This window comes from Nocardioides sp. Z40_12 (assembly GCF_058215795.1).
The window spans coordinates 1-648,238 of sequence record NZ_JBZAJA010000001.1 but is presented as its reverse complement, the minus strand read 5'-3'; the positions used below and the strand labels follow the sequence as shown (position 1 = coordinate 648,238).

Annotated in this window: 617 protein-coding genes, 5 tRNA genes, 1 pseudogene and 2 riboswitches; of the genes and pseudogenes, 378 read left to right on the top strand and 245 right to left on the bottom strand. The window is 72.5% G+C overall.

Annotation, left to right across the window (positions count from 1 at the left end):
* A pseudogene (locus AC4BG9_RS03115) lies at positions 1 to 259 on the top strand (methyl-accepting chemotaxis protein); the annotation flags it as partial.
* A gap of 44 nt (positions 260 to 303) precedes the next feature.
* Here AC4BG9_RS03115 and AC4BG9_RS03110 read toward each other — a convergent pair.
* The gene (locus AC4BG9_RS03110; protein ID WP_490569614.1) at positions 304 to 945 is read right to left on the bottom strand and encodes a response regulator; all 642 of its coding nucleotides are present in this window, start codon (positions 943 to 945) and stop codon (positions 304 to 306) included.
* A gap of 175 nt (positions 946 to 1,120) precedes the next feature.
* Between AC4BG9_RS03110 and AC4BG9_RS03105 the strand changes: the two genes are divergently transcribed.
* Positions 1,121 to 2,692 (top strand): MDR family MFS transporter, encoded by a 1,572-nt coding sequence (locus AC4BG9_RS03105; protein ID WP_490569613.1) that lies wholly within the window; start codon positions 1,121 to 1,123, stop codon positions 2,690 to 2,692.
* Positions 2,689 to 3,177, top strand: coding sequence for a MarR family winged helix-turn-helix transcriptional regulator (locus AC4BG9_RS03100; RefSeq protein ID WP_490569612.1), 489 nt, complete (start codon positions 2,689 to 2,691; stop codon positions 3,175 to 3,177). Before AC4BG9_RS03105 ends, AC4BG9_RS03100 begins: the two co-directional genes overlap by 4 nt.
* A gap of 12 nt (positions 3,178 to 3,189) precedes the next feature.
* Here the strand turns inward: AC4BG9_RS03100 and AC4BG9_RS03095 are convergent, their stop codons facing one another.
* On the bottom strand, positions 3,190 to 4,800 hold the full coding sequence (locus AC4BG9_RS03095; protein WP_490569611.1) for a glycoside hydrolase family 13 protein: 1,611 nt from the start codon (positions 4,798 to 4,800) through the stop codon (positions 3,190 to 3,192).
* A complete protein-coding gene (locus AC4BG9_RS03090; RefSeq protein ID WP_490569610.1) occupies positions 4,797 to 5,597 on the bottom strand; it encodes a hypothetical protein in 801 nt (266 codons plus the stop codon). The genes AC4BG9_RS03095 and AC4BG9_RS03090 overlap by 4 nt, the downstream gene beginning before the upstream one ends.
* Positions 5,598 to 5,643: 46 nt before the next feature.
* On the opposite strand from AC4BG9_RS03090, the gene AC4BG9_RS03085 reads away from it, so the two are divergent.
* A complete protein-coding gene (locus AC4BG9_RS03085) occupies positions 5,644 to 6,360 on the top strand; it encodes an iron-dependent transcriptional repressor DtxR (protein ID WP_490569609.1) in 717 nt (238 codons plus the stop codon).
* Positions 6,361 to 6,410: 50 nt separating this feature from the next.
* Complete coding sequence (locus AC4BG9_RS03080; RefSeq protein WP_490569608.1) at positions 6,411 to 6,884, top strand: GyrI-like domain-containing protein; 474 nt, start codon at positions 6,411 to 6,413, stop codon at positions 6,882 to 6,884.
* Here the strand turns inward: AC4BG9_RS03080 and AC4BG9_RS03075 are convergent.
* Together AC4BG9_RS03075 and AC4BG9_RS03070 are read right to left on the bottom strand one after the other, a co-directional pair.
* Complete coding sequence (locus AC4BG9_RS03075) at positions 6,862 to 7,689, bottom strand: Sir2 family NAD-dependent protein deacetylase (protein WP_490569607.1); 828 nt, start codon at positions 7,687 to 7,689, stop codon at positions 6,862 to 6,864. The two genes, AC4BG9_RS03080 and AC4BG9_RS03075, sit on opposite strands and share 23 nt — an antisense overlap.
* On the bottom strand, positions 7,686 to 7,955 hold the full coding sequence (locus tag AC4BG9_RS03070; protein ID WP_490569606.1) for a DUF2277 domain-containing protein: 270 nt from the start codon (positions 7,953 to 7,955) through the stop codon (positions 7,686 to 7,688). The genes AC4BG9_RS03075 and AC4BG9_RS03070 overlap by 4 nt, the downstream gene beginning before the upstream one ends.
* Before the next feature lie 68 nt (positions 7,956 to 8,023).
* On the opposite strand from AC4BG9_RS03070, the gene AC4BG9_RS03065 reads away from it, so the two are divergent.
* Positions 8,024 to 8,096, top strand: a tRNA-Arg gene (locus tag AC4BG9_RS03065).
* 25 nt (positions 8,097 to 8,121) lie between these two features.
* On the opposite strand, the gene AC4BG9_RS03060 is transcribed toward AC4BG9_RS03065, so the two are convergent.
* Complete coding sequence (locus AC4BG9_RS03060) at positions 8,122 to 8,373, bottom strand: MerR family transcriptional regulator (RefSeq protein ID WP_490569605.1); 252 nt, start codon at positions 8,371 to 8,373, stop codon at positions 8,122 to 8,124.
* 120 nt (positions 8,374 to 8,493) lie between these two features.
* On the opposite strand from AC4BG9_RS03060, the gene AC4BG9_RS03055 reads away from it, so the two are divergent.
* Both AC4BG9_RS03055 and AC4BG9_RS03050 read left to right on the top strand, forming a co-directional pair.
* Positions 8,494 to 8,922 (top strand): Hsp20/alpha crystallin family protein, encoded by a 429-nt coding sequence (locus AC4BG9_RS03055; protein ID WP_490569604.1) that lies wholly within the window; start codon positions 8,494 to 8,496, stop codon positions 8,920 to 8,922.
* A 62-nt stretch (positions 8,923 to 8,984) separates the two neighbouring features.
* On the top strand, positions 8,985 to 9,377 hold the full coding sequence (locus AC4BG9_RS03050; protein WP_490569603.1) for a YbaB/EbfC family nucleoid-associated protein: 393 nt from the start codon (positions 8,985 to 8,987) through the stop codon (positions 9,375 to 9,377).
* Here the strand turns inward: AC4BG9_RS03050 and AC4BG9_RS03045 are convergent.
* The gene (locus AC4BG9_RS03045) at positions 9,367 to 10,563 is read right to left on the bottom strand and encodes a saccharopine dehydrogenase family protein (protein ID WP_490569602.1); all 1,197 of its coding nucleotides are present in this window, start codon (positions 10,561 to 10,563) and stop codon (positions 9,367 to 9,369) included. The genes AC4BG9_RS03050 and AC4BG9_RS03045 overlap by 11 nt on opposite strands.
* Positions 10,564 to 10,715: 152 nt before the next feature.
* Between AC4BG9_RS03045 and AC4BG9_RS03040 the strand changes: the two genes are divergently transcribed.
* Together AC4BG9_RS03040 and AC4BG9_RS03035 are read left to right on the top strand one after the other, a co-directional pair.
* Positions 10,716 to 12,044: an LCP family glycopolymer transferase gene (locus AC4BG9_RS03040; protein ID WP_490569601.1), complete on the top strand. Its 1,329-nt coding sequence runs from the start codon at positions 10,716 to 10,718 to the stop codon at positions 12,042 to 12,044.
* Positions 12,041 to 12,235, top strand: a complete 195-nt coding sequence (locus AC4BG9_RS03035; RefSeq protein ID WP_490569600.1) for a hypothetical protein — start codon at positions 12,041 to 12,043, stop codon at positions 12,233 to 12,235. Before AC4BG9_RS03040 ends, AC4BG9_RS03035 begins: the two co-directional genes overlap by 4 nt.
* Before the next feature lie 7 nt (positions 12,236 to 12,242).
* Here the strand turns inward: AC4BG9_RS03035 and AC4BG9_RS03030 are convergent, their stop codons facing one another.
* The 3 genes from AC4BG9_RS03030 to AC4BG9_RS03020 form a co-directional block, all read right to left on the bottom strand.
* A complete protein-coding gene (locus tag AC4BG9_RS03030; RefSeq protein WP_490569599.1) occupies positions 12,243 to 12,614 on the bottom strand; it encodes an MscL family protein in 372 nt (123 codons plus the stop codon).
* Positions 12,611 to 13,303, bottom strand: coding sequence for an SAF domain-containing protein (locus AC4BG9_RS03025; protein ID WP_490569598.1), 693 nt, complete (start codon positions 13,301 to 13,303; stop codon positions 12,611 to 12,613). The genes AC4BG9_RS03030 and AC4BG9_RS03025 overlap by 4 nt, the downstream gene beginning before the upstream one ends.
* 107 nt (positions 13,304 to 13,410) lie before the next feature.
* Positions 13,411 to 13,737: an FmdB family zinc ribbon protein gene (locus AC4BG9_RS03020; RefSeq protein WP_490569597.1), complete on the bottom strand. Its 327-nt coding sequence runs from the start codon at positions 13,735 to 13,737 to the stop codon at positions 13,411 to 13,413.
* A gap of 44 nt (positions 13,738 to 13,781) precedes the next feature.
* Between AC4BG9_RS03020 and AC4BG9_RS03015 the strand changes: the two genes are divergently transcribed.
* A complete protein-coding gene (locus AC4BG9_RS03015) occupies positions 13,782 to 16,415 on the top strand; it encodes a penicillin acylase family protein (RefSeq protein WP_490569596.1) in 2,634 nt (877 codons plus the stop codon).
* Here the strand turns inward: AC4BG9_RS03015 and AC4BG9_RS03010 are convergent.
* Entirely contained in the window at positions 16,387 to 17,022 is a 636-nt protein-coding gene (locus AC4BG9_RS03010) for a 5-formyltetrahydrofolate cyclo-ligase (RefSeq protein ID WP_490569595.1), read from the bottom strand. The genes AC4BG9_RS03015 and AC4BG9_RS03010 overlap by 29 nt on opposite strands.
* Positions 17,023 to 17,045: 23 nt before the next feature.
* Between AC4BG9_RS03010 and AC4BG9_RS03005 the strand changes: the two genes are divergently transcribed.
* The 7 genes from AC4BG9_RS03005 (at position 17,046) to AC4BG9_RS02975 (ending at position 22,329) form a co-directional block, all read left to right on the top strand.
* Positions 17,046 to 18,452: a UTP--glucose-1-phosphate uridylyltransferase gene (locus tag AC4BG9_RS03005; RefSeq protein WP_490569594.1), complete on the top strand. Its 1,407-nt coding sequence runs from the start codon at positions 17,046 to 17,048 to the stop codon at positions 18,450 to 18,452.
* The gene (gene glp, locus AC4BG9_RS03000; protein ID WP_490569593.1) at positions 18,445 to 19,683 is read left to right on the top strand and encodes a molybdotransferase-like divisome protein Glp; all 1,239 of its coding nucleotides are present in this window, start codon (positions 18,445 to 18,447) and stop codon (positions 19,681 to 19,683) included. Before AC4BG9_RS03005 ends, glp begins: the two co-directional genes overlap by 8 nt.
* A gap of 10 nt (positions 19,684 to 19,693) precedes the next feature.
* Positions 19,694 to 20,161 carry a cyclic pyranopterin monophosphate synthase MoaC gene (gene moaC / locus AC4BG9_RS02995; protein WP_490569592.1) on the top strand — a complete coding sequence of 156 codons (468 nt, stop codon included), beginning with the start codon at positions 19,694 to 19,696 and terminating at the stop codon, positions 20,159 to 20,161.
* A complete protein-coding gene (locus AC4BG9_RS02990) occupies positions 20,158 to 20,652 on the top strand; it encodes a MogA/MoaB family molybdenum cofactor biosynthesis protein (protein ID WP_490569591.1) in 495 nt (164 codons plus the stop codon). Before moaC ends, AC4BG9_RS02990 begins: the two co-directional genes overlap by 4 nt.
* Positions 20,653 to 20,667: 15 nt before the next feature.
* A complete protein-coding gene (locus AC4BG9_RS02985) occupies positions 20,668 to 21,291 on the top strand; it encodes a GNAT family N-acetyltransferase (RefSeq protein ID WP_490569590.1) in 624 nt (207 codons plus the stop codon).
* 91 nt (positions 21,292 to 21,382) lie between these two features.
* A complete protein-coding gene (gene sepX, locus AC4BG9_RS02980; protein WP_490569589.1) occupies positions 21,383 to 22,195 on the top strand; it encodes a divisome protein SepX/GlpR in 813 nt (270 codons plus the stop codon).
* A gap of 58 nt (positions 22,196 to 22,253) precedes the next feature.
* A tRNA-Ala gene (locus tag AC4BG9_RS02975) sits at positions 22,254 to 22,329 on the top strand.
* Positions 22,330 to 22,390: 61 nt separating this feature from the next.
* Here the strand turns inward: AC4BG9_RS02975 and AC4BG9_RS02970 are convergent.
* Positions 22,391 to 24,199 carry an ABC transporter ATP-binding protein gene (locus AC4BG9_RS02970; protein ID WP_490569588.1) on the bottom strand — a complete coding sequence of 603 codons (1,809 nt, stop codon included), beginning with the start codon at positions 24,197 to 24,199 and terminating at the stop codon, positions 22,391 to 22,393.
* Between the two features lie 90 nt (positions 24,200 to 24,289).
* On the opposite strand from AC4BG9_RS02970, the gene AC4BG9_RS02965 reads away from it, so the two are divergent.
* The 5 genes from AC4BG9_RS02965 (at position 24,290) to AC4BG9_RS02945 (ending at position 29,948) form a co-directional block, all read left to right on the top strand.
* Positions 24,290 to 25,909 (top strand): glycoside hydrolase family 16 protein, encoded by a 1,620-nt coding sequence (locus tag AC4BG9_RS02965; protein WP_490569587.1) that lies wholly within the window; start codon positions 24,290 to 24,292, stop codon positions 25,907 to 25,909.
* 91 nt (positions 25,910 to 26,000) lie between these two features.
* On the top strand, positions 26,001 to 27,074 hold the full coding sequence (locus tag AC4BG9_RS02960) for a glycosyltransferase (protein ID WP_490569586.1): 1,074 nt from the start codon (positions 26,001 to 26,003) through the stop codon (positions 27,072 to 27,074).
* Positions 27,071 to 28,147, top strand: coding sequence for a glycosyltransferase (locus tag AC4BG9_RS02955; protein WP_490569585.1), 1,077 nt, complete (start codon positions 27,071 to 27,073; stop codon positions 28,145 to 28,147). Before AC4BG9_RS02960 ends, AC4BG9_RS02955 begins: the two co-directional genes overlap by 4 nt.
* Positions 28,144 to 29,103 (top strand): glycosyltransferase, encoded by a 960-nt coding sequence (locus AC4BG9_RS02950; protein WP_490569584.1) that lies wholly within the window; start codon positions 28,144 to 28,146, stop codon positions 29,101 to 29,103. Before AC4BG9_RS02955 ends, AC4BG9_RS02950 begins: the two co-directional genes overlap by 4 nt.
* Complete coding sequence (locus AC4BG9_RS02945; RefSeq protein ID WP_490569583.1) at positions 29,100 to 29,948, top strand: glycosyltransferase family 2 protein; 849 nt, start codon at positions 29,100 to 29,102, stop codon at positions 29,946 to 29,948. Before AC4BG9_RS02950 ends, AC4BG9_RS02945 begins: the two co-directional genes overlap by 4 nt.
* A gap of 45 nt (positions 29,949 to 29,993) precedes the next feature.
* Here the strand turns inward: AC4BG9_RS02945 and AC4BG9_RS02940 are convergent, their stop codons facing one another.
* From AC4BG9_RS02940 to AC4BG9_RS02930, 3 genes are all read right to left on the bottom strand, one after another.
* Positions 29,994 to 30,167 (bottom strand): CsbD family protein, encoded by a 174-nt coding sequence (locus AC4BG9_RS02940; RefSeq protein ID WP_490569582.1) that lies wholly within the window; start codon positions 30,165 to 30,167, stop codon positions 29,994 to 29,996.
* Positions 30,168 to 30,249: 82 nt separating this feature from the next.
* Positions 30,250 to 31,056 (bottom strand): SigB/SigF/SigG family RNA polymerase sigma factor, encoded by an 807-nt coding sequence (locus AC4BG9_RS02935; protein ID WP_490569581.1) that lies wholly within the window; start codon positions 31,054 to 31,056, stop codon positions 30,250 to 30,252.
* Positions 31,057 to 31,203: 147 nt separating this feature from the next.
* Positions 31,204 to 31,938, bottom strand: coding sequence for an ANTAR domain-containing protein (locus tag AC4BG9_RS02930; RefSeq protein ID WP_490569580.1), 735 nt, complete (start codon positions 31,936 to 31,938; stop codon positions 31,204 to 31,206).
* A 132-nt stretch (positions 31,939 to 32,070) separates the two neighbouring features.
* Between AC4BG9_RS02930 and AC4BG9_RS02925 the strand changes: the two genes are divergently transcribed.
* Entirely contained in the window at positions 32,071 to 33,630 is a 1,560-nt protein-coding gene (locus AC4BG9_RS02925) for an FAD-dependent oxidoreductase (protein WP_490569579.1), read from the top strand.
* A gap of 6 nt (positions 33,631 to 33,636) precedes the next feature.
* Here AC4BG9_RS02925 and AC4BG9_RS02920 read toward each other — a convergent pair whose 3' ends face one another.
* From AC4BG9_RS02920 to AC4BG9_RS02910, 3 genes are read right to left on the bottom strand one after another with little or no spacing between them, the layout of a single operon-like run.
* Positions 33,637 to 33,873: a CDGSH iron-sulfur domain-containing protein gene (locus tag AC4BG9_RS02920; RefSeq protein ID WP_490569578.1), complete on the bottom strand. Its 237-nt coding sequence runs from the start codon at positions 33,871 to 33,873 to the stop codon at positions 33,637 to 33,639.
* Positions 33,870 to 34,856: an iron-containing redox enzyme family protein gene (locus tag AC4BG9_RS02915; protein ID WP_490569577.1), complete on the bottom strand. Its 987-nt coding sequence runs from the start codon at positions 34,854 to 34,856 to the stop codon at positions 33,870 to 33,872. The genes AC4BG9_RS02920 and AC4BG9_RS02915 overlap by 4 nt, the downstream gene beginning before the upstream one ends.
* 7 nt (positions 34,857 to 34,863) lie before the next feature.
* Positions 34,864 to 36,447: a dolichyl-phosphate-mannose--protein mannosyltransferase gene (locus tag AC4BG9_RS02910; protein WP_490569576.1), complete on the bottom strand. Its 1,584-nt coding sequence runs from the start codon at positions 36,445 to 36,447 to the stop codon at positions 34,864 to 34,866.
* A gap of 40 nt (positions 36,448 to 36,487) precedes the next feature.
* Here AC4BG9_RS02910 and rsmI point away from each other — a divergent pair, with 40 nt between their 5' ends.
* From rsmI to AC4BG9_RS02875, 7 genes are all read left to right on the top strand, one after another.
* On the top strand, positions 36,488 to 37,372 hold the full coding sequence (gene rsmI / locus AC4BG9_RS02905; RefSeq protein WP_490569575.1) for a 16S rRNA (cytidine(1402)-2'-O)-methyltransferase: 885 nt from the start codon (positions 36,488 to 36,490) through the stop codon (positions 37,370 to 37,372).
* Positions 37,369 to 38,205, top strand: coding sequence for an alpha/beta fold hydrolase (locus AC4BG9_RS02900; RefSeq protein WP_490569574.1), 837 nt, complete (start codon positions 37,369 to 37,371; stop codon positions 38,203 to 38,205). The genes rsmI and AC4BG9_RS02900 overlap by 4 nt, the downstream gene beginning before the upstream one ends.
* Complete coding sequence (locus AC4BG9_RS02895; protein ID WP_490569573.1) at positions 38,202 to 39,086, top strand: TatD family hydrolase; 885 nt, start codon at positions 38,202 to 38,204, stop codon at positions 39,084 to 39,086. The genes AC4BG9_RS02900 and AC4BG9_RS02895 overlap by 4 nt, the downstream gene beginning before the upstream one ends.
* Before the next feature lie 276 nt (positions 39,087 to 39,362).
* Positions 39,363 to 40,484, top strand: a complete 1,122-nt coding sequence (locus AC4BG9_RS02890; RefSeq protein ID WP_490569572.1) for a resuscitation-promoting factor — start codon at positions 39,363 to 39,365, stop codon at positions 40,482 to 40,484.
* Between the two features lie 38 nt (positions 40,485 to 40,522).
* Entirely contained in the window at positions 40,523 to 41,386 is an 864-nt protein-coding gene (gene rsmA / locus AC4BG9_RS02885; protein ID WP_490569571.1) for a 16S rRNA (adenine(1518)-N(6)/adenine(1519)-N(6))-dimethyltransferase RsmA, read from the top strand.
* The gene (locus tag AC4BG9_RS02880; RefSeq protein ID WP_490569570.1) at positions 41,383 to 42,309 is read left to right on the top strand and encodes a 4-(cytidine 5'-diphospho)-2-C-methyl-D-erythritol kinase; all 927 of its coding nucleotides are present in this window, start codon (positions 41,383 to 41,385) and stop codon (positions 42,307 to 42,309) included. The genes rsmA and AC4BG9_RS02880 overlap by 4 nt, the downstream gene beginning before the upstream one ends.
* Positions 42,309 to 44,111 (top strand): ABC-F family ATP-binding cassette domain-containing protein, encoded by a 1,803-nt coding sequence (locus tag AC4BG9_RS02875; RefSeq protein WP_490569569.1) that lies wholly within the window; start codon positions 42,309 to 42,311, stop codon positions 44,109 to 44,111. The genes AC4BG9_RS02880 and AC4BG9_RS02875 overlap by 1 nt, the downstream gene beginning before the upstream one ends.
* Before the next feature lie 9 nt (positions 44,112 to 44,120).
* Here AC4BG9_RS02875 and AC4BG9_RS02870 read toward each other — a convergent pair whose 3' ends face one another.
* Positions 44,121 to 44,606: a MarR family winged helix-turn-helix transcriptional regulator gene (locus AC4BG9_RS02870; RefSeq protein WP_489964537.1), complete on the bottom strand. Its 486-nt coding sequence runs from the start codon at positions 44,604 to 44,606 to the stop codon at positions 44,121 to 44,123.
* A gap of 66 nt (positions 44,607 to 44,672) precedes the next feature.
* Between AC4BG9_RS02870 and AC4BG9_RS02865 the strand changes: the two genes are divergently transcribed.
* Positions 44,673 to 45,446 (top strand): methyltransferase domain-containing protein, encoded by a 774-nt coding sequence (locus AC4BG9_RS02865; RefSeq protein ID WP_490569568.1) that lies wholly within the window; start codon positions 44,673 to 44,675, stop codon positions 45,444 to 45,446.
* Here the strand turns inward: AC4BG9_RS02865 and AC4BG9_RS02860 are convergent.
* Positions 45,436 to 46,056, bottom strand: a complete 621-nt coding sequence (locus tag AC4BG9_RS02860) for a TetR/AcrR family transcriptional regulator (protein WP_490569567.1) — start codon at positions 46,054 to 46,056, stop codon at positions 45,436 to 45,438. The two genes, AC4BG9_RS02865 and AC4BG9_RS02860, sit on opposite strands and share 11 nt — an antisense overlap.
* Positions 46,057 to 46,102: 46 nt before the next feature.
* On the opposite strand from AC4BG9_RS02860, the gene AC4BG9_RS02855 reads away from it, so the two are divergent.
* Positions 46,103 to 46,990, top strand: coding sequence for an aldo/keto reductase (locus tag AC4BG9_RS02855; protein WP_490569566.1), 888 nt, complete (start codon positions 46,103 to 46,105; stop codon positions 46,988 to 46,990).
* Positions 46,991 to 46,996: 6 nt separating this feature from the next.
* Here the strand turns inward: AC4BG9_RS02855 and AC4BG9_RS02850 are convergent, their stop codons facing one another.
* From AC4BG9_RS02850 to AC4BG9_RS02835, 4 genes are all read right to left on the bottom strand, one after another.
* Positions 46,997 to 47,851: an amino acid ABC transporter permease gene (locus AC4BG9_RS02850; RefSeq protein ID WP_490569565.1), complete on the bottom strand. Its 855-nt coding sequence runs from the start codon at positions 47,849 to 47,851 to the stop codon at positions 46,997 to 46,999.
* Positions 47,851 to 48,534, bottom strand: a complete 684-nt coding sequence (locus tag AC4BG9_RS02845) for an amino acid ABC transporter permease (RefSeq protein WP_489964543.1) — start codon at positions 48,532 to 48,534, stop codon at positions 47,851 to 47,853. Before AC4BG9_RS02845 ends, AC4BG9_RS02850 begins: the two co-directional genes overlap by 1 nt.
* A gap of 100 nt (positions 48,535 to 48,634) precedes the next feature.
* Complete coding sequence (locus AC4BG9_RS02840; protein WP_490569564.1) at positions 48,635 to 49,519, bottom strand: glutamate ABC transporter substrate-binding protein; 885 nt, start codon at positions 49,517 to 49,519, stop codon at positions 48,635 to 48,637.
* 52 nt (positions 49,520 to 49,571) lie between these two features.
* Positions 49,572 to 50,336 (bottom strand): amino acid ABC transporter ATP-binding protein, encoded by a 765-nt coding sequence (locus tag AC4BG9_RS02835; protein WP_490569563.1) that lies wholly within the window; start codon positions 50,334 to 50,336, stop codon positions 49,572 to 49,574.
* 100 nt (positions 50,337 to 50,436) lie between these two features.
* Here AC4BG9_RS02835 and miaB point away from each other — a divergent pair, with 100 nt between their 5' ends.
* Positions 50,437 to 51,939 carry a tRNA (N6-isopentenyl adenosine(37)-C2)-methylthiotransferase MiaB gene (gene miaB, locus AC4BG9_RS02830; protein WP_490569562.1) on the top strand — a complete coding sequence of 501 codons (1,503 nt, stop codon included), beginning with the start codon at positions 50,437 to 50,439 and terminating at the stop codon, positions 51,937 to 51,939.
* A 70-nt stretch (positions 51,940 to 52,009) separates the two neighbouring features.
* Here miaB and AC4BG9_RS02825 read toward each other — a convergent pair whose 3' ends face one another.
* The 4 genes from AC4BG9_RS02825 to AC4BG9_RS02810 form a co-directional block, all read right to left on the bottom strand.
* Positions 52,010 to 52,948 carry a hypothetical protein gene (locus AC4BG9_RS02825; RefSeq protein ID WP_490569561.1) on the bottom strand — a complete coding sequence of 313 codons (939 nt, stop codon included), beginning with the start codon at positions 52,946 to 52,948 and terminating at the stop codon, positions 52,010 to 52,012.
* A 135-nt stretch (positions 52,949 to 53,083) separates the two neighbouring features.
* Positions 53,084 to 53,389, bottom strand: a complete 306-nt coding sequence (locus AC4BG9_RS02820) for a hypothetical protein (protein ID WP_490569560.1) — start codon at positions 53,387 to 53,389, stop codon at positions 53,084 to 53,086.
* Entirely contained in the window at positions 53,386 to 53,640 is a 255-nt protein-coding gene (locus AC4BG9_RS02815) for a hypothetical protein (protein ID WP_490569559.1), read from the bottom strand. Before AC4BG9_RS02815 ends, AC4BG9_RS02820 begins: the two co-directional genes overlap by 4 nt.
* A 15-nt stretch (positions 53,641 to 53,655) precedes the next feature.
* On the bottom strand, positions 53,656 to 54,105 hold the full coding sequence (locus tag AC4BG9_RS02810; protein WP_490569558.1) for an NUDIX domain-containing protein: 450 nt from the start codon (positions 54,103 to 54,105) through the stop codon (positions 53,656 to 53,658).
* A 160-nt stretch (positions 54,106 to 54,265) separates the two neighbouring features.
* Here AC4BG9_RS02810 and miaA point away from each other — a divergent pair, with 160 nt between their 5' ends.
* Together miaA and dapF are read left to right on the top strand one after the other, a co-directional pair.
* The gene (gene miaA, locus AC4BG9_RS02805) at positions 54,266 to 55,177 is read left to right on the top strand and encodes a tRNA (adenosine(37)-N6)-dimethylallyltransferase MiaA (protein WP_490569557.1); all 912 of its coding nucleotides are present in this window, start codon (positions 54,266 to 54,268) and stop codon (positions 55,175 to 55,177) included.
* A gap of 37 nt (positions 55,178 to 55,214) precedes the next feature.
* Entirely contained in the window at positions 55,215 to 56,024 is an 810-nt protein-coding gene (dapF, locus tag AC4BG9_RS02800; RefSeq protein ID WP_490569556.1) for a diaminopimelate epimerase, read from the top strand.
* Here the strand turns inward: dapF and AC4BG9_RS02795 are convergent.
* Positions 55,967 to 56,587, bottom strand: a complete 621-nt coding sequence (locus tag AC4BG9_RS02795) for an NAD(P)H-dependent oxidoreductase (RefSeq protein WP_490569555.1) — start codon at positions 56,585 to 56,587, stop codon at positions 55,967 to 55,969. The two genes, dapF and AC4BG9_RS02795, sit on opposite strands and share 58 nt — an antisense overlap.
* Before the next feature lie 66 nt (positions 56,588 to 56,653).
* Here AC4BG9_RS02795 and AC4BG9_RS02790 point away from each other — a divergent pair, with 66 nt between their 5' ends.
* Positions 56,654 to 57,229 carry a TetR/AcrR family transcriptional regulator gene (locus AC4BG9_RS02790; protein ID WP_490569554.1) on the top strand — a complete coding sequence of 192 codons (576 nt, stop codon included), beginning with the start codon at positions 56,654 to 56,656 and terminating at the stop codon, positions 57,227 to 57,229.
* 80 nt (positions 57,230 to 57,309) lie between these two features.
* Complete coding sequence (gene hflX, locus AC4BG9_RS02785) at positions 57,310 to 58,791, top strand: GTPase HflX (RefSeq protein ID WP_490569553.1); 1,482 nt, start codon at positions 57,310 to 57,312, stop codon at positions 58,789 to 58,791.
* A gap of 7 nt (positions 58,792 to 58,798) precedes the next feature.
* Here hflX and AC4BG9_RS02780 read toward each other — a convergent pair whose 3' ends face one another.
* The gene (locus AC4BG9_RS02780; protein WP_490569552.1) at positions 58,799 to 58,930 is read right to left on the bottom strand and encodes a putative transporter small subunit; all 132 of its coding nucleotides are present in this window, start codon (positions 58,928 to 58,930) and stop codon (positions 58,799 to 58,801) included.
* Positions 58,931 to 58,953: 23 nt separating this feature from the next.
* Positions 58,954 to 60,624 carry a sodium:solute symporter family transporter gene (locus AC4BG9_RS02775; protein WP_490569551.1) on the bottom strand — a complete coding sequence of 557 codons (1,671 nt, stop codon included), beginning with the start codon at positions 60,622 to 60,624 and terminating at the stop codon, positions 58,954 to 58,956.
* A 323-nt stretch (positions 60,625 to 60,947) separates the two neighbouring features.
* On the opposite strand from AC4BG9_RS02775, the gene secD reads away from it, so the two are divergent.
* Both secD and AC4BG9_RS02765 read left to right on the top strand, forming a co-directional pair.
* Complete coding sequence (gene secD, locus AC4BG9_RS02770) at positions 60,948 to 63,218, top strand: protein translocase subunit SecD (protein ID WP_490569550.1); 2,271 nt, start codon at positions 60,948 to 60,950, stop codon at positions 63,216 to 63,218.
* A 38-nt stretch (positions 63,219 to 63,256) separates the two neighbouring features.
* On the top strand, positions 63,257 to 65,272 hold the full coding sequence (locus AC4BG9_RS02765; RefSeq protein ID WP_490569549.1) for an ATP-dependent DNA helicase: 2,016 nt from the start codon (positions 63,257 to 63,259) through the stop codon (positions 65,270 to 65,272).
* A gap of 3 nt (positions 65,273 to 65,275) precedes the next feature.
* Here AC4BG9_RS02765 and AC4BG9_RS02760 read toward each other — a convergent pair whose 3' ends face one another.
* From AC4BG9_RS02760 to AC4BG9_RS02745, 4 genes are all read right to left on the bottom strand, one after another.
* A complete protein-coding gene (locus tag AC4BG9_RS02760; RefSeq protein ID WP_490569548.1) occupies positions 65,276 to 66,028 on the bottom strand; it encodes a sulfotransferase family 2 domain-containing protein in 753 nt (250 codons plus the stop codon).
* 34 nt (positions 66,029 to 66,062) lie between these two features.
* Positions 66,063 to 66,791, bottom strand: a complete 729-nt coding sequence (gene lexA, locus AC4BG9_RS02755; protein WP_490569547.1) for a transcriptional repressor LexA — start codon at positions 66,789 to 66,791, stop codon at positions 66,063 to 66,065.
* Positions 66,792 to 66,889: 98 nt separating this feature from the next.
* Complete coding sequence (locus AC4BG9_RS02750) at positions 66,890 to 67,675, bottom strand: GNAT family N-acetyltransferase (protein WP_490569546.1); 786 nt, start codon at positions 67,673 to 67,675, stop codon at positions 66,890 to 66,892.
* A gap of 101 nt (positions 67,676 to 67,776) precedes the next feature.
* Positions 67,777 to 68,523 carry an AAA family ATPase gene (locus AC4BG9_RS02745; protein ID WP_490569545.1) on the bottom strand — a complete coding sequence of 249 codons (747 nt, stop codon included), beginning with the start codon at positions 68,521 to 68,523 and terminating at the stop codon, positions 67,777 to 67,779.
* 228 nt (positions 68,524 to 68,751) lie between these two features.
* Here AC4BG9_RS02745 and AC4BG9_RS02740 point away from each other — a divergent pair, with 228 nt between their 5' ends.
* Positions 68,752 to 69,141 (top strand): LysM peptidoglycan-binding domain-containing protein, encoded by a 390-nt coding sequence (locus tag AC4BG9_RS02740; RefSeq protein ID WP_490569544.1) that lies wholly within the window; start codon positions 68,752 to 68,754, stop codon positions 69,139 to 69,141.
* Positions 69,142 to 69,339: 198 nt separating this feature from the next.
* Here the strand turns inward: AC4BG9_RS02740 and AC4BG9_RS02735 are convergent, their stop codons facing one another.
* Positions 69,340 to 69,783, bottom strand: coding sequence for a hypothetical protein (locus AC4BG9_RS02735; protein WP_490569543.1), 444 nt, complete (start codon positions 69,781 to 69,783; stop codon positions 69,340 to 69,342).
* Between the two features lie 385 nt (positions 69,784 to 70,168).
* On the opposite strand from AC4BG9_RS02735, the gene nrdR reads away from it, so the two are divergent.
* The 4 genes from nrdR to AC4BG9_RS02715 all read left to right on the top strand — a co-directional run bounded on the left by nrdR (position 70,169) and on the right by AC4BG9_RS02715 (position 75,158).
* A complete protein-coding gene (gene nrdR / locus AC4BG9_RS02730; protein ID WP_490569542.1) occupies positions 70,169 to 70,639 on the top strand; it encodes a transcriptional regulator NrdR in 471 nt (156 codons plus the stop codon).
* Between the two features lie 108 nt (positions 70,640 to 70,747).
* Complete coding sequence (locus AC4BG9_RS02725) at positions 70,748 to 73,603, top strand: vitamin B12-dependent ribonucleotide reductase (protein ID WP_490569541.1); 2,856 nt, start codon at positions 70,748 to 70,750, stop codon at positions 73,601 to 73,603.
* A gap of 176 nt (positions 73,604 to 73,779) precedes the next feature.
* Entirely contained in the window at positions 73,780 to 74,523 is a 744-nt protein-coding gene (locus AC4BG9_RS02720; protein WP_490569540.1) for a restriction system modified-DNA reader domain-containing protein, read from the top strand.
* 149 nt (positions 74,524 to 74,672) lie between these two features.
* Positions 74,673 to 75,158, top strand: coding sequence for a hypothetical protein (locus tag AC4BG9_RS02715; protein ID WP_490569539.1), 486 nt, complete (start codon positions 74,673 to 74,675; stop codon positions 75,156 to 75,158).
* A gap of 44 nt (positions 75,159 to 75,202) precedes the next feature.
* On the opposite strand, the gene AC4BG9_RS02710 is transcribed toward AC4BG9_RS02715, so the two are convergent.
* The 4 genes from AC4BG9_RS02710 to AC4BG9_RS02695 all read right to left on the bottom strand — a co-directional run bounded on the left by AC4BG9_RS02710 (position 75,203) and on the right by AC4BG9_RS02695 (position 81,234).
* Complete coding sequence (locus tag AC4BG9_RS02710; protein ID WP_490569538.1) at positions 75,203 to 75,601, bottom strand: VOC family protein; 399 nt, start codon at positions 75,599 to 75,601, stop codon at positions 75,203 to 75,205.
* Between the two features lie 47 nt (positions 75,602 to 75,648).
* Positions 75,649 to 76,437: an NPCBM/NEW2 domain-containing protein gene (locus tag AC4BG9_RS02705; RefSeq protein ID WP_490569537.1), complete on the bottom strand. Its 789-nt coding sequence runs from the start codon at positions 76,435 to 76,437 to the stop codon at positions 75,649 to 75,651.
* Between the two features lie 30 nt (positions 76,438 to 76,467).
* On the bottom strand, positions 76,468 to 79,557 hold the full coding sequence (locus AC4BG9_RS02700; protein WP_490569536.1) for a DEAD/DEAH box helicase: 3,090 nt from the start codon (positions 79,555 to 79,557) through the stop codon (positions 76,468 to 76,470).
* A gap of 111 nt (positions 79,558 to 79,668) precedes the next feature.
* Positions 79,669 to 81,234 carry an APC family permease gene (locus AC4BG9_RS02695; protein WP_490569535.1) on the bottom strand — a complete coding sequence of 522 codons (1,566 nt, stop codon included), beginning with the start codon at positions 81,232 to 81,234 and terminating at the stop codon, positions 79,669 to 79,671.
* A 163-nt stretch (positions 81,235 to 81,397) separates the two neighbouring features.
* Between AC4BG9_RS02695 and AC4BG9_RS02690 the strand changes: the two genes are divergently transcribed.
* Both AC4BG9_RS02690 and AC4BG9_RS02685 read left to right on the top strand, forming a co-directional pair.
* Complete coding sequence (locus tag AC4BG9_RS02690; RefSeq protein ID WP_490569534.1) at positions 81,398 to 81,682, top strand: hypothetical protein; 285 nt, start codon at positions 81,398 to 81,400, stop codon at positions 81,680 to 81,682.
* Between the two features lie 28 nt (positions 81,683 to 81,710).
* Entirely contained in the window at positions 81,711 to 82,247 is a 537-nt protein-coding gene (locus tag AC4BG9_RS02685; RefSeq protein WP_490569533.1) for a hypothetical protein, read from the top strand.
* Here the strand turns inward: AC4BG9_RS02685 and AC4BG9_RS02680 are convergent.
* Positions 82,244 to 83,812, bottom strand: coding sequence for an FAD-dependent oxidoreductase (locus tag AC4BG9_RS02680; protein ID WP_490569532.1), 1,569 nt, complete (start codon positions 83,810 to 83,812; stop codon positions 82,244 to 82,246). The genes AC4BG9_RS02685 and AC4BG9_RS02680 overlap by 4 nt on opposite strands.
* 68 nt (positions 83,813 to 83,880) lie before the next feature.
* Between AC4BG9_RS02680 and AC4BG9_RS02675 the strand changes: the two genes are divergently transcribed.
* Positions 83,881 to 85,668: an acyl-CoA dehydrogenase gene (locus AC4BG9_RS02675; protein WP_490569531.1), complete on the top strand. Its 1,788-nt coding sequence runs from the start codon at positions 83,881 to 83,883 to the stop codon at positions 85,666 to 85,668.
* Positions 85,669 to 85,673: 5 nt separating this feature from the next.
* On the opposite strand, the gene AC4BG9_RS02670 is transcribed toward AC4BG9_RS02675, so the two are convergent.
* From AC4BG9_RS02670 to AC4BG9_RS02660, 3 genes are read right to left on the bottom strand one after another with little or no spacing between them, the layout of a single operon-like run.
* Positions 85,674 to 86,594, bottom strand: a complete 921-nt coding sequence (locus tag AC4BG9_RS02670) for a contact-dependent growth inhibition system immunity protein (RefSeq protein WP_490569530.1) — start codon at positions 86,592 to 86,594, stop codon at positions 85,674 to 85,676.
* A 19-nt stretch (positions 86,595 to 86,613) separates the two neighbouring features.
* A complete protein-coding gene (locus AC4BG9_RS02665; protein WP_490569529.1) occupies positions 86,614 to 88,017 on the bottom strand; it encodes an RNase A-like domain-containing protein in 1,404 nt (467 codons plus the stop codon).
* Positions 88,014 to 88,613 carry a contact-dependent growth inhibition system immunity protein gene (locus AC4BG9_RS02660; protein WP_490569528.1) on the bottom strand — a complete coding sequence of 200 codons (600 nt, stop codon included), beginning with the start codon at positions 88,611 to 88,613 and terminating at the stop codon, positions 88,014 to 88,016. The genes AC4BG9_RS02665 and AC4BG9_RS02660 overlap by 4 nt, the downstream gene beginning before the upstream one ends.
* A gap of 141 nt (positions 88,614 to 88,754) precedes the next feature.
* Between AC4BG9_RS02660 and AC4BG9_RS02655 the strand changes: the two genes are divergently transcribed.
* On the top strand, positions 88,755 to 90,197 hold the full coding sequence (locus tag AC4BG9_RS02655; protein WP_490569527.1) for a hypothetical protein: 1,443 nt from the start codon (positions 88,755 to 88,757) through the stop codon (positions 90,195 to 90,197).
* Here AC4BG9_RS02655 and AC4BG9_RS02650 read toward each other — a convergent pair.
* From AC4BG9_RS02650 to AC4BG9_RS02625, 6 genes are all read right to left on the bottom strand, one after another.
* On the bottom strand, positions 90,172 to 90,468 hold the full coding sequence (locus tag AC4BG9_RS02650; protein ID WP_490569526.1) for a WXG100 family type VII secretion target: 297 nt from the start codon (positions 90,466 to 90,468) through the stop codon (positions 90,172 to 90,174). The genes AC4BG9_RS02655 and AC4BG9_RS02650 overlap by 26 nt on opposite strands.
* The gene (locus AC4BG9_RS02645) at positions 90,465 to 90,764 is read right to left on the bottom strand and encodes a WXG100 family type VII secretion target (protein WP_490569525.1); all 300 of its coding nucleotides are present in this window, start codon (positions 90,762 to 90,764) and stop codon (positions 90,465 to 90,467) included. Before AC4BG9_RS02645 ends, AC4BG9_RS02650 begins: the two co-directional genes overlap by 4 nt.
* 127 nt (positions 90,765 to 90,891) lie before the next feature.
* On the bottom strand, positions 90,892 to 91,257 hold the full coding sequence (locus AC4BG9_RS02640) for a DUF3054 domain-containing protein (protein WP_490569524.1): 366 nt from the start codon (positions 91,255 to 91,257) through the stop codon (positions 90,892 to 90,894).
* A 3-nt stretch (positions 91,258 to 91,260) separates the two neighbouring features.
* Complete coding sequence (locus AC4BG9_RS02635) at positions 91,261 to 92,106, bottom strand: Gmad2 immunoglobulin-like domain-containing protein (protein ID WP_490569523.1); 846 nt, start codon at positions 92,104 to 92,106, stop codon at positions 91,261 to 91,263.
* A 59-nt stretch (positions 92,107 to 92,165) separates the two neighbouring features.
* Complete coding sequence (locus AC4BG9_RS02630; RefSeq protein ID WP_490569522.1) at positions 92,166 to 93,176, bottom strand: cytochrome d ubiquinol oxidase subunit II; 1,011 nt, start codon at positions 93,174 to 93,176, stop codon at positions 92,166 to 92,168.
* Positions 93,173 to 94,576, bottom strand: coding sequence for a cytochrome ubiquinol oxidase subunit I (locus AC4BG9_RS02625; protein WP_490569521.1), 1,404 nt, complete (start codon positions 94,574 to 94,576; stop codon positions 93,173 to 93,175). The genes AC4BG9_RS02630 and AC4BG9_RS02625 overlap by 4 nt, the downstream gene beginning before the upstream one ends.
* A gap of 62 nt (positions 94,577 to 94,638) precedes the next feature.
* Between AC4BG9_RS02625 and AC4BG9_RS02620 the strand changes: the two genes are divergently transcribed.
* The 6 genes from AC4BG9_RS02620 (at position 94,639) to AC4BG9_RS02595 (ending at position 102,468) form a co-directional block, all read left to right on the top strand.
* The gene (locus tag AC4BG9_RS02620) at positions 94,639 to 95,595 is read left to right on the top strand and encodes an ABC transporter ATP-binding protein (protein WP_490569520.1); all 957 of its coding nucleotides are present in this window, start codon (positions 94,639 to 94,641) and stop codon (positions 95,593 to 95,595) included.
* 2 nt (positions 95,596 to 95,597) lie between these two features.
* A complete protein-coding gene (locus AC4BG9_RS02615; RefSeq protein ID WP_490569519.1) occupies positions 95,598 to 96,773 on the top strand; it encodes an ABC transporter permease in 1,176 nt (391 codons plus the stop codon).
* Positions 96,774 to 96,783: 10 nt separating this feature from the next.
* The gene (locus tag AC4BG9_RS02610; protein WP_490569518.1) at positions 96,784 to 97,947 is read left to right on the top strand and encodes an ABC transporter permease; all 1,164 of its coding nucleotides are present in this window, start codon (positions 96,784 to 96,786) and stop codon (positions 97,945 to 97,947) included.
* A gap of 155 nt (positions 97,948 to 98,102) precedes the next feature.
* Positions 98,103 to 98,585, top strand: coding sequence for a PaaI family thioesterase (locus AC4BG9_RS02605; RefSeq protein WP_490569517.1), 483 nt, complete (start codon positions 98,103 to 98,105; stop codon positions 98,583 to 98,585).
* A complete protein-coding gene (locus AC4BG9_RS02600; RefSeq protein ID WP_490569516.1) occupies positions 98,582 to 99,601 on the top strand; it encodes a DUF2804 domain-containing protein in 1,020 nt (339 codons plus the stop codon). The genes AC4BG9_RS02605 and AC4BG9_RS02600 overlap by 4 nt, the downstream gene beginning before the upstream one ends.
* A gap of 77 nt (positions 99,602 to 99,678) precedes the next feature.
* Positions 99,679 to 102,468, top strand: coding sequence for an ExeM/NucH family extracellular endonuclease (locus AC4BG9_RS02595; RefSeq protein WP_490569515.1), 2,790 nt, complete (start codon positions 99,679 to 99,681; stop codon positions 102,466 to 102,468).
* Between the two features lie 136 nt (positions 102,469 to 102,604).
* On the opposite strand, the gene AC4BG9_RS02590 is transcribed toward AC4BG9_RS02595, so the two are convergent.
* Entirely contained in the window at positions 102,605 to 103,360 is a 756-nt protein-coding gene (locus AC4BG9_RS02590) for a zinc metalloprotease (RefSeq protein WP_490569514.1), read from the bottom strand.
* Positions 103,361 to 103,374: 14 nt separating this feature from the next.
* Positions 103,375 to 104,136, bottom strand: coding sequence for an endonuclease/exonuclease/phosphatase family protein (locus tag AC4BG9_RS02585; RefSeq protein WP_490569513.1), 762 nt, complete (start codon positions 104,134 to 104,136; stop codon positions 103,375 to 103,377).
* 58 nt (positions 104,137 to 104,194) lie between these two features.
* On the opposite strand from AC4BG9_RS02585, the gene AC4BG9_RS02580 reads away from it, so the two are divergent.
* Positions 104,195 to 104,749 (top strand): nucleotidyltransferase family protein, encoded by a 555-nt coding sequence (locus tag AC4BG9_RS02580; protein ID WP_490569512.1) that lies wholly within the window; start codon positions 104,195 to 104,197, stop codon positions 104,747 to 104,749.
* Between the two features lie 7 nt (positions 104,750 to 104,756).
* Here the strand turns inward: AC4BG9_RS02580 and AC4BG9_RS02575 are convergent, their stop codons facing one another.
* Entirely contained in the window at positions 104,757 to 107,015 is a 2,259-nt protein-coding gene (locus tag AC4BG9_RS02575) for an MMPL family transporter (protein ID WP_490569511.1), read from the bottom strand.
* Positions 107,016 to 107,101: 86 nt separating this feature from the next.
* Between AC4BG9_RS02575 and AC4BG9_RS02570 the strand changes: the two genes are divergently transcribed.
* Positions 107,102 to 108,502 (top strand): GntP family permease, encoded by a 1,401-nt coding sequence (locus AC4BG9_RS02570; RefSeq protein WP_490569510.1) that lies wholly within the window; start codon positions 107,102 to 107,104, stop codon positions 108,500 to 108,502.
* On the top strand, positions 108,499 to 109,020 hold the full coding sequence (locus AC4BG9_RS02565; protein WP_490569509.1) for a gluconokinase: 522 nt from the start codon (positions 108,499 to 108,501) through the stop codon (positions 109,018 to 109,020). The genes AC4BG9_RS02570 and AC4BG9_RS02565 overlap by 4 nt, the downstream gene beginning before the upstream one ends.
* Before the next feature lie 91 nt (positions 109,021 to 109,111).
* On the opposite strand, the gene AC4BG9_RS02560 is transcribed toward AC4BG9_RS02565, so the two are convergent.
* The gene (locus AC4BG9_RS02560) at positions 109,112 to 110,326 is read right to left on the bottom strand and encodes a DUF4032 domain-containing protein (RefSeq protein WP_490569508.1); all 1,215 of its coding nucleotides are present in this window, start codon (positions 110,324 to 110,326) and stop codon (positions 109,112 to 109,114) included.
* A gap of 26 nt (positions 110,327 to 110,352) precedes the next feature.
* On the bottom strand, positions 110,353 to 111,465 hold the full coding sequence (locus AC4BG9_RS02555; RefSeq protein ID WP_490569507.1) for a DUF2776 family protein: 1,113 nt from the start codon (positions 111,463 to 111,465) through the stop codon (positions 110,353 to 110,355).
* 71 nt (positions 111,466 to 111,536) lie between these two features.
* Here AC4BG9_RS02555 and gadC point away from each other — a divergent pair, with 71 nt between their 5' ends.
* The 4 genes from gadC to AC4BG9_RS02535 are packed head-to-tail and all read left to right on the top strand — an operon-like array spanning position 111,537 to position 115,563.
* On the top strand, positions 111,537 to 113,006 hold the full coding sequence (gene gadC, locus AC4BG9_RS02550; protein WP_490569506.1) for a glutamate/gamma-aminobutyrate antiporter GadC: 1,470 nt from the start codon (positions 111,537 to 111,539) through the stop codon (positions 113,004 to 113,006).
* 6 nt (positions 113,007 to 113,012) lie between these two features.
* Positions 113,013 to 113,447, top strand: coding sequence for a hypothetical protein (locus tag AC4BG9_RS02545; RefSeq protein WP_490569505.1), 435 nt, complete (start codon positions 113,013 to 113,015; stop codon positions 113,445 to 113,447).
* 56 nt (positions 113,448 to 113,503) lie between these two features.
* The gene (gene gad / locus AC4BG9_RS02540) at positions 113,504 to 114,892 is read left to right on the top strand and encodes a glutamate decarboxylase (protein ID WP_490569504.1); all 1,389 of its coding nucleotides are present in this window, start codon (positions 113,504 to 113,506) and stop codon (positions 114,890 to 114,892) included.
* 14 nt (positions 114,893 to 114,906) lie between these two features.
* Positions 114,907 to 115,563, top strand: a complete 657-nt coding sequence (locus AC4BG9_RS02535) for a hypothetical protein (RefSeq protein ID WP_490569503.1) — start codon at positions 114,907 to 114,909, stop codon at positions 115,561 to 115,563.
* Between the two features lie 5 nt (positions 115,564 to 115,568).
* Here AC4BG9_RS02535 and AC4BG9_RS02530 read toward each other — a convergent pair whose 3' ends face one another.
* The 4 genes from AC4BG9_RS02530 to pdxY all read right to left on the bottom strand — a co-directional run bounded on the left by AC4BG9_RS02530 (position 115,569) and on the right by pdxY (position 120,621).
* The gene (locus AC4BG9_RS02530) at positions 115,569 to 117,767 is read right to left on the bottom strand and encodes a helix-turn-helix transcriptional regulator (protein ID WP_490569502.1); all 2,199 of its coding nucleotides are present in this window, start codon (positions 117,765 to 117,767) and stop codon (positions 115,569 to 115,571) included.
* Positions 117,768 to 117,821: 54 nt separating this feature from the next.
* Entirely contained in the window at positions 117,822 to 119,642 is a 1,821-nt protein-coding gene (locus AC4BG9_RS02525; protein WP_490569501.1) for a glycoside hydrolase family 13 protein, read from the bottom strand.
* Positions 119,643 to 119,657: 15 nt separating this feature from the next.
* Positions 119,658 to 119,733: transfer RNA gene (locus tag AC4BG9_RS02520), tRNA-Thr, on the bottom strand.
* Between the two features lie 36 nt (positions 119,734 to 119,769).
* On the bottom strand, positions 119,770 to 120,621 hold the full coding sequence (pdxY, locus tag AC4BG9_RS02515; protein WP_490569500.1) for a pyridoxal kinase PdxY: 852 nt from the start codon (positions 120,619 to 120,621) through the stop codon (positions 119,770 to 119,772).
* A gap of 248 nt (positions 120,622 to 120,869) precedes the next feature.
* Between pdxY and AC4BG9_RS02510 the strand changes: the two genes are divergently transcribed.
* On the top strand, positions 120,870 to 121,808 hold the full coding sequence (locus tag AC4BG9_RS02510) for a hypothetical protein (protein ID WP_490569499.1): 939 nt from the start codon (positions 120,870 to 120,872) through the stop codon (positions 121,806 to 121,808).
* Between the two features lie 97 nt (positions 121,809 to 121,905).
* On the opposite strand, the gene AC4BG9_RS02505 is transcribed toward AC4BG9_RS02510, so the two are convergent.
* From AC4BG9_RS02505 to AC4BG9_RS02485, 5 genes are all read right to left on the bottom strand, one after another.
* Positions 121,906 to 122,676 carry a dioxygenase family protein gene (locus tag AC4BG9_RS02505; RefSeq protein ID WP_490569498.1) on the bottom strand — a complete coding sequence of 257 codons (771 nt, stop codon included), beginning with the start codon at positions 122,674 to 122,676 and terminating at the stop codon, positions 121,906 to 121,908.
* A gap of 28 nt (positions 122,677 to 122,704) precedes the next feature.
* Entirely contained in the window at positions 122,705 to 123,400 is a 696-nt protein-coding gene (locus AC4BG9_RS02500) for a uracil-DNA glycosylase (RefSeq protein WP_490569497.1), read from the bottom strand.
* An 11-nt stretch (positions 123,401 to 123,411) separates the two neighbouring features.
* Positions 123,412 to 124,845, bottom strand: a complete 1,434-nt coding sequence (locus AC4BG9_RS02495; RefSeq protein ID WP_490569496.1) for a pyridoxal phosphate-dependent decarboxylase family protein — start codon at positions 124,843 to 124,845, stop codon at positions 123,412 to 123,414.
* Entirely contained in the window at positions 124,838 to 126,190 is a 1,353-nt protein-coding gene (locus AC4BG9_RS02490) for an MFS transporter (protein ID WP_490569495.1), read from the bottom strand. Before AC4BG9_RS02490 ends, AC4BG9_RS02495 begins: the two co-directional genes overlap by 8 nt.
* A 100-nt stretch (positions 126,191 to 126,290) precedes the next feature.
* Positions 126,291 to 127,406 (bottom strand): alpha/beta fold hydrolase, encoded by a 1,116-nt coding sequence (locus tag AC4BG9_RS02485; protein ID WP_490569494.1) that lies wholly within the window; start codon positions 127,404 to 127,406, stop codon positions 126,291 to 126,293.
* Between the two features lie 58 nt (positions 127,407 to 127,464).
* Here AC4BG9_RS02485 and AC4BG9_RS02480 point away from each other — a divergent pair, with 58 nt between their 5' ends.
* On the top strand, positions 127,465 to 129,009 hold the full coding sequence (locus AC4BG9_RS02480) for a glutamate synthase-related protein (RefSeq protein ID WP_490569493.1): 1,545 nt from the start codon (positions 127,465 to 127,467) through the stop codon (positions 129,007 to 129,009).
* 7 nt (positions 129,010 to 129,016) lie between these two features.
* Here AC4BG9_RS02480 and AC4BG9_RS02475 read toward each other — a convergent pair whose 3' ends face one another.
* Positions 129,017 to 130,462: an alpha,alpha-trehalose-phosphate synthase (UDP-forming) gene (locus AC4BG9_RS02475; RefSeq protein ID WP_490569492.1), complete on the bottom strand. Its 1,446-nt coding sequence runs from the start codon at positions 130,460 to 130,462 to the stop codon at positions 129,017 to 129,019.
* Positions 130,463 to 130,580: 118 nt separating this feature from the next.
* Here AC4BG9_RS02475 and AC4BG9_RS02470 point away from each other — a divergent pair, with 118 nt between their 5' ends.
* From AC4BG9_RS02470 to AC4BG9_RS02450, 5 genes are all read left to right on the top strand, one after another.
* Positions 130,581 to 130,877 carry a DUF3263 domain-containing protein gene (locus AC4BG9_RS02470; protein WP_490569491.1) on the top strand — a complete coding sequence of 99 codons (297 nt, stop codon included), beginning with the start codon at positions 130,581 to 130,583 and terminating at the stop codon, positions 130,875 to 130,877.
* A gap of 1 nt (position 130,878) precedes the next feature.
* Positions 130,879 to 131,388, top strand: coding sequence for a LytR C-terminal domain-containing protein (locus tag AC4BG9_RS02465; protein ID WP_490569490.1), 510 nt, complete (start codon positions 130,879 to 130,881; stop codon positions 131,386 to 131,388).
* Positions 131,389 to 131,456: 68 nt separating this feature from the next.
* Complete coding sequence (gene otsB, locus AC4BG9_RS02460; RefSeq protein WP_490569489.1) at positions 131,457 to 132,314, top strand: trehalose-phosphatase; 858 nt, start codon at positions 131,457 to 131,459, stop codon at positions 132,312 to 132,314.
* Between the two features lie 59 nt (positions 132,315 to 132,373).
* Positions 132,374 to 132,511: riboswitch (SAM riboswitch) on the top strand.
* Between the two features lie 12 nt (positions 132,512 to 132,523).
* Positions 132,524 to 133,828, top strand: coding sequence for a threonine synthase (gene thrC / locus AC4BG9_RS02455; RefSeq protein WP_490569488.1), 1,305 nt, complete (start codon positions 132,524 to 132,526; stop codon positions 133,826 to 133,828).
* A 35-nt stretch (positions 133,829 to 133,863) separates the two neighbouring features.
* Positions 133,864 to 134,139, top strand: a complete 276-nt coding sequence (locus tag AC4BG9_RS02450) for a MoaD/ThiS family protein (protein ID WP_490569487.1) — start codon at positions 133,864 to 133,866, stop codon at positions 134,137 to 134,139.
* On the opposite strand, the gene AC4BG9_RS02445 is transcribed toward AC4BG9_RS02450, so the two are convergent.
* Together AC4BG9_RS02445 and AC4BG9_RS02440 are read right to left on the bottom strand one after the other, a co-directional pair.
* Positions 134,140 to 134,619, bottom strand: a complete 480-nt coding sequence (locus AC4BG9_RS02445; protein ID WP_490569486.1) for a GDYXXLXY domain-containing protein — start codon at positions 134,617 to 134,619, stop codon at positions 134,140 to 134,142. It abuts the gene before it with no gap.
* Positions 134,616 to 135,821 (bottom strand): DUF2157 domain-containing protein, encoded by a 1,206-nt coding sequence (locus AC4BG9_RS02440; RefSeq protein WP_490569485.1) that lies wholly within the window; start codon positions 135,819 to 135,821, stop codon positions 134,616 to 134,618. Before AC4BG9_RS02440 ends, AC4BG9_RS02445 begins: the two co-directional genes overlap by 4 nt.
* A 77-nt stretch (positions 135,822 to 135,898) precedes the next feature.
* Between AC4BG9_RS02440 and AC4BG9_RS02435 the strand changes: the two genes are divergently transcribed.
* From AC4BG9_RS02435 to AC4BG9_RS02405, 7 genes are all read left to right on the top strand, one after another.
* Positions 135,899 to 136,639: a hypothetical protein gene (locus AC4BG9_RS02435; protein ID WP_490569484.1), complete on the top strand. Its 741-nt coding sequence runs from the start codon at positions 135,899 to 135,901 to the stop codon at positions 136,637 to 136,639.
* 129 nt (positions 136,640 to 136,768) lie between these two features.
* The gene (locus AC4BG9_RS02430; protein ID WP_490569483.1) at positions 136,769 to 137,200 is read left to right on the top strand and encodes a TadE/TadG family type IV pilus assembly protein; all 432 of its coding nucleotides are present in this window, start codon (positions 136,769 to 136,771) and stop codon (positions 137,198 to 137,200) included.
* On the top strand, positions 137,197 to 138,747 hold the full coding sequence (locus AC4BG9_RS02425; RefSeq protein WP_490569482.1) for a pilus assembly protein TadG-related protein: 1,551 nt from the start codon (positions 137,197 to 137,199) through the stop codon (positions 138,745 to 138,747). The genes AC4BG9_RS02430 and AC4BG9_RS02425 overlap by 4 nt, the downstream gene beginning before the upstream one ends.
* 238 nt (positions 138,748 to 138,985) lie before the next feature.
* A complete protein-coding gene (gene groL, locus AC4BG9_RS02420) occupies positions 138,986 to 140,617 on the top strand; it encodes a chaperonin GroEL (RefSeq protein ID WP_490569481.1) in 1,632 nt (543 codons plus the stop codon).
* A gap of 183 nt (positions 140,618 to 140,800) precedes the next feature.
* On the top strand, positions 140,801 to 142,039 hold the full coding sequence (locus AC4BG9_RS02415) for an NAD(P)/FAD-dependent oxidoreductase (RefSeq protein WP_490569480.1): 1,239 nt from the start codon (positions 140,801 to 140,803) through the stop codon (positions 142,037 to 142,039).
* Between the two features lies 1 nt (position 142,040).
* A complete protein-coding gene (locus AC4BG9_RS02410) occupies positions 142,041 to 143,090 on the top strand; it encodes an alpha/beta hydrolase family protein (protein ID WP_490569479.1) in 1,050 nt (349 codons plus the stop codon).
* Positions 143,091 to 143,202: 112 nt separating this feature from the next.
* Positions 143,203 to 144,726: a hypothetical protein gene (locus tag AC4BG9_RS02405; protein ID WP_490569478.1), complete on the top strand. Its 1,524-nt coding sequence runs from the start codon at positions 143,203 to 143,205 to the stop codon at positions 144,724 to 144,726.
* Between the two features lie 53 nt (positions 144,727 to 144,779).
* On the opposite strand, the gene AC4BG9_RS02400 is transcribed toward AC4BG9_RS02405, so the two are convergent.
* Positions 144,780 to 145,391, bottom strand: a complete 612-nt coding sequence (locus AC4BG9_RS02400; RefSeq protein WP_490569477.1) for an alpha-ketoglutarate-dependent dioxygenase AlkB — start codon at positions 145,389 to 145,391, stop codon at positions 144,780 to 144,782.
* A 127-nt stretch (positions 145,392 to 145,518) separates the two neighbouring features.
* Between AC4BG9_RS02400 and AC4BG9_RS02395 the strand changes: the two genes are divergently transcribed.
* From AC4BG9_RS02395 to AC4BG9_RS02385, 3 genes are read left to right on the top strand one after another with little or no spacing between them, the layout of a single operon-like run.
* A complete protein-coding gene (locus AC4BG9_RS02395) occupies positions 145,519 to 146,307 on the top strand; it encodes an ABC transporter ATP-binding protein (RefSeq protein ID WP_490569476.1) in 789 nt (262 codons plus the stop codon).
* 18 nt (positions 146,308 to 146,325) lie between these two features.
* Entirely contained in the window at positions 146,326 to 148,863 is a 2,538-nt protein-coding gene (locus AC4BG9_RS02390; protein ID WP_490569475.1) for an ABC transporter permease, read from the top strand.
* 58 nt (positions 148,864 to 148,921) lie between these two features.
* On the top strand, positions 148,922 to 149,644 hold the full coding sequence (locus AC4BG9_RS02385) for a GntR family transcriptional regulator (protein ID WP_490569474.1): 723 nt from the start codon (positions 148,922 to 148,924) through the stop codon (positions 149,642 to 149,644).
* A gap of 18 nt (positions 149,645 to 149,662) precedes the next feature.
* On the opposite strand, the gene AC4BG9_RS02380 is transcribed toward AC4BG9_RS02385, so the two are convergent.
* The 3 genes from AC4BG9_RS02380 to AC4BG9_RS02370 are packed head-to-tail and all read right to left on the bottom strand — an operon-like array spanning position 149,663 to position 154,161.
* Positions 149,663 to 151,312, bottom strand: a complete 1,650-nt coding sequence (locus AC4BG9_RS02380; RefSeq protein WP_490569473.1) for a DNA repair helicase XPB — start codon at positions 151,310 to 151,312, stop codon at positions 149,663 to 149,665.
* Positions 151,309 to 151,842: a CGNR zinc finger domain-containing protein gene (locus AC4BG9_RS02375; protein ID WP_490569472.1), complete on the bottom strand. Its 534-nt coding sequence runs from the start codon at positions 151,840 to 151,842 to the stop codon at positions 151,309 to 151,311. The genes AC4BG9_RS02380 and AC4BG9_RS02375 overlap by 4 nt, the downstream gene beginning before the upstream one ends.
* A 9-nt stretch (positions 151,843 to 151,851) precedes the next feature.
* Positions 151,852 to 154,161, bottom strand: a complete 2,310-nt coding sequence (locus AC4BG9_RS02370) for a helicase-associated domain-containing protein (RefSeq protein ID WP_490569471.1) — start codon at positions 154,159 to 154,161, stop codon at positions 151,852 to 151,854.
* Positions 154,162 to 154,244: 83 nt separating this feature from the next.
* On the opposite strand from AC4BG9_RS02370, the gene AC4BG9_RS02365 reads away from it, so the two are divergent.
* Genes AC4BG9_RS02365 through AC4BG9_RS02345 form a run of 5 tightly spaced genes read left to right on the top strand, consistent with a single transcriptional unit; the run spans position 154,245 to position 159,484 of the window.
* The gene (locus AC4BG9_RS02365; RefSeq protein WP_490569470.1) at positions 154,245 to 155,063 is read left to right on the top strand and encodes a PP2C family protein-serine/threonine phosphatase; all 819 of its coding nucleotides are present in this window, start codon (positions 154,245 to 154,247) and stop codon (positions 155,061 to 155,063) included.
* Entirely contained in the window at positions 155,060 to 156,355 is a 1,296-nt protein-coding gene (locus AC4BG9_RS02360) for an FHA domain-containing protein (protein WP_490569469.1), read from the top strand. The genes AC4BG9_RS02365 and AC4BG9_RS02360 overlap by 4 nt, the downstream gene beginning before the upstream one ends.
* Entirely contained in the window at positions 156,352 to 157,500 is a 1,149-nt protein-coding gene (locus AC4BG9_RS02355) for an RDD family protein (RefSeq protein ID WP_490569468.1), read from the top strand. The genes AC4BG9_RS02360 and AC4BG9_RS02355 overlap by 4 nt, the downstream gene beginning before the upstream one ends.
* Before the next feature lie 44 nt (positions 157,501 to 157,544).
* A complete protein-coding gene (larE, locus tag AC4BG9_RS02350; protein WP_490569467.1) occupies positions 157,545 to 159,083 on the top strand; it encodes an ATP-dependent sacrificial sulfur transferase LarE in 1,539 nt (512 codons plus the stop codon).
* A 5-nt stretch (positions 159,084 to 159,088) separates the two neighbouring features.
* Positions 159,089 to 159,484: a cold-shock protein gene (locus tag AC4BG9_RS02345; protein WP_490569466.1), complete on the top strand. Its 396-nt coding sequence runs from the start codon at positions 159,089 to 159,091 to the stop codon at positions 159,482 to 159,484.
* Here AC4BG9_RS02345 and AC4BG9_RS02340 read toward each other — a convergent pair.
* On the bottom strand, positions 159,481 to 160,965 hold the full coding sequence (locus AC4BG9_RS02340; protein ID WP_490569465.1) for an MFS transporter: 1,485 nt from the start codon (positions 160,963 to 160,965) through the stop codon (positions 159,481 to 159,483). The two genes, AC4BG9_RS02345 and AC4BG9_RS02340, sit on opposite strands and share 4 nt — an antisense overlap.
* Positions 160,966 to 161,049: 84 nt before the next feature.
* Here AC4BG9_RS02340 and AC4BG9_RS02335 point away from each other — a divergent pair, with 84 nt between their 5' ends.
* Positions 161,050 to 161,823, top strand: a complete 774-nt coding sequence (locus AC4BG9_RS02335) for a DUF3027 domain-containing protein (protein WP_490569464.1) — start codon at positions 161,050 to 161,052, stop codon at positions 161,821 to 161,823.
* A 12-nt stretch (positions 161,824 to 161,835) separates the two neighbouring features.
* On the opposite strand, the gene AC4BG9_RS02330 is transcribed toward AC4BG9_RS02335, so the two are convergent.
* Positions 161,836 to 162,147: a DUF2530 domain-containing protein gene (locus tag AC4BG9_RS02330; RefSeq protein WP_490569463.1), complete on the bottom strand. Its 312-nt coding sequence runs from the start codon at positions 162,145 to 162,147 to the stop codon at positions 161,836 to 161,838.
* 78 nt (positions 162,148 to 162,225) lie between these two features.
* Here AC4BG9_RS02330 and AC4BG9_RS02325 point away from each other — a divergent pair, with 78 nt between their 5' ends.
* The 8 genes from AC4BG9_RS02325 (at position 162,226) to ilvA (ending at position 171,442) form a co-directional block, all read left to right on the top strand.
* On the top strand, positions 162,226 to 163,725 hold the full coding sequence (locus tag AC4BG9_RS02325) for an NCS2 family permease (RefSeq protein ID WP_490569462.1): 1,500 nt from the start codon (positions 162,226 to 162,228) through the stop codon (positions 163,723 to 163,725).
* A 159-nt stretch (positions 163,726 to 163,884) separates the two neighbouring features.
* Positions 163,885 to 164,334 (top strand): MarR family winged helix-turn-helix transcriptional regulator, encoded by a 450-nt coding sequence (locus tag AC4BG9_RS02320; RefSeq protein WP_490569461.1) that lies wholly within the window; start codon positions 163,885 to 163,887, stop codon positions 164,332 to 164,334.
* Positions 164,335 to 164,344: 10 nt separating this feature from the next.
* Positions 164,345 to 165,607, top strand: coding sequence for an MFS transporter (locus AC4BG9_RS02315; RefSeq protein WP_490569460.1), 1,263 nt, complete (start codon positions 164,345 to 164,347; stop codon positions 165,605 to 165,607).
* A 156-nt stretch (positions 165,608 to 165,763) separates the two neighbouring features.
* On the top strand, positions 165,764 to 166,138 hold the full coding sequence (rpsL, locus tag AC4BG9_RS02310) for a 30S ribosomal protein S12 (RefSeq protein WP_011757353.1): 375 nt from the start codon (positions 165,764 to 165,766) through the stop codon (positions 166,136 to 166,138).
* 1 nt (position 166,139) lies between these two features.
* Positions 166,140 to 166,610 carry a 30S ribosomal protein S7 gene (rpsG, locus tag AC4BG9_RS02305; protein WP_490569459.1) on the top strand — a complete coding sequence of 157 codons (471 nt, stop codon included), beginning with the start codon at positions 166,140 to 166,142 and terminating at the stop codon, positions 166,608 to 166,610.
* A gap of 79 nt (positions 166,611 to 166,689) precedes the next feature.
* Positions 166,690 to 168,807: an elongation factor G gene (fusA, locus tag AC4BG9_RS02300; protein ID WP_490569458.1), complete on the top strand. Its 2,118-nt coding sequence runs from the start codon at positions 166,690 to 166,692 to the stop codon at positions 168,805 to 168,807.
* A gap of 69 nt (positions 168,808 to 168,876) precedes the next feature.
* A complete protein-coding gene (gene tuf, locus AC4BG9_RS02295; RefSeq protein WP_490569457.1) occupies positions 168,877 to 170,070 on the top strand; it encodes an elongation factor Tu in 1,194 nt (397 codons plus the stop codon).
* Between the two features lie 115 nt (positions 170,071 to 170,185).
* Positions 170,186 to 171,442: a threonine ammonia-lyase IlvA gene (ilvA, locus tag AC4BG9_RS02290; RefSeq protein ID WP_490569456.1), complete on the top strand. Its 1,257-nt coding sequence runs from the start codon at positions 170,186 to 170,188 to the stop codon at positions 171,440 to 171,442.
* 22 nt (positions 171,443 to 171,464) lie between these two features.
* On the opposite strand, the gene AC4BG9_RS02285 is transcribed toward ilvA, so the two are convergent.
* Positions 171,465 to 171,908 (bottom strand): VOC family protein, encoded by a 444-nt coding sequence (locus tag AC4BG9_RS02285; RefSeq protein ID WP_490569455.1) that lies wholly within the window; start codon positions 171,906 to 171,908, stop codon positions 171,465 to 171,467.
* A gap of 9 nt (positions 171,909 to 171,917) precedes the next feature.
* The gene (locus AC4BG9_RS02280) at positions 171,918 to 172,373 is read right to left on the bottom strand and encodes a helix-turn-helix domain-containing protein (RefSeq protein WP_490569454.1); all 456 of its coding nucleotides are present in this window, start codon (positions 172,371 to 172,373) and stop codon (positions 171,918 to 171,920) included.
* 71 nt (positions 172,374 to 172,444) lie between these two features.
* Here AC4BG9_RS02280 and trmB point away from each other — a divergent pair, with 71 nt between their 5' ends.
* The 25 genes from trmB to map all read left to right on the top strand — a co-directional run bounded on the left by trmB (position 172,445) and on the right by map (position 186,195).
* Positions 172,445 to 173,227, top strand: a complete 783-nt coding sequence (gene trmB, locus AC4BG9_RS02275; RefSeq protein WP_490569453.1) for a tRNA (guanosine(46)-N7)-methyltransferase TrmB — start codon at positions 172,445 to 172,447, stop codon at positions 173,225 to 173,227.
* Positions 173,228 to 173,587: 360 nt separating this feature from the next.
* Positions 173,588 to 173,896 (top strand): 30S ribosomal protein S10, encoded by a 309-nt coding sequence (gene rpsJ / locus AC4BG9_RS02270; RefSeq protein WP_008360994.1) that lies wholly within the window; start codon positions 173,588 to 173,590, stop codon positions 173,894 to 173,896.
* Between the two features lie 11 nt (positions 173,897 to 173,907).
* Positions 173,908 to 174,579 (top strand): 50S ribosomal protein L3, encoded by a 672-nt coding sequence (gene rplC / locus AC4BG9_RS02265; RefSeq protein WP_490569452.1) that lies wholly within the window; start codon positions 173,908 to 173,910, stop codon positions 174,577 to 174,579.
* Positions 174,580 to 174,584: 5 nt separating this feature from the next.
* Positions 174,585 to 175,220, top strand: a complete 636-nt coding sequence (rplD, locus tag AC4BG9_RS02260; RefSeq protein ID WP_490569451.1) for a 50S ribosomal protein L4 — start codon at positions 174,585 to 174,587, stop codon at positions 175,218 to 175,220.
* A complete protein-coding gene (rplW, locus tag AC4BG9_RS02255; protein WP_490569450.1) occupies positions 175,217 to 175,522 on the top strand; it encodes a 50S ribosomal protein L23 in 306 nt (101 codons plus the stop codon). The genes rplD and rplW overlap by 4 nt, the downstream gene beginning before the upstream one ends.
* Before the next feature lie 33 nt (positions 175,523 to 175,555).
* On the top strand, positions 175,556 to 176,392 hold the full coding sequence (gene rplB / locus AC4BG9_RS02250) for a 50S ribosomal protein L2 (RefSeq protein WP_490569449.1): 837 nt from the start codon (positions 175,556 to 175,558) through the stop codon (positions 176,390 to 176,392).
* An 18-nt stretch (positions 176,393 to 176,410) separates the two neighbouring features.
* A complete protein-coding gene (gene rpsS, locus AC4BG9_RS02245; protein ID WP_110182960.1) occupies positions 176,411 to 176,692 on the top strand; it encodes a 30S ribosomal protein S19 in 282 nt (93 codons plus the stop codon).
* Positions 176,693 to 176,722: 30 nt separating this feature from the next.
* Positions 176,723 to 177,157 (top strand): 50S ribosomal protein L22, encoded by a 435-nt coding sequence (gene rplV, locus AC4BG9_RS02240; RefSeq protein WP_489964670.1) that lies wholly within the window; start codon positions 176,723 to 176,725, stop codon positions 177,155 to 177,157.
* The gene (gene rpsC / locus AC4BG9_RS02235) at positions 177,157 to 178,002 is read left to right on the top strand and encodes a 30S ribosomal protein S3 (protein WP_490569448.1); all 846 of its coding nucleotides are present in this window, start codon (positions 177,157 to 177,159) and stop codon (positions 178,000 to 178,002) included. The genes rplV and rpsC overlap by 1 nt, the downstream gene beginning before the upstream one ends.
* A gap of 5 nt (positions 178,003 to 178,007) precedes the next feature.
* Positions 178,008 to 178,427: a 50S ribosomal protein L16 gene (gene rplP, locus AC4BG9_RS02230; protein ID WP_490569447.1), complete on the top strand. Its 420-nt coding sequence runs from the start codon at positions 178,008 to 178,010 to the stop codon at positions 178,425 to 178,427.
* Positions 178,427 to 178,675, top strand: coding sequence for a 50S ribosomal protein L29 (rpmC, locus tag AC4BG9_RS02225; protein WP_490569446.1), 249 nt, complete (start codon positions 178,427 to 178,429; stop codon positions 178,673 to 178,675). The genes rplP and rpmC overlap by 1 nt, the downstream gene beginning before the upstream one ends.
* Entirely contained in the window at positions 178,672 to 178,953 is a 282-nt protein-coding gene (gene rpsQ / locus AC4BG9_RS02220) for a 30S ribosomal protein S17 (protein WP_489964674.1), read from the top strand. Before rpmC ends, rpsQ begins: the two co-directional genes overlap by 4 nt.
* 109 nt (positions 178,954 to 179,062) lie before the next feature.
* Positions 179,063 to 179,431 carry a 50S ribosomal protein L14 gene (gene rplN / locus AC4BG9_RS02215; protein ID WP_110182954.1) on the top strand — a complete coding sequence of 123 codons (369 nt, stop codon included), beginning with the start codon at positions 179,063 to 179,065 and terminating at the stop codon, positions 179,429 to 179,431.
* Complete coding sequence (gene rplX, locus AC4BG9_RS02210; protein WP_490569445.1) at positions 179,431 to 179,796, top strand: 50S ribosomal protein L24; 366 nt, start codon at positions 179,431 to 179,433, stop codon at positions 179,794 to 179,796. The genes rplN and rplX overlap by 1 nt, the downstream gene beginning before the upstream one ends.
* 1 nt (position 179,797) lies before the next feature.
* Complete coding sequence (gene rplE / locus AC4BG9_RS02205; protein ID WP_490569444.1) at positions 179,798 to 180,367, top strand: 50S ribosomal protein L5; 570 nt, start codon at positions 179,798 to 179,800, stop codon at positions 180,365 to 180,367.
* Between the two features lies 1 nt (position 180,368).
* Positions 180,369 to 180,554 (top strand): type Z 30S ribosomal protein S14, encoded by a 186-nt coding sequence (locus tag AC4BG9_RS02200; RefSeq protein ID WP_011757321.1) that lies wholly within the window; start codon positions 180,369 to 180,371, stop codon positions 180,552 to 180,554.
* A 92-nt stretch (positions 180,555 to 180,646) separates the two neighbouring features.
* Complete coding sequence (gene rpsH / locus AC4BG9_RS02195) at positions 180,647 to 181,054, top strand: 30S ribosomal protein S8 (RefSeq protein ID WP_490569443.1); 408 nt, start codon at positions 180,647 to 180,649, stop codon at positions 181,052 to 181,054.
* Positions 181,055 to 181,081: 27 nt separating this feature from the next.
* Complete coding sequence (rplF, locus tag AC4BG9_RS02190) at positions 181,082 to 181,624, top strand: 50S ribosomal protein L6 (RefSeq protein ID WP_490569442.1); 543 nt, start codon at positions 181,082 to 181,084, stop codon at positions 181,622 to 181,624.
* A gap of 3 nt (positions 181,625 to 181,627) precedes the next feature.
* Positions 181,628 to 182,011 (top strand): 50S ribosomal protein L18, encoded by a 384-nt coding sequence (gene rplR, locus AC4BG9_RS02185; protein WP_490569441.1) that lies wholly within the window; start codon positions 181,628 to 181,630, stop codon positions 182,009 to 182,011.
* A gap of 37 nt (positions 182,012 to 182,048) precedes the next feature.
* Positions 182,049 to 182,651: a 30S ribosomal protein S5 gene (gene rpsE / locus AC4BG9_RS02180; RefSeq protein WP_490569440.1), complete on the top strand. Its 603-nt coding sequence runs from the start codon at positions 182,049 to 182,051 to the stop codon at positions 182,649 to 182,651.
* On the top strand, positions 182,651 to 182,833 hold the full coding sequence (rpmD, locus tag AC4BG9_RS02175; protein WP_490569439.1) for a 50S ribosomal protein L30: 183 nt from the start codon (positions 182,651 to 182,653) through the stop codon (positions 182,831 to 182,833). Before rpsE ends, rpmD begins: the two co-directional genes overlap by 1 nt.
* Position 182,834: 1 nt before the next feature.
* Positions 182,835 to 183,275 (top strand): 50S ribosomal protein L15, encoded by a 441-nt coding sequence (rplO, locus tag AC4BG9_RS02170; protein ID WP_490569438.1) that lies wholly within the window; start codon positions 182,835 to 182,837, stop codon positions 183,273 to 183,275.
* Between the two features lie 210 nt (positions 183,276 to 183,485).
* Complete coding sequence (gene secY, locus AC4BG9_RS02165) at positions 183,486 to 184,781, top strand: preprotein translocase subunit SecY (RefSeq protein ID WP_490569437.1); 1,296 nt, start codon at positions 183,486 to 183,488, stop codon at positions 184,779 to 184,781.
* The gene (locus AC4BG9_RS02160) at positions 184,781 to 185,353 is read left to right on the top strand and encodes an adenylate kinase (RefSeq protein WP_490569436.1); all 573 of its coding nucleotides are present in this window, start codon (positions 184,781 to 184,783) and stop codon (positions 185,351 to 185,353) included. Before secY ends, AC4BG9_RS02160 begins: the two co-directional genes overlap by 1 nt.
* Before the next feature lie 11 nt (positions 185,354 to 185,364).
* Entirely contained in the window at positions 185,365 to 186,195 is an 831-nt protein-coding gene (gene map / locus AC4BG9_RS02155; protein ID WP_490569435.1) for a type I methionyl aminopeptidase, read from the top strand.
* A gap of 60 nt (positions 186,196 to 186,255) precedes the next feature.
* Here the strand turns inward: map and AC4BG9_RS02150 are convergent, their stop codons facing one another.
* Positions 186,256 to 187,704, bottom strand: coding sequence for a serine/threonine-protein kinase (locus tag AC4BG9_RS02150; protein ID WP_490569434.1), 1,449 nt, complete (start codon positions 187,702 to 187,704; stop codon positions 186,256 to 186,258).
* Positions 187,701 to 188,984: an FHA domain-containing protein gene (locus tag AC4BG9_RS02145; RefSeq protein ID WP_490569433.1), complete on the bottom strand. Its 1,284-nt coding sequence runs from the start codon at positions 188,982 to 188,984 to the stop codon at positions 187,701 to 187,703. The genes AC4BG9_RS02150 and AC4BG9_RS02145 overlap by 4 nt, the downstream gene beginning before the upstream one ends.
* Before the next feature lie 121 nt (positions 188,985 to 189,105).
* On the opposite strand from AC4BG9_RS02145, the gene AC4BG9_RS02140 reads away from it, so the two are divergent.
* From AC4BG9_RS02140 to rplQ, 11 genes are all read left to right on the top strand, one after another.
* Positions 189,106 to 195,393 (top strand): Ig-like domain-containing protein, encoded by a 6,288-nt coding sequence (locus AC4BG9_RS02140; RefSeq protein WP_490569432.1) that lies wholly within the window; start codon positions 189,106 to 189,108, stop codon positions 195,391 to 195,393.
* A 37-nt stretch (positions 195,394 to 195,430) separates the two neighbouring features.
* Positions 195,431 to 196,399 carry an AAA family ATPase gene (locus AC4BG9_RS02135; protein ID WP_490569431.1) on the top strand — a complete coding sequence of 323 codons (969 nt, stop codon included), beginning with the start codon at positions 195,431 to 195,433 and terminating at the stop codon, positions 196,397 to 196,399.
* A gap of 7 nt (positions 196,400 to 196,406) precedes the next feature.
* Positions 196,407 to 197,597, top strand: coding sequence for a DUF58 domain-containing protein (locus AC4BG9_RS02130; protein WP_490569430.1), 1,191 nt, complete (start codon positions 196,407 to 196,409; stop codon positions 197,595 to 197,597).
* Positions 197,594 to 200,008 (top strand): transglutaminase-like domain-containing protein, encoded by a 2,415-nt coding sequence (locus AC4BG9_RS02125; protein ID WP_490569429.1) that lies wholly within the window; start codon positions 197,594 to 197,596, stop codon positions 200,006 to 200,008. Before AC4BG9_RS02130 ends, AC4BG9_RS02125 begins: the two co-directional genes overlap by 4 nt.
* 220 nt (positions 200,009 to 200,228) lie before the next feature.
* Entirely contained in the window at positions 200,229 to 200,450 is a 222-nt protein-coding gene (infA, locus tag AC4BG9_RS02120; protein WP_026145687.1) for a translation initiation factor IF-1, read from the top strand.
* A 28-nt stretch (positions 200,451 to 200,478) separates the two neighbouring features.
* A complete protein-coding gene (gene rpmJ / locus AC4BG9_RS02115; protein ID WP_004008316.1) occupies positions 200,479 to 200,592 on the top strand; it encodes a 50S ribosomal protein L36 in 114 nt (37 codons plus the stop codon).
* A 206-nt stretch (positions 200,593 to 200,798) separates the two neighbouring features.
* Positions 200,799 to 201,173, top strand: a complete 375-nt coding sequence (gene rpsM / locus AC4BG9_RS02110) for a 30S ribosomal protein S13 (protein WP_056599771.1) — start codon at positions 200,799 to 200,801, stop codon at positions 201,171 to 201,173.
* A gap of 73 nt (positions 201,174 to 201,246) precedes the next feature.
* Positions 201,247 to 201,642 carry a 30S ribosomal protein S11 gene (gene rpsK / locus AC4BG9_RS02105; RefSeq protein WP_489964692.1) on the top strand — a complete coding sequence of 132 codons (396 nt, stop codon included), beginning with the start codon at positions 201,247 to 201,249 and terminating at the stop codon, positions 201,640 to 201,642.
* Between the two features lie 29 nt (positions 201,643 to 201,671).
* Positions 201,672 to 202,280: a 30S ribosomal protein S4 gene (rpsD, locus tag AC4BG9_RS02100; RefSeq protein ID WP_489964693.1), complete on the top strand. Its 609-nt coding sequence runs from the start codon at positions 201,672 to 201,674 to the stop codon at positions 202,278 to 202,280.
* 140 nt (positions 202,281 to 202,420) lie between these two features.
* The gene (locus tag AC4BG9_RS02095) at positions 202,421 to 203,437 is read left to right on the top strand and encodes a DNA-directed RNA polymerase subunit alpha (RefSeq protein WP_490569428.1); all 1,017 of its coding nucleotides are present in this window, start codon (positions 202,421 to 202,423) and stop codon (positions 203,435 to 203,437) included.
* 107 nt (positions 203,438 to 203,544) lie between these two features.
* Positions 203,545 to 204,135 carry a 50S ribosomal protein L17 gene (rplQ, locus tag AC4BG9_RS02090; protein WP_490569427.1) on the top strand — a complete coding sequence of 197 codons (591 nt, stop codon included), beginning with the start codon at positions 203,545 to 203,547 and terminating at the stop codon, positions 204,133 to 204,135.
* A gap of 63 nt (positions 204,136 to 204,198) precedes the next feature.
* Here rplQ and AC4BG9_RS02085 read toward each other — a convergent pair whose 3' ends face one another.
* Entirely contained in the window at positions 204,199 to 204,567 is a 369-nt protein-coding gene (locus tag AC4BG9_RS02085) for a GntR family transcriptional regulator (protein ID WP_490569426.1), read from the bottom strand.
* 54 nt (positions 204,568 to 204,621) lie between these two features.
* Between AC4BG9_RS02085 and AC4BG9_RS02080 the strand changes: the two genes are divergently transcribed.
* Complete coding sequence (locus AC4BG9_RS02080) at positions 204,622 to 205,563, top strand: PfkB family carbohydrate kinase (RefSeq protein WP_490569425.1); 942 nt, start codon at positions 204,622 to 204,624, stop codon at positions 205,561 to 205,563.
* A gap of 24 nt (positions 205,564 to 205,587) precedes the next feature.
* Here AC4BG9_RS02080 and AC4BG9_RS02075 read toward each other — a convergent pair whose 3' ends face one another.
* The 4 genes from AC4BG9_RS02075 to AC4BG9_RS02060 form a co-directional block, all read right to left on the bottom strand.
* Positions 205,588 to 206,352: a DUF2786 domain-containing protein gene (locus AC4BG9_RS02075; protein ID WP_490569424.1), complete on the bottom strand. Its 765-nt coding sequence runs from the start codon at positions 206,350 to 206,352 to the stop codon at positions 205,588 to 205,590.
* Between the two features lie 95 nt (positions 206,353 to 206,447).
* Positions 206,448 to 207,026 carry a TIGR03086 family metal-binding protein gene (locus AC4BG9_RS02070; RefSeq protein ID WP_490569423.1) on the bottom strand — a complete coding sequence of 193 codons (579 nt, stop codon included), beginning with the start codon at positions 207,024 to 207,026 and terminating at the stop codon, positions 206,448 to 206,450.
* 1 nt (position 207,027) lies between these two features.
* Positions 207,028 to 207,522 carry an SRPBCC domain-containing protein gene (locus AC4BG9_RS02065; RefSeq protein ID WP_490569422.1) on the bottom strand — a complete coding sequence of 165 codons (495 nt, stop codon included), beginning with the start codon at positions 207,520 to 207,522 and terminating at the stop codon, positions 207,028 to 207,030.
* Positions 207,523 to 207,524: 2 nt separating this feature from the next.
* Entirely contained in the window at positions 207,525 to 207,890 is a 366-nt protein-coding gene (locus tag AC4BG9_RS02060; protein WP_490569421.1) for an ArsR/SmtB family transcription factor, read from the bottom strand.
* A gap of 109 nt (positions 207,891 to 207,999) precedes the next feature.
* On the opposite strand from AC4BG9_RS02060, the gene truA reads away from it, so the two are divergent.
* From truA to AC4BG9_RS02045, 3 genes are read left to right on the top strand one after another with little or no spacing between them, the layout of a single operon-like run.
* Complete coding sequence (truA, locus tag AC4BG9_RS02055; protein ID WP_490569420.1) at positions 208,000 to 208,830, top strand: tRNA pseudouridine(38-40) synthase TruA; 831 nt, start codon at positions 208,000 to 208,002, stop codon at positions 208,828 to 208,830.
* Positions 208,827 to 209,441, top strand: a complete 615-nt coding sequence (locus AC4BG9_RS02050) for a class I SAM-dependent methyltransferase (RefSeq protein ID WP_490569419.1) — start codon at positions 208,827 to 208,829, stop codon at positions 209,439 to 209,441. The genes truA and AC4BG9_RS02050 overlap by 4 nt, the downstream gene beginning before the upstream one ends.
* 34 nt (positions 209,442 to 209,475) lie before the next feature.
* A complete protein-coding gene (locus tag AC4BG9_RS02045; RefSeq protein WP_490569418.1) occupies positions 209,476 to 210,843 on the top strand; it encodes an FAD-dependent oxidoreductase in 1,368 nt (455 codons plus the stop codon).
* Between the two features lie 30 nt (positions 210,844 to 210,873).
* Here the strand turns inward: AC4BG9_RS02045 and AC4BG9_RS02040 are convergent, their stop codons facing one another.
* From AC4BG9_RS02040 to AC4BG9_RS02020, 5 genes are read right to left on the bottom strand one after another with little or no spacing between them, the layout of a single operon-like run.
* Positions 210,874 to 212,223, bottom strand: a complete 1,350-nt coding sequence (locus AC4BG9_RS02040) for an ABC transporter substrate-binding protein (protein ID WP_490569417.1) — start codon at positions 212,221 to 212,223, stop codon at positions 210,874 to 210,876.
* Positions 212,220 to 213,341, bottom strand: coding sequence for a branched-chain amino acid ABC transporter permease (locus tag AC4BG9_RS02035; RefSeq protein WP_490569416.1), 1,122 nt, complete (start codon positions 213,339 to 213,341; stop codon positions 212,220 to 212,222). Before AC4BG9_RS02035 ends, AC4BG9_RS02040 begins: the two co-directional genes overlap by 4 nt.
* Positions 213,341 to 214,219 (bottom strand): branched-chain amino acid ABC transporter permease, encoded by an 879-nt coding sequence (locus AC4BG9_RS02030; RefSeq protein ID WP_490569415.1) that lies wholly within the window; start codon positions 214,217 to 214,219, stop codon positions 213,341 to 213,343. Before AC4BG9_RS02030 ends, AC4BG9_RS02035 begins: the two co-directional genes overlap by 1 nt.
* A gap of 28 nt (positions 214,220 to 214,247) precedes the next feature.
* Entirely contained in the window at positions 214,248 to 214,955 is a 708-nt protein-coding gene (locus AC4BG9_RS02025; RefSeq protein ID WP_490569414.1) for an ABC transporter ATP-binding protein, read from the bottom strand.
* Complete coding sequence (locus tag AC4BG9_RS02020) at positions 214,955 to 215,758, bottom strand: ABC transporter ATP-binding protein (protein ID WP_490569413.1); 804 nt, start codon at positions 215,756 to 215,758, stop codon at positions 214,955 to 214,957. Before AC4BG9_RS02020 ends, AC4BG9_RS02025 begins: the two co-directional genes overlap by 1 nt.
* Positions 215,759 to 215,928: 170 nt before the next feature.
* On the opposite strand from AC4BG9_RS02020, the gene AC4BG9_RS02015 reads away from it, so the two are divergent.
* Both AC4BG9_RS02015 and AC4BG9_RS02010 read left to right on the top strand, forming a co-directional pair.
* Positions 215,929 to 217,158 (top strand): PucR family transcriptional regulator, encoded by a 1,230-nt coding sequence (locus AC4BG9_RS02015; RefSeq protein WP_490569412.1) that lies wholly within the window; start codon positions 215,929 to 215,931, stop codon positions 217,156 to 217,158.
* A gap of 28 nt (positions 217,159 to 217,186) precedes the next feature.
* Entirely contained in the window at positions 217,187 to 218,830 is a 1,644-nt protein-coding gene (locus AC4BG9_RS02010) for an ABC-F family ATP-binding cassette domain-containing protein (RefSeq protein WP_490569411.1), read from the top strand.
* Between the two features lie 4 nt (positions 218,831 to 218,834).
* Here AC4BG9_RS02010 and AC4BG9_RS02005 read toward each other — a convergent pair whose 3' ends face one another.
* From AC4BG9_RS02005 to AC4BG9_RS01995, 3 genes are all read right to left on the bottom strand, one after another.
* On the bottom strand, positions 218,835 to 219,122 hold the full coding sequence (locus AC4BG9_RS02005; RefSeq protein WP_490569622.1) for a DUF1905 domain-containing protein: 288 nt from the start codon (positions 219,120 to 219,122) through the stop codon (positions 218,835 to 218,837).
* A gap of 50 nt (positions 219,123 to 219,172) precedes the next feature.
* The gene (locus tag AC4BG9_RS02000; RefSeq protein WP_490569410.1) at positions 219,173 to 219,592 is read right to left on the bottom strand and encodes a BLUF domain-containing protein; all 420 of its coding nucleotides are present in this window, start codon (positions 219,590 to 219,592) and stop codon (positions 219,173 to 219,175) included.
* 325 nt (positions 219,593 to 219,917) lie between these two features.
* Positions 219,918 to 220,778 carry a nucleoside hydrolase gene (locus tag AC4BG9_RS01995; RefSeq protein ID WP_490569409.1) on the bottom strand — a complete coding sequence of 287 codons (861 nt, stop codon included), beginning with the start codon at positions 220,776 to 220,778 and terminating at the stop codon, positions 219,918 to 219,920.
* A gap of 86 nt (positions 220,779 to 220,864) precedes the next feature.
* Here AC4BG9_RS01995 and AC4BG9_RS01990 point away from each other — a divergent pair, with 86 nt between their 5' ends.
* A complete protein-coding gene (locus tag AC4BG9_RS01990; RefSeq protein ID WP_490569408.1) occupies positions 220,865 to 222,217 on the top strand; it encodes a carotenoid oxygenase family protein in 1,353 nt (450 codons plus the stop codon).
* A 14-nt stretch (positions 222,218 to 222,231) separates the two neighbouring features.
* Here AC4BG9_RS01990 and AC4BG9_RS01985 read toward each other — a convergent pair whose 3' ends face one another.
* From AC4BG9_RS01985 to AC4BG9_RS01960, 6 genes are read right to left on the bottom strand one after another with little or no spacing between them, the layout of a single operon-like run.
* The gene (locus AC4BG9_RS01985) at positions 222,232 to 223,197 is read right to left on the bottom strand and encodes an alpha/beta hydrolase (protein WP_490569407.1); all 966 of its coding nucleotides are present in this window, start codon (positions 223,195 to 223,197) and stop codon (positions 222,232 to 222,234) included.
* A 17-nt stretch (positions 223,198 to 223,214) separates the two neighbouring features.
* Positions 223,215 to 224,366: an acyl-CoA dehydrogenase family protein gene (locus AC4BG9_RS01980; protein WP_490569406.1), complete on the bottom strand. Its 1,152-nt coding sequence runs from the start codon at positions 224,364 to 224,366 to the stop codon at positions 223,215 to 223,217.
* Positions 224,367 to 224,370: 4 nt separating this feature from the next.
* Positions 224,371 to 225,615 (bottom strand): acyl-CoA dehydrogenase family protein, encoded by a 1,245-nt coding sequence (locus tag AC4BG9_RS01975; protein ID WP_490569405.1) that lies wholly within the window; start codon positions 225,613 to 225,615, stop codon positions 224,371 to 224,373.
* Between the two features lie 13 nt (positions 225,616 to 225,628).
* Positions 225,629 to 226,708, bottom strand: a complete 1,080-nt coding sequence (locus AC4BG9_RS01970) for a phosphotransferase family protein (RefSeq protein WP_490569404.1) — start codon at positions 226,706 to 226,708, stop codon at positions 225,629 to 225,631.
* Positions 226,705 to 227,514 (bottom strand): SDR family oxidoreductase, encoded by an 810-nt coding sequence (locus AC4BG9_RS01965; protein ID WP_490569403.1) that lies wholly within the window; start codon positions 227,512 to 227,514, stop codon positions 226,705 to 226,707. Before AC4BG9_RS01965 ends, AC4BG9_RS01970 begins: the two co-directional genes overlap by 4 nt.
* A complete protein-coding gene (locus AC4BG9_RS01960) occupies positions 227,514 to 228,266 on the bottom strand; it encodes an SDR family oxidoreductase (RefSeq protein WP_490569402.1) in 753 nt (250 codons plus the stop codon). Before AC4BG9_RS01960 ends, AC4BG9_RS01965 begins: the two co-directional genes overlap by 1 nt.
* Positions 228,267 to 228,345: 79 nt before the next feature.
* Here AC4BG9_RS01960 and AC4BG9_RS01955 point away from each other — a divergent pair, with 79 nt between their 5' ends.
* Entirely contained in the window at positions 228,346 to 228,966 is a 621-nt protein-coding gene (locus AC4BG9_RS01955) for a TetR/AcrR family transcriptional regulator (RefSeq protein ID WP_490569401.1), read from the top strand.
* Here the strand turns inward: AC4BG9_RS01955 and AC4BG9_RS01950 are convergent.
* The 3 genes from AC4BG9_RS01950 to AC4BG9_RS01940 all read right to left on the bottom strand — a co-directional run bounded on the left by AC4BG9_RS01950 (position 228,912) and on the right by AC4BG9_RS01940 (position 232,582).
* On the bottom strand, positions 228,912 to 230,057 hold the full coding sequence (locus tag AC4BG9_RS01950) for an acyl-CoA dehydrogenase family protein (protein WP_490569400.1): 1,146 nt from the start codon (positions 230,055 to 230,057) through the stop codon (positions 228,912 to 228,914). The genes AC4BG9_RS01955 and AC4BG9_RS01950 overlap by 55 nt on opposite strands.
* A 10-nt stretch (positions 230,058 to 230,067) precedes the next feature.
* Entirely contained in the window at positions 230,068 to 231,219 is a 1,152-nt protein-coding gene (locus AC4BG9_RS01945) for an acyl-CoA dehydrogenase family protein (protein ID WP_490569399.1), read from the bottom strand.
* A 73-nt stretch (positions 231,220 to 231,292) separates the two neighbouring features.
* The gene (locus AC4BG9_RS01940) at positions 231,293 to 232,582 is read right to left on the bottom strand and encodes a cytochrome P450 (RefSeq protein WP_490569398.1); all 1,290 of its coding nucleotides are present in this window, start codon (positions 232,580 to 232,582) and stop codon (positions 231,293 to 231,295) included.
* Positions 232,583 to 232,707: 125 nt separating this feature from the next.
* Between AC4BG9_RS01940 and AC4BG9_RS01935 the strand changes: the two genes are divergently transcribed.
* Positions 232,708 to 234,405, top strand: a complete 1,698-nt coding sequence (locus AC4BG9_RS01935) for an ABC-F family ATP-binding cassette domain-containing protein (RefSeq protein ID WP_490569397.1) — start codon at positions 232,708 to 232,710, stop codon at positions 234,403 to 234,405.
* 33 nt (positions 234,406 to 234,438) lie between these two features.
* Here the strand turns inward: AC4BG9_RS01935 and AC4BG9_RS01930 are convergent, their stop codons facing one another.
* Positions 234,439 to 235,701: a S1C family serine protease gene (locus AC4BG9_RS01930; protein ID WP_490569396.1), complete on the bottom strand. Its 1,263-nt coding sequence runs from the start codon at positions 235,699 to 235,701 to the stop codon at positions 234,439 to 234,441.
* A gap of 124 nt (positions 235,702 to 235,825) precedes the next feature.
* Positions 235,826 to 237,160: a citrate synthase gene (locus tag AC4BG9_RS01925; RefSeq protein WP_490569395.1), complete on the bottom strand. Its 1,335-nt coding sequence runs from the start codon at positions 237,158 to 237,160 to the stop codon at positions 235,826 to 235,828.
* A 310-nt stretch (positions 237,161 to 237,470) separates the two neighbouring features.
* Here AC4BG9_RS01925 and rplM point away from each other — a divergent pair, with 310 nt between their 5' ends.
* The 4 genes from rplM (at position 237,471) to AC4BG9_RS01905 (ending at position 240,484) form a co-directional block, all read left to right on the top strand.
* Positions 237,471 to 237,914: a 50S ribosomal protein L13 gene (gene rplM / locus AC4BG9_RS01920; RefSeq protein ID WP_490569394.1), complete on the top strand. Its 444-nt coding sequence runs from the start codon at positions 237,471 to 237,473 to the stop codon at positions 237,912 to 237,914.
* Positions 237,915 to 237,941: 27 nt separating this feature from the next.
* Positions 237,942 to 238,454 (top strand): 30S ribosomal protein S9, encoded by a 513-nt coding sequence (gene rpsI, locus AC4BG9_RS01915; RefSeq protein WP_490569393.1) that lies wholly within the window; start codon positions 237,942 to 237,944, stop codon positions 238,452 to 238,454.
* Positions 238,455 to 238,462: 8 nt separating this feature from the next.
* Positions 238,463 to 239,830, top strand: coding sequence for a phosphoglucosamine mutase (gene glmM, locus AC4BG9_RS01910; protein WP_490569392.1), 1,368 nt, complete (start codon positions 238,463 to 238,465; stop codon positions 239,828 to 239,830).
* Between the two features lie 183 nt (positions 239,831 to 240,013).
* On the top strand, positions 240,014 to 240,484 hold the full coding sequence (locus tag AC4BG9_RS01905; protein WP_490569391.1) for a hypothetical protein: 471 nt from the start codon (positions 240,014 to 240,016) through the stop codon (positions 240,482 to 240,484).
* Here the strand turns inward: AC4BG9_RS01905 and coaA are convergent.
* Entirely contained in the window at positions 240,460 to 241,413 is a 954-nt protein-coding gene (gene coaA, locus AC4BG9_RS01900; RefSeq protein ID WP_490569390.1) for a type I pantothenate kinase, read from the bottom strand. The genes AC4BG9_RS01905 and coaA overlap by 25 nt on opposite strands.
* Before the next feature lie 44 nt (positions 241,414 to 241,457).
* On the opposite strand from coaA, the gene glmS reads away from it, so the two are divergent.
* Genes glmS through tsaD form a run of 9 tightly spaced genes read left to right on the top strand, consistent with a single transcriptional unit; the run spans position 241,458 to position 250,484 of the window.
* Positions 241,458 to 243,302, top strand: a complete 1,845-nt coding sequence (gene glmS / locus AC4BG9_RS01895; protein ID WP_490569389.1) for a glutamine--fructose-6-phosphate transaminase (isomerizing) — start codon at positions 241,458 to 241,460, stop codon at positions 243,300 to 243,302.
* A 10-nt stretch (positions 243,303 to 243,312) separates the two neighbouring features.
* Positions 243,313 to 243,666: a holo-ACP synthase gene (locus tag AC4BG9_RS01890; protein ID WP_490569388.1), complete on the top strand. Its 354-nt coding sequence runs from the start codon at positions 243,313 to 243,315 to the stop codon at positions 243,664 to 243,666.
* 1 nt (position 243,667) lies between these two features.
* A complete protein-coding gene (locus AC4BG9_RS01885; protein ID WP_490569387.1) occupies positions 243,668 to 245,104 on the top strand; it encodes an NAD(P)H-hydrate dehydratase in 1,437 nt (478 codons plus the stop codon).
* 5 nt (positions 245,105 to 245,109) lie between these two features.
* Positions 245,110 to 246,288, top strand: a complete 1,179-nt coding sequence (alr, locus tag AC4BG9_RS01880; protein ID WP_490569386.1) for an alanine racemase — start codon at positions 245,110 to 245,112, stop codon at positions 246,286 to 246,288.
* The gene (locus AC4BG9_RS01875; protein ID WP_490569385.1) at positions 246,285 to 247,343 is read left to right on the top strand and encodes an alpha/beta fold hydrolase; all 1,059 of its coding nucleotides are present in this window, start codon (positions 246,285 to 246,287) and stop codon (positions 247,341 to 247,343) included. Before alr ends, AC4BG9_RS01875 begins: the two co-directional genes overlap by 4 nt.
* A complete protein-coding gene (tsaE, locus tag AC4BG9_RS01870; protein ID WP_490569384.1) occupies positions 247,340 to 248,248 on the top strand; it encodes a tRNA (adenosine(37)-N6)-threonylcarbamoyltransferase complex ATPase subunit type 1 TsaE in 909 nt (302 codons plus the stop codon). Before AC4BG9_RS01875 ends, tsaE begins: the two co-directional genes overlap by 4 nt.
* 33 nt (positions 248,249 to 248,281) lie before the next feature.
* Complete coding sequence (tsaB, locus tag AC4BG9_RS01865; protein ID WP_490569383.1) at positions 248,282 to 248,917, top strand: tRNA (adenosine(37)-N6)-threonylcarbamoyltransferase complex dimerization subunit type 1 TsaB; 636 nt, start codon at positions 248,282 to 248,284, stop codon at positions 248,915 to 248,917.
* Entirely contained in the window at positions 248,914 to 249,441 is a 528-nt protein-coding gene (locus tag AC4BG9_RS01860; protein ID WP_490569382.1) for a GNAT family N-acetyltransferase, read from the top strand. Before tsaB ends, AC4BG9_RS01860 begins: the two co-directional genes overlap by 4 nt.
* Positions 249,438 to 250,484 carry a tRNA (adenosine(37)-N6)-threonylcarbamoyltransferase complex transferase subunit TsaD gene (gene tsaD, locus AC4BG9_RS01855; protein ID WP_490569381.1) on the top strand — a complete coding sequence of 349 codons (1,047 nt, stop codon included), beginning with the start codon at positions 249,438 to 249,440 and terminating at the stop codon, positions 250,482 to 250,484. The genes AC4BG9_RS01860 and tsaD overlap by 4 nt, the downstream gene beginning before the upstream one ends.
* Positions 250,485 to 250,557: 73 nt before the next feature.
* On the opposite strand, the gene AC4BG9_RS01850 is transcribed toward tsaD, so the two are convergent.
* Both AC4BG9_RS01850 and AC4BG9_RS01845 read right to left on the bottom strand, forming a co-directional pair.
* Complete coding sequence (locus tag AC4BG9_RS01850; protein ID WP_490569380.1) at positions 250,558 to 252,132, bottom strand: hypothetical protein; 1,575 nt, start codon at positions 252,130 to 252,132, stop codon at positions 250,558 to 250,560.
* Positions 252,132 to 252,581, bottom strand: a complete 450-nt coding sequence (locus AC4BG9_RS01845; protein ID WP_490569379.1) for a hypothetical protein — start codon at positions 252,579 to 252,581, stop codon at positions 252,132 to 252,134. Before AC4BG9_RS01845 ends, AC4BG9_RS01850 begins: the two co-directional genes overlap by 1 nt.
* Positions 252,582 to 252,816: 235 nt before the next feature.
* Here AC4BG9_RS01845 and AC4BG9_RS01840 point away from each other — a divergent pair, with 235 nt between their 5' ends.
* The 6 genes from AC4BG9_RS01840 to AC4BG9_RS01815 all read left to right on the top strand — a co-directional run bounded on the left by AC4BG9_RS01840 (position 252,817) and on the right by AC4BG9_RS01815 (position 258,556).
* Positions 252,817 to 253,413: a hypothetical protein gene (locus AC4BG9_RS01840; RefSeq protein WP_490569378.1), complete on the top strand. Its 597-nt coding sequence runs from the start codon at positions 252,817 to 252,819 to the stop codon at positions 253,411 to 253,413.
* Between the two features lie 153 nt (positions 253,414 to 253,566).
* Positions 253,567 to 254,190, top strand: a complete 624-nt coding sequence (locus AC4BG9_RS01835; RefSeq protein ID WP_490569376.1) for a hypothetical protein — start codon at positions 253,567 to 253,569, stop codon at positions 254,188 to 254,190.
* A 106-nt stretch (positions 254,191 to 254,296) separates the two neighbouring features.
* Positions 254,297 to 255,382 (top strand): S-(hydroxymethyl)mycothiol dehydrogenase, encoded by a 1,086-nt coding sequence (locus AC4BG9_RS01830; RefSeq protein ID WP_490569377.1) that lies wholly within the window; start codon positions 254,297 to 254,299, stop codon positions 255,380 to 255,382.
* A 5-nt stretch (positions 255,383 to 255,387) separates the two neighbouring features.
* Entirely contained in the window at positions 255,388 to 255,999 is a 612-nt protein-coding gene (locus AC4BG9_RS01825) for an MBL fold metallo-hydrolase (protein ID WP_490569621.1), read from the top strand.
* A 217-nt stretch (positions 256,000 to 256,216) separates the two neighbouring features.
* Positions 256,217 to 256,840 carry a hypothetical protein gene (locus tag AC4BG9_RS01820; protein ID WP_490569376.1) on the top strand — a complete coding sequence of 208 codons (624 nt, stop codon included), beginning with the start codon at positions 256,217 to 256,219 and terminating at the stop codon, positions 256,838 to 256,840.
* A 75-nt stretch (positions 256,841 to 256,915) separates the two neighbouring features.
* On the top strand, positions 256,916 to 258,556 hold the full coding sequence (locus tag AC4BG9_RS01815; RefSeq protein WP_490569375.1) for a glycoside hydrolase family 3 N-terminal domain-containing protein: 1,641 nt from the start codon (positions 256,916 to 256,918) through the stop codon (positions 258,554 to 258,556).
* A gap of 16 nt (positions 258,557 to 258,572) precedes the next feature.
* Here the strand turns inward: AC4BG9_RS01815 and AC4BG9_RS01810 are convergent, their stop codons facing one another.
* Positions 258,573 to 259,778: a class I SAM-dependent methyltransferase gene (locus tag AC4BG9_RS01810; protein WP_490569374.1), complete on the bottom strand. Its 1,206-nt coding sequence runs from the start codon at positions 259,776 to 259,778 to the stop codon at positions 258,573 to 258,575.
* A 191-nt stretch (positions 259,779 to 259,969) separates the two neighbouring features.
* Here AC4BG9_RS01810 and groES point away from each other — a divergent pair, with 191 nt between their 5' ends.
* From groES to AC4BG9_RS01795, 3 genes are all read left to right on the top strand, one after another.
* The gene (groES, locus tag AC4BG9_RS01805) at positions 259,970 to 260,266 is read left to right on the top strand and encodes a co-chaperone GroES (protein WP_489965135.1); all 297 of its coding nucleotides are present in this window, start codon (positions 259,970 to 259,972) and stop codon (positions 260,264 to 260,266) included.
* A gap of 89 nt (positions 260,267 to 260,355) precedes the next feature.
* Complete coding sequence (gene groL / locus AC4BG9_RS01800; RefSeq protein WP_490569373.1) at positions 260,356 to 261,972, top strand: chaperonin GroEL; 1,617 nt, start codon at positions 260,356 to 260,358, stop codon at positions 261,970 to 261,972.
* An 87-nt stretch (positions 261,973 to 262,059) separates the two neighbouring features.
* A complete protein-coding gene (locus AC4BG9_RS01795) occupies positions 262,060 to 262,554 on the top strand; it encodes a phosphatase domain-containing protein (protein WP_490569372.1) in 495 nt (164 codons plus the stop codon).
* Positions 262,555 to 262,562: 8 nt separating this feature from the next.
* Here the strand turns inward: AC4BG9_RS01795 and AC4BG9_RS01790 are convergent, their stop codons facing one another.
* On the bottom strand, positions 262,563 to 264,056 hold the full coding sequence (locus tag AC4BG9_RS01790; RefSeq protein WP_490569371.1) for a hypothetical protein: 1,494 nt from the start codon (positions 264,054 to 264,056) through the stop codon (positions 262,563 to 262,565).
* A gap of 74 nt (positions 264,057 to 264,130) precedes the next feature.
* On the opposite strand from AC4BG9_RS01790, the gene guaB reads away from it, so the two are divergent.
* The 8 genes from guaB (at position 264,131) to AC4BG9_RS01750 (ending at position 275,384) form a co-directional block, all read left to right on the top strand.
* Complete coding sequence (gene guaB / locus AC4BG9_RS01785; protein WP_490569370.1) at positions 264,131 to 265,633, top strand: IMP dehydrogenase; 1,503 nt, start codon at positions 264,131 to 264,133, stop codon at positions 265,631 to 265,633.
* Positions 265,634 to 265,681: 48 nt separating this feature from the next.
* A complete protein-coding gene (locus tag AC4BG9_RS01780) occupies positions 265,682 to 266,788 on the top strand; it encodes a GuaB3 family IMP dehydrogenase-related protein (protein WP_490569369.1) in 1,107 nt (368 codons plus the stop codon).
* A 68-nt stretch (positions 266,789 to 266,856) separates the two neighbouring features.
* Positions 266,857 to 268,584 (top strand): glycerol-3-phosphate dehydrogenase/oxidase, encoded by a 1,728-nt coding sequence (locus tag AC4BG9_RS01775; protein WP_490569368.1) that lies wholly within the window; start codon positions 266,857 to 266,859, stop codon positions 268,582 to 268,584.
* A 75-nt stretch (positions 268,585 to 268,659) separates the two neighbouring features.
* Positions 268,660 to 270,273, top strand: coding sequence for a succinic semialdehyde dehydrogenase (locus tag AC4BG9_RS01770; RefSeq protein WP_490569367.1), 1,614 nt, complete (start codon positions 268,660 to 268,662; stop codon positions 270,271 to 270,273).
* Entirely contained in the window at positions 270,273 to 272,036 is a 1,764-nt protein-coding gene (locus AC4BG9_RS01765) for a GMC oxidoreductase (RefSeq protein ID WP_490569366.1), read from the top strand. The genes AC4BG9_RS01770 and AC4BG9_RS01765 overlap by 1 nt, the downstream gene beginning before the upstream one ends.
* Before the next feature lie 188 nt (positions 272,037 to 272,224).
* A complete protein-coding gene (guaA, locus tag AC4BG9_RS01760) occupies positions 272,225 to 273,802 on the top strand; it encodes a glutamine-hydrolyzing GMP synthase (protein ID WP_490569365.1) in 1,578 nt (525 codons plus the stop codon).
* Between the two features lie 20 nt (positions 273,803 to 273,822).
* Positions 273,823 to 274,365, top strand: a complete 543-nt coding sequence (locus tag AC4BG9_RS01755; RefSeq protein ID WP_490569364.1) for a hypothetical protein — start codon at positions 273,823 to 273,825, stop codon at positions 274,363 to 274,365.
* Complete coding sequence (locus AC4BG9_RS01750) at positions 274,362 to 275,384, top strand: substrate-binding domain-containing protein (RefSeq protein ID WP_490569363.1); 1,023 nt, start codon at positions 274,362 to 274,364, stop codon at positions 275,382 to 275,384. Before AC4BG9_RS01755 ends, AC4BG9_RS01750 begins: the two co-directional genes overlap by 4 nt.
* Positions 275,385 to 275,395: 11 nt before the next feature.
* On the opposite strand, the gene AC4BG9_RS01745 is transcribed toward AC4BG9_RS01750, so the two are convergent.
* The 5 genes from AC4BG9_RS01745 to AC4BG9_RS01725 all read right to left on the bottom strand — a co-directional run bounded on the left by AC4BG9_RS01745 (position 275,396) and on the right by AC4BG9_RS01725 (position 282,819).
* Entirely contained in the window at positions 275,396 to 277,558 is a 2,163-nt protein-coding gene (locus AC4BG9_RS01745) for an MMPL family transporter (RefSeq protein WP_490569362.1), read from the bottom strand.
* A 62-nt stretch (positions 277,559 to 277,620) separates the two neighbouring features.
* Positions 277,621 to 278,598 carry an SDR family oxidoreductase gene (locus tag AC4BG9_RS01740; protein ID WP_490569361.1) on the bottom strand — a complete coding sequence of 326 codons (978 nt, stop codon included), beginning with the start codon at positions 278,596 to 278,598 and terminating at the stop codon, positions 277,621 to 277,623.
* The gene (locus AC4BG9_RS01735; protein WP_490569360.1) at positions 278,595 to 279,542 is read right to left on the bottom strand and encodes a bile acid:sodium symporter family protein; all 948 of its coding nucleotides are present in this window, start codon (positions 279,540 to 279,542) and stop codon (positions 278,595 to 278,597) included. Before AC4BG9_RS01735 ends, AC4BG9_RS01740 begins: the two co-directional genes overlap by 4 nt.
* Positions 279,539 to 280,876: a flavin-containing monooxygenase gene (locus tag AC4BG9_RS01730; RefSeq protein WP_490569359.1), complete on the bottom strand. Its 1,338-nt coding sequence runs from the start codon at positions 280,874 to 280,876 to the stop codon at positions 279,539 to 279,541. Before AC4BG9_RS01730 ends, AC4BG9_RS01735 begins: the two co-directional genes overlap by 4 nt.
* 98 nt (positions 280,877 to 280,974) lie before the next feature.
* Positions 280,975 to 282,819, bottom strand: coding sequence for an AMP-dependent synthetase/ligase (locus AC4BG9_RS01725; RefSeq protein ID WP_490569358.1), 1,845 nt, complete (start codon positions 282,817 to 282,819; stop codon positions 280,975 to 280,977).
* Between the two features lie 118 nt (positions 282,820 to 282,937).
* Between AC4BG9_RS01725 and AC4BG9_RS01720 the strand changes: the two genes are divergently transcribed.
* The gene (locus AC4BG9_RS01720; protein WP_490569357.1) at positions 282,938 to 283,165 is read left to right on the top strand and encodes a hypothetical protein; all 228 of its coding nucleotides are present in this window, start codon (positions 282,938 to 282,940) and stop codon (positions 283,163 to 283,165) included.
* Between the two features lie 24 nt (positions 283,166 to 283,189).
* Here AC4BG9_RS01720 and AC4BG9_RS01715 read toward each other — a convergent pair whose 3' ends face one another.
* From AC4BG9_RS01715 to AC4BG9_RS01700, 4 genes are all read right to left on the bottom strand, one after another.
* The gene (locus AC4BG9_RS01715) at positions 283,190 to 284,335 is read right to left on the bottom strand and encodes an acyl-CoA dehydrogenase family protein (protein WP_490569356.1); all 1,146 of its coding nucleotides are present in this window, start codon (positions 284,333 to 284,335) and stop codon (positions 283,190 to 283,192) included.
* The gene (locus AC4BG9_RS01710; protein ID WP_490569355.1) at positions 284,335 to 285,375 is read right to left on the bottom strand and encodes an LLM class F420-dependent oxidoreductase; all 1,041 of its coding nucleotides are present in this window, start codon (positions 285,373 to 285,375) and stop codon (positions 284,335 to 284,337) included. The genes AC4BG9_RS01715 and AC4BG9_RS01710 overlap by 1 nt, the downstream gene beginning before the upstream one ends.
* 102 nt (positions 285,376 to 285,477) lie before the next feature.
* Entirely contained in the window at positions 285,478 to 287,235 is a 1,758-nt protein-coding gene (locus AC4BG9_RS01705; RefSeq protein WP_490569354.1) for an ABC transporter ATP-binding protein, read from the bottom strand.
* Positions 287,232 to 288,959 carry an ABC transporter ATP-binding protein gene (locus AC4BG9_RS01700; RefSeq protein WP_490569353.1) on the bottom strand — a complete coding sequence of 576 codons (1,728 nt, stop codon included), beginning with the start codon at positions 288,957 to 288,959 and terminating at the stop codon, positions 287,232 to 287,234. The genes AC4BG9_RS01705 and AC4BG9_RS01700 overlap by 4 nt, the downstream gene beginning before the upstream one ends.
* Positions 288,960 to 289,191: 232 nt before the next feature.
* Here AC4BG9_RS01700 and AC4BG9_RS01695 point away from each other — a divergent pair, with 232 nt between their 5' ends.
* Positions 289,192 to 290,127: a hypothetical protein gene (locus tag AC4BG9_RS01695; RefSeq protein ID WP_490569352.1), complete on the top strand. Its 936-nt coding sequence runs from the start codon at positions 289,192 to 289,194 to the stop codon at positions 290,125 to 290,127.
* A gap of 24 nt (positions 290,128 to 290,151) precedes the next feature.
* Here AC4BG9_RS01695 and AC4BG9_RS01690 read toward each other — a convergent pair whose 3' ends face one another.
* Positions 290,152 to 290,424, bottom strand: a complete 273-nt coding sequence (locus AC4BG9_RS01690) for a hypothetical protein (RefSeq protein ID WP_490569351.1) — start codon at positions 290,422 to 290,424, stop codon at positions 290,152 to 290,154.
* Positions 290,421 to 291,716: a PspC domain-containing protein gene (locus AC4BG9_RS01685; protein ID WP_490569350.1), complete on the bottom strand. Its 1,296-nt coding sequence runs from the start codon at positions 291,714 to 291,716 to the stop codon at positions 290,421 to 290,423. Before AC4BG9_RS01685 ends, AC4BG9_RS01690 begins: the two co-directional genes overlap by 4 nt.
* Positions 291,717 to 291,860: 144 nt before the next feature.
* On the opposite strand from AC4BG9_RS01685, the gene AC4BG9_RS01680 reads away from it, so the two are divergent.
* From AC4BG9_RS01680 to pcrA, 6 genes are all read left to right on the top strand, one after another.
* Positions 291,861 to 293,147, top strand: a complete 1,287-nt coding sequence (locus AC4BG9_RS01680; RefSeq protein WP_490569349.1) for an ATP-binding protein — start codon at positions 291,861 to 291,863, stop codon at positions 293,145 to 293,147.
* Positions 293,148 to 293,816: a response regulator gene (locus tag AC4BG9_RS01675; RefSeq protein WP_490569348.1), complete on the top strand. Its 669-nt coding sequence runs from the start codon at positions 293,148 to 293,150 to the stop codon at positions 293,814 to 293,816.
* Between the two features lie 48 nt (positions 293,817 to 293,864).
* Entirely contained in the window at positions 293,865 to 295,268 is a 1,404-nt protein-coding gene (locus AC4BG9_RS01670) for an APC family permease (RefSeq protein ID WP_490569347.1), read from the top strand.
* Position 295,269: 1 nt separating this feature from the next.
* On the top strand, positions 295,270 to 295,740 hold the full coding sequence (locus AC4BG9_RS01665) for a universal stress protein (protein ID WP_490569346.1): 471 nt from the start codon (positions 295,270 to 295,272) through the stop codon (positions 295,738 to 295,740).
* A 106-nt stretch (positions 295,741 to 295,846) separates the two neighbouring features.
* Complete coding sequence (locus AC4BG9_RS01660) at positions 295,847 to 296,203, top strand: hypothetical protein (RefSeq protein ID WP_490569345.1); 357 nt, start codon at positions 295,847 to 295,849, stop codon at positions 296,201 to 296,203.
* Between the two features lie 33 nt (positions 296,204 to 296,236).
* Positions 296,237 to 298,675 carry a DNA helicase PcrA gene (pcrA, locus tag AC4BG9_RS01655; protein WP_490569344.1) on the top strand — a complete coding sequence of 813 codons (2,439 nt, stop codon included), beginning with the start codon at positions 296,237 to 296,239 and terminating at the stop codon, positions 298,673 to 298,675.
* 58 nt (positions 298,676 to 298,733) lie between these two features.
* Here pcrA and AC4BG9_RS01650 read toward each other — a convergent pair whose 3' ends face one another.
* Together AC4BG9_RS01650 and AC4BG9_RS01645 are read right to left on the bottom strand one after the other, a co-directional pair.
* Positions 298,734 to 299,882, bottom strand: a complete 1,149-nt coding sequence (locus tag AC4BG9_RS01650) for a M23 family metallopeptidase (RefSeq protein WP_490569343.1) — start codon at positions 299,880 to 299,882, stop codon at positions 298,734 to 298,736.
* 207 nt (positions 299,883 to 300,089) lie between these two features.
* The gene (locus AC4BG9_RS01645) at positions 300,090 to 301,442 is read right to left on the bottom strand and encodes a cryptochrome/photolyase family protein (protein ID WP_490569342.1); all 1,353 of its coding nucleotides are present in this window, start codon (positions 301,440 to 301,442) and stop codon (positions 300,090 to 300,092) included.
* Between the two features lie 146 nt (positions 301,443 to 301,588).
* On the opposite strand from AC4BG9_RS01645, the gene sucC reads away from it, so the two are divergent.
* Positions 301,589 to 302,770, top strand: coding sequence for an ADP-forming succinate--CoA ligase subunit beta (gene sucC / locus AC4BG9_RS01640; protein ID WP_490569341.1), 1,182 nt, complete (start codon positions 301,589 to 301,591; stop codon positions 302,768 to 302,770).
* A 16-nt stretch (positions 302,771 to 302,786) separates the two neighbouring features.
* Positions 302,787 to 303,668: a succinate--CoA ligase subunit alpha gene (sucD, locus tag AC4BG9_RS01635; RefSeq protein ID WP_490569340.1), complete on the top strand. Its 882-nt coding sequence runs from the start codon at positions 302,787 to 302,789 to the stop codon at positions 303,666 to 303,668.
* Between the two features lie 65 nt (positions 303,669 to 303,733).
* On the opposite strand, the gene AC4BG9_RS01630 is transcribed toward sucD, so the two are convergent.
* Positions 303,734 to 305,608, bottom strand: coding sequence for an RNA polymerase sigma factor (locus AC4BG9_RS01630; RefSeq protein WP_490569339.1), 1,875 nt, complete (start codon positions 305,606 to 305,608; stop codon positions 303,734 to 303,736).
* A 146-nt stretch (positions 305,609 to 305,754) separates the two neighbouring features.
* On the opposite strand from AC4BG9_RS01630, the gene AC4BG9_RS01625 reads away from it, so the two are divergent.
* From AC4BG9_RS01625 to AC4BG9_RS01605, 5 genes are all read left to right on the top strand, one after another.
* Entirely contained in the window at positions 305,755 to 307,035 is a 1,281-nt protein-coding gene (locus tag AC4BG9_RS01625; RefSeq protein WP_490569338.1) for a cell division protein PerM, read from the top strand.
* Positions 307,036 to 307,044: 9 nt separating this feature from the next.
* Complete coding sequence (gene purN / locus AC4BG9_RS01620) at positions 307,045 to 307,677, top strand: phosphoribosylglycinamide formyltransferase (RefSeq protein ID WP_490569337.1); 633 nt, start codon at positions 307,045 to 307,047, stop codon at positions 307,675 to 307,677.
* A 2-nt stretch (positions 307,678 to 307,679) separates the two neighbouring features.
* Positions 307,680 to 307,756, top strand: a riboswitch (ZMP/ZTP riboswitch).
* Positions 307,757 to 307,789: 33 nt separating this feature from the next.
* Complete coding sequence (purH, locus tag AC4BG9_RS01615) at positions 307,790 to 309,364, top strand: bifunctional phosphoribosylaminoimidazolecarboxamide formyltransferase/IMP cyclohydrolase (RefSeq protein ID WP_490569336.1); 1,575 nt, start codon at positions 307,790 to 307,792, stop codon at positions 309,362 to 309,364.
* A gap of 43 nt (positions 309,365 to 309,407) precedes the next feature.
* Positions 309,408 to 310,271 (top strand): bifunctional methylenetetrahydrofolate dehydrogenase/methenyltetrahydrofolate cyclohydrolase, encoded by an 864-nt coding sequence (locus AC4BG9_RS01610; protein ID WP_490569335.1) that lies wholly within the window; start codon positions 309,408 to 309,410, stop codon positions 310,269 to 310,271.
* Entirely contained in the window at positions 310,268 to 310,648 is a 381-nt protein-coding gene (locus tag AC4BG9_RS01605) for a DUF3017 domain-containing protein (RefSeq protein WP_490569334.1), read from the top strand. Before AC4BG9_RS01610 ends, AC4BG9_RS01605 begins: the two co-directional genes overlap by 4 nt.
* 56 nt (positions 310,649 to 310,704) lie before the next feature.
* Here AC4BG9_RS01605 and AC4BG9_RS01600 read toward each other — a convergent pair whose 3' ends face one another.
* Positions 310,705 to 311,697 (bottom strand): malate dehydrogenase, encoded by a 993-nt coding sequence (locus AC4BG9_RS01600; RefSeq protein ID WP_490569333.1) that lies wholly within the window; start codon positions 311,695 to 311,697, stop codon positions 310,705 to 310,707.
* A 106-nt stretch (positions 311,698 to 311,803) separates the two neighbouring features.
* On the opposite strand from AC4BG9_RS01600, the gene AC4BG9_RS01595 reads away from it, so the two are divergent.
* Positions 311,804 to 312,544, top strand: a complete 741-nt coding sequence (locus AC4BG9_RS01595; RefSeq protein WP_490569332.1) for a hypothetical protein — start codon at positions 311,804 to 311,806, stop codon at positions 312,542 to 312,544.
* A 4-nt stretch (positions 312,545 to 312,548) separates the two neighbouring features.
* On the opposite strand, the gene AC4BG9_RS01590 is transcribed toward AC4BG9_RS01595, so the two are convergent.
* Positions 312,549 to 313,646 (bottom strand): aquaporin, encoded by a 1,098-nt coding sequence (locus AC4BG9_RS01590; protein WP_490569331.1) that lies wholly within the window; start codon positions 313,644 to 313,646, stop codon positions 312,549 to 312,551.
* Positions 313,647 to 313,788: 142 nt separating this feature from the next.
* Here AC4BG9_RS01590 and AC4BG9_RS01585 point away from each other — a divergent pair, with 142 nt between their 5' ends.
* From AC4BG9_RS01585 to AC4BG9_RS01575, 3 genes are read left to right on the top strand one after another with little or no spacing between them, the layout of a single operon-like run.
* Positions 313,789 to 316,002, top strand: a complete 2,214-nt coding sequence (locus AC4BG9_RS01585; RefSeq protein ID WP_490569330.1) for an NADP-dependent isocitrate dehydrogenase — start codon at positions 313,789 to 313,791, stop codon at positions 316,000 to 316,002.
* Positions 316,002 to 316,760, top strand: a complete 759-nt coding sequence (locus AC4BG9_RS01580; protein WP_490569329.1) for a DUF6498-containing protein — start codon at positions 316,002 to 316,004, stop codon at positions 316,758 to 316,760. Before AC4BG9_RS01585 ends, AC4BG9_RS01580 begins: the two co-directional genes overlap by 1 nt.
* Entirely contained in the window at positions 316,741 to 317,949 is a 1,209-nt protein-coding gene (locus AC4BG9_RS01575; protein WP_490569328.1) for an MFS transporter, read from the top strand. Before AC4BG9_RS01580 ends, AC4BG9_RS01575 begins: the two co-directional genes overlap by 20 nt.
* Here the strand turns inward: AC4BG9_RS01575 and AC4BG9_RS01570 are convergent.
* Together AC4BG9_RS01570 and AC4BG9_RS01565 are read right to left on the bottom strand one after the other, a co-directional pair.
* Positions 317,850 to 318,599 (bottom strand): hypothetical protein, encoded by a 750-nt coding sequence (locus tag AC4BG9_RS01570; RefSeq protein WP_490569327.1) that lies wholly within the window; start codon positions 318,597 to 318,599, stop codon positions 317,850 to 317,852. The genes AC4BG9_RS01575 and AC4BG9_RS01570 overlap by 100 nt on opposite strands.
* On the bottom strand, positions 318,596 to 318,949 hold the full coding sequence (locus AC4BG9_RS01565; RefSeq protein WP_490569326.1) for a hypothetical protein: 354 nt from the start codon (positions 318,947 to 318,949) through the stop codon (positions 318,596 to 318,598). The genes AC4BG9_RS01570 and AC4BG9_RS01565 overlap by 4 nt, the downstream gene beginning before the upstream one ends.
* 87 nt (positions 318,950 to 319,036) lie before the next feature.
* On the opposite strand from AC4BG9_RS01565, the gene trpS reads away from it, so the two are divergent.
* Both trpS and AC4BG9_RS01555 read left to right on the top strand, forming a co-directional pair.
* Entirely contained in the window at positions 319,037 to 320,068 is a 1,032-nt protein-coding gene (gene trpS, locus AC4BG9_RS01560) for a tryptophan--tRNA ligase (RefSeq protein WP_490569325.1), read from the top strand.
* 10 nt (positions 320,069 to 320,078) lie between these two features.
* Positions 320,079 to 320,594, top strand: a complete 516-nt coding sequence (locus AC4BG9_RS01555; protein ID WP_490569324.1) for a 2'-5' RNA ligase family protein — start codon at positions 320,079 to 320,081, stop codon at positions 320,592 to 320,594.
* Positions 320,595 to 320,656: 62 nt separating this feature from the next.
* On the opposite strand, the gene AC4BG9_RS01550 is transcribed toward AC4BG9_RS01555, so the two are convergent.
* From AC4BG9_RS01550 to AC4BG9_RS01540, 3 genes are read right to left on the bottom strand one after another with little or no spacing between them, the layout of a single operon-like run.
* Positions 320,657 to 321,400, bottom strand: a complete 744-nt coding sequence (locus tag AC4BG9_RS01550) for a succinate dehydrogenase/fumarate reductase iron-sulfur subunit (RefSeq protein WP_490569323.1) — start codon at positions 321,398 to 321,400, stop codon at positions 320,657 to 320,659.
* A 2-nt stretch (positions 321,401 to 321,402) separates the two neighbouring features.
* Positions 321,403 to 323,445 (bottom strand): fumarate reductase/succinate dehydrogenase flavoprotein subunit, encoded by a 2,043-nt coding sequence (locus AC4BG9_RS01545; RefSeq protein ID WP_490569322.1) that lies wholly within the window; start codon positions 323,443 to 323,445, stop codon positions 321,403 to 321,405.
* A 15-nt stretch (positions 323,446 to 323,460) separates the two neighbouring features.
* Positions 323,461 to 324,180 carry a succinate dehydrogenase cytochrome b subunit gene (locus AC4BG9_RS01540; protein ID WP_490569321.1) on the bottom strand — a complete coding sequence of 240 codons (720 nt, stop codon included), beginning with the start codon at positions 324,178 to 324,180 and terminating at the stop codon, positions 323,461 to 323,463.
* A gap of 179 nt (positions 324,181 to 324,359) precedes the next feature.
* On the opposite strand from AC4BG9_RS01540, the gene AC4BG9_RS01535 reads away from it, so the two are divergent.
* The 10 genes from AC4BG9_RS01535 to AC4BG9_RS01490 all read left to right on the top strand — a co-directional run bounded on the left by AC4BG9_RS01535 (position 324,360) and on the right by AC4BG9_RS01490 (position 337,632).
* On the top strand, positions 324,360 to 326,135 hold the full coding sequence (locus AC4BG9_RS01535; RefSeq protein WP_490569320.1) for a methylmalonyl-CoA mutase family protein: 1,776 nt from the start codon (positions 324,360 to 324,362) through the stop codon (positions 326,133 to 326,135).
* Positions 326,132 to 328,306 (top strand): methylmalonyl-CoA mutase, encoded by a 2,175-nt coding sequence (scpA, locus tag AC4BG9_RS01530; protein ID WP_490569319.1) that lies wholly within the window; start codon positions 326,132 to 326,134, stop codon positions 328,304 to 328,306. Before AC4BG9_RS01535 ends, scpA begins: the two co-directional genes overlap by 4 nt.
* Entirely contained in the window at positions 328,303 to 329,298 is a 996-nt protein-coding gene (gene meaB, locus AC4BG9_RS01525; RefSeq protein WP_490569318.1) for a methylmalonyl Co-A mutase-associated GTPase MeaB, read from the top strand. Before scpA ends, meaB (AC4BG9_RS01525) begins: the two co-directional genes overlap by 4 nt.
* A gap of 28 nt (positions 329,299 to 329,326) precedes the next feature.
* The gene (locus tag AC4BG9_RS01520; protein WP_490569317.1) at positions 329,327 to 330,547 is read left to right on the top strand and encodes an amidohydrolase; all 1,221 of its coding nucleotides are present in this window, start codon (positions 329,327 to 329,329) and stop codon (positions 330,545 to 330,547) included.
* A gap of 118 nt (positions 330,548 to 330,665) precedes the next feature.
* The gene (locus tag AC4BG9_RS01515) at positions 330,666 to 331,730 is read left to right on the top strand and encodes a BMP family lipoprotein (protein WP_490569316.1); all 1,065 of its coding nucleotides are present in this window, start codon (positions 330,666 to 330,668) and stop codon (positions 331,728 to 331,730) included.
* Positions 331,731 to 331,852: 122 nt separating this feature from the next.
* Entirely contained in the window at positions 331,853 to 333,394 is a 1,542-nt protein-coding gene (locus AC4BG9_RS01510) for an ABC transporter ATP-binding protein (RefSeq protein ID WP_490569620.1), read from the top strand.
* A complete protein-coding gene (locus tag AC4BG9_RS01505; protein WP_490569315.1) occupies positions 333,391 to 334,593 on the top strand; it encodes an ABC transporter permease in 1,203 nt (400 codons plus the stop codon). Before AC4BG9_RS01510 ends, AC4BG9_RS01505 begins: the two co-directional genes overlap by 4 nt.
* Positions 334,590 to 335,891, top strand: a complete 1,302-nt coding sequence (locus AC4BG9_RS01500; RefSeq protein ID WP_490569314.1) for an ABC transporter permease — start codon at positions 334,590 to 334,592, stop codon at positions 335,889 to 335,891. The genes AC4BG9_RS01505 and AC4BG9_RS01500 overlap by 4 nt, the downstream gene beginning before the upstream one ends.
* Before the next feature lies 1 nt (position 335,892).
* A complete protein-coding gene (locus AC4BG9_RS01495) occupies positions 335,893 to 336,321 on the top strand; it encodes a cytidine deaminase (RefSeq protein WP_490569313.1) in 429 nt (142 codons plus the stop codon).
* A 3-nt stretch (positions 336,322 to 336,324) separates the two neighbouring features.
* Positions 336,325 to 337,632, top strand: a complete 1,308-nt coding sequence (locus tag AC4BG9_RS01490) for a thymidine phosphorylase (RefSeq protein ID WP_490569312.1) — start codon at positions 336,325 to 336,327, stop codon at positions 337,630 to 337,632.
* Between the two features lie 18 nt (positions 337,633 to 337,650).
* On the opposite strand, the gene AC4BG9_RS01485 is transcribed toward AC4BG9_RS01490, so the two are convergent.
* Positions 337,651 to 338,103: a MaoC family dehydratase gene (locus tag AC4BG9_RS01485; protein WP_490569311.1), complete on the bottom strand. Its 453-nt coding sequence runs from the start codon at positions 338,101 to 338,103 to the stop codon at positions 337,651 to 337,653.
* 18 nt (positions 338,104 to 338,121) lie between these two features.
* On the opposite strand from AC4BG9_RS01485, the gene AC4BG9_RS01480 reads away from it, so the two are divergent.
* Entirely contained in the window at positions 338,122 to 339,216 is a 1,095-nt protein-coding gene (locus AC4BG9_RS01480; protein ID WP_490569310.1) for an adenosine deaminase, read from the top strand.
* On the opposite strand, the gene AC4BG9_RS01475 is transcribed toward AC4BG9_RS01480, so the two are convergent.
* Positions 339,149 to 339,769, bottom strand: coding sequence for a hypothetical protein (locus AC4BG9_RS01475; protein ID WP_490569309.1), 621 nt, complete (start codon positions 339,767 to 339,769; stop codon positions 339,149 to 339,151). The two genes, AC4BG9_RS01480 and AC4BG9_RS01475, sit on opposite strands and share 68 nt — an antisense overlap.
* The gene (locus AC4BG9_RS01470) at positions 339,766 to 340,383 is read right to left on the bottom strand and encodes an ATP-binding protein (protein WP_490569308.1); all 618 of its coding nucleotides are present in this window, start codon (positions 340,381 to 340,383) and stop codon (positions 339,766 to 339,768) included. Before AC4BG9_RS01470 ends, AC4BG9_RS01475 begins: the two co-directional genes overlap by 4 nt.
* Before the next feature lie 134 nt (positions 340,384 to 340,517).
* Here AC4BG9_RS01470 and AC4BG9_RS01465 point away from each other — a divergent pair, with 134 nt between their 5' ends.
* A complete protein-coding gene (locus AC4BG9_RS01465; RefSeq protein ID WP_490569307.1) occupies positions 340,518 to 342,137 on the top strand; it encodes a substrate-binding domain-containing protein in 1,620 nt (539 codons plus the stop codon).
* Positions 342,138 to 342,151: 14 nt separating this feature from the next.
* Here the strand turns inward: AC4BG9_RS01465 and AC4BG9_RS01460 are convergent, their stop codons facing one another.
* From AC4BG9_RS01460 to AC4BG9_RS01435, 6 genes are all read right to left on the bottom strand, one after another.
* Positions 342,152 to 343,036, bottom strand: a complete 885-nt coding sequence (locus AC4BG9_RS01460; RefSeq protein ID WP_490569306.1) for an aldehyde dehydrogenase family protein — start codon at positions 343,034 to 343,036, stop codon at positions 342,152 to 342,154.
* The gene (locus AC4BG9_RS01455; RefSeq protein WP_490569305.1) at positions 343,033 to 344,511 is read right to left on the bottom strand and encodes an aldehyde dehydrogenase family protein; all 1,479 of its coding nucleotides are present in this window, start codon (positions 344,509 to 344,511) and stop codon (positions 343,033 to 343,035) included. The genes AC4BG9_RS01460 and AC4BG9_RS01455 overlap by 4 nt, the downstream gene beginning before the upstream one ends.
* 12 nt (positions 344,512 to 344,523) lie before the next feature.
* Entirely contained in the window at positions 344,524 to 345,528 is a 1,005-nt protein-coding gene (gene deoC / locus AC4BG9_RS01450) for a deoxyribose-phosphate aldolase (RefSeq protein ID WP_490569304.1), read from the bottom strand.
* A gap of 79 nt (positions 345,529 to 345,607) precedes the next feature.
* A complete protein-coding gene (locus AC4BG9_RS01445; protein ID WP_490569303.1) occupies positions 345,608 to 347,266 on the bottom strand; it encodes a phospho-sugar mutase in 1,659 nt (552 codons plus the stop codon).
* A gap of 72 nt (positions 347,267 to 347,338) precedes the next feature.
* Positions 347,339 to 347,836 (bottom strand): thiol peroxidase, encoded by a 498-nt coding sequence (tpx, locus tag AC4BG9_RS01440; RefSeq protein ID WP_490569302.1) that lies wholly within the window; start codon positions 347,834 to 347,836, stop codon positions 347,339 to 347,341.
* Between the two features lie 42 nt (positions 347,837 to 347,878).
* Positions 347,879 to 348,544 carry a biliverdin-producing heme oxygenase gene (locus tag AC4BG9_RS01435; protein WP_490569301.1) on the bottom strand — a complete coding sequence of 222 codons (666 nt, stop codon included), beginning with the start codon at positions 348,542 to 348,544 and terminating at the stop codon, positions 347,879 to 347,881.
* A 248-nt stretch (positions 348,545 to 348,792) separates the two neighbouring features.
* On the opposite strand from AC4BG9_RS01435, the gene AC4BG9_RS01430 reads away from it, so the two are divergent.
* The 6 genes from AC4BG9_RS01430 (at position 348,793) to AC4BG9_RS01405 (ending at position 355,658) form a co-directional block, all read left to right on the top strand.
* The gene (locus AC4BG9_RS01430; protein WP_490569300.1) at positions 348,793 to 349,863 is read left to right on the top strand and encodes a heme/hemin ABC transporter substrate-binding protein; all 1,071 of its coding nucleotides are present in this window, start codon (positions 348,793 to 348,795) and stop codon (positions 349,861 to 349,863) included.
* Positions 349,860 to 350,921: a FecCD family ABC transporter permease gene (locus tag AC4BG9_RS01425; protein WP_490569299.1), complete on the top strand. Its 1,062-nt coding sequence runs from the start codon at positions 349,860 to 349,862 to the stop codon at positions 350,919 to 350,921. Before AC4BG9_RS01430 ends, AC4BG9_RS01425 begins: the two co-directional genes overlap by 4 nt.
* A complete protein-coding gene (locus AC4BG9_RS01420; protein WP_490569298.1) occupies positions 350,918 to 351,805 on the top strand; it encodes a heme ABC transporter ATP-binding protein in 888 nt (295 codons plus the stop codon). Before AC4BG9_RS01425 ends, AC4BG9_RS01420 begins: the two co-directional genes overlap by 4 nt.
* Entirely contained in the window at positions 351,793 to 352,983 is a 1,191-nt protein-coding gene (locus AC4BG9_RS01415) for a hypothetical protein (RefSeq protein WP_490569297.1), read from the top strand. The genes AC4BG9_RS01420 and AC4BG9_RS01415 overlap by 13 nt, the downstream gene beginning before the upstream one ends.
* Positions 352,970 to 354,256 carry a hypothetical protein gene (locus AC4BG9_RS01410; RefSeq protein ID WP_490569296.1) on the top strand — a complete coding sequence of 429 codons (1,287 nt, stop codon included), beginning with the start codon at positions 352,970 to 352,972 and terminating at the stop codon, positions 354,254 to 354,256. Before AC4BG9_RS01415 ends, AC4BG9_RS01410 begins: the two co-directional genes overlap by 14 nt.
* 70 nt (positions 354,257 to 354,326) lie before the next feature.
* Positions 354,327 to 355,658: a hypothetical protein gene (locus AC4BG9_RS01405; RefSeq protein WP_490569295.1), complete on the top strand. Its 1,332-nt coding sequence runs from the start codon at positions 354,327 to 354,329 to the stop codon at positions 355,656 to 355,658.
* 40 nt (positions 355,659 to 355,698) lie between these two features.
* Here AC4BG9_RS01405 and AC4BG9_RS01400 read toward each other — a convergent pair whose 3' ends face one another.
* Entirely contained in the window at positions 355,699 to 356,496 is a 798-nt protein-coding gene (locus AC4BG9_RS01400; RefSeq protein WP_490569294.1) for an NAD-dependent epimerase/dehydratase family protein, read from the bottom strand.
* Positions 356,496 to 357,296 carry a purine-nucleoside phosphorylase gene (locus AC4BG9_RS01395; RefSeq protein WP_490569293.1) on the bottom strand — a complete coding sequence of 267 codons (801 nt, stop codon included), beginning with the start codon at positions 357,294 to 357,296 and terminating at the stop codon, positions 356,496 to 356,498. Before AC4BG9_RS01395 ends, AC4BG9_RS01400 begins: the two co-directional genes overlap by 1 nt.
* Before the next feature lie 96 nt (positions 357,297 to 357,392).
* Here AC4BG9_RS01395 and AC4BG9_RS01390 point away from each other — a divergent pair, with 96 nt between their 5' ends.
* Positions 357,393 to 358,463 (top strand): FUSC family protein, encoded by a 1,071-nt coding sequence (locus tag AC4BG9_RS01390; protein ID WP_490569292.1) that lies wholly within the window; start codon positions 357,393 to 357,395, stop codon positions 358,461 to 358,463.
* 11 nt (positions 358,464 to 358,474) lie between these two features.
* Here AC4BG9_RS01390 and AC4BG9_RS01385 read toward each other — a convergent pair whose 3' ends face one another.
* The gene (locus tag AC4BG9_RS01385; protein ID WP_490569291.1) at positions 358,475 to 358,927 is read right to left on the bottom strand and encodes a gamma-glutamylcyclotransferase family protein; all 453 of its coding nucleotides are present in this window, start codon (positions 358,925 to 358,927) and stop codon (positions 358,475 to 358,477) included.
* Between the two features lie 66 nt (positions 358,928 to 358,993).
* On the opposite strand from AC4BG9_RS01385, the gene lpdA reads away from it, so the two are divergent.
* Together lpdA and AC4BG9_RS01375 are read left to right on the top strand one after the other, a co-directional pair.
* A complete protein-coding gene (gene lpdA / locus AC4BG9_RS01380; protein WP_490569290.1) occupies positions 358,994 to 360,400 on the top strand; it encodes a dihydrolipoyl dehydrogenase in 1,407 nt (468 codons plus the stop codon).
* 4 nt (positions 360,401 to 360,404) lie between these two features.
* Positions 360,405 to 361,817, top strand: coding sequence for an NAD(P)H-quinone dehydrogenase (locus AC4BG9_RS01375; protein WP_490569289.1), 1,413 nt, complete (start codon positions 360,405 to 360,407; stop codon positions 361,815 to 361,817).
* A 108-nt stretch (positions 361,818 to 361,925) separates the two neighbouring features.
* Here the strand turns inward: AC4BG9_RS01375 and serA are convergent, their stop codons facing one another.
* Positions 361,926 to 363,116, bottom strand: coding sequence for a phosphoglycerate dehydrogenase (serA, locus tag AC4BG9_RS01370; protein ID WP_490569288.1), 1,191 nt, complete (start codon positions 363,114 to 363,116; stop codon positions 361,926 to 361,928).
* A gap of 69 nt (positions 363,117 to 363,185) precedes the next feature.
* Between serA and arfB the strand changes: the two genes are divergently transcribed.
* Entirely contained in the window at positions 363,186 to 363,596 is a 411-nt protein-coding gene (gene arfB, locus AC4BG9_RS01365) for an alternative ribosome rescue aminoacyl-tRNA hydrolase ArfB (RefSeq protein WP_490569287.1), read from the top strand.
* Between the two features lie 24 nt (positions 363,597 to 363,620).
* On the opposite strand, the gene AC4BG9_RS01360 is transcribed toward arfB, so the two are convergent.
* Entirely contained in the window at positions 363,621 to 366,998 is a 3,378-nt protein-coding gene (locus AC4BG9_RS01360; protein WP_490569286.1) for a pyruvate carboxylase, read from the bottom strand.
* 223 nt (positions 366,999 to 367,221) lie between these two features.
* Between AC4BG9_RS01360 and AC4BG9_RS01355 the strand changes: the two genes are divergently transcribed.
* Positions 367,222 to 368,490, top strand: a complete 1,269-nt coding sequence (locus AC4BG9_RS01355) for a SpoIID/LytB domain-containing protein (protein WP_490569285.1) — start codon at positions 367,222 to 367,224, stop codon at positions 368,488 to 368,490.
* Between the two features lie 45 nt (positions 368,491 to 368,535).
* Here the strand turns inward: AC4BG9_RS01355 and AC4BG9_RS01350 are convergent, their stop codons facing one another.
* The gene (locus AC4BG9_RS01350) at positions 368,536 to 370,314 is read right to left on the bottom strand and encodes an acetyl/propionyl/methylcrotonyl-CoA carboxylase subunit alpha (protein ID WP_490569284.1); all 1,779 of its coding nucleotides are present in this window, start codon (positions 370,312 to 370,314) and stop codon (positions 368,536 to 368,538) included.
* Between the two features lie 173 nt (positions 370,315 to 370,487).
* Between AC4BG9_RS01350 and AC4BG9_RS01345 the strand changes: the two genes are divergently transcribed.
* Together AC4BG9_RS01345 and AC4BG9_RS01340 are read left to right on the top strand one after the other, a co-directional pair.
* On the top strand, positions 370,488 to 371,684 hold the full coding sequence (locus tag AC4BG9_RS01345) for an acyl-CoA dehydrogenase family protein (RefSeq protein WP_490569283.1): 1,197 nt from the start codon (positions 370,488 to 370,490) through the stop codon (positions 371,682 to 371,684).
* Between the two features lie 31 nt (positions 371,685 to 371,715).
* Positions 371,716 to 372,210: a GtrA family protein gene (locus tag AC4BG9_RS01340; protein ID WP_490569282.1), complete on the top strand. Its 495-nt coding sequence runs from the start codon at positions 371,716 to 371,718 to the stop codon at positions 372,208 to 372,210.
* Here AC4BG9_RS01340 and AC4BG9_RS01335 read toward each other — a convergent pair.
* Genes AC4BG9_RS01335 through AC4BG9_RS01325 form a run of 3 tightly spaced genes read right to left on the bottom strand, consistent with a single transcriptional unit; the run spans position 372,199 to position 374,697 of the window.
* Positions 372,199 to 372,834 carry a Maf family protein gene (locus tag AC4BG9_RS01335; RefSeq protein WP_490569281.1) on the bottom strand — a complete coding sequence of 212 codons (636 nt, stop codon included), beginning with the start codon at positions 372,832 to 372,834 and terminating at the stop codon, positions 372,199 to 372,201. The genes AC4BG9_RS01340 and AC4BG9_RS01335 overlap by 12 nt on opposite strands.
* Before the next feature lie 4 nt (positions 372,835 to 372,838).
* A complete protein-coding gene (locus AC4BG9_RS01330) occupies positions 372,839 to 373,090 on the bottom strand; it encodes an acyl-CoA carboxylase subunit epsilon (RefSeq protein WP_490569280.1) in 252 nt (83 codons plus the stop codon).
* Positions 373,090 to 374,697: an acyl-CoA carboxylase subunit beta gene (locus tag AC4BG9_RS01325; protein WP_490569279.1), complete on the bottom strand. Its 1,608-nt coding sequence runs from the start codon at positions 374,695 to 374,697 to the stop codon at positions 373,090 to 373,092. Before AC4BG9_RS01325 ends, AC4BG9_RS01330 begins: the two co-directional genes overlap by 1 nt.
* A 69-nt stretch (positions 374,698 to 374,766) precedes the next feature.
* Between AC4BG9_RS01325 and AC4BG9_RS01320 the strand changes: the two genes are divergently transcribed.
* From AC4BG9_RS01320 to AC4BG9_RS01275, 10 genes are all read left to right on the top strand, one after another.
* Positions 374,767 to 375,555: a biotin--[acetyl-CoA-carboxylase] ligase gene (locus AC4BG9_RS01320; RefSeq protein ID WP_490569278.1), complete on the top strand. Its 789-nt coding sequence runs from the start codon at positions 374,767 to 374,769 to the stop codon at positions 375,553 to 375,555.
* A gap of 12 nt (positions 375,556 to 375,567) precedes the next feature.
* The gene (locus AC4BG9_RS01315; RefSeq protein ID WP_490569277.1) at positions 375,568 to 376,086 is read left to right on the top strand and encodes a PH domain-containing protein; all 519 of its coding nucleotides are present in this window, start codon (positions 375,568 to 375,570) and stop codon (positions 376,084 to 376,086) included.
* Between the two features lie 16 nt (positions 376,087 to 376,102).
* Complete coding sequence (locus AC4BG9_RS01310) at positions 376,103 to 377,086, top strand: adenylate/guanylate cyclase domain-containing protein (RefSeq protein ID WP_490569276.1); 984 nt, start codon at positions 376,103 to 376,105, stop codon at positions 377,084 to 377,086.
* Positions 377,087 to 377,245: 159 nt separating this feature from the next.
* A complete protein-coding gene (locus AC4BG9_RS01305) occupies positions 377,246 to 377,512 on the top strand; it encodes a winged helix-turn-helix domain-containing protein (RefSeq protein WP_490569275.1) in 267 nt (88 codons plus the stop codon).
* A 10-nt stretch (positions 377,513 to 377,522) separates the two neighbouring features.
* Positions 377,523 to 378,683 carry a 5-(carboxyamino)imidazole ribonucleotide synthase gene (locus tag AC4BG9_RS01300; protein ID WP_490569274.1) on the top strand — a complete coding sequence of 387 codons (1,161 nt, stop codon included), beginning with the start codon at positions 377,523 to 377,525 and terminating at the stop codon, positions 378,681 to 378,683.
* A gap of 55 nt (positions 378,684 to 378,738) precedes the next feature.
* On the top strand, positions 378,739 to 379,257 hold the full coding sequence (purE, locus tag AC4BG9_RS01295) for a 5-(carboxyamino)imidazole ribonucleotide mutase (RefSeq protein ID WP_490569619.1): 519 nt from the start codon (positions 378,739 to 378,741) through the stop codon (positions 379,255 to 379,257).
* Positions 379,258 to 379,262: 5 nt separating this feature from the next.
* Complete coding sequence (locus tag AC4BG9_RS01290) at positions 379,263 to 380,441, top strand: heparan-alpha-glucosaminide N-acetyltransferase domain-containing protein (RefSeq protein WP_490569273.1); 1,179 nt, start codon at positions 379,263 to 379,265, stop codon at positions 380,439 to 380,441.
* Between the two features lie 59 nt (positions 380,442 to 380,500).
* Complete coding sequence (locus AC4BG9_RS01285; RefSeq protein WP_490569272.1) at positions 380,501 to 380,779, top strand: hypothetical protein; 279 nt, start codon at positions 380,501 to 380,503, stop codon at positions 380,777 to 380,779.
* A 7-nt stretch (positions 380,780 to 380,786) separates the two neighbouring features.
* Positions 380,787 to 381,233: an SRPBCC family protein gene (locus tag AC4BG9_RS01280; RefSeq protein WP_490569271.1), complete on the top strand. Its 447-nt coding sequence runs from the start codon at positions 380,787 to 380,789 to the stop codon at positions 381,231 to 381,233.
* 9 nt (positions 381,234 to 381,242) lie between these two features.
* Positions 381,243 to 382,862 carry a phytoene desaturase family protein gene (locus AC4BG9_RS01275; RefSeq protein WP_490569270.1) on the top strand — a complete coding sequence of 540 codons (1,620 nt, stop codon included), beginning with the start codon at positions 381,243 to 381,245 and terminating at the stop codon, positions 382,860 to 382,862.
* A gap of 13 nt (positions 382,863 to 382,875) precedes the next feature.
* Here the strand turns inward: AC4BG9_RS01275 and AC4BG9_RS01270 are convergent, their stop codons facing one another.
* The gene (locus AC4BG9_RS01270; protein ID WP_490569269.1) at positions 382,876 to 383,289 is read right to left on the bottom strand and encodes a CoA-binding protein; all 414 of its coding nucleotides are present in this window, start codon (positions 383,287 to 383,289) and stop codon (positions 382,876 to 382,878) included.
* 72 nt (positions 383,290 to 383,361) lie between these two features.
* On the opposite strand from AC4BG9_RS01270, the gene AC4BG9_RS01265 reads away from it, so the two are divergent.
* Positions 383,362 to 383,844: a pyridoxamine 5'-phosphate oxidase family protein gene (locus AC4BG9_RS01265; RefSeq protein ID WP_490569268.1), complete on the top strand. Its 483-nt coding sequence runs from the start codon at positions 383,362 to 383,364 to the stop codon at positions 383,842 to 383,844.
* Positions 383,845 to 383,883: 39 nt separating this feature from the next.
* On the opposite strand, the gene AC4BG9_RS01260 is transcribed toward AC4BG9_RS01265, so the two are convergent.
* A complete protein-coding gene (locus AC4BG9_RS01260; protein ID WP_490569267.1) occupies positions 383,884 to 385,569 on the bottom strand; it encodes a ribonuclease J in 1,686 nt (561 codons plus the stop codon).
* Positions 385,570 to 385,735: 166 nt separating this feature from the next.
* Between AC4BG9_RS01260 and AC4BG9_RS01255 the strand changes: the two genes are divergently transcribed.
* Positions 385,736 to 386,146 carry a hypothetical protein gene (locus tag AC4BG9_RS01255; RefSeq protein WP_490569266.1) on the top strand — a complete coding sequence of 137 codons (411 nt, stop codon included), beginning with the start codon at positions 385,736 to 385,738 and terminating at the stop codon, positions 386,144 to 386,146.
* A gap of 64 nt (positions 386,147 to 386,210) precedes the next feature.
* Here the strand turns inward: AC4BG9_RS01255 and AC4BG9_RS01250 are convergent, their stop codons facing one another.
* The 4 genes from AC4BG9_RS01250 to AC4BG9_RS01235 form a co-directional block, all read right to left on the bottom strand.
* Positions 386,211 to 386,975, bottom strand: a complete 765-nt coding sequence (locus tag AC4BG9_RS01250; protein WP_490569265.1) for a helix-turn-helix domain-containing protein — start codon at positions 386,973 to 386,975, stop codon at positions 386,211 to 386,213.
* Positions 386,975 to 388,756: a histidine kinase N-terminal 7TM domain-containing protein gene (locus AC4BG9_RS01245; RefSeq protein ID WP_490569264.1), complete on the bottom strand. Its 1,782-nt coding sequence runs from the start codon at positions 388,754 to 388,756 to the stop codon at positions 386,975 to 386,977. The genes AC4BG9_RS01250 and AC4BG9_RS01245 overlap by 1 nt, the downstream gene beginning before the upstream one ends.
* A gap of 177 nt (positions 388,757 to 388,933) precedes the next feature.
* The gene (locus AC4BG9_RS01240; RefSeq protein ID WP_490569263.1) at positions 388,934 to 390,529 is read right to left on the bottom strand and encodes a S8 family peptidase; all 1,596 of its coding nucleotides are present in this window, start codon (positions 390,527 to 390,529) and stop codon (positions 388,934 to 388,936) included.
* Positions 390,530 to 390,626: 97 nt separating this feature from the next.
* Positions 390,627 to 391,535: an XRE family transcriptional regulator gene (locus AC4BG9_RS01235; protein WP_490569262.1), complete on the bottom strand. Its 909-nt coding sequence runs from the start codon at positions 391,533 to 391,535 to the stop codon at positions 390,627 to 390,629.
* Between the two features lie 209 nt (positions 391,536 to 391,744).
* Here AC4BG9_RS01235 and AC4BG9_RS01230 point away from each other — a divergent pair, with 209 nt between their 5' ends.
* Both AC4BG9_RS01230 and AC4BG9_RS01225 read left to right on the top strand, forming a co-directional pair.
* Entirely contained in the window at positions 391,745 to 393,118 is a 1,374-nt protein-coding gene (locus tag AC4BG9_RS01230; RefSeq protein ID WP_490569261.1) for a hemolysin family protein, read from the top strand.
* Positions 393,115 to 394,137, top strand: a complete 1,023-nt coding sequence (locus AC4BG9_RS01225) for a hemolysin family protein (RefSeq protein WP_490569260.1) — start codon at positions 393,115 to 393,117, stop codon at positions 394,135 to 394,137. The genes AC4BG9_RS01230 and AC4BG9_RS01225 overlap by 4 nt, the downstream gene beginning before the upstream one ends.
* A 16-nt stretch (positions 394,138 to 394,153) precedes the next feature.
* On the opposite strand, the gene AC4BG9_RS01220 is transcribed toward AC4BG9_RS01225, so the two are convergent.
* Complete coding sequence (locus AC4BG9_RS01220; RefSeq protein ID WP_490569259.1) at positions 394,154 to 394,831, bottom strand: TetR family transcriptional regulator; 678 nt, start codon at positions 394,829 to 394,831, stop codon at positions 394,154 to 394,156.
* 73 nt (positions 394,832 to 394,904) lie between these two features.
* On the opposite strand from AC4BG9_RS01220, the gene AC4BG9_RS01215 reads away from it, so the two are divergent.
* Positions 394,905 to 396,068, top strand: coding sequence for an acyl-CoA dehydrogenase family protein (locus tag AC4BG9_RS01215; RefSeq protein ID WP_490569258.1), 1,164 nt, complete (start codon positions 394,905 to 394,907; stop codon positions 396,066 to 396,068).
* Positions 396,069 to 396,124: 56 nt separating this feature from the next.
* Here the strand turns inward: AC4BG9_RS01215 and AC4BG9_RS01210 are convergent, their stop codons facing one another.
* Positions 396,125 to 396,478, bottom strand: coding sequence for a hypothetical protein (locus AC4BG9_RS01210; RefSeq protein WP_490569257.1), 354 nt, complete (start codon positions 396,476 to 396,478; stop codon positions 396,125 to 396,127).
* A 266-nt stretch (positions 396,479 to 396,744) separates the two neighbouring features.
* Here AC4BG9_RS01210 and AC4BG9_RS01205 point away from each other — a divergent pair, with 266 nt between their 5' ends.
* Positions 396,745 to 397,611, top strand: a complete 867-nt coding sequence (locus AC4BG9_RS01205) for an aldo/keto reductase (RefSeq protein ID WP_490569256.1) — start codon at positions 396,745 to 396,747, stop codon at positions 397,609 to 397,611.
* A gap of 217 nt (positions 397,612 to 397,828) precedes the next feature.
* Here AC4BG9_RS01205 and AC4BG9_RS01200 read toward each other — a convergent pair whose 3' ends face one another.
* Positions 397,829 to 399,454: an acyl-CoA dehydrogenase family protein gene (locus tag AC4BG9_RS01200; protein WP_490569255.1), complete on the bottom strand. Its 1,626-nt coding sequence runs from the start codon at positions 399,452 to 399,454 to the stop codon at positions 397,829 to 397,831.
* 183 nt (positions 399,455 to 399,637) lie between these two features.
* Here AC4BG9_RS01200 and AC4BG9_RS01195 point away from each other — a divergent pair, with 183 nt between their 5' ends.
* From AC4BG9_RS01195 to AC4BG9_RS01175, 5 genes are all read left to right on the top strand, one after another.
* A complete protein-coding gene (locus AC4BG9_RS01195) occupies positions 399,638 to 400,201 on the top strand; it encodes a hemerythrin domain-containing protein (protein ID WP_490569254.1) in 564 nt (187 codons plus the stop codon).
* 107 nt (positions 400,202 to 400,308) lie between these two features.
* Positions 400,309 to 401,046 (top strand): hypothetical protein, encoded by a 738-nt coding sequence (locus tag AC4BG9_RS01190; RefSeq protein WP_490569253.1) that lies wholly within the window; start codon positions 400,309 to 400,311, stop codon positions 401,044 to 401,046.
* Positions 401,047 to 401,140: 94 nt separating this feature from the next.
* Positions 401,141 to 401,827, top strand: coding sequence for a copper chaperone PCu(A)C (locus tag AC4BG9_RS01185; RefSeq protein ID WP_490569252.1), 687 nt, complete (start codon positions 401,141 to 401,143; stop codon positions 401,825 to 401,827).
* A complete protein-coding gene (locus tag AC4BG9_RS01180) occupies positions 401,824 to 403,050 on the top strand; it encodes a Dyp-type peroxidase (protein WP_490569251.1) in 1,227 nt (408 codons plus the stop codon). Before AC4BG9_RS01185 ends, AC4BG9_RS01180 begins: the two co-directional genes overlap by 4 nt.
* Positions 403,051 to 403,091: 41 nt before the next feature.
* A complete protein-coding gene (locus AC4BG9_RS01175) occupies positions 403,092 to 404,120 on the top strand; it encodes an alpha/beta hydrolase (RefSeq protein ID WP_490569250.1) in 1,029 nt (342 codons plus the stop codon).
* Positions 404,121 to 404,210: 90 nt separating this feature from the next.
* On the opposite strand, the gene AC4BG9_RS01170 is transcribed toward AC4BG9_RS01175, so the two are convergent.
* Complete coding sequence (locus AC4BG9_RS01170; RefSeq protein WP_490569249.1) at positions 404,211 to 404,849, bottom strand: hypothetical protein; 639 nt, start codon at positions 404,847 to 404,849, stop codon at positions 404,211 to 404,213.
* A 238-nt stretch (positions 404,850 to 405,087) separates the two neighbouring features.
* Positions 405,088 to 405,936 carry an RCC1 domain-containing protein gene (locus tag AC4BG9_RS01165; protein WP_490569248.1) on the bottom strand — a complete coding sequence of 283 codons (849 nt, stop codon included), beginning with the start codon at positions 405,934 to 405,936 and terminating at the stop codon, positions 405,088 to 405,090.
* A 193-nt stretch (positions 405,937 to 406,129) separates the two neighbouring features.
* Between AC4BG9_RS01165 and AC4BG9_RS01160 the strand changes: the two genes are divergently transcribed.
* Positions 406,130 to 406,489: a hypothetical protein gene (locus AC4BG9_RS01160; RefSeq protein WP_490569247.1), complete on the top strand. Its 360-nt coding sequence runs from the start codon at positions 406,130 to 406,132 to the stop codon at positions 406,487 to 406,489.
* 56 nt (positions 406,490 to 406,545) lie between these two features.
* On the opposite strand, the gene AC4BG9_RS01155 is transcribed toward AC4BG9_RS01160, so the two are convergent.
* Positions 406,546 to 406,692 (bottom strand): hypothetical protein, encoded by a 147-nt coding sequence (locus AC4BG9_RS01155; RefSeq protein WP_490569246.1) that lies wholly within the window; start codon positions 406,690 to 406,692, stop codon positions 406,546 to 406,548.
* A gap of 142 nt (positions 406,693 to 406,834) precedes the next feature.
* Between AC4BG9_RS01155 and AC4BG9_RS01150 the strand changes: the two genes are divergently transcribed.
* The 5 genes from AC4BG9_RS01150 to AC4BG9_RS01130 all read left to right on the top strand — a co-directional run bounded on the left by AC4BG9_RS01150 (position 406,835) and on the right by AC4BG9_RS01130 (position 411,795).
* Positions 406,835 to 407,341: an HNH endonuclease signature motif containing protein gene (locus tag AC4BG9_RS01150; RefSeq protein WP_490569245.1), complete on the top strand. Its 507-nt coding sequence runs from the start codon at positions 406,835 to 406,837 to the stop codon at positions 407,339 to 407,341.
* Between the two features lie 74 nt (positions 407,342 to 407,415).
* A complete protein-coding gene (gene hrpB, locus AC4BG9_RS01145) occupies positions 407,416 to 410,049 on the top strand; it encodes an ATP-dependent helicase HrpB (protein ID WP_490569244.1) in 2,634 nt (877 codons plus the stop codon).
* A gap of 53 nt (positions 410,050 to 410,102) precedes the next feature.
* Positions 410,103 to 410,888: a YqjF family protein gene (locus tag AC4BG9_RS01140; RefSeq protein WP_490569243.1), complete on the top strand. Its 786-nt coding sequence runs from the start codon at positions 410,103 to 410,105 to the stop codon at positions 410,886 to 410,888.
* 14 nt (positions 410,889 to 410,902) lie between these two features.
* Positions 410,903 to 411,154: a hypothetical protein gene (locus AC4BG9_RS01135; protein ID WP_490569242.1), complete on the top strand. Its 252-nt coding sequence runs from the start codon at positions 410,903 to 410,905 to the stop codon at positions 411,152 to 411,154.
* Between the two features lie 77 nt (positions 411,155 to 411,231).
* The gene (locus tag AC4BG9_RS01130; protein ID WP_490569241.1) at positions 411,232 to 411,795 is read left to right on the top strand and encodes a hypothetical protein; all 564 of its coding nucleotides are present in this window, start codon (positions 411,232 to 411,234) and stop codon (positions 411,793 to 411,795) included.
* A 233-nt stretch (positions 411,796 to 412,028) separates the two neighbouring features.
* Here the strand turns inward: AC4BG9_RS01130 and AC4BG9_RS01125 are convergent, their stop codons facing one another.
* Genes AC4BG9_RS01125 through AC4BG9_RS01115 form a run of 3 tightly spaced genes read right to left on the bottom strand, consistent with a single transcriptional unit; the run spans position 412,029 to position 414,748 of the window.
* Positions 412,029 to 413,495, bottom strand: coding sequence for an AAA family ATPase (locus AC4BG9_RS01125; protein WP_490569240.1), 1,467 nt, complete (start codon positions 413,493 to 413,495; stop codon positions 412,029 to 412,031).
* Positions 413,496 to 413,546: 51 nt separating this feature from the next.
* The gene (locus AC4BG9_RS01120) at positions 413,547 to 414,338 is read right to left on the bottom strand and encodes a phosphotransferase (protein WP_490569618.1); all 792 of its coding nucleotides are present in this window, start codon (positions 414,336 to 414,338) and stop codon (positions 413,547 to 413,549) included.
* A complete protein-coding gene (locus AC4BG9_RS01115; RefSeq protein ID WP_490569617.1) occupies positions 414,245 to 414,748 on the bottom strand; it encodes a hypothetical protein in 504 nt (167 codons plus the stop codon). Before AC4BG9_RS01115 ends, AC4BG9_RS01120 begins: the two co-directional genes overlap by 94 nt.
* Positions 414,749 to 414,960: 212 nt before the next feature.
* Between AC4BG9_RS01115 and AC4BG9_RS01110 the strand changes: the two genes are divergently transcribed.
* The 4 genes from AC4BG9_RS01110 to AC4BG9_RS01095 all read left to right on the top strand — a co-directional run bounded on the left by AC4BG9_RS01110 (position 414,961) and on the right by AC4BG9_RS01095 (position 418,214).
* Complete coding sequence (locus AC4BG9_RS01110) at positions 414,961 to 415,329, top strand: hypothetical protein (RefSeq protein ID WP_490569239.1); 369 nt, start codon at positions 414,961 to 414,963, stop codon at positions 415,327 to 415,329.
* 26 nt (positions 415,330 to 415,355) lie between these two features.
* Positions 415,356 to 417,116, top strand: coding sequence for a DEAD/DEAH box helicase (locus AC4BG9_RS01105; RefSeq protein ID WP_490569238.1), 1,761 nt, complete (start codon positions 415,356 to 415,358; stop codon positions 417,114 to 417,116).
* A 75-nt stretch (positions 417,117 to 417,191) separates the two neighbouring features.
* On the top strand, positions 417,192 to 417,605 hold the full coding sequence (locus AC4BG9_RS01100; RefSeq protein WP_490569237.1) for a YccF domain-containing protein: 414 nt from the start codon (positions 417,192 to 417,194) through the stop codon (positions 417,603 to 417,605).
* Between the two features lie 9 nt (positions 417,606 to 417,614).
* Positions 417,615 to 418,214 carry a GNAT family protein gene (locus tag AC4BG9_RS01095; protein WP_490569236.1) on the top strand — a complete coding sequence of 200 codons (600 nt, stop codon included), beginning with the start codon at positions 417,615 to 417,617 and terminating at the stop codon, positions 418,212 to 418,214.
* Between the two features lie 97 nt (positions 418,215 to 418,311).
* Here AC4BG9_RS01095 and AC4BG9_RS01090 read toward each other — a convergent pair whose 3' ends face one another.
* The 6 genes from AC4BG9_RS01090 to AC4BG9_RS01065 form a co-directional block, all read right to left on the bottom strand.
* The gene (locus AC4BG9_RS01090) at positions 418,312 to 419,001 is read right to left on the bottom strand and encodes an HAD family hydrolase (protein WP_490569235.1); all 690 of its coding nucleotides are present in this window, start codon (positions 418,999 to 419,001) and stop codon (positions 418,312 to 418,314) included.
* Positions 419,002 to 419,044: 43 nt separating this feature from the next.
* Complete coding sequence (locus tag AC4BG9_RS01085; RefSeq protein WP_490569234.1) at positions 419,045 to 420,052, bottom strand: NAD-dependent epimerase/dehydratase family protein; 1,008 nt, start codon at positions 420,050 to 420,052, stop codon at positions 419,045 to 419,047.
* A gap of 3 nt (positions 420,053 to 420,055) precedes the next feature.
* Complete coding sequence (locus AC4BG9_RS01080; protein ID WP_490569233.1) at positions 420,056 to 421,027, bottom strand: TIGR03557 family F420-dependent LLM class oxidoreductase; 972 nt, start codon at positions 421,025 to 421,027, stop codon at positions 420,056 to 420,058.
* Between the two features lie 55 nt (positions 421,028 to 421,082).
* On the bottom strand, positions 421,083 to 422,264 hold the full coding sequence (locus tag AC4BG9_RS01075; RefSeq protein ID WP_490569232.1) for an alcohol dehydrogenase catalytic domain-containing protein: 1,182 nt from the start codon (positions 422,262 to 422,264) through the stop codon (positions 421,083 to 421,085).
* A 113-nt stretch (positions 422,265 to 422,377) separates the two neighbouring features.
* A complete protein-coding gene (locus AC4BG9_RS01070) occupies positions 422,378 to 423,274 on the bottom strand; it encodes a crotonase/enoyl-CoA hydratase family protein (RefSeq protein WP_490569231.1) in 897 nt (298 codons plus the stop codon).
* Complete coding sequence (locus tag AC4BG9_RS01065) at positions 423,271 to 424,518, bottom strand: LCP family protein (protein ID WP_490569230.1); 1,248 nt, start codon at positions 424,516 to 424,518, stop codon at positions 423,271 to 423,273. Before AC4BG9_RS01065 ends, AC4BG9_RS01070 begins: the two co-directional genes overlap by 4 nt.
* Before the next feature lie 171 nt (positions 424,519 to 424,689).
* Here AC4BG9_RS01065 and AC4BG9_RS01060 point away from each other — a divergent pair, with 171 nt between their 5' ends.
* The 8 genes from AC4BG9_RS01060 to AC4BG9_RS01025 all read left to right on the top strand — a co-directional run bounded on the left by AC4BG9_RS01060 (position 424,690) and on the right by AC4BG9_RS01025 (position 436,251).
* Positions 424,690 to 426,204 (top strand): LCP family protein, encoded by a 1,515-nt coding sequence (locus AC4BG9_RS01060; protein WP_490569229.1) that lies wholly within the window; start codon positions 424,690 to 424,692, stop codon positions 426,202 to 426,204.
* A 48-nt stretch (positions 426,205 to 426,252) separates the two neighbouring features.
* Positions 426,253 to 427,245: a glycosyltransferase gene (locus tag AC4BG9_RS01055; protein WP_490569228.1), complete on the top strand. Its 993-nt coding sequence runs from the start codon at positions 426,253 to 426,255 to the stop codon at positions 427,243 to 427,245.
* Complete coding sequence (locus tag AC4BG9_RS01050) at positions 427,238 to 428,176, top strand: glycosyltransferase family 2 protein (protein WP_490569227.1); 939 nt, start codon at positions 427,238 to 427,240, stop codon at positions 428,174 to 428,176. Before AC4BG9_RS01055 ends, AC4BG9_RS01050 begins: the two co-directional genes overlap by 8 nt.
* Before the next feature lie 37 nt (positions 428,177 to 428,213).
* Positions 428,214 to 429,434, top strand: a complete 1,221-nt coding sequence (gene glf / locus AC4BG9_RS01045; RefSeq protein ID WP_490569226.1) for a UDP-galactopyranose mutase — start codon at positions 428,214 to 428,216, stop codon at positions 429,432 to 429,434.
* On the top strand, positions 429,431 to 431,449 hold the full coding sequence (locus AC4BG9_RS01040; protein WP_490569225.1) for a glycosyltransferase: 2,019 nt from the start codon (positions 429,431 to 429,433) through the stop codon (positions 431,447 to 431,449). Before glf ends, AC4BG9_RS01040 begins: the two co-directional genes overlap by 4 nt.
* The gene (locus AC4BG9_RS01035; RefSeq protein ID WP_490569224.1) at positions 431,446 to 432,342 is read left to right on the top strand and encodes an ABC transporter permease; all 897 of its coding nucleotides are present in this window, start codon (positions 431,446 to 431,448) and stop codon (positions 432,340 to 432,342) included. The genes AC4BG9_RS01040 and AC4BG9_RS01035 overlap by 4 nt, the downstream gene beginning before the upstream one ends.
* A complete protein-coding gene (locus AC4BG9_RS01030) occupies positions 432,342 to 433,115 on the top strand; it encodes an ABC transporter ATP-binding protein (protein ID WP_490569223.1) in 774 nt (257 codons plus the stop codon). Before AC4BG9_RS01035 ends, AC4BG9_RS01030 begins: the two co-directional genes overlap by 1 nt.
* Positions 433,116 to 433,383: 268 nt before the next feature.
* The gene (locus AC4BG9_RS01025; protein ID WP_490569222.1) at positions 433,384 to 436,251 is read left to right on the top strand and encodes an FG-GAP-like repeat-containing protein; all 2,868 of its coding nucleotides are present in this window, start codon (positions 433,384 to 433,386) and stop codon (positions 436,249 to 436,251) included.
* Between the two features lie 3 nt (positions 436,252 to 436,254).
* Here AC4BG9_RS01025 and AC4BG9_RS01020 read toward each other — a convergent pair whose 3' ends face one another.
* On the bottom strand, positions 436,255 to 436,968 hold the full coding sequence (locus AC4BG9_RS01020) for a TIGR03089 family protein (protein ID WP_490569221.1): 714 nt from the start codon (positions 436,966 to 436,968) through the stop codon (positions 436,255 to 436,257).
* Between the two features lie 38 nt (positions 436,969 to 437,006).
* Between AC4BG9_RS01020 and AC4BG9_RS01015 the strand changes: the two genes are divergently transcribed.
* Positions 437,007 to 438,131: a mannose-1-phosphate guanylyltransferase gene (locus AC4BG9_RS01015; RefSeq protein ID WP_490569220.1), complete on the top strand. Its 1,125-nt coding sequence runs from the start codon at positions 437,007 to 437,009 to the stop codon at positions 438,129 to 438,131.
* 28 nt (positions 438,132 to 438,159) lie between these two features.
* Here the strand turns inward: AC4BG9_RS01015 and AC4BG9_RS01010 are convergent, their stop codons facing one another.
* Genes AC4BG9_RS01010 through cofD form a run of 3 tightly spaced genes read right to left on the bottom strand, consistent with a single transcriptional unit; the run spans position 438,160 to position 440,956 of the window.
* The gene (locus AC4BG9_RS01010) at positions 438,160 to 438,894 is read right to left on the bottom strand and encodes a DUF3105 domain-containing protein (RefSeq protein ID WP_490569219.1); all 735 of its coding nucleotides are present in this window, start codon (positions 438,892 to 438,894) and stop codon (positions 438,160 to 438,162) included.
* Positions 438,895 to 438,953: 59 nt separating this feature from the next.
* Complete coding sequence (cofE, locus tag AC4BG9_RS01005; RefSeq protein WP_490569218.1) at positions 438,954 to 439,961, bottom strand: coenzyme F420-0:L-glutamate ligase; 1,008 nt, start codon at positions 439,959 to 439,961, stop codon at positions 438,954 to 438,956.
* The gene (gene cofD / locus AC4BG9_RS01000; protein ID WP_490569217.1) at positions 439,961 to 440,956 is read right to left on the bottom strand and encodes a 2-phospho-L-lactate transferase; all 996 of its coding nucleotides are present in this window, start codon (positions 440,954 to 440,956) and stop codon (positions 439,961 to 439,963) included. Before cofD ends, cofE begins: the two co-directional genes overlap by 1 nt.
* A 229-nt stretch (positions 440,957 to 441,185) precedes the next feature.
* Between cofD and AC4BG9_RS00995 the strand changes: the two genes are divergently transcribed.
* From AC4BG9_RS00995 to AC4BG9_RS00985, 3 genes are read left to right on the top strand one after another with little or no spacing between them, the layout of a single operon-like run.
* Positions 441,186 to 441,440 (top strand): WhiB family transcriptional regulator, encoded by a 255-nt coding sequence (locus AC4BG9_RS00995; protein ID WP_181312323.1) that lies wholly within the window; start codon positions 441,186 to 441,188, stop codon positions 441,438 to 441,440.
* Positions 441,441 to 441,481: 41 nt separating this feature from the next.
* Complete coding sequence (locus AC4BG9_RS00990; protein WP_490569216.1) at positions 441,482 to 444,397, top strand: glycosyltransferase family 2 protein; 2,916 nt, start codon at positions 441,482 to 441,484, stop codon at positions 444,395 to 444,397.
* Entirely contained in the window at positions 444,394 to 445,818 is a 1,425-nt protein-coding gene (locus tag AC4BG9_RS00985) for a DUF5719 family protein (RefSeq protein WP_490569215.1), read from the top strand. Before AC4BG9_RS00990 ends, AC4BG9_RS00985 begins: the two co-directional genes overlap by 4 nt.
* 42 nt (positions 445,819 to 445,860) lie before the next feature.
* On the opposite strand, the gene AC4BG9_RS00980 is transcribed toward AC4BG9_RS00985, so the two are convergent.
* Complete coding sequence (locus AC4BG9_RS00980) at positions 445,861 to 446,310, bottom strand: metallopeptidase family protein (protein ID WP_490569214.1); 450 nt, start codon at positions 446,308 to 446,310, stop codon at positions 445,861 to 445,863.
* A 49-nt stretch (positions 446,311 to 446,359) separates the two neighbouring features.
* Here AC4BG9_RS00980 and AC4BG9_RS00975 point away from each other — a divergent pair, with 49 nt between their 5' ends.
* From AC4BG9_RS00975 to secA, 14 genes are all read left to right on the top strand, one after another.
* The gene (locus AC4BG9_RS00975) at positions 446,360 to 446,719 is read left to right on the top strand and encodes a DUF3499 domain-containing protein (protein WP_490569213.1); all 360 of its coding nucleotides are present in this window, start codon (positions 446,360 to 446,362) and stop codon (positions 446,717 to 446,719) included.
* A gap of 31 nt (positions 446,720 to 446,750) precedes the next feature.
* Positions 446,751 to 448,145, top strand: a complete 1,395-nt coding sequence (locus tag AC4BG9_RS00970) for a phosphomannomutase/phosphoglucomutase (RefSeq protein ID WP_490569212.1) — start codon at positions 446,751 to 446,753, stop codon at positions 448,143 to 448,145.
* Complete coding sequence (locus tag AC4BG9_RS00965) at positions 448,145 to 448,309, top strand: Trm112 family protein (protein WP_490569211.1); 165 nt, start codon at positions 448,145 to 448,147, stop codon at positions 448,307 to 448,309. Before AC4BG9_RS00970 ends, AC4BG9_RS00965 begins: the two co-directional genes overlap by 1 nt.
* Before the next feature lie 12 nt (positions 448,310 to 448,321).
* Positions 448,322 to 449,359, top strand: a complete 1,038-nt coding sequence (locus AC4BG9_RS00960; RefSeq protein ID WP_490569210.1) for an SIS domain-containing protein — start codon at positions 448,322 to 448,324, stop codon at positions 449,357 to 449,359.
* Between the two features lie 120 nt (positions 449,360 to 449,479).
* A complete protein-coding gene (locus tag AC4BG9_RS00955) occupies positions 449,480 to 450,430 on the top strand; it encodes a DUF808 domain-containing protein (RefSeq protein ID WP_490569209.1) in 951 nt (316 codons plus the stop codon).
* A 93-nt stretch (positions 450,431 to 450,523) separates the two neighbouring features.
* The gene (gene ahcY, locus AC4BG9_RS00950; RefSeq protein WP_490569208.1) at positions 450,524 to 451,954 is read left to right on the top strand and encodes an adenosylhomocysteinase; all 1,431 of its coding nucleotides are present in this window, start codon (positions 450,524 to 450,526) and stop codon (positions 451,952 to 451,954) included.
* A gap of 98 nt (positions 451,955 to 452,052) precedes the next feature.
* Complete coding sequence (gene mtrA / locus AC4BG9_RS00945; RefSeq protein ID WP_490569207.1) at positions 452,053 to 452,757, top strand: MtrAB system response regulator MtrA; 705 nt, start codon at positions 452,053 to 452,055, stop codon at positions 452,755 to 452,757.
* Between the two features lie 10 nt (positions 452,758 to 452,767).
* A complete protein-coding gene (gene mtrB / locus AC4BG9_RS00940) occupies positions 452,768 to 454,378 on the top strand; it encodes an MtrAB system histidine kinase MtrB (RefSeq protein WP_490569206.1) in 1,611 nt (536 codons plus the stop codon).
* On the top strand, positions 454,375 to 456,135 hold the full coding sequence (locus AC4BG9_RS00935; RefSeq protein ID WP_490569205.1) for an LpqB family beta-propeller domain-containing protein: 1,761 nt from the start codon (positions 454,375 to 454,377) through the stop codon (positions 456,133 to 456,135). Before mtrB ends, AC4BG9_RS00935 begins: the two co-directional genes overlap by 4 nt.
* 97 nt (positions 456,136 to 456,232) lie before the next feature.
* The gene (locus tag AC4BG9_RS00930) at positions 456,233 to 456,976 is read left to right on the top strand and encodes a ComF family protein (RefSeq protein WP_490569204.1); all 744 of its coding nucleotides are present in this window, start codon (positions 456,233 to 456,235) and stop codon (positions 456,974 to 456,976) included.
* Between the two features lie 371 nt (positions 456,977 to 457,347).
* Positions 457,348 to 457,968, top strand: coding sequence for a ribosome hibernation-promoting factor, HPF/YfiA family (hpf, locus tag AC4BG9_RS00925; protein ID WP_490569203.1), 621 nt, complete (start codon positions 457,348 to 457,350; stop codon positions 457,966 to 457,968).
* A 78-nt stretch (positions 457,969 to 458,046) separates the two neighbouring features.
* Positions 458,047 to 458,724: a response regulator gene (locus tag AC4BG9_RS00920; RefSeq protein ID WP_490569202.1), complete on the top strand. Its 678-nt coding sequence runs from the start codon at positions 458,047 to 458,049 to the stop codon at positions 458,722 to 458,724.
* Positions 458,724 to 459,908, top strand: coding sequence for a winged helix-turn-helix domain-containing protein (locus AC4BG9_RS00915; protein ID WP_490569201.1), 1,185 nt, complete (start codon positions 458,724 to 458,726; stop codon positions 459,906 to 459,908). Before AC4BG9_RS00920 ends, AC4BG9_RS00915 begins: the two co-directional genes overlap by 1 nt.
* Before the next feature lie 141 nt (positions 459,909 to 460,049).
* The gene (gene secA / locus AC4BG9_RS00910) at positions 460,050 to 462,884 is read left to right on the top strand and encodes a preprotein translocase subunit SecA (RefSeq protein WP_490569200.1); all 2,835 of its coding nucleotides are present in this window, start codon (positions 460,050 to 460,052) and stop codon (positions 462,882 to 462,884) included.
* Between the two features lie 68 nt (positions 462,885 to 462,952).
* Here the strand turns inward: secA and AC4BG9_RS00905 are convergent, their stop codons facing one another.
* Together AC4BG9_RS00905 and AC4BG9_RS00900 are read right to left on the bottom strand one after the other, a co-directional pair.
* Entirely contained in the window at positions 462,953 to 463,498 is a 546-nt protein-coding gene (locus AC4BG9_RS00905; RefSeq protein WP_490569199.1) for an Rv3235 family protein, read from the bottom strand.
* Positions 463,495 to 464,247 carry a LysM peptidoglycan-binding domain-containing protein gene (locus AC4BG9_RS00900; protein ID WP_490569198.1) on the bottom strand — a complete coding sequence of 251 codons (753 nt, stop codon included), beginning with the start codon at positions 464,245 to 464,247 and terminating at the stop codon, positions 463,495 to 463,497. Before AC4BG9_RS00900 ends, AC4BG9_RS00905 begins: the two co-directional genes overlap by 4 nt.
* 121 nt (positions 464,248 to 464,368) lie before the next feature.
* On the opposite strand from AC4BG9_RS00900, the gene AC4BG9_RS00895 reads away from it, so the two are divergent.
* The gene (locus AC4BG9_RS00895) at positions 464,369 to 464,917 is read left to right on the top strand and encodes a hypothetical protein (RefSeq protein ID WP_490569197.1); all 549 of its coding nucleotides are present in this window, start codon (positions 464,369 to 464,371) and stop codon (positions 464,915 to 464,917) included.
* Between the two features lie 22 nt (positions 464,918 to 464,939).
* Here the strand turns inward: AC4BG9_RS00895 and AC4BG9_RS00890 are convergent, their stop codons facing one another.
* From AC4BG9_RS00890 to AC4BG9_RS00875, 4 genes are read right to left on the bottom strand one after another with little or no spacing between them, the layout of a single operon-like run.
* Positions 464,940 to 465,257 carry a sec-independent translocase gene (locus AC4BG9_RS00890; protein ID WP_490569196.1) on the bottom strand — a complete coding sequence of 106 codons (318 nt, stop codon included), beginning with the start codon at positions 465,255 to 465,257 and terminating at the stop codon, positions 464,940 to 464,942.
* Position 465,258: 1 nt separating this feature from the next.
* A complete protein-coding gene (locus AC4BG9_RS00885; protein ID WP_490569195.1) occupies positions 465,259 to 466,422 on the bottom strand; it encodes an Mrp/NBP35 family ATP-binding protein in 1,164 nt (387 codons plus the stop codon).
* Between the two features lie 5 nt (positions 466,423 to 466,427).
* Positions 466,428 to 466,970 (bottom strand): DUF1003 domain-containing protein, encoded by a 543-nt coding sequence (locus AC4BG9_RS00880; RefSeq protein ID WP_490569194.1) that lies wholly within the window; start codon positions 466,968 to 466,970, stop codon positions 466,428 to 466,430.
* Positions 466,967 to 468,211: a magnesium transporter MgtE N-terminal domain-containing protein gene (locus tag AC4BG9_RS00875; RefSeq protein WP_490569193.1), complete on the bottom strand. Its 1,245-nt coding sequence runs from the start codon at positions 468,209 to 468,211 to the stop codon at positions 466,967 to 466,969. The genes AC4BG9_RS00880 and AC4BG9_RS00875 overlap by 4 nt, the downstream gene beginning before the upstream one ends.
* Before the next feature lie 77 nt (positions 468,212 to 468,288).
* Between AC4BG9_RS00875 and AC4BG9_RS00870 the strand changes: the two genes are divergently transcribed.
* The 5 genes from AC4BG9_RS00870 to AC4BG9_RS00850 all read left to right on the top strand — a co-directional run bounded on the left by AC4BG9_RS00870 (position 468,289) and on the right by AC4BG9_RS00850 (position 473,214).
* Complete coding sequence (locus AC4BG9_RS00870) at positions 468,289 to 468,720, top strand: hypothetical protein (protein ID WP_490569192.1); 432 nt, start codon at positions 468,289 to 468,291, stop codon at positions 468,718 to 468,720.
* 67 nt (positions 468,721 to 468,787) lie between these two features.
* Complete coding sequence (locus tag AC4BG9_RS00865) at positions 468,788 to 470,248, top strand: phospholipase D-like domain-containing protein (protein ID WP_490569191.1); 1,461 nt, start codon at positions 468,788 to 468,790, stop codon at positions 470,246 to 470,248.
* 13 nt (positions 470,249 to 470,261) lie between these two features.
* Positions 470,262 to 471,815, top strand: coding sequence for a class I SAM-dependent methyltransferase (locus tag AC4BG9_RS00860; RefSeq protein WP_490569190.1), 1,554 nt, complete (start codon positions 470,262 to 470,264; stop codon positions 471,813 to 471,815).
* A 5-nt stretch (positions 471,816 to 471,820) separates the two neighbouring features.
* Entirely contained in the window at positions 471,821 to 472,021 is a 201-nt protein-coding gene (locus AC4BG9_RS00855) for a DUF6752 domain-containing protein (protein WP_490569616.1), read from the top strand.
* A complete protein-coding gene (locus tag AC4BG9_RS00850; RefSeq protein ID WP_490569189.1) occupies positions 472,021 to 473,214 on the top strand; it encodes a hypothetical protein in 1,194 nt (397 codons plus the stop codon). Before AC4BG9_RS00855 ends, AC4BG9_RS00850 begins: the two co-directional genes overlap by 1 nt.
* Here AC4BG9_RS00850 and AC4BG9_RS00845 read toward each other — a convergent pair.
* Positions 473,161 to 474,240, bottom strand: a complete 1,080-nt coding sequence (locus AC4BG9_RS00845; RefSeq protein ID WP_490569188.1) for a glycosyltransferase family protein — start codon at positions 474,238 to 474,240, stop codon at positions 473,161 to 473,163. The genes AC4BG9_RS00850 and AC4BG9_RS00845 overlap by 54 nt on opposite strands.
* Before the next feature lie 94 nt (positions 474,241 to 474,334).
* Here AC4BG9_RS00845 and AC4BG9_RS00840 point away from each other — a divergent pair, with 94 nt between their 5' ends.
* The 6 genes from AC4BG9_RS00840 to AC4BG9_RS00815 all read left to right on the top strand — a co-directional run bounded on the left by AC4BG9_RS00840 (position 474,335) and on the right by AC4BG9_RS00815 (position 480,992).
* Positions 474,335 to 475,480 (top strand): endonuclease/exonuclease/phosphatase family protein, encoded by a 1,146-nt coding sequence (locus tag AC4BG9_RS00840; RefSeq protein WP_490569187.1) that lies wholly within the window; start codon positions 474,335 to 474,337, stop codon positions 475,478 to 475,480.
* A gap of 184 nt (positions 475,481 to 475,664) precedes the next feature.
* Positions 475,665 to 477,221: an endonuclease/exonuclease/phosphatase family protein gene (locus AC4BG9_RS00835; RefSeq protein WP_490569186.1), complete on the top strand. Its 1,557-nt coding sequence runs from the start codon at positions 475,665 to 475,667 to the stop codon at positions 477,219 to 477,221.
* A gap of 138 nt (positions 477,222 to 477,359) precedes the next feature.
* The gene (locus AC4BG9_RS00830) at positions 477,360 to 478,553 is read left to right on the top strand and encodes an acyl-CoA dehydrogenase family protein (RefSeq protein WP_490569185.1); all 1,194 of its coding nucleotides are present in this window, start codon (positions 477,360 to 477,362) and stop codon (positions 478,551 to 478,553) included.
* A 15-nt stretch (positions 478,554 to 478,568) separates the two neighbouring features.
* Positions 478,569 to 479,627 carry a hypothetical protein gene (locus AC4BG9_RS00825; protein ID WP_490569184.1) on the top strand — a complete coding sequence of 353 codons (1,059 nt, stop codon included), beginning with the start codon at positions 478,569 to 478,571 and terminating at the stop codon, positions 479,625 to 479,627.
* A gap of 86 nt (positions 479,628 to 479,713) precedes the next feature.
* Positions 479,714 to 479,887 (top strand): DUF5302 domain-containing protein, encoded by a 174-nt coding sequence (locus AC4BG9_RS00820; RefSeq protein WP_490569183.1) that lies wholly within the window; start codon positions 479,714 to 479,716, stop codon positions 479,885 to 479,887.
* A gap of 64 nt (positions 479,888 to 479,951) precedes the next feature.
* Positions 479,952 to 480,992 (top strand): MaoC family dehydratase, encoded by a 1,041-nt coding sequence (locus AC4BG9_RS00815; RefSeq protein WP_490569182.1) that lies wholly within the window; start codon positions 479,952 to 479,954, stop codon positions 480,990 to 480,992.
* 22 nt (positions 480,993 to 481,014) lie between these two features.
* Here AC4BG9_RS00815 and AC4BG9_RS00810 read toward each other — a convergent pair whose 3' ends face one another.
* Positions 481,015 to 481,779: an SDR family NAD(P)-dependent oxidoreductase gene (locus tag AC4BG9_RS00810; RefSeq protein WP_490569181.1), complete on the bottom strand. Its 765-nt coding sequence runs from the start codon at positions 481,777 to 481,779 to the stop codon at positions 481,015 to 481,017.
* 62 nt (positions 481,780 to 481,841) lie between these two features.
* Here AC4BG9_RS00810 and AC4BG9_RS00805 point away from each other — a divergent pair, with 62 nt between their 5' ends.
* Entirely contained in the window at positions 481,842 to 482,630 is a 789-nt protein-coding gene (locus AC4BG9_RS00805; protein WP_490569180.1) for a ParA family protein, read from the top strand.
* A 25-nt stretch (positions 482,631 to 482,655) separates the two neighbouring features.
* Here the strand turns inward: AC4BG9_RS00805 and AC4BG9_RS00800 are convergent, their stop codons facing one another.
* Entirely contained in the window at positions 482,656 to 484,188 is a 1,533-nt protein-coding gene (locus AC4BG9_RS00800) for a DEAD/DEAH box helicase (protein ID WP_490569179.1), read from the bottom strand.
* Positions 484,189 to 484,341: 153 nt separating this feature from the next.
* Between AC4BG9_RS00800 and AC4BG9_RS00795 the strand changes: the two genes are divergently transcribed.
* Positions 484,342 to 485,046, top strand: a complete 705-nt coding sequence (locus AC4BG9_RS00795; protein WP_490569178.1) for a ferritin-like fold-containing protein — start codon at positions 484,342 to 484,344, stop codon at positions 485,044 to 485,046.
* A gap of 24 nt (positions 485,047 to 485,070) precedes the next feature.
* Here the strand turns inward: AC4BG9_RS00795 and AC4BG9_RS00790 are convergent, their stop codons facing one another.
* Positions 485,071 to 485,289 carry a DUF3107 domain-containing protein gene (locus tag AC4BG9_RS00790; RefSeq protein ID WP_490569177.1) on the bottom strand — a complete coding sequence of 73 codons (219 nt, stop codon included), beginning with the start codon at positions 485,287 to 485,289 and terminating at the stop codon, positions 485,071 to 485,073.
* Between the two features lie 45 nt (positions 485,290 to 485,334).
* Positions 485,335 to 485,934 (bottom strand): TetR/AcrR family transcriptional regulator, encoded by a 600-nt coding sequence (locus tag AC4BG9_RS00785; RefSeq protein ID WP_490569176.1) that lies wholly within the window; start codon positions 485,932 to 485,934, stop codon positions 485,335 to 485,337.
* Positions 485,935 to 486,210: 276 nt separating this feature from the next.
* Between AC4BG9_RS00785 and moeZ the strand changes: the two genes are divergently transcribed.
* From moeZ to nudC, 5 genes are all read left to right on the top strand, one after another.
* Positions 486,211 to 487,410, top strand: a complete 1,200-nt coding sequence (moeZ, locus tag AC4BG9_RS00780) for an adenylyltransferase/sulfurtransferase MoeZ (RefSeq protein WP_490569175.1) — start codon at positions 486,211 to 486,213, stop codon at positions 487,408 to 487,410.
* Between the two features lie 389 nt (positions 487,411 to 487,799).
* Entirely contained in the window at positions 487,800 to 488,468 is a 669-nt protein-coding gene (locus AC4BG9_RS00775) for a lysophospholipid acyltransferase family protein (RefSeq protein WP_490569174.1), read from the top strand.
* Positions 488,469 to 488,567: 99 nt separating this feature from the next.
* The gene (locus AC4BG9_RS00770; protein WP_490569173.1) at positions 488,568 to 491,810 is read left to right on the top strand and encodes an ATP-dependent helicase; all 3,243 of its coding nucleotides are present in this window, start codon (positions 488,568 to 488,570) and stop codon (positions 491,808 to 491,810) included.
* On the top strand, positions 491,807 to 495,031 hold the full coding sequence (locus tag AC4BG9_RS00765) for an ATP-dependent helicase (RefSeq protein ID WP_490569172.1): 3,225 nt from the start codon (positions 491,807 to 491,809) through the stop codon (positions 495,029 to 495,031). The genes AC4BG9_RS00770 and AC4BG9_RS00765 overlap by 4 nt, the downstream gene beginning before the upstream one ends.
* Positions 495,032 to 495,147: 116 nt before the next feature.
* Complete coding sequence (nudC, locus tag AC4BG9_RS00760; protein WP_490569171.1) at positions 495,148 to 496,065, top strand: NAD(+) diphosphatase; 918 nt, start codon at positions 495,148 to 495,150, stop codon at positions 496,063 to 496,065.
* 3 nt (positions 496,066 to 496,068) lie between these two features.
* Here the strand turns inward: nudC and AC4BG9_RS00755 are convergent, their stop codons facing one another.
* Positions 496,069 to 496,320: a mycoredoxin gene (locus tag AC4BG9_RS00755; protein WP_489964980.1), complete on the bottom strand. Its 252-nt coding sequence runs from the start codon at positions 496,318 to 496,320 to the stop codon at positions 496,069 to 496,071.
* A gap of 217 nt (positions 496,321 to 496,537) precedes the next feature.
* Here AC4BG9_RS00755 and AC4BG9_RS00750 point away from each other — a divergent pair, with 217 nt between their 5' ends.
* The 4 genes from AC4BG9_RS00750 (at position 496,538) to AC4BG9_RS00735 (ending at position 499,634) form a co-directional block, all read left to right on the top strand.
* Positions 496,538 to 498,592, top strand: a complete 2,055-nt coding sequence (locus tag AC4BG9_RS00750; RefSeq protein ID WP_490569170.1) for an ATP-dependent DNA helicase UvrD2 — start codon at positions 496,538 to 496,540, stop codon at positions 498,590 to 498,592.
* A 176-nt stretch (positions 498,593 to 498,768) separates the two neighbouring features.
* Positions 498,769 to 498,987, top strand: coding sequence for a hypothetical protein (locus tag AC4BG9_RS00745; protein ID WP_490569169.1), 219 nt, complete (start codon positions 498,769 to 498,771; stop codon positions 498,985 to 498,987).
* 126 nt (positions 498,988 to 499,113) lie between these two features.
* Positions 499,114 to 499,395, top strand: a complete 282-nt coding sequence (locus AC4BG9_RS00740) for a WhiB family transcriptional regulator (protein WP_490569168.1) — start codon at positions 499,114 to 499,116, stop codon at positions 499,393 to 499,395.
* Positions 499,290 to 499,634: a putative WhiB-interacting protein gene (locus tag AC4BG9_RS00735; RefSeq protein WP_490569167.1), complete on the top strand. Its 345-nt coding sequence runs from the start codon at positions 499,290 to 499,292 to the stop codon at positions 499,632 to 499,634. Before AC4BG9_RS00740 ends, AC4BG9_RS00735 begins: the two co-directional genes overlap by 106 nt.
* Before the next feature lie 101 nt (positions 499,635 to 499,735).
* On the opposite strand, the gene AC4BG9_RS00730 is transcribed toward AC4BG9_RS00735, so the two are convergent.
* Both AC4BG9_RS00730 and AC4BG9_RS00725 read right to left on the bottom strand, forming a co-directional pair.
* A complete protein-coding gene (locus tag AC4BG9_RS00730) occupies positions 499,736 to 500,560 on the bottom strand; it encodes a hypothetical protein (protein WP_490569166.1) in 825 nt (274 codons plus the stop codon).
* A 152-nt stretch (positions 500,561 to 500,712) separates the two neighbouring features.
* Complete coding sequence (locus AC4BG9_RS00725; protein ID WP_181312372.1) at positions 500,713 to 500,871, bottom strand: DUF5679 domain-containing protein; 159 nt, start codon at positions 500,869 to 500,871, stop codon at positions 500,713 to 500,715.
* 179 nt (positions 500,872 to 501,050) lie between these two features.
* Here AC4BG9_RS00725 and AC4BG9_RS00720 point away from each other — a divergent pair, with 179 nt between their 5' ends.
* The 4 genes from AC4BG9_RS00720 (at position 501,051) to AC4BG9_RS00705 (ending at position 505,329) form a co-directional block, all read left to right on the top strand.
* Complete coding sequence (locus tag AC4BG9_RS00720) at positions 501,051 to 501,881, top strand: enoyl-CoA hydratase/isomerase family protein (protein ID WP_490569165.1); 831 nt, start codon at positions 501,051 to 501,053, stop codon at positions 501,879 to 501,881.
* Between the two features lie 24 nt (positions 501,882 to 501,905).
* Complete coding sequence (locus AC4BG9_RS00715) at positions 501,906 to 503,426, top strand: Vgb family protein (protein WP_490569164.1); 1,521 nt, start codon at positions 501,906 to 501,908, stop codon at positions 503,424 to 503,426.
* Between the two features lie 322 nt (positions 503,427 to 503,748).
* Complete coding sequence (locus tag AC4BG9_RS00710; RefSeq protein WP_490569163.1) at positions 503,749 to 504,786, top strand: PHP domain-containing protein; 1,038 nt, start codon at positions 503,749 to 503,751, stop codon at positions 504,784 to 504,786.
* 9 nt (positions 504,787 to 504,795) lie between these two features.
* Complete coding sequence (locus AC4BG9_RS00705; RefSeq protein WP_490569162.1) at positions 504,796 to 505,329, top strand: M48 metallopeptidase family protein; 534 nt, start codon at positions 504,796 to 504,798, stop codon at positions 505,327 to 505,329.
* Here AC4BG9_RS00705 and AC4BG9_RS00700 read toward each other — a convergent pair.
* Positions 505,263 to 505,880, bottom strand: a complete 618-nt coding sequence (locus AC4BG9_RS00700) for an NUDIX hydrolase (RefSeq protein WP_490569161.1) — start codon at positions 505,878 to 505,880, stop codon at positions 505,263 to 505,265. The two genes, AC4BG9_RS00705 and AC4BG9_RS00700, sit on opposite strands and share 67 nt — an antisense overlap.
* Complete coding sequence (locus tag AC4BG9_RS00695; RefSeq protein WP_490569160.1) at positions 505,877 to 507,256, bottom strand: zinc-dependent metalloprotease; 1,380 nt, start codon at positions 507,254 to 507,256, stop codon at positions 505,877 to 505,879. The genes AC4BG9_RS00700 and AC4BG9_RS00695 overlap by 4 nt, the downstream gene beginning before the upstream one ends.
* 89 nt (positions 507,257 to 507,345) lie before the next feature.
* Between AC4BG9_RS00695 and AC4BG9_RS00690 the strand changes: the two genes are divergently transcribed.
* The 12 genes from AC4BG9_RS00690 (at position 507,346) to AC4BG9_RS00635 (ending at position 517,518) form a co-directional block, all read left to right on the top strand.
* On the top strand, positions 507,346 to 507,777 hold the full coding sequence (locus tag AC4BG9_RS00690) for a molybdenum cofactor biosynthesis protein MoaE (RefSeq protein WP_490569159.1): 432 nt from the start codon (positions 507,346 to 507,348) through the stop codon (positions 507,775 to 507,777).
* Between the two features lie 48 nt (positions 507,778 to 507,825).
* Entirely contained in the window at positions 507,826 to 508,083 is a 258-nt protein-coding gene (locus tag AC4BG9_RS00685; RefSeq protein ID WP_490569158.1) for a hypothetical protein, read from the top strand.
* Between the two features lie 26 nt (positions 508,084 to 508,109).
* Positions 508,110 to 509,162 carry a YlbL family protein gene (locus tag AC4BG9_RS00680; protein WP_490569157.1) on the top strand — a complete coding sequence of 351 codons (1,053 nt, stop codon included), beginning with the start codon at positions 508,110 to 508,112 and terminating at the stop codon, positions 509,160 to 509,162.
* Entirely contained in the window at positions 509,159 to 509,710 is a 552-nt protein-coding gene (locus AC4BG9_RS00675) for a PPA1309 family protein (protein ID WP_490569156.1), read from the top strand. Before AC4BG9_RS00680 ends, AC4BG9_RS00675 begins: the two co-directional genes overlap by 4 nt.
* A 71-nt stretch (positions 509,711 to 509,781) precedes the next feature.
* The gene (locus tag AC4BG9_RS00670; protein ID WP_490569155.1) at positions 509,782 to 512,658 is read left to right on the top strand and encodes a UPF0182 family membrane protein; all 2,877 of its coding nucleotides are present in this window, start codon (positions 509,782 to 509,784) and stop codon (positions 512,656 to 512,658) included.
* A 49-nt stretch (positions 512,659 to 512,707) separates the two neighbouring features.
* Positions 512,708 to 512,781 (top strand) — tRNA-Met (locus AC4BG9_RS00665).
* Positions 512,782 to 513,099: 318 nt separating this feature from the next.
* The gene (locus AC4BG9_RS00660) at positions 513,100 to 513,504 is read left to right on the top strand and encodes a hypothetical protein (RefSeq protein WP_490569154.1); all 405 of its coding nucleotides are present in this window, start codon (positions 513,100 to 513,102) and stop codon (positions 513,502 to 513,504) included.
* A complete protein-coding gene (locus tag AC4BG9_RS00655) occupies positions 513,501 to 513,890 on the top strand; it encodes a hypothetical protein (protein WP_490569153.1) in 390 nt (129 codons plus the stop codon). Before AC4BG9_RS00660 ends, AC4BG9_RS00655 begins: the two co-directional genes overlap by 4 nt.
* Positions 513,891 to 514,088: 198 nt before the next feature.
* The gene (locus AC4BG9_RS00650; protein WP_490569152.1) at positions 514,089 to 514,862 is read left to right on the top strand and encodes an HNH/ENDO VII family nuclease; all 774 of its coding nucleotides are present in this window, start codon (positions 514,089 to 514,091) and stop codon (positions 514,860 to 514,862) included.
* A 9-nt stretch (positions 514,863 to 514,871) separates the two neighbouring features.
* Positions 514,872 to 515,462 (top strand): hypothetical protein, encoded by a 591-nt coding sequence (locus AC4BG9_RS00645; RefSeq protein ID WP_490569151.1) that lies wholly within the window; start codon positions 514,872 to 514,874, stop codon positions 515,460 to 515,462.
* A 57-nt stretch (positions 515,463 to 515,519) separates the two neighbouring features.
* Complete coding sequence (locus tag AC4BG9_RS00640; RefSeq protein ID WP_490569150.1) at positions 515,520 to 515,876, top strand: DUF2185 domain-containing protein; 357 nt, start codon at positions 515,520 to 515,522, stop codon at positions 515,874 to 515,876.
* A gap of 784 nt (positions 515,877 to 516,660) precedes the next feature.
* Positions 516,661 to 517,518 carry a hypothetical protein gene (locus tag AC4BG9_RS00635; protein ID WP_490569149.1) on the top strand — a complete coding sequence of 286 codons (858 nt, stop codon included), beginning with the start codon at positions 516,661 to 516,663 and terminating at the stop codon, positions 517,516 to 517,518.
* A 553-nt stretch (positions 517,519 to 518,071) separates the two neighbouring features.
* Here AC4BG9_RS00635 and AC4BG9_RS00630 read toward each other — a convergent pair.
* Both AC4BG9_RS00630 and AC4BG9_RS00625 read right to left on the bottom strand, forming a co-directional pair.
* Positions 518,072 to 518,512 (bottom strand): hypothetical protein, encoded by a 441-nt coding sequence (locus AC4BG9_RS00630; protein ID WP_490569148.1) that lies wholly within the window; start codon positions 518,510 to 518,512, stop codon positions 518,072 to 518,074.
* Positions 518,513 to 518,528: 16 nt separating this feature from the next.
* Positions 518,529 to 519,899: a calcium-binding protein gene (locus tag AC4BG9_RS00625; RefSeq protein WP_490569147.1), complete on the bottom strand. Its 1,371-nt coding sequence runs from the start codon at positions 519,897 to 519,899 to the stop codon at positions 518,529 to 518,531.
* A 198-nt stretch (positions 519,900 to 520,097) separates the two neighbouring features.
* On the opposite strand from AC4BG9_RS00625, the gene AC4BG9_RS00620 reads away from it, so the two are divergent.
* Entirely contained in the window at positions 520,098 to 521,117 is a 1,020-nt protein-coding gene (locus AC4BG9_RS00620; protein ID WP_490569146.1) for a zinc-dependent alcohol dehydrogenase family protein, read from the top strand.
* A 27-nt stretch (positions 521,118 to 521,144) separates the two neighbouring features.
* Here the strand turns inward: AC4BG9_RS00620 and AC4BG9_RS00615 are convergent, their stop codons facing one another.
* The 4 genes from AC4BG9_RS00615 to AC4BG9_RS00600 form a co-directional block, all read right to left on the bottom strand.
* Complete coding sequence (locus AC4BG9_RS00615) at positions 521,145 to 521,309, bottom strand: DUF8730 family Cys-rich protein (RefSeq protein ID WP_489965000.1); 165 nt, start codon at positions 521,307 to 521,309, stop codon at positions 521,145 to 521,147.
* Between the two features lie 73 nt (positions 521,310 to 521,382).
* The gene (locus AC4BG9_RS00610; RefSeq protein WP_490569145.1) at positions 521,383 to 522,204 is read right to left on the bottom strand and encodes a sulfite exporter TauE/SafE family protein; all 822 of its coding nucleotides are present in this window, start codon (positions 522,202 to 522,204) and stop codon (positions 521,383 to 521,385) included.
* A 1-nt stretch (position 522,205) separates the two neighbouring features.
* Positions 522,206 to 523,618: an MBL fold metallo-hydrolase gene (locus AC4BG9_RS00605; RefSeq protein ID WP_490569144.1), complete on the bottom strand. Its 1,413-nt coding sequence runs from the start codon at positions 523,616 to 523,618 to the stop codon at positions 522,206 to 522,208.
* A 34-nt stretch (positions 523,619 to 523,652) separates the two neighbouring features.
* A complete protein-coding gene (locus AC4BG9_RS00600) occupies positions 523,653 to 523,820 on the bottom strand; it encodes a hypothetical protein (RefSeq protein WP_490569143.1) in 168 nt (55 codons plus the stop codon).
* A 210-nt stretch (positions 523,821 to 524,030) separates the two neighbouring features.
* On the opposite strand from AC4BG9_RS00600, the gene AC4BG9_RS00595 reads away from it, so the two are divergent.
* The 4 genes from AC4BG9_RS00595 to AC4BG9_RS00580 all read left to right on the top strand — a co-directional run bounded on the left by AC4BG9_RS00595 (position 524,031) and on the right by AC4BG9_RS00580 (position 527,505).
* Positions 524,031 to 524,294 carry a metal-sensitive transcriptional regulator gene (locus AC4BG9_RS00595; RefSeq protein ID WP_490569142.1) on the top strand — a complete coding sequence of 88 codons (264 nt, stop codon included), beginning with the start codon at positions 524,031 to 524,033 and terminating at the stop codon, positions 524,292 to 524,294.
* 45 nt (positions 524,295 to 524,339) lie between these two features.
* Positions 524,340 to 525,032 carry a GNAT family N-acetyltransferase gene (locus AC4BG9_RS00590; RefSeq protein WP_490569141.1) on the top strand — a complete coding sequence of 231 codons (693 nt, stop codon included), beginning with the start codon at positions 524,340 to 524,342 and terminating at the stop codon, positions 525,030 to 525,032.
* Between the two features lie 9 nt (positions 525,033 to 525,041).
* Positions 525,042 to 525,704: a TetR/AcrR family transcriptional regulator gene (locus AC4BG9_RS00585; RefSeq protein WP_490569140.1), complete on the top strand. Its 663-nt coding sequence runs from the start codon at positions 525,042 to 525,044 to the stop codon at positions 525,702 to 525,704.
* Positions 525,705 to 525,807: 103 nt separating this feature from the next.
* Positions 525,808 to 527,505: a phytoene desaturase family protein gene (locus AC4BG9_RS00580; RefSeq protein WP_490569139.1), complete on the top strand. Its 1,698-nt coding sequence runs from the start codon at positions 525,808 to 525,810 to the stop codon at positions 527,503 to 527,505.
* 144 nt (positions 527,506 to 527,649) lie between these two features.
* Here the strand turns inward: AC4BG9_RS00580 and AC4BG9_RS00575 are convergent, their stop codons facing one another.
* The 10 genes from AC4BG9_RS00575 to AC4BG9_RS00530 form a co-directional block, all read right to left on the bottom strand.
* Positions 527,650 to 528,114, bottom strand: a complete 465-nt coding sequence (locus AC4BG9_RS00575; protein WP_490569138.1) for an arsenate-mycothiol transferase ArsC — start codon at positions 528,112 to 528,114, stop codon at positions 527,650 to 527,652.
* Complete coding sequence (arsB, locus tag AC4BG9_RS00570) at positions 528,111 to 529,229, bottom strand: ACR3 family arsenite efflux transporter (protein ID WP_490569137.1); 1,119 nt, start codon at positions 529,227 to 529,229, stop codon at positions 528,111 to 528,113. Before arsB ends, AC4BG9_RS00575 begins: the two co-directional genes overlap by 4 nt.
* Positions 529,230 to 529,382: 153 nt before the next feature.
* Entirely contained in the window at positions 529,383 to 529,883 is a 501-nt protein-coding gene (locus AC4BG9_RS00565) for an O-acetyl-ADP-ribose deacetylase (RefSeq protein ID WP_490569136.1), read from the bottom strand.
* Entirely contained in the window at positions 529,880 to 531,772 is a 1,893-nt protein-coding gene (locus tag AC4BG9_RS00560) for a right-handed parallel beta-helix repeat-containing protein (RefSeq protein ID WP_490569135.1), read from the bottom strand. Before AC4BG9_RS00560 ends, AC4BG9_RS00565 begins: the two co-directional genes overlap by 4 nt.
* A gap of 85 nt (positions 531,773 to 531,857) precedes the next feature.
* Positions 531,858 to 532,940 (bottom strand): OmpA family protein, encoded by a 1,083-nt coding sequence (locus tag AC4BG9_RS00555; protein ID WP_490569134.1) that lies wholly within the window; start codon positions 532,938 to 532,940, stop codon positions 531,858 to 531,860.
* A 15-nt stretch (positions 532,941 to 532,955) separates the two neighbouring features.
* A complete protein-coding gene (locus tag AC4BG9_RS00550; protein WP_490569133.1) occupies positions 532,956 to 534,293 on the bottom strand; it encodes a UDP-glucose dehydrogenase family protein in 1,338 nt (445 codons plus the stop codon).
* 19 nt (positions 534,294 to 534,312) lie between these two features.
* A complete protein-coding gene (locus tag AC4BG9_RS00545; protein WP_490569132.1) occupies positions 534,313 to 535,554 on the bottom strand; it encodes a NosD domain-containing protein in 1,242 nt (413 codons plus the stop codon).
* Positions 535,551 to 537,431, bottom strand: a complete 1,881-nt coding sequence (locus tag AC4BG9_RS00540; protein ID WP_490569131.1) for a right-handed parallel beta-helix repeat-containing protein — start codon at positions 537,429 to 537,431, stop codon at positions 535,551 to 535,553. Before AC4BG9_RS00540 ends, AC4BG9_RS00545 begins: the two co-directional genes overlap by 4 nt.
* A complete protein-coding gene (locus AC4BG9_RS00535; RefSeq protein WP_490569130.1) occupies positions 537,428 to 538,765 on the bottom strand; it encodes a glycosyltransferase in 1,338 nt (445 codons plus the stop codon). Before AC4BG9_RS00535 ends, AC4BG9_RS00540 begins: the two co-directional genes overlap by 4 nt.
* Before the next feature lie 386 nt (positions 538,766 to 539,151).
* Positions 539,152 to 539,409 carry a hypothetical protein gene (locus AC4BG9_RS00530; protein WP_490569129.1) on the bottom strand — a complete coding sequence of 86 codons (258 nt, stop codon included), beginning with the start codon at positions 539,407 to 539,409 and terminating at the stop codon, positions 539,152 to 539,154.
* A gap of 487 nt (positions 539,410 to 539,896) precedes the next feature.
* Between AC4BG9_RS00530 and AC4BG9_RS00525 the strand changes: the two genes are divergently transcribed.
* Entirely contained in the window at positions 539,897 to 541,381 is a 1,485-nt protein-coding gene (locus AC4BG9_RS00525; RefSeq protein WP_490569128.1) for an MDR family MFS transporter, read from the top strand.
* 27 nt (positions 541,382 to 541,408) lie between these two features.
* Here the strand turns inward: AC4BG9_RS00525 and AC4BG9_RS00520 are convergent, their stop codons facing one another.
* Positions 541,409 to 543,280, bottom strand: a complete 1,872-nt coding sequence (locus tag AC4BG9_RS00520; protein ID WP_490569127.1) for a gamma-glutamyltransferase family protein — start codon at positions 543,278 to 543,280, stop codon at positions 541,409 to 541,411.
* 120 nt (positions 543,281 to 543,400) lie between these two features.
* Between AC4BG9_RS00520 and glsA the strand changes: the two genes are divergently transcribed.
* Positions 543,401 to 544,357 (top strand): glutaminase A, encoded by a 957-nt coding sequence (glsA, locus tag AC4BG9_RS00515; RefSeq protein ID WP_490569126.1) that lies wholly within the window; start codon positions 543,401 to 543,403, stop codon positions 544,355 to 544,357.
* On the opposite strand, the gene AC4BG9_RS00510 is transcribed toward glsA, so the two are convergent.
* From AC4BG9_RS00510 to AC4BG9_RS00490, 5 genes are all read right to left on the bottom strand, one after another.
* Complete coding sequence (locus AC4BG9_RS00510; protein ID WP_490569125.1) at positions 544,354 to 545,184, bottom strand: hypothetical protein; 831 nt, start codon at positions 545,182 to 545,184, stop codon at positions 544,354 to 544,356. The genes glsA and AC4BG9_RS00510 overlap by 4 nt on opposite strands.
* A gap of 77 nt (positions 545,185 to 545,261) precedes the next feature.
* Entirely contained in the window at positions 545,262 to 546,314 is a 1,053-nt protein-coding gene (locus tag AC4BG9_RS00505; RefSeq protein WP_490569124.1) for a sulfate/molybdate ABC transporter ATP-binding protein, read from the bottom strand.
* Positions 546,311 to 547,099 carry an ABC transporter permease gene (locus tag AC4BG9_RS00500; RefSeq protein ID WP_490569123.1) on the bottom strand — a complete coding sequence of 263 codons (789 nt, stop codon included), beginning with the start codon at positions 547,097 to 547,099 and terminating at the stop codon, positions 546,311 to 546,313. Before AC4BG9_RS00500 ends, AC4BG9_RS00505 begins: the two co-directional genes overlap by 4 nt.
* Positions 547,092 to 547,883, bottom strand: coding sequence for a molybdate ABC transporter substrate-binding protein (gene modA, locus AC4BG9_RS00495; protein WP_490569122.1), 792 nt, complete (start codon positions 547,881 to 547,883; stop codon positions 547,092 to 547,094). The genes AC4BG9_RS00500 and modA overlap by 8 nt, the downstream gene beginning before the upstream one ends.
* Positions 547,880 to 548,284, bottom strand: a complete 405-nt coding sequence (locus tag AC4BG9_RS00490) for a TOBE domain-containing protein (RefSeq protein ID WP_490569121.1) — start codon at positions 548,282 to 548,284, stop codon at positions 547,880 to 547,882. Before AC4BG9_RS00490 ends, modA begins: the two co-directional genes overlap by 4 nt.
* A gap of 151 nt (positions 548,285 to 548,435) precedes the next feature.
* Between AC4BG9_RS00490 and AC4BG9_RS00485 the strand changes: the two genes are divergently transcribed.
* The 4 genes from AC4BG9_RS00485 to AC4BG9_RS00470 all read left to right on the top strand — a co-directional run bounded on the left by AC4BG9_RS00485 (position 548,436) and on the right by AC4BG9_RS00470 (position 554,589).
* Positions 548,436 to 549,923 (top strand): DUF3375 domain-containing protein, encoded by a 1,488-nt coding sequence (locus AC4BG9_RS00485; RefSeq protein ID WP_490569120.1) that lies wholly within the window; start codon positions 548,436 to 548,438, stop codon positions 549,921 to 549,923.
* Positions 549,920 to 550,645 carry a DUF4194 domain-containing protein gene (locus AC4BG9_RS00480; RefSeq protein ID WP_490569119.1) on the top strand — a complete coding sequence of 242 codons (726 nt, stop codon included), beginning with the start codon at positions 549,920 to 549,922 and terminating at the stop codon, positions 550,643 to 550,645. Before AC4BG9_RS00485 ends, AC4BG9_RS00480 begins: the two co-directional genes overlap by 4 nt.
* Positions 550,642 to 554,157, top strand: coding sequence for an ATP-binding protein (locus AC4BG9_RS00475; RefSeq protein WP_490569118.1), 3,516 nt, complete (start codon positions 550,642 to 550,644; stop codon positions 554,155 to 554,157). The genes AC4BG9_RS00480 and AC4BG9_RS00475 overlap by 4 nt, the downstream gene beginning before the upstream one ends.
* A gap of 99 nt (positions 554,158 to 554,256) precedes the next feature.
* Entirely contained in the window at positions 554,257 to 554,589 is a 333-nt protein-coding gene (locus AC4BG9_RS00470; RefSeq protein ID WP_490569117.1) for a hypothetical protein, read from the top strand.
* A gap of 40 nt (positions 554,590 to 554,629) precedes the next feature.
* On the opposite strand, the gene AC4BG9_RS00465 is transcribed toward AC4BG9_RS00470, so the two are convergent.
* Positions 554,630 to 555,625 carry a patatin-like phospholipase family protein gene (locus tag AC4BG9_RS00465; RefSeq protein WP_490569116.1) on the bottom strand — a complete coding sequence of 332 codons (996 nt, stop codon included), beginning with the start codon at positions 555,623 to 555,625 and terminating at the stop codon, positions 554,630 to 554,632.
* A 126-nt stretch (positions 555,626 to 555,751) separates the two neighbouring features.
* Here AC4BG9_RS00465 and AC4BG9_RS00460 point away from each other — a divergent pair, with 126 nt between their 5' ends.
* Together AC4BG9_RS00460 and AC4BG9_RS00455 are read left to right on the top strand one after the other, a co-directional pair.
* Positions 555,752 to 557,449, top strand: coding sequence for a long-chain-fatty-acid--CoA ligase (locus AC4BG9_RS00460; RefSeq protein ID WP_490569115.1), 1,698 nt, complete (start codon positions 555,752 to 555,754; stop codon positions 557,447 to 557,449).
* A gap of 56 nt (positions 557,450 to 557,505) precedes the next feature.
* Positions 557,506 to 559,713, top strand: a complete 2,208-nt coding sequence (locus tag AC4BG9_RS00455; protein WP_490569114.1) for a catalase — start codon at positions 557,506 to 557,508, stop codon at positions 559,711 to 559,713.
* Between the two features lie 21 nt (positions 559,714 to 559,734).
* On the opposite strand, the gene AC4BG9_RS00450 is transcribed toward AC4BG9_RS00455, so the two are convergent.
* The 3 genes from AC4BG9_RS00450 to AC4BG9_RS00440 form a co-directional block, all read right to left on the bottom strand.
* Positions 559,735 to 560,775, bottom strand: a complete 1,041-nt coding sequence (locus AC4BG9_RS00450) for a response regulator transcription factor (protein ID WP_490569113.1) — start codon at positions 560,773 to 560,775, stop codon at positions 559,735 to 559,737.
* A gap of 69 nt (positions 560,776 to 560,844) precedes the next feature.
* Entirely contained in the window at positions 560,845 to 562,437 is a 1,593-nt protein-coding gene (locus AC4BG9_RS00445; protein WP_490569112.1) for an MXAN_6640 family putative metalloprotease, read from the bottom strand.
* Positions 562,438 to 562,505: 68 nt separating this feature from the next.
* Positions 562,506 to 562,901 carry an FAD synthase family protein gene (locus AC4BG9_RS00440; RefSeq protein ID WP_490569111.1) on the bottom strand — a complete coding sequence of 132 codons (396 nt, stop codon included), beginning with the start codon at positions 562,899 to 562,901 and terminating at the stop codon, positions 562,506 to 562,508.
* Positions 562,902 to 562,939: 38 nt separating this feature from the next.
* Between AC4BG9_RS00440 and AC4BG9_RS00435 the strand changes: the two genes are divergently transcribed.
* Both AC4BG9_RS00435 and AC4BG9_RS00430 read left to right on the top strand, forming a co-directional pair.
* Entirely contained in the window at positions 562,940 to 564,235 is a 1,296-nt protein-coding gene (locus AC4BG9_RS00435) for a DUF445 domain-containing protein (protein WP_490569110.1), read from the top strand.
* 26 nt (positions 564,236 to 564,261) lie between these two features.
* The gene (locus AC4BG9_RS00430) at positions 564,262 to 564,561 is read left to right on the top strand and encodes an RNA-binding S4 domain-containing protein (RefSeq protein WP_490569109.1); all 300 of its coding nucleotides are present in this window, start codon (positions 564,262 to 564,264) and stop codon (positions 564,559 to 564,561) included.
* 25 nt (positions 564,562 to 564,586) lie between these two features.
* Here the strand turns inward: AC4BG9_RS00430 and AC4BG9_RS00425 are convergent, their stop codons facing one another.
* The 5 genes from AC4BG9_RS00425 to aroA form a co-directional block, all read right to left on the bottom strand.
* Positions 564,587 to 564,955, bottom strand: coding sequence for an FKBP-type peptidyl-prolyl cis-trans isomerase (locus tag AC4BG9_RS00425; RefSeq protein WP_490569108.1), 369 nt, complete (start codon positions 564,953 to 564,955; stop codon positions 564,587 to 564,589).
* Between the two features lie 57 nt (positions 564,956 to 565,012).
* Positions 565,013 to 565,444: a CBS domain-containing protein gene (locus AC4BG9_RS00420; RefSeq protein WP_490569107.1), complete on the bottom strand. Its 432-nt coding sequence runs from the start codon at positions 565,442 to 565,444 to the stop codon at positions 565,013 to 565,015.
* 86 nt (positions 565,445 to 565,530) lie between these two features.
* Positions 565,531 to 566,415 carry a histidinol-phosphatase gene (gene hisN / locus AC4BG9_RS00415; protein ID WP_490569106.1) on the bottom strand — a complete coding sequence of 295 codons (885 nt, stop codon included), beginning with the start codon at positions 566,413 to 566,415 and terminating at the stop codon, positions 565,531 to 565,533.
* Positions 566,416 to 566,455: 40 nt separating this feature from the next.
* Positions 566,456 to 567,451 (bottom strand): ribosome small subunit-dependent GTPase A, encoded by a 996-nt coding sequence (gene rsgA / locus AC4BG9_RS00410; protein ID WP_490569105.1) that lies wholly within the window; start codon positions 567,449 to 567,451, stop codon positions 566,456 to 566,458.
* Between the two features lie 70 nt (positions 567,452 to 567,521).
* Complete coding sequence (gene aroA, locus AC4BG9_RS00405) at positions 567,522 to 568,805, bottom strand: 3-phosphoshikimate 1-carboxyvinyltransferase (protein ID WP_490569104.1); 1,284 nt, start codon at positions 568,803 to 568,805, stop codon at positions 567,522 to 567,524.
* Between the two features lie 53 nt (positions 568,806 to 568,858).
* Here aroA and AC4BG9_RS00400 point away from each other — a divergent pair, with 53 nt between their 5' ends.
* From AC4BG9_RS00400 to rsrA, 4 genes are all read left to right on the top strand, one after another.
* Positions 568,859 to 569,656 carry an SOS response-associated peptidase gene (locus AC4BG9_RS00400; RefSeq protein WP_490569103.1) on the top strand — a complete coding sequence of 266 codons (798 nt, stop codon included), beginning with the start codon at positions 568,859 to 568,861 and terminating at the stop codon, positions 569,654 to 569,656.
* Positions 569,653 to 570,300: an alpha/beta hydrolase family protein gene (locus AC4BG9_RS00395; protein ID WP_490569102.1), complete on the top strand. Its 648-nt coding sequence runs from the start codon at positions 569,653 to 569,655 to the stop codon at positions 570,298 to 570,300. The genes AC4BG9_RS00400 and AC4BG9_RS00395 overlap by 4 nt, the downstream gene beginning before the upstream one ends.
* Positions 570,301 to 570,366: 66 nt before the next feature.
* The gene (locus AC4BG9_RS00390; RefSeq protein WP_490569101.1) at positions 570,367 to 570,981 is read left to right on the top strand and encodes a sigma-70 family RNA polymerase sigma factor; all 615 of its coding nucleotides are present in this window, start codon (positions 570,367 to 570,369) and stop codon (positions 570,979 to 570,981) included.
* A complete protein-coding gene (rsrA, locus tag AC4BG9_RS00385; RefSeq protein WP_490569100.1) occupies positions 570,978 to 571,238 on the top strand; it encodes a mycothiol system anti-sigma-R factor in 261 nt (86 codons plus the stop codon). Before AC4BG9_RS00390 ends, rsrA begins: the two co-directional genes overlap by 4 nt.
* Before the next feature lie 117 nt (positions 571,239 to 571,355).
* Here rsrA and AC4BG9_RS00380 read toward each other — a convergent pair whose 3' ends face one another.
* From AC4BG9_RS00380 to AC4BG9_RS00360, 5 genes are all read right to left on the bottom strand, one after another.
* A complete protein-coding gene (locus AC4BG9_RS00380; protein ID WP_369759046.1) occupies positions 571,356 to 571,430 on the bottom strand; it encodes a 50S ribosomal protein bL37 in 75 nt (24 codons plus the stop codon).
* A 65-nt stretch (positions 571,431 to 571,495) separates the two neighbouring features.
* Positions 571,496 to 571,891: a thioesterase family protein gene (locus AC4BG9_RS00375; protein WP_490569099.1), complete on the bottom strand. Its 396-nt coding sequence runs from the start codon at positions 571,889 to 571,891 to the stop codon at positions 571,496 to 571,498.
* Positions 571,888 to 572,121 carry a GNAT family N-acetyltransferase gene (locus tag AC4BG9_RS00370; RefSeq protein ID WP_490569098.1) on the bottom strand — a complete coding sequence of 78 codons (234 nt, stop codon included), beginning with the start codon at positions 572,119 to 572,121 and terminating at the stop codon, positions 571,888 to 571,890. The genes AC4BG9_RS00375 and AC4BG9_RS00370 overlap by 4 nt, the downstream gene beginning before the upstream one ends.
* A gap of 80 nt (positions 572,122 to 572,201) precedes the next feature.
* Positions 572,202 to 573,860 (bottom strand): acetolactate synthase, encoded by a 1,659-nt coding sequence (locus tag AC4BG9_RS00365; protein WP_490569097.1) that lies wholly within the window; start codon positions 573,858 to 573,860, stop codon positions 572,202 to 572,204.
* 73 nt (positions 573,861 to 573,933) lie between these two features.
* Positions 573,934 to 574,782: a DUF2785 domain-containing protein gene (locus AC4BG9_RS00360; protein WP_490569096.1), complete on the bottom strand. Its 849-nt coding sequence runs from the start codon at positions 574,780 to 574,782 to the stop codon at positions 573,934 to 573,936.
* Positions 574,783 to 574,866: 84 nt separating this feature from the next.
* Here AC4BG9_RS00360 and AC4BG9_RS00355 point away from each other — a divergent pair, with 84 nt between their 5' ends.
* Positions 574,867 to 576,351: a sensor histidine kinase gene (locus AC4BG9_RS00355; protein ID WP_490569095.1), complete on the top strand. Its 1,485-nt coding sequence runs from the start codon at positions 574,867 to 574,869 to the stop codon at positions 576,349 to 576,351.
* 21 nt (positions 576,352 to 576,372) lie between these two features.
* On the opposite strand, the gene AC4BG9_RS00350 is transcribed toward AC4BG9_RS00355, so the two are convergent.
* Positions 576,373 to 576,624: a WhiB family transcriptional regulator gene (locus tag AC4BG9_RS00350; RefSeq protein ID WP_011755173.1), complete on the bottom strand. Its 252-nt coding sequence runs from the start codon at positions 576,622 to 576,624 to the stop codon at positions 576,373 to 576,375.
* 191 nt (positions 576,625 to 576,815) lie between these two features.
* Here AC4BG9_RS00350 and AC4BG9_RS00345 point away from each other — a divergent pair, with 191 nt between their 5' ends.
* Complete coding sequence (locus AC4BG9_RS00345; RefSeq protein WP_490569094.1) at positions 576,816 to 577,217, top strand: hypothetical protein; 402 nt, start codon at positions 576,816 to 576,818, stop codon at positions 577,215 to 577,217.
* 31 nt (positions 577,218 to 577,248) lie between these two features.
* Here the strand turns inward: AC4BG9_RS00345 and AC4BG9_RS00340 are convergent, their stop codons facing one another.
* The 3 genes from AC4BG9_RS00340 to sodN all read right to left on the bottom strand — a co-directional run bounded on the left by AC4BG9_RS00340 (position 577,249) and on the right by sodN (position 578,952).
* Entirely contained in the window at positions 577,249 to 578,049 is an 801-nt protein-coding gene (locus AC4BG9_RS00340; RefSeq protein ID WP_490569093.1) for an RNA polymerase sigma factor SigF, read from the bottom strand.
* A gap of 1 nt (position 578,050) precedes the next feature.
* Positions 578,051 to 578,455 (bottom strand): ATP-binding protein, encoded by a 405-nt coding sequence (locus AC4BG9_RS00335; RefSeq protein WP_490569092.1) that lies wholly within the window; start codon positions 578,453 to 578,455, stop codon positions 578,051 to 578,053.
* 95 nt (positions 578,456 to 578,550) lie between these two features.
* Positions 578,551 to 578,952 carry a superoxide dismutase, Ni gene (gene sodN / locus AC4BG9_RS00330; protein WP_490569091.1) on the bottom strand — a complete coding sequence of 134 codons (402 nt, stop codon included), beginning with the start codon at positions 578,950 to 578,952 and terminating at the stop codon, positions 578,551 to 578,553.
* A gap of 66 nt (positions 578,953 to 579,018) precedes the next feature.
* Between sodN and AC4BG9_RS00325 the strand changes: the two genes are divergently transcribed.
* The 5 genes from AC4BG9_RS00325 to gdhA all read left to right on the top strand — a co-directional run bounded on the left by AC4BG9_RS00325 (position 579,019) and on the right by gdhA (position 583,846).
* On the top strand, positions 579,019 to 579,399 hold the full coding sequence (locus AC4BG9_RS00325) for a S24 family peptidase (protein WP_490569090.1): 381 nt from the start codon (positions 579,019 to 579,021) through the stop codon (positions 579,397 to 579,399).
* Positions 579,400 to 579,478: 79 nt separating this feature from the next.
* The gene (locus AC4BG9_RS00320; protein ID WP_490569089.1) at positions 579,479 to 580,666 is read left to right on the top strand and encodes an NAD(P)-dependent malic enzyme; all 1,188 of its coding nucleotides are present in this window, start codon (positions 579,479 to 579,481) and stop codon (positions 580,664 to 580,666) included.
* A gap of 86 nt (positions 580,667 to 580,752) precedes the next feature.
* Positions 580,753 to 581,730, top strand: a complete 978-nt coding sequence (locus tag AC4BG9_RS00315) for a zinc-binding dehydrogenase (RefSeq protein ID WP_490569088.1) — start codon at positions 580,753 to 580,755, stop codon at positions 581,728 to 581,730.
* The gene (locus tag AC4BG9_RS00310; RefSeq protein WP_490569087.1) at positions 581,727 to 582,440 is read left to right on the top strand and encodes an SDR family oxidoreductase; all 714 of its coding nucleotides are present in this window, start codon (positions 581,727 to 581,729) and stop codon (positions 582,438 to 582,440) included. Before AC4BG9_RS00315 ends, AC4BG9_RS00310 begins: the two co-directional genes overlap by 4 nt.
* 56 nt (positions 582,441 to 582,496) lie before the next feature.
* On the top strand, positions 582,497 to 583,846 hold the full coding sequence (gene gdhA / locus AC4BG9_RS00305; protein WP_490569086.1) for an NADP-specific glutamate dehydrogenase: 1,350 nt from the start codon (positions 582,497 to 582,499) through the stop codon (positions 583,844 to 583,846).
* 42 nt (positions 583,847 to 583,888) lie between these two features.
* Here the strand turns inward: gdhA and AC4BG9_RS00300 are convergent, their stop codons facing one another.
* From AC4BG9_RS00300 to AC4BG9_RS00290, 3 genes are read right to left on the bottom strand one after another with little or no spacing between them, the layout of a single operon-like run.
* Complete coding sequence (locus AC4BG9_RS00300) at positions 583,889 to 584,470, bottom strand: acetoacetate decarboxylase family protein (RefSeq protein WP_490569085.1); 582 nt, start codon at positions 584,468 to 584,470, stop codon at positions 583,889 to 583,891.
* A 15-nt stretch (positions 584,471 to 584,485) separates the two neighbouring features.
* Complete coding sequence (locus tag AC4BG9_RS00295; RefSeq protein WP_490569084.1) at positions 584,486 to 584,662, bottom strand: DUF6104 family protein; 177 nt, start codon at positions 584,660 to 584,662, stop codon at positions 584,486 to 584,488.
* A gap of 4 nt (positions 584,663 to 584,666) precedes the next feature.
* Positions 584,667 to 588,452: a multifunctional oxoglutarate decarboxylase/oxoglutarate dehydrogenase thiamine pyrophosphate-binding subunit/dihydrolipoyllysine-residue succinyltransferase subunit gene (locus AC4BG9_RS00290; RefSeq protein ID WP_490569083.1), complete on the bottom strand. Its 3,786-nt coding sequence runs from the start codon at positions 588,450 to 588,452 to the stop codon at positions 584,667 to 584,669.
* A gap of 149 nt (positions 588,453 to 588,601) precedes the next feature.
* Here AC4BG9_RS00290 and AC4BG9_RS00285 point away from each other — a divergent pair, with 149 nt between their 5' ends.
* On the top strand, positions 588,602 to 589,204 hold the full coding sequence (locus AC4BG9_RS00285) for a hypothetical protein (protein ID WP_490569082.1): 603 nt from the start codon (positions 588,602 to 588,604) through the stop codon (positions 589,202 to 589,204).
* Positions 589,201 to 590,124 (top strand): LCP family protein, encoded by a 924-nt coding sequence (locus AC4BG9_RS00280; protein WP_490569081.1) that lies wholly within the window; start codon positions 589,201 to 589,203, stop codon positions 590,122 to 590,124. The genes AC4BG9_RS00285 and AC4BG9_RS00280 overlap by 4 nt, the downstream gene beginning before the upstream one ends.
* Positions 590,125 to 590,191: 67 nt before the next feature.
* On the opposite strand, the gene AC4BG9_RS00275 is transcribed toward AC4BG9_RS00280, so the two are convergent.
* Positions 590,192 to 590,264, bottom strand: a tRNA-Arg gene (locus AC4BG9_RS00275).
* Between the two features lie 84 nt (positions 590,265 to 590,348).
* On the opposite strand from AC4BG9_RS00275, the gene argS reads away from it, so the two are divergent.
* The 23 genes from argS to AC4BG9_RS00160 all read left to right on the top strand — a co-directional run bounded on the left by argS (position 590,349) and on the right by AC4BG9_RS00160 (position 612,191).
* Positions 590,349 to 592,028: an arginine--tRNA ligase gene (gene argS, locus AC4BG9_RS00270; protein WP_490569080.1), complete on the top strand. Its 1,680-nt coding sequence runs from the start codon at positions 590,349 to 590,351 to the stop codon at positions 592,026 to 592,028.
* Complete coding sequence (gene lysA / locus AC4BG9_RS00265; RefSeq protein ID WP_490569079.1) at positions 592,025 to 593,428, top strand: diaminopimelate decarboxylase; 1,404 nt, start codon at positions 592,025 to 592,027, stop codon at positions 593,426 to 593,428. The genes argS and lysA overlap by 4 nt, the downstream gene beginning before the upstream one ends.
* Positions 593,425 to 594,717: a homoserine dehydrogenase gene (locus tag AC4BG9_RS00260; protein ID WP_490569078.1), complete on the top strand. Its 1,293-nt coding sequence runs from the start codon at positions 593,425 to 593,427 to the stop codon at positions 594,715 to 594,717. Before lysA ends, AC4BG9_RS00260 begins: the two co-directional genes overlap by 4 nt.
* Complete coding sequence (gene thrC, locus AC4BG9_RS00255) at positions 594,714 to 595,781, top strand: threonine synthase (protein ID WP_490569077.1); 1,068 nt, start codon at positions 594,714 to 594,716, stop codon at positions 595,779 to 595,781. Before AC4BG9_RS00260 ends, thrC (AC4BG9_RS00255) begins: the two co-directional genes overlap by 4 nt.
* Positions 595,782 to 595,784: 3 nt before the next feature.
* Positions 595,785 to 596,690, top strand: a complete 906-nt coding sequence (thrB, locus tag AC4BG9_RS00250) for a homoserine kinase (protein WP_490569076.1) — start codon at positions 595,785 to 595,787, stop codon at positions 596,688 to 596,690.
* Between the two features lie 182 nt (positions 596,691 to 596,872).
* The gene (gene rho, locus AC4BG9_RS00245; protein WP_490569075.1) at positions 596,873 to 598,990 is read left to right on the top strand and encodes a transcription termination factor Rho; all 2,118 of its coding nucleotides are present in this window, start codon (positions 596,873 to 596,875) and stop codon (positions 598,988 to 598,990) included.
* A 127-nt stretch (positions 598,991 to 599,117) separates the two neighbouring features.
* A complete protein-coding gene (locus AC4BG9_RS00240) occupies positions 599,118 to 599,489 on the top strand; it encodes a response regulator transcription factor (RefSeq protein ID WP_490569074.1) in 372 nt (123 codons plus the stop codon).
* Between the two features lie 144 nt (positions 599,490 to 599,633).
* Positions 599,634 to 599,849: a 50S ribosomal protein L31 gene (gene rpmE, locus AC4BG9_RS00235; RefSeq protein WP_490569073.1), complete on the top strand. Its 216-nt coding sequence runs from the start codon at positions 599,634 to 599,636 to the stop codon at positions 599,847 to 599,849.
* Between the two features lie 83 nt (positions 599,850 to 599,932).
* Positions 599,933 to 601,006 (top strand): peptide chain release factor 1, encoded by a 1,074-nt coding sequence (gene prfA / locus AC4BG9_RS00230; RefSeq protein WP_490569072.1) that lies wholly within the window; start codon positions 599,933 to 599,935, stop codon positions 601,004 to 601,006.
* Complete coding sequence (gene prmC / locus AC4BG9_RS00225) at positions 601,003 to 601,869, top strand: peptide chain release factor N(5)-glutamine methyltransferase (RefSeq protein ID WP_490569071.1); 867 nt, start codon at positions 601,003 to 601,005, stop codon at positions 601,867 to 601,869. Before prfA ends, prmC begins: the two co-directional genes overlap by 4 nt.
* Before the next feature lie 5 nt (positions 601,870 to 601,874).
* Positions 601,875 to 602,579, top strand: coding sequence for an L-threonylcarbamoyladenylate synthase (locus tag AC4BG9_RS00220; RefSeq protein WP_490569070.1), 705 nt, complete (start codon positions 601,875 to 601,877; stop codon positions 602,577 to 602,579).
* Complete coding sequence (locus tag AC4BG9_RS00215; protein WP_490569069.1) at positions 602,579 to 603,724, top strand: MraY family glycosyltransferase; 1,146 nt, start codon at positions 602,579 to 602,581, stop codon at positions 603,722 to 603,724. Before AC4BG9_RS00220 ends, AC4BG9_RS00215 begins: the two co-directional genes overlap by 1 nt.
* Before the next feature lie 97 nt (positions 603,725 to 603,821).
* Complete coding sequence (locus AC4BG9_RS00210) at positions 603,822 to 604,292, top strand: hypothetical protein (RefSeq protein ID WP_490569068.1); 471 nt, start codon at positions 603,822 to 603,824, stop codon at positions 604,290 to 604,292.
* Between the two features lie 30 nt (positions 604,293 to 604,322).
* On the top strand, positions 604,323 to 604,574 hold the full coding sequence (locus AC4BG9_RS00205; RefSeq protein ID WP_490569067.1) for an AtpZ/AtpI family protein: 252 nt from the start codon (positions 604,323 to 604,325) through the stop codon (positions 604,572 to 604,574).
* A gap of 31 nt (positions 604,575 to 604,605) precedes the next feature.
* The gene (gene atpB / locus AC4BG9_RS00200) at positions 604,606 to 605,442 is read left to right on the top strand and encodes a F0F1 ATP synthase subunit A (RefSeq protein ID WP_490569066.1); all 837 of its coding nucleotides are present in this window, start codon (positions 604,606 to 604,608) and stop codon (positions 605,440 to 605,442) included.
* A 91-nt stretch (positions 605,443 to 605,533) separates the two neighbouring features.
* A complete protein-coding gene (locus AC4BG9_RS00195; RefSeq protein ID WP_309136429.1) occupies positions 605,534 to 605,740 on the top strand; it encodes an ATP synthase F0 subunit C in 207 nt (68 codons plus the stop codon).
* 48 nt (positions 605,741 to 605,788) lie between these two features.
* Positions 605,789 to 606,322 carry a F0F1 ATP synthase subunit B gene (locus tag AC4BG9_RS00190; RefSeq protein WP_490569065.1) on the top strand — a complete coding sequence of 178 codons (534 nt, stop codon included), beginning with the start codon at positions 605,789 to 605,791 and terminating at the stop codon, positions 606,320 to 606,322.
* Positions 606,322 to 607,131 (top strand): F0F1 ATP synthase subunit delta, encoded by an 810-nt coding sequence (locus tag AC4BG9_RS00185; RefSeq protein ID WP_490569064.1) that lies wholly within the window; start codon positions 606,322 to 606,324, stop codon positions 607,129 to 607,131. The genes AC4BG9_RS00190 and AC4BG9_RS00185 overlap by 1 nt, the downstream gene beginning before the upstream one ends.
* A gap of 61 nt (positions 607,132 to 607,192) precedes the next feature.
* Complete coding sequence (atpA, locus tag AC4BG9_RS00180; RefSeq protein ID WP_490569063.1) at positions 607,193 to 608,833, top strand: F0F1 ATP synthase subunit alpha; 1,641 nt, start codon at positions 607,193 to 607,195, stop codon at positions 608,831 to 608,833.
* 3 nt (positions 608,834 to 608,836) lie between these two features.
* Positions 608,837 to 609,772 carry a F0F1 ATP synthase subunit gamma gene (locus AC4BG9_RS00175; protein ID WP_490569062.1) on the top strand — a complete coding sequence of 312 codons (936 nt, stop codon included), beginning with the start codon at positions 608,837 to 608,839 and terminating at the stop codon, positions 609,770 to 609,772.
* A gap of 17 nt (positions 609,773 to 609,789) precedes the next feature.
* Positions 609,790 to 611,247, top strand: coding sequence for a F0F1 ATP synthase subunit beta (gene atpD / locus AC4BG9_RS00170; protein WP_490569061.1), 1,458 nt, complete (start codon positions 609,790 to 609,792; stop codon positions 611,245 to 611,247).
* Positions 611,247 to 611,645 carry a F0F1 ATP synthase subunit epsilon gene (locus tag AC4BG9_RS00165; RefSeq protein ID WP_490569060.1) on the top strand — a complete coding sequence of 133 codons (399 nt, stop codon included), beginning with the start codon at positions 611,247 to 611,249 and terminating at the stop codon, positions 611,643 to 611,645. The genes atpD and AC4BG9_RS00165 overlap by 1 nt, the downstream gene beginning before the upstream one ends.
* 93 nt (positions 611,646 to 611,738) lie before the next feature.
* Positions 611,739 to 612,191, top strand: coding sequence for a DUF2550 domain-containing protein (locus AC4BG9_RS00160; protein ID WP_490569059.1), 453 nt, complete (start codon positions 611,739 to 611,741; stop codon positions 612,189 to 612,191).
* 55 nt (positions 612,192 to 612,246) lie between these two features.
* Here AC4BG9_RS00160 and AC4BG9_RS00155 read toward each other — a convergent pair whose 3' ends face one another.
* Positions 612,247 to 612,822, bottom strand: coding sequence for a cob(I)yrinic acid a,c-diamide adenosyltransferase (locus AC4BG9_RS00155; protein ID WP_490569058.1), 576 nt, complete (start codon positions 612,820 to 612,822; stop codon positions 612,247 to 612,249).
* 221 nt (positions 612,823 to 613,043) lie between these two features.
* Between AC4BG9_RS00155 and AC4BG9_RS00150 the strand changes: the two genes are divergently transcribed.
* The 3 genes from AC4BG9_RS00150 (at position 613,044) to AC4BG9_RS00140 (ending at position 615,808) form a co-directional block, all read left to right on the top strand.
* Positions 613,044 to 613,430 carry an STAS domain-containing protein gene (locus AC4BG9_RS00150; protein ID WP_490569057.1) on the top strand — a complete coding sequence of 129 codons (387 nt, stop codon included), beginning with the start codon at positions 613,044 to 613,046 and terminating at the stop codon, positions 613,428 to 613,430.
* Between the two features lie 61 nt (positions 613,431 to 613,491).
* Positions 613,492 to 615,501, top strand: a complete 2,010-nt coding sequence (locus tag AC4BG9_RS00145) for a protein meaA (protein ID WP_490569056.1) — start codon at positions 613,492 to 613,494, stop codon at positions 615,499 to 615,501.
* 82 nt (positions 615,502 to 615,583) lie between these two features.
* Positions 615,584 to 615,808, top strand: a complete 225-nt coding sequence (locus AC4BG9_RS00140) for a hypothetical protein (protein ID WP_490569055.1) — start codon at positions 615,584 to 615,586, stop codon at positions 615,806 to 615,808.
* A 28-nt stretch (positions 615,809 to 615,836) separates the two neighbouring features.
* Here AC4BG9_RS00140 and nucS read toward each other — a convergent pair whose 3' ends face one another.
* Complete coding sequence (gene nucS, locus AC4BG9_RS00135) at positions 615,837 to 616,529, bottom strand: endonuclease NucS (RefSeq protein WP_490569054.1); 693 nt, start codon at positions 616,527 to 616,529, stop codon at positions 615,837 to 615,839.
* A 160-nt stretch (positions 616,530 to 616,689) separates the two neighbouring features.
* Between nucS and AC4BG9_RS00130 the strand changes: the two genes are divergently transcribed.
* Entirely contained in the window at positions 616,690 to 617,874 is a 1,185-nt protein-coding gene (locus tag AC4BG9_RS00130; RefSeq protein WP_490569053.1) for a 3-hydroxyacyl-CoA dehydrogenase NAD-binding domain-containing protein, read from the top strand.
* A 30-nt stretch (positions 617,875 to 617,904) separates the two neighbouring features.
* On the opposite strand, the gene AC4BG9_RS00125 is transcribed toward AC4BG9_RS00130, so the two are convergent.
* Complete coding sequence (locus tag AC4BG9_RS00125; protein WP_490569052.1) at positions 617,905 to 620,346, bottom strand: LuxR C-terminal-related transcriptional regulator; 2,442 nt, start codon at positions 620,344 to 620,346, stop codon at positions 617,905 to 617,907.
* Positions 620,347 to 620,540: 194 nt separating this feature from the next.
* Here AC4BG9_RS00125 and AC4BG9_RS00120 point away from each other — a divergent pair, with 194 nt between their 5' ends.
* Together AC4BG9_RS00120 and AC4BG9_RS00115 are read left to right on the top strand one after the other, a co-directional pair.
* On the top strand, positions 620,541 to 621,302 hold the full coding sequence (locus AC4BG9_RS00120; RefSeq protein ID WP_490569051.1) for a hypothetical protein: 762 nt from the start codon (positions 620,541 to 620,543) through the stop codon (positions 621,300 to 621,302).
* Between the two features lie 2 nt (positions 621,303 to 621,304).
* Entirely contained in the window at positions 621,305 to 622,129 is an 825-nt protein-coding gene (locus AC4BG9_RS00115) for an alpha/beta fold hydrolase (RefSeq protein ID WP_490569050.1), read from the top strand.
* Positions 622,130 to 622,178: 49 nt separating this feature from the next.
* On the opposite strand, the gene AC4BG9_RS00110 is transcribed toward AC4BG9_RS00115, so the two are convergent.
* From AC4BG9_RS00110 to mce, 3 genes are all read right to left on the bottom strand, one after another.
* A complete protein-coding gene (locus tag AC4BG9_RS00110) occupies positions 622,179 to 623,402 on the bottom strand; it encodes a hypothetical protein (RefSeq protein ID WP_490569049.1) in 1,224 nt (407 codons plus the stop codon).
* A 154-nt stretch (positions 623,403 to 623,556) separates the two neighbouring features.
* Positions 623,557 to 624,894 (bottom strand): crotonyl-CoA carboxylase/reductase, encoded by a 1,338-nt coding sequence (gene ccrA / locus AC4BG9_RS00105; protein ID WP_490569048.1) that lies wholly within the window; start codon positions 624,892 to 624,894, stop codon positions 623,557 to 623,559.
* Positions 624,895 to 625,079: 185 nt separating this feature from the next.
* The gene (gene mce, locus AC4BG9_RS00100; RefSeq protein WP_490569047.1) at positions 625,080 to 625,529 is read right to left on the bottom strand and encodes a methylmalonyl-CoA epimerase; all 450 of its coding nucleotides are present in this window, start codon (positions 625,527 to 625,529) and stop codon (positions 625,080 to 625,082) included.
* Between the two features lie 129 nt (positions 625,530 to 625,658).
* On the opposite strand from mce, the gene AC4BG9_RS00095 reads away from it, so the two are divergent.
* The 4 genes from AC4BG9_RS00095 to AC4BG9_RS00080 all read left to right on the top strand — a co-directional run bounded on the left by AC4BG9_RS00095 (position 625,659) and on the right by AC4BG9_RS00080 (position 628,677).
* A complete protein-coding gene (locus tag AC4BG9_RS00095; protein WP_490569046.1) occupies positions 625,659 to 626,852 on the top strand; it encodes an acetyl-CoA C-acetyltransferase in 1,194 nt (397 codons plus the stop codon).
* Positions 626,849 to 627,823, top strand: a complete 975-nt coding sequence (gene meaB, locus AC4BG9_RS00090; RefSeq protein ID WP_490569045.1) for a methylmalonyl Co-A mutase-associated GTPase MeaB — start codon at positions 626,849 to 626,851, stop codon at positions 627,821 to 627,823. The genes AC4BG9_RS00095 and meaB (AC4BG9_RS00090) overlap by 4 nt, the downstream gene beginning before the upstream one ends.
* A gap of 130 nt (positions 627,824 to 627,953) precedes the next feature.
* Complete coding sequence (locus AC4BG9_RS00085; RefSeq protein WP_490569044.1) at positions 627,954 to 628,121, top strand: hypothetical protein; 168 nt, start codon at positions 627,954 to 627,956, stop codon at positions 628,119 to 628,121.
* A 40-nt stretch (positions 628,122 to 628,161) separates the two neighbouring features.
* Positions 628,162 to 628,677 carry a PH domain-containing protein gene (locus AC4BG9_RS00080; RefSeq protein ID WP_490569043.1) on the top strand — a complete coding sequence of 172 codons (516 nt, stop codon included), beginning with the start codon at positions 628,162 to 628,164 and terminating at the stop codon, positions 628,675 to 628,677.
* Positions 628,678 to 628,704: 27 nt separating this feature from the next.
* Here the strand turns inward: AC4BG9_RS00080 and AC4BG9_RS00075 are convergent, their stop codons facing one another.
* Positions 628,705 to 629,442: an SDR family NAD(P)-dependent oxidoreductase gene (locus tag AC4BG9_RS00075; RefSeq protein WP_490569042.1), complete on the bottom strand. Its 738-nt coding sequence runs from the start codon at positions 629,440 to 629,442 to the stop codon at positions 628,705 to 628,707.
* A gap of 152 nt (positions 629,443 to 629,594) precedes the next feature.
* Between AC4BG9_RS00075 and AC4BG9_RS00070 the strand changes: the two genes are divergently transcribed.
* A complete protein-coding gene (locus AC4BG9_RS00070; RefSeq protein WP_490569041.1) occupies positions 629,595 to 630,803 on the top strand; it encodes an acetyl-CoA hydrolase/transferase family protein in 1,209 nt (402 codons plus the stop codon).
* An 87-nt stretch (positions 630,804 to 630,890) separates the two neighbouring features.
* Complete coding sequence (locus AC4BG9_RS00065; RefSeq protein WP_490569040.1) at positions 630,891 to 631,826, top strand: co-chaperone YbbN; 936 nt, start codon at positions 630,891 to 630,893, stop codon at positions 631,824 to 631,826.
* 7 nt (positions 631,827 to 631,833) lie between these two features.
* Here the strand turns inward: AC4BG9_RS00065 and AC4BG9_RS00060 are convergent, their stop codons facing one another.
* The 5 genes from AC4BG9_RS00060 to AC4BG9_RS00040 all read right to left on the bottom strand — a co-directional run bounded on the left by AC4BG9_RS00060 (position 631,834) and on the right by AC4BG9_RS00040 (position 639,716).
* Complete coding sequence (locus AC4BG9_RS00060; RefSeq protein WP_490569039.1) at positions 631,834 to 632,610, bottom strand: NUDIX hydrolase; 777 nt, start codon at positions 632,608 to 632,610, stop codon at positions 631,834 to 631,836.
* 92 nt (positions 632,611 to 632,702) lie between these two features.
* A complete protein-coding gene (gene glgB, locus AC4BG9_RS00055) occupies positions 632,703 to 634,574 on the bottom strand; it encodes a 1,4-alpha-glucan branching protein GlgB (protein WP_490569038.1) in 1,872 nt (623 codons plus the stop codon).
* Positions 634,571 to 636,013 (bottom strand): maltokinase N-terminal cap-like domain-containing protein, encoded by a 1,443-nt coding sequence (locus tag AC4BG9_RS00050; protein WP_490569037.1) that lies wholly within the window; start codon positions 636,011 to 636,013, stop codon positions 634,571 to 634,573. Before AC4BG9_RS00050 ends, glgB begins: the two co-directional genes overlap by 4 nt.
* On the bottom strand, positions 636,013 to 637,734 hold the full coding sequence (gene treS, locus AC4BG9_RS00045) for a maltose alpha-D-glucosyltransferase (RefSeq protein WP_490569615.1): 1,722 nt from the start codon (positions 637,732 to 637,734) through the stop codon (positions 636,013 to 636,015). Before treS ends, AC4BG9_RS00050 begins: the two co-directional genes overlap by 1 nt.
* 20 nt (positions 637,735 to 637,754) lie before the next feature.
* Complete coding sequence (locus AC4BG9_RS00040) at positions 637,755 to 639,716, bottom strand: alpha-1,4-glucan--maltose-1-phosphate maltosyltransferase (RefSeq protein ID WP_490569036.1); 1,962 nt, start codon at positions 639,714 to 639,716, stop codon at positions 637,755 to 637,757.
* 178 nt (positions 639,717 to 639,894) lie between these two features.
* On the opposite strand from AC4BG9_RS00040, the gene glgP reads away from it, so the two are divergent.
* Entirely contained in the window at positions 639,895 to 642,504 is a 2,610-nt protein-coding gene (gene glgP / locus AC4BG9_RS00035) for an alpha-glucan family phosphorylase (RefSeq protein ID WP_490569035.1), read from the top strand.
* A gap of 112 nt (positions 642,505 to 642,616) precedes the next feature.
* Here glgP and AC4BG9_RS00030 read toward each other — a convergent pair whose 3' ends face one another.
* On the bottom strand, positions 642,617 to 643,141 hold the full coding sequence (locus AC4BG9_RS00030; protein ID WP_490569034.1) for a DoxX family protein: 525 nt from the start codon (positions 643,139 to 643,141) through the stop codon (positions 642,617 to 642,619).
* Positions 643,142 to 643,233: 92 nt separating this feature from the next.
* Positions 643,234 to 645,387 (bottom strand): glycogen debranching protein GlgX, encoded by a 2,154-nt coding sequence (glgX, locus tag AC4BG9_RS00025; RefSeq protein WP_490569033.1) that lies wholly within the window; start codon positions 645,385 to 645,387, stop codon positions 643,234 to 643,236.
* A 96-nt stretch (positions 645,388 to 645,483) separates the two neighbouring features.
* On the opposite strand from glgX, the gene AC4BG9_RS00020 reads away from it, so the two are divergent.
* The 4 genes from AC4BG9_RS00020 to AC4BG9_RS00005 all read left to right on the top strand — a co-directional run.
* Positions 645,484 to 646,263 carry an enoyl-CoA hydratase/isomerase family protein gene (locus AC4BG9_RS00020; protein ID WP_490569032.1) on the top strand — a complete coding sequence of 260 codons (780 nt, stop codon included), beginning with the start codon at positions 645,484 to 645,486 and terminating at the stop codon, positions 646,261 to 646,263.
* 16 nt (positions 646,264 to 646,279) lie between these two features.
* Positions 646,280 to 646,615 carry a hypothetical protein gene (locus AC4BG9_RS00015; protein WP_490569031.1) on the top strand — a complete coding sequence of 112 codons (336 nt, stop codon included), beginning with the start codon at positions 646,280 to 646,282 and terminating at the stop codon, positions 646,613 to 646,615.
* A gap of 174 nt (positions 646,616 to 646,789) precedes the next feature.
* Positions 646,790 to 647,722 (top strand): hypothetical protein, encoded by a 933-nt coding sequence (locus AC4BG9_RS00010; protein ID WP_490569030.1) that lies wholly within the window; start codon positions 646,790 to 646,792, stop codon positions 647,720 to 647,722.
* Between the two features lie 148 nt (positions 647,723 to 647,870).
* Positions 647,871 to 648,238 (top strand): DUF6801 domain-containing protein (locus tag AC4BG9_RS00005; RefSeq protein ID WP_490569029.1); only part of this gene is annotated, 368 nt, incomplete at its 3' end.

Genomic DNA, 648,238 nt, shown 5'->3' with positions numbered 1-648,238 from the left:
CGACGTGATCAGCCGGATCAACGACATCCAGACCACGATCGCCTCGGCGGTGGAGGAGCAGACGGCCACCACCAACGAGATCGCCCGCAGCGTCACCGACGCCGCCGGCGGGGCGTCCGGGATCTCCGCCGACGTCTCCCAGGTGGCCGCCGCCGCCGAGGACACCCGCCAGGGGGTCAACGACACCATGCAGGCCGCGCGGAACCTCGCCTCGATGGCCGCTCAGCTGAAGGCGCGCGTCTCCACGTTCACGCTCTGAGCTGCCTCTGAGCCGCCTCTGAGCGCTCTGGGCAGCCCCTGGGCTCAGCCGCGGAGCCGGGAGGCGAGCACGGCCGCCTGGGTGCGGCGCTGCACGCCGAGCTTGGAGAGCACCGAGGTGACGTTGTTCTTGATCGTCTTCTCGGAGAGGAAGAGCCGCTCGCCGATCTCCCGGTTGGTCAGGCCTTCTCCGATGAGCTCGAGGATGCGCGACTCCTGGGCGGTGAGCCTGTCCAGCGCCTCATCGGGCTGGACCCGGCTCTGCTCGCGCATCCGCTCCATGATCCGGGCGGTGACCGCGGGGGCCACCAGCGACTCGCCCGCCGCGACCTTGCGGATCCCCTCGAGCAGCGAGTGGGCGCCGATCTCCTTGAGCACGTAGCCGGCGACCCCGGCCGAGAAGGCGGCCGAGAGCGTCTCGTCGTCGTCGTAGCTGCTGAGCATCAGGCTGCGGACCTGGGGGGCCTGGGTCCGCAGGTCACGCACCACGTCGACCCCGGAGCCGTCCGGGAGCCGGGCGTCGACCAGGGCCACGTCGGGGTGCTCGGCGAGCATGGCGCTCAGGCCCTCTCGGACGGTGCCCGCCTCGCCGACGACGGTGATGTCGCCCTCGGCCTCGAGCAGGCTGCGGAGACCTCGCCGCACGATCTCGTGGTCGTCGAGCACGAAGACCCGGATGTTCGCCATAGCCCTTTGGTACAGGAACCGGCGGGCCGCAGGCCGCCGATGTGCGGATCGCGCGAGACCTGCACCGTACAGGGCGTCGACCTTCCCGCACGGAATAAAGTTGCTGCGGACAACCTTCTGTCCCGAGTCGGTCGTCATCCTGGCCGGCTACCCGCTACCCGCTTCGGAGTGATCAGTGACCGAGTCCCCCCAGATGACGCATCGCCAGGTGCTGGAGGCCCTGACCGGCCTGCTGCTGGCCATGTTCGTGGCCATCTTGTCCAGCACCGTCGTCTCCAACGCCCTCCCGGCCATCGTCGCCGACCTCGAGGGCACCCAGACCGGCTACACCTGGGTGGTCGTGGCGACCCTGCTGACGATGACGGCCACTACTCCGATCTGGGGCAAGCTCGCCGACCTCTTCGACAAGAAGGTCCTGGTGCAGGCGGCCCTGGTGATCTTCTCCGCCGGCTCGCTGGTGGCGGGGTTCGCGCCCTCCATGGAGGTGCTCATCGGCGCCCGTGCCTTCCAGGGCCTCGGCGTCGGCGGCCTCACCGCGCTGGTCCAGGTGGTGATCGCGAGCATGGTGAGCCCCCGCGAGCGGGGCCGGTACGCCGGCTACATCGGCTCGGTCTTCGCCCTCTCCACGGTCAGCGGACCGCTGATCGGCGGGGTGCTGGTCGACACCCTCGGGTGGCGCTGGTGCTTCTTCGTGGGGCTGCCGGTGGCGGTCGTCGCCTTCGTGGTGCTGCAGAAGACCCTCCGGCTCCCGCGGGCCCCCCGGCGTGAGGTGCGCATCGACTATCTCGGCGCGACCCTGATCATGGCCGGGGTCTCGCTCCTCCTGGTCTGGGTCAGCCTGGCCGGTTCGCAGTTCGCCTGGCTCTCCGGCACCAGCGCCCTCCTGGTCGGCGGCGGCGTGCTGCTGGTCGTCGCCGCGGTCGTCGTCGAGGTCAAGGTGGCCTCGGAGCCGATCATCCCGATGCGCCTGTTCCGCGACCGCACCACCAGCCTGGCCACCGCCGCGTCGGTGCTGGTCGGCGTCGCCATGTTCGGCTCGACGGTCTACCTCAGCCAGTACTTCCAGCTCTCCCGCGGCATGTCGCCCACCCGGGCGGGCCTGATGTCGATCGCCATGGTCGGTGGACTGCTGGTCTCCAGCATCGTCTCGGGGCGGATCATCAGCGACACCGGCCGCTGGAAGCGGTTCCTGGTGGGCGGCATGGTGGGCGTCATCGCCGGGCTGGCGCTGCTCTCCACGATCGACGAGTCCACCTCGCTGGTGTGGGTCGGCCTGTTCATGGCCGTCCTCGGGGTCGGCATCGGTGCCACCATGCAGAACCTGGTGCTCGCGGTGCAGAACAACACCTCCAGCGCCGACATGGGCGCGGCCTCCTCGCTGGTGGCGTTCTTCCGCTCCATCGGCGGCTCCGCCGGCGTCTCCGTCCTCGGCGCGGTCCTGGCACACCAGGTCGCCGACGAGGTCCAGGCGGGGCTCAGCCGGCTCGGTGTCCGGGGCGGGGAGGAGTCGAGCCACTCGATCCCGGACCTCGACACCCTGCCCGGACCTGTCCGCGAGGTCTTCCAGGCGGCGTTCGGCGAGGCTTCCGCCCACCTCTTCCTGGTGGCCGTCCCGTTCGCGGTGGTCGCCCTGGTCTGTGTGCTGCTGATCAAGGAGGTCCCGCTGCGCGAGACGATCCTGCGCGAGGACGAGCTCTCCCCGGAGGTCCGCGCCGAGCTCGAGCTCACCGACGAGCGCCGGTCGTGACGGACGCGGGCCGGGCGGGGGTCTCCGGCCCGCAGATCCAGGCCGACACGTTCGACGCCCTGGAGCGGGAGGTCGGGATCCTGCTGCGGCGGACCCGCCGGGCGATCGCGCTGCGGGCCCGACTGGTCGCCCCCGGCCTGCAGCCGGCGGCGTACCTGATCCTGAGGCTGCTGGTCTCGGAGGGCCCGCTGCGCTCCTCGGTGGTCTCCGACGTCCTCGACCTCGACAAGGGCGCGGTGAGCCGGCAGGTCCAGCAGCTGGTCGACCTGGGCCTGGTCGTCCGCGACCCCGACCCCGAGGACCGCCGGGCGAGCATCCTGACGCCCACCGACACGGCGCGCGAGGAGATGGAGAAGGTCTCGCTGGCCAGGCGCGAGCTGCTGCGCGAGCGCCTGGGGGAGTGGGACGACGCGGCGCTCGCCGACGTCGTCGTCCAGCTCCGGCACTACAACGAGGCCCTGGAAGGCCCCCATCTGACCGGGTGACCCCGGGTCGGCTCAGCGCAGCCAGACCGCGGTGTCGGCGGGCAGGCCGTCGGGGGCCAGGTCGCCGGAGGCCACCAACGGCTCACCGGCGGGGAGCGGCACCGTGACCTCGCCGCAGTTGAGCACCACCGTGAGGGAGCCCCGGCGGAAGGCGAGGACGTCCTCGCCCCAGCCGGGCAGCGGGGCGAGCAGCTCGACCTCGTCGCCCGCGCCCAGGGCGTGCTCGCGACGGGCGGCCAGCAGGGTCCGGTAGAACTCCAGCGTCGAGCCCGGGACGCCGCTCTGCGCGGCCACGGTGAGCGGAGCCCAGTCCGCGGGCTGGGGGATCCACGGGCTGCTGCCCTCGGGGCCGAAACCGTAGGGGGGCGCCTGGCCGGACCAGGGGATCGGCACCCGGCAGCCGTCCCGGCCCGGCTCGCCGGTCCGGAACCACGAGGGATCGCGCCGGTGCTCCGGTGCGACCTCGACCTGCTCGAGACCGAGCTCCTCGCCCTGGTAGAGGTAGGAGGAGCCGGGCAGGGCCAGCATCGCGCAGGTCGCCGCCCGGGCGCGGGCCAGCCCGCGAGGCCCGCCGCCGTAGCGGGTGGGGTGCCGGACCACGTCGTGGTTGCTCAGCACCCACGTCGGCGCGGCACCGACGGGCGCCACCGCCGCGAGGGTGCCGGTGATGACGTCGGCGAAGGCGCGCGCCGACCACGGCGCCAGCAGCCAGGAGAAGTTGAAGGCCTGATCGAGCTCGTCGGGTCGCACGAAGCGGGCCAGCGACTCGGGAGTCTGGGTCCAGGCCTCCGCCACGGCCATCCGGTCGGGGCCGTACTCGTCGAGCACCCGGGCCCACCGCCGGAAGACCTCGTGCACCTCGGGCTGGTCCCACATCGGCTCGTCGGCCAGGGTCCGCTCGACCATCTCGTGGTGCTCGGCCAGGCGCTCCATCTCGTCGGCGGAGCGCTCCTGGTCGCGCAGCGACTCCACCTTGTAGAGGCCGTGGGCCACGTCGACGCGGAACCCGTCGGCGCCCCGGTCGAGCCAGAACCGCAGCACCTCCTCGAACATGTCGCCGACCTCCGGGTTGCGCCAGTCGAGGTCGGGCTGGGTGGAGTCGAACAGGTGCAGGTACCACTGGTCGGTGGGGCCCTCGGGGCCGCTCACCCGGGTCCAGGCGGGGCCACCGAAGACGGACTCCCAGTTGTTGGGCGGCTCACCGGCCCCGGCGCCGCGCCCGGTGCGGAAGAGGTAGCGGCCCCTGGCCGCGGAGCCCGGCTCGGAGTCGAGCGCCTCCACGAACCACGGATGGGCGTCGGAGGTGTGGTTGGGGACCAGGTCGATGACCACCCGCAGGCCGAGCGAGTGGGCGCGGTCCAGCAGCTCGTCGGCGTCGGCGAGCCGGCCGAAGAGCGGGTCGACGTCGCGGTAGTCGGAGACGTCGTAGCCGTGGTCGCGCTGCGGGGAGCGGTAGAAGGGGGTGAGCCACACCGCGTCGACCCCGAGGTCGCGCAGGTGCGGGAGCCGGGAGGTGATCCCCGGCAGGTCGCCCACGCCGTCGCCGTCGCTGTCGGCGAAGCTGCGCACGTAGGCCTGGTAGACGACCGCCTCGCGCCACCAGGCCGCGTCGGCCTCGCTCATCTCGAGGTCTTTGAGTCGACGGTGATCCACACGTGCTCGGCCACCGCGACCACCCGCCCGTCGGAGTCGTGGAGGGTGGAGGCGGTGAAGGTCTTGCGCCCCTGGCTGCCACGACCCTCCCCGACGACCACGTGCGGCTCGCCGATCACCGGGAGGGCGTCGATCCGCGCCGTCATGGTGCCCAGCACCATCGTCCGGCCGGCCATGCCGGCGCCCCAGGCCCCCGGGCAGTCGAGGGCCGCCCAGGTCGGCGCCAGGGCGGCCCGGTGCTCGCCGTCGGGAGCGGGAGGCGCCCCGTCGGCCAGGCTGGGGTCGGGGGTCCAGGTCGCGGCGACCACCGGCCCGTGGGGGCCGTCGTGGCCCGGCACCGGGCCGGGGAAGATCCGCAGGCCCTCGCCGGGCTCCCGGGCGGGGCCGCAGGCGAAGCAGCGAGGGAAGGGGTGGGCGTCCAGGCCCTCGAACGCCGCCTCCGCGGACCGGGCGGCCTCGGCCGGGACCGGCGGCACCGGCGCCAGGTCGCCGTCGCCGGCCTCCACCAGGGCGGCCTCGGCGACCACCTGCCCGGCCGGGTCGAGGAGCACGGCGCCCACCGCGTCGCCGGCCTCCTGCTCCGCCACGCGCAGGGGCACGTCGAGGGGCGGGGGCATCCGCAGCCTGACCCGGACCGGGTGCCAGGCGTCGCTGCGCGCCCGCGACCGGGCGGGGCCCAGGCGCGAGGCCAGCGCGCCGGCGGTCCAGCCGCCGTTGCCGGATCCGGAGGGGCCGCAGAAACGGTGCGGGACGATCAGCTCGCTCACAACGCCACCCTGCCACCTTCAGGGCCGATGGGACAGAATGGGCCCCGTGAGCGACCTCATCGACACCACCGAGATGTATCTGCGCACCATCTACGAGCTCGTGGAGGAGGGGATCGTCCCCCTGCGCGCGCGGATCGCCGAGCGGCTGCACCAGAGCGGGCCGACCGTCTCCCAGACGGTGGCGCGGATGGAGCGCGACGGGCTGCTCACCGTCGAGGGCGACCGCCACCTCGAGCTCACCGAGCAGGGCCTGCGGCTGGCCACCCGGGTGATGCGCAAGCACCGGCTGGCCGAGCGGCTGCTGACCGACGTCATCGGCCTCGACTGGGAGCTCGTGCACGCCGAGGCCTGCCGCTGGGAGCACGTGATGTCCGAGACGGTGGAGCGCCGGCTCATCGAGCTGCTGGACCACCCCACGGAGTCGCCGTACGGCAACCCGATCCCGGGCCTCGACGAGCTGGGGCAGGAGAGCGCGGGCGAGCACTTCATGGAGGGCGTGGTGCCGCTGTCCAAGATGGCCGGCTTCGAGGAGGGCCGGGTGCTGGTGCGCCGGATCTCCGAGGAGCTGCAGAAGGACGAAGGGCTGATGAGCGCCTTGCGCCGCGTGGGGGCGCTGCCCGACAAGACGGTGGTGGTCGTGGCGACCACCGAGGGCGTGCTGGTCGGCTCCGGTGGCGAGACCTGCGAGATCGACCTCGAGGCCGCCGACCACATCTTCGTCACCTCCACCGAGGTCCCCGCGGTCGTGCCCGGCGCGCCCTGATCCCCCCGCAACGATCCCGTCCCCCCGTTCCCTGCAGGAGGAGAGGAACCATGCCGGAGCCAGGAGCAGAGCCCGAGATCGTGCAGGTCGAGGCGGTGTCGGTCGCGCTGCTGCGCGAGACCGTCCCGACGAGCGAGCTCACCGGCCTGTTCGACCGGGGGTACGCCGCGGTCGCCGACGAGCTGGCGCGCCAGCAGGTGGGACGCACCGCGGCCGCGGTCGCGGTCTACTACGGCGCGCCGACCCACACCGCCGACGTGGCCGTCGGCTACCCGGTCCAGCGCCCGGTCCGCAGCGCCGGGCCGGTCGTCGGCGGCGAGCTGCCGGGCGGGCGGGTGGCGCGGGTCCTGCACCTGGGCGCCTACGACCGGCTGCCGGAGACCTACGAGCGGCTGGTCGCCTTCGCCCACCGGCACGGCGTGCAGCTCGACGAGGTGATGTGGGAGTCCTACCTGACCCAGCCCTCGCCGGACGCCGACCCCGCGCAGATGGTGACCGAGGTCAGCTGGCTGTTGCGGGACTGAGCCGGCTCCCGGCCAGCGCGGTGAGGAACTCGCTGCACCCGGCCGCCACGGTGCAGGAGGCCAGCTCGTCGCCCCGGGTGGCGCCGCGGTTGACGATCACCACCGGTACCCCCTCGCGGGCGGCCCGCCTGACGAAGCGCAGCCCGCTCATCACCGTGAGCGAGGAACCGGCCACGAGCAGCGCCCCACCGGTCCCGGCGAGCGCCTCCACCGCGGCGTAGCACCGGGCGACCCGGGGCGCGGGGACGTTCTCGCCGAAGAAGACGACGTCGGGCTTGACGTCCCCGCCGCAGTCGAGGCAGCCGGGGACCACGAAGTCGCCGGTCTCGTCGAGCTCGACGTCGCCGTCGGGGTTGGCCGCCAGCGAGGCGTGCCGTCGCCGCCACCCGGGGTTGGCCTCCTCGAGCCGCTCCTGGAGCGCGGCGCGGCTCGTCGTGCGCCGGCAGCCCAGGCAGACCACCTCGGAGATCCGCCCGTGCAGGGCGACGGTGCGCCGGGTGCCGGCCGCCTCGTGCAGCCCGTCGACGTTCTGGGTGATGAGCAGCTGGGGCTCCAGGGCGGCGACGGCGCGGTGGCCGGCGTTCGGCTGCGCATGCCGCATCAGGCCCCACCCCAGGTGGCTACGGGCCCAGTAGCGCTGCCTGGCCCGGGGGGTCGCGACGAACTCCTGGTAGGTCATCGGCGCGCGGGGCCGCGAGCCCGGCCCGCGGTAGTCGGGGATCCCGGAGTCGGTGGAGAGGCCGGCGCCGGTCAGCACCACCAGCGGCCGCCCGGCGAGCAGGTCGAGAGCGGCCTGCCAGGTCACGTGGCGTACCGCAGCTGCGCCCTGGCCCGCGCCTTGGCGGCCTCGACGTCGCGGTCCTTGGGCGGGGCGGTGGTGACCAAGGAGTCGACGAGCCGGCGGGTGACCTCGGCGACCTCGGCGACGGCGCGGTCGAAGGCCTCCTGGTTGGCTGCCGACGGGCGGGTGGCGCCGCTGACCTTGCGCACGTACTGCAGTGCGGCGGCCGCCACCTCGTCGTCCGTGGCGGGCGGCGCGAAGTTGTTGAGCGGGCGGATGTTGCGGCACATGCCTCGAGGGTACGCCGCGCGGTGTCCGGGCGGACATGCCAAGATGTTCTCCGGTCCATGAGGACCACGCCCCAGTAGCTCAGTGGATAGAGCAGCCGCCTCCTAAGCGAAAGGTCGCAAGTTCGACTCTTGCCTGGGGCACCCCGTCAGGCCAGCCCGCCCTCGCTCAGCCCCCGTCGAGACGGGCGCGCAGCCGGCGGACCTCCTCCTCGAGCTCGAGGACCTTGGCGATCCCCGCCAGGTTGAGCCCCTCGCCCAGCAGCTCGCGGATCCGGTGCAGCGTCTCGATGTCCTCGGTGCTGTAGAGCCGGGTGCCGCCCGAGGTGCGGGCGGGCTCGATCAGCCCGCGTCGCTCGTAGACGCGCAGGTTGGCGATCTCCATCGAGACCATCGAGGCGGCCACGGAGATGGCGTACACGCCGGTGGACGAGGCAGGCAGGACGGTTCTCCTTCCCGGTGAGGGGGTCTTGCTCAACTCTAACTGGTGTGTTAAGAAATATGCATTCGCCATTACAGATCCCGTGAGGAGGATCCCATCATGCTGCTCCGCAACACCGACCCGTTCCGCGACTTCGACCGCCTGACCCAGCAGCTGCTGGGCACCACCAACCGGCCCGCGGTGATGCCGATGGACGCCTGGCGCGAGGGGGATAGGTTCGTCATCGAGTTCGACCTGCCCGGGATCGCCAAGGAGTCGATCGATCTCGACATCGAGCGCAACGTGCTCACCGTGCGCGCCGAGCGGGTGGCCCGCAACGGCGACTGGGAGATGCTCGCCTCCGAGCGCCCCCGCGGGGTCTTCAGCCGCCAGCTGGTGCTCGGCGACAACCTCGACCTGGAGCGGATCGAGGCCTCCTACGCCGACGGCGTCCTCCGCCTCCTGGTGCCGGTCGCCGAGCGCGCCAAGCCCCGCAAGATCCAGGTCGTCGAGCGCGGCCAGGACGCGGCCGCCGAGCTCGCCGGCTGAGGCGTCCGCCCCTTTCTGCGCAAACCGCCCCACCCCGGGGCGGTTTGCGCAACTGTGGGGTCATGAGCAGTCAGGCAGGTCGTGCGGCAGACGTGATCGCCACCATCGAGGCGCAGACCGAGGCGGCCATCGCCCGGCTCCGTCAGGCCTCGGTGCTGCGCGAGGAGCTCGGCGCGGTGCGCGGCACCGGCACCTGCGAGGGCGTCACGGTGACGGTCACCGCCTCCGGGGTCCTGCTCGACGCCGACTTCGGCCCGGCGCAGCTCCCCGGTAGGGCGGAGCTGCGACGCCGCCTGCTCGCCGCCCATCGCGCGGCCCAACGCGACGTCGCCCGGCAGGTCGGCGACCACGCCCGGTCGACCTGGGGCCCCGGCGACCCGATGGTCACCCGGGCCGAGGCCGAGGTGGCTCGCCGCACCGGCCCGCGACTGGTCCGCGACGACGTCAGTCCTTGACCACCTCGAAGCGCATCCCCGCGGCCTGGAGTCGCTCGGTGAGGCGCGTGCCCATGGCCTGGGCGGTGGTCACCTGGCCGCTGGTCGGCGGGTTGTCGTCGAGCAGCAGGCACATCGCGGACTCCGCCAGCATCTTCGCCGTCTCGTCGTAACCCGGGTCCCCGCCGCTGACCCGGGTCCGCACCCGGTGCGGCGCGTCGCCGGGTGCGGCCGGCTCGGTCTCGGCGACGAAGTCCACGGTGAACCAGGCCCGGGCGCGCCGGGCCCGGTCGGGCCCCTCGCCCTGGGCCACCCGGGAGAGCAGCCGGCGTCGCAGCGGCGGCACCTGGGCGCCGAGGGCCAGGCCGCCGACGGCGACGGCGCCCACGGCGGCGAAGCGCAGCGTCCTGGTCCCGGCGTAGTGCGAGTAGACGAACCGGGGGCCGTAGGCGGGCAGCGCCGCCCCGCTGCGCGCGACCACCGCCGGGTCGAGCGTGGGCAGCGGCAGCAGCCAGTAGCCGAGCGCCGGGTCGCGGTGCGGCCGGCCGGCCACCGCCCGCGAGGACCGACCCGCCGGACGCCCCTCGGCCCGCCGCCGGCGGCTCGCCACCCGCGCCGACTCCTTCATCCGCGACATCGCCTCGAGGGCCGAGTGGAAGGTGCCGCCGGAGAAGGTGCCGCTGGAGCGCACCACGCCGCGCAGGGTGATCGGGACGTCGTCGGGCAGCTGCGAGACGGTGAAGAGGGCGCCGAGGTCGTGGGGGATCGAGTCGAAGCCGCAGGCGTGCACCAGGCGGGCCCCGGACTCCACCGCGGTCGCGTGGTGGGCCAGGTAGCTCCGGTCCACGAACTCCGGCTCGCCGGTGATGTCGACGTAGTCGGTGCCCGCGGCGGCGCAGGCGGCGACCAGCGGGTCGCCGTGCCGGAGGAAGGGCCCGACCGTGGTCGCGATCAGCCGGGTCGAGGCCGCGAGGCGGGCCAGGGCGGTCTCGTCGGTCGAGTCGGCGACCACCAGCTCGAGGTCGGCCAGGTGCGGGTGGTCGGCGGCCAACCGGGACCGCACCGCCTCCAGCCGTTCCCGGGAGCGGCCCGCCAGGGCCCATCGCAGGTCCCGCGGGGCGTGCGCCGCGAGGTAGTCGGCGGTCAGCCCGCCAGTGAAGCCGGTGGCGCCGAGCAGGACGAGGTCGAGGTCGCGGGTCGCAGTCACCGCCCCATCGTGACAGGCCGGCCCGGGGTGGCGCGGGCGTCATTTGCTCCAGAACCCGCCGCGCGCGGAGAATGGCCGGGGTCGAGTAGTTTGCTTCCAGTAGATTTTCCGCGTCGGTCCGCCCGGACCGTCCGTCGCTTAACCATCACGAGGTGCCAGTGTCCGACGAGACGTCAGCCGACGAGCCCGTCGGGGTCCCGCCGGCGGGTGCCGGCCCCGAGAGCGGCGACGACTCCTCCACCGAGGCCGGCAAGCGGAAGGGCAAGGGCAAGAAGAAGCACACCGTGGGCACCGTGCTGCTGGCCTCGCTGGTGGTCCTCGGCCTGGTCACCGGCCTCTCCGTCGCCTTCATCTACCGCCACCTCAACGGCAACATCACCGTCTCCGAGGGGTTCGACGAGGTCGACGACCGACCGGAGGACCTCGGCCCCAAGGGCGCGCTCAACATCCTGGTCCTCGGCTCGGACACCCGGGACGGCGAGGACAACAAGATCGACGGCGAGGCCGGCGGAGGCGTCTCCGACACCACCATCCTGCTGCACATCTCCGAGGACCGCCGACGTGCCTACGGGGTCTCCATCCCACGCGACTCCCTGGTGACCCGCCCCGACTGCGGCAAGGACGACGACATCGCCGGCGGCGACGACCAGATGTGGAACGCCGCCTACGCCCTGGGTGGCGAGGCGTGCACCGTCGAGCAGTTCGAGCAGACGACCGGCATCGTGCTCGACGACTTCGTGGTCGTCGACTTCGCGGGCTTCAAGGACATGGTGGACGCCGTCGACGGCGTCCCGGTCTGCATCCCCGAGGACATCAACGACCCCGCGCACAACATCTTCATCAAGGGTGGCGAGGACCGGGTCCTCAAGGGCGACGACGCGCTCAACTACGTCCGCGTCCGGGCCACCCTGGGCGACGGGTCCGACATCGGGCGGATCAAGCGCCAGCAGAACTTCATCGCCTCGATGGTCAACAAGGTCGTCTCCAAGGGCACCCTGACCCGGCCCGACCGGCTGATCAGCTTCCTCGACGCCGCCACCGCGTCGCTCACGGTCTCGCCCGGTCTCAGCAACCTCACCAAGATCGGCGGCCTGGGCATGAGCCTGCAGGACGTCGGGCTGGACAAGGTCCAGTTCCTCACCGTCCCGTGGGAGTACGACCAGCGTCCCGACTACCTGGGTCGCGTCGTCTGGAAGCCCGAGGCGAAGAAGCTCTGGCGCAAGATCGCCAAGGACAAGCCGTTGACCCGCAGCCAGAGCGAGGGTGCGATCAACGCGGCCGCCCCGCCCGGTCAGACGCCGACGGCCACGCCCTCCGAGGAGCCGACCGACGCGCCCAGCGACGAGCCGACCGACGAGCCCAGCGACGAGCCCACCCCGACGCCCACCGAGACTCAGATCCCGAGCCCGTCCCCCAGCGTGACGCAGGGGCCGAGCGAGGAGGAGATCGAGAGCGCTCGTGAGGAAGGCCTCTGCGCGTGAGCGCCGACGCCGCCCGCCACGGCGACCCGGAGCCCGAGTGGGTGCGCCGGCGCCGCCTGGCGCAGGTCTTCGGCGACGTGCTCCCCGAGACCACCTCCGACGAGCGCGACGAGGAGACGCCGGCCGCGGGCGCCGAGGCGTCGTCCGACGCCTGGCTCCGCGCTCAGGTGCCGCCGCACCACGGCGGCTGAGCTTGGCTCAGACGCCGCCGTTGCGGGCCCGCAGCAGGTCGCGGATCTCCTCCAGCAGCGCGACGTCGGCCGGGGTGCCCTCGTCGCTCTCCTTCTTGGGGAAGAAGCGCTCCTGCGCCTTCGTGTAGGGCAGCACGATCGCGTAGTAGACCACCGCGGCCAGGATCACGAACGAGATCAGCGCGGTGAGCCAGGCGCCCACCGAGACGCCGCCGGGTGAGTAGTCGGAGAAGTCCGGGGTCCCGCCGACCTTGCCGATCAGGTCCATCAGCAGGTCGACGGTGGCGGTGACCACCGCGGCGAACGCCGTCGCCATGATGAAGGCGACGGCCAGTTCGACCAGGTTGCCCTTCATGATGAAGTTCTTGAAGCCGGTCATGGTCGCTCCTCGGGTCCGGGGGCCGGGCCTGCCACGCTACGCGAGAAGACGGGGGTCAGGAACCGCTGCGCGGCCGCGACGCTGACGCTGCGCACCTGGGCCGGGGTCAGACCGAGCACCACCAGCCGCCCGACCGTCGCCTCCCCGGCGCCGGAGGGGTCGGGGAGGGGGAGCGCCAGCACCGGGGAGCCGACGGCGACCACCTCGGCGCTGGCCGACTCGGCGTCGGTGGCCACCAGGTCGACCTCGTCGCCGACCCGGAGCAGCGCCACCGCGGCGGCGTCGGGGAGGCGGACCGGGAGCGCGACCAGGCCCGGGTAGCCCTCCAGCAGGGTGGGGGCGGTGAGTCGCAGGTCGGTGAGCGGCTCGCCGCGCCGCACGGGCGCGGCCAGGGTCCGGCCGACCGGCCGGAGCGCGGGGGAAGCGGGCCGGGTGCCGGCGGGCCAGTGCGCCGTCACCAGGTCGTCGGCCTCCAGGACGGTGCCGGAGACCAGGTCGCGCGCCGCGACGACCACCGGCTCGGTGGCCGGCGGCGGTGGGGCGGCCGCCCGGAGCGCGGCGCCGACGGCCAGGGCCAGGCAGGCGGCGGCCAGGACCCGGCGGTGGGCCAGCACCCGGGTGCGCAGCCACCGGCGCAGGCGGCCGCGGAGCAGGTCGGCCCGTCGGCGCGAAGGCAGGGACGCAGGCATGCCGCCGACGCTAGGCGCCCCCGCGCCGGCCCGGACGCGGGAGCGCACAGGGGTCACCGGCCCCGGCTCCGTGCACAGGCGGGCCGGGTCTCAGCGGCCCGTCGGGTTCAGGAGGTCGTGCTGGTGGAGGTGGCGGACGAGGAGCCGGACGACGAGGACGAGGAGTCGGTCGACGAGCTCGAGGAGGTCGACGAGGAGGCCGCGGCGGGGGTGGACTTGGCGGAGTCCGGGGCCGTGGACGTCGTCGAGCCCGAGCCGCCGCGGCTGTCGGTCCGGTAGAAACCGGACCCCTTGAAGACCACGCCCACGGCGTTGAACACCTTGCGCAGGCGCCCCTCGCACTGGGGGCAGTCGGTCAGCGCGTCGTCGCTGAAGCTCTGGAACTGCTCGAAAGCGTGCCCGCACTCGGTGCAGGCGTACTGGTAGGTCGGCACGGCGCAGAGTTTACGTCACCTGGAGGCGGCACAATGGCTCCCCGATGAGCGACGAGAGCACGGCCCCCGACCAACCCGCCTCCCGCTGGCACGCGTTCCTGGCCTGGCCGCGCTGGGCCCGGCTGATGACCTACACCGCGGCCGCGCTGGTGCTGGTCCTGGTGGCCCTCGTCGCCGTGGCGGCGGTGATGGTCCGCCGCCCCCTGCCGCAGACCGAGGGCGAGCTCGAGCTGCCCGGGCTCGTGGCCGAGGTCGAGGTGCTGCGAGACGCGCACGGCATCCCCCAGCTCTACGCCGACTCCGACGACGACCTGCTCCGGGCCCAGGGCTACGTGCACGCCCAGGAGCGCTTCTTCGAGATGGACGTCCGCCGGCACGTCACCGCCGGCCGTCTCGCCGAGCTCTTCGGCGAGACGGCTCTGGAGACCGACAAGTACATCCGCACCATGGGCTGGCGCCGGGTGGCGGAGCGCGAGGTCAACCTGGTCTCCGGCGAGACCCGGGAGGCGCTGGAGTCCTACGCGGCCGGGGTCAACGCCTACCTCGACCAGCACTCGCCGACCCGCATCTCGGTCGAGTACACGGTGCTGGGCCTGACCGGGCTCAACTACCGGCCGCGGCCGTGGACGCCGGTCGACTCCCTGGCCTGGCTCAAGGCCATGGCCTGGGACCTGCGCGGCAACATGGGCGAGGAGATCGACCGGGTCGTCGCCTCCCTGGACAACCCGGCCGAGGTGGTCGACCGGCTGCACCCGCCGTACGACGCGCAGCGGCACGCGCCGATCGTGACCGGGGGCCGGGTGGTCGGCGGGGTCTTCCGGGGCGCCGGAGACGGCCCCGAGCAGGCCGGGATCTCGGGCCCGGCCGCCGACCCCGCGGCGGTGGCGACGCTGGAGCGCGTCGACGAGGCGCTCTCCGCGCTCCCGGTCCTGCTGGGCCGCGGCGACGGCCTGGGCTCCAACTCGTGGGTGGTCTCCGGTGAGCGCTCCGCGACCGGGAAGCCGCTGCTGGCCAACGACCCGCACCTGGGGGTGAGCCTGCCGGGCATCTGGATGCAGATGGGGCTGCACTGCCGGGAGGCGACCCCGGACTGCACCCTCGACGTCTCCGGCTTCACCTTCTCCGGGGTGCCCGGGGTGGTCATCGGCCACAACGCCGACATCGCCTGGGGCTTCACCAACCTCGGCCCCGACGTCACCGACCTCTACCTGGAGAAGGTGCAGGGCGACAACTGGACCTACGCGGGCCGGCAGCGTCCGCTGGAGGTGCACGAGGAGACGATCCGGGTGCGCGACGGCAAGGACTTCACCCTCCGGGTGCGGCGCACCAAGCACGGCCCGTTGATCTCCGACGTGTCGCAGGAGGCCAGCTCGGTCGGCGCCAACGCCGCGGCCGAGGACCGGGGCCGGGGCGAGGAGCCCCCCGTCGAGGGGTACGCCGTGGCCCTGTCCTGGACGGCGCTGGAGCCGAGCACCACCGCCGACGCCATCCTCGACCTCAACCGCGCCTCGGACTGGGCCTCCTTCCGGGAGGCGGCCGCCCGGTTCGCGGTCCCGGCCCAGAACCTCGTCTACGCCGACACCGAGGGCAACATCGGCTACCAGGCCCCCGGGCTGGTCCCGATCCGCCGGCCAGGCCACGACGGCCGGACCCCCGCAGCCGGCTGGCTGCCCGAGAACGACTGGACCGGCGACCACGTGCCGTTCGACGCCCTGCCCTCGGTGCTCAACCCCGAGGAGGGGTTCGTGGTCACCGCCAACCAGGCCGTCGTCGGACCCGGCTACCCCTACCACCTGACCGACGACTGGGACCACGGTTACCGGTCCGAGCGGATCCGGACGCTGCTGGAGTCGGAGGAGGAGGTGACGGTCGAGACGATGGTCGACCTGCAGACCGACGAGCACAACCCGATGGCCGAGGTCCTCGTCCCCTACCTGCTGGAGGTGACGGGGCTCGAGACCCAGTACCTGCGCGACGGGGTCGACCTGCTGCGTGACTGGGACCTCCAGGACTCCGCCGACAGCCCCGCGGCCGCCTACTTCAACGTGGTGTGGTCCAACGTGCTGCGCGAGGCCTTCCACGACGACCTGCGGGCCCGGATCCACCCCGCCGGCGGCGACCGCTGGTTCAGGGTGGTCGAGCGACTCCTCGCTGAGCCGGCCCACCCGCTGTGGGACGACCGGACCACCGAGGACGTCCGCGAGGTCCGCGAGGACGTGCTGCGCCAGGCGCTGGTCGACGCCCGCGACGAGATGACTCGCCGGCAGTCGGTGCGCCCCTGGGAGTGGAGCTGGGGTCACCTGCACCGGCTGGACCTGCGCAACCAGACCCTCGGCACCTCCGGCGTCGCGCCGGTGGAGCGGCTGTTCAACCGGACCGGCTACCAGGTCGGCGGCGGGTCGTCGGTGGTCAACGCCACCGGCTGGGACGCGTCCGAGGGCTACGCCGTCACCTCCGCGCCGTCGATGCGGATGGTGGTCTCCCTGGCCGACCTGGACGAGTCCCGGTGGATCAGCCTCACCGGGGTCTCCGGCCACCCGGCCAGCGGGCACTACGTCGACCAGACCGAGCTCTTCGTCGACGGGCGGACGCTGCCGTGGCCGTCGTCGCACGACGCGGTCCACGCGGCGAGCCGGGAGCGGCTCGTGCTCACCCCGGGCGACCGGCAGGAGGACTGAGCAGTCGCACGCCCTCGTGGGTGGCCACCGCCCGCACCGGCCGGTCGTGCGGCTCCGCCGGCACCGGCAGCCCGACCTCGTCGGGGTGCAGCAGCACGCAGGTGAGCACGTCGACCGGCACCCTGGCCAGCGCCCGGTCGTAGGAGCCGCCCCCGCGGCCCAGGCGCATCCCGTCCTCGGAGACCGCCAGTCCCGGCACCAGCACCGCGTCGGCACCCGCCACCGCCTCCACCCCCAGCCGCGGACCCCCGGGCTCCAGCAGCCCGCGGGTGGCCGGCGCCAGCGAGCCGGGGCCGGCGTAGGTCGCCCAGTCCAGGTCGCCGTCGGGCAGCAGCACCGGGAGCAGCACCCGGGTGCCGGCCGCGCGCAGGGTCTCGAGCAGGGCCCCGGTGCCGGGCTCGCGCCCGGTCGAGACGTAGGCCGCCACGCTCGCCGCCCGGCGTACCGCGGGGAGTGCGGCGAGGTGCGCGGCCAGCCGCACCGACTCCTGCGCCGACTCCAGCAGCGGGCGTCGCCGCCGGGCCGCCAGGACCTGGTCGCGCAGCGCGACCTTGGCGAGGCGGACCGACCCGGGGACCGGATCTCGGGGGAGCTGCCCGTGGTTCACGTCGATCAGCCTACGATCGGTGCATGGCGAGCCACTCACAGTCCGACGGCCTCTCCCGGGCCACCGCGAAGATGCGCGAGGCGGGAGTGGACGAGGTCGCGATCGAGACCTTCGCGCACTACCACCGGCTGCTCGAGCACGGGGAGACCGGGATGATCCCCGAGTCCTCGATCGAGCCGCTGGAGATGGAGTCGCTGGCCGACGTGGAGGTCTCCGAGGAGGTCGCCCGGGACGCGATCCGGGCCACCGTCTCGATCAAGCTCAACGGCGGGCTGGGCACCTCGATGGGGATGAACCGGGCCAAGTCGCTGCTCTGCGCGCGCCGCGGGCTGTCCTTCCTCGACGTCATCTGCCGCCAGGTGCTCCACCTGCGGGAGAAGTACGACGCCCCGCTCCCGCTGGTCTTCATGAACAGCTTCCGCACCTCCGCCGACACGATGGCCGCGATCGCTCGCTACACCGACCTGCCGGTCGCCGGTCTGCCGCTGGAGTTCCTGCAGAACAAGGAGCCCAAGCTCCTCCTCGACTCGCTGGTGCCGGTCTCCTGGCCCAAGGACCCCGACCTCGAGTGGTGTCCGCCGGGCCACGGCGACATCTACACCGCGCTGCGCGGGAGCGGCCTGCTCCGCCAGCTCATCGAGGCCGGCTACCGCTACGTCTTCGTCTCCAACTCCGACAACCTCGGGGCGGTGCCCGACCCCCGCGTGGCCGGCTGGTTCGCCGCGTCCGGCGCCCCCTTCGCGATCGAGGCCGTGCGACGCACCCCGTCGGACCGCAAGGGTGGTCACTTCGCCCGCCGGCGCTCCGACGGGCGCATCGTGCTGCGGGAGTCCGCCCAGACGCTGCCGGAGGACAAGGAGGCGCTCGCCGACCTGGAGCGGCACCGCTACACCTCCACCAACAACCTCTGGTTCGACCTGCAGGCGATGCAGGAGACCCTCGACGCGCGCGACGGCATCCTGGGCCTGCCGCTGATCCGCAACGTCAAGACCGTCGACCCGGCCGACCCCACCTCGCCCGAGGTGGTGCAGATCGAGACCGCCATGGGTGCGGCGATCGAGGTCTTCCCCGGCGCCCGCACCATCGAGGTGGGCCGCGACCGCTTCGTGCCGGTCAAGACCACCGACGACCTGCTGGTGCTGCGCTCGGACATCTACGACCTCGGTGACGACTTCGTGCTCGACCAGGCCGCCGAGGCCGTCCCCTTCATCGACCTCGACTCCAGCTACTACAAGCTCGTCGCCGACTTCGACCGGCGCTTCCCCGAGGGAGCACCCTCGCTGCGGGAGGCCACCAGTGTCCGGATCAACGGGGACTGGACCTTCGGCAGGGGAGTCACGCTGCGCGGCGACGTCGAGCTCGACGCCCCCTCCGCCCAGCGGGTCGAGGCCGGCGCGGTGATCGGCGAGGACCCCGGCTCCGATGGCTGACCAGCCGGAGCCGATCAGCGTCCACGACCTGGTCCAGCGGGTCCTGGCCGGTGTCTCGCCGCTGCCGGACTTCCCGCAGCCCCTGATGGACTCCCTCGGCATGGCGGTGGCCGAGGACGTGTTCGCCGAGGTGGCGCTGCCCAGCTTCGACAACTCCGCGATGGACGGCTACGCCGTCCGGTTCGAGGACGTCGCCGGGGCCTCGCCGGAGTCGCCGGTGCGGCTGCCGGTGGTGGGCGAGATCGGCGCGGGGCAGGCCCGGCTGCTCGCCCTCTCACCGGGCACCACCGCCAAGATCATGACCGGGGCCCCGATGCCCACCGGCGCCGACTCGGTGGTGCCCTACGAGTGGACGGACCGCGGGGTGGCGGAGGTGCTCGTCGAGCGGGCGCCCGAGGTCGGCCAGCACGTGCGGCGCACCGGCGAGGACGTCGCGGTCGGCGACCTGCTGCTCGACCACGGCACCGTGATCGGCCCCCGACACCTCGGCCTGCTGGCCTCGGTGGGCCGGGCCACCGTCCGCTCGCGGCCCCGCCCGCGGGTGGTGATCATCTCCACCGGGTCCGAGCTGCGCGACCCCGGCACCACCCTGGGTCACGACTCCATCTACGACGGCAACTCGTTCCTGCTCGCCGGTGCCGCCCGGGCCGCCGGGGCGCTGGCCTACCGGGTCGGCATCGTCCCCGACGACCCCCGGTCCTTCACCGACGCGCTGAGCGACCAGCTGGTCCGCGCCGACCTGGTCGTCACCAGCGGCGGGGTCAGCGAGGGCGACTACGACGTGGTCAAGGAGGCGCTCGCCGACCTGGGCACGGTGTGGTTCGGCAAGGTCGCGATGCAGCCCGGCAAGCCGCAGGGCTTCGGCGTGGTCGGCGAGGACCGGATCCCGATCTTCACGCTGCCGGGCAACCCGGTCTCGGCCTACGTCTCCTTCCAGGTCTTCGTGCTGCCGGCGCTGCGCCGGATGATGGGCCGGCTGCCCTACGAGCGGCCCACCCGGCGGGCGCGCCTGACCCACCCGATCTCCTCGGCGCCGGGACGGCGCCAGTTCGTCCGGGCCAGCTACGGCACCGACCGCGGCGGCGCGTTCGTGCAGCCGGTCGGGGGCCACGGCTCCCACCTGGTCGGCGACCTGGCCGCCTCCAACGCGCTGGTGGTCGTCCCCGAGGACGTCACCGGGGTGACGGCGGGCGAGATGGTCCAGGTGCTGTGCCTGGACGAGGCGTTCTGAGGAGGCGGCGATGGACCGGTTGACCCACGTGGACGAGTCGGGAGCGGCCCGGATGGTCGACGTCTCGGCCAAGGAGGTGACCTCCCGCACCGCGGTCGCCTCCGGGCGGGTGCTGGTCAGCGCCGACGTCGTGGCCCTGCTGCGCGGTGAGGGGGTGCCCAAGGGGGACGCCCTGGCGGTGGCCCGGATCGCCGGCATCATGGGCGCCAAGCAGACGCCGTCGCTGGTGCCGCTGTGCCACCCCCTCTCGGTCTCCTCGGTGACGGTCGACCTCACGGTCGCCGACGACGCCGTGGAGATCCTGGCCACCGTCTCCACCCGCGACCGGACCGGCGTCGAGATGGAGGCGCTCACCGCGGTCTCGGTGGCGGCGCTGACCGTGGTCGACATGGTCAAGGCGGTCGACAAGGCCGCCACCATCACCGACGTCCGGGTCGAGTCGAAGTCCGGCGGCAAGTCGGGGGAGTGGCGGCGATGAGCCTGCCCGGTGCGGTGGTGGTCGCCTCCAACCGCGCTGCCCGGGGGGTCTACGCCGACGAGACGGGGCCGGTCATCGCCGAGTTCCTGCGCGGACTCGGCTTCACCGTCGGCGACCCGGCGGTGGTGCCGGACGGCGAGCCGGTCGCCGAGGCGCTGCGGGAGGCCGTGGCCGCCGGCGCCCGGGTGGTGCTCACCACCGGCGGGACCGGGCTGACCCCCACCGACCGGACGCCGGAGGCGACGCGCTCGGTGCTCGACTTCGAGGTCCCCGGCCTCGCCGAGGCGGTCCGGGCCCACGGCGCCGCCCAGGGCCAGCCGCTGGCCGCGCTGTCGCGGGGCGTCGCCGGCGTGGCCGGCCGCTGCCTGGTGGTCAACCTGCCCGGTTCGCGCGGCGGGGTCAGGGACGGGCTCGCCGTCCTCGAGCCGGTGCTGGTGCACGCGGTGGAGCAGGTCGTGGGCTCCGACCACGACCGCGGGGGCGGGGGATGACCCCGTGACCGGCCGGTGAGGCTCCCCGGCTGGACCGGACTGCCCCCGGCGCCCGGATGGCCGGCCCGGCTGGTCGACGGCGACGTGGTGGTGCGGCCGCTGGCGCTGTCGGACGAGGAGAGCTGGACCCGCGCCCGCCAGCGCAACTTCGAGTGGCTCAGCCCGTGGGAGGCGACGGTGCCGCCCGGGGGCGACCGGCGCCCCACGTCGTACCGCCAGCTGGTGCAGCGGCTGCACCGCGCGGCCCGGCAGGGGACGACGATGCCGTTCGCGATCGAGGTCGAGGGCCGCTTCGCCGGACAGGTGACGGTCAACAACATCGTGCGCGGCTCGGCGCTCTTCGCCTCCGTCGGCTACTGGTTGGACCAGGCCTTCGCCGGCCGGGGGGTGGTGCCCCGCTCGGTGGCGCTGGTGGTGGACCACTGCTTCGGCCCGGCCGGGCTGCACCGCATCGAGATCTGCGTGCGGCCCGAGAACTCCAACTCGCTGCGGGTGGTGGAGAAGCTGGGCCTGCACGAGGTCGGCTACGCGCCCCGGTTCCTGCACATCGACGGCGCCTGGCGCGACCACCGCATCTTCGCGGTGACCGCCGAGGAGGTGCCCGGGGGGTTGCTCGCGCGGCTCCGCCACGACGGGTGAGCCCCGGGAATCCCACACGTCACAGGAGTTGCTCTGCGACACACCTAGGCACGTCCGCGCCAAGTTCGGCTATCGAACCTAATCTCGACTCGTGGACCTGAGCGCACTCATCTTCGTCGCCCTTGCCGTGGCGTGGGCTGCCTATCTCGTGCCCAAGGCGATCAAGCACCACGACGAGGTGCAGCGCACCCGCTCGGTCGAGCGGTTCTCGCGGACCATGCGGGTGCTGGCCCGCCGGGAGCCGGTCAGCTCCCGTGACTCGCGCCTGGTGGTGACGCCGGGCCGGGCCCCGTCCGTCCCCCGCATCGAGACCAAGGGCCCCGAGCCCGTGGTCGCCACCGTCGCCGCCCGCCGGGCGGCCGCCAACCGGGCCGCCCGCCGCCGGCGCAACGTGCTCAGCGTCCTGCTCCTGGCCCTGGTCGGGGTCGTCGCGGTGGCCGCCTCCGGCGTGATCTCCTGGTGGTACGTCGCGATCCCCGGCGCCCTGCTGGCCGCCTGGCTGGTCGCCTGCCGGCTGATGGTGCGCAAGGAGCGCGGCCTGCCCGTCGTCAAGCCCCAGCGCGCGGCCCCCGCCGCCCCCGAGGAGGCGCCCACCACCGACATCCCGGTCGTCCCCGCCGCCGTCGCCGAGGAGCGGCAGACCGCGGTGGTCACCGCTCCCGACGTCGTCGTCACCGACCCCTCGATGTGGGACATGGTCCCGGTGACGCTGCCGACCTACGTCTCCAAGCCGGCCGCGGTGCGCCGCACGGTGCAGACCATCGACCTCGACTCGACCGGCGTGTGGACCTCCGGTCGCACCGACGAGGACGCCGCGATCGCCCGCGCCGCGGAGGAGTCGGCCCGCACCGAGCAGGCCGCCCAGGGCGACGACGGCGAGACGCGGCGAGCGGTCGGCTCCTGACGGAGGCGAACCTGATTGGGACGAGCCCCGAACCGGGTGCTAACGTTCCTACTCGCTTGGGGCTGTGGCGCAGTTGGTAGCGCGTCTCGTTCGCAATGAGAAGGTCAGGGGTTCGAATCCCCTCAGCTCCACCAGCAGCCCGAGACGGCAGGTCACCGACCTGCCGTCTCGTGCGTTGTGGCCCTGTCCGCGGCGTCAGCCGGGCAGCCGGTCGCCGGTCTGCACCGCCCACAGCGCGGCGTAGGCGCCACCGGCGGCCACCAGCTCGTCGTGGGTGCCGGCCTCGACCACCCGGCCGGCGTCCAGCACCCAGATCCGGTCGGCGTGGCGGACGGTGGAGAGCCGGTGGGCCACCACCAGGGCGGTGCACTCCGCCGTCGCCACCCGCAGCGAGCGCTGGATCGCCGCCTCGGTCTCGTTGTCGACCGCGCTGGTGGCCTCGTCGAGCACCAGCACCGCGGGCCGGCGCAGCAGCGCCCGGGCCAGCGCCAGCCGCTGGCGCTGACCGCCCGACAGGGTGACGCCGCGCTCGCCGACAGGGGCGTCCAAGCCGCCGGGCAGTGCCTCGATGAACTCCCAGGCGGCCGCCGCCTCGGCCGCGGCCCGGATCTCCTCCCGCGAGGCGTCAGGGCGCCCGTAGGCGATGTTGTCGGCGATCGTGCCGGCGAAGAGGTAGACGTCCTGGGCGACGTAGCCGGTGGAGCCGCGCAGCGACTCCCAGTCGAGGTCGCGCACGTCCTGGCCGTCGAGGAGCACCTGGCCGGCCCGCGGGTCGTCGAAGCGCATCACCAGGCGCAGCAGCGAGGACTTGCCCGCCCCGGTGGGGCCCACCACGGCGTGCGTCTCGCCGGCGGGGACCACCAGGTCCACCCCGTGCAGCACGTCGGGCCCCTCGCCGTAGCCGGCCCGGACGCCGCGCAGCTCCAGGCGCCCGCCCACCGGCTGGGCGAGCTGCCGGTCGCCCGCCGGCACCGAGTTGGTCTCCTCCAGCAGGGTCAGGATCCGCACGGTCGAGGCCCGTCCCCGCTGGTAGAGGTCGAGCACCTCGGCCACCCGGGTCAGCGGCCAGAGCAGTCGCTGGGTCATGAAGACCAGCACCGAGTAGACGCCGAGCTCGAGCCGGCCGTCGAGCGTCGCCCACCCGCCCAGCAGCAGGGTCGCGGTGAAGCCGACGAGGATGGCCAGGCGCACCAGGGGGACGAAGGCGGCCGAGGAGCGGATCGCGGCGGTGTTGGCGTCGCGGTAGGCGGCCGAGACGGCCGCCACGCGCTCCCGCTCCCGGTCCTCGGCGGTGAAGGCCTTGATGGTGGTGATGCCGCCCAGGTTGGCGCTCAGGGTGCCGGAGAGGTCGGCGACCGCCTCGCGGACGCGGGCGTAGAGCGGCTCCAGGCGGCGCTGGAAGACCAGCGACCCGAGCACGATCGCGGGGATCGGCAGGAAGGCCAGCAGCAGCAGCTGCCAGGAGGCGGCGGCGAAGATGGCCCCCACCAGGACGACGTTGAGCGCCGTCTGGAGGATCTGCGGCGCCCCGACGTCGAGGAAGCGCTCGAGCTGGTTGACGTCGTCGTTCAGCGTGGCCAGCGTGGTGCCCTGGGGTCTCGCCTCGTGCCAGCCCACGTCGAGGTGCTGGGCGTGGTCGTAGGCCTCCACCCGCAGGTCGTGCTCGACCCCCTGCGCCAGCCCCCGCCACAGCACGTCGGCGACGTACTGGCTGGCCGACTCGATGAGCCACACCACCACGTTGATCGCGGCCAGCCAGCCCAGCTGGGCGTGGCGGGACTCGACCCCGAGCAGCGTCGCGACGAAGGAGGTGTCCCCCCGCACCACCACGTCGACCGCGGCGCCGATGAGCAGCTCGGGCATCACGTCGGCGACCTTGTTGACGGTCGAGGTGGCGACCGCGGCGACGAAGCGCCCCCGGAAGGCCCGGTGACGCTGCCACAGGGAGTGCAGCGGACGGTCCTGCGGTCGCGGGGCGGCGACGGCAGCGGCGGAGGAGGACATGGCCCCGATCCTAGGAAGCCCCGGTCGTTTGCCTCCGCCGCCCCCAGCCGGTTCAATCGTGAACCACGCCCCCTTCCCCCGACAGGACCCATGTTCGAGTTCCTCTGGCTGCGTGAGCTGCTGCTCGCGCTGTCCACCGTGATCGCCGCGGCCCTGCCCTCGGGTCCGGCCGCGCCCGAGCCGCCGGTGGTCGCGCCGGCCGCCCAGGTGGGGCCTGAGCAGATCTTCAGCGACGACTTCGAGCCGACGCCGACCGGGGCTCCCGGCGAGCAGTGGACGCACCTGGCCAGCTCGACCCCAGCCCGTACCGAGCTGACCACGCTCGACGGCCTCAGCGTGCTCCGGGTGCGCCCCGAGGGCAACCTGATCGCCCGGGACCCCGTCCCGCTCGAGGTGGGCACCACCTACCGGGTGAGCGCCTCGATCAAGATGCCCCGGCGCACCGGCACCCACCCGTCCTTCTGGCTGCGCACGCACCACGCGGAGCGGGTCGGGGAGATCGACGTGGTGGAGAGCTGGGGCGGCACGGGTGCGTGCCGCGTCCAGGTCGCGTTCTACTGGCGCTACTTCCCCCGCACCGGTCCGATGGACTGCGTGGGCGCCCGCTACCCCGCCGACATGTCGGGCTGGCACGAGTACGCCGCGGAGTTCACCTACGCCGGCCCCGGCCAGGAGCCCGACGCCGCGCTCGCCGCCCCCACCCGGCTCTTCGTCGACGGGGTCGAGACCTGGTCGACGCCGAGCTCGCCGGTGGCCCCGGAGTACCTGCGCCTCCAGCACAAGCGCAACTGCCCCGACGCGGAGCAGCCGAGCTGCGGCGTGCCGGCCGAGGACCTGTCGGGCCCCTCGATGTATGTCGACTGGGTGCGCGTCGAGGTGGTCGGCCGAGGCATGCCGACCGGTCAGCCCAGCGGGCTGCACGCGGTCACCGAGGGCGCCAGCGGGGCGATGGAGCTGCACGCCGTGGGTGCCGAGGGCGACTTCGCCTCGTTGGCCGCCCAGACCACCATCCCGCTCTTCGTGCGCGACTGGCGGCTGACCCGCGGCGACTACGACGGGGACCACGTCCAGGACCTCTACGCGGTCGACCCCTCGGGCCGGGTGCACGTCCTGGACGGCGCCACCGGCTTCCAGGGGTTCCTGGCCCACGACGTGGTCCCCGGCCTCGACCTCTCGGCCGCCGCCGGTGCCCGGATCGGCGCCGGGGACGCCGACGGCGACGGCCGCGCGGACCTGCACGCGATCGCCCGGGACGCCCAGGGCCTCACCACGGTCACGGTGCTGGACGCCGCCGCCGGCCTGCGCTCGACGCTCTCCACCGACGTGGTCCCGCTGCCGCCGCTCGAGCCGGGCCGGTGGCAGCTCGGCGTCGGCGACCACGACAACGACCAGGTCGCCGACCTCTACGCGGTCGACCTGGCCGGGCCCGGCGGCCAGGTCGAGGTGCACGTGCTCGACGGGGCCGCGCGCTTCCAGTCGTTCCTGACCCAGACGCCCACCGCCATGGCGGCGGTGGACCCCGCGACGTGGACCTCGACGCTGGCCGACCACGACGGCGACGGCCGCGCCGACGTCCAGCTGGTCGACCGCGACGACGACGGCCGGACCTCGGTGCACGTGCTCGGCGCGGCCTCCGGCTTCCAGACGCTCCTGGCCCAGCAGGCCACCGCCCTCGGGTCCACCGCCGACCCAGCCTGGCAGCTCTACTGACGTAGCACACGTTTGTCCCGCTCCGGCGCAGGGTACGCCGCGAGCGTCGCTCAGGAAGTCGGGCGTTCAGCATCCGCGCTCAGGAGTCCCGATGACGATGCGTGTCCTGTCGATCCCTTCGGGGCACGTCTACGTCCGGCACCTCGAGGCCCCCGACGAGTCCGGTCCGGCCGCCCGCCGGCGGGTGGTGCGTCTGCCGGACCCGCCCGCCCCGGGCGACGTGCCGGCCGCGCAGTGGTGGCCGCCGGCCGCGCTGGACGTGCGCTGGGTGCTGGACAACCAGCACTCCTTCGACCTCGCCCACCTGCACTTCGGCTTCGACGCGCGCTCCCCCGACGAGCTGCGCGGCTGGGTGGAGACGCTCGGCTGGTGCCGCAAGCCGCTGGTCTACACCGTCCACGACCTGAGCAACCCCCACCACCGGGACGAGGCCCTGCACGCCGCCCAGCTCGACGTGCTGGTGCCGGCAGCGGCCGCGCTCATCACCCTCACCCCGGGGGCGGCGGCCGAGATCGAGCGCCGGTGGGGGCGGACCGCGACGGTGCTGCCGCACCCCCACGTGGTGCCGGAGGCCCTGATCGCCCGGCCCCGGCCCACCCACGACGACTTCGTCGTCGGGGTCCACCTCAAGAGCCTGCGTGCGGGCATGGAGCCGATCGCGGTGGTGGACGCCCTGGTCAAGGTCCTCGCCCCGCTCGACGACGCCCGCCTGGTCGTCGACGTGCACACCGACGTGATGACGCCCGGCTCCGACAACTACGACGCCGAGGTGGCGCAGACGCTCACCGACCTGGCCGCCGACCGGATGCTGGAGCTCTCGGTCCACGACTACTACTGCGACGACCAGCTGTGGGACTACCTCTCCGGGCTCGACCTCTCGGTGCTGCCCTACCGGTCCGGGACGCACTCGGGCTGGCTCGAGGCCTGCCACGACCTCGGCACCGCGGTCGCCGCGCCCAGCTGCGGCTACTACGCCGAGCAGCGCCCGTGCCTCTCCTTCGGGCTCGACCGCGACGGGCTCGACGCGGTCGGCCTGGAGCGGGCCGTGCTCCGCGCCCGTGCGGAGCGCCCCCGGTGGCGGGCGGAGGTCGCCGAGCGCCGGGCCGAGCGGGCCCGGCTCGCCGAGGCGCACGAGCGCCTCTACGCCGCGGTGCTCGGGGCGTGAGGAGGCAGCCCCTCCGGGTCGCGATCGTGGCCGACTCGCGCTACCCGATCGCCGAGCCGTTCGCCGGCGGGCTGCAGTCGATGACCTGGCACCTGGCGCGGGGGCTGGCCGCCCGGGGCGTGCAGGTCCGGGTCTGTGCCGCCCCCGGCAGCGACCCGCTCCTCGGCGTCGAGGAGCTGACCGTGCGCCCGCCGCGGATCAGCGACCGGGCGCGCGCCGACGTCTCCATGCTGCCGGGGGAGTGGCTCGAGCAGCACCACGCCTACCTGCGGCTGATGCTCGCCCTGGCCGCCCGCACCGACGTCGACCTGGTGCACAACAACTCCCTGCACTACCTGCCGGTGGCGATGGCCGACGCGCTGCCGGCGCCGATGGTGACCACCCTGCACACACCGCCCACGCCCTGGCTGGAGCCGGCCGTCGACCTGTCCACCGGCACCGGGAGCCGCTTCGTGGCGGTCAGCGACTTCACGGCCGGGCAGTGGTCCCACGTCACCACGGCGACGGTGGTGCCCAACGGCATCGACACCCGGCTCTGGCCGCGGGGGCCGGGCGGCGACGACCTGGTCTGGTTCGGCCGGATCGTGCCGGAGAAGGGCCTCCACCTCGCCCTGGACATCGCCGAGCGAGCGGGTCGCCGGCTGGTGATCGCCGGGCCCGTGGTGGACCGCGACTACTGGCACGCGCTGGTCCTGCCGCGCCTGGGTCCCCGGGCCCGCTACGCCGGTCACCTGCGCCAGCACGACCTGGCCCGGCTGGTGGGCCACAGCTCGGCCGCGCTGGTGACCCCCGACTGGGACGAGCCCTACGGGCTGGTGGCAGCCGAGGCCCTCTCCTGCGGCACCCCGGTGGTGGGCTTCGCCCGCGGCGGCCTGCCCGAGGTGGTCGACGGGCTCAGCGCCCGGCTGGTGCCCGGCGGCGACGTCGAGGCGGCCGCCGCCGCGGTGCCTGAGGCCGAGCGGCTCGACCGGGCCGCGGCCCGCCACCGGGCCGTCACCTCCTGCTCGGTGGAGACCATGGTCGACCGCTACCTGGACCTCTTCGCCACCCTGGACGCGGAGCCGGCGGCGTGATCGGCTGGTACGTCCACCACCACGGCGCCGGGCACCTGCACCGGATGCTCTCGGTCACCGCCCACCTCACGGAGCCGGTGACGGTGCTCAGCTCGCTGCCGCCCCCTCCCGGGGCACATCGGGAGTGGATCACCCTGGCCCGCGACGACCGGGGTGGGACGGCCGGCGCCGAGGGACGCGACGTGACCGCGCACGGCGTCCTGCACTGGGTCCCGCGGCACGACGAGGGGCTGGCCGTGCGGTCGGCCCAGGTGGCCTCCTGGATCGCCCGGGCGCGGCCCCGGCTGGTCGTGGTGGACGTCTCGGTGGAGATCACCGTGCTGGCCCGGCTCTGCGGCGTCCCCGTGGCGGTGGTGGCCATGCCGGGCGAGCGCAGCGACCCGGCGCACCGGCTGGGCCGCGACCTGGCCGACCTCCTGGTCGGTGCCTGGCCGGCCGGGGCCGATGGTGACGACGGGGGGAGCCGGGTGCGTCCCGTCGGGGCGATCAGCCGCTTCGACGCTTCTGTGCCCACCGGGCCCCGGCGTCCCGGGACGGGCTACCTGCTCTGGGGCACCGGCGGCGCGTGCGCGCGCGAGGAGCTGCTGGCCCGGCTCCGGCGGGCCGCGCCGGGCCGCGAATGGCTCGGTGCGGCAACGACCACTGACCCCGACACGGTGTGGGAGCTGTTGTGCACGGCGGAGGTGGTGGTCACCCACGCCGGGCAGAACGCCGTCGCCGAGGTCGCCGCCGCCGGTGCGCCGGCCGTGGTGGTCGCCGACCCGCGCCCCTTCGGTGAGCAGGAGCACACGGTGGCCCGGCTGGCCGGCCTGGGCATCGGCGTGCCGCTGACCGCCTGGCCGGACGACGCCCGCTGGCCGGGGCTGCTGGCGCGGGCCACCTCCGTGGGAGGCGAGGCGTGGAAGCGCTGGCACGACGGCCAGGGCGCGCGGCGCTTCGCGGAGCTGCTCGCGTGAGGCTGGTGGTGGCCACCGTGGTGGCCGGGCGGCACGCGCACCTGACCCGCCAGCACGAGTCCCTGGCCGCCGGCTCCAGAGGGCCCGACGCGCTCGTCGTGGTGTCGATGGGCGATCCGGACATCCCTGACGTGGTGGCCGCCGGCCCCCTGGCCGAGCGGACCCGGGTGGTCGACCTGGCGGTCGACGCCGCGGCGGGGGGAGAGGGGCGGCTGCCGCTGGCGCGCGCCCGCAACCGCGCGGTCGCCGCGGCCTGGACCCACGGGGCCGACCTCGCCGTCCTCCTCGACGTCGACTGCCTCGCCGACGAGCACCTGCTGGCCCGCTACGAGGAGGCCGCGGGGCGGCTGGCCGGGGAGGCCCCGCTGCTGTGCGGGCCGGTGGCCTACCTCCCTCCGCCCCGGGACCCCGACCGGGGCTACGACGACGCGGAGCTGGCCGCGGCACGGCCGCACCCCGCCCGGCCGGCCCCGGCGGTGGGCGAGCTGGTCCCGCTCGAGGACTGGCGGCTCTTCTGGTCGCTCTCCTTCGCCGTCGGCCCGCGGGCCTGGGGGGCCGTGGGCGGCTTCGACGAGGCCTACACCGGCTACGGGGGAGAGGACACCGACCTGGGGCAACGGGCCCGGGCGGCCGGGGTGCCGGGGTGGTGGGTGGGGGGCGCCCTCGCCCGGCACCAGTGGCACCCGGTCGAGGACCCCCCGGTGCGCCACCTGGACGACATCGTCCGCAACGCCCGGCTCTTCCGGGACCGCTGGGGGTGGTGGCCGATGGAGGGCTGGTTGAGCGAGTTCGAGCGCCTCGGCCTGGTGCGCCGGACGCCGACAGGCTGGGAGCGCGTGTCCTGAGGCTGTCAGGTCACGCGCTCCCAGCCTGTCGATGTGCCGGGACGGCTACTTCTTGAAGGCGTCCTTGACCTTCTCGCCGGCCTGCTTGAGGTCGGCCACGCTCTGGTCGCCCTTGCCCTCGGCCTTGAGCTGGTCGTCGTTGGTCGCGTCTCCGACGGTTTCCTTGCCCTTGCCGGACAGCTTGTCGGTCGCGTTGGAGATCTTGTCGTCGAGACCCATGGGTCTTTCCTCCTTGATTGGGGACGCAGCGTCCGTACCCGCCGCAGGCCGCCCCCATGCGCGCCCGACGCCGTCGCCGGGCTCAGGCCGCCGGCGCGTCCATCGCGGTGCGCAGCTTGGCCAGGGTGGCGCTGAGCAGGCGGGAGACCTGCATCTGGGTGACGCCGATGTCCGCCCCGATCTCGGCCTGGGTCTTGCCGCCGGCGAAGCGCAGCTCGAGGATCAGCCGCTCCCGCTCGGTGAGGGTGGCCAGCACCGGCTCGAGCGCCGCGCGGGCCTCGGCGGCGTCGAAGCCGAACTCGTCCTCGCCGAGGGAGTTGCCGAGCTCGTTGGCCTCACCCGGGGTGAGCGGCGCGTCCAGGGAGCTGGGCACGAAGCACCCGCTGGCCCCCAGCGCCTCGAGCACCAGGTCGAGCTCGACGCCGAGGTGGGCGGCGATCTCCCGGGGTCGCGGAGACCGGCCCAGCTCCTGGACCAGCGCCTCCTCGGCGCCGTTGATGGCGGCCTGCATCTCCTGGATGGAGCGCGGGGGGCGGACCATCCAACCGCGGTCGCGGAAGTGGCGGCGCAGCTCACCGCGGATGGTGGGCACGGCGAAGCTCAGGAAGTCGCGACCCTTGTCGGCCTGGAAGCGGCGCACGGCCTTGACCAGACCCAGGCAGGCGACCTGCTCGAGGTCGTCGAGGTCGATGCCGCGGTTGCGGTAGCGACGGGCTACGTCACGGGCGACGTCCACGTTGAGCTCGACGACGAGCTCCTCGATCTCGCGGCGCTCGTCACCCTCCTTGGTCGCGGCCTTCTCAAGCAGTTGGGCGGTGGCCGCCCGGCGGTCTGCCGGGTCGGGCCAGATGTTCTCTACGCCAGCCTTGCTGGCGAGTTTCTGCAGCACGAGGAACCTCCCACAAACGGGGGTTGACGTGGCAACGACTTCTCGACCACTCGCCCTACATAAGCACGCCTGCCGACGACTCGCAAGCCAGCGGGCACGCGAGAAAATACTTCACGTACTAACGTTTCGACCGCTCGGAACGGGGAATCACTCTGCAGCCATCTGTGCCCGATAGACCAGTGCGGCGGCCACCTCGGCCACCCTGACGTTGGTGTCGTTGGAGAGCTTGACCAGCACCTTGAAGGCCTCGTCGGGCCCGCAGCCGCGGTCGGCCATCAGGAGTCCCTTGGCCTGCTCGATCGTGGCCCTCGAGGTGAGCGCCTCCCGGAGTTGGAGCACCTCGTGACCGAGGTTGCTGATCTGCTCGAGGGCCTGGGAGAGCGCCGCCACACGCTCCTCGGCGGCGGGCTCGTCGAGGAAGATCCCGCCCTCGGTGGCGTCGTGGACCGCAGCGATCGCAGCCCGGGCGGCGGAGGTCGGCGGGTCGAGGGGGCGGACCCGGTTGACCACGCCCCGGACGGCGCCGTCGACGAGGAGGGGCCGGTTGACCGGCAGCCAGTAGCGGGTGAGGAACCCTCCCGGGAGGGAGCGGTCGGGGATGTCGTAGCGCTGGAGCAGCAGGTGGTGGAGACGCCCCTCACGGAGCACCCGCTCGGCGGAGCGGCTCATCTGAAGGTGGCCGTCGCTCTCCGGGTCGTCGGGGTTCTCGGGGAAGACGTGGAGCAGGCCGAAGGAGAGCAGCTCGTCCTCGGCGAAGCCGGTCACCGTGGTGAAGGCGGGGTTCACCGCCCGGAACACGAGGTTCTCGTCGAGGACGCAGGCGGCTTCCTCGCAGTGGACGAACGAGTCCTCGCGGCCTACCGCCTCGAGCTGTCTGATCAATGCGTGCCTCCGAGGGAGCATGCGACGCGGGCGAAGAAGCTCGCGGCAGAACCTCCGAAGACATTCAACCATCCGCGGGGCGAAAGGCACACCCACGGTTTCCCGGCGGGGCCCCCGGGGTACGCCGCACGTGTGAGTGGCCCGATCTGGCTCGACGGCAGGAATGCCGTGCCGCACCCGCCGTTGGGTGCCGACGCGGAGTGCGACGTGGTGGTGATCGGGGCCGGCATCACCGGGCTGAGCACCGCCTGGGAGCTGGCCCGGGCCGGGCGGCGGGTCGTGCTGCTCGAGGCGCGCCGGCTGGGGACCAGCACCACCGGCGGGTCGACGGCCAAGGTGAGCGCGCTCCAGGGCACGACCTACTCGCGGATCGCCGACCGTGCCGACCTGGACTCAGCCCGGGCCTACGCGCGGTCCCAGCTGATGGCGGTGGAGCACCTGGCCGGCGTGGTCGCCCGGATCGGTGGCGGCTGCGGGTTGGAGCGGCGGGCCAGCTGGATCTTCGCCGAGGACGCGCAGGAGGCGGCGGCGCTGCGCCGCGAGGCCGAGGTGCTCGCCGAGTGCGGCCTGGAGGTGCGGACCGGGTCCGACCCGGGGCTGCCCTTCGAGGTGGAGGAGACGCTCCGGCTCGACCGCCAGCTGATGATCGACCCCGTCGCCTACCTCGACGCCCTGGCCGCCGACTTCGTGCGGGCCGGCGGCGTGCTCCACGAGGAGAGCCGCGTCGTCGAGCTCGCCACCGGGGACCCGCACTGCGCGGTCACCCAGCAGGGCCACACCGTGCGGGCGCCGCACGTCGTGGTCGCCACCCACTTCCCAGCCTTCTCCGAGGGCCTCCTGTTCGCCCGCCTCAAGACCCACCGCGAGCACGTCCTCAGCGGACCGTTGCCCGAGGCGCTCTCCCTGCCCGACATGTACGTGGGCCTCGGTCCCGTCTCGCCCGCGCTGCGACCGGCCGGGGGAGAGGGCGGGGCGCGACTGCTCGTCTCGGGGGCCACCTACATGCCCGGCAAGCAGAGCGCGGCGGTCCGCCTCAGCGACCTGATGGGCTGGGCCCGCGACCGGCTCCCCGGCTACGAGGCGGAGCGCCAGTGGTCGGCGCAGGACCACCACACCCCCGACGGCATCCCCTTCATCGGCGAGCTGCGCCCGCTGACCAGGCCCGGCTCCGGGGTCTGGGCGGCCACCGGGTTCGGCGGGTGGGGGATGGCGAGCGGCGCGCTGGCCGGGGTGCTGCTGCGCGACCTCGTCCTCGACTCCGACGTCGGTCGGGTCGTCCGGCCGCGTCCGGACGACGCGGAGCTCGGCTGGCGCGAGCTCTTCACGCTGCGCCGGGCCCGCTGGGGGGCCGAGAGCCGCCAGGCCGCCGAGCAGGGGGCGGCGTTCGTGGGCAACGCGGTCGCCGGCCGGCTGGTCGCGGCCGGCAGCACCGTCCTCCCGGGCTCCGCGGCCGACCTCGCCCCGGGGGCGGCCGGCCGCTTCCAGCGAGGAGGGGAGGTGGTCGCGGCCTACCGGGACCACGACGGCGTCCTCCACCAGGTCGCCGCGGCCTGCACGCACATGGGCTGCCTCGTCTCCCTCGACGAGACGGCGGAGAAGTGGCAATGCCCCTGCCACGGGTCGCGCTTCGAGCTCGACGGGCAGGTCGTCGAAGGGCCGGCCACCGCGCCGCTGCGGCGCGTCGAGGAGTGAGACCCCTCAGGGGCGGAGCTTGGGCGGCAGCACCTTGTGGGTGCCGTCGCACCACGGGGCGGTCTCGGTCTTGCCGCACCGGCAGACCGCGCTGACCGGGCGCTCGGTGCGGACCACGTTGCCCTGACCGTCGTCGACGAGGTGGTCGCCCCGCAGCAGCATCGGGCCGCCGGGGCAGATCACCACGTCGGCGTGCGGGATACGGCCGACCGGCCCCGGCCGGCCGCCGGGCTCGGCGCTCACGCCGCCGCCTCCCACCGCTCCAGGAAGTGCCGGGCGATCCGGTCCTCCTGGTCCAGGCAGGTGAAGGCGCCGAAGATGACGTCCTCCAGCAGCTCGGGCGACTCCTCCAGCAGGGCGCCGCAGATGGTGCGCACCGCCAGCTGCTCGTGCACCGCGTCGGCCTCGACGTGCTCGCGGTAGTAGTGCTGCATCTCCTCGGGGAGGCCGAGGCGGTCCAGGCCCTGGGCGATCCGCCGGCTCGGCAGCGAGCTGGTCACCTCGAAGGCGGCCAGGTGGCCCAGAGCGGCGCCGCGCAGCCGGCGGTGCAGGCCGAAGAGCGTCATCACGTTGTTCTGCTCCAGCACCTCGGTGGGCGTCTCGGCGACGTAGGCGCCGTAGGTCGCGTCAAGCCCGCAGGCGCGCATGCCCAGGGCGAAGAGGTGCGAGTGCAGCCGGTTGGGGTCGCCGCCGCCGTACTCGTCGTACTGCAGCTCCATCAGCGCCGCCTTGGCGGCGGTGCCGAGGCGGGGGACGACCCAGGAGACCGGGTCCGACTCCTTGAGGTGGTAGACCGACCGGGCCCGGAGCAGCTCGAGGAACTGCTCGCGGGTGGCGTGCCGGTGCAGGTACGGCGAGAGGGAGGCGCCCTCGTGCTCGTCGGCGAGCCGGAAGATCTCCTCCGCGCTCTGCGCGGTGGTGCCCGACTTCTCGAAGCGCGCGCGGAGGTCCTGCTCGAGGTCGTCCTCGAGGTGGCGGCGCAGGCCGAGCAGGATCGGGTCCCACTCCAGGGCATCGTCGACGCCGTCGAAGCCCCCGTAGTGCAGCTCGTGCAGCATCCACAGGCTCAGCTGGGCGTCGTGGTCGTCGTCGGCGACCGGGGCCGGCCGGGAGGCGAGGGGGCGGGGGCTCGACGCGGCCAGGGCGTCTCGCAGACGGTGACTGAGCGTCCCGCGGGGAGGAGGCAACTGCATGGTCCCGACGTACCCGGCGCCGGGCCGGGTCATGCCAGCCTCAGATCCAGCGGCGGAACCACATCCGCTCCAGCCACTCCTGGTGGGTGAGGAGCTCGTTGGTCCACACCGGCCAGAACCAGACGAAGCAGAGGGCCACCAGGGCCACGAAGGAGCCGCCCAGCACCGCGCCGAGCGTCCGCCGCCGGTTCGGCCGCGGATCCGGGCCGACCAGCCGGGCCAGGCAGAGCACCACCGCGAGGACCAGGAACGGCAGGGTCGCGACGGCGTAGAAGAGGAAGATGGTGCGGTCGTCGTACTGGAACCAGGGCAGCCAGGTGGCGGCGGTGCCCACCACGGGCACGCCGAGGCGCCAGTCGCGCGCACCGACCCACAGCACCAGCGAGGCGAGCAGCGCGAGCGTCCCGCCCCACCACAGCACCGGGTTGCCCAGCAGCAGCACCTGGCGCAGGCAGGTGGAGCCCTGGGGCGCGTCGCACCCCTGCTCGCCGGGTGCGATGTCGAGCTCGGTGGCGACGCCGACCGGCCGGTTCATCAGCAGCCAGCCGTGGGGCTTGGAGGCATAGGTGTGGGTGGCGTCGTTGAGGAACTCGGTGTGGAAGGTGTAGACGTCGCGGTGGTAGTGGGCCAGGGAGGTCAGCGACTGCTTCAGCTCGCCGAGGCCCTCGGCGTCGGGCTCGTCGCGGGTCGGCCAGGGCTCCCCGCCGTCGTGGGTGGTGTACTGCGTGCTGGACAGGGCGCGCTCGTACTCGTCGGCGTGGGCCAGCCACCCCGACCAGGACGCCACGTAGACCACGAAGGCCACCAGCACCAGGTGGACGAAGGCGGGGACGCCGTCCAGCAGGGCCGAGCGGAGCACCGGCCAGCGCACGCCGCGAGCCCGTCGGGCGCCGGCGCTCCAGGCCCACACCAGCAGGCCGAACGCCGCCAGCGGGTAGAGCGCGGTCCACTTCGTCCCCACCGCCAGGCCGAAGGCGACGCCGCCGGCCAGCAGCCACGGCCGGAACCAGACCCGCGGCCCCCACCCGCGGGTGACCCCGCCGGGGACGCGCTCCTCCAGCCGCTGCCGGAACCACTGCCGGTCGGCCACCAGGCAGTGCACGGCACACAGCAGGAAGAAGGCCATGAAGATGTCGAGCAGGGCGAGCCGGGAGAGCACCAGGTGGAGACCGTCGAGCGAGAGCAGCAGGCCGGCCAGCAGCCCCCAGAACACCGAGCCGGTCAGGCGCAGCGCGAGGCGGCACATCACCAGCACCATCAGCGAGCCGACCACCGCCGAGGCGACCCGCCATCCGTAGGGGTCCATCCCGAAGAGGTGCTCGCCCAGCCCGATCAGCCACTTGCCGACCTCGGGGTGGACGACCATCGAGGGGTCGCCGGTCCACAGGCCGTCGGTGGTCCCGTCCAGGATCTTCTCGTCGGCGCCCTCGGTGTAGCCGCGCGCGTAGCCGTGGTTGACCAGCGACCAGGCGTCCTTGGCGTAGTAGGTCTCGTCGAAGGAGAACTGGTGCGGGGAGCCGAGCCGCCAGAGCCGGAGGAAGAGCGTGACCCCGGTGAGGAGCAGCGCCGCGGACCACGCGACGACCGGGTCCTGGAGCCGTGGTCGGCGGCGCGGAGGGGTCACGAACCGACACTGTAGACGGATGCGGGTGCAGGATGGGCGCATGTACTCAGAGCGGGATCCAGGGCGTGGCGCCACCTCATCGACCCCCGGCGGGCCCGGTGTGCTGGTGCTCGCCGCGACGCCGATCGGGCAGGTGGGCGACGCCCCGCCGCGACTCGCCCACGAGCTCGCCCACGCCGACGTGGTGGCCGCCGAGGACACCCGCCGGCTGCGCCGGCTGACCAGCGACCTCGGGCTGGAGCTGGGCGGTCGGGTGGTCTCCTACTTCGAGGGCAACGAGCAGGCCCGCACCCCGGTGCTGCTCGAGGCGCTGCTCGCCGGGGAGCGGGTGGTGCTGGTGACCGACGCGGGGATGCCGAGCGTCTCCGACCCCGGCTACCGCCTGGTGGTCGCGGCGGTCGAGCACGACGTCCGGGTGACCGCGGTGCCGGGCCCGAGCGCGGTGCTGACCGCGCTCGCCGTCTCGGGGCTGCCGGTCGACCGGTTCTGCTTCGAGGGCTTCCTGCCCCGCAAGGCCGGCGACCGGGCCCGCCGCCTCGACTCGCTGCGTGCCGAGGAGCGGACGATGGTCTTCTTCGAGGCCCCGCACCGCACGGCGTCCGCGCTGGCCGCGCTGGCCGACGCCTTCGGCGACGACCGCCCGGGCGCGGTCTGCCGCGAGCTCACCAAGACCTATGAGGAGGTGCGCCGCGGCGGGCTGCGCGAGCTGGCTGAGTGGGCCGCCGACGGGGTACGCGGGGAGGTGACGGTGGTGGTCGCCGGGGCGGAGGGTGCCCCGGAGGTGGCCGACGACCCGGAGAGCCTCGCGGCTGCCGTCACGGCAGCGGAGGAGGACGGGATGAGTCGCAAGGAGGCGATCGCTGCGGTCGCGAAGAGGGCCGGGGTGCCCAAGCGCGTGGTCTACGACGTGGTGCACGTCCGATGAGCGGCCGGATCCCGTCGTACCGACGCGGTCGGCTGACCTTCGACGTCGTCGACAGCGGGCCCCAGGACGGCGATCCGGTGGTGCTGCTCCATGGCTTCCCCGAGCGGGCCGGCTCCTGGCAGGCCGTCAGCGCCCTGCTCCACGACGCGGGGCTGCGCACCCTCGCCCCGGACCAGCGGGGCTACTCCGCCGGGGCCCGGCCGGCCACCCGGTGGTCCTACCGGTTCCCCGAGCTGGTCCACGACGTGGTCGCCCTGGTCGAGGAGGTGGGGAGCCCGGTCCACCTGGTCGGCCACGACTGGGGCGCGGTGGTGGCCTGGGCGCTGGCCGACCGGCGTCCCGACCTGGTCCGCTGCCTGACCGCCGTCTCCGTGCCGCACCCCAAGGCCATGGTGCACGCCGCGCTGCACGGCCCCCAGTTGGCGCAGTCCTGGTACGTCGCGCCCTTCGCCGTCCCCGCCCTGGTCGAGACGGTGGTCCGGCTGCGTCCGGAGCTGATCGACGTACCGCTGCTCAAGGGCGGCATGCGCCCCGAGGACGTGGAGCGCTTCCACCGCGAGATCGTGGACGACGCAGCGCTGCCCGGCGCGCTCGGGTGGTACCGCGGGGCCTTCCTCTCCCCGCCCTCGGTGGGCCGGATCCAGGTGCCCACCACCTACGTGTGGAGCGACCGGGACGTGGCGCTCTCGCGGGAGGCGGCGGAGGCCTGCGGCGACTTCGTGGACGGCGACTACGAGCTGGTGGTGCTGGAGGGGATGAACCACTGGATCCCGAGGCAGGCGCCGGAGGAGCTGACGGCCGCGATCCTGGCCCGGATAGCCTCGGTGGGATGAGCCAGCCCACCCCCGTCGACCGGCCGAGCCGGGCCAGCGGCGCCACCCGCGACAGGGCCCGCCCGCCGGCCCCCGAGCCGTTGCCCCACCCGGTGGTCGACAACCACTGCCACCTCGACATCGCCGACGGCGATCCGCCTTCGACGCAGGAGGCCATCGCCGCAGCCGCCGCGGTCGGGGTGCCCCGGATCGTGCAGATCGGCTGCGACCTGCCCGGCGCCCGCTGGGCGGTGGCCGCGGCGCAGGAGCACGGGGCGCTGGTCGCGGGGGTGGCGCTCCACCCCAACGAGGCACCCCGGCTGGCGGCCGAGGGTCGGCTGGAGGAGGCGCTGGCCGAGATCGAGGCGCTGGCCCTCGCCCACGACCGGGTCCGCGCCGTCGGCGAGACGGGCCTGGACCACTTCCGCACCGGGGAGGACGGCCTGCCCGCGCAGGAGGAGAGCTTCCGGCGGCACATCGAGATGGCCAAGCGGCTGGATCGGACGCTGGTCATCCACGACCGCGACGCCCACGACGACGTGCTCCGGGTCCTCGACTCCGAGGGTGTCCCCGACCGCTGGGTGATGCACTGCTTCTCCGGCGACGCGGCGTTCGCCCGCGCCTGCCTGGACCGGGGTGCCCACCTGAGCTTCGCCGGCACGGTGACCTTCAAGAACGCCCAGCCCCTGCGGGAGGCGCTGGCGCTGGCCCCGCGCGACCGGATCCTGGTGGAGACCGACGCGCCCTACCTGACGCCGGTGCCGTTCCGGGGCCGGCCCAACGCCTCCTACCTGGTCCCGCACACGGTGCGGGCGATGGCGCAGGTCCGCGGGGACGACCTCGAGGTCCTCTGCGCGGCCATCGACGCCAACACCGACGCCGCGTTCGGCGGCTCCTGGTAGCCGCGGGCCTCTCCGAGCTCCGTGCCCGACCCTGTTCTGGTGTGACGCATGTCGGTCCTGGGGCAGATGTGGTCTGTGGGGCGAGAGGAGTGTCACTTTCACCCGGTTTTCACCGGTTCGAGTTTGGCGCCTACCCAATTCTCGTTATCGTCTCGTGACTGTTGGCCGGGATCGGATGACTTCGCCAGCCGGGACCGCCCCACACCGCACCTCACCAGGAGCACGTGGATGCCGGATCCGGCACCGAGGCCCGGGAAGAACGAAGCTTGGAGACTCGTGCGCGAAAAGATCGCACACCTCAGCAAGAAGACCCCGCTGCTCGTCACGCTGGCCGCCTTCGTGGCCGTGGCGCTGGTGGGCACCACCCTCGGCTACGCCGCCCTCACCAAGTCGGTGACCCTGACGCTGGACGGCGAGACGCGTGAGATCAGCGCGATGGGCGACACCGTCGCCGACGTCCTGGAGGCCGAGGGCATCGAGATCGGCGAGCGCGACGAGGTCGCGCCCGGTCTCTCCACCCCCGTCAGCGACGGGAGCGAGGTGACCGTCGCCTTCAGCCGTCCCCTGGAGCTCGTCGTCGACGGCGACGCCGAGACCCACTGGGTGACGGCCCCCGACGTCGCGGGCGCGCTGGCCCAGATCGGTGACCGCTTCCGCGGGGCCGACCTGTCGGCCAGCCGCAGCGCCTCCATCCGGCGCTCCGGCATGGAGCTCGAGGTCGTCACCCCAAAGCGGGTCTCGGTGGCCGTGGCGGGCCGCAAGGCCCGCAAGCACCACGTGCCTGCGCTGACCGTCCAGGACGTGCTGGACGAGCTCGACGTCAGCCTCGACGCCGACGACGAGGTCAAGCCGGCCCCCGGCCGCGAGGTGAAGCCCGGCGACCGGATCACCGTCACCCGGGTCAAGGTCGTGCGCAAGCAGGTCAAGGGCGAGCACGTCGGCTTCCGCACCGTGGAGAAGAAGGACGACGGCATGCTGGAGGGCGAGCGCAGCGTGGTCCGCGAGGGCCGGCCCGGCCTGCGCGACGTCACCTACCGGCTGCGCTACGAGAACGGCGACCTGGTCCGCCGTACGGTGCTGGACGCCAAGGTGCGGCGCAAGGCGGTCGACGCCACGGTCAAGGTCGGCACCCGCTCGTCGGGTCCGGACTACTCCTCCGGCAACACCGTCTGGGACCGGCTCGCGCAGTGCGAGTCGGGCGGCAACTGGGCCACCAACACCGGCAACGGGTACTACGGCGGCGTGCAGTTCAGTGCCGCCACCTGGCGCTCGGTGGGCGGCACCGGCCTCCCGCACCAGCACAGCCGCGAGGAGCAGATCAAGCGGGCCTCGATCCTGCAGGCGCGGGCGGGCTGGGGCCAGTGGCCCCACTGCAGCGCGCAGCTGGGCCTGCGCTGACTCTCTCGCCGGGGGTGCCAGGTCATAGGGTGACCCGCATGACGACGAGACCGCCGAGGCTCCTCGGTCCGGCGGAGGTGCGTCTGCTGGCCGCCGAGCTCGACCTGCGCCCCACCAAGCAGCGGGGGCAGAACTTCGTCATCGACGCCAACACGGTGCGCCGCATCGTGCGCGACGCCGCGGTGGGTCCCGACGACGTGGTCGTCGAGGTCGGGCCGGGCCTGGGCTCGCTGACCCTGGCCCTGCTCGAGGCTGCCGGCCGGGTGGTCGCGGTCGAGGTCGACCCGCTGCTGGCCGGGCGCCTGCCGGCGACGATCGCCGAGCGCGCGCCCGACCACGTCGACCGCTTCGAGGTGGTGCTGGGCGACGCGCTGCGCATCACCGAGGTGCCGGGGCCGGCGCCCACCGTGCTGGTGGCCAACCTGCCCTACAACGTCTCGGTCCCGGTGCTGCTCCACATGCTGGCCCTGCTGCCGTCGCTGGAGCGGGGGCTGGTCATGGTCCAGGCCGAGGTCGCCGACCGGCTGGCCGCCTCCCCGGGCTCGAAGGTCTACGGGGTCCCGTCGGTCAAGGCGGCCTGGTACGCCGACGTGCGCCGGGCCGGCGCGGTCGGCCGCAACGTCTTCTGGCCGGCGCCCAACGTCGACTCCGGGCTGGTGGCCTGGACCCGTCGCGAGCCGCCGGCGACCACGGCCACCCGCCAGCAGGTCTTCGCGGTCATCGACGCGGCGTTCGCCCAGCGGCGCAAGACCCTGCGCGCCACCCTGCGTGCGATGGCCGGCTCCGCCGAGGCCGCCGAGGCCGCGCTGGTCGCCGCCGGCGTCGACCCGCAGGCCCGGGGCGAGGTCCTCGACGTCGCCGACTTCGCCCGGATCGCCGAGAAGCTCCAGGAGGTCTCGTGATCAGGCGGCTGGAGAGTGCCGAGTCGGGCGTGCTGACCGTGCGGGCGGCCGCGAAGATCAACCTGCACCTCGGGGTGGGCGCGCCGCGCGAGGACGGGTTCCACCCGCTCGACACCGTCTACCAGGCGGTCAGCCTCTACGACGACGTCTCCGTGGCGGCGTCGTCGGAGTGGACCGTCGAGACCGTCCTGGCGCCGTACCTGCTCGGCGCCGAGGTGCCCGCACCCGGCGCCAACATCGTCGACCGGGTGGGGCGGCTGATGGGCGGCGAGCAGGGGCCCGGCGCGGCGGTGCGGATCGGCAAGTCGATCCCGGTGGCCGGCGGGATGGCCGGGGGCTCGGCCGACGCGGCCGCCGCGATGGTGGCGCTGGACCGTCTCTGGGACCTGCGGACCCCCGACTCGGAGCTGCTGGCGATGGCCGCCGAGCTGGGCAGCGACGTGCCCTTCGCCCTGCTGGGCGGCACCGCTCGCGGGCAGGGGCGCGGCGAGCAGGTCACCGAGGTCGCCGACCACGGCGACTACGCGTGGGTGGTGGTGCCCGACGAGCGCGGCCTCTCCACCCCCGAGGTCTACCGGCGCTTCGACGCCCTCTTCCCCGACGCCCCCGACGAGCCGGCGCCGGCCACCCGGGTGCTGGAGGCACTCTCCTACGGCGACCCCGGCCGGCTGGCCGTGGCGCTCCACAACGACCTGCAGCCCGCCGCCCTCGACCTGCGTCCCGACCTGTCCCGGGTGCTGGAGCGCGGCGAGGCGGAGGGTGCGCTGCGTGGGCTGGTCTCCGGCTCCGGGCCCACCTGCGTCTTCCTCTGCGACTCCACCGACGCGGCCCAGTCGGTGGCCGACGCGATGGCGGCGGTCCATCCGCTGGCGCTGCTGGCGGTCGGCCCGGTCGCCGGCGCCCACATGGTGGAGGTCCTCTGATGGCCGGCGGCTCGGTGCGTCCCAACCTGCTCAACCTCGAGCGCGTCTCGAAGTCCTACGGGATCCGCCCGCTGCTCGACGACGTCTCCCTCGGGATCGGCGCGGGGGAGCGGATCGGCATCGTCGGCCGCAACGGCGACGGCAAGACCACCCTGCTGGAGGTGATGACCGGGATCGAGGAACCGGACTCCGGTCGCGTCTCGCGCACCGGCGGCCTCGACGTCGGCTACCTGCACCAGGGTGACGAGCTGGAGGACACCCACACGGTCCGCGAGGCGGTGCTGCGGGGCAAGGACGACCACGAGTGGGCCGCCGACGCCACCGCGCGCGGGGTGGTGCGCGAGCTGCTGGTCGGCATCGACCTCGACCGGGCGGTCACGGGTCTCTCCGGGGGCGAACGGCGGCGCTGCGCGCTCGCCGCCCTGCTGCTGGAGCCGCACGACCTGGTGATCCTCGACGAGCCCACCAACCACCTCGACGTGGAGGCCGTGGCCTGGCTGGCCCGCCACGTCGCCTCCCTGCCCAGCGCCCTGGTCATGGTCACCCACGACCGGTGGTTCCTCGACGAGGTCTGTCAGACCACCTGGGAGGTGCACGACGGCCAGGTCGACTCCTACGAGGGCGGGTACGCCGCCTTCGTGCTGGCCAAGGCCGAACGGCAGCGCCAGTCGGCGGCCAGCGAGACCCGGCGGCAGAACCTCGTGCGCAAGGAGCTGGCCTGGCTGCGCCGCGGCGCCCCGGCCCGCACCTCGAAGCCGAAGTTCCGCATCGACGCCGCCAACCAGCTCATCGAGGACGTCCCGCCGCCGCGGGACCGCCTGGAGCTGCAGCGCTTCGCCGCCCAGCGCCTGGGCAAGGACGTGCTCGACGTCGAGGACGTCGACCTCTTCCGCGGGGAGCGCCAGCTGCTCTCCCACGCCACCTGGCGGCTCGGCCCCGGCGACCGGGTCGGCCTGGTCGGCGTCAACGGCGCCGGCAAGAGCTCGGTGCTGGCCATGCTGTCGGGCGACCTCGCGCCCCGCGCCGGCAAGGTCAAGCACGGCCGCACGATCGCCATGCAGCACCTCAGCCAGCAGCTCGACGACCTCGACCCCGACGAGCGGGTGCTGCCGATGGTGGAGTCGGTACGCCGGGTGACCAGGACCGCCGACGGGCAGGAGGTGACCGCCACCTCGATGCTCGAGCGCTTCGGCTTCACCGGCGACCGGCTGACCACCCGCATCGGTGAGCTCTCCGGCGGGGAGCGCCGGCGCCTCCAGTTGCTCCTGCTGCTGCTGAGCGAGCCCAACGTGCTGCTCCTCGACGAGCCGACCAACGACCTCGACATCGACACGCTCACCGTGCTGGAGGACTTCCTCGACGGGTGGCCCGGGACCCTGGTGGTCGTCTCCCACGACCGCTACTTCCTGGAGCGGGTCACCGACTCGGTGTGGGCGCTGCTCGACGACGGCAAGATCTCGATGCTGCCGCGCGGGGTCGACGAGTACCTGGAGCGGCGCCAGGCGATGCTGGCCGCCGCGGCCGCCGCGGCCGCAGCACCCTTGGCCTCCGCAGCCGCCGAGCCGACGCCGAAGGTGCGCAGCGGCAGCGCCGAGGAGCGCGCCGCCCGCAAGACGATGGCGCGGATCGACAAGCAGCTGGCGAGGATCACCGAGCAGGAGGCCGTGCTCAACGCGCAGATCCTCGAGGCCGGCGAGGACTACGAGCGGATGGGCGCGCTCAACGCCACCCTGCAGGAGCTGGCCGCGGAGCGCGACGAGCTCGAGCTGGAGTGGCTGGAGGCGGCCGAGCAGGTCGAGTGAGCCGACCGGTCAGCTGAAGGGGCGGAGCAGCTTGCGCAACAAAGCGGCCAGCTGCTCCCGGTCGGCGTCGGGGAGGTCGCTCATCAACCGGCCCTCCGCCTCGAGCAGCGCCTCGAAGGCGCCGTCGACGGTGACCTTGCCGTCGGGGGTGAGGCGCACCAGCACGCCGCGCCGGTCGTGCGGGTCGGGCAGTCGCTCGACCAGGCCCCGGCTGGTGAGCCGGTCGACGCGGTTGGTCATGGTGCCGCTGGTGACCAGGGTCTCGCGCAGCAGCCGCCCGGGGGAGAGCTCGTAGGGCTCGCCGGCGCGGCGCAGCGCGGCGAGCACGTCGAACTCCCACGACTCGATGCCGTGCGCGGTGAAGGCCGAGCGGCGAGCCAGGTCGAGGTGCCGGGCGAGGCGCCCGATCCGGCTGAAGACCTCGACGGGCGCGAGGTCGAGGTCGGAGCGCTCGCGCGCCCACGCCTCGACCAGCCCGTCCACCTCGTCCCGCATGGGTCCCACACTATCGGACGGTCGAGAATCTTGACATCAAGACAAATGTTGCCGAGGGTGGACGTCATGACCTTCTCCTGGGACCCGGCCCTCTACCTCGAGTACGGCGACGAGCGCGGTCGCCCCTTCGTCGACCTGCTCGCCCGGGTCCCCGCCGCGGCGCCGGCCCGGGTGGTCGACCTGGGCTGCGGCCCGGGCAACCTGACCCGGCTCCTCGCCGAGCGCTGGGCCGGGGCGGAGGTGACCGGGGTCGACTCCAGTCCCGAGATGATCGAGCGCGCCCGCGCCGTGCCGGGCATCGCCTGGCAGGTGGCGGACCTGCGCGACTGGCTCGCCGCCGGTCCGGACCCGGTCGACGTGCTGGTCTCCAACGCCACGCTGCAGTGGCTGCCCGACCACCTCGACCTGCTCCCCGCGCTCCTCGGGGCGGTCCGTCCCGGCGGGTGGCTCGCTTTCCAGGTGCCCGGCAACTTCGAGGAGCCCAGCCACACCATCCGGCGCGAGCTCGCCGCCTCGCCGCCGTACGCCGCGCACACCGGGGGAGCCGCGGTCCCGGACTCGCACGACGCGGCGACCTACCTGAGGGCGCTGCGCGGCCTGGGCTGCTCGGTCGACGCGTGGGAGACGACGTACCTGCACGTCCTCTCCGGCCCCGACCCCGTCTTCGAGTGGGTCTCGGCGACGGGGGCGCGCCCGACCCTCCAGGCGCTGCCGAGCGACCTGCGGCCCGCCTTCGAGGACGAGTTCCGTCGCCGGCTGCGCGAGGCCTACCCGGCCACGGACGGAGCCGTGGTGCTGCCCTTCCGCCGGATCTTCGTGGTGGCCGCAGTCACTGGGTGAGCAGGCTCGGGCTGGCCTCCATGCCGGAGAGCCCGTGCCAGGCCAGGTTGACCAGGTGTGCGGCGACGACCTCCTTGGCCGGCTGGCGGGCGTCGAGCCACCACTGACCGAGCATGGCGGTCATCCCGACCAGCATCTGCGCATACATCGGGGCGACCTCCGGGTCGAGGCCCTTCTCGCCGAACTTCTGCATCAGGATGCCCTCCACCCGGCTCGCGACGTCGCCGATCAGCGACTTGAAGGTCGACGTCGACGCCCCCACCGGGCTGTCGCGGACCAGGATCCGGAAGCCCTCGGGGCTCAGCTCGATGAAGTCGAGGAGCGCCCCCACCGAGTTCTGCAGGAGCTCGCGGGAGCTGTCGCCGGTCAGCGAGGCCCGCATCATCGTGAGCAGCCTGGTGACCTCCCGGTCGACGACCACGGCGTAGAGGCCCTCCTTGCCGCCGAAGTGCTCGTAGACGACCGGCTTGGAGACCCCGGCCTGGGCGGCCACCTCCTCCACCGCCGTGCCGTCGAAGCCTCGTTCGGCGAAGAGCCCGCGTGCGACGTCGATGAGCTGCTCGCGGCGCTCGGCTCCAGTCATCCGGCTGCGTGGCGGCTTGGTGCTCATGCGCACGAGCCTAAGCGGTCGGCTCGCTCTGACTAGGGTGGGGCGCATGAGCCTCCCGCAACGACCCCTCGGCGACAGTGCCGTCAGTGCGATCGGCCTCGGCGCCATGCCGCTCTCCATCGGGGGGGAGGAGGCGGCCGTCCGGGCGCGAGCGACCATCCACGCCGCGCTCGACGCGGGCGTCACCCTGATCGACACCGCCGACTGCTACGCCCCCGACGGCACCGGGCTCGGCCACAACGAGCGGCTCGTCGCCGACGCGCTCGCCTCCTACGCCGGCGACACCGAGCAGGTGGTCGTGGCCACCAAGGGCGGGCTGCGCCGCGACGGCGCCGCATGGCCGACCGACGGGCGCCCGGAGTGGATCCGCGAGGCGGTCGAGGGCTCCCTGGAGCGTCTCGGCGTCGAGCGGATCGACCTCTACCAGCACCACAGCCCCGACCCGGCCGTCCCCTACGAGGAGACGATCGGCGCGTTCGCCGAGCTGGTGGCCCAGGGCAAGGTGGCCGGGGTGGGTCTCTCCAACGCCGACCCGGCGCAGATCCGCCTGGCCCACGGCATCCTCGGCAGCTCCCTGGTCTCGGTGCAGAACCGGTTCTCGCCGAGCTTCCGCGGCTCGCGCCCCGAGCTGGACCTCTGCGCCGAGCTGGGCCTGGCCTTCCTGCCGTGGAGCCCGCTGGGCGGCATCTCGCACGCCGCCGGCCTGGGCTCGTCGTTCCCCGACTTCGGCGACGTCGCGCGCAAGCACGACGCCACCCCCCAGCAGGTCGCCCTGGCCTGGGAGCTGGCGCAGGACCCGTGCGTCATCCCGATCCCGGGCGCGAGCCGGCCGGAGTCGATCCGCGGGTCGGTCGAGGCGCTGCAGCTCCGGCTGGACGCCGAGGACGTCGCCCGGCTGGACGCCTCCTCCCTGCAGTGGGCCACCGGCTCCTGAGCGCGCTCAGACCCGCTTGTCGTCGTCCGGAGCGCCGCCGACCATCGAGACCTGGAGCACCTTCTTCTCGCCGACGAAGCGCTTCTGCACCAGGGTGGCCAGCCAGGTGAGGACCAGGTTGATCACGATGTAGAGCAGCGCCGTGACGAAGAGGGTCGGCACCCGGTTGTCGAACTCGAGGTAGATCTGGCGGGAGACCTGGGTGAGGCCCGGCGCCACCACGTAGAGCCCGAGCGCGGTGTCCTTGAGCGCGACCACGCACTGGCTGATGATCGCGGGCAGCATGATCTTCACCGCCTGCGGCAGCAGCACGATGTTCATCACCTGCGTCTTGCGCATCCCGATGGCGTACGCCGCCTCCGCCTGACCCGGGGGGACCGCGTTGACCCCGGCGCGCAGCACCTCGGCGAGCACCGACCCGTTGTAGAGGGTGAGTGCGATGACCACCGCCCAGTAGGAGGAGCTGCCGTCGGCGATGCCCAGGGCGTACCAGGTGAAGACCATCAGCAGCAGCACCGGGACGGCGCGGAAGAACTCCACCACCGCCCAGGCGGGCCACCTGACCCACCCGTGGTCCGACATCTTGCCCAGGCCGAAGATGGCGCCGAAGACCACGGCGCCTGCCACCGCGGTGCCGGCCATCTTGACGGTCTCCAGGACCCCGTCGACGAGCAGCGCCTCGACGAAGCGGGGGGTCACGAAGACCTCCCACTTCTCGCCGGCGAGCTGCCCGGCGTCGTAGAAGCGCCAGACCGCCCAGGCGACGAGGCCGACGAGGGCCACCAGCGAGACGACGCTGTAGAGGCGGTGCCGCGCGACGGTGCGGGGCCCGGGGGCGTCGAACAGGACGCTGGTGCTCATCAGGCGATCCTCCAGTGACGCTCGAGGCGGTTGGCGGCGAAGGAGAACAGCTCGACGAGCACGATGTAGCCGAGGGCGAAGGCGATGAAGATCGCGGTGCGCTCGGAGCTGTAGTTGTTGGTGAACGAGCGCATCTGGGAGACCGCCTCGGCGACCCCGAAGACCGCGGCGACCGAGGTGTTCTTGATCAGGGCGATCTGGACGCTGGCCAGCGGCGGCACGGAGGCGCGGAACGCCTGGGGCAGCACCACCTGGCGCATCACGCCGGCGAAGGGGAGGCCGATCGCCCGCGCCGCCTCGGCCTGGCCGAGGGGGACGGCGTTGACGCCGGAGCGCAGCGCCTCGCAGACGAAGGCGGAGGTGTAGAGCGAGAGGGAGACCACCGCGGCGCCGAAGAAGGCGGTGAGGTCGAAGTCGCCGAACGAGATCTGCAGCCAGTTGAACCGGATGTCCAGCACCGGTGCGGCGAAGGAGAAGAAGGCGAAGACGATCACCAGCGGGGTGTTGCGCACGGTGGTGACGTAGAAGGCGGCGGCCTTGCTCAGCACCGCGACGGGGCCGACGCGGAAGGCGACCAGCAGCGTGCCCAGGAGCATCGAGAGGACACCGGAGAAGAGGAAGAGGAAGACGGTGTAGCCGAAGCCCTTGAAGTAGAGGTCGAGGTTGTCCAGGACTGCGGTCAAGCCGGGCTTCCCTTCTCGGTGGTGGGGACCTGGCCCGGGGCGGCGCGTGGTGCGCCGCCCCGGGTCATGGCGTCATGCGTGGTGCGTGGTCACGCCTGGATCAGGCGCAGTCGTCCAGCGCCGGGGGCTCGGGGGTCTCGACGCCCGACGGGCCGAGGGTGTCCTCGAAGGCCTTCGCCCACGTGCCGTCCTCGAACGCCTCGGTGAGGGTGTCGTTGATCCACTGGCACATCTCCGGGCTGTCCTGGGAGTAGCCGACGCCGATGCGCTCCTCGGAGAACTCCTCGCCGACGACCTTGAGCTGGCCCTCGTTCTGGGCGGCGAAGCCGGCCAGGATCGCGCCGTCGGTGGACATGCCCTCGACGGTGCCGTCGAGCACCTTCTGCACGCACTCGGAGTAGCTGTCGAAGCCCACGCCCTTGGCGCCCTGCTCGTTGATCCGGTCGATCGAGGTCGAGCCCGTCACCGAGCAGACCTCCTTGCCCTTGAGGTCGTCGATGCTCTCGACGTCGCTGTCGGCGGGGACCAGGAGCTGCTGGCCGGTGACCATGTAGGGGCCGGCCTGGCCGACGACCTTGCGGCGGTCGTCGGTGATCGAGTAGGTCGCGAGCACCAGGTCGACGCGGCCCTCCTGCAGGAAGGGCTCGCGGTTGTCGGAGATGGTCTCGGTCCAGATGTCGGCGTTGTTCGGGTCGATGCCGAGGTCGGCGACCAGGATCTTGGCGACCTCGACGTCGAAGCCCTTCGGGATGTCGTCGGTGGCACCCTTGAAGCCGAGGCCGGGCTGGTCGAACTTGACGCCCACGGTGATCTTGCCGGACTCGGCGATCTCCTTCATGCGCGTGCCGTCCTCGAAGTCCTCGGCTGCGTTCTCCGAGACCTCGACGTCCTCACCGGCGTCGTCCTCGCCCGCGTCGCCGCAGGCGGCCATGGTCAGCGCCAGCGTGGCGCCGACGATGAGCGCCTTGCTCCTGATGAATCGCATGCGTTCTCCCTTGCTTTTCTCGGGTTGATGAGTCGTGCGTCTGGGGGGATGCTCAGTGCTTGAGGATCTTGCCGAGGAAGTCCTGGGCCCGCTCCGAGCGCGGGTTGGTGAAGAACTCCTCGGGGGTGTTCTCCTCGACGATGGCGCCGTCGGACATGAAGACCACCCGGTCGGCGGCGGTGCGGGCGAAGCCCATCTCGTGGGTGACCACGATCATCGTCATCCCGCCGCCGGCGAGGTCGACCATCACGTCGAGGACCTCCTTGATCATCTCCGGGTCGAGGGCCGAGGTCGGCTCGTCGAAGAGCATCACCTTCGGCTCCATCGCCAGCGCGCGGGCGATCGCCACCCGCTGCTGCTGGCCCCCGGAGAGTTGGGCGGGGTACTTCTCGGCCTGGTGCGCGACGCCGACCCGCTCGAGCAGCTCCATCGCGCGCTTCTCGGCGGTGGCCTTGTCCTGCTTGCGCACCTTGATCGGCCCCAGCGTGACGTTCTCCAGGATCGTCTTGTGGGCGAAGAGGTTGAAGGACTGGAAGACCATCCCCACCTCGGCGCGGAGGTTGGCCAGGGCCTTGCCCTCCTGGGGGAGCGGCTGCCCGTCGAGGCTGATGGAGCCCTTGTCGATCGTCTCGAGGCGGTTGATCGCCCGGCAGAGCGTCGACTTGCCGGACCCCGACGGACCGATCACCACGACGACCTCGCCGCGGGCGACCTCCAGGTCGATGTCCTTCAGCACGTGCAGCTGCCCGAACCACTTGTTGACGCCCTGGAGGCTGACCAGGGTCTGGCCGGTGGAGGTGCTCTGAGCCACGGTCATTGCGGCAACCTACCCAGAGTGCACGCGGCGAGGCACCCCTGACCCCGTTGGTTCACCGAATCGTGACCTCGCGGCAGGGTCGCCGTACCCTGGGGAGGCCATGACTGCCACGCCCCAGACCGCTCCCCGCACCTACGAGGTCCGCACCTACGGGTGCCAGATGAACGTCCACGACTCCGAGCGCCTCACCGGGCTGCTGGAGGAGGCGGGCTACGCCGCCGCCCCGGCCGGCGAGCAGGCCGACGTCGTGGTCTTCAACACCTGCGCGGTGCGGGAGAACGCCGACAACAAGCTCTACGGCAACCTGAGCCACCTCGCCCCGGTCAAGGCCAAGCGCCCCGGCATGCAGATCGCCGTCGGCGGCTGCATGGCGCAGAAGGACCGGGAGACCATCGTGGCGCGGGCGCCGTACGTCGACGTCGTCTTCGGCACCCACAACATCGGCTCGCTGCCGGCCCTGCTCGACCGGGCCCGCTCCCAGGAGGAGGCGCAGGTCGAGATCCTGGAGTCCCTCTCGGTCTTCCCCTCCACGCTGCCGACCAAGCGCGACTCGGCCTACGCCGCCTGGGTCTCCATCTCGGTGGGCTGCAACAACACGTGCACGTTCTGCATCGTGCCGGCTCTGCGCGGCAAGGAGACCGACCGGCGTCCCGGCGACATCCTCGCCGAGATCCGGGCGTTGGTCGCCGAGGGCGTCACCGAGGTGACCCTGCTGGGCCAGAACGTCAACGCCTACGGAGTCGAGTTCGGTGACCGCCAGGCCTTCTCCAAGCTGCTGCGCGCCTGCGGCGAGATCGAGGGGCTGGAGCGGGTCCGCTTCACCTCCCCGCACCCGGCCGAGTTCACCGACGACGTGATCGAGGCGATGGCGCAGACCCCCAACGTGATGCCGCAGCTGCACATGCCGCTGCAGTCCGGCTCGGACCGGGTGCTGCGCGCGATGCGCCGCTCCTACCGGCAGTCGAAGTTCCTCGGGATCATCGAGCGGGTGCGCGCCGCGATGCCGCACGCGGCGATCTCCACCGACATCATCGTCGGCTTCCCCGGCGAGACCGAGGAGGACTTCCTCCAGACCCTCGAGGTGGTCCGCCGGGCCCGGTTCGCCAACGCCTACACCTTCCAGTACTCCATCCGCCCCGGGACGCCGGCCGCGGCCATGCCCGACCAGATCCCGCCCGAGGTGGTCAAGGACCGCTACCAGCGCCTCGTCGCGGTGGTCGAGGAGGTCGCCTGGGAGGAGAGCCGCAAGCAGGTCGGTCAGGTCGTCGAGCTGATGGTCTCCGAGGGCGAGGGGCGCAAGGACAACGCCACCGCCCGCCTGTCGGGTCGTGGCCCCGACAACCGGCTGGTCCACTTCGAGGCCGACTTCAGCGGCGTCGAGGCCGACTCCGTGCGCCCCGGCGACATGGTGACCGTCCGGGTCACCTACGCCGCCCCGCACCACCTGGTCGCCGACGGCCCGGTGCTCTCGGTGCGCCGTACCCGCGCCGGCGACGCGTGGGAGCGCCGTACCGCGGCCCCCGCGCCGGCCTCCGGCGTCGGGCTCGGCATGCCGACCCTCGGCGTCCCCGCCCCGTTGCCGCCTGCGCCCGCCTGCCGCTGACCCGCCGCTGCGTCATACGGGTTTGTGCACCGGCAAGGTCACCCGCTGACCTTCTCGCTGCACAAACCACTCAGCAGGACGGGCAACTGCGGGGGCTGCCGGACCAGCCGCGGGTCCTGAGCAGCGCCCCGAGTCGCGCGGCTGTGAGGCAGGAGTGGTCGAAGACCTGGCCCCACCCCAGACGGATCGTGACCCACCCCGCGACAGCGGCATCCAGATCCCGTTCGAGGTCGCGGTGGCGTGCCGCGGCCGTGTCGTGGAAGAGGCGGCCGTCCAGCTCGACCAGGAGACCGTGGGCTCGATACTCCACATCCCGGTAGACCGAACCCCGGAGCGAGTCCCGCACCTGCCGGTCGGCCGCGGGCAGGCCGTGCGCCCGCTCGACCCGGTGCAGGTACCCGTGCTCGAGCACCGAGCAGGCTCCCGTCGCCACGTCATCGAGGACCCTGGCGAGGAACCGTCGTCGAGGCAAGCGCTCGAGCTCGGTCCAGGCCGCCTGGAGCCGGGGTGCGGTGGTCCGGCGGGACTGGACCGCGTCCGACAGGATCCGCACCGCTCCGAAGTCGCTCGAGGCTCGGGCGGCCTCGCGCAGCACGGCGTGCTCGGTGCGCATCCGGGGTGGCGAGGTGTTCCAGTGGACCTTCGGTGTGAGGTCGGCGACCCGGTGCAGGCGCAGGCCCGGCGGAAGGTCGAGATCGCGCTCGCGCTCCACCGCCACGTGGATGACGCCGGCGTCGTGCGCGGTCCTACCCGGACCGTCGGTCATCCGGAGGGAGGAGGAGTCGCACAGCGCCGCCGGCCACGCGAAGAGGACCCCGGCCCACGCGCGCTGGATCCATGTCGGCTCGCCGGTGTGGGCGAGGTAGACCCGGGGGTGGTGCCGCGTCAGCTCGCGGCGCCGCTCGAGCCGACGAAGGTCATGGGGCTGCAGACCTGCCTCCAAGGCCTGCCGCCGGGAGATGACCCCCGACTGGTGCGCGAGCAGCTCGGCGAAGTGGTCGGTCGTCACGCCCCCGAGACTGCCGCCGACGTCCGGGACCGTGCCCTCGCGGTGGCCGGATGCTGGGGAGGGCGCCGTGTTCCACAGGGTCTGTGCTCCCGAAGGGTCACCAGGTGTCCCTCCGGGAGCACAAAGCGTGCTGGCTCAGCGCCCGACGTCGTCCGACGGGGCCTGCTTGGGCGGGATGCCGACCGGCTTGGGCTCGTGGCCGTCGGCGGACTGCTCGGGCGGCGCGTCGTCCGGGTCGACCGGGTGGGGTGCGGAGTCCCGCAGTCCGTCGGTCGCCTCCTGGCCGGGGCCGGCGTGGCCGACCCGCTCGCTGCTGATCCCCATGCCGCCGCCGAGGCGGTCGTCGCCGCCCGCGGCCGGGTTGGAGCCCTGCAGGGACTCGGCCACGTCCGGGTCGACGGCGCCCGGGTCACGGTCCTGGTCTGGTGTCTTCTCACTCATGCCGGCGGCTCGTCCTCGGTGTCGTCCTCGCCCGAGACCTTGCCGTCGTCGGGCGCCTGGTCCTTCTCCTGGTCGGGCTCGGTGATCTCGTCCGGGATCGCGTCGTCGACGGCCGCGTTGTCCGCGGGGTCGAGGTCGTGCGGGACCGGATCGGCCGTGGGCTCGTCGGGCACGATGGCGTCCACGCCCCCCGGGTGGAGCTCGGGCTCCTCGGTGGTGGGCTTCGGCTGCTTGCCGATCTCGTCACTCATGCGCGCGCTCCTGGTTCAGAATCCGAAGGTCAGGTACTTCACCTCAGTGCCCAGATTGGCCAGCGCCAATCGTTCGTGACCGACCACGGGGTCGGGGAGGGCGTCGAGCGGGAACCAGTCCAGTGCCGCGCACTTCTCCGGCTCCACGATGCGGGGCTCCCCGTCCCAGCTGCGGGCGGTGAGGAAGAAGTCGATCCGCTCGTCGATCGCCGACGCGTGGGCGGTGCGCTGCATCGTGAACTCCAGGCGGAGGTCGGCGCCGGTGATGCCGAGCTCCTCGGCAGCCTCGCGGTGCGCCGCGTCGTACGCCGTCTCGCCCCGCTCCACGTGACCCGCGGCGGCGGCCGCCCAGTGGTCGTCCATGTAGCCGGTGCCGGTGCGCAGCTGGAGCAACACCTCGGTGCCCCCTGCCCCCTCGCGCAGCAGGTAGACGTAGCTGGCGGGGACGACGACGAAGCGCTCCACCTCAGCCGGTCGGGTTCGAGGGGTCGGTGGGCGGCCCGGGGGTGGTCAGCCCCGGCTCCTCCTCGGTCTGCGGGTCGGGCGTCGGGCGCTCCTCGTGCTCCGGGTCTCCCATGTTCCACCTCCAGCTCGTCGGTCAGGTCGCCTTGGCACACTAGCCCCCATGCCCAGCGAGCTCCCGCCCGTCGTCGCCGTGGTCGGGGCGACGGCCGCCGGCAAGACGGGGCTCTCCCTCGACCTGGCCGAGCGGCTGGACGGCGAGGTCGTCAACACCGACGCGATGCAGGTCTACCGCGGCATGGACATCGGCACCGCCAAGCTGCCCCCGGAGCAGCGGCGCGGCATCCCGCACCACCTGCTCGACCTGATGAGCGTGCGGGAGACCGCCAACGTGGCGCAGTTCCAGGAGCTGGCACGGCGCACGATCGCGGAGGTGCGCGGGCGGGGCCGGGTGCCGGTCCTGGTCGGCGGCTCGGCGCTCTACACCCGCGCGGTGCTCGACCGCTTCGAGTTCCCGGGCACCGAGGAGTCGGTACGCCGCCGGCTCGAGGCCGAGCTCGCCGAGGCCGGCCCCGCCCTCCTGCACGCCCGCCTGGCGAGCCTCGACCCACAGGCGGCCGCCGGCATCCTGGTCGCCAACGGGCGCCGCGTGGTCCGTGCCCTGGAGGTCATCGAGATCACCGGCAGGCCCTTCAGCGCCACCTTGCCGCGGCTGGAGTACGCCGACCCGACGACGGTGCAGATCGGCGTGGACATCGACCGCCCCACCCTCCACGCCCGGATCGCCCGGCGGGTGGCGCAGATGTTCGACGAGGGCTTCGTCGAGGAGGTCGAGCGGTTGCTGGCCGAAGGCCTGGAGGAGGGACTGACCGCCTCCCGGGCGATCGGCTACCGCGAGGTCGCGGCCCACCTGCACGGCGAGCTCACCCTGGCCGAGGCCCAGGAGCGGACCGTGATCGCGACCCGGCGCTTCGCCCGGCGGCAGGACTCCTGGTTCCGCAAGGACCCCCGGATCACCTGGATCCGGTTCGACGACCCAGACCGGGTGGAGCGTGCGCTCCGCGCGGTCGGCTGACCGGGGCGTCCCGGTGGCCGGGTGTCACACTGGGCCGGTGACTTATCCGTTCCTCAAGGGCCACGGCACCGAGAACGACTTCGTGCTGCTGCCCGACCACGACGGGTCCGTCCACGGGGACCTCTCCGCCGAGCGGGTCCGCGCCCTCTGCGACCGCCGGGCGGGCCTGGGTGCCGACGGGGTGCTGCGGGTGCTGCGCACCTCGGCCGTCGGGGCGGGGGACCCCGAGTGGTTCATGGACTACCGCAACTCCGACGGCTCGGTCAGCGAGATGTGCGGCAACGGCCTGCGCGTCTTCGTCCGTCACCTGGTCGAGGAGGGGCTGGTCCCGGCCGACGAGCCGGTGCCGGTGGCCACCAGGGACGGGATCAAGGTCTGCACCGTCGACGGCGACCTGGTCACCCTCGACATGGGGGTGCCGAAGGTGCTGGGGGAGACCTCGGTGGCGGTGGGCGAGCGTTCCTGGCCGGCGCTCAGCGTCGACATGGGCAACCCGCACGCCGTGGCCTTCGTCGACGACCTGGCCGACGCCGGGTCGCTGCTGGTGGCGCCGCGCCACGACCCCGCGGTCTTCCCCGACGGGGTCAACGTGGAGTTCGTCGTCCGCCGCGCCGCCGGTCACGTCGCGATGCGCGTCCACGAGCGCGGCTCGGGGGAGACCCGCAGTTGCGGCACCGGCGCCTGCGCGGTGATGGTGGCGACCGCTCGCGCCGACGGCGCCTCGCGCCCGGCGACGTACCGGGTGGACGTGCCGGGCGGGGAGCTCCAGGTGAGCTGGACCGAGCAGGGTCACGTCCTGCTGACGGGGCCCGCCGTGATCGTGGCCCGGGGAGAGACCGCGCTCTGAGTCGAGTCGCGGGCGCCGAGCGCCTCGCACTGGTCCAGCCACTGCGCGCGACGCTGCTCCGAGGCGTGGCGGACGTCGGTGAAGCGGGTGACCTTGACCGGCTTGATGCCGCAGAACTCCAGGGTCCGGGCCTTCACCTGCTTGACCGTGGTGTCTCCCACCAGCGGCAGGTACCAGCGGGGTGAGTCCGAGGTGACGACCACCCGACCGGTACGGCCGGCGAGCAGGCCCTCGGGGCGTCCGTTGTCGAGGTAGCGGAACGCCCAGCCGATCTCCAGGGTCCGGTCGAAGAAGCCCTTGAGGAGTGCCGGCACCGAGCCCCACCAGAGCGGGGTGAGCACGGTGACGTGCTCGCTGGACTCCAGCAGCTCGCGGGCGCGTGCCAGGTCGGGCTCCAGGTGCTGGCCGGGGCGGTAGCCGGCGTGCAGCACGGGGTCGAAGTCGAGCTCGCGCAGGGTCAGCGCGACCCCCTCGGCGGCGGCGCCGGCGGCGTAGCGGGCGGAGAGGGCGGCGGTGAGCGACGTCGGGTCGGGGTGGGCGTCGACGATCAGGGTGCGGGTCATGGCGGTGCTCCGATCTGGACAATGACAAGAATGTGGACACCGCCAACATCGCGTACCATCTTGTCCGTGTCAAGATCTCCGTCGGCCTATCACCACGGCAACCTCCGGCCCGCACTGGTGGCGGCCGCGGCCGACCTGCTCGAGGAGGTGCCTCCGGCCCGGATCAGCCTCCGCGAGGTCGCCCGTCGCGCCGGGGTCAGCCACAACGCGCCCTACCACCACTTCGGGGACCGGGCGGGGCTGCTCGTGGCGGTCGGCGTGCGGGCGATGGGCGACCTGGTCGCCGCCCAGGAGCGGGCGATGGCGGGGGAGGAGGGGCCGGTGGCGCGGCTGAGCGCGATGTTCACGGCGTACGTCGGGTTCGCGGCCGACAACCCGCAGGCGTTCTCCCTGATCTTCGACCCCGAGTACTGCTCGGCCGGCACGCCCTCGGACGCGATGGCGCCGCTGATCGCGCGCAACGAGGAGCTCCTGGCCCGCGAGGTGGACGGGCTGGTGGCGCTGCCTCGCTTCGCGGGCCGCGACCCCGCCGCCCTGGCGGCCGGCCTGTGGGCCACCGTGCACGGGATGTCGGAGCTGGTGGTGCTCGGCCACCTGCCTCGCGAGGTGGTCGCGCCCGCGGCCGCCGCCCTCCTCGCATGAGGAATGGCCGGGGCGGGCACAACGTTGACCACCGATAACGGGTCGCGTCAGGTGCGCCCCGGGCCTACCCTGAAGGGCATATGACGAACGCACGCGACTTCTCGCTGAACGACCAGCTCGACGCCACGCAGGCGTGGGACGACGACGACTTCGAGTCGGGCTACGCGGAGCCCGACCCCGATGAGCCCGACCCCGAGGAGACCACCGGGTCGATGGACCTCGCCGAGCGCCACGCGCTCAAGCGGGTCGCCGGCCTCTCCACCGAGCTCGAGGACATCTCCGAGGTCGAGTACCGCCAGCTCCGGCTCGAGCGGGTCGTCCTGGTCGGCGTCTGGACCGAGGGGTCGGTCGAGGACGCGGAGAACTCCATGGCCGAGCTGGCGCTGCTGGCCGAGACCGCGGGCGCCGAGGTGCTCGACGCCATCTACCAGCGCCGGCAGCGCCCGGACCCCGCGACCTACATCGGGCGCGGCAAGGTCGACGGGCTGCGCGAGATCGTCGCCGCCACCGGCGCCGACACCGTGATCTGCGACGGGGAGCTGGCGCCCAGCCAGCTGAGGAACCTCGAGGACCGGCTCAAGGTCAAGGTCGTCGACCGGACCGCGCTGATCCTCGACATCTTCGCCCAGCACGCCAAGTCGCGTGAGGGCAAGGCGCAGGTCGAGCTGGCCCAGCTGACCTACATGAAGCAGCGGCTGCGCGGCTGGGGTGGCAACCTCTCCCGCCAGGCCGGTGGCCGGGTCTCCGGCGGTGAGGGCATCGGCGGCCGCGGCCCCGGTGAGACCAAGATCGAGACCGACCGTCGCCGGATCAACGACAAGATCGCCAAGCTCCGCCGTGACCTCAAGGCGATGAAGGGCACCCGGGAGACCAAGCGCTCCCAGCGCCAGCGCAACCAGATCCCGTCGGTGGCGATCGCCGGCTACACCAACGCCGGCAAGTCCTCGCTGCTCAACCGGCTCACCGACGCCGGGGTCCTGGTCGAGGACGCGCTCTTCGCCACCCTCGACCCCACCACCCGGCGTACGACGACCGCCGACGGCCGCGTCTACACGATGAGCGACACCGTCGGCTTCGTCCGGCACCTGCCCCACCAGCTCGTCGAGGCGTTCCGCTCGACGCTGGAGGAGGTCGCCGACTCCGACCTGATCCTGCACGTCGTCGACGGCTCGCACCCCGACCCGGAGGGCCAGTTGGCCGCCGTCCGCGAGGTCTTCGCCGAGATCGGGGCCGACAAGGTGCCCGAGCTGGTGGTGATCAACAAGGCTGACGCGGCCGACCCGATGGTCATCGCCCGGCTGCGCCAGCGCGAGCCCCACAGCGTGGTGGTCAGCGCCCGCACGGGCGAGGGCATCGCCGAGGCGCTCGCGACCGTCGAGGCCGAGCTGCCCCACCCGTCGGTGGAGTTCGACGCGCTGCTGCCCTACGAGCGGGGCGACCTGCTCAACAAGCTGCACCAGCACGGCGAGATCGACCAGCTCGAGCACACCGGCGCCGGGACCAGGGTCCGCGGACGAGCACACGAGGAGCTCGCGGGCGAGCTCCTCGTGTACTCCGTCTGAGCCGTCCTCAGATGAGGTCGCGCCCCTCGCGGCGCGCCTCGCGCCACTCGCCGAGGAACGCGCGGCTGATCACGAAGAGGACGGCGGCGACGATCACCGGCCACATCAGGACGTAGAGGGTGAGTGCGACGGTGCTCATGGCGTTCTCCTTCTGGATCCGGGTCAGCGGACCGGGTCGAGGTTGTCGTCGAGGTCGTCGTCGGCGTCGAAGTCGCCGACCAGGTCCTTGACCGAGTCGAAGTCGAACGACGCGCCGCTGAGCGACGACATGCCCCAGCAGACCAGCGTGCTGACGGCGTAGGCGACCAACGAGCCGCTGAGGGTGGCGTAGTCGTGGATCGCCCCGAAGGCGAACGGGGCCGAGACCAGCGCCGCGACGACACCGGCGATCTTCGCGGGCGTGAGCCCGAGGAAGCCGAAGACCATCAGGGCGGCGACCACGCCGACGCCGATGATGGAGAGCACGTCAACGACGAGCCCGGTGACGCCGTTCATCGGGATGAGCGAGAAGCGCACCGGGAGGAAGACGGCCAGGGCGACCAGCACCGAGACGGTGAACGCCTTGTTGGTGACCTTCTCCCAGTAGAAGCTGGCGATCACCGGGAAGACCAGCGCACCCCACAGGGCACCGACGAAGACCAGCAGGTCGAGGATGTCGAGCTGGAGGCTGGCGAAGGCGATGGCGATCGCCGTCGAGACGACCATGGTGGCGCGGCCGATCAGCAGCATGGTGCGCGGGTTGGCGCCCTCGCGGCCGGCGACGTTCTGGCCGTAGACGTCGGCCATCACGATCGAGGACAGCGCCGAGAGGTCGGAGTCCGCGGTCGAGGAGAGCGCCCCGATGATCATGATGAAGAAGACGGCCACCAGGACACCGGGCAGGTAGGCGGCGGCCATCTGCGGGACGAGGTTGTTGACGTCCCCGCCCTGCGGCTCCAGCCCCAGGTAGAGCGCCATCACGCCCAGCATCCCGACCCCGATCACCATCGCGCCGTAGCCGACGGTGGCGGTGATGAAGGTGGGCTTGATCAGGTCCTCGCGCACGGCGAAGAGCCGCTGCGCGATGGTCTGGTTGCCGATGGCGTAGGCGAGGACCGCGGCGATGTAGGGCGCTCCCTGGTTGAGGAAGGCGTCGCTGGAGAAGAAGTTGCCCTGCTGCGCGGTCAGGTTGCCGGCGCCTGTCTCGAACGCCGCGGGGAAGCCGGCGGCGAAGAAGATCACCGGCACGATCACCATGACGGCACCGAGCATCGCCGCGACCTGCACGAAGTCGGTCAGCACCGAGGCGCGGAAGCCGGACCACAGCGTGTAGAGCAGCACGCCCCCGGCCACCATGAAGACGCCCTGGACGAAGGTGAAGGGGGAGAGCAGCGAGATGAGCACGCCGCCGGCGATGAAGTTGGACATCAGGCTGATCAGGCTGCCGACCACGTTGGAGCCGGCGAGCATCAGCTGGCTGGAGCGGCCGTGGCGCACGTGCAGCACCTCGGCGAGGGTGTGTGCGCGGGGCGCGACGGCGCGGATCCGCCGGCCGAACGGGTAGATGAACAAGATCATCAGCGCGCCCCACAACCCGTAGTGGATCGGGCCGGAGATGCCGTAGGTGTAGCCGGAGCTGGCGGAGGCGTACATCGACGACGCCCAGATCCAGGTCGCGGTCATGCTGGCCGCGGAGATCCCGAAGCCGATGTTGTGGCCGGCGGTCATGTAGCCGTCGGCGTTCTCGTTCTTCTTGCCGATCCGCGTGGAGATCCAGAAGGTCCCCCCGTAGAACGCCAGCAGCAGGAGCAGGATCGTCCCCACTCCGAAGGTCACCGAATCCAACCCGTCCACGTGCAGCTCCTCACGTCGCCGGAGGCGTCGCACCCCGCCGGCAGCGTTCCCGGAACCGGTGCGTGGTCGGGGGTTCTCGCTGGCGGCGGCCGCGTCCACACCCGGGGGCGGACGTCGGGGGTGGTCCCCGAAGGCGCGCGCTTAGGGCCCCAGCGAGTCAGTGATTCCTCGGGAGCTCCGACTTCTCAGCACGTTATCAACTTCCTCTCAGGTAACGTCACGGGGGACCTTCCGAGGGCACCGGAACCAACCGGGCGCGCGGCGCGTTCCAGAGGAGGTGCCCGGATTGGGCACCTCTGGTCGGCTAGGGAAAGATGCGTCGCATGTCACGTGGTGCCTGGATCCGCTTCATCCTCGTGCTCGGCCTGCTGGCCGGGTGCGCAGCGCTCGCCCTCAACAAGGAGCCGAGGCTGGGTCTCGACCTCAGCGGCGGCACGTCGATCACCCTGGAGACCAGCGACAGCCCCTCGGGGGTGAAGGCCAACGCGGAGAACACCGACCGGGCCGTCGAGGTCCTGCGGGGCCGCGTCGACGCGCTCGGCGTCTCCGAGCCGACCCTGGTCCGCTCCGGTGACAACCGCATCCTGGTCGAGCTGCCCGACGTGCAGGACTCCGAGCAGGCGGTCGAGACGATCGGCCGGACGGCGCAGCTGACCGTCCACCCGGTGGTCGCCGGCGGCCTGCCGAACGCCGACGGCAAGCCCTCGGAGAAGGGCAACCTGCTCGTCCCCAGCGAGCAGGGCGACGTGCTCGAGGTGGGCCCCGCGGTGATGGAGGGCAACGACATCACCGGCGCCGAGGCGGTGCAGCCCCAGAACAGCACGGGCTGGGCCGTCGCGGTCGACTTCTCCCGCGCCGGATCCGACGCCTTCGAGAAGCTCTCCGCCGACGCCGCCTGCGCCACCGGCGACCAGCGTCGCATCGCCATCGTGCTCGACGGCGAGGTGATCTCCTCGCCCGAGGTCCAGGTGCCCTGCGGCAGCGCGATCATCGGCAGCACCCAGATCACCGGCAACTTCACGATCCAGGAGGCCCAGGAGCTGGCCATCCTGATCGAGGGCGGCGCGCTGCCGCTGCCGGTGGAGATCATCTCGGTCAGCGAGATCGGCCCCACCCTGGGTGACGCCGCGATCGACGCCTCGTGGAAGGCCGGCGTCATCGGCCTGGTGCTCACCGGGCTCTTCATCATCTTCGTCTACCGCTTCGTCGGCTTCCTCGCCACGATCGCGCTGACCTCCTACGCGCTGCTGGCCTACGCGATGCTCGTCGGGCTCGGCTCCACGCTGACCCTGCCGGGCCTCGCGGGCTTCGTGCTGGCCATCGGCATGGCGATCGACGCCAACGTGCTGGTCTTCGAGCGCGCCCGGGAGGAGTACCAGGCCAACCCGTCCGCGGGGCTGCGCCGGGCCCTGATGATCGGGTTCAACAAGGCCTGGACCGCGATCATCGACTCCAACGTCACCACCCTGCTCGCCGCCGGCCTGCTCTTCTTCCTCGGCTCCGGGCCGATCAAGGGCTTCGGTGTCACGCTGAGCATCGGCGTGGTGGCCTCGATGGTCTCGGCGCTGATCATCGCCCGGGTGCTCACCGAGCTAGGGGTCGCCAACAAGTGGGTCTCGCGGCACCCGCAGGTCTCCGGCATCGCCGACATCGGCCGGGTCCGCACCTGGCTGGAGCGCAAGAACCCGCAGCTGATGGTCAAGCGCGCGCTGTGGCTGGCGATCTCCGGCGTGGTCACCCTGGTGGCCCTGGCCGGCATCGTGGTCAACGGGCTCAACCTGGGCGTCGAGTTCAGCGGGGGCCGGGTGATGGAGTTCTCCACCACCGAGAAGCTGGACGCCGACGAGGCCCGCGACGCGGTCGAGGAGGCGGGCTTCGCCGACGCGACCGTCCAGGAGTCCGACCAGGCCAACATCACCGTCCGCACCGGCGAGATCAGCAACGAGGAGGCCGAGGAGATCCGGGCGGCCCTGGCCGAGATCGGCGGTGAGGCCGAGGAGGTCCGAGACGAGAAGATCAGCGCCTCGTTCGGCAACGAGCTGCGCGACAAGGCGATCATCGCCTTCGCGATCGCCTTCGCCGCCCAGCTGATCTACCTCGCCGTCCGCTTCAAGTGGACCTTCGGCCTGAGCGCGGTGATCGCGATGGCGCACGACGTGCTGATCGTGGTGGGTCTGTTCGCCTGGCTGCAGAAGCCGATCGACGGCATCTTCCTGGCCGCCGCGATGACCATCATCGGTCTGTCGGTCAACGACACGGTGGTCGTCTTCGACCGGGTCCGTGAGCGCTGGCGGGAGTCCAAGCCCGGCGAGCTCTTCACCGACTTGGCCAACAAGGCGGCGGTCGAGACGCTGCCGCGGACGGTCAACACGGGTCTGGGCACCATGTTCATCCTGGCCGCCCTCGCGGTCCTGGGTGGAGACTCGCTGCGCGACTTCGCGATCGCCCTGCTCGTGGGTCTGGTGGTCGGCACCTACAGCTCGGTCTTCACCGCGACCCCGCTGGTCACCTACCTCCAGGAGCGGTGGCCGATGTCGAAGGAGAAGAAGATCAGGGTCGAGCGCGCCCCCGACGACTCCGGTGCCGTCGTCTGAGGTGCCTGACTGTCGGCGCCCGGCCCTAGGCTTCTCGGATGCCTGACGCGACCGAGACCGCCGCACCTCCCGCACCCTCGGTGCCGGAGGTGCTGGCGGCTGCCGTGGGGGCGCTGGGCGGTCAGGAGCGCCCGGGCCAGGTCGAGATGGCCGAGGCGGTGACCGCGGCGATGGAGTCTGGCCAGCACCTGCTGGTCCAGGCCGGGACGGGCACCGGCAAGTCGTTGGCCTACCTGGTGCCCAGCCTGCTGCACCGCGACCGGGTGGTCGTGGCCACCGCCACCCTGGCCCTCCAGCACCAGCTGGTGGAGCGCGACATCCCGCGGCTCATGGAGGCGGTCGGCGACCGGGTGGACTCCTCCTACGCGGTGCTCAAGGGGCGGTCCAACTACGCCTGCCTGCACCGCGTCCGCGAGGGCGTCCCCGACGAGCAGGGTGTGCTGGTCGACGTCCCGGCCGGCTCGATGGGCGCCGAGGTCCTCGAGCTGCGCAGCTGGGCCGAGGCCGAGGTGGAGTCGGGCGGCTCCGGCGAGCGGGACAACGCGCCCCGCCACACCGACCGCACCTGGCGTCAGGTCAGCGTCAACCACCGGGAGTGCCTGGGCGCGGCGCGCTGCGCCTTCGCCACGGAGTGCTTCGCCGAACGGGCCAAGGAGAAGGCCCAGCGCTCCCACCTGATCGTCACCAACCACTCCTTGCTCGCCATCGACGCGATCGAGGGGGTGCCGATGATCCCCGACTACGACGTGGTGGTGATCGACGAGGCCCACGAGCTCACCGCGCGGGTCACCCAGGCGGCGACCGACGAGCTGTCCGTGGGCGACGTGGAGCGGGCCTCGCGCCGGGCCCAGCGCCACGTGGCCGAGAACGCCGGCGCCTCCAACCCCGCCGACGACCTGGCCGACGCCGCCGAGGCCCTCGCCGACGCCCTGGCGATGACCCCGGGGGGCCGGATCGACCAGATGGGGCAGCAGCTGGGCGACGCGCTGGTGCTGGTCCGCGACGCCGCCCGGGCGGTGGTCTCGGCGTTCGGCAAGGAGGAGAAGGGCGCGGGGGAGGTTGACGCCGCCCGGACCCAGGCCAAGGGGCTGGCTCAGGAGGTCTTCACGACCGCGGAGCGGATGGCGGCCGGCAGCGACGCCGACGTGCTGTGGCTCAACGAGGCCCGCGAGCGGATGCCCGCCCGGCTGGCCGTGGCACCGCTCCAGGTGTGGGCGCAGATGCGCGAGCGGCTGCTCACCGACAAGACGGTCGTCTTCACCTCGGCGACCCTGATGCTGGGCGGCGACTTCGCCTCCGTGGCCGGCAGCCTGGGGCTCAAGCCCTCGGAGCGCGTCGACACCGGCGCCCCCGCCGTGGAGTCCGAGGGAGCGCGCCCGTGGCGCGGGCTCGACGTGGGCTCGCCGTTCGACTACGGGCGCCAGGGCATCCTCTACCTCGCCCGCCACCTGCCGCCGCCCGGCCGGGACGGGCTGGGCCAGGCGCAGCTCGACGAGATCGTCGATCTCGTCGACGCCGCCGACGGGCGCACGCTTGGCCTCTTCTCCTCCCGCCGCGCCGCCGAGGCGGCCGCCGAGGTGGTGCGGGAACGGCTGCCCCACCTGACCACCCTGGCCCAGGGTGAGGCCCAGCTCCCCGAGCTGGCGCGTCAGTTCGTGGCCGACCCGCACACCTGCCTGTTCGGCACCCTGAGCCTGTGGCAGGGGATCGACGTGCCAGGGCAGACCTGCCAGCTGGTGCTGATCGACCGGATCCCGTTCCCGCGTCCCGACGACCCGCTGATGTCGGCCCGCCAGCGCGCGGCCGACCGCGCCGGGGGCAACGGCTTCATGCAGGTGGCCGCGACCCACGCCGCCCTGCTGCTGGCTCAGGGCGCCGGCCGGCTGATCCGCACCACCTCGGACCGGGGTGTGGTCGCGGTGCTCGACCCGCGGCTGGCCACCGCGAGGTACGGCGGGTTCCTCAAGGCCAGCCTCCCGCCCATGTGGACGACCCACGACCCGCAGGTGGTGCGCAAGGCGCTCAGCCGCCTGGCCGCGGCCGCCGGGGAGTAGGGCTCAGTAGCCGAGGATCTGGTAGTCGCGCCGGTACATCGCGCTGACCAGCTCGCGGAGCTCGTCCGAGACGTCGAGCCGACGCCCGCCGGGGGCCGTCTGGTTGCGCGGGCGGGCGGGCACGGCGGGCGCGCCGACCCGCTCGCAGACCTCGGCGAAGTCGCGGTCGAAGGTCTCCAGCCGTCCCACGAAGTCGACCCGGTCGAGGTCGATCAGTCGGGTCTGCAGCGCCAGGTGCTGGTCGGTGCCCGGGACGGCGCGCAGGTCGTGGGTGGCGGTCCACCGGGCGAACTCCTCGACCCGCTGCATCCGGGCGTGGGTGTCGCCGTCGAACTTGAAGTAGTTCGTGTTGACGACCTTGTCCTGCCAGGCCGAGAGGAACCGCTCGAGCGGGTCGCGGACGAAGGCGAAGGCGAAGTAGTCGGCGAAGAGCGCCGTCGGGTAGCGCACCCGCATCGCGTGGTCGACGTCGAGGGAGACCTCGTGGGTGGCGAAGTGGTGCCGCACGGTGCGGGTGGCGACCTTGGCGACCCGGTACCAGACGAAGCGGTGGCTGTGGCTGATCGTGAGGTTGTAGCCCAGCGCCGAGACCCAGCCGGCCTCCGCGCTCGCCCGGGAGAGCGCGTCGAGCAGGTCCTTCGACTCCGCCGTCAGCTTGAAGCGGTCGTCGGGCCGGGTGCGGAACACCTCCGGCGAGACCCCCTCGGCGAGCGGCGGGGCCGGTGAGGACTGGGGCTCTGCTCGGGACCGTCGCATCGCCGCGAGTTTAGCCTGACCTCCCGGGCCAGGATCACATGCGGCGCAGGACCGCGGTGACCTTGCCGAGGATGGTGGCGTGGGTGCCGTCGATCGGCTCGTAGGCGTCGTTGTGGGGCAGCAGCCAGACCTGGCCGTCCTTGCGCTGGAAGGTCTTGACGGTCGCCTCGCCGTCGATCATCGCGGCCACGATCTCGCCGTTGGCGGCATCCGGCTGCTGCCGGATCACCACGTAGTCGCCGCTGCAGATGGCCGCGTCGATCATCGAGTCGCCCGAGACCTCGAGGAGGAAGAGGGTGCCGTCGCCGACGAGCTGCTTGGGGAGCGGGAAGACGTCCTCGACGCGCTCCTCGGCCAGGATCGGCCCGCCGGCGGCGATCCGGCCGAGGACCGGGACGTACTGGGCGGCGGGCGCCGCGTCGCCCACGCCCGTCGGGTCGAACGACGACTCCTCGGCGCTGCTCATCGCCCGGCGGGCGGCCAGCACCTCGGGCAGGAAGACCTCCAGGGCCCGAGGGCGGTTGGGGTCGCGCTTGAGGTAGCCCTTCTCCTCCAGCACCTTGAGCTGGTGGGCGACGCTGCTGGAGCTGGTGAGGCCGACCTCCCGGCCGATCTCGCGCATGCTCGGCGGGTAGCCACGCTGCTCGAGCGAGTCCTTGATGGAGAGCAGGATCCGCTGCTGACGCGGGGTGAGCCCGGTCGCGTCCGGCGGCCCGTCCGGCATCGGGACGACCTTGCCGCTCGTCTCGCGCGTCTTGGGCATGCGGTGCCTCCTGGGGGTGGTGCGGTCTCGGTGACCTCACCGTAGTGCGCCAGGAGGCGGAGTTCAAACAGGTGTTCGAACGGGCGTGTCGCTCAGGGTCAGGGGCTGCAGACCCAGCTGACCACGTTGAACCCGGTACGGAAGCCCAGGTCCACCAGGGCCTGGTAGGTCTCCTCGGCGGCGATCACCGTGGCGGTGCCGGCGCCGGTCTCCCGGGCCCGGTTCATCATGGTGCCGGCCAGGGCTCGCTCGAGGCCGCGCCCGTGGGCCTGGGGGAGCGTGACGATGTTGCCCAGCATCACGCTGTTCCCGCGGCGGTGGGAGGTCCCGGCGCCCTGGGGGTCGCCGGTGAAGGAGCTGCGCGCGATGAAGAACTGGTGGTCGGCCGGGTCCATCGTGTCCAGGAAGTCCATGTGGGTGCCCCCGGCGTGCGCCGGGAGGCCGAGCCCGGCGAAGATCGTGGCCGCGACGGGCTCGGTGTGGTCGGGCCACACGACGTCGATGTAGACGTCGTCGGGGGCCTCGGGGTCGATCGGCCGGTCCAGGTTGACGTGCATCGCCGCCGCCTCGGTCGCCACCAGGCCGGCCTGGGCCAGAGCGGCCTCCAGTGCCGGGGTGGTGGTCTCGGGGGTGGTCATCCACTGGAAGGGGAGCCCTCGGTCAAGGAAGGGCGCCAGGAGCTCGGGGATGCGCCCGGCGACGTCGGCCGAGGCGATCCGGGCGTTGGCGATCACGTTGCACACCTCGAGCGGGAGGTGGGACCAGTAGACCGTGGCGTCCGGCTCTTCGACGGTCTTGAAGGCCGGGGACTGCGCCATGGTGACGACCAGGGCCTCGAGATCGGCCTCGATGGTCTCCATGGGAGTGGTCAGGAGATCGCGCATGCAGCCACGCTATTCGCGCGGGAATCACACCCGCATGCCTGAAACTGATGACATCACTGTGCTTTGTGGCGGATGGCGACCGGGCGCGGCGTTGGTGGTCCTCAGTCGAGGACGTGCCTCAGGTACTGCATCGGCGCGTCCAGGTAGCGCCGCCAGTGGCTCACCAGCTCCAGCTCGTCCCACGTCGTCTCCCGGATCCCCCACGGCCCCACCTCGAGGAGCCGGGCGCCGGGCAGGGCCGCCACCAGGGGAGAGTGGGTGGCGCACAGCACCTGCGCTCCGCGGCCGGCCAGCTCGTGCAGCGTCGCCACCAGGGCGATCTGGGCGCTGAACGACAGCGCCGCCTCCGGCTCGTCGAGGCAGTAGAGCCCGGGGGAGTCGAACCGGGAGCGCAGCAGGGCCAGGAACGACTCGCCGTGGCTCATCTCGTGGTAGCGCGGGTCCTGACCGGTGGCGAACCCCTCCTGCCGGGTGAAGTAGCCGTGCATCGTCTCGGCGCGCAGGAAGAACCCCCAGCGCGGGGCTCCCGGGGACTTCTCCAGGTCGAGCCACTGATGCAGCGGTGACTCGGTGGCACGCGTCCCCTCCTGCACGTTGCGGGTGCCCCCCTCGGCCGCGAGGCCGAACGCCATCGCCACCGCCTCCACCAGGGTCGACTTGCCGGACCCGTTCTCCCCGACGAGCAGCGTGACGCCCTCGGCCATCTCGAGTCCCTCGCGCAGCACCTGGGCGACCGCCGGGACGGAGGCGGGCCAGACTGCCTCGGGCGAGCCGGCGTCCGGCGCGGCGGCGTTGGCGACCACCCGTCGTACGACGCGTCGCTCACGTGTCCAGTCCTGCCTGCGCACGTGGCGAGGGTATCCGCCCGGTCGGCGGGGCGACACGCCGTCGAACAATTGTTCGGCCAGGTCCTTGATTCGTTCGAACACCTGATCTAACGTCGCACATGTGTTCGATCGAACGTGTGATCGAGACGGATCGCCCCAGTGCTTCGTCAGGACTGTCGGTGGTCGCAGTTAGACATCAGTTCGACAGCAACACCCACAGGCTGACCGCCACTTCCCCAGGAGGTCCCGATGAGCACGATGACTCTCACCCCCACCCGCCAGCTCGCCCCCGTCCGTGAGCTGCGGCCTGCTGCGCCCCGTGCGGAGGTTCGACCGGAGCGGGGCGGCGTCCGCCTGACCCGGCGCGGCCGTGTCGTCGTCTTCGTCGCCGCTCTCCTCTTCGTGCTCGTCGCGGGAGTCTTCCTGGGCGGCGGCTCTGTCGCCACGCAGGAGTCGGGCACGCCGGCGCCCACCGAGATCGTGATGGTCGAGGACGGCGACACCCTGTGGGGCATCGCCGCCGCGATCGCCGAAGACGGTGACGTGCGCGCCGTGATGGGGGAGATCGAGCGGCTCAACGCCCTCGACTCCGGAATGGTCACGATCGGCCAGAAGCTCCGCGTCCCGCTCGCTGAGTGACGAAGCCGCTGGCCTCACCCCTCCAGCCTCCACCGGTCGCTTCGACCCCGGCCGGTGGATACAACTGAATAGTTTCCGCCGGTCGCCTCGACCCCGGCCGGCGGATGGGGAAGACAAGAGGCGGGGCCCTGCCGGGCCCCGCCTCTCCCTGTGTCCAAGGGCGGGCATCGTCGTGGGGCCCGCCGTCGGTCGGGCAGGTCAGCGGCGAGAGATCCGGCGACCGCCCGGAGGCCGAGCTGCCCGGGCCGGGGGAGCGGGCGCCGGGTCCGACGTGGGCTCGGCCGGCCCCGGGAGGTCCTCCGGCTCGGAGCGGTGGGCGGCAGCTTCTCTGGCCAGCCCGAGCGCCGCGCTCAGACGGGAGGCGAGCATCAGCCCCACGAAGAGGCAGGCCATGGCGCCCAGCGAGGCGAGCGCCAGCATCAGCCAGCCGCCGGAGCTGCCGGAGCGTCCGGCGATGCCGAAGTCGATGGCGGCGTAGACGAGGTAGCCCCAGGCGATCACGCAGAGGGTGATCCCGGCGGCGAGCCCCAGGATTGCTGGGTCGAAGGGCGGCGCGGAGCGCGCGGGCCGGGCGGCGCGGGCCGGGCGGCTCGCGCGGGCAGGAGCCGCCCGCCTCGCGCCTGCTCTCTTCCCCGTCGCCACGGCCTCATTGTGTCAGGCCGGTCCAGTCCCGCGGCCCGGGGATCGGGGCCGCGACACGCCGCGGTCCAGACCGATCCGGACCCCGGCAGGGGCCCTGACCTGCGACTTTGCCGGTGCCCGAGGGCGTCCTGCGAAACCGGGCGCCGACTTCGCCGGTTCAGGTTGCGCAGGTGGTGCCGGGGACGTACGGTTACCACTACATCTAGTAGTTACACCGTTGTGGTTTTCCACATGTAGTTAACAGTCGCCGGGCTCCCACCCACAGGCGAAGCCGATTCATCCACAGGAAATAGCCGCTCATCCACAGGTGTTAGACCTGTAAGGGCGGTGTCGTCGCGGTGCCCGGAAGGGCTCCTCTCGTCGACCCGAACGGAAGGAGACCCCCATGCACTGTCCGCACTGCCGGCACACCGACACGCGGGTCCTCGACTCCCGGGTCTCCGACGACGGCGGCCAGATCCGCCGCCGGCGTACCTGCCAGGCCTGCGGCAAGCGGTTCAGCACCGTCGAGCAGATGCAGCTGCTGGTGCTCAAGCGCTCCGGCGCCACCGAGCCGTTCGCCCGGGAGAAGGCCATCCACGGGGTCCGCAAGGCCTGCAAGGGCCGGCCGGTGACCGAGGACCAGCTGGCCTGCCTCGGCCAGGCGGTCGAGGACACCCTGCGCAGCGAGGGGGTCGCCGAGGTGCCGGCCCACGAGGTCGGCCTCGCCATCCTCAGCCCGCTGCGCGAGCTCGACGAGGTCGCCTACCTGCGCTTCGCCTCCGTCTACCGCGCGTTCGAGAGCGCGGCCGACTTCGAGGCGGAGATCGCCATGCTGCGCGCCGAGCGCGCGGCGCTGCCCGTCCCGACGGGCTAGCCCACGATCCGCCCGGCACGTAGTGGGGAAGCTGCGTGCCGGGCGCTCAACACAGAGCAAGAACCAGATGACAGACCGACGCAACGAAGCCAGGACTGAGGAGAACCCATGACGAAGACGGTGAACAAGGGGGGCCTGAAGATGCAGCGCATCTTCAGCACCGAAGGCACCCACCCCTACGACGCGATCAACTGGGAGCGCCGCGACGTCGTCCAGACCAACTGGAAGACCGGCGAGGCCGTCTTCGAGCAGCGCGGCGTCGAGTTCCCCGACTTCTGGAGCGTCAACGCCTCCACGATCGTCACCACCAAGTACTTCCGTGGCGCCGTGGGCACCGACGCGCGCGAGTGGAGCCTCAAGCAGCTCATCGACCGCGTGGTGAAGACCTACACCAAGGCCGGCATCGACCACGGCTACTTCGCGACCCCCGCGGACGCCGAGATCTTCGAGCACGAGCTCACCTGGCTGCTGGTCAACCAGTACTTCTCGTTCAACTCCCCGGTCTGGTTCAACGTCGGCACCTCTTCCCCGCAGCAGGTGTCGGCCTGCTTCATCCTCAGCGTCGACGACTCCATGGACTCGATCCTCAACTGGTACAAGGAAGAGGGGTTCATCTTCAAGGGCGGTTCTGGCGCCGGCCTCAACCTCTCCCGCATCCGCTCGTCGAAGGAGCTGCTGAGCAGCGGCGGCACGGCCTCGGGCCCGGTCTCCTTCATGCGCGGTGCCGACGCCTCCGCGGGCACCATCAAGTCGGGCGGCGCCACGCGCCGGGCCGCCAAGATGGTCGTCCTCGACGTCGACCACCCCGACATCGTCGAGTTCGTCGAGACCAAGGCGCGCGAGGAGGACAAGATCCGCGCGCTGCGCGACGCCGGGTTCGACATGGACCTGGGCGGCAAGGACATCACCTCCGTGCAGTACCAGAACGCCAACAACTCGGTGCGCGTCAGCGACGAGTTCATGCGGGCGGTCGAGGACGGCCGTGAGTTCGGCCTGCGGGCCCGCGACACCGGCGAGGTCATCGAGACCGTCGACGCGCGTGAGCTCTTCGCCAAGATCAGCAAGGCCGCCTGGGAGTGCGCCGACCCGGGCCTGCAGTACGACGACACCATCAACGACTGGCACACCAACCCCGAGACCGGCCGGATCACCGCGTCCAACCCGTGCTCGGAGTACATGTCGCTCGACAACTCCTCGTGCAACCTGGCGTCGCTCAACCTGCTGAAGTTCCTCAAGGACGACGACACCTTCGACGCCGACCTCTTCGCCAAGGCGGTCGAGTTCATCATCACCGCGATGGACATCTCGATCTGCTTCGCCGACTTCCCGACCGAGTCGATCGGCCAGACCACCGTCGACTACCGCCAGCTCGGCATCGGCTACGCCAACCTCGGCGCGCTGCTGATGGCGATGGGCCTGGGCTACGACTCCGAGGGTGGCCGCTCGATGGCCGCCGCGATCACCAGCCTGATGACCGGGACGTCGTACAAGCGCTCCGCCGAGCTCGCCTCCGTGGTGGGCCCGTACGCCGGCTACGCCCGCAACGCCGAGGCCCACAAGCGGGTCATGCGCAAGCACCAGTCGGCCAACGACCAGGTGCGGGTGCTGCACACCGAGGACAGCCGGGTGCTCAAGCTGGCCACGAGCGCGTGGGCCGAGGTGATCAAGCTGGGCGAGAAGAACGGCTTCCGCAACGCACAGGCCTCCGTGCTCGCACCCACCGGCACCATCGGCTTCATGATGGACTGCGACACCACGGGCATCGAGCCCGACTTCTCCCTGGTGAAGTTCAAGAAGCTCGTCGGCGGCGGCTCGATGCAGATCGTCAACCAGACGGTGCCGCGGTCGCTGAAGAAGCTGGGCTACCAGCCCGAGCAGATCGAGGCGATCGTCGCCTACATCGCCGAGCACGGTCACGTCATCGACGCGCCGGGTCTCAAGCAGGAGCACTACGAGGTCTACGACACCGCGATGGGTGCGCGCGCGCTGGCCCCGATGGGTCACGTGCGGATGATGGCGGCGTGCCAGCCGTTCCTTTCCGGTGCGATCTCCAAGACGGTCAACCTGCCGGAGAACGCCACGGTCGAGGAGATCTCCGACATCTACCTGCAGTCCTGGAAGCTGGGGCTCAAGGCGACGGCGGTCTACCGCGACAACTGCAAGGTCGGCCAGCCGCTGGCCAGCGGCAAGGGCGAGAACAAGGGCCAGGACTCCAACAAGGCCGCGGCCGCCGCCGTCGAGCCGACCGTGGTGGAGAAGGTCGTCTACGCCCCCACCCGCAAGCGCCTGCCGAAGTCGCGGGTCTCGCGGACCACGTCGTTCACCGTCGGTGGCGCCGAGGGCTACATGACTTCTGGTGCCCACGACGACGGCGAGCTCGGCGAGGTCTTCCTCAAGCTCGGCAAGCAGGGCTCGACCCTGGCCGGCGTGATGGACGCCTTCTCGATCGCGGTCTCGATCGGCCTGCAGTACGGCGTCCCGCTGGAGACCTACGTCTCGAAGTTCACCAACCTGCGCTTCGAGCCCGCCGGTCTCACCGACGACCCGGACGTCCGGATGGCGCAGTCGATCATGGACTACATCTTCCGCCGCCTGGCGCTGGACTACATGTCCTTCGACGAGCGGTCGATGCTCGGCATCTACTCCGCCGAGGAGCGGCAGCGCCACCTCGAGACCGGCTCCTACGAGCCGCTCGTCGAGATCAGCGAGGCCGAGTCCCTGAAGACCGACACCGCGTCCTTCGACCTCGAGGAGGTCGAGACCAAGGACACCCACGGTGCCGAGGCCCGCGAGGTGCCGGCCAAGCCCACCACGGGTGAGGCGCACACCTCCGCCGAGCTCTTCGAGAAGCTCACCGGAACCGCGGTCGACAGCCCGCTGTGCATGACCTGCGGGACGAAGATGCGTCCGGCCGGCTCGTGCTACGTGTGCGAGGGGTGTGGGAGCACCTCGGGTTGCAGCTGATCTGACCTGCATAGGACGACAGTCCGATGCTGAGCGAACGACAAGTGCTGCGACAAGTGCTGAGTTCGTGATCAGCCACTGAACGACAACGACTGAGCCCCCGAAGGAATCCTTCGGGGGCTCAGGCGTTCTTGCTTGGTGCTTTCGACCAACACGCGGCGCTACGCATCGCGGTCGTGGAGCGCAACCACGCCATGCGCGTCGACGCATACGAGTGGGACAAGCCGGGCGTCTACATCCTTCTCGACCCGCCGCAAGCCGACGGCTCGTGGGGCTGCTACGTCGGGAAGGCACCGGCTGGCCTGCGGAGCAGGCTCACCGCGCACGTGCGAGGCAAAGACCACTGGCGGCGTGCCCTGCTGGTGCAACGCGACACGACACATGGGTTCAACTCCGCACAGGTCGCCCTGCTCGATGCCGCCGAAGACGCCCGCCCCTCCAACGGGAACCGCCCCTCGGATGAGACCCTGCCCGCGTTCGAACGCGCCTCGCTCCAGAACGCGATCACCCCAATCGCCCGCGTCCTCAGACTGTTGGGCTACGACACCGCCACCGCTGACGACTCGGGCACCATCACCACGACCACCCGTGCCACCCGGACCAGCCGCTTCGTGGGCATCACCCTCAAGCAAATCATCACAGCAGGCTTCCTCCCCACCACCCCCACGACAGTGACGTCCACCAACTCGGCGTGGCCAGCCAGCGGCACCCTCAACACCGACGGCACTATCCCCTACCAAGGCGCCACCTACCCCACGCCCTCGGCAGCAGCCGCCGCCGTGAAGGGCGGCGCAGTGAACGGCTGGGACTTCTGGGCCACCGAAGACGCAAGCGGCAAAACCACCCTCGCCACATGGCGTGCTCGCTTCGTTGACGCCAAGACAGCGCCGAGTGCCTCACCGCCGCCAACGGTCGCTTGAGACTGTCAGCGAAGCAGGCACCTGTCGTCGACTGCTGTTGAATTGTTGACAGGCTCCCTCCGATGGTCGTCCTATAGAAAGTCAAATGACGGGGCGATAGAGGGCGTGCAGTCATTATCCCCCACGCGAATCATGAAGGGCAGTGCGACATGAATGTCGAAACCAAGAGGTCTCAGTGCGTTACGGGATTCGTCGTACTTTCTGCGCTCATCGCCGTTAGTGGTGGTTTGCTCGCGGACCTGCTGTTCCCGCAGAAGCACATGATGGCTCCCGGCGGCCGTACTAACCACGGGCTGGAGGTTGCGTTTAATAGCAGTGCCATCTTCTACGCGTCGGTGTTTGTGGTCAGCCTTCCCCTTGGCCTGCTCACCTTCGGATCTCGCACCACCGCCGTCATCCATGAGTCGGCGGTCGCCGTCGCAGGCATCCTTGCCGCGCTGGTCATCGGTTTACACCTGTACAGTGAGATGGAGTGGAGTCGCGAGTCCATGGTGGGGGGGATCCTCACCCGGCCGAGTCCGGAGCACTACGCCACCATCCTTGTCGCCGGACTAGTTGCTTGGGTTCTGCTGCTCGTCCCGCTGGCTCGGCGAGTGGGTCACCGGTGGCGGAGCGGCCAAGAGGACGCGGTCTGATCCGACCTGTCGTCTGATACGTCATCCTACTGTCGTCTACGGGATCAGTGAGGTTGCAGAAACTCCAGCCGGTTGCCGTTGTTGTCCTCGGTATAGAACCTCCGCATACCGGGGAAGGCGTCATCCCACGTCAAGGGCCACTGGTGCGCGCTGAGCCGCTGCGCCAGCGCGTCCAGATCGGAGACGAGCAGTCCCGGGTGCGCCTTCTTCTGCGGCCTGAAGTCCGCCTCCACACCGAGGTGGATCTCCAGTGAGTCGGCGCGGACCCATAGTCCGCCGCGTGCGGCGAGCGTCGCGGGCTTCTGAACCTCGGTCAGACCGAGTACTCCGACGTAGAACGCACGGCACGCGTCCTCACCGCTGGGCGGCAGAGCCAACTGAACGTGATGCAGCCCGAAGTTGAACTCCGTGGTCTTGGCCGGATCTTCATAGGGCTGAATCACGTGGGCGCTCCTGGTGTCTTGATGTCAAGAGTCTGACATGAAGGTCGCTACATGCCCGTGCACAGAAGCTCAGGGTCGCCAACGAGCGGATATGCATTCAGCTCGGGCGCAGAGGTGTTGGTCGCGGAGAGTGACATTCGGTAGGGAAGGTTCAGTGCGACCTCGAACGGATATGCGGCGCCGGGAGTGAGGATGGGCGAAGTCCAAAGCGTCTGCTCATCGGCCGAGAGTGACACGGTGCCGGTGGTCCCATCCGCAGAAGTGTCAGCGAGGCCAGCGAGACCCCGGAACGTCTTACAGTTGCGTCCAGGGGTGTAGCGCCCCTCCCAAGAGCGGGAAGTTGACCAGACGAAGCCTCCCCAAGCGGCGTAGCGACGCCCGGCGATAGAGCCTTCTCCCGTCCCGGTTCCGGTGGTCTGCTGGTACGGCGTGAACTCACGAAGCGGGATCCACCGCCACACCTTGATCGCCACCGGCTTGGATGCCTTGCTGCCGCCTGCCTTGGTCTCGATGCGCACGCGGAACCTCTTGGTGTTCTCGTGCTGGGCGGTGATCTTGAAGACAAGCTTCTTGCGCCCGCGGACTGCCATGGCCTTCACCGGCTCCCACGTGGACAGAGTCGAGTAGATCGACTTCTCGAAACTCTCAAGAGTCGCCTTGCGGACGTTCTTGGCAGCCGGAATGCGTGCACGGATCTCCAGCACGTCGCCCTCCACCACTTCGGCCGTTTGGCGAGGAGTCGTGATGACTGGTTTCGCGGACGCGGCTTGCGCCACGCCAGCGGGCATGACCAGCGCCAGCGTGCAAAGAATGACGGGCGAGAGACGTCGGAACACGGGACCTCCTAGAAATGGCAGAAGCAGTGACTACTGAGCGACCGCGGACGCGTGGTTGAAGAAGTCCGTCGGCATCTGGGTTCGGAGTCGCCAGGTGATGGCGATCGGCCGATCGCCGGTGTGGCTGACGTACGTAGCCGGCCCCAAGAACAGGTAGGGCGCGGTCCCGAACTCGTCCTTGGGCTCCTGGCGGGCGAACAGCAGCACCGTGCTGCACCCGCTGAGGTAGCGCTGACCAGTCTTCGAGTGCACCGACGTCGTGGACTGTGACTCCCAGTGGAACAGGTCTCGGGAGATCGGGTAGTCGGCGTACATGGTGGTGGGGGAGTAGTCGGCTTCAGACTTCTTCAGGGTGATGAAGAACGCGTCCACGTTGAGGTCGGGGAGGTAGAGCACGCCCTCGCGGAAGCTGTTGGGCAGACGAGGAAAGTCGAGCGCCGCGAGAATCTCTTCGCGCTGGTAGCGGGCATGAATCTGCAGCGGAACGCCGCTCAACGACTCGTCGAGCGGGACGGGTACGTGCCGAGCCGCTTGGAAACTCAGGTTCACGACGGTGGAGATCTCGGCGCGCGTCGCCACCTCCCGACGGACCGCGTCGAATCCGTCCGTGACGCTCTCGTAGCCACCCCCGTCCGACCACAGGGAGTAATAGAGCATGCGGGCGAGGCGCTGCTCCACGGGCGACAGATCGTCGTACTTGGCGGAGTCCCCCTCGAGGAAGCCGCTGTAGAACGACGCACGGACCGGGTCGTCGACGTGCGCGAACGCGCGCACGCGTTTGAGCAACCTTTGCTCAAGATCCGATCCGGGCAGGGTGGGGAGCCCGGCATCCTTCCGAAGCTTGGTCCAGGAGTGACTGCCACGGCGCAGGACGTCGCTGAGCTCAAGTCCCGATCCGGCCAGGAAGGAGTCAAGCGTCTTGTCCTGGCGATGACGAAGCTGAGCAACGATCTGGGTCCAGCGATTCCCCAACTGGGACTTGAGGTTTTCCAGCACCACCTGCTGGGTCTGCCGGTCCAGACGAACCTGGCATCCGGACGGGAGGAAGGGGAAGTCCTCTTGGACAGCCCTTTCCAGCTGTTTGCCGTGAAGTCCGGTCAGGGCGGCGAACCTGCTGCCGAAGTCGAACTCCTTGCGGTGATAGCCCACGAAATCCAGCACGGTGAGCACGGCTTTGGTGTGCGTGCGCCGTAGGCCGCGTCCGAGCTGCTGCATGAAGATCGTGGCGCTCTGCGTGGGGCGGAGGAACAGCACCGTGTCGACCTCAGGGATGTCGAGCCCCTCATTGAAGACGTCCACGGTGAAGAGGACGTTGACACGAGCATCCTGCAGATCGCGCAGTGACTGGGCCCGCTGGTCCTGCGGGGTCGCGCCCGTCACTGACTGGGCGGGAATGCCCGCATCATTGAAGACCCGGGTCATGTAGTCGGCGTGCGCCACGCTGACACAGAAGCCGAGTGCCCTCATGCGTGCGACGTCGGCGACCTTGTCCCGTACGGCCGCCAGGATGATGCGTGAACGCACGTCATTGCCCGTGAAGACGTTGTCCAGTTGCGTGTCGTCGTAGCGACCACGCGCCCAGGTCACGGCCCGAAGGTCGGTGCCATCGGCCACGGCGAAGTAGTGGAAGGGACACAGGAGATCGGCTCCTAGGGCGTCCCACAGCCTGAGTTCCGCGGCGGTGCGGCCCTCGAAGAAGCCACGCACGTCCAACCCATCCGCCCGTTCGGGGGTCGCGGTGAGGCCCAGGAGCTCTCGCGGCTGAAGGTGTTCCAAGAGCCGCCGATAGGTGCGAGCTTCTGCGTGATGGAACTCGTCGATGACCACGATGTCGTACGCGTCGGCAGGGATGTTCGCGATGCCGTACGACGTCAGCGACTGGACGCTGGCGAACACGTGCTTCCAGCGCTCCGGTCGCTGACCACCCACATAGAGCTCTCCGAAGTCGCCGTCGCCCAGCACCTCGCGGTAGGTGCGCATGGACTGCTTGAGAATCTCCTGGCGATGAGCCACGAACAGCAGGCTTGGTTGTGATCCTGCGGCTCGAGCCAGGTTGCGGTAGTCCAGGGCCGCGATCACCGTCTTGCCCGTTCCGGTGGCGGCGACTACGAGGTTGCGATGGCGGTCGTGCAGCACACGCTCGACCTCGATCGCGTCCAACATCTCTTGCTGGTAGGCGTAAGGACGGACGTCGAGCCCGGCCAGCGTGATCGTGACGCGGTCAGAGGCTTTGACTCCCTTGGCCTCAAGGAGGGCGTCGTCCAACCGGTCTGCGTCCCGCTCCGGGTCGTAGGGCTCGAACTCGGGACTGTTCCAATATGAGTCGAAGGTGGCTCGGAACTTGTCCAGGAGACTGGGCGTGGCAGCCGCGCTGAGCCGCACGTTCCACTCGACGCCCTCGAGCATCGCCGAGGTGGTCAGGTTGGACGACCCGACGTACGCCGTGTCGTAGCCCGTGGCTCGACCGAACATCCACGCCTTGGCGTGCAGGCGGGTGCGCTTGGCGTCGTACTGGATCTTCACCTGCGCCCCGAAGTCCCGGACCAAGCGGTCCAAGGCGCGTCGCTCGGTGCCACCGATGTACGTGGTCGTCACCACTCGAATGGGGACCCCGGCCTGACGAGCGTGCTCGAGCTCTTGCTCGATGAGTCGCAGCCCGTGCCACATGACGAAGGCGCAGAGGAGATCGATCGAGTCCGCTGAGGTGATCTCGGCGCGCAGTTCCGAGGCGAGGCTGGGCTCCCCTTGGGCATTGGTCAGGAGCGCGGCGTCGTTGAGCGGAGTCTTGGGGCGCAGCGAGGGCCGCACGGGTGACCCAGGGCCTGGCTGAGGAAGGACGGCGTGCAACTCCTGCACTGGCGACAGCACGGCGTCGGCGCTGGTGTCTTGGATAGACCTGAGGATGGAGTTCGCGGTCGCGAGGCGGGCTACCGGGTCTTTCACTGACGCCAAGCGCGCGTGCAGTGCTGAGGCCAGGTGCCGGGTCAGGACGTGCGGCTGGTCCGCGTCATCGACCCTGCCTAGATCGATCTGGCGAGGGTCGCCGACGAGCCGCCCATCGAGCTGCTCAGTCCACAAGGACTCGTAGAGTCCGGACGGGAAATCGCTCTCCTGGGCCACGGCTGGGAGCTTGCCAGGAGTTCCACGCGTGGGTGGGAAAAGCGCAGATTCGTCGGAGTCGTCAGGGGGATGAGGTCGGCCCCATCGCGACGACCCGAGCCTGACCCCGTCCTACGCCGGCTGCCGGACCTCCGGCACCGCGGCGACCGCGGCGGCGGCCTCGGAGGCCGTCAGCGCCGCCCGCACCCCCCACTCGAACATCAGCAGGGAGAACGCGGTGACCGCCACCATGTCGACGCCGTTGGGGAGCCACTCCCGGCCGCCGCCGAACCTGCCGGCGAAGGTCAGCAGGAGCAGCCCGGCGTAGTAGGGGCCGAGCCACACGAGCGAGCGCAGCGAGAGCGCCCGTGCCAGCTCCGGGTTGCGAAGCAGACGCCCGGCCAGCACCACCATGCCGACGCCGATCGGGAGGGTCAGCTTGATCATCGTCTCCCAGCCGGTCCAGTAGACGATCAGGCCGACCACCACGAAGGCGAACCGCGCCACCACCGCCAGGGCGGGGAGCCGGAACGGCCGCGTCCGATCGGGCACCTGCCGGCGCAGCGCGACCACCGTGATCGGTCCCAGGCACATCGACAGCACGATCGCGCCCGAGTTGAAGGAGAGCAGCTCCGACCAGCCGTCCCGGAAGGCCAGGAGCAGGGCCAGCCCGACCACCAGGTTGAGGACCATCGCCCGCAGCGGGACACCGTGCCGCGAGAAGACGGCCACAGCGCGTGGGAAGAGCCCGTTCTCCGCGACCGCCACGGTGAGACGCCCGCTGGAGGCGGTGGAGACCAGGCCCGCGCCGAACGGCCCCAGCACGGCGTCGGCCACGACCAGCTTGGCCAGCAGCGCCATGCCGAGCCCCGAGAGGATGGCGGCCAGCGGACCGTTGGCCCCGCCCTGGTCGAGCCCCGCCCACCCCCGGTCGAGGTCGGCGGGGTCGACCGCCCCGATGAAGCCGAGCTGCAGCACCGTGAAGAGCACGACGCAGATCATGATCCCGCCGACGAGCGCGACCGGGATGGCCCGCTGCGGTCGCCGTGCCTCCCCGGCGAGGTCGAGCGCGTGCCGGAAGCCGAGGAAGGCGAAGACCACCCCGCCGGTGGTGATCGCGCTGAGCACCCCGGTCATCCCCTCGGGAGCGAATCCCTTCTCCTGGATCGGGGCGGAGGAGAAGCGGGTCAGCAGTGCGACGGCGACGACGAGCGGGATGAGGAGCTTGACCCAGGTCACCAGGGTGTTGATCCGGGCGAAGAGGGCGACCCCGAAGGCGTTGAACGCCGTGAAGACCACGAGGACGACCGTCGCGGCCACGATCCCTCCCACGCTGAGAGCGCTCTGCCCGTTGGCGGAGGCCTCGGCGACGAAGAGCCAGTCGAACGCCGGCTCGTTGCTCGCGTACTCCAGCATCGCCTGGGTCTCGATCGGCGCCGCCGTCACGTAGCCCACCCACGCCACCCAGCCGATCGCGATCCCGACCCCCTGACCGTGGCTGAAGGTGGGCAGCAGCCCGAGGCCGCCGACGACCGGCAGCATGGCGGAGACCTCGGCATAGACCAGAGCCACCGCGATCAGCATGATCCCCGCGATGGGCCAGGCGAGGATCGCGGCGGGGCCGGCCTGCTGCGCGGCGAAGAGGGGGGCGAACAGCACTCCGGAGCCGACGACGCCGCCGATTGCGACGAAGGTCAACCCGAGAGTTCCAACCGAGCGATTGGGAGCTTGTGGCTCGTCCATCACGTTTCACGGTAGCCCGGCCCGGGCGACCAGGACAGGCTCTGGGAGGCCGGCGTAGCCAATCGGCCTCCCCGTCGTTGCACAGGGTGTGACGGTCTAGCCCAGTGGGAGATGGCGGATGAGCGAGCTGACGCAGTTGCTGCAGGAGATCAACGACGGACGGGTGGACGTCGAGGAGGCGGCCCCGAGGATCGCCTGCCTCGTGTCGAGCCTCCCCGACGACCAGCCCTCCGAGAGGGATCGGCTCAGCCGGTTCGAGATCATCCAGCTGAAGATGGAGGGGGCGCTCGACGGACCCTCCGAGAGCTTCATCGAGGTGGAGGTCGCCCACGTCGTCGGCGAGCTGACCGACGAGCAGTACGACGTGATCAAGACGGCCGTCGTCCACCTGGCGCTGCGATGAGCGCCAGCCATACGTCAGACTGACGCCCATGTCGTCGTCCCAGCCTGTTGCCGCCAGCAGCTTCGCCCAGACCGTCCGCATCCTGACCGGGGCCCTCGTCGGCGCCCCGGTCCTGATCGGGCTGGTGCTCGCCTTCGTCGGGAGCAGCGACGCGGAGTCGGGCGACAGCTGGCTCACCGGCACCCCGGACCCGGTCTTCGCCGGGATCCTCCTGGTCGCCGGGGTGGCGCTCTTCGCACTCATCCCGTCGATGGGCTACAACCTGCCGCCGCTCGCCCCCGGCACCGAGGCGGGTCAGGCCCGCAAGGCGGCGCAAGGGCGCTACCAGGCCGGCATGATCCTGCGGTTCGCGCTGGCCGAGGCACCGGTGCTGCTCGGGATCGTCTTCGCCTTCCTCGACTCCTCCTACCTGCTCTACCTGCTCGGCGCGGTCATCGGCCTGACCCTGATGTTCCTCCACGTGCTGCCGACACGGCGGGTGGTCGAGCGCTCCGCCGAGGTGCTGGAGGCCAACGGGGTCGACTCGGGCCTGCGCCAGGAGTTCGGCTACGACCACCGGCTCTAGAGCCGCCGCGCCCGCAGCACCGAGTCCCGCACCCTCACCTCCTCGCCCGTCTGCGGGTGGGCCTGGGTGCGGTCGCGCGCCTCGCACACCTCCACCTGCCAATCGCCCTCGTCGAGGGCGGGCAGCAGCGACTCGGGCGTGAAGAGGAACGAGCGGTGCCCGTGCCGGACGCCGGTCGCGTGGTCGTCGGGGTGGTGGCCGACGACGAGCAGGGTGCCTCCCGGCGCGACGGCCGAGCCGAGCCGCCGGGTCACCGCCACCATCCCGCCGTCCGGGAGGTGCATGAACTGCGAGCTGACCAGGTCCCACCGCTCCTCGCCGGGCTCCCAGGTCCGGACGTCGACCTGCCGGGTCTCGACCCGCTCGCCGACGCCGGCCCCGTCGGCGTGCTCGGCCGTCTTCGCCAGCGCCGCCTCGGCGAAGTCGACCGCGGTGACCGCCCAGCCGTGCTGGGCCAGCCAGATCGCGTCACCGCCCTCGCCGCAGCCCACGTCGAGCGCCCGGCCCGGTGTCAGCGACACGGCCTCCGCGGCGAGCTGGGGGTTGACCCGTCCGCTCCACACCCGCTCCCCGGAGTAGCGCTCCTCCCACGCCGGGCGCTCGAACCGCTGCGCCCGCGCCTCCGCGACCGCTCGGTCGGCGTCGGCGGCCGCCAGGTCGGCGTTGATGGAGGCGCCCACCCGGTTGCCGTGGGCGGCCGAGGCCATCAGGGTCATGCTGATGTCCGTGGCGTTCCCCGCGGCGTACACGCCCGGCACCGCGGTGGCGCCGAGGGCGTCGACCCGCAGCACCGAGCCCATCACCACCCCGCCCATCTCGAACGGCTCGGGCGCCAGAGGCAGGGGGCCCCGGAAGTCGACGCGGACGTGGGGCTCGGAGGCCACCACGACGGCGTCCCGCTCGAGCACCGACCCGTCGGCCAACCGGAGACCGAGCAGCCGGTCGCCTTCGACCACGACCTCGCGCGGGGTGCCGGAGAGCAGGCGTACGCCGACGGCCTCCAGCCGCTCCACGTCCGCGTCCGGCAGCTCCACGCCGTCCGCGACGACGACCACGACGTCGTCGGAGAGCTGGCGGAAGAGCAGTGCCTGGTGGGCAGCCACCGCGCTCGTCGCCAGCACGGCGATCGCCCGGTCGCGCACCTCCCAGCCGTGGCAGTAGGGGCAGTGCAGCACGTCGGTGCCCCACCGGTCGGCCAGCCCGGGCACCTCGGGCAGCTCGTCGAGGACGCCGCCGGTCACCAGGACCCGGCGGGCACTGACCTGCCGGCCGCTCGCCGTGGTGACGGTGAAGTCGTCGGCCGAGCCCACGACCTCGCTCACCCGGTCGGTGACGACCGCCACGCCGTACGCCGCCACCTCGGCCCGCCCGGACTCCAGCAGGTCGAGCGGCGCGACGCCCTCGCGGCCCAGGTAGTTGTGCGCGTGCGCCGACGGCGCGTTGCGCGGTTCGCCCGCGTCGACCACCAGCACCCGGCGCCGCGAGCGCCCCAGCGCCATGGCGCCACTCAGGCCGGCGGCCCCACCACCGACGACCACCACGTCATAGCTCGACTTCTCGCTCATGCCTCCAGCATCGCCCCCACCCGCAAGACTTTGCGCCCCCTGCTGACCACGGCGGGTAGCCTGCGGCGATGAGCCAGATCATGTCCCGCGCCGACCTCGAGTTCCTGCTGTTCGACTGGCTCGGCACGGAGCGGCTCTTCGAGCGGGCGCGGTACGCCGACCACTCGCGCGACACCGTCGAGGACCTGCTCCGGCTGGCTGAGCAGATCGCCACAGAGTCGTTCGCCCCGCACAACCGCAAGGCCGACCTGGAGGAGCCCCGCTTCGACGGGGAGAAGGTCGAGCTGGTGCCCGAGGTGGAGCCCGCGCTTCGCGCCTTTGCCGACGCCGGCTTTCTGGCCGCGCCGCTGGGGGAGTCCGTCGGCGGGCTCCAGCTGCCCACCTCGGTCTTCAACGCCGCGATGGCGTGGTTCCACGCCGCCAACGTCGGCACCACCGGCTACGCCCTGCTCACCATGGCCAACGCCAACCTGCTCACCGTGCACGGCACGCCCGAGCAGGTCGAGCGCTACGTGCAGCCGATGATCGAGGGCCGATTCTTCGGCACGATGGCGCTCTCCGAGCCGCACGCCGGGTCCAACCTCGCCGACATCACCACCCGGGCCGAGCCCCAGGACGACGGCAGCTACCGGCTCTTCGGCCGCAAGATGTGGATCTCCGGCGGCGACCACGAGATGGGCGACAACATCGTCCACCTGGTGCTGGCGCGCACCCCCGGCGCCCCGGCCGGCACCAAGGGCGTCTCGCTCTTCCTGGTGCCCAAGCACTTGGTCGCCGAGGACGGCTCGATCGGTGAGCGCAACGACGTCGTGCTCGCCGGGATCAACCACAAGATGGGCTTCCGCGGCACCGTCAACACTGCGCCCGTGCTCGGCGACGGCGCCTACACACCCGGGGGTCGTCCGGGAGCGGTCGGCTACCTGGTGGGCGAGCTCAACCGGGGCCTCCCCGCGATGTTCACCATGATGAACGAGGCCCGGATCGGCGTCGGGCTGGGCGCCACCGCACTCGGCTACACCGGCTACCTCAAGTCGCTGGCCTACGCGCGGGACCGGCTGCAGGGCCGACCCGCCGGCGCCTCGCCCGAGACCGCGCAGGTGCCGCTGGTCGACCACCCCGACGTGCGCCGGATGCTGCTGGCGCAGAAGTCGTACGTCGAGGGCGCGCTGGCGCTCAACCTCTACTGCGCGCGGCTGGCCGACGACATCGCCTCGCTCGAGGACGCCGGCGAGGTGAGCGCCGCGGAGAAGCTGCTCGGCGTCCTCACCCCGATCGCGAAGAGCTGGCCCTCCCAGTGGTGCCTGACCGCCAACGACCTGGCGATCCAGGTGCTCGGCGGGGCCGGCTACACCCGCGACTTCGACGTGGAGCAGCACTACCGCGACAACCGGCTCAACCCGATCCACGAGGGCACCCACGGCATCCAGGCCCAGGACCTGCTGGGCCGCAAGGTCCTGCTCGACGGCGGCGCCGGCCTCGGGCTGCTGGCGGACCGGATCCGGACGACGATCAGCCGGGCCGCCCAGGTCGAGACCGCGCAGTTCTACGCCGACCAGCTCGGCGGCGTGCTCGACCGCCTGCTCGAGGTGACCGCCCAGGTCGCCGGCCGCGGGACGCCCGCGGAGATCCTGGCGGACGCCACCGCCTACCTCGAGGCGACCGGGCACGTGGTCGTCGCCTGGCTCTGGCTGGAGCAGCTCCTGGTCGCCGAGGGCCGGGCGGGCGCCTTCCACGACGGCAAGCGGGCGGCCACGGCCTACTTCTTCGGCCGCGAGCTGCCCAAGGTGGGCCCGATGCTGGACCTGCTGGCGGCAGGCGACCGGACGACGCTGGACCTGGACCCGGCCTGCCTCTGATCGCTCTACGAGTCGCCGATGTTCCCCTGAGTGCGGGCCGAGCGTGCTTCGTGGATGCGGGAAGCGAGGTCGTCCAGCCAGGCGTGCCAGGTCTCGTCGCGGACGAGGCTGAACTGGAGGCCGAACTCGTCGAGCAGCGCCTCGAGCTCCTGCTCGGAGAGAGGCCGGAGTCGCTCGATCTCCTCGAGGAGGGCGTCGGCATAGGGGCCGGGGCCGGTGGCGAAGGCGGCGATGACCTCCGGGTACTCCTGACGGGCGTCCCAGCGGTCGAAGAAGTAGGCGTCGCACAGGTGTCGGAGGCCGGGCAGGTCCGTGCGTCCGCGCCGGGGGAACTCCGGAAACGAGGTCTCCACTCGGAACCCCTCGGGCTGTTCAGCATCCTGGCTGAGGATCACTCGTACGACGTGCTGGTCGCTCATTCCCAGCCGATAGTTGCCGACGCTCCCGACTGGCATCGGGAAAGTCCCCTCGATGACAAGTCGCTCCTCGTCGGTCTCGAGCCACCGTTCAATCTGGTCCTGGTGCGCGCGGACAACGGCCTCCGTGAGGCGCTGTCCCGTCTCCTCGTCCCGAAAGCGCGTCGTGTACCGCCCGGTGCGCCAGTCGGTGAAAGGCGGGGGGAGGAGTGAGTCGTCGGGTCCGAGGCGGGCGCGCCGGGCGGTCTCACTCAGCCATTCTCGGTATCCACCGGAGAACTCGGACCCTGTGTAGTTCAGGCCCTCCGCGTCGAGGAAAGCGTCCAGTTGGACATCGTCCATCTCGTTCAGCAGTAGATCGATCTCCTCGGGCAGTCTCCTCGCCAGACTCCCGGAACCGCGCAGGAAGTCGTCGAGGAGCAGCCACACGTCGTTCTTGTAGAGGAGGTCCCAGTCCTCATGGAAGTAAGCGCCCATCAAGTGATCCAAAGCAGGGAAGCGCTTGTTCATCGGGAGCAGTCGCTTTCGGTCATATGTGTGGGAAGGACGTGAGGAGTCGGAAGCCCTCGTCCATCTTTGCGTCTCTTATCAGGACGATGCGCACCTTCGTCGCCTCGTGGACCATGCCATCGCGGCCCAGGATGCGCCCGACCGAGGCATGAGCCGGATGCTCGAGCGTCAGCTTGGTGACGTCGTGAGGGCCCGCCAGCCATCGCTGGACCACATCGCTCTGTGACTCGATCCCATCGGCGATGACGCGTTCGGCGGTGTCTTGGTCGACATAGGTTGAAGAGTGCTTCAGCTTGCTGTTGGCGAAACGCCCACGTAGGAACCCGTCGGACTTTCCTACGTGCCGCTCGAGGGTGTGCCCCGGGCCCTCATGAGTTCTCAGCCAGCCCGGCTGCCGCAGGGAGGGGAACCGCCAGCTCCCGGGGACGCGACCCGCACCGCCACCCAGCGACCCCCGCTCGTCCCGCAGCCGCGCCCGCGCCCGCACGAACTTCGAGAGCTGCCCTTGTGAGTGGGCCAGCCCCTGACCGGCGGCGCGCACCCCGCTGGCGGAGGTGCCGGCGTACGCCGCGAGGGCGAGCGCGAGGGCATGCAGCTTCGGCGCCTTGGCGGCGATCTTGGCCGAGACCACTCCGGCCCCGCCGAGGGCGGCAACCCCGCCGCTGAGCAGGGCGAGCGCGCCGGAGACCACCGCGCCCTCCACCAGCATGGCGATGATCTCGTCGAGCACCGCGTGCATCGCCTGGTGCGCCGCCTCGACCCGGTCGGCGTACTCCTCGCACGACTGGGCCAGCGCGGTGAGATCGGCCTGCACGTCGGCGACCAGGCCACGGATCTCCGCGAGGGCGTCCAGAGCGAGCGGCACCTCGGGGGAGACCTCGTTCTGGAGTCGATCCGCGGCCACCGCGCAGGAGTCGGGCAGGTCGGCCACGATCCGCGCCGCGTAGCGCCAGGCGGCACCGGCCCGACGCAGTGCGGCGATGTCCGCCGAGGGCCAGGCGAAGCCCTCGACCCGGTCGACGATCCAGCCCTTCACGTCGCCGGGGGGAGCGGGGGTGCCGCCGGCTGCGCTCGGCAGCGGGCCGGGGGTGAAGCTGCTCAGCGTCGGCGCGGCTCTGCGCGGCACGTCGGACCGGCCGGCGCTGGCCTCCTCGGCGGCCGCGTGGTTGGTCTCGGAGGCGGCCAGCAGGAGGGCCAGGCTCCCGAAGGTGTCGGTCAGGTCGGCCAGGGTGGCGAGCGCCTGGGGCGCTGCCTGGTCGTAGGCCTGCGCGAAGTCGTGGCTGGTCGCGTCGTCGCCCGCCATGCCGCCGCAGCCATCCAGCCGCTGCGCCAGGATCCCGGCGGCGACGGCGAGGACCTCGTTGCCGGTGGCGAGCTCCTCGGCGGCGCTGGAGTAGCCCTCGCCGAGGAACGCGATCCTCATGGGGTGGACTGCGAGGTGGCGTGCTCCACCCGCCGCGCGAGGTCCTCGACCCAGCCGTGCCAGGTCTCCCCGGCAGCGAGGGTGAACTGGCAGCCGAGCTCCTCCAAGAGCCGGTCGAGCTCGCTCTCGGTGAGCGGCCGCACCCGGTCGAGCTCCTCGAGGAGGGGGCGGGCGAACTCGGGGGAGTCGCGCAGGAACGCCGCCAGGGCCACGGGATAGGTCCCGAAGTCGTGGTCCCAGTCCTGGTGGAAGTAGACGCCCGTGAGGTGCCGCAGGACGGGGAGGTCGGTGTGGGGCTCCAGGCCCGGCTCCGGATAGGCGGTGTGGACCCGGAAGCCGTCGGGCATCCGCGCGTCGCGAGCCAGGACGACGCGGACGCCCGTGACCTCGACGACGCCCCGGGGGCTGCCCAACCGGCCCGTCGGCACGCCGAAGCTGTCCTCGACCATCAGCCACGGGCGACCCGAGTCGAGCCAGTCGAAGACCTCGGGGGCGTGGCCGTTGATGACCTCGCCCACGAAGGTCTCGGCGGCGTGCTCGTCGGGGAAGGACGAGGCGGTGCGGGGCGGACGGCTGGCGCTGGTGAAGGGTTCCATGGTCAGGAGCATGGCGAAGACGGACGAACGCTGCCGGAGTTATCCCCAGCCCTCGCGACGAGCTCTCGGCCGCCGCGACGCCGCGTCTCACAGGAGAAGACGCTGCTTGTTATCGAACAGGTGTTCGATCAGGATGGGGTCATGACGACGGACGATCTCTCCTCAGCGGCGCTGCTCGCGGCCGCCTCCGAGGCTCTCGCGGCCCGCCGCTGCGCCGAGGTCGCCGAGATGGAGCTGGCTTCCCAGTGGGCGGTGCTGCACGGTCATCCGGCTGACGAGCGCGACCCGATGACCCGCTGCGGTGGGGAGGGGACGCCCCCGGTGCGCGAGTACGCCCTCCCGGAGCTGGCGATGGCCCGCGAGACCCACGTGGCCACGACCAGGGCCCTCGTCGCGGACACCCTCGACCTCCGCCACCGGCTTCCCAGGACCTGGTCCGTGGTGGTGGCGGGGGAGTGCGAGCCGTGGGTCGCCAGGAAGGTGGCGGTCCTCTCGCGTGAGGTCCCGCGGGAGGCAGTGGCCATCGTGGACGCCGCCGTCTCCCGTGCGATCGCCGGGCACGCCCCGTCCACCGTGCTGGAGATCGCCCGGGCCAAGGTGATCGAGGCCGATCCCGAGACCTACGCGATGCGGCGCGAGGCCGAGCGGCACCGGCGGTACGTCGCACTCGGCCGGACCGACGAGCTCGGCTTCCGGCACGTGATCGCCCGGGTCGGCTCCGGGGACGCCGCCTGGGTCGATGCGATGGTCGACCGGGTCGCCGACATCCTCAGTGCCGAGCTGGGGCGTGACCACAACCGCGACGAGCTGCGAGCGGAGGCGTTCGGCTGGCTGGCCCGCCCCGCCGACCTGTTGAAGCTCCTGCTCGACCACCACACGCCGGACGACGAGGAGCCCGACCGTCCCGCCTGGGCCCCCGACCACCTGCGGCGCACCGTGGAGCGACTGGCCGCCATGTCCACCCGACAGCTCGCCGCGCTGCGCGGCCGCGGCCGCGTCTTCGTGCACGTCACCGCCGCCTCGATGGCGCTCCAGGCCGGGACGGCCCGGGTCGAGGGGATGGGCCCGGCGCTGGTGCAGGCGCTCCGAGAGATCCTCGGGCACGCCGACGTCCGCCTCACCCCCGTGGTCGACACCCGGATCCGCCCGCGGGTCGACCAGTACGAGCACCCCGAGAGCACCAAGGACCTCGCCTGGCTGCTCAGCGGGGGAGACGCCTTCCCCTTCTCGCCCCGCAGCGCCACCCGCGACGGCGTCGACTTCGACCACGTCGCGGCCTACCAGCGCAACGGCCCGCCCGGCCAGACCGGCCCGCACAACTCCCGCCCCCTGCGCCGCACCCACCACCGCTGGAAGACCCACGGCGGCTTCCGGGCGCGCGCCTGCGGCCCCGGACGCGTGCTGTGGCAGACGCCTTACGGCGTCTGCGTGCTCGTCGACCAGGACGGGAGCCGGCGCCTGGCGGACCAGGAGGCAGCGACCATGCTCTCCGCCCCACCCGGGGTCGACCTCTACCTCTCCCGGTTCGCGCTTGACTACGACGGGTCGGAGCACTCGCTCACCGGACCTGCTGCCACATCGTGAGGTTGGCCTCCACCGCCCCTTCGTAGTTGGCGTGCGCGTCCGCCCCCAGGGCCCGGATGCCCGCCAGGGCCGCTCGCATGTCGTCGAGCTCGGCCTGCCACCGCTCGTGGGAAGCGGCGTGAGCGTCCCGGGCTACCCCGGCCCACCGCTCGTGCAACCCCTGCGTGGTCAGGGCCACGTCGGCGGCCAGGTCGGCCAGCTCCGCGTGGAAGCGGGCCATCTCCGTCACCACCAGGCGCAGCTCGTCCAGGTCGACGCGGTAGCCGGTCATCCCAGCCTGCTCAGCAGCCGGGCCTGCGACCGGCCGCTCTCCGAGTCGGCGGCCACGAGCACAGCGCCCGCGTGCCGGGCTGCCGCCAGGTCGGCGTCCATCTGGTCCAGCACCTCGCGGGCGCTGGACCGCCACTCCTCCCAGTGCGCCGCGAACCGGTCCGCGGCGTCACCGCGCCACTGCCCGAGCAGCGACGCCACCGCGGCCTCGATCCGCGCCGCGCGGGCGGCCGTCTCGTCAGCACGGGCCTCGAGGGCGTGGGTCGCCGACGTCAACGCCTCCTGCTGGAGCCTCATCTCCATGCTTCCTCCCCAGGGGCGGCCCGCGGACGGGTGCGCGCCCGGGCACGATCCTGCCGAGTCCGGGCACTCCGTGTGGACGCGGGACGCCCGGCCTGTGGAGAGAGCGGCTGTCCTCAGTCGCTCAGGCGCTCCGACGAGCGGCCCAGGCGGCGACCAGTCGCCAGCCGAGCATCGCCGCCCCCAGCACCCCGGTGGCCACGGCGACGAACGACCACGCGGTGCCGTCACCCGTGAGCTGGCGCAGGACCATGCCGGCCACCACCGTGGTCGGCCAGACCACGAGGCCCGCCACCAGGGTGGCGGCGGGGCGTCCGCGCAGGGCCGGCACTCCGAGGAGCAGCAGGTGCCCCAGGGCCGCGCCCACCAGGAACGGCCAGGCGATGTCCGCGACGGCCAGCAGGCCGTCCTCCCCGTCGTGGGACCGGCGGCCGAGCGCCGCGAAGACCACGACGGCGACGGCGTCGAGCAGGATCGCGAGGAAGGGCATCTCCTACTCCACCGTCACGGTGCGGGTGTCGGCGATCACCGGACCGCCCTCGCCGCCGGACATGTCGTCCTCGGCGACCTCGATCGTCCAGATGCCCGGCTCCAGGTCGACGGTGAAGCTGAACGGCGAGAGCGTCATGCCCTCGGCCGCCGTGGTGAAGCCGGTCTGCACCTCCTGGCCCTGCGCGTCGAGCACCCGCCACGGCACGTTGGCCTCGAAGGCCGCCGCCTCGCCGGTCACCGTCACCGGCGAGGTCACCCTCGCCCCCTCACCGGGGGTGTCGATGTTGAACAGGGTGCGGACGTCGTCGGCGCCGCCGCGCGTCGTCGCGCCGGGCCAGGTGACCCCGGCCCACAGCTCGCCGGCCGGCTCGCCCTCGATCAGCAGGTCGACCGGCAGGTCGGCGCCGAGCGCCTCGGTGGCCGTCCAGACGAGCTGCTGCACCATCATCTTGGCGGTACGCCGGTTGGCGTCGGCCTCGAGCGCCTCCGCCGAGAGATCGACCGTCACGACGCCGTCCGCCTCCTCGACGCCCAGCACCTGCGTGGCGGGGTTCCAGGTGGCCCGGTAGTCGGGGTCGAGGGGCCCCGCGAGCATCGCCTCGAGCGCCCCGGCTCCCGGGTCGCCGGCGACCGGACGCGACTCCCGCGCCAGCCGCGGTCCCAACCGGGTGTCGACCAGGTGGTAGACCAGCCCGGCGCTCGCGGGGGACCCGCTCGCCGTGGGGCTGGGGCCGGGATCCGTGGCCGTGCCGTCGTCGTCCTGGTCGCCGCAGGCCGCCAGGGCGCCGAGCGCCACCAGGGTCGCGGCGAGCGAGGCGGTACGGCGCAGGGTCGGTCGGACGAGCATGGGGACCTCCGGTTCCGAGGGGGAAGTGCAGGAGACCCCATCGTGGCAGGCGCAGCGCCTCATTCGGGATCCGGGCGGCTCCACTCCTCCGACTGGGTGAGACGGAAGAGGTAGTAGAGGGCCGGGCCCACGATCACCACGGCGAGGCCGACCACGATGATCAGCCCCCACAGCGTCGAGTCGGCCCCGGCGGCGTCCTCGATGGTGACCTCGTCGACCAGCAGCCACGGGTACTGGCCGAACCCCCAACCGAAGAGCACCGCGGCGACCGCGCAGACCGCGGTCACCCGCGCGACGACGTACTCGCGCCGGTAGAGCAGCACCAGCGTGGCCGCGCCGGCCAGGGCCGAGACCACCACCAGCGGGGCGGCCCGTCCGGTCAGCCCGTCGGCGAGGGTGGGGGCGTCCCGCGAGATCGGCACCAGCGCGGCGAAGACCACCGCGCCGGTGACCAGGCCCCCGACGATGGTGCGGCGGCGCAGCCTCAGGGCCAGGCTCGTCGACCCCGACCGCTGGGCGTCGGCGGTCAGGAAGACGCCGGCCAGGAACGAGCAGGTCAGCACCGCGATCACCCCGCCGAAGAACGACGTCGGGGTCAGCCACGACGACCACAGCTCCCCGCGGCCCTCCGCAGGCACCCGGCCCGAGGCGATGGCGCCCGCCACCGCGCCGAGGAAGAAGGGTGTGATCACCGACGACGCGGCGAAGACCACCCCGAAGATCCTGGCCTGGCCCAGCGTCGCGGAGTACTTGCGGAACGCGAAGCTCGACCCCCGCAGCACGATCCCCAGCAGGGCGAAGAGCATCGGGAAGATGAGCGTCGACATCGCCGACGCGAACGACTCCGGGAAGCCGGTCCACCACACGACCAGCACGTAGATCAGCCAGACGTGGTTGGCCTCCCAGACCGGGCCGATGCTGTGGTCGATCAGGGTCCGCAGCTCCGCCCCGTCGACGTCCCCGCCGGCGGTGAGGTCGTAGGAGCCGGAGCCGAAGTCGGCGCCGCCCAGCACGCCGTACGCCACCACGCCCACGAAGAGCGCGGCGGCCACGACCAGCGCCAGGCTCACGGCCGCTCCCTGTCGCTGTCGTGCATCCGCAGCTGCGGACCGTAGGGGCTGGGGAGGTCGAGGTTGCCGGAGCGCCACCGGGCGGTCATCGAGCGGATGACCACGGTCGCGGCCACCGTCATGGCGGCATAGAGCAGCAGCGTCGCGGTGACCAGCCACCACAGCCACCCGTTGCTCTCCGCGGCGTCGGCGGTGCGCAGCACGCCGTAGACCACCCACGGCTGCCGGCCCACCTCGGTCGCGGTCCAGCCCAGCTCGACGGCCACGACCGCCAGCGGCCCGGCGGCGACGCAGGCGCGGAGGAACCAGACGTTGCCGAGCAGGTCGTGCCCGCGCCACCGGGCGATCCAGTAGACGAGCACCAGCAGCATCAGCGCGAAGCCGATGCCCACCATCCCCTGGAACGTCAGGTGGGTGATGTTGACCGGAGGCTGGTCGGCCACCGGCACGGTGTCGAGCCCGGGGACGGGTGCGTCGAAGGAGTTCCGGGCGATCAGGGAGCCGATGTAGGGGATGTCGATCGCCCCCCGGACCTTCCCGTCGATCAGCAGCCCGCCCAGCCGCAGCGGCGCGCGCGTCTCGGTGGTGGTGGCCAGCTCGAACGCCGCGAGCTTGGCCGGCTGCCGGTCGGCCAGGCCGCCGCCCAGGAGGTGACCGACGACCGGCTGGAGCACGGCGGCCACCGAGCCGAAGGCGAAGGGGATCGTGAAGCCGGTGCGGTGGTGTGCGTCCCGCCGCCCCCGCAGCATCCCGACGGCGTAGACCCCGGAGGTCAGCAGGCCCACGACCATGAACGCCGCCACCCACATGTGCAGGAACTGCAGGAACGCCAGGTCGTTGAACATCGCGCGCCACGGGTTGACGTCGACCACCTCGCCGTCCCGGATCCGGAAGCCGGCCGGCTGGTTCATCCAGGCGTTGACCGCCACCACGCAGAAGGTGCCGATCACCCCGCTCACCGCCATCGGCAGCAGGGTCAGCAGGTGTCGCTTCGGCGCCATCCGCCCCCAGCCGTAGAGGTAGATGCCCAGGAAGATGGCCTCGGTGAAGAACGCCAGCCCCTCGAACGCGAAGGGCAGCCCGAGCACGTCGCCGAACGGACCCATCAGCCCGGGCCACAGCAGCCCCATCTCGAAGCTCAGCACCGTCCCGGAGACCGCGCCCACCGCGAAGAGCACGGCCGAGACCTTGGCCCAGCGTTGCGCCAGCCCCAGGGCGACGGGGTCGTCGCGGTAGATGCCACGCCAGTGCATCACGAAGATCATCGACGGCAGCGCGACCCCGAAGCAGGCCAGCACGATGTGCCAGCCGAGCGAGAACGACATCTGCAGCCGGGCGGGGAGGAGACCCGCGGGTTCCTCCGCGGTGACCACCTGGAGGAGCACCTCGGGCAGGAGCACCCTGACCACGGTACGACCGGGCTAGACAGGCGGCTAGTCCCTTCAGCCCCTAGGCTCACGGGGTGACCGACGCCGCGCCCCCCAGTGACGTGCTCGTCGTCGACTCGCTGGAGCGCCGCTTCGGCGACCTGCGCGCCGTCGACGGCGTCTCCTTCCACATCGCCCCCGGCGAGACCTACGGCCTGCTGGGGCCCAACGGGGCCGGGAAGACGACGACCATCTCGATGGTCGCCGGACTGATCCGTGCCGACGCCGGCACGGTCACCGTCGCCGGGCAGCCGATGACGCCCTCGACCCTCGAGCCCAAGCGACACCTCGGCCTGGTGCCCCAGGACCTCGCCGTCTATCCCGAGCTGACCGGCCGGGAGAACCTCACCCTCTTCGGCAGGCTCCAGGGCCTGCGGGGCAAGGCGCTGGGTGCGCGGGTCGAGGAGGTGCTCGACCTGATCGGCCTCGCCGACCGAGCCAAGAGCCTGACCAAGGAGTACTCCGGCGGCATGAAGCGCCGCCTCAACATCGGCATCGGTCTCCTCCACCAGCCCACCCTGCTGATCCTCGACGAGCCCACCGTCGGGGTCGACCCGCAGTCGCGCAACGCGATCCTGGAGTCGGTCGAGGCCCTCTCGGCCGAGGGGATGGCGGTCCTCTACACGACCCACTACATGGAGGAGGCGGAGCGGCTCTGCGACCGGATCGGGATCATCGACTCCGGCCGCCTCCAGGCCGAGGGCACCCGGGACGACCTGATCCGCCTGACCGGGGGCGTCGACACCATCCGGCTCAGCGGCAGCGGTGGCCTCGACGCGGCCGCCGACCGGCTCCGCGCCCTGCCCGGCGTGGAACGGGTCGACGCCGACCGGCGTACCGCCACCCTGACGGTGCGGGACGCGCCGGCCCTCGTGGCCCAGGTGGTCGGCACCGTCGCGGACGCGGGTGTGACGCTGGCGGACGTGGAGATCTCCCGCCCGGACCTCGAGTCGGTCTTCCTGCACCTGACCGGCAAGGCCCTGAGGGACTGACCGTGCGCCAGCTCCTCGCCCTGACCGCCAGCGACCTGCGGATGCGGATCCGGGACCGGTCGGTCCTGATCTTCGCCTTCGTGGTGCCGCTGGCGCTGATGTTCGTCTTCAACCTGGTCTTCGGCAGCACCGACGACCTCGAGCTGGAGCCGATCACCGTCGCGGTGAGCGTCCCGGAGGGCGACCCGATGGCCGCGGTCGTCGTCGACGTGCTCGCCGGCCTCGACGGCCAGGACGGCCTCGAGGTCACGGTCACCGAGACCGGCGAGAAGTCCGCCCGCCGGCAGGTCGAGGACGGCGAGGCCGCTCTCGCCCTGCTCGTCCCCGAGGGGTTCGGCGACGCCGCGCAGGCGGGCGAGCCGGTCACCGTCGACGCCGTCCGCGGCGACGAGGCGGGGCTCGAGGCCGACGTGGTGCTCTCGGTGGTCCTCGGCGTGCTCGACCGGTTCGGCGCGGGCGCCGAGACCGCGCGCGCCGGGCTGGCCTCCGGCGTCCCGCCGCAGCAGGTGGGCGCCCTGGTGGAGGAGGCCACCACCGCGGGCCCGGCCTACGAGCTGCGCCAGGGCGAGGCCTCGGACCAGCAGCTCGACGCCGGCGCCGCGCTCGTCGCCGGACAGGCCGGGCTCTTCCTGCTCTTCACCGTCAGCTTCGGCGTCACCTCGCTCCTGGTGGACCGCGAGACCGGCACCCTGGCCCGGCTCCGCTCGATGCCGATCTCGTCCTGGCTGATCGTCTCCGCCAAGGCCCTGGTCAGCTTCGTCCTGGGGGTGGTCTCCACCAGCGTCCTGCTCACTGTGGGGAGCTTCTTCTTCGACGCCGACTTCGGGTCTCCGCCGGCCGTCGCCTTGCTCGTCGTCTGCGTCGTGGCGGCCGCCACGTCGGTGATGTTCCTGATCGCCCGGGTGGCCCGCACCAGCGAGCAGGCGAGCATCGCCACCTCCATCGTGGCGGTGGTCCTGGGGATCGGCGGCGGCGCCTTCTTCCCGATCAGCGCCGCCGGGAGCCTCGCCGTCGTCCTCGACCTCAACCCGGTGGCGGCGCTGCTGCGCGGGCTCGGGATCACCTCGGCCGGTGGCGGCGTGGGCGACCTCGGCGCCCCGATCGCGATCATGCTCGGCTTCGCCGCCACCATGTGGCTGCTCTCCCGGCTCGTCCCCGACCGGGGAGCACTCTCGTGAGGGGGCAGGCATGAGGAACGCGCTCACCGTCGCCGGCCTTGAGCTGCGGCTCTTCCTCCGCGACCGCTCCAACATCTTCTTCGTCTTCGTCTTCCCGCTGCTGCTGGTGCTGATGATCGGTGCGCAGTTCGGGGACTCCGCCAACGCTGGCCGGGTGGCGCTCAGCGGCAGCGGCAGCGCGCTCGAGCAGCAGCTCGCCGACCAGCTGGAGGACTCGGACGTCGTCCTCAGCGACCAGGACTGGGACGGCGCCCTGGAGCAGCTGGCTCGCGGCCGGATCGACGTCGCCGTCCGGGTGGACGCCGAGGCGGAGGCCGCGCACGAGGCGGGAGAGCCCGTCGTGCTGGAGGTCGTCCGCGGCTCCTCGGCCAACGCCCAGGTGGTCGAGCAGCAGGTCCGCGACGCGGTGGGCGCCCTGCGTGCCGCCCAGGGGCAGATCGCCGCCCTCACCGGCCGCGGCGTCCCGGTGGACCGGGCGCAGGCGGCCCTGGCCGACGCCGCCGGGCAGGTCGAGGCCCCGGCCCTGGAGGTGACCAGCGTCGACGAGCTCAGCGAGCAGTTCGCCGGTCTCGGCCAGTTCGACCTCGGCGCCTCGGGCCAGCTGCTGCTGTTCGTCTTCCTCGCCTGCCTGGCCGGCTCGGCGACGCTCATCCAGGCGCGCCGGCTGGGGGTGATCGCGCGGATGCTCGCCGGCCCGGTCTCCACCGTCGAGCTGATCGCCGGCGAGACCCTCGGCCGCTGGGCCATCGGCCTCTTCCAGGGTGCCTACATCATGCTCGCCACCTCCCTGCTCTTCGGCGTCCGCTGGGGCAACCTGGCGCTCTCGCTGCTGGTGCTGGCGGTCTTCAGCCTGGTCGCCGCCGGCGCCGCGATCCTGCTCGGCACCCTGCTGGAGAACGAGGGGGCCGCGGGTGGCGCGGGCGTCGGGATCGGCCTGGTGCTGGCCGCGCTGGGTGGCTCGATGCTGCCGCTCGAGCTCTTCCCCGACACCATCCGCACGGTCGCCAACCTCACCCCGCACGCCTGGGCCTACGAGGCGTTCGCGGAGATCCAGCGGCGCGGCGGCGGCCTGACGGACGTGCTGCCCCAGCTGGGGGTGCTCGCCGCGATGGCGCTGGTGCTGCTGGCCCTGGGCGCCTGGTCGCTGCGCCGCAGCCTCGCCCGGGCGATGTAGCGGGACCGCGCAGAAAAACCTCGGGCGTCTTTCGCCGTTCTGCTGCGCGACCCGTGGTGCGCCCGGCATGCTCTTGCTCAGACCCCGCCGGTGACCCGAGACACCGGCGGGGTCTTCCTCGTCCGCGGCACGCGCCGGATGGCAGGATCGCCCGGGTGAGCGACCCCCGAGCCCTGACCCCCGACCAGCTCCGCGAGCACCTCAACTCCTGGCCGACGTTCGCCGCGCAACGGATCACCGTCGAGGAGATAGCTCCCGACTGGACCCACGCGCTGGTCCGGATGGACCTGACTCCGGAGAACGCGAACTTCTTCGGCACCGCCTTCGGCGGCAGCCTCTTCTCCATGGTCGACCCATTCGTGGTGATCCTCGCCGCCCAGCAGCTCGGTCCCGGGTACGCCGTGTGGGACAAGGTCGTCGAGATCGACTTCCTGCGCCCCGGCACCGGTCCGGTGACCGCCCGGGTCGAGATGCCGGTCAGCGCGGTCGAGCGCCTGCGTGAGGGGACCGCCGACGGGCAGCGCCTGCTGCGGGTCTTCCCGGTCGACCTGGTCGCCGAGGACGGCAGCGTCGTCGCCCGCCAGGAGCGCACCCTCTACGTCCGCCGGCTGCAGCCGGACGCGGTCGAGGCCCCGTGAGCGCCAGGCGGGTGGGGGAGCGCGAGCTCGTCGCCCCGGTCCCGCTGACGCTGCCCGACGGCCGGCTCAACCCCGACGCCGTCGGCTGGAGCCGCACCCCGCTGGTCACCACCGACGGGATCGGTCGCGGCCGGCTCGGCCTCGGGCGCAACAAGCGGTGGGAGTACTGGGCGGTGACCACCCCCACCCACGTGGTCGCCCTGGTGACCTCCGCCCTGGACTACGCGGCGGTGCACGGCATCTGGCTGCTCGACCGGGCCACGGGGGAGACCGTCGCGCACGACGCCATCGGGGTGCTCGGGGGCACCGTCTCGCTTCCCGGCACGCTCGGGGCCGGCCCCGTGCGGACGAGGACCAGGAAGCTGCGCATCGAGATCGACGAGGTCCCCGGTGGCACCCGGCTGCGCGCCGCCGGACCGCGGGTGCGGGTCGACGTGATCGCCGAGCGCCCGGCGGGCCACGAGAGCCTCGGGGTGGTGGTGCCGTGGAGCGAGCGCCTCTTCCAGTACACGGTCAAGGACGTCGCCCGGCCGGCGACCGGGAGCATCCGGGTCGACGGGGCCGAGGTCGAGGTCCCGGCGGGGGAGTCGTGGGCGACCCTGGACCACGGCCGTGGTCGTTGGCCCTACGCGGTGCGCTGGAACTGGGGCGCGGGGTCCGGGCGGACCGACGGCCGCGTCGTCGGCGTCCAGGTGGGTGGCCGTTGGACCGACGGCACCGGTTCGGTGGAGAACGCCCTCCATGTCGACGGCCGGCTCTCCAAGATCAGCGAGGAGCTGGTCTGGGAGTACGACCGCGACGACTGGATGGCACCCTGGCGCGTCCTGGGGGAGAGCGTGGAGCTGACCTTCACACCCTTCCACCTCAAGCGTTCGGTGATCGACATGGCGGTCTTCGCCTCCCGCACCCACCAGTGCTTCGGTCACTGGGAGGGCCGCATGCGTGACGACACCGGGGCGTGGGTCCGGGTCGCCGACCTGGTGGGGTGGGCCGAGGACGTGCGCAACCGCTGGTGAGGGTGTTTCCATCTGTCGCCGGCCACGCCTAGGGTCGGGCGCAGCACCATCGACTTCACCGGTCCTGGAGGGCTGTCATGCGTTCGTTCCACTCTCGTCCGGCCTACTGCGCGGCCGCGGCCGTCCTGGCCGCCTCGCTGCTGCCCCTGGCCGGCGCCGCGCAGGCGGCTCCCTCGAGCGAGCTCTTCCTCTCCGAGTACGTCGAGGGCTCCGCCAACAACAAGGCGCTCGAGATCTACAACGGGACCGGCGCCCCGGTCGACCTCGCCGCTGGCGGCTACAGCGTGCAGATCTTCTTCAACGGCGGCAGCACCGCCGGCCTCACGGTCCCGCTGAGCGGCACGGTCGCCCCCGGCGACGTCTTCGTGCTCGCCCACTCCGGCGCCGGACCCGAGGTGCTGGCGGTCGCCGACCAGACCAGCGGCTCCGGCTTCTTCAACGGCGACGACGCACTGACCCTGCGCCGGGGCGACACCGTGGTCGACTCGCTCGGCCAGGGCGGCGTCGACCCGGGCACCGAGTGGGGCAGCGGCCAGACCTCCACCGCCGACAACACCCTGCGCCGCAGGGAGGCGGTCACCGCGGGTGACACCGACCCGGCCGACCCGTTCGACCCGGCGGTGGAGTGGGAGGGGTTCCCCACCGACACCTTCGCCGGCCTCGGCTCCCACCTCGGTGGCGGCGAGGAGCCGCCGCCTGCCGAGGGGCCGTCCCCGGCGTGCGGTGACGAGTCGACCCCGATCGGCGCCATCCAGGGCAGCGGTCCGTCCGCGGCCCTCACCGGGGTGGTCGCCACCGAGGGCGTGGTGGTCGGCGACCACGAGGGAGCCTCGCCGCGGCTGCGCGGGTTCTACCTCCAGGACCCCGAGGGTGACGGGGACGAGGCCACCTCCGACGGCATCTTCGTCTTCAACGGCACCGACGACGACGTCGCGCTCGGAGACCGGGTGCGCGTGGTCGGCACCGCCGAGGAGTTCGCGGGCCAGACCCAGATCTCCCGGACCACCTCGGTGGAGGTCTGCGCCTCCGGGCAGACGGTGGAGCCCACCGAGATCAGCTTCCCGGCCGACGAGGCGGAGCTCGAGCGCGTGGAGGGGATGCTGGTCAGCGTGCCGCAGACCATGACGGTCACCGAGCACTTCCAGCTCGGCCGCTTCGGCCAGGTGGTCGTCTCCTCCGGCGGACGGCTGCTCCAGCCCACCGACGTGGCGGCGCCCGGAGCGGAGGCGCAGCGTGTCCAGGAGGCCAACGACCGGCGGCGGCTGATCATCGACGACTCCACCCAGGCGCAGAACCCCGACCCGATCGTCTGGGGGCGTGAGGGGCGGCCGCTCTCCGCCGACAACACGCTGCGCGGTGGCGACACCGTCACCGGCGCGGTGGGCGTGATGACCTACACCTGGGGCGGCAACGCCGCCAGCCCCGACGCCTACCGTCTGCGCCCCGTGGACGCGCTCGGCGGGCAGGCGCGCTTCGAGGCCGCCGGTGAGCGCCCGGGCGGTCCGCCGCAGGTCGGCGGCAGCCTGCAGGTGGCCGGTCTCAACGTCCTGAACTACTTCAACACCTTCACCGGCTGCACCCTCGGTGTCGCCGGCGGGCCGACCGACTGCCGCGGGGCCGACGACGCCGCCGAGCTGGAGCGGCAGGCGGCGAAGACCGTCGAGGCGATCACCCGGATGGGCGCCGAGGTCGTCGCCGTGGTCGAGATCGAGAACGACGGCTACGGTCCCGACAGTGCGCTGGCCGACCTCGTCGCCCGCCTCGACGCGGTCGAGGGTGACGGGACGTGGGCCTTCGTCGACGCGGACGCCGGCACCGGCGAGGTCGATGCGCTCGGCACCGACGCGATCAAGGTCGGCATGCTCTACCAGCCGGCGGCCGTCACCCCGGTCGGCACCACCGCGGCGCTCAACACCGACAGCTTCGTCTCGGGCGGGGAGGCGGGCCGCGCCAACAACCGCCCCGCGCTGGCCCAGGCGTTCCGGGAGCGCGCGACCGGCGGGGTCTTCACCGCCGTGGTCAACCACCTCAAGAGCAAGGGCAGCGCCTGCGCGGTGCCCGACGCGGGCGACGGGCAGGGCAACTGCAACGAGGTCAGGCGGGTGGCCGCCGCCGAGCTGGGGGAGTGGCTGGCCGCGGACCCCACGGGAACCGGCGACACCGACACGCTGATCCTCGGCGACCTCAACGCCTACGCCCAGGAGGACCCGGTGCGCGCCCTGGAGGAGGCCGGGTTCTCCGACCTGGTGGCCCGTGAGCGTGGCGAGGAGGAGTACAGCTACGTCTTCGACGGCCAGTGGGGCTCGCTCGACCACGCCCTCGGCTCGCGGAGCCTCGCCGCGCAGGTGACCGGGGCCGCCCCCTGGCACGTCAACGCCGACGAGCCGAGCGTCCTGGACTACAACACCGACTTCAAGAGCCCGGGGCAGGTGGCCTCCCTCTTCGCCCCCGACGAGTTCCGCAACTCCGACCACGACCCGGTGCTGGTCGGCCTCGACCTGCGCGGCGCCGTCGCGGACGGCTCGGTGCTCGGTGCGGGCTTCGTCCGCACCGAGCGCGGCCAGGGCGTGTTCGCCCTGGGCGTCCAGGGCCGGGGCGGGCGGGCCGCGGGGGTGGTCACCTTCGCGAGCGCGTCGGTGCGGCTCCTCGGCACCCGGGTCGACCGGCTCGAGATCACGGACCGCCAGGCGCGCCTGGCCGGCACCGGATGGGTCGACGGCCGGTCCGGCTCCTACGAGATCACCGTGGTCGACGGTGGCCGGTCGGGTCCTGACCGGTTCCGGTTGGTGGTGCGCGACTGTGCCGGGAGCCGGCTCCTCGACACGGGGTCGCGGCAGGTCACCGGCCAGGTGAAGATCCTCGGGTAGTACCCGGCCGTCACCGCCCGATTGCGTGAGATTCGCGTCACTTCCCTGCAGGAACGCGTGCGCGCAGGCCCGGTGCGACCTAATCTCTTCAACAGACCCCGCTGGTGACCCGAGACATCAGCGGGGTCCTCCAATTTCAGCAGGAGACGTTCCCGAGGCGGGCGAGCCCCTCGAGGTCACCCGGCCCGAAGCGTCCCTGCGAGGCCCCGCTCGGGTGCATCAGCTCACCCTCGTCGTCCACGTGGTCCAGACCGACCAGGTGGCCGAGCTCGTGGTCCAGGATCGCCGCGGCGTGGGCCCGGCCCGCCGGGCTGCCCATCAGGTCGGCGAAGGTGTCGCGGTCCAGGGCGACCATCCCGGTCACGAACTCCCGACGCCCCGAGCCCCGGGAGACCACGGTGCTGCCCGCCACCCCGGCGACGTCCCCGGCGAGGTCGGGGAGCTCCTCGGGGGTCGCCCACCCGATCAGCACCGGGTCGCTGCGGTCGAGCGCCCGGGCCAGGAAGTTGCGCGAGGCGGTCTCCCCGGCGTACTCGAAGACCAGGCCCGTGGCCTGTCCGATCCGCGCCACCGAGCCCTCGACCAGGGTCATGTGGTCGCTGGGGGCTCCCTCGGGGTTGACGGTGTAGCGCACCGGGCGGCACGGGCTGTAGGAGACCGGCTCGTCGGAGCCCCGCTGGGTGTACAGGAACTTGAAGGTCCCCGACCCCTCGTGCACCGGCAGCGGGGCGCTCAACCGGTCCGGGCCCATCCCGAAGATCCGCCGCAGGTCGTCGTACTCGGCCCCGGGGTGGAGCATGAAGACGCCTCCGAGGAGCACCGCGACCACGAGCAGCCCGCCGACCAGCGGGCTGCTCTGACGTCCCAGGCCCCTGCGGCCCTGCTGCTCCATGGATCAAGCCTGCCTCACCCGAGGTCGACGCAGAGCGCGCGGTGGTCGGAGAGGTCGAGCCGGGTGGAGCCCCCCGAGCGCACCCGCGCGGCCAGGCCCGGGCTGCCCAGGATGTGGTCGAGCTGCTCCGTGGGCCGGTCCGCGGGGAAGGTCGGCGCCTCCACCAGGGACCTCAGGGCGGTGAGACGCTGCGCCCGCTCGGTGCCCATGTTGAGGTCGCCGAGCACGAGCACCGGCCCCTGGCGACCCGCGAGCGCGGCGCGCAGGGTGCGCAGCTGACGCCGCTGCCACCACTCGATGAAGGTCAGGTGGGTGTTGGCCACGGTCAGCCGGCCGGTCGGCCCCTCCACCGTCGCCACCACCGCGACCCGGGCCTCGTCGCGCACCAGCTCGGGTCGTCGGCTCCCGTCGAAGCGCATCGGCACCCGCACCGGCACCGGAGCCAGGCGGACCGACTCCCACGCCGTGACGGGGTGGCGCGAGAGCAGCGCCACGCCGTAGGCCGCCGCGTCGGGGGCCAGGTCGCCGTCGGCCGCCATCCACACCCCCGGGCTGCCGTGCAGCGCCGCGACGAAGAGGTGCTCCGTGGCCCCCATCGCCTCGGCGGCCAGCGCGGTCAGGTCGGCGCCGGCGGAGCGGGCCTGGTTGCGGTCGACCTCCTGGAGGGCCAGCACGTCGGCGTCCAGGCTGGCGATCGCGGCCGCGAAGCGGTCCAGGTCGACCTGGTCGTCCTCCGGTGAGCGGCCGTGGAGGATGTTGAAGGTCGCGACGCGCATGGCGGGCCTGTGCCCGCTGGGCACGTTGATCAATCGCGCCGCTGGGTACCGTGGCGCCGTGGACGTCGATGAGGAGAAGGCCAACCTGCGCGAGGCGCTCAAGCGCGTCGCCGTGGCCCTGAAGGAGTCGGGACTGCCTTTCGCGCTGGCGGGGGGCTACGCGGTGTGGGCGCGGGGCGGCCCCGAGCCGAGCCACGACGTGGACTTCCTGGTCGCCGAGGCCGACGCACCGGCGGCCGCGACGGTGCTGGCCGAGCACGGCCTTCAGGTGGTCCAGCCCCCCGAGGACTGGCTCTTCAAGGTCTTCACCGACGACGTGATGGTCGACGTCATCTTCCGGGACGCCACCATCCCGGCCGAGCGCGCGATGTTGGCCGACGCGGACGAGATCGAGGTGATCTCGGTGGTGATGCCGGTGCTCTCCGCGACCCGGCTGATGATCCACAAGCTGCACGCCATGGACGAGCGGTACTGCGACTTCGGCCGGCTGCTGCCGGTGGCGCGGGCGCTGCGCGAGCAGGTCGAGTGGGACGTCGTGGCCAAGGAGACCGACGACAACGAGTTCGCCGTCGCCTTCCTCTACTTGCTCGAGCGGCTCCGCATCATCGACTGAGCCGGGCTCACCCGGCCCGCACGGGGGAGGAGTGCTCGCTCACGCCGTACTTGGCGTGCAAGCGCTTCATCCACCGCGGGGCCCACCAGTTCCAGCGACCGAGCATCGTCATCGTGGCGGGCACGATGATCATCCGGACGATCGTCGCGTCGATCAGCACCGCGACCGCGAGGGCGAAGCCCGTCTGCTTGATCACCAGCATCTCGCCGGCCGCGAAGCCGGAGAAGACGATGACCATGATCGCCGCCGCGGAGGTGATGATCCGTCCCGACCGCTGGAGGCCGACCCGTACGGCGGTGTCGTCGTCCTGGCCCTGCTCGTGCAGCTCGATGACGCGCGCCAGCAGGAAGACCTCGTAGTCCATCGAGAGCCCGAACCCGAAGGCGAGCACCAGCAGCGGGATCACCGACTCGATGCCGCCCGTCGAGTCGAAGCCCAGCACCGACTCCAGCGCCCCGTCCTGGAACGCCCAGACCAGGATCCCCAGGCTCGCGCCGAGTGAGACGATGTTGAGCAGCAGCGCCTTGACCGGGATCACCACGCTGCCGGTGAGCAGGAAGAGGAGCAGGAAGGTTGCTCCGGCGATCCAGAGCGCGGCCCACGGGGCCCGGTCGTGGACCGAGTCGGTGAAGTCCTGGAGCGACGCGGCCTGACCGGCCACCCAGGTCGGCACGCCGAGGTCCGCGTCGCGGAGCTCGGCGGCGACGTCGCGCGCCGCCTGGCCCATCGCGCCGCCGTCGGTGTGCACCCCGAGGGAGACCAGCTCGGGTCCGCCCGGGACGGCCCCGTCCGCCTCGACCCCCTCGGGCAGCGGGCCGAGCACGCGCGGCGGATCCACGGAGGTGACCTCGTCCAGGCCCTCCAGCTCCGCGACCAGGGCGGCCGCCTCCTCGGGGCTCGCCTGGGCGACCAGGGTCACGGTCGGGCTGGCCAGGACCGGGTAGTCCCGTTCCAGGTCCTCGATGAAGACCCGCTGCTCGGCGTCCTCGGGCAGCAGCTCGACTCCCGACGCGGTGAGGCGCAGGTCGAGCGCGGGGAGCGCGAGCAGCAGCAGCACCGCGACGCTGACGAGGGTGGTCAGCACCGGCCAGCGCTGCACCAGCCTGGCCAGGCGGCTGAAGACGCCGTCCTCGGGCGCCGCCTCCGCCCCCTGGCGCCGCACCAGCCGGGCGGCCCCCCAGGAGCAGAGGGCCGGGACCAGGGTGAGCGCCACGACCAGGGCGACCACGACGACCGCGACGCCGGCGGCGCCGATCGCCCGCATCACCGGGGCCTCGAAGAGCATCAGCCCCGACAGCGAGATGCCGACGATCAGGGCGGAGAAGAGCACCGTGCGGCCCGCGGTCGCCACGGCGGCCCCCACCGCGTCCTCGACCTGGGCGCGGGTGGGCGGGACCGTCCGGTCGGCTTCCGCGAGGTGCCCCAGCTCCTCGCGGAAGCGGCTCACCAGCAGCAGCCCGTAGTCGATGCAGAGGGCCAGGCCCATCACCGTGACGATGTTGACCACCGTGGCGTCGAGGTCGATCAGGTAGGAGAAGCCGAAGAGGATGGCCAGGGCCCCGGAGATCGACGCGATCGCCCCGGCGATCGGCAGGCCGGCCGCGATGAAGCCGCCGAAGACGAAGACCATCAGCAACAGGGAGAGCGGGAGGGCGATCCCCTCGCCGCGGGTCAGGTCCGCCTTGATCTGGTCGACGACGTCGTCGACGAGCAGGCCGGTGCCTCCCACCGAGACCTCGGCGCCATGCGAGCCGAGCAGCCGCTCCCCGTCGGTCCTGAGCACCTCGACGACCTCGTCCTGGACGGCGCCCCCGATCTCGCTGCCCACCTCGACCACCACCAGGAACGAGCCGCCGGCGGGGTCGTTGCCCTGCACCAGGCCGTAGGAGTCGGGGGAGCGCGGCCACCCGGGGGTGGTCATCGGGGAGGTGACCTCGCCGACGCCCTCGACCTCCTCGATGCGCTCCACCAGCTCGGTCACGTCACGGGCGAGGTCGGGGTCGGCCAGGTCGACGCCGTCGACCCGCGCGGTGACGTTGAGGGCGCCCTCGTCGGTGGCGGTGATCAGGTCACGCGCCGTCTGCGCCTGGCCGGGGGCCACGATGTCGCCGGTCTCGAGGCGGTCGAAGAGCGAGCTGCCCCCGAGGAGGCCGAGACTGGTGACGAAGCCCAGGACGACGAGCAGGCTCCAGGTGATGACCAGCGCAAGCCAGTGCCGGGCGGTGCCACGACCGAGGCGGAACAGGAGGGGGTCGGACGTCTTCACGACGAAGAGCCTGCCACCAAGCGGGTCGGCGCGGAGCGTCGGTCCCTGACGCTACGGTGTGACTCACGCCACTCCGAGGAGGCTCGATGGACCCCATGGACCCGGTCTACGGATCCGGCACGCTGCTCCTGATCGCGGCCGCGGGCATCGCCGTGCTGCTGGTGCTCATCATCGGGCTCCGCATGCACGCCTTCATCGCGCTCGTCCTGGTCAGCTTCGGCACCGCGATCGCGGCGGGGGTGCCGCTGGCCGACGTGGCCGGCGTCGCGGTCGGGGCGTTCGGCTCCACGCTGGGGACGGTCGCCCTCCTGGTGGGCCTGGGCGCCATGATCGGACGGCTCCTGGAGATCACCGGGGGCGCCCAGGTGCTGGCCGACACCCTGATCAACCGGTTCGGCGAGAAGCGGGCCCCGTTCGCGCTCGGCGTCTCGGCCCTCCTCTTCGGCCTGCCGATCTTCTTCGACGCCGGCCTGGTCGTCTTCCTCCCGATCATCTTCTCGGTCGCCACCAGGTTCGGCGGCTCGGTGCTGCTCTACGCCCTGCCGGCGGCCGGCGGGTTCGCCGCGATGCACGCGATCGTCCCGCCCCACCCCGGCCCGGTCACCGCCGCCGCCGAGATCGGGGCCAGCATCGGCCTGACCACCCTGATCGGTGTGCCGGTCGCGGTCATCGCCTGGTACGTCGGGGTCCACCTCTTCACGATCGCCTACGCCGGGAAGGTGATGGTGCCGATCGACGACAGCGTGCTGACGGGTGGTCGGAGCGGGTCAGGTGCGGACGAGGCGGAGACGACCCCGCGTCGGGCCCCCTCGTTCGGGCACGTGCTGGCCATCCTGCTGCTGCCGCTGGTGCTGATCGGCGCCAACACGGTGCTCACCACGCTGCGCACCGCGGGGGACCTCGACGAGGAGGGGGTGGTGGTCGACTCCCTGATCTTCATCGGCCAGACCCCGGTGGCGCTGCTCATCACCCTGCTGGTCGCCACCTACACCCTGGGCAGCCGGGGCCGTTCGCTGGCCGACGTCGAGTCGATCCTCAACGACGCGCTCGGGCCCATCTGCGCGATCATCCTGATCACCGGCGCCGGGGGGATGTTCGGCGGCGTGCTGCGCTACAGCGGCATCGGCTCCGCGCTCTCGGAGTCGCTGGAGGACCTCGGCCTCCCGCTGATCCTCTCGGCGTTCGTGGTCGCCACGATCCTGCGGGTGGCGCAGGGGTCGGCGACGGTGGCGCTGACCACCACGGCCGGGCTCATCTCGGCGGCCGTCGCCGCCGAGGGGCCCTCGTCGGTGCAGCTGGTCGCCCTGGTGATGGCGATCGCCGCCGGCGCGACCGTGCTCTCCCACGTCAACGACTCCGGCTTCTGGCTGGTCAGCCGGTTCTTCGGGATGGACGTCAAGACGACGCTGCGCACCTGGACGGTGATGGAGACGACCCTGGGGCTCTCCATCTTCGTGCTGGCCTGCGGGCTCTGGCTGGTCGGATGAGCACCTCGGACGCGCCGCCGTTCCACCTGGTCTTCATGGGGGTCTCCGGCTCCGGCAAGAGCACCGCGGCCCTGGCGGTGCAGGAGGAGCTGGGCTGGGAGATGGCCGAGGGGGACGACTTCCACCCGCCGGAGAACATCGAGAAGATGAGGTCGGGGCGCCCCCTGACCGACGACGACCGGTGGGGGTGGCTGCAGTCGCTGGCCGACTGGACCCGGGAGCGGGACGAGGCGGGGCAGCCGACGATCCTCAGCTGCTCGGCACTGCGCCGTGCCTACCGCGACGTGCTGCGCCGGGGTGGTGAGGGCACCTTCTTCGTCCACATGGTCGGCGACAAGGGGCTGCTGCTGGAGCGGATGTCGGAGCGGGCCCACTTCATGCCGCCCACCCTGCTGGAGTCCCAGCTCGACACCCTGGAGCCGCTCCAGCCCGACGAGGCGGGCATGGTGGTGGACGTGGCCCACCCGCCGCGGCGGATCGCGGCCATGGTGCTGGCCCGGCTCGACCTCGGGAGGTAGCAGGTGGGGGAGGAGATCGCGTGCGGTCTGGCGCGCAACGGGGTCGGTGGGGATCCGCACCCGCTCGGCCGCGACACGGCCGGCTGACCCCCTACGCGTCGGGGGTGGCGGCGATCGCCTCCTCGGGCTTCGTCGGGAGGAACCGGTCGATGTAGTCACCGGCGGTCTCGAAGATGTCGACCTCGTGGCCGGCCTGCTCCGAGAGGTACCACCGGTGCTCGAGGATCTCGTGGAAGACCTCCGCGGGCTCGAGCTTGCCCCGTGCCTGCGGGGGGATCATCGCGACGATCGGGTCGTAGACGGTCGTGAGCCACATGTTCGCCACCAGGTGGCGGTCCTCGCGGCCGAGGTCGTGGGTCGCGGTGAAGGCCGCCAGGTCGTTGAGGAGCCGTCGGGCCTGGTTCTCCTCCACGTGCAGGCCGGTCAGCGACGCGAGCTCGCGCGCGTGGTGCCCGAGCTCGACCACCTTGGGCTGGATGCGCACCTGCTCGCCGTCGTAGTCGGTGATGATGTCGAGCTCGTCGACGTCGAAGCCGAGGTCGTTGAGGTGCTCGATGCGCTGCTCGATCCGCCACATCTCGTCGGTGGAGAACTCCTCCTCCCGGGTCAGCTCCGCCCACAGCGCGGCATAGCGCTCACGGAGCAGGTCGATCACGTGGTGCGGTGTCATCTCGCCGGCGACCACGCCGCTGGCCTGCAGGTCGAGCAGCTCGGCGAAGACGTTCTCGCAGCCCACGGTGATGTCGTGCTCGCGCAACCGGTCGCTGAGCGTCGCGCGCAGCTCCCCGGTCTCGGCGTCGACGAGGTAGGCCGCATACTCGCCCGCGTTGCGCCGGAAGAGGGCGTTGGAGAGCGACACGTCGCCCCAGTAGAAGCCCGCCAGGTGGAGCCGGACCAGCAGCACCACCAGGGCGTCGACCAGGGACGGCACGTGGGCCGCGGTCGCCCCGTGCGCGAAGAGGCTCCGGTAGGGGAGGGAGAACCGCAGGTGCTCGGTGACCAGCGCGGCGGGGAGCTCCTCGCCGTCCGAGCCCGTCCGTCCCGCGACCACTCCCATGGGGGCCACGGTGGGCAGGTCGAGGCGGCGCAGGTCCCGCAGCGTGCGGTACTCGCGGAACGCGATCGGCTCCTGGGTCTCCTTGACGGCGTAGGTGCGCGAGCCGAGGCGCACGATCCGCACCACGTGGCGGGAGAGACCGCGCGGCAGCGGGACGACGTAGTCGTCGCCCCACTCGGCCAGGGGCAGGTGCCAGGGCAGCCGGACGATCGCCGGGTCCGGTCGGTGTGCCACGATCCGCAGCGCCATCGAGGCAGCCTAGCGCCCTCGCGTGATCACGGATCCTGGCTCGGGGAGGCGGTGCCGCTCTCCAGGATGGAGACGATCGAGTAGAGGGTGAAGCAGATCGCCCCCAGCCCCACCAGCACGTGCGCGGCGATGAAGACGCTTGAGTCGGTGAAGGCGGCCTGGAAGACGAACGCGGCGAGGAACAGACAGCTGAGCGCGGTCACCACGGGGATCAGCGGCACCCGGTTGGCCAGGCTGAAGGTACGGCGCCACACCAGCGCCAGCAGGCCGACCTTGCTCAGGATGCTGAAGCAGACCAGCCCCAGGCCGATCAGGACGAACCCCGGGGTGCGGTAGTAGGACTCGGCGTCGAGGACCAGCAGCACCACGCCCCAGCCCACGGAGAAGGCGCCCATCACGATCACGAGCCAGGGCCAGCCGACGCGGTCCCGCTCCCCGTAGCCGTCCTGGATCTGGCGCAGGATGCTCCAGACCAGCGCGATCAGGCTCGTGCAGATGGTCGCGAGGCCGCTGACCACGTGACCCACCGTGAACCGGCTGGGCGAGGTGGGCAGCGCCAGGTTGATGAGGCCGAAGCCCCAGGCGATCGCCGCCAGCAGCACCGGGATCGCGGCCAGCACCAGGACCGAACCCCTGGAGAACGCCTCGGCAGGCGGGCGTCCGGTGGACGGCCGGGCGGAGTTGCGAGGGATGAGGGAGAACTTGGTGGAGGCGGTGGCGACGGTGGCCACGCAGCCGCAGATCAGGCCGAGACCGAGGACGACGTGCCCGGCGACGTACTCCGGGCTCTGGCCGGTCCCGGAGGCGCCGGTGAAGATGTAGACGCCGTACGCGGCGGTGACGACCGCCGCCAGGTAGCCCAGCGCGGGGTAGAGGACGCGGTCGACGGCGTTGAAGCGGCCGATCAGCTGACGGATGATCGTCGCGGCCGTGCAGAACAGGCACAGGCAGATCGCGCCGAGGAAGGTCACGACGCGGCCGGCCACGTAGTTGCCCGGCGCGTCGCCGGCGTTCCAGACGTAGACGCCGAACCCGATGCAGACGCCCATCATCGCCAGGGGGATGGCCCGGAAGACGACGCTGACCCAGTAGTTCACCAGATCACCATCCACCGCCATCCGGCTGGGCGCGTCACTCATTGTGAGTGATGCCGCCTCGGCGGAATGCACCTAGCGTCGTGGGACGGAGCAATCCACCGGAAGGTGTTGAGATGGCTACTCGGGAAGACGGCTCGACCCCTGCGGCGCAGCGTTCGGCGCCGAAGAGCTCGTACATCAGCTGGACCTCGATGGCGATCCTGATCGCCACGGCGGTCGCCAGCGTCCGCGGTCTGCCGGCCATGGCCGCCTACGACTGGGCATCGATCTTTCTCTACATCCTGCCGGCCATCCTGTTCATGGTGCCGGTGGCACTCGTGGCCGCCGAGCTGGCCAGCGGGTGGAAGGGCGGAGTCTTCGTCTGGGTCAAGGAGGCCTACGGCGACCAGCTGGGCTTCTTCGCGATCTGGCAGCAGTGGATGCAGAACGTCGCCTGGTATCCCGCCCAGCTGGCCTTCTTCGCGTCCGCGCTCGCCTACGTCTTCGATCCGGGCCTGGCGAACTCCGGCCTCTTCACGGGGCTGGTCATCCTGGTGGTGTACTGGTTCTCCACCTTCATCGCGACCTTGGGCGTCGACGCGTTCGCCAAGGTGGGGACGTGGGGGTTCCTGGTCGGGACGATCGTGCCCGCAGCGGCGTTGATCGTCTTCGCAGTCATCTACTGGCAGGACGGCGGAACCTCGCACCTCCCGTCGGTCAGCGACGCGGAGTGGTTCCCGAAGTTCACCGGCCTGGCGAGCATCGTGCTCATCGTCAGCAACTTCCTCTCCTACGCCGGGATGGAGATGAACGCCGTCCACGTGACGGAGATGCGCAAGCCGAGCGTCGAGTTCCCCAAGGCGATCGTGCTCTCGGTCATCCTCATCCTCTTCGTCTTCATCCTCCCCACCCTGGCCATCTCGATCGGCGTGCCGGGATCCAGCGTCAACCTGACCCAAGGCGTGCTCCAGGCGTTCGACGTCTTCTTCAACCATCTCGGGATGTCCTGGGGAACGACGGTCATGTCCTTGCTGATCGTCATCGGGATCCTCGCCTCGGTGGTCACCTGGATCCCCGGGCCGAGCAAGGGTCTCCTGCTGGTGGGCAAGGAGGGCTACCTGCCTCCGCGACTGCAGGGCACCAACAGCCACGGGATGCAGGTCCCGATCATGATGGTCCAGGGGCTCATCGTCACCGCGATGGCTGTGCTGTTCGCGATCCTTCCCTCGGTGCAGTCGGTCTTCTGGATCCTCACCGCCATGGCCGTGCAGCTCTACCTGCTGATGTACATGGTCATGTTCCTGGCGGCCATGCGGCTGCGCAAGACCCACCCCGAAGTCAAGCGCGGCTTCCGGACCCCGGCCATGCCCGTGGTGGGCTCGGTCGGGTTCGTGGCCAGCGTCGCGGCGTTCCTCCTCGGCTTCGTCGAGCCGTCGGGCAACGCGGACTCGACGCCCCAGGGGGTCTACATCCTGATCCTGGTGGCCGGGATCGTCCTGCTCGGGGTCTGGCCGTTCGTGCTCTACAAGATGCGCCGGCCGGAGTGGAAGGTCGAGACCTCCACGGAGAACACCCATACCGACACCCCGGTTGAGGAGGCGTGAGCTTCGATGATCACGACGCGTGAAGGCCGTCGCGCACGGCGGCGGATGACGGGCCTGGCGGTCGCGCTGGCACTGGGCCTCTCCGCGTGCACGGCCGCGGGCACTGCCTCCGACTCGGACGGCGACAAGGCGCGGGAGCTCGCCGCCCAGCTCAACACGAAGCTCGCCGACGCCGGCCTGCCGGCACTCGACACCGAGACGGCGACCGCGCTCTACGGCACCGACGGGGGGGTGAGCTGTGAGAACGCCGGCGAGCTGCAGCACCAGCTCTCCCTCTCCCAGTTCGGCAACAACTCCAGCCACCTGCGCCGGGTGGTGCTGGACCCGAGCCTGGTCAGCTACGACCTCGCCGTGGTCCAGACCTACTGCCCGGACAAGCTCGACGACTTCGAAGACGTGATCGACAAGCTCGAGACCGAGGAGACGGTCCCCACGCCCTAGCCGACCCCAGCCCACCACGACAGGCGCGCCATGCGCCGACCTGAGGAGCCAATGACATGCTGCACAACCGACGCTCAGTGCGAGACGCCCTCGAGGACGACGTCTTCGCCTCGACGGACCTCTCGGTCACGATGCCGAAGTACAAGTTCCCGAACGACGAGCAGGTGCCCCGGCACGCCTTCCAGGTCGTCCACGACGAGCTGATGCTCGACGGGAACTCGCGCCAGAACCTCGCCACCTTCTGCCAGACGTGGGTCGAGCCCGAGATCAACGAGCTGATGGCGTTGTCGGTCGACAAGAACATGATCGACAAGGACGAGTACCCGCAGACGGCCGAGCTCGAGGCGCGCTGCGTGCACATGCTCGCCGACCTCTGGAACAGCCCCGAGGCGGCCGACACCATGGGCACCTCGACCACCGGCTCCAGCGAGGCGGCGATGCTCGGCGGGATGGCACTGCTGTGGAAGTGGCGGGAGCGTCGTCGGGCCGAGGGCAAGCCCACCGACCGGCCCAACCTGGTCACCGGCCCGGTGCAGATCTGCTGGCACAAGTTCACCCGCTACTGGGACGTCGAGCACCGGGAGATCCCGATGGAGGGCGACCGGCTGCTCATGAACCCCGAAGAGGTGCTCAAGCGCGTCGACGAGAACACCATCGGGGTCGTCCCGACGCTGGGGGTCACGTTCACCTGCCAGTACGAGCCCGTCGCGGACGTGGCCGCCGCGCTGGACAAGCTCGAGGCCGACACCGGGCTCGACGTGCCCATGCACGTCGACGGTGCCAGCGGAGGGTTCATCGCGCCGTTCGTGGAGCCGGACCTGATCTGGGACTTCCGGCTACCGCGCGTGAAGTCGATCAACGCCTCCGGGCACAAGTTCGGCCTGGCGCCTCTCGGGGTCGGGTGGGTGGTGTGGCGCGACGCCGCGGAGCTCCCCGACGACCTGGTCTTCCACGTCAACTACCTGGGCGGCGACATGGCGGTGTTCGCCCTGAACTTCTCCCGCCCCGGCGGCCAGATCGTCGCCCAGTACTACAACTTCCTGCGGCTCGGCAGGGAGGGGTACCGCAAGATCCACCAGGCAGGCTACGAGACCGCGCGCTACCTGGCCGACGAGATCGGCCAGATGGGTCCGTTCGAGATGATCTACGACGGTCGAGGCGGCATCCCCGGCCTCACCTGGAAGCTGAAGGAGGGCGTGGACCACGGGTTCAACCTCTTCGACCTCGCCGACAGGCTGCGCACTCGTGGCTGGCAGGTGCCCGCGTACACGTTGCCTCCCGACCGGGAGGACCTGGCCATCCAACGAATCCTGGTGCGGCACGACTTCAGCCGGGACATGGCGTCGCTGCTGCTCGACGACTACCGGCGGTCGATGAAGATGCTCGACAAGCATGGGCCCAAGGAGTCCCTGAGTGCGGAGGAAGGCACCGGCTTCCACCACTGATGAAGGGGAGGTCCGTGCGGGAGGGCCGCGAGGCCTACGGCGAGACGCGGTGGCCCATGGCGGCAGCGGTCCTGGTCTCCATGGGCCTCACGGCCCAGCTCCCCGAGAGCCTGCGGCTCGGTCAGCCGTGGGTGCTCCCGAGCATCTCCGGGCTGCTGCTCGCGGCGCTGCTCGCCGGCGACCCCGGGCGGATCTCGCGCCGGACCACCGCGCTGCGGCTCACCTCGGTCGCGCTGATCACCCTGCTGTCCCTGGGGGCCATCTGGTCGACGGTCCAGCTCGTCGTCGACATCCTCGACGGCGGTGCCCAGACGGACTCGGCGCGGGAGCTGCTGTGGTGGGGTGGCTGCGTCTGGCTGATCACCGTCATCGCCTGCGCCATGCTCTACTTCGAGCTCGACGGGGGCGGGGCCGCGGCGCGCGCCGAGCGGATGCCACGCACGCCCGACCTGGCCTTCCCGCAGCAGCTGAGCCCTGAGGTGAGCCCCGAGGGCTGGTGCCCGCGGTTCCACGACTACCTCTACCTCGGTCTGACCAACGCCACCGCGTTCAGCCCCACCGACGTGATGCCGCTCGCCCCCTGGGCCAAGGCAGTCATGTCGGTCCAGGCCGTGACGTCGTTCGTGATCGTCGGGCTGATCGTGGCGCGGGCCGTGAACGTGCTGGACTGACCGGCTCACCCGCCGAGCAGGCCCAGCAACGTCGCGCGCTCGACCGCCTCGCCGCGCGACGTCACGCCGAGCTTGCGGTAGATGGCCGAGACCTCCGAGGCGACGGTGTTGCGTGAGATCCGGAGGCGTGCGCCGATGTCGGCGATCTTCAGGTGCGTCGCCAGGTAGGGCAGGACCCGGAGCTCCGCCGGAGTGAGGGGGGCCTCGTGCGGAGCGGTGCGGGCGCCCTGGGCGATCAGCGCGCGGAACTCTGAGACCTCCTCGGCCAGTACGCCGAGTGCCGGCCGTCGTCTCAGGACGGTGTCGATCTCGCTCAGCAGCCGCCGGGCACTGGCGTGCTCGCCGCGCGCCCAGCACACCTTCGCCAGCTGCACGCGTCCTCTGGTCGCCAGGCACGGCATCACGACGGTGGATGCCGCTCGGGCACGCATCGCCTGCTCGACTCGCTCGTCAGCCCGGGCCAGGTCGCCGCGGTGCATCGCCAGCCGGGCCGCGGCGGCGAAGGCGAGCAGGCTGACCGCGTAGTCCTCCAGCCGGTGCTGCGCGACCGTGCGCAGCGCAAGGTCGACATGGTCCACCGCCTCGCGCCAGCGGCCCGCGTCCATGTCGAGGACGGCCAGGCTCGACTCGCCGTGCACCACCGCGTCGGCGCTGCCTGCGGAGAGCGCCTCCGCGCTCGCGTCCTCGAAGAGGTCCGCGGCCTGCACGAGGGCCCCGCAGAGGAGGTGCGCCTCGGCGAGCAGGCACAGGGACGCGGCCCGCCAGGGACTCCACTGCGCCCCCGCGGCGGCGGCTGCGAGCTCCCCGTCCGCCCTCATCTGCTCGGGTCCCGCGGGACACATCGCGGCCCGCAGCATCGACCGGGGGGCGAGTGAGTCGGGGACGTCCGGCGTGCGGGCTGCCCACCGCTGCGCCTGGGGTGTGTCGCCCACCGAGGCCGCCACCCAGCCGGCCATGACCGACAGGGGCGGGTGCGCCTCGATCACGGAGTCCCCCAGGGCCCCCAACCAGCGCTGCACCGTCGAGACGTCGCCGGCGCTGCTGGTGGGCAGGGCGAGCTCTGTGACCAGCTGGGCGCACCGGTGGAGGTCGCTGGTCGCCAGCAGGCACTCCACCGCCCGCTCCGGGGCACCGTGGGACTCGAACCAGTCCGCGGCGCGCAGGTGCAGCTTCTCGGTCACTTCCGGCTCGACGCTGCCGAGCTCTGCCAGCAGGAACTCCCGGAAGAGGGGGTGATAGCGGTACCACCCCCTCGTCCGGTCGAGGGGGACGAGGAAGGAGCTCGACGCCTCGAGGGTGCGCAGCCGGTCCTGGGCGCCCTGCTCCTCCAGGACGGCGTCGCACAGCGGGCCGTGGAGCCGGTCGAGGACGGCGGTGCGTCGCAGGAACCGCTGGGTCGCCGGGTCGAGGTCGCCGAAGACCTCGCGGTGGAAGTAGTCGGCGATGAAGGGGTCGGTCCCGGTGACGGCCTCGGCCGGGCCGGCGTCGACGTGGGCCTGGGCGACGAGGGCGGCCAGGTGGAGGCCGACCGGCCAGCCCTCGGTCCGCTCGGTCACCTCCCGGGCCCGCTCGGGGGTGAGGTGCGTGCCGGCGGCCGCGAAGATGTGCGCGGCACCGGCCGCGTCGAGACGCAGATCGGCTCCGGTCAGCTCGATCGCCGCGCCGGCGGCGCGGAGCCGGGGCAGGTGCGGCTGGGCGTGGCGGCTGGCGCACACGACCTGGGAGCCGGCCGGGACCGCGGCCCCGACGATGCCCAGGACGTCGTGGCACTCGGGGGAACGGAGCACGTGCAGGTCGTCGAGGAACAGCACGAACGGGGTCGCCGTCTGCCTGAACGCCGCGGCGAGGTGAGCCGCGTCCCGGCTGTGCGTGGCGACGGCCGGGCCTGCCTGCTCCGGTGACGTGCGCTGGAGGGCGGAGGCGAGCAGGAAGAGCAGGCGGTCCGCGTGGTCGTCGAGTGCGTCCAGCGAGACCCAGCCGACTCTGCGGTGCTCGCGCTGGGCCCACTCGTGGAGCAGGGCCGACTTCCCGTAGCCGGCGGGTGCGGTGACGCCCACCGCGACGGCTCCGGTCTGGCGGGCCGCGTCCGTGAGCCAGGCGCGGCTCAGGAGCCCGGGGGTGGGCGTCGGGACCGACAGCTTGACGTCGAGAAGGACGTCGTCAAGCCCGACTCGGCGAGCGAGCCTGTCGACGGTCGTGGTCACGTCCCTCAACGTAGGAAGCGTCCCCGGCCGCGGACAGAGGCGAAGTGCCCCGTCTCACCGGGCCAGATGGACGGTGAGCACCGGCCCGTCGTACGCCGCGCCGGGGGCCGCGTCGACACCGTCCTCGGTGGCCAGCAGGAGGCGTCCCGACGGGAGCCCCTCGATCGCGGCGCCGCCGGCCCGTCGGGCGGTGACCAGCACGGTGCCCTCGGGGTGCTCGCGCAGGTAGGCCACCGCGTCGGCGCCGACGTGCGCCCACCGCAGTCCGCCGCGGCGCAGGGCGGGATGCTCCCGGCGCACCCGGGCCAGCGCGGCGTACGTCGCCAGGGTGGCGGTGTCCCACTCCTCGCGGCGGTGCCAGGGCATCGGGCGGCGCGAGTCCTCACCGAGCACGCCCTCCAGGCCGATCTCGTCGCCGGCGAAGACCATCGGGATCCCGGGCATGGTGAACTGCAGGCCGGCGGCGACCCGGTGCACCTCGGCGGAACCGACGACGGTGCGGATCCGGGCGCTGTCGTGGGAGCCCAGGATGTTCCACCCGGCCGCGGTGGCCCGCCAGCCCAGCGAGCCCTGCCAGTCGCGCAGGGCGCGGACCAGTGCGTGGCCGTCGCGCCGAGGCACCGGGAGGGGGCGGCCGAAGGCGCGGGCCGGGCTCGCCGGGTCGCGCAGCCACGACCAGACCGGCCAGGAGAAGCCGGAGTAGTTCATGGCGCCGTGCCAGCCGTCGCCGTCGACGTCGCCGGTGGCGTCGTGGTTGTGCTCGCCGATCACCCAGGCGTCGGCGCGCTCGGCGGTCGCGGTGCGGCGTACCGCGCGGGCCACGTCGTGGGCGACGTCGACGGCGCCGAGGCGGCCGGTCATGTTGGCGACGTCGATGCGCCAGCCGTCCAGCGCGAAGGGCGGGCGCATCCAGCGGGCGACGACGGAGTCGGGCCCTTCCACCATCCGGGCGCGCAGAGCGGGGCTGGTGTGGTCGATCTTGGGCAGCGTGCGGTGGCCCATCCAGCACTCGTAGTCGCCGTCGTCGTCGAGGAAGTAGTAGCCGCGCTCGGGCGACTCGGGGTCGCTGAGCGCGGTGCGGAACCACTCGTGGGTGTCGCCGGTGTGGTTGGTGGTCAGGTCGCCCAGCAGTCGCCAGCCGCGCTCGTGGACCGCGCTGCTCAGCCGGGCGTACGCCTCGTCGCCGCCGAGCAGGGGGTCGACCCGGTCGAAGGTGGAGGCGTTGTAGCGGTGGTTGCTCTCGCCGGGGAAGACGGGGGTGGTGTAGACGATGTCGGCCCCCACCTCCTCGACGTGGTCGAGGTGCTCGGTGAGCCCGTCCAGGTCGCCCCCGAAGAGCTGGAGCGGGGTGCGTGGGTCGTGGCCCTCGAAGAGGACCTCGTCGTCCCAGCCGGCCGGGACGGCCCAGTCGGGCACCGTCCGCTCGTCGGCCGCGGCCGAGCGGGCGAAGCGGTCGGGGAAGACCTGGTAGATGACTCCGTCACGCGCCCAGCCGGGTGCCTCCGGATGGGCGGAGACCTTGAAGTCGAAGGCGTCCGGCACGTCGTGGTCCACCGGGCCCGCGCCCGTCAGCCACTGCTGCTCGCCGCCGCGCGTCAGCAGGAAGCGGTAGTGGGTCACCGGGTTGTGGACCGGCAGGGTGCCGTGCCACCAGCGCGCGGTCTCCCCCTCGCCGACGGGCCGGGCGACCATCAGGTGGTACACCGGCTCCGCGTCGTACGTCGTGCGCACCCACATCGCCTCGACCGGGTCGGCGGCGGCGGTGCGGACCCGGACCGTGACCAGGTCGCCCAGGTGCGGCGGGACGTCGACGCCGCGCCCGCTGTCGAGGTAGACGCTCGAGCCGTCGTGGTGGGGCAGGTCCAGGGGCGTCATGGGGGACATCTTGCGTGGAGCCGGTGACAGGAGTCGAACCCGCGACATCCATATTACAAGTATGGCGCTCTACCAACTGAGCTACACCGGCGTGCGCCATCTCGCGGAGAGCGCCCGCACATCGTAGTCAGCGGACCTGTCGGACCTCGAACTGCATCCGCGGGTTCGCGAAGACCTCCTGGGACTGGACCAGCCGCAGCTCGCGCTCGCCGGAGTCGAGGGTGGCCTGCAGCAGGTCGAAGACGCTGGAGGTGGTGGCGGCCAGCGCCTGGGCCGCGGAGCCGGTCTCGTGCAGGTGGGCGGTGAAGAGCGCCGCGGTGACGTCGCCGGACCCGTTGGCCTTGAACGGCAGGTGCGGGGTCTGCACGATCCACGCGCCCTCGGCGGTCACGGCCATCATCTCGATGGTCCCCTCGGGGCGGTCCGGGCGCTCCACGCTGGTGACGAGCACGGTGCTCGGGCCCATCGCCATCGCCTTGTCCGCGGAGTCCAGGGTGCTCTCCAGGGTGTCGGGCTCGGTGTGGGTGAGGAAGCCGAGCTCGAACTGGTTGGGGGTGATGATGTCGGCCACGGGCACGACGCGCTCGCGGATGATCGGCGGGATGCCGGGGTCGACGAAGCAGCCCGACTTGGCGTTGCCCATCACCGGGTCGCAGGTGTAGGTCGCCTCGGGGTTGGCCGCCTTCACCTTGGCGACCGCCGAGAGGATCACGTCGGCGATCCCGGCGCCGCCCTGGTAGCCGGAGAGCACGGCGCCCACCTCGCCGAGGACTCCGCGGTCCTCGATGCCGTCGACGACGGCCGCCACGTCGCTGGGGGCCAGCAGCGGCCCGCCCCACGACCCGTAGCCCGTGTGGTTGGAGAAGTTGACGGTGTGCACCGGCCACACCTCGTGGCCGCGACGCTGGAGCGGGAAGACGGCGGCCGAGTTCCCGACGTGGCCGTAGGCGACGTGGGACTGGATCGAGAGGATCTTCACGGGTGTCAGTCTCGCACTCCTGGCCGCGGGTCGCCCCCCGTGCTTGCGGTGCGTCCCTGTTGGTTTCGCCGGGGCCCCGGCGAACCCGCCAGTTCCTGACCGTTGCAACGGTCAGGAACTGGCGGGAGAAGTAGGGAAGTCCCCGGTTTCGGACCCTTGGGCGTGCACAGGCGCAAGGGGTCGGCTTTCCTCCCCAGAAGCACGGTGGTGGCGAGGCGTTCACGACCGGTTCGGTCAGAGAGTTCATCGTGCTCGATCTCTCCCAGCTCCGCCCCAGTGGTGTGTTCCTACGCCGTGACGCCCTTGCCCATGGGTACCGCGACCGGGACCTGTCGGCCGCGCTTCGCGGCAAGGTGCTCCACCGGGTACGTCACGGGGCGTACGTCGACGCCAGCCGATGGGCGGAAGCCGATCCGGAGGGCAGGCATGCACTGGCCGTGCACGCGGTCCTGCTGACCCACCGGCCAGGTTCCGTGGTGCCGAGCCACACCTCAGCCGCTGTCCTGCACGGTCTCTCCCTCCACCGCCCAGACCTGACCAGGGTCCACGTGACAGTGCTCGACGGCTCCGCAGGCAGGCGTGGGCACGATCTCGTCTACCACCAGGGTGAAGTTGAACCCTCGGACATCGTCACGGCCGAGGTGGATGCGATGAAGCCGGTCCGGGCGGCGTTGGAGGCCGCGTCGTTGGCGGACGTGGAGGCGGGGGTGGTCGTCCTCGACTCCGTGCTGCATCGCGGTCTTGCCGACCTGGCCGGCGTGTGGGCGGCGTACGAGCGGATGGCACGCTGGCCAGGAACCCTCCGTCTGCAGACCACGGTGCGGCTCGCCAGGCACGGTGCTGAATCGGTCGGCGAGTCTCGTTCGCGGTACCTGTGCTGGTGGGCGGGAGTGCCCGAACCTGTGCTGCAGCACCCGGTGACAGACCTCCACGGCCATCTGATCGGGCTCAGTGACTTCTGGTGGCCGGACGAGCGCCTGCTGGGCGAGTTCGACGGTGCCGTGAAGTACGGCCGTCTGTTGCGTCCTGGCGAGTCCGCGGGGGACGCGGTCTTCCGGGAGAAGCAGCGGGAGGACCGGATGCGGGAGGCCGAGCGAGCATCGATGATCCGGTTCGTCTGGTCGGACCTGTCCCAGCGCGCTGCGACCGCGCGACGTTTGCGGCACGCGCTGGGTCTGGATCGGTGAACTGCCCGGTCTCCCCGAGGATCCCTGTCACTTCTTGACCGTTGCAACGGTCAAGAAGTGACGGTTTCGCCGGGGACCCGGTGAAACCACCAGCTCTTCAGGCGACCTGGAGGGACCGCTTGGAGAGGCCCATCCAGAAGCCGTCGATCCGCTGGTCCCCGGGGTCGTCGGCGACGGTGGCCGCGCCGAGCGTCACGAAGAGGGGCGTGTAGTGCTCCACGGTCGGGTGGGCGTAGGGCATGCCGGGGGCCTTGGACCGGTAGGAGGCGAGCTCGTCGACGTCGCCGCGGGCCAGTGCCTCGGCGGCCCAGGCGTCGAACTCGTGCGACCAGCCGGGGGCGGGGGCGTCGATCCGGAACTCGCGCAGGAAGGGCAGCCCGTGGGTCAGGAAGCCCGACCCGATGATCAGCACGCCCTCGTCACGCAGCGGGCGGAGGCGCGCGCCGAGCTGCATGAGGGTGCCGGGGTCCTGGGTGGGCAGCGACATCTGCACCACCGGGACGTCCGCGGCGGGGTACATGATCCGCAGCGGAACCCAGGCCCCGTGGTCGAGGCCGCGGGAGACGTGCTGGTGCACCGGCTGGGTGTCCGGCATCATCGCGGCGATCCGCGCGGCGAGGGCGGTGGAGTCGGGGGTGTCGTAGCGCATCTCGTAGTACTTCGGGGCGAAGCCGCCGAAGTCGTAGACCAGCTCGGCGCCACTGGCCGTGAGGCTCACCGGCGCGGACTCCCAGTGCGCGCTGACGATCAGGATCGCCTTCGGCCGGGGCAGGTCGCGGGCCCAGGCGGCGAGCTCGCCCGACCAGACGGGGTCGTCCAGCAGGGGGGGAGCGCCGTGGCCGAGGAAGAGGGCGGGCATCCGGTTCATGCCCACCATAATAGTTAAACTCTCAACTTTATTCCGGCAGGCGCCAGTCCACGGGTGTCCCGCCCTGCTCCTCGAGCAGCCGGTCGACCCGGCTGAACGGGCGCGAGCCGAAGAAGCCGCGGGAGGCCGAGAGCGGCGAGGGGTGGAAGGACTCGACCCAGGGGATCGGTCCGAGCAGCGGCTTGAGGGTCTGGGCGTCCCGGCCCCAGAGGATGGCGACGCACGGGCCGCCCCGGGCGGCCAGCGCCTTGATCGCGTGCTCGGTCACCGCCTCCCAGCCGCGCCCGCGGTGCGACCCGGAGTCCCCGGGGCGCACGGTGAGCACCCGGTTGAGCAGCATCACCCCCTGATCGGCCCAGGCGCTCAGGTCTCCGTGCGGGACCGGGGGATGACCCAGGTCGTCGGCCAGCTCGCGGTAGATGTTGACCAGGCTGCGCGGGACCGGGCGGACGTCGGGCGCCACGGCGAAGCTCAGGCCGATCGGGTGACCGGGCGTGGGGTAGGGGTCCTGGCCCACGACCAGCACCCGGACGTCGGCGAGCGGGCGCTGGAAGGCCCGGAAGACCGCCTCGCCGGCGGGCAGGTAGGGACGGCCGGCTGCGACCTCGTCCCGCAGGAACCGCCCCAGGGCGGCGATCCGGTCGTCGACCGGCTCCAGGGCCCGGGCCCAGTCCTCGGCCATCAGGCCGCGTTCGACCAGCGAGGCGAGTCCGCGTGCTCCCATGGCCCGACAACCTAGCTGGCCGGTGGACGCACCGGTCGCGCGAGCCGGTCCAGGAAGGCCACCAGCAGCGCCTCCCGCATCGCCGGCGCCGCGACGTCGAGCAGCGCGTTGACCTCCGCCATCCGGTCTGGCAGCGCCAGGTCGGCACCGGAGCCGGCGAGCAGGCCGGACGCCGCGAGCAGGCCGTCGAAGTCGGCGTCGGTCAGTGCAGCGGGGTCGAGCGCCTCGACGAAGGCCACGACGCCCGCGTCGACCCGGACCGGACCCGCGGCCACCGCCGCGGCCACCGAGGCGGTGAGCGCGGCCAGCAGCTCGTCGACGTGGGCCAGCGTGGCCGCGCTCACCGAGAGGTGCACGGTGGCCGGCTGGTCGCCGTACGACATCTGGGGCTGGGCGTACCAACCGCGCGCCGCCAGCTCGTCGGTCAGGGTGAAGGGGTCGCAGCTGCCGTCGGTGGCCAGTGCGAGCAGCGTCGAGTCCGGGGCCACGACCAGGCGCAGCGCGGGGAGCGACCCGAGACCGTCGCGGATCCGGTCGACCGCCTCCAGGACCTGGGCGGTCAGCCGCAGGTAGCCCTCGTGGCCCAGCGTGGTGACCACCGCCCAGGTGCCGGCCAGGGGGCCGCCGGACTTGGTGGACTGCACCGTGGAGTTGAGCATCGTGTAGCCCGGCCAGGCGGCCGAGGCGAAGTACTGCGGACGGCGCAGGGCGCTGGTGCGGTGCAGGAGGAGCGAGGTGCCCTTGGGGGCGTAGGCGTACTTGTGGGTGTCGACCGAGATCGAGGTGACGCCCTCGACCGCGAAGGTCCACGGCGGCACCGCACGCCCGAGCCGCGCGGCGTACGGGAGCACCCAGCCGCCGATGCAGGCGTCGACGTGGCAGCGGATCCCTCGGGCGGCGGCGGCCGCCGCGATCTCGGGCACCGGGTCGACGACGCCGTGCGCGTAGGACGGGGCCGAGGCGACCACCAGCACGGTGCTCGGGTCGAGGGCGCCGGCCATCGCGACCGGATCGGCGCGGAAGTCGGGGCCGACCGGGACGAGCACGGGTCGCACACCGAAGTAGTGGGCGGCCTTGTGGAAGGCGGCGTGCGCGGTCTCGGGCAGCACCATCGAGGGCCGCTCGATCTCCGGGTGCGCGTCGCGGGCGGCCTGAACCGCGAGGAGCACCGACTCGGTGCCGCCCGACGTGAGCGTGCCCACCGCTCCCTCGGGCGCGTCGAGCAGGTCGGCGGCGAAGCCGACCAGCTCGTTCTCCATCTGCAGCAGGCTGGGGAACGCGGTGGGGTCCAGGCCGTTGGAGCCGGCGTACGCCGCGACCGCCTGTCGGCCGATCTCGTCGACCTCGGAGAGCCCGGAGTCGTAGACGTAGGCCAGGGTGCGGCCGCCGTGCACCGGCAGGTCGGCGGCCTGCCGGGCGTGCAGCAGGGTCAGGGCGTCAGGCACGGCTCTCCTCGAGGTCGACGTCGGCGGCCTCCAGCCGGTAGCCGCGCAGCCACCAGAGGCTGAGCAGCACCAGCACCGCGGGCAGCAGGCTGAAGCCGTAGGTGATCGCGGTCAGCGCGGAGTCGGGCTGGACGGCGCCGCCATCGGTCGAGGAGCGGTAGTCGCCCAGCGCCAGCACCACGGCGAAGACGCCGGGGCCCAGGGCCAGCCCCAGGGTCTCCCCGGCGGTCCAGACGCCGGTGTAGACGCCCACCCGGTTCTCGCCGGTCCGCCGGGTGTCGACCGCGGCCGCGTCCGGCATCATCGCCATCGGGAAGACCTGGCAGCCGGCGTACCCGACGCCGACCAGCGCGGTGGCGGCGAAGACGACTCCGGTCGGGGCCACCTGGGCGGTGGCGGCCAGCGCGGCCCCGGCGGCCAGGACCAGGGACGAGAGCAGGTAGCCGTTCTTCTTGCCCAGCCGTCCGCCGACCCGGGCCCAGGCAGGGGTCAGCACCAGGGCCGGGCCGACGAAGCAGACGAAGAGCAGGGTCGCCGCCCCGGAGCTGTCCAGCACGTCGCCCGCCAGGTAGTCGACGCCGGCCAGCATGCAGCCGGTGGCCAGCGCCTGGAGCACGAAGGTGATCAGCAGCAGCCGGAAGTCCCGGGCGCGCCCGACCACCCGAAGCTGCTCGCGGAACGAGCCGGTGCCGGCCGCGACCCGGCCGACCGGGGCGTGCCGGGTGCCGCGGTAGGCGCTCACCACCCCGAGCGCGATGACCAGCGCCATCACCACGCCCATCACCCGGTAGCCGTCGCGGCCGCCGACCCCGTCGCGGATCAGCGGGGCGGTGGCGCCGGCCAGCATGATCGTGAACGCGAGGATCGCCACCCGCCAGGTCATCAGCCGGGTGCGCTCGGCGTAGGAGTCGGTGATCTCGGCGGGCATCGAGACGTAGGGCACCTGGAAGAACGCGTACGCCGTCGCCGCGGCCAGGAAGAGCGCCAGCACCCAGCCGGCCTCGGCCACCTTCGACCCCATCTCGGGCGCGGCGAAGATCAGCGCGAAGCAGACCGCCAGCGCGAGGCCCGCCCGCAGCAGCCACGGACGACGAGGGCCGCGCGGATCCACGGTGCGGTCGCTGATCCGGCCGGCGACCGGGTTGAGGACCACGTCCCAGGCCTTGGGGGCGAAGACGATCAGCCCCGCCCACAGGGCGGCGATCCCGAGAGTGTCGGTGAGGAACGGCAGCAGCATCAGCCCGGGCACCGTGCCGAACGCGCCGGTGGCCACCGAGCCCGACCCGTAGCCGAACCGCACGCGGGCCGGCAGTCGGGTGGCGGGGGTCACACCTGTCTCGGTCATGGCGGCACCCTAGGGCCAGCGGGGGACAGGGCCGGGCAGATCGGCGAGTTCGGTGGCTCGGCCCCGAGCGTCGGCCCGAAGACCTGGCGCTCCGTCGTGGCTACGTCGGGCGGCGCCGGCGCTTGCGGTTCGCCCCGGCCTTCGGCTCCTTGCGACCCGACCACTGGTCGAGCCACTCGTCGAGGACCGGCCAGGTGGTGCTCCGTGCCTGGCGGCCGGTGAGCATGCCGAGGTGGCCGCCGGGGACCATCTCGAACCTCGCCTCCGCGGCGCCGGTCAGCAGCCTGACGACGGGCCGGATGGCCGAGATCGGCGCGATCGCGTCGTGCATCCCGGCGAAGAGCAGCACGGGTGCGGTCACCCGGGCCAGGTCGACCGTCCGGTCGCCGACGGGGACGAGCCCGGTCGCGGCCACGCCGGGGGGGACGAACCGGTGGTAGAGCTGGCCGTAGGTCCGGCCCGGGTAGGCGGCCATCCGCTCGGTGAACCGGCCGACCGCCTCGAGCTGGGCGAGGTAGTCGCGGTCCTCGAGGTTGACCACCCGGGCCAGGGGGCCGGTGATCAGCCGCTGCACACTGCCCAGCTCGGTGGCCCAGCGGACCAGGGGCTGGGGGGCGGCCACCGCCTGGTAGAGCCGGCCGAGCGGACCGCCCAGGTCGGCGAGGTCGAGCAGCGGTCGGGCCGGCGCCACGATCGGCACCCGGTCGACGTCGAAGGGCGTGCCCAGCGCGGTGACCGAGGCGATCGGCAGGTCCGGCCGGTCGGCCGCGGCCAGCACCGCGAAGGTCCCGCCCAGGCTCCAGCCCACGACGTGGACCGGCCGGCCGCCGGCATCGCGCGAGACCGCCTCGACGGTCTCCGGCAGCACCGACCCGACCCAGGGCCCGAGGTCGAGGTCGCGGTCGCGGAAGGAGACCTCGCCGTACTCGACCAGGTAGGTGGGCCGGTCCCGCTCCACCAGGTGCTCGACCAGCGAGCAGCCGCGGCGCAGGTCGTAGCAGAGGGCGGGCGCGGCCAGCGGCGGCACCAGGAGGACCGGGTCGCCGTGCTGCGCCTCGTGCGGCCGGGGCCGGTAGCGGTAGAGCTCGCGGTGCTCCCCCTCCTCGACCCTGGTCCGGGGCAGCGGCCGCAGGTCGGCCACCCCGCCCGACAGGACCATCTGGGCGAGGTTGCCGGCCGCCGCGACGACCTGCCCGGGCCGGGGGACGAGATCCATGGGGACGAATCTAGCCCCGTCCTCGACAACGCGTGGTGCGGCGAGCTAGACACGGACCATGCGATGGAAGAGCGCGACCGGCCTGGCCACCACCGTCCTGGGGGGCGTGGTGGCCTACGACCTCACCCAGAAGAAGCACGCGATCCTGCGGAACTTCCCGGTCATCGGGCACTTCCGCTACTGGGCGGAGACCATCGGGCCCGAGCTGCGCCAGTACATCGTCACCAGCAACGACGAGGAGCGCCCGTTCAGCCGCGACCAGCGCCGCTGGGTCTACGCCAGCGCCAAGCTGGAGAACAACTACTTCGGGTTCGGCACCGACAACGACGTCGAGCAGGTCGCCGGCTACCCGATCATCAAGCACCGCACCTTCATGGGGGAGGGCGCCGCCACCGCGCCGCACGGCGACGAGGGCGTGCCGCTGCCGTCGGCCAAGGTGCTGGGCGGCCCCCGCGGGCGCCGGCACGCGTTCCGCCCGCGCTCGGTGGTCAACGTCTCCGGGATGAGCTTCGGGTCGCTGTCGGGCGCCGCGATCGAGGCGCTCAACCGGGGCGCCGCGATCGCCGGGAGCCTGCAGAACACCGGGGAGGGCGGGCTGTCGCCCCACCACCGCAACGGCGGCGAGATCGTCTTCCAGCTCGGCACCTCCTACTTCGGCTGCCGCGACGAGCAGGGCCGCTTCGACCTGGGCCGGCTCAAGGAGCTGGTCGCCTCGGCGCCGGTGCGGGCCCTGGAGATCAAGCTCTCCCAGGGCGCCAAGCCCGGGCTGGGCGGCATGCTCCCCGGGGCCAAGGTCAGCCCCGAGATCGCGGAGATCCGCGGCATCCCGGTCGGCGTGGACTGCGCCTCGCCCAGCCGCCACTCCGTCTTCGGCGACGTGGACTCGATGCTCGACTTCGTCGAGCTGCTGGCCGAGGAGACCGGGCTCCCGGTGGGGATCAAGTCGGCCGTCGGCAACCTGGAGTTCTGGGACCAGCTGGTCGACCAGATGGGGAGCGGGAGCCGCGGCGTCGACTTCGTCAACGTCGACGGGGGAGAGGGAGGCACCGGGGCCGCGCCGATGATCTTCGCCGACTCGGTGGCCTACCCGTTCCGGATCGGGTTCAGCGAGGTCTACCGGCGCTTCGCCCGGGCGGGGCTGGCCGACGACGTGACCTTCATCGGAGCCGGCAAGCTCGGCCTCACCGAGAACGCGCTGGTCGCCTTCGCCCTGGGTGTCGACATGGTCAACGTGGGCCGGGAGGCGATGATGTCGATCGGCTGCATCCAGGCCCAGAAGTGCCACACCGACCACTGCCCGGTGGGGGTCGCCACCCAGAAGGCCCGCTACACCCGCGGCCTCGACGTGGAGCTGAAGAAGGACCGGGCCGCCAACTACCTGATGTCGCTGCGCCGCGACCTGCTCAAGGTCTCCGAGGCGGTGGGGGTGCCGCACCCGGGCTTCCTGACCCCGGACGACATCGACATCCTCGACGGGCAGCGCTCCGCCGTCCCGCTGCGCGAGGTCTACGGCTACGAGCGCGGCTGGGCCGCGCTCCCGCCCGAGCTCGCCGGTCCGCTGCTGGCCGAGATGAGCGCCGCGGTCAACGGCGACACCGCCTGAGGGTCGCTCAGCCCGGGTGGGCCGGGCGGACCGTCTTGCCGTGGTCGCTGCGCACCTGCGAGAGCTCGTCGAGGAACTCCGTGGCCCAGGTGGCCACGTCGTGGTCGACGACCGTCTTGCGCATCGCCTTCATCCGGCGGGTGCGCTCCTTGTCGGTGGCCCGGAAGGCCTCCAGCAGCGCCGCCTTCATCCCGTTGATGTCGTAGGGGTTGATCAGCCAGGCCTGGCGCAGCTCGTTGGCCGCGCCGGCGAACTCCGAGAGCACCAGGGCGCCGTCGGCGTCGTAGCGGCAGGCGACGTACTCCTTGGCGACCAGGTTCATCCCGTCGCGCAGCGGCGTGACCACCATGATGTCGGCGGCGCGGTAGAGGGCGGCCATCTCCTCCCGGGGGAACGAGGAGTGCATGTAGGAGATCGCGGGCTGTCCGATCTTGCCGAGGTCGCCGTTGATCCGGCCCACCAGGCGGTCGATCTCGTCGCGCAGGATCCGGTACTGCTCGACCCGCTCCCGGGAGGGGGTCGCCACCTGCACGAAGACGGCGTCCTCGACGTCGAAGTGACCCTCCTCCACCAGCTCGCTGTAGGCGCGCAGCCGGGCGTAGATGCCCTTGGTGTAGTCGAGCCGGTCGATGCCCAGGAAGACCTTGCGCGGGTTGCCGAGAGCCTGGCGGATCTCCGCCGCCCGCTTCTGCACCGGCTCGGAGCGGGCGAGCTCCTCGAAGTCGGCGGCGTCGATGGAGATGGGGAAGGCGGCGGCGCGCACCGTGCGCCCGTCCGGCAGGTAGACCAGGTCGCGGTGCGTCTTGTGGCCGACCCGCTGACGGACCAGGCGGATGAAGTTCTGGGCGCCGCCGGGCAGCTGGAAGCCGATCAGGTCGGCGCCGAGCAGGCCCTCGAGCACCTGGCGCCGCCACGGCAGCTGCTGGAAGAGCTCGGTGGGCGGGAAGGGGATGTGCAGGTAGAAGCCGATGCGCAGGTCGGGGCGCAGCTCGCGGAGCATCGACGGCACCAGCTGGAGCTGGTAGTCGTGCACCCACACGGTGGCACCCTCGGCGGCGACCTCTGCGGCCTTCTCGGCGAAGCGGCGGTTCACCACGACGTAGGAGTCCCACCACTCGCGGTGGAACTCCGGCTTGGCCACGACGTCGTGGTAGAGCGGCCACAGGGTGGCGTTGGAGAAGCCCTCGTAGAACTGCTGGAGCTCCTGCTCGGTGAGGTGGACCGGGACCAGCTTGAGCCCGTCCTCGACGAACGGCTCGAGCCCCTCCTCGGTGCCGCCGGGCCACCCGATCCAGGCGCCGTCGTTGGCCCGCAGCACCGGCTCGAGGGCGGTGACGAGGCCCCCCGGTGAGCGTCGCCAGCCCTGACTCCCGTCGGGCAGCGTGTGCCGGTCCACGGGCAGCCTGTTGGCGACGATGACGAGATCTGCGGAGCCGGGAGTGGTCACGCACACACCTTAATGGGAAGGGTGCAGCCACTCGGCCCGTTGAATGACATCGGTGTGGTTCGTCGCCTACAGTGGGCGCCAGCACCGGCCACGTACCACCAGGCAAGCCAGCAGGGAGACACACATGGACGCCGCCAACGCCCTTCCGGGCCAGGAGCCCGCGCCCGGCCGGAGCCTGAGCGAGCGCGACCGCGACATCCTCGACTTCGAGCGTCACTGGTGGAAGTACGCCGGCGCGAAGGAGCAGGCGGTGCGGGAGAAGTTCGACATGAGCTCGACCCGCTACTACCAGGTCCTCAACGCGCTGATCGACCGCCAGGAGGCCCTGGAGGCCGACCCGCTGCTGGTGCGCCGGCTGCGTCGCCTCCGCTCCCAGCGTCAGCGCCAGCGCTCCGCCCGTCGTCTCGGCTTCGAGGTCTGAGATGAGCGCGCGAGGCCTCCGGGCACGCGACGAGCGTGGGGTCGCCTACCCCTCGCCGCTGGTCATGCTGAGCGTCATCGCGATCGCGATGGCGGGGGTCGCCTTCGTGGCCACCAAGGACCAGCCGGAGCAGGAGCGCCGGGTGGAGACCGTGGCGAGCTCCCAGGAGGAGCCGTCCGCGGCCGAGCCGGCCCCCGAGGCCGTCCCTGAGCCTGCCCCGGTGGAGCCGGAGAAGCCGGCCGTGGAGCGCGGTCAGGTCTACGTCGAGGTCTACAACAACACCGGCATCAAGGGGCTCGCCGCCTCCACCGCCGAGAAGGTCAGCGGCGCCGGCTGGCAGGTCGTGGGGACCGACAACTGGGTGGGCACCATCCCGGCCCCGACCGTCTACTTCCCCAAGCGGCTCAAGGCCGCGGCCGAGCTGCTGGCCCTCGACCTCGGCATCGCGCGGATCCAGCCCGCCGTGGCCCCGATGAAGCAGGACCGGCTCACGCTGATCCTGACCGGCTGACGACCGGCTGGCGACCGGCTGGCGACCTGGGGAGCCTGGCGCGCCGAGCACTCTGACAGAGTGGGGCCATGGAGTTCCCCACCCCCCAGGTGGCCGCTCAGTACGCCGACGTGGTCGCGGCGGCGCCCGACCTGGTCATCGGGCTCGACTTCGACGGCACCTTGGCCCCGATCGTCGAGGACCCCACCCGGGCCCACATCCACCCCGACGCCCCCGAGCTCCTGCTCGAGCTGGCGCCCCTGGTCCGCGGCATCGCGGTGGTCACCGGACGACCCGCCCGACAGGCCCTGGCGCTGGGCGACCTCGACGTCCTGGGCGCGCAGATCGCCGACCTGGGCAAGGAGCTCACGGTGCTCGGCCAGTACGGCAACGAGCGATGGACCTCCACCGAGCGCCGGGTGATCTCGCCGCGGCCGCCCCACGGCCTGGCCTCCTTCGTGCGGGAGATCCCGACGCTGCTGCGCCGGGCCGGTGCGGCCGAGGCGTTCGTGGAGCTCAAGGGCCTGGCCGTCGCGCTGCACACCCGTCGGCTGGCCGAGCCGCAGGCGTCCTTCGACCGGATGCTCCCGCTGCTGCAGGAAGCGGCCGACCGCCACGGGCTGAGCGTCGAGCCCGGCCGCCTGGTGGTGGAGGTCAGGGCCCCCGGCATGCACAAGGGCCTGGCGGTGCGCAGCCTCTCCGAGCGGCTCGGGGCGGGTGCCTTCCTCTTCGCCGGTGACGACCTCGGTGACGTGGAGGCGTTCAACGAGCTCCGGCTGATGCGCGACGAGGGCATGCCCACGCTGGTGGTCTGCTCCGACGGCGGCGACGGACCCGACGTCCTCAACGAGCTCGCCGACCTGGTCGTGGAGGGACCCGACGGGGTGCTGGCCCTGCTCCGGACGCTCCTCGCCGACATCCGTGCGGGACACGTCCTCTCCTCCTGACGCTCCTCCACATCGTGGGACGCGTGTGCACATCGTGAGACGGCGTCGTACGCTGGCACAGCTCATCCAGAGGGACTGAGGGAACGGCCCTACGAAGTCCCGGCAACCGCCGCGTGCCTCCTGACGACCACGTCGTCAGTCGCGGAAAAGGTGCTAATTCCGGCCCGCGGCGAAAGACGCCGTGGGGCAGATGAGAGAAGGAGACCTTCATGAGCGCCGTCACGATCGAAACCCCTGCCGGCCAGGGCGTCACCGACTACCCCACGACCGGGCAGCTCCGCGAGGGCGCCTTCGGCCACGCCACCGGGCTGGCCTGCCGCGAGTGTGGCCACGCCATCGCCCTGGGGCCCCACTACGCGTGTCCGGAGTGCTTCGGGCCGCTGGAGATCGCCTACGACTTCCCGCAGGTCACCCGCGAGGAGATCGAGGCCGGTCCCGCCAACATCTGGCGCTACAAGGCGCTGCTCCCGGTCCCGGCCGACATCGAGCAGAGCCCCAACATGGAGCCCGGCTTCACCCGGCTGCTCGAGGCCCGCAACCTGGCCCGCGAGCTCGGTCTCGAGAAGCTGTGGGTCAAGGACGACTCGACCAACCCGACCAACTCCTTCAAGGACCGCGTCGTGGCCTGCGCCCTGAGCGCCGCGCGCGAGTTCGGCAGCAAGGTCTTCGCCTGCCCCTCCACCGGCAACCTGGCCAACGCGGTCGCGGCGGCGGGTGCGCGAGCCGGGATCAAGACCGTGGTCTTCATCCCCAGCAACCTGGAGAAGCCCAAGCAGGTCAACTCCGCGGTCTACACCGACTCCCTGGTGGCCGTCGACGGCAACTACGACGACGTCAACAAGCTCGCCTCCGAGATCGCGGGGGAGGAGGACGGCTGGGCGTTCGTCAACGTCAACGTCCGTCCGTACTACGCGGAGGGCTCCAAGACCCTCGGCTACGAGATCGCCGAGCAGCTCGGCTGGCGGCTGCCCGACCAGGTCGTGATCCCGGTCGCCTCCGGCTCCCAGCTCACCAAGGTCGACAAGGCCTTCCAGGAGCTGATCAAGCTCGGGCTCGTCGAGGAGAAGCCCTACCGGATCTACGGCGCCCAGGCCACGGGCTGCTCCCCGGTCAGCGTCGCCTTCAAGGGCGGCACCGACGCCATCCGGCCGGTCAAGCCCGACACCATCGCCAAGAGCCTGGCGATCGGGAACCCGGCGGACGGCATCTACGTCCTCGACATCTGCCGGCGCACCGGCGGCGCGGTGGAGGACATCACCGACGACGAGGTCCGCGAGGGCATCCTGCTGCTGGCGCGCACCGAGGGGATCTTCACCGAGACCGCCGGTGGCACCACCGTGGGCGTGCTGAAGAAGCTGGTCGAGACCGGGCAGCTCGATCCCACGCTGGAGACGGTCGTGATCAACACCGGCATGGGCCTGAAGACGCTCGACGCGGTGGCCGACCAGGTCGGGCCGGCCGCGACCATCGCGCCGTCGTACGCCGCGTTCGTGGCCACCGGCCTGACCGACTGACCAGCACCCGTCCCGCACGAGCAGAGAGCGAAGCCATGAGTGTCTCCGTCCGCATCCCCACCATCCTGCGCACCTACACCGGGGGCGACTCCGAGGTGAGCGCCGAGGGCACGGACCTCGCCGCCGTGCTCGACGACCTCGACGCGAGGTTCCCCGGCCTCAAGGGCCGGGTCCTGGACGAGTCGGGTCAGCTGCGCCGCTTCGTCAACGTCTACGTCGACAACGACGACGTACGCTTCCTCGACCACCTCGCCACGCCCACCCCCGACGGCACCCAGATCTCGGTGATCCCGGCGGTCGCGGGCGGCTGATCAGTCGGTCCGCAGCCCGACGACGGAGGCGTTGCCGCGGCCGTCGATCCGCACCTCGGCGAGCGTGCCGCCCTCACTGAGCGCCTCCTCGATCTCCCGGGCGTCGTCCTGGGGCACGAACCAGCTCTCGATCCCGCAGCTGGCCGTCCACCCCTCGTCGAGACAGCTGAGGTAGACGCCGTCGTCGGGCCGGTCACGGGACCACCCCGAGGCCACCATCACGCCGCCCTCCTCGGCCAAGGAGACGAAGATCCGACGCCTCTCGCCGTCCAGGAACCTGGTGCTGCGGTTCTCCGGCCACAGGTCCGGGTAGTCGAGGGTGACGTAGGCGCCACGGAACGGGTCGATGGGGTCCACCGGGGCGACCTGCATCAGGTAGGTCTCCCCGGTCAGCCGGGCGGAGAGCTGGGGACCCACCGCGGCGGCGGTGAGGGCGAGCTGGACGGCCGCTACTCCGGCGGCCACGGCGTACCTGTTCATCGGAGTGACTCCTGCTCGAGGGTGGCGGCCAGGTGGCGGCGGGTCCGGTCGAACCCGAAGCCGGTGGCCAGGAGGACGGCGCCGAGGAGCAGGAAGAGGAAGGCCCCCTGGACGATCGGCGCGAAGACGGCGAAGCTCTGGAACGAGGTGAAGACGACGAGGCCCACGGTCGCCATCACGGCCAGCAGCCCGGAGTCGCGCAGCGTGCCGAGCGCGGCGACGCCGACGGCCAGGGCGACGTAGCCGACCACCCCGACCACCGCGTGACCCACGTCCTCGGCGGTCACCGACGCGGAGTCGGAGCCGGCCGGCCAGGCGGCGAGCAGGGCGGCGAGCCCCATCACGGCCAGCCCGCCCAGCACCTCCCACCGGGCGGTGGTGCGGCCCAGCAGGACCGTCGCCACCGCCAGGACCGTGGCGAGTGACGTCAGCAGGACCGGCCACCAGCTCGAGGGCAGCTCCCACCCGTCGCCCACCGGGATGCCGGCCACGAAGAGGCCGACCAGGGCGAGACCGGCGCCGACGTGACGCCACGGGCCGGAGAACTCCGGACGCCACCGCTCGTGCAGCCCGGCGACAGCGAGGGCGAGGACCGCCGAGGCGGTGACCACCAGGACGGCGCCGGCGAAGGTCGGGTCGGGCCCGATGCCCTGCCACAGCACCCAGCCGGTGGCGCCGGCGATACCGACCAGCAGCGGACCGCGGGCGCGGGTGGCGTAGGCGTGGACGAGGGCTCCCAGACCCCACAGCCCGACGAGCTTGGGCTCGTAGGCCGGCACCTGGAGGCTCTGGGCGGCCTGGAAGATCACCGCGCCGGTGCCGAACGCGGCGATCGTCCTGACCGCGCCCACCACCAGCGGCGACGTACGGCGCTCCTCGAGCGCCTCCGCACCGACCAGGCACGCCAGCCACAGCACCACGACCAGGCCGAAGCGGAGGAGGGGGGAGAGCTGGTCGAGGTTGGCCGCGACCAGCCAGATCACGCCGATGCCCACGAAGCCGGCGCCCAGGGCGAGGAGCAGGCGGGCGAGGGAGAAACGGCGCGACTCCGAGTAGCGCGTCGCGATGGCGTGGGCGGTGGCGTCGTCGACGAGCCCCTGGGCGCGCCAGTCGACGAGCTGCTCGCGCAACCAGGCGAGCTGTCCGGGGGTGGCGGGGACCAAGTGCGGCGTGGGTCCGCGATCCCGTGTGGTGGTGTCCATGGGCACATCGTGGTCCCTGGCGGCCGTCGGGGCCATGAGCCGTTGTACTCATCCGGGCGCCCACTAGGGTGAGCGCCGTGCCGGACGAACCCTCGACGCAGCCTCCGCTGAAAGAGCGCGACCTCACCGAGCTGGCGCAGCACTTCGGGACCGACAAGTGGGGGGTGCACCGCTACACCCCGCACTACCAGCGTCACCTCGAGCACCTGCGCGACGAGGAGTTCACCCTGCTCGAGATCGGGGTCGGCGGCTACGCCCGGAACCGGCAGGGGGGTGCGTCGCTGAAGGCCTGGAAGTGGTTCTTCCCGCGGGCGAATATCGTCGGGCTCGACATCGAGGACAAGTCCTTCGTCGACCGCAACCGGATCACCACCTACCGCGGCGACCAGACCGACGAGGCGGTGCTGCACCGGATCCTCGACGAGCAGGGCGTGCCGCTGGTGGTGATCGACGACGGCTCCCACGTGCCGGCCCACATCCGCCGGACCTTCGAGATCCTCTTCCCGCTGCTCCCCGAGGGCGCGGTCTACGCGATCGAGGACACCCAGACCTCCTACTGGCCCGAGTGGGGCGGCGCCGAGGACCGGCACGCCCGCGGCACCACGATGGACCTGGTCAAGGACCTGGTCGACGGCCTCAACCACGAGGAGTACGTCGTGCCGCACCAGCCGTCCTACACCGACCGCTGGGTGAGGGCGGTGCACTGCTTCCACAACCTGGTGATCATCGAGAAGGGCGACAACCTCGAGGGCACCAACAAGTGGTCGGTGCTCAGCGAGCGCTACCCCGACGGTCAGCCGATGGGACAGTCGGACTAGACCGTTCGGGCCATTTCCTCCCGAATCGCTCGCGACCCGGTCCGGGCGTTCGTACAGTCGACACGCTGTGCCGTACCCACCGGTAGTCCTGTCGGTGGTGGCGGCCGGCGCGACCGTCTGAGGAGTCCCATGTCGATACGTCGTAGGCGCCGCGATGAGCGGGGAGCTTCCGCGGTCGAGTTCGCGCTCATCCTGCCGATCTTCCTGCTGCTCCTCTTCGGCATCATCGACTTCGGCTACATGATCAACCGTGGCTCGATGATCAACAACGCCGCGCGCGACGCGGCCCGTATGGCAAGCCTGAACGGGTCCGAGGCAGACGTGAGGAAGGTGGCCACCGATGCCACCGCGCAGGTGGGAACCACCACTGTCACGGTCGGGTGCAAGAAGTACTCATCCGGCTCTTGGGTGAGCTGCGGGGGTGCCTACGACGCGACCAAGACTTCGGGCGACACAGCCGTCGTCACGATCGGATACCAGCACAAGATGCTGACGCCCGTGGGGATCTTCTTCCCTGGAGGTTTCGACCTGACGCGCAAGGTGGAGATGAGGATCGAATGATCAAGAGACTTCGGCGTCGACGGGACGAGCGCGGTGCGTATGCCGTGCTCTTCTCGATCCTCGTGGTCCTGCTGATGGCGCTTGCCGCCATCGGAGTCGATATCGCCAGCCAGGTGGCTGCTAAGCAGGGACTCAAGGACACGTTGGACGCTGCGGCACACGCCGGAGCTGTGTCTCTCCCCGGCAAGCAGTTGGAGATCAACGACATCGTGAGTGGGATGGCCGAGGCGAACGACCCCGACACGAGCGTCACGACCGACCTCTGGTGTGTCATCGCCTCCACTGGCAGCGCGATGACACCGCAGTACACCCAGATTCCCAACACCTGCAGGCCGCACGGCACACAGCCCTACCCTGGCACGGTCTGCGACGAGTACGTCTGCTTCATCCCCTGCGAACCGAACCTGGCCCGCCCGGAAGTCGAGTGCAACACCGTGCGGGTGGCGGACTCCAAGATCGTGCCTTATGCCTTCGCGCCTGCGATCGGGTACAACGAGGGAGACACAGGCGCGCAGGTCTCGATCGCGTGCATCGGGACGTGCGGCAGCGAACCACCCAATCCACTGGACATCGTGATCATGGCCGACCGAACTCCGTCGATGGAGGACCCTGACCGCAACGCGATGAAGAGCGCTATCGAGGACTCGCTCAAGGTGATGAATCCGGACCTGCAGTACGTGGCTCTCGGCACGATCCACAAGTCCGAGCCACGCAGGATGAACAAGGACAGTCCCGAGGTGTGCGCGACCGCCGAGTCCGGGGTCGAACAGAAGGAGAAGGGCTCGGGCTTCCTGGGACTCTTCCCGCCATTCACCCCGCAGTGGAACTCGGACGGGACGCCCCAGTTGGAGACGACGAGCAAGCCGACCAACGGCGAGTGGATCGCGGTGCCGTTCAGCGACGGATACCTGACAGAGCCGAGCGGGACGATCGTGGACTCCGACCCCCTGGTCAAGGGCCTGCGCTGCATGCCCGGCGCCAAGGTCGGCAACTACGGGACGCACCTCGCGTCTGCGTTGAAGGGCGCAGCGCGGTATGTGCTGGGGGACACGCCCAATAACCTCGACTCCTTGCCGGAGAGGGAGCACTCGGCCAAGAAGGTCATCATCTTCGAGACCGACGGTTCGCCTGACGAGGTCATGAACAACGGCTACAACAGTCTTGCGAACGCGACCGACTTCGGCGCCGGCCGGAACTCCAGCCACGGTCACACCGGTTGCGCGAACTTGGCGAAGATGGCCGAGGAGGTGAAGGCCAGGGGGGTCACGATCCTCACCATCGGGTTCGGCAAGGCTGGTACCGCGCGGTGTCGTGAAGGTGTGGCCACTACCGACTACGTCCGCGACGTCTTGGCCAAGGTCGCGTCGAAAACGCCCGACGGGACGGCGTCGACCGCTTCGGATTGCTCGATCCCGGCAGAGCGAGACAAGGAGAACAAGGACGCTGACTACTTCTTCTGCGCCGCCGCGGGTGAGCTCGAGGAGACCTTCCGATCAGCCTTCGGCACGTTGAACAAGAGCGTCAAGCTGCTGCGTATGCCGGGCTGACACTCCCGCGTCATGCAGTGCGCCGCCCCCGGGGGTCCCCGGGGGCGGCGTTTGCACTCACACCACCCGAGTGCTAAACATGGAGTTGGCACTCTCGACACGAGAGTGACAGAAGCGGACTGGTGACGTTGAGGTCCGAAGCGCCGGCGGGAAGGGTTCGCCGGGCAGCCGGATCGTCCGTCGCGGGCAACCCATCAGGGCCGCACCCCCGAACTCCCGAAAAGGAATCACAGGAGTTATGCCGAAGCTGATTGCTTTCAACGAGGAGGCCCGCCGCGGTCTCGAGCGTGGAATGAACACGCTCGCCGACGCGGTCAAGGTCACGCTCGGCCCCAAGGGTCGCAACGTCGTCCTCGAGAAGAAGTGGGGCGCGCCCACCATCACCAACGATGGTGTGTCGATCGCCAAGGAGATCGAGCTCGAGGACCCGTTCGAGAAGATCGGTGCCGAGCTCGTCAAGGAAGTTGCCAAGAAGACCGACGACGTCGCCGGTGACGGTACGACGACGGCGACCGTGCTCGCCCAGGCGATGGTCCGCGAGGGCCTGCGCAACGTGGCCGCGGGTGCGAACCCCATGGGTCTCAAGCGCGGCATCGAGGCGGCCGTCAACGCCGTCTCCACCGAGCTCCTGAGCATGGCCAAGGACGTCGAGACCAAGGAGCAGATCGCGTCCACCGCGACCATCTCCGCCGGTGGCGACACCACGGTCGGCGACGCCATCGCCGAGGCGATGGACAAGGTCGGCAAGGAAGGCGTCATCACCGTCGAGGAGTCGAACACCTTCGGCATCGACCTCGAGCTGACCGAGGGCATGCGGTTCGACAAGGGCTACATCTCGGCCTACTTCGTCACCGACCCCGAGCGCATGGAGACGGTCCTCGAGGACCCCTACATCCTCATCGCCAACTCCAAGATCTCGTCGGTCAAGGACCTGCTCCCGCTGCTGGAGAAGGTCATGCAGTCCGGCAAGCCCCTGGTGATCATCGCCGAGGACGTCGACGGCGAGGCGCTGTCGACCCTGGTGGTCAACAAGATCAAGGGCACCTTCAAGTCCGTCGCCGTCAAGGCCCCGGGCTTCGGTGACCGCCGCAAGGCCATGCTGCAGGACATCGCGATCCTGACCGGCGGCCAGGTGATCTCCGAGGAGGTCGGCCTCAAGCTGGAGTCCGCCGGCATCGAGCTGCTCGGCCAGGCCCGCAAGGTCGTCATCACCAAGGACGAGACCACCATCGTCGAGGGCTCCGGCGACACCGGCCAGATCGAGGGCCGGGTCAACCAGATCCGCGCCGAGATCGAGAAGTCGGACTCCGACTACGACCGCGAGAAGCTGCAGGAGCGCCTGGCCAAGCTGGCCGGCGGCGTTGCGGTGATCAAGGTCGGCGCGGCCACCGAGGTCGAGCTCAAGGAGCGCAAGCACCGCATCGAGGACGCCGTCCGCAACGCGAAGGCTGCCGTCGAGGAGGGCATCGTCGCCGGTGGTGGCGTCGCCCTGGTGCAGGCCGCCAAGAACGTCTTCGAGAAGCTCGACCTCTCGGGCGACGAGGCGACCGGTGCCGAGATCGTCCGCAAGGCGACCGAGGCCCCGCTCAAGCAGATCGCGATCAACGCCGGTCTCGAGGGTGGCGTCATCGCGGAGAAGGTGCGCAACCTGGAGTCGGGCCACGGCCTCAACGCGGCCAACGGCGAGTACGTCGACATGATCGCCGAGGGCATCATCGACCCGGCGAAGGTCACCCGCTCCGCCCTGCAGAACGCCGCCTCCATCGCGGCGCTGTTCCTGACCACCGAGGCCGTCGTGGCCGACAAGCCGGAGAAGGCGGCGCCCATGGGCGGCGACCCGACCGGTGGCATGGGTGGCATGGACTTCTGATCCTCGGATCGGACCTCAGCACGACCAGCACCACCAGCAGGGCCCCCGCTCCGGCGGGGGCCCTGTTGTGTTTGCCCCTGTTGTGTTGCCCGTGGGCCGCCCAGCACTGTGACGGTGGCACGCACGCGCGTCGTATGACTGTTGCACTAGCGCAACGCCCCTCGATCGACCATGCTGCTGGGCATGGCCACGCCCTCCCCCCAGCACGTCGCGGTCGTCGGTGCCGGCATGGTGGGGCTCTCCACCGCCTGGTTCCTCCAGGAGCGCGGGGTCCAGGTCACCGTGCTCGACCGCACCGGGGTGGCCGCGGGCTCCTCGTGGGGCAACGCCGGCTGGCTGACCCCCGGCCTGGCGACGCCGCTCCCCGAGCCGGCGGTGCTCAAGTACGGCCTCCGGGCCGTGGTGAGCCCCAAGTCCCCGGTCTACGTCCCGGTGACCACCGACCGCCGGCTGCTCTCCTTCCTGGTCCGGTTCGCCCGCAACTCCACGATGGAGCGCTGGCGCGAGGCGATGCGGTCGCTGGTCCCGATCAACTCCCTGGCGCTCGACGACTTCGACCGGCTCCGCGACGGCGGGGTGCAGGCGCCCACGCCCGAGGCGCGACCGTTCCTCGCGGCCTACCGGACCCCGGCGGAGCGGGCGGTGCTGCTCGAGGAGATCGAGCACATCCGGGCCAGCGGCCAGCCGCTGGACTACGAGGTGCTCACCGGTGACGAGGCGAGGGCGCTCGAGCCCGCGCTCTCCCCGGCGATCGGGGCCGCCATCCGGCTCGACGGGCAGCGCTACCTGACTCCCAGCACCTACGTCGCCGCGCTCGCCGAGCAGGTCCGCGCGCGCGGGGCGCGGATCGTGAGCGGGGTGCAGGTCGACGCGCTCAAGCAGCGCGGCAACCAGGTGCAGGTCGCGGGGGAGTCCTACGACGCGGTGGTGATCGCCTCCGGCGCCTGGCTCAACCAGCTGGCCCGGCCGTTCGGGGTGACCCTGCCGGTGCAGGCCGGTCGCGGCTACTCCTTCACGGTGCCGATCGACCCGGTGCCCGCGGGGCCGGTCTACTTCCCCGCCCAGCGGGTCGCCTGCACGCCCGACGGCGACCGGCTGCGGATCGCGGGGATGATGGAGTTCCGGCCCGCCGACGCCGGACTCGACACCCGGCGGATCGAGGCGATCGTCGACGCCGCCCGCCCGCTGCTGCGCGGGGCCGAGCTCGGGTCCCGGCGCGACGAGTGGGTCGGAGCGCGGCCCTGCACCCCCGACGGCCTGCCGCTGATCGGGGCCACCCGGGCCGACCGGGTCTTCGTCGCCGGGGGCCACGGCATGTGGGGGATCACCCTGGGGCCGGTGACCGGCCGTCTGCTGGCCGAGCGGATCGTGACCGGGAAGCTGCCCGAGCCGCTGCGCCCCTTCGACCCGCTGCGGGGATGAGGTGGGCGCGGTCCGCGGGGTCGCGGCCCTGGTCGTGGGGGGTGCGCTGGTGCTCGGCGGCTGCACCCGCGGCGCCGAGACCGAGGACGCCGAGCAACCGCGGGACACGCCCGCGCAGAGCGCGACGCCCTCGCCGCGCGCCACTGGTTCACCGACGCGGGAGCCCGACGCCGCACCGGCCGTCACCTCGCCGTACTCGCTGCCCGCGCTGATGGCCGAGGAGTTCGGCAGCGAGCGGCCGCGCCGGCTCCGGGTCTCGGTCGACGACGAGGCCTACACCGAGCACGAGGTGCGCTACCGCAGCGGGGACCTGCGGGTCTCCGGGGTGATGCTGATCCCGAAGGGTCCCGGGCCGTTCCCCGGCGTGGTGCTCAACCACGGCTACATCGAGCCGTCGGTCTACGCCACCGGTCAGGGGCTCAGCCGCGAGCAGGACTTCCTCGCGCGGCAGGGCTTCGCGGTGCTTCACTCCGACTACCGGGGCCACGCGAGCTCCGACCCCGCGAGCGAGCTCGACCGGGAGACCCGCCTGGGCTACACGCGCGACGCGATCAACGCCGTCCACGCCCTGGCGGCGGAGCCGAAGGTCGACGGGGAGCGGATGGCGATGCTCGGCCGGTCGATGGGCGGCGGGGTCACCCTCAACGCGCTGGTCGCCCAGCCCGACCTGGTGGACGCCGCGGTGCTCTACTCGTCGGTGAGCTCGGACTACCTGGACAACCTGCGCCGCTGGACGCTCCCCGAGCGCCCCGAGGTGGCGGAGCGGCTCTTCGACCGGTTCGGCACCCCCCGGCAGCGGCCGGGCTTCTACGAGCGGCTCTCGGCGCGGACGTACTTCGACCGGATCGCGGTGCCCGTCCTCGCCCATCACGGGACGCTGGACGACTCCTGCCCGCTGGCCTGGGCGCGGAGCACGCACCGGCTGCTGGAGGACGCCGGGGTCGACAGCGCCCTGCAGGTCCACCAGGGCGAGCAGCACGCCTTCGGGCCGCGCTGGGTGGTCTCCATGGAGCAGACCGTGCGCTTCCTGGACCGGCACCTGCGTCGCTGACTTCGCGCTCCGGCCCTTCACCCGGCTCGTGCATTCTTGACCATCGGCAGCTCGTCTCGTTGCCGCTAGTCTTCGTCAAACGGAGACGGTCTCGACCAAGCCAGGAGCTCCAGTGAGGCTCGCACGACTTGTCCTGTTGCCCGCGGTCGCGCTCACGGCCGTCGTACCCGCCCTCGCACTGGGCGGGGCCCTGGCCCCAGCCGGCGCGACCGCGGCGACAACCTGCCTGGGCAAGCCGGTGACGATCGTGGCCACCGCCCGGGTCGAGACCGGCACCGAGGGCGACGACGTGGTCGCGATGACGCCCGGGGGATGGAACAGCTTCGACGCCTTGGGCGGAGACGACACGATCTGCCTGGTTCACGGGGCCCCATCCGGAGGTCGGGACCCGCGAGGGCCGTGGGGTGTGGTGTACGCCGGACCCGGCAACGACGTGGTGGTCAACGAGTCGAGCCAGGGGTCGGGCATGACGGTCTACCTCGGTGGCGGGGACGACCGGTTCACCGGCGGCAGCTTCGCTGAGACCGTCTTCGCCGATGCGGAGAGCTCCGACGACTTCACTGCCCTGCCAGGAAGCCAGCGGGATGTGATCGACATGGGTGGCGGCCCCGCCGATTCGACCCTCGCCGATGCGGTGTGGTCGCTCCCGTCCGCCGATGGGGGCAACGCCGATGTCATCTCCTTCGGGCCAGGTGCGGCCGAGCTCCACTACCGGGGGGCGACGGCCTCCGGGGGTCGCCTGGACTTCTCCAGCGCCGCCCCGACCGCGGTCAACCTCTCCGCGGTCCTGCCACCCTCTCCCTCGGGGGAGGATCCCGAACTGCTGATCGACGCACCTTCCGCGCGTGCCACCGTGGACGGTGTGCAGGTGCTGGCCTGGCAGGGCCTTGTCGGCTCGTGGGAGATCGGAGAGTACCTAGCCCCGAACTGGGAGTCCCCCGTCTCCTTCCTCGGCACCGATGCCGACGAGACCCTCTACGTCCGGCACGGCATGTTGGGTGAGGTGCGGATGGGCGGCGGAGACGACGCCGTCGGGGGCGGATACAGCTCGTGGTTGCAGGTGCGCCAGATCGACGGTGGACCGGGACGGGACGGCGTCGAATACAACCGGGGGTGCGCCGACCTGACGGTCCGGCTCGCGACCGACGTGACGTGCGACGGTGACACCGCTCCGCTCACCGGTGTCGAGCACGGGCGGTTCGCGAGCAGTGCGAAGGGTGGCCTGACGAGGATCGTCGGGACCGACGGACGTGACAACGTGGACGCGTTCGCAGATCGGGTGACGTTCCATGGACGGAGCGGTGACGACCAGGCCGTCCTGGGCGGCAAGGTCGTGAGGGCCAACGGGGGGCCGGGTGCCGACCATCTCACCGCCTTCGGCCGCGACGTGCTGGTGCGTGGGCAGGGTGGAGGGGACCTCATCAGCCTGACCTACAACGATCTGCGCTACAAGCGCGCCCCCGCCCAGCGGCAGGTCGCCCTCGGAGGTCCGGGCCGCGACGTGCTGGCGGGCTCGTCCACGAAGGTCGGCGACTGGCTGATCGGTGGCCGCGGACGTGACCGCGCCAACGGTCGCGGCGGACCCGACCACTGCGACACCGAGGTCACCCGGCACTGCGGGCGAGCTCACCGCTGATCTCGGTGCCTGTGGCATCGGCCGAGACCTGGTGGAAGAGGCCGGCCCGTGGCTCAGAGCACGCCGCGCGGGCGGAACTGCACCGAGATCCGCGGGCCGGCGTGCGCCTGCTTGGGCACGGCGTGGTCCCAGGTGCGCTGGCAGGAGCCCCCCATCACCACCAGGTCGCCGTGACCGAGGGTGACCGAGATCGAGGCCCCGCCGCCCCGGGGGCGCAGCAGCAGCCGACGCCGGTCGCCGAGGGAGACGATGGCCACCATGGTGTCCTGCGTCCGGCTGCGCCCGATGCGGTCGCCGTGCCAGGCCACCGAGTCGCGGCCGTCGCGGTAGAGACAGCACCCGGCCGTCGCGAAGGGCTCCCCGAGCTGGGGACGGTAGTGCGCCGAGAGTGCCTCCCGGGCGGCGAGCAGGCCGGGGTGGGGCAGCGGGGCCCCGACGCCGTAGTGGTGGAGGAGGCGAGGCACGGCGACGACCTGGTCGTACATCTCGCGCTGCTCGGCCCGCCAGGGGACCTCGGAGACCAGGGTCGAGAAGATCTCGTCGGCGCCGCCCAGCCAGGCCGGCTGGACGTCGACCCAGGCCCCGCGCGAGAGCACCCGACGCTCGGGGGCCAGCTCGGTGGGGCCTGGCTCGAGGACGGCGAAGAGGCTGGACTGAAGCTCCATGAGACGAGGCTATCGAACAGACGTTCGACCCACAAGCACCCCGGTGCCACGCCCGTGCCGTCCCATCCCTCGTCCAATAACCCGATATCGGTGGCGTGCGACTTGACCGGCACGGGAGGCTAGGGGCATGACCGCACTGGCCGAGGGCTCCGTCACCCGTCTGTACGACGGTGCCGTCCCCGCCGCGCGGGTGCGCGACCTGACCAAGTCCTACGGCTCCGGGCAGGCCGAGGTGCGCGCCCTCGACAGGGTCTCCCTGGACCTGCATGCCGGTCAGTTCACCGCCGTGATGGGTCCCAGCGGCTCGGGCAAGTCGACGCTGATGCACTGCTGCGCGGCCCTGGACACCGGGACGTCGGGGGAGGTGTGGATCGGCGAGCGCGAGCTCAGCAAGCTCGGCGACGCCGCGCTGACCGCGCTGCGGCGCGACGAGATCGGCTTCGTCTTCCAGTCCTTCAACCTGGTGCCGACCCTGACCGCGGAGGAGAACATCCTCCTGCCGCTGTCCATCGCGGGCCGCAAGCCCGACCGTCGCTGGTACGACGTGGTGATCGACACCGTCGGCCTGCGCAAGCGCCTCGGCCACAAGCCCAACGAGCTCTCCGGCGGCCAGCAGCAGCGGGTCGCCGTGGCCCGGGCGCTGGTCAGCCGCCCCCGGATCGTCTTCGCCGACGAGCCCACCGGCAACCTCGACTCCCACTCCGGCGCCGAGGTGCTCGAGCTGCTGCGGCGCAGCGTCGACGACTACGGCCAGACCATCGTGATGGTGACCCACGACGCCGTCGCCGCGGCCTACACCGACCGCGTGCTCTTCCTCGCCGACGGCCGGCTGGTCAGCGAGCTGCACGAGCCCGACCGCGAGCAGGTGCTCACGGTGATGACCCGGATGACGGCGCCCGGCGCCGGTCCGCTCTGACCCGGCCGGACGACTCACGTGTTCCGCGCGGCGATCAAGAGCCTGCTGGGGCGCAAGGTGCGCCTCCTGATGAGCACCTTCGCGATCGTGCTCGGCGTGGCCTTCGTGGCCGGCACCCTGATCTTCACCGACACCCTCAACCGCAGCTTCACCGCCCTCTTCGCCTCCACCGTGGGCGACGTGGTGGTCAGCCCGGCCGGCGAGCAGTCCGGCAGCGGCTCCACCCGCACCATCCCCGCCAGCCTGGTGCGCAAGCTGGAGAAGGTCGAGGGGGTCGCCCGGGTCGACGGCAACGTCACCGACGCCTCGGTGATGATCATCGGCAAGGACGGCAAGGCCCTGGGCGGCATGGGGGCGCCGGGGCTGGCGGGGAACTGGACGGGCGCCCCGGCCGGCCACGGCCTGACCGGCCTCCAGGTGGTGCGCGGGCGCGCTCCGGAGCGGCCCGGCGAGATCGTGATGGACGCCGGCTCGGCCAAGCGGGCCGGCTACTACGTGGCCGACCAGGTGCAGCTGATCACCACCCTGGACCGTCCCGTGCTCACCCCGCAGCTGGTCGGCATCGTCGACTTCGTCGACGGGGGATCCCTCAACGGCGCCTCCTGGGTGGGCTTCGACACCAAGGTGGCCCAACGGCTCTTCCTGGACGGTCGGCGCAAGTTCCACGACGTGTGGGTGACCGCGGCGCCGGGGGTCTCCCAGGCGGCGCTGGCCGAGCGCGTCGCGGAGGTGCTGCCCGACCGGCTCGAGGCACAGACCGGTGACGACGCCGCCGAGGCGAGCGCCACCCAGCTGCTCAAGGCGGTCAGCTTCCTGACCACCTTCCTGCTGATCTTCGCCGGCATCTCGCTGGTGGTCGGCGCCTTCCTCATCGTCAACACCTTCTCCATCCTGGTCGCCCAGCGCAGCCGCGAGCTCGCCCTCTTCCGCGCCCTCGGCGCCTCCAAGAGACAGGTCACCGGCTCGGTGCTCGCCGAGGCGGCCGTGCTCGGCGCCCTCGGCGCCACCGTCGGGATCGGCCTGGGGGTGCTGATGGCCCTGGCGATCCGGAGCCTGTTCTCGACCGTCGGGCTCGACCTCTCCGGGCAGGCCCTCGTCTTCCGGCCGCGCACCTTCGTGGCCGCCTACCTGGTCGGCGTCGCGGTCACCATGGCCGCCGCCTGGCTGCCGGCCCGGCGTACCGGGCGGATCGCTCCGGTCCAGGCGCTGCGCGACGACGTGGCGATGCCCGAGGGGTCGCTGCGCAAGCGGTTCGGCGCCGGCATGGCGATGATCGTCCTCGGGGGCACCTCGCTGGCCATCGGGCTCTTCGCGGTCGACGTCGAGCACGACGGCTGGTGGGTGGGTGCCGGGGTCCTCGGCATCCTCTTCGGGGTCGTCGCCGCCAGCCCGGTGATCAGCTACCCGTTCCTGGTGGCCGCCCGCTCGGTGCTGGCCTCCCTCTTCGGCACCGTGGGCAACCTGGCCGGCCAGAACTCGCTGCGCAACCCGCGCCGCACCACGGCCACCGCGTCGGCGCTGATGATCGGCCTGGCCCTGGCCGGGACGATGGCGATCCTGGGCGACTCGGCCAAGGCCAGCGTCGACCGGAGCATCGAGCAGAACTTCCGCGGCGACCTCCTGGTCAGCAACAGCTTCGGCCAGCCCTTCTCCCCGTCCATCGCGCGCAGCATGAAACGCGTCGACGGGGTGAAGCGGGTGGTGGCCCAGCGGTTCGTCTGGGCCGAGGTGGAGGGCGAGCAGCAGGGCCTGGCGGCGGCCAGCGCCGAGGCGCTGCGCGGTCCCCTCGGGATGGAGGTGGAGGACGGATCGGTCGACGACCTGGGCCGCGCCAAGGTGATGGTCGACCGCAGCTTCGCCGACGACTCGGGCATCGCGGTGGGCGACGAGGTCCGGGTCACCTTCAACGGCTCCCGTCAGGCGCTCGAGGTGGTGGGGATCTTCACCGACAACCCGGTCCTCGGCGCCTCGCTGGTCACCAGCAAGCAGACGCTGGTCCGGGCCGGCTACCCCGACCAGGACAACTTCCTGGTCCTCGAGGTCCGCGACGGCGACCTGACGGTCCAGTCCAGGGTCGAGGACGTGGTCGCCGACCTGGTCACCGTCACCGTCAAGGACCAGGACGCGTTCGCGCAGGAGCAGCGCGCGCCGATCGACCAGCTGGTGCTGATGATCTTCGCCCTCCTCGGCCTGGCGCTGCTGATCGCGGTGCTCGGCATCGTCAACACCCTGGCGCTCTCGGTGATCGAGCGGACCCGTGAGGTGGGGCTGCTGCGCGCCATCGGCCTGGGGCGCCCCCAGCTGCGCCGGATGATCACCCTGGAGTCGGTGGTCATCGCCGGCCTGGGCGCCCTGCTGGGGTTGGCGCTCGGGGTGGGGTTCGGCACCGCCCTGATGCGCTCCCTGCGCGACCAGGGCCTGGAGGTGCTCTCCATCCCGTGGGACCAGATGGTCGCCTTCCTGGTGGTCGCCGTCGTCGTCGGCGTGCTGGCCGCGGTCCTCCCCGCCCGGCGGGCCGCCGGTCTGGACGTGCTCAGGGCGATCGCCACCGACTGAGCGACGCCTTCGTGCATTCGCCGGACGCGGCGGGTTGCGTCCACCTATCGTTCCGCTCGTGGAACAGGCGGTCGAGATGGTGCAGCGCGAGCTCAAGCACGTGGTCGTGCGCGAGCACGTCCGCGGCCTTCTCGACGGCGCCGAGCCCGGCAGCCCGGCCCCCTCCGAGCGCGAGCTGGTCTCGCAGTTCAAGGTGGCCCGGATGACGGTGCGCCAGGCCCTGGACGCGCTGGTCGCGGAGGGCCTGCTGGAGCGGATGCCCGGGCGCGGCACCTTCGTGGCCCGTCCGCGGCGACGAGCCGCCCAGCTCACCAGCTTCACCGAGGACATGCGCCGCCGCGGCCTCAGCGCGGAGTCGCGGACCCTGCTGGCCCGGATCGAGAAGGCGGGGCCCGGGGTGGCCCGCGCCCTCGAGATCGAGCCCAACTCCCCGGTGGTGCACTGGAAGCGCCTGCGCAAGGCCGGGGGCGCCACCATGTGCCTGGAGGACGCCTACCTCAACGAGGCGCTGATCCCCGGGTTCCTGACCGCCGGGCTGCCCTCCAGCCTCTACGACGCGCTCCAGGGCCGGCAGCTGCGCCCCACCTGGGCCGAGGACGCCGTGCAGGCGGACCGGGCCAGCGCCGAGGAGGCCGACCTGCTCGGCCTCGACGCCGGCCAGCCCGTGCTCCGGCTGGCCCGGCGCGCGCTCTGCCAGGAGCAGGTCGTCCAGGTCTCCCGGTCGACCTACCGCGCCGACCGGTTCACCCTGCACGTCCAGCTGGGCGAGTCCGCGGTCTGACCCGCAGCAGCCCGGGGCTCAGGTCCCGACGTCGTGCGAGTCGACGATCCGGTAGGCGTAGCCCTGCTCGGCCAGGAACCGCTGCCGGTTCTGGGCGAAGTCGGCGTCCACGGTGTCGCGCGAGACCAGGGTGTAGAAGTGCGCCGAGCGGCCCTCGTCCTTGGGACGCAGCAGGCGACCCAGCCGCTGTGCCTCCTCCTGCCGGGAGCCGAAGGAGCCCGACACCTGGATCGCCACCTCGGCCGAGGGCAGGTCGATGGAGAAGTTCGCCACCTTGCTGACCACCAGCAGCCCCAGCTCCCCGGAGCGGAAGGCCTCGAAGAGGCGCTGCCGCTCCTTGACCGGGGTCTCGCCCTTGATCACCGGGGCCCCCAAGGTCTCGGCGAGCTTGTCGAGCTGGTCGATGTACTGGCCGATCACCAGGGTGGGCTGGCCGGCGTGCTGCTCGACGAGCCGGCGTACGACGTCGGTCTTGCGCGGCGTGCAGGCCGCCAGCCGGTAGCGCTCCTCCGGCTCGGCGGTGGCGTAGGCGAGGCGCTCGGCGTCGGTCAGCGTCACCCTGACCTCGACGCAGTCGGCCGGCGCGATCCACCCCTGGGCCTCGATGTCCTTCCACGGGGCGTCGTAGCGCTTGGGCCCGATGAGGGAGAAGACGTCGCCCTCGCGACCGTCCTCGCGCACCAGGGTGGCGGTCAGCCCGATGCGGCGGCGTGCCTGGAGGTCGGCGGTCATCCGGAAGATGGGCGCGGGGAGCAGGTGGACCTCGTCGTAGACGATCAACCCCCAGTCGCGGGCGTCGAGCAGCTCCAGGTGGGAGTAGACGCCCTTCCGGCGCGTGGTCATCACCTGGTAGGTGGCGATCGTGACCGGGCGGACCTGCTTGACCGACCCGCTGTACTCGCCGATCTCGTCCTCGGTCAGGCTCGTGCGGCGCAGCAGCTCGTCCTTCCACTGGCGCGCCGAGACGGTGTTGGTGACCAGGATCAGGGTGGTCGCGCCGGCGTGCGCCATCGCGCTGGCCCCCACGATCGTCTTGCCCGCCCCGCACGGCAGGACCACCACCCCCGAGCCGCCGTGCCAGAAGGAGTCGGCCGCGTCGCGCTGGTAGTCGCGCAGCGCCCAGCCGTCCTCGACCAGCTCGATCGGGTGCGCCTCCCCGTCGACGTAGCCGGCGTGGTCCTCGGCCGGCCAGCCGAGCTTGAGCAGGGCCTGCTTGAGGTTGCCCCGCTCGCTGGGGTGCACGGCCACGGTGTCGCCCCCGGGGCCGCCGATGCGCTCGCCCAGCATCCCCTTGACCCGCTTGGCGCGCAGCACCTCCTCCAGCACCGGGCGGTCGGTGCTGACCAGGACCAGACCGTGGGTGGGGTGCTTCTCCAGCCGCAGCCGTCCGTAGCGGGCCATGGTCTCCGCGACGTCGACCAGCAGGGCGTGCGGGACGGCGTAGCGGCTGTAGCGCAGCAGCGTGTCGACGACCTGCTCGGCGTCGTGGCCGGCGGCGCGGGCGTTCCACAGGCCCAGGGGGGTCAGCCGGTAGGTGTGCACGTGCTCGGGGGAGCGCTCCAGCTCGGCGAAGGGCGCGATCTCGCGCCGGCACTCCTGGGCCCGCTCGTGGTCGATCTCGAGCAGCAGGGTCTTGTCGGACTGGACGATCAGCGGCCCGTCGTTCATGCCGGTCCCCCCACGGCCGCCCGCTGCCGGGCGCGGAAGGCGGCCACGTTGGCCCGCGAGGAGCACCGGTCCGAGCAGTAGCGCCGGGACCGGTTGGGCGAGGTGTCGACGTAGACCTGGCGGCAGGGGTAGGCGCTGCACACGCCCAGCCGGGTCGGGCCGAGGTCGCACACCAGGGTCGCCAGGCCCATCAGCACCTCGCCGACCAGCAGGTCGGAGACCGAGGCGGAGCGGTCGGCCACGTGCAGGTGCAGGTCGTCGGGGTCGTGGTCGCTGATCATCGGGATGACCGGGTGCTCGGCCAGCAGGGCGTTGATCTGGGCCACGACGTCGCGGACCCGCCCCTCCTCGGAGGCCTCGAAGACCGGGCGCAGCCGGGCGCAGAAGGCGCTCAGCGCCCGTACGTCGCGCTCGGTGACCTGGTCCTGCAGCCAGGCGCGGCCGGCCAGGTGGGCCACCAGCGCCGCCTCGTCGACCGGCTGGGCGTTGAGGAGCGCCGCACCGGACTCGGCATACCGGAGGAAGTCCACGGCGCGAGTCTACGGTCCGGGGGTTGCCGCCCCGACCGTCGTGATCCGGTGCACCGAGAAGGTGCGCACGTCGTCGCTGCGGTGGTCGTGCGCCGTCAGCTGGCCACCCTCCAGCCGCACCGGGTCGACGAGCCGCTCGGTGGTCGCGCCGTGGTTGTCCACGTAGCCGATCAGCACCGTGGTGGAGGACTCGATCGCCTCGCGGAGCGCGGCCAGCGCCGTGGTGGGCGAGGTCGCGACGCGCGGGCGGGCGGGGGCGGACGCCGCGGCCCGGTCGCCCGCGCGCACCGCGGTGACGGCCGCCTGCAGGCGCGCCGCCTCCCGGGCGGCGGCCACCGCCGCCACCGGGGCCGGGCGCGGCGAACGGGCCCGCAGCAGGTCGGGGCGGGCGACCCGCACGGTCCCGTCGGCCGCCTCCAGCACCGGAGCGGCCCCGAGCTCGCGCAGGCGGGGGAGGAGCAGGTCGACCGGCAGCGTGGAGACCAGCACCGTGGGTGCCAGCCGTCGCAGCTCGAGCGCGGCCGCCCGGGGGTCGGCGAGCAGCGCGCCCAGCGCCGCCTCGTCGTCGGAGCGCAGGAACGCCTCCACCGCGCCGACGCGCAGCGTGCCGAAGGTGCGCACCACGTCGTCGACCAGGTAGGTCAGCGGCTGCGGGACCGGCGTCCGGGAGGTGCGCGCCAGGAAGTCGTGCACCTCCGCCCCGGACCAGCCCGCGTCGAGGGCGCGGCGCAGCGAGCCGGGGGTGAACCGGTAGACGGTGGCGCCCCCGCGTGACTCCACGTCGGCCAGCAGGTGGAGGTCGCGGGCCAGGGCGGGCTCCAACGGGCCGGGGGCGACGGCGGTCAGGTCGGCCTGCACCAGCACGTGGTCGACCGGGGAGGGCAGCAGCGGCGCCAGCAGCGCCGCGGCCCGCTCCCCGGCCTCGGCGCCCCCGGCGAGCAGGGCCCGGCCGTGGCCGGCCAGGCCGCCGAGGCCGGTGACGCCCAGGACGGCGGCCTCGCTCACCGCCCAGGCGACCATCTCGGCGCGGGTGGGCGGTCGCCGCGGCCGCAGCCACTCCACCCGGGCGACCAGGGACGGCACCCCGGTCCCGGCGGCCAGCACCTCGCCGTCGGCCAGCTCGAGCAGCTGGGCCAGCGCCATCCGGCGGGCCTCGACGGCGAAGGCGCTGGAGAGGTCCGGGGCCAGGGCGTTGCGCGTCCGGCCACCGGGCTCGCGGCTGCCGACCAGGGCGCTGAGCCGGGGGGACTCGAGCCAGGCCCGGACCAGGGTCAGCCACCGGGCCGCCGGCGGCGAGGCCGCCCAGGCGTCGAAGGCGTGGGTGGGCAGCCAGGAGGCCACCGCGTCGGGCCCGGGCCCCTCCGCGAGCAGGCCGGCGGCCGCCGCCACCTCCACCAGCAGGGCGGCCACGTCCTCCTCGACGTGGAGCTCGGTGGCGGCCGCCTTCAGGTCCCGCACCGCCAGTCCGCCGCTGCGCAGCACCGCCGGGGGACGCACCCCCCAGTTGTCCAGCAGCAGCTCCACCCGGCGTACCGCCTCGAAGGCCGCGCCCGCGGCGGTGCGCTCCACCAGCTCCTGGTCGCGGGTGCTGGTGGCCAGCTCGGGCAGGTCGTCCGCGGCCTCCCGGGTGGTCTTCCCGCCCCGGACCGCGAGGCCCACCTGACCCGGGAGGTGGAGCACGCTCGTCCCGCGGCCCTCGGGGGTCTGCGGCACCAGCAGCCCGTGGGCCAGCGCCTCCTCGACGGGGGTGGTGGCCTCCTCGGGGGTGGCCGGCACGCGCACCCGCTCGCTGGTGCCCTCGCCGCCGTGGTCGGCGACGTGCTCGAGCAGGGCCCGGGCCGCGGGGGAGAGGCGGGCCACCCGCTCGGCGGCCTGCTCCGCGGAGATGCCGTGCGGGGTCACCGGGCGCAGGCCGCTCAGCCCGGAGACCACGTCGCCGCGCAGGGCGTCGGCCACCCCGGTGAGCGGGCGCAGCCCCTGCGGGGACTCCCAGACCAGGGCGAGGTCGGTCAGCACCTGCAGGGCGTCCGCGACGGCCCCGGGATCCGCGCGCACCAGCGCGGCGACCTGCTGGGGCGAGGCGTGGCCGGCCACCACCAGGGCGTCCAGGACGACCAGCTGCAACCGGGTGAGGCCGTCCAGCGCCCGGATCACCGACGAGCGGGTCGCCGCGCGCGAGGCGACCTGGGCCGAGTCGTGGGGCGCCGGGGACGCCAGGTCGGGCCGCCCCGCCAGCAGCCGGGCGAGCCGCTCGTCCGGCCAGCCGCGGAGCTGGTCGGCGAGCGTCCTGGGGGCCTCCCCCTGCGGCGGCAGCGACATCCCTCCTACGCTACTCGCCAACAGGGGACCTCCGGCGGCGGACCGGCCGCGGACCGACGGCCCCCACGACGGGGAGGACGCGCATGGCGGGGGTCGACCTGCACCACGGCACGGCCACGGACGTGGGCCACGTGCGCGAGGGCAACGAGGACGCGTTCTTCGTGGCCACCGACGTCTTCGTGGTGGCCGACGGGATGGGCGGTCATGCCGGGGGCGAGATCGCGAGCGCCTTCGCGGTCGAGGAGCTGGGCCGCCTGGCCGGGCAGCACCTGGACTCGCGCGGCGGGGTGGAGGCCGTCCTGGAGGCGCTCGTCCGCTGCCAGGCCCGGCTCCAGGAGTACGCCCGGGCCCAGGGCGGGGCGGACGGCGTCCGCCCGCACAGCGGCACCACCGCGGCGCTGGCGGTGCTGGTCCACGACGAGGGGCCGCGCTGGCTGCTGGCCAACCTGGGCGACTCGCGGATCTACCGCCTCACCGACGACGGGCTCGACCAGATCAGCGTCGACCACTCGGTGGTCCAGGAGCTGCTGGACGCGGGGAGCATCACGGCCGAGGAGGCCGCCGAGCACCCGGAGCGCCACGTGATCACCCGCGCGCTGAGCGCCGCGGACGCCCCGGAGCCCGACTTCTTCTCGCTCCCGCTCACCGCGGCCGGGCGGCTGCTGCTGTGCACCGACGGCATCAGCTCGATGATCGGCGACGAGGAGATCGAGGAGCTGCTCCTGCGCCACTCCGACCCCCGTGACGCCGCCGAGCGGCTCGTCGCGGCCGCCCTGGCTGCCGGGGGACGTGACAACGCCACCGCCGTGGTCGTGGATGTGGTGGGATTGGAGAAGGAGAACGCCTACGACGCCCAGCGACAGAAGCTGAGCCTCGAGACGAAACTGGGGGCCTTGCCGTGAACGACGTGAAGAACCGCTCAAGCTCGACCGGGACGTGGCTGGCCGTGCTGGGCCCCGAGGTCACCGTGCTGCTGCCGGGCCGGGAGAAGGCGCGGGTCGCGGCGCTGTGGGCCGCCGTCGACGACGGGGCCAGCTTCGAGGTGGTCCTCGACCACCTCCTCGCGGAGGGCCTCACCTCGCTGCCCGACTTCGTCCTGGTGGCGGCCACGGGCCGCTCCGCCCGGGTGCTGGTGCGCGGCGGGGCGTCTGTCTCGGTGCGCAGCGAGCAGGGCGACACCGAGGTGTCCGCCGCCGACCAGATCTGGGCCGAGCGGACCTTCGACGACGTGACCTCGATGGTCGCGACCCTGCCCGACTCCGACTCCGGCTCCGGCGACCGGGGCGGCCGGGCGGCACTGCCGCTGGGCCTGGCCCGGGTCGGCTCGCTGCGGTGGGGGCCGTCGGTCGACGAGGCCCACGCCGTCGACGCCGTCGCTCTCGACGAGGAGCCGCTGGCCCCGGGGGCGGACGTCGAGCCGGCGCCGGCGCCGGAGCCCGAGCCCCAGCCCGAGCCCCAGCCCGAGCCCCAGCCCGAGCCCCAGCCCCACCCCCAGGCGCACGTCGAGCTGGTGCCGGAGCTCGAGCCCGACGCCGAGCCGGCGCCCGAGGTCGAGGCGCACGTCGAGCTGGCGCCGGAGCCCGAGCCCGAGCCCGTGCCCCAGCCCGAGCCCGAGCGGGCGGCCGTGGCCGCGCCGGTGCCGGGGATGCCCACGGTGCCGCCGCTGCCGCCGGTGCCCGCCGTCTCGGTGCCCCGGGTGGGCGGCTCCCCGGCCTCCGCTCCGACCCAGGTCCCGGAGTCGAACGGGTCCGACCACGACGGGCTGACCGAGATCGGCGAGGCCGCCCCGACGCCCCCCTCGGGGATCCCCGGGCAGCCGCAGGCCCCCAAGGTGACCGCCCGCCCGGTGGCGCGCCTGGTCTTCTCCCACGGGACCACCGCCGACGTCGACCGTGCCGTGCTGGTCGGCCGCGCCCCCGAGGCCCGGCGCTTCGCCCCGGGCGACCAGCCCCAGCTGGTGAGCGTGCCGAGCCCCAACCAGGAGGTCTCCTCCACCCACCTGGAGATCCGCCCGGGCTCCGGGGTCGACCACGGCTCGGCGGTGGCCACCGACCTCGGCTCCACCAACGGCACCCTGCTGGTCCAGCCGGGCCTGCCGCCGGAGGACCTGCAGCCGGGCATCGCCGTCCAGCTGATCCCCGGCGCCATCATCGACCTCGGGGACGGTGTCACCATCCAGGTCACCCAGCCGTGACCCAGCCCGCCCGGCCGGCCACGTACGGCGCCGCCGCCCCGCCCACCTTCCCGGTGGCGGACCTCGAGCGACGCTTCATGGCCTTCGCGCTGGACCGGGCGATCAGCTGGAGCCTCTATGCCGCGACCGCGGTGGTGGGCTGGGTCGTCTGGGGCCGCGACGGCCTCTGGACGACGGTCGGGATCGTGGTGGGGCTCGCCGTCGTCGTGGTGCTGGTCGGTGGCGCGGTCACCGGGGCCACCGGGGCCACCCCCGGCAAGCGGGCGGCCGGTCTCCGGGTGGTGCACCACGGCTCCGGCCTGCCCGTCGGTGCGGGGGCCGGCATCCTGCGCTCGCTGGTGCTGGGCCTCTCGGCGCTGCCCACCTTCGGCTTCGGGCTCGCCGCCCTCGCGTGGACCGCGCTGGCCGATCCCCGCGGCCAGCGCCGCGGGTGGCACGAGCAGCTCACGAGCTCGGTGGTGGTCGACCTGCGTCCCGAGGGGCCCGTGGTGGAGGAGCAGGAGGAGGCGCCGCGGCACGTGGTCAACCTGACCGCGCTGCGGCTGGTGCCCGCCCCGGCCCAGCCGCCGGCCCCGGTCCAGCGACCCTCCCGTCCGCCCGTGGCGGCACCGGCAACGTATCCGTCTCCTGCTCCTGTTCCGGTTCCGTCCGCGGCGGCTCCGGTGCCTGCCCCCGTGCCCGCGGCCGCCGCTCCGGCTCCCGTGGCACCACAGTCCCGGCCGGCGCCGCCGCCGCACCTGCCCCCGGCCGACCCGGGGCGCACCGTGGCCAGGCGCGCGCCCGCGGCGGCCGGCCGGCCGCCCGTCGCCGGTCCGCGCTGGCGGGTCACCTTCGACACCGGGGACGGCTTCGTCGTCGAGGGGCTGGCCCTGGTCGGCCGGCGCCCCGAGCCGCGCACCGGCGAGCACGTCCGCCACGTCGTGCCGCTGCCGTCCTCGGACATGTCGCTGTCGAAGACGCACGCGCAGTTCGGCCCCGCTCCGGACGGCTCCCTGGTGGTGATGGACCGAGGCTCCACCAACGGCTCCCTGGTGCTGCGTCAGGGGGTGGCCCGCGAGCTGCACGCCGGCAAGCCCACCACCCTGCTGCCCGGCGACCGCGTGCGCTTCGGCGACCGCGAGATGATGGTCGAGCGCGAGGCGTGAGGGTGACCGGGCCCGTCCTGCCACGCAGCGCCTAGGCTGGCCGCATGCCGAGGACCCCGGTCGACCTCCTCGACCCCCTGGTGGTCGGCTTCGACCTGGACATGACCCTGATCGACACGGTGCCGGGGGTCACCGCCACCCTGCGCGTGCTGGGTGCCGAGCACGGCGTCGAGCTGGACGTCGAGGCGATCGGCTCGCGGCTCGGTCCGCCGTTGGCCCAGCTGCTCTCCGGGCACCTGGAGGCCGGCTCGATCGACGCGGCCGTCGACCGGTTCCGGCTGCTCTACCCGGACCTGGCCATCACGCCGGTGCCCACCCTGGCCGGCGCACCGGAGGCCCTGGCCGCCGTCCGCTCCCACGGGGGGCGGGTCGTGGTCGTCACCGGGAAGTTCACCCCCAACGCCCGCCTCCACCTCGATCACCTCGGGCTCGAGGTGGACCACCTCGCCGGGGACGTGTGGGGCGTCGGCAAGGGAGCGGTGCTGCGCGAGCAGGGCGTCGGGATCTACGTGGGCGACCACGTGCACGACGTGGAGGGGGCCCGCGCCGGGGGTGCCCTCAGCGTCTCGGTGCTGACCGGGGGGTGCACCCGCGAGGAGCTCCTCGGAGCCGGCACCGACGTGGTGCTCGAGAGCCTGGCCGACTTCCCGGCCTGGCTCGAGCAGCACCTGCTGCGCACCCGGCTGGCCGCGCTGGAGGCCGACCTCGCCGGGCGCGGGTCTGTCCTGGTGGCCTACAGCGGGGGAGTGGACAGCGCGATGCTGCTGGCCGCCGCCGTGCGGGCGCTGGGGCCCGACCGGGTGGTGGCGGCCACCGGCTACTCCGACGCGCTCCCGCAGGCCGAGCGGGACCCGGCCCGTGAGCACGCCGAGGCACTGGGGGTCAGGGTGCTCACCCCGGCCACCCACGAGCTGGAGCGGGAGGGCTACCGCGCCAACGGGCCGCAGCGGTGCTACTTCTGCAAGGCCGAGCTCATCGAGGTGCTCCAGGACCTGGCGGCCGAGCACGGGCTGGCGCACGTGGCCACCGGCACCAACGCCGACGACGCGGTCGCGGGACACCGTCCCGGCATCCGGGCCGCCGCCGAGCGGGGCGCCATCACCCCGCTCCGCGACGCCGGGCTCACCAAGGCCCAGGTCCGGGCCGCCGCCAGGCTCTGGGGGCTGCCCACCTGGGACAAGCCGGCCGCCGCGTGCCTGTCGAGCCGCGTGGCCTACGACATCGAGATCTCCCCGAGCCGCCTGGGCCGGGTCGAGCGGGCCGAGTCCGCGGTGCGCGAGGTGCTGGCGGGCGCCGGCGTGCCACTGCGCGACCTGCGCGTGCGCGACCTGGGGGAGCGGGCCCGGGTGGAGGTCGACGCCGCCCTGCTCGCCGGGCCCCTGGCCGAGGGGACGCCGCTCGCGGCCGCGCTCCTCGCTGCCGTGCGCGGCGCGGGGTTCGCCACCGCGGAGCTCGACCCGCGCGGCTTCCGCTCGGGTTCGATGAACGACGCGGTCGCCGACCGGGTGGCGGCGCCGGGCGCAAGCCGCCTATCCTTCGGATCGCCCGCGGCGAGCGCCGCGGCGCCTGCCGAGGAGACGTGAGAGCTGTGCCCACTGGCAAGGTCAAGTGGTTCGACACCGAGAAGGGCTTCGGGTTCCTGTCGCAGGAGGACGGGCCCGACGTCTACGTGCACGCCGACGCGCTCCCCCCGGGTGTCACCACCCTCAAGAACGGCGCCCGGGTCGAGTTCGGCATCGCCGCCGGCCGCAAGGGCGAGCAGGCGCTCCAGGTCAGGCTGCTCGAGGCGCCGACGTCCGTGCGCCGGAACCAGCGCCAGGCCCAGCGCAAGAAGCCCGAGGAGATGGTCCCGATCGTGGAGGACCTGATCCGGCTGCTCGACGACCTGGGGGAGGGCTACCGGCACGGCCGCGCCCCCGAGCCGCGGACGGCCCGGCCCACCGCCAAGCTGCTGCGGGCCCTGGCCGACGAGCTCGAGCTCTAGGCGGACCGACCTCCCCGGAGCCACTCCTGCTGCCGGGAGAGCAGGACGAAGGCCGCCCAGGCCGCCAGCACCCCGGCGGCCACCCCGAGCCCGAGGCGGGGCATCAGCGGCAGCGCGATCCCCACGAAGCCGCCGACGACCCAGGCCAGCTGCAGCGAGGTGTCGCTGCGGGCGAAGGCGCTGCTCTGCATCCGCTCCGGCACGTCCCGCTGGATGGTGGAGTCCAGGGAGAGCTTGGCCAGCGACTGGGCGAGCCCGGCGGTCAGGCCGAGCAGCGCGAGGGTGATCACCCCGTAGAACGCCGCCGTGAGCGCGGCCAGCACGCAGTCGGCGAGCAGAGCCAGCACCACCGTCGTACGTGGGTCCATCCGCCGGGTCAACGAGGCCACCGCGATGCCGAGCGTGTTGCCGAGCCCGGCCGCGCCGATCACCAGCCCGAGCAGCACCTCCGGGCGCCAGCCGTCGATCGGGTTCTCCCGCAGCAGGAAAGCCATGAACATGGTGAGGAAGCCCGAGAGCCAGCGCGGGCCGCAGTTGGCGCGGAGCGCGAAGGCCACCGCCGGCGGGATCCGCAGCCTGGGCCGGCGGCCCTCGGGGGTGAGCGTGGCGTGCGGGGCCGGGTCGCTCTCGGCCAGCAGCACCAGGGTGCCCTCCCCGAGGCTGGAGTCGACCCGGCCGGGCAGCCGGATCGCCCAGATGGTGGCCACCACGAAGACCAGGAAGCCGTAGCGCAGGGACCACTCCGGGCCGGCCCAGGCGGCCAGGCCCGCCAGCGGGGCCGAGACACCCGCTCCCACCACGCCGGCCAACGAGATCCGGGCGTTGGCCTTGACCAGGGTCAGGTCGCGGGGCAGCAGCCGGGGCACCGAGGCGGCCCGCGTGACGCCGTAGGCCTTGGAGGCCACGAGCACCCCGAGGGCGGCGGGGAACATCCACCGCGACTCGGTCACCACGGCGGTGGCGAGCACCCAGCACAGGAACCCCCGCACGGCCATGGTGGTGCCGATCGCCCACCGGCGGCCGTGGCTGAACCGGTCGAGGAACGGCCCGATCAGCGGGGCCACGATGGCGAAGGGCAGCATCGTCAGGCCCAGGAAGAGTGCGACCTGGCCCCGTGCCTCGCCCGTGGGCACCTGGAAGAAGAGCGTGCCGGCCAGCGAGATGGCCACCGCCGCGTCGCCTGCGGCGTTGAAGGCGTGCAGCTCGATCAGCCGGGAGAGGCCGGAGTCGCCCGCGCCCTCCGCGCGGGCGGCGCGGCGCGCCTGCCCGGCGGTGAAGCGCCCGGCCCGGCCGGTGGCGCGCGCCAGCGCCCCGGCGGCCCGCCCGGCGGCCCGGGCCGCGGCGGCACCCGTGGCGAGAAGTCGGCGTCCGGGGCCCGGCCCGCCGTCCTGTGCGGCCGAGGACGTGGACGCGGAATCGGACGTGGGACCGGACGTGGACGTGGCGTCGGGCCCTGGCAGCTCCGGCGGTGAGGAGGTCACGGCTCCATCCTGCCGTCTGCGCCCCACCCGTCCGGGGGTGGTCTCGCCTTGGGCGTCCCAGCTGCTGCGTGTCATGATCGGCGCGTGAACGCCGTCGTCGCAGCCTCGCCCGACCCCGTCCTGGCCGATGCCGTGGGAGTGGCGCGGGCCGCCCTCCTGGAGGAGGCCCCCGCTCGCCAGGTCGGCGAGCACCTGCGCTTCCAGGTCGAGGACGAGCACACCGGCAGCCACCTCTTCGCCTGCGCCCACCCCGGCTACGTCGGGTGGTTCTGGTCGGTGACCGTCTCGCGGGCCCCGGAGCAGGAGCGGGTGACCATCGACGAGGTGGTGCTGCTCCCCGGCGAGCAGGCGATCGTGGCGCCGGGCTGGGTGCCCTACAAGGAGCGCCTGCAGCCCGGCGACCTCTCACCCGGCGACCTGCTCCCGGTCGAGGACGAGGACCCCAGGCTGGTCCCCACCTACCTGGTCGGCGACGACCCGCTCGAGGCCGACGAGCGCGCCCAGGTCCGCCGGGTGGTCGAGGAGCTCTACGACGGCCGGGTGCGCACCCTCTCGCTGGAGGGGCGTGACATGGCGGCCCAGCGCTGGCACGACGGCGAGGCCGGCCCCGACTCGCCGCTGGCCAAGTCGGCGCCCCAGCCCTGCGCGACCTGCGGCTTCCTGGTGCGCCTGGCCGGCCCGCTCTCGGAGATGTTCGGCGTCTGCGCCAACGGCAACGCCAACGACGACGGCCGGGTGGTGACCTTCGACCACGGCTGCGGCGCGCACTCGGAGGTCAAGCTCGCCCGCAAGCAGCAGCCGGTGCCGGTGCCCGAGCACGCGCACGACACCTTCGACCAGGACCTCGAGACGTTCTGACGGCCTGACCGCTCAGAGGCGTCGGCGCCCACCGGGGGACGGGGCCGCGGCCTCGCGGGTCCGCGCGTCGCGGCGGCGACGGCAGTACTCGAGCCCGAGGAGCCCGAGCCCGAGCCCGGCCGTGCAGGTCCACAGCCACCAGAGGCGCCCGGCCTCGGCGAGCGGGGAGTAGAACGGCAGCAAGGCCAGGAAGCCGACCAGCCAGAGCGCCGTGCCCACCCCGACGGTGCGTACCCCGTCGACGTCGAGCGGCTCCACGTCGGCGACCACGAAGGTGCGCCGTCCGAGGGTGTGGGTCTGGGGCTGGTCGTTGCGGGGCTCCACGGACCTCAACCTACTACCGTCGCGTCCGCCCCCGGGGGCTCGGCCGCCGGTGCTCCCGACGTCTGTCAAGATGCGCGGGTGAGCAATCAGCGTACGGACCACGAGGTGGACGAGCAGCCCTCCGGCAAGCGGAGCGGCCTGGACGATTTCTTCCGGATCGGCGAGCGCGGGTCGACGATCGGTCAGGAGATCCGCGGCGGCGTGGTGACCTTCCTGACGATGGCCTACATCATCGTGCTGAACCCCCTGATCCTGGGCTTCGTACCGGACTCCGAGGGCATGTACCTCGGCGGCACCGACGTCCCCGGCAGCGGCATCCCCGCGATCGCGGCCGCCACCGCCCTGGTGGCCGGGCTGCTGACCATCGCGATGGGTGCGGCCGCCAACTTCCCGATGGCGCTCGCCGCGGGCCTCGGGCTCAACGCGTTCGTCGCCAACTCGATCGCCCGCCAGTCCACCTGGTCCGACGCCATGGGCCTGGTGGTCCTCGAGGGCATCGTGATCCTGGTCCTGGTCCTCACCGGCTTCCGCAAGGCTGTCTTCCACGCGGTCCCGCAGCAGCTCAAGGTCGCCATCTCGGTCGGGATCGGCCTCTTCATCGCCCTGATCGGCTTCGTCGACGCCCGCGTCGTGACCCGGATCCCCGACGACTTCCAGACCACCGTCCCGGTCCAGCTGGGGGTCGGCGGCCAGCTGACCGGGTGGCCGGTGCTCGTCTTCTGCCTCGGCCTCCTGCTGATGATCGCCCTGTGGGTGCGCCAGGTCCGCGGTGCCATCCTCATCTCCATCGCGATCACCACCGTGGTCGCCGTGGTCGTCGAGGCGGTGGGTGACCTCGGTGCCGCCGGGCCCGACAACGCCGGGGGCTGGGCGCTGAGCATCCCCAAGGCGAGCGGCGACCTGGTCGGCCTGCCCGACTTCGCCACGCTGTTCCAGATCGACCTGTTCGGTGCCTTCAGCACCATCGAGGGCGGCGCCCTCGCCGCCGTGCTGCTGGTCTTCTCGCTGATGCTGGCCGACTTCTTCGACACCATGGGCACGATGACCGCGATCGGGGCCGAGGCCGGGCTCAACGACGAGGAGGGCGTGCCGCCGCACAGCCAGCGCATCCTGGTCGTCGACTCCCTGGCGGCCATCGCCGGTGGTGCGGGCGGGGTCTCCTCCAACACCTCCTACATCGAGTCGGCCTCCGGTGTGGGCGAGGGGGCACGCACCGGGTTCGCGTCGATCGTGACCGGCGTGCTCTTCCTGCTCGCCACCTTCTTCACGCCCCTGGTGGCGGCGATCCCCTCGGAGGCGGCGGTCCCCGCGCTGGTCCTGGTGGGCTTCTTGATGATGCAGCAGGTGACCGAGATCGACTGGCGGGACCCGGAGATCGCCATCCCGGCCTTCCTGACGATCGTGCTGATGCCGTTCGCCTACTCGATCTCGGTGGGCATCGGCGCCGGCTTCCTGGCCTTCGTGCTCATCAAGGTGGTCCTGGGCAGGTTCCGCCAGGTGCACCCGCTCATGTGGGTGGTGGCGGCGCTCTTCGTCGTCTACTTCGCGATCAACCCGATCACCGACTGGCTCACCTGAGCCGCCCTCGCGCGTCCACCCGACCGCCCACCCCGCACGGGGTGGGCGGTCGTGTGCTTCCACCAGGTCCGCGCCCGGTCGGGCGGGGTGGGGGAGATCACGCCGTGCGTGGCCGCGTGGGGATTTAATTACCGAGGGTAATGACCTAGACTAAAGATCGTGCCCAGCGCCGCCAGGACCTCCCGACGCGACGCGGGGCTCGCCTCGGAGCTCCGGCTCGGGGTGATGAGACTGCGTCGGCGCCTGGCCGTGGAGCAGCACCCGGACAACCCGTTGGGTCTCGGCTCGATGTCGGTGCTGGGGTGCCTGTTCCGTGGTGGCGACCACACCATCGGGGAGCTCGCCTCCTCCGAGAACGTCCGGCCGCCGTCCATGACCCGGACCGTCACCGCCCTCGAGGAGGCCGGCTACGTCGTCCGTCGCTCCCACGAGACCGATGGGCGGGTCGTGGTCGTCCAGCTGACCGAGCAGGGCCGCGAGGCGGTCCGTGCCGACCGGGACCGCCGGGACGCCTGGCTCGCTCGCCGCCTCGCCGGTCTCGACCCCGAGGACCGTGCGGTCCTGAGCCGCGCCGCCACCCTCATGCAAGAACTCGCACAGGAAGAATGAACGCCACACCTTGAGCCCCACGTTCCGCTCCCTGCACAACGCCAACTACCGCCTGTACGCCGCAGGTGGGGTGGTCTCCAACACCGGCACCTGGATGCAGCGGGTGGCGCAGGACTGGCTGGTCCTGCTCCTGAGCGCCAACAGCGGCGTGGCCCTCGGGATCACCACCGGGCTCCAGTTCCTCCCGATGCTCCTGCTCTCGCCCTTCGCCGGGATGGTCGCCGACCGGATGCCCAAGCAGCGCCTCCTCCAGCTGACCAACCTGGGGATGGCCCTGCCCGCCGTGGTCCTCGGCCTGCTCGCGGTCACCGGCACCGCCGAGATCTGGCACGTCTACCTGCTGGCGACCGTGCTGGGCGTCAGCTCGGCGTTCGACGGGCCGGCGCGCCAGTCCTTCGTCTCGGAGATGGTCGAGCCGGCCGACCTGAGCAACGCGGTGGGCCTCAACTCCGCCTCCTTCAACGCAGCCCGGCTGGTCGGGCCCGGCCTGGCCGGCGTGCTGATCGCCGCGCTCGGCGGGGGAGTGGCGGCGACAGGCTGGGTGATCCTGGCCAACGCGATCTCCTACGCCGCGCCGATCGTCGCGCTGCGACGGCTCGACCCCACCCGGCTGGACACCCCGGCCCCGGCCCCGCGGGGAGCAGGCGGCCTCGCCGGCGGCCTGCGCTACGTACGCCACCGGCCCGACCTGCTGCTCATCTTGGCGATCGTCTTCGTGGCCGGCACGTTCGGGCTCAACTTCCAGCTCACCTCGGCCCTGATGGCCACCGAGGTCTTCGACAAGGGCGCCACCGAGTACGGCGCCCTGGGCACCTTCCTGGCCGTCGGCTCGCTGGCCGGGGCGCTGCGCGCCGCCCGCCGCGAGCGGGTCGGGCACCGGCTGGTGGTCGGCGCGGCGCTCCTCTTCGGAGCGGTCGAGGTGGTCGCCGGACTGGCGCCCTCCTACCTGACCTTCGCCCTGCTGGCTCCCGTGCTCGGGATCACCTCGCTGACCATGATCACCGCAGCCAACACCTACATGCAGATGAACACCACCGCGGGAATGCGCGGACGGGTGATGGCGCTCTACCTGATGGTCTTCATGGGTGGCACGCCGGTCGGGGCCCCGCTGGTGGGCTGGATCGGCGAGGCGCTGGGAGCCAGGTGGACCCTCGTGCTCGGTGGCGCGATCACCATGCTCGGCGTCGCCGCGGCCGCGCTGCTCTTCGCCGCCGCAGCCCGCCGCCGGGTGCCCGACGTCCCCATTTTGACCCTCGCCCACGCGGGGAAGTAGCCTGATCACTCGTGTCTGGAACACCCAGACCCACGCGCGTGCCCGAAAGCCGTCAGGCCGACCACCCGCGCTGATCGACAGGCACAGCTCCAAGCAACACCCCGAGCCCGGCAAGGTGCCGGGCCGTGACCAGTGAACAAGAAGGGGAACCACCCGGTGCCCACCATTCAGCAGTTGGTCCGCAAGGGCCGCCAGGACAAGGTGTCCAAGAACAAGACGCCTGCGCTCAAGGGCTCGCCCCAGCGCCGCGGTGTCTGCACCCGCGTCTACACCACCACCCCGAAGAAGCCGAACTCCGCCCTCCGCAAGGTCGCCCGCGTGCGCCTGTCGAGCGGTGTCGAGGTCACGGCCTACATCCCGGGCGTGGGCCACAACCTCCAGGAGCACTCCATCGTGCTCGTCCGCGGCGGTCGTGTGAAGGACCTGCCGGGTGTCCGGTACAAGATCATCCGCGGCACGCTCGACACCCAGGGCGTGAAGAACCGTAAGCAGGCCCGCAGCCGCTACGGCGCGAAGAAGGAGAAGAGCTGACATGCCGCGCAAGGGTCCCGCAACCAAGCGTCCGCTCGACGTCGACCCCGTCTACGGGTCGCAGATCGTCACCCAGCTCGTCAGCAAGGTCCTCCAGGACGGCAAGAAGCAGGTCGCCCAGAGGATCGTCTACACGGCCCTCGAGGGCTGCCGCGAGAAGACCGGCACCGACCCGGTGCTGACCCTCAAGCGGGCGCTCGACAACGTCAAGCCCGCGATCGAGGTCAAGTCCCGCCGCGTCGGTGGCGCGACCTACCAGGTCCCGATCGAGGTCAAGCCCAACCGCAGCACCACGCTGGCGCTGCGCTGGCTCGTGGGCTACGCCCAGGCCCGTCGTGAGAAGACGATGGCCGAGCGCCTGATGAACGAGATCCTCGACGCGAGCAACGGCCTCGGCGCCGCTGTGAAGAAGCGCGAGGACACGCACAAGATGGCCGAGTCCAACAAGGCCTTCGCCCACTACCGCTGGTGATCGTGGCGGGCGTGCGCCCCAGCGGCGCACGCCCGGCACCCCACCGCACCCGTCAAACCCTAAGGAACTGTGACTTTCAGTGGCCGTTGACATCACCACGGACCTCAACAAGGTTCGCAACATCGGCATCATGGCCCACATCGACGCCGGCAAGACCACCACCACCGAGCGCATCCTCTTCTACACCGGGATCACCTACAAGATCGGTGAGGTCCACGACGGCGGCGCCACGATGGACTGGATGGAGCAGGAGCAGGAGCGGGGCATCACCATCACCTCCGCTGCCACCACCTGCTGGTGGAATGACCACCAGATCAACATCATCGACACTCCCGGTCACGTCGACTTCACCGCCGAGGTCGAGCGCTCGCTGCGCGTCCTCGACGGCGCCGTCGCCGTCTTCGACGGTGTCGCCGGTGTCGAGCCCCAGACCATGACGGTGTGGCGCCAGGCCAACAAGTACTCCGTGCCCCGGATGTGCTTCGTCAACAAGCTCGACCGCACCGGAGCGGACTTCTTCCGCTGCGTCGACATGATGATCGAGCGCCTCAACTCCACCCCGCTGGTCCTGCAGATCCCGATCGGCGCCGAGGGCGACTTCCTCGGTGTCATCGACCTGGTCGCGATGCGTGCCCTCACCTGGCGCGGCGAGACCAAGATGGGCGAGGACTACGAGATCGAGGAGATCCCCGCCGAGCTGGCCGAGAAGGCCGCCGAGTGGCGCGAGAAGTTCATCGAGACCCTCGCCGAGGGCGACGACGAGATCATGGAGAAGTACCTCGAGGAGGGTGACGAGAACTTCACCGTCGAGGAGCTCCGCGCCGCCATCCGTCGGGCCACCCTGGCCGACAAGCTCAACCCGGTGCTCTGCGGCACCGCGTTCAAGAACAAGGGCGTCCAGCCCCTGCTCGACGCGGTCGTCAACTACCTGCCGTCGCCGCTCGACATCGACGCGATCGAGGGTCACGACCCCCGCGACGAGGAGAAGGTGGTCCTGCGCAAGCCGTCGGACGACGAGCCGTTCTCCGGCCTGGCCTACAAGATCGCCTCCGACCCGCACCTGGGCAAGCTGATCTACGTCCGCGTCTACTCGGGCAAGCTCGAGGCCGGCTCGACCGTGGTCAACTCGGTCAACGGCAAGAAGGAGCGGATCGGCAAGGTCTACCAGATGCACGCCAACAAGCGTGAGGAGATCGCGTCGGTCGGCGCCGGCCAGATCGTGGCCGTGATGGGCCTCAAGGACACCAAGACCGGTCACACCCTGTGCGACCCGTCCAACCAGGTCGTCCTGGAGTCGATGACGTTCCCGGCCCCCGTGATCGAGGTCGCCATCGAGCCCAAGACCAAGAGCGACCAGGAGAAGCTGGGCACCGCGATCCAGCGGCTCTCCGACGAGGACCCGACCTTCACGGTCAAGACCGACGAGGAGACCGGCCAGACGATCATCGCCGGCATGGGCGAGCTCCACCTCGAGATCCTGGTCGACCGGATGAAGCGCGAGTTCCGCGTCGAGGCCACCGTCGGCAAGCCGCAGGTCGCCTACCGCGAGACCATCCGCAAGAAGGTCGAGAACCACAGCTACACCCACAAGAAGCAGACGGGTGGCTCCGGCCAGTTCGCGAAGGTCGTCATCTCGCTGGAGCCGAACATCGACCCCGAGACCGGTACCGGTGCGGGCTACGAGTTCGTCAACAACGTCAGCGGTGGCCGGGTGCCGAGGGAGTACATCCCCTCGGTCGACGCCGGCGGCCAGGACGCCATGGAGTTCGGCGTGCTCGCCGGCTACCCCATGGTCGACGTGAAGTTCACGCTCGAGGACGGCGCCTACCACGACGTCGACTCCTCCGAGCTGGCCTTCAAGATCGCCGGCAACCAGGCCTTCAAGGAGGCCGCGCGCATGGCCAAGGCAGTTCTGCTCGAGCCGATGTTCGCCGTGGAGGTGACCACCCCGGAGTCCTTCCTGGGCACGGTCATCGGCGACATCAACTCGCGCCGCGGCCAGATCCGAGCGCAGGAGGAGCGGCACGGCGACCTCGTCGTCAACGCCCTCGTGCCGCTGTCCGAGATGTTCGGGTACGTTGGCGACCTGAGGTCCAAGACCTCCGGGCAGGCGTCGTACTCGATGGAGTTCGACTCGTACGCCGAGGTTCCTTCGAACATCGCCGACGAGATCATCAAGAAGGTCCGCGGCGAGTGACCTCGCCCGGATCCTCGGCTGCACCAACCAACCCACGAGTCAAGAAACAACCAACAGGAGGAGCCCACAGTGGCTAAGGCGAAGTTCGAGCGGACCAAGCCGCACGTCAACATCGGTACGATCGGTCACATCGACCACGGGAAGACCACTCTTACCGCGGCGATCACGAAGGTCCTGCACGACAAGCACCCGGACCTGAACGAGGCTTCGGCCTTCGACCAGATCGACAAGGCTCCCGAGGAGCGCCAGCGCGGTATCACCATCTCGATCGCGCACGTGGAGTACCAGACTGAGGTCCGCCACTACGCGCACGTCGACTGCCCCGGTCACGCGGACTACATCAAGAACATGATCACCGGTGCCGCGCAGATGGACGGCGCGATCCTGGTGGTTGCCGCGACCGACGGCCCGATGCCGCAGACCCGCGAGCACGTGCTGCTCGCCCGCCAGGTCGGCGTGCCGGCCCTGGTCGTGGCGCTGAACAAGTGCGACATGGTCGACGACGAGGAGCTCATCGAGCTCGTCGAGATGGAGGTGCGCGAGCTCCTCTCCGAGTACGAGTACCCGGGCGACGACATCCCCGTGGTCCGCGTGGCGGCCTTCCCGGCGCTGCAGGGCGACGCCAAGTGGGGCGAGTCGATCATGGAGCTCATGAACGCGGTCGACGAGGCCATCCCGACTCCCGAGCGTGAGGTCGACAAGCCGTTCCTCATGCCCGTCGAGGACGTCTTCACGATCACCGGTCGCGGCACGGTCATCACCGGCCGCATCGAGCGGGGCATCGTGAAGGTCAACGAGGAGGTCGAGATCGTCGGCATCCGCGAGGGCGCGATCAAGTCGACCGTCACCGGTGTCGAGATGTTCCGCAAGCTGCTCGACGAGGGCCAGGCCGGTGAGAACGTCGGTCTGCTGCTTCGTGGCACCAAGCGCGAGGACGTCGAGCGCGGCATGGTCGTCATCAAGCCGGGCACCACGACCCCGCACACCAACTTCGAGGCCTCGGTCTACATCCTCTCGAAGGAGGAGGGCGGCCGTCACACCCCGTTCTTCAACAACTACCGTCCCCAGTTCTACTTCCGCACCACGGACGTGACTGGCGTGGTGACCCTCCCCGAGGGCACCGAGATGGTGATGCCGGGTGACAACACCGAGATGTCGGTCGAGCTCATCCAGCCCATCGCCATGGACGAGGGCCTGAAGTTCGCGATCCGCGAGGGTGGCCGCACCGTCGGCGCCGGCCGGGTCACCAAGATCACCAAGTGATCCCCGCTGGTCCCAGGACCAGCTGATCCACCAGAACGGCCCCGGACCACTCGGTCCGGGGCCGTTCTGCATGCCCGGGACGCGCCACGGACGACGCCCCGCGTAGGCTGGCGCCGTGACGCGAGGAGAGCTGGACGCCGCGGGCGTCGAGGCAGCGGCGGAGCTGCTCGGCCCGGTGGTCCGGCGTACCGAGCTCGAGGCGAGCCCGCGGCTGACGCAGGTGGTCGGGGCCCAGGTCCACCTCAAGCGGGAGAACCGGCAGCTCACCCGCTCCTACAAGGTGCGCGGCGCGTTCCACCTGATCAGCGGCCTCAGCGAGGCCGAGCGGCGCAGGGGAGTGGTCTGCGCGAGCGCCGGCAACCACGGGCAGGGCGTGGCCTGGAGCTGTGCGCGCCTGGGGATCGACGGCCGGGTCTACGTGCCCGGCAACACCCCCCGCCAGAAGCGGCAGCGCATCGTGGCCCTGGGGGAGGGCCGGATCGAGCTCGTCGTGGCCGGCAGCACCTACGACGCGGCCGGGGCCGCGGCTCGGGAGGACGCGGACCGCAGCGGTGCCGTCTTCGTCCACCCGTTCGACGACGCCCGGACCATCCTGGGCCAGGGCACCGTCGCGCCCGAGATCATCGCGGCGCTGGACCGGCCGCTGCACACCCTGCTCGCCCCCGTGGGTGGCGGCGGGCTCGTCGCGGGGATGGCCCTGTGGCTGCGCGAGCGTCACCCCGAGGTGCGGATCGTCGGGGTCGAGCCCAGCGGCGCCGCGAGCATGACCGCCGCCCTGGCCGCCGGCGGCCCGGTGGCGCTGGAGCGGGTGGACACCTTCGTCGACGGTGCCGCGGTCGGACGCGTGGGCGAGCTGACGTACCCGCTGGTGCGCGACCTGGTCGACGAGGTCGTCACCGTCGACGCGGGCGCGGTGAGCACCGAGATGCTCGACCTCTACCAGGTGGACGGCATCATCGCCGAGCCCGCCGGTGCGCTGGCGAGCACGGCGGCCCGCCGGCTGGCCGGCCAGGTCCCGGCCGACCAGGCCGTGGTCTGCGTGGTCTCGGGCGGCAACAACGACGTCAGCCGCTACGGCGAGATCCTGGAGCGCTCCCTCATCCACCTGGGGCTGCGCCACTACTTCCTGGTCTCGTTCCCCCAGGAGCCCGGGGCGCTGCGCCACTTCCTCGAGGACGTCCTGGGGCCCGACGACGACATCGTGGTCTTCGAGTACGTGAAGAAGAACAACCGCGAGACCGGGCCGGCGCTGGTCGGCATCGAGCTGGAGCGCCCCGAGGACCTCGCGGGCCTCCTCACCCGGATGGAGGCGAGCCCGCTCACCATCGAGCAGGTCTCCCCGGGCTCGCCGCTCTTCACGTTCCTGATGTGACCACCGGCGGTCCGGGGCCTGCTCAGGACATGTCGAGGCCGGCGAAGTCCTCGGGGGAGTACTCGCGGGGCTCGACCAGGACCATCCAGTTGCCGGAGTTGTCGCGCATCAGGGCCTCCACGCCGTAGGGGCGCGCCTGGGGCTCCTGCAGGAACTCCACACCCTTGGCGCTCAGCTCCTCGAACGCCTTCTGGCAGTCCTCGACGTTGAGGCCGATCCCGGGCAGGCCGCCCTCGGCCTGGGCGCGCTGCATGGCCTCGATCAGGTAGTCGGGCAGCGGGCCGCTCGGGGTGGTCAGGTGCACGTGCAGCTCGGGCTGGGTGGGGTGGACCACGGTGCACCAGCGGAAGTCGGGACCCAGGGTGAGGTCGTCGCCGACCTCGAAGCCCAGGACGTCGGTGTAGAAGGCCAGCGACTCGTCGATGTCGCGGACCCAGACGGAGACGAGGGAGATGTTGGTGATCATGGGACGAGGCTAGGGGCCCGCGCCGGGCCCTGGCTTCTCCTCGATTGCGCTCCTGCGCTCGACCAGCCCCGCCATGAAGACGTAGCACCCGGGGATCCGTGGCGCCCCCGCCATGGCGTACCGGCGGGCGAAGGCGCTGGGGGTCTCGCCGGTGATGTCGCGGAACCGGCTGGAGAACGACCCGAGGCTGCTGTAGCCGACCGCGAAGCAGACCTCGGTCACCGTCAGGTTGGCCAGGCGCAGCAGGTCCTGGGCCCGCTCGATGCGCCGCTCGGAGAGGTACGCCGCGGGGGTGCTGCCGTAGGTGAGCGCGAAGGAGCGCAGGAAGTGGAACTTGCTCATCCCCGCGATCGCGGCGACGTCGTCGAGGACGAAGGGCTCGGCGTAGTGCCGGTCCAGGTGGTCCCTGGCCCGGCGCAGGTGCACCAGCACGTCGCCGGGCACGCGGCGTCCGTGGGTCTCCACACCGTGAGTCTAGGCGGCAGGTCCGCCCCACCCGCTGGGCCGCGGGGCCGGCGTCGCGGGACAATGGAGGCGTGAACGAGTCTGTGCGTCCCGCCCGTCCCCACCACAAGCTGACCGCCGACGGTCGGCGGATGCGCGAGGTGCTCTCCTACTCCCGGCGCGGCAGTCGCTTCACCCCCCGCCAGGCCGACGGCTGGGCCGCGCACCAGGCCGACTGGGTGATCCCCGACGAGGCGGTCGACCGCCCGGACTTCGACCTCGAGCGCTGGTTCGGCCGGAGCGCACCGCTGGTGGTGGAGATCGGCTCGGGGGTGGGGGAGGCCACCGCGGTCCTGGCGGCGGCCCGGCCGGAGTGCAACGTCCTCGCCCTGGAGGTGTGGCGTCCCGGCGTCGCCGACGGCCTGTGGCGGGCGGCCGAGGCGGGGGCCGAGAACATCCGCTTCTGCTCGGTCGACGCCGCGTGGTTCCTGGCCCACGTGCTGCCGCCCGGCTCGGTGTCCGAGCTGTGGACCTTCTTCCCCGACCCCTGGCACAAGAAGAAGCACCGCAAGCGACGACTGATCGACGCGGAGTTCACGGCCATGGCCGCCTCCCGCCTGACCGACGGCGCGCTGTGGCGGCTGGCCACCGACTGGGCCGACTACGCCGAGCAGATGATCGAGGTCCTCGACGCGGAGCCCACCCTCGAGGGCGGCGTCGTGCCGCGGTGGGAGGAGCGCCCGGTCACCCGGTTCGAGCGCAAGGGCCTGGAGAAGGGCCGGGAGATCACCGACCTGGCCTACCGGAAGAAGGCACCCGAGGCCGGTGCGCCGAGGCGATGCGCGGCCGATTTGGTCGATGGTCCCCGGGTCTGACAAGATAGTCCGGTTGCTCCGGCGGGTCGCCGGGGTGCGCCTCACCTTGACTACTGAATCGCGTCTCCCGGTGGCTCCGGCCACCGTGTGCCATGAGCTCAGTAGTCCCCGCGTGGGACGCACCATCTGAGAAGTCATCAGGCCGAGACCCGATCGGCCCGGCGAACCGCCGGGCACCACGAGGTAGGAACACTGCAAGGAACCCGGTCTGTGTCGTCGGAATCTGGACGACACGCCCGACCGCGGGGGTGGGCGGTGGCAGGTGAGGAACAGGCGGTGCGGCTCCACCCGGAGCCGTGTCGAGAGAACAGACCGTGACGCGGCACCTCCCGGGGTGCGAGAGAAGGACGAGAGAGACCTATGGCGGGACAGAAGATCCGCATCAGGCTCAAGGCCTATGACCACGAGGTGATCGACACCTCGGCGCGCAAGATCGTGGACACCGTCACCCGTACGGGTGCCAAGGTCGCCGGCCCCGTGCCGCTGCCGACCGAGAAGAACGTGTACTGCGTCATCCGCTCGCCCCACAAGTACAAGGACTCCCGCGAGCACTTCGAGATGCGCACGCACAAGCGCCTCATCGACATCATCGACCCGACTCCGAAGACGGTCGACTCGCTGATGCGCCTCGATCTGCCTGCCGGTGTCGACATCGAGATCAAGCTCTGAGGTCTGACGAGATGACTTTCGAACGAAACGTGAAGGGCCTGCTGGGCACCAAGCTCGGCATGACCCAGCTGTGGGACGAGAACAACCGCGTCGTCCCCGTGACCGTGATCGCGGCCGCGACCAACGTCGTCACCCAGGTCCGCCAGCCCGAGACCGATGGCTACAACGCCATCCAGGTCGGGTACGGCGAGATCGAGGCGCGCAAGGTCACCAAGCCCGAGGCCGGTCACTTCTCCAAGGCGGGGGTCACCCCCCGTCGCCACCTGGTCGAGATCCGGACCGCGGACGCCGCCAGCTACACGGTCGGCCAGGAGCTCAGCCCCGAGCTCTTCGCCGCCGGCGAGCAGGTCGACGTCACCGGCACCAGCAAGGGCAAGGGCTTCGCCGGCACGATGAAGCGTCACGGCTTCTCCGGCGTGAGCGCCTCGCACGGTGCCCACCGCAACCACCGCAAGCCCGGCTCGATCGGCGCCTGCGCCACCCCGGGCCGCGTCTTCAAGGGCACCCGGATGTCGGGACGCATGGGTAACGACACCGTCACCACCCAGAACGTCACCGTGCACGCCGTGGACGTCGAGAAGGGGATCATCCTGCTCAAGGGTGCCGTTCCCGGTCCTCGGGGTGGCCTCGTGGTCGTCCGCTCCGCCGCCAAGAACACCGTCACTTCTGGCAAGGAGGCCTGAGCGCCATGGCTACCAAGACCGTGAAGGTCGATCTCCCCAAGGAGATCTTCGACGTCGAGGTCAACGTCCCGCTGATCCACCAGGTCGTCGTGGCCCAGCAGGCCGCTGCTCGCCAGGGCACGCACGCCACCAAGACCCGCGGTGAAGTCCGCGGTGGTGGCCGCAAGCCCTACAAGCAGAAGGGCACCGGCCGGGCCCGTCAGGGCTCGACCCGCGCGCCGCAGTTCGCCGGCGGTGGCGTGGTGCACGGCCCCCAGCCGCGCTCCTACGACCAGCGGACCCCCAAGAAGATGAAGGCCGCCGCGCTGCGCGGTGCCCTCTCCGACCGGGCCCGCAACGGACGCATCCACGTGGTCGACGGCCTGGTGTCGGGCGACAAGCCCTCCACCAAGCTCGCCCTGGCCGCGCTCTCCGCGCTGACCGACCGGGCCCGCTACCTGCTGGTCCTCGAGCGCAGCGACTCCCTGACCTGGCTCTCGCTGCGCAACGCGCCGCAGGTGCACATCGTGGCGGTCGACCAGCTCAACACCTACGACGTGCTGGCCGCCGACGACGTGGTCTTCACCAAGGGTGCCTACGACGCGTTCGTCGCCGTTGCGCCCAAGGCTTCGTCGAAGAAGGCCGAGGAGGACCAGAAGTGAGCACGCTGCACAAGGACCACCGCGACGTCCTGATCGCCCCGGTCGTGTCCGAGAAGAGCTACAGCCTCCTCGACGCGAACAAGTACACCTTCCTCGTCCACCCGGACGCGAACAAGACCGAGATCAAGATCGCGGTCGAGAAGGTGTTCAACGTCAAGGTGACGTCGGTCAACACGCTCAACCGCTCGGGCAAGACGCGTCGTACGCGCAACGGTCTGGGCAAGCGCAAGGACACCAAGCGCGCCATCGTCAGCCTCGCTGAGGGTCACCGCATCGACATCTTCGGGGGTCCGGTCAGCTGACCGGGCACTGAAGGCGAAGAATTAGGACTGAGAATGGCTATCCGCAAGTACAAGCCGACCACCCCGGGCCGTCGTGGCTCCTCGGTGGCCGACTTCGTCGAGATCACCCGGACCACGCCGGAGAAGTCGCTGACCCGTCCGCTGCCCAAGAAGGGCGGTCGCAACAACCAGGGACGCATCACCACGCGTCACCAGGGTGGCGGCCACAAGCGGGCCTACCGGATCATCGACTTCCGCCGCTACGACAAGGACGGCGTGCCGGCCAAGGTCGCTCACATCGAGTACGACCCCAACCGCACCGCGCGCATCGCCCTGCTGCACTACGCCGACGGCGAGAAGCGCTACATCATCGCGCCCAAGGACCTCACCCAGGGGACCCCGGTGGAGAGCGGTGTCGGCGCCGACATCAAGCCCGGCAACAACCTGCCGCTGCGCAACATCCCCGTCGGTACCACCATCCACTGCGTGGAGCTGCGTCCGGGCGGAGGCGCCAAGATCGCCCGCTCGGCCGGCATCTCGGCCCAGCTCGTCGCCAAGGAGGGCTCGCGCGCGACGCTGCGTCTGCCCTCCGGTGAGATGCGGTTCGTGGACGTCCGCTGCCGCGCCACCGTCGGCGAGGTCGGCAACGCCGAGCAGTCGAACATCAACTGGGGCAAGGCCGGCCGGATGCGCTGGAAGGGCCGTCGCCCCACCGTCCGCGGTGTCGTCATGAACCCGGTCGACCACCCGCACGGTGGTGGAGAGGGCAAGACCTCGGGTGGACGTCACCCGGTGTCCCCCTGGGGCAAGCCCGAGGGTCGCACGCGCAAGCGCAAGGCCTCCGACTCCCAGATCATCCGCCGCCGCAAGTCCGGCAAGAACAAGCGCTGAGGATAGGACGAGAGACAGATGCCTCGCAGCCTGAAGAAGGGCCCCTTCGTCGACGACCACCTGATGAAGAAGGTGGATGCCGAGAACGACAAGGGCAGCCACAACGTCATCAAGACCTGGTCCCGGCGTTCGATGATCGTCCCCGCGATGATCGGCCACACGATCGCCGTGCACGACGGTCGCAAGCATGTTCCCGTCTTCGTGACCGACTCGATGGTCGGCCACAAGCTCGGTGAGTTTGCCCCCACCCGCACCTACCGCGGGCACGTGAAGGAAGACCGGAAGGGTCGCCGCCGCTGACGCGGGGCGAGCCATAGGAGATATACAGCCATGAGCGTTACTGAGCGCAGGCGCACGAGCGCCCGTCGCGAGTCGCTGCTCGGCGACCAGCCGGGAGCCTTCGCGAGCGCGCGTTACGTACGAATCACCCCGATGAAGGCTCGCCGTGTCGTCGACATGGTCCGCGGCCTTCCCGTCGACGAGGCCCTGGCCCTGCTGCAGTTCGCGCCGCAGGCCGCCTCGGAGACCGTCTACAAGGTGCTGGAGAGCGCCATCGCCAACGCGGGCACCGTCGAGGGCCTCGCCACCGGCGACCTGGTCGTCTCGGTGGCCATGGTCGACGAGGGCCCCACCATGAAGCGCTGGCGCCCGCGTGCGCAGGGTCGTGCGACCCGCATCAACAAGCGCACCAGCCACATCACGCTGGCGGTCCAGCCGGCCGATGTCGTCGACGCCTCCAAGGCACGGAAGGGCGGTTCCAAGTAATGGGCCAGAAGATCAACCCGAACGGCTTCCGCCTCGGCATCTCCACGGACCACAAGTCCCGCTGGTACGCCGACAAGCTCTACAAGTCCTACGTCGGCGAGGACGTCGCGATCCGCAAGCTGCTCTCCAAGGGCATGGAGCGGGCCGGCATCTCCAAGGTCGAGATCGAGCGCACCCGTGACCGGGTCCGGGTGGACATCCACACGGCCCGCCCGGGCATCGTGATCGGCCGCCGCGGCGCCGAGGCCGACCGCATCCGCGGAGAGCTCGAGAAGCTGACCGGCAAGCAGGTCCAGCTCAACATCCTCGAGGTCAAGAGCCCGGAGGTCGACGCACAGCTGGTCGCCCAGGGTGTCGCCGAGCAGCTCTCGGGCCGGGTGCAGTTCCGCCGGGCCATGCGCAAGGCGATGCAGACCTCGATGCGCTCCGGTGCCAAGGGCATCCGGATCCAGTGCTCGGGCCGGCTCAACGGGGCCGAGATGTCGCGCACCGAGTTCTACCGCGAGGGCCGGGTGCCGCTGCACACGCTCCGCGCCGACATCGACTACGGCTTCTACGAGGCCCGCACGACCTTCGGCCGCATCGGCGTCAAGGTCTGGATCTACAAGGGTGAGGTCTCCGGCAGCCGTGCCGAGCGCCAGGCCCAGCAGGCCGCCCGCGCCGGTGCCCCCGGTCGCGGTGGCCGTCCCGCCCGTGGCGCCGACCGCCCGAGCCGTGGCTCGCGCGGCGACCGCGCTCCCCGCTCCGACGCCGCCCCCTCGGAGGCCACCGCCAACGCTGTCGCGTCGGCCGAGGCCACCGGTCAGGCTGCGGCCGAGGCGCCCAGCACCGGACAGGAGGGCTGACCCCCATGTTGATGCCCCGTCGTGTCAAGCACCGCAAGCAGCACCACCCCAAGAGGACCGGTGCGGCTAAGGGTGGCACGAAGCTCGCCTTCGGCGACTTCGGCATCCAGGCGATCGAGGGTCACTACGTCACGAACCGACAGATCGAGTCGGCTCGTATCGCCATGACCCGGCACATCAAGCGTGGCGGGAAGGTGTGGATCAACATCTACCCCGACCGCCCGCTGACCAAGAAGCCCGCTGAGACCCGCATGGGGTCCGGCAAGGGTTCTCCCGAGTGGTGGGTGGCGAACGTCAAGCCCGGCCGCGTCATGTTCGAACTTTCCGGTGTCACCGAGGACGTCGCTCGCGAGGCCATGCGCCGCGCGATGCACAAGCTCCCGATGAAGTGCCGGTTCATCTCCCGCGAGGCTGGTGAATTCTGATGAGCGACAAGCTGAGCGCCTCGGCGCTGGACGAGCTGAGCGCGACCGACCTCGAGGGCCGGCTGCGCGAGGCCAAGGAGGAGCTTTTCAACCTCCGTTTCCAGGCTGCCACGGGGCAGCTGGAGAGCCACGGCCGTCTGCGCACGGTCAAGAAGGACATCGCCCGGATCTACACCGTGGTGCGTGAGCGCGAGCTCGGCATCCGGACCGCGCCGGGCGCCGAGAGCAAGGAAGAGGCCACCGCATGAGCCAGAACGACACCGCGGTCGAGGCTGCACGCAACGCCCGCAAGGTCCGTGAGGGCCTGGTCCTGAGCGACAAGATGGACAAGACCGTCGTGGTCTCCGTCGAGGACCGGGTCAAGCACGCCCTCTACGGCAAGGTCATGCGCCGCACCTCCAAGCTCAAGGCGCACGACGAGGCCAACGAGTGCGGCATCGGTGACCGGGTCCTGATCATGGAGACCCGCCCCCTGTCGGCGACCAAGCGCTGGCGCGTCATCCAGGTCCTCGAGAAGGCCAAGTGACCCCGGGGTCGTCGCGGACGGCCCCTGATCTTCCCAACATCAGTTCGGCAAGGCTCGCCGGGACCCGAGAGGGTCGGGCGAGAACCGGCTCGACAACCAGGAGAAACCAATGATCCAGCAGGAGTCGCGGCTCAAGGTCGCCGACAACACCGGTGCGAAGGAGATCCTCTGCATCCGTGTTCTCGGTGGCTCGGGTCGTCGCTACGCCGGCATCGGCGACACCATCGTCGCCACCGTCAAGGACGCGATCCCCGGTGGCAACGTCAAGAAGGGTGACGTCGTGAAGGCCGTCGTCGTGCGCACCGTCAAGGAGCGCCGTCGCGCGGACGGCTCGTACATCCGCTTCGACGAGAACGCCGCCGTCATCCTCAAGAACGACGGTGAGCCGCGCGGTACCCGCATCTTCGGTCCGGTGGGCCGCGAGCTGCGCGAGAAGAAGTTCATGAAGATCATCTCTCTCGCACCGGAGGTGCTGTGATGGCCAAGAAGTCGCCGAGCCTGAACATCAAGAAGGGTGACACCGTCAAGGTGATCGCCGGCAAGGACAAGGGTGCCCAGGGCAAGGTCATCCGCGTGCTCCGCGAGGAGCAGCGGGTGATCGTCGAGGGTGTCAACCGCATGAAGCGCCACACCAAGGTCGTCAACTCCGGCTCCGGGAGCACCGGCGGCATCATCACCGCCGAGGCCCCCATCCACGTCTCCAACGTGATGCTGGTCGAGGACGACGGCGTGACCCGCGTCGGCTTCCGCCGCGACGAGGTCACCAAGCGTCGTGGCGACGGCTCGACCTACACGGCCGAGCGCAGCGTCCGCGTGTCGCGCCGGACCGGGAAGGAAATCTGAGATGACGCAGACTGCCCCTGAGAGCGCGTCGCCGCGCTTCAAGACCCGCTACCGCGAGGAGATCCTCCCCGCGCTGCAGTCCGAGTTCGACATCAAGAACGTCATGCAGGTGCCCGGCCTGACCAAGATCGTGGTCAACATGGGTGTCGGCGAGGCGGCCCGCGACTCCAAGCTGATCGAGGGCGCGATCAAGGACCTGACCGCCATCACCGGCCAGAAGCCGATGGTGACCAAGGCCCGCAAGTCGATCGCCCAGTTCAAGCTGCGCGAGGGCATGCCGATCGGTGCCCACGTCACCCTGCGCGGCGACCGGATGTGGGAGTTCCTCGACCGGCTGCTGTCCCTGGCCCTGCCCCGCATCCGGGACTTCCGCGGCCTCTCGCCCAAGCAGTTCGACGGGCGCGGGAACTACACCTTCGGGCTCACCGAGCAGGTGATGTTCCACGAGATCGACCAGGACAAGATCGACAGGTCGCGCGGGATGGACATCACCGTGGTGACCACGGCGACCAACGACGACGAGGGCCGCGCGCTGCTCAAGCAGCTCGGCTTCCCGTTCAAGGAGAACTGACATGGCGAAGACTGCTCTGAAGGTGAAGGCGGCCCGCAAGCCGAAGTTCGCCGTCCGTGGCTACACCCGCTGCCAGCGCTGCGGCCGGCCCAAGGCCGTCTACCGGAAGTTCGGCCTCTGCCGCATCTGCCTGCGGGAGATGGCGCACCGGGGCGAGCTGCCCGGTGTGACCAAGTCCTCCTGGTGACGTCCTCCACTGCCAACAACCAACCGCTGAAGGTCGGTCCCTCCCTCCGGGAGCAGGGACCGAAACCACAGGAAGAAAGGGCCTGACCGGCCATGACGATGACTGACCCGATCGCAGACATGCTCACGCGTCTGCGCAACGCCAACCAGGCGTACCACGACGCGGTGTCGATGCCTTACAGCAAGCTGAAGGCCGGCGTCGCGGAGATCCTCCAGCAGGAGGGCTACATCACCTCCTACGACGTGAAGGAGCCGGCTGAGGGCGAGGTGGGCAAGACGCTCAACATCACCCTCAAGTACGGCCGCAACCGCGAGCGCTCCATCGCCGGAGTGCGCCGCGTCAGCAAGCCCGGCCTCCGGGTCTACGCCAAGAGCACCGGCCTGCCCAAGGTCCTCGGCGGACTCGGCGTCGCGATCATCTCCACCAGCCAGGGCCTGCTGACCGACCGCCAGGCCAACCAGAAGGGCGTGGGTGGGGAAGTCCTCGCCTACGTCTGGTAACGACGAGACCGAAGGAGGACTCAGACAATGTCACGCATTGGCAAGCTCCCAATCACGGTCCCGTCCGGCGTGGACGTGCAGATCGACGACACGCTCGTGACCGTGAAGGGCCCCAAGGGCACCCTCTCGCACAACATCGCCCGGCCGATCACGGTCGACAAGGGCGAGGACGGCGTGCTCGAGGTCAAGCGGCCCGACGACCACCGCGAGAGCCGCTCGCTGCACGGCCTGACCCGCACCCTGATCAATAACATGGTCGTCGGTGTCACCGAGGGCTACGAGAAGAAGCTCGAGATCGTCGGCGTCGGCTACCGGGTCCTGCCCAAGAGCCCGACGCAGCTGGAGTTCCAGCTCGGCTTCTCCCACCCCGTCATCGTGGACGCCCCCGAGGGGATCACGTTCAACGTCGAGGGACCCACCAAGTTCGGTGTGGCCGGGATCGACAAGCAGCTGGTCGGAGAGACCGCTGCCAACATCCGCAAGCTCCGCAAGCCTGAGCCCTACAAGGGCAAGGGCGTTCGCTACGCCGGCGAGCAGATCCGCCGCAAGGTCGGAAAGGCTGGTAAGTGAGTCATGGCTATCTCGCTGTCGAACAACAAGCACACGTCCGGTCGTGTCCGGGCGCGTCTGCGCCGCCAGATGCGTGGTCGCAAGCGCATCTCGGGCACCGCTGAGCGCCCGCGTCTGGTGGTGACCCGGTCGGCCAAGCACATCAGCGTGCAGGTGGTCGACGACCTGGTCGGCAAGACGCTGGCCTACGCCTCGACCATGGAGGCCGACGTGCGCTCCGTGGACGGGGACAAGACCGCGAAGGCGAAGAAGGTCGGTGAGCTGGTCGCCCAGCGCGCCAAGGCCGCCGGGGTCGACGGCGTGGTCTTCGACCGCGCCGGCAACAAGTACCACGGTCGCGTCGCGGCCCTGGCAGACGCCGCCCGCGAGGGCGGGCTGGCCTTCTGATCGCACGGACAAGCAAGAGAGAGAAGAGGAAAGTCTCATGAGCGGAGCCCAGCGCGGTCAGCGCAGTGGCGAGCGCCAGTCCGGAGGCCGCAATCGTGACGGCCGCCGCGACCAGAGCGCGGACAAGACCGCCTACATCGAGCGCGTCGTTGCGATCAACCGTGTCGCCAAGGTCGTCAAGGGTGGTCGTCGCTTCAGCTTCACCGCCCTGGTGATCGTCGGTGACGGTGAGGGTCTGGTCGGCGTCGGCTACGGCAAGGCGAAGGAAGTTCCCGCGGCGATCGCCAAGGGTGTCGAGGAGGCCAAGAAGCACTTCTTCAAGGTCCCCCGCATCCAGGGCACGATCCCGCACCCGGTCCAGGGCGAGAAGGCGGCCGGTGTCGTGCTGCTGCGTCCGGCGGCCCCCGGTACCGGTGTCATCGCCGGTGGCCCGGTGCGTGCGGTGCTCGAGTGCGCGGGGATCCACGACGTGCTCAGCAAGTCGCTGGGGTCGTCCAACCAGATCAACATCGTGCACGCCACCGTCGAGGCCCTCCGGATGCTCGAGGAGCCCGAGGCCGTGGCTGCCCGTCGTGGTCTGACCGTCGAGCAGGTCACCCCGGCGGCGATCCTGAGGGCTCGTGCGGAGGTGGCCTCCTGATGGCACAGCTGAAGGTCCAGCAGAAGCGCGGACTGGTCGGCATCAAGGCCAACCAGCGCGAGACGCTGCGCACGCTCGGTCTGAAGCGGATCGGCGACGTCGTGGTCAAGGAGGACCGCCCCGAGATCCGGGGCATGGTCAACACTGTCCGTCACCTGGTGACGGTTGAGGAGGTGGAGTGAGATGACGCTCAAGCTGCACCACCTGCGGCCGGCTCCCGGCGCCAAGACCGCCAAGACCCGTGTGGGTCGCGGTGAGGCCTCGAAGGGCAAGACCTCCGGTCGCGGTACCAAGGGAACCAAGGCCCGCTACCAGGTCCCGGTCGCCTTCGAGGGTGGCCAGATGCCGATCCACATGCGGCTCCCCAAGCTGAAGGGGTTCAAGAACCCGTTCAAGGTGGAGTTCCAGGTCGTCAACCTCGACAAGCTCGGCGAGCTCTTCCCCGAGGGTGGCACCGTCACCGTCGAGGACCTGGTCGCCAAGGGTGCCGTCCGCAAGGGCCACCCGGTCAAGGTCCTGGGTCAGGGCGAGATCTCGGTCAAGGTCCAGGTGACCGCGAACGCGTTCTCCGGCTCGGCCAAGCAGAAGATCGAGGCTGCCGGCGGCAGCACCACGCTGGCCTGAGCAGCACGCTGCGCACGGGGCTCGTCCCGGCCGTCCACGGACGGCGGTGACGGGCCCCGTGCTCGTGCATCACGGTGATGATGCTGCTGTTAGGCTCTCCCGGGTCCTCGTGACGCGTGCCTCGAGCCTCGCTCGTACGCCCGTGTCCAGGCCCACGTCCCGGGCGTCGGGCTCGTCCCGACCCCAGACCCAGCTGAGAAAGAGGAACCAGTGCTAGGCGCGTTCGCCAATGCTTTCCGGACGCCGGACCTACGGCGCAAGCTGCTGTTCGTCCTGCTGATCCTGACGCTCTTCCGACTCGGCTCCCAGGTCCCCGCCCCGGGCGTCCACGTCGCCAACGTCCAGTCGTGCCTCGCGGCCGTCGAGGACCAGGGCATCTACAACCTGATCAACATGTTCTCCGGGGGCGCGCTCCTGCAGCTGACGATCTTCGCGCTCGGGATCATGCCGTACATCACCGCCAGCATCATCCTGCAGCTCCTCGTCGTGGTGATCCCACGGCTCGAGGCGCTGAAGAAGGAGGGCCAGGCGGGCCAGACGAAGATCACGCAGTACACCCGCTACCTCACCCTCGGGCTGGCGCTGCTGCAGGCGACCGGCATCGTCGCCCTCGCGCGCTCGGGGAACCTGATCCAGGGCTGCGCGGAGCCGCTGCTGCACAGCGACAGCACCGGCACCTTCCTGATCATGGTCATCACCATGACCGCCGGCACCGCCGTCATCATGTGGCTCGGCGAGCTGATCACCGACCGCGGCATCGGCAACGGCATGTCGCTGCTGATCTTCGCCCAGGTCGTCGCCACCTTCCCGGGCTCGATGTGGCAGGTCCAGGTGACGAAGGGCTGGGTCACCTTCGGCATCGTGATGGTCATCGGCCTGGCGATCGTGGCCGGCGTCATCTTCATCGAGCAGGCGCAGCGACGCATCCCGGTGCAGTACGCGCGCCGCATGGTGGGGCGCAAGATGTTCGGCGGCTCCTCGACCTACATCCCCCTGAAGGTCAACCAGGCCGGGATCATCCCGGTCATCTTCGCCTCGTCGCTGCTGTACCTCCCCGCGATGGCGGTGCAGTTCAACGACAACACCAGCAACCCGGTGCTCCGGTTCATCAACCGGTACTACGTCAACGGTGACCACCCGCTCTACATGGCCACCTACTTCCTGATGATCATCTTCTTCACGTACTTCTACGTGTCGATCACGTTCAACCCCCAGGAAGTGGCCGACAACATGAAGAAGTACGGCGGCTTCATCCCCGGGATCCGGGCCGGGAAGCCGACCGAGTCCTACCTGTCCTACGTGCTGTCCAGGATCACCTTCCCGGGCGCCCTCTACCTCGGCCTCATCTCGCTGATCCCGTTGATCGCGCTGGCACTGATCGGTGCCAACCAGAACTTCCCGTTCGGCGGCACCTCCATCCTGATCATGGTGGGCGTCGCGCTGGACACGGTGAAGCAGATCGAGAGCCAGCTCCAGCAGCGCAACTACGAAGGGTTCCTCAGCTGATGCGCCTGATCATCATGGGACCGCCCGGGGCCGGGAAGGGCACCCAGGCGAAGTTCATCGCGGAGCGGTTCTCCGTGCCGGCGATCTCCACGGGAGACATCTTCCGGGCCAACGTCTCGGCCGGCACCCCGCTGGGCCTCGAGGCCCAGCGCTACATGGACGCCGGGGAGTACGTGCCCGACGAGGTCACCAACGAGATGGTGCGCAACAGGATCGCCGAGGACGACGCGGTCGACGGGTTCCTCCTCGACGGCTACCCGCGGACGCTGGCCCAGGTCGAGGAGCTCGAGGGGATGCTCTCGGCGCAGCAGCACTCGCTCGACGCCGTGGTCGTCCTGACGGTCGACGCCGAGGAGATCGTCCAGCGACTGCTGCAGCGGGCCCAGATCGAGGGCCGCCCCGACGACACCGAAGAGGTCATCCGGCGTCGGCAGGAGGTCTACGTCGAGCAGACCGCGCCCCTCATCGACGTCTACCGCAGCCGCGGCCTCCTGGTGGAGGTCGACGGCATGGGCGAGGTCTCCGAGGTCACCGCGCGGGTGCTGGACGCCCTCGACCCGCCCCAGGACTGAGTCGCGCGCTCATGGGCTTCCGTGACCGGGGCATCGAGCTCAAGACACCGGAGCAGATCGAGGCGATGAGGGTCGCCGGGCTGCTGGTCGGCCGGACCCTGGAGCTGCTCCGCTCCTCGGTGCGCGCCGGGATCAGCACGCTCGAGCTCGACGCGATCGCCGAGGACCACATCCGGTCAGCGGGCGGGGTGCCCTCCTTCAAGGGCTACAGCCAGCCGCCGTTCCCGGGCACCATCTGCGCCTCGGTCAACGACGAGGTCGTGCACGGCATCCCGGGTGGGCGCACCCTCGTCGAGGGGGACGTCGTCTCCATCGACTGCGGCGCGATCGTCGACGGCTGGCACGGCGACGCCGCCATCACCGTGGCGGTGGGGGAGGTGCCCGCCGACGTGGCCCAGCTGCTCGAGGTCACCCAGGAGAGCCTGTGGCGGGGCATCGCCGCCGCGCGCCTGGGCGGCCGGGTCAGCGACATCTCGCACGCGATCGAGTCCTTCGTCCGCTCGCGCGGCGACTACGGCATCCTCGAGGACTACACCGGTCACGGCATCGGCACCCAGATGCACCAGCCGCCCGACGTGCCCAACTACGGTCGACCCGGCCGGGGGCCGAAGCTGGTGCGCGGCCTGGCCCTGGCCGTCGAGCCGATGCTCACCCTCGGCACCAAGGAGACCGAGCTCGAGGAGGACGAGTGGACGGTCGTCACCGCCGACGGCTCCCTGGCCGCGCACTTCGAGCACACCTTCACCCTCACCCCCGAGGGCGCCTGGGTGCTGACCGCCCTGGACGGCGGGGAGCAGCAGCTGGCCGAGCTGGGCGTCCCCTTCGGCGGGCGCCCGGACTGACCTGATCCGCCTGACCTGCCCCCGCCCGGCGTGGTCTGTGGCTTCGATCCGGCCCGGGGCTCAGCCGCAGTCGCGGCCCGCGGGCGAGGACGCGCCGTCGCGCTCCAGCGAGACCTGGAGGCAGGCCCGCTGGGGAGTGCGCAGCACGAGGCTGTCCTTGCGGGTGCTGCGGTACTCGTCGCGCTCGACGAGGTAGAGCCGCCACTTGTCGCCCTTCTCGAGCTCCCCGGCGACGCTCCAGCTGAACCGGACGCCCTCGGGGACGCGCTCCGCCCGCACGGTGGGCGGCTGGTCCAGCACTCCCGGCAGCAGCACCGGGGTGGTGGCCGGCGGGGCCGTGGGGACGGCACCCGCCTCGGGCTCGCGGTCGCCGCGCAGCGTCAGCCCGGCCACCACGGCGACCACGGCGACGACCGCGGCGACGGTCCACACGGCGTTCGTGACGGCGCTGCGCCCGGTGGGGCGCTCGCCGGTGAGCGAGGTGGCACGCTCCTGGGAGGGGCGGGACTGCCGTGCCTCGGACACTGGCGTGCCGGCGGTGACCACGGTGACCGGCTTCATCACCGTGTGGTCCTCGGTGGCGGGGGACACGGCTCCGGGCGCGACAGCGGTCGGAGTCCTGGGCAACGCCGTGGCCTCGTCGGAGCGGTCGCCCTCCACGGCGACCGCGGTGCGCGGGAAGCCGGCGTCGCTCTCGATCCGCTGCAGGGCCCGGGCCAGGTCCAGGGCGGTCCGCGGCCGGTGGTCGGGGTTCTTGGCCAGGCACTGCTGGAGCAGGCGGTCCAGGGCCGGGGGGACGTCGGGACGCTGGGTGGCGGGAGCCGCCGCGTGCAGGATGCGGGCGCTCAGCGCGCGGGTGGAGTTGTCCCCGTTCGGGACCGAGAACGGGGAGCGGCCCACCAGGAGGTGCCAGATGGTGGCGCCGAGGGAGTAGACGTCGGAGGCCACCGAGCCGTTGGAGCGCCCGTCGAGCATCTCCGGGGGAGACCACGGGTAGGAGATCCGGACGTCGTTGTCGCCGTCGACGTCCTGGACGTGGCCGGCGATGCCGAAGTCGGTCAGGGCGGGCTCGTGGTAGGTGGTCACCAGCACGTTGCTGGGCTTGATGTCGCGGTGCAGGATGCCGGATCGGTGGGCCGTCTCGATCGCGCTGGCCAGCTTGATCCCGGTCGCCACGGCCTCCATCGGCGGCATCGGGTTGGCGCGCACCCGCACCCCGAGGTCGGGGGGCGGGCAGTAGCGCATCACCAGGAACGGGCGGCCACCGTCCTCGGTGATGCCGGCGGTGAGCACCGAGACGATGTAGGGGTGGTCGGCCAGCCGGGCCATCGCGTTGGCCTCCGCGGCGAACAGCGACTTCTCGCGGTCGGTGAGCGGGACGTCGGGCCGCACCACCTTGACCGCGACCCGCTGGCGCGGCCACTCCTGCTCGTAGAGGAACACGTCGGCGAAGCCGCCGCTGCCCAGGTGCTCCACGAAGGTGAAGCCGGGCAGGTACGGGGCGCTCACCGGGTGCCTGCGCTCTCGCCGGACCCGGCCTCGGGGCCGACCTCGAAGCGGACCTCGTAGGTGTCGGCGAGATCGAGCACGTGACCGGGCTCCAGGACGTAGGGCTGGTCCGGGACCATCCGGACCGGGGCCTGGCCCGGGGCCCGGAGGGTGGTCCCGCCTCGGGAGCCGAGGTCGCGGGCGACCACCTGCCAGCCCTCCACCGCCAGGTGCAGGTGCATCCGGGAGACGAAGCCACGGTCGGTGGGCACGGTCACCAGGTGCGGCCACTCGCCGGGAGCCGGCAGCGGCTGGGGGCGACGCCCCAGCACCACGCCCCGGTCGAGCGGCACCACCTCGCCGGTCGCCAGGCGCAGTCCGCCCAGGACCGGCCGGGGGACCCGCTGCGGGTGCTGGGGAGCCACCTGGCTGCGGCAGACGCGGCACAGCGCCTGGGTCGGGGGAGTGAGGTGGCCGGCAGGGCACCACACGGCGTCGACGGTCTCGACCAGGCCGGTGGCCACGAGGTGGTCGGGGCGGAAGACGGTGGAGCCGTCGTGGTCCATCTGGCCGGCCGGTGCGGGGTCGCGCGGGCCGGTCTCGGGATCGCGCGGGCCGGTCTCGGGGTCGCGCGGGCCGGTCTCGGGTCCGGGCTCCGGGGCGGCGCCGGGCTGCTCCGGGCCGGGCTCGGTCTCGGACTGGGGGAGCGGTGCGGCCTCGGTGGCAGCGGCGGTGGCGGCGTGCAGCGCCATCACGGCAGGGTCGGGTTCGGTGGTCTCCCGGGCCGTGGAGTCGGCCGGGTGCCGGCGACGGACCGACGGCTGCCGCGGCGGGGGACCGTCGGGCCCCTTGGCCAGCAGGATCTCCGTCGGGATGCCGTCGATGAGCCCGGCAGCCGGCACCGCCTGCGCCGCGCGGGGCGCAGCGGCGCGGCAGACCTCGGCGGAGTCGGCTGCCGCGACGCCGCCGACGAGGCGCCGGGTCGGCCGGTCGGGCGTACCGCCGAGCGTCAGCTCGAAGCCGGAGTCGGTGGCCCGGGCGACGCCGGTGCCGCGGGTGACCTGGGCCTGGGACGAGGAGCCGGGGTCGTGGCGCAGGTCGACCAGGGCGAGTGCGGGCACCCGGCCGGCGAAGGCGCGGTCCACCACCTCGAGCACCCGCGCCGCGGGGTCGGCGGTGCCCAGGGCCTCCCACAGCTCCTCCACGACGCCCTCGTCGCGGGGGTCGGTGAGCAGCAGCCAGTGGTCGCGGGAGCCCATCAACAGGCCGCTGCCGACGGCATACCTGGTCTCCTGGACCACGTGCCCCCTCCTTCCGTGTCCCGACATCATGATGGCGGACCGCCTGGTGGCGGACCGCACTGCGTCCATGATGGCACCGGTGTCGTCCCGATCACGTAGTCTCACCCCTCGAAGTGCGTGGTTGCACAAGATTCAGGGGGAGACCATCACGATGCGCGGGTTCCTGCGTCGGCACCGGGCGGCGATCGCCTCCAACACGGCTCTGGCCGTGGCGGCCGGTGCCGTGCTCGTCTACGCGGTCTCCGCCGACGGCTACCAGTCCCACCGCACCGAGCTCAACGACGGCGGCATCTGGGTCACCAACAGCGACAAGGGCTACTTCGGCCGGGTGAACAAGCCGATCGGCAAGCTCGACGGCGCCGTTCCGCTGGAGCAGGACGCCGACCTCGACATCATCCAGGACGGCGCGGCCGTGGTCGGCGTCAACGGCCGGGCCGGGCGGCTGGTGCCGCTGGACCCCGCGACCCTGGACGCCAACGACGGGGCCAGCTCCTCCCTGGCCCCCGGCGGGACGGTGGCGATGGCCGGCGGCACCCTCGCCGCGATCGATCCCGAGACCGGCAGCACCTGGGCCGTTCGCTACGACGCCAAGGTCGGTGCCCCGCTGGCCTCCGCGCTCGACCAGCAGTCCGAGCCGCTCGCCAAGGTCGGCGCGTCGGCGTCCATGACCGTCACCCGCCGGGGCGCGGTGGTCGTCATCTCCGCCGACAAGGACCGGGTGGCGGTCTGGCAGCCGGAGTCGACGGGAGCCGACCTCAAGGACCCGGTCACCGAGAAGCTGCCCGACGCGGCCGGCGACCCCACCCACGCCACTGCGGTGGGCGAGGTGGTGGTCACGCTCGACCGGGCGAGCGGGACGCTGTGGACCCAGGCGGGCGGCACCGCCTCGCTCCCGGCCGACGGGGTGCTCCAGCAGGCCGGTCCGGCGGCCGACTCCGTCCTGGTCGCGCACGAGGACGGTCTCTCGGAGGTCGACCTCGCCTCCGGCCGCGTCACCACGCTGGTCGAGGGGGTCTCGGGGAACCCGGCCGCGCCGGTGCGGCTGGGGGAGTGCGTCTTCGGGACCTGGTCGGGCGGCGAGGGCCAGCTCGCCGTCGGCTGTGGCGGGTCGCGTCCCACGGCCACCTCCCTGGGCGCCAAGGGGAACGCCAGCGACCTCGTCCTCCGGGTCAACCGGGACGACATCGTGCTCAACGACGTGGCCAGCGGCTCGGTGTGGGAGATCGACTCCGAGAACCCCCAGCGCATCGACAACTGGGAGGCGTTCACCGACAGCAAGAAGGTCGAGACACAGAAGAAGGACGACGAGCAGCAGACCACGGGCGACCGCCGTCCGCCGCAGGCCAAGCCCGACGACTTCGGCGCCAGGGCCGGCCGCACGAGCGTCCTCTACCCGCTGGACAACGACGCGGCCCCCGAGGGTCGCCTGCTGGCCATCCAGGGCGTCGACCAGCCCAACCTGCCCGGTGCCCGGGTGGCGATCAGCCCCGACCGGCAGACCCTCCAGCTCTCGCTGCCGGAGAACGCCCGGGGCCAGGCCAGCTTCGACTACTACATCGACGACGGCCGCAACCTCAAGGACCAGGCCACCGTCACCGTCGACGTGCGCGGCGGCCAGGAGAACGCGGCCCCCGCCCTGCGCGAGGGTCACGAGCCGCGGCAGTGGCGGATGCCGGCCAGTGGCTCCCTGGAGCTGCCGGTGCTGCCGGACTGGCGCGACCCCGTCGACAGCGACCCCCTGATGCTCGAGTCGGCGCGGGTGGTGGGCGGCCTGGAGGGCGTGGTCGCGCGGGCCACCACCAACGGGCGCCTGCGCATCTCCGCCCCTGGGCGCGGGGGTGAGGTCCAGGTCGAGTACGCCGTCTCCGACGGCCTCTCCGAGCCGGTGCGCGAGGTCCTCAACGTCACGGTCCAGGACAAGTTCGAGCAGACGACCTTCCCGGCCGTCGCGGAGCCCGACGTGGTGAGCGGCGAGGTGGGCAAGCCCATCGTGGTGCGGCCACTGGCCAACGACCTGCCGGGTTCCGACCCGGGGACCCCGGACGCCCAGCTCGAGCTGGGCGGGAGGATCCCCGACCAGGTCGGTGCCAAGGTGCGCACCGACCTCAACACCGGGGTGGTCCGCGTCGACGCCAACAAGGCCGGGACCTACCTGCTGGACTACCAGACCGCCTACGGCAACGCGAAGCTGGCGCGGGGCAAGATCCGGGTCGACGTGCGGCCCCCGCCCAAGAACCCCCAGGATCCCGTCGCCACCCCGGACACCCTGACCCTCTACGGCCAGACGGCCGCGACGGTCGACGTGCTGGCCAACGACGTGGACCCCGCAGGGGGCATCCTCGTGGTCCAGGCCGCTCGCCCCGACCGGCCGGACCAGGTCGACGTGGCGATCGTGGAGGGGCGCTGGCTGCGCATCTCGGCCCGGCAGGGCGCGCTGAGCCCTGCCGCCCAGGTGGTGCGCTACACCATCAGCAACGGCACGGTCTCGGGGGTCGCGGGCGAGGTGCTGGTGACCCAGCGGCCCCGGCCCAAGGACAACACGCCCGTCACCGGGCCCGACCGGGTCGTGGTGCGAGGGGGCCAGGTCGTGGCCCACCCGGTCCTGGACAACGACTACAGCCCGTCGGGCGACCGGCTCGACCTGGCTCAGGACGCGACCGTCGAGAGCTCCGGCGAGCTGGCGGTCGAGGCGCCCCAGGACTACGCCGGAGACGTCGGGTCCGCCTACGCGTCCGGCCGGCTGGTGCGTTACGTGGCTCCCACGGGGTTGGCCGAGCGCGAGTCCTTCTCGGTGCCCTACGTCGCGGAGAACTCCACCGGCGAGACCGCCGCGGGCAAGCTGACCGTCGTGGTGGTCCCCGAGGACGGACCCAACGCGGTGCCGGAGCCGCCCGCCCTGGAGGGCCGGGTCGTCGCCGGCGACTCGCTGCGGATCAAGCTGCCGGGCAGTGACATCGACCCGGACGGCGACCCGGTGGTGGTGACCGGGATCGACGCGCCACCCCGGCTCGGGCGGCTCATCGAGTTCGGCGCCAACTACCTGCAGTACCAGGCCTACCCCAACGCGGCAGGCACCGACGAGTTCGCCTACACCCTCACCGACTCCCGCGGTGCGGAGGCGACCGGCGTCGTCCGCGTCGCGGTGGTGCCCGCCGGGCTGCCGCAGCCGCCGGTGGCCGTCGCGGACGACCTGACGGTCGCCCCCGGGGCGGTGGCCCGGGTCGACGTGCTCGCCAACGACGAGATCGGCTCGACCGACCGGATCACCGTGGAGCTGGTCGACCCGCCCGAGGGCGCCCGCCTGGAGTCCGCGATCGGTCCGCTGCTGGTCGAGACGCCCCGGGAGGCCGACGGCGACACCCTCGAGGTCGTCTACTCCCTGAGCAACGGCCTGGCCACCTCGCTGGCGATGGTCCGGATCGAGACGGTCGAGGGCTTCAACAACCCGCCCGTCGTGCAGGACGCCTTCGGGCGGGCCGACGCCAGCGACGCCGTCAAGGTCGACCTGCTGGCCGCCGCCGACGAACGCCCCGCCGCCTACGACCCCGACGGCAGCGTCGAGGACCTGCGGGTGACCCGCGTCTACGCCGAGGAGGGGACCTACGAGCTTGTCGGCGACACGGTCACCGTGACCCGCGGGAAGGCGCCCAAGGTGGTGCCCTTCCGGGTCGAGGACGCCCGGGGCGGGGTCGCGAGCGCCTCCCTCTACGTGCCGCCCGCGGCCGGTGGCCGGCCGTACCTCAAGGACGGCTCCCTGATCGAGATCGACTCCGGGGCGAAGAAGAAGATCGAGATCGGCAAGTTCATCGTCAACCCCGGCGGCGGCACGCTCGCCCTGTCGGGTCCCCAGCAGGTCTGGGGGTCGCCGCGCAGCGCGGTGAGCGTGCGCGGTCTCTCCGGCACCGAGGTGGAGGTCTCGACCCGCGCCGACTTCCGCGGCCCCGGGGCGGTGATGGTGGAGGTCGTCTCCGCCGCCGACGAGGACGACGCCGAGGAGGCGCCCCGGTCGACGGTGATCTCGATCCCCGTCCAGGTGGGCGACAACCGGCCCGAGCTCGACTGCCCCGACACGCCGATCGAGGTGGCGGCCTCGGACTCGGCCCAGATCGACGTGCCCTCGGTGTGCACGGTCACCACGGTGCCGGACGCGCCGGGCCGCTTCGCCCTCGACTACAGCGCCGTGTGGAGCACGGAGGTCTCCGGCGTGACCCTCTCCTCCGTGCGGGGGACGCTGCTCGACGTGGCCGTCGACGGCGGCGTGCGAGCGGGCTCCACGGCCGTGCTCTCGGTGCGCGCCGGTGACAGCGACCCCGACACCCTCCGGGTCCGGGTGACCCGGGCCCCCTCGCCGTCGTTGATGTCGTTCTCGGTGCCGGACATGAAGCCGGGGTCGAGCAAGGAGATCAACCTCTCCCGCTACCTGCGCGCCGGGGTGAGCGACCCGCAGCCCACGATCCTCGGCGTCCGGCGGGTGTCGGGGAACTCCGTGAACGCCTCCTCCTCGGGTGCGACGCTGCGCCTCAACGCCCCCAAGGGGGCCGGCGGGCGCACCGAGCTGCAGGTGGAGATGAGCGACGTCTCGACCGGCAACCCTGGTCCCGAGCGGCGGGTCAGCGCCCGGGTGAGCATCGAGGTCCTCGACGTGCCCACGGCCCCCGGTGCCCCGTTCGCCAACGAGATCAAGGACCGCTCGGTCGAGCTGAGCTGGCAGCCGTCGGACCCCCGCGGAGCGCGCATCGACTTCTACGAGGTGTCGCTGGTCGACGGGAGCCGCAAGCAGCGCTTCCGGACCAACAAGGGCGTCTTCCGGGTGCCGGACAACGGCAAGAAGTACGCCTTCCAGGTCAGGGCCCACAACAAGGTCGGCTTCTCCGAGTGGAGCGGTCGCTCGCCCTCGGCCGAGATCGACAAGCAGCCCGGCCGGGTGCCGTGGATCCGGGCGGAGGAGATCGGCGACGGGACGCTGACCCTGCGGTGGGGCAAGGCCCCCACGGCCGTCTCGGACGTGCAGACCTACTACCTCTCCTGGCGCGACGGCAGCGCGGAGGTGACGGGGAGCAAGCGGACGCACGTGGTCACCGGCCTGGACAACAACCAGCAGTACGAGTTCTCCATCCGGGCGCGCAACGCCACCGGGACCTCCGACCCCCGGGTCTCCGACCTCTTCCAGTCGATCGGCACCCCGGCGAGCCCGCGGGGACTGAGCGTCTCCGACCAGCAGACCGGCCCCGACCTGACCACCCTGAGGCTCGACTGGGCCGGCACCCTCCCCGAGGGCCCCGCGCCGACGCTCTACTCGGTGCGGGCCACGGTCAACGGCAGGACCGAGGTCCTGCCGGAGTGCCGGCGGATCGAGCTGACGACCTGCCGTCACACCGGGGTCCCCTACGACGGGCGGGTCTGGAACTACACGGTCCAGGCACACAACGAGCGGAACACCTCGGCGGCGAGCCCGCCGGCCACGTTCGCGGCCGTGGGCGTCCCCCAGTCGTGGGACGCCTGGAGCTGGGAGGCCACCGGCCGGGACACCCAGATCACGCTCAACTACCGGGTCCCCGCCTCGCGCGGTACCCAGAGCAACGTCACGGTGCTGGTCAACGGCGTGCCGGCGGGGCAGCCGGCCAACCAGCTGGGGCCGCAGACCCGGACCATCGGCCTGCCCAACAACCTCAACCCGCACTCGGTGCGCCTGCGGGTCTGCAACGAGGCGGACCGGTGCAGCGACAGCAACGTCCAGGACGCCCAGAGCTACGGGCCGTTGACCGACCAGATGGTCCGGGCGAGCCCCGTCGTCAACGGCAGCTCGGTGCAGTGGGTCGTGGAGGGCAACAACAACGGGAACCCGGGCAAGCTGACCGTCCGCGTCTACGACGTGACCGACCCCTCGGACCAACGCCTCCAGGCCGACCTCAACGTGGACCTCTCCGGCTACGGCCCCGGGAACTTCACCTATCCGCTCGCGGCCATCCAGACGGGATGGCGGTCGACCTCGCGCATCGAGGTGACGATCTCCGACGACGCCCCGGCCGGTCGCGGCTCGGGGCAGGCGGTCGCGGCGATCGCCACCGGGGACCCGCCCACGCCGGTGGTGACGGTGACCAGGGTCCCCTGCAAGGACGGCACGGACAACCCGTGCGGACCGCCCGACTCGGGCGACCTGTGCGTCAGCGACACCTGTGGCTTCATCGCCGTGCGGGTGACCGGTTTCCTCTCCGCCTACAACTGCAGCGTGGAGCGCACCCGGTGGCCGCTGAGCCCGGAGGTCCTCCACACCATCCCGAACCAGACGGGCGAGTACAACGCCACGACGCCCGTCTATCTCTCGAACGGGAACGTCGTCGTCTCCTGCACCACGGTCAACCAGGAGGACAAGGAAAGACAGACCGGAAGCGGCTCGAAACAGTGGTGACACCGGGGTACGGACCCCCTCGAACGGAAGAAGACGCATGACGATCTCCCACGAGCAGGCCGAGTGGTTCAAGAAGACCTTCGACCAGCTGACCGACAACATCGAGAAGGCGGTGCTGGGCAAGCGCAAGGTGGTGCGCCTGGCTCTGACCTGCCTGCTCTCGGAGGGGCACATCCTGCTGGAGGACGTCCCGGGGACCGGCAAGACCATGCTGGCGCGGGCGCTCGCCAACACCGTGCAGGGCAGTCACGCCCGCATCCAGTTCACCCCCGACCTGCTGCCCTCCGACGTCACCGGGGTGACGGTCTACGACCAGCACAAGGGCACGTTCGAGTTCCACTCCGGGCCGATCTTCCACACGATCGTGCTGGCCGACGAGATCAACCGCGCCTCGCCCAAGACCCAGTCGGCCCTGCTCGAGGTGATGGAGGAGGGCCAGGTGACCGTCGACGGGGTCGCGCACTCCGTGGGCCGTCCGTTCCTGGTGATCGCCACCCAGAACCCCATCGAGCAGGCCGGCACCTACCGGCTGCCCGAGGCGCAGCTGGACCGCTTCCTGATGAAGACCTCGGTGGGCTACCCCGACCGCCAGGCCACCGTCGAGCTGCTGGTCAACGCCCGGGTGCGCGACCGTGCCGCCCTGGTGTCGCCGGTCATCACCGCCCAGACGATCGCGCAGATGAGCGAGCTCGCCGACGAGGTCTACGTCGACCCCGCCGTGATCGGCTACGTCGCCGAGCTGGCGGAGGAGTCGCGGCGCCTGCCCCACGTCAGGCTCGGGCTCTCGGCCCGCGGCTGCCTCGCCCTGGTGCGGGTGGCCAAGACCTGGGCGGCCGCCGACGGCCGCGACCACGTCGTCCCCGACGACATCCGCGACCTCGCCGAGCCCGTCCTGAGCCACCGCCTGCTCCTGGACGCGGAGGCGCAGTTCAGTGGCGTCTCGGTGGAGACCGTGATCGGACGCCTGCTCGACTCCGTGGCACCCCCGACGGACCGAGTGGCCTGAGTCGTCGATGGAGGTCCTCGAGCGAGCGGTGCGCGCAGTCCTGGCGGTCGTCCGGCCGACCGGCTGGGTGGTGCTGGGGCTGGGCGTGGGCGCCCTCGTCGTGGCCGGCCTGACGGGCTGGCTCGAGGTGGGGGTCCTGGCGGCGGCGTGCCTGCTGCTGCTGCTCCTGGCGACCCCCTTCCTGCTGGGGCGGACCTCTGTCCGCGTCGACCTGCGGCTCGAGCCGGAGCGGGTGGTGGCGGGGGAGTCGGTGGCCGCCGGCGTGGTGGTCACCAACGTCTCCGGGCGCCGGATGATGCCCACCACGCTCGAGGTCCCGGTCGGGACCACCGTGCACCGGTACGCCGTCGGCGCGCTGGGGGCCGAGGAGAGCGACGAGGAGTCGTTCACCATCCGCACCGAGCGCCGGGGGGTGATCCCGGTGGGCCCCGCGACGACGCTGCGCGGCGACCCGCTCGGGCTCTTCTCCCGCGACATGGTCTGGACGCCGCTGCGCGAGGTGCTGGTCCGCCCCGCGGTGCTGCCGCTGGACTCGCTCGGGGCCGGCCTCCTGCGTGACCTGGAGGGCGTCTCGACCGACGCCGTCAGCCAGAGCGACCTGGCCTTCCACGCGCTGCGCGAGTATGCGCCCGGCGACGACCTGCGCCACGTCCACTGGCGCTCCTCGGCCAAGGTGATGGCCTCCACCGGGGAGAACGCGCTGCTGGTCCGCCAGTACCTCGACACCCGGCGCAGCCACGCCACCCTGGTGGTCGACGACCGGCTCCGCTCCTGGCACGACCCGGAGGGTTTCGAGACCGCGATGACGGTGGCCGCCTCGATCGCGGTGCGCGCCGCCACCGACGAGTTCGACGTCTCGTTCGTCTGCGGGAACCAGGCGTCCTCCGGCGGCCAGGGGCACCTGGCGCTCGATGCGGTCTGCCGCGCCGACTTCGGCGACGCCGGGCTGGTCGCCACGGCCCGCCGCGCCGTCGGTGCCGCCCCCGACACCAGCATCGCCTTCTTCATCACCGGCTCGGAGGCCGCCTTCGCCGATGTGCAGCGCGCCTCCGCCGCCTTCGGCTCGGAGGTGAGGCGCTTCGCCATCCTGGTGGAGCCGACCGGCATCAGCCGGGTCTCCGACGCGGCCGGCCTCCGGGTGCTGCACCTGACCGCCAAGCAGGACCTGGGCCGCCTTCTCCACTGGAGCGTCGGATGAGCGCCACGACCACCACCGGCACCCGGACCAGGACCAGGTCCGAGCGCCGCTGGCCCCGCCCGGAGCAGTGGGTCGACCTCGCCGTCCTGGTGGTGCTGGTCGGCGTCGCGCTCTCCGGCCTGGCAGCCTCGTTCACCGGCTGGCAGTTCCTGGTCGTCGGCGTGCTCGGCACGGTCCTGGCGGCCGGCGCCTCGGTGTTGTGCCGGGCCGTGGGGCTGCCCGCCGTCGCGGCGGTGCTGCTCACCGTGCTGGTCTTCATGCTCCTCGGCGGGCCGCTGACCCTGCGCTCCGAGGGCGACACCGCCTTCCTGCCCGGCCCCGGCACGCTCGGGACCCTGGTGGACCAGCTGCTCTACGGCTGGAAGGACCTGCTCACCACCCTGCCGCCCGTGGAGGGCGACGGGCCGCTGCTCGTGCTGCCGTGGGTGATGGGCCTGCTGGCCGGCCTGGTCGGCTCCGGCGCTGTGCTGCTCGAGCTGCGCCGGCCCTGGCTCACCGCCGTGCTGCCGGTGCTGGCGGCCACCGGGGTGCTGGTCGCCGCGATCCTGCTCGGCGTCTCCCACCCCCAGTCGCTGCTGGTCCAGGGTGCGGTCTTCGCCGGGCTGGCGCTGGGCTGGCTGGCGCTGCGCGGGCGGAGCGCCACCGCGCAGGTGCGGGTGGGCCGCCCGGGCCCCGTGCGGGTCGCGGCGGCGGTCGGTCTGCTGGCGGTCGCCGCCGGGCTCGCCCTGCCCGTGGCCGGAGCCTTCATGGACGAGGACCCCGACCGGCTGGTCCTGCGCGAGCACGTGGAGCCGCCGTTCGACATCGGCGCCTACCCGTCGCCGCTGGCCGCCTTCCGCAACTACGTCGACCTGGGCAACCGGAGCGAGAAGACCAACGTCTTCCACGAGGAGATGTTCGTCGTGGAGGGCGTCGAGCCGGGGACCCGCCTGCGGATGGCCACGCTCGACCACTGGGACGGCATGGTCTACGGCGCGACCAACGACCCGCTGGCCGCGGAGTCCGGCGACGCCTTCCAGCGGGTCTCCTCGGTCATCGACAACCCCGTCCGCGGTCGCGAGGTGAGCGTCCGGGTCCGGGTCGCCGCCGGCTACTCGGGCGTCTGGCTGCCGACCGTCGGCGCCCTGCAGTCGATGGAGTTCGAGGCCGGCGACCCCAGGACCAAGGCGGAGAGCTTCCGCTACAACCTGGCGACCTCGACCGCCGTGGTGCCGAGCGGGCTGCACCCCGGCGACGTCTACGCCTTCGACGCGGTCGTGCCCGAGGACGCCGTCACCGCCGAGACCGGCGCCTCGCCCCTGCCGGGCGCCCTCAACGCCGACACCGGCTTCCTCGACCAGGCCCGGGACAAGTGGACCGAGTCGGCCAGCACGCCGATGGAGCGGGTCTTCGCCGCGGCCGACCACCTGCGCGAGAACGGCCGCTACTCCGACGGCGTCCGCCGGGCCGAGCGCGGCTACCACCCCGGCCACGGCCACAAGCGCCTCTCCGACGAGTTCGTCAACGCCGACCCGATGGTCGGCAACGACGAGCAGTACGCCGCGGTGATGGCGCTGATGGCCAACAAGCTCGGCGTCCCTGCCCGGGTGGTGCTGGGTGCGGTGGTCCCCCAGGGAGGCGTGGTCAAGGGCGAGCACGTCGAGGCCTGGGTCGAGCTCCGGGTCGCGGACGGCACCTGGCGCACGCTGCCCACCGAGCGGTTCATGTCGACCAAGCCTCCCGCGGAGCGGCAGCCGGAGACCCAGGAGCCGATGACCGGCACCGTCGTCCCGCCGCCGGCCCCGATCCCGCCCCCCTCCGACCTGGGGGAGTCCTCCGACTCCGAGCTGCGCACCCGGATGCAGCAGGAGGAGGCCGAGGAGGAGGCCGACGACGAGGACGCCGGCGGCCTGCCCGCCTGGGTGGGCACTGTCGCCAGGGTCGTCGGGCTGCCGCTGCTGCTGGTCGCCGCCGTGGTCGGCGCCATCGTGGGGGCCAAGACGCTGCGCCGGCACCGCCGCCGGCGGGCGCCGGTCGTCTCGGCACGCTTCGTGGGCGCCTGGCGCGAGCTGGTCGACCAGGCCCGCGACCTGGGCCAGCCGGTGCCGGCCGGGCCCTGGGCGACGCGCCGCCAGCAGTCGCTCGCGATGACCTCCGGCGGGTCCGTGGCGCTGGCGCGCCGCGCGGACGGCTTCGTCTTCGGGCCCACCCCGCCACAGCCGGAGGAGGCCGACACCTACTGGGAGAGGGTCGAGGAGGAGCGCCGGGCGATGGTCGCGGGCCTCGGACGCCGGCAGCGGATCCGCGCGGCCCTCAGCCTCGCCAGCTTCCGGACCGGTCGGCCGAGCCCGGCGGCCGGGCCCGGCTCCTCGGAGGGGCCGCGGTGGCCCGCCCGGTTGATTAGGGTTTCGCGGCGTCGCCCACTAGACTGATGCGTCGGCCCAACGTGGGCATGCTCGTCGGCGTCTCGCGGCTGCCGTGACATCGACCAGGTCTCTCCTCGGGGAACTTGGATGATGCGCGGAAATGAGACACCAGCGGCTGTCGCACGAGGTCCACCCGCCCAGGCGGGAGGTTCCCGGGCCACCCCCGGACGACATCCGTCAGCCGGGGTGCACACGGTAGACAACGTTCCAACAGATTGTGGAGGACATGCCGAAGAAAGAAGGCGTGATCGAGCTCGAGGGCACCATCACGGAGGCCCTGCCCAACGCCATGTTCCGGGTCGAGCTGAGCAACGGACACAAGGTGCTCGCCCACATCAGCGGCAAGATGCGCCAGCACTACATCAGGATCCTCCCGGAGGACCGTGTGGTGGTGGAGCTCTCGCCGTACGACCTCACCCGAGGTCGCATCGTCTACCGCTACAAGTAACCAGCCGATCTGAGAAAGGCCCTCCGAAGTGAAGGTCAACCCGAGCGTCAAGCCGATCTGCGACAAGTGCAAGGTCATTCGTCGCCACGGCCGCGTCATGGTCATCTGCGAGAACCCGCGCCACAAGCAGCGGCAGGGCTGATGAGCCGGCGGTCCGCCGCCGGTCTCGCGACAACAGAAGAATCCATTCAACGTGCTCGCTAGCCGGGACACCCGCGAGGGTGACCGGCGAACCCACCTCCGGAGCAGCGGCCGGAGCCCGGTTGCACAGGTCCAGGACCTGTGCGAGGCGCCGGGGTGCGACACGGACGAAACCGCAGCGAACTACCCGAAGGGAATGCCAGACACATGGCTCGCCTCGTTGGTGTTGACCTCCCGCGCGACAAGCGCATCGAGATCGCACTCACCTACATCTACGGCATCGGCCGTACCCGTGCCCAGCAGCTGCTCGCCGCGACCGGGGTCGACCCGAACGCCCGCGTGCACACCCTGGGCGACGAGGAGCTGGTCAAGCTCCGCGATGAGATCGAAGCCAACTTCAAGATCGAGGGTGACCTCCGTCGCGAGGTCCAGGCCGACATCCGTCGCAAGATCGAGATCGGCAGCTACCAGGGTCGCCGCCACCGCATGGGCCTCCCGGTCCGCGGTCAGCGCACCAAGACCAACGCGCGCACCCGCAAGGGTCCCAAGCGCACCGTCGCCGGCAAGAAGAAGGCGAAGTGATCCTCGGCCTCCGCCGGATCACTTGCTGACTTCCTCGAACTCAACGCTTCCCAGCTACCTCAGGAGATACTGAATGCCTCCCAAGAGCCGCACCACCAAGGTGCGCCGCAAGGAGAAGAAGAACGTCGCTCAGGGCGAAGCCCACATCAAGAGCACGTTCAACAACACCATCGTCACGATCACCGACCCGACCGGTGCGGTGATCTCGTGGGCCTCGGCCGGCACCGTCGGCTTCAAGGGCTCCCGCAAGTCGACTCCGTTCGCCGCCCAGATGGCCGCCGAGGCCGCGGGTCGTCGGGCGCAGGAGCACGGCATGAAGAAGATCGACGTCTTCGTCAAGGGCCCGGGCTCGGGCCGCGAGACGGCGATCCGCTCGCTGGGTGCCATCGGCCTGGAGGTCGGCACCATCCAGGACGTCACGCCTGCCCCGCACAACGGCTGCCGCCCGCCCAAGCGCCGTCGCGTCTGATCACCCGAGACCTAAGGAGACTTTGAAAGATGGCCCGTTACACCGGTCCCATGACCAAGAAGTCGCGCCGTCTCGGTGTCGACCTCGTCGGTGGTGACGCTGCGTTCGAGCGTCGCCCCTACCCGCCCGGCCAGCACGGCAAGGGCAGGATCAAGGAGAGCGAGTACCTCCTCCAGATCCGCGAGAAGCAGAAGGCGCGCTTCACCTACGGCGTCCTGGAGCGGCAGTTCCACAAGTACTACGTGGAGGCTTCGCGCCGTAAGGGCAAGACCGGCGACAACCTGCTGCAGCTCCTCGAGTGCCGCCTGGACAACGTCGTCTACCGTGCCGGCTTCGCCCGGACCCGTCGTCACGCCCGCCAGCTGGTCAACCACGGCCACTTCCGGGTCAACGGCCTCAAGGTGGACATCCCGTCCTACCAGGTCTCGGCGCACGACGTGATCGACGTGCGGGAGAAGTCCCTGGAGATGACCCCCTTCATCGTGGCTCGCGAGACCCACGGCGAGCGCGTCGTCCCGGCGTGGCTCGAGGCGATCCCCTCGCGGATGCGGATCCTCGTGCACCAGCTCCCGACCCGGGCGCAGATCGACCTGCCGGTCCAGGAGCAGCTGATCGTGGAGTTCTACTCCAAGAAGTAGTCCGGTCGGGAGCTCCTCCCGACCACCGCCTTCCGGGGCCCGGCCCAGCCGGGCCCCGGAGGGGCACCCCTCAACTTCATCCTCGTCGCCGAAGTTCGGGCCCGTCATATATCGGGTGGGTCCGGAAAGGAAAGAATTCAGTGCTTATCGCTCAGCGCCCGACCCTGTCGGAAGAGACCGTTGACGAGTTCCGCTCCCGGTTCGTGATCGAACCCCTCGAGCCCGGCTTCGGTTACACGCTCGGCAACTCGCTGCGTCGCACCCTGCTCTCCTCCATCCCGGGAGCGGCCGTGACCAGCATCAAGATCGACTCGGTCCTGCACGAGTTCTCGACGATCGACGGCGTCACCGAGGACGTCACCGAGATCATCCTGAACCTCAAGGGCCTCGTGGTCTCCTCGGAGCACGACGAGCCGGTCACCATGTACCTGCGCAAGTCGGGTGCCGGCGTCGTCACCGCTGCCGACATCACCCCGCCCGCGGGCGTCGAGGTGCACAACCCGGACCTGCGGATCGCGACCCTCTCCGACAACGGCAAGCTCGAGATGGAGCTCGTCGTGGAGCGTGGCCGCGGCTACGTCTCCGCCGTCCAGAACAAGGGTGCCGACAACGAGATCGGCCGGATGCCGGTCGACTCGATCTACAGCCCCGTGCTGAAGGTGACCTACAAGGTCGAGGCCACCCGTGTCGAGCAGCGCACCGACTTCGACAAGCTGGTCATCGACGTCGAGACCAAGCCGTCGATCCGTCCCCGCGACGCGATCGCCTCGGCCGGCAAGACCCTCGTCGAGCTGTTCGGGCTGGCCCGTGAGCTCAACGTCGAGGCCGAGGGCATCGACATCGGCCCGTCGCCGGTCGACGAGCAGCTCGCCGCCGACCTGGCCCTGCCGGTCGAGGACCTGCAGCTGACGGTCCGCTCCTACAACTGCCTCAAGCGCGAGGGCATCCACACCGTGGGCGAGCTCATCTCGCGCTCGGAGCAGGACCTGCTCGACATCCGCAACTTCGGTGCGAAGTCGATCGACGAGGTGAAGGCCAAGCTCGTCGAGATGGGTCTCTCCCTCAAGGACAGCGCCCCCGGCTTCGACCCGCACGCCGCGCTCGCCGCCTACAGCGACGACGACGACGACGCGTTCGTCGAGGACGAGCAGTACTGACACAGCGTCGAGGACGACCAGTCCTGACACACCCCAGATCCCGGCGAACGACGCCGGGACCGACTACCCCGGTACCTGGTACGGCCGGGGAGGAATGAGTAGAAGCGATGCCCACCCCCAAGAAGGGCCGCCGTCTCGGCGGCAGCCCGGCCCACCAGCGCCTGATCCTCTCGAACCTGGCCACCGCCCTGTTCGAGCACGGTCGCATCACCACGACCGAGGCCAAGGCCCGGCTGCTCCGCCCCTACGCGGAGAAGCTGATCACCAAGGCCAAGAAGGGTGACCTGCACAACCGTCGCGAGGTGCTCAAGGTCGTCCGCGACAAGTCGGTCGTGCACACCCTCTTCACCGAGATCGGCCCGACCTTCGCCGAGCGTCCGGGTGGCTACACCCGGATCACCAAGATCGGCCCCCGCAAGGGCGACAACGCCCCCATGGCCGTGATCGAGCTCGTCACCGAGGCGTACTCGCCCAAGGCCGCGTCGTCGAAGAAGACCAAGGCGGCTGCCGCCCCGGTCGAGGAGGCGCCCGCCGAGGAGACCACCGCCGAGGAGACCACCGCCGACGAGACCTCCGAGGGTGCGCCCGCCGAGGTCATCGCCGAGGGTGTCGACGGTGAGGCCGAGGTGCTGGCCGTCCAGCCGGACGCCGAGAACGCCGAGGAGCAGTCCACGGACGCCGCTGAGGTCAAGGAGTAGGTCTCCCGCCCCAGCAGTCCCCGCGAAGCCCGTCCCCTCTCCAGGGGGCGGGCTTCGTGCGTCTCACCGTGACCATCCGTCCTCGGCCAGGCGGATCGCCTCGGCACGGGTCAGTCCGAGCCGGCGACAGGTCGCCACGTAGGCCTCGGCCGCCCGGCGCGCCTCGTCGCCCTCCGCGCGGGAGCCGCTGCGGACCACGGTCCCACCGCGTCCACGGGTCTCCACCACACCGTCGGCCTCGAGCTCCTTGTAGACCCTGGCCACGGTGTTCGCCGCCAGACCCAGCTGGTCGGCCAGCGCGCGCACCGACGGCAGCCGGGTGCCCGGCGCGAGCTCCCCGCGAGCCGCCGCGGAGGCCAGCTGGGCACGCACCTGCTCGAACGGCGGAACGGGGTCGTCGCGGTCGACCCTGACCAGAGGGGGCTCGCTCATGCTCGACAGGGTATGACGCTGGACTCGTGAGCCCCGACCGGCGAGCATCGCGGGATGGACGAGGTGCTGGTGGTGGGGGAGTCCCTGGTCGACGTCGTGCACGGCGACGGACGGCCCGCGCGTGAGCTGCCGGGCGGAAGCGCGGCGAACACGGCCGTCGCACTGGCACGCCTCGGTGTGCCGGTCGGGCTGCTCACCGCCCTCGGCGCCGACCCGCGCGGGGACCGGCTGGCGCGGCACCTGGCCGCCGAGGGCGTCGGCCTGCCGGTGGACCCGAGGGTGCTCTCCCGGACCGCGACGGCCGAGGCGCGGATCGCGCCCGACGGCTCGGCCCGGTACTCCTTCGACGTGGACTGGAGGCTGCACCCTGCCGTCGACGCCCTCCGCGAAGGTCCCCGGGTGCTCCTGGTCAGCTCGCTGGCCCCGGTGCTGGAGCCGGGCGCGTCGACGGTGCGGACGTTGGTCGGCCGGTGGGGGCGGGAGGCCGCCGTCGTCTACGACGTCAACGCGCGACCTGCGATCACGGGAGACGGACCGCACCTGCTCGCTTCGGTGGCGGTGACCGCGGCTCTCTCGGACCTGGTCAAGGCCTCGGACGAAGACCTCGAGGTGCTGATGCCCGGTCTGACGCCGCAGGATGCGGCTCGCCGGCTGCTCGACGAGGGCGCCGGGGCGGTGGTCGTCACCAGGGGCGCCCACGGGGCGCTCTGGATCGACCACGAGCGGGTGCTCTCCGTGGAGGGCCGGCCCGTCACGGTGGTGGACACGATCGGGGCGGGGGACACCTTCGGCGCCGCGCTGGTGCGCTGGCTCCTCGCGGCCGGGGCCCTCGACCGGCGGCCGGGAGCGCCCGGGGCGGGGTGGGCCCTCACCGGGGGGCAGGTGCGCGAGGCGCTGGAGTGGGCGAGCGCGGCCGCTGCCGTGACGGTGTCGCGACCGGGGGCGGATCCGCCGAGCGTGGGCGACCTGCCTGACCTGCCTGACCTGCCTACCTGAGCCGCGCCCTTCCGGTGGCCCGGCTCACCGGCCCCGCGGCAAGGGGGCCCGTTCGCCCCGGAGCCGGGTGGTGCCCAGATCGGCCTGCTCTCCGGCCAGGTACCCGTCGCGCATCCCCGAGCCCGACAACGACCGGGGCCGTGCCTGACGGGCGCCGGGGTAGGCGTTGCGCAGAGCGTGCTCGACCTCGACGGCGCGGTCGGCCAGCACCAGGCCGGCGGCGCGTCCGCCGCGGCTGGTCCGCTCCGTGGCCGCCCCCTCGGCCCGGGCCTCCGCCTCCGCCAGCCGCCGGGAGATGGACATCCGGAAGCCGGCCTGCCAGGAGCGCCGGAAGGCCGCCTTGTGCTCCCAGGGCGGCACGGGAGTGCGGGCCAGCTGCCGGCCGGCCTGCATCAGCAGGCTGGTGAAGAGCAGCTCGACGCGGGCGAGGTCGGAGGCGTGGCCGAAGAGGTGGACGGAGTGCTCGGTCGGCGCCGACTGCGAGGCTCGGGTGCGCAGCACGGCCCGGCAGCGCAGCCGGTTGGCGACCTCGCAGAGGAGATGGGCCTTGTCCCGCGCGTAGGGGGCGTCCAGGCCGATCACCCGGTCCGCCACCCGGTCGCTGCCGGGGTCGTCGGCGGAGAGGAGTGCCGCGTCGATGCCGTAGTCGGCGATCAGCTGGGTGGCCTTGGCGGTGTAGGTCTCCGCCTCCTCGGGGCTCGCCGCAGGGTCCTCGGCCTTGGCGAGCAGCTTGCGCACCTTCGCGAGCATCTGGGCGGTCTGGTCGGACGACGGTCCGGTGGCGGGCACGGCGACTCCGGTCGAGGGTGGGGCTGGCAGGTGCGCCCCACCTTGCCAGTGCCCGCCGACGCGCCGTGCGGGCACTCCACAGGCGGCGTCCTGCCTCAGTCCGCCCCGGGCCGCCACGCCGGGTCGCGGCCGATGAAGGCGATCAGGCGCTCCTGGGGGCCGGAGCCGTCGAGGACCGGACGCCGGACCCCGAACTGCCCGGAGGCGCGGACGGCGTCCTCCATCGCCTCCATCTCGCGCAGCATCTCCGCGCAGAACTCCGGGTCGAGGGTGGCGTCCTGGCCGGTGGCACGCGCCAGGTCCCAGGAGTGCATGAAGACGTCGGCGGTGTAGAAGGTGGTGAGGGCCGCCGCCAGGTCCTGGGGCGGCGCGTGCGGGTGGGTGAACGGTGAGGCCGCCGCCTCGCGGTCGTCGAGCAGGCCCTGCACGCCCTCGAGCTGGGCGAGCCAGGCCGCCACCGGGTCCAGCGCGGCCGGCGGACCGGGCTCCCAGCGGTACGCCGTGGCGTCGGCGAGGAACCCCGGCAGCCAGGTGACCAGGTGCTCCACCACGTCGCGCGCCGTCCACCCCGCCACCGGTGCGGGGCTCGACCAGTCGGTCGTGCCCCGCACCAGAGCGGTGAACCGGCCCGCCACCTCGCGGTGGCGGGCGGCGGGCTCGGTGGGCAGTCCCACCTCAGACCCGTCCGTCGGCGAACATGCGGTCGAGCTTGGCGTAACCCTCCTGGACGCCGACCTCCATGCCGGAGGAGAGCATCCCGTCGCGCCCCTCGAAGGAGTCGCAGAGGGAGAACCCGTGCACGCGGGTCCGGCCGTCCCCGAGGTCGGTGAAGGTCATCGTCTCCAGCGCGATCGCCTCGGGCATCCCCTCCCAGGTGAACGTCTGGACGATCTTGTCCTCGCCCACGTACGGGAAGGTGCCGCGGAAGGCGTACTCCTGCCCCTCGTGCACGTTGAGGTAGCGGTAGGAGCCCAGGGTGCGGCAGTCCCACCGGTCGATCCGGGTGGTGACCGAGTCGGGCCCGATCCACTGGGCGAACAGGTCCGGGTCGGTGTGCGCGCGCAGCACCTGCGCCACGGTCGCCTCGAAGTCGCGCCAGATGTGGATGGCGGGGACCTCCTCGTCCGCCTGGATGGCGGCCTCTGCGTAACGGTCGGTCGGGTCGGTCATGGTCATGATGCTGTCCCTTCTTGCTCCGGTGTGCCAGGGGGGTCCTGCTCCTGCTGCATCCGCGCCAGGACGGCGTCCAGGCGCTGGTAGCGCTCCTCCGCCTGCCGGCGGTAGCGCTCGATCCACTTCGTCATGAGGTCGAACACCTCGGCCTCCAGGTGGACCGGCCGACGCTGCGCCTCACGAGTGCGGCTGACCAGTCCGGCCTCCTCCAGGACCTTGAGGTGCTTGGAGACCGCCTGCATGCTCACGTCGTAGGGCTCGGCGAGCTCCCCGACCGTCGCGTCGCCGACGGCGAGCCGGGCGACCATGTCGCGCCGGGTCGGGTCGGCGAGGGCGGCGAAGACGCGGGAGAGCGGGTCGGCCACGGGGGGACTCCTTGTTCAACTGATCGGTTGAATAAACCTACGGCTGTGGCCCCGGCCACGTCAACCATCTGGTTGAACAACTCTGCGCCCCTTCTGGGAGGATGGGCCGGTGCGCCTCCGGATCGACCTCGCCTACGACGGCACCGACTTCTCCGGGTGGGCGACCCAGCCGGGCCGACGGACCGTGCAGGAGACGCTCGAGGCCGCGCTGGCCACCGCGCTGCGGGTCTCGCCGGTCCGCGCCGTGGTGGCCGGCCGCACCGACGCCGGGGTGCACGCCCGGGGGCAGGTGGTCCACGTCGACCTCGCGCCGGAGCTGCTGGCGCGCTCCGCCGGCCGCTCGACTGACCCCCCGGCCGACGCGCTCGCCCGCAGGCTCAACGGCATCCTTCCCCCCGACGTCCGGGTACGCCGGGTGGGCGAGGCCCCGGCCGGGTTCGACGCCCGGTTCTCCGCCGTGTGGCGTCGCTACGCCTACCGCATCGCCGACCACCCCGACCTGGTCGACCCGCTGCACCGGCACCACGTCCTGGCCTGGCCGCGGGCACTCGACCTGGACGCGATGAACCAGGCCGCGGCCACCCTGCTCGGCCTGCGCGACTTCGCCGCCTTCTGCCGGCGCCGCGAGGGGGCCACCACGGTGCGCACCCTGCTGGAGCTGGAGTGGCAGCGCGACCCCGCCGGCGTGGCCGTGGCCCGGGTGAGGGCCGACGCCTTCTGCCACAACATGGTCCGCTCGCTGGTGGGGTGCATGGTCGCGGTGGGGGACGGGCGGCGCGCGCCGGGCTGGGCCGTGGAGCTGATGACCGCCCGGGAACGCAACCCGGCACTGACCGTGATGCACGCCCACGGGCTCACCCTGGAGGAGGTCGGCTACCCCGCCGACGACCAGCTGGTGGTCCAGGCGCGACGTGCCCGAGCCAAGAGGGAGCTGGCATGAACGACACCGGTGGCGACCAGGACCACTACTTCTCCGCCGACCCCGACGTGCCCTTCATCCGGGAGAGCTTCACCTGCGAGGTGTGGGGTCACGAGCTCGAGCTGGTCAGCGGGTCGGGGGTCTTCAGCCGTGGCCACCTCGACCACGCCACCGCCGTCCTCTTCCGCGAGACGGAGCCGCCGGCCCAGGGCCAGTTCCTCGACCTCGGCTGCGGCTACGGGGTGATCGGCCTGGCCATCGCCAAGGCGGTGCCCCTGGCCCGGGTGATCGGGGTGGAGGTCAACGAGCGCGCCATCGCGCTGGCCAACGAGAACGCCCGGAGCCTGGGCGTCTCCGGGACCTTCGTGGCGTGCCGACCCGACCAGGTGCCGGCCGGCTACCTCTTCGACGAGATCTGGTCCAACCCACCGATCCGGATCGGCAAGGAGGCGCTCCACGAGCTGCTGCTGACCTGGCTGCCGCGGCTGGCGCCGGGCGGGCGGATGGTCTCGGTGGTCGGCAAGAACCTGGGGGCCGACTCGCTCCAGCGCTGGCTGACCGAGCAGGGCTGGCCCACCGAGCGTCTCGCCAGCGTCAAGGGGTTCCGGGTGCTGGAGACCCGCAGGGCCTGAGCACCCGGCCACCCGACGTGCGAGGCTGGCCCGCATGAGCGAGCGCATCGTCATCCTCGGCGCCGACGCGGCAGGCATGTCCGCGGCGCACCAGATGCTGCGCACCGCCCGGCGCACCGGGCGTGAGCTCGAGGTGACGGTGCTGGACCAGGGCAGGCACACCTCGTACTCCGCCTGCGGCATCCCCTACTGGATGGCCGGCGACGTGGACTCCGCCGACGCGCTCGTCGCCCGGACCGCCGACGAGCACCGCCGGGCCGGGATCGACGTCCGCCTCGGCGTCCGCGCCGCCGGGGTCGACCTGGACGAGCGCGAGGTGCGGGTCGAGGGCGGCGAGCCGGTCGGCTACGACCAGCTCGTGGTGGCCACCGGGGCCACCCCGATCGTGCCCGGCTGGGCGCGCGACGAGACGGGCGCGCTGCCCCGGGGGGTGGGGCAGGTCAAGACCCTCGACGACGGGCAGGAGTGGCTGGACCGGTTCGCCGGGGCCGGCGAGGCGGCCCACGTGGTCGTCGTCGGCGGCGGCTACATCGGCCTCGAGGTCGCCGAGGCGGCCTTGCGCCGCGGCCTCGGCGTCACCCTGGTCACCCGCTCCCGGGTGATGAGCTCCCTGGAGCCGGAGATGTCGGACCGGGTGGCGCTCGCCCTGACCGACGCCGGGGTCGAGGTCGTGCTCGACGCCGACGTGACCGGGCTCGACGTCGTCGACGGCGCGGTGCGTGCCGTCCGCTGGGAGGGCGGGTCCCGCGACTGCGACCTGGTGGTGCTCGCCCTCGGGGTGGTGCCGGCGACCGGGTTCCTGGCCGGCTCGGGGCTGGCGCTGGGGGAGAAGGGGGCACTGCGCCCCGACCCGCACGGCCGGGTCGCGGACCGGGTCTGGGCGGCGGGCGACTGCTGCGAGACGTGGCGCCGTCTCGCCGCGGACCGGGTCTTCCGCCCGCTGGGCTCGCACGCCAACAAGATGGGCCGGGCCCTGGGCGACAGCCTGGCCGGGGGGACGCTCGCCTTCGACGGCATCCTGGAGACCGCGATCACCCGGTTCGCCGCCGGCGGCCGGTACCTCGAGGTCTCCCGCACCGGCCTCTCGCACGCCGACGCCAAGGCGGCCGGGTTCGACCCGGTGGCCGTGGTGACCGAGGGCTCGACCGCCAGCGGCTACATGGACGAGGCGGACCCGGTCGCCATCCGGGTGATGGCGGACCGGGCCTCGCGTCGGCTGCTGGGTGTCCAGCTGGTGGGCGGCCGCGGTGCCGCCAAACGGGTCGACACCGCGGCCGCGGTCCTGTGGGCGGAGGGGACGGTGGACGACCTGGCCTGGATGGACCTGGCCTACTCGCCCCCGTTCAGCACGGCCTGGGAGGTGCTGGGCGTCGCCGCGCGCCGGACCGCGGAGCGGCTGTGACCCGGTGCCCGGACGACGCCCAGCGGTGGCTCACTCCGCGATCCCGCTCTCCGGCGGCGCGTCGTCGGCCTGGCCCGAGGAGTCCTCGGTGATCTCCGCGTCCCCGATGTCGGTGACCAGCACCGGCGTCAGCGGCTCGGAGGAGTCGCCCTTGATCTCGGCCAGCCGCATGCCCGAGATGCCCATGTGGCTGTCGGCGCTGTAGCGGAACGGAGCCAGCTGCGGACCCTCCAGCGACTCGCCGTTCTCCTCGAGCCACTCCACCAGGCCCTCGCGGGTCAGGTCCTCGCCGACCCCCTGCAGGGCCTGGACGAACGCGTAGGCGTGGGACATGCCGTAGATCCGGTAGTTGGTGAGCTCACCCTTGGCGCCGTGCTCGTCCCAGACCTTCTGCCACAGCTGGACCCACGGGTCGTCGGTCTGGTCGTTGCCGGGGATGTACTCCGAGGTCATCACGCCCTCGAGCGCGCTGGTGCCGTCCTTGATCGCGCCCTCGGAGAACTCCGAGAGCAGCGAGCCCACCAGGTCGGGGTCGGAGCCGATGCTGGCGACGTACCACTTCGGCTTGTAGCCCAGCTTCATCGAGACCAGCTGCGCCAGCGCGGTGTAGGAGGGGGTGTTGAAGGAGAGGACGAGGTCGGCCCCGGCGCCCTGGAGGCCGGCGATCTGCGGGCCCACGTCGGTGTTGCCCGAGGTGTAGCGCTCGACCGCGACGATCTCCTTGTCGAGGAACTGCCGCACGCCCTTCTCGGCGTCCTCGCCCAGGTCGTCGTCCTGGAGGAAGAGGCCGACCTTGGCGTCGGGCATGTTCTCGGCGACGTACTGACCGATGATCTTGCCCTCGCTCTCGTAGTCGGGCTGCCAGCCGAAGGTCATCGGCCGGGCCTCGACGTCGTCGCCCCACATCAGGGAGCCGGAGGAGACGAAGAGGTCCGGGACGCCCTCGGTGTTGAGCTGGTCGACCACCGCGCTGTGGGTCGGGGTGCCGAGCCCGCCGACCATCGCGAAGATCTCGTCCTGGAGCAGCAGCTCGTTGGTGACCTTGCTGGTGTTGGTCGGGTTGTAGCCGTCGTCCTTGACGATGTACTCGATCTGCCGGCCGTGGACGCCGCCCTGGGCGTTGACGTAGTCGAAGTACGCCTTGGCGCCGGTCGGGATATCGCTGTAGCCCGGGGCCGCGACCCCGGTCAGCGGGAAGTGCCCGCCGATCGTGACCGTGTCGGCGGTGACCCCGGTGTCGGAGGCGCCGCCGCCGGTCTCGCCGTCGCCGTCCCCGTCGTCGTCCCGGCCGCCCGCACCGCAGGCGGTGAGGACAAGGGTGGTCACGACCAGGCCGGTCAAGCCGACCAGTCGCGTCGACCTCGTGTTCCTGCGTCTCATGGTGTTGCTCCCTCTCTGGTGGTGTTGGTGCTGGCCCCGGGGGCCGGGTCCGAGTCGGTGGGGGTGCGGCGGGCTCGCCTGGTCAGCACGGCGCGGTGGACGGTCCCGAAGAGCCCGCTGGGGGCGAGCAGGATGACGAGCACCATGACGACGCCGTAGACGAGGGGCGCGAGCTCGGCGGCCGCGATGTCGTCGAGGCCGGCGTCGATGCCGAGCCCGGTGACGAACTGGGGGAGGAAGGTCAGCAGTGCTGCGCCGAGCAGGGCCCCCGTCAGGCTGCCCAGCCCGCCCAGCACGACCGCGGCCAGCAGGGTGAGGCTCAGCGTGAGCGTGAAGGAGCTCGGGGCGGCCAGGCGGACGGCGATGCCCAGCATCGCCCCCGCCGCTCCCGCGGCCGCGGCGCTGACCATGAAGGCCGAGACCCGGGCGCGGCCCAGGTCGATGCCGGCGAGCTGGGCGGCGACCTCGTCGTCGCGCACCGCCCGCCAGCGGCGCCCGACCCGGCTGCGCGACAGGTTCGCCAGCAGGAGGAAGGTGACGATCAGGGTGAGCCAGGCGACGAACGCCACCCAGCCCCGGCCGGTCAGGTCCTGGCCGGTCAGGAAGTACGTCGCGTCGTCGGCCCAGGTGGGCGGGTCCGGCAGCACGACGGGCAGTCCCTGCTCGCCGCCGAGGGTCTCCTTGAAGTAGAGCGCGATCCCGGGGACGGCGACCGCCAGCGCCAGCGTCGCTCCGGCCAGGTAGGGGCCGTGCAGCCGGGCGGCCGCCACCCCCACGAGGGCGCCGACCGCGACCGTGACGGCGACCGCGGCCAGGACCACCAGCAGCAGCGGGGTGCCGGCCTCGCGGTCGGGCAGCAGGAGCGCGGTGGTGTAGGTGCCGAAGGCCATCAGCGCCCCGTGGCCGAGCGAGAGCTGGCCGTTGAGGCCGGTGAGCACGGTGAGCCCGCCGGCGGCGATGCCGAGGTAGGCCATCTCGGCCAGCTGGAACCGGCGGAAGTCGTCGACGGCGGTGAGCACCAGGACGACCACGACCAGCCCGAGCGCGGCACCGACCAGGTGGCGGAGCAGGGTCACCTCTCGCAGCGACCGGCCCAGCGTCGTACGCATCCCGGACATCAGACCCGCCTCGCCGTCGTGGTGGAGAAGAGGCCGCCGGGCTTCAGGGTCAGCACCAGCATCAGGATCAGCAGGGCGGCGAGCGCGACGAGCTGCGAGCCGACGTACCCGCTGACGAAGCTCAGGGTCAGGCCCAGGACCAGGCCGCCGACGACCGCGCCGGCGGGGCTCTCGAGCCCGCCGAGCACGGCGGCGACGAACCCGTAGACCACGATGGAGTCCATGTAGCCGGGGTGGACCAGGCTGCCGCCGGCGATGAGCAGCCCCGCCAGGGAGCCGACCAGCGAGGCGAGTGCCCAGCCGAGGGTCTTCATCCGGCCGACCCGGACGCCGAGCAGACGGGCCACCTCGGCGTTGAAGGCGGCGGCGCGCATCTTGAGGCCGAGGTCGGTGAAGCGGAAGAGGAGCACGAGCAGGCCCATCACCACCAGCACCGCGACGATCGTGAAGACCCCGAACCCGGTCAGGGCGATGGTGCGGTCGCCGACCTCGAAGCCCCGGATGCCGAAGGGGGCGGGGAAGGAGCGGTACTCGTTGCCGAAGACCACCGCGGCCACCGAGTGGAGCACGATGAAGAGGCCGAGGGTCAGGATCACCGCGTTGATCTCGGCCTTGCCGTCGACGTGGCGCACGATCGTCCGCTCCAGGCCGGCGCCCAGCAGCAGGCCCGCGGCCAGCGCCGCGGCGAAGCCGAGCCAGTAGGAGTAGCCCGCGTCGATCACCACCAGGGCGACGAAGGTGGTGACCATGGCCATCGGGGCCTGCGCGAAGTTGACCACGCGGGTCGACCGCCAGATCAGCACCAGGGCCAGGGCGAAGGCCGCGTAGACCATCCCCAGGGTCAGGCCGCCGAGAGCGGTGTTGAGAAGCTGTTGCACGGGTGGGTCGTCTCCTTCCGGGTCCGGGTCAGAACCCGAGGTAGGCGTGGCGGAGCTGGTCGTCCGCGGCCAGCACGGAAGCCTCCGAGTCGGCCACCACCCGGCCGAGGTCGAGGACGACGCCGTGGTCGGCGACCGAGAGGGCGCTGCGGGCGTTCTGCTCGACCAGCAGCACCGAGAGGCCCTGGTCGGCGACCAGGCCGCGGAGCAGGGCGAAGATCTGGGCCACGATCCGGGGAGCCAGGCCCAGCGAGGGCTCGTCGAGCAGCAGCAGCTCGGGGCGGGCCATCAGCGCCCGGCCGATCACCAGCATCTGCCGCTCCCCGCCCGAGAGGGTCCCGGCCTGCTGGGTGCGGCGGTCGGCGAGGACCGGGAAGAGGTCGAGGGCGAGCGAGAGGTCGCGGTCGGTGACCCGGCCCGCACCCCGGCCGAGCCCGCCGAGGCGGAGGTTCTCCTCGACGCTGAGCTCGGTGATCACGCCGCGCCCCTCGGGCACGTGCGCCATCCCGCGGCCCGGCATCTGCTCCGCGGCGACCGCGCCGATCTGCTCGCCCGACAGGGTGATCGAGCCGTGGCTGGCGCGGTGCAGCCCCGAGATGGTGCGCAGCAGGGTGGTCTTCCCGGCCCCGTTGGCCCCGAGCACGGCGGTGATCTCGCCCTTCGCGGCGGTGAAGGAGACGTCGTGGAGCGCGGTGACGGGACCGTAGGAGACGGTGAGGCGGTCGACGGTGAGCATCAGACCTCCTCGCCCAGGTAGGCGGCCAGCACGGCCTCGTCGTGGCGGACCTCGTCCGGGGTCCCGTGGGCGATCACCTTGCCGAAGTCGAGGACGGTGATCTCGTCGCAGACCCGCATCACCAGGTCCATGTGGTGCTCCACGAGCAGCACCGACATCCGGTCGGTGAGGCCGCTGATCAGCTCGCCGAGCTCGTCCATCTCGTCGGCGGAGAGCCCGCTGGCGGGCTCGTCGAGCAGGAGCAGCTCCGGCTCGGCCACCAGGGCGCGGGCCAGCGCCACCCGCTTGCGGACGGGGTAGGGGAGGCTGCCGGGGTAGAGCGCAGCGACGTGCGCGATGCCCAGGGCGTCCAGCGCCGCCATCGCCCGCTCGCGCAGCGCCCGCTCCTCGCGCCACGACCCCGGCAGCGCCAGCATCGCGCCGAGGAAGCCGGTGCGTGCGTGCCGGTCGGCGCCGGTGACGACGTTCTCGAGCACGGTGACCCGGTCGAAGAGGCCCAGCCCCTGCAGGGTGCGGGCGATGCCGTGGCCGGCGAGCTGGTGCGGCCGGAGCCGGCCGAGCTCCTCCCCGTGCCGTCGCAGACCCCCCTCGTCGGGCACCACGAAGCCGCAGGCCACGTTGAACAGGGTCGTCTTGCCCGCCCCGTTGGGGCCGATCACGCCGTGCACGGTGCGGGGGCGCACCCGCAGCGAGGCGTCCGCGAGGGCCGTCAGGCCACCGAACCTGACGGTGACGTGGTTGAGCTCGAGGTCGGCCTGCTGCTGGTGGGCAGTGGCGGCCGGCCGGTCGAGATCGGTGCTCACGAGGCCTCCTGTGAGTGGCGCTGCCGGGGGTTGGGCGATGTGACCTGCACCACCTTGGTGTGCTGGCACATTCGGGTCATTGGGCGGAACGCCCAAACATGCTTGGAGCAGCGGCCTCAATTAGCGGTTGGGGCTGGTCAGGATTGTGCAGACAGTGCGACGGTGCATGCATGCGTGCCACCGCCCTCAACTCGGCCCAGGAGGCGCTCCACGACGCCTGGGCCCTCCTGCTCGACCAGTCGGACGTGATCGCGGACAGCATCACGCTGACCCTCTTCGAGCGCGACCAGGAGCTGTGGGAGCGGATCGGACCCGAGTTCCGCGCCGACGTCAGGTCGAGCACCCGCCAGCACATCCGCCGCGGCCTGCGGATCCTCTCGGCACACCGTGATCCCGACGACCAGCCGGGCGGGTCGGAGAACGCCGTCGAGCTGTGGCGCGACACCGGCCGGCGTCGGGCCCGTCAGGGCGTGCCGCTCGAGCTGGTGCTCAACGCCTACACCCTGGGGGCGAGGATCCTCTGGGAGGCGCTGGTCACCCGGGTCTCGGCCGACTCCTCGATCGAGGTCGACGACCAGGTGCTGCTGATGGCGGCGCGCACGGTCTGGACCAACCTGGACGTGCAGAACGCGGTGGTGATCGACGCCTACCGGCGGGAGAGCTCGCGGATCCAGCGCCAGGACCTGCAACGCGAGCAGAGCGTGCTCGACGGTCTCATCGAAGGCCGCGGGGCCGACCCGCTCTTCGCCGACGAGGCCCGCGCCGCGCTCGAGATCGGACCCGACGACGAGATCGCGTGCGTGGTCGCCATGCACGACGGGGCGGAGGCCAGCGACGCCCTGGTGCCGGTCGAGGACCGGCTCGACCGGCTCGGGGTCGCCGCCCGGTGGCACGTGCGCTCCGGCGTCTACTACGGGCTCCTCTCCGGGCGGCTGCCCGACGAGCCGGGACTGGTGGAGCTCTTCGCGCCCCACGCCCCGGGTCGCATGGGCGTGGCGGTGAGCACCGACGGGGTGGCCGGCTTCGCGACCGCGTTCCAGCTGGCGCACCGGGCCGCGGAGACCGTGCCGCGCGGCGTACGGCGGGTGGTGGCGGTCTCCGAGCGGCTGCCCGAGGTGCTGCTCGCCGGCAGTCCCCAGGTGGCGCCCCGCCTGCTCGCCGAGACGCTCGGCCCGATCCTGGCGCTGCCGCGGGCGCAGTCCCAGACGCTGCTGGAGACCCTCACCGCGCTGCTGCACCACGACGGCTCCCCGACCCATGCGGCGGCCGACCTCTACTGCCACCGCAACACGGTGATCTACCGGATGAAGCAGATCGAGCAGCTCACCGGCCGCTCGTTGACCGACCCCCGCGACAAGATGCTGCTGGGCCTGGCCCTGATGGCCGGCGGTCGCAGCTGAGCTGTCGGCGTGACCTACCCTTGCGCGCATGGAGACGCGCGGCACGCTGGTCGCCAAGGGCCTGTCCGGCGGCCACGGCCACCGGGTGCTCTTCGAGGGCCTGGACCTGACCGTCGCGCCGGGCGACGTGGTGGGCGTGGTGGGTGCGAACGGCGCCGGGAAGTCCACGCTGCTGCGGCTGCTCGCCGGACAGGCGACCCCGGTGGCCGGCACGGTGAGCACCGCGCCCGCCGACGCGTTCGTGGGGTGGCTGCCGCAGGAGCACGAGCGGGTCGAGGGCGAGACCGTGGCGGCCTATCTCGCCCGGCGCACGGGTGCCGCGGCCGCCACCGCCGCGATGGAGGAGACGGCCGCCCAGCTGGGCAGCGGGATGCCCGGCGCCGACGACGCCTATGCCGTGGCGCTGGACCACTGGCTGGCCTGCGGTGCCGCGGATCTGGAGGACCGGATGCCGTCGGTCCTGGCCGAGCTGGGGCTGGAGACCGGCCCGGACGCGCTGATGACCTCGCTGTCCGGGGGACAGGCCGCGCGGGTGGCACTCGCGGCGCTGCTGCTGAGCAGGTTCGACGTGGTGCTCCTCGACGAGCCGACCAACGACCTCGACCTCGACGGCCTGGCCAGGCTGGAGTCCTTCGTCCGTGGCCTGCGGGCCGGGGTGGTGCTGGTCTCCCACGACCGTGAGTTCCTGGCCCGGTGCGTCACCCGGGTGGTCGAGCTGGACCTGGCCCAGCACCGGGTGGCGGTCTACGACGGCGGCTACGACGCCTTCCTGGAGGAGCGGGCCGTGGCCCGGCGGCATGCGCGGGAGGCCTACGAGGAGTTCGCCGACAAGAAGGCCGACCTGCAGTCGCGGGCGCGGACCCAGCGCGAGTGGAGCTCGCAGGGCGTGCGCAACGCGATGCGCAAGTCCCCGGACAACGACAAGATCCGCCGGCGTGCGCAGAGCGAGTCGAGCGAGAAGCAGGCCCAGAAGGTGCGCCAGATGGAGTCGAGGATCGCTCGGCTGGAGGAGGTCGAGGAGCCCCGCAAGGAGTGGGTGCTCCAGTTCGACATCGCCGCCGCACCCCGCTCCTCGAGCGTGGTGGCGACCCTGGACGGCGCGGTCGCGCGCCTGGGGGAGTTCGTCCTCGGGCCGGTCTCGCTCCAGGTCGGCGCCGGCGACCGGGTCGGCATCACCGGCCCCAACGGAGCCGGCAAGACCACGCTGCTGCGCCTGCTGCTGGGTCATCTGTCGCCCGACGAGGGCCGCGCCTCACGGGGTGCGAGCGTCGCGGTGGGCGAGATCGACCAGGCCCGCTCCGGGCTGGCCGAGGAGCTGCCCCTGGGCGACGCCTTCGAGGCGGCGGTGCCCGAGCTGGCCTCGGGGGAGGTGCGGACCCTGCTCGCGAAGTTCGGGCTCAAGGCCGACCAGGTCAGCAGCGAGTTCGGTCGGCTCTCCCCGGGCGAGCGGACCCGGGCGGCGATGGCGCTGCTGCAGGCCCGCGGGGTCAACCTGCTGGTGCTCGACGAGCCCACCAACCACCTGGACCTGCCGGCGATCGAGCAGCTGGAGCAGGCGCTGGACTCCTACGACGGGACCCTGCTGCTGGTCTCCCACGACCGGCGGCTGCTGGAGAACGTCAGGCTCGACCAGCGCTGGCAGGTGGAGGCCGGCCGGGTCACGGCGGGCTGAGCCCTCAGCCGCGCCCGACCCGCAGGGCGGCGCCGAGCACCTGCCCGGGCTCGATCCCCTCGGCCCGCCGCACCACGTCCTTGAGCGGCAGCAGGTAGCGGCCGTCCTTGGGGAAGAGACCGGTGGTGAACTCGGTCTCGCCCACCCGGACGACGACCGGCACCTGGCCCCAGTACTCCAGCCCCTTGGCCGCCATCTTGATGTCGTCGCTCTCGTCCTCGGGGACGGCGAGGAAGTAGAAGGGCGCCGGTCCGCGCCACTCCACGACCGGCCCCTCGAACTCGAACTCCATCGCGGCCACCTCGGGAGTATGGCGCTCCCGGGGCGTGGGGGGCCAGCGGCTCAGAGCACGGGACGGCTGAAGGCGCGCAGCAGGTGGTGGGGTGCGCTGTCGCCGGGCACCGGCCGGCCCGCCCGGACGTCCTGGACGAAGGTGGAGAAGCCCTCGGTGTCCTCGGGGGTGGCCCCGTCGAGGTCGCGGAAGCTCATCGCCCAGTCGGGGAAGGCCCGCTCGGTGATCTCGTTCTCGAAGCCCACGTAGATGCCGCGGTGCCGCCGGTCGCGGCAGATCCGGTCGAAGGTCGATCGGACCTGCTCGGCCGGCCCTTCGAGCGCCTGGGCGAAGCTGGCGTCGTGGTAGAGCAGCATCCCGGTGATGTCGGTCGCGGCGTTGCTGGCCCGGGCGGCGGCGAGCAGCTCCTTGAGGTCCCCGGGGGAGAAGCGGGCGGTCGCGGAGCTGAAGTAGGTCAGGCTGAGAAGCATGCGGTCCTCGAGTCGGGGAGGGCGGGGGCGCCGGGCCGATCCTCTCCCGGGGACGAGGCCCCGTGCAGGGCATTGGCCCGATTGCGCGCGGGTGCAGCGCTGATCACCGTCCGGTCAGGGCCGACCTCAGGCGAGGGCGAGCTCCCGGGCGATGCTCCACGCCACCGTCGCGGCGTCGCCCAGCGCGCCGGCCACCGTCACGGAGGAGCCGGCCCGGACATCGCCCGCGGCCCAGGTGCGGGCGAGGCCGGGGACCTTGTTCTGACGGCTGGGCTTGCCGCCGACAGTGGCGTACGCCTGTCGGTCCGCCCGCCCGGGGACTCCCTCAACGGGAGTGCTGGAAGGCGTCGGCGAAGGCCTCCACCACTGCGGGACCGTCCGCCGCGGTGACCACGTCGACGACGGACCCGGCCTGCGGGTGCGGCGCAGGAAGCAGGCGTCGTCCCACGACGGCCATGCGGGTCCTGGTGACCTCGAAGAGCTCGGGGTGGGTCAGGAACACCAGTGCGCCGGCGTCACCGAGCAGGTGGCGGCGCCGGACACCGAGCAGCTCACCGGCGAGGCGGGCCGCGGGCGCCGGCGCGTGCTGCAGCCGCGCGAGGAGTCCCGGCGGGACGGTGACCGTCTCGAACAGGTCCACGGGGTACACCGTGGTGGGGGTCCCGGCCTCGAGCACGGCCAGGGTGGCAGCCGGGTCCTGGCCCACGTTGAACTCCGGCTCGTCGTCGGCGACCAGCTCGCCGCCGACCAGCACGACCCGGGCGACGCCGCCGCGGGCTGCGTAGCGCGCGACGTTCGTCAGCGGAGCGCAGGCGGCCACCGTGAGCGGACGAGCCGACGTCAGCGCGTCGAAGAGCGCCAGCGCGTCCGGGTGCGGCTCGCGCACCCGGTTGGCCGGCCTCACGGTGACACCCCCCAGTCCGTCGGGCCCGTGGTTGGTAGGCCCGACGCGGGGGCCGACTCCCTGCGTCGAGGCGGACGCGCCGACCCCGACCGGGACCGAGGCTTCGCCGACGGCCGCCAGGACCGCCGCGGCGTTGCGAGCAGCCACCTGGACCGGCACGTTCCCGACCACGGCCGACACCCCGGCGACGTCGAGGCGGGCGGACGCCGTCGCGTACAGGATCGCCAGGGCGTCGTCGATCCCGGTGTCGACGTCGAGAAGAACCCTGGTCGGCGAGGCCATCCGGCCAGCCTACGGATTGACGCGTCGCGGACGAGGGGTGTCTAGTGGTGGGATCGGCACGGCGGCCCGATGCCAGGGAGCAGACGATGACGGCAACGATGTACCTCGACGGCAACTTCGCGCCGGTGGCCACGGAGGTGACCGCCACCGATCTCGAGGTCACGGGTGCGGTGCCGCCGGGCCTGGCGGGCAGGTACATCCGCACCGGGCCGAACCCGTTCGCAGCGCAGGCCGACACCTACCACTGGTTCGCGGGCGACGGGATGGTGCACGGCGTCGACCTGCACGGCGGCCGGCCGCGCTGGTACCGCAACCGCTGGGTGCGCAGTCCGGAGGTCAGCGCGCACCTCGCTGAGTCACCGGTGCCCCACGAGGACGGCGGGTGGTACTCCGGCTCGGGCAACACCAACGTGTTCGCCCACGCGGGCCGGATCCTGGCCGTGACCGAGGGGTCGCTGCCCTACGAGCTGACGGGTGACCTGGAGACGGTCGCCACGCGCAACTTCGGGGGCCCTCTCCCTGCCGGCATCAACGCTCACCCCAAGTTCGACCCGAGCACCGGTGAGATGCACGTGATGAGCTACGGGTTCGACGACCCCGCGTTGCGCTATCACGTCATCGACCCCGGCGGGGCGCTCGTCAGCACCGTCGAGGTCGGTCTTCCGGCTCCGGTCATGCTCCACGACATGGGCCTGACCGCCTCCCGGGTCGTGCTCTTCGACCTGCCCGTGCTCTTCGACCTGGAGCTCGCCCTCCAGAGCGTGGCCCTGCCCTTCCGCTGGCGCCCCGACAACGGGGCCCGGGTCGGGCTCCTGCCCCGCACCGGCACCGGGTCCGACGTCGTGTGGATCGACGTGGAGCCGTGCTTCGTCTACCACCCCCTCAACGCCTTCGACCAGGGTGACCGGGTGATCGTCGACCTGGTGGTGCACGACCACGCCTTCGCCGAGGACGGCGAGGCCGTGACCGATCGCTCCCGTCTGGAGCGCTGGACGATCGACCCGGCCTCACGCAAGGTCCTCACCGAGACGATCGACGAACGCGGCACCGAGTTCCCACGCGGGGACGAACGGCTCACCGGCCGCCGTCACCGCTACGGCTACACGATCGGCGCATCCGCGGTACGCGACCTGGGCGCCCTGGGCGAGGACCCTCGGACCACGGTGCGCAAGCACGACCTCGTCGCCGGCACCACCGTCGAGATGGACCTGGGCCACGGCCGCATCGCCAGCGAGATGGTGTTCGTCCCGGCCGACAGCGCCGGTGGCGAGGACGACGGTTGGCTCCTGGGCTACGTGTACGACGCCGCGCGCGACGCCAGCGACCTGGTGATCATCGATGCCCACGACTTCGGACGTCCGGTGGCCACGGTCCACCTGCCGGCCCGGGTGCCGCAGGGATTCCACGGGAGCTGGATCCCCGACTCCGCCCTCGCCTGAGCCCCCGATGGGCCTCAGGCCCCGGGGTGGATGACCTGCCGGAACATGGCACAGGTCTTCTCCACGGCGGCCTGCGCGGCGGAGGAGTGGCGACCCATGTCGACGAAGCCGTGGATCAGCCCGTCGAACTCCTCGACCAGCACCGGGACGCCGGCGGCGGCCAGGGCCTCGGCGTAGGCCGTGCCCTCGTCGCGCAGCGGGTCGAACTGGGCGACCACGACCACGGCCGGCGCCACACCGGCCGTCTCGCCGCGCAGCGGGGAGAGCCGGGGGTCGCTCAGGTCGGCGAAGTCGCCCACGTAGTGCTGGGCGAACCAGAGCATCGTCGGCTCGTCGAGGAAGTAGCCCTCGGCGTTGGCGGTGCGCGAGGGGAGCTCGGAGAGCAGGTCGGTGCCGGGATAGATGAGCAGCTGGCCGGCCAGCCCGATCCCCTCGTCGCGGAAGGTCTGCGCGATCACGGCCGACAGGTTGCCGCCGGCCGAGTCGCCGGCCACCGCCAGCACGTCGCTGCCACCCAGGTCGGCGAGGTGCTCGCCGGCCCAGCGGGCCGAGGTCAGGGCGTCGTCCACCGCGGCGGGGAAGGGGTGCTCCGGGGCCAGCCGGTAGTCGACCGAGACCACCACCGCGTCGCACAGGGTGGCGATGGTCCGGCAGGTCAGGTCGTGGGTGTCCAGGTCGCCGACCACCCACCCGCCGCCGTGGAAGAAGACGACGGTGGGCAGCTCGCCGGCGTGGGGGCGGTAGACCCGGGCGTCGCGCTCGCCGTCGCCGCCCGGCACCCGGATCTCGCGCACCGACTCCACCTGCGGCACCGCCGCGGGATCGCGGAGGTCGACGGTGAGCGTGCGGAACATCCGGCGCGCCTCGTCGGGGGTGACCTCGTGCATCTTCGTGCCGGCGCTGTCCATCAGGGCCAGCAGCCCGGCGAGCTGGGGGTCCAGCCCGGGGTCGCGGTCCGGTGCGGCGGGGATGTCGGTCATGGCGGCTCCTCGGTGGTTCAGGTGAATGCGTTGATACCGGTCTCGGCCCGGCCGATCAAGAGCTTCTGGATCTGGCTGGTGCCCTCGTAGAGGGTCATCACCCGGGCGTCGCGCAGGTACTTCTGCGCCGGGTACTCGTCGACGTACCCCGCGCCACCGTGCACCTGGATGGCGTTGTTGGCGGCCCGTACGGCCGCCTCCGAGGCGTAGAGCTTGGCCTTGGAGGCCGCAACCCCGAACGGCTCGCCCCGGTCGATCAGGTCGGCGCAGCGCCACACCAGCAGCCGTGCCGCGTCGGCGTCCAGGGAGATGTCGGCGATGAGGTCCTGGACGAGCTGGAACGCCGCCAGCGGCTTGCCGAACTGGGTGCGCTGCTGGGCGTAGGTCACCGACGACTCCAGGCACCCCTGGACGATGCCGACGCAGCCGGCCGCGACCGAGACGCGGCCCTTGTCCAGGGTGGCCATCGCGATCCGGAACCCCTGACCCTCCTCGCCGAGCAGCGCGTCGGCCGGCACCCGGACGTCGTCGAGGAAGAGCTCGGCGGTGGCCTGGCCCCGCAGCCCGAGCTTGCCGGTGATCTCGCGGGCCTCGAAGCCGGGGGAGTCGGTCGGCACCAGGAAGGCGCTGATCCCCTTCGGCCCGGGGCCGCCCGTGCGGGCGAAGACCAGCGCGACGTCGGCCCAGGTGCCGTTGGTGATGAAGAGCTTGCGCGCGTCGATCACCCAGTCGTCGCCGTCGCGGCGGGCCCGGGAGGTCAGGTTGCCCGCGTCGGAGCCGGTGTCGGGCTCGGTCAGCGCGAAGCAGCCGAGCAGCTCACCGGTCGCGATGCCCGGCAGCCAGCGCTGCTTCTGCTCCTCGGTGCCGGCGGCCAGGACCGACTTGCCGACCAGGCCGTTGGAGACCGAGACGATGCCGCGCAGCGCGGAGTCGGCCCGGCCCAGCTCCTCCATCGCCAGCACGTAGGTCAGGTAGTCGCCGCCGAGGCCGCCGTACTCCTCGGGGATGGTCAGCCCGAAGAACCCGAGCTCGCCCATCTTGGCGATGATCGCGGTGTCGACCGACTCGTCGCGGTCCCACTGCACCCGGTGCGGCACCGCCTCGCGCTCGAGGAACTCCCGGGCCAGAGCCCGGAACCCCTCCTGCTCCGCGCTCAGCGACAGATCCACGACGTCAGCCCTGGGTGCGGGCGGCCACGCGCGCCATCTCGGCCTTGGCCAGCGAGTTCTTGTGCACCTCGTCGGGACCGTCGGCGAACCGCAGGGTGCGGATCCCGGCGAAGGAGGCGGCCAGCGGGAAGTCCTGGGAGAGGCCGCCCGCGCCGTGCACCTGGATCGCCCGGTCCAGGATCTCCTGGACCACCTTGGGGGTGGCGATCTTGATCGCCTGGATCTCGGTGTGCGCGCCGCGGTTGCCGACGGTGTCCATCAGCCAGGCGGTCTTGAGCACCAGCAGCCGCAGCTGCTCCACCGCGACCCGCGACTCCGCGATCCACTCCCGCACCACGCCCTGCTGGGCCAGCGGCCGGCCGAAGGCCACCCGCGACCCGGCCCGCTCGCACATCAGCTCGATCGCCCGCTCCGCGATCCCGATGGAGCGCATGCAGTGGTGGATGCGCCCCGGCCCGAGCCGGGCCTGGGCGATCGCGAAGCCCGCCCCCTCCTCGCCGACCAGGTTGGCCACCGGCACCCGGACGTCGGTGAACCGCAGCTCGGCGTGCCCGCCGTGCTCGTGGTCGTCGTAGCCGAGCACGTGCATCGGCCGGACCACCTCCAGGCCCGGGGTGTCGCGGGGGACCAGCACCATCGACTGCTGCCGGTGCCGGGACGCCTCGGGGTCGGTCTTGCCCATCACGATGAAGATCTCGCAGTCGGGGTTCATCGCCCCGGTGATCCACCACTTGCGGCCGTTGATCACGTAGTCGTCGCCGTCGCGCACGATGGAGCACTCGATGTTGGTGGCGTCGGAGGAGGCGACGTCGGGCTCGGTCATCGCGAACGCCGAGCGGATCCGGCCGTCGAGCAGCGGCTCCAGCCACCGCTCCTGCTGCTCCGGGGTGCCGAACATGTGCAGCACCTCCATGTTGCCGGTGTCCGGCGCGGCGCAGTTCATCGCGGCGGGGGCCAGGTTGCCGCTGCGGCCGCTGATCTCGGCGAGGGGGGCGTACTGGAGGTTGGTCAGGCCCGCGCCGTGGCCCTGCTCGTCGGCGGAGACCGGCAGGAAGAGGTTCCACAGGCCACGCCTGCGGGCCTCGCTGCGCAGCTCGTCGAGCACCGGCGCCTGGGTCCAGGCGAACGGGTCGTCCAGGGCGGCCAGCTCGGTCTCGAAGCGCTGCTCCGCGGGGTGGACGTGGGAGTCCATGAAGGAAAGGAGCTCGTCCTGGAGCTCGCGGGTGCGGTCGTCGAAGGTGAAGTCCATGAGGGCTCTCTCGTTAGGAGGTGAGGTCGGCTCGCCCGGTGGCGGCCGCCAGGCCGGCGGCCAGCAGTGGCTCGACGGCGTCGCCGATGGCGTCGAAGCCGCCGCCGACCGTCTGACCCGCCTGGTGGCGGTGGTGGATCCCCTCGAGGATCACCGCGAGCTTGAGGTGGGCCAGGCCCAGGTGGAAGTCCATGTCGCCGCCGGGACCGGCCGTCTCGCGACCGCCCGCCGCGACGTAGGCCGCCAGCTGCTCGTCGGGGCTGGGGTAGCCCGGCGCGGTGCTGGCGTCGGCGAGCGGCAGCTCGCTCACGAGCCGGGGGAGGCTGTCGTAGGTCAGCAGCAGCGCCAGGTCGGTGAGCGGATCCCCGAGGGTGGCCATCTCCCAGTCGACGACCGCCTTGACCGGCTGCTCGTCCTCGGCGACCGAGAGCAGGTTGTCGAGCCGGTAGTCGCCGTGCACGATGCCCGCCGCGCCCTCGGCCGGCACGTGGGCGGCCAGGTGGGCCAGCAGCCGGTCGGCGTCGGGCAGGTCGCGGGTCCTCGACCCCTCCAGCTGCTTGCCCCACCGGCGCACCTGGCGCTCCAGGAAGCCCTGGGGGCGGCCGAACTCGGCCAGCCCCACCTCGGCCGGGTCGACGGCGTGCAGGGCGGCCAGCACCTCGATCATCGCGCCGGCCAGGTGGGCGGTGCGCTCGCTGCCGAGCTCGCGGAGCTGGGCGGCGCTGCGGTACGGCGTCCCGGCGACCCGCTCCATCACGTAGAACGGGGCGCCCAGCACGCTCGCGTCGGCGCACAGGGCGAAGGTGGCCGGCACCGGGACGTCAGTGCCGGCGAGGGCGCTCATCACCGTGTGCTCGCGGCCCATGTCGTGGGCGGTGGCCTGCACGTGGCCCAGCGGCGGCCGGCGGACGATCCACCAGGCGTCCCCGTCGGTGACCTCGTAGGTCAGGTTGGACTTTCCCCCGGCGATCAGCCGGGCGCCGAGCCCGGCGACCCGGTCCGCGGCCAGCTGATCGGGCCGCTGGGCGGCGTACCAGGCGCCGAACGCGTCGAGGTCGAGGCCGGGCAGGGCCTCGTGCTGCAGCTCGGTCATGAGGTGGCTCCCGTCACCTGGTCCAGGCCGGCCTGCAGCCGCCGCATGCCGCGCAGCCAGCGCTCGTTCTGGGTGGCCCTGGCGGCGTAGTAGTCGGCCACCTCGGGGTGGGGGAGGACCAGGAACCGGTCGTCGGCCAGCGACGACACCCAGGTGTCGGCGACCTGCTCCGGGGTCAGCGCCACGTCGCGGGTGAGCAGGTCCTTGAGCGGGCCGGACTGCTCCAGCATCCGGGTCTGGACGCCCTGGGGGCAGATCGCCTGGACCGTGACGCCGCGATGGCCGTAGGTGGCCGAGAGCCACTCCGCGAAGCCGACCGCCGCGTGCTTGGTCACCGAGTAGGGCGCGCTGCCCAGCATCGTCAGCAGTCCCGCCGCCGAGGCGGTCACCACGAACCGGCCGCCGCGGCCGTCGGCCAGCCAGGCGGGCACCAGGGCGCGGGCCGCCCGGACGTGGGCCATGGTGTTGACCTGGAGCATCCGATCCCAGACGGCCTCGTCGGCCTGGAGGCTGTCGAGGCCGCCCTCGTGCGCGGAGTCGATGCCGGCGTTGGCCATGAACACGTCGATCCGGCCGAGCGCCGAGCGCGCGGTCTCGACCAGGCTCGCGACGCCCTCGACCGAGGCGCAGTCGCCGGGCGCGGCGGTGCCGCCGATCTCCGCCGCGACCGCCAGGGCGGCGTCGGCGTCGAGGTCGTTGACCACCACGCGGGCGCCCTCGGCGGCCAGCCGGCGGGCCAGGGCGGCGCCGATGCCGTGACCGGCGCCGGTGACCACCGCGCCGGCGCCGTGCAGCGGCCCGCCCATCACACGCCGCCGGTGAGGGTGAGACCGCCGTCGATGACGAGGTTCTGCCCCGTCATCCAGCCGGCCTCGTCGGAGAGCAGGAAGGTCACCACGCTGCCGATGTCGTCGGGCACGCCGAGCCGCTTGAGCGGGTAGGCGGCGGCGACCTCCTCCTCGCGGCCCTCGTAGAGAGCACTCGCGAAGCGGGTCTTGACCACCGCGGGCGCCACCGCGTTGACCCGGATGCGGGGGCCGAGCTCGACCGCGAGCGACTCGGTGAGGCTGATCAGGGTGGCCTTGCTGGCGCCGTACATCGAGATGCCGGGGGCCGGCTTGGTGCCGGCCACCGAGGCGATGTTGACGATCGAGCCGCCGTGCTCGGCCATCCAGGCGCGGTAGACCTCCTGGACCCAGCCGAGCGCGGAGACGACGTTGGTGTCGAGGATCTTGCGGGCGGCGTCGAGGTCGAGCTCGACCAGCGGTCCGTACGCCGGGTTGATGCCGGTGTTGTTGACCAGCAGGTCGACGCTGCCGAAGGTCTCCAGCGTGGTGGCGACCGCCTCCGCGCGGTGGGCCGGGTCGGCCGCGTTGCCGGCCACCGCGATGGCCTTCTCCGGGCCGCCGAGGGCCTCGACGGCCTCGGCCAGCGCCTCGGGCTTGCGGGCGGTGACGCAGACCCGCGCCCCCTCGGCGACGAGCCGCTCGGCGACTCCCAGCCCGATGCCCCGGCTGGCTCCGGTGACGATGGCGACCTTGCCGGTGAGTCCGTTCAACGTGTTCTCCTGCGAGATGGTGGGGGAGCGGCCCCGGTCAGGGTTGCCGCTGACTAAGCGCTTGCTTACTATCTCTGGCATGGCCGACCCCGTCAATCCCCCCGGTACGTCCGCGCGGGGCCGCGACGCCCGGGCCAGGCTGCTCGACGCGGCGGTGCAGTCGTTCGCCGCCCGGGGCTTCCACGGCACCACCACCCGCGACATCGCCTCGGCCGCGGGGATGAGCCCCGCCGCGCTCTACGTGCACTACGCCTCCAAGGAGGAGCTGCTGCACGAGATCTCCCTGGCCGGGCACCGCACCGCGCTGGGCATCTGCGAGCAGGCGGTGGCCTCCTCGCCGGGGCCGGCCGAGCAGCTCCGCGTCCTGGTCCGCGACTTCGTCCGTCACCACGCGGCCAACAGCACCGTGGGCCGGATCGTGAACTACGAGCTCGGGGCGCTGGCGCCGGCGCACCGCGCCGAGATCGACGCCCTGCGGCACGCCATGGACGTGCTGGTCCGCGACCTGGTCCGGCGGGGGGTCCAGGACGGCGACTTCGACACCCCGGAGCCCGCCGTGACCGGGGCGGCCCTGCTCTCCCTGGGCATCGACGTCTCGCGCTGGTACGCCCCCGGCGGCTGGAGCCCCGACCAGATCGCGGCCCACTACGCCGAGCTGGCGCTGCGCATGGTCGGGGCCAGCGGGTCCAGCCCGGGGTAGCCGTCGACGCCGGCGGCCAGCTCGGTGAGGTGTGCCTGCCCGTCGCCCAGCAGGTGGTCGAGGGCGGTGAGGTGGCTGGTGATGTTGCCGACCAGGTACTCGGCGGTCATCGCGATCCCGCCGTGCAGCTGGATCGCCTCCTGGCCGACGTGGCGTCCGGCCCGGCTGGTCTGCAGCGCCGCCCGGGAGACTGCCTCGTGGGCCAGCGCCGGGTCGCCCTCGGCCACCACCATCGTCGCCCAGGCCACGATGCTGCGGGTCAGCTCCAGGGAGACGTACATGTCGGCGGCCCGGAAGTTGAGCGCCTGGAAGGTGTTGAGCGGCACCCCGAACTGCTTGCGGCTCTTCAGGTAGGCCGTGGTGGCCTGCAGGGCCACCTCCATCCCGCCCAGCGCCTCGTGGCAGGCGGCGATCCGGCCCTGGTCGAGGACGGCCTCGACCTGCGCCGACACGTCGGCGCCCGGCTCGCCCAGCGGGGTGGCGGGGGTGGCGGAGAAGACAGCCCGGGAGACCCGGGAGCCGTCGAAGGCCGGCCACGTGGTGCGCTCGCACGCCTCGCCGTCGACCAGGAAGAGCCCGGTCCCGCCGTCGGGCAGCGCGGCGGTCACCACCAGCTGCTCGGCGTCGCCGCCCAGCACCGGCTCCTTGGTCCCGGTCAGGGTCCAGCCGCCGTCGCCCTGCCCGTCGGCGGTGACCGGGGTGGTGCCGTCGTGGTGGGCCAGCGCCAGCCGCCGGTCGCCGGCGGCCAGCGCCCCCAGCAGCTCGGCCCGCTGTTCCGGCGTGCCGACCGCGGCCACCGCGCCGCCGCCCAGGACCACCGAGGCCAGGAACGGCTCGGGGGCCAGCACCCGGCCCAGCTCGGAGGCGACCAGGCCGACCTCGACCGGCCCGGCGCCCATCCCGCCGTCCTGCTCGTCGAAGGGGAGTCCGAGGACGCCCATCTCGGCCAGCTGCTTCCAGGTCGTCTCGTCGTGGCCGAGGTCGCTGCGCACCGTGCGGCGGCGCTCCTCGAAGTCGGCGTACTTCCTGCCGAGCAGGGCACGCACCGCGTCGCGCAGCGCGAGCTGCTCCTCGTCGTGGGTGAAGTCCATCGGATGCTCCCTAAAGTCCCAGGATCGTGCGGGCGATGATCTGTCGCTGGATCTCGTTGGACCCGCCGTAGATCGAGGCCTTGCGGTAGTTGAGGTAGACCGGCGCGGCGCGCCCGGCCCAGTGGGGGGCGTCGGTCCCGTCGACCGCGGCGGAGACCAGCGCGGCCGGGCCGGCGAGGTCGACCATCAGCTCGCTCACCGCCTGCTGGAGCTCGGTCCCGCGGAGCTTGAGCACCGAGCTGGCCGGGTGCGGGGCGCCGTCGGCGGAGTGGGCCACCACCCGCAGCGCGGTCAGCTCCAGCGCGAGCAGCTGGTTCTCCAGCTCGGCGAACCGGGCGCGGGTCAGCGGGTCCTCCAGCTGCCGGCCTGCCCGCGCCTTGGCCTGGGCGAGCATCCGCTTGACCGCCGCCACCGGCGCCACGCCGACCCGCTCGTTGCCGAGCAGGAACTTGGCCATCGTCCAGCCCTGGTTGACCTCGCCGACCAGGTTCTCGCCGGGCACCCGGACGTCGGTGAACCAGACCTCGTTGACCTCGTGGCCGCCGTCGATCAGCTCGATCGGGCGGACCTCCACCCCGGGGCTGGTCATGTCGATGAGCAGCATCGAGATGCCCTGCTGCTTCTTCACCTCCGGGTCGGTGCGCACGAGCGTGAAGATCCAGTCGCCGTACTGGCCCAGCGTGGTCCACGTCTTCTGGCCGTTGACCACCCAGTCCTCGCCGTCGCGGACCGCGGTGGTGCGCAGCCCGGCCAGGTCGGAGCCGGCGTCCGGCTCGGAGAAGCCCTGGGACCACCAGATGTCGAGGTTGGCCGTCGCCGGGAGGAAGCGCTCCTTCATCTCGGTGGAGGCGAACTGCGCCAGCACCGGCCCGATCATCGAGGTGTTGAAGGGCAGCGGTAACGGGACGCCCGCCCGGACCATCTCCTCGTGCCACAGGTGGCGCTGCAGCTCGGTCCAGTCCCGGCCGCCCCACTCCTGCGGCCAGTGCGGCACGGCGAGCCCGGCGGCGTTGAGGGCCCGCTGGCTCACCCGGATCATCTCCGCGCTCACCTCGTGCCCCTCCAGGACGGCGGACCGGATCTCGCCGGGCACCTCCCGGACGAACGCGGCGGCCATCTCCTCCCGGAACGCCTGATCCTCCGCGGACAGCTCCAGCCGCATCGCGACCCCTCTCGTGTGTGGAGCCACCATCATCGCTGGGCGCCCCACCCACGGCCATGGGCACAGCGCCCAATCAGGCCAGTCGCACCGGGAGGCTCTCGACGCCGTACACGATGGAGAGCTCGGTGAATCGCAGCTCCTGCGTCGGCGCGGTGACCCGCAGGCCGGGGAAGCGCCGGGTCAGCGCCACCAGGCCGGTGCGCAGCTCCATCCGCGCCAGCTCGGCGCCCACGCAGCGGTGCAGGCCGTGGCCGAAGGCGAGCTGCCCGCCGGGCGGCGCGAGCGGGTCGAAGGAGGCCGCGGTGGGGCGGTGGGCCGGGTCCCGCCCGGCCCCGGAGAGCGAGACCACCACCAGGTCGCCCTCGGCCATCGCGACGCCGCCGACGGTGACGGCCCGGCGGACGAACCGGGGGAAGGCCAGCTGGACCGGGCAGATGTAGCGCAGCAGCTCCTCCACGACCGCGTCGACCTGCTCGGCCGTGCCGGTGCGGATGAGCTCGTGGGCGACCGGGTCGCGGGAGAGCACGTAGGCGCTCAGCGAGAGCATGCTGGCGCTCGTCTCGTAGCCCCCGATGAAGACGCCGTCGGCGAGGCCCCCGATCTCGACGTCGTCGAGCTCGTGCCCGTGCTCTGCCACCAGCGAGGCGAGGAGCCCGTCGGGCAGGAAGGGGTCGCGGCGCTGCCGGGCGACGGTGTCGATGAGGAACTGCCGGGTCCCGGCCGCGGCGTCGAAGGAGCCCATCCCGCCCGCCGCGAGGTCGAACCGCGCGCTGCCACGGCGCTGGAACTCGTCGCGGTCGACCTCGGGCAGCCCCAGCAGCTCGCAGATCACCCGGAACGGGACGGCGAAGCCGAACCTGGAGACGAGGTCGACCTCGGGGCCGTGGGCCGCCATGTCGTCGAGGCACTCCTCGACCACCCGGGTCACGGCCTCGTCGAGCCGGGCCAGGCGGCGGCGGGTGAACTCGGGGGTCAGCACCCTGCGCAACCGCGTGTGCTCGGGGGCGTCGGTCATCCCGAGCCCGCCGATCTGCTCGGCGGGGCTCCTGCCCTGACGGCCGAAGAGGTAGCGGACGTCGTTGCCGAAGGCGTCGGCGTCGCTCAGCACGGTCCGCGCCGCCTCGTGGCCGGTCACCAGCCACACGTCGGTGCCCAGCAGCCGGGTCAGTCGGGTGACCGGGCCCTTGGCCCGGGCCGCGGCCAGCGCCGGGACGGGGTCGAGCCCCTGGCGCTGGAGGGGGTAGCGCCAGGCCTGGGGGACGCGACGCAGGGAGGACATGTCGAGGCCACCGCTGCGCCGTCCGGCGAGGCGCACCGCGGTCCGTCGCACCCGGGTGCGCATCGAGGTCGGCGATACGGTCATGACAGAAGTGCACCTTATCTCGGTCGATTCTGCCTCCGGTGCCCCCCTGATGGACACCTGAGGAAGGTCGGGGGGGGTGGGAACCGAGATGACCGGAGCCGCGTGCGCGGGGGATGATCCGGGGCATGGGTCATGTCGACGTCGCAGGCATCAGGTACGAGCTGCCCGACGGGCGGGTGCTGCTCGACGACGTCTCCTTCCGGGTGGCCGACGGCGCCAAGGTGGCCCTCGTGGGTGCCAACGGTGCCGGCAAGACGACGCTGCTGCGGCTGGTCACCGGGGAGCTGGCGCCACACGCCGGGGTGGTCACCCGGAGCGGGGGCCTGGGGGTGATGCGGCAGTTCGTCGGTCACGGCGGTGCCGACGAGACCGTGGCCGACCTGCTGCTCTCGGTCGCCCCGGAGCCGGTACGCCGGGCGGCGGCGGCCGTGGACGCCTGTGAGCTGCGCCTGATGGACGTCGAGGACGAGGCGACGCAGATGCGCTACGCCACCGCCCTGTCCGACTACGCCGACGCCGGCGGCTACGACCAGGAGGTGATCTGGGACGTCTGCACGGTCAAGGCCCTGGGGGTGCCCTTCGACCGGGCCCGTCACCGCCGGCTCAGCACCCTCTCGGGCGGGGAGCAGAAGCGGCTGGTGCTGGAGTACCTGCTGGCCGGGCCGGACCAGGTGCTCCTCCTCGACGAGCCCGACAACTACCTCGACGTGCCCGGCAAGACGTGGCTGGAGGAGCGGATCCGGAGCTCGCCCAAGACCATCCTCTACGTCAGCCACGACCGCGAGCTGCTGGCCAACACCGCGACCCGAGTCGTCACCGTCGAGCTCGGGCACGCGGGCAACCAGGTGTGGACCCACCCCGGCGGCTTCGGCAGCTACCACCAGGCCCGGGAGGAGCGCTTTCTGCGCTTCGAGGAGCTGCGCCGCAGGTGGGACGAGGAGCACGCCAAGCTGCGCACGCAGATGTTGATGTACAAGCAGAAGGCCGCCTACAACTCCGACATGGCGAGCCGCTACCAGGCTGCCCAGACGCGCCTGCGGCGGTTCGAGGAGGCGGGGCCGCCCACCGAGCAGCCGCGCGAGCAGCAGGTGGTGATGCGACTCAAGGGCGGCCGCACCGGGAAGCGGGCCGTGGTCTGCGAGCAGCTCGAGCTCACCGGGCTGATGCGTCCCTTCGACCTCGAGGTCTGGTACGGCGAGCGGGTCGCCGTCCTGGGCAGCAACGGGTCCGGCAAGTCGCACTTCCTCCGCCTGCTGGCCGGGGGCGGCACCGACCCCGACGTCGAGCACCTGCCGGTCGGGGACGTGCGCCCCGACCCGGTCGCCCACGCCGGCCGGGCCAGGCTGGGGGCCCGGGTCCGTCCGGGCTGGTTCGTGCAGACCCACGACCACCCCGAGCTGGTGGGCCGCACGCTGCTGGAGGTGCTGCACCGCGGCGACGCCCGGCCGGACGGCACCGGCCGGCGGGGGATGGGCCGGGAGCAGGCCAGCCGGGTGCTCGACCGCTACGAGCTGACCGGGTCGGCCGAGCAGCGCTTCGAGTCGCTCAGCGGCGGCCAGCAGGCGCGGTTCCAGATCCTGCTGCTGGAGCTGTCGGGGGCGACCCTGCTGCTGCTCGACGAGCCCACCGACAACCTCGACGTGCAGTCGGCGGAGGCGCTGGAGGCCGGGCTGGCGTCGTTCGAGGGCACCGTGCTCGCGGTCACCCACGACCGCTGGTTCGCCCGGGGCTTCGACCGGTTCCTGGTCTACGGGGCGCAGGGGGAGGTCTACGAGTCCGACGGCCCGGTCTGGGACGAGACGCGGGTGGCCCGGACGCGCTGACGATCGCGCCCGGGCCACCCGGCGTGGTGTGCCTCAGTCGGTGCTGTCGTCCAGGGTGAGGGAGACCGTCTTCTCCTCGCCGTCGCGCACCAGGGTCACCTCGACCTCGTCGCCGGGGCGGTAGGTGCGGACCGTGGCCACCAGGTCGTCGGAGCCGTCGATCTTCTCCTCGTCCACCTGGGTGATCACGTCACCCTCCTCGATGCCGGCCTGGTCAGCGCTGGAGCGGGAGGTGACCTCGGCGACCAGGGCGCCCAGGACGCTGTCCGCGTCCTCGTCGGGGGCGTTGCTGACCTGCACGCCCATCCGGGCGTGGGAGGGGGTCTCGCCGGCTGCCATCTGCTCGATGAGCGGCTCGATCTCGTCGATCGGGATGGCGAAGCCGAGCCCGATGGAGCCGCCCTGGCCGCCGAGCCCGGACGAGGCCGTGCGGATCGAGGAGTTGATGCCGACGACGTTGCCGTTCATGTCGACCAGGGGGCCGCCGCTGTTGCCGGGGTTGATCGCCGCGTCGGTCTGGATGGCCGGGTAGGTGGTGCTGTTGCCCTGCTCGTCGGAGGCGACGTTGACCGGGCGGTCCAGCGCGCTCACGATGCCGCTGGTGACGGTCGCGTCGAGGCCGAAGGGCGCACCGATGGCGACCACCTGCTGGCCCACCCGCAGGTCGGAGGAGTTGCCGATCGAGGCCGGGACGAGGCCGGAGACGTCTTCGGCCTGGATCAGCGCGGTGTCGGTGAGCTTGTCGGCACCGAGCACCTCGGCCTCCGCGCGGGTGCCGTCGTCGAAGGTGACGGTGATGCGTCCCCCGTCGAGGGCACCGGAGATGACGTGCTCGTTGGTCAGGATCTGGCCGTCCTCGGTCAGCACGATGCCGCTGCCCGAGCCCTGCCCCTCGGAGCCGGCGACGTCGATGCGCACCACCGAGGGCAGCACCTTGCCGGCCACCGCCTCGACGCTGCCGCTGCCGGCCTCGGGGGTGCCCTGGTCGATCACGGCGTCGGAGTCCTGGTCGCTGCTGGGGGTCGCGGCCGGGGTGTCGTCGGAGAGCCACTCCTCGTGGATGGCGGCACCCGCCACTCCGGCGAGGCCACCGACCAGCAGCGAGCCGGCCAGCAGACCCGCGACGAGGCCGCCGTTGCCGCGGCGGGAGTCACGGGGCTGGGCCACCGGCTGCGGGGGGATGGGCCGGGTGTCGTGGGCGCCGTAGGGGGACTGGGTCGGCTGCTGCTCGGTCCGGGGCTCCCGGTCGGGGTCCGGCCCGCTGCCGTAGAAGCTGGGGGGCGGTGTCTCACTCATGAGGTCAACTGTGCCCCGCAACCCCTAAAAGCGGCTGAGACCGGGCTGAGCGGACGATGTGACCCTCTCGGGTCACCGTCGCGCCCAGCCCGGTCTCAGCGGTGCTGGCGGTGTCGCTCTCGGGTCAGGCCCAGCGCTCCGACGGCGGGGCGTAGGTCAGGCCCCGGTCGCCGGTGTAGATCTGCTTGGGCCGGGCGATCTTCTGCTCCTTGTCCTGCACCAGCTCGAGCCACTGCGCGAGCCAGCCGGGGGTGCGACCGATGGCGAAGAGCACGGTGAACATCTCCGGCGGGAACTGGAACGCCTCGTAGATCAGGCCGGAGTAGAAGTCCACGTTGGGGTAGAGCTTGCGCTTGACGAAGTACTCGTCCTCCAGCGCGATCTTCTCCAGCTCCAGCGCGATGTCGAGGAGCGGGTTGGTGCCCGTGACCTCGAAGACGTCCTCGGCGGACTTCTTGATGATCTTGGCGCGCGGGTCGTAGTTCTTGTAGACCCGGTGACCGAAGCCCATCAGCTTCTCGTCGCCGTTCTTCACCCCGGCGATGAAGTCCGCGATGTTCTCCTTCTTGCCGATCCGGCGCAGCATCCGCAGCACCGCCTCGTTGGCCCCGCCGTGCAGCGGCCCGAAGAGGGCGCCCACGCCCGCCGCGACGGCGGAGTAGGGGTCGACCTGCGTGGAGCCGACGGAGCGGACCGCGTTGGTCGAGGCGTTCTGCTCGTGGTCGGCGTGCAGGATGAACAGCGTGTCGAGCGCCTTCACCAGGCGCTCGTCGGCGTGGAAGCTCTTCTCGCTCATCTTGAACAGCATCGAGAGGAAGTTCTCGGTGTAGCTCAGCTCGTTGTCGGGGTAGACGAACGGCTTGCCCTGCGCGTGGCGGAACGACCAGGCGCCCAGCGTCGGCATCTTGGCGATCATCCGGACGATCTGCATGTGCCGGTTGTCGCCGTCGGCGATGTTGCGCGCGTCGGGGTAGAAGGTGGAGAGCGCGCCCACGGAGGCCATCAGCATCCCCATGGGGTGGGCGTCGTAGCGGAAGCCCTCCATGAACGACTTCACGTTCTCGTGCACGAACGTGTGGTAGGTGATCTCGTGGACCCAGTTCTCGTGCTGCTCCTGGGTCGGCAGCTCACCGTGGATGAGGAGGTAGGCCACCTCGAGGAAGCTGGACTTCTCGGCCAGCTGCTCGATGGGGTACCCGCGGTACTCCAGGATCCCCTTGTCGCCGTCGATGAAGGTCACCGCGCTGCGGCACGAGGCGGTGTTGACGAAGCCGGGGTCGTAGGTCGCCAGCCCGGGCTGGTCGTCGCCGAGGCGGATCTGGCCCAGGTCCGCGGCGCGGATGGTGTTGTCGGTGATCGCGAGGTCGTACTCCGCACCGGTGCGGTTGTCGCGCACGGTGAGGGACTCGTTGGATGCGCCGGCGGTGGCCGGGGCATCGGTGGCCGGTGCGTCGGTCACGTCGGCTCCTTAGCACGTATTGTTCACGTCGTAGGTCCTGTCCAACCTAGTCCTCAGGTCCGCACCCCGTTAAGCCGGGGTCCGCTGTTCGGAGGGCCGAGCGGATTTTGCCGCCGGTCCCGACCCTGCGTAGACTCGCTCGTCGCGACTCCTGCCGCGCCCGGACCCGTCCCGACTGGTCCTGGTGCAGACCCGGACAGCCCACCGTGCACGACCTGGTGGCAAGCCGGGCAGTGTTCGTCAGAAGCCGCGGCTCCACCACCGACCAGGACGCCTCCTGGTCGGACCTACGAACGAGAAGGTTCTCGCCGTGCGTACGTACAGCCCGAAGCCCGCTGACATCCAGCGCGAGTGGCTCGTCATCGATGCCACTGACGTGGTCCTCGGACGCCTCGCCGTCCAGACCGCCAACCTCCTGCGGGGCAAGCACAAGCCCACCTTCGCACCGCACATGGACATGGGTGACTTCGTCATCATCGTCAACGCGAGCAAGGTGGCCCTGTCCGGCAACAAGAAGGTCACCAAGATGGCCTACCGCCACTCCGGCTACCCGGGCGGTCTCTCCGCCACGCCGTTCGGCGAGCTGCTGGAGAAGGACGCCCGCAAGGCGATCGAGAACGCGGTCTGGGGCATGCTCCCCAAGAACCGGCTCGGCCGCCAGATCCTGAAGAAGCTGAAGGTCTACGCGGGTCCCGACCACCCGCACGTGGCCCAGCAGGCCAAGCCGTACGAGATCTCCCAGGTCTCCCAGTAATTCTCCAAGGACGAGTGAGGAACTACCGTGGCTGAGACCACCGAGAACAACCCGACCGAGGTCGAGGAGACCTTCGAGACCAACGAGCAGGGCGTCGCCTACAGCTCCGAGTCGGCCCCCTCGGCCGACGCGCCGCTGCGTCCCGCGACCATCGCCCCCGCGCAGGCCACCGGCCGGCGCAAGGAGGCCGTGGCCCGCGTCCGCATCGTGCCCGGCACGGGGGAGTGGACCGTCAACGGCCGCACCCTGGACTCCTACTTCCCCAACAAGCTGCACCAGCAGGTTGTCAACGAGCCCTTCACCAACCTGCAGCTCGAGGGCCGCTTCGACGTCATCGCCCGGATCCACGGCGGCGGCATCACCGGCCAGGCCGGCGCGCTGCGGCTGGGTGTGGCCCGCTGCCTCAACGAGATCGACGTGGAGACCAACCGCCCGTCGCTCAAGAAGGCCGGCCTGCTGACCCGCGACGCCCGCGTCATCGAGCGCAAGAAGGCCGGTCTCAAGAAGGCCCGCAAGGCACCGCAGTTCAGCAAGCGCTGATCCTGCCTGTGGAGTCTGGTTCGAAGCGACTCTTCGGCACCGACGGGGTCCGGGGCCTGGCCAACGGTCAACTGACCGCTGAGCTGGCCCTGGACCTCTCGGTGTCCGCTGCGCACGTCCTCGTCGAGCTCAAGCAGTTCGAGGGCGACGACGCGGCCCGGCCGCTGGCCGTGGTGGGCCGTGACACCCGGATCTCGGGTCAGTTCCTCGAGGCCGCCGTGGTGGCCGGACTGGCCTCGGCGGGCGTCGACGTGCTGCTCCTGGGCGTCCTGCCGACCCCCGGCGTCGCCTACCTCACCTCGGCCCTCGGGGCGGACCTCGGCGTCATGCTGTCGGCCTCCCACAACCCCATGCCCGACAACGGCATCAAGTTCCTGGCCCGTGGCGGCCACAAGCTCGACGACGCCATCGAGATGGCCATCGAGCAGCGGATGGGCGAGTCCTGGACCCGCCCCACCGGCGCCGGCGTCGGCCGGGTGCGGGTCCACGAGACCGCCGTCGAGGAGTACGCCCACCACCTGGTGGGCACCCTGGAGACCCGGCTCGACGGGCTCACCGTCGTCCTGGACTGCGCCGAGGGCGCGGCGTCCGCCGCGGGTCCCCGCGCGCTGGAGGCGGCCGGCGCGACGGTGATCGCGATCCACGCCGACCCCGACGGCACCAACATCAACGACCGGTGCGGCTCGACCCACCTGGAGTCGCTGCAGGCCGCCGTGGTCGAGCACGGGGCCGACGCCGGGTTCGCCCTCGACGGCGACTCCGACCGCTGCCTGGCCGTCGACCACGAGGGCAACGTCGTCGACGGCGACCAGCTGCTGGCGATCCTGGCCCTCTCGATGCGCGAGCGCGGCCTGCTGGCCCGTGACACGGTGGTCGCGACCGTGATGAGCAACCTCGGCTTCGTCCAGGCGATGCGCGACAACGGGGTCGGGGTGCGCCAGACCAAGGTCGGCGACCGCTACGTGCTGGAGGCGATGAAGGTCTCCGGCTACACCCTCGGCGGCGAGCAGTCCGGCCACGTGATCCTCAGCGACTACGCGACCACCGGCGACGGCATCCTCACCGCGTTGCACGTGATGGAGCGGATGGCCAGCACCGGGCGCTCCCTGGCCAACCTCGCCGCGGTGATGGTGCGGCTGCCGCAGGTGCTGGTCAACGTGCCCGACGTCGACAAGTCCCGCGCCGACGACGACGCGGTCCTGGCGGCCGCCGTCGCGGAGGAGGAGGCGCTCCTCGGGGACCGTGGCCGCGTCCTGCTCCGCCCCTCGGGCACCGAGCCGCTGGTGCGGGTGATGGTCGAGGCGCCCTCGGCCGACGAGGCCGACGCCGTGGCCCACCGCCTGGCCGACGTCGTACGCCGCCAGCTCGCTCTCTGACCCTCGCTCACGCCGCCCCTCGCTCACGCGGGGGACCCGCTCACGCCGACCCTCGCTCACGCCGGGGGACGTCATCGCGGTTGGTCGCTAGGACGACCCCGCCTGATGACGTCCGCCGGGGTCTCGGGGACCTGGGTACGGCGGCGGATGCGCCCGCCGCCGGGCGGCGCAAGGGTGGGGCGCATGAGCCAGCCCGAGATGCCGCCCGTCGTGACCCCCGCACCCTCCGGCAGCGCCCGTCGGAGCACCGGGCGGGCGGAGTGCTGGCTCCCCGTGCTCTGCACGGCCGCCGGGATCGGGCTCCTCGTGCTGGCGGGCTGGTGCGTCGACTCCTGGGCCCTGGAGGACACCACCGAGACCTTCGGCTACGGCTTCGCGTCGACCATGCTCGCGTGGTTCTTCGGCCTGCCGGTGCTGGCGTTGGTGGTCCTTCTGGCGGTCGTGGGCAGCCTGGTCCCCGACGGGCAGCCCCGGCGCCTCCTCGTGCACGCCGCGGGCGCGGTGCCGGTACTGGCGGCGCTGGCGGTGCTGCTGTACGCGGCGGTCAACGCGGCCAGCGGCGTGGACGGCGGGGCGGCCTTCGCCGTGGCGATGTTGCCGGCGGTCGCGGTGCTGCTGTGGCCGGCGGTTCAGAGCTTGCGGAGCCGGACGTAGCGCACCGAGTGGTCGACGTCCTTGCGCAGCACCAGGGTGGCCCGGCTGCGGGTGGGCAGCACGTTCTGCTGGAGGTTGGGGCCGTTGATGGTGTCCCAGATGCGGCGCGCCTCGGCCCCGGCCTCCTCGTGGGTGAGTGCGGCGTACTTGCTGAAGTAGGAGCCCGGGTCGCGGAAGGCGGTCTCGCGCAGCCGCAGGAACCGCTCGACGTACCAGCGACGGATGTCGGAGGTGGCGGCGTCCACGTAGACGCTGAAGTCGAAGAAGTCGCTGACCGCCAGGCCGGTGCGGCCGTCGTCGCGGACCCGGGCCGGCTGTAGCACGTTGAGTCCCTCGACGATCACGATGTCGGGACGCTTGACCACGACCCTCTCCTCAGGCACCACGTCGTAGACGAGGTGGGAGTAGGTCGGCGCCTCGACCTCGTCGCGACCGGACTTGATGTCGACCACGAACTTCAGCAGCGCCCGACGGTCGTAGGACTCCGGGAACCCCTTGCGCTGGAGCAGGCCGCGCCGCTCCAGCTCGGCGTTGGGCAGCAGGAACCCGTCGGTGGTCACCAGCGCCACGTTGGGGTGCTCTGGCCAGTGGGCCAGCATCTCCTGGAGCACCCGGGCGGTGGTCGACTTGCCCACCGCCACCGAGCCGGCGATCCCGATCACGAACGGCGTGCGCGGGGGGTGGCGGCGGTGCAGGAACGCCTCCTGCTTGCGGTGCAGGCGCCCCGCGCTCTCGACGTACATCGAGAGCAGGCGGGAGAGCGGCAGGTAGACCTGCTCGACCTCCCCGAGATCCAGGGAGTCGCCGAGGCCGCGCAGCCGGTCGATCTCGGCCGGCGAGAGGGGGTTGTCGGTGGGGGGTGCAAGGGAGGCCCAGGCAGCCCGGTCGAGCTCGACGTACGGCGAGGACTCGTCGCCGGCAAGTGACATGCGCGTCATTGTTGCAAAGGGTCGCGGCACTAGACTCACGGCCCATGTGCGGAATCGTGGGTTACGTCGGGACCAAGCAGGCTCAGGACGTCGTCCTCGAGGGCCTCCGACGCCTCGAGTACCGGGGCTACGACTCCGCCGGGGTCGCGGTGGCCCACGACGGCAACGTCGCCTCGGACAAGCGCGCCGGCAAGCTGGCCAACCTCGAGAAGGTTCTCCAGGAGACGCCGCTGCCGACGTCGACCACCGGCATCGGGCACACCCGCTGGGCCACGCACGGCGCGCCCAACGACGCCAACGCCCACCCCCACCTGGGCCGGCGACGCCGGCTAGCGGTGGTGCACAACGGGATCATCGAGAACTTCGCCCAGCTTCGCCTGGAGCTGGAGGCGGCGGGGCACGAGATGCTCTCGGAGACCGACACCGAGATCGCGGCCCACCTGCTCGAGCTCGAGGTGGAGGCCGGCGCCGACCTGACCGTGGCCATGCAGCGGGTCTGCCGCCGGCTCGAGGGCGCCTTCACCCTGGTCGCCCTGGACGGCCAGGACCCCGAGCGGGTGGTGGCCGCGCGCCGCAACTCGCCGCTGGTGGTGGGCCTGGGCGAGGGGGAGAACTTCCTCGGCTCCGACGTGGCGGCCTTCATCGAGCACACCCGCGAGGCCCTGGAGCTCGGCCAGGACCAGGTGGTCACCATCACCCGCGACGGGGTGGAGGTCTCCGGCTTCGACGGCAGCCCGGCCCAGGGCGTCCAGTACCACGTCGACTGGGACCTGACCGCCGCCGAGAAGGACGGGCACGACTGGTTCATGCGCAAGGAGATCTTCGAGCAGCCCCGCGCGGTCGCCGACTCGCTCCTGGGACGCCGCGACGTCGACGGCCTGCTCCAGCTCGACGAGATGCGCCTCTCCGACGGGGAGCTGCGCGAGATCGACAAGATCATCATCATCGCGGCCGGCACGTCCTTCTACGCCGGCATGGTGGCCAAGTACGCGATCGAGCACTGGACCCGGATCCCGGTCGAGGTCGAGCTGGCCAGCGAGTTCCGCTACCGCGACCCGATCCTGACCCACTCCACCCTGGTGGTGGCGATCAGCCAGTCCGGCGAGACCGCCGACACCCTCCAGGCGATCCGGCACGCCCGGGTGCAGCGCTCCAAGGTGCTGGCGATCTGCAACACCAACGGCTCGACCATCCCGCGCGAGTCCGACGGCGTCATCTACACCCACGCCGGGCCGGAGATCGGGGTGGCCTCCACCAAGGGCTACCTGACCCAGCTGGTCGCCTGTTACCTGCTCGCCCTCTACCTCGCCCAGGTCAAGGGCACCCGCTACGGCGACGAGATCGGCGAGGTCCTCGACCAGCTCGACGAGATGCCCGCCCACATCCAGACCGTGCTCGACCTGCACGAGCAGGTCTACGCGCTGGCCGCCGACCACGTGGGCACCCGCTCCGTCCTCTTCCTCGGTCGGCACGCCGGCTACCCGGTGGCGCTGGAGGGGGCGCTGAAGCTCAAGGAGCTGGCCTACATCCACGCCGAGGGGTTCGCGGCCGGCGAGCTCAAGCACGGGCCGATCGCCCTCATCGAGGAAGGCCTCCCGGTGCTGTGCGTCGTGCCGCCCCGGGGCCGTGACCAGCTGCACGACAAGATGCTCAGCGGGATCCAGGAGGTCCGGGCGCGCGGGGCCCGGACGATCTGCCTGGCCGAGGAGGGCGACGAGTCGATCACGCCGTACGCCGACGAGCTGATCAGGCTGCCCCGGGTCCCGGTGCTGCTCCAGCCGCTCGTCGCGGTGGTGCCGCTCCAGCTCTTCGCCTGCCAGCTGGCCACGCTGATGGGCCATGACGTCGACCAGCCCCGCAACCTGGCCAAGTCCGTCACGGTCGAGTAGGGAGGCTGCGGTGGGGGTGATCGGGGTCGGCATCGACGTCGCCGACGTGGCGCGGTTCGAGACCTCGCTGCAGCGCACCCCCGGTCTGCGCGAGCGTCTCTTCACCCCCGCGGAGGCGACCCGGCCGCCGGCCTCGCTGGCGGCCCGCTTCGCCGCGAAGGAGGCGCTGGCCAAGGCGCTGGGCGCGCCGGCGGGGCTTGCCTGGCACGACGCCGAGATCGTCTCGGAGGAGACGGGCCGTCCGCGCCTGGAGATGCGCGGCTCGGTCGCCGCGCGTGCCACCGAGCTGGGGGTGGACCGGGTCCACGTCTCCCTGACCCACGACGCCGGGATCGCCTCCGCCGTCGTCGTGCTGGAGGGCTGAGGTGCGCGCCGCCCACCCGGTCGCCGACGTGCGGGCGGCGGAGGCGACGCGGCTGGCCGCCCTCCCCGAAGGCGCCCTGATGGCCCGGGCGTCGGCGGGGCTGGCGGCCGCGCTGACCCGGTTCCTGGGCGGCGCCTACGGTCGCCGGCTGGTGCTGCTGGTGGGGCCGGGCGACAACGGCGGCGACGCCCTGTGGGCCGGCGCCGCTCTGGCCCGGCGCGGTGCGCAGGTGTGGGCGGTCCCGCTGGCCGAGCGGATCCACCCCGCGGGACTCGCCGCCCTGCGGGCGGCCGGGGGGCGGCTGCTGGAGCCGGGTGCCCTGGCCGGACCGGTCGCCCGCGGCGAACGGATCGACGTGGTCGTCGACGGGATCGTGGGGATCGGCGGTCGGCCGGGGCTGCGGCCCGACGCCGAGGCCGCTCTGCGCCTGCTGGCCGGCGTCCCGGTGGTGGCCGTCGACGTCCCCTCCGGAGTCGACGTGGACACCGGCGAGACGCCCCTGGCCCACGTGCGGGCGACCCTGACGGTCACCTTCGGGACCCTCAAGCCGGCCCACCTCGTCGACCCCGCGGCGTCGGCCTGCGGCGCGGTCGAGCTGGTCGGGCTCGGGCTCGACCTGCCGGCGCCGGCGCTGGAGGAGCTCGAGACGGCCGACGTGACGGCGCTGCTGCCGGTGCCCGGTCCGCACGCCCACAAGTACACCCGCGGCGTGGTCGGGGTGCGGGCCGGCTCCGCCGCCTTTCCCGGGGCCGCCCTGCTCTGCGTCGCCGGAGCCTCCTGCGGACTCGCCGGCATGGTGCGCCACGTCGGCCCGGGGCCGGTGGCCGACCGGGTCCGGCAGGCGTTCCCCGAGGTGGTCGGGGCCGGGCGGGTCCAGGCCTGGTGCGTCGGCTCCGGGGGAGGCGACGAGGCGGCTGCCACCCTCGCCGCGACCCTGGAGGAGGCGGCCGCGGGCTCGGTGCCCGCCGTCGTCGACGCGGACGCGCTGGCTCACCTGCCCGACGCGCTGCCCGGGTCGCTGCGAGGCCGACTGGTCCTCACCCCGCACGCCGGGGAGCTGGCGCGGATGCTCGGGGTGGGGCGCGAGGAGGTGGAGGCCGCCCCGCTGCGGCACGTCCGGGAGGCGGCCTCCCGCTGGCAGACCCCGGTGCTGCTCAAGGGCCGGCGGACCCTGGTCGCCGAGCCGGGCGGGCGGGTGCGCAGCAACGCGACCGGGACACCGTGGCTGGCCACCGCCGGGGCGGGCGACGTGCTCACCGGGATCATCGGCGCGCTGCTCGCCGCTGGTCTGGACCCCTTCGACGCCGCCTCGGTGGGCGCCTGGCTCCACGGTGCCGCCGCGGAGTCCGCCACGGGCGGGGGACCCCTGCGCGCCAGTGACCTGGCTCACGCGGTACCGAGCGTGGTGGAGCGGCTCGTGCGCGGGGTGGGAGAATAGAGGGCATGACTGAGCCGACGAGCCCGGCGCGTGCCGAGATCGTCGTCGACCTCGAGGCCATCGGCCACAACGTGACCCTGCTGCGGCGTCACGTGGCGCCCGCGGCGTTCATGGCGGTGGTCAAGGCCGACGGCTACGGGCACGGGATGATCGAGGTCGCCCGCACCGCCCGCCGGGCGGGGGCCGACTGGCTGGGGGTGGCCACCCTCGACGAGGCACGCGCGCTGCGGGCCGCGGGCGACGACGGGCCGGTGCTGTGCTGGCTCGCCGTGCCGGGCGAGGAGTACGACGACCTCGTCGCGGCCGCGGTCGACGTCACCGCCTACTCCCAGGCCCAGCTGGAGGAGATCGCCGCGGCCGCGGCGCGCGTGGGAGTCGCCGCGCGGGTCCAGCTCAAGATTGACACCGGCCTGCACCGGGGTGGCGCCACCCCCGCCGAGTGGCCCGGGCTGGTGGCGGCCGCGCGCGCGCTCGAGGTCGACGGCCGGGTCCGGGTGACCGGCATCTGGTCGCACCTGGTGGCCAGCGACGAGCCCGACCACCCGGCCAACGCGGCGCAGCAGGCGGTCTTCGCCGAGGCCCTGACCGTGGCGAAGCAGGCGGGCCTGGAGCCGGAGGTGCGCCACCTGGCCAACTCGGCCGCCGCCCTGCTGGACCCCGGCACCCGCCACGACCTGGTGCGGTGCGGCCTGGCCGTCTACGGCCTGGACCCCGCGCCGGGCCACACCGCCCGGCGGCTGCCCGACCTGGGCCTGGTGCCGGCGATGACGGTCCGCGGCCACCTCGCGATGGTCAAGGAGGTGCCGGCGGGCTCCGGGGTCTCCTACGGGCACACCTGGGTCGCCGAGCGTGACACCACGCTGGGGCTGGTCCCGCTCGGCTACGCCGAGGGCGTGCCGCGGGCGGCCAGCCCGGGCGCCGAGGTCTGGGTGGCCGGCCGGCGCCGCCCGTTGCGGGGGCGGATCTGCATGGACCAGTTCCTCGTCGACCTCGACGGGGAGTCCCCCGCCGCGGGAGAGCCCTTCGTGCTGCTGGGCCCGGGCGCCGGCGGCGAGCCGACCGCCCAGGAGTGGGCGGAGGCGATCGGCACCATCAGCTACGAGGTGGTCACCAGGATGGGCGGGCGCCTGTCGCGCCGGCACGTCGGTGGCCCCGTGGACGAAGGGTGCGAGGAGACGTCGTGAGCATCGGCCGGCGAGCGTGGGGGGTCGCGGCGGGCGCGCTGGGAGTGGCAGCGGCCGGTGGCGCGGCCCGGGTGGTCCGTCAGCAGCGGCTGATGGCCCGCGCGGGTGCGGGTGACGACGTCGCCCTGGGGGAGCTGCGCTCCCCGAGCCTGCGCGTGGTCGCCGACGACGGGGTCGACCTGCACGTGGAGGTCGACGAGCCGGCCAGCCACCTGGAGCCGGACCTGACGGTGGTCTTCGTCCACGGCTTCACCCTCAACCTCGACGCCTGGCACTTCCAGCGCGCCGCCTACCGGGGCCTGGTGCGCACGGTCTTCTACGACCAGCGCTCCCACGGCCGGTCCGGGCGCTCGGCCGGCGAGAACTGCAACCTCGAGCAGCTGGGCCGGGACCTGCGCCGCGTCGTGGAGACCACCGCGCCGGGACCGGTCGTGCTGGTGGGCCACTCGATGGGCGGGATGAGCATCATCTCGATGGCCCAGCAGTTCCCCGAGCTGTTCCGCGGCAAGGTGGTGGGCAGCGCGCTGATCGCCACCACCGCCGGCGGCCTGGACCCGGGGCGGGTGCTCTTCCCGATGGTGCCGCTGGGCCTCGGCGGCCGCGCCGTCAGCCGTGCGGTGCGTGTCCTGGACCGCGGGCACCTGGTGGTCGACCGGCTCCGGGCAGCCGGGCACCGGGTGGCGCAGGTCGTCATCGACAGCTATTCCTTCGGCGACGACGTGCCGCGCAGCTACGTGGACTTCATCTACAAGATGATCGACAGCACGCCGTTCGAGGTGGTCGCCGACTTCTACCCGACGTTCGCCACGCTGGACCACTTCGAGCACCTCGAGACGCTCTCCCAGGCGCCGTGCTCGATCATCTGCGGGACCGAGGACCGGATGACCCGGCTGGGGCACAGCCGCAAGCTGCACTCCCGGATCCATGGCTCCGACCTGTTCGAGGCGGTCGGCGCCGGCCACATGGTGATCCTCGAGCGCCACGACGACGTCAACCGTGAGCTCGACCAGCTCTTCGGTCGGGCCGCCCTCGCGGCCCAGGAGCGGGACGCATGAGCGGCGGGGGCTCCGGGGTGTCGGTCGAGCGGGTCGGGCCGGAGGCCGCGCGCGAGGTGCACGAGGTGGTGCGGGCGGCGTTCTCCGCGCGTCCGGACCTCGACCCGCCGGCCGAGGCGCTCGCGGAGACGGCGGAGAGCATCGCCGAACGGCTCCGGCGACGGCGCGGCGTGCTGGCCCGGCTCGACGGCCGCCCGGTGGGCGCCGTGCTCCTGGACCCGCGGGACGAGACCCTCTTCCTGCGCCGTTTCGGCGTCGTTCCCGGCGAGCAGGGGCGAGGGGTGGCCAGGGCGTTGCTGACCGAGGCACGAGCCGGGGGCGTGGCCCAGCAACGGCTCTGCGTGCTGGCCCGCCCGGAGCTGCCGGAGACCGTGGCCTTCTGGGAGGCGCGAGGCTTCACCCGCTGCGGCGGCCGGGCGCCGTTCGTCGAGCTGGAGGCCGAGCTGCCCGGGACTCACCGGGTCGCCGACGGGGAGCAGATGCAGGAGCTCGGCCGCCGCGTCGGAAGCCTGCTGGAGGCCGGCGACGTGCTCGTCCTCAGCGGCGAGCTGGGGGCCGGCAAGACCACCTTCACCCAGGGGCTGGCCGACGGGCTGGGCGTGCGCGGCGGGGTCACCTCCCCGACCTTCGTGATCGCCCGGGTCCACCCGTCCCTGACCCACGGGCCGGACCTGGTCCACGTCGACGCCTACCGGCTCGGCGGGCTGGAGGAGCTCGACGACCTGGACCTCGACGCGTCGCTGGACGAGGCGGTGACCGTGGTGGAGTGGGGCGAGGGCCTGGCCGAGGTGCTGGCCGAGCGGCGGCTGGAGGTGCGGATCACCCGCGCGCTCGCCGACGACGTCGCGCCCGGCGAGGACGAGGCCGACCCCCGCCAGGTCAGCCTGAGGTGGGTGCGCGGCTGAGCGCGGGAGCGGCCGGCGGGTAGCCTCGGCTCCGTGCTGCTCGCCTTCGACACCGCCACCCCGCTGGTCACCGTCGCCCTCCACGACGGCGCCGAGGTGGTGGCCGAGCGGCTCTCCGAACGGCCGATGAAGCACGGCGAGCAGCTGGCCCCGCTGATCGAGGCGGTGCTGGCCGACGCCGGTGCCGTGCGCCAGGACCTCACCGCGGTCGCGGTCGGCGCCGGCCCGGGACCCTTCACCGGCCTGCGCGTCGGCCTGGTCACCGCCCGCACCTTGGGATACGTGCTCGAGGTGCCGGTCTACGCCGTGTGCACCCTCGACGTCCTCGCCGTGGAGGCTGTCGAGACGGGGGCCGTGACGGGGCGCTTCCTGGTGGCCACCGACGCCCGCCGCAAGGAGGTCTACCTCGCCTCCTACGAGGACGGCACCCGGGTCGAGGGGCCGGTGGTGACCAAGCCGGCCGAGGTGGCCACCGCCCTTCCGGTCGTGGGCGAGGGGGCCCACCTCTATCCCGAGGCGTTCGGCCACCGGGTGGGGCCCACGCGCCCCAGCGCGGGATGGCTGGCCCGGGTGGTGACCGAGGAGAGGGCCGAGCTGCTCGACCCCGAGCCGCTCTACCTCCGCCGCCCCGACGCGGTGGCCCGGCACGCCCCCAAGCCCGTCTCGTGACCCGGGGTGGCGAGACCCCCGACAGCGCCGGTGGTGTCCGGACCAGGCCCTACCGGGCCGACGACCTGCCGGCGGTGGCCGAGCTGGAGGGCGAGCTCTTCGGGGCCGACGCCTGGGGCGCGGCGGCCTGGCAGGAGCTCGTCGACACGCCGGGACGTCGGGCCTGGGTGGCGCACGGGCCGGACGGCGAGGTGGTCGGCCACGCGCTGACCGGGCTGGTCGGCGACTTCGCCGAGCTGCTGCGGATCGGCGTCCGGGCGGACCGGCAGCGCGGCGGGGTCGCGACCCGCCTGCTGGAGGTCGCCGTCGAGGCGGCCCGCCGGGACGGGGCGTCGCGGATGCTTCTGGAGGTCAGCGCGGTGAACGACCCGGCGGTGGCCTTCTACCGCCGCCACGGCTTCGCCCGGATCGACGTGCGCCGCCGCTACTACCGCGACGGCGCGGACGCCCTGGTCCTGGAACGGGCGCTGGGGGAGGCGGCCGAGGTGGCGCAGCCGCGGGGATCGGAGAGGATGGAGCCATGAACGACGGGCCACTGGTGCTGGGCATCGAGACGTCCTGCGACGAGACAGGGGTGGGCATCGTGCGGGGCCACACCCTGCTCGCCGACGAGGTGGCGAGCAGCGTGGAGGAGCACGCGCGCTTCGGCGGGGTGGTGCCCGAGGTGGCCAGCCGTGCCCACCTCGAGGCGATGGTCCCGACGCTGGAGCGAGCCTGCGAGCGGGCCGGCATCCGGCTCGACGACGTCGACGCCGTCGCGGTGACGAGCGGGCCCGGGCTGGCGGGGGCGCTCCTGGTCGGGGTCGCCGCCGCCAAGGCGCTGGCGCTGGGGCTGGGCAAGCCGCTGTACGGCGTCAACCACCTGGCCGCGCACGTGGCGGTCGACCAACTCGAGCACGGCCCGCTGCCGGAGCCCTGCCTGGCGATGCTGGTCTCCGGTGGGCACTCCAGCCTGCTCAAGGTGGAGGACGTCACCACCGGCGTCGACCCGCTCGGCGCCACCATCGACGACGCGGCGGGGGAGGCCTTCGACAAGGTGGCCCGGCTGCTGGGCCTGCCGTTCCCCGGGGGTCCGCACATCGACCGGGCCGCTGCCAGCGGCAACAGCGTGGCCATCGACTTCCCCCGGGGCCTCACGGCGCGGCGGGACCTGGAACGCCACCGGTACGACTTCTCCTTCTCCGGGCTCAAGACCTCCGTCGCCCGCTGGGTCGAGGCCAAGCAGCGGGCGGGGGAGACGGTCGACGTGGCGGACGTCGCCGCGTCGTTCCAGGAGGCCGTCTGCGACGTGCTGACCCGCAAGGCGCTGGATGCGGCCGTGACCCACGGCATCGAGGACATCCTCATCGGCGGCGGGGTCGCGGCGAACTCGCGACTGCGCGCGATGGCCGTGGAGCGGGCGACGGCCAAGGGGATCAGGGTCCGGGTGCCGCGCCCGGGGCTGTGCACCGACAACGGGGCGATGGTGGCGGCGCTCGGCGCCGAGCTGGTGAGCCGGGGGAGGGCACCCTCGTCGCTCGACCTCCCTGCGGACTCCAGCCAGCCCATCACCACCGTCGTGGCCTGAGGACGCCGACACCCCCGGACCCGGGCGGGTCCGGGGGCGTCGGCACCACCGGTGGGGCTCAGCCGGCGTCCGCCTACTCCAGGACGCCGGGAGCGACCCCGTCGTCGTCGAGCCAGTCCTGCTCGGTCATCAGGTGCTCCTGCTCGCGGCCGTCCTTCTTCCGGCCGCCGCGCTGGCTGCCGGCGGCGCCCCCTGCTGCGCCGCGGGATCCGGCTCCGGCGGCCCCGGCGCTGCGGGATCCGGCTCCGGCGGCTGCGCTGCGGGATCCGGCTCCGGCGGCCCCGGCGCTGCGGGATCCGGCTCCGGCGGCTGCGCCACGGGATCCGGCTCCGGCGGCTGCGCCACGGGCGGCGCCTGTCCCACGGGAGGTACCTGTCCCACGGGAGGTACCTGTCCCACGGGCGGCTCCTCCGGCGGCACCTGCCCCCCGGGCGGCTCCTCCGGCGGCACCGGCGCGGGAGACCGGTGACCCCCCACCGGCCGCGCCACCTCGGGCGGCACCGGGCGCACCGGCCCGCGCGGACGTCGAACCCGCCGCACCGGCGGTCGGGCCGCGCCCGAGCGTGGCACCCCCCGCGGTGCGGGTGGAGGACCCGATGGGCCGCACGTGGCCGGCTGCGGCGCCGCGGGCGCCGGCGCCCGCGGCAGAGCCCGGTGCCCCGCCGAGGGGCGCGGCGATCGGCGACATCGCACCCCCGCCACCTACGGCGTGAGGCGATCCGGCACCGGGCGCTACGCCGGCCCCGAGGCTCCCTGGGGTCCCGACCGGCCCGCCGCCGGGGCCGGCCTCACGACCGCCGATGCCTGGCTCGAGCGAGGTGCCCCGCGGGGGCACCTCCGGGATCGGGGGCCGTGGTGGTGTCGGCTCGTGGGGCGGGCGGGGCTTCTCCTCGTTGGGGCCCTTCTCCTCCTCGTGCTCGTTCTCCTCCTCGTTCTCGTGCTCGTTCTCGTGCTCGTTCTCGGTCTCCTCGGTCTCCTCCTCCGGAGGGTTCGGCTCGCGCGGGGGCAGCTCGAAGATCTGCCCGCCCGGCCCGCCGTGATCATTGGGGAGAGGCGGGTGCGGACCGCCGCCGGGCAGACTCGGGTCGCCGGGGCCTCCCGAGCCCGACGGGAAGACCGGGTCGGGCTCACCGTGGATCTTCTTCATCACGTCGGTGGCCGCCGCGAAGTCCTCGTTGAGGCGCTGCAGGGCCTTGGCCGCAGCCGCCTCCTGGGCCTGGGAGGCCTTGTCGAACGCGTCGACGTCGTTGCCGTGCGCGATCTCCTTGTTGAGTGCGGTCTCGGCGTCCCAGGTCGGGTCCGGGACGAACGCGTCGGGAGGAGTGGGTGGGTTCTTCTTGAGCTCCTCGTGGACCGAGCGGGCGTGCTCGAGGGCGTCGCGGGCCTTGGCGAGTGCCTTGTGGCCCTCGCGGAGGATGTCGGCCCGCGCCAGCATGTCCTCGGCGGTCTTCTCGAACGCGGCCCGGACCGCCTCGCCGGTCTTCATCATGGGCAGGTCGGCCATCGCGGGCGCCATGGCCGCGAGCTTCTTGGCGACGTCCTCAAGACCCCGGGCCTTCTTCCGCCAGTCCCGGGCGGCGTCCCAGACGACCTCCTCCTTGGCGCCGTCGACGGCCTGCTTCAGGTTTGCGCGCTGCGGGCCGGTCATCAGTCGTCACCCGGGCCGCAGGAAGCGTCGAGGTCCCGGCCGGTGGCGGAGGTGAAGTTGGGCGCGTCACAGCTGTCCACCTTGTTCTTGAGCACCAAGGCGTCGGTGGTGACGTTGTCCTCGGCCTGGCCGAGGAGCTTGCCGCTGTCGATCAGGCCTTCGCGGTACTCCCGGAGGCCCGTCGAGAGCTGGTTGAGCTGCTTGAGCACGTTCTGCTGTGCCTTCTGCCCGTGGGTGCCGAGGTTGGCGCCGGCCCACGAGCCTCCGAAGTGGCTGGGGTCGAAGCGCGACATGTCCGAGCCCTTCAGCTCCGACGCTGCGGTCTCGAGCAGCTCGAGGGCGCTGTCGACCGCCTCGACCGCCTCCTGCACCTGCTGCATGAGTGCGTACGCGGCGCCCACCGGCGCCAGCATCGGGTTGAGACCGAACACCAGCTGTTGTTGAGTCACTCTTCTCGCCCTTCCCCCTCGTGACCTGCTTCGCCGTCTATTCCCTCGCCCCGCAGGCGTAAACCTGGTTTCTTGGCGGGTGCGCCAGATCACAGGCCGGCACCGGACTCTACCGGCCACCGGTGTCGCAGGACGAGCGCCGACGCCGGCCGGGGGTGTGCCCGCGCTAGGGTCTGGCCTCTTGTCGGGCGGTCGTGGAGAGGGTGTGGCGGAAGTGCGCTCAAGGCTCGGGTTGGTGGCGTGTGCCTGCGTCTCGGTGCTGGTGCTGACCGCGTGCGGCGGCGAGGACGGGCAGGCGTCCCCCGGCTCCCCGGGACCCGAGGCCCCGTCGTCGCCGGCGGTCGGGACGGAGGGTCCCGAGGAGACTCCGAGCCAGGAGGAGGAGCCGAGCGTTCCCCTTGCCTCCGGAGACCTGATGGAGTTCGACGTCCTCGAGGTGCGCGCCCCTCGCGGGTGGGTGCTGGACGACGACCAGTTCAGTGAGCAGACCGGCGCGACGCACCCCGAGCTGGACGGATTCATCGGCCTGACGGTCGCCGACGACGTCCTGGTGGAGCTCGGGAGGGAGCCCATGTCGCTGGACGAGCTGGCGGAGCTCGACCTGGGGCTGATCCCCGAGCCCCATCAGGTGCGCCGCAGGGAGAACGTCGAGCTGGACGGGGTGGAGTTCTACCGCCTCTCCGGCCAGCGGCGCGGCGAGTGGACGGACGTCTACGGCACCAACCGGGAGGGCAAGACGGTGATGCTCAGCATCGACTTCCGCCACAAGGTGCCGGAGAAGGAGCGACGTCGGGTGGTGGCCTCGGTGCTGCCTACCCTCAAGTGGCGCTGATTGGCGCTGAGCCGCCGCTGGGAGTGTGAGCGGGGTCTCGTCCCCCGTTCGGCGTATCTGGTAACGAGCGTAGTAGATAACTACTACAGTACGTAGTAGTTGACGAGCCGGAGTGGGCCGGACGTCCGAACACCTCATGAATGGAGTGGCGAGATGCGTGCAACGCTTGACAAGGTCCTGTCCGGTATCGGCCTGTTGCTGGCTGTGGTGCTGGTGATCGCGGGTGGTCTGCTGACGTGGGCCAACACGTTCATCGGTGAGCAGGTGGAGCAGCAGTTCTCCGCGCAGGACATCACGATGCCGACGCAGGAGGCGATCGACGGTCAGGTGGAGGCCGGTGGCCTGAGCAAGGCCGATGGTGAGGCACTGGAGGAGTTCGCGGGCGAGACGCTGGACAATGGTCCGGCGGCCAAGGCGTACGCGGACAACTACATCCTGGCGCACATGAACGGTCAGGGCGCGGCGCTCAACGACGGTGAGCCGGTGACCTACGAGGAGGCCTCGGGCATCGGTCGGGAGAAGATGGCTGCGGTCTCGGCTAACCCGGACGCGACCGACGACGAGGTTGCCGAGGCGGAGGCCTGGATGGAGCTGCGGGAGTCGCTGTTCATGGGCAACACGCTGCGGGGCCTGCTCCTGTACGGGTACGCGTTCGCCACGATCGGCACCATCGCCGGGTACGCCGCGATCGCCGCCTTCGTGGGCGCTGCTCTCTTCCTGATCCTGGGCCTGCTCGGTCTCGCCCACTCGCGCAAGGTTGCCAGCGCGGAGGCCTGAGCGGTTCGGAAGGAACGGCTCGTTCCCTCGGGGACGGGCCGTTCCTGCGTGCTGTGACAGGCTCTCGGGGAACGGGGGACAGCAGGTCGAGCACGATGGAGGCAACATGCAGCAGGTCAGGGCAGTGGTGGCACGCGCGAAGGGCGCGCCGGTCACGATCGAGACGATCAACGTGCCGGACGCCGGTCCCGGCGAGGCGGTCGTGAAGGTGCAGTCGTGCGGCGTCTGCCACACCGATCTGCACTACCGCGAGGGCGGCATCAACGACGACTACCCGTTCCTGCTGGGGCACGAGGCCGCCGGCATCGTGGAGCAGGTCGGGGAGGGCGTCACCGAGGTGGCGCCAGGTGACTTCGTCGTCCTCAACTGGCGGGCCGTCTGCGGCGAGTGCCGTGCGTGCCGCCGCGGCGAGCCGCAGTACTGCTTCGCCACGCACAACGCCACCCAGAAGATGACCCTGGAGGACGGCACCGAGCTCACCCCGGCGCTGGGCATCGGCGCCTTCGCCGAGAAGACCCTCGTCGCGGCCGGGCAGTGCACCAAGGTCGACCCGAGCGCGCGTCCGGCGGCCGTCGGGCTGCTGGGCTGCGGTGTGATGGCGGGGATCGGCGCCGCGATCAACACCGGCGGCGTGGGCCGCGGCAAGTCGGTCGCGGTCATCGGCTGCGGCGGCGTGGGTGCCGCGGCGGTGGCCGGGTCGGCGCTGGCCGGAGCGGCGAAGGTGATCGCCGTCGACCTCGACCCCCGCAAGCTCGAGCGGGCCCGTGAGCTCGGCGCCACGCACGTCGTGGACGGCTCCAGCAGCGACGTGGTCGAGGAGGTCAGGCGGCTCACCGACGGTCACGGCGCCGACGTGGTGATCGACGCCGTCGGCCGCCCCGAGACGTGGCGGCAGGCCTTCTACGCCCGAGACCTGGCCGGCACGGTGGTGCTGGTGGGCGTGCCGACGCCCGACATGCAGATCCCCGACATCCCGCTGGCCGACGTCTTCGGGCGCGGCGGCTCCCTCAAGTCGAGCTGGTACGGCGACTGCCTGCCCTCGCGCGACTTCCCGATGCTCGTCGACCTCTACCAGCAGGGCCGGCTCGACCTGGACGCCTTCGTCACCGAGGAGATCGGTCTCGACGACGTCGAGGCGGCCTTCGAGAAGATGCACGGCGGCGACGTGCTCCGTTCGGTGGTGGTCCTGTGAGCGGGCTGCGGGTCGACCACGCGGTCGTCTCCGGAACCTTCTCCCTGGACGGCGAGACCCACCAGGTGGACAACAACGTCTGGGTGGTCGGGGACGACGCCGAGTGCGTGGTGATCGACGCCCCGCACGACGTGGAGGCGATCCTGGCGCTGGTGGGGGACAGGAAGGTGCGCGCCATCGCCTGCACCCACGCGCACGACGACCACGTCCGGGTGGCCCCGGCCCTGCGGGAGCGGGTGGTCGCCCCGATCCTGCTGCACCCCGAGGAGCGTCCGCTCTGGGAGCTGACCCACCCCGACCAGCTGTGGGACGTCGACCTGGCCGACGGCCAGGAGATCGAGGTGGCCGGGACCAGGTTCCGGGTGCTGCACACCCCGGGTCACGCGCCCGGCGCGGTCTGCTTCCACTTCCCCGAGCTCGGGTGCGTCTTCACCGGCGACACCCTCTTCCAGGGCGGGCCGGGAGCGACCGGCCGCAGCTTCAGCGACCGCGGGGTCCTGGAGGAGTCGATCCGTCGCGCTCTTTGGCCGCTGGGCGACGACACCGTGGTTCACACCGGTCACGGCGACGACACCACGATCGGTGCCGAGCGGGTCCGTCTGGACGGCGAGGGCTGAGGCGAGCGGCGCCGGCTCGCCGTTCTCGGCACCGGCGCCAGTTTGACCCGCGTCGGGGGTGCGGGAGAGGTTGGAGTGGTGGAAGTGGTGTGAGCGGAGTCTCACGGGCCACTTCCGTTATCTACTATCCAACGTAGTAGATAACTACTACGGTACGTAGTAGTTGACGAGCCGGAGTGGGCCGGACGTCCGAACACCTCATGAATGGAGTGGCGAGATGCGTGCAACGCTTGACAAGGTCCTGTCCGGTATCGGCCTGTTGCTGGCTGTGGTGCTGGTGATCGCGGGTGGTCTGCTGACGTGGGCCAACACGTTCATCGGTGAGCAGGTGGAGCAGCAGTTCTCCGCGCAGGACATCACGATGCCGACGCAGGAGGCGATCGACGGTCAGGTGGAGGCCGGTGGCCTGAGCAAGGCCGATGGTGAGGCACTGGAGGAGTTCGCGGGCGAGACGCTGGACAACGGTCCGGCGGCCAAGGCGTACGCGGACAACTACATCCTGGCGCACATGAACGGTCAGGGCGCGGCGCTCAACGACGGTGAGCCGGTGACCTACGAGGAGGCCTCGGGCATCGGTCGGGAGAAGATGGCTGCGGTCTCGGCGAACCCGGACGCGACCGACGACGAGGTTGCCGAGGCGGAGGCCTGGATGGAGCTGCGGGAGTCGCTGTTCATGGGCAACACGCTGCGGGGCCTGCTCCTGTACGGGTACGCGTTCGCCACGATCGGCACCATCGCCGGGTACGCCGCGATCGCCGCGTTCGTGGGCGCTGCTCTCTTCCTGATCCTGGGCCTGCTCGGTCTCGCCCACTCGCGCAAGGTTGCCAGCGCGGAGGCCTGAGCGGTTCGGAAGGAACGGCTCGTCCCCTCGGGGACGGGCCGTTCTGCGTGTCCGGAGCCTCTAGACTCCCTCCCCATGCCGCTCCCCGTGAACAGGCGCAGGCTCCCACCGCTGCTCCCCGTGGTGCTCGTGCTGGCCGTCCTCCTCGCCGCCTGCAGCTCCCCGAGCCCGGCGACGCGGGAGCCCCGGGGGCGGGCGGACGAGGCCGTCCCCGAGGCGGGCGTCCTGGCCGCCGCGGAGCCCTCGGCCGCCGAGGCCCTCGGGCTCGCCGAGGGGTGGGGTCCCACGGCGGCCGAGCTGGACCACGCCGCCACCCTGGTGGCGGGGCTGAGCACCGCCGAGCTCGCCGGCCAGGTGATGGTGGTGCCCTGGTCGGGGGTCCGCGCGCCCACCCGGCTGCTGCGCCGCCACCATGTCGGTGGGTTCATCTGGTTCTCCGAGAACGTCGTCTCCGTGGCGCAGGTGCGCCGGGTCAACCGGGCGCTGCGCCGGGCCTCTGGCCGGGAGTGGCCCCTGTTCCTCGGGATCGACCAGGAGGGGGGAGCCGTGGCCCGTCTCGAGCGCGGCGTGACCCGGCTGCCCAGCTTCATGACGGCCGGTGCGGCCCGCCGCCCCGGGCTGACCCGGGCGGCCGCGGCGGCCGGCGGGCGCGAGCTGAGGGCCCTGGGGTTCACCGCCAACTTCGCCCCGGTCGCCGACGTCACCGTGGGTCCCGCGGACCCCACCATCGGCGCCCGGTCGGCCTCGTCCTCGCCCGCCCAGGTCGCGGTGCAGGCGCTGGCCGCGGTCCGCGGGCTGGGTGACGCGGGCCTGGTGGCCCCGCTCAAGCACTTCCCCGGGCACGGGTCGGTGCGCGGCGACAGCCATCTCACCCTGCCCCGGCAGGAACGCCGCCTGGCGGCGCTGCGCCGCGCCGACCTGAGGCCCTTCGCCGAGGCGGTGCGCGCCGGCGCCCCCGCGGTGATGACCGGCCACCTCGACGTGCGGGCGGTGGACCCCGGCACCCCCGCCTCGCTGTCACGTCGCGTGGTGCACGGGCTGCTGCGCCAGCAGCTCGGCTTCGACGGCCTGGTCGTCACCGACTCGCTGAGCATGGCGGCGGTCACCCGCACCCGGTCGCCGGAACAGGCGGCGGTCCAGGCGCTGCGCGCGGGGTCCGACGTGCTGCTGATGCCGGCCGACGTGGGCCGGGCTCGCGCCGGGATCGTCCGGGCGGTGCGCCGGGGCCACCTCTCCCGCACCCGGCTGGAGCAGGCTGCGGCGCGTCAGGTCGCCCTGCTCCTGCACCACCGCCGGGCCACGGGCGCGCCGCCCGGGTCGGCCCGGTCCGCGGCCCTGGCCTGGTCCCGGGCCGCGGTGACGGTCGCCTCCGGGCCGTGCCACGGGCGGCTGGTGGGGCGCCGGGTGACGCCGGTGGGCGACCGGGCCGCGGTCCGGGCCTTCCTGCCCGCCGCCCGGGCCGCCGGGCTGCGGGTGGGACCGCGAGGAGCCCGGGTCGCCTTCCTGCGCCCCGGGGCCCCCGCGCTCCCCGCGGCCGTGACGGTGGCGGTCGACGCCCCCTGGGTGCTGGCCCGGGCCCGGTCGCGGGTCCGGGTGGCGGCCTACGGCGACACCCCGCTGGCGATGCGGGCGGTGGCCGACGTGCTGGTCGGCCGGCGGCCGGCTCCCGGACGGTTGCCGGTGCCGGTTCCCGGGTCGCAGCGACCCGGCTGCTGAGCCCAGGTCGGGCGGCTCAGAACGGGCGCACCAGCAGTGCCCGGCCGACGCCGTCGACCCGGGTCAGCACCACCGTCGCCTCCTCGTCGCCGGTGAGCGCCAGTCGCTTGCGCAGCTGCTCGGGCACCACCTCGACGCCACGCTTCTTGATCGTCAGCGGGCCGATGTTGCGCGCGACCAGCGCGGCCCGCAGCTGCTTCTCCCGGAAGGGCAGCTCGTCGATGACGTAGTAGGAGCGCATGAAGGGGCTGCGGAAGGACTTGTCCGAGGTGACGTAGGCGATGTGGGGGTCGAGCAGGCCGCCCTCGACCCCGGCCGCGACCGCGGTCACCAGTCCGGCCCGGATGACCGCGCCGTCCGGCTCGTAGAGGTGCTGGCCCAGCGGGCGCACCGGGCGCTCCTGCCCGTCGTAGGGGTCGTCCTCGGCCGTCAGGGAGGCGAGGCCCGCCCCGGAGATCACCGTCGCCCGGCGGCTGGTGGTGGCCAGCGAGGACGACCAGAGCGCCGCTTCCTTGACCTCGCCCTCGTCGCTGACCCACTCCGCCTCGACGCCCTCGGGGACCAGGTCGTGACCGATGCCGGGGGCCACCTTGACCACGGCGCTCGCCGCCCGCCCGCCGGTGAGGAGGTCGGCCACGAACGACCAGGGCGGGGTCCATCCCTCCCGGTCGAAGACACGGCCGCGCGCGCCTCGGCGGGCGGGATCGGCGAAGACCGCGCCGAAGGTGCCGAGGTCCAGGGCGGTGGCGTCGGCGGCCATCACCGCGCCCGCGAGCCCGAGAGCGGCCAGGTTGGCCTCCGCCATCGCCACCCGGACCGGGTCGAGGTCGACCCCGGCGCTGACCAGCCCGGCGCGGGAGAAGGCGGCCAGGTCGCCGCCGATCCCGCAGCCGAGGTCGACCACCGACGCGGGCCGCGCCGCGGCCAGCCGGGCGGCCCGGTGGTCGGCGACCCGGCGCCGGGTCGCCTGCTCCAGCGCGTCGGGGGTGAAGTACATCGAGACCGCGTCCTCGCCGAACTTGGGCACGGCGCGGACCCTCAGCCCGACGGTGGTCAGGGCCGCGGCGGCCCGGTCGGGGTCGTGACCGAGCCGGCGGACGGCGGCGGCGGCGCGCAGGGGATCGCCCTCGGCGTCGGCATAGGCATGGGTGGCCTGCTCCAGCAGTCGCTGGCCGTCGTCGGTGAGCAGCCAGCGGAAGGTCTCCAGGTCCACGGACGACATAGTGGCAGGAGGGGACCTCTCTGGCACTCGGTCAGGGGGAGTGCTAACGTTTCCACTGGCACTCTCACCCTGAGGCTGCCAACACTCGTGAACGGTCCGTGATCCCCGCGACGGCGCTGGCCAGCCACGAGAACCCAGACAGTCCGCGCCCCGCGGGCGCACGCTACGTGGAGAAAGTGGAGGTCGGCACTGTGTCGGTCAACATCAAGCCCCTCGAGGACCGCATCGTCGTCAAGCCGCTCGACGCCGAGCAGACCACGGCCTCTGGCCTGGTCATCCCGGACACCGCCAAGGAGAAGCCCCAGGAGGGCGAGGTCGTGGCCGTGGGTCCGGGTCGCTTCGGCGAGGGTGGCACCGAGCGCATTCCCATGGACATCTCCGTGGGCGACAAGGTCATCTACAGCAAGTACGGCGGCACCGAGGTGAAGTACTCCGGTGGCGAGTACCTCATCCTCTCCGGCCGCGACGTGCTGGCCATCGTTTCCTGATCGTTCCCCGGTCCCGGACGCCCCGGCCCACCGTGCACCTGTGCCGGTCGGCCGGGCGTCCGGGTCCGTCCATTTGAGGAGGAGTCCACATGCCCAAGATCCTGGAGTTCGACGAGAACGCTCGTCGTGCCCTCGAGCGCGGAGTCGACGCGCTCGCCAACACCGTCAAGGTGACGCTCGGCCCGAAGGGGCGCTACGTCGTCCTGGACAAGAAGTGGGGCGCCCCCACGATCACCAACGACGGTGTCACCGTCGCGCGTGAGATCGAGCTCGACGACCCGTTCGAGAACCTCGGCGCCCAGCTCACCAAGGAGGTCGCCACCAAGACCAACGACATCGCGGGTGACGGCACCACCACCGCGACCGTGCTGGCCCAGGCGATGGTCCACGAGGGCCTGCGCGCCGTCGCGGCCGGCGCGAACCCGATGGGTCTCAAGCGCGGCATGGACGCCGCCGCCGAGGCGGTCGGCGACGCGCTGCGCGAGGCGGCCCGCGAGGTGGAGTCCAAGGAGGACATGGCCTCGGTGGCCACCATCTCCAGCCGCGACGCCCACATCGGCGAGCTGCTCGCCGAGGCCTTCGACAAGGTCGGCAAGGACGGCGTGATCACCGTCGAGGAGTCCAACACCATGGGCACCGAGCTGGAGTTCACCGAGGGGATGCAGTTCGACAAGGGCTACATCTCGGCGTACTTCGTCTCCGACCCCGAGCGGATGGAGGCCGTCCTGGACGACCCCTACATCCTCCTGGTGCAGAGCAAGATCTCCTCGGTCGCCGAGCTGCTGCCCCTGCTGGAGAAGGTCATCGCCACCGGGAAGCCGCTCTTCATCCTCGCCGAGGACGTCGAGGGCGAGGCGCTCTCCACCCTGGTGGTCAACAAGATCCGCGGCACCTTCAACGCGGTGGCCGTCAAGAGCCCCGCCTTCGGTGACCGCCGCAAGGCGATGATGCAGGACATCGCGACCCTGACCGGTGGTCAGGTCATCGCCGCCGAGGTCGGCCTCAAGCTCGACCAGGTCGGCCTCGAGGTCCTGGGCCAGGCCCGCCGGGTCGTGGTCACCAAGGACGAGACCACCATCGTCGACGGCGCCGGCGACAAGGCCGAGGTCGAGGGCCGGGTCAACCAGATCAAGGCCGAGATCGAGAACACCGACTCCGACTGGGACCGGGAGAAGCTCCAGGAGCGGCTCGCGAAGCTGGCCGGCGGCGTGTGCGTCATCAAGGTCGGCGCCCACACCGAGGTCGAGCTCAAGGAGAAGAAGCACCGGATCGAGGACGCCGTCTCCGCGACGCGCGCCGCGATCGAGGAGGGCATCGTCGCCGGCGGCGGCTCCGCCCTGGTGCACGCCGTCTCCGTGCTCGAGGACAACCTCGGGCTGACCGGCGACGAGGCGATGGGTGTGCGCATCGTGCGTCGCTCCGCCGACGAGCCGCTGCGCTGGATCGCGGAGAACGGTGGGATCAACGGCTACGTCGTGACCACCAAGGTCCGTGAGCTGGGCGTCGGCAACGGCTACAACGCCGCCACCGACGAGTACGGCGACCTGGTCGCCCAGGGGGTGCTCGACCCGGTCAAGGTCACGCGCTCGGCCCTGGTCAACGCCACCTCGATCGCCGGCATGCTGCTGACGACCGAGACCCTGGTCGTGGAGAAGCCCGCCGACGAGGACGAGGCTCCGGCCGCCGGCCACGGCCACGGCCACTGACCGACGCCTCACCACACGCTGCGGCCCGCCGCCCCCCAGGGGGTGGCGGGCCGTCGCCATTTCGGCGACCGCCCGTACGGTGTGGGGGTGGAGAAGCGTCAGGTCGCGGTCGTCGACATCGACGGCGTGCTCGCCGACGTGCGCCACCGCGTGCGTCACGTGACGTCCTCGCCCAAGGACTGGGGCGCCTTCTTCGCCGCCGCCCGGCACGACCCGCCGCTCGCCGAGGGGATCGAGGTGGTCCGCCGGCTGGCCGAGGTCTACGACATCGTCTACCTCTCCGGGCGCCCGGAGCAGTGCCGGCGCGACACCGAGGAGTGGTTCCGCCGCCACCGGCTGCCGCCCGGCGAGCTGCTGCTGCGCGGGAGCCGGGACCGGCGACCGGCTCGGGTGATGAAGGTCGGCGAGCTGCGGCGGATCGCCACGGAGGCCGAGGTCGTGGTGCACGTCGACGACGACCCGGAGGTGGTCGCGGCCTCCCGCGCCGCCGGCTTCGACGTGCTCCCCGCGACCTGGATGCCGGAGCAGGCCGACGAGGCCGCCGCCCTGCACCACGCCCAGGAGGCGGAGGGCCGGAGCTGAGCGCAGCCTCAGCAGCGGGGCCGGGGGACCGCCCGGTCCGCGGTCTTGAGGCGCCAGATCCGCTTGGCCATCCCACACTCGGGCACCGTGACGTCGTAGCGGCTCTCCACCGCCTCGCGGAGCCGGTGGCCGGCCTCGGCGTTCCAGACCTCGAACGGGGCCACCTCCACCAGCCAGGTCGGGGCGTCGGGCCCCTCCACGAGCGAGACGAGCTCCTCGTAGTCGGGGTCCAGCGTGCGCATCGGGAGGCTCCACATGTACGGGTACGGCGAGGGGAGGCCGCTGCCGGCCTGCACGTCCGCGCGTCCGCCGAAGACGGTCAGCGTGTCACCGGGCTCGGCGACCTCGGCCACCGAGGAGCCGGTGTCGTCCTCACCGGTGCTGCCTATCCAGCCCGGGTCGACGACCAGCCAGGCCGTCACGCAGACCAGGCAGGAGACCGCGGCCGCGATCACCGGGCCCGGCACGAGCATCGCGCCGCGCTCCAGGGTGCCGCAGAGCGCCGCGAGGGCCAGCGCGGTGGCCGGGACGAGGGCGAAGAGGTAGTCGCGCCAGAAGCTCCCACTGGCGACGAGGGCGTAGAGCTCGTAGGCGACCATCGCGGTGATGGCCGCGGTCAGGGCGGGATGGGCACGGAACAGACGGGGGAGTCGCGCGACGAAGAGGCTGAGGACCACCGCTATCCCGGAGAGGAACGCCACCGCGAGCAGCCCCAGCGCCCGCAGGTGGTTGGCGGCGGAGGGGCGCGCCTCCAGGACGGCGTTGGCGTCGGCGCGGAAGCCGACGACGGCGTAGGCCAGGGTGTCGAGGTCGACACCGGCCCAGAGCGCCCAGAGCACGGTGGCGACGGGCTGGACGGCCGCGCCGACCAGCCCCGCGGCGGCGAGCCGGGCGAACGAGGCCCCGCTGATCCGGTCGGTCGCCCACGAGGCGATCAGCAGCACCGCGGCGAAGACCAGGGACCCCAGCAGGCTCTGCTTGAGCCCCGTGGCCAGCGAGCCGGTCAGCCCCGCCAGCAGGGCCAGCGCCCAGGCGCCGCGGGTCGCCTCGCGGCGCAGTGCCAGGAGGGCGAGCCAGCAGCTCCCCATCACGAGCGGGATGCCGAGCACCTCGCCCTTGACGTCGACGGGGTCGATGAGCGGGTTGCCGAGGATGGCCGCGGTGCAGATCGCCACCCAGACCGGCGCCCTCTCCCCGGCGATGCTCCGGGCCGCGCCGGCCGCGAGGAGGACGACGAGCGCGCAGCCGACCGCTCCCAGGATGCGGACCGCGGTGATGCCACCGAGGGCGTCGAGCACCCGGAAGACGAGGATCAGCAGGGGCGGACGGTCCACGAAGTAGGGGCCGTAGAGGGAGTCGGGCGCAGGGTCCCAGCTGCGGGCCACCAGTGTGAAACCCGCCTCGTCCGCGCCCGGGGACTGGCCGACGCCGAGGAGGCGCAGGACGAGCACGACGAGTGCGCATCCACCGACCACCCAGCGGTGGTGCTGCTTGAGCGGCATGTCCCCCCTCGGGTGTGGTCTGCCCTGAGCCAGCATGCGGCTCGGATCCTGTGTGGTCAAAGTAGGATGGAGAGGTGGAGATCCCTGAGAAGTTCGCAAGCCTCGGCCTCACCTACGACGACGTGCTGCTGCTGCCGGGGGAGTCCGACCTCGCGCCCGACGAGATCGACACCACGACGCGGCTGACCCGGGAGATCTCCCTGCGCGTGCCCCTGCTCAGCGCCGCCATGGACACCGTCACCGAGTCGCGGATGGCGATCGCCATGGCCCGTGAGGGCGGCATGGGCGTGCTCCACCGCAACCTGTCGATCGAGGACCAGGCATACCAGGTCGACCTGGTCAAGCGGACCCAGACCGGCATCATCTCCAACCCCGTGGTGATCGGGCCGGACGCCACCCTGGAGGACCTCGACCGCATCTGCGGGGAGTACCGGGTCTCCGGGCTCCCGGTGGTCGACGGCGACCAGCGGCTCCTGGGCATCATCACCAACCGCGACCTGCGCTTCACCCCCCTGGCCGAGTGGGCGACCACCAAGGTCGACGAGGTGATGACCCACATGCCGCTGGTCACCGGCGAGGTGGGCATCTCGCGGGAGGACGCCACCGCACTGCTGCGCCAGCACAAGCGCGAGCGACTCCCGCTGGTCGACGCCGACGGCCGCCTGGCCGGGCTGATCACGGTCAAGGACTTCGTGAAGTCCGAGCAGTTCCCCCGCGCCTCCAAGGACGCCGACGGGCGCCTGCTCGTGGGCGCGGCCATCGGCTACTTCGGCGACGCCTGGCAACGCGCCACCACCCTGGTCGAGGCCGGCGTCGACGTGCTGGTCGCCGACACCGCCCACGGTCACGTGCACCTGCTCCTGGAGATGGTCCGCCGGCTCAAGGCCGACCCGGCGACCCGCCACGTCCAGGTGATCGGCGGCAACGTCGCCACCCGCGCGGGCGCCCAGGCCTTCGTCGACGCCGGTGCCGACGCGGTCAAGGTCGGCGTCGGCCCCGGGTCGATCTGCACCACCCGGGTGGTCACCGGCGTCGGTGTCCCGCAGGTCAGCGCCATCTACGAGGCGTCGCTGGCGGCGCGGCCCGCCGGCGTCCCGGTGATCGCCGACGGCGGGATGAAGCACTCCGGCGAGATCGCCAAGGCGCTGGTCGCCGGCGCCGACTCGGTGATGCTCGGCTCGCTGCTCGCCGGCTGCGAGGAGTCCCCGGGTGAGCTGGTCTTCGTCAACGGCAAGCAGTTCAAGTCCTACCGCGGCATGGGATCGTTGGCCGCGATGTCGAGCCGGGGCAAGAAGTCCTACTCCAAGGACCGCTACTTCCAGGCCGAGGTCACCAGCGACGACCAGATCGTGCCCGAGGGCATCGAGGGTCAGGTGGCCTACCGCGGCCCGCTCGGGGCGGTCGCCCACCAGCTGATCGGCGGCCTCAACCAGTCCATGTTCTACGTCGGCGCCCGCACCGTGCCCGAGCTCCAGGAGAAGGGCCAGTTCGTCCGGATCACCTCGGCGTCGCTCAAGGAGAGCCACCCGCACGGCGTCCAGATGACCGTCGAGGCGCCCAACTACTCCGGCCTGTGAGGTCGTGCCCGCCCACACCCGTGACCTGCTCGTGAAAGGCTGCCCCCCGTGACCGAGATCGAGATCGGCAAGAACAAGCGTGCCCGCCGGGCCTACGCCTTCGACGACGTGGCCATCGTGCCCTCGCGCCGCACGCGCGACCCCGAGGAGGTGAGCGTGGCGTGGCAGATCGACGCCTACCGCTTCGACCTCCCGGTGCTCGCGGCGCCGATGGACTCGGTGATGTCGCCGGAGACCGCGATCGCCTTCGGGCGGCTCGGCGGGCTGGGGGTGCTCAACCTCGAGGGCCTGTGGACCCGCTACGAGGACCCCTCGCCCCTGCTGGAGGAGGTCGCCTCGCTCTCCGGCGTCGACGCGACCGCCCGGATGCAGGAGATCTACACCGAGCCGGTCAAGGCCGAGCTGATCAGCGCCCGGCTCCACCAGATGCGTGACGCGGGCGTCACGGTCGCCGGCTCGCTGTCCCCGCAGCGGACCAAGGAGTTCGCCAAGACGGTGGTCGACGCGGGCGTCGACATGTTCGTCATCCGCGGCACCACCGTCTCGGCCGAGCACGTCTCCAGCCAGTCCGAGCCGCTCAACCTCAAGGAGTTCATCTACGAGCTCGACGTGCCGGTGGTGGTCGGCGGCTGCGCGACCTACCAGGCCGCCCTGCACCTGATGCGGACCGGTGCGGCCGGCGTCCTGGTCGGCTTCGGCGGCGGCGCGGCGCACACCACCCGCACCGTGCTGGGGATCGCCGTCCCGATGGCCAGCGCGGTGGCCGACGTCGCCGCGGCCCGCCGCGACTACCTCGACGAGTCGGGCGGGCGCTACGTGCACGTGATCGCGGACGGCTCGATCGGTCGCTCCGGCGACGTGGCCAAGGCGATCGCCTGCGGCGCCGACGCGGTGATGGTCGGCTCGCCGCTGGCCCGGGCCTCCGACGCTCCGGGCCGGGGCTTCCACTGGGGCACCGAGGCGCACCACGCCGACCTGCCGCGCGGGCAGCGCGTCGGCTTCGAGCCCGTCGGGACGCTGGAGGAGATCCTCTTCGGCCCCTCGCACGTGGCCGACGGCACGATGAACCTGATCGGTGCGCTCAAGCGGTCGATGGCCACCACCGGCTACACCGAGCTCAAGGAGTTCCAGCGCGTCGAAGTGGTCCTTGGCTGAGCCCTCGCGACTGCGGGCGTGAGGGGACGCCCGGTCGGCCGGCACCGGCCGTCCGGCAAAATGGAGGCATGGCCACTCCCATCGCACTGAACCCGGCCTCCCGCGCCGCCGCGCTCGAGGCGATGCAGTCCACCGAGCTCGACGTCCTGGTCGTGGGCGGCGGGATCGTCGGCGTCGGCGCGGCGCTCGACGCCGTCACCCGGGGCCTGAGCACGGCGCTGGTCGAGCAGCGCGACCTCGCCAGCGGCACCAGCAGCCGCAGCTCCAAGCTGGTGCACGGCGGGCTGAGGTACCTGGAGATGTTCGACTTCGCGCTGGTCAAGGAGGCGCTGGAGGAGCGCGGCCTGCTGCTGACCCGGCTGGCCCCCCACCTGGTCCGCCCGGTGCCCTTCCTCTACCCGCTGGAGCACGCCTGGCAGCGCCCGTACGTCGGCGCCGGCGTCGCGCTCTACGACTCGATGGCCATGGCCGGCAAGTACGACATGGGCGTGCCCAAGCACAAGCACCTGTTCCGCAAGCAGCTGGCCCGGATGGCGCCCGACCTGCGCACCGACGACCTGCACGGCGCGATCCGCTACTACGACTGCCAGGTCGACGACGCCCGGCTGGTGATGACCGTGGCCCGCACGGCGGCCAACAACGGCGCGCACGTCGCGACCCGGACCAAGGTGACCGGCTTCCTGCGCGAGGGGGACCGGGTGGTCGGGGTGAGTGCCCGGGACCTGGAGAACGGCGTCGACCTGGAGGTGCGGGCCAAGGTCGTGATCAACGCGGCCGGCGTCTGGACCGACCAGATCCAGGAGATGATGGGCGGCGAGGGAGCGCTGGAGGTGGACGCCTCCAAGGGCATCCACCTGGTGGTGCCCCGCGACCGGATCCGCTCCGAGTGCGGCTTCATCACCAAGACCGAGAAGTCGGTGCTCTTCGTGATCCCGTGGGGCCCGCACTGGATCATCGGCACCACCGACACCCCCTGGGACCTCGACCTGGCCCACCCGGCGGCCAGTCGCACCGACATCACCTACCTGCTCGAGCACATCAACCGCCTGCTCAAGGTGCCGCTCGACCTCGAGGACGTGGTCGGGGTCTACGCCGGCCTGCGCCCGCTGCTCAAGCCGCTGCGCAAGGTCGGCGCCGAGGCGGAGACCACCAAGCTGTCGCGGGAGCACACCACGATCAGCCCGGTCCCCGGTCTGGTGCTGATCGCGGGCGGCAAGCTCACCACCTACCGGGTGATGGGCAAGGACGCGGTCGACGTCGCCTTCGACGGCGTCGGGTCGGTGCTGCCCAGCATCACCGACCGGGTCCCGCTGGTCGGGGCCTACGGGTTCGAGACGCGGACCAACCAGCGGGTGGCCCTGGCCCGGGCCGCCGGCCTGCAGGTCGGACGGATCGACCACCTGCTGGGCCGCTACGGCGGCCTGGTCGACGAGGTGCTGGCCCTGGTGGAGGCCCGGCCCGAGCTAGCGGCGCCGCTGACCGGCGCTCCGGACTACCTGGCCGCCGAGGTCGTCTACGCGGTGACCCACGAGGGCGCCCGGCACCTCGACGACGTGCTGACCCGGCGTACCCGGATCTCCATCGAGACCTTCGACCGCGGGGTGCTCGCGGCACCCGAGGCGGCCCGGCTGATGGCCGGCGAGCTCGGCTGGGACGAGGCGACCACCGCCTCGGAGGTCGACCACTACCTGCGCCGGGTCGAGGCGGAGCGCCGCAGCCAGCTGATGGCCACCGACCAGGAGGCCGACGAGGCGCGGGTGCAGGCCCCGGAGATCGTGGGCGGTCCGCCCGCCTGACCGGTCGCGGACCTCTGGGAGGCCGGTGCCTACTGCGGGGTAGCAGCGGAGACGTGGGTCACATACTCTCAGTACATGACTGCCAGCTCCCCCCGCGGCCCGCTGACCGACGGTCCCCGTGACCCCGAGCACGACCCGAGCGCCAGCTGGGCGCTCGAGCCCGACTACGTGGCGCGGCTGACGGGCCGGGTCGTCGCCTCCGGGTCGCAGACCCACGAGGTGCGCTCCCCGCTGGACGACGCACCGCTGGCCCGCCTGCCCCAGAGCAGCCCCGAGGACGTCGAGCTCGCCCTGGCCCGGGCGCGCCGCGTCCAGGAGTCGTGGGCCCGGACCCCGGTCGCCGACCGGGCGCGGATGCTGCTGCGGCTGCACGACCTGGTGCTGGACCGGCAGGACGAGATCACCGAGCTCATCTGCCTGGAGTCGGGCAAGGCCCGCAAGGACGCCTTCCTGGAGGTGGCGCACGTCGCGATGACCGCGCGCTACTACGCCCGCACCGGCGCCGGCCACCTCGCCACCCACCGGGTCCCGGGCATGTTCCCGATGCTCACCCGGGTCGACGTCAACCGGATCCCCAAGGGCGTCGTCGGGATCATCTCGCCGTGGAACTACCCCTTCACCCTGGCCCTGTGCGACGGCCTCCCCGCCCTGATGGCCGGCAACGCGGTGGTCGCCAAGCCCGACTCCCAGACCACGCTCACGGCCCTGCTGGGCCTCGAGCTGCTCGAGGCGGCCGGGTTCCCGGTCGACCTGTGGCAGGTCGTGGCCGGCCAGGGGGCCGAGGTCGGCACCCCGTTGATCGCCGGCGTCGACTACCTCTGCTTCACCGGCTCCACCGCGACCGGCAGGGTGATCGCCCAGCAGTGCGCGGAGCGGCTCATCGGCTGCTCCCTGGAGCTGGGCGGCAAGAACCCGATGCTGGTGCTGCGCGACGCCCAGGTCGAGCGCGCCGCCGACGGCGCGGTGCGGGGCGCCTTCTCCAACTCCGGCCAGCTCTGCATCTCGATGGAGCGCCTCTACGTCGCCGACCAGGTCTACGACCGCTTCGTGGAGCGGTTCGTGGCCCGCACCGAGGCGATGGCGCTGGGGGCCAGCTCCGACTGGGAGGTCGACATGGGGACGCTGATCAGCGCCCGCCAGCTCGAGGCGGTCACCGCCCACGTCGACGACGCGGTGGCCAAGGGTGCCCGGGTGCTGACCGGGGGTCGGGCCCGGCCCGACCTCGGGCCCTACTACTACGAGCCGACCGTGCTCGAGGGCGTCACCCCCGACATGGCCTGCTTCGGCACCGAGACCTTCGGCCCGGTGATCTCCCTCTACCGCTTCCACGACGAGGCGGACGCCGTCTCCCGCGCCAACCAGGGCGGCTACGGGCTGAACGCCTCGGTCTACACCGCCGACGGGACCCGTGGCCGGGAGATCGCCCGGCAGCTGCGCTGCGGCACGGTCAACGTCAACGAGCCGTACGGCGCGGCCTTCGGCACGCTCGCGGCCCCGATGGGCGGGATGCGGGACTCCGGGCTCGGCCGCCGACAGGGCGCCGAGGGCATCCTGCGCTACACCGAGACCCAGTCGGTGGGCACCCAGCGCGGCCTGCCGATCCGTCCGCCGGCGGGGATGTCGGAGGAGGCCTACGCCCGGATGATGACCGTCAGCCTGCGCCTGCTCAACCGGCTCGGCCGCGCCTGATGGCGCGCCCCCGCGCCGCGGCCGCGCACTACGACGTCCTGGTCATCGGGTCGGGCTTCGGCGGCTCGGTCAGCGCCCTGCGGCTCTCGGAGAAGGGCTACCGGGTCGGCGTGCTCGAGGCGGGCGCCCGGTTCGACGACGCCGACTTCGCCCCCACCTCGTTCGACCTCAAGCGCTACCTGTTCATGCCCGGGGCCGGGCTCTACGGCATCCAGCGCATCGACCTGCTCAAGGACTGCCTGATCCTCGCCGGAGCGGGTGTGGGCGGCGGCTCCCTGGTCTACGCCAACACGCTGTACGAGCCGCTGGACGCGTTCTACCGCGACCCGTCGTGGGCCCACATCACCGACTGGCGGGCCGAGCTGGCGCCCTACTACGACCAGGCCAAGCGGATGCTGGGCGTGGTGGAGAACCCGCTGCGCACCCCCTCGGACGACGTGATGGAGCGGGTCGCGGAGAAGATGGGGGTGGGGGAGACCTTCCACCCGACCCCGGTCGGCGTCTTCTTCGGCGGCCCGGGGCAGACGCCGGGCGAGGCGGTGGAGGACCCCTACTTCGGGGGCGCCGGGCCCGCCCGCAACACCTGCCTGGGGTGTGGGGAGTGCATGACGGGCTGCCGTCACAACGCCAAGAACACCCTGGTCAAGAACTACCTCCACCTCGCCGAGCGGCTGGGCGCGGTCGTGCACCCGCTCACCACCGTGACCCGGGTGCGGCCGCGCCCGGAGGGCGGCTACACGGTGCAGGCGCGCTGGACCAAGGCCAAGCTGTCGCGGCGCAGCGCGGTCAAGGAGTTCACCTGCGACCAGGTGGTCTTCTCCGCGGCCGCGCTGGGCACCCAGAAGCTGCTGCACAAGCTGAAGGGCGACGGCGACCTGCCGCACGTCTCGGACCGGCTGGGCGTGCTGGCGCGGACCAACTCCGAGGCGATCCTCGGGGCGCTCGCGCCCGACCTGGCCACCGACTACAGCCAGGGCGTGGCCATCACCTCCTCCTTCCACCCCGACGAGCACACCCACATCGAGCCGGTCCGCTACGGCAAGGGCAGCAACGTGATGGCGCTGCTGCAGACGGTGCTGGCCGATCCGGTGCCTGGACGGTCCCGGATCGGGATCTGGCTGCGAGAGCTGTGGCGGGAGCGGGCCAACGCCCTCGACCTCTACGACTTCAAGCACTGGTCGGAGCGCTCGGTGATCGCGCTGGTGATGCAGACCCTGGACAACTCGATCACCACCGTCCGGGTGCGCACGCCCTTCGGCTGGCGGATGTCGAGCAGGCAGGGGCACGGCGAGCCGAACCCGACCTACATCCCCCAGGCCTACGAGGCGGCCCGCCGGATGGCGGAGGAGATCGGGGGGACGCCGGGCGGCACCATCGGCGAGCCCTTCGGGAGGCCGCTGACCGCGCACTTCATCGGGGGCTGCACCATCGGCGACTCCCCGGAGAACGGGGTCATCGACCCCTACCAGCGACTCTTCGGCCACCCGGGGGTGCACGTCGTGGACGGGTCGGCCATCTCGGCCAACCTCGGCGTCAACCCGTCGCTGACGATCACCGCCCAGGCCGAGCGGGCGATGGCCCTGTGGCCCAACAAGGGCGAGGCGGACCCCAGGCCGGCGCTGGGCGAGGCCTACCGGCCGGTGCCGCCCGTCGAGCCGCGCAACCCGGCGGTGCCGCGGACCGCCCCGGCCGCGCTGCGGCTGCCGATCGTGCAGGTCACCGGGGCGCCACGGGAGCAGATCGGACACGAAATAGTCCGATAGACGGGCATAACTTGGAGTGGTAGGGCATCGTTGTCCTTGAAGTGCAGGCCCGGCACTCCCTCCCATGAAAGCCGGGTCGACGTCCAGGTCCTTTCTCAGCGACGTGGACGATCAGGGCTCGGCCAACCTCCCTCCCCGGTCGGGCCCTGGTGCATTTCCGGTGTCGTCCGCCTCGCTAGAGTGCTGGCATGACTGCGCCTGCTGAGCACGACCTGGTCCTGGTGGTCGACTTCGGGGCGCAGTACGCCCAGCTGATCGCCCGCCGGGTGCGCGAGGCACGGGTCTACTCCGAGATCGTGCCGCACACCATGCCGGTCGCCGAGATGCTCGCCCGCAAGCCCGCGGCCATCATCCTGTCCGGCGGCCCCTCCAGCGTCTACGCCGAGGGGGCGCCCGGCCTGGACTCCTCCCTCTTCGACGCCGGGGTCCCGACGTTCGGGATGTGCTACGGCTTCCAGCTGATGGCCAGCGGTCTCGGTGGCGAGGTGGCCCACACCGGGGCCCGCGAGTACGGCCGGACGCCGGTGCGGGTCGTCGAGCCCGGCACCCTGCTGGCCGAGATCCCCGCCGAGCACAACGTGTGGATGTCCCACGGCGACTCGGTGCGGGCCGCTCCGGACGGCTTCACCGTGCTGGCCTCGACCGACGTCACCCCGGTCGCGGCCTTCGAGCACACCGAGCGCCGGCTCGCCGGGGTCCAGTGGCACCCCGAGGTGCTGCACTCCGAGCACGGCCAGCGGGTGCTCGAGCACTTCCTGCACGAGATCGCCGGCTGCCGCCCCACCTGGACGATGGTCAACATCGTCGAGGAGCAGATCGAGCGGATCCGCAACCAGGTCGGCGAGGGCGGCCGCGCCATCTGCGGGCTCTCCGGCGGCGTCGACTCCGCGGTCGCCGCGGCGCTGGTCCAGCGCGCCATCGGCGACCGCCTCGACTGCGTCTTCGTCGACCACGGGCTGCTGCGCAAGGGCGAGGCCGAGCAGGTGGAGCGCGACTTCGTCGCCGCCACCGGGGTCAAGCTGCACGTGGTCGACGCCGAGGAGCGGTTCCTCTCGGCGCTGTCCGGGGTCACCGACCCCGAGGAGAAGCGCAAGATCATCGGACGCGAGTTCATCCGGGTCTTCGAGGCCGCCGAGGCCGACGTGCTCGGCGAGGCGATGGAGGCGGGCGACAAGGTCGCCTTCCTCGTCCAGGGGACGCTCTACCCCGACGTGGTCGAGTCCGGCGGCGGCGCCGGCACCTCCAACATCAAGTCCCACCACAACGTCGGCGGGCTCCCCGACGACCTCGAGTTCGAGCTGGTCGAGCCGTTGCGCACCCTCTTCAAGGACGAGGTCCGCCTCGTCGGGGAGCAGCTCGGCCTGCCGCCCGAGATCGTCTGGCGCCAGCCCTTCCCCGGTCCCGGGCTCGGGATCCGGATCATCGGCGAGGTCACCCGCGAGCGGCTCGACCTGCTCCGCGAGGCCGACGCCATCGCCCGCGAGGAGCTCACCCGGGCCGGGCTCGACCGCGACGTGTGGCAGATGCCCGTGGTGCTGCTGGCCGACGTCCGCTCCGTCGGCGTCCAGGGCGACGGCCGCACCTACGGGCACCCCGTCGTGCTGCGCCCGGTGACCTCGGAGGACGCGATGACGGCCGACTGGGCCCGGCTGCCTTACGAGGTGCTGGAGCGGATCTCGACGCGGATCACCAACGAGGTGGCCGAGGTCAACCGGGTCACGGTCGACATCACCTCGAAGCCGCCGGGCACCATCGAGTGGGAGTGAGCCACGACGGGGGGAGGACCATGACGAGGCATGCCATCACCTCGGCGCTGCTGGCCGGACTGCTGCTGGCGGCCGGGTGCAGCGCGTCGTCCGAGGGCACCGAGGAGGGGGAGACGCAGGCCAGGGAGGCCTCCTGCGAGCTGGAGGGCTCCTCGCCCGGCCGGGTCACGGTGGCCGAGGACGACGACGCCTACACCGTGACCTGGGAGGGCTATCCGGTGCCGGCGCGGAGCGGCTTCGACTACTCCGTGGTGCTGGCCGACGACGAGCAGGCCCTGGTCCAGCTCGTCGTGAAGTACTTCGACGGCGAGGTGCGAGACCACAGCGTCTCCGTGCTCGGCCCGGAGTACGCGAGGACCACGGTCGAGACCGAGCCGGAGGTGGACGGCGACCGGCTGGTCGCGGTCTTCCCCAAGGCCGAGGGCACGCCCGCCGGCACGGACGTGACCCGGTGGAACGCCGCCGCGATGAGCAGCGACCTCCAGACCGCCGGGCACTGTCCGCCGGACGACGGCTTCCTGCCTCTCGGCGGGGGCGGCGCCGGGGAGGATCCGTCGCCGTGACCGCTCCCCGGCGACTGATCGCACTCGTGCTCGGCCTCCTCCTCGCCTCGACGCTCTCCGCCTGCGTGCGGCCGGACCGGGCGGTGGTGGCGCTGCTGCTGGCCGGCACCGGGGCCGACCGCTGGGAGGAGATCGACGAGCCGGTCTTCCGCGCCCGGGTGGCGGAGACCTGCCGGGGGTGCGACTACCTCTTCTACCAGGCCGACCAGGACGCCGCCCGCCAGGAGGAGCAGCTCGCCGAGGCGCTGGAGGCGGGGGCGGACGTCGTCGTCCTCAATGCGGTCGACTCCGAGTCCGGCGAGCGGATGGTGCTGGAGGCCGGCGACGTGGAGGTGGTGGCCTACGACCGCTACGTGGCCGGGGCGGACTGGTTCGTCTCGGTGGACCCGACCACGATCGGCACCCAGATGGCCGAAGCGGTGGTCGACGCCGTCGGTCGCCGGGCCGAGGTGGTGGTGATCAACGGCGGCGCCGGCGACTCCAACGCCGCGGCCCTCCGGCCGGCCCTGGGCAAGGTCTTCGACGCGGCCGGCATCCGCGTGGTCGACGAGCTCTCACCCGACACCTGGGACGCGGACGAGGCACAGGAATTCATCGAGTCCCAGGGCTCCCGGATGCGCCGGGTCGACGCGGTGGTGGCCGCCAACGACACCCAGGCGGGCGGGGTCGCCGCCGCGTTGGCGGACCTGGATCTCCCGGGTCCGGGGCCGTTCCTCACCGGCCAGGACGGCCAGCTGGACGCCGTGCGCCGCCTGGTCGCGGGGGAGCAGGGGGTCACGATCTACAAGCCGATCCCCGCCCTGGCCAGGCAGGCGGCCGACCTCTCGGTCAGCCTGCTCTCGGGCACGGAGGTGACCGGCACCGCGGACTACGAGGGCGTTGCCTCCTTCCTGCTCGAGCCGCAGCCGGTGACGAGCGCGACGATCAGCCGCACCGTGGTGCGCGACCAGGTCTTCACGCTCGACGAGATCTGCACGCCCGAGCTGGCCTCGGCCTGCGAGAGGCTGGCCCTGCGTTGAGCTGAGCGTGCTCAGGCGCGGTGCGCCTCACGCCCACCGTCGACGTGCTGGTCCTGGCGCTCGCCGTCGACTCCGTCCCGTGGCGGGATCGCTCCGGCAGGGGTGACCGACGCCGTCGGCGGGGTGCCGGTCGGTTCGAGCCGGCTGGGCCACCAGATGCGGGGGCCGAGGTCGAGGTTGATGGCGGTGACCAGGACGGACCGCACGATCATGGTGTCGAGGATGACCCCCAGCGCCACGGCGAACCCGAGCTCGGCGAGGAAGACCACCGGGATGGTGCCCAGCACCCCGAAGGTGGCGGCCAGCACCAGGCCCGCGGAGGTGATCACCCCTCCGGTGGAGGTGAGCGCGGCCAGTGAGCCGGCCCGGGTGCCGAGCGTCTGGGACTCCTCGCGCACCCGGGTCATCAGGAAGATGTTGTAGTCGATGCCCAGGGCGACCAGGAAGACGAAGGCGAAGAGCGGGAACGACGAGTCGGAGCCTGCGAACCCCAGCACGTACTCGAAGACGAGCGCCGAGATGCCCAGGGCGGCGCCGAAGGAGAGGACCACCGTCGCCACCAGGATCAGCGGCGAGACGAGCGCCCGCAGCAGCAGCACCAGGATCAGGAAGACGACCAGCAGGATGGTCGGGATGATCACCTGGTTGTCGCGGGCGGAGGCCTCCCTGGTGTCGAGGAGGAAGGCGGTCCCGCCGCCCACCAGGGCGTCCGCGCCCGGCACCGCATGGGTGGCGGTCCGGACCTCCTCCACCACGTCGAACGCCTCCGGCGAGGAGATGTCGTGGGTGACCACGCCCTCCACGAAGGCCACCCCGTCCTTGACCACCGGCTCGGAGGGCTCCCTCAGCCCCTCGATGCCGGTCATCGCCTGCCGCACCGCGGCTGCCTGGTCGGCGTCGGCGACCACCTGGACCGTGTTGGACCGGTCGACCAGGCCGTGCTCCTCGAGCACCTGCTGGCCGGTGATCGAGGAGAACTCCTCGGTGTAGGAGTCCTCGGTCGACAGGCCGCCGGAGTCGAGCCGGAACAGGCCGAGGCAGGCGATCCCCAGCAGGGCGGCGGTGACCACCCACACCTGCCGCGGCCGCGGCGCGATCCAGGACCCGACCCTGGCCCAGAAGCCCGTCCGCGTCGGCTCGGGGGAGCCGTAGGTGGGGCGCTTGGGCCAGAAGACCCAGCGCCCGCAGACCACCAGCAGGGCCGGGAGCAGCGTGATCTGGACCAGGAAGGTGACCGCGATGCCGATGGCCGCCACCGGGCCCAGCCCTGCGGTGGAGTTCATCTGGGCGAGCATCAGGCAGAGCATCCCGATGGTGACGGTGGCCGCGCTGGCCAGGATCGCCGGCGCGGCGCGGTGCAGCGCGAAGGCCATCGCCTCGTGCCGGTCCTCGTGGCGGCGCAGCTCCTCGCGGTAGCGCGCCACGATCAGCAGGGCGTAGTCGGTGCCGGCGCCGATCACCAGGATGGTGAGGATGGCATAGCTCTGCCCGTTGACCGTGAGGTCGGCGTAGCGAGCCAGGAAGTAGATGAGCGCCTGGGCGCCGAAGAGGGCCACCCCGGCGCAGATGATCGGCAGCACCCACAGCACCGGGCTGCGGTAGGTCAGCAGCAGGATCACGACCACGATGCCGAGCGTGGAGAAGAGCAGGGTGGTGTCGATGCCCCCGAACGCCTCGGCCGCGTCGGCCGCCTGGCCGCCCGGGCCCGCGACGTAGACGTCACCGCCGTCGAGGGTCGCGATCTCGCGCAGGTCGTCGGCGACGTCCGGCATCAGGTTCCATCCCTCCGCGCCGAGGTCGAAGGTGACGATCGTCTGCGCCACCTCGCCGTCCTCCGACGGGATCGGGCCGACCACCTCGCCCTCGACGTCGTCGAGCGCGGCGAACTCCTCGGCGTCGGCGGCGGCGGCGGCCAGGTCGGCCTCGGTCAGCCCCGAGGACTTGTCGTAGACCACCACGGTGGGGATGGCGTCCGGGTCCTGGAACGCCTCCAGCTTGCTCAGGGCGCGGGTGGCCTCGGCGCTCTCAGGGAGCCAGGAGCTCGCCTCGTTGTTCTGCTCGTCGACCAGCTTGGCGGCGAAGACGGAGGAGCCCATGGTGATGCCGAGCCACAGGGCCAGCACGACCCACTTGGCGACGGGGCCGGTGAGCCGGCCGGCGATCTGACGGTTCATCCGTCCAGTGCAGCACCGCAGGCCCCCAGGCGCATCGGGGTTTTCCCCTAGGGCGCTCCGGGCTACCTCATCTGAGGCAGTGCGCCCGCCTGCCCGCGCGCCGTCCGCCAGGCGTCGAACGCCTCCGCGGTGGTGCGCGACGGCACGTACCCGAGCACCGTCTTGAGCCTGGTGTTGTCCAGGACCGGGCGGTGGGCCAGGAAGACGGTCTGCTCCGGACCGTACGCGGTGAGGCCGAGCCGCTTGCCCACCGCCAGGACGGCGCGCAGCAACGGCTCGGGGATCGCCAGGGTGCTCTTGCCCAGCGCGGCCGCGATCTCGTCGATGGTCATCGCCCCGTCGCCGGCCACGTTGAAGACGCCGGTCACCTCACCGGTCGCGGCCCGCTCGATCGCGCCGACCACGTCGGTGTCCCAGATGAAGACGAACGGGGAGGCGCTGCCCCGGATCTTCAGCAGCCGCTTCTTCTCGAAGAGGGCGGTGATCTGGTTGTCGACCCGCTCGCCGAGGATCGTGCCGATCCGCAGCACCACCTGCTCCAGCTGCGGGTCGCTGACCCGCAGCCCGGCGAGCATCTCCTCCACCAGCCGCTTGTGGTGGCTGTAGGCGAACTCCTCGTTGCCGCGCACCGGGTCGTCCTCGGTGAGCCAGCCGCCGTGGGCGGCGCCGTTGTCGGGGTGGTAGCCGTAGGCGGCCCCGGAGGAGGAGACGACGACCCGGCGGACGCCGTGGGCCAGGCAGGCCTCCAGCACGTGCCGGGTGCCGGTGACGTCGACGGCGTGCTCGAGCTCGCGGGAGCTGTCCTTGCCGGGAGTGACGATCGAGGCCAGGTGGACGACCACCTCGACGTCGCGGCCGGCGAAGGCGGCCTCGACGGCGCTCGGGTCGGTGACGTCCATGACCAGGTGCTCCACGCCCCCAGCGGGCTCCGGCGGCGTGCGCAGGTCGGCGCTGAGGACCCGGTGGCCGGCCTCGGCGAGCCCGCGCACCACCGAGGTGCCGAGGAAGCCGCTGCCCCCGGTGACCAGGATCGTGGTCATACCGCTGCCTCCTGGTTCCGCGGTGCCGTCGACCTGGACCGCCACCACTGGGCGACGGCCAGCCCGGCGATGATGTCCCAGATGCCCCACCAGGCGGCGACGAGCGCCATGCCGCCCAGCCCGTCGAAGTAGGAGAAGACCAGCAGCAGGCCGAGTCCGGCGTTGCGGATGCCGACCTCGAAGGTCATCGCCCGGGTGCTGGGGTCGGGGAGCCGGGTGGCCTTGGCGATGCCGTAGCCGAGCAGCAGGGCGAGCGCGTCGTGCAGGAAGACCGCGATCACCACCACGCCGATGTAGTCGACGAAGATCGACCAGTTGTTGGCGACGCCGACCACGATCACCGCGCCCAGGCCCAGGAAGGCGAGCGGCCCCACGACCTTGCCCGCCTTCGCGGCGACGACCGGCCAGAACCGGGCGATCGTGAGGCCCGCGACGAACGGCAGGCCGATCACCAGCGCGATCTCGGAGAGCATGTCCCACGCGGAGAGCTCGATCTCCTCCAGCACCGCCTTGCCGGTGGGGTGCAGGGCGCCCCAGAACGCGACGTTGAGCGGCATCGCGAAGATCGCCAGCACGTTGCCCACCGCGGTCATCGAGACCGAGAGCGCCACGTCGCCGCGGGCCCGGTGGGTCAGGATGTTGGAGACGTTGCCGGGTGGGCAGCAGGCCACCAGGATCATCCCGAGCGCGACGGACCCGCGGACGTCGAGCAGCAGGGTGAGCCCGAAGGTCAGCGCCGGCAGCAGCAGGAACTGCGCCACCACGCCGATGGCGATCGTGCCCGGGCGCCGGGCCGCGAGCTTGAAGTCCTCCAGCGTGGTGTCCAGGGCGATGCCGAACAGGATCGCCCCGATGACGATCTTGAGGGTGGTCAGCGAGCCTTCCTCGAAGGCGATCCTGATGCTGTCCACGTCCGCGACGAGCGGGGTGAGCTGGGCGATCACGAGGCTTGCTCCTTCTGCTGGAGGGTGGCGAGGGCCTCGCGGACCGCGGACCGGTAGGCGTCCTTGTTGACGTAGTAGCTCATCCGCTCCAGCCCGAGGTACTTGTAGCCGCCGGTGAGGTCGGGCGCCGGGCCGTGGACCTGCTCGCGCTCGAAGCGGGTCGCGCGCACCGGGTCGTCGCGCCGGGCGGCCAGGTAGGCGGCGACCAGGTCGGCCTGCTCGTAGCGGCCCTGCCAGCCCAGCCCGGATGCCTCGACCATCCCGAGGACGAACAGGCCGGGGGCGTTCCTGGCGAAGATGTTGAGGTGCAGGTCCGGGGAGGTGCCGCTGCCCGGGCCGGCCCAGTCGAGGAGCGCCGGGTCCAGGAAGGGGTAGTGCAGCCGGTAGCCGGTGGCCAGGACCACCAGGTCGTAGGCCGCGCGCTCGCCGTCCACGAACCGCACGCCGTCCCCGTCGAAGCAGTCCACGTCGCGGCGCACCGTGATGTCGCCGTGACCGAGGTGGTGCAGGACCAGCGAGTTCACCACCGGGTGGGACTCGTAGATCTTGTAGTCCGGCTCGGGCAGGCCGAACCGCGCCGGGTCGCCGGTGAACGCCTTGAGCACCCGGGTGTCGATCGCCTGCTTGATCCGCGGGGGGAGGGGCTTGCCCTGGTTGAGGGTGTCGGAGGGACGGCCGAAGAGGTACTTGGGGACGAAGTAGTAGCCGCGGCGCACGCTGAGGTCGACCGACGCGGCGTGGTGCACGGCGTCCACGGCGATGTCGCAGCCGGAGTTTCCGGCCCCGATCACCAGCACCCGCTTGCCGGCGAAGACCTGCGCCCGCTTGTAGGCGCTGGTGTGCAGCACCTCGCCGTCGAAGCTGCCGCGGAAGCTGGGCACGGCCGGCTCGCTGAGGGTGCCGTTGGCCACCAGGACGCCGGCGTGGCGCTCGGTCCGGGTGCCGTCGGGGCCGGTGACGGTCACCAGCCAGGCCTCGCCGTCCGGCTCCACCCGGGTCACCGTGGTCCGGAACCGGAAGCCCTCGCGGAGCCCGAAGCGGTCGGCGAAGGCGTTGAAGTAGGCCAGCAGCTCGCGGTGCCCGGGATAGTCGGCGACCGCGTCGTCCATCGGGAACTCGGCGAACTGCGTGGTGGTCTTCGACGAGATCAGGTGGGCCGACTCGTAGACGGTGCTGTGCTCGGCGTCGATGTCCCACAGGCCGCCGACGCCGTCGGCGCGCTCGTAGCCGGTCCACGCCAGCCCTCGGCGCTGGAGGGAGCGGGCGGCGGCCAGTCCGCTGGGGCCGGCGCCGATCACCGCGTAGGTCGGTGCCTGCGCCCGTTCCTGCTTCACGTGCTGTGTCTCCGTTCTCGTTCCCGCTGGACGTGGAACGCCGGACCGCAGTAAATCACTCGATCTACTACGGTCCGGCGCCCGGGTGGTGCTGCCGACTAGCTGTAGAGCCGGTCGACCAGGTCGGAGTACTTGCGGTTGACCACGCGGCGCTTCAGCTTGAGCGTGGGGGTGAGCTCCTCGGACTCCGCGGTCCACTCGGTGCCGAGCAGCTCGAACGCCTTGACCTGCTCGGGCCGCGAGAGCCGCTCGTTGGCCTTGTCGACCGCAGCCTGTGCCATCGCCCGGATCTCCGGGCGGGAGGCGAGGTCGGCCAGGTCGGTGAACTCCAGGCCCAGCTGCTGGGCCACCACCGGGGCGACCTCGCCGTCCAGCGTCAGCACCGCCACGACGTAGGGGCGGCCGTCGCCGATCGCCATGGCGTGGCCGATGATCGGCGACTCCTTGAGGTAGTTCTCGATGTTGGAGGGCGCGATGTTCTTGCCCTGCGAGGTGATGATCAGCTCCTTCTTGCGGTCCACGATCGAGACGAAGCCGTCCTCGTCGATGGTGCCGATGTCCCCGGTGTGCAGCCAGCCCTCGGCGTCGATCAGGGCCCGGGTGGCGTCCTCCTGCTTGTGGTAGCCCGGCGTGTTGACCGGCCCGCGCACCAGCACCTCGCCGTCCTCGCCCAGCGTGACCTCCATGCCCGGGGTCGCCCGGCCGACGGTGCCCATCCGGAAGCCGCCCGGCCCGTTGGCGGTGACCGCGCCGCAGGTCTCCGTCATCCCGTACACGTCGTAGACCTTCAGGCCCAGGCCCGCCATGAAGCGGGTGGTCTCCAGCGGCATCGGGGCCGACGCGGAGCCGGCCCAGCGCACCTGGTCGAGGCCCAGGAGCAGCTTGAGGAAGCCCAGGATGGCCTCGTCGGCCTTGCGGTAGGCCTCCTCGACCTCGGGCGTCATCGTGCCCCCGACCTCCTGCGCCTCGACCCAGGCGAGACCGGCGGCCATCGACTCCTGGACCATCCGGACGTTGTCGGGGTTCGGGTCGGCCGCGAGCTTGGCCGCGATGCCGGTCTGGATCTTCTCCCAGACCCGCGGGACGCCGAAGAACGCGGTGGGGTGGACCTCGCCGAGGGTGGCGAGCAGCATCGACGGGTCGGCGATGCAGTACTGGTGGCTGCCCTGCATCTGGGGTCCGTAGACGCCGAGGATCCGCTCGGCGATGTGGGCCAGCGGGAGGTAGCTGATCTGGGTCTGCCGGTCGTCGACCAGGCCGGCCGCCTCCAGGGTGCTGACGGCCTCGAAGGCGACGTTGTGGTGGGTGAGCACCACGCCCTTGGGGTTGCCGGTGGTGCCCGAGGTGTAGAGGATCGTCGCCGGGCTGTCGGGGGTCAGCGCGCGGTGCCGCTCCTCGAGCTCGCCCGGGCGCTCCGCGCGCCTGGCCCGCCCGGACTCGACGAGCTCGTCCCAGGTGGAGAAGCGGTCGCCGCCGGGGGAGCCGGCGTCGATCAGCACGACCCGGATCTCGCCGTCGGCGTCCAGGGCCGACTTCCAGCGGGCGAGGTGGTCCTCGTGCTCCAGGATCGCGACCTTGGTGCCGGAGTGCTCGGCGACGTAGGCGACCTGCTCGGGGGAGAGGGTCTGGTAGATCGACATCGGGACCGCGGCGGCGTGCACCGCGCCCATGTCGGCGACCACGTGCTCGATCCGGTTGCTGGACATCACCGCGACGGGGTCGCCCGGCGCGACGCCCATCGCCGCCAGGCCCGCGGCGACGTCGAGGGCGAGCTCCCGGGTCTCGCGCCAGGAGAGGGTCCGCCACCCCTCCTCGACGCGGTGGCGGTCGGAGTACGCCGGCTCGTCGCCGTGCCTGTCGACGGTGTCGGCCAGCGCGTCGATCAGCGTCCGGCCCTCCACCTGCTGCTGGATCCGGTCGCGCTCGGCAAGGACGTCGGTCATTCAGATGCTCCCTCGGGTTGAGTGTGACGCGAGTCTCACCTACCGGGGGTATGTCCGCAAGCGGTTCGGCGCAGCGTCCGAACGTTTGTGGGCGCTGCGCGCAAGGTACGGGGGGCGCATGAGCCAGACACCGAACGAGCAGACCCCAGCCCCGGCCGACCACGACGACGTGGACCGGCGAGCCGAGCTGCTGCCCGAGGAGCGGGCGGCCGGCAGCGAGGACCCGGCCGGGCAGGCGCGGGTGATCCTCGAGGAGTCCGCGGGTCGCACCGAGGACCCCTCCCGCAGCCGCGCCGAGTCCAGCCAGACGCTGGGAACCGACGACCACGACGACGCGGGGGAGTAGCCGCGTCGTCGGGCCCGGGCCGGGTCAGATGCCGAGGCTGCGCCCGATGATCTCCTTCTGGATCTCGGTGGTGCCGCCGTAGATGGTGGAGATCCGGCTGTCGATGAACGCCCGGGCGATCGGGTACTCCATCATGTAGCCGTAGCCGCCGTGCAGCTGGACGCCCTGGGTGACCAGCTTGTTCTGCAGCTCGGTGGCCCACCACTTGATCATCGCGGCGTCGACGGCGGTCAGCTCCTTGGCCAGGTGCTTGCGCATGCAGTCGTCGAGGAACGCCCGGGCCACCCGGGCCTCGGTGGCCATCTCGGCCAGGAGGAACCGGGTGTGCTGGAACTTGCCGATCGGGCGGCCGAAGGCCTCCCGCTCCTTGGCGTAGGACAGGCACAGCTCCACGACGTGCTCGGCGGCGGCCACCGCCTGGGCGCCGATGATCAGCCGCTCCTGCGGCAGGTTCATCATCAGGTAGATGAACCCCTGGCCGGCCTCGCCGAGCAGGTTCTCCTTGGGCACCCGGACGTCGGTGAACGACAGCTCGGCGGTGTCCTGGGCGTGCATGCCGATCTTGTCCAGGTTGCGGCCGCGCTCGAAGCCCTCCATGCCGCGTTCGACCACCAGCAGGCTGATGCCCTGGTGGCCGGCCTCGGGGTCGGTGCGCGCCACCACGATGACCAGGTCGGCGTTGATGCCGTTGGAGATGAAGGTCTTCGACCCGTTGAGCACGTAGTGGTCACCGGCGTCGACCGCCGTGGTCCTGATGCCCTGCAGGTCCGAGCCGGCGCCCGGCTCGGTCATCGCGATCGCGGTGATGATCTCGCCGGAGACGCAGCCGGGCAGCCAGCGCCGCTTCTGCTCCTCGTCGGCCAGGCTGACCAGGTAGGGGACGATGATGTCGGTGTGCACCGAGAAGCCGGGGCCGCTCGCGCCGACCCGGGTCGCCTCCTCGGAGACGATGACGTTGAACCGGAAGTCGTCGATCCCGGGGCCGCCGTACTCCTCGGCGACGTCGAAGCAGAGCAGGCCGGCCTGGCCGGCCTTGGCCCAGAGCTCGCGCGGCACGATGCCGTCGGCGTCCCACTGCTTGTGGTGCGGCACGACCTCCTTCTCCAAGAAGGTGCGCACGGTCGCGCGGAAGTCCTCGTGCTCGGCCTCGAAGACGGTGCTGGTGCTCATCAGGAGACCATCTCCTTGACCTGGGCCATCGTGGCCGTCGGGTCGGCGCCGACCGGGGTGATGTTGAGGTGGGTGACCCCGGCCTCCTCGAAGGCGGCGATCCGCTCCTTGACGTAGGAGGCCGGTCCGACCAGGTTGGCGGCCTCCAGCCAGTCGAGCGGGATCCGCGCCTCGGCCTCCTTCTTCTTGCCCGAGAGGTAGAGGTCCTGGATCTCCTCGGCCTCCTGCTCGTAGCCGTAGGCCTTGGCCACGTCGTTGTAGAAGTTCTTGCCCTTCGCGCCCATGCCCCCGACGTAGAGGGCGAACATCGGCCGCACGAAGTCGAGCAGCGCCTTGGTCTCCGGGCCCTCGCCGATGGCGACCATGCCCCCGGCGGTGATCTGGAGCGGGTCGAGGCCGGGCAGCCGCTTGGCCTTGCCGGCCTCCAGGGCGTCGCCCCAGACGAGGTGGGCCTTCTCGGGGTGGAAGAGGTGCGGGATCCAGCCGTCGGCGATCTCGGCGGTCTGCGCGACGCTCTTCTCGCCGAGCGCCGCGATCCAGATCGGGATCGAGGCCCGCTCGGGACGGGTCAGCAGCTTGAGCGCCTTGCCGAGCCCCGTGACCGCGCCGTGCTCCTTGTCCAGCGGCAGGTGGAAGAGGCCCTCGGAGGTGAGCGGCTGGCGCTCGAGGCCCCGCCGGACGAGGTCGATCACCTCGGCGGTCCGGGCCAGCGGCTTGCTGTAGGGCACGCCGTGGAAGCCCTCGATCACCTGGGGGCCAGAGGCGCCCAGGCCCAGGATCGCCCGGCCGCCGGAGACGTTGTCCAGGCCGGCGGCGGTCTGCAGCAGCGCGCCGGGAGTGCGGGAGTAGATGTTGAGGATGGCCGAGCCGATCTGCACGGTCTCGGTCTTGGCGGCGAGGTAGCCCATCAGGGTGGGCGAGTCGAAGCCGTAGGCCTCGGCCACCCAGACGACGTCGAGGCCCGCCTTCTCCCACCCCACCACCGTGTCGGCGGTGTCGCGCGGGTTGCCGTCGTACATCAGCTGCGTGGCGAGCTTCATCGGGTTCCTACTCCTCTGCGGACGAGACTGTGACAGCAACACTGTCACAGTTTGTCGCGGCCGGTGAAGACCCGCGCCCGAAATCTGTGAGCCTTGCGGTGCTCAGTCGCGCCCGTGCCAGGACTCCCAGAGGGCGGCGTAGGACCCGCCCGCGGCGACCAGCTCGTCGTGGGAGCCGAACTCGGTGATCACGCCGTCCTCCACCACCGCGACCCGGTCGGCGTCGTGGGCGCTGAAGAGCCGGTGCGCGATCGCCACCACGGTGCGCCCGTGCAGCACCGCGGCCAGCGAGCGCTCCAGGTGGCGGGCCGCGCGCGGGTCGATCAGCGACGTCGCCTCGTCCAGCACCAGGGTGTGCGGGTCGGCCAGCACCAGCCTGGCCAGCGCGACCTGCTGGGCCTGCGGCGCGCTGAGCGCCAGGCCGCCGGAGCCCACCTCGGTGTCGAGCCCGTCGGGCAGCGCCTCGACCCAGTCGAGGGCGTCCACCGCGTCGAGGGCGGCGCGCACGTCGTCGTCGGTGGCGGTGCGCCCCTCGGGCACCGCCAGCGCCAGGTTGTCGCGCAGCGAGCCGACGAAGACGTGGTGCTCCTGGGTCACCAGCGCCACGTGGCCGCGCAGGTCGGCCAGCGGGAGCTCGGTCAGCCCGACCCCGCCGACGGTCACCGAGCCGGTGCGCGGCGGGTGGATGCCGGCCAGCAGCCGGCCCAGCGTGGACTTCCCGGCCCCCGACGGCCCGACCATCGCGATCCGCTCGCCCACGCCGATGTCCATCGAGACACCGTGCAGCACGTCGCGGCCCTCGACGTAGGCGAACCGGACGTCCTCGGCCCGCAGCCGCTCGTCCACCGGTCGGGCGTCGGTCGCCTCGCGGTCGTCGGGGACCTGGGCGACGCCGAGGAGCCGGGCCAGGGAGGCGGCGCCCATCTGGAGCTCGTCGAGGATCGCCACGATCCGGTCCACCGGGTCGATGAGCATCTGCACGTAGAGGGTGGCTGCGGTGACCTCGCCCAGGCTGACGCTGCCCCGGGTGTAGAGCCAGCCGCCGAAGAGCAGCGTCGCGACGGTGGGCAGCAGGTAGGAGATCTCCATGCTGGGGAAGAAGCGGGTGCGCAGCGAGAGGGTGTAGCGCTCGGCGTCGAAGGAGTCCTTGCAGTCCGCGTCGATCCGGGCGACCCGCTCCTCGGCCAGGCCCAGGGCCTCGACGGTCCGGGCGCCCTCGACGGTCTCGGTGAGGGTGGAGTTGATCTGGGAGTACGTCGCGGACTCGCGCAGGTAGCCGTCCTTGGCCCGGGCCAGGTACCACCGCAGCCCGATCACCAGGGGTGGCAGCGCCAGCAGGCAGGGGAGCGCCACCCACCACCCGACGCTGATCGCCGCGGCCAGGGTGAGCACCGCGGTCACGGCCGCGATCGTCCACTCCGGCAGCGCCCAGCGCACCGACCAGCCGAGCTGCTCGACGTCGCGGCTGGTCCGGGTCATCAGGTCGCCCGAGCCCGCCGACTCCACGGTGCCGATCGGCAGCGCCAGGGCGTTGTCGACGAAGTCCTCACGCAGCTCGGCCAGCACCTGCTCGCCGAGGATCTGGCTCACCAGGCGGGCGTAGCGGGTCATCACCGTCTGCACGAGCAGGAAGCCGGCGAGCAGCAGGATGATCCGGTCGACGTGACCCACGGTGGTCCCGTTCTCGACCGCCTCCACCAGGTCGCCGAGGAGCCGGGGAGCGGCCAGCGCCGCGACCGCGGCGAGCACGTGCAGGGTCAGCGCCCCGACCAGGAGCCGGGGATGGCGGCGCAGGACCGAGACGGCATAGCGCCCGACCTCGCCGCTCTGCGCCACCGGCAGGGTGGTGCCCGCGCTCATCGGGTGGGCTCCGTCTCGGACTCGCGGGTGACCACGGCCCGGTAGTCCGGGCACGAGTCGAGCAGCTCGGCGTGCGTGCCGGTGGCCACCACGCGGCCGTCGGCCAGCAGCACCACCTCGTCGGCGGCGTCCAGCATCAGCGGGCTGGTGGTGGTGACCACGGTGGTCCGCCCGGCGCGGTGCCTGCGCAGTCGCGCCGCGATCCGCGCCTCGGTGTGGGCGTCGACCGCCGAGGTGGGCTCGACCAGGACCAGGACCTCCGGGTCGCCGGTCAGCGCCCGGGCCAGCACCAGCCGCTGGCGCTGCCCGCCGGAGAAGCTGCGCCCGCGCTCGGCGACCACCGTGTCCAGCCCGTCGGGCAGCGCTTCGAGCACGTCCTCGGCGCTGGCCGTGGCCAGGGCGGCGCGCACGGCCTGCTCCCCGCCCTGCCCACTGACGTCGAGCCGGTCGGCCAGCCGGCCGGAGAAGAGGGTCGCCCCGGTGTCGGAGACCACGATCCGCTCCCGGACCTCCCGGCGGCTCAGGGCGGGCAGCGGCACCCCGCCGAGCGTGACGTCGTGGTCGAGCTCCGCGGCCGCCATCCCCAGCCGGTCGGCCAGGAGCGCCGACTCGTCGGGGCGCTCGGAGACGACCGCGAGCAGCCGGCCGGGGCGGACCCGCAGGCCGCTGCGGGCGTCGTACAGCTCCGAGCCCGGGGGCGGGGAGGGGGCGGGGGTCTGCGGGTCGGTGTGCTCCGGTGTCAGGGCCAGCACGGTGCAGACCCGTCGGGCGGAGACGCGGGCCCGGATGAACTTGTTGGCGTACTCGGTGACCGTGCGCAGCGGGATCATCAGGAACGCCGCGTAGCCGTAGAAGGCGACGAGCTCGCCGACGGTGATGTCACCGGCGACCGCGGAGCGGGCACCCAGCCAGACCACCAGCACCACGAAGAACCCGGGCAGGAAGACCTGCAGCGCATCGAGGACCGACTGGACCCGGGCCACCTGGACGCCGGCCTGCCGGGTCTCCTGCGACTGCCGCCGGTAGCGGGACAGGAAGACCTGCTCGCCGCCGATCCCGCGCAGCACCCGCAGCCCGCTGACGATGTCGGTGGCGGTGTTGGACAGCTCGCCCATCAGGTGACGCTGGTGGGCGCTGCGGCGCTGCAGGGGGCTCAGCAGCGGACCGACCAGCAGCATCAGCAGCGGGACGCCGATCAGCACCACCAGGCCCAGCGTCACCGAGGTGCTGAGCAGGATCGCGGAGACCAGGGCGAAGGAGACGATCGCCCCGGCGAAGCGGGCGGTCACGTCCATCACCTGGCCCAGGTGGGAGATGTCGCTCGTGCCGATCGCGATCACCTCGCCGGCCGAGACCTTGCGGGGCAGGGTGCCGCCCAGGTGCACCGTGTGCCGGCCCACCAGCTGCACCGTGCGGTAGGCGGCGATCAGCCAGTTGGTCACCGCGAAACGGTGCCGCATGATCCCGCTGAAGGCCTGGACGAGGCCGATCGCGAGCATCACCCCGGCCCAGAGGAGCAGCTGGTCGCCGTCGCGGGCGGCGACACCGCGGTCGATGGCCCGGCCCAGCACCGCGGGCATCACGGCCTGCGCGCCCATCCAGACGATGCCGAAGGCCATCCCCCCGGCCAGCGTCTGCCACTGGCCCTTGGCCATCCACCAGAGGAAGCGTCCCGGGGACCGGTGGTCGGCGGTTCCCGGGTCGGTCAGAGGCAGTTGGCGCACTCGCTCGATTCTACGGAGTGGCGGCCGCCGGGACGAATCATTTGCGCCCCGCCCCGGGCGGCCCCGGCCGCCCGGCCGCCCGGGCCGCCCGGGCCACCCGTGCGTCCGGAACTGGCGAGATGATGCGCCGTCCGGCCCGCTCGTCGTCACCAACCCACCACTTCCCGGACGACTCCACACGCACGGGACGGCCACGAGGCACGACGTCGGCTCGACCACCAGGCTGATCGCCGTGGCGGAGACCAAGCGGACCACGAGCGGGACCCGAGCCGGCGCCGGCTGGACGGCGGTGACCCGAGGCGTGCACCGGCGGGTGGAGACGCCGGACCCGTTCCTGGCCGACCTGCGGGCCTGGAGCCTGGTGCTCCCGCCGGCGGCGCGCTTCACCCACCTCACCGCCGCGGTGCTCCACGGGCTCTGGCTGCCACCCCTGCCCGCCGGGATCCCGGTCTTCGTGGCGATGCCGCCGGAGGGGAGCCGGCCGGTGCGGCCGGGGCTCGCCGTGCAGCGCCCGAGCCGGCTCGAGGAGCCCGTGTTCATCGCGGGAGTGCCGGTGGATCCGCCAGGGCCCACCCTGCTGAGCCTCGGTCGCCACCTGTTCGACCTGGACCTCACCGTGCTGGTCGACTCCGCGCTCCACCTCGCCATCACCGATCGTGCCGGGCTGGAGGAGTGCGCACGCGTGCGCTGCCGCGGCGCACCGCGGCTGCGCCGGGTGCTCGTACTGGCCGACGGCCGGTCGGAGTCCGCGTGGGAGACGGTGCTGCGACGGCTCCACCAGGTCTGTGGCGTCGAGGTGGAGCCGCAGGCCGACGTCCGTGACGACGACGGGCTCTTCGTGGCGCGCGGCGATCTCCGGCTGGCCGGCACCCGGGTGCTCCACGAGTACGACGGCGGCCACCACCTCGAGGTGTCCCGGCAGCGGGCCGACCTGCGGCGGGCCAGGGCGCTGGTGCGTGCCGGCTGGATCCGGAGGGGCTACACCGCGGACGACCTGGTGCACCGGGCGGTCGGCGTCCTGCGCGACGCGGACGACAGCCTCGGTCGCGCCCACGACCCGAGGCGCATCGACGCCTGGTACCACCTGCTGCGCCACTCCTGCTTCACCCCGGCGGGGCGGTCGGCGTTCGCCGCGCGGCTGGGCCTCGGGCCGGGGCGGGTCCGCTGAGCAGAAGTGGTGGGGGGTGACGTGTCAGGTCGTACGGCGGCTGCCGAAGGCGACCGCGAGCAGCCCGCCGAGACCCGCCAGTACCCACGGCACCGGCAGCAGCCAGCGCAGGTCGTCGACGTGGACCAGGTCGGAGACGATCGCCGCCCACACCGCCACGAACCCGAGGAAGGCGATGCCCATCACCAGGTGGGTGATGTTGAGCGGGTGCCGGCCCCCCGGCTCCTGGACCGGCCCCTCGGGGGCGAAGGGGTCGGTGGACACGTCGGTGCCTGCGTCGTACCCGTGCTCGGTCATCGGATCGCTCCTTCGCTGGTGACCACGATCTCGCCGACGCCGATGCCGACGTCGAGGCTGATCCTGGGCTGGTCGTCGTCGTTGCTGCTGGAGGCCGAGGCGCTGGCGCCGATCCCGCCGCGGTCCACGGAGTCGAAGAGCTCCACCCGGCCCGGGCCTCCGACGCTGGCGTCGACGTCGGCGGCCAGGCCGTCCGGCAGCAGCACCTCGATGCGTCCCACGCCACCGGAGACGTCCACGTCGCGGCCGTCCAGGGCGTCGAGGTCGTCGACCTCACGCAGGTCCAGGAGCAGCTCGCCGGTGTTCATCTCGTAGGTGCGCTGCAGCTCGGTCGGGGTGATCGGGACGATCTCGAGGCGATCGCCGCGGAACTCCTCGGTGGCCATGCTCCCGGCCATCCAGCCGGCCGCCACCAGGCCCAGCGCGATGAGCCCGCCGGCCCGGCCGTAGAAGGCGCCGACCACGAGCATGGTGGCGACGATCCCCAGGGCCAGCGCCGGGTAGGCGCTCTCCACGACCTGCGCACCGGCCAGGTCGACGATGCCGAGCACGCCGAGACAGAGGGCGATCAGCGCGCAGGTGAGCCAGAAGAGCAGGGGGCCGCGCTTGTGCGGGTCCCGGGGCCTGGTCAGCGGGGGCCGCGCCGGGAGCGGGGGTCCGCCGTAGGTCTCGGCATAGCTCGGGGCGTAGCCCACGGCCGGGTCCACCGGGTCCACCGGGTCCACCGGGTCCACCGGGGAGGCCGGCGCGACCGGATCGAGCGGCGCCGTGCCCGGCGCCGGGCCCGCGGTCGGCGGGGGAGTGCCGGCGTACGGCGTCGGCGCGGGCCGCCGCGTCTGGTCGCGGAAGAAGAAGTACCAGACCGCGAGCGCGACCAGGGCCAGCGGCCACGGGAACCAGTAGAGGTTCCAGGTGTCGCCGAGCAGCAGGACGGCGGCCAGCACTCCGGCCCCGATCACGGCGATCCCGCGACTGCGCTCGTCGAGATGCAGCGGCGCCTCGCTCGCGCCGTCCTCGGGGAGAAGGAGCCACAGGGCGCCGTAGAGCACCAGGCCGGAACCGCCGAAGAAGACCAGCACCACGAAGGCGATGCGGACCAGCAGCGGGTCGATGTCGAGGTGCCGGGCGAGTCCGGCGGCGACGCCGGCGATCTTGCGGTCGACCGGGCGACGGAGGCGGTTGACGTCTCGCACCTGCTCGCTGGTCACGCGTGGCCCGGGGGCGTTCGACGGCTCACCGCGCGGGGGTGTCGGTCCGGTGGCCCGGGTGTCGGGTCCTGAGGTCTCGTCCATGTGCTCCACCCTGCTCTGCTCCACGCGTGCCCGCCATCGGGGGAGACCCTGGCCCGGCCCGGACCCGACCCGACCGATCTCGGGGTCGTGTCGGGGGCTGACCTCATGGTCGCCGGGGTGCCGGCCTGAGACGATGGTGCTCTCATGACCACCTCCGGCATCCTCCCACCCGGCCCCGAGACGTGGCCGGAGCCCCGCCGCGCCACCCGGGACTCCGAGGAGCTCGTCCTGGGCGGGGTCGCCTCGGGGCTCGCGCGCCATCTGGCCGTGCCCGTGCTCTGGGTCCGGGCCGCCTTCGTGGCGGCGACCGCGCTCGGTGGTCTGGGCGTCGCCATGTATGCCGCGATGTGGCTCTTCCTGCCCTCGGACGCCCGGTTCGAGACCGCCGCGCCCGGGGTGGAGGGCGCCACCCGGACGGGCCGGCGTCCGGGCCGGGTGGCCCGGTTCACCGACGTCGGACCGGCGATCGCGCTGGGGGCGCTGGGCCTCGGCATGGTGCTGGTGCTCCAGGCGTTCGTCGGGACGGGCGGCGCCCTGTGGCCCCTGGTGCTCGCCGTCGCGGGGGTGGCCCTGCTGTGGCGGCAGGCCGACGAGGCGCAGCGCGAGCGCTGGCTCGACACCACCGGCCGGCTCGGACCGGTGCGGGCGGTCTTCGGCCGGGGGACCCTGGCCTCCTACCTGCGCCTGGTGGCCGGGGCGGGTCTGGTGGCCGGGGCGATCACCCTGTTCGCGGTGAGCAACGAGGGCTTCGCCCAGGTGCGCGAGGTGGGCCTGGCGGCGCTCCTGGGCATCGTCGGGCTCGCGGTGGTGCTCGGGCCCTGGATCCTCCGGCTCGCCTCCGACCTGGGGGCGGAGCGGGCCGAGCGGATCCGTACCCAGGAGCGCGCCGACATGGCCGCCCACCTGCACGACTCGGTGCTGCAGACGCTCGCGCTGATCCAGAAGAACGCCGACGACGGGGCCACCGTGGCCCGGCTCGCGCGGGCCCAGGAGCGCGAGCTGCGAGCCTGGCTCTACGCCGGGGAGGCGACCGACGCCGACACCCTGCTGGGCGCGATCCGTCAGGCGGCGGCCCGGGTGGAGGACGAGCACGGCGCGGTCGTCGACGTGGTGACCGTCGGCGAGGACGTGCCCCTGACCGAGGCTCTCCGGCCGCTGGTGCTGGCGATGCGCGAGGCGGTGGTCAACGCCGCCCGGCACGCCGGCACCGGCCGGGTCGACGTCTACGCCGAGGTCGGGCGGGAGGCCGTGGAGGTCTTCGTGCGCGACCGCGGCGCCGGCTTCGACCTCACGGGGGTGCCGGAGGACCGCCTCGGCGTGCGAGGGAGCATCATGGACCGGATGGAGCGGCACGGCGGCACCGCCGAGGTGCGGTCCGCGCCCGGCGACGGCACCGAGGTGCGGCTGCGGATGCCGCTCGAGGAGGCATAGGTGGAGCAGAGCAGGACCAGGGTCGTGGTCGTCGACGACCATGCGATGTTCCGGGCCGGGGTGCGCGCCGAGCTCGCCTCCGCGGGGGCCGCGACGGTCGACGTGGTCGCAGAGGCGGCGGACGTGGACCAGGCGGTCCAGGCGATCCAGGAGCACCGGCCCGACGTCGTCCTCCTCGACGTCCACCTGCCCGGCGGTGGGGGAGTCCAGGTGATGCGCCGGATCGCGGCGGCGCCCGTGGCGGCCCCGGCCACCCAGTTCCTGGCGCTGAGCGTGAGCGACGCGGCCGAGGACGTGATCGGCACCATCCGTGGCGGGGCCCGGGGCTACGTGACCAAGACGATCACCGGCCCCGAGCTGGTCGACGCGATCCGCCGGATCGCGGAGGGCGACGCGGTCTTCTCCCCGCGCCTGGCCGGCTTCGTGCTGGACGCCTTCGCCGGGTCGATCGAGGTCGCGGCGGTCGACGAGGACCTGGACCGGCTCACCGAGCGCGAGCGCGAGGTGATGCGGCTGATCGCCCGGGGCTACGCCTACAAGGAGGTGGCCCGCGAGCTCTTCATCTCGATCAAGACGGTGGAGACCCACATGTCCTCGGTGCTGCGCAAGCTCCAGCTCTCCTCGCGCCACGAGCTGACCCGCTGGGCCTCCGAGCGACGCCTGCTCTGAGCGCCCGCGTCACGTTTCGCGGCGGCGGTGAGGGGGAACGCCAGGCAGGTGAACGACTCAGGGACGACGAGCCCGCCGGCGGCCGACCAGGACGACGACTCCGGGCTCAAGCGGTCCATCACCGGCCGCCTGCTCTTCTTCTACGTCCTCGGCGACGTCCTCGGCTCCGGCATCTACGTCCTCATCGGACAGGTCGCCGGCGTGGTGGGCGGTGCGTTCTGGATCGCCTTCGCGGTGGGCGTCTCGGTCGCCGCGATCACCGGGCTCGCCTACGCCGAGCTCGCCACGAAGTACCCCCAGGCGGCGGGCGCCGCGCTCTACGTCAACAAGGCCTTCGGCAACCGGGCGCTGACCTTCCTCATCACGGTCAGCTTCCTCTCCGCCAGCTTCGCCGCCGCCGGCTCGCTGGCCACCGGCTTCGCGCAGTACTTCGGCGAGCTCTGGGCGTTCCCGCCCACGCTGGTCGTCGCGCTCGTCTTCCTGCTGGTGCTCACGGTCATCAACTTCCTGGGCATCACCGAGTCGGTGGTCGCCAACATGGTCATGACCTTCATCGAGGTCGCCGGGCTGATCATCATCGTCGGCATCGGGATCTGGTACGTCGCCCAGGGCGACGCGGACTTCGGGGTGCTCACCGAGTTCGACACCCGGGACGGCGACAACGCGATCTTCGCGATCGTGGCGGGCGTCGCGCTGGCCTTCTTCTCCATGACGGGCTTCGAGAACGCCGTCAACGTCGCCGAGGAGACGGTGGCGCCGGAGAAGTCCTTCCCCCGCGCGCTGATCGGGGGCATGGTGGCCGCCGGTGTGATCTACGTGCTGGTCTCGATCGCCGCCGCGCTGACCGTGGGGGCCTCCACCCTCGCGGACTCCGAGGTGGCTCTTCTCGAGGTGGTGGAAGCCGACCTGGTCCCGGTCCCCGTCGGCTTCCTGACGGTGCTGTTCACCATCATCGCGTGCATCGCGATCACCAACACCACGCTCGTCGCGGTCGTCACGCAGCCGCGCATCCTCTACGGGATGGCCAACGAGGACGTCGTGCCCCGGGTCTTCGGCCGCATCCACGCCGCGCGCCGAAGCCCCTGGGTCGGTCTCATCTTCTCGGCGCTCGTCCTGGTGCTGCTGCTGGTGATCGGCACCTGGGTCACCGAGGTGACCGACGGCGGGCTCGACCTCGTCGGCCGCCTGGCCACGGTGACGGTCGTCTTCCTGCTCTTCATCTACGCCCTGGTCATCACCGCCGCCCTCAAGCTCGGCGACCAGGACGCCCACGAGCGCACCTTCCACGCCAACCGCCCCCTGCTGGTGGTCGGGCTGGTCGGCAACCTGGTGCTGCTCGTCTACGTGATCTGGGACGATCCCTCCTCGCTGCTGTGGTGTGCGGCACTCGTGGCGGTGGGCTTCGTCCTCTATGTGGTGCAGTATGTGGTCAGCCGGAGAAAGGCAGCCTGAGATGCATGTTGTCGTCGCCACCGACGGGTCCAAGCAGTCGCTGGCTGCGGCCCGCCACCTGAAGTCGTTCGCCGACCCGGCCAAGATCACGGTCATCACCGTGGTCGCCGTGGTCCGTCCCCTGGCGGCGGTGCCGTTCGCCGACGACCTGCACGGCTCCGAGCGGGTCGGGGCGGCGGAGTCCGCGTCCTTCCGGACGGCCGCCGAGCGCGCGGTCGCCGCGGTCGCGGAGGTCTTCGACGGCTGGGGCCCCAAGGTGCAGCGCCGGATCCGCAGCGGCTCCCCGGCCAACGAGATCCTCAAGCTGGCCAAGCAGGTCGACGCCGGCCTGGTCGTGGTGGCCAGCGGCAGCCGCGGGATCAGCGACACCGTGCTGGTGGGCAGCACCGCGCAGCGCGTCCAGCAGTACGCGCCCTGCCCGGTGCTCGTGGTGCGTCCGGCGCCGCGGCCGCGGCGCGGCCGGAAGGCCTGAGGCCGCCGTCCGCGCTGGGCCCGCCCACGGCGTGGGCGGCCTGAGGCCGCCGTCCCCGCTGGGCCCGCCCACGGCGTGGGCGGCCTGAGGCACTACCCTTCGCCGCATGGAGATCCTGCGTCTGGTCCTGCTCCTCATCCACATCCTGGGCTTCGCCGCTCTGCTCGGCGGGCTGCTGGTGCAGCTCTCCGACGGGGAGAAGCGCGTCAACAGGCTGATGCGCGACGGGATCGGCACCGCCTTCGTCAGCGGCGTGCTCCTGGTCGGCGTCCTGGAGTCGGTGGGTGACCCCGACCACATGAAGATCGGCGTCAAGTTCGCGATCACCCTCCTGCTCCTGGTGCTGGTGATGGCCAACATGCGCAAGCCCCGCATCCCGGACGGCCTCTTCTACGGGCTGCTCGCGCTCACGGTGATCAACATCGCGGTGGCGATCTTCTGGAGCCCGGTGCACGCGGCCTGACCCGTCGGTGCCGCCACGTAGGGTGGCACCGAGATGAGCAGCCCCTTCACCCTTCCCGGACTCGAACACCCCCAGCAGCCCGAGCGCCCCGCGGGCGGTCCGCCCGGCGGCCGCCGCGGCCCCAGTGCCGAAGAGCTGCTGGAGGGCCTCAACGAGCCCCAGCGCCAGGCCGTCGTGCACGAGGGCGCGCCCTTGCTGGTGGTGGCCGGGGCGGGCTCCGGCAAGACCCGGGTGCTGGCCAGGCGGATCGCCTGGCTGGTGGCCCAGCGCGGGGTGCACCCCGGCTCGATCCTGGCGATCACCTTCACCAACAAGGCCGCCGCCGAGATGAAGGAGCGGGTCGAGGACCTGGTCGGCAAGCGCGCCCGGATGATGTGGGTCTCCACCTTCCACTCCGCCTGCGTCCGGATCCTGCGCAAGGAGATCGAGCGCATCGGCTACAAGTCCGGCTTCTCGATCTACGACGCGGCCGACTCCAAGCGCCTGGTCACCCTGGTGCTGCGCGACCTCGAGCTCGACCCGAAGCGGTACCAGCCGGGCGCGGTCCTCAACTGGATCTCCGACCAGAAGAACGACCTGCGCGACCCCGACGAGGCGGCGAAGGAGACGCGGAACGGCTTCGAGGAGACCTATGCCTCGATCTACGCGCTCTACCAGCGTCGGCTGAGCGAGGCCAACGCGCTGGACTTCGACGACATCCTGATGCTCACCGTCCACATCCTCCAGGCCTTCCCGGAGGTGCGGGAGACCTACCGGCGGCGGTTCCGGCACGTGCTCGTCGACGAGTACCAGGACACCAACCACGCGCAGTACGCGCTGATCCACCAGCTCTGCGCCCACGACCCCGAGGAGATCGGCAGCACCCCCGCCGCCGAGCGGGTGGAGCCGGCGGAGCTGATGGTGGTCGGCGACGCCGACCAGTCGATCTACGCCTTCCGGGGCGCCAACATCCGCAACATCCTCGACTTCGAGCAGGACTTCCCCGACGCCACCTCGATCCTGCTCGAGCAGAACTACCGCTCCACCCAGACGATCCTGACCACCGCCAACGCGGTCATCGGCAACAACAAGGGACGCAAGCCCAAGCGCCTGTGGACCGACGCCGGCGAGGGGGAGCGGATCGTCGGCTACGTGGCCGACGACGAGCACGACGAGGCCCGGTTCGTCTCCGACGAGATCGACCGGCTGGTCGACGGCGGCCTGCGGGCCGGCGACGTCGCGGTCTTCTACCGCACCAACGCCCAGTCGCGGGTCTTCGAGGAGATCTTCATCCGCACCGGGCAGCCCTACAAGGTGGTCGGGGGAGTGCGCTTCTACGAGCGCAAGGAGGTGCGCGACGCGCTGGCCTACCTGCGGCTGCTGGTCAACCCCGCCGACGAGATCTCGCTGCGCCGCATCCTCAACACCCCCAAGCGCGGCATCGGTGACCGCGCCGAGGCGTGTGTCGCGGCGCTGGCCCAACGTGACGGGCTCACCTTCTGGGAGGCGCTGACCCGGGCCGACGAGGCGCCCGGCCTGGCCACTCGCTCCCTGCGCAGCATCACCTCCTTCGTGGGGGTGATCGAGGAGCTGATGTCGATGGTCGACGCCGGCGAGCGGGCCGACGTGGTGCTCGAGTCGGTGCTGGAGCGCTCGGGCTACCTCGCCGAGCTGGAGGCCTCCGACGACCCCCAGGACGCCACCCGGGTGGAGAACCTCGCCGAGCTCGTGGCCGTGGCCCGGGAGTTCGCCGAGGACCCGGTGGCCGCGCCGTCCGCCGATCCCACCGACGTGGAGGCGGGCACCGTCGCCCCCGGGCTCGCTGACTTCCTCGAGCGCGTCGCCCTGGTCGCCGACAGCGACCAGATCCCCGAGAGCCCCGAGGAGCAGGAGCAGGGAGTGGTGACGCTGATGACCCTGCACACCGCCAAGGGCCTGGAGTTCCCGGTGGTCTTCCTCACCGGCATGGAGGACGGCGTCTTCCCGCACATGCGCTCCCTCGGCGACCAGACCGAGCTCGAGGAGGAGCGCCGGCTGGCCTACGTCGGCATCACCCGGGCCCGGGAGCGGCTCTACATCTCACGCGCCGTCGTCCGCTCGGCCTGGGGAGCGCCCTCGCACAACCCGGCCTCCCGGTTCCTCGACGAGCTCCCCGTCGACCTGGTCGACTGGCGCCGCACCGAGGCGGCCCAGACCAGGTGGTCGCGTCCGGACTTGGCGTCGGGGTCCCCGGCCGGCCTGGGAGCGCCCACGGCCGCGGGTCGCCGCAACTTCTCCTCGGCAGCGTTGCGTGCCGACGCGGCCTCGAAGGCCCGGCCCTCGCGGCCGATCCCGTCCCTGTCGCCGGGCGACCGGGTGGCACACGACTCGTTCGGCCTGGGCACCGTGGTGAGCGTCGAGGGCGCGGCCGAGAAGTCGGTGGCGTCGATCGACTTCGGGTCCGAGGGCGTCAAGCGGCTGCTGCTGCGCTACGCCCCGGTGGAGAAGCTCTAGCCGAGGGCGGCCGGCCGGGGGGCCGAGCCCGCGGGCCGAGGGTCCGTCCGCCGCGGCGTCAGGGACGCAGGCCGTGCTCGAGCAGGCTCGAGTACGGGTCGACCGGGTTCGAGCCGCCGGGGCGGATCTCCAGGTGGAGGTGCGGACCGGTCGAGTTGCCGGTGCTGCCGACGGTGCCGATGACCTGGCCGCCGGTGACCTTGGTGCCGACGCTGACGTTCATGCTGGTCTGGTGGCAGTACCAGACCTCGGTGCCGTCCTCCAGGGTGAGCACGGTCTTGTTGCCGTAGGAGCCGTCGTAGCCGACCTCGGTGATCGTCCCGTTGGCGACCGCGCGCAGCGGCGTGCCGGAGGGAGCGGCGAAGTCGAGGCCGGTGTGGGTGGTCGACCACAGGCTGCTCGACATCCCGAAGGTGGCGGAGAGGCGGTAGCCCTCCACCGGCATGACCCACTGGTTGGCCTCGATCTTGGCCGCCTGCCGGTCGGCCTGGACCGAGAGGCTCTCCAGCGTCTTCGAGCGCTGGGCGGCGGCCTTCTCGGCCTTGGCGACCAGCTTGGCCTCGACGCGCTCGGCGGCCTCGAGCCGGTTGGAGTCGCGGCTGACGACACCGGTGCGCTCCTCGAGGATCTCCTCGTCGACCGCGAAGCCGGCGGCGGAGGCCGCGGCGGCGACCTCGGAGGTGGTGCTGTGCGAGGCCTCGGTCAGCGACGGACCGGCGGTGAGGGCGCCGCCGGCCGAGACGGCCAGCGCGGCCACCCCGGCCAGGATCGGCGCGGAGGGCAGGGCCTTGAGGAAGGAGCCGCGGGTGTCGGCGGCGCTGGAGCGGGCGGCCCGGCGCTTCCCGGTGGCGGGGCTCAGGATCTCGGTCGAGCTGGAGGCGGAGGCGACGCGGACCGGCCCGGGCCGGCTGGCGGCGACGGCCGGGGTGCGCTCGACCTCGCTGCGCGAGACACGCGCCCGGCGGGCGGGCTTGGCGGCGGAGAGGGACCGGGGTGCCCGGGCGGCGCGCTTGGGCTCGGGTCGTGCGGCGCGCTTGCCGGCGACGGGCGTCGAGCCGGTGCGCGGCTCCGAGGCCGGGACCTCGGAGCGGAGCGGCGTGCTCGCCTGGGGCGCGGGGGCCGAGTGGCGGGTGACAAGGGGCTTGCGCGGTGCGCGAACCTCCGAGGTTGCGCGGCGGGTGCCGCGCTCAGCTCGGTGGTTTCCCATCTAGGTTTACCTCGCAAAGTAGGGGGTACAACTGGCCAGTAGCCGGACAACTCGGGCGACTGTACCGGATCTTCGGCCCCTGCCGGAATGCCCAGGTCTCCCAGTGTGGAACAACTTTGCTGGGCGCGCGGCATAACCGCAGGACAGGGCGGGTTCGCCGGTCCAGACCAGCCCGTGGCGGTGGGGACAATCACACCCGGCGCCCGCTCAGCGGGCCTCCGCGTAGCGCCGCAGAGCCTCCTCGCGCTCGGCCGCGTGGTCGACGATCCGGAGCGGGTAGCCGTGGTCGAGGCCACCCTCGTGACGCCACGGCTCGTGCGCGGCGGCGCCGGGCAGGTGGGCCAGCTCGGGCACCCACCGGCGCACGTAGACGCCGTCCGGGTCGAAGCGGAGCCCCTGGGCGACGGGGTTGAATACCCGGAAGTAGGGGGAGGCGTCGGTGCCGGTGCCCGCCACCCACTGCCACCCGTGGTTGTTGGAGGCGAGGTCGGCGTCGGCGAGGTGGTCCAGGAAGAACCGGGCACCGACCGGCCACCACACGTGCAGGTCCTTGGTCAGGAAGCTGGCGGTCACCATCCGCAGCCGGTTGTGCATCCACCCCTCCTCGCGCAGCTGGCGCATGCCGGCGTCGACGAAGGGGAAGCCGGTGGTGCCGGTGCGCCAGGCCTCGACCGCGTCCTCCTCGTGGGAGTAGCGCAGGCCGCTCAGCGCCGGGCGGAGGTCCGCCCAGGCCGAGTCGGGCCGGTGGTGGAGCACGTCGGCGTAGAACTCCCGCCACCCCAGCTCGGTGACGAAGCGCTGGGCGCCGGGCCCGCCCTGACCCGCGAGGTCGGCGAGCAGCGAGCGCGGATGCAGGGCGCCCACGCTCAGCCACGGGGAGAGGCGCGAGGTGGCGTCGCGGTCGGGGCGGTCGCGGTCGCGGTCGTAGTCCTCGAGCAGGTCGTCGCGGAACCGGCGCCACCGGCGCCAGGCGGCCTCCTCCCCGGCGGTGGGCAGCCGGGCCGGTGCCGCGGCGGCCTCACGCAGCAGGCGCAGCGCCTCCGGGTCGGAGGGTGCCGCCACCAGTTGCGGTGCCCGGGGTGTCGGGGCCGGGTCGGGCCGGGGCGCCGCGCGCCACGCGCGCGCCCAGGGGGTGAAGACCTGGTAGGGGCTCCCCGCCTGGTTGCGCACCAGGCCCGGCCCCACGAGGTAGGGGGAGCCCGAGGGGCGCCACTGCGCCACACCCTGCTCGGCCAGCGCCCGCTCCGCCGCGCGGTCCCGGCGGGCGCCGTACGGCGTGGTCTCGGCCGAGACGTGCACCGAGGTCGCCGCCACCTCCTCGACCAGCCGGGGCAGCACCACGGCGGGGTCCCCGAGGCGGACCACCAGGCCGCCGCCCAGTCGCTCGTCCAGAGCCCGGAGACTGCGGGCCAGCCACGCGCGGCGCAGCGGCGAGGCCTGTGCCCACAGGCGGGGGTCGACCACGAAGGCGGGAAGGGTTGGCCCGGCCGTCGTGGAGGCCAGGAGTGCGGGGTGGTCGCGGGTGCGGAGGTCCCGCCGGAACCACGTCACTGCGCCCATGCGCCCACGCTATCGACGGGTCGGCTGGCCGGGGCCTGATCACTGTGCGTCCATGGCCGGACCCGGACTCGGGCCTGAGCGGTGCTGAGGTCTATGGTGCCCGAAGGAATCCCCGGACTGTCAATGAGAAAAAAAGGACTGGGTGGATGTCAGACCTGATGGAGTACCAGGCGAAGGAGCTCTTCGCCAAGCACGGTGTCACCACGACCCTCGGTGTCGTCGTGGAGTCGGCCGACGAGGCCAGGGCCGCTGCTGAGCAGATGGGTGGCGTCACCGTCATCAAGGCCCAGGTCAAGGCCGGCGGCCGTGGCAAGGCCGGCGGGGTGAAGCTGGCCAAGACCCCCGACGAGGCGCAGCATCACGCCGCCAACATCCTCGGGATGGAGATCAAGGGCCTCACGGTCAACCGGGTCCTGGTGACCCCGGCGACCCCGCCGGTGGAGGAGTACTACTTCTCCTTCCTGCTGGACCGCGCCAACCGCTCGCACCTGTGCATCGCGTCCGTCGAGGGTGGTGTGGAGATCGAGGAGGTCGCCAAGACCAACCCCGAGGCCGTGCGCCAGATCCCGATCGACGCCCTGGAGGGCGTGACCCCGGAGAAGGCCGCCGCGATCGTCGACGAGGCGAAGTTCCCCGCCGAGCTGCGCGACCAGGCCATCGAGATGGTCCAGGCGCTGTGGAAGGTCTACGTCGAGGAGGACGCGACGCTGGTCGAGGTCAACCCGCTGGCCCGTCTCGAGGGCGACAAGCTCGAGGCGCTCGACGGCAAGGTCTCGCTCGACGAGAACGCCGAGTTCCGCCACGAGGACCACGCCGCGTTCACCATCCGCGACGAGGAGGACCCGCTCGAGGCGAAGGCCAAGGACAAGGGCCTCAACTACGTCAAGCTCGACGGCCAGGTCGGCATCATCGGCAACGGCGCGGGCCTGGTCATGTCGACCCTCGACGTGGTCGCCTACGCCGGCGAGGCCCACGGCAACGTGACCCCGGCCAACTTCCTCGACATCGGGGGCGGCGCCAACGCCCAGGTGATGGCCGACGGCCTCGACGTGATCCTCCACGACCCCCAGGTCAAGAGCGTCTTCGTCAACGTCTTCGGCGGCATCACCGCGTGCGACGAGGTCGCCAACGGGATCGTCGGCGCCCTGGAGATCCTCGGTGACGAGGCCACCAAGCCGCTGGTCGTCCGTCTCGACGGCAACAACGTCGAGGAGGGGCGCCGCATCCTCAACGAGGCGAACCACCCGCTGGTGACCCTCGTCGACACCATGGACGGCGCGGCCGACAAGGCCGCCGAGCTGGCCAACACCGACAAGCACAGCGCCTGAGACGGAGCACGAACACATGTCTATCTACCTGAACAAGGACTCCAAGATCATCGTCCAGGGCATGACGGGCGGGATGGGCTCCAAGCACACCACCCTCATGGTCGAGGCCGGGTCCAACATCGTGGGCGGTGTGAACGCCCGCAAGGCCGGCACCTCCGTCGAGCTGGCCGGCAAGGAGCTGCCCGTCTTCGGCAGCGTCGCGGAGGCCATGAAGGAGACCGGCGCCGACGTGTCGGTCGTCTTCGTCCCCCCGGCCTTCACCAAGGACGCCTGCATCGAGGCCATCGACGCCGGCATCGGCCTGCTGGTCGTCATCACCGAGGGCGTCCCGGTGCAGGACACCGCGGAGGTCTTCGCCTACCTCGAGGGCAAGTCCACCCGGATGATCGGCCCCAACTGCCCCGGCATCATCACGCCGGAGGAGTCGCTGGCCGGCATCACGCCGCACACCATCGCGGGCAAGGGTCCGATCGGTCTCGTCTCGAAGTCCGGCACCCTGACCTACCAGATGATGTACGAGCTCAAGGACTACGGCTTCACCACCGCGATCGGCATCGGTGGCGACCCGATCATCGGCACCACCCACATCGACGCCCTCGAGGCCTTCGAGAACGACCCGGAGACCAAGGCGATCGTGATGATCGGCGAGATCGGCGGCGACGCCGAGGAGCGGGCGGCCGCCTACATCAAGGAGCACGTCACCAAGCCGGTCGTCGGCTACGTGGCCGGCTTCACCGCCCCGGAGGGCAAGACGATGGGCCACGCCGGCGCCATCGTCTCCGGCTCCTCGGGCACCGCCCAGGCCAAGAAGGAGGCCCTGGAGGCGGCCGGAGTCAAGGTCGGCAAGACCCCCTCGGAGACCGCCGCGCTGATGCGGGAGATCCTCAAGAGCCTCTGAGGCCCCGCGCGCACGCGCACCGCGAGACGCCCCGACCACCCACCGGTGGTCGGGGCGTCTCGTCGTCAGCCCTGCTTCTCGAAGCGGGGCAGCCGCTCCAGCGCTCGCGTGGCGAGCCAGACGAAGTCGTCACGCGCCATGGTGCGGTCCCGCGCGGGGGTGAAGCCCACCTGGGCGACCTTGTCGCCGTGGCGCATGACCGCCATCAGGAACTCCACCGACTGCGCGTCGGAGATCGCCAGCTCCAGGCGCCACACCGTGAGGTCGACCTTCTTCCCGTCGCGGTTGTAGAGGCGGGAGACCTCGGTCCCGAAGCCCTCCTGGGCGCACCGGGCCAACCGGGAGCGGACCTGGTCGACGAAGGCCCGGCCCACCTTCGGCGACCGCGCCGTCGCGGCCGTCTCGGTGAGCCCGAACTCGTCGGTCCGGTTGCCCCGCGGGAAGAGGAAGGTACGGGTCTGGCTGTCCCGCAGTCCCTTGGCCTGGAAGTCGGCGCGGTCGCAGCGGGTGGAGGCCGCGTTGCTCCCGGCCGGCTTCGGGGTGGTGCCGACCCAGGGGCCGACGGCGCCGGAGACCGGGGGGAGGTCGGACTCGGTGAGCATCCCCGGGGCCACCGCCGAGACGGGGACCTTGGCGGGGCGGGCCCGTGGCGGGGAGGCGCAGGCGCCGGTGCCGGGCAGGCCGCACCCGGCGTTCACCGCGGCCGCGAGCAGCTGGGCGGTCGGGCGGGTGGCGCGGCGCACCCCAGGGACCCGGGTGGCGACGGTGGTCAGCACCTGGCCGGAGCGGGCGACGCCGACCTGCAGGGTGCGGGTCGGGCCCGACCACTGGCGCAGGGTGTAGAGGCGGGCCTCGTCACCGACCCGGCGCAGGTCGTGGACGGCGAGCAGCTGGGTCCGCGGCGCCGTGCAGGCCCCCATCCATCCCTGGACGGTGCGGAAGGCCTCGGCGGCCGCCTCGGGGGTGGCCGAGAGGTCGACCACCTCGGTGGCGGTGGCGGTGACCTTCGGCTCGGCGCGCTTCTTCCGGTTCTTCTTGCCGCGGGCCGCCTTGGGCCGGGTGCTGCCCTCGAAGGACCGGACCAGGGTGCCGAGGCCCTCGGGGTCGGCGTACCGGGCCCCCTGGCACGGCAGCACCAGCCCGTCGCCGTCCCGGTTGTCGTGGGTGGAGGTCTCGGTCCACTTCAGTCCCCGGCTGACCCGCCGCACCTGCTCGGGCCGCAGCAGCACCTCCTCGGTCAGGGTGGGAGCGACCTCCTCGGCCTGGACCTGGGTGGCCCGGCGCTCGAAGCCCTGGTCGCCGAGGCTGGCGTCGACCGTGTCGCCCTGGGCCACGACCACCCCGCTGGCCACCACCGCGACCACGGTGGCGGCCACCCCGACCAGGGTGTGGGTACGGCGCCGGGCGGTCCCGGCCCGCCGCAACGCGGTGCTGCGCGGCCAGCGTCCGCCCGCGGTGAAGGTCGCCAGCGCCTCGAGGTGCTCCTCGACCTCCGGCCCCCGGCAGTCCCGGGCCTCGGCGAAGGCCGCGGTGCCCTCGGTCAGGAGCCGGCGCGCGGTGTCCTGGGGGACACCGACCTCGCGGGCGATCTCCGGCATCGGCAGGCCCGGCAGGTCGGCCAGCACCAGGACCTTGCGCTGGGCCGTGGAGAGCGTCGACAGCGCATCGAGGGTCGCGGCGACCTCGGCGGGCACGTCCTTCTCCTTGTGCCACGGTCGGGCGGTGTGCCGGTGCCGGGCCCGGCGCCAGACCAGCGGCCGCAGCCACGCCTCCTTGTCGGCCAGCGTGCGAACCTTGTGCCAGTGGTGCCAGGCGACGGCGAAGGCGTCGCGGACGGCGGTCCGCGACACGTGCAGGTCGCCGGTCAGTGCGTAGGCCTCGGCAAGGAGGCGGTCGCGCACGTCCTTGTAGAGGTCGTCGAAGTCGTTCGCTTGCGTCATGGCGGTTCCAAGGTACGTGAGGGGTGGAGGCCACGCAGCGGTCTCCGGCATTCGTCGCGCTCGCCGCCGCGGGCCCGCGGTGCCCAGGTGCGGGGACGGCGTGCCTGCGCCCGGGGGCAGGTCGCGGGGGAGATGATGGCAGCGCCATGACCTCGTTGCTGTCCTCCACCGCGTCCGGGGCACGAGCGGCCTCCCAGGAGACGCCGCCCGGGCCGCGCCGCCGACCGGTCCTGGTGCTCGCGCTGCTCGCGGGGGTGCTGGCCGCCGGGCTGGTCCTGGCCGCCTGCGTCGTGCTGGCCCTGCTCGGCTGGTTCCTGAGCGACCTCGGTGCCCACGGGGAGCCGCGGGCCGCCCTGGCCGTGGGCGCCGGCGGCTGGCTGGTCGCCCACGGCTCCGGCGTCGTCGTGCGCGGCGCCCCGGTGACGCTGGTCCCGCTGGGGCTGACGCTGCTGGCGCTGTGGAGCGTCTGGCGCAGCGGGTACCGGCTCGGCGAGCGGCTGTGGGGCCACGGTCCCGACGCCCACGGCATCGACGACGGACAGCGCGACTGGACCGTGCCGGTCGCGGTCCTCGGCTTCGGCCTCGGATACTCCGCGGTCGCCCTCGGGCTGGGCGGCGTCCTCGGCGAGGAGCTCGCCTCCGCCCAGGGCCCGGTGCTGACGTGGGTGGCCGGCCTCACCGTGCTCGTCGCGGCGCCGGCGGTGGCCGCCGGCTCCGGCCGGGCCGCGGTCTGGGGCTCGGCGCTCTCCCCGGTGCTGCGCCACACCCTCATCACCGCCAGGTCGGCGGTGCTGCTGCACCTGCTGGTCGCCGCACTGCTGCTGCTCGCCGCGCTCGCCCTGGACCTCGGCGAGGCGGCCAACATGGTCGAGCAGCTGGGCACGTCGCCGGGCGAGACCGTGCTGCTGGTCCTGGCCTGTCTCGCCCTGCTGCCCAACGCCGTGCTCTGCGCGAGCGCCTTCCTGGCCGGCCCCGGCTTCGCGGTGGGCGGCGGCACCCTGGTCTCCCCGGCGGCGGTGGCGCTGGGGCCCCTGCCGATCCTGCCGCTCCTGGCCGCCCTGCCCGACGAGGGCACTGTGCTGCCGGGGGCCGCGGCGATCATGCTCGTCCCGGCCGCCGTGGCGGCGGCCGCCGCCGTGCGCACCCAGCGCCGGCGTCCCGCCCTGCGCTGGGACCACGGTGCGCTGCGCGGCTGCGGCGGTGGCCTGCTCGCCGGCGTCGTGCTCACCGCCCTGACGTCGCTGGCCGGGGGAGCGGCGGGCCCGGGCCGGATGCGGTTCGTGGGGCCGTTCACCTCCGAGGTGCTCGTCCACCTGGTCACCGCGATGGGCGTCGGCGGCCTGGTCGGGGGGCTGGCGATCACCTGGTGGCAGCGGCACACCTCGGTGCCGGCTGACGATGCGGACGAGGCCGACCGGGGTCACTAGACTCCCCGCGTGTCCAGCCTCCCCGCTCCCGCCCGGCTCGTCGTCCTCGTCTCCGGCGCGGGGACCAACCTGCAGGCCCTCCTCGACGCCTGCGCCGACCCGTCCTTCGGGGCCCGGGTCGTCGGCGTCGGCTCCGACCGCCCGGACGCCGAGGGGCTCGCCCGCGCCGAGCGCCACGGGGTGCCGACCTTCGTCAAGGAGCTGAGCCGGTTCGAGTCCCGCGAGACCTGGGACCACGCCATGGCCCGGGCGGTGGCCGGCTTCGAGCCCGACCTGGTGGTGCTGGCCGGCTTCATGCGGCTGCTGAGCGAGGAGTTCCTGGCCCTCTTCCCCGGGCGGGTCGTCAACACCCACCCCGCTCTCTCCCCGTCGTTCCCGGGCGTCCGTGGCCCGGCCGACGCCCTCGAGTACGGCGTCAAGGTGACCGGCTGCACCCTCTTCGTGGTCGACGGCGGGGTCGACACCGGCCCGATCATCGCCCAGCGGGTGGTCCCGGTCGAGGACGGCGACGACCCGGCGTCGCTGCACGAGCGGATCAAGACCGCCGAGCGCGCGATGCTCGTCGAGGCCGTGGGCCGGATCGCCCGCGAGGGTCTGTCCGTGCAGGGGCGCAAGGTGCGCTTCGGCTCCGCGGCGTCGTAGGGTTGGGGCACACGACTGGCGCAGGTGGGACACCACCAGGGAGTGACGTCGCGCGGCATCGAACGCCTGGGTGCCCCGGAGGATCGTCCGTCCCCTGCCGAGGAGAGTCACCGTGTCCGACCGCATCCCGCTCCGCCGAGCGCTCGTCTCCGTCTATGACAAGACCGGCCTGGAGGCCCTCGTCCGGGGCCTGCACGACGCCGGCGTCGCCCTGGTCTCCACGGGCGGCTCGGCCGCGCTGATCGAGGGCCTCGGCCTGCCGGTCACCCGCGTCGAGGACCTGACCGGCTTCCCCGAGTGCCTGGACGGCCGGGTCAAGACCCTGCACCCCCGGGTGCACGCCGGGATCCTCGCCGACCGCCGGCTCGAGAGCCACGTCGCCCAGCTCGAGGAGCTGGAGGTCGAGCCCTTCGACCTGGTCGTCTGCAACCTCTACCCCTTCGCCCAGACGGTCGCCTCCGGTGCCGGCCCCGACGAGTGCGTGGAGCAGATCGACATCGGCGGGCCCTCGATGGTCCGGGCCGCGGCCAAGAACCACCCCTCGGTGGCCATCGTGACCTCCCCGGAGCGCTACGACGAGGTCCTCACCGCGGCCTCGGAGGGCGGCTTCACCTTCGCGCAGCGGCAGCGCCTCGCCGCGGAGGCCTTCGTGCACACCGCCTCCTACGACGTCGCGGTCGCCTCCTGGATGGGCAACGTGCTGACCGACACCAGCGACGGCACCGGCTTCCCCGCGTGGACCGGGGCGACCTGGCAGAAGCAGGCGGTGCTGCGCTACGGCGAGAACCCGCACCAGGCGGCCGCCCTCTACGCCGACGGCCACGTGGTCGAGCCCGGGCTGGCGCAGGCCCGGCAGCTGCACGGCAAGGAGATGTCCTACAACAACTACGTCGACGCGGACGCCGCGCGCCGCGCCGCCTACGACTTCGCCGGTCCGGCCGTGGCGATCATCAAGCACGCCAACCCCTGCGGCCTCGCGGTCGGGGACGACGTGGCCGCCGCACACCGCAAGGCCCACGCCTGCGACCCGGTCTCCGCCTTCGGGGGGGTGATCGCCACCAACGTGCCGGTCTCGGTCGAGATGGCGCGCCAGGTCTCCGAGGTCTTCACCGAGGTCGTGGTGGCGCCCGGCTACGAGGAGGGCGCGGTAGAGCTGCTGAGCACCAAGCGCAACATCCGTCTTCTCGAGTGCGACCCGCCCGGCCGCACGGGCGTGGAGAGCCGGCCCATCTCCGGCGGGCTCCTGGTACAGCACCGCGACCTGGTCGACGCCGTCGTCGAGGGCGGCGGGGACGACCCGTCCGACTGGCGCCTGGTCGCCGGCGAGCCCGCGACGCCGGAGATGCTCGCCGACCTGGAGTTCGCCTGGCGGGCCTGCCGCTCGGTGAAGTCCAACGCGATCCTGCTGGCCGCCGGTGGCGCCTCGGTCGGGGTGGGGATGGGCCAGGTCAACCGGGTCGACTCCTGCAAGTTGGCCGTCGAGCGCGCCGGCGACCGGGCCGCGGGCTCCGTGGCGGCCTCCGACGCCTTCTTCCCCTTCGCCGACGGACCGCAGATCCTGGTCGAGGCCGGGGTGCGGGCGATCGTGGCCCCGGGGGGCTCGGTCCGCGACCCGGAGGTGGTGGAGGCGCTCGCCGCAGCAGGGGTGACGACGTACTTCACCGGCACCCGCCACTTCTTCCACTGACCGGGGCGCGGTGAAGGTGCTCGGGGCTCCTAGACTGCCTCACGTGACTGCACTCAGGCTCGACGGCACGGCGACCGCAGCGGCGATCAAGCAGGAGCTCACGGTGCGGGTCGCCGCGCTCAAGGAGCGCGGCATCCACCCGGGCCTCGGCACGGTCCTGGTCGGCGACGACCCCGGCTCGCGGTGGTACGTCAACGGCAAGCACAAGGACTGCGCCGAGGTCGGGATCGAGTCGATCCGCGTCGACCTGCCCGAGACCGCCTCCCAGGAGGAGATCGAGGAGGCCGTCCGGGGGCTCAACGCCGACCCGGCCTGCACCGGCTACATCGTCCAGCTGCCCCTGCCGCGGGGCCGCGACGAGAACCGGGTGCTCGGCCTCATCGACCCCGCCAAGGACGCCGACGGCCTGCACCCCACCAACCTCGGCTGGCTGGTCCTGGGCCACGAGGCGCCGCTGCCGTGCACGCCGTTCGGGATCGTGGAGCTGCTGCGCCGCCACGACGTGCCGATCGCGGGCGCCGAGGTCGTGGTGGTGGGGCGCGGCGTGACCGTGGGCCGGCCGCTGGGGCTGCTCCTCACCCGCCGCTCCGAGAACGCGACCGTCACCCTGTGCCACACCGGCACGGTCGACCTGGCCGCGCACGTGCGCCGGGCCGACATCGTGGTGGCGGCCGCCGGCGTCCCGGGGATCATCACCGCCGACATGGTCAAGCCGGGTGCGGCGGTGCTCGACGTCGGGGTCTCCCGGGTCGACGGCCGGCTCGCCGGCGACGTGGCGCCCGAGGTGGGGGACGTCGCCGGCTGGGTCTCGCCCAACCCCGGGGGAGTGGGCCCGATGACCCGCGCCATGCTGCTGTCCAACATCGTGACCCTCGCCGAGCAGCAGGCGGCGGAGCGCTCGCAGTGAGCGACGGCGAGATCGTGCCGCCCGAGGACGTCCCCCCGGTCTCGGCGGAGTCGCTGGTCGACGGCGAGGTGCGCGAGCCCGAGGAGCACGAGCCGGGGGAGCGGACCTACCCCTCGACCATCGGTGGCGCCTTCTACCTGCTCTTCCTGGGGATCACCGCCGGTGCCCTGGTGGTCGTGGTCCTCGGGTCCTGGCGGACCGGGATCCGGATCTTCGGCGGGGTCCTCCTGGTGGCCGCCGTCGTCCGGGTGCTGCTCGGCAGCCGCGACGCCGGGATGCTGGCGGTGCGGAGCAAGGCCGTGGACGCCGGCCTGCTCTCTGCGGTGGGCCTGGCCCTGGTGGTCCTCGCCAGCTCCATCCCGGACCAGCCGGACTGAGAAACGACGACGGCGCCGACCCAGTGGGTCGACGCCGTCGTGCGGGGGAGCGTGGCTCAGATCAGGCCGAGCTCGGTGACCGCCTTGCGCTCGTCCTCCAGCTCGGCGACCGAGGCGTCGATCCGGGCGCGGGAGAAGTCGTTGACCTCCAGGCCCTGGACGATCTCCCAGTTGCCGTCCTTGGTGGTGACCGGGAACGACGAGATGAGACCCTCGGGCACGCCGTAGGAGCCGTCGGAGGCGACGGCCATGGAGACCCAGTCACCCTCGGGGCTGCCGAGCAGCCAGTCGCGGGCGGCGTCGATGGTGGCCGACGCGGCGGAGGCGGCCGACGACGAGCCCCGGGCCTCGATGATCGCCGCACCACGCTTGGCGACGGTGGGGATGAAGGTGTTCTCCAGCCAGTCCTGGTCGTCCACCGCGGCGGCGGCGTTCTGGCCGTTGACCTCGGCGTTGAAGAGGTCCGGGTACTGGGTGGCCGAGTGGTTGCCCCAGATGGTCATCTTCTTGATGTCGGTGACCTTCGCGCCGGTCCGGGCCGCGAGCTGGGAGATGGCCCGGTTGTGGTCCAGCCGGGTCAGGGCCGAGAAGCGGTCGTTGGGGATGTCGGGCGCGTTGGTCGCGGCGATCAGCGCGTTGGTGTTGGCGGGGTTGCCGGTGACGCCGATGCGCACGTCGTCCGCGGCGACCTTGTTGAGCGCCTTGCCCTGGGCGGTGAAGATCGCGCCGTTGGCCGACAGCAGGTCGCCGCGCTCCATGCCGGGCCCACGGGGCCGGGCGCCGACGAGCAGGGCGAGGTTGACGCCGTCGAAGATCTTCTCGGGGTCGGCACCGATCTCGACGCCGGCCAGCGTCGGGAAGGCGCAGTCGTCGAGCTCCATGACGACGCCCTCGAGCGCCTTGAGCGCGGGCTCGATCTCGAGGAGCTGCAGCTGGATCGGGCGGTCGGCGCCGAGCAGGGAGCCGCTGGCGAGACGGAAGAGGAGGCTGTAGCCGATCTGACCGGCGGCACCGGTCACGGCCACCTTGAGCGGGGCGCTGGTTGACACGAGGACTCCTGGAGTGGTGACTCGACGAAAAGGATGAGCGACTCGACTCTAGTCCCGGGCATGCGCCGGGCGGGCGCGGGGTCGCACGCTGGCATCATGGCTCCCCATGACCGACTCACCCACACCCGGCCGGGTGCTGAGCGCGGGGGGCCGGCGGCGCGGCGTCGTGGCCGCGGTGCTGCTGGCCTGCCTGGGCGCCGGCTGCGGGGCCGCGCCCCCGCAGAGCCCGCCCTCGGGCGTCGACGAGCTGGTGGTCCCGACGCCGTCGCCGGACCCCGCGGACTTCGTCGCCGGGATCGACAACCCCTGGCTGCCGCTGCGGGCCGGTGCGGTCTGGACCCGCGAGCTGGACACCGCGTCGGGGGCCGTCACCGAGACCACCCGGGTGCTGCCGCAGTCGCGGACCGTGGCCGGCGTGGCCGCGACCCAGGTGCTCACCGAGCGCGAGGGCCCCGAGGACGACGCGGGTGTGGCGACGCGGGAGGTCGCGTGGTTCGCCCAGGACCTCCGCGGCAACGTCTGGGCGATGGGGGTGCAGGGCGAGTGGGAGGCCGGCACCGACGGCGCGCAGGCCGGACTGGCGATGCCGGCCGCCCCGCGTCGCGGTGACGGGTTCGCCCGCTGGGCGCTGGACGGCGAGCCCAGGGGGGTGGTCCAGGTGGGGGAGCGCGAGGTCTCCGCCACCGTGCCGGCCGGGCGGTTCGCCGACCTGCTCGAGACGACCCTGACCGCGCCGGACGGGACGGAGTGGACCGCCTACCACGCCGAGGGCGTCGGCGAGGTGCTGCGCGAGCGCCTCGCCGGCACCGAGCGTGCCGAGCTGGTCGACTACCGCCCGGGCGGCTGAGGGGTCAGCCGCCGGGACGGATCTGGGTGCGACCGTCCTCCTCGTCGGGGGGCGGGGCTCCCCATCCCTGCTGCTGGGGCGGAGCACCCCACTGGCCGCCCGGCGCGGGAGGCTGGCCGTGCTCCGGCGGGTAGGGCTGGCGGGTCTGGGTGGGAGCCGCCTGGCCCCAGGACGGGTCCTGGGGTGCGCCCCACTGGCCGCTCTGGGGCTGCTGGCCCGGAGGTGCCTGCGGTGCCTGCGGGGGTGCGCCCCACTGGCCGGGCTGGGGCTGCGGCTGGCCGGGGTGCGGCTGGCCGGCGACGCCCGCCCAGGGTGCGCCGGGGGCCGGCTGGCCGTAGCCGGGGGGCTGCTGGCCCGCCGGGGCCTTGGGGCCGGAGAGGTGCAGCCCGGAGCCGGGGACCGGAGGGGCGCCCTGGCCGAAGAGCAGCGGGTAGGTGGCCCCGGCGAGCGCGGCGCCGAGCAGCGGGGCGAGCACGAAGACCCACAGCTGGGCCATCGCGTCGGTGTCGGTGAAGAGCGCGACGCCGATGGACCGGGCCGGGTTGACCGAGGTGCCGGTGGCCGACATGGAGGCGAAGTGGATGGCGGCCAGCGCCAGGCCGATGGCGATCGGCGCCAGGGCGGCGAGGGTGGAGTTGCGGGCGTCGGTGACCCCGAGGACCACGAAGACGAAGATCATCGTCATCAGCAGCTCGAGGAGGAGTGCGGCCCACCAGGCGTAGTTGCCCCGGCTCTCGTCGCCGAAGACGTTCTGGCCCAGCGAGTCGCCGGTCGAGAAGACCTCGAAGCCGTGCATCAGGCCGAAGAGGCAGGCGCCCGCGAGGATGGCGCCGAGCAGCTGGGCGGCCATGTAGCCCGGGGCGAGGCGCCAGGCGAGGCGGCCGCCCAGGGCGGCGCCGAGGGTGACCGCGGGGTTGAAGTGACCGCCGGAGATCCGGCCGAAGGCGGCGATCATGACCAGGACGGCGAGGCCGAAGGCCAGGCCCGTCGCCACGAAGTCACCGCTCATCGCGGCTGTACCGCACCCGAACAGCACCAGGACGAAGGTCCCGAGCACCTCGGCTGCCAGCTTCTGTGCGGTGGTCGGCGAATCCTGCTGCATGGGCGCCGTCTCGGGCGCAGTTCCCCCAGTCATGAGGCCTAGCCTCCCATGTCCACGGGTGCGAGGCTAGAGATACCCCTCCGTCGGGTATCTTGACGTCAAGCAATCCATCCGGACAGTTCCGACAAGGAGTCGCTGCCACATGGCAAAGATCATCTACACCCTCACCGACGAGGCGCCGCTCCTGGCGACGTACTCCTTCCTCCCGATCGTCTCGGCCTACGCCAGGACCGCGGGTGTGGAGGTGGAGACGCGCGACATCTCGCTCGCCGGCCGGATCCTGGCCCAGTTCCCCGAGCGGCTGACCGCCGAGCAGCGGGTCGACGACGCGCTCGCCGAGCTGGGCGAGCTGGCCACCCGGCCCGAGGCCAACATCATCAAGCTGCCCAACATCTCGGCCTCGATCCCGCAGCTCAAGGCGGCGGTCAAGGAGCTGCGCGAGCAGGGCTTCGACCTGCCCGACTACCCCGAGAACCCGCAGACCGACGAGGAGCGCGAGGTCCGCGCCAAGTACGACCGGGTCAAGGGCTCGGCCGTCAACCCGGTCCTGCGCGAGGGCAACTCCGACCGCCGTGCGCCGGCGTCGGTGAAGAACTACGCCAAGGCGCACCCGCACCGCATGGGTGCCTGGTCGAGCGACTCCAAGACCAACGTGGCCACGATGGGCAAGGACGATTTCCGCGACAACGAGAAGTCCGTCGTGCTGCCCGCCGAGGACACGCTCAAGATCCAGCTCGTCGCCGCCGACGGCAGCACCACGGTGCTCAAGGAGTCGGTCCCGGTCCTCGCGGGCGAGGTCGTGGACGGCACCTTCATGAGCGTCTCGGCGCTGCGCAGCTTCCTGGCCGACCAGGTGGCCCGGGCCGAGAAGGAGGGCGTCCTCTTCTCCGCCCACCTCAAGGCGACGATGATGAAGGTCTCGGACCCCATCATCTTCGGCCACGTGGTCGAGGTCTTCTTCGCCGACGTCTTCGAGAAGTACGGCGAGCAGCTCGCCGCCGCGGGCCTCTCGGCCAACGACGGGCTCGGCGGCATCCTCTCCGGGCTCGACGCCGTCGAGGGCGGTGCCGAGATCAAGGCCGCCTTCGAGCAGGCCATCGCCGCGGGTCCCGACCTGGCGATGGTCGACTCCGACAAGGGGATCACCAACCTGCACGTGCCCTCCGACGTGATCATCGACGCCTCGATGCCGGCGATGATCCGCACCTCGGGTCACATGTGGAACGCCGCGGGGGAGGAGCAGGACACCCTCGCGGTGATCCCGGACTCCTCCTACGCCGGGGTCTACCAGACCGTCATCGACGACTGCCGGGCCCACGGCGCCTTCGACCCGGCCACCATGGGCTCGGTGCCCAACGTCGGCCTGATGGCCAAGGCGGCCGAGGAGTACGGCTCCCACGACAAGACCTTCGAGGTGCCCGCCGACGGCACGGTGCAGGTGGTCAGCTCGACCGGCGAGGTGCTGATGGAGCACCAGGTCGCGGCGGGCGACATCTGGCGCGCCTGCCAGACCAAGGACGACCCGATCCGCGACTGGGTCAAGCTGGCCGTGACCCGCGCCCGGGCGACCGGTTCCCCGGCGGTCTTCTGGCTGGACGCCGAGCGTGCGCACGACGCCAACCTGATCGCCAAGGTCGAGGAGTACCTGACCGACCACGACACCGAGGGCCTGACCATCGAGATCATGGCGCCCGCCGAGGCGACGGCGTACTCGCTGGAGCGGATCCGTCGCGGCGAGGACACCATCTCGGTGACCGGCAACGTGCTGCGCGACTACAACACCGACCTCTTCCCGATCCTGGAGCTGGGCACCAGCGCCAAGATGCTCTCCGTCGTCCCGCTGATGAACGGTGGCGGCCTCTTCGAGACCGGCGCCGGCGGCTCCGCGCCGAAGCACGTGCAGCAGCTGGTCAAGGAGAACTACCTGCGCTGGGACAGCCTGGGCGAGTTCTTCGCGCTGGCCGCCAGCTTCGAGCACCTCGCGCAGAGCACCGACAACGCGCGGGCCCAGATCCTGGCCGACACCCTGGACCGCGCGACCGGGACCTTCCTCAACGAGGACCGCTCCCCGGGGCGCAAGCTCGGCACGATCGACAACCGCGGGTCGCACTTCTACCTCGCCCTCTACTGGGCCGAGGAGCTGGCCGGGCAGACCGAGGACGCGGAGCTGGCGGCGGCGTTCGCCTCGCTGGCCTCCTCGCTGCGCGAGAGCGAGTCGGCCATCGTCGACGAGCTCAACGCGGTGCAGGGGGCGCCGGCCGACATCGGCGGCTACTTCCGCCCCGACGAGGAGAAGGTCACCGCGGTGATGCGTCCCTCGCGAACCCTCAACGAGGCGATCGCCTCCCTCGGCTGATGAGCCAGCGCCCGGACCGCCGCGGCGCCGCCGACCTCGTGTCGGCGGCGCCGCTGCTCTCCGCCTTCGCCCTGGTCGCGGTCAACCTGCTGCCGGTCGCGGCGGTGCTGGCCGGGTGGATGACGATGGGCGACGTCTTCGTCGTCTACTGGCTGGAGAACCTCGCCGTCTGGGCGGTGGGCGTGGTCAAGATCGCCAGCGCCCGCGGGGCCGAGCCAGCCGGCTCGAGCCTGAGGATCAACGACCGCCCCGCCCACCTGATGCCCCGCGGCATGCTCGCCGGGTTCTTCTCCTTCCACTTCGGGATCTTCACCCTGGTCCACGGCTTCTTCGCCTTCGGCCTGGCGTTCGCCGCCGCGGGGGAGCTCAACGGCAGGTACTGGCTGCTGACCGGCCTCGCCTTCCTGCTCAGCCACGTGGTCTCGCTGGCGGTCAACTGGTTCGGCGAGGACGAGCGCTCGCAGCTCTCGCCCAGCCAGGCGATGTGGCAGCCCTATCCGCGGATGCTGGTGCTCCACTTCTCGATCATCGTGGGCTTCCTGCTGATGGTCCGCGACCAGGTCGAGGGACCGGGGCCGCTGGGGACGACCAGCCTGCTGGCACCGGTGCTCCTCCTCTGCGGTCTCAAGACCGTCCTCGACCTCGGGTTCCACCTCCGGGAGAGGCGCCGGGCGCGCGCGGTGGAGGATCCGTCCCCCGAGATCGGAATAGCCGGCGGCGGCGTGGTGCTGCACCCTCGTGGCGCAGACGACGACTGAACGAGCTCCGGAAGGGCGCGCGGCCGCCAGGCACGCCGGCCTCGCGATCGCCGCCCTGGCGATGGGCGGTTTCGCCATCGGCACCACCGAGTTCGTCTCGATGGGCCTGCTGCCGCAGATGGCCCGCGGCGTCGGGGCGAGCATCCCCTCGACCGGCCACGCCATCTCCGCCTACGCCCTGGGCGTGGTGGTGGGCGCGCCCGTGGTGGCCTTCCTGGGGTCCGGCTGGCCGCGCCGTGCCCTGCTCGTGGGCCTGATGGTCCTCTTCGCCGTGGGCAACGTGGCGACCGCCCTCGTCTCCTCCTACGACGCCCTGCTCGTCGCGCGCTTCGTCTCCGGGCTGCCCCACGGCGCCTTCTTCGGGGTCGCCTCGCTGGTGGCCGCCGGGCTGGCCAGCCCGGGCCGCCGGGGCCGGGCGGTGGCGATGGTGATGCTGGGTCTCTCGGTCGCCAACCTGCTCGGCGTGCCTGCCGCGACCTGGCTGGGCCAGACGGCCGGCTACCGGGCGGCGTACTGGCTGGTCTCCGGGATGGGTCTGCTCACCCTGGCCCTGGTGCTCGCCTTCGTGCCCTCCCAGCCCGGCGACGCCGACGCGCACTGGCGCCGCGAGCTCAGCGCCCTGGCCAAGCCCCAGGTGCTCCTGACGGTGCTCGCCGGGGCGGTCGGCTTCGGGGGGATGTTCGCGGTCTACACCTACATCGTCCCGACGCTGACCGAGGTGGGCGGGCTCTCCGAGTCCGTGGCCCCGGTCTTCCTGCTGGCCTTCGGGCTGGGCATGGTCGTCGGCACCTGGCTGGCCGGCGAGCTCGCCGCCTGGTCGGTCTTCCGCTCGCTCTTCATCGGCGGCGGCGGTCAGGGCCTGCTGCTGCTCGCCTTCTCCGTGCTGGCGCCCACCGGCTGGTGGACCCTGCCGATCGTCTTCGGGATCACCGCCACCGGGTCGATCCTGGTGGTCAACCTGCAGCTGCGCCTGATGGAGGTCGCCGGCGACGCGGAGACGATCGGCGCGACGATGAACCACGTCGCCCTCAACGTCGCCAACGCGCTGGGCGCCTGGCTCGGCGGGCTGGTCATCGCGGCCGGCTGGGGCTACCGGGCGCCCGGGCTGGTGGGCTTCGGGCTCTCGGTGCTGGGGCTGGGCGTGCTGGGGCTCTCCGCCCGGCTCCACCTCCAGCGGGTCGACAGGTAGGCGCGCCGGGCCGCCATCGTCACCTCGTTGACCGTCTTGAAGAGCACGAAGACGGCGGTGCCGAGGACCTCGGGCGCCACGCCGCTGTCCACGATGGCCCGGTTGACGCCGAGCGCGAGCCCGGAGAGCGGGAACTCCCCCAGGGGCGCGGGCTGCCATCCCGCCTGGTGCAGCACCGAGAGGTCCTCCATGTAGGGGACGGCGATCGCCGAGCCGACGAAGACGACGCACAGGTGCCAGCTGTAGGTCCCGACCCAGCCCTGCTCGGTGGGTCCGGCCTGCCGCTCGGCGGTGCGCAGGCCGACCACGAAGAGGAGCACCGTCGCGATCAGGACCGCCCCGGTGGACGCGCCCCAGGTGACGGCGGTCAGTGGCGCCCCGGCGAAGAGCACCAGGCCCAGGGCGAAGAGGGCGCGGCCGCGCAGCGTCGCGAACCTCCCCTCGCGGGCGCGGGTGGAGAGGGTGACCAGCACGGCCTCCACGACATAGCAGACGACCAGCAGCGGCAGGTCGAGCGAGCCCTGGACGACCAGGACGAGGGGCAGCAGGTTGGTCACCGCCAGCACCGCCACCGCCAGCCACGGGTGGGCGCGGGCCGGGTCCGGCCAGTCGCCGGGCGCCGACGGCCGGGTCAGGGAGGACGAGGTCATGGCAGCACCCGCGCCTCGACGACCCGCAGGGGGTCGCCGATCTCGTCCCCGCCCGCCTCGAACACGCACCGGATGCGCTGCGCCTCCCGGTCGTCGCGGCGCACCTCGAACTCGATGGTGTTGGGGCCGACGAAGCGGGACTCCTCACCGACGTCGTAGCCCCCGGCGCGCTCGTCGGACTCCAGCGCCCGGTCGGTGCAGCTCCACCGGGTGGAGCGGTCGAGTCCCTGGGCGGCATGGTCGACCCCGCCGGTGGCCCCCAGCAGGAGCAGCACCACCACGACGTCGAGGACCACCAGCGCGACGACCGGCAGCGCCGACGGCGGCAGGCTGCCTGCTCTCTTCCCCACCCGCGAGAGGATAGTGCGCAGTACGCGGCGCGGACGAACGGATCGGTGGCCGAGCCGGTTTCTGCGGGTCGGGCGTCGCCTGTGACAATGGCTGCCATGTCCGCTCCGACCGCCCGACCTCGCGTGCTCTCCGGCATTCAGCCCACCGCCGACTCCTTCCACTTCGGCAACTACCTCGGTGCGCTGCGGCAGTGGGTCGACCTGCAGGCCGAGTACGAGCCGTTCTTCTTCATCGCCGACCAGCACGCGATCACCGTCGAGCAGGACCCCAAGGTGCTCCGCGAGCGCACGCTGCGCGCGGGCGCCCAGCTGATCGCCGCCGGGATCGACCCGGAGCGGGCGGCGATCTTCGTGCAGAGCCAGGTGCCGGCGCACGCCCAGCTCGGCTGGGTCCTGCAGTGCCTGACCGGCTTCGGTGAGGCCCGTCGGATGACCCAGTTCAAGGACAAGTCCGCCAAGCAGGGCGAGGGAGCGGCCAGTGTGGGCCTGTTCACCTATCCCATCCTGATGGCCGCCGACATCCTGCTCTACCGTCCGCAGTACGTCCCGGTCGGCGAGGACCAGCGCCAGCACCTCGAGCTGACCCGCGACCTGGCCCAGCGGTTCAACCACCGCTACAAGAAGACCTTCCGGCTGCCGGAGCCGTTCATCCTCAAGGAGACGGCGAGGATCGCCGACCTCCAGGACCCGACGGCCAAGATGTCGAAGTCGGCCTCGTCGCCCAACGGCATCATCGAGATGCTCGACCCCCCGTCGGTGAGTGCGAAGAAGATCCGTTCGGCGGTCACCGACTCGGGCAGCGAGATCCGCTTCGACACCGAGGAGAAGCCCGGGGTGAGCAACCTGCTCACCATCCACTCCGCACTCTCGGGCACCAGTGTCGAGGAGTTGGAGGAGCGCTTCGCCGGTCGCGGCTACGGTGACCTCAAGAAGGAGGTGGCCGAGGTGGTGGTGGAGTTCGTGACGCCCTTCCGGGAGCGCACCCTCGAGCTGCTCGAGGACAGGGCACACCTCGACGAGGTGCTGGCCCTGGGCGCGGAGAAGGCCTCGGCGGTGGCCGAGGCGACGCTGCGCGACGTCTACGAGCGCGTGGGCTTCGTCGCGCCGGCCGGCCGTTAGAGGCGCGCGCGTGCAGACCATCGGCGTGGCCATCGCCGTGCCGGAGCCCTGGGGCAAGCAGCTCCAGGACTACCGGTCCGCCCTGGGCGACGTGTCGGCCACGCTGATCCCCACCCACATCACCCTCATCCCGCCCACGGCGGTGGCGGGGGACCAGGCGATGGCCGAGGTGGAGCAGCACCTGCTCCGGGTGGCCTCGCGCCACCGCCCGTTCCCGATCCACCTGCGCGGCACCGGCACCTTCCGGCCGGTCTCCCCGGTGGTCTTCGTGACGGTCGCGCGCGGGATCTCCCAGTGCGAGGCGCTCGCCAAGGACGTGCGGACGACGCCGCTCGACGTCCGCCTGACCTTCCCCTACCACCCGCACGTCACCGTCGCCCACGAGGTGGACGACGAGCGCCTGGACCGCGCCTTCGCCGAGCTGGCCGACTTCGAGTGCCACTTCGAGGCCCGGGAGTTCCACCTCTATCACCACCACGAGGGGGAGGGGTGGATGCCCACCCGGTCATTCCCCCTCGGCGCCTGAGCCCCCGGACGCACGAACGGCCGGCCCCGAGGGGCCGGCCGTCCGCGTAGGTGCTCTGGTCTTCAGAGACCGTTCTTCATCGCCGTGCGCAGGTCCTTGTTGAGCTGCGAGATGACGTCGAGCGGGATCTCCTTGGGGCAGGCCGCGGTGCACTCACCGATGTTGGTGCACCCGCCGAAGCCCTCGTGGTCGTGCTGGCCGAGCATGTCGACCACGCGCGAGTTCCGTTCCGGCTGGCCCTGGGGGAGCTCGCCGAGGTGGGTGATCTTGGCGCCCAGGAAGAGCGAGGCCGAGCCGTTGGGGCAGGCGGCCACGCACGCGCCGCAGCTGATGCAGGTGGCCACGTTGAAGGCCCGCATCGCCTTGTCGCGGGGAGCCGGCACCGAGTTGGCCTCGGGGGCCGACCCGGTGTTGACCGAGATGAAGCCGCCGGACTGGATGATCCGGTCGAAGGCGCCACGGTCGACGACCAGGTCCTTGATGACCGGGAAGGCGTCCGAGCGCCACGGCTCGATAGTGATGGTGTCGCCGTCGGAGAAGGAGCGCATGTGGAGCTGGCAGGTGGTGGTGACCTCGGGGCCGTGCGCCTGGCCGTTGATCATCATGCCGCACATGCCGCAGATGCCCTCGCGACAGTCGGAGTCGAAGGCCACCGGCTCCTCGCCCCGCTCGTTGAGCTCCTCGTTGAGCTGGTCGAGCATCTCCAGGAAGCTCATGTCGGGGGAGATGTCGGAGACCTGGTAGGTGTGCATGGCGCCCTTGTCGGCACCGTCCGGCTGACGCCAGATCTTCAGGGTCAGGTTCATGCTCACTTGTAGCTCCGCTGCTTCATCTCGATGGCCGTGTAGATCAGGTCTTCCTTGTGCAGGACCGGCAGGCCCTCGTCGCCGCCCCACTCCCAGGCCGCCACGTAGGCGAACTCGTCGTCGTGGCGCAGCGCCTCGCCGTCCTCGGTCTGCGACTCGGCCCGGAAGTGACCGCCGCACGACTCGCGGCGGTTGAGGGCGTCGATGCACATGAGCTCGCCGAGCTCGATGAAGTCGGCCACCCGGCCGGCCTTCTCCAGGCTCTGGTTGAGGCTGTCGGCGGTGCCGAGCACCTTCAGGTTGCTCCAGAAGTCGGCCTTGAGCTCGCGGATCATGTCGATCGCCTTGCGCAGCCCCGCCTCGTTGCGCTCCATGCCGCAGTACTCCCACATGATGTTGCCCAGGGCCTTGTGGTAGCTGTCGGCGCTGCGGGTGCCGTTGATGGAGAGCAGCCGCTGGATCCGCTGCTCCACGTCCTGGCGCGCCGCGACCACGTCGGGGTGGTCCTCGGCGATCTTCTCGAAGGGGGCGTCCGCGAGGTAGTCGCGGATGGTGTTGGGCAGGACGAAGTAGCCGTCCGCCAGCCCCTGCATGAGCGCCGAGGCGCCCAGCCGGTTGGCCCCGTGGTCGGAGAAGTTGGCCTCACCGGTGACGAAGAGGCCCTCGATGTTGGACTGCAGGTGGTAGTCGACCCACAGGCCGCCCATCACGTAGTGCACCGCGGGGTAGATGCGCATCGGCACCTGGTAGGGGTTCTCCCCGGTGATCCGCTGGTACATGTCGAAGAGGTTGTCGTACTTCTCCCGGACGGCGTCCTCGCCGAGACGCTGGATCGCGTCGGCGAAGTCGAGGTAGACGCCCCGACGGACCATCCGCTCGTTGCCGTCCTTGTCCACCTCGCGCACGGCGGGCCCGACACCGCGGCCCTCGTCGCACATGTACTTGGCGGCGCGGGAGGCGATGTCGCGGGGGACCAGGTTGCCGAAGGCGGGGTAGATCCGCTCCAGGTAGTAGTCGCGGTCCTCCTCCGGGATGTCGCGCGGGTCCTTCTCGCAGTCCTCGACGTTCTTCGGGACCCAGATCCGGCCGTCGTTGCGCAGCGACTCCGACATCAGCGTGAGCTTGGACTGGTGGTCCCCGGAGACCGGGATGCAGGTCGGGTGGATCTGCGTGTAGCAGGGGTTGGCCATGTAGGCGCCCTTGCGGTGCGCCCGCCAGGTGGCGGTGACGTTGGAGCCCATCGCGTTGGTGGAGAGGTAGAAGACGTTGCCGTAGCCGCCGGAGGCGAGCACGACCGCGTCGGCCAGGTGGGTCTGGACCTCTCCGGTCACCAGGTCGCGGGCCACGATGCCGCGGGCCTTGCCGTCGACGATGACCAGCTCGAGCATCTCGTGACGGGTGAACTGCTCGACGGTGCCGGCGGCCACCTGCCGCTCCATCGCCTGGTAGGCGCCGATCAGCAGCTGCTGACCGGTCTGGCCGCGGGCGTAGAAGGTGCGCGAGACCTGGACGCCGCCGAAGGAGCGGTTGTCCAGCAGGCCGCCGTACTCCCGGGCGAACGGGACGCCCTGGGCCACGCACTGGTCGATGATGTTGGCGCTGACCTCGGCGAGCCGGTAGACGTTGTTCTCGCGGGCGCGGTAGTCGCCGCCCTTGACGGTGTCGTAGAAGAGGCGGTGCGTGGAGTCGCCGTCCTCCTTGTAGTTCTTGGCCGCGTTGATGCCGCCCTGCGCGGCGATCGAGTGGGCCCGGCGCGGGGAGTCCTGGTAGCAGAAGGACTTCACGTGGTAGCCCGCCTCGCCCAGGGTGGCGGCGGCGGCGCCGCCGGCCAGCCCGGTGCCGACGATGATGACGCTCATCTTGCGGCGGTTGGCCGGGTTGACCAGGCGGTTCTCGAACTTGCGGTTGGTCCAGCGGTCCTTGATGGGTCCGGTGGGGGCGACCGGGTCGACGAGCTTGTCGCCGAGCGTGTAGTAGCCCCGGGCGTCGTCGGAGATCTGCACCGGTGGCTGGTTGAGCTGGGTGGTTCCGTCCAGGAGAGCCATGGGAGAGGGGGGTCCTTACTTGGAGACGATGCCGAGGAGCACCGAGATCGGGACGAGCGCGAAGCCGCCGGCGATGACGATCGCCACCACCCAGCCGGCCGCCTTGGCGCGGGCCCGGGAGCGGGCGGTGTTGGTGAAGCCCAGCGTCTGCATGGCGCTCCAGGTGCCGTGGTGCAGGTGCATGCCGAGGGCGACCATGGCCAGCAGGTAGATGCCGGTCATCCACCACAGCTCGAAGGACTCGACCAGCAGGTTGTAGGGGTCCGCGGTGCCGGTGCCGTCGGGGTTGGGGTTGATCTTCCCGATGGTGAAGTTGAGCAGGTGCCAGATGACGAAGAACAGGATCGTGATGCCGCCCCAGCGCATGGTGCGCGAGGAGAGCGAGGAGCCCAGGTTCTTCTTCATCACGTACTTGGTGGTCCGGGCCGCTTGGGCCCGGCGGGCCAGGACGGCGGCCGCGTAGACGTGCGCGATCAAGGCGACGATCAGCAGCACACGCATGATCCACAGCAGGCCGTTCTCCGGGAGCATCGGCTCCCCGAAGACCCGCAGGTGGTGCGCGTACTCGTTGAAGGCGTCGTGCCCCGAGAAGACCTTGAGGTTGCCGTACATGTGAAGGACCAGGTAGCCGATGAAGATGAGGCCGCTGACGGCCATGGTGATCTTCAGGGCGACGGTCGAGCGCGTGGAGCGTGACCCTTTGGCCAGGGTCCGCGTAGGAGTATGGGTTGCCACAAGAGGACAAACTACCGCGCCTCCCAGGCGCTGCGGACCACCGGCTCCGGGTCACGGTGTGAGATGCGTCCGGTTACTGACGGGTCACCCCCGCCCGGCTCCCGGGAGCGGGGCACCCGGGGTCCTGACATGCGACCAGGCGCACGGCGCGAGGAGGGGTCCGGCCTATCCTGCCCAGCATGACCTCACCCCACGAGCGACTCGCGCTCTCCTCCGAGGCCGACGCCGCCACCGCCGCGGACTGGGAGCGCGCCACCGCGGCCGTGCTCCGCAAGACCGGCCGGATGCGCGACGACGAGCCGGACGACCTGGTCTGGCGCAAGCTCGCGCGCACCACGCTGGACGGCATCGTCGTCGACCCCATCGGCAGCCCCGCCTCCCTCGAGGGCCTGACCACCTCGGGCCGGCCGGCCCGCGCCGGCGCCTGGGACGTCCGCACGCCGTTGGTCGGCGACGACGCCTCGGCGCTCAACGAGGCCGCCCTGGTCGACCTGGAGAACGGCGCCACCTCGCTGCTGCTGACCCTCGGCGACGCCGAGGTGGACCTCGAGGCCGCCCTGGCCGGCGTGCTGCTCGACCTCGCCCCGGTGGCCCTGGACCGGCCCACGCCGGCGCAGGCCGCCGCCCTGGCGGACCTGCTGGAGGCCTGGGATGGACCCGTCGCGGCCGGCGCCAACCTCTCCTTCGACCCGCAGACGCTCGACCTGTTCGGCGCCGGGGAGTCCGAGGAGGGCGTGGAGCCGATCGAGCACCTGGCCGCGCTGGCCCGCCGGGCCTGGCAGCTGGGGATCCTGGGTCTCGTCGTCGACGGCACCGCGCTCCACGACAAGGGAGCCGGCGACGTCCAGGAGCTCGGCTGGACGATGGCGGTCGGCGTCCACTACCTGCGCGTCCTGACCGAGGCCGGGATGCCGGTCGAGGAGGCGGCCCGGGTCATCGAGTTCCGCTACGCGGCCACCGACGAGCAGTTCCCGACGATCGCCAAGCTGCGCGCCGCCCGCCGGCTGTGGGCCAGGATCCTGGAGGCCTCCGGCGCCGGTGACGTGCCGCAGGTCCAGCACGCGGTGACCAGCCGTCCGATGATGACGCGGTTCGACCCGTGGGTGAACATGCTCCGGACCACCGTCGCGGCCTTCGCCGCGGGCGTGGGTGGCGCGGACGTCGTCACCGTGCTGCCCTTCGACGAGCGGCTCGGGCGTCCCGACGCGTTCGGCCGGCGGATCGCGAGGAACACCTCCTCGCTGCTGATCGAGGAGTCGCACCTGGCCGTGGTCGCGGACCCGGCGGGCGGCTCCTACGCGGTGGAGAAGCTGACCGACGACCTGGCCGTCGCCGGCTGGGCCGAGCTCGGCCGGATCGAGTCGGCGGGCGGGGCCGCCTCCTTCGAGGCCCGCGAGGCCCTCGTCGAGCGCGTGGTCGCGACCTCGGCGCAACGGCAGGCGCAGGTCGCCGACCGCTCCTGGCCGATCACCGGCCTGTCGGAGTTCCCGAACCTGGCCGAGGTGCTGCCCACGCGGGAACCCGCGCCGGACCGGGGCGTGCGCCCCTACGGCAGCCTCTTCGAGGGGCTGCGCGACGAGCCGGCGCAACGTCCGGTCTTCCTGGCGACGATGGGCCCGATCGCGGCGCACACCGCACGGGCGACGTTCGCCACCAACCTGCTCGCCGCCGGCGGCGTCGCCGTGGAGGTGGCGGGACCGACCGACGGCGTCGAGTCGCTGCTCGCCGCCTACTCCGGCCAGCCGGTGGTCTGCCTGGCCGGCACCGACCGGGCGTACGCGGAGTGGGGTGCCGACGCGGTGGCCGCGTTGCGCGCCGCGGGCGCGTCCTACGTCGTGCTGGCCGGCAAGCCCGGCGAGAAGATCAACATCACCGAGGACACGGTGGACGACTCCGCCGCCATGGGCGTGGACGCGCTGTCGTTCCTGTCCCGGATCCGGGAGGCACTGGCATGACCATTCCGAGCAACTTCGCCGAGGTCGACCTGGCCGCCACCGGCGAGCGGGCCGAGACCCCGCGCACCGACGGGGACGGCTGGCTCAGCCCCGAGGGCGTCCAGGTGCTGCCCGTCTACGGCCCCGAGCACCTCGAGGGGCTCGACGCGCTGGACACCTGGCCCGGCCTGAGCCCGTTCCTGCGCGGTCCCTACCCGACCATGTACACCACCCAGCCGTGGACGGTGCGCCAGTACGCCGGCTTCTCCACCGCCGAGGAGTCCAACGCCTTCTACCGCCGCAACCTGGCGGCCGGCCAGAAGGGGCTCAGCGTCGCCTTCGACCTGGCGACCCACCGCGGCTACGACTCCGACCACCCGCGGGTGCGCGGGGACGTGGGCATGGCGGGCGTGGCGATCGACTCCATCTACGACACGCGCACGCTCTTCGACGGCATCCCGCTGGACAAGATGTCGGTGTCGATGACGATGAACGGCGCGGTGCTGCCGGTCCTGGCGCTCTACATCGTGGCGGCCGAGGAGCAGGGGGTGAAGCCGGAGCAGCTCACGGGGACCATCCAGAACGACATCCTCAAGGAGTTCATGGTCCGCAACACCTACATCTACCCGCCGCTGCCGAGCATGCGGATCATCAGCGACATCTTCGCCTTCACCTCCCAGCGGATGCCGCGGTTCAACTCGATCTCCATCTCCGGCTACCACATGCAGGAGGCCGGGGCGACCGCCGACCTGGAGCTGGCCTACACGCTGGCCGACGGGGTGGAGTACATCCGGGCCGGCCTCGACGCGGGGCTCGACATCGACCACTTCGCGCCGCGGCTCTCGTTCTTCTGGGCGATCGGGATGAACTTCTTCATGGAGGTCGCCAAGATGCGCGCCGCCCGCGCGCTGTGGGCCAGGCTGGTGCGCCAGTTCGACCCGAAGAACCCCAAGTCGCTCTCGCTGCGCACCCACAGCCAGACCAGCGGCTGGTCGCTGACCGCCCAGGACGTCTTCAACAACGTCCAGCGCACCGCGATCGAGGCGATGGCCGCGACCCAGGGGCACACCCAGTCGCTGCACACCAACGCCCTCGACGAGGCGATCGCGCTGCCCACGGACTTCTCCGCCCGGATCGCCCGCAACACCCAGCTGCTGCTCCAGCAGGAGTCACGCACCACCGAGGTCATCGACCCGTGGGGCGGCTCCTACTACGTGGAGAAGCTGACCCACGACCTCGCGGAGCGCGCGTGGGCGCACATCGTGGAGGCCGAGGCCGCCGGCGGCATGGCCAAGGCGATCGAGCAGGGGATCCCCAAGATGCGCATCGAGGAGGCGGCGGCGCGCACCCAGGCGCGGATCGACTCCGGGGCCCAGAAGGTCATCGGCGTCAACACCTTCCGCCTCGCCGACGAGGACCCGCTGGACGTGCTCCGGGTCGACAACGACGAGGTCTACCGCCAGCAGATCGCCAAGCTGGAGCGGCTGCGCGCGGAGCGGGACGACGACGAGGTCCGCCGGACCCTCGAGGCGCTGACCGCCTCCGCCGAGCGCGGCACTGAGTCGACGGGAGGGGGTGGCGGCAGCCTGGAGGGCAACCTGCTCGCCCTCGCGGTCGACGCCGCCCGGGCCAAGGCCACCGTCGGGGAGATCTCGGACGCGCTGGAGAAGGTCTACGGCCGGCACCAGGCGGTGATCCGTACGATCAGCGGCGTGTACCGGGACGAGGCGAAGAGCGGACAGGACTCGCGGGTCGAGGAGGTGCTCGCCGCCACCGCGGAGTTCGAGGAGGAGGAGGGACGCCGTCCCCGCATCCTGGTGGCCAAGATGGGCCAGGACGGCCACGACCGGGGCCAGAAGGTGGTGGTCACCGCCTTCGCCGACCTCGGCTTCGACGTCGACGTGGGCCCCCTGTTCTCCACCCCGGAGGAGGTGGCCCAGCAGGCGGTCGACGCCGACGTGCACATCGTCGGGGTCTCCTCGCTCGCGGCCGGACACCTCACGCTGCTGCCCGCGCTGAAGAAGGCGCTCGCGGAGCTGGGGCGCCCCGACGTCATGGTCGTCATCGGCGGGGTCATCCCGCCCGACGACGTGGCGACGCTCAAGGAGATGGGTGCCGCCGAGGTCTTCCTCCCCGGCACCGTCATCGCCGAGAGCGCGCTCGGCCTGCTGGCCAGGCTCCGCGAGCAGTGAGCCCGGCCCCGCCGGTCGACGTGGCCGAGCTGGTCGCCGGCGTCCGTGAGGGACGCCGCGCGGCCGTCTCGCGTGCCATCACGTTGGTGGAGTCGTCCCGGGCGGACCACCGCGCCGCTGCCCGCGAGCTGCTCGCCGAGCTGACCCCGGTCGCGGGCGTCGGCTCGCCTGCGGTGCGGGTGGGTATCTCCGGCGTCCCCGGGGTCGGCAAGTCCACCTTCATCGAGGCGCTGGGCACCCACCTCACCGGCGAGGGACGCCGAGTCGGGGTGCTGGCGGTGGACCCCTCCTCGGTGCGGACCGGCGGGTCGGTGCTGGGCGACAAGACCCGGATGGCCAGGCTGGCCGTGGACCCGCGGGCCTACATCCGGCCCTCGCCGTCCGCCGGGACCCTGGGGGGCGTGGCCCGGGCGACGAGCCAGGCGATGACGGTGCTCGAGGCCGCCGGCCACGACGTCGTGCTGGTGGAGACGGTCGGGGTCGGCCAGTCCGAGATCACCGTCTCGCGGATGGTCGACACCTTCCTCTTCCTCACCATCGCCCGCACCGGGGACCAGCTCCAGGGGATCAAGAAGGGCATCTTGGAGATCGCCGACGTGGTCGCGGTCAACAAGGCCGACGAGGACCGCGAGGGCGAGGCCCGGGTGGCGGCCCGCGAGCTGGCCGGGGCGCTGCGCCTGGTCCGGGGCCACCACGAGTGGGCGCCACCGGTGGTGACCTGCTCCGGACTCACCGGGACCGGCGTCGCCGACGTCTGGGCCCGGGTGCTCTCCCACCGCGAGCACCTCGCCGCCGAGGGCCTGGCCGCCAAGCGCGCCGGCCAGCAGCTGGAGTTCACCTGGGCCCTGGTGCTCGAGGAGCTCGAGCACCGGCTGCGGCGCTCGCCGGCGGTCGACGCGGTGCGCGAGGAGGTCCGGGCCGAGGTGCTGGCCGGCCGGATGGCCGCCCCGGAGGCGGCCGACCGTGTTCTCGCCGCCTACGACGAGCGCTGAGCGACCCGGCTACTACTCTGGAGGCAATATGAGCGAACGCACCTCCCGCGCCTCCGCCCCGGTCGCCGCCGCCGTCGTGACCGAGGTGGTGACGAAGTACGCCGACCACCTGATCGAGCTCCGGCGCGACCTGCACGCCCACCCCGAGCTGTCCTGGGCCGAGAGCCGGACCAGCGACGTGGTCGTCGACCTGCTCGACCCGACGGCGTGGCAAGCCCGGCGGATCGCCGGGGGAGGGGTGATCGCCGAGCTCGGGAGCAGCGGCCCCCGGGTGGCGCTGCGCGCCGACCTGGACGCCCTCCCGGTCGAGGACCGGATCAAGGACCCCTGGGTCAGCACCGTGCCGGGGGTGGCCCACGCGTGCGGTCACGACGTGCACATCGCCGGCCTGGTCGGCGCCGCGCTGGCGTTGGAGGAGGTGCACGCCCGAGGACTCCTGGCGGGCCGGGTGCGGCTGATCTTCCAGCCCGCCGAGGAGGTCATGCCCGGCGGCGCACTGCACCTGATCGACGCCGGGGCGCTCGACGACGTCGACCAGATCTTCGGCCTGCACTGCGACCCCAGCCTCGACGTCGGCCGGGTCGGGCTCCGGGTGGGCCCCCTGACCGGGGCCGCGGACGCGTTGAACGTCCGGCTCTCCGGCAAGGGCGGGCACACCTCCCGGCCGCACCTGACCGAGGACCTCACCTTCGCCCTCGGCAAGCTGCTCACCGAGCTGCCCGCGATCCTGTCGCGCCGGCTGGACCCGCGGGCGGGGGCCAGCGTGGTCTGGGGGAGCGTCCACGCCGGCTCCGCCCACAACGTGATCCCGGGCACGGGCGAGCTGGCCGGCACGGTGCGGATGCTCGACGCGGTCGCGTGGGCGGAGGCCGAGCACCTGGTCCGGACCCTGGTGAGCCAGATCGTGGCCCCCTACGGCGTGACCGCCGAGGTCTCCTACCAGCGCGGCGTGCCGCCGGTGGTCAACGGTGCCGAGCCGACCGCGGTGCTCGCCTCGGCGGTCGAGTCCGTGCTCGGCGGCCACGGACACGTGCCGACCAGCCAGAGCCTCGGCGGGGAGGACTTCGGGTGGTACCTGGACCGGGTCCCCGGCGCGATGGGGCGGCTGGGCACCCGGACCCCCGGCGGCCCGACGTACGACCTGCACCAGGGCAACCTGAGGGTCGACGAGGGTGCCGTGGCGATCGCGGCCCGGGTGCTGGCCGAGGCGGCGGTGGTCGCCCTGGACCGGCCCCGGGGCCGGGTCTGAGCCCGCTAGGTCACCCTCCGGTAACGAAGGGGGGTGCGGCGCCTCGCCCGCTCCTCGCCGGTATTACTGTGATGCCGAAATGCGCCCCGAGCGCCAGGAACAAAGATCAGGAGGCGCCGTGAAGAAGACGGCCCGTATCGCCGCAGTGGTCAGTATCGCTGCTCTCACCCTCGCCGCATGTGGCGAGCGTTCCAACGATGAGGCGGACGACACCAGCACCCCCGCCGCCACGGCGAGCTCGGCGCCCGCCGAGCAGGTCGACTTCAAGGCCTGCATGGTCTCCGACTCGGGTGGCTTCGACGACAAGTCCTTCAACCAGACCTCCCACGACGGCATGGAGGACGCCGCCACCAACCTGGGCGTCCAGACCGGCGAGGTCGAGTCCCAGTCCGACAGCGAGTACGGCGACAACATCGCCGCGCTCGTCTCCGAGGGCTGCGACTCCATCACCACCGTGGGCTTCCTCCTCGGCGACGCCACGCTGGCGGCCGCGAAGAAGAACAAGGACGTCGACTTCTCGATCGTCGACTTCGCCTACGAGAAGGCCCCCAAGAACGTCAAGGGCCTGACCTTCAACGCCAACGAGAACTCCTTCCTCGCCGGCTACCTCGCCGCGGCGACCTCCGAGACCGGCACCGTCGGCACCCTCGGCGGCATGAACATCCCGACCGTGACCATCTTCATGGAGGGCTTCCGCCAGGGCATCGAGAAGTACAACGAGGACGAGGACGCCGACGTCAAGCTCCTCGGCTGGGACGGCAAGTCCGGCTCCTTCACCGATGACTTCGAGGACAAGACCAAGGGCCAGGCGATCGCCGAGCAGATGATCGGCCAGGGCGCGGACATCGTCTTCCCGGTTGCCGGTCCGGCCGGTCTGGGCGCGCTCCAGGCCGCCAAGGACGCCGACGTCCACGCGATCTGGGTCGACACCGACGGCTGCGTCTCGGCCTCGGAGTACTGCGACGTGCTGCTGACCTCCGTGGTCAAGGGCATGGACGTCGCCGTCGAGGCGGCCATCGAGGCCTCGCTCAACGACGAGTTCAACAACGAGGTCTACGTCGGCACCCTGGAGAACGGCGGCGTCTCGCTGGCCGACCTCTCCGACGACGTCGACCCCGAGGTGGCCGACAAGATCGCCGAGCTGCAGGAACAGATCGTCTCCGGCGAGCTCGAGGTCAAGTGACCCCGAGGGTCTGAAAGCAATTCCCGGCGCCGGGGTGGGGGGCACGCTCCCCACTCCGGCGTCGGTGTTCCAGGGTCGATCCGACGCCCGCCCGGGGCCGGGTCGCGGACGAGGCGTCCGACATCGACGTCGAGAGGATTCCAGTGAGGCTCGAGATCCAGGGGCTGACCAAGCGGTTCGGCGCCTTCACGGCCAACGACCACATCGACCTGACCATCGAGCCCGGCGAGATCCATTGCCTGCTGGGCGAGAACGGTGCAGGCAAGTCGACGCTCATGAACATGCTCTACGGGCTGTTGGACCCGACGGAGGGGCAGATCCTCGTCGACGGCGAGCCGGTCACCTTCGCCTCGCCGCGTGACGCCATCGACGCGGGCATCGGCATGGTCCACCAGCACTTCATGCTGGTGCCGGTCTTCACCGTCGCCGAGAACCTGATGCTGGGCCGGGAGCACACCCGCGGCCTCGGCGTCCTCAACCGGGCCAAGGCGGCGCAGACGGTGCGCGAGCTCTCGGAGCGCTACAACCTGGCGGTCGACCCCGACGCCCTGATCGAGGACCTCCCCGTCGGCGTGCAGCAGCGGGTCGAGATCATCAAGGCGCTCTCCCACGACGCCAAGGTGCTGATCCTCGACGAGCCCACCGCGGTGCTGACGCCGCAGGAGATCGACGAGCTGATGACCATCATGCGTGCGCTCAAGGAGCAGGGCACCTCGATCGTCTTCATCACCCACAAGCTGCGCGAGGTCAAGGCCGTCGGTGACCGGATCAGCGTGATCCGTCGCGGCAAGGTCGTCGGCACCGCCCCGCCCACCGCCTCGGAGACCGAGCTGGCCGAGATGATGGTCGGCCGTGCGGTCAAGCTCGTGGTCGACAAGGAGCCGCCCCACACCGGGGCCGAGGTCCTCGCGGTCGAGAACCTCACCGTCGTGGACCCGCGTGGCCACCAGGTGCTCAAGGACGTCTCCCTCGCCGCCCGGGGCGGTGAGGTGCTGGGCATCGCGGGCGTGCAGGGCAACGGGCAGACCGAGCTGGTCAAGTCGCTGCTCGGCCTGATCCGTCCCGACGCCGGCACCATCCGGCTCGACGGCGAGGACATCACCCGGCACGGTCCCCGCGAGAGCCTGGACGCCGGCATCGGCTACATCCCCGAGGACCGCTCCCACGACGGCTACGTGGGCGACTTCAGCGTCCGGGAGAACCTGGTCCTCGACCTCTACCGCAGCGAGGAGTTCTCCCGCGGCCCCGCCCTACGGCTGGACGCCATGGCGAAGAACGCCGACGCGCGGATCGAGGAGTTCGACATCCGCACCGAGAACGCCGAGACCCCGGTCAGCTCGCTGTCAGGGGGCAACCAGCAGAAGGTGGTGGTGGCCCGGGAGTTCTCCCGGCCGCTGAAGGTGCTTGTCGCCGCCCAGCCCACCCGCGGCGTCGACGTCGGCTCGATCGAGTTCATCCACAAACGGATCATCGCCGAGCGCGACCTCGGCACCGCGGTGGTGATCGTCTCGACCGAGCTCGACGAGATCTACGCCCTCTCGGACCGGATCGCAGTGATGTACGACGGGCGGGTGGTCGGCGTCGTCGGTCCCGACACGCCCCGCGAGGAGATCGGCCTGCTGATGGCAGGGGCCGGCACGGAGAGCACCGAGGTGAAGGCATGAGCGCGCAGACCCCCGTCACGGGGACGGACCCCAAGCCGGAGGAGACGCAGCCCACCCGCGCCGACCTGCGCAAGCCGGTGAGCTGGCTGCCGACCCTGATGGAGACGGCGGTGGCCATCGTGGTGGCGCTCGTCATCGGCGCGCTGCTGGTGGTGCTCAGCGACCAGGACGCGATCGAGGCGCTGCCCTACCTCTTCACCTACCCAGCCGACTTCCTCAGCGCCTCCTGGGACGCCATCTGGTCCTCCTACTCCGCGCTGGTGAAGGGCTCGGTCGGCAGCCCCGGCCGGCTCGGGACCACGCTGGAGCGGTCGGCCCCGCTGATCTGTGCCGGCCTCGGCGTCTCGCTGGCCTTCCGCGCCGGGCTCTTCAACATCGGCGCGACCGGCCAGATGGTCTTCGGCTTCCTGGCCGCCGGCTACGTCGGCTTCACCTGGGACCTGCCGCCGGTGCTGCACATGCTGGTGGCCCTCCTCGCCGGCGTCGCCGCGGGTGGGCTCTACGGCGCGCTGGTCGGCTTCCTCAAGGCCCGCACCGGCGCCCACGAGGTCATCACCACCATCATGTTCAACTACCTGGCGGCCTCGATCCTGCTCTACGCCCTCAGCAAGGACGCCTTCCAGCGGCCGGGCAGCGACAACACCCAGTCGCCACCGGTGGCCGACTCGGCGGCCTTCGGGGCGCTGCGCGACGTGCACCTCGGCGTGCTCCTGGCCTTCCTGGCCGCGCTGGCCGTCTGGTGGGTGCTGGAGCGGAGCACGCTCGGCTTCGAGCTGCGCGCCGTCGGCGCCAACCCCGACGCCTCGCGCACCGCCGGCATGAACGTGGCGAAGGTCTTCACCGTCGCGATGCTGATGGCCGGGGCGCTCTCCGGCCTGGCGGCGACCATGCAGGTGCTCGGCGACCAGTCCTCGCTGAGCCCGACCCTGGCCGGCGCCATCGGCTTCGACGCGATCACCGTCGCGCTGCTGGGCCGGGCCACCCCGCTGGGCACCGTGCTCGCGGGCCTGCTCTTCGGCGCCCTGAGCGTGGGTGGCGTGGCGATGCAGGCCTCGGCCGGCACGCCCAAGGAGCTCGCGCAGGTGCTCCAGGCCCTGATCGTGTTGTTCGTCGCGGCACCTGCGCTGGTCCGCGGCATGACCCGAATGAGGACCACGGCGTCCGGGTCCACCGTGCAGGCGAAGGGATGGGGCGGATGAGCACCGCGACCGCAGTGAGCAGCACCGGCACCGTCGAGGTGCGTGACCGTGCCGACGTCCGACGCCAGATCAAGCTGGTGGTCGTCTACGCCCTGGTCCTGGCCGCCCTGGTGGCGTTCGCGCTGACCACCAAGGACGCCACCGTCTGGTTCACCCTCGAGGACCGGGTCAACCGCAAGGAGCACCCGCCGGTGGAGGCCAACGGGCTCTTCATCCTGTGGCCGGCCGTCGTCCTCGCCGCGGTCGCGGTGGTGCTCGCCGCCGTCAACCGGGTGCCCCGGAACTGGGTCGGGATCGTGGTGCACCTCGCCGTCGGTGCCGCCTTCTTCGGCGGCTTCCTGGTGTGGGTCTACTCCGACCAGACCAGCGCCGGCTCCATCGTGATGACCAACCCGCTGCCGGGCACCATCCGGCTGGCGACGCCGCTGGTCCTCGGTGCCCTGGCCGGGGTGCTGTGCGAGCGCGCGGGTGTCATCAACATCGCCATCGAGGGCCAGTTCCTGATGGGCGCCTTCTTCGCGGCGGTCGCCTCGTCGCTGGCCTACAGCGCGGAGATGGGCCTGGTCGGCGCCGTCCTCGCGGGCGTCGGGATGGCGGCCCTGCTCGGTGTCTTCGCGATGCGCTACCTGGTCAACCAGGTCGTCCTCGGGGTGGTGCTGATCGCTCTGGCCACCGGCCTGTCCAGCTTCCTGCTCAGCCAGATCCCCAGCGACCCGGAGATCAAGCAGTACCTCAACGAGCCGCTGATCCTGCCGCGGATCGAGGTTCCGGTGCTCAGTGAGATCCCCGTCCTGGGGCCGACGCTGTTCAACCAGTCGCTGCTGGTCTACCTGATGTACTTCTCGGTCGTCCTGGTCAGCTGGCTGCTCTTCCAGACCCGCTGGGGGCTGCGGGTGCGCAGCGTCGGGGAGCACCCCAAGGCGGCGGACACGGTCGGCATCAAGGTCAACCGGGTCCGCTGGCAGGCCGTGCTGCTGGGCGGCGCCCTGGCCGGCCTGGGCGGCGCCTACTTCACCGTGGGCTCCACCGGCTCCTTCGACAACGGCGCCTCGGCCGGCAACGGCTTCATCGCCCTGGCCGCGGTGATCATGGGCCGGTGGCACCCCGTCTTCGCCTCGCTCGCGGCGCTGTTCTTCGGCTTCATGTGGACCCTGCAGGCCCAGCTCGCCTTCCTGGACAAGATCCCGGGCGAGCTGCTGCGGGCCTCTCCCTACCTGGCCACGGTGATCGCGGTGGCCGGCTTCGTCGGGCGGGTCCGCCCGCCGGCCGCCGACGGCGAGCCCTACGTGAAGAGCTGACGTGGCGCTCGAGTCGCGGGAGTGGACCCAGGACGACTGGGAGGAGCTGGCGCGGGCGGCGTCGGAGGTCGCCGGCCGTGCCTACGCGCCCTACAGCAGGTACCGGGTCGGCGCGGCCGCGCGGGCCGAGGGCCCCGACGGGAGCGCCCGGGTGCTGGTCGGCTGCAACGTGGAGAACGCCGCCTACGGCGTGACGCTCTGCGCCGAGTGCGGGCTGGTCTCCCAGCTGTACGCCACCGGTGGCGGGGTGCTGACCCACTTCGTCTGCGTGGACGGGACCGGCGCGGTGATCATGCCCTGCGGGCGGTGCCGCCAGCTGCTCTTCGAGCACGGCGGTCGCGACCTGCTGCTGTGGACGGTCTCCGGCATCCGCCGGATGGACCAGGTACTGCCCGATGCGTTCGGGCCCGACGACCTGAAGGATGTGTGAGACGTGGCCCACTCGGAGGCCGGCACAGGAGCCCAGCACGACGCTGTCGAGGTGATCACCGCCAAGCGGGAGCACCACGAGCTCAGCGACAGCCAGATCGACTGGGTCATCGGGGCCTACACCCGCGGTGACGTGGCCGACGAGCAGATGGCCGCCCTCGCGATGGCGATCCTGCTCAACGGCATGGAGCGGCGCGAGATCGCCCGCTGGACCCACGCGATGATCGCCTCGGGCGAGCGGATGGACTTCTCCGGGCTCTCGCGCCCCACCGCCGACAAGCACTCCACCGGGGGAGTGGGGGACAAGATCACCCTGCCGCTGGCGCCCCTGGTGGCCGCCTGCGGCGTGGCGGTGCCGCAGCTGTCGGGTCGCGGGCTGGGCCACACCGGTGGGACCCTCGACAAGCTGGAGTCGATCCCCGGATGGCGCGCCGCGTTGTCCAACGAGGAGATCATGGCCCAGCTGGAGTCCGTCGGCGCGGTCATCTGCGCCGCCGGCGACGGGCTGGCCCCGGCCGACAAGAAGCTCTACGCGCTGCGCGACGTGACCGGCACCGTCGAGGCGATCCCGCTGATCGCCTCCTCGATCATGAGCAAGAAGATCGCCGAGGGCACCGGCGCGCTGGTGCTCGACGTCAAGGTCGGGACGGGTGCCTTCATGAAGGACCTCGAGCGGGCCCGCGAGCTGGCGCACACCATGGTGGCGCTCGGCAAGGACGCCGGGGTGCACACGGTGGCCCTCCTCACCGACATGTCCACCCCGCTCGGTCTGACCGCCGGCAACGCGATCGAGGTGGCCGAGTCCGTCGAGGTGCTGGCCGGTGGGGGACCCGCCGACGTGGTGGAGCTGACCGTGGCGCTGGCCCGCGAGATGCTGGCCGGCGCGGGTGTGACCGACGTCGACCCCGCCGACAAGCTCGCCGACGGCTCGGCCATGGACGTGTGGCGGGCGATGGTGCGCGCCCAGCACGGCGATCCCGACGCCGCGCTGCCCACCGCGCGCGAGTCCCACGTGGTGACCGCCCCGTCCTCCGGCGTGCTGACGCGGCTCGACGCGATGGCCGTCGGCCTGGCCGCCTGGCGGCTCGGGGCGGGCCGGGCCCGCAAGGAGGACCCGGTGCAGGCGGGCGCGGGCGTGGTGTGGCACGCGCGACCCGGCGACCGGGTCAGCGCCGGCGACCCGCTCTTCACCCTGCTCACCGACGACGCCTCGCGCTTCGACCGGGCCCTGGCCTCCCTGGAGGGCGGCTACGACGTCGTCGACACCACGGCGTACGTCCCCGGCGACCTGATCATCGACCGGATCGGCTGAGCCGGCCGGCCATCACCCCTAGGGCAGGAGCAGGACCACGGTCTCGGCGACGCAGGCCGGCTTCGGCTCGTCCTCGATCTCGATGGTGTGCTTCAGGGTCATCTGGACGCCGGCGGGCAGGTCCTGGCACTCACCCATCGTGACGTGGCAGCGGATCCGCTTGCCGACCCGCAGCGGCGCCGGGAACCGCACCTTGTTGACGCCGTAGTTGAGCTTGGCCCCCGGGGTGTCCAGGGTGAAGATGTCGGTGCCGAGCAGCGGGATGAGCGAGAGGGTCAGGTAGCCGTGGGCGATGGTGCCACCGAACGGGCCCGCGGCCGCCCGCTCGACGTCGACGTGGATCCACTGGTGGTCCCCGGTCGCCTCCGCGAACTGGTCCACCCGGGCCTGGTCGACCCTCAGCCAGTCGCTGGTGCCGAGCTGCTCCCCGGTGGCGGCCTTGATCTCCTCGAGCGTGGTAAAGGTGCGCATGGATGAAAGGATAAGGACGTGACGACACCCAGCAGAGACCAGGTCCGCCGTGCCCCCAAAGTTGTGCTCCACGACCACCTCGACGGTGGTCTGCGCCCAGCCACCATCATCGAGCTGGCTGAGGAGATCCGACACCCGCTCCCGGCGTCCGGGGCGGAGGCGCTCGGGCGCTGGTTCACCGAGTCGGCCGACTCCGGCAGCCTGGAGCGCTACCTGGAGACCTTCGACCACACGGTCGCGGTGATGCAGACCGCGGCGGCGCTGCGCCGGGTGGCCACCGAGTTCGTGGAGGACCTGGTCGACGACGGCGTGGTCTACGCCGAGGTGCGCTACGCGCCGGAGCAGCACGTGGAGGGCGGGCTCACGCTCGACGAGGTGGTCGCTGCGGTGCAGGAGGGGATCGACGAGGCCACCGCGGCGGCCGGCGGCCGGATCGTGGTGCGCCAGCTCCTCACCGCGATGCGCCACCAGGCCCGCTCCCGGGAGATCGCCGAGCTGGCGGTCGCCTGGCGCGACCGGGGCGTGGCCGGCTTCGACATCGCCGGCGCCGAGGCCGGCTACCCGCCCACCCGCCACCTGGACGCCTTCGAGTACCTCCAGCGGGAGAACAGCCACTTCACCATCCACGCCGGCGAGGCATTCGGCCTGCCGTCGATCTGGCAGGCGATCCAGTGGTGCGGCGCGGACCGCCTCGGCCACGGCGTCCGCATCGTCGACGACATCGAGGTCGACGAGGACGGCAGCGTCCGCCTGGGCCGGCTGGCCGCCTACGTGCGCGACAACCGGATCCCGCTGGAGATGTGCCCGACCTCAAACGTGCAGACCGGCGCGGCCACCTCGATCGCCGAGCACCCGATCGGGCTGCTCACCCGGCTGCGCTTCCGGGTCACCGTCAACACCGACAACCGGCTGATGAGCGGCACCTCGATGACCCAGGAGATGGCCAGCCTGGTGGAGGCCTTCGGCTACGGGTTCGACGACCTGCGCTGGTTCACCCTCAACGCCATGAAGTCGGCGTTCCTGCCCTTCGACGAGCGGCTGGAGATCATCGACCGGGTGGTGAAGCCGGGTTACGAGGCGCTGGCTGCGGAGGCGGCTGCGGCACGACCGTGAACCACGGCACCGGCCAGGTGAAGGGGATCGTGGCGGCCACGAAGTCCTGGCGGCGGATCCGCCGCAGCCGGCCGGGTGCGGGGTCGAAGACGCGGAGCTCCCGGGCCTGCTCGTCGGCCGCCACCGCCAGGACCACGTGCCGGGGCAACGTCCGGCTGCCGACGTAGAGCGCCACGGGGCCGCCCTGCGCGAGCGCCGCGCAGGCCTCCTCCCACCGGCGGGCCCGCTGGACCGGCCACACCGGCCGCACCCGGTACCGGGTGCCGCTGCGTCCGCCGAGCTGGCGGGCCACCGCCCACGGCGGGGTGCCCACCGCGCGCGGCCAGGGCGCCTGGAGACGGCCGCGGACGTCGACGGGGCCCGTCACCCGGCGGTGCATCGCCAGCGCCTCCTCGCGGACCCGCGCGTCCCCGCCGAGGATGAGGCGGCGGGCGTAGCGCTCGTCACGGAAGGCCTCGGCCACCACCAGGGCGGTCGCACCGCAGGAGCGCCCGTCGGGCTGGGGCAGCGGGCGCGCCAGCAGCTCGCGCGCCCAGGCACCCGGGGCCGTCACGAGGCCTCCGTCAGCGCCTCTGCCATGGACGCGCGGATCTCGTCGTACCCCTCGTCCCCGGTGACCGGGCGACACCCCAGGGAGACGGCGTGGTCGACGACCCGGCGCTGGTCGCGCAGCAGGGCCAGGCCCCGACGGACCAGCACCCCCGGCGGCTTGCGGTGCTCGCGCAGGTCGCGCACCAGCCGCCGCCAGAAGGTGACCAGGCGCTGCTGGCGCACGCAGTAGGCGCCGGCCAGCAGCCCGGCGGCGTCGCACTGCGGCACCACCTCGGCGGCGAAGATGCCCTCGGCGACGAAGAAGCGGTGCGACCCCAGCTCCAGGGGGCGGCTGCCGACCGCCCGGCTGTGGGGGATCGAGTAGTCCGGCACCTCGGTGCGGCCGCGACGACACAGCTCCTCCAGGGCGGCCAGGGCCCGGTCGCGGTGCCAGGACGCCGGGTCGTCCCAGTCGACCAGCCCGGCGTTGGCGCCGGACGTGATGCGGGGGAGGTCCGGGTCGGTGCCGTCGCGGTAGAAGTCGTCGAGCCGGAGCACGGGGAGCCCCAGGCGCTCGGCGAGACGGGACTTGCCGGCCCCCGAAGGACCGGCCAGGACGATCACTCGGGCATGCACGCGACCATTGTGCCCGACGCCCCCGTAGTGGACGGATTGCCCGAACACCCTTACTCAGGGGTAGACGGACCGTATCCTCGACCCACACTGTGGAGCAGAGGCTGTTGCAGAGGCTGTTGGAGGGGAGCACACCGATGGGGTCAGGACGCCATGCCCACAGCGAGAAGGCCGAGGGTGGCATGCGCTCGGCCGTGCCGGTGGTGGCGCTGATCGCCGTCCTCGCCGTCGTCGCCTGGCTCTTCCTGCGGCCCGACGGCCCGGAGGGGGCCTCCGCCGAGGACTGCGAGTCGGACGACCCGATCGTGGTCAGCGTCGCGCCCGCGATGGAGGTCCCGGTGGAGCAGGCCATCATCGCGCTCAAGCAGCAGGAGTCGTGCTTCCCGGTGGAGCTGCGCGCCGAGAGCGCGGCGGCGGTCGAGGACTCCCTGTTCGGCGGCGGCCGACCCCACCTGTGGGTGGCCGACTCCCCGGCCCGGGTGGCGGCCCTGGCCGCGGTCGGCATCCAGGCCAGCACGATCAGCGACTCGCTGGCCAGCACCCCGGTGGGCCTGGCCGGCGGGCCGTCGGTCGAGCGACCGGCCACCTGGCTGGAGGCCCTGGAGTCGGGCCGGATGCTGCTCTCCGACCCCGAGGTCGACGGTGCCTCGGCGCTGGGGATCGTCGCTCCCGCGCTGGAGGGCTCCTCCGCCGACGCCGCCGCCGTCGCGGAGCGCATCGACGCGGCGGTGGTCAACGCGGCGCAGGCGTACGGCGTGCGCGCCACCTCCGGCCAGGCCGACGAGGTCGCCCTCGACCGGATCAACACCACCTTCAGCCAGCTGATCCCCGTCACCGAGCAGGACCTCCTGGCCACCGGTGCGGCCGTGCCGGACCTCCAGCTGGTCACCCCGGAGACGGGCGCCCCCCTGCTCACCTTCCCCCTGGTCAAGACCGACGGGGGCACCAAGGTCGACCGGGCCGGGGCCGCCCTCGCCGAGTGGTTCGACTCGCCCGCCGGCGAGGGCGCGCTCGCCGCGGCCGGCCTGCGGGTGCCCGGCGGCGCCCCGATCGCCGGCCGGGGGATGGGTGAGCTCACCCTCTTCACCGAGGTCCCCGGCGACGTCTTCAACGACGCGCTCGGCGCGTGGCGGGTGCTCAGCGTGCCCTCGAGCCTGCTGGCGGTCTTCGACGCCTCCGGCTCGATGGACTTCCCCGCCGGCGACGGCCAGACCCGGATGGACCTCGCGGTCGGCGCGGCGCTCACCGCGCTCGACGTCTTCCCCGGCCACGCCCGGATCGGGATGTGGGCGTTCTCCATCGACCAGGGTGGCCCCGGCCAGGACTGGCGCGAGCTCGCCCCGATGCGGCGCCTCAACGACACCACCCAGGGCAGGCCGCACATCGACTACCTGCGCGGCCGCGTCCCCACCCTCAAGGGCATCACCCAGGGCGGCACCGGCCTCTACGACACGGTGGTGGCGGCCTACGCCAAGGCGGTCCGTGCCTACGACGAGAACTTCTTCAACGCCGTCATCCTGCTCAGCGACGGGGCCAACGAGGACCCGGGCTCGCTGCGGCTGGAGCAGGTGCTCTCGCGCCTGCAGAGCCTGAGGGACCCCGACCGGCCGGTGCGGATCATCTCCGTCGGCATCAGCGGGGACGCCGACATGCCGGCCCTGCGGAAGATCTCGAAGGCCACCGGCGGTGAGGCCTACCAGGCCATGGACCCCCGCGACATCATCGACGTCTTCACCGAGGCCCTGATGTCGCGCTGACCGGCCTGCCGGCCTCAGCGGCCGATCGGGTGCCAGACCGTCTTGGTCTCCAGGAACGCGGTCATCCGCTCCAGCCCAGGGTCGCCCAGCCAGTCGGGCTCCGCGGCGGGCGCGCGCAGCACCCGCTTGAGGTTCTCCGCGGCCGCTGCCTCGTAGGCCGTGGCGACCTCGGCGTCGCCCGCGACCCCGGTGAGGTCGATCGCGTTGACGTCCATGTGCTCGGCGAGCCAGGGGGCGGTGGCCGACGTCGGCCCGGTCAGGATGTTGACCACCCCGCCGGGGACGTCGGAGGTGGCCAGCACCTCGGCGAGGGTGACCGCGGGGAGCGGGCGCTCCTGCGAGGCCAGCACCACGGCGGTGTTGCCGGTGACCACGACGGGGGCGAGCACCGAGACCAGCCCGAGCAGCGAGGAGCGCTGGGGGGCGATCACGGCGACCACCCCGGTGGGCTCGGGGGAGGAGAGGTTGAAGTACGGACCCGCGACCGGGTTGGCCGACCCGACGACCTGGGTGATCTTGTCGGCCCAGCCGGCGTACCAGACCATCCGGTCGACGGCCTCGTCGACGGTGCGGGCGGCGGCCGCCGCGTCCAGCCCCTCGGAGAGGCGGACCACCTCGACCAGCTGCGGCCGGCGGTCCTCCATGATCTCCGCGACCCGGTAGAGGATCTGGGCCCGGTTGTAGGCCGTCCTGGCGGACCAGCCGCCGAAGGCCTTGCGGGCCGCCTGGACGGCGTCCCGGGCGTCCTTGCGCGAGGCCTGGGCCACGTTGGCCACGAAGTCGCCGTGCGCGTCCTCGACCACGTAGGAGTAGCCCGACTCCGAGCGCGGGAACGCGCCGCCGATGTAGAGCTTCCAGGTCTTGCGCACCGCGGCGCGGGCGGGGGGCGTGCTGCTCACTTGAGGTATCCCTCCAGTCCGTGACGGCCGCCCTCGCGGCCGTAGCCCGACTCCTTGTAGCCGCCGAACGGCGAGGTGGGGTCGAACTTGTTGAACGTGTTGGCCCAGACCACGCCGGCGCGCAGCTGGTTGGCCATCCACAGGATCCGGGAGCCCTTCTCGGTCCAGACCCCGGCGGAGAGGCCGAACGGGGTGTTGTTGGCCTTCTCGACCGCCTCGCTGGGGGTGCGGAAGGTCAGCACCGAGAGCACCGGCCCGAAGATCTCCTCGCGGGCGATCCGGTGGGCCTGCGAGACGCCGGTGAAGAGCGTCGGGGGGAACCAGAAACCGCGGTCGGGCAGCTCGCACGGCGGGGACCAGCGACCGGCGCCGCCCGTGCTGCCGACCTCGTCCTCACCCACCGCGGCCAGCTCGCGGATGCGGCCCAGCTGCTCGGCGGAGTTGATGGCGCCGACGTCGGTGTTCTTGTCGAGCGGGTCGCCCACGCGCAGCGTCGCCATCCGCTGCTTGAGGCGCTCGAGCACCTCCTCGGCGACGCTCTCCTGGACGAGCAGCCGCGAGCCGGCGCAGCAGACGTGGCCCTGGTTGAAGAAGATCCCGGTCACGATCCCCTCGACGGCCTGGTCGAGGGGAGCGTCCTCGAAGACGATGTTGGCGGCCTTGCCCCCGAGCTCGAGGGTCACCTTCTTGTCGGTGCCGGCCACGGTGCGTGCGATCCGGCGCCCGACCTCGGTGGAGCCGGTGAAGGCGACCTTGTCGACGTCCGCGTGGGCGACCAGCGCCTGGCCGGTGGCGCCGGCGCCGGTGAGGATGTTGACCACGCCCGGGGGGAGGTCGGCCTGCTGGCAGACCTCGGCGAAGAGGAGTGCGGTGAGCGGCGTGGTCTCCGCGGGCTTGAGCACCACCGTGTTGCCGGCGGCCAGCGCCGGGGCGACCTTCCAGGCCAGCATCAGCAGCGGGAAGTTCCAGGGGATCACCTGTCCGGCGACGCCGACCGGACGCGGGTCGCGGTTGCCGGGGACGGCGTAGTCGAGCTTGTCGGCCCAGCCGGCGTAGTAGAAGAAGTGCGCCGCGGCGCTCGGGACGTCGAAGTCGCGGCTCTCCCGGATCGGCTTGCCGTTGTCCAGGGACTCCAGGACGGCGAACTCCCGGGCGCGCTCCTGGAGGATCCGGGCGATCCGGTAGAGGTACTTGGCCCGCTCCCGCCCGCTCATCTTCGACCAGACCGAGGTGAAGGCCCGGCGGGCAGCCCGCACCGCGAGGTCGACGTCGGCCTCGTCGGCCTCCGCGACCTCGGCGAGCACCTCCTCGGTGGCCGGGTTGAGGGTCTTGAACGACTGACCCCGGCCGTCGACGAAGTCGCCGTCGACGAAGAGGCCGTAGGAGGACCGGATGTCGACGACCGCCCGGGACTCCGGGGCGGGGGCGTAGTCGAAGAGGGGAGCCGCGGGGCTCGACTCGGGAACCTTGACCATGCTCTGCTTTCCTCAGTCCAGGGTGAAGTAGTCGGGACCGCTGTAGCGGCCGGTGGTCATCTTCGTGCGCTGCATCAGCAGGTCGTTGAGGAGCGTGGAGGCGCCGAAGCGGAACCAGTCCGGGTCGAGCCAGTCCTGGCCGACGACCTCGTTGACCATCACCAGGTACTTGATGGCGTCCTTGGCGGTGCGGATGCCACCGGCCGGCTTGACCCCGACCATCCGGCCCGTCTGGGCGCGGAAGTCGCGGACCGCCTCGAGCATGGTCAGGGTCACCGGCAGGGTCGCGGCCGGCTGCACCTTGCCGGTGGAGGTCTTGATGAAGTCGCCGCCCGCCATCATGGCCAGCCAGCTGACCCGGCGCACGTTGTCGTAGGTCTGCAGCTCGCCGGTCTCGAAGATCACCTTGAGGTGGGCGGCCCCGCCACCGGGACGCGCGCACGCCTCGCGCACGGCGACGATCTCCTCGAAGACCTGCAGGTAGCGGCCGGAGAGGAAGGCACCGCGGTCGATGACCATGTCGATCTCGTCCGCACCCGCCTCGACGGCGTCGCGGGTGTCGGCGAGCTTGACGTCGAGGGCGGCGCGACCGCTGGGGAAGGCGGTGGCCACCGCGGCCACGTGGACGCCGGAGTCGCCGAGCGTCTCCTTGGCGGTCGCGACCATGTCGGGATAGACGCAGACCGCCGCGGCGGACGGGCAGGTCGGGTCGGCCGGGTCGGGGCGCATCGCCTTGGCGGCCAGGGCGCGCACCTTGCCGGGGGTGTCCATGCCCTCCAGCGTGGTCAGGTCGACCATCCGGATCGCGAGGTCGAGGGCGTGGGCCTTGGCGGTGGTCTTGATGGACCGGGTGCCGAGGCCGGCGACGCGCGCCTCGCAGCCGACCTGGTCGACCCCGGGGAGTCCGTGGAGGAAGCGGCGCAGGGAGGCGTCCGAGGCGGTCACGTCGCCGAACGAGGCGGCGAGGTCTGCTCCGGCCGGGCCTGCACTCGTCGTCGAGGCAGAAGGGGCTGTCACTCCGACAGCATAGGCGTGGCACGCCGCGCGGCGACAAACCGCGCACCCTCCCGGCCCGTCCCGGGGGGACGCCGGGCGCTCAGAGCCCGGCGGCCGCCCGCACGTCGTTCTTGAGGGCGTCGAGCCGGCCAGCGGCACAGATGCGGGCGGCGTCGACGCCGTCCTCCGGCGAGACCGGGACGACCACCTCGAGGTAGCACTTGACCTTCGGCTCGGTGCCCGAGGGACGCACGATCACCCGGGCGCCCTCGGCCAGGGTGTAGCGCAGCCCGTCGGTCGGCGGCAGGGCGGCGGAGCCCTCCGCGAGATCCTCGACGCGCTCCACGGCCAGGCCGCCCAGCGAGGTCGGAGGGGTCGAGCGCAGCCGCTCCATCGCGGCCTCGATCCCGGCGGTGTCGGTGAAGCGCACCGAGAGCTGGTCGGTGGCGTGCAGCCCGTGACGGGTCGCGATGTCGTCGAGCAGGTCGCCGAGGGTGCGCCCCTCCGCCTTGGCCGCGGCCGCGATCTCGCAGAGCAGCAGCAGGGCCGAGACGCCGTCCTTGTCGCGCACGTGCTCGGGGTCGACGCAGTAGCCGAGCGCCTCCTCGTAGCCGAAGGCGAGGCCCTCCAGCCGGCCGATCCACTTGAAGCCGGTCAGGGTCTCGGTGTAGGGCTGGCCGGCCGCCGCCGCCATCTTGCCCAGCAGCGAGGAGGAGACGATGGAGGTGGCGTAGACCCCGCTGCGGCCGCTGTCGAGGAGGTGCTGGGCCAGGATGGCGCCGACCTCGTCGCCGCGCAGCATCCGCCAGCCGTGCGGACCCTCGATCGCGGCGGCGCACCGGTCGGCGTCCGGGTCGTTGGCGACCACCAGGTCGGCGCGGCGCCGGGCGGCCAGCGCCAGCGCGAGGTCCATCGCGCCGGGCTCCTCGGGGTTGGGGAACGCGACGGTGGGGAAGTCCGGGTCCGGCTGCTCCTGCTGCTCCACCACGTGGAGCTCGGAGAAGCCGGCGGTCTCCAGCACCTGCGCGACGCTGGCGCCGCCCACGCCGTGCAGGGGTGTGTAGACGATCTTCAGGTCGCGCGGGCCGTCGGCCACCAGCGACGCCGTGGTGTCGAGGTAGCGGTCGATGAGCTCCTCGCCGACCAGGGTGCCGGGGCCTCCGCGCGGGATGTCGGCGACCGCGCCGACCGCGGCGATGCGGGCCGCGATCCCGGTGTCGGCGGGAGGCACGATCTGGCTGCCGTCGCCGAGATAGACCTTGTAGCCGTTGTCGGCCGGGGGGTTGTGGCTGGCGGTGACCATCACCCCGGCGACGCAGCCGAGCTCGCGGATGGCGTAGGCCAGCAGCGGCGTCGGCAGGGGGCGGGGCATGACGAAGGCGCGGAAGCCGGCGCCCGTCATCACCTCGCACGTGTCGCGGGCGAAGACCTCGCTGTTGTGCCGGGCGTCGTAGCCGACCACCACGGACGCCTCGCCGACGACGCCCTGGTCGCGCAGGTAGGCCGCCAGGCCGGCGGCGGCGCGCAGCACGACGACGCGGTTCATCCGGTTGGGCCCGGCGCCGAGGGCGCCGCGCAGCCCGGCGGTGCCGAACTCCAGGGTGCCGCGGAAGCGGTCGGCGAGGTCGGCGTCGTCGCTGCCGGCCTCCACCTCGGCGATGACCGCCGCCAGCTCAGCGCGGGTGACGTCGTCGGGATCCTCGGCGACCCAGGCGCGGGCGCGGTCGAGCAGGCTTGCGGGGGAGATCTCAGACGTCATGGCCGCACGGTAGCGCGGCCGCCCAGGGGCCGCATGGGCCACCCGGGCGAGCCGGCTCGCGTCGCAGCAGGGTCAGGAGAGGGCGGCGAGCGCGGCGTCGTAGTCCGGCTCGGTGGTGATCTCGTCGACCAGCTGGGTGTAGGTCACCTTGCCGTCGGCGTCGAGCACCACGACCGCGCGGGCCAGCAGCCCGGCCATCGGGCCGTCGGCCAGCGTGACGCCGTAGTCCTCGCCGAAGCTGGAGCGGAACGCCGAGCCGACCTTGACCTGGTCGATGCCCTCGGCGCCGCAGAACCGGGCCTGGGCGAAGGGGAGGTCCTTCGACACGTTGACCACGGTGGTGTTCTCCAGCCCGGCGGCCAGCTCGTTGAACTTCCTGACGCTCGCCGCGCAGATCCCGGTGTCGACGCTCGGGAAGATGTTGAGCACGACGCGGGTGCCCTGGGAGTCGGCCTGGGTCAGCTGGGAGAGTCCCTCGCCGACCAGGTCCCAGCCCGGAGCGGAGCTGCCGACGGCCGGCAGCTCGCCGACGGTGTGGACGGTGTTGCCCTTGAGTGCAGTGGTAGCCATGGACCATTCCTACACTGCGGCGACAACCGCCGGCGCCGGGTCTCAGGCCCGGGCGAAGTGTGCCGTGTGCCGGCCGAGCTCGGCGAAGACCGCCTGGTTGTGGCTGAAGGCGTGCTGGACCTCCGCGACCGCCTCGGCCTGCTGCGCCTCGTCGAGGGGCAGCTCGTCCAGGCGGGCGCGGTAGCCGTCCTTGTAGGCCTTGACCTTCGCGATCGTGTCGAACCGGTAGAACGACAGGCCGCTGCCCCGGCGGTCGAAGTCGCGGTCGAGGATCCGGCCGATCGCCTGGCCGCCGGAGAGGTCGCCCAGGTAGCGGGTGTAGTGGTGGGCGACGAAGCGGACCGGGTGGTCGGCCGTGGCGCGGATGCGGGCGGCGTACTCGGCGGCAGCGGCCCCGGGGCAGACCCGCTCGGCGTCGTCGCCGGTGCTCCACGCCGCCAGGTCGGCGTCCAGGCTGGGGAGCCGCTCCAGGGCGGCGTCGTGGAGCGGGGCGACCAGGGGATGGCCGGCCAGGGCACGGCCGGTCTCTTCCAGGGCCGCATAGACTGTCCGCAGCTGACGCAGATAGTTGACGTATCCGGCTTCGTTGATCCGCCCGCCCATCAGGTCCTCGATGAACGTGGCGCTCTCGGCGGCGTCGTGCTGGGCCCGTGAGCCCTCGCGCAGCGCGGTCGACAGGGGTGTGGACGTGGCGTCCAGGACGGTCATGGGCGGTCTCCGGATCAGGTCGTGGTCGGGTGCGGCCAGGGCTGGCACCCGCATGCTTAGGGGAACCTTAGTTGGGTTAGGCTAACCTAAGCGATCGGGTTCCCGCTCGGGACCCCCGACCGGGTGCGGAACCCGATCGCCCGGCCCCGGTGCCACGCGCTGCGTCGGCCCACCGGGTCCGGTCACACGTCGAGGAGAGGTTGAGATTGCTCAGGTCGCATGTACTCCGCGCGGGCGCCCTGGCCGTGGTGACCGCACTGGTGGCCGGGTGCGGGATCCAGGGCCCGGACCGGGCTGAGGAGTCCGGCCCGGCCGGCACCGTGAAGGCCGCGCCGCCACTGGCGAGCACCACCCCCGCCGAGGACCCGCGCGCCTGGCGCGGCGCGGTGAGCGCCGGCGTCGAGGAGACGGACATCGTGCCCGTCGCCACCGACCCCGAGCCCGAGCTCCCCGTCACCCTGACCGACTCCCAGGGCACCGAGGTGGTGGTGAAGGACGTCTCCCGGGTGCTGGCCCTGGACCTGCACGGCACCCTGTCCCGCACGGTCTTCGAGCTCGGTCTGGGTGACCGCCTGGTGGGCCGTGACCTCTCCACCGGCTTCGAGCAGGCCGCGGACCTCCCGCTGGTGACCGGCGGCAGCGGTCACGAGCTCAACGCCGAGGCGATCCTCGACCTCGACCCCACCCTGATCCTCACCGACACCTCGCTGGGCCCCTGGGACGTGGTGCTCCAGATGCGCGAGGCCGGTATCCCGGTCGTGGTGGTGGAGTCCTCGCGCACCCTGGACAACGTCGGCGAGATCACCCGCCAGACCGCGGCCGCCCTCGGTGTCCCGGACGCCGGCGAGGCGCTGGCCGACCGGATCGGCGCCGAGATCGAGGCCGTCGAGGCCGACATCGCCGAGGTTGCCCCGCAGGACGAGCGGCGGCGGCTGCGCACCATCTTCCTCTACGTGCGCGGCAACGCCGGGGTCTACTACATGTTCGGCCGGGGGTCCGGGGCCGACGACCTGATCGACGCCGTCGGCGCCTACGACGTGGCCGAGGAGATCGGCTGGTCGGGGATGCGCCCGGTGACCGCCGAGGGCCTGGTCGCCGCGGCGCCCGAGCTGGTGGTGATGATGCGCGGCGGCCTGGAGTCGACCGGCGGCGTCGAGGGGCTGCTGGAGCGTCTCCCCGCCCTGGCCAACACCCCCGCCGGGCGCAACGAGCGGTTCGTCGACGTCGACGACTCGCTGATCCTCGGCTACGGCCCCCGCACCGCCGACGTCCTCAACGCCCTCGCGGTGGCGGTGCACGCCCCGCAGGAGCTCACGTGAGCCTGAGCCTCCCGCTGCCGGCCACCAGCACCAGCCGGCGCCTGGTGCTGGGTGCGCTCGGCGCCCTGCTACTGGTGGCGGTCACGATGGCCGCGGGCGCGGGGCAGCTCCACATCCCCGCGGAGGAGGTGGTCGGCTCCCTGCTCCACCGCCTCGGGCTCGACCTCGGGCCCCTGCCCAGCCACCCGCAGGGGGAGTCGACCCTGTGGCAGGTGCGCTTCCCCCGGCTGGCGATGGCGGTCCTGGTGGGCGCCTGCCTGGGCGTCGCGGGCGCCGTGATGCAGGGCGTCTTCGGCAACCCGCTCGCCGAGCCGGGGGTGGTCGGCGTCTCCTCGGGTGCCGCGCTGGCGGCGGCGGCGGTGCTCGTCTTCGACGTGGCCTTCCTGGGCCAGTGGACCCTCGCCGTGGCCGCCTTCGTCGGCGGCCTGCTCACCACGATCGCGGTCTACCTGCTCTCCCGGGACTCCGGGCGCACCGAGGTCGTGACCCTGGTCCTGACCGGGGTCGCGGTCAACGCCATGGCGGGCGCCGCGCTGGCGTTCCTGATGTTCCTCGGCGACACCCAGGCGCGCGAGGAGATCGTCTTCTGGCAGCTCGGCAGCCTCAACGGCTCGCGCGCCGAGCAGGTCCTGGTGACCGCGCCGACCGCGCTGGTGGGCGTCGTCGCCGCGCTGCTGCTCTCCAGGCGGCTCGACCTGCTCTCGCTGGGAGACCGGGGCGCCAGGCACGTCGGCGTCGACGTGGAGCGGCTCCGGATGGCCAGCATCGTGGTGGTCGCCGTGCTCACCGCGGCGGCCGTCTCCTTCGCCGGCATCATCGCCTTCGTCGGGCTGATCATCCCGCACCTGATGCGGATGGTGGTGGGCCCGGGGCACCGGGCGCTGGTCCCGGCCAGCGCCCTGGGGGGCGCGGTCCTGCTGGTCCTGGCGGACCTGTGGGCCCGCACCGCGATCGCCTACGCCGACCTGCCGATCGGGATGCTCACCTCGCTGGTCGGCGGCCCCGTCTTCTTCTGGCTGCTGCGGCGCGCCCGGCGTACGGCGGGGGGCTGGGCATGACGGCCGCTCGCGGCACCGCCGCCGAGCCGGTGCTCAGCGCCCGGGGCGTGTGCGTCGAGATCGCCGGGCACCGCATCCTCCACGACGTCTCCTTCGAGGCCCGCCCCGGTGAGCTGGTCGCGCTGGTGGGACCCAACGGCGCGGGGAAGTCGACCCTGCTGGCCGTGCTCGCGGGCGACCTCCGCCCCGACAGCGGGCGGATCGAGCTGGCGGGCCGCCCGCTCGAGGACCAGTCGGCGGCCCAGATGGCCCGCCGCCGGGCGGTGCTCCAGCAGAAGCAGATCCTCGCCTTCGGCTTCCGGGTGCGCGAGGTGGTCGAGATGGGACGGGCGGTGTGGCGTCGTACGCCTCGCGCCGAGGACGACGACGCCCGGGTCCAGGAGGCGATGGAGGTCACCGAGGTCGACCACCTCGCCTCGCGGGTGGTGCCCACCCTCTCGGGAGGGGAGCAGGGCCGGGTGGCGTTCGCCCGGATGCTGGCCCAGGAGGTCGAGGTGCACCTGCTCGACGAGCCGACCGCCGCGCTGGACATCCGCCACCAGGAGGCCCTGCTCACGCACGCGCGCGCCAGCGCCCGTGCGGGCGCCGCGGTCGTGGTGGTGCTGCACGACCTGAGTCTCGCGGCCGCTTTCGCCGACCGCGTCTGCGTCCTCTCCCGGGGCGCCGTGCGGGCGGTCGGGCGCCCGTCGGAGGTGCTGACCTCGGTCCTGCTCACCGAGGTCTACGAGCATCCCGTCGAGGTGCTGGAGCACGCCGGGAACCTCCTGGTGGTCCCGGTGCGAGCGACCGCCGACCCCGGCCCCGCTGCTGTCCCCCCTGCCGTCCCCCCTGTCGTCCCCCCTGCCGTCAAGGTCGTCGAGAAGGAGACCTCGTGCCCCTCCTGAGTCCCCACCGAGGATCGCGCCGAGCCGCGGCCCTGGCTCTCCTCCCCGTCCTGGCCCTGCTCGGTGGGGTCGTGCTCCTCGGCTCCGCCCCGGCGCAGGCGGCCGGGCGGGTGACGGTCGACAACGACGGACGCGGCCAGGTCATCGACTCCCGCTACTCCACCGAGCTGACGGTCTCCGGCCGGGGCTTCCAGTCGGTCAAGGGCGGCCACGGCGGCCTCTACGTCTGGTTCGGCACGGTGAGCGGTCGCTGGCAGCCCAGCAAGGGCGGCAGGTCGGGCAGCGACTACGTCTACGTCCCCGACAGCGAGTCGCGCAGCAACGCCGGGTTCCAGCGCTACGTCGCCTTCCCCGGCTCGGACACCGCCTCCTCGGCCAACGGGGGCACCATGTCCGCCGACGGCTCCTGGTCGGTGCGGCTCGTCGTCCCGGGGCCCACCTTCCAGGGGGTCGGGCGCAACGGCACGGTCCGCACCGTCGACTGCCGCAAGGTGACCTGCGGGGTCATCACCGTGGGCGCGCACGGGGTGCACAACGCCAACAACGAGACCTTCACCCCGGTGCGGGTCGCCGACCTCGAGCCGGCGGCCGAGGGCGGCGAGCAGCCCGCCACGGATCCGGGTGAGACCGCGGCGCCCGGGACGGGCACCCCGGCCACCGGGCCCCCCCGGGACGGCACCGGGAAGGTCGCGGCACCCGGCGCGCCGGCGAAGCAGGGCCGGCAGGGCAAGCCCGTGCTCCGGGTCGACCGGACCTCCGCGGTGCCCGGGCGGGCACTGTCGTTCGTCGCCCGCGGACTGCGCCCGGGCGAGCAGTTCACCGTCGTCCTCGACGACGGGCTCTCGGCCAGCGGACCGCACACGGTGGGCGCGGACGGCCGGGCGGTCGGGGTCGTGGGGCTGCCGGCAGGACTGCCGGAAGGCACCCACGAGCTGCGCCTCTTCGGCGGCGGCCGCGACGCCTCGGTGATGTTCGGCGTCACCGCGGGCGTCTCGGCCGACGTGCAGCCGGTGGCCGGTGAGGACCCGGACGCCTCGCCGGAGGCATCGTCGGGCTCCTCGTGGTGGTCCCAGGGCGCCCCGGCCGCCGTCTTCGTCGCGATCAGCGCCCTCGTCTTCGTCGCCGCCGCCGGCGCGGCGACCCGCCGGAGAATGCGGAGCCGTCGTGCGCAGGCCTGAGCGCGTCGGCGCGCTGCTGGCCTCGGCCGCGGTCGCCCTGCTGGCGACCCTGGGCCCGGGCCAGCCCCCCGCCGTCGCGTCGCCGGAGGAACCGGCCCCGGGCAGCACCGTCGAGGTCTCCGACGTGGTCTTCGCCTGGAGCCTCAACGAGCAGACCAACGCGCGCTCCCACAACCCGGCGGCCATCAACTTCCTCGCCGCCGGGGTGGCCGATCCCGGCCGCGGCGGCGCGACGCTGCCCTCCTCGAAGTGGTCGGCAGCGGCGGGGAACACCACCATCGAGAAGCTCGACGCCGCAGGCACGTGGCAGACCGCCACCTGGCAGGGGCTGGGCACCGACGCCCAGGGCGCGCCCATCGATCTCTACGGGCCCTTCAGCGGTCACCGGGTGAAGGTGTCCGGTGGCGCGGGCACCGTGGACCCGGTCGCCGAGGACGCCTCCCTGGCGTGGACCGGCACCTTCACGGTCGTCTACTACGGGGGCAACACCGTCTTCACCGTCTCCGACCCGCAGCTGAGCCTGAGCGGCGGCACGGGCGAGGTCACCGCAGTGCTCGGGGGCTGGCTGGCGGACCGCACCGACACCCGGACCTGGACCCCCGTGGAGGGGCGCCGGGTCGCCGTCGCGACCCTCTCCGGCGTCGACGTGACGGAGACCGGCCTGGTCGCCACCCCGGCCTACCACGGCGTCGAGGTGACCGGCTCGGTCCCGCAGCTGCGCACGGGGGAGCACTGGGGGAGCTTCCCGGCGCCGATGATCGACTTCCTCGCACCGCTGGGGGTGGACCAGTTCTGGTACTCCACCGGGCTCCAGTCGGACTGGACCAAGCTCCCCAGCCCGGTCGTGGTCGGGTACGCCGGGACGCTGCCCGAGACGTCCGCGCCCACGCGGGCGCCCGAGACCGCCAAGCCGACGAAGGCGCCGCCGAAGGTGACCAACCCGGTCCGGCCCAGCCCGTCGGCCGGTCCGTCCGCCGGTCCCTCCCGCAGTCCGTCGCCCAGCCCCCTGCCCAGCCCCCTGCCCGGCCCCGCCACGGTGACGCAGGCGGGCCAGGCGGCCGCGCCGGTCCCGCCGGACGCCGGACCCGGCGAGCCGGAGGCCCCGCAGGTCGTCGGCGCGCCGCTCTCCCTGCAGGCGGAGCCGGCCGCCGCCGAGGTCACCTCCCTCGCGGGCGCCACCGCCGAGACCGTCCATCCGGGCTGGTGGGCCGGGGGAGCGCTGCTCCTCGGGGCCGGTCTCCTCCTGCTCGTGCCGGCTCGCCGCCCGGCCTGACCGTCACCTCCTCGCTCAGCACCCATCGCTCAGCACCCATCGCTCAGCACCCACCGAAAGGAACACCCGCATGTCCACCTCACGTTTCCTGCGCCGACGGCTCTCCGTCGGGACCGCGGGGGTCGCCAGCGTCGCGCTCACCGCCGCGGCGTTCGCCGGTCTTCCCGCGGCCCAGGCCGCCCCCGTCGCCCCCGACTCCGTCGCCGGCTCCTTCAGCTGGTCGATCTCGGCCCAGGTCGGCGCCCGCATGCCGTCCTGGGAGCTGACGGGTGGCGCGTACGCGAAGACCCCCAAGGTCGCCACCTTCCCGCAGAGCGCGGTGAGCTCCTCCGGCGACGCCGTCACGGTGGGCTACGAGGGATCCGTGAAGACGCAGTTCGTCAACGCGGGCGTCCCGCTCTACTCGGTGACGATCGCCGACCCGGCCGTCACCCTCGACGCCGACGGCAGCGGCCAGCTCACCGCCGAGGTCTCCAGCGAGGTCGGCGCCACCAGCGAGGCACCGGAGCGCGTGGTCGTTGGCGAGTTCACCAGCAGCACGGGCACCCTCGACTCCACGCTGTCCGCCACCATCACCGGCTTCTCGACGGCGTTCCTCGACCAGATGGTCACCGGTGTGGAGCCGCACTTCAACGGCTCCACCGAGCTCAAGAACCCGGCGCCGTTCACCATCGCCGCGCCCAGCACCACGGCGCAGGTGGTCGAGGACGCGAGCGGGCTCTCGGTCACCGCGACCGGGTCCGACTTCTTCGGCGGCAACGCCGACTACAACGGCGTCTACGTCGGCGTCGCCCCTTCCGGCGGCCTGCCTGACGTCTCCACCATCGGTGGCCAGTCCGGGTTCGCCGGCTTCGACTGGGTCCCGGCCAGCGCCGTGGTGAACGGCGGCTTCACCCGCAACTTCGCTGTCGACCTCGCCAAGGTCACCCCCGGCACCTCCTACTCGCTCTACACCTGGCAGGCGCACCGGCACTCGACGACCGCCCTCGACACCGAGACCCCGATCGGGGTGCTGAGGCAGCCGACTCCGCCGCCCACGGCGACCGAGGCCCCGGCCCCGGCCCCGGCCCCGGCCCCGGCCCCGGCGCCCACCCCGGCGGCGCAGGTGAAGCCGCGGGTCAAGGCGACGCTGAAGAAGGCGCCCACCACCCGCAGGCCCGGCAAGGTCGTGGTCGACGTCGCCGGCAAGGCCGGCGCGGGCACGGGCAAGGTCCAGGCGAAGCTCAAGGTCCCGGGCAAGAAGAAGAAGGTCTCGCTCGGCGCCACCCTGAACAAGGTGGGCAAGGCCGTCATCAAGCTGCCCAAGGGCAAGCGCGGCGCCTACCGGCTCGTCGTCCGCTACCTGGGCGACGACAGCTACAAGCGCGTGCAGAAGGTCGTGAAGTTCCGCGTCACCCGCTGACCTCGGCCCTTGGCGCCCCCGCACCGGGGGCGCCAGGGGATCAGGGGCGGGGGAGTGCCGGGCGCCAGAACTCCTCGCCGGCGAAGGGGCCCCCGACGTGCGCGGCCTCGGCGGGGTCCTCGGGGCGCGGCGCGATCTCGTCGGCGTACGACGAGGCGTCGTCCTGCGGCTCGTAGCCCAGGGCCCGCCCGGGCTCGAGGTCCCACCAGGCGTCGGCGTTCGCCGAGATGCCGTAGAGCACCGCGAAGCCGGGGGCCCGGGTGGTCAGGGCGGCCTCGACCATCCGCACGCAGTCGCCGTGGGAGAGCCAGGTCGCCAGGTGGCGGGCGGTGGTGGGCCGCGGCAGGAACGAGCCGATGCGGCAGGCCACCGCGTCCAGGCCGTAGCGGTCGGCGTACAGGCTCATCACCGCCTCGGCGGCCACCTTGCCGACGCCGTAGAAGGTGTCGGGTCGGGGCCGGGCGTCGACGCCCACGCAGTCGGTGCGGGGGGTCCGCCCGACGGCGTGGTTGCTCGAGGCGTAGACGAAGCGGTCCACCCGGTGGGCGACGCAGGCGTCGAGGAGCGCCGCGGTGGTGACCACGTGGGACGAGAGCGACCCGGGCAGGTCGAGCTCGTCGGGGTGGCCGGCGAGGTGGACCACGGCGTCGAGGGACTCGGCGGCGAAGACGGCGTCCACGGCGTCGGGGTCGGTGCAGTCCCCGGTGTGCCAGGCGACGTCGACGCCCTCGGGCGTGGGGACCAGGTCGAACCCGACGACCTCGTGCCCGGCCGCGGCGAGCCCGGGCAGCACGACCCGGCCGATGGAGCCGGCGGCGCCGGTGACCAGGACCCGCATCAGATCCGCGGGACCAGGTCGCCGAGCAGGGCGCCCATCCGGGTCGCGGCCGACCGGCCGGCCTCGAGGACCTCCTCGTGGTTGAGGGGGTCGCCGGAGATGCCGGCCGCGGCGTTGGTGACCAGGCTGATGCCGAGCACCTCCATGCCGGCCTGGCGGGCGGCGATGGCCTCCAGGGTGGTGCTCATCCCGACCAGGTCGCCGCCGATGGCGCGCACCATGCGGATCTCGGCGGGCGTCTCGTAGTGGGGGCCGGGGAACTGCACGTAGACGCCCTCGTCGAGGCTGGGGTCGACCTCGCGGCACAGGGCCCGCAGCCGGCTGGAGTAGAGGTCGGTGAGGTCGACGAAGTGGGCGCCCTCGATGGGCGAGGTGGCGGTGAGGTTGATGTGGTCGCTGATCAGCACCGGCGTCCCGGGGGCCCAGGTGTCGCGCAGGCCGCCGCACCCGTTGGTCAGCACGATGGCCCGGCAGCCCGCGGCGGCCGCGGTGCGCACCGGGTGTACGACGGCCCGCACACCCTTGCCCTCGTAGAAGTGGGTGCGGGAGAGGAAGACCAGCACGTCGGAGTCGCCGACCCGGATGCTGCGGATCTTGCCGGAGTGGCCCGCCACCCCGGCGGCGTGGAAGCCGGGGAGGTCGGTGGTGGAGATCTCCGCGGTCGCCGGCCCGAGGGCGTCGACGGCCGGCAGCCAGCCGGAGCCGAGCACCAGGGCCACGTCGTGGGAGTCGACGCCGGTGAGCTCACGCAGCGTCGCGGCGGCCGCTGAGGCCAGGGCAGTGGGGTCGGTCTCGGTCACCCGTCGATCCTAGGCAGCCACCTACTGGTCCAGCCACTCGCGTCGGTGGGAGTGTGTGGTCATGGCCGACGCTGCCCCGCGCAGGACCGGGCGCCCATGACCCTGGGCGAGCGCCTGCACGCGGTGGCCTCGCGCTGGCGCCAGCTGGTGCGGCTGGGCGGCGCCACGGCTGCGGCGTTCGCCATCTCCACCCAGGTGCTGGGTCACCAGCAGGCGTTCTTCGCCCCCGTCGCGGCGGTGATCGTGCTGGTCGCGGGGGGCGGCCTGCGCCAGCGCACCCTGGTCGAGCTGGTGCTGGGGGTGGCCGTGGGGGTGCTGGTCGGGGAGATGCTCATCCTGGCCATCGGGCGGGGGGTGTGGCAGATCGCGCTGGTCGTCGTCTCCAGCTCGGCGCTGGCGATCTTCGCCGGGCTCACGGGCGTGGCCCGCACCCAGGCGGCCAACTCCGCGGCCCTGCTCGCGGCGGTGCTGCCGGCGGCGGGCGCGCAGAACCCCGCCGTGACCCGCTTCCTGGACGCCCTGGTGGGCGGGCTCTGCGGCCTGGCGATGGTGCTGATCGTGCCGCGCAACGCGGTGCGCGACCTCACCGAGGAGGTGCACCCCCTGCTGGCCGAGCTGGAGCAGGTGCTGGAGGTGCTGGCCCGGGCGATGCGCGCCGGCGACGCGGCGCTGGCGGAGGAGGCGCTGGCGCTGGCTCGTGGGATGCAGGGTCGCGTCGAGACGGCCCAGACCACGGCCACCCACGTCTCGGAGGTCGCGACCATCTCGCCGATGCGGTGGCGGCAGCGCTCCGAGGTCGCCCGCTTCGCGGCGGTGCTGGCCGACATCGACAACGCGGTCCGTGACGCCCGGGTGCTGGCCCGGCGGGTGGCCTCGATGCTGCGGCTGGGGGAGGAGAGCTCCGGCCTGATGGCGGCCTCCGTGGAGGCGCTGACCCGGGGGGTGCGGATCTTCGAGTCGGGCCTGGAGGAGGCGCCGGACGCCGCGGAGGTGCGCGAGGCGAGGGACCACCTGGTGGAGTCGGTACGGCTGGCGGTGGCCTCGCTGACCGACCACATGACCCTCAACCGCGCCGCGGTGGCCTCGCAGGTGCGCTCCCTGGCCGCCGACGTGCTCTTCGCCACCGGGATGAGCCGCGACGAGCTCGACGTCCGCCTCGACTTCTGAGGGGCGACGGCTCAGAGGCCGGTGGAGCGGCAGGCCCGCGCCCGCAGGGCCGCGACGTAGTCGTCGGGGGCGGCGGCGGCCTCCGCGGCGGCGGCCAGGACCCCGAGGTAGGAGGCGCTCGGCAGACCGCCCTCGTAGGCGTCGAGCACGTAGGCCCAGGCGGTGACCTCGCCGTTGAGGGTGGCCACCCGCACCCGGGTCTTGCGGTAGAGACCGGTGTCGGCCGACTCCCAGCCGTCGAGGGCGACCTCGTCCTCGCCGCCGATGTCGTAGACGGCGACGAAGACCTGCTCGGCCGGATCCTGGACGATCGTGGGCAGGGCGCCGTCCCAGCCGTGCTCCTCCCCGCCGAAGGTGAGGCGCCAGCCGGTGAGCCAGCCCGTGCCCCGCAACGGGGAGTGCGGGCAGCGCTCACCCATCCGGCCGGGATCCAGGTTGGTGCCGTAGGCGGCGTACAGCGTCACGGGTGCAGGCTATCGCGCAACGGAGGTGGGTTATGCCGGCCACCGGCCGCGGCCTAGGCTGTGGCCGTGACTGACTCCGCACACTTCGACGTCGTTGTCCTCGGTGCCGGCCCCGGTGGGTACGTCGCCGCCATCCGCGCCGCCCAGCTCGGCAAGTCCGTGGCGGTGGTGGAGAAGCAGTACTGGGGCGGGGTGTGCCTCAACGTCGGCTGCATCCCCTCCAAGGCGCTGCTCAAGAACGCCGAGCTGGCCCACACGCTGACCCACGAGAAGGCCAAGTACGGCATCGAGGGCGACGCGACGATGTCGTTCGGCCCGACCCACAAGCGCTCCCGCCAGGTGAGCGCCGGGATCGTCAAGGGCGTCCACTTCCTGATGAAGAAGAACAAGATCACCGAGATCGACGGGTGGGGCACCCTGACCTCGCCGTCCTCGATGGACGTCGCGACGAACGACGACTCCACCCGCCAGCTGACCTTCGACGACCTGATCATCGCCACCGGCGCCACCGTGCGGATGCTGCCCGGGATGGAGGTCAGCAAGAACGTCGTGACCTACGAGGAGCAGATCCTCGACGAGGAGCTGCCGAGCTCGATCATCATCGGTGGGTCGGGCGCGATCGGCGTCGAGTTCGCCTACGTGATGAAGAACTTCGGCGTCGACGTCACCATCGTGGAGTTCCTGGACCGGATGGTGCCCACCGAGGACGCCGACGTCTCCAAGGAGCTCCTCAAGCACTACAAGAAGCTCGGCGTCAAGGTCATGCTCTCCACCAAGGTCGAGAACGTCGAGGACACCGGCGACGGCGTGCGCGTCACCGTCAGCCCCGCGGCCGGTGGCGACTCCCAGGTCATCGAGGCCGACAAGATGCTCGCCGCCTTCGGCTTCGCCCCCCGGCTCGAGGGCTACGGCCTCGACGCCATCGGGGTGAAGACCACCGACCGCGGCGCGATCGCGGTCGACGAGCGCGGCCGGACCAACGTCGAGCACGTCTACGCGATCGGCGACGTGACGGGCAAGATGATGCTCGCCCACGTGGCCGAGGCGATGGGGATCGTGGCGGCCGAGACGATCGCCGGCGCCGAGACCATGGAGATCGACTTCGACATGATCCCGCGGGCCACCTACTGCCAGCCGCAGATCGGCTCCTTCGGCCTCTCCGAGGAGCAGGCCAAGGAGAAGGGCTACGACGTCAAGACGGCGACCTTCCCCTTCAGCGCCAACGGCAAGGCCGCCGGGCTCGGCGAGACCGCCGGCTTCGTCAAGGTGGTCGCCGACGCGAAGTACAACGAGATCCTCGGCGCCCACATGATCGGGCCGGACGTCACCGAGCTGCTGCCGGTGCTCACCCTGGCCCAGCAGTGGGACCTCACCGCCGACGAGGTCTCCCGCAACGTCTTCGCCCACCCGACGCTGTCCGAGGCGGTCAAGGAAGCCGTCCACGGCATCGCCGGCCACATGATCAACTTCTGACGTCATGGCCACCCGAAACCCGTCCACCGACCGGGTCGTCATCATCGGGGGAGGCCCCGGCGGCTACGAGGCCGCCCACGTCGCCGCCCAGCTGGGTGCCACGGTCACCGTGGTGGACAGCGACGGGATCGGCGGCTCCGCGGTGCTCACCGACTGCGTGCCGTCCAAGACGCTGATCGCCACCGCCGAGGTGATGACCGAGCTGACCACCGCATCAGAGCTCGGGGTGAGCCTCACCGACCTCGAGGGCGACTCCGCGGCGCGGGTGGTCGTCGACCTGGGCCGGGTCAACGCCCGGGTCAAGGCGCTGGCCGCCGAGCAGTCGGCGGACATCCAGCGACGCCTCGAGCGCGACGGCGTCCGGGTGGTGCGCGGCCACGGCCGGCTGGCCGGCCCGCAGCAGGTGGTCGTCGACCTCGCCGACGGCGGGACCGAGACGATCGACACCGACGCGATCCTGGTCGCCACCGGCGCGGCGCCGCGCACGCTCCCGAGCGCCCAGCCCGACGGTGAGCGGATCCTGACCTGGGAGCAGGTCTACGACCTCACCGAGGTCCCCGAGAGCCTGGTCGTGGTCGGGTCCGGGGTGACCGGGGCCGAGTTCGCCTCCGCCTACCTCGCCCTGGGCATCCCCGTCACCCTGGTCTCCTCCCGCGACCGGGTGCTGCCCGGCGAGGACGCGGACGCCTCCGCGGTGCTGGAGGAGGTGGCGGTGCGCCGCGGCATGAACGTGCTCTCCAAGTCCCGGATGGAGTCGGTCACCCGGGAGGGCGACAAGGTCACCGTCACCCTCACCGACGGCCGCACCGTCGAGGCCTCCCACTGCGTGCTGGCGCTCGGCTCGGTCCCCAAGACCGCCGGGCTCGGCCTGGAGGAGGCGGGGGTGCGGCTCGACGAGGGCGGCTTCATCCGGGTCGACCGGGTCTCGCGGACCGCCGCCCGCGGCGTCTACGCCGCCGGGGACTGCACCGGCGTGCTGATGCTCGCCTCGGTCGCGGCTATGCAGGGCCGGATCGCCATGTGGCACTTCCTCGGCGACGCGGTGGCCCCGCTGGACCTGAAGAAGGTCTCCTCCAACGTCTTCACCGCGCCCGAGATCGCGACCGTCGGCTGGTCGCAGCAGGCCGTGGACAACGGCGAGATCGACGCCGAGGTGGTGACCCTGCCGCTGGCGGGCAACGCGCGCGCCAAGATGCAGGGCGTCAAGGACGGCTTCGTCAAGCTCTTCTGCCGTCCCGGCACGGGCATCGTGGTGGGCGGGGTGGTGGTCGGCCCCCGCGCCAGCGAGCTGATCCACGCCGTCTCCCTCGCGGTGAGCGAGTCGCTGACCGCCGACCAGCTCGCCCAGGCCTTCACCGTCTATCCCTCCATGAGCGGGTCGCTCGCGGAGGCCGCCCGGCGGCTGCACCGGGTCTGACCCGGACGGACGCGGGTCCGACCCGGGCGGACGCGGGTCCGACCCGGACGGACGCGGGTCGCACCCGGGCGGACGCGGGTCCGACCCGGGCGGACCCGCTGCGGGGGTTCACCAGGTGCGGACCCACACGGTGTGCTCGGAGCTGCGCAGCTCCTCCAGCGACGCCGGGGAGAGGGCGTCGGCGGCGTCGGTGACCACGTAGCCCAGGGCCCCGTGGGTGGCGAGCTGCTGGCCGGTGATGTTGTCGCCCTCGGCGGCCAGCAGCGTGTTGAAGCCGGCCAGCACCCCGGGCACGTTGTGGTGCAGGATGCCGATCCGGTGGCCGTCGTGCTGCGGCGGCTGCACCTGGGGCAGGTTGACCGAGAGGGAGGTGCTGCCCTCGAAGGCGAAGCCGAGCAGCTTGCCGGCCACGAACCAGCCGATCTCCTCCTGCGCCTCCTGGGTGGAGCCGCCGACGTGCGGGGTGAGGATGACGTTGTCGAGGCCGCGCAGCACCGACTCGAACTTGTCGCCCTGCGCCTTGGGCTCGACCGGGAAGACGTCGAGGGCGGCGCCGGCGATGTGGCCGGAGAGCAGGTGGTCGCGCAGCGCGAGGTCGTCGACGACCATGCCGCGCGAGGCGTTGATGAAGAGCGAGCGTGGCTTCATCGCGGCGAACTGGCGGGCGCCGAAGAACCCCTCGTTGCCGGGCCGGCCGTCGATGTGGAGGCTGACGACGTCGGCGACGGCGAGCAGCTCCTCCAGGGTGTGCATCCGCTGGGCGTTGCCGTGGGCGGGGCGGTCGGCGGTGTCGAAGAAGACCACGCGCAGCCCCAGCGCCTCGGCGAGGTTGGAGAGCTGCGTGCCGATGTTGCCGTAGCCGACGATGCCGAGGGTGCGCCCGCGCACCTCGTGGCTGCCGCGGGCCGACTTGTCCCAGACGCCGTCGTGCATCCGCTGGATCTTCTCCGGCAGGCGGCGGGCGAGCGCGATGATCTCGCCGATCACCAGCTCGACGACGCTGCGGGTGTTGGAGTAGGGGGCGTTGAAGACCGCGACGCCTCGCTGGGCCGCCGCGGCCAGGTCGACCTGGTTGGTGCCGATGCAGAAGCAGCCGATCGCGATCAGGTCGGGAGCCGCGTCGAGGACGGCGGCGCCGACCTTGGTGTTGGAGCGGATGCCGAGCAGCGAGACGCCGTCGAGGGCCCGGACGAGCTCGGACTCGGTGAGGGAGCCGGGCAGCAGCTCGACCTCGAGGCCGCGGCGCTCGAGCGCCTCGACGGCGCGGGGGTGGATGTTCTCCAGGAGCAAGGCCTTCATGTGGCCACACTATGCAATGCGGGGGACCGTCCCTGCCGGGTGCTCCGGTCTGGGACGCATACTGGGCCCATGGGTCGCCCGGGACGGGTCGTCATCGACGACAGCGAGCTGACGTGGCGGTTCTCCCGGTCGTCGGGCCCGGGCGGTCAGCACGTCAACACCAGCGACACCCGGGCGGAGCTGATGTGGTCGCTGACCGCGACCAGCGCCCTCACGCCGGTGCAGAAGGAGCTCGCCGCGCAGCGGCTGCGCGGCCGGCTGGTCGACGGGACGCTGACCGTGGCCTCCTCGCAGTACCGCTCACAGCACCGCAACCGGGAGGCGGCGAGGGCGCGGCTGGTCGAGCTGGTGACCGAGGCGGTCGAGCCGCCCCGGCCCCGGCGACGCACCCGGCCCACCCGCGGGTCGGTGGAGCGCCGGCTGACGGCCAAGAAGCGCCGCGGCGACGTCAAGCAGGGCCGGCGGGGCTCCTGGGAGTGAGGCGGCCGCCCGGGCCCCGCGGTCTCACTCCAGCACGAGCAGCAGGTCGCCGCCCTCGACCTGGCGGGTCCCGCCGACGGCCACCCGCGCCACCCGGCCCGCGGAGGGCGCGGTGATCGCCGCCTCCATCTTCATCGCCTCGATGGTGGCCACCGTGTCGCCCGCGGCGACCTGGTCGCCCTCGGAGACCAGCACGGTGACCGCGCCCTGGAACGGCGCCGCCACCTGGCCGGGCTGGGCGGGGTCGGCCTTCTCGGTGGCCGCGACGTCGGAGGAGACGCTGCGGTCGCGGACGCTGACCGGGCGCAGCTGGCCGTGCAGGGTGGCCATCACGGTCCGGTAGCCGCGCTCGTCGGGGTCGCCGATGGCCTGGAGGCCGAAGAGGACCTGCTTGCCCTGGCCGAGGTCGACCTGGAGCTCCTCGCCCTGCTCGAGCCCGTAGAGCCAGCCGCGGGTGGGCAGCACCGACAGGTCGCCGGAGACGGTCCGGGCCTTGCGGAAGTCGGCGGTGGGGCCCGGGAACAGCAGCTCGTTGAGGGTCTCGCGGGGGTGCTCGGCCAGGCTGGCGCGCTGCTCGTCGCTGAGCGTCTCGTCGGGCCGGCGCCAGCTGCGCCCCGCCAGCGCCTTGGTGCGGAACGGCTCGGGCCAGCCGCCGGGAGGATCGCCGAGCTCGCCGTGCAGGAAGCCGATCACCGAGTCGGGGATGTCGAACCGGCCCGGGTCCTCGGCGAACTCGGCCGCGTCGGCCCCCACGGCCACCAGGTGCAGGGCCAGGTCGCCGACCACCTTGGAGGAGGGGGTCACCTTGACCACGTTGCCCAGGATGTCGTTGGCGGCGGCGTACATGTCCTCGATCTGCTCGAACTTCTCGCCGAGACCGAGCGCGATGGCCTGCTGGCGCAGGTTGGAGAGCTGGCCGCCGGGGATCTCGTGGGTGTAGACCCGGCCGGTCGGCGAGGGCAGCCCCGACTCGAAGGGCGCGTAGAGCCGGCGGGTGGCCTCCCAGTAGGGCTCGAGGCTGCACACCGCCTCCAGGGAGAGACCGGTCTCCCGCTCGGAGTGGTCGGTCGCCGAGACGAGGGCCGAGAGGGGCGGCTGGGAGGTGGTGCCGGCCATCGGGGCCGCAGCGGCGTCCACGGCGTCCACCCCGGCGTCGATGGCGGCCAGCAGGGTCCCCAGCTGCCCTCCGGGGGTGTCGTGGGTGTGCAGGTGCACCGGGAGGTCGAAGCGCTCGCGGAGCGCGGTCACCAGCGTCCGGGCCGCCGGCGCGCGCAGCAGCCCGGCCATGTCCTTGATCGCCAGCACGTGGGCGCCGGCCTCCACGATCCGCTCCGCCAGCCGCAGGTAGTAGTCGAGGGTGTAGAGCCGCTCGCCGGGGGAGGAGAGGTCCCCGGTGTAGCAGAGCGCCACCTCGGCCACGGTGGTGCCGGTGGCCCGGACGGCGTCGATCGCGGGCCGCATCTGCTCGACGTCGTTGAGCGCGTCGAAGATGCGGAAGACGTCGAGACCCGTGCGGGCCGCCTCGGCGACGAAGGCGTCGGTGACCTCGGTCGGGTACGGCGTGTAGCCCACCGTGTTGCGGCCGCGCAGCAGCATCTGGAGGCACACGTTGGGCAGCGCCTGGCGCATCGCGGCCAGCCGCTCCCAGGGGTCCTCGCCCAGGAAGCGCAGGGCCACGTCGTAGGTGGCCCCGCCCCACGCCTCGACCGACCACAGCGAGGGGGTGAGCCGGGCGACGTGGCCGGCGACCTGGACCAGGTCGCGGGTCCGGACCCGCGTGGCGAGCAGGGACTGGTGGGCGTCGCGGAAGGTGGTGTCGGTGACCGCCACCGAGGTGGCGGCCCGCAGCTCGGCGGCGAACGCCTCGGGGCCCACGGCGAGCAGCCGCTGGCGGGTGCCGTCGGGAGCCGGGACGCTCAGGTCGACCGGGGGCAGCTTGGCCGCGGGGTCGATCTCGATCGGGGAGGGGCCGTAGGGCTGGTTGACGGTCACGTCGGCCAGGTGGGCGAGGAGTGCGGTGCCCAGGTCGGGGTCGGCCTTGGTGGCCAGCAGGTGGGGGTGGTCCTCGATGAAGGAGGTGGTCACCCGCCCGGCGGCGAAGTCGGGGTCGGCCAGCACCGCCTCGAGGAAGGCGAGGTTGGTGGTCACGCCGCGGATCCGGAACTCCGCGAGCGCCCGCCGCGCCTTCTGCACCGCCAGCTCGTGGGTCCGGCCGCGGCAGGTGAGCTTGGCCAGCAGGGAGTCGAAGTGGGCGCTGACCTCGGCGCCGGTGTAGGTGGTGCCGCCGTCCAGGCGCACCCCCGCCCCGCCGGGGGAGCGGTAGGTGGTGATCTTGCCGGTGTCGGGGCGGAAGTCGTTGGCCGGGTCCTCGGTGGTGATCCGGCACTGCAGCGCGGCGCCGCGCAGGACCAGGGTCTCCTGGCTGAGGCCGAGGTCGACCAGGGTCGCGCCGGCCGCGATCCGCAGCTGGGACTGGACCAGGTCGACGTCGGTGACCTCCTCGGTCACCGTGTGCTCGACCTGGATGCGGGGGTTCATCTCGATGAAGACGTAGTCGCCGTCGGGGTTGAGCAGGAACTCCACGGTGCCGGCGTTGCGGTAGCCGATGTCGCGGGCGAAGCGGACGGCGTCGGCGCACATCCGCTCGCGCACCGCGGGGTCGAGGTGGGGCGCGGGCGCGATCTCGACGACCTTCTGGTGCCGGCGCTGCACCGAGCAGTCGCGCTCGAAGAGGTGCATCACGCCGCCCTCGCCGTCGGCGAGGACCTGGACCTCGATGTGGCGGGGGTCGACCACGGCCTGCTCCACGAAGACGGTGCCGTCCCCGAAGGCGCCCTCGGCCTCGCGCATGCAGGCCTCGATCGCCGCGCGCAGCTGCGCGGGGTCGTCGACCCGGCGCATGCCCCGGCCCCCGCCGCCGGCCACCGCCTTGACGAACAGCGGGTAGGGGATCGACTCGGCGGCGGCCAGGAGCTCCTCGACGTCGGCCGACGGGGTGGTGCCGGACAGGGTGGGCACGCCGGCGGCCCGAGCGGCCGCGATCGCGCGGGACTTGTTGCCGGTGAGGGTGAGCACCTCGGCGGTCGGGCCGACGAAGGTGAGCCCGGCGTCGGCGCAGGCCTCGGCCAGCTGCGGGTTCTCGGACAGGAAGCCGTAGCCCGGGTAGACCGCGTCGGCGCCGGACCTCAGCGCCGCCTCGACGATGGCGTGCGGGTCGAGGTAGGCCCGGACCGGGTGGCCGCGCTCGCCGATCTCGTAGGCCTCGTCGGCGCGCAGCCGGTGCTCGGACCATCGGTCCTCGTAGGGGAAGACCGCCACCGTCCGGGCGCCGACCTCGTGGGCCGCCCGGAAGGCGCGGATCGCGATCTCGCCGCGATTGGCCACCAGCACCTTGTTGAACATGTCAGGACGGTACCCGGACCCGGGGCCCCGCGTATGGCCCCGGGTCCGGGTGTCGAGCATGGTCCCCGCCGGGAAGCAGGAGGAGCCAGGACGCTGCCGGGGAACTACAGCGCGGTAGTTCCCGAGTTCCGTTTGTGCCCCGACCAGCGGTGTGTTTCCCTGCGAGTTCACTGCTGTCACAGGGGCCCCCGGGTCCCGGATCCCGAGAAGGTGTACCCGCCTCATGCGTCCTGGCCCGCGTCCTGCTCCGCGCCGCAAGTGCGCCGCCCGAGCCGTCGCGCTCGCGGCCGCCCTGGTCCTGGTGCCGCTCGCCTCCGGCGCCGGCGCAGACGACCCCGCACCGGCCCCTCCGGTGGCCGCCACCGAGTCCTGGTCGGTCCTGGGCTCCTCGTCGGTGCGGATCATCGGGCGCGGCTACGGGCACGGGCACGGCATGTCGCAGTACGGCGCCGAGGGAGCCGCTCGCGCCGGCCTGACCTACCAGCAGATCGTCGAGTTCTACTACCCCGGCACCCAGTGGGGCGCCGCCGACGGCAAGGTCCGGGTGCACCTCACCGCCGACACCACCGACGACGTCGTGGTCGACGCCCGTCCCGGCATCACCGTCAAGGACCTCGCGTCCAAGCAGCGGTGGCGCCTGCCGGAGGGTCGGGCCCGCCAGTGGCGGCTGACCACGAACGCCCGCAACCGGGCCGTGGTCGAGTGGCGCGACCGCGGCGCCTGGCGCCGGTGGAAGGTGCTGGCCGGCGACGGCGAGCTCGCCGCTCCGGGCGGCCTGACCCTGGTCACCCCCGGCGGCTCGACGACCTACCGCGGCAAGCTCCGCGCCGCCACCCCCACACCCGGCAGCCGGGAGCGCGACACCGTCAACGTGGTCTCGCTGGAGAACTACCTGCGGGGCGTGGTCCCGCTGGAGATCCCGGCCTCGTGGAGCGCCGAGGCGGTCCGCGCCCAGTCGGTGGCCGCCCGGACCTACGCGGCCTTCGAGCGGGCCGAGCCCCTCGCCCGGCACTACCAGATCTGCGACACCACCGCCTGCCAGGTGTACGGCGGGAAGTCGGCCGAGCACCCCTTGGCCACCGCCGCGGTCCAGGCCACGGCAGGCCAGGTGCTGACCGTCGACGGGGCCCCGGCGTTCACCCAGTTCGCCTCCAGCAACGGAGGGTGGAGCTCGGCGGGGTCGCGTCCCTACCTGGCCGCCCAGGCGGACCCCTACGACGGCTGGGCGGGGAACCCCAACCACGTGTGGGAGGTGACGCTGGGCGACGAAGGGATCGAGAAGGCCTGGCCGAGCATCGGCGACCTGCAGCAGATCGCCGTCACCGGCCGCGACGGCAACGGTGAGTGGGGTGGCCGGGTGGTCTCCATGACGCTGGTCGGCAGCGCCGGACAGGTCGAGGTCACCGGGGACCAGGTGCGCAGCGCGCTGGGCCTGCGCTCGAGCTGGTTCACCTTCGAGGTCACCACACGCAGCGCCCGCGGCGCCTGGTAGGCACCGCGGGCGGCTGGGCTGGTCGGACCGCGGGGTCCGCCCGGGTCAGTCCTTCAGCTCGCAGATGACCGCGCCGCTGGTCACGGTCGCCCCAACCTCGGCGGCCAGGCCGGTGACGGTGCCCGCCTTGTGGGCCTTGAGCGGCTGCTCCATCTTCATCGCCTCGATGACCACCACGACGTCGCCCTCGGCGACCTCCTGGCCCTCCTCGACCGCGATCTTGACGATGGTGCCCTGCATCGGGCTGGCGACGGAGTCGCCCGAGGCGGCCGAGGCGGCCTTCTTGCCACCGCTGCGCTTGGGCTTCTTGGCGGCCCCGGCCGCGGCGCCACCGCCGAGCCCGGCCAGCCCGGCGGGCAGCACGACCTCGAGGCGGCGGCCGCCGACCTCGACGGTCACCTTCTGGCGCTCGCCGGCCTCCTCGGCCTCGGCGCTGTCGCCGGCGTAGGGCTCGATGTCGTTGACGAAGTCGGTCTCGATCCACGTGGTGTAGACGGCGAACGAGCCCTCGCCGGAGGGGGTGGACGCCCCGACGTAGGCGGGCTCGTCGAGAACACGGGTGAAGAACGGGATGATCGTCGGCATGCCGTCGACGCGGAACTCGCTCAGCGCGCGCTTGGAGCGGCCGATGGCCTCGGTCCGGTCGCGGCCGGAGACGATGAGCTTGGCGATCAGCGAGTCGAAAGCGCCCGGGATGGTCTCGCCCTTCTCGTAGCCGGAGTCCAGGCGGACGCCGGGGCCGCTCGGCGGCGCCCACTCGGTGAGGGTCCCCGGGGCGGGCATGAAGTTGCGGCCGGCGTCCTCGGCGTTGATCCGGAACTCGATCGCGTGGCCCTTGATCTCGGGGTCGTCGTAGCCGAGCTCCTCGCCGGCGGCGATCCGGAACATCTCACGGACCAGGTCGATGCCGGTGACCTCCTCGGAGACGCAGTGCTCGACCTGGAGGCGGGTGTTGACCTCGAGGAAGGAGATGGTGCCGTCGGCCGCGACCAGGAACTCGCACGTCCCGGCGCCGACGTAGCCGGCCTCCTTGAGGATCGCCTTCGACGACTCGTAGAGGCGCTTGACCTGGTCGTCGGTGAGGAAGGGGGCCGGGGCCTCCTCCACGACCTTCTGGTGGCGACGCTGCAGCGAGCAGTCGCGGGTCGAGACGACGACCACGTTGCCGTGCTGGTCGGCCAGGCACTGGGTCTCGACGTGGCGGGGGCGGTCGAGGAACTTCTCGACCAGGCACTCGCCGCGGCCGAAGGCGCCGACGGCCTCGCGGACCGCCGACTCGAAGAGCTCGGGGATCTCCTCGAGCGTGCGGGCGACCTTGAGACCCCGGCCGCCACCGCCGTAGACCGCCTTGATGGCGACGGGCAGGCCGTACTCCTTGGCCAGGGCGACGACCTCGTCGGCGTCCTTGACCGGGTCCTTGGTGCCGGGGGCGAGCGGCGCGTTGGCCTTCTGCGCGATGTGCTTGGCCTTGGCCTTGTCACCCAGCGCGTCGATCGCCTCGGGGGAGGGGCCGATCCAGATCAGGCCGGCGTCGAGGACGGCCTGGGCGAACTGGGCGTTCTCGGCCAGGAAGCCGTAGCCGGGGTGGACCGAGTCGGCGCCGGACTTCTTGGCCACCGCGACGATCTTCTCGATGTCCAGGTAGGAGTCGGCCGGGGTGGCGCCGTCCAGGGAGTGCGCCTCGTCGGCGAGGCGCACGAAGAGGGCGTCGCGGTCGGGCTCCGCGTAGACCGCCACGCTGCCGATGCCGGCGTCCTTGCAGGCGCGGATCACACGGACGGCGATCTCGCCGCGGTTGGCGATGAGGACCTTCTTCAAGCTCACTCCGGGCTCCTGACACACATGACGAGGGCGGTGGGACCCCCGCAGATTACCTGTCGTCGCCCCCGGCGGCCGTGGGGGTCTGTGCCACGGACACGCCGGAGGTCGGGGAGGGCGGGGAGCGGATCTCCCCGAGGTGGTTAACAAACGTTAACTTCGCCGGTAGCATCGCGGGCATGTCGTTCGAACTGTCCCGTGAGCACGAAGAGTTCCGTCGCAGCGTCCGCGACTTCGCCGAGGCCGAGATCGCGCCGCACGCCGCGCAGTGGGACCGCGACCACCACTTCCCGACGGACGTGGTCCAGAAGATGGGGCAGCTGGGCCTGATGGGCCTCACCGCGCCGGAGGAGTTCGGCGGCGCCGGGATGGCGGGGGAGGACGGCGGCTTCACCAGCCTCTGCCTGGCGATCGAGGAGATCGGCCGGGTCGACCAGTCGATGGGCATCACCCTCGAGGCCGCCGTCGGCCTGGGCATCAACCCGATCCTCACCTACGGCAGTGCCGAGCAGCGCGAGCAGTGGCTCCCCGACCTGGTGGCCGGGCGGCGCCTGGCCGGGTTCGGCCTCACCGAGCCCGGCGCGGGCTCCGACGCCGGGGCCACCCGGACGCGGGCCGAGCTGGTCGACGGCCAGTGGGTGGTCAACGGCGCCAAGCAGTTCATCACCAACTCGGGCTCGGAGATCACCAGCGTGGTCACCGTCACCGCCCGGACCGGACAGCGCCCCGACGGGCGCCCCGAGATCTCCACGATCATGGTGCCGGCCGGGACGCCGGGCTTCACCGCGGAGAAGGGCTACGACAAGCTCGGCTGGCACGCCTCCGACACCCACCCCCTCTCCTTCGAGGACGCCCGGGTCCCCGAGGCCAACCTGCTGGGCGAGCGGGGCCGCGGCTACGCCCAGTTCCTGGCCACCCTCGACGACGGCCGGGTGGCGATCGCCGCCCTCGCCGTCGGCTGCATCCAGGCCTGCCTCGACCTGAGCCTGGCCTACGCCGGGGAGCGCCAGACCTTCGGCGGTCCGATCGGCCGCAAGCAGGGGTTGGCCTTCCAGGTCGCGGACCTGCAGGTGATGCTCGACGCCAGCCGGCTGCTCACCTACCGCGCGGCGGCGATGAAGGACGCGATGGACGCGGGCGCCGCGGTGACCACGGCGCAGTTCAAGCAGGCGGCGGCGGTGGCCAAGCTCTACTCCACCGAGTCGGCGGTCAGCGCCACCCGGATCGCCACTCAGGTCTTCGGCGGCTACGGCTTCATGGAGGAGTACCCGGTGGCGCGTCTCTACCGCGACGCCAAGGTCCTGGAGATCGGCGAGGGCACCTCGGAGGTGCAGCGGATGCTGATCGCCCGCGGACTCGGCCTCCCGGTGGAGTGAGCCCGGGCGCCCGCGGGTTAGCCTGTCTCCCATGCCACGCGGGAAGAGGCGGGTCGCCGCCGACGCCACGAGGTTCCTCGTGGTGGGGGCGGTCGCCACCACCGTGGCCCTGGTGATCTTCAACGGCCTGGTGCACGGGTTCACCACCGGCTCCGAGGCGCCGCTCAACGACCAGCCCCAGCTCGCCTACTTCCTGGCCAACGTGGTCGGGATGCTGGTGAGCTTCCGGGGCACCCGCGACTGGGCCTTCCGCAACCGCAGCACCCGGCACGGCGACGGCGGCCGGACCGCCTTCGTGGTGATCAACCTGGTCACGATGCTCATCCCAATGGGCTTCCTGATGATCAGCCGCAACCTGCTGGGTCTCGACGACCCCGTCTCGGACAACATCGCCGCCAACGTGCTCGGCCTCTTCGCCGGCACCCTGGTGCGCTTCGCGCTGCTGCGCCAGTACGTCTTCCCGCGCAGCTTCACGGTCACCGACCAGGCGAGGGTGAGCGCCCCGGAGCAGGTCTCAGAGACCTGACCACAGGGCGGGCCAGGCGACGCCCAGCCGGGCCGCCAGGTCGCGCAGCAGGGGCAGGCTGACCCCCACCACGTTGTGGTGGTCGCCCTCGATGCCGGCGACGAAGGCTCCGCCGAGGCCGTCCACGGTGAAGGCGCCCGCCACCTGGAGCGGCTCGCCGGTGGCGACGTAGGCCGCGATCTCCTCGTCGCTGACGTCCGCGAAGTGCACCGTGGTGCTGGCGGTCGCCTCGGCGGTGCGCCCGGTCGCCGTGTCGGCCAGGCTGTGGCCGGTGTGCAGCACCCCGCTGCGCCCGCGCATCTCCCGCCACCGGGCGGTGGCCTCGGGCGCGGTGCCCGGCTTGCCCAGGGCGCGCCCGTCGAGCTCCAGCACCGAGTCGCACCCGAGCACCAGCGCCCCGGCGGGCACCTCGGGCCGACCCAGCACCGCCGCGCACTTCAGCGAGGCCAGGCGCAGGGCCAGCTCGGCCGGCGGGAGCCCGGTGACCTGGTCCTCGTCGACGCCGGAGACGACCACGGTGGGCTCGATGCCGGCCCGGCGCAGCGTGTCCAGCCGGGCCGGCGAGGCCGAGCCCAGCACCAGCGCCCTCGCCGGCCCGGCGGCCGGAACGGTGGGGGAGCTCACCGGCTCAGCGGGGCAGGCCGCTGCTGCGCCAGCCCCCGGGGCCGTGCGGCAGGGTGCGCCGCACCAGCCGGGCCGGCGCCGACCACTGCGGCCGCTCGCGGGCGGCCACGGGCACGCCGCCCATGGCGGAGAGGACGGCGACCAGCGCCGCCACCTCCTCGGGCGTGGCGTCGGGGTTGACCACCCGCAGCACCGGGGCGGCCGGTGCCGGGGTGGCGTCCTGGTCGGGGGTCACGTCGGGGGTCGGGTCGGCCATCAGAGCGGGATGTTCCCGTGCTTCTTGGCCGGCAGGGTCTCCCGCTTGGAGCGCAGGAGCCGCAGCGCCCGGACGATCTCGATCCGGGTCTCGTGCGGCGGGATCACCGCGTCGATGTAGCCGCGCTCGGCGGCGACGTAGGGGTTGGCCAGGGTGGTCTCGTACTCGTCGATCAGCTCGGCCCGCTTGGCCTCGACGTCGCCGCCCTCGTCCTCGATCTTCTTCAGGGTCTTGCGGTGGACGATGTTGGCCGCGCCCTGGGCCCCCATCACCGCGATCTGGGCGGTGGGCCAGGCGATGTTCATGTCGGCTCCGAGGTGCTTGGAGCCCATCACGTCGTAGGCGCCGCCGTAGGCCTTGCGGGTGATGGTGGTGACCAGCGGGACCGTCGCCTCGGCGTAGGCGTAGATCAGCTTGGCGCCGCGGCGGATGATGCCGTCCCACTCCTGGTCGGTGCCGGGCAGGAAGCCGGGCACGTCGACGAAGGTCAGCACCGGCAGGTTGAAGGCGTCGCAGAACCGCACGAAGCGGGCGGCCTTCTCGGAGGCGTCGATGTCCAGGGTGCCGGCGAACTGCATCGGCTGGTTGGCGACCACCCCGACGGGGCGGCCCTCGACGCGGCCGAAGCCGACGATGATGTTGGGCGCGAAGAGCTCCTGGACCTCCAGGAACTCCTCGTCGTCGAGCACGGCGGTGAGCACGTCGTGCATGTCGTAGGGCTGGTTGGGGGAGTCCGGGATCAGGGTGTCCAGCGCCCGGTCGGTGTCGTTGACCTCGAGGTCGGCCGGGTCGTCGTGGACCGGGGCCTCGTCCATGTTGTTCTGCGGCAGGTAGGAGAGCAGCGCCTTGACGTAGTCCAGGGCGTCGGCCTCGTCGGAGGCCATGTAGTGGGCGTTGCCGGACTTGGTGTTGTGGGTCCGGGCGCCGCCCAGCTCCTCCATCGAGACGTCCTCGCCGGTGACGGTCTTGATCACGTCCGGGCCGGTGATGAACATGGCCGAGGTCTTGTCGACCATGATGGTGAAGTCGGTGACCGCGGGGGAGTAGACGTGGCCGCCGGCGCAGTTGCCCATGATGAGCGAGATCTGCGGGATGACCCCGGAGGCGTGCACGTTGCGCTTGAAGATCTCGCCGTAGAGGCCGAGCGAGACCACGCCCTCCTGGATCCGCGCCCCGGCACCCTCGTTGATGCCGATGATCGGGCTGCCGGTCTTGATGGCGAGGTCCATGATCTTGGTGATCTTCTCGCCGTAGACCTCGCCCAGCGAGCCGCCGAAGACGGTGAAGTCCTGGGAGAAGACGCAGACCTGGCGGCCGTCGATGGTGCCGTAGCCGGTGACCACGCCGTCGCCGTAGGGACGGGTCTTCTCCAGGCCGAAGGCGGTGGAGCGGTGGCGCGCCAGCTCGTCGATCTCGACGAACGAGCCCTCGTCGAAGAGCATCTCGATGCGCTCGCGGGCGGTCTGGCGGCCCTTGGCGTGCTGCTTCTCGATGGCCTTCGCCGACCCGGAGTGGACGGCCTCGTCGATCCGTCGGTCGAGATCGGCCAGCTTGCCCGCCGTGGTGTGGATGTCGATCTCGGGGGTGTTGGTTGCTTCGGCGCTCACCGGTAGGTCTCCTCGGCTGTGCTGGGTCGGGGGGTGTGCTCTCAGGCGGTGTGGGTCAATGTAGTCCTCATGTCCGAGCGACCCGCACCGCGCCCAGCACTCGATCCCGACCGCTTCCTCGCTCTGCCGCCGCCGCTGCGGGTCGAGGTGGTCGCCGAGACGCCCTCGACGAACGCCTTGGTGGCCGACCGCGCCCGGGCCGGGGAGGCCGCCGGGCTGGTCGTGGTCACCGAGCACCAGAGCGCCGGCCGGGGCCGGCTCGACCGGGTCTGGCACACCCCGCCCCGGGTGGCGCTCACGTTCTCGGTGCTGCTGCGTCCCGAGATCGGACCGCAGTCCTGGCCGTGGGTGCCGCTGCTGACCGGGTACGCCGTGCAGGCGTCGCTGGCCGACCGGCTCCCCGACGTGGCGCTCAAGTGGCCCAACGACGTGCTGGTCGCGGAGCGCAAGATCGCCGGCATCCTGGTGGAGCGGATCGAGACGCCCACCGGGCCCGCCGCGGTGGTGGGGGTCGGGATCAACGTCAACCAGACCGCCGCCGAGCTCCCGGTGGAGACCGCCACCTCGCTCTGCGCCGAGCTGGGAGAGACCTTCGACCGCTCCGACCTGCTCGTCCAGGTGGTGCTGTCGCTGCACGCCCTGGAGCCGCTGCTCGCCGAGACCGCCGCCCTGCGACCCGCCTACGCCGACGTGTGCGCGACGCTGGGGCGCACCGTCGACGTGCACCTGCCCGGTGGCGAGGTGGTACGGGGGGAGGCGCTGGACCTCGACGCCTCCGGTGCGCTGGTGGTCAGCAGCGGCGACGGGACCTGGACGGTGAGTGCCGGCGATGTCGTCCACGTCCGAGCCGTCGGATGACATGATCGCGCCATGGCATTTCCCAGCAAGCTCCTGAACGACGGCGAGCGCGTCGTCGTCTCGACCCGGACCCACCCCAAGGCCCTCATCGGGCCCGTCCTGGCGGTGGTCGTGCTGGTCGCGGCGGTGGTGGTGCTGGGCGGCCTGGTCAACGACCTGGCCAACGACACCGTGGCGACCGTGCTGGGGGTCGCCGGAGGTGTCGCCGCGGTGCTGCTGTTCGGCTGGCTCACCCTGCTGCCGCTGCTGCGTTGGCTGACCACCACCTACACCTTCACCAACCGTCGCTTCATCAAGCGCAGCGGCATCATCGCCAAGGAGGGGCGGACCATCCCCCTCAACCGGATCAGCGGGGTGGACTTCGAGATCGGCGTGATCGACCGGATCTTCGGGTGCGGCACCCTGATCGTCAGCGACGCCAGCGCGCAGGGACGGGTCGACGTGCACGACGTCCCGCGGGTGGAGGAGATCCAGCTCCAGGTCGCCGAGGAGCTGCACCGGCTCTCCGACCGCCGTGACGACGGTGCCTGAGGCGGAGGAGCCGCAGATGAGCGACCCACAGCGTCCCAGCCGGGAGCGGCTGGAGGAGACCATCCTCGGCCGTGCCCCGGAGTTCACCGCCGTCGAGGTGGCCGCCGAGGCCGGCGTCACCCTCGACCAGGTCAGACGCCTGTGGCGGGCGCTCGGCTTCCCCGAGGCGGTGGGCGAGGCGATCTTCACCCGCTCCGACGTCGAGGCCGTCTCCCGTCTCTTCTCCACCGTCGACAGCGGGACCCTCGGCTTCGACATGGCGGTGGCGCTGACCCGGGCCCTGGGGCAGACCATGTCCAAGCTGGCCGACTGGGAGGTGGCCACCCTCGCCGGCCGGGTCGAGGAGCTCGAGCAGGGGGAGGACGCCACCGGCTCCCGGATGGGCTCGGCGATGAGGCTGGTCGACGAGGTCAACCCGGCCTTCGAGGACCTGATCATCTACGCCTGGCGGCGCCACCTGGCCGCCGCCGTCTCCCGGATGGAGGCGATCGGGGCCGGCGACGAGGACCTGCACACGACCCACGTCACCGTCGGCTTCGCCGACATCGTCCACTTCACGGCGCTCTCCAACAAGCTCACCCAGACCCGGATCGGCGACCTGGTGGAGATCTTCGAGGCCCGCTGCCACGACGTGGTCTCCAACGCGGGGGGTCGGGTGATCAAGTCGATCGGCGACTCGGTCCTCTTCGTCACCGACACCGCCGTGAGCGCCTTCGAGATCGCCGAGGGGATCATCGCGGTGATCGGGCGCGACCCGCGGATGCCCGACGTGCGGCTCGGCCTGGCCTCCGGCTCGGTGGTCACCCGGATGGGCGACGTCTTCGGGCCCCCGGTCAACCTCGCCTCCCGGATGACCGCGGTGGCCCGGCGCAACCGGATCATCGTCGACGCCGCGACCGCGGAGCTGCTGCCGGACTCGGAGTTCGAGACCCGCCGGCTGCCGGCCCGCCCGGTGCGCGGCTTCGGCGTGGTGGAGCCCCTCGCGGTCCGCCGCCGCTGATCCCGACTGGTCTGGACCACCGGGAACCAGCTGGTCGAATCCCCAGCGGATCGGGCCGGGATTTCCTACGGTCAGGAGGTGATCGTGGTGCAGGACGTCTGCCTAGACCCCGTCGCCCGGCGGGTCACGCGCGCCGGTGCGGAGGTCAGGCTCTCTCGGATGGAGTTCGACCTGCTCCATGCGCTGATCTCGCGCGCCGGCTGCCTGGTGACTCGGCAGGAGCTGATGCAGCAGGTGTGGGGGGCCACCTTCTACACCTCCTCGAAGACCATCGACGTCCACCTGGGGTGGGTCCGCCGCAAGCTGGGCGACGACAGCCGGAACCCGCGGCTGATCACCACGGTCCGGGGCCGGGGGCTCCGCTTCGAGACCGGCCAGGACGCCTCCGCGGACGTCCGCCCGGAGGGGCGCAGCGCCTCGGGCTAGGGTGCTGCCCGTGCCGACCCCGCTCGCTCCGACCCTCGCCGTCATCGGTGGTGGCCAGCTGGCCCGGATGATGGCCCAGCCCGCGATCGCGCTGGGCCTGCCGCTGCGGCTGCTCGCCGAGGCCGATGGGGTCTCGGCGGCCCAGGTCGTCGTCGACCACCTCGTCGGCGACCACCGCGACCTCGACGACCTCCGCGCGGTGACCCGCGGCTGCGCCGTGGTCACCTTCGACCACGAGCACGTGCCGACCGAGCACCTGCGCGCGCTGGCCGCCGACGGTCTCGCCGTCCGCCCCGGCCCCGACGCCCTGGTGCACGCCCAGGACAAGGCGGTGATGCGGGCCCGGCTCGACGAGCTCGGGATCCCGAGCCCGCGGCACGCGCTGGTGATGAACGCCGAGGACGTGGCCGGCTTCGGCTTCCCCTGCGTGCTCAAGACCACCCGGGGCGGCTACGACGGCAAGGGCGTGTGGGTGGTGCGCGGCCCCGAGGACGTCGCCGCGGCGTTCGACGCCGCCGACCGGGCCGGCGTCCAGGTGCTCGCCGAGGAGCTCGTGGACTTCCGCCGCGAGCTCTCCGCGCTGGTCGCCCGCTCGCCCAGCGGCCAGGCCGCCGCCTACCCGGTGGTGGCCTCCACCCAGGTCGACGGCGTCTGCAAGGAGGTCGTCGCGCCGGCCCCCGACCTCGACCCCGAGCTCGCCGGCCGCGCCCAGCAGGTGGCGCTGACTGTCGCCGGGGCCCTGGACGTCACCGGCATCCTCGCCGTCGAGCTCTTCGAGACCACCGACGGCCGGATCCTGGTCAACGAGCTGGCGATGCGTCCCCACAACACCGGCCACTGGACCCAGGACGGCGCGGTCACCTCGCAGTTCGAGAACCACCTGCGGGCGGTGATGGACCTGCCGCTGGGCTCCCCGGAGCCCCGGGAGCGGTGGACGGTGATGGTCAACATCCTGGGCGGCCCCCAGGACGCGGGCCGGCTCTACGACGGCCTCAACCACGCGCTGGCCCGGGACCCGCGGCTGCGGGTCCACCTCTACGGCAAGGACTGGCGGCCGGGTCGCAAGGTCGGCCACGTCAACGCCTTCGGGGACGACCTGGAGGACTGCCTGGAACGCGCCCGCCACGCCGCCGCGTGGTTCGCCGGAGAGCTGGGAGACGAGAGTGAGTGAGCAGAGCGTGGACGAGCAGAGCGTGGGCGAGCAGAGCGTGGACGAGAAGGGCGCCGTGACCCCCCGGGTCGGCATCGTGATGGGCTCGGCCTCGGACTGGCCGGTGATGGAGGCGGCCGCGCTCGCCCTCGACGAGTTCGGCGTCGCCCGCGACGTGGAGGTGGTCTCCGCCCACCGCATGCCCGAGGAGATGGTGGCCTACGGCCGGGGTGCCGTGGAGCGCGGTCTCTCGGTCATCGTGGCCGGCGCGGGCGGGGCGGCCCACCTGCCCGGGATGCTGGCCTCCCTGACGCCGCTGCCGGTGATCGGGGTGCCGGTCGCGCTGCGCCACCTCGACGGGATGGACTCGCTGCTCTCCATCGTGCAGATGCCGGCCGGCGTCCCGGTGGCGACGGTGGCGGTGGGCAACGCCCGCAACGCCGGTCTCCTCGCCGTGCGGATCCTGGCGGCCGGTGACCCGGTGCTCAGGCAGCGGATGGTCGACTTCCAGGCGGCGCTGCGCGAGGAGGCGATGACCCGCGGCCGGGCGGTCCACGAGGCGGCCCGCGGCGACAAGCCCCGCGCCGGCTTCTGACGGCCGTGTCCCGCCTCGTCGGACTCGACGTGGCGCGCTGCCTCGCCCTGCTGGGCATGGTGGCCACGCACGTGCTCGAGCCGCGGACGCCGGACGGCGACCTCGCCCTCGCCCAGGAGCTGGCGGGAGGTCGAGCCTCGGCGCTCTTCGCCGTGCTGGCGGGGGTGAGCATCGCCCTGGTCACCGGCCGCCGGCGGCCGCCGCGGGGCGCCGCGTGGGCGTCGGCGGCGGCGAGCCTGGTGGTCCGGGCGGGGCTGGTGGCCCTGGTCGGCCTCGTGCTGGCCGAGCTGGACAGCGGGATCGCGGTGATCCTGACCTACTACGGCCTCCTGTTCGTCTGCGCGCTGCCCTTCCTGGGGCTGAGCTCGCGGGCGCTCTTCGGGTGGGCGGCCGTCTGGGTCGTGGCGACCCCGGTCCTCTCCCACTTGCTGCGGCCCTCGCTGCCCGAGCGCGGGTGGGCGAGCCCGTCGTTCGAGCAGCTGGCCGACCCCGGGCAGCTGCTCGGCGAGCTGGTGCTCACCGGCTACTACCCGGTGCTGCCCTGGATCGCCTACCTGCTGGTGGGGATGGGCGTCGGTCGCCTGGACCTCGCCCGGGCCCGGGTGGCCGCGGGCGTCGCGGGCGCGGGCGCGGTGGCCGCCGTGGTGGCGTGGGTGGCCTCCGACCTGGCCACCCGGCGCGGCGACGTGGTCGAGGCGCTGCTGGCCGAGCCGTCGGCGCTGGGCCCGGAGCCGGCCTCTCGCGAGGCGCTGCTCGACCAGGTCGCGGGCGGCATGTTCGGCACCACGCCGACGGGCGCCTGGGAGTGGCTGCTGGTGCGGGCGCCGCACAGCGCCACCCCCTTCGACCTGCTCCACACGATCGGCTGCGCCCTGCTGGTGACCGGGCTGGCGCTGCTGGTGGTGGAGCGGCTGCCGGCCGCGGGGCGCCGGGGGGTGGCGGTGCTCTTCGGCGCCGGCACCGCGACGCTGACCCTCTATGCGCTCCACGTGGCGATGCGCTCGGAGTGGCTCTGGCCCGCCGACGGTCCGGACAGCTTCCGGTGGCACGTGCTGGTCCTGGCCGGTGCCGGGGCGGTGCTGGTGGGGCTGGGGCGGCGCGGCCCCCTGGAGACGGTGGTGGGGGCCACGGCCCGGGGAGCCGGTGCCACGGTGAGCGCCGTGGCGAGGCCGCGAGCGACCTGAGGGCGACGCTCCTGGCGGGGCATGAATGGCCCGGGGGGTGCACGGGGTACGCAGTGGTCATGGATGCCAACCACGACGACAAGCCCCGCTCCGGCAGGGACGACAGCACCGAGGCCGAGTCGGGAGCCAAGCCTGCCGACCGGTCCGAGGGCCAGTCCGAGGGCCAGGTCTCCGAGGTCAGCTCGATGGCCGAGGCGGGGGAGGTCTCGCCGGGCGACTCGGTGGCCGGCGCCCCCGACCACTCCGCCGGCGACGACCGGGCCCAGGAGGGGACGCAGGGACCGGACGCGCCGCCGCGCCACGGGATCCCCGAAGAGTCCAACGAGTCCTCCCGGTGACCCGACCGTGAGCGAGAACCGGCGGGTCCTCGAGGCGCCGCCCGAGCAGGTGTGGCGGGTGCTGTGCGACGGGTGGCTCTACCCGCTCTGGGTGGTCGGCGCGTCCCGGATGCGCGAGGTCGACGACGGCTGGCCGGCCGCGGGCACGCAGCTCTACCACTCCGTGGGCAGCTGGCCGCTGCTCATCGACGACAGCACCGAGGTGGTGGAGTGCGAGGAGGGGCGCCGCCTGCTGCTCAAGGCGCGCGCCTGGCCGGCGGGTGACGCGATGGTGGAGATCGAGCTGCTCCCGGCCACCGGGACCTCCGGGCCGGCCACCGAGGTGGTGATGCGTGAGGACGCCCGCAGCGGACCCGCCGCGCTGGTGCCCTCGGCCGTGCGCCAGCCCGCCCTGGTCTGGCGCAACACCGAGTCGCTGCGCCGCCTGGCCTACCTGGCCGAGCGCCGCCGCTAGCCTGCCCCCATGAGCGGATCTGAGGTGGCACCGACGCTCCCAGCCGGCCGGGGCTGGGACGCCGTGGTCGTCGGTGCCGGCCCCAACGGGCTGGTGGCGGCCAACCGGCTGGTGGACGCCGGCTGGCAGGTGCTGCTGCTGGAGGCCCAGCCCACGATCGGCGGCGCGGTACGCAGCGACACCGACGTGCACGACGACTTCGTGCACGACACCTTCAGCGCCTTCTACCCTTTGGCAGGGGTCTCGCCGACGATCCGCTCCTTCGGGCTCGAGGAGCACGGGCTGACCTGGCGGCACGCCCCGGCGGTGCTGGGGCACCTGGTGGGGGACCGCTGGGCGCTGCTGCACCGGGACAGGGAGGTGACCGCGCGCAGCCTCGAGGCGTTCTCGCCCGGTGACGGCGCGGCCTGGCTGGCGCTGTGCCGGGAGTGGGACACCGTCGGCGACCGGCTCGTCGACGGACTGCTCTCCCCCTTCCCGCCGGTCAGGGCGGGCGTCGGTCTCGCGGCGCGACTGCCCCGCGTCGGGGGGCTGGAGATGGTGCGGACGCTGCTCACCCCGGCGCTCGACCTGGCGCGTGGACGGTTCGGCGGGGCGGGGGCGCAGCTGCTGCTCACCGGCAACGCCGGGCACGCCGACATCCCGCTGGACGCCCCGGGGTCGGGGCTGATGGCCCTGATGATGTCGATGATGGGCCAGACGGTCGGCTTCCCGGTGCCGGAGGGCGGGGCCGCGAAGCTCGCCGAGGCGCTGCACCGGCGCTTCACCTCCCGTGGCGGCACTACCCTGGTCTCGGCGGAGGTCTCCCGGGTGCTGGTCGAGGACGGACGCACGGTGGGCGTGGAGACCCTCGACGGGACGCGGCACCCGGCCAGGGCGGTGCTGGCCGACGTCGCCGCCCCGCACCTCTACGGCCGACTGGTCGCGCCCGAGCACCTGCCCGAGCGGGTCCACCGGAGGATGCGGGGCTTCCAGCTGGACCCGGGGACCGTCAAGGTCGACTGGGCGCTGTCGGGGCCGATCCCGTGGCGCACCGAGCCCGAGCACGCCCCGGGCACGGTCCACGTGGCCTCCTCGGTGGAGGAGATGACCCGGGCGCTGACGCAGGTCCAGACCGGGGCCGTGCCGGCCCGACCGTTCATGCTCACCGGTCAGATGACCACCACCGACCCGACCCGGTCGCCCGCCGGGACCGAGTCCTTCTGGGCCTACACGCACGTGCCGCAGGACGTCACCTCCGACGCGGGGGAGGACGGCCTGACCGGGCGGTGGGACCACGACGAGAACGAGCGCTTCGCCGACCGGATGCAGGCCCAGCTCGAGGAGCTCGCCCCGGGCTTCGCCGACCTGGTGGTCGCGCGCCGGGTCCTGGGCCCGCACGAGATGGAGGCCCGCAACGCCAACCTCATCGGCGGGGCGCTGGGCGGGGGGACGGCCCAGCTGCACCAGCAGCTGGTCTTCCGCCCGGTGCCGGGCCTGGGGCGGGCCGAGACACCGGTGAAGGGGCTCTACCTCGCCTCGGCCTCCGCGCACCCCGGCGGCGGCGTCCACGGCGCCTGCGGCAACAACGCGGCGCGGGCCGCGCTGGCCCACGCCCGGGTGCGGTCGCTGCTCCCCTTCGGGCGCTGAGCCCGGCCCGCGGTCACCCGCGGGCCCGCCACTCGATGGCCGGGCAGGCGTCCATCACCATGGGGACGCCGGCCCGGGTGGTGCGCTCGAAGGCGTCGTGGTCGACGACGCCGAGCTGGAACCAGACGCCCCTGGCGCCCACCTGCACGGCCTCGTCGGCGAACCGCCCGGCCGCCTCCGAACGCCGGAAGACGTCGACCACGTCGATCTCGAAGGGCACCTCGGCCAGCGAGGCGTAGCCCTGCTCGCCCAGCACGACGGGGGCGTCGGGGTGGACGGGCACGATGCGCTTGCCGCGCTGCTGGAGCAGCGCGGCGATCGAGTACGCCGTGCGCGAGGGGTCGCCGGAGAGGCCGACGACGGCCCAGGTCTGGCACTCGTCGAGCATGAGGTCGACGTGTGCGGGATCGATCCAGGGGACGCTCATGGTTCCGAACCTAGCGGGCCGGGTACGGCTCGGGGACGAGGCGGAGAGCCCAGCTGACCAGAGGAGCCGACGATGAGCGACCAGGACACCGACCGGGAGCGGGTGCTCGAGATCGCCCGGAAGGCCCGGATCGCCATGGTGACCAGCCGCAGCGCGGACGGCCAGCTGCACTCCCGGCCGATGACGCCGCAGCTGGTCGACGACCAGGCAGCCATCTGGTTCCTCGCGGCCGCCGACACCGAGCTGGCGCGCGACCTCGCGACCGCCGCCGAGGTCAACGTGGCCTTCGCCGAGAGCGGGGCGTGGCTGTCGGTGGCCGGACGTGCCGAGCTGCTGGAGGACCGGTCGCGGATCGAGGAGTTCTGGAGCGCCGCCTCGCAGGCGTGGTTCCCCGAGGGGCCGGACGACCCTCGGCTGCGCGTGCTGAAGGTCGCCGGCGTCTCGGCGGAGTACTGGGCGGCGCCGGGAGGCCGGGTGGCGACCGTGGTCTCGTTCGTCAAGGCGAAGATGACCGGCGACACCCTCGACGCCGACCACGAGGAGGTCGACCTCTAGGCCGGGCACGCGGCGTCCGCGTGCCCGGGCCCGGGCTGCTCAGGCGTCGACGACGATGGAGATGATGAGCGGGCTGCGGCGGAACTTGCGGTGCGCCCACCGGCCGACCTCGCGGGTGATCATCTGCTCGAGGCGGTGGGCCTCACCGATGCCCTCGGCCGCGGCCCGGGCCAGTGTCTTCTCCACCACCGGGATCGCGTCGCGGAAGCTCTCCGGGTCGTGCACGAAGCCGCGGATCATGAAGTCGGGCTCCTCGGCCAGCTTGCCGGTGTCGGCGTCGACCAGGGCGAGCACCGTTACCACGCCCTCCTCGGCGAGCGTCCGCCGGTCCTTGAGGGTGTTCTCGGTGGCGCCGCCGACCGTCTGGGCGTCGACGTAGACGTTGCCGGCCGGGACCTTGCCGGTGATCGTCGCGTGGCCCTTGACCAGGTCGACGACCACGCCGTCCTCGGCCAGCACGACGTGGTCGGCCGGGACGCCGGTGCTGATCGCCAGGTCGGCGTTGGCCTGCAGGTGCCGCCACTCGCCGTGGATCGGCATCACGTTGGTCGGACGGACGATGTTGTAGCAGTAGACGAGCTCGCCCGCGCTGGCGTGACCCGAGACGTGCACCTTCGCGTTGCCCTTGTGCACCACCTTGGCGCCCCACCGGGTGAGCCCGTTGATCAGGCCGGAGATGGCGTTCTCGTTGCCGGGGATGACCGAGCTGGCCATCAGCACCGTGTCGCCCGGCGCCACCCGGATCTTGTGCTCACGGTTGGCCATCCGGGCGAGGGCGGCCATCGGCTCGCCCTGCGAGCCGGTGCAGACGATGGCGACCTTCTTCGGGTTCATCTTCTCGAGCTGCTCGAACGGGACGACGAGGCTCTCGGGGTACTTCAGGTAGCCGAGGTCGCGGGCGACGCCCATGTTGCGGACCATCGAGCGCCCGACGAACGCGACCTTGCGGCCGTGCTCCTGGGCGGCGTCGAGCACCTGCTGGATCCGGTGCACGTGGCTGGCGAAGCTGGAGACGATGATCCGGCGCGGAGCGGTGCGGAAGACGGTCTCGATCGCGGGGGTGAGGTCGCGCTCGGACATCGTGAACCCGGGGACCTCGGCGTTGGTGGAGTCGGTCATGAACAGGTCGACCCCCTCCTCGCCGAGGCGGGCGAAGCCGCGCAGGTCGGTGATGCGCTCGTCGAGCGGGAACTGGTCCATCTTGAAGTCCCCGGTGTGCAGGACCAGCCCGGCCGAGGTGCGGATCGCCACCGCGAGACCGTCGGGGATGGAGTGGTTGACCGCCAGGAACTCCAGCTCGAAGGGCCCGAAGGTGATCCGGTCGCCCTCCTTGACGTGCTCGAGGACCGGCTTGATCTGGTGCTCCTTGAGCTTGGCCTCGATGAGGGCCAGCGTCAGGGTGGAGCCGACGACGGGGATGTCCTTGCGCTCGCGCAGGAGGTAGGGGACGCCACCGATGTGGTCCTCGTGCCCGTGCGTCAGGACCACGGCCTCGACCTGGTCGAGGCGGTCCCGGATCCAGGTGAAGTCGGGGAGGATCACGTCGATGCCCGGCTGGTGCTCCTCGGGGAACAGGACCCCGCAGTCGACGATGAGCAGCTTGCCGCGGTGCTCGAAGACGGTCATGTTGCGACCGATCTCACCGAGGCCGCCGAGCCCGATGATGCGCAGGCCGTCCTTCGGGAGTCGCGGGGGCAGCTTGAGTTCGGGGTGGGGATGGCTCACAGCGTCACGCTAGCCGAGACGTTCTCCGGAGCACAGCCTGACCCCCACGCCTCCGCGGGTCGGGGGAGTGGACGCCCCGGGCGTCGGAGCGACCCGGCGGCGCCGCTCGCCCGGTCAGCAGGAACGTTCAAGCCACCGGCCCCCGCGGGGCGCGAGGGTTCTCGGCATGAAGACACTCACCCGCGCCGCCGCCCTCACCGCCGCCGCCCTCGCCCTGACCGCCACGACCTCCACCAGCGCCTCCGCGGTCCACCTCCCCGGCCACGTCGCCGTCCGCCCCGCCCAGCTGACGGAGCCGTCGGTGGTCCTGTCCGGCGCCGCGCAGCAGCGCGAGCCGGCGGCCGCGCCCCGGATGGTCAGCAGGGTCGACTACGTCCGCTCCTGCGACGACGGCGGCATCTACCTGACGTACAAGAAGTCCCAGGACGGCCCCGCCTTCATCGAGGGGACCCGGGAGAAGTTCATCAACGTGGAGAAGGGCTACTCCGGGCCCGAGAGGCTCTACACGTGCGGCTTCGTGGTCATCGGCAGCCCCGAGGTCACCGGCACCGTCCGGAGCATCCGCGTCCCCCGCTGACCCGCCTCACACCTGCCCGCCCCCCCTCGCACCCCGCCGGTCCCCGGCGGGGTGCGAGGCCGTCTCAGGGGCAGGAGGTCAGCCACTCCCGGAACGGCATCTTCGTCGGGGTGAACCCGTTGAGGGTGCGTGCGGTCCGCGTGAAGTGGGCGCTGTCGGCGAAGCCGGCCGCGTGGGCCGCCTCCGTGGCCGTGGCTCCGGCGGAGAGCTCCCGCATCGCCAGCATGTAGCGGTGCCACAGCACGTAGCGGCGGATCGGCACGCCGACCTGCTCGCGGAACACGTGCTGGAGGCGGCTCTCGCTCATGTGGGCGATCCGGGTCAGGTCGCCGACGGTGGGCGGCGGCGAGGGGGTCTCGCGCAGGTGGTCCAGCACCGCCCGGATCCGCGGGTCGTGGCCGGCGTCGTGGTGGTCCTCGGCGCCGAGCACCTCCAGGGCGGCGTACCAGCGTCGGCGGGCGGTGGTGCAGCCGACGTCGCCGACCCCGGTGAGCACACCGCGCAGCGCGTCGGTCGTCTCCTCGCCCAGCAGGCACCAGGGGGCTCCGCGCAGAAGGTTCTCCCTGAGCAGGCGCCCCGTCCGGCTCTCCGACTCCACCCAGCCGATCGCCGTCAGCGCTCCCGCGCAGTCGAACCCGTGCTCGGCGGCGGTGTCGATGAGGAGTCCCGGCGCCTCGCGCCAGGACCCGTCCAGCCACACCCTGGGCGCACCCTCCAGGCCGACGGAGAGCTGCAGCGCCCCGTGGGAGTGCGGCTCCGCCTCGAGGAAGTCGCTGACGACCAGGAACTCGGTGGGCCACAGGAAGCCGCGGATGCGCTCGCCCGGCATCAGACGCTGCGGACCAGCAGCAGGGCCAGGTCGTCGGCCAGGTCGTGACCGTGGAAGGCCCGCACCTGCGCACTGATGGCCGCGCCGAGCTCGGCGGGGGACAGGTCGCGGTGCTCCTGCAGGAGGAGGGCCAGCCGTTCGGTGCCGAACATGTCGCCGTCCCGGCGGGCCTCCACGAGGCCGTCGGTGAAGACGCAGAGCACCTCGCCCGGCGCCAGGTCGTAGGTGCTGTCGTGCAGCTCGGCCACGTCGAGCAGCGCGAGCGCCGTCCCGGTGACCCCCACCTCCTCGACCTCGCCGGTGCGGCGCAGGATCAGCGGGGGGTCGTGCCCGGCGAGCGCGAGCGTGACCCGGGTCCCGTGCTCGGAGGGGCACAGGTGACCGAAGACCAGGGTGCAGTGGCGCTCGCTCTCGGTCTGGGCGAGGAGCAGGCTGTTGACCTCGTGGAGGGTGTCGGAGGGAGGCCGGTCGGCGGCGGCCACGGCACGCAGGGTGTAGCGGGCGGCGGCGCTGACCGCGGCCGCCTCGGCGCCCTTGCCGCTGACGTCGCCGAGCACGAACCCCCAGGCGTTGGGGCACGAGCCGGTCGCGCCCAGCTCGAAGACGTCGAGGAAGTCCCCGCCGACCTCGCTGCCGTCGCCGGCCGGCTCGTAGCGGCTCGCCAGCTCGACCCCGGGGACCTCCGGCAGGCGGGGCGGCACCATGCTCGCCTGCAGGGACGCCGCGATCCGCGACTTGGCGGCCAGCACCCGCTGCAGCCTCTCCCGGTCGCGGACGCGCTGGGTGACCTCGGTGAGCACCACGACCTCGCCGGCCACCCGGCGGGAGTCGTCGCGCAGCTCGCTGCGCGAGACGTCGAAGGTCCGGGGCATCGACCCGGGCGGCACGTCGGTGAGGATCAGCTCGCCGGGGGTGGGCCCCGGGCCCAGGGCCCCCGGGAGGACGTCCTCGAGGCGCCGGTCGAGGATGGCGGACCGGCGTCCGGAGGTGAGGGCCACGGCGGCGGGGTTGGCGTCGACGACCCGGCCGAAGGCGTCGAGGACGAAGACGGCGTCGGCCATGCTGTCGAGCACCGCGCCGCGGGCCAGGGGCGTGAGGTCGACCAGCCGTTCGTGGAAGAGCCCCCACACCAGCAGCCCGCCCGTGACGGTGAAAGCGAACGGCGTCAGGTCCATCCGGGCGAACCACCCGACCTGGAAGTTGTGCAGCAGGTTGGAGATCCACGGCAGCATCGCGCTGGCCAGGAGGACCAGGGCCATCCGGCGGTAGGTGCGGGCCAGCCGCACCATGCTGACCACGAAGAGCGCGGTGGCCCCCACCAGCAGCAGGTTGTTGTAGATCAGGACACCCCAGAACGCCGGCCCGGTCTCAACCACGGGCAGCTCGTCGACCGAGGTGGTCTCCGGGTAGGAGCGGACCAGGTCGTGGGTGGCGGGGATCGCCAGCAGGGTCAGCACGACGACCGGCTCGACGCAGAGCAGCGCCAGCAGGCGCTTGGTCACGAGCCGGCCGTGGCCGGTGTACTGGAGCACGAAGGTGAGCCAGGCCGGAGCCAGCGTCTGGATGCCGACGTACTTCAGGATGCCCCAGAGCGTCTTGTCGGCCACGTCGTCGACCGAGAGCTCGACGGCGTAGGCGAGCCCCCACCAGGCGACCGAGACCAGCAGGACGGCGAGGCTCCAGCCCATCCGCGACTCCCGGCGCCACGCCACGTAGGACGCGAGCGCGGCCGTGACGAGGCCGGCGAAGGCCATGAGCGCGGCGAACAGGAGGGTCAGCACTCGCGACTCCTCCCGAAGCGAAAGTCTTGTGCCACCTGTGCCCCAGGGACCCGAGCGGCCAGGCGCCCACGCTAGCGAGCGCCGGGGCCCGTGTCCCGCTCTTTGCCGGGCGGGGCGGACAGGACTCCGCGGGACGGCTCCCCCCGCCCGCTCACCGGGCGGGGGGAGCCGTCGGGCTCACGGCCGGTCGAAGCCGAACGTGTAGGTGCCGCGGCCCGAGTAGGACACGACCCGCCAGGAGTAGGTGCCGGCGGTGCCGGTGTAGGTGACCCGCTCGTCCGGCGCGGTGCTGGTGCCCCGGGCGACCACCACCCACGCGGAGCCGTTCCACCGCTCCAGGTAGAGGTCGAAGTCGACGCCCGTGGGGCCGTCGAGGCAGCCGACGTGGGTGCCGGCGACCGCGGTGAAGCCGCTGCTGCCCGGGAAACGGTCGAGGTCGCCGGCGCCGGTCAGCGAGCCGGTGGCCGTCTCGGGCAGGGCGGCGCAGCCCGTCGGTGTCGGCGTCGGGGTGGGCGTCGGGGTGGGCGTCGGGGTGGGCGTCGGCGTCGGGGTGGCGCCGCCGCCGCCGATGTTGAGCAGCCGGTTGGGCGAGCCCGTCCCGACGTTGGTCAGCACCCCGGTGGTGGCCGCGGAGACGAGCGCGCTGCTCACCGTGGCCGGGGAGGCGCCGGGGTTGGCCTGCAGGTAGAGCGCGGCGGCGCCGGCGACGTGCGGGGTGGCCATCGAGGTGCCGCTGATGGTGTTGGTGGAGGAGTCGCTGCTGATCCAGGCCGAGGTGATGCTCGAGCCCGGCGCGAAGAGGTCCAGGCAGGTGCCGATGTTGGAGAAGCTCGACCGGGCGTCGGTGCTCGTCGAGGAGCCGACCGTCAGTCCGGCGGCGACCCGCCCGGGGGAGCCGTTGCAGGCGTTGGCGCCCGAGTCGTTGCCGGCGGCCAGCGCGTAGGTGACCCCGTCGGCGATGGAGCGGCCGACCGCCTGGTCGAGCGCGGTGGAGACGCCGCCGCCCAGGCTCATGTTGGCCACGGCGGGGGTGCCGGCGGCGTGGTTGCTGGTGACCCAGTCGACGCCCGCGATGACCCCGGAGTTGGTGCCGCTGCCGTTGCAGTCGAGCACCCGGACCGCGACGAGGGTGACGTCCTGGGCGACGCCGTAGGTCTCGCCGCCGACGGTGCCGGCCACGTGCGTGCCGTGGCCGTTGCAGTCGTTGGTGCCGCGCCCGTCGTTGATCGCGGTGTAGCCGGAGCGCGCCCGCCCGCTGAACTCCGCGTGGGTGGTGCGGATGCCGGTGTCGATGACGTAGGCGGTGACGCCGGCGCCGGAGGTGTTGTAGGTGTAGGAGTTGTTGAGCGGCAGGCTCCGCTGGTCGATGCGGTCCAGCCCCCAGGTGGCGGGAGATTGGGTCTCGGCGAGGGTGACCGGCAGGTCGGGCTCGATGTAGGCGACGCGCGGGTCGGAGCGCAGGGTCTCCAGCGCCTCGTCGGAGAGCTTGGCGGCGAAGCCGTCCAGGACGGTGCGGAAGGTCCTGGTGACCTTCGCGCCCTGGCTGCGGACCGCGCTGCGGACGTTGTCGACCTTGGTGGCGCTGACGCCGTCGTCGAAGACCACGATGTAGCGGTCGTCGGCGGCGGCCCCGAGGACGGGGGCCCTGGAGTCGTCGACGGCGGCTGCGGGCGTGGTGGTGGCTGCGGTGGCACCGACCGGCGCCAGGCTCAGCCCGACGCCGGTGGCCACGGCCAGGAGGCCGAGGTGGAGGCGGGACGTGCGTGGGGACATTGTGGATCCTTCCCGAGGAAGACGGACGCGTCGAGCGTCGTCCGGCTCGGGCGAGGCCACAAGGGCGCCGGAGGGGTTAACAGTTAACTGGCCGCCCCTACCCGGCCGGCGCGGCCACTGCCGCGGCGAGCGGTTCGCCGTCCGGCTCCCAGCTCCACTCGATCCCGGTCGCCTGGCGGCAGGCGGTGCCGACCAGGTGGACCCGGTGGGCGCTGTCCAGGAAGAGCGGGGCCTGCTCCTGCGCGGTGCCGAAGGTCGAGCAGGAGGCCGGCAGTGCCGCACCGGAGAACTCGACCTCCAGGACGTATGCGGTGACCGGGAGCCGGAACTTGCGCCCGTACGACGCCTCGGACGGGCCGTCGGCGCCGGCGACGACCTCGTACTCGACGATCGCGGTCTCCCCGCGCAACAGGGGCCGCAGGAAGACCAGCTCCGCGCCGACCACGCCCCGGTCCGGGTCACTGGCGGTGCGCCCCAGCCGGCACCCCCGCAGCGCCCGGATCGTCGGCAGGGTGGCCGACCTGTCGTCGTAGAAGTGCAGCACCACCCGGCGGTCCGGCCCGTCGGAGCGGGCCCGCAGGACCTGACGGACGGTCAGCGAGACGTGTCGCCGGTCTGGCCCGACCAGCAGCCGGTCGTGGATGCTGAGCCGGTCGAGCTCGGTGTCCCAGCCGGGGTCCAGCCGCTCCAGCACCCGCTCGTGGCGCGCACCGGGCCACAGGGTGTCCAGGTCCACCGCGGGCGAGCGGCGGCGTCGGGCCGCCGGCATGCCGAGGGTCGCGTGCAGCGTGCCGGGCGCCAGCTCGAGCACCGTCTCGAGGTGGGGCAGCGCGGCCAGGGAGCTCTTCCGCTCCGGACGGCTCCGCCCGGACTGCCAGTAGCTCAAGGTGGCGACGCTGACCGAGACGCCGCGTTGCTGGAGATGGTCGCGGATCCGCTCGAGACCGAGCCCGCGACGCTCGATGGCGTCACGGAGCACGTCGGCGAAGCTGCCTCCCGAGGACACCCGGACATTCAAGACGCCCTCGACCGGAGCCGCAACGCCGACCGGTGGGTCGGCGAGGTCATGCTCCGCGAGGAACCAACGCCCGGGCCCGCGCGTTGAGCGCCTCGACATCTCCTCACCGTGAAAAGAGCCATGGAGCCTCAAAGTACGACCCCCTCCCGTCCCAGACCCGTCCTCGTGCAGGACACCGTGACCCGAGGGTCGAGCAGGTGAGCGCGCTCCTGACGCTGGCAGCCGGGCTCCTGGTGGTGCTGCTGATCACCGTCGTCACGGGCTACTTCGTGGCCCAGGAGTTCGCCTACATGTCGGTGGACCGCTCCCGGCTGGGCGCCCGGGCGGCCGACGGCGACGCGGCCGCCGGCCGCGCCCTCCAGGTCACCGGGCGCACCTCATTCATGCTCTCCGGTGCACAGCTCGGCATCACCGTGACCGGACTGCTGGTGGGCTACGTGGCCGAGCCGCTGATCGGGCGGTCGCTGGGCACGCTGCTCGGCGGCGTCGGCGTGCCCACCGCGGTCGGGGTGGCGGTCGGCACGATCCTGGCCCTGCTGCTCTCCACCGGGATCCAGATGGTCTTCGGGGAGCTCTTCCCCAAGAACCTCGCGATCGCGCGGCCCGAGCCGGTCGCCCGGTGGCTGGCCACCTCGACCCTGGTCTACCTCAAGGTGGCGGGCTGGCTGATCTGGGTCTTCGACCAGTCCTCCAACGTGCTCCTACGGATGCTGCGGATCGAGCCGGTGCACGACGTGGAGCACTCGGCGACCGCCCGCGACCTCGAGCACATCGTGGCCGCCTCGCGGTTGACCGGCGACCTCCCGCCGGAGCTGTCGATGCTGCTGGACCGGGTGCTCGACTTCCCCGGCGAGACGGTGGAGCACGCGATGATCCCCCGGGTCCGCGTCGACACCGTGCCCGCGGGGGCAACCCTGGCCGAGCTGAGGGAGCGGATGGCCGGCGGCCACTCCCGCTACCCGGTGCTGGACGAGGACGAGCGGATCGTCGGCGTCGTCCACCTGGCCGACGTCCTCCGCGTGGACGGCGACGGCGGGGACGGGTGTGCTCGCGACCTGGCGCGGCCCGCGTTGATGGTGCCGACGCTGATGCGGCTGCCCGACGCGGCGCGCGAGCTCTCCCGCACCCGCAACCAGCTCGCCTGCGTCCTCGACGAGTACGGCGGGTTCGACGGCGTGCTGACGGTGGAGGACCTCGCCGAGGAGCTGGTCGGCGAGATCACCGACGAGCACGACCGCGCCCCCGCCCCTCAGGTCACCTCCGAGCCCGGCCGCGAGGCGTGGACGGTGCCCGGTGGGTCCCACGTCGACGAGGTCGAGCGCTCCCTGGGCCGCGACCTGCCCGGCGGCGACTACGAGACGCTCGGCGGGCTGGTCATCGCCCACCACGGCCGGTTCCCCGAGGTCGGCGACGTGGTCCGGGTGCCCCTCCCCATCGACCCGGGGAGCTGGGCCGGGCCCGAGGACCCCGTGATCGAGATCGCGGCGCTCGAGGTGCTCGAGGTCGCCGACCACATCCCCACCCTCGTCCGGATCACCCTGGACCACAGCGCCGTGGAGGCAGAGCAGTGACCGACAACCCGTGGATCGTGGTCGCGGCCACGGTCGCGATCATCGCCCTGAGCGCCTTCTTCGTCGCCGTCGAGTTCGCGCTGATCGCGGCGCGCAAGAACCGCATCGAGGACGCCGCCGCCACCAGCAGGTCGGCGCGCGCCGCCCTGCGCAGCCACTCCGAGCTGACCCTGCTGCTGGCCGGCTCGCAGCTGGGGATCACCGTCTGCACGCTGGCGCTCGGCGCCCTCACCAAGCCCGCCGTCCACCACTGGCTCACCCCGGTCTTCGAGGGCTGGGGGCTGCCCGCGTGGGGTGCCGACGCGACGGGGTTCGTGCTGGCGCTGGCCATCGTGACCTTCCTCCACCTGGTGGTCGGTGAGATGGCCCCCAAGTCGTGGGCGATCGCCCACCCCGAGCGCTCCGCCATCATGCTGGCGCTCCCCATGCGGGCGTTCATGTGGGCCACCCGCCCGGTGCTGCGCGCCCTCAACGAGTCCGCCAACTGGTGCCTGCGCCGGGTCGGGGTCGACCCCGACGAGGACGCCTCGACAGGACAGGACCCGGCGGCGCTGCGCCACCTGGTGGAGCACTCGGTCAACGTGGGCGCCCTGGACGCCGGCTACTCGGTCCAGCTCGCCGGCGCCCTCGACCTGGAGACGATGACGCTCGCCGACCTGGTGGAGCCCGCCCCGCTCAGCTGCGTGGGGGCCGACGCCACGGTCGCGGACGTGCAGGCCGTCTCCCGGGAGTCCGGCCACCTCCGGATCCTGGTGCGCGGCCCCGGCCCGCAGGGCGAGGAGTACGCCGGCATGGTGCACGTGCGCGACACCCTGGTCCGGCCCGGGACGGAGCCGGTCGCTCCGCTGGTGCGCCCGGTGCGGACCCTGCCCCGGACGACGAGGATCTACGAGGCGCTCGCCCACATGCGACGTACCAGCAGCCAGCTGGTGCTGGTGGAGCGGGACGGCGCCACCGTGGGTGTGATCACCATGGCGGACCTGCTGGCCCGGCTCTTCCCCCACACCCGGAGCGCCTGAGCTCCCGGGCCGCACCTCACCCGTGGGTGGGCGGCCCGGCGATCTCGCGGAGCGCGGGGAGCATCTCCTCCAGCGACCGGGTCGTGCGCAGCACCACCAGGGAGCCGGCCGGCCCGGGGGAGGGGTCCGGGGCGGAGCCGTGCAGCCGGAGCACCTCGTCCATCGCGGCCCGGAACTGAGCCTCCACCGCGGGCCGGTCGAGCTGACCGCGCAGCCAGCGCCGCAGCACGTGGTTGTGCGCGGTCACCACGGCGTTGGCCATCAGCTCGGCCCGCAGGGCGGTCTCGGGCGTGCTGCCGAGCCAGTCGTGGAAGAAGTCGCGGAAGGTCTGCTGGTACTGCCGCTGGCTCGCGATCTCCCGGGCCCTCAGCGTCGGCACGCTGCGCGTGAGCCGGTAGCGGATGCGTGCCCGGTCGCCCTCCTCGAGGTAGTGCTGGAGGACCAGGCGGGCCGCCTCGGTGACCGCGACCGGCGCGGTGGCGTCGGTCGCGGTGGCGAGCCTGTCGCGCACCGCTCCCAGGACCACCGCGTGGTCGGGGAAGATCACGTCCTCCTTGGACTTGAAGGCCCGGAAGAAGGTGGTGCGCCCGACCCCGGCGCGCTCGGCGACGTCGTCGACGGTCGTCTCCTCGAAGCCTCGCTCGTCGAAGAGGGCGAAGGCGGCCTCGATCAGGCGCTCCCGGCTTCTGCTCATGGCTCCATCCTGGGGGGCGGTACTCAGTACCGTACCATCGGGATGCAGTCCCTACCTGAATGAAGAGAGACCCATGAGCAACCCTGACTTCGACCTCTACCAGCTCTCCGAGGAGCACCAGGCGATCCGCGACGCCGTCCGTGCCGTCTGCGAGGCCAAGATCGCGCCGTACGCGGCCGAGGTCGACGACCAGATGCGCTATCCCCAGGAGGCGCACGACGCGCTGGTCGCCTCCGACTTCTTCGCCCCTCACGTGCCGGAGGAGTACGACGGCGCCGGTGCCGACGCGCTCGCCACCTGCCTGGTCATCGAGGAGGTCGCGCGGGTCGACGCGTCGGCCTCCCTCATCCCGGCGGTCAACAAGCTCGGCTCGATGCCGCTGATCCTCGGCGGGGACCACGACCTCAAGAAGCGCTACCTGACCCCGCTGGCCCAGGGTCGGGGCGGCTTCTCCTACGGCCTCTCCGAGCGCGACGCCGGCTCCGACACCGCCGCGATGCGGACCCGCGCCCGGCTCGACGGCGACCACTACGTGCTCGACGGCCAGAAGTCGTGGATCACCAACGCCGGGGTCTCGGAGTACTACACCGTCCTCGCGGTCACCGACCCCGAGGGCTCGCGCGGCAACAACGTGAGCGCCTTCATCGTGGAGAAGTCGGACGAGGGATTCACCTTCGGGGAGAAGGAGCGGAAGCTCGGCATCAAGGGCTCCCCGACCCGCGAGCTGCTCTTCGACGGGGTGCGGATCCCCGCCGACCGGATGATCGGCGAGCCCGGCACCGGCCTCAAGCTCGCGCTGCGCACCCTGGACCACACCCGCGTCACCATCGGCGCGCAGGCGGTCGGCATCGCCCAGGGCGCGCTCGACTTCGCGGTCGGCTACGTCAAGGAGCGCAAGCAGTTCGGCAAGCACATCGCCGACTTCCAGGGCATCCAGTTCATGCTCGCCGACATGGCGATGAAGCTCGAGGCCGCCCGGCAGATGGTCTACGTCGCCGCGGCGAAGTCGGAGCGCGACGACGCCGACCTGGGCTTCTTCGGGGCGGCCGCCAAGTGCTTCGCCTCCGACGTCGCGATGGAGATCACCACCGACGCGGTCCAGCTGCTCGGCGGCTACGGCTACACCCAGGACTTCCCGGTCGAGCGGATGATGCGAGACGCCAAGATCACCCAGATCTACGAGGGCACCAACCAGGTGCAGCGGATCGTGATGGCGCGCAAGCTGCTCGCGGGCTGACCCGGTCGACGCCCTGACGTGCGCCCGCGCACGTCAGGGCGTCAGGGGGTGGCGACTCAGTCGACCACCGAGCCGACGATCTCGGCGATGCGCTTCTCGGTGGCGGCGTCCACCGTCTCGAAGAACCACGCAGCCGGCATCAGCTGCCCGTCCGCGCCGCCTGCCGCGCGGAAGGGAGCCTTCTCCGTGATCGCGAGGTTCAGCCGCTCGTCGTTGCGCAGCGTGACCAGCGCGGGCGTGCTCGCCGACTTCGCGTAGGCCGGCATCCCGTACCAGAGGCGGGGCTTGAGGGCGGGGGCCGCCGTCATGATGACCTCGTGCACGCGCTGCATCGTCGAGCGCGTCGGCTCGTCCATCTCCGCGATCTTGTCGGTCACCTGCGTCAGGTTCTTCTCGTCCTTGGGGGACATGTCAGGTCCTTTCCGTCTGCCGGTGCCGGGGCACCGGTGGAGTCATGTCGGCGCAACAGGGCGCCGCACCCCATCCGGACATGTCCTGGGCCCGGTGCTCGCCACCTGCCCAGTGCTCTCCGCGATGATTCACGTGGTCTGCCACGTGGAAGCGCGGTCGGTGATACCAACCTCGGTCAGGCTAACCGATCCCACCGTGCCGGTCCTGCCGTTCGTCCATCGTCGTCCGGGTCGCCTGTGTGCACCGCCTGCGTAGGGTCGTGCGCATGCACACACGGACCCTGGGAACCTGGCAGGTCGGCGCCGTCGGGCTCGGCCTGATGACCTTCACGCAGAGCGGGGAGCAGCCGCGCGAGCAGCTGCTCGACACCCTCCGGACGGCGCTCGACAGCGGCGTCACGCTGCTCGACACCGCGGATGCCTACGGGCCGAGCGAGGCCGGGGAGCAGGCGCAGGGCGTCAACGAGACGCTGGTCGCGAGCCTGCTCGACGAGCTCGGCGTCCGGGACCAGGTGGTGCTGGCGACCAAGGGCGGCCACCTGCGCACCGACGGGGGCGGGTGGGCGACGAACAGCCGCCCGGAGCACCTGCGGGCCGCCGTCGACGCCAGCCTGCGCCGGCTCGGCGTCGAGCAGATCGCTCTGTGGCAGCACCACCGTCCCGACCCCCAGGTGCCCTACGCCGAGGTGATCGGCACGCTCGCCGAGATCGCCGCCAGCGGCAAGGTGGCGAGCATCGGGCTCTCGAACGCGGACCCGCAGCAGATCCGCGACGCCCACGCCGTGCTGGGCGACTCGCTGGTCAGCGTGCAGAACCAGTTCAGCCCGGCGTTCCGCTCCAGCCGGACCGAGATCGAGGTCTGCGCCGAGCTCGGGCTGGCCTTCCTGGCGTGGAGCCCGCTGGGGGGCCTGGGCGGCGCCAAGGAGCTCGCCGCCCAGCACCCGGCCTTCGCCGAGGTGGCCGAGCGACGCGGCGTCTCCGCGCAGCAGGTCGCTCTGGCCTGGGAGCTGGCCCAGGCGCCGGTCGTCATCCCGATCCCGGGGGCGAAGCGGCCCGAGTCGATCAGGGACTCCGCCGCGGCCGCCGACCTCGTGCTGGAGCCCGAGGAGATCGCCGCGCTGGACGCAGGCTGACGGCCTGACCGACTGTCCAGGGCGCATCGCGCGCTGGCGGTGATCGAGGCCGCACGCCGGGGCCCCTCCCCCCACGGACTGGGGCCCCGGCTGGTGGTGCGACCTCGACCACCAGGCTCAACGAGCCAGGGCGGGAAAGGCTACGGGCGACCTCTGGACCAGCACAGCGGCTGCGTTCCACGCCGTCACCAGGCAGGAGGCGGCGTCGGTCGCGGCCTCACGTAGGCATCGCCCGGGCCAGCACGGCGTCCAGGTCGAGCCCTGGCGGCAGGGTGCCGAAGACGTGGCCCCAGTCGCGGTCGAGCCGTGAGGCGCAGAACGCGTCGGCGACCGCGGCCGGGGCATGCCGCACCAGCAGCGAGCCCTGGAGCACCAGCGCCAGCTGCTCCACCACCCGACGGGCCCGCAGCTCCAGGTCGTCGGCCGACGAGAGCTCCTTCTTGAGCCGGGCCAGCGCGTCGTCGAAGCGGGAGTCCGCCCCGCCCGCCTGCTCGACCTCGGCGAAGTACGCCTCCACCGTGTGCGGCTCGCGCGCCATCGCCCGGAGCGCGTCGAGCGCGGCGACGTTGCCCGAGCCCTCCCAGATGGAGAGCAACGGCGCCTCCCGGTAGATCCGGGCCAGGTCGAACTCCTCGATGTAGCCGTTGCCGCCCAGGCACTCCAGCGCCTCGCCGACGGCGTACGGCGCCCGCTTGCAGACCAGGTACTTGGTCACCGCCAGCCCGAGCCGGCGCAGCGCCGCCTCGCCCTCGTCGCCGCGCACCGCGCGGTCGGTGGCGCCGGCGAGGCGGGTCACCACCGTGGTCGCGGCCTCGGACTCGACGGCCAGGTCGGCGAGCACGTTGCGCATCAGCGGCTGGTCGAGCAGCGGGCGGCCGAAGGCTGAGCGGTACCGGGCGTGGTGGGTGGCGCGGACCAGGGCGCTGCGCATCGCCGTGCTCGAGCCGATCACGCAGTCGAGCCGGGTCATGTTGACCATCTCCACGATGGTGCGCACGCCGCGTCCCTCCTCGCCGACCAGCCAACCGACCGCGTCGTCGTACTCGATCTCCGACGAGGCGTTGGAGCGGTTGCCCAGCTTGTCCTTGAGCCGCATCAGCCGCATCGCGTTGCGCTCGCCGCCGGGCAGCACCCGGGGCACCAGGAAGCAGGAGAGCCCGCCCGGGGCCTGGGCCAGGGTGAGGAAGAAGTCGGACATCGGGGCGCTGGTGAACCACTTGTGCCCGACCAGCCGGTGGGTGCCGTCGGGCTGCGGGGTCGCGGTGGTGGTGTTGGCGCGGACATCGGAGCCGCCCTGCTTCTCGGTCATCGACATGCCGGCGATCAGCCCGCCCTTGGTGGCGGGGTCGCGCAGCGAGGGGTCGTAGGTCCGGGTGGTGAGCAGCGGCTCGTACGCGGAGGCGAGCTGTGGGCTCTCGCGCAGGGCCGGGACCACCGCGTAGGTCATCGAGATCGGGCAGCCGTGGCCCGCGTCCACGTTCCACACCATGAACTTCGCCGCCCGAGCCACGTGGGCGCCGGGGCGGTCGTCGGCCCAGGGCGCGGCGTGCAGGCCGTGCTCGACGGCGGTGCGCATCAGCTGGTGGTAGCTGGGGTCGTAGACCACCTCGTCGACCCGGTGGCCGTAGCGGTCGTGGGTGTGCAGGACGGGGGAGTGGCGCTCGGCCTGCCGGCCGAGCTCCTGGGACTCCGCGGTGCCCGCCAGCCGGCCGAGCGCGGAGACCTCGGGCAGCGCCCAGCCGGCGCCCTCCCGCTCCAGGCCCTCACGCAGGGCGGGATCGGCGCTGGTGTCGTGGCCCTCCAGCGGCGGCACCTGGTTGGTGACCTCGTGGGTGGTGGTCATGGCGGGCTCCCTCCGGCGGTGCGCTGACGCCTCACGACTCCGATGAGGAGTGTGGGCTCAAACGTAATGTCTGCCCCGCGGTCCGCCCGCTGTGGTGGGCGACACAGGCTGGTGCGTCGCGTGCCGGGCGGGGGAGTGGGTACGACGCGGGTCCACCGCTCCGCCCAGCCGAGAGGGACCACCATGGCCGCCACCGCCACCCCCGACGTCGTCGACCTGCTCCTGGAGCAGCACCAGCAGATCCGCGACCTCTTCGCCGCCGTGCGGGCCACCGAGGGTGAGGAGAAGCAGGACAACTTCGAGCGCCTGCGCCGGCTGCTCGCCGTCCACGAGACCGCCGAGGAGCTGATCACCCACCCGCGCGCCCGGCTCACCGAGGGCGGCAACGACGTGGTCGACGCCAGGCTCGAGGAGGAGACCGCCGCCAAGAAGCTGCTCGCCCGGCTCGACGGGATGAAGGTCACCGAGCACGACTTCGACGGGTTCTTCGCCGAGCTGGAGACCGCTGTCCTCGACCACGCGGCCGCGGAGGAGCAGGAGGAGTTCCCGCTGCTGCGCGAGGAGATCGACCCGGCCCAGCTGGAGAAGATGGCCACCGCCGTCAAGATCGCCGCCGCGCTCGCGCCCACGCACCCGCACCCGTCGGTCGGCTCCTCGATGACCACCAACCTGATGGCCGGCCCGATCGCCTCCCTGGTCGACCGCACCCGCGACGCCGTCAACCAGGTGCTCGGCCGCCCCGCCTGAACCGACTCCCGCCGGACCCGGGCGCCGGACCCGGGCGCCGGCCGGGGAGTCGTGGATCACGCCCGGTCCCGCCCGGGGGTGCCCCGGCCGCGGCTAGGCTTCGTGCCGTGCAGGCTGCCGCTCTCGTGCCCGCCCCGGGAGGCCTCGTGCTCTGGGGCCGGGCGGGCGTGCTCGGCGCCGCGGCCCTCGGCACGGGTGTGCTCTCCCACGTGGCCGGCGGAGGGCGCCTGCCGTCGGCCGCGACCCTGGGGCTGCTGCTGGCCGGTGCGGTGCTGCTCGCCTCCCGGCTGGTCCGGGTCCGGCGTACCCCCGCCGGCCTGGTGCTGCTGGTGCTCGCCGGGCAGACCGCCGGCCACGCCCTGCTCTCCGGGCTCGCCGGACACCAGGGCGACGCGGCGCCGGCGGCGTCGGTGACGGTCCCGGTGGCCCCGGTGCCGGGCGAGACGACCGGGAACCTGCTCGACCTCTACACCGCGAGCTATGCCCCGCCGCCCGGAATCGCCGAGGGCTCGGCGCTCCCGGTCGGGTGGCTCGGCCACCAGCTCGACCACCTCGTCGCCCAGGGCCCGGCCATGGTGCTCGCGCACCTCGCCGGTGCCGCGGCCCTCGGCCTCTTCCTCGCCGTCGGCGAGGGGGCGCTGTGGCGCCTCCTGCTGCTCGCCGCCGCCCGTGCCCAGGTCGCCGTCGCCGCCTGGCGCCTGGTGCTGGCCGCCGACGGCGTGCGCCTCGGCGTCGGCGTGGCCGGCTCCCGGCTCGGCCCGTGCCCCCCGCAGCTACGCGTCTCCCAGGTGCTGGCCCGGCACGGCCCGCGCCACCGGGGGCCACCTCTCCTCCTCGCCGCCTGACCCCCGGGACGTCCGTCCCGGCGGCCAGGCACGCCACGCCCGACCGCGTCCGCGGCCGGGGGATCCAGCCAGCGCGTCCGCGAGGAGAGCTTCGATGAACCACCTGCCTACCCACCCCGCCCACCCGGCCGGCCAGCTCGGGCCGATCCGCCGCTCCCGGCTGCGCCGCACCGTCCCGGTCTCCCTGCTGGCGGTGCTGCTCGGCGCCGGGCTGACGGCCTGCGGCGAGGACGACGGGGACGCCGCCGACCCGGCGAGCCAGTCCCAGGCCGCCACCCCGGCCGCCGAGATGCTCGAGGTGCAGGACCCCTGGGTCCGCGGCACCGTCGGCAGCAAGGACCCGTCGATGACCGCGGCCTTCATGGTCCTGGACAACGCCGGTGACACCGACATCACCGTCACCGGCGCCTCCAGCCCCGTCGCCGGCCGCGCCGAGCTCCACGAGATGGCCGCGGTCGACGGCGAGATGGTGATGCGCCGGATCGAGGGCGGCCTGACCCTGGCCCCCGGGCGCGGTCAGCTGCTCCAGCCCGGCGGCAGCCACGTGATGCTGATGGACCTCACCGAGGAGCTCGAGGCCGGTGACGAGGTCGAGGTGGTCCTCGAGCTCTCCGACGGCTCCACCCGGGAGGTGAGCGCGCCGATCAAGGAGTTCACCGAGGAGGCCGGGAACTACCACGACCACGGCAGCCACGACCACGGCGACGACGGCCACGTCGACGACGGCCACGGCGACGACGGCCAGGGCGAGGGCGACCACCACGGGGACAAGAGCCCGTGAGCTCCGCCATCGGCCGGCGCCGGCTGCTGGGCTACGCCGGGGCCGCGGTCGCCGGGGCCGCCGCGGGCGCCTCGGCGGGGGTGGTCGGCGTCCAGGCGCTCGACGACGGCCAGGAGGCGGGCGATGCCCGTGGCCGGGGGTCGGGCTCGGACGCGTTGCCGCGCGTCATCTCGCCGCACGGCGAGCACCAGCCCGGGGTGGCCGTCCACCTCTCGGGGGCGACCGAGCTGGTCGCCCTCGACCTGCTGCCCGAGCTGCGCCGCAGCCGGGACCGCGACGCCCTGGCCCGGCTGATGCGGGTCTGGACGGGCGACGTGGAGTCGCTCGCCGCCGGGCGCGGCGCCCCGGGCGACACCACCCCGTGGCTGGCGGCCGTGGCCGACCTCACCGTCACCGTCGGGCTCGGCCCGTCGCTGCTGGGCCCCGGGTGGGGCATCGCGGCGCCGGCCGGGTTCGCGCCGGTGCCGCCGATGCGCCACGACCGGCTCCAGGAGGAGTGGAGCGGGGGAGACCTGCTGCTGCTGGTCACCGGCGCCGACGCGACCACCGTGGGTCACGCCGTACGCCGCCTGGTCGCCGACGCGCGTCCCTTCGCCACCCTGCGGTGGCGCCAGCAGGGCTCCTGGCGTGGTCGCGACGAGCGGGGCCGTCCGGTCACCGGCCGCAACCTCTTCGGCCAGGTCGACGGCTCGGCCAACCCGCGACCCGGGACCGCCCTCTTCGACTCCACGGTGTGGATCCGCGAGGGGGCGTGGGCCGGCGGCACCACCCTGGTGGTCCGCCGCATCCGGATGGAGCTGCCCACCTGGGACGAGCTCACCCGCGACGAGCAGGAGGCCTCGGTCGGGCGCCGCCTCGACGACGGGGCGCCGCTGACCGGCGGGCACGAGCGCAGCGACGTCGACCTGACCGCCCGGGACGGGGACCGCTGGGTGGTCGCCAAGGACGCGCACGCCCGGCGTACCCACCACTCCACCCACGGGGGGCGGCGGATCTTCCGCAAGGGGGCCAACTACGAGCTGGTCGGGCCGGGGGGCTCCGAGACGGGGCTGCTCTTCCAGAGCTTCCAGCGCGACCTCAGCGACCAGTTCGTGCCGATCCAGCAGGCGATGGACGTCTCCGACGCCCTCAACGAGTGGACCACCGCGGTCGGTTCGGCGGAGTTCGCGATCCTGCCCGGCTTCGAGGAGGGCCAGTGGCTCGGCCACCAGCTCCTCGGCTGAGCGGGGCGCCCGTGGTTGGGGCGGCGGGGGAGCATGGTGGGGTGGATGACGCACCGAGCACCGCTCCGCCGCCCGCCGGTCACCCCCTGCCGCCCGAGGGACCGATCCCGATGCCGGTCGGGGTGCGGCTGGTCGGGGCGGTGATGCGCCGCGGCAAGGCCTTCTCCGTCGCCCACATGGACGAGGCGGCCCTGGCGCGGGTGCAGCGGCTGGCGCTCCCCGACCGGGGGCCCGCCAACCTGGTGCTGGGGCGGCTGCCGCGCGACGTCCAGGTGGAGCGAGCCTCGCTGCCCGGGCCCCAGGGCGACCTGCCGCTGCGGATCTACCGTCCGCGCGGGGCCACCGGGACGCTGCCGGTGGTGGTCGCCTTCCACGGCGGTGGCTTCTCCCTCGGCAGCGCCCGGCAGGGCGACTGGCTGCACGGCCGGGTCAGCGCCGGCGTGGGCGCCGTGGTGGTGGCCGTCGACTACCGGCTCGCGCCGACCCACCGGTTCCCGGCCGCGGTGGAGGACTGCTGGGCGGCGTTGGAGTGGACCCACGCCCAGGCCGCCGAGCTCGGCGCGGACCCGGACCGGCTGGCGGTGATGGGTGACAGCGCCGGCGGCAACCTGACTGCGGTGACCTCCCTGATGGCCCGCGACGCCGGCGGCCCGCCGATCAAGCACCAGACCCTGATCTATCCGGCCACCGACCTGACCGAGAGGCTCAAGGACGACCGCTCCTACCGGGAGAACACCCTGGCGGTGGTGCTGAGCAACGAGGACCTCGAGGTCTTCCACGGCCACTACGTCGACGACGGCGCCGACCCCGACGACTGGCGGCTCTCCCCGGTCCTGGCCCCCGACCACTCCGGTCTCCCACCCGCCCTGGTGGTGCTGGCCGGTCGGGACCCGCTGCGCGACAGCGGCCTGCGGTACGCCGAGAAGCTGGCCGCCGCGGGGGTGCCGGTGCGGGTGGAGGAGTTCCACCGGATGCCGCACGGGTTCCTCGCGATCCCCTACCTCGCGCGGGACGCCCGCGCCGCCGCTGCCGCGATCGTCGCCGCGCAGCGGGAGGCGCTGAGCCGCTGAGCCTGCTGGGAAGCAGGCCCTGGACCCATGTCGGTCCCCGGCCCCACGGAGCGGCACAGCGGCCGCACCGTGGGGCCTCGTGGGTTCGGGTCAGCGGCCCTTGACCGTGAAGGGCGACGACGTCGCGATGCCCAGGTCCTGGATGCTGGAGACGGCGCGCAGCGTCGTCTTCCCCTTCCAGGTGTGCTTGTAGCGCAGCTGCGCCTTGCCCGAGCTCTTCGTGTAGCCCTTCGCCTTCGGCACCGAGACCCACTTCGAGCCCTTCTTGCGCTGCAGGTAGACCCGGGCGCCGTCGGTGCCGAAGTAGTCCCCGGTCGGGCGCTCGTCGGTCACCGAGACGTTGACCTTCACCTTCTTCCCGCGCTTCACCTTCTTGGTCGGTGTCTTGGCGGTGACGGCCGTTCCGGGCAGCCGCATGTCGAAGGTGAAGGGAGGGACCTCGGTGGTCGTCGTGACGGGTGCCCCGGTGCGGTTGGGCCAGAGGGTGAGCGAGTAGGAACCGGTGACCGTGTAGGTGCCGGGGATGTCGGTTCCACCGCAGAACTGCTCCGTGTCGACGCCGGTGGTCGGGTCGCCGCGGCTGATGTAGAGGGAGCCGGCGGCGGTGCCGTCCGGGGCCTGGACGGTCAGCGCGATGTTCCAGCTCAGGTTGTCCAGCGGCGGGGAGATGGAGTAGCTGAAGGGGTGGTCGACACAGTCGGTGAAGAGCACGCCGGGTCCGGCGCTCACGGTGACCGCGTTGGGGTCCGCCTGGGCGGGGGCGCTGAAGGCACCCGCCGCGAGGACTCCGGCGAGGAGGGCGGATGAGCGACGTAGCAACCTAGGCATGGAGGAGCCCTTTCAGACGGAGTGAGGACCGGGGCATACCCGGGTGGGCCAGGGGCAAACCTGCTTTGCCCGGACGGTCTAGCCGGGCGGTGAGGCGCCTCGACCCTGGAGCCGCGGCAGAGCGGCCTCCTTGCGACACCTAGTCAGGCGCCCGGATCGCGGCCCAGCCGGTGATGTCGCACTGAGCGTGCTGGTTGCTTCCGGCAGCGACGACGGTTCCGTCCGCTTGCAGTCCGAGGGTGTGGGTGGATCCGGCCGCCACTGCCACGATCCCGCGCCAGTCGGCCACGTCGCACTGGCCGGAGTCGTTGCCACCCACGGCCACGACTCGGCCGGCGGTGGTGACTGCGACGGTGTGGTGGCTCCCAGCTGCCACTGTCACGACGTCCCGCCAGGTACCGACGTCACAGGCGCCCGTCGATCGGTCCCCGACCGCGAGGACGCGTCCGTCGTCGGTGAGACCGACGGTGTGAAGGTAGCCGGCGGCGACGGCGGCAACGTCACGCCAGGTGTCGACCGCGCACTGGCCCCGGCGATCGTTCCCCACGGCGACGGTCGTCCCATCGGCCCTGAGGCCCACCGAGTGCCAGTCGCCACAGGCCAGGGCGACAGCCTCACGCCAGCGGCTCACGTCGCACGCTCCGTCGCGGAGCCGTCCCGCAGCCACCACGGTGCCGTCACCGAGGAGCCCCAGGGTGCGGCGCCAGCCCGCGGCGACAAGGGTCACGCCGCGCCATGACGCGACGTCACACTGTCCGTCGCCGTTCCAGCCCGTCGCCACCACAGTGCCGTCCGCGCGGAGGCCGACGCTGTGCGACCGTCCGGTGTTCGACGCCGTGTGCACGTCTCCCGCAGCTACGCCAACCACCTGGACCCAGTCCTCGACTCGACACTCACCGGACGCCCCCGTGCCGGCCGCCACCACGGTGCCGTCAGCACACAGACCCAACGAGTGTCGTGGTCCACCGGCGAGGACAGGACTGCTCACCGGCACAGCATGACGGATCACCGGACGTCGGGCGGTCCACCCCGCTCCAGGCCCCAGGACCGATTTCGCATGCTTGTCCGGTCTCTGAGAAGTGCGCGTTCAGGGGAGCCTGCTTGTCGGTGGTCGTCTGTTGACTGGTGGGTGTCGGGAGGGCATCGGGGTCCTCCGGTACGGCACGGGGAGGGGGTCCGCGATGTGGGAGCAGGCAGGTGGTGGCCACCCGATCACCCGGGCGGTGGGGCTCATCGACGCCGCCCTCGACCTGGCCGCGGCGGCCGATCCGATGTACCTGTCGGCGCTCGCGCAGCGGGAGGCGTTGCTGGACCTGACCCGGCTGGTCGACGGGGTCGAGGCGCTGCGGATGCGGGTCATCGGCACCGTCGGTGCCCCTGGTGGGGTGGCTGAGGGCGACGGTGCGAGATCGGTGGCGGGGTGTGGCTCGATGCCCGGGCCAGGACCGGGTACGCCGCCGGCCGGGCTGCGGAGAAGCTCGCCGACGCGGTCTCCTCCCGCTGGCACCTGGTCGGCGCCGGTCTCACTCGGGGAACGGTGAACCTGCCCCAGGCCCGGGTGATCGTGAAGGCCCTCGACGACCTGATCACCGACCCGCTACCCGGCGAAGAAGTACCCGCCGACGTCCTTGCGAGCGCGGAGCCGCATCTCGTGGACGCCTGCGCCCGGTTCAACCCCCGCGAGCTCGAGGCCCTCGGGGCGAAGATCCTGCACACCGTCGCCCCCGAGACCTGCGAGGAGCACGAGCGCAGGCTGCTGGAACGCGCCGAGCAACGCGCCAACGCCGCGACCCGGCTCACCATCCGGCGCCGCCACCGGGTTGCACCCCTTCGCCCACGTCGATCCGGCCACCGGGAGGCGGTTGCCGCAGGAGCGGTTGCACGGGATGGCGTTCTGCGCGTTCCTCGAGGCCGCCGACCCGAAGCGGATCCCCGCCCACGGCGGCGCCGCCACCAAGGTCCTCGTCACGATCGACTACGAGAAGCTGCGTGACCTCACCGGCACCGGGCAGATCCTCACCAACGGTGAGGACCTCACCGAGGTCACCGCCCACAACGTGCGGCGGCTGGCCTGCCAGGGCGACATCATCCCCGTCGTGCTCGACAGCACCGGGGTGCCGTTGGACATGGGGAGGGCCACCCGGTTCTTCACCTCCGCTCAACGCGACGCCCACATGCTCAAGCACCACACCTGCCAGACCACCGGCTGCTCGGTGCCCGCGACCTGGTGCGAGGCCCACCACGGCGGCCCCGACCCCTGGGCCGGCGGCGGCCGCAGCGACCTCGAGGAGCTCGTCCTCCTCTGCCCCTGGCACCACCACCGCGCCCACGACCCCGGCTACGCCACCCGACGTCACGCCGACGGCGACATCCGGTTCCACCGCCGGACCTAGGAGGACCAAGCACGGGTTCAACGCCGTCGTGACCAGTTCCTCCTGCGCCAGGTGCCGTCCGCGACGCGGACCCGATGGTGTGGGGCAAGGCAGGGCCTACGACCACCCCGTCCGGGCACGTCCGGCACACTCCAGGAGTGTCCGACCCGCTGCGCGACCTGCTCGCCGCACCGCCCGACCTCCCGGTCGCGGCGGGCCTGGCCGTCCTCGTCGAGGCGCTCCGGACCAGCGGGGTCGCGGTGGTCCAGGCACCGCCCGGCACCGGCAAGACGACCTTGGTCCCACCTGCGGTCGCCGACGTGGTCACCGGGCGGGTCGTCGTCACCCAGCCCAGCCGCATCGCGGCTCGCGCCGCCGCCCGTCGACTGGCACAGCTCCTCGGCGAGCCGGTGGGGGAGACGGTCGGGTACGCCGTCCGTGGGGACCGGCGCACCAGCGGGCGCACCCGGGTCGAGGTCGTCACCACCGGACTGCTGCTCCGGCGGATCCAGCGCGATCCCGAGCTGGGCGGCGTCGGCGCCGTGGTCCTCGACGAGGTGCACGAGCGACACCTCGACGCCGACCTGACCCTGGCGCTGCTCATCGACGTCCGGGCCAACCTGCGAGACGACCTGGCCCTGGTGGCGATGTCGGCGACCGTCGAGGCCGAACGGACGGCCACCCTGCTGGGAGGTCACGCTCACGCGGGGTCCGACCCTGCACCAGCAGAAGGCCGAGCCGCGCCGGTGGTCCGCGTCCCGGGCGCCTTGCACCCGGTGCGGGTGGTCTGGTGCCCGCTGCCCGCGGGGATGCGCCGTACCGACGACCGCGGGATCACCCCGGCCTGCCACGACCACGTCGCGGCGACGGTGCGTCGCGCGCTCGCCGAGCACGAGGGTGACGTGCTGGTCTTCGTGCCGGGGGTCGCGGAGGTCGGGGCGACCGTACGTCGCCTGGCCGGCGTGGACGCGGCCGTGCACGCCCTGCACGGACGTCTCTCCGCCGCCGAGCAGGACCGGGCGCTGCGCGAGGGACCGGGGCGACGGGTGGTCGTCTCGACCGCCGTGGCCGAGTCGTCGCTCACGGTGCCGGGGGTCCGTGTGGTGGTGGATGCCGGGTTCTCCCGCGAGCCGCGCACCGACCACCGTCGCGGGCTGGCGTCGCTGGTGACCGTCGCGGTGAGCCGGGCGGCGGCCGAGCAGCGAGCGGGGCGGGCCGGACGGTTGGGGCCGGGCGCCGTGCTGCGCTGCTGGTCGGAGGCGGAGCACGCGCACCTGGCCGCCCACCCGGAGCCCGAGATCGCCACCGCCGACCTGACGGCCTTCGCCCTGGAGGTGGCGTGCTGGGGGAGCCGCGACGTGCGTGACCTGGCGCTGCTCGACCAGCCGCCGGCGCACGCGCTGTCGGCTGCCAAGGACGTGCTGGTGGACCTCGGGGCGATGACCGAGGACGGGAGGGCCACCCCGCGGGGGCGGGTGATCGCCGGCGTGCCGGCCGACCCGCGGCTGGCGCGGGCCCTGATCGACGGGGCACCTCTGGTCGGGGCCAGGCGGGCCGCCGAGGTGGTCGCGATGCTCAGCGAGGACGTGCGTGCCCCCGGCGGAGACCTGGTGGCTGCCCTCCGGTCGCTGCGCGCTGATCGACGTGCCGGGTCGTGGCGCACCCAGGTCTCCCGGCTGGAGGCGATCGTGCAGCAGCAGGGTGGCGAGCAGCAGGGTGGCGACAAGCAGGGTGGCGCCCGAGCGCTGACCGATGACGTGGCCGTCGGGCTGGTGGTGGCCCTGGCGCACCCGGACCGGATCGCCCGCAAGCGCGCCGGCGCCTCGAGCTACCTGATGACGTCCGGGACGGGCGCGGCGCTCGATCCGCGTGACCCCGGGCCGTTGGTCGGCCTGGAGTGGCTCGCGGTCGGTGACGCGGAGCGGCGGGCAGGCCAGCGTGACGCCCGGATCCGGGCAGCAGCCCCACTCACCGAGGACCTGGCGCTGGAGGCGGCGGGGTCCCGGTGGACCGAGGTGGACGAGGTCTCCTGGACCGGCGGGCGGGTGCTGGCACGCCGACGTACGTTGCTGGGGGCGATCGAGCTGGGTTCCGTCCCGCTCAGCGACCCACCGGTGCAGGCGGTGACCGACGCCATCCGCGAGGCCCTGAGGGGCGAGGGGATCGGTCTCCTCAGCTGGTCGGAGTCGGCCACGGCGCTGCGCGCCCGCCTCGCCTTCCTGCACCGTGCTCTCGGCGACCCGTGGCCCGACGTGAGCGAGGAGGCGCTGACGCAGCACCTCGAGTCGTGGTTGGGGCCCCAGCTGGCGCGGGTCCGCTCGGCGGCGGACCTGCGCCGCATCGACGTCGGCGCGGCGCTGCGGAGCCTGGTGCCGTGGCCGCAGGCGGGCCGGCTCGACGAGCTGGCCCCCGAACGCGTGGAGGTCCCCAGCGGGTCGAGCGTGCGGATCGACTACGGCCACGAGCAGCCGGTGCTCGCCGTCCGGCTGCAGGAGGTCTTCGGCTGGACCGACGTGCCCGTCCTGGCGGACGGCCGGGTCCCGCTGCTCCTGCACCTGCTCTCACCCGCTCGGCGTCCGGCCGCCGTCACGGCAGACCTGGAGTCCTTCTGGGACAACGGCTATCCGAGCGTGCGTGCCGACCTGCGCGGGCGCTATCCCAAGCACGCCTGGCCCGAGGACCCACGCAGCGCGCCGGCCACCGCACGGCCGAACAGACCCCGACGGTGAGCGCTGAGAGCCACTAGCCTCGACGGTCCCGGCCGCCGTACCACTCGACGCTCATGGGCGTCGAGAAGGAGGAGCTCCGCGTCATGGTCACTCCCACCACCGAGCACCACGTCTCCGTCCCGCTGCTGCGGACCTCGTGGGAGGCGCTCACGTTCGTCCACTGGCGCGTCGCCCCGGAGTCGGTCCAGGCGCTGCTTCCCTCCGGGTTGGAGGTCGACGTCTACGACGGGTCCGCGTGGGTGGGCCTGACCCCGTTCGTGATGGGCAACATGCGCCCCCTGGGTCTTCCCGATCTCCCGGGCGACCTCCGTCTTCCGGGATCGACGAGGTTCCCCCGCCTGGCCGACGTGACGAGCACGCCGGAGACCAACCTCAGGACGTACGTGAGGGGACCCGACGGACGTGACGGCTTGTGGTTCCTGTCCATCGACGTCGGCAGTGCCGCCGTCGCGGCCGCCGTCCGAGCGGCGGTCGGGGCTCCGTACCACGCCGCCCGGATGTCGGTCGACCGGGACGAGCGCTCAGTCACCTACACGGGCTCCCGGAGGCGCTCTCCCGTGGCCTTCCGGCTCCAGGTCGAACCGGGGGAGGCCGTCGTGCCCTCGGACCTCGACATCTGGGTGACCGGTCGTTGGCGCGCCTACACCCGTCACCTCGGTCGCCTACTGGTCACGCCCGTCGAGCACGAGCCGTGGCCCCTGCGCGAGGCGAGCCTGCGGTCACTGGACCAGAACCTCGTCCGCTCCGTCGGCCTGCCCGACCTGGGCGAGCCGGCGCTCGTGCACTACTCCGACGGGGTGCAGAAGGTTCGGCTGGGCCGACCCGCGGTCGTCGGCTAGACCCGTCCGAGAAGGTGGTCGAGCGGGTACGCCGTGAGCTGGCCGCCCAACGCCGGCTGCTGGCGGCCGCCGGGGCCGACAGCCACCCGCTGGTGCGGCACGACGACCAGCACACCAGCCTCTCCCTCGCTCTCCTCGCGCGGCGACGCGAAGCGCTGCTGGCGCTGCGCGACGAACGGCGGATCGACGACATCGTGCTGCGCCGGGTGCAGGCACGGCTCGACATCGAAGAGGTACGCCTCTCCCGCGCGAGCGCGTCAGAGTGAACGCCGTCCCAGGCGGGTCGTCCCAGCGTCACCCGCGAGGAGAAGCCGGTCGGGCGTGCGCATGGAATGCTCCCGGCATGGGGGACGCCACGGCTCATGCCGACCAGGAGCGCTCGTGGAGGTCACGGGAGCTCGTCCTCGCCTGCTGCGGTGTCGGGTGCCTCCTGCTGCCTCAGCTCGGATTCCTCCTGGTCGTGCTGGAGGTCGTCGTCCCGCTCTCTGCGCTGGCGGTGCTCCTGGCCGTCGCCGCCCTGGCGACCCGCCGCCTCGCTCGTCGTAGGGGCGCCCCGGGCGCACCGCGGGGGACCCTGCTCGTCACCGTGCTGGTGCTGGTCGCGGGACTGCTCAGCACCGCCTCGGCCGCCGCGTTCCTCACCTACACCCTGCCGCCCGCCACTTCGCCGCAGGGCTGTCGGGTCGTGGTGGCGGAGCACGCCTTCTTCAAGTCCGGCGGCGGTGCCTTCTACCTGCTCCGCGGGACCACGGGTCTCGCCCGTCGGGTGGGGGAGTTCGTGACCGGGGGCGGGAAGCCGTTCTCCGAAGGTGTCGCCGACCTGAGGTGGGACGGTGAGTCGGTGAGGGTCCAGGGACAGGGACCCATCGGGAGCGCCGACGGCCAAGCCTTGGTCTACCCCTGCTGACCGGTGCGCCGTGCGGGCGGGGTGGCGCCGGCAGCCCCAGAGCTCGCAGAGCCGTCGGCGCTGGCGACCGTCGGCGTCGAAGCTCTCCGGGGCCAACCACCGCTCGTGCCTGGTGGATCGCCTCGGTGGCCGCGGTGGTCCGCTGCAACGCGCGGGTGTGCGCAACCAGCGGCCGCGCCACGTCCTGGGCGAACGACGTCCTCGACACGGGACGCGGGGTCCGGTGGTCCTCCTCAGTCCTCCTGCTCCCGGTAGCCGAGCACCGCGCGGGTCATCTGGTTGCGCGTGTCCAGCAGGTCGTCGAGCGCGGCGTCCAGGTCGTCGGCGGTGACCCGCAGCGACGCGTCGGCGTCCTGCTCGTCCCGGTCGGCCGCCACCACCGCCGCGCGGCGCAGCAGCTCCTTGAGGAAGGACGCCGTGACCCCGTCGGTGCGGTCGAGGACGTCGTCGATCCGACCCAGGTCGACGTCCAGGCCCCCTCGGTAGAGCTCGACCAGGCGGCGTCGGGACTCCCGGTCCGGCAGCTCCACGTGCACCGCCTGGTCGACGCGGCCCGGCCGCGAGGCGAGGGCCGGCTCGAGCAGGTCGGCCCGGTTCGTGGTCAGCAGGAAGATCACGTCGGCGTCCTCGTCGAGACCGTCCATCTCGTTGAGCAGGGTGAACAGCAACGGCGTCTCGCCGCCGTAGTGGCTGCGCTCCTCCGCGATCAGGTCCACGTCCTCGACCACGATCATCGCGGGCTGGAGGGCGCGGGCCACCGAGCACGCCTCCCGGATCCCGTGCAGGGTCTCGCCCGTCAGCTCGACGACCGTGGTGTCGGTCAGCTCGCTGATCAGGTAGCGCACCGAGTGCGTCTTGCCGACCCCGGGCGGTCCGTAGAGCAGCATGCCTCGCTTGAGGTGCTGCCCGGCCGCCCGGAGCCGCTCCCGGTTCCGGGCCACGCCGACGACCTGCCGGCGCAGGTCCTCGAAGGTGGCCGCGGGCAGGATCAGCTCTTCGCGCGCCATCCTCGGGCGCTCCCGGAAGCGCAGCGCCGAGAACCGCTCGCCGAACATGTCCCGCCCGAACGAGACCACGTGCCCGCGGTAGACGTTGCGCTCGAGCGCGAGCCGGCGCAGCCGCAGCCCGAGCTCCTCGGCGATCTCGGCGCGCACGGCGATGATCTCCAGGGTCACCTCGGCGAGGCCGCTCTCCGGGTCGGGACCGCGGAGCAGGAGCGCTATCCGGTCCTCGCCGGTGCCGAGCAGGATGACCGCGACGCTCAGGCACTCGCGTGTCTGCCCGCCAGGGCCGCTGGGCAGCGCCGTCCTGGTGACGTTCCCGGGCCGTGGGCCCCCGAAGTGGGGCTCGTTCCCCAGCAGGTCGGCGATCCCGAAGGGGCCGTGGTGGCGGTGACCGGAGACCCCGACGACCCGGGCGTCAGCCTCGTGCTCGGCCAGCACCACGTCCAGGGCCCCCTGGACGTTGACCTGCTCGTAGGCCGGCCACCGCTCCAGGGTCACCGGCAGGTCGTGCACGCTCAGCCCCAGGTGGTCGGTGAGCAGGCTCCGGAAGGTGGGCTGGTCGGCGGCTCGCGCGACGGACACGAACCGGCGGACGAGGTGCTGCCCGTAGCGACGTACGTCGGCGAGCTCAGGAGCCTGGTCGTCGACGGTGGCCTGGCCGTGGCCAGGGGCCCCGACGAACACGGAGAATGACATCCCGGGAGGCTAGGGCATCCGGCTCGCCGGGGCGACGGACTTTGAGCACACTCATACGCTCTCCAGCACCCTGCCGATCCACTCATGTCCCTCAGACTCGAACTTCTCGTCGCCGACGCGGTACGCCCAGACTGCCGTGTTGACGGCCTCCCGCAGTCTCTCCCTGGACCAGGTGTGCGAGTCGCGGGGGTCGGAGCCGTAGCCCTCCACGAAAGCCCACTCGCGGGCGGGGTCGTCCCGGAAGTCCCGGAACGAGAGCCGGAGCCAGTCAGTCACGGGGGGCCGTAGGGCGGCACGGCCGAAGTCGATGAGCCGGACGGTTCCTGCGTCGATCAGCCAGTTGCGCGGGCTCCAGTCGCCGTGCGTGGGGACGACCACCGCCGGCTCGGTGGGCCATGAGTCGATGACCGCTCGCAGCGTCTCCTCCACGTCGGGCGCGATGCGGTGCGGCTCGTCGAGGTTGCGCAAGACCTTGGCGTTCTCCCGAGCCTCGTACTCGTCGTCGGTGGTCCTGGCCTGCGCGTGGAATGCCGCCAGGAGGGCGCCCGCCTGACGGAAGGTGCCCGGGTCCCACTGCGCGGGCGTCCCGAGGACGAGCTCGCCGGGCAGGTACTCCGTGACCAGGATGTTCGCGGCCCGGTCGGCGGCGACCAGACGCGGTGCGCGTCCCGAGGACGTCCACCCAGACAGCCACCTCTCGTGGGCATCGAGCTCACGTCCGACGTGGTGGTTGCTCGGGCCGCCGGCCTTCACGATGTAGCGGGCGGAGCGGACCTCGAGCTCGAACACGTGGGTCTCGATGAGCCCCCAGCTGTGCTCGCGGACGACCCGGAGGCCCGGCAGCCACTCGCGCAGAAGTCGACGCTGTTCGGGGCTGAGGGCCGCGAGCCGTTCTTCCACCCCGGGGACACTATCGCCACGCCCACGAGGACCCGGCACCTCGAGACCGGACCGGGCCGGTGCTGAGCACCGGTCGCGGCGTCTTCGCCCTCGTCGACTGGTTCAAGCGGCGACGAGCGGACAAGCGCCGGTAGCTCAGCATCAAAGCGGAGTGAATCTCCCCAGGCGGAGGCTGCGGCCTCGCAGACGGCAGCGCCGTAGCCCTGCCCGCGATGGTCGCGGTGGGTGCCCATGGGCTCGATCAGCCCGGGACGGCCGCGTCCTGCCGACCAGACGCCCGCGACGGCGACCATGCGGCCCTCTGGATCGAGGGCCGCCAGCGAGCGACCTCGCTCCGCGAACGGTCCCGCCATCATCGTCAGCAACCGCGTCGCCGACCTCTCCCGATCAGCGTCCCCGAAGGCGGTGCCCCTGAAGGCGGACCAATGGACTTCCAGCCACGCCTCGACCACGACCTCACCCGCCGGAAGCACCCCACGCGCCGGGTCCGTGACGTCGGCGCAGCACGAGGATTCCGCAAGCGAGTCGTCAGTCGTGCTCCGACCACTGGCTATCGTGGAGCGCGATGATCACCCGTCGAGAGGCCGCCCAGCGCCTGGACATCCCCGCCGAGATGGCCACCCGCCACGGCCTGCCCCCGAAGCTCACCGAAGCCCAGCTGCGTGAGATCGAGGAGAACCCGCCACCGTGGCTCGTCCAGTCGCGCGCCAACCGGACCGGCAAGAAGGCCGTGTGGGTCGAGCTGGAGTGCAGCGTGTGCGGGTTCACCGAGATGGCCCGGCCGAAGAAGTGGTGGCCGACGTTCACCCATCTCGCCTGTGAGCACCACCTGCCCTCGGACCTGCCGCCACCGCTCCCGGGGGCGGTGCGTGCGGAGTACCCGGGCGTCGGCAGCCGGTTCGTCGGCATCGTCGACGTGCCGTGGGAGCCGTAGGCCCCGGGCCCGGGTAGCGTCCTCGGGTGGCCAGCACCCGTCGACCCAGCACCCGTCGACCCAGCACCCGTCGACCCAGCACCCGCGGGCGCAGCTCCGCGCGGCGTGGTGGCGTACGACAGGCGCAACGACCGCTGCCGACCGCCGGGCCGGGGGAGCGGCTGTGGGTGCTCGACGTCCCCTACGGGACCCAGGTCGACGACGCCTCCTGGCACCCGGCGGTCAAGATGCACCTCTACGTCGGCCGCGCGCTGCCCGCGCACCTCGCGCCGTACGCCCCGGGCCCGTACACGCTGGGCCGGTTCCTGGAGAACACCCTCAACCCCGACGACCCGAGGCCCAACCCCGAGCCGACCGACGCGCTCGAGCCCCGGCAGATCCAGTTCGAGGCGGCCGACGCGATCGCCGAGCGGGCCGCCGCCGGTGGACGGCTCTTCCTGCTGGCCGACGAGCCGGGGGTGGGCAAGACGATCTCGGCCGTCCTCGGCGCCACCGCGGTGGGCGACCTGCGGGGCGCGAGCCGGGTGCTGGTGGTCGCCGACCGGCCCGCCGCGATCACCATCGGTCACTGGTGCCGGACGATCACGGCGCTGGGCGACGGCGGCCTGGACTGGGTGGTGATCACCTGGGACCGGCTCGACAAGGTCACCGACCACACCTGGGACGTGATCATCGCCGACGAGGCGCACGCGCTGCGGCGGACGACGACCAAGCGGTGGAAGCTGTGGGCGAGGATCTCCGGGCACGGCAAGGCCCACGACAAGGCGCCGTTCGTCATCGCCACCACGGCGACGCCCGGGCACACCCCGCTCGAGCTGCCCTACCTCGCCCCGGCCTACGCCCAGGTGCTCGGTGAGCCGATGAAGCAGTGGACTTCCGTGGCCCAACCCGCCGCCACCTTCGCCGAGGCCCTCGAACGCCACGGCATCGGCGTCGAGCACGGCCGCTACGGCGCGACGTGGACGAGCGACCCGGCGCGGCGTGCCGCGGACCTCAAGCTGGTCCGCGGCTGGCTCACCGACGTCCGGCCGCAGGCGATGCTGCACCGGGCCGCCCCGTGGGGACCGGTGCCGATCTCCGGGATGCCGGTGGCCCTCACCCCGGCCGAGCGGACGGCGTACGAGGCGGAGTGGGGGGAGTTCTGCCGGGAGATGGAGATCGCCCGCCGCGGCCGCAACGTCGCCAAGGGCCGGGCCGCGCTGCTGCGGTTCCGGCAGAAGGCCGGGCTGATCCGCGTCGACTCGACGGTCGCCTGGATCGCCCAGCAGGTCCAGGCCGAGCGGCAGGTGGCGTGCTCGGTGGAGTTCGTCGCGACCGCCGCCGACCCGATCGCCGACCGGCTGCGCGACTCGGGCATCGAGGTCGCCACGATCTACGGCCGTGACCGGTTCGACCCCGAGGCCGAGCGGCTGCGGTTCCAGACCGGCGAGGCGAAGGTCTGCGTCTTCACCACCGTCGCCTCGATCAGCCTGCACGCCGGCGAGACCCTCGCCGACGGCCGGCAGGCCAGCACCGAGCCGCGGGTCGGGGTCTTCCACCAGGCCCGCTTCTCCGGCATCGCCGGACGGCAGGTCACCGGGCGCACCCACCGCGACCACCAGGTCTCGCCGTGGCACATCGCCTACGCCGAGGGCACCGTGGAGGAGCAGGTCGGCAAGGTGATGGTCGAGCGGATCGCCGCGGCCTCCGACACGGTGGGCAGCGACACCAGCGGCCTCGCCGACCTCGCCGAGCTCCTCGGCGCCGACTGGCTCCCCGCCACGACCCTCACCGAGGACGGCGCCTGACGAGTCAGGAGGTCCTGTCCCAGCCAGACATCGCTCTGCGTTCCAGGGCAGGGCTCGGCGTGCCAGAGTGGAGGCATGCGCACCATCGGGAACGTCCTGTGGCTCCTCCTCGCCGGCTGGTGGCTGGCGCTCGGCTACCTGGTCGCGGGCGTCGTCGCCTGCATCCTGATCATCACCATCCCGTTCGGCATCGCGTCGTTCCGGCTCGCCGGCTTCGTGCTCTGGCCGTTCGGCCGCACGGTGGTGTGGAAGCAGCAGGCCGGCCTCGGCTCGCTGATCGGGAACGTGCTCTGGGTGATCTTCTTCGGCTGGGAGCTGGCCCTGGCGCACCTGGTCGCCGGCCTGCTGCTCTGCGTCACCGTCGTCGGCATCCCGTTCGGCGTGGCCTGCTGGAAGATGGTGCCGCTCTCGCTGCTGCCGCTGGGACGCGACGTGGTGCCGTTGGACGCGGTCTCGCGGGACCCGTACGGCGTCCCCGTGCGCTCCTAGGCTCGCGACATGGCTGACTTCACCTGGCTCCCCGCCAACCGGGCCGCGCCCGAGGACGTCGAGGCCGTCTTCGCCACGGGTGGGCCGGCCAAGTGCCGCTGCCAGACGTGGAAGGTGCCGGGCTGGATCTGGCGGGACACCACCCAGGAGCAGCGGGACGCCGCGCTGGTCGAGCAGACCGGCTGCGGCACCAGCGGTCCGACGTCGGGGCTGATCGGCTACGTCGACGGCGAGCCCGCCGGCTGGGTGGCGGTCGAGCAGCGGGAGAACTACCCCCGGCTGTGGAGCCGCAAGCAGCCGTGGATGCGGATGGACCCCGAGCTGGAGGGCGTCTGGTCGGTGACCTGCTTCGTCGTCCGCCCGGGCCGGCGGAAGTCCGGGCTGACCTACGAGCTCGCCGCGGCCACGGTCGAGTACGGCGAGCAGGTCGGCGCGCACGTCCTGGAGGGCTACCCGATCGAGCCCCCGCCGGGGAAGTCGGTGATCTGGGACGAGGCGTCGGTCGGCCTGCTGCAGGTCTTCCTCGAGGCCGGCTACGAGGTGGTCGCCACGCCCACGCTGCGGCGGCGCGTGGTGCGGCGCCGACTGGCGGGGGGACCGTCGGCGTGACCCTGCCCTCCCTCTGATCGCGGGCCGGTGGGCGTCAGTCCGCACCGCCCCGGGGGCCTCCAGCTCCTCGCAGGGCACGGACGGCTTCGGGGACCGCTCAGTCCGCGGGGCGGAGCAGCTCGTCGAGCCGGTCGACCAGCTCGGCGACGTCCTCGACCACCACCCGGGCCCCGGCCGCCTCCAGCTCCGCGCGGGAGAAGCCCCCGCTGAGCACGCCGATGGTCGGCAGGTCGCGGGCGTTGGCGGCCTCCACGTCCCACACCGAGTCACCGACCATGACGGCGCGGCTGCCCGCCACCTTGTCGATCGCCACGTCCAGCAGCTCGGGGTCGGGCTTGGTCTCCTCGGCGTCCTCGGCGGTGGTGGTGGCGTCGACGAGGTCGTTGGCGTCCAGCAGCGCGGTGGCGTGCTCGGCGTGCCGGGGGATGGCCGAGCTGGCCAGCACCACCGTGAACCCACGCTGGCGCAGCGCCTGGAGCAGGTCGCGGGCGCCCGGCAGCAGGGTGGTCTGCTCGATGATCGCGTCGAACTCCTCCTCCCACGCCTTCCGCACCGCGTCGCCGTCGGCGTCCTCGACCCGCTGGCCGGCGGCGGCCGTGACGAGCCGGTCACCGCCCTTGCCGATCTGCCGGTGGATCCGCCACGCCGGCACGTCGTGGCCGAGGCGGGCGAAGGCCCGCACCCAGGCGACCGTGTGGTGGTAGTTGGAGTCGAGCAGGGTGCCGTCGATGTCGAGGACGACCGTGTCGACCTGCAGGGGAGTCTCGGACGGGGCAGTGTCGGTCATGGTGCCTTTCCGGTCGGGAGGCGTGCGGTCGGGAGGCGTGCGGTCAGGAGGCGTGCAGGGGAGGGGTGCCGAAGCCGGCGCCGTCGGCCATCCCCGCGACCAGGTCGCCGACCGCCTCGGGGCCGGTGAGCCGCGGCTGCCACTCCAGCTCGCGGCGGGCCCGCTCGGTCGACATCACCGGCAGGCGGCTCAGGGCGTCCCAGAGCCGCGGGTCGGCCGGGAGGGCCCGGGCCTTCCACCCGCCGGCGATCAGTCCGCGCAGCACCGCCTTGGGGACGGGCACGTGCCTGGCCTCGAAGACGGCCGCCAGGTCGGCGGCCTCGACCACGTCGGGAGCGGCGAGGTTGAAGGGTCCGGCCGCGCGGCGGACGACGATGCGGGCGACCGCGTCGGCCAGGTCGAGGGCGTGGATGGCCTGGAACGGCACGTCGGTGGGGAACGGCAGCACCGGGACCAGCGAGGGCCTCACCAGCCGCTGCGGCGCGAGCGGGCCGCCGAAGATGCGTCGCTGCTCCGAGGCGGCGCGGCGCTGGAAGACGAAGGCGGGGCGCAACCGGGCCACGGTGGCGTCGGTGCCGGCCTCGGCGGCGTCGAGCAGCCGCTCGACGTAGGCCTTCTCCCGGCAGTACGACGCCGCGGAGGTGCCGTGCGTCGGCCAGGACTCGTCGACCGGGGTGAGGTCGACCCGGGGCGAGTAGGCCGCGATCGAGGAGGCGGCGACCACCTGGGGCACCCGCGCCGCGGCGACCGCGGCGAGCACCCGGGCGGTGCCGACGGCGTTGGTCTCCCAGGTGGTCTCCGGGCGGTGGGTGGGGTTGAACATCCAGGCCAGGTGGATCACGCAGCCGGCCCCGTGGAAGAGGCCGGCGAGGTCGTCGGAGCGGACGTCGGCCTGGTGCCACTCGATCCGCTCGCCGGGCCGCTTGCCCTCCTCGGTGACCGGGAGGCGCCGGGCGAGCCCCCGCACCCGGGTGACGTCGGGGTCGGCCAGGAGGCGGTCGACGACGGCGGTGCCGATGTTGCCGGTGGCCCCGGTGACGACGACGTCCACCGCTCAGCCCGCCTGGCCGTCGCGGAGCGCGGGGAGCAGGTCGGACTCGGCCCACTCGAGGAACTCCTCCTGGTGGTCGCCGCCGACCTGGATCAGCGCCAGGTCGGTGAAGCCGGCCTCACGCCACGCGGCCGCGGCCTCCACCACCGCGCCCACGTCGTCTCCGCAGGGGATCGACTCCGCGACGTCCTCGGGGCGGACGAACTGGCTCGCCCCGGCGAAGCCGGCGGTGCCGGGCAGCTCGGCGTTGACCTTCCAGCCGCCGCCGAACCAGCGGAACTGCTCGTGGGCGCGCTGCACGGCGGCGTCCTTGTCGCGGTCGAAGCAGATGGGCATCTGGCCGATCTTGCGCGTCCCGCGGGCGCCCGCGCCGTCCCACTTCGCCACCAGCTCGCCGGTCGGCTCCGTGGTGATCATGTGGTCGACCAGGGGAGCGAGCAGCTCGATGGACTGGTTGCCGGAGATCGCGGCGCCGATCGGCACCCGGGTCTCGGGGAGGTCCCAGAGCTTGGCGGACTCGACGTCGAAGTGGACCCCGTGGTGGGTGACGTAGCCGCCGTCGAAGAGCGCGTTGATGATCTCCAGGGCCTCGACCAGCATCTCGTGCCGGACGTCGACCGCGGGCCAGGCCTGACCCACCACGTGCTCGTTGAGGTTCTCCCCGGAGCCGACACCGAGGGTGAACCGGCCGCCGGAGAGCAGCTGCACCGTGGCGGCCTTCTGGGCCACCACCGCGGGGTGGTAGCGGAAGGTCGGGCAGGTCACGTAGGTCATCAGCTCGACGCGGCTGGTCACCTGCGTGACCGCGCCGAGCATCGCCCAGGCATACCCCGAGTGGCCCTGCTCGTCGAGCCAGGGGAAGTAGTGGTCGCTCATCACCTCGAAGTCGAAGCCCGCCTGCTCGGCGAGCCCGGCGTGGCGGACCAGGTCGGAGGGGGAGGCCTGCTCGGTCATGAGGGTGTATCCGATGTGCATGGCCGACCCGTACCCCCGCACCCGGCCGCCATGCGGCCAGGTGCGGGGTGCGCGCTCAGGGCTGGAAGACCACCTTGAACGTGCCGTCGGCCTTGGTTTGGAAGTCCTTGTAGGCCTGGGGTGCGGCGTCCAGCGGCAGGTGGTGGCTGGCGAAGTGCTCGAGCCCGAGCGGGTCGGCGTCGTCGAGGGCCAGCGGCATCAGGTCGTCGAGCCAGCGGCGCACGTTGGCCTGGCCCATCCGCAGCTGGAGCTGCTTGTCGAACATGTCCATCAGCGGCAGCGGCTGGGTCTGGCCGCCGTAGACCCCGCTCAGCGAGACCGTGCCGCCGCGGCGCACCGCGTCCAGCGCGGTGGTGATCGCCGCGGCCCGGTCGACGCCGACGCGCTGCATCAGGCTCGCGGCCAGCTTGCGGGGGAGCAGCCCCAGCGCCTTCTGGCTCATCTCGGCTACCGGCGAGCCGTGCGCCTCCATCCCGACCGCGTCGACCACCGAGTCGGCGCCGCGGCCCGAGGTCCGCGAGCGGACCTCCTCGGCGATGTCGTCGACGGCGTCCATGTCGAGGATCTCGGCGCCGGCCGCCGCGGCCCGGGCCAGCCGCTCCGGCACCCGGTCGACGCCGATCACCCGCAGGCCCAGGTGGATGCCGATCCGGGCCGACATCAGGCCGATCGGCCCCAGGCCCAGGACCAGCAGGGTGCCACCGTCGGGGACGTCGGCGTAGGCGACAGCCTGCCACGCGGTGGGGGCCACGTCGGAGAGGAAGAGGAACCGGTCGTCCGCGGGACCGTGCGGCACCTTGATCGGGGAGAACTGCGCCTGGCGCACCCGCAGCAGCTCGGCCTGGCCGCCGGGCACCGAGCCGTAGAGCTTGCTGTAGCCGTAGAGCTCGGCGCCGGAGCCGTACTCGCGGACCTGGGTGGTCTCGCACTGGGTGAAGAGCTGGCGCTCGCACATCCAGCAGTGGCCGCAGGCGATCTGGAAGGGGACCACCACCCGGTCGCCGACCTGGAGGTTGCCGACCTCGCTGCCGACCTCCTCCACGATGCCCATCGGCTCGTGACCGACCACGTCGCCGGGCGTCATGAAGGGCGACAGCGGCTGGTAGAGGTGGAGGTCGGAGCCGCACAGGCCGGTGGAGGTGACCTTGATGATCGCGTCGGTGGGCTCCTCGATCCTGGGGTCCGGCACCTCCTCGACCCGGATGTCCTCGGTGCCCTGCCAGGTGACTGCCTTCATCGAAACTGCTCCTCGCGTCCGTGGTGCGTACGTCGTCCCAGATGACGTACCCGCGGTACGGGCGGGGATGCGTGAGGGCCTCGGATGCGCGCGGGGCCCCCGACCGGTACGCGCTAGCCCTCGAAGATCCGCGGCAGCTGCGAGGCACGGCCGGTGAAGCGCGGCGCGCGCTTCTCCCGGAAGGCGGCGACGCCCTCCTTGCCGTCGCCGACGCTGGTGTGGAACATGGCCAGCGAGTCGGCCAGGTGGGCCTCGAGCGGCTGCGGGGCCGCGCTGCCGGCGTAGAGGAGCTGCTTGGCCAGCGCCAGCGCGACCGGCGAGCGGTCGACCACGAAGGAACGCGCCAGCTCCAGCGCCGCCGGCACCAGGGCGTCCGGCTCGTGCACGGAGCGCACCAGCCGGCCGGCGTGCGCCTGCTCGGCGGTGAGGATCTCGGCCGAGTAGATCCACTCCAGCGCCTGCTGGACCCCGACGATCCGGGGGAGGAACCAGGTGGAGCAGGCCTCCGGGACGATGCCCAGCCGGCCGAAGACGAAGCCGATGCGGGCCCGGGTGGAGGCCAGCCGGAGGTCGGCGGCCAGCGTCATGGTGGCGCCGATGCCGACCGCGGCCCCGTTGATCGCCGCCAGCACGGGCTTGGGGCAGGCGTGCATCGCCAGGGTCACCTTGCCGCCGGTGTCGCGGACGCCGGCGGCCCACTCCTCGTCGTCGAACCGCTCGCGCAGCTCCTCGGGCGTGGGGTCCAGCGACTCGTCGAGGCCGAAGACGTTGCCCTCGGCGCTCAGGTCCATCCCGGCGCAGAACGCCCGGCCGGCCCCGGTGACCACCACCGCCCTGACCTCGTCGTCGAGCGCGGCGGCGGTGAAGAAGTGCTCCAGCTCGGCAGCCATGGTGACGGTGAAGGAGTTGAGCGCCTCGGGCCGGTCGAGGGTCAGCAGGGCGACGCCGTGCTCGTCCAGCTCGACCGTGAGGGTCTCGAAGGAGGTGGCACCCGCCGAGGCGCCGGTCACCGCTGGAGCCCCGAGGGGGTGCAGAGCTCGGCGGGGACCGACTCGGTGTCGTCCTCGATGATGTGGGTGAAGAGCCGCTGCGAGCGCTCGGGGTCCCAGGTGACGGCCAGGTCGCGGATCGGGATGCCGCAGGTCAGGCCGCTCTCGCCGTCGACCTTCGTCATGGCCAGACCGAACTGCGCGATGGCCAGCGGGCTGCTGCCCTCGCCGACCCGGAACGACTCCGCGGTGGCCGTGGAGAGCCCGTAGTAGCGCAGCGGGTTGAGGACGCTCCACGGGGACAGGGCCTTGCCACCCACCGCCGCGACGACCTCGCGCTGGTGCTCGGCCCGCTTGATGTCGCCGAGGTCGGCGGAGGTCTTGCGCGAGCGGGCGTAGCCGAGGGCGGTCTTGCCGTCGGCCTCCTGGCAGCCGGCCTCGATGTCGAGGTTGGCGTCCTTGTCCTGCATGGCGCTCTCCGGGCAGATCTCCACGCCCCCGACGGCGTCGACCATGTCGACGAAGCCGCCGAAGCCCACCTCGACGTAGTGGTCGATCCGGATCCCGGTGTTCTCCTCGATGGTGCGGGTCAGCAGCTTCGGCCCGCCCCACGCGTAGGCGGCGTTGATCTTGGAGGTGCCACGCCCGGGGATCTCGACGTTGGAGTCACGGGGGATGGACATCAGCAGGTTGGGGCCGTCGCCGGTGTGCAGCAGCATGATGGTGTCGGCGAGCCGGCTGGTCGCGCCACCGGTGCCGAGCTCGCGGCGCTGCTCCTCGGTCAGGTCGCCGCGCGAGTCGCTGCCGACCAGCAGGTACGTCGTCCCGGGCTGCTCGGCGGGGCGCTCACCGCCCGGGTCGGCGTCGACCTTGGTCACCTTCGACCACGCCCAGAACGGCACCGCGACCAGGAAGACCAGCCACAGCAGCAGCACCCAGCGGACCACCCGGAAGACCCCGAGCCGGGGGCGCCGGGGTCCTCGGGGCCCGCGACCGCCGCGCCGCTCCCGGCCGGATGGGGGCGGCCCGGCCGGAGGGGCCGCCGGCGGGGGAGTCGAGGACGTCGTCCGGCGGGGTGTGCTCGCCGGCATCATCCGGGTCCTGTCGGCGTCGTCGGCGGGCGTCGCTGCGCGCCCCCGGTCCGAGGGGCGCGGGACCGCGCGGGTCGCGTCGTCGGAGGACAAGGGGCCCTTGGATCCGTAGAGCCATTGGTACTCGGGGGTGCCCTCCTCGGGGCGCCCCTTTCCCCGGGGTCGCTCAGCCATGGGGCCGAAACTACCGGGTAGCCGGGGAGGCAGGGGGTGCCGGTGCCCTCGGACACGCCGGGGCCGCGGTCTTGACGCCTGTGACCGGTGTGACTGGTGATACTGAGAGCGGATCTGTCGGCCCTTCCCCGGCCCTTCCCCAGCCCTTCCCCAGCAGTGAGGTCCGCCCCGATGTCGTCGCCCCTCCCGCCCCCCACCGGCGTCCGTGCTCCCGGCGTCGGGGACCGCGCCGCCCGCGTCCGGTTCCGGCGCGCGGTCTCGTTGATGCTGATGACCCTGCTGGTGCCCGGCTCCGCGCAGCTGGTCGCGGGCAACCGCCGCATCGGCTGGATCGCCCTGCGCGTGTGGATCGGCCTGCTCGGGCTCGGGGCGCTGGCCCTGCTGCTCTCGGTGCTGTGGCACCCCTTCGCCTTCTGGGCGGTCTCCAACACGCTGCTGCTGGGCGCGCTGCGCCTGGCGCTGATGCTCCTGGCCGTCGGGTGGGCGGTGCTCTTCGTCGACGCCTGGCGGCTGGGACAGCCGCTGACGCTGCTCCAGAACCACCGCCTCGCCGTCGTCGGGGTCAACGGCGTGCTCTGCTTCTCGGTCGCCGGGACGCTGCTCTTCGGCGCGCACCTGGTCGGGGTGCAGCGGGAGTTCCTGGTCACGATGTTCGGCGACGGCGAGGTCGTCGACGCCCACGACGGGCGCTACAACGTGCTGCTGCTCGGCGGCGACTCCGGCGAGGGCCGCTGGGGCCTGCGTCCCGACTCGCTGACGGTGGCCAGCATCGACGAGGAGACCGGGCGCACCGTGCTGGTCGGCCTGCCCCGCAACATGGCCAACTTCCCCTTCAAGGAAGGGTCGCCGATGGCGAAGCAGTTCCCGCAGGGCTTCGACTGCGACGGCTGCTACCTCAACGGCGTGAGCACCTGGGCCCAGGACAACCCCGAGCTCTTCGGCGACTCCGAGACCCCCGGCATCGACGCGACCGTCTCCGCCGTCGAGGGGATCACCGGGCTGGACGTCAACTACTGGGCGATGGTCAACCTCCAGGGCTTCAAGGACCTGGTCGACGCCACCGGCGGAGTGACCCTCAACGTGCGGTCCCGGATCCCGGTCGGGCTGCCGCACGAGTCCTACTTCCACTACATCGAGCCGGGCGTGAAGAAGCTGAACGGCCAGGACACCCTCTGGTTCGCCCGGGCCAGGCACGGCTCCGACGACTACTCGCGGATGGCGCGGCAGAAGTGCGTGATGAACGCGATGCTCCAGCAGATCAGCCCCGACCAGGCGCTGCGCAACTTCGAGGCCATCGCCAAGGCCGGCAGCGACATGGTCTCGACCAACGTGCCGACGAGCGAGGTCGACCGCTTCCTGGCCCTCGCCCTCAAGGCGCGCTCGGAGAAGATGTCGACCGTCTCGCTCGTCCCGCCGCTGATCAACACCGCCGCGCCCGACATCGACCTGGTGCACGCCACCGTGACCTCGGCCCTGGAGAGGGCCGAGGGGATCAAGCCCGCGCCCGCGCCGGAGCCGGAGTCGGTGGTCGAGGCCGCCCCGGAGCAGGGGACCCCGGAGCAGGAGGCCCCCGAGCAGGCGGCCCCGGCGCCGCCGGCCCCGCCGCCGGTGACCGGCGGCTCGGTGGGCTCTCTGAACACCGGCTACGCCGCCAACCAGGCCGAGGACCTCGGTTCTGCCTGTTGAGCGGTCCCGGCTCGGACGGGGTCGCGACCCCCGCCTAGGGTGTGGGCCGTGACCCAGGAGAAGGCCTCAGGGCGGCACGGCGTGGTGGCGGTCGTGGTGACCTTCAACCGCCTGACGCTGCTGCGCCGCCTGGTGGCCCGGCTGCGGGAGGTCGACGGCCTGGACCAGGTCCTGGTCCTGGACAACGCCTCGACCGACGGCACCGCCCAGTGGCTGGCCGGCGAGGCCGACGCGGCTGACGAGGCCGACCAGGCCGACCAGGCCGGGGGAGCACGCACCCCCGGCGCCGGCCCGGTGCTGCGGTACCGCACCAGCGCCACCAACCGCGGCGGCGCCGGCGGCTTCCACGACGGCCTGGAGTGGGCCGTCGCCGAGGGGGCCCGGCTGGTGTGGTTGATGGACGACGACGGGCTGCCCGACCCCGACTGCCTCGAGCTGCTGCTGCGCCGCGACGGGGAGCTCGACTTCTGGGGTCCGCTCGTCGTCGACGAGGAGGACCCCCAGCGGCTGGTCTTCCCGATCAGGCTGCCCGGCGGCACCCGCGTCGTACGACGCCTCGACGACGTGCGCGCCGCCGCCCGCGACGGGCTGATCCGCGACGTGGTCATCCCCTTCAACGGGGTGCTGGTGACCAGCGAGCTGGTGACGCGGATCGGCCTGCCGCGCGAGGAGTTCTTCATCTGGGGCGACGACCACGAGTACCGGCTGCGCGCGGAGCGGGACGGCGCCCGGGTGGCCACGGTGACCGACGCGGTGGTGCGCCACCCGGCCGTCGGCGAGCTGGGCACGCCGATGATGTTCGGCCGGACCACCTACAACCACAGCCCCAGCGACCTCAAGCACTACTGCATGGCGCGCAACAACCTGGTCAACCTGCGCGACTACCGCGGCTGGGCCCATGCGGGCGCCTTCGTGGTGAAGACCGTGTGGTTCTACCTGCTCACCCGACGCGACCTGGGGCGGCTGAGACTGAGCGCCGGCGCGATGCGCGACGGCCTCCGGGGCGACTTCTCCGGGCACCGGAGGTTCCTCGATGACTGAGCCGCACGCCGACGGGCCGGGCGGGTGCCTGCCCGGCGCGGCCGTGGTGGTGGTGACCTACAACCGCGCCGACCTGCTGGCCCGGATGCTCGACGGGCTGGCGGCGCAGACCGTGCGCCCCGCCGAGGTGGTGGTGGTCGACAACGCCAGCACCGACCACACCGCCGCCGTGCTCGCCGGGCGCACCGACCTGCCGCTGACCGTGCTCACCATGACCGAGAACCTCGGGGGAGCGGGCGGCTTCCACGCCGGGACCCGAGCGGCCCACGAGGCCGGCCACGACCGGATCTGGCTGATGGACGACGACGTGGTGCCCGCCCCGGACTGCCTGGCCGTGCTGCTGGCCCGCCCCGAGCCGTGCCTGATGGCGGTCCGTGAGGACCTGTCGGGCGCCCTGGTGGAGAAGGCGGCCATCCGCTTCGACCTGGACAACCCGCTCGCGGTGCGCCCCAAGACGGCCAGCGTGGACTCGACCTACGCCACCCGGGCGCAGATGCCGCCGGTGGTGCCGGTGGAGAACGTCGCCTTCGAGGGTTTCATGGTCAGCCGCGAGGTGGTCGACGCCATCGGCCTGCCCGACCCGTCCTTCTTCATCTTCTACGACGACGTCGACTACGCCCTGCGGGCCCGGCGGGCGGGCTTCCCCATCGTGGCGGTCCGGGACGCGGTGCTGGTGCGCCAGCTCGACTTCAACCAGCAGCACGACCTCGCCGGCTGGAAGGGCTACTTCATGTACCGCAACCTCTTCGCGGTGCACTTCCGCTACGGCTCCAACGCCGCGGTGCGCGCCAAGCCCTACCTGGTCGCCCTGGCCGTCGCGCTGCTGAGCCCGGTGCGCGGGGGCAGGGCGGAGGCCCGGAACGTGATCCGCGCCATCCGCGATGCCCGGGGCATGCGCACGGTGCCGGGCTCCGACCCCACCCGTGGCTAGACTCATGGCCGCTTGCCGAGATGCTGAGGAGCACCCTTTGACCGAGTTCGACCCGTCGACCGAGCGCCGCGACCGTCCCGACCTGGTGGTCGTCGGCTCCGGGTTCTTCGGCCTCACCATCGCCGAGCGGTGTGCCACCGACCTGGGGCTCAAGGTGCTCGTGGTGGAGCGTCGCAGCCACCTGGGCGGCAACGCCTACAGCGAGTTCGACGAGGAGACCGGGATCGAGGTGCACAAGTACGGCACCCACCTCTTCCACACCTCCAACCGCCGGGTCTGGGAGTACGTCAACCGGTTCACCGACTTCACCTCCTACCAGCACCGGGTCTTCGCCAAGTTCCAGGGACAGGTCTATTCCTTCCCGATGAACCTGGGGCTGATCAACCAGTTCTTCGGCAAGTCCCACACGCCCGACGAGGCGCGGGCGCTGATCGCCGAGCAGGCCAGCGAGATCGCCACCGAGGACGCCACCAACCTCGAGGAGAAGGCGATCTCCCTGATCGGCCGGCCCCTCTACGAGGCGTTCGTCAAGGGCTACACCGCCAAGCAGTGGCAGACCGACCCCAAGGAGCTGAGCGCCGACATCATCACGCGCCTCCCGGTCCGCTACACCTTCGACAACCGCTACTTCAACGACACCTACGAGGGCCTCCCGGTCGACGGCTACACCGCCTGGTTGACCCGGATGGCCGAGCACCCCAACATCGAGGTCCGGCTCAACACCGACTTCTTCGAGGTGACCGACGACTTCGACGCGGGCGACTACAAGGGCAAGGTGCCGATCGTCTACACCGGCCCCGTCGACGAGTACTTCGGCAACTGTGAGGGTCGCCTGTCCTGGCGCACCATCGACCTCGAGCAGGAGACCCTGGACGTCGACGACTACCAGGGCACCGGCGTGGTCAACGCCAACGACGCCGACGTGCCGTGGACCCGGGTGCTGGAGTTCAAGCACCTCCACCCCGAGCGCAAGCACCTGGCCGGCAAGACCATCGTGGTCCACGAGTACAGCCGCTTCGCCGAGGAGGGCGATGAGCCCTACTACCCGGTCAACACCGCCGAGGACCGGGCGATCCTGCTGAAGTACCGCGAGCTGGCCAAGGCCGAGCCGATGGTCCTCTTCGGCGGCCGCCTCGGCACCTACAAGTACCTCGACATGCACATGGCCATCGGGGCTGCGCTCTCCATGTACGACAACAAGCTCAAGCCTCACTTCGCCGACGGGGCGGAGCTCAAGAGCGGAGGAGTGGACGAATGACCACCACCAGGCTGCTCCAGCGGCAGATCTTCCCGCTGGACAGGGACCCCGGGGTCTTCCCCCTCTACGTCGACCTGGAGGAGGCGCGGCTCGACACCGACCGGCACGAGGTCGGCGGCAACAAGGCCGCCAAGGACCTCAACAACGCGGTGATCCGCCAGTCGACGTCGACCGGTCGCGCGCTCCACCCCGAGCAGATCCGCTCCCGCACCTCGCTGCAGGTCCCCAGCGGGCAGTCGATCTCGTTCGGCACCTACTTCAACGCCTTCCCGGCCTCCTACTGGCGCCGGTGGACCGTGGTCGACCGGGTCACCCTCACCGTGCGGCTGCGCGGTCGCGGGGCGATGCTGACCGTCTACAAGTCCATGGCCCGCGGTCACTCCCAGCGCGTCGACTCGGTCACCGTGACGCAGTCCGAGGGCGCCTCGACCTACTCCTTCGACCTGACCCTCGCGCCGTTCGTCGACGGTGGCTGGTACTGGTACGACGTCATCGCCGGCGACGACGAGGCGGTCGTGGAGTCCGCCGAGTGGAGCGCCGAGGTCCCGGACGACCGCGCCGAGCACGGCACCACCGACATCTGCATCACCACGATGAACCGGCCCGACTTCTGCGCCAAGCTGATCGGCCAGCTCGCCGACGACGAGGTGCTGCGCCCCTACCTCGACACCGTGCTGGTGATGGAGCAGGGCACCAAGCCGGTCACCGACTCGGAGTTCTTCCCGGCCGCGGAGAAGGAGCTGGGGGAGAAGCTGCGCGTGATCGTGCAGGGCAACCTCGGCGGGTCCGGCGGCTACGCCCGCGGCCAGCTGGAGTCGATCCGCAAGGGCACCGCGACCTACTCGCTGATGATGGACGACGACGTCGTCTGTGAGCCCGAGGGCATCATGCGGGCCATCACGTTCGCCGACCTCGCCAAGCGCCCCACCATCGTCGGCGGGCACATGTTCAACATCTACAGCCGCTCCCGGCTCCACTCCTTCGGCGAGATCATCCAGCCGTGGCGCTTCTGGTGGCAGACCCGGCTCGACGGCTACAGCGACTGGGACTTCGCCGCCCGGAACCTGCGCTCCTCGCGGTGGCTCCACAAGCGGGCCGACGTCGACTTCAACGGCTGGTTCATGTGCCTCATCCCGCGTCAGGTGCTGGAGGAGGTCGGCCTCTCCCTGCCGCTCTTCATCAAGTGGGACGACTCCGAGTTCGGCCTGCGCGCCAAGGCGGCCGGCTACCCGACGGTGACCTTCCCCGGCGCGGCTGTGTGGCACGTGCCGTGGTCGGACAAGAACGACGGCGTCGACTGGCAGGCCTACTTCCACCAGCGCAACCGCTTCGTGGCTGCCCTGCTGCACTCGCCCTACGACCGTGGCGGCCGGATGGTGCGGGAGAGCTTCAACCACCAGGTCAAGCACCTGGCCTCGTTGCAGTACTCCACCGCCGAGCTGCGCCACCGGGCGCTGGAGGACGTGCTGGCCGGCCCCCACCGGCTCCACGAGGACCTGCCGACCAAGCTGGCCGAGGTCAACGCCTTCCGCAAGCAGTTCAGCGACGCCCAGCTGCACGCCGATCGCGACGAGCTGCCCCCGGTGCGCCGCAAGAAGCCCCCGAAGAAGGGCAAGAGCGACATCGAGATCCCGGGCCGGATCAGCGCGCTGATCCAGGCCGGCCTCGCCCCGATCCGCCAGCTGCGCCCGGTGCGGGAGATGGCGCGTCGTCACCCGGAGGCCGAGCTGACCGCGCTGGACGCCGCCTGGTTCAACCTGGTCAAGTACGACTCCGCGGTGGTGTCGATGAACGACGGCACGTCGGTGGCGCTCTACCGGCGCGACCCGGAGCTCTACCGCGACCTGCTCCGCCGGACCGTGGAGATCCACGCGCGGCTCTACCGCGAGTGGCCCCGGCTGGCCGCGGAGTACCAGGCCGCCCTGGCGGAGGTGACGTCCCCCGAGCAGTGGGAGAAGACCTTCGAGCCGTGGAGCAGCGAGGAGGGGCAGACCTTCGCCCCGACGCCGCGATGACCGACGCAGAAGTCGACTCCGCACGCCCCGACCTGCCGCCGCTGGCCCCGCCGGCGGCGCGCTCCGGGCTCCTCGAGGTCTTCCGCCAGCGCTACCTGCTCGGGATGCTGGTGCGCAACACCATGCAGGCGCGCTACCAGGGCACGGTGCTGGGCTGGGCCTGGAGCTACCTCCAGCCGCTGGTGCGGTTCCTGATGTTCTACTTCATCTTCCAGGTGATGATCGGGCGCGGCAGCGGGATGGAGAACTTCGCCATCCACCTCTTCGCGGGGATGGTCCTGGTCCACTTCTTCACCGAGACCTTCGCCGGCGGCACCCAGTCACTGGTGATGAACCGCAGCCTGATCACCAAGCTGGCCATGCCCAAGGAGCTCTTCCCGGTGGCGCGGATGCTGGTCTCCCTCTGGCACACCGGACCGATGCTCCTCATCCTGGTCATCGCCTGCTTCTTCACCGGCTGGCGTCCCGACGCCCTGGGTCTGCTGGCGGGCCTGCTGGGCTTCGCCCTCATCCTGCTGCTCGGCCTGGCGCTCGCGCTCTTCTTCAGCGTCTCCAACGTCTTCTTCCGGGACTTCAGCAAGGTCGTCCAGACGCTGACCCAGTTCGTCACCTTCAGCGTGCCGATGCTCTATCCCTTCACCCTGGTGCAGGACCGCTTCGGCGAGACCGGCGCTGAGATCTACCTCTACAACCCGGTCGCGGAGGCGGTGCTGCTCATCCAGCGGTGCTTCTGGACAGGTACGACCGACGACCCGACGGCCACCGCGGCCCTGCACATGCCCGACGACCTGTGGACCCGGGGCGTGGTCATGGTGATGGTCTCGGTGGTGCTGCTCGCGCTCGCGCAGCTGTGGTTCAGCAAGTTCGAGAAGCGCGTCCCGGAGCGGCTCTGATGACCAACTACATCGAGGTCCACCACGCGACCAAGTCCTTCACCATGCAGTACCACCGCTCCCTGAAGCAGATCCTGCTGGCCCGGGCGCGGGGGCAGCGCACCCACGACGTCTTCAACGCCGTGGAGGACGTCAGCTTCACCGTCGCGGAGGGCGAGTCGATCGGGCTGATGGGCCTCAACGGCTCGGGCAAGTCAACGCTGCTGAAGATGATCAGCGGGGTGATGCGCCCCGACGCCGGCACCGTGCTCACCCGCGGTCGGATCGCTGGCCTGATCGCCACCGGTGCCGGGTTCGACATGCAGCTGACGGGGCGGGAGAACCTGCTGCTCAACGCCGCCATCCTGGGGATGAGCCGGGCCGAGACCCAACGGAAGTTCGACGAGATCGTGGAGTTCGCCGAGCTCGGCAGCTTCCTCGACACCGCGGTCGCCTACTACAGCTCGGGCATGAAGGCCCGGCTCGGCTTCGCCGTGGCCATCCACGTCGACTCCGACATCTTCATCGCCGACGAGGCGCTGGCGGTGGGGGACCGACCCTTCAAGCGCAAGTGCAAGAACAAGATGGACGAGATCCGCAAGGCCGGGACGACGATCTTCTACGTCAGCCACGCCCCCGGCTCGGTGCGCAAGCTCTGCAGCCGCGTCCTGGTGCTCGACAAGGGCCGCCTGACCTTCGACGGGGACGTGGACGAGGGCATCAAGTTCCTGCACTACGACGACGACGAGGACGGGAACGGCAGCGAGGACGACGGTCTCGGGGCCGACATCTGACCCCAGGGGTCGGAGTCGTCGTCCGCACCACCCTTCCCAGCCGTCTAGCCCGGTCGGTCGGGCCGCTCGCCGTGCCAGGCGTGCTGGGGCTGGTGTGACTCATGTTTCTGGTGGTTTTACTCGTGACGAATTGACAAACTTGAAGAACGTCGGCGTGGCGACTGGAAATTACAACGTTGTAGTTACTCAGTTCCACTTGCCGTCACCCCTGTGACGGATGTGAAACTTGCTACTCGTGTGACCTTCCCCCGCACTGGAGTAGCCAAGAATGCATTCGACTCACGCCCGCTTCATCACCGCCTGCCAGCAGCTGCTGGCCCTCGGCGTGGTGCTCGCCGTCCTGACACCCGCCGCCAGTGTGATGAGCCTGGACGTGGTCTCCCAGCCTCCCTCACCGGGAGGCGCGTCCAGCGCCGTCCTCGCCTCCGCCGAGGTGCCCACGGAGGCGGTCGACCCCGAGGTCACCGAGTACGCGCTGGAGCCGGCCGAGGCCGACGCCGCGCCGCGCGCCTCGCAGGGGAGCGAGCCGACCGGGCCCGGGGTCCCCGAGTCGCTGGCCGCCGACGGCGCCACCGAGCCGGCCGAGCCCACCGAGCCCACCGAGCCCACCGAGCCCACCGAGCCCACCGAGCCCACCGAGCCCACCGAGCCCACCGAGCCCGCGGGCACCGCCGAGACCGCCGTGGTGGCGGCCCCGGTGGAGGGCTACGGCGCCGTCGGGGTCACCTGGTCCCCGGAGTCGGCCGTCTCCGACCACGACCTGACCCTCGAGGTGCGCACCCGGGAGGGCGAGGGCTGGAGTGACTGGACCGAGCTGGAGTTCCACGACGACCACGCCCCCGAGCCCGGCAGCCCCGACGCACGCTCCGCGCGCCCCGGCACCGACCCGCTGATCGTCGGCGACGTGGAGGAGGTCCAGGTCCGCGCGGGCGCCGAGGACGGACTGCCCGGCGACCTGTCGCTGGCCGTCATCGACCCGGGCGAGGCCGAGGAGGTCCGCGAGGAGACTCCCGAGCTCGGCACCGGGGGCGCTGCCGCCGGGGGGACCGCCACGACCGACGGCGGCGAGGCTGCGACGACCGACGGCGACGGGGCCATCGCCCTGCAGGCCGCCCGGAAGAACGCCGCGATGCCCACCATCTTCTCCCGGGCCCAGTGGGGCGCCAACGAGAAGATCCGCAGCAAGTCCTCGCTGCGCTACGGCTCGATCAGCGCCGGCTTCGTCCACCACACGGTCAACGCCAACGACTACACCGCCGACGAGGTGCCTGGCATCCTGCGCAGCATCTACGCCTACCACGTGAAGTCCCGGGGCTGGAGCGACATCGGCTACAACTTCCTCGTCGACCGCTTCGGCCGCATCTGGGAGGGCCGCTACGGCGGCGTCGACAAGGCGGTGGTCGGGGCGCACACCCTCGGCTACAACGACTACTCCTTCGCCATGTCGGCGATCGGCAACTTCGAGCTCGTGCAGCCCACCCCGGAGATGATCGCCGCCTACGGCCAGCTCTTCGGCTGGAAGCTCGGCCTGCACGGCGTCAACCCCGCCTCGACCTCGCAGCAGGTCGGCAAGAAGGTCTTCCCCGCCATCAACGGCCACCGCGACGCCGGCAGCACCGCCTGCCCGGGCCGCTACCTCTACGCCCAGCTCCCGGCGATCCGCACGGCGGCCGCCGCGGCCGCCCCGGCACCGCCCACCGCGCCCCCGGCGCCGCCGGAGGAGTTCCACGAGGCCCCGCTGAGCTCCAACCTGGCCGGCACCGCCCACCCCGACCTGGTCGTGCGCCGGGCCAGCGACGGCCGGGGGTTCGTCCTCCCGACCGGCGGCCTGGCGGCGTTCAACCGCACGCTGACGGTCTTCAAGAAGGGCTGGCGGGGACCGACCGACGTCGTGGCCTCGCCCGACCTCACCGGCGACGGCGTGGCCGACCTGGTGGTGACCTCTCGCAAGGGCGGCAAGATCAGGCCCGGCAACGGCACCGGCGGGTTCAAGAAGTCCGTGCGTACCGTCAAGACCATGCGCGACGTGCGCATGCTCACCGCGGTGGGCGACACCAACGGGGACGGGCGCAACGACCTCGTGGCGGTCGTGCGGGGCAGCAGGCAGGCGGTCGCCTTCCTCGGGACCGCGAAGTCGGGATTCACCCGGGTCAGTCTGGGGCGTTCATGGGGGCGCTACACCAGGCTGATCGGGGTCGGTGACATCAACACCGACGGACGTCCCGACCTCCTGGGCCGCGACAAGAAGGGCGTGGTCTGGACCCGGCTCGGGACCGGTCCGGCCACCTTCGGCAAGGCCCGCCGGACCCCGGGCGACTGGTCGGGCTACAACCAGCTGGTCGGCGGCGCCGACTTCACCGGTGACGGGCGGGCCGACCTGGTCGCCCGCAAGCGCTCCGGCGCGGTCTACGTGCTGCCCGGCCTCGGGAACGGCTCCTTCGGACAGCCGCAGGGCCCGATGGCCAACCTGCCCCGGCTCAGCGGCATGAGCGCCGTGCAGGTCGTCGACGGCACCGCCCCGGACCTGGTCGCCCGGCGGGGCCCCGCGCTGGTCGTGGTGCCCAACCGCGGCAGCTTCGACCTCGGCAGCCCGATCGACACCGGCGCCGACCTCTCCGGCTCCAACCTGCTGATCAACGCCGGCGACTGGGACGGCGACGGGTTCGGCGACGTCCTCACCCGCGAGGGCGACGGCGGGCTCCTGCTCCGCCGCGGGAACGGCCAGGGACAGCTCGCGGCCCCGGTGCTGCTGGGGAGCGGCTGGCCCGCGGGCGAGGCGGTCGAGGCGGTCGGCGACGTCACCGGTGACGGCTACCCCGACCTGATGCGGACGCCCGCCGGCGGGCAGGCGCTCCTCTACCGCGGGCAGGGGGCCGGGGGCTACCTCGAGCCGGTGGCGGCCACCGGCCTGAGCCGGGCCGCGCTCCGGCTGGCAGCCCGCTCCAACCCGTCCTACGACCTGAGCGCCTACGACTGGCAGGTCCCGATCGCCGACGCCCAGCTGGGGCCGCGGACCGACCTGGTGGTCCGCGAGGCGGCCACCGGCCGGCTCTACCTCATCAACGGCAGCGCGAAGGGCCTGCGCGGCCTGCGGCTGCTCGGCGAGGGCCTCGGGGGCTACGACCTGGCGGGCTGAGGCTCACCCGGCCTCGTGCACGTCGGTGACGCGCTCGTCGTCGGCGGTCGCGGCCAGGCGGCCGGGGTCCGCCTCGGCCACCAGCACCACAGACCCTCCCCGGGCCAACGGCTCGGTGAAGGTGGCCAGACCTGATGGGGAAGTCGGGTTCGCCACCGTGAGGAGGCGGCCGCCGTCGGAGAGGAGACTCCCGGCGGCGGCCGCCGTCATCAGCTGGTCCTGGCTCACCCCGGGGACGGCCTCGTCCTGGGGCTGCGGCGGGTCGTAGGGGGTGAACCCGTCGGGCTGGGCCCACACCTCCACGCCCACGTCGATCACCCCCGCCGGCAACGGGTCGGCGAAACGGACGCCGAGCGGGCGCAGGCTGCAGGCCAGGACCGGGCGGTCCCGCGCTGTGTCGGCGTACGCCGGGAGGCTCCCCGGGCCGCAGACCACCGCGTCGGCCGGCTCGTCGGCGACCACGACCAGGCCCACCGTCCAGGCGGCTCCCAGGAAGACCGGGCCCAGCCAGTGCGGGGGCAGGTCGACGCGGAGCCGCTGCCCGCGCTCGAGGTCGCACTCGTCGGCCAGCAGCCCGGCGACCTTGGCCACCCAGTTGGCGTAGGTGGTCACCGAGAGCTCGACGCGCTCCCCGGTGAGGTGGTCGTAGAAGGTGACGAGCGGACGTCCGGGGTCGCGTCGCAGCTGCCGGGCCAGCACGTCGTTGAAGGTGGGCACCGCGCCAGCCTAGGCGCCGGGTCGTCTAGCCTCCCGCCATGACCCAGTCACCGCAGCCCCTCCCGGACCGGGCGGCGCGCCCCGCCGCCTCCCTCGACGGGTTCTGGGCGGTGGTGCCGGCCGGGGGAGCGGGCACCCGGCTGTGGCCGTTGTCGCGGCGCCGGGCGCCGAAGTTCCTCCTCGACCTGACCGGCTCGGGGCGGACCCTGCTCCAGGACACCCTGGACCGGCTGACCCCGCTGACCCAGGGGCGGGCGCTGGTGGTCACCGGGCAGGCCCACCGCGACGCCGTGCTCGCCCAGCTGCCCGACCTCGGCCCCGCCGACGTCGTGGCCGAGCCGTCGGCGCGGGACTCGATGGCCGCCATCGGGCTGGCCGCGGCGCTCCTGGAGCTGCGCGACCCCGACGCGGTGATGGGCTCCTTCGCCGCCGACCACGTGATCACCGACGAGGAGGCCTTCGGCACCGCCGTGGCGCAGGCGCACGCCGCCGCCCGCGAGGGCTGGCTGGTGACCATCGGGATCGAGGCGACGCACCCCGCCACGGGCTTCGGCTACGTGCGCGCGGGCGAGCCGCTGCCCGGTCTCGAGGCCAGGCGGGTCGCCGAGTTCGTGGAGAAGCCCACCCTCGACGTCGCCACCCGCTACGTCGCCGACGGCTACCGCTGGAACGCCGGGATGTTCGTGGTCCGGCCGTCGGTGCTGCTCGACCTGCTCGCCGAGCAGGACCCGGCGTTCGCCGCCGCCCTGCGCGGGATCGCCGCCGCGCCCGCCACGCTGGGGGAGGTGTGGCCCACGCTGCCCCGGATCGCGATCGACCACGCCGTCGCGGAGCCCGCGGCCGCCGCGGGCCGGGTCGCGGTGGTGGCCGGCCGCTTCGGCTGGGACGACGTGGGCGACTTCGCCTCCCTCGGCGACCTGCTCGGCGCCGGCGCGGCGAGCGGTGGGGTCACCGTGCTCGGGGACGACGCCCTGGTCCGCGCGATCGACAGCTCAGGCCTGGTGGTGCCGGCGGGCGGGCGGACCGTCGCGGTCATCGGTCTCGACGACGTGGTCGTGGTCGACACCGGGGACGCCCTCCTGGTCACCTCGCGGGAGCGGGCGCAGGAGGTGAAGAGCATCGTGGCCGCCCTCCAGGAGGACGGCCACGACGAGCTGACCTGAGCCGTTCCGGCCGGAACGGTGCGGTGCCTCAGATCGCGTCGGGCTCCGGGGAGTCCATGTAGGGGTAGTCGAGCATGAACTTCTCCAGGGCCTCGCCGCTCGGCTCCGAGCAGTACTGCCACACGCCGACCTGCTTCTCCGGGTCCTGGTTGCCGGCGCCGCCGATCGACCAGTGGGTCATGGCGATGTGCTGGCCCTCGGGGAACTTGCCGCCGTCCTCGTCACGCCACGGCACGGCCTTGAACTTGTTGCGCAGGTTCTCGTCGTTCTCGAACTTGCTGGCGATGCCGCGCAGCGTCTTCATCTGCTCCTCGTCGTCGGCGATCGTCTCGTCGTACCACATCAGCGTGTAGCCGTGCTCGAGGTTGTGCACGAGCTCGCCGAGGTCCGGGCGGTCGTCGGTGTAGAACTTCCGGTCGATGGAGTCCCAGATGTCGTAGTGCTGGCCGAACGCGGGCGGGGCGTCCTCGTACGTCAGGGGAGTGCCCTCGGGGACGTGGTCCTGGCTCCCGCTGGCCTTCTTGGTCTCGACCTCCTGGCAGGAGGACGCCGGGGCGCCGATCTCGCCCACGGCCTGGTCCTTGAACTCGCGCAGCTCCCGGGAGTCGCCGGTGGCCGCCCAGACGGCGGATCCGATGATCAGCAGGCCCGCCAGCACGGCGCCGACCACGATGGCGTTGCCCTTGCGGCGCTCGGCCGACTTCTGCTGCTTGCGGATGTCGTCGATGACGGCCTGTCGGCTCGTCTTGTCCTTGTTGGCCACGTCGGGGGCGTCCTCGTCTCGTCTTCGGCGACCCACCGGGGGGCGGGTCGGCGTGCAGTCTACGGAACCGCGGGCGAGATGCGAGCGACGGCTCGATCCGCGTCCGGGGCCCACTCCGCGAGGTCCCAGCCGTGGCTGAAGCAGAGGGCGGCCACAGCGCTCCGCGAGACCCCGGCCGGCAGCCGGACCCGGTGAGGGCCCGCCCCGTCGGCCCCCTCGGGGGTCACCTCGACGCCGGGGTCGAGGCGGCGCAGCACGCCCGTCAGCTCGGCCACGTCGGCGGGCGCACCGAAGACGGTCCGGTCCTCGGGGTCGCCGAGCAGGGCCGCCACCACCGCCTCGCGCGTCCCGAGGCCGAACATGTCGCCGCGCACCGGCCGCTGCAGGGCCCGGGCGCCGGGGCCGTCGACCCCGGCCGGCAGGACCAGGTCGGGCCGCCCGCGGACCAGGGCCACCGGCCGGCCGCCCAGCTTGCCCTGGGCCAGCTCGACCGCGCCGGCCAGCTCGTCGGCCACGGCGGGGGCGGTGACCGCGAGCTCGTGCCCGTGGGCGTCGACCCGCCCCACGTGGCTCTCGAGGGGCTCGAGGCCGGCGACGCCGATCGCGATGTCGGTCTGCCCCTCGCGCCACGCCCGGCCCGCGGTGTCGGTGACCAGCACGGCCACGTTGACGCCCAGTGCCTCGTGCAGGCGCCGGCGCAACCGCGCCGCGGACGCGTCCGGGTCCACCGGGAGGAGGGCGATGCTGCCCGCGGGCACGTTGGAGCGGTCGATGCCGGCCGCGGCCATCACCAGACCGAGCCGGCTGCGCACGATCCGGGTCGCCCCGCGGCTGGCCACCGTCCGGACCGTCTCGGCCTCCAGCGCCGCCGCGTGCTCGGCGGCGTCGACCAGCCGGCCCTCGGCCTTGCTCACGATCTTGCTGGTCACCACCACCACGTCGCCGTCGCGCACCGGGGAGTCCAGACCGGCCAGCAGGCGGACCAGCAGGGCGGCCAGGTCCGTGCCGGGCGCGATCTCGCCGACCCCGTCGGGCGCGACCACCTCGAGGCGTCCGGAGGCCGCCATCAGCCCACCAGGTCGACCGCGGCGGCGACCATCGCGGCCGTCGCCTCGGGCGAGGTCATCATCAGCGGCACCGCCCGGGTGGGCAGGCCGGCCTGCTGGGTGGTCGCGACCTGGTCGGCGTCCCGCTCGTCGACCAGCCACCCGTCCAGCACGCCCCCCGCGCTGCGGGCGCCGTAGTGCAGGCCCACCGCACCCGCGCTGACCTCGACCCCCACCGACCGGAGCAGCTGCTCGGCCATCCCGCGCACGTGGCTGCCCGCCACGACGGGGGAGAGCCCCACCACGGGGGCGGTCGCGGCGGCCAGCGCCTCGCGGACCCCCGGGACCCCGAGGATGGTGCCCAGGGAGACCACCGGGTTCGACGGGGGCAGCAGCACCAGGTCGGCCTCGGCGATCGCCTCCAGCACCCCCGGCGCGGGGGTGGCGGCGTCGAGCCCCACGAAGAGCAGCGCCTCGGCCGGCACCTCGGCGCGCAGGCGCACCCAGTACTCCTGGAAGTGGACGACCCGACGCCCGCTGGGCGCCTGTGGGTCGGCGATCGCCACGTGGGTCTCGACCCGGTCGTCGGTCATCGGCAGCAGCCGGACGCCGGGCTGCCACCGCCGGCACAGCGCCTCGGTCACGGCGGAGAGCGGGTAGCCGGCCTCCAGCATCTGGGTGCGCACCAGGTGGGTGGCGACGTCCCGGTCGCCGAGCCCGAACCAGGTCGGCTCCACGCCGTAGGCGGCGAGCTCCTCCTTGACGCTCCAGGTCTCGTCCCTGCGGCCCCAGCCCCGCTCCGCGTCGATGCCGTCGCCGAGGGTGTACATCACGGTGTCGAGGTCGGGGCAGACCTTGAGGCCGTGCAGCCACAGGTCGTCGGCGGTGTTGCCGACGACCGTCACGCTCGCCTCCGGCGACACTCCTGGGATGGTCCCGGCCGCGAGGCCGTGCTTGAGGCCCTGGAGGAAGCGGGCTCCGCCCATACCACCGGAGAGCACCGTGATGTTGCGCATGGACACATCTTCGCCCGTAAGGTTCGCAGCCCGGACAGGTGGTCTGGTCAGGCCCCCCGGATCGACCCGATATAACACGGCCGGGCTTGACTTCCGCGGTACGACAGGCATGTAATTCCCACAGTGTTATTCATTCAGGTTCACGACGTGAGATCTCGGGCACACTGCCCGGGGACGCGGAAAGCAACACGGGTCCGGCAGGGCCTGCAGGGTCGAGAGGCGAGGGCGTATGCGAGAACTGTTTCTCCTTGATTCCGACGCCGAGGAGATGGGCTGGCAGGATCGCGCGCTCTGCGCGCAGACCGACCCGGAGGCGTTCTTCCCCGAGAAGGGGGGTTCCACCCGCGAGGCCAAGAAGGTCTGTCTGACCTGTGACGTCCGCAACGACTGTCTCGAGTACGCACTGATGAACGACGAGCGCTTCGGCATCTGGGGAGGGCTCTCCGAGCGCGAGCGGCGCAAGCTGAAGAAGCGGGCCGTCTGACCCTGGTCCGCCGCTCATCGGGCGGTGGTTAGGCTGCCCCGGTGATCGTCTCCGCCGTCCTCGTCAGCCATGACGGGGAGAGGTGGCTCCCGGGGGTGCTCCGCGGTGTGCGTCGCCAGCGCCGTCCCGTCGACCGGGGCATCGCGGTCGACACCGGCAGCAAGGACCAGTCCGCCCAGCTGGTCCGCGACGCCTTCTCCGAGACCGCGGTCGTCGCCGCGCCCGGCTCCACCTCCTACCCCGCCGCCGTCCGCCTCGCCCTCGAGCACCTCCCGCCGGTGGCGGAGGAGAACCACGACGAGTGGATCTGGCTGCTGCACGACGACTCGGCCCCCGACCCCGACGCTCTCGCCGCCCTGGTCGCGGCGGCCGAGGAGCACCCCGACGCCCAGGTCCTCGGGCCGAAGCTGCGCGAGTGGCCCTCGCTGCGCCGCCTGCTCGAGCTCGGCGTCACCATCTCCGGCACCGGCCGGCGCGAGACCGGCCTCGAGCGCGGCGAGTACGACCAGGGTCAGCACGACCAGGTGCGCGAGGTGCTCGCGGTCAACACCGCCGGCATGCTGGTGCGCCGTGAGGCGCTCGAGCGGCTCGGCGGTCTCGACGAGGCGCTGCCGATGTTCGGCAACGACATGGACTTCGGCTGGCGGGCGGCGCGCGCCGGCCTGCGCACCCTGGTGGTCCCGCAGGCGGTGGTCTTCCACGCCGAGGCCGCGCACCGCGGCATCCGCCGGACGCCGCTGACCGGGCGGCACACGCACTACCAGGAGCGGCGGGCGGCGCTGTTCACCCTGCTGGCCAACGTGGAGTCGCGGCGCCTGCCCTGGCAGGTCGTGCGGCTCCTCCTCGGCACCCTGCTGCGGGTCCTCGGGTTCCTGCTGGTCCGCTCGGTGGGCGAGGCCCTCGACGAGCTGGCCGCGCTGGTCAACGTCTACGGCCGCCCCGGCCAGATCCGCGACGCCCGCCGGCGGCGTGCGCGGGAGCACGGCGTGCGGCCGCGCGACGTACGCCGCCTGCTCGCCCCGTGGTGGGTGCCCTACCGGCACGGTCTGGACTTCCTCTCCGACCTCCTCGGGGCCCTGGTCGGGCAGGCCCAGGACGTCGCGGAGCGGCGCCGGGCCGCCCGCACCGACGACCCGGGTGCGGTGGCGTCGGGGCGGGACGCGTCCCGCCCCGCTGACCGGTCCGGCCAGCCGGGCCCGCCGGGCGAGGACGACGAGGAGCTCTTCGAGGACACCGGCCTGGTGGTCCGCTTCCTGACGAACCCCCGCGCGGTCTCGTTGACCCTCTTCGTGGTGCTGGCACTGGTCGCGGCCCGTGCCGCCCTGGGGGAGATCCAGGGCGGTGCGCTCTCCCCGGTGCCCGCCTCGGTGGGGGACTGGTGGCGCCTCTACGTCGAGACCCGGCACCCCCTGGGCACCGGCACCGACGTCCCGGCGCCGGCCTACGTGGCCGTGTTCGCGCTGCTCGGCACCGTGCTGGGCGGCAGCGCGGGTGCCGTGGTCAGCGCCGTGATGCTTCTGGCCGTCCCCCTGTCGTTGTGGGGGGCCTGGCGCTTCCTGCGGGTGGTGGGCCGCCTGGTCGACCCCGCGGGGCTGCCGCAGTGGGTCCTGGCCTGGGGGGCGGCCACCTACGCCCTGGTGCCGGCCACCTCGGGGGCGTGGGGCGAGGGACGCTTCGGGACGGTCGTGCTGGCCGGGCTCCTGCCGTGGATCGCCCACGCCGCCCTCGGCTTCGCCGACCCCGAGCCCGACCGGCGCTGGCGCGCGGCCTGGCGGACCGGTCTGCTGCTGGCCCTGGCCGCCGCCTTCGTGCCCGGGGTCTGGCTCTTCGGGCTGCTCGCCGCGGGCATCGTGGTGGCCGCCGGCTTCGCGATCAGCCCCCGCCTGCTCCGCGACCGGTCCGCCTGGGGGCCGCCGGCGCTGGCCCTCGGCGTGGTGCCGGTGCTGCTGCTCCCGTGGCTGCTGCCGCTGCTGCTGACCGGCTCCGGCACGGGCCTGCTGCTGGAGGCCGGGCGGCTGCCGCTGGCCGAGGCGGGCTTCACCGACCTGCTGACCGGACGGCTGGGCGACCTCGGCGCGCCCTGGTGGCTGGGGGCGCCGATCGGCGTCTTCGCGGTGCTGGCCATCGCGCCGCGGCTGACCCGCGTCCCGGTCACCATCTGCTGGGTGATCGCGCTGGCGGCCGCCGTGGTGGTGGCCGTGCTGGGGTTCCTGACGCTGCGACTGCCCGCCACCTCGACGCCGCCGAGTCTCGGCTTCTTCGTGGTGGTGCTCCAAGGGGTGGCCGTGGTCGCCACGGTGCTGGGCGCCGAGGCGTGGACGCGCCGGCTCGTCTCCCGGCACCCCTGGTGGCAGCGGGCGCTGGCCGGCGCGGTCGCGGTGACCGCCGCCGCGGTCCCGCTCGGCGGCCTGGCCTGGTGGGTGGTGGACGCCGAGGACTCCTTCGGCGCCGACGTCGTCGAGTCGGTCCCGGCCTACATGGCCCAGAGCTCCCTGACCGGCGACGAGCACGGCGTGCTGGTGCTGCGCGGCTCGGTCGACACCGGCCTGAGCTACCGGGTGCGCCGCGGCGACGGAGTCACCGTCGGGGAGGACGAGGTGCTCAGCCTCGCCGACGAGGACGAGTCGATGACCCGCACGGTCACCGCGCTCGCCTCCAGCCCCGCACCCGCCGACGTCGCCGCCCTGGCCGCCCACGGCATCGAGTACGTCGTGCTCGCCGCGCCGGCCGACGGGCGGGTCGCCGCCGAGCTGGACGCGGTCTCCGGGCTGGTGCAGGCCAGCGCCGAGGACCGCCGCACCCGCGCCTGGCGGGTCGACCGCCCGCTGGACGCCTCCGCCGTGGAGAGCCGGGTCACCGCGGGGCGCGTGGTGCTGCTCGTCGTCCAGGCCGTGGCCGTCCTGGTCGCGCTCGTCCTCGCCGCCCCCACGCTCGCCGGAAGGAGGCAGCGCTCATGACGCAGGACCCCCACCAGCCCGCCTCACGCACCCCCGGCACCCGGCGCCGCGTCGCGGAGCCGCGCGAGCGGTCGATCAGCTCGACCACCCTGCTGGCGATGCTGGTCCCCGTGCTCACCGTCGGCGCCCTCGCCCTGGTCGACCCGGCCCCCACCGAGGACCCGGGCCGGGACCCGGCCTCCGCACCCCTCACCCGGGTCTCGGTCGTCTGTCCGCCCGCCCTGAGCGGCAGCGAGGAGGTCGCCGCCACGGTGGCCGGCACCGGCTCGGACGAGGCCGACCCGGCGGGCGAGGCGGCCCTGCGGGTGCGCGGTCGCGACGACGAGCTCGACCCCACGCCGGGCCGGGTGGTCACGCTGCGCGAGCGCGACCACGTGGTGCTGCAGGGCGAGGGCGGTGGCGCGCCCGGCCTGGTCGCCGTGCGCAGCGGCGCCGGCGCGGGAGTGGAGTGCCTGGCCCCCGCGGCCGAGCGGTGGTTCACCGGCGTGGGCGCGGGGGCCGAGAGCCGCTCCGAGCTCGTCCTGGTCAACCCCGACGGCGGCCCGGCCGTCGCCGACGTGACGGTGCTGGGGGAGGAGGGGCCGGTGGAGGTGCCGGCCCTGCGCGGCCTGACCGTGCGCGGGGGCAGGACGACCACCGTCGACCTCGCCGCCGTGGTGCCCCGTCGTGACGAGCTGGCCCTGCGGGTCCAGGTCTCCCGAGGCCGGCTGGCGGCGGCCGTGGTCGACCGCTTCGACGAGCTGGGCGGCGGCACCAGCACCGCCGACTGGCTGCCCGGCTCGGCCGCGCCCTCGACCACCGACTACCTCCTGGGCCTCGGCGGCGGCACCGGCTCCCGCCGGCTCGTGGTCGCCAACCCCGGACCGGACGAGGCGCTGGTGCGGGTCCGGCTCGTCACGCCGCGCAGCGAGTTCGCGCCGACCGGGCTCGAGGAGGTCGTCGTCCCTCCCGGGTCGACCACCGTCACCGACCTGGGTCGGCTGCTGGGCGCTCGCACGGCCCGCGGCGCGGTGGGCCTGCGGCTCGACAGCGACCACCCGGTGACCGCGGCGCTGCGCTCGGTCACCGGCGAGGACCTCTCCTACGCGGTGGGCGCCGAGCCGGTCCTGACCCGGGCCGCGGCGCCGCTGCCGGCCGGTCCGAAGCGGCTGGTGCTGGCCGGCGCCTCGCGGGTCACCGACGTGACGGTGCGGCTCAGCGACGCCCAGGGCCGGCCGGTGGGCACCGAGCAGGTGGCGCTGCAGCCGGGCCAGGCCGCCCGGGTCCCGCTCGAGGCCCGGGCCCGCTCGGTGGAGCTGCTGCTCGACGGCGTGCCGGTCCGCGCGGCGCTGGAGACCGGGCCGCCCGGCCTGGCCGTGCGGCCGCTGCACGAGCTGCCGGTGAGCCGCGAGATCCCGGCGGTCCGGCCCGGCCTCTACTAGCCGGGTCGCCCGGGCGGGTGCCGGCCGGCCTCGGAGGCGGACCTAGCCGCGGGGGTCCACCTCGTCGGGGGAGCGGCCCAGCAGCTCGGCGACCTGCTCCACCACCACGGTGAGCACCAGGGCGCGCAGCTCCTCGCGGCCCTCGCACCGGTGCTCGATGGGCCGCCGGAACAGGACGAGCCGGGCGGGTTCGGTGCCGGTGCCCCGGACCAGGGAGGAGAGGGGCACGGTGTCGTCCCAGTCGTCGGGCACCAGCGGGGTGTCCTCCACGGCGTACTCGACCAGGCCCAGCTCGTCGTGCCACCGGTCCTCCACGGCCCGGACCACGTCGAGCACCAGCTCGTCGAAGCGGTGCCGGGGGGTGCGGCGCGCCGGTTCCGACGGCGAGCTCCGCAGCACGCCGGGCCCGCGGGGCCCGCGACCGCGGCGGTCCCGGGTGCGGCGCCGCGTGGTCAGCTCCCCGGGGGACGGTGACGGCACGACCGGGTCCATCCCGCGAGCCTAGACCGTGCGGCTGGGCGCGGCCGGTAACGTGCGACCCGTGAGTCATACCCGTCGTTGTTCGCGCACGGCGTGCGGTCGTGCCGCCACGGCGACCCTGACCTACGTCTACGCCGACCAGACCGCGGTGCTGGGGCCCCTGGCGATCTATGCCGAGCCGCACGCCTACGACCTCTGCGACCAGCACAGCGAGCGGCTCTCGGCGCCGCGTGGGTGGGAGGTGCTCCGGCTCGCCCCGGACCCGTCGGCCCAGGGGCCCTCGGGCGACGACCTGCTGGCACTGGCCGACGCGGTGCGCGAGGCCGCCCGCCCGCCGGAGCCGGCTCCGCAGGTGCACCCCGCCGACGACCCGGCCCGCGGCGTGCGACGCGGTCACCTGCGTGTCCTGACCACGGAGTGAGCGCCGCGCGCGAGCCGCTAGGCTGCGCCCCATGTCCTCCGACACCCTCGACCCCGCCAACCTGGACGCCATCTTCAAGGCCTACGACGTCCGGGGCACGGTCCCGGACCAGCTGGACGACGACCTCGCCCGGGCCACGGGTGCCGCCTTCGTCCTGGTGACCGAGGCCCCCACCGTGGTCGTGGGCCACGACATGCGGCCCAGCTCGCCGGGGATGGCCGAGGCCTTCGCCCAGGGCGCCGCCGGGGCCGGGGCCGACGTGGTGATGATCGGGCTCGCCTCCACCGACCAGCTCTACTTCGCCTCCGGCCACCTCGGGCACGCCGGCGTGATGTTCACCGCCAGCCACAACCCCGCCCAGTACAACGGCATGAAGATGTGCCGCGCCGGCGCGCAGCCGATCGGCATGGAGACCGGGCTCGCCGAGATCCGCGACCTGGTCGGGCTGCGGGCGACCACCGGCGCCCACCTGGTGCCCGACGACACCCCCACCGGCACCACCACCGAGCAGGACGTGCTCGGTGCCTACGCCGACCACCTGCTCTCCCTGGCGCCGGTGCGCGGACGCCGGCTCAAGGTCGTCGTCGACGCCGGCAACGGGATGGCGGGCCTGACCGCCCCCGAGGTCTTCGGCCGCATCGGCGCCGACCAGGTCGAGATGATCCCGATGTACTTCGAGCTCGACGGCACCTTCCCGAACCACGAGGCCAACCCCATCGAGCCGGAGAACCTGGCCGACCTGCAGCGCCGGGTGGTCGAGACCGGGGCCGACCTGGGCCTGGCCTTCGACGGCGACGCCGACCGTTGCTTCCTGGTCGACGAGCGCGGGCGGGCGGTGCCGCCGTCGACCCTGACCGCGCTGATCGCGGCCCGCGAGCTGGCCAAGCACCCGGGGGCCACGATCATCCACAACCTGATCACCTCCCGCGCGGTGCCGGAGCTGGTGACCGAGCTGGGCGGCAAGCCGGTGCGGACCCGGGTCGGTCACTCCTTCATCAAGGCCACGATGGCCGAGACCGACGCCGTCTTCGGAGGGGAGCACAGCGGGCACTTCTACTTCCGCGACTTCTGGCGCGCCGACTCCGGGATGCTCGCCGCCCTGCACGCGCTGGCCGCGCTGGCGGAGTCCTCCGGCACGCTCTCGGAGCTGCTCGCCGAGTACGAGCGCTATCCCGCCAGCGGCGAGATCAACTCCACCGTCGCCGACCAGGCCGCCGTCCTCGCGGCCCTGCGCGGGCAGTACGCCGCGGCGGCGGGCGTGGAGCTCGACGAGCTCGACGGCCTCACCGTCACCCACCGTGACTGGTGGTTCAACGTCCGCGCCTCCAACACCGAGCCGCTGCTCCGGCTCAACGCCGAGGGCAAGGACGATGCCACCATGACCGAGATCCGCGACACCGTCCTCGCCCTCATCAGGAGCTCATGATGAACATCGACCCCGCCCTCCTCGAGATCATCGCCTGCCCGGGCTGCCACAGCGCCCTGGGCGTCCAGGGCGACGAGCTGGTCTGCTCCGGGTGCGGCAACGCCTACCCGGTGCGCGACGACATCCCGGTGCTGCTGCTCGACGAGGCCCGCAAGCCCGCCTGACCGGAGGCCACGATGACCACCTGGTTCGACGAGTCCCGCCTCGACGACGCCCGGGTCCTGGAGGCCCACGACGGGCTGCTGCGCCCGCTGGCGGAGTCCGGTGCCCGGGTCCGCCGGGAGACGTCGGGCGCCGCCGACCTGCTCCCCGCCGCGGTGGCGCGGGCCCTGGAGGGCAGCCGGCCGCGCGCGGTGGTGGCCGCCGGGCCCGACTCGCGGCTGCTGCGCGCGGTGCTCGAGCCGTGGTGCCCCGTGCCGTTCGTGGCGTGGCCCGGTCCGGGGCTCCCCGGCTGGGTGGGCGGCCTGGACCTGGTGGTGGTGCTGGCGCCGGAGGGCTCCGACCAGGGCTCGGCCTCGGCGGTCAGCGAGGCCGCCCGGCGCGGCGCCCAGTGCGTGGTGGCCTGTCCTCCGGCGTCGATGGTCGCCGAGCACGCCACCGGCCGCTGGACCACCATCCTGCCGGTGACCACCCGCGACCAGCTCGCGGCCGCCGTGGTGACCCTGGAGTACCTCGACCGGACCCAGCTCGGACCCCGCGCCGACGCCGAGGAGGTGGCCGCGGCGCTGGACGCCGTGGCGACCGTCTGCTCGCCGCACCGGGACCTGGCCGTCAACCCGGCCAAGATGCTCGCCATCGCGCTCGCCGACACCTCGCCCGTGGTGTGGGGCGGGTCGGTGCTGGCCGCCCGGGCCGCCCGCCGGGTGGCGGAGTCGCTGCGTCGGGCCACCGGGGCCTCGGCGCTCGCCGGGGACGCCGAGCACCTGCTGCCCGTGCTCGAGGCGACCCGGCCGCGCGACGTCTTCGTCGACCCCTTCGCCGAGGAGGCCCCCGAGCGCCGCCCGCTGCTGCTGGTGCTCGACGACGGCACGCAGGGGGCCCACGCCCGCCAGGAGCGGACCCGCCTCCAGGCCGCGGCCAGCAGTCGTGGCGTCAGGATCGAGACGGTCAGCTGCGACGACACCGCGACCACCGAGGTCGCCCGCTACGCCTCCCTGGTGCTGCACGGCCGCTACGCCGCCGCCTACCTGGGCATGGGCCTCGTCGAGGAGTGAGCGCCGGACGGCACTGCCCGCCAGGGGAACTGGGTACTCTTCGCCGGTGCGCACATCTTCCCTCCCGGCCGCGCCGGTCCAGCTGATCCGTCGTCGCGTCCGCGTCTCGCGGAGGTCCGCATGAGCGGCGGCCTCTTCGCCCTGCTCGACGACGTCGCCGTCCTGGCGCGCCTGGCGGCGGCCTCGATCGACGACGTCGGCGCCGCGGCCGGCCGGGCCAGCGCCAAGGCGGCGGGCGTGGTGATCGACGACACCGCCGTGACCCCGCAGTACGTCCAGGGTCTGGCCGCGGAGCGGGAGCTGCCGATCATCAAGAAGATCGCGATCGGCTCGGTGCGCAACAAGCTCCTGCTGATCCTCCCGGTCATCCTGCTGCTGAGCGAGTTCCTGCCCTGGGTGCTCACACCGATCCTGATGCTCGGCGGGACCTACCTCTGCTTCGAGGGCGCGGAGAAGATCTGGGAGAAGATCTCCGGCCACGACGAGCACACCGAGGCGCTGGCCACCGAGATCGGCCCCGAGCAGGAGAAGCAGATGGTCTCCGGCGCCGTCCGCACCGACCTGATCCTCTCCGCCGAGATCATGGTGATCTCGCTCAACGAGGTCGCCGAGGAGTCGTTCTGGGCACGCGCGGCCATCCTGGTGGTGGTCGCGCTCGGCATCACCGCGCTCGTCTACGGCGTGGTCGCACTCATCGTCAAGATGGACGACGTGGGCCTGGCTCTGACCAGGCGGGCCTCCAGCCTGGCCCAACGGGTCGGCCACGGGCTGGTCCGGGGCATGCCGCGCCTGCTGACGGCCATCGGGATCGTCGGCACCGTGGCGATGCTCTGGGTCGGGGGACACATCCTCCTGGTCGGGGTGGACGACCTCGGCTGGCACGCGCCCTACGAGCTGGTCCACCACCTCGAGGAGGCGGTCGCGGGGGCCGTCGGGGTGCTGGAGGGCGCCGTGAGCTGGCTGGTCAACACCGCGGCGTCGGCCGTGATCGGCCTGGTCGTGGGGGCGTTGGTGGTGGCGGTCCTGCACGTGCTGCCCTTCGGGCACGCGAAGGCGAAGGCGGCGCACTGAGGGCGTCGACGAGGATTGCGTGATCCCCGACCGGGAGTCCTACGCTCGTTGGCACGTGCGGACCCACGCACGACGCGCAACGGAGGGGTAGCAATGGACTTCAAGGTCGCCGACCTGAGCCTGGCTGAGTACGGTCGCACAGAGATCCAGCTCGCCGAGCACGAGATGCCCGGGCTGATGGCGATGCGCGAGCGCTACGGGGACTCCAAGCCCCTGGCCGGCGCGCGGATCGCGGGCTCGCTCCACATGACGATCCAGACCGCGGTCCTGATCGAGACCCTCGTCGCCCTCGGCGCCGAGGTCCGCTGGGCGTCGTGCAACATCTTCTCGACCCAGGACCACGCGGCCGCCGCGATCGTCGTGGGCCCCGAGGGCACCGTCGAGCAGCCGGCCGGGGTGCCGGTCTTCGCCTGGAAGGGTGAGACGCTGGAGGAGTACTGGTGGTGCACCCAGCAGATCCTCGACTGGCCCGGTGACACGTTCGCCAACATGATCCTCGACGACGGCGGCGACGCCACCCTCCTGGTCCACCTCGGTGTCGAGGCGGAGAAGACCGGGGTGGCCCCGGACCCCGCCTCGGCCCAGTCCGGTGAGCAGCGGATCATCTTCGAGGTCCTCCAGGAGTCCCTGCGCCACAGCAAGGACCGCTGGACCCGCATCGCGGGCGAGATCAAGGGCGTGACGGAGGAGACCACCACCGGTGTGCTCCGCCTCTACGACATGATGAAGGACGGGTCGCTCCTCTTCCCCGCCATCAACGTCAACGACTCGGTGACCAAGTCGAAGTTCGACAACAAGTACGGCTGCCGCCACTCGCTCATCGACGGCATCAACCGGGCCACCGACGTCCTCATCGGGGGCAAGGTCGCCGTGGTCTGCGGCTACGGCGACGTGGGCAAGGGCTGCGCGGAGTCGCTGCGCGGCCAGGGCGCCCGGGTCATCGTGACCGAGATCGACCCCATCTGCGCGCTGCAGGCCGCGATGGACGGCTACCAGGTCGACACCCTGGACAACGTCCTGGACGTCGCCGACATCATCGTCACCGCGACGGGCAACAAGGACGTCGTCACCGTCGAGCAGATGCGCAAGATGAAGCACAACGCGATCCTGGGCAACATCGGCCACTTCGACAACGAGATCGACATGGCCGGCCTCGAGGCCGACGGCGTCGCGGTGCGCAAGAACGTCAAGCCGCAGGTCGACATCTGGACCTTCCCCGCGGGCAACTCGATCATCGTGCTCTCCGAGGGTCGCCTGCTCAACCTGGGCAACGCCACCGGTCACCCCTCGTTCGTGATGTCGAACTCCTTCACCAACCAGGTGCTGGGCCAGATCGAGATCTTCAGCAAGCCCGAGGAGTACCCGGTCGGCGTCTACGTGCTGCCCAAGCACCTCGACGAGGAGGTCGCCCGCCTGCACCTCGCCTCGCTGGGCGTCCGGCTCACCGAGCTGACCCCGTCCCAGGCCGACTACCTCGGCATCCCGGTCGAGGGCCCCTACAAGTCCGACGCGTACCGCTACTGAGCGGCCTCGTCACGCACCGCCGTGAGGGCGTCCCGTCCGGGGCGCCCTCGTCGGCGTCCCGGTCGGTGGGCCCACCCCACGACTGGCACAATGTCCCCATGAGCCAGCGCGTCGTCGACCCGCCCGCCCGCGGACGGGTCCTGGTCGTCGACGACGACGCCTCGCTCGCCGAGATGCTCACCATCGTGCTGCGCCAGGAGGGCTTCGACTCCCAGATGGTCACCCGGGGCGACGAGGCGCTGGCGGCGTTCCGCAGCTACCGCCCCGACCTGGTCCTGCTCGACCTGATGCTGCCGGGCCGCGACGGCATCGACGTCTGCAAGGAGATCCGCGCCGAGTCCGGGGTCCCCATCGTGATGCTGACGGCCAAGGGGGACACGATCGACGTGGTGCTCGGCCTGGAGTCGGGGGCCGACGACTACGTCGTCAAGCCGTTCAAGCCCAAGGAGCTGATCGCCCGGATCCGGGCGCGGGTCCGCCGCTTCGACGACGCCCCGTCGGAGACGCTGACCGTGGGCGACCTGGCCATCGACGTCGCCGGGCACTCGGTCACCCGCGGCTCCGAGACGGTCAACCTGACGCCGCTGGAGTTCGACCTGCTGGTCTGCCTGGCGCGCAAGCCCTGGCAGGTCTTCACCCGCGAGGTGCTGCTCGAGCAGGTCTGGGGCTACCGCCACGCCGCGGACACCCGGCTGGTCAACGTCCACGTGCAGCGCCTGCGGTCCAAGGTGGAGCACGACCCGGAGAACCCCGAGATCGTGCTGACGGTCCGCGGGGTGGGCTACAAGGCCGGCAAGTCCTGATGACCCGGTGATGGCACCCGAGCGTCCCCTGAGAAGGGTCCCGACGGCGCTGGGACGAGGGCTGACGTTCTGGCGTCGCTCCATCCAGGCGCGGGTGGTCGCGAGCACCCTGGTGCTCACCACGCTCGTGGTCGGCGTGGTCGGCTGGTTCCTGCTCCAGCAGGTCCGCGAGGGCCTGCTCGAGCGGCGGGTGGAGCGGGTGGTCACCGAGGCGAGCAACGGCACCGCCGAGGCCCGCAACCGCCTGACGTCGGCGACCGGCACCGACGTCGACGCGGCGGGCCAGCGCCAGGACCTGATCGAGCCGATCATCGCGCGCGGGGCGAGCCGCGGGTTCGCGGTGATCCTCTCCGCGCCGCTCGCCTCGGGCAGCACCCTGGCCGGAGGCGGCGCCCAGTTCACCCAGAACCTGGACAAGTCGAGCGTGCCTCGCTCGCTGGAGGCGCGCTTCGCCGAGCGCAGCGCGCCCGCCTGGACCTACACCACCATCCGGACCACCGGCCCGGTGGCGGGGGTGGAGCCCGGGCCCGGGATCGCCGTGGGGTCCCAGGTGACCCTGCCGGCCGACGGCGAGACCTACACCCTCTACTACCTCTTCCCGCTCGCGGAGCAGGAGGACACCCTGGCCCTGGTCACGCGCGCCCTGCTGGCAGCGGCCGCCCTGCTCGTGGTGCTGGTGGCGGTGGTCGCCTGGGTCGTGACCCGCCAGGTGGTGACCCCGGTGCGGCTGGCCCGGCAGGTGGCCGAGCGGCTCGCGGCCGGGCAGCTGCAGGAGCGGCTGCGCGTCACCGGCGAGGACGACCTCGCGCGCCTGGCCACCTCCTTCAACCAGATGGCCTCCAACCTGCAGCGCCAGATCCGCCAGCTCGAGGAGCTGAGCCGTCTGCAGCGCCGCTTCGTCAGCGACGTCTCCCACGAGCTGCGCACCCCCCTGACCACCGTCCGGATGGCCGGCGACGTGCTCCACGACGGTCGGGAGAACTTCGACCCGGTCACCGCACGCGCGGCCGAGCTGCTGCAGACCGAGCTCGACCGCTTCGAGGTGCTCCTGGCCGACCTGCTGGAGATCAGCCGGTTCGACGCCGGCGCCGCCGTCCTGGAGGTCGACGACGTCAACCTCGTCGACGTGGCCCACCGGGTCGCGGAGGCCACCGAGGCGCTCGCCGTGCAGCGCAGCACCCGCGTCGTGGTGGTCGACCCCGGACGGCCGTGCCTGGCCGAGGCCGACGTACGGCGGGTGGAGCGGATCGTGCGCAACCTGGTGACCAACGCCATCGACCACGCCGAGGGCAAGGAGATCGTGGTCCAGGTGGCCGCCGACGAGGAGGCGGCCGCGATCACGGTGCGCGACTACGGGGTGGGCCTGGGGCCGGGGGAGGCCGCGATGGTCTTCAACCGGTTCTGGCGCGCCGACCCGGCCCGGGCCCGGACCAGCGGCGGCACGGGGCTGGGGCTCGCGATCTCGCTGGAGGACACCCACCTGCACGGCGGGTGGCTCCAGGCGTGGGGACGGCCCGGCGAGGGTGCCCAGTTCCGGTTGACCCTGCCGCGGCGCGCCGGGCAGTCCCTGCGCCACAGCCCGCTGCCGCTGGTCCCGACCGACGAGGAGGTGACGGCGTGAGCCGATCGTGGTCCCGTCGCCGCGCGCCGGGGGCGGTGCTCCTGGTCGTGGTGGTCGCGCTGCTCAGCGGGTGCGTGTCGATGCCCGTCTCGGGTCCGATCGCGGAGGTCCAGAACCCCGAGGCGGGCGACGCCGAGCCCGGCACCTTCTACGACCCGCGACCGCCCGAGCCCGGCGCGTCCTCGCGCGAGGTGGTGGCCGGCTTCCTCGAGGCCATGAAGGCCACCCCCATCAAGACACCGGTGGCCGCGCAGTACCTCACCTCCCAGGCGCAGGAGCGCTGGAAGCCGCTCGGCGGCACCATCACCTACTCCGACCTCGGCACCGCGCGGGGCGACACGGTGGTCACCGTCCCCCTGGTCGACGGGCAGTCCTACGACTCGCGGGGAGCCTGGTCCCGCTCGCTGGAGGGCAAGGAGGCCGAGCTGGAGTTCCCGGTGACGCTGGAGGGAGGGGAGTGGCGCATCGATGCCGCCCCCAACGCCATGGTCGTCCCGGGCTCGTGGTTCGAGGACAGGTTCGAGCGGGCCTCGCTGCACTTCCTCGACCCCACCGGGCGGATCCTGGTGCCCGAGCCGGTCTACGTGCCCCGGGGCGACCAGTTCGCCACCGCCCTGGTCCGCGGCCTGCTGGCCGGCCCGACTCCCGGTCTGGACAAGGTGGTGCGCAGCGCCGTCCCGCCCGGCCTGAGCCTGGCCCTCTCGGTGCCGATCGACGGCGCCGGGCTGGCCGAGGTCTCCCTGGACGCCCCGCCCGGGGTCCGCGCCGCGGACCTCGTCTCGGAGGAGATGCTGGCCCAGCTCGCCTGGACGCTGCGCCAGGAGCCGCGGATCAGGGCCTTCCGGCTCACGCTCAACGGCCGCCCGGTGCCGCTGCCCGAGGGGGAGCCGGAGATCGATCCCACGGCCGGGACCCGCTTCGACCCCGTCGGGCACGGCTCCAGCTCCGACCTCTTCGCGCTGCGCGACGGACTCCTGGTCCGCGGCCGGCTGGACGAGCTGGAGGCCACCGCGGGTCCCTTCGGCACCCGGACGCTCCAGGTGCGCTCGCTCGGCATCAGCCTCTCGGCCCAGCAGGCCGCGGCCGTCACCTCCTCGGGCACCGCGCTGCTGCTGGGCCCCGTGGAGGACATGGAGACCGAGCCGCTGGAGATCGTCTCCGGGGCCACCGACCTGCTCGCTCCGAGCTGGGACTTCGCCGACCGCCTCTGGTGGGTGGACCGGACCGCCGCCGGTGCCCGGGTCGGGATGCTCTTCGAGGGGGAGCAGCGCAGCGTCGACGTGCCGGGGCTGTCGGGGCGCGACGTCCGGGCGTTCCTGGTCTCCCGGGACGGGTCCCGGCTGGTGGCCGTGGTGCGGCGGCGCAACAGCGACCGGCTCGTCACCAGCCGGGTGCTGCACGACGAGAGCGGCCGGGTGCTGGGGGCGACGCGGGCCCGGGAGATCGACCTGGGTGAGGACTCCGACCGTCGGATCAAGGACGTCGGCTGGCGCTCGCCGGCCTCGGTCACCCTGATCAGCGGCATCACCGGCGACCTGTCCCAGGTGCGCACGGTCCCCGTGGAGGGCGCCCCCGGCGACCTGGAGACCTCGGGGACGTCGCGGATCCGGGGTCGTTCCGGCACCCTGGTCAGCTCGCCGGAGCGGGGGCTGGGCCTCTACGCCGTCGGTGTCGACGGGGTCACCGACCTGGTGGACCCGGTCCGCCGGGTCCCGCCGCTCGACGAGCGGGTGGGCTGGCTGGGCTACGTGGGCTGAGCCGCCCGCCGTGCACAGGCCGACGCCCGGGCCGGTGCCCCCCAGGAGGCCCGGACGGCGGGTGCGGCCGGGTGCGCCGGTGGGCTGGGATGGTCCGGTGAGCACGCCCGGGACGCTGCTGGACCACGGCCTGGACCTGCTGGTCGGCAGCTCCTGCCTGGGCTGCGGCCGGCCGGGGCGCCTGCTGTGCCCGCGCTGCCGGCTGCTGCTCCCGGTGACCGCGGTGCCGGCCCGGCCCGACCCAGCGCCGCCCGGCCTGGCCCCGGCCTGGGCCGCGGGCGAGTACGCCGGCCTGCTGCGCCGGCTGGTCATCGACCACAAGGAGGAGGCCCGCTTCGGCCTGGGCGTCCCGCTGGGCCGGCTGCTGGCGCTCGCGGTGGCGGCGGCGCTGCCGCCGGCGCCGCGCGCCGCCCCGGTGCTGCTGGTGCCCGTGCCCTCCCGGCCCGGCGTGGTCCGCCGGCGTGGCGACGACCCGACCGGGCGCCTGGTGCGGGTCGCCGCGCGGGCGCTGGTGCCGCGCCGCGTCGTGGTCGCCGACCTGCTCCGCTCGCACCCCGGGGTGGCCGACCAGGCCGGCCTCGACGCCGTGGCGCGGACGGCCAACCTGGCCGGCTCGATGCGGGTGCCGGGGCGCGCCCTGAGCCGGGTCGGGCGGCGGGTGCCGGGCGGCCTCGTGGTGGTCTGCGACGACGTGCTGACCACCGGCGCCACGGCGCGGGAGGCCCAGCGGGCCCTGGAGGCGGTGGGGGTGAAGGTGTCCGGGATCGCCGCGGTGGGGGCGGTCCGGCGACGCTCGACCGGGGCCGCGGGAGCCGGATCGGAGGGTGTGCTGCGGCGGTGACCACGGACGGGATAGCGTCTGGTCATGGAGTCCGTCCGGGTCCGTGGTTGCGTCGTCGGGGGGCCCTGTGTGCCTCGGCGGCAAGCCGATGCCAGTCGCAGGCGAAACGGCCCACGTAAGGCTCTTCCGGTCCGTCCGGGAAGCCGATCACGGTGCGGCTTAGAAGTAAGTCCTGCCTCGGCGCCGCCGTCAGATGCGGCGTCCGCCGGGAGAAGGCCAGTAGTGGCGGAGAAGCTGCGAACGCCTCAGCAGGCGATTGTGGGGACGAAGACCAGGTCGGCCGGGCGGACTCCATGCCAGGCAGCGGGAGCCACGGTCGTGGCCCTCCCGGCTGTTCACGAGGTGCAGCAACTGACGAATCGGAGGTTCTCATGGACGTAGTGGTGACGGGGCGGCACGTGGAGGTTTCGGACAGGTTCCGAGAGCACGTGCAGGAGAAGCTGTCCCGGCTCGAGAAGCACGACCAGAGGATCATCCGGGTGCAGGTGGAGGTCTCGGCCGAGCGCAACCCGCGCCAGCAGGACCGCGCGGTCCGGGTGGAGCTCACCGCTCTGACCAAGGGCCCCGTGATCCGCGCCGAGGCGGCCGCCGACGACAAGATGGCGGCCCTCGACCTGGCGCTGGACAAGATGACCTCCCAGATGCGCAAGGCCGCCGACCGCCGCCGGATCCACCGCGGCCGTCGCACGCCGGTCTCGGTCGGTGAGGCGCTGGCGCCGAGCGCCGAGGACCTCGCCGTGGACGAGACCGAGTCCGATGAGGTGGTCGAGCGCCAGGTCGGGCCGATCACGGTCACCGGGGACGGCCCGCTGGTGGTCCGGGAGAAGACCCACGACGCGTCGCCGATGACCCTGGACCAGGCCCTGTACGAGATGGAGCTGGTCGGTCACGACTTCTACCTCTTCGTCGACAAGGAGAGCGAGCAGCCGTCGGTGGTCTACCGGCGCCACGGCTACGACTACGGCGTGATCGCCCTCAACGTCGCCTCCTGACGCGGGCTGCGCGGATGCCCCGCGCCGAACGTGCGCCTCTGCGCCCGTTCGGTGCGGGGCATCTGTCATGATGCGGCTGTGACGCAGCCGACAGAGACAAGCGAACCGGTCCGCGTGATCCTCGCCGACGACCAGGAGCTCTTCCGCCGAGGGCTCACGATGCTGCTGGCCCAGGAGCCCGACATCGAGGTCGTCGCCGAGGCCGGGGACGGCATCGCCGCCACCGACCTCGCCGCCTCGATGGCGCCCGACGTGGTGCTGCTCGACGTCCGGATGCCCCGGCGCAGCGGGATCGAGGCCTGCCGCGCCATCAAGGAGGCCAACCCGTCGGCCAAGATCATCATGCTGACGGTCTCCGACGAGGAGGCCGACCTCTACGAGGCGGTGAAGAGCGGTGCGGCCGGCTACCTGCTCAAGGACTCCTCCATCGAGGAGGTCGCCCAGGGCATCCGGGTGGTGGCCGACGGCCAGTCCCTGATCTCGCCCTCGATGGCGGTCAAGCTGATCGACGAGTTCAAGCAGATGTCCAAGCCCGAGCGCAACCAGGTCAACGGGCTCCGCCTGACCGAGCGTGAGCTCGAGGTGCTCCGCCTGGTCGCCAAGGGCCTGAACAACCGCGAGATCGCCCGCCAGCTCTTCATCTCCGAGAACACCGTGAAGAACCACGTCCGCAACATGCTCGAGAAGCTCCAGCTGCACTCGCGGATGGAGGCGGTCATGTACGCGGTGAAGGAGAAGCTGCTCGAGCTGCCCTGATGGCCACCGCCCTCTCGCGTGCGCAGGCCCGGCGGATCGCGCTGGCCGCCCAGGGCTTCACCGATCCGCCGCACGCGGTGCCGACGATGCGCACCCTGGTGCGCACGGTCTCACGGACGGGGGTGCTCCAGGTCGACTCGGTCAACGTGCTCGCGCGCGCCCACCTGATGCCGCTCTACTCGCGGATGGGGCCCTACGACGTCGGGCTGCTGGACCGGGCCGCGCAGCGGCGGCCGCGTCGGCTGGTGGAGTACTGGGCGCACGTGCAGGCGCTGATGCCGGTCGAGCTGTGGCCCGCGATGCGGCACCGCATGGAGGACTACCGCAGCACCCGGGGCAAGTGGTTCGACGCGGACCCGCGCCTGGAGCCCCGGGTCCTCGCCCTGGTGGCTGAGCGCGGCCCCGTCACCGCCCGGGAGCTGGAGGGCGAGCTGGGCGGGCCGCGTACCCGCGAGCACTGGGGGTGGAACTGGTCGGACGCCCGGAAGGTGCTGGACCGCCTCTTCCTGGTCGGGGACCTGGCGATCGCGGGGCGTACCCCCTCCTTCGAGGTGCGCTACGACCTGCCGGAGCGGGTCCTCCCGCCCGAGGTGCTCGCCGCGCCGGTCCCCAGCCGGGAGGAGGCCGCCCTCCACCTGGTGCGCCGGGCCGCGCGCTCGCACGGGGTGGCCAGCCTGGCCTGCCTGCGCGACTACTACCGGATGTCGCTGGCCGACACCCGCGGTGCCGTCGCGTCCCTGGTGGAGGCCGGGGAGCTCGAGCCGGTCACGGTCCAGGGCTGGGACCGCCCGGCCTTCCGGCACGTCGCGAGCCGCCTGCCCCGGCGGGTGGAGGCGCGCACCCTGCTGAGCCCCTTCGACCCGGTGGTGTGGGAACGGGCCCGGGCCGAGGCCCTGTTCGGCTTCCGCTACCGGATCGAGATCTACACCCCCGCGCACCGGCGGGTGCACGGCTACTACGTCCTGCCCTTCCTGCTCGGTGACCGGCTGGTGGCCCGCGTCGACCTCAAGGCCGAGCGGCGGGCCCGGGTGCTGGAGGTCCTCTCCGCCCACCGCGAGCCCGGTGCCCCGGCCGAGGTCGCCGAGGAGCTGGGGGCCGAGCTGCTCCGCCTCGCCGGGTGGCTGGGGCTCGACGAGGTCGTGCTCAGGGGCGGGGGCGACCTGGTCCCGGTGCTGGCTCGCTAGGGCCGATGCGCTCGCTTGCGATTGTGTGCGTGCCCGTGCCCGTTACGATGGCCAGCGGAGGTCGGCGTCCGCGCTGCCCCGAGACATCCCACTGCTGGTTTCCGCCAGCTGGTGCGCCCGTCAACTCAGGAGTCCGTGTACGTGCCTGCCATCATCGACAAGCTCCTCCGCATCGGCGAAGGCAAGATCGTCCGTCAGCTCCAGGCCATCTCCAAGGCCGTCAACGCCATCGAGGACGACTTCGTCACGATGAGCGACGACGAGCTGCGCGCGATGACCGAGGAGTTCAAGCAGCGCCTGGCCGACGGCGAGACGCTCGACGACCTGATGCCGGAGGCCTTCGCCACGGTGCGCGAGGCCGCCAAGCGGGTGCTGGGCCAGCGCCACTACGACGTGCAGATCATGGGCGGCGCCGCGCTGCACCTGGGCAACATCGCGGAGATGAAGACCGGTGAGGGCAAGACCCTGGTCGCGACCCTCCCGGCCTACCTCAACGCGCTGTCGGGCAAGGGCGTCCACATCGTCACCGTCAACGACTACCTGGCCAGGTACCAGTCGGAGATGATGGGTCGCGTCTTCTCCTTCCTGGGGCTGACCACCGGGGTGATCATGCCCTCGATGCGGCCCGCGCAGCGGCGCGAGGCCTACAACTGCGACATCACCTACGCCACCAACAACGAGCTCGGCTTCGACTACCTGCGCGACAACATGGCCGACTCCATCGCGGACTGCGTGCAGCGCGGCCACAACTTCGCGATCGTCGACGAGGTCGACTCGATCCTCATCGACGAGGCCCGGACGCCGCTCATCATCAGCGGCCCGACCCAGGACGAGGTCCACTGGTACGCGGAGTTCGCCAAGATCGCCGCCCGGATGGTCCGCGACGAGGACTACGAGGTCGACGAGAAGAAGCGGACCATCTCGGTCCTGGAGCCGGGCATCACCAAGGTCGAGGACCACCTCGGCATCGACAACCTCTACGACTCGGTCAACACCCCGCTGATCTCCTTCATGAACAACTCCATCAAGGCCAAGGAGCTGTTCCGCAACGACAAGGAGTACGTCGTCATCGACGGCGAGGTGCTCATCGTCGACGAGCACACCGGCCGGATGCTCGCCGGGCGCCGCTACAACGACGGCCTGCACCAGGCGATCGAGGCCAAGGAGGGGGTGACGGTGCGTGAGGAGTACCAGACCCTGGCCACGGTGACCCTGCAGAACTACTTCCGCCTCTACGACACCCTCTCCGGCATGACCGGCACGGCGATGACCGAGGCGAGCGAGTTCGACAAGATCTACAAGCTCGGCGTGGTGCCCATCGAGACCAACAAGCCGATGAGGCGCATCGACCAGCCCGACCTCGTCTACCGCACCGAGGAGGCGAAGTTCGACGCCGTGGTCGACGACATCGAGGAGCGGCACCGCAAGGGACAGCCGATCCTGGTCGGCACCGTCTCGGTGGAGAAGTCCGAGCTGCTCTCCCGGGCGCTGCGCGCGCGTGGCGTGCCGCACTCGGTGCTCAACGCCAAGGTGCACGCCGACGAGGCCAAGATCGTGGCCCAGGCCGGTCACCGCGGCGCGGTCACCGTGGCGACCAACATGGCCGGTCGCGGTACCGACATCATGCTGGGCGGCTCGGTGGAGTTCCTCGCCGACCAGGAGCTGCGCAAGAAGGGCCTCGAGCCCACCGGCGAGACGGCCGAGGCCTACGAGGCCGAGTGGCCGCTGGCGGTCGAGCGGACCAAGGCGCAGGTCGCGGCCGAGCACGAGGAGGTCAAGGAGCTCGGCGGCCTCTACGTGATCGGCACCGAGCGGCACGAGTCGCGGCGCATCGACAACCAGCTGCGCGGGCGCTCCGGTCGTCAGGGCGACCCGGGGGAGAGCCGCTTCTACCTCTCCCTCCAGGACGAGCTGATGCGCCTGTTCAAGTCCGACTGGGTCGACCGGGTGCTCCAGGTCCTCAAGGTGCCCGACGACGTGCCGATCGAGAACAAGCGGGTCACCGGCGCGATCGCCAGCGCCCAGGGTCAGGTCGAGGCGCAGAACTTCGAGTCCCGCAAGAACGTCCTCAAGTACGACGACGTGATGAACCGGCAGCGCGAGGTCATCTACGCCGAGCGCCGCCGGGTGCTCGAGGGTGCCGACCTCGAGGAGCAGATCCGCACCTTCATCGACGACGTGGTGGGCGCCTACGTGACCGCCGCCACCGCCGACGTCGCGGAGGAGTGGGACCTCGCGGCCCTCGGCACCGCGCTGGGCCAGCTCTACCCGATGACGGTGACGCTGGAGGAGCTGGAGAAGCGCGCGGGCTCCCGGGCCAACCTCACCCGCGAGATGCTGATCGAGGAGCTGCGGGCCGACGCCCAGGCGGCCTACGACCGGCGCGAGAGCGAGGTCGGCGAGGAGGTCATGCGCGAGCTGGAGCGCCGGGTGATCCTCTCGGTGATCGACCGCAAGTGGCGCGAGCACCTCTACGAGATGGACTACCTGCGCGAGGGCATCTACCTGCGTGCCTACTCCCAGCGCGACCCGCTCGTGGAGTACCAGCGCGAGGGCTTCGACATGTTCTCGGTCATGATGGACGCCATCAAGGAGGAGTCCGTCGGGTTCCTGTTCCACCTCGAGGTCGAGGTGGACGACGACGCGGGCGACGACGAGCCGGCGGACGAGGCCGTCGTCGAGGAGGAGGCCCCGCAGCCGGTCGGCGCGATCGACATGGCGGCGGCCGCCGCCCACGCCCCGCAGGTGCGCGCCAAGGGGCTGGACAAGCCGTCCCGACCCCAGCGCCTGACCTACTCGGCGCCCTCCGAGGACGGCGACGTCGAGGTCTCCGGTGCCGCTCCCGCCGGCGAGGAGGACCCCTACGCCGGGGTGGGGCGCAACGCCGACTGCCCCTGCGGCTCGGGCAAGAAGTTCAAGAAGTGCCACGGTGCACCGGGTGGCCCGACCGGGCTGACCGCGCGCGCCAACGGCTGACGCGAGACGACCGACACGCCTCGGCACGACGCCGCGCCCGGGTGACCGGGCGCGGCGTCGCTGTCTGCTCAGCAGAACTCCAGCGCCGTGCAGACCCAACGGCCGCGAAAGGTCTCGAACCGCGCGGCCACGGCGCGCGAGCGCTCCCCGTGGCGGACCCGGGCCGAGGCCTCCACGACCTCCGCGCCGAGGAAGTTGAGCCGCACCGCCGCGACGTGCGAGGCAGCCAGGCCGCGGCGCCGCCCCTGGCCCGGCACGTGGCCGCCCGCCCGGGCCACGAGGTCGGCCCGTCGGGCCAGGTCCTGGTGGACGTCGCGACGGGTCCAGCGGTGCAGCTGGGAGGCCGGCCGGTCGCCGGCGACGACCTCGACCGCAGCCTGGACGTAGCCGCTGACCCATCGCTGGACCTGGTCGCGCTCGGCCGGCTCCACGGCGACGAGGTCGGCGCCGGGCAGGCCCGGGCGGGCGCCCGGCACGGGCGGGTCCAGCAGCGGCACCACCTCCAGGGCGAGCGCGCCCTGGACGGTGGCGATGGGGGTCAGGTGCCCCAGGGGTGCCCGGGCGTGGAGACGGGTGGGGGTGGCGAGGGGGATGGCGACGGGGCGGCTGCTCATGACTGGTCTCCTTGGGTGACGGTGGGCAGCCGGAGCTCCTGCCCGGGGTGGATGAGGTCCGGGTCGTCCCCGACGACCCGCCGGTTGAGCCGGTGGATCTCGCGCCAGCGGGCTTCGACCTCGGCCGGCGCGGCGGTGGCCGGGAGCGTGGCGGCGGCGACGCCCCAGAGCGTGTCGCCGGGGCGCACCACGTGGGCGGGGCCCTGAAGGCCCGCCGGCACGATCGCCGGCGTCCCCGGTGCGGGGGTCCGGGCCTCGGGCGCGGTGGTCGCCGGAGCGGGGGAGGGCGCCGGTTCCCGGGCGGGGGCGCCGATCGAGGCGCGGTCGGGATAGGGGAGCCCTGCGAGTCCTGGCCGGTCCGCAGGCGCGGAAGCCTGAGCCGCCCCCGCGAGCGAGCCGGCCAGGGCCGCCCCGCACAGGGCCAGCACCAGGCGCCGCACCGCGCTGTGCCCGGGCGCCCGGCTGCGCCCCGGCACGGCGGGCCGCCCGCGCAGTGCCTCGAGCACGGTGAGGGAGGAGATCAGCCACAGCCAGGACAGCGCGAGCACGCCCACCGCGCCGCCGACGGCGACCAGCAGGTCCTCGAAGTGGCCGGGGGCGCCCAGTCGGCGCCAGCCGCCCGGCCCGGGGGCCAGTGCCGCCCGGAGGCAGGCCGTGCCGCCCACGGAGGTGATCGTGGTCACCAGCACCCAGACGGCCGCGCAGCGACCCGGGTGGGCGGCAGTCGAGGGCGAGGAGCGACGAGGCATCGGAACCCTTTCGTTTGCGTCCGTTTGCCTAACGTAGCGACGATTCACCTTGGCACGCCACGACTGTCCACAGGGCGGCGTAGCCGCTGGCGGCGGCTGGACGGCTGGCCAGACTGGGTCCATGACCGGTGACGAGGAGCTCTTCGAGATGCTCGAGGACCTGGAGGCGCAGGCCGAGGCGCTCCAGCACGCGGAGCGCGCGGCGGAGGTCGCCGACCGGGCTCGCGCCGAGTACGGGGCGGTCACCCTGGACACCCGGCTGATGGCCTCGGTGGGTCACCACGTCGAGGTCGACGTGCTCGCGGTGGGCCGGGTGGGCGGCGAGATCGAGAGGGTAGGCCCCGGCTGGTTCGAGCTGGTCGGGCGCGCAGCCACCTGGTGGGTGCGCACCGCCGCGGTCACCGCGGTCCTGGGGGCCTCCGAGCGCGCGCTGCCCGAGGTGGCCTGGTCACCGGTCGACCGGCTGGGCGTGGCGTCGGCGCTGCGGCGGCTCTCCGACGACCGGGAGGTCGTGGTGGTGCAGCTGGCCGACGGAGGCCGTCACGAGGGCCGGCTGGGCCGGGTGGGGGCGGACTTCGTCGAGGTGCTGGTCGGGGGCGCTCAGGCCGGGGGAGCGGCCCTGGTGCCGCTGGCCCACGTCTCGGCGTTCCGCACCGGCCGGGGGCTCTGAGGCACCCCGGCCGCGGCCCCGGTCAGGTCGCCTCGTCGTCGAACGGCGGCCGGGCGCCGGCGGGCAGCACGGCCGGCGGCGCCGGGGAGTCGGCGTCGGCCATGGCCTCGATGATGTGCTTGCGGACGATGGTGCGCGGGTCCAGGTCGCGCAGCTCGAGGTCGGAGTACTCCGGCCCCAGCTCGCTGCGCAGCTCGTCGCGCGCCGAGTTGGCCATGGCGCGCCCCTTGCGCACCAGCGTCCCGGCCTGCCGGGCCAGCTCCGGCAGCCGGTCCGGCCCCAGGACGAGGACCGCGACGAACGCGATCACCGCCATCTCGGGCAGACCGACGCCGAACATCTCAGAACTTGCTGGTGGGGGTCAGGCCCAGCTGCATCCCAGCCAGGCCGCGGCCGCGGCCGCTGAGCTTCTCGGCCACCTCGAGCAGCACCTGGGCCGCGGGGGCCGTGGGGTCGGACTCCACGATCGGCTTGCCGCTGTCGCCGCCCTCGCGCAGCGAGAGGTCCAGCGGCACGGAGCCGAGCAGTGGCACGTCGTAGCCGAAGCGCTCCCTGAGGGTGCGCGCGACCCGCGCCCCGCCCCCGGAGCCGAAGACCTCCAGACGGTGCTCCTTGCCCTCCGCGGTGCAGTGCGGGCACGCCAGGTAGGCCATGTTCTCCACCACGCCCACCACGCGCTGGTGCATCATCGAGGCCATCGTGCCGGCACGCTCGGCCACCTCGGCCGCCGCCTCCTGCGGGGTGGTGACCACGACGACCTCGGCGTTGGGCAGGTGCTGCCCCAGCGAGATGGCCACGTCGCCGGTGCCCGGGGGCAGGTCGAGCAGCAGGACGTCGAGGTCGCCCCAGTAGACGTCCGCGAGCATCTGGACCAGCGCGCGGTCGAGCATCGGGCCGCGCCAGGCCACGACCTGGTCGCGGCGGGGCTTGAGCATCCCGATGGAGATCACCGAGACCCCCGAGGGCGTGGGGACCGGCATGATCAGGTCGTCGACCTGGGTCGGGCGGGCGTCGGCGACGCCGAGCATCGCGGGCACGGAGTGGCCGTAGATGTCCGCGTCCACGACGCCGACCTTGAGGCCCTGGCCGGCCAGCGCCAGGGCGAGGTTGACGGTGACCGACGACTTGCCGACGCCGCCCTTGCCGCTGGCGATCGCGTAGACCTTGGTGAGCGAGCCCGGCTGGGCGAAGGGGATCTCGCGCTGTGCCTGGCCGCCGCGGAGGGTCTCCCCGAGCTCGCTGCGCTGCTCGGGCGACATCACACCCAGCGTCAGGTTCACACCGGTCACCCCGGGGACCGCCGTGACGGCGGCCGTGACGTCACGGTTGATGGTGTCCTTGAGCGGGCAGCCGGCCACGGTCAGGAGCACCGTCACCGCGACCGATCCGTCCGCCCCGACCTCGACGGAGTCGACCATGCCGAGGTCGGTGATGGGCCGCTTGATCTCGGGGTCCTGGACGGTCGCCAGGGCGGCGTTGACCTGCTCGAGGGTGGGGGTGCTCATGGGAGTCAAGGGTAGTTCGTCCCCGGTGGCCGCGGGTCGTCGCCCGTCCGCTCCTCGTCGGCCCGCTCGCGCTGGAGGTCCCCGAGGAGCTGGCGCAGCTCGGAGCGCATGAAGTCGCGGGTCGCGACCTCGCCCACCGACATCCGCAGCCAGGCGATCTCGCGGGAGAGGAACTCCATGTCGGCCTGCGACTGCGCGTTGACCCGGCGGTCCTGCTCGGCGAGCACCTTGTCGCGGTTCTCCTGCCGGTTCTGGGCGAGCAGGATGAGGGGGGCGGCGTAGGACGCCTGCAGGCTGAGCATCAGGGTCAGGAAGATGAAGGGGTAGTCGTCCCAGCGCATCCCCTGGGGGGCGAGCAGGTTCCAGGCGATCCAGATCACCACGAAGGCGGTCATGTAGATCAGGAAGCGCGCGGTGCCCATGAACCGGGCGAACTGCTCGGCGAAGACCCCGAAGGTGTCGGAGTCGTAGGACCGGCGGGGCCGGCGTCCGCGCCGGCCCTCGAGGGGGGTGTCGAGTCGGGACTGGGTCCCGCGGGTGTCGCTCATCGCCGTACCGCCCTGTCGCGCCAGTTCTCCGGGAGCATGTGGTCGAGCAGGTCGTCCACGGTGACGGCGCCGAGGAGCCGGCCCTCCTCGTCGACGACCGGCGCCGCGACGAGGTTGTAGGTGGCCAGGTGTGCCGCCACGTCCTCGATCCGTGCCTCGGGGGCGAGCGGGTCGAGCGAGTCGTCGACCGCGGCCGCCACCAGGGTCGACGGTGGCTCGCGGAGCAGCCGCTGGATGTGCGCGGCACCCAGCAGCCGGCCCGTGGGCGTCTCCAGGGGCGGGCGGCAGACGAAGACCAGGGCTGCGAGCGAGGGGGTGAGGTCCGGGTTCCGCACGTGGGCCAGGGCGTCCGCGATGGTCGCGCTGGGCGGCAGGATCACCGGCTCGGGCGTCATCATGCCGCCCGCGGTCTGCTCGGCGTAGGAGAGCATCCGCTTGACGTCCTCGGCCTCCTCGGGCTCCATCAGGGCCAGCAGCGTGGCCGCGGTCTCCGGCGGGAGGTCGGCGATCAGGTCGGCGGCGTCGTCGGCCGACATCTCCTCCAGCACGTCCGCGGCGCGCTGCGAGGTCAGTCGCTCCAGGATCTGGACCTGGTCCTCGTCGGGCATCTCCTCCAGCACGTCGGCGAGGCGCTCGTCGTCCATCGCCGCCACCACCGCGGAGCGCCGCTCCTCGGGGAGGTCGTGGATCGCGTGGGCCGCGTCGGCCGCGCGCATCTCCGAGATCGCCGCGATCAGGTGGGTCGCGGGCTGGGTGTCCTGCCGGTGGGTGAGCCCGACGACGTCGCGCCAGTCGACGATGTAGGTCTGGCCGCGGCGCCGGAAGCCGCGCGACGGCTCGCGGACCGCGACCCGGCTCAGCACCCAGTCGCGGGTCCGCGCCTGCTCCATCGCGACGTCGTAGACCACGCCCTCGACCCCGGTGGGGGTGACCCGCACCGTCCTGTCCAGGATCTGCGCGATCGCCAGGGTCTCGGTGGCCCGCTGCTCGAAGCGCCGCATGTTGAGCAGGCCGGTGGTGTGCACCCGGCCGGCGTCGATGTGGGTGACCCGGGTCATCGGCACGAAGATGCGCCGCCTGCCGAACACCTCGGCCACCAGGCCGAGCACGCGCGGGGGGCTCGCCTCGGTGCGCATGGCCACGACCACGTCGCGCACCTTGCCGACCTGGTCACCCTGGGGGTCGAAGATCGGCAGGCCGACGAGTCGGGCCACGTAGACGCGGCTGGGGGCGGTGCTCACCCGGGTCACGCTACCGGCGACGGGCCAGCGGACCGGTGAACCCGGGGGGAGCGTCGAGCACGGGCTAGGCTGAGGCCATGCGATCCGCGGTCTCCAGCACACCCGTCCGCACCCGTCGCACGCGGGCGGTGGCGTTGCTGCCTGTCCTGCTCCTCACGGTCCTGGCCGGCTGCGGGGACGAGACGGACGACCCCGGCGCGGCCACCCCCGCCCCGTCGCCGAGCGCCTCCGGGACGCCCGGCGGGGAGCCGAGCGCCTCCGCGGACCCCAGCGCTCCCGACTGCGACGAGGTCTGGGTCGAGGGCGCCTCGATCCCGGCCGACTACGCCGGCTGCAACGCCGAGGGCGCCTTCGTCGAGAAGGACGTGCTCTCCTGCTCCTCCGGCCAGTACCTCGCCCGCCACGACGACCGCTACTTCGGGGTGCTGGGCGGCAAGGTCCGCGTCGCGAAGTCGACCCTGGCCGAGGACGGCGGGTACCGTGCCTCGGTCGCCAAGTGCCGGGGCTGACCCCAGGCCGGCCGAGGACCCTGATCCGCGGCACTCCAGACATCACGTAGCTCCCGAGAGGAACCCGATGCTCCACCGTCGGTCGATCGCGGCCTTCACCGTGGCCGTGGCACTGTGCCTGACCTTCGCCGCGCCCGGCGTGGCCCTGCCCGGTCAGGGCGTCCAGCAGGGTGCCGTCGCCACGGGTGCCTCCGTCCAGGCGTCCGGGACCCTCGCGGCGGCGCCGTCGGCGGTGATGGCGCGCAAGCAGCTGAAGAAGCGCGACAAGAAGAAGTGGCGGCGTACCTTCAAGCCGAGCGCCGGTGTGACCTTCAACACCGCGATCGGCAAGGGCGGGGACCAGCACCGCATCAACCGCAAGATCATCAACCTGATCGACGGCTCGCGCAGCGGCACCCGGATCCGGATCATGAGCTGGAACGTCATGTCCCGCCCGGTGACCCGCGCCCTGCTGAAGGCCCAGAAGCGGGGCGCCCTCCTCTACGTGCTGATGGCGGAGGAGAACGCCGAGGCGATCGACAACGAGGTGTGGCTCGAGCTCATCCACGGGATGAACGCCATCAACGCCGTCAAGCCCGCCAACAAGCAGAGCTGGGCCAAGACCTGCGTGGCCTCGTGCCGCGGCGAGGGCGGCCAGGCGCACAGCAAGTTCTTCCTCTTCAGCAAGGTCGGCCGGGCCAAGAACGTCTTCGTCCAGGGCTCCGCCAACCTGACCCACGCCGCTGCGGTCAACCAGTGGAACGACATCTACACCTCGGTCAACCGCCGGCGGCCCTACCAGTTCGCCAAGCAGATCTTCGACGAGATGGCCAACGACGTGCCCGTCGCCAACCCCTACCGGGAGTGGAAGGGCAAGGACAGCCACCTGATCTTCCACCCGCTGATCGGGCCCGACGCCAAGGACCCGGTGCTGCGGCTGCTGCGGATGACCAAGTGCCGCGGCGCCAAGAACACCGCCAACGGCCGGACCCAGATCCGGATCGCGCCCGACGTGATCCGCAACGCGCGCGGGATGCGGATCGCCACCAAGCTGCGCAGCCTCTGGGAACAGGGCTGCGACATCCGGATCGGCTACACGATCAAGGGCGTCGACGTGGGCCACGTGCTGCGCGACAAGGGTGGGCGCGGCCCGATCCCGATGCGCCACCTGGTGGTCGACCGCAACGGTGACGGCGAGTTCGACAAGTACTTCCACCTCAAGGCGATGTCGATCATCGGCCACGTGAAGAAGAAGAAGAACAACTACGTGGTGCTCAACGGCTCGGCCAACTGGTCGGGCATGGGCGCCGCCTCTGACGAGAACGTCGGGATCTACTGGGACAAGAAGCTCACCAAGCAGTACGCCGAGCACATCGACTACTGGTTCGAGAACTTCCCGGACAGCTCGCGCCGCCGTGACGTGACCGCCGGCGACGGCGCCGCCGCGCGGTTCGACACCAGCCCGATCCACACCCCGGACATGCTGCTCTCCGCGGACGACGAGCTGGTGCCCGGCGTGGACCCCTACGCCAAGATGGACCTGGACTGACCGCCGGATGGTCGTGACGCAGCAGGGGGAGGATGCCCCGCGCGTCATCACGGTCGACGAGACCGGGCTGACGCTCATCGCCTCCCGGGACCGCGCCGTGGACGTGCTCTTCGGCGAGCAGCGGGTCTGGTCCTTCTGGGTCCTGCGCGACACCGAGGCGAGCGGCGCGCGGGGCCGGCGACGGCAGGTCGAGTGGCCGGCGCCCCTGCAGAAGTTCCTCGAGGGGCGGACCGTGCTGACGGTGCGCGACTCCGCCACCGCCGAGGTGCTCTGGCGCCAGGAGATGGCCTTCGGCACCTCCGAGGAGTCGATCCGCGTGGTCAACCGCCGCGGCGCCGCGGTGGGGATGGACAAGTCCGGGCGGCTGGTCCCCACCTTCGACAGCCGCAGCGGCTCCGACATCGAGGCACTCGTCGACGCCACCGAGGAGGTGCTGCGGGTCCTCGCGGCCGCCGGCGCCGAGCCGTTCCTCGCCTACGGCACCCTGCTCGGCGCCGTCCGCGAGGGTCGGGTGCTGGGCCACGACTCGGACGCCGACGTCGCCTACGTCAGCCGCTACCGCGACCCCGTCGACGTCTGCCGCGAGTCGTTCCGCCTCCAGCGGGAGGTGGTCGCGCTCGGCTACGCCACCCAGCGCTACAGCGGCGCCGCGTTCAAGATCGAGGTCCCGGAGGGCGACTCGGTCCGGGGGCTCGACGTCTTCGGCGGGTTCTTCACCGGCGGCCGCCTCTATCTGATGGGCGAGGTGGGGGTCGAGTTCGAGGAGGAGTGGATCCACCCGCTCGGCACCGCGACCCTGGAGGGCCGGTCGCTGCCGGTGCCGGCCCGGCCCGGGAAGCTCCTCGAGGCGATGTACGGCCCGGCCTGGCAGGTCCCCGACCCCGCCTTCCAGTTCACCACCCCGGAACGCACCTCGCGGGCGCTCAACGACTGGTTCCGCGGCCTGCGGGTCAACGAGAAGCAGTGGCAGCGGCGCTACCTGCGCCGGTTCGACGAGGCGCCGAAGCCGCGCGCCTCCAAGGCCGCCCGGATGGCGGCCCGGGAGGCCGCCGAACGTGGCGCCCAGGTGCTCGACGTGGGAGCCGGCTCGGGCCGCGACGCGCTCTGGCTCGCCCGCGAAGGGCTGGAGGTGCTCGCCTACGACTACGTGCCCGAGCTGCTGGAGCAGGCCGAGGAGCTCGCGGCGGACTACGCCGGGTCCTTCTCGGCCGGCTACCTCAACCTGGCCGAGCTGCGCTCGGTGCTCTCCGAGGGAGCCGCCCTGGCCCGCGACCCGCGACCCCGCGTGGTGCTGGCCAGGAACCTGCTCGACGCCGTCGACCCGTTCGCCCGGGAGACCTTCGCCCGGTTCTGCTCCATGTCGCTGAGGACCGGCGGCGTGGTGGTCGCGGAGTTCCACGTCGGGGAGTCCTCGGTCGAGCGCGAGTGGCGGATCGGCCGGGTGGATCCCGAGGTCGTCGCGGAGCAGTGGCGCGCCTGGGGCGCCACCGAGGTGACCTGGGAGCAGAACGTCCGCGGAGGCGAGGACGGCCGCGTGGACCGACTCGTGGCAGAGTGGGGCCCGTGAACGTGATGGACGCGGTGCGCGGCACCAGGATCGCCGAGCTGGAGCGCAGGGTCGCCGACCTCGAGGCCGACCTCGCGGAGCTCCGCCAGCACAACGTGCGACTGGCCGAGCTGACCGACCTGGTGCAGGAGCTCCTCATCCCGATGGCGAGCCGCGACGAGCAGCGGATCTCCGAGGCGATCGCCCGGTTCAACGAGAGCCTGTAGTGGTCGAGCGGGTCCTCCTCCACATCGGACTGCCCAAGACCGCGACGTCCTACCTGCAGACGATCATCTGGAGCAACCGCGACGCCCTGCGCGCCGCGGGTGTGGTGGTGCCGGGGCGGGAGCGCCGCGACCACCTCTGGGCCTCCCGCGTGGTGCGCGAGGACCCGCACCTGCACCGGCACCCCGAGCACCACGCCACCTCCTGGGAGCGGATCCGCACCGAGCTGGCCGCGGCGGACGGGACGGGCCTGGTCAGCCACGAGTTCTTCGCCGCCGCCTCGCCCCGGCAGGCGCGCGCCGCGGTCGAGGCCCTCGCCCCGGCCGAGGTGCACGTGGTGGTCACCGCCCGGGAGCCTCTCGGGCTCTTCACCGCCAGCTGGCAGGAGAGCCTGAAGAACGGCGGCACCGTCGCGATGGCCGACTACGGCCGCTCGGAGTCGCGGAGCCCGGAGGCGATCTGGGACTGGCGCACCCTCGATCTCGCGCTGGTCCTGCGCCGGTGGGGCAAGGCCGTGCCGCCCGAGCGGATCCACGTGCTGCCGCTGGACCCGCAGGCGCCGCGGGAGGAGATCTGGCACCGCTTCGCCGGCCTGCTCGGCGTGCGCCCCGACGCCTTCGACCTCTCCGCCTCCTTCCCCAACGCCTCGATGGGCGTCGTCGAGGCCGAGACGCTGCGGCGGGTCAACCTCTCGCTGCGCGACTCCGACCACCCCTTCGACCGCGCCTTCGACAAGGGCGTCTACCTGCGCACGTTCCTGGCCGACGAGCGGCTGGTCCCGCGGGCCGGGGAGCGCTTCTGGCCCGAGCCCGACCAGGTCGAGGACTGCCGGGCGCGGGGGAGACGGGCGGTCGAGCTGCTCACCGACGGCGGGTTCGCCGTGCACGGGCGGGTGGAGCACCTGCTGGTGCCCGACGAGCTGCCCGAGCGCCGGGTGCCGGCCTCGGTGACCGACAGCGAGGTAGCCCAGGTCGCCGTCGACCTGGTGGGCAGGCTGCTCGACGACGTACGGCGCCTGCGCGCGCCCGGCGACGGGGCGGACCCGGCCGGCTCGGCCGCGCCGTCCGCGGGGTCGGCCCGCCCGCGCGGCCGCGCGGTGCTCGCGGGCGGCCTGCGGCGCCTCCTGCGGCGGGGAGGCGGCTCAGTCGGGGAGACGGCGCCGGGTCGTCCGGCGCGCCCAGCGGGCGCGTCCTGAGCGCAGGCCGCCGCGCTCCCGCTCCCGCTCGCCCGGCTGCTGCGCCTCGGCGTTGAGCCAGCCCTTGGGCTCGGCCGCGAGGCGCTGGAGCCCCGCGAGGAGGGCGGCGCGCTGCTGGCCCTGGAGCGGCTGGGGCCGGTGGGTGCCCTCGGCCGGGTCGACCCGGACCAGGAGCCCGAGCTCGGAGAGGGTCTCCACGTGGTCGCGGGTGGTGGCCTCGTAGAGGCGGCGCAGGTGCCGCTCGGCCACCTCGGGCGGCAGGTCCTTGGCGACCAGGGTGCGCAGCGCCTCGGCGAGCGGGGCGCGGTTGGGCCGGAAGCCCGCCGGTCCGGCGCCCACCATCGCCGTCCACTTGCGGACGAACTCGGCTCCCGAGATCGCGTCGTAGTGCAGGACGCGCAGCGCCGGGTCGGCCGCGCCGTCGACCACCTGGCCCGAGGGCTCGACCGCCTCGTGCAGGGTCAGCCGCAGCCCGGCGGAGGGGCGGACCCCCGACTTGCCCTTCACGTGACCGTGGAAGTAGGAGCCGTTGGTGGGGGCGTCCAGCAGCCCGAGCACGTGGAGCAGGTTGAGGTCGGCGTCGCCCAGCAGGCGTTTGAAGAGGACGGGCCGGCCGGCCGGATCGGGCTCGCTGACCGCCTCCAGGGGGGTGAGCCAGGCGGCGCCGGTGCTCGGCGGCAGCGCGTCGAGGACCGCCCGGTCCCCGGCGAAGACCTCGTCGCCGTCCAGGTGGAAGACCCAGGAGGCCCACGGCTGGTCGGCGAGCGCGTGCACCACGGCGTTGGCGTTGATCCGCTGGCGCACGTTGAGGCTCTTGGGGCGCTTGCCCTGCCACCACTGCCGCCCGGCCGGGGCGACCGTGACCTGGGGCACCGAGGCGAGCCAGGCGCGGACCTCGTCCTGCCGGTCGGCCTTCGGGGCGTCCAGGAAGACCACCATGTGGTCCACGCCCATCGCCAGGTTGGCGCGGACGAAGTGCTCGACGTTGCCGGGGCTGTCGAGGATGGTGGAGACCGTCATGAGCATGTGTGGAGGGTAGCCAAGGACGACCTGCGAGGGGTCCTCCCGGGCCCCCGCCGCGACTGGGTGCCCGCCGCCCGGCGCTGTGTAAACTCCGCGCATGCCCGATCCGAGCCACAAGGCCCGTGGGGGTGGGAACAGGGTCCTGGTGGCGGGCTTCTTGGCCGTGTGCCTGCTGGCAGTCGTCGTCCTGGCTGCGGTCCTCGCGGAGGAGCGTGGCGCCTCGCCCGCGGCCGCCCCGACGCCCGCCGTCCAGGTCGAAGCGCCCCTGGACGCCTCGGCCTACCGGTCGGTCAAGGGCGACGGCGCGCTGCGGCCAGCGGCGGCCCGGAGGATCGCGAAGGCCCGCAAGGCCTACCGGCGCACGGCCGACCTGATGCGGTTCGACACCGGTCCCCGGCCCTGGCGCAAGGTCTGGACGCCGGCCCAGCTCGCCGAGCGGAAGGCCGCCCGCGAGGCGAAGAAGGAGCGGATCCGGGCCCGCCGCGAGCGCAAGAAGATGCAGGGCGCGCCGTTCACGATGGTGGTGGGCAGCTTCAACGTCCTGGGGAGCCAGCACACCGCACCCGGCGGGGAGCGGCGCAGGTTCCCCCCGGCCTCGGTGCGCAACGGCCAGGCGGTGGGCTACATCCGCGGCCACGGCGTCGACGTGCTCGGCACCCAGGAGCTCCAGGACGACCAGCTGCGCGCCCTGCAGGCGATGACGGGCATGGCGGCCTACCCCGGTTTCGAGTGGGGGGTCAAGGAGACCGACAACTCGATCCTCTGGGACCCGGCGAAGTTCGAGTTCCTGTCGGGGGAGAGCTACACGATCACCTTCGTGGGACGGCCCCGGCCCCAGCCCATCGTCAAGCTGAGGCACAAGCTGACCGGGCAGCAGTTCTACGTCGTCAACACCCACCCCTCGCCGGGGCAGGGCAACGCGCTCGGCGAGCGGCGGCGCGCCCAGGCCACCACGGTCGGGGTGGTCAACCGGCTCAAGGCCGACGGGATCCCGATCATCCTCACCGGCGACATGAACGACCGCCAGGAGTTCTACTGCCAGGTCGTGGGCCCGGCGGGGATGACCACCCCGCAGGGCGGCTCCTACGCCGGCGGCTCCTGCCATCCCCCGGGCGGGCACCTCGCCGTCGACTGGGTGGCCGGCACCGGGGTGACCTGGAGCAACTACCGGATGGACACCTCCCCGGTGGCCCGCCGGGTCAGCGACCACTTCTTCATCAGCGCCACCGCCCACGTGGACTGAGGCCGCGACTTCACCGATCCGCCCGGGCCCGAGGCATGCTGGAGGGGACGACCCTGGGAGGGGCCGGCGAATTCCACCGGTGGAATTCGCCCGAAGGGGTTCCCTGGGGTTGTTGTGACTGGTGTGATGTGTGTGACTCGGGGCTGAGCGCCCCGACCTCGTCCCGAGCAGCAAGGAGCGCCCTGTGATTCCCGCCCCCCTCTCCCGCACGCCTCGTCGTCGCCGATCCCGTGGAGCGACCGCGGCGGCCGGAGTGCTGGCGCTGACGGCAGGGACCCTCGGCGTGACCGGGCTCGGCGCCGCGGGCGCCGGTGCGTCCGCCGGGACGCCGCTGGCCTCGGTCAACATGCCGACCCCCACGCTGACGCCGACCCCCACCCTGACGCCGACCCCCACCGTCACGCCGACGCCGACGCCGACCGTGCCGGTCCCGACGCCGACGCCGACCCCCACCGTCACGCCGACGCCGACCCCGACGCCGACGGAGCCGCCGGTGCCCGCCCCCGAGCCGACCTTCCCTCCCTCGGTGACCGGCTCCGACCTGACGGTCGTCCAGGCCAACCTCGAGTCGCCGCAGTCGGTGGTGGGGTTCCAGGCGGACGTCGTCAGCGTCCGGGCCCAGGCCCCCGACCTGATCACCTACAACGAGGTGGCCTTCCGCCAGGACGTCAACCTCGCGCCGCCGCCGGGCTACGCGATGTTCCGCACCCCCGGCCAGTACACCGGAGCCACCCCCGTGGCCTGGCGGACCGACAAGTGGAGCCCCCTCCTCCAGGGCACCGAGATCCTCTCCGACCACCGCGGCATCCCCAAGGGCAAGCAGACCGAGCTCGGTCGCCGCTCGGCCAACTGGGTGACGCTCCAGTCGCCCGAGGGGCGCGTCCTCTCCCTGGTCTCGGCCCACCTCGCCCCCAAGACCAAGGGCATGCCCGACGTGCGGCGTCCGGGCCTGGTTGCCCTCTCCGCACTGGTCGACAAGCTCGACGACCACGGCCCGGTCCTGGTGGGCGGTGACTTCAACATGCACCACCTCGGCTCCGACTACGCCGCCGACCTGCTGACCCAGGCCGGCCTGGTGCCGACCTACGACCTCCTCGGCACCCGCTTCCCGACCTACGACGGCAAGGGCGCCATCATCGACTACATCTTCCTCAAGGGCACCGACCAGCTGAAGGCCGACGTCCACTACCCGCTCGAGCTCAACTCGGACCACAAGGCGGTCGTCGCCGGGTTCAGCTGGACCGTGGACGCCGCCGGGCTGGTCACCACGGTGCAGAACGACCTCTCCGGCTACGCCTCGCAGCGCCGCGCGGTGCTCAACGCCCTGCAGAAGCCGCTCGCCGAGGCCAAGCCCGGGGACAAGATCCAGATGGCCACCACCCGCCTGGCGCTGCCGGCGCTCTACCGCGAGCTGCTCAAGGCCGGGGAGCGTGGCGTCAAGGTCCAGCTGACCACCCGCTCGGGGACGCTCACCCCGCAGGAGCGCAAGCTCAAGAAGGCGTTCGCCAAGACGAACGGGTCCTGGGTGCGCCGGTGCGGCAAGACCTGCAGCAAGAAGTGGTCCAAGCTGGCCCGCCCCACGACGCTGGTCCTGGTCCGCAACGGCAACAAGCCGGCGCTGCGGCTCGACGTCAACCGTCAGCTGCGCAAGTCGATCATCCGGCGTCAGACCCGGCTCTCGGAGAGCCGTGGCCCGCTCAACCTCCAGCAGGCGGGCGAGATCTTCCGCGACCTGCGCTGACCGGCCGGGCCGGCACCTCGTGCCACGGGCACGCCTTCCCCCGGGAGGGCGTGCCCGTCACGCGTGCACCGGGCGGGAGGGCGGGAAGGGTCGGTTAGCATCTGCGCGACGCACCCCCCGACGAACGGAGTGACCCGCATGCCTCGCCTCTGCCAGACCGAGGACCTCACCGAGGACCAGACCGAGATCCTCAAGGCAGTGCGGACCTTCGTGGAGGAGAAGATCCTCCCGGTGGCCACCGAGCTCGAGCACGCCGACGAGTACCCCACCGAGATCGTCGAGGGCCTCAAGGAGCTCGGCATCTTCGGGCTGATGATCCCCGAGGAGTACGACGGTCTCGGCGAGTCGCTGCTCACCTACGCGCTGTGCGTGGAGGAGATCGCCCGCGGCTGGATGAGCGTCTCGGGCGTCATCAACACCCACTTCATCGTGGCCTACATGCTGATGAAGCACGGCACCGAGGAGCAGAAGCGCAAGTACCTGCCCCGGATGGCGACCGGCGAGGTCCGCGGCGCCTTCTCGATGTCCGAGCCGTCGCTGGGCTCCGACGTCTCCGCGATCTCGACCAAGGCCACGAAGACGGACGAGGGCTACGAGATCACCGGCCAGAAGATGTGGCTGACCAACGGTGGCTCCTCGACCCTGGTCGCCGTGCTGGTCAAGACCGACGAGGGTGCCGACTCGGTCTACAAGAACATGACCACCTTCCTCGTCGAGAAGGAGCCGGGCTTCGGCGAGACCGCCCAGGGCGTGACCGTGCCGGGCAAGATCGACAAGATGGGCTACAAGGGCATCGACACCACGGAGATGATCTTCGAGGGCCACAAGATCTCCGCCGACCAGATCCTCGGCGGGGAGCCCGGCAAGGGCTTCTACCAGATGATGGACGGCGTCGAGGTCGGCCGGGTCAACGTCGCCGCCCGCGCCTGCGGCATCGCCAACCGGGCCTTCGAGCTCGGGGTCGCCTACGCCCAGCAGCGCGAGACCTTCGGCAAGCCGATCGCCGAGCACCAGGCGATCCTCTTCCGGATCGCGGAGATGGCGACCAAGGTCGAGACCGCCCACGCGATGATGGTCAAGGCCGCGCGCAAGAAGGACTCGGGCCAGCGCAACGACGTCGAGGCCGGCATGGCCAAGATGCTCGCCTCGGAGTACTGCAACGAGGTGGTCGAGGCCTCCTTCCGCATCCACGGCGGCTACGGCTACTCCAAGGAGTACGAGATCGAGCGTCTCTACCGGGAGGCGGCCTTCATGCTGATCGGTGAGGGGACCTCCGACATCCAGAAGATGATCATCGGGCGGAGCATGCTCAAGGAGTACAAGCTCCGCTGACCTAGGATCACCACCATGCCGGGCCGTCTCGTCCTCCACGTCGGAGCCATGAAGTCCGGCACGACGTTCATCCAGTCGCGCCTCTTCGCCAACAAGGCGATGCTGCGCAGTCGGGGTGTGCTCGTGCCGGGCCGCGAGTGGCTCAGCCAGGTCTATGCCGTCAAGCACCTCCTGGAGGGGCAGGGGCGGATGTGGGACAAGCACGCCGCCAAGGTCTCGGAGCACCCCGGCACCTCGGTGATCTCCATGGAGTACCTCGGTCCCGCCAGGCCGGCGGCGGCCCGGCGGGTCCGGGAGACGGTCGCGGGCGAGATCGAGGTGGTGATCACCGCCCGCGACCTCAACCGCTCCATCGCCGCGATGTGGCAGGAGACCCTGCAGAACGGTCGCACCTGGACCTGGCAGGAGTACCTCGCCGGGATCGTGGCGATGCGCCCCGGGCACCGCGACCCGGCTGCGCCCGTGGACGAGGCCGGGCGGACCTTCTGGCGCCAGCAGAACCTGGTCCGGATGGCGCGCACCTGGGGTGAGGCGGTGGGTCCCGAGAACGTGACCCTGCTGACGCTGCCGCACCCCGGGGCCCCGCGCAACCTGCTCTGGGAGCGGTTCGCCTCGGTGCTGGGGACCGACCCCGACGGGTTCGCCCCCGCCCCCACCCAGAACGAGTCGCTGGGCGCGGCCTCCGCGCAGGTGATGCGCCGGCTCAACGAGCTGCTGGACGCCCACGACCTGCCCTTCCCGGCCGGGACGCCGTTCCGCAAGGGCCTGCTCTCCAAGACGATCCTGGCCGGCCGCAAGTCGGCCGAGCCCTCCATCGGTCTCCCGGTGGCTCCCTGGGTGCGCGAGCACGCCCAGGAGATGGTCCAGGGCCTCCAGGGTCTCGGCGTCCGGCTGGTGGGGGACTGGTCCGAGCTGGAGCCGGTGGAGGTGCCAGGCATCGACCCCGCGACCGTCCCCGAGGCCGAGGTGACCGAGGCCGCGCTGGTCGGGCTGGCCGGTCTGCTCGCCGACGTGATCCGTCGCGACGAGGAGGAGCGGGCGCAGGCGCGGGCCGCGGCCGCGGCGGCGGGCTGACCCGGAAACCCGGCTGACGTGCTGGGCGGCCCGTGGCACAGTGGGGACCTCGGCCACTCACCCGCCCACCACAGAACGGAGCTGTCATGGACAACGACGACCTCAAGGCCAAGATGCGTGAGGCGCTGGACAAGAAGAACTCCCACGAGCGCGGCGTGCACCAGGACGGCCCCGTCCACGAGAAGGCGCACGGCCCCGAGGTGAGCGGCGGCGCGGCCCCCAAGATGCATCGCCGCAAGGCCGGCGGAGGCGGCGCCTGACCCGGTCCCGGGCAGGGGTGGGCAGGCGTCCGGGAGAGCGGGCGGATGGGGCAGGATGTGCCCCATGAGCCACAGCAAGACCAACCCGGGCAACTTCTTCGAGGACTTCCGCCTCGGCCAGGTCATCGAGCACGCCACCCCGCGCACCCTCACCGAGGGTGATCGCGCCCTCTACGGCGCGATCTACCCCACCCGCTTCGCCGTCGCCTCGTCGGCGGAGTTCGCTGCCTCGGTCGGTCTCTCCGCGCACCCGGTGGAGGAGCTCATCGGCTTCCACGTCGCCTTCGGCAAGACCGTGCCCGACGTGTCGCTCAACGCGGTGGCGAACCTGGGCTACGCCGAGTGCCGGTTCCACCGTCCGCTGGTGCCCGGCGACACGCTGCGGACCCGGTCGGAGGTGATCGGCCTCAAGCAGAACTCCAACGGCCGCACCGGCGTGGTCTGGGTCCGGTCCACCGCGACCGACCAGCACGGCGAGACGGCGCTGGAGTGGGCGCGCTGGGTGATGGTGCACAAGCGCGACACCGAGGCACCGGCGCCCGAGACGGTGGTCCCCGAGCTCGCCACCGTGGTGGAGCCCGGCTCGCTGGTGGTGCCCGCCGGCCTGGACTTCACGCAGTACGACACCGTCGCGGCGGGGGAGCCGCACCGCCTCGGGGACTACGAGGTGGGGGAGCGGATCGACCACGTCGACGGGGTCACCCTCACCGACGCCGAGCACATGATGGCCACCCGGCTGTGGCAGAACACCGCCAAGGTGCACTTCAACACCGAGGCGCGTCCCGACGGCCGGCGGCTCGTCTACGGCGGGCACATCATCTCCCTGGCCCGGGCGCTCTCCTTCAACGGTCTCGCCAACGCCCAGCTGATCGCGGCCATCAACGGCGGCTCGCACGTCTCGCCCGCCTTCGCCGGCGACACCGTGCACGCCTGGTCCGAGGTGCTCGGCAAGGCCAAGGACCTCGCGCCGGGAGTGGGCGCGCTACGGCTGCGACTGGTCGCGACCCGCGGCCGGGACGAGTCGATGACCCTGCGGGGCGCGGACGGCAAGCATGCCGAGGGCGTCCTGCTGGACCTCGACTACTGGGCCCTCGTCCCGCACTGAGCCGGCCGCCGGCCGGCGCGGGTCACTTCCGGCCGAGGGTCTGCAGCGGCTGGATCAGCCGGTTCGGCACCAGCCGGGTGGCGGCGATGATCGCCTTGTACTGACGCCCGGGGACCGAGAGGACCCGGCCGCGGGCGTGGTCGCGCAGGGCCTGCCGCACCAGGTCGTCGGCGTCGAGCCACATGAAGTCGGGTGCCGAGCCCCGGCCCACGTCCATCCGCTCGTGGAACTCGGTCCTGGTGAAGCCCGGGCACAGGATCGTCACCGTCACCCCGCGCGGCCGGTACTCCGCGGCCGCCCACTCCCCGAACTGGTTGACCCAGGCCTTCGCCGCGGAGTAGGTGCCGCGCGGCAGGAAGGCCGCGACGCTGGAGACGTTGATGATGCCGCCGCGGCGACGCGCGACCATCGCCCCGAGCGCGGCATGGCTGAGCCGCATCACCGCGGTGACCAGCACGTCGAGCATCTCGGTCTCGGCCTCGACCGGGTTGTCCAGGAACCGTCCCTTGAGGCCGAAGCCGGCGTTGTTGACCAGGAGGTCGACCGGGCGGTCCGGGTCGGCCAGCCGCTCCTCCACGCGACGCAGCTGCGCGCGGTCGGCGAGGTCGGCCCGCAGCACCTCCACCGCGACCCCGTAGCGCGCGGCCAGCTCGGAGGCCTCGTCCTCCAGGCGTCCGCCGTCCCGGGCCACGAGCACCAGGTCGTGACCGCCTGCGGCGAGCTGGTGGGCGAAGGCGCGGCCGATGCCCGCGGTGGCGCCGGTGACGAGCGCGGTGGGGGAGGTCATGGCCCCAGCATTGCGGTGTGGCGCGCTTGCAGCAAGCGGCCTCGACACAGGAGGGTCGTGCCATGACGACGACACTCGCGGTAGCGAACCAGAAGGGCGGGGTCGCCAAGACGACGTCCGTCGCCTCGATCGGCGCGGCGCTAGTGGAGGAGGGCCAGTCGGTCCTGCTGGTCGACCTCGATCCCCAGGCCTGCCTGACGTTCTCCCTGGGCGTCGACCCCGAGGACCTCGACCTCTCGGTCCACCACGTGCTGACCAAGGGGACCGCCGCCGCGGAGGTGCTGCTGGAGACCCCCGACGGACCCGACCTGCTGCCGGCCACCATCGAGCTGGCGCGCGCCGAGGCCGACCTGCTCACCCGCACCGGCCGCGAGCAGGCGGTCCGGGCCATGCTGGAGGACCTCGCCCGCGACGGTGCCACCTACGACTGGGTGCTGCTGGACTGCCCGCCGTCGCTGGGCGTGCTGACGGTCGGGGCGCTGACGGCCGCGGACGGCGTGGTGGTGCCGCTGCAGTGCGAGACGCTCTCGCACCGCGGGGTCGGTCAGCTGCTCGACACCGTGCACGACGTACGGCGCTTCACCAACCGCGACCTCGTGGTGTGGGGGGTGCTGCCGACCATGTACGACGGCCGGACCAACCACGCCCGCAAGGTGCTGGAGACGATCGCGCAGACCTACGACCTGGCCGTCATCGAGCCGCCCATCCCCAAGACCATCAAGTTCGCCGAGGCGCCGGCCGCGGGCCGCTCGATCCTGTCGACCGCACGCACCAGCAAGGGCGCGGTGGCCTACCGGGAGGTGGCCAGGAACCTGCTGGCGCGGGCGGAGCGGGAGGCGGCCGGCCGCTGAGCCGCGGCGGCCGCCGGCCCGCCGATCAGTCGCTCGTGGCGCCGGCGGTGGCGCCGTTCTCGCCCGACGTCCCGCCCTCGCGGGAGCCGGAGGGGCGACGACGGCGACGGCGGGTGCGCGCCGGCCTGTCCTCGCCGGAGGCGCCCGCCGCGTCCGCGGCCGGTCCGGTGCCGGCGCTCGCCGCCGGGGTCTCGGCGACGGCGCCCTCGACGGCCTGGCCGTTGCGGCTGCGGGTCCGGGTGCGGTCCCGCTCGCGGCCGCGCTGGCCGCCCTCGCGGGCACTGTCGCGCCCGCCCTCGCGGCGGGAGTCGCGGCCGCCCTGGCGCGGGGCGCGCTCGACCGGGGCGGGGTCGACGATGCGGCCCTTGGTGCCCGGGGCGATGCCCTGGTCCTGGTAGAGGTGCTCGGAGGTGGAGTAGGTCTCCTGCGGGGAGTCGAACGGCAGGTCGAGCGCCTTGTTGATCATCTTCCAGCGGTGCAGGTCCGCCCAGTCGACGAAGGTGATCGCGGTGCCCGTGGCGCCCGCGCGGCCGGTGCGCCCGATCCGGTGGACGTAGGTCTTGTCGTCCTCGGGGCAGGTGTAGTTGATGACGTGCGAGACGCCCGCCACGTCGATGCCGCGCGCGGCGACGTCGGTGGCCACCAGGACCCGGATCTTGTTCTCGCGGAACTTGGTCAGCGCCTTCTCCCGGGCCACCTGGGCCATGTCGCCGTGCAGCGGGCTCGCGGCGAAGCCGCGCTCGGCCAGGTCGTCGGCGACCCGCTGGGCCTGCCGCTTGGTGCGGGTGAAGACGATGATCTTGTCGGCGTCCTCGGCCTGGAGAACCCGGCCGATGATCTCCGGCTTGTCGAGGTCGTGGGCCTGGTAGATGAACTGGGCGGTGGCCGGGACCATCGTGGTGTCGTAGGAGGACTCCGCGCGGATGTTCATCGGGTGGCGCATGTGGGTCCGGGCGAGCGAGACGATGGCGGCCGGCATGGTGGCCGAGAAGAGCATCGTCTGGCGGGTCTCCGGGGTCATCGCCAGCAGGCGCTCCACGTCGGGCAGGAAGCCCAGGTCCAGCATCTCGTCGGCCTCGTCCAGCACCAGCGCGTGCACGTGGGAGAGGTCCAGCGCCCGGCGGTTGGCCAGGTCGATCAGTCGCCCGGGGGTGCCCACGACGATGTCGACGCCGGACTCGAGCGCCTCGAGCTGGGTGTCGTAGCCGACCCCGCCGTAGACGGTGAGGACCCGCAGGCCCACGTCCTTGCTGGCCAGGTGGAGGTCGTTGGAGACCTGCAGGGCCAGCTCGCGGGTGGGCGCCACGATGAGCGCCTGGGGCTTGCCCTGCGGGAGGTCGGAGTAGGCCGGGTCGGTCGGTGCGACGCTGCGCTGCAGCACCGGGATGCCGAAGGCCAGCGTCTTGCCGGTGCCGGTCCGGGCCTGCCCGATCAGGTCGGTGCCCATCAGGGCGACCGACAGGGTCATCTCCTGGATGGCGAAGGGGGTGGTGATGCCGGCGCGCTCGAGCGCGTCGCAGATCCCCGGCAGCACGCCGAGGTCACGGAAGGTGGTCACGTAGTCATTCGCTTTCGTCGGGAGCTCGTTGCACTTGCGGCGGACTCGACGATGCGGCCTGCCGCGCACATGCCGGTGTGCGGCCCCTCGACCGCACACCCTCGCGCACGTCTGCGTGCGCGGATGAGTCCACTGTATCGGTAGGGTTCACGCATGAGTGCATCCCAGGACGACACGTCGCCCCAGGGGGCGTTCGCCGACCCCGACTACCGCGAGGCCGTCGTCGACCTGCTGGGGGCCATCGCCTACGGGGAGCTCTCGGCGTTCGAGCGGCTCGCCGAGGATGCCAAGCTCGCCCCCGACCTCGTCGACAAGGTAGAGATGTCGGCGATGGCGGCCGCCGAGTTCGGCCACCTGGTGGGCCTGCGCGAGCGCCTGGTCGAGCTGGGCGCGGACCCCTACGCCGCGATGGAGCCCTTCCGCACCGCGATCGACGACTTCCACGCCCACACCGCGCCGTCCGACTGGTACGAGGGCCTGATCAAGGCCTACGTCGGCGACGGCCTGGCCGCCGACTTCTACCGGGAGATCGCGGTCTACCTCGACAGCGGGACGCGCGAGCTCATCAACGAGTCGCTGGCCGACGCGGGCCACTCCGACTTCGTCGTCGGGCGCGTCCGCGCCGCCATCGCGCGCGACCCCCGGCTGGGGGGTCGCCTCGCCCTGTGGGGGCGGCGACTGATGGGCGAGGCCCTGACCCAGGGGCAGCGGGTGGCGGCCGAGCGGGACGCGATGACCGCGCTGCTCGCCGGTGGCATCGACCGCCCCGGGCTCGACCTGGCCGCGATCGGGCGCATGTTCACCCGGATCACCGAGCGGCACGCCGCCCGGATGGCCGAGCTGGGCCTGGACGCCTGAGCGACCGGGCGACGTCGCGTCGGCTCAGCGGAAGCCGACGGTCCCGGTGACCCCGCCGCCGAGCTCCACGTAGGCGATCTGCGAGCCGGGGACCAGCACCCGCCGGCCCTTGGCGTCGGTCAGCGAGACCGGCGAGCCGTCGCTGATCGCCGTGCTGACCATCTTCTCCACCTCGTCCTGGGCGAGGTCCACGTCGACCACGATCTCGCGCGGGGCGTGCTGGATGCCGATCTTGACCTCCATGGAGGCCTCCTTCTCGAGTCGGGGGAGTCGCGCTGCTGCGCGACCTCAATGTTCCTTCGGGTAGCCGCTGATGCCGCGCCACCCGAGGGCGGCGACGAGCGCGGCTGCGTCCTTCTGGCTGATGGTGTCGCTCTGGTCGCCGTTCGCGGTGTCAGCCAGCCAGAACCTCGCGCTGACCTGTCCCATTCCCACCAGCGCCACCGCGAGCAGCATGCAGGCGCGCATCGGCAGGCCGGTGTCCTTCTGGATCACCAGGGCGATGCTGGAGGCCGCGTCCTCGGTGACCCGCTCGACGCGCTCGCGCACCGCGGCGTCGTTGGTGAGGTCGGACTCGAAGACCAGGCGGAACGCCCCGGTGTCGTTGGCGACGTAGGAGTAGAACGCGGCGATGGCGTCCGCGACGCGCTGCTTGTTGTCCTGGGTGGAGGCCATGGCCTCGCGGATCTTCTCGGTGATGGCGTTGCAGGAGTCGTCGAGCAGCGCCATGTAGAGCTCGAGCTTGCCGGGGAAGTGCTGGTAGAGCACGGGCTTGGAGACACCGGCCCGCTCGGCGATGTCGTCCATGGCCGCGGCGTGGTAGCCGTGGGCGACGAAGACCTCCAGCGCCGAGTCCAGCAGCTGGGCCCGTCGCTCGCGCCGGGGCATCCGAGCACCCCGAGGGCGCCCCTCCGTGTCGTACCTGTCAGTGCTCACCGGCTCCTCCGTCTCACGCGGCGCAGCCTATCCCCCCACGCAGGGCCCACCGCCGATCGGCCGGGGTGTCGACCTGTCTACGCGCCGGGGCTACTGAGCAGTACCCTGCGTCCGGATGCCGGGACCGGGGTGCCCCGTCGGTGCCCGGAACCGACGATGGGAACACAGAGAAGGGGCCCGGCGTTGAGCCGAGAGTCCGTCCCCCCCCGTGATCCGCAGGAGTATGTCGTGTCGTTCCCCGCGCTCGTCGAGCCCGCCGCCGAGCTGACCGTCGACGAGGTGCGCCGCTACAGCCGCCACCTCATCATCCCCGACGTCGGCATGACCGGGCAGAAGCGCCTCAAGAACGCCAAGGTGCTGGTGATCGGTGCCGGTGGCCTCGGCTCCCCGGCGCTGCTCTACCTCGCGGCCGCCGGCGTCGGCACCCTCGGCATCGCCGAGTTCGACGAGGTGGACGAGTCCAACCTCCAGCGCCAGGTGATCCACGGCCAGTCCGACGTGGGGCGACCCAAGGCGCAGTCCGCGCGGGACTCCGTCAAGGAGGTCAACCCGCTGGTCGAGGTCGTGCTCCACGAGGGCCGGCTCGACAACGACAACGTGATGGACGTCTTCGCCGGCTACGACCTGATCGTCGACGGGACGGACAACTTCGCGACCCGCTACATGGTCAACGACGCCGCCTACTTCCTGAAGATCCCCTACGTGTGGGGCTCGATCTACCGCTTCGACGGGCAGGCGTCGGTCTTCGCGCCCTCCATGGCCGACGACGCGCCGTGCTACCGCTGCCTCTACCCGGAGCCGCCGCCGCCCGGGATGGTCCCCTCGTGCGCCGAGGGCGGCGTGCTGGGCGTGCTGTGCGCCTCGATCGGCTCGATCCAGGTCAACGAGGCCATCAAGCTGCTCACCGGCATCGGCGACCCGCTGGTGGGCAAGCTGATGATCTACGACGCCCTCGAGATGGAGTACCGCAAGCTCAAGGTGCGCAAGGACCCGAACTGCGCGCTGTGCGGCGACTCCCCGACCGTCGAAGGGCTCATCGACTACGACGCGTTCTGCGGTGCGGTCTCCGACGAGGCCGCCGACGCGGCCGCCGGCTCCACCATCTCGGTCAGCACGCTGGCCTCCATGCTCAAGGAGCGCGAGGAGGGCAGCCGCGACTTCGTCCTGATCGACGTGCGGGAGCCCAACGAGTACGAGATCAACAAGATCCCCGGCTCGGTGCTGATCCCCAAGGGCGAGTTCCTCAACGGCAAGGCGCTGGAGCAGCTGCCCGCCGACAAGCAGGTCGTCCTGCACTGCAAGTCGGGCGTCCGCTCCGCGGAGGCGCTGGCCGTCGTCAAGGGCGCCGGCTTCGCCGACGCCGTCCACGTCGGTGGCGGCGTGGTGGCCTGGGTCAACCAGATCGACCCGAGCCAGCCCTCCTACTGAGCCCCGCTCGTCGCAGCTCCTCACCCCCGTCCCGCATGCCGTGGGACGGGGGTGAGGCGCTCCTCCGGGGAATTTTCTGCTGCCCGGGCCGTGACCTTCTGCCCGGCGGCGCGTTGAGGGGGGTGTCAGCGACGTCATCGTCGTCCCCGCGAGAAGGGAGTCCGTGCGTGATCGTGACCAAGAGCCCGACCCTCCACACCGAGGGTCTGCCTCGCGTCGAGGGCGCCGAACGGCGCTCGCGGCAGTCCTGACACCCGTCTGCTCCGTGCCGGTCCACTGACCGCACGGAGTCCCTGGACCCGCTCCCGAGGCGGGACCGCGACCCCGCCGGCGCTGCAGCCGGCGGGGTCGTCGGTGTCCGTACGGCCCCCGACCGGCATGATGTGCCCATGCTCCTGGACCCTCTCCACCACGTGGTGCCCCCGGTGGCGAGGGCGGTGTGGCGGCCCCGGGTCGAGGGGCTCGAGCACGTGCCGAGGACGGGCGGGGTGATCCTGGCCAGCAACCACCTGAGCTTCGCCGACTCGATGGTGATCCCGGTGGTGGTGCCCCGCCGCGTGGTCTTCCTGGCCAAGGCGGAGTACTTCTCGGGCTCCGGCGTCCGCGGCGCCCTCACCCGGGCGTGGTTCGAGGGCCTCGGCATGCTCCCGGTCGACCGCGACGACTCGCGCGCCGCCCTGGACAGCCTCGATCTCGCGCTCTCGGTGCTCGAGCGGGGTGAGGCGTTCGGCATCTATCCCGAGGGCACCCGCAGCCGCGACGGGCGTCTCTACCGCGGCCGGACCGGGATCGGGCACCTGGCCCTGACCGCGGGGGTCCCGGTGGTGCCGGTCGGACTCCGGGGCACCGAACGGCTCCAGCCCGTCGGCGCCCGCTTCCCCCGGCTGGCGCGGGTCGGCGTGCGGTTCGGTCCGCCCATGGTGTTCACCCCGCGCCCCGGCGTGCCCGCCGGCCGAAGGCGACGCGAGGTCACCGACGAGGTGATGGCCGCGATCGCCGCGCTCAGCGGCCAGGAGCGGGCGGGCGTCTACAACGACCGGGCGAGTGCCGCGGGCTGAGCCGCGCGGGCACCGCCCGCGTCGGCCGGGAACGGTCGCGGCGGTGGAGGCCGCCGCCCTCGCTGTCGTGCTGTCGGTGCCGGCTGCTTGGCTGAGGCCATGAGCAGCTCGCCGCCGCGCACCACCTACCGCCTGGTCCGTCCCGGGCCGGTCGTGGCCGTGCCGGAGCTCGACGAGCACCAGCGCCGGGTGGTGGCGCACCGCGAGGGTCCTCTCCTCGTGCTCGCCGGCCCGGGGACGGGCAAGACGACGACGCTGGTGGAGGCGGTCGTCGACCGCGTCGCGGCGGGTGCCGACCCCGACGGCGTGCTCGCGCTCACCTTCTCCCGCAAGGCGGCCGAGCAGCTCCGCGACCGGATCACCGCGCGGCTGGGCCGCACCACCGCCGCCACCCCCTGCTCGACCTTCCACTCCTTCGCCTACGGCCTGGTGCGCCGGTTCGCCCCCGCCGAGCTCTACGCCGCCCCCCTCCGGCTGCTCTCGGCCCCCGAGCAGGACGTCGTCCTGGCCGAGCTGCTGGCCGACACCCCCGAGGCGGTGCGCTGGCCCGAGTCGCTGGCCGCCGCCGCCCGCACCCGCGGCTTCGCCAAGGAGGTGCACGCGGTCCTGGCCCGAGCCCGGGAGCGGGGCCTGGACCCGGCCGACCTGATGACGCTCGGGCGCGACGAGCGGGCCCCCGAGCTGGTGGCCGCCGGGCTCTTCATGGAGCAGTACCTCGACGTCCTCGGCGACCAGGCCGCCATCGACTACCCCGACCTGATCGCCCGCGCGGTGGTCGAGGCCGAGGCCCACCGCGAGGAGCTGCGGGCCCAGTTCACCCACGTCTTCGTCGACGAGTACCAGGACACCGATCCCAGTCAGGTCGCGCTGCTCCGCGCCCTGGCCGGCGACGGCCGCCGCCTGGTGGTGGTGGGAGACCCCGACCAGTCCATCTACGGCTTCCGGGGCGCCGACGTGCGGGGCATCCTCGACTTCCCCCGCCAGTTCCCCCGCGCCGACGGCCGGCCGGCCGACGTGGTGGCCCTCGGCACCACCCGGCGCTTCGGCTCCCGGCTGCTGACCGCCTCGCGCCGCGTCGCCTCCCAGATCAGCACCACCGGGTCCATCCCGTCGGAGATCTACACCGCCTTCCGCTCCCCGGTCCCGGCGCCCCACGCGCTCGGCCCCGGGCGCGTCGAGGTGACGACCTACGACACCGCCCGGGCCGAGACCGAGCACATCGCCGACCTGCTGCGCCGGGCCCACCTGGAGGACGGCGTCCCCTGGGACGAGATGGCGGTGCTGGTGAGGTCCGGCCGCGCCTCCATCCCCGCCCTGCGGCGCTCGCTCTCCGCCGCCGGGGTGCCGGTGGAGGTGGCCAGCGACGAGACCCCGCTGGTGCGCGAGCCCGCTGTGGTGCCGCTGCTGGAGGCGCTGCGGGTGGTGGTCGACGCCGGGATCGACGACCCCGCCCACCCGGCCCACGTCGGCCCCGACCGGGTCGAGGCCCTGCTCACCTCGCCGCTGTGCGGTCTGGACGCGACGGCCCTGCGCTCGTTGGCCCGCACGCTCCGGGCGGCCCACCCCACCCCCGCACCCTCCCGCGAGCTGCTCCGCCGTGCCGTGCTGGAGCCGGACTTCCTCGCCGGCCTCGACGGCCCGGCGGGTGCCGGCGGGGCCGGCGGCGGGCCAGAGCGCAGCGACCCGCTGCGCGCCGCGGCCCGGCTCGCCCGGCTGGTCGCCCGGGCCCGCGCGGCCCTGGCGTCGGGGGAGACCGTGGAGCAGGTGCTCTGGATCCTCTGGGAGGGGACGACCTGGGGTCGCCGGCTCCGCGCGGCCACCGAGCAGGGCGGTCAGGCGGCCCGGGTCGCGCACCGCGACCTGGATGCGATCTGCGCGCTCTTCGAGACCGCCGCCACCACCGAGGAGCGCAAGGGCCACACCAGTGCCGGCTCCTTCCTGGCCACCCTGGGCGCGCAGGAGATCCCGGCCGACACGCTGGCCGACAGGGGAGTGCGGGGCTCCTCCGTGCGGCTGCTGACCGCCCACCGGTCCAAGGGCCTGGAGTGGCGGCTGGTGGTCGTCGCCCACGTCCAGGAGCGCGGCTGGCCCGACCTGCGCCGCCGCAACTCGTTGCTCCAAGCCGACCGCATCTCCCGCGAGGGCCTGCTGCCGCCGGTCACCACCTCGGCGATGCTGGCCGAGGAGCGCCGCCTCTTCTACGTCGCCTGCACCCGCGCCCGGCAGCGCCTGGTGGTCACCGCGGTGGCCTCGCCCGACGACGAGGGCGAGCAGCCCTCGCGGTTCCTCGGGGAGCTCGGGGTCGACGTCGGTCACCGGGTGGGGCGCCCGGCGCGGCCGCTCTCCATGAACGGCCTGGTCGCCGAGCTGCGCCGCACCCTGGCCGACCCCTCGGAGCCGGAGGCGCTGCGCCAGGCGGCCGCGACCCGGCTCGCCGCCCTGGCGGCGACCCACGTCCGCGGCCGGCCGCTGGCCCCGGCCGCCGACCCGGCCACCTGGTGGGGGCTGCGGGCGCCCAGCCGGGCGTCGGTCCCGCTGCGGCCCGCCGACGCACCGCTGGTCCTCTCGGCCAGCGCGCTGGAGGGGCTGCTCCGCTGTCCCGCCCAGTGGTTCCTCGCCCGCGAGGCGGGGGGAGAGGTGCCCTCGACCGCGAGCCAGGGCTTCGGCCTGGTCGTCCACACCCTCGCCGACCGGATCGCCCGCGGGGAGCTCTCACCGGGCGACGACCTGATGGCGCTGGTCGACGAGGTCTGGGACAGGATGGAGTTCCGCACCCCCTGGTCGGGGCCCCGGGAGCGGGCCCAGGTCGCCGAGGCCCTCCAGCGCTTCGTCGCCTGGCACTCGCGCCCCGACGCGCGCACCCTGCTCGGCACCGAGACCCGGATCACCGCCGACCTGACCCTGCCCGACGGCGAGGCGATCCGGCTGCACGGCTACGCCGACCGCATCGAGCTCGACCACGACGGCCGGGTGGTCGTGGTCGACCTCAAGACCGGCAAGTACCCGCCCACCGGCAACGAGGTCAAGGAGCACGCCCAGCTCGGGCTCTACCAGCTCGCCGTCCGGCACGGGGCCGTCGACCACCTCCTCGGCGGCGAGCAGGCCGAGGTGGGCGGCGCCGAGCTGGTGCAGCTGCGCCACGGGACCACCCTGCCCAAGGTCCAGGCCCAGGAGCCGCAGGAGCCCGACGCGACGGGCGCCACCCTGGTGGAGCACCAGTTGGCCCACGCCGCCCGGCTGGTGCGCTCGGAGGAGCTGGTGGTCCGGCCCGGCAAGCACTGCGAGCGCTGCCCGTTCACCGCGCTGTGTCCCGACAAGACCGCAGGATCGGTGCTCTCATGATCCAGATCACGACGCCCGAGGAGCTGCGGCGGGTGATGAAGGCCGACTTCGCCTTCAGCGACCAGCAGTTCGCGGCGATCACCGCCGAGCTGGAGCCCGCGGTGGTCATCGCCGGGGCCGGGTCCGGCAAGACCACCGTGATGGCGGCCCGGGTCGTCTGGCTGGTGGCCACCGGCCGGGTGGCCCCGCACGAGATCCTGGGCCTGACCTTCACCACCAAGGCGACCGCCGAGCTGGCCGGCCGGATCCGCGAGGCGCTCCGCACGGCGGGGCTGCTCCCGGAGCGCCGGCCGCTGGTGGCCGACGAGGAGGAGGTGGAGGAGCCCACGGTGGCCACCTACCACGCCTACGCCGCCAACCTGCTCTCCGAGCACGGCCTGCGCATCGGGCACGAGCCCGACTCCCGGTTGATCGCCGACGCCTCGCGCTACCAGCTCGCCACCCGAGCGGTGCAACGGCACCGGGGCCCGGTCGTCCACCTCAGCGACTCGCCCAGCCACGTGGTCCAGTGGCTCCTGGCCCTGGACGCGGAGATGAGCGAGCACCTGGTCACCCCCGAGCAGGTGCGCGAGCGCGACGCGCGGGAGCGGGAGCTCTTCGCCGAGGGGATGGCGACCGAGCACCGCAAGACCTACCGCGAGCTCAACGAGAAGGCGATCCTGGCGATCGACCGGCGCGCGGAGCTGCTCGACCTGGTCGAGGGCTACCGGGCCCTCAAGCAGCACCTGGGCCTGATCGACTTCTCCGACCAGATCGCGCTGGCCGCCCGCCTGGCCCGCGAGTGCCCCGAGGTGGGTGTGGCGGAGCGGGCGCGTTTCAAGGTCGTCCTCCTCGACGAGTACCAGGACACCTCGGTGGCGCAGGCGCTGATGCTCAGCCGCCTCTTCTCCGGTCCCGACCCCGACTCGGGCCGCGGCCACCCGGTGACGGCCGTGGGCGACCCCAACCAGGCCATCTACGGCTGGCGCGGCGCCTCGGTCTCCAACATCTTGGAGTTCGGCCGGGACTTCCCGGCGTCGTCGGGGACCACCGCGACCTACCCGCTCACGGTCAACCGCCGCTCCGACGCGCGGATCCTCGAGACGGCCAACGTGCTGGCCGAGGAGCTCTACGCCGCGCGACCCGAGCTGCTCCCGCTCGAGGCCAAGCCGCAGGCCGACCCCGGTGAGGTGGTCGCGGTGGTGCACGAGACCTACGACGCGGAACTGGCCTGGCTGGCCGAGGAGGTCCTCGCCAGTCACCGGGCCATGGACGAGCCCTCCTGGCGGGAGATCGGCGTGCTGACCCGCAGCAACGCCCACGCCGCCGACGTCTTCGACGCCCTCACCGCGCGTGAGATCCCGGTCGAGATCGTGGGCCTGAAGGGTCTGCTCCGGCTGCCCGAGGTGGCCGAGGTCGTGGCCACCCTGGCGCTGGTCTCCGACGCCACCGCGAACTCCTCGCTGCTGACCCTGCTGGCCGGTCCGCGCTGGGCGGTGGGCCCCCGCGACCTGGCCCTGCTGGGTCGGCGCTCGCGTGAGCTGGCCGGCGGGGCACGAGCCCGCGACGCCGGCGAGCCCTCGGTCGAGGAGGAGCTGGCCAGTGCCGCCGAGGGGGCGGACCCGACGGAGATCTCGGCGCTGGGCGACGCGCTCGAGGACCCGGGCGACCTCGACTACTCCCCGCAGGCGCGACAGCGCTTCGGCCTCCTCGCCGCCGAGCTGCGCCGGCTGCGGGCCGCCGCGGGGGAGCCGATCCTGGACCTCGTCCGCCGGATCATCGACATGACCGGGATCGACGTCGAGTTGGCCTCCTCGGTGAGCCCGGCGGCCGCCGCCCGGCGCGACAACCTCGACCTCTTCATCCAGGCGGTGGCGGAGTTCCAGGCCGTCGACGGCAAGGTCACCCTCGCCGCGCTGATGGCCTGGCTCGAGGCCGAGGACGTCTACGGACAGGGGCTCGACGTGGCCACCCCGTCGGAGGCCGACTCGGTCAAGCTGCTCACCGTCCACCGGGCCAAGGGGCTCGAGTGGGACACGGTCTTCCTGGTCGGGGTGACCGACAAGAAGTTCCCCACCAACCAGTCCAGGCCCAGCCACCTGAGCGCCCCCCACGTGCTGCCCAGCGAGCTGCGCGGCGACGCCCGGGACCAGCCCGTGCTCGCCGGCCACACCCCCGAGGACATCAAGGCCCGCACCGCCGCGGCCAAGAAGCACGAAGCCGAGGAGGAGCTGCGCCTGGGCTACGTCGCCTGGACCCGGGCCCGGCACCGCCTCCTCGTCTCCGGCTGGATCTGGCACCCCCGGCTCAAGGGCGCCTGCGGCCCCTCCGGCTACCTGTTGCGCACCCGGGACGCGATCACGGGCTGGGGCGGTGCGGCCCCCGAGTGGCCCGAGCCTCCCGCGAAGGACCAGCCGAGCCCCTACCTGGTGGCGCGCGGCGACCAGCCGTGGCCGATCTCCCACCACACCGCCGAGGTGGACCGCCGCCGGGAGGCGGCCACCCGGGTCCAGGAGGCCACCGACCGGATCATCGCCGGGGTGCCCGACGAGGTGGTCGAGGACGTGCTGGTCCTGGACCGGATCGCCCAGTGGGACGAGGAGATGGGCCGCCTGGTCGCCGAGGCCGAGCGGGAGCGCAGCGACGTGCTCGAGGTCGAGCTCCCCTCCAGCCTGAGCGCGACCTCCCTGGCCCGCCTCCAGGAGGACCCGGCGCTCTTCGCCGCCGAGCTCGCCCGCCCCATGCCTCGCCAGCCCTCGGCCTCCGCCAGGTTCGGCACCCGGTTCCACGCCTGGGTCGAGTCCCGGTTCGGCCAGCAGGGGCTGCTGGACCCGGACGACCTGCCGGGCCGCTTCGACACCGGTATCGACGACGCGGAGGACCTCGCCGAGATCATCGCCAGGTTCGAGTCGGGCCCCTTCGCGGACCGGCCTCCCCACGCCGTCGAGGCCCCTTTCGCCCTGGTGCTGGGCGGTCAGGTGGTGCGCGGCCGGATCGACGCCGTCTTCCGGGAGCCGGACGGCTCCTACCTGCTGGTCGACTGGAAGACCAACCGCTCCCAGACCGCCGACCCCCTCCAGCTCTCCATCTACCGGCAGGCGTGGGTCGAGCTCCACGGGCTCGACCCCTCCCAGGTGCGCGCGGTCTTCCACTACGTCAGGACCGGCGAGACCGTCGCGCCGCCCGAGCTGCTCGACCGGGCGGGGCTCGAGGAGGTCCTGGCCACGACCACGGTCCGCTAGGAGCCCGGGGGAGAGCGGGGAGAGCGGGGAGAGCGGGGGAGACCGGAGGAGAGCGGGGATGGCGAGGCCGGACCGGGCGCCGGGACAGTCCTCGACCCCCGCACTATCCTCGCGGGATGGCCTCCCGTGAGCTCCCGCACGTCGCGCTCTCCGCCCGCGCCCACAACCGGGAGGCGTTGCACCGCACCGACGAGGAATGGCTCGACCGGGCTTGGCGCACGCCCACCACCCGGGTCCTGGTGCTGCGTGGGGCCCGCGTGCGGATGGCCCAGGGCGGCCTGGAGTGGCTCGCGCCGGAGGATGCGCCCGACGGCGTGCGCATCCTGCTCGGCCGCCGCGACGGGGTGACCCGCTTCGCCTTGCTGGCCGAGCCCCGGCCGGAGGAGGAGGGCTGGGTCAGCGCCCGGGATCTGGTCAGTGGCCTGGTCCAGGGCAGCGACGCCCCGGAGGAGGTGCCGTGGCTCTTCCACGCGGTGGGCCTGGCCGAGTGGCACCGGGCCACCCGGTTCTGCCCCCGTTGCGCCGGCCCCCTCGAGGTGCGCTCGGCGGGCCACGAGCTGCGCTGCACCGGCTGCGACCGCCCGCAGTTCCCGCGCACCGACCCCGCGGTGATCATGGCCGTCACCCACGGGGAGGCCGGCGCCGCGGACGAACGGCTGCTGCTCGGCCGTCAGGCCTCCTGGCCGCAGGGCCGGTGGTCGACGCTGGCCGGCTTCTGCGAGCCGGGCGAGACGCTGGAGGACGCGGTGCGCCGCGAGGTCATGGAGGAGGTGGGCGTCCGGGTCGGCCCGGTCGCCTACTTCGGCAGCCAGCCCTGGCCGCTGCCGGCGAGCCTGATGGTCGGCTTCCGGGCGGTCGCGCTGAGCACCTGGATCGACGTCGACGGGGCCGAGATCGCCGAGGCGCGCTGGTTCACCCGCGAGGACCTGCGCCGCGGCCTGCGCAGCGGCGAGGTCCGGGTGCCGGGGTCGGTCTCGATCTCGTCGTCGCTGATCCAGGCGTGGTTCGGCGAGCCCCTGCCCGAGGGCTGGTAGGGCTCAGCCGAGCTCGGCGAGCTTGGCCTTGACCTGGGCCAGCGACGGGTTGGTCTGCGCGGTGCCGTCGGAGTAGACCAGCGTCGGGACCGTCTGGTTGCCGTTGTTGGCCTCCTCGACGATCTTCGCGGCGTCCGGGACCTGCTCGATGTCGACGATCTCGAAGGGGATGCCCTCGCGGTCGAGCTGGCTCTTGAGGCGGTGGCAGTAGCCGCACCAGGGGGTGCTGTACATCGTGAAGCTGCCAGTAGCCATCGGACGGGCTCCTTGTCGGTCGGAGGAGAGGGACGCCGTACGGCGTGCTCGGGGTCGTCGGGACCCCGCCTCGGGTCAACCTACCTGCGGCGTCGCGGATTCCCCCGGAGTGCCCTGTGCCTCCGGAGTGCCCTGTGCACGCGCACGCCGGGGCTGTCGCTGGGGGCGTCTAGGCTCGTGCCCGTCCGATCCACCGTCCCCCAGGAGATGTTCCCGCGTGCCGACCCCCGAGGACCTGCTGGCTCCCCTGGACCCCGAGCAGCGCAGCGTCGCCGAGGCGCTGCGCGGCCCCGTCCGGGTGCTGGCGGGCGCCGGCACCGGCAAGACCCGGGCGATCACCCACCGGATGGCCTACGGCGTGGCCACCGGCACCTACGTGCCGACCGAGGTCCTCGCGGTCACCTTCACCACCCGGGCGGCGGGGGAGATGCGCGGCCGCCTGCGCACCCTCGGCGCCGCCGGGATCCAGGCGCGGACGTTCCACTCCGCGGCGCTGCGCCAGCTGCGCTTCTTCTGGCCCCGGGTGCACGGGCGCGAGCTGCCCGCCCTGATCGAGTCCAAGCTCGGGCTGCTGGCGACCGCGGCCCGCCGGCAGCGGCTGAGCCCCAACCAGGCGCTGCTGCGCGACCTCGCCTCCGAGATCGAGTGGGCCAAGGTCAGCAACGTCTCGGCCGACGACTACCCCCGCACCGCGCCGCGGAGGGGCCGGCAGGTCGGCGACCTGACCCCCGAGGTGGTGGCCCACGTCTACGAGGCCTACGAGGAGGTCAAGCGCGGTCACGGCCGGATGGACATGGAGGACGTGCTGCTGCTGACCGCCGGGATGCTCGCCGAGGACGAGCGGGTGGCCGCGCAGGTGCGCCGCCAGTACAAGTGGTTCGTGGTCGACGAGTTCCAGGACGTCTCGCCCCTCCAGTACGCGCTGCTCGACCTGTGGCTCGGTGGCCGCGACGAGCTCTGCGTCGTCGGCGACCCCGCCCAGACCATCTACTCCTTCGCCGGCGCCAACGCCGACTACCTGCGTGACTTCGGCTCCCGCTTCCCCCAGACCACCTCGGTGGAGCTGGTCCGCAACTACCGCTCCACCCCGCAGATCGTCTCGGCGGCCAACGCGCTCCTGTCCGGCACGCCCAGCAAGGGGGTCGACCTGCTCGCGCAGCGACCCGCCGGGCCGGCCGTCGCGTGCTCGTCCCACCCCGACGAGGTCGCCGAGGCGTCCGCGGTCGCCGAGTCGATCTCCCGGGTCCTCGCCTCGGGGACGCCGGCCAGCGAGGTGGCGGTATTGATGCGGATCAACGCCCAGTCCGAGGCCTTCGAGGACGCCCTGGCGGCCAGGGGCGTGCCCTACGTGGTCCGGGGCGCGGCGCGGTTCTTCGACCGGGCCGAGGTGCGTCAGGCCGTCACGCTGCTGCGCGGCACGGCTCGCGCCGGGGCGTCTGAGCCCGGCGACATGGTGGAGGTGGTCCGGGCCACCCTGTCGGGGATGGGGTGGTCCGCCGAGGCGCCGACCGCCCGGGGCCAGACCCGCGACCGTTGGGAGTCCCTCCAGGCGCTGGTCGACCAGGCCGTGGAGTTCGCCGGCCAGCAAGGTCCCGACCTCGGTGCCTTCGTCGACGACCTCGACCGCAGGGCCAGCGAGCAGCACGCCCCGGTCGCCGAGGGGGTCACGATCGCCACCCTGCACACCGCCAAGGGCCTGGAGTGGGACGTCGTCTTCCTGGTGGGCCTGGTCGAGGGCACGCTGCCGATCGTCTACGCCCAGTCGCCCGCCGAGGTGGAGGAGGAGCGCCGCCTGCTCTACGTGGGGGTGACCCGCGCCCGGCGCGAGCTCTTCCTCAGCTGGGCGCAGGCACGCAATCCCGGCGGGCGTGCCAGCCGCCGTCGCTCGCGGTTCCTCGACAAGGTGGTGGGTCCCGACGCGGGCGCCGAGGGTGCAGCCGCGGGCGCGAGCCCGAAGTCGCGCAAGCCCCGCAAGGCGCTGCACTGTCGCGAGTGCGGACGCCCGCTCTCCAACGCGGCGGAGAAGAAGGTCGGGCGCTGCGGGGACTGTCCCGCCTCCTACGACGAGGAGCTCTTCGAGGCACTGCGCGAGTGGCGCCGCGGGCGTGCCAGCGAGGACGAGGTCCCGGCCTACGTCGTCTTCACCGACGCCACCCTCCAGCTCATCGCCGAGAAGCGCCCCGCCAACGACGCCGAGCTCCTCGCCATCGCCGGGGTCGGGGCCAAGAAGATCGAGGCCTACGGCGCCGAGCTGCGGGCCCTGCTCTCCTGAGCTCCTCGGGAGCGTTCCTGGGCCTGCGTGGGTGCGAGTTGCCGCGCGGATAAATCTCGGGAAAGACCCATTAAATCGATTGCCCATTACGCGGGGCGGCGGCTAAGTTTACTCGTCGTACCCAGAAGACGCGCTCACGACCCTGGCCGGGTCGGCGCCCCGAGGCACTGAAGGAGGTGGACCGCATGGACAAGAACATTCGCACGATGACGGCCCACGCGCCGTCCTTCGGCATGCCCGCCCACGCCTCCGTGGCCGCTTCCTGCGGCACCGGTGTCGACGTTCGTGATCGCCAGTTCCTCGGCGGCACCACGTGGGCGATCGACGCCGTCGTGGCGAACGCCGTCGTGCGTGCCATCCCGGGGATCACCGCCTGGAGACCACCGATCTGTTGAGTCACTCGACAGCCGGCATCTCCAGGCCGCGGATCCCCACCCGGGATCCGCGGCCTTTCTGTTTCTCGCGGACCCGCTCTCCCGTCCATCACCCGACCAGGTCAGCAGCGAAGGAGGTGACAGCACATGACCATCAGCGTTCTCGACCACCCGAGCGGCCCGGCCCAGGCCCCGTGCCGGACCTCGAACCCGGAGCTCTGGTTCGCGGAGTCGCCCACCGAGGTGGAGCACGCCAAGAGCCTGTGCCAGGGCTGCCCGGCCCGCCTGACCTGCCTCGAGGGTGCCCTGGAGCGACGAGAGCCGTGGGGCGTCTGGGGAGGGGAGCTCTTCCTCCAAGGCGTGGTCATCCCGCGCAAGAGGCCTCGCGGCCGACCCCGGAAGAACCAGGACGACGGCGTGGCCGCCTGAGCACTGCCACCAGGCACGGAGCAGACACATCCTCGATGAGCATCGACGACATCCTCAAGAACGGAACCACTGACATGGACCTGATGAACGAAGAGCTGGTGCGCGCACGCTTGTCCGCGCGCCTGGGAGAGGCGCACGAGATGCGGCGCGGCCACCGGGTGGCCGTGGCGCGGCGGATGAGCCGCAAGGCGGAGCGCGCGGCCAAGCAGGCCCGCCTGGCCCTTGCTCGCGCGCTCTGAGGACTGACCCCCGGCCGAGACTCGTCCCGGCCGGGGGTCAGTGCGTCCCAGCGGGCTCGGGCCCAGCCCGGTCGGCCCCGGGGGCCGGTCTCGCCACGGCGTCAGCCCGGAGTCAGGAGATCTCCCCAGCTGCACCCGCAGTGCGGATGCCGGGCCCACTCCTGGTGCTCCTCGACCAGGTCCTCGTCGACCCAGGTGGTCGCGGAGCAGCCGCGGGGGAGCCGCCCCTCGGCCCAGGCCGCCGCGTCGGCCACCGTGCGCAGGAGCGCGTGGCGCAGCAGCAGCGGCGAGGGCTCGACCGGGCCGAGCAGGAGTGGATCGGGCGGCGCGGGACGCGCCGGGTCGATGACGGCCAGGTGGGCGTCCACGCAGCGCAGGCAGGCGGTCGAGCCCGGCAGCACGAACGGGCCCACCCGGATCCGGGCGTCGACGGCCGCGACCAGGAGCAGGGCGTCGCCGTCGTAGGCCAGGGCGTCGACGAGGTCGCGCGACGGCTCGCCGGCGCTGAGCAGCACGGTGAGGTCGGCCGGCGGGCCGACGGCGGCCACCGGGTCACCGGGCTCGCGGACGCTGACCTGGACCAGGCCGTGGGCGGCCAGGAGCGCGGCGAGGTCGGCACACCAGCGGGCCGGACCCAGCAGCCGGATCCGCGCCTCGGCCCGCGACCGGAGGCGGTGCGCCCGCTCGGGCTCGTCGACGACCAGGCCGTGGGAGAGCAGACGGGTCAGCACCGGCCGCAGCCGTGGGTCGGCCGGCTCCCCGGCACCCCGGACCAGCTCGGAGAGCAGCTGCTCGACGGCCGGCGAGCGGGGCAGCAGCACCCGGCGGTCGGGATCCAGCCCGACCTGGACCATGCCCTGGGCGCGAGGCAGCACCGGCACGCCCCGCCGTAGCCGGTAGGGCCTCTCGAGGTCGGGCCGGGTCATGGGCCGAGCGTGACACCTCCGGCGCCCGGGCGGCGTCACCCCTCCACAGGGACGCACCCGGCCGGCCAGGGACGCACCCGGCCGGCCCGGGACGCACGAACGGCGCCGCCCCGAGGGGCGACGCCGTTCGTTTCACCGCAGGGGGGCGTCGATCACGCCTTGCCGAGGATGCGGTTGAGGTTGGTGCCACACTCAGGGCAGACGGCCTTCGCCATCCGGGTGCCCTTGTCGTTGACCTTGACCTCGCCCTCCGCCTCGCGCTTCTCCTTGCACTTGACGCAGTAGAACTCACCGCTCCAGGTCTCCGCCATGACGGCCTCCTTGCCTATAAGAAATCTTCGGGTCGTCGCGACGGGGGGTTCGGGGAAGCCCGCCGGGGTCTGGGGACGTATGGCCCCGGACCGTTCGAAACCCTACGCCACGCGTGGGCTCAGGCGTGAACGGCACACCGTGGAGCGTGGAACCGTCGCACTCTGCGTACCCTGCCCCCATGCCTGACGTGACCTCCGACACTGCCGCCACCGACCCCGGGCGCCTGCCGCACCTCGCCGTCTCCCGGCCGTCCGAGGGGGTGGTGCTGCTGACCCTGGACAACCCCACCCAGCGCAACGCGATGTCGGACGAGATGACCGCCTCCTGGGTCTCCACGATCGAGGAGCTGGCCGCCGACCGCTCGGTGCGGGTCGTGGTGGTCACAGGGGAGGGGAGCGCCTTCAGCTCCGGTGGCAACCTGGACTGGCTCGCCAGCGAGCCCGACGCGAGCGTCGACCGGCTGCGCGACCGGATGCTCCCCTTCTATCGCGCCTGGCTCACGATCCGCTCGCTGGAGGTGCCGACGATCGCCGCGATCAACGGGCCTGCGATCGGCGCCGGTCTCTGCCTCGCCCTGGCCTGCGACATCCGCTACGCGGCCGCCGGGGCCCGGATGGGGGTGCCGTTCACCAAGCTCGGGCTGCACCCGGGGATGGCCGGCACGTTCCTCCTGCCCGAGGTGGTGGGGCTCGCGGCGGCCCGCGACCTCTTCCTGACCGGCCGCCTGGTCAAGGACGACGAGGCCCTGCGGCTCGGTCTGGTCTCCCGGGTGATCGAGCAGGACGGGTTCCTGGAGACCGTGCTCGAGACGGCTGCGCAGGTCGCGGCCGCGGCGCCGATCGCCACCCGGCTGACCAAGCTGGCGCTCCTTGACGGGGGCCATGCCGACCGGCAGAGTGCCCTGAACTGGGAGGCCCTGGCACAGCCGGTCACCATGGCGACCGCCGACCTGCACGAGGGGATCCGGGCCGCCCAGGAGAAGAGGTCGCCGCGCTTCCGTGGCGTCTGAGGGCACACACGGGGGAAGATTCCATTGGGACAGATCCGCACGGTCCGGACGGCGGCCATCGCACTGGCGAGCGTGCTCGTGGGCACCTTCGGCGTGGTGCTGACGGGCTCGCCGAGCGTCGCGGGCGAGCGCACGCCGGCTCCGAGGCCGGGGGAGACCTTCGCGCTGGAGGCCGACTCCTCGGGGCTGGTCGCGGAGCGCTCCGGGATGTACACGGCGTTCGGCGTGAACACCAGCGCGGCCGGGCTGGACAAGATCGTCACCGCTCCCAACGGTGACATGTGGTTCGAGATGGAGGCCGTCAACAAGATCGGCCGGATCACCCCGGCGGGCGTGGTCACCGAGTTCGGTCTCGGCGAGACGACCACCGGGGAGGGGCGGGTCCAGGACCTGACGGTCGCTGCGGACGGCTCGGTCTGGGTGGTCTACGACTCCGGGTGGCAGGCACTGCGGCTCCACCCCGACCTGCAGAACGCGACCGCCTACTCGCTCGGCCCCTACCCCTACGGCAAGGACGTCGAGATGGGCCCGGACGGCGTCCCGTGGATCACCATGAGCTACGACGAGAACGGGGTGGCGCGCATCCTGCCGGACCGAGGCTCGGTCTGGGCGGAGAACGCCCCGCCCTGCGACGGGTTGCTCGCCCGGGCCCACGACGGTGGGATGTGGTGCGAGGACGGGAGCGACAAGCTCATCCTGCTCAACGCCGACGCGAGCGGCGGCATGACCTACCCGCTGCCCCCGAACGCCATGGACACTCGCTCGCTGGCCGCCGGCCCCGTGGGCTCGATGTGGTTCTCCCGCTACTCGTCCAGCTGGTTGACGAGCCCCGCCTACGGCCAGGTCGGCTGGATCGACCAGGCGACCGGCCAGACGACGATCTTCGAGACCGGCTCCCGCACCGGTCCGGCCGGACTGGTCCAGGGCCCGGACGGTGCCATGTGGTTCGCCAACCGCGGGGTCGGGAAGGGCATCGGACACCTCGACGCCCAGGGCAAGGGTGCGATCACGAAGGTCGGGGAGTACGTGGGCAACCACCTCACCTTCGACCAGCAGGGCTACCTCTGGTTCACCGACTCCGGCAACAACTCCCTCGTGCGGGTGCACCCCTCCGACCTCCAGACCACCAACGTGGACGTGGGGACCGGCTCGGTCTTCGAGGAGCCCGGTGCCCAGCCGCCCGGCACCCAGCCCCCAGGCACCCCGCCGGCGCCGCCGGCGCCGGCGGAGGCGGTCGGCAAGGTGGCGGCGGGCAAGAAGCCGCTGCGGGTGCGGAAGAACAAGGTGCGGGTGCCCGTGTCCTGCCCGAAGTCCGCCGACGGTCCGTGCCGCGGCACTGCGGTGCTGCGGCACCAGAAGAAGGCGAAGCCCCTCAGTGCCGCCACGCGCTACCGGGTGAAGCCGGGCCGTAGCCGGGCCGTCGTCCTGAGGCTCAACAAGGCCGGCAAGAAGGCTGTCTCCCGCAAGCCGGTCAAGGTGCGCGCCTCCCTGATCAGCACGACCGAGGACGCGGTGCGGGACCGGACGATCCGGTTGCGCCGCTGACGGGGCCTCCCCGACACAGGGAAGAGGCCCCCGGCCCGCCACGTGAACGCGTGCCTTCCCCTTGCGAACGTCCCCGTGGGTGGGCCGGGAGCCTCAACTGGGGCTCACGCTAGGAGCGCTGGGGGCAGCGGTCAACCACTTCGCCCAGACTGGTGCTCCGCGCCTGAGGACATCTTGTGGAAGAACCTGTGGAAACCCGTGGATAACGGTGGAGAACCGGCCCTCGCCCTGGGACGATCCTGTGCAGGACACGCCCGGCGGGCCGCCGCGGCCCCGGGCTGACCAGCCAGGACGAGGCCATGAGGCCTGTGGAGGAGAAACGGTGAGCCAGCACGAGTACGACGGCGGGCCGGTCGCCGCGCTGCGCCGGATCGCCTTCCTGCTGGAGCGGGCTCGCGAGGACACCTACAAGGTCAAGGCCTACCGCTCCGCGGCGGCGGCCCTGCTCCGGCTGAGCGAGGACGAGCTCACCCAGCACCTGAGCGCGGGCACCCTCACCTCGCTGCCGGGCATCGGCGCCAGCACCGCGAAGGTCGTCGAGGAAGCCGCCCGCGGCACCCGGCCGGCCCGGCTGCAGGCCCTGGAGGAGAGCGCCGGGCCGCTCGTGCCGGGAGGGCGCGAGCTGCGGGACGCGCTCCGTGGCGACCTCCACTCCCACTCCGACTGGTCCGACGGGGGTTCCCCGATCGAGGAGATGGCCTTCACCGCGATCGAGCTGGGGCACGAGTACCTGGTGCTCACCGACCACTCGCCGCGGCTCAAGGTCGCCCACGGGCTCTCCGCCGAGCGGCTGACCCGCCAGCTCGAGGTGGTCGACGCGGTCAACGAGCACCTCGCCGGGACCGGCTTCACCCTGCTCAAGGGCATCGAGGTCGACATCCTCGACGACGGGTCCCTGGACCAGAGCGAGGAGATGCTGGCCCGGCTCGACGTCCGGGTCGCCAGTGTCCACTCCAAGCTGCGGATGGAGCCCGAGGCGATGACACGGCGGATGGTGGCCGCCATCGCGCACCCGCGGGTCAACGTGCTCGGTCACTGCACCGGGCGCCTGGTGACCGGCAGCCGCGGGGTGCGGCCCCCGAGCCGGTTCGACCCCCGCGCGGTCTTCGAGGCCTGCGCGGAGCACGGGGTCGCGGTCGAGATCAACAGCCGGCCGGAGCGCCGCGATCCCCCGACGGCTCTCCTCGAGCTCGCTCGCGATCTCGGGTGCCTCTTCTCCATCGACAGCGACGCCCACGCCCCGGGCCAGCTGGACTTCCTCGACCACGGCTGCGAGCGCGCCGAGGCGGCCGGCATCGACCCGGACCGGATCGTCAACACGTGGCCCAAGGAGCGCCTGCTGACCTGGGCGAACCAGTAGCGTGCCGCCATGGACACCGATGGGGCGGTCGAGGTGCGTCGCAGCAGGCGGCGCCGCCGGACCGTGTCGGCCTACCGGGAGGGCGACCGGATCGTCGTGCTGATCCCCGACTCGATGAGCAAGCGGGACGAGGCGCGCTGGGTCGAGGACATGGTCGCCCGCCTCGAGCGCTCGGAGGCCAGGAAACGGCCCTCGGACGAGCAGCTGCTGGTACGGGCCACCCAGCTCAACGACGAGTACTTCGGCGGCCTGGCTCAGCCGGTCTCGGTGCGCTGGGTGGGCAACCAGCGCTCCCGCTGGGGCTCGTGCAGCCCCGGGGACCGATCCATCCGGCTCTCGGTCCGGCTGCAGGGGATGCCCACCTGGGTGACCGACTACGTGCTCGTCCACGAGCTGGCCCACCTGCTGGAGCCGGGCCACGACGACAACTTCTGGGCCTGGGTCAACCGCTACCCGCGCACCGAGCGGGCCCGGGGCTACCTGCTCGGCTGGTCGGCCGCCGCCGAGGTCGACCCGCCGGGGAGCGAGGGACTGGTCGACTGAGCCTGCTCCGCCCACCGGGCGCGGGAGCAGGAGACCAGGACGCGCATCTCGTCCTCGAGGTCGTCGGGGAGCCGGTCGACCGGCCACCAGCGCACGTCCAGCGACTCCTGGCTGGTGGCGTGCGCGGCGCCGGCGGGAGCGAGCGCGGTGAACCGGACGTCGAGGTGCCGCACGTCGCCGCGGGGGTCGCAGAAGCCGACCGTGTGCTCGTCGAGGTGGACCGGCCGCGGGTCGATCCTCAGCCCGGGCAGCCCGGACTCCTCCAGCCCCTCGCGCAGGGCGGCCCCGTGCAGCGTCCGGTCACCGGGCTCGCAGTGGCCGCCGAAGGCGAACCACCGCCGGGCCTTGCGGTGCAGGTTGAGCAGGACGCGGTCCAGGTCGGCGGAGAGCACCAGCACCCCGGCGGTCAGGTGGGCGGGGAAGCACTCCCGCGCCAGCCCGTCGGGGTGGTCGGCCAGGTGCGCGAGGTAGCCGCGGCGCAACTCCTCCTGCCGGCCCGGCTCCGGCGTCCACCCCTCGAGGGTGCGCACCGCGTCGGCGTGCAGGCTCACCCCTGGGTCGGCTCGCCCGGCTCCGCGTCAGCAGGGCCGTCGTCGGGTCCCTCGCCGGGGCCGTCGAGCAGGTCGCGCAGCCCGGCCTCGAAGTCCTCCTCGGAGATCTCGGCGGCGGGCACCGCGCCCTCGCGGAAGCCCAGCGGGTCGTCGAGGTCTGCCGCGGTGGGCAGCAGGTGCGGGTGCATCCACACGCCGTCGCGGCCCTCGGTGCCCTGGCGGGTGCGCAGCGAGCCCCACAGGGTGGAGGCGTCGCGCAGTCGCCGGGGCCGCAGCTCGAGCCCGACCAGCGAGGCGAAGGTCTGCTCCGCCGGACCGCCAGTCGCGCGGCGCCGGCGTACGGCCTCCTGCAGCTGGGCGGCCGCCGGCATGCGGTCGGCCGTGGCCTGGCCGACGACCTCGTCGACCCAGCCCTCCACCAGGGCGAGGGTCACCTCGAGGCGCTCCAGCGCGGCCTTCTGCCGGGGCGAGCTGGAGAGGTCGAAGAGACCACCCTCGAAGGCCTGCTGCAGCGACGCGGGGTCGCTGATGTTCATCCCGCGGAGCTGCTCCTCGATCCCGGAGGTGTCGATCTCGATGCCCCGGGCGAAGTCGGTGATGGCCCCGATCAGGTGCTCGGAGAGCCACGGGACGTGGGCGAAGAGCCGGTGGTGGGCGGCCTCGCGGAGCGCGACGTAGAGGAGCACGTCGTCGTGCTCGAGGCCGAGCCCCTCGGCGAAGGTGGTCAGGTTGGCCGGCAGCAGGGCGGCGCGGCCCGGCGTGGCCAGCGGGATCCCCACGTCGGTGGCGCCCCACACCTCGCCGGCCAGGGCGCCGATGCCCTGGCCGACCTGGGTCGCCACCATGGCGCCGGTGGCCTTGCTCAGCATGCCCAGCAGCGGCCCGGCCATGGCCCTGGCCTCCTCGGGCAGGGCCTGCCCGAGGGCCTCGACGGCGGAGCCCGCGATCGGCTCGACCAGCTGCTTCCACACCGGGGTGGTCTCCACGATCCACTCCGCACGGCTCCAGGCCGTCGCGGTGGTGACGCCCGACGGGAAGTCGGTGGTCTGGTCGAGCCAGTGGTCGGCGAGCCGGAGGGCGTCGGCGACGGCGTCCTTCTGCTGCTGGGTGGGGGACGGGTCGGGGGCCCGGGCGACGGTCTTGCGCGCCGTGTCGATGGCGTAGTCCCAGTTGATGGGGCCGTCGTAGGGCTGCATGAGGCCCTGGAGCTGGCTCATCAGGGCGGACAGGTCGGGCATCTGGGCGCCGCCGGCACCGCCAGGGCCGCCGCCGAGGTTGCCGAGGCTGCCGCCGAGGGCGCCGAAGAGCTGCTCGAAAGGCGTGCCCTTGAACGGGTTCTCGTCGCCGTCGCCGGGTCGGCCTGGAGTGTCGTTCATGCTCCGAGGCTACTCGGCCCGCCCAGCCGGGTGGTGCGCCAGCGCCCTCGTCCGGGCGGCGGAGGCGGGCATCGTCCTAGAGTGAGCGGGTGAGTGCTGCCGCCCCCGTGCGCCTGGTCGACCTGCGTGAGTCCCCGCTGGACGTTGCGGAGGTGCTGGCCGCCCTCGACGACCCGGCGGCCGGCGGGCTGACGCTCTTCGTCGGACGGGTGCGCGACCACGACGGCGGCAAGGGCGTCCGACGCCTCGACTACTCCGCCCACCCGAGCGCGCTCGGGCGGCTCCGCGAGGTGGCCGAGCGGGTGGCCGCGGAGCACGACGTGCTGGCCGTGGCGGCCGTGCACCGCGTCGGGACCCTGGAGATCGGGGACGTGGCCGTGGTGGTGGCCACCGCCGCGGTCCACCGCGACGAGGCGTTCCGCGCCTCCCGCGCGCTCATCGACACCCTCAAGAACGAGGTGCCGGTGTGGAAGCACCAGCGCTTCGACGACGGCGACGAGGAGTGGGTCGGCACAACCTGAGCGGCGTGCCTGGCCCCACCCGCCCTGCTCACTGCCTAGGCTGGCGGGGTGGAGATCCTCTGGTGGCTCGCGCCGTCCCTGCTGGTGACGTGCCTGGCCATGCTCTGGGTCGGGTGGCTCGGCCGCGAGGGGCGCGGCGAGGTGGACCGCGAGGTGGCGCTGCGGCGGCTCGCGCGCGAGCTCTCCCGCGAGCGGCCCACCCCGGCGACGCCGGCTGGCCGCGAGCGCGACCGGAGCACCGGGATCGCCGTCCGGCAGGCCCGCAAGGGCCAGTCATCGCCGGAGCCCACCCGAAGAGTCTCGTAGTTGCCCCGGTTTGAGAGGGTGGCGCCATGAGTCAACGGACCTTGGCGGGCGTCCTCGCCGTGCCGTTGCTCCTGGCCCTGTGGGCCGCCGCCCTGTTCACCCCGCTGCCCTTCGTCACCTACGAGCCGGGGATCACCGTCGACGTGCTCGGCGAGGACGACGGCGAGGAGCTTGTCCAGGTCTCGGGTGAGAAGGCCTACCGCGACGACGGCGAGCTGCGGCTGACCACCGTCTACGTGTCGCGCCCCCGGGCCAACGTCAACCTCTTCGAGGTGGTCGAGGCGTGGTTCGACGACGACGCCTCCGTGCTGCCCTACGACGCCGTCTACTCGCCCGACACCACCCCGGAGGAGTCCGAGCGCCAGGGTGCGGTGCAGATGGTCTCCTCCCAGGACACCGCCATCGCGGTGGCGCTGCGCGAGCTCGGCCAGGAGGTCGGGGAGGTGGTCGAGGTCTTCGACGTCAGCGACGACCTGCCCGCGGACGGCAAGCTCGAGGTCCGCGACGTGCTGCTCGAGGTGGGCGGCCGCAAGATCACCTCGCCGCAGGACGTGGTGGAGGCGGTGGACGCCGCCGAGGCCGGCGAGCCGCTGGAGTTCGTGGTCGAGCGCGACGGAGAGCGGCGCACGGTGAGCGTGACGCCGACGATGGTCGACGGGGACAAGCGGGTGGGCATCACCCCGGGGCCGGGCTACTCGTTCCCGTTCGACGTCTCGGTCGAGGTCGACTCCAACATCGGCGGGCCCAGCGCCGGCCTGCTGTTCGCCTTGTCCGTCTATGACACGCTCACTCCGGGTTCGCTGACCGGGGGAGAGGTCGTGGCCGGCACCGGCACGGTCGACTCCGAGGGCAGCGTCGGTCCGATCGGGGGCATCGCCCAGAAGATCGCGGCGGCGCGCGAGGTGGGGGCCAAGCTCTTCCTCGTCCCGCCGGACAACTGCGACGAGGCCCTCGGCGCCGAGGCCGGCGACATGCGGCTGGTCCGCGCCGACTCGGTCCACTCGGCCCTGGAGGCGATCGAGGCCTGGGTCGAGGACCCTGATGCCGACCTGCCCACCTGTGAGAGGAGCTCTCAGTGACCGAGCAGTCGACCGTGCCCGACCCGGCGCTGGCCACCGCCGTGCTGGAGATCGAGTCCCACGTGGCCGACCAGGGGTGGGACCAGCCGGCCCGGCTCTACGCGCTCGTGGAGACCGCCCGCATCGTGGCCAACGAGCCCGAGCTGGCCCGGGCGATGGGGCTGGACGAAGCCTCCGCCGAAGGGTCCCTGACCCCGGTGGAGCAGGAGCCCGGTCGCAGCGACCAGCCGCTGGAGCAGCTGCTCGAGGAGATCGCCTGGCCCGAGACGGTCGACGGGGCCGCGGTGGTCCTGGAGCGCCTCGTGCTCCCGCCCGGGCTCGACGAGCAGATCCCCGAGGACCCGGTCGAGGCCGGCGAGTTCGCCCGTCACCACCCGCTGCGCCAGGAGGTGCGCCTGGTCGCCGGCGTCACCCGCAGCGGTTCCAGCTACTGCGCGATGCGACTGCGCGCCCACGACGACCCGCAGGCGGTCGTCCCGGGGACCGACCTGGTCCCGGGACTCATCGCCCTGCTTGCCAGCACGTTCGAGGAAGAGGAGATCCAGTGAGTGGAATGTTCGGCCAGTCGGCGCGACCTCCGGCGCAGCCTTCGGCTGCACCGAAGCGATCACGGGCGTTGGTGATCACCGCTGCGATCCTGCTGGTGCTGTTCCTCGCGCTCACGGCGTTCTCGGCCTTCTGGACCGAGCGTCTGTGGTTCGGCTCCTTCGGCTTCGACGGCGTCTTCAGCACGCTGCTCTGGACCCGGGTGGCGCTCTTCGTGGCCTTCGGCCTGGTGATGGGCGGCGTGGTCGCGCTCAACATGTACCTCGCCTACCGCTTCCGGCCGGTCTTCCGCCCGGCCTCGATGGAGCAGGACAGCCTGGACCGCTACCGCGAGGCGGTGACCCCGGTGAAGGGGTGGCTGCTCGCGGCGGTCGCGGTGGTGGTCGGCCTCTTCGCCGGTGCCTCGGCGGCCGGTCAGTGGCGCCAGTACGCGCTGTGGCGAAACGGCGTCTCCTTCGGCGAGGAGGACCCGTTCTTCAACCGTGACGTGGGCTTCTACGTCTTCGACCTGCCCTGGTGGCACTTCGTGGTCGACTACGTGATGGCCCTGGCGATCCTCGGCCTGCTGGCCGCGGCGGTCGTGCACTACCTGTACGGCGGGATCAGGCTCCAGGTCAGCCGAGACCGGCTCAGCCCGGCCGCCCAGGCCCAGTTCTCGGCGCTGCTGGGCCTCTTCGTCCTCGCCAAGGGCGTCGACTACTGGCTGGACCGCTTCGACCTGCTCAACCGCGACGGCAACCTCTTCACCGGCATGGGCTTCACCGACGAGAACGCGGTGCTGCCGGCCAAGAACATCCTGCTGTGGATCGCGGCCATCTGCGCCCTGCTCTTCTTCCTCAACATCTGGCGGCGCACCTGGGTGCTGCCGTCCGTGGGGGTGGCCCTGCTGGCCCTCTCGGCGATCCTGCTGGGTCTGGTCTGGCCGGGCGCGGTGCAGCGGTTCCAGGTCTCCCCGAGCGAGGCCGACCGCGAGGCGCCGTACATCGAGAAGAACATCGCCGCCACCCGCGCCGCCTACGACATCGACGACGTCGAGGTGAACCGCTACACCTCCAACCCCGACCTGGAGGCCGAGCTGGCGACCCTGGACGAGGAGACCTCGTCGGTGCCGCTGGTCGACCCGCAGCTGGTCCGGCCGACCTTCGAGCAGCAGCAGCAGGTCCGGGCCTACTACTCGGTGGCCGACGTGCTCGACGTCGACCGCTACCTGCTCGACGGCGAGGAGCGGGCCGTGGTGCTCGGCGTCCGCGAGCTCGACCAGGAGGGGCTGGCCGACTCGGCCCGCAACTGGTCCAACCTGCACACCGTCTACACCCACGGCACCGGGATGATCGCGGCCTACGCCAACCAGCGCCCGGGGGACAACCGCAACCAGGCCTCGGGCATCCAGTGGGCCGAGGGCCAGGAGGACAACCAGAGCGCCCTGACCGAGATCGAGGCCGAGGGCTACGAGCAGCGCGTCTACTTCGGCGAGTCGAGCCCGTCGTACTCGATCGTCGGCAACTCCGACGGTCGCGACCTCGAGCTCGACCTGCCGCGCGGCGAGGACGACACCAGCCAGACCACCACCTACGAGGGCAAGGGCGGGGTTCCGGTCGGGGGCCTGTTCAACCAGGTGCTCTACGCCGTGAAGTACGGGGAGCCCAACATCCTGCTCTCCTCGCGGGTCAACGAGAACAGCAAGATCCTCTACGACCGCAACCCGCGCACCATGGTGGAGAAGGTCGCGCCGTGGCTCACCGTCGACGCCGACCCCTACCCCGCCGTGGTGGACGGCCGGATCCAGTGGATCCTCGACGGCTACACGGTCACCGACCAGTACCCGATGGCGCAGCGGGAGTCCTTCGAGGACATGACCGACGACTCGCTGCAGCAGGCGCCCGGCTTCCAGACCCTGCCGACCGACGAGATCAACTACGCGCGCAACGCGGTCAAGGCCACCGTGGACGCCTACGACGGCACCATCAAGCTCTACGAGTGGGACGAGGAGGACCCCATCCTGAAGGCCTGGCGCGGCGTCTTCCCCGACGTGGTGCAGGACAAGGAGGAGATCCCCGAGTCGCTGCGGGCGCACCTGCGCTACCCGGAGGACCTCTTCAAGGCGCAGCGCTACCAGCTGGCCCGCTACCACGTGACCGACCCGAAGGACTGGTACGCGGAGAACAACCGCTGGGAGGTCCCGGAGGACCCGAACTCCGACGGCAACCTGCAGCCGCCGTACCGGTTCTTCCTCAACCCGCAGCGTGCCGCCGGCGAGGAGGTCGCCGACGAGTCGGAGACCAGCGACACCGACGACCAGGTCTGGTCGCTCTCCTCGGTCTACGTGCCGCGGGGCAAGAGCAACCTGGCGGCGTTCGTCTCGGTCAACTCCGATGCCACCAGCGACGACTACGGCAAGATCCAGGCGCTCGAGCTCGCCGACGAACGGACGAACGGCCCCACCCAGGTGGCCAACGAGATCGCCTCGGACGAAGAGGTGCGAGACGAGCTCTTCTCCTTCGACCAGGGTGGGATCAACCCGCGCTACGGCAACCTGCTGACGATGCCGGTCGGCGACGGGCTGATGTACGTGCAGCCGCTCTACGCGGCGCGTGACACCTCGGAGTCCGCCTATCCGATCCTGAGCTTCGTGCTCGTCTCCTACGGCGGGCAGGTCGGCATCGACACCACCCTGCGTGGGGCCATCGCCGACGTGCTCGGGGTCGAGGACGCCGAGTCCGCGGGGCCGCCCCCCGAGACCGAGGAGACCCCGGAGGAGGGGGAGACGCCTCCGGACGAAGGCGGTTCGGTCAGCCAGCAGGTGCGCCGCCTGCTCGACCAGGCGGCGTCGAAGTTCGAGGAGGCCAACGCGGCCCAGCGCGAGGGCGACACCGTCGCGTGGGCCGAGGCCCTGGACGAGGCGCAGGCGCTCGTGGAGGAGGCGGCCGAGCTCTACGAAACGGGGAACTGACCCCGGATTTGGCTCCACCCCGCGCATCACGTACTGTTCTGTTCACCGACGCGGGGTGGAGCAGCTCGGTAGCTCGCTGGGCTCATAACCCAGAGGTCGCAGGTTCAAATCCTGCCCCCGCTACAAAGGAATCGAAAGATTCGCACCTTGGCCCCCACATCATGTGGGGGCCAGGTGCATTTCGGGCCATATGTAGTGGCTCAAGGCGCTCTTTTTTCGGCCGATTGTCGGCTTCATTGTGCGCGTCACACCCCCCCCGTGGACCCGGACGCACCAGGTGCGCCCCACGTTCGGTCCACGCATGTGGTGCCCTGTCTCCCTTCGCCGATCAGGGGCGACACGGGGCGAGCGGGGGAGTTTGGTGTGACCTCGCGAGCAAGGTTGAGCCCGATCAGTGGGCGGGATTGTCGGGGTCTGGGGGGTTACGGACGGTCCGCCCACATGACCCCCACGACGCCCGGCGACACACCGGCCACCTACAGCCCCGACACCACCCTGACCCTCAGCGAGATCGCCGACCTCACCGGCCGCGACCTCAAGACCATCAAGACCTGGAACGACTCCGGCCAGGGCCGTTGGCCCAACGCCGTGCAGGATGAGACCGGGCGCAAAACCTGGCGCGTCCCGGTCAGCGACCTCGTCGCCTCTGGCGTCCACGACCCTTCCCAGATCCAGCAGGTCGAGAACGAGCTCGCCGCTCGCCGCGAGTCCAAGGAGACCAAGGCCCTGCGCGAGCAGGTCATCCGACTCGAGGAGAAGCTCGCCGCTGCCCACGCGCTCGCCGACGAGCGCGCCAACACCATCGCCCTCCTCAAGGGCTTGGTCCGCAAGGGCGGCGCAGCATGAGCCGCAAGCTGACCGGGTCCAAGAAGCAGACCGACGTCGGCTGGACCGCCAGCCTCCCGATCCACCGCGGCGCCACCAAGCGCCGGACCTACACCTTCACCACCGAGGAGGCCACCGACCGCTGGATCGCAGCAGCCATCTCCGCCATCGAGAACGGCACCGACCTCCCCGTCCCCGGCGCCGAGGGTCGCGTCGCTACCAAGCAGGCCAAGCTGGCCGGGACCGACTTCCGCGCCATGGCCGACCCGTGGCACGCCGAGTACTACAGCGAGCTGTGGCGCGGCAAGCACGACCGCGCCACGACGACCTGGGCAACATCAAGCGCATCGCCGTCTTCATGGACGAGCGAGGTCTGGTGCTGGAGACCATGGTGCGTGACGAGGTGAAGTCACTCCAGGCGAGCCTGACCCGCACGACCACCCAGGTCACGGTCAATGTCCCAGAGGGCGTGGACCCCACCGCACTCGTCACCATGGCGGAGGCCAAGGGCCTTCCCGGAATGGCGTCGAAATCGACACTCAAGCGTCGCAAGGCCGAAGGCAAACTCGTCCGCCGCGACACCTCGTCGGTCTGCGTCGCCGGTGGTGTCCGTCCTCGAGGTCGCACAGACAGCCCCGGTGCTCGCCGACGCGTGCCGAAACCTGGCCGACGCCTGCCACACCTACGCCCAAAAGGTCGAGCTGACCCGTAACGCCGTCGGGCTCCTCATGCAGGACCTGGTAGTGGAGCTGAACACGTTCGAGCTGCTCAAGGACGCCGCCACCGCGCTTCTCGACGGCCCGGGCGCAGCAGCCGACTTCGCCCAGAAGGTGATGTCGTACGCCCAGAAGGTCGTCGACGCTGTCTCCTCCTTGTGGGACGTCTCCGACGTGGAGTCCCTGCCGGCAGCGGTCGACAGCGTCGCCGCCGCCCGCGATGTGCTGGCCAGGTACTTGAAGGTGCGGACGTCGCGGGCCCGGGTCACCGGGAAGCTCCCCCGCAGCGGGGAGCCCGGGTCCTACGGATACGACGAGGACGGCAACAGGCTCCCGTACGCCAACAGCCGGCCCGCTTACGGAAAGGGACAGGTCGAGCAGGTGTGGCGCAACGCCCAAGACGAGTCCGGGGAGGTGTGGGTCCAGGACAAGGACGACGACTTCGTGAAGATCGACTGGAAGCCGGGCCAACCCCGTGCCGGCGTCTGGGACATGGGCCACGTCCGCGGGCAGGAGTACCGCACGCTGCGGGAGGAGTACCTGCGCGGAGAGATTCCCAAGAGTGTCTTCTTGGAGCGCTACCGGGACCCGGAGCTCTACGAGGTGGCCCATCCGGGCCGAAACAGATCTGGGATCGACGAAGCGATCCCCCGAGGTAGATAGGGTCAGCTCATGGGAAGGGAAACAGCGAACGACGGCGGCCGCCCCCGCGACACGGCCGCGCTGTACGCAGCGCTGACGAAGGGGACCCTGGAGCAGTTCGAGGAGGTCTACGACCCGTCGTTCGTCCACTTCGAGTACACCGGCGGCACGCTCCTCACCCGGGCGCTGGGCAACACGGACCCGCAGGCCCGGGTGGCGATCGCGAACAGGCTGCTCGACGACGACGTGAACGTGCACAGGTTCCACCCGCTGCACGTGCTCCTCGGCGCCAACAGCCACGACTTCGAGACCGAACCGGCCCTGCTGGAGCGGATGCTGAACATGGGAGCGGACGTGAACGACATCTACCCGAACTTCGGGACCCCGTTGGAGACCATCGCGGGCAAGTACAAGTTCAACGACGCGACACTGCGCCCGTTCTACGACGTCCTCCTGTCCCGGCCCGACATCGACCTGCTCGCCCCCGGGCAGGGCGGCCGACCGGTCCTGGTGAACCTGCGCAAGTGGTACGCGCGGCGCGGGGAGCTCGTCGAGAGGGCCGAGGCGCTCCTGATCGAACGAGGGGTCCCACTGCCCGCGCCGGCCAACCAGGCACCCTGATCCCTGTCAGCGGATCCGCCACAAAGCCGCGGCAGCGACCCCCCGGGAGACCGAAGCATGTCCGAGACGACGCAGTTCATCCCCAACGCGGGCGCGTGCCTGGTGTCGAAGAACGTCCTGTCCGGCGCCGGGCGGGTGCGGTGGATGGTCCGCGAGGACTCCCAGGCCCGGGCAGACAACGGGTGGCGCATCTTCAGCTCCATCGACACCAGCGAGTACCTCCACGACGCCGACAACCTGACCATCGTCGACTTCAACCGGGTCTGCGAGATCGAACCTGCCCTCATCGGCATCTGGAACCTTCCCGTCGGCTCGGACCTGCAGATGGTCGACGAGGGCAACGGCATCCGTGTCGTCGACACCGCCACGGGGAAGGCAGTCCCCCGGGAGGCCTTGTACGTCCCGGGAGGATGACGAGCTCGGGTTACGCCGGGTCTGCGGCACCGCGGACAAGATTCACGCGGGGGACTGACTCCTGCTCCTCGCACACAAGCGCACTGCTGCCAGCCGGCCCGGGCAGGTGACGCACATCATCCTGGCCCCGTCGGCACCCACCGTGAGGTGTTGCACGGGCCGCCGGGCCTTGCCCGGGTGAGCCGGCGAAGTGCCGGCCAGACGGCGGGGGAGGAGTTGGTGAAACACCGGTCCTCACTCAGGTCCCCATCGGCCAGAAGATCATCGTCCACGGCAAGCGCCTGACGTTCACCAAGACCGCGGCCGGCTGGGTCCAGCCGGGCCCGGTTCTGCCGCTGGCTCAGCCCGACCCGTTCGGCATCTTCGGTCGGTCGGGGCACCCAGCAGAAGGTCAGGGCCACCCTGGCCGAGGGCATTGCCCTCATGCACACCATCAAGACCTGGCGGGCGGCAGACCGCTGGCCCCGCGCTGGCTCCTACTGGTGTGTCCGTCCCAGACCCAACTCCCCTTGCTGCGGATCCCGGGTGGGAAGAATTCTCTGCACCGCCGTGGCTCCTTGACGACCGGCCTGCTTGACGGGCGCGCGTCGGCAGGCCACTGGCCGGGCCGTCGTTGCGGCACCGTCACCGACGCCATGCCCGCGCCAACTTGCAGCCGTGTCGTGTTCGTCGGTTCATCGGTCAGTACGCCGACGGGGCCGCTAGCGTCCGGGCACCACCCGTGGAGCGCCATCCCAGAGATGGTGCTCCTCCCGCGCTCCGGCGCCTCGTGAACGGAGAACACGTGAGTCTTCCTCTCGCCGCGCTCGCCACCGCTCTGACCGGAGCCCTAGCCGCCGGTGCGCTCACCGCCCCGGCCGCCCCGGCTGCCGTGGACCCGGCGAACCCGTGGGGGTTGACGGTACCGGCCGAATCCCCATGGTCGTTCAAGCGCGACTACGCCAAGCTGGACCCGACCTTGGACGACTACACCGGGTACGTCGGGGAGACCTGGGCGGTGCTCCGCAAGCAACTCGATCCGGGCTACGCGAAGGAGTGGCAGCCGTGGGTCATCAAGCGTGGGGACGGGAGCGCGATCGACGGGTACAACGGGTACGGCAACACGCATTTTGCGCGTTGGATCTACTACACGACCCCGGGGGTCTTCACCCCCACGTCGGCCTACCTGTCCTACGAGGACTCGCAGACGCCGATCGCTGAGTGGGCGCATCACCCGATGACGATCCTGGCCGACACCGACATCCCGGTGATCCGGGTGGCGTCCCCCCGCAAGACCACGCCGAGGAAGGCTCGTATCTTCGGCGACGTGCTCGAGCGGCAGTCCGGTGCCATGACCGTGCAGCTGAGGGCGGTGTTGAAGACCGACGACGGGTGGTTCGCCGAGATCAAGGCCAGGGGATGGGTCCCGGTGAAGTCGAAGGAGAGGGCATGGAGTGCCGCGATGAAGCACGCCGCCTTCACCCCCTTGGGGCTTTCGGGGAAGGGGCACAAGAAGCTCGATCTGAGTCGGGGAATGCAGGGGTGGCAGTGGAAGCCGGAGCGCAAGCCCGCCCCGGGCACCATGTTCGTTCGGCTCGACGCCAAGGACAGGTCCGGGCACGTCGCCAAGCGCAAGATCGTGAAGGTGAAGGTGCGCCGCTGACGTCCCCGGGACTGCTGCTTCACGGATATGTGACATCTGAACTGTGGCGCTGTGGCGTCACTGGAAGGATGTGTGTCGTTCCCAGGCCTTATCGAGGAGCAGGAGCTTGCCCTCCGTTGCTGCCTCGACCAGCTCGTCCGGAACCTCGACCTCGCGGAACCACATGCGGGCAACGTAGCGACAGAGGAGGTCGCCGGGCCGGCCGTGGCGTTACGCCGCTACCGTTGAGGCATTGCACAGGGTCACGTCGACGGCACTCTGATTGTCGAACCGATTGTGTCAGCGGCACGGGGCGTGAGCCTCCGGTGCAGGGTGCGATGTGGGGCACGGCCAGGGAAGTGAGCGTCGATGAGACCACCTAACAAGCCAAGGTGCGCGGGATCAAACAGTGCCCCGCTACAAAGAACAGGGCCTGGTCTGCGGAAACGCAGATCAGGCCCTGTTGCTTTTCTGGCGCTTCCCTGGAAGTTCCCCCTTGAACAGCGTGAACAGCGCGGAGTCGCGCCGTCACGCTCGGCAGGACCATGACGTCAGCCGCTCCCTGGTTCGCATCTCAGCCGCGTGCCTCCGTGTCGGACCTCCTCCCTCCGCGTAGCAGCGTCCTCACGACGTGCGCCGATGCCAGGGTGGGGAGCAAGAGCGCCAGCGCCCACCAGCTCGGGACCAGGCTGTACTCGTGGTTGCAGGCGCTGGGGAACTGCCACCACCCGGCGTCGCGCTCGGCCTGCTCCCACGCCTCGACGACGAAGGCCTGTTGCCTGACCTGGCAGATCTCCTGGGTGCCCGACTCCGGGAGCTCGGTCAGGAAGACGCCATACGCCAGGGCTGCCACCGTCCACACTCCGAGGAGCCCCAGGAGAAGCAGGCGCCAGAGCAGGCCAGTCAACGGTCGGGTCCAGTCGTGATCTTGCGGGCGACCCGAGCGCGGGTCGCCCGGCGCGACGGCGATCCCGAAGTAGGAGCCCATGGGCGGCTGGAAGTCACGGCCCCACACCACCGGCCCCTCGCACTCAGCGACGCCGCTCGCACGACGTGAGCCGCTCCCCGGCCAGGCAACGGTCGCTGCCCCTCTTTCCGTCGAGCCGGTCCCGGCCGGGGCCGCCGTGGAGGAGGTCGTTGCGGTTGCCGCCGACGAGGACGTCGTTGCCGCCGCCTCCGAAGGCACGTACCGGGAACCCGTAGGCGTACACCCGGAACAGCTCGGGCTTGGGTCCCCCGCGGAACGTGGCCCGCCCCGGCGCGGTGTTGCCGGTGAGCAGGAACTTCTCGACCCCCGTGAGCCTCGCCAGAACACGGCCGTGCTGGGTGACCCGGCGCTTCGGCACGTGGATCACCATGCCGTAGGGGCGTTGAGGACCGCCGTAGGTGTGGAAGTCCACCCGGTCCCTGCCTTGGCCTCCGGCGAGGGTGCGCGTCGGCCGGCCCGGCCGGTCCCGCTCGATCTCCACCCGGAACACGTCGTCGCCGGACCCGCCTCGCGCCACCGTGCCGGCGAGGGTGGCGAGCAGGTCGTCGCCCGGGCCGCCGAGGAGGAAGGAGTCGACCGAGTCGCGCTGACCGACCACGAAGTCGTCGCCCTCGTCGCCGCTGATCTGGTCGGTGCCGTGACCCCCCGAGACCACATCGTCGCCGGGACCGCCGCTGATCACGTCGTCGCCCGGCACCGGCGCGGGCGCCTCCTGGCTCATCGGGGGGTCGCCGGCGGCATCGCCGTCCAGCTCGTCGTCGCCGGGACCGCCGGTGATCACGTCGTCCCCACCGCCGCCCAGGATCTGGTCGTGCGCGGGCCCTCCGAGGAGCACGTCGTCGTGGGGCGAGGCGATGATCCCGGTGTACTTGTCAGCCGGGGTCGGGGCGAACGTGTCGTGGCCGTCCCCCGTGGCGGTGAGTGCCCCCAGGTCGACGGTGACCGGCCCGGGGGCGTCGGCGTAGGAGACCTTGTCGGAGTAGACCCACTCGGACGGGTCGAGGCCGGCGGGGCCGACCTCCGACTCCAGGTCGACGTAGTCGTCGCCGGGGCCGGGCTGGATCACGTCGCCCCAGTAGTCGTCGTTCCAGAGGTCGCCGCCGCCGAAGAGCCGGTCGTTGCCCGGGCCGCCGCGGATCTGGTCGGCGCGGTCGAGGCCGCAGATGGTGTCGTCGCCACCTGCCCCGTCGATCAGGTCTCCGCCCTCGGTCCCGACGATCACATCGTCGCCGGGCGTCCCGACCACCCACGAGGCGGGACCCGACGAGGGCGGAACGATGATCGTGGCCACCATGCCGTCGCACGTCTGGTCCGGGGCGCTGGCGCGGCTCACGCCCTGGGCGGGCCCGACGCCGAGTGTCGCGACGGACAGGGCGGCGGCCACACCGATCACGGCGTGGGAGGGGATACGCATGGGATGTGCTCCTGGAGGTGTGGCGGGTCTTGCCGGGCGTGGAGTGAGACTCGGCAACGGAACGAAAGGTTGCTGCCGACTGGAGGCAGGGTGACACGTCGCCAGGATCGACAGATCCGGGCGCGCGGGCGTTCACTGGAGAGGGCGGCGCCGTCGCCACCGCGAGACCCCGGGGGCCGAGGCAGAGGAGTGCACGCGATGCGCCAGGTAGTCATGCAGGGTCCGGGCGAGGTGCGGGTGGAGCATCGCCAGGATCCGAGGATCATCGAGCCCACCGACGCGATCCTCCGCCTCGCCGCCACCTGCATCTGCGGCAGCGACCTGTGGCCCTACCGGGGCGCGGAGCCGGTCGACCACCAGGTGATGGGCCACGAGTACATCGGCACCGTCGAGGAGGTCGGCTCCGACGTCCACACCGTCAAGGTCGGCGACTTCGTCGTCGGCTCGTTCTGGGCCTCGGACAACACCTGCGAGATCTGCCGGTCCGGCTACCAGGCCTACTGCGTACGGCGGGTGCCGATGGGCATGATCGGCACGCAGTCCGAGCTGGCCCGCATCCCGCTCGCGGACGGCACGCTCGTCGCCACTCCGGGGGCGCCCGACCCGGAGCTGATCCCGTCGCTGATGGCGGCCTCGGACGTGCTCGGCACCGGCTGGTTCGCTGCCACGGCCGCGGCGGCCGGGCCTGGCAAGACCGTCGCGGTGGTGGGTGACGGGGCGGTCGGCCTGCTCGCCGTCCTGGCCGCCAGGCAGCTGGGTGCCGAGCGCATCATCGCGTTCAGCCGCCACGCGGACCGGCAGGCGCTGGCCCGGGAGTTCGGCGCCACCGACGTGGTCGAGCAGCGTGGCGAGGAAGGGGTGGAGCGCATCAAGGAGCTCACCGGAGGGCTCGGTGCCCACTCGGTCGTCGAGGCGGTCGGCACGCAGGAGGCCATGATGCAGGCGATCGGCTCGACCCGGCCCGGCGGGCACGTGGGCTTCGTGGGGGTCTCCCACGACGTCGCCATCCCGGGCGACGAGCTCTTCATGGCCGGCGTCCACCTCCACGGTGGGCCGGCACCGGTGCGGCGGTACCTACCGGAGCTGATCCGGCTCATCTGGGACCGCGAGATCGACCCGGGCAAGGTCTTCGACCTCACCCTGCCGCTGGAGAAGGCGGCCGACGGCTACCGGGCCATGGACCAGCGCGAGGCCATCAAGGTGCTGCTGACGCCGTGACCGCGGGGGCGGTCACGGCGTCAGCGTTCAGCGCCCGAGGAGACGGCTGAGCCAGCCGCCCTGGCGCTCCTCCTCGGGGTGCCCGGGGCACCACTGCCCTGCGGGGACGGCGGCCTTCACCTGGGCGACGTGCTGGCCGCAGCCGGCCCAGGTGGTCTTCTGGCAGGTGCGGCAGGTGGTGGGACGGCACATGGGGTTCTCCTTGTGAGGTGTGGTCGAACTGTGGGAAGGGCTCGGGGGTGAGCGGGAGGCGGCCGGAGCCGTGTCAGAGCAGGGCGGGCAGCGCGCGGACCGAGGTGTAGACGGCCACGGCCAGTACGAGGACCGTGAAGGCCCCCTGCAGTCGACCGGTCTCCATGCGGTCGGCGAGGCGGGCGCCCAGGACACCGGCCACGGCCGAGGCGGCGGTGAGGGTCAGCACGACCGGCCAGTCTGGGGCGACGCCGGCTCCGGCCCGTGCCACCAGCGCGGTGGCGCTGGTGAGGGTGATGACCACCAGCGACGTGCCGGCGGCGTACCTGATCGGCAAGGCGAGCGCGAGCAGCAGGGCGGGCACGACGAGGAAGCCGCCTCCCACGCCCAGGAAGCCGGTGAGCAGGCCCACGACGGTGGCGGTGAGCACCACCTTGAGCGCGCGGGGGCAGTTGCAGGCGAAGGTCGGGCTGAAGGTGATGATCGGGTCGTCCAGGGCCGGCCGGGTGCCGGTCGCGTCGCCCTGCCGGGAGTGGTGGAGCCGGCGCCAGGCCATCAGGCCCCCGACGAGCAGCATCAGTGCCCCGAAGGCGGCGAGCAGGACGTCGTCGGCCACGTGGGCGGCGGCTCTCGCCCCGAGGACCGCCCCGCCGACGGCCACGGTGCCGAACACCACGCCGCGGCCGAGCAGGACGTTGCCGGCGCGGTGCGCGGTCAGCGCCCCGAGCAGCGAGGTCACGCCCACCACCACCAGCGAGCCGGTGGTCGCCTGGGTGGCCGACTGGTCGAGCAGGTAGACCAGCACCGGGACGGCGAGGATGGATCCGCCGCCGCCCAGAGCCCCCAGCGAGAGGCCGATGAGGGCACCGGCGGCGACGGCGAGGACGAGCGTCATGTCAGGCGTGCGACCCGTCGTCGTCCCGGTCCTCGTCGCCCGGGGCGACCAGGCGCAGCCCAGAGCTCGCGGCGTTGTCGAAGGCGTCGTCGACGGCGACGGTACGGCGGCCCGCGGCGTCGAGGAACGACGCGGCGATAGCGGCGCGGTAGCCGGCGGCGCAGTGCACCCACACCTCACCGGCCGGCACCTCGGCGACCCGGCGGGGCAGCTCGTGGATGGCGATGTTGATCGCCCCCTCGATGGCCGAGGCCCGGTGCTCGTCGGCCCGACGGACGTCGAGGACGACCACCTCGCGGTGGTGCCGCACGGCGGCGAGGTCGGCGAACGAGGCGGTCGGGAACGAGGCCAGCTCCCCGGCGGCCCACTCCTCGGGGCCACCGGTGGCCTGGGCCGCGGGGCGGTCGATCCCGATGCGGACCAGCTCGCGCTGGGCCGTGGCGACGTCGTCGGCGGTCTCCCCGAGCAGGGTCACCGGGGTGCCCCACTCGATCAGCCACCCCAGGTAGGTCGCGAACGCGCCGTCGAGGCCGAAGTTGAGGGTGCCCGGGGCGTGGCCGGCGGCGAACGCGATCCGGGTGCGCAGGTCGACCACCCACTCGCCGGCCTCGATCCGGCGACCCAGCTCCTCGGCGTCGGCCTCGGCGACGGGGGAGAGGTCGGGGGCCTCGGGGCCGGCGGCGTTGGCCGGGCCCATGTGGGCGTAGTAGGTGGGCCAGGCGGCGAGCCCGTCGAGGAGCTCCCGGACGTAGGTCTCCTCGTCCTGGGTGAGCACCGGGTTGGTCTGCTTCTCCTGCCCGAGGGTGGAGTCGGTGGCCTCCGACTGGGTGGCGGAGCAGAAGGAGCCGAAGCCGTGAGTCGGGTAGACCTCCGCGGCGTCGGGCAGCTCCTCGGCGAGCCTGTGGGCCGAGGCGTGCTGGTGGCGGACCAGGGTGTCGGTGTGCTCCTCGCCGAGCAGGTCGGGCCGGCCGGTGGCCCCGTAGAGCAGCGAGCCGCCGGTGAAGACCGCGTACGGCTCGTCGCCGTCGGGGCCAGCGGTGGCGAGGGCGTAGGAGAGGTGGGTGAAGGTGTGGCCGGGCGTGGCGATCGCCCGGACCTCCATCCGCTCGCCGATCGCCACCGTGTCGCCGTCGGCGATCGGGGTGCGCTCGAACGACACCTGGTCCTCGCCGTTGACGTGGTACGCCGCGCCGGTGTGCCGGGCCAGGGCGAGGCCGCCGGTGACGTAGTCGTTGTGGAGGTGCGTCTCGAAGACGTCGCTCAGCCGCACCTGGTGCTGCTCGAGGAGGTCCAGGACGCGGTCGATGTCGCGCTGGGGGTCGATCACGAAGGCGACGTGGCCGTCGTGGACGAGGTAGCTGCGGTCGCCGAGCGAGGGGGTCTCGATCGCCAGGATGGTCAGGTCGTCGGTCATGGTGTCTCCAGTGCTGCGGGGCGGTTGGGGGAGCTCAGGACAGGCCGGGGGTGCCGGTCTCCACAGGGAGCCCCGAGCGGGCCCAGGCAGCGGTGCCGCCGGCCGCGTACTCGCCGGGCTCGCGGACGTCGATCACCGTGGCCCGGTGCTCGGCGGCCCGGGCGAGCTGGTCGACGTCGATCTCCGGGGTGTTCTGGCTCATGACTGCCTTCTTCGTGTGCAACGCCGCTAGGAGGTTCTCGATACGGGCGGGGGTATGTGTTCCTTCTCGACGATAGACACCCCAGGGGGTATTTGACAAACTCGGCCCCGGCGGGCCGGGGGTGCCATCCTGCAATACCGAGGGGGGTATGCTTCACGCGTCGTCATGTCCCGTCCCACCATGCTCGCGGACCTACCTCAGGAGACACTGATGGAGCTCGACCCCACCGAGATGGCCCCGGTCATCAACCGCATCAAGCGCGCCCGTGGCCAGCTCGACGGCGTCCTGCGGATGCTCGAGGAGGGGCGCGAGTGCGAGGACGTCGTCACGCAGCTCGCCGCGGTCTCGAAGGCCCTCGACCGGGCGGGCTTCGCCGTCGTTGCCAGCGGTCTGCGGCAGTGCATGGCCAACGGGGACGACGCGGACAGCCTGGACGTGAAGAAGATGGAGAAGCTCTTCCTCTCGCTGGCCTGAGTGCCGACGCCGACTTCTGGCACCCGCTCCTAGTACGGTCCGGCCGTGGAGATCAACACACATGGTCAAGCCGTGGGCGAGCCGGTCGCGGGATGGTCGCCCCGCCGGGCCCCGGAGCGGGTGACCCGCACCGGCCGCTACGTCAGCATCGAGCCGCTCGCCGCGAGCCACTCCGAGGCGCTCGTCGCCGCGTTGTGCGGCCGCGAGGACGAGGCGCTGTGGACCTACCGACCCACGCCGCGGCCGACGTCCCGCGCCGCCTTCGACGAGGTGGTCGCGCCGTTGGTGGCGCACCGGGACGACACCGCCACCTACGCCTTCGTCCCGTCCGGGGGCTCGGCCGCCGGGTTCGCCTCGTTCTTCCCCTGTGCCCCCGGCGCCGGCGTCGTGGAGATCTCGGGGGTCCTGCTCGGGCGGGCCCTGCAGCGGACCACCGCCGCCACCGAGGCGATCCACCTGCTGCTCGGCTACGCCTTCGACGAGCTGGGCTACCGGCGGGTGGAGTGGAAGTGCGACAGCCTCAACGAGCCGTCGGGGCGGGCGGCGCTCCGCCTCGGGTTCACCTACGAGGGGCGCTTCCGGCAGCACATGGTGACCAAGGATCGCAACCGGGACACCGACTGGTACGCCATCCTCGACTCCGAGTGGCCGCAGATCCGAGCCCGGCACCAGCGCTGGCTGGACCCGGACAACTTCGACGCGCAGGGACGCCAGCGTCAGCCGCTCGCGACTCTCTAGGGTGTGGGCGTGAGCGACAGCGAGGACGCCGCGGATCCGGCCGCCGACGCGGCCGCGCGCGGGTCGCGCCGGCGCGAGCGCACCCGGGCGCGGCTCCTGGACGCGGCGGAGCTGCTGCTGTCGCGGCGCGCCCCGGAGGAGATCCGGATCGAGGACGTCGCAGCGGAGGCGGGGATCTCGCCGGCTTCGGTCTACGTGCACTTCGGCACCAAGGACGCGCTGCTGGCCGCCGTCACCGAGCGGGTGCTGGCTGTGGCGACCGACGCGCTGCGGGCGGCGTACGCAGTGCAGGCGCCACCCCTGGAGCGCTTCGCGGGGGTCGGGTCGGCCTACCTGCGGCTGCTGCTGGATCACCCGGCGGTGGTCAAGTACCTCACCGCGACGGGGGAGCGGGGCCCGCGGACGGCCATCGAGGAGGAGGTGGTCGACCGCTTCAGCCAGCTGCGCCGCGAGTTCGAGCAGAGCATCCGCGACGCCGTGGAGGCCGGGGCGATCCGGCAGGTGGATCCCGAGCTGATGTCCTACTTCCTCTTCGGGTCGTGGAACGGTGTCGCCGCCCTGGCGCTGCGCCGCGACGCGCTGGCGGTCGAGCCTGCCCGGGTCGAGGCCGCGGTGATCGAGGCCGGCCTGGTGCTCCTCGAGGGGCTCATCGTGGAGCCGCCGTCCGGCTGACGGCCTGCGATCTTGGCGAAGGGCCCCCGGGCTCTTGGCGGAGGGGCCCCGGAGCGAGTTAACTGGAGCCCGACTCCAGAACACTCCGCTCGAAAGTGACCCCATGACGCAGACCGCGACGCCCGCCAGCCCGAGCCCCGACGCCGCTCCCGAGACCTGGGACGTCGTGGTCGTCGGCGCGGGCCCGGGTGGGCTGACCACCGCGGCTTACCTCGCCGCCAACGGCAAGCGGGTGCTGGTGCTCGAGGCCAACCAGGTGGTGGGCGGCAGCACCCAGGTCTTCCGCCGGGCGGGCAACAAGTTCGAGTTCGACGTCGGCACCCACTACGTCGGCGAGTGCGGCCCGGGCGGCCGGATGCAGACCACGCTCTCGGGCCTGGCGCTCACCGAGCGGATCAAGTGGCTGCGGCAGCGCCCCGAGGGCCACTGCCAGATCATGGTCCCGGGCACGACCTTCCAGACGCCGACCGGGTGGGACACCTACCTGGAGCGCCTGATCGACGCCTTCCCCGACGAGGAGGCCGGACTGCGCCGGTGCGTGGGCATCATGCGGGGCATCGCCACCAACGACCGGCGATTCAAGCGCCCGCTCGCGCTGCTGCGCTGGGGGGTGCGGCCGATCACCACCCTGATGAAGGCGTGCGGGCTCAGCGCCGACGCGCAGGCGGTGATCCTGGCCGAGAACGGCGACTACACCTGGCCGCCGCACCGCACGCCGGCCGCCTTCCACGCCGGGTTCCTCGACCACTACCTCCAGGCGGGCGCCTACTACCCCCGAGGTGGCGGCCAGATGACCGGCGCCCACCTCACCGACGTGATCCAGACCCACGGGGGCAAGGTCCGCACCAAGACCCGGGTCGAGCGGATCCTGATCGAGGACGGGCGCGCCGTCGGCGTGCGAGTGCGTGGCGGCGAGGAGATCCGCGCCGAGGCCGTCGTCTCCGCCGCCGACTTCAAGAAGACCTGGGCCGAGCTGGTCGGCGACGAGCACCTCACCCGGCGCCTGCGCCGGCGGGTGCGCAACCTCGAGATGACGCTGCCGATGTTCGCCGTCTACGTCGCCCTCGACGTCGACCTGCGCGAGCGCGACACCCCGCCGCTGGCCTGGGTGTGGCCGACCAACGACGTCGACGGCTACTACCGCGAGGTGGCCGCCGGTCGCTGCCCCGAGAAGATGCCGGTCGGCATCAGCTGCCCCACCGCCAAGGACCCGGAGGGGACCCACTCCGCGCCCCCCGGCTACTCCACGCTCGAGCTGGTGAGCTGGGCGCCGAAGGAGTACGCGTTCTGGAACGTCGAGACCGGCCCCGCGGACGGCGGGAGCTACGGGCGCGACGAGCGCTACCTGGCGCTCAAGGAGGAGCTCACCCAGCGGGTGCTGGACACCGCCGAGCTGATGATCCCCGACATCCGCGAGCGCCTCGTCTTCTGCGAGGCCTCCACCCCGATCACCCAGGAGCGCTTCACCCTCACCACCGACGGCAACTGCTACGGGATCGCCCCGCTGCTGAAGAACCTCGGCCCCTTCCGGCCGCGGGTCACCACCCACATCCCCGGTCTCTTCCTGGCCGGCAACAGTACCGAGCACCTCTTCGGCATCAACGCCACCATGTACGGCGGGATGGGCACCGCCGGCGCCGTGCTCGGTCGCGACCTGGTCCAGGAGGTGCGCGACGGGGCCGTCTTCGTCGACGAGTCGCGACTGACCGAGATCACCGAGGAGTTCGACCCGCTGCTGGCCTCGAAGCCCGGGTCGACGATCCGCCGGGGGGTGCGTCGCCGCCCCCGGTCCACCGCCTGACGGTTCTGAGGGGGCCTGGCGAGTGCAGGATCTCCTGGACGTCGGGCAGCGGCACGTCGAGCTCCCGCAGCCGGGACTTCCCGGGCGGGGTCGCCGAGCTGGACCACCACGTGGTCCTGGAGGGCGGACTCGTCGCGGAGCTGGTCATCGTCCCTCGGTGACCTCGCCCGCCAGCACCGAGGCCGGAAGCTCGAGATCGGGGACGAGCTCGACCAGCAGCTCCCGGACCCGTCGATCGAGGTCCGCGACGATCCCGCGGACGGTCGCCTCGTCCTGACCGCCAGGGTCGGCGACCGGCCAGTCGACGTACCGCACCCCCGGCACGAAGGGGCACTCCTCGCCGCAGCCGAGGGTGATCGCCAGGGTGCTGGCCGCCACCGTCTCCCGGGTCAGCAGGGTCGGCCGCTCACCGGAGACGTCCAGCCCGAGGCTCTCCAGTGCGGCGGCGACCTCGGGGTGGATGTGCTCTCCGGGCTGGGTCCCGGCGGAGAGCGCGACGACCCGGCCTCGGGCGTAGTAGTGGGTGAGGACCCGGGCGATCACCGAGCGGCCGCCGTTGCGGACGCAGGCGAAGACGACCTGGGGCGGGACGGCGGTGGTGTCGGTCATCGAGGGTCTCCTGCGGGGGTGGTCGGGCGGACGGTGCGCTCGGGGAAGAACCTGCGGGCCCAGAGGCTGACGTAGACCAGGCCGACCAGGGCCGGGACCTCGATCAGCGGGCCGACCACCCCGGCGAGCGCCTGCCCGGAGGTGACCCCGAAGACGCCGATGGCCACGGCGATCGCCAGCTCGAAGTTGTTGCCCGCGGCCGTCATCGAGACGGCGGTGGCACGCTGGTAGTCGAACCCGAGCAGCTTCGACAGCAGCATGGAGCCGCCCCACATCAGCGCGAAGTACGCCAGCAGCGGCACCGCGATGCGGGCGACGTCGAGAGGCTGGTGGGTGATGCTGTCGCCCTGGAGGGCGAAGAGCAGCACGATGGTGAAGAGCAGGCCGTAGAGGGCGGCGGGCCCGATCGCGGGCAGGAACCTCGACTCGTACCACTGCCTGCCCTTCGCTCGTTCGCCGAGCGTGCGGGTCAGGAAGCCGGCCAGCAGCGGGATGCCGAGGAAGACCAGGACGGACTTCGCGATGCTCCACACCGAGACGTCCAGCGCGGCCTGCTCCAGCCCGAGCCACCCGGGCAGGACCTGGAGGTAGAAGTACCCGAGGAAGGCGAACGCCACGATCTGGAAGACCGCGTTGATGGCCACCAGGATGGCGGCCGCCTCCCGGTCGCCGCAGGCCAGGTCGTTCCAGATCAGCACCATCGCGATGCAGCGGGCCAGACCCACGATGATGAGGCCGGTCCGGTACTCCGGCAGGTCGGGCAGGAGCAGCCAGGCCAGCGCGAACATGAGCGCGGGCCCGAGCACCCAGTTGAGCAGGATCGAGGTGCCGAGCAGCCGGACGTCGCGGGTCACGTGACCGAGCTCGTCGTAGCGGACCTTCGCGAGCACCGGGTACATCATGATCAGCAGGCCGATCGCGATGGGCAGCGAGACCGAGCCGATCTCGACCGCGGCCAGGGCGTCGTCGAGGCCCCCGACCGTGCGGCCCAGCAGCAGGCCGACGGCCATCGCGACGCCGATCCAGACGGGCAGGAACCGGTCCAGGGTCGAGAGACGCTGCAGCAGTGGGTCCTGGGGACGCCCGGCGGAGGTCTCGCCGATGAGGTCGCTCATCCGCACACCACCGGCAGCGGTCGGGGGGAGGCGGGGGGAGTGGGGTGACGCACCGCCATATATTGACAGATGTCGATGCGTCAACGAAGTCGGCGTCGAGGAGTTCGGCTGCTGTTCATCTCTGAAGCTCGCCTGCGGCGGCGGATGCCGGTCTCAGCCGGAGCCCAGTGCCTCCGTGATCTGGTCGAACGTCTTCGTGCCGAACGCCACCATCCTGGCCTCCTCGACCTGGGTCCGGGCGGAGCGGAAGACCTCGAGGGCCGCGGCGATCGCGTCGTCCTTCGGCCACCCGTAGACCCCCGCGCTGATCAGCGGGAACGCCACGGTCCGGGCGCCCAGCTCGTCAGCGACCTCCAGGGCCCGGGTGTAGCACGAGGTCAGCAGGGTGCGGTCCCGCTCCCCGGCGCGGTAGTTCGGGCCGACCACGTGGATGACCCAGCGCGCCGGCATGAGCCCCGCGGTCGTCCAGCCGGCGTCACCTGTGGCCAGGCCGCGGGGGAACCGGCGACGGCACTCCTCGAGGACCTCCGGGCCGCCGGCGGCGTGGATGGCGCCGTCGACCCCGCCGCCCCCGCGCATGGCCCGGTTGGCGGCGTTGACGACCGCGTCGACCTCCTGGGCGGTGATGTCGCCCTCGACGACCGTGATCCTCATCCGGTGCAGGCTACGTTGCTGAGCCCGGCGGCCGCACCGGTCACGACGTTGCTGGTGCAGGAGATCCGGTTCCCGGTGGCACCCTTCTGCACCGAGAACCCGTACCCGTCGGCGTTGACCTCGGCCCGGTTGTCCGCGAAGACGTTGTCGTTGCCCCAGCCGGCCAGCGCGGTGTGCACCTGGAACCCGTCGAGCAGGGCGTTGACGCCGTGGTTGCCCTCGACGAGCCAGCCGTTGCCCTTCATGTCGATCCAGGAGTCGGCCCAGCTCCCGGTCATCCCGGCGCCCTCGAACCAGTTCCCGCGGATGGTCCCGCCGGTGGTGCCTTCCTTGATGTCCATGCTCTCGGCACCGGTCTCGCTGATCACGTTGCCGAGGAGCAGGTTGCGGTCCGAGGCGTCCGGGCGACCATCGCTGTAGGTGCCCCAGTTGGAGTTGGCGCTGCCTACGTAGATGCCCTCCCCGTAGGTCTCGTTCTTCCGGCCGGTGCGGCGGACCACGTTGTCGCGCACCACGTTGTCGGAGGAGAAGGAGCGCAGGTGGACGCCCTCCTGGCCCGTCTCGTGCACCTCGAGTCCCTCGAGGACCACGTGGCTGGACCGGTCGAGCACCACGCCCTTGGACACGTTGGTCACCGTGATCCCGCGGACCCGCCAGTGGTCGGCACCGGCTAGGTAGAGGCCGTACTGCGTGCCGGTGCCGACCGCTCCCGGCTTGCCGTCGATCACGGCCCCGCGCGAGCCCTGCAGCACGATCGGCGCGTCGGCCGTGCCGGGCACCGAGGCGACGAAGGTGCCGACGTACTGCTTGCCGCCGATCACCAGCGGCGCCTTGAGCCCCTTGGAGGTGTACGTGCCGTCGGCCACGGTGATGACGTCGCCCGGCCGGGCGTCGGCCAGGGCCGCGCTGAGCTCCGCGGAGGTCGAGACCCCCACGGCGCGCCCTCCCGGGGCGGGGACCGTGTGCGTGGGCGTGGCGGACGGGGTGGGCGGGGGGTCAGGCGGCGCGCCCGTGGGGGCGCCGGACGGCGACGGGGACAGCGACGCCGACGGGGACAGCGACGCCGACGGGGACAGCGACGGGGAGGGGGACAGGGAGGGGGACAGCGGCGGCGAGGGGGAGAGCGAGGGGGACACCGACGGTGCGGGTGATCTTGACGGTGACGCTGAGAGGGAGGGGGACGCCGACGGGGAAGGCGAGGGCGTGGCCGTGGGAACCGGGGTCGGCCGGACCGGGGCGGTGATCCGCAGCTGGTCCAGCGCGAGCCCCGAGCGCCGGCTGGCGAGGCCGACCCGTCCGTCGGCGCTGCTCGCGAGCTCCAGGCGCGTGGCGAGCCTGCGACCGCGGCCAGGGCGTTCCAGGTAGACCTTCAGGTCGTCGGCCGTCCGCTCCAGCGTCACCACGTGTGGGCGGTTGACCGGGACCCGGGCGTCGAGACCGGAGAGCCGGCGCTCCTCCCCGTCGCGGATCACGAAGACCCCCGACCGGGCGCGCCGCCGGTCCACGCGGAGGTAGGAGTAGTGCCGCCCGCCCCGGTGGTCGAAGACGACCGAGTACTCCGGGCCGCGTGCCCGGAGGGTGGCCTCGAGCCGCCACTGCGTGCCGGCGACGGGGGTGCGCAGGAGCCGGAGGGCGGTGCGGGGCGAGGCGGTGCGAGCTCGTGCGCGGGGCCTGGTGAGGACGTAACGTCCCTCGTCCACCCGCCAGTCGCCCGCGCGGCCCCGGAAGAGGCGAGCGGCCGCGGGGGAGTCGAACCCCTCGTCCAGGACCACGGTCTCCCGTTCCTCCTGCGAGGCGCCGCCGGAACCCGCGGCGACGCCGACGAGGCCGCAGGAGAGGGCGACGGAGAGGGTGAGGACACGGAGGTGGGGGTGCGCGGAGAAGTCCATCGGGGATCCTCGGGGCAGGACGGCATATCCGGAAGGTCGATCGTAGGTCCGGGTCGGGCCGCCCACACGAGGAATGGAGCAATCGCTACCGGGGGACCGTGATCACCACCCGCCGGTTCCTGGCCCGGTTCGCGTCGCTGTCGTTGGGATAGGCCGGACGGGTCTCCCCGTAGCCCCTGGTGCGGACCGCGTCGGGGTCCAGGCCCCCGTCGCGCACCAGCCAGTCGGCGACGCTGCGGGCCCGTGCCCGGGACAGGCGCATCCCGTAGGCCTCGTCGCCGCGGTCGTCGGTGTGCCCCTCGACGAGGACCTCACCGGCCGCCCCGGCCGAGCGGATCCGCTGGACGACGGCACGCAGCGCGTCCCTGGCGGCCGGTCTCAGGGTCGCGGAGTCGCTGGCGAAGAGCACGCCCGAGGAGGCGACGTACGAGGTGGAGCCACGGCCCTCGAGCACGCTGAGCCCTCCGCTCCCGGCGAGGGGCCGGGACTCCAGCCGCTCCGGATCGACGTCGACGTCCGGCACCCGCACCGGCTCCAGGCGCACGGTCTCGACCAGGTCGTCGCCGGGCCGAGCGGCGCCGTCGCGGGAGAAGCCCTCCCGGACGACGCCGGCCCGGGTGACGCCGACCAGGGCACCGTCGCGGGCGACCCGGCACACCTGCTCCGCACGGGCTCCCGGCACGGTCGCGCCCGGGACGGTGACCGCGGGATAGACCCGGTCACCCACCTCGGTGGCCGGGATGACCGCGGGTGGGATGGTGGCGGCCGTCACCTCCACCGCCCCCAGACAGCCCCCCGGCGCCCGGTGACGGACCACGCAGCCTCCCTCGACGACCTGGCCGGGGATGACGAGACCGGGGGCGAGCACCGTGCCGTCGGAGTCCACCACGGGCGGCACCTCGACCTCCGGCACCACCACGTCGGGGACGGGTTCGACCTCCCGGTCGGGCCCCGGCTCGCAGGCGGGGTCGGGCTCAGGCGGGGGCGTGTCGGACGCTCCGCCCGTGGGCGGCGCGGAGGAGGGCCCGGCCGGACTGCCCCCGAGAGCCCCGGGCTCCGTCTGGTCGTCACGGCAGGCGCCGACCAGAGTGATCACCAGGACCAGCAGTCCGGCCGGACCGGCGGCGGACAGCCCGCCCCGACATCCCCTCGGGCTGTCCGTGCTCATGCCGGGCCCGCCGGTTCAGCTCGCCCGGCCGAGGGCACGGTAGGTCCAGCCCGCCGCCCGCCAGGCCGGGGCGTCCAGCGCGTGCCGGCCGTCGACCACCGCGCGGTCCGCGACCACCGTGGCGAGCACCTCGGGGTCGATCTCGCGGAACACCTGCCACTCGGTGAGCAGCACCACGACAGCCGCCCCGTCGGCCGCCTCGAGCACTCCGTGGGCGTAGCGGAGGTCCGGGTAGGCCCGCCGGGCGTTCTCCATCGCCTCCGGGTCGTAGACGGTCACGATCGCCCCCTCCTGCTGGAGCATGCGGGCCACGTCGAGCGCCGGAGCGTCGCGCACGTCGTCGGAGTTCGGCTTGAACGCCGCACCCAGGCAGCAGACCCGGACGCCCTCGAGCCGCCCGCCCGCCTCGTCCCGGACCAGGTCGACCGTCCGCTCGCGGCGGCGCTTGTTGATGGCGTCCACCTGGCGCAGGAAGGCCACCGACCGGCCGACTCCGAGCTCCTCGGCGCGGTGGACGAAGGCGCGGATGTCCTTGGGCAGGCACCCGCCCCCGAAGCCCAGGCCGGGCTGGAGGAAGCGACCGCCGATACGGGAGTCGAAGGAGAGCGAACGGGCCAGGTCTTGGACGTCGGCCCCGGTCGCCTCGCAGACCTCGGCCATCGCGTTGATGTAGGAGATCTTCGTCGCCAGGAAGGAGTTGGCTGCGACCTTCACCAGCTCGGCGGTCGCCAGGTCGGTGGCGACGACCGGCACCCCCTCGTCGAGCAGCGGCGCGAAGACCTCCTCCAGGCGCTCCCTGGCCCAGGGCGAGGCGACCCCGAAGACGAGCCGGTCCGGGTGGAGGGTGTCCTCCACGGCGTAGCCCTCGCGGAGGAACTCGGGGTTCCAGGCGAGCTCGACCTCGGCCCCGGCCGGGGCGTTGTGCTGCAGGATCGTGGTCAGGCGCGCCGCGGTGCCGACCGGCACCGTCGACTTCCCGACCACCAGGCAGCGGCGCCGCAGGTGGGGCGCGAGGTTGCGGGCGACACCCTCGACGTGGCTGAGGTCGGCGGCGTCGGAGCCCTTCATCTGCGGCGTGCCGACGCAGATGAAGTGGACGTCGCCGAACTCGCCGGCCTCGGCCAGGTCGGTGGTGAACGACAGGTGGCCCGAGTCCAGGGCCTTGCGGAGCATCTCCGGGAGGCCGGGCTCGAAGAACGGCACCCTGCCCGAGGCGAGGGCCTCGACCTTGGCGCGGTCGGTGTCGACCCCCAGGACGTCGTAGCCCAGGACGGCCATGCAGATGGCGTGGGTGGCGCCGAGGTAGCCGGTGCCGAGGACGGTGAGACGCGGGCGTTGCTGGGTGATGCTCATGGTGGTTCCCCCTGGGGTGTCAGGTGCACGGGATGTTGCTGAGCCCCTCGCCGGCGTCGGTGAAGGTGTTGTCGCAGCGCACGACGTTGGACTCCTCCGGCCACGAGGCGATCGCGTGGCCGGGGCCGCGGACGTCTGCGTGGTTGCCGGTGAAGACGTTGTGGTCGCCCCAGCCGTCGAGGATCTGGTGGGTCTGGTAGCCGTCCTCGGTGGCCTGGGTGCCGGTGTTGTCCTTGATCAGGTAGTTGTTGCCCTTGACGTCGATCCACGAGTCGGCCCCGGTCAGGCCGGAGCCGTCGAAGGTGTTGTTCGAGACCACCCCGCCGGTGGTGCCCTCCTTGAGGTCGACGGCCTCGGAGGTGGTCTCGGAGATCGTGTTGCCATCCACGACGTTGCGGTCGCTGCGATCGGCCTGGCAGTCGGTGTAGGTGCACCAGTTGCTCACCGCCGAGCCGATGTAGACGCCCTCGCCGTACTTGTCGTTGCGCAGCCCCGTGTCGCTGATGGTGTTGTCGAGCACCACGTTGTCGGTGCTGTGCGACCTCAGGTGGACGGCCTCGTCGCCGGTCCCGGTGACGGTGAGGCCCTGGATCACCGACCCGACCGTGCCGTCGGCCATCACGCCCTTCTGCCCGCCCGAGACGGTGAACCCGACCAGCCTCCAGTGGGTCGCGCCGTCGAGGTGGAGGGTGTAGCCGCCCTCCACGTCGCCACCGTCGAGCACCGCGCCCTGCGAGCCGCAGAGCCAGATCGGGTCGTCCTCGGTGCCTGAGGCGGTGGTGACGAACTCCCCGGCGTAGGTCCCGTCCTCCAGCGCGATGCTGTCGCCGGGCTCCGCCTCGTCCAGCGCCGCGGCGAGCGCGTCGGCCGAGTCCACGGTCGTCGTCGGTCCTGGACAGGTCACCCGGGTGGTGTCGGGCAACGGGCCGGTCCCGGCCGGCGGCGCGCCGGGAAGCACCGGCGCCTCCGAGGGCTCGGTGTCGTCCTCGCCCTCGCCCTCGTCGTCGTCTCCGTCGTCGTCCTCGTCCGACGGCTCCACCGCGGCGGGGGTCCCGGTCTCGTCGTCGCCGGGCCCGTCGGTGGCGACCGGACCGAGCGTCGGTGCCGCCGGCACGGTCACGGTCGGGACCTCCGCCGGTCCGGCCTCGTGCCCGGCCTCGTCATCGGGCCACACCAGCGCGACCAGGACCGTGAGCAGCACGCCGAGCAGCGCGCCGCCGGCCACGTCGGCGGCGCGTCCGGGCCACCAGGGCACGCTCATCGGCCGGCCCTCTCGGGGATCCGGTCGGCCCGCACCACCGCCGAGGGGTCGTAGAGCGGTCGCTTGTCGTCGTAGGGGTGCCGCTTCTCGCGTCGCGCCCGGGCTCCCCGCAGCGCGGTGAAGAGGAGCAGCGCCCCCAGCACCAGCCACATCAGGGTCAGCGGCTGGAGGTAGCGCTTGAGGGTCACCAGGAACGGCGTCGTGTCGCGCCAGCCGCTCGTGTCGTTGTCCCACCCGGCGCGGTCGAGCTCCTCGGCGCGGTTCGTCTCGATCGCGCTGGGCCCACGCCCGCTGAGCGTGTTGGCGTCCACCACGGTCCCGCCCGCCCACCCGACGACGCTGACCGCGTGGCTCGAGGCGCCGGTCATCGTGTTGTGGTCCACCTCCGCCTCGGAGTCACGCAGGTAGAGGCTCGTCTCGCCGCCGCTGACCATGTTCCCGGAGACGACCCCGCCCCGGACCCCGTCGCGGACCGCGATCCCCTGGGTGTCGGAGGCCGCGACGGTGTTGCCGATCACCGACACCTCGCGTGCCGCGTCCCGCACCACGATGCCCACCCCGTTGCCGTGGACCTCGTTGGCCAGCACCCGCACCCTGGTGCCGCCGATCACCTCGACGCCGTACCGGCCGTTCCCGCTCGCCACGCTGTTGGAGATCGTGTTGTTGCCGTAGCTGCCGACGCTGGTGCCGGTCGCGCTCGGCCCTTCGGCGAGGGGGCGACCGGAGATGGTGACGCCGTTGTGGGCGTTCTCCTCGGCCCGGGCCTCGGAGACGACGATCCCGGTGGTGGCGCGGGCCAGCACCATCCCGTCCTGGCCGTTGCCGCTGGTCGAGGTGCCCTCCACGACGGCGTTCACGACGTAGCGGTGCAGCACCAGGCCGGAGACCAGGTTGTCGTCGAAGGTGCTGTCGCGGACGTCGAGCCCGTTGGCCCCCGAGACGAAGAGGCCGAACGCGCTGTGGGTCACCGACGTGCGGTTCAGGGCGGCCGAGACGAAGCTGTAGCGCGGGGCGTCCACGTCGACCACGGGGACGGGGAGGTCACCGGCCGGCAGCACCTCGCTGAGCGCGGAGTTCTTGTTCCCCTTCACCACGGGCGCGTTCCTCGGCACCTGGCCGACCTCGAGCGAGTCGGCCAGCCGGTCCAGCGACCCGCTGTTGGGCCGGTCGGTGCCGGTGAGCGAGAGCCCGCCGGTGCGACCGCTCCAGAAGCCGAGCGCCCGCAGCTGGGCGTCGGAGACCGAGACCTGTCCGCCGATCGAGCGGATGTAGGCGCGACCGTCGTCGGTCAGCGGGTCGGTCGTCTCCTCCTCGCGGTCGAAGCTGGTGACGATCGCGGGTGCCCCCTCGGTGCCGGCGATGTTGAGCCGGCCGCCGTCGTTGATGATCGAGACGAAGCCGTCGGCGTCGCTGGCCATCAGCAGCTTGAGCCCTCCGGGGTCCGCCAGGTTGAGGGTGGCGCCGGCCTCGACCACGATGTTCTCCGAGAGCAGGAAGGCGCCGTCCGGCCGGCGCACGAACGTCTGAGGGGCCAGCAGCAGCAGGTCCTCGGTCGTGTAGGGCTCGGTGCGCTCGGTGAGGACGAGGGTGTACGCCGAGCCGGTGGCCAACCGGTAAGGGCTCTTCATCGGCTGCTCGTTCCAGCTGGCCAGGACACCGACGGTGCGTACCTCCACCAGGCGTGCGTCCTCGGCGGCGACCAGTGCCGACTCCTTCTCCGGGTCGCCGGGGTAGGGGCGTCCCTCGGAGAGGGACGACTCCTCCTCGGCGTGAGCCGGTGCGCCCGCTCCCAGGCCGACCAGGATCACGGGGCCGGCCAGCGCCGCCACGACTGCCCGCGCGGCCCGTGCGGTGCCGTGGGAGAGAGGGCGGCTCATCGGACGTCCCCCGCGAGCTCGGTCCCTCGGGGGCGGCTCTGCACCGGGACCCGCGGCCCGAGCGGCGCGGGGCCGCGCCTCTCGTTCGCCGGCTCCGTCTCGGTGAGAGTCGCCGCGGTCTGGCCCTCGCCGCCGACGGAGTCGGCGGTGCGCGTCAGCCAGCCCTGCTTGTTCATCGTCAGGAAGGCGTAGAGCTTGATCGGAAGGGCGACCAGGATCACGACCAGCGTCAGCAGTGGCAGCAGGAGGATCTCCTGGGGGTGGCGGCGCAGGTGCGAGAAGCCGCGGATGCCTCGGCCCACCAGGAGCCAGGTCGCCGCGAGCGCGGCGCTGGTGGCGGTCAGCTCGAGCCGGCTCAGGAACAGGTAGCCGAGGGTGATCCCCATCGTCACCGGGGTGAGCAGGATCTGCAGCACGGTGACCTTGGTGACGAACGGGACCTTCCACAACCATCCCTTGTACACGGCCGTGAGGTAGCAGCGATAGGAGTTGCGGCTCCAGCGGACCCGCTGCTTGACGAAGGCCCGGAAGGTGTCGGGGAACATGGACAGTGCCTTGGCCGAGGACTGGTGGACGGTCTTGTAGCCCGAGGAGAGCACCAGCCAGGTGAGCCGGCCGTCGTCGCCCGCGATGCACCGGCGGCCGAGGAAGTACTCGTTCTCCAGGTTCTCCAGGACCGGCAGGACGACGCTGCGCCGGTAGGCCGCCGTCCGGCCGGAGATGCAGGCGACCGCGCCGGCGGCACCCATCGCCGGGACGTAGTTGTAGTAGCGGAGGTTGACCATCCAGTCGGCGATCCGCCGCCAGACGCTGGTCCGTCGCTGGAAGACGTTCTGCTGCGTGCTCACCCCGCCCACCTCGGGGTCCTGGAACGGGCGCTGGACGTTCTCGAGGAGTCCGGGCTCCCACCGGGTGTCGGAGTCGGTGAGTAGCAGCAGCTCGGAGGTCGCCATCCGGATGCCGACCCCCAGGGCCGAGCGCTTGCCGGCGTGCTTGAAGAGGACGGGACGGATGACCGGGTCCTCGAGGCGTCGCAGCCGCGCGTAGGCCTCGGTGTCGGCGACGTCGAGGACGATGATGATCTCGGTCGGGTCCTGGGAGCGCCAGTTGGCGACGCACTGCATCAGGATGTCCGGGTCCTCGTGGTAGGAGGGGACGACGACCGAGGTGGTGGTCGAGAAGTCGTTGACCACGGGCTCGGCACGGGCCGACAGGATGCAGCGGTACAGCCACAGGGCCCAGACGATGACGCCCGCGACGGCGAGCGGGAACGCCGCGCGCAGGGTCGAGACGTCGAGGCCGTGGAGGTCGAGCCGGCTGAGTAGGTCGTTCATGTCTGCCCCCGGGTATGCCTGGAGGGCGCACCCTGCGGCGCGATCCCCCGATGACTTCATGTGGTTACGCGGCCCGAGCGCGTCCTTCCATGGTGTGGCCGGGCGGTCGTGGCGGGGTGTCGCTGGGAAGAACCTCCGGTTAAGTCCGTGTCACCGCCAAGACGGTCCCGATCGCCGGGGCTTTCGGGCGGGTGTGGCAAGACCTGACGTCCGCTATGCCCAGTCCTGGGGGTCGACTTACCCAACTCCGGTGCGGATCGCCGGCCACCGGAGCCCCCGGGGTGCAGGCCGGCCGACTCCGGTGTCCCGGCGCCCGCCCGTGCCCTGTTACCTGCCCGACACATGGCCGCACGGGCCGAGGCCCCACGACCTCCGGCGTCCCGGAGTCAGCGAACCGTGGTGCTGGCGTACTCGAAACCGGGCGCCACCTCGACGACCAGGTCGTCGCGGTCGGTCACCCAGTAGCCCACGGCGAAGCGGACCGTCTTCCCGGGAGGCAGGCGGCGCTCCGGTCGGGCGATGACGCCCTGCTCGTAGTCGAAGATCTGCCCGGCCTCGGCGAACGTCGAGCGCAGCCGCACGTGGAGCTGGCTGGGGTTGAACTCCTCGTCGCTCCCGTTGTGGAGCAGCACGGGGAAACGCATCGGGTCGCCCCGGCGAGGCTCCACCCATGCCGACGGGTTGAAAGGCCGAGGGCGACCGATCCGGACGGTGAGACCGTCGGGGTAGCTGAAGCGCTTCCCGAAGGCGGGCGCCGCGACCGCGTCGCCGGACGCGGACGGCGCGGGGGTGCTCGGCGTACCGGCGTCGGGAGGCCTCGGGGACCGTGACGCCGTGGCCGGCCCCGGAGAGGCGTCGGCTGCGCCGGTCGCCGGCTGGGGGCTGGAGGCCGCGCGCGGCTCCTCCTCGGAACCCCCCGTGGCGCATCCCGCGAGAGCGAGGCAGAGCCCCGCCGTGACCGCCCCCACCCCCGTGCGTCGCATGGCGAGACGATAGGGGCACCGACGGCCCGCTGTCGTGCGGACGTGAGCGGGGTCATGCTCGCGCGCCAGGAACAAAGACGGGGCGGGAGGACGTTCTCGTCCCGGCCACACCCGCCGGGTGGCCGACGCCTTCACGGAAGAGCCCCTCTTGACTTCGACCACCCCGCCCGTGACCACCGCACCGACGGAGTCCCCACGTGTCGGCCGCCTCATCGCCCTGCTCGTGGCGGCCGCCTTCGTGGTGATCCTCAACGAGACCATCATGAGCGTCGCGCTGCCCAAGCTGATGGTGGAGTTCGAGGTGGGCGCCGCGACGGCGCAGTGGCTGACCACCGCGTTCATGCTCACGATGGCCGTGGTGATCCCGGTGACCGGCTACCTGATGACCCGTCTCTCCCTGCGCACCGTCTTCTTGATGGCGATGTGCAGCTTCCTGCTCGGCACCCTGGTGGCCGCCAGCGCCCCGGTCTTCCCGGTCCTGGTGGCCGGGCGCGTCGTGCAGGCCGTCGGCACCGCCCTGATGATGCCGCTGCTCTTCACCACCGTCCTCAACGTCGTCCCGGTCGCGCGCCGGGGCCGGACGATGGGCCTGATCTCGATCGTCATCGCCGTCGCCCCGGCCGTCGGCCCCACCATCGGCGGCGTGGTGCTCGACCAGCTGAGCTGGCGCTGGATGTTCTGGCTGGTGCTGCCGATCGCCCTGGCCGCCACCGTCTTCGGCGGCCTGTGGATCCGCAACGTCACCGAGCCGCAGCGGGTGCCCCTCGACGTCCCCTCCGTGGTGCTGTCGGCGTTGGGCTTCAGCGGGCTGGTCTTCGGGCTCAGCAGCATCGGCGAGGCAGCCGAGGGAGATCCGCTGATGCCGATCTGGATCCCGCTCACCGTGGGTGTCCTGGCCCTGGTCGCCTTCGGGGTCCGCCAGGTCAGGCTCGGCGACGCCGCCCTGCTCGACCTGCGCGTGTTCCTCACCCCGGCGTTCGCCCTCGCCAGCGCGCTGGTGGCGGTGAGCATGATGGCGCTCTTCGGGACGCTGATCCTGCTGCCGATCTACCTGCAGAGCGTGCAGGGGCTCTCGCCGCTCGACACCGGCCTGATGCTCCTCCCGGGTGGTCTCACGCTGGGCGCGCTCGGCCTGGTCGTGGGGGGACTCTTCGACCGCTACGGCGCCCGTCCGCTGGTGCCGCCGGGTGCCGCGGTCGCCAGCGCCGCGCTGTGGGGCATGACCACCCTCGACGCCGACACCTCGGTGGCGGCGGTCATCGGGTGGCACGTGCTCCTCAACATCGGGCTCGCCTTCATGTTCTCCCCGCTGCTCACCGCCGCGCTCGGCTCCCTGCCGCGGGCGCTCTACTCGCACGGCAGCGCCATCGTCAGCACGCTGCAGCAGGTCGCGGGTGCTGCCGGGACCGCGCTCTTCATCACGGTGATGACGCGCACCACCGCCGAGCGGGTGGACGGGGGTGCCGCCGAGGTCTCCGCGCTGGCCGACGGCATCCACTCCGCCCTGCTGTGGGGTGCCGCCATCTCGCTGCTCGCGGTGGCCGGTGCGTTCTTCGTGCGACGACCCGACCCGGTGGTCGAGACCGGTCCCCACCAGCCTGCGGACGCCGAGCTGGCGGACTCCTCCGTCTGACCCGCTCCTCGCCGCGGCGGGGGGAGGTCAGCGGGTGAGAGCGGTGGTGCTCTCGTGCGGGTCGGCACCGGCCTGGACCCTGCCGTCCGGCAGGCGCCGCACGATGCCGACCCCGCCCATCACGTGGTCCCAGCGCGCCACCTCGCGGACGGTGTAGCCGCGGGCCTCGAGCCCTGCGTGGAGCTCGTCGTAGAGCTCGCCCTCCAGCTCGATGGTCGCGGGCTCGGTGACGTGGGGGACGAACGAGCTGGGGAAGTTGAGCGACCGGAAGCGGGGTGCCTGGACCGCCTCCTGGAGGTCCATCCCGAAGACCAGGACGTTGAGCAGCACCTGCACGTTGGTCTGGGCCTGGACGTCGCCGCCCGGCGTGCCCAGTGAGATCCGGCCGCCGTCGGCCTCGTCGACCATCACCGCGTGCGGGGTGATCCGGGGCCGCTTGCCCGGCTCGAGCCGGTTGACGTCGGCCGGGTCCAGGCTGAACTGGGTCATCCGGTTGCCGAGGGTGAGTCCGGTGCCGGGCACCATCGGGGTCAGCGGGAAGTCGCTGGGGGTCAAGGTGACCGAGCCGCCCTCGGCGTCGACGACGGCCAGGTGCGAGGTGTCCTTGCCCAGCAGGGGGGCGGGGGTGTGCGGCCGCGTCGCGGTGGCGGCCCGGCCCGGGGCCGGGGTGCCGTCGTAGGCGGTCTCACCGATCTCGGCGCGGCGCCGGGCGGCGTGCTCGGCGGAGACCAGCTCCGCGACCGGCACGTCGGCGAACGACTCGTCGGCCACGAGCTCCTCCCGGTCGGCCATGGCGAGGTCGATCGCCTGGAGCACGGTGTGGACGTACTCCTCCGAGCCCCAGCCCATCGCCTCCAGGTCGACCTCCTCGAGGATCTTGAGCACCATCGGGACGACGATGCCCTGGCTCCAGGTGCGGTTGGTGCTGATCCGGTGCCCGCGGAACTCGGCCTGCACCGGCTCCTCCCACCCGCCGCGGTAGCCCGCCAGGTCCTCGGCGGTGAAGAGACCCTCCTCGTCCTCGTGCAGCTCGAGGATCGCCTCGGCCAGCGGGCCCTCGTAGAAGTGGTCGCGGACGGCCTGCAACCCGTCGCGGCGGTCGCCTCCGGCGGCCAGGGCGCGCTGCTCGGCGGCGGCCAGCGCCTCGAGGCTGTCCGCCAGGTCGGGCCTGGTGAACCTGTCCCCGACATGGATCGGTCGCCACCACTCCCGGCGGGTGTAGACCTCCGCGTTGTACGGCAGCAGGAACTGGAACCCGATCCGCTCCACCAACGAGAAGTCGAGGTTGGCGGCCATCACCTCGTGGACCGGGAACCCGGCCCGGGCCAGGTCGACGGCGGGCGCCGCCAGCTCCCCGAAGCTCATGGTGCCGTGCTCGGCGAGCAGCGCCACCAGCACGTCGGGGGAGGCGGGCAGGAGCTGGGCCCACACGTCCATCTCGGGCACCTCCTCCCAGCCCCGGGCGCGGAACCGCTCCAGGGTCGCGGCGGCGGGGGCGGTGCCGGCCCCGACATAGCTGGAGACCCGGCCGGTCCCGGCCTCGCGGTGCAGCAGCGGTGCCACCCCGGGGAAGGCGGCGGCCTCCCCGAAGGTGACGTTGAGCGCCAGCAGCCCCGCGACCGCGGCGTCGGCGGCGTTGCCGCCGCCCTCGAGCACGTCGCGCATCACCTGCGCGGCCCACGGGGTGCCCGCCACCACGGCGTACTCCGAGCCCGTGGCCAGCGGGCGGGTCACCCCGACGGGACTCTCGAACTCCATCGGGTCACGCGGCCCCTTGGGCAGCGTCGCGTAGAAGCAGCCCAGCGCCACCGTCAGGGCGAGCAGTCCGATGCCCGCCCGCGTGGACCACCGTCGTAGCCGGCCGAACCGGCGTCCCCGGCGCTCGGACGCTCGACGCACGCCAAACCCTCCGCTCGTGGGCCGGCGAGGCCCCTGTGGCGGCCGGCCGCGCCCACTGTGTCACCTCCCGCCCGGAGCCGGGCCGGTTTGGGCCGGAGGCGCGACGGGCACTCGCGGGTCATGACCGCAGACCGCCGGGCCGCGACCGACCAGGACCTCGCAGGGCTTCTCCGTGCCGAGCGGGAGAGGCTGCTCAGCGACACCTCCGGCGAGGTGGGCGACCCAAGCGTCGGCGAGGAGGCCGCCCGGAGCCTCGGCCTGGCGGTGCGGACGGTCGAGGGCGAGCTCGCGGTCACCGAGCAGGCCGACGTCGGCTTCCCCATCCAGTCGGTGGTCAAGCCCTTCCTCTATGCCGTGGCCCTGGCCGACCACGGGGAGCGGGTGCACGACTCGATCGGGGTGGAGCCCACCGGCGAGCCCTTCGACGCCCTGGTGCTGGAGCAGGAGACCGGCCGCCCGCCCAACCCGATGGTCAACGCGGGGGCCCTGATGGCCGCCTCCCTGGTTGCGGGGGACGGGGTGGGGGAGCGGGTCGCGCGGGTCCTGGACGTCTGCTCGCGGGCGGCGGGCCGGCCCCTCGAGGTCGACGAGGAGGTGGTGCGCACCGAGCTGGACCATGCCGACCGGAACCGGGCGCTGGGCTACCTGATGCGCTCCGGCGGGACGCTGGAGTGCCCGGTCGAGGACGCGGTGGAGGCGTTGGCGCGGCTCTGCGCGGTCACGGTCACCGTCGCCGACCTCGCCACCATGGGTGCCACCCTGGCCGGGTGGGGCCTGGTGCCGGGCGGCCCGGAGCGGGTGCTGCCCGAGTCGGTGGCCACCGAGGTGCTCAGCGTGATGTCCACCTGCGGGATGTACGACGGGAGCGGCCGGTGGATCCACCAGGCCGGGATGCCGGCCAAGTCGGGGGTCTCCGGGGGGCTGCTGGCCGTGGCCCCCGGGCGTCTGGGGTTCGCCGCGTGGAGCCCGCGGCTCGACGAGCGAGGCAACAGCGTGCGTGGGCTGGAGGCCGGGGTTGCCGTCTCCAAGGCGCTCGGGCTCCACGACTTCGCCCCGCGTCGGAGTGCCGGGGACTAGCCGGTGCCCGGGTCGGCGGGGGTGGTGGCCTCCGGCGTCGGGGCGGGCGTCGGCGCGTTCCCCAGGGGCTCCGAGGGCGACTGGGCCGGGGTGGTGGCCGGTGCCTCGGGCGAGGTGGGCGTCTCGGTGGGGGACGCAGTGGGCTCGGGGGTCCCGCTCGGGGAGCTCTCCTCGGTGGGCGAGGGCGAGGGCGAGGGCGAGGGTGAGGGGGAGCCTGTGGGCTCGTCGTCCCGGCTGTCGCGCCCATCACGGTCGGAGTCGTCGGAGTCCTGGGAGCCGCCCTCGGTGATGTTGCCGATCGTGGTGCCGCGGTCGTCCCCACCGCCACCGGTGCGGGAGCCGACGCTGCGGCCGGTGGCCAGCTCGAAGGCGGTGATGGCGACCAGGGCCAGCGCGAAGACTGCGGCGGCCGTCACCAGGATCCTCTTCCAGGGCAGGGCCGAGAGCCGTTCTCCCAGCGTCGGCCGCGGGTCGTCCTCGAGCTCGGTCCGGGCCTCGGAGAGCCGTTCCTGGGCGGAGCTCAGGTGGTCGCGCACGGCGTCCGGGTCGGACTGCTTCCCCTTCGCCCGGCGCACCTCCTCCTGGGCCGCGCCCACCTTGAGCGCGCCGACCCGCTGGACCGTCTCCCGGCTCTTGGCCAGTCCCTGGGTGTAGAGGGCGGTGCCGACGGTGGCCGCCACGCTGCCCAGCGCGGCCCCGATGATCGTGCCGGCCGCACCCAGGGTGGAGAGCAGCACGGCGCTGGTCACGGCCGCCAGGGCGGCACCGACGGTACGGAGCCAGTCGATGTCCAGCCCGCCGGTCTTCTTCTCGTCTTCCTCAGCCATCACCGTCCACCATGCCAGCACGGGGGTGAGTGGGCCACGGCCGCGCGTGATCGTCACGGCGGGGGCGGCGAGACCAGTCAGGTGCCGTAGACCGCGACCTCGGTGGCCTTCACCACGAAGACCACCCGCGCGCCGGGGACGAGGCCGAGCTCCGCGACGGCGCGCACGGTCACGTCGGCCGCCAGCCGGCCGCCCCGCACCCGGATCTGACCGCCGCGTGGCTCGAGCTCCTCGATCGTCACCTCGAACACGTTGCGCGGGCTGCCTCCCGGCGCCCGGGGGAAGACCGAGACGGCGCTCGGTGGGAACACGGCGACCACCGGGTCGCCCTCGGCCGGGGGTGGCGCGGTGGTCTCACCCTCGACCCGGAGCCCGTCGGGGGAGTGGGCGGCCCCGCGGCGCCAGGTGCCGCGGACCATGTTGAGCCCGGCCACGCTCGCGGCGAAGGTGCTGCGCGGGCGGGACAGCACCTCGGTGCTCGTGCCTTCCTCGACCAGGGCGCCCTCGTCGAGGACCAGCACCCGGTCGGCCAGCAGCAGGGTGTCGAGGAGGTCGTGGGTGACCAGCACGACCGTGCGGTCGGCCAGCACCCGGCGCAGCGTCTGGCGCAGGGCCGCGGCCACCTCCACGTCGAGCGCCGACAGCGGCTCGTCGAGCAGCAGCAGGCGGGGGTCGGCCGCGAGCGCGCGGGCCAGGGCGACCCGCTGCGCCTGACCTCCCGAGAGCTGGGACGGCCGACGGGGGGCCAGGTCCTCCAGCCCGACCTCGCGCAGCCAGCGCCGTGCCAGGGCCCGGGCCGGACGGCGGCCGAGACCGGCGGCGCGGGGGCCGAACGCGACGTTGTCCAGGGCGGTGAGGAAGGGGAACAGCAGCGGCTCCTGAGCCATCAGGGCGACGCGGCGCTGGTGCGGCGCCACCTGCGCCGGGTGGGGGAGTCCGCAGCGGGTGAGCACCCGCTCGTCCAGGACCACCTGGCCCCGGTCGGGCCGCAGCAGGCCGGCCGTCACCTCCAGGACGGTCGACTTGCCCGCCCCGTTGGGCCCCATCAGGGCCACGGTCTCGCCCTCGGCGACCTCGAAGGCGACCTCCACCCCGCGGCCGGCCACCCGGGCCGAGTAGACCAGGCTCACAGGTTGCCCCGCCCCGGCCGGGCCAGGCCGATCACCAGCACCGCCACCACCACCAGCACCAGGGCGAGCGCCACCGCGCCCTCGGCGTCGGTCTCGCGCCGCAGGTAGATCTCCAGGGGCAGGGTCCGGGTGACCCCCTGCAGGCTCCCGGCGAAGGTGATCGTCGCGCCGAACTCACCCAGGGAACGGGCGAAGGCGAGCACGGCGCCGGAGAGGAGACCGGGCAGCACCAGCGGCAGGGTGACCCGGCGCAGGACCGTGGTCGGACCCGCACCCAGGGAGGCGGCCACGACCTCGTAGCGCTCGCCGGCCGTGCGCAGGGCGCCCTCGAGGCTGACGACCAGGAAGGGGAGGGCGACGAAGGTCTGGGCGATCACCACCGCCGTGGTGGAGAAGGCGATCTGGAGGCCGAGCACCTCGAAGGTCTCGCCCAGCAGCCCGCGGCGGCCGAAGGTGTAGAGGAGGGCGATGCCGCCGACCACCGGAGGCAGGACGAGCGGGAGCAGCACCAGCGAGCGGAGCACGCCCTGCCCGCGGAACCGGGTGCGGGCCAGCACCATGGCCATCGGGGCGCCCAGCAGCACGCACAGCAGGGTGCTGGCCGCGGAGGTGCGCAGGCTCAGCCAGAGCGCCTCGCGGGAGGCCGTGGAGGTGATCAGGCCGGCGAAGTCCGACCACGGGGTCCGCAGCACCACCGCGACCAGGGGCAGGAGCACGAAGCAGGCACCCACCGCAGCGGGGAGGTAGATCCACCGGGGCAGCCCGGCCCGTTCCCGCTCACCCATCGCCGGGCGCCCGGGCGAAGCCCGCCGCGGCGAGGATGCGCCGGCCGGCCGGCCCGGTGACCAGGTCGAGGAACTCCTCGGCCAGCGCCCGCCGGGGGCTGTCGGCCACCACGGCGATCGGGTAGACCGTGCGGGACGCGACCGACTCGGCGAACCGCACCGTCTCGACCTCGTCGCCGGCCCGGAGCGCGTCGGTGAGGTAGACCAGCCCGGCGTCCGCCTCGCCCGAGGCGACCTTGGCCAGCACGTCGGTCACCGACTGCTCCTCGCTGACCGGGGCGAGCCTCACCCCGGCTGCCGCCGCGGCGCGCCCGGCGGCGGCGCCGCACGGCACCTGCGGGGCGCAGACCACCAGGTCGAGCCCGGGGGCGGCGAGGTCGGGGAACGAGGTGACCCCCGCCGGGTTGCCGGCGGGGACCACGATGCGCAGGGAGTTGGCGGCGAACAGGCGGGGGGAGCCCTCCAGGAGCCCCTCGGTGGCCAGCGTCGCCATGGTGGCCTCGTCGGCGGTGGCCACCACGTCGGCGGGGGCACCCTGGAGGACCTGGGAGACCAGGTCGGAGGAGCCGGCCAGGTTGAGCCGGACCTCGAGGTCGTCGTGCTCCGCCTCGAGGGACCGGGCGAGCTCCTCGAAGGGGCCGGCCAGCGAGGCGGCCGCGTGGACGACGAGGGTGGGTCCCGCGTCGGGGCCGGGGGCGCAGCCGTGGCCGGCCGCCGCCACCGGGCCGAGGAGCAGCAGGACGGCCAGCCGGGCGGGCAGGCGGCGGGGCGTCGCCGGCCTCACGACCCCGAGGCCGTCGTCTCGACGATCACGGTGGTGGACTTGATCACGGCCACGGCGGCGGAGCCGAGCTCGAGGCCCAGCTCGCGCACCGACTCGCTGCTCATCAAGGAGACCACCCGGAAGGGCCCGCACTGGAGCTCCACCTGGGCCATCACCTCGTCGACCAGGATGTCGGTGACCAGCCCGACGAACCGGTTGCGCGCCGAGCTGATCGTCTGGCCGGGCGCCCCGGGGGGTCTCGCCTGCTGGCGCGCCACCTGCGCCACCTCGTAGCCGTCGACCACCTTGCGCCCGGCCTGGTCGACGGACTCGCCGAGCAGGCCGCGATCGACCCAGCGACGCACCGTGTCGTCGCTGACCCCGAGGTAGGAGGCGGCCTCGCGGATCCTCATCTGCGGCATGAAGCCGAGCATAGATCCGCAGGTGCGGTGCGGGATACCCCGCAAGCCCGGTCCGTGGCCGGTCGGTGGGATGCTGTCTCGCCGCACCTGTCGTCATGGGCGACGGACCGCGTGCCGACACGACCGCACCGACGAGCAGAGCAGGAGCCCGATGAGCGAGGTGGCCAGCGAGCTGGCTCGCGTCCGGGGTGCCTTCAGGCAGCCCACGCTGACCCTGCTGCACCAGCGCCAGGCGCCGGTGGTGATCGCGGTCTTCAGGTCGGCCTTCGGCCGCGACAACCGCCCCGTCCCCACGGCCCGCCTCCACGCGCAGGTCGAGGACCACCTCAGCCAGCTCCGGTCGGCCGGCGAGCCCGACGTGCCGGCGGGCAGCGGGCGCGAGGTCTGCCTGCGGTGGATGCGCGGGCAGTGGCTGGTGCGCACCCTGGACGACGGGGGGCGGGAGGTCTACGTCCTCACCTCGCACGCCCAGCAGGCCCTGGAGCTGGTCAAGGCGCTGTCCCGGGACCGGGCCACGCTGAGCGAGCACCGGATCGCGACGCTGATCAGCACCGTGCGCCGGTTCAACAGCGAGGCCAACCCCGACCGGACGGCGCGGGTGACCATCCTCAACGCCGAGATCGCCCGGCTCAGCGCCGAGCGGGACCGGCTGGTCGACGGCGCCGAGATGGAGCCTCCGACGCCCGACTACATGCTGGAGGGGTTCACCGAGCTGCAGTCGCTGATCTCGGCGCTGCCCAGCGACTTCGCCCGGGTCGAGGAGCGCTTCGCCCAGATCCGGGCGGAGATCCTCGCCTCCTTCCGCTCCGAGGCGCGGCCCGCGGGCGAGGTGATCGACGACTACCTGGCCCGCGCGGACGCCCTGATGACCGCCACGCCGGAGGGGCGCGCCTTCGAGGGCGCCTTCGCGCTGCTGCGTGACGACACGATGGTCGAGCAGCTCCGCGCCGACCTCGGCGCGCTGCTGGAGCACCCGCTCTCGGACCGGCTGCTCGCCGACGGCGAGCGGGCCGAGCTGCGGGGCACCGTGCGGCTGATCCGGGAGGGACTGGACCGCGTGCTCTCCCAGCGCTCGCGGGTGACCTCCACGCTCAAGGAGTACATCGTCTCCCACGACGCCACCCGGGACCGTGAGCTGGAGCAGACACTGCGCCAGATCGAGTCCGAGCTGATGACCTGGATGGCCACCACCGGACCACGCGCCCAGGTCACCACCGACCTGCTCCCCGGCCGGGTCGAGGTGGAGCACCTGCGCGAGCGCTTCCACGACCCAGCCGACGACGTCGTCCCGGCCCGCCTGGCCGACCTCGCCCCGGCGGCCTCGCAAGGACCTTCCTACCCGGAACTGATGGCGCTGGGCGGTCCCTCGCTGGCCGCGTTGCGCGACCGGCTCGACCAGGCGCTGACCGACCTGGATCCGGCGGCCTCGCTGGGTGCCCTCTTCGACTCCCTGGAGCCCTCGCTGCGCCGGCCGGTGGAGATCCTCGGCCTGCTCCACCTGGCGACCGACCGGGGCCTGGGTGCCGGCGCCGGCACCGAGACCTACCGCGCCGTGCGTCCCGACGGCTCCCAACGGACCTTCCGGGTGCCCCGGGTCCCCCTGCCCGACCCCGACCTGCCCCAGGAGGACGCACGATGACGACACCCGAGCTGCCCACCGAGCCGTCCGAGGACCTGCTGCACGACACCGCCTCCGTCTCGCTCTTCGAGGGCGACGAGGGCGAGCTGGAGCTCGCCGAGCGCCGGGCCCTGGTGGCGCTGCTCAAGCAGCGCTTCATCAGCGCCCGCACCCACCCCCAGGCCTGGCAGGCTCTGACCCGCCGGGAGCGGGTCATCCGCTCCCGGCTCAACGACCTCTTCCTGGAGCTCCAGGTCGACCCGGTGCGCGAGGTGGCCTGGAAGCGGCAGGCGGTCCCCGAGACGGGCCACCGCTTCCCGACGCTCCTGCACGACGTGGCCTGGTCCCGCGAGGAGACCGTGGTGCTGGTCCACCTGCGCGACCGCTACCGGGTCGCCACCGCCGCCGGCGAGGACCGCGTCTTCGTGGACCGCGACGACGTCGTCGACTACGTCGCCGGCTTCCGCCCGCCCCACGCCACCGACGTCTCGGGCGACGACAAGCGGGCCCGCAACGCGGTGAGCAGCATCAACAAGGCCGGGCTGCTGATCGGGGCCCCGACCGACCACCGCTTCGAGATCAGCGAGGCCATCGAGTCGCTGCTGCCCCTGGAGCGGCTCCAGGAGCTGCTGGTCAGCCTCCAGCAGACCAACGACCCGGCCGCGCCGGGTGATGACCCGCTCTTCGCCGAGCAGGTCGCGGGCGCCACCCCGGACGGCGACGACGAGGAGCTTCGCGCATGACCCACGACACCGACCTCGACCAGCTCGACGGAGAGCTCGAGGAGCTGGTCCGGGAGGCGAGCCCGGACGACGACCTGGACGAGGAAGGCGCGGTCAGCGACGGGCTCTTCGACCGCGAGACCGTGGCCACGCCGTCCGACGACACCGAGCAGTGGCGCGCCGAGACGCTCCAGCTGGTCAACTGGGGCGGCTTCTCCGGCCGGGTCGAGGTCGACCTGCGGGGCGACACCACGATGATCTCCGGTGCCTCCGGGGTCGGGAAGAGCACCGTCCTGGATGCCTACACGGCGTTGATGATGCCCTCGGACACGAAGTTCAACGGGGCCTCCAACGACGCCACGGCGGGCCGGGCGCGGAGCCTGGGCCAGCGCAACCTGCTCTCCTACCTGCGCGGCGCCGTCGACATCGTCGACGACCCCCGCACCGGCCGCCCCACCGAGCGGCTCCTGCGTGGGCGCGGCAGCGACACCTGGGGCGCGGTCTCGGCGACTTTCGTCAACGACGAGCAGCGTCGGTTCACGGTGCTGCGCACCTACTACGTGCCCCGGCGGGCCACCCGGTCGAGCGAGGTCTCGATGCAGCTGGTCACCCTCGACTCGGCGCTCGACCTGGCCACCCTGGAGGCCGCGGTCCCGGACCGCTTCCACGCCAACACGATCAAGAAGGTGCACCCGGGGGCCCGGGTGCACCGCACCTACGCCGAGTTCGCGGCGACCCTGCACGCCCGCCTCGGCATCGGCGCCAACGGGGACGGCGCCAAGGCGCTGCGGCTGCTGGCCCGCATCCAGGCCGGCAACCAGGTGCGCAGCGTCGACGAGCTCTACAAGGAGATGGTGCTGGAGCGGCCCGCGACCTTCGCGGCGGCCGACCGCGCCGTCGAGCACTTCGACGACCTCGAGTCGGCCTACCTCGCCATGCAGACCGAGGAGCGCAAGCAGCAACTGCTCGCGCCCATCGTGGAGCTCTCCGCCCGGCGCAGTGCCGCGGTGGCGCGGGCCCGGGAGCTGGACGCGTTCGGCGTCACCGCTCAGGGCGACACCCCCGTGCGGCTCTGGATGCTCCGTACCCACGCCCGGCTGCTCGAGGCGGCCGTGCAGCAGAACCGGCGCGAGCGTGCCCGGGTCGCCGACGAGCTCAAGACCAGCGGCCGTGCGGTCGCCTCGCTGGCCGCCGACCTGGACGCGGCCAGGGAGGAGCACCGGGAGGCCGGCGGGTCGACCCTGGAGCGCCTGGCCGCGGACATCGAGCGGGAGGTGGCGCTGCGGGCGGAGCGCTCCGCCCGTCGCGAGGCCCTGCTCCAGCGGACGCGGGCGCTGCTGGAGCTGGACGCCGACGACGACCAGGCGGGCCCGCTGGGCTCCCGGGAGGGCTACCACGCGCTCGTCGACCGGGCCGAGCGCTGGCTGGCCGAGCACCCCGCCGAGCTCGCCGCACTCGTCGCCGAGCGCGACCAGGTGATGGCGGCCCGCTACCCGCTGCTGGCCCGGCGCAAGACGCTGGGGGAGGAGCGCGCCTCGCTGGAGGGCCGGGCGGGCCGGGTCCCCGCCCACCTGCACGCGATCCGGCACGAGGTGGCGCGGGCGAGCGGCCTGCGCCCCGACGAGCTCCCCTTCGTGGCCGAGCTCATCGACGTGGCGCCGGAGGAGGCACGGTGGCGCACGGCGATCGAGACGGTGCTGGGCAGCTCCGCGCGGATGATGCTGGTCCCGCTGGAGCGCCTCGACGACTTCTCCGCCGCGATCGACTCGCTGTCGCTGCGGGGCCGGCTGACCTTCGAGGGCGCCGAGCTCGACCTCGAGGAGACCGGCGTCCCGGACGCCGACCGGGTGGCGGGCAAGCTCCTCCTCCAGGACTCGCCCTTCCGGGGCTGGGTCGCCCGGCACGTCGCGCATCCCTCGCGCAACGCGCTGTGCGTCGAGGACGCCCGGGACCTGTCCGGGGACGGCCTGCGGGTCACCCTGGCCGGGCAGACGCGCTCGGGTCGTCGGGGCTCGCACGGCCGCGGCGACCAGCGCAGCATCATCGGCTTCAGCAACGGGGACTCCCTGGCCGAGATCGACCAGGAGCTGGCCTCCCTCGAGGTCTCGCTGGACGAGCTCGACGCCCGGCTCGCGGGTGTGGAGCAGGAGACCCGGCTGCTCGACCTGCGCCGCGCCGCGCACGAGGCGATCCGCAGCCACGGCTTCGACGACCTCGACGTGCCCTCGTGCGACCGGCGGATCGAGGAGCTCGGACAGCGCCGCGCCGCCATCCTGGGCACCGACGACCGGCTCACCGTGCTGGAAGGGCAGATCGAGCAGCTGGAGACGGCGCTGGAGGAGGCCCGCCGGCACCGCTACCAGCTGGAGGAGCGCCGCAGCGGGTTGGACGCCGCCCACGCGGAGATGGTCGAGGCGGAGGACCAGGTCAACGACGAGCTGGAGCGGATGGGGCGCGGCGGCCGGGTCGTGCTGGACGCGGAGCAGGCGAGCCGGCTCGACGAGGAGTTCGCCGCCGCCTGTGCGCCGGAGGACGCCGGCGACCTCGCGCGCTTCCACGACAACACCGGCCGACTCCAGGCCCGGCTGCACGCCGCGGTCACCAGTGCCCAGGTGGAGGTCGAGCACACCGACCGCGAGCTGACGGCGATCTTCCGGGCCTACCAGCTGCAGTGGGAGGACCCCAACCTGGGCGTCGGCCCCGACTCCTGCGCCGACTACACCCGGATCCTCGCCGAGATCGAGGCCACCGGCCTGGCGAAGCGGCGGGCCGAGTGGCGCCGCCGCCTCACCGAGTGGAGCGGCCAGGACCTGGTCCCGCTGGCAGGCGCGATGTCCTCCTCGGTGGAGGAGATCGAGGACCGGCTGGAGCCGATCAACGCGATCCTGCGGCGGCTGGAGTTCGGCGCCGAGAAGGACCGGCTCCGGATCCGGCTCCGCCGACTGACGCCGGCCCACGTGCAGGGGTTCCTGCGCGACCTTCGCCACCTGTCCCGGGGCTCGGCCAAGGACCTCGACGAGGAGGCGATGGAGGCGCGCTTCGCCGAGCTGAGCCGCTTCATGGCCCAGCTGCGGCCCACCGAGTCCGGCCCGGACGGGGCGGACCGCGACAGGCTGCTCGACGTACGCCGGCACGTGGAGATCAGCGCCGAGCGCTACGACCGGCTGACCGGCGAGCTCAAGTCGACCTACCGGACGCTGGGGGAGAAGAGCGGGGGCGAGAGCCAGGAGCTGGTCGCCTTCATCGTCGGCTCCGCCCTCCGCTTCCGGCTCGGCGACGAGCTCAGGTCCCGTCCCCGGTTCGCCCCGGTGCTGCTGGACGAGGGCTTCGTCAAGGCCGACTCGGAGTTCGCCGGCCGGGCGGTGCAGGCGTGGAAGGGACTCGGCTTCCAGCTGGTCATCGGGGTGCCGCTGGACAAGGTCACCGGCCTGGAGCCGCACATGGAGACGCTGCTGCTGGTCACCAAGGACACCGAGACCCAGCTCTCCTCGATCCACACGATCACCGACGGCGAGCCGCTCGCCGGGCGGTGAGTCGGCGGCGGCGCCGCCCACGGCCGTGGTCTGGACCGACGGCCGGCACTTCGGGGCTTTCCCGGCGGGGCGGCGGTCCCGAGACCTACCGTCGTCCGCGTGACCATCGAGCTGACCGCCACCCCGAGCCGGACCCGGGCCGCCGGCCCGCGCCGGCGCGAGCGGCACGAGCTGCCGGTACGGGCGGTCCTCAAGGCCTGGGACGCCATCGCGGACCCCGGCCGCCGGGAGCTGCACCGGTCGGTGCCGGCCCCCCTGCTGGACGCCCTCCGTCGCCTGGTCGACCCGCTGGGCCTGCACGGTCACAGCGACGCCGTCCGGCTGGCCGACGAGTTCCGCCGGCTCGACGAGGACGAGGTCGAGCAGCTCAGCGCCGAGATGCCCTTCCCGCTCTTCTGGGCGGTCGCCCGCCTATCCCAGAACCTGCGCTGACCGACCCGGCGAGAGCGTTCGCCCGAGGCCGACGCCGGGGTCAGTGGTCCGCCGGCCGGTCCAGCCCGGCGAGCGCCGCGGTGGTCACCTCGCGGCCGAGCTCGATCATCTCGCCGGCCCGGTGGAAGTCCAGGGTGCGGCAGGAGTTCCTCGGCACCGCGATCATCAGGTCCGGGGGGTGCCCCGCGACCTGGTAGCGCGTCACCACCTCCTGGAGCGCGCTGATCGAGAGCTCCATCACCCGCAGGACGCCCAGGTCGGGCGGCAGGTCGCCGTAGGGCGAGTCGGCCCCGGCGGTGTCGTCCCCGGGGTCCTCGCCCTCGGCGGGGTCGGAGGGCTCCTCGGACCTGCGGGAGGAGAACCAGCGGGCGACCCGTCGGCTCGCCTCGAGGTCCAGGACCTGGGCGGCGCTGCGGCGTACCCGCTCCTGCCACTCGCCGGCGGGCCGCGGCACCGCCGACTCCTGCACGGGCGCGTGCGAGTCCGCCCCCGCGAGGGTGACCGCGACCCGCAGGTCGGCCGGGATCCCGGCGAGGGGGGTGACCGGGACGGGGCTCATCATCCCGCCGTCCGCCAGCAGCCGCCCGTTGAGCATCACCGGGGTGATGAAGCTCGGCAGCGCGATCGAGGCCCGGATGGCCACCTCGACCAGGCCCTGCTGGAACCACACCTCGCGCTGGGCCAGCAGGTCGGTGGCGACCGCGGTGAACGGCACCGGCAGGTCCTCGATGCGGGCGCCGTCCAGGAGCTCCCCGACCCGCGACATGATGCGCTCGCCGCGGATCATCCCCGGGGCCCGCAGCGACGGGTCGAGCAGGCGGAGCACGTCGCGCTGGGTGAGGCCGCTGACCCAGTCGGTGTAGTCGTTCAGCCTTCCCGCGACGTGCAGCCCGCCCACCAGGGCGCCCATCGAGGTGCCGGCGACGCCGACCACCTCGTAGCCCTGCTCCTCGAGCACCTGGATGACCCCGATGTGGGCATATCCCCGCGCGCCCCCGCCGCCCAGCGACAGCACCACGCGTCCACGTCCGCTCATCCCCCGAGACTAGTGCGGCAGAGCCGGGCACCACCGCCGCCCGGAGCCCTGCGCCCCCACGGACACCGGTGCGGGCGTAGTTTTGAGCCGAGCGCCGCGCCCGACGGCCGCAGAGAGGTCAGGTCGATGAGCACGCAACCGCGATGGGCGGAGGCCTACGGGCCGGGGGTGCCGCTGCACCTGGAGTACGGCGACACCACCGCGCTCGGCCTGCTCGAGGAGTCGGTGAAGCGGTTCGGCGACCGCGACGCCCTCGACTTCCTGGGGCGTGCCACCACCTACGCCCAGCTCGGCGACCAGGTCGAGCGGGTGGCCGAGGGGTTGCGCCGGCTCGGGGTGGGCGCGGGGGACTCCGTGGCCCTGGTGATGCCCAACTGCCCGCAGAACGTGGTCACGTTCTTCGCCGTGCTGCGGGTGGGGGCGACGGTGGTGGAGCACAACCCGCTCTACACCGCCGCCGAGCTGCGCCCGGCCTTCGTCGACCACGGCGCCAAGGTCGCCGTGGTCTGGGACAAGGTGGCGCCGGTCGTCGCCGAGCTGCGGGGCGGCTGCGCCCTCGAGCAGGTCGTCGCGGTGGACCTCACCACCGAGCTGCCGGCACTGAAGCGGATCGCCCTGCGCCTGCCCGTCGCGAAGGCGCGCGCCTCGCGGGAGCAGCTGACCGGACCCGCCCCCGGCGCGCTGCCGTGGGCGACGCTGCGCGACTGCGACCCTATCGACCCGGCCCACCCGCGACCCGGGGTCGACGACGTGGCGCTGCTGCTCTACACCTCCGGGACCACCGGCGTGCCCAAGGGCGTGGAGCTGCGCCACCGCAACCTGGTCGCCAACGTCACCCAGGGCCGGGCCTGGGTGCCCGGGCTCGTGCCGGGGCAGGAGACGTTCCTGGTACCGCTGCCGCTCTTCCACGCCTACGGCGTCACCGTCAGCATGCTGCTCGGGATCAGCCTCGCGGCGCGGCTGGTGCTGCTGCCCAAGCCGGACAACGACCTGGTGATGGACGCGATCCGGCGCCGGGTGCCCGACTTCCTGCCGGCGGTCCCCCCGCTGTACGCGCGGATCCTCGCCGAGGCGCAGCGGCGGGGGATCTCGCTGCGCGGCATCCGCTACAGCCTCTCCGGCGCGATGCCGTTGACCGCCGACCTGATCGAGCGGTGGGAGGAGGCGACCGACGGCCTGCTGGTCGAGGGGTACGGCCTGACCGAGACCTCGCCGGTGATCGTGGGCAACCCGATGACGCCGGCGCGACGTCCCGGGTCCATCGGCGTGCCCTTCCCCGACACCGAGGTGCGGATCGTGGACCGCGACGACCTCGACCGCGAGGTGCCGCTGGGGGAGAGCGGGGAGCTGCTGGTCCGGGGACCCCAGGTCTTCTCCGGCTACCGGGGCCTGCCCGAGGAGACCGCGGAGGCGTTCCACGACGGGTGGTTCCGCACCGGCGACGTGGTGACCATGGATCCCGACGGCTTCCTGACGGTGGTCGACCGGGTCAAGGAGATCATCATCACCGGGGGCTTCAACGTCTACCCGTCCGAGGTGGAGGCGGTGATCCGCACCCACGGAGGGGTGGTCGACGCGGCGGTGGTGGGGATGGCCCAGCCCGACGGCGGCGAGGAGGTGGTCGCCGTGGTGGTCCAGGTCGAGGGGGTCTCGGTGCAGCCCGAGGCGGTGCGGGAGCACGCCCGGGCCGGCCTCACCGCCTACAAGGTGCCGCGTCGTGTCGTCTTCGTCGACGAGCTGCCGACCAACCCGATGGGCAAGGTGCTGCGTCGCGAGGTGGCGCGGGTGGTCTCGGAGGAGGACGCCGGCGACGCTCGTGCATGACTCCCCCCGAGTGGGTACGGGACGTCGTCTGACCCACCTCGGAAGGAACCCTGCTCATGAGCAAGCACGACCCTGTCGTCCCCGGCGTCCCGGCCCCGGAGCCGCCCTCCTTGGGTGAGCCCACCACCCCCCGGGAGCCGTTGCCGCCCAAGCCGGACCAGCGCGATCCGCGGGTCGGCACGGCGACCGGCCGCGCGGTCGGCGAGAAGGGTGACCGTGCCCAGGCGGGTGCCTGGCTGACCACCTCGACCGGCACCCGGCTCCGCGACACCGACCACTCCCTGAAGGCCGGGGAGCGCGGCCCGACGCTGCTGCAGGACCACCACCTGCGGGAGAAGATCACCCACTTCGACCACGAGCGCATCCCCGAGCGGGTCGTCCACGCCCGCGGCGCCGCCGCGCACGGCGTCTTCGAGGGCTACGGCACCGCCGAGAGCATCTCGATGGCCGGTCTCTTCGCCAAGGGGCGCCGGACGCCGGTCTTCACCCGGTTCTCCACCGTCCTGGGCTCCAGGGGCTCCTCCGACACCGTCCGTGACACTCGGGGCTTCGCGACGAAGTTCTACACCGAGGAGGGTGTCTGGGACCTCGTGGCCAACAACATGCCGGTCTTCTTCATCCAGGACGGCATCAAGTTCCCCGACATCATCCACGCGGCCAAGCCGCACCCGGACCGCGAGATCCCCCAGGCCCAGAGCGCGCACGACACCTTCTGGGACTTCGTCTCGCTGCACACCGAGGCCCAGCACCACGCCATGTGGAACATGTCCGACCGGGGCATCCCGCGCTCCTACCGGATGATGGAGGGCTTCGGCGTCCACACCTTCCGCCTGGTCAACGCCGAGGGGGAGACCTCGCTGGTCAAGTTCCACTGGAAGCCCAAGCTCGGCGTGCACTCCCTGACCTGGGAGGAGGCGCAGATGATCAACGGGATCGACCCCGACTTCCACCGTCGCGACCTCTACGACGCGATCGAGGCCGGTGCCTTCCCGGAGTGGGAGCTGGGCGTGCAGGTCTTCCCGGACGAGCCGGACCAGATGTTCGGCGACATCGACCTGCTCGACCCGACCAAGATCGTGCCGGAGGAGCTGGCCCCGGTGCAGCCCATCGGCCGGCTCACCCTCAACGCGAACCCCACCAACTTCTTCGCCGAGGTCGAGCAGGTGGCCTACCACGTGGGCCACGTGGTGCCCGGCATCGACTTCACCGACGACCCGCTGCTCCAGACGCGGCTCTTCTCCTACATCGACACCCAGCTCTCGCGGCTCGGCGGGCCGAACTTCAACCAGATCCCCATCAACCGGACCCACGCCCCGGTCAACGACATGCTGCGCGACGGGTTCCACCAGCACGCCGTGCACGCCGGGGTGGCGCCGTACAAGCCCAACTCGCTCGACGGCGGCTGCCCGTTCCACGCGGGTGCCGACCTCAGCGAAGAGGACAAGCGCGCCTTCGTCGACGCCGCGGTGACCGTGGCGGCCTCGGTCAAGACCAGGGCCAACCCGGCGACGTTCGACGACCACTACAGCCAGGTGCGCCTCTTCTGGCAGTCGATGAGCCCGGTGGAGAAGGAGCACATCGTCCGGGCCTACGCCTTCGAGCTGGGCAAGTGCTACGAGCAGACGATCAAGGAGCGCCAGCTCCAGTGCCTGGCCAACATCGACCCGGTCCTGTGCCAGGAGGTCGCCACCGCCCTCGGCCTCCCCGCCCCCGACCCGACGGAGGAGCTCGCGCCGGCAGAGCCGAGCCCGGCGCTGTCCCAGGTCGGCGGGGAGTGGCCCCCGGACGGCCGGATCATCGGTGTCCTGGTCGGGGACGAGGACGACCTCGACGACGTGGCGGCGGTGCGGACCGCCATCCACGAGGCCGGCATGGTGGCCTTCCTGATCGGCCCCCACGGGGGGATGATCGGCGGGCTGCCGATGCAGCGCTCCCTGGCGACCGGGCGCTCGGTCGAGGTCGACGCCCTCCTGGTGGCCAGCAAGCCGGCCCCGGCCCCGGACGCCATGGCGGTGCGCGACGAGAAGGCGGGCGCCCCCGCCCTCACCGCTGACCCGCGCGCGGTGATGATGGTCCAGGAGTGCTTCCGCCACTCCAAGGCGATCGGCGCCTGGGGACGCGGCGTGGAGCTGCTCGACGAGGCGGGCGTCTCCGGCGCCGCCGGCGTGGTCGGCGCTGGCAGCGGGCCGGAGGCCCTCACCGAGCTCAGCGCCCTGATGGCCAAGCACCGGGTCTGGCAGCGGTTCGGCACCCCGGTGGCCTGACGAGCACGCGGGCGGTCCCGGTCACTCGGCCAGGACCGCCCGCACCACGTCGGCCAGGTGCATGCCCAGCCCCTTCTCGACGTAGCGCGCGGCGCCGAGCTCGAGCGCGTCGGCGCCCAGCGCCTCCTCGGCGAAGGCGGAGACCATGACCACCCTGGTCCCCGGCGAGGCACGCAGGATCAGCGGGAGGGCCTGCAGCCCGTCCATCACGGGCATCGCGATGTCGAGCAGCACCACGTCGGGCGTCAGGGCCGCGGCCAGGCGCACCCCCTCCCGGCCGTCCCCGGCCTGGCCGACGACCTCCAGGTCGCCGCAGGCGGCGAGCTGGAGCGCCACCAGCTCGCGCAGGTCCCGGTCGTCGTCGACCACCAGCACCCGGGCCCGGACGGGGGCGGGGATCGGCGCCTCGGAGGGGACCGGCTGCGGCACGGCGCCGGGGTGGGAGGGGGTCGAGCGCACCAGGCCGCCGGACGGGGGCGTGCCGTCCACCGTGGTCAGCCAGTCGTCGATCAGGTGGCGCGCCGAGGCCAGGGTGTGGTCGAGCAGGCGCAGGGCGCGGCCGGTGTCTCCCGACTCCAGGACCTGCCCGAGCACGGTGAGGGACTGCACCACCGTGTCGTTGAGCTCCAGCGCCTGCACCCGGCGCACCTCCGCGGCGCGCAGCTGCGCCGCGAGGAGCTCGCCGTCCAGACGCTCGCGGGCGTCGCGCAGGAAGACCGCGACCGGCGCCCGGGCCTGCGGTCCCAGCGTGGCGGTGGTGACGTCGAGGAGAAGCTCCCGGCCGTCCAGCCCGCGGGCCGCCGCGGCGGCGAACCGCACGGGCGGACCGGCCGTGCCGGCCGCCGGCGCGTCGAGGACGCGGCTCAACGGGTGACCGACCGGGTCGGCCCCCAGCAGCTCCGCGGCCCGGGGGCTGGCTTGGAGGACCAGGCCGCTGACGACCACCAGGATGGCCTCGGGGCTGGCACCCACCAGACCGCAGAGAGTGCTGGCGAGCGGCTCGGGAGGGCCGTGGTGGGGGCCCTCGCCCGAGGACGCCTGGGACGTCACCGTCCGGTCCATCTCTCGACTGTAACCCCGCTCACACGGGACGAGAATCGCACCTTTGGGGGATGTCGGCGGCCCCGGACGCTAGCGCACGACGCGGGTGACCACCCGGAACCGCTGGTCGTCGTCGACCGGCCGGCCGCCGCACGACCACGGGCCCGAGGTCCCGCACCTGCGGAACCTGGTCGAGGCGTTGGCGAGCACCAGCACCACCCGGTGCACCCGACCCCGGTTCAGGCTGACGGTCCGGGCGCCCGACCCGGAGCGGCCCAGCTTGACGTCGAGCCTGCGGGTGGTGCCGTCCTTGCCGAAGACCAGGAGCCGGGCCACCGGGGCCGCGGGAGCGCCCCGCCGGGCTGTCACCTCCACCCGGAGGCGGCGGCGCGGGGCGAGGCCGGACCCGGCCCGGATCCCGACGGTGTGGGCGGCGAGGTGGGGGACCTTGGCGGTGAGCCGCCGGGTGCTCCGTCCAGGAGTCATCCGCACCTTGGCGGCCAGCGGGGCCGCGCGGTAGGCGCGCCCCTCCTCGTAGTGACGCCGGGGTCGCAGGTTGGCCTCCACGAAGCGGGCGTAGAACCTGCCCCACCTGACCCCGCGGGAGGAGAGGTGGTTCCGGATGCCCTGGACGGCGTACTCGTCCGGGGCCCCCACCGAGGCGTCGAGGCGCTCCCACACCCGGCGCACCACGTCGGGGCCCTGGGTCTGGCTCAGGTGCTGGACGAAGATCCAGTTGCCGTACATCGCCAGGTCCGAGGTGAAGGAGTCGAGCGGCGTCCTGGGGCGGCCGAGCTGGCCGGACCGGAGGAACTGCCGGTTGTCGTTGATCTCGTCGGCGAGCTGCTCCTCGATCCAGGTGGCCGACGCCTCCATCCACCACTGGTCCTCGCGCACGTCGATGTTGAACTGGATGGCGTGGAAGAACTCGTGGACGGCCGTCACCGCGAGGCTGCTGGCGGGGTTGGCGGAGAAGCCGGCCATGTCGTTGTCCAGGACGCAGTAGGACTGGGCGCGACCCGGCTGGCCGGGGACCCGCTCCTCGGGGACGCAGTAGCCGTAGAGGCCCTGGGCGGAGATGTTGGCCAGGTAGACGTCGAAGCGGGCGTCGCCCCCCGCGGTGCCGTCCGGGGCGGGAGCGCGGAAGCCCATCTCGTCGACCTGCCGGCTCCAGGCCTCCTCGAAGGTGGCGAGGGTCTGGGCCGCCCACTGCTCGGTGGCCCGGTCCGGGGTGGTGGTGACGTAGGTCACGCAGACCCGTGCCGCGCACTGCTGGGTGGTGGCCGCCGCCGGGTCGTAGGAGGCGTAGGAGTCCTTGTGGGGGGTGGTCGGCCGGGCGAGGAGTGCGTCGGCGGCCCGGCGCTCCTCCCGACCCATCCCCGGGCGGGCGAGGTAGAGGTCCCGCAGCGCCATGGTGGCCTCCGGCTCCGCTGCCGGCTCCGTTGCCGGCTCCGCGTCGGGAGTGCCCGGCACGGGGGTGGGCCCGTCGCCGCCCAGTGCTGCCTGGGCGGCCGCCAGCTCCGGCGAGACCGGCTCCGGCGACCCGGGCTCCGACGACCTGGGCTCCGACGACCCGGACGGGACCGTGCCGGGCGGCTGCGGGTCGGCGAGGACAGGAGTCGCCAGGGACCCTGTCAGCAGGAGTGCCAGGGCAGCCGTGAGGGCGGCGGCGGTTCGTCGCAAGGGGTCCCCTCGTGGGTGTGAGTGCTGCACACAGGCTACGTGTGGACCCCTGGTGGAGCGGCCGAGCCCTACAGGTCGGCGATGTGCTCGATGATGGCGGTCGTCGAGATGGCCGGCGTCCGGGGGAGGTAGACGACCTTGCAGATGTCGCCGAGGTCGTCGAACCTGCCCGCCCAGTCGTCGCCCATCACCAGGACGTCGGCCGAGTGCTCGAGCACGTAGTCGCGCTTGAGCTCCAGGCTCTCCTCGACGAAGACCTCGTCGACGACCCGGAGCGCGGAGACGATGGCCAGCCGCTCGGCCTGGCTGAAGACCGGCACCCGGCCCTTCTTGCGCTCGTTGAGGGCGTCCGCGGAGACCCCGACCACCAGGCGGTCGCCCAACGCGGCCGCGCGCTCCAGCACCCGGAGGTGCCCGACGTGGAACACGTCGAATGTGCCGAAGGTGATGACGGTGTGGGGCATGGGCGGCATTGTGGCACGCACAGGAGAGGATGGGTGCGATGAACGAGACAGCACAGGAACCTGGCCCGTCCCGACCCCTGACGATCCTCACCCCCGCACCCGAGGCCGACGAGCAACGGCGGCGGGGTCTGCGGCGGATGCGCACGGTCGCGGTCTCGCTGCTGGTCGCGGCCGCAGTGGTCTACCTGGCGACGCTCGGCCAGGACGGGTTCCTGGGCTTCGTCAACGCCGGCGCGGAGGCCTCGATGGTCGGGGCGATCGCCGACTGGTTCGCGGTCACCGCCCTCTTCAAGCACCCCCTCGGCATCCCGGTGCCGCACACCGCGCTGATCCCCCGGCGCAAGGACGAGCTCGGCCGGAGCCTGGAGGAGTTCGTCGGGGAGAACTTCCTCCAGGAGGAGATCATCCGGGAGCGGGTCGCGCACGCGGACGTCTCGCGGCGGATGGGGGAGTGGCTGGGCGACCCGGCCAACGCCCGCCGGGTGGTCGACGAGGCGGCCGACGTCACGGCGATCGGCCTCGCCAAGGTGACCGACGAGCACGTGGCCGACATGGTCACCGAGGTGCTCGTCCCGCGGTTCCGTGACGAGCCCGCCGCCCCGCTGGTCGGCGCGCTGCTGGCCGAGGTGGTCCAGGACGGTACCCACCGTGGGCTCGTCGACCTGGTCATCGAGGAGCTGCACCGCTGGCTGGTGCGCAACCCGGAGACCTTCACCGAGGTGCTGGCCGAGCGGGCCCCCTGGTGGACGCCGCCGCGGCTCAACGAGGCCGTCACCCACCGGGTGCACACCGAGGCGGTCCGCTGGCTGGAGGACATCCGCGACGACCCGCAGCACCACGCCCGGGGCGCGCTCGACTCGATGCTCTCCCAGCTGGCGCAGGACCTGCTCACCGACGCCGCCACCCAGGAGCGCGCCGAGCGCCTGAAGAACCGTCTCCTGGACCACCCCCAGGTCAGCGCGACCGCCGTCTCGCTGTGGAAGTCGCTGCGCCGGGCCTTCCTCGGCTCGCTCGACGACCCGCAGGGGGCCGTGCGCGAGCGCGCCCTGGCCGAGCTGACGGCGTTCTCCGCGCGCCTGCAGAGCGACGCCGGGCTGCGCGAGCGGCTGGACCGCGGTGCCGCCGACCTGGTGGTCTTCGCCGTCGGGCGCTACGGCGCCGAGATCACCGCGGTGATCACCCACACCATCGAGCGGTGGGACGGCAAGGAGGCGGCGCGGCGGATCGAGCTCCACGTGGGACGCGACCTGCAGTTCATCCGCATCAACGGCACGCTGGTCGGCGGCCTGGTGGGCGTGCTGATCCACACCGCGAGCGTGCTGCTGGGTCACTGACCCGCGTGGTCTGGGACGATGTGACCATGACCGACCAGCCGATGGACGTGCCGATCCGCGACGAGTCGATCAGGCTGGGCCAGTTCCTCAAGCACGCCAACCTGGTCGACCACGGCTCCGAGGCCAAGCCGCTGCTGGCCGGGGGCCACGTCCGGGTCAACGGCGAGGTCGAGGTGCGCCGGGGTCGCCAGCTGGTGGTCGGCGACGTGGTGACCGTCGTCGCCCACGACGGTCCCGGGGGCGGCCCAGGAGACGGCCCAGGAGACGGCCCAGGGCAGGCCGTCCGGGTCGCCACGGGAGACGTGACGGACGACCTGCCCTGGTGAGACGCCGGCGCGGTGCCGCGTCGGCTCAGCGGACCTCGAGGAGGTCCACCACGAAGATGAGCGTCTCGCCGGGAGCGATGGCTCCCGGGGCGCCCCGGTCGCCGTAGCCCAGGTGCGGCGGGATGACCAGGCGGCGGCGCCCGCCGACCTTCATCCCCTGGACGCCCTGGTCCCACCCGGAGATGACCTGGCCGATGCCGAGCCGGAACTGCAGGGGGGTGCCTCGGTTGTAGGAGGCGTCGAACTCCTCGCCGGTGGAGTGGGCGACCCCGACGTAGTGGACCGAGACCGTGTTGCCGGAGGCGGCCTCGGGGCCGTCACCGACCACCAGGTCGGTGACCTCCAGGTCGGCGGGTGCGTCGCCCATGTGCGGGTCGACCTCGGGCTTCTCCATGGATGTGCCTTGCCTCTCCTGTCGGCCCTGGGCCGACGGTGACGGCCGAGCGGTCGCTCAGCTCTGTTGGACGTAGCTGTCGAGCTGGTCTCTCTCGAACTCCAGCTCTTCGATCCGATTCTTCACCACGTCCCCGATGCTGATGATGCCGACCAGTCGTCCGCCGTCGAGGACGGGCACGTGGCGGATGCGTCGCTCGGTCATCACGGCCATCAGGTCGTCGACCGAGTGGCTGCCGTCGCAGGTGTGCACGTCGGTGGTCATCAGCGACCCGACGGGCTGCTCGAGCGCGCCGGCGTCCTGGTGGAGGCGGCGGACCACGTCCCGCTCGCTGACGATGCCGTCCAGGGAACCGCCGTCGCGGCTCACCACGAGGGCGCCCACGTTGTGCTCGGCCAGCAGCCCGAGCAGCTCACGGACGGTCGCGTCCGGGGAGACGGTGATGACCTCCTGGATCGACTTGCCCTTGAGAACCTCGTTGATGCGCATCGTGACCTCCGTGGCGGCCTGGCGGCGGACTGTTGGCCGCCCAGGGTAGTGGTCCGGGGGGTCGCTGAACAGGTCTGCGGCGCGGATCAGGGCTGGGGACGCCGGCGCAGCTCGTGCACCGACCCCGGCCCCGGACGCCGTGCGTCCGGGTCGCTCTCGTCGTCCGGGGAGGCGCCCAGGAAGGCGAGCGCCGCCTCGTGCAGGTGGCCGTTGGAGGCCAGGGCGTTGCCGCCGAACGGGCCGTCCTCACCGGCGAGGGAGGTGAACCGCCCGCCCGCCTCCCGGACGATGATGTCGAGCGCCGCCATGTCGTAGAGCTCCAGCTCGGGCTCCGCGGCGAGGTCGACCGCCCCCTCGGCGAGCAGCATGTAGGACCAGAAGTCACCGTAGGCACGGGTGCGCCAGCAGCGCCGGGAGAGGGCGAGGAAGTCGTCGAGCCGGTCGCGGTCCTCCCAGCCCGACAGTGAGCTGTAGGAGAGCGAGGCGTCCTCGAGCCGGCGTACGTCGGAGACCTCGCACCTGGTCGCCTTGAGCAGCGACCGGCCGGTCCAGGCGCCGGCGCCCTTCGAGGCCCACCAGCGGCGGGAGAGCTGCGGGGCGGAGACCACGCCCAGCACGACCTCCTCGTCCACCACCAGGGCGATGAGGGTGGCCCACACCGGCACGCCGCGGACGAAGTTCTTGGTGCCGTCGATGGGGTCGACCACCCAGCGTCGCTGGCTGTGGCCGGTGGAGCCCTGCTCCTCGCCCAGCACCGCGTCGCGCGAGCGCACCCGCGAGAGCGTGCGACGGATCCCCTCCTCGACGCCGCGGTCGGCGTCGGTGACCGGCGTGAGGTCCGGCTTGCTCATCACGTGCAGGTCCAGCGACTTGAAGCGCGCGACCGTCAGGGAGTCCGCGTCGTCGGCCAGCAGGTGGGCCAGCCGGAGGTCGTCGGTGTAGTCGGGGGAGCCGTGTCCGTGGATGGGCATGGGGACAGGCTATTCCCCCTCGGCTCCGGCGCCGCGCGGCTCACTCCCCGAGACTGCCCTCGCGGGCCGCGAGCAGCCTGCGGAAGGAGTCGACCCGCTCCGGGTCGGCCTCCCCGGTGCGCATCGCCTCGTCCAGCCCGCACTCGGGCTCGCCCGAGCCGTGGCTGCAGCCACGGGGGCAGCCCTCGGTCATCTCCTCGAGGTCCGGGAACGCCTCGATCAGGCGGGCCGGGTCGACGTGGGCCAGGCCGAAGGAGCGGATGCCGGGGGTGTCGATGATCCAGCCGTCGCCGTGGGGGAGCGGCAGCAGGTAGGCCGAGGTGGAGGTGTGCCGGCCCCGCCCGGTGACGGCGTTGACGTGGCCGACCTCGCGGTGCGCCTCCGGGACCAGGGCGTTGACCAGCGTGGACTTGCCGACCCCGCTGTGGCCCACCAGGACGCTGGTCCGCCCCCGGAGCCGCTCGCGCACCTGCGTCAGGTCGTCGCCGCGCGAGGTGACCACCCACGGCACCCCCAGCGAGCGGTAGGTGGAGAGCAGCACCTCGGGGTCGGCCAGGTCGGCCTTGGTCAGGCAGAGCAGCGGGCTCATGCCGGCGTCGTACGCCGCGACGAGGGCGCGGTCGATCAGCCGGGGCCGCGGCTCGGGATCGGCCAGCGCGGCGACCACCACCAGTTGGTCGGCGTTGCTCACGATGACCCGCTCGACGGGGTCGTCGTCGTCGGCGGTGCGGCGCAGGGTGGTGGTGCGGGGGGTGACCTCCACGATGCGCGCCAGGGAGCCGTCGCGCCCGGAGACGTCTCCCACGACGCGGACCCGGTCGCCGACCACCACGCCCTTGCGCCCCAGCGGCCGGGACTTCATCGCGGTGACCACCCGGCCGTCGATCAGCAGGGTGAAGCGGCCCCGGTCGACGGTGATCACCACCGCGTCCACGGCGTCGTCGTAGGTGGGGCGCTCCTTGGTCCGCGGGCGGGTCCGGCGCCGCGGACGCTCGTAGTGCTCGTGGTCGGTCTCGTCGTAGCGCCGGTTGCTCACCTGGTCGTCCCTCGTACGGCTGACGGCACGGGGACGCCCAGGGGGCTCCGCACAGGGATCGGCAGGGGGGTCACCACTGGGACGCCCAGAACGCGGCGAAGTCCGGGAACGTCTTGCTGGTGGTGGCCACGTCCTCCACCAGCACGCCGTCGACCGCCGCCCCGAGGATCACCCCGGCGTGGGCCATCCGGTGGTCGGCATAGGTGTGGAAGACCCCGCCGTGCAGCGGCGCCGGCTCCAGGGAGAGCCCGTCCTCGCGCTCGGTGACCCGGGCGCCCAGGCCGGTCAGCTCGGTGGCCAGGGCGGCGATGCGGTCGGTCTCGTGGCCGCGGATGTGGGCGATGCCGCGCAGGTGGGACGGCGAGTCGGCCAGGGCGCAGAGCGCCGCGACCGCCGGCGCCAGCTCGCCGACGTCGTGCAGGTCCAGGTCGACGCCCGAGAGGCTCTCGGGGCCCACGACCTCCAGGCCCTCGTCGGTCCAGGCGACGCGGCAGCCCATCAGCGCCAGGACCTCCCGGAGCGCGTCACCTGCCTGGGTGGTCTCCCGGGGCCAGTCCCGGACCACCACCCGGCCGCCCGAGACGGCCGCCAGGGCCAGGAACGGTGCGGCGTTGGAGAGGTCGGGCTCGATGGTGTGGTCGACCGCGCGGATCGGTCCCGGGGCGACCGCCCAGCGGTCGGCGTCGCTGTCGTCGACCTGCACGCCGTGGCGGCGCAGCATGTCGAGGGTCATCTCGATGTGGGGCAGGGACGGCACGGGCTTGCCCTGGTGGACCACGTCGACGCCCTGGTCGTAGCGGGCTCCGGCGAGCAGGAGTGCGGAGACGAACTGGGAGGAGCCCGACGCGTCGAGCAGCACCCGCCCGCCGCGGACCCGCCCGGTGCCCTGCACGGAGAAGGGCAGCGAGCCGCGACCCCCGTCGTCGAGCTCGACGCCCAGCCCGCGCAGCGCGCCGATCACTTCCCCGACCGGGCGCGACCTCATGTGCGGGTCGCCGTCGAAGGTCGTCGGGCCGGCGGCCAGCGCCGCGACCGGCGGCACGAACCGCATGACCGTGCCGGCCAGGCCGCAGTCGACGTGGCCCCCGCCCCGCAGGGTCGCGGGGGTGACGACCCAGTCCGGGCCCGAGGAGTCGATGCCGGTCCCGAGAGCGCGCAGGGCGCCGGCCATCAGCATGGTGTCGCGCGAGGACAGCGCCCGCCTGATCACGCTGGGCCCGTCGGCGAGCGCGGCGAGCACGAGCGCCCGGTTGGTGAGCGACTTGCTGCCCGGCAGCGACACCGTCACGTCGACCGGCCCGCGCGCGCGGGGCGCCGGCCAGGGATCCTGCTCGAGGGCTGGTGCGGAGGTCACGAGGTCACCCTAGTGGCGGTCCTGGTCCGGGGTCCGCCTCTAGGGTGGGGGACATGTGCGGTCGCTACGCCTCGAGCCGACGCCCCGAGGACCTGGTGGAGGAGTTCGAGGTGGTCTCGCCCCAGGTCCGGGCCCCCCTCCCCGCGGACTACAACGTCGCGCCCACCAAGGAGGTGTACGCGGTGCTGGAGCGTCCGCCCCGGCCCTCCGGGTCCGGGGGGACGACGCCGGTCGAGCGGCAGCTGCGGGTGCTCACCTGGGGCCTGGTGCCGTCCTGGGCCAAGGACCCCGCGATCGGCAGCCGGATGATCAACGCCCGGGTCGAGACCGTCACCGAGAAGCCGGCCTTCCGCAAGGCCTTCGCGGCCCGCCGCTGCCTGCTGCCGGCCGACGGCTACTACGAGTGGTACCCGACGTCGCGGCTGACCAAGGCGGGCCGGCCCGCCAAGCAGCCCTTCTTCATCCGGCCCCGCGACCACGGGCTGCTGGCGATGGCCGGCCTCTACGAGATCTGGCGCGACCCGGACCGGGCCGACGACGACCCGGACCGCTTCCGGTGGACCTGCACCGTGCTGACCACCCAGGCCGAGGACGACCTGGGCCACATCCACGACCGGATGCCCCTGATGGTCGACCGGGGGCGGTGGGCCGACTGGCTGGACCCGACCCTGGAGGGCGCCGACCGGCTGGCGCTGCTCACTCCCGCCGCCCCGGGCCGGCTCGAGGCCTACCCGGTCCCGACGCTGGTCAGCAACGTGCGCAACAACGGCCCCGAGCTGGTGGAGCCGCTGCCCCTGGAGGAGATCGGCCCCGACGTGGTCGACGAGATCGTCTCGAGGCAGACGCGATGAGCGCCGTCGAACGGCTCGTCGACACCCCCGCGGGCGAGGCACGGCTGGTCACCCACCGCTCGCGCCGGCCGCTGGCCACGCTGCTGCTCAGCCACGGGGCGGGCGGCGGGATCGAGGCGCCCGACCTCCAGGCGCTGGCCGCGGCCCTGCCCCCGGCCGGCGTGACCGTGGTGCTGCTGGAGCAGCCGTGGCGGCGCGCGGGCCGTCGGATCGCGGGTCCGCCCCCGACGCTGGACACCGCCCTGCAGGCCGCGTCGGACCGGCTTCGGGTGCGCACCCCGCTGGTGGTCGGGGGCCGCTCGGCCGGCGCCCGCTCCGCCGCCCGGACCGCCCGCCGGCTCGGCGCCTCCGGGGTGCTCGCGCTCTCCTTCCCGCTCCACCCGCCGGGTCGGCCGGAGCGCTCCCGGCTCGACGAGCTGCTGGGTGCCGGCCTGCCCACCCTGGTCGTCCAGGGGGAGCGGGACTCCTTCGGCCGGCCCGAGGAGTTCCCCGACAGCGTCGACCTGTGCGTCGTCCCGGGTGGGGACCACTCCTTCAAGGTGCCGGCCCGCGGGCCGGTGACCGGCGAGGAGGCGCTCGACATCGTCGTGGAGGCGACCCTGGGCTGGATCGTGCGCGAGGTCGCCGGGAATGGAGGCGGGTGACGCGATGTTGACGACGACGTGCTCGCAACAGTCCCGGAGTCAGACGTCCCGCTAGTGTGGGACCCGATGAACGACTCCCTCACCGAAGAGACCGACGCGCAGCGTTCCGCGCGCTTCGAGCGCGACGCTCTGCAGCACCTGGACCAGCTCTACTCGGCCGCCATGCGGATGACGCGCAACCCCGCCGACGCCGAGGACCTGGTGCAGGAGACCTACGCGAAGGCGTTCGCCTCCTTCCACCAGTTCAAGCCGGGGACCAACCTCAAGGCGTGGCTCTACCGGATCCTGACCAACACCTTCATCAACACCTACCGCAAGAAGCAGCGGCAGCCGCAGCAGTCCATGGCCGAGGACGTGGAGGACTGGCAGCTCGCGCGCGCCGAGTCCCACACCTCGGGCGGGCTGAAGTCCGCGGAGACCGAGGCGCTGGAGCGTCTCCCCGACTCCCAGGTGAAGGTCGCCCTGCAGCGGCTCCCCGAGGAGTTCCGGATGGCGGTCTACCTGGCCGACGTCGAGGGGTTCCCCTACAAGGAGATCGCCGAGATCATGGGGACGCCGATCGGGACGGTGATGTCGCGTCTGCACCGGGGACGCCGCCAGCTTCGCGACATGCTCGCCGACTACGTCGCCGAGAACGACCTGTTGTCTGCGGGCAAGACGGGGAAGGGGAAGGACTCATGAGCCACGAGCACGGCGAGGACTGCGCCGACTACCTCGAGCGGATCGTCTACTTCCTCGACAACGAGCTCGACGACGCCGACTGCGCCGCGGTGCAGCAGCACCTCGACGAGTGCGGCCCCTGTCTGAGCCGCTACGACCTCCAGCGCACCGTGAAGACCGTGGTGGCGCGCTCCTGCCGCGAGCAGGCCCCCTCCGCGCTCCGCGCGCGGGTCCTGAGCCAGATCCGCGAGGTCCAGGTCCGTCTCAGCGAGGGCTGAGGCCCTCCTCGCCCGGCAGCCCGGGCAGCGCCCGGCGCCCCCGGGAAGCAGCGAACCCCCGGCCGGTGGCTGGGGGTTCGATGTCTTCCACGCCAGGCGTGGAGGGAGCTGGTGCGCTCAGGCGTTGGGGCGCTTGCCGTGGTTCGCGCCCTTCTTCTTGCGAGCGCGGCGCTTGCGGCCGGTCTTGCCCATGGTGTCCTCCTGCGGTCGGGTCGACCCTGCGAACAGCGAAGGGCCGAGTGTCAGTCTCTCAAACCTCACCCCGGCGGCGAAATCCGGGCCATGAAGCGGTCGCCGTCCACCACCGCCCGGGTCACCTCCCCGGAACCCACGAGCTTCCCGGGCCGCCCCTGGGCCACGTGGCGGGCGGAGACCGCGAAGCGGTGCAGTCGCCCGTCGGCGTAGACGCCGGTGGCGACCACCTCGACCTCCTGGCCCACCGGGCTGGGCGCGAGGTGCTCCACCTGGACCCGGGTGCCGACGCTGGTCGAGCCCGCGGCGAGTCCGGCCTCCAGAGCGGCGCAGGTGGCCGCCTCGAACCAGGCCAGCAGCCGCGGGGTGCCGAGGACAGGCAGGGTCCCGCTGCCGACGGCGGCCGCGGTGTCGTCCTCGGTCACGGTGAACCGCAGGGTCGTCGCTGGGGCCTCGGTCATGGGAGCTCCTTGGTGAAGGCGATCAGGTCGATACCGGGGGCCGGCGCCCAGTCCCGGTCCGGGGCCCGACGGTAGCCGAGCCGGTGGTAGAGGCGGTGGGCAGCCGTCATCTCGCTCAGGGAGGAGAGCACCATGGCCGTGGCGCCGTGCGCGCGAGCCTGCCGCTCGCACACCCGCACGAGCCCCCCGCCCACGCCCCGGCCGCGTGCGGCCCGGTCGACGGCGAGCATCGGAACTCGCCCTCCTCGCCCCCGCCCAGCTCCCGCATGGCCGAGCCGGGCGGGCGAGCCTCACCTGCACCGCGGTCGCCTCAGATGCCGAACGTGTTTCGCGGGTAGGCCGCGTCCACGTCGGTGATGACGTTGACCAGGTAGGGCACCCCGGAGGCGTAGGCGCGGTCCAGGGCCGGCCCGATCTCCTTCGGGTCGGTCACCGTCTCGCCGGCGCCGCCCAGGGCCTTGACCACGCCGTCGTAGGCGGTGCGGTGCCCCAGGTCGGCCACCACGTCGTAGCCGTAGAGCATCTGCATGGGCCCCTTCTCCAGACCCCACGCGGAGTTGTTGCCCATCACCATCACCACCGGCAGGTTGTGGCGCACCAGGGTGTCGACGTCCATCAGCGAGAAGCCGGCGGCGCCGTCGCCGAGCAGCAGCGTCACCTGGGCCGAGGGGCGCGCGAGGCGCGCGCCGATCGCGGCACCGAGGCCGGCACCGAGGCAGCCGTAGGGACCCGGGTCCAGCCACCCGCCCGGGCGCTTGGGCTCCACGAACTTGCCGGCGAAGCTGACGAAGTCCCCGCCGTCCCCGATCACCACGGAGTCGTCTGCCAGCCGGGGCACCAGCTCGCCGTAGATGCGCGCCGGGTGGATCGGGTCGGCCTCGGCGGTGAGCAGCACCCGGTCGCGCTCCGCGGTGGCGGCCACCGTGGACTGCAGGTCGGAGACCCACGAGGACCAGTCCGGGCGGCGGGAGGAGCGCTCGAGCCCGGCGGCGAGGCCGTCGAGCACCAGCGTCAGGTCGCCGCTGACGGAGTCGGCGAGGTCCGCGTGCCCGGAGAGCTGCCCGGGGGAGTCGGCGACGTGCACCACCCGGGCGGCGGGGGCGCCGTCCTTGCCGCCGAAGACGCCGTACCCGAGCCGGAAGTCCAGCGGGGTCCCGACGACCACGACGACGTCGGCGTTGCCGAGCGCCTGGCCCCGCGCCTTCGTGACCAGCAGGGGGTGGCCGCCGGGCACCAGGCCGCGGCCCATGCCGTTGGTCAGCGTCGGGATCCCGGCGGACTCGACGAGGCGCAGGGCCGCCTCCTCGGCCCGGTCGGCCCAGACGTCGGTGCCCAGCACCAGCACCGGCCGGGAGGCCTCGGCGAGCAGCCGCGCGATCCGCTGCACGGCGTCCGGGTCGGGCTCGACCGCGGCGCTCGCGGCGCCGGTCGGCAGCGGGCCCGAGGCGCTGTTGAAGAACTCGTCCATCGGCACGTCGACGAAGACCGGGCCGCGGTGCGAGCTGCCGGCCACCCGGAACGCCTCGTCCATCCCGCCCAGCACGTCGCCGGCGGTGGGCAGGGTGCGCGCGAGCTTGGCGACCGGCGCGATGATCGGCGGCTGGTCGAGCTCCTGGAGGCTTCCGGTGCCCCAGCGGTTGGCGGGCGCACGGCCCCCGACCACGACCATGGGCGACCCGGCGAACTGAGCCTGGGCGATCGCGCTGATCCCGTTGGTCACGCCAGGGCCGGCGGTGAGCACCGCCAGGCCGGGGGTCCGGGTCAGCTTGCCGGTCGCCTCGGCCGCGAACGCCGCGGTCTGCTCGTGGCGCACGTCGAGCAGCCGCATCGGCGGATCGGCCTTGACGGCGCCGTCGTACATCGGGAACACGTGTGCCCCGGAGAGGGTGAACATCGTCTCGACGCCGTGGGCCCGGGCTGCGGCCACGGCCAGCTCGCCTGCGTGCCCGGAGATCTCTTCGTTGGTCATGTGACCGAGGTTACTCACACGTAGGGCCCGGCGTGGTCGCCCCCCGGTAGCCCGCGGGATCCGGATGGGCGGCTCAGAGCAGGTGCTCGGCGTTGGTGCTGCGCAGCGCGTCCACCACGACCAGCAGGAGGTCGGACCGGCCGGGGGGCGGGTCGGGGGCGAGCAGGAGCTGGAGGTGCAGCGCCCGGAGGAACGCCTGGCACGTGGCGGAGCGGACGAGCGGGTCCTCGTCGGGACCGGTCCCGCGGCCGACGCCGTGCGGGGAGGCGTGCACGGCGATCCGGGTGATCCAGGGCTCGATCACCTGCGCGGGGACCAGGTCGCGGCGCAGGATCGTCAGGGTGGCCCGGGCCAGGCGGTCCGGGGCCCCGTCGGCCATCAGCTCGCGGGTCTCCACCAGCCGGTCGGCGACGACGTCCAGCAGGACGGTCTGCTCCAGGGAGCCCAGGTGCGGCGAGCCCGCCAGGGAGCCGAGGGCGTCGGCCCCGTGGGCGACCGCCCGCGCCCACCCCTTGCCGGGGACCCAGCCGCGCAGGTCGCGCTCGCGGACCAGCCAGGTCGCCAGCCGGTCGCCCCAGCGCAGCACCTGGTCGGCGGTCAGGAGCCTCTCCGTGCTGTCCCGGTCCAGGATGCGGGCGAGCACCCGGACCGACCAGCTGCGGCGGAAGACCGAGTCGGTCCCGGCCTCGCCCAGCCCGACCTCCAGGCCGGTGGCCATGCCGTCGCCGAGCCCGGCGAGCAGGTCGTCGTAGACCCCGCGGGCCAGCCACGTGGTCAGCGCCGGGTAGGCGATGCCGTCGCGCTGCTCGGGGTCGGGGGAGCCCAGCATCGTGGTGAGCTCCGCGGTCAGGTCGTCCAACGGGCGGTCGGTCGGCACGCTCAGCCCGTCCGCAACCACCTCGCGCCAGTACCCCCTCGACATGGCTCCATCCTGCCAGCCCGTCCGGTGCCCGTCCGATGTCCGGGCACGGCGCGCCTGGCCCGCCCGGGGGCCTAGGCTGACTCGGTGCCTTCGCTGACCGAACTGGTGCGCGCCCACACCGACCTCGACGCCGACGACGTCACCTGGCTCTCGCTGCTGATGGCCGACTGGCAGATCATCGCCGACCTCTCCTTCGCCGACCTGGTGCTCTGGCTGCCCGACCGGGAGGGCCGGGGGTTCTGGGCCGGCGGGCAGATTCGGCCCACCACCGGACCCACGGCGCTGGTCGACGACGTCGTCGGCACCTTCGTCCCGGCCGGGCGGCGGCGGATGCTGGACATGGCCCTGGAGCAGGGGCGGCTGGTCCGCGAGGGCGACCCGGAGTGGCGCGACGACGTCCCGGTGCGGGTCGAGACGATCCCGGTGCGCCGCGCCGAGCGGGTGATCGCGGTGATCGCCCGCAACACCAACCTGCTCGGGGTCAGGACCCCGAGCCGGCTGGAGCTGGCCTACCTGGAGACCGCCTCGGACCTGACCCAGATGATCGCGCGGGGCCACTTCCCGCACACCGGCCAGCGCAGCGACGACGTGGACGCCCCGCGCGTCGGGGACGGGTTCCTCCGGGTCGACGCCTCCGGCCGGGTGACCTACGCCAGCCCCAACGCGTTGTCGGTCTACCGGCGGCTCGGCCTGACCGGCGACCTCGCCGGCGTGGTGCTGGCCGACCTCACCCGCAGCCTGGTGCCGCCGCGCCGCCGGCCGGACGAGGAGATCATCAGCGCGGTCCTGGGAGGGCGGGCCCACCGGGACACCGAGCTCGTCACCGACCACGTGTCGGTGGTGGTGCGCGCGGTGCCGCTACGCCCGCGCGGGGAGCACATCGGCGCGTTGGTCCTGCTGCGCGACGTCACCGACCTGCGCCGCCGCGAGCGCGAGCTGGTCACCAAGGACGCCACCATCCGCGAGATCCACCACCGGGTGAAGAACAACCTGCAGACGGTCGCGGCCCTGCTGCGCCTGCAGGCCCGCCGGATCGAGCAGCCCGAGGCCCGCTCCGCGCTCGAGGAGGCGGTACGCCGGGTCGGCTCGATCGCCATCGTCCACGAGACGCTGAGCCAGGCGGTGGAGGAGAGCGTCGACTTCGACGAGATCGCGGACCGGCTGGGGCGGATGGTGACCGACGTGAGCGTGGCCGGCGAGCGGGTGCGGGTGGAGCGCCGGGGGTCCTTCGGCGCTCTGGCCTCGGAGGTGGCGACGCCGTTGGCGATGGTGCTCACCGAGGTGCTCCAGAACGCGGTCGAGCACGGCTACGGCGAGGACGACGCCGCCGAGGGGGTCATCGCGGTGGAGGCCCGCGCCGGCGTGGGGCGGTTGCACCTGGTGGTCTCCGACGACGGCCGGGGCCTGCCCCCGGGCTTCGACCTGGACTTCTCCACCAACCTGGGGCTCTCGATCGTGCGCACCCTGGTGGAATCCGAGCTGGGGGGACAGCTCACGATCGGCCCCGGGCGGGACCGCGGGACCCGGGTGGTCGTCGACGTCCCGGTCGACGTGTTCCCGGCCGGGTGAGCCCCGGGCGCGGGCGGTCGCTCAGGCGGTGCGCACGCGGGCGCGGGCGTTGCGCCGCTTGAGGGCGCGTCGCTCGTCCTCGCTGAGGCCGCCCCAGACGCCGTGGTCCTGGCCGGCCTCGAGCGCCCACGCCAGGCACTGCTCGCGGACCTCGCACCGCCGGCACACCTGCTTGGCCTCCTCGATCTGGAGGATCGCCGGGCCCGTGTTGCCGATCGGGAAGAACAGCTCGGGGTCCTCGTCGAGGCAGGCAGAGCGGTGGCGCCAATCCATGGCTGAGGGTTCCTCATTCCTTGGGTTCGGGGGTTGCGACGAATCGAGAGTCTTCAAGTCGCGGGGGGCAAAAGGGCTCGGGGCTGCACGGCAAGGAACGCCGTGGCAAGCGCGCCTCCAAGACTCGCAAGAGATCTGCCGTCGCACAACCCTTTGCCGACGTCACATCGGTCACAACTACAGTGAACAGGGTGAAGAACTTCCTTCCACCGCCACTCCCGCTCGTGCTCGCCCTGCTGCTCGTCGGCCTCGAGGCCGTGGTGATGCTGGCGCTCGCCGTGCTTGAGCTGCTCTCCCTGGACACCGGTCGCCTGGTCATGGGGCTGACCACCACCGTCTTCTTCGCCGGGTACGGCGTCGGGCTGCTGGCCTGCGCCCGGGGCACCTGGCGTCGCGAGACCTGGGGACGCAGCCCCCTGGTGCTCGCCCAGCTCATCCAGCTGGGGGTGGCGTGGAGCTGGTTCGCCGGGAACCCGGTGCTCGCCGCAGCGCTGGCCGTGGTGGCGCTCGCCGTGCTCGCCGGGACGTTCCACCCCGCCAGCCTCCGCGCCCTGGACCCCGACGCCGAGCAGGACGCCGAGCGCCGGGTCTGACGAGGACCCGACGAGGGCCCGAGGAACTGCGTCAGTCCGACTCGAGCGAGGCGCGCAGCTGGTCCAGGGTCCGGCTGAGCAGGCGCGAGACGTGCATCTGGGAGACCCCGATCTCGGTGGCGATCTGGGACTGGGTCATGTTCTTGAAGAAGCGGAGCAGGAGGATCTTCTTCTCCCGGGCTCCCAGGCCCTCCAGCAAGGGCTTGATCGACTCGCGGATCTCGACGTGCTCCAGGTTGGTGTCGTCGACGCCCAGGGCGTCGAGGATCGAGGGCCCCTCGTCGTGGTCGTCGCCCGCGTCGAGCGAGAGCGTCGCGTAGGCGTTGGAGGACTCGATCCCCTCCACGATCTCCTCGACGGAGCAGCCGATCGCCTCGGCCAGCTCGCGGGGCGTGGGGGAGCGGCCGAGGGACTGGCTGAGCTCGCCGGTGGTGGAGGCGATCTGCATCCGCAGCTCCTGCAGCCGCCGCGGCACCCGGATGGCCCATCCCTTGTCCCGGAAGTGCCGCTTGATCTCGCCGATGATGGTGGGGGTGGCATAGGTGGAGAACTCCACGCCGCGGTCTGTCTCGAACCGGTCGATCGCCTTGAGCAACCCGATGGTGCCGACCTGGACGAGGTCCTCGAAGGGCTCGCCCCGGTTGCGGAAGCGGCGTGCGCAGTGCTCGACGAGGGCCAGGTGCAGGTGGACCAGCTCGTCGCGGGAGACGACGGCGAGCGCCGAGGCCGGCTCGGCGGCGCGCAGCTGGACGAAGAGCTCCGCGCTGCGTCGACGCGTCAGCTCGAGAGCTGTCGGCTGCACCGCGTCGGAGTCCCCGATCTCCACGGCCATCTCAGATGTCGGCCTCGCCTATGCTCGAGGCCATCGAGAGCCGCACGGTGAGCAGGTCGTCCTGGGTGAGGATCTTGGTCTCGCCGGCCAGGGTGCTGAGCACCTGCCAGGCGAAGGAGTCGGTGTCCGACTCCGGGGGGTTGTCGCACTGGACCGAGAGCTCGATCGCCATCGAGTGCGGCTCGAGGTAGAACCGGCAGGTCAGGTCCGAGGCTTCGTCGGCCTCCGGCAGCACCATCGCGCTGGCCTCGCCCACCGCGATCCGGAGATCCTCGATGTCGTCGAGGGTGAAGTCGAGCCGGGCGGCGAGCCCGGCGGTGGTGGTGCGCAGCACGGAGGCGAAGGCGCCGTCGGCGGGCAGCCTGAGCTCGACATCGGCCTTGCGAGCGGCACTGCTGTCACTCATCGTCGTAATACCGTCCTCGATCGTCGAACCTGCACAGACCTTAGTGGGGCGGCCCGTCCGGAGGACGAGCCGCCCCACAAGTGGTCTGAACCGGGTCAGGCCTTCTTGGTCTCCCAGAAGATGTCCGCGATCTCGTCGATCTTGGACAGCAGCTGGTCCGCCTTGTCCGCGTCGAGCTCGCCCTTGGTGCCGGACGCGCCGGCCAGCTTGGTCGCCTCGTTGATGAGGCTGTGCAGCTGCGGGTACTTCTCGAAGTGCGGGGGCTTGAAGTAGTCGGTCCACAGCACCCACAGGTGGTGCTTGACCAGCTCGGAGCGCTGCTCCTTGATCAGGATGGCGCGGGTGCGGAAGTCCGGGTCGGCGTTGTCGGCGACCTTGGCGATGATCTGCTTGATCGACTCGGCCTCGATGCGAGCCTGTGCCGGGTCGTAGACGCCGCAGGGCAGGTCGCAGTGCGCCGAGGCATCGACGGTGGGGGCGATGAAGCGGGAGAACATCAAACGTTCCTCTCGGTCGTGCTCAGTGGTGCAGCAGTCGTGATGGTTGACTGCGACACTACTCGCGTGAGCGGTGCCGGTCAGTGGGGTGGTACCCCGTCGGGACGGGGTCATGCGGTCGGCCTGGCCCGGGTGCGTGGCGCCTCGATGCTTCCCCTGCTGCGACCGGGCGACCGGCTCGTGGTCAGGTACGGCGTCGTGCCGCGGCCGGGCGACCTGGTGCTGGCCACGCTCGCCGACGGCACCCTGGTGGTGAAGCGGGCGCACTCGCGCCGCTCCCTGCGCGACGGCTCTCCCGGGTGGTGGCTGCTCAGCGAGGACCCCGCCGTCGGCGTCGACTCCCGCCACCGGGGGCCGGTGGCCGACGCCGCCGTGCACGCCGTGGTGCTGGCCCGGGCCTGGCCCCGTCCCCGCTGGTGGCGCCGGCCTCGCCAGGGCCAGGCCTGAGCGGCGTGTGAGGCCGTCCGGGAGGGACCTGGCGGACACGGTCATCGATGCCCGGAGGGTCCGTGGAAGAATCGGCGCCATGGTTGACACACCCGATCCGGCCCACCCGTTCCTCGGCGATCCGGTGTTCGACCTCCACGTAGGCGGCAAGCTGGAGACGGTCTCGACCGTCGAGCTCGACGGCCCCGACGCGCTCGCCCTGGCCTACACCCCCGGGGTGGCTCGCGTCTGCGAGGCGATCGCCGAGGATCCCACCATGACCCAGCACTACACCTGGGTCCCCAACACCGTGGCCGTCGTCACCGACGGCACCGCGGTCCTCGGACTCGGCGACATCGGCCCCGGCGCGGCGATGCCCGTGATGGAGGGCAAGGCGGTCCTGTTCAAGCAGTTCGGCGGCGTCGACGCGGTGCCGATCGCGCTGGCGACCACCGACGTGGAGGAGATCATCGAGACCGTGGCCCGGCTCGCGCCGAGCTTCGGCGGGATCAACCTCGAGGACATCTCGGCCCCCCGCTGCTTCGAGATCGAGGACCGTCTCAAGGAGCTCCTGGACATCCCGGTGTTCCACGACGACCAGCACGGCACGGCGGTGGTGGCGCTGGCCGCGCTGACCAACGCGCTCCGCCTCACCGGCCGGACCCCCGCCAAGACCCGGGTGGTGATCTCGGGCGCCGGCGCGGCTGGCGTCGCGGTCGCCCGGATCCTGCTGGAGGCCGGCCTGGAGGACCTGGCCATCGTGGACCGGCAGGGCGTGCTCAACTCCCAGCGTGCCGACCTGACCCCGGTCAAGGCGGCGTTGGCCCGCGACACCGCCGACCGTGTCGGGCGCAGCGGCACCCTCGCGGAGGTGATGCGCGGAGCCGACGTCTACATCGGTGTCTCCGGCGGCACCGTGCCCGAGGAGGTGGTGGCCACCATGGCCGACGACGCCATCATCTTCGGTCTCGCCAACCCGCACCCCGAGGTCCACCCGGAGGTCGCCCACCGGCACGCGAGGGTCGTGGCCACCGGCCGCTCGGACTTCCCCAACCAGATCAACAACGTGCTCGCCTTCCCCGGCATCTTCCGGGGCGCCTTCGACGTGCACGCCACAGCGATCACCGAGGGCATGAAGCTGGCCGCCGCCGAGGCGCTGGCGGGGCTGGTCGGCGACGACCTCGCCGCCGACTTCGTGATCCCGTCGCCCTTCGACCCTCGGGTGGGGCCGGCCGTCTCGGCCGCGGTGGCCGCTGCCGCCCGCCGCGACGGAGTCGCCCGGCGCTGAGCCTCGACCCCGCCCCACCCGGCGGGGCGGGGTCCGTCGCTCGGGCTGGCGAGGGCCCGGGCGGGGGTGAGGGATAGCCTCGTGGCATGTTCGCCGTGTATGCCGACTCCTTCGCGCCTCGTGACGCGGCCGATCCGCTGGCCGGACTCGTGGTGGGGGAGCGTCCCGACCCCGTCGCGCCCGAGGGCTGGACGACCGTCACGGTCAGGGCGGCCTCCCTCAACCACCACGACCTGTGGTCCCTGCAGGGAGTGGGCCTGCGCGCGGAGGCCCTCCCGATGATCCTGGGCTGCGACGCCGCCGGCCACGACGAGGACGGCAACGAGGTCGTCGTCCACGCGGTGGTCAGCGACCCCGACTGGAGCGGTGACGAGACCCTCGACCCGCGCCGCTCCCTGCTCTCCGAGCGGCACCAGGGCACGTTCGCCGACAAGGTGGTCGTGCCGCGCCGCAACGTGGTGCCCAAGCCCGCCTCGCTCTCCTTCGAGGAGGCCGCCTGCCTCCCCACCGCCTGGCTGACCGCCTACCGCATGCTCTTCACCCAGGGCGGGCTCAAGGCCGGGGACTCCGTGCTCGTCCAGGGCGCCGGCGGCGGCGTCGCCACCGCGCTGATCACCCTCGCCCGGGCCGGTGGGCTCCGGGTGCTGGTCACCTCCCGCGACGAGGCCAAGAGGGCGCGCGCGCTCGAGATCGGGGCCCACGAGGTCTTCGAGTCCGGCGCGCGGCTGCCGCACAAGGTCGACGCGGTGATGGAGACCGTGGGACGCGCGACGTGGTCGCACTCGGTGCGCGCGCTGCGTCCCGGCGGCAAGATCGTGATCAGCGGCACCACCAGCGGACCCCAGCTCGACGACTCCGAGCTCACCCGGATCTTCTTCCTCCAGCTGCAGGTGATCGGCTCCACCATGGGGAACCGCGCCGAGCTGGCCTCGCTGGTGGCGATGCTCGACGCCACCGGCACCCGGCCGCTGGTCGACCGGACGATGCCGATGGAGAAGGCGCACGACGCGTTCGCGGCGCTGAGCAGGGGCGAGGTCTTCGGCAAGGTGGTGCTCACGCGATGACCGCGCCGCGCACACACCTGCTCACCGGGGCCGGGTCCGGCATCGGCCTGGCGCTGGCGCGCCTGCTGGCGGCGCGGGGCGACCGCCTGGTGATGCTGGCCCGCACCCACCGGCGCGCCGACGAGATGCAGGCCGCGCTGCCCGGGCACGCTTGCCACGTCGTCGACCTGGCCCGGCCCGAAGCGGTGGCGACGGCGGGCTCCGTGCTGGCCGAGATGGAGTCGCTCGACTCCCTGGTGCACTGCGCGGGCGTCGTCCACCTCGGCCCCGTGGCCACGCTCAACGCCGACGCCTGGCAGGAGCAGCTCCAGGTCAACCTGAACGCCCCCGCGCGCCTGACCCGCGCGGTCCTGCCCGCGCTGCGTGCCGCCCGAGGCACCATCGTCCTGGTCAACTCCACGGCCGTGCAGTCGGTCAACCCGCACTGGGCGGCCTACGCGGCCTCCAAGGCAGGACTGCGGGCGTTCGCCGACGCGGTCCGCGCCGAGGAGGCCCCCCACGGGGTGCGGGTGACCTCGGTCTACCCGAGCCGCACCGCCACCCCCATGCAGGAGCTGGTGCATCGGCAGGAGGGACGCAAGTACGATCCGTCCGCGTTCCTGAGCGCCGAATCGGTGGCGGAGTCGATCCGCCACGTGCTGGACCTGCCCGCCGACGCGACGATCCCGGACCTGACCCTCCGCGCGGCGCCGAGACATCCCCCGGCCTGAGGCCGACGCCCGACAGGGCTGCGCTCTGCAGCCGACCCGTGAACAGAGGAACCCCCGTGAGCACCCTCCACCCCGCACTTCAGCCCGTCTATGCCGAGGTCCTGCACCGCAACCAGGGAGAGCTCGAGTTCCACCAGGCCGTGCACGAGGTCCTGGAGAGCCTGAGCCCGGTCGTGGTGAAGCGACCCGAGTACGTCGAGGCCTCGATCATCGAGCGCATCTGCGAGCCTGAGCGCCAGATCATCTTCCGGGTGCCCTGGGTCGACGACCAGGGCACGGTCCGGACCAACCGCGGGTTCCGGGTCGAGTTCAACTCCGCGCTCGGGCCCTACAAGGGCGGGCTTCGCTTCCACCCCAGTGTCTACCTGGGCATCGTGAAGTTCCTGGGCTTCGAGCAGGTCTTCAAGAACGCGCTCACCGGCATGCCGATCGGCGGCGGCAAGGGCGGCTCGGACTTCGACCCCAAGGGCCGCTCCGAGGGTGAGGTGATGCGCTTCTGCCAGTCCTTCATGACCGAGCTCTACCGGCACCTGGGCGAGTACACCGACGTCCCGGCCGGTGACACCGGGGTGGGCGGCCGCGAGATCGGCTACCTCTTCGGTCAGTACAAGCGGATCACCAACCGCTACGAGTCGGGAGTGCTCACCGGCAAGGGCATCACCTGGGGCGGCTCCAAGGCGCGGACCGAGGCGACCGGCTACGGCACGGTCTTCTTCGTCGACGAGATGCTGCGCGCCCGCGGCTCCTCCTTCGACGGCAAGCGCGTGGTCGTCTCGGGCTCCGGCAACGTGGCGATCTACGCGGTCCAGAAGGTCCACCAGCTCGGCGGCACCGTGGTGGCGGTCTCGGACTCCGGCGGCTACGTGGTGGACGAGGCCGGCATCGACGTCCCGCTGCTCCGGGAGATCAAGGAGGGGCGCCGGGGCCGGGTCAGTGAGTACGCCGAGCTGCGCGGGCCGAAGGTGCACCACGTGGCCGACGGGTCCATCTGGGACGTCCCGTGCGACGTGGCGCTGCCGTGCGCCACCCAGAACGAGCTCCCCGAGGAGGGCGCCAGGACCCTGGTGCGCCACGGCGTGCAGGTGGTGGCCGAGGGTGCCAACATGCCGACCACGCCCGCGGCGCTGGACCTGCTGCGCTCCGCCGGGGTGCTCTTCGCCCCCGGCAAGGCCGCGAACGCCGGGGGAGTGGCCACCAGTGCCCTGGAGATGCAGCAGAACGCCTCGCGCGACCGCTGGACCTTCGAGCACACCGAGGAGCGGCTGGCCGACATCATGGCCGGCATCCACCTGCAGTGCGTCGAGACCGCCGACGAGTACGGCGTGCCCGGCGACTACGTGGCCGGGGCGAACATCTCCGGCTTCTGCCAGGTCGCGGACGCGATGCTGGCGATGGGCGTCATCTGAGCCCGGCTGCGTACGAGGACCGTCGGCGGACCGGCGGGCCGCTCACTCGAAGGTGACGGCGAAGTCGCGGAGCCGCCACGACAGCAGTGGCGGCCGCTCGGCCAGCCAGCCGAGCGGGCCCCGAGCGTCGAAGGACCAGTGGGCCAGGCAGGGGATCGCGCGCGCGGACCCCCTGATGGTGGCCGAGCGGGTGCTCGCGGTGAGCGCCGGTTGGCTGGTGCGGCCCCGCAGCGGCCCGCGCAGCGAGAGGGCCGAGGTGTCGAGGAACTCCGCCGTGGCCAGTGGGGCCCGGCCCTGCGCGGCGGCCCAGAAGGTCCGGTCGAGCGGGCCGAGGCCACCGCGCGAGTGGCTGAAGGTCGCCAGCTCCTTGGGCAGGTCCCACAGGGCGCGACCTCCTTCGCGCGAGACCTCGGAGTCCACCCACAGGTCGCGGACCCGCAGCGCCAGACCACCCTCGTCGGCCCGGCGCGCCACCAGCAGCTCGGAGTAGTCGAGGGTGCCCCCGGGCCGGTACTCCACGAAGGCCACGGCGAAGAGCCCGGCCGGCTCGCCCGGCGGCCGGGCACGGAAGAGCGAGCCCCACAGGTGGCCCCTCAGGTGCCAGGGCGGAGACGGGAAGGCCATCGGCCGGGCTCCTCCTCAGTCCTCGGGGTCGTCCTCGCGGGCCAGCCAGGTGGCGAACCGCTCCACCGCCGTCTCGAACTCGGGGTGGATGTCGGTGAACTGCTGCAACCGGTCGGCGAGCCACGCCAGGGTGACCTCCTCGTCACCCCGGCGTCGCTCCAGCTCCTCGATGCCCCGATCGGTGAAGTACATCGGCTCAGTAGTCGTTGGCGGGCGCAGTCGGGGAGGCGAACGCCTGGCCGAGCAGGTTCTTCTGCTCCTCCGTGTGCCGCTTGAGGGTGCCGACCGACGGCGAGGCGGAGGCGGGGCGGGTGACCGGCTCCACCTTGATGCCGAGCTCCTCCCAGACGTTGAGCGCGTAGTGCGGCCAGGGGCCCATGTTGCGCGGCTCGTCCTGCACCCACCGCACCGTCTTGAGGTGGGGGTACCTGGCGATCTCGGCCTTGATCTCCTCGGTCGGGCGGGGGTAGAGCTGCTCCACCCGGCCGATGGCGAACTTGGCGCCGTCCTCGCGCTTGCGCCGCTCCACGACCAGGTCCCAGGTGATCCGGCCCGAGCAGAGCAGGAGCGTCTCGACCTGCGAGGCGTCGGCCTCGTCGTCGCCGATGAAGGGCCGGAAGGACGTCCCCTCGGTGAAGTCGCTCGGCTGGGAGGCGGCCTCCTTGCGCTTGAGCATCGACTTCGGGGTGAAGACGACCAGCGGCCGGTGCTCCTCGCCCAGGGAGTGGCTGCGCAGCAGGTGGAAGTGGGAGGCGGGGGTGGAGGGCTGGGCCACCACCATCGCGTCCTCGGCGCACATGGTCAGGAAGCGCTCGATGCGGGCCGAGGAGTGGTCCGGTCCCTGACCCTCGTAGCCGTGGGGGAGGAGCAGGACGACGCCGGACTGCTGGCGCCACTTGGTCTCACCCGCGGAGATGAACTCGTCGATCACCGTCTGGGCACCGTTGACGAAGTCGCCGAACTGGGCCTCCCACAGCACCAGGGCGTCCGGGCGGGCCACCGAGTAGCCGTACTCGAAGCCGAGGGCGGCGTACTCGGAGAGCAGCGAGTCGTAGACGTAGAACTTCGCCTGGTCCTCGCTGAGGTTGGTCAGCGGCGTCCACTCGTCGGCGTTCTTGCGGTCGATGATGGTCGCGAACCGCTGGACGAAGGTGCCTCGGCGCGAGTCCTGGCCGGCCAGGCGGACCGGGCGGCCCTCCATGAGCAGCGAGCCGAAGGCGAGGATCTCGCCGGTGCCCCAGTCGATGGGGCCGTCGGTGATCGCGGCGGCCCGCCGCTGCAGCTGCGGCATCACCTTGGGGTGGACCGTGAAGCCCTCCGGCGGGGTGATGTAGGCGTCCGAGATGCGCTTGAGGACCTCCGAGGAGATGGCGGTCCCGCGGGTTCCGGCGGACTTCTCCGGGTAGTCGGGCACGGTGGTCCACTCCGACGGCTGGGCGGTCGCCTCGCGCACCTCGGTGAAGACCCGCTCCAGCTGCTGCTGGTAGTCGCGCAGGACCTGCTCGGCCTCCTCCAGGGTGATGTCGCCCCGGCCGATCAGGGACTCGGTGTAGAGCTTGCGCACCGAGCGCTTCTGCTCGATGAGGTCGTACATCAGCGGCTGGGTGTACGACGGGTCGTCGCCCTCGTTGTGACCGCGCCGGCGGTAGCAGACCAGGTCGATCACGACGTCCTTGTTGAACGCCTGGCGGTACTCGAAGGCGAGCCGCGCCACCCGGATGCAGGCCTCGGGGTCGTCGCCGTTGACGTGGAAGATCGGGGCCTGGACCATCCGGGCCACGTCGGTGGCGTAGAGGGAGGAGCGCGACGAGCCGGGCGAGGTGGTGAACCCCACCTGGTTGTTGACCACGACGTGGATGGTGCCGCCGGTGCGGTAGCCGCGCAGCTGGGAGAGGTTGAGCGTCTCGGCCACCACGCCCTGGCCGGCGAAGGCGGCATCGCCGTGCACCAGCAGCGGGAGCACGGGGTACTCGGCGCCGCGGTCCAGGACGTCCTGCTTGGCCCGCGCGATGCCCTCCAGGACGGGGTCGACCGCCTCGAGGTGCGAGGGGTTGGCCGCGACCGAGACCTTGATGGTGTCGCCGCGCCCGGAGACGAACTCGCCCTCCGCGCCGAGGTGGTACTTCACGTCGCCGGATCCCTGGACGGTGCGCGGGTCGATGTTGCCCTCGAACTCGCGGAAGATCTGGGAGTAGCTCTTGCCGACGATGTTGGCCAGCAGGTTGAGCCGCCCGCGGTGGGCCATCCCGATGGCGACCTCGCTGAGGGAGGCCTCGGCGGCCGCCTCGCAGATCTCGTCGACCAGCGGGATCGTGGTCTCGCCGCCCTCGAGGGAGAAGCGCTTCTGGCCCACGAACTTGGTCTGCAGGAAGGTCTCGAACGCCTCGGCCTGGTTGAGCTTGAGCAGGATGCGCAGCTGCTCCTCGCGGGGCGTCTTGGTGTGCGGCTGCTCGACGCGCTGCTGGATCCAGGCGCGCTGCTCCGGGTCCATGATGTGCATGTACTCGATGCCGATGGTGCGGCAGTAGGAGTCGCGCAGGATCCCCAGGATGTCGCGCAGCTTCATGAAGCGCCGGCCCTCGCCGCCGAAGGACCCGGTCGCGAACTCGCGGTCGAGGTCCCACAGGGTCAGCCCGTGCGACTCGATCTCCAGGTCGGGGTGCGAGCGCTGGCGGTACTCCAGCGGGTCGGTGTCGGCCATCATGTGGCCCCGCACCCGGTAGGCGTGGATCAGCTCCAGGATCCGGGCCTGCTTGCTGATGTCCTCGTCGTGGTTGGTCGCGATGTCCGCGGCCCACCGGATCGGCTCGTAGGGGATCCGCAGCGAGCGGAAGATGTCGTCGTAGAAGCCGCCCTCGCCGAGCAGGAGGGCGTGCAGGCGCTTGAGGAACTCGCCCGACTGTGCCCCCTGGATCACCCGGTGGTCGTAGGTGGAGGTGAGGGTCATCACCTTGCTGATGGCGTTGCGCGCGATCGCCTCGGCGGAGGCGCCCTGCCACTCCGGCGGGTACTCCATGGCGCCCACGCCGATGATGGCGCCCTGGCCCTTCATCAGCCGCGGGACCGAGTGGCTGGTGCCGATGCCGCCGGGGTTGGTCAGGGAGATGGTCGTCCCCTGGAAGTCCGCGACGCCGAGCTTGCCGTCGCGGGCCTTGCGCACGACCTCCTCGTAGGCGGTCCAGAAGCCGGCGAAGTCCATCGTCTCGGCACCCTTGATGGAGGGCACCAGGAGCTGGCGGCTGCCGTCCTTCTTGGGCACGTCGATCGCCAGGCCGAGGTTGATGTGCGCCGGGGTGATCAGGTTGGGCTTGCCGTCGACGACGTCGAAGCCGACGTTCATCTCCGGCATCGCCTTGACCGCCTGGACCATGGCGTAGCCGATGATGTGGGTGAAGGAGACCTTGCCGCCGCGGGCGCGGGCGAGGTGGTTGTTGATGACCGTGCGGTTGTCCCACAGCAGCTTGACCGGGACCGAGCGGACCGAGGTCGCGGTCGGGACGGTGAGCGAGGCGTCCATGTTCTGGGCAGTGCGCGCGGGCGCGCCGCGCAGCACGGTGTAGCTGGGCTCGTCCTTGACCTCGGCGGGCGCGGCCGGACGGGCATCCTTGGCCACCGGCCGGTCGGTGCCGGTCGCGGGCTCGGCCGCCGCCGCGGCGGGGCGCGGCTTCGCCTTCGGGGTGGGTGTGCTCGCCTGCTTGACCGGCTGCTGCGTCTGCTGTGCCTGCTGGCCCGAGGGCGCTGCCTGGGGGGCGGACTGCTGTGCCGCAGCCGGCTTGGCGGCAGCCTGCTCCACCCGCGGTGCCGAGGCGTTCGTGCCGTCGGCCCCCGAGTGCTCCTTGAAGTAGTCGGCCCAGGCGGACCCGACGCTGGCCGGGTCCTTCCGGTACTGCTCGTACATCTCCTGGACCAGCCACTCGTTGGCGCCGAAGTCGGCGTCCGTCGAGGAGTTGGAGGACTGGTCAGAGGTGGGGGACTGCGGCACGGCTTGGTTCGCCTCTTCCGGGTAAGCGCGCGGTTATGGGTGAGTCGCCGTCAAGGCTAGACCCCCCGCCCGACAAATGCAGGGCATGGGTCCTCTTGCGGCAGGCTGGTCGGTACGCCGTACTCGTCCCCGACCTGGAGAAGGCTGCCGTGCCCGCCCGTTCCCTGCCCCGCCGTGCCGCTGTGCCGCTCGCGCTGCTGCTCGGCCTGACCGCCTGCACGGGCGAGCCGGACGCGCCCGGCGCCGGGGCCTCGCCCGCTCCGCCGACCGCCTCGCGGTCGGCCGAGAGCGTCCCCGTGCCGACCAAGCACCTCCTCGGACAGGTCGTGGGGCGGCTGCCGCGCCCGGCCCGTCAGAGGCTGGTCGACCAGGTGGCTGAGGTGGTCGACGGCTGGCTCGACGCGGCGTTCGTCGGCGGCACCTTCCCCCGGGAGATCACCGGAGCCTGGGAGGGCTTCACACCGGGTGCGGCCCGGCGCGCCCGGCGCGACGCAGGGATGACGTCGCTGGCGGGCATCTCGGAGCGGATCGACGGGGTGCGGGTCACCAAGCGCGCGGTCCGCTACGTCGTGCTCGCCCCCGGCGGCCGCCCGGCCGGCGTCACCGCCCGGCTCACGCTCGACCTGCACACCTCGGGCGAGGTCGCCAAGAAGGTCTCGGTGCGCGGCCGGCTGGCCCTGACACCCGTGGGCGGGCAGGGGCGCGACCGGTGGCGCATCTTTGCCTACGACCTCTCCAGGGGGAAGCGATGAGAGCCTCCCGTCCGCTGCGCCGCTGCGCCGGTGCGCTGCGCGTCCTGGGCCTCGGCGTCGCCCTGGCGGTGCTGGGACTGGTGGTGCCCGACTCCTCGGTCGCGCCCACCGAGGTGAGCCTGGTCGAGGTCCGCCGCACCCAGGGCGTCGACCTGACCCCCGACGTGGTCTGGATCCTGGCCCTGGGCTCGGACGCGCGGCCCGGCCAGTCGATGACCCGCAGCCGCGCCGACGCGATCCAGCTGGTGGGGCTCAACGCGCGCACCGGGGCCGCGACCGCCATCGGGGTGCCCCGGGACGCGTGGGTCGACGTCCCCGGGCACGGCCGCACCCGGATCAACGCCGGGCTCGTCTACGGCGGCCCGCAGCTGATGGCGGCCACCATGCGCGGGCTGACCGGCATCGAGGCCGACTACGTGATGGTCACTCGCTTCCCGTTCTTCGAGGACATGGTCGACGACATCGGGGGGATCACCGTGGACAACCCCCGCCGCTTCGCCGACCCGGACCTGAAGCGGGAGGGGTTCGCCCGCGGGCGGATCCGGCTCGGGGGCTACGACGCGATGGCCTTCAGCCGCATCCGCAAGGGGCTGCCCGACGGCGACTTCGGGCGCTCGGCCAACCAGCAGCGCACCCTGCGCGGGATCCACGCCAGGATCGTCGCGGCCAAGGACCGCCCCGGCTTCCTGGAGCGGGGGGTGATGACGGTGCTCGAGCACACCGACACCGATGCCTCCCCGGTCGAGCTCTTCCGCCTCGCCCAGGCCGTCGCCCAGGTCCGGTCCCGGTCGATCACCACCTGCGTGGTGCCGGGTCGGGTCGGGTTCGCCGGCTCGGCCAGCGTGGTCTTCCCCGACGTGGCGACCGCGCGGCGCTGGGGGGCCGAGGCCCGCCGGGACGCGACGCTGCGCCGCTGCTGACCGGCGTCGGCGACCGACGCCGACATGACGAGAGCCCCGGCCGCGTGCGGTCGGGGCTCTGCGTGTGTGCCTCCGGCAGGATTCGAACCTGCGGCACCTGGTACCGGAAACCAGTGCTCTATCCCCTGAGCTACGGAGGCAGTGCGTCAACGACGACGCGAGAGGGGAGACTACCTTCCCAACCTGCCGCAGCGGAAACCGACACCCGCGGATACGCTTGAAGGGTGACCCCCGACCAGCTCTCCACCACGATCCTGACCGCCCTCGAGTCCCTGGTGACCGACGGCGCGGTAACGCTGCCTGACGGCCTCCCGGCCACGGTCACTGTGGAGCGTCCCCGCCAGAAGGGACACGGCGACTACTCCACCAACGTGGCCCTCCAGCTGGCCAAGAAGGCCGGCACCGCCCCTCGGCCCTTCGGTGAGCTGCTCGCCGAGCGCCTGCGCACTGCCGAGGGCGTGGCGGGCGTCGAGGTGGCAGGCCCCGGTTTCCTCAACATCACCGTCGAGGCCGGCGCCCAGGGCCAGGTCGCGGCCGACGTCGTCGCCGCAGGCGAGGCCTACGGCGGCAGCCGGACGCTGGCCGGCCGCAAGATCAACGTCGAGTTCATCTCGGCCAACCCCACCGGGCCCCTCCACCTCGGCCACACCCGCTGGGCGGTGCTGGGCGACGCGATCGCCCGGGTGCTCGCCGCGGCCGGGGCGGAGGTCACCCGCGAGTTCTACATCAACGACCGCGGTGTCCAGATGAACCACTTCGCGGCCTCGATCATCGCCGCGGCGCTCGGCGAGCCGACCCCCCAGGACGGCTACGCCGGCGCCTACATCCAGGACCTCGCCCGGCGGGTGGGCGAGGCCAGCCCCGGGATCTTCGACCTGCCCGCCGACGAGCGGCTGGCCGCCGTCCGTACCAAGGGCTACGAGCTGCAGCTCAAGGAGCAGCAGGAGCAGCTCGACGCGATCAACACGCACTTCGACGTGTGGTTCTCCGAGCTCTCCCTGCACGACGGTGGCGAGGTGCCCCAGACGTTGGCCCGGCTCAAGGGCCTGGGGCACGTCTACGAGGAGGGCGGCGCGCTGTGGATGCGGACCACCGACTTCGGCGACGACAAGGACCGGGTGCTCATCAAGTCCGACGGGGAGCTCACCTACTTCGCCTCGGACACCGCCTACTACCTCAACAAGCGGGCGCGCGGGTTCGACCGCTGCCTCTACCTGCTGGGCGCCGACCACCACGGCTACGTCAACCGGCTCAGGGCGATGGCCGCCTGCGTCGGCGACGACCCCGAGCAGACGCTGGACGTGATGATCGGCCAGCTGGTCAAGATCCTGCGCAACGGCGAGGAGCTGCGCCTCTCCAAGCGGGCCGGCACCATGGTGACGCTCACCGAGCTGGTCGACGAGATCGGCGTCGACGCCCTGCGCTACTCGCTGGCGCGCTACCCGGCCGACAGCCCGCTCACCCTCGACGTCGCCGAGATCACCCGGGCGTCCAACGACAACCCCGTCTACTACGTCCAGTACGGGCACGCCCGGACCTGCCGGATGATGGAGAACGCCGCCGACCTGGGCATGGCTGTCCCCGAGGACCTGTCCACCGGCTTCGACCCGGCGCTGCTCTCCCACGAGCTCGAGGGCCGGCTGCTGCGCGCCCTCGCCGAGTTCCCCCGGGTGGTGGCCAGCGCCGCCGAGCTGCGCGAGCCGCACCGTGTCGCCCGCTACCTGGAGGACACCACCTCGGTCTTCAACAAGTGGTACGACGCCCGCGAGTGCCGGATGCTGCCCCAGGGCGACGAGCCGGTGACCGACCTCAACACCGCCCGGCTGGTGCTGGTCTCGGCCACCCGGACGGTGCTGGCCAACGGCCTGGGGATGCTCGGGGTCTCGGCACCGGAGCGGATGTGAGCACCACCCACGAGGCGGGGTGGGCCCACGCGTCGGGTGCCATGCGCGGCCCGTCGTGGCTGCGCCGGCCCGAGGACCCCAACGCCCTCGTGCCCCACCTGTGGTCGAGCACCGCACGCAAGGTCGACGGCGTGCTGGAGGTGGGCGGCGTCCGGATGGACGAGCTGGCGGCCGAGCACGGAACCCCGGCCTACGTGCTGGACGAGGCCGACTTCCGGGCCCGGGCCCGGGCCTTCCGCGAGGCGTTCGAAGGCTTCGACGTCTTCTACGCCGGCAAGGCGTTCCTGAGCACCGCGGTGGCGCGCTGGGTCGCCGCGGAGGGCCTGAACCTCGATGTGTGCAGCGCCGGCGAGCTGCTGGTCGCCGAGCGGGCCGGATTCGACATGGCCAGGGTGGGCTACCACGGCAACAACAAGACGTCGGCCGAGTTGGCGCGGGCGATCGAGCTCGGGGTCGGCCGGATCATCATCGACTCCTTCGACGAGGTCGACCGGCTGACCGCGCTGAGCGCCGAGGCCTCCCGCCCGGTGCCGGTGATGGTCCGGGTGACCGCCGGGGTGGAGGCCCACACCCACGAGTACATCGCGACCGCCCACGAGGACCAGAAGTTCGGCTTCTCGATCACCTCCGGCGACGCGCTCGAGGCGGTCCGCCGGGTCCAGGCCGCCCCCGGTCTGGCGCTGCTGGGGCTGCACTCCCACATCGGCAGCCAGATCTTCGACTCCTCCGGCTTCGAGGTCGCGGCCCGCCGGGTCCTGGCGCTGCACGCGCGGGTGGCCGAGGAGCTCGGGGTGACCATGCCCGAGATGGACCTGGGCGGCGGCTTCGGCATCGCCTACACCACGCAGGACGACCCGGCCGAGCCCTCGCGGCTGGCCCGGGAGCTGCTCGAGATCGTGGCCCACGAGTGCCGCGCCCTCGGGATCGGGGTCCCGCGCCTCTCGATCGAGCCCGGCCGCGCGATCGTCGGGCCGGCCATGTGCACCCTCTACACGGTCGGCACGGTCAAGGACGTCGCCCTCGACGGCGGTGCCCGGCGCACCTACGTCAGCGTCGACGGGGGGATGAGCGACAACATCCGCACCGCGCTCTACGACGCCGACTACTCCTGCACGCTGGCCGGCCGCGACTCCGCGGCCCCGGGCCGGCTCTCCCGGGTGGTGGGCAAGCACTGCGAGGCCGGGGACGTCGTGGTCAAGGACGAGTTCCTGCCCGCCGACGTGGCCCCCGGCGACCTGCTGGCGGTCCCGGCGACCGGCGCCTACTGCCGCTCCCTGGCCTCCAACTACAACCATGCCCTGCGACCCCCAGTGGTCGCGGTCCGAGACGGCGCCTCCCGCGTCGTCGTACGACGTGAGACTGAGGACGATCTGTTGGCAACCGACGTGGGTGGGGCATGAGCGACAAGCGGCTGAAGGTGGCACTGCTGGGCTACGGCTCGGTGGGTGCCCAGGTGGCCCGGCTGCTGATCGAGCAGGCCGACGACCTCCAGGCGCGGGTCGGTGCCCGCGTCGAGCTGGTCGGGATCGCGGTGCGGCGCCTCGACGCACCCCGCGACGTGGAGCCGCCCGAGGGGCTGCTGACCGATGACGCCGAGGGCCTGGTCAGCCGCGGCGACATCGACGTCGTGGTGGAGGTGATCGGCGGGATCGAGCCCGCCCGGTCGCTGATCCTGCGCGCCCTCGAGAACGGTGCCTCGGTGGTGACGGCCAACAAGGCGCTGCTCGCCGAGGACGGTCCGACCCTCTTCGAGGCCGCGGGCAAGGCGGGGCGCGACCTCTACTACGAGGCCGCGGTGGCCGCCGCGATCCCGATCGTCCGTCCGCTGCGCGAGTCGCTGGCCGGCGACCGGGTCACCCGTGTGCTGGGCATCGTCAACGGCACCACCAACTTCATCCTCGACAAGATGGACACCTCCGGGGCCGGCTTCGCCGAGGCGCTCGAGGAGGCCCAGGACCTGGGCTACGCCGAGGCGGACCCGACCGCCGACGTCGAGGGCTTCGACGCGGCCGCCAAGGCGGCCATCCTGGCGAGCCTGGCCTTCCACACCCGGGTGACCGCGGCCGACGTGCACCGCGAGGGGATCTCCGAGGTCACCGCCGCCGACGTCGCCTCCGCCCGCGACATGGGCGCGGTGGTCAAGCTGCTGGCGATCGCCGAGCTCGTCGACGACGAGGTCGCGGTGCGGGTGCACCCCGCGATGATCCCGCGCTCCCACCCGCTGGCCAGCGTGCGCGAGGCCTACAACGCGGTCTTCGTGGAGTGCGAGGCCGCCGGTCAGCTCATGTTCTACGGTCCTGGGGCGGGCGGCTCGCCGACCGCCTCGGCGGTGCTCGGCGACCTGGTGACGGTGGGCCGCCACCGGCTGGCCGGCGCCAACGGCGCCGGGGAGTCCGCCTACGCCGCGCGCGTGGTGCGGCCGATGGGGGAGACCCGCACCCGCTACCACGTCGCGATCGACGTCGAGGACCGCGCCGGCGTGCTCGCCGACGTCGCGCACGCCTTCGCCGAGCACGGGGTGTCGATCCAGACCGTGCGGCAGGAGGGCCGGGGCGCAGACGCCCAGCTGGTCGTCGTCTCGCACCAGGCCACGGACGCCCAGCTGGCCGCGACCGTGGACCAGCTCAGCCAGATGTCGGTCGTTCGTGAGGTCACCTCGGTGATGCGGGTGGAAGGGGAAGCTGAGTGAGTGCCCATCAGTGGCGAGGCGTGATCGAGGAGTACCGGGACCTGCTCGACATCCCGGAGGGGACGCCGGCCGTCACCCTGGGCGAGGGCGGGACCGCGCTGGTCGACTCGCAGTGGCTCTCCGGGCTCACCGGCGGCCAGGTCTGGCTCAAGGTCGAGGGTGACAACCCCACCGGCTCCTTCAAGGACCGCGGCATGACCACCGCCATCTCCGTGGCCAAGCACGAGGGCGCGGAGGCTGTCGTCTGCGCCTCCACCGGCAACACCTCGGCCTCGATGGCCGCCTATGCCGCCAAGGCCGGCCTCAAGCCGCTGGTCCTGGTCCCCGAGGGCAAGATCTCGGCCGGGAAGATGGCGCAGGCGATCATGCACGGCGCCCAGGTCATCATGGTGCGCGGCAACTTCGACGACTGCCTCACGATCTCGCGCGGACTCGCCGAGCAGTACCCCGTCGCCCTGGTCAACTCGGTCAACCCGGTGCGGCTGGAGGGGCAGAAGACCGCCGCCTTCGAGGTCGTCGACCGGCTGGGGGACGCCCCCGACGTGCACCTGCTGCCGGTGGGCAACGCGGGCAACATCTCCGCCTACTGGCTCGGCTACCGCCAGTACGCCGAGCTCGGCCGCACCACCAAGAAGCCCGTGATGCGCGCCTTCCAGGCGGAGGGGGCGGCGCCTCTGGTGACCGGCCGGCCGTTCCCCTTCCCGGAGACCCGGGCGACCGCCATCCGGATCGGGAACCCCGCCTCCTGGAAGCTGGCGGTGGCCGCCGCGGAGGAGTCGGGCGGCCGCTTCGCCTCGCTGAGCGACGAGCAGATCCTCAGCGCCCAGCGCGAGCTCGCGCGCCGCGACGGCGTCTTCGTCGAGCCCGCCTCGGCGGTCGGCGTGGCCGGGATGCTCCAGGAGCTGGAGCAGGGTGAGTCCTACGCCGGCCAGACGGTGGTGGTGACGGTGACCGGTCACGGTCTCAAGGACACCGACACCGCCCTGGAGGGCCTCGGCCCGGTCGTCGACACGGTGGTCGACGCCGACGTGCTGGCGGCCGCCTCGGCGGCCGGGCTGGCCTGAGCGGTGGCGACCTTCGTCCCGGGGCCCGTGCGGGTCACGGTGCCCGCGACCTCGGCCAACCTCGGCCCGGGCTTCGACACCCTCGGGCTCGCCCTGTCGCTGCGTGACGAGCTGACCGCCCGGGTGGTCGACGAGGGCCTGCGGGTCGAGGTCGAGGGGGAGGGCAGCGCCGGGGTGCCGCGCGACGAGAGCCACCTCGTGGTCCGGGCGATGCGGGTGGGCTTCGCCGCCATGGAGGCCGCGCCGCCGGGGCTGGAACTGTGCTGCCGCAACGTGATCCCGCACGCCCGGGGCCTCGGCTCCTCCTCCGCCGCGATCGTCGCCGGGCTGGTGCTGGCCCGGGCGCTGGTCGCAGGCGGTGCGCTGCTCCTCGACGACGAGACGCTCTTCTCCCTCGCCGCCGACATCGAGGGACACCCCGACAACGTGGCGCCGGCACTGTACGGCGGGTTCACCATCTCCGGACGCGACCGCGACGCGTGGTTCTCCGTCCGGGCGGCCGTCGACCCGCGGCTCACCACGGTCGCCTTCGTCCCCCCGCAGCCTGTCTCCACGTCGGAGGCCCGGGGCCTTCTCCCGGCCACGGTCAGCCACGCCGACGCCGCCGAGAACGCCGGCCGGGCCGCGCTCCTGGTGGCCGCGCTCTCGGGCCGCCCCGAGAGCCTGCTGGTGGCCACCCAGGACCGCCTGCACCAGGACCATCGCGAGCCCGCGATGCCGGGGACGCTGGCGCTGGTGCGCAGCCTGCGCGAGACCGGGGTGCCGGCGGTCGTCTCGGGTGCCGGGCCGACGGTCCTGGCGTTGACCGACCGCGCCTCGGTGCCCGACCTCCTCGGCCGGGCGCCGGCGGGGTGGGCGGCGCACCACCTGGAGATCTCCTCCGACGGCGCCCTCGTGCTCGCGGACTGAGTCCGGTGCTAACGTGAGGCCTGCGCCACTCGGCGTACGCACCGATCGTGGTGGTCCATCGCCCCGGTGCAGTTCTCCTCCACCTGGCTCGCCGTGAACCTTTGGGTCCACGTCCAGCACGGGTGAGGAGCCCCCCAAGCCGGCGGTGTTGGCCGCGCGGCACTGAGACGGCAGGACCTCACGTGAGCGAAACCCCGGACCCGACCAGCCCGGCGACCCAGCCCGCCAACGACGCCCCTCGCAAGCGCGCCGGCGGGCTCAACGCCATGCTGCTGGCAGACCTCAAGGCGATGGCTCAGCAGCTCGGTGTCGCCGGGGCCGGCGGCATGCGCAAGGCCCAGCTGATCGAGGCGATCAAGGGCCGTCAGGGCGACGGCGCCGCGAAGCAGGCGGGGTCACGAACCCAGCCGGCCGGCGACGTGCCGGCCCGTGAGGAGTCCACCCGCGGGGCGAAGGCCCGGGTCGAGCCGCCCCGTGAGGAGCCCACCCGTGAGGAGCCCACCCGCGCGGAGCCCACCCGCGCCGGTCGGGAGGCTCAGGCGGACGACGCCACGCAGTCCTCGGGCGGCGAGCCCACGATCACCGTGACGCGCCGCGAGCGCACCCGCAGCCGTCAGCCGGCCGGCGAGCAGCCGGAGCGTGCCACGGCGGACCGCTCCGCCCAGGGCGGCAAGGAGGGCCAGCAGGGCCGCGGCAAGCAGGACGGCCAGCAGGACGCCAAGCAGGACGCCAAGCAGGACGCCAAGCAGGACGCCAAGCAGGACGGCGGCAAGCAGGACGGCGCCAAGCAGGACGGCCAGCAGGACGCCAAGCAGGACGGCGGCAAGCAGGACGGCGCCAAGCAGGACGGTCAGCAGGGCCGCAGCAAGCAGGACGGCAAGCAGGACGGCAAGCAGGACGGCAAGCAGGACGGCAAGCAGGACGGGCGTAAGGCCGGCGGCGAGAAGCAGGACGGCCGCGACCGCTCGGGCGGCCAGCAGGCCAAGCAGGAGCGGCGCCCCCGCCACGACCACGACGAGGCGGAGTCGCGCGAGGAGCGCGACCTCGGCGACGACGAGCCCGGTGGCCGGCGCAACCGCCGACGCCGCGGCCGGGAGCGCCAGCCGGTGGCGCGGGGGAGCCGCAACGAGCCGGACACCACGATCCTGGAGGACGACGTCCTGGTCCCGGCCGCGGGCATCCTCGACGTCCTGGAGAACTACGCCTTCGTGCGGACCAGCGGCTACCTGCCCGGCACCGACGACGTCTACCTGTCGCTCTCGATGGTGCGCAAGTACGGCCTGCGACGGGGCGACGCCATCGTCGGCCAGGTCCGGCAGCCGCGCGAGGGCGAGCGCCGGGAGAAGTTCAACCCGATGGTCCGCGTCGACTCCGTCAACGGGACCGACCCGGAGGCGTCGCGGGAGCGCCCCGAGTTCGACGCGCTGACGCCCGTGCACCCCGCCGACCGGCTCCGGCTCGAGACCGGCCCCGACAACCTGGTGGGCCGCACGATCGATCTCGCGGCGCCGATCGGGAAGGGGCAGCGCGGCCTGATCGTCGCCCCGCCCGAGGCGGGCCGGACCCGGGTGCTGCGGGCGATCGCGGGCTCGATCAGCGCCAACAACCCCGAGTGCCACCTGATGGTCGTGCTGGTCGACGAGCGCCCGGAGGAGGTCACCGACTTCCGGCGCGAGGTCAAGGGCGAGGTGATCGCCTCCACCTTCGACCACCCCGCGACCGACCACACCATCCTGGCCGAGCTGGCGATCGAGCGCGCGAAGCGGCTCGTCGAGCTCGGGCACGACGTGATCGTCCTGCTCGACTCGCTGACCCGGCTCGGTCGTGCCTACAACGCGACGGCGCCGGCCGGTGGCCGGACCCTGCCCGGCGGGGTGGACGCGGCCGCGCTCCACCCGGCCAAGCGGTTCTTCGGTGCCGCCCGCAACATCGAGGACGGGGGCTCGCTGACGATCCTGGCCACCGCGGTGGTGGAGAACGGCTCGCGGACCGACGAGGAGATCTTCGAGGAGTTCCAGGGCACTAGCAACATGACGCTGCGGCTGAGCCGCGAGCTGGCCGAGCGGCGGGCCTTCCCGGCGATCGACCCGGTCCGGTCCGGGACCCGGCAGGAGGAGCAGCTGATGGGCGCCGAGGAGCTCGCCATCGTCTGGAAGCTGCGACGTGCCCTGGCCGAGATGGGCGCCCAGCAGGGCGCCGAGCTGCTCGCGGAGCGCCTGGCGAAGTCGCAGAGCAACATCGAGCTGCTGACCTGGGTGCAGAAGGCCGGGGCCGAGCTCGGTGCGGGTGGCGGCTCCTGAGGGGCCCAGTCACTACCTCTTTTTGAGGAAGGTTGAGCGTCGTAGGTCACACGTGGCCGTTTCCGCCCGGCTGAGCGGCCGAGCACCTACGCTGTGGGGCACACCCAGCAGGAGGATCACCAACACCATGGCACGCATTCTTGTCGCGGACGATGACGTCGACATCCGAGAGCTGGTGGAGTTCAAGCTCTCCACCCTGGGCCACGACGTGGTCGCCGTGGCCGACGGCGCCTCGGCGGTCGACGAGGTGCAGCGGCTGCGCCCGGACCTGGCCGTCCTCGACGTCATGATGCCCGGCATGTCCGGGCTCGACGCCGTCCGGGTGATCCGCAACGACCCCGCCCTGGCCGACCTACCGGTGATCCTGCTGACCGCCCGGGCGCAGGAGTCCGACGTGGAGACCGGATTCGACTCCGGTGCCGACGACTACATCACCAAGCCGTTCAGCCCGCGCGAGCTCGCCTCCCGCGTGCAGGCGCTGCTGACCCGCGCCCGCTGACCGCGCCCGGACCGGACCGGTCCGCAGCGGCGGGAATGCCCTGATTCACGCCTGCGTTGTCGCGGGTGGCACACTTGTGCGTCGGTTCCGGTTCACGTGCTCGCACCAGGCGGCACGACCCGGCGACCTCGAGAGGAAGATGACATGCAGAAGGACATCCACCCGGAGTACGTCGAGACCGAGGTCACCTGCACCTGCGGCGCGGCGTTCACCACCCGCAGCACTGCCACGTCGGGCAAGATCCGTGCCGACGTCTGCTCGCAGTGCCACCCGTTCTACACCGGCAAGCAGAAGATCCTCGACACCGGCGGCCGCGTCGCCCGCTTCGAGGCCCGCTACGCCAAGGCTGCCAAGAAGTAGCTGCTCCACGGACGCCGGTCCCCACCAGAGTGTGGTGACCGGCGTTCGCGATTTCGTCGTCCGTCGCGAGTGGAGGAGGAGCCTTGTTCGAGGCCGTGGAAGGTCTGGTCCGGGAGCATGAAGAGCTGGAGACCCGGTTGGGTGCTCCGGAGACCCACGCCGACCAGCGGCTGGCCAAGACGCTCAACCAGCGCTACGCCGAGCTCTCCGCGGTGATCGCGGTCTGGCGGGAGTGGAAGCAGCTCGGGGAGGACGCCGAGGCGGCCGGCGAGCTCCTCGCCCAGGACCCGGAGTTCGCCGCGGAGGCCGAGGCGATCGCGGAGCGGAGGACCGCCGCGGAGGAGCGGCTGCGCCGCCTGCTGGTCCCGCGCGACCCCTCGGACGCCAAGGACGCGATCCTCGAGGTCAAGTCGGGCGAGGGCGGGGAGGAGTCCGCGCTCTTCGCCGCCGACCTGCTGCGCATGTACACCCGGTTCGCCGAGCAGCGCGGCTGGCGCACCGAGGTGCTCGACGCCAACGAGTCGGACCTGGGCGGCTACAAGTCGGTGACGGTCGCGGTGAAGGCCAAGGGCACGCCGGAGCCGGGGGAGGCCCCTTTCGGGATGCTGAAGTTCGAGGCCGGGGTGCACCGGGTCCAGCGGGTGCCGGTGACGGAGTCCCAGGGGCGCGTCCACACCTCGGCGGCCGGCGTGCTGGTGATGCCCGAGGCCGAGCAGGTCGACGTGGTGGTCGACGACAACGACCTGCGCATCGACGTCTTCCGCAGCTCGGGTCCCGGCGGCCAGAGCGTCAACACCACCGACTCCGCGGTGCGCATCACCCACGTGCCCACCGGGATCGTGGTCAGCTGCCAGAACGAGAAGTCCCAGCTGCAGAACAAGGAGCAGGCGATGCGGATCCTGCGTGCCCGGCTGCTCGCCGCGGCCCAGGAGGAGGCCGCCGCCGAGGCCAGCGAGACCCGTCGCAGCCAGGTGCGCACGGTCGACCGCTCCGAGCGGATCCGGACCTACAACTACCCGGAGAACCGGATCAGCGACCACCGCACCGGCTACAAGGTCCACAACCTCGACCAGGTCCTCGACGGCGACCTGGGCCCGGTGCTGGCCAGCTGCCTGGACGCCGACCTGGCCGCGCGGCTGGACGCCCTCGAGTCGTGAGCGCCCCGGTCCCGGCCAGGTCCGCCCGTCGGGAGGCCGCCGAGCGGCTCCGGCACGCGGGGGCGAGCAGCCCCGAGCGCGACGCCGAGGAGCTGCTCGCGCACGTCCTCGGCGTCCCCCTCGGACAGCTCCCGCTGGTCGGCGACGTGCCGCCGGACGCCCTGGCCCGGCTCGAGGAGCTCGTGGCCCGGCGGGCGGCCCGCGAGCCGCTGCAGCACCTGACCGGCTCGGCCGGCTTCCGCTACGTGGAGCTCGCCGTGGGGCCGGGCGTCTTCGTCCCCCGGCCGGAGACCGAGCTGCTGGCCGGATGGGCGGTGGAGGCCGCCCGGGAGGTGCAGCACGAGACCGGGCGCGGCGCCGTGGTGGTCGACCTGTGCACCGGCTCGGGAGCGATCGCCCGCGCCATCGCCGACGAGGTGCCCGGAGCGGCGGTGCACGCGGTCGAGCTCGAGCCGGCCGCGCACGCGTGGGCCGCCCGCAACCTCGAGGGCACCGGCGTCGACCTGCGACAGGGCGACATGGCCGAGGCGTTCGAGGACCTCCTCGGCGCCGTCGACGTGGTGGTGTGCAACCCGCCGTACATCCCCCTGGAGGCCTGGGAGTCCGTCGCGGTCGAGGCCCGCGACCACGACCCCCACGCCGCTCTCTTCTCCGGCGACGACGGCCTGGACGCCATGCGGGTGCTGGAGCGCCGGGCCGCGGTGCTGCTCAGGCCCGGCGGCGTGCTGGGCGCCGAGCACGCCGACGCGCAGGGGGAGAGCGCCCCGGAGGTCTTCGTGGCCGCCGACCGGTGGACCGAGGTGCGCGACCACCCGGACCTGGCCGGTCGCCCGCGCTACGTGACGGCGCGACTGGCACGATGATCTCCATGCGACTCCCGACCTCCACCGAAGCCGAGCGCGACGAGGCCATCGAGGCCGCCAGCCTCGCGGTGCGCCGCGGGGAGCTGGTGGTCATCCCGACCGACACCGTCTACGGCATCGGCGCGGACGCCTTCGACGCCGGCGCCGTCCGGGCGCTGCTCGAGGCGAAGGGCCGCGGCCGTGAGAAGCCGCCACCGGTGCTGGTGAGCAGTCCGGCCACGCTTGAGGCGCTGGCCACCCGGGTGCCCGACTACGCCCACGTCCTGGTCGAGGCGTTCTGGCCGGGTGCGTTGACGCTGGTCTGCCACCAGCAGCCCTCGCTGCAGTGGGACCTGGGGGAGACCCGCGGCACCGTCGCCGTCCGGATGCCCGACGACGCCGTGGCCCTGGCGGTCCTCGAGCGCACCGGGCCGCTGGCGGTGAGCTCGGCCAACCTGACCGGTCGCCCTCCCGCGCGCGACGCCGAGGAGGCCGAGAGGATGCTGGGGGCCAGGGTCGAGGTCTTCGTCGACGGCGGACCCTCGGCCGGCGGGGAGCCGTCGACCATCCTCGACATCACCGGCACCCGCCCGGTCGTCCTGCGTTGGGGGGCGCTGGACGCCGAGGCGCTCGACGCGGTGCTGGCCCCCCTGGGCATGGCGCTGGCGGGGGAGCCCGGCACCGACGCCTCCACGGACACCGGCGCCGAGACCCGGCCGAGCGGGGACTGATGCGCGAGTACCTCCTCGTCTTCCTGGTCGCCGCCGCCAGCACCTACCTGCTCACGGTCATCGCCCGCGAGATCGCGCTGCGCACCGGCGCGGTCGCGGCGGTCCGCGACCGCGACGTGCACGACGAGCCGATCCCCTACCTGGGCGGCCTGGCGATGCTCGGCGGGCTGGTCGCGGCCTTCGTCGTCGCGCGCGAGCTGCCGTTCCTCTCGCGCAGCGACCCGTTCGTCTTCCGCGACGTGGCTGTGGTGCTGGGCGCCGGCGCCCTGATCTGCGCGGTGGGGGTGCTCGACGACATCTTCGACATCGACGCGCTCACCAAGCTCGGAGGCCAGGTGCTGGCCGCGGGGCTGCTGGTGTTCTTCGAGGTCAAGTTCTACTTCTTCCCCGACAGCGGGGGAGGGCAGCTCGCTCTCGACCCCACCCAGGGAGCCCTGCTGACCGTCGTGGTGGTGGTCTCGACGGTCAACGCCGTCAACTTCGTCGACGGGCTGGACGGCCTGGCCTCGGGCGTGGTCGGGATCGGCGCCTGCGCCTTCTTCCTCTTCTGCTACCAGCTCTCCGACCTCAACGGGGTCACCCTGGCCACCACCGGCGCCCTGCTCAGCGCGGCGCTGGCCGGGGCCTGCCTCGGCTTCCTGCCGCACAACTTCCATCCGGCCAGGCTCTTCATGGGCGACTCCGGCTCGATGCTTCTCGGGCTGGTGCTCTCGGCCAGTGCGCTCACCCTCACCGGCCAGTTCGTGGGCTCGGAGATCTCCTTCGGCCGGGAGGGGAGCACGGCGGGATGGGTGGTGATGCTCCCGTTGCTGCTGCCGGTCTCCCTGCTGCTGGTGCCGATGGCCGACCTGGTGCTCGCCGTGGTGCGCCGCACCCGCGCCGGCCGCTCGCCGTTCGCCCCGGACAAGCAGCACCTGCACCACCGGCTCCTCGAGATCGGGCACTCGCAGCGGCGCGCGGTCTTCATCATGTGGACCTGGGCGGCTCTCATCGGCTTCGGGGGAGTGGTCACCAGCCTCTACACCGGGCCCACGGTGGTGGTCGGGCTGGTGGTCGCCACGCTCCTCACCCTCGGGGTGACCTTCCTGCTCCCCAACGTGCACGCCCCCAGCCAGCCGGCGGCGACGCCGTCCGAGGAGTCCTGAGCCCGATTCGGAGCCGCCCGAGGCTTGTGATAGTTTTCACGAGCGCCCGCGGCACCTGGCGGGCATGCCCTCGCCCTCCACAGGAACGGCCGCCGACATGTCGACCGAGACGAAGCAGGACCACCGGGACCCCGGTCTCGCAGTCCTGCTCGCGGCGGCTCTCGTCGCCGTCGGCCTCGGTCTCGCGGTCGTCGCCCTGGCGGCGCTGCTCGGGGGCCGCAGCGGCGCCCTGGGAGCAGCGGCCGGGGCGGGCGCCGTGCTGACCGTGCTGGTGACGGGCTCCTTCGTGGTCCACGTGGTCGCTCACCTGATGCCCAGCGCCTCCCTGCTGGTGGCCCTGCTGACCTACGGGCTCCAGATCACCGTGCTGGGGGCCGTCCTGCTCTCCTTCCACCGCTCCGGCGCGCTGGGGGACACCCTGCACCCCGAGTGGCTGGTCGCCGGGGTGGTCGTGGTGACGCTCACCTGGGTGTGCGCCCAGATCTGGATCAGTGCGCGCTCCCGCGTGCTGATCTACGACCTGCCCGAGACGCGCACGTCCGAGCGCACGGAGGCGGGTGCGAGATGACCCTCGACGGCTGCTATTGTCCGGATCGCGATGGCTCGACAGAACACTCCCCAGGGTCACGCCGAAGACTCGGATGGACAGCCCAGCCAGGATCCCTGGCGAGCGTTCAGCTACGTGCTCACCGGCGTGCTGGTCTACGGACTCGTCGGGTGGGGCCTCGACCAGTGGTGGGGCACCAGCTTCATGGTGGGCCTCGGCATCGTGCTGGGCGCGGCCCTGGGTCTCTACATGACCTGGAAGACATTCGCAGCACCACCGGCTCGCGACGACAACTCGAACTGAAATCAGCAGTGCGGCAGACACAGGAGACAGCGTGAGTGCAATCGCGATGAGCGCGATGCGGACCGAGGGGTTCGTCCCCCCGGGTCCGGGCGACTTCAACCTCCCCCCGGTGGGCTACAACCAGGAGAACGCACCGACGTTCGAGTTCCTGGGCGAGACCATGTACCTGGGTGTCACGAAGCCGATGCTCCAGCTGGCGCTGTCGGTCATCGTGGTCTTCGCGTTCTTCTACTACGCCTCGCGCAAGCGCGCCGTGGTGCCCGGCAAGCTCCAGTACGTCGGGGAGCTCGGCTACGGCCTGGTCCGCAACAGCCTGGCCCGCGACAACATCGGCAGCCACGACTTCATGCGGTTCGTGCCGCTGCTGGTCTCGATGTTCTTCTTCATCCTGGTCAACAACTACTTCGGGCTCTTCCCGCTGATCCAGTTCCCGACCATGTCGCGCGCCGGCATCGCCTACACCCTGGCGATCATCGCCTGGGTCGTCTACAACTACGTGGGCATCAAGAAGCACGGCTTCGGCAGCTACCTGAAGCTGCAGACGGTCCCGAGCGGCATGAAGGGCCCGGTCCTGCTGCTCCTGATCCCGCTGGAGTTCTTCTCCAACATCCTCGTGCGCCCGGTGACGCTGGCCCTGCGTCTGTTCGCCAACATGTTCGCCGGCCACATCCTGCTCCTCCTCTTCGCCCTCGGCGGCGAGTACCTCATCGCCGAGATGGGTGGCGTCTACATCGCCGCGGGCGCCCTCTCCTTCGTGATGTTCATGGTCATCTGCGTCCTCGAGATGCTGGTCATGTTCCTCCAGGCCTACGTCTTCGTCCTGCTGACGTCGATGTACATCGCCGGCGCCCTCGCCGACGAGCACTGATCCCCAGACTCGGTCGGGCGCTGTCCGACCTGGCAGAACCAACCGAACACCAACACACTCCCAACACTGGGAACTACGAAAGGAAGAAGCCGTGGGTGGCTCTCTCAACATGCTCGGTTACGGCGTCGCGACGATCGGCCCCGGCCTCGCCGTCGGCCTGATCTTCGCCGCGTACATCAACGGTGTGGCCCGCCAGCCCGAGGCGCAGGGTCGTCTCCAGCCGATCGCCATCCTGGGATTCGCCCTGGCCGAGGCGCTCGCCATCATCGGTATCGCCCTCGCCTTCGTCCTCAGCTGACGTAGGCCTGGCCGACATCCGACCTGATCCGAACTAAAGGACCTGCCCATGCAGACTGAGGTCATCCGGGCGGCGGGTGGGGAGCTCAACCCCCTCATCCCGCACCCGATCGAGATCGTCCTCGCGGCCGTCTTCTTCATCGCCCTCGTGGTGCTCGTGAAGAAGTTCGTCATGCCGGCCTTCGAGGAGGCGTACGCCGAGCGCACCGCCGCCATCGAGGGCGGCCTCGCCGCGGCGGAGAACAAGCAGGCCGAGGCCGACGCCAAGCTCGCCGAGCTGGAGAAGCAGCTGGCCGACGCCCGGCACGAGGCCGCGCGCATCCGTGAGGAGGCGCGTGAGCAGGGTGCTGCCATCGTCGCGGAGATGCGGGACCAGGCCCAGGCCGAGGCCACCCGCATCGTCGAGCACGGCAAGACCCAGATCGAGGCCGAGCGCCAGCAGGCGGTCACCTCGCTGCGGGCTGAGGTCGGGGTCCTGGCAACGGGGCTCGCCGGTCGGATCGTCGGTGAGAGCCTGGACGACGAGGCGCGCCAGCAGCGTGTCGTCGACCGTTTCCTCGCCGAGCTGGAAGGCGCCAACTGATGTCCTTCCGTGGTGCTTCCGCCGAGGCGTACGCCGCACTGTCCCGGGTGGCCGACGCCGCCCTGGCCGGTGGGGCCGACGCTGCCGAGGTCGGTCACGACCTGTTCTCGGTGGCCGAGGTGCTGCGGAGCGAGCCCGGCCTGCGCCGCGTCACGACCGACGTCTCGGTCGACTCCGCGGCGAAGGCCGGCCTCGTGCGGCAGCTCTTCGGGAACAAGATCTCCGCCGGCGCCCTCAGCGTCGTGGAGCAGGCTGTGTCGCAGCGTTGGACCCAGCCCCGCGACCTGGCCCTGGTGCTGGAGGAGCTCGGAGTCACCTCCACGGTGAAGTCGGCCGGGTCGGACTCCGCCCGGCTGGCCGACGAGCTCTTCGCCTTCGGCGAGGTGCTCAACGTCAACCCCGACCTGCGCAGCGCCCTGGCCGACCCCGCCCGGTCGATCTCGGACAAGCGCGAGCTGCTGCGCGGCCTGCTGAGTGGCAAGGCGCTCCGGGCGACGCTCAGCCTGGTGGACCAGGCCCTGGCCGGCACCCACCGCACCGTGGCGATGGCCCTGGAGGCCTACCGCCACCTCGCGGCCTCGATCCACAACCAGCGGGTCGCGACGGTGCGGGTGGCCAAGCCGCTCTCCCAGGCCGACGAGGACAGGCTGGCGGCCGCGCTTCGCCGCCAGTACGACCGTGAGATCCAACTGAACGTCGTCGTCGACCCCGAGGTCATCGGCGGGATCCGTGTCGAGATCGGTGACGACGTCATCGACGGCACGGTGGCCAGCAAGCTCGACGACGCCCGTCGCGCGCTTGCCGGCTGAGCCGGACCACCAGGGTCCACCCACTCAAGAACTTCGAGCACACGAAAGTAAGGATGAGGAAATGACGGAGCTTTCGATCCGTCCGGACGAGATCCGGGACGCTCTGCAGCGCTTCGTGTCGGACTACACGCCCGAGACAGCCAGCCGCGAAGAGGTCGGCAGCGTGGCCGAGGCCGCGGACGGTATCGCCCGCGTGAGCGGCCTGCCCTCCGTCATGGCCAACGAGCTGCTCGAGTTCGAGGACGGGACGCTGGGCATCGCGCTCAACCTCGACACCCGCGAGATCGGTGTCGTGGTCCTGGGTGACTACGACAAGATCGAGGAGGGCCAGCAGGTCCGCCGCACCGGTGAGATCCTCTCGGTCCCCGTCGGCGAGGGCTACCTCGGCCGCGTCGTCGACCCGCTCGGCAAGCCGATCGACGGCCTCGGCGAGATCGAGTCGCACGAGCGTCGTGCGCTCGAGCTCCAGGCGCCCGACGTGATGCAGCGCAAGTCGGTCCACGAGCCGCTCGCGACCGGCATCAAGGCCATCGACGCGATGACCCCGATCGGCCGCGGCCAGCGTCAGCTGATCATCGGCGACCGGGCGACCGGCAAGACGACGATCGCGATCGACACGATCATCAACCAGAAGCAGAACTGGGAGTCCGGCGACCCGGACAAGCAGGTGCGCTGCATCTACGTCGCGATCGGTCAGAAGGGCTCGACCATCGCCTCCGTGCGCGGCGCCCTCGAGGAGGCCGGTGCGCTCGAGTACACCACCATCGTGGCCTCCCCGGCCTCCGACAGCGCGGGCTTCAAGTACCTCGCCCCGTACACCGGCTCGGCCATCGGCCAGCACTGGATGTACGACGGCAAGCACGTCCTGATCGTCTTCGACGACCTGACCAAGCAGGCCGAGGCCTACCGCGCCGTGTCGCTGCTGCTGCGCCGTCCGCCGGGCCGTGAGGCCTACCCGGGCGACGTGTTCTACCTGCACAGCCGGCTGCTCGAGCGCTGCGCCAAGCTCTCCGACGAGATGGGCAAGGGCTCGATGACCGGCCTGCCGATCATCGAGACGAAGGCCAACGACGTCTCGGCGTTCATCCCGACCAACGTCATCTCGATCACCGACGGCCAGATCTTCTTGCAGTCGGACCTCTTCGCCGCCAACCAGCGCCCCGCCATCGACGTGGGTGTCTCGGTGTCGCGCGTCGGCGGCTCAGCGATGACCAAGGCGATGAAGGCCGTCACCGGCTCGCTCAAGGTCGACCTCGCGCAGTTCCGCGCGATGGAGGCCTTCGCGATGTTCGCCTCCGACCTCGACGCCGCCTCGCGTCAGCAGCTGGACCGCGGGCAGCGCCTGATGGCCCTGCTCAAGCAGCCCCAGTACTCGCCGTACCCGCTGGAGGAAATGACCGTCTCCCTGTGGATCGGTACCTCGGGCCGCCTGGACAAGGTGCCCACCGAGGACGTGCTCCGCTTCGAGACCGAGTTCCTCGACTACCTGCGCCGCTCGCACGAGGGCATCCTCGCCGGCATCCGGGAGACCCAGAAGTTCGAGGACTCGACCGAGTCGCAGCTGTCGGACGCCTACGACTCCTTCCTCGACCAGTTCGAGACCTCGGACGGCCAGTCGATCAAGGCGGGCAAGGAGCAGCACGTCGCTCTCGAGGACGAGGACGTCGAGCAGGAGCAGATCGTCAAGCAGAAGCGGGGCTGAGGCATGGCTCTCTCGGTACGTGAGTACCGCGCGCGGATCAAGTCGACGGAGTCGATGAAGAAGATCACGCGTGCCATGGAGCTCATTGCCGCGTCGCGGATCATCAAGGCGCAGCAGCGGGCCCAGGCGGCAGCGCCGTACGCCCGCGAGCTGACCCGGGCGGTGTCGGCGGTGGCGACGTTCTCCAACGTCGACCACCCGCTGACCACCGAGCCGGCGAACGCGGCCCGTGCCGCGGTCCTGGTCGTGACCAGCGACCGCGGCCTGGCCGGGGCCTACGCCTCCAACGTGCTGCGCGAGGCCGAGCGCCTCGTCGAGAAGCTGCGCGAGGAGGGCAAGGAGGTCGACCTCTACGTCACCGGACGCAAGGCCGAGGGCTACTACAGGTTCCGCCAGCGCAAGGTCGTGCAGGCGTGGACCGGGTTCTCCGACCAGCCGACCTACGACGTGGCCGCCGACATCGGCGCGACCCTGATCTCCGCCTTCCTCAACGACGACGAGGACAAGGAGGGTGGCCAGAACACCCCCGCCGGGGTCGACGAGGTCCACGTGGTCTTCACGCGGTTCCGCTCGATGCTCACCCAGGAGCCGCAGGCCGTGCGCCTGCTGCCGCTGGAGGTCGTCGAGGGCACCGAGGCCCCGGAGACGGGTGAGCTCCTGCCGCTCTACGAGTTCGAGCCGTCCGCGCAGGAGGTCCTCGACGCCCTCCTGCCGCGCTACGTCCAGAGCCGGATCTTCTTCGCCCTGCTGCAGGCCGCCGCCTCCGAGCTGGCTGCCCGACAGAAGGCGATGAAGTCGGCCACCGACAACGCCGACGAGCTCATCAAGAAGTACAAGCGAATCGCCAACCAGGCCCGCCAGGCTGGCATTACCCAGGAAATCAGCGAGATCGTCGGTGGCGTCAACGCCCTTGCCGACGCTAACGCCGGCCAAGAGTGAATGCGGAGAAGAGAGACATGACTGCCACTGTTGAAGAGACCCGGTCTTCCGGCGCCGCCGGCGGTGTCGGACGGATCACGCGCGTCATCGGCCCGGTCGTCGACATCGAGTTCCCCACCGACGCGATGCCGGCGGTCTACAACGCCCTCAAGGTCGATCTGACCCTCGCCGGCGAGACCCAGACCATCACCCTCGAGGTCGCGATGCACATCGGCCACGGCATGGTGCGCGCCATCTCGATGAAGCCCACCGACGGCCTGGTCCGCGGCTCCCAGGTGCGCGACACCGGCGGCCCGATCACGGTGCCCGTGGGCGACGTGACCCTCGGCAAGGTGTTCAACACCACCGGTGACTGCCTCAACCTCGCCGAGGGGGAGACCCTGGAGGTCAAGGAGCGCTGGGGGATCCACCGCAAGGCCCCGGCCTTCGACCAGCTGGAGTCCAAGACCCAGATGTTCGAGACGGGCATCAAGGTCATCGACCTGCTCACCCCCTACGTGCTGGGCGGCAAGATCGGCCTGTTCGGTGGTGCCGGCGTCGGCAAGACGGTGCTCATCCAGGAGATGATCGCCCGTGTCGCCAAGGACCACGGTGGTGTGTCGGTGTTCGCCGGTGTCGGCGAGCGCACCCGTGAGGGCAACGACCTCATCGTCGAGATGGAGGAGGCCGGCGTCATCGGCCAGACCGCCCTCGTCTTCGGCCAGATGGACGAGCCGCCGGGCACCCGCCTGCGGGTCGCGCTGGCCGCGCTGACGATGGCGGAGTACTTCCGCGACGTGCAGCAGCAGGACGTGCTGCTCTTCATCGACAACATCTTCCGGTTCACCCAGGCCGGCTCGGAGGTCTCCACCCTGCTGGGCCGGATGCCGTCGGCCGTGGGCTACCAGCCCAACCTGGCCGACGAGATGGGTCAGCTCCAGGAGCGGATCACCTCGACGCGTGGTCACTCGATCACCTCGATGCAGGCGATCTACGTGCCGGCCGACGACTACACCGACCCGGCCCCGGCGACCACCTTCGCCCACCTGGACGCCACCACCGAGCTGTCCCGCGAGATCGCGTCGCTGGGCATCTACCCGGCGGTGGACCCGCTGACGTCGACCTCGCGGATCCTCGACCCACAGTACATCGGCAAGGAGCACTACGACTGCGCCGTCCGGATCAAGCAGATCCTGCAGCGCAACAAGGAGCTCCAGGACATCATCGCGATCCTCGGTGTCGACGAGCTCTCCGAGGAGGACAAGGTCATCGTCTCCCGGGCCCGTCGCATCCAGCGGTTCCTGTCGCAGAACACCTACGTGGCCAAGCAGTTCACCGGCATCGAGGGGTCGACCGTCCCGGTCAAGGACACCATCGAGGCGTTCAACAAGATCGCCGACGGTGAGTACGACCACGTGGCCGAGCAGGCGTTCTTCATGTGCGGCGGTCTCGACGACGTCGAGGCCAAGTGGGCCGAGATCCAGAAGTCCCTGTGATGGCGTCCGACTCTTTGCTCCAGGTGGAGCTCGTCGCCGCCGACCGCCTCGTGTGGTCGGGGCAGGCGAAGATGGTCATCGCGCGCACCACGGAGGGTGACGTGGGCATCCTGCCCCGGCACGCTCCCATGCTCTCGGTGATCATCGAGGGGGTCGTGGACGTGCAGACCGCGGAGGGTGAGACCTGGGTGGCCGCGGTGGACGCCGGGTTCCTCTCGGTCGCCGACAACCGGGTCTCGATCCTCTCGGAGCGTGCGGAGATGTCGCACGAGATCGACCTCGAGAAGGCCCGGGCGGAGTACGACCGGGCCAGGCAGGCCGGCGAGGACGACGCGGAGGCCGCCGAGGCCCTGCGCCGCGCCGAGGCGCGGATCCGCGCGGTCGAGCGGGCTTCCTGACGACGCGCAGAACCACACCAGTAGGGTGAGCACACGGGTGGCCGTGGGCTCACCCTGCTGCATTTCCGGGGGCCGATTCCGTGAGGAGGTGGGATGCCGACCTGGCTCGTGGCGCTCGACGTAGTCGGCGTGCTCCTGATCCTGGTGCTCTGCTACGGCGTTGCGCTGATCGTTCGGCGCCGGGCGTTGTCGCGTCACGGCGGGACGTTCGAGCTGAGCCATCGCGCCCACACCGACCGCCCCGGTAGGGGCTGGGTGCTGGGCCTGGGCAGGTACACCGGGGACTCCCTGGAGTGGTTCCGGATCTTCTCCCTCTCACCCCGTCCCGCCCACGTCTGGGAGCGCGAGAAGATGGCCTACGCCGGCCAGCGCGCCGCAGAGGGGCCGGAGCAGCTCTCCCTCTACGCCGACCACGTGGTGGTCTCCTGCGACACCCCGGAGGGGACGGTGGAGCTGGCCATGAGCCGCTCCTCGCTCACCGGTCTCCAGGCCTGGCTCGAGGCCGGACCGCCCGGAACCAACTGGGACCTGCGCCCGATCCGCTGACCCGGACGCCGACGACCGCGCCGACCGGGCGCGGCCGTCGAGCCTCCCGGGGCGCTCAGTCCCGTTCGCCGCCCGGCACCCACAGCACGTCGCCCTGCGCGGCGTTGGCGTGCCGCGCCAGGATGAAGAGCAGGTCGGAGAGCCGGTTGAGGTACTTGATGGCCAGCACGTTCATCGTCTCCTCGTGCTCGGCCCAGGCCGCCCAGGCGGAGCGCTCCGCCCGGCGCACCACGGTGCGGGCGACGTGGAGGTGGGCGGCGCCGGGGGTGCCGCCGTTGAGGATGAAGGAGCGCAGGTTGGGCAGGGTCTCGTTGAACTCGTCGCACCAGCCCTCGAGCCGGTCGACGTAGTCCTGCTCGATGCGCAGCGGCGGGTACTGGGGGTCGGGGACCACCGGGGTGCAGAAGTCGGCGCCCACGTCGAAGAGGTCGTTCTGGATCCGGGTCAGGACCCGGCTCACCTCCTCGCTCAGCCCGCCGGTGGCAAGGGCCACGCCGATGGCCGCGTTGGCCTCGTCGACGTCGGCGTAGGCGGCGAGCCGGAGATCGGTCTTCGACGTCTCGCTCATGTCGCCGAGGCGGGTGGTGCCGGCGTCGCCGGTGCGGGTGTAGATGCGGGTGAGGTTGACCATGCCCGGGAGCCTAGCCCGGCGAGCGGGACGGCAGGCCGGCGCGCCGTTCGCGACCTCAGCCGCCCCTTTTACCTCTTCTGTCACATTACCGAAGGGTCGACGGGACGCTGTCCGCTTAGCGGACAGTCGGTCGCCACGCCCAGGTAATGATGTGGCTGTCGCCCAACCATGTGAGGTAGATAACACGTCTAGAGGTCGAGCGCACCCCACATCGGGGTGGGGTGCCGGACCAGGTGGAGGCGTCGGGGGACGTCTCCAACGACCGGCGGGCGGGTGCCGGAAAGGGCGGGGCAGGCATGGAGATCGTCGCCGACGGACCGATACTTCTCCTCCGGGGGGACTTCGACGTGCGCAGCACCCTGGAGGTGCGCAACGCGGTCTACGCCCACCTCGAGCGTCACCGTGAGGCCGACGTGGTGGTCGACCTGACCGACGTGAGTGCCGTCGACGTCACGGCGCTGCGACTGCTCGCGGTGGCGACCCGGCAGGCCCTGCGGGAGGGGCACCACCTCACCCTGCGTGGTTGTGGTCCCGCGGTGCGCCGGATGCTGCATCTCTCGGGCCTGGTCCGGGTGCTCGAGGTGGAGCGCCGCCCCGCCACGGCCTGAGTGCTGTTTCCCACAGCGAGACCTCGCGCCGCCCCGCGGCGCGGGCCTTAGCATCAGGGCTATGACTGAGCCCCTGCATGCCAAGGATCGTCCCTGGGTGATGCGCACCTACGCCGGCCACTCGACCGCCGCCGCGTCCAACGCGCTCTACCGCAACAACCTCGCCAAGGGACAGACCGGTCTGTCGGTCGCCTTCGACCTGCCGACCCAGACCGGCTACGACCCCGACTCCCCGCTCAGCAGGGGAGAGGTCGGCAAGGTCGGGGTGCCGGTGCCCCACCTGGGCGAGATGCGGCGCCTGTTCGAGGACATCCCGCTCACCGAGATGAACACCTCGATGACGATCAACGCCACCGCGATGTGGCTGCTGGCGATGTACCAGGTCGTCGCGGAGGAGCAGAACCCCGGCCTGGAGCCGACCGAGGTGGCTGCCCAGCTGGCCGGCACCACGCAGAACGACATCATCAAGGAGTACCTCTCCCGGGGGACCTACGTCTTCGGCCCCGAGCACTCCATGAGGCTCACCGCCGACATGATCGCCTACACGGTCAACACCATCCCCAAGTGGAACCCGATCAACATCTGCAGCTACCACCTGCAGGAGGCCGGGGCCACCCCGGCGCAGGAGCTGGCCTACGCCCTGTGCACCGCGATCGCCGTCCTCGACTCGGTCCAGGCCGCCGGCCAGGTCTCCGAGGAGGACTTCGAGAAGGTCGTGGGTCGGATCTCCTTCTTCGTCAACGCGGGCGTCCGCTTCGTCGAGGAGACCTGCAAGATGCGCGCCTTCGTGCAGCTGTGGGACGAGATCACCAAGGAGCGCTACGGCGTCCAGGACCCGAAGATGCGGCGCTTCCGCTACGGCGTCCAGGTCAACTCCCTCGGCCTGACCGAGGCGCAGCCGGAGAACAACGTGCAGCGCATCGTGCTGGAGATGCTCGGCGTCACGCTGTCCAAGAACGCCCGGGCCCGGGCCGTGCAGCTGCCCGCCTGGAACGAGGCACTCGGACTGCCGAGGCCGTGGGACCAGCAGTGGTCGCTGCGCCTGCAGCAGGTCCTCGCCTTCGAGTCCGACCTGCTGGAGTACGAGGACATCTTCGAGGGCAGCCGCGTCATCGAGGCCAAGGTCGCCGACCTGGTCGCCGGCGCGCGCGCCGAGATGGACCGTGTCCAGGCCATGGGCGGCGCCATCGCCGCGGTGGAGTCCGGCTACATGAAGTCGGAGCTGGTCTCGGCCCACGCGGCCCGCCGGGCGCGCATCGAGGCCGGCGAGGAGGTCATCGTCGGCGTCAACAGGTTCGAGACGACCGAGCCGTCGCCGCTGACCGCGGACCTCGACGGGGCGATCCAGACCGCCGACCCCGCGGCCGAGGAGGCGGCCAGGGAGAGCGTGCGTGCCTGGAAGGCCCAGCGCGACGAGGCCGAGGTGGCCGCGGCCCTGGAGCGGCTGGCCGCCGACGCCAAGACCGACAAGAACCTGATGGAGGCCACGCTGGCCGCCGCCCGCGCGGGTGCCACCACGGGCGAGTGGGCCGGGACGCTGCGCGAGGTCTTCGGCGAGTTCCGCGCACCCACCGGGGTCCAGGGGGCCGTGGGGGTCGCCGAGACGGGCAGCGAGCTGAGCGCCGTCCGCGACCGGGTCCGGGCCACCGGCGAGGCGCTCGGTGGGCGCCTGCGCCTGCTGGTCGGCAAGCCGGGGCTCGACGGGCACAGCAACGGCGCCGAGCAGGTCGCCGTCCGGGCCCGCGACGCCGGGTTCGAGGTGATCTACCAGGGGATCCGACTCACCCCGGAGCAGATCGTCGCTGCGGCCGTGGCCGAGGACGTGCACTGCGTCGGCCTCTCGATCCTCTCCGGCTCCCACATGGAGCTGGTGCCGGCGGTCCTCGCGGGTCTGCGCGAGGCCGGGCTGGAGGACCTCCCGGTGATCGTCGGGGGGATCATCCCCGACTCCGACGCCAAGGCCCTGCGGGCCCAGGGGGTGGCGGCCGTCTACACGCCCAAGGACTTCGGCCTCACCGAGATCATGGACGGCCTGGTCGACGTCATCCGCCGGGCCAACGACCTGGACTGACGCGCCGGCCTCACCTGCGCGACCCGAGACGGGTCGCGCAGGTGAGGTTAGGCAACCCTCATTTTCTGCTACGGTGCTGGACATGGGGAAGAGCAAGGGGAAGCGGGCCGACGAGTCCGTGGCTCGCCTGCCCAAGAAGAAGTGCTGCGAGTCCAAGGACCGCTGCGGTCGATGCCCCCTGCGCATGCTCAAGGAAGGGACGCTTCCCGACGGCTACACCGTCCACAAGCGGAGGCTGGTGAAGGTCGGGGACGTGCCGGCCAAGGTCAAGTCCGGCAAGGGCGGCAAGAAGTCCAAGGCCGCCTAGGCCGCCCGGGCCGGGCTTCCCGGTCCCGTCAGAAGAGGCGGTGCTCGGAGTCGTCCATCCCGCGCAGGGCGTCGTAGTCGACGACCGCGCAGGCGATCCCGCGGTCGCCGGCCAGCACCCGGGCCTGGGGCTTGATCTCCTGCGCCGCGAAGATGCCGCGGACCCGCCCCTTGGCGCTGAGCAGGGGGTCGCGGTTGAGCAGCTCCAGGTAACGGGTGAGCTGCTCCACCCCGTCGATGTCGCCGCGCCGCTTGATCTCCACCGCGACGCTGAGGCCGTCGGCGTCGCGGCACATCAGGTCGACCGGGCCGATGGCGGTCGGGAACTCCCGGCGGACCAGGGTGAGGCCCTCGGCGAGGGTGGCGGGGTGCTCGGCCAGCAGCTCCTGGAGGTGCTTCTCCACCCCGTCCTTGCGCAGGCCGGGGTCGATCCCGAGCTCGTGCCGGGAGTCGTGGTGGACCTCCTCGATGAGGATGCGCAGGGTGTCGCCGTTCTTGCCGGTGACCGTCCACTCCGCGAGGTCGGCCCCGTCCACCTCCGTGGTGCCCTCGCGCACCGTGCAGGGAGGCGACATCCAGTTCAGCGGCTTGTAGGAGCCCCCGTCGCTGTGCACGAGCACCGACCCGTCCGACTTGAGCATCAGGACGCGGGTGGCCATCGGCAGGTGGGCGGTCAGCCGTCCGGCGTAGTCGACCTGGCAGGTGGCAACGACGAGTCTCACGGACGAGCAATCTACCCGCCCGTGCGCGGCGACCGGCGCGCGCGGGTCGCGAGCACAGGATCTGCAAGCCCGTCCGTTTATCGGACGAATGGTGCGACTCGTGCTCGTTCACGAGCTGAGCCTGCGCTACCGGCCAGTAGCTGCGTGTCATCATGCCGCCATGACTGAGACAGCCGCCTCCCACGAGCAGATCAGCAGCACGCTGGTCCTGCCCTACCTCAACCACGCGCTCCGGATGTACGCCGAGGGCTACGCCTCGCGCGCCGACATCGACGCCGCCATGCGCTTCGGCTGCGGCTACCCCCAGGGCCCCCTCAGCACCGTCGAGGAGCTCGGCCCGGAGAGCGTGCGCGACCAGCTCGCCGCGATGTACGCCGAGACCCAGGACGAGCTGCACCGGCCCGCTGAGCTGCTGGAGAGCCTGGTCGCCGCGGGCGCCGGCACGGTCGACTCCCAGGACGGCACCGGCGCCGCCGCGCAGCCGCAGCTGCGGCACGAGATCCGCACGGTCGGGGTGGTCGGCACCGGCACGATGGCCTCGGGCATCGTCGAGGTCTTCGCCAAGAGCGGCTACCCGGTGGTCTACGTCGGCCGCAGCCAGGAGAAGCTCGACGGCGTCGTGGCCCTGATCACCAAGTCGCTGGACAAGGCGATCGCGCGCGGCAAGCTCGACGAGGCGACCAAGGCCGAGGTGCTCGGCCGGCTCACCGGCGCGACCGAGCGCGAGGCGCTCGCCGACGTCGACCTGGTGGTCGAGGCGATCGCGGAGGACCTGGCGGTCAAGACCGAGCTCTTCGCCGACCTGGACCGCATCTGCAAGCCGGGCGCGATCCTGGCCACCACCACCTCCTCGCTGCCCATCTCGCAGTGCGCGGCCGCCACGGCGCGTCCGGAGTGGGTCATCGGGATGCACTTCTTCAACCCCGCCCCGGTGATGAAGCTGGTCGAGGTGGTCACCACCGAGCTCACCGACCCGGCCGTCGACGAGACGGTCCGCGCGCTCTGCGCCGAGGTCGGCAAGGTCGCGGTCTCCTGCGGTGACCGGGCCGGCTTCATCGTCAACGCCCTGCTCTTCCCGTACCTCAACGACGCGGTGAAGATGCTCGAGAGCAACCAGGCCGAGATGGCGACCATCGACACCGCGGTCAAGGAGCAGGCGGGCTTCCCGATGGGTCCCTTCGAGCTGCTCGACGTGGTCGGCAACGACGTCTCGCTGGCGATCCAGAAGGAGCTCCACGCCGAGTTCAAGCACGCCGGCTTCGCCCCCGCCGCGCTGCTCGAGCAGGTCGTCGCGGAGGGGCGCCTGGGCCGCAAGACCAAGCGCGGCTTCCACGACTACTCCTAGTCGCACCCCGCGGTGGTGGCCGCGGCCCGTTCAGCGGGTGTCGGCCACCATCGCGGCGAGCCGGGCCCGGGTGTTGATCCCGAGCTTGCGGTAGATGTTCGTCAGGTGGGTGTCCACCGTCCTGGGGGAGACGAAGAGCTCCTCCGCGATCCGGCGGCTGGTCAGGCCGTGGGCGACCCGGTCGGCCACCTCCCGCTCCGCCGGCGTCAGCTGCCCGAGGGGGGAGGGCCCCTCGGGGGCCGCGCCCGGCTGCACCAGCGCGGTCATCAGGGCGCTGACCTCGCCCAGCCCCGTCGTGCTCAGGTGCCCGTCCTCGATCCACCCCGTCGGCGCGGACCGTCCGGGGACGGTGCGGCACTTCGCCGTGAAGCCCCAGGGGACCGCATGGCGGGGCCGCCGCAGCTCGGTCGCCGCGGCCGCCAGGTGCCGGGCGTCGCGGTGGTCCGCGGGCGCGGCGATCGCGCCCAGGGCGTCCAGCACGTCGGCGGCTCGCAGCGGCATCGGCATCGTCACGGTGCGCTCGAGCCCGGCCAGCAGGGTGTGGGTGCTCTGGCACGTGTCCCCGTCGGCGAGCAGCGCGTGGGCCAGGATGAGCCTGGCCTCCACCGCGTCACGACCCAGCAGGCTGCTGTCGGCCAGGACCACGACGTCGGCGGCGAGTCCCGCGGCGTGGGCCGCGTCCCCGGCCTCCAGCAGGTCCCGGGCGTCCTGGACGAGCACCGGGAGCCGCACCGCCCAGGGCAGGCTCTCCCGGTCGGTGGTGGTGACCGGGGCGTCGGGATCGACCTGGCGCAGCAGGGTCTCGGCCAGCAGCCGGACCCGGTCCTCGGCCAGCTCCCGGGACGCCGCGACCACCGTGCGGGCGGCCGCCTCGGCCTCGGCGAGCCGTCCCTGCTCCAGGGCCACCCGACCCAGCAGGGTGCGGGCCGAGAGGCTGATCCACGGCTCGTCGTTGCCGTCGTGGGTCGGGATGATCTCGCCGGCCAGGAGCGTGGCCGCGGCCAGCTCGCCCCGCGAGACCAGGACGTCGACGAGGGTCCGGGTCGCCTGCCTGCCGATCAGCCGCCCCGTGGTGTCCAGCTCCATGGCGCGGCGGGCCTCGGCCTCGGCGCGCGTGAAGTCTCCGGCGTCCAGGTGCATCTCGGCCCGGATCGAGGCGGTGCGCGCGAGCTCCAGCGAGGGCTCGGCGGCGGCCCGGGCGTGCTCGTCGGCGCGGTCGAGCAGCCAGAGTCCCTCGTAGGTGCCCCGGACCTCGGAGGCCGCGATGCCCGCCCGACGGGCGACCTGGGCGCCGATGGCTCCAGGCCCGTCGCCGCTGACCAGCACCCCCTCCAGGATCTCGACGGCCTCCCGGGCCCGCATCGCGGTGTAGAGGGAGGAGAAGACGCGGTTGGCGAGCTGGTAGCCGAGGTCGCGGGTCTCGGCGTCCGCGGCAGCCGCCGAGATGGCGGCGCGCATCGCCGGGAGGTCGGGCAACCAGGGCGCGTCCCCGGCGCCGAAGTTGGTGTGGTCGGGGGCCACCCGGTCCGCCCAGGCCATCAGGGCCCGCAGGGACTCGGGCCCGTCCCCGTGCTCGTCGGCCAGCCGGGCGCCGTGGTGCCGGATGGGGGAGAGCATGTCGAACCGGCCGTCGGGCAGGACCTCCACCAGGCTGGCCCGGGCCAGCCCGGCGGCCAGCGAGGCCGCCTCCGCGCGGTCCGTCCCGGTGATCGCGCCCAGCACCTCGATCGAGACCGGGAACTGCATCAGCGAGAGCCGCCGGAAGCACCGCTGCCGAGCCGGGTCGAGCAGGTCGTAGGAGCCCTGCACCGCGGTGGCCAGGGAGGCGGCGGGGGTCGCGTTGGTGACGCCGAGCAGGGCGATCTGGACGGCCGTCTGCTCGATGATCAGCGGAAGACCGCCCGTCGCCCGGAGCAGGCGGCGTACCGCAGGCTCGTGCCCGACCAGGTCCTGGGTGCGGCCGCCGGCCGAGGCGATCCGGGTGCACAACAGCTCGAAGGCCGGTCCGGCCAGCGGGTCCCGCGGGCCCGGCACCGGGAGGGGCCCCAGGCGCAGCACGTGCTCCAGCGGCTGTCCGGACATGCCGCGCGCGGTCACCGCGAGGCGTACGCAGCTGGTCGTCTCGACCAGCTGCTGGAGGCAGGCGCCCAGCTCCTCGTGACCGCCCTCGAGCCCGTCGACGACCAGGACCGTGTCGGTGCCGTCCACCGCGCGACGCAGCGCTCCCTCGAGGCTGTCCCCGGGGGCGGACTCCGCGTCCAGCACGCGCAGGCAGGCGACGAGCACGTCCTCGGTGCGGCGCAGACCTGCGGCGTTGACCCAGGCGACGTCTCGCCGGCCGTGCATCAGGTGACGCACCAGGAGCGTCTTGCCGCATCCCGGAGGGCCCACGAGGCTGACCCAGCGTGAGGACGCCAGGGCGCCCTCCAGGGCTGCCCGGGTCTCCTCCCTGCCCACGCACGGTGTCAGCATCTCCGGGATCTTATCGCTATCCGCGCGGCGATTACGTAGGACTACGGATGCGCACCGGCCCCGGCGCGGGAGAGGGTGGGGGCACGCTCAGGGGAGCCGGCCCGATCGGGGGACGGGCCGGACCCCGTGAGCAGGGCCCGGCCGGCACCGGTCGAGGACCCCACGTCCTTCCGTCGCCCGCGTAGGCTGGAGTCATGGATCTCCTCCTCGTCCTGCTGATCGTCGCGGCCGCCGTCGGAGCTGTCGTGGTCGGCTCCCGTGCCTCGCGCCGTCGCCAGGAGCAGAAGGCCGCGGCCGAGCTCGCCCCGGTCCGGCAGCTGGTCGACGAGGACGTCACCGCCCTGGGCGTGGAGCTTCAGGAGCTCGACCTGGACATGAGCGGCCGGGAGCTCGACGCCGGAGCCCGCGCCGACTACCAGCGGGCCCTGGACGACTACGAGTCGGCCAAGGCCGCCACCGAGAGGCTGACCGCGCCCGACCAGGTCAAGAACGTCACCCAGATCCTCGAGGACGGTCGCTACGCGATGGCGTGCGTCCGGGCCCGGGTCGCCGGTGAGCCGCTGCCCACGCGCCGTCCGCCCTGCTTCTTCGACCCGCGCCACGGGCTCTCCGTCGGTGACGTCTCCTGGACGCCCCCCGGTGGCGCCCCCCGTGAGGTCCCGGCCTGCGCCCTGGACGCCGAGCGCGTCCGCGCCGGGGCCGAGCCGGACGTGCGCAAGGTGATGGTCGGCACCCAGCGGGTCCCGTACTGGCAGGGGGGCCGGGCCTACCAGCCCTACGCGATGGGCTACTACGGCGGCTTCGGGCCCATGCAGTGGATGTTCATGGGCATGATGTTCAGCGGCGGCCTCGACGGGCTGGGCGATGGCCTCGGCGCCCTCGGCGAGGGGGTCGGCGACATGCTGGGCGGCATCGGCGAGGGCATCGGCGACCTGTTCGACGGCTTCGACTTCTGAGCGTGGCGCCGCAGACCCCCGCGGGGGGCCCCGACGACCTGCACACTCTCGACCTCGGCGACAGCGGTGCACCCGTGGTCTTCTGCCACGGCCTCTTCGGCCAGGGACGCAACTGGACCGGGATCGGCAAGCGGACCGCCGCGGCCGGACGCCGGGTCACCCTGGTCGACCTGCCCAACCACGGCCGGTCTCCCTGGACCCCCGACGTCGACCTGGTCGCCGACGCCGACCGGGTCGCCGGGCTCCTCGACCCCGCCGCTCCGGCCGCCCTGGTCGGGCACTCCATGGGCGGGAAGGTCGCGATGCTGGCGGCGTTGCGTCATCCCGAGCGGGTCGAGCGCCTCTGCGTGGTCGACATCGCCCCCGTCGTCTACCAGCGGGTGGGGGAGTTCGCCGGCTTCGTCGAGGCGATGCTGGCGATCGACCTCGACGGCCTCGGCCGGCGTGACGAGGCGGACGACCTGCTGGCCCCCGCCGTCCCCGACCCTGCGGTGCGCAGCTTCCTGCTGCAGAACCTGCGCCGGGACGGCGACGGGTGGCGCTGGCAGCTCAACCTCGACCTGCTCGGGCGCCGGCTCGACGTGATCGGGGGGTGGCCGGAGGCGGCCGCCGCCGACCTGCCGCCCTACGACGGGCCCGTGCTCTGGGTGGCCGGCGCGGACTCCCACTACGTCCGCGACGAGCACGCGGACGCGATGGAGCGCCTCTTCCCCCGGGCGCGGCGGGTGACGGTGAAGAACGCCGGGCACTGGGTCCACTCCGAGCGGCCCGAGGTCTTCTTCGAGGTGCTCTCGCGCTTCCTCGGCCTCGACCCGGCGCCCCGCTAGGAGCCGGTGCCCCGCCAGGACCCGGCGCCCCGCCAGGACCCGGTCAGGACTACTCGTCGGAGGCGAAGCCCGCCACCACGTCGCGCAGGGCGCCCAGCTGGGCGGTGATCGCGTCGCGGCGCTTGGACATCCGGTCGACCTCGGCCTTGATGGCGGCCAGCTCGCGCTCCGCCTCGGCGTGTCCGCTCGCCGCGATCGACTCGGCCTGGGTCTTGGCGGAGGTGACGATCTGCTGGGCCTCCCGCCGGGCCCTCGCGAGCATCGCGTCGGCCTCGGTCTGGGCCTGCTGACGCTGGCTGGTCGCCTGGGCGATGGCCTCGCGGGCCCGCTTCTCGGCGGCGGTGGCGCGCTCCTCGGCCTCCTTGACCAGGCGGGCCGTCTCCGCGGTGGCGTTGGAGTGGTGCTCGGTGGCCTCCCGGGCAAGGCGCTCCTTCTCCACCGCCAGGGTGCGCCGGGCCTCCTGCACCTCCCGGTCGGCGGCGGCGCGGGCCTGCTCGGCCTCGCGCTTGGCGGTGGTGCGCAGGTCGTTGGTCTCCTGCTGGGCCGCCAGCCGGAGCTGCTCGGCCTCGCGCTGCGCGGAGGCGCGGAGGTCCTCGGCCTCGCTGCGGGCCAGGGACCGCTCCTGCTCGGCGTCGGCCAGGATCCGGGTGCGGCTCTCCTCCAGCTCCTTGAGCTGGACGATGCGCATGTCCTCGGCCTCGCGGGCCGCCTCGGCCTTGATGGCGCGTCCGTCGCGGTGCGCCTGGTCGCGGATGTCCTGGGCGTCGCGCTCGGCAGCCGCGCGGACGTCGGCAGCCTCGTCCTCGGCCAGCTTGAGCATGGACGCGGCACGGCCCCCCAGGCCGGCGTAGGTCGGGTTCTCCGCCTCGGCCAGGGAGCGGCGCAGCTGCTCCATCTCCTCCTCGAGCGTCCGGACCCGCTGCTCGGCGGCGGTGCGGGCCGTGGCTGCCGCCGACCGCTCGGCGAGCAGGCGCTTCAGCGCCTGGTCGACCGCCTCCTTGTCGTAGCCGCCACGACGCACCATCGGGAGCGTCGGGAGCGTCGGCAGCGCCGTGCCGCCCGGGATGCTCGTGGCGCTCGTGGTGGGACTCGGCCGGGCCGGAGCCGGAGCCGCAGCGGTGGGCACCGCCGGTTGCACCTGGGTGCGTTCGGCCGCGGGAGTCGCCGACGCGGGTGTCCCGGGCACGACGTCGATGCGCTGGGTGGGCGCGTCGTCGGAGGGATCTGTGGAGTCGTCCTGGTCGAAGATGGACAGGCCCTCGTCGCGGCTCATGTGCGGGGCACCCTTTCTGGGGTCGGTGCGTGCTCGGTGCTGACCCCCAGTGTGACGGATCGGCCCAACAGGAAACACCCCGGCTCGCGGGACATCTCGGTGTGAGAAGTCGCTCGCGAACCGGGGTGCGCGTCCCGCCGTGGGGGAGGTGGGCTCAGACGCCGCGGAACCGGTTGATGGCGGTGATGTGCTCGGCGCGCATCTCCTCGTCGCGCACGCCCATGCCCTCCTGGGGCGCGAGGCACAGGACGCCGACCTTGCCCTGGTGGGCGTTGCGGTGGACGTCGAGCGACGCCTGACCGACCTCGTCGAGGGTGTAGGTCTTGGAGACGGTCGGGTGGATCTTGCCCCTGGCGATCAGCCGGTTGGCCTCCCACGACTCGCGGTAGTTGGCGAAGTGCGAGGAGACGATCCGCTTGAGGTTCATCCACAGGTAGCGGTTGTCGTACTCGTGCATGTAGCCCGTGGTGGAGGCGCAGGTGGTGATGGTGCCGCCCTTGCGGGTCACGTAGACCGAGGCGCCGAAGGTCTCGCGGCCGGGGTGCTCGAAGACGATGTCGATGTCCTCGCCGCCGGTGAGCTCACGGATCTTGGCGCCGAACCGCTTCCACTCCTTCGGGTCCTGGGTGTGCTCGTCCTTCCAGAACTGGTAGTTCTCCTCGGAGCGGTTGATGATCAGCTCGGCTCCCATGGAGCGGGCGATCTTGGCCTTCTCCTCGTTGGATACCACGCAGATCGGGGTGGCGCCGCCGTTGAGGGCGTACTGGGTGGCGAAGCCGCCGAGACCGCCCGAGGCGCCCCAGACCAGGACGTTGTCGCCCTGCTTCATGGCGCCGCCGTTCTTGGAGACCAGCTGGCGGTAGGCGGTGGAGTTGACGAGCCCGGGGGAGGCGGCCTCCTCCCAGGTGAGGTGCGCCGGCTTCGGCATGAGCTGGTTGGCCTTGACCAGGGCGACGTGGGCGAGGCCCCCGAAGTTGGTCTCGAAGCCCCAGATGCGCTGCTCGGGGTCCATCATCGTGTCGTCGTGGCCCTCGGGGCCCTCGAGCTCGACCGAGAGGCAGTGCGCGACGACCTCGGTGCCCGGCTTCCACTTGGTCACGCCCGGCCCGGTCTTCAGGACGACGCCGGAGAGGTCCGAGCCCACCACGTGGTAGGGCAGGTCGTGGCGCTTGGTCAGCGGGCTGAGACGGCCGTAGCGCTCCAGGAAGCCGAAGGTGGAGACGGGCTCGAAGATCGAGGTCCACACGGTGTTGTAGTTGATGGCGCTGGCCATCACCGCGACCAGCGCCTCGCCCGGGCCGAGCTCGGGCATGGCGACGTCCTCCACGTGGAGCGACTTGCGCGGGTCCTTGTCCCGGGTGGCCACGCCCTCGAACATGTCGACCTCGTCCTTGTGCACCGTCGCGGCACGGTAGGACTCGGGCAGCTCGAGGTTGGCGAAGTCCTCCGGCGCCGTGTCACCGGCGAGGATGGCATCGAGGATGTTCTGCACTTGTCTGGTCTCCTAGAACTGGGGTCACGCGGGGAGTGGTGGGCGGAAGATTACCCGCCGGTAACCGTGCTGTAACCCTTTGTGGGCCACGTCATACCTACGCTAGGCCGTCCGGGCGCCGGCCGACCACGGCGGAGCGCACAGAAGCAGTGTGCCGATCGTCCCGTCCGGCTCCGGTGAGGCGCTCAGTGGCCGTCGCCTGCGGGCTCCACCAGCTCGACGAGGACCCCGCCGGCGTCCTTGGGGTGCACGAAGTTGATCCGGGAGCCGGCCGTGCCGCGCCGGGGTGCGTCGTAGAGGAGGCGGACGCCGCGGCTGCGCAGGATCTCGCTGACCGCCTCCACGTCGGTGACGCGGTAGGCGAGCTGCTGGAGCCCCGGCCCGGAGCGCGCGAGGAACTTCGCGATCGTCGAGGTCTCGTCCAGGGGGGCCAGGAGCTGGATGGCCGAGCCGGAGTCGCCGACCGCGACCATGGCCTCGCGGACGCCCTGCTCCTCGTTGGTCTCCTCGTGGGTCACCCGCATGCCGAAGGTGTCGCGGTAGAAGGCGATCGCCTCGTCCAGGTCGGGGACGGCGATGCCCACGTGGTCGATGGCGGTGAACAGGTGGTCGGGGATCTCCAGGGGTGCGCTCATGAGGCCTATGTTCACCTGTCGCCGTGGGGGCAGGGCCGGGAGGTCCACATCAGGGACACCCGTGGGGGTGGCCGGTGGTGGGGTTAGGCTCGCCACGACTTCACCCGCCAGCACAGGAGGCTTCCCAGCATGTCGAGCCACACTTCCGTCATCGTCGCCGGGGCACGCACCCCCATCGGACGCCTCCTCGGTGGTCTCAAGGACCAGTCCGCGGCCGAGCTGGGCGGTGTCGCGATCAAGGGCGCCCTCGAGCGGGCCGGTGTCACCGGCGACCAGGTCGAGTACGTGATCATGGGCCACGTCATCCAGGCCGGGACCGGCCAGATCAGCGCGCGCCAGGCCGCGGTCAAGGGCGGGGTGCCGATGAGCGTCCCCGCGCTCACCATCAACAAGGTCTGCCTCTCGGGCATCAACGCGATCGCGCTGGCCGACCAGCTGATCCGCGCGGGCGAGCACGAGATCGTGGTGGCCGGCGGCATGGAGTCGATGACCCAGGCCCCGCACCTGCTCCTGAAGTCCCGCGAGGGCTTCAAGTACGGCGACACCCCGCTCGTCGACTCGATGGCCTACGACGCCCTCTTCGACCAGTTCACCAGCCAGGCCATGGGCCTGCTCACCGAGGAGTGCAACGCCGCCTCGGCCAACCTCACCCGCGAGGAGCAGGACACCTTCGCCGCCCGCAGCCACAAGCTGGCAGCCGTCGCCCAGAAGGACGGCGTCTTCGACGACGAGATCGTGCCCGTCGTCGTCAAGTCGCGCCGCGGCGAGGTGACCGTCGACACCGACGAGGGTGTGCGCGCCGAGACCACCGCCGAGTCGCTCGGTGCCCTGCGTCCGGCGTTCTCCAAGGACGGCACCATCACCGCTGGTTCCGCCTCGCAGATCTCCGACGGGGCCTGCGCCGTCGTGGTGATGAGCAAGGCCAAGGCCGAGGAGCTGGGCCTGACCTGGCTCGCCGAGATCGGCGCCTCCGGCCAGGTCGCCGGCCCCGACTCGACGCTGCAGCTGCAGCCCGCCGCCGCGATCGTCAAGGCCGCGGAGAAGGAGGGCGTCTCGGTCCAGGACATCGACCTGTTCGAGATCAACGAGGCCTTCGCCGCGGTCGGCATCTCGTCGGCCCGCGAGCTCGGCGTCGACGAGGACAAGGTCAACGTCAACGGCGGCGCCATCGCCCTGGGTCACCCGGTCGGCATGTCCGGTGCCCGGATCGTGCTCCACCTCGCCCTCGAGCTCAAGCGTCGCGGCGGTGGCCTCGGTGCGGCCGCGCTCTGCGGCGGTGGCGGTCAGGGTGACGCGCTGATCATCCGGGTGCCGCAGGCGTGACACCGACGAACGGGGACCGACGCCGCACGGCGTCGGTCCCCGCTCTCGTCTCCGGCGCGCGCGCGGGGGACCCGAGGGCGGTGGCCCGGCTCATCTCGCTGGTCGAGGACGAGTCGCCACTGCTCCGCGAGGCCATGGCCGCGCTCGCGCCGCACGCCGGCCGGGCCCACGTCGTCGGCCTCACCGGGTCGCCAGGGGTGGGGAAGTCGACCTCGACCAGCGCCCTGGTCGGGCAGCTGCGCCGGGCCGGGCGCCGGGTGGGGGTCCTGGCGGTCGACCCCTCCTCCCCGTTCTCCGGGGGAGCTCTGCTCGGCGACCGGGTGCGGATGCAGGACCACGCGACCGACCCCGGCGTCTTCATCCGGTCGATGGCGTCACGAGGTCACCTCGGCGGACTCTCCTGGGCGACCCCCCAGGCCGTGCGGGTGCTGGACGCCGCCGGCTTCGACGTGGTGCTCGTGGAGACGGTGGGCGTCGGTCAGAGCGAGGTCGAGGTGGCTGGGCTCGCCGACACCACGGTGGTGCTGCTGGCCCCCGGGATGGGCGACGGCATCCAGGCCGCCAAGGCCGGCATCCTGGAGATCGGCGACCTCTACGTCGTCAACAAGGCGGACCGCGACGGCGCCGGCCAGGTCGCCCGTGACCTGCGCGCCATGCTCGCGATGACCCAGCGCGCCGAGGGCGACTGGCGCCCGCCGATCGTCCGCACCGTCGCCCGCGCGGGGGAGGGGATCCCCGAGGTCGTGGAGCAGCTCGAGGCCCACCTGGCCTGGTCGCGGTCCTCCGGGGCGCGCGAGGACAGGCGCCGTCGCCGCGCCCGCCGCGAGGTGGAGGCGATCGCGGTCGCCGCCCTGCGCGGCCGCTGGGCCGGCCTGCACGGGCACGCCTCGCTCGACGCCCTCGCCGACGACGTGGCGGCCGGGCGGCTCGATCCGTACGCCGCCGGCGACCGGCTGCTCGCCGCTCTGTAGTCGCGGCCGGCGACTGGTGGGGGAGTCGGCGGCGAGAGCGCGAGATCGGGCCGCGCGCCTCCCCGCTCCCAGGTCCTGCGACTGGTACCAATGGGTCGATCTGTGACCTGAACCGGACGGAGTCCCGGAGATGAACCCCAAGAAGACGTTCCTCGTCCTGCTCGTGGTCTTCCTCGGGTTCTGGATGTTCACCGACCCGAGCGGCCTGGCCCGGGCCGCGGAGGCCACCGCGACCACGGTCTGGCAGCTGCTCGTCTCGCTCTTCGAGGCGATCATCGACTTCTTCGGCGCCCTGTGATGGACCGGCGCCTCGGGGGTCGGCTCCCGGGACGGCCGTGATGGGCTTCCTCACCGACCCCGACATCGGCCAGTACCTCCTGCGCGACGAGGGCGAGGTGGTCGTCGACGAGGTCCGCCACCACTGGACTGCCTACGTGCGCGCCGCGCTGGAGGGGCTAGCGGCGGGGGCCCTGCTGGCGACCACGCCGTTCGTCCGCGTCGACCTGGCGTGGCTGCCGATGCTGGTGGCCGCGGCCGTCGCCCTGCACGCGGTGTGGCTGGCCCTGGGTGAGCACATGGACCGGTTCGTGATCACCAACATGCGGGTCTTCCGGGTGCACGGTGTGCTCTCCCGCCAGCACGCCACGATGCCGCTCTCCCGGATCCTCGACATCACGGTGAGCAAGCCGTTCGTGGGACGCCTCCTCGGCTACGGGCACTTCTGCTTCGAGTCCGCGGCCCAGGAGCAGGGACTGCGCGACATCCGCTTCGTCGGCCGGCCCAACGAGCGCGACCACGCCATCCAGCGGGTGGTCCAGCGATCCGGTCTGCGCGGGCCGAAGGTCATCAACTGAGAGCCCGGCCGGGCGAGGTGGGCCGTCTCAGTGGTGGGCGTCAACCTGGAGGGTCTGCCCGGTGATCGACCGGCCGCCGCTGCTGGCCAGGAAGAGCGCGACCGTCGCCACCTGTTCCGCGGTGGCCGTCGAGGCCGCCACCTTGCGGCGGGTGAGCAGGGACCCCTCGTGGGCCGTGGCCGCCGCCACGGGGTGACGCGACTGGCTGGGCACGCTCACGCGCGACGAGCAGAGCACGGTGTTGACGCGCGCCCCCAGGCGGGACCAGGCCCGGCCCGTGCGCTCGGTGTGGGCCTCCAGCTCGGCCTGCGCGTCGGCCGGGGTCTGGGTCAGCTCCAGCCAGCGCTGGGTGGCACTGGTGTGGACCACCGATCCCCCCAGGGGGGAGGAGTACAGACGCTGGCGGAGCTGGTGGGTGAGCCGCAGGGGGCCGACGAAGCCGAGCCGGGCGGAGTGGGCCATGAACTCGCGCTCGTGAGCCTCCAGGGTGTTGTCGAGCCGGGCGCCGGCGGCGTTGACCAGGACGTCGATGGCGCCGATGCGGTCGACGAAGGAGTCGATGGCGTCGCTGCTGGTCAGCCGGAGCTGGTGGTACTCGAAGCGGCTCAGGTCGGCGTCGTAGAGCGACGGCAGGATCTTGCAGCCGGTCACCGACACCCGGGCGCCGGCGGCCAGGAAGGCACGGGCGACCGTCAGGCCGAGACCACGGGAGCCGCCGGTGACCAGGACGTGTCGAGAGGTGAAGTCAAAGCCGATGTCGATCACGACATCCCCTCCAGGAAGTCCGACGCACGGCAGCAGAAGCCGGTCGTGCGGGTGCGGCATGACCCGTCTTGCGGCAGCAGGCGGGTGCGGTGTTTCTACCATCGTGCGTGGGTCGCTGGGAAGTGCAGGTCCAGACCTGATGGAATGCTCGGGTGACCCTCAAGGACCTCCTCGCCTCCCTGCCCGAGAACCCCCGTGTCGTGGTGACCGGCAACCACGCGACCCCCTGGCATCTGCTGGGCCTCGTCGACGCCGGGCTCGACCGCTACCGCCTCTGGGCGCTCAACGGCCAGCCGGGCCTACCGGACCGTGAGGGGGTGATGCTCGAGACGTCGTTCGTGGGTCCCGGTCAGCGACGCAGCCCCCGCCTGCGCTACGTGCCGTCGCGTCTCTCCCTGGTCCCCACCCTCTTCCACAGCCTGATGGTGCCGGACCTCGTCGTGCTGCACACCACCGAGCCGCGCGACGGCTTCGTCTCCCTCGGGGTGGAGGTCAACGTGCTGCCGGCCGCGATCGAGGCGGCTCGTGCCCACGGTGGCAAGGTGATCGCCCAGGTCAACTCCGAGATGCCCTGGACCCACGCCGACGCCCTGGTCCCGGTGGACCAGATCGACCTGATGGTGACCGCCGACGGCGCCCTGCCCACGGCGGCGGGCCTGCCGGTCGACGAGACGGCGGCCCTGATCGGCTCCCTGGTGGCCGAGCGGGTGGGCGACGGCTCGACCATGCAGGCGGGCATCGGCGCCGTTCCGGACGCCACCATGCACGGCCTCGCCGGGCGCACCGGCCTGAAGATCTGGACCGAGATGTTCTCCGACAGCGTGCTGGCCCTGGAGCGGGCCGGGGCGCTGGACACCTCCGTGCCGATCCGCTCCTCGTTCCTCTTCGGCTCCGAGGAGCTGCTGGAGTGGGTCGACGGCAACCCCCGGATCGAGATGCTGCGCACCGAGACGACCAACGACCCCGCGCGGATCGCCCGCAACCACGCGATGACCAGCGTCAACACCGCCCTCCAGGTCGACCTGTTCGGCCAGGCCAACGCCTCGCGGATCAACGCCCGGATCCACTCCGGCTTCGGGGGCCAGACCGACTTCATCGTCGGGGCGCTGCACAGCGTCGGCGGACAGGCCCTGATCGCGCTGCGGTCCTGGCACCCCAAGGCCGAGCTGTCGACCATCGTCGCCATGGTCGAGGAGCCGCTGACCTCGTTCCAGATGAGCGCGGTGGTCACCGAGCAGGGAGTCGCGGAGGTCTTCGGCCACGACCAGCGCGAGCAGGCCCGCAACCTGATCACCCAGGCGGCCCACCCGTCGGTGCGTGACGAGCTCTGGGAGGAGGCCGCCGAGCTCGGTCTCGCCTGAGGCGCCGCGGGCCGGGATCCGGACGCGGGAGTCCGAAAAGGACCCACCCCGCTGCGCGGCCCGCGGCCCGTCCGCGACAATGGGGGCATGACGCAGCAGCCGTTCTCTCGTCCCGGGGCCATCGACCTGTCGGCGCTCAAGCGCCCCGCACCTCCCGCCGGGCCCGCCGGCGCCGCGCCCGGGGGTGCGGCCCAGGCAGGCGGCACCTCCGCCTACGCCGTGGAGGTGGACCAGGCGAACTTCCAGGGGGTGCTGGAGGCGTCCATGACGGCGCCGGTGCTGCTGGTCTTCTACTCGCGGACCAGGATGCCCGAGAGCGGCCAGCTCGCCGACGACCTGCGCACCCTCTCCGACGAGCTCGAGGGCCGCTTCCTCGTGGGCCTCGTCGACGTCGACGCGGTCCCCGAGATCGCCCAGGCGATGCAGATCCCGTCGATCCCGCTGGTGGTGGCGGTGGTCGACGGCCGGCCGATGCCGCTCCTGCAGGACGTGGTCCCGCTCGACGAGCTGCGCACGGCCCTGACCCAGGTCGCCCAGCAGCTCACCGTGCAGGGCATCACCGGCCGGCACCAGCCCCGGCACAGCGCGGCCGCCGAGGAGGGCGTCGAGGTCGACCCCCGCTACGCCGCCGCCCAGGACGCCCTGGGTGAGGGCGACATCGACCGCGCCGTCGCGGAGTACCAGAAGCTGGTGGACGCCAACCCCGCCGACGCCGAGGCGGCGGCGGGCCTGGCCATGGCCCAGGTCCTGCGCCGGACCCGCGACGTCGACCTCGTCACCGCCCGGGCGGCGGCGGCCGAGGCCCCGGACGACGTGGACGCACAGACCCTCGTGGCCGACCTGGACATGCTGGGCGGCCACGTCGAGGACGCCTTCGCCCGCCTCGTCGACCTGGTGCGCCGCACCTCCGGCGCGGAGCGTGACCGGGCCCGCGACCACCTGCTCGGGCTCTTCGCCGCCGTCGGCAACGACGACCCGCGGGTCCTCAAGGGCCGCCAGAACCTGGCGTCCGCGCTCTTCTGAGGGTGCCTCAGCGACCGGACTCGGTGTAGCCCGGCCCGCCGTCGAGCGCAGCCAGCGCCGACTCGACGCGCCGGGCGGTGAAGTCGGCGGCGTGACGGCGCACCTCGTCCGGGGTGCAGAACTGGACCCCGGCGATCTCGCGCTCCTCGCGGACCACCGTGTCGAGGACGGACGCCGCCACCGTCCCGCCGTCGAAGACCAGGCAGAGCGCGTCGTCCCAGCCGCCCCAGGACGGGAGCCAGTCGGTGAGCAGCAGGCGGCCCGGGGGCACCGTCAGCCCGAGCTCCTCCTCGACCTCGCGGGCGACGGCCAGCTGGGGCGACTCGCCGACCTCGACCACACCGCCGGGAAGGTCCCAGTCCACCTTGTAGGTCAGGCGGCACATCAGCACCCGACCCGCCTCGTCGCGCAGCAGCATCTGGCTGATCGCCCGCTTGCGCGGCAGGAACGAGTTGAGCAGGGCGCGGAAGCCGGCCGGCTCCTTGAGGGGCGCGTCGGTGGCCAGCCGGGCGTAGACGATGCGGTCCCCGGACTCGCCCGTCTCGCCGGGGACGCCGCGCATCACACCCTCGCGGTGCATGCCCGCCCAGGTGGCCAGGCGCTGGCTCAGGACGTCGTCGGGAGCCACCCACGCCTCCACCCGGCCGTGCCGGGTCAGCGCCCGCTCCACCACGAGGCTGATCTGGGTCACCGCGGCGCGGAAGTCTCCGGCGGCGAGCCCGGCGGGCCAGGAGACCCGGGCCACCCCCTCGCTCACGGTCTCCACAGCGGGTTCGGGGCTCACGTGCGTCACCCTAGCCGCGCCCGCGTGACCGCTCTCGCCGTGCCGGCCCCTCGGTGCCGTGGCGACCGGTCATCGGGGGTGGCCGGACCGCGTCACTCGGACTCGGGGCGCAGCCACAGGGTGGCCAGCGGGGGGAGGGTGAGGACGGCGCTGGCGGGTTGCTCGTGCCAGGGCTCGTCGACCGCCTTGACGGCCCCCAGGTTGCCCACCCCGGAGCCGCTGTAGATCTCCGCGTCGGTGTTGAGGACCTCCCGCCACACCCCGGCGGAGGGGAGCCCCAGCCGGTAGCCCTCGTGGGGGATCGCCGCGAAGTTGGTGACGCAGACCAGGTCGGGTGCGTCGGGGGCACGGCGCACGAAGGCGAAGACGTTGCCCCCGGCGTCGTGCGACTCCAGCCAGGCGAAGCCGTGCGGGTCGTTGTCCTGGGCGTAGAGGGCGGGGGAGTCGCGGTAGACCTGGTTCATCGCGCGCACCAGGTCGCTGACCCCGCGGTGCTCGGGGTGCTCCAGGAGCCACCAGTCGAGCTCGCGCGCCTCCGCCCACTCCGCCTCCTGGGCGAACTCGGTGCCCATGAAGAGCAGCTGCTTGCCGGGGTGGGCCCACATGTAGGCCAGGTAGGCCCGCAGGTTGGCCAGCTGGCGCCACCGGTCGCCCGGCATCTTGCGCAGCAGCGAGCCCTTGCCGTGCACCACCTCGTCGTGGCTGATCGGCAGCACGTAGTTCTCCGACCAGGCGTAGACCAGGGGGAAGGTCAGCTCGCCGTGGTGGTGGCCGCGGTAGATCGGGTCGCGCTGCACGTAGGCCAGGGAGTCGTGCATCCACCCCATGTTCCACTTGAAGCCGAAGCCGAGCCCGTCGGCGGAGGTGGGCCGGGTGACGCCGGGCCACGAGGTCGATTCCTCGGCGATGGTGAAGGCGCCCGGCACCCGCTTGTAGACGGTCGCGTTCATCTCCTGGAGGAAGTTGACGGCCTCGAGGTTCTCGCGCCCGCCGTGCACGTTGGGGCTCCACTGCCCGGGCTCGCGGGAGTAGTCGAGATAGAGCATCGAGGCCACCGCGTCGACGCGCAGGGCGTCCACGTGGAACTCCTCGAGCCAGTAGAGCGCGTTGGCCACCAGGAAGTTGCGGACCTCGCGCCGGCCGAAGTTGAAGACGTAGGTGCCCCAGTCCGGGTGCTCCCCGCGGGACGGGTTGGGGTCCTCGTAGAGGGGGGTGCCGTCGAAGCGGGCGAGGGCGAACTCGTCCTTGGGGAAGTGGGCCGGAACCCAGTCGACGATCACCCCGATGCCCGCCTGGTGCAGCCGGTCGACGAGGAGCCGGAAGCCGTCCGGGTCGCCGAAGCGGGAGGTGGGCGCGAAGTAGGAGGTGACCTGGTAGCCCCAGGAGCCGCCGAAGGGGTGCTCCATCACCGGCATCAGCTCGACGTGGGTGAAGCCGAGGTCTTGGACGTAGGGGACCAGGCTGTCCGCGATCTCCTCCCAGGTGTAGAGACGCCCGTCGGGGTGCCGGCGCCAGGAGGCCAGGTGGAGCTCGTAGACCGCCATCGGCTCCTCGACCGGCCGGCGGGCGGTCCGGGACTCCATCCACTCCTGGTCCTGCCACTCGTGACGGGAGCGGAAGACCACCGAGGCCGTCTCGGGCGGGACCTGGGTGTGGAAGGCCATCGGGTCGGCCTTGTCGCGCCAGACGTCGTCGGCCCCGCGGATGCGGAACTTGTAGCGGTCCCCGCCCTCGGCCCCCGCCACCTTGGCGTGCCAGATCCCGGACTCGCCGATCGGGGCCAGGGGAGTGGCGGCGCCGTCCCAGTGGTTGAAGTCGCCGACGACCTGGACCTCCTGGGCGTTCGGCGCCCAGACCGAGAAGCTGGTGCCGGTCGGGTCGACCTGGGCCCCGAGGACCTGCCACAGCTCCTCGTGGCGTCCCTCGTTGATCAGGTGGATGTCGAGCTCTCCGGGTCCCGTCATGCGTTCGCTCCGCTCGTGTCGGTGTGGTCGCCGGCCGTCGGGCCGCGAAGGGGGTCCTGCGCGAGCTGCGCCACGGCCTGCAGGGGGATCTCCACCCACCCCGGCCGGTTGCGCGCCTCGTAGGCCGACTCGTAGACCGCCTTGTCCGCCAGGTAGGCCGCCAGCAGGGTCTGCTCGGCCTCGCTGAGCCCGTCGGGCGCGTAGGCGTCGAGGAAGGCGGTCTGGTTGCGGGTCGACCACTCCTTGGCCCGGTAGAGGCGCTGGGCGCCGCCCTCCTCGCCGGGATGGTTCATCGCCGTGACCCGGGGGGCGTAGTCGAAGGAGCGGAGCATCCCGGCGACGTCGCGCCAGACCGAGTCCGGGCGCAGGCGCTCGGCCAGCGGGCGGGCGGGCTCACCCTCGAAGTCCACGATCTTCCACCCGCGCACGGTGCGCAGCGTCTGGCCCAGGTGGAGGTCGCCGTGCACCTGCTGCACCCGGACGCCCTCCAGGGCGGGGATGCGGTCGTAGGTGGCCCTGAGCAGCGACTCGTACGGCGCCAGGCCCTCGACGACGCCCAGGGCGTCGTCGAGCCGGTGGTGCATCGCGGCGGAGAGCGTCTCCAGCTCCTCGCGGCCGCGCTCGGCGACCGGGAAGTGCTCGGCCAGCACCTGGTGGGTCTCGCGCAGGGCCACCCCGAGCCGGGCCGACTCGCCGGCGAAGTCGCCGCCGACCTCGTCGGGGTGCAGGTCGCCCTCGGCGAAGAGGTCGCGGACGCTCACCAGGGCCAGCTCCCAGCCGTCGCTCGCGGTGCGCAGGTACTGCTGGAGCATGGCCAGCTGGATCACCGAGTCGGCCTCGTCGTCGACCACGTCGAGCCATCCGTAGAGGGCGGCGACGTGGTCGGAGCCGGCGAGGGTGAGCACGTCGTGGATCGCGATGTCGGGGTTGACCCCGGGGGTGACCTTGCGGAAGACCTTCATCACGGAGTCCTCGCCGAACCGCACCGAGGAGTTGGACTGCTCCCCGGTGAACAGGGTCGAGTGGGCCGTCACGTCGATCTCGTGCCCCGGCAGGGTGTGGAAGAGGAGCGGTCCCTGGGGGGCGTGCCCGTGGCCGGTCGTGTCGAAGGCCCGGAGCCACAGCCCCATCGCCTCGCGGTCGTGGAGCGCGTCGTAGACGTGCCGGTGGGCACCCGGGCGCCCCGGGTCCTCCCACGAGCCGACGAAGGCGTGGCCGATCCGCTCCTGCGGGTGGTCGTAGAAGGCCAGGGGCACCTGGTAGAGGTCGGGCTCCCCGCCGTCGGCGTAGGTGACCTCGACCAGCAGGATCTCCACGTGGACGCCCTCGCCGTCCAGGGTGCCGGCCCGCCGGGTGCCGGTGACGGTGAAGTCGCGCCCCTTGCCCCCGAACCAGCGCGCTTGGGCGAGCAGGTCGGCCAGGTCCTCGTGCACGCTCATCAGCTGCTCTCCTCGCTCGGGGTGGTCAGCAGGAACCAGTAGAAGCCGTAGCCGCCCATGGTCAGCAGGTACGGCATCTCGCCCACCGCCGGGAACGGCACGCCGCCGAGCAGCTCGACGGGGACGAAGCCCTCCCACCGGCGCAGGTCGAGCTCGACCGGCTGGGGGAAGCGCGAGAGGTTGTTGACGCAGACGATCACCTCGCGGCGACCCGACGGGTCGACGTGCTCCCGGGCGTAGGAGAGCACCGCGGGGTTGGAGCCACCCAGGTCGGTGAAGTCGCCGAGCCCGAACGCCGGGTGCTGGCGGCGGGCGTGGATCATCCGGCGCGTCCAGTGCAGCAGCGAGGAGGAGTTGGACAGCTGGGACTCCACGTTGACCGACTGGTAGCCGTAGACCGGGTCCTGGACCGGGGGTAGGTGGAGCTTGCCGGGGTTGGCCGAGGAGAAGCCGGCGTTGCGGTCCGGCGTCCACTGCATCGGGGTCCGCACCCCGTCGCGGTCGCCGAGCCAGATGTTGTCGCCCATCCCGATCTCGTCGCCGTAGTAGAGGACGGGGGAGCCGGGCAGGGACAGGAGGAGCGCGGTGAAGAGCTCGATCTGGTTGATGTCGTTCTCGAGCAGCGGGGCCAGCCGGCGGCGGATGCCGATGTTGGCCTTCATCCTGGGGTCCTTGGCGTACTCGTCCCACATGTAGTCGCGGTCCTCGTCGGTGACCATCTCCAGGGTCAGCTCGTCGTGGTTGCGCAGGAAGATGCCCCACTGGCAGTTGTCGGGGATCTCGGGCGTCTGCTCGAGGATCTCCGAGATCGGGAACCGCGACTCGCGCCGCACCGCCATGAAGATGCGTGGCATCACCGGGAAGTGGAACGCCATGTGGCACTCGTCGCCGCCGACCGCGGGGTCGCCGAAGTACTCGACCACGTCGGAGGGCCACTGGTTGGCCTCGCACAGCAGCACCCGGCCGGGGTAGTGCTCGTCGACGAAGCGGCGGCACTCGCGCAGGAACTCGTGGGTTTCCGGCAGGTTCTCGCCGTTGGTCCCGGGCCGCTCGAAGAGGTAGGGGACGGCGTCGAGCCGGAACCCGTCCAGGCCCATGTCGAGCCAGAAGCCCATCGCGTCGAGCATCGCCTGGCGCACGGCGGGGTTGTCGAAGTTGAGGTCGGGCTGGTGGTGGAAGAACCGGTGCCAGTAGTACTGCCCGCGGACCGGGTCGTAGGTCCAGTTGGAGGGCTCGGTGTCGACGAAGATGATGCGGGCCTCGGAGTAGAGCTCGTCGGTGTCGGACCAGACGTAGAAGTCGCCGTACGGGCCGTCCGGGTCGCTGCGGCTGGCCTGGAACCACGGGTGCTGGTCGCTGGTGTGGTTCATGACGAAGTCGACGATCACCCGGATGTCGCGCTTGTGGCACTCGTCGAGGAAGGTGTGGAAGTCCTCGACCGTGCCGCACTCGGGGAGGATGTTGTTGTAGTCGGCGACGTCGTAGCCGCCGTCGCGCAGGGGCGAGGTGAAGAAGGGCGGCACCCACAGGCAGTCCACCCCCAGCCACTGCAGGTAGTCGAGCTTCTCGATCAGCCCCCGGAAGTCACCCGTGCCGTCGCCGTCCGAGTCGCGGAACGAGCGGACCAGGACCTCGTAGAAGACGGCGCGCTTGAACCAGTCGGGCTGCTCGGCGGTGTTGCTGGTGTCCTCGAAGTCGTTGGTGGCACCCCGCTCCTCGATCGCGTCGGTCGAGATCTCCGTCAACGGGGGCTCCTCACGTGGATGATGTGTGCAGGCTCGTGCGTGGGGTCGAGGCGGACGTAATTGTGCTGGCTCCAGCTCCACTCGTCGCCGGAGATCTCGTCGTGGGCGATGAACGAGTCGTGCCACCCCAGGCCCAGGGCGGGCATGTCGAGGTGGACCATGGTCTCCCGGGTGCTGTGCGGGTCGAGGTTGAGGACCACCAGCACCGTGTCGTCGCCGTCCTCGAGGCGACGCCGCTTGCTGAAGACCAGCACGTGGTCGTCGTCGGAGGAGTGCACCGTGAGGTTGCGCAGCAGCTGGAGTGCGGGGTGCCGGCGACGAAGCTCGTTGAGGCGGGTCAGGTACGGCGCGAGGGTCCGGCCCTGCGCCGCCGCGCCCTCCCAGTCGCGGATCCTGATCTGGTACTTCTCCGAGTCGAGGTACTCCTCGCTGCCCGGGCGGACGGCCACGTGCTCGTAGAGCTCGTAGCCGGCGTAGACCCCCCAGGACGGCGAGCCGGTCGCGGCCAGCGCCGCCCGGATCTTGAACGCCGGCGGGCCGCCGTACTGCAGGAAGGCGTGCAGGATGTCGGGGGTGTTGACGAAGAAGTTCGGCCGCATCACGTCGTCGCTCTCGTGGCTGACCTCGCGCAGGTAGTCCTCGATCTCCCACTTGGCCGTGCGCCAGGTGAAGTAGGTGTAGGACTGCTGGAAGCCGACCGCGCCCAGGCCGTGCATCATCGCCGGGACGGTGAACGCCTCGGAGAGGAAGACCACGTCGGGGTCCGTGCGCCGGACCTCCTTGAGCAGCCACTCCCAGAAGGCCAGCGGCTTGGTGTGCGGGTTGTCGACCCGGAAGATGCGCACGCCGTGGGCCATCCAGTGGCGCACGACGCGCAGCACCTCGCGGCAGATGCCGGCGGTGTCGTTGTCGAAGTTGACCGGGTAGATGTCCTGGTACTTCTTCGGGGGGTTCTCCGCGTAGGCGATGGAGCCGTCCGCGCGGGTGGTGAACCACTCGGGGTGCTCAGTGACCCAGGGGTGGTCCGGGGCGCACTGGAGGGCCAGGTCCAGCGCCACCTCGAGGCCCAGCTCGCCGGCCCGGGCGACGAAGGCGTCGAAGTCCTCCAGGGTGCCCAGGTCGGGGTGGATCGCGTCGTGCCCACCGTCCTTGCTGCCGATCGCCCACGGCGAGCCGGGGTCGTCCGGGCCGGGCGTCAACGAGTTGTTGGGGCCCTTGCGGTTGACCTCGCCGATGGGGTGGATCGGCGGCAGGTAGATGACGTCGAAGCCCATCTCGGCGACCGCGTCGAGCCGCTTGGCCGCCGTGGTGAAGTTGCCGCTGGTGATGCGGCCGGTGGCCGGGTCCTGGGTGGCCCCCTCGGAGCGCGGGAAGAACTCGTACCAGCTGCCGTAGAGGGCGCGCTGCCGGTCGACCCACAGCGGGTAGGGGCCGTCCACGGTGAGCAGGTCGCGCAGGGGGTGGGCCGCCAGGACCTCGCCGAGCTCGGGCGACTCCATCACCGCCAGCCTGGCCTCCACCGGACGGCGGGTGTCCCGGGCGGCCTTGGCCGCGCCCGTCACCGCCTTCTTCTCCTCCCGGGTGAGGCCGCCCTCGGCGAGCACCCGCTCGAGCAGCATGGCCCCCTCGGTGAACATCAGCTCGACGTCGACGCCGGCGGGGATCTTGAGACCGGCGTCGTGCTGCCAGGTGGCCAGGGGGTCCGACCAGGAGTGCACCTCGAAGCTCCAGGCGCCCTCGGAGTCGGGGACGACCTCGGCGCAGTAGCTGGTCTTCTCCTCGGGGTGGGGCGTCATCCGCACCGGGGGCCGTCGCGATCCGTCGGGGGCCACCAGCACCACCTCGGCGCCGAGCTGGTCGTGACCCTCCCGGAAGACCGTGGCACGCACCGGCAGGGGCTCGTCCACCGTCGCCTTCGCGGGCTGACGCCCGAGATCTACGACGGGGTGGACCCCCATGACTGGAATTCGACCGACCATGTCCCCACACTCGCTAACGGCGGAGCCCGGCGCAACTCGCGCCGGGCCGGACCGTCCGGCGCTGCGGGTGCCGCCTCGCCGGACGCGCGCCATGTACCCCGGATCGGGGACGGATCATGCGTTGGATCGATCAAAGAAAATGCCCTACCTTCTGGTCATGCGTGCGATCAGGCGATTCACCGTCCGTCCCGTCCTCCCGGGGGCGCTGGCCGACCTCGGCGTGCTCGCGGGCAACCTGCGCTGGTGCTGGCACCCCGAGACCCAGGACGTCTTCGCCGCGGTGGACCCCGACCTGTGGCGCCAGGTGGGACACGACCCGGTGCGCCTGCTGGGTGCTGTCTCGCGGGAGCGTCTCGAGCAGCTGGCCGACGACCGCGACTTCCTGGCCGAGCTCGCCGCCGCCCGGCACTCGCTCGACGACTACCTGGGCGGCGACCGGTGGTTCCAGCGCCGCAGCGGAGCCGACGCAGGCCCGGGCGCGAGGGGGGCGACGCCGCGCGCCATCGCCTACTTCTCGCCCGAGTACGGGATCACCGCCGTCCTGCCGCAGTACTCCGGCGGGCTCGGGATCCTGGCCGGCGACCACCTCAAGGCCGCCTCCGACCTGGGCATCCCGCTCACCGGCGTGGGGCTGCTCTACCGGCAGGGCTACTTCAAGCAGTCGCTCTCCCGTGACGGGTGGCAGCAGGAGACCTACCCGGTCCTGGACCCCGACGAGCTGCCGCTGACGCCGCTGCGCGAGAGCGACGGCACCCGGGTGCTGGTCTCGATCGACCTGCCCGACGGCCCGCTGCTGGCCCGGGTCCTGGTGGCCCAGGTCGGGCGGGTGCCGCTGCTGCTCCTCGACTCCGACATCGAGGAGAACCCCCAGCACTACCGGGACGTGACCGACCGCCTCTACGGCGGCAACTCCGAGCACCGGCTGCACCAGGAGCTGCTGCTCGGCGTCGGCGGGGTCCGGGCGCTGCGGGCGTGGTCGCGGATCACCGGCGCCCCGGAGCCCGAGGTCTTCCACACCAACGAGGGTCACGCGGGCTTCCTGGGCATCGAGCGGATCCGCGAGCTGACCGCGGACCCGCACGGCCCGGGGCTCGACTTCGACACCGCGCTGGAGGTCTGCCGCGCCGGGACCGTCTTCACCACCCACACGCCGGTGCCGGCGGGGATCGACCGCTTCCCCCGCTCGCTGGTCGAGCAGTACTTCGGCACCGGGTCGTCCCCGGCCCCCGGCGTCCCGGTGGAGCGGGTCCTCGCCCTGGGCGCGGAGGACTACGAGGGCGGCGACGCCGGGGTCTTCAACATGGCGGTGATGGGCTTCCGCCTGGCCCAGCGAGCCAACGGGGTCTCCCAGCTCCACGGTCGCGTCTCGCGGGGCATGTTCAACGGCCTGTGGCCCGCCTTCGACGAGGCCGAGGTGCCGATCGGCTCGATCACCAACGGCGTCCACGGGCCGACCTGGGTGGCCCGGGAGATCTTCGAGCTCGCGGCCGAGCTGGGGGCGCACGTCGACGACGACGACACCGACAGCCTGTGGCCCCTGGTCGACCGGGTGCCGGACCGCCGGCTCTGGGACCTCAAGCGCGTCCTGCGCCAGCGTCTGGTGGCCGACGCCCGCACCCGGCTCGCCAAGTCCTCGGCGAAGCGTGGCCTGACCCGGGCCGAGACCGGGTGGGTCGAGGAGGCGCTCGACCCCGACGTCCTGACCATCGGCTTCGCGCGGCGGGTGCCGTCCTACAAGCGGCTCACCCTGATGCTGCGCGACCCCGAGCGCCTCAAGCGGCTCCTGCTGCACCCCGAGCGGCCGATCCAGCTGGTGATCGCCGGCAAGTCGCACCCGGCCGACGACGGCGGCAAGCGGCTCATCCAGGAGATGGTCCGGTTCGCCGACGACCCCGAGGTCCGGCACCGCATCGTGTTCCTGCCCAACTACGACATCGCGATGGCGCAGCCTCTCTACCCGGGCTGCGACGTGTGGCTCAACAACCCGCTCCGTCCCTATGAGGCCTGCGGCACCTCGGGCATGAAGGCCGCGCTCAACGGCGGTCTCAACCTGTCGATCCTCGACGGCTGGTGGGACGAGTGGTTCGACGGCGGCAACGGCTGGGCGATCCCGTCGGCCGACGGCGTCGACGACCAGGACCGGCGCGACGACCTGGAGGCGGCCTCCCTCTACGACCTGCTCGAGCACGAGATCGCGCCCCGCTTCTACGACGTGGACGAGGACGGCGTGCCCACCCGCTGGGTGGAGATGGTCCGGCACACCCTGAAGTCGCTGGGGCCCAAGGTGCTGGCCACCCGGCAGGTGCGCGACTACGTCCGCGAGCTCTACGCGCCGGCCGCGCGGCACGTCCGCCTGCTCGCCCCCGAGGAGTGGTCCGGCGCCCGGGAGCTCTCGGAATGGAAGCGGCGCGTCCGCGAGCACTGGCACGGCGTCCACGTGGAGCACGTGGAGTCCGAGGACCACGGCGACACGGCGGAGGTGGGGGAGTCCCTGACGGTCCACGCCTATGTGGCGCTGGACGGTCTCTCGCCCGACGACGTCGAGGTGCAGGCGGTGCACGGGCGGACCGGGCTTGACGACGAGCTCACCGACTCCGCCACCACCCGGATGGAGCTGGTCGACTCCTACGAGGACGGACGGCATCGCTTCGACGCCACCCTCCCGCTCGACCACGCTGGCTCCTTCGGCTACACCGTGCGGGTGGTGCCGCGGCACCGGGCGCTCGCCTCGGAGGCCGAGCTCGGGCTGGTCGCGCTCCCGGCCTGACGGGCGCGGGGCCCGCACCGGCCCCGCGCAAGCGACCGGCCCCCGCGCAAGCGACCGGCTCCGCGCAAGCGACCGGCCCCCGCGCAGCGGCGGGCTCAGCGCAGCGGCGGGCTCAGCGCAGTGAGCGCGCCGCGAGCTTGGCCTCCAGGCGTGCCTCCTTGGCCAGGTGACCGGCCTGGCGCCGGGTGTCCCGGGCGATCCGCCGGGCCCGCCAGGCCACGCCCGGCCGGCCCTCGGTGTCGACCGCGGCGAGCAGCAGGCCGCCGAGGAGGCTGAGGTTCTTGGCCACCTGGGTCTTGTCCTGGGCCCGGGCCGCGGGGTCGGAGTCCTGCCAGAACGGGTGACCGGCCACTGTCGTCGGCACCAGGGTGGCGGCCAGCACCGTGGCCGAGAGGCGCGGCAGCCGGTTGGTGGCCAGCATCGCGGCCGCCCCCACCTGGACGGCGCCGTTGAGCCGGACGAGGGTCGCCGGGTCCTCGGGGAGCGGGAGGCCCTGGGCCCGGGCCGCGGGCACCACCCGGTCGGTCAGGGTGCGGGCCTTCTGGGCGAGGGCGTCGGGATTCCGGACCGCGTGGTATCCGCCGTAGAAGAAGATGCTGCTGAGCAGGGGACGGGCGAGCAGTCGTGAGATGGCCATGGGTCACCTCTACCCGATCGCGACGCGGGGAACACCTGCGACGAGGACCTTCAGGCGGCGCTGCCCGAGCCGACTGACCACGGCCCCCGGGGTCAGACCTCGCGCAGCACCAGGGTCGACCGGGCCGCGAGCTCGAAGACGTCCCCGGCGAGCACCGTGGTGCCGGCGGGGTGGTGCTCGTCGGTCGAGAGCACGACCTCGCCCTTCTGCACCCACTCGTTCTCCGGCAGGGTGATGCGCACCGGGACCGACTCGTTGTTGAGCCAGATCATGAAGGAGCTGTCGCGGAGCTGCTCCCCGCGCGGGCCGGGGGAGCGCAGGGGGTCGCCCGAGACGAACATCCCCAGCACCTTGATGGAGCGGTCGTGCCAGTCGGCGGTCGTCATCTCGCGACGCTCCGGGTGCAGCCACGCCAGGTCCTTGGGTCCGCCCCTGATCGTGGGCCGCCCCTCGAACCAGTGGCGCTGCCGCAGCGCCGGGTGCTCGCGTCGCAGGCGCAGCGCGGTCTTGGTGTGCTCGTAGACGTCGAGCCAGGCATCGTCGGGACGCCAGTCGACCCATGAGGTCTCGTCGTCGTGCACGTAGGCGTTGTTGTTCCCGCCCTGGGTGCGGCCCCGCTCGTCGCCCATGGTCAGCATCGGGACGCCGGCACTGAAGCAGAGCGTGGTCATCAGGTTCTTCGCCTGGCGGTGGCGCAGGGCGATCACGCCCTGGTCGTCGGTCTCGCCCTCCACGCCGCAGTTCCACGACCTGTTGTTGTCGGTGCCGTCGCGGTTGGACTCGCCGTTGGACTCGTTGTGCTTGCGCTCGTAGGAGACGAGGTCGCGGAGCGTGAAGCCGTCGTGGGCGGTGATGAAGTTGACCGAGGCGTACGGCGACCGCCCGTCGTCGGCGTAGAGGTCGCTCGAGCCGGCGAGGCGGGTCGCCATCGTCCGGATCCCGTCGCCGTGCCCACGCCAGAAGTCACGCACCGTGTCGCGGAACTGGTCGTTCCACTCCACCCAGGGCGGCGGGAAGCGGCCGACCATGTAGCCGTCCATGGAGGCGTCCCAGGGCTCGGCGATCAGCTTGACGTGGCGCAGCAGCGGATCCTGGCCGATGGCGGTCAGGAGGTGGCTGCCCATGTCGACGGCCTGCTGGGTGCGGGTGATGGCCGAGGTGAGGTCGAAGCGGAACCCGTCGACGTGCATCTCGGTGACCCAGTAGCGCAGCGAGTCCAGGACCAGTCGCAGCGACTGCGTGCGCGTGGTGTCGACCGTGTTGCCGCACCCGGTCACGTCCCAGTAGGTGTCGGGGACCACCGGGTCCCCGTGCGCGTCCACGACGCGTTGGTAGTAGCCGAGGTCGTCGAGGCCCCGGAAGCTCAGGGTCGGGCCCAGCGGGCCGCCCTCGGCGGTGTGGTTGTAGACGACGTCGAGGATGACCTCGAGCCCGGCCCGGTGGAAGGACCTGACCATCTCCTTGAACTCGGTGACCTGCTGGCCGCGGTCGCCGCTGGAGGAGTAGCCGTTGTGCGGGGCGAAGTAGTTGAGGGAGTTGTACCCCCAGTAGTTGACCTGCCCGCGCTCCGCGACCCCCGGCTCGGTGGCGAACTGGTGGATCGGGAGCAGCTCGACCGCGGTGACGCCGAGGTCGCGCAGGTAGTCGGTGACCGCGGGGGTCGCCAGCCCGGCGTACGTGCCGCGCAGCTCCGCCGGGACGCGGTCGTGGAGAGCGGTCATCCCCTTGACGTGCAGCTCGTAGATCACCGTGTCGCGCCAGCGACGCCGCAGCGGGGTCTCGCCCTCCCAGTCGAAGTCGTCGGCGACGACCACGGTGCGCGGCACGTAGGGGGCCGAGTCCAGCCGGCTGGGGGTCAGCGGGTCGTCCTCGTCATGGCCGTACACCGCCGGGTGGTGCTGCACCGAGCCGGAGACCGCCACGCCGTAGGGATCGACCAGCAGCTTGTGCGGGTTGAAGCGCAGACCGCGCTCGGGGTCCCACGGACCCTCCACCCGGTAGCCGTAACGGGTGCCGGTGGGCACTCCGGGCACCTCGGAGTGCCAGATGCCCAGCGACTGCTCGAGCAGCTCGACACGGTGCTCGACGTCGTCCTCGTCGAAGAGGCAGACCCAGACGCGCCGGGCCCGGGGGCAGTAGACGGCGAAGTTGGTCGCCTCCGGGGTCCACGTCGCACCGAGGGGCCAGTTGCGCCCCGGCCACACGTGCGTGCGCTCGTCCCGGTGGTCCCACATTCCCGCAGTCATCGAAGCCATTGTGGCCGATGGGGGTGCGACGCGTGGCCGATGGCCGCAGGTGGCACGATCCTGTCCAGGGACCGACACGAGTGAGCGGAGAGACAGATGGGTGAGTTCGTCAACCTCGAGGTGGCCGACGGCGTCGGGACGATCCGGCTCGACCGTCCCAAGATGAACGCCCTCGACATGGTCGTGCAGGAGGAGATCCGCGTCGCGGCGCAGCAGGCCACGGACTCCGACGACGTGAAGGCCGTCGTGCTCTGGGGTGGTGAGCGGGTCTTCGCCGCGGGCGCGGACGTCAAGGAGATGGCCGACATGTCCTACGCCGACATGGTCAAGCGCTCCACCGGCCTGCAGTCCTCGATCACCTCGGTGGCCAAGATCCCCAAGCCCGTGGTGGCCGCGATCACCGGGTACGCCCTCGGCGGGGGCTGCGAGCTGGCGCTCTGCGCCGACGTGCGCTTCGCCGCCGACAACGCGGTGCTGGGACAGCCCGAGGTCCTGCTCGGCATCATCCCGGGGGCCGGCGGCACCCAGCGGCTCGCCCGCCTGATCGGGCCGGCCAAGGCCAAGGACCTGATCTTCACGGGTCGGATGGTCAAGGCCGACGAGGCGCTCACGCTCGGTCTGGTCGACCGGGTGCTGCCCGCCGACCGGGTGCTGGCGGAGGCCGTGGCCTGGGCCTCGCAGTTCACCGGGGCCGCCTCGCTGGCCCTGCGCGCGGCCAAGACCAGCATCGACCGCGGTCTCGAGGTCGACCTCGAGACCGGCCTGGAGATCGAGCGGCAGCAGTTCGCGGCCCTCTTCGCCACCGAGGACCGTGACCTCGGCATGGGCTCCTTCGTTGAGAGGGGACCGGGCAAGGCCGAGTTCGTCGGCCGCTGAGCAGGAGAGGGCACAGATGACGACCCAGCAGCGCGGTCACCCCGCGGGTGCCGTCGGGAGGGCCCGGGCCCGGGCGGCGTACCTGCTGTGGTGGGCCTGCGTCGCGTGTGCCGTCCTCCTGGCCACCGGCACCCTGCTGGTGGCGCTCGACGGCGAGGGCCAGCCGGGTGTGGTCGCGTTCGTCGTGTCGGCCGCGGACGCCGTCGACCTGGGCCTCTTCGACCGGCGCGACGGGGTCTGGGCGGCCCTCGGCGGTGACTCCACGATGCGCACGGCGCTCCTCAGCTGGGGGACCGGCGCCCTGGTCTGGCTGGTCCTCGGGCGGCTGGCCGACCGCCTGGTCGGGCCGTGACGCGGACCCGGCGGAGGAGCCCACGGCTTCCGTGGCGGTGCGGGTGTTCGGTGGTCGAGACAGTGCGGATCGCGAGGCGGGTTCACCACATCCTGGGTTCAGTGACTAGAGTCACCCCAGAAGTTACGGGAGGGTAACGAGTCCTTCCGTCCGTCTTGCCTTGGAGGGCACCTCATGCACAAGTCTCTATTCCGTCGCACCCTGGCCGCCGGCGCCTCGCTGGCCGTCGCCGCCACCGGCGTCGCGGCCCTCGCGGCGTCGCCCGCGAACGCCGCCAGCAAGGTCATCCCCACCGACTGCTCCCTCAGTATCGCTGGTGGCCCGTACAACGCGCAGGAGGGTTTCACGACCGAGGCTGACACGAGCCTCACTGACCTGAAGCTCGGCGACAAGGTCCGCCCCACCTTCTCGGCCAAGATCACCGTTCCTGACCACCTCGGGCCGACGGCTCGCGGGCTCGGGACGACGATGAGCGGCACCGCGAAGGTCAACAGCACCGTCAACGGCGTGGCCGTGACCGGCTCCGCGACGCTCCCGGCGACGCCGACCGCGGGCGACGGTCCGTTCGTCATCTCGGTGGCGGGTCAGTTCGACGCCGACTACACCGCTGACACCGCCGGAGCGAAGACCGTGAGCCTGGTCGGCTACACGGCTGACCTCCGCTTCGAGGGCGGCTTCGCCCCCATCACGCTCGGTGTCGACTGCAAGGTGGCGGCGACCGCCGACGCCGCCGTCGACACCTTCAACGTCGTGGACCCGAACGCGCCGACGCCGACGCCCACCCCGACCCCGACGCCGACCCCGGCGCCCGCGGTCCAGGGCACCGACACCGCCGGCTCGGTCATCTACAAGAAGAAGCAGAAGAAGGCTGTCGTCAAGGTCGTCGTGACCAACGACGACGGGACCGCCGCGGCCGGTGACGTCAAGGTCGTGCTCAAGAAGGGCAAGAACAAGTCCAAGGCCACCATCACCCTGAACGCCAAGGGCAAGGGCAAGGTCGCCTTCAAGAAGATCGCTGCCAAGGGCAAGTACCAGGCCACCCTGAAGTACAAGGGCAGCGCCACGTCCAAGAAGTCGAACGACAAGGTCACGTTCACCGTGAAGTGATGCTCTCCTGACCTCGAGGTCCCCGTTCCCGGCTCCGGCCGGGGGCGGGGACTTCGTCGTTCTCCCGGTCTGGACCACCCGCCCAGCAAGGTTACGGCACGGTAACCTACGGCTTCGTAATGTTCATGGGCCTTGGGAGGGACCACACATGCGCAACACCGTCATTCGCAGGACCTTGGCTGTCGGAGCGTCCTTGGCGGTCGCCGCCACCGGGGTGGCGACTCTCGCGCCCAACGCGACCGCCATCAGTGCCGAGCTCAGGTTCGACTGTCAGACCGCTGCCGGTGCGTCGGTGTTCACCAACGTGACCGACACCGACCTGCCGGCCGAGGTGCCGTTCGGCAAGACCGTGCCGGTCAACGTCACCTCCAAGGTGACCGTGCCGGAGAACACCGTCCAGCTGCTCCGTCTTCTCGGTGCGACCACGGTGCAGGGGACCTCGGTGAGCGAGTCCACCCTGAACGGTGCCCCGCTGACGACCACCGTCAACGTGCCGACCACCCAGGTGGGCACCGC

What these genes read in the sequence shown, in the direction of transcription:
- AC4BG9_RS03110 (WP_490569614.1), bottom strand. Translation starts at nt 945, where the DNA reads ATGGCGAACATCCGGGTCTTCGTGCTCGACGACCACGAGATCGTGCGG.
- AC4BG9_RS03095 (WP_490569611.1), bottom strand. Translation starts at nt 4,800, where the DNA reads ATGAGCGAGGCCGACGCGGCCTGGTGGCGCGAGGCGGTCGTCTACCAG.
- AC4BG9_RS03080 (WP_490569608.1), top strand. Translation starts at nt 6,411, where the DNA reads ATGCCGGAGCCAGGAGCAGAGCCCGAGATCGTGCAGGTCGAGGCGGTG.
- AC4BG9_RS03070 (WP_490569606.1), bottom strand. Translation starts at nt 7,955, where the DNA reads ATGTGCCGCAACATCCGCCCGCTCAACAACTTCGCGCCGCCCGCCACG.
- AC4BG9_RS03055 (WP_490569604.1), top strand. Translation starts at nt 8,494, where the DNA reads ATGCTGCTCCGCAACACCGACCCGTTCCGCGACTTCGACCGCCTGACC.
- AC4BG9_RS03050 (WP_490569603.1), top strand. Translation starts at nt 8,985, where the DNA reads ATGAGCAGTCAGGCAGGTCGTGCGGCAGACGTGATCGCCACCATCGAG.
- AC4BG9_RS03030 (WP_490569599.1), bottom strand. Translation starts at nt 12,614, where the DNA reads ATGACCGGCTTCAAGAACTTCATCATGAAGGGCAACCTGGTCGAACTG.
- AC4BG9_RS03025 (WP_490569598.1), bottom strand. Translation starts at nt 13,303, where the DNA reads ATGCCTGCGTCCCTGCCTTCGCGCCGACGGGCCGACCTGCTCCGCGGC.
- AC4BG9_RS03015 (WP_490569596.1), top strand. Translation starts at nt 13,782, where the DNA reads ATGAGCGACGAGAGCACGGCCCCCGACCAACCCGCCTCCCGCTGGCAC.
- AC4BG9_RS03005 (WP_490569594.1), top strand. Translation starts at nt 17,046, where the DNA reads ATGGCGAGCCACTCACAGTCCGACGGCCTCTCCCGGGCCACCGCGAAG.
- glp (WP_490569593.1), top strand. Translation starts at nt 18,445, where the DNA reads ATGGCTGACCAGCCGGAGCCGATCAGCGTCCACGACCTGGTCCAGCGG.
- moaC (WP_490569592.1), top strand. Translation starts at nt 19,694, where the DNA reads ATGGACCGGTTGACCCACGTGGACGAGTCGGGAGCGGCCCGGATGGTC.
- AC4BG9_RS02990 (WP_490569591.1), top strand. Translation starts at nt 20,158, where the DNA reads ATGAGCCTGCCCGGTGCGGTGGTGGTCGCCTCCAACCGCGCTGCCCGG.
- AC4BG9_RS02970 (WP_490569588.1), bottom strand. Translation starts at nt 24,199, where the DNA reads ATGTCCTCCTCCGCCGCTGCCGTCGCCGCCCCGCGACCGCAGGACCGT.
- AC4BG9_RS02965 (WP_490569587.1), top strand. Translation starts at nt 24,290, where the DNA reads ATGTTCGAGTTCCTCTGGCTGCGTGAGCTGCTGCTCGCGCTGTCCACC.
- AC4BG9_RS02960 (WP_490569586.1), top strand. Translation starts at nt 26,001, where the DNA reads ATGACGATGCGTGTCCTGTCGATCCCTTCGGGGCACGTCTACGTCCGG.
- AC4BG9_RS02940 (WP_490569582.1), bottom strand. Translation starts at nt 30,167, where the DNA reads ATGGGTCTCGACGACAAGATCTCCAACGCGACCGACAAGCTGTCCGGC.
- AC4BG9_RS02915 (WP_490569577.1), bottom strand. Translation starts at nt 34,856, where the DNA reads ATGACCCGGCCCGGCGCCGGGTACGTCGGGACCATGCAGTTGCCTCCT.
- rsmI (WP_490569575.1), top strand. Translation starts at nt 36,488, where the DNA reads ATGTACTCAGAGCGGGATCCAGGGCGTGGCGCCACCTCATCGACCCCC.
- AC4BG9_RS02900 (WP_490569574.1), top strand. Translation starts at nt 37,369, where the DNA reads ATGAGCGGCCGGATCCCGTCGTACCGACGCGGTCGGCTGACCTTCGAC.
- AC4BG9_RS02895 (WP_490569573.1), top strand. Translation starts at nt 38,202, where the DNA reads ATGAGCCAGCCCACCCCCGTCGACCGGCCGAGCCGGGCCAGCGGCGCC.
- rsmA (WP_490569571.1), top strand. Translation starts at nt 40,523, where the DNA reads ATGACGACGAGACCGCCGAGGCTCCTCGGTCCGGCGGAGGTGCGTCTG.
- AC4BG9_RS02875 (WP_490569569.1), top strand. Translation starts at nt 42,309, where the DNA reads ATGGCCGGCGGCTCGGTGCGTCCCAACCTGCTCAACCTCGAGCGCGTC.
- AC4BG9_RS02870 (WP_489964537.1), bottom strand. Translation starts at nt 44,606, where the DNA reads ATGCGGGACGAGGTGGACGGGCTGGTCGAGGCGTGGGCGCGCGAGCGC.
- AC4BG9_RS02865 (WP_490569568.1), top strand. Translation starts at nt 44,673, where the DNA reads ATGACCTTCTCCTGGGACCCGGCCCTCTACCTCGAGTACGGCGACGAG.
- AC4BG9_RS02860 (WP_490569567.1), bottom strand. Translation starts at nt 46,056, where the DNA reads ATGAGCACCAAGCCGCCACGCAGCCGGATGACTGGAGCCGAGCGCCGC.
- AC4BG9_RS02855 (WP_490569566.1), top strand. Translation starts at nt 46,103, where the DNA reads ATGAGCCTCCCGCAACGACCCCTCGGCGACAGTGCCGTCAGTGCGATC.
- AC4BG9_RS02850 (WP_490569565.1), bottom strand. Translation starts at nt 47,851, where the DNA reads ATGAGCACCAGCGTCCTGTTCGACGCCCCCGGGCCCCGCACCGTCGCG.
- AC4BG9_RS02840 (WP_490569564.1), bottom strand. Translation starts at nt 49,519, where the DNA reads ATGCGATTCATCAGGAGCAAGGCGCTCATCGTCGGCGCCACGCTGGCG.
- AC4BG9_RS02835 (WP_490569563.1), bottom strand. Translation starts at nt 50,336, where the DNA reads ATGACCGTGGCTCAGAGCACCTCCACCGGCCAGACCCTGGTCAGCCTC.
- miaB (WP_490569562.1), top strand. Translation starts at nt 50,437, where the DNA reads ATGACTGCCACGCCCCAGACCGCTCCCCGCACCTACGAGGTCCGCACC.
- AC4BG9_RS02820 (WP_490569560.1), bottom strand. Translation starts at nt 53,389, where the DNA reads ATGAGTGAGAAGACACCAGACCAGGACCGTGACCCGGGCGCCGTCGAC.
- AC4BG9_RS02815 (WP_490569559.1), bottom strand. Translation starts at nt 53,640, where the DNA reads ATGAGTGACGAGATCGGCAAGCAGCCGAAGCCCACCACCGAGGAGCCC.
- miaA (WP_490569557.1), top strand. Translation starts at nt 54,266, where the DNA reads ATGCCCAGCGAGCTCCCGCCCGTCGTCGCCGTGGTCGGGGCGACGGCC.
- AC4BG9_RS02795 (WP_490569555.1), bottom strand. Translation starts at nt 56,587, where the DNA reads ATGACCCGCACCCTGATCGTCGACGCCCACCCCGACCCGACGTCGCTC.
- hflX (WP_490569553.1), top strand. Translation starts at nt 57,310, where the DNA reads ATGACGAACGCACGCGACTTCTCGCTGAACGACCAGCTCGACGCCACG.
- AC4BG9_RS02780 (WP_490569552.1), bottom strand. Translation starts at nt 58,930, where the DNA reads ATGAGCACCGTCGCACTCACCCTCTACGTCCTGATGTGGCCGGTGATC.
- secD (WP_490569550.1), top strand. Translation starts at nt 60,948, where the DNA reads ATGTCACGTGGTGCCTGGATCCGCTTCATCCTCGTGCTCGGCCTGCTG.
- AC4BG9_RS02765 (WP_490569549.1), top strand. Translation starts at nt 63,257, where the DNA reads ATGCCTGACGCGACCGAGACCGCCGCACCTCCCGCACCCTCGGTGCCG.
- AC4BG9_RS02760 (WP_490569548.1), bottom strand. Translation starts at nt 66,028, where the DNA reads ATGCGACGGTCCCGAGCAGAGCCCCAGTCCTCACCGGCCCCGCCGCTC.
- lexA (WP_490569547.1), bottom strand. Translation starts at nt 66,791, where the DNA reads ATGCCCAAGACGCGCGAGACGAGCGGCAAGGTCGTCCCGATGCCGGAC.
- AC4BG9_RS02750 (WP_490569546.1), bottom strand. Translation starts at nt 67,675, where the DNA reads ATGCGCGATCTCCTGACCACTCCCATGGAGACCATCGAGGCCGATCTC.
- AC4BG9_RS02740 (WP_490569544.1), top strand. Translation starts at nt 68,752, where the DNA reads ATGAGCACGATGACTCTCACCCCCACCCGCCAGCTCGCCCCCGTCCGT.
- nrdR (WP_490569542.1), top strand. Translation starts at nt 70,169, where the DNA reads ATGCACTGTCCGCACTGCCGGCACACCGACACGCGGGTCCTCGACTCC.
- AC4BG9_RS02725 (WP_490569541.1), top strand. Translation starts at nt 70,748, where the DNA reads ATGACGAAGACGGTGAACAAGGGGGGCCTGAAGATGCAGCGCATCTTC.
- AC4BG9_RS02715 (WP_490569539.1), top strand. Translation starts at nt 74,673, where the DNA reads ATGAATGTCGAAACCAAGAGGTCTCAGTGCGTTACGGGATTCGTCGTA.
- AC4BG9_RS02690 (WP_490569534.1), top strand. Translation starts at nt 81,398, where the DNA reads ATGAGCGAGCTGACGCAGTTGCTGCAGGAGATCAACGACGGACGGGTG.
- AC4BG9_RS02685 (WP_490569533.1), top strand. Translation starts at nt 81,711, where the DNA reads ATGTCGTCGTCCCAGCCTGTTGCCGCCAGCAGCTTCGCCCAGACCGTC.
- AC4BG9_RS02680 (WP_490569532.1), bottom strand. Translation starts at nt 83,812, where the DNA reads ATGAGCGAGAAGTCGAGCTATGACGTGGTGGTCGTCGGTGGTGGGGCC.
- AC4BG9_RS02675 (WP_490569531.1), top strand. Translation starts at nt 83,881, where the DNA reads ATGAGCCAGATCATGTCCCGCGCCGACCTCGAGTTCCTGCTGTTCGAC.
- AC4BG9_RS02670 (WP_490569530.1), bottom strand. Translation starts at nt 86,594, where the DNA reads ATGAACAAGCGCTTCCCTGCTTTGGATCACTTGATGGGCGCTTACTTC.
- AC4BG9_RS02665 (WP_490569529.1), bottom strand. Translation starts at nt 88,017, where the DNA reads ATGAGGATCGCGTTCCTCGGCGAGGGCTACTCCAGCGCCGCCGAGGAG.
- AC4BG9_RS02660 (WP_490569528.1), bottom strand. Translation starts at nt 88,613, where the DNA reads ATGGAACCCTTCACCAGCGCCAGCCGTCCGCCCCGCACCGCCTCGTCC.
- AC4BG9_RS02655 (WP_490569527.1), top strand. Translation starts at nt 88,755, where the DNA reads ATGACGACGGACGATCTCTCCTCAGCGGCGCTGCTCGCGGCCGCCTCC.
- AC4BG9_RS02650 (WP_490569526.1), bottom strand. Translation starts at nt 90,468, where the DNA reads ATGACCGGCTACCGCGTCGACCTGGACGAGCTGCGCCTGGTGGTGACG.
- AC4BG9_RS02645 (WP_490569525.1), bottom strand. Translation starts at nt 90,764, where the DNA reads ATGAGGCTCCAGCAGGAGGCGTTGACGTCGGCGACCCACGCCCTCGAG.
- AC4BG9_RS02640 (WP_490569524.1), bottom strand. Translation starts at nt 91,257, where the DNA reads ATGCCCTTCCTCGCGATCCTGCTCGACGCCGTCGCCGTCGTGGTCTTC.
- AC4BG9_RS02635 (WP_490569523.1), bottom strand. Translation starts at nt 92,106, where the DNA reads ATGCTCGTCCGACCGACCCTGCGCCGTACCGCCTCGCTCGCCGCGACC.
- AC4BG9_RS02610 (WP_490569518.1), top strand. Translation starts at nt 96,784, where the DNA reads ATGAGGAACGCGCTCACCGTCGCCGGCCTTGAGCTGCGGCTCTTCCTC.
- AC4BG9_RS02595 (WP_490569515.1), top strand. Translation starts at nt 99,679, where the DNA reads ATGCGTTCGTTCCACTCTCGTCCGGCCTACTGCGCGGCCGCGGCCGTC.
- AC4BG9_RS02590 (WP_490569514.1), bottom strand. Translation starts at nt 103,360, where the DNA reads ATGGAGCAGCAGGGCCGCAGGGGCCTGGGACGTCAGAGCAGCCCGCTG.
- AC4BG9_RS02585 (WP_490569513.1), bottom strand. Translation starts at nt 104,136, where the DNA reads ATGCGCGTCGCGACCTTCAACATCCTCCACGGCCGCTCACCGGAGGAC.
- AC4BG9_RS02570 (WP_490569510.1), top strand. Translation starts at nt 107,102, where the DNA reads ATGGACCCCATGGACCCGGTCTACGGATCCGGCACGCTGCTCCTGATC.
- AC4BG9_RS02565 (WP_490569509.1), top strand. Translation starts at nt 108,499, where the DNA reads ATGAGCACCTCGGACGCGCCGCCGTTCCACCTGGTCTTCATGGGGGTC.
- AC4BG9_RS02560 (WP_490569508.1), bottom strand. Translation starts at nt 110,326, where the DNA reads ATGGCGCTGCGGATCGTGGCACACCGACCGGACCCGGCGATCGTCCGG.
- AC4BG9_RS02555 (WP_490569507.1), bottom strand. Translation starts at nt 111,465, where the DNA reads ATGAGTGACGCGCCCAGCCGGATGGCGGTGGATGGTGATCTGGTGAAC.
- gadC (WP_490569506.1), top strand. Translation starts at nt 111,537, where the DNA reads ATGGCTACTCGGGAAGACGGCTCGACCCCTGCGGCGCAGCGTTCGGCG.
- AC4BG9_RS02545 (WP_490569505.1), top strand. Translation starts at nt 113,013, where the DNA reads ATGATCACGACGCGTGAAGGCCGTCGCGCACGGCGGCGGATGACGGGC.
- gad (WP_490569504.1), top strand. Translation starts at nt 113,504, where the DNA reads ATGCTGCACAACCGACGCTCAGTGCGAGACGCCCTCGAGGACGACGTC.
- AC4BG9_RS02525 (WP_490569501.1), bottom strand. Translation starts at nt 119,642, where the DNA reads ATGACGCCCCTGGACCTGCCCCACCACGACGGCTCGAGCGTCTACCTC.
- AC4BG9_RS02505 (WP_490569498.1), bottom strand. Translation starts at nt 122,676, where the DNA reads ATGAACCGGATGCCCGCCCTCTTCCTCGGCCACGGCGCTCCCCCCCTG.
- AC4BG9_RS02500 (WP_490569497.1), bottom strand. Translation starts at nt 123,400, where the DNA reads ATGGGAGCACGCGGACTCGCCTCGCTGGTCGAACGCGGCCTGATGGCC.
- AC4BG9_RS02490 (WP_490569495.1), bottom strand. Translation starts at nt 126,190, where the DNA reads ATGACCGAGACAGGTGTGACCCCCGCCACCCGACTGCCGGCCCGCGTG.
- AC4BG9_RS02485 (WP_490569494.1), bottom strand. Translation starts at nt 127,406, where the DNA reads ATGGATCTCGTCCCCCGGCCCGGGCAGGTCGTCGCGGCGGCCGGCAAC.
- AC4BG9_RS02480 (WP_490569493.1), top strand. Translation starts at nt 127,465, where the DNA reads ATGCGATGGAAGAGCGCGACCGGCCTGGCCACCACCGTCCTGGGGGGC.
- AC4BG9_RS02470 (WP_490569491.1), top strand. Translation starts at nt 130,581, where the DNA reads ATGGACGCCGCCAACGCCCTTCCGGGCCAGGAGCCCGCGCCCGGCCGG.
- AC4BG9_RS02465 (WP_490569490.1), top strand. Translation starts at nt 130,879, where the DNA reads ATGAGCGCGCGAGGCCTCCGGGCACGCGACGAGCGTGGGGTCGCCTAC.
- otsB (WP_490569489.1), top strand. Translation starts at nt 131,457, where the DNA reads ATGGAGTTCCCCACCCCCCAGGTGGCCGCTCAGTACGCCGACGTGGTC.
- thrC (WP_490569488.1), top strand. Translation starts at nt 132,524, where the DNA reads ATGAGCGCCGTCACGATCGAAACCCCTGCCGGCCAGGGCGTCACCGAC.
- AC4BG9_RS02450 (WP_490569487.1), top strand. Translation starts at nt 133,864, where the DNA reads ATGAGTGTCTCCGTCCGCATCCCCACCATCCTGCGCACCTACACCGGG.
- AC4BG9_RS02445 (WP_490569486.1), bottom strand. Translation starts at nt 134,619, where the DNA reads ATGAACAGGTACGCCGTGGCCGCCGGAGTAGCGGCCGTCCAGCTCGCC.
- AC4BG9_RS02440 (WP_490569485.1), bottom strand. Translation starts at nt 135,821, where the DNA reads ATGGACACCACCACACGGGATCGCGGACCCACGCCGCACTTGGTCCCC.
- AC4BG9_RS02430 (WP_490569483.1), top strand. Translation starts at nt 136,769, where the DNA reads ATGTCGATACGTCGTAGGCGCCGCGATGAGCGGGGAGCTTCCGCGGTC.
- AC4BG9_RS02425 (WP_490569482.1), top strand. Translation starts at nt 137,197, where the DNA reads ATGATCAAGAGACTTCGGCGTCGACGGGACGAGCGCGGTGCGTATGCC.
- groL (WP_490569481.1), top strand. Translation starts at nt 138,986, where the DNA reads ATGCCGAAGCTGATTGCTTTCAACGAGGAGGCCCGCCGCGGTCTCGAG.
- AC4BG9_RS02415 (WP_490569480.1), top strand. Translation starts at nt 140,801, where the DNA reads ATGGCCACGCCCTCCCCCCAGCACGTCGCGGTCGTCGGTGCCGGCATG.
- AC4BG9_RS02400 (WP_490569477.1), bottom strand. Translation starts at nt 145,391, where the DNA reads ATGGAGCTTCAGTCCAGCCTCTTCGCCGTCCTCGAGCCAGGCCCCACC.
- AC4BG9_RS02395 (WP_490569476.1), top strand. Translation starts at nt 145,519, where the DNA reads ATGACCGCACTGGCCGAGGGCTCCGTCACCCGTCTGTACGACGGTGCC.
- AC4BG9_RS02380 (WP_490569473.1), bottom strand. Translation starts at nt 151,312, where the DNA reads ATGAACGACGGGCCGCTGATCGTCCAGTCCGACAAGACCCTGCTGCTC.
- AC4BG9_RS02370 (WP_490569471.1), bottom strand. Translation starts at nt 154,161, where the DNA reads ATGTCGCTGCCGCCGCAGGGGGAGGCCCCCAGGACGCTCGCCGACCAG.
- AC4BG9_RS02365 (WP_490569470.1), top strand. Translation starts at nt 154,245, where the DNA reads ATGGCGGGGGTCGACCTGCACCACGGCACGGCCACGGACGTGGGCCAC.
- larE (WP_490569467.1), top strand. Translation starts at nt 157,545, where the DNA reads ATGCCGAGGACCCCGGTCGACCTCCTCGACCCCCTGGTGGTCGGCTTC.
- rpsG (WP_490569459.1), top strand. Translation starts at nt 166,140, where the DNA reads ATGCCGCGCAAGGGTCCCGCAACCAAGCGTCCGCTCGACGTCGACCCC.
- AC4BG9_RS02285 (WP_490569455.1), bottom strand. Translation starts at nt 171,908, where the DNA reads ATGATCACCAACATCTCCCTCGTCTCCGTCTGGGTCCGCGACATCGAC.
- rpsJ (WP_008360994.1), top strand. Translation starts at nt 173,588, where the DNA reads ATGGCGGGACAGAAGATCCGCATCAGGCTCAAGGCCTATGACCACGAG.
- rplC (WP_490569452.1), top strand. Translation starts at nt 173,908, where the DNA reads ATGACTTTCGAACGAAACGTGAAGGGCCTGCTGGGCACCAAGCTCGGC.
- rplD (WP_490569451.1), top strand. Translation starts at nt 174,585, where the DNA reads ATGGCTACCAAGACCGTGAAGGTCGATCTCCCCAAGGAGATCTTCGAC.
- rplB (WP_490569449.1), top strand. Translation starts at nt 175,556, where the DNA reads ATGGCTATCCGCAAGTACAAGCCGACCACCCCGGGCCGTCGTGGCTCC.
- rpsS (WP_110182960.1), top strand. Translation starts at nt 176,411, where the DNA reads ATGCCTCGCAGCCTGAAGAAGGGCCCCTTCGTCGACGACCACCTGATG.
- rplV (WP_489964670.1), top strand. Translation starts at nt 176,723, where the DNA reads ATGAGCGTTACTGAGCGCAGGCGCACGAGCGCCCGTCGCGAGTCGCTG.
- rpsC (WP_490569448.1), top strand. Translation starts at nt 177,157, where the DNA reads ATGGGCCAGAAGATCAACCCGAACGGCTTCCGCCTCGGCATCTCCACG.
- rplP (WP_490569447.1), top strand. Translation starts at nt 178,008, where the DNA reads ATGTTGATGCCCCGTCGTGTCAAGCACCGCAAGCAGCACCACCCCAAG.
- rpmC (WP_490569446.1), top strand. Translation starts at nt 178,427, where the DNA reads ATGAGCGACAAGCTGAGCGCCTCGGCGCTGGACGAGCTGAGCGCGACC.
- rpsQ (WP_489964674.1), top strand. Translation starts at nt 178,672, where the DNA reads ATGAGCCAGAACGACACCGCGGTCGAGGCTGCACGCAACGCCCGCAAG.
- rplN (WP_110182954.1), top strand. Translation starts at nt 179,063, where the DNA reads ATGATCCAGCAGGAGTCGCGGCTCAAGGTCGCCGACAACACCGGTGCG.
- rplX (WP_490569445.1), top strand. Translation starts at nt 179,431, where the DNA reads ATGGCCAAGAAGTCGCCGAGCCTGAACATCAAGAAGGGTGACACCGTC.
- rplE (WP_490569444.1), top strand. Translation starts at nt 179,798, where the DNA reads ATGACGCAGACTGCCCCTGAGAGCGCGTCGCCGCGCTTCAAGACCCGC.
- AC4BG9_RS02200 (WP_011757321.1), top strand. Translation starts at nt 180,369, where the DNA reads ATGGCGAAGACTGCTCTGAAGGTGAAGGCGGCCCGCAAGCCGAAGTTC.
- rpsH (WP_490569443.1), top strand. Translation starts at nt 180,647, where the DNA reads ATGACGATGACTGACCCGATCGCAGACATGCTCACGCGTCTGCGCAAC.
- rplF (WP_490569442.1), top strand. Translation starts at nt 181,082, where the DNA reads ATGTCACGCATTGGCAAGCTCCCAATCACGGTCCCGTCCGGCGTGGAC.
- rplR (WP_490569441.1), top strand. Translation starts at nt 181,628, where the DNA reads ATGGCTATCTCGCTGTCGAACAACAAGCACACGTCCGGTCGTGTCCGG.
- rpsE (WP_490569440.1), top strand. Translation starts at nt 182,049, where the DNA reads ATGAGCGGAGCCCAGCGCGGTCAGCGCAGTGGCGAGCGCCAGTCCGGA.
- rpmD (WP_490569439.1), top strand. Translation starts at nt 182,651, where the DNA reads ATGGCACAGCTGAAGGTCCAGCAGAAGCGCGGACTGGTCGGCATCAAG.
- rplO (WP_490569438.1), top strand. Translation starts at nt 182,835, where the DNA reads ATGACGCTCAAGCTGCACCACCTGCGGCCGGCTCCCGGCGCCAAGACC.
- AC4BG9_RS02160 (WP_490569436.1), top strand. Translation starts at nt 184,781, where the DNA reads ATGCGCCTGATCATCATGGGACCGCCCGGGGCCGGGAAGGGCACCCAG.
- map (WP_490569435.1), top strand. Translation starts at nt 185,365, where the DNA reads ATGGGCTTCCGTGACCGGGGCATCGAGCTCAAGACACCGGAGCAGATC.
- AC4BG9_RS02135 (WP_490569431.1), top strand. Translation starts at nt 195,431, where the DNA reads ATGACGATCTCCCACGAGCAGGCCGAGTGGTTCAAGAAGACCTTCGAC.
- AC4BG9_RS02130 (WP_490569430.1), top strand. Translation starts at nt 196,407, where the DNA reads ATGGAGGTCCTCGAGCGAGCGGTGCGCGCAGTCCTGGCGGTCGTCCGG.
- AC4BG9_RS02125 (WP_490569429.1), top strand. Translation starts at nt 197,594, where the DNA reads ATGAGCGCCACGACCACCACCGGCACCCGGACCAGGACCAGGTCCGAG.
- infA (WP_026145687.1), top strand. Translation starts at nt 200,229, where the DNA reads ATGCCGAAGAAAGAAGGCGTGATCGAGCTCGAGGGCACCATCACGGAG.
- rpsM (WP_056599771.1), top strand. Translation starts at nt 200,799, where the DNA reads ATGGCTCGCCTCGTTGGTGTTGACCTCCCGCGCGACAAGCGCATCGAG.
- rpsK (WP_489964692.1), top strand. Translation starts at nt 201,247, where the DNA reads ATGCCTCCCAAGAGCCGCACCACCAAGGTGCGCCGCAAGGAGAAGAAG.
- rpsD (WP_489964693.1), top strand. Translation starts at nt 201,672, where the DNA reads ATGGCCCGTTACACCGGTCCCATGACCAAGAAGTCGCGCCGTCTCGGT.
- rplQ (WP_490569427.1), top strand. Translation starts at nt 203,545, where the DNA reads ATGCCCACCCCCAAGAAGGGCCGCCGTCTCGGCGGCAGCCCGGCCCAC.
- AC4BG9_RS02085 (WP_490569426.1), bottom strand. Translation starts at nt 204,567, where the DNA reads ATGAGCGAGCCCCCTCTGGTCAGGGTCGACCGCGACGACCCCGTTCCG.
- AC4BG9_RS02080 (WP_490569425.1), top strand. Translation starts at nt 204,622, where the DNA reads ATGGACGAGGTGCTGGTGGTGGGGGAGTCCCTGGTCGACGTCGTGCAC.
- AC4BG9_RS02065 (WP_490569422.1), bottom strand. Translation starts at nt 207,522, where the DNA reads ATGACCGACCCGACCGACCGTTACGCAGAGGCCGCCATCCAGGCGGAC.
- AC4BG9_RS02050 (WP_490569419.1), top strand. Translation starts at nt 208,827, where the DNA reads ATGAACGACACCGGTGGCGACCAGGACCACTACTTCTCCGCCGACCCC.
- AC4BG9_RS02045 (WP_490569418.1), top strand. Translation starts at nt 209,476, where the DNA reads ATGAGCGAGCGCATCGTCATCCTCGGCGCCGACGCGGCAGGCATGTCC.
- AC4BG9_RS02040 (WP_490569417.1), bottom strand. Translation starts at nt 212,223, where the DNA reads ATGAGACGCAGGAACACGAGGTCGACGCGACTGGTCGGCTTGACCGGC.
- AC4BG9_RS02035 (WP_490569416.1), bottom strand. Translation starts at nt 213,341, where the DNA reads ATGTCCGGGATGCGTACGACGCTGGGCCGGTCGCTGCGAGAGGTGACC.
- AC4BG9_RS02025 (WP_490569414.1), bottom strand. Translation starts at nt 214,955, where the DNA reads ATGCTCACCGTCGACCGCCTCACCGTCTCCTACGGTCCCGTCACCGCG.
- AC4BG9_RS02015 (WP_490569412.1), top strand. Translation starts at nt 215,929, where the DNA reads ATGCGTGCCACCGCCCTCAACTCGGCCCAGGAGGCGCTCCACGACGCC.
- AC4BG9_RS02010 (WP_490569411.1), top strand. Translation starts at nt 217,187, where the DNA reads ATGGAGACGCGCGGCACGCTGGTCGCCAAGGGCCTGTCCGGCGGCCAC.
- AC4BG9_RS02005 (WP_490569622.1), bottom strand. Translation starts at nt 219,122, where the DNA reads ATGGAGTTCGAGTTCGAGGGGCCGGTCGTGGAGTGGCGCGGACCGGCG.
- AC4BG9_RS02000 (WP_490569410.1), bottom strand. Translation starts at nt 219,592, where the DNA reads ATGCTTCTCAGCCTGACCTACTTCAGCTCCGCGACCGCCCGCTTCTCC.
- AC4BG9_RS01995 (WP_490569409.1), bottom strand. Translation starts at nt 220,778, where the DNA reads ATGGCCTCGCCGACCAGGGTTCTTCTCGACGTCGACACCGGGATCGAC.
- AC4BG9_RS01990 (WP_490569408.1), top strand. Translation starts at nt 220,865, where the DNA reads ATGACGGCAACGATGTACCTCGACGGCAACTTCGCGCCGGTGGCCACG.
- AC4BG9_RS01985 (WP_490569407.1), bottom strand. Translation starts at nt 223,197, where the DNA reads ATGACCGACATCCCCGCCGCACCGGACCGCGACCCCGGGCTGGACCCC.
- AC4BG9_RS01975 (WP_490569405.1), bottom strand. Translation starts at nt 225,615, where the DNA reads ATGGACTTCACCTTCGACGACCGCACCCGCGAGCTCCAGGACGAGCTC.
- AC4BG9_RS01970 (WP_490569404.1), bottom strand. Translation starts at nt 226,708, where the DNA reads ATGACCGAGCTGCAGCACGAGGCCCTGCCCGGCCTCGACCTCGACGCG.
- AC4BG9_RS01965 (WP_490569403.1), bottom strand. Translation starts at nt 227,514, where the DNA reads ATGGGCGGGCCGCTGCACGGCGCCGGCGCGGTGGTCACCGGCGCCGGT.
- AC4BG9_RS01955 (WP_490569401.1), top strand. Translation starts at nt 228,346, where the DNA reads ATGGCCGACCCCGTCAATCCCCCCGGTACGTCCGCGCGGGGCCGCGAC.
- AC4BG9_RS01950 (WP_490569400.1), bottom strand. Translation starts at nt 230,057, where the DNA reads ATGGACTTCACCCACGACGAGGAGCAGCTCGCGCTGCGCGACGCGGTG.
- AC4BG9_RS01945 (WP_490569399.1), bottom strand. Translation starts at nt 231,219, where the DNA reads ATGCGGCTGGAGCTGTCCGCGGAGGATCAGGCGTTCCGGGAGGAGATG.
- AC4BG9_RS01940 (WP_490569398.1), bottom strand. Translation starts at nt 232,582, where the DNA reads ATGACCGTATCGCCGACCTCGATGCGCACCCGGGTGCGACGGACCGCG.
- AC4BG9_RS01935 (WP_490569397.1), top strand. Translation starts at nt 232,708, where the DNA reads ATGGGTCATGTCGACGTCGCAGGCATCAGGTACGAGCTGCCCGACGGG.
- AC4BG9_RS01930 (WP_490569396.1), bottom strand. Translation starts at nt 235,701, where the DNA reads ATGAGTGAGACACCGCCCCCCAGCTTCTACGGCAGCGGGCCGGACCCC.
- AC4BG9_RS01905 (WP_490569391.1), top strand. Translation starts at nt 240,014, where the DNA reads ATGAGCCAGCCCGAGATGCCGCCCGTCGTGACCCCCGCACCCTCCGGC.
- coaA (WP_490569390.1), bottom strand. Translation starts at nt 241,413, where the DNA reads ATGTCACTTGCCGGCGACGAGTCCTCGCCGTACGTCGAGCTCGACCGG.
- glmS (WP_490569389.1), top strand. Translation starts at nt 241,458, where the DNA reads ATGTGCGGAATCGTGGGTTACGTCGGGACCAAGCAGGCTCAGGACGTC.
- alr (WP_490569386.1), top strand. Translation starts at nt 245,110, where the DNA reads ATGACTGAGCCGACGAGCCCGGCGCGTGCCGAGATCGTCGTCGACCTC.
- tsaE (WP_490569384.1), top strand. Translation starts at nt 247,340, where the DNA reads ATGAGCGGCGGGGGCTCCGGGGTGTCGGTCGAGCGGGTCGGGCCGGAG.
- tsaD (WP_490569381.1), top strand. Translation starts at nt 249,438, where the DNA reads ATGAACGACGGGCCACTGGTGCTGGGCATCGAGACGTCCTGCGACGAG.
- AC4BG9_RS01850 (WP_490569380.1), bottom strand. Translation starts at nt 252,132, where the DNA reads ATGACCGGCCCGCAGCGCGCAAACCTGAAGCAGGCCGTCGACGGCGCC.
- AC4BG9_RS01835 (WP_490569376.1), top strand. Translation starts at nt 253,567, where the DNA reads ATGCGTGCAACGCTTGACAAGGTCCTGTCCGGTATCGGCCTGTTGCTG.
- AC4BG9_RS01830 (WP_490569377.1), top strand. Translation starts at nt 254,297, where the DNA reads ATGCAGCAGGTCAGGGCAGTGGTGGCACGCGCGAAGGGCGCGCCGGTC.
- AC4BG9_RS01820 (WP_490569376.1), top strand. Translation starts at nt 256,217, where the DNA reads ATGCGTGCAACGCTTGACAAGGTCCTGTCCGGTATCGGCCTGTTGCTG.
- AC4BG9_RS01815 (WP_490569375.1), top strand. Translation starts at nt 256,916, where the DNA reads ATGCCGCTCCCCGTGAACAGGCGCAGGCTCCCACCGCTGCTCCCCGTG.
- AC4BG9_RS01810 (WP_490569374.1), bottom strand. Translation starts at nt 259,778, where the DNA reads ATGTCGTCCGTGGACCTGGAGACCTTCCGCTGGCTGCTCACCGACGAC.
- groL (WP_490569373.1), top strand. Translation starts at nt 260,356, where the DNA reads ATGCCCAAGATCCTGGAGTTCGACGAGAACGCTCGTCGTGCCCTCGAG.
- AC4BG9_RS01790 (WP_490569371.1), bottom strand. Translation starts at nt 264,056, where the DNA reads ATGCCGCTCAAGCAGCACCACCGCTGGGTGGTCGGTGGATGCGCACTC.
- AC4BG9_RS01775 (WP_490569368.1), top strand. Translation starts at nt 266,857, where the DNA reads ATGGCCACTCCCATCGCACTGAACCCGGCCTCCCGCGCCGCCGCGCTC.
- AC4BG9_RS01770 (WP_490569367.1), top strand. Translation starts at nt 268,660, where the DNA reads ATGACTGCCAGCTCCCCCCGCGGCCCGCTGACCGACGGTCCCCGTGAC.
- AC4BG9_RS01765 (WP_490569366.1), top strand. Translation starts at nt 270,273, where the DNA reads ATGGCGCGCCCCCGCGCCGCGGCCGCGCACTACGACGTCCTGGTCATC.
- guaA (WP_490569365.1), top strand. Translation starts at nt 272,225, where the DNA reads ATGACTGCGCCTGCTGAGCACGACCTGGTCCTGGTGGTCGACTTCGGG.
- AC4BG9_RS01755 (WP_490569364.1), top strand. Translation starts at nt 273,823, where the DNA reads ATGACGAGGCATGCCATCACCTCGGCGCTGCTGGCCGGACTGCTGCTG.
- AC4BG9_RS01745 (WP_490569362.1), bottom strand. Translation starts at nt 277,558, where the DNA reads ATGAACCGTCAGATCGCCGGCCGGCTCACCGGCCCCGTCGCCAAGTGG.
- AC4BG9_RS01740 (WP_490569361.1), bottom strand. Translation starts at nt 278,598, where the DNA reads ATGACCACGATCCTGGTCACCGGGGGCAGCGGCTTCCTCGGCACCTCG.
- AC4BG9_RS01725 (WP_490569358.1), bottom strand. Translation starts at nt 282,819, where the DNA reads ATGACCGACGTCCTTGCCGAGCGCGACCGGATCCAGCAGCAGGTGGAG.
- AC4BG9_RS01720 (WP_490569357.1), top strand. Translation starts at nt 282,938, where the DNA reads ATGAGCCAGACACCGAACGAGCAGACCCCAGCCCCGGCCGACCACGAC.
- AC4BG9_RS01715 (WP_490569356.1), bottom strand. Translation starts at nt 284,335, where the DNA reads ATGAGCACCAGCACCGTCTTCGAGGCCGAGCACGAGGACTTCCGCGCG.
- AC4BG9_RS01710 (WP_490569355.1), bottom strand. Translation starts at nt 285,375, where the DNA reads ATGAAGCTCGCCACGCAGCTGATGTACGACGGCAACCCGCGCGACACC.
- AC4BG9_RS01705 (WP_490569354.1), bottom strand. Translation starts at nt 287,235, where the DNA reads ATGAGCGCGGGCACCACCCTGCCGGTGGCGCAGAGCGGCGAGGTCGGG.
- AC4BG9_RS01690 (WP_490569351.1), bottom strand. Translation starts at nt 290,424, where the DNA reads ATGACCGAGCACGGGTACGACGCAGGCACCGACGTGTCCACCGACCCC.
- AC4BG9_RS01685 (WP_490569350.1), bottom strand. Translation starts at nt 291,716, where the DNA reads ATGGACGAGACCTCAGGACCCGACACCCGGGCCACCGGACCGACACCC.
- AC4BG9_RS01680 (WP_490569349.1), top strand. Translation starts at nt 291,861, where the DNA reads ATGACCACCTCCGGCATCCTCCCACCCGGCCCCGAGACGTGGCCGGAG.
- AC4BG9_RS01665 (WP_490569346.1), top strand. Translation starts at nt 295,270, where the DNA reads ATGCATGTTGTCGTCGCCACCGACGGGTCCAAGCAGTCGCTGGCTGCG.
- AC4BG9_RS01660 (WP_490569345.1), top strand. Translation starts at nt 295,847, where the DNA reads ATGGAGATCCTGCGTCTGGTCCTGCTCCTCATCCACATCCTGGGCTTC.
- pcrA (WP_490569344.1), top strand. Translation starts at nt 296,237, where the DNA reads ATGAGCAGCCCCTTCACCCTTCCCGGACTCGAACACCCCCAGCAGCCC.
- AC4BG9_RS01650 (WP_490569343.1), bottom strand. Translation starts at nt 299,882, where the DNA reads ATGGGAAACCACCGAGCTGAGCGCGGCACCCGCCGCGCAACCTCGGAG.
- AC4BG9_RS01645 (WP_490569342.1), bottom strand. Translation starts at nt 301,442, where the DNA reads ATGGGCGCAGTGACGTGGTTCCGGCGGGACCTCCGCACCCGCGACCAC.
- sucC (WP_490569341.1), top strand. Translation starts at nt 301,589, where the DNA reads ATGTCAGACCTGATGGAGTACCAGGCGAAGGAGCTCTTCGCCAAGCAC.
- sucD (WP_490569340.1), top strand. Translation starts at nt 302,787, where the DNA reads ATGTCTATCTACCTGAACAAGGACTCCAAGATCATCGTCCAGGGCATG.
- AC4BG9_RS01630 (WP_490569339.1), bottom strand. Translation starts at nt 305,608, where the DNA reads ATGACGCAAGCGAACGACTTCGACGACCTCTACAAGGACGTGCGCGAC.
- AC4BG9_RS01625 (WP_490569338.1), top strand. Translation starts at nt 305,755, where the DNA reads ATGACCTCGTTGCTGTCCTCCACCGCGTCCGGGGCACGAGCGGCCTCC.
- AC4BG9_RS01595 (WP_490569332.1), top strand. Translation starts at nt 311,804, where the DNA reads ATGACCGACTCACCCACACCCGGCCGGGTGCTGAGCGCGGGGGGCCGG.
- AC4BG9_RS01590 (WP_490569331.1), bottom strand. Translation starts at nt 313,646, where the DNA reads ATGCAGCAGGATTCGCCGACCACCGCACAGAAGCTGGCAGCCGAGGTG.
- AC4BG9_RS01585 (WP_490569330.1), top strand. Translation starts at nt 313,789, where the DNA reads ATGGCAAAGATCATCTACACCCTCACCGACGAGGCGCCGCTCCTGGCG.
- AC4BG9_RS01580 (WP_490569329.1), top strand. Translation starts at nt 316,002, where the DNA reads ATGAGCCAGCGCCCGGACCGCCGCGGCGCCGCCGACCTCGTGTCGGCG.
- AC4BG9_RS01570 (WP_490569327.1), bottom strand. Translation starts at nt 318,599, where the DNA reads ATGACCTCGTCCTCCCTGACCCGGCCGTCGGCGCCCGGCGACTGGCCG.
- trpS (WP_490569325.1), top strand. Translation starts at nt 319,037, where the DNA reads ATGGCTGCCATGTCCGCTCCGACCGCCCGACCTCGCGTGCTCTCCGGC.
- AC4BG9_RS01550 (WP_490569323.1), bottom strand. Translation starts at nt 321,400, where the DNA reads ATGAACCTGACCCTGAAGATCTGGCGTCAGCCGGACGGTGCCGACAAG.
- AC4BG9_RS01545 (WP_490569322.1), bottom strand. Translation starts at nt 323,445, where the DNA reads ATGGCTCTCCTGGACGGAACCACCCAGCTCAACCAGCCACCGGTGCAG.
- AC4BG9_RS01535 (WP_490569320.1), top strand. Translation starts at nt 324,360, where the DNA reads ATGACCTCACCCCACGAGCGACTCGCGCTCTCCTCCGAGGCCGACGCC.
- scpA (WP_490569319.1), top strand. Translation starts at nt 326,132, where the DNA reads ATGACCATTCCGAGCAACTTCGCCGAGGTCGACCTGGCCGCCACCGGC.
- AC4BG9_RS01520 (WP_490569317.1), top strand. Translation starts at nt 329,327, where the DNA reads ATGAGCGAACGCACCTCCCGCGCCTCCGCCCCGGTCGCCGCCGCCGTC.
- AC4BG9_RS01505 (WP_490569315.1), top strand. Translation starts at nt 333,391, where the DNA reads ATGAGCGCGCAGACCCCCGTCACGGGGACGGACCCCAAGCCGGAGGAG.
- AC4BG9_RS01500 (WP_490569314.1), top strand. Translation starts at nt 334,590, where the DNA reads ATGAGCACCGCGACCGCAGTGAGCAGCACCGGCACCGTCGAGGTGCGT.
- AC4BG9_RS01485 (WP_490569311.1), bottom strand. Translation starts at nt 338,103, where the DNA reads ATGCGCACCTTTACCACGCTCGAGGAGATCAAGGCCGCCACCGGGGAG.
- AC4BG9_RS01465 (WP_490569307.1), top strand. Translation starts at nt 340,518, where the DNA reads ATGGGGTCAGGACGCCATGCCCACAGCGAGAAGGCCGAGGGTGGCATG.
- AC4BG9_RS01455 (WP_490569305.1), bottom strand. Translation starts at nt 344,511, where the DNA reads ATGGTCAAGGTTCCCGAGTCGAGCCCCGCGGCTCCCCTCTTCGACTAC.
- AC4BG9_RS01445 (WP_490569303.1), bottom strand. Translation starts at nt 347,266, where the DNA reads ATGACGTCTGAGATCTCCCCCGCAAGCCTGCTCGACCGCGCCCGCGCC.
- tpx (WP_490569302.1), bottom strand. Translation starts at nt 347,836, where the DNA reads ATGGCTACCACTGCACTCAAGGGCAACACCGTCCACACCGTCGGCGAG.
- AC4BG9_RS01435 (WP_490569301.1), bottom strand. Translation starts at nt 348,544, where the DNA reads ATGACCGTCCTGGACGCCACGTCCACACCCCTGTCGACCGCGCTGCGC.
- AC4BG9_RS01420 (WP_490569298.1), top strand. Translation starts at nt 350,918, where the DNA reads ATGACGGCCGCTCGCGGCACCGCCGCCGAGCCGGTGCTCAGCGCCCGG.
- AC4BG9_RS01405 (WP_490569295.1), top strand. Translation starts at nt 354,327, where the DNA reads ATGTCCACCTCACGTTTCCTGCGCCGACGGCTCTCCGTCGGGACCGCG.
- AC4BG9_RS01400 (WP_490569294.1), bottom strand. Translation starts at nt 356,496, where the DNA reads ATGCGGGTCCTGGTCACCGGCGCCGCCGGCTCCATCGGCCGGGTCGTG.
- AC4BG9_RS01390 (WP_490569292.1), top strand. Translation starts at nt 357,393, where the DNA reads ATGACCCTGGGCGAGCGCCTGCACGCGGTGGCCTCGCGCTGGCGCCAG.
- AC4BG9_RS01375 (WP_490569289.1), top strand. Translation starts at nt 360,405, where the DNA reads ATGGCCACCCGAAACCCGTCCACCGACCGGGTCGTCATCATCGGGGGA.
- serA (WP_490569288.1), bottom strand. Translation starts at nt 363,116, where the DNA reads ATGAAGGCCTTGCTCCTGGAGAACATCCACCCCCGCGCCGTCGAGGCG.
- arfB (WP_490569287.1), top strand. Translation starts at nt 363,186, where the DNA reads ATGGGTCGCCCGGGACGGGTCGTCATCGACGACAGCGAGCTGACGTGG.
- AC4BG9_RS01360 (WP_490569286.1), bottom strand. Translation starts at nt 366,998, where the DNA reads ATGTTCAACAAGGTGCTGGTGGCCAATCGCGGCGAGATCGCGATCCGC.
- AC4BG9_RS01355 (WP_490569285.1), top strand. Translation starts at nt 367,222, where the DNA reads ATGCGTCCTGGCCCGCGTCCTGCTCCGCGCCGCAAGTGCGCCGCCCGA.
- AC4BG9_RS01345 (WP_490569283.1), top strand. Translation starts at nt 370,488, where the DNA reads ATGTCGTTCGAACTGTCCCGTGAGCACGAAGAGTTCCGTCGCAGCGTC.
- AC4BG9_RS01340 (WP_490569282.1), top strand. Translation starts at nt 371,716, where the DNA reads ATGCCACGCGGGAAGAGGCGGGTCGCCGCCGACGCCACGAGGTTCCTC.
- AC4BG9_RS01330 (WP_490569280.1), bottom strand. Translation starts at nt 373,090, where the DNA reads ATGGCCGACCCGACCCCCGACGTGACCCCCGACCAGGACGCCACCCCG.
- AC4BG9_RS01320 (WP_490569278.1), top strand. Translation starts at nt 374,767, where the DNA reads ATGTCCGAGCGACCCGCACCGCGCCCAGCACTCGATCCCGACCGCTTC.
- AC4BG9_RS01315 (WP_490569277.1), top strand. Translation starts at nt 375,568, where the DNA reads ATGGCATTTCCCAGCAAGCTCCTGAACGACGGCGAGCGCGTCGTCGTC.
- AC4BG9_RS01310 (WP_490569276.1), top strand. Translation starts at nt 376,103, where the DNA reads ATGAGCGACCCACAGCGTCCCAGCCGGGAGCGGCTGGAGGAGACCATC.
- AC4BG9_RS01305 (WP_490569275.1), top strand. Translation starts at nt 377,246, where the DNA reads ATGGAGTTCGACCTGCTCCATGCGCTGATCTCGCGCGCCGGCTGCCTG.
- AC4BG9_RS01285 (WP_490569272.1), top strand. Translation starts at nt 380,501, where the DNA reads ATGGATGCCAACCACGACGACAAGCCCCGCTCCGGCAGGGACGACAGC.
- AC4BG9_RS01275 (WP_490569270.1), top strand. Translation starts at nt 381,243, where the DNA reads ATGAGCGGATCTGAGGTGGCACCGACGCTCCCAGCCGGCCGGGGCTGG.
- AC4BG9_RS01270 (WP_490569269.1), bottom strand. Translation starts at nt 383,289, where the DNA reads ATGAGCGTCCCCTGGATCGATCCCGCACACGTCGACCTCATGCTCGAC.
- AC4BG9_RS01265 (WP_490569268.1), top strand. Translation starts at nt 383,362, where the DNA reads ATGAGCGACCAGGACACCGACCGGGAGCGGGTGCTCGAGATCGCCCGG.
- AC4BG9_RS01255 (WP_490569266.1), top strand. Translation starts at nt 385,736, where the DNA reads ATGAAGACACTCACCCGCGCCGCCGCCCTCACCGCCGCCGCCCTCGCC.
- AC4BG9_RS01250 (WP_490569265.1), bottom strand. Translation starts at nt 386,975, where the DNA reads ATGCCGGGCGAGCGCATCCGCGGCTTCCTGTGGCCCACCGAGTTCCTG.
- AC4BG9_RS01240 (WP_490569263.1), bottom strand. Translation starts at nt 390,529, where the DNA reads ATGTCCCCACGCACGTCCCGCCTCCACCTCGGCCTCCTGGCCGTGGCC.
- AC4BG9_RS01220 (WP_490569259.1), bottom strand. Translation starts at nt 394,831, where the DNA reads ATGAGCAGAAGCCGGGAGCGCCTGATCGAGGCCGCCTTCGCCCTCTTC.
- AC4BG9_RS01215 (WP_490569258.1), top strand. Translation starts at nt 394,905, where the DNA reads ATGAGCAACCCTGACTTCGACCTCTACCAGCTCTCCGAGGAGCACCAG.
- AC4BG9_RS01210 (WP_490569257.1), bottom strand. Translation starts at nt 396,478, where the DNA reads ATGTCCCCCAAGGACGAGAAGAACCTGACGCAGGTGACCGACAAGATC.
- AC4BG9_RS01205 (WP_490569256.1), top strand. Translation starts at nt 396,745, where the DNA reads ATGCACACACGGACCCTGGGAACCTGGCAGGTCGGCGCCGTCGGGCTC.
- AC4BG9_RS01200 (WP_490569255.1), bottom strand. Translation starts at nt 399,454, where the DNA reads ATGACCACCACCCACGAGGTCACCAACCAGGTGCCGCCGCTGGAGGGC.
- AC4BG9_RS01195 (WP_490569254.1), top strand. Translation starts at nt 399,638, where the DNA reads ATGGCCGCCACCGCCACCCCCGACGTCGTCGACCTGCTCCTGGAGCAG.
- AC4BG9_RS01185 (WP_490569252.1), top strand. Translation starts at nt 401,141, where the DNA reads ATGAACCACCTGCCTACCCACCCCGCCCACCCGGCCGGCCAGCTCGGG.
- AC4BG9_RS01160 (WP_490569247.1), top strand. Translation starts at nt 406,130, where the DNA reads ATGTGGGAGCAGGCAGGTGGTGGCCACCCGATCACCCGGGCGGTGGGG.
- AC4BG9_RS01150 (WP_490569245.1), top strand. Translation starts at nt 406,835, where the DNA reads ATGGCGTTCTGCGCGTTCCTCGAGGCCGCCGACCCGAAGCGGATCCCC.
- hrpB (WP_490569244.1), top strand. Translation starts at nt 407,416, where the DNA reads ATGGTGTGGGGCAAGGCAGGGCCTACGACCACCCCGTCCGGGCACGTC.
- AC4BG9_RS01140 (WP_490569243.1), top strand. Translation starts at nt 410,103, where the DNA reads ATGGGCGTCGAGAAGGAGGAGCTCCGCGTCATGGTCACTCCCACCACC.
- AC4BG9_RS01130 (WP_490569241.1), top strand. Translation starts at nt 411,232, where the DNA reads ATGGGGGACGCCACGGCTCATGCCGACCAGGAGCGCTCGTGGAGGTCA.
- AC4BG9_RS01125 (WP_490569240.1), bottom strand. Translation starts at nt 413,495, where the DNA reads ATGTCATTCTCCGTGTTCGTCGGGGCCCCTGGCCACGGCCAGGCCACC.
- AC4BG9_RS01115 (WP_490569617.1), bottom strand. Translation starts at nt 414,748, where the DNA reads ATGGCGGGACCGTTCGCGGAGCGAGGTCGCTCGCTGGCGGCCCTCGAT.
- AC4BG9_RS01110 (WP_490569239.1), top strand. Translation starts at nt 414,961, where the DNA reads ATGATCACCCGTCGAGAGGCCGCCCAGCGCCTGGACATCCCCGCCGAG.
- AC4BG9_RS01100 (WP_490569237.1), top strand. Translation starts at nt 417,192, where the DNA reads ATGCGCACCATCGGGAACGTCCTGTGGCTCCTCCTCGCCGGCTGGTGG.
- AC4BG9_RS01095 (WP_490569236.1), top strand. Translation starts at nt 417,615, where the DNA reads ATGGCTGACTTCACCTGGCTCCCCGCCAACCGGGCCGCGCCCGAGGAC.
- AC4BG9_RS01090 (WP_490569235.1), bottom strand. Translation starts at nt 419,001, where the DNA reads ATGACCGACACTGCCCCGTCCGAGACTCCCCTGCAGGTCGACACGGTC.
- AC4BG9_RS01080 (WP_490569233.1), bottom strand. Translation starts at nt 421,027, where the DNA reads ATGCACATCGGATACACCCTCATGACCGAGCAGGCCTCCCCCTCCGAC.
- AC4BG9_RS01075 (WP_490569232.1), bottom strand. Translation starts at nt 422,264, where the DNA reads ATGAAGGCAGTCACCTGGCAGGGCACCGAGGACATCCGGGTCGAGGAG.
- AC4BG9_RS01065 (WP_490569230.1), bottom strand. Translation starts at nt 424,518, where the DNA reads ATGGCTGAGCGACCCCGGGGAAAGGGGCGCCCCGAGGAGGGCACCCCC.
- AC4BG9_RS01060 (WP_490569229.1), top strand. Translation starts at nt 424,690, where the DNA reads ATGTCGTCGCCCCTCCCGCCCCCCACCGGCGTCCGTGCTCCCGGCGTC.
- AC4BG9_RS01050 (WP_490569227.1), top strand. Translation starts at nt 427,238, where the DNA reads ATGACTGAGCCGCACGCCGACGGGCCGGGCGGGTGCCTGCCCGGCGCG.
- AC4BG9_RS01040 (WP_490569225.1), top strand. Translation starts at nt 429,431, where the DNA reads ATGACCACCACCAGGCTGCTCCAGCGGCAGATCTTCCCGCTGGACAGG.
- AC4BG9_RS01035 (WP_490569224.1), top strand. Translation starts at nt 431,446, where the DNA reads ATGACCGACGCAGAAGTCGACTCCGCACGCCCCGACCTGCCGCCGCTG.
- AC4BG9_RS01030 (WP_490569223.1), top strand. Translation starts at nt 432,342, where the DNA reads ATGACCAACTACATCGAGGTCCACCACGCGACCAAGTCCTTCACCATG.
- AC4BG9_RS01025 (WP_490569222.1), top strand. Translation starts at nt 433,384, where the DNA reads ATGCATTCGACTCACGCCCGCTTCATCACCGCCTGCCAGCAGCTGCTG.
- AC4BG9_RS01015 (WP_490569220.1), top strand. Translation starts at nt 437,007, where the DNA reads ATGACCCAGTCACCGCAGCCCCTCCCGGACCGGGCGGCGCGCCCCGCC.
- cofE (WP_490569218.1), bottom strand. Translation starts at nt 439,961, where the DNA reads ATGGCGGCCTCCGGACGCCTCGAGGTGGTCGCGCCCGACGGGGTCGGC.
- cofD (WP_490569217.1), bottom strand. Translation starts at nt 440,956, where the DNA reads ATGCGCAACATCACGGTGCTCTCCGGTGGTATGGGCGGAGCCCGCTTC.
- AC4BG9_RS00995 (WP_181312323.1), top strand. Translation starts at nt 441,186, where the DNA reads ATGCGAGAACTGTTTCTCCTTGATTCCGACGCCGAGGAGATGGGCTGG.
- AC4BG9_RS00985 (WP_490569215.1), top strand. Translation starts at nt 444,394, where the DNA reads ATGACGCAGGACCCCCACCAGCCCGCCTCACGCACCCCCGGCACCCGG.
- AC4BG9_RS00980 (WP_490569214.1), bottom strand. Translation starts at nt 446,310, where the DNA reads ATGGACCCGGTCGTGCCGTCACCGTCCCCCGGGGAGCTGACCACGCGG.
- AC4BG9_RS00970 (WP_490569212.1), top strand. Translation starts at nt 446,751, where the DNA reads ATGTCCTCCGACACCCTCGACCCCGCCAACCTGGACGCCATCTTCAAG.
- AC4BG9_RS00965 (WP_490569211.1), top strand. Translation starts at nt 448,145, where the DNA reads ATGAACATCGACCCCGCCCTCCTCGAGATCATCGCCTGCCCGGGCTGC.
- AC4BG9_RS00960 (WP_490569210.1), top strand. Translation starts at nt 448,322, where the DNA reads ATGACCACCTGGTTCGACGAGTCCCGCCTCGACGACGCCCGGGTCCTG.
- AC4BG9_RS00955 (WP_490569209.1), top strand. Translation starts at nt 449,480, where the DNA reads ATGAGCGGCGGCCTCTTCGCCCTGCTCGACGACGTCGCCGTCCTGGCG.
- ahcY (WP_490569208.1), top strand. Translation starts at nt 450,524, where the DNA reads ATGGACTTCAAGGTCGCCGACCTGAGCCTGGCTGAGTACGGTCGCACA.
- mtrA (WP_490569207.1), top strand. Translation starts at nt 452,053, where the DNA reads ATGAGCCAGCGCGTCGTCGACCCGCCCGCCCGCGGACGGGTCCTGGTC.
- mtrB (WP_490569206.1), top strand. Translation starts at nt 452,768, where the DNA reads ATGGCACCCGAGCGTCCCCTGAGAAGGGTCCCGACGGCGCTGGGACGA.
- hpf (WP_490569203.1), top strand. Translation starts at nt 457,348, where the DNA reads ATGGACGTAGTGGTGACGGGGCGGCACGTGGAGGTTTCGGACAGGTTC.
- AC4BG9_RS00915 (WP_490569201.1), top strand. Translation starts at nt 458,724, where the DNA reads ATGGCCACCGCCCTCTCGCGTGCGCAGGCCCGGCGGATCGCGCTGGCC.
- AC4BG9_RS00905 (WP_490569199.1), bottom strand. Translation starts at nt 463,498, where the DNA reads ATGAGCAGCCGCCCCGTCGCCATCCCCCTCGCCACCCCCACCCGTCTC.
- AC4BG9_RS00900 (WP_490569198.1), bottom strand. Translation starts at nt 464,247, where the DNA reads ATGCCTCGTCGCTCCTCGCCCTCGACTGCCGCCCACCCGGGTCGCTGC.
- AC4BG9_RS00895 (WP_490569197.1), top strand. Translation starts at nt 464,369, where the DNA reads ATGACCGGTGACGAGGAGCTCTTCGAGATGCTCGAGGACCTGGAGGCG.
- AC4BG9_RS00890 (WP_490569196.1), bottom strand. Translation starts at nt 465,257, where the DNA reads ATGTTCGGCGTCGGTCTGCCCGAGATGGCGGTGATCGCGTTCGTCGCG.
- AC4BG9_RS00885 (WP_490569195.1), bottom strand. Translation starts at nt 466,422, where the DNA reads ATGAGCACCCCCACCCTCGAGCAGGTCAACGCCGCCCTGGCGACCGTC.
- AC4BG9_RS00880 (WP_490569194.1), bottom strand. Translation starts at nt 466,970, where the DNA reads ATGAGCGACACCCGCGGGACCCAGTCCCGACTCGACACCCCCCTCGAG.
- AC4BG9_RS00870 (WP_490569192.1), top strand. Translation starts at nt 468,289, where the DNA reads ATGCGATCCGCGGTCTCCAGCACACCCGTCCGCACCCGTCGCACGCGG.
- AC4BG9_RS00865 (WP_490569191.1), top strand. Translation starts at nt 468,788, where the DNA reads ATGCTCCACCGTCGGTCGATCGCGGCCTTCACCGTGGCCGTGGCACTG.
- AC4BG9_RS00855 (WP_490569616.1), top strand. Translation starts at nt 471,821, where the DNA reads ATGGACGCGGTGCGCGGCACCAGGATCGCCGAGCTGGAGCGCAGGGTC.
- AC4BG9_RS00845 (WP_490569188.1), bottom strand. Translation starts at nt 474,240, where the DNA reads ATGCTCATGACGGTCTCCACCATCCTCGACAGCCCCGGCAACGTCGAG.
- AC4BG9_RS00840 (WP_490569187.1), top strand. Translation starts at nt 474,335, where the DNA reads ATGCCCGATCCGAGCCACAAGGCCCGTGGGGGTGGGAACAGGGTCCTG.
- AC4BG9_RS00830 (WP_490569185.1), top strand. Translation starts at nt 477,360, where the DNA reads ATGCCTCGCCTCTGCCAGACCGAGGACCTCACCGAGGACCAGACCGAG.
- AC4BG9_RS00825 (WP_490569184.1), top strand. Translation starts at nt 478,569, where the DNA reads ATGCCGGGCCGTCTCGTCCTCCACGTCGGAGCCATGAAGTCCGGCACG.
- AC4BG9_RS00820 (WP_490569183.1), top strand. Translation starts at nt 479,714, where the DNA reads ATGGACAACGACGACCTCAAGGCCAAGATGCGTGAGGCGCTGGACAAG.
- AC4BG9_RS00815 (WP_490569182.1), top strand. Translation starts at nt 479,952, where the DNA reads ATGAGCCACAGCAAGACCAACCCGGGCAACTTCTTCGAGGACTTCCGC.
- AC4BG9_RS00810 (WP_490569181.1), bottom strand. Translation starts at nt 481,779, where the DNA reads ATGACCTCCCCCACCGCGCTCGTCACCGGCGCCACCGCGGGCATCGGC.
- AC4BG9_RS00805 (WP_490569180.1), top strand. Translation starts at nt 481,842, where the DNA reads ATGACGACGACACTCGCGGTAGCGAACCAGAAGGGCGGGGTCGCCAAG.
- AC4BG9_RS00795 (WP_490569178.1), top strand. Translation starts at nt 484,342, where the DNA reads ATGAGTGCATCCCAGGACGACACGTCGCCCCAGGGGGCGTTCGCCGAC.
- AC4BG9_RS00790 (WP_490569177.1), bottom strand. Translation starts at nt 485,289, where the DNA reads ATGGAGGTCAAGATCGGCATCCAGCACGCCCCGCGCGAGATCGTGGTC.
- AC4BG9_RS00785 (WP_490569176.1), bottom strand. Translation starts at nt 485,934, where the DNA reads ATGCCCCGGCGCGAGCGACGGGCCCAGCTGCTGGACTCGGCGCTGGAG.
- AC4BG9_RS00775 (WP_490569174.1), top strand. Translation starts at nt 487,800, where the DNA reads ATGCTCCTGGACCCTCTCCACCACGTGGTGCCCCCGGTGGCGAGGGCG.
- AC4BG9_RS00770 (WP_490569173.1), top strand. Translation starts at nt 488,568, where the DNA reads ATGAGCAGCTCGCCGCCGCGCACCACCTACCGCCTGGTCCGTCCCGGG.
- AC4BG9_RS00765 (WP_490569172.1), top strand. Translation starts at nt 491,807, where the DNA reads ATGATCCAGATCACGACGCCCGAGGAGCTGCGGCGGGTGATGAAGGCC.
- nudC (WP_490569171.1), top strand. Translation starts at nt 495,148, where the DNA reads ATGGCCTCCCGTGAGCTCCCGCACGTCGCGCTCTCCGCCCGCGCCCAC.
- AC4BG9_RS00755 (WP_489964980.1), bottom strand. Translation starts at nt 496,320, where the DNA reads ATGGCTACTGGCAGCTTCACGATGTACAGCACCCCCTGGTGCGGCTAC.
- AC4BG9_RS00740 (WP_490569168.1), top strand. Translation starts at nt 499,114, where the DNA reads ATGACCATCAGCGTTCTCGACCACCCGAGCGGCCCGGCCCAGGCCCCG.
- AC4BG9_RS00730 (WP_490569166.1), bottom strand. Translation starts at nt 500,560, where the DNA reads ATGACCCGGCCCGACCTCGAGAGGCCCTACCGGCTACGGCGGGGCGTG.
- AC4BG9_RS00725 (WP_181312372.1), bottom strand. Translation starts at nt 500,871, where the DNA reads ATGGCGGAGACCTGGAGCGGTGAGTTCTACTGCGTCAAGTGCAAGGAG.
- AC4BG9_RS00720 (WP_490569165.1), top strand. Translation starts at nt 501,051, where the DNA reads ATGCCTGACGTGACCTCCGACACTGCCGCCACCGACCCCGGGCGCCTG.
- AC4BG9_RS00705 (WP_490569162.1), top strand. Translation starts at nt 504,796, where the DNA reads ATGGACACCGATGGGGCGGTCGAGGTGCGTCGCAGCAGGCGGCGCCGC.
- AC4BG9_RS00695 (WP_490569160.1), bottom strand. Translation starts at nt 507,256, where the DNA reads ATGAACGACACTCCAGGCCGACCCGGCGACGGCGACGAGAACCCGTTC.
- AC4BG9_RS00680 (WP_490569157.1), top strand. Translation starts at nt 508,110, where the DNA reads ATGAGTCAACGGACCTTGGCGGGCGTCCTCGCCGTGCCGTTGCTCCTG.
- AC4BG9_RS00660 (WP_490569154.1), top strand. Translation starts at nt 513,100, where the DNA reads ATGACCCCCACGACGCCCGGCGACACACCGGCCACCTACAGCCCCGAC.
- AC4BG9_RS00655 (WP_490569153.1), top strand. Translation starts at nt 513,501, where the DNA reads ATGAGCCGCAAGCTGACCGGGTCCAAGAAGCAGACCGACGTCGGCTGG.
- AC4BG9_RS00645 (WP_490569151.1), top strand. Translation starts at nt 514,872, where the DNA reads ATGGGAAGGGAAACAGCGAACGACGGCGGCCGCCCCCGCGACACGGCC.
- AC4BG9_RS00640 (WP_490569150.1), top strand. Translation starts at nt 515,520, where the DNA reads ATGTCCGAGACGACGCAGTTCATCCCCAACGCGGGCGCGTGCCTGGTG.
- AC4BG9_RS00625 (WP_490569147.1), bottom strand. Translation starts at nt 519,899, where the DNA reads ATGCGTATCCCCTCCCACGCCGTGATCGGTGTGGCCGCCGCCCTGTCC.
- AC4BG9_RS00620 (WP_490569146.1), top strand. Translation starts at nt 520,098, where the DNA reads ATGCGCCAGGTAGTCATGCAGGGTCCGGGCGAGGTGCGGGTGGAGCAT.
- AC4BG9_RS00615 (WP_489965000.1), bottom strand. Translation starts at nt 521,309, where the DNA reads ATGTGCCGTCCCACCACCTGCCGCACCTGCCAGAAGACCACCTGGGCC.
- AC4BG9_RS00610 (WP_490569145.1), bottom strand. Translation starts at nt 522,204, where the DNA reads ATGACGCTCGTCCTCGCCGTCGCCGCCGGTGCCCTCATCGGCCTCTCG.
- AC4BG9_RS00605 (WP_490569144.1), bottom strand. Translation starts at nt 523,618, where the DNA reads ATGACCGACGACCTGACCATCCTGGCGATCGAGACCCCCTCGCTCGGC.
- AC4BG9_RS00600 (WP_490569143.1), bottom strand. Translation starts at nt 523,820, where the DNA reads ATGAGCCAGAACACCCCGGAGATCGACGTCGACCAGCTCGCCCGGGCC.
- AC4BG9_RS00595 (WP_490569142.1), top strand. Translation starts at nt 524,031, where the DNA reads ATGGAGCTCGACCCCACCGAGATGGCCCCGGTCATCAACCGCATCAAG.
- AC4BG9_RS00580 (WP_490569139.1), top strand. Translation starts at nt 525,808, where the DNA reads ATGACGCAGACCGCGACGCCCGCCAGCCCGAGCCCCGACGCCGCTCCC.
- AC4BG9_RS00575 (WP_490569138.1), bottom strand. Translation starts at nt 528,114, where the DNA reads ATGACCGACACCACCGCCGTCCCGCCCCAGGTCGTCTTCGCCTGCGTC.
- arsB (WP_490569137.1), bottom strand. Translation starts at nt 529,229, where the DNA reads ATGAGCGACCTCATCGGCGAGACCTCCGCCGGGCGTCCCCAGGACCCA.
- AC4BG9_RS00565 (WP_490569136.1), bottom strand. Translation starts at nt 529,883, where the DNA reads ATGAGGATCACGGTCGTCGAGGGCGACATCACCGCCCAGGAGGTCGAC.
- AC4BG9_RS00560 (WP_490569135.1), bottom strand. Translation starts at nt 531,772, where the DNA reads ATGGACTTCTCCGCGCACCCCCACCTCCGTGTCCTCACCCTCTCCGTC.
- AC4BG9_RS00555 (WP_490569134.1), bottom strand. Translation starts at nt 532,940, where the DNA reads ATGAGCACGGACAGCCCGAGGGGATGTCGGGGCGGGCTGTCCGCCGCC.
- AC4BG9_RS00550 (WP_490569133.1), bottom strand. Translation starts at nt 534,293, where the DNA reads ATGAGCATCACCCAGCAACGCCCGCGTCTCACCGTCCTCGGCACCGGC.
- AC4BG9_RS00545 (WP_490569132.1), bottom strand. Translation starts at nt 535,554, where the DNA reads ATGAGCGTGCCCTGGTGGCCCGGACGCGCCGCCGACGTGGCCGGCGGC.
- AC4BG9_RS00540 (WP_490569131.1), bottom strand. Translation starts at nt 537,431, where the DNA reads ATGAGCCGCCCTCTCTCCCACGGCACCGCACGGGCCGCGCGGGCAGTC.
- AC4BG9_RS00535 (WP_490569130.1), bottom strand. Translation starts at nt 538,765, where the DNA reads ATGAACGACCTACTCAGCCGGCTCGACCTCCACGGCCTCGACGTCTCG.
- AC4BG9_RS00530 (WP_490569129.1), bottom strand. Translation starts at nt 539,409, where the DNA reads ATGCGTTTCCCCGTGCTGCTCCACAACGGGAGCGACGAGGAGTTCAAC.
- glsA (WP_490569126.1), top strand. Translation starts at nt 543,401, where the DNA reads ATGACCGCAGACCGCCGGGCCGCGACCGACCAGGACCTCGCAGGGCTT.
- AC4BG9_RS00510 (WP_490569125.1), bottom strand. Translation starts at nt 545,184, where the DNA reads ATGGCTGAGGAAGACGAGAAGAAGACCGGCGGGCTGGACATCGACTGG.
- AC4BG9_RS00500 (WP_490569123.1), bottom strand. Translation starts at nt 547,099, where the DNA reads ATGGGTGAGCGGGAACGGGCCGGGCTGCCCCGGTGGATCTACCTCCCC.
- AC4BG9_RS00490 (WP_490569121.1), bottom strand. Translation starts at nt 548,284, where the DNA reads ATGCCGCAGATGAGGATCCGCGAGGCCGCCTCCTACCTCGGGGTCAGC.
- AC4BG9_RS00485 (WP_490569120.1), top strand. Translation starts at nt 548,436, where the DNA reads ATGAGCGAGGTGGCCAGCGAGCTGGCTCGCGTCCGGGGTGCCTTCAGG.
- AC4BG9_RS00480 (WP_490569119.1), top strand. Translation starts at nt 549,920, where the DNA reads ATGACGACACCCGAGCTGCCCACCGAGCCGTCCGAGGACCTGCTGCAC.
- AC4BG9_RS00475 (WP_490569118.1), top strand. Translation starts at nt 550,642, where the DNA reads ATGACCCACGACACCGACCTCGACCAGCTCGACGGAGAGCTCGAGGAG.
- AC4BG9_RS00465 (WP_490569116.1), bottom strand. Translation starts at nt 555,625, where the DNA reads ATGAGCGGACGTGGACGCGTGGTGCTGTCGCTGGGCGGCGGGGGCGCG.
- AC4BG9_RS00460 (WP_490569115.1), top strand. Translation starts at nt 555,752, where the DNA reads ATGAGCACGCAACCGCGATGGGCGGAGGCCTACGGGCCGGGGGTGCCG.
- AC4BG9_RS00455 (WP_490569114.1), top strand. Translation starts at nt 557,506, where the DNA reads ATGAGCAAGCACGACCCTGTCGTCCCCGGCGTCCCGGCCCCGGAGCCG.
- AC4BG9_RS00450 (WP_490569113.1), bottom strand. Translation starts at nt 560,775, where the DNA reads ATGGACCGGACGGTGACGTCCCAGGCGTCCTCGGGCGAGGGCCCCCAC.
- AC4BG9_RS00440 (WP_490569111.1), bottom strand. Translation starts at nt 562,901, where the DNA reads ATGCCCCACACCGTCATCACCTTCGGCACATTCGACGTGTTCCACGTC.
- AC4BG9_RS00435 (WP_490569110.1), top strand. Translation starts at nt 562,940, where the DNA reads ATGAACGAGACAGCACAGGAACCTGGCCCGTCCCGACCCCTGACGATC.
- AC4BG9_RS00430 (WP_490569109.1), top strand. Translation starts at nt 564,262, where the DNA reads ATGACCGACCAGCCGATGGACGTGCCGATCCGCGACGAGTCGATCAGG.
- AC4BG9_RS00425 (WP_490569108.1), bottom strand. Translation starts at nt 564,955, where the DNA reads ATGGAGAAGCCCGAGGTCGACCCGCACATGGGCGACGCACCCGCCGAC.
- AC4BG9_RS00420 (WP_490569107.1), bottom strand. Translation starts at nt 565,444, where the DNA reads ATGCGCATCAACGAGGTTCTCAAGGGCAAGTCGATCCAGGAGGTCATC.
- hisN (WP_490569106.1), bottom strand. Translation starts at nt 566,415, where the DNA reads ATGCCCATCCACGGACACGGCTCCCCCGACTACACCGACGACCTCCGG.
- AC4BG9_RS00400 (WP_490569103.1), top strand. Translation starts at nt 568,859, where the DNA reads ATGTGCGGTCGCTACGCCTCGAGCCGACGCCCCGAGGACCTGGTGGAG.
- AC4BG9_RS00395 (WP_490569102.1), top strand. Translation starts at nt 569,653, where the DNA reads ATGAGCGCCGTCGAACGGCTCGTCGACACCCCCGCGGGCGAGGCACGG.
- AC4BG9_RS00390 (WP_490569101.1), top strand. Translation starts at nt 570,367, where the DNA reads ATGAACGACTCCCTCACCGAAGAGACCGACGCGCAGCGTTCCGCGCGC.
- rsrA (WP_490569100.1), top strand. Translation starts at nt 570,978, where the DNA reads ATGAGCCACGAGCACGGCGAGGACTGCGCCGACTACCTCGAGCGGATC.
- AC4BG9_RS00375 (WP_490569099.1), bottom strand. Translation starts at nt 571,891, where the DNA reads ATGACCGAGGCCCCAGCGACGACCCTGCGGTTCACCGTGACCGAGGAC.
- AC4BG9_RS00370 (WP_490569098.1), bottom strand. Translation starts at nt 572,121, where the DNA reads ATGCTCGCCGTCGACCGGGCCGCACGCGGCCGGGGCGTGGGCGGGGGG.
- AC4BG9_RS00365 (WP_490569097.1), bottom strand. Translation starts at nt 573,860, where the DNA reads ATGACCAACGAAGAGATCTCCGGGCACGCAGGCGAGCTGGCCGTGGCC.
- AC4BG9_RS00360 (WP_490569096.1), bottom strand. Translation starts at nt 574,782, where the DNA reads ATGTCGAGGGGGTACTGGCGCGAGGTGGTTGCGGACGGGCTGAGCGTG.
- AC4BG9_RS00350 (WP_011755173.1), bottom strand. Translation starts at nt 576,624, where the DNA reads ATGGATTGGCGCCACCGCTCTGCCTGCCTCGACGAGGACCCCGAGCTG.
- AC4BG9_RS00340 (WP_490569093.1), bottom strand. Translation starts at nt 578,049, where the DNA reads ATGGCCGTGGAGATCGGGGACTCCGACGCGGTGCAGCCGACAGCTCTC.
- AC4BG9_RS00335 (WP_490569092.1), bottom strand. Translation starts at nt 578,455, where the DNA reads ATGAGTGACAGCAGTGCCGCTCGCAAGGCCGATGTCGAGCTCAGGCTG.
- sodN (WP_490569091.1), bottom strand. Translation starts at nt 578,952, where the DNA reads ATGTTCTCCCGCTTCATCGCCCCCACCGTCGATGCCTCGGCGCACTGC.
- AC4BG9_RS00320 (WP_490569089.1), top strand. Translation starts at nt 579,479, where the DNA reads ATGGTTGACACACCCGATCCGGCCCACCCGTTCCTCGGCGATCCGGTG.
- AC4BG9_RS00315 (WP_490569088.1), top strand. Translation starts at nt 580,753, where the DNA reads ATGTTCGCCGTGTATGCCGACTCCTTCGCGCCTCGTGACGCGGCCGAT.
- AC4BG9_RS00310 (WP_490569087.1), top strand. Translation starts at nt 581,727, where the DNA reads ATGACCGCGCCGCGCACACACCTGCTCACCGGGGCCGGGTCCGGCATC.
- AC4BG9_RS00300 (WP_490569085.1), bottom strand. Translation starts at nt 584,470, where the DNA reads ATGGCCTTCCCGTCTCCGCCCTGGCACCTGAGGGGCCACCTGTGGGGC.
- AC4BG9_RS00295 (WP_490569084.1), bottom strand. Translation starts at nt 584,662, where the DNA reads ATGTACTTCACCGATCGGGGCATCGAGGAGCTGGAGCGACGCCGGGGT.
- AC4BG9_RS00280 (WP_490569081.1), top strand. Translation starts at nt 589,201, where the DNA reads ATGAGAGCCTCCCGTCCGCTGCGCCGCTGCGCCGGTGCGCTGCGCGTC.
- AC4BG9_RS00260 (WP_490569078.1), top strand. Translation starts at nt 593,425, where the DNA reads ATGAGCGACAAGCGGCTGAAGGTGGCACTGCTGGGCTACGGCTCGGTG.
- AC4BG9_RS00240 (WP_490569074.1), top strand. Translation starts at nt 599,118, where the DNA reads ATGGCACGCATTCTTGTCGCGGACGATGACGTCGACATCCGAGAGCTG.
- rpmE (WP_490569073.1), top strand. Translation starts at nt 599,634, where the DNA reads ATGCAGAAGGACATCCACCCGGAGTACGTCGAGACCGAGGTCACCTGC.
- AC4BG9_RS00220 (WP_490569070.1), top strand. Translation starts at nt 601,875, where the DNA reads ATGCGACTCCCGACCTCCACCGAAGCCGAGCGCGACGAGGCCATCGAG.
- AC4BG9_RS00215 (WP_490569069.1), top strand. Translation starts at nt 602,579, where the DNA reads ATGCGCGAGTACCTCCTCGTCTTCCTGGTCGCCGCCGCCAGCACCTAC.
- AC4BG9_RS00210 (WP_490569068.1), top strand. Translation starts at nt 603,822, where the DNA reads ATGTCGACCGAGACGAAGCAGGACCACCGGGACCCCGGTCTCGCAGTC.
- AC4BG9_RS00205 (WP_490569067.1), top strand. Translation starts at nt 604,323, where the DNA reads ATGGCTCGACAGAACACTCCCCAGGGTCACGCCGAAGACTCGGATGGA.
- AC4BG9_RS00190 (WP_490569065.1), top strand. Translation starts at nt 605,789, where the DNA reads ATGCAGACTGAGGTCATCCGGGCGGCGGGTGGGGAGCTCAACCCCCTC.
- AC4BG9_RS00185 (WP_490569064.1), top strand. Translation starts at nt 606,322, where the DNA reads ATGTCCTTCCGTGGTGCTTCCGCCGAGGCGTACGCCGCACTGTCCCGG.
- atpA (WP_490569063.1), top strand. Translation starts at nt 607,193, where the DNA reads ATGACGGAGCTTTCGATCCGTCCGGACGAGATCCGGGACGCTCTGCAG.
- AC4BG9_RS00175 (WP_490569062.1), top strand. Translation starts at nt 608,837, where the DNA reads ATGGCTCTCTCGGTACGTGAGTACCGCGCGCGGATCAAGTCGACGGAG.
- atpD (WP_490569061.1), top strand. Translation starts at nt 609,790, where the DNA reads ATGACTGCCACTGTTGAAGAGACCCGGTCTTCCGGCGCCGCCGGCGGT.
- AC4BG9_RS00165 (WP_490569060.1), top strand. Translation starts at nt 611,247, where the DNA reads ATGGCGTCCGACTCTTTGCTCCAGGTGGAGCTCGTCGCCGCCGACCGC.
- AC4BG9_RS00160 (WP_490569059.1), top strand. Translation starts at nt 611,739, where the DNA reads ATGCCGACCTGGCTCGTGGCGCTCGACGTAGTCGGCGTGCTCCTGATC.
- AC4BG9_RS00155 (WP_490569058.1), bottom strand. Translation starts at nt 612,822, where the DNA reads ATGGTCAACCTCACCCGCATCTACACCCGCACCGGCGACGCCGGCACC.
- AC4BG9_RS00145 (WP_490569056.1), top strand. Translation starts at nt 613,492, where the DNA reads ATGACTGAGCCCCTGCATGCCAAGGATCGTCCCTGGGTGATGCGCACC.
- AC4BG9_RS00140 (WP_490569055.1), top strand. Translation starts at nt 615,584, where the DNA reads ATGGGGAAGAGCAAGGGGAAGCGGGCCGACGAGTCCGTGGCTCGCCTG.
- AC4BG9_RS00130 (WP_490569053.1), top strand. Translation starts at nt 616,690, where the DNA reads ATGACTGAGACAGCCGCCTCCCACGAGCAGATCAGCAGCACGCTGGTC.
- AC4BG9_RS00125 (WP_490569052.1), bottom strand. Translation starts at nt 620,346, where the DNA reads ATGCTGACACCGTGCGTGGGCAGGGAGGAGACCCGGGCAGCCCTGGAG.
- AC4BG9_RS00120 (WP_490569051.1), top strand. Translation starts at nt 620,541, where the DNA reads ATGGATCTCCTCCTCGTCCTGCTGATCGTCGCGGCCGCCGTCGGAGCT.
- AC4BG9_RS00110 (WP_490569049.1), bottom strand. Translation starts at nt 623,402, where the DNA reads ATGAGCCGCGACGAGGGCCTGTCCATCTTCGACCAGGACGACTCCACA.
- mce (WP_490569047.1), bottom strand. Translation starts at nt 625,529, where the DNA reads ATGAGCGCACCCCTGGAGATCCCCGACCACCTGTTCACCGCCATCGAC.
- AC4BG9_RS00095 (WP_490569046.1), top strand. Translation starts at nt 625,659, where the DNA reads ATGTCGAGCCACACTTCCGTCATCGTCGCCGGGGCACGCACCCCCATC.
- AC4BG9_RS00085 (WP_490569044.1), top strand. Translation starts at nt 627,954, where the DNA reads ATGAACCCCAAGAAGACGTTCCTCGTCCTGCTCGTGGTCTTCCTCGGG.
- AC4BG9_RS00080 (WP_490569043.1), top strand. Translation starts at nt 628,162, where the DNA reads ATGGGCTTCCTCACCGACCCCGACATCGGCCAGTACCTCCTGCGCGAC.
- AC4BG9_RS00065 (WP_490569040.1), top strand. Translation starts at nt 630,891, where the DNA reads ATGACGCAGCAGCCGTTCTCTCGTCCCGGGGCCATCGACCTGTCGGCG.
- glgB (WP_490569038.1), bottom strand. Translation starts at nt 634,574, where the DNA reads ATGACGGGACCCGGAGAGCTCGACATCCACCTGATCAACGAGGGACGC.
- AC4BG9_RS00050 (WP_490569037.1), bottom strand. Translation starts at nt 636,013, where the DNA reads ATGAGCGTGCACGAGGACCTGGCCGACCTGCTCGCCCAAGCGCGCTGG.
- AC4BG9_RS00040 (WP_490569036.1), bottom strand. Translation starts at nt 639,716, where the DNA reads ATGGGGGTCCACCCCGTCGTAGATCTCGGGCGTCAGCCCGCGAAGGCG.
- glgP (WP_490569035.1), top strand. Translation starts at nt 639,895, where the DNA reads ATGCGTGCGATCAGGCGATTCACCGTCCGTCCCGTCCTCCCGGGGGCG.
- AC4BG9_RS00030 (WP_490569034.1), bottom strand. Translation starts at nt 643,141, where the DNA reads ATGGCCATCTCACGACTGCTCGCCCGTCCCCTGCTCAGCAGCATCTTC.
- glgX (WP_490569033.1), bottom strand. Translation starts at nt 645,387, where the DNA reads ATGACTGCGGGAATGTGGGACCACCGGGACGAGCGCACGCACGTGTGG.
- AC4BG9_RS00020 (WP_490569032.1), top strand. Translation starts at nt 645,484, where the DNA reads ATGGGTGAGTTCGTCAACCTCGAGGTGGCCGACGGCGTCGGGACGATC.
- AC4BG9_RS00015 (WP_490569031.1), top strand. Translation starts at nt 646,280, where the DNA reads ATGACGACCCAGCAGCGCGGTCACCCCGCGGGTGCCGTCGGGAGGGCC.
- AC4BG9_RS00010 (WP_490569030.1), top strand. Translation starts at nt 646,790, where the DNA reads ATGCACAAGTCTCTATTCCGTCGCACCCTGGCCGCCGGCGCCTCGCTG.